This is a genomic window from Mycobacterium sp. EPa45 (assembly GCF_001021385.1).
In the GTDB taxonomy this organism is placed as follows: Bacteria; Actinomycetota; Actinomycetes; order Mycobacteriales; family Mycobacteriaceae; genus Mycobacterium.
In genome coordinates, this window is sequence record NZ_CP011773.1 from 3,836,027 (window position 1) to 4,758,772 (window position 922,746).

817 protein-coding genes, 11 tRNA genes, 3 rRNA genes, 1 other RNA gene and 10 pseudogenes (2 of these 842 only partly in view) are annotated in these 922,746 nt (G+C 66.5%); 364 read left to right on the forward strand and 478 right to left on the reverse strand.

Translation table 11 applies throughout. The features are described 5' to 3' along the window. Positions 1 to 806 carry the 3' portion of a glucose-6-phosphate dehydrogenase gene (zwf, locus tag AB431_RS18375; RefSeq protein WP_047331148.1) on the forward strand. 610 nt of this gene lie to the left of the window's left edge, so only the last 806 of its 1,416 coding nucleotides appear in the window; its start codon lies beyond the left edge, outside the window; its stop codon occupies positions 804 to 806. Here zwf and metH read toward each other — a convergent pair. Further along, entirely contained in the window at positions 788 to 4,552 is a 3,765-nt protein-coding gene (gene metH / locus AB431_RS18380; RefSeq protein WP_047331149.1) for a methionine synthase, read from the reverse strand. The two genes, zwf and metH, sit on opposite strands and share 19 nt — an antisense overlap. A gap of 206 nt (positions 4,553 to 4,758) precedes the next feature. Here metH and AB431_RS18385 point away from each other — a divergent pair, with 206 nt between their 5' ends. The 3 genes from AB431_RS18385 to AB431_RS18395 all read left to right on the forward strand — a co-directional run bounded on the left by AB431_RS18385 (position 4,759) and on the right by AB431_RS18395 (position 8,142). Continuing rightward, on the forward strand, positions 4,759 to 5,649 hold the full coding sequence (locus AB431_RS18385; RefSeq protein WP_047331150.1) for a PAC2 family protein: 891 nt from the start codon (positions 4,759 to 4,761) through the stop codon (positions 5,647 to 5,649). A gap of 189 nt (positions 5,650 to 5,838) precedes the next feature. Continuing rightward, positions 5,839 to 7,014 carry an acyl-CoA dehydrogenase family protein gene (locus tag AB431_RS18390; protein WP_047331151.1) on the forward strand — a complete coding sequence of 392 codons (1,176 nt, stop codon included), beginning with the start codon at positions 5,839 to 5,841 and terminating at the stop codon, positions 7,012 to 7,014. A gap of 24 nt (positions 7,015 to 7,038) precedes the next feature. Next, complete coding sequence (locus tag AB431_RS18395; protein WP_047331152.1) at positions 7,039 to 8,142, forward strand: acyl-CoA dehydrogenase family protein; 1,104 nt, start codon at positions 7,039 to 7,041, stop codon at positions 8,140 to 8,142. A gap of 11 nt (positions 8,143 to 8,153) precedes the next feature. Here the strand turns inward: AB431_RS18395 and AB431_RS18400 are convergent, their stop codons facing one another. The 8 genes from AB431_RS18400 to AB431_RS18435 all read right to left on the reverse strand — a co-directional run bounded on the left by AB431_RS18400 (position 8,154) and on the right by AB431_RS18435 (position 14,531). Then, positions 8,154 to 9,032: an SDR family oxidoreductase gene (locus tag AB431_RS18400; RefSeq protein WP_047331153.1), complete on the reverse strand. Its 879-nt coding sequence runs from the start codon at positions 9,030 to 9,032 to the stop codon at positions 8,154 to 8,156. Between the two features lie 17 nt (positions 9,033 to 9,049). Further along, positions 9,050 to 10,288 carry a cysteine--1-D-myo-inosityl 2-amino-2-deoxy-alpha-D-glucopyranoside ligase gene (gene mshC / locus AB431_RS18405; RefSeq protein ID WP_047331154.1) on the reverse strand — a complete coding sequence of 413 codons (1,239 nt, stop codon included), beginning with the start codon at positions 10,286 to 10,288 and terminating at the stop codon, positions 9,050 to 9,052. A 101-nt stretch (positions 10,289 to 10,389) separates the two neighbouring features. Further along, complete coding sequence (locus AB431_RS18410) at positions 10,390 to 11,151, reverse strand: 3'(2'),5'-bisphosphate nucleotidase CysQ (RefSeq protein WP_047331155.1); 762 nt, start codon at positions 11,149 to 11,151, stop codon at positions 10,390 to 10,392. 18 nt (positions 11,152 to 11,169) lie between these two features. Next, positions 11,170 to 11,988, reverse strand: coding sequence for an SCO1664 family protein (locus AB431_RS18415; protein ID WP_047331156.1), 819 nt, complete (start codon positions 11,986 to 11,988; stop codon positions 11,170 to 11,172). Further along, positions 11,985 to 12,569 carry a DUF3090 domain-containing protein gene (locus AB431_RS18420; RefSeq protein ID WP_047331157.1) on the reverse strand — a complete coding sequence of 195 codons (585 nt, stop codon included), beginning with the start codon at positions 12,567 to 12,569 and terminating at the stop codon, positions 11,985 to 11,987. Before AB431_RS18420 ends, AB431_RS18415 begins: the two co-directional genes overlap by 4 nt. A 105-nt stretch (positions 12,570 to 12,674) precedes the next feature. Continuing rightward, positions 12,675 to 13,367: a histidine phosphatase family protein gene (locus tag AB431_RS18425; protein ID WP_047331158.1), complete on the reverse strand. Its 693-nt coding sequence runs from the start codon at positions 13,365 to 13,367 to the stop codon at positions 12,675 to 12,677. Further along, positions 13,364 to 14,197: an undecaprenyl-diphosphate phosphatase gene (locus AB431_RS18430; protein ID WP_047333553.1), complete on the reverse strand. Its 834-nt coding sequence runs from the start codon at positions 14,195 to 14,197 to the stop codon at positions 13,364 to 13,366. The genes AB431_RS18425 and AB431_RS18430 overlap by 4 nt, the downstream gene beginning before the upstream one ends. Before the next feature lie 46 nt (positions 14,198 to 14,243). Then, positions 14,244 to 14,531, reverse strand: coding sequence for a hypothetical protein (locus AB431_RS18435; protein WP_047331159.1), 288 nt, complete (start codon positions 14,529 to 14,531; stop codon positions 14,244 to 14,246). Positions 14,532 to 14,732: 201 nt separating this feature from the next. Between AB431_RS18435 and AB431_RS18440 the strand changes: the two genes are divergently transcribed. Genes AB431_RS18440 through AB431_RS18450 form a run of 3 tightly spaced genes read left to right on the forward strand, consistent with a single transcriptional unit; the run spans position 14,733 to position 17,031 of the window. Then, positions 14,733 to 15,719 carry a YncE family protein gene (locus AB431_RS18440; protein WP_144418492.1) on the forward strand — a complete coding sequence of 329 codons (987 nt, stop codon included), beginning with the start codon at positions 14,733 to 14,735 and terminating at the stop codon, positions 15,717 to 15,719. Continuing rightward, complete coding sequence (locus AB431_RS18445) at positions 15,716 to 15,970, forward strand: DUF5703 family protein (protein WP_071943661.1); 255 nt, start codon at positions 15,716 to 15,718, stop codon at positions 15,968 to 15,970. The genes AB431_RS18440 and AB431_RS18445 overlap by 4 nt, the downstream gene beginning before the upstream one ends. Continuing rightward, positions 15,970 to 17,031 carry a quinone-dependent dihydroorotate dehydrogenase gene (locus AB431_RS18450; protein WP_047331161.1) on the forward strand — a complete coding sequence of 354 codons (1,062 nt, stop codon included), beginning with the start codon at positions 15,970 to 15,972 and terminating at the stop codon, positions 17,029 to 17,031. Before AB431_RS18445 ends, AB431_RS18450 begins: the two co-directional genes overlap by 1 nt. Here AB431_RS18450 and AB431_RS18455 read toward each other — a convergent pair. Further along, the gene (locus AB431_RS18455; protein ID WP_047331162.1) at positions 17,028 to 17,558 is read right to left on the reverse strand and encodes a YbhB/YbcL family Raf kinase inhibitor-like protein; all 531 of its coding nucleotides are present in this window, start codon (positions 17,556 to 17,558) and stop codon (positions 17,028 to 17,030) included. The two genes, AB431_RS18450 and AB431_RS18455, sit on opposite strands and share 4 nt — an antisense overlap. A 26-nt stretch (positions 17,559 to 17,584) precedes the next feature. Then, a complete protein-coding gene (locus AB431_RS18460) occupies positions 17,585 to 18,964 on the reverse strand; it encodes a M20/M25/M40 family metallo-hydrolase (RefSeq protein ID WP_047331163.1) in 1,380 nt (459 codons plus the stop codon). Positions 18,965 to 19,024: 60 nt separating this feature from the next. Between AB431_RS18460 and AB431_RS18465 the strand changes: the two genes are divergently transcribed. Both AB431_RS18465 and AB431_RS18470 read left to right on the forward strand, forming a co-directional pair. Continuing rightward, the gene (locus AB431_RS18465) at positions 19,025 to 19,714 is read left to right on the forward strand and encodes a sensor domain-containing protein (protein WP_082135726.1); all 690 of its coding nucleotides are present in this window, start codon (positions 19,025 to 19,027) and stop codon (positions 19,712 to 19,714) included. A 55-nt stretch (positions 19,715 to 19,769) separates the two neighbouring features. Continuing rightward, positions 19,770 to 19,855 (forward strand) — tRNA-Leu (locus AB431_RS18470). Here the strand turns inward: AB431_RS18470 and AB431_RS18475 are convergent. Continuing rightward, the gene (locus tag AB431_RS18475; RefSeq protein ID WP_047333556.1) at positions 19,837 to 20,754 is read right to left on the reverse strand and encodes a LysR family transcriptional regulator; all 918 of its coding nucleotides are present in this window, start codon (positions 20,752 to 20,754) and stop codon (positions 19,837 to 19,839) included. The two genes, AB431_RS18470 and AB431_RS18475, sit on opposite strands and share 19 nt — an antisense overlap. Before the next feature lie 83 nt (positions 20,755 to 20,837). Here AB431_RS18475 and AB431_RS18480 point away from each other — a divergent pair, with 83 nt between their 5' ends. Together AB431_RS18480 and AB431_RS18485 are read left to right on the forward strand one after the other, a co-directional pair. Further along, positions 20,838 to 21,860, forward strand: coding sequence for an alpha/beta fold hydrolase (locus AB431_RS18480; RefSeq protein WP_047331164.1), 1,023 nt, complete (start codon positions 20,838 to 20,840; stop codon positions 21,858 to 21,860). Between the two features lie 101 nt (positions 21,861 to 21,961). Beyond that, a complete protein-coding gene (locus AB431_RS18485) occupies positions 21,962 to 22,795 on the forward strand; it encodes an alpha/beta hydrolase (RefSeq protein ID WP_047333557.1) in 834 nt (277 codons plus the stop codon). A 208-nt stretch (positions 22,796 to 23,003) separates the two neighbouring features. Here the strand turns inward: AB431_RS18485 and AB431_RS18490 are convergent, their stop codons facing one another. The 5 genes from AB431_RS18490 to AB431_RS18510 are packed head-to-tail and all read right to left on the reverse strand — an operon-like array spanning position 23,004 to position 27,435. Then, positions 23,004 to 23,987, reverse strand: coding sequence for a TerC family protein (locus tag AB431_RS18490; RefSeq protein WP_047333558.1), 984 nt, complete (start codon positions 23,985 to 23,987; stop codon positions 23,004 to 23,006). 18 nt (positions 23,988 to 24,005) lie between these two features. After that, positions 24,006 to 24,392 (reverse strand): universal stress protein, encoded by a 387-nt coding sequence (locus AB431_RS18495; RefSeq protein WP_047331165.1) that lies wholly within the window; start codon positions 24,390 to 24,392, stop codon positions 24,006 to 24,008. After that, positions 24,389 to 25,930, reverse strand: a complete 1,542-nt coding sequence (locus tag AB431_RS18500; protein WP_047331166.1) for a tripartite tricarboxylate transporter permease — start codon at positions 25,928 to 25,930, stop codon at positions 24,389 to 24,391. Before AB431_RS18500 ends, AB431_RS18495 begins: the two co-directional genes overlap by 4 nt. After that, positions 25,931 to 26,449 carry a tripartite tricarboxylate transporter TctB family protein gene (locus AB431_RS18505; RefSeq protein WP_047331167.1) on the reverse strand — a complete coding sequence of 173 codons (519 nt, stop codon included), beginning with the start codon at positions 26,447 to 26,449 and terminating at the stop codon, positions 25,931 to 25,933. Continuing rightward, on the reverse strand, positions 26,446 to 27,435 hold the full coding sequence (locus AB431_RS18510) for a tripartite tricarboxylate transporter substrate binding protein (protein ID WP_047331168.1): 990 nt from the start codon (positions 27,433 to 27,435) through the stop codon (positions 26,446 to 26,448). The genes AB431_RS18505 and AB431_RS18510 overlap by 4 nt, the downstream gene beginning before the upstream one ends. Positions 27,436 to 27,537: 102 nt before the next feature. On the opposite strand from AB431_RS18510, the gene AB431_RS18515 reads away from it, so the two are divergent. From AB431_RS18515 to AB431_RS18555, 9 genes are all read left to right on the forward strand, one after another. Next, a complete protein-coding gene (locus AB431_RS18515) occupies positions 27,538 to 29,151 on the forward strand; it encodes an ATP-binding protein (protein WP_047331169.1) in 1,614 nt (537 codons plus the stop codon). Further along, positions 29,144 to 29,809: a response regulator gene (locus AB431_RS18520; RefSeq protein WP_047331170.1), complete on the forward strand. Its 666-nt coding sequence runs from the start codon at positions 29,144 to 29,146 to the stop codon at positions 29,807 to 29,809. The genes AB431_RS18515 and AB431_RS18520 overlap by 8 nt, the downstream gene beginning before the upstream one ends. Positions 29,810 to 29,856: 47 nt before the next feature. Next, positions 29,857 to 30,891: an acetamidase/formamidase family protein gene (locus AB431_RS18525; RefSeq protein ID WP_047331171.1), complete on the forward strand. Its 1,035-nt coding sequence runs from the start codon at positions 29,857 to 29,859 to the stop codon at positions 30,889 to 30,891. Then, on the forward strand, positions 30,888 to 31,298 hold the full coding sequence (locus AB431_RS18530) for a RidA family protein (protein WP_047333559.1): 411 nt from the start codon (positions 30,888 to 30,890) through the stop codon (positions 31,296 to 31,298). Before AB431_RS18525 ends, AB431_RS18530 begins: the two co-directional genes overlap by 4 nt. Positions 31,299 to 31,355: 57 nt before the next feature. Then, positions 31,356 to 32,615, forward strand: a complete 1,260-nt coding sequence (locus AB431_RS18535; RefSeq protein WP_047331172.1) for a sulfotransferase — start codon at positions 31,356 to 31,358, stop codon at positions 32,613 to 32,615. A gap of 49 nt (positions 32,616 to 32,664) precedes the next feature. Next, on the forward strand, positions 32,665 to 33,867 hold the full coding sequence (locus tag AB431_RS18540; protein WP_047333560.1) for an alkyl sulfatase dimerization domain-containing protein: 1,203 nt from the start codon (positions 32,665 to 32,667) through the stop codon (positions 33,865 to 33,867). Continuing rightward, the gene (locus AB431_RS18545) at positions 33,864 to 34,613 is read left to right on the forward strand and encodes an SDR family NAD(P)-dependent oxidoreductase (RefSeq protein WP_047331173.1); all 750 of its coding nucleotides are present in this window, start codon (positions 33,864 to 33,866) and stop codon (positions 34,611 to 34,613) included. The genes AB431_RS18540 and AB431_RS18545 overlap by 4 nt, the downstream gene beginning before the upstream one ends. 26 nt (positions 34,614 to 34,639) lie before the next feature. Continuing rightward, on the forward strand, positions 34,640 to 35,356 hold the full coding sequence (locus AB431_RS18550) for a type 1 glutamine amidotransferase (protein ID WP_200902656.1): 717 nt from the start codon (positions 34,640 to 34,642) through the stop codon (positions 35,354 to 35,356). Positions 35,357 to 35,576: 220 nt separating this feature from the next. After that, positions 35,577 to 37,427, forward strand: coding sequence for a pyruvate kinase (locus tag AB431_RS18555; protein WP_047331175.1), 1,851 nt, complete (start codon positions 35,577 to 35,579; stop codon positions 37,425 to 37,427). 1 nt (position 37,428) lies between these two features. On the opposite strand, the gene AB431_RS18560 is transcribed toward AB431_RS18555, so the two are convergent. The 21 genes and pseudogenes from AB431_RS18560 to AB431_RS18655 form a co-directional block, all read right to left on the reverse strand. Continuing rightward, positions 37,429 to 38,781, reverse strand: a complete 1,353-nt coding sequence (locus tag AB431_RS18560) for a TIGR01777 family oxidoreductase (RefSeq protein ID WP_047331176.1) — start codon at positions 38,779 to 38,781, stop codon at positions 37,429 to 37,431. 63 nt (positions 38,782 to 38,844) lie between these two features. Continuing rightward, a complete protein-coding gene (locus tag AB431_RS18565; protein ID WP_047331177.1) occupies positions 38,845 to 39,282 on the reverse strand; it encodes a DUF308 domain-containing protein in 438 nt (145 codons plus the stop codon). Positions 39,283 to 39,308: 26 nt separating this feature from the next. Continuing rightward, on the reverse strand, positions 39,309 to 40,133 hold the full coding sequence (locus tag AB431_RS18570; protein ID WP_047333561.1) for a DivIVA domain-containing protein: 825 nt from the start codon (positions 40,131 to 40,133) through the stop codon (positions 39,309 to 39,311). A gap of 202 nt (positions 40,134 to 40,335) precedes the next feature. Beyond that, positions 40,336 to 40,626 carry a YggT family protein gene (locus AB431_RS18575; protein WP_047331178.1) on the reverse strand — a complete coding sequence of 97 codons (291 nt, stop codon included), beginning with the start codon at positions 40,624 to 40,626 and terminating at the stop codon, positions 40,336 to 40,338. A 123-nt stretch (positions 40,627 to 40,749) separates the two neighbouring features. After that, positions 40,750 to 41,421 carry a cell division protein SepF gene (locus AB431_RS18580; protein ID WP_047331179.1) on the reverse strand — a complete coding sequence of 224 codons (672 nt, stop codon included), beginning with the start codon at positions 41,419 to 41,421 and terminating at the stop codon, positions 40,750 to 40,752. Positions 41,422 to 41,485: 64 nt separating this feature from the next. Beyond that, complete coding sequence (locus tag AB431_RS18585; protein WP_047331180.1) at positions 41,486 to 42,223, reverse strand: YggS family pyridoxal phosphate-dependent enzyme; 738 nt, start codon at positions 42,221 to 42,223, stop codon at positions 41,486 to 41,488. Next, on the reverse strand, positions 42,220 to 42,927 hold the full coding sequence (gene pgeF, locus AB431_RS18590; RefSeq protein ID WP_047331181.1) for a peptidoglycan editing factor PgeF: 708 nt from the start codon (positions 42,925 to 42,927) through the stop codon (positions 42,220 to 42,222). The genes AB431_RS18585 and pgeF overlap by 4 nt, the downstream gene beginning before the upstream one ends. A gap of 30 nt (positions 42,928 to 42,957) precedes the next feature. Continuing rightward, positions 42,958 to 44,115, reverse strand: a complete 1,158-nt coding sequence (gene ftsZ, locus AB431_RS18595; protein WP_047331182.1) for a cell division protein FtsZ — start codon at positions 44,113 to 44,115, stop codon at positions 42,958 to 42,960. Between the two features lie 168 nt (positions 44,116 to 44,283). Then, positions 44,284 to 45,231, reverse strand: a complete 948-nt coding sequence (locus AB431_RS18600; protein WP_082135727.1) for a cell division protein FtsQ/DivIB — start codon at positions 45,229 to 45,231, stop codon at positions 44,284 to 44,286. Further along, positions 45,201 to 46,670: a UDP-N-acetylmuramate--L-alanine ligase gene (gene murC, locus AB431_RS18605; protein ID WP_047331184.1), complete on the reverse strand. Its 1,470-nt coding sequence runs from the start codon at positions 46,668 to 46,670 to the stop codon at positions 45,201 to 45,203. Before murC ends, AB431_RS18600 begins: the two co-directional genes overlap by 31 nt. Then, on the reverse strand, positions 46,667 to 47,788 hold the full coding sequence (gene murG / locus AB431_RS18610; RefSeq protein ID WP_082135728.1) for an undecaprenyldiphospho-muramoylpentapeptide beta-N-acetylglucosaminyltransferase: 1,122 nt from the start codon (positions 47,786 to 47,788) through the stop codon (positions 46,667 to 46,669). The genes murC and murG overlap by 4 nt, the downstream gene beginning before the upstream one ends. Then, positions 47,764 to 49,404, reverse strand: a complete 1,641-nt coding sequence (gene ftsW / locus AB431_RS18615; RefSeq protein ID WP_082135914.1) for a putative lipid II flippase FtsW — start codon at positions 49,402 to 49,404, stop codon at positions 47,764 to 47,766. The genes murG and ftsW overlap by 25 nt, the downstream gene beginning before the upstream one ends. Before the next feature lie 14 nt (positions 49,405 to 49,418). After that, positions 49,419 to 50,879 carry a UDP-N-acetylmuramoyl-L-alanine--D-glutamate ligase gene (murD, locus tag AB431_RS18620; protein WP_047331185.1) on the reverse strand — a complete coding sequence of 487 codons (1,461 nt, stop codon included), beginning with the start codon at positions 50,877 to 50,879 and terminating at the stop codon, positions 49,419 to 49,421. Between the two features lies 1 nt (position 50,880). Beyond that, on the reverse strand, positions 50,881 to 51,960 hold the full coding sequence (mraY, locus tag AB431_RS18625) for a phospho-N-acetylmuramoyl-pentapeptide-transferase (RefSeq protein WP_047331186.1): 1,080 nt from the start codon (positions 51,958 to 51,960) through the stop codon (positions 50,881 to 50,883). Beyond that, entirely contained in the window at positions 51,957 to 53,438 is a 1,482-nt protein-coding gene (gene murF / locus AB431_RS18630) for a UDP-N-acetylmuramoyl-tripeptide--D-alanyl-D-alanine ligase (RefSeq protein WP_047333564.1), read from the reverse strand. Before murF ends, mraY begins: the two co-directional genes overlap by 4 nt. Next, a pseudogene (locus AB431_RS30045) lies at positions 53,435 to 54,977 on the reverse strand (UDP-N-acetylmuramoyl-L-alanyl-D-glutamate--2,6-diaminopimelate ligase). The gene murF and the pseudogene AB431_RS30045 overlap by 4 nt, the downstream one beginning before the upstream one ends. A 37-nt stretch (positions 54,978 to 55,014) precedes the next feature. Next, complete coding sequence (locus AB431_RS18635) at positions 55,015 to 56,934, reverse strand: penicillin-binding protein 2 (RefSeq protein ID WP_047331187.1); 1,920 nt, start codon at positions 56,932 to 56,934, stop codon at positions 55,015 to 55,017. Then, the gene (locus AB431_RS18640; RefSeq protein ID WP_047331188.1) at positions 56,931 to 58,046 is read right to left on the reverse strand and encodes a hypothetical protein; all 1,116 of its coding nucleotides are present in this window, start codon (positions 58,044 to 58,046) and stop codon (positions 56,931 to 56,933) included. Before AB431_RS18640 ends, AB431_RS18635 begins: the two co-directional genes overlap by 4 nt. Further along, positions 58,046 to 59,206, reverse strand: a complete 1,161-nt coding sequence (gene rsmH / locus AB431_RS18645; protein ID WP_082135730.1) for a 16S rRNA (cytosine(1402)-N(4))-methyltransferase RsmH — start codon at positions 59,204 to 59,206, stop codon at positions 58,046 to 58,048. The genes AB431_RS18640 and rsmH overlap by 1 nt, the downstream gene beginning before the upstream one ends. Next, complete coding sequence (mraZ, locus tag AB431_RS18650; RefSeq protein ID WP_047331190.1) at positions 59,181 to 59,612, reverse strand: division/cell wall cluster transcriptional repressor MraZ; 432 nt, start codon at positions 59,610 to 59,612, stop codon at positions 59,181 to 59,183. The genes rsmH and mraZ overlap by 26 nt, the downstream gene beginning before the upstream one ends. A 273-nt stretch (positions 59,613 to 59,885) precedes the next feature. Beyond that, the gene (locus tag AB431_RS18655; RefSeq protein WP_047333565.1) at positions 59,886 to 60,296 is read right to left on the reverse strand and encodes a DUF3040 domain-containing protein; all 411 of its coding nucleotides are present in this window, start codon (positions 60,294 to 60,296) and stop codon (positions 59,886 to 59,888) included. 272 nt (positions 60,297 to 60,568) lie between these two features. On the opposite strand from AB431_RS18655, the gene AB431_RS18660 reads away from it, so the two are divergent. The 4 genes from AB431_RS18660 to AB431_RS18675 all read left to right on the forward strand — a co-directional run bounded on the left by AB431_RS18660 (position 60,569) and on the right by AB431_RS18675 (position 64,633). After that, positions 60,569 to 61,168: an N-acetyltransferase gene (locus tag AB431_RS18660; protein WP_047333566.1), complete on the forward strand. Its 600-nt coding sequence runs from the start codon at positions 60,569 to 60,571 to the stop codon at positions 61,166 to 61,168. Between the two features lie 23 nt (positions 61,169 to 61,191). Next, positions 61,192 to 61,878 (forward strand): DUF3153 domain-containing protein, encoded by a 687-nt coding sequence (locus AB431_RS18665; protein WP_082135731.1) that lies wholly within the window; start codon positions 61,192 to 61,194, stop codon positions 61,876 to 61,878. 99 nt (positions 61,879 to 61,977) lie between these two features. Beyond that, on the forward strand, positions 61,978 to 63,036 hold the full coding sequence (gene idsA2 / locus AB431_RS18670) for a bifunctional (2E,6E)-farnesyl/geranyl diphosphate synthase (RefSeq protein WP_082135732.1): 1,059 nt from the start codon (positions 61,978 to 61,980) through the stop codon (positions 63,034 to 63,036). A 4-nt stretch (positions 63,037 to 63,040) separates the two neighbouring features. Continuing rightward, positions 63,041 to 64,633, forward strand: a complete 1,593-nt coding sequence (locus AB431_RS18675) for an alpha-(1->6)-mannopyranosyltransferase A (protein WP_047331192.1) — start codon at positions 63,041 to 63,043, stop codon at positions 64,631 to 64,633. Here AB431_RS18675 and AB431_RS18680 read toward each other — a convergent pair. Then, on the reverse strand, positions 64,551 to 64,955 hold the full coding sequence (locus AB431_RS18680; protein WP_047331193.1) for an Rv2175c family DNA-binding protein: 405 nt from the start codon (positions 64,953 to 64,955) through the stop codon (positions 64,551 to 64,553). The genes AB431_RS18675 and AB431_RS18680 overlap by 83 nt on opposite strands. A 37-nt stretch (positions 64,956 to 64,992) precedes the next feature. On the opposite strand from AB431_RS18680, the gene AB431_RS18685 reads away from it, so the two are divergent. Together AB431_RS18685 and AB431_RS18690 are read left to right on the forward strand one after the other, a co-directional pair. Then, positions 64,993 to 66,204: a protein kinase gene (locus AB431_RS18685; RefSeq protein ID WP_047331194.1), complete on the forward strand. Its 1,212-nt coding sequence runs from the start codon at positions 64,993 to 64,995 to the stop codon at positions 66,202 to 66,204. A gap of 69 nt (positions 66,205 to 66,273) precedes the next feature. Further along, positions 66,274 to 67,920, forward strand: a complete 1,647-nt coding sequence (locus tag AB431_RS18690) for an FAD-dependent monooxygenase (RefSeq protein ID WP_047333568.1) — start codon at positions 66,274 to 66,276, stop codon at positions 67,918 to 67,920. On the opposite strand, the gene AB431_RS18695 is transcribed toward AB431_RS18690, so the two are convergent. The 3 genes from AB431_RS18695 to AB431_RS18705 are packed head-to-tail and all read right to left on the reverse strand — an operon-like array spanning position 67,876 to position 70,641. Beyond that, positions 67,876 to 69,273: a class II 3-deoxy-7-phosphoheptulonate synthase gene (locus tag AB431_RS18695; protein WP_047331195.1), complete on the reverse strand. Its 1,398-nt coding sequence runs from the start codon at positions 69,271 to 69,273 to the stop codon at positions 67,876 to 67,878. The genes AB431_RS18690 and AB431_RS18695 overlap by 45 nt on opposite strands. 32 nt (positions 69,274 to 69,305) lie before the next feature. After that, positions 69,306 to 69,815, reverse strand: coding sequence for a polyadenylate-specific 3'-exoribonuclease AS (locus AB431_RS18700; protein ID WP_047333569.1), 510 nt, complete (start codon positions 69,813 to 69,815; stop codon positions 69,306 to 69,308). A gap of 10 nt (positions 69,816 to 69,825) precedes the next feature. Then, positions 69,826 to 70,641 carry a hypothetical protein gene (locus AB431_RS18705; RefSeq protein WP_235435947.1) on the reverse strand — a complete coding sequence of 272 codons (816 nt, stop codon included), beginning with the start codon at positions 70,639 to 70,641 and terminating at the stop codon, positions 69,826 to 69,828. A gap of 106 nt (positions 70,642 to 70,747) precedes the next feature. Between AB431_RS18705 and AB431_RS18710 the strand changes: the two genes are divergently transcribed. After that, positions 70,748 to 72,031 carry a glycosyltransferase 87 family protein gene (locus tag AB431_RS18710; protein ID WP_047331197.1) on the forward strand — a complete coding sequence of 428 codons (1,284 nt, stop codon included), beginning with the start codon at positions 70,748 to 70,750 and terminating at the stop codon, positions 72,029 to 72,031. Here the strand turns inward: AB431_RS18710 and AB431_RS18715 are convergent. The 5 genes from AB431_RS18715 to AB431_RS18735 all read right to left on the reverse strand — a co-directional run bounded on the left by AB431_RS18715 (position 71,973) and on the right by AB431_RS18735 (position 75,324). After that, on the reverse strand, positions 71,973 to 72,716 hold the full coding sequence (locus AB431_RS18715) for a 1-acyl-sn-glycerol-3-phosphate acyltransferase (RefSeq protein WP_047331198.1): 744 nt from the start codon (positions 72,714 to 72,716) through the stop codon (positions 71,973 to 71,975). The two genes, AB431_RS18710 and AB431_RS18715, sit on opposite strands and share 59 nt — an antisense overlap. 66 nt (positions 72,717 to 72,782) lie before the next feature. Then, positions 72,783 to 73,151, reverse strand: a complete 369-nt coding sequence (locus AB431_RS18720; RefSeq protein ID WP_047333570.1) for a hypothetical protein — start codon at positions 73,149 to 73,151, stop codon at positions 72,783 to 72,785. After that, positions 73,148 to 74,401, reverse strand: coding sequence for an ArsA family ATPase (locus AB431_RS18725; protein WP_047331199.1), 1,254 nt, complete (start codon positions 74,399 to 74,401; stop codon positions 73,148 to 73,150). The genes AB431_RS18720 and AB431_RS18725 overlap by 4 nt, the downstream gene beginning before the upstream one ends. A gap of 1 nt (position 74,402) precedes the next feature. Beyond that, entirely contained in the window at positions 74,403 to 74,837 is a 435-nt protein-coding gene (locus AB431_RS18730; RefSeq protein ID WP_047331200.1) for an SRPBCC family protein, read from the reverse strand. A 97-nt stretch (positions 74,838 to 74,934) separates the two neighbouring features. Further along, positions 74,935 to 75,324 carry a polyketide cyclase / dehydrase and lipid transport gene (locus AB431_RS18735; RefSeq protein ID WP_047331201.1) on the reverse strand — a complete coding sequence of 130 codons (390 nt, stop codon included), beginning with the start codon at positions 75,322 to 75,324 and terminating at the stop codon, positions 74,935 to 74,937. Between the two features lie 65 nt (positions 75,325 to 75,389). Between AB431_RS18735 and AB431_RS18740 the strand changes: the two genes are divergently transcribed. Together AB431_RS18740 and AB431_RS18745 are read left to right on the forward strand one after the other, a co-directional pair. Beyond that, positions 75,390 to 77,189, forward strand: a complete 1,800-nt coding sequence (locus AB431_RS18740; RefSeq protein ID WP_047331202.1) for a long-chain fatty acid--CoA ligase — start codon at positions 75,390 to 75,392, stop codon at positions 77,187 to 77,189. A gap of 7 nt (positions 77,190 to 77,196) precedes the next feature. Further along, positions 77,197 to 77,646: a hypothetical protein gene (locus AB431_RS18745; protein WP_200902657.1), complete on the forward strand. Its 450-nt coding sequence runs from the start codon at positions 77,197 to 77,199 to the stop codon at positions 77,644 to 77,646. On the opposite strand, the gene AB431_RS18750 is transcribed toward AB431_RS18745, so the two are convergent. From AB431_RS18750 to AB431_RS18770, 5 genes are all read right to left on the reverse strand, one after another. Next, a complete protein-coding gene (locus AB431_RS18750) occupies positions 77,617 to 78,741 on the reverse strand; it encodes an acyltransferase (RefSeq protein ID WP_047331203.1) in 1,125 nt (374 codons plus the stop codon). The genes AB431_RS18745 and AB431_RS18750 overlap by 30 nt on opposite strands. A gap of 45 nt (positions 78,742 to 78,786) precedes the next feature. Then, positions 78,787 to 79,917 (reverse strand): glycosyltransferase family 4 protein, encoded by a 1,131-nt coding sequence (locus AB431_RS18755; RefSeq protein WP_047331204.1) that lies wholly within the window; start codon positions 79,915 to 79,917, stop codon positions 78,787 to 78,789. Between the two features lie 11 nt (positions 79,918 to 79,928). Continuing rightward, positions 79,929 to 80,696 carry a hypothetical protein gene (locus tag AB431_RS18760; RefSeq protein WP_047333572.1) on the reverse strand — a complete coding sequence of 256 codons (768 nt, stop codon included), beginning with the start codon at positions 80,694 to 80,696 and terminating at the stop codon, positions 79,929 to 79,931. Between the two features lie 76 nt (positions 80,697 to 80,772). After that, entirely contained in the window at positions 80,773 to 81,927 is a 1,155-nt protein-coding gene (gene ripC, locus AB431_RS18765; protein WP_047331205.1) for a peptidoglycan hydrolase RipC, read from the reverse strand. Positions 81,928 to 82,093: 166 nt separating this feature from the next. Then, positions 82,094 to 82,315, reverse strand: a complete 222-nt coding sequence (locus tag AB431_RS18770; RefSeq protein ID WP_144418304.1) for a hypothetical protein — start codon at positions 82,313 to 82,315, stop codon at positions 82,094 to 82,096. Between the two features lie 113 nt (positions 82,316 to 82,428). Here AB431_RS18770 and AB431_RS30050 point away from each other — a divergent pair. Beyond that, a pseudogene (locus AB431_RS30050) lies at positions 82,429 to 84,231 on the forward strand (DEDD exonuclease domain-containing protein); the annotation flags it as partial. Here AB431_RS30050 and trpD read toward each other — a convergent pair. Continuing rightward, positions 84,169 to 85,251, reverse strand: a complete 1,083-nt coding sequence (gene trpD / locus AB431_RS31270) for an anthranilate phosphoribosyltransferase (protein WP_052960324.1) — start codon at positions 85,249 to 85,251, stop codon at positions 84,169 to 84,171. The pseudogene AB431_RS30050 and the gene trpD overlap by 63 nt on opposite strands. Before the next feature lie 112 nt (positions 85,252 to 85,363). Here trpD and AB431_RS18780 point away from each other — a divergent pair, with 112 nt between their 5' ends. Genes AB431_RS18780 through AB431_RS18795 form a run of 4 tightly spaced genes read left to right on the forward strand, consistent with a single transcriptional unit; the run spans position 85,364 to position 89,704 of the window. Then, positions 85,364 to 85,975 (forward strand): heme-copper oxidase subunit III, encoded by a 612-nt coding sequence (locus AB431_RS18780; RefSeq protein WP_047331207.1) that lies wholly within the window; start codon positions 85,364 to 85,366, stop codon positions 85,973 to 85,975. A gap of 11 nt (positions 85,976 to 85,986) precedes the next feature. Next, the gene (locus AB431_RS18785; protein ID WP_162489417.1) at positions 85,987 to 86,832 is read left to right on the forward strand and encodes a c-type cytochrome; all 846 of its coding nucleotides are present in this window, start codon (positions 85,987 to 85,989) and stop codon (positions 86,830 to 86,832) included. Then, entirely contained in the window at positions 86,829 to 88,025 is a 1,197-nt protein-coding gene (locus AB431_RS18790; protein ID WP_047333574.1) for a ubiquinol-cytochrome c reductase iron-sulfur subunit, read from the forward strand. Before AB431_RS18785 ends, AB431_RS18790 begins: the two co-directional genes overlap by 4 nt. Next, positions 88,022 to 89,704: a cytochrome bc complex cytochrome b subunit gene (locus tag AB431_RS18795; RefSeq protein WP_047331209.1), complete on the forward strand. Its 1,683-nt coding sequence runs from the start codon at positions 88,022 to 88,024 to the stop codon at positions 89,702 to 89,704. Before AB431_RS18790 ends, AB431_RS18795 begins: the two co-directional genes overlap by 4 nt. 89 nt (positions 89,705 to 89,793) lie before the next feature. Here the strand turns inward: AB431_RS18795 and AB431_RS18800 are convergent, their stop codons facing one another. The 4 genes from AB431_RS18800 to AB431_RS18815 form a co-directional block, all read right to left on the reverse strand. Beyond that, positions 89,794 to 90,480: a DUF2561 family protein gene (locus tag AB431_RS18800; RefSeq protein ID WP_047331210.1), complete on the reverse strand. Its 687-nt coding sequence runs from the start codon at positions 90,478 to 90,480 to the stop codon at positions 89,794 to 89,796. Then, the gene (locus tag AB431_RS18805) at positions 90,480 to 91,304 is read right to left on the reverse strand and encodes an MmpS family transport accessory protein (RefSeq protein ID WP_047331211.1); all 825 of its coding nucleotides are present in this window, start codon (positions 91,302 to 91,304) and stop codon (positions 90,480 to 90,482) included. The genes AB431_RS18800 and AB431_RS18805 overlap by 1 nt, the downstream gene beginning before the upstream one ends. Before the next feature lie 174 nt (positions 91,305 to 91,478). Further along, entirely contained in the window at positions 91,479 to 91,898 is a 420-nt protein-coding gene (locus tag AB431_RS18810; RefSeq protein ID WP_047331212.1) for a cytochrome c oxidase subunit 4, read from the reverse strand. 11 nt (positions 91,899 to 91,909) lie between these two features. Beyond that, on the reverse strand, positions 91,910 to 92,953 hold the full coding sequence (locus tag AB431_RS18815; RefSeq protein ID WP_144418307.1) for a cytochrome c oxidase subunit II: 1,044 nt from the start codon (positions 92,951 to 92,953) through the stop codon (positions 91,910 to 91,912). A 148-nt stretch (positions 92,954 to 93,101) separates the two neighbouring features. On the opposite strand from AB431_RS18815, the gene asnB reads away from it, so the two are divergent. Beyond that, entirely contained in the window at positions 93,102 to 95,033 is a 1,932-nt protein-coding gene (gene asnB, locus AB431_RS18820; RefSeq protein WP_047331214.1) for an asparagine synthase (glutamine-hydrolyzing), read from the forward strand. 33 nt (positions 95,034 to 95,066) lie between these two features. Here the strand turns inward: asnB and AB431_RS18825 are convergent, their stop codons facing one another. Next, positions 95,067 to 96,041 carry a carbohydrate kinase family protein gene (locus AB431_RS18825; protein ID WP_047331215.1) on the reverse strand — a complete coding sequence of 325 codons (975 nt, stop codon included), beginning with the start codon at positions 96,039 to 96,041 and terminating at the stop codon, positions 95,067 to 95,069. A 146-nt stretch (positions 96,042 to 96,187) separates the two neighbouring features. Between AB431_RS18825 and AB431_RS18830 the strand changes: the two genes are divergently transcribed. Beyond that, positions 96,188 to 96,832 (forward strand): hypothetical protein, encoded by a 645-nt coding sequence (locus AB431_RS18830; protein WP_047331216.1) that lies wholly within the window; start codon positions 96,188 to 96,190, stop codon positions 96,830 to 96,832. 37 nt (positions 96,833 to 96,869) lie between these two features. Here AB431_RS18830 and AB431_RS18835 read toward each other — a convergent pair whose 3' ends face one another. Together AB431_RS18835 and AB431_RS18840 are read right to left on the reverse strand one after the other, a co-directional pair. Beyond that, positions 96,870 to 97,229 (reverse strand): iron-sulfur cluster assembly accessory protein, encoded by a 360-nt coding sequence (locus tag AB431_RS18835; RefSeq protein ID WP_047331217.1) that lies wholly within the window; start codon positions 97,227 to 97,229, stop codon positions 96,870 to 96,872. 70 nt (positions 97,230 to 97,299) lie between these two features. After that, positions 97,300 to 98,355, reverse strand: a complete 1,056-nt coding sequence (locus tag AB431_RS18840; RefSeq protein WP_047331218.1) for a glycerate kinase — start codon at positions 98,353 to 98,355, stop codon at positions 97,300 to 97,302. Between the two features lie 23 nt (positions 98,356 to 98,378). Here AB431_RS18840 and AB431_RS18845 point away from each other — a divergent pair, with 23 nt between their 5' ends. The 6 genes from AB431_RS18845 to AB431_RS18870 all read left to right on the forward strand — a co-directional run bounded on the left by AB431_RS18845 (position 98,379) and on the right by AB431_RS18870 (position 103,186). Next, positions 98,379 to 99,032: a DUF3043 domain-containing protein gene (locus AB431_RS18845; protein WP_047333575.1), complete on the forward strand. Its 654-nt coding sequence runs from the start codon at positions 98,379 to 98,381 to the stop codon at positions 99,030 to 99,032. Positions 99,033 to 99,045: 13 nt separating this feature from the next. Then, on the forward strand, positions 99,046 to 99,573 hold the full coding sequence (locus AB431_RS18850) for a bifunctional adenosylcobinamide kinase/adenosylcobinamide-phosphate guanylyltransferase (RefSeq protein WP_047331219.1): 528 nt from the start codon (positions 99,046 to 99,048) through the stop codon (positions 99,571 to 99,573). Continuing rightward, positions 99,573 to 100,622 (forward strand): nicotinate-nucleotide--dimethylbenzimidazole phosphoribosyltransferase, encoded by a 1,050-nt coding sequence (cobT, locus tag AB431_RS18855; RefSeq protein WP_047331220.1) that lies wholly within the window; start codon positions 99,573 to 99,575, stop codon positions 100,620 to 100,622. The genes AB431_RS18850 and cobT overlap by 1 nt, the downstream gene beginning before the upstream one ends. A 2-nt stretch (positions 100,623 to 100,624) precedes the next feature. Then, positions 100,625 to 101,374 carry an adenosylcobinamide-GDP ribazoletransferase gene (locus AB431_RS18860; RefSeq protein WP_047331221.1) on the forward strand — a complete coding sequence of 250 codons (750 nt, stop codon included), beginning with the start codon at positions 100,625 to 100,627 and terminating at the stop codon, positions 101,372 to 101,374. Next, complete coding sequence (locus AB431_RS18865; RefSeq protein ID WP_047331222.1) at positions 101,364 to 101,801, forward strand: pyridoxamine 5'-phosphate oxidase family protein; 438 nt, start codon at positions 101,364 to 101,366, stop codon at positions 101,799 to 101,801. The genes AB431_RS18860 and AB431_RS18865 overlap by 11 nt, the downstream gene beginning before the upstream one ends. Before the next feature lie 104 nt (positions 101,802 to 101,905). Further along, on the forward strand, positions 101,906 to 103,186 hold the full coding sequence (locus AB431_RS18870; protein ID WP_052960325.1) for a sensor domain-containing diguanylate cyclase: 1,281 nt from the start codon (positions 101,906 to 101,908) through the stop codon (positions 103,184 to 103,186). Here the strand turns inward: AB431_RS18870 and AB431_RS18875 are convergent. After that, positions 103,179 to 104,285, reverse strand: coding sequence for a branched-chain amino acid aminotransferase (locus AB431_RS18875; RefSeq protein ID WP_047333577.1), 1,107 nt, complete (start codon positions 104,283 to 104,285; stop codon positions 103,179 to 103,181). The two genes, AB431_RS18870 and AB431_RS18875, sit on opposite strands and share 8 nt — an antisense overlap. A 61-nt stretch (positions 104,286 to 104,346) precedes the next feature. Next, entirely contained in the window at positions 104,347 to 105,450 is a 1,104-nt protein-coding gene (gcvT, locus tag AB431_RS18880; protein WP_047333578.1) for a glycine cleavage system aminomethyltransferase GcvT, read from the reverse strand. A gap of 40 nt (positions 105,451 to 105,490) precedes the next feature. On the opposite strand from gcvT, the gene AB431_RS18885 reads away from it, so the two are divergent. Further along, positions 105,491 to 107,014, forward strand: a complete 1,524-nt coding sequence (locus AB431_RS18885; RefSeq protein ID WP_047331223.1) for a leucyl aminopeptidase — start codon at positions 105,491 to 105,493, stop codon at positions 107,012 to 107,014. A 10-nt stretch (positions 107,015 to 107,024) separates the two neighbouring features. On the opposite strand, the gene AB431_RS18890 is transcribed toward AB431_RS18885, so the two are convergent. Together AB431_RS18890 and AB431_RS18895 are read right to left on the reverse strand one after the other, a co-directional pair. Further along, the gene (locus AB431_RS18890; RefSeq protein ID WP_047331224.1) at positions 107,025 to 108,776 is read right to left on the reverse strand and encodes an SDR family oxidoreductase; all 1,752 of its coding nucleotides are present in this window, start codon (positions 108,774 to 108,776) and stop codon (positions 107,025 to 107,027) included. Beyond that, on the reverse strand, positions 108,776 to 109,111 hold the full coding sequence (locus AB431_RS18895; protein ID WP_047331225.1) for a hypothetical protein: 336 nt from the start codon (positions 109,109 to 109,111) through the stop codon (positions 108,776 to 108,778). Before AB431_RS18895 ends, AB431_RS18890 begins: the two co-directional genes overlap by 1 nt. A 164-nt stretch (positions 109,112 to 109,275) precedes the next feature. Between AB431_RS18895 and sucB the strand changes: the two genes are divergently transcribed. Genes sucB through AB431_RS18925 form a run of 6 tightly spaced genes read left to right on the forward strand, consistent with a single transcriptional unit; the run spans position 109,276 to position 116,180 of the window. Further along, positions 109,276 to 111,075 carry a 2-oxoglutarate dehydrogenase, E2 component, dihydrolipoamide succinyltransferase gene (gene sucB, locus AB431_RS18900; RefSeq protein WP_047331226.1) on the forward strand — a complete coding sequence of 600 codons (1,800 nt, stop codon included), beginning with the start codon at positions 109,276 to 109,278 and terminating at the stop codon, positions 111,073 to 111,075. A gap of 4 nt (positions 111,076 to 111,079) precedes the next feature. Beyond that, positions 111,080 to 111,988: a TIGR01777 family oxidoreductase gene (locus AB431_RS18905; protein ID WP_047331227.1), complete on the forward strand. Its 909-nt coding sequence runs from the start codon at positions 111,080 to 111,082 to the stop codon at positions 111,986 to 111,988. 13 nt (positions 111,989 to 112,001) lie between these two features. After that, on the forward strand, positions 112,002 to 112,676 hold the full coding sequence (gene lipB / locus AB431_RS18910) for a lipoyl(octanoyl) transferase LipB (protein WP_047331228.1): 675 nt from the start codon (positions 112,002 to 112,004) through the stop codon (positions 112,674 to 112,676). Continuing rightward, positions 112,673 to 113,626, forward strand: a complete 954-nt coding sequence (lipA, locus tag AB431_RS18915; protein ID WP_047331229.1) for a lipoyl synthase — start codon at positions 112,673 to 112,675, stop codon at positions 113,624 to 113,626. The genes lipB and lipA overlap by 4 nt, the downstream gene beginning before the upstream one ends. 25 nt (positions 113,627 to 113,651) lie before the next feature. After that, complete coding sequence (locus AB431_RS18920) at positions 113,652 to 114,404, forward strand: DUF4191 domain-containing protein (RefSeq protein ID WP_047331230.1); 753 nt, start codon at positions 113,652 to 113,654, stop codon at positions 114,402 to 114,404. Between the two features lie 21 nt (positions 114,405 to 114,425). Continuing rightward, positions 114,426 to 116,180 (forward strand): amidohydrolase, encoded by a 1,755-nt coding sequence (locus tag AB431_RS18925; protein ID WP_082135736.1) that lies wholly within the window; start codon positions 114,426 to 114,428, stop codon positions 116,178 to 116,180. A 1-nt stretch (position 116,181) separates the two neighbouring features. Here AB431_RS18925 and AB431_RS18930 read toward each other — a convergent pair whose 3' ends face one another. Both AB431_RS18930 and AB431_RS18935 read right to left on the reverse strand, forming a co-directional pair. Continuing rightward, positions 116,182 to 117,462, reverse strand: a complete 1,281-nt coding sequence (locus AB431_RS18930) for an HNH endonuclease signature motif containing protein (protein WP_047331231.1) — start codon at positions 117,460 to 117,462, stop codon at positions 116,182 to 116,184. A 36-nt stretch (positions 117,463 to 117,498) separates the two neighbouring features. Then, positions 117,499 to 117,963, reverse strand: a complete 465-nt coding sequence (locus AB431_RS18935) for an RDD family protein (protein ID WP_047331232.1) — start codon at positions 117,961 to 117,963, stop codon at positions 117,499 to 117,501. A gap of 180 nt (positions 117,964 to 118,143) precedes the next feature. On the opposite strand from AB431_RS18935, the gene glnA (AB431_RS18940) reads away from it, so the two are divergent. The 4 genes from glnA (AB431_RS18940) to AB431_RS18955 all read left to right on the forward strand — a co-directional run bounded on the left by glnA (AB431_RS18940) (position 118,144) and on the right by AB431_RS18955 (position 123,121). Continuing rightward, positions 118,144 to 119,580: a type I glutamate--ammonia ligase gene (gene glnA, locus AB431_RS18940; RefSeq protein ID WP_047331233.1), complete on the forward strand. Its 1,437-nt coding sequence runs from the start codon at positions 118,144 to 118,146 to the stop codon at positions 119,578 to 119,580. Between the two features lie 475 nt (positions 119,581 to 120,055). Beyond that, the gene (locus AB431_RS18945; RefSeq protein ID WP_047331234.1) at positions 120,056 to 121,852 is read left to right on the forward strand and encodes a sensor domain-containing diguanylate cyclase; all 1,797 of its coding nucleotides are present in this window, start codon (positions 120,056 to 120,058) and stop codon (positions 121,850 to 121,852) included. Between the two features lie 289 nt (positions 121,853 to 122,141). Further along, complete coding sequence (locus AB431_RS18950; protein WP_047331235.1) at positions 122,142 to 122,660, forward strand: DoxX family protein; 519 nt, start codon at positions 122,142 to 122,144, stop codon at positions 122,658 to 122,660. A 35-nt stretch (positions 122,661 to 122,695) separates the two neighbouring features. Continuing rightward, entirely contained in the window at positions 122,696 to 123,121 is a 426-nt protein-coding gene (locus tag AB431_RS18955; RefSeq protein WP_047331236.1) for a DoxX family protein, read from the forward strand. On the opposite strand, the gene AB431_RS18960 is transcribed toward AB431_RS18955, so the two are convergent. The 7 genes from AB431_RS18960 to AB431_RS18990 form a co-directional block, all read right to left on the reverse strand. Next, complete coding sequence (locus tag AB431_RS18960; RefSeq protein ID WP_047333580.1) at positions 123,118 to 123,978, reverse strand: TIGR03619 family F420-dependent LLM class oxidoreductase; 861 nt, start codon at positions 123,976 to 123,978, stop codon at positions 123,118 to 123,120. The genes AB431_RS18955 and AB431_RS18960 overlap by 4 nt on opposite strands. Beyond that, the gene (locus AB431_RS18965; protein WP_047331237.1) at positions 123,975 to 124,601 is read right to left on the reverse strand and encodes a PaaI family thioesterase; all 627 of its coding nucleotides are present in this window, start codon (positions 124,599 to 124,601) and stop codon (positions 123,975 to 123,977) included. Before AB431_RS18965 ends, AB431_RS18960 begins: the two co-directional genes overlap by 4 nt. A 7-nt stretch (positions 124,602 to 124,608) precedes the next feature. Next, positions 124,609 to 127,587 (reverse strand): bifunctional [glutamine synthetase] adenylyltransferase/[glutamine synthetase]-adenylyl-L-tyrosine phosphorylase, encoded by a 2,979-nt coding sequence (locus AB431_RS18970; protein ID WP_144418308.1) that lies wholly within the window; start codon positions 127,585 to 127,587, stop codon positions 124,609 to 124,611. A gap of 18 nt (positions 127,588 to 127,605) precedes the next feature. Further along, on the reverse strand, positions 127,606 to 128,946 hold the full coding sequence (glnA, locus tag AB431_RS18975; RefSeq protein ID WP_047331238.1) for a type I glutamate--ammonia ligase: 1,341 nt from the start codon (positions 128,944 to 128,946) through the stop codon (positions 127,606 to 127,608). 117 nt (positions 128,947 to 129,063) lie between these two features. Further along, positions 129,064 to 130,605, reverse strand: a complete 1,542-nt coding sequence (locus tag AB431_RS18980) for an alpha/beta hydrolase (RefSeq protein WP_144418309.1) — start codon at positions 130,603 to 130,605, stop codon at positions 129,064 to 129,066. Between the two features lie 82 nt (positions 130,606 to 130,687). Next, on the reverse strand, positions 130,688 to 132,232 hold the full coding sequence (locus AB431_RS18985; RefSeq protein WP_047333583.1) for an alpha/beta hydrolase: 1,545 nt from the start codon (positions 132,230 to 132,232) through the stop codon (positions 130,688 to 130,690). 58 nt (positions 132,233 to 132,290) lie between these two features. After that, entirely contained in the window at positions 132,291 to 133,685 is a 1,395-nt protein-coding gene (locus tag AB431_RS18990) for a wax ester/triacylglycerol synthase family O-acyltransferase (protein WP_047333584.1), read from the reverse strand. Between the two features lie 172 nt (positions 133,686 to 133,857). Between AB431_RS18990 and panB the strand changes: the two genes are divergently transcribed. Beyond that, positions 133,858 to 134,700 carry a 3-methyl-2-oxobutanoate hydroxymethyltransferase gene (gene panB, locus AB431_RS18995; RefSeq protein WP_047331239.1) on the forward strand — a complete coding sequence of 281 codons (843 nt, stop codon included), beginning with the start codon at positions 133,858 to 133,860 and terminating at the stop codon, positions 134,698 to 134,700. Here the strand turns inward: panB and AB431_RS19000 are convergent. After that, a complete protein-coding gene (locus tag AB431_RS19000; protein ID WP_047331240.1) occupies positions 134,697 to 135,479 on the reverse strand; it encodes an enoyl-CoA hydratase/isomerase family protein in 783 nt (260 codons plus the stop codon). The two genes, panB and AB431_RS19000, sit on opposite strands and share 4 nt — an antisense overlap. A gap of 191 nt (positions 135,480 to 135,670) precedes the next feature. Here AB431_RS19000 and AB431_RS19005 point away from each other — a divergent pair, with 191 nt between their 5' ends. From AB431_RS19005 to AB431_RS29605, 5 genes are all read left to right on the forward strand, one after another. Beyond that, positions 135,671 to 136,405, forward strand: a complete 735-nt coding sequence (locus tag AB431_RS19005; protein WP_047331241.1) for a DUF1989 domain-containing protein — start codon at positions 135,671 to 135,673, stop codon at positions 136,403 to 136,405. Beyond that, on the forward strand, positions 136,402 to 137,013 hold the full coding sequence (locus tag AB431_RS19010) for an urea amidolyase associated protein UAAP2 (RefSeq protein WP_047331242.1): 612 nt from the start codon (positions 136,402 to 136,404) through the stop codon (positions 137,011 to 137,013). The genes AB431_RS19005 and AB431_RS19010 overlap by 4 nt, the downstream gene beginning before the upstream one ends. Further along, complete coding sequence (locus AB431_RS19015; protein ID WP_047331243.1) at positions 137,010 to 139,010, forward strand: 5-oxoprolinase/urea amidolyase family protein; 2,001 nt, start codon at positions 137,010 to 137,012, stop codon at positions 139,008 to 139,010. The genes AB431_RS19010 and AB431_RS19015 overlap by 4 nt, the downstream gene beginning before the upstream one ends. 35 nt (positions 139,011 to 139,045) lie before the next feature. Continuing rightward, the gene (locus AB431_RS19020; protein ID WP_047331244.1) at positions 139,046 to 140,551 is read left to right on the forward strand and encodes a CYTH and CHAD domain-containing protein; all 1,506 of its coding nucleotides are present in this window, start codon (positions 139,046 to 139,048) and stop codon (positions 140,549 to 140,551) included. 191 nt (positions 140,552 to 140,742) lie between these two features. Then, on the forward strand, positions 140,743 to 141,057 hold the full coding sequence (locus AB431_RS29605; RefSeq protein WP_052960326.1) for a hypothetical protein: 315 nt from the start codon (positions 140,743 to 140,745) through the stop codon (positions 141,055 to 141,057). 9 nt (positions 141,058 to 141,066) lie between these two features. Here the strand turns inward: AB431_RS29605 and AB431_RS19030 are convergent, their stop codons facing one another. The 3 genes from AB431_RS19030 to AB431_RS19035 all read right to left on the reverse strand — a co-directional run bounded on the left by AB431_RS19030 (position 141,067) and on the right by AB431_RS19035 (position 142,370). Next, complete coding sequence (locus AB431_RS19030; protein WP_047331245.1) at positions 141,067 to 141,255, reverse strand: CDGSH iron-sulfur domain-containing protein; 189 nt, start codon at positions 141,253 to 141,255, stop codon at positions 141,067 to 141,069. Between the two features lie 83 nt (positions 141,256 to 141,338). Further along, positions 141,339 to 141,730: RNase P RNA component class A (rnpB, locus tag AB431_RS29720), an RNA gene on the reverse strand. 19 nt (positions 141,731 to 141,749) lie between these two features. Continuing rightward, the gene (locus AB431_RS19035; RefSeq protein ID WP_047331246.1) at positions 141,750 to 142,370 is read right to left on the reverse strand and encodes a cyclopropane-fatty-acyl-phospholipid synthase family protein; all 621 of its coding nucleotides are present in this window, start codon (positions 142,368 to 142,370) and stop codon (positions 141,750 to 141,752) included. 47 nt (positions 142,371 to 142,417) lie between these two features. Here AB431_RS19035 and AB431_RS19040 point away from each other — a divergent pair, with 47 nt between their 5' ends. Then, complete coding sequence (locus tag AB431_RS19040) at positions 142,418 to 142,987, forward strand: helix-turn-helix domain-containing protein (RefSeq protein ID WP_047331247.1); 570 nt, start codon at positions 142,418 to 142,420, stop codon at positions 142,985 to 142,987. A gap of 6 nt (positions 142,988 to 142,993) precedes the next feature. On the opposite strand, the gene AB431_RS19045 is transcribed toward AB431_RS19040, so the two are convergent. Genes AB431_RS19045 through AB431_RS19060 form a run of 4 tightly spaced genes read right to left on the reverse strand, consistent with a single transcriptional unit; the run spans position 142,994 to position 146,922 of the window. Then, positions 142,994 to 143,938, reverse strand: coding sequence for an NAD(P)/FAD-dependent oxidoreductase (locus AB431_RS19045; protein WP_047331248.1), 945 nt, complete (start codon positions 143,936 to 143,938; stop codon positions 142,994 to 142,996). 34 nt (positions 143,939 to 143,972) lie between these two features. Then, positions 143,973 to 145,058: a bifunctional RNase H/acid phosphatase gene (locus tag AB431_RS19050; RefSeq protein ID WP_047331249.1), complete on the reverse strand. Its 1,086-nt coding sequence runs from the start codon at positions 145,056 to 145,058 to the stop codon at positions 143,973 to 143,975. Beyond that, the gene (locus AB431_RS19055) at positions 145,055 to 145,792 is read right to left on the reverse strand and encodes a zinc ribbon domain-containing protein (RefSeq protein ID WP_047331250.1); all 738 of its coding nucleotides are present in this window, start codon (positions 145,790 to 145,792) and stop codon (positions 145,055 to 145,057) included. The genes AB431_RS19050 and AB431_RS19055 overlap by 4 nt, the downstream gene beginning before the upstream one ends. Further along, entirely contained in the window at positions 145,789 to 146,922 is a 1,134-nt protein-coding gene (locus AB431_RS19060; protein WP_047333586.1) for a Nif3-like dinuclear metal center hexameric protein, read from the reverse strand. Before AB431_RS19060 ends, AB431_RS19055 begins: the two co-directional genes overlap by 4 nt. Before the next feature lie 58 nt (positions 146,923 to 146,980). On the opposite strand from AB431_RS19060, the gene AB431_RS19065 reads away from it, so the two are divergent. Genes AB431_RS19065 through AB431_RS19075 form a run of 3 tightly spaced genes read left to right on the forward strand, consistent with a single transcriptional unit; the run spans position 146,981 to position 148,963 of the window. Continuing rightward, positions 146,981 to 147,652, forward strand: a complete 672-nt coding sequence (locus AB431_RS19065) for an HAD-IA family hydrolase (protein WP_082135738.1) — start codon at positions 146,981 to 146,983, stop codon at positions 147,650 to 147,652. Next, complete coding sequence (locus tag AB431_RS19070) at positions 147,645 to 148,145, forward strand: low molecular weight protein-tyrosine-phosphatase (RefSeq protein ID WP_200902658.1); 501 nt, start codon at positions 147,645 to 147,647, stop codon at positions 148,143 to 148,145. Before AB431_RS19065 ends, AB431_RS19070 begins: the two co-directional genes overlap by 8 nt. Continuing rightward, positions 148,145 to 148,963 carry an SURF1 family protein gene (locus tag AB431_RS19075; RefSeq protein ID WP_047331252.1) on the forward strand — a complete coding sequence of 273 codons (819 nt, stop codon included), beginning with the start codon at positions 148,145 to 148,147 and terminating at the stop codon, positions 148,961 to 148,963. Before AB431_RS19070 ends, AB431_RS19075 begins: the two co-directional genes overlap by 1 nt. On the opposite strand, the gene AB431_RS19080 is transcribed toward AB431_RS19075, so the two are convergent. Beyond that, positions 148,917 to 149,840, reverse strand: coding sequence for a cobalamin biosynthesis protein (locus tag AB431_RS19080; protein WP_047331253.1), 924 nt, complete (start codon positions 149,838 to 149,840; stop codon positions 148,917 to 148,919). The two genes, AB431_RS19075 and AB431_RS19080, sit on opposite strands and share 47 nt — an antisense overlap. Positions 149,841 to 149,924: 84 nt before the next feature. Between AB431_RS19080 and AB431_RS19085 the strand changes: the two genes are divergently transcribed. Both AB431_RS19085 and AB431_RS19090 read left to right on the forward strand, forming a co-directional pair. Further along, a complete protein-coding gene (locus AB431_RS19085; RefSeq protein ID WP_047333588.1) occupies positions 149,925 to 150,740 on the forward strand; it encodes an oxygenase MpaB family protein in 816 nt (271 codons plus the stop codon). Between the two features lie 12 nt (positions 150,741 to 150,752). Continuing rightward, positions 150,753 to 152,462, forward strand: a complete 1,710-nt coding sequence (locus AB431_RS19090) for an amidohydrolase (RefSeq protein ID WP_047331254.1) — start codon at positions 150,753 to 150,755, stop codon at positions 152,460 to 152,462. Here AB431_RS19090 and AB431_RS19095 read toward each other — a convergent pair. Continuing rightward, the gene (locus tag AB431_RS19095) at positions 152,459 to 152,797 is read right to left on the reverse strand and encodes a hypothetical protein (RefSeq protein ID WP_144418311.1); all 339 of its coding nucleotides are present in this window, start codon (positions 152,795 to 152,797) and stop codon (positions 152,459 to 152,461) included. The genes AB431_RS19090 and AB431_RS19095 overlap by 4 nt on opposite strands. Before the next feature lie 120 nt (positions 152,798 to 152,917). Between AB431_RS19095 and AB431_RS19100 the strand changes: the two genes are divergently transcribed. Continuing rightward, a complete protein-coding gene (locus AB431_RS19100) occupies positions 152,918 to 153,319 on the forward strand; it encodes a VOC family protein (protein ID WP_047331256.1) in 402 nt (133 codons plus the stop codon). On the opposite strand, the gene AB431_RS19105 is transcribed toward AB431_RS19100, so the two are convergent. Both AB431_RS19105 and AB431_RS19110 read right to left on the reverse strand, forming a co-directional pair. Then, entirely contained in the window at positions 153,310 to 154,773 is a 1,464-nt protein-coding gene (locus AB431_RS19105; RefSeq protein ID WP_052960327.1) for a DUF4185 domain-containing protein, read from the reverse strand. The two genes, AB431_RS19100 and AB431_RS19105, sit on opposite strands and share 10 nt — an antisense overlap. Positions 154,774 to 154,835: 62 nt before the next feature. Further along, entirely contained in the window at positions 154,836 to 155,528 is a 693-nt protein-coding gene (locus AB431_RS19110) for a TetR/AcrR family transcriptional regulator (RefSeq protein ID WP_047331257.1), read from the reverse strand. A gap of 54 nt (positions 155,529 to 155,582) precedes the next feature. On the opposite strand from AB431_RS19110, the gene AB431_RS19115 reads away from it, so the two are divergent. Together AB431_RS19115 and AB431_RS19120 are read left to right on the forward strand one after the other, a co-directional pair. Further along, a complete protein-coding gene (locus AB431_RS19115) occupies positions 155,583 to 156,344 on the forward strand; it encodes a DUF2306 domain-containing protein (protein WP_082135741.1) in 762 nt (253 codons plus the stop codon). 16 nt (positions 156,345 to 156,360) lie between these two features. Further along, entirely contained in the window at positions 156,361 to 156,597 is a 237-nt protein-coding gene (locus tag AB431_RS19120; protein ID WP_096311731.1) for a hypothetical protein, read from the forward strand. On the opposite strand, the gene AB431_RS19125 is transcribed toward AB431_RS19120, so the two are convergent. Then, positions 156,598 to 157,374, reverse strand: a complete 777-nt coding sequence (locus tag AB431_RS19125) for a spirocyclase AveC family protein (protein WP_047331258.1) — start codon at positions 157,372 to 157,374, stop codon at positions 156,598 to 156,600. Between the two features lie 166 nt (positions 157,375 to 157,540). On the opposite strand from AB431_RS19125, the gene AB431_RS19130 reads away from it, so the two are divergent. Next, positions 157,541 to 158,173: a TetR/AcrR family transcriptional regulator gene (locus tag AB431_RS19130; protein ID WP_047331259.1), complete on the forward strand. Its 633-nt coding sequence runs from the start codon at positions 157,541 to 157,543 to the stop codon at positions 158,171 to 158,173. Positions 158,174 to 158,182: 9 nt separating this feature from the next. Here AB431_RS19130 and AB431_RS19135 read toward each other — a convergent pair whose 3' ends face one another. Genes AB431_RS19135 through AB431_RS19150 form a run of 4 tightly spaced genes read right to left on the reverse strand, consistent with a single transcriptional unit; the run spans position 158,183 to position 162,977 of the window. Next, a complete protein-coding gene (locus AB431_RS19135; protein ID WP_047331260.1) occupies positions 158,183 to 159,061 on the reverse strand; it encodes a mycofactocin-coupled SDR family oxidoreductase in 879 nt (292 codons plus the stop codon). Positions 159,062 to 159,082: 21 nt separating this feature from the next. Continuing rightward, complete coding sequence (locus AB431_RS19140; protein ID WP_047331261.1) at positions 159,083 to 160,351, reverse strand: cytochrome P450; 1,269 nt, start codon at positions 160,349 to 160,351, stop codon at positions 159,083 to 159,085. Positions 160,352 to 160,364: 13 nt separating this feature from the next. Further along, positions 160,365 to 161,813 carry an aldehyde dehydrogenase family protein gene (locus tag AB431_RS19145; RefSeq protein ID WP_047333592.1) on the reverse strand — a complete coding sequence of 483 codons (1,449 nt, stop codon included), beginning with the start codon at positions 161,811 to 161,813 and terminating at the stop codon, positions 160,365 to 160,367. A 51-nt stretch (positions 161,814 to 161,864) separates the two neighbouring features. Next, a complete protein-coding gene (locus tag AB431_RS19150; protein WP_047333593.1) occupies positions 161,865 to 162,977 on the reverse strand; it encodes an ABC transporter substrate-binding protein in 1,113 nt (370 codons plus the stop codon). 134 nt (positions 162,978 to 163,111) lie between these two features. Between AB431_RS19150 and AB431_RS19155 the strand changes: the two genes are divergently transcribed. Then, a complete protein-coding gene (locus AB431_RS19155) occupies positions 163,112 to 164,341 on the forward strand; it encodes a TetR/AcrR family transcriptional regulator (RefSeq protein WP_047331262.1) in 1,230 nt (409 codons plus the stop codon). A gap of 2 nt (positions 164,342 to 164,343) precedes the next feature. Here AB431_RS19155 and AB431_RS19160 read toward each other — a convergent pair whose 3' ends face one another. From AB431_RS19160 to AB431_RS19175, 4 genes are read right to left on the reverse strand one after another with little or no spacing between them, the layout of a single operon-like run. Beyond that, a complete protein-coding gene (locus tag AB431_RS19160; protein WP_047331263.1) occupies positions 164,344 to 165,540 on the reverse strand; it encodes a cytochrome P450 in 1,197 nt (398 codons plus the stop codon). Next, positions 165,537 to 166,502 carry an LLM class flavin-dependent oxidoreductase gene (locus AB431_RS19165; protein WP_047331264.1) on the reverse strand — a complete coding sequence of 322 codons (966 nt, stop codon included), beginning with the start codon at positions 166,500 to 166,502 and terminating at the stop codon, positions 165,537 to 165,539. Before AB431_RS19165 ends, AB431_RS19160 begins: the two co-directional genes overlap by 4 nt. Positions 166,503 to 166,514: 12 nt before the next feature. Then, on the reverse strand, positions 166,515 to 167,588 hold the full coding sequence (locus AB431_RS19170; protein ID WP_047331265.1) for a dihydrodipicolinate reductase: 1,074 nt from the start codon (positions 167,586 to 167,588) through the stop codon (positions 166,515 to 166,517). Continuing rightward, positions 167,585 to 168,565, reverse strand: a complete 981-nt coding sequence (locus AB431_RS19175) for an LLM class flavin-dependent oxidoreductase (RefSeq protein WP_047333594.1) — start codon at positions 168,563 to 168,565, stop codon at positions 167,585 to 167,587. Before AB431_RS19175 ends, AB431_RS19170 begins: the two co-directional genes overlap by 4 nt. 115 nt (positions 168,566 to 168,680) lie before the next feature. On the opposite strand from AB431_RS19175, the gene AB431_RS19180 reads away from it, so the two are divergent. Further along, entirely contained in the window at positions 168,681 to 169,784 is a 1,104-nt protein-coding gene (locus AB431_RS19180) for a dihydrodipicolinate reductase (RefSeq protein WP_047331266.1), read from the forward strand. Here the strand turns inward: AB431_RS19180 and AB431_RS19185 are convergent. Both AB431_RS19185 and AB431_RS19190 read right to left on the reverse strand, forming a co-directional pair. Continuing rightward, positions 169,771 to 170,733: a nitronate monooxygenase family protein gene (locus AB431_RS19185; protein WP_047333595.1), complete on the reverse strand. Its 963-nt coding sequence runs from the start codon at positions 170,731 to 170,733 to the stop codon at positions 169,771 to 169,773. The genes AB431_RS19180 and AB431_RS19185 overlap by 14 nt on opposite strands. An 18-nt stretch (positions 170,734 to 170,751) precedes the next feature. Beyond that, the gene (locus AB431_RS19190) at positions 170,752 to 171,951 is read right to left on the reverse strand and encodes an alpha/beta hydrolase (RefSeq protein WP_047331267.1); all 1,200 of its coding nucleotides are present in this window, start codon (positions 171,949 to 171,951) and stop codon (positions 170,752 to 170,754) included. 90 nt (positions 171,952 to 172,041) lie between these two features. Here AB431_RS19190 and AB431_RS19195 point away from each other — a divergent pair, with 90 nt between their 5' ends. Then, positions 172,042 to 173,487: a wax ester/triacylglycerol synthase family O-acyltransferase gene (locus AB431_RS19195; protein ID WP_047331268.1), complete on the forward strand. Its 1,446-nt coding sequence runs from the start codon at positions 172,042 to 172,044 to the stop codon at positions 173,485 to 173,487. A 33-nt stretch (positions 173,488 to 173,520) separates the two neighbouring features. Here AB431_RS19195 and AB431_RS19200 read toward each other — a convergent pair whose 3' ends face one another. After that, a complete protein-coding gene (locus AB431_RS19200; protein WP_047333596.1) occupies positions 173,521 to 173,937 on the reverse strand; it encodes a VOC family protein in 417 nt (138 codons plus the stop codon). A gap of 218 nt (positions 173,938 to 174,155) precedes the next feature. Between AB431_RS19200 and AB431_RS19205 the strand changes: the two genes are divergently transcribed. After that, positions 174,156 to 176,165 (forward strand): DUF4185 domain-containing protein, encoded by a 2,010-nt coding sequence (locus AB431_RS19205; protein WP_235435704.1) that lies wholly within the window; start codon positions 174,156 to 174,158, stop codon positions 176,163 to 176,165. Positions 176,166 to 176,191: 26 nt separating this feature from the next. Here the strand turns inward: AB431_RS19205 and AB431_RS19210 are convergent, their stop codons facing one another. The 5 genes from AB431_RS19210 to AB431_RS19230 all read right to left on the reverse strand — a co-directional run bounded on the left by AB431_RS19210 (position 176,192) and on the right by AB431_RS19230 (position 178,951). Then, a complete protein-coding gene (locus AB431_RS19210; protein WP_047331270.1) occupies positions 176,192 to 177,244 on the reverse strand; it encodes a hypothetical protein in 1,053 nt (350 codons plus the stop codon). 41 nt (positions 177,245 to 177,285) lie between these two features. Further along, a tRNA-Val gene (locus tag AB431_RS19215) sits at positions 177,286 to 177,360 on the reverse strand. Between the two features lie 47 nt (positions 177,361 to 177,407). Beyond that, positions 177,408 to 177,872, reverse strand: coding sequence for a peroxiredoxin (locus tag AB431_RS19220; protein ID WP_047331271.1), 465 nt, complete (start codon positions 177,870 to 177,872; stop codon positions 177,408 to 177,410). Beyond that, positions 177,869 to 178,297, reverse strand: coding sequence for a DUF3052 domain-containing protein (locus AB431_RS19225; RefSeq protein ID WP_047331272.1), 429 nt, complete (start codon positions 178,295 to 178,297; stop codon positions 177,869 to 177,871). Before AB431_RS19225 ends, AB431_RS19220 begins: the two co-directional genes overlap by 4 nt. Positions 178,298 to 178,381: 84 nt before the next feature. Then, positions 178,382 to 178,951, reverse strand: coding sequence for a hypothetical protein (locus tag AB431_RS19230; protein ID WP_235435705.1), 570 nt, complete (start codon positions 178,949 to 178,951; stop codon positions 178,382 to 178,384). A 148-nt stretch (positions 178,952 to 179,099) separates the two neighbouring features. Between AB431_RS19230 and aceE the strand changes: the two genes are divergently transcribed. The 7 genes from aceE (at position 179,100) to AB431_RS19265 (ending at position 188,700) form a co-directional block, all read left to right on the forward strand. After that, a complete protein-coding gene (gene aceE, locus AB431_RS19235; protein WP_047331273.1) occupies positions 179,100 to 181,889 on the forward strand; it encodes a pyruvate dehydrogenase (acetyl-transferring), homodimeric type in 2,790 nt (929 codons plus the stop codon). A gap of 74 nt (positions 181,890 to 181,963) precedes the next feature. After that, on the forward strand, positions 181,964 to 183,247 hold the full coding sequence (locus tag AB431_RS19240) for a CdaR family transcriptional regulator (RefSeq protein ID WP_047331274.1): 1,284 nt from the start codon (positions 181,964 to 181,966) through the stop codon (positions 183,245 to 183,247). Between the two features lie 151 nt (positions 183,248 to 183,398). Further along, entirely contained in the window at positions 183,399 to 184,319 is a 921-nt protein-coding gene (locus AB431_RS19245; protein ID WP_082135919.1) for an ACP S-malonyltransferase, read from the forward strand. A gap of 75 nt (positions 184,320 to 184,394) precedes the next feature. Continuing rightward, entirely contained in the window at positions 184,395 to 184,691 is a 297-nt protein-coding gene (gene acpM, locus AB431_RS19250; protein WP_047331275.1) for a meromycolate extension acyl carrier protein AcpM, read from the forward strand. Then, on the forward strand, positions 184,688 to 185,938 hold the full coding sequence (gene kasA / locus AB431_RS19255) for a 3-oxoacyl-ACP synthase KasA (RefSeq protein WP_047331276.1): 1,251 nt from the start codon (positions 184,688 to 184,690) through the stop codon (positions 185,936 to 185,938). Before acpM ends, kasA begins: the two co-directional genes overlap by 4 nt. 34 nt (positions 185,939 to 185,972) lie before the next feature. Then, positions 185,973 to 187,235 carry a 3-oxoacyl-ACP synthase KasB gene (gene kasB, locus AB431_RS19260; protein ID WP_047331277.1) on the forward strand — a complete coding sequence of 421 codons (1,263 nt, stop codon included), beginning with the start codon at positions 185,973 to 185,975 and terminating at the stop codon, positions 187,233 to 187,235. A 43-nt stretch (positions 187,236 to 187,278) separates the two neighbouring features. Further along, positions 187,279 to 188,700: an acyl-CoA carboxylase subunit beta gene (locus tag AB431_RS19265; RefSeq protein WP_047331278.1), complete on the forward strand. Its 1,422-nt coding sequence runs from the start codon at positions 187,279 to 187,281 to the stop codon at positions 188,698 to 188,700. Positions 188,701 to 188,713: 13 nt separating this feature from the next. On the opposite strand, the gene AB431_RS19270 is transcribed toward AB431_RS19265, so the two are convergent. Both AB431_RS19270 and AB431_RS19275 read right to left on the reverse strand, forming a co-directional pair. Then, on the reverse strand, positions 188,714 to 190,249 hold the full coding sequence (locus tag AB431_RS19270; protein WP_047331279.1) for a glycerol-3-phosphate dehydrogenase/oxidase: 1,536 nt from the start codon (positions 190,247 to 190,249) through the stop codon (positions 188,714 to 188,716). Continuing rightward, positions 190,246 to 190,827, reverse strand: a complete 582-nt coding sequence (locus AB431_RS19275; RefSeq protein WP_047331280.1) for a TetR/AcrR family transcriptional regulator — start codon at positions 190,825 to 190,827, stop codon at positions 190,246 to 190,248. The genes AB431_RS19270 and AB431_RS19275 overlap by 4 nt, the downstream gene beginning before the upstream one ends. Before the next feature lie 50 nt (positions 190,828 to 190,877). Here AB431_RS19275 and AB431_RS19280 point away from each other — a divergent pair, with 50 nt between their 5' ends. Together AB431_RS19280 and AB431_RS19285 are read left to right on the forward strand one after the other, a co-directional pair. Continuing rightward, a complete protein-coding gene (locus AB431_RS19280; RefSeq protein WP_047333599.1) occupies positions 190,878 to 192,455 on the forward strand; it encodes an FAD-binding oxidoreductase in 1,578 nt (525 codons plus the stop codon). Then, positions 192,452 to 193,354, forward strand: coding sequence for a diacylglycerol kinase (locus tag AB431_RS19285; protein WP_047331281.1), 903 nt, complete (start codon positions 192,452 to 192,454; stop codon positions 193,352 to 193,354). Before AB431_RS19280 ends, AB431_RS19285 begins: the two co-directional genes overlap by 4 nt. 107 nt (positions 193,355 to 193,461) lie before the next feature. Here AB431_RS19285 and AB431_RS19290 read toward each other — a convergent pair whose 3' ends face one another. Further along, positions 193,462 to 193,902: an SRPBCC family protein gene (locus AB431_RS19290; protein WP_047331282.1), complete on the reverse strand. Its 441-nt coding sequence runs from the start codon at positions 193,900 to 193,902 to the stop codon at positions 193,462 to 193,464. Positions 193,903 to 193,950: 48 nt separating this feature from the next. Between AB431_RS19290 and AB431_RS19295 the strand changes: the two genes are divergently transcribed. Beyond that, entirely contained in the window at positions 193,951 to 195,411 is a 1,461-nt protein-coding gene (locus tag AB431_RS19295; RefSeq protein ID WP_235435706.1) for an HNH endonuclease signature motif containing protein, read from the forward strand. Positions 195,412 to 195,432: 21 nt separating this feature from the next. On the opposite strand, the gene AB431_RS19300 is transcribed toward AB431_RS19295, so the two are convergent. The 4 genes from AB431_RS19300 to AB431_RS29610 form a co-directional block, all read right to left on the reverse strand. Continuing rightward, positions 195,433 to 195,849, reverse strand: coding sequence for a hypothetical protein (locus AB431_RS19300; RefSeq protein ID WP_047331283.1), 417 nt, complete (start codon positions 195,847 to 195,849; stop codon positions 195,433 to 195,435). Positions 195,850 to 195,920: 71 nt separating this feature from the next. Continuing rightward, positions 195,921 to 196,433 carry a DUF3145 domain-containing protein gene (locus tag AB431_RS19305; RefSeq protein ID WP_047331284.1) on the reverse strand — a complete coding sequence of 171 codons (513 nt, stop codon included), beginning with the start codon at positions 196,431 to 196,433 and terminating at the stop codon, positions 195,921 to 195,923. 109 nt (positions 196,434 to 196,542) lie between these two features. Further along, the gene (locus tag AB431_RS19310; protein ID WP_047331285.1) at positions 196,543 to 197,370 is read right to left on the reverse strand and encodes a serine hydrolase; all 828 of its coding nucleotides are present in this window, start codon (positions 197,368 to 197,370) and stop codon (positions 196,543 to 196,545) included. A gap of 10 nt (positions 197,371 to 197,380) precedes the next feature. After that, the gene (locus tag AB431_RS29610; protein WP_144418312.1) at positions 197,381 to 198,337 is read right to left on the reverse strand and encodes a lipopolysaccharide assembly protein LapB; all 957 of its coding nucleotides are present in this window, start codon (positions 198,335 to 198,337) and stop codon (positions 197,381 to 197,383) included. 69 nt (positions 198,338 to 198,406) lie between these two features. Here AB431_RS29610 and AB431_RS19320 point away from each other — a divergent pair, with 69 nt between their 5' ends. Beyond that, a complete protein-coding gene (locus AB431_RS19320; RefSeq protein WP_047331286.1) occupies positions 198,407 to 199,492 on the forward strand; it encodes an S-(hydroxymethyl)mycothiol dehydrogenase in 1,086 nt (361 codons plus the stop codon). Then, entirely contained in the window at positions 199,489 to 200,112 is a 624-nt protein-coding gene (locus AB431_RS19325; protein WP_047331287.1) for an MBL fold metallo-hydrolase, read from the forward strand. The genes AB431_RS19320 and AB431_RS19325 overlap by 4 nt, the downstream gene beginning before the upstream one ends. On the opposite strand, the gene AB431_RS19330 is transcribed toward AB431_RS19325, so the two are convergent. Beyond that, positions 200,109 to 200,441, reverse strand: coding sequence for a helix-turn-helix domain-containing protein (locus AB431_RS19330; RefSeq protein WP_047331288.1), 333 nt, complete (start codon positions 200,439 to 200,441; stop codon positions 200,109 to 200,111). The genes AB431_RS19325 and AB431_RS19330 overlap by 4 nt on opposite strands. A 39-nt stretch (positions 200,442 to 200,480) precedes the next feature. Here AB431_RS19330 and AB431_RS19335 point away from each other — a divergent pair, with 39 nt between their 5' ends. After that, on the forward strand, positions 200,481 to 201,197 hold the full coding sequence (locus AB431_RS19335) for a carboxymuconolactone decarboxylase family protein (protein ID WP_082135921.1): 717 nt from the start codon (positions 200,481 to 200,483) through the stop codon (positions 201,195 to 201,197). Beyond that, entirely contained in the window at positions 201,106 to 201,333 is a 228-nt protein-coding gene (locus AB431_RS19340; RefSeq protein WP_047331289.1) for a 2-hydroxymuconate tautomerase family protein, read from the forward strand. Before AB431_RS19335 ends, AB431_RS19340 begins: the two co-directional genes overlap by 92 nt. 3 nt (positions 201,334 to 201,336) lie before the next feature. Here AB431_RS19340 and AB431_RS19345 read toward each other — a convergent pair whose 3' ends face one another. The 3 genes from AB431_RS19345 to AB431_RS19355 are packed head-to-tail and all read right to left on the reverse strand — an operon-like array spanning position 201,337 to position 203,947. Further along, positions 201,337 to 202,524 (reverse strand): zinc-binding dehydrogenase, encoded by a 1,188-nt coding sequence (locus AB431_RS19345; RefSeq protein WP_047331290.1) that lies wholly within the window; start codon positions 202,522 to 202,524, stop codon positions 201,337 to 201,339. An 11-nt stretch (positions 202,525 to 202,535) separates the two neighbouring features. Then, the gene (locus AB431_RS19350; protein WP_047333603.1) at positions 202,536 to 203,258 is read right to left on the reverse strand and encodes an SHOCT domain-containing protein; all 723 of its coding nucleotides are present in this window, start codon (positions 203,256 to 203,258) and stop codon (positions 202,536 to 202,538) included. A gap of 14 nt (positions 203,259 to 203,272) precedes the next feature. Further along, positions 203,273 to 203,947 carry a TetR/AcrR family transcriptional regulator gene (locus AB431_RS19355; RefSeq protein ID WP_047331291.1) on the reverse strand — a complete coding sequence of 225 codons (675 nt, stop codon included), beginning with the start codon at positions 203,945 to 203,947 and terminating at the stop codon, positions 203,273 to 203,275. Between the two features lie 64 nt (positions 203,948 to 204,011). Here AB431_RS19355 and AB431_RS19360 point away from each other — a divergent pair, with 64 nt between their 5' ends. From AB431_RS19360 to AB431_RS19370, 3 genes are read left to right on the forward strand one after another with little or no spacing between them, the layout of a single operon-like run. Then, positions 204,012 to 204,959 (forward strand): SDR family oxidoreductase, encoded by a 948-nt coding sequence (locus AB431_RS19360; RefSeq protein ID WP_047331292.1) that lies wholly within the window; start codon positions 204,012 to 204,014, stop codon positions 204,957 to 204,959. Between the two features lie 45 nt (positions 204,960 to 205,004). After that, a complete protein-coding gene (locus AB431_RS19365) occupies positions 205,005 to 205,244 on the forward strand; it encodes a hypothetical protein (protein ID WP_047331293.1) in 240 nt (79 codons plus the stop codon). A 1-nt stretch (position 205,245) separates the two neighbouring features. Then, the gene (locus AB431_RS19370) at positions 205,246 to 206,358 is read left to right on the forward strand and encodes an SAM-dependent methyltransferase (RefSeq protein ID WP_047331294.1); all 1,113 of its coding nucleotides are present in this window, start codon (positions 205,246 to 205,248) and stop codon (positions 206,356 to 206,358) included. Here the strand turns inward: AB431_RS19370 and AB431_RS19375 are convergent. The 3 genes from AB431_RS19375 to AB431_RS19385 form a co-directional block, all read right to left on the reverse strand. Continuing rightward, the gene (locus AB431_RS19375) at positions 206,355 to 208,073 is read right to left on the reverse strand and encodes an Hsp70 family protein (RefSeq protein WP_047331295.1); all 1,719 of its coding nucleotides are present in this window, start codon (positions 208,071 to 208,073) and stop codon (positions 206,355 to 206,357) included. The two genes, AB431_RS19370 and AB431_RS19375, sit on opposite strands and share 4 nt — an antisense overlap. Before the next feature lie 104 nt (positions 208,074 to 208,177). Then, positions 208,178 to 209,248 carry a dihydrodipicolinate reductase gene (locus AB431_RS19380; protein WP_047331296.1) on the reverse strand — a complete coding sequence of 357 codons (1,071 nt, stop codon included), beginning with the start codon at positions 209,246 to 209,248 and terminating at the stop codon, positions 208,178 to 208,180. A 35-nt stretch (positions 209,249 to 209,283) separates the two neighbouring features. Beyond that, the gene (locus AB431_RS19385; RefSeq protein WP_047331297.1) at positions 209,284 to 209,787 is read right to left on the reverse strand and encodes a MarR family winged helix-turn-helix transcriptional regulator; all 504 of its coding nucleotides are present in this window, start codon (positions 209,785 to 209,787) and stop codon (positions 209,284 to 209,286) included. 94 nt (positions 209,788 to 209,881) lie between these two features. Between AB431_RS19385 and AB431_RS19390 the strand changes: the two genes are divergently transcribed. Further along, the gene (locus AB431_RS19390; RefSeq protein WP_047331298.1) at positions 209,882 to 210,820 is read left to right on the forward strand and encodes an NADP-dependent oxidoreductase; all 939 of its coding nucleotides are present in this window, start codon (positions 209,882 to 209,884) and stop codon (positions 210,818 to 210,820) included. Here AB431_RS19390 and AB431_RS19395 read toward each other — a convergent pair. The 8 genes from AB431_RS19395 to AB431_RS19430 all read right to left on the reverse strand — a co-directional run bounded on the left by AB431_RS19395 (position 210,817) and on the right by AB431_RS19430 (position 217,904). Next, the gene (locus tag AB431_RS19395; RefSeq protein ID WP_047331299.1) at positions 210,817 to 211,812 is read right to left on the reverse strand and encodes a DUF5914 domain-containing protein; all 996 of its coding nucleotides are present in this window, start codon (positions 211,810 to 211,812) and stop codon (positions 210,817 to 210,819) included. The genes AB431_RS19390 and AB431_RS19395 overlap by 4 nt on opposite strands. Continuing rightward, on the reverse strand, positions 211,809 to 213,341 hold the full coding sequence (locus tag AB431_RS19400; RefSeq protein WP_047331300.1) for an FAD-dependent oxidoreductase: 1,533 nt from the start codon (positions 213,339 to 213,341) through the stop codon (positions 211,809 to 211,811). The genes AB431_RS19395 and AB431_RS19400 overlap by 4 nt, the downstream gene beginning before the upstream one ends. Continuing rightward, positions 213,338 to 214,063 (reverse strand): class I SAM-dependent methyltransferase, encoded by a 726-nt coding sequence (locus AB431_RS19405; RefSeq protein WP_047331301.1) that lies wholly within the window; start codon positions 214,061 to 214,063, stop codon positions 213,338 to 213,340. The genes AB431_RS19400 and AB431_RS19405 overlap by 4 nt, the downstream gene beginning before the upstream one ends. Further along, positions 214,060 to 214,392: a lycopene cyclase domain-containing protein gene (locus tag AB431_RS19410; protein WP_047331302.1), complete on the reverse strand. Its 333-nt coding sequence runs from the start codon at positions 214,390 to 214,392 to the stop codon at positions 214,060 to 214,062. Before AB431_RS19410 ends, AB431_RS19405 begins: the two co-directional genes overlap by 4 nt. After that, positions 214,389 to 214,715, reverse strand: a complete 327-nt coding sequence (locus tag AB431_RS19415; RefSeq protein ID WP_047333604.1) for a lycopene cyclase domain-containing protein — start codon at positions 214,713 to 214,715, stop codon at positions 214,389 to 214,391. Before AB431_RS19415 ends, AB431_RS19410 begins: the two co-directional genes overlap by 4 nt. Continuing rightward, positions 214,712 to 215,632 (reverse strand): phytoene/squalene synthase family protein, encoded by a 921-nt coding sequence (locus AB431_RS19420; protein ID WP_047331303.1) that lies wholly within the window; start codon positions 215,630 to 215,632, stop codon positions 214,712 to 214,714. The genes AB431_RS19415 and AB431_RS19420 overlap by 4 nt, the downstream gene beginning before the upstream one ends. Before the next feature lie 2 nt (positions 215,633 to 215,634). Next, positions 215,635 to 217,158 carry a phytoene desaturase family protein gene (gene crtI, locus AB431_RS19425; RefSeq protein ID WP_047331304.1) on the reverse strand — a complete coding sequence of 508 codons (1,524 nt, stop codon included), beginning with the start codon at positions 217,156 to 217,158 and terminating at the stop codon, positions 215,635 to 215,637. A gap of 179 nt (positions 217,159 to 217,337) precedes the next feature. Next, entirely contained in the window at positions 217,338 to 217,904 is a 567-nt protein-coding gene (locus AB431_RS19430) for a hypothetical protein (RefSeq protein ID WP_052960331.1), read from the reverse strand. Positions 217,905 to 217,984: 80 nt separating this feature from the next. Here AB431_RS19430 and AB431_RS19435 point away from each other — a divergent pair, with 80 nt between their 5' ends. Genes AB431_RS19435 through AB431_RS19460 form a run of 6 tightly spaced genes read left to right on the forward strand, consistent with a single transcriptional unit; the run spans position 217,985 to position 224,112 of the window. Continuing rightward, complete coding sequence (locus AB431_RS19435; protein WP_047331305.1) at positions 217,985 to 219,511, forward strand: ABC transporter substrate-binding protein; 1,527 nt, start codon at positions 217,985 to 217,987, stop codon at positions 219,509 to 219,511. Beyond that, positions 219,511 to 220,452 carry an ABC transporter permease gene (locus AB431_RS19440; protein WP_369803073.1) on the forward strand — a complete coding sequence of 314 codons (942 nt, stop codon included), beginning with the start codon at positions 219,511 to 219,513 and terminating at the stop codon, positions 220,450 to 220,452. Before AB431_RS19435 ends, AB431_RS19440 begins: the two co-directional genes overlap by 1 nt. Beyond that, entirely contained in the window at positions 220,449 to 221,306 is an 858-nt protein-coding gene (locus tag AB431_RS19445) for an ABC transporter permease (RefSeq protein ID WP_047331307.1), read from the forward strand. The genes AB431_RS19440 and AB431_RS19445 overlap by 4 nt, the downstream gene beginning before the upstream one ends. Further along, a complete protein-coding gene (locus tag AB431_RS19450; RefSeq protein WP_047331308.1) occupies positions 221,303 to 222,895 on the forward strand; it encodes an ABC transporter ATP-binding protein in 1,593 nt (530 codons plus the stop codon). Before AB431_RS19445 ends, AB431_RS19450 begins: the two co-directional genes overlap by 4 nt. A gap of 12 nt (positions 222,896 to 222,907) precedes the next feature. Further along, positions 222,908 to 223,357 (forward strand): hypothetical protein, encoded by a 450-nt coding sequence (locus AB431_RS19455; protein WP_369802923.1) that lies wholly within the window; start codon positions 222,908 to 222,910, stop codon positions 223,355 to 223,357. 14 nt (positions 223,358 to 223,371) lie between these two features. After that, positions 223,372 to 224,112: an SDR family NAD(P)-dependent oxidoreductase gene (locus AB431_RS19460; protein WP_047331309.1), complete on the forward strand. Its 741-nt coding sequence runs from the start codon at positions 223,372 to 223,374 to the stop codon at positions 224,110 to 224,112. Here AB431_RS19460 and AB431_RS19465 read toward each other — a convergent pair. Both AB431_RS19465 and AB431_RS19470 read right to left on the reverse strand, forming a co-directional pair. Then, a complete protein-coding gene (locus AB431_RS19465; protein ID WP_047331310.1) occupies positions 224,109 to 224,561 on the reverse strand; it encodes an SRPBCC family protein in 453 nt (150 codons plus the stop codon). The two genes, AB431_RS19460 and AB431_RS19465, sit on opposite strands and share 4 nt — an antisense overlap. 10 nt (positions 224,562 to 224,571) lie before the next feature. Further along, complete coding sequence (locus AB431_RS19470) at positions 224,572 to 224,910, reverse strand: DUF732 domain-containing protein (RefSeq protein ID WP_047331311.1); 339 nt, start codon at positions 224,908 to 224,910, stop codon at positions 224,572 to 224,574. A 335-nt stretch (positions 224,911 to 225,245) separates the two neighbouring features. On the opposite strand from AB431_RS19470, the gene AB431_RS19475 reads away from it, so the two are divergent. The 3 genes from AB431_RS19475 to AB431_RS19485 all read left to right on the forward strand — a co-directional run bounded on the left by AB431_RS19475 (position 225,246) and on the right by AB431_RS19485 (position 228,993). Continuing rightward, positions 225,246 to 225,677, forward strand: a complete 432-nt coding sequence (locus AB431_RS19475; protein ID WP_047331312.1) for an MmpS family transport accessory protein — start codon at positions 225,246 to 225,248, stop codon at positions 225,675 to 225,677. Then, positions 225,674 to 228,562 (forward strand): RND family transporter, encoded by a 2,889-nt coding sequence (locus AB431_RS19480; protein ID WP_047331313.1) that lies wholly within the window; start codon positions 225,674 to 225,676, stop codon positions 228,560 to 228,562. The genes AB431_RS19475 and AB431_RS19480 overlap by 4 nt, the downstream gene beginning before the upstream one ends. A 143-nt stretch (positions 228,563 to 228,705) precedes the next feature. After that, on the forward strand, positions 228,706 to 228,993 hold the full coding sequence (locus AB431_RS19485; RefSeq protein WP_047331314.1) for a hypothetical protein: 288 nt from the start codon (positions 228,706 to 228,708) through the stop codon (positions 228,991 to 228,993). Positions 228,994 to 228,995: 2 nt separating this feature from the next. Here the strand turns inward: AB431_RS19485 and AB431_RS19490 are convergent, their stop codons facing one another. After that, entirely contained in the window at positions 228,996 to 230,120 is a 1,125-nt protein-coding gene (locus tag AB431_RS19490) for a phosphotransferase family protein (protein WP_047331315.1), read from the reverse strand. 91 nt (positions 230,121 to 230,211) lie between these two features. Here AB431_RS19490 and AB431_RS19495 point away from each other — a divergent pair, with 91 nt between their 5' ends. Continuing rightward, positions 230,212 to 230,685 carry an SRPBCC family protein gene (locus AB431_RS19495; RefSeq protein ID WP_047331316.1) on the forward strand — a complete coding sequence of 158 codons (474 nt, stop codon included), beginning with the start codon at positions 230,212 to 230,214 and terminating at the stop codon, positions 230,683 to 230,685. Here AB431_RS19495 and AB431_RS19500 read toward each other — a convergent pair. Then, positions 230,678 to 230,959, reverse strand: a complete 282-nt coding sequence (locus AB431_RS19500; protein WP_047331317.1) for a hypothetical protein — start codon at positions 230,957 to 230,959, stop codon at positions 230,678 to 230,680. The genes AB431_RS19495 and AB431_RS19500 overlap by 8 nt on opposite strands. Before the next feature lie 322 nt (positions 230,960 to 231,281). On the opposite strand from AB431_RS19500, the gene AB431_RS19505 reads away from it, so the two are divergent. The 5 genes from AB431_RS19505 (at position 231,282) to AB431_RS19525 (ending at position 235,422) form a co-directional block, all read left to right on the forward strand. Further along, positions 231,282 to 232,934: a DUF4185 domain-containing protein gene (locus AB431_RS19505; protein ID WP_047331318.1), complete on the forward strand. Its 1,653-nt coding sequence runs from the start codon at positions 231,282 to 231,284 to the stop codon at positions 232,932 to 232,934. A gap of 77 nt (positions 232,935 to 233,011) precedes the next feature. Further along, positions 233,012 to 233,503 (forward strand): helix-turn-helix domain-containing protein, encoded by a 492-nt coding sequence (locus tag AB431_RS19510; protein ID WP_047331319.1) that lies wholly within the window; start codon positions 233,012 to 233,014, stop codon positions 233,501 to 233,503. Then, positions 233,500 to 234,312: an acyl-CoA thioesterase II gene (locus AB431_RS19515; protein WP_047331320.1), complete on the forward strand. Its 813-nt coding sequence runs from the start codon at positions 233,500 to 233,502 to the stop codon at positions 234,310 to 234,312. The genes AB431_RS19510 and AB431_RS19515 overlap by 4 nt, the downstream gene beginning before the upstream one ends. Beyond that, positions 234,313 to 235,005, forward strand: coding sequence for a TVP38/TMEM64 family protein (locus AB431_RS19520; protein WP_047331321.1), 693 nt, complete (start codon positions 234,313 to 234,315; stop codon positions 235,003 to 235,005). A gap of 21 nt (positions 235,006 to 235,026) precedes the next feature. Beyond that, positions 235,027 to 235,422, forward strand: a complete 396-nt coding sequence (locus tag AB431_RS19525; RefSeq protein WP_047331322.1) for a DUF2237 family protein — start codon at positions 235,027 to 235,029, stop codon at positions 235,420 to 235,422. On the opposite strand, the gene AB431_RS19530 is transcribed toward AB431_RS19525, so the two are convergent. Genes AB431_RS19530 through AB431_RS19540 form a run of 3 tightly spaced genes read right to left on the reverse strand, consistent with a single transcriptional unit; the run spans position 235,413 to position 239,011 of the window. Continuing rightward, positions 235,413 to 236,666, reverse strand: a complete 1,254-nt coding sequence (locus tag AB431_RS19530; RefSeq protein ID WP_047331323.1) for an acyl-CoA dehydrogenase family protein — start codon at positions 236,664 to 236,666, stop codon at positions 235,413 to 235,415. The genes AB431_RS19525 and AB431_RS19530 overlap by 10 nt on opposite strands. A 9-nt stretch (positions 236,667 to 236,675) precedes the next feature. Next, on the reverse strand, positions 236,676 to 237,701 hold the full coding sequence (locus AB431_RS19535) for an LLM class flavin-dependent oxidoreductase (protein WP_047331324.1): 1,026 nt from the start codon (positions 237,699 to 237,701) through the stop codon (positions 236,676 to 236,678). Then, complete coding sequence (locus AB431_RS19540) at positions 237,698 to 239,011, reverse strand: glutamine synthetase family protein (RefSeq protein WP_047331325.1); 1,314 nt, start codon at positions 239,009 to 239,011, stop codon at positions 237,698 to 237,700. The genes AB431_RS19535 and AB431_RS19540 overlap by 4 nt, the downstream gene beginning before the upstream one ends. 168 nt (positions 239,012 to 239,179) lie before the next feature. On the opposite strand from AB431_RS19540, the gene AB431_RS19545 reads away from it, so the two are divergent. The 6 genes from AB431_RS19545 to AB431_RS19570 all read left to right on the forward strand — a co-directional run bounded on the left by AB431_RS19545 (position 239,180) and on the right by AB431_RS19570 (position 248,992). Next, positions 239,180 to 240,028 (forward strand): ABC transporter permease, encoded by an 849-nt coding sequence (locus AB431_RS19545; RefSeq protein WP_047331326.1) that lies wholly within the window; start codon positions 239,180 to 239,182, stop codon positions 240,026 to 240,028. Continuing rightward, a complete protein-coding gene (locus tag AB431_RS19550; RefSeq protein WP_047331327.1) occupies positions 240,025 to 241,059 on the forward strand; it encodes an ABC transporter substrate-binding protein in 1,035 nt (344 codons plus the stop codon). Before AB431_RS19545 ends, AB431_RS19550 begins: the two co-directional genes overlap by 4 nt. Further along, on the forward strand, positions 241,043 to 241,867 hold the full coding sequence (locus AB431_RS19555; protein ID WP_082135743.1) for an ABC transporter ATP-binding protein: 825 nt from the start codon (positions 241,043 to 241,045) through the stop codon (positions 241,865 to 241,867). The genes AB431_RS19550 and AB431_RS19555 overlap by 17 nt, the downstream gene beginning before the upstream one ends. Next, positions 241,864 to 243,060 (forward strand): SfnB family sulfur acquisition oxidoreductase, encoded by a 1,197-nt coding sequence (locus AB431_RS19560; protein ID WP_047331329.1) that lies wholly within the window; start codon positions 241,864 to 241,866, stop codon positions 243,058 to 243,060. Before AB431_RS19555 ends, AB431_RS19560 begins: the two co-directional genes overlap by 4 nt. A 106-nt stretch (positions 243,061 to 243,166) precedes the next feature. Continuing rightward, positions 243,167 to 246,028: an RND family transporter gene (locus tag AB431_RS19565; protein WP_047331330.1), complete on the forward strand. Its 2,862-nt coding sequence runs from the start codon at positions 243,167 to 243,169 to the stop codon at positions 246,026 to 246,028. 30 nt (positions 246,029 to 246,058) lie between these two features. Beyond that, on the forward strand, positions 246,059 to 248,992 hold the full coding sequence (locus AB431_RS19570; RefSeq protein ID WP_082135744.1) for an RND family transporter: 2,934 nt from the start codon (positions 246,059 to 246,061) through the stop codon (positions 248,990 to 248,992). Between the two features lie 89 nt (positions 248,993 to 249,081). On the opposite strand, the gene AB431_RS19575 is transcribed toward AB431_RS19570, so the two are convergent. Then, positions 249,082 to 249,651 (reverse strand): TetR/AcrR family transcriptional regulator, encoded by a 570-nt coding sequence (locus AB431_RS19575; RefSeq protein ID WP_047331331.1) that lies wholly within the window; start codon positions 249,649 to 249,651, stop codon positions 249,082 to 249,084. Positions 249,652 to 249,740: 89 nt separating this feature from the next. Between AB431_RS19575 and AB431_RS19580 the strand changes: the two genes are divergently transcribed. The 4 genes from AB431_RS19580 to AB431_RS19600 all read left to right on the forward strand — a co-directional run bounded on the left by AB431_RS19580 (position 249,741) and on the right by AB431_RS19600 (position 256,383). After that, positions 249,741 to 250,181, forward strand: a complete 441-nt coding sequence (locus AB431_RS19580) for a nitroreductase family deazaflavin-dependent oxidoreductase (protein WP_047331332.1) — start codon at positions 249,741 to 249,743, stop codon at positions 250,179 to 250,181. A gap of 607 nt (positions 250,182 to 250,788) precedes the next feature. Further along, positions 250,789 to 252,324 (forward strand): DUF3375 domain-containing protein, encoded by a 1,536-nt coding sequence (locus tag AB431_RS19590; RefSeq protein WP_369802924.1) that lies wholly within the window; start codon positions 250,789 to 250,791, stop codon positions 252,322 to 252,324. Further along, on the forward strand, positions 252,321 to 253,019 hold the full coding sequence (locus AB431_RS19595; protein ID WP_047331334.1) for a DUF4194 domain-containing protein: 699 nt from the start codon (positions 252,321 to 252,323) through the stop codon (positions 253,017 to 253,019). Before AB431_RS19590 ends, AB431_RS19595 begins: the two co-directional genes overlap by 4 nt. Further along, positions 253,012 to 256,383: an ATP-binding protein gene (locus AB431_RS19600; RefSeq protein ID WP_047331335.1), complete on the forward strand. Its 3,372-nt coding sequence runs from the start codon at positions 253,012 to 253,014 to the stop codon at positions 256,381 to 256,383. The genes AB431_RS19595 and AB431_RS19600 overlap by 8 nt, the downstream gene beginning before the upstream one ends. Here the strand turns inward: AB431_RS19600 and AB431_RS19605 are convergent. Both AB431_RS19605 and AB431_RS19610 read right to left on the reverse strand, forming a co-directional pair. Beyond that, positions 256,319 to 257,719, reverse strand: a complete 1,401-nt coding sequence (locus AB431_RS19605) for a PE-PPE domain-containing protein (protein WP_082135745.1) — start codon at positions 257,717 to 257,719, stop codon at positions 256,319 to 256,321. The genes AB431_RS19600 and AB431_RS19605 overlap by 65 nt on opposite strands. A gap of 206 nt (positions 257,720 to 257,925) precedes the next feature. Beyond that, the gene (locus AB431_RS19610; protein WP_047331336.1) at positions 257,926 to 258,582 is read right to left on the reverse strand and encodes a hypothetical protein; all 657 of its coding nucleotides are present in this window, start codon (positions 258,580 to 258,582) and stop codon (positions 257,926 to 257,928) included. Positions 258,583 to 258,890: 308 nt separating this feature from the next. On the opposite strand from AB431_RS19610, the gene AB431_RS19615 reads away from it, so the two are divergent. The 3 genes from AB431_RS19615 (at position 258,891) to AB431_RS31020 (ending at position 260,693) form a co-directional block, all read left to right on the forward strand. After that, positions 258,891 to 260,060, forward strand: a complete 1,170-nt coding sequence (locus AB431_RS19615; RefSeq protein WP_047331337.1) for an LLM class flavin-dependent oxidoreductase — start codon at positions 258,891 to 258,893, stop codon at positions 260,058 to 260,060. 101 nt (positions 260,061 to 260,161) lie between these two features. Then, the gene (locus tag AB431_RS19620; protein WP_047333610.1) at positions 260,162 to 260,392 is read left to right on the forward strand and encodes a general stress protein CsbD; all 231 of its coding nucleotides are present in this window, start codon (positions 260,162 to 260,164) and stop codon (positions 260,390 to 260,392) included. Between the two features lie 145 nt (positions 260,393 to 260,537). Next, a complete protein-coding gene (locus AB431_RS31020; protein ID WP_096311763.1) occupies positions 260,538 to 260,693 on the forward strand; it encodes a hypothetical protein in 156 nt (51 codons plus the stop codon). 80 nt (positions 260,694 to 260,773) lie between these two features. On the opposite strand, the gene AB431_RS19625 is transcribed toward AB431_RS31020, so the two are convergent. Further along, positions 260,774 to 261,913 carry a zinc-binding dehydrogenase gene (locus AB431_RS19625; RefSeq protein ID WP_047331338.1) on the reverse strand — a complete coding sequence of 380 codons (1,140 nt, stop codon included), beginning with the start codon at positions 261,911 to 261,913 and terminating at the stop codon, positions 260,774 to 260,776. Positions 261,914 to 262,145: 232 nt separating this feature from the next. Here AB431_RS19625 and AB431_RS30845 point away from each other — a divergent pair, with 232 nt between their 5' ends. Next, on the forward strand, positions 262,146 to 262,286 hold the full coding sequence (locus AB431_RS30845; protein WP_158423546.1) for a hypothetical protein: 141 nt from the start codon (positions 262,146 to 262,148) through the stop codon (positions 262,284 to 262,286). A gap of 568 nt (positions 262,287 to 262,854) precedes the next feature. Further along, a pseudogene (locus AB431_RS31275) lies at positions 262,855 to 263,838 on the forward strand (PGRS repeat-containing protein); the annotation flags it as partial. 241 nt (positions 263,839 to 264,079) lie between these two features. On the opposite strand, the gene AB431_RS19635 reads toward AB431_RS31275, so the two are convergent. Continuing rightward, positions 264,080 to 264,153, reverse strand: a tRNA-Ile gene (locus AB431_RS19635). Positions 264,154 to 264,199: 46 nt separating this feature from the next. Between AB431_RS19635 and AB431_RS19640 the strand changes: the two genes are divergently transcribed. Further along, a complete protein-coding gene (locus tag AB431_RS19640) occupies positions 264,200 to 265,240 on the forward strand; it encodes a low specificity L-threonine aldolase (RefSeq protein WP_047331339.1) in 1,041 nt (346 codons plus the stop codon). On the opposite strand, the gene AB431_RS19645 is transcribed toward AB431_RS19640, so the two are convergent. Genes AB431_RS19645 through AB431_RS19655 form a run of 3 tightly spaced genes read right to left on the reverse strand, consistent with a single transcriptional unit; the run spans position 265,222 to position 268,948 of the window. Continuing rightward, the gene (locus tag AB431_RS19645) at positions 265,222 to 266,064 is read right to left on the reverse strand and encodes a carboxymuconolactone decarboxylase family protein (RefSeq protein ID WP_047331340.1); all 843 of its coding nucleotides are present in this window, start codon (positions 266,062 to 266,064) and stop codon (positions 265,222 to 265,224) included. The genes AB431_RS19640 and AB431_RS19645 overlap by 19 nt on opposite strands. 8 nt (positions 266,065 to 266,072) lie before the next feature. Next, positions 266,073 to 267,434, reverse strand: coding sequence for a metallopeptidase TldD-related protein (locus AB431_RS19650; protein WP_047331341.1), 1,362 nt, complete (start codon positions 267,432 to 267,434; stop codon positions 266,073 to 266,075). Next, positions 267,431 to 268,948, reverse strand: a complete 1,518-nt coding sequence (locus AB431_RS19655) for a TldD/PmbA family protein (RefSeq protein WP_047331342.1) — start codon at positions 268,946 to 268,948, stop codon at positions 267,431 to 267,433. Before AB431_RS19655 ends, AB431_RS19650 begins: the two co-directional genes overlap by 4 nt. A gap of 38 nt (positions 268,949 to 268,986) precedes the next feature. Here AB431_RS19655 and AB431_RS19660 point away from each other — a divergent pair, with 38 nt between their 5' ends. From AB431_RS19660 to AB431_RS19670, 3 genes are read left to right on the forward strand one after another with little or no spacing between them, the layout of a single operon-like run. Next, positions 268,987 to 269,868 carry a carbohydrate ABC transporter permease gene (locus tag AB431_RS19660; protein WP_047331343.1) on the forward strand — a complete coding sequence of 294 codons (882 nt, stop codon included), beginning with the start codon at positions 268,987 to 268,989 and terminating at the stop codon, positions 269,866 to 269,868. Then, on the forward strand, positions 269,855 to 270,667 hold the full coding sequence (locus AB431_RS19665; RefSeq protein ID WP_047331344.1) for a carbohydrate ABC transporter permease: 813 nt from the start codon (positions 269,855 to 269,857) through the stop codon (positions 270,665 to 270,667). Before AB431_RS19660 ends, AB431_RS19665 begins: the two co-directional genes overlap by 14 nt. After that, complete coding sequence (locus AB431_RS19670) at positions 270,664 to 271,938, forward strand: sugar ABC transporter substrate-binding protein (protein WP_047331345.1); 1,275 nt, start codon at positions 270,664 to 270,666, stop codon at positions 271,936 to 271,938. Before AB431_RS19665 ends, AB431_RS19670 begins: the two co-directional genes overlap by 4 nt. A 127-nt stretch (positions 271,939 to 272,065) precedes the next feature. Here AB431_RS19670 and AB431_RS19675 read toward each other — a convergent pair whose 3' ends face one another. Continuing rightward, positions 272,066 to 272,890, reverse strand: a complete 825-nt coding sequence (locus tag AB431_RS19675) for an energy-coupling factor transporter transmembrane protein EcfT (protein WP_047331346.1) — start codon at positions 272,888 to 272,890, stop codon at positions 272,066 to 272,068. Continuing rightward, complete coding sequence (locus AB431_RS19680; protein WP_047331347.1) at positions 272,887 to 274,935, reverse strand: DUF2232 domain-containing protein; 2,049 nt, start codon at positions 274,933 to 274,935, stop codon at positions 272,887 to 272,889. The genes AB431_RS19675 and AB431_RS19680 overlap by 4 nt, the downstream gene beginning before the upstream one ends. Before the next feature lie 136 nt (positions 274,936 to 275,071). Between AB431_RS19680 and AB431_RS19685 the strand changes: the two genes are divergently transcribed. The 3 genes from AB431_RS19685 to AB431_RS19695 are packed head-to-tail and all read left to right on the forward strand — an operon-like array spanning position 275,072 to position 277,679. Continuing rightward, positions 275,072 to 275,551, forward strand: coding sequence for a MarR family winged helix-turn-helix transcriptional regulator (locus tag AB431_RS19685; RefSeq protein ID WP_047331348.1), 480 nt, complete (start codon positions 275,072 to 275,074; stop codon positions 275,549 to 275,551). 17 nt (positions 275,552 to 275,568) lie between these two features. Next, positions 275,569 to 276,780: an MFS transporter gene (locus AB431_RS19690; RefSeq protein WP_047331349.1), complete on the forward strand. Its 1,212-nt coding sequence runs from the start codon at positions 275,569 to 275,571 to the stop codon at positions 276,778 to 276,780. A gap of 26 nt (positions 276,781 to 276,806) precedes the next feature. Then, positions 276,807 to 277,679 carry a TIGR03619 family F420-dependent LLM class oxidoreductase gene (locus AB431_RS19695; protein ID WP_047331350.1) on the forward strand — a complete coding sequence of 291 codons (873 nt, stop codon included), beginning with the start codon at positions 276,807 to 276,809 and terminating at the stop codon, positions 277,677 to 277,679. A 4-nt stretch (positions 277,680 to 277,683) separates the two neighbouring features. Here the strand turns inward: AB431_RS19695 and AB431_RS19700 are convergent, their stop codons facing one another. Both AB431_RS19700 and AB431_RS19705 read right to left on the reverse strand, forming a co-directional pair. Beyond that, positions 277,684 to 278,571, reverse strand: a complete 888-nt coding sequence (locus AB431_RS19700) for a bestrophin family ion channel (protein ID WP_047331351.1) — start codon at positions 278,569 to 278,571, stop codon at positions 277,684 to 277,686. Positions 278,572 to 278,587: 16 nt separating this feature from the next. Continuing rightward, positions 278,588 to 279,316, reverse strand: coding sequence for a VIT1/CCC1 transporter family protein (locus AB431_RS19705; protein ID WP_047331352.1), 729 nt, complete (start codon positions 279,314 to 279,316; stop codon positions 278,588 to 278,590). A 101-nt stretch (positions 279,317 to 279,417) separates the two neighbouring features. Here AB431_RS19705 and AB431_RS19710 point away from each other — a divergent pair, with 101 nt between their 5' ends. Beyond that, on the forward strand, positions 279,418 to 281,337 hold the full coding sequence (locus AB431_RS19710; protein WP_047331353.1) for an acyl-CoA dehydrogenase: 1,920 nt from the start codon (positions 279,418 to 279,420) through the stop codon (positions 281,335 to 281,337). A gap of 3 nt (positions 281,338 to 281,340) precedes the next feature. On the opposite strand, the gene AB431_RS19715 is transcribed toward AB431_RS19710, so the two are convergent. Beyond that, on the reverse strand, positions 281,341 to 284,628 hold the full coding sequence (locus AB431_RS19715) for an EAL domain-containing protein (RefSeq protein WP_235435707.1): 3,288 nt from the start codon (positions 284,626 to 284,628) through the stop codon (positions 281,341 to 281,343). Positions 284,629 to 285,041: 413 nt separating this feature from the next. Between AB431_RS19715 and AB431_RS19720 the strand changes: the two genes are divergently transcribed. Genes AB431_RS19720 through AB431_RS19730 form a run of 3 tightly spaced genes read left to right on the forward strand, consistent with a single transcriptional unit; the run spans position 285,042 to position 286,539 of the window. Further along, positions 285,042 to 285,698 (forward strand): hypothetical protein, encoded by a 657-nt coding sequence (locus tag AB431_RS19720; protein ID WP_047333612.1) that lies wholly within the window; start codon positions 285,042 to 285,044, stop codon positions 285,696 to 285,698. Beyond that, entirely contained in the window at positions 285,695 to 286,276 is a 582-nt protein-coding gene (locus tag AB431_RS19725; RefSeq protein WP_047331355.1) for a cytochrome c oxidase subunit 3, read from the forward strand. The genes AB431_RS19720 and AB431_RS19725 overlap by 4 nt, the downstream gene beginning before the upstream one ends. Further along, positions 286,276 to 286,539, forward strand: a complete 264-nt coding sequence (locus AB431_RS19730; protein WP_047331356.1) for a cytochrome C oxidase subunit IV family protein — start codon at positions 286,276 to 286,278, stop codon at positions 286,537 to 286,539. The genes AB431_RS19725 and AB431_RS19730 overlap by 1 nt, the downstream gene beginning before the upstream one ends. A gap of 9 nt (positions 286,540 to 286,548) precedes the next feature. Here the strand turns inward: AB431_RS19730 and AB431_RS19735 are convergent, their stop codons facing one another. Then, entirely contained in the window at positions 286,549 to 287,949 is a 1,401-nt protein-coding gene (locus AB431_RS19735) for a phenylacetate--CoA ligase family protein (RefSeq protein WP_235435708.1), read from the reverse strand. Between the two features lie 10 nt (positions 287,950 to 287,959). On the opposite strand from AB431_RS19735, the gene AB431_RS19740 reads away from it, so the two are divergent. Together AB431_RS19740 and AB431_RS19745 are read left to right on the forward strand one after the other, a co-directional pair. Next, positions 287,960 to 290,515: a cation-translocating P-type ATPase gene (locus tag AB431_RS19740; protein WP_047331357.1), complete on the forward strand. Its 2,556-nt coding sequence runs from the start codon at positions 287,960 to 287,962 to the stop codon at positions 290,513 to 290,515. Further along, positions 290,512 to 291,642 carry an LLM class flavin-dependent oxidoreductase gene (locus AB431_RS19745; RefSeq protein ID WP_052960337.1) on the forward strand — a complete coding sequence of 377 codons (1,131 nt, stop codon included), beginning with the start codon at positions 290,512 to 290,514 and terminating at the stop codon, positions 291,640 to 291,642. Before AB431_RS19740 ends, AB431_RS19745 begins: the two co-directional genes overlap by 4 nt. Here the strand turns inward: AB431_RS19745 and AB431_RS19750 are convergent. Next, a complete protein-coding gene (locus AB431_RS19750; protein WP_158423547.1) occupies positions 291,565 to 292,545 on the reverse strand; it encodes an alpha/beta fold hydrolase in 981 nt (326 codons plus the stop codon). The two genes, AB431_RS19745 and AB431_RS19750, sit on opposite strands and share 78 nt — an antisense overlap. A gap of 177 nt (positions 292,546 to 292,722) precedes the next feature. Between AB431_RS19750 and AB431_RS19755 the strand changes: the two genes are divergently transcribed. Further along, positions 292,723 to 294,087 carry an MBL fold metallo-hydrolase RNA specificity domain-containing protein gene (locus AB431_RS19755; protein WP_047331358.1) on the forward strand — a complete coding sequence of 455 codons (1,365 nt, stop codon included), beginning with the start codon at positions 292,723 to 292,725 and terminating at the stop codon, positions 294,085 to 294,087. Between the two features lie 715 nt (positions 294,088 to 294,802). Here AB431_RS19755 and AB431_RS19760 read toward each other — a convergent pair. Together AB431_RS19760 and AB431_RS19765 are read right to left on the reverse strand one after the other, a co-directional pair. Beyond that, the gene (locus tag AB431_RS19760) at positions 294,803 to 295,855 is read right to left on the reverse strand and encodes an IS110 family transposase (RefSeq protein WP_047332988.1); all 1,053 of its coding nucleotides are present in this window, start codon (positions 295,853 to 295,855) and stop codon (positions 294,803 to 294,805) included. A 450-nt stretch (positions 295,856 to 296,305) separates the two neighbouring features. Then, positions 296,306 to 296,381, reverse strand: a tRNA-Asn gene (locus AB431_RS19765). Positions 296,382 to 296,521: 140 nt separating this feature from the next. Between AB431_RS19765 and AB431_RS19770 the strand changes: the two genes are divergently transcribed. Next, complete coding sequence (locus AB431_RS19770) at positions 296,522 to 296,770, forward strand: hypothetical protein (RefSeq protein ID WP_047331359.1); 249 nt, start codon at positions 296,522 to 296,524, stop codon at positions 296,768 to 296,770. A 76-nt stretch (positions 296,771 to 296,846) separates the two neighbouring features. On the opposite strand, the gene AB431_RS19775 is transcribed toward AB431_RS19770, so the two are convergent. The 3 genes from AB431_RS19775 to AB431_RS19785 are packed head-to-tail and all read right to left on the reverse strand — an operon-like array spanning position 296,847 to position 300,417. Continuing rightward, positions 296,847 to 297,158 carry a hypothetical protein gene (locus AB431_RS19775; RefSeq protein WP_047331360.1) on the reverse strand — a complete coding sequence of 104 codons (312 nt, stop codon included), beginning with the start codon at positions 297,156 to 297,158 and terminating at the stop codon, positions 296,847 to 296,849. A 55-nt stretch (positions 297,159 to 297,213) separates the two neighbouring features. Then, positions 297,214 to 299,139: a DNA primase gene (dnaG, locus tag AB431_RS19780; RefSeq protein WP_047333616.1), complete on the reverse strand. Its 1,926-nt coding sequence runs from the start codon at positions 299,137 to 299,139 to the stop codon at positions 297,214 to 297,216. A gap of 9 nt (positions 299,140 to 299,148) precedes the next feature. Beyond that, entirely contained in the window at positions 299,149 to 300,417 is a 1,269-nt protein-coding gene (locus tag AB431_RS19785; RefSeq protein WP_047333617.1) for a deoxyguanosinetriphosphate triphosphohydrolase, read from the reverse strand. A gap of 44 nt (positions 300,418 to 300,461) precedes the next feature. On the opposite strand from AB431_RS19785, the gene AB431_RS19790 reads away from it, so the two are divergent. Further along, positions 300,462 to 302,468 (forward strand): TPM domain-containing protein, encoded by a 2,007-nt coding sequence (locus tag AB431_RS19790; RefSeq protein ID WP_047331361.1) that lies wholly within the window; start codon positions 300,462 to 300,464, stop codon positions 302,466 to 302,468. 11 nt (positions 302,469 to 302,479) lie between these two features. On the opposite strand, the gene AB431_RS19795 is transcribed toward AB431_RS19790, so the two are convergent. Both AB431_RS19795 and AB431_RS19800 read right to left on the reverse strand, forming a co-directional pair. Next, positions 302,480 to 302,980 (reverse strand): hypothetical protein, encoded by a 501-nt coding sequence (locus AB431_RS19795; protein ID WP_047331362.1) that lies wholly within the window; start codon positions 302,978 to 302,980, stop codon positions 302,480 to 302,482. Positions 302,981 to 303,025: 45 nt separating this feature from the next. Next, positions 303,026 to 304,465 carry a glycine--tRNA ligase gene (locus AB431_RS19800; protein ID WP_162489418.1) on the reverse strand — a complete coding sequence of 480 codons (1,440 nt, stop codon included), beginning with the start codon at positions 304,463 to 304,465 and terminating at the stop codon, positions 303,026 to 303,028. A gap of 101 nt (positions 304,466 to 304,566) precedes the next feature. On the opposite strand from AB431_RS19800, the gene AB431_RS19805 reads away from it, so the two are divergent. Together AB431_RS19805 and AB431_RS19810 are read left to right on the forward strand one after the other, a co-directional pair. Next, positions 304,567 to 304,872 (forward strand): helix-turn-helix transcriptional regulator, encoded by a 306-nt coding sequence (locus AB431_RS19805; RefSeq protein WP_047331364.1) that lies wholly within the window; start codon positions 304,567 to 304,569, stop codon positions 304,870 to 304,872. Then, positions 304,869 to 305,291, forward strand: a complete 423-nt coding sequence (locus AB431_RS19810; RefSeq protein WP_047331365.1) for a Fur family transcriptional regulator — start codon at positions 304,869 to 304,871, stop codon at positions 305,289 to 305,291. The genes AB431_RS19805 and AB431_RS19810 overlap by 4 nt, the downstream gene beginning before the upstream one ends. Before the next feature lie 170 nt (positions 305,292 to 305,461). Here the strand turns inward: AB431_RS19810 and AB431_RS19815 are convergent, their stop codons facing one another. From AB431_RS19815 to recO, 3 genes are read right to left on the reverse strand one after another with little or no spacing between them, the layout of a single operon-like run. Next, positions 305,462 to 305,845 carry a hypothetical protein gene (locus AB431_RS19815; RefSeq protein ID WP_047331366.1) on the reverse strand — a complete coding sequence of 128 codons (384 nt, stop codon included), beginning with the start codon at positions 305,843 to 305,845 and terminating at the stop codon, positions 305,462 to 305,464. Positions 305,846 to 305,848: 3 nt separating this feature from the next. Beyond that, the gene (locus AB431_RS19820) at positions 305,849 to 306,757 is read right to left on the reverse strand and encodes a decaprenyl diphosphate synthase (RefSeq protein WP_047333618.1); all 909 of its coding nucleotides are present in this window, start codon (positions 306,755 to 306,757) and stop codon (positions 305,849 to 305,851) included. Further along, positions 306,723 to 307,544 (reverse strand): DNA repair protein RecO, encoded by an 822-nt coding sequence (gene recO / locus AB431_RS19825; protein ID WP_047331367.1) that lies wholly within the window; start codon positions 307,542 to 307,544, stop codon positions 306,723 to 306,725. The genes AB431_RS19820 and recO overlap by 35 nt, the downstream gene beginning before the upstream one ends. A 64-nt stretch (positions 307,545 to 307,608) precedes the next feature. On the opposite strand from recO, the gene AB431_RS19830 reads away from it, so the two are divergent. Beyond that, a complete protein-coding gene (locus AB431_RS19830; protein WP_047331368.1) occupies positions 307,609 to 309,063 on the forward strand; it encodes an amidase in 1,455 nt (484 codons plus the stop codon). Between the two features lie 18 nt (positions 309,064 to 309,081). Here the strand turns inward: AB431_RS19830 and AB431_RS19835 are convergent, their stop codons facing one another. Next, complete coding sequence (locus AB431_RS19835; protein WP_047331369.1) at positions 309,082 to 309,627, reverse strand: TetR/AcrR family transcriptional regulator; 546 nt, start codon at positions 309,625 to 309,627, stop codon at positions 309,082 to 309,084. 98 nt (positions 309,628 to 309,725) lie between these two features. On the opposite strand from AB431_RS19835, the gene AB431_RS19840 reads away from it, so the two are divergent. Continuing rightward, on the forward strand, positions 309,726 to 310,880 hold the full coding sequence (locus AB431_RS19840; RefSeq protein ID WP_047331370.1) for an NAD(P)/FAD-dependent oxidoreductase: 1,155 nt from the start codon (positions 309,726 to 309,728) through the stop codon (positions 310,878 to 310,880). Between the two features lie 10 nt (positions 310,881 to 310,890). On the opposite strand, the gene era is transcribed toward AB431_RS19840, so the two are convergent. The 7 genes from era to AB431_RS19875 all read right to left on the reverse strand — a co-directional run bounded on the left by era (position 310,891) and on the right by AB431_RS19875 (position 316,699). Then, entirely contained in the window at positions 310,891 to 311,802 is a 912-nt protein-coding gene (era, locus tag AB431_RS19845) for a GTPase Era (RefSeq protein ID WP_047331371.1), read from the reverse strand. Beyond that, positions 311,799 to 312,119, reverse strand: coding sequence for a hypothetical protein (locus AB431_RS19850; RefSeq protein WP_047331372.1), 321 nt, complete (start codon positions 312,117 to 312,119; stop codon positions 311,799 to 311,801). The genes era and AB431_RS19850 overlap by 4 nt, the downstream gene beginning before the upstream one ends. Next, a complete protein-coding gene (locus tag AB431_RS19855) occupies positions 312,112 to 313,404 on the reverse strand; it encodes a hemolysin family protein (RefSeq protein WP_047331373.1) in 1,293 nt (430 codons plus the stop codon). The genes AB431_RS19850 and AB431_RS19855 overlap by 8 nt, the downstream gene beginning before the upstream one ends. Then, positions 313,401 to 313,937, reverse strand: a complete 537-nt coding sequence (gene ybeY, locus AB431_RS19860) for an rRNA maturation RNase YbeY (RefSeq protein WP_047331374.1) — start codon at positions 313,935 to 313,937, stop codon at positions 313,401 to 313,403. Before ybeY ends, AB431_RS19855 begins: the two co-directional genes overlap by 4 nt. A gap of 7 nt (positions 313,938 to 313,944) precedes the next feature. Continuing rightward, positions 313,945 to 314,973, reverse strand: a complete 1,029-nt coding sequence (locus AB431_RS19865) for a PhoH family protein (protein WP_047331375.1) — start codon at positions 314,971 to 314,973, stop codon at positions 313,945 to 313,947. An 80-nt stretch (positions 314,974 to 315,053) separates the two neighbouring features. Further along, entirely contained in the window at positions 315,054 to 315,464 is a 411-nt protein-coding gene (locus AB431_RS19870) for a nuclear transport factor 2 family protein (RefSeq protein ID WP_047331376.1), read from the reverse strand. Next, positions 315,461 to 316,699 carry a cytochrome P450 gene (locus tag AB431_RS19875; protein WP_047331377.1) on the reverse strand — a complete coding sequence of 413 codons (1,239 nt, stop codon included), beginning with the start codon at positions 316,697 to 316,699 and terminating at the stop codon, positions 315,461 to 315,463. Before AB431_RS19875 ends, AB431_RS19870 begins: the two co-directional genes overlap by 4 nt. A 144-nt stretch (positions 316,700 to 316,843) precedes the next feature. Here AB431_RS19875 and AB431_RS19880 point away from each other — a divergent pair, with 144 nt between their 5' ends. Then, complete coding sequence (locus AB431_RS19880) at positions 316,844 to 317,995, forward strand: LuxR C-terminal-related transcriptional regulator (RefSeq protein WP_235435709.1); 1,152 nt, start codon at positions 316,844 to 316,846, stop codon at positions 317,993 to 317,995. Position 317,996: 1 nt separating this feature from the next. On the opposite strand, the gene AB431_RS19885 is transcribed toward AB431_RS19880, so the two are convergent. From AB431_RS19885 to hrcA, 3 genes are read right to left on the reverse strand one after another with little or no spacing between them, the layout of a single operon-like run. Next, positions 317,997 to 318,749 carry a 16S rRNA (uracil(1498)-N(3))-methyltransferase gene (locus AB431_RS19885; RefSeq protein WP_047331379.1) on the reverse strand — a complete coding sequence of 251 codons (753 nt, stop codon included), beginning with the start codon at positions 318,747 to 318,749 and terminating at the stop codon, positions 317,997 to 317,999. A 3-nt stretch (positions 318,750 to 318,752) separates the two neighbouring features. Beyond that, positions 318,753 to 319,895 carry a molecular chaperone DnaJ gene (gene dnaJ / locus AB431_RS19890; RefSeq protein ID WP_047331380.1) on the reverse strand — a complete coding sequence of 381 codons (1,143 nt, stop codon included), beginning with the start codon at positions 319,893 to 319,895 and terminating at the stop codon, positions 318,753 to 318,755. Positions 319,896 to 319,921: 26 nt separating this feature from the next. Then, the gene (hrcA, locus tag AB431_RS19895) at positions 319,922 to 320,959 is read right to left on the reverse strand and encodes a heat-inducible transcriptional repressor HrcA (protein WP_047331381.1); all 1,038 of its coding nucleotides are present in this window, start codon (positions 320,957 to 320,959) and stop codon (positions 319,922 to 319,924) included. A 194-nt stretch (positions 320,960 to 321,153) separates the two neighbouring features. Between hrcA and AB431_RS19900 the strand changes: the two genes are divergently transcribed. Next, complete coding sequence (locus AB431_RS19900; protein ID WP_047331382.1) at positions 321,154 to 321,477, forward strand: type II toxin-antitoxin system VapB family antitoxin; 324 nt, start codon at positions 321,154 to 321,156, stop codon at positions 321,475 to 321,477. On the opposite strand, the gene AB431_RS19905 is transcribed toward AB431_RS19900, so the two are convergent. After that, the gene (locus AB431_RS19905) at positions 321,432 to 322,958 is read right to left on the reverse strand and encodes a cell wall metabolism sensor histidine kinase WalK (RefSeq protein WP_047331383.1); all 1,527 of its coding nucleotides are present in this window, start codon (positions 322,956 to 322,958) and stop codon (positions 321,432 to 321,434) included. The genes AB431_RS19900 and AB431_RS19905 overlap by 46 nt on opposite strands. After that, positions 322,955 to 323,734, reverse strand: a complete 780-nt coding sequence (locus tag AB431_RS19910; protein ID WP_047331384.1) for a response regulator transcription factor — start codon at positions 323,732 to 323,734, stop codon at positions 322,955 to 322,957. The genes AB431_RS19905 and AB431_RS19910 overlap by 4 nt, the downstream gene beginning before the upstream one ends. Positions 323,735 to 324,103: 369 nt before the next feature. Here AB431_RS19910 and AB431_RS19915 point away from each other — a divergent pair, with 369 nt between their 5' ends. The 4 genes from AB431_RS19915 to AB431_RS19930 all read left to right on the forward strand — a co-directional run bounded on the left by AB431_RS19915 (position 324,104) and on the right by AB431_RS19930 (position 328,356). Continuing rightward, positions 324,104 to 326,329, forward strand: a complete 2,226-nt coding sequence (locus tag AB431_RS19915) for a bifunctional SulP family inorganic anion transporter/carbonic anhydrase (RefSeq protein ID WP_082135750.1) — start codon at positions 324,104 to 324,106, stop codon at positions 326,327 to 326,329. A 148-nt stretch (positions 326,330 to 326,477) separates the two neighbouring features. Next, positions 326,478 to 326,711 carry a hypothetical protein gene (locus AB431_RS19920; RefSeq protein ID WP_047331385.1) on the forward strand — a complete coding sequence of 78 codons (234 nt, stop codon included), beginning with the start codon at positions 326,478 to 326,480 and terminating at the stop codon, positions 326,709 to 326,711. A gap of 227 nt (positions 326,712 to 326,938) precedes the next feature. Next, positions 326,939 to 327,667 carry a flavodoxin family protein gene (locus AB431_RS19925; RefSeq protein ID WP_235435710.1) on the forward strand — a complete coding sequence of 243 codons (729 nt, stop codon included), beginning with the start codon at positions 326,939 to 326,941 and terminating at the stop codon, positions 327,665 to 327,667. Between the two features lie 29 nt (positions 327,668 to 327,696). After that, a complete protein-coding gene (locus tag AB431_RS19930) occupies positions 327,697 to 328,356 on the forward strand; it encodes an RraA family protein (RefSeq protein ID WP_047331387.1) in 660 nt (219 codons plus the stop codon). On the opposite strand, the gene hemW is transcribed toward AB431_RS19930, so the two are convergent. Further along, positions 328,353 to 329,528 (reverse strand): radical SAM family heme chaperone HemW, encoded by a 1,176-nt coding sequence (hemW, locus tag AB431_RS19935; RefSeq protein WP_047331388.1) that lies wholly within the window; start codon positions 329,526 to 329,528, stop codon positions 328,353 to 328,355. The two genes, AB431_RS19930 and hemW, sit on opposite strands and share 4 nt — an antisense overlap. A 307-nt stretch (positions 329,529 to 329,835) precedes the next feature. Here hemW and AB431_RS19940 point away from each other — a divergent pair, with 307 nt between their 5' ends. Genes AB431_RS19940 through AB431_RS19950 form a run of 3 tightly spaced genes read left to right on the forward strand, consistent with a single transcriptional unit; the run spans position 329,836 to position 332,920 of the window. Further along, complete coding sequence (locus AB431_RS19940; protein ID WP_047331389.1) at positions 329,836 to 331,509, forward strand: nitrite/sulfite reductase; 1,674 nt, start codon at positions 329,836 to 329,838, stop codon at positions 331,507 to 331,509. Further along, entirely contained in the window at positions 331,506 to 332,219 is a 714-nt protein-coding gene (locus tag AB431_RS19945) for a phosphoadenylyl-sulfate reductase (RefSeq protein ID WP_047331390.1), read from the forward strand. Before AB431_RS19940 ends, AB431_RS19945 begins: the two co-directional genes overlap by 4 nt. Then, complete coding sequence (locus AB431_RS19950; protein WP_047331391.1) at positions 332,216 to 332,920, forward strand: sirohydrochlorin chelatase; 705 nt, start codon at positions 332,216 to 332,218, stop codon at positions 332,918 to 332,920. Before AB431_RS19945 ends, AB431_RS19950 begins: the two co-directional genes overlap by 4 nt. Here AB431_RS19950 and AB431_RS19955 read toward each other — a convergent pair. The 6 genes from AB431_RS19955 to AB431_RS19975 form a co-directional block, all read right to left on the reverse strand. Next, positions 332,917 to 333,939 carry a sulfate/molybdate ABC transporter ATP-binding protein gene (locus AB431_RS19955; protein WP_082135751.1) on the reverse strand — a complete coding sequence of 341 codons (1,023 nt, stop codon included), beginning with the start codon at positions 333,937 to 333,939 and terminating at the stop codon, positions 332,917 to 332,919. The two genes, AB431_RS19950 and AB431_RS19955, sit on opposite strands and share 4 nt — an antisense overlap. A gap of 22 nt (positions 333,940 to 333,961) precedes the next feature. After that, positions 333,962 to 334,774, reverse strand: a complete 813-nt coding sequence (gene cysW, locus AB431_RS19960) for a sulfate ABC transporter permease subunit CysW (RefSeq protein WP_047331393.1) — start codon at positions 334,772 to 334,774, stop codon at positions 333,962 to 333,964. After that, positions 334,771 to 335,652, reverse strand: a complete 882-nt coding sequence (gene cysT / locus AB431_RS19965) for a sulfate ABC transporter permease subunit CysT (RefSeq protein WP_047331394.1) — start codon at positions 335,650 to 335,652, stop codon at positions 334,771 to 334,773. The genes cysW and cysT overlap by 4 nt, the downstream gene beginning before the upstream one ends. Then, the gene (locus tag AB431_RS19970; RefSeq protein ID WP_047331395.1) at positions 335,649 to 336,689 is read right to left on the reverse strand and encodes a sulfate ABC transporter substrate-binding protein; all 1,041 of its coding nucleotides are present in this window, start codon (positions 336,687 to 336,689) and stop codon (positions 335,649 to 335,651) included. Before AB431_RS19970 ends, cysT begins: the two co-directional genes overlap by 4 nt. A gap of 119 nt (positions 336,690 to 336,808) precedes the next feature. Next, a complete protein-coding gene (locus AB431_RS31600) occupies positions 336,809 to 336,901 on the reverse strand; it encodes an Ms4533A family Cys-rich leader peptide (RefSeq protein ID WP_367646143.1) in 93 nt (30 codons plus the stop codon). Between the two features lie 127 nt (positions 336,902 to 337,028). Beyond that, a complete protein-coding gene (locus tag AB431_RS19975; RefSeq protein WP_047331396.1) occupies positions 337,029 to 337,223 on the reverse strand; it encodes a hypothetical protein in 195 nt (64 codons plus the stop codon). 152 nt (positions 337,224 to 337,375) lie between these two features. Between AB431_RS19975 and AB431_RS19980 the strand changes: the two genes are divergently transcribed. Then, entirely contained in the window at positions 337,376 to 339,346 is a 1,971-nt protein-coding gene (locus AB431_RS19980) for a glycoside hydrolase family 15 protein (RefSeq protein WP_369803075.1), read from the forward strand. Here the strand turns inward: AB431_RS19980 and AB431_RS19985 are convergent, their stop codons facing one another. Next, a complete protein-coding gene (locus AB431_RS19985; protein WP_047331398.1) occupies positions 339,347 to 339,775 on the reverse strand; it encodes a MarR family winged helix-turn-helix transcriptional regulator in 429 nt (142 codons plus the stop codon). Between the two features lie 69 nt (positions 339,776 to 339,844). Here AB431_RS19985 and AB431_RS19990 point away from each other — a divergent pair, with 69 nt between their 5' ends. Continuing rightward, a complete protein-coding gene (locus AB431_RS19990; RefSeq protein ID WP_047331399.1) occupies positions 339,845 to 341,059 on the forward strand; it encodes a multidrug effflux MFS transporter in 1,215 nt (404 codons plus the stop codon). Between the two features lie 46 nt (positions 341,060 to 341,105). Here AB431_RS19990 and AB431_RS19995 read toward each other — a convergent pair whose 3' ends face one another. Further along, positions 341,106 to 342,092, reverse strand: coding sequence for an isopenicillin N synthase family oxygenase (locus tag AB431_RS19995; RefSeq protein ID WP_047333620.1), 987 nt, complete (start codon positions 342,090 to 342,092; stop codon positions 341,106 to 341,108). Between the two features lie 63 nt (positions 342,093 to 342,155). On the opposite strand from AB431_RS19995, the gene AB431_RS20000 reads away from it, so the two are divergent. The 4 genes from AB431_RS20000 (at position 342,156) to AB431_RS20015 (ending at position 346,159) form a co-directional block, all read left to right on the forward strand. Next, the gene (locus AB431_RS20000) at positions 342,156 to 342,485 is read left to right on the forward strand and encodes an ANTAR domain-containing protein (protein ID WP_369802928.1); all 330 of its coding nucleotides are present in this window, start codon (positions 342,156 to 342,158) and stop codon (positions 342,483 to 342,485) included. A 194-nt stretch (positions 342,486 to 342,679) separates the two neighbouring features. Beyond that, positions 342,680 to 343,270 carry a rhodanese-like domain-containing protein gene (locus AB431_RS20005; RefSeq protein WP_047331400.1) on the forward strand — a complete coding sequence of 197 codons (591 nt, stop codon included), beginning with the start codon at positions 342,680 to 342,682 and terminating at the stop codon, positions 343,268 to 343,270. A gap of 47 nt (positions 343,271 to 343,317) precedes the next feature. Further along, positions 343,318 to 344,775: an FAD/NAD(P)-binding protein gene (locus AB431_RS20010; protein ID WP_235435711.1), complete on the forward strand. Its 1,458-nt coding sequence runs from the start codon at positions 343,318 to 343,320 to the stop codon at positions 344,773 to 344,775. 37 nt (positions 344,776 to 344,812) lie between these two features. Then, positions 344,813 to 346,159: a rhodanese-like domain-containing protein gene (locus tag AB431_RS20015; protein ID WP_047331401.1), complete on the forward strand. Its 1,347-nt coding sequence runs from the start codon at positions 344,813 to 344,815 to the stop codon at positions 346,157 to 346,159. Between the two features lie 22 nt (positions 346,160 to 346,181). Here AB431_RS20015 and AB431_RS20020 read toward each other — a convergent pair whose 3' ends face one another. The 8 genes from AB431_RS20020 to lepA form a co-directional block, all read right to left on the reverse strand. Next, positions 346,182 to 347,417, reverse strand: a complete 1,236-nt coding sequence (locus tag AB431_RS20020) for an acyl-CoA dehydrogenase family protein (RefSeq protein ID WP_047331402.1) — start codon at positions 347,415 to 347,417, stop codon at positions 346,182 to 346,184. Further along, positions 347,414 to 348,403: an N-acetyltransferase gene (locus AB431_RS20025; RefSeq protein ID WP_047331403.1), complete on the reverse strand. Its 990-nt coding sequence runs from the start codon at positions 348,401 to 348,403 to the stop codon at positions 347,414 to 347,416. Before AB431_RS20025 ends, AB431_RS20020 begins: the two co-directional genes overlap by 4 nt. A 154-nt stretch (positions 348,404 to 348,557) precedes the next feature. Then, complete coding sequence (locus AB431_RS20030) at positions 348,558 to 350,078, reverse strand: APC family permease (RefSeq protein ID WP_047331404.1); 1,521 nt, start codon at positions 350,076 to 350,078, stop codon at positions 348,558 to 348,560. 109 nt (positions 350,079 to 350,187) lie between these two features. Next, positions 350,188 to 351,573, reverse strand: a complete 1,386-nt coding sequence (locus AB431_RS20035) for an LLM class flavin-dependent oxidoreductase (protein ID WP_047331405.1) — start codon at positions 351,571 to 351,573, stop codon at positions 350,188 to 350,190. Further along, positions 351,570 to 352,877 carry an NtaA/DmoA family FMN-dependent monooxygenase gene (locus tag AB431_RS20040; protein WP_047331406.1) on the reverse strand — a complete coding sequence of 436 codons (1,308 nt, stop codon included), beginning with the start codon at positions 352,875 to 352,877 and terminating at the stop codon, positions 351,570 to 351,572. Before AB431_RS20040 ends, AB431_RS20035 begins: the two co-directional genes overlap by 4 nt. An 86-nt stretch (positions 352,878 to 352,963) precedes the next feature. Then, entirely contained in the window at positions 352,964 to 353,677 is a 714-nt protein-coding gene (locus tag AB431_RS20045) for a sensor domain-containing protein (protein WP_047331407.1), read from the reverse strand. Between the two features lie 39 nt (positions 353,678 to 353,716). Then, positions 353,717 to 354,415, reverse strand: a complete 699-nt coding sequence (locus tag AB431_RS20050; protein ID WP_047331408.1) for a sensor domain-containing protein — start codon at positions 354,413 to 354,415, stop codon at positions 353,717 to 353,719. A 59-nt stretch (positions 354,416 to 354,474) separates the two neighbouring features. After that, on the reverse strand, positions 354,475 to 356,463 hold the full coding sequence (lepA, locus tag AB431_RS20055) for a translation elongation factor 4 (protein WP_369803076.1): 1,989 nt from the start codon (positions 356,461 to 356,463) through the stop codon (positions 354,475 to 354,477). Here lepA and AB431_RS20060 point away from each other — a divergent pair. Beyond that, positions 356,452 to 357,048 carry a type II toxin-antitoxin system PemK/MazF family toxin gene (locus tag AB431_RS20060; protein WP_144418315.1) on the forward strand — a complete coding sequence of 199 codons (597 nt, stop codon included), beginning with the start codon at positions 356,452 to 356,454 and terminating at the stop codon, positions 357,046 to 357,048. The two genes, lepA and AB431_RS20060, sit on opposite strands and share 12 nt — an antisense overlap. Before the next feature lie 55 nt (positions 357,049 to 357,103). On the opposite strand, the gene AB431_RS20065 is transcribed toward AB431_RS20060, so the two are convergent. Next, positions 357,104 to 357,538 (reverse strand): CBS domain-containing protein, encoded by a 435-nt coding sequence (locus AB431_RS20065; RefSeq protein ID WP_047333623.1) that lies wholly within the window; start codon positions 357,536 to 357,538, stop codon positions 357,104 to 357,106. Between the two features lie 111 nt (positions 357,539 to 357,649). On the opposite strand from AB431_RS20065, the gene AB431_RS20070 reads away from it, so the two are divergent. Further along, positions 357,650 to 358,654: an aldo/keto reductase gene (locus AB431_RS20070; RefSeq protein ID WP_047331410.1), complete on the forward strand. Its 1,005-nt coding sequence runs from the start codon at positions 357,650 to 357,652 to the stop codon at positions 358,652 to 358,654. Here the strand turns inward: AB431_RS20070 and AB431_RS30085 are convergent. Genes AB431_RS30085 through glnT form a run of 3 tightly spaced genes read right to left on the reverse strand, consistent with a single transcriptional unit; the run spans position 358,557 to position 361,493 of the window. Next, on the reverse strand, positions 358,557 to 359,372 hold the full coding sequence (locus AB431_RS30085; RefSeq protein WP_235435712.1) for a TetR/AcrR family transcriptional regulator: 816 nt from the start codon (positions 359,370 to 359,372) through the stop codon (positions 358,557 to 358,559). The two genes, AB431_RS20070 and AB431_RS30085, sit on opposite strands and share 98 nt — an antisense overlap. A gap of 7 nt (positions 359,373 to 359,379) precedes the next feature. Further along, the gene (locus AB431_RS20080; protein WP_047331412.1) at positions 359,380 to 360,123 is read right to left on the reverse strand and encodes a creatininase family protein; all 744 of its coding nucleotides are present in this window, start codon (positions 360,121 to 360,123) and stop codon (positions 359,380 to 359,382) included. After that, positions 360,123 to 361,493 carry a type III glutamate--ammonia ligase gene (gene glnT, locus AB431_RS20085; protein WP_047331413.1) on the reverse strand — a complete coding sequence of 457 codons (1,371 nt, stop codon included), beginning with the start codon at positions 361,491 to 361,493 and terminating at the stop codon, positions 360,123 to 360,125. The genes AB431_RS20080 and glnT overlap by 1 nt, the downstream gene beginning before the upstream one ends. Before the next feature lie 239 nt (positions 361,494 to 361,732). Here glnT and AB431_RS20090 point away from each other — a divergent pair, with 239 nt between their 5' ends. Continuing rightward, a complete protein-coding gene (locus AB431_RS20090) occupies positions 361,733 to 362,563 on the forward strand; it encodes a ribonuclease Z (protein WP_047331414.1) in 831 nt (276 codons plus the stop codon). Positions 362,564 to 362,590: 27 nt separating this feature from the next. Then, a complete protein-coding gene (locus tag AB431_RS20095; protein WP_047331415.1) occupies positions 362,591 to 364,144 on the forward strand; it encodes a PepSY domain-containing protein in 1,554 nt (517 codons plus the stop codon). Here the strand turns inward: AB431_RS20095 and AB431_RS20100 are convergent. Genes AB431_RS20100 through AB431_RS20110 form a run of 3 tightly spaced genes read right to left on the reverse strand, consistent with a single transcriptional unit; the run spans position 364,084 to position 367,558 of the window. Next, positions 364,084 to 364,923 carry a transglutaminase family protein gene (locus AB431_RS20100; protein ID WP_047331416.1) on the reverse strand — a complete coding sequence of 280 codons (840 nt, stop codon included), beginning with the start codon at positions 364,921 to 364,923 and terminating at the stop codon, positions 364,084 to 364,086. The two genes, AB431_RS20095 and AB431_RS20100, sit on opposite strands and share 61 nt — an antisense overlap. Beyond that, positions 364,923 to 365,900, reverse strand: a complete 978-nt coding sequence (locus AB431_RS20105; RefSeq protein WP_047331417.1) for an alpha-E domain-containing protein — start codon at positions 365,898 to 365,900, stop codon at positions 364,923 to 364,925. The genes AB431_RS20100 and AB431_RS20105 overlap by 1 nt, the downstream gene beginning before the upstream one ends. Next, positions 365,900 to 367,558 (reverse strand): circularly permuted type 2 ATP-grasp protein, encoded by a 1,659-nt coding sequence (locus AB431_RS20110; RefSeq protein WP_047333624.1) that lies wholly within the window; start codon positions 367,556 to 367,558, stop codon positions 365,900 to 365,902. The genes AB431_RS20105 and AB431_RS20110 overlap by 1 nt, the downstream gene beginning before the upstream one ends. A 172-nt stretch (positions 367,559 to 367,730) precedes the next feature. Between AB431_RS20110 and rpsT the strand changes: the two genes are divergently transcribed. Then, positions 367,731 to 367,991: a 30S ribosomal protein S20 gene (gene rpsT / locus AB431_RS20115; RefSeq protein ID WP_047331418.1), complete on the forward strand. Its 261-nt coding sequence runs from the start codon at positions 367,731 to 367,733 to the stop codon at positions 367,989 to 367,991. 1 nt (position 367,992) lies between these two features. Here the strand turns inward: rpsT and holA are convergent, their stop codons facing one another. Genes holA through AB431_RS20130 form a run of 3 tightly spaced genes read right to left on the reverse strand, consistent with a single transcriptional unit; the run spans position 367,993 to position 371,259 of the window. Further along, on the reverse strand, positions 367,993 to 368,946 hold the full coding sequence (holA, locus tag AB431_RS20120) for a DNA polymerase III subunit delta (RefSeq protein WP_162489456.1): 954 nt from the start codon (positions 368,944 to 368,946) through the stop codon (positions 367,993 to 367,995). Further along, the gene (locus tag AB431_RS20125; RefSeq protein WP_047333625.1) at positions 368,927 to 370,432 is read right to left on the reverse strand and encodes a ComEC/Rec2 family competence protein; all 1,506 of its coding nucleotides are present in this window, start codon (positions 370,430 to 370,432) and stop codon (positions 368,927 to 368,929) included. Before AB431_RS20125 ends, holA begins: the two co-directional genes overlap by 20 nt. Before the next feature lie 23 nt (positions 370,433 to 370,455). Further along, entirely contained in the window at positions 370,456 to 371,259 is an 804-nt protein-coding gene (locus AB431_RS20130; protein WP_047333626.1) for a ComEA family DNA-binding protein, read from the reverse strand. A gap of 114 nt (positions 371,260 to 371,373) precedes the next feature. On the opposite strand from AB431_RS20130, the gene AB431_RS20135 reads away from it, so the two are divergent. Together AB431_RS20135 and AB431_RS20140 are read left to right on the forward strand one after the other, a co-directional pair. Next, complete coding sequence (locus tag AB431_RS20135) at positions 371,374 to 372,432, forward strand: dihydrodipicolinate reductase (protein ID WP_047331420.1); 1,059 nt, start codon at positions 371,374 to 371,376, stop codon at positions 372,430 to 372,432. A gap of 91 nt (positions 372,433 to 372,523) precedes the next feature. Beyond that, the gene (locus AB431_RS20140; protein WP_047331421.1) at positions 372,524 to 373,072 is read left to right on the forward strand and encodes a YceI family protein; all 549 of its coding nucleotides are present in this window, start codon (positions 372,524 to 372,526) and stop codon (positions 373,070 to 373,072) included. On the opposite strand, the gene AB431_RS20145 is transcribed toward AB431_RS20140, so the two are convergent. Genes AB431_RS20145 through nadD form a run of 5 tightly spaced genes read right to left on the reverse strand, consistent with a single transcriptional unit; the run spans position 373,059 to position 376,357 of the window. Then, on the reverse strand, positions 373,059 to 373,922 hold the full coding sequence (locus AB431_RS20145) for a DegV family protein (RefSeq protein ID WP_047331422.1): 864 nt from the start codon (positions 373,920 to 373,922) through the stop codon (positions 373,059 to 373,061). The two genes, AB431_RS20140 and AB431_RS20145, sit on opposite strands and share 14 nt — an antisense overlap. 3 nt (positions 373,923 to 373,925) lie before the next feature. Next, a complete protein-coding gene (gene octT / locus AB431_RS20150; RefSeq protein ID WP_047331423.1) occupies positions 373,926 to 374,657 on the reverse strand; it encodes a diglucosylglycerate octanoyltransferase in 732 nt (243 codons plus the stop codon). Then, positions 374,647 to 375,315, reverse strand: a complete 669-nt coding sequence (gpgP, locus tag AB431_RS20155) for a glucosyl-3-phosphoglycerate phosphatase (RefSeq protein ID WP_047331424.1) — start codon at positions 375,313 to 375,315, stop codon at positions 374,647 to 374,649. The genes octT and gpgP overlap by 11 nt, the downstream gene beginning before the upstream one ends. Beyond that, positions 375,312 to 375,695, reverse strand: a complete 384-nt coding sequence (gene rsfS / locus AB431_RS20160; protein WP_047331425.1) for a ribosome silencing factor — start codon at positions 375,693 to 375,695, stop codon at positions 375,312 to 375,314. The genes gpgP and rsfS overlap by 4 nt, the downstream gene beginning before the upstream one ends. Further along, positions 375,692 to 376,357, reverse strand: coding sequence for a nicotinate-nucleotide adenylyltransferase (gene nadD, locus AB431_RS20165; RefSeq protein WP_255353502.1), 666 nt, complete (start codon positions 376,355 to 376,357; stop codon positions 375,692 to 375,694). Before nadD ends, rsfS begins: the two co-directional genes overlap by 4 nt. 204 nt (positions 376,358 to 376,561) lie before the next feature. On the opposite strand from nadD, the gene AB431_RS20170 reads away from it, so the two are divergent. Further along, positions 376,562 to 377,767: a PE-PPE domain-containing protein gene (locus AB431_RS20170; RefSeq protein WP_158423549.1), complete on the forward strand. Its 1,206-nt coding sequence runs from the start codon at positions 376,562 to 376,564 to the stop codon at positions 377,765 to 377,767. On the opposite strand, the gene AB431_RS20175 is transcribed toward AB431_RS20170, so the two are convergent. The 9 genes and pseudogenes from AB431_RS20175 to AB431_RS31045 all read right to left on the reverse strand — a co-directional run bounded on the left by AB431_RS20175 (position 377,764) and on the right by AB431_RS31045 (position 391,139). Next, positions 377,764 to 379,209: a VWA domain-containing protein gene (locus tag AB431_RS20175; RefSeq protein ID WP_047331428.1), complete on the reverse strand. Its 1,446-nt coding sequence runs from the start codon at positions 379,207 to 379,209 to the stop codon at positions 377,764 to 377,766. The two genes, AB431_RS20170 and AB431_RS20175, sit on opposite strands and share 4 nt — an antisense overlap. A 4-nt stretch (positions 379,210 to 379,213) precedes the next feature. Continuing rightward, on the reverse strand, positions 379,214 to 380,092 hold the full coding sequence (locus AB431_RS20180; protein ID WP_047331429.1) for a MoxR family ATPase: 879 nt from the start codon (positions 380,090 to 380,092) through the stop codon (positions 379,214 to 379,216). A gap of 19 nt (positions 380,093 to 380,111) precedes the next feature. Continuing rightward, positions 380,112 to 381,362 carry a glutamate-5-semialdehyde dehydrogenase gene (locus AB431_RS20185; RefSeq protein ID WP_047331430.1) on the reverse strand — a complete coding sequence of 417 codons (1,251 nt, stop codon included), beginning with the start codon at positions 381,360 to 381,362 and terminating at the stop codon, positions 380,112 to 380,114. Positions 381,363 to 381,409: 47 nt separating this feature from the next. Further along, a complete protein-coding gene (locus tag AB431_RS29615) occupies positions 381,410 to 382,270 on the reverse strand; it encodes a TIGR04255 family protein (protein WP_052960342.1) in 861 nt (286 codons plus the stop codon). Positions 382,271 to 382,308: 38 nt separating this feature from the next. Continuing rightward, a pseudogene (locus tag AB431_RS20195) lies at positions 382,309 to 384,270 on the reverse strand (beta strand repeat-containing protein); the annotation flags it as partial. A 27-nt stretch (positions 384,271 to 384,297) separates the two neighbouring features. Continuing rightward, a pseudogene (locus AB431_RS31605) lies at positions 384,298 to 384,504 on the reverse strand (hypothetical protein); the annotation flags it as partial. A 35-nt stretch (positions 384,505 to 384,539) separates the two neighbouring features. After that, positions 384,540 to 386,705: pseudogene (locus AB431_RS31610) on the reverse strand (beta strand repeat-containing protein); the annotation flags it as partial. A gap of 220 nt (positions 386,706 to 386,925) precedes the next feature. Further along, positions 386,926 to 387,369, reverse strand: coding sequence for a hypothetical protein (locus tag AB431_RS31615; protein WP_082135927.1), 444 nt, complete (start codon positions 387,367 to 387,369; stop codon positions 386,926 to 386,928). After that, positions 387,342 to 391,139: a PPE family protein gene (locus AB431_RS31045; protein WP_052960346.1), complete on the reverse strand. Its 3,798-nt coding sequence runs from the start codon at positions 391,137 to 391,139 to the stop codon at positions 387,342 to 387,344. The genes AB431_RS31615 and AB431_RS31045 overlap by 28 nt, the downstream gene beginning before the upstream one ends. Before the next feature lie 393 nt (positions 391,140 to 391,532). On the opposite strand from AB431_RS31045, the gene AB431_RS20205 reads away from it, so the two are divergent. Both AB431_RS20205 and AB431_RS20210 read left to right on the forward strand, forming a co-directional pair. Next, a complete protein-coding gene (locus AB431_RS20205) occupies positions 391,533 to 392,384 on the forward strand; it encodes a ribokinase (RefSeq protein WP_047333628.1) in 852 nt (283 codons plus the stop codon). Between the two features lie 33 nt (positions 392,385 to 392,417). Further along, positions 392,418 to 393,239: an enoyl-CoA hydratase/isomerase family protein gene (locus tag AB431_RS20210; RefSeq protein ID WP_047331431.1), complete on the forward strand. Its 822-nt coding sequence runs from the start codon at positions 392,418 to 392,420 to the stop codon at positions 393,237 to 393,239. A gap of 16 nt (positions 393,240 to 393,255) precedes the next feature. Here the strand turns inward: AB431_RS20210 and AB431_RS20215 are convergent, their stop codons facing one another. Then, positions 393,256 to 395,298, reverse strand: coding sequence for an NAD(+) synthase (locus tag AB431_RS20215; RefSeq protein ID WP_047333629.1), 2,043 nt, complete (start codon positions 395,296 to 395,298; stop codon positions 393,256 to 393,258). A 99-nt stretch (positions 395,299 to 395,397) separates the two neighbouring features. Here AB431_RS20215 and AB431_RS20220 point away from each other — a divergent pair, with 99 nt between their 5' ends. The 3 genes from AB431_RS20220 (at position 395,398) to AB431_RS20230 (ending at position 397,282) form a co-directional block, all read left to right on the forward strand. Beyond that, positions 395,398 to 395,937, forward strand: a complete 540-nt coding sequence (locus AB431_RS20220; RefSeq protein ID WP_047331432.1) for a cysteine hydrolase family protein — start codon at positions 395,398 to 395,400, stop codon at positions 395,935 to 395,937. 189 nt (positions 395,938 to 396,126) lie between these two features. Further along, positions 396,127 to 396,378: a hypothetical protein gene (locus AB431_RS20225; protein ID WP_047331433.1), complete on the forward strand. Its 252-nt coding sequence runs from the start codon at positions 396,127 to 396,129 to the stop codon at positions 396,376 to 396,378. 67 nt (positions 396,379 to 396,445) lie between these two features. Continuing rightward, on the forward strand, positions 396,446 to 397,282 hold the full coding sequence (locus AB431_RS20230; RefSeq protein WP_047331434.1) for an NAD-dependent protein deacetylase: 837 nt from the start codon (positions 396,446 to 396,448) through the stop codon (positions 397,280 to 397,282). Here the strand turns inward: AB431_RS20230 and proB are convergent. From proB to AB431_RS20285, 11 genes are all read right to left on the reverse strand, one after another. After that, positions 397,279 to 398,379 (reverse strand): glutamate 5-kinase, encoded by a 1,101-nt coding sequence (proB, locus tag AB431_RS20235; RefSeq protein ID WP_047331435.1) that lies wholly within the window; start codon positions 398,377 to 398,379, stop codon positions 397,279 to 397,281. The genes AB431_RS20230 and proB overlap by 4 nt on opposite strands. Further along, a complete protein-coding gene (gene obgE / locus AB431_RS20240; RefSeq protein ID WP_047331436.1) occupies positions 398,376 to 399,824 on the reverse strand; it encodes a GTPase ObgE in 1,449 nt (482 codons plus the stop codon). The genes proB and obgE overlap by 4 nt, the downstream gene beginning before the upstream one ends. A gap of 86 nt (positions 399,825 to 399,910) precedes the next feature. Then, entirely contained in the window at positions 399,911 to 400,174 is a 264-nt protein-coding gene (gene rpmA, locus AB431_RS20245; RefSeq protein WP_036344398.1) for a 50S ribosomal protein L27, read from the reverse strand. A gap of 19 nt (positions 400,175 to 400,193) precedes the next feature. Beyond that, complete coding sequence (rplU, locus tag AB431_RS20250; RefSeq protein ID WP_047331437.1) at positions 400,194 to 400,505, reverse strand: 50S ribosomal protein L21; 312 nt, start codon at positions 400,503 to 400,505, stop codon at positions 400,194 to 400,196. A 156-nt stretch (positions 400,506 to 400,661) separates the two neighbouring features. Next, a complete protein-coding gene (locus tag AB431_RS20255; RefSeq protein ID WP_047331438.1) occupies positions 400,662 to 403,586 on the reverse strand; it encodes an Rne/Rng family ribonuclease in 2,925 nt (974 codons plus the stop codon). Positions 403,587 to 403,868: 282 nt separating this feature from the next. Further along, positions 403,869 to 404,279, reverse strand: a complete 411-nt coding sequence (ndk, locus tag AB431_RS20260; RefSeq protein ID WP_047331439.1) for a nucleoside-diphosphate kinase — start codon at positions 404,277 to 404,279, stop codon at positions 403,869 to 403,871. Positions 404,280 to 404,296: 17 nt separating this feature from the next. After that, a complete protein-coding gene (locus AB431_RS20265; protein WP_047331440.1) occupies positions 404,297 to 404,725 on the reverse strand; it encodes a DUF4233 domain-containing protein in 429 nt (142 codons plus the stop codon). After that, the gene (locus AB431_RS20270; RefSeq protein WP_047331441.1) at positions 404,722 to 406,125 is read right to left on the reverse strand and encodes a folylpolyglutamate synthase/dihydrofolate synthase family protein; all 1,404 of its coding nucleotides are present in this window, start codon (positions 406,123 to 406,125) and stop codon (positions 404,722 to 404,724) included. Before AB431_RS20270 ends, AB431_RS20265 begins: the two co-directional genes overlap by 4 nt. Beyond that, positions 406,122 to 408,803: a valine--tRNA ligase gene (locus tag AB431_RS20275; protein WP_047331442.1), complete on the reverse strand. Its 2,682-nt coding sequence runs from the start codon at positions 408,801 to 408,803 to the stop codon at positions 406,122 to 406,124. Before AB431_RS20275 ends, AB431_RS20270 begins: the two co-directional genes overlap by 4 nt. Positions 408,804 to 408,829: 26 nt before the next feature. Further along, a complete protein-coding gene (locus tag AB431_RS20280) occupies positions 408,830 to 410,089 on the reverse strand; it encodes a trans-acting enoyl reductase family protein (protein WP_047331443.1) in 1,260 nt (419 codons plus the stop codon). 22 nt (positions 410,090 to 410,111) lie between these two features. Then, positions 410,112 to 412,118 (reverse strand): prolyl oligopeptidase family serine peptidase, encoded by a 2,007-nt coding sequence (locus tag AB431_RS20285; protein ID WP_047333630.1) that lies wholly within the window; start codon positions 412,116 to 412,118, stop codon positions 410,112 to 410,114. A 36-nt stretch (positions 412,119 to 412,154) separates the two neighbouring features. On the opposite strand from AB431_RS20285, the gene AB431_RS20290 reads away from it, so the two are divergent. Continuing rightward, the gene (locus tag AB431_RS20290) at positions 412,155 to 413,321 is read left to right on the forward strand and encodes an FAD-dependent oxidoreductase (RefSeq protein WP_047331444.1); all 1,167 of its coding nucleotides are present in this window, start codon (positions 412,155 to 412,157) and stop codon (positions 413,319 to 413,321) included. 201 nt (positions 413,322 to 413,522) lie between these two features. On the opposite strand, the pseudogene AB431_RS31620 reads toward AB431_RS20290, so the two are convergent. The 7 genes and pseudogenes from AB431_RS31620 to AB431_RS20325 form a co-directional block, all read right to left on the reverse strand. Next, positions 413,523 to 413,738: pseudogene (locus AB431_RS31620) on the reverse strand (transglycosylase family protein); the annotation flags it as partial. Between the two features lie 284 nt (positions 413,739 to 414,022). Beyond that, a pseudogene (locus tag AB431_RS20300) lies at positions 414,023 to 414,256 on the reverse strand (transglycosylase family protein); the annotation flags it as partial. A gap of 872 nt (positions 414,257 to 415,128) precedes the next feature. Then, positions 415,129 to 415,707 (reverse strand): molybdenum cofactor guanylyltransferase, encoded by a 579-nt coding sequence (gene mobA, locus AB431_RS20305; protein WP_082135754.1) that lies wholly within the window; start codon positions 415,705 to 415,707, stop codon positions 415,129 to 415,131. 18 nt (positions 415,708 to 415,725) lie between these two features. Then, entirely contained in the window at positions 415,726 to 416,802 is a 1,077-nt protein-coding gene (locus tag AB431_RS20310; protein WP_047331448.1) for a 2-oxoacid:ferredoxin oxidoreductase subunit beta, read from the reverse strand. Then, positions 416,799 to 418,745, reverse strand: coding sequence for a 2-oxoacid:acceptor oxidoreductase subunit alpha (locus AB431_RS20315; protein ID WP_047331449.1), 1,947 nt, complete (start codon positions 418,743 to 418,745; stop codon positions 416,799 to 416,801). The genes AB431_RS20310 and AB431_RS20315 overlap by 4 nt, the downstream gene beginning before the upstream one ends. 281 nt (positions 418,746 to 419,026) lie before the next feature. Further along, positions 419,027 to 419,875, reverse strand: coding sequence for a PfkB family carbohydrate kinase (locus AB431_RS20320; protein ID WP_235435713.1), 849 nt, complete (start codon positions 419,873 to 419,875; stop codon positions 419,027 to 419,029). Between the two features lie 91 nt (positions 419,876 to 419,966). After that, positions 419,967 to 420,971 carry a LacI family DNA-binding transcriptional regulator gene (locus AB431_RS20325; RefSeq protein ID WP_047331450.1) on the reverse strand — a complete coding sequence of 335 codons (1,005 nt, stop codon included), beginning with the start codon at positions 420,969 to 420,971 and terminating at the stop codon, positions 419,967 to 419,969. 80 nt (positions 420,972 to 421,051) lie between these two features. Here AB431_RS20325 and AB431_RS20330 point away from each other — a divergent pair, with 80 nt between their 5' ends. From AB431_RS20330 to AB431_RS20345, 4 genes are read left to right on the forward strand one after another with little or no spacing between them, the layout of a single operon-like run. Further along, complete coding sequence (locus tag AB431_RS20330; protein WP_047331451.1) at positions 421,052 to 422,212, forward strand: phytanoyl-CoA dioxygenase family protein; 1,161 nt, start codon at positions 421,052 to 421,054, stop codon at positions 422,210 to 422,212. Then, positions 422,209 to 423,213, forward strand: coding sequence for a Gfo/Idh/MocA family oxidoreductase (locus AB431_RS20335; RefSeq protein WP_047331452.1), 1,005 nt, complete (start codon positions 422,209 to 422,211; stop codon positions 423,211 to 423,213). The genes AB431_RS20330 and AB431_RS20335 overlap by 4 nt, the downstream gene beginning before the upstream one ends. Beyond that, the gene (locus AB431_RS20340) at positions 423,210 to 424,082 is read left to right on the forward strand and encodes a TIM barrel protein (protein WP_047331453.1); all 873 of its coding nucleotides are present in this window, start codon (positions 423,210 to 423,212) and stop codon (positions 424,080 to 424,082) included. Before AB431_RS20335 ends, AB431_RS20340 begins: the two co-directional genes overlap by 4 nt. Beyond that, positions 424,079 to 425,056: a Gfo/Idh/MocA family protein gene (locus AB431_RS20345; RefSeq protein ID WP_047331454.1), complete on the forward strand. Its 978-nt coding sequence runs from the start codon at positions 424,079 to 424,081 to the stop codon at positions 425,054 to 425,056. The genes AB431_RS20340 and AB431_RS20345 overlap by 4 nt, the downstream gene beginning before the upstream one ends. A 258-nt stretch (positions 425,057 to 425,314) precedes the next feature. Here AB431_RS20345 and AB431_RS20350 read toward each other — a convergent pair whose 3' ends face one another. From AB431_RS20350 to AB431_RS20365, 4 genes are all read right to left on the reverse strand, one after another. After that, entirely contained in the window at positions 425,315 to 426,118 is an 804-nt protein-coding gene (locus AB431_RS20350; protein WP_369803077.1) for an ATP-binding cassette domain-containing protein, read from the reverse strand. A 19-nt stretch (positions 426,119 to 426,137) separates the two neighbouring features. Next, the gene (locus AB431_RS20355; protein WP_047331456.1) at positions 426,138 to 427,196 is read right to left on the reverse strand and encodes an ABC transporter permease; all 1,059 of its coding nucleotides are present in this window, start codon (positions 427,194 to 427,196) and stop codon (positions 426,138 to 426,140) included. Between the two features lie 18 nt (positions 427,197 to 427,214). Further along, positions 427,215 to 428,204: a substrate-binding domain-containing protein gene (locus AB431_RS20360; RefSeq protein ID WP_047331457.1), complete on the reverse strand. Its 990-nt coding sequence runs from the start codon at positions 428,202 to 428,204 to the stop codon at positions 427,215 to 427,217. Between the two features lie 74 nt (positions 428,205 to 428,278). Continuing rightward, a complete protein-coding gene (locus AB431_RS20365) occupies positions 428,279 to 429,295 on the reverse strand; it encodes a LacI family DNA-binding transcriptional regulator (RefSeq protein ID WP_047331458.1) in 1,017 nt (338 codons plus the stop codon). A 97-nt stretch (positions 429,296 to 429,392) separates the two neighbouring features. Here AB431_RS20365 and AB431_RS20370 point away from each other — a divergent pair, with 97 nt between their 5' ends. Further along, on the forward strand, positions 429,393 to 430,364 hold the full coding sequence (locus AB431_RS20370; protein ID WP_047333632.1) for a Gfo/Idh/MocA family oxidoreductase: 972 nt from the start codon (positions 429,393 to 429,395) through the stop codon (positions 430,362 to 430,364). Next, the gene (locus AB431_RS20375; RefSeq protein ID WP_047331459.1) at positions 430,361 to 431,134 is read left to right on the forward strand and encodes a TIM barrel protein; all 774 of its coding nucleotides are present in this window, start codon (positions 430,361 to 430,363) and stop codon (positions 431,132 to 431,134) included. The genes AB431_RS20370 and AB431_RS20375 overlap by 4 nt, the downstream gene beginning before the upstream one ends. 3 nt (positions 431,135 to 431,137) lie before the next feature. On the opposite strand, the gene AB431_RS20380 is transcribed toward AB431_RS20375, so the two are convergent. The 3 genes from AB431_RS20380 to AB431_RS20390 form a co-directional block, all read right to left on the reverse strand. Beyond that, positions 431,138 to 431,893, reverse strand: a complete 756-nt coding sequence (locus AB431_RS20380) for a dihydrofolate reductase family protein (RefSeq protein ID WP_047331460.1) — start codon at positions 431,891 to 431,893, stop codon at positions 431,138 to 431,140. Further along, positions 431,890 to 433,305 (reverse strand): DHA2 family efflux MFS transporter permease subunit, encoded by a 1,416-nt coding sequence (locus tag AB431_RS20385; RefSeq protein WP_235435714.1) that lies wholly within the window; start codon positions 433,303 to 433,305, stop codon positions 431,890 to 431,892. The genes AB431_RS20380 and AB431_RS20385 overlap by 4 nt, the downstream gene beginning before the upstream one ends. A 258-nt stretch (positions 433,306 to 433,563) precedes the next feature. After that, positions 433,564 to 434,295: a GntR family transcriptional regulator gene (locus AB431_RS20390; protein ID WP_047333633.1), complete on the reverse strand. Its 732-nt coding sequence runs from the start codon at positions 434,293 to 434,295 to the stop codon at positions 433,564 to 433,566. 153 nt (positions 434,296 to 434,448) lie between these two features. Between AB431_RS20390 and iolC the strand changes: the two genes are divergently transcribed. Genes iolC through AB431_RS20425 form a run of 7 tightly spaced genes read left to right on the forward strand, consistent with a single transcriptional unit; the run spans position 434,449 to position 441,987 of the window. After that, positions 434,449 to 435,420 (forward strand): 5-dehydro-2-deoxygluconokinase, encoded by a 972-nt coding sequence (gene iolC / locus AB431_RS20395; protein ID WP_047331462.1) that lies wholly within the window; start codon positions 434,449 to 434,451, stop codon positions 435,418 to 435,420. Then, positions 435,413 to 436,291: an aldolase gene (locus tag AB431_RS20400; RefSeq protein WP_144418317.1), complete on the forward strand. Its 879-nt coding sequence runs from the start codon at positions 435,413 to 435,415 to the stop codon at positions 436,289 to 436,291. Before iolC ends, AB431_RS20400 begins: the two co-directional genes overlap by 8 nt. A gap of 6 nt (positions 436,292 to 436,297) precedes the next feature. After that, positions 436,298 to 437,173 (forward strand): 5-deoxy-glucuronate isomerase, encoded by an 876-nt coding sequence (gene iolB, locus AB431_RS20405; protein ID WP_047331464.1) that lies wholly within the window; start codon positions 436,298 to 436,300, stop codon positions 437,171 to 437,173. Between the two features lie 2 nt (positions 437,174 to 437,175). Further along, complete coding sequence (iolD, locus tag AB431_RS20410) at positions 437,176 to 439,146, forward strand: 3D-(3,5/4)-trihydroxycyclohexane-1,2-dione acylhydrolase (decyclizing) (protein WP_047331465.1); 1,971 nt, start codon at positions 437,176 to 437,178, stop codon at positions 439,144 to 439,146. 12 nt (positions 439,147 to 439,158) lie between these two features. Further along, positions 439,159 to 440,061 (forward strand): sugar phosphate isomerase/epimerase, encoded by a 903-nt coding sequence (locus AB431_RS20415; protein WP_047331466.1) that lies wholly within the window; start codon positions 439,159 to 439,161, stop codon positions 440,059 to 440,061. Between the two features lie 17 nt (positions 440,062 to 440,078). Continuing rightward, complete coding sequence (locus tag AB431_RS20420) at positions 440,079 to 441,110, forward strand: Gfo/Idh/MocA family protein (protein WP_047333634.1); 1,032 nt, start codon at positions 440,079 to 440,081, stop codon at positions 441,108 to 441,110. A gap of 1 nt (position 441,111) precedes the next feature. Continuing rightward, positions 441,112 to 441,987, forward strand: a complete 876-nt coding sequence (locus AB431_RS20425) for a sugar phosphate isomerase/epimerase family protein (RefSeq protein WP_047331467.1) — start codon at positions 441,112 to 441,114, stop codon at positions 441,985 to 441,987. Here the strand turns inward: AB431_RS20425 and AB431_RS30925 are convergent. After that, positions 441,963 to 442,139 (reverse strand): hypothetical protein, encoded by a 177-nt coding sequence (locus AB431_RS30925; protein WP_162489420.1) that lies wholly within the window; start codon positions 442,137 to 442,139, stop codon positions 441,963 to 441,965. The genes AB431_RS20425 and AB431_RS30925 overlap by 25 nt on opposite strands. Here AB431_RS30925 and AB431_RS30930 point away from each other — a divergent pair. The 3 genes and pseudogenes from AB431_RS30930 (at position 442,102) to AB431_RS20440 (ending at position 443,517) form a co-directional block, all read left to right on the forward strand. After that, positions 442,102 to 442,224, forward strand: coding sequence for a hypothetical protein (locus AB431_RS30930; RefSeq protein ID WP_162489457.1), 123 nt, complete (start codon positions 442,102 to 442,104; stop codon positions 442,222 to 442,224). The two genes, AB431_RS30925 and AB431_RS30930, sit on opposite strands and share 38 nt — an antisense overlap. After that, positions 442,178 to 442,750: pseudogene (locus tag AB431_RS20435) on the forward strand (aldehyde dehydrogenase family protein); the annotation flags it as partial. The gene AB431_RS30930 and the pseudogene AB431_RS20435, both read left to right, overlap by 47 nt. Before the next feature lie 47 nt (positions 442,751 to 442,797). After that, positions 442,798 to 443,517 carry a dienelactone hydrolase family protein gene (locus AB431_RS20440; protein WP_047331469.1) on the forward strand — a complete coding sequence of 240 codons (720 nt, stop codon included), beginning with the start codon at positions 442,798 to 442,800 and terminating at the stop codon, positions 443,515 to 443,517. Here AB431_RS20440 and AB431_RS20445 read toward each other — a convergent pair. Beyond that, positions 443,489 to 444,067 carry a dihydrofolate reductase family protein gene (locus AB431_RS20445; RefSeq protein ID WP_047331470.1) on the reverse strand — a complete coding sequence of 193 codons (579 nt, stop codon included), beginning with the start codon at positions 444,065 to 444,067 and terminating at the stop codon, positions 443,489 to 443,491. The two genes, AB431_RS20440 and AB431_RS20445, sit on opposite strands and share 29 nt — an antisense overlap. Before the next feature lie 105 nt (positions 444,068 to 444,172). After that, positions 444,173 to 446,347, reverse strand: a complete 2,175-nt coding sequence (locus tag AB431_RS20450) for a glutamine synthetase III (RefSeq protein ID WP_047331471.1) — start codon at positions 446,345 to 446,347, stop codon at positions 444,173 to 444,175. A gap of 443 nt (positions 446,348 to 446,790) precedes the next feature. On the opposite strand from AB431_RS20450, the gene AB431_RS20455 reads away from it, so the two are divergent. After that, positions 446,791 to 447,843: a hypothetical protein gene (locus AB431_RS20455; protein ID WP_144418318.1), complete on the forward strand. Its 1,053-nt coding sequence runs from the start codon at positions 446,791 to 446,793 to the stop codon at positions 447,841 to 447,843. A 54-nt stretch (positions 447,844 to 447,897) separates the two neighbouring features. Here the strand turns inward: AB431_RS20455 and AB431_RS20460 are convergent, their stop codons facing one another. Next, a complete protein-coding gene (locus AB431_RS20460) occupies positions 447,898 to 448,839 on the reverse strand; it encodes a LysR family transcriptional regulator (RefSeq protein ID WP_047331473.1) in 942 nt (313 codons plus the stop codon). A gap of 102 nt (positions 448,840 to 448,941) precedes the next feature. On the opposite strand from AB431_RS20460, the gene AB431_RS20465 reads away from it, so the two are divergent. The 6 genes from AB431_RS20465 (at position 448,942) to AB431_RS20490 (ending at position 454,858) form a co-directional block, all read left to right on the forward strand. Further along, complete coding sequence (locus tag AB431_RS20465) at positions 448,942 to 451,284, forward strand: FdhF/YdeP family oxidoreductase (protein ID WP_047331474.1); 2,343 nt, start codon at positions 448,942 to 448,944, stop codon at positions 451,282 to 451,284. Continuing rightward, entirely contained in the window at positions 451,272 to 452,099 is an 828-nt protein-coding gene (gene fdhD / locus AB431_RS20470) for a formate dehydrogenase accessory sulfurtransferase FdhD (RefSeq protein ID WP_047331475.1), read from the forward strand. The genes AB431_RS20465 and fdhD overlap by 13 nt, the downstream gene beginning before the upstream one ends. Positions 452,100 to 452,345: 246 nt before the next feature. After that, positions 452,346 to 453,029, forward strand: coding sequence for a nitrile hydratase subunit beta (gene nthB, locus AB431_RS20475; protein ID WP_047331476.1), 684 nt, complete (start codon positions 452,346 to 452,348; stop codon positions 453,027 to 453,029). Continuing rightward, complete coding sequence (gene nthA, locus AB431_RS20480; protein ID WP_047331477.1) at positions 453,007 to 453,603, forward strand: nitrile hydratase subunit alpha; 597 nt, start codon at positions 453,007 to 453,009, stop codon at positions 453,601 to 453,603. Before nthB ends, nthA begins: the two co-directional genes overlap by 23 nt. Continuing rightward, the gene (locus AB431_RS20485; RefSeq protein WP_047331478.1) at positions 453,600 to 453,932 is read left to right on the forward strand and encodes a nitrile hydratase accessory protein; all 333 of its coding nucleotides are present in this window, start codon (positions 453,600 to 453,602) and stop codon (positions 453,930 to 453,932) included. Before nthA ends, AB431_RS20485 begins: the two co-directional genes overlap by 4 nt. After that, on the forward strand, positions 453,929 to 454,858 hold the full coding sequence (locus AB431_RS20490) for an NmrA family NAD(P)-binding protein (RefSeq protein WP_052960347.1): 930 nt from the start codon (positions 453,929 to 453,931) through the stop codon (positions 454,856 to 454,858). Before AB431_RS20485 ends, AB431_RS20490 begins: the two co-directional genes overlap by 4 nt. Position 454,859: 1 nt before the next feature. Here AB431_RS20490 and AB431_RS20495 read toward each other — a convergent pair whose 3' ends face one another. The 6 genes from AB431_RS20495 to AB431_RS20520 form a co-directional block, all read right to left on the reverse strand. Continuing rightward, complete coding sequence (locus tag AB431_RS20495) at positions 454,860 to 455,249, reverse strand: hypothetical protein (RefSeq protein ID WP_144418319.1); 390 nt, start codon at positions 455,247 to 455,249, stop codon at positions 454,860 to 454,862. 35 nt (positions 455,250 to 455,284) lie between these two features. Further along, on the reverse strand, positions 455,285 to 456,565 hold the full coding sequence (gene clpX / locus AB431_RS20500) for an ATP-dependent Clp protease ATP-binding subunit ClpX (RefSeq protein WP_047331479.1): 1,281 nt from the start codon (positions 456,563 to 456,565) through the stop codon (positions 455,285 to 455,287). A gap of 508 nt (positions 456,566 to 457,073) precedes the next feature. After that, positions 457,074 to 457,721 carry an ATP-dependent Clp protease proteolytic subunit gene (locus AB431_RS20505; protein ID WP_047331480.1) on the reverse strand — a complete coding sequence of 216 codons (648 nt, stop codon included), beginning with the start codon at positions 457,719 to 457,721 and terminating at the stop codon, positions 457,074 to 457,076. Continuing rightward, complete coding sequence (locus AB431_RS20510) at positions 457,714 to 458,364, reverse strand: ATP-dependent Clp protease proteolytic subunit (RefSeq protein WP_255353553.1); 651 nt, start codon at positions 458,362 to 458,364, stop codon at positions 457,714 to 457,716. Before AB431_RS20510 ends, AB431_RS20505 begins: the two co-directional genes overlap by 8 nt. Positions 458,365 to 458,406: 42 nt before the next feature. Continuing rightward, positions 458,407 to 459,834 carry a trigger factor gene (gene tig / locus AB431_RS20515; RefSeq protein WP_047331482.1) on the reverse strand — a complete coding sequence of 476 codons (1,428 nt, stop codon included), beginning with the start codon at positions 459,832 to 459,834 and terminating at the stop codon, positions 458,407 to 458,409. Positions 459,835 to 459,885: 51 nt separating this feature from the next. Then, positions 459,886 to 459,959: transfer RNA gene (locus AB431_RS20520), tRNA-Pro, on the reverse strand. A 133-nt stretch (positions 459,960 to 460,092) separates the two neighbouring features. Here AB431_RS20520 and AB431_RS20525 point away from each other — a divergent pair. Beyond that, positions 460,093 to 460,163 (forward strand) — tRNA-Gly (locus AB431_RS20525). A gap of 13 nt (positions 460,164 to 460,176) precedes the next feature. On the opposite strand, the gene AB431_RS20530 is transcribed toward AB431_RS20525, so the two are convergent. Continuing rightward, entirely contained in the window at positions 460,177 to 460,884 is a 708-nt protein-coding gene (locus AB431_RS20530) for a hypothetical protein (protein ID WP_047331483.1), read from the reverse strand. 218 nt (positions 460,885 to 461,102) lie between these two features. Here AB431_RS20530 and AB431_RS20535 point away from each other — a divergent pair, with 218 nt between their 5' ends. Continuing rightward, positions 461,103 to 461,705: a hypothetical protein gene (locus tag AB431_RS20535; RefSeq protein WP_144418320.1), complete on the forward strand. Its 603-nt coding sequence runs from the start codon at positions 461,103 to 461,105 to the stop codon at positions 461,703 to 461,705. 5 nt (positions 461,706 to 461,710) lie between these two features. On the opposite strand, the gene AB431_RS20540 is transcribed toward AB431_RS20535, so the two are convergent. From AB431_RS20540 to AB431_RS20555, 4 genes are all read right to left on the reverse strand, one after another. Beyond that, positions 461,711 to 462,229: a hypothetical protein gene (locus AB431_RS20540; RefSeq protein ID WP_052960470.1), complete on the reverse strand. Its 519-nt coding sequence runs from the start codon at positions 462,227 to 462,229 to the stop codon at positions 461,711 to 461,713. 74 nt (positions 462,230 to 462,303) lie between these two features. After that, positions 462,304 to 463,293: a PGRS repeat-containing protein gene (locus AB431_RS31490; RefSeq protein WP_158423550.1), complete on the reverse strand. Its 990-nt coding sequence runs from the start codon at positions 463,291 to 463,293 to the stop codon at positions 462,304 to 462,306. Between the two features lie 425 nt (positions 463,294 to 463,718). Further along, positions 463,719 to 464,072 (reverse strand): hypothetical protein, encoded by a 354-nt coding sequence (locus tag AB431_RS20550; protein ID WP_047331485.1) that lies wholly within the window; start codon positions 464,070 to 464,072, stop codon positions 463,719 to 463,721. Beyond that, complete coding sequence (locus tag AB431_RS20555) at positions 464,072 to 465,448, reverse strand: hypothetical protein (protein WP_047331486.1); 1,377 nt, start codon at positions 465,446 to 465,448, stop codon at positions 464,072 to 464,074. Before AB431_RS20555 ends, AB431_RS20550 begins: the two co-directional genes overlap by 1 nt. 84 nt (positions 465,449 to 465,532) lie before the next feature. Here AB431_RS20555 and AB431_RS20560 point away from each other — a divergent pair, with 84 nt between their 5' ends. Beyond that, positions 465,533 to 466,903 carry an FAD-dependent oxidoreductase gene (locus AB431_RS20560; protein WP_047331487.1) on the forward strand — a complete coding sequence of 457 codons (1,371 nt, stop codon included), beginning with the start codon at positions 465,533 to 465,535 and terminating at the stop codon, positions 466,901 to 466,903. A 17-nt stretch (positions 466,904 to 466,920) separates the two neighbouring features. Here AB431_RS20560 and AB431_RS20565 read toward each other — a convergent pair whose 3' ends face one another. The 4 genes from AB431_RS20565 to AB431_RS20580 form a co-directional block, all read right to left on the reverse strand. Continuing rightward, positions 466,921 to 467,658 (reverse strand): hypothetical protein, encoded by a 738-nt coding sequence (locus AB431_RS20565; RefSeq protein ID WP_047331488.1) that lies wholly within the window; start codon positions 467,656 to 467,658, stop codon positions 466,921 to 466,923. Next, complete coding sequence (locus tag AB431_RS20570) at positions 467,655 to 468,749, reverse strand: zinc ribbon domain-containing protein (protein ID WP_158423551.1); 1,095 nt, start codon at positions 468,747 to 468,749, stop codon at positions 467,655 to 467,657. The genes AB431_RS20565 and AB431_RS20570 overlap by 4 nt, the downstream gene beginning before the upstream one ends. 86 nt (positions 468,750 to 468,835) lie before the next feature. Further along, positions 468,836 to 470,422 carry a protease pro-enzyme activation domain-containing protein gene (locus AB431_RS20575; protein ID WP_052960350.1) on the reverse strand — a complete coding sequence of 529 codons (1,587 nt, stop codon included), beginning with the start codon at positions 470,420 to 470,422 and terminating at the stop codon, positions 468,836 to 468,838. 57 nt (positions 470,423 to 470,479) lie between these two features. Beyond that, positions 470,480 to 472,108 (reverse strand): metallophosphoesterase, encoded by a 1,629-nt coding sequence (locus AB431_RS20580; protein WP_144418503.1) that lies wholly within the window; start codon positions 472,106 to 472,108, stop codon positions 470,480 to 470,482. 202 nt (positions 472,109 to 472,310) lie between these two features. On the opposite strand from AB431_RS20580, the gene AB431_RS20585 reads away from it, so the two are divergent. Both AB431_RS20585 and AB431_RS20590 read left to right on the forward strand, forming a co-directional pair. Beyond that, positions 472,311 to 473,522: a serine hydrolase domain-containing protein gene (locus AB431_RS20585; protein WP_047331491.1), complete on the forward strand. Its 1,212-nt coding sequence runs from the start codon at positions 472,311 to 472,313 to the stop codon at positions 473,520 to 473,522. Between the two features lie 54 nt (positions 473,523 to 473,576). Further along, positions 473,577 to 474,431 (forward strand): hypothetical protein, encoded by an 855-nt coding sequence (locus tag AB431_RS20590; RefSeq protein WP_047331492.1) that lies wholly within the window; start codon positions 473,577 to 473,579, stop codon positions 474,429 to 474,431. 22 nt (positions 474,432 to 474,453) lie between these two features. Here the strand turns inward: AB431_RS20590 and AB431_RS20595 are convergent, their stop codons facing one another. From AB431_RS20595 to AB431_RS20625, 7 genes are all read right to left on the reverse strand, one after another. Next, on the reverse strand, positions 474,454 to 476,145 hold the full coding sequence (locus AB431_RS20595) for a sodium:proton antiporter (protein ID WP_047331493.1): 1,692 nt from the start codon (positions 476,143 to 476,145) through the stop codon (positions 474,454 to 474,456). A 112-nt stretch (positions 476,146 to 476,257) separates the two neighbouring features. Next, on the reverse strand, positions 476,258 to 477,049 hold the full coding sequence (locus AB431_RS20600) for an Fpg/Nei family DNA glycosylase (RefSeq protein WP_047331494.1): 792 nt from the start codon (positions 477,047 to 477,049) through the stop codon (positions 476,258 to 476,260). Positions 477,050 to 477,052: 3 nt separating this feature from the next. Next, on the reverse strand, positions 477,053 to 477,532 hold the full coding sequence (locus tag AB431_RS20605; protein WP_047331495.1) for a ribose-5-phosphate isomerase: 480 nt from the start codon (positions 477,530 to 477,532) through the stop codon (positions 477,053 to 477,055). A 26-nt stretch (positions 477,533 to 477,558) separates the two neighbouring features. Continuing rightward, entirely contained in the window at positions 477,559 to 478,512 is a 954-nt protein-coding gene (locus AB431_RS20610) for an isopenicillin N synthase family oxygenase (RefSeq protein WP_047331496.1), read from the reverse strand. After that, positions 478,509 to 478,955 carry a nucleoside deaminase gene (locus AB431_RS20615; protein ID WP_047331497.1) on the reverse strand — a complete coding sequence of 149 codons (447 nt, stop codon included), beginning with the start codon at positions 478,953 to 478,955 and terminating at the stop codon, positions 478,509 to 478,511. The genes AB431_RS20610 and AB431_RS20615 overlap by 4 nt, the downstream gene beginning before the upstream one ends. Next, on the reverse strand, positions 478,952 to 480,361 hold the full coding sequence (locus tag AB431_RS20620) for a cytosine permease (RefSeq protein WP_047331498.1): 1,410 nt from the start codon (positions 480,359 to 480,361) through the stop codon (positions 478,952 to 478,954). The genes AB431_RS20615 and AB431_RS20620 overlap by 4 nt, the downstream gene beginning before the upstream one ends. Before the next feature lie 58 nt (positions 480,362 to 480,419). Further along, entirely contained in the window at positions 480,420 to 481,028 is a 609-nt protein-coding gene (locus AB431_RS20625) for a DsbA family protein (protein WP_047331499.1), read from the reverse strand. Between the two features lie 193 nt (positions 481,029 to 481,221). On the opposite strand from AB431_RS20625, the gene pepN reads away from it, so the two are divergent. Together pepN and AB431_RS20635 are read left to right on the forward strand one after the other, a co-directional pair. Next, positions 481,222 to 483,792: an aminopeptidase N gene (gene pepN / locus AB431_RS20630; protein ID WP_047331500.1), complete on the forward strand. Its 2,571-nt coding sequence runs from the start codon at positions 481,222 to 481,224 to the stop codon at positions 483,790 to 483,792. A 23-nt stretch (positions 483,793 to 483,815) separates the two neighbouring features. Next, positions 483,816 to 484,169: an HNH endonuclease gene (locus tag AB431_RS20635; protein WP_047331501.1), complete on the forward strand. Its 354-nt coding sequence runs from the start codon at positions 483,816 to 483,818 to the stop codon at positions 484,167 to 484,169. Positions 484,170 to 484,257: 88 nt separating this feature from the next. Here AB431_RS20635 and AB431_RS20640 read toward each other — a convergent pair whose 3' ends face one another. Genes AB431_RS20640 through AB431_RS20650 form a run of 3 tightly spaced genes read right to left on the reverse strand, consistent with a single transcriptional unit; the run spans position 484,258 to position 485,607 of the window. Then, positions 484,258 to 484,734, reverse strand: a complete 477-nt coding sequence (locus AB431_RS20640) for a DUF5130 domain-containing protein (RefSeq protein ID WP_047331502.1) — start codon at positions 484,732 to 484,734, stop codon at positions 484,258 to 484,260. Continuing rightward, the gene (locus AB431_RS20645) at positions 484,721 to 484,957 is read right to left on the reverse strand and encodes a hypothetical protein (protein ID WP_047331503.1); all 237 of its coding nucleotides are present in this window, start codon (positions 484,955 to 484,957) and stop codon (positions 484,721 to 484,723) included. The genes AB431_RS20640 and AB431_RS20645 overlap by 14 nt, the downstream gene beginning before the upstream one ends. Before the next feature lie 17 nt (positions 484,958 to 484,974). Beyond that, positions 484,975 to 485,607: an HNH endonuclease gene (locus AB431_RS20650; protein WP_047333641.1), complete on the reverse strand. Its 633-nt coding sequence runs from the start codon at positions 485,605 to 485,607 to the stop codon at positions 484,975 to 484,977. A 130-nt stretch (positions 485,608 to 485,737) separates the two neighbouring features. Between AB431_RS20650 and AB431_RS20655 the strand changes: the two genes are divergently transcribed. After that, positions 485,738 to 486,148: a globin gene (locus tag AB431_RS20655; RefSeq protein WP_047331504.1), complete on the forward strand. Its 411-nt coding sequence runs from the start codon at positions 485,738 to 485,740 to the stop codon at positions 486,146 to 486,148. 9 nt (positions 486,149 to 486,157) lie between these two features. Then, a complete protein-coding gene (locus tag AB431_RS20660) occupies positions 486,158 to 487,714 on the forward strand; it encodes an alpha-amylase family glycosyl hydrolase (protein ID WP_047331505.1) in 1,557 nt (518 codons plus the stop codon). Here the strand turns inward: AB431_RS20660 and AB431_RS20665 are convergent. The 11 genes from AB431_RS20665 to AB431_RS20715 form a co-directional block, all read right to left on the reverse strand. Beyond that, positions 487,711 to 488,385 (reverse strand): DUF1345 domain-containing protein, encoded by a 675-nt coding sequence (locus tag AB431_RS20665; RefSeq protein WP_047331506.1) that lies wholly within the window; start codon positions 488,383 to 488,385, stop codon positions 487,711 to 487,713. The genes AB431_RS20660 and AB431_RS20665 overlap by 4 nt on opposite strands. Positions 488,386 to 488,394: 9 nt before the next feature. Continuing rightward, entirely contained in the window at positions 488,395 to 489,030 is a 636-nt protein-coding gene (locus AB431_RS20670; protein ID WP_047331507.1) for a hypothetical protein, read from the reverse strand. Further along, complete coding sequence (locus tag AB431_RS20675; protein WP_082135755.1) at positions 489,027 to 489,440, reverse strand: thioesterase family protein; 414 nt, start codon at positions 489,438 to 489,440, stop codon at positions 489,027 to 489,029. Before AB431_RS20675 ends, AB431_RS20670 begins: the two co-directional genes overlap by 4 nt. After that, a complete protein-coding gene (locus AB431_RS20680) occupies positions 489,433 to 494,253 on the reverse strand; it encodes an NAD-glutamate dehydrogenase (RefSeq protein WP_047331508.1) in 4,821 nt (1,606 codons plus the stop codon). The genes AB431_RS20675 and AB431_RS20680 overlap by 8 nt, the downstream gene beginning before the upstream one ends. Before the next feature lie 53 nt (positions 494,254 to 494,306). After that, positions 494,307 to 495,980, reverse strand: coding sequence for an energy-dependent translational throttle protein EttA (gene ettA, locus AB431_RS20685; RefSeq protein ID WP_047333643.1), 1,674 nt, complete (start codon positions 495,978 to 495,980; stop codon positions 494,307 to 494,309). A gap of 112 nt (positions 495,981 to 496,092) precedes the next feature. Beyond that, complete coding sequence (locus tag AB431_RS20690) at positions 496,093 to 496,545, reverse strand: single-stranded DNA-binding protein (protein WP_047331509.1); 453 nt, start codon at positions 496,543 to 496,545, stop codon at positions 496,093 to 496,095. Positions 496,546 to 496,757: 212 nt separating this feature from the next. Continuing rightward, a complete protein-coding gene (locus AB431_RS20695) occupies positions 496,758 to 498,755 on the reverse strand; it encodes a cytochrome c oxidase assembly protein (protein WP_047331510.1) in 1,998 nt (665 codons plus the stop codon). A 15-nt stretch (positions 498,756 to 498,770) separates the two neighbouring features. Beyond that, entirely contained in the window at positions 498,771 to 501,098 is a 2,328-nt protein-coding gene (locus tag AB431_RS20700) for a glycerol-3-phosphate 1-O-acyltransferase (RefSeq protein ID WP_047331511.1), read from the reverse strand. Further along, positions 501,095 to 502,696 carry an HAD-IB family hydrolase/lysophospholipid acyltransferase family protein gene (locus AB431_RS20705; RefSeq protein ID WP_047331512.1) on the reverse strand — a complete coding sequence of 534 codons (1,602 nt, stop codon included), beginning with the start codon at positions 502,694 to 502,696 and terminating at the stop codon, positions 501,095 to 501,097. The genes AB431_RS20700 and AB431_RS20705 overlap by 4 nt, the downstream gene beginning before the upstream one ends. Beyond that, complete coding sequence (locus AB431_RS20710; RefSeq protein WP_047331513.1) at positions 502,696 to 504,180, reverse strand: wax ester/triacylglycerol synthase family O-acyltransferase; 1,485 nt, start codon at positions 504,178 to 504,180, stop codon at positions 502,696 to 502,698. Before AB431_RS20710 ends, AB431_RS20705 begins: the two co-directional genes overlap by 1 nt. 114 nt (positions 504,181 to 504,294) lie before the next feature. Continuing rightward, positions 504,295 to 504,555, reverse strand: coding sequence for a hypothetical protein (locus AB431_RS20715; protein WP_144418321.1), 261 nt, complete (start codon positions 504,553 to 504,555; stop codon positions 504,295 to 504,297). A 98-nt stretch (positions 504,556 to 504,653) separates the two neighbouring features. On the opposite strand from AB431_RS20715, the gene AB431_RS20720 reads away from it, so the two are divergent. The 3 genes from AB431_RS20720 to AB431_RS20730 all read left to right on the forward strand — a co-directional run bounded on the left by AB431_RS20720 (position 504,654) and on the right by AB431_RS20730 (position 505,948). Next, the gene (locus AB431_RS20720; protein ID WP_047331514.1) at positions 504,654 to 504,878 is read left to right on the forward strand and encodes a hypothetical protein; all 225 of its coding nucleotides are present in this window, start codon (positions 504,654 to 504,656) and stop codon (positions 504,876 to 504,878) included. Then, positions 504,875 to 505,177 carry a hypothetical protein gene (locus AB431_RS20725; RefSeq protein ID WP_047331515.1) on the forward strand — a complete coding sequence of 101 codons (303 nt, stop codon included), beginning with the start codon at positions 504,875 to 504,877 and terminating at the stop codon, positions 505,175 to 505,177. Before AB431_RS20720 ends, AB431_RS20725 begins: the two co-directional genes overlap by 4 nt. Positions 505,178 to 505,273: 96 nt before the next feature. Then, entirely contained in the window at positions 505,274 to 505,948 is a 675-nt protein-coding gene (locus AB431_RS20730; protein ID WP_047331516.1) for an SDR family oxidoreductase, read from the forward strand. Between the two features lie 2 nt (positions 505,949 to 505,950). Here the strand turns inward: AB431_RS20730 and AB431_RS20735 are convergent, their stop codons facing one another. Further along, entirely contained in the window at positions 505,951 to 507,153 is a 1,203-nt protein-coding gene (locus tag AB431_RS20735) for an alpha/beta hydrolase fold domain-containing protein (protein ID WP_369803078.1), read from the reverse strand. Between the two features lie 256 nt (positions 507,154 to 507,409). Between AB431_RS20735 and AB431_RS30530 the strand changes: the two genes are divergently transcribed. The 3 genes from AB431_RS30530 (at position 507,410) to AB431_RS20750 (ending at position 508,789) form a co-directional block, all read left to right on the forward strand. Continuing rightward, positions 507,410 to 507,763, forward strand: coding sequence for a hypothetical protein (locus tag AB431_RS30530; RefSeq protein WP_144418322.1), 354 nt, complete (start codon positions 507,410 to 507,412; stop codon positions 507,761 to 507,763). Positions 507,764 to 507,860: 97 nt separating this feature from the next. Beyond that, positions 507,861 to 507,934: transfer RNA gene (locus tag AB431_RS20745), tRNA-Arg, on the forward strand. 48 nt (positions 507,935 to 507,982) lie between these two features. After that, positions 507,983 to 508,789: a DUF4145 domain-containing protein gene (locus tag AB431_RS20750; RefSeq protein WP_235435715.1), complete on the forward strand. Its 807-nt coding sequence runs from the start codon at positions 507,983 to 507,985 to the stop codon at positions 508,787 to 508,789. A gap of 981 nt (positions 508,790 to 509,770) precedes the next feature. Here the strand turns inward: AB431_RS20750 and AB431_RS20755 are convergent. Then, positions 509,771 to 510,946: a hypothetical protein gene (locus AB431_RS20755; protein ID WP_047331519.1), complete on the reverse strand. Its 1,176-nt coding sequence runs from the start codon at positions 510,944 to 510,946 to the stop codon at positions 509,771 to 509,773. A gap of 317 nt (positions 510,947 to 511,263) precedes the next feature. Between AB431_RS20755 and AB431_RS20760 the strand changes: the two genes are divergently transcribed. Then, positions 511,264 to 511,431, forward strand: a complete 168-nt coding sequence (locus AB431_RS20760) for a DNA-binding protein (protein WP_235435716.1) — start codon at positions 511,264 to 511,266, stop codon at positions 511,429 to 511,431. A 127-nt stretch (positions 511,432 to 511,558) separates the two neighbouring features. On the opposite strand, the gene AB431_RS30535 is transcribed toward AB431_RS20760, so the two are convergent. Further along, entirely contained in the window at positions 511,559 to 511,768 is a 210-nt protein-coding gene (locus tag AB431_RS30535; RefSeq protein ID WP_144418323.1) for a hypothetical protein, read from the reverse strand. 373 nt (positions 511,769 to 512,141) lie between these two features. On the opposite strand from AB431_RS30535, the gene AB431_RS30540 reads away from it, so the two are divergent. From AB431_RS30540 to AB431_RS29635, 6 genes are all read left to right on the forward strand, one after another. Beyond that, positions 512,142 to 512,726 (forward strand): hypothetical protein, encoded by a 585-nt coding sequence (locus AB431_RS30540; RefSeq protein ID WP_144418324.1) that lies wholly within the window; start codon positions 512,142 to 512,144, stop codon positions 512,724 to 512,726. A 348-nt stretch (positions 512,727 to 513,074) separates the two neighbouring features. Next, positions 513,075 to 513,281, forward strand: coding sequence for a hypothetical protein (locus AB431_RS20775; protein WP_047331522.1), 207 nt, complete (start codon positions 513,075 to 513,077; stop codon positions 513,279 to 513,281). Between the two features lie 131 nt (positions 513,282 to 513,412). Next, positions 513,413 to 514,837 (forward strand): phage/plasmid primase, P4 family, encoded by a 1,425-nt coding sequence (locus AB431_RS20780; RefSeq protein ID WP_047331523.1) that lies wholly within the window; start codon positions 513,413 to 513,415, stop codon positions 514,835 to 514,837. Positions 514,838 to 515,068: 231 nt separating this feature from the next. Beyond that, positions 515,069 to 515,860, forward strand: a complete 792-nt coding sequence (locus tag AB431_RS20785) for a hypothetical protein (RefSeq protein ID WP_047333647.1) — start codon at positions 515,069 to 515,071, stop codon at positions 515,858 to 515,860. A 58-nt stretch (positions 515,861 to 515,918) separates the two neighbouring features. Continuing rightward, positions 515,919 to 516,620 (forward strand): recombinase family protein, encoded by a 702-nt coding sequence (locus AB431_RS20790; protein WP_235435717.1) that lies wholly within the window; start codon positions 515,919 to 515,921, stop codon positions 516,618 to 516,620. Next, the gene (locus AB431_RS29635) at positions 516,620 to 518,041 is read left to right on the forward strand and encodes a site-specific integrase (RefSeq protein ID WP_235435718.1); all 1,422 of its coding nucleotides are present in this window, start codon (positions 516,620 to 516,622) and stop codon (positions 518,039 to 518,041) included. Before AB431_RS20790 ends, AB431_RS29635 begins: the two co-directional genes overlap by 1 nt. 717 nt (positions 518,042 to 518,758) lie before the next feature. Here the strand turns inward: AB431_RS29635 and AB431_RS20800 are convergent. From AB431_RS20800 to AB431_RS20830, 7 genes are all read right to left on the reverse strand, one after another. Beyond that, the gene (locus AB431_RS20800; protein WP_144418325.1) at positions 518,759 to 519,400 is read right to left on the reverse strand and encodes a hypothetical protein; all 642 of its coding nucleotides are present in this window, start codon (positions 519,398 to 519,400) and stop codon (positions 518,759 to 518,761) included. Between the two features lie 2 nt (positions 519,401 to 519,402). Beyond that, positions 519,403 to 520,119, reverse strand: coding sequence for a DUF4145 domain-containing protein (locus AB431_RS20805; RefSeq protein WP_144418326.1), 717 nt, complete (start codon positions 520,117 to 520,119; stop codon positions 519,403 to 519,405). Positions 520,120 to 520,766: 647 nt separating this feature from the next. Beyond that, positions 520,767 to 521,117, reverse strand: coding sequence for a hypothetical protein (locus tag AB431_RS20810; protein WP_047331526.1), 351 nt, complete (start codon positions 521,115 to 521,117; stop codon positions 520,767 to 520,769). Next, positions 521,114 to 521,467 carry a P27 family phage terminase small subunit gene (locus AB431_RS20815; protein ID WP_047331527.1) on the reverse strand — a complete coding sequence of 118 codons (354 nt, stop codon included), beginning with the start codon at positions 521,465 to 521,467 and terminating at the stop codon, positions 521,114 to 521,116. Before AB431_RS20815 ends, AB431_RS20810 begins: the two co-directional genes overlap by 4 nt. Before the next feature lie 1,360 nt (positions 521,468 to 522,827). Then, positions 522,828 to 524,000, reverse strand: a complete 1,173-nt coding sequence (locus tag AB431_RS20820) for a Fic family protein (protein ID WP_047333650.1) — start codon at positions 523,998 to 524,000, stop codon at positions 522,828 to 522,830. Between the two features lie 140 nt (positions 524,001 to 524,140). Then, entirely contained in the window at positions 524,141 to 524,422 is a 282-nt protein-coding gene (locus AB431_RS20825; protein ID WP_047331528.1) for a hypothetical protein, read from the reverse strand. A gap of 39 nt (positions 524,423 to 524,461) precedes the next feature. Continuing rightward, positions 524,462 to 524,638 carry a three-helix bundle dimerization domain-containing protein gene (locus AB431_RS20830; protein ID WP_235435719.1) on the reverse strand — a complete coding sequence of 59 codons (177 nt, stop codon included), beginning with the start codon at positions 524,636 to 524,638 and terminating at the stop codon, positions 524,462 to 524,464. Positions 524,639 to 524,799: 161 nt separating this feature from the next. On the opposite strand from AB431_RS20830, the gene AB431_RS20835 reads away from it, so the two are divergent. Then, complete coding sequence (locus AB431_RS20835; RefSeq protein WP_200902660.1) at positions 524,800 to 525,564, forward strand: ABC transporter permease; 765 nt, start codon at positions 524,800 to 524,802, stop codon at positions 525,562 to 525,564. A gap of 77 nt (positions 525,565 to 525,641) precedes the next feature. On the opposite strand, the gene AB431_RS20840 is transcribed toward AB431_RS20835, so the two are convergent. Continuing rightward, a complete protein-coding gene (locus AB431_RS20840) occupies positions 525,642 to 526,922 on the reverse strand; it encodes a hypothetical protein (protein WP_047331531.1) in 1,281 nt (426 codons plus the stop codon). Between the two features lie 74 nt (positions 526,923 to 526,996). Here AB431_RS20840 and AB431_RS20845 point away from each other — a divergent pair, with 74 nt between their 5' ends. Both AB431_RS20845 and AB431_RS20850 read left to right on the forward strand, forming a co-directional pair. Then, positions 526,997 to 527,869 carry a ZIP family metal transporter gene (locus tag AB431_RS20845; protein ID WP_235435720.1) on the forward strand — a complete coding sequence of 291 codons (873 nt, stop codon included), beginning with the start codon at positions 526,997 to 526,999 and terminating at the stop codon, positions 527,867 to 527,869. 299 nt (positions 527,870 to 528,168) lie between these two features. Further along, the gene (locus tag AB431_RS20850) at positions 528,169 to 529,563 is read left to right on the forward strand and encodes a HAMP domain-containing sensor histidine kinase (protein WP_047333652.1); all 1,395 of its coding nucleotides are present in this window, start codon (positions 528,169 to 528,171) and stop codon (positions 529,561 to 529,563) included. Here AB431_RS20850 and AB431_RS20855 read toward each other — a convergent pair. The 6 genes from AB431_RS20855 to AB431_RS20880 all read right to left on the reverse strand — a co-directional run bounded on the left by AB431_RS20855 (position 529,524) and on the right by AB431_RS20880 (position 535,428). Then, entirely contained in the window at positions 529,524 to 530,213 is a 690-nt protein-coding gene (locus AB431_RS20855) for a response regulator transcription factor (protein WP_047331532.1), read from the reverse strand. The genes AB431_RS20850 and AB431_RS20855 overlap by 40 nt on opposite strands. A 256-nt stretch (positions 530,214 to 530,469) precedes the next feature. Further along, positions 530,470 to 531,108 (reverse strand): MspA family porin, encoded by a 639-nt coding sequence (locus AB431_RS20860; protein ID WP_047331533.1) that lies wholly within the window; start codon positions 531,106 to 531,108, stop codon positions 530,470 to 530,472. A gap of 354 nt (positions 531,109 to 531,462) precedes the next feature. Beyond that, positions 531,463 to 531,816 carry a hypothetical protein gene (locus AB431_RS20865; RefSeq protein ID WP_047331534.1) on the reverse strand — a complete coding sequence of 118 codons (354 nt, stop codon included), beginning with the start codon at positions 531,814 to 531,816 and terminating at the stop codon, positions 531,463 to 531,465. A 1,014-nt stretch (positions 531,817 to 532,830) separates the two neighbouring features. Beyond that, positions 532,831 to 534,024 (reverse strand): IS481 family transposase, encoded by a 1,194-nt coding sequence (locus AB431_RS20870; RefSeq protein ID WP_047331535.1) that lies wholly within the window; start codon positions 534,022 to 534,024, stop codon positions 532,831 to 532,833. Positions 534,025 to 534,135: 111 nt separating this feature from the next. Continuing rightward, a complete protein-coding gene (locus tag AB431_RS20875; protein ID WP_047331536.1) occupies positions 534,136 to 534,750 on the reverse strand; it encodes a TetR/AcrR family transcriptional regulator in 615 nt (204 codons plus the stop codon). A gap of 117 nt (positions 534,751 to 534,867) precedes the next feature. Then, positions 534,868 to 535,428 carry a carboxymuconolactone decarboxylase family protein gene (locus AB431_RS20880; protein ID WP_235435722.1) on the reverse strand — a complete coding sequence of 187 codons (561 nt, stop codon included), beginning with the start codon at positions 535,426 to 535,428 and terminating at the stop codon, positions 534,868 to 534,870. 276 nt (positions 535,429 to 535,704) lie between these two features. Between AB431_RS20880 and AB431_RS20885 the strand changes: the two genes are divergently transcribed. From AB431_RS20885 to AB431_RS20905, 5 genes are all read left to right on the forward strand, one after another. Further along, on the forward strand, positions 535,705 to 536,976 hold the full coding sequence (locus AB431_RS20885) for a cytochrome P450 (protein ID WP_047333654.1): 1,272 nt from the start codon (positions 535,705 to 535,707) through the stop codon (positions 536,974 to 536,976). 28 nt (positions 536,977 to 537,004) lie between these two features. Next, positions 537,005 to 537,751 (forward strand): SDR family NAD(P)-dependent oxidoreductase, encoded by a 747-nt coding sequence (locus AB431_RS20890; protein ID WP_047331537.1) that lies wholly within the window; start codon positions 537,005 to 537,007, stop codon positions 537,749 to 537,751. After that, positions 537,748 to 537,942: a ferredoxin gene (locus tag AB431_RS20895; protein WP_047331538.1), complete on the forward strand. Its 195-nt coding sequence runs from the start codon at positions 537,748 to 537,750 to the stop codon at positions 537,940 to 537,942. Before AB431_RS20890 ends, AB431_RS20895 begins: the two co-directional genes overlap by 4 nt. Before the next feature lie 22 nt (positions 537,943 to 537,964). Continuing rightward, on the forward strand, positions 537,965 to 538,363 hold the full coding sequence (locus AB431_RS20900) for a hypothetical protein (protein WP_047331539.1): 399 nt from the start codon (positions 537,965 to 537,967) through the stop codon (positions 538,361 to 538,363). Positions 538,364 to 538,427: 64 nt separating this feature from the next. Next, positions 538,428 to 539,180 (forward strand): SDR family NAD(P)-dependent oxidoreductase, encoded by a 753-nt coding sequence (locus tag AB431_RS20905; RefSeq protein ID WP_200902661.1) that lies wholly within the window; start codon positions 538,428 to 538,430, stop codon positions 539,178 to 539,180. Between the two features lie 100 nt (positions 539,181 to 539,280). Here AB431_RS20905 and AB431_RS20910 read toward each other — a convergent pair whose 3' ends face one another. Beyond that, positions 539,281 to 539,847 (reverse strand): nuclear transport factor 2 family protein, encoded by a 567-nt coding sequence (locus AB431_RS20910; protein WP_047331541.1) that lies wholly within the window; start codon positions 539,845 to 539,847, stop codon positions 539,281 to 539,283. Between the two features lie 132 nt (positions 539,848 to 539,979). On the opposite strand from AB431_RS20910, the gene AB431_RS20915 reads away from it, so the two are divergent. Next, a complete protein-coding gene (locus AB431_RS20915) occupies positions 539,980 to 540,627 on the forward strand; it encodes a TetR/AcrR family transcriptional regulator (RefSeq protein WP_047331542.1) in 648 nt (215 codons plus the stop codon). A gap of 277 nt (positions 540,628 to 540,904) precedes the next feature. Here AB431_RS20915 and AB431_RS20920 read toward each other — a convergent pair whose 3' ends face one another. The 5 genes from AB431_RS20920 to AB431_RS20940 all read right to left on the reverse strand — a co-directional run bounded on the left by AB431_RS20920 (position 540,905) and on the right by AB431_RS20940 (position 544,998). Next, on the reverse strand, positions 540,905 to 541,768 hold the full coding sequence (locus AB431_RS20920; protein ID WP_047331543.1) for an SDR family NAD(P)-dependent oxidoreductase: 864 nt from the start codon (positions 541,766 to 541,768) through the stop codon (positions 540,905 to 540,907). Continuing rightward, complete coding sequence (locus AB431_RS20925; protein ID WP_047331544.1) at positions 541,761 to 543,119, reverse strand: cytochrome P450; 1,359 nt, start codon at positions 543,117 to 543,119, stop codon at positions 541,761 to 541,763. The genes AB431_RS20920 and AB431_RS20925 overlap by 8 nt, the downstream gene beginning before the upstream one ends. 1 nt (position 543,120) lies before the next feature. Next, complete coding sequence (locus AB431_RS20930; protein WP_047331545.1) at positions 543,121 to 543,363, reverse strand: ferredoxin; 243 nt, start codon at positions 543,361 to 543,363, stop codon at positions 543,121 to 543,123. Positions 543,364 to 543,407: 44 nt separating this feature from the next. Beyond that, on the reverse strand, positions 543,408 to 544,151 hold the full coding sequence (locus AB431_RS20935) for an SDR family NAD(P)-dependent oxidoreductase (protein WP_047331546.1): 744 nt from the start codon (positions 544,149 to 544,151) through the stop codon (positions 543,408 to 543,410). A 76-nt stretch (positions 544,152 to 544,227) separates the two neighbouring features. Continuing rightward, a complete protein-coding gene (locus AB431_RS20940) occupies positions 544,228 to 544,998 on the reverse strand; it encodes an SDR family NAD(P)-dependent oxidoreductase (protein WP_047331547.1) in 771 nt (256 codons plus the stop codon). A 110-nt stretch (positions 544,999 to 545,108) separates the two neighbouring features. Between AB431_RS20940 and AB431_RS20945 the strand changes: the two genes are divergently transcribed. Both AB431_RS20945 and AB431_RS20950 read left to right on the forward strand, forming a co-directional pair. Then, complete coding sequence (locus AB431_RS20945) at positions 545,109 to 546,296, forward strand: cytochrome P450 (protein WP_047333655.1); 1,188 nt, start codon at positions 545,109 to 545,111, stop codon at positions 546,294 to 546,296. A 1-nt stretch (position 546,297) separates the two neighbouring features. Further along, positions 546,298 to 547,116 carry a mycofactocin-coupled SDR family oxidoreductase gene (locus AB431_RS20950; RefSeq protein ID WP_047331548.1) on the forward strand — a complete coding sequence of 273 codons (819 nt, stop codon included), beginning with the start codon at positions 546,298 to 546,300 and terminating at the stop codon, positions 547,114 to 547,116. Between the two features lie 5 nt (positions 547,117 to 547,121). Here AB431_RS20950 and AB431_RS20955 read toward each other — a convergent pair whose 3' ends face one another. Then, positions 547,122 to 548,723: a GMC family oxidoreductase gene (locus tag AB431_RS20955; RefSeq protein ID WP_047331549.1), complete on the reverse strand. Its 1,602-nt coding sequence runs from the start codon at positions 548,721 to 548,723 to the stop codon at positions 547,122 to 547,124. Positions 548,724 to 548,736: 13 nt separating this feature from the next. Beyond that, the gene (locus AB431_RS20960; protein ID WP_047331550.1) at positions 548,737 to 549,549 is read right to left on the reverse strand and encodes an SDR family NAD(P)-dependent oxidoreductase; all 813 of its coding nucleotides are present in this window, start codon (positions 549,547 to 549,549) and stop codon (positions 548,737 to 548,739) included. Positions 549,550 to 549,613: 64 nt separating this feature from the next. Between AB431_RS20960 and AB431_RS20965 the strand changes: the two genes are divergently transcribed. From AB431_RS20965 to AB431_RS20985, 6 genes are all read left to right on the forward strand, one after another. Beyond that, positions 549,614 to 550,207, forward strand: a complete 594-nt coding sequence (locus AB431_RS20965; protein ID WP_052960353.1) for a carboxymuconolactone decarboxylase family protein — start codon at positions 549,614 to 549,616, stop codon at positions 550,205 to 550,207. Positions 550,208 to 550,340: 133 nt separating this feature from the next. Beyond that, on the forward strand, positions 550,341 to 550,565 hold the full coding sequence (locus tag AB431_RS30545; RefSeq protein WP_144418329.1) for a type II toxin-antitoxin system prevent-host-death family antitoxin: 225 nt from the start codon (positions 550,341 to 550,343) through the stop codon (positions 550,563 to 550,565). Next, positions 550,562 to 550,774, forward strand: coding sequence for a hypothetical protein (locus AB431_RS20970; RefSeq protein WP_369802931.1), 213 nt, complete (start codon positions 550,562 to 550,564; stop codon positions 550,772 to 550,774). Before AB431_RS30545 ends, AB431_RS20970 begins: the two co-directional genes overlap by 4 nt. 612 nt (positions 550,775 to 551,386) lie before the next feature. Beyond that, entirely contained in the window at positions 551,387 to 552,247 is an 861-nt protein-coding gene (locus AB431_RS20975) for a cyclopropane mycolic acid synthase family methyltransferase (RefSeq protein ID WP_047333657.1), read from the forward strand. A gap of 178 nt (positions 552,248 to 552,425) precedes the next feature. Continuing rightward, on the forward strand, positions 552,426 to 553,316 hold the full coding sequence (locus tag AB431_RS29640; protein WP_052960354.1) for a hypothetical protein: 891 nt from the start codon (positions 552,426 to 552,428) through the stop codon (positions 553,314 to 553,316). 3 nt (positions 553,317 to 553,319) lie between these two features. Beyond that, complete coding sequence (locus tag AB431_RS20985) at positions 553,320 to 554,105, forward strand: DUF4239 domain-containing protein (protein WP_047331551.1); 786 nt, start codon at positions 553,320 to 553,322, stop codon at positions 554,103 to 554,105. A gap of 18 nt (positions 554,106 to 554,123) precedes the next feature. On the opposite strand, the gene AB431_RS20990 is transcribed toward AB431_RS20985, so the two are convergent. Next, positions 554,124 to 554,351 (reverse strand): hypothetical protein, encoded by a 228-nt coding sequence (locus AB431_RS20990; protein WP_235435951.1) that lies wholly within the window; start codon positions 554,349 to 554,351, stop codon positions 554,124 to 554,126. Between the two features lie 95 nt (positions 554,352 to 554,446). On the opposite strand from AB431_RS20990, the gene AB431_RS20995 reads away from it, so the two are divergent. After that, the gene (locus AB431_RS20995) at positions 554,447 to 555,295 is read left to right on the forward strand and encodes a sigma factor (RefSeq protein ID WP_047333659.1); all 849 of its coding nucleotides are present in this window, start codon (positions 554,447 to 554,449) and stop codon (positions 555,293 to 555,295) included. A 48-nt stretch (positions 555,296 to 555,343) separates the two neighbouring features. Here the strand turns inward: AB431_RS20995 and AB431_RS21000 are convergent, their stop codons facing one another. From AB431_RS21000 to AB431_RS21015, 4 genes are read right to left on the reverse strand one after another with little or no spacing between them, the layout of a single operon-like run. After that, entirely contained in the window at positions 555,344 to 556,708 is a 1,365-nt protein-coding gene (locus AB431_RS21000; protein ID WP_082135758.1) for a carbamate kinase, read from the reverse strand. Beyond that, complete coding sequence (locus AB431_RS21005) at positions 556,705 to 558,123, reverse strand: DUF1116 domain-containing protein (RefSeq protein WP_047331553.1); 1,419 nt, start codon at positions 558,121 to 558,123, stop codon at positions 556,705 to 556,707. The genes AB431_RS21000 and AB431_RS21005 overlap by 4 nt, the downstream gene beginning before the upstream one ends. Then, entirely contained in the window at positions 558,120 to 559,664 is a 1,545-nt protein-coding gene (fdrA, locus tag AB431_RS21010) for an acyl-CoA synthetase FdrA (protein WP_047331554.1), read from the reverse strand. Before fdrA ends, AB431_RS21005 begins: the two co-directional genes overlap by 4 nt. Positions 559,665 to 559,667: 3 nt before the next feature. Next, entirely contained in the window at positions 559,668 to 560,327 is a 660-nt protein-coding gene (locus AB431_RS21015) for a cysteine hydrolase family protein (protein ID WP_047331555.1), read from the reverse strand. A gap of 154 nt (positions 560,328 to 560,481) precedes the next feature. Between AB431_RS21015 and AB431_RS21020 the strand changes: the two genes are divergently transcribed. Continuing rightward, complete coding sequence (locus AB431_RS21020; protein WP_047331556.1) at positions 560,482 to 561,168, forward strand: hemerythrin domain-containing protein; 687 nt, start codon at positions 560,482 to 560,484, stop codon at positions 561,166 to 561,168. Here the strand turns inward: AB431_RS21020 and AB431_RS21025 are convergent. Further along, a complete protein-coding gene (locus tag AB431_RS21025) occupies positions 561,158 to 564,496 on the reverse strand; it encodes a BTAD domain-containing putative transcriptional regulator (protein ID WP_047331557.1) in 3,339 nt (1,112 codons plus the stop codon). The two genes, AB431_RS21020 and AB431_RS21025, sit on opposite strands and share 11 nt — an antisense overlap. 46 nt (positions 564,497 to 564,542) lie before the next feature. Here AB431_RS21025 and AB431_RS21030 point away from each other — a divergent pair, with 46 nt between their 5' ends. From AB431_RS21030 to AB431_RS21040, 3 genes are all read left to right on the forward strand, one after another. After that, positions 564,543 to 565,289: an enoyl-CoA hydratase gene (locus tag AB431_RS21030; protein ID WP_047331558.1), complete on the forward strand. Its 747-nt coding sequence runs from the start codon at positions 564,543 to 564,545 to the stop codon at positions 565,287 to 565,289. Positions 565,290 to 565,972: 683 nt separating this feature from the next. Then, the gene (locus AB431_RS21035; protein ID WP_047331559.1) at positions 565,973 to 567,217 is read left to right on the forward strand and encodes a hypothetical protein; all 1,245 of its coding nucleotides are present in this window, start codon (positions 565,973 to 565,975) and stop codon (positions 567,215 to 567,217) included. Between the two features lie 71 nt (positions 567,218 to 567,288). Beyond that, entirely contained in the window at positions 567,289 to 569,379 is a 2,091-nt protein-coding gene (locus AB431_RS21040) for an Ig-like domain-containing protein (protein WP_047331560.1), read from the forward strand. Between the two features lie 18 nt (positions 569,380 to 569,397). On the opposite strand, the gene AB431_RS21045 is transcribed toward AB431_RS21040, so the two are convergent. Genes AB431_RS21045 through AB431_RS21080 form a run of 8 tightly spaced genes read right to left on the reverse strand, consistent with a single transcriptional unit; the run spans position 569,398 to position 578,649 of the window. Then, complete coding sequence (locus AB431_RS21045; RefSeq protein ID WP_047331561.1) at positions 569,398 to 570,492, reverse strand: dihydrolipoamide acetyltransferase family protein; 1,095 nt, start codon at positions 570,490 to 570,492, stop codon at positions 569,398 to 569,400. Further along, positions 570,489 to 571,514: an alpha-ketoacid dehydrogenase subunit beta gene (locus AB431_RS21050; protein ID WP_235435952.1), complete on the reverse strand. Its 1,026-nt coding sequence runs from the start codon at positions 571,512 to 571,514 to the stop codon at positions 570,489 to 570,491. Before AB431_RS21050 ends, AB431_RS21045 begins: the two co-directional genes overlap by 4 nt. 23 nt (positions 571,515 to 571,537) lie before the next feature. Beyond that, a complete protein-coding gene (gene pdhA, locus AB431_RS21055; RefSeq protein ID WP_047331563.1) occupies positions 571,538 to 572,599 on the reverse strand; it encodes a pyruvate dehydrogenase (acetyl-transferring) E1 component subunit alpha in 1,062 nt (353 codons plus the stop codon). A 59-nt stretch (positions 572,600 to 572,658) separates the two neighbouring features. Then, positions 572,659 to 573,477, reverse strand: a complete 819-nt coding sequence (locus AB431_RS21060) for a CoA ester lyase (protein WP_047331564.1) — start codon at positions 573,475 to 573,477, stop codon at positions 572,659 to 572,661. Further along, positions 573,477 to 573,965, reverse strand: coding sequence for a MaoC family dehydratase (locus AB431_RS21065; protein WP_047331565.1), 489 nt, complete (start codon positions 573,963 to 573,965; stop codon positions 573,477 to 573,479). Before AB431_RS21065 ends, AB431_RS21060 begins: the two co-directional genes overlap by 1 nt. After that, entirely contained in the window at positions 573,966 to 575,126 is a 1,161-nt protein-coding gene (locus AB431_RS21070; protein WP_047331566.1) for an acyl-CoA dehydrogenase family protein, read from the reverse strand. Next, the gene (locus AB431_RS21075; protein ID WP_047331567.1) at positions 575,126 to 577,102 is read right to left on the reverse strand and encodes an acetyl/propionyl/methylcrotonyl-CoA carboxylase subunit alpha; all 1,977 of its coding nucleotides are present in this window, start codon (positions 577,100 to 577,102) and stop codon (positions 575,126 to 575,128) included. Before AB431_RS21075 ends, AB431_RS21070 begins: the two co-directional genes overlap by 1 nt. A 2-nt stretch (positions 577,103 to 577,104) precedes the next feature. Further along, entirely contained in the window at positions 577,105 to 578,649 is a 1,545-nt protein-coding gene (locus tag AB431_RS21080) for a carboxyl transferase domain-containing protein (protein ID WP_047331568.1), read from the reverse strand. A gap of 98 nt (positions 578,650 to 578,747) precedes the next feature. On the opposite strand from AB431_RS21080, the gene AB431_RS21085 reads away from it, so the two are divergent. Further along, a complete protein-coding gene (locus AB431_RS21085; RefSeq protein ID WP_047333661.1) occupies positions 578,748 to 579,383 on the forward strand; it encodes a TetR/AcrR family transcriptional regulator in 636 nt (211 codons plus the stop codon). Here the strand turns inward: AB431_RS21085 and AB431_RS31050 are convergent. The 3 genes from AB431_RS31050 to AB431_RS21095 all read right to left on the reverse strand — a co-directional run bounded on the left by AB431_RS31050 (position 579,371) and on the right by AB431_RS21095 (position 581,723). After that, positions 579,371 to 579,526: a DUF6131 family protein gene (locus AB431_RS31050; protein ID WP_096311946.1), complete on the reverse strand. Its 156-nt coding sequence runs from the start codon at positions 579,524 to 579,526 to the stop codon at positions 579,371 to 579,373. The two genes, AB431_RS21085 and AB431_RS31050, sit on opposite strands and share 13 nt — an antisense overlap. 41 nt (positions 579,527 to 579,567) lie before the next feature. Further along, positions 579,568 to 579,777: a hypothetical protein gene (locus tag AB431_RS21090; protein WP_047331569.1), complete on the reverse strand. Its 210-nt coding sequence runs from the start codon at positions 579,775 to 579,777 to the stop codon at positions 579,568 to 579,570. Between the two features lie 62 nt (positions 579,778 to 579,839). Beyond that, the gene (locus AB431_RS21095) at positions 579,840 to 581,723 is read right to left on the reverse strand and encodes a S9 family peptidase (RefSeq protein WP_047331570.1); all 1,884 of its coding nucleotides are present in this window, start codon (positions 581,721 to 581,723) and stop codon (positions 579,840 to 579,842) included. Positions 581,724 to 581,858: 135 nt separating this feature from the next. Between AB431_RS21095 and AB431_RS21100 the strand changes: the two genes are divergently transcribed. Further along, complete coding sequence (locus tag AB431_RS21100) at positions 581,859 to 582,623, forward strand: MmpS family transport accessory protein (protein ID WP_047331571.1); 765 nt, start codon at positions 581,859 to 581,861, stop codon at positions 582,621 to 582,623. Here AB431_RS21100 and AB431_RS21105 read toward each other — a convergent pair. Then, positions 582,620 to 583,933 carry an MFS transporter gene (locus tag AB431_RS21105; protein ID WP_047331572.1) on the reverse strand — a complete coding sequence of 438 codons (1,314 nt, stop codon included), beginning with the start codon at positions 583,931 to 583,933 and terminating at the stop codon, positions 582,620 to 582,622. The genes AB431_RS21100 and AB431_RS21105 overlap by 4 nt on opposite strands. Positions 583,934 to 584,007: 74 nt before the next feature. Between AB431_RS21105 and cmrA the strand changes: the two genes are divergently transcribed. After that, positions 584,008 to 584,814 carry a mycolate reductase gene (cmrA, locus tag AB431_RS21110; protein ID WP_047331573.1) on the forward strand — a complete coding sequence of 269 codons (807 nt, stop codon included), beginning with the start codon at positions 584,008 to 584,010 and terminating at the stop codon, positions 584,812 to 584,814. Here the strand turns inward: cmrA and AB431_RS21115 are convergent. Continuing rightward, positions 584,811 to 586,394: a helicase HerA-like domain-containing protein gene (locus AB431_RS21115; RefSeq protein ID WP_047331574.1), complete on the reverse strand. Its 1,584-nt coding sequence runs from the start codon at positions 586,392 to 586,394 to the stop codon at positions 584,811 to 584,813. The two genes, cmrA and AB431_RS21115, sit on opposite strands and share 4 nt — an antisense overlap. A gap of 73 nt (positions 586,395 to 586,467) precedes the next feature. On the opposite strand from AB431_RS21115, the gene orn reads away from it, so the two are divergent. From orn to AB431_RS21140, 5 genes are all read left to right on the forward strand, one after another. Further along, positions 586,468 to 587,103 carry an oligoribonuclease gene (orn, locus tag AB431_RS21120; RefSeq protein ID WP_047331575.1) on the forward strand — a complete coding sequence of 212 codons (636 nt, stop codon included), beginning with the start codon at positions 586,468 to 586,470 and terminating at the stop codon, positions 587,101 to 587,103. Positions 587,104 to 587,146: 43 nt separating this feature from the next. After that, positions 587,147 to 587,219: transfer RNA gene (locus AB431_RS21125), tRNA-His, on the forward strand. Positions 587,220 to 587,585: 366 nt separating this feature from the next. Beyond that, on the forward strand, positions 587,586 to 588,200 hold the full coding sequence (locus AB431_RS21130; protein WP_235435953.1) for a class I SAM-dependent methyltransferase: 615 nt from the start codon (positions 587,586 to 587,588) through the stop codon (positions 588,198 to 588,200). A gap of 182 nt (positions 588,201 to 588,382) precedes the next feature. Further along, on the forward strand, positions 588,383 to 588,841 hold the full coding sequence (locus tag AB431_RS21135; protein ID WP_047331576.1) for a hypothetical protein: 459 nt from the start codon (positions 588,383 to 588,385) through the stop codon (positions 588,839 to 588,841). 222 nt (positions 588,842 to 589,063) lie between these two features. Further along, positions 589,064 to 590,350: a hypothetical protein gene (locus AB431_RS21140; RefSeq protein ID WP_052960357.1), complete on the forward strand. Its 1,287-nt coding sequence runs from the start codon at positions 589,064 to 589,066 to the stop codon at positions 590,348 to 590,350. On the opposite strand, the gene AB431_RS21145 is transcribed toward AB431_RS21140, so the two are convergent. Beyond that, positions 590,347 to 591,567 carry an Ig-like domain-containing protein gene (locus AB431_RS21145; RefSeq protein WP_047331577.1) on the reverse strand — a complete coding sequence of 407 codons (1,221 nt, stop codon included), beginning with the start codon at positions 591,565 to 591,567 and terminating at the stop codon, positions 590,347 to 590,349. The genes AB431_RS21140 and AB431_RS21145 overlap by 4 nt on opposite strands. Positions 591,568 to 591,732: 165 nt before the next feature. Between AB431_RS21145 and AB431_RS21150 the strand changes: the two genes are divergently transcribed. From AB431_RS21150 to AB431_RS21175, 6 genes are all read left to right on the forward strand, one after another. Beyond that, positions 591,733 to 591,805: transfer RNA gene (locus tag AB431_RS21150), tRNA-Lys, on the forward strand. 135 nt (positions 591,806 to 591,940) lie between these two features. After that, positions 591,941 to 593,527 (forward strand): sorbosone dehydrogenase family protein, encoded by a 1,587-nt coding sequence (locus AB431_RS21155; RefSeq protein ID WP_235435723.1) that lies wholly within the window; start codon positions 591,941 to 591,943, stop codon positions 593,525 to 593,527. 3 nt (positions 593,528 to 593,530) lie between these two features. After that, the gene (locus AB431_RS21160) at positions 593,531 to 594,904 is read left to right on the forward strand and encodes an FAD-binding oxidoreductase (protein WP_047331578.1); all 1,374 of its coding nucleotides are present in this window, start codon (positions 593,531 to 593,533) and stop codon (positions 594,902 to 594,904) included. A 102-nt stretch (positions 594,905 to 595,006) separates the two neighbouring features. Further along, positions 595,007 to 596,206 carry a cytochrome P450 gene (locus AB431_RS21165; RefSeq protein ID WP_047331579.1) on the forward strand — a complete coding sequence of 400 codons (1,200 nt, stop codon included), beginning with the start codon at positions 595,007 to 595,009 and terminating at the stop codon, positions 596,204 to 596,206. A gap of 565 nt (positions 596,207 to 596,771) precedes the next feature. Further along, positions 596,772 to 597,866 (forward strand): M42 family metallopeptidase, encoded by a 1,095-nt coding sequence (locus AB431_RS21170; RefSeq protein ID WP_047333665.1) that lies wholly within the window; start codon positions 596,772 to 596,774, stop codon positions 597,864 to 597,866. Then, a complete protein-coding gene (locus tag AB431_RS21175) occupies positions 597,863 to 599,320 on the forward strand; it encodes an MFS transporter (protein WP_047331580.1) in 1,458 nt (485 codons plus the stop codon). Before AB431_RS21170 ends, AB431_RS21175 begins: the two co-directional genes overlap by 4 nt. A 231-nt stretch (positions 599,321 to 599,551) precedes the next feature. Here AB431_RS21175 and AB431_RS21180 read toward each other — a convergent pair whose 3' ends face one another. Next, a complete protein-coding gene (locus AB431_RS21180; RefSeq protein ID WP_047331581.1) occupies positions 599,552 to 599,779 on the reverse strand; it encodes a DUF3618 domain-containing protein in 228 nt (75 codons plus the stop codon). Positions 599,780 to 599,866: 87 nt separating this feature from the next. On the opposite strand from AB431_RS21180, the gene bcp reads away from it, so the two are divergent. Further along, complete coding sequence (gene bcp, locus AB431_RS21185) at positions 599,867 to 600,340, forward strand: thioredoxin-dependent thiol peroxidase (RefSeq protein WP_047331582.1); 474 nt, start codon at positions 599,867 to 599,869, stop codon at positions 600,338 to 600,340. Between the two features lie 70 nt (positions 600,341 to 600,410). Here bcp and AB431_RS21190 read toward each other — a convergent pair whose 3' ends face one another. After that, entirely contained in the window at positions 600,411 to 601,742 is a 1,332-nt protein-coding gene (locus AB431_RS21190) for a dipeptidase (RefSeq protein ID WP_047331583.1), read from the reverse strand. 70 nt (positions 601,743 to 601,812) lie between these two features. Between AB431_RS21190 and AB431_RS21195 the strand changes: the two genes are divergently transcribed. Together AB431_RS21195 and AB431_RS21200 are read left to right on the forward strand one after the other, a co-directional pair. Continuing rightward, entirely contained in the window at positions 601,813 to 602,091 is a 279-nt protein-coding gene (locus tag AB431_RS21195) for a helix-turn-helix transcriptional regulator (protein WP_047331584.1), read from the forward strand. Between the two features lie 2 nt (positions 602,092 to 602,093). Next, positions 602,094 to 602,483, forward strand: a complete 390-nt coding sequence (locus tag AB431_RS21200) for a VOC family protein (protein WP_047333666.1) — start codon at positions 602,094 to 602,096, stop codon at positions 602,481 to 602,483. A gap of 69 nt (positions 602,484 to 602,552) precedes the next feature. Here the strand turns inward: AB431_RS21200 and AB431_RS21205 are convergent, their stop codons facing one another. The 3 genes from AB431_RS21205 to AB431_RS21215 all read right to left on the reverse strand — a co-directional run bounded on the left by AB431_RS21205 (position 602,553) and on the right by AB431_RS21215 (position 613,418). Further along, positions 602,553 to 602,945 carry a holo-ACP synthase gene (locus tag AB431_RS21205; RefSeq protein ID WP_047331585.1) on the reverse strand — a complete coding sequence of 131 codons (393 nt, stop codon included), beginning with the start codon at positions 602,943 to 602,945 and terminating at the stop codon, positions 602,553 to 602,555. Between the two features lie 9 nt (positions 602,946 to 602,954). Then, positions 602,955 to 612,197, reverse strand: a complete 9,243-nt coding sequence (locus AB431_RS21210) for a type I polyketide synthase (RefSeq protein WP_047333667.1) — start codon at positions 612,195 to 612,197, stop codon at positions 602,955 to 602,957. Between the two features lie 477 nt (positions 612,198 to 612,674). Further along, entirely contained in the window at positions 612,675 to 613,418 is a 744-nt protein-coding gene (locus AB431_RS21215) for a glycoside hydrolase domain-containing protein (RefSeq protein WP_047331586.1), read from the reverse strand. A 173-nt stretch (positions 613,419 to 613,591) separates the two neighbouring features. Here AB431_RS21215 and AB431_RS21220 point away from each other — a divergent pair, with 173 nt between their 5' ends. The 5 genes from AB431_RS21220 to AB431_RS21240 all read left to right on the forward strand — a co-directional run bounded on the left by AB431_RS21220 (position 613,592) and on the right by AB431_RS21240 (position 618,827). After that, on the forward strand, positions 613,592 to 614,623 hold the full coding sequence (locus AB431_RS21220; protein WP_047331587.1) for an ABC transporter ATP-binding protein: 1,032 nt from the start codon (positions 613,592 to 613,594) through the stop codon (positions 614,621 to 614,623). A 15-nt stretch (positions 614,624 to 614,638) separates the two neighbouring features. Beyond that, on the forward strand, positions 614,639 to 615,832 hold the full coding sequence (locus AB431_RS21225) for an ABC transporter substrate-binding protein (RefSeq protein ID WP_047331588.1): 1,194 nt from the start codon (positions 614,639 to 614,641) through the stop codon (positions 615,830 to 615,832). Further along, positions 615,811 to 616,662 (forward strand): ABC transporter permease, encoded by an 852-nt coding sequence (locus AB431_RS21230; protein WP_047331589.1) that lies wholly within the window; start codon positions 615,811 to 615,813, stop codon positions 616,660 to 616,662. The genes AB431_RS21225 and AB431_RS21230 overlap by 22 nt, the downstream gene beginning before the upstream one ends. Beyond that, on the forward strand, positions 616,662 to 617,462 hold the full coding sequence (locus AB431_RS21235; protein ID WP_047331590.1) for an ABC transporter permease: 801 nt from the start codon (positions 616,662 to 616,664) through the stop codon (positions 617,460 to 617,462). The genes AB431_RS21230 and AB431_RS21235 overlap by 1 nt, the downstream gene beginning before the upstream one ends. A gap of 69 nt (positions 617,463 to 617,531) precedes the next feature. Then, the gene (locus AB431_RS21240) at positions 617,532 to 618,827 is read left to right on the forward strand and encodes a nitrate/nitrite transporter (RefSeq protein WP_047331591.1); all 1,296 of its coding nucleotides are present in this window, start codon (positions 617,532 to 617,534) and stop codon (positions 618,825 to 618,827) included. On the opposite strand, the gene AB431_RS21245 is transcribed toward AB431_RS21240, so the two are convergent. After that, positions 618,828 to 619,247, reverse strand: a complete 420-nt coding sequence (locus AB431_RS21245) for a ChaB family protein (RefSeq protein ID WP_047331592.1) — start codon at positions 619,245 to 619,247, stop codon at positions 618,828 to 618,830. 212 nt (positions 619,248 to 619,459) lie between these two features. On the opposite strand from AB431_RS21245, the gene AB431_RS21250 reads away from it, so the two are divergent. Both AB431_RS21250 and AB431_RS21255 read left to right on the forward strand, forming a co-directional pair. Beyond that, positions 619,460 to 620,857: an acyl-CoA dehydrogenase family protein gene (locus AB431_RS21250; RefSeq protein ID WP_047331593.1), complete on the forward strand. Its 1,398-nt coding sequence runs from the start codon at positions 619,460 to 619,462 to the stop codon at positions 620,855 to 620,857. Between the two features lie 85 nt (positions 620,858 to 620,942). Further along, positions 620,943 to 622,364, forward strand: a complete 1,422-nt coding sequence (locus AB431_RS21255; RefSeq protein ID WP_047331594.1) for a wax ester/triacylglycerol synthase family O-acyltransferase — start codon at positions 620,943 to 620,945, stop codon at positions 622,362 to 622,364. Here AB431_RS21255 and mgtA read toward each other — a convergent pair. From mgtA to AB431_RS21270, 3 genes are read right to left on the reverse strand one after another with little or no spacing between them, the layout of a single operon-like run. After that, a complete protein-coding gene (gene mgtA, locus AB431_RS21260) occupies positions 622,350 to 625,016 on the reverse strand; it encodes a magnesium-translocating P-type ATPase (RefSeq protein WP_369802934.1) in 2,667 nt (888 codons plus the stop codon). The two genes, AB431_RS21255 and mgtA, sit on opposite strands and share 15 nt — an antisense overlap. Then, the gene (gene ppsA / locus AB431_RS21265; RefSeq protein WP_047331595.1) at positions 624,994 to 627,288 is read right to left on the reverse strand and encodes a phosphoenolpyruvate synthase; all 2,295 of its coding nucleotides are present in this window, start codon (positions 627,286 to 627,288) and stop codon (positions 624,994 to 624,996) included. Before ppsA ends, mgtA begins: the two co-directional genes overlap by 23 nt. A gap of 1 nt (position 627,289) precedes the next feature. Beyond that, positions 627,290 to 628,789 (reverse strand): AAA family ATPase, encoded by a 1,500-nt coding sequence (locus AB431_RS21270; RefSeq protein ID WP_047331596.1) that lies wholly within the window; start codon positions 628,787 to 628,789, stop codon positions 627,290 to 627,292. A 184-nt stretch (positions 628,790 to 628,973) separates the two neighbouring features. On the opposite strand from AB431_RS21270, the gene AB431_RS21275 reads away from it, so the two are divergent. The 5 genes from AB431_RS21275 (at position 628,974) to AB431_RS21295 (ending at position 633,749) form a co-directional block, all read left to right on the forward strand. Beyond that, complete coding sequence (locus tag AB431_RS21275) at positions 628,974 to 629,258, forward strand: dsRBD fold-containing protein (RefSeq protein ID WP_047331597.1); 285 nt, start codon at positions 628,974 to 628,976, stop codon at positions 629,256 to 629,258. Positions 629,259 to 629,365: 107 nt separating this feature from the next. Further along, on the forward strand, positions 629,366 to 630,340 hold the full coding sequence (locus AB431_RS21280; RefSeq protein ID WP_047331598.1) for a 1-phosphofructokinase family hexose kinase: 975 nt from the start codon (positions 629,366 to 629,368) through the stop codon (positions 630,338 to 630,340). A gap of 114 nt (positions 630,341 to 630,454) precedes the next feature. After that, positions 630,455 to 631,309 (forward strand): universal stress protein, encoded by an 855-nt coding sequence (locus tag AB431_RS21285; RefSeq protein WP_047331599.1) that lies wholly within the window; start codon positions 630,455 to 630,457, stop codon positions 631,307 to 631,309. A gap of 33 nt (positions 631,310 to 631,342) precedes the next feature. Next, complete coding sequence (locus AB431_RS21290) at positions 631,343 to 631,990, forward strand: response regulator transcription factor (RefSeq protein WP_047331600.1); 648 nt, start codon at positions 631,343 to 631,345, stop codon at positions 631,988 to 631,990. A 34-nt stretch (positions 631,991 to 632,024) separates the two neighbouring features. Then, positions 632,025 to 633,749, forward strand: coding sequence for a GAF domain-containing sensor histidine kinase (locus tag AB431_RS21295; protein ID WP_047331601.1), 1,725 nt, complete (start codon positions 632,025 to 632,027; stop codon positions 633,747 to 633,749). A gap of 7 nt (positions 633,750 to 633,756) precedes the next feature. Here AB431_RS21295 and AB431_RS21300 read toward each other — a convergent pair whose 3' ends face one another. Next, positions 633,757 to 634,644: a universal stress protein gene (locus AB431_RS21300; protein ID WP_047331602.1), complete on the reverse strand. Its 888-nt coding sequence runs from the start codon at positions 634,642 to 634,644 to the stop codon at positions 633,757 to 633,759. 158 nt (positions 634,645 to 634,802) lie between these two features. On the opposite strand from AB431_RS21300, the gene otsB reads away from it, so the two are divergent. Further along, positions 634,803 to 638,534 carry a trehalose-phosphatase gene (gene otsB / locus AB431_RS21305; protein ID WP_047331603.1) on the forward strand — a complete coding sequence of 1,244 codons (3,732 nt, stop codon included), beginning with the start codon at positions 634,803 to 634,805 and terminating at the stop codon, positions 638,532 to 638,534. On the opposite strand, the gene AB431_RS21310 is transcribed toward otsB, so the two are convergent. The 20 genes from AB431_RS21310 to AB431_RS21405 all read right to left on the reverse strand — a co-directional run bounded on the left by AB431_RS21310 (position 638,503) and on the right by AB431_RS21405 (position 657,803). After that, positions 638,503 to 639,537: an NAD(P)H nitroreductase gene (locus tag AB431_RS21310; RefSeq protein WP_047331604.1), complete on the reverse strand. Its 1,035-nt coding sequence runs from the start codon at positions 639,535 to 639,537 to the stop codon at positions 638,503 to 638,505. The two genes, otsB and AB431_RS21310, sit on opposite strands and share 32 nt — an antisense overlap. An 82-nt stretch (positions 639,538 to 639,619) precedes the next feature. Next, complete coding sequence (locus AB431_RS21315; RefSeq protein WP_047331605.1) at positions 639,620 to 640,357, reverse strand: SDR family NAD(P)-dependent oxidoreductase; 738 nt, start codon at positions 640,355 to 640,357, stop codon at positions 639,620 to 639,622. Next, the gene (locus AB431_RS21320) at positions 640,354 to 640,812 is read right to left on the reverse strand and encodes a nuclear transport factor 2 family protein (RefSeq protein ID WP_047331606.1); all 459 of its coding nucleotides are present in this window, start codon (positions 640,810 to 640,812) and stop codon (positions 640,354 to 640,356) included. The genes AB431_RS21315 and AB431_RS21320 overlap by 4 nt, the downstream gene beginning before the upstream one ends. A 3-nt stretch (positions 640,813 to 640,815) precedes the next feature. Then, complete coding sequence (locus AB431_RS21325; protein ID WP_047331607.1) at positions 640,816 to 641,019, reverse strand: bacterioferritin-associated ferredoxin; 204 nt, start codon at positions 641,017 to 641,019, stop codon at positions 640,816 to 640,818. Positions 641,020 to 641,029: 10 nt separating this feature from the next. Next, complete coding sequence (locus tag AB431_RS21330) at positions 641,030 to 641,623, reverse strand: hypothetical protein (RefSeq protein WP_047333669.1); 594 nt, start codon at positions 641,621 to 641,623, stop codon at positions 641,030 to 641,032. Between the two features lie 55 nt (positions 641,624 to 641,678). Then, complete coding sequence (locus AB431_RS21335; RefSeq protein ID WP_047331608.1) at positions 641,679 to 641,981, reverse strand: hypothetical protein; 303 nt, start codon at positions 641,979 to 641,981, stop codon at positions 641,679 to 641,681. A gap of 16 nt (positions 641,982 to 641,997) precedes the next feature. Continuing rightward, the gene (locus tag AB431_RS21340) at positions 641,998 to 643,491 is read right to left on the reverse strand and encodes a class I adenylate-forming enzyme family protein (RefSeq protein ID WP_047331609.1); all 1,494 of its coding nucleotides are present in this window, start codon (positions 643,489 to 643,491) and stop codon (positions 641,998 to 642,000) included. 25 nt (positions 643,492 to 643,516) lie between these two features. Beyond that, positions 643,517 to 644,191: a hypothetical protein gene (locus AB431_RS21345; RefSeq protein ID WP_047331610.1), complete on the reverse strand. Its 675-nt coding sequence runs from the start codon at positions 644,189 to 644,191 to the stop codon at positions 643,517 to 643,519. Beyond that, on the reverse strand, positions 644,188 to 644,883 hold the full coding sequence (locus tag AB431_RS21350) for a hypothetical protein (RefSeq protein ID WP_047331611.1): 696 nt from the start codon (positions 644,881 to 644,883) through the stop codon (positions 644,188 to 644,190). Before AB431_RS21350 ends, AB431_RS21345 begins: the two co-directional genes overlap by 4 nt. Positions 644,884 to 645,137: 254 nt before the next feature. Next, on the reverse strand, positions 645,138 to 646,595 hold the full coding sequence (locus AB431_RS21355; protein ID WP_082135762.1) for a FadD3 family acyl-CoA ligase: 1,458 nt from the start codon (positions 646,593 to 646,595) through the stop codon (positions 645,138 to 645,140). Between the two features lie 42 nt (positions 646,596 to 646,637). After that, a complete protein-coding gene (locus AB431_RS21360) occupies positions 646,638 to 647,828 on the reverse strand; it encodes an amidohydrolase family protein (RefSeq protein WP_047331613.1) in 1,191 nt (396 codons plus the stop codon). Between the two features lie 44 nt (positions 647,829 to 647,872). Next, positions 647,873 to 650,260, reverse strand: coding sequence for a CaiB/BaiF CoA-transferase family protein (locus AB431_RS21365; protein ID WP_047331614.1), 2,388 nt, complete (start codon positions 650,258 to 650,260; stop codon positions 647,873 to 647,875). 2 nt (positions 650,261 to 650,262) lie between these two features. Further along, the gene (locus AB431_RS21370; RefSeq protein WP_047331615.1) at positions 650,263 to 651,297 is read right to left on the reverse strand and encodes an enoyl-CoA hydratase/isomerase family protein; all 1,035 of its coding nucleotides are present in this window, start codon (positions 651,295 to 651,297) and stop codon (positions 650,263 to 650,265) included. After that, a complete protein-coding gene (locus tag AB431_RS21375) occupies positions 651,290 to 652,411 on the reverse strand; it encodes a Xaa-Pro peptidase family protein (protein ID WP_047331616.1) in 1,122 nt (373 codons plus the stop codon). Before AB431_RS21375 ends, AB431_RS21370 begins: the two co-directional genes overlap by 8 nt. After that, complete coding sequence (locus AB431_RS21380; protein WP_082135937.1) at positions 652,401 to 653,570, reverse strand: Xaa-Pro peptidase family protein; 1,170 nt, start codon at positions 653,568 to 653,570, stop codon at positions 652,401 to 652,403. Before AB431_RS21380 ends, AB431_RS21375 begins: the two co-directional genes overlap by 11 nt. A gap of 65 nt (positions 653,571 to 653,635) precedes the next feature. After that, entirely contained in the window at positions 653,636 to 654,799 is a 1,164-nt protein-coding gene (locus tag AB431_RS21385; RefSeq protein WP_047331617.1) for an amidohydrolase family protein, read from the reverse strand. A 33-nt stretch (positions 654,800 to 654,832) separates the two neighbouring features. Further along, entirely contained in the window at positions 654,833 to 656,074 is a 1,242-nt protein-coding gene (locus AB431_RS21390; RefSeq protein ID WP_047331618.1) for a cytochrome P450, read from the reverse strand. 3 nt (positions 656,075 to 656,077) lie between these two features. After that, complete coding sequence (locus tag AB431_RS21395) at positions 656,078 to 656,272, reverse strand: ferredoxin (RefSeq protein WP_047331619.1); 195 nt, start codon at positions 656,270 to 656,272, stop codon at positions 656,078 to 656,080. Positions 656,273 to 656,278: 6 nt separating this feature from the next. After that, a complete protein-coding gene (locus AB431_RS21400; RefSeq protein ID WP_047331620.1) occupies positions 656,279 to 656,938 on the reverse strand; it encodes a TetR/AcrR family transcriptional regulator in 660 nt (219 codons plus the stop codon). A gap of 46 nt (positions 656,939 to 656,984) precedes the next feature. After that, positions 656,985 to 657,803: an SDR family NAD(P)-dependent oxidoreductase gene (locus AB431_RS21405; RefSeq protein ID WP_047331621.1), complete on the reverse strand. Its 819-nt coding sequence runs from the start codon at positions 657,801 to 657,803 to the stop codon at positions 656,985 to 656,987. Positions 657,804 to 658,053: 250 nt separating this feature from the next. Between AB431_RS21405 and AB431_RS21410 the strand changes: the two genes are divergently transcribed. Genes AB431_RS21410 through AB431_RS21420 form a run of 3 tightly spaced genes read left to right on the forward strand, consistent with a single transcriptional unit; the run spans position 658,054 to position 662,294 of the window. Beyond that, positions 658,054 to 659,259: a cytochrome P450 gene (locus AB431_RS21410; RefSeq protein ID WP_047331622.1), complete on the forward strand. Its 1,206-nt coding sequence runs from the start codon at positions 658,054 to 658,056 to the stop codon at positions 659,257 to 659,259. Between the two features lie 33 nt (positions 659,260 to 659,292). Further along, entirely contained in the window at positions 659,293 to 660,132 is an 840-nt protein-coding gene (locus AB431_RS21415; RefSeq protein WP_047331623.1) for a mycofactocin-coupled SDR family oxidoreductase, read from the forward strand. Next, entirely contained in the window at positions 660,120 to 662,294 is a 2,175-nt protein-coding gene (locus AB431_RS21420) for a molybdopterin-dependent oxidoreductase (RefSeq protein WP_047331624.1), read from the forward strand. The genes AB431_RS21415 and AB431_RS21420 overlap by 13 nt, the downstream gene beginning before the upstream one ends. Before the next feature lie 33 nt (positions 662,295 to 662,327). Here the strand turns inward: AB431_RS21420 and AB431_RS21425 are convergent, their stop codons facing one another. From AB431_RS21425 to AB431_RS21460, 8 genes are read right to left on the reverse strand one after another with little or no spacing between them, the layout of a single operon-like run. Continuing rightward, complete coding sequence (locus AB431_RS21425; RefSeq protein ID WP_047331625.1) at positions 662,328 to 663,167, reverse strand: alpha/beta fold hydrolase; 840 nt, start codon at positions 663,165 to 663,167, stop codon at positions 662,328 to 662,330. Further along, positions 663,164 to 664,144: a cyclase family protein gene (locus tag AB431_RS21430; protein ID WP_369802935.1), complete on the reverse strand. Its 981-nt coding sequence runs from the start codon at positions 664,142 to 664,144 to the stop codon at positions 663,164 to 663,166. Before AB431_RS21430 ends, AB431_RS21425 begins: the two co-directional genes overlap by 4 nt. Before the next feature lie 14 nt (positions 664,145 to 664,158). Then, positions 664,159 to 664,971, reverse strand: a complete 813-nt coding sequence (locus AB431_RS21435; RefSeq protein WP_047331626.1) for a coniferyl-alcohol dehydrogenase — start codon at positions 664,969 to 664,971, stop codon at positions 664,159 to 664,161. Positions 664,972 to 664,974: 3 nt separating this feature from the next. After that, positions 664,975 to 666,282 carry an LLM class flavin-dependent oxidoreductase gene (locus tag AB431_RS21440; protein ID WP_047331627.1) on the reverse strand — a complete coding sequence of 436 codons (1,308 nt, stop codon included), beginning with the start codon at positions 666,280 to 666,282 and terminating at the stop codon, positions 664,975 to 664,977. Next, entirely contained in the window at positions 666,279 to 668,006 is a 1,728-nt protein-coding gene (locus AB431_RS21445; RefSeq protein WP_047331628.1) for an FAD-binding protein, read from the reverse strand. Before AB431_RS21445 ends, AB431_RS21440 begins: the two co-directional genes overlap by 4 nt. Beyond that, positions 668,003 to 668,935, reverse strand: a complete 933-nt coding sequence (locus tag AB431_RS21450) for a 3-carboxyethylcatechol 2,3-dioxygenase (RefSeq protein WP_047331629.1) — start codon at positions 668,933 to 668,935, stop codon at positions 668,003 to 668,005. Before AB431_RS21450 ends, AB431_RS21445 begins: the two co-directional genes overlap by 4 nt. After that, entirely contained in the window at positions 668,883 to 670,595 is a 1,713-nt protein-coding gene (locus tag AB431_RS21455; RefSeq protein WP_047331630.1) for a bifunctional 3-(3-hydroxy-phenyl)propionate/3-hydroxycinnamic acid hydroxylase, read from the reverse strand. Before AB431_RS21455 ends, AB431_RS21450 begins: the two co-directional genes overlap by 53 nt. Positions 670,596 to 670,597: 2 nt before the next feature. After that, the gene (locus AB431_RS21460) at positions 670,598 to 671,461 is read right to left on the reverse strand and encodes an alpha/beta fold hydrolase (RefSeq protein WP_047331631.1); all 864 of its coding nucleotides are present in this window, start codon (positions 671,459 to 671,461) and stop codon (positions 670,598 to 670,600) included. A 171-nt stretch (positions 671,462 to 671,632) separates the two neighbouring features. Here AB431_RS21460 and AB431_RS21465 point away from each other — a divergent pair, with 171 nt between their 5' ends. Continuing rightward, entirely contained in the window at positions 671,633 to 672,334 is a 702-nt protein-coding gene (locus AB431_RS21465; protein WP_047333672.1) for an IclR family transcriptional regulator, read from the forward strand. 138 nt (positions 672,335 to 672,472) lie between these two features. Continuing rightward, positions 672,473 to 674,107, forward strand: a complete 1,635-nt coding sequence (locus tag AB431_RS21470) for an FAD-dependent oxidoreductase (RefSeq protein ID WP_047333673.1) — start codon at positions 672,473 to 672,475, stop codon at positions 674,105 to 674,107. 56 nt (positions 674,108 to 674,163) lie between these two features. On the opposite strand, the gene AB431_RS21475 is transcribed toward AB431_RS21470, so the two are convergent. Beyond that, positions 674,164 to 675,699, reverse strand: a complete 1,536-nt coding sequence (locus AB431_RS21475; protein ID WP_047333674.1) for an AMP-binding protein — start codon at positions 675,697 to 675,699, stop codon at positions 674,164 to 674,166. A 73-nt stretch (positions 675,700 to 675,772) separates the two neighbouring features. Here AB431_RS21475 and AB431_RS21480 point away from each other — a divergent pair, with 73 nt between their 5' ends. Further along, complete coding sequence (locus tag AB431_RS21480) at positions 675,773 to 676,489, forward strand: enoyl-CoA hydratase/isomerase family protein (protein WP_047331632.1); 717 nt, start codon at positions 675,773 to 675,775, stop codon at positions 676,487 to 676,489. Between the two features lie 9 nt (positions 676,490 to 676,498). On the opposite strand, the gene AB431_RS21485 is transcribed toward AB431_RS21480, so the two are convergent. Genes AB431_RS21485 through AB431_RS21510 form a run of 6 tightly spaced genes read right to left on the reverse strand, consistent with a single transcriptional unit; the run spans position 676,499 to position 682,315 of the window. Next, on the reverse strand, positions 676,499 to 677,707 hold the full coding sequence (locus AB431_RS21485; RefSeq protein WP_047331633.1) for a DUF1214 domain-containing protein: 1,209 nt from the start codon (positions 677,705 to 677,707) through the stop codon (positions 676,499 to 676,501). Between the two features lie 17 nt (positions 677,708 to 677,724). Continuing rightward, the gene (locus AB431_RS21490) at positions 677,725 to 678,528 is read right to left on the reverse strand and encodes a sugar phosphate isomerase/epimerase (protein WP_047331634.1); all 804 of its coding nucleotides are present in this window, start codon (positions 678,526 to 678,528) and stop codon (positions 677,725 to 677,727) included. A 6-nt stretch (positions 678,529 to 678,534) separates the two neighbouring features. Beyond that, the gene (locus AB431_RS21495) at positions 678,535 to 679,704 is read right to left on the reverse strand and encodes a sulfotransferase (protein WP_047331635.1); all 1,170 of its coding nucleotides are present in this window, start codon (positions 679,702 to 679,704) and stop codon (positions 678,535 to 678,537) included. After that, positions 679,701 to 680,828 (reverse strand): LLM class flavin-dependent oxidoreductase, encoded by a 1,128-nt coding sequence (locus AB431_RS21500; RefSeq protein ID WP_047331636.1) that lies wholly within the window; start codon positions 680,826 to 680,828, stop codon positions 679,701 to 679,703. Before AB431_RS21500 ends, AB431_RS21495 begins: the two co-directional genes overlap by 4 nt. Then, positions 680,828 to 681,646 (reverse strand): TauD/TfdA family dioxygenase, encoded by an 819-nt coding sequence (locus AB431_RS21505; RefSeq protein WP_047331637.1) that lies wholly within the window; start codon positions 681,644 to 681,646, stop codon positions 680,828 to 680,830. The genes AB431_RS21500 and AB431_RS21505 overlap by 1 nt, the downstream gene beginning before the upstream one ends. Positions 681,647 to 681,673: 27 nt before the next feature. Continuing rightward, entirely contained in the window at positions 681,674 to 682,315 is a 642-nt protein-coding gene (locus tag AB431_RS21510) for a TetR/AcrR family transcriptional regulator (protein ID WP_047331638.1), read from the reverse strand. 82 nt (positions 682,316 to 682,397) lie between these two features. Here AB431_RS21510 and AB431_RS21515 point away from each other — a divergent pair, with 82 nt between their 5' ends. The 5 genes and pseudogenes from AB431_RS21515 (at position 682,398) to AB431_RS21535 (ending at position 687,209) form a co-directional block, all read left to right on the forward strand. Next, the gene (locus AB431_RS21515; RefSeq protein ID WP_047331639.1) at positions 682,398 to 682,898 is read left to right on the forward strand and encodes a nuclear transport factor 2 family protein; all 501 of its coding nucleotides are present in this window, start codon (positions 682,398 to 682,400) and stop codon (positions 682,896 to 682,898) included. Beyond that, positions 682,898 to 684,013: an NAD(P)-dependent oxidoreductase gene (locus AB431_RS21520; protein WP_047331640.1), complete on the forward strand. Its 1,116-nt coding sequence runs from the start codon at positions 682,898 to 682,900 to the stop codon at positions 684,011 to 684,013. The genes AB431_RS21515 and AB431_RS21520 overlap by 1 nt, the downstream gene beginning before the upstream one ends. Then, positions 684,010 to 684,795, forward strand: coding sequence for an SDR family NAD(P)-dependent oxidoreductase (locus AB431_RS21525; RefSeq protein ID WP_047331641.1), 786 nt, complete (start codon positions 684,010 to 684,012; stop codon positions 684,793 to 684,795). Before AB431_RS21520 ends, AB431_RS21525 begins: the two co-directional genes overlap by 4 nt. Then, positions 684,792 to 685,757 carry a phosphotransferase family protein gene (locus AB431_RS21530; RefSeq protein WP_047331642.1) on the forward strand — a complete coding sequence of 322 codons (966 nt, stop codon included), beginning with the start codon at positions 684,792 to 684,794 and terminating at the stop codon, positions 685,755 to 685,757. The genes AB431_RS21525 and AB431_RS21530 overlap by 4 nt, the downstream gene beginning before the upstream one ends. Positions 685,758 to 685,863: 106 nt before the next feature. Continuing rightward, positions 685,864 to 687,209 (forward strand): annotated as a pseudogene (locus AB431_RS21535) (HNH endonuclease signature motif containing protein). On the opposite strand, the gene AB431_RS21540 reads toward AB431_RS21535, so the two are convergent. The 3 genes from AB431_RS21540 to AB431_RS21550 are packed head-to-tail and all read right to left on the reverse strand — an operon-like array spanning position 687,206 to position 690,528. After that, complete coding sequence (locus AB431_RS21540) at positions 687,206 to 688,504, reverse strand: acyl-CoA dehydrogenase family protein (RefSeq protein WP_047331643.1); 1,299 nt, start codon at positions 688,502 to 688,504, stop codon at positions 687,206 to 687,208. The pseudogene AB431_RS21535 and the gene AB431_RS21540 sit on opposite strands and share 4 nt — an antisense overlap. A gap of 18 nt (positions 688,505 to 688,522) precedes the next feature. Next, positions 688,523 to 689,302, reverse strand: a complete 780-nt coding sequence (locus AB431_RS21545; RefSeq protein ID WP_369803079.1) for an enoyl-CoA hydratase/isomerase family protein — start codon at positions 689,300 to 689,302, stop codon at positions 688,523 to 688,525. Next, on the reverse strand, positions 689,299 to 690,528 hold the full coding sequence (locus AB431_RS21550; protein WP_082135764.1) for an acetyl-CoA C-acetyltransferase: 1,230 nt from the start codon (positions 690,526 to 690,528) through the stop codon (positions 689,299 to 689,301). The genes AB431_RS21545 and AB431_RS21550 overlap by 4 nt, the downstream gene beginning before the upstream one ends. Positions 690,529 to 690,660: 132 nt before the next feature. Here AB431_RS21550 and AB431_RS21555 point away from each other — a divergent pair, with 132 nt between their 5' ends. Continuing rightward, a complete protein-coding gene (locus tag AB431_RS21555; RefSeq protein WP_082135765.1) occupies positions 690,661 to 691,077 on the forward strand; it encodes a hypothetical protein in 417 nt (138 codons plus the stop codon). Here AB431_RS21555 and AB431_RS21560 read toward each other — a convergent pair. Beyond that, entirely contained in the window at positions 690,993 to 691,679 is a 687-nt protein-coding gene (locus AB431_RS21560) for a TetR/AcrR family transcriptional regulator (RefSeq protein ID WP_047331647.1), read from the reverse strand. The genes AB431_RS21555 and AB431_RS21560 overlap by 85 nt on opposite strands. Positions 691,680 to 691,818: 139 nt before the next feature. Between AB431_RS21560 and AB431_RS21565 the strand changes: the two genes are divergently transcribed. After that, positions 691,819 to 693,096: a cytochrome P450 gene (locus tag AB431_RS21565; RefSeq protein ID WP_047331648.1), complete on the forward strand. Its 1,278-nt coding sequence runs from the start codon at positions 691,819 to 691,821 to the stop codon at positions 693,094 to 693,096. A 42-nt stretch (positions 693,097 to 693,138) separates the two neighbouring features. Here AB431_RS21565 and AB431_RS21570 read toward each other — a convergent pair whose 3' ends face one another. Further along, positions 693,139 to 693,546, reverse strand: coding sequence for a hypothetical protein (locus AB431_RS21570; protein ID WP_144418332.1), 408 nt, complete (start codon positions 693,544 to 693,546; stop codon positions 693,139 to 693,141). Between the two features lie 161 nt (positions 693,547 to 693,707). Here AB431_RS21570 and AB431_RS21575 point away from each other — a divergent pair, with 161 nt between their 5' ends. From AB431_RS21575 to AB431_RS21585, 3 genes are all read left to right on the forward strand, one after another. Beyond that, complete coding sequence (locus AB431_RS21575; RefSeq protein WP_144418333.1) at positions 693,708 to 694,511, forward strand: hypothetical protein; 804 nt, start codon at positions 693,708 to 693,710, stop codon at positions 694,509 to 694,511. A 134-nt stretch (positions 694,512 to 694,645) separates the two neighbouring features. Continuing rightward, complete coding sequence (locus AB431_RS21580) at positions 694,646 to 695,104, forward strand: hypothetical protein (RefSeq protein WP_047333676.1); 459 nt, start codon at positions 694,646 to 694,648, stop codon at positions 695,102 to 695,104. 2 nt (positions 695,105 to 695,106) lie between these two features. After that, the gene (locus tag AB431_RS21585; protein ID WP_047331650.1) at positions 695,107 to 695,562 is read left to right on the forward strand and encodes a hypothetical protein; all 456 of its coding nucleotides are present in this window, start codon (positions 695,107 to 695,109) and stop codon (positions 695,560 to 695,562) included. A 3-nt stretch (positions 695,563 to 695,565) separates the two neighbouring features. Here the strand turns inward: AB431_RS21585 and AB431_RS21590 are convergent, their stop codons facing one another. The 13 genes from AB431_RS21590 to AB431_RS21650 are packed head-to-tail and all read right to left on the reverse strand — an operon-like array spanning position 695,566 to position 710,706. Next, positions 695,566 to 696,072, reverse strand: a complete 507-nt coding sequence (locus tag AB431_RS21590; protein WP_144418335.1) for a hypothetical protein — start codon at positions 696,070 to 696,072, stop codon at positions 695,566 to 695,568. Between the two features lie 13 nt (positions 696,073 to 696,085). After that, on the reverse strand, positions 696,086 to 697,795 hold the full coding sequence (locus tag AB431_RS21595) for an MCE family protein (protein WP_047331652.1): 1,710 nt from the start codon (positions 697,793 to 697,795) through the stop codon (positions 696,086 to 696,088). Beyond that, the gene (locus tag AB431_RS21600) at positions 697,795 to 699,147 is read right to left on the reverse strand and encodes an MCE family protein (RefSeq protein WP_047331653.1); all 1,353 of its coding nucleotides are present in this window, start codon (positions 699,145 to 699,147) and stop codon (positions 697,795 to 697,797) included. Before AB431_RS21600 ends, AB431_RS21595 begins: the two co-directional genes overlap by 1 nt. Then, positions 699,144 to 700,571 carry an MCE family protein gene (locus tag AB431_RS21605; RefSeq protein WP_047331654.1) on the reverse strand — a complete coding sequence of 476 codons (1,428 nt, stop codon included), beginning with the start codon at positions 700,569 to 700,571 and terminating at the stop codon, positions 699,144 to 699,146. The genes AB431_RS21600 and AB431_RS21605 overlap by 4 nt, the downstream gene beginning before the upstream one ends. After that, a complete protein-coding gene (locus AB431_RS21610; protein WP_047331655.1) occupies positions 700,571 to 701,653 on the reverse strand; it encodes an MCE family protein in 1,083 nt (360 codons plus the stop codon). The genes AB431_RS21605 and AB431_RS21610 overlap by 1 nt, the downstream gene beginning before the upstream one ends. Further along, the gene (locus AB431_RS21615) at positions 701,653 to 702,678 is read right to left on the reverse strand and encodes an MCE family protein (protein WP_047331656.1); all 1,026 of its coding nucleotides are present in this window, start codon (positions 702,676 to 702,678) and stop codon (positions 701,653 to 701,655) included. Before AB431_RS21615 ends, AB431_RS21610 begins: the two co-directional genes overlap by 1 nt. Next, the gene (locus tag AB431_RS21620) at positions 702,675 to 703,952 is read right to left on the reverse strand and encodes an MCE family protein (protein ID WP_047331657.1); all 1,278 of its coding nucleotides are present in this window, start codon (positions 703,950 to 703,952) and stop codon (positions 702,675 to 702,677) included. Before AB431_RS21620 ends, AB431_RS21615 begins: the two co-directional genes overlap by 4 nt. Before the next feature lie 11 nt (positions 703,953 to 703,963). Further along, positions 703,964 to 704,812 carry an ABC transporter permease gene (locus AB431_RS21625; protein ID WP_047330600.1) on the reverse strand — a complete coding sequence of 283 codons (849 nt, stop codon included), beginning with the start codon at positions 704,810 to 704,812 and terminating at the stop codon, positions 703,964 to 703,966. Further along, a complete protein-coding gene (locus tag AB431_RS21630) occupies positions 704,812 to 705,618 on the reverse strand; it encodes an ABC transporter permease (protein ID WP_047331658.1) in 807 nt (268 codons plus the stop codon). Before AB431_RS21630 ends, AB431_RS21625 begins: the two co-directional genes overlap by 1 nt. Beyond that, complete coding sequence (locus tag AB431_RS21635) at positions 705,608 to 706,777, reverse strand: thiolase (protein WP_047331659.1); 1,170 nt, start codon at positions 706,775 to 706,777, stop codon at positions 705,608 to 705,610. The genes AB431_RS21630 and AB431_RS21635 overlap by 11 nt, the downstream gene beginning before the upstream one ends. Further along, positions 706,774 to 707,985, reverse strand: a complete 1,212-nt coding sequence (locus tag AB431_RS21640) for an OB-fold domain-containing protein (protein WP_047331660.1) — start codon at positions 707,983 to 707,985, stop codon at positions 706,774 to 706,776. The genes AB431_RS21635 and AB431_RS21640 overlap by 4 nt, the downstream gene beginning before the upstream one ends. 16 nt (positions 707,986 to 708,001) lie before the next feature. Beyond that, positions 708,002 to 709,207 (reverse strand): CaiB/BaiF CoA-transferase family protein, encoded by a 1,206-nt coding sequence (locus AB431_RS21645; RefSeq protein ID WP_047331661.1) that lies wholly within the window; start codon positions 709,205 to 709,207, stop codon positions 708,002 to 708,004. After that, the gene (locus AB431_RS21650) at positions 709,204 to 710,706 is read right to left on the reverse strand and encodes an aldehyde dehydrogenase family protein (protein ID WP_047331662.1); all 1,503 of its coding nucleotides are present in this window, start codon (positions 710,704 to 710,706) and stop codon (positions 709,204 to 709,206) included. The genes AB431_RS21645 and AB431_RS21650 overlap by 4 nt, the downstream gene beginning before the upstream one ends. Positions 710,707 to 711,023: 317 nt before the next feature. On the opposite strand from AB431_RS21650, the gene AB431_RS21655 reads away from it, so the two are divergent. Genes AB431_RS21655 through AB431_RS21670 form a run of 4 tightly spaced genes read left to right on the forward strand, consistent with a single transcriptional unit; the run spans position 711,024 to position 714,285 of the window. Then, complete coding sequence (locus AB431_RS21655; RefSeq protein WP_047331663.1) at positions 711,024 to 711,725, forward strand: SDR family NAD(P)-dependent oxidoreductase; 702 nt, start codon at positions 711,024 to 711,026, stop codon at positions 711,723 to 711,725. A 59-nt stretch (positions 711,726 to 711,784) separates the two neighbouring features. Next, positions 711,785 to 712,645, forward strand: a complete 861-nt coding sequence (locus AB431_RS21660) for a mycofactocin-coupled SDR family oxidoreductase (RefSeq protein ID WP_047331664.1) — start codon at positions 711,785 to 711,787, stop codon at positions 712,643 to 712,645. Between the two features lie 36 nt (positions 712,646 to 712,681). Further along, positions 712,682 to 712,879 carry a ferredoxin gene (locus tag AB431_RS21665; protein WP_047331665.1) on the forward strand — a complete coding sequence of 66 codons (198 nt, stop codon included), beginning with the start codon at positions 712,682 to 712,684 and terminating at the stop codon, positions 712,877 to 712,879. Between the two features lie 38 nt (positions 712,880 to 712,917). Then, positions 712,918 to 714,285, forward strand: a complete 1,368-nt coding sequence (locus tag AB431_RS21670) for a cytochrome P450 (protein WP_047331666.1) — start codon at positions 712,918 to 712,920, stop codon at positions 714,283 to 714,285. Positions 714,286 to 714,357: 72 nt separating this feature from the next. Here AB431_RS21670 and AB431_RS21675 read toward each other — a convergent pair whose 3' ends face one another. From AB431_RS21675 to AB431_RS21685, 3 genes are all read right to left on the reverse strand, one after another. Further along, positions 714,358 to 719,049, reverse strand: coding sequence for a hypothetical protein (locus tag AB431_RS21675; RefSeq protein WP_052960359.1), 4,692 nt, complete (start codon positions 719,047 to 719,049; stop codon positions 714,358 to 714,360). Between the two features lie 1,026 nt (positions 719,050 to 720,075). After that, positions 720,076 to 721,254, reverse strand: coding sequence for an acyl-CoA dehydrogenase family protein (locus AB431_RS21680; protein ID WP_047331667.1), 1,179 nt, complete (start codon positions 721,252 to 721,254; stop codon positions 720,076 to 720,078). Continuing rightward, positions 721,255 to 722,247, reverse strand: a complete 993-nt coding sequence (locus AB431_RS21685; protein ID WP_047331668.1) for an acyl-CoA dehydrogenase family protein — start codon at positions 722,245 to 722,247, stop codon at positions 721,255 to 721,257. 229 nt (positions 722,248 to 722,476) lie between these two features. Between AB431_RS21685 and AB431_RS21690 the strand changes: the two genes are divergently transcribed. Genes AB431_RS21690 through AB431_RS21705 form a run of 4 tightly spaced genes read left to right on the forward strand, consistent with a single transcriptional unit; the run spans position 722,477 to position 726,038 of the window. Further along, positions 722,477 to 723,568, forward strand: a complete 1,092-nt coding sequence (locus AB431_RS21690) for an amidohydrolase family protein (protein ID WP_047333678.1) — start codon at positions 722,477 to 722,479, stop codon at positions 723,566 to 723,568. Between the two features lie 23 nt (positions 723,569 to 723,591). After that, positions 723,592 to 724,737 (forward strand): amidohydrolase family protein, encoded by a 1,146-nt coding sequence (locus tag AB431_RS21695; RefSeq protein WP_047331669.1) that lies wholly within the window; start codon positions 723,592 to 723,594, stop codon positions 724,735 to 724,737. Positions 724,738 to 724,740: 3 nt separating this feature from the next. Then, on the forward strand, positions 724,741 to 725,133 hold the full coding sequence (locus tag AB431_RS21700) for a Rieske (2Fe-2S) protein (protein WP_047331670.1): 393 nt from the start codon (positions 724,741 to 724,743) through the stop codon (positions 725,131 to 725,133). Next, positions 725,130 to 726,038, forward strand: a complete 909-nt coding sequence (locus tag AB431_RS21705) for an alpha/beta fold hydrolase (RefSeq protein ID WP_047331671.1) — start codon at positions 725,130 to 725,132, stop codon at positions 726,036 to 726,038. Before AB431_RS21700 ends, AB431_RS21705 begins: the two co-directional genes overlap by 4 nt. A 14-nt stretch (positions 726,039 to 726,052) precedes the next feature. Here AB431_RS21705 and AB431_RS21710 read toward each other — a convergent pair whose 3' ends face one another. Next, positions 726,053 to 726,535, reverse strand: a complete 483-nt coding sequence (locus tag AB431_RS21710; RefSeq protein WP_047331672.1) for a hypothetical protein — start codon at positions 726,533 to 726,535, stop codon at positions 726,053 to 726,055. A 149-nt stretch (positions 726,536 to 726,684) separates the two neighbouring features. On the opposite strand from AB431_RS21710, the gene AB431_RS21715 reads away from it, so the two are divergent. From AB431_RS21715 to AB431_RS21750, 8 genes are all read left to right on the forward strand, one after another. Then, on the forward strand, positions 726,685 to 727,896 hold the full coding sequence (locus AB431_RS21715; protein ID WP_235435728.1) for an NADH-ubiquinone oxidoreductase-F iron-sulfur binding region domain-containing protein: 1,212 nt from the start codon (positions 726,685 to 726,687) through the stop codon (positions 727,894 to 727,896). A gap of 8 nt (positions 727,897 to 727,904) precedes the next feature. Next, a complete protein-coding gene (locus tag AB431_RS21720) occupies positions 727,905 to 728,189 on the forward strand; it encodes a ferredoxin (RefSeq protein ID WP_200902782.1) in 285 nt (94 codons plus the stop codon). After that, positions 728,186 to 729,832 carry an OB-fold domain-containing protein gene (locus AB431_RS21725; RefSeq protein ID WP_047331675.1) on the forward strand — a complete coding sequence of 549 codons (1,647 nt, stop codon included), beginning with the start codon at positions 728,186 to 728,188 and terminating at the stop codon, positions 729,830 to 729,832. Before AB431_RS21720 ends, AB431_RS21725 begins: the two co-directional genes overlap by 4 nt. Then, a complete protein-coding gene (locus AB431_RS21730) occupies positions 729,829 to 730,698 on the forward strand; it encodes an alpha/beta fold hydrolase (protein ID WP_047331676.1) in 870 nt (289 codons plus the stop codon). The genes AB431_RS21725 and AB431_RS21730 overlap by 4 nt, the downstream gene beginning before the upstream one ends. Continuing rightward, positions 730,698 to 731,516: an NAD(P)-dependent oxidoreductase gene (locus AB431_RS21735; RefSeq protein ID WP_047331677.1), complete on the forward strand. Its 819-nt coding sequence runs from the start codon at positions 730,698 to 730,700 to the stop codon at positions 731,514 to 731,516. The genes AB431_RS21730 and AB431_RS21735 overlap by 1 nt, the downstream gene beginning before the upstream one ends. Continuing rightward, on the forward strand, positions 731,513 to 732,328 hold the full coding sequence (locus AB431_RS21740) for an NAD(P)-dependent oxidoreductase (RefSeq protein WP_082135766.1): 816 nt from the start codon (positions 731,513 to 731,515) through the stop codon (positions 732,326 to 732,328). Before AB431_RS21735 ends, AB431_RS21740 begins: the two co-directional genes overlap by 4 nt. A 97-nt stretch (positions 732,329 to 732,425) precedes the next feature. Then, positions 732,426 to 733,628 carry a cytochrome P450 gene (locus tag AB431_RS21745; protein ID WP_047331678.1) on the forward strand — a complete coding sequence of 401 codons (1,203 nt, stop codon included), beginning with the start codon at positions 732,426 to 732,428 and terminating at the stop codon, positions 733,626 to 733,628. Next, positions 733,625 to 733,816, forward strand: coding sequence for a ferredoxin (locus AB431_RS21750; protein WP_047331679.1), 192 nt, complete (start codon positions 733,625 to 733,627; stop codon positions 733,814 to 733,816). Before AB431_RS21745 ends, AB431_RS21750 begins: the two co-directional genes overlap by 4 nt. 43 nt (positions 733,817 to 733,859) lie before the next feature. Here AB431_RS21750 and AB431_RS21755 read toward each other — a convergent pair whose 3' ends face one another. The 7 genes from AB431_RS21755 to AB431_RS21785 form a co-directional block, all read right to left on the reverse strand. Continuing rightward, positions 733,860 to 734,366 carry a hypothetical protein gene (locus tag AB431_RS21755; protein ID WP_047331680.1) on the reverse strand — a complete coding sequence of 169 codons (507 nt, stop codon included), beginning with the start codon at positions 734,364 to 734,366 and terminating at the stop codon, positions 733,860 to 733,862. Then, positions 734,363 to 734,971 (reverse strand): TetR/AcrR family transcriptional regulator, encoded by a 609-nt coding sequence (locus tag AB431_RS21760; RefSeq protein WP_047331681.1) that lies wholly within the window; start codon positions 734,969 to 734,971, stop codon positions 734,363 to 734,365. The genes AB431_RS21755 and AB431_RS21760 overlap by 4 nt, the downstream gene beginning before the upstream one ends. Before the next feature lie 138 nt (positions 734,972 to 735,109). Continuing rightward, positions 735,110 to 736,258 carry an acyl-CoA dehydrogenase family protein gene (locus AB431_RS21765; RefSeq protein ID WP_047331682.1) on the reverse strand — a complete coding sequence of 383 codons (1,149 nt, stop codon included), beginning with the start codon at positions 736,256 to 736,258 and terminating at the stop codon, positions 735,110 to 735,112. Continuing rightward, positions 736,258 to 737,412 (reverse strand): thiolase family protein, encoded by a 1,155-nt coding sequence (locus AB431_RS21770; protein WP_047331683.1) that lies wholly within the window; start codon positions 737,410 to 737,412, stop codon positions 736,258 to 736,260. Before AB431_RS21770 ends, AB431_RS21765 begins: the two co-directional genes overlap by 1 nt. Before the next feature lie 32 nt (positions 737,413 to 737,444). Further along, positions 737,445 to 738,659: a CaiB/BaiF CoA-transferase family protein gene (locus AB431_RS21775; RefSeq protein WP_047331684.1), complete on the reverse strand. Its 1,215-nt coding sequence runs from the start codon at positions 738,657 to 738,659 to the stop codon at positions 737,445 to 737,447. A gap of 34 nt (positions 738,660 to 738,693) precedes the next feature. Next, positions 738,694 to 739,872 carry an acyl-CoA dehydrogenase family protein gene (locus AB431_RS21780; protein WP_047331685.1) on the reverse strand — a complete coding sequence of 393 codons (1,179 nt, stop codon included), beginning with the start codon at positions 739,870 to 739,872 and terminating at the stop codon, positions 738,694 to 738,696. Between the two features lie 105 nt (positions 739,873 to 739,977). Next, a complete protein-coding gene (locus AB431_RS21785) occupies positions 739,978 to 741,273 on the reverse strand; it encodes an amidohydrolase family protein (RefSeq protein ID WP_047331686.1) in 1,296 nt (431 codons plus the stop codon). 237 nt (positions 741,274 to 741,510) lie between these two features. On the opposite strand from AB431_RS21785, the gene AB431_RS21790 reads away from it, so the two are divergent. From AB431_RS21790 to AB431_RS21825, 8 genes are all read left to right on the forward strand, one after another. Next, positions 741,511 to 742,041 (forward strand): carboxymuconolactone decarboxylase family protein, encoded by a 531-nt coding sequence (locus AB431_RS21790; RefSeq protein ID WP_047331687.1) that lies wholly within the window; start codon positions 741,511 to 741,513, stop codon positions 742,039 to 742,041. Between the two features lie 4 nt (positions 742,042 to 742,045). Beyond that, positions 742,046 to 743,389 carry an aromatic ring-hydroxylating dioxygenase subunit alpha gene (locus tag AB431_RS21795; RefSeq protein ID WP_047331688.1) on the forward strand — a complete coding sequence of 448 codons (1,344 nt, stop codon included), beginning with the start codon at positions 742,046 to 742,048 and terminating at the stop codon, positions 743,387 to 743,389. Then, a complete protein-coding gene (locus AB431_RS21800; RefSeq protein ID WP_047331689.1) occupies positions 743,382 to 743,711 on the forward strand; it encodes a hypothetical protein in 330 nt (109 codons plus the stop codon). Before AB431_RS21795 ends, AB431_RS21800 begins: the two co-directional genes overlap by 8 nt. Positions 743,712 to 743,713: 2 nt before the next feature. Beyond that, positions 743,714 to 744,931, forward strand: coding sequence for an amidohydrolase family protein (locus AB431_RS21805; protein ID WP_047331690.1), 1,218 nt, complete (start codon positions 743,714 to 743,716; stop codon positions 744,929 to 744,931). Beyond that, entirely contained in the window at positions 744,912 to 745,346 is a 435-nt protein-coding gene (locus AB431_RS21810; protein WP_047331691.1) for a nuclear transport factor 2 family protein, read from the forward strand. The genes AB431_RS21805 and AB431_RS21810 overlap by 20 nt, the downstream gene beginning before the upstream one ends. Next, a complete protein-coding gene (locus AB431_RS21815) occupies positions 745,343 to 746,467 on the forward strand; it encodes an acyl-CoA dehydrogenase family protein (RefSeq protein WP_047331692.1) in 1,125 nt (374 codons plus the stop codon). Before AB431_RS21810 ends, AB431_RS21815 begins: the two co-directional genes overlap by 4 nt. A gap of 24 nt (positions 746,468 to 746,491) precedes the next feature. Next, positions 746,492 to 747,271 (forward strand): acyl-CoA dehydrogenase family protein, encoded by a 780-nt coding sequence (locus AB431_RS21820; RefSeq protein ID WP_047333680.1) that lies wholly within the window; start codon positions 746,492 to 746,494, stop codon positions 747,269 to 747,271. Between the two features lie 159 nt (positions 747,272 to 747,430). Next, a complete protein-coding gene (locus AB431_RS21825; RefSeq protein ID WP_047331693.1) occupies positions 747,431 to 748,087 on the forward strand; it encodes a TetR/AcrR family transcriptional regulator in 657 nt (218 codons plus the stop codon). Positions 748,088 to 748,090: 3 nt separating this feature from the next. Here AB431_RS21825 and meaB read toward each other — a convergent pair whose 3' ends face one another. Together meaB and AB431_RS21835 are read right to left on the reverse strand one after the other, a co-directional pair. Beyond that, entirely contained in the window at positions 748,091 to 748,972 is an 882-nt protein-coding gene (gene meaB / locus AB431_RS21830) for a methylmalonyl Co-A mutase-associated GTPase MeaB (protein WP_047331694.1), read from the reverse strand. 16 nt (positions 748,973 to 748,988) lie between these two features. Continuing rightward, a complete protein-coding gene (locus tag AB431_RS21835; RefSeq protein ID WP_047331695.1) occupies positions 748,989 to 750,170 on the reverse strand; it encodes a thiolase family protein in 1,182 nt (393 codons plus the stop codon). A 90-nt stretch (positions 750,171 to 750,260) separates the two neighbouring features. Between AB431_RS21835 and AB431_RS21840 the strand changes: the two genes are divergently transcribed. Beyond that, positions 750,261 to 751,025, forward strand: coding sequence for an SDR family NAD(P)-dependent oxidoreductase (locus AB431_RS21840; RefSeq protein WP_047331696.1), 765 nt, complete (start codon positions 750,261 to 750,263; stop codon positions 751,023 to 751,025). A gap of 85 nt (positions 751,026 to 751,110) precedes the next feature. On the opposite strand, the gene AB431_RS21845 is transcribed toward AB431_RS21840, so the two are convergent. Genes AB431_RS21845 through AB431_RS21860 form a run of 4 tightly spaced genes read right to left on the reverse strand, consistent with a single transcriptional unit; the run spans position 751,111 to position 755,196 of the window. After that, positions 751,111 to 751,875, reverse strand: a complete 765-nt coding sequence (locus AB431_RS21845) for an enoyl-CoA hydratase/isomerase family protein (protein ID WP_047331697.1) — start codon at positions 751,873 to 751,875, stop codon at positions 751,111 to 751,113. Positions 751,876 to 751,879: 4 nt separating this feature from the next. Further along, positions 751,880 to 752,968, reverse strand: a complete 1,089-nt coding sequence (locus AB431_RS21850; RefSeq protein ID WP_047331698.1) for an acyl-CoA dehydrogenase family protein — start codon at positions 752,966 to 752,968, stop codon at positions 751,880 to 751,882. Continuing rightward, positions 752,955 to 753,860 (reverse strand): acyl-CoA dehydrogenase family protein, encoded by a 906-nt coding sequence (locus AB431_RS21855; RefSeq protein WP_047331699.1) that lies wholly within the window; start codon positions 753,858 to 753,860, stop codon positions 752,955 to 752,957. Before AB431_RS21855 ends, AB431_RS21850 begins: the two co-directional genes overlap by 14 nt. After that, the gene (locus AB431_RS21860; RefSeq protein ID WP_369803081.1) at positions 753,838 to 755,196 is read right to left on the reverse strand and encodes a class I adenylate-forming enzyme family protein; all 1,359 of its coding nucleotides are present in this window, start codon (positions 755,194 to 755,196) and stop codon (positions 753,838 to 753,840) included. The genes AB431_RS21855 and AB431_RS21860 overlap by 23 nt, the downstream gene beginning before the upstream one ends. A gap of 166 nt (positions 755,197 to 755,362) precedes the next feature. Here AB431_RS21860 and AB431_RS21865 point away from each other — a divergent pair, with 166 nt between their 5' ends. Further along, a complete protein-coding gene (locus tag AB431_RS21865; RefSeq protein ID WP_047331700.1) occupies positions 755,363 to 755,635 on the forward strand; it encodes a 2Fe-2S iron-sulfur cluster-binding protein in 273 nt (90 codons plus the stop codon). Here AB431_RS21865 and AB431_RS21870 read toward each other — a convergent pair. The 5 genes from AB431_RS21870 to AB431_RS21890 form a co-directional block, all read right to left on the reverse strand. Further along, positions 755,623 to 756,660 carry a CaiB/BaiF CoA-transferase family protein gene (locus AB431_RS21870; protein WP_235435729.1) on the reverse strand — a complete coding sequence of 346 codons (1,038 nt, stop codon included), beginning with the start codon at positions 756,658 to 756,660 and terminating at the stop codon, positions 755,623 to 755,625. The two genes, AB431_RS21865 and AB431_RS21870, sit on opposite strands and share 13 nt — an antisense overlap. A gap of 11 nt (positions 756,661 to 756,671) precedes the next feature. After that, on the reverse strand, positions 756,672 to 757,628 hold the full coding sequence (locus tag AB431_RS21875) for an LLM class F420-dependent oxidoreductase (protein WP_047331702.1): 957 nt from the start codon (positions 757,626 to 757,628) through the stop codon (positions 756,672 to 756,674). 3 nt (positions 757,629 to 757,631) lie between these two features. Next, positions 757,632 to 758,030, reverse strand: coding sequence for a cobalamin B12-binding domain-containing protein (locus tag AB431_RS21880; protein ID WP_047331703.1), 399 nt, complete (start codon positions 758,028 to 758,030; stop codon positions 757,632 to 757,634). Further along, the gene (locus tag AB431_RS21885; RefSeq protein ID WP_047331704.1) at positions 758,030 to 759,607 is read right to left on the reverse strand and encodes a methylmalonyl-CoA mutase family protein; all 1,578 of its coding nucleotides are present in this window, start codon (positions 759,605 to 759,607) and stop codon (positions 758,030 to 758,032) included. Before AB431_RS21885 ends, AB431_RS21880 begins: the two co-directional genes overlap by 1 nt. 97 nt (positions 759,608 to 759,704) lie before the next feature. Then, positions 759,705 to 760,463 (reverse strand): IclR family transcriptional regulator, encoded by a 759-nt coding sequence (locus AB431_RS21890; protein ID WP_047331705.1) that lies wholly within the window; start codon positions 760,461 to 760,463, stop codon positions 759,705 to 759,707. 178 nt (positions 760,464 to 760,641) lie between these two features. Between AB431_RS21890 and AB431_RS21895 the strand changes: the two genes are divergently transcribed. Then, entirely contained in the window at positions 760,642 to 761,403 is a 762-nt protein-coding gene (locus AB431_RS21895; RefSeq protein WP_047331706.1) for a CoA transferase subunit A, read from the forward strand. Next, a complete protein-coding gene (locus tag AB431_RS21900; RefSeq protein WP_047331707.1) occupies positions 761,403 to 762,068 on the forward strand; it encodes a CoA transferase subunit B in 666 nt (221 codons plus the stop codon). Before AB431_RS21895 ends, AB431_RS21900 begins: the two co-directional genes overlap by 1 nt. A 1-nt stretch (position 762,069) precedes the next feature. Here AB431_RS21900 and AB431_RS21905 read toward each other — a convergent pair whose 3' ends face one another. Further along, positions 762,070 to 762,354 (reverse strand): DUF1330 domain-containing protein, encoded by a 285-nt coding sequence (locus tag AB431_RS21905; protein WP_047331708.1) that lies wholly within the window; start codon positions 762,352 to 762,354, stop codon positions 762,070 to 762,072. 74 nt (positions 762,355 to 762,428) lie between these two features. Here AB431_RS21905 and AB431_RS21910 point away from each other — a divergent pair, with 74 nt between their 5' ends. The 3 genes from AB431_RS21910 (at position 762,429) to AB431_RS21920 (ending at position 765,094) form a co-directional block, all read left to right on the forward strand. Then, the gene (locus AB431_RS21910; protein WP_047331709.1) at positions 762,429 to 763,913 is read left to right on the forward strand and encodes an aldehyde dehydrogenase family protein; all 1,485 of its coding nucleotides are present in this window, start codon (positions 762,429 to 762,431) and stop codon (positions 763,911 to 763,913) included. Between the two features lie 136 nt (positions 763,914 to 764,049). After that, positions 764,050 to 764,310, forward strand: a complete 261-nt coding sequence (locus AB431_RS21915) for a hypothetical protein (RefSeq protein WP_047331710.1) — start codon at positions 764,050 to 764,052, stop codon at positions 764,308 to 764,310. A gap of 1 nt (position 764,311) precedes the next feature. Further along, entirely contained in the window at positions 764,312 to 765,094 is a 783-nt protein-coding gene (locus AB431_RS21920; protein WP_047331711.1) for an SDR family oxidoreductase, read from the forward strand. Here AB431_RS21920 and AB431_RS21925 read toward each other — a convergent pair. Beyond that, a complete protein-coding gene (locus AB431_RS21925) occupies positions 765,091 to 765,354 on the reverse strand; it encodes a hypothetical protein (RefSeq protein ID WP_047331712.1) in 264 nt (87 codons plus the stop codon). The genes AB431_RS21920 and AB431_RS21925 overlap by 4 nt on opposite strands. A gap of 76 nt (positions 765,355 to 765,430) precedes the next feature. Between AB431_RS21925 and AB431_RS21930 the strand changes: the two genes are divergently transcribed. Together AB431_RS21930 and AB431_RS31495 are read left to right on the forward strand one after the other, a co-directional pair. Next, entirely contained in the window at positions 765,431 to 765,949 is a 519-nt protein-coding gene (locus AB431_RS21930) for a hypothetical protein (RefSeq protein WP_047331713.1), read from the forward strand. 438 nt (positions 765,950 to 766,387) lie between these two features. Then, the gene (locus tag AB431_RS31495; protein WP_369803083.1) at positions 766,388 to 767,515 is read left to right on the forward strand and encodes a hypothetical protein; all 1,128 of its coding nucleotides are present in this window, start codon (positions 766,388 to 766,390) and stop codon (positions 767,513 to 767,515) included. A gap of 72 nt (positions 767,516 to 767,587) precedes the next feature. Here the strand turns inward: AB431_RS31495 and AB431_RS21940 are convergent, their stop codons facing one another. Further along, entirely contained in the window at positions 767,588 to 768,178 is a 591-nt protein-coding gene (locus AB431_RS21940) for a hypothetical protein (RefSeq protein WP_052960362.1), read from the reverse strand. Positions 768,179 to 768,563: 385 nt separating this feature from the next. Between AB431_RS21940 and AB431_RS21945 the strand changes: the two genes are divergently transcribed. The 9 genes from AB431_RS21945 to AB431_RS21985 all read left to right on the forward strand — a co-directional run bounded on the left by AB431_RS21945 (position 768,564) and on the right by AB431_RS21985 (position 777,971). Next, on the forward strand, positions 768,564 to 769,247 hold the full coding sequence (locus AB431_RS21945) for an MspA family porin (RefSeq protein WP_047333684.1): 684 nt from the start codon (positions 768,564 to 768,566) through the stop codon (positions 769,245 to 769,247). 207 nt (positions 769,248 to 769,454) lie between these two features. Next, a complete protein-coding gene (locus tag AB431_RS21950) occupies positions 769,455 to 770,120 on the forward strand; it encodes an MspA family porin (RefSeq protein ID WP_047331714.1) in 666 nt (221 codons plus the stop codon). A 7-nt stretch (positions 770,121 to 770,127) separates the two neighbouring features. Then, on the forward strand, positions 770,128 to 770,772 hold the full coding sequence (locus AB431_RS21955) for a hypothetical protein (RefSeq protein ID WP_047331715.1): 645 nt from the start codon (positions 770,128 to 770,130) through the stop codon (positions 770,770 to 770,772). 85 nt (positions 770,773 to 770,857) lie between these two features. Beyond that, positions 770,858 to 771,451 carry a hypothetical protein gene (locus AB431_RS21960; RefSeq protein ID WP_082135768.1) on the forward strand — a complete coding sequence of 198 codons (594 nt, stop codon included), beginning with the start codon at positions 770,858 to 770,860 and terminating at the stop codon, positions 771,449 to 771,451. 90 nt (positions 771,452 to 771,541) lie between these two features. Continuing rightward, complete coding sequence (locus AB431_RS21965; protein ID WP_047331716.1) at positions 771,542 to 772,531, forward strand: phosphatidylserine/phosphatidylglycerophosphate/cardiolipin synthase family protein; 990 nt, start codon at positions 771,542 to 771,544, stop codon at positions 772,529 to 772,531. After that, positions 772,524 to 773,099: a chromate transporter gene (locus tag AB431_RS21970; RefSeq protein WP_047331717.1), complete on the forward strand. Its 576-nt coding sequence runs from the start codon at positions 772,524 to 772,526 to the stop codon at positions 773,097 to 773,099. The genes AB431_RS21965 and AB431_RS21970 overlap by 8 nt, the downstream gene beginning before the upstream one ends. Continuing rightward, positions 773,096 to 773,641, forward strand: coding sequence for a chromate transporter (locus AB431_RS21975; protein ID WP_047333686.1), 546 nt, complete (start codon positions 773,096 to 773,098; stop codon positions 773,639 to 773,641). Before AB431_RS21970 ends, AB431_RS21975 begins: the two co-directional genes overlap by 4 nt. Positions 773,642 to 773,690: 49 nt before the next feature. Further along, positions 773,691 to 776,063, forward strand: a complete 2,373-nt coding sequence (locus tag AB431_RS21980) for a lysylphosphatidylglycerol synthase domain-containing protein (protein WP_047331718.1) — start codon at positions 773,691 to 773,693, stop codon at positions 776,061 to 776,063. 156 nt (positions 776,064 to 776,219) lie between these two features. Continuing rightward, positions 776,220 to 777,971, forward strand: coding sequence for a CocE/NonD family hydrolase (locus AB431_RS21985; RefSeq protein ID WP_144418508.1), 1,752 nt, complete (start codon positions 776,220 to 776,222; stop codon positions 777,969 to 777,971). Here AB431_RS21985 and AB431_RS21990 read toward each other — a convergent pair. The 3 genes from AB431_RS21990 to AB431_RS21995 form a co-directional block, all read right to left on the reverse strand. Continuing rightward, on the reverse strand, positions 777,961 to 778,161 hold the full coding sequence (locus tag AB431_RS21990; RefSeq protein WP_047331719.1) for a hypothetical protein: 201 nt from the start codon (positions 778,159 to 778,161) through the stop codon (positions 777,961 to 777,963). The two genes, AB431_RS21985 and AB431_RS21990, sit on opposite strands and share 11 nt — an antisense overlap. 524 nt (positions 778,162 to 778,685) lie before the next feature. After that, positions 778,686 to 778,850 (reverse strand): hypothetical protein, encoded by a 165-nt coding sequence (locus AB431_RS31055; protein ID WP_168214817.1) that lies wholly within the window; start codon positions 778,848 to 778,850, stop codon positions 778,686 to 778,688. Between the two features lie 240 nt (positions 778,851 to 779,090). Beyond that, a tRNA-Leu gene (locus AB431_RS21995) sits at positions 779,091 to 779,173 on the reverse strand. 278 nt (positions 779,174 to 779,451) lie between these two features. Between AB431_RS21995 and AB431_RS22000 the strand changes: the two genes are divergently transcribed. Together AB431_RS22000 and AB431_RS22005 are read left to right on the forward strand one after the other, a co-directional pair. After that, positions 779,452 to 779,847, forward strand: coding sequence for a hypothetical protein (locus AB431_RS22000; RefSeq protein ID WP_047331720.1), 396 nt, complete (start codon positions 779,452 to 779,454; stop codon positions 779,845 to 779,847). Further along, a complete protein-coding gene (locus AB431_RS22005; RefSeq protein WP_047331721.1) occupies positions 779,844 to 780,203 on the forward strand; it encodes a DUF3817 domain-containing protein in 360 nt (119 codons plus the stop codon). Before AB431_RS22000 ends, AB431_RS22005 begins: the two co-directional genes overlap by 4 nt. Here AB431_RS22005 and AB431_RS22010 read toward each other — a convergent pair. The 12 genes from AB431_RS22010 to clpS are packed head-to-tail and all read right to left on the reverse strand — an operon-like array spanning position 780,193 to position 789,085. Further along, positions 780,193 to 781,650, reverse strand: a complete 1,458-nt coding sequence (locus tag AB431_RS22010) for an MFS transporter (RefSeq protein ID WP_047331722.1) — start codon at positions 781,648 to 781,650, stop codon at positions 780,193 to 780,195. The two genes, AB431_RS22005 and AB431_RS22010, sit on opposite strands and share 11 nt — an antisense overlap. A gap of 46 nt (positions 781,651 to 781,696) precedes the next feature. Continuing rightward, a complete protein-coding gene (locus AB431_RS22015) occupies positions 781,697 to 782,314 on the reverse strand; it encodes a non-canonical purine NTP pyrophosphatase (RefSeq protein ID WP_162489459.1) in 618 nt (205 codons plus the stop codon). After that, positions 782,302 to 783,081 (reverse strand): ribonuclease PH, encoded by a 780-nt coding sequence (gene rph, locus AB431_RS22020; RefSeq protein ID WP_047331723.1) that lies wholly within the window; start codon positions 783,079 to 783,081, stop codon positions 782,302 to 782,304. The genes AB431_RS22015 and rph overlap by 13 nt, the downstream gene beginning before the upstream one ends. Before the next feature lie 18 nt (positions 783,082 to 783,099). Next, positions 783,100 to 783,873, reverse strand: a complete 774-nt coding sequence (locus tag AB431_RS22025) for a cyclic nucleotide-degrading phosphodiesterase (RefSeq protein WP_047331724.1) — start codon at positions 783,871 to 783,873, stop codon at positions 783,100 to 783,102. A 57-nt stretch (positions 783,874 to 783,930) separates the two neighbouring features. After that, on the reverse strand, positions 783,931 to 784,752 hold the full coding sequence (murI, locus tag AB431_RS22030) for a glutamate racemase (protein WP_047331725.1): 822 nt from the start codon (positions 784,750 to 784,752) through the stop codon (positions 783,931 to 783,933). Beyond that, entirely contained in the window at positions 784,749 to 785,417 is a 669-nt protein-coding gene (locus tag AB431_RS22035) for a rhomboid family intramembrane serine protease (protein ID WP_047331726.1), read from the reverse strand. The genes murI and AB431_RS22035 overlap by 4 nt, the downstream gene beginning before the upstream one ends. A gap of 19 nt (positions 785,418 to 785,436) precedes the next feature. Continuing rightward, positions 785,437 to 786,405 (reverse strand): PLP-dependent cysteine synthase family protein, encoded by a 969-nt coding sequence (locus tag AB431_RS22040; RefSeq protein WP_047331727.1) that lies wholly within the window; start codon positions 786,403 to 786,405, stop codon positions 785,437 to 785,439. Between the two features lie 6 nt (positions 786,406 to 786,411). After that, entirely contained in the window at positions 786,412 to 786,693 is a 282-nt protein-coding gene (locus AB431_RS22045; RefSeq protein ID WP_047331728.1) for a MoaD/ThiS family protein, read from the reverse strand. A 15-nt stretch (positions 786,694 to 786,708) separates the two neighbouring features. After that, entirely contained in the window at positions 786,709 to 787,122 is a 414-nt protein-coding gene (locus AB431_RS22050) for a Mov34/MPN/PAD-1 family protein (protein ID WP_047331729.1), read from the reverse strand. Between the two features lie 31 nt (positions 787,123 to 787,153). Beyond that, positions 787,154 to 788,191 carry a P1 family peptidase gene (locus AB431_RS22055; RefSeq protein WP_047331730.1) on the reverse strand — a complete coding sequence of 346 codons (1,038 nt, stop codon included), beginning with the start codon at positions 788,189 to 788,191 and terminating at the stop codon, positions 787,154 to 787,156. Beyond that, positions 788,188 to 788,775, reverse strand: coding sequence for a DUF2017 domain-containing protein (locus AB431_RS22060; protein WP_047331731.1), 588 nt, complete (start codon positions 788,773 to 788,775; stop codon positions 788,188 to 788,190). The genes AB431_RS22055 and AB431_RS22060 overlap by 4 nt, the downstream gene beginning before the upstream one ends. Before the next feature lie 4 nt (positions 788,776 to 788,779). Further along, positions 788,780 to 789,085: an ATP-dependent Clp protease adapter ClpS gene (gene clpS / locus AB431_RS22065; RefSeq protein WP_047331732.1), complete on the reverse strand. Its 306-nt coding sequence runs from the start codon at positions 789,083 to 789,085 to the stop codon at positions 788,780 to 788,782. A gap of 66 nt (positions 789,086 to 789,151) precedes the next feature. Between clpS and AB431_RS22070 the strand changes: the two genes are divergently transcribed. The 3 genes from AB431_RS22070 (at position 789,152) to AB431_RS22080 (ending at position 793,946) form a co-directional block, all read left to right on the forward strand. Further along, positions 789,152 to 790,447, forward strand: coding sequence for a nicotinate phosphoribosyltransferase (locus AB431_RS22070; RefSeq protein WP_082135769.1), 1,296 nt, complete (start codon positions 789,152 to 789,154; stop codon positions 790,445 to 790,447). Further along, positions 790,444 to 792,429, forward strand: coding sequence for an ATP-dependent DNA helicase (locus tag AB431_RS22075; RefSeq protein ID WP_047331733.1), 1,986 nt, complete (start codon positions 790,444 to 790,446; stop codon positions 792,427 to 792,429). The genes AB431_RS22070 and AB431_RS22075 overlap by 4 nt, the downstream gene beginning before the upstream one ends. Positions 792,430 to 792,503: 74 nt before the next feature. Next, positions 792,504 to 793,946, forward strand: a complete 1,443-nt coding sequence (locus AB431_RS22080; protein WP_047331734.1) for a neutral zinc metallopeptidase — start codon at positions 792,504 to 792,506, stop codon at positions 793,944 to 793,946. A gap of 27 nt (positions 793,947 to 793,973) precedes the next feature. Here the strand turns inward: AB431_RS22080 and AB431_RS22085 are convergent, their stop codons facing one another. Both AB431_RS22085 and AB431_RS22090 read right to left on the reverse strand, forming a co-directional pair. Beyond that, positions 793,974 to 794,696 carry an MspA family porin gene (locus AB431_RS22085; protein ID WP_047333690.1) on the reverse strand — a complete coding sequence of 241 codons (723 nt, stop codon included), beginning with the start codon at positions 794,694 to 794,696 and terminating at the stop codon, positions 793,974 to 793,976. 118 nt (positions 794,697 to 794,814) lie between these two features. Beyond that, positions 794,815 to 797,397 carry a glycosyltransferase family 1 protein gene (locus AB431_RS22090; RefSeq protein ID WP_047331735.1) on the reverse strand — a complete coding sequence of 861 codons (2,583 nt, stop codon included), beginning with the start codon at positions 797,395 to 797,397 and terminating at the stop codon, positions 794,815 to 794,817. A 236-nt stretch (positions 797,398 to 797,633) separates the two neighbouring features. On the opposite strand from AB431_RS22090, the gene AB431_RS22095 reads away from it, so the two are divergent. Beyond that, a complete protein-coding gene (locus tag AB431_RS22095) occupies positions 797,634 to 799,721 on the forward strand; it encodes an alpha-1,4-glucan--maltose-1-phosphate maltosyltransferase (RefSeq protein ID WP_047331736.1) in 2,088 nt (695 codons plus the stop codon). Between the two features lie 25 nt (positions 799,722 to 799,746). Continuing rightward, positions 799,747 to 801,957, forward strand: coding sequence for a 1,4-alpha-glucan branching protein GlgB (gene glgB / locus AB431_RS22100; RefSeq protein WP_047331737.1), 2,211 nt, complete (start codon positions 799,747 to 799,749; stop codon positions 801,955 to 801,957). Here the strand turns inward: glgB and AB431_RS22105 are convergent. The 3 genes from AB431_RS22105 to AB431_RS22115 form a co-directional block, all read right to left on the reverse strand. Then, positions 801,954 to 802,850: a tetratricopeptide repeat protein gene (locus tag AB431_RS22105; protein ID WP_047331738.1), complete on the reverse strand. Its 897-nt coding sequence runs from the start codon at positions 802,848 to 802,850 to the stop codon at positions 801,954 to 801,956. The two genes, glgB and AB431_RS22105, sit on opposite strands and share 4 nt — an antisense overlap. Before the next feature lie 13 nt (positions 802,851 to 802,863). Continuing rightward, the gene (locus tag AB431_RS22110) at positions 802,864 to 803,238 is read right to left on the reverse strand and encodes a DUF3817 domain-containing protein (RefSeq protein ID WP_047331739.1); all 375 of its coding nucleotides are present in this window, start codon (positions 803,236 to 803,238) and stop codon (positions 802,864 to 802,866) included. Between the two features lie 181 nt (positions 803,239 to 803,419). Continuing rightward, positions 803,420 to 804,601, reverse strand: a complete 1,182-nt coding sequence (locus AB431_RS22115; RefSeq protein ID WP_047331740.1) for an acetyl-CoA C-acetyltransferase — start codon at positions 804,599 to 804,601, stop codon at positions 803,420 to 803,422. Positions 804,602 to 804,669: 68 nt separating this feature from the next. On the opposite strand from AB431_RS22115, the gene mce reads away from it, so the two are divergent. Further along, entirely contained in the window at positions 804,670 to 805,164 is a 495-nt protein-coding gene (mce, locus tag AB431_RS22120) for a methylmalonyl-CoA epimerase (protein WP_235435731.1), read from the forward strand. Positions 805,165 to 805,167: 3 nt separating this feature from the next. Here mce and AB431_RS22125 read toward each other — a convergent pair whose 3' ends face one another. Next, a complete protein-coding gene (locus AB431_RS22125; RefSeq protein ID WP_047331742.1) occupies positions 805,168 to 805,473 on the reverse strand; it encodes a hypothetical protein in 306 nt (101 codons plus the stop codon). After that, complete coding sequence (gene nucS, locus AB431_RS22130; protein WP_047331743.1) at positions 805,473 to 806,147, reverse strand: endonuclease NucS; 675 nt, start codon at positions 806,145 to 806,147, stop codon at positions 805,473 to 805,475. The genes AB431_RS22125 and nucS overlap by 1 nt, the downstream gene beginning before the upstream one ends. Positions 806,148 to 806,196: 49 nt before the next feature. Between nucS and AB431_RS22135 the strand changes: the two genes are divergently transcribed. The 5 genes from AB431_RS22135 to AB431_RS22155 all read left to right on the forward strand — a co-directional run bounded on the left by AB431_RS22135 (position 806,197) and on the right by AB431_RS22155 (position 811,285). After that, the gene (locus AB431_RS22135; RefSeq protein WP_047331744.1) at positions 806,197 to 807,801 is read left to right on the forward strand and encodes an adenylate/guanylate cyclase domain-containing protein; all 1,605 of its coding nucleotides are present in this window, start codon (positions 806,197 to 806,199) and stop codon (positions 807,799 to 807,801) included. Then, positions 807,798 to 808,523, forward strand: coding sequence for a hemolysin III family protein (locus tag AB431_RS22140; protein ID WP_047331745.1), 726 nt, complete (start codon positions 807,798 to 807,800; stop codon positions 808,521 to 808,523). Before AB431_RS22135 ends, AB431_RS22140 begins: the two co-directional genes overlap by 4 nt. A 27-nt stretch (positions 808,524 to 808,550) precedes the next feature. Beyond that, a complete protein-coding gene (locus AB431_RS22145; protein ID WP_047331746.1) occupies positions 808,551 to 809,225 on the forward strand; it encodes an HD domain-containing protein in 675 nt (224 codons plus the stop codon). A 63-nt stretch (positions 809,226 to 809,288) separates the two neighbouring features. Continuing rightward, positions 809,289 to 810,779: a DNA-3-methyladenine glycosylase 2 family protein gene (locus AB431_RS22150; RefSeq protein WP_047331747.1), complete on the forward strand. Its 1,491-nt coding sequence runs from the start codon at positions 809,289 to 809,291 to the stop codon at positions 810,777 to 810,779. A gap of 8 nt (positions 810,780 to 810,787) precedes the next feature. Next, positions 810,788 to 811,285, forward strand: coding sequence for a methylated-DNA--[protein]-cysteine S-methyltransferase (locus AB431_RS22155; RefSeq protein ID WP_047331748.1), 498 nt, complete (start codon positions 810,788 to 810,790; stop codon positions 811,283 to 811,285). Positions 811,286 to 811,350: 65 nt separating this feature from the next. On the opposite strand, the gene rrf is transcribed toward AB431_RS22155, so the two are convergent. The 4 genes from rrf to murA all read right to left on the reverse strand — a co-directional run bounded on the left by rrf (position 811,351) and on the right by murA (position 818,175). Then, positions 811,351 to 811,463: ribosomal RNA gene (gene rrf, locus AB431_RS22160) — 5S ribosomal RNA — on the reverse strand. 132 nt (positions 811,464 to 811,595) lie between these two features. Then, a 23S ribosomal RNA gene (locus tag AB431_RS22165) occupies positions 811,596 to 814,718 on the reverse strand. A gap of 390 nt (positions 814,719 to 815,108) precedes the next feature. After that, positions 815,109 to 816,630, reverse strand: a 16S ribosomal RNA gene (locus AB431_RS22170). The 16S, 23S and 5S rRNA genes sit together here, the layout of an rRNA operon. 294 nt (positions 816,631 to 816,924) lie before the next feature. Beyond that, entirely contained in the window at positions 816,925 to 818,175 is a 1,251-nt protein-coding gene (gene murA / locus AB431_RS22175) for a UDP-N-acetylglucosamine 1-carboxyvinyltransferase (protein WP_047331749.1), read from the reverse strand. A gap of 62 nt (positions 818,176 to 818,237) precedes the next feature. Between murA and AB431_RS22180 the strand changes: the two genes are divergently transcribed. Beyond that, positions 818,238 to 818,831: a cob(I)yrinic acid a,c-diamide adenosyltransferase gene (locus tag AB431_RS22180; RefSeq protein WP_047331750.1), complete on the forward strand. Its 594-nt coding sequence runs from the start codon at positions 818,238 to 818,240 to the stop codon at positions 818,829 to 818,831. 1 nt (position 818,832) lies between these two features. Here the strand turns inward: AB431_RS22180 and AB431_RS22185 are convergent, their stop codons facing one another. The 16 genes from AB431_RS22185 to fadD1 form a co-directional block, all read right to left on the reverse strand. After that, the gene (locus AB431_RS22185; protein ID WP_047331751.1) at positions 818,833 to 819,276 is read right to left on the reverse strand and encodes a DUF2550 domain-containing protein; all 444 of its coding nucleotides are present in this window, start codon (positions 819,274 to 819,276) and stop codon (positions 818,833 to 818,835) included. A gap of 14 nt (positions 819,277 to 819,290) precedes the next feature. Beyond that, positions 819,291 to 819,656 (reverse strand): F0F1 ATP synthase subunit epsilon, encoded by a 366-nt coding sequence (locus AB431_RS22190; RefSeq protein ID WP_047331752.1) that lies wholly within the window; start codon positions 819,654 to 819,656, stop codon positions 819,291 to 819,293. A gap of 32 nt (positions 819,657 to 819,688) precedes the next feature. Further along, entirely contained in the window at positions 819,689 to 821,119 is a 1,431-nt protein-coding gene (gene atpD, locus AB431_RS22195) for a F0F1 ATP synthase subunit beta (RefSeq protein ID WP_047331753.1), read from the reverse strand. Between the two features lie 42 nt (positions 821,120 to 821,161). After that, positions 821,162 to 822,082 carry a F0F1 ATP synthase subunit gamma gene (locus AB431_RS22200; RefSeq protein WP_047331754.1) on the reverse strand — a complete coding sequence of 307 codons (921 nt, stop codon included), beginning with the start codon at positions 822,080 to 822,082 and terminating at the stop codon, positions 821,162 to 821,164. An 18-nt stretch (positions 822,083 to 822,100) separates the two neighbouring features. Then, positions 822,101 to 823,750: a F0F1 ATP synthase subunit alpha gene (atpA, locus tag AB431_RS22205; protein ID WP_047331755.1), complete on the reverse strand. Its 1,650-nt coding sequence runs from the start codon at positions 823,748 to 823,750 to the stop codon at positions 822,101 to 822,103. Positions 823,751 to 823,822: 72 nt separating this feature from the next. Further along, positions 823,823 to 825,154: a F0F1 ATP synthase subunit B/delta gene (locus AB431_RS22210; protein WP_047331756.1), complete on the reverse strand. Its 1,332-nt coding sequence runs from the start codon at positions 825,152 to 825,154 to the stop codon at positions 823,823 to 823,825. Between the two features lie 3 nt (positions 825,155 to 825,157). Continuing rightward, positions 825,158 to 825,670, reverse strand: a complete 513-nt coding sequence (locus tag AB431_RS22215; protein WP_047331757.1) for a F0F1 ATP synthase subunit B — start codon at positions 825,668 to 825,670, stop codon at positions 825,158 to 825,160. 5 nt (positions 825,671 to 825,675) lie between these two features. Continuing rightward, positions 825,676 to 825,927, reverse strand: coding sequence for a F0F1 ATP synthase subunit C (locus tag AB431_RS22220; RefSeq protein ID WP_036343982.1), 252 nt, complete (start codon positions 825,925 to 825,927; stop codon positions 825,676 to 825,678). A 71-nt stretch (positions 825,928 to 825,998) separates the two neighbouring features. After that, on the reverse strand, positions 825,999 to 826,754 hold the full coding sequence (atpB, locus tag AB431_RS22225; RefSeq protein WP_047331758.1) for a F0F1 ATP synthase subunit A: 756 nt from the start codon (positions 826,752 to 826,754) through the stop codon (positions 825,999 to 826,001). A gap of 7 nt (positions 826,755 to 826,761) precedes the next feature. Continuing rightward, on the reverse strand, positions 826,762 to 827,244 hold the full coding sequence (locus AB431_RS22230) for an ATP synthase subunit I (protein WP_047331759.1): 483 nt from the start codon (positions 827,242 to 827,244) through the stop codon (positions 826,762 to 826,764). Positions 827,245 to 827,492: 248 nt separating this feature from the next. Beyond that, positions 827,493 to 828,686, reverse strand: a complete 1,194-nt coding sequence (locus tag AB431_RS22235) for a glycosyltransferase family 4 protein (RefSeq protein WP_047331760.1) — start codon at positions 828,684 to 828,686, stop codon at positions 827,493 to 827,495. 33 nt (positions 828,687 to 828,719) lie between these two features. Then, positions 828,720 to 829,373, reverse strand: coding sequence for an L-threonylcarbamoyladenylate synthase (locus AB431_RS22240; RefSeq protein WP_047331761.1), 654 nt, complete (start codon positions 829,371 to 829,373; stop codon positions 828,720 to 828,722). Next, positions 829,370 to 830,308, reverse strand: coding sequence for a peptide chain release factor N(5)-glutamine methyltransferase (gene prmC / locus AB431_RS22245; RefSeq protein WP_047331762.1), 939 nt, complete (start codon positions 830,306 to 830,308; stop codon positions 829,370 to 829,372). Before prmC ends, AB431_RS22240 begins: the two co-directional genes overlap by 4 nt. Continuing rightward, positions 830,305 to 831,372, reverse strand: a complete 1,068-nt coding sequence (gene prfA / locus AB431_RS22250) for a peptide chain release factor 1 (protein ID WP_047331763.1) — start codon at positions 831,370 to 831,372, stop codon at positions 830,305 to 830,307. Before prfA ends, prmC begins: the two co-directional genes overlap by 4 nt. Before the next feature lie 88 nt (positions 831,373 to 831,460). Beyond that, on the reverse strand, positions 831,461 to 831,700 hold the full coding sequence (gene rpmE / locus AB431_RS22255) for a 50S ribosomal protein L31 (protein WP_047331764.1): 240 nt from the start codon (positions 831,698 to 831,700) through the stop codon (positions 831,461 to 831,463). A gap of 144 nt (positions 831,701 to 831,844) precedes the next feature. Then, a complete protein-coding gene (fadD1, locus tag AB431_RS22260) occupies positions 831,845 to 833,419 on the reverse strand; it encodes a fatty-acid--CoA ligase FadD1 (RefSeq protein WP_047331765.1) in 1,575 nt (524 codons plus the stop codon). A gap of 174 nt (positions 833,420 to 833,593) precedes the next feature. On the opposite strand from fadD1, the gene AB431_RS22265 reads away from it, so the two are divergent. Beyond that, the gene (locus AB431_RS22265; RefSeq protein WP_047331766.1) at positions 833,594 to 834,220 is read left to right on the forward strand and encodes a TetR/AcrR family transcriptional regulator; all 627 of its coding nucleotides are present in this window, start codon (positions 833,594 to 833,596) and stop codon (positions 834,218 to 834,220) included. Positions 834,221 to 834,304: 84 nt separating this feature from the next. Continuing rightward, on the forward strand, positions 834,305 to 835,108 hold the full coding sequence (locus AB431_RS31295) for an RsiV family protein (protein ID WP_047331767.1): 804 nt from the start codon (positions 834,305 to 834,307) through the stop codon (positions 835,106 to 835,108). Positions 835,109 to 835,124: 16 nt separating this feature from the next. Here AB431_RS31295 and rho read toward each other — a convergent pair whose 3' ends face one another. The 6 genes from rho to argS all read right to left on the reverse strand — a co-directional run bounded on the left by rho (position 835,125) and on the right by argS (position 843,734). Next, a complete protein-coding gene (rho, locus tag AB431_RS22275; RefSeq protein ID WP_047331768.1) occupies positions 835,125 to 837,032 on the reverse strand; it encodes a transcription termination factor Rho in 1,908 nt (635 codons plus the stop codon). A gap of 283 nt (positions 837,033 to 837,315) precedes the next feature. After that, positions 837,316 to 838,260, reverse strand: coding sequence for a homoserine kinase (gene thrB, locus AB431_RS22280; protein WP_047331769.1), 945 nt, complete (start codon positions 838,258 to 838,260; stop codon positions 837,316 to 837,318). A 13-nt stretch (positions 838,261 to 838,273) separates the two neighbouring features. Further along, on the reverse strand, positions 838,274 to 839,359 hold the full coding sequence (thrC, locus tag AB431_RS22285) for a threonine synthase (protein WP_047331770.1): 1,086 nt from the start codon (positions 839,357 to 839,359) through the stop codon (positions 838,274 to 838,276). Next, positions 839,356 to 840,660, reverse strand: a complete 1,305-nt coding sequence (locus AB431_RS22290) for a homoserine dehydrogenase (RefSeq protein WP_047331771.1) — start codon at positions 840,658 to 840,660, stop codon at positions 839,356 to 839,358. The genes thrC and AB431_RS22290 overlap by 4 nt, the downstream gene beginning before the upstream one ends. A gap of 6 nt (positions 840,661 to 840,666) precedes the next feature. Next, on the reverse strand, positions 840,667 to 842,046 hold the full coding sequence (gene lysA / locus AB431_RS22295; protein ID WP_235435956.1) for a diaminopimelate decarboxylase: 1,380 nt from the start codon (positions 842,044 to 842,046) through the stop codon (positions 840,667 to 840,669). Positions 842,047 to 842,081: 35 nt separating this feature from the next. Beyond that, positions 842,082 to 843,734: an arginine--tRNA ligase gene (gene argS, locus AB431_RS22300; protein WP_047331773.1), complete on the reverse strand. Its 1,653-nt coding sequence runs from the start codon at positions 843,732 to 843,734 to the stop codon at positions 842,082 to 842,084. A 277-nt stretch (positions 843,735 to 844,011) separates the two neighbouring features. Here argS and AB431_RS22305 point away from each other — a divergent pair. Then, positions 844,012 to 844,084, forward strand: a tRNA-Arg gene (locus AB431_RS22305). 286 nt (positions 844,085 to 844,370) lie between these two features. On the opposite strand, the gene AB431_RS31625 is transcribed toward AB431_RS22305, so the two are convergent. Beyond that, complete coding sequence (locus AB431_RS31625; RefSeq protein ID WP_144418339.1) at positions 844,371 to 845,177, reverse strand: hypothetical protein; 807 nt, start codon at positions 845,175 to 845,177, stop codon at positions 844,371 to 844,373. Positions 845,178 to 845,335: 158 nt separating this feature from the next. Further along, complete coding sequence (locus AB431_RS31630) at positions 845,336 to 845,698, reverse strand: hypothetical protein (protein ID WP_144418340.1); 363 nt, start codon at positions 845,696 to 845,698, stop codon at positions 845,336 to 845,338. Between the two features lie 765 nt (positions 845,699 to 846,463). On the opposite strand from AB431_RS31630, the gene AB431_RS22315 reads away from it, so the two are divergent. From AB431_RS22315 to AB431_RS31500, 3 genes are all read left to right on the forward strand, one after another. Continuing rightward, the gene (locus tag AB431_RS22315) at positions 846,464 to 847,537 is read left to right on the forward strand and encodes a hypothetical protein (protein WP_047331775.1); all 1,074 of its coding nucleotides are present in this window, start codon (positions 846,464 to 846,466) and stop codon (positions 847,535 to 847,537) included. Positions 847,538 to 848,141: 604 nt separating this feature from the next. Further along, complete coding sequence (locus AB431_RS30860; protein WP_369803085.1) at positions 848,142 to 852,557, forward strand: PGRS repeat-containing protein; 4,416 nt, start codon at positions 848,142 to 848,144, stop codon at positions 852,555 to 852,557. A gap of 209 nt (positions 852,558 to 852,766) precedes the next feature. Further along, the gene (locus AB431_RS31500) at positions 852,767 to 854,086 is read left to right on the forward strand and encodes a PGRS repeat-containing protein (protein WP_158423554.1); all 1,320 of its coding nucleotides are present in this window, start codon (positions 852,767 to 852,769) and stop codon (positions 854,084 to 854,086) included. 4 nt (positions 854,087 to 854,090) lie between these two features. Here AB431_RS31500 and AB431_RS22335 read toward each other — a convergent pair whose 3' ends face one another. Then, entirely contained in the window at positions 854,091 to 855,854 is a 1,764-nt protein-coding gene (locus AB431_RS22335) for an AMP-binding protein (protein ID WP_235435733.1), read from the reverse strand. 342 nt (positions 855,855 to 856,196) lie between these two features. On the opposite strand from AB431_RS22335, the gene pks2 reads away from it, so the two are divergent. The 3 genes from pks2 to AB431_RS22350 are packed head-to-tail and all read left to right on the forward strand — an operon-like array spanning position 856,197 to position 864,147. Beyond that, positions 856,197 to 862,481, forward strand: a complete 6,285-nt coding sequence (gene pks2 / locus AB431_RS22340; RefSeq protein ID WP_235435734.1) for a type I polyketide synthase — start codon at positions 856,197 to 856,199, stop codon at positions 862,479 to 862,481. A gap of 33 nt (positions 862,482 to 862,514) precedes the next feature. Next, complete coding sequence (locus AB431_RS22345) at positions 862,515 to 863,189, forward strand: isoprenylcysteine carboxylmethyltransferase family protein (RefSeq protein ID WP_047331778.1); 675 nt, start codon at positions 862,515 to 862,517, stop codon at positions 863,187 to 863,189. A 4-nt stretch (positions 863,190 to 863,193) separates the two neighbouring features. Then, positions 863,194 to 864,147, forward strand: coding sequence for a metal-dependent hydrolase (locus AB431_RS22350; RefSeq protein ID WP_047331779.1), 954 nt, complete (start codon positions 863,194 to 863,196; stop codon positions 864,145 to 864,147). Here AB431_RS22350 and AB431_RS30595 read toward each other — a convergent pair. The 5 genes from AB431_RS30595 to AB431_RS22375 all read right to left on the reverse strand — a co-directional run bounded on the left by AB431_RS30595 (position 864,144) and on the right by AB431_RS22375 (position 886,802). Next, positions 864,144 to 879,719, reverse strand: a complete 15,576-nt coding sequence (locus AB431_RS30595; protein ID WP_047331780.1) for a non-ribosomal peptide synthetase — start codon at positions 879,717 to 879,719, stop codon at positions 864,144 to 864,146. The two genes, AB431_RS22350 and AB431_RS30595, sit on opposite strands and share 4 nt — an antisense overlap. Beyond that, positions 879,706 to 884,253 (reverse strand): non-ribosomal peptide synthetase, encoded by a 4,548-nt coding sequence (locus AB431_RS30600; RefSeq protein WP_047331781.1) that lies wholly within the window; start codon positions 884,251 to 884,253, stop codon positions 879,706 to 879,708. The genes AB431_RS30595 and AB431_RS30600 overlap by 14 nt, the downstream gene beginning before the upstream one ends. A 20-nt stretch (positions 884,254 to 884,273) precedes the next feature. Then, a complete protein-coding gene (locus AB431_RS22365; protein ID WP_047333694.1) occupies positions 884,274 to 884,501 on the reverse strand; it encodes an MbtH family protein in 228 nt (75 codons plus the stop codon). 288 nt (positions 884,502 to 884,789) lie between these two features. Continuing rightward, the gene (locus AB431_RS22370) at positions 884,790 to 886,055 is read right to left on the reverse strand and encodes a glycosyltransferase (protein WP_047331782.1); all 1,266 of its coding nucleotides are present in this window, start codon (positions 886,053 to 886,055) and stop codon (positions 884,790 to 884,792) included. Between the two features lie 21 nt (positions 886,056 to 886,076). Then, the gene (locus AB431_RS22375) at positions 886,077 to 886,802 is read right to left on the reverse strand and encodes a class I SAM-dependent methyltransferase (protein WP_052960473.1); all 726 of its coding nucleotides are present in this window, start codon (positions 886,800 to 886,802) and stop codon (positions 886,077 to 886,079) included. A gap of 101 nt (positions 886,803 to 886,903) precedes the next feature. Here AB431_RS22375 and AB431_RS22380 point away from each other — a divergent pair, with 101 nt between their 5' ends. The 7 genes from AB431_RS22380 to AB431_RS22410 all read left to right on the forward strand — a co-directional run bounded on the left by AB431_RS22380 (position 886,904) and on the right by AB431_RS22410 (position 895,581). After that, positions 886,904 to 887,404, forward strand: a complete 501-nt coding sequence (locus AB431_RS22380) for a DUF2505 domain-containing protein (RefSeq protein WP_047331784.1) — start codon at positions 886,904 to 886,906, stop codon at positions 887,402 to 887,404. Positions 887,405 to 887,473: 69 nt separating this feature from the next. After that, entirely contained in the window at positions 887,474 to 889,669 is a 2,196-nt protein-coding gene (locus AB431_RS22385) for an acyltransferase family protein (RefSeq protein WP_369802941.1), read from the forward strand. A 95-nt stretch (positions 889,670 to 889,764) separates the two neighbouring features. After that, positions 889,765 to 891,960: an acyltransferase family protein gene (locus AB431_RS22390; protein WP_047331785.1), complete on the forward strand. Its 2,196-nt coding sequence runs from the start codon at positions 889,765 to 889,767 to the stop codon at positions 891,958 to 891,960. Positions 891,961 to 891,977: 17 nt separating this feature from the next. Next, positions 891,978 to 893,033: an NAD(P)-dependent oxidoreductase gene (locus AB431_RS22395; protein ID WP_047331786.1), complete on the forward strand. Its 1,056-nt coding sequence runs from the start codon at positions 891,978 to 891,980 to the stop codon at positions 893,031 to 893,033. 69 nt (positions 893,034 to 893,102) lie between these two features. Then, on the forward strand, positions 893,103 to 894,032 hold the full coding sequence (locus tag AB431_RS22400; RefSeq protein ID WP_047331787.1) for a daunorubicin/doxorubicin resistance ABC transporter ATP-binding protein DrrA: 930 nt from the start codon (positions 893,103 to 893,105) through the stop codon (positions 894,030 to 894,032). Further along, positions 894,029 to 894,784, forward strand: coding sequence for an ABC transporter permease (locus AB431_RS22405; RefSeq protein WP_200902662.1), 756 nt, complete (start codon positions 894,029 to 894,031; stop codon positions 894,782 to 894,784). The genes AB431_RS22400 and AB431_RS22405 overlap by 4 nt, the downstream gene beginning before the upstream one ends. Further along, positions 894,781 to 895,581, forward strand: a complete 801-nt coding sequence (locus AB431_RS22410; protein ID WP_047331788.1) for an ABC transporter permease — start codon at positions 894,781 to 894,783, stop codon at positions 895,579 to 895,581. Before AB431_RS22405 ends, AB431_RS22410 begins: the two co-directional genes overlap by 4 nt. A 2-nt stretch (positions 895,582 to 895,583) precedes the next feature. Here AB431_RS22410 and AB431_RS22415 read toward each other — a convergent pair whose 3' ends face one another. The 4 genes from AB431_RS22415 to AB431_RS22430 all read right to left on the reverse strand — a co-directional run bounded on the left by AB431_RS22415 (position 895,584) and on the right by AB431_RS22430 (position 900,720). Then, positions 895,584 to 896,861, reverse strand: a complete 1,278-nt coding sequence (locus tag AB431_RS22415) for a glycosyltransferase (RefSeq protein WP_047331789.1) — start codon at positions 896,859 to 896,861, stop codon at positions 895,584 to 895,586. 8 nt (positions 896,862 to 896,869) lie between these two features. Continuing rightward, positions 896,870 to 897,874 (reverse strand): NAD(P)-dependent oxidoreductase, encoded by a 1,005-nt coding sequence (locus tag AB431_RS22420; protein WP_047331790.1) that lies wholly within the window; start codon positions 897,872 to 897,874, stop codon positions 896,870 to 896,872. 47 nt (positions 897,875 to 897,921) lie between these two features. Beyond that, a complete protein-coding gene (locus tag AB431_RS22425; RefSeq protein WP_052960365.1) occupies positions 897,922 to 899,304 on the reverse strand; it encodes a nucleotide sugar dehydrogenase in 1,383 nt (460 codons plus the stop codon). 135 nt (positions 899,305 to 899,439) lie between these two features. Further along, positions 899,440 to 900,720: a glycosyltransferase gene (locus tag AB431_RS22430; RefSeq protein ID WP_047331791.1), complete on the reverse strand. Its 1,281-nt coding sequence runs from the start codon at positions 900,718 to 900,720 to the stop codon at positions 899,440 to 899,442. A gap of 129 nt (positions 900,721 to 900,849) precedes the next feature. Here AB431_RS22430 and AB431_RS22435 point away from each other — a divergent pair, with 129 nt between their 5' ends. The 3 genes from AB431_RS22435 (at position 900,850) to AB431_RS22445 (ending at position 905,966) form a co-directional block, all read left to right on the forward strand. Next, entirely contained in the window at positions 900,850 to 902,490 is a 1,641-nt protein-coding gene (locus AB431_RS22435; RefSeq protein ID WP_047333698.1) for a GMC oxidoreductase, read from the forward strand. Positions 902,491 to 902,559: 69 nt separating this feature from the next. Continuing rightward, entirely contained in the window at positions 902,560 to 903,672 is a 1,113-nt protein-coding gene (locus AB431_RS22440; protein WP_047331792.1) for a class I SAM-dependent methyltransferase, read from the forward strand. A gap of 113 nt (positions 903,673 to 903,785) precedes the next feature. Next, the gene (locus tag AB431_RS22445; RefSeq protein WP_047333699.1) at positions 903,786 to 905,966 is read left to right on the forward strand and encodes an acyltransferase family protein; all 2,181 of its coding nucleotides are present in this window, start codon (positions 903,786 to 903,788) and stop codon (positions 905,964 to 905,966) included. On the opposite strand, the gene AB431_RS22450 is transcribed toward AB431_RS22445, so the two are convergent. From AB431_RS22450 to AB431_RS31315, 5 genes are all read right to left on the reverse strand, one after another. Continuing rightward, entirely contained in the window at positions 905,963 to 907,171 is a 1,209-nt protein-coding gene (locus tag AB431_RS22450) for an acyltransferase family protein (RefSeq protein ID WP_369803086.1), read from the reverse strand. The two genes, AB431_RS22445 and AB431_RS22450, sit on opposite strands and share 4 nt — an antisense overlap. Beyond that, positions 907,143 to 908,417: a glycosyltransferase gene (locus tag AB431_RS22455; protein ID WP_047331793.1), complete on the reverse strand. Its 1,275-nt coding sequence runs from the start codon at positions 908,415 to 908,417 to the stop codon at positions 907,143 to 907,145. The genes AB431_RS22450 and AB431_RS22455 overlap by 29 nt, the downstream gene beginning before the upstream one ends. Positions 908,418 to 908,548: 131 nt before the next feature. Next, positions 908,549 to 909,547: a Gfo/Idh/MocA family protein gene (locus tag AB431_RS22460; RefSeq protein ID WP_047331794.1), complete on the reverse strand. Its 999-nt coding sequence runs from the start codon at positions 909,545 to 909,547 to the stop codon at positions 908,549 to 908,551. Between the two features lie 80 nt (positions 909,548 to 909,627). Continuing rightward, on the reverse strand, positions 909,628 to 910,620 hold the full coding sequence (locus AB431_RS22465) for a Gfo/Idh/MocA family protein (protein WP_047331795.1): 993 nt from the start codon (positions 910,618 to 910,620) through the stop codon (positions 909,628 to 909,630). Then, complete coding sequence (locus AB431_RS31315) at positions 910,617 to 911,468, reverse strand: class I SAM-dependent methyltransferase (protein WP_047331796.1); 852 nt, start codon at positions 911,466 to 911,468, stop codon at positions 910,617 to 910,619. Before AB431_RS31315 ends, AB431_RS22465 begins: the two co-directional genes overlap by 4 nt. Before the next feature lie 163 nt (positions 911,469 to 911,631). Between AB431_RS31315 and AB431_RS29650 the strand changes: the two genes are divergently transcribed. The 3 genes from AB431_RS29650 (at position 911,632) to AB431_RS29655 (ending at position 915,352) form a co-directional block, all read left to right on the forward strand. Continuing rightward, complete coding sequence (locus AB431_RS29650; RefSeq protein WP_144418344.1) at positions 911,632 to 912,801, forward strand: glycosyltransferase family 4 protein; 1,170 nt, start codon at positions 911,632 to 911,634, stop codon at positions 912,799 to 912,801. A 75-nt stretch (positions 912,802 to 912,876) separates the two neighbouring features. Further along, entirely contained in the window at positions 912,877 to 914,526 is a 1,650-nt protein-coding gene (locus AB431_RS22480; RefSeq protein ID WP_082135939.1) for a GMC oxidoreductase, read from the forward strand. Between the two features lie 10 nt (positions 914,527 to 914,536). Further along, a complete protein-coding gene (locus tag AB431_RS29655; RefSeq protein WP_052960368.1) occupies positions 914,537 to 915,352 on the forward strand; it encodes an alpha/beta fold hydrolase in 816 nt (271 codons plus the stop codon). On the opposite strand, the gene AB431_RS22490 is transcribed toward AB431_RS29655, so the two are convergent. The 4 genes from AB431_RS22490 to AB431_RS22505 form a co-directional block, all read right to left on the reverse strand. Continuing rightward, a complete protein-coding gene (locus tag AB431_RS22490; protein WP_047331798.1) occupies positions 915,300 to 916,292 on the reverse strand; it encodes a Gfo/Idh/MocA family protein in 993 nt (330 codons plus the stop codon). The genes AB431_RS29655 and AB431_RS22490 overlap by 53 nt on opposite strands. 3 nt (positions 916,293 to 916,295) lie before the next feature. Beyond that, positions 916,296 to 917,126 (reverse strand): TylF/MycF/NovP-related O-methyltransferase, encoded by an 831-nt coding sequence (locus AB431_RS22495; RefSeq protein ID WP_369802942.1) that lies wholly within the window; start codon positions 917,124 to 917,126, stop codon positions 916,296 to 916,298. A gap of 69 nt (positions 917,127 to 917,195) precedes the next feature. After that, positions 917,196 to 918,464 carry a glycosyltransferase gene (locus tag AB431_RS22500; RefSeq protein WP_047331799.1) on the reverse strand — a complete coding sequence of 423 codons (1,269 nt, stop codon included), beginning with the start codon at positions 918,462 to 918,464 and terminating at the stop codon, positions 917,196 to 917,198. A gap of 77 nt (positions 918,465 to 918,541) precedes the next feature. Beyond that, entirely contained in the window at positions 918,542 to 919,474 is a 933-nt protein-coding gene (locus AB431_RS22505) for a sulfotransferase family protein (protein WP_235435735.1), read from the reverse strand. A 170-nt stretch (positions 919,475 to 919,644) separates the two neighbouring features. On the opposite strand from AB431_RS22505, the gene AB431_RS22510 reads away from it, so the two are divergent. The 3 genes from AB431_RS22510 to AB431_RS22520 form a co-directional block, all read left to right on the forward strand. Continuing rightward, the gene (locus AB431_RS22510; RefSeq protein ID WP_235435736.1) at positions 919,645 to 921,042 is read left to right on the forward strand and encodes a hypothetical protein; all 1,398 of its coding nucleotides are present in this window, start codon (positions 919,645 to 919,647) and stop codon (positions 921,040 to 921,042) included. 526 nt (positions 921,043 to 921,568) lie between these two features. Then, positions 921,569 to 922,000, forward strand: a complete 432-nt coding sequence (locus AB431_RS22515) for an MmpS family transport accessory protein (RefSeq protein WP_144418345.1) — start codon at positions 921,569 to 921,571, stop codon at positions 921,998 to 922,000. Then, positions 921,997 to 922,746, forward strand: the 5' portion of a protein-coding gene (locus tag AB431_RS22520) for an RND family transporter (protein WP_047331800.1). The gene runs 2,133 nt beyond the window's last position; only the first 750 of its 2,883 coding nucleotides appear in the window; it begins with the start codon at positions 921,997 to 921,999; its stop codon lies off the right edge, out of view. The genes AB431_RS22515 and AB431_RS22520 overlap by 4 nt, the downstream gene beginning before the upstream one ends.

Below are 922,746 nucleotides of genomic sequence, written 5' to 3' on the forward strand. Positions count from 1 at the left end.
AGATCACGATGGCCGAGAACTTCGGCGTGGAGGATCGCGGCCACTTCTACGATCCAGTAGGAGCGTTGCGCGACGTCGTGCAGAACCACCTGTTGCAGTTGATCGGGCTGATCGCCGCCGAACCGTCCAGTGGCGGCCCGGATGGCTTCCGGGACAAGCGGGTCGAACTGTTCAAGTGCATCCGGGCTGCCGACCCCAAGCATTACGTGCGTGGCCAGTACGCCGGCTACCTGGAGGTCGACGGCGTCGCGCCGAACTCGCAGACCGAGACGTTCACGGCATTGAAGTTGTACATCGACAATTGGCGCTGGTCGGGCGTGCCGTTCTTCATCCGGGCGGGCAAGGCTCTTCCATTGCGGGCCACCGAGATTCGGGTGATTTTCAAGCGGCCGCCGGCGCTGCCATTCCTGCCCACGATCGACGAGCAGAACGAGCTGATCTTCCGGATCGACCCAAGCCCCGGCGTGGACCTGGTGTTGCAGGCCAAGGAGTCTGGCGCCGACGCCACCCGCGCCGTCAACCTCAGCCTGGTGTTCGCCGACGAAATGGCCGAGGCCCCCGAGCCGTACGAGCGACTGCTCGGAGACGCCATGCACGGTGATTCGAGCCAGTTCATCCGAGAGGACGGCGTGGAGCAGACCTGGCGGATCGTGCAGCCGCTGCTCGATTCACCACCACCGGTCGAGATCTACGAACAGGGGTCGTGGGGACCGTCAGGAGCCGACGCGCTGGTCGCCGGGTATCCAGGTTGGCGTCAGCCCTGGCTGCCTGCGCCCGTCGGGCGCGATCAGTCCTCCGGGTTGTAACCCAGGTTGGGGGCCAGCCAGCGCTCGGCCTCCTGTAGCGTCCAGCCCTTGCGCCGCGCGTAGTCGGCAACCTGGTCCTGCGCCAGCCGGCCGACCACGAAGTACTGCGACTGCGGGTGCGAGAAGTACCAACCGCTGACGGCGGCTCCGGGCCACATCGCCATCGACTCGGTCAGCTCGATCCCGGTGCGCTCCTTGACGTCCATCAGCTCCCAGAGCGTCGCCTTCTCGGTGTGCTCCGGGCAGGCCGGGTAACCGGGGGCCGGGCGGATGCCCACGTACTTCTCCCCGATCAGAGCATCGTTGTCCAGCTTCTCGTCGGGCTGATATCCCCAGAACTCCTTGCGGACCCGCTGGTGCATCCGCTCGGCGAACGCCTCCGCCAGGCGGTCGGCCAACGACTCCAGCAGGATCGCGCTGTAGTCGTCGTGATCTGCTTTGAACTCGGTGATCTTGTCCTGGCCGCCGAGCCCCGAGGTCACGGCGAAGGCGCCGACGTAGTCGGCCAGACCCGTGTCCTTCGGTGCGACGAAATCACCCAGGGACCGGTTCGGGATGCCGTCGCGGTGCTCGCCCTGCTGGCGCAGATTACGCAACGTGGTCAACACCTCGGTCCGGCTCTCGTCGGTGTAGACCTCGATATCGTCACCGACGGCGTTCGCCGGGAAGAATCCGATCACCCCGTTGGCGGTCAGCCACTTCTCCTTGATCAGGGTGTCGAGCATCTCCTGCGCGTCGTCGTACAACTTGCGGGCGGCCTCACCCGACGCCGGGTTGTTGAGGATGTCCGGGAACCGGCCCTTCATCTCCCAGGCGTTGAAAAACGGCTGCCAGTCGACGAACTCGCGCAGCTCTGCCAAGTCGTAGTCCAAGAACTCCCGCACGCCGAGGCCCTGCGCGGGCACCGGCGGCGTGTAGCCGTCCCACTCGATCGGCGTCCGGTTGGCGCGCGCCTTCTCCAAAGTCAGCATCGGGCGCTCGTTCTTCTGCGCGTGCCGTTCGCGCAGGGACGCGTAATCCTTCTCGGTGGCCTCCAACAGGGCAGGCCGCTGCTTGGCATCCAGCAGCGCGGCGGCAACCGGCACCGAACGAGACGCGTCCTTGACCCAGACCACCGGGCCCGAGCGACGCGGCGCCACCTTCACCGCGGTGTGGGCGCGCGAGGTGGTCGCACCACCGATCAGCAACGGGATGTCCAGGCCCTGTCGTTCCATCTCGGCTGCGAAGTTGACCATCTCGTCCAGGGACGGGGTGATCAGACCGGACAGACCGATGATGTCGGCGTCGTGCTCCTTCGCCGCTTCCAGGATCTTGCTCGCGGGCACCATCACACCGAGGTCGATAACTTCGAAGTTGTTGCACTGCAAGACAACCCCGACGATGTTCTTGCCGATATCGTGGACGTCGCCCTTGACGGTGGCCATGATGATCGTGCCGTTGGTGTCCTTGGAGCCGGTGGTACCGGCCTCCTCCTTCTCCGCCTCGATGAACGGCAGCAGGTAGGCGACAGCCTTCTTCATCACCCGGGCCGACTTGACCACCTGAGGCAGGAACATCTTGCCCGAGCCGAAGAGGTCGCCGACGACGTTCATGCCGTCCATCAGCGGGCCCTCGATCACCTCGATCGGGCGCCCGCCCGCAGCGGCGATCTCGGCCCGCAGTTCCTCGGTGTCATCGTCGACATGGGCGTCGATGCCCTTGACCAGAGCGTGGGTGATCCGCTCGCGCACCGGCAGCGATCGCCACTCGGCAGCCGCGGGGTCTTCGCCCTTCTCCGTGCTGTTGAAGCGCTCCGCGATCTCCAAGAGGCGTTCGGCCGCGTCCTCGCGACGGTTGAGTACGACGTCCTCGATGCGCGTCCGCAGCTCGGGATCGATCGAGTCGTACGGCACCAGCGCACCGGCGTTGACGATGCCCATGTCCAGTCCGGCCTTGATGGCGTGGAACAGGAACACCGCGTGGATCGCCTCGCGCACCGGGTTATTGCCCCGGAACGAGAACGAGACGTTCGAGATGCCGCCGGAGATGTGCACCCCGGGCAGGTTCTCCTTGATCCATGCGCAGGCCTCGATGAAGTCGATGCCATAGGAGGCGTGTTCTTCGATGCCGGTCGCGAGCGCAAAGCAGTTCGGGTCGAAGATGATGTCCTCGGGCGGGAAGCCGACCTCTTCGGTCAGGACCCGGTAGGCGCGCGCGCAGATCTCCTTGCGGCGCTCCAGGTTGTCGGCCTGGCCCTGTTCGTCGAAGGCCATCACGACGACCGCGGCGCCGTATTTGCGGCACAGCTGGGCCTCGCGGATGAACTTCTCCTCGCCCTCCTTCATCGAGATCGAGTTGACGATCGGTTTGCCCTGCACGTTCTTCAGGCCCGCCTCGATGACCTCCCACTTGGAGGAGTCGATCATCACCGGGACGCGGCTGATATCCGGCTCGGCCGCGATCAGCTTGGTGAACCGGTCCATCGCGGCGACGCCGTCGATCATGCCCTCGTCCATGTTGATGTCGATGACCTGCGCACCGACCTCGACCTGCTGCAGCGCCACCGACAGTGCGGTGTCGTAGTCCTCGGCCTTGATGAGGTTGCGGAACCGGGCGGAGCCGGTGATGTTGGTGCGCTCACCGATGTTCACGAACAGCGAGTCGTCGGTGATGTTGAGCGGCTCGAGGCCGGCAAGCCGGGTGGCCACCTCGATCCGCGGCACCTCACGCGGAGCCTTACCCTCGACGACCTTGGCGATCTCCGCGATGTGCGCCGGCGTCGTTCCGCAGCAGCCACCGACCATGTTGACCAGACCCGCGTCGGCGAAGTCGGCGACGTAGCCGGCCTGACGCTTCGGGGACTCGTCGTACTCACCAAAGGCGTTGGGCAGCCCGGCATTCGGGTAGCAGGAGACGAAGGTGTCCGCGATGCGTGACATCTCGGCGAGGTAGGGCCTCATCTCCGGCGCGCCCAGCGCGCAGTTGAGACCCACCGCGAGTGGCTTCGCGTGCCGGATCGAATTCCAGAACGCTTCGGTGACCTGACCGGACAGCGTCCGCCCGGACGCATCGGTGATGGTGCCGGAGATGATGACGGGCCAGCGGCGTCCGCGCTCCTCGAACAGCGTCTCGATCGCGAAGATCGCGGCCTTGGCGTTCAGGGTGTCGAAGATCGTCTCGACGATGAGCAGGTCGGCACCACCGTCGATCAAACCTCTGGCGGCGTCGAAATACGCGGAGACCAATTGGTCGTAGGAGACGTTGCGGGCTCCCGGGTCATTGACGTCGGGTGAGATCGACGCGGTTCGCGTCGTCGGCCCCAGGGCCCCGGCCACGTAGCGGGGCTTGTCGGGCGTACTGAACTCGTCGCAGGCCGTGCGGGCCAGGGCGGCGCCGGCGACGTTGAGCTCGTAGGCCAGCTCCTGCATGCCGTAGTCGGAGAGCGAGACAGCGTTCGCGTTGAACGTGTTCGTCTCCAGTATGTCGGCGCCGGCTTCGAGATATTCGCGGTGGATGCCCTCGATGATGTGCGGCTGCGTGAGCGTGAGCAGGTCGTTGTTGCCGATGAGATCGCTCGGCCAGTCGGCGAACCGCTCGCCGCGGTACCCGGCCTCGTCCGGCCGGTCGCGCTGAATCGCCGTGCCCATCGCGCCGTCGATCACCATGATCCGCCGGCGAAGCGCAGCCGTCAGTTCGTCGGTGCAGTCGGGCCGGAGGTTCGGCTCAAAGCCGTTCGACTCAGAGGTGCTCACAAACGTTCCTTCCATGACGGAAGGCGTCCTTGACTCTGCCGAGCGTGGCGGACACCGGTAGCTGGCCGGATCCGTTGCAACGCCTCTCGACGGTGAAAAGTCTACGTCGCCATGCAATCGACTTCTGGACGCCCAACCCGTGCAGTCGCACACACGTCAACACACCAGGGTAGTCGGTCCGAGAAGGCTCACCGGAGCCGAGCAAGCCTTAGGCTGAGGTTGTGACAGCCTCGAACTTCAGCGGCACGAAAGGCCCGGACCTGCCCGAATTGCAGAACACGATCATCGTCGCGGCTTTCGAGGGCTGGAACGACGCCGGTGACGCTGCCAGTGACGCGCTCGAGCACCTGGACGCCATCTGGGAGGCCGACACGATCATCGAGATCGACGACGAGGCGTACTACGACTACCAGGTGAATCGTCCGGTGATCCGGCAGGTCGACGGGGTGACGCGCGAACTGGTGTGGCCGTCGATGCAGATCTCACACTGCCGGCCGCCCGGGTCGGACCGTGACATCGTGCTGATGCACGGGGTCGAGCCGAACATGCGGTGGCGCACCTTCTGCGCCGAGTTGCTGGCGATCGCCGACAAGCTGAACGTGGACACCGTGGTGATCCTCGGGGCACTGCTGGCCGACACGCCGCACACCCGGCCGGTTCCGGTGTCCGGCGCGGCCTACTCTCCCGAATCGGCGAAGTTCTTCGGACTCGAGGAGACCCGGTACGAGGGCCCGACCGGAATCGCGGGCGTGTTCCAGGACGCGTGTGTGGCCGCGGGCATCCCGGCGGTGACGTTCTGGGCGGCGGTTCCGCATTACGTGTCGCAGCCACCCAATCCGAAGGCCACCGTCGCGCTACTGCGCCGAGTCGAGGACGTGCTCGACATCGAGGTGCCGCTGGCCGACCTGCCTGCCCAGGCCGAGGAGTGGGAGCAGGCCGTCACGGAGATGACCGCCGACGACGAGGAGATCGCCGAGTATGTGGCCTCCCTCGAGCAGCGCGGTGACGCCGAGGTGGACATGAACGAGGCGTTGTCGAAGGTGGACGGTGACGCGCTGGCCGCGGAGTTCGAACGGTATCTGCGCCGGCGGGGTCCGGGCTTTCGCGGCTGACGTCACGGATCTGCGTTGGTGCCGCCGCGACGAGCGCATCCAACGCCTCGGCTATCGAACTCATGTTCGGATTCAATGACCGTCCCCTGACAGAATTGCGCGGTGGCCGGGAGGTCCTGCCGACCAGTTGGTAGGGCTGCGCTAACGTGCAATGGATACTGCCGAGTAACAAGAATCGAGGTTGGACTCGTGAAACTGGCACTCAGTGACGAGGACGTGAAGTTCCGCGACGAGCTGCGCGAGTTCTTCACCACCGAAGTCCCCGCCGAGATCCGCGAGCGGGCCCGCACGGACAGCCTGAACTTCCCCGATGACGCGATCACGACTCAGCGGATCCTGAACAAGGCCGGCCTGGGCGTGCCGAACTGGCCGGTCGAATGGGGCGGCAAGGACTGGACTCCGCTGCAGCGCCAGATCTGGGCCGACGAGATGCGCATGGCCTGCGTCCCCGAGCCGCTGGCTTTCAACGCCAGCATGGTCGGACCGGTGATCGCGCACTTCGGCTCGCAGGAGATCAAGGAACGCTTCCTGCCGCCGACGGCGAACCTCGACATCTGGTGGTGCCAAGGTTTTTCCGAGCCCGAAGCCGGCTCCGACCTCGCCTCGCTGCGCACCGTCGCCGTGCGTGACGGTGACGACTACGTCATCAACGGCCAGAAGACCTGGACGACGCTCGGCCAGTACGCCGACTGGATCTTCGTGCTGGCCCGCACCAACCCGGAGGCGCCGAAGAAGCAGGCCGGCATCTCCTTCATTCTCGTGGAGATGAACACCCCGGGTATCACGCTGCGGCCGATCAAGCTGATCGACGGCAGCTACGAGGTCAACGAGGTGTTCTTCTCCGACGTCCGGGTGCCCGCCAACCAGCTCGTCGGCGAAGAGAACCAGGGCTGGAGCTACGCAAAGTTCCTGCTGTCCAACGAGCGCACCGGCATCGCGCGAATCGGCACCACCAAGTTGTGGCTGGCCGATGTCAAAGAGCACGCCGCCGAAACCCGCGTCGGCGCGGGCAGCCTGCTCGAAGATCCGCTGTTCGCTGCAAAGGTCGCCGAGATCGAAAACGAGCTGCTGGCACTGGAACTCACGCAGCTGCGGGTCAGCGGTGACGAGGGCACCGGCAAGCCGAACCCGGCGTCGTCGATCCTCAAGCTCCGGGGCAGCCAACTGCAGCAGGCCGTCACCGAGTTGGCTGTGGAGGTGGCCGGGCCGGATGCGCTCCCGTTCGACGGCGGCGCCGACATCGAATCTCCGCTGTGGGCGCAGCACGCGGCGCCGAAGTACCTGAACTATCGCAAGACCTCGATCTACGGCGGAAGCAACGAGGTCCAACGCAGCATCATTTCCTCGACGATCCTGGGACTGTGACATCAACGGCGGAGAGGGCCGACCATGAACTTTGACCTGACCGACGAACAAGAACTCCTGCGCGACACCGCTCGCGAGGTGTTCTCCCGCACCTACGACATCGAGACGCGCAACAAGACCGTCGACTCCGAGCTCGGCTGGAGCCGCGAGGTTTGGCGCCAGTTGGCCGAAATCGGCATTCTCGGACTGGGTTTCGAGCCCGAGGAATCCGGCCAGATCGAGATCATCGTGGTCATGACCGAGCTCGGCCGCCGCCTTGCGCCTGAGCCGGTCGCGGCCGCCGCACTGATCCCGGGCGGCCTGATCGCCGAACTCGGCAGCGACCAACAACGCGCTCAGCTCGACGACGTCGCCGCCGGTGAGCGCCTGCTGGCACTGGCCCACACCGAGAAGGGGCTGCGCGGCCTCGACGAGTTGTCAACTCGGGCAACCAAAGACGGCGACTCGTGGACTATCACCGGTCGCAAGAATCCGGTGCTGGCCGGTGACAGTGCCGATACTCTAGTCGTCACTGCGAGCCTGCCCGACGGTGGCGTCGGCGCATTCCTCGTCGACGCAGAAGCGACCACCCGTCGCTCGTACCGAACCTTCGACGGGCAGCGCGGAGCCGAGATCGACTTCGCCGACACCCCGGCGCAGCCGCTCGGCGACGGCGGCGATGCCAGTGAGCGAATCCACGCGACGCTGATCCGTTACTCCTCGGCGCTGTGCGCCGAAGCTGTTGGCGCCATGGATGAATCACTGCGCCTGACCACGGAGTACCTGAACGCCCGCAAGCAATTCGGAGTGCCGCTCAAGACATTCCAGACGCTGACCCAGCGGGCCGCCGACATGTACGTCTCGCTGGAACTGGCCCGCAGCATGAACTACTACGCGGCGATGTGCATCACCGACGGCCGGTTGGATCCCGTGGTCGCGGCCCGAGCCAAGCTGCAGATCGGGCGGTCGGGCAAACACATCTCCCAGGAGTCGATCCAGATGCACGGCGGTATCGGCGTCACCGCGGAATACCCGGTGGCCCACTACGCCGCACGACTGACCGCGATCGACCAGACCCTGGGATCGGCCACCGATCAGCTGCGCTTCCTGAGCTCGCAGGTGGGCAACTACGGCGCCGTCGCGTTGTAAGACGCCGTAGGTCAGGGACTTTCCAGCTCCTCCAACCGGGAACTGGTCGAGCGGCCGAGCGCGGCCACCTCCGCATCCATCTTGGGCAGGATGCGAGGAACCAGCGCCGCGATCGGCTTCTCTCCCAACGGCGTTGACAACAGCGGCTTCAACCAGCGGAACGCGCTCACCCAGCCGGGCACGTTGATCTGACGCTTGCGTTCCTCGATGCCCTTGACGAACGCCTCGCCGCATTTGTCCACGCTCGTCGTGTTGCCCAGCGGTTTGGGCACCCGCGAGAGCATCTCCTTGAAGCTGGCGAGGTCGTTCTTGGCGTCCTGCACCATCGGGGTGTCTATCCACGACATGTGCGCCGAGCCGACGTCGACGCCCTGGTGCGCCACCTCCAGACGCAGGGTGTTGGCGAAGTGCTCGACGCCGGCTTTGGCGGCGTGATACGGCGCGAGTCCGGGCGAAGCGGCGTAGGCCGCGAATGACGAGACGATCAGCACGTAACCGCGACGGGAGATGATCGACGGCAACGTGGCGCGGACTGTGTGGAAAACGCCGAGAACATTGATGTCGAGCAGGCGCTTGAATGCTTCCGGATCGACCTGCAGTACCGACCCGTATGTCGCGATGCCCGCGTTGGCCACCACGACGTCGATACCGCCGAACCTTTCGGCGGCCTGGTCGGCCACCGCCTGCATAGCCGCCAGGTCGCGCACATCGGCGACGGCGGTGAGCACGTGGTCGGTACCGAGTTCGGCGGCAAGTTCAGCCAGTGGCTCGGCGTCGATATCGGTCAGGACGAGTTTGGCATTCTTGCGCCGCAGCCGGCGCGCCACATCGGCGCCGACCCCGCGGGCAGCCCCGGTGATGAAGACGACTTTGTCGTTGACGGAACCCATGGCCGTCAAAAGTACACCTAGAGCGGCACACCCAACAGCGCGTCGACCGCGGCCGCGACCGCGGCGGGCGCCGCGTCGTCGTGGCCGCCGTACTCCAACGCGTCGGTGACCCAACCATCAACGGCAGCAAGCGCTTTGGGGGTGTCCAGGTCGTCGGCCAGGTACTGGCGCAGCCGGCCGATGACGTCGCCGGCATCCGGACCGGCGGGTAGTGCGACGGCGCCGCGCCACCGATGTAGCCGGGTGCTGGCCTCGTCGAGCACCGCGGCGCTCCACGACCGGTCGCTGCGATAGTGCCCGGCGAGCAGGCCGAGCCGGATGGCGGCCGGATCCACACCCTGCTCACGCAGCCGGGACACCAAAACCAGATTGCCCCGGCTCTTGGACATCTTGTGCCCGTCCCAGCCGATCATCCCCGCGTGCACGTAGTGCCGCGCGAACCTACGCTCCCCCACCACACATTCGGCATGGGCGGCAGAGAACTCGTGATGCGGAAAGATCAGGTCGCTGCCGCCGCCTTGCACGTCGAAACCAAAGCCGATGCGATTCAAGGCAATCGCCGCACATTCGACATGCCACCCGGGCCGCCCAGGTCCGAACGGCGCGGGCCAGCTGGGCTCGTCGGGCCGGGCGGCCCGCCACAGCAGTGCGTCGAGCGGATCGGCCTTGCCGGGCCGATCCGGGTCGCCACCGCGCTCGGCGAACAGCCGCGTCATCGTGTCGTGGTCGTAGCCCGACTCGTAGCCGAACTGGGTGGTCGCGTCGGCGCGGTAGTAGATGTCGGGGTACTCGGCGTCGTCGACCACATAGGCAGCCCCGGACGCCAGCATCTTCTCAACCAGCTCGACGACCTCGCCGATGGTGTCGGTGGCGGCGACATAGTCGTGCGGCGGCAGCACCCGCAAGGCCGTCATGTCCTCGCGGAACAGCTGGATCTCCCTGGCGCCCAGTTCGCGCCAGTCGACCCCGTCCCGGTTGGCCCGCTCGAACAGCGGGTCGTCGACGTCGGTGATGTTCTGCACGTAGTGCACCCGATGTCCGCCGTCCAGCCAGATCCGGTACACGAGATCGAATGCCAGGTAGGTCGCGGCATGGCCCAGGTGCGTCGCGTCGTACGGCGTGATGCCACAGACGTACATCGTCGCGGTGTCCCCCGGCGACGTCGGGCGGACCTGACGGTCGGCGGTGTCATACAACCGCAGGGCGGGCCCACGGCCGGGCAGCTGCGGGATGTCGACGGCCGGCCAGGACTGCATGGCCTCGACTCTAAGGGTTTCGCTGTTCACGGCGCTCTCAGGTGGTGTGGTGACCGGGACTCTGTCGAAGACACTGACAACGAAAGTTCCGGTTTGATTCCCTAGCTCGCCAGCCACATGGCATCAAGCAGCAGATCGGCCACCTCGGACCGGCACATCAACAGGTCGGGCAGGTACGGGTCGGGCTGGTTGTAGCGCAGCGGCGACCCGTCGATCCGGGTGGCGTGCAGACCCGCGGCCTGCACCACCCCGGCCGGGGCGGCCGAGTCCCACTCCCACTGGCCGCCGGCGTGGATGTAGGCGTCGGCGTCGCCGCGCACCACTGCCATCGCCTTGGCGCCGGCCGACCCGATCCGGAGGAACTCGATGTCGAGGCGATCCCGCAGCCGCCACAGCACTGCGGGCGGCCGATTGGAACTTGCCGTGATGCGGATCGGTCCGGGTGGCGCCGGCGGAGGGGCGGTGACGGTGTCCGACCGATGCACCTCGCCTATCGCAGGCAGCGCGACGGCGGCGTCGGTGATTCTGCCGTCGGGTCCACCGGTGCGCTGCCACAACGCGACGTGGACGGCCCAGTCCGCCCGGCGCGGCATCGAGAACTCGCGGGTGCCGTCCAGCGGGTCGATGATCCACACCCGGTCGGCCTGGAGTCGCTTCAGGTCGTCGTAGGCCTCTTCGGAGAGCACGGCGTCATCGGGCCGCTCGGCGCGCAGCCGGCGCAGGATCAGAGCATTGGCGCGCACGTCGCCGGCATCGCCCAGGGCCGGCGGGAAATTGAACCCGACCTCGTCACGCACCGACAGCAGCAGCCGGCCGGCCTCCTCGGCGAGGTCGGCAGCCAGCGCGGCGTCGGTCATGCTCATCAGGTCAGTATCACTTCCTCAGAAGGCCGGCCAGGGAATCGGCCGGTGGCGGTCAGGGCCCGGCATGACGGGCTCGGCCAGCAGCGTCCGGACCCGCCGCCGCAACGCCGCGACCTCGGCCGGGGTGATGTGTTCGCGCAGCTGGTCGGCGAGCGGGCCGGCCAGCTCCTCACCGAGGTCGGCGACCGACTCCAGCGTCTCGTCGTCGATCGGCTTGCCGGCCCAGCCCCACAGCACGGTGCGGAGCTTGTCCTGGACGTGCAGCGACACCCCATGATCGACGCCGTACACCCGGCCGTCGACGCCGGCCAGAATGTGCCCGCCCTTTCGGTCGGCGTTGTTGACGATCACGTCGAAAACCGCCATCCGGTGCAGTCGCTGATCGTCGGCGTGCACCAGAGTGACATCGTTGCCCGCGTAGTCGTAGGCGCGCAGCACGGAAAGGTAGCCCGGCGGAATGGATCCCGGTGGGCAGATGTCGACGAGGTCGGGCCCTTCGGGTTCGCTGTCGCCGCTGTCGCCGGGTTGGTCGACCCATAGCTGCAGCATCCCGGGGCCGGCCGGACCGTCACGAATGATGGTGTACGGCACGATGTTCCAGTCCAATGCCGTCGAGACCAGATACGCGCCCAACTCCCGGCCGGCCAGGGTGCCGTCGGGGAAATCCCACAGCGGTTGCTCACCGGCGACCGGTTTGTAGACGCAGTGCACGGTGTGATCAGACCAGGTGGATTCACACAGGAAGGTGGCGTTACTCGCCGAGCGGATCCGCCCGAGGATGGTCAGCTCGCCGCAGCGCAGCGCATCGCGGGCCGAGGCCTCGTCGGCGTTGGTCACGAGTCGAGATCGTCGTCGGTCTCGCCGAGGGCGCCACGCCGATATCCGTTGGTGCGCACGCAGATGTGCCCCTCCGGGTCGAGCGGCTCGTCGCAGAGCGGGCACGGCGGACGTCCGGCGGAGATGACCCGGGTCGAGCGGGAGGCGAATTGCCGGGCCGACTCGGGCGTGAGGAAAACCCGCACCGCGTCGGGACCCTCCTCGGCGTCGTCGAGCACCACCGAGGCGTCGAACTCGGTTTCGGAGACGGCGAGCAGTTCGACGACGACGGTCTGCGCCTCGGAGTCCCACCCGAGGCCCATCGTGCCGACCCGGAACTCGGCGTCCACCGGGGTGATCAGCGGGCTGAGGTCCTCGACATCGGTCTCCGGTGGCAGCGGCGTGCCGAACCGGCGGTTGATCTCGACCAGCAGCGCCCCGATGCGTTCGGCCAACACCGCGACCTGTTGTTTTTCCAGGATGACGGAGACGACCCGGCTGTCGTGAACTGCCTGCAGATAGAAAGTCCGGTTTCCGGGCTGCCCAACGGTCCCGGCGACGAATCGGTCGGGTGTGCGGAAGACGTGAATTGCGCGGGCCATGTTATTTCCAAAATACCGGCTTCACGCAGCGGCGCTGTAATTGGACGCCGTCGAGTCGACGATGCCGCCGAGGAACGAGGCGGAGGAGAAGCGAGACTGTTGGCCCTAGTCCGTCGACCCGCCCACGACGGCGTCGTCGGCGGTCTTGTCATCCTCCGCCGGTGGCGGCGCACTGAGCGCGGACGCGAGTTCGGCTCCGGTGTGGTTGACATGCACCACAAATGGGCGAAACGGCGTGTAGCGAATCACACTCATCGACGCCGGATCGGCGGTGATCCGCTGGAAGCTGTCGAGATGCGAGCCGAGCGCGTCAGCGACGACCGCCTTGATCACGTCGCCGTGCGTACAGGCAACCCACAGCACGTCATGACCGTGCTCTTCGGCGAGCCTGCGGTCATGCTCGCGCACCGCGGCCACCGCGCGGGCCTGCACCTGGGCCAGGCCCTCGCCCTCGGGGAAGACGGCCGCGCTGGGCTGCTGCTGCACCACCGCCCACAGCGGCTCGTTCACCAGGTCCTTGAGCGCCCGACCGGTCCACTGGCCGTAATCCACCTCGGCGAGCCGCTCCTCGATCACCGGTTCGAGGTCGAGCTCGGCGGCCAGCGGTTCGAGGGTGAGGCGGCAGCGCAGCAGCGGGGACCGCACCAGCGCCTTGATCGGCAGGCCCTTGACCCGGTCGACGAGAGCGGCGGCCTGGGCCTGTCCCTTCTCGTCGAGTTCGACGCCCTCGGTCCTACCGGCAAGGGTGTGCGCGGTGTTGGACGTCGAGCGGCCGTGCCGCAACAGGATGACGGTCAACTGGCCGCCACCACACCGGCGCTCAGCAGTGCCATCACAACCAGCGCCAGCACCACCCGGTAGCCGACGAACCAGTACATCGCGTGGTTGGCGACGAAGCGCAACAGCCAGGAGATCGCCGCGTAGCCGACGACGAACGTGATGACCACCGACACCAGCAATTGCGTCCCGGTGGCGCTCATTCCCTCGGTGACCGGATGGAAGGCATCGGGTAGTGAGAACAGACCCGAGGCCAAGACAGCCGGAATGCCAAGGAGGAAGCCGAATCTCGCTGACAGCGGACGGTCGATGCCCAGGAAGAGGCCCGCACTGATCGTCGAACCGGACCGGGACACGCCCGGCACCAGCGCCAGACACTGCGCCAAGCCGACCAGCAGGCCGTCCTTCCAGGTCAGCTGCTCGATATGGCGGGTCTGCTTGCCGAAGTACTCGGCGGCGGCGATCACGGCCGAGAACACCAGCATCGCGGTGGCGATCACCCACAGGTTGCGGACCTCGCCGCGAATCGCCTCTTTGAATGCCACACCGATCACGACGATCGGCAGCGTGCCGATGATGACGTACCAGCCCATCCGGTAGTCGATGTTGTCCCGGTGGGCCTTGACGAACAGCCCGTTGAACCAGGCTTTGAGAATCCGCCAGATATCGCGGGCGAAGTACACCACCACCGCGGCCTCGGTGCCCAACTGGGACACCGCCGTGAACGATGCGCCGGCATCCGCAGAGAAGAAAACGCGGGACACGATCGCCAGATGGCTCGACGACGAGATGGGCAGGAACTCGGTCAGGCCCTGAACGATCGACAAGACGACGACCTGCAACCACGACATCGGCGCGACATCCACGTCGCCGACCGTACTGGATAGAGCTGGGGGCTCAGCGCACCGGTTGAGCGTGGGCGACCGCGTCGCGCACCGCCGCAGTGAGGCTGCGCTCGTCGTCGACGTCGAAGTCGGTCAGGCTGCGGGCCGCGGTCGCGACCACGTCCTCCTCGTGCGGCACGGGACCGGCCAGGCGCGGGTGGTAGACCTCGACCAGAAGCTGGCCGCGGTGGACCCAGAAAGAGAAGCTGCGACCATCGCCGAGGTGACCGAAGCCGCTGGCGAACACACCAGTGGAAATGTCTTCGATCGCGAACTCTCGCCCGTCAATGGCCAGCGTCATGAGCTCACCATAACGCCAGTTACGGGACAAGAGAAGACAAACACGTCGATTTGTCTTCCCTGCGTCCGCCTAGACTTCCCGATCGACAGGTGGCGACGACTGAGTCGCTCGATCTTGAACACAATCGGGGGCTACCCGTTGGCAGAAGTCGTAAACCGGACCAGCTTGCGCAGGTACACGGCCATTTTTTCGGCGTTTGCCCTGCTCACGGTCGCTAGCTCGACTGCTTGCTCATCAAATCCGCTGGCCACTGCGCCGCCGACGATCGAACCGGCCGGCCCCGCAGTGTCCCCGCCACCGGCCACTCGTCCTACTGGTGAGATCCTGCCGCTCGGCGCAAACCCGCAAGCCGCCGTTTTCGACGAACGCACCGGGTCGCTGGCAGTTCTCACGCCGGGCGCCGACGCCCAGGCCGCCGCGACGCTGACGTTGTTCAACTCCTCCGGCGTCCCCCGTGAACTCACCTTGCCCGGCTCGGCCAGCGCGCTTGCCGGCGACGGGCAGGGGTCGGCATACCTGTCCACCCGTGGTGGGTACGTCACCGTCGACCTGGCAGCAGGCACCGCGACGCCGGTGTCGATCAACGATGAGGCCGGCACCGACTTCACCGCCATCGCCCGCCGCGCCGACGGCCGGCTGGTGCTCGGCAGCGCCGACGGAACCGCCTACACCCTGGGCTCGGACAGCGCCGTGTCGGAGAAGGTGAAGATCTTCGCGCGGGTCGACGCCATGGTCACCGAGGGCAACAACGCCGTGGTCCTCGACCGCGGGCAGACCTCGGTGACCTCGCTGAACACCGAGGGCCGCACCCAGCAGTCGTTGCGCGCCGGTGAAGGCGCCACCACCCTGGTGGCGGATCCGCAGGGGCGGGTGCTCGTCACCGACACCCGCGGTGGTCAGCTGCTGGTGTTCGGTGTCGATCCCCTGATCGAGCGGCAGGCCTACCCAGTCCCGGAGGCGCCGTACGGGTTGGCCGGATCGCGGAATCTGACCTGGGTTTCGCAGACCGCGTCGAACATGGTTGTTGGTTACGATTTGACGACTGGTATCCCTGTGGAAAAGGTGCGTTACCCGACCGTGCAGCAACCGAACTCGTTGGCCTTCGACGACAAGTCCGACACGCTTTACGTGGTGTCGGCGGCCGGTGCCGGGGTGCAGGTCATCCGCAACGCGGCGGGTGGCCGGTGAGCGCTGCGCATCGCGGCGGAATGCCGGCGAGCTGGGAAGTCGAGCTGTCCGATGACTACGAATGGATCCCCCTGCGGCTACCGCCGGACGTCACCCGCATCAGCGCGTCGACCCGACTGTCGATCGAAGCCGAGTACCGCGGCTGGGAGCTGACTCGCGTTCGCCTATATACCGACGGTAGCCGTCGAGTCCTCTTGCGGCGCAAGAAGTCTCGGTTCAACGGTCAAGCCGCCGACCAACCCGAGCTGTGATGTACGACGCGCTGCGGCGGGCATTCTTCCTGGTGCCTGCCGAACGCATTCACACATTCGTATTCAGCTCGCTGCGGGCCGCGACGGCCACCAACGCCACCCGCGAGAGGTTGCGCCGCCGGCTCGCACCCCGCGACCCGGTGCTGGCCAGCATGGTGTTCGGGGTGCGATTCCCCGGCCCGATGGGCTTGGCCGCCGGCTTCGACAAGGACGGTCTGGGCCTGAAGACTTGGGGCGCATTGGGATTCGGTTACGCGGAGGTGGGCACGGTGACCGCGCAGCCGCAGCCGGGCAATCCACTGCCGCGGCTGTTCCGTCTCCCCGAGGACCGCGCGCTGCTCAACCGAATGGGCTTCAACAATCACGGCGCCGGACAGCTGGCGTTGCAGCTGGCCCGTTACCGGCCCGATTCACCCGTCGGGGTCAACATCGGCAAGTCGAAGGTGACCCCGCCGGAGGAAGCCGCCGACGATTACCGTGCCAGCGCACGACTACTCGGCCCGCTGGCCGACTATCTGGTGGTCAACGTCAGCTCCCCCAACACGCCCGGCCTACGCGATCTGCAAGCGGTCGAATCGCTGCGGCCCATCCTGTCGGCCGTGCTGGAAGAGACGTCGACGCCGGTCCTGGTGAAGATCGCCCCCGACCTGTCCGACGAGGACGTCGACGCCGTCGCCGATCTGGCCGTCGAGCTGGGCCTGGCCGGGATCGTTGCGACCAACACCACGATCTCGCGGGCCGGCCTGCGTACGCCCGGCGTCGACCAGCTCGGCGCCGGCGGGATCTCCGGGCCCCCCGTGGCGCGCCGGTCGCTGGAAATCCTGCGCCGGTTGTATGGCCGGGTCGGCAAGGACCTGGTGCTGATCAGTGTGGGCGGCATCGAGACGGCCGACGACGCGTGGGAACGCATCACCGCCGGTGCGACGTTGCTGCAGGGCTACACCGGGTTCATCTATGGCGGCGGCTTGTGGGCCAAGGAGATCCACGACGGTATCGCCGCCCGACTGCATGCCGGCGGATTTTCCTCGTTGAGTGAAGCAGTCGGGTCGGCGGCGCGTTAGTTCTGCTCGTAGGTCCCGTGAATGACCGCGCGCGCAATGGAATTCATGAACAGATTGAATCCGAGGTAAGCCGGGCTGGCGTCCTCGGTCAGCTCCAGCTTCGGCACCTTCACCGCGTGGACGGCAACGTAGTAACGGTGGTAGCCGTGACCCTGCGGCGGGGCGGCGCCGAGGAACCGGCGGATGCCGGCGTCGTTGACGAGGGTCAGCGCATCGCCCGGGAGAACCGAGCCGTCGCCGACACCGGAGGGCAATTCGGTGACGGTGGCGGGCAGGTTGGCCACCGCCCAGTGCCAGAAGCCGGAACCCGTGGGGGCATCGGGGTCGTAAACGGTGACGGCGAAGCTCTGCGTCTCCTCGGGGAAGCCCGACCAGCTCAGCTGCGGTGAGACATCCTCACCACCGGCACCCATGATGCCGCTGACCTGAGCGTTCTTCCATTGCTCGCCGTCGGCGAAATCGGTACTGGTGAGCGTGAAACTGGGCAGCTTGGGCAGGAATTCGTAGGGGTTGTACGGAAATGCCATGTGCTGGTTTTCCTTTCGTTGTCTCTTCAGCAGTTCTTCAAGAAGTGCTCGAGCACCCGGGTGCCGAAGTGCAGTGCCTCCACGGGTACCCGTTCGTCGACGCCGTGGAACAGTGCGGCGAAGTCCAACTCGGGCGGCAGGCGTAGCGGAATGAATCCGAAGCACCGAATGCCAAGTTTGGCAAAGGCTTTCGCGTCCGTTCCGCCGGACAGCATGTAGGGCACGGTCCGAGCCTCTGGATCGACGGCCAGCAGCGCGTCGTTCATCGCGTCGACGAGGTCGCCGTCGAACGTGGTTTCGTACGAGGGAAGGTCACGTTCCCAGGTTCGGGTTACGTCGGGACCGATCAGCTCGTCGATCTCCCGCTCGAAGGCTTCCTTGCGCCCCGGCAGAACCCGGCAGTCGATGACCGCCTCGGCGGTCTGCGGGATGACGTTGGCCTTGTAGCCGGCTTTGAGCATGGTGGGGTTGGCGGTGTCGCGCAGCGTCGCGCCGACGATGCGGGCGATGCCGCCGAGCTTGGCGATCGTGCCGTCCAGATCCGGCGATTCCAGATCGAAGCTGTAGCCGGTCTCTTCGGCCACGGCGGCGAGGAACTGTTCCACGGAATCGGTTAACACCAGCGGGAATTGGTGGCGCCCCAGGCGGGCGACGGCCTCAGCGACGGCGGTGACGGCGTTGTCGTCGTGCACCATCGAACCGTGCCCGGCGCGACCCCGGGCGGTCAGGCGCATCCAGGACAGCCCCTTCTCAGCGGTCTCGATCAGGTAGAGCCGGCGCTCCCCGCCGTCCTTGTGGGGCACCGTGAGCGAGAAGCCGCCCACCTCGCCGATGGCCTCGGTGATGCCGTCGAACAAGTCGGGGCGATTCTTGATCAGCCACTGCGCACCGTAGGTGCCACCGTGCTCCTCGTCGGCGACGAAGGCGAACACCAGATCACGCGGGGGCACGATGCCGGCACGCTTGAAGTGCCGAGCGACGGCGATCATCATGCCGCACATGTCCTTCATGTCGACCGCACCGCGGCCCCACACATAGCCGTCCTCGACGGCGCCGGAGAACGGGTGCACGCTCCAGTCCGCAGGCTCAGCGGGCACGACGTCGAGGTGACCATGGATCAGCAGCGCACCGCGACTGGGATCGGCGCCGGGCAGCCGGGCGAAGACATTGCCTCGGCCCGGCGCTCCGGACTCGATGTACTCGCATGTGTAGCCGACGGCGCCGAGCTGCTCGGCCACCCAATGGGCACACTCCGCCTCACCCTTGGTGGTCGCCAGCTCGCCGGTGTTGGAGGTGTCGAACCGGATCAGGGAACTGACGAGATCGACCACCTCGTCGACGGCGTGTGTCACAGTCCCCTTTCCTACCACTGGCGCGAAGCGGCCGTCGGCGCGGAGGTCGGCCATTACCACACGTTTCCCAAGAACCACTCGCGCAACACGCCGATTTAGGGTTTGATTTAGCGGGTGACCCCCCGCCTGCCCGTGATCGCGGCGCTGCTGTGCCTGTCGGTCAGCAGCTGCTCGGCCGTCACGACTGGTACCGCATTGCGGGCTGACCCGGTGCCCCTGACGAGCCCGGACGGGTTGCCTGCGTTGCTGTTGTCGGCGCCGGACGTGGGCGCGGCGCTGGCCAGCGACGACGTCGTCGTCACCACCGACGTGAGCAAGGCGTGGAACGACAGCGCCCACTTCGCCGATGCGAACTGCCTGGCCATCGCCGGTGCCGCTCAGCAGGGTGTCTACGCGGGCAGCGGGTCGACAGCCATCCACGGCCAGGTTCTGCGGGAGGCTCCGACGGCCCCGCAGTGGTCGCATTTCGCCGTGCAGGCGGTGGTCTCGTTCCCGACCGCCCAAGCCGCTGCGGACTTCTTCACGGCGTCGCAGCACGGGTGGGCGGCCTGCTCGAACCGGGAGCTCAACTACGCCCAGCCGATCGGGCCGCCGCAGGTGTGGTCCGTCGGGCAGACCACCACCGACCACGGCGTGCTGGCGGTGTCGCGGGTGCAGCGGAGCCCGCAGCGATGGGCCTGCCAGCGGGCGTTGACCGTGCACAGCAATGTCGCGGTCGACGTCGAGGCGTGCAGCCTGGACGGGCCGACGGCGGCGGCCAGTGCAATCGCCGGACAGATCGCCGGGCGGCTGCCGTCGGCCTAGTTTGGGCTGGTTTTGGGCTGCGGTCCCCGATCCGTTAGCCTTAGCTGCTCACTGAGTCCGAGTGGCGGAATGGCAGACGCGCTAGCTTGAGGTGCTAGTGCCCTATTAACGGGCGTGGGGGTTCAAGTCCCCCCTCGGACACTCTTTTTCCACACGTCGGCGGCAGCCTCCCGAATCGTCTCGGCCAGCTCGCTGGTTGCCGCCGTCAGCTGATCGGTCGGCCGGGACGCCAGGTACACCTGCCACAGCACAGGATCGCTCAGTGCAATCGACGCCAGTCCATCCAACCGGTGAGCCTCCGAACGAGGCATGAACGCGGTGCCCAGCCCATTGCGTACCAACTCGGCGATCGCGGCGAAGCCGGCGGGGACCTCGTACTGCGTGCGCGCGCTGACGCCGGCAGCGTGCAGTGCACCGTCCATCAGCCGCCGAAGCCCGAAGCCGGGCGGGAAACCGACAAGGTCCTCCGCCCCGACGTCGGAAAGCTCGAGCCGTGACCTTCCAGCCAGCTCATGGTCGGTACGGCAGACGAAAACCATTGGCTCCTCGAACAGCAACCGAATGTCCAGCTGCGGCGGGCGACGGTCGGGAGCCGAGACCAGGGCCAGGTCCAGCGATCCCTCGAGCAGGGCCGACAGGTACGACGACGCTCCCGTCTGGCTCAGACGCAACCGGAGCCCCACGAACGGATGGGCTCGGTGGAACTGCCCGAGAGCAGCGGCCACATCCAATGGCCCCGTTGCGATCAGCGATCCGAATTCGACTGTTCCGGAGAGTTTTTCGGCGAACTCACCAACCGACTCGGCGGCCAGTCGGCTCGTTCTCAACACTTCGTAGGCGTGCGACCGGAAGCGTTCACCTGCGGCAGTGAGACCTATGCGCTGGCGTGAGCGGTCGAAGAGCTGGACGCCCAGCTCACGTTCGAGCCTGGCAATCGAAGATGACAACGCCGACTGCACGATGTGGGCCCGTTGCGCCCCGCGGGTAAAGCTCATCTCTTCGGCGACGAACACGAAGTGTTCGATCTGGCGCAGTTCCACGAGACCATCCTATCGATTCTATAGATGACAGTGATCGACAGAAATCGTTGGACGCGATGACTGGGATCACGTGAACTGGAGGCATGAACGGCATCAGCAGACGAAGCCTCGGCCGACTGACGGCGATCGCCGGGGGCGCGGCGCTCCTCTCGTCGTGTGCGACCACCCCTGCGCGCACCGACACACCGCCCAGCTCGCCTCGGCACGCGCTCGGCCCGGTCAAGCAGATCAAGGCGGGCCTGCTCGATGTCGGCTACGCCGAGGCCGGACCGGTCGACGGACGACCGGTCATCTTGTTGCATGGTTGGCCCTACGACATCCACAGCTACGCCGACGTGTCGGCAATCCTTGCCGGCCAAGGCTTCCGCGTCATCGTGCCGTACTTGCGCGGGTTTGGATCGACCCGGTTTCTGTCGATGGACACGTTCCGCAACGGTCAGCAGGCCGCCCTGGGTGCCGATGTGATCGCGCTGATGGACGCCCTGCACATCGACAAGGCGATCCTCGGCGGTTACGACTGGGGCGGTCGTACCTCCAACGTCGTCGCGTCGCTGTGGCCGCAGCGGGTTGCCGGGCTCGTCGCGGTGAGCGGCTACATCGTCGTCGACCTGGCCACCAACCGCGAACCGCTGCCTCCCGAGGCCGAACACGGCTGGTGGTACCAGTACTACTTCGCCACCCCGCGAGGCGAACTGGGCTATCGCCGCAACACGAAGGCGTTCAACCGACTGATCTGGTCAAGCGCCTCACCCTTATGGCATTTCGACGACGCCGCCTACGACCTGTCCGCAGCGGCATTCGACAACCCCGACCATGCAGACATCGTGATCCACAATTACCGCTGGCGCCTCAGCCTCGCCCCAGGCGAATCCCGTTACGACGCAGACGAACAACGCCTGGCCACCAGACCGCGCATCGCAGTGCCGACCATCACCATCGCCAGCGACTTCGACGGAGCCGCCAAGGACGGCAGAGCTTACCGCGCCATCTACACCGGCCCCTACGAGCACCGTGTCCTCGACCGGGTCGGACACGATGTCCCCCAGGAAGCGCCGGAGCAATTCGCCGCGGCCGTCGTCGACGTCGACCGGATGATCAACCGCTAACTCAAGGACCCCAACGAATGTCGCTGCTGTCGATCCCACTCGTGGCTGACGCGCTCGCGCGCCTGTTCGCCGCCACTGTCAATCCGGCGCCGAAAGTGGCCGTGCGATTTCCGGAGATCATCGGTCGCACCACCGAAATCGAGATCCCCACCGGAAACGGGCCGACTCCCGCCACGGTCTACCACCCACCGCCAGGCGCGGGCCTGTCCGCCGTGTACCTCAATGTCCACGGCGGCGGCTTCGTGGTGGGACACCGCGAGCAAGATGATCCGTGGTGCAGATATCTGGCGGCCACCGCCGGGGTGATCGTGATCAACACCGATTACGTGCTGGCGCCCGGCCACCGCTTCCCCGCTGCCCCGCGGCAGCTCTACGACATCGTGTGCTGGGCCGCGCAGTCCGGTCACGAGTGGGACGGATCCCGGCTCTGCATCGGTGGGCAGAGCGCGGGTGGCAGCCTCAGCGCCGCGGCCGCGCGGTTGGCCCTCGAGAATGGCGGGCCCGATATCGCCTTGCAGGTACTGCATTACGCCCCGCTGGACCTGGTGACGCCGACACGCGCCAAACCCTCAGCGATCGGCGGGCGCGCGGTGATGAAGCCATGGATGGGCGAAATCTTCGACACCGCGTACATCCCCGATGCGGCCCAGCGCCGGGACCGGCTGGCTTCACCGGCCTGGGGAGACAACGCCACAGATCTGAAGGGGATCGCCCCCGCGCTGATCGTCACCGCCGAGCACGACCGCCTGCGCGACGAAGCCCGCCGGTACGCCGCCCGGCTCGATGCCGTCGGCGCCCTGGCGGAGTACTACGAGGTGCCTGGCGTCGACCACGGTTACAACATCATGAGCGACGCGACCGACATCACCCGGCGAAGCTACGCCCATATCGCCGAACACGTTCGACACGCCGTCGCCGGAGACGATCCGAGCTGACGGGTCAAACGTCCCTACCGCTTTCCGGCGATGAATCCTGCGCCACCTGGGCGATAACAACGGCCCGATCGAGGCGTAGCCGCAGCTCAACTTCAGACGGACGGCCACCGCAATGCCGTCGGCGATCCGCAGCGTCGCTCATGATGCGGATGGACCCCGCCAATTCCGGCGTCGTCTATGTCGATCTGTCCTGCCCGAACAGCAACAACTAAGTCAGCTTCGGCTGTCCCCGGGTCTTGGCCAGGCTGGCAACCGTCGTGACGAGCAGCACCGAAGCGATGACGCCCATCGACATGCCCGTCGAGATCTCCGGCACCGCGACGTGCTCTCCGCCATTGATGAACGGAAGCGTGTTCTCGTGCAGGGCGTGCAGCACGAGCTTGACGCCGATGAACGCCAGAATCAGCGACAGCCCGTACGACAAGTACACCAGTCGGTCCAGCAGGCCCCCGATCAGGAAGTAGAGCTGCCGCAGGCCCATCAACGCGAACGCGTTGGCGGTGAACACGATGTACGGTTGCTCGGTCAGACCGTAGATCGCGGGAATCGAATCCAGCGCGAACAGCACGTCGGTGAATCCGATCGCGATGAGCGCCAACAACATCGGCGTGACCGTCCGCTTGCCGTCGAGCTTGGTGAGGAACTTGTCGCCGTCGTAGTCGTCGGTTGTCGGAACGACGCGGCGCACCAGGGCAATGATGCGGCTGTCGCGTTTCTCCTCGACCTCCTTCTCGTGGCCGGCCTCCTTCGCAAGCTTGATTGCGGTGAGCACCAAGAAGACTCCGAAGAGGTAGAACACCCAGCTGAAGGCGCTGATGGCAGCGGCACCGACGGCGATGAACCCGGCGCGCATCACCAGCGCCAGCACGATCCCGATCAGCAGCAGTTTCTGCTGAAATTCCCGCGGTACCGCGAAAGTGCCCATGATGACGGTGAACACGAACAGGTTGTCGACGGACAGCGCCTTCTCGGTGACATAGCCGGCGAAGTATTCACCGGCGTACTCCCCGCCCCACAGCCACCACACGACGAACCCGAACGCCACCGCCAGGCCGATGTAGACCGCCGACCAGATCGCCGACTCCTTGAACGTCGGTTCGTGCGGCACCCGCACGTGGGCGAAGAAGTCGAACACGAACAACCCGATGATGACTGCGCACGTGATGAACCAGACCGCTCCGGTGACGTCCATGCCATCCATTATTCGTGATTAGCCAGGCTTGACCGCCAGCACCGGTTTTGGGCATTCAAGCAGCAGTTGTTGTGCGACGCTGCCCAGCAGCAGTTTGCCGACCGGATTGCGGTGTTTGAGCCCGATCACCAGCAACTCGGCTTCGGGACGCTCCATCGCGTCCAGCAGCGCATCGGCGGCGTACACCCCGACCGGCTGCGACAGCTCGTACCGCAGCCCGCAGTCCCGCAGTCGCTCCTCGAGGTCGCGCACCTGCCCCGGCTGGGCGAACGCGGCGTCGACGTAGGAATCCCCCGGCGTCGAGTTGACCACCAGCAGATCGGTGCCGCGCAGCGCGGCCTCGGCGATGCCGGCATCGATCGCCGCCTTGCCGAACTGGTCGTTGGTGTATCCCACAACGATCATGTCGTCTGCGCCTTCTCTCGTTGATCCTTGTCGTCCTCGACGACCAGCAGCGTCTCCTCGTCGCGGTGCAGCAGTCGCAGCACCAGCGGGATGGCAAGCAGCACCGCCATACACACGTAGGTCGCGATCGCCACGGGCTCGGTGAACAGGCTCGACCAGTCGCCGCCGCCGAGCTGCAGGCTCTGGCGCAACTGACGTTCGATACGCGGGCCCAGGATGACGCCGATGATCAGCGGCAGTACCGGGAGTCCGAACCGGCGCATCATCAACCCGAGCAGCCCGAACAGCAGCAGCAGTGCGAGATCGAGCGGCTGAATGTTCACCGCGAACGCCCCGAGCATGGCGAAGAACAGGATGCCGGCATACAGGTACGGTCGCGGCGTGCGCAGCAGCTTGGCCCACAGCGGTGCCAGCGGCAGATTGAGGACCAGCAGCAGGAAGTTGCCGATGAACAGGCTGGCGATCAGCGTCCAGATCAGCAGCGGCTCCTTGCTGAAAAGCGTTGGCCCGGGCTGAATTCCGTAGGAGACAAAGGCGGTGAGCATGACCGCGGCGGTGGCATTGGTCGGCAGGCCCAGCGACAGCATGGGCACCAGGGTGCCTGCGGCGGAGGCGTTGTTGGCAGCCTCGGGTCCGGCCACCCCCTCGATGGCACCCCGGCCGAACTCCTCCGGATGCTTGGACAGCTTCTTCTCGGTGATGTAGCTCAGAAACGTCGGCAGCTCGGCGCCGCCTGCGGGGAGTGCACCGAACGGGAACCCGAACGCGGTGCCGCGCAGCCACGGCTTCCAGGACCGCCGCCAGTCATCGCGACCCATCCACGGCCGGCCGACCGGAATCACATCAGCCGGGCGCCGACGCAGGTGTGCAGCCACCCAAAGCGCTTCTCCCACAGCGAAGATCGCGACCGCGATCACCACGATGTCGATGCCGTCGGAGAGCTGCGGAATGCCGAACGTAGCCCGGGGCTGGCCGGTCAGGAAGTCGATGCCGACGATTCCGATCGCCAGGCCGAGCACCAGCGAGATGGCGCCGCGCAGCTTCGACGAGCCGAGCACGGCGGTCACCGCCACCAATGCGAACAGCATGATCGCCAGATACGACGGCGCGCCGAGGGTGACGGCGAACCGCGAGATCGCGGGGGCGAACGCCGCCAGCAGCACGGTGCCGATGGTGCCCGCGACGAACGAGCCGATGGCCGCGGTCGCCAACGCCTGCGCGGCTCGGCCTGCTTTCGCCATCTTGTTGCCCTCGATGGCGGTGATTACCGACGACGACTCCCCCGGTGTGTTCAGCAGGATCGACGTGGTGGATCCGCCGTACATGCCGCCGTAGAAGATGCCCGCGAACATGATGAATGCCGCGCTGGGGCTGACGTTGTAGGTGATCGGAAGCAGCAATGCCACCGTCATGGCCGGCCCGATGCCGGGCAGCACCCCGACCGCGGTGCCCAGCAGCACCCCGATCACGGCGTACAACAGGTTCATCGGGGTCGCCGCCTCGGCGAAACCCTGCAGTAGCCAGTTGAAATTGTCCATCTAGAGAATCCCGTCCAAGATGCCTGCGGGCAGCGGGATTCCGAGCCCGGAGTAGAACGCGTAGAAGCTGGCCAGTGCGAGCACCACGCCGACGATGAGATTGCGCACGTAGTGCCTGCTGCCCAGAATCGTTGCCGCACCGGCGAAGAACAGCGCACTCATGATGACCCAGCCCAGCAGATTGACCAGCAGGATCATCGCGACGAACAACGCGATCAGCAGGCCGACCGTGCGCCAGTCGCCCGGCGCCTCGGGATCGATGTCCTCTCCGGCGTCGGCCTCGCCCTTACTGCCGCGCGGTATCGCGACGGCCAGGATCACCGCGAGCAGCAACGCGGCGACACCGATGATCAACGGAAAGAATTTGGGCCCAACGGGATCCACCTTGGCGAAGCCCTCTTGGAGCGTCACTCCGCTGTACACCAGGAATCCGCCGACGATCGCCAGGACGGCGACCACGATGTACTGCGCATAATCCACGTTGCGGGCCGGCTCTGCTTGTTTCTCATCAATGCTCACAGCAGCCCCAATTCGGTCAGCGTGGACGAGACCCGGTTGTCCTGGTCTTTGAGAAATTGTTCGAACTGCGCACCGGTCACGAAGGCGTCTGTCCAACCGTTCTTGGCCAACGCCTCTTTCCATTCCTTCGTGCCATGCATCTCTTCGAGCGCCTTGACCATGTCGTTCTTGGCGGTGTCCGAAATGCCCGGCGGCGCAAGGACACCGCGCCAGTTGGCGAAGGTCAGATCGATGCCGGCCTCCTTCAGCGTCGGCGCATCGATGCCCTCCACGCGCTGCTCGCTGGACACCGCGAGCACCCGCAGCTGGCCCGCCTCGATCTGGTCGATGAGTTCACCCGGGCTGGAGGTACCGACGGTGATCTTCTTGCCGAGCAGCGCGGTCAGCAGGTCTCCGCCGCCGTCGTAGGTGATGAAGTTGACCTGTTTCGGGTCGACGCCGACCTTCTTGGCGACTTCCATCGGGAACAGGTGATCGGGTCCGCCCGGTGAGGATCCCCCGCCGATCGTCATCCTGCTCGGATCGGCTTTCCAGCCCGCGACGAAGTCCTGCACCGTCTTGAACGGCGAATCCGCGGGCACGAAGATCGCACCCGGGTCCTCGATCAACTTGGCGATCGCGGTCGCATCGGAGGCTTTGACCTTGGACCCATTGGTATAGGTGGCGCCCACGACGCCGAGGCCCATCGTCATCATCAGGTCGTTGTTGCCCCGCTCGTTCATCAGCCGCGCCATCGCCACGGTGCCGCCCGCACCGAGCACGTTGAACACCTCGACCCGCCCGGTGATGTCGCGGTCCTCCATGATCTTCACCGCCGTTCGCGCCGTCAGGTCATAACCACCGCCCGGGCTGTTCGGCACCATCATCCGCAGCCGGTGCAGACCGGAGGGATCGTCGCCTCGCGTCACGCCGCAACCGGCGAGCAGCAACGTCACGGCAAGCACGGTGGCGATCACCGCGAACCGCTTCGTGCGTCGTCGCACCATTCGTCGACCCCGTCTCCTTCTGGGAAGAATTCGTCCACATGTGATGTTCAGCAATACTGGTCGAGGAAGTGACGCCAGTCACTCTTTCGGACGCAGAGGAAGTTGTGGTCGTTGTGGTCATCGCTGGTACGTAGCGGCCGTAGCCTCGCGGGCCAGTTCCTCGCCTTCCAGTTGCTTGTGGTGGCGGTCGTGTTGGTCGCGGTGGCGGCGGTGTCGATCGCCCAGTCGACCAAGGAATTCCGTGACGTGCGCGGGCAGCGAATGATCGCCGTCGCCGAGAACGTGGCGTCGACACCGCTCGTGCGGGACCGGTACGGCGACCCCTTCGCGTCCCAGATCCTGGCGCCGGATGTCGACCGGGCGATCGCGCTGTCCGGGGCCGGCCTCGCCGAAATTATCGATCCCTCAGGGCGGGTGCGGGTGTCCACCGATCCGTCGCGCGTAGGGCGTAACGCGGACTTCGGCCCGTCAAGGGTCGTCGAGGGCAGGGCCTGGTTCGGCGACCTGGACATCGACGGCACCCACACATTGGCCGGCCAGGTCCCCATCCTGTCCACCGACGGCACCGTGTTGTCGGTGGTGTCGGTCAGCGAGCCCTACCCCTCGGTGTGGCAACTCCTCAGCGGCGCGGGTGAGCGGCTCCTGGCGTACCTGGGTCTCGGAGCGGCGCTGGGACTGGTCGCCTCCTGGTTGTTGTCCCGGCGGATCAAACGCCACACCCGCGGTCTGGAGGTCGCCGAGATCGCCGGGCTGGCCGAACATCGAGAAGCGTTGCTGCACAGCATTCGTGAGGGTGTGATCGGGGTGAACACCGACGGGGTGATCACGGTGGTCAACGACAGCGCCCAGGATCTGCTGGGCATCGGCGCCGACGCCGTCAACCGCCTGGTCCGCGACGCCGGCATCGACCCGGCCGTGGCCGACTTCCTGGTATCCGGCGAGGACGGGCACGACGTCGTCATCGCCACGCCGAATCGGGTGCTGGCGCTCAACCGCCGGGCCGCCACCAGCCAGGGTCAGCGCATCGGTACGGTCACCACCATGCGCGACAGCACCGAGCTGGCGTCGATGCAGGGCCAGCTGTCCTCGCACAAGAGCGTGACCGACACGCTGCGCGCGCAGACCCACGAATTCGCCAACCAACTGCACACCATCTCCGGGCTGGTCCAACTTGGCGAGTACGACTCGGTACGGGATCTGGTGGGCGCGCTGACGCGCCGCCGGGCCGAGATCGACGCTGCTGTCACACAGCACATTTCGGATCCCGCCGTGGCCGCGCTGCTGATCGCGAAAACCACTCTGGCCGCCGAGAGCGGCGTGTCGCTTCAACTGGCCGACGACTCGCACCTGACGGCGCTGAGCCCGGCACTGGCGACCGACGTCATCACCGTGCTGGGGAACCTGATCGACAACGCCGTCGACGTCTCGGAAGGCACCGCGGCATCCCGTGTCACCGTGCGAATCGATGACGCCGACGGCCTCACCATCGAGGTCGCCGACTCCGGACCCGGTGTGCCGCAAGACCTTCGCTTGCAGATCTTCTCCCGTGGCGTGACGTCGAAGCCTGACGTCCCTGGCGGTCGTGGAATCGGCCTGGCGCTGGTGCGGCTGATCACCGCTCAACACGGCGGTACTGCCGAGGTGCACGACGCCACCGGCGGCGGCGCGTTGTTCGTCGCACGGCTGCCCCGGATCGTGTCGGTGAGTCATGCGTGAGGTACTGGTCGTCGACGACGATTTCATGGTCGCCGACATCCACCGGCGCTTCGTGGACCGCATCCAGGGCTTCCGCACCGTGGAGGTGGCCCATACCGGCGCCGCCGCACTCGACGCCGCCCGTACCGTGCGCCCGGATCTGATCCTGCTCGACGTCTACCTCCCCGACATGACCGGCCTGCAGGTGCTGCAGACCCTGCGCGCCGAAGGTGACCCGGTGGGCGTCATCATGATCACCGCCGCAAGGGAATTGGACACCGTCACCGGCGCCCTCGACGGCGGCGCAGCCGACTACCTGATCAAGCCGTTCGAGTTCGAGCAGCTGAAGGCCAAACTGGCGTCCTTCGCCGCCCGTGCCGATGCGCTGGGCGCCGGCCACGGCATCGACCAGAGCTTTGTCGACACCCTGTTCGGACACTCGCCCACATCCGGCGACGCACCGCCGATGCCCAAAGGGCTGGGCGCCGAAACCGCACGGCTGGTCCTCGACGCGGTACGCGGAGCCGGCGAGCTGTCGGCAGCCGAATGCGCTGACCTGGTGGGCATCTCCAGGGTCAGTGCACGCCGCTACCTCGAATACTTCCTGACCACCGGCGCGGTAGGACTGCGCTTGCAGTATGGCGCGGGGCGGCCTGAGCGCCGCTACCACATGGTGTAATTCTTCGGCGCGCGCCCGGGCTGGGCTCCTGGCATGATCTGACGCTTATGGCAGTGCACCATCTCCCGGCCACCGCGCAGACGGTGCAGTGGGGATATTTCGACCCCCGGCAGACCCCGGCGCTGACGGTTGAATCCGGCGATCTGGTGTCGATCGAGACGCTCACCCATCACGCCGGCGATGCCCCGGATCTGCTGATGGACGAGGGCATCGAGCAGGTGTTCGCCGAGGTCGAGGACCGTGGACCGGGGCCGCACATCCTCACGGGACCGATCGCCGTGGCCGGCGCCCGACCGGGTGACGTGCTGCAGGTCGACATTCTGGAGGCCACTCCGCGGCTGCCCTACGGATCCAATCTCGCCGGGCATTGGGGCTACCTCTACCACGAGATTCCCATCGAGCGGGTCACCGTCTACCAGCTCGACACCGATGCGTTGCTGGGACGGGCGCTATTCGGATACGACTGGACCGCGACCCCGCTGGCCAACGTGCCCGGCACGATCGTCGAGCCCGACCCGGCGCGCCGCGAACCGGCCCTGCGCGGAGTCGTGGTGCCGCTGCGCCCGCACTTCGGCACCATGGGTGTGGCGCCCGCCGACCCGGTCCGGGTCTCCTCGGTGCCGCCGGGTGACCATGGCGGCAACGTCGACAACTGGCGCATCGGTGCCGGCGCCCGGATGTACTACCCCGTCCAGGTGCCCGGCGCGCTGCTGTCCGTCGGCGATCCGCACGTCTCGCAGGGTGACGGCGAGGTCAGCGGCACCGCACTGGAGTCGTCGCTGAATGGGTTGCTGCGCTTGACGATTCGCCGTGATGTGTCGTTCACGGTGCCGGTGCTCGAGACGTCGACCGAGCTGCTGGTGCACGGCTTCGGGGACAGTTTGGATGCCGCGATGAAGTGCGCGACGCTGCGCACACTGCAGCTGCTGCAGTGCCACTTCGGGTTGTCTCCGGCGGATGCGTACTCGTTCCTGTCGGTGGCGGTGGACTTCACCGTGACCCAGGTGGTCGACCAGCGCCAGGGCGTACACGGCCGAATCGACAAGCGATGTTTCCCGCGCTGGCAGAATCCCGCGGCATGACTGGCATCCGGGCGTTCACGTTCACCCCGGCCGACGGCGTCCCGCCCGCGGTGGCACCGTTCGCCCACGCGACCGCCGCCGGCCAGACCCTGTACGTCACCGGCCAGATGCCGACCGACAACACCGGTACGCTCGTCGGCGACGACGTCGCGGCCCAGACTGACCAGGTGCTGGGCAACCTCCTGCGGGTCACCGAGCTCTGTGGTGGCGGGCTGGCCGACGTGGTGTCGGTGCGGGCCTATCTGACCGACTGGGACGACTACGCGGCATTCAACGCCGCCTACGCGCCGTGGTTTCCCGAGCGGCTCCCGAGCCGAACCTGCGTCGGCACGACCGGGCTGGCGGTCGGCGCACGCGTCGAGATCGACTGGGTGTGCTGGCGAGAGAGCGGCTGGCCTGCCGCCTGATCTCGGCCAGCGAGAACTGACGTCCACGATCGGTGTCGGGCATTAAGGTCCCTGGACATGGCGTCAACGGAGACCCTGAACCTCGACGACCTCACCGACCCGGTGTTGACCGACACCCAGCGGCAGATCCTCGACTACACCGAGGCCCGCGAAGTCACGTTCGACATCGACGAGATGCTCGCCGAAGCCGTGCAACAAGCCGGCGCCGATGACCTGGCCGACGACGACGGCTTCGCCGACCGGCTGGCAGCCCACGTAGCGGCCATCGAGTCCGACACCGGTCTGCGCCAACTGATCCGAAGCAGCCTGCGCGCCAGGGTGATTCGCAAAGTGCGCAACCGGCTGTCGCTGACCGATCTGCTGAAGCGCTATCCGGAGATCGCATCGATCCCGATCGAGCGGCCGATGATCGTGGTAGGTATGCCGCGCTCGGGGACCACCCACCTGGTCAACCTGATCGCCGAGGACCCGCGTCGGCGCGCCCTGCCCTACTGGGAAGCCGAGGACCCCATTCCCGCACTCGGACAAGGGCCCGACGTGTTCGGCGTCGATCCCCGCTATGCCCGGGTCAAGGCCGAACACGAGGCTCTGATGGCCAGCACACCCCAGGTCGCGGCGATGCACGACCGGTTCCCGGAGGCCATCGAGGAAGAGGTCGAACTGCTCGACCTCGACATGGCCGGCTATGTCCTGGAATGGCACGCCCGGGTGCCGGGCTGGCGCGACTACTATCTCGGGCTGGACCACATCCGCCACTACGCCTATCTGAAGAAGATCCTGCAGGCGTTGACGTTCCTGCGCGGGCCGCGTACCTGGGTGCTGAAGTCGCCGCAGCATGCCGAACAACTGGGACCGCTGATGGCCACCTTCCCGGATGCCACCGTCGCGTTCACCCACCGCGATCCGGTCGCAGTGATCCAGTCGGCGATCACGATGATGGCGTACTCGGATCGGTTGCGCCGCACCAGCATCGACCCCGACTGGCTGGTCGAGTACTGGAGTGACCGCATCCACCGGCTGCTGAGTGCCTGCGTCCGCGACCGGGACCTGGTGGCGGCCGACCGCAGTGTCGACATCGGCTTCCACCATTTGAACGGCAACGAGATGCCGGTGTTGACCGACTACTACCAACGCGCGGGGATCGAGATAACGCCCAAGGTGGCCAAGCGGTTCGGCGCCTACATCGACAACAACCGCCGCGGCGCGAAGGGCCGAATCCCCTACGACATCAGACGCCACTTCGGCGTCGACCCCGAGCAACTGCGGTCCCGGTTCGCGTTCTACTTCGACCGCTTCGACGTCCGCCCCGAGATCTGAAGGAACTGTCGTGGAACCCCTCTACCGCAGTCGGCCCGGCGCCGACGCCATGGCGCCCGCCTCGGCTGAACACGCCGAGGAAGTCGCCCCGGGCATCTGGTGCTCACCCGGGCTGACCAACTCCTACCTGCTGACCACCTCGGACGGGCGCGTCGTCGTCAACACCGGCATGGGCTTCGAAAGCCCGGTGCATCGTGCGGTTTTCGACGTCGTCGACTCCTCGCCGGTGCGCTACATCCTAATCACCCAGGGCCACTACGACCACGTCGGCGGACTCGACACCCTACGCGACCCGGAGACCAAGGTGGTGGCGCAGGCACATTGGGAACAGTGGCGCGACGACAACGAACGGCTGCTGCCCTACCGCGCCAACCGCAGCGCGTTCGCGTTCTCCGGCAAGCTCGCCGACGGCATCGCGAAGATCCAACAGCGCTTCGGCAAGAAGCTGCCGCCCCAGAGCATCGGGTGCGCCGACATCGTCGTGGACGACCGGTTGTCGCTGACCGTCGGCGAGCGTCGCTTCGAGCTGATCGCCACGCCCGGCGGCGAAACCACCGACTCGATGGTGGTCTGGTTACCAGACGAGCGGGTCTGTCTGTGCAGCAACACCTTTGGGCCGATCTTCGGCCACATCCCCAATCTGGTCACGATGCGCGGCGACCGCTACCGGGATGCGCTGACCGTGATCGACACCATCGAACGGGTCCGGGCGCTGCAACCCGAGGTGCTGCTCACCGGACACTTCGAGCCCATCCGCGGAGCGGAGCTGATCGACGCCGAGCTGAGTCGGCTGCGCGATGCCGTCCAGTACCTGCACGACGAGACCGTGGCGGGGATGAACGGCGGCAAGGACGTCCGGACGCTGATGCGTGAGATCGCCCTGCCCGAGCATCTCGACGTCGGAGAGGGCTACGGCAAAGTCGCCTGGAACGTCCGGGCGATCTGGGAGAACTATTCCGGTTGGTTCCACCACAATTCGACCACCGAGCTCTACCCGGTCGGACCCGACGCCGTCAGCGCGGACGTGGTGGAACTCGCCGGCGCCGAAGCACTGACCGAACGCGCCCGCGCGCACCTCGCCGATGGCCGTCCGCTGGAGGCCATCCACCTCGCCGAGCTGGTCACCCACACCATCCCCGACGATCCCGCGGCGCGCGCGGTGCTCAAAGCCGCCCACGAACAACTCCTGGCAGGTAGCGCCAACTTCTGGGAGAGCGCCTGGCTCACCAAGCAGATCGAAAGGTACACATGACCGCCCAGCTGAGCTTCGACTTCACCGGAACCCGGGCGCTGGTCACCGGGGCGACCAGCGGCATCGGGCACGCCGTCGCCGTGCTGCTGCGCGACGCCGGTGCCGACGTCACCGTCACCGGCACCAAACCCGCTGCCGCCGACTACGACACCGACCTCTCCGGGATGGTCTACCGGCAACTTGTGCTCACCGACAATGCATCCATTGACAGTCTGGCCCAGAGCATTGCCGAGCTCGATGTCCTGGTGAACAACGCCGGCGCCAACTTCCCCGGCGGGCTCGACGAGTCCACCCCCGACGGGTTCGCCGCCTCCGTCACGCTGAATCTCACCGGGCCGTACCGGCTGACGGTCGGGCTGCGCCGCGCACTGAAGGCCTCCACCGCGGCCGGCGGGGCGAGCGTGGTCAACCTGGCGTCGATGTCGGCGCTGCGTGCGGTGACGATGGTTCCCGGTTACGGTGCGGCCAAGTCCGGGATCGTCAACATCACCCGCAACCTGGCGGTCAAGTGGGCCAAGCACCGGATTCGGGTCAACGCCGTGGCGCCGGGCACCATCGAGACCGCGATGACCGCGCCGATGCAGGCCGTGCCCGAGATCGTCTCCACCGAGATCGCGCACATCCCGGCCGGCCGGATGGGCACCGTCGACGAGGTCGCCCCGGCGATCGCGTTCCTGTGCACGGCGCAGAGCAGTTACATCAACGGCGCGGTGCTGGTCGTCGACGGCGCCTCGGACTGCGTGTAGCCGCACACCTGCCGTACCGTATGCGGGTGCCCCGTCAGGTCCTGTTCATCTACAACGATCCGATCGCCCCCGAAGCGCTGCTCGGCGAGACGTTCACCGAACTCGGTTTCGACGTCGACATATTCGAGGTGGTTCCCGCGGCGCGGGCGAGTGACCCCGCAATCGACGTCAGCTTTCCCGACCCCACCCGTTACGACGTGATCGTGCCGTTGGGTTCGCGATGGGCGGTCTACGACGAACGGCTGCCGTGGGTCGCCGGTGAGATCGACACCGTGCGAAGCGCCGTCGACGCCGGCGTCGGCGTGCTCGGGGTGTGCTTCGGCGGCCAGCTGGTGGCCACCGCACTCGGCGGTTCGGTACAGCGGTCGACCGATCCCGAGATCGGCTGGCATCGGGTGTCCAGCAGCGACCCGGACCTGGTGCCGGACGACGGGCCGTGGTTCCAATGGCACTTCGACCAGTTCACTGCACCGGCCGGATCGACCGTGATAGCCCGAAATGACCGTGCCACACAGGCTTTCGTCCATGGCCGAGCGATGGGCCTGCAGTTCCATCCCGAACTGGACCACAAGCTGCTGGAGCTGTGGATCGACGACGACCGCAACCGCGACGGCGAGGGCGACTTGGCCCAACTCGGTCTGCGGGCTGACGATCTGCGTGCCGACACCACGACGCACGTCGACGACGCCGCCCGGCGCCTCCGGTTACTGGTGCGGGGCTTCCTGACGAAGGTCGCCCGCTAGCTGCCTGCCACCACAGTTCGTGACCCGCTTAGTCGGAGCTACCCGCGTCGGCCGTGTGCTTCGCCCCCGAACAGCCCGCGACCAGCAACATGCTAATCGCCGCTGAACAGCACAGGTTTCGTAATCGGCGAAGATAACATAGGGCCAGCCGGGTGCGAGCCTGTTACCGGCGGCGGACCGTTCACCCAACCGCAACCTGGAATGACTAGCGTGCCGGGTCATGTCCACCGACGCGCAGCAGCTCGCTCAGCTGCAAAGTGACGTCGACGCCCTGCTGGCTCAACTGGCCGATGCCGAACTGAAATGGCAGCCGTGGACCGACCCGGTCGCCGACGAGAACCGCTGCAGTGCAACAAATCTCGTCCACTACTGGGCACTGAGGCAGGTCGACCTGCGCAACGTGCAGCAGCAACTCGCCGAACTCGGGCTGTCGTCGCTGGGGCGCAGCGAGGCACACGTACAGGCGACGCTGCGACTGGTCTCCGCGGCGATCGCCGCGCTGCGTGGGCAGGGCTGGACGCCGTCCGATGAGGTCTGCGTGGAGATCCCCGAGGGGACCCGGTTGCTCGAACGCAACGCCGCGGAGCTACTCGGGCCGGCGGCCGAGGACCGCGCCGCCCGGATCATGGTCACCCTGCCATCGGAGGCCGCCGCCGACCCCGCGCTGGCACGCACACTCATCGACGCCGGCATGCGGATCGCTCGAATCAACTGCGCCCACGACGACGCCACCGCGTGGAAAGCCATGGCAGCCAACGTCCGTGCCGCGGCCGCAGCGGCCGGACGCCCGTGCTTGATCGCGATGGATCTGGGCGGCCCCAAACTGCGCACCGGCCCGCTCGAACCGGGACCCCAGGTGGTGCGCCTGCGGCCGACGCGAAACGCCCGCGGCCAGGTGGTGGCCGCCGGCCGCGGCTGGCTGACGTCGGCGCGACGGCCGGCCCGACCGCCGGAGCCCGGCCTGATCGCCCTGCCGGTCAAAGCCGAATGGCTGGCCAACCGCGCCGAGGGTGACGAACTGGTGCTGCGCGATACCCGCGGATCGAAGCGGCGGCTGCTGCTGGCTGCCGCGGCGCCCGGCGGATTCGTCGTCACGGCCGAGAAGACGACGTATGTGGGCAGCGGAACGGTGTTGAAGGCCGGCGGGCAGGAGCGAAGCGACTCGGGGACAAAGCGAGGCCGGAAGGACTCCACCAAAGTCGGTGAGCTGCCCGCCGTCGAGCAGAGCCTGCAACTGGCCGCCGGGGACGTCGTGCGGTTGACCCGCGATTGCGCACCGGCACACGTCGACGACGGCCAGCCGCCGCGGATCGGGTGCACGTTGCCCGAGGTGTTCGACACCGCCGAGGTCGGCGAACGCGTGTTCTTCGATGACGGCAAGCTCGGCGGGGTGGTGATCGCGGTGGCGACCGACACCCTCGACGTGCGCATCGAACGCCCCGCCCACGGCACGGCAAAGTTGCGGGCCGGCAAGGGAATCAACGTCCCCGACACCGACCTGCTCATCTCCGCACTGACCGAGAAGGACATCGCCGACCTGCCCACGGTGGTCGAGTTGGCCGACTTCGTCCAGCTCTCGTTCGTCCGTGAAGCCGCCGACGTCATTCGGCTGTTCGAGGAGCTGGACCGCCTCGGTGACCGCGACCTCGGGGTGGTGCTCAAGATCGAAACCCGGCAGGCCTTCGAACAACTGCCGAAGCTGCTGCTGACCGCGATGCGCCGACGCCGTGTCGGGGTGATGATCGCCCGTGGCGATCTGGCCGTCGAGGTCGGTTACGAACGATTGGCCGAGCTGCAGGAAGAGACGTTGTGCGTGTGTGAGGCCGCGCACCTGCCGGTGATCTGGGCGACCCAGGTGCTCGAGCAACTCGCCAACACGGGGCTGCCCTCACGCGCCGAAATCAGCGATGCGGCAATGGCAGAACGCGCCGAATGCGTGATGCTCAACAAGGGTCCCTACATCACCGACGCTGTCCTCCTGCTCGACGACGTCCTGGGACGAATGGCCGGCCACGAGCACAAGAAGAGTCCGTTGCTACGCAGTCTGCACTCGTGGCGAGCCGCCGACTGACCTAGGCGGGGTCGCGCCCGAGCTGGTGGGCCAGCGCCTCCTCGACCCGCGGATGCCGGAAGCGATGGCCCAGCTCCTGCAGCTTGGCCGGCAGGACTCGCTGGTCAGCTTCGGCCAACTCCTGCGCGCCCTGCTTGCCGAGCAGCACCCGGGGGCCGAACGATGGCACCGGCAACACTGCGGGCCGATGCAGGGTGCTCGCCAGCGCCGTGGTATATGCCTTGTTGCGCACCGGGTTTGGCGCGACAGCGTTGACCGGACCGGTCAGCCTGTCGTCGTATAGGGCGCGGTAGTAGATGTCGAGCAGGTCGTCGATGCCGATCCAGGACAACCATTGCTCGCCGCTGCCCAGCCGACCGCCGAGGCCCGCCGCGAACAGCGGGCGCATCAGCCGCAACGTCCCGCCACGGGCGGCTTGCACAATGCCGGTCCGCACGGCGACCGTCCGCACCCCGGCCCGAGCGGCGGGCTCGGTGGCTGCCTCCCAGTCGGCGACCACGTCAGCGAGGAAACCGTCTCCTCGGGCGCTGCCCTCGGACAGCTCGGTGTCGCCGCGGTCATAGCCGTAGATTCCGATCGCCGACGCGCTGACGAAGCTGCGCACGCCGGCCGTCGCCGCCAGCTCGGCCAGCCGTCGGGTCGGTTCGATGCGGGAATCGCGAATCGACCTGCGATGGGCGTCGGTGAACCGCCCAGCGATCGACGCGCCCGCAAGGTGGACGACGGCATCGACTCCCTCGAGTAGGTCGGCAGCGGGATCGCTTGGCTCCCAACGTCGTTCATCGGGCCGGGCCGGATCACTGCGCACCAGCCGAACCACCCGGTGCCCGCCGGTGGTCAGCAGCGCGGTCAAGGCACTGCCGACCAGGCCGGACGAACCGGTGATCGCGACGGCCAGCGTGCCCGCGCCCGCCCGTGCGGCGTCTCGGTGGACCGCCAAGTCGTCGGCGAGCTGCCGGTGCCGGTAGACGAATGTGGACCGCAGCGCGGCGCCGGGCACCGTGGTGTCCACCTCGTCGTGAACCTCGGTGGTGTCGTCGCCCGTGTCGTTGAACCGGTGGGTGTGCCGCCACCACCCGATGATGCGCGGCGGCAATGTCATCAGCCCGTCCGAGGACAGCACGTCAACGAACTGGTTCGGCGGGTCGTAGCCGGCCGGGTCGTGCTGCGCGATCCAGCGCAGGCCGCCCGGGAGGCCGAGGACCGCGCGCCCGTCGGCCAGTGACTCGGTCTCGGCCACGGCGTGCATCGGCTGCCACGGCGGAATGAGCCGACGCATCGCGCCGGGGCGGGTGTGCCAGGCGAAGACCTCACCGATCGGATGGTCGACGACGCTCGAGTAGCGGATGCCCATGGTGTCCCTTGTACCCGTGCGGGCAACGAATTCAATGACTGCCCCGCGGGCGTCACGAAAAGGTCAGCGTGAGCCTGACTCGCCGGATTTCTGTTCTTCGGGCTCTTCCGCGACCGGTTTGGCGTCACCCTCCGGCTCCGCGGCGTCGTCGCCGGCCTTTTCGGCGTCCTCGGCCGTCTTGGCCTCGGAGGCCGGGGCGTCGTCCTCGGGATAGTCGGCGTCGAACGTCGAGTACGTGGCGTCGACGCTCTCATCGGTCTCCGAGTACGCGGTGGTCTCGGCGGTCGCCGAGGACTCCACAGGCTCCTCGGCCGGTGCCACCGGCGCCGCCTCGCCGACGCGGCGGTGCTGGCGCTCCCGGATCGCGTCGACGATGAGCAGGATCACTCCGATCACGCTGGCCGCGATGCATACCCACGCGACCAGCTCATTGCTGGTGACGACAGCTGTGACCAGGGCCGCGAGGCCGATCACCGCCAGAACCAGCGCAACGATCAGCATCGATCAACCTCCAGCGCGCGCAGCGCTCAGTTGTTGCCCCGGTTGAACTGGTTGAACCCGCCACCGTCGCTGGCGGCACCGGAATCGACCGGTGCGGCCGAGCCGCGCTGGCCGAGCTCCTCGAGCTGGGACTCCAGGTAGGTCTTGAGCCGGGTGCGGTATTCGCGCTCGAACGTCCGCAGCTGCTCCAGCCGTCCTTCCAGGACAGTGCGCTGCTGGTTGATGGTGCCCATGATCTCGGTGTGCTTGCGCTCGGCGTCGGCCTGCAGCGCGTCGGCCTTCTCCTGGGCCTGCCGCAGCTGGGTCTCCGACCGGTTCTGCGCGTCACTGAGCAGGGCATCGGCGCGCTGCTTGGCGTCGGCGACCGTGGTCTCCGCGGTGTGGCGAGCCTCCGAGAGGATCTGGTCGGCATTGCTGCGCGCGTCGGCCAGCAGCTTGTCGGCCTCGGCCTTGGCGGTGCCGGTCAACCGGTCCGCGGTGTCCTGGGCCAGGGCCAGCACCCGAGCGGCCTTGATCGCCTGCTCCTCGCTGGCAGCCGGGCTCGGCGCGGGTGCAGGCGCCGGGGCGGCCTGCGGGGCCGGAGCCGGGGTGGGCTCGGGTTCCGGCTCGGGCTGATACAGCGGGATGGCCTGGGTGGGCTGCGGGACCGCGCCGCCGGAGCGGGCGGCGGACAGCTCCTGGTCGAGCTCGGAGACCCGCTGGCGCAGATCCGAGTTCTCTTCGATGAGCCGCGTCAGCTCGTTCTCCACCAGGTCGAGGAAGGCGTCGACCTCGTCCTCGTTGTAGCCTCGCTTGCCGATGGGCGGCTTGCTGAATGCCACATTGTGCACGTCGGCCGGTGTAAGCGGCATCATCTGCCCCCTCGGGTCTGGGCGTTAACCGTCTGCAAAAGTGTAGAACGCGTCCAACGTTCGGTCCGTACTGTAACTGGCGTCCATCCTGTCACACCAGAACCGTCAGTCCGATAAATAAGAGCGATTTTCAATCTTTCGATACCACTCGCACGGCGTGGCTAATCGCGATTCACGACTCAATGAGGTATTTTTCCCGCCCTCAGGCGGCAGCGCCGAATGCCAGCTGCATTCCGATGAACGCCACCAGCAGCAGCACCATGATCGACAGGTCGAACCGGACCGCGCCGATGGTCAACTGCGGAATAAGTCGACGTAGCAGCTTCACCGGTGGGTCGGTGATCGTCATGATCAATTCGAGGATCACCACGGTTACACCCCGCGGGTGCCAGTCCCGGCTGAACGACCGGATGAACTCGACGACGACCCGGGCGATCAGGAGCAGCCAGAACACAAACAGCGCGAAGCCCAGAATTTCGAAGAACAGCGACAACTAGAGCCGGTCCTTAATCAACAGCGGATGTGACATTGCCGACATCGCTGGTTTGGGGCCAGCGCGACGCAGTCAGCCTACCTAAGTCTGTCGGCGCCCCTCGACGCCGAGCACCCGGCCTGCTTACTGGTAGCTGTAGAAACCCGCTTCGGCGATCCGGCGGCGCTCCTCGGCGCTGACGTCGACGTCGGCCGGCGAGAGCAGGAACACCTTCGTTGCCACCTTGTCGAAGGACCCCCGCAGCGCGAAGGCCAGGCCGGCGGCGAAGTCGACGAGCCGCTTGGCGTCGGCGTTGTCCATCGAGACCAGGTCCATGATCACCGGCTGGCCGTCGCGGAAGCGCTCACCGATGGTGCGGGCCTCGCTGTAGTCCTTGGGGCGCAGCGTGGTGATCTTCGACAGCGGGCTGCCGGCCTCGAACAGTTCGGCCATCCGGCGAGGGTCCATCGCCAGGGCGCCACGGGTCGAGCCGCGCAGCGCGCCGAACCGCGAGGCGCGCGGCATGTCGTGGGGGTGCTCGAATTCCCGCGGGCGGAACCGCGGCTCGTCGCCGTACTGGGCGCGGAAGCCGCCCGTCGGCGCGTAGTCGGCCTCACGCGGGTCGTCGTACTCGCGACCCATCCGGGGGTCGCGGTCCTCGTAGCGACCCGGACGCTCGTACTCGTCGTCGGCGAAGCGCTCACGGCGGGCGTAACCGCGGTGAGCGCCGCGGTCGTCATCGTCGTAGTACTCGTCGTCATAGTCGTCCATCGGAGCCATACCGAAGTAGGCCTTGACCTTGTGGAGAGTGCTCATCGCTGGACCCTTCTGAAGCCGTGAAGTTCGGTGTCTGTGATGAAGATGTGACTGGAGTGACTACTCAGGGAGACGTTAGAGGACGTTGTCCCATAAGCGCGGTTCCGACACGCACACACGTTGATCCGTGTCGCACCGCCGCTTCCAGGTCACCCGACATCCCCGCCGACAACGCTGTCGCCTCCGGGTGATTGACCAATATCCGGCGGTGCTCTTCGGCCAGCGCCGCGAACGCCGTGTCGGGGTCGGCACCCAGTGGCGGGATGGCCATCAACCCGGTCAGCCGCAATCCCCCGGCTTGCGCGACCTGTGCGCACAATTCGTCCACCGCGCCTGAATCGCCGATGTCCACACCGCCGCGGGAGGTGTCGCCGTCGAGGCTGATCTGGATGAAGACGTTGACGGGTGCGGTCCGGATGCCCTCGTCGATGGCGTGCGCGGCACCGCGATCCAGCGCGGCGGCCACCTTCGCCGTGCTCAGCGAGTGGACTGTGTCCGCCCATCCCGCAATTGCCTTGGCCTTGTTGCGCTGGATCTGGCCGACCATGTGCCAGCGGACGTCACGTGCTGCGGTGAGGTCGGTGAATTCGGCGATCTTGGCCGAAGCTTCCTGTTCGCGGGATTCGCCGAACGTCCGGCAGCCCAGCCGCCACAAGATCGCGACGTCGGTGGCCGGGAAGAACTTGGTGATCGGCAGCAGGTCGATCTCGTCGACATCCCGGCCGGCATCCCGTGCGGCGGCCGAGAGCCGGTCCTGCAGCGCGGCCAGCGCGGTGGCGAGCTCGGCTTCCCGGTCGGTCATTCCATCCACACCAGACAGGCGAGTCGACCGGTCGGGGCATCACGACGGTGGCTGAACAACTTCGGGTCGGTCACCGTGCAGCGCGGGTCGGCGTCGATGGCTTCCACACCGGCATCGATCAACTGCCGGGCGATCCCCGCCCGCAGGTCCAGCCCCGGTGTGCCTTTGGCGGTCCGAGTCCGGCTGCCGGGCAGCCGCGCTTCGACGTCGGCTGCCATCTGCGCGGGCACCTCATAGTTGGCGCCGCTGACGGCCGGGCCCAGCAACACCGAGATGTCCTGCGTGTGCGCGCCATTGGCCAACATGGTCTCCAGGGTCCGCAGCACCACACCGTCGGCGGCACCCACCCGTCCGGCGTGGACGGCGGCCACCACCCCGGCGCGGGCGTCGGACATCAGCACAGGCACGCAATCGGCGGTCACCACGGCGAGCGCCAACTGCGGCGTCGTGGTCACCAGCGCGTCGGTGTCGTCGACGGCATCGGTACGAGGCCCATCGACGAGGGCTACATGATCGCTGTGGGTCTGGTTCATCCACACCACGTGGTCCTCGGCCAGCCCGATCGCGGCGGCCAGCCGTTTCCGATTGGCCGCAACGGCTTTCGGATCGTCGCCCACGTGATCACCGAGGTTGAAGGTGTCGAACGGCGGCGCCGAGACACCACCGGCGCGGGTGGTGGTCACGCGACGGATGCGAACAGTCACAGACCCAGTATTGCGGGGGTGCCGAACGGGTCAGTGCCGCATGAACGGCGGCACGTCGACGTCGTCGTCGGAGATACCGCCGTCGTCGCCACCGCCGATGCTGACCGTCGCGCCGTTGGTGTGCACCGGCACGCTGGCGGGATCGCTCGGATCGAAGAGCGAGGAGCTGAGCTTGCCTGCCGCACCGGGAACGATCCCCTGGCCGGTCGTCGGGGTACCGACCACCGGCTTGCGGCTCGGGGTGGCCGACTCGAAGCCGGCGGCGATCACGGTCACGCGCACCTCGTCACCGAGCGAATCGTCGATCACGGTGCCGAAGATGATGTTGGCCTCGGCGTGCGCGGCCTCTTGGACCAGCGAGGCGGCCTCGTTGATCTCGAACAGACCGAGGTCGCTGCCGCCGGCCACCGACAGCAGCACGCCCTGGGCGCCCTCCATCGACGCTTCCAGCAGCGGGGAGTTGATCGCGATCTCGGCGGCCTTGAGCGCGCGGCCGTCACCGCGGGCCGAGCCGATGCCCATCAGCGCGGTGCCCGCCCCGCTCATGACGCCCTTGACGTCGGCGAAGTCGACGTTGATCAGGCCGGGGGTGGTGATCAGGTCGGTGATGCCCTGGACACCGTTGAGCAGTACCTCGTCGGCGCTGCGGAAGGCATCCATCAGCGAGACCTGGGCGTCGCCCATCTGCAGCAGCCGGTCATTGGGGATGACGATCAGGGTGTCGCAGCTCTCGCGCAACGCCTGGATGCCGTTCTCGGCCTGGTTGGAGCGGCGTTTGCCCTCGAAGGAGAACGGCCGGGTCACCACACCGACGGTCAGCGCGCCCAGCTTGCGGGCGATGTTGGCGACGACGGGTGCGCCGCCGGTACCCGTGCCGCCGCCCTCACCTGCGGTGACGAAGACCATGTCGGCGCCGCGCAGCAGTTCCTCGATCTCGTCCTTGGCGTCCTCGGCAGCCTTACGGCCGACCTCGGGGTCGGCGCCGGCGCCGAGACCGCGGGTCGATTCACGGCCGACGTCGAGCTTGACGTCGGCGTCGCTCATCAACAGCGCTTGCGCGTCGGTGTTGATCGCGATGAACTCCACGCCCTTGAGTCCCTGCTCGATCATTCGGTTGACGGCGTTGACGCCGCCGCCGCCGATGCCAACGACCTTGATGACGGCGAGGTAGTTATGCGGGGGGGTCATCGTCTGTCTTCCTCCCAGGTGGGGATCGGGTCTCTACGACTCTTCCCGGCAAACCCTAAACCTCAACCAGAGATTTAGAGTTATGTCAAGTAGTGCCGTGTGAACAGAACGGTATGGCCGGTGGGGGCTGGATGTGGGAGGCGCGCCGGGGTGTCGCGAGCGAATTTCTCACTTCACCGTCGGCAGATCCGGGCTGGACACGTCGTAGACCTTGCCGGGCTGAGTGAGCAGCGCGGCCAGCTTCTCCGCCTTCTCCTCGGTACGGTCCGTCGTGCCCCACACCGCCGTGCGGCCGTCGGTCAGCGTCAGCGTCACCGACGCGACCGACGGCGCAGCCACCCGGCTCACCTGCGCCACGACCTCCGGGCGCAACGCCGTCATCACCTCGAGCGCGGCACGCGTGGGCGGGTCGCTCGGGCCGGGGCGGTCAACGTCGATATAAGGCAGTCCGGGCGGCGGCGGAGCGGTCGCGAAATCCACGCCGTCGCGGTCGAACAGGTGCGGTCCGTCGGGATAGTCCTTCACCACGATCGGGATGCGCTCGACGATCGTGATCCGCAACGTGGACGGATACTCGCGCTGCACCCGCGCGCTGGCCACCCGCCGGATACCGGCCACCCGATCCGCCACCTGGTCGGTGTTGACCTGCAGCAGTGGCGTACCCAACTTGACCTTCGCGGCGTCGACGACCTCCTCGCGAGTCACCGCACCGATCCCGGTGATCACCAGCGAGCGCGCCGACATGGCCGGCGTGAAATAGAGGATCAGCCCCAGACCCACGCTGATGATCGTCAGCACGATCAGCCAGACCAACAGCCTCAGGCCTCGAACGGTCCTCTTGCCCAAGGCTTTCGGCGACTCCACCGGCTGACCGTGCACCCGCCGTTTGGCCTCGCGGCGGGCCTCTTCGATTGCGGTCGCACGGGCCTGTGCGGCACGGCGCTCGGCACGCTCGCGGCGCTCCCGCATGCGGGGGCCTTCGTGCTTGTCGTCGTCGAGATCGACGTTCTGCGCGTCGTCACTCGCACTTTCACTGCCATCTGTCGGTTTGGGCAGGATGGGCGGCCCCTCGGCCCCGTCTTCGCTCACCACGAGCGATTCGCCTTGGCCTGCAATGCCGTCAGGATCTCCTGTCCCAGCATCGTCACGTCCCCGGCACCCATGGTGACCACGACATCACCCGGGCGGGCCGCCGCCGCCACCTGCGCGGCCACCGCCGAGAAGTCGGCGACGTAGTGCACCGGGACGCTGACGTGCTGGGCGACCGTCGCCCCGCTGATCCCGGCGATCGGCTGTTCACGTGCGGCGTAGACGTCGAGTACGAATACCTCGTCGGCGATGTCCAATGCGGTGCCGAAGTCACGGGCGAAAGTCTTTGTGCGCGAATACAAGTGCGGTTGGAACACCACGATGCTGCGGGCGCCGACGATCGTCGGGTGCCCGGTGCGATCCTGCTGGGCGACCGCTCGCAGCGCGGTCAGCGCGGCCCTGACCTCGGTCGGATGATGGGCATAGTCGTCGAAGACCCGAACCCCGTTGGCAGTCCCGACCAGCTCGAACCGCCGTCGCACGCCTTCGAAGCCGGCCAGCCCGTCGAGTACCTCGTCGACCGGGGCACCGCCCTCGACCGCGGCCAGCAACGCGGCCAGGGCGTTGAGCGCCATGTGCCGGCCCGGCACCGCCAGCCGCATCACCCGCTGGTGCGCCTCGCCGGCCAGCTGGATTGTGGCCACCGCGCCGGTGCCGTGCTGCTCCCAGCCGACCAGCGCACCCGCCAAACCGTCATCGGCGCCCCCACCGTAGCGCAGCACCCGAACCCCCAGTGCCGCACTGCGTTCGGCCAACGCGGCCGCACCCGGGTCGTCGGCGCACACCACCAGAGCGCCGCCGGGGGCCAGCCGCTCGACGAACGCGTCGAACACCTCGCTGTAGGCCTCGACGCTGCCGAAGAAGTCGAGATGGTCGGCCTCGATATTGGTCACCACCGCCACATCGGGGGTGTACTCGAGCAGCGAGCCGTCGCTTTCGTCGGCCTCGGCGACGAAGCAATCGCCACTTCCGTTGTGCGCGTTCGTACCTGCCTCACCGAGGTCGCCGCCAACGGCGAACGACGGGTCCAGCCCGGCATGCTGCAGCGCGACGATCAACATCGAGGTCGTCGTGGTCTTGCCATGCGTGCCGGTGACCATCAGCGTGCGGAAGCCGGCCATCAGCTTGGCCAGCACCACCGGGCGCAGGATCACCGGGATCGCCCGCTTACGCGCCTCGACGAGCTCGGGGTTGGTCTTCGGGATCGCGGCATGGGTGGTGATCACCGCCGTCGGACCGCCCGGCAGCAGATCGAGATTCCCGGCGTCGTGGCCGATGCTGATCACCGCGCCGCGCGCTCGCAACGCGACGACACCGCGCGACTCCTTGGCGTCGGATCCCGACACCAGACCGCCGCGGTCCAGCAGGATCCGGGCGATCCCGGACATCCCCGCGCCGCCGATGCCGACCATGTGCACCCGCTGCAATTCCGGCGGCAGTTCCCTGGGCCCCTTCGGCGCGGTCATCGGCGGCCCTCCCGCGCGATGTCCAGGGCCACCTCGGCCACCCGTTGCGCCGCGTCCCGGTGCCCGACCCGCGCGGCCGCCGCCGTCATCGCCTGCAGGCGCGGCGCGTCGGTCAGAAGACCGACCACCTCGCGGGCGACGAAGTCTCCGGTGAGCTGCGCATCGTCGACCAGCAGCCCGCCGCCGGGGTCGACCACGGGCAGCGCATTGAGCCGCTGCTCGCCGTTGCCGATCGGCAGCGGCACGTAGACGGCGGGCAAGCCGACCGCGGCGACCTCGGCCACCGTCATCGCACCGGACCGGCAGATGGCCAGGTCGGCGGCGGCGTACGCCAGGTCCATCCGGTCCAGGTACGGCACCGCGACGTAGGGCGGATCGCCGGGCTGCGGGCTGCGCAGGTCGAGGGAGTTCTTCGGCCCGTGCGCATGCAGGACCGAGATCCCGGCGGCGGCCAGCTCGCCCGCGGCCGCCGATACCGCGCGGTTGATCGACGCCGCGCCCTGCGAGCCACCGAACACCAGCAGCACGGTCGCGTCATCGGCGAAGCCGAAGTGCTCGCGGGCCTGGGCACGCAAAGCGACGCGATCCAGCGAGCTGATCGACGCGCGCACCGGCATGCCCACCACCTCGGCGTGCCGCAGTCCCGAGCCGGGCACCGCCGCCAGCACCTTGCGCGCGGTACGGGCGCCGAGCTTGTTCGCGATACCGGCGCGCGCGTTGGCCTCGTGCACGACGACCGGAACGCGACGACGTGCGGCCAGGTAGGCGGGAACAGCCACGTAACCGCCGAAGCCGATCACCACGTCGGCGTCGACGTCGTCGAGCACGGCCCGGGTTTCCCGCACCGCGCGACGGACTCGCAGCGGCAATCGCACCAGGTCACCGCTGAGTTTGCGCGGCAGCGGAACGGGGGTGATCAGTTCGAGATCGTAGCCCCGGTCGGGTACCAACCGGGTCTCCAGCCCGCGCGGGGTCCCCAGCGCGGTGATCCGGACGTCGGGATCCAGGGCCCTCAGTGCGTCAGCCACCGCCATTGCCGGTTCGACATGCCCTGCGGTGCCTCCACCAGCAAGGACGACCGACACCGAGACACTCACCCGTAACGCTGACCTTCCAATGTGCGCGACCGCCGTGCGCGGCTGCTCCCCGGATCCGGATGCTGCGCGCTGTTACGCGGAGCGTCACCATGATGCCCTGAGCGCCGGGTGGGTCGCTTGGCCGTCCGGCTTTTTGCGCCGACAGCGGCGCGGTCTCGGGCGGCTTGGGGTTTGCGGGCCGGTTTCTTGGCAGGCTTTTTCTCCGGCCGGGCGGCCTTGGCCGGTTTGGCGGACTTCGGGGTCCCGGACTTGGTGCGCAACCGGTCGCGCACCGCCTCCACCCGCGAGGGTACGTAGGGCTCGGGCAACGGCAGCCGCAGAATCCGGTTCATCCGGTCTTCGCGGCCGGCCCGCAGGGCGGCCACCGCCTCGGGTTCGTGACGGGCGGCATTGGCCATCAGACCGATCATGAAAAGTGTTGTTGCCGTGGATGTTCCGCCCGCCGAGATGAGCGGCAGCTGGATACCCGTGACCGGCAGCAGGCCGATGACGTAACCGACGTTGATGAAGACCTGGCCGACCACCCACATGGTCGCCGACGCGGTCAGCAGCCGCAGGAACGGATCGGCCGAGCGCCGGGCGATCCGCATGCCGGTGTAGGCGAACAACCCGAACAGCGCCAGCAGCCCGAAGGCCCCCACGAAGCCCAGCTCCTCGCCGATGATCGCGAAGATGAAGTCGTTGTGGGCGTTGGGCAGGTAGTTCCACTTCGCGGTGCCCTGGCCGAGCCCGTCGCCGAAGACGCCACCGTTGGCCAGCGCGAACTTGGCCTGACGGGCCTGGTATCCCGACCCCTGCGCATCGGCGCCGGGATCCAGCCAGGACCGCACCCGGTCAGAGCGGTAGCCCTCGGAGACCGCCAGTACGGCGGCGGCGGCAACCGCCGCCCCGAGCGAGGTGACGAACACCTTCAGCGGCAGGCCGGCATACCAGAGCAGCGCCAGCAGGATGATGCCCAGCGACACGGTCTGCCCCAGGTCGGGCTGGGCGACGATCAGCACCAGCGCAACGACAGCCGCCGGGATGAGCGGGATCAGCAGTTCGCGCAGCGAGGCGTGCTCCAGGCGGCGGGTCGCCAGCAGGTGCGCGCCCCAGATCGCGAACGCGATCTTGGTGAGCTCCGAGGGCTGCATCGACAAGCCGGCGACGACGAACCAGCCGCGAGAACCATTGGACTCGTGGCCGATGCCCGGGATCAGCACCAGCACCAGCATGACGATCGTGATCGCGAATGCGGAGAACGCGGTGCGGCGCAGGAACCTGACCGGCAGCCGCAGTGCAATCCAGCAGGCGAACAGGCCCAGGATCGTCCACATCACCTGGCGGCCGAAGATCGCCCAGGGTGAGCCGTCCTCGTCGTAGGAGTGCACCCCGGACGCGGACAGCACCATCGTGAGACCGAGGGTGACCAGCAGCGCGGCCACCGAGATGATCAGGTGGAACGACGTCATCGGCCGGCCCAGCCAGGCGCCGAACCTGCGGTGCACCTCGAACCGGTTCTTGGCGGGCGCCGCGGCCACAGCTACCGGCGTGGTGGTGACCTCGGCGTCGGTGGCGTCCGTCGGCTCGACCGCATCGGTGTCGGGTGTGATGTCGGCGGCATCCGACCAGCCACGACGGCGCAGCCGGGACAGCATCTTGGCCACGGCGTCTACCGGGCCGCGGCGCGCACGGCGGTGGCGAACGCGTCGCCACGGTCGGCGTAGCCGGCGAACTGGTCGAACGACGCGCCGGCGGGGGCCAGCAACACCGTATCGCCGGTGCGGGCCAGGCTGGCGGCGGCGGCAACGACCTCGGTCATCACCCGGGCGCCCAGGCCCGGAGCGGAGGCGTCGACCACTCGAGTCTCGTGAGTAACACCTGACTCATTGGTCTCATGCACCACAGCATCCTCCCGCGTCACCACCTCGATGACGGGGACATCGGGCGCGTGTCGCGATAACGCCTCGGCAACCACCGCGCGGTCCTGCCCGATCAGCACCGCACCGGCCAGCCGATCCGCGGCCCGGACGACCAGTTCGTCGACGGAGGCGCCCTTGAGCAGGCCGCCTGCCACCCACACCACTCGCGGGTAGGCGGTGATCGACGCCTGCGCCGCATGCGGGTTGGTCGCCTTCGAGTCGTCGACGTACGCCACGCCGTCGACGACAGCAACCCGTTCGGCACGGTGGCGGCCGACCCGGAAGTGCGCAAGTGCGTCGGCGATCGAGGCGGGCGCGACGCCGACGGCGCGGGCCAGCGCGGCCGCGCCGAGTGCGTCGAGAACCCCGACCGGGCCGGCAACCGGGATCGAGGCGACAGGTGCGAGGTCGAGGTCTCCGCCGAACGCGCGGTCGACGAGCATGCCGTGTCGGACGCCGAGCTCCCCTGCTGTCGGCTCCCCCAGCCGGAAACCCACCTTGACGGGTGCGGCGGCGTGCGGCAGCAGGCCGGCCGCGACCGGATCGTCGATCCCGACCACCGCCACCCGGCCATCGAGCACTCGCGCCTTGGCACTGGCGTAGGCATCCATCGATCCGTGCCAGTCCAGGTGGTCCTCGGCCACGTTGAGCACCACGCCCGCCTCGGGGCGCAGCGACGGCGCCCAGAACAGCTGGAAGCTGGACAGTTCCACGGCCAGCACATCGACCGGCTCGCCGAGCACGTCGAGCACCGGGTCGCCGATGTTGCCGCACAGCGCCGCACGGCGGCCGTCGGCGACCAGCATGGCGTGCAGCATCGAGGTCGTGGTGGTCTTGCCGTTGGTGCCGGTGACCACCAGCCAGCGCCGCGGCGGCCCGTAGTGACCGGCGGCGTCGAGTCGCCAGGCCAGTTCGACGTCGCCCCAGATCGGGACCCCGGCGGCGGCGGCCGCGGCCAGGACCGGGGCGGTCGGCGGGAAGCCCGGGCTGGTGACGACGAGGGCGTAGCCATCGATCGACGCGACCGCGGCGGCCGGAGTGATCGTGCCAATACCGTTGTCGGCCAACGCTTTCAGCGACTCCGCGTTGTCGTCGCAGACCTCGATGTGCACATCGAACGACGCCAGCGCCGACACCACCGCACGCCCGGTGACCCGGGCGCCCGCCACCAGCACCTGCGCCCCCGACGTCAGCGGTTCGAGCCCGGGCACGTCAGGCCCCGATGGCCGACAGCCACTCGCCGTAGAACAGGGCCACACCCAGCCCGCAGGCGATCGCGGTGAGCAGCCAGAACCGGATGATCACGGTCGTCTCCGCCCAGCCGACCAATTCGAAATGGTGGTGGAACGGCGCCATTCGGAACACCCGGCGGCCGGTGGTCCGGAAGGCCAGGATCTGGACCACCACCGAGGTCACCTCGGCCACGAACAGCGCGCCGAGCACGACCGCCAGCACCTCGGTGCGGCTGGTCACCGACAGCCCGGCGATCATGCCGCCCAGCGCCAGCGACCCGGTGTCGCCCATGAAGATCTTGGCCGGCGCGGCATTCCACCACAGAAAACCGATGCACGCCCCGGCGGTGGCCGCCGCCAGCAGCGCCAGATCCAGCGGGTCGCGCACGTTGTAGCAGCCCAGTCCGGGGGCCGTCGCGCAGGCGTTGCGGTACTGCCAGAACGTGATCAGCACGTAGGCGGCGCTGACCATGGCCATGCTGCCGCCCGCCAGCCCGTCGAGACCGTCGGTGAAATTCACCGCGTTGGACCACGCGCTGACCACAACGACGGCGAACAGCACGAACAGCAACGGGCTCAGTGTGACAGTGGCGATCTCGCGCACATACGACAGCTCGGGGCTGCCCGGGGTGAGCCCGTCGGAGTTCCGGAACTGCAGCACCAGAATGCCGAACAGCACCGCGGCGGTGATCTGCCCGACGGTCTTGGCGGTCTTGTTCAGGCCGAGGTTGCGCGAGCGCCGGATCTTGATCAGGTCGTCGACGAACCCGACCGTGCCGAGCGCCGTGGCCAGGCCGAGCACGAGCAGACCCGAGGCGGACGGGCCGTCGCCGTCGAGCGCGAGGCCTACCAGGTGGGTGCCGAAGTAGCCGGCCCAGATGCCGACCAGAATCGCAACGCCGCCCATCGAGGGTGTGCCGCGCTTGGTCTTGTGGCTCGGTGGCCCGTCCTCGCGGATCTCATGACCGAAACCCTGCCGAGTGAACAGCTTGATGAGCGCAGGCGTCAGCAGGATCGAGACCGCCAGCGCGATCGCGACGGCGACGAGGATCAACCTCATGACTCGCCCTCGGCGAGCAGGGCTTCCGCCAGCGAGCCGAGGCCCGCCGAATTGGACGCCTTGACCAGAACGACGTCACCGGGCCGCAGTTCGGCGCGCAACAGCGCCAGTGCGGCGTCGGCGTCGGCGACCATGGTGGATTCCGAACCCCAGGATCCCTCCATGACCGCCCCGTGGTGCATGGCGCTCATGGGCCTCCCGGTTCCAACGACGACGAGTCGACTGATATCTAAGCGCACGGCGAGTCGGCCGACACGATCATGCTCGGTTATCGACTCCTCCCCCAGCTCCGCCATCTCGCCGAGCACCGCCCAACTACGGCGCGGTTCACCCGAGCGTGCCATCACAGCCAGCGCCTGCAGACCGGCCTTCATCGAATCGGGGTTGGCGTTGTAGGCGTCGTTGACGACGGTGACCCCGTCGGAACGGGTGTGCACCTCCATCCGGTGCCGCGAGGCCGGGCCGGCGGCCGCCAGCGCGGCCGCCACCTGCTCGGGCGTCGCTCCGCATTCGAACGCCACCGCCGCTGCCGACAGCGCGTTGCCCACCTGGTGCTCGCCGTGCACGGCCAGCTGGACCTCGGCCCGGCCGGCCGGTGAAGTCAGCGTGAAGCGAGGGCGGGCGAGCTCGTCGAGCTCGATGTCGGACGCACGGATATCAGCAGTCTCGGACTGCCCGACCCGGACCACCCGCGCGGCCGTCCGGTCCGCCATCGCAGCCACCAGTGGGTCGTCGGCGTTCAGGATCGCCACGCCGGAGGCCGAAACAGCTTCTACGAGTTCGCCTTTCGTTGCCGCGATGACCTCACGGGAGCCGAACTCACCGAGGTGCGCGGTCCCGACGTTCAGCACCACCGCAATCGAGGGCGGCGCGATGTCGGCCAGCGCGGCGATGTTGCCGGGATGGCGTGCCGACATCTCCAGGACCAGATATTCGGTGTCCTCGGTTGCGCGCAGCACCGTCCACGGATGACCGAGTTCGTTGTTGAACGAGCCGGGCGGGGCGACCACCTCGCCGAGTGGCCGCAGCACCGCTGCGATCAGATCCTTGGTCGACGTCTTGCCCGAGGACCCGGTGAGCCCGACGATCGTCAGCCCACCGGCCACCAATTCGGCGGCGACCGCCTTGGCAAGTCGGGCCAGCGCGGCCAGCACAGCGGCCCCGGAGCCGTCCACGTCGTGTTCGAGCACCCCGGCCTCGGCGTCGGTCGCCGGCGTCGGCGGCACCACGATCGCGGGCACCCCGACCGGCCGCGCCGCGAGCACGGCGGCGGCACCCGCCGCGGCGGCGGCCTTCGCGAAGTCATGACCGTCGCTGCGGGCGCCCGGCAGCGCCAGGAACAACCCACCGGGACCGACTGCGCGCGAATCGAATTCGACGGTGCCGGTGACGAACCGGGCGGCGGCCTCCTCGGGCGTGATGTCGGCGAGCTCACCGCCGACGATCTCGGCGATCTGGGCGACGGACAGCGCGATCATTCGCCCGCTCCCCGCGCGTCGAGGGCGGCCGCGAGTTCGGCGCGGTCGTCGAACGGGCGGGTGTGCCCGGCCGCGGTCTGCCCCGTCTCGTGTGCCCTTGCCCGCGATCACCACGACGTCGCCACGCCGGGCCCAGGCCACCGCATGCCGGATCGCGGCGCGCCGGTCCCCGATCTCTACGATTTCAGCGCCCTCGGCCCCGCGAGTGCCTGCCACGATCGCGGCCCGGATGGTCGCGGGATCCTCACCCCGGGGATTGTCGTCGGTGACGATCACCAGGTCGGCCAGGTCGGCGGCGGTGCGGCCCATGGGTTCTCGCTTACCGGGATCGCGGTCACCGCCGGCGCCGAAGACCACCGCCAGCCGGCCCTGCGCGGGTTTGAGGGCTTCCAGGACGGCTCGCAGCGCCCCGGGCTTGTGCGCGTAGTCGACGACGGCAAGGAAGTCCTGCCCGCGTTCGACGGGTTCCAGCCGACCGGGCACGGATGCCTCGCGCAGCCCCGGTGCGGCCTGTTCGGGTGATACCCCGACCGCGTCGAGCATCGCCAGCGCCAGCAGCGCGTTGGCGACGTTGTAATGCCCGGGCAACCGGATCCGGAGCCGGTGGTGCACCCCGGCCGGGTCCACCGCGGTGAACTCCTGGGCGCCGCCGGCGAGCACCTCGATGTCCTCGGCGCGCCAGTTCGCCGGGCGACCGTCGGCGGACACCGTCACCGCATCGGCGGCGCGGCGGGCCATGTCACGGCCGGCGTCGTCGTCGACACAGATCACCGAGACGGCGGCGTGCGCCGGTGAGGCCGGGTCGAACAGCCGGGCCTTGGCCTCGAAATAGGCGGCCATCGTCGGATGGAAGTCGAGGTGGTCGCGGGAGAGGTTGGTGAACCCGCCGACCGCGAAGCGGATGCCGTCGGTGCGGCCGAGTTCCAGGGCGTGGCTGGAGACCTCCATGACCGCGGTGTCGACACCACGCTCGGCCATCACGGCCAGCAGCGCCTGCAGAGCCGGGGCTTCCGGGGTGGTCAGAGCGCTGGGCACGTCGTCCCCGGCGATTCGGACACCGACGGTGCCGATCAGGCCGGGTACGCGGCCGGCGGACTTCAAGCCCGCCTCGATTAGGTAGGTGGTGGTGGTCTTGCCGGACGTGCCGGTGACGCCGAGGACCACGACACGGTCCGACGGGTGGCCGTAGACAGCGGCCGCCAGCTCACCGAGAACCGCGCGGGGCTGCGGGTGCACCAGAACCGTGACGGGTGCCGGTTGGCCGACCAGGCGGTGGATGACGGCCACGCCGTCGGCGTCGGTGAGCACCGCGACGGCGCCACCCGCGATGGCCTCCCTGGCGAATTCGGCGCCGTGTGCCGACGAACCGGGCAACGCGGCGAACAGGTCACCGGCCAACGTGTCCTGGCCGCGCAGGGTGATTCCGGTGACCCGCACGTCGGGGGCGGTGCCGCCGGCCGCGGGCACCGCGCCGACACGGGCGGCCAGCGTCGGCAGGGTCAGCGCCGGCGTGGTGCGGGGCCGCAGGGCGTTGGTCATCGGATTGTCACCCTACCCAGCGAGCTGGGCAGCCTCGCTATGTGGCCTGAAGGATCAGCGGTGCGCCGGGATCGGCCGAGAGCGGGACGTTCTGCCGCTGCAACAGCCAGGCCGCGATGTTGTGGAACAGCGGTGCGGCCGAGTGACCCGGTGTGCCATCCGGGTTGCGCTGCGGGTTGTTCATCATGATGCCGATGACGTAGCGGGGGTCGTCGGCGGGCGCCATGCCGGCGAAGGTGATCCAATAGACATCGCTGTAATAGCAGCCGCAGGCCGGGTTGATCTGCTGCGCGGTACCGGTCTTGCCGGCGATCTGATAGCCGTCGACGGCGGCCGGCGCCCCGGTGCCCTGCTGGTAACCCATCGGGTCGCGCTGGACGATGGCGCGGAACATGTTCCGCACGGTGCGGGCGGTGTCAGGGGAAACGACGCGAATGCCTGCGGGTTGCGGCTCTTCGGTGCGGGTGCCGTCGGCGGCGATGGTGGCCTTGACGATTCGCGGCGGGATTCGCAACCCGTCATTGGCGATCGCCTGGTACATCCCGGTCATCTGCAACAGTGTCATCGAAAGGCCCTGTCCGATGGGCAGATTGGAGAACGTGCTGCCTGACCACTGGTCGATCGGCGGCACCAGACCCGAGCTTTCGCCGGGCAGACCGACTCCCGTGCGCTGCCCGAGGCCGAACTTGCCGAGCATGTCGTAATAGCGCTCCGGCCCGATCCGCTGCGCGAGCATCAGTGTGCCGACGTTCGAGGACTTCCCGAACACGCCGGTGGTGGTGTACGGCATCGTGCCGTGGTTCCACGCGTCGTTGACGGTGACCCCACCCATGTTGATCGAGCCGGGTACCTGGAGCACCTCGTCGGGGTTCGACAGCCCGTACTCGATCACCGACGAGGCGGTGACGATCTTGTTCACCGATCCCGGCTCGTACGGCGAAGTGACCGGCAGGTTGCCCAATTGCTTGTCCTGCTGGCGCCCGATGTCCTGGCTGGGATCGAAGGTGTTGTCATTGGACATCGCAAGCACTTCACCGGTTTTCGCATCCAGCACCACCGCGGAGACGTCCTTGGCGCCGGAGGCGTCCTTGGCCATCTGCACCTGCTGCTGAACGTAGAACTGGATGTCGTCGTCGAGAGTGAGCTGCACGGTCGCGCCGTTGACGGCGTCGTGCTTGTTGCGGTAACTGCCGGGGATGACGACACCGTCGGAGCCGCGGTCGTAGGTGATCGAGCCGTCGGTGCCCGACAGCTTCGAGTCCATCGAATCCTCGAGACCGAGCAGGCCGTGGCCGTCCCAGTCGATGCCGCCGACGATGTTGGCCGCCAACGCACCGCCGGGGTACTGGCGCAGGTCCTGCCGCTCGGCGCCGATCTCGGGGAACTTCTTGGTGATGGCGTTGGCGATGGCCGGATCGACGGCCCGCGCGAGATAGACGAAAGTCTCGTTGCTGCGCAACTTCTTCAGCAGGGTGGCCGCGTCGGGCTTGTTGCCGAGCTTGCCGGCCACCTCGGTGGCGATCTGAGTGAGCCGCTTGTCGGGGTCCGGTGCTGCGGGCGACTTGTCCTTGGCCTCGGTGAGCTGCTTGCGGATCTTGGCCGGCTGGAACGTCAGTGCCCTGGCCTCGATGGTGAACGACAACTTGTCGAAGTTGCGGTCGACGATGCTGCCGCGCACCGCTTTCTCGACGTCGGTCACCTTGAGCTGGCTTGCGGCCTCGGCACGCAGGCCGGCGGCCTGAGGCACCTGGAGGTTGAACAACTGGGCGGCGGCCACGCCCAGCGCCAGAAAGATGACGATATTTCCCGCGCGGTGCCGGAACACGAATGATGCTGTGCGACTGCCAGTCTCGACCAGCTTGCGAGTACGTCGCGCCTTCGCCGGGCGGCCCGGCCCGCTGTCCGATTGAGCCTTGACCGCCGACGTGTGCTGCCGCTTGGTTTCGCGGCGACTCACTGCCCGGCTCCGGCGGGCGGCACGGGTGCATCGGCCGGCGCCGCCACCGGAACATCCGGGGTCATCGCCGGCGGTGTGGCGTCCACCGGAGCCGGGACCGCCGCCGGCGCTGGAGCGGGGACCGCTGCGGGGGCCTGAGCCGGGACCGCCAGCGTGCCGGGAAGAGGTGCCTGCGCCGCGGCGGGTGGTGCTGCGAGCGCGCCGGGCGCCAGAACTGTGCCTGGCAACGCCGCCAGTGGAACGCCAAAGGGCATCGCACCATTCAACGGCAAACCACCGAGCGGAGTCGGTGCGACACGCACCGGAACCTCCGGCGAACTTCCCGGCTTCGGCGCGGCCACCGGGGCCGGCACCGGCGCGGCAGGCGGCTGCGGCTTATCGTCGGGCAGCTTGCTGTTCAGCGGCGGCGGCGGAACGCCTTCGGCCGGCTTGGGCTTGCCCACCACGGTCCAGTTGCCCGTCGGATCCTGCACCAGATGCGCGGTGTCCTTGGACGGGATCATGCCCAGATTGCGTGCGGACTCGGCCAGCGCCGGAGCGGACTCGGCCTCCAGCACATCGCGTTCGAGGGCTTCTTTCTGCTGCGACAGCGCCTCATTCGTGGAACGGGCGGTGCCCAGCTGGTACGACCGCTGCGCGGCGTCGGTGGACAGCCACAGCGTGACCCCGAGCCCGAGGCCCAGCGCCCCGATCACCAGCACCACGAACGGGACCTTCGCCACCAGAGTCTGCGGGCGCAGGTCGATGGTGGCCAGGCGGGCGATGAGCCGCTCGCGTAGTGGCGGCCGGACGACCTTGGGCGCCTTGGCCTTACGCGCCTTCGCGCGCGCCTTGGCCTGATTGACGTTCTTGGCGCGGGTCGGGCGTTCGGTGGGCCGGGCGACGGGCGCGGTCTGCGGGCCCTGCCGCACGGCGCGCGGCTCGTGGGGCCGACGGGCCGATGCACGCCCACCCCGGGCCGGCGCCTCCGTGCCGCGGCGGCGCGCGGTGGCGGTTGCGGCGCCCGCCTTCTTCTTGGCCGACTTCTTGGGTTCCTTCTTGTCCCGCTTGGCCCCGTCCCGTTTGACCCCTGCGCGATCCATCGAATCAACCGGCTTGCGCCCCACCTTCATCAGCTTTTCCCTCCCCGTCCCGGGTTGCTCGACTTCACGCGCTGCAGTGCCCGCAATCGAACCGGGGCACTGCGTGGATTGCGTTCGACTTCGTCGGCGCCGGCACGTTCGGCACCGCGGGTGATCGCACTGAATTCCGGTTCGTAGCCGGGCAGTTCGACGGGCAGGTTCGCCGGCGAGCGGGATGCGGTGGCGGCGGCGAATGTCGTCTTGACGATCCGGTCCTCCAGCGACTGATACGACATCACCGCGATCCGGCCGCCGGTCCGTAGCGCGGCCAGCGCCGCGGGCAGGGCCGCCGTCAGCGACTCCAGCTCGGCGTTGACCGCGATCCTCAGCGCTTGGAAGGTTCGCTTCGCGGGATGACCGCCGGTCCGCCGCGCGGGAGCCGGGATGCCCTTGTAGATGATCTCGACGAGTTCGCCGGTCGTGGTGAGCGGCGCCTGCTGGCGGCGCTCGACGATCAGCCCGGCGATCCGGTGGGCGAATTTCTCCTCGCCGAAGCGGCGCAGGATGTCGGTCAGTTCGGCGCGGTCGTAGGTGTTGAGGATTTCCGCGGCGGTCAGCGGGGCGTCGGTGTCCATCCGCATGTCCAGCGGCGCGTCCTTGGAGTAGGCGAATCCGCGCTCGGCCTGGTCGAGCTGCATCGACGAGACACCGAGATCGAAGAGCACGCCGTCGACCGATTCGATTGTCCCGCAGCCTGCTTCGACGAGTGCGTCGGCGATGCCGTCGTAACGGGTGTGTACCAGGGTGATCCGATCGGCGAACGGCGCCAGCCGCGCCCGCGCCCCGGCCAGCGCGGCGGGATCGCGGTCCAGGCCGATCAGCCGCAACTCCGGGAAGTCGGTCAGGAATCGCTCGGAATGCCCACCTGCGCCGAGGGTCGCGTCGACCAGGACGGCGCCCGGGCGGGTCAGCGCCGGGCCGAGGATTTCGACGCAGCGGTCCAGCAGGACGGGGATGTGCCCGTGGTCGGATGCGTCAACCACGACCGGACCTCCCGATGACTCTGGGTATGCCCCTGCATCGAGGTCCCTGTCCGAACTGGCGAACCTGGCGTTGGGGAAGTACGTCAGGGTCGGTTCGGGCAGAGACCACGATGCACGGGCTACCTCCGGCTGGGCAGCCAGCTCAGATGATGTCGCTGAGTGCGTCATCGCTGGCCGCGGAGAAGTTCTCTTCGTGGGTCTCCTGGTATTCCTGCCAGGCCTGGGCGTCCCAGATCTCGAGGAAGTCGACGGCGCCGATCACCACGCATTCCTTGGACAGGTTGGCGTAGCGGCGGTGGTCCGCCGACAGCGTGATCCGGCCTTGGGAGTCGGGATGCTGTTCGTCGGTGCCGGCCGCCAGGTTGCGCAGGAACGCACGCGCCTCCGGATTGCTGCGCGAGGTCTGCGAAGCCCGCCGGGCCAGCTGTTCGAATTCCGTGCGCGGGTAGACGGCAAGGCTGTGGTCTTGGCTCTTGGTGACCATCAGCCCTCCTGCCAGTGCGTCGCGGAATTTGGCGGGCAGTGTCAGCCGCCCTTTGTCGTCGAGCTTGGGCGTGTAGGTGCCGAGAAACATGCTGTGCACATCTCCTTCACACCTGCTGGAGCCCCAGCCCCTCCGGAGCCGTCGCTCCGTTAACCGCCACAATACCCCACAATCCCCCACTTTGCTCCACAGATCGCCCTCGTTTTGGCACGGTTCCACCACTTTCTGCCACCGAAAACAATTACGGACCCCAGGCAGTGCCGTCGCAGCCCACAAACGCCCAGTTCAGGGCACGGTGGGGCGAAGTGGGGCAACAAAAACGGGGCAGCCGGATCGGCTACCCCGTATGCGAGACGCTGGCGGTCACTCGTCGAAACGACGCCGGAAGCGATCCTCCATCCGGCTCGTGAACGATCCGCCGCCGCCCTTCGGCCGGCGCTGACGCTGACCGCCCGACGACGAAGACGGACCGGAGCGGTCCCGGCCACCGGCGACACGCGGGCCGGTGATCGCGTACACGACACCGCCGAACATCACCACGAAGCCCACCACCGACAGAATCGGGAAGCTTCCGATCATCGTGGCCTTGAACGCAACCCCGGCAACCAGCATCGCCAGACCGATCACAAACAGGCCCGCGCCCTGCAATCGTCTGCGCGTGGAGGGGGCCCGCAGAGTTCCGCCCCGCACACTGGAGGCGAACTTGGGGTCCTCGGCATAGAGAGCGCTCTCGATCTGATCGAGCATGCGCTGCTCATGATCGGAGAGTGGCATTCGTCCCTCCTTGCCGACACGGCCGGTCACGATTCCGATAGAACTTGGCTGCCCAGCGATTACGGGGCGACTAACCAAATGATACGAGCAGAAGTTGCCGCGTACCACCTAGTTGGTCCACCCGATTGTAGCTGTGTCCAGGCGTTGTTCAGTCCTCGCCATCACCACGTAAGGGGCTGGTCACCCCGGCACCGGTGAGCCGGGCCGAGACTGCACCGATAATGGCCATGCAGACCCGGACCGATCCGCGAGACAAGAAGGGCATCGAGGCGTTGGCGACTTTCCTCATCGATCTGTCGCCTTCCGACATGGCGCAGCGGCTTCACGACGCTCTGAGCGTGTATGTCGACGCGATGCGCTACCCGCGCGGCACCGAGGGGCAGCGCGCGGCGATGTGGCTCGAGCACACCCGCAGACGGGGCTGGAAAGCCGTCGCCGCGGTCGAAACCGACTCCGCCGCCGGCGAGTCAGCCGGCTCCGCACAGTTGGAGGGCGCTCCGCTGCTCGGTATCGCCTACGGCTACTGCGGGGCTCCGGACCAGTGGTGGCAGCAACAGGTGGTCTCGGGGCTGCACCGAATCGGCGTGCCCGCCGCGGAGATCAGCCGACTGACCAGCAGTTACTTCGAGCTGACCGAGCTGCACATCCACCCGAGCGCTCAGGGGCGCGGACTGGGCGAGGCGCTGGCCCGACGGCTGCTGGCCGACCGCGGCGAGTCCCACGTGCTGCTGTCCACCCCGGAGATCATCGGCGAGTCCAACCGCGCCTGGCGGCTGTATCGGCGGCTCGGCTTCACCGACGTCATCCGCGGCTACCACTTCGCCGGCGACCCCCGGGCGTTCGCCATTCTGGGCCGCAGCCTCCCGCTCTAGCGCGAATCTGGCACGATACCCACGTGCGCGACCGATCCCGCCGCCTGCGATTGCGGGCCCTGGCGTTGTTGCTGCTCCTTGTCGCGCCCCTGGCGGTCGGCTGCGTGCGGGTGCACGCCTCGATCACGGTGTCGGCCGACGACCAGGTCTCCGGGCAGATCATCGCCGCGGCGAAAGCCCGCGACTCGGACGACCAGGGGCCGCAGTTCGACCTCAATGTGCCGTTCAGCCAGAAGATCTCGGTGTCGAAGTACTCTTCGGACGACTTCGTCGGCTCCGAGGCGGTGTTCTCGAACCTGAGCTTCTCCGAGGTCCCGCAGCTGGCGAACCTCAACCGTGAGGCCGCCGGGGTGGACATCTCGCTGCGCCGGGCCGGGAATCTGGTGATCCTCGAGGGCCGGGTCGACCTGACCAGCGTCACCGACAGCGACGCTGACGTTTCGCTGACGGTTTCCTTCCCCGGCGAGGTCACCTCGACCAACGGCGACCGCCTCGACACCGACGTCGTCGAGTGGAAACTCAAGCCTGGCGTGGTCTCGACGATGAGCGCTCAGGCCCGCTACACCGATCCCAGTACCAGGTCATTCACCGGTGCGGCGCTCTGGCTCGGCCTCGGCGCCCTGGTGGTGTGCGGCGTCGTCGGCAGCCTGGCCTGGGTCAGCCGGGATCGCTCGCCGCGGTTCGCCAGCTCCGATCAGGCCGACGGCTAGCTGACGTTCTACTCTGGTTGCACCCGGACTTTTCACGGCGGGCCGTACACAGAAAGGGGCGCTGCGCTGAGCGTCGAAGCAGCTCCGTCTGCCGTCCAGCTGGCCGGCGCCGTCACCGATCAACTTCGGAAGTACCTGGCCGGCCGCCGGGCCGAGGCCGCCTACATCGGCGCCGACTACGACGGGCTCATCGCGGCCCTCGAGGACTTCGTGCTGCGCGGCGGCAAACGGGTGCGGCCCGCCTTCGCCTACTGGGGCTATCGCGCGGTGACCGCCGACCCCGATCTGCCGGTCGACGACGACATGTTCCTGTTGTTCTCGGCCCTCGAGCTGCTGCATGCCTGCGCGTTGGTCCACGACGACGTCATCGACGATTCGGCGACCCGGCGCGGCTGGCCGACGGTCCACGTCCACTTCACCGACCTGCACCGCGGTGGCGGCTGGAGCGGCTCGTCCGAGCAGTTCGGCCGGTCCGCGGCAATCCTGCTCGGTGACCTCTCACTGGTGTGGGCCGACGACATCGTCGCCGCGGCGGACCTGGACGCCGAAGGCCGGCGCCGCGTCCGGCAGGTGTGGTCGGACATCCGCACCGAGGTGCTCGGCGGTCAGTACCTGGACATCGTCAACGAGTCCAGCGGCGCGGAGTCGATCGAGTCGGCGATGAACGTCAACACCTACAAGACCGCCTCCTACACGATCTCCCGGCCGCTGCAGCTGGGCGCCGCGGCCGGCGCCGACCGGCCCGAAGTGCAGCGCATCTTCTACGAACTGGGCACCGACCTCGGTGTCGCGTTCCAGCTGCGCGACGACGTCCTCGGTGTGTTCGGCGATCCCGCGGTGACCGGTAAGCCCTCCGGCGACGACCTGCGCTCCGGCAAGCGCACCGTGCTGCTGGCCGAGGCCGTACAGCGGGCCACCACCTCGGATCCGGCCGCGGCGAACCGGCTGCGCTCCGGGATCGGCACCGACTTGTCCGACGCCGCCGTGCGTCAGCTCTGCGACGTGATCGAGTCGGTCGGCGCGCTGGCCGCGGTCGAAGGCCGCATCGAACTGCTCACCAACCGCGCGCTGAGCCTGCTGGAGAGCGCGCCGATCAACGCGCCGGCGAAGGCCGGTCTGACCGAACTCGCCAGATTGGCCGCCAACCGGTCCGCCTAGGCCCATGTCCGCCACCACACCAACCACATCGACCAGCCGGGCCGGCCTCACGCGCCTGGCAGCGTTCACCGCCGCCGACGAGGGCCGCCCGGCCCTGCTCGGTTTCCTCGGCGCGATCCTGCTCACGCTCGGCGGACTGGGTGCGGGCAGCACCCGTCAGCACGACCCTCTCCTCGAGTCGATGCACCTGTCCTGGTTGCGGTTCGGTCATGGCCTGGTGGTGTCGTCGGTGCTGCTGTGGGTCGGCGTTGTGCTGATGCTGGTGGCATGGCTGTGGGTGGGCCGGCGGGTACAGAGGGCAGGAGCGCAGCGACCCGGGGATGAATCGAGCTCGGACGACGCCGGGGTCAGCGAGTTCACGATGATCGCGACCGCCGGGTTCTGGCTGGCTCCCCTGCTGTTGAGCGTTCCGCTGTTCAGTCGCGACACCTACTCGTATCTGGCCCAGGGCGCGCTGCTGCGCGACGGTCTAGACCCGTACGCCGTGGGTCCGGTGGAGAACCAGAATTCGTTGCTGGACAACGTGAGTCCGATATGGACCACCACCACCGCACCCTATGGGCCGGCGTTCATCCTGGTCGCCCGGTTCGTCACCAGCCTGGTCGGTGACCACGTGGTGGCAGGCACGATGCTGCTGCGGCTGTGCATGCTCCCCGGGCTGGCAATGCTGATCTGGGCGGCACCCAGGGTGGCCCGCCACATCGGCGCGAACGGCGCGGTGGCACTGTGGATCTGCGCGCTCAATCCGCTGGTGATCATCCATCTGATGGGCGGCGTGCACAACGAGATGCTGATGGTCGGGCTGATGATGGCCGGCATCGCGTTGACGTTCGCCCGCCACCACGCTGCGGGAGCGGCGTTGATCGCCGTGGCCGTCGCGGTCAAGGCCACCGCGGTGCTGGCGCTGCCGTTCATGGTGTGGGTGTGGATGAGACATTTACGCGCGCAGAAGATAGGTGCGGCAAGGGCTTTCGCGACCGCAGCGGCGGCTTCGGTGGCAATCTTCGTCGCGGTGTTCGCCGTGTTGTCCTGGGTCGCGGGGGTGGGACTGGGCTGGCTCACGGCACTGGCCGGCTCGGTGAAGATCATCAACTGGCTGACGATTCCGACCGCCATCGCGAACCTCACCAACGCGATCGGCGGACTCTTCATGCCGGTGAACTTCTATGCGGTGCTCGACGTCACCCGGATCGTCGGGATCGCGATCATTGCCGTGTCACTTCCCTTGCTGTGGTGGCGGTTTCGGCACGACGATCGCGAAGCGCTGACGGGCATCGCGTGGGCGATGCTGGTGGTGGTGCTGTTCGTTCCCGCCGCACTGCCGTGGTACTACACCTGGCCGCTCGCGGTCCTGTCGGCGCTGGCGCAGTCTCGCGCGGCGATCGCACTGATCGCCGGGTTCTCGACGTGGATCATGGTGATCTTCAAGCCAGACGGCTCACACGGCATGTACTCGTGGATCCACGTACTGCTGGCCACCGCCTGCGCACTGGCGGCCTGGTACTCGCTGAAGGTCAGTAGGCCATCGCCTGCGCGCGCCGAACCACCTCACGAGCCTGGTGAGCATGCAGCGCATCAACCGGGCGGGCGTTGCTGATCGCCTCGCGCGCCCCATCGCGGGTGATCGTCAATGACGGGTCGGCGGTGAACAGCCAGCGCAGGATCTCGGTGTCGCGGTAGCCGCCGTCGCGCAGCACCGCCAGCAGGCCGGGCAGACTCTTGACCACCTCGCCGTGTGCGGTGAGAAAGGCTTTCGGGATCATCGGGACGCCGCCGCGTTTGACTGCGACGAGGTGCCCTTCGCGCAAATGCTGGTGCACCTTGGTCACCGGGACTCCCAACATCTCGGCGACCGCAGGCAGGTCGTACACGGGTTCGTCGGGATCCAATACGTCTTCGCCGGCAGGAATGCTGCTCACCGGCCTAGTCTAGAACTCCTTCATCGCGGCATACCATGTGTCGGTGACGTCGGACCCACTCAACGGCGTGTTGCTGGAAGGCCGGTACCGCGTCGACGCCAAGATCGCAACCGGCGGCATGTCCACCGTGTACCGCGGGTTGGACGTACGCCTGGACCGGCCGGTCGCGCTGAAGGTGATGGACGCGCGCTACGCCGGTGACAGCCAGTTCTTGACCCGCTTCCAGCGCGAGGCCCGCGCGGTCGCCCGACTGAAGGATCCCGGCCTCGTTGCGGTCTACGACCAGGGTGGCGGTGGATCGAGCCAGGAGCCACCTTTCCTCGTCATGGAGCTGATCGAGGGGGGCACCCTGCGCGAGTTACTGCGCGAGCGTGGCCCGATGCCCCCCCACGCCGCGGCGGCGGTGCTGCGCCCGGTGCTGGGCGGGCTGGCCACCGCGCATCGCGCCGGACTGGTGCACCGCGACGTGAAACCGGAGAACGTGCTGATCTCCGACGACGGCGAGGTCAAGCTCGTCGACTTCGGGTTGGTCCGCGCGGTGGCCGAGGCCGGGATCACCTCGACGAGCGTGATCCTGGGGACCGCGGCCTACCTGTCCCCCGAGCAGGTCAGCACCGGTTCCTCCGACGCCCGCAGCGATGTCTACGCCGTCGGCGTGCTGGCCTACGAATTGATCACCGGTACAACACCTTTCACAGGTGACAATCCGCTGACCGTGGCCTATCAGCGGATGGATCACGACGTCCCGCCGCCCAGCGCGGCGATCACCGGGGTGCCGCCCCAGTTGGACGAGTTCATCGCCCGCGCGACGGCCCGCAACCCCGATGCGCGGTTCGCCGACGCCGCGGAGATGGCCAAGGGCCTGGATGCGATCGCCGTGGAGCTGGCACTACCGAGGTTCCGGGTGCCCGCCCCGCAGAATTCCGCGCAGCACGCCGCGGCAACGGCCGTGCACAGCCGGCCGGCGGCCGGGCACCGGGCAGCCGCACCCGCCCCACCTCCCGCCCCGGTCAAAAATCCCACCCGCCAGCTCATCCGCGACCCGCAGGACTGGCAGCCCGTCATCGATAATGACGAAATCCCCGAGCTGGCAAGCCAATTCGCCGGTATCGACATCGGTGAGTTCATCTGGGAGCGGCAGCGCGCCAGGCGGACACTGATGTTCTGGACGCTGATCGTCGTGCTCCTCACGGGCGCAATGGCCGCGGCCGGCTGGGCGCTGGGCAGCAATCTGCAGGGCCTGATCTAGCACCCTTGACATGCACTACATCCGTAGTGATACTCAATTCATCCTGCGATGAATTGTGAGGTGATGGACATGAGCGCATCCGATCTCGGCGTCCTGATAGTCGGCGCGGGTCCGACCGGACTGCTGCTGGCCAATGAACTGGCCCGCCACGGCGTCACCGCCCGGATCATCGATCGGGCGCCGGAACCGGCGACCACCTCCCGAGCGCTCGTCGTCCAGCCGCGAACCCTCGAGATCTTCGACGATCTCGGCGTGATCGAGCAGGCCGTCGCGGCGGGGACCTCGGCGTCGGAGCTGACAATCGTGTTCGCGGACAAGACGATGAACCTCGACTTCGCGGGTCAGCTGGCCGGGCCGCAGAACCACACCACCTACCCCGGGCCGCGCACGCTCTCTCAGCACGACACCGAGCGCATTCTCACCGACCTGCTGACCTCCCACGGCATCTCGATCGAACGCGGCGTCGCACTCACCGACCTCGTCCAGGACGGCGACACGGCGATCGCGTCGTTGCGCCGCGCCGACGGCTCGACCGAATCGGTGCGGTGCCAATGGGTGGTCGGCTGCGACGGCGCGCACAGCGCGGTGCGCAAGGCCAGCGGCATCCCGTTCTCCGGTGACACCTACCGCGACGAGTTCATCATGGCCGACGCCGAACTCGACTGGAAGCTACCGCACGGCGGACTCTACGGATTCCCCAGTCCGGCTGGCATTTTCGCGGCCTTTTCGATGCCGGGCACCAACCGCTATCGCATCTTCGGCAACTTCCCGCCCCAGTCCGAAGGACCCAGTGCCGAGTACAGCGAGCCGACGCACGACGAGTTCCAGGCCATGGTCGACGAGCGAGTCCCGTTCCCCGCCACCGTGGTCAGGGAGTTCTGGGTCACCCGTTACCGGGTGCACAGTCGCACCGTGCCGCGCTACCGCGATGGCCGGATACTGCTCGTCGGCGACGCCGCCCACGTCCACAGCCCGGCGGGCGCACAGGGCATGAACACCGGAATCCAGGACGCCTACAACCTGGGCTGGAAACTGGCCTTCGTGCTGCGGGGACTCGCCGACGAGTCTCTGGTAGACACCTACGACGCCGAGCGCCATCCGATCGGCGCCCAACTCCTCAAGACCACGGATCGATTGTTCTCGGTCTTCGGCGGCCAGAATCCCTTGGCGCGCTTGGCCCGTGGCCGGGTGGCGCCCGTACTGGCAGGCCGGGTGCTCACTCGCGACTGGGTGCGCAGGCGCTTCATCGGCATGTTGGCTCAACTGCGTCTGCACTACCCGGACAGCCCGCTGAATGCCGAGGACGGCTCCGGGTGGCACGGCGCTCCAGCCCCGGGCGACCGGGCCCGCGAGGCCGACATCCTGATCGACGGCCACCCAGGACGCCTATACGACGTGTTCCGCGGCACCCATCACACCGTGCTGCTGTTCACCGGCGTCGATGACGACGCCCGGCCGGCTGTCGAGTTGTGCCGCCTGGCCGAACAGCTCGAGCAGGACCACCCCGGGCTGGTCACGGCGCGCGTGGTGAGCACCGAGCGCCTCGCCGATCACCCTGCGGCCCTTTGGGATCCGACCAGATCGGCACACCGTCAGTACGGGGTCACGGAGCCCAGCGCATTCGTGATCAGGCCGGACAAGTACATCAGCTACCGGGGCCGGCCCGTCGAACTAGTCGCGCAGCATCTCCGCTACCAGGAACGCCAGCTCCAGTGACTGCTGGGTGTTCAGTCGCGGATCGCAAGCGGTCTCGTAGCGGCCGGCCAGGTCGGTATCCGAGATATCCTGTGCGCCGCCAAGACATTCGGTGACGTTCTCACCGGTGATCTCGACGTGCATGCCGCCCGGATGGGTGCCCAGCGCACGATGCACCTCGAAGAAGCCCTGCACTTCGTCGACGATGCGGTCGAAGTGGCGGGTCTTGTAACCCGTCGAGGACTCGTGGGTGTTGCCGTGCATCGGGTCACACTGCCAGATCACCTGGTGGCCTGAGGCCTGCACCTTCTCGATGATCGGGGGCAGCACATCGCGAACCTTGTGGTTGCCCATCCGGCTGACCAGTGTGAGCCGGCCGGGCTCGTTGTTCGGGTCGAGCCGCTCCACGTATTCCACCGCCAGTTCCGGCGAGGTGGTCGGGCCGATCTTGACGCCGATCGGGTTGGCGATCACCTCGGCGAACGCCACGTGGGCGCCGTCGAGCTGGCGGGTGCGCTCCCCGATCCAGACGTAGTGCGCCGACAGGTCGTAGAGCTTCGGCGGCCCATCAGCCGCTGGATCTCCGATGTCCATCCGCAGCATGGCCCGCTCGTAGTCCAGCACCAGCGCCTCATGGCTGGCGTAGATGTCGGCGGTGTCCAGGTTGCGGTCATTGACCCCGCAGGCCGTCATGAAGCGCAGGCCACGGTCGATCTCGCCGGCCAGCGCCTCGTAGCGGGCACCCGCCGGTGAGGTCCGGACGAACTCGCGGTTCCAATCGTGCACGGCGTGCAGTGACGCCAATCCCGACGACGTCAGCGCCCGCACCAGGTTCATCGCGGCGCTGGCGTTGGCGTAGGCGCGGACCAGGCGCGACGGATCGTGTTCGCGCACCGCCGCATCGGGGGCGAAACCGTTCACCATGTCGCCGCGGTAGGACTTCAGCCCCAGCGCGTCGGTGTCCGAGGAGCGCGGTTTGGCGTACTGGCCGGCAATGCGGGCCACCTTGACCACCGGCATGCTGGCGCCGTACGTCAGCACCACCGCCATCTGCAGCAGCGTGCGAATGTTGGCACGGATATGCGGCTCGGTGTTGTCGACGAAGGTCTCGGCGCAGTCGCCGCCCTGCAGCAGAAACGCCTTGCCGAGGGCCACATCGGCCAGCTGCGACTTCAGCTTCTCGATCTCCGAGGGCACCGTGACCGGCGGCACGCTCTCCAGTACGGTCCGCATCGCGGCGGCCTGCTCGGGATCCCAACTGGGCTGCTGCACCGCCGGCTTCGTCAGTGCCGCATCGAGCCGTCCGCGCAGGTCAGCGGGGAGCGGCGGCAGGGACGGCAGCTGCTCGATCGGTACGTCAACGGTCCAATTCACCCGTCCATGGTAACCGGGTCGCGCATGCCCATTTACCGGCTGACGGGCGTCACCCCGACGTCGACTCCGGTGGTCATCAACACGTACCGGCGCAGGTTGTGGCGGGCGTCGACCAGGGCATCGTGGGTGTCGTGGGGTCGCGGTGGCATGCGGGGGCTGCCCCGGTCCTCCCAGAACTGGCGCAACTCGCGGGTGAACCGCGGGATCTGCGGCGGCAGGCTGGTCATCGGGCCCCACAGCTGACACAGCGCGACGTGGTCATACGCGGCCACCCAGGCCCACAGCTCGATCGGCTCGTCGCCGTCGATGCCGAGGAACTCCTCCAGGTCCTCCCGGATCTGCCGGCGCGATCGCCACAGCTTCGATGATGGGCTCGGTAGCTTCGGCAGTACGTTGGTGCGGACCCATTTACCTGCGGATTCCGGGTCGAACTCGGTGGAGATCGCGTAGTACTCGCGACCGTCCTCCGCTACCACCCCGATGGAGATCAGATCGATGATCCGGCCGTTGTCGATGAACTCCGTGTCGTAGAAGAACCGCACCGGCCGCACCCTATCCCTTCGCCTCGACGCGGTGCGGCGGCGCTGGGGCGGCGTGAATCTCCTTGTCGAGCTCGGCGTCCACCTCGGCATCGGCGGGGAAGCTCGGCTCACCGGCGATGATGTGCTGCAGCCACAGCTTGGCCTGCACCACCGGGCGGCGCATGTAGCGCTCCCGCTCCAGCGAGCGGTGCATTTTTCGCGGGCGGTCCTGGTAGAACCAACGCGCCCAGGGTGCGTGCGGGCGGGATAGCCGGATCGCGCCGATGAACAGCAGCGGCGTGATGAACATCCCGACCAGGCCGGTCCACACCTTGCCCTTGAGCAGCACCACCACCGCCAGCGCCAGCGTGGCTGCCGCGAGCACGACGACGAGCGTGCGGGCGCCGACCGTATCGTCGGCTCGCCAGATCCCGATGTCGAAGAACGACAGCGGGTTGAAGCCCATGACCAGCAGCCCCGCGACGGCGATCGCGGCGAACACCGCGTCAACCGACGCCCGGCCATCCTCGGCCCAATAGACGTCCTCCAGATGCAGGATGAGCGCGAACTCATCGAGAACCAGCGCGGCGCCGATACCGAAAACTATTGCGGCAGCTGTGAATTCACCAGTTCCACCTTCGGTCGCCATCGTCACCATTGCGACTCCGGAGACCATCACCAGGACGACGCCGAACACGGCGTGGTGGATGTGCAAGCCGCCGTGGCCGGAGATGTTGCGCGGCTGCCACCATTTGCGCGGGCCATCGTTGCCGGCGTTGTGCCGGATGTAGCGGACGATCGTGCGGGTCACGAAGAACGTGAGGATGAACGCGATCAGGCACCACATCAGCGGCACGCGCCCGGGGGCGACGACGTCGAAGTGCAGGTGGTAGGACACGGGAGGGAACATACGCGCCGGCACGTCGCAGCGCCCCGATAGTCTGGTTTGCGAGATGAGTAGCGACGTGGGCAGTGCGACGCGGCCCTGGCTGGTCGCCGGGTGGCGAGTTTCGCAGGTCGCGATCATCGCGCTGCTGGTCTACGCCGGCTGGTTGCTGTTCGGGCACATTCCGTACCGCATCGACATCGAGGTCTACCGGATGGGCGGCCAGGCGTGGTTGCACGGTCAGTCGCTGTATTCCGGCGACGCGACGTTCCGCACCACGGTCGGGCTGGGCCTGCCGTTCACCTATCCCCCGCTGGCCGCGATCGTGTTCAGCCCGTTCGCCTTGGTGTCGCTGTCAGCGGCCAGCGTGATCATCACGGCGATCACCCTGGTGCTGGTACTGGTGTCCACCTGGATCGTGCTGACCCGCCTGGCGGTATGGCCCGAGTCGACGCTGACCCGCGAGCCGGCGTGGCTTCGCCGGGCCTGGCTGTCGGCGGCCATCGTCGCGCTGGCCGTGATGTACCTCGAACCGATCGACGCCAACTTTGCGTTCGGCCAGGTCAACGTCGTGCTGATGACGCTGGTGATCGCGGATTGTGTGCCGCGGCGCACCCCGTGGCCGCGCGGGATGCTGCTCGGCGTGGCGATCGCGCTGAAGCTGACCCCGGCGGTGTTCCTGCTGTACTTCGTGCTGCGCCGGGACGGCCGCGCCGCACTGACCGCGGCCGGCACGTTTGTGGGAGCCAGCCTGCTGGGCTGCGCGCTTGCCTGGCGGGATTCGCTGGAGTACTGGACCACGACGATCCGGCACACCGACCGCATCGGCAGCGCGGCGCTGAACACCAACCAGAACATCGCGGGCGCGCTGGCTCGGCTGGGGCTGGACAAGAGCACCCACTTCGCCCTGTGGACGCTGGCCTGCTTCGCGGTCCTGGCCCTGACCATCTGGGCGGTCCGGCGGCTGTTGTCCGCCGAGGAGCCGACGCTGGCGCTGATGTGTGTGGCCCTGTTCGGGCTGGTGGTCTCGCCGGTCTCCTGGTCACACCACTGGGTATGGGCGCTGCCGACGGTCATCACTGCCGCCGTGACCGCCTACCGGCGGCGCAACATCGCCCTCGGCCTGGTGACCGCCGTCGGCGTGGCGCTGATGGTGTGGATCCCGCTGGAGCTGCTGCCCCAGCATCACGAGGAGACCGCGTCGTGGTGGCGCCAGCTGCTGGGGATGTCGTACGTCTGGTGGGCCCTGGCCGTGATCGTCGTCGCTGGGCTGACGGTGATCACGCCCGTCGCTAACCTGCGGCGGTCTCCGGGATCCGCGCCGGTGGCTCACCTGGTCCACCCCGCTTAGGGTCCACGGGTTCCTCGCTGTTCTTAAGCGTCGCGGCGTAGATGTCGACGTATTCCTGGCCGGACAGTTCCATCAGCTCGTACATGACCTCGTCGATGACCGCCCGCTCGATGAAGCGGTTGCCGGCCAGCCCGTCGAAACGGGAGAAGTCCATCGGCTTGCCGAAGCGCACCGTCACGCGGCCGAAGCGCCACATCTTGGATCCCGGCGGGTTCACGACGTCGGTTCCGATCATCGCGACCGGAATCACCGGCACCTGGGTTTCCAGCGCCAGCCGGGCCAGCCCGGTCTTGCCCTTGTACAGCCGGCCGTCGGGTGAGCGAGTGCCCTCGGGATACATCCCCATCAGCTTGCCCTGAGACAGCAACCGCTCGGCGGTGGTCAGCGCCGCCTGTGCGGCATCGGCATCGGTGCGGTCGATCGGGACCTGGCCGGCGGCCGTGTAGAACCACCGGGTGAACCAGCCCTTGATGCCGGTGCCGGTGAAGTATTCGGACTTGGCCAGGAAGGTGATCCGCCGGCGGACCACCAGCGGGAGGTAGAAGCTGTCGGCCACCGCAAGGTGGTTGCTGGCCAAGATCGCCGGGCCGTTCGTTGGAACATGTTCCAGCCCTTCGACTTTCGGCCTACCCAGTAGAGACAACAACGGGCCCATGAAGATGTACTTGAACAACCAGTACCACATGGAGCCTCCCGATCAGTCACGCGCTTTGGTGCAACTGTACCCAGGCCGGCCTGCGGCTACCACAGCTCAGTCCTCGACGCTGACCGGTATGTGTTGGTAGCGGCCGGCCGGGCGTTCCGGCGGATCCGGATCTGGCGGATTCGTGGGTGTGCCGTCCGGCCCGGGTGGTGGCACCGAGCCGTCCTCGGCGACGATCGTCCGGATCATCGTCACCAGCGCCACGCTGTGCTCGGCCACCACTGTCAGCAGCGGATGCTGTTCGCCGTTGACCAGCGCGGCCAGCGCGCACACCGGGCACCAGACCTGCTGGCACTTGCCCTGGCCGCCGCCGGCTGCCATCGCGGCCCCGGCCCGTACGGCGGGGTCGAGCCGGTCCAGGATCGCCTGGGCCAGCGCGCGCAGTTCGGGCCCGAGATCGGGATGCGGGCCGTTCACGCGGGCCACACCTCCGGGTTGGGTCGAAAACGCACGGTCAGCTCGGTCCCGCGCAGTGCCGCATCCACCACGATGCAGCGCCGCAGAACTGAGGCCAGTCGTACCCGGCGCCGCATCCCTGCGGCGCCGATGATCAGGTCGTCATCGACCCGGCCCAGTGTCAAAGTGCCCGGATCGATTTGCGGCAACTCTAGTCGCATCCGGTAGATGGCTTCGAGTCCTGAGCCCGATTCGCGGTCCACCACGGGCTTCAGCGGTCCAGGCGGCGCCGAGGCACCCCGCCTGCGGACACTGTCGAGCAAGTGTCCGAGCGCTTTGGGGCCGATCGGCTCGCCGGCCAGGTGCGGTGCCAGTACCAACTGCACGTCACCGATCGCGGCGGTGAGCTCGTCGAGCACCGATTGCTGTTCGGAGATCCGCTCGGCATACCAGCCGAACGCCGGATGGTCCGGCAGGTTGCGGTACTCATACGAATCATCCTGCAGCAGAACCTGATTGACGATCAGCTCGGCAACCTGCACGCCCATCAGCGCTAGCGAACCCAGGGTCCGGACGGCCTCGGCGGCCACCACCCGTTCGGCGGTGAGCACCAGGTGGGCACTGACTCGCTCGGCGTCGGTGAGCAGTGCGGACAGCCTTTCGACGGCTCCGCTGATGCCCTCGACGACGGCCACGGTGGCCGCGGCGTGCGCGCCGTCGACGGCGGCACTGAGCCGGCGATGCCGGGGCCAGGCCCGCTCGACGTACATCGCGAACGTGGCCGGCAGGGTCAGCATCCGCATGGCGTCGGCGGTCGAGGCGCAGTCGACGACCACGTAATCCCACCGGCCGGAGTCGGCCAGCCCGGCGACCTCGGCCAGCCCGAGCACCTCCTGAATTCCCGGCAGTGCGGAAAGTTCCTCCGGGGCAACATCTTTGAGTTCAGATTCAGGGAACCTGGCGGCCAGCACCGGCGCGATCGCGCGCCATCGGGCCTCCAGCAGTGCCAGGGTGTCCAGGGCGAGTGCGTCGAGATGGCCGCCCGCGGTGTCGTCGGTGCCCTCCTCGGCGAGGATCCGCACCGGCTCTCGACCACCGGTCGGCGGGACCGCGACACCGAACACGTCGCCGAGCGAATGGGCCTGATCGGTGGACACCGCCAGCACCCGCTCACCGGCCAGCGCGGCACGGACCGCTGTCGCCGCGGCCAGCGTCGACTTGCCGACGCCGCCTTTGCCGACGAAGAAACTGATCCGGGCCCGACCAGTCAACTCAGCCCTCGACCCGTTTCTTCAGGTCCTTGAGCGCGGTGTCGGTCAGTCGCCGCTCGGCCTTGCGCTTGAGCAGCCCGATCATGGGAATCATCAGATCCACGGACAGCTCATAAGTGACATCGGTTCCAGAACCTTTGGGTCGCAACGTATATGCGCCATCGAGTGCCCGCAATAACGAGCTTGAAACCAGCGACCAGCGCACCGATTTGCGGTCAGTCGGCCACTCGTAGGACAGCACCATCGTGTCTTTGAGCACGGCGGCGTCCAGCACCAGCCGGGCGGTCAGCGGGTAGCCGGCATCGTCGGATTCGATGACCTCGGTCTCCTTGTATTCGGAGACCCACTGCGGGTACGACCCGATATCGGCGATGACGTCCATCACAGTGCGGGGATCCGCGTCGATGTAGATCGTCTGCGCCGTCTTGTCCGCCACTATTGCCAATTCCCATCGCTTGCGCTGCGCGACCCGAAAAGGGGGTCCGCTCCCTCGGCCACAAAGGTACCCTCCCGCCCGAGGGTCTGACCTGATATCAGGTGCCGGGCGCGACGCCCACCGGGCGGGACGCCTCCAGCGTGGATTTCACCTCGAACGCCATCCGTTTCCCGGCGACCCGACGCTGATGCGTCAGTTTGGCGAGGTTCATCTTCGCCAGCTGCCAGGCCGCGACCCCGGACGGCTCGGTATGCAGAAAGTAGTGCAGCAGCACGCCGTCGAGCACCGGCTCCAGCCAGATCTCCATGGTGCCGGTCAGCGGGCCCGTCACGGTCCAGCGCACGCCCTTGTCGGCGCGGTCCTCGACGACCTCGAGCCGCAGATCCGGCCACCATCGCAGCCAGTTCGCGCGGTCCGCGACCGTGCGCCCGACTGCCGCCGGATCGGCCGCGACAAACGTTTCGTCGGCGACCTGGATGCTGTTCATGCCAACAGCTTCACATACCGGGTCCGCGGGTCGGTCGACCGCCCGCCGGTGACTAGGCTGGTCACATGCGTGAGTACAGCGTTCCGGCGTCGTTCGCCATCGGTGAGCACGACAATGTCGTCAGCTCGGTGTATGACCACGAGCGCACCGATCCGGGTTACGTCATCGTCCAGCGGCTGGTGGACGGCGGCTGGACCGACGTGACGTGTGCCGAGGTCGCCGCCCAGATCCGCTCGGCGGCGCTGGGATTGATCGCCGAAGGTGTGCAGGCCGGTGACCGGGTGGCGATCCTGTCGGCGACCCGCTACGAGTGGGTGATCCTCGACTACGCAATTCTCTCGGTCGGCGGTGTGACCGTGCCCATCTACGAGACCTCCTCGTCCGACCAGGTCCGGTGGGTGCTGGAAGATTCCGGGGCCGTGCTGGTGTTCACCGAGACCGACGCGCACGCGCAGATGGTCAAAGAGCTCCACGACGCGCTGCCGGACCTGCGCAGGGCACTGCGGATCGAGTCCTCGGGCCCCACCGCGCTCGACGAGCTGGCCGAGGCCGCCGCCGGAGTAGACGTTGCCGAGCTGGAACGCCGGCTGGCCGCGCTGCGGTCGACCGACCCCGCGACCCTGATCTACACCTCGGGCACCACCGGTCGGCCCAAGGGTGTGCAGCTCACCCACGCCAATCTGCTATCCGAAACCCGCGGTACCACAGCTTGTTTCCCGACATTGCTGCGCCAGCACGAGCGGCTGCTGGTCTTCTTGCCGTTGGCGCATGTGCTGGCCCGCGCGCTGTCGATGACCGCGTTCGCCAACAAGGTGACCCTCGGCTACACCAGCGACATCAAGAACCTGGTGCCGATGCTGCAGGCCTTCAAACCCACCATCGTGGTTTCGGTGCCCCGAGTATTCGAAAAGGTCTACAACACAGCCGAATTGAACGCTCGCAATAGCGGCAGGGGCCCGATCTTCGAGCTGGCTGTCAAGACCGCGATCGCCTACAGCGAGGCGTTGGAAAGCGGCGGGCCCAACCTGCTGCTGAAGCTCGGCCACGCCGTGTTCGACCGGCTGGTGTACGGCAAGCTGCGGGCCGCCCTCGGCGGTGACTGCCACGCCGCGATTTCGGGCGGCGCGCCGCTGGGTAAGCGACTCGGCCACTTTTACCGGGGCGCCGGGCTGTCGATCTACGAGGGCTATGGGTTGACCGAGACCAGCGCGGCGATCACCGTGAACCGGATCGGTGAACTCCGGGTCGGCACCGTCGGAAAGTTGGTGCCGGGCAACAGCATGGCGGTCGCCGAGGACGGCGAGCTGCTGGTCAAGGGTGGCGTCGTATTCGGCGGTTATTGGCGCAACGACAAGGCGACGGGCGAAGCGATCGTCGACGGGTGGTTTCACACCGGCGATCTGGGCAGCGTGGACGCCGACGGTTTCGTGTCGATCACCGGCCGCAAGAAGGAAATCATCGTCACCGCGGGCGGCAAGAACGTCGCCCCCGCCGTGCTCGAGGACGCCCTGCGCGCCCATCCCCTGATCAGCCAGGCGATGGCCGTCGGCGACAACCAGCCCTTCATCGGCGCGCTGATCGCCATCGACCCCGAGGCATTCGAGGGGTGGAAGAGCCAGCACGGCAAGCCCGCGGACGCCTCGGTGGGCGACCTGCGGGAGGATCCGGATCTGGTGGCCGAAGTCGAGTTGGCCGTCAAAGACGCCAATCGGCATGTCTCCCATGCCGAATCGATCCGCAAGTTCCGGATCTTGCCGTGCGATTTCACCGTTCAGACCGGCGAATTGACCCCGACCTTGAAGGTCAAGCGCAATATAGTGGCCCAGAAGTTTGCTGACGAGATCGGAGCGATCTATGCGAAGTAGGTTTGTCGTGGCTGGTGCCGTCGGCGTGTTGGCGGCGTCGGTGTTCGGGTGCGCAGCCGCATCCGCCGACTCTTACGCCGGTGAGACCTACGGCCACGCTGCCAGCGCGTTGAGCGGCGCGGGCATGACCGTCGTCGTCGGCGGCCGGGTCGGCTCCGACCTCCCCACCGACAAATGCGTTGTCACCCGGTCGCAGAAGGCGCCGTGGGTCAAGGGCGACAGCTTCCAGCCCGTGAACAACACCATGCTGCTGTTCCTGAACTGCAACCAGGCGGTCGCGTCGGCCGGTAAGCCCGGCAACTCCGCGGCCAGCCCGCAAGGCCAGCAGGCGCTCAAAGATCAACGTGCCTACGAGTGGAAGAGCACGACCGAAGAGGGCGCGCAGTGGTGCGCGGAGAACATGCAGGCGCATCCGGACTGGAATTCCTCAGCGTGGGCAGGCTGCCCCGGCACCTAGCCGCGCTCCGGTGAGCCGCTTCAGCAACCAGGCCAACGGGACCGTGGCGCCGAGGGTCAGCAGGTACAGACCGGCCAGCGAGCCGGTGAACAACGGCCAGCCCAGCGCGCCGACCACGACCGCCATCACCAGCACGTGCACCAGGAAGATCTCGTAGGAGATCTCGCCGAGCCACACCATCGGCCTGCTGTTGAGCAGCCGGTCGAACGGCCCGCCCACGGCCAGGGTCGGGGCCGCCACCACCAGCATCGCGATCACGGCGTAGAGCAGTGTCCTCGTGACCGCACCCGCCCATGGCGCGGACACCAGCAGGTAGAGCGCCACGGCGGCGGCCATGACCAATACCGCCGGACAACGCACCCCCATCACCTGCAGGACCGCCAACGCCATCCCGCCGGCGAACGCCGCCAGCTGTGCCGGCAGCCACATCCCGGCCGAGTTGGGCAGCCAATCGCCTGCGTTCAGCGCGATCAGCCACAGCGGGCTGATCGCGGCCAGCCCCGCCAAGCCGGCCAGCAATCGCGCCGGCCGCCACCGCCCGCCGCACAGCATCACCAGCAGCAGATGGGCCAGCAGTGGCAGCGCGGCATAGAACGCCGCCTCGACGGCCAGACTCCAGGTCTGCGACAGCCCCCGGTGCAGGTAGGTCAGCAGGTAGTTGTCGGTGTAGATCTGGGTCAGCGTGAGGTGGCGGATCAGGCCCGACCAGCTCTGGCCGGGGTTGGGGCCGGTCGAATAGAAGGAGTAGACGCCGTAGGCGAGCAGCACCGTGATCACGTAGGCGGGCATCACCCGGCGCAGCCGCCGCTGCGCGAAGGCTCGCGTCGACGGCGCGGCCGCGCCGTCGGCGGCGGCGACCACCCAGGGACGGAACAGCAGAAAGCCCGACAGCGCGAAGAAGATCGAAACCCCGATCTCCAGCCGCGCCGCCACCAACCCGAGGTAACCGTGGCTGAGCTTGCCGGTCGCGAACGCCGCGTGGGTGCCGACCACCATGAGTGCGGCCATGGCACGCAGGCCGGTCAGCGACGCCAGCCGTTCGCGCACCGACTGCGACTGGCCGCTGCGTTGGACGAGATCGGGGCCGGCCAGCACGTGGCGAGGGTAGCCAACCAACCCGTGAAATCACTGAGCCGCAGCTCAGGCCAGCAGCTCCGCGAGCCGCGCGGTGTGCGTCGCCCAGCTCCAGTCCGCCTCGACCCACCGCCGGCCGGCCTCCCCCATCCGTGCGCCGAGGTCCGGATCGGCGAGGATGCCCGACACCGCGTCGGTGATCTCCTCGACCGAACGCCCGTCGACCACGCGGCCGGTTTCGCCGTTCTTCACCGTCTCGGGGGCACCGCCGGAGTCGCCGGCGACCACCGGCACACCGGCGGCCGAAGCCTCCAGGAACACGATGCCGAGTCCTTCCACGTCCAAACCCGAACCCCTTGTGCGGCAAGGCATTGCGAACACATCCGCCATTGCGTAGTGAGCCGGCAACTCGGCGCTGGGCACTCCACCGGTGAACACGACATCGTCGGTGACTCCGACCTGGCCGGCCAGCTTGTGCAGATCGTCGGCGTACGGCCCGTTGCCGACGATCACCAGCGCGGCATCGGGCACCCGGCGTCGGATGCCGGGTAGCGCCTTGATGAGCATGTCCTGGCCCTTGCGGGGAACGAGCCGCGATACGCACACCACGGTCGGCCGGTCGCCAAGGCCGTAACGGCGGCGCAGGTCGGCTCGGGCGCCCGGGTCGGGATGGAATCGGTCGGCGTCGACGCCGGGCGGCAGGTGCTCGAGCACCGCGCCGGGGCCGAACGCGGAGGCGAACCGTCCGCGGGTGTAGTGACTGACGAACGTCACGACGTCGGTCGTGTCGCCGATCCGGCGCAGCGCCGAGCGGGCGATCGGCAGCATCGACCACCCCACTTCGTGGCCATGGGTGCTGGCCAGCACGCGGCGGGCCCCGGCGCCGCGGGCGCGGCCGGCCAGCAGCGCCAGCGGCGCGGCGGCGCCGAACCACACCGTTTCGATGCCGTGCTCGCCGATCAGCTCGCGCATCCGGCGGTCCACGCCGGGCTCGGGCAGCATCAACGTGCCGGGGTGCCGCACGATGCGGTATCCGGCCGCCTGGTCGTAGTCGTGCGCGCCCTTCCACTTCGGGGCGTAGACGGTGAGCTGATGTTCGCCGCTGTGTGCGAGGCGCCCGACGAACTGCTCCAGGTAGGACTGGATGCCGCCCCGGCGGGGCGGAAAGTCATTGGTGACGAGCAGGACTCGCGTCATCGCCGTACACGCTAGCCGGTCAGCCACTGCGCCCAGCGCGCACGTAGCCCGGCGGTGTCGGTGTTCAGCGCACGATGCACGGCCGTCTCGAAGTCGCCGTGGCCGGCTCCGCAGGCCTCGACGTAGAGCCGGCGCAACGCGTCGACGCCGTACGTGTCGGCGACGAACCGGGCGAACCACCAGGCCCGGTCGTAGCCGCGCACGCGCTGCGGTCCGGCGGCGTCCAGGTCGGCGTCGGTGGGCAGGGCCGTGTCGGCGGCGGCCCCCGGCCCCAGCGGCGTAGCCGGGCGGGCCACGAAGTCGGCCACTCCCTCGACCAGCCAGCGGGGTGCGTCGAGGGCGGTGTCGGCGCGGGCGGCGAGGTGGAACAGCTCGTGGGTCAAGACGATGCGCAGGGCCTGATCGCCCATGGCGGCGGCACCGGGGGCGAACACCATCCGCTGTCCGGTGGCGCGTCGGCGGGCGAGGTCGACGTGGTCGGCCACCGAAACCGCCGCGATGTCTTGCCACTGCCGGTTCGGGTCGAGGCCGGCCTGGGCGAGGAACTCCTGCTGGGAGCCGGTGGCGATGATGACGATCTCGCGGTCCCAGTCGGTGCCCCAGAACTTGTCGACCGCGGCCACGGCATCGCCGACATCCCTGGCGATCCGGGTGAGCAGGCCATCGGTGGTCTCGCCCCCGAGGCTGATCAGTCGCACGGTGCGGCCGTCGACGACAAGCGGGGCCGGCGCGGGAACGACGGAGCGGGGCGATGGTGCAGGCGCGGACGGAGCGGCGATCACCGCCGAGCCACCGAGAAGTTCGGCGATCAGGACGACCGTGAGGACAGCGGCCAGTGCGCGCCGTCGCGGTGGGTCAGTAGCGACGGACGTTGTAGATCGGGGCGTTGTTGACCGGAGAGATCATCACCGGCCGGCCGAACGTCGAAGCGTGGACCATCATCCCGTCGCCGATGTAGATCGCGGAGTGCGAGGCGTCGGAGTAGTAGTTCACCACGTCCCCGGGCTGCATCTGGTCCAGCGAGACGGGCTGGCCGCCGTGGGCCAGGGCCTGGCTCGAGTGCGGCAGGAAGATGCCGGCCTGCTGGAAGGCCCACATCACCAGGCCGGAGCAGTCGAACTGGTTCGGACCCGAACCGCCCCACACGTAGGGGTCGCCGATCCGGGTGAGAGCGGCCTGCACGGCAACGGCACCCTGCTCGCCACCGGGACCGGGCGTCGGAACGGCGGCCATTGGGGTCACCTGGGCGGCATCCGGCGCCGGGGGAAGCGCGTCGGGCGGCGGCACGTCGTTCAGCGGCGGCAGGCCTTCAGGCGCCGGCGCGGCGAGGATCTCGGCCGGCGGAGGCGGTCCGGGAGCAGCCAGCGCGGTGCGCTGATCCGGGGTGAGCGTTTGGTAACGCGACTTCACGACCGCGATCTGCACCTGCAGCTGCGACTGTTTGCGCTGCAGGTCGGCGCGGACCGCGGCGGCCTGCTCGGCGGCTGTCTTGGCGTCGGCCGCGGACTTGGACGACTCGGCCTCCGCCCGATGCAACTCGTCGTTCAGCCGGCGGTAGCTCTGCATCTGGGCGGCCATCTCGGTGGCCATCACCCGCTGCACGGCCATCTTGTCGATCAGGCCTTGCGGCGACTCGGCGGTGAGGATGGCATTCAGGCCGTCGGTCCGGCCACCCATGTAGACCGCGGCAGCAAATTTATCGACCGCACCCTGGTACGTAGCCAGCTGGGCCTTTGCGCTGTCAGCTGCGGCGAGGTCGTCGGTGTGCTTCTTCTCGGCAACGTTCTCGGCGCGGAGCTTCTGGTCAAGATCAAGCTGAGCGGAATGCATCGACTCGGTGAGTTGTTCTGCCTGTCGTGACAGTTCATTCAGCTTGGCTACGCCGTCCTCAGCAGGGTCGGCGTGGGAGGCACCGGAGATAACGGCGGACAGAAGGACCAGACTCGCAATCCCACCAACCAGAGGGCGTTTAAGAACGCGTTTAGTCAGGTATCTGCGGTCAAAGCTCAAGATTGCGTTCCTTTAAGTGCCGTCGACGTTATTGCATCGAGTGCCTTAGGTCTCGTTTAGGTTACGAAATGGCATCGACGTTGTCCAAACGTGGGCCGGAAACTCAGCAGAATCTCAGGGACGTAAGCCACACCAGTCACAACCTGCCAACCAACCTAGCAGGACATTAGCTCGCCAGCCCCCGTCCGCCGTCGCGGTGGATCGGCACCAGCCGCAATTTCGGCGCCAAGCCCGCCTCGGCGAGCACCTCCAGCGCCGCCCGCTCGTCTTCCAGCAAAGTCTCGGGGACACCGAGTAGAACGCTCACCACACAGTCGCGGCACCCCGTGCCGCGGACTGCACAGTCGTCGCAGTCGATGACGACCGGTTCGGCTGGCTCCATTCCCATCACGGGACTCCTCTCATCGAGTTGGCCGCACGCTATCGCCGGCCACCGACAAGTCCGGGCCGTGCGGAGTGTCAACGCCGCGGTGTCGGTGGGGCTGCTTACCGTCAATCGCTGTGGCGGGCTCCCGGATCGATGCGCAGCTGAGCTTCGCCGACGTCGACCCGGCGGCGGATCTGTCGCTGCGCGAGACCACGTTCGTGGTCGTCGACCTGGAGACCACCGGCGGGCGGGCCACCGCATCGGCGGACGGCTCCCGCGATGCGATCACCGAAATCGGTGCGGTCAAGGTCCGCGGCGGCGAGGTGCTCGGCGAGTTCGCCACCCTGGTGGACCCGCAGCGGTCCATCCCGCCGCAGATCATCCGGCTCACCGGGATCACCACCGCGATGGTCCACGACGCCCCCACCATCGCCGCCGTGCTGCCGATGTTCCTCGAATTCGCCCGGGGCGCAGTGCTGGTCGCCCACAACGCAGGATTCGACATCGGCTTCCTGAAGTCCGCCGCCGAACAATGCGGCATCCCCTGGCCCCGACCGCCGGTGTTGTGCACGGTGAAGCTGGCCCGCCGCGTGCTGACCCGGGAGGAGGCGCCCAGCGTGCGGCTGTCCACGCTGGCCGCACTCGTCGGCTCCGCCACCACACCGACCCACCGCGCCCTCGACGACGCCCGCGCCACCGTCGACGTCTTGCACGCGTTGATCGAGCGCGTCGGCAATCAGGGTGTGCACACCTACACCGACCTGCGCGGGTTTCTGCCCAACATCTCGAATGCCCAACGCAGTAAACGGGTTTTGGCCCGTAACCTGCCGCACCGGCCCGGGGTGTACCTGTTCCGCGGGCCGGCCGCCGAGGTGCTCTACATCGGAACCGCCACCGATCTGCGCCGCCGGGTGAGCCAATACTTCAACGGCGCCGATCCGCGCGGGCGGATGAAGGAGATGGTGGCGCTGGCGACAGCGGTCGACCACGTCGAATGCGCCCACGCGCTGGAAGCCGGGGTCCGCGAGCTGCGACTGCTGGCCGCGCACGCGCCGCCCTACAACCGCCGCTCCCGCTTCCCGCACCGCTGGTGGTGGGTGGTGCTGACCGACGAGGCCTTCCCGCGGCTCTCGGTGGTCCGCGAGCCGCGCCACGACCGCGCGGTCGGCCCGTTTCGGTCGCGGGCCGACGCGCTCGACACCGCCGAACTCATCGCCCGGTTCACCGGTGTGCGCACCTGCACCAGCCGCGTCGGCCGCACGGGCGAGCACGGACCTGCCTGTCCGGAACGCGAGGTATCCCCCTGTCCGGCACCGCGCGGCATCACCGCTGCGGAATACGCGGCCGCCCCACAGCGCGCGGCCGCACTGATCGAAGGCCTGGACAACGGCGCGCTCGGTGCGGCCGTCGATCAGGTCGGCGAGCTGGCGCAGAAGTCGCGCTACGAGAGCGCAGCGCGGCTGCGCGACCACATCGCCGCTGCCGTCGACGTGCTGTGGCGCGGCCAGCGCCTGCGTGCCCTCACCACCGTCGAAGAACTCGTTGCCGCCGCGCCGGACGGCGCCGGCGGCTGGCAGCTTGCGGTGATCCGGCACGGGCAACTCGCCGGAGCCGGCGTTGCCCCCCGTCGGGTCCCGCCCATGCCGGTGATCGAAGCACTGCAGGCCGGGGCGCAAGTCGTGCTTCCCCGGCCGGCACCCCTGGCCGGCGCGTTGGTTGAAGAGACCGCGCTGATCGCACGCTGGATCAACGCGCCGGGTGTGCGAATCGTCAGCGCCACAACGGGTTTGGCCTCACCACTGGCTTCCGCGGGCCCGTGGGCCCAGTGGGCGGCGACGGCTCGATCGGCCCGACTGGCGGCCGAACAACTCACCTCAGAGCTGCTGGCTGAACCGCACCCAACGCGCCAGGAGCTGCTCGGCCGCGCCGGAGTCGATCGCCTCGGCGGCACGGGCCAGCCCATCCTCCCAGCACGGCAGCCATTCGGCGTGGCTGGATAGTCCGCCGTGGGCGACCATCGCCCCCGCGGCGTTGAGGATCACCGCGTCCCGCACGGGTCCCTTCGCGCCGCCGAGCACGTTGCGCGCCTCCTCGGCGTTCTCGTCGGCCTCCCCGCCGACCAGCTCCTCGACACGAGCCCGTGGGAAGCCGAACCCCAGCGGGTCGAACGTCAGTTTGTCGATGGTGCCGGCCTGCACCCGCCAGATCGTGCTGGTGGTCGTGGTGGTCAGCTCGTCGAGACCGTCGTCGCCGTGCACCACGAGCACACTGCTGCGGCGGGCGGCGAACACCCCGGCCATCACCTCGGCCAGATCACCGAACGCACACCCGATCAGCCCGGCGCGCGGGCTTGCCGGATTGGTAAGCGGCCCAAGCAGATTGAAGACCGTCGGCACCCCGATCTCGCGGCGCGGCGGCCCGGCGAACTTGTAGGACGGATGGAACACCGGCGCGAAACAGAACCCGATGCCCACCTCCTTGACGCAGCGGGCCACCTCGCTCGGACCGAGGTCGATGCGCACCCCGAGCGCCTCGAGCATGTCGGCGCCACCGCTCTTGGACGACGCCGCACGGTTGCCGTGTTTGACCACCGGCACACCGGCGGCCGCAACCACGATCGCCGACATCGTCGAGAGGTTGACGGTGTTGGCGCGATCGCCCCCGGTGCCGACGATGTCGACCGTGTCGGTACCGATCTCGTCGGTGGGCACCATGCGCGCGTAGGACAGCATCGTGTCGGCCAACTCGCGCACCTCGGCGGCGGTCGGCCGCTTCATCTTCATCGACACGCCGAAGGCGGCGATCTGCGCAGGTGTCGCGACCCCGCTCATGATCTGGTCCATCGCCCAGCCCGCCTGCCCGGGCGTCAGTTCCAGGCTGGCCGTCAACCGGTCCAGGACCTGCGGCCATGATGTGTCCGACGGGCCGGCGCCGGGCGAGGAAAGCGGGTGAGTCACGCGCCGATGTTCCCATGCCGCCGGGCATCTCCACACGCCGGTTTCCCGACAGTTGTGACCAATTGGGGCCCTGGCTGTACCTCGACAACTACAAAGCGTCATACTTCTTCTTGTGACGAGCGCTGTTGGCACCTCGGGAACTGCGATCACATCGCGCGTACATTCGCTGAACCGGCCGAACATGGTCAGTGTTGGCACCATCGTATGGCTTTCCAGTGAGCTGATGTTCTTTGCTGGACTGTTCGCGATGTACTTCACTGCCCGTGCGCAGGCCGGCGGGGTATGGCCGCCGCCGCCTACCGAACTGAACCTGTATCAGGCGGTTCCGGTGACGCTGGTGCTGATCGCATCGTCGTTCACCTGCCAGATGGGTGTGTTCGCGGCCGAGCGTGGCGACGTCTACGGGCTGCGCCGCTGGTATGTGATCACGTTCCTGATGGGCCTGTTCTTCGTCCTGGGCCAGGGCTACGAGTACTTCCACCTGGTCACCCACGGAACGACGATTCCGGGCAGCGCGTACGGCAGCGTGTTCTACCTCGCCACCGGATTCCACGGTCTGCACGTGATCGGCGGTCTGGTCGCGTTCATCCTGCTTCTGCTGCGCACCACGATGAGCAAGTTCACGCCCGCCCAGGCGACCGCCGCCATCGTCGTGTCCTACTACTGGCACTTCGTCGACATCGTGTGGATCGCCCTGTTCGCGACGATCTACTTCATCCGATGAGAAGGGGTTCGATGCTGAAGAGATCGGGGCAGCCGAAGGCTCCGGCGATGAGTGACAAGTCGCGTCGCCGGCTTCGTCGCCGCCTGACCGGCGCGGTACTGCTCTTGGTCGGCCTCGGTGTCGCCGGCGGCCTGGCCGCCACGCTGACGCCCACACCGCAGGTGGCGGTGGCCGACGAATCGCAGTCCGCGCTGCTGCGCACCGGCAAGCAGCTGTTCGACACCTCGTGTGTCACCTGCCACGGAGCCAACCTGCAGGGCGTCGAGGGTCGCGGGCCCAGCCTGATCGGTGTCGGCGAGGCCGCGGTGTACTTCCAGGTCTCCACCGGCCGCATGCCGGCGATGCGCGGCGAGGCCCAGGCTCCGCGCAAGGACCCGATCTTCGACGAAGCCCAGATCGACGCCCTCGGTGCCTACGTGCAGGCCAATGGCGGCGGACCGCTGGTTCCCCGCGATTCCAACGGCCAGATCGCCGACCACTCGCTGGTCGGCAACGACGTCGCCCGTGGCGGCGACCTGTTCCGGCTGAACTGCGCCTCCTGCCACAACTTCACCGGCAAGGGCGGCGCGCTGTCGTCGGGCAAGTACGCGCCCGAGCTCGAGCCGGCCACCCCGGCCCAGATCTACACCGCGATGCTGACCGGTCCGCAGAACATGCCCAAGTTCGGTGACCGCCAGCTTTCTCCCGAGGAGAAGCGGGACATCGTCGCCTACGTGCGCATGGCCACTCGCGCGCCGGATCCCGGCGGCTACGGCCTCGGCGGCTTCGGACCGTCCTCGGAGGGCATGGCGGCCTGGATCATCGGCATGGTCGCTGTCATCGCGGCGGCTCTGTGGATCGGAGCGAGATCATCATGAGTGACGACGTGAACAAGGGAACCGACGTCCCCGAGCACGCCGGCGTACCGGGCCAACCCACCGACGCCGAGCTGGCCACGATGTCGCGGGACGAATTGGTCAATCTCGGCGGCCGGATCGACGGCGTCGAGACCATCCTCAAGGAGCCCCGCTGGCCGGTTGAGGGAACCAAGGCCGAGAAGCGTGCCGCGCGGGTGGTGTCGCTCTGGCTGCTGATCGGCGGCCTGTTCGGGCTGGCACTGCTGCTGGTGTTCCTGTTCTGGCCGTGGCAGTGGGACGGCTCCAACGAGCGTTCCCTGTCCGAGTTGGCGACCCCGCTCTACGGACTGACCTTCGGCATGTCGATCCTGGCGATCGGCATCGGCGCGGTGCTCTACCAGAAGAAGTTCATCCCCGAGGAGATCTCGGTCCAGGAGCGCCACGACGGCGCCTCCCCGGAGATCGCCCGCAAGACCGTCGTCGCCAACCTCACTGACGCACTCGAGGGCTCGACGATCAAGCGGCGCAAGTTGGTCGGGCTGTCGTTCGGCATCGGGCTCGGCGCGTTCGGCGCGGGCACGCTGGTGGCGTTCATCGGCGGTCTGATAAAGAACCCGTGGAAGCCCGTGGTACCCACCGCCGAAGGTAAGAAGGCGGTGCTGTGGACCTCGGGGTGGACCCCGCGATTCGCCGGCGAGACGATCTTCCTGGCGCGGGCCACCGGCCTGCCGGGCGAGTCGCCCTTCGTCAAGATGCGGCCCGAGGACATCGACGCCGGCGGCATGGAGACGGTGTTCCCGTGGCGTGAGAGCGACGGTGACGGCACCACCGTCGAAAGCCATGAGCGGTTGTCGGAAATCGCGATGGGCGTCCGGAATCCGGTGATGCTGATCCGCATCAAGCCGGCCGACATATCCAAGGTGGTCAAGCGCCAAGGCCAGGAGAGCTTCAACTTCGGTGAACTCTTCGCCTACACCAAGGTCTGCTCGCACCTGGGCTGCCCGGCCTCGCTGTACGAGCAGCAGACCTACCGCATCCTGTGCCCGTGCCACCAATCGCAGTTCGACGCACTGCATTTCGCACGGCCGATCTTCGGTCCGGCTGCGCGCGCGTTGGCGCAGTTGCCGATCACCATTGACAAGGACGGGTATCTGGTCGCCAACGGCGACTTCGCCGAGCCCGTCGGACCCGCATTCTGGGAGCGCACATCATGAGTCCGAAACTCAACGATGCCCTGGCCAAGCAGGGCGACGCCATCGACTCTCGCTACCACCCGTCGGCCGCGGTTCGGCGCCAGCTGAACAAGGTCTTCCCCACGCACTGGTCGTTCCTGCTGGGTGAGATCGCGATGTACAGCTTCATCGTGCTGCTACTCACCGGCGTGTACCTCTCGCTGTTCTTCGACCCGTCAATGGCCGAGGTGACGTATCAGGGTGTCTACCAACCGCTTCGGGGCCTGGAGATGTCGAAGGCGTTCGCTTCGACCCTCGACATCAGCTTCGAGATCCGCGGCGGGCTGTTCGTAAGGCAGATCCACCACTGGGCCGCGCTGCTGTTCTCCGCGTCGATCATGGTGCACCTGGCCCGCATCTTCTTCACCGGTGCGTTCCGCCGCCCCCGCGAGGCCAACTGGGTGATCGGCTCGCTGCTGTTGATCCTGTCCATGTTCGAGGGCTACTTCGGCTACTCACTGCCCGACGACCTGCTGTCCGGCATCGGCCTTCGCGCGGCACTGTCGTCGATCACGATGAGCGTGCCGATCGTCGGAACCTGGTTGCACTGGGCGCTGTTCGGCGGTGACTTCCCCTGCGGTGGGTTGGGCTACCAGTGCAGCGCGGTGGGCACCCTGCTCCCCCGGATGTACGCACTGCACATCCTACTGATCCCCGGAATCATCTTGGCGCTCATCGGTGTTCACCTGGCGCTGGTCTGGTTCCAGAAGCACACCCAGTTCCCCGGCCCCGGCCGCACCGAGAAGAACGTCGTCGGCGTGCGCGTCATGCCGGTGTTCGCGGTGAAGTCCGGCGCGTTCTTCGCGGTGACTGTCGGCATCCTCGGCCTGATGGGTGGCCTGCTGCAGATCAACCCGATCTGGCAGCTCGGCCCCTACAAGCCGTCGCAGGTGTCGGCCGGCAGCCAGCCCGACTTCTACATGATGTGGACGGAAGGCCTCGCCCGTATCTTCCCGCCGTGGGAGCTCTACCTCGGGCACCACACGATCCCGGCGGCGTTCTGGGTCGCACTGGTCATGGGCCTGGTGTTCGGGCTGCTGATCGCGTACCCGTTCCTGGAGAAGAAGTTCACCGGGGACACCGCACACCACAACCTGTTGCAGCGTCCGCGTGACGCTCCGACGCGAACCGCGATCGGTGCGATGGCGATCTCGCTGTACATGGTGTGGACGCTGGCCGCGATGAACGACGTCATCGCGCTGAAGTTCCACATCTCCCTGAACGCGACGACGTGGATCGGCCGCATCGGCTCGCTGGTGTTGCCGCCGCTGATCTTCTTCATCGCTTACCGGTGGGCGGTCGGCCTGCAGCGCAGCGACCGTGAGGTGCTGGAGCACGGCATCGAGACGGGCATCATCAAGCGGCTGCCGCACGGTGCCTACATCGAGCTGCACCAGCCGCTGGGCCCGGTCGACGAGCATGGCCACCCGATTCCACTGGCGTACCAGGGAGCGGCTCTGCCCAAGCGAATGAACAAGCTCGGCTCCGGCGGCCGAACCGGCCACGGCAGCTTCCTCACCGCCGACCCGGCGTCCGAGGATGCCGCGCTCAACGAGGCAGCACACGCCTCCGAGCTCCGGACGCTCACCGCCCTGAAGGAATGGCAGGACGGCGAGCACAACGGCAACGGCAACGGAAGTGGCAACGGCCACCACCACTAGCACCAACCAAGAGAACCCCGGGTCCACAGGGCCCGGGGTTCTCTTGTTGAGCCTGTTGGGTGCACACGGTGCAGCCAGCGCACGCCCAATTACGCCGGAACTGCGTCTTCTACTGCGCCGTGCAGCTGACGTAGGTAGGTCACCGGGATCGCCGGCATCGCGATCGTGATGACCGCCGCCAGGCCTAGGGCCACCCACGCCGCGGTGTCGTTGTTCACTGCCATCAGGTAGGTCGCGGTCGAAACCCCGACCAGCGCCAGACCGATCGCACCGGCCAGCATCACCGTGCAGCGCAGCCACAGCCGGTCCAGTTCGGTGGCCGGTATCAACGGATCAGCCCGCCGCGACGCCGACGACTGGGCGAAATCGGGCTGATACCGCTCGTACGGATCAACCGTCGAGCCGAAGACTTTCATCTTCTCCGTGGGCGCCTCGGTGCCACGCACAGGGGCGCCTGGAGCGCTCGTGGGGCGCGGTGGGGGCACCTTGGCCGGCTCGGCCGTCAGCCGCGAATCGGACTGCGCCGCGCGGCGTGCCCGGATCAGCAGCGGGATCGCGCCGAGAATGATCACCGCCGACACGATGATGATGCTGTACAACAACCACGGCGTGTGTGAGCCGCCCGTGCTTGCGGCATGGCCGCGGCTCATGTCCACCAGCGCGACGATCGCGATCACCGTGACGGCCAGCAGCACCAGCCAGATCGCGCCGCACACGCCGACCAGCAGCCGGTCGGTGGTCTCCGGTGACCGGCGGTCTTCGGTATCTGTAGTCATCAGCAGCTCGTTTGCGCAGCGTTGTTCTGGTTCGACGACAAAACCTGGCCGTCGCTGGTCGTGATCGAGCAGTTCAGCCGGCTCACCAGAAACAGGCTGGAAGCCTGCACCGAGCCGACATCAGACTGGGAGATCGGCGTCACCGTCAGCGACCACGGGATGTAGACGTTGCGCTGAGTGCGCTGGCGGCCTGAAGCGTCGACATAGGTCACGGAGATGATGTCGCCGGGCGCCTTGGTGCCGGTCACGGTGTAGGTGACCTGGCGCGGGCCGGCCGGAGTCGTCGAGGTGGGGGCCGGTGGCGGCGGGGCGGTGGTCGTGGTCACGGGTGGTGGTGCCTCCGTCGTCGCTGGCGGGGGTGGGGGTGGCGGGGGTGCCGGCGGTTCGGTCGTCACCGTAACCGTCTCCGGAGGCGGCGGGGGCGGCGGCTCGGTCGTGGCAGGAGGTGGCGGCGGGGGCGGCGGCGCAGTCGTGGTGATCTCGTCCTGAACCGGCGGCGGTTTGACCGTCGTAGTCGTCGCCGGCGTAGCCAGATTGTTGGTGTCGGTACTCGTCACCAACAACGACACCGACACCACCAGGGCGACGGCGGCAACGATTGCGGTGACGCCGACGACCCACGGCCACCTCGGTGGCTGCGGTTCCTCGATGTACTCGGTACCCGCGTCATAACTGTCGTAGTCGTACAACGCGGGATCGGGCGCGACGAAGGGACCGGCGGTGTACTGCTCGGATTCGGGCGCAGAGTAGGCCTCAAAGCCTGTACCGGTGGGTGTCTCACCCACCTCGCCCGACTCCTCATCCGGCGGATTCGGCCCGCTCATGCTCGCTGTCCTCTTTCGACTACATCACCGCGGCACGCGGGCCAAGGATTGGCACGCAGCGTGCCGACGGCTCCCGTTGCCCTGGCAAGACCCTACCCAACCGGGCACACCGGATAGGACGCAGCACGCCTGAGCAGCCAAGTGATGTCTCGATTGTGACCTTCGAAACAGGTCTCAGTGCTTCTCGGGCCCGATGTAGTACTCGAACACCAGACCGCAGACCGCGGCGATCACGAAGACCACACCGGCCGCGATCAGCCAGGGCAGCCACAGCGCGGCGCCGACGGCGGCGGTCGAGAAGGACAGCGCGATCAGGATCGGCCACCAGCTGTGCGGTGCGTAGAAGCCCAATTCCCCTGCGCCGTCGCTGATTTCAGCGTCCTCGTAGTCCTCGGGACGGGTGTCGAGGCGACGGGCGACGAACCGGAAGAAGGTGCCGGTGATCAATGACAGGCCGGCAGTGAGCACCAGCGCGGTGGTGCCTGCCCATTCGATGCCGCCGTACTGGAAGATCGCGGTCAGCGCGCCGTAGACGATTGCGGCGAGGACGAAGAAGGCGGTCAGGATTTCGAAGAGCCTGGCTTCAATGTGCATCTGCTAATCCCCTACTTGCTCGCCTGCGGGATCACTTGCTCGCCCCGACGGGTGTCGAATGGGTGCGTGGTGGTGGCCAACGGCGGCTGGTTGATCGACTTCAGCGCCTCGGCGTTGGTCTTGCCCGCGATGCGTTGCTGCAGGTAGGCCTTGAAGTCTCCTGCTGACACCACCCGCACCTCGAAGTTCATCATCGAGTGGTACGTGCCGCACATTTCAGCGCAGCGCCCCACGAACGCGCCCGTCTCGGTGATCTCGGCGACCTGGAACTTGTTCTCGGTGTGGTTGGCTTCCGGATTCGGGAAGACGTCGCGCTTGAACAGGAACTCCGGCACCCAGAACGAGTGGATGACGTCTGCCGAGGCGACCTGGAACTCGATCCGCTTGCCGGCCGGCACCACGAGCACCGGGATCTCGTTGCTGGTGCCCTCGGTCTCGACCTTGTCGAAGTTCAGGTAGGTGCGGTCCTGCGGGTTGAGGCCGCGCACTGCGCCGACCTTCTCCTCGCCGTGCTCGTCCTTGCCTTCGGGCTTGGAGACCATCGCGGCCTTGCGGGCCGGATCAGCGCCGTCGTAGTTGAGCGTGCCGTCGGAGAAGTCGACCTTCTGGTAGCCGAACTTCCAGTTCCACTGGAAGGCCGTGACATCGATGACGACCTCGGGGTTGGGGTCGCGGTGCATCATCTTCTCCTGCACCACAACGGTGAAGTAGAAGAGCACGGAGATGATCAGGAACGGGATGACCGTGAGCACGAGCTCGAGCGGCATGTTGTAGCCGAACTGGCGCGGCAGCGGCGCGTCGGCGGGCGTGCCCTTCTTCTTGCGGTGGAACGCCATCGCCCAGAAGGTCAGGCCCCAAACGATGATGCCGACGGCGAACGCGGCGATGACCGACCAGACCCACAGGTCGCGGTTGGTGTGCGCTTCCGGAGTGATGCCCTTGGGCCAGCCCAGACCGAACACTTCCTGCCAGCTGCACCCGCTGAGGGTCAGCGCCAGCGCACCAAAGGTGACGGCTAGCGCCAGCACCCGGAACCGGGAACCGCGGGTCTTCACGTTGGCGCCTCCTGTATCGGGGACTATGGGGCCCACACACCGCATATTCGTCGTCGCGGGAACTTTCCGCGCATCGAATACTACGCAGCGTAGACCACGCCCGAACACCCAGCCCGGCACATCCGGCAGTTGCGGCATACTAGGCCCGATGTGCGGACTGCTTGCCCTGGTTACAGACCCCACAAGCACCGTCACACCCGGCGTCGTCGAGGCGGTGGCTGGCGCGTCGCATCTGATGCGCCACCGGGGTCCCGACGAGCCGGGCACGTGGTCGGACGAACGGGTGGTGCTCGGATTCAACCGGTTGTCGATCATCGACATCGCCCATTCCCATCAGCCGCTGCGGTGGGGCCCCCGGGAAGAACCCGACCGCTACGTGCTGGTGTTCAACGGCGAGATCTACAACTACCTCGAACTGCGGCAGGCGCTGAGCGCCGAGTTCGGCGCCAGCTTCGCCACCGACGGCGACGGCGAGGCGATTGTGGCCGCCTATCACCATTGGGGTACCGAGGCGCTGACCCGGCTTCGCGGCATGTTCGCGTTCGCGCTGTGGGACACCAAGAACTCCGAACTGTTCTGCGCCCGGGATCCCTTCGGCATCAAGCCCCTGTTCATGGCGACCGGGTCGGCGGGCACCGCCGTCGCCAGTGAGAAGAAGTGTCTGCTCGGGCTGGCCGCCGAGATCGGATTCGACGACGGGCTCGACGCCCGGGCCATCCAGCACTACACGGTGCTCCAGTACGTCCCCGAGCCCGAGACGCTGCACCGCGGCGTGCGCCGGCTGGAGTCGGGCAGCTACGCGATCATCCGCCCCGGCGAGGAGCCACGGGTAAAGCGCTATTTCACGCCCCGCTTCGCCGCCACACCGTTCACTGCGGGCGGCGAGCAAGCCCGGTACGACGAGATCACCGCGGTCCTCGAGGACTCGGTGGCCAAGCACATGCGCGCCGACGTCACAGTCGGGGCGTTCCTGTCCGGCGGCATCGATTCGACCGCGATCGCCGCGCTGGCCATCCGGCACAACCCGCGTCTGATCACCTTCACCACCGGGTTCGAGCGGGAAGGCTTCTCCGAGGTCGACGTCGCGGTCGCATCGGCCGAGGCGATCGGCGCGCGGCACGTGGCCAAGGTGGTCAGCCAGGCCGAGTTCGTGGCCGCGCTGCCCGAAATCGTCTGGTATCTCGACGAACCCGTCGCCGACCCCGCGCTGGTGCCGTTGTTCTTCATCGCCCGCGAGGCCCGCAAGCACGTCAAGGTGGTGCTGTCCGGCGAGGGCGCCGACGAACTGTTCGGCGGCTACACGATCTACCGGGAACCGTTGTCGCTCAAGCCGTTTGACTACCTTCCCCGGCCGGTCCGCAAGTCACTGGGCCGGGCGTCGAAGCCGCTCCCGGAGGGTATGCGCGGCAAGAGCCTGCTGCACCGGGGGTCGCTGACCCTCGAGGAGCGCTACTACGGCAACGCCCGCAGCTTCTCCGACGAACAGCTGCGCGCGGTGCTGCCCCGCTTTCGCGAGGACTGGACGCACACCGACGTCACTGGCCCGATCTACGCCGAATCGGCGGGCTGGGACCCGGTCGCCCGGATGCAGCACACCGACCTGTTCACCTGGCTGCGCGGCGACATCCTGGTCAAGGCCGACAAGATGACGATGGCCAACTCGCTGGAGCTGCGGGTGCCGTTCCTGGACCCCGAGGTGTTCGCGGTCGCGTCCCGCTTGCCGTACGACCAGAAGATCACCCGGACCACCACCAAGTACGCGCTGCGCCGCGCGCTCGAGCCGATCGTGCCCGCACACGTGCTCAATCGCGCCAAACTCGGCTTCCCCGTACCCATCAGGCACTGGCTGCGCTCAGGTGAACTGATGGACTGGGCCTACCGAATGATCGACACCTCGCAGGCCGGTCATCTCGTCGAAATTCCCGCGGTGCGAGCCATGCTCGACGCGCACCGCGCCGGCGAGGGTGATCACAGCCGCCGGCTGTGGACCGTGCTGATCTTCATGCTGTGGCACGCGATCTTCGTCGAGGAGAGCGTGGTGCCGGTGATCAGCGAGCCGCACTACCCCGTGCAGCTCTAGGCTCGGCGGGCAGGAGCGAAGCGACCCGGGGCTCTAGCTCAGCGCTGCCGCAATGTCGTCGGCGGCCTCCGGGCCGTAGGCGTCCTTGATCCGCGCGATCCCGGCGTCGCGGTCCCACGTCCACTCCTGCGGACCGGGGGCTTCCAGGACCAGCGTGGCGACCAGCGAGGCGAGCTGTGCGGCGCGCTCCAGGCTCAGGCCGGCACCGCGGCCGGTCAGGAATCCGGCGCGGAAGGCATCACCGATGCCGGTTGGGTCCTCCTTCTGCGTCTCGGGTAGCACGTCGACGTGGATGAAGGTGCCGTCACGACCGACGAGGTCGACGCCGTTTTCGCCCAGCGTGGTGACCCGCAGCTGAATCTGACTCATCACCTCGGCTTCGGACCAGCCTGATTTCTGCAGCAGCAGATCCCACTCGTAGTCGTTGGTGAACAGGTAGGTCGCACCGTCGATGAGCCTGCGGATCTCCTCGCCGTTGAGCCGGGCCAGCTGCTGGCTGGGATCGGCGGCAAACGCCAGACCGAGCTTGCGGCACTCCTCGGTGTGAAGGAACATCGCCTCCGGGTCGTTGGCGCCGATGATCACCAATTCCGGTGCGCCACTTCGCTCTACGAGGTCGGCGAGCTTGATCTCGCGGGCTTCCGACATCGCGCCCGGGTAGAACGACGCGATCTGGGCCATGTCCTCGTCGGTGGTGCAGACGAACCGGGCCGTGTAGGCGGTCTTCGAAACCAGCACGCCGGAGGTGTCCACCCCGTGCGCTTCCAGCCACTGCCGGTAGGGGTCGAAGTCCGACCCGACAGCGCCCACCAGCACCGGCTTGCCACCCAGCAGGCCCATCGCATAGGCCATGTTCCCGGCGACGCCGCCGCGGTGGACCACCAGGTCGTCGACCAGGAAGCTCAGCGAGACCTTCTGCAGGTGCTCGGCGAGCAGCTGTTCGGAGAACCGCCCCGGAAACCGCATCAGGTGGTCGGTGGCAATGGATCCGGTCACCGCGATCGCCACGTTGTGCCGCCCTTCATTCGCTAGTGGGACTAGCACCCTGGCCGTGCGCTAGCCTGCGTACAAGAGCCGACTATATGGCCCGACATCAGTCCCGCTGCGGCGGGTGCTTGAAGTCTTGGCCTCCCGCGACCTCAGGAGACTTATCGATGGCTGGCCCGATTCCGCCGCATCAGCAGGTCGGGGCCGAGGGCGAGCCGTACCCGGACGGGCCGTTCGGACCGCCCGGCGCGATCCCGCCGGTCCCCTACCCCGGTGTCTACCCCGGCGCCCTGCCGCCGCCGGTGGCCTACCCCCCGAAGCCGCGCAAGCGCCGCACGGCGCTGTGGCTGAGCCTGCTGGCACTGGTCCTCGTCGGCGCGGTCGTCGCGGCGGTCCTGACCATCCGGACCGGAGAGTCCGGCACGACGACGGCGGGTGGGTTCAGCCAGGAGGCGGCCAAGACCTCGATCACCAACTATCTGAACGCGTTGTCCAAGGGCGATACCGAAACCATCGCGCGGAACAACCTGTGCGGCATGTACGACGGGGTGAAGGACCGCAAGTCCGATCTGGCGCTGGCCAAGCTGGCCAGCGACGCCTTCCGCAGGCAGTTCGCCGGCGCCGAGGTGACGTCGATCGACTCGGTAGTGCCGTGGTCGTCCTACCAGGCCCAGGTGCTGTTCACCATGAAGGTGGCCTCGTCGGGCAGCCGTGGCAACCGTGGCGAGGAGCAGGGTGTGGCGCAGCTGCTGCGCCAGGGCAATCAGCTGCTGGTGTGCTCGTATCTACTGCGAACGGCCGCCCAGTACTGAGACTGGACGGCCGTTGACGCCGAGCTGAAAGTTCGGATCAGTTGAAGGAGTCGCCGCAGGCGCAGGAGCCGGTGGCGTTCGGGTTGTCGATCGTGAAGCCCTGCTTCTCGATGGTGTCGACGAAGTCGATGGTGGCGCCCTGGATGTAGGGCGCGCTCATCCGGTCGACGGTCAGGTTCACGCCGCCGAACTCGCTGACCAGGTCACCGTCGAGGGTGCGGTCGTCGAAGAACAGGTTGTAGCGCAGGCCGGCGCAGCCGCCGGGCTGCACGGCGATGCGCAGCGCGAGGTCGTCGCGGCCCTCCTGGTCCAGCAGAGCCTTGGCCTTGGCGGCTGCGGCCTCGGTCAGCACCGCGCCGTGGGTCTGGGTCTCGGTCGACTGATCGGAAACTGTCATTGCGTCTCCCTCAAAAGCAGATGTCTATGCAGGGCTTGGCCCACTTGATCAACGGTACCTTGTCCGGGCGCTATTCCCGAGTTGATGCCGCGGTCTCGCGGGCCAGGCCGGTGAGCTGAGCAGCGGCGTCGTCGATCGCGACCTGCACCGACCCGGCGTAGTCCGCGATGGCGTACGCCGCCGTGATTCCCGCCTCAGCCAGTTCTGCAGGTCCCAGGCTGACCTGACCGGCCAGTACCAGCACTGGGACGCCCCGCGCCTGCGCACCGCCGGCCAGCGCGCTGACCACCTTGCCGTGCAGCGACTGGTCGTCGAATCGCCCCTCTCCGGTGACGATCAGATCGGCCGCAGCGATGTCCGCGGCCAGCCCGGTGTGCTCTGCGATGACGGCCGCCCCGGATTCCCGGCGCGCGCCCAGGGCCAGCAGCGCTGCGCCCAATCCCCCGGAAGCACCGGCGCCGGGCAGCGGGCCGACGGTGTACCCGGCCAGCGCGTCGAGCTCGGCCGACCATGCCGTCAGCCGCTGCTCGAGGATCTCGACGACACCCGCGTCCGCGCCCTTCTGCGGGCCGAAGATCCGCGCCGCACCCATCGGGCCGAGCAGCGGATGCTCGACGTCGGTGGCAGCGATCAGATCGACGGCGGCCAGCTTGTCCTTCGCCCGGGCCAGTCCGCCGAGCGCCTCGACCATTCCCCGGCCGCCGTCGGTGCAGGAGCTGCCGCCGAGACCGACGACGATCGTCTGCGCGCCGGCGTCCAGCGCAGCGCCGATCAGCTGGCCGACCCCGCGGCTGTGGGCTGCGACGGCGGTGTCCGGGGTGGGCGGCCCGGGCAGCAGCGCCAGCCCGCAGGCCTGCGCGCACTCGATGTAGGCCGTCGATGTCGCGCGGTCGTCCACCCAGTCGGCGTCGACTTCGTCGGTGAGCGGGCCGGACACCCGGGTGCGACGCACCTCGCCGAGCCGCCCGGCCAGCACGCCGACGAAACCGGGGCCGCCGTCGGACTGCGGCGCGAGAACGAGATCGTCACAAGCCCGGGCTTGTCGCCAACCGGCGGCGATGGACTGGGCGGCTTCGACCGCAGTCAGGCTGTCGCCGTAGCAGTCCGGCGCGATCAGCACCCGCATTCGTGCAGGGTAACCTGGCAGGCGTGAAGCTGCTGGGCCGCAAGAACGACGAAGGTGCCGCCAAGGCCGAACCGGTCGAGGTCGATGAGCCTGCCGGCGCGGCGCGCACCACCGCACCCAAGGGCAAGCCCACTCCGAAGCGCAATGCCTCCGCCAAGCGCCGCGGGCCGGTCGCTCCGGCGCCGATGACCACGGCCGAGGCCCGTAAGCGGCGCAAGGAGATGCGCGCCACCCTGACCAAAGAGGAACGCCAGGCCGAGAAGGCGCAGCGCCGCACGGCGATGAACGACCGGCGCGAGCGGATGATGGCCGGCGAAGAGGCCTACCTGTTGCCCCGCGATCAAGGGCCGGTCCGCCGCTACGCGCGCGACATCGTCGACTCCCGGCGCAACGTGCTGGGGCTGTTCATGCCCGCCGCGCTGGCCCTGATCTTCGTGATGCTGGCCGTGCCGCAGGTGCAGTTGTTCATCTCACCGGCGATGCTGGTGTTGATGGCGGTCATGGCGATCGACGGAATCCTGTTGGGCCGCAAAGTCAACAAGGCCGTCGACGCCAAGTTCCCGGACAATGAAGAAGGCGCCTTCAAGCTCGGCATGTATGCCGCGGGCCGGGCCTCTCAGATCCGCCGCATGCGCGCGCCGCGACCGCAGGTCGAGCGCGGCGCCAAGGTTGTCTGAGTCCACCGACGCGGTGCGCACACTGGTCCTCGGCGGAATCAGGTCGGGCAAATCACGTTGGGCTGAAGAGATCATGGCCGGCCATTCCTCCATGCGCTACGTCGCGACCGGTCCGGCCGCCGAGGCCGACCCATCTTGGGCGGAACGGGTCGCCGCCCACCGGGAGCGGCGGCCGCAATCCTGGCACACCGTCGAAACCGCGGATGTGGCAGGCATTTTGCGCGACGATCCGATGACGGCCACCCTCGTCGACGACCTGGGCGGCTGGCTGACCGCGGCACTGGATCGCCGAGGCTGGGACGGCGCTTCGGTGACACCCGATGCCGACGAGCTGATGAGCGCCGTCGAAGGGTTCACCGGACCGCTGGCGCTGGTCAGTCCGGAAGTGGGGCTGACCGTCGTGGCGGCGACGGCGGCTGGCAGGCGCTTCACAGACGAGCTCGGCACACTCAACCGACGACTCGCCCAGTGCTGTGAACAGGTGGTCCTGGTGGTTGCGGGATTGCCGGTCTGGGTCAAACCGACGAAAGCGTTGAGCTGATGGACTTTCCCGCGGTTTCCCCGCCAGATTCTCGTGCCGCGGCCGCGGCCAAGCGCCGTCAGGACATTCTGACCAAGCCGACCGGCGCACTGGGCCGGCTCGAGGATCTCTCGATCTGGGTGTCGGCGTGCCAGGCATCGTGTCCGCCAAAGCAGTTCGAGCGCGCCCGGGTCGTGGTGTTCGCCGGTGACCATGGGATCGCGCGCACCGGCGTTTCGGCGTACCCGCCGGAGGTCACCGCCCAGATGGTGGCCAATATCGAGGCCGGCGGCGCGGCGATCAACGTGCTCGCCGAGGTCGCGGGCGCGTCGGTGCGGGTGGTCGACATCGCGGTGGACTGCGACCAGCCGCTGACCGCGGAGATCGGCGCGCACAAGGTTCGCCGATCCAGCGGCAACATCGCGGTCGAGGACGCGCTGAGCGCCGAGGAGGTCATCGCCGCACTGGAGGCCGGCCGCCGGCTCGCCGACGACGAGGTGGACGCTGGCGCCGACTTGTTGATCGCCGGTGACATGGGCATCGGAAACACCACGGCTGCAACGGCATTGATCGCCACCCTGACTGACACCGAGCCGGTGGCCGTCGTTGGCCGCGGCACCGGTATCGACGACGCCGGCTGGGCCCGTAAGGCCGCGGCGGTGCGCGACGCGATGTTCCGGGCGCGCCAGTTCCGGCCCGATCCGGTCGGGTTGCTGCGCACCTGCGGTGGCGCGGACCTCGCTGCGATGGCCGGCTTCTGCGCGCAGGCCGCCGTGCGCCGCACTCCCCTGCTGCTCGACGGCGTCGTGGTGACAGCCGCCGCGCTGGTCGCCGACCGGATCGCTCCCGGGGCCCGCGCGTGGTGGCAGGCCGGGCATCGGTCGACCGAGCCGGCGCACACGCTGGCGCTGGCCCACCTGGAGCTGGAGCCGATCATCGACCTCGGCCTGCGCCTCGGTGAGGGCACCGGCGCCGCGGTGGCGCTACCGGTGCTGCGGGCGGCCGTCGCGACCCTGGCATCGATGGCCACCTTCGAGGGCGCCGGCGTCTCCGAGAGGTCCGCGGACTGACCGTGTTCCGTTCGCTGGCAACGGCTTTCGCCTTCGGTACGGTCTTGCCCGTCCCGCTCCGAGGGGGCACGTTCGGGCGTTCGACGATGACGGCGCTGCCCGTGGTGGGGGTGACGCTAGGCGCGCTGGCCGCCGTCGTGGTGTGGGCCGGCGACTGGGCGTTCGGCACGCATCACGCCCTGTCCGGGCTGCTCGCGGTCGCGGTGCTGCTGCTCGTCACCCGTGGTCTGCACATCGATGGGCTCTCCGACACCGTCGACGCGTTGGGCTGCTACGGACCGCCCGAGCGCGCGCTGCAGGTGATGCGCGACGGGACGGCAGGCCCCTTCGGGGTGGCGGCCGTCGTCGTGGTGCTGACCGCCCAGGCGATGGCGTTCTCGGCGGCGCCACCGGGCTGGACCGGTGCGCTCGCGGTCGTCACCGCGCTGGCCGCTGGGCGGGCGGCCGCGGTGCTGGCCTGCCGCCGCGGGGTGCCCGCGGCGAGCGGCAGCGCGCTTGGCGGACAGGTCGCAGGCAGCCAGCGGCCCGCGGTTGCCCTGGCCTGGGCAGCCCTGGTTGCGGGGTTGGCCGCCATAGCGACGCCCCGAATCTGGCAGGGCCCGCTCGTCGTGCTCGCTACGCTGACCTTGGCCGTGTTTTTGGTGCGTCACTGCGTGCGCCGCTTCGGCGGTATAACCGGCGACGTGCTGGGTGCGGTGATCGAACTGACGACGACGCTGACCATCCTCGGATTGGTGATTCGTGCTGGGTGAACTCAACGACCGGCAGATCGAGGACGTGCTTCACGCCGAGGTGATCGCGCGCTTGGGCTGCATCAGCGACGGGCAGGTCTACGTCGTGCCGGTCACCTACGTCTACGACGGGACCTACGTGTACGGCCACGCCATGGACGGCGACAAGCTGCGCGCGATGCGCGCCCATCCGCAGGTCTGCGTCGAGGTCGAGCAGGTAGACGACTTGTCGAATTGGCGCAGCGTCATCGCGTGGGGAACCTTCGAGGAGTGCCGGGGGAAGGACTGGGACGCCGGCTTGGCGCTGCTCGTCGAGCGAATCATGCCGTTGCTCACCTTGCCCGAGGGGCAACCCCCGCCCGACCACACGGGTCTGCGCCGCGGTTCGGTGTACCGGATCAAGTTGGGCCGCAAGACCGGTCGATTCGAGCAGGCCGGGACGCACTGAGTTCCTGACGTCCCTTCCGGGTGAACTCCCCGCGACGAACAGTCAGACGGAGCACAATCTTCGAAGTGCGCCCCGCAGCGCGTTTACCCCGGGGGGTCCAGGCTATGGATACATCGGACAATCGGCCCGACGCCGCCTGGTACGAGTGCGTATCGAAAGGTGGCAGCCTGGTCTACTTCATCCTGCGGGTGAACCCCGACGTGGTATTCGAGTTCCTCACCGATGCCGTCGAGCATCAGCTCGGCTGCCCGGCCGCCGACGGGCTCGCCGACCCGGCCGCGGTGCTCGGCCGGATCGATGATTCCCACGCCGGGCGGCTCGCCGAAACCTTGGCGCTCCGGCCTGGCAGTGCGACCACGGTCGAGCTGACCTGGCACCATCGCGACGGCCGGCCGATCTACAGCCGCACCTGGGTCCAGTGCCGTCAACGACCCGACGGGTCGGTGGTCCTCGATGGCGTGACCCGGGACATCACCCAGCTGCGCGAGACCGAAGCGGACTTGAAAACGTCCCAGGAACGCTATCGCCTGCTGGCCGAGAATGCCTGGGAAGTCATCTGGACGGCCGCACCGGACGGCACCATCACCTACATCAGTCCCTCGGTCGAGCGGGTCCGCGGCTTCACCCCGGCCGAAGCCATGAGCCTGTCGATAACACAGACCCATCCACCCGCCACGGCGGCAAGCGTCCTGGATTTCTATCGGCGGCTGTTCGATGCCGCCGGGTCGGGGACCGAGCTCCCGGTCTTCCGCGGCGAACAGGAGTACTACCGCAAAGACGGCTCGATCATGGTCGGCGAGGTACAGGTGATCCCCCAGCTGGACGCAGACGGTCGACTCGTGGAGATTCTGGGGGTCACGCGCGACATCAGTGAGCGCAAGGAGTTCGAAGCCGAACTGCGGCGGCTCGCCGTCTATGACCCGGTGACGGGCGTGTGGAACCGCCGGCACGGCGAGGAGCTCATGGTCGCCGACCTCGAGCAGGCCCGCGACTCCCGCCAGCGGCTGACGGTGCTGATGCTCGACATCGACCACTTCAAGTTGATCAACGACACCCACGGCCACCAAGCCGGCGACCGGGTGCTTGCCGAGATCTGCCGTCGGGTCCTCGATACCGTCGACACCACTGCGGTCGTCGCGCGTTGGGGCGGCGAGGAATTCGTCGTGATGCTGCGCAACTGCGGCGCGGACGATGCGCTCAACATGGCCGAGAAGATTCGCGCCCGCATCGCCGACAGCCCGTTCGGCGCCGTCGCCTCCGTCACGGTGAGCATCGGCGTGGCCGAACTGACCGATGCCGACGACCTCACCTCCTGGCTGGCACGCGCCGACCAAGCGCTCTACCGGGCCAAGCGGTCTGGACGAAACCGGTGCGAAGCTAGCTGAGCCGGGCCATCCAGCCGTGGGTGTCGGCGAAGGTGCCGCGCTGGATGCCGGTGAGGGTGTCGCGCAACGCCATCGTCACCTCGCCGGGCTCGCCGTCGGCGATCGTGAACTCGCCGTCTCCGGACTTCACGTGCGAAACCGGGGTGATCACCGCAGCGGTGCCGCACGCGAACACCTCGGTGATCTCGCCCGCGGCCGCGCGCTTGCGCCATTCCTCGACGTCGATCTTGCGTTCCTCGACGGCGAAGCCGGCGTCACTGGCCAGCTGCAGCAGCGAATCGCGGGTGATGCCGGGCAGCAGCGAGCCGGACAGTTCCGGGGTGACCAGCCGCGCGGAGCCGCCGCTGCCGAAGACGAAGAACAGGTTCATCCCGCCCATCTCCTCGACGTAGCGGCGTTCGATCGCATCCAGCCACACCACCTGGTCGCAGCCGTGCTCGGCGGCCTCGGCCTGCGCCAGCAGCGAGGCGGCGTAGTTGCCGCCGAACTTCGCCGCGCCGGTGCCGCCGGGGCTGGCCCGCACGTATTCGGTGGACAGCCAGACGCTGACCGGTTTGATCCCACCCTTGAAGTAGGCGCCGGCCGGCGAAGCGATCACGAGGTAGCGATATTCAGTGGCGGGGCGCACACCTAGGCCCGGCTCGGTGGCGATCACGAAGGGCCGCAGATACAGCGACGCCTCGCCACCGGCAGGCGGCACCCACTGGCCGTCGACGGCGATCAGCTGACGCAGCGATTCGACGAAGAGCTCCTCGGGCAGCTCCGGGATCGCCAGCCGACGGGCCGAAGCGCGCAACCGTCGCGCGTTGGCCTCCGGGCGGAACGACACGATCGAGCCGTCGGCCCAGCGGTAGGCCTTGAGCCCTTCGAAGATCTCCTGCGCGTAGTGCAGCACGATGGCCGACGGGTCCAGTTCGATCGGGCCGTAGGGCACGACGCGGGCGTCGTGCCAACCCAGTTCGTCGGTGTAGAGCACCGACACCATGTGGTCGGTGTGGAAGCGCCCGAACCCCGGATCGGCCAGAACTTGAGCCCGTACCTCGTCGGTCGCCGGATTCGCGTTGCGCTCAACCGTGAACTCGAGGGGGCCGTTGGTCATGGTGAAATTGTAGACCGGCAAGCCATCCAATTTCCCCGGGTCGCTTCGCCCCTGCCCGCCGCTACCGAGTTTTGACCTCGACGAACGGCGGCTTGACGACCTCACACTCCAGCGGGCGGCCGCGCACGTCGACGGTGACCAGTGCCCCGTCGTCGATACCGGCATCGGTGTCGATGAGGGCAAGGGCGATACCGACTTTGAGCGTCGGTGAGAACGTGCCCGATGTCGTGACACCCACCGGCAGTGCGCCGTTGAACACGGTCAGGTCGGGGCGCAGCACGCCGCGCCCGGTGGCCCGCAGGCCGCGAAGCAACCGGCGCGGGCCGGCCTCCTTCTCGGCCAGCAGGGCATCGCGGCCGAAGAACGCGTCTTTCTTCCAGCCGATCGCCCAGCCGGTTCGCGCCTGCAGCGGCGAAATGTCCAGTGACAGCTCGTGACCGTGCAGCGGGTACCCCATCTCCGTGCGCAGGGTATCGCGGGCACCCAGGCCGGCGAGTTGCCCACCCGCACCCTGCACCTCGGCCACCAGCGCCTCGAACACGACCGGCGCAGATTCCCATGGCGGCAGCAGCTCGTAGCCGTGCTCACCGGTGTATCCGGTGCGGCAGACCCGTACCGGCACACCGGAGTACGTGGCGTCGGCGTAGCCCATGTAGTCCATGTCCGTGGGCAGGCCCAGCGCGGCGAGCACGGTGGCCGAGCGCGGCCCCTGGACCGCAAGCACCGCATACGAGCGATGCAGGTCGGTGATCGAAATACCTTGCGGCGCAGCGGCTTGCAGCGCCTCGACGACAGCGGCGGTGTTCGCGGCGTTGGGCACCAGGAAGATCTCGTCATCGCTTACGTAGTAGGCGATCAGGTCGTCGATCACCCCACCCTCGGGAGTGCAGCACAGGGTGTATTGCGCCTTGCCGGGACCGATCCGGCGCAGGTCGTTGGTCAGCGTGGAGTTGATGAAATCCGCCGCGCCCGGACCGACCACCAGCGCCTTGCCCAGATGGCTGACGTCGAAGAGGCCGACGGCCTCGCGGGTGGCGGTGTGCTCACCTACCGTCCCCGCGTACGACACCGGCATCAGCCAGCCGCCGAATGAGGCGAAGGTGGCGCCCAGCTCGCGGTGCTGACTGTCGAGCGGCCCAAGCAACAGATCGGATGTGTCGGTCACGGCCAACAACACTAGTGCCCCGCGTCTACTGTGAATCCTCGTGAGCACCGAACCTGGTTACGCCGCCCCCACTGTCACCGTCGCGACGTCGCTGCCCAAGCGGGCGCAGTCGGCCGTGCTGATCGTCCCGGTCGTCACCGGCACGGCAGGGGAAGCCGGCGACGCCTCACCGACCGTCGTCGGCGGCCCGTTTCTCGACGCCGAGGCCATCGGCGAGATTCAGGTCGGCCTATGTGCGCTTGGCGCCAAGGCCGGCGCCGAGCAGGTCACCCGGCTGCACGTGCCGTCGCTCGCGGTCGGCAGCGTGCTGGCCGTCGGGCTCGGCGCCCCGCGCGACGAGTGGTCGGCCGATGTGATCCGCCGCGCCGCCGGAGTGGCGGCCCGGTCGCTGTCCGGGGTGGAGACCGTCATCACCACGATGACCGAGCTGCACCTGGAGGCCGCGATCGAGGGATTGATCCTCGGCAGCTACCGGTTCACCGCGTTCCGCAGCGCCAAGACCGCGCCGAAGGAGCCGGCACTGGGCAAGATCATCGCGCTGAGCACGGTGTCCAGCGCCAAGAAGGACGCCGCTCGGGCCGCTGCGATCGCGACGGCTGTGGCCACCGCGCGCGACTTCGTCAACACCCCGCCCAGCCACCTGTTCCCGGGCGAATTCGCCGACCGCGCCAAGGCTTTGGGCGAGGCCGCGGGCCTGAAGGTGGAGGTGCTCGACGAGAAGGCACTCACCAAGGCCGGCTTCGGCGGCATCATCGGGGTGGGCAAGGGCAGCTCGCGCCCGCCGCGGCTGGTTCGGCTGGCCTACCGCGGCGCCAAGGGCAAGGGCGGCAAGACCGTCGCCCTGGTGGGCAAGGGCATCACCTTCGACACCGGCGGCATCTCGATCAAGCCGGCTGCGTCGATGCACCACATGACCTCCGATATGGGCGGCGCCGCGGCGGTGATCGCCACAGTCGTGCTGGCTGCCAAGCAGGGACTACCGATCGACGTGATCGCCACGGTGCCGATGGCCGAGAACATGCCATCGTCGACCGCGCAGCGCCCCGGCGACGTGCTGACCCAGTACGGCGGGATCACGGTCGAGGTGCTCAACACCGACGCCGAGGGCCGGTTGATCCTGGCCGACGCGATCGTGCGGGCCTGCGAGGACAACCCCGACTATCTGATCGAGACGTCGACCCTGACCGGCGCGCAGACCGTCGCACTGGGCGGCCGCACCCCGGGCGTGATGGGCAGCGACGACTTCCGCGACCGGGTGGCACGTATCTCGCAGGCCGAAGGCGAGAACGCCTGGGCGATGCCACTACCGGAGGAACTTAAAGACGATCTCAAGTCGAGTGTGGCCGATCTGGCGAACGTCAGCTCGCAGCGTTTCGCCGGCATGCTGGTCGCCGGGGTGTATCTGCGGGAATTCGTCGCCGACGGCGTGCAGTGGGCGCACATCGACATCGCCGGCCCGGCTTACAACACCTCCGGCCCGTGGGGCTACACGCCCAAGGGCGGGACCGGGGTTCCGACGCGGACGATGTTCGCCGTGCTGGAGGACATCGCAAGAAACGGTTAGCCGCAAACGGCTAGACCACGCCGGTTCGGGCGATGCTGCGCATCCCCTGCGGCAGGACCTTGGATGTCCCGTAGAGCAGGTACGCCTCGGGCGTGACCGGCCGGATCGGCTTGTCCTTCTTCACCGCGGACACGATCGCCTTGGCCACCTTGTCCGGACCGTAGCCGCGCCGTTGGAACATCGTCTCGAGCTGCGCGCGGCGGGTCTTGACGGCGGCACGCTTGGCCGACGGCGCGATCAGCGGGGTGGTGGACACAATGTTGGTGTCGATGATTCCAGGGCAGATCGTGGTCAATCCGATTCCGGCAGTAGATAATTCGGCCCGTAAGCAGTCGGAGAACATGTACACCGCCGCCTTGGACGTGCAGTAGGCGTTGAGCCCTTTCAGCGGCGAGTAGGCGGCCATCGACGCCACGTTGACGATGTGGCCGCCGGTGCCGCGCTCGACGAGACGGCGTGCGAATGCCCGGCAGCCGTTCACCACGCCGCCGAGGTTGACGTCCAGCACCCGGTCGAATTGTTCTGCGGGAGTGTCCAAGAAGGCGCCGGCCACACCGATGCCGGCATTGTTGACGACGATGTCCGGCACACCGTGGGCGGCGCACACCTCATCGGCGAACCGCTCCACGGCGTCGGCGTCGGAGACGTCGAGCACATAGGTGTGTGCGACGCCGCCGCGCGTGCCGATCTTGGCCGCAGTCTCCTTCAGGCTCGCCTCGTCGATATCGCTGATCACCAGTTCGGCGCCCTCGGCGGCGAACGCCAGCGCCGTCTCCCGGCCGATGCCGCTGCCCGCGCCGGTGACCGACACCAGTGTGTCGCTGAAGTCCTTTCGCGGGCGGCCGACCTCGGCCCGCAGCAGTGCGCGGCTGGCCGGCTTACCGTCCAGATAGTCGGCCAGTTCGCTGACCGCTGCCGCCAGTACCTGCGGATGGGAGAACGGAGACCAGTGCCCGGCGCGCAATTCCCGGCGCCACAACCTGGGCACCCAGCGCGGCGTCTCCTCGTACAGGTACGGCCGCACGTAAGGATCGTTCAGGTTGACGATCAGCTGCACCGGGACGTCAACGTGAAGTTCCTCCGGCGTGCGGATCAGCGCGGGTAATGCGTTGGCGCGGTATATCTTTGCACCGTTGGCGGCATCGGCGGCGAATGTGCCGCCGTGGTGTTGGAGATCCTTGGGGATCCCGAGGGTGATTCCGGCGCGCAGGACTCCGGCGGTCAGCCGCAGCGTCGCGGGCGCCAGCACCGGAACCGACAGCGGCAGGGTGTAAGTGAGATGCAGCAGTTGAGCGAGCGCATGGCCGAACAGCTTCGGCCGGTATGGCCTTTTCAGTCCGTCGCGGATGTAGCGCATCAGATGGTGCAGGCTCGGCCCTGACACCGAGGTGAACGACGCGACCCGGTCGCCGGCGTCCGGCCGGCGCAGGTACTCCCAGAAGCCGATCGACCCCCAGTCGTGTCCCAGGACGTGCACCGGCTGGCCGGGGCTCACTTCGGCGACGATGGCGGCGAAGTCATCGGCGAAATCGGCCATCGTGTACTTCGAGAATGACTTCGGCCCCTTGGACGCGCCGGCGCTGCGGCTGTCGTAGCGGATGACGCGAAACTTGTCGGTCAGCAGCGGCACCACGCCGTCCCACAGCACATGCGAGTCGGGCCAGCCGTGGACCAGGACGACGGGCGGGCCGTCTGGGTTGCCTTCCTCGTAGACCGCAAGCCGGGTGCCGTCGGTGCTGTCGACATAGCGCATGGTCGTCATCAGGTCTCCAGGTCTCGTTGGCGGCGGCGTTCGATCCGCCGGCGCGCGTCATAGTCGCGCATCCGCTGCGGATACCCGACTTTTTGTACGTCATAGACAGGAATGCCGAGCTCTTCGCCGAGCCGACGGGCGCCGGCTGCACCGTCGGCGGGGCGGCGGGTCCACTCGCCGTCGGCGGCAACGAGCACGACGGTCATCGGGGTCACGCTCGTTTCGGGCTCGACGTAGGCCTCCACGCCGGTGCGCTGCGCAGCCCATTCGTACAGGTGCCTTCGGTCGGCGGCAACTCCGGATTCGGCCCGGCGGGAAGCCCGGAACCTGTCGAACAGCCCCAACTCCGATGCACTCCTCTCGGTGGTCCTTTCCCTCGATGGTGCCAGAGAAATCACACGTCGCCCTGAGTGCATGCGGGTGGCTCGGCAATGACAGGATGGGTACACGACGCTGTGGTATGCCAGAAGTCCGACCGCATGACTGACCGTTCGAGGGAGTCAACACAATGGCCGTCTCCGTCCAGATGCCGGCACTCGGTGAGAGCGTCACCGAGGGGACCGTCACCCGGTGGCTCAAGCAAGAGGGCGACACCGTCGAGGTCGACGAGCCTCTGCTCGAGGTGTCGACCGACAAGGTCGACACGGAGATCCCCTCGCCCGCGTCGGGTGTGCTGACGAAGATCGTTGCCCAGGAGGACGACACCGTCGAGGTCGGTGGCGAGCTCGCGGTGATCGGCGAGGCCGGCGAGGAGTCGGAGTCCTCCTCCGCCCCCGCCGAGGAGGAGAAGCCGGCCGAGGAGCCTGCGGCCCAGACCGAGACAGCCAGCGAAGAGACCGAAGCCGAGCCGGAACCCGAACCCGAACCCGAACCCGAACCCGAACCTGAGCAGTCCTCGGGGTCCTCGCAGTCGTCGGGGTCGGCGACGCCGGTGGTGATGCCCGAACTCGGCGAGTCGGTCACCGAAGGCACCGTGACTCGCTGGCTGAAGAAGGTCGGCGACTCCGTCGAGGTCGACGAGCCGCTGGTCGAGGTGTCCACCGACAAGGTCGACACCGAGATCCCCTCGCCGGTGGCGGGGACGCTGCTGTCCATCACCGCCGAGGAGGACGACACCGTCGCGGTCGGTGGCGAGCTGGCCAAGATCGGCGACGCCGGCGCCGAGACGAAACCGGAACCCAAACCGGAACCCAAGCCCGAGCCGAAATCGGAACCGGAGCCCGAGCCCGAGCCCGAACCGGAACCCAAGACCGAATCGAAGCCCGAACCCAAACCGGAGCCCAAGCCCGAGCCCAAGCCGGAACCCAAGCAGGCGCCCGCCCCGGCCGCAGCCGAGGACGGCGAGGCAGGAGACGGCAGCCCTTACGTCACGCCCCTGGTGCGAAAGCTAGCCGTCGAGAACGGGATTGACCTCGCCGGTGTCAAGGGCACCGGCGTCGGCGGACGCATCCGCAAGCAGGATGTGTTGGCCGCCGCGGACGCCAAGAAGTCGAAGTCCGAGCCGCCCGCTGAGGCTCCCGCCAAGGCGCCGGCAGCGGCCGCGGCGCAGGCTGACGCCGACACCAGCTCGTCGCCGTTGTCACACCTGCGCGGCACCACGCAGAAGGCCAACCGGATCCGCCAGATCACAGCCAAGAAGACCCGCGAATCGCTGCAGACCACCGCGCAGCTGACGCAGACCCACGAGGTCGACATGACCAAGATCGTGGCGCTGCGGGCCAAGGCGAAGACCACCTTCGCCGAGCAGGAAGGGGTCAATCTGACCTACCTGCCGTTCATCGCCCGCGCGGTCATCGATGCACTCAAGGCGCATCCGAACATCAACGCCAGCTACAACGAGGACACCAAAGAAATCACCTACTACGACGCCGAGAACCTCGGCTTCGCGGTGGACACCGAGCAGGGCCTGCTCTCGCCGGTGGTGCACAACGCCGGGGACCTGTCGCTGGCCGGGCTCGCGCGCGCCATTCACGACATCGCCGACCGGGCCCGCAGCGGAAACCTCAAACCCGATGAGCTCTCCGGTGGCACGTTCACGATCACAAACATCGGCAGCCAGGGTGCGCTGTTCGACACCCCCATCCTGGTGCCGCCGCAGGCCGCGATGCTGGGTACCGGCGCGATCGTCAAGCGTCCCCGGGTCATCGTCGACGACTTAGGCAATGAGTCGATCGGCGTGCGATCCATCTGCTACCTGCCGCTCACCTACGATCACCGACTGATCGACGGCGCGGATGCCGGCCGATTCCTGACCACCGTCAAGCGGCGTCTCGAAGAAGGGGCATTCGAGGCCGACCTGGGCTTGTGACGCCATGGGCCAACCTGTAGTCGCGATCGCCGGTTCGTCGGGTCTCATCGGCTCTGCGCTGGTGTCAGCGCTGCGCGCTGCCGATCATCCGGTGCTGCGCATCGTGCGCCGCGCGCCGGCCAACGGCGACGAGCTGCACTGGAATCCCGACAGCGGTGAGTTCGATCCTTCCGGGCTGGAGGGCGTCGACGCGGTCATCAACCTGTGCGGCGTCGGCGTCGGCGACAAACGGTGGTCCGGTTCCTTCAAACAGAGCCTGCGCGACAGCCGCATCGGACCGACCGAGGTGATCGCGGCGGCGGTCGCCGACGCCGGGGTGCCCACGCTGATCAATGCCAGCGCGGTGGGCTACTACGGCGATACCGGCGGACGCGTCGTCGATGAAACCGCCCCTGCGGGAGGCGGATTCCTGTCCCGGCTCTGCCTGGACTGGGAAGCCGCGGCGTTGGCCGCCGAAGACGCCGGCGCCCGCGTGGTGCTGGCCCGCACGGGTCTGGTGCTCTCCCCCGGCGGCGGCGTGCTTTCCCGGCTGCGGCCGCTGTTCAGCCTCGGCCTGGGCGCCCGCCTCGGCAACGGCAGGCAGTACATGCCGTGGATCAGCCTCGAGGACGAGATCCGTGCGCTGCTGTTCGCCATCAACAACAGCGACCTGTCGGGGCCGGTGAACTTCACCGGACCGGCACCGGTGACCAATTCGGAGTTCACCGCCGCGCTGGGCCGGGCGTTGAATCGGCCGACCCTCCTGCAGGTGCCCGGGTTCGCGCTGCGCACCCTGCTCGGCGAGTTCGCCGAGGAGGGGCTGCTCGACGGTCAGCGGGCGATTCCCGCCGCGTTGGAGCGGGCCGGGTTCGTCTTCCACCACAACACCATCGGCGAGGCACTGGCCTACGCCACAACGTCCGCTCAGGGGTAGTAGCGTCGATTGGGTGCGGGAATCCATCCGGTCGAGCTCAGCGGGCATACAGGTGCGCCAGCTGGAGACCGTCGACTACCTGGATGGCTGGCAGCTGCAGCGTGAACTTGCCGACGCCCGGATCGCCGGCGGACCCGACACCCTGCTGTTGCTCGAACACCCTGCGGTCTACACCGCCGGTAAGCGCACCGAAGCCCATGAACGGCCGATGGACGGCACGCCCGTCGTCGACACCGATCGCGGCGGCAAGATCACCTGGCATGGCCCCGGGCAGCTGGTCGGGTATCCCGTGATCGGGCTGGTCGAGCCGCTTGATGTAGTGAATTACGTTCGGCGTCTTGAAGAATCGCTGATCTCGGTGTGCGCGGACTACGGCCTGGATACCGGCCGGGTGGCGGGCCGCTCCGGCGTCTGGCTCCCCGCTGAGGGTGTGCGCCCGGCCCGTAAGATCGCCGCGGTCGGCATCCGGGTGGCTCGCGGAACCACGCTGCATGGCTTTGCCCTGAACTGCGACTGCGATCTGAGCGCGTACTCGGCGATCGTGCCGTGCGGAATCACGGATGCCGGCGTGACTTCGCTGACGGCTGAACTGGGCCGCCACGTCGGCGTCGACGATGTCCGCGGCCAGGTCGCCGAGGCGGTGTGTGACGCCCTCGACGGCCGCCTGCCCGTAAGGTTGAAGGCGTGACAGTCCCTGCCCAGTCCAATGTCACCGGCCCGGCGGCTCCGGCCGGCCGCAAGCTGCTGCGCCTGGAGGTCCGCAATGCCGAGACCCCGATCGAGCGCAAGCCGCCGTGGATCAAGACCCGCGCGCGCATGGGTCCGGAGTACACCGCGCTGAAAAGCCTGGTGCGCCGTGAGGGGCTGCATACGGTGTGTGAGGAAGCGGGCTGTCCCAACATCTTCGAGTGCTGGGAAGACCGGGAGGCGACGTTCCTGATCGGTGGTGAGCAGTGCACTCGGCGCTGTGACTTCTGTCAGATTGACACCGGCAAGCCCGCTGAACTGGATCGCGACGAGCCGCGCCGGGTGGCCGAGAGCGTGGCCGCGATGGGGCTGCGCTACGCGACGGTGACCGGGGTGGCGCGCGACGACCTGCCCGACGGTGGGGCGTGGCTCTACGCCGAGACGGTCCGCGCCATCAAGGAACTGAACCCGGCCACCGGCGTCGAGCTGCTGGCCCCGGACTTCAACGGCGAGCCCGCCCTCCTCGGCGAGGTCTTCGCGGCGCGGCCAGAAGTGTTCGCGCACAACGTCGAAACGGTGCCGCGGATCTTCAAGCGAATCCGTCCGGCATTCCGCTACCAGCGCAGCCTCGATGTGCTGACCGCCGCCCGCGCGGCCGGGCTGGTCACCAAGAGCAACCTGATCCTGGGTATGGGCGAGACCATCGACGAGGTGCACACCGCGTTGGCCGATCTGCACGGCGCCGGCTGCGACATCGTCACGATCACCCAATACCTGCGGCCGTCGGTGCGTCATCACCCGGTGGAGCGCTGGGTCAAGCCGGAGGAATTCGTCGCGCTCGGCGAATACGCCGAGGGGCTGGGTTTCGCCGGGGTGCTGTCTGGGCCGTTGGTCCGGTCCTCCTACCGCGCCGGCCGGCTGTATCAACAGGCCGTCGCGGCATCGCGGTGATCGCCCTTCCGTATTCTTGGTAGTTATGGCGAAAACCCGTAGCGCCGCCGAGAACAAGGCGGCCAAGGCCGAGGCGAAAGCCGCCAGCAAGGCCGCAGCCAAGCAGCGCCGCAGCCAGCTGTGGCAGGCGTTCCAGATGCAGCGCAAAGAAGACAAGCGGCTGCTCCCCTACATGATCGGTGCGTTCGTGCTGATCGTGGGAGCGTCGGTGGTGGCCGGGGTCTTCGCCGGCGGGATCACGATGTACATGCTGATCGTGCTGGGCGTCCTGCTCGGCGCGCTGGTGGCGTTCATCATCTTCGGGCGGCGCGCACAGAAGTCGGTGTTCCGGAAAGCGGAGGGCCAGACCGGCGCGGCGGCGTGGGCGCTGGACAATCTGCGGGGCAAGTGGCGGGTGACCCCGGGGGTTGCGGCCACCGGGCACTTCGACGCCGTGCACCGGGTGATCGGACGGCCCGGCGTGATCTTCGTCGCCGAGGGCTCGTCCGCGCGGGTCCGGCCGCTGCTGGCGCAGGAGAAGAAGCGCACCGCCCGTCTGATCGGTGACGTCCCGATCTACGACGTGATCGTCGGCAATGGCGAGGGCGAGGTGCCGCTGTCGAAGCTCGAGCGGCATCTGACGAAGCTGCCGGCCAACATAACGGTCAAGCAGATGGACTCGCTTGAATCCAAGCTGGGTGCCCTGGGCTCTCGAGTGGGCCCCGCCGCGATGCCCAAGGGCCCGATGCCCGCGCAGGCCAAGATGAAGGGCGTGCAACGCACGGTGCGCAGGCGCTAAGAGCTGTTCCGGGGGGACGCGATCTGTACTGCATGTGAGTGGGCGCCGCACTTCAGCGCCTTGGGAACCGGGGTTCTGACGCGGCGGACTGCGCTGCGTGCGGCCGCCGCGGCACAGCCCGCGACGGGGGCGTACGCCGACGTCGTGTTTCGGGGCGGACCGATCTACACCGTCTCGCCGAAGCAGCCGTGGGCAAAGGCCGTGGCCGTCACCGGCAACACCATCTCCTACGTCGGAGACGAGGCCGGCGCGAATGCGCTCGCCGGTCCGGACACTCGCGTCGTCGACCTGGAGGGCAACCTGATGTTGCCCGGGTTCGTCGAGGGGCACATCCATCCGTTCCTCGGCTCGTTCCTGACCAGTGGCGTCGACCTGCAGGTGCCGACCGGTGAGGAAGCGCTGGCCGCCATCGCCGCGTACGCAGAGGAGCACACAGACGGCCCGGTACGCGGATTCGGTTGGCGCGTCGATATGTTCGGCCCTGCTGGGCCCAACCGCCACGAGCTGGACAGGGTGTTGCCGGACCGGCCCGGCTTCTTCTTCGCGATCGACGGCCACAGCATGTGGGCCAACAGCATGGCTCTGCGGATCGCCGGCGTCGGCCGCGACACCCCCGATCCGGTTCCCGGCTTCAGTTATTACATGCGCGACGAACACGGTGAACCCACCGGCTACATCCTCGAGGTCGACGCCGTACTGAGTCTGGTGAACGCGGTCGAGCCGATCTCGCCGCGGTCGATGCAGGCGCTGCTGGAAACCTGGCTGCCGAAGGCCTCGGCGGCCGGTATCACCACGGTCTTCGATGCCGGGGTGCCTCCGATCGGTGAGGATCAGGGAGCGCTGATCGCGCTCTACACCGATCTGGAGAAGCGCGGGGCGCTGCCCTTCCGGGTGGCGGCGTCCTACAGCGTGAAGGGGCCGCCGGTCGACGACGCGGTCGCCAAGCTGACCGACATCCGCAACCGGCTATCGACCGAGCTGGTCAATTTCGGGGTGGTGAAGATCATCGGTGACGGGACGCAAGGCGGATACACCGCGTGGCTGATCGAGCCGTATGCCGACAAACCCGATTCGATCGGCGCATCACCGTTCACCGACGATCAGTGGCGCCAGCTTGTCCGCGAGGTCGACGCCGCGGGCTTCGATGTCCACGTGCACGCGTGCGGAGAGCAGACGGCGCGTACCGCGCTGGATTCCATCGAGGCGGCGATCGAGGCGAACCCGCCGCGCGACCGCCGGCACACGATCGCCCATCTGGTGTACGTCGAGGATCCGGACAATCAGCGATTCGGCAAACTCGGTGTGACGGCACAGTTTTCGGCGAATTGGATGTCTGCGGATCCGGACACCGTGCTCAACATGGCCGCGCGCTGCGGCAAGCCCCGCCAGGACTTGTTTTATCGCGCGCAAGATGTCCTGCGCTCGGGTGGCCGGATCTCTTTGGGCACAGACTGGCCGGCGGCGGGCTACTTCTCCACCTACAAGCCGCTCGAATCCATCCAGATCGGGGTGACCCGCCAGCTGATCGGAGACCCCGACGCACCCGTGCTGGCGCCGGCCGAGCAGAAGCTCGGCGTAGCGGAGGCGGTGCACGCCAACACCATGGGCGCCGCCTACCAGGTCCGGCTTGACGCCTTGGTCGGCTCCGTCGAGGTGGGTAAGCGCGCCGACTTGATTGTGTTGGATTCCAATATCTTCGAGGTCGACCCGCACGACATCCACCGCGCGACCGTCACGATGACCATGATGAACGGAGTAGTCCGCCACCAGATCTAGCTCAGGCGGCGAGCACCTTCAGCAGCTCGCCGTTGAGGTAAATCTCTACCGCGGTCATCGGCCTGTTCGGCGTTCCAGGCATCGGCGGTGCGGCTGAGCGATAGTGCGCCCCGGTCGGGGTGGTGAATTCCGCTGTGTGCGTGCCGTTGTCATCAACGTCGGTCACGACCTTCCAACCCCGCGACTCCTTGGTGTAGTTGCACGCCTCGCACATCCCCAGCCCGTTCTCCGAGCTGGTGGCGCCGCCGCGCGAATGTGGTGTCGCATGGTCGCGGTGCCGAACGGGTGCATCGCAGTACGGCGTCCGACACCGTTGGTCCCGCAGTTCGATGAAGTCCGCCAAGCCTTTCGGGAACACTCGCGACCGGGAGTCCATCGCAACCAGTGCGCCACCGGCCGGATTGGCATACAGACGGCGAAGTGTGGCTCGCGAGCGATCGTCGGTCACCGTGTCCATGACCATCTTCTGGGCCACTGCCGAAGGGACCGAACCGTAACCGGCGATCACGGCCGCGCCGTTCTCTGCCCCGAGCAGCATCTGGTCGGAGACCACCAGGTTCACCGCCATCGGCACGGGTTCATCCGCCGGCCGGCCGGTCACCCGCTCGACCAGTGTGTCGGCCATGACCTGCCCACGAGAGCGGGCGTCGCCACAGACGTCGGCCTCCCTCTTGAGCGCGGCATACACCGAGACTCCTTGCGCCACCGGCAGCAACGCCGTCACATACGTCATAGTGTCCGGCGCTGGGCGCATCGTGACGGTGCGCTCGCCCGCAGCCTTGGCTGCCCGGTCGACCAGCGCGTGCGGGTCCAGCCGGTAGGCGATCGCCTTGGCCTTCGCCGCCAGGGCCGCGTCTCCGACTCCCACCAGGGTGTCCGGATCCGAGCACAGGTCGGAGTCGAGCTGCCGCCGGTCTTCCACGTCCAAACACGCCGACTCCCGCACCACGATGGTCGCCCGCCATTCCGACAGCACGCCGGCCTCCAAAGCGGCCAGCGTGTGCGGCATCTCGTACACCAGAGCCTTGGCGAACCCCAGATGTTGATCGCCACGGGCGCGCGAATCCCGCCGCGCGAGCGCCACCTCCGCAGCCAAGCCGCGGCCTCGCCGCTTGGCCGGCACCCCAATCGATTCCTCCGCCGCGCGCCTGGCGGCGTCCAGCGCGGCGGTCAACCGCGCCTGCCCGGCAGCCGCCGCGGCTTTGAGCCGTTCCAGCTCTGCGATGCCCTCGACCATTGCCGATTGATCAGCCGGGTCGAAATCAGACAGTATCTCGAACATGTGTTCGAGTATGCCACCGGGGTGTGACAGAATCGTTCAGCGCCGAACGACGGCCGTCGCCGTCAGCCGATCCTGCAGACCGCGGCCATCGGCGTCGGTGAACAGCCCAGGAATCACCAGCGACAGCAGCAGGCCTCGCCCGATCGCCCGGCCGCTGCCGACGTGCTGGCGGTTGTCGACCGGGATCACCATCAGCCCGAGCGCGTACTGCCCCGGTGTGAACCCGAACAGCCGCACGGACAGCACACCCAACACAAACCAGATGCCCAGGACCGCGGTCGACAGCACCGAGACACTGATGAGACCCAGCGTCATCCCCAGCGCCGCCAGGCCGTAGGCAATCAACCAGTCGATCAGCAGCGCCAGGAAACGCCGACCCGACCGCGCCAGCGAACGCGGCCCGGACTCCGGTAGGCCTAACCCCCGGCCAGGCCAGTCAGCGGCGTCACCCGGCTTCACCGGTTCCGGTCCGGACAGCCAGGATCCGATTTCACGCGCCATGGCCCCAGGATATGCGGACCAGCGGCAACCCCCCGTCCCGCGCCGCAGGCCCATTGCGTAACGTCGGCGCAACATGAGCTTGACGACCGTGCAACATCGGATCCATACCGTCAGCCGCGGGTTAACAAACTCACGTGCCGATCCCTGCGTCAAACCGGCTGCACCGAAGGAGTTAGTAAGTTGGCAGAAAAGAACGCTGACGACCTGTTCAAGCTGATCAAGGACGAGAAAGTCGAGTACGTCGACATCCGGTTCTGCGATCTGCCTGGTGTGGTCCAGCACTTCTCCATCCCCGCCTCAGCGTTCGACGAGAGCGTTTTCGAGGACGGCTTGGCGTTCGACGGTTCATCCGTGCGCGGCTTCCAGTCGATCCACGAGTCCGACATGCTGCTGCTGCCAGATCCCGTCACTGCGCGCATCGACCCCTTCCGCGCGGCGAAGACCCTGAACCTCAACTTTTTCGTGCACGACCCCTTCACCCGTGAGGCCTACTCGCGCGACCCGCGCAATGTGGCCCGCAAGGCGGAGAACTACCTGATCAGCACCGGCATCGCCGACACCGCCTACTTCGGCGCCGAGGCCGAGTTCTACATCTTCGACTCGGTGAGCTTCGATTCGAAGATCAACGGCACCTTCTACGAGGTCGACTCCGAGTCCGGCTGGTGGAACTCCGGTGAGCCGTTCGAGGCCGACGGATCGGCCAACCGCGGTTACAAGGTGCGCCCCAAGGGCGGCTACTTCCCGGTGGCGCCGTACGACCACTACGTCGACCTGCGCGACGACATCACCACGAACCTGCAGAACGCCGGCTTCACGATCGAGCGCGGTCACCACGAGGTGGGTACCGCGGGTCAGGCCGAGATCAACTACAAGTTCAACACGCTGCTGCATGCGGCCGACGACGTATTGCTGTTCAAGTACATCGTCAAGAACACCGCGTGGGCGGCCGGCAAGACCGTCACCTTCATGCCGAAGCCGCTGTTCGGCGACAACGGGTCGGGCATGCACGTGCACCAGTCGCTGTGGAAGGACGGCAAGCCGCTGTTCCACGACGAGTCGGGCTACGCCGGCCTGTCGGACATCGCCCGCCACTACATCGGCGGCATCCTGCACCACGCGCCGTCGCTGCTGGCGTTCACCAACCCGACGGTGAACTCCTACAAGCGCCTGGTGCCGGGCTACGAGGCTCCGATCAACCTGGTCTACAGCCAGCGCAACCGGTCTGCCGCCGTGCGCATCCCGATCACCGGCAACAACCCGAAGGCCAAGCGCCTCGAGTTCCGCGCACCGGACAGCTCGGGCAACCCGTACCTGGCGTTCGCGGCGATGATGATGGCCGGCCTGGACGGCATCAAGAAGAAGATCGAGCCGCAGACGCCGGTGGACAAGGACCTCTACGAACTGCCCCCGGAGGAAGCCGCCAACATCCCGCAGGCGCCGACCTCGCTGTCGGCGGTGATCGACCGCCTCGAGGACGATCACGAATACCTCACCGAGGGTGGCGTTTTCACGCCCGACCTGATCGAGACGTGGATCTCCTACAAGCGTGAGAACGAGATCATGCCCGTCCAGATCCGGCCTCACCCCTACGAGTTCGCGCTGTACTACGACGTCTAAGTCGGCTAATACGCTGACCGATTGATACGGCCTCAATAGGCCCTGCTGGTCCGCAGTTGGTCCGCGGAGCTTCGTAACGAGTCCATCCGTTCGGCGATCACACTTCCGATTGTCGAGCGGGTGGACTCGTCTGCATCAGGCCATGGGCATACCTCGACGATTACGCTTCTGGGGCTTGATGTACATCTCGGCGGCTGGGGAGGTACCAGCGGCACCTGATAACTGCGCACGGGATAGCACGCACGGAGCGCGAGTGTGTTGCGTATTTGTACGCCATCGGTGACCTTGGCCTCTAGGTCGGGACGTCCGCCGACCGCGACGATGACGCGACGAAAGTCGCGCTGTGCCGGTTCGGGAGGGCATGGTGATCGAGCGGTCTACGGATCCACAAGATGACTGGCGATCCCTCCGTCGGGTTGCTCGGCCTGGGGTGCGACGTTGTTCTCGGGCACCGCTCGGGGGAGGGAGTCGGCCGATGGACAACCCCGACATCGGCGGTGCACTGGAACCGGTGCCGTTGGCTCGATGGGGCCGCGCCGCGGTTGTGGTCGTGTTTGTTGTTGCTGCCTTGGACTGGGTGGGCTGGGCCACTGGCGTCCACGAGTTGACGCGCATCTACCCAACGTGGCCGCAGATGACGCCGTGGACGGCGGTGTGGCTGGCGGCACTGGGGGTTGCGATCCTGGTGCAGTTGGGTCAGCCGTCGCGCAGTCGGGTGTGGGTGGGGCGTGGCGTGGCCATGGTGGTGGGTGCGCTGGGCGTCGTGGTTCTCCTGGAGTACGCGACTGCCAGGTCGTGGGGCGTGGACCAGGTGTGGTTCGCAGACGCGGTACGTACCTTGCAGTCGTCCTGGCCTGGGCGTCCCAGCCCGCAGACCACGTTGTCGGTCTTGTTCCTGGCTGGTGCTATCGGGCTGGTGCGACTGGATCGCCGCTGGGTCGGGGTGGTCTGGCCGTTGTGCATAGTCGGTGGCGGAGCCATCCCGCTTGTCTCGGTGTCGGCATACCTGTTTGGTGCGATGGCGCTGGTGGATGTCAGGCCGTCAACCGGCCAGGCAATCTCGACTGCGCTGGCATTATTGCTGCTCGTCGCGGCGACGGCGGTGGTCCGCCCTGACCGGCCTCCGCTGGGCTGGCTGCTCGCCCGACACGATCGGGAGCCTCTAGTTCGGTTGTATGGCCTTGCCGTCGGCTTTCCGATCCTGGTTGCGTTGTCGCGCCTGGCCTTCCTGGCCATGGGCCGTAGCGAGAATGAGGCCTTTGCGCTGTCGGTAATCACGTGCACGGTCGTCGCTCTGCTGGTCGGGTTTCACCTACGCCGTCAAGAACAGGATGTGTTGATCGAGAAGGAGCAGCTGAGCAGGGAACGCGCTGATGCTGAAGAGCGGTATCACATCCTCGCCGACAACGCGGTCGACATCATCGTTCACCTTCGCGGCACCCGGATCGTATGGGTCTCGCCGTCAGTAGAGGCTGCATTGGGCAGGCCGCCTCAGCGGTGGATCGGCTCGGACATCCGACGTCAGATCCATCCTGACGACCTCGACGCACTCTCAACCGTGCTGCAGCGGATCGCCGGCGGCGAAGCGGTTGTGCAACGGTTCCGGGTCCGCGCTGCCGACGGTGGTTACCACTGGGTCGATGGCCACGGGAAGCCCTATGTGGATGCTGAAGGCCATACGGATGGGCTGATCGCCGCACTGCGTATCGTCGATGATCGAGTCCAGATTGAGCAGCAACTCGAACGGTTGGCCCGCTTTGACACGCTCACCGGACTCGCAAACCGTGCCGAGGCACTGGACCGCCTCCAATCCGCTCTGGAGCAACCTCAGGCTCCGGGAACCCACCTCGGCATCCTGTTCTGCGACGTCGACCACTTCAAGGACATCAATGACACCTGGGGACACGGTACGGGCGATGCCGTGCTTACCACGTTGGCAGCCCGGATCCGCGAGTGTGTCCGTCAGGGCGACACGGTTGGCCGGACGGGGGGTGACGAGATTCTCGTCGTGTTGCCCGGCCTGCGCAGCATCGATGAGCTCGCCCAGATCGGCGAGAAGATTCGTTGTCGTACCGCCGAACCGATCCACGTATCCGGGAACACGATCCACGCGACATTGAGCATCGGTGCCGCTATCGCCCTTACCGGCGAGCCCGCTTCCTCGATCACCGCCAGGGCAGACGCGGCCATGTACCAAGCCAAGTCAGGAGACAGAAACGCAGTCATCATGGTCGAACCACCCCAGCGATCACGGCCCAAGGGGGTTCGGTGATCCGGGTTTCCGCTGGCGATCGTCACCGCCGGCGCGGGCTGCGTTCCGCCGGAACATGCTTTGCGGCAATCCTGAAGCGACCGCGTCGAGGACAGCGTCGATGGTGGCGGCAGGAGCGGGCCGAGCGAAGTAGTACACCTGCGGATTCAGGCACTTGATCGACCTCAAGCGGACACCCGCTCGGAAAGCGTTGGCGGGTAGGAATTCTCGACGGTGGACAGGCCGGCTTTTACCGCCTGGATCGCCCGAGCTCTCGAAATAAAGAGGACTCTGCGCGTAAGGTCAACCTATGGCGACCAACTTCGACGCACGGCTCGCGAGCTACTCCACCCCCGCCCTGAGCATCTTCCGGATCGTGTTCGGACTGGCGTACACGATCCACGGTTCGCAGAAACTGTTCGGTTGGCCGGTCGCGGCCCCCGCACCCATCGCGGTCGGCGACTGGCCGATGTGGTGGGCCGCGTTGATCGAATTCATTGCCGGGCTTCTCATCACAATCGGGTTGTTCACTCGGATCGCGGCGTTCATCGCCTCCGGAGAGATGGCGGTGGCGTATCTCTGGATGCACTGGCCGCCGCTCGAAGGCCCCAAGGGCAGCTTCTGGCCGCTGGCCAACAACGGCGAACCGGCGCTGCTGTACTGCTTCGGCTTCCTGGCCATCGCCGCGCTCGGTGCGGGCTCCATTTCGGTCGACGCGCGCCGCCGCGGCCGCGTCGGCGCGGGCGGGATGGCGTCCGCGGGTTACTCGACCGGGCGGCCCGTCAGACGCGCCGGCCTGCTGAGCCGGTTCCGCCGCCCGCGCTACTGAGCGGCCGCACGACCGAAGCCCAGTATGGTTGGCGCATGACGCAGAGACTCGACGCTCGCATCGACCGCTACCAGCCCGCCGTCCTGTCCGTGTTCCGGATCTTCTTCGGTCTGCTATTTCTGTTCGAAGGCCTGTCGAAGGTCTTCAATTGGCCCGCAAGCTATTCGATCCCGACTGGATCGTGGCCGGTCTGGTATGCCGGCATTCTGGAACTGATTCTCGGCACACTGATCACCGTCGGTCTGTTCACCCGGATCGCCGCGTTCATCGCCTCCGGAGAAATGGCGTTCGCCTACTTCATGGAGCATTTCGGCAAGAACCCGCACGACGCCCCCGGTGGTGGCTTCTGGCCCGTCGTCAACGGTGGCGAGCTGGCTGTCGCACTGTGCTTCGGCTTCCTGCTGCTGGTCTTCACCGGCGGCGGCGCCTACGCGCTCGATGCCGTTCGCGGCAGGCGCTAGGCGTCCAGCGCCAGATCCTTGCGGAAACGCCGCATCCCGTCGATCTTGTCGGCCAGCGAGGCGTCGGGTCCGGAGTAGAACATCCACGGCATCGTCACGATGCCGGTGATGCCAGCCGCCGCGGCCCGCTCGTAGTGCGGGATCGTGAACGCATCGGTCAACGGCGTCAGGACCTCGTAACCGTCCATGCTCAGGCCGTTTTCGGCACGCAGCTCACGCAGCTTGTCGACTCGGACAATCGCTTGGTCGAGACTGATCAGGTCGCCGATCCAGCCGTCGAGCCGGGCAGCCCGCCGCAGCGCGATGTCCGACAGTCCCCCGCTGTAGATCGGGATGTGCGGCGGCGTGGGCATCATCTCCAGGCGCGGGGTCTGGTAGAACTCGCCGTCGAACTCCGTCCACCCGGGCTGCCACAGCGCCCGCATCAGTTCGATCATCTCGTCGGTGCGCTTGCCCCGTTTGGCGAACTGCTGGCCCATCAACGTGAACTCTTCTTCGCACCAGCCGACACCGATGCCGAGCTCGACCCGCCCGTCGGCCAGATATGCCGCGGTGCCAATGGATTTCGCCGCCGAATACGGGTCCCGCATGCCGGGGATGTACACCGTGGTCACGAACTTGATCTGCCGGGTGGCCTGCGCCAGGGCGCCGACCAGCACCCACGGATCCGGCCAATCGGTGAACGGCTGCCAGCGCCGCTCGCCGTCCTTGGTGTACGGGTACGGCGTGGCCAGGGTTTCGAGGTTCACCACGTGGTCGGGGATGCCGAGGCCCTCATACCCAAGATCGTCGGCGGCCTTCGCGATCTCGACGGCCTCGCGCGTCTCCAGAAACGCAACGCTCACATAGAACTTCATCCTGCGTCCCTCGCCCACGCCGGCATGATGAAAACTCCTTCTGCTTCGACGGTTGGCCCCTGCGCGTCGGCAAGAAATCCGCGCGCGTAGGTCTTGTAGCCTTCGGTGCGCTCATGCCACGCCTCACCACGCAACGGCCCCAGCGGCGTGCCCCGCAGGTACTTCAGCGTGATCGTGCCGGTGAACTTCGGCTTGCTGAGCTGACTGGTGGCGGCTTCGCCGAGGAGCTGGTCGAGCAGCAAGGCGCAGATGCCGCCGTGCACCAACCCGGGTGGTCCTTCGTACACCGGCCCAAGAGTGAATTCGGTCCAGCACCGGCCTTCTTCATGATGGGTGATCATCGGCGGCGCGAGCGGATTATGCCGGCCCACAGCGGGATTGCGCCATACCACCGGCAGTCCCGACTCCTCATGCCGCAGAATCCGCGGCCGGTCGGTCGGGGTACGTTCCAGGATCTCGCTGACCTCGTCGATCGTCTGGCGGGCACGCTGAATGGTCTCGGCGTCAGCCCCGCTGTGCAGGCTGGCATCGATCAGTCTGCGCAATGCCTCCGCGAGCGGCTCGTGCAGCGCCTTGACCCGGTCGTACTCGTCGGCGCTGATCACGCCAAATTCAAAATCCATTCCCGACCTAACTTCCGAACACTCTGAGCACCACGGCTTTTGCCCGCCGCGTCACCCGAAGATAGTTGTCCAAAAACTCTCCGCCATCATCGTTGTGCCAGCCCGCGGCCACCGCGACCGCGTTGAGCTGCCTGCCGGGGCCGGGCAGCTGGTCAGTCGGCTTGCCGCGCACCTGCACCAGCGCGTTGCGGGCCTTGGTCGCCGTCAGCCAGGCCTGACGCAACAGGTCGACGTCCTCTTCGGCGAGCAGTTCGGCGGCACCGATGGCGTCCAGCGTCTCCAATGTCGAGGTGTTGTGCAGCGCAGGCACCTCGTGGGCGTGCCGCAGCTGAAGCAGCTGCACCGTCCACTCGACGTCGGCCAGGCCACCGCGGCCGAGCTTGGTGTGGGTGTTCGGATCGGCCCCGCGCGGTAGCCGCTCGGCGTCCACCCGCGCTTTGATGCGCCGAATCTCCCGCACAGCCTCAGCCGACACGCCACCGGCCGGGTAACGCGTCTTGTCCGCCATCAGCACGAAGCGGACCCCGAGATCCGGGTCGCCGGCCACCGGATGTGCGCGCAGCAGCGCTTGGACCTCCCATGGCTGCGCCCACTGCGAGTAATACGCCTCGTACGAGGACAGGGTGCGCACCAGTGGACCCTGCCTGCCTTCCGGCCGCAGGTTGGTGTCGACCTCCAAAGGCGGGTCGGCGCTGGGTGTTCCGAGCAACGTACGCACCTGTTCGGCGATCACCACCGACCACTTCACGGCGCGCGACTCCTCGACGCCGGGATTCGGTTCACAGACGAACATGACGTCGGCGTCGGAGCCGTAGCCGAGCTCCCTTCCGCCGAGCCGACCCATACCGATTACCGCGATCTTGGCCGGGACGACACCGTCGGCAGGAGTGTTCGCGCGGATCACCACCTCGAGCGCCGACTGCAGCACCGCCGCCCAGACCGATGTCAGGGCCGCGCAGACGTCCCGGACCTCGAGCAAGCCCAACAGATCAGCCGATGCCACCCGCGCCAGCTCCCGGCGCCGCAACGTGCGCGCCGCCGCAATCGCCCGCATGGGATCGGCATGCCTGCCGCTCGACGCGATCAGTGCCTTGCTCACGCTTTCGACGTCGACGTCGCACAACTTGGGTCCGGACGGACCGTCGGCGTACTGCTGGATCACCTCCGGCGCGCGCATCAACAGCTCCGGCACGTACGCCGAGGTTCCCAGAACCCGCATCAAACGCTTGGCGACCGCGCTCTCGTCGCGCAAAGTGCTCAGATACCAACGATGTTCGGACAGCGCCTCGCTGACCCGCCGGTAGGCCAGCAGCCCGCGGTCGGGATCGGGGGTATCCGACAGCCAATCCAGCAGCCGAGGCAGCAACACCGACTGCACCCGGCCGCGACGGCCGCTCTGGTTGACCAGGGCGCTCAGATGCGTCAAAGCGCTTTGTGGGCCTTCGTATCCCAGCGCGGCCAGCTGCCGTTCGGCGGCCGCCGGGGAAAGTCCGGCCGCGAAGCCTTCGACCGACGGGCCCACCGACTCGAGCAGCGGTTGGTAAAAGAGCTTGGCGTGCAACCGCGAGACCCGCACGTTCTGGCGCTTGAGCTCTTCACGCAGCACGCCCAGCGAGTCGTGGGTGCCGTCGGGCCGCATGTGCGCCGCTCGGGCCAGCCAGCGCAGCGCCTCCTCGTCCTGCGGCGGCGGCAGCGTGTGAGTTCGCTTGAGGCGCTGCAACTGCAGGCGGTGCTCCAGCAACCGCAGGAATTCATAGGAAGCGGTCAAGTTCGCGGCATCGTCGCGGCCGACGTAACCGCCTTCCGCCAACGCCGCAAGCGCCGGAACCGTGGACGCAACGTGCAGTGACTCGTCGGTGCGGCCGTGCACCAATTGCAAGAGCTGAACGGCAAATTCGACGTCACGCAGCCCGCCGGTGCCCAATTTGATCTCACGGTCGCGAAGTTCGGCGGGCACCAGTGCCTCCACCCGCCGGCGCATGGCCTGCACCTCGGGCACGAAATCCTCACGCTCACAGGCACTCCACACCATCGGCATGAGCGCAGCCATGTACTGACGCCCCAGCTCGACGTCGCCGACGGCAGGCCTGGCCTTGAGCAGAGCCTGGAATTCCCACGTCTTGGCCCACCTCTGGTAGTAGGCGACGTGCGACTCCAGGGTCCGCACCAGGGCGCCCTGCTTGCCTTCCGGGCGCAGGCCGGCGTCGACCTCGAAGAAAGTGTCCGACGCCAGCCGGATCATCTCCCCGGCGACGCGGGTGGCCACCGCGTCGGCCACCTCGCCGACGAAGATGACGTCCACGTCGCTGACGTAATTCAATTCGCGCGCACCGCATTTGCCCATCGCGATGACTGCGAGCCGAGGTGCCGGGGTGCCGTCCTTGCAGACCGTGGCCACCGCCACCTTCAAAGCGGCATCCAGTGCGGCGTCGGCGATGTCCGCGAGATGTTCGCCGATCGTGGAGAACGCAGGCACCGGCTCGTTCTCCACCGTGGGCGCCGTGTCGAGGGCGGCCAAGACCAACAGCCGATCGCGATAGAGGACGCGCAGTTGTGGCATGACCACCATTGGGTCCGTGCCGAATTCGGCGATCCGGTCGTCGAACAGCTGCCGCAGTCCGGCGACATCGGGCAGCGTCACATCACCGGAGAGCAAACGCCACGAGCGCGGGTTGGCCACCAGGTGATCGCCCAGGGCCAGCGAGGAACCGATCACCGCGAACAACCGGCCGCGCAGGCCGCGGTCGGAGAGCAGCGCGGAATTCAGCTCCGGCCAGTCGTCGCCCAGCGCCTCGGCCAGCCGGACCATCGTCTGCAGGGCCGAGTCGGCGTCGGGTGCACGCGACAGCGACCACAACAGTTCGACGTGTTCGTCGGTGTACCAGCCCAGTCTCGTCAGATCAGCAGCAGCGGTCGGCTCGACCAAACCGAGTCGGCCCACGCTCGGTACGCGTGGGCGCTGCGTCGCTGGTTTGGCCACGTGCACGACGGTATCGCACGGGTTTTACAGCGAGAGGTAAGCCTTCAACTCATACGGCGTGACGTTGCTGCGGTACTCCTCCCACTCCGCGCGCTTGTTGCGCAGGAAGTAGTCGAAGACGTGCTCGCCCAGTGCCTCGGCGACGAGCTCGGAATTCTCCATCTCCGACAGCGCGATGCCCAGGCTCGACGGCAGCTCCCGGTAGCCCATCGCGCGGCGCTCCTCGGGAGTCAGCGTCCACACGTTGTCCTCGGCCTGCGGGCCCAAGACGTAATTCTTCTCGATACCGCGCAGCCCGGCCGCCAGCAGGACAGCGAACGTCAGGTACGGGTTGCAGGCCGAGTCGGGGCTGCGTACCTCGATGCGTCGCGACGACGCCTTGCTCGGGGTGTACATCGGCACCCGCACCAGCGCCGAGCGGTTGGCCGCACCCCACGATGCCGCGGTGGGCGCCTCACCGCCGTGCACCAGCCGCTTGTAGGAGTTGACCCACTGATTGGTGATCGCGCTGATCTCACTGGCGTGCTCGAGAATGCCTGCGATGAACGACTTCGCGACATCGGAGAGCTGCAGCGGATCGTCGGCGCTGTGGAAGGCGTTGGTCTCGCCCTCGAACAGGCTCATGTGGGTGTGCATGGCCGAGCCGGGGTATTCGGCGAACGGCTTGGGCATGAACGACGCCCGCACTCCCTCACCGAGGGCCACCTCTTTGATGAGGTAACGGAACGTCATCACGTTGTCGGCCATCGACAGTGCGTCGGCGTAGCGCAGGTCGATCTCCTGCTGGCCGGGCGCACCCTCGTGGTGGCTGAACTCGACCGAGATACCCATCTGCTCCAGCGCGTCGATGGCGTGCCTGCGGAAGTTCGGCGCCGAATCGTGGACGGCCTGGTCGAAGTAGCCGCCGTTGTCGGCCGGCACCGGCACGGAGCCGTCGTACGGGCCCGGCTCGAGGAGGAAGAACTCGATCTCGGGGTGCACGTAGCAGGAGAACCCGAGATCGCTGGCCTTGGCGAGCTGACGACGAAGTACGTGGCGGCTGTCGGCCCACGACGGCGAGCCGTCGGGCATCGTGATGTCGCAGAACATCCGGGCCGAGTGGTGCTGACCCGAACTCGTGGTCCACGGCAACACCTGAAAAGTCGAGGGATCCGGGCGAGCGACGGTGTCGGATTCGAAGACCCGCGCGAAGCCCTCGATCGACGATCCGTCGAAGCCGATCCCCTCCTCGAACGCGCCTTCCAGTTCCGCGGGCGCGATCGCGACCGACTTCAGGTAACCGAGCACGTCGGTGAACCACAACCGGACGAACCGGATATCGCGTTCCTCCAGCGTGCGCAGCACGAATTCCTTCTGGCGGTCCATGAATGCGAGCGTATGCAGCGGGTGTTAATTCCGTGTTACGCAGGCGGTAAGAGCCGCATCACCAGGCCAATCGACGCCGTCTTCCGGATACTGAGCCGATCCACCGCCACCGCTAGCTCAGCAACGCAGGTTGGGGGGCACGATCTGGTCGACGAAGTACTTCACGATCGCCGAGTCGACGCATTCGTCGCCGTTGAACACGGCGGTGTGCTGAGTTCCCTCGAAGGTGATCAATGGTGCGTTGAGCTGGCGGGCCAGGTTGACGCCCGCCTCGTAGGGCGTGGCCGGGTCATGCGTCGTGGACACGACGACGACGCTGCCGGGCGGAGCGGGCGCCGCCGGGTGGGGTTGCGAGGTGGGCGGCACCGGCCAGAACGCACAGATGTCACGCGGCGCCAGCCCGGTGAACTGACCGTAGGACTGAAACGGCGCCAGTTCGCGGGTGCGCCGATCGATGTCGGCCCAGGTTGCCGGATCACCGGGAGTCGGACCGTCGACGCAACGCACGGCGTTGAACGCGTCCTGCCCATTGGTGTAGTGCCCGTAGGAATCGCGACCCTGGTACTCGTCGGCCAGCATCAACAGGTCACCGGCATCGGTCTTGCGCTGCAAGCCCAGCAGGCCACTCGTCAGGAACTTCCAATACTGCGGTGTGTAGAGGGCATTGAATGTTCCGGTGATCGCATCCTGATAACTCAGGCCGCGTGGGTCCGACGTCGGACCCGGCTTGGTCACCAGCGGGTCGACCAGCTCGTGGTACCTGTCGACCCAGTGCGCCGGGTCGGCGCCCAGCGGGCAGCCCGACGACTTCGCGCAGTCGGCGGCATAGTCGTTGAACGCCACCTGAAACCCGGTCATCTGCTGGATGATCGAGTCGACGGTGTTCTCGGTGGGGTCGATGGCCCCGTCCAGAACCATCGTGCGCACCCGGTCCGGGAACTTCTCCAGGTACGCGGTGCCCACCTCGGTGCCGTAGCTGAATCCGAGGTAGTTGATCTTGTCGTCGCCGAGAGCCTGGCGGACGGTGTCCATATCCTTTGCGGCCGAATCGGTTCCGACTCCGGCCAGGAAGGCGGCACCCATCTTGTCGGCGCACTCTTTGACGTAGTCGCGATTCAGCTGTTCGATCGCGGCCACCCCGGCCGGGCTGTAGTCGACCATTGGGTTACGCCGCCACGCGTCGAACTCGGCATCGGTTCGGCAGCGCACCGACGGCGTCGAATAGCCGACACCGCGGGGGTCGAAGCCGACGATGTCGAAGTGTTCGGCGATCGGACTGCCTGCCAACGCGACGGCCATTCCGGCGGCCGAGTTCACCGCGGAGGCGCCGGGTCCGCCAGGGTTGACGAACAGCGCGCCGATCCGTCGACCGCTTGCCGGAACCTTGATGACCGCCAACTGTGCTTGCGGCCCAGTGGGATCGGCGTCGGTGTACGGCACCGGCACGACTCCGCACTGCGCACTGGGGACGTCGCGGGTGTTGTCACCCAGGAAACGCTGACAGTTTCCCCACGTGACCTGTGGCGCCGTCGTCTGACCGGCTCCCGGGTTCGGGGCCGCGACAGCAGACGGGGCCATGACACCGGCCGCCAGCGAAACACAGAGTGAACCCAAGAACACAGCCGAGCCAGGCCGACTCGTGCGTCCCATGGCAGTCATCGTCGCACGGCCGCGTACTCGGTATGACAGCGAGCCGGTCACACTCCGATCTCAGATCCTCATCACCAGCGGGTATTTCGCGTCAGCACGTGGCGCCGGGCGGTGGCAGCTTCAGGTCGACCAGGTACGCGGCCGCGTAGTTGTCCACGCAGGTGTTGCCCTGGAACACCACCGTGTGCTGAGTTCCGTTGAAGGTCAGCAGCGCGCCGCCGAGCTGCTTGGCCAGGTCGACGCCGGCCTGATACGGCGTGGCCGGGTCGTTGGTGGTGGACACCACCAGAACCGGAGGCAGCCCCGGTGCCTTGACCGAATGCGGCGTACTGGTCGGCGGCACCGGCCAGAACGCGCACGTGCTCAGCGGGGCATGTCCGGTGAAGTCGCCGTAGCTCATGAACGGCGCGACCTCGCGCATCTTCTTGTCTTCGGCGATCACCTTGTCGCGGTCGGTGATCGGCGGCTGGTCCACGCAGTTCACCGCGATGCGTGCGTCGGTGGCGTTGGTGTAGTGCCCCTTCGCGTCACGGCGCATATACATGTCGGCCAGCGCCAGCATGGTGTCGCCGCGGCCGTTGGTCATCTCGGTCAGCCCCTGTGTGAGGTGCCGCCACAGGTTGGGCGAATAGAGCGCCATGATCGTGCCGATGATCGCGTCGCTGTAGCTCAGGCCGCGCGGATCGGTGGTCGGCAGCGGCTTGTCGACGAGCGGGTCGACCAGGCTGCGGTACACGTCGACCGCCTTGTCGGCGTCGTTACCCAACGGGCAGCTCGGGTCTTTGACGCAGTCGGCGGCGTAGTCGTTGAAGGCCTGTTGGAACGCCGCGGCCTGATCGATATCGGCCTGGATCGGATCGGCGTTCGGGTCGACCGCCCCATCGAGGATCATCGCCCGCACCTTGTCCGGGAACGCCTCGGCGTACGCCGAGCCGATCCGGGTCCCGTAGGAGTACCCGAGGTAGGTGAGCTTGTCGTCGCCGACGGCGGCGCGCAACGCTTCCAGATCCTTCGCGACATTGGCGGTGCCGATGTTCTCGAGGAAGTTCTTGCCCATCTTGTCGACACAGCGCTGGACGAAGGCCTTGGTCTCGCCCTCGATGTGCTCGATGCCCTTCGGGCTGTAGTCGACCTGCGGGTCGGCCCGGAGGCGGTCGTTGTCGGCATCGGAGTTGCACCACAGCGCCGGGGTCGACGCGCCGACACCGCGGGGGTCGAAGCCGACCATGTCGAAGCTCTGCCGGACATTGCTCGGCAGGTTCTCCACGATGCTGGACGCGGCTTCGATACCCGACTCGCCCGGGCCGCCGGGGTTGATGATCAGCGAGCCGATCTTCTGACCGGTCGCCGGGAAGCGGATCAGCGCGAGCGTCGCCGCGGGACCGTCGGGCTCGGCGTAGTCGACCGGCACGGCGATCTTGCCGCACTGCGCACCGGCCGGGATCGGCAACGAATTGCCCCCGCCGCCGCCGGCCACCCGGCACGGCCCCCACTGCACCGGCTGACCGACCTGCGGTCCGGCGAGCACGGCCGTCCCCGTCACCGTCGAGCTGCAGCCGGCACTCACGACGAGAGCGGCCACGGCGGGAAGCACCAGGGCGGTGCGGACAGCGCGCGGTCGGCGGGCAAGGCTCATGGCAAACATGCTGCCATGCTCAGCTGGGGTGCCTCGCATTCCGACCCGCCCGGGCGGCTCACTTGGTGGCGTCGAGCAGTTCCTTCATGCCCACGGCGAAGTCATCGGCCATATCCCAGAGATCCGGCAACAGTTCGGGGCAGCTGATCAGTCCGACGTCGAGTTTCCCGTTGAGCGACATCACCGTGATGTTGAGACCCGAACCATGGAAGATCGGTCCGAGCGGGTACATCGCGCTCACCTCGGCGCCCAGGAAGTACAGGGGTATCTGCGGCCCGGGCACATTGGACACCACGAGGTTGTGCACCGGGCGGGACTCGGTCAGGCTGCTGCGGGCGTAGACCCGCATGGCGACACCGAAGACAGCCGGGCCTGCGAACTGGCTCCAGTCCTGCAGCAGGGTCGCCCCGATGGCGGAGCTGTGTTCCTTGGCGGTGGTGTTCGCCGTGGCGATCGCCTTGAGGCGCTCGGCCGGATCCGCGATGTGGGTCTCCAGCTTGGTGAACATGCCGGACACCTGATTGCGGCCCGGGCGGTCCGAGCGATCGTGCACCGATACCGGAACCATCGCCACCAGCGACGACTCGGGGAGCTCGTCACGGTCGAGGAGGAACTGTCGCAAGACCCCGGCGACCAGGGCCATCACCACATCGTTGAGCTTGACGTTGAAGTGGTTCTTGACCGTCTTGATGTCCTCGAGGTCCAGCTCGGCGAACGCGACGTTGCGGTGGGCGGTGACGCTGGCGTTGAACTTGGTCTGCGGCGCCGCGAACGGGGCTGCCATCGCCCGCCCGCCGACCGCGCGCTGGACGGTGTCCACGACAGTCGTGATGGTGGCGGGCAGCACCCTGGTGGCCAGCGTCAGGGGCCGGGTGGCGAAGCGGCCGAGCCCACCCAGCGCGATGCGCAATTGGTTGGTGTCCCCCTGCCCTTCGACCGGGTCGGGCGGCGGGGCGTCGGGTTCGGTGCTGCACAGCTGGGACATCAGGTTGGCACCGGTCACCCCGTCGACGGCGGCGTGATGAACCTTGGTCAGCACGGCAAGCCGGCCGCCCTTGCGCGCGTCGGTACCGCCGACGCCCTCGATGACCCAGGTTTCCCACAGCGGGTGACGGCGATCCAGGGGCAGTGACGCGAGATGCCCGCAGATCTCCCCCAATTCGACTCGACCGCCGGGTGCCGGCAGTCCGATGCGATGCAGATGGCGGTCGATGTCGAAGTGCTCGTCCTCCACCCACACCGGATGGTCGAGATTGAGGAAGCTGTTGGCGAGCCGTTCGCGGAAACTCGGAATTGCCTTGACGCGCAAGGCCAATTCGTCACGCAGCCGCTCGAAGCTATAACCCCCGGGAATCGTGGAGGCGTCGAGCTCCAATATCGAACACACATGCAATGGCTGGGAGGGCGTTTCGAGATAGAGGAAGCTGGCGTCGAGACCGCTGAGCCGCTGCAGGTGTTGCACCATGCCGCCGATGGTATGCCGGTGAACCGAGGACAGGTGTGAGAAAGTCCACTTCACTCTGCCGTTCACCTTGCGGTCCGGTGGTGGCACACTGGAAGGCGTCAACGAACCCGGGGACCCGGATGGGCCTCGAGGATCGACAAAGACGATCTTAGGGACACAGATGTCTGAACAGACTGTCTACGGCGGCGCCAGCTTGCCATCCGTTTCGCGCACGAAGGTCCGCACGCACCACCTATTGAAGTGGAAGTCCGAAGGACACAAGTGGGCGATGCTCACCGTCTACGACTACTCCACCGCCCGAGCATTCGACGAGGCCGGCATCCCGGTGCTGCTGGTCGGCGATTCCGCCGCCAACGTCGTCTACGGCTACGACACCACGGTTCCGATCTCGGTCGACGAGCTGATCCCCCTCGTCCGCGGGGTCGTCCGCGGCGCCGAGCATGCGCTCGTCGTCGCCGACCTCCCGTTCGGTAGTTACGAGGAAAGCCCCCGCCAAGCCCTCGCGACCGCCACCCGCTTCATGAAGGAGACCGGCGCACACGCGGTCAAGCTCGAGGGCGGCGAGCGGGTCGCCGATCAGATCGCGACGCTCAGCGCCGCCGGCATCCCGGTGGTCGCCCACATCGGCTTCACCCCGCAGAGCGTCAACGGTCTGGGCGGGTTCCGCGTCCAGGGCCGCGGTGACGCCGCAGAGCAGACCATCCACGACGCGATCGCGGTCCAGGAGGCCGGCGCCATCGCCGTCGTGATGGAAATGGTGCCCGCCGAGCTGGCCACCCAGATCACCGGCAAGCTGACGATCCCGACGATCGGCATCGGCGCCGGGCCGAACTGCGATGCGCAGGTGCTGGTCTGGCAGGACATGGCCGGACTCACCAGCGGCAAAACCGCCAAGTTCGTCAAGCGATTCGGTGACGTCGGCGGCGAATTACGCCGGGCAGCAATGCAATACGCCGAAGAGGTGGCGACCGGTGCGTTCCCGGCCGAGGAGCACAGCTTCTAGCTGAATTCGGGGGCGCGCTTGTTCAGGAACGCGTCAATACCCTCGCGGCCGTCCGCACTGTCGGCGCACGCGGCGATCAGCCGGCCTTCGAGTTCCATCTGCTCCTCGAGCCCGCTGCCGAAGGTGGTGAGCATCAGCTTCTTCACCGCCGCGCTGGAACCCCTTGCGGCAGAAGCAATTTTTTCCGCCAGCGCCTGAGCGCGCGCCTCGAGGCCATCGGCCGGGACGACCTCGTTGACCAGTCCCCATTCCGCGGCTTCGGCCGCTTTCAGCGTCCGGTTGGTGAGCATCAGTTCCTGGGTGCGGCGCACACCGATGATCCGCGGCAAGAAGTACGAGGAGCTGCCGTCCGGGCTCAGCCCGGCCCTGGTGTAAGCCATGGTGAACGACGCGGTGTCGGCGGCCAGTACCAGATCCCCCGCGATCGCCAGACTGAACCCGGCGCCCGCGGCCACCCCGTTGACGGCGGTGATCACCACGGCGTCCATCCGGGCCAGCGTCGAGATGGCGCGGTGCAGGTCGTCGGCGATGCCCTTGACGAACCGGCCCGGGCCCAGCGGGGAGGCCGCCATCGCTTTGAGGTCTCCCCCGGCGCAGAAGAAGCGGCCGGCTCCGGCGAGGATGACGGCTTTCGTCTCCGCCACGTCGCAGCGCGCCGCGACCTCTGCTAGTTCGGCGGTCATGACGTCGTTCATGCCGTTGGCTGCGTCGGGCCGGTTCAGCACGATCCGTGCGATGGGGCCGGATTGCTCGAAGGACAACATCTGGTAGTCGCTCACGGTTGCGAACGTTAGCAACCCAGGATTTCCAGGGCTCCAGCGGCAGACACCCGCAGGTGATCGCCGGCTTCGAATACCTGTCACTTGATCGAAATCCAGTCAATCCACTCGTTACATCGGCGACATTCCCCGGGAACCGCGCATGAGAAAACTTTCAGTTGACAGGTAATCGGCTCGACTCAGGAGTGCACATGACGACCGCGTCGACCGACGGCGCTCGCACACACGCCCGTTCCCAGGCGAGCGAGGCCAGCATGCGGGTGCCTCCCCTGCCCGACGGCGTAGACGGTGCCCGGCTCGTGTGGGCCGAGACCGTGCCGGCGCAGTCCTACGCAACCCGGGTGCTGGGCCGCGGCACCCGCCTGCGGCTGGCCGATCCCGACGGTGGCGCCTGCGCACACCTGCTGCTGTTCCGGGCCGACGCCTCGTGGGAGCGGCTGAACGTCGCCGACACCATGAAGGTCCCGTGGCAGGCCTACCTCGGCGTGGGCCACCCGCTGCTCTCCGATCAGGGCCGCCTGCTCGCGACCGTCGTCGCCGATACCTCCGGCCACCACGACCTGCTCTGCGGATTGCCCCCGGCGGGCCAGCCCACGATGCTGCTGGCCGCGATCAAGCACGGCATGGACATTCGCGATGTGGCACCGTCGGCGACGCTCTTCAAGGGTGTCCGAGTCGAGGATTCCGGCGCATGTGTGTTCACCGGATCCGCCGGACCCGGCGCGGCTATCGAGCTCCTGATCCATCTGCCCGTGGTCGTCGCGGTGGTGAACACCGCCCACCCGCTGGACCCGCAGCCCGAGGTGACCGACCTCGACATCGTGGCCTGGCGCGCCGAGGAGGAACTGACCACACCGGTCAACGATGACCCTGAATACCTCCGAGCCCTGTTCAACACCGAATCCACTTGGGCGGCAGCACAATGATTGTGGACGAGATCGTCGCGGCCCGCGCACCGTGGTCGAAGATCCTGCGCGCCGGCCAGCGCCTGCAGATCATCGACCTGCACGGAAACCAGGCGGTGGACACCCTGTTCTATGGGGTCACCGGCGACACGGTCGACCCCGCGGCACGCTACAGCGCGCAGGCGACCATCGCCGCGCAGCGCAGCATCTTCCTGACCACCGGCTCGGTGCTGCGGGCCGCCGACGGCAGACCGCTGGTGACGATCGTCGCCGATGAGGTCGGCAACCACGACACCATTGCGGGCGCCTGCTCCAAGGAGTCCAACACCTTGCGCTACGGCCACCACACCGTGCATCAACACGCCTGCGCGGAGAACTTCCTCGCCGAAGGCGCCAAATGGGGAATGGGCAAGCGCGACATCGTCTCCAACGTCAACTTCTTCATGAACGTGCCCGTCGAGGCCGACGGCACGCTGGGGATTGTCGACGGCCTGTCGGCGCCGGGCAAGTCGCTGACGGTCCGCGCCGACACCGACACCCTGGTGCTGGTGTCGAACTGCCCCCAGATCAACAACCCCTGCAACGGGTTCGACCCGACCCCGGTGCGGATGGTGATCACCGCCTCATGACCCAACTCGAGGTGCAGCGGCCGGGTCTGCTGACCACCGTGCAGGACTGGCCCGGGCGCGTCGGCTTCTGGCACGTCGGAGTGCCGCCGTCGGGCCCGATGGACGACCTGTCCTTTCGACTCGGCAACCGGGTGCTCGGCAACCCCGAGGGTATGGCGGGCCTGGAATGCACGAAAGTCGGCCCGGCACTTCGCTTTCCCGACGGCGCGCGGATCTGCGTCACCGGGGCGGCCGCGCCGGTGACCCTCGACGGTGAACCGGTGCCGCAATGGCAGTCGGTCACCGTACCGCCGGGCGGTCTGCTGGACATCGGTGCGGTCGACGGCCCGGGCATGCGCTGCTACGTGTTAGTCGCCGGCGGTATCTGTGAGCCCGAATATCTCGGCAGCACAGCGACATTCACCCTTGGCTGCTTCGGCGGCCACGACGGCCGCCCGTTGCTTACCGAGGACGTGCTGACCATCGGTGATGATCCCGGCCCGGCCTCGGCCAGGCCGGCCCGCGCCGCCTTCGACGAGCAGCCCGCGATCGGTCACCGTTGGCAGGTCGCCGTCACCGAGGGTCCGCACGGTGCACCGGAGTTCTTCACCCGCGCCGACATGGCGACGATCGTCAGCACCGACTACACCGTGCACTTCAATTCGGATCGCACCGGGGTGCGGCTGATGGGCCCCAAGCCCCAGTGGGCCCGCACCGACGGCGGCGAAGCCGGCTTGCACCCGTCGAACATCCACGACAATGCTTACTGCGTAGGCACTTTGGACTTCACCGGCGATACGCCGATCCTGCTCGGCCCGGACGGCCCCAGCCTGGGCGGGTTCGTCTGCCCGGTGACCGTCGTGCGAGGCGACCGCTGGAAACTCGGGCAGATGGCGCCCGGCGACACCGTGCGATTCGTGCCGGTGCGCGCCGACCGCGCGCCGTCACTGGGCAGTATCGCCGCCGACCGCCGGGCGTCGATGCCGCTGGTGATCTCGACCTCCAGCGACGCCGACGACGGTGTGCTGACCCGTTTCGTCGGTGCCGAAGGAACCGATGTGACCGTGCGCCGCGACGGTGACGGCGGCGTGCTCGTCGAGTACGGCCCGATGGTGCTCGACTTGGCCATGCGCGCCCGGGTTCATGTTTTGTACGAATCACTCTCGGCCAGTGCGGTTCCCGGTGTCACCGAGTTGACCCCCGGGGTACGGTCGCTGCAGGTGCAGTTCGATCCGGCCGTACTGAGCACGCCCGAGTTGGTCGACTTGCTGGCTCGCACTGAGGAGTCGCTGCCGGCCACCGATCAGTTGGTCGTGCCCAGCCGCACCGTGCGGCTGCCGCTGTCGTGGGACGATCCGGCCACCCACGAAGCCATCCAGCGCTATATCCACGGCGTGCGCGCCGACGCGCCGTGGTGCCCGTGGAACATCGAATTCATCCGGCGCATCAACGGTTTGGCCGATGTGCAACAGGTGCACGACACCGTTTTCGACGCCCGGTATCTGGTGCTCGGCCTCGGTGACGTCTACCTCGGTGCGCCGGTGGCCACCCCGCTGGACCCGCGTCACCGCCTGGTCACCACGAAATACAACCCGGCACGCACCTGGACCCCGGAGAACGCCGTCGGGATCGGCGGGGCTTACCTGTGCATCTACGGCATGGAAGGCCCGGGCGGCTATCAGTTCGTCGGCCGTACCACCCAGGTGTGGAACCACCGGCATCCGCATGACGCCCGATCTTTCGAACCCGGAACCCCATGGCTCCTGCGCTACTTCGACCGGATCGGGTTCTATCCGGTCAGCGCCGAGGAGCTGCTCGACCTGCGCGCCGACATGGCCGCGGGCCGGGGTTCCGTTGACATCGTCGACGGAACCTTCTCGATGGCCGAGTACCAGCGCTTCCTGACACACAACGCCGAAAGCATCGCCGCGTTCCGGGGACAGCAGGCCGAGGCGTTCACCGCTGAGCGACGGGCCTGGGACCGGGCCGGGGAGTTCGCCGGGCAACTGGCCAGCTGACGCGGTGTTCATCTTGATGTGACACCCTGAGCGACATGGGTTCGGGCAAAGACCGTCATGTCGAAGTGGAGCGCAAGTTCGACGTCCCCGCGGGAACGGTGTTCCCGTCATTCGACGGCCTCTCAGCGGTGGGGCGCGTCGAGCGGCAGCCGGCGCAGTCGCTGGACGCGGTGTACTTCGACACACCCGGCCGAGACCTCAACGCCCACCGGATCACGCTCCGCCGCCGCACCGGGGGCCCCGATGCCGGCTGGCACCTGAAGCTGCCCGCCGGCCCCGATGCCCGCACCGAGGTGCACGCGCCGCTGGACGGCACCGCCGAGGGCGGCGAATCCGTGCCCGATGATTTGCTCGACATCGTCCTCGCCATCGTGCGGGACCGTCCGCTGGGGCCGGTGGCTCGGATCTCGACGACCCGCAACGTGATGATGCTCTACGACGGTGACGGCGCCGCGCTGGCCGAGTTCTGCGACGACGAGGTCAGCGCGTGGGCGCTCGGCTCGGGTGACGACGAGGAACAGCGCTGGCACGAGTGGGAGCTGGAGCTTGTCGACGGCGAGATGGACGGCGGCCGCGACGTCCTCAAGCGACTGAGCAACCGCCTGCTCGACGCCGGTGCAGTACCGGCCGGCCACGGGTCGAAGCTGACGAAGGTCTTGGAGACCTCCGGCACCGGGCCGGACGTGCCCGAGGACAACGAGGTATCCGGCGATCCCGTACATCAGGCGGTGGCCGAGCAGGTCGACGAGCTGCTGGTGTGGGACCGGGCCGTACGGGCCGACACCTATGACTCGGTCCACCAGATGAGGGTGACGACCCGCAAGATCCGCAGCCTGCTGCAAGCGTCCGAGGAGGCCTTCGGCCTGAGCGATGACGCATGGATTCTCGATGAGCTGCGCCAGCTGGCCGGCGTGCTGGGTGTTGCTCGCGACGCCGAGGTGCTGGCCGAACGCTATGAGGCGGCGCTGGAGGCGCTGCCGGCCGATCTGGTCCGCGGCCCGGTGTACGAGCGTCTGGTCTCGGGGGCCCAGCGCAGCTATCAGGCCGGATTGCGGCGGTCGCTGAGCGCAATGCGTTCGACTCGCTACTTCCGGCTGCTCGATGCGCTGGAAGGACTGGTGGCCGCGCAACCGCCGCAGGCCGCGCCGGGCGAAGAGCCCAAGCCGGTCAGCATCAACTCGGCGTACAAGCGGGTGCGCAAGGCCGCCAGAAACGCCGAGCGGGCCACCGAGCACCGCGATGAAGCGCTACACCGGATTCGCAAGGGCGCCAAGCGACTTCGTTATGTCGCCGCGGCCACCGGCGAGCCTAAGGTGTCGGACCGGGCCAAGACAATTCAGACGCTGCTCGGCGACCACCAGGACAGCGTGGTCAGCCGCACGCACCTGGCTCAGCAGTCGCTGGCGGCGCACGCGGCCGGCGAGGACACGTTCACCTACGGCCTGCTCTACCAGCAGGAGGACGACCTCGCGCAGCGCTGCCGCGAACAGCTCGACGACGCGCTGAGCGCCTTGCGGAAGACGTTCAAGAAGACGCACTGAGCGAACGGACGAACCCGCTCCGAGTCGGTGGGCGTCATCGACGATCTGCTCCAATTCCGCCACGCCAACCGGGTATTCAGGCGCACCCATCAGGGCCGAAAGACCCTTTGCCGACCGGCGGCACGCGCGGAATATCGATGTTTTCGGCGACTACGAGCAGTACCCCGAACGCCGAAAGGGGTGACGAACCTATGACCACACTCAAAACACCCATCGGCACCGACGTCGTGAAGCGAACCCTTCTCGTCTTTGCGGCATTCGTCGGTGGGCTGATCACCATGCTCCCTCCGGTGCTTCTCGTGACCGGCGCGTTGTCGGTCGTCGAGGCTCAACCGCCACCGAACATCCCTACGGACGGATGCGGCGGCGCAGTCGTCTTCGGCAATGGGGGATCGCAATGCGATGGTCCCGTCCAGTCAGACGGCAGTTTCCAGCGCTGTGTCTCGGTATATGTGCTCGGAATCGGCGGCTGGAACTGCTTCGTCGTGTTTCCACCGCCACCGTAATGCGAATGGTCAGCTCGCAATGAAGCCTTCGCGCTTATGCGATCCGTCGCACATGGGCTTGTTGGCGGAGTGGCCGCATCGGCAAAGGAAGAGCTTCGCGGCTTCCTTGACGACGGTGCCGTCACTGGCCAGCACGATGGACTCGCCGTCGACTTGGAGCGGACCGTTTTCCAGGGCAGTGATCTTGACCTCGCTCATGCGCCCAATACTGCCTCAGGTCGACGCGTCCGGGTGCCGGCTTCGCTTCCTCCGAGTAAGAATGTCTCGACTGAGCCAAGGGGCGAACGAGTTGGCCTGTAAGCCGGATTCTGTCCCGCCCTGCCTCGGCTAACCGCGGCAGGGCGGCGGCGACCATCCATCTGGGCACACCGTCGCCGGGTGCCTCGAGCGGCCTACCCGCAGGCTCGGGCGAGCAGCCCTCGATCGCCTGCGCAGCCGCACCAGGTGCGGCCTCTTGGCCTTGCTTCGGGTGGGGTTTACCGAGCCATCCCGGTCACCCGGAATGCTGGTGCGCTCTTACCGCACCGTTTCACCCTTACCACCGCTACGGGTGGCGGTCTGTTTTCTGTGGCACTGTCCCGCGAGTCACCTCGGATTGCCGTTAGCAATCACCCTGCTCTGTGAAGTCCGGACTTTCCTCGACTCTAGGAGCCGCGGCCGCCCGGCCAACTCGTTCGCCTGAACACGGTAGCTCATCTGCGGCGCACCAGGATGATGTTGTCGACCAGGGTGGCGTGCTGACCGTCGGGCCCGACCGCATCCCGCTCGGTCGCTGCGACCCGCACCGTCTCCCATTGGGTGTCGTCCAGGGCCAAGCCGGCCAGCACCTCCTCGGGGGACGGGAACTCGTGGTGGTGAACCTCCTCCGGCGCCCACGCCGGGGCACCGCCATGGTCGACGATCAGCAGCGCTCCCCCGGACGCCAGGGTCGCCGCCGCGCGGCGCAGGATCGCCGGCCGGTCCATTTCCAATGTGGTGTGGAAGAAGTGCGCCGACACCAGATCGAACGGCCCCTCAGGCAGCGTCTGAGTCAGGTCGTGTTGCTGAAAGTCGATGCGTTCCAGCACTCCTCGCGCTGCCGCGTCTTCAGCGGCTCGGGCCAGCGCGGTGGTGGAGACGTCGACGGCCACGACGTGCCAGCCGTGTTCGGCCAGCCACATGGCGTCACCGCCCTCACCGCAGCCCAGATCCAATGCGCGCGAACCGTTCAGCGAGCCGACGAGGTCGGCGAGGTGGGCATTGGGCCGTCCGCTCCAGATCCGCGGCTTCTCCGCATAGCGCGTCTCCCAGTGGGTGTGGTGGTCAGTGGTCATGCTGTCGAGCTTGCCGCTGCCCGCTACAACTGGCAATGTCTTTTGCCATGCAGGCAAACGACGATGTCGACCTGCGGGTGCGCAGGCGACTGCGCGAACTGCGCGCCCGCCTCGGCCTGACCCTCGAGGACGTCGCCTCCCGCTCCGGGATCGACGTCTCGACACTGAGCCGGCTGGAATCGGGAAAGCGCAGGCTCGCCCTCGACCACCTGCCCCGGCTGGCCGCGGCGCTGTCGGTGAGTGCCGACGAACTACTCGGCGCGCCAACGACGGTCGACCCGCGAGTGCGGGCGCCGTCGCACACCCGCCATCTGGTCACCTATTGGCCGCTGACGCGTCACGGCGGGGCGGGCGGCCCGCAGGCCTTCAAGATCCGGATCAGCGCGCGGCGGCGCACCCCGCCGGCCGAATTGCCCACCCACGAGGGGCAGGAGTGGCTCTACGTGTTATCCGGGCGGTTACAACTCATCCTGGGCGAGCAGCATTACGTGATCGAACCGGGCGAGGCGGTGGAGTTCAGCACGTGGACGCCACACTGGTTCGGCGCCATCGACGGCCCGGTGGAGGCCATCATCCTGTTCGGCCCGCACGGGGAACGAGTGCACGTGCGGCAGTAGCGCCTGTCAGATATTGCGCGGGGGGAACGGCAGACCGGTGTCATCGGTCAGCAGGCTCTGCACGACCGCAGTCGCCGCCACCGATCCGGTCGCGATCGCGGTAGCAACCTGGGGCGCCTGGGTGCATACATCGCCTGCCGCGAAAAGTCCCGCCACGGTGGTACGGCCGAGGCCGTCGATATCGATGGGATCGGTGACCACCGGCCCGTGTTCGTGCGACATCGCGCCGAGCTGGTCGGCCAGCTTGGTGCGCTGGTGCAGTGTCGTTGCCACCATCAGGCCGCTGCGTTCCAGCCGCGAACCGTCCGTGAAGACGACCGCTGACAATCGCCCGTTCTCGGCCGCCACCTCTTCGACGCGCCGCGCATCGATCGGCACTCCGGCCCGGTCCAGGAGCGCGAGCCCGTCGGCGTCGATGTCGACTCGTCCGTCGGTCAACAGCACCACGTCGTCGGTCCAGTTCCGGATCAACAACGTCGCATGCAGCGCCTTCTCCCCGTTGGCCAGCACCGCCAGCGGCTGGTCCCGCACCTCCCAGCCATGGCAGAACGGGCAGTGGAAGACGGTGCTCCCCCACAGTTCGCGCAGCCCCGGCACACCCGGCGGCCGATACTCCACGCCGGTGGCCAGTAACACCCGGCGGGTGGTCCGCTCGCTGTCGTCGGCCAACACCAGCCGAAAACCGTTGCCGAGGTCGGCGCCGTCCACCACCTCGCCGGTGATCACCTCGACGCTCGGATATTGCGTCAGCTGCTCACGGCCCAGCGCGTACAGCTCCGCCGGGGGTCGACCGTCGAATCCGAGCAGACCTCCCACGCCGTGGGCCGGCAGATTGCTCTGGTCACCGGCATCAACCAGCAGCGTGCGGCGCCGGGCGCGGCCCAGCACCAACGCGGCACTCAAGCCCGCGGCGCCACCACCGACGACGATGCAGTCATATTCAGCGGTCATGGCACGGGGGCATACCCACGGCGACGCGCGGTATTCAGACCAGATACGAAGTCTGGTTCACCAGCCGCACCGAGGCACCCCCGTCGGGATAGAACTCCGCGATGCTCAGCGACGCCAGGTCCAGGTGCAGCCGGTGCAGAATGGCGGGCCCGGCGTCGAGCGCCAGTCGCAGGAGCGTCTTGATCGGCGTGACGTGCGAGACCAGCAACACGGTGGCGCCCGGATGCTCGGCGATGATCCGCTTACGGAGCCGCTGGACCCGCTCTCCGACGTCGTTGAAGCTTTCGCCGTCCGGCGGCCGCAGACCGGTGTCCCGCAGCCAGCGGCCGTGCAGGTCTGGGTCGCGCTCTCGGGCCTCAGCGAATGTCAGACCCTCCCAGGCCCCGAAATCGGTTTCGATCAGATCCTCATCGACCGTCACATCCAGGCCCAGCGCCGTCGCGGCGGCCGATGCTGTGTCGAGAGCACGCTGCAGCGGCGAACTGAGCACCAGGTCCACGCCCCCGCGCTCGGCCAGGTAGCGTGCCGCGGCCTCGGCCTGGCGACGGCCGGCGTCCGTGAGCTCGGGGTTGCCGCGACCGGAATAGCGGCGCTGGCGGGAGAATTCGGTTTGGCCGTGCCGCAGCAGCAGCATGCGGGTCGGGGCACCCTGGTTGCCGGTCCAGGCCGCGGGCGGCACGGCGACCGCCCCGGCCGGCGGATCGGCGACGGTGGCCTGACCTTCGCGGTCCATGGCCTCGTTGGCCAGCCGGTCGGCCTCGCGGTTCTGCTCGCGCGGAATCCATTGGTAGGTAACCGAATCGAACGTCGATGCCAGCGCGCGCGCCTGCTGGTGCAGCTCGGCCATCGCCGCGTGCTTCACCTTCCAGCGCCCGGCCATCTGCTCCACTACGAGCTTCGAATCCAAAGACACCGCAACCTCATTGGCACCGAGCCGGCGGGCCTCCTCGAGGCCCGCGATCAGCCCGCGGTATTCGGCGACGTTGTTGGTGGTGGTCCCGATCGCCTGGCCGTGTTCGGCCAGGACGGTCTGGTGGTCGGACGACCAGACGACGTACCCGTAGGCCGCCGGCCCAGGGTTACCCCGCGACCCGCCGTCGGCCTCGATCAGAACCTTCACCGCTGCGCCCCATCGATGCGCAGCAGGATCGTCTGGCACTCCGGGCAGCGGACCACCTCGTCATCCGCCGCCGCCGAAATTCTCGCCAGCTCACCCCGATCCAGTTCGATGCGGCAGGCGCCGCACCGGCGGCCGAGCAGCCGCGCCGCGCCGGCACCCGACGCGGCCCGCTGCCGCTCGTAGAGCTGAGCCAATCCGGGGTCCAGCCCGGACACGATCTCCGCGCGGCGGGCCGCGCGCTCGGCGCGCACTCGCTCGATCTCGGCGAGCGCTTCATCGCGGTTGTGGCCCGCAGTGGTCAGATTCGCTTGCAGCGCTCCGGCTTTCGCCTGCTCTTCGGATTGTTCAGCGGCGAGCTGTTCGCGGCGCTCCATGACCTCGAGTAGGGAGTCTTCCAGGCTGGCCTGCCTGCGCTGCAGCGTGTCCAGCTCGTGCTGCAGCTCCTCGAGCTGCTTGGGGTTCACGGTGCCGGAGTCGAGCAGATTGCGGTCCCGGTCCTCACGCTGGCGCACACCGTCGATTTCGGATTCGAAGCGCGCCACCTGGGCGTCGATGTCCTCGAGCGCAACGGCCAGAGCGGCCAGCCGGTCAGCGGAAGCCCGCTGATCGCTGTGCGCCGTGCCATATTCCTGCTCCTCGGGCAGGTTGGCTGCCCGATGCCTCAGACGAGCGAGCTCGGCATCCAGATCGGCCAACTCCAGAAGCGAACGCTGCTGTGTCAGTTCAGCTTTCACGAAGCGCCTTCCACTGATTCGATATTCCACGGATCGGTGCGCAGGTCGCTGACGGTGACCGGCAGCGCCGCCCCGAAATGATCCCGCAGCAGCGCGGCGGCTTGTGCGCACCACGGATACTCGCTGGCCCAATGCGCGACGTCCACCAACGCGACGTCGCTGGCGCGCCGGTGCTCGTCGGCGGGATGGTGACGAAGATCAGCGGTCAGGTAGGCGTCCACGCCGGCAGCGGCGGCCGCACCCAGCAGCGAGTCGCCCGCGCCGCCGCAGACCGCTACCCGGCTCACCGGGGCATCCGGGTCACCCGCGGCCCGCACCCCCCAGGTCGTCTTCGGCAGCACGGCAGCGACCCGGGCAACGAAGTCGGCGAACCGCAGCGACTCGGCCAGGGTGCCGATCCGCCCGATGCCCACTCCGGACGGCAGGGCGGCCAGGGGTAGCACGTCGAACGCCGGTTCCTCGTACGGGTGGGACGCGCGCAGCGCGGAAAGCACCTGGGGGCGAAGCCGGGCCGGGGCCACCATTTCGACACGGTCCTCGCTGACCCGTTCCACCGAACCGACCGCTCCGATAGCCGGTGTCGCCCCGTCGAGTGGCAGAAACTGGCCGGTGCCGGCGACACTCCAACTGCAGTGCGAATAGTCACCGATGTGGCCGGCCCCGGCGGCGAACAGCGCGTCGCGGACCGCCTCGGCGTCAGAGACCGGTACGAAGATCACCCACTTGTCGATGTCCCCACCCGCGCTGATCGGGTCGAGCACGCCGTCGACCTCCAGCCCGAGGACCTCGGCCAGCGCGTCGGACACGCCGGGGTTGGCCGAGTCGGCGTTGGTATGAGCGGTGAACAACGCCGCTCCGGCCTTGATGAGCTGATGGATCAGCGCACCCTTTGGGGTGCTGGCCGCCACCGTGTCCACCCCGCGCAACAGCAGCGGGTGGTGCGCCAGCAGCAGTCCGCGCGCGCCGACCGTCGCGGCGACGCCGGCGGTGGCGTCCACGGCCACCGTCACCGAGTCGACGGTTTCGTCCGGGTCGCCGCACACCAGGCCGACCGAGTCCCAGCTCTGCGCCAGACCGGGTGGGTATGCGGCGTCGAGCACGGCGATGACCTCGGCCAGTTTCACGCTCATCTCGTCACCTTCACCACGCCATGAACAGTAGTGCGCGGCGATCGGCGACAATGGAGCGGTGACACGCACGGCCTCCGACACTCGCCCCCAGTTGGTGATCTTCGACCTCGACGGCACCCTCACCGACTCGGCCGAGGGCATCGTGGCCAGTTTCCGCTACGCCTTGGCCGCGGTCGGCGCCGAAGTGCCCGCTGGTGACCTGGTCGGCCGGATCGTCGGACCGCCGATGAAGCAGACCCTGGACGGGCTCGGCCTCGGCGACCGTGCCGGCGATGCGATCGCGGCCTACCGCGCCGACTACACCACCCGCGGCTGGGCGATGAACAGCCTGTTCGACGGCATCCCGCAGCTGCTGGCCGACCTGCGGGCGGCCGGGGTGCGCCTGGCGGTAGCCACCTCCAAGGCCGAGCCGACCGCCCGGCAGATCCTCGAGCACTTCGCTCTGGCCGAGCACTTCGACGTGATCGCCGGTGCCGGCGTCGACGGGTCACGCGCAAGCAAAGCCGACGTGCTGGCGCGTGCGCTCGGTCAGCTCCAGCCACTGCCCGAACGGGTGGTGATGGTCGGTGATCGCGCCCACGACGTGGAGGGTGCCGCCGAGCACGGCATCGACACAATCGTCGTGGAGTGGGGCTATGGCGCGAGCGACTTCCGGGACCCACACGTCGCCGAGGCGGCAGCAGCTCACGTCCCGACCGTCACGGCCCTGCGCGAGGTGCTCGGTGTCTGACACTCAGCTGATTCATGTGACGTTCGTCTGCTCGGGCAACATCTGCCGCTCGCCGATGGCCGAGAAGATGTTCGCCCACCAGATTGACCAGCGCGGCCTGGCCCACCTGGTGCGCGTGACCAGCGCAGGCACCGGTGACTGGCATGCCGGCAACGCGGCCGACGAGCGCGCCAACGCCGTGCTGCGCAGGCACGGCTACCCGACCGAGCACTGCGCGGCTCAGGTCGGCGATGACCACTTGGCGGCCGACCTGGTGATCGCGCTGGGCCGCAATCACGTGCGGATGCTGACCCACCTCGGGGTGGAGCCCGAGCGGGTGCGGTTGCTGCGGTCGTTCGACCCGCGCTCGGGGGCGCACGCCGACGATGTCGAAGACCCGTACTACGGCAGCCCAAGAGATTTCGAGGAGACGTTCACCGTGATCGAGGCGGCCCTGCCGGGCCTGCACGCCTGGGTCGACGAACGGCTGGCCGGGGCGGGCCTGACCGGTTGATGAAGCGCCTGTTGTTCCTGCTGCGCCCGGGCTGGATCGCCCTGGCGTTGGTGGTCGTTGCCTTCGCCTACCTCTGCTTCACCGTGCTGGCGCCATGGCAGCTGGGCAAGAACACCAAGACCAGCCGGGAGAACAACCAGATCGCGTCCTCACTGACCGCCGAGCCCGTGGCGGTGACAACGCTTCTGCCGCATCAGGATTCGTCGGCACCCGACGCGCAGTGGCGACGGGTGACGGCGAGCGGGCGCTATGTGCCGTCCGCTGAGGTACTGGCGCGCCTGCGGGTGGTCGGTGGCGCCCCGGCGTTCGAGGTGCTGGTGCCGTTCATCGTCGACGGCGGCCCCACCGTTCTGGTCGACCGGGGATACGTGCTTGCGGTGCAGGGCTCGAAGGTGCCCGAGATCGCGCCGGTGCCGTCCGGCACGGTGACGATCACGGCACGGCTGCGCGATTCGGAGACCGCGCCCGCAGACAAACCACCATTCACAGAAGGCGGCTTCACCCAGCTGTACGCCATCGACACCGCGCAGGTCGGCGCGACCACCGGAGTGCGCGTCACGGGTTCGTACCTCCAATTGGTGGAGAACCAGCCCGGCGGTCTCGGCATCGCGGAACTGCCGCACCTCGACGCCGGACCGTTCCTGTCGTACGGCATCCAGTGGATCGCGTTCGGTATCGTCGCCCCGATCGGCCTGGGTTACTTCGTGTACTCGGAGATCAAGGCGCGCCGACGGGAGAACGCGGCTGGCACTGGGAGCTCGTCCGAACCGGTCACCGTCGAGGACAAGCTCGCCGACCGCTACGGCCGACGGCAGTGAGACCGATCGCGAGCACCGCCGCGGCGATCTGAACAGTCTGGGACAGCCGCACCGACCGGCGCAGGTCTTCGACGTCGGGGATGTGACCGTCCCCGAGAGTCGGGCGGATCTCCAGCTGATGGTGGTACTGGGTAGGGCCGCCGAGACGCACACCCAACGCGCCCGCGAAGGTCGCCTCCACCACACCGGCGTTCGGGCTGGGGTGGCGCGCCGCGTCGCGGCGCCAGGCGCGCAGCGCCCCCGCCGGCGAACCGCCGATCAGCGGTGCGCACACCACCACCAGAGCGCCGGCCACCCGGGCCGCCGCGAAGTTCGCGACGTCATCCAAACGCGCTGCCGCCCAACCGAAGCGGGCATAGCGGGGCGAGCGGTGCCCGATCATCGCGTCCAACGTGTTGACCCCGCGGTACAGCAGCACACCCGGTACTCCCCCAGCCGCCGCCCACAGCAGCGGTGCAACGTGCGCGTCGGAGGTGTTCTCGGCCACCGACTCCAGGGCCGCGCGCGCCAATCCGTCGGCGTCCAGTGCGGATGGGTCACGCCCGCACAGCGACGGCAGCAGCGCCCGGGCGCCGTCAATGTTCCCGGCGACCAACAGATCAGCCAGCCTGTCTCCGGTGCGGCTCAGCGTGGTTCCGCCGAGTGACGCCCAGGTGGCGGCGGCGGTCGCGGCCGCCAGCGCCGGTCCGCGCGTGCCGCGCTGCACCAGCGTGCCGCCTACGGCCAGCCCGGCCAGCAGCACACCGGTGTGCACCGCGCCGGCGGTCCGGCTGTCACGGTAGGTCAACTTCTCGAGTGTGGCTGCACACCAACCGAACCCCGCGACCGGATGACCACGCACCGGATCAGCGAAGCCCAGGTCCGCCAGCTGAGCCATCAGGATGCCGACACCGCGGGCCCGTCTGCGCGCAAACACCCCGGCACTCTCTCACACGTGATGTACTGCGTGGGTGAGGCCGCGATGACGCGACACCCGACGCGGGTATCAGATTTGCTCAATCCGGCCGCGGTGTTGGCGCCCGCAGCCAATGTCATCATGCAGCTGGCTCACCCCGGCGTCGGCTACGGCGTCCTCGAGAGCCCGGTGGACAGCGGCAACGTCTACAAGCATCCGATCAAGCGGGCCCGCACCACCGGCACATACCTGGCGGCGGCCACGATCGGCACCGACGCCGACCGCGCTCTCATCCGGTCCGCGGTGGACACCGCGCACGCCCAGGTCCGCTCGACACCGGCCAGTCCGGTGGCCTATCGCGCCTTCGACCCGCAGTTACAACTGTGGGTGGCGGCCTGCCTATACCGCTACTACGTCGACCAGCACGAGTTCCTGTACGGCCCACTCGACGACGAGGCGGCTGACGCGGTGTACGCCGACGCCAGCCGGCTCGGCACCACGCTTCAGGTGCGCGAGGGCATGTGGCCGTCCGACCGCGCGGCCTTCGACGAGTACTGGAAGCGCTCACTGGACGATCTGCGCATCGATCCCCCGGTCCGCGAGCACTTGAAAGGCGTTGCGGGAATGGCGTTCATGCCCTTTCCCATCCGGGAGACTGTGGGCCGGTTCAACCTGTTCGCCACCGCCGGCTTTCTGCCGCCCGAATTCCGGACGATGATGCGCCTGCCGTGGGGAGCCGCGCAGCAGCGCCGTTTCGCGTGGCTGCTTGCCGCGCTGCGGCTGGCCGACCGATTGATCCCGCACCAGGCCTGGATTCTGGGCTATCAGATCTACTTGTGGGACATGCGGGCCAGAGCCCGCCGGGGCCAGCGGATCGTCTGACAGGGGGGGAACATGTCGAGGAAGATCCTCACCGCCGGAACGGTCATCACCATGAATCCCGACCAGCCGCGGGCGGAGGCCGTCGCGGTGGACGACGGGCTCATCGTAGCGGTGGGGTCGCTGGCGCAGTGTCAGGCGGGATGCCCCGACGCCGAGATCATCGACACCGGCGCGGCGGCGCTGCTACCGGGATTGGTTGAACCACACAGTCATCCGGTGATGAGCGGGATTGCCACCCAGCCGCCGGCCCGTTCCATCGCGCCGTGGGACGCACCGGCCTGGTCGGACGCCGAAGCAATCTTCGCCGATGCGAAGGCAAACACCGATCCGGACGTTCCGTTGTTGTTCGCAGGGTTCGACGCGCTGCTGCACAAGCGCCCCTCGCCGAAGGCCCCCGAACTCGACCGCATCTTCGGCGAACGGCTCGCCGTGGTCACCGACAACTCCGGCCACGGCGTGTATTTCAACACCGCATTGATGAAACAGCGGGGCTGGGACGTCAATCCGCCCGCCGATCCCGTCGGCGCTCATTTCGGCCGGAATCCGGACGGCAGCCTCGACGGCCAGGGGTTCGAGACGGCGGTGCTGCTCGCCGTCGCCGGGCCGGTGCTGGCTCAACTGGGCAACCCGCTGGTCAGTGCCGCCGAGTACTACGCCTGGATGTCTCGCGGCGGCTACACGTCCACCTCGGACATGACGTACGACCCGAAGTTCAAAAGCGCCTACGAGGCGCTGGCCGCCGCGCCGTCCTGCCCACTGCGGGTCAGCATGTGGGAGATGTCGACCACCGACACCTACAACGCCACGGAAAGCTTCGCTGTCGCAGAGCAATTACTGGTCAAGCAGGGCGTCAAGCTCTGGACCGACGGCTCACCCTGGATCGGCAACATCGCGATCTCGTTTCCCTACCTGAGCACCGAGGCGACGCGAACCGCCGGCATCGACCCCGCGGTGGCCGGCGGGCCGCAGTCGATGAACTACGGCCTGGACCAACTCGACGCCGTCCTCGACGTCGCGGCCCCCACCGGTTGGCAGATGGCCTTCCACGCCAACGGCGACCTGGCCGTCGAACTGGCGCTGGACGCCTACGAGGGGGCGCTGCACCGGCACAATCTGCAAGGCAGCGACCATCGTTGGCGTCTGGAACATCTCGGAGCGGGCACCCGCCGGCAGTTCGACCGGGCCGCACGCCTTGGTGTCCACGTGTCGATGGCGCCGTTCCAGTACTACTACTGGGGCGATCTGCTGGACGGACAGATCTTCGACCACGAGCACGGCAGCCAGTGGGCGGCCTTCGCCGACGCGGTGGCCTCCGGGGCAGTGGTCTCGCTGCACAACGACGGGTCGGTCTCGCCACCGACACCGGTGCTCAACATCCAGACGGCGGTGACCCGGCGGACTCGGGCCGGCACCGTCCACGGTGCCGACCAACGCATCACCCTCGATCAAGCATTGCGCGCCCACACCATCGATGCCGCCCGAACCTTGCACCGGGACAAGCTCATCGGCTCACTCGAGATCGGCAAGCTCGCTGATTTCACCGAGCTGGCCGCCGACCCCTACGCGGTGGACCCCGCACAGCTGGCCGAGAAAGCCGGCGTCGGCGGGACGTGGCTCAGCGGCGAGCGCATCGACCTGAGCACCTTCGTCGGAGCGATCAGCGGTACCGATCCTGGGCCGCATGCCCACCTGGCCGGCCACGCGCACCAGTCGTGCTGCTAAGCGCCGTCGGCGACACCCCAGCTGTTGTCCGGCCATGATGGCGTGGCCGGATACGAACTAGGCGCCGGATACGATCCGCCGGCCGGATACGACGAAGTCGGCGAATTGCTGCCGGGCCCAAAAGAAGACGTGATGCGCGAGTGGACCGCCGGAACCCAGTCGGTGCCGTAGCTGTTGTTCACATCGGCGGCCCCCAACGTTGCATCGGGGTTGACCACGTCGTGCCCATCGGCAGCTGCCGTTGCCGAACCGACGAACAGACCCAAACCGGTCACGCCGATCGCCGATATTGCCACGAGCGACTTCTTCACCAAGTACGCAGCTTTTACAGTCATTTCCACCCTCCTGATTCGCGCCCCCCGACGGATTGGTGTCGGACATAATCGGACCGTAGGTGCGCCGAATGCAGCCGCCGTAAGTAGTCGGCTACTCAAAATCGAAGACAAGGATGCGCCATGACCTTTCCCACCCTCGCCCACGTCGCAGTCACGGTGCGTGACCTATCGGTCAGCGTGCCCTGGTACCGAGCGCTGATCGGTTCGGATCCAGTGCTCGACGAGGACACCGACGCCGGCTTCCACCACTCGGTGTTCCTGCTCGAGAACGGCACGCTGTTCGGGTTGCATCAGCACACCACCGCCCCGTCAGACCAGCCGTTCAGCGAGCACAATGTCGGGCTGGACCACGTCGGGTTCGGTGTCGCTGATCGCGCCGAGCTCGAACGCTGGCAGGCTCGGCTCGAAGAACTGGGGCTGGCGCATGGCGGAATTGTCGACGCGCACTACGGTTCCGGGCTGAGCTTCCGCGACCCCGACGGCATCACGCTGGAGTTCTTTGCACCGCCCGCTCACGCCTGAATCGCAGCCGCCCCCAACGTCGTCTTCATCAGCAGCACGTTGTAGCTGCCCCACTGCGACAAGTTCCAGTAGACGTCCTGGCCGGTCGACCACGGATCCATCATCGGCGCGTACAGCCCTGGGTACTGCAGCGACGTCACCAGCGTGGTGGCGTCCGACCAGGTGCCCTGCGGGGAGTCGGCGGTACGGATCACCACGCTGCCGACACCGTCTGAGTACATCGCCACATACTTGTTGAGATAGGTGTTGTACTGCACCGACAACTCGCTGACGTGGCCGTTGGGTCCGCCCACCCCGAACAGCCCCGCCACCCAGCCGCCGAACAACAGGCCCAGCTGCCCGAGGAACCCGCCCGCGTACTGGTTGCCGCGGGCGGGCAGGATGGGAACCGCCGCGTTCGGGTTATTGGCCGCCCAGGTATCACCGTCCCAGTACTCGTATTTCGTCAGATCGAGAATGTCGGCTTCTCTGACCCGCGAGACGTATGCCGAACCGAACCGGCCCGAGGGTGTGCCGTACGAGAACACGTATCCCGCGTCTGGCGAATCAGTGGGCGGTTTGACGAAGGCACCCTGCTGAAAGTTCTGATTCCCGTAGACAAATGGAGTGGACGAGCGCAGCCAGCTGGCCGCCCGGATGGTCTGTGGCGCGACGGTCCAGTTCTGGCCATTGTCGTCGGAGTAGGCGAGCGCGGAGTAGTTGGTGGTCCACGCACCACCGAAATCCCAAGATCGAACCGACATGAAGTTCACGTATTGCCTTGCGCCGTATTGGTTGTCGTAAGGCACTGAGATTGCCGCGGTCGGGATGACCGTCACCTGTGAGCCGAAGAAGCCGAGGTTGCGCGCGCTGCCGGCGATCGCCTGCTTGGACATTCCCGGTGACATCAACGGCGACCCCGCGAACGGGTCGGTGGTCGAACCTGGAGCGAAGACGCGGTTGATCGGATCGGTGGTGCGCAGCAGAACGTTGGAACGCCAATTTCCCGACATACTCGGGCCGCTGAACGTGTCGCCGAACATCATCAGGACCTGGCGCCGGTCACCGGTCATGCCGTTGTCCCACATGATGCCCACGTCGGTGCCATAGATGCCGAATCGGCTCGGCGTCGAGGTGGTGGGTCCGGTCACCCAGCCGACCTTGGTCGTGACCGGTGACGTGACGACCGCAGCCGCACTCACCTGCGTCGTCGCCGCTTGAGTTTGCTTGATCACCAACGAGTTCGGCGGCTTTGGAGTCGCCGCCGCTACGCGCTGCCGGGATGCGGCGGTGGCCTTGGGTTTTGCTCGCTGCGCGTGACCGACGGCCGAGCGGGCTGACGATGAGTGCGTCGCCGACGATCCCGCGTCCGTCGAGTCGGCCGACGCCACTCCACAGCCCGCGGTGACCGCGGCGCCGACACCCAGTGCCACCGCGAATCCACCGATTCCCCCGATATACGCCGCTGTACGCATGGCGCCCCCCTGTCGTTCGCCCTCCAGTATTTGCCGGTCCCGTCACGAATGGGGGGATTTCCTCAGAGTTTCAGCGACAGGCCGTCGAGTAGCTGGCTCAACCCGGAGCGAAACGCATCGGCATAGCTCTCGTCGCCGTCGTCATCGAAGGCTCCCGCTTCGAGCGCGGAGGCCAGCGCGGGAAACCGATCCCTGTCTATGACGCTGCGCAGCAGACCGGGATAGTCGGGGCCCTCGGTGGGCGCTTCGATCGCCAGGGCCGCGGCGCCGCGCACGAAATGCAACACCGCCAAAACCCCGGCCAGCTTGTCGCTTTCGACCATCCCGGTGTTCTGCAGTGTGGCCAGACCGGCGTCGAGCCACGCCAACTGCCCCGGGTCGACTGGAGGCCCGGCAGCCGACGCCGCGAGCACCCACGGATGCGTGCGATAGACATCCCACAAACCCGAGGCCCAGGTTTGCAGGGCATCGCGCCAATCCGCGCCGGCAACGGTGGCCGGAGGCGGTCCGGGTGCCGCGGACAGCATGAAGGCGATCAACTGCTCCTTGTTGGCGATATGCCGGTACAGCGACATCGTGCCGCAACCCAGCCGCTCCGCGAGCTTCGCCATCGAGACCGCACCCAGGCCGTCCCTGTCGGCCATATCGATGGCTGACGCGACGATGCGCGCGCGGCTGAGCCCGCCGGCCCGCCGGGTCGGAGCGGGCTCACGCCACAACTCGGCAAGTGCGTCGGGCACAGTCTGGTCGGACATCGCAATCAGCGTAAACGACCCACATCACGAATGCGTATACCGTACGCTTTGCGTATGACATACGCAAAGCGGTCCGTTGCTCTGCCCACCGCGCTTGCCGTGGTTGCCGTGGCCTTCCTCGCCTTCTCCCTGCCGCCCTATTTCACCGGCCACACCCGGGTGCCGGCCACATTCGGGCTGCATTACCCGTTGCTGGTCGCCCACGTGATGTTCGCCGCCGTCGCGATGGTGACAGCCCTGGTGCAGATCTGGCCCGGCTTGCGCACCCGGCGGCCGGCCTTGCACCGCCGTTGCGGTCGCGTGTACGTGGCCGCCGCCATCCCTGCGGCGGTCTGCGCGCTCATCATCGGGGCGTCGACCCCGTTCGGACCGTTCCTCGCCGGGAGCAATGTCGTCCTGGCCACCCTGTGGCTGTCATTCACGATCAACGGCTACCTCGCCGCCCGGCGGCGTCGGTTCGACGACCACCGCCGGCACATGGCCCTCAGCGCCACCCTGGCGCTGTCCATCATCACCAACCGGATCTGGACTCCGGCCCTTTTTATTGCGCTACACCCGTTGCAGCACAGCATCTTTGACGGTAACACGGGGCACTACGTGTGGTTCATCGCCGGCCTGGGCGGATGGCTGGGCTGGACGGTCCCCTTCGTCATCGTTCGACGGCGGCTGCGCGCGCACCCCGAGCGTCCCCCGATCGGTGGATCCACAATTCGTCCCGCTCACCATCCACTCGGCGGACAGACGAGCGATCTGACCCGGCGCACGATTCCTCTCGTGCCTCGCTCAACCAGGGCGGACCACCAACCACATACCTGACAATTCGGAGGACACGATGACTGCACAGATTTCGAAGCGTGCCACAGGACTTTTCGCCAGTGCCGTCGCCGCCGGCGCGCTGGCCCTGGGCCTGGGCTTCGCCCCCACCGCAAGCGCAGCCGACGGCTGCGGAATCGGCTACCACCTCGACGGACCCAACTGCGTCCTGAACGTGCCGGGTCCCAACGCTCACTTCATCAGCCCCAACTGCTGGATCAACGTCAACAACGACGAGCGTTGCTACGCGCCGTAACTATCGCGGCTGGTTGGGCACACCGGGGAACAGTTGCTCGGTGGGCCCAACCGTCACGTAGCCGCCCAGCTTCGTCACCAGGTGCGGCGCGAAGACCGCCCCGTACAGAAGGTGTCCGACGATGACGACGGCCACCACCGACAGCGCGGCCGACCCGACCTTGCTCGACGACCGCTTGTCGGCCCACGCCTCGATCACGTTGCGCCCCTGGTCATCGGTGCGGCCGAGCAAGTAGGCGAACACCATCATCTGCACGCCCATCGCGATCGAGTCGTAGATCGGGTACTGATGCTTGGTGCCTTCGAAGATCGCCAGCCCGGGGATCACGTAGCCGTAGTAAAAGACACCGAGCTGGGCCCCGATGACCGCGTTGAAGAACAGTGCCCAGCTGAACCCGACGCCGAAGCCCGCGATCAGCAGGGTCTGCGGCCTGCGCCAGCCGAACCGCTTGACCAGCCAACGGCCGAGAGCCGCACCGATCAATGCCGGGAACACGAAGTACGAGATGTACCCGATCGGCACCGCCGACGGCAGCCCGCCACCCCAGGTCATGTTCATCGGCCACCACGACGGCATGCGTGGGAGTGCGGGCGGGAACTGCGCGTACATCGCCCAGTCATACGGCGCCTCGATCCACGAGAACGAGATCGCGGAGATCGACACCAGCAGCAGCGGGTGGATGCGGCCGCGACGCACGCTCAGGTAGATGCCAACGGCCAGCAGCACAAACCCGCCGACGTAGGCGAACGTCTGGCCCGCGATCATCACCGGGGTCATCTATCGCGCGCTTCCGGGTCGAAGTAGATGACCAACCCGAAGATCAACACGATCAGCCCGAGCAGTGTGCCGAGCATGATTACTGCTCCCATATCCGCACCCTTCCTTTGTAATAGTGGACACTATTAGAACTCGCGTAGTCAAGGGCCGACTATGGTGAAACCCGGTGCCTCAAAAGAATTCGTCGTCAGCTCGCCGGCCGGCCGGTGAGGCGCGTCGGCTCCTGCTCGCCGCCGCGCGTGAGTTGTTCGCGCGCAAGGATTATCGCGCGACCACGACGCGGGAGATCGCCGAAGCCGCCGGGGTGACTGAGTATCTGATGTTCCGCCACTTCGGCTCGAAGGCCGGGCTTTTCCGCGAAGCGCTCGTCGTGCCGTTCACGACCTCTCTCGACGACTTCCGCCAGACCTGGCAGTCCGTCGATCCCGACCACACGGACGAGACCGAACTGTCCCGCCAGTTCATCGGCCCCCTGTATGACGTGCTCGTCGAGCATCAGGGCCTCGTGCTCACGCTGGTCGCCTCCGAAGGACTCAGCGACGAGGAGATCGAGACGGCCGGAATCGCCGATATCCGGCGGGCTCTGAGCGTGCTCGGGCAGATCAGCGCCGAGGGTATGAGCCTGCGCGGGCTGAGGTCGAACCAGCCGGATCTTCCCGCGCACTCGACCGTCGCGATGATCGTCGGCATGGTGGCGCTGCGGTCCACGTTCTTCGGCAGTAACCCTCCGTCGCGCGAGGCGATCATCGACGAGCTTGTGCAGGCCACCCTTCACGGCTTCCTGCACCGGCCCGGCTGAGTACCGCTGTCACCCCGGGCCGTTGGGCCACTTGAGCAGCGAGCCGGCATCGACCCGAATCTGCTGTCCGGTGATGTAGCGGCTGTCGTCGCTGGCGAGGAACACCCCGAGGTTGGCCATATCCTCCGGTTCGATGTACGGGATCGGCATCGCCTGGAAGATCGTGAACAACGGCTCGGCATCCTCACGGGTGGCCTGCTGACCCGCCTGGGTCAGATCGGGCCGGAACATGCTGTACATCCCGTCGTTCTGCAGCAGGTGGGTGTTGCAGTTCGTCGGGTGTATGGCGTTGACGCGAATCATCTTGTCGGCCAGCGCCAGTGACATCTCTTCGACGTACTCGATGATCACCCGCTTGCTCCAGCCGTAGCCACGACCGCCGGGGCCCATGTTCGGGTTGTCGGTGGTTCCCCGGATCATGCCTGCGGTGGAACCGGTGATGATGACCGACGCGCCGTTCGGCAGGTGCGGCACCGTCACCGCGACGGTGTTCATCACCCCGAGCAGGTCGACGTCGCTGGCGTCGACGAAGGACATCGCATCGTGCGGGCGGCCCATCGCCATCGGCAGGATGCCGGCGTTGGCGACCACGATGTCGATCTTGCCGAACTGAGCGACACCCGCCTCGACCGCGTCGCGCAGCTCGTGGCGTTCGCGGACATCGGCCACCCGGGCCAACACCTGGCGGCCGATCTCCTTGATCGAGCGCTCGGTTTCGGCCAGGTCGTCCGGGGAGGCCAGCGGGTAGGGGTTCGACGGTATGTCCCGGCAGATGTCGACCGCGATGATGTCGGCGCCCTCCCGGGCCATCGCGATCGCATGCGCGCGGCCTTGGCCACGGGCGGCTCCGGTGATGAAAGCGACTTTGCCTTCCAGCTTTCCGGTCATTGTGGGCTCCTTGTCTCCGGGCTAGTCGACCGGCGTGAATGTGATGTGCAGTTCGCTGAGTCCGCGCATGATGAACGTCGGCTCGTAGGTGTAGTGCCGGTTCTCGGCGGGACCGTGATCGGACTCCGAGATCGTGATGTCCTTCATACGATCCAGGATGCGGTTCAGCGAGATCCGTCCTTCCGCCCGCGCCAGCGGCGCGCCCGGGCAGGAATGCGCGCCGCGGATGAAGGCGATGTGCTCGCGCACATTCGGCCGGTCGGCGTGAAACTCGTGGGGATTCTCGAACTTCTCGGCGTCCCGGTTGCAGGCACCGGGCAGCAGCATCACCGTCGTTCCGGCCGGGACCTCCACGTCGCCGATCGTGGTGTTCGTGCGCGCCATCCGGAAGTGCGCCTTGACCGGACTCTCCATCCGCAAGGTCTCTTCGCAGAAGGCCGGGATCTTGCTGCGGTCCTGGCGCAACATCTCCTCGAATCCCGGGTTGTCGCCGATGAACCGGACCGCCGAGCTCACCAGCTTCGTCGTCGTCTCACTGCCGGCCGCGAAAAGGAACGTCGACAGGTTCACCACATCATCGAGATCGGGAGTCGACCCGTCGTCGTACTTCGCCAGCGCAAGCCCGGTGAGCACATCCTCGCGCGGTGCGCGCCTGCGGTCGTCGAGGTAGCGGTAAAACCGCTCGTTGAGCCACTCCAGCGGGTTGTGCGACGTCGGCGCGTCCTTACCGAGCTCGCCGACGGTCTCGTTGGCGAAGACGGACTTGAAGTCCTCGTGGTCCTCCGCCGGTACGCCGAGCAGGTCTGCGATGACCAACAGCGAGAACGGTTTCGCGTAGTCGGTGAGGAACTCGCACTCGCCCTTCGCCAGGAAAGTGTCGAGTTGCTGATCGGCCAGCCGCCACATGAAGTCTTCGTTTTCTTTGAGGCGTTTGGGCGTGATCAGCGTGTTCATCAGGCTGCGGGTGCGGGTGTGCAGCGGTGGATCCTGCGACGTGATGTGTTCGGCCATCGGCACATTGGCGCAGTGCTGCTCGATCAGCTCTGAGACGTCGTCGGACTCGCCCGGGGTTATCGGCATACCCGAGAACGGTCCGGCCACCGAGACGCACGACGAGAATGCCGGATTCTTGTACACGCTGAGCGCCGCGTCGTATCCGGTGACCGCCAGCACGTTGAAGGCCGTCGCCGGCGTCACCGGGCACTTCGACCGTAGGTGATCGAAGTAGGGGTACGGATTGGGGACGAGGGTTTCGTCGGTGAAGAAGTCCACCACATCGAAATCGGTCACAACAAAGAACTCCTCAACTCGCTGGGTAGGCAACCGATTTGATTTCGGTGTATTGGTCGAATCCGGCGATGCCGTTCTGGCGCCCCACTCCGCTCGCCTTATAGCCGCCGAACGGGGTGTCGGCGCCGTAACCGGCGGTGCCGTTCAGGCCGATGAACCCGGCGCGCAGCCGCCTGGCCACCGACAGCGCTCGGTCGAGTGAACCCGCCATGACATTTCCGGCAAGACCGTACGGGCTGTCATTGGCGATGCGCACCGCATCGTCCTCGTCGTCGAAGGGGATCACCGACAGGACCGGGCCGAAGATCTCCTCCTGCGCGATCGTCATCGAGTTGTCGACGTTCACGAACAGCGTTGGCTTGACGAAGAATCCCTTGTCCATACCCTCAGGCGCGTCGGCACCGCCGACGAGCAGGGTCGCGCCCTCCTCGACACCCTTCTGGATATAGCCGCGGATGCGGCTGCGCTGGCGGTCGGAGATGACCGGACCGCACAGCGTGCCGGGGTCTTGCGGGTCACCGGCTGAGACGCCTTCGTAGATGCCGCGCAGGATCTCCACGCCCTCCTCGTATCGGGAGCGCGGCAGCAGCAGCCGGGTGGGGTTGGCGCAGCCCTGGCCGGCGTGCATGCAGGGGGCGATTCCCATCATGCAGCCGAGCGCGAAGTCCGCGTCCTCCAGCACGATGGTCGCCGACTTGCCGCCCAGCTCAAGAAACAGCCGCTTCATGGTGGCGGCGCCCTTCTCCATGATTCGCTGCCCGACGACCGTGGAGCCGGTGAACGAGATCAAGTCGACCTTCGGCGACAACGTCAGCTCCTCGCCGACGAAGTGGTCCGAAGCCGTGACTACGTTGACCACACCGGGTGGGATGTCCGTGTTCTCGGCGATCAGCCGGCCCAGCCTGGTCGCGTTGTACGGCGTGTTGGGCGCCGGCTTCAGCACAACGGTGTTGCCCGTCCCTAGCGCCTGGCCGATCTTCTGGATGGAGACCTCGAACGGAAAATTCCACGGGACGATCGCGCCGACCACACCCACCGGCTCCCGCCAGACCTTGCGGGTGGTGTTGACGCCGGTGACCGAGACCACCGCGTCACCCAGCGAAGTCTCCCAGGGGTATTCGTCGATCAGCTTGGCCGGGTAGCGCAGCCCGTCGGCCAGCGGCGCGTCGAGCTGCGGTCCGTGGGTGATGGCGCGCGGGCAGCCCACCTCGAGGATCAGCTCCTCGCGCAGCTCCTCCTGCTCGGACTCCAGCGCCTCCTGCAACTGGAGCAGACACCGTTGGCGGAAGGCATGATTCGTCGACCAATCCGTCTCGTCGAAGGCGCGCCGCGCGGCGTCGATCGCGCGGTGCATATCGGCCTGCGACGCGTCGGCGACCTCACCGAGCACCTCCTCGGTGGCCGGGTTGATGTTGGTGAAAGTGCCCGCCTGACCCTCGACGAGCTTGCCGTCGATCATCATCTTGGTCTCGAACCGGACGCCTGCGCTGTCAGTCACTTCCGCTATCTCCTGTCATTCCTCGCCGAATCGATCGACCAGGTGGGAGTTCGAGCCGTCGGCGTCGAGTTGGCGCGCGACCAGATACCCGGCTCCCATCCACGCCCGCCTGGTCCAGTTGCCGAACGACACCCGCGTGCCGGGCGCCCCCGACGCCGCGGGCATCATCTTCACCCGTTCCAGCGCCTCCTTGACCCCACGCGGGCTCAGCGGGTGCGCATCGGACAGCGCATGCAGCAGCGTCCGTGCGACGTCGCAGTTGACGACCGGCACACACCATTCCGGCCTGCGGCCGGTCTTCTCCTTGAACGTGTCCAGGAAGCGTTGCCCCACCGGGTTGGCCTCGTCGTACTGGTCGACCCCGGTCCAGCCCATGAAGGCGTTCCACATCACCGGGTTGATCCACGCGTTCTGCCACGCGGTGCCGGCGAATCGTGGTGGATTCCAGTCGAGTTCGGCCAACGCAGGATTCAGCATGACGATCCCGAAGCCGAAGCCGCAGTGCACGATCGCCTCGGCTTTCGCATCGTAGAGGGTGCGGACCGCCTCGGTGACGTCTTGGGCGGTCTGGGCGATCGCCGCCTCGGCGACGATGCGAAGGCCCTTGCGGGAACAGGCTTTCCGGAAGTTCTTCACATAGGCTTCGCCGACCAGCGACTGCTCCATGAGAACACCCACCTGGGTGTGCCCACCTTTGGCAAGCAGGTCGGCCCAGAAGATCGGCTCGTCGTAGTGCGAGCCCATCGGGAATGCGAAGAACCATTCACTGAGGGCATCGTCGGAACCGGTCACGCTGAGGCACGGCACTTTGAACCGATCGACGATGTCCTCGCGAATCGCCACCGCGTTGTCACCTATGTGCGGGCCGAAGATGGCCAGGCATCCCTCGTCGACCAGTTCGGCGTAGGCGTCGATGACGTTCTTCACCGAACCCTTGGGCAGCCCTTCGACCTCCCGGTAGACGATCTTCACCGGACGGTCGATCTGCCCACTCTCGAGGGCCTCACCGAAAACGATGTCGAACGGGATCGTCAGGTCGTCGCGCCGATCCTGCGGATAGTCGTCGGACAGCTTGAAGTCCATCAGATATCCGATTTTGATCGGTTCTGCGGCACTTTCGTATGACATGAACCCCACTGACGACGGAACCCCGAAACCTAACGTTTGTTCAGACCCTACCTAGTCCCTCCCGAGCCGTCAACGATGACAAAGCACCTGCTTCTGCTACCGTTACCAAATATCCGGTCCGCATTGGAGGTGCCGTGAGCAGGCGCAGCGACATACTGCAGTCCGCGGCCGCGCTGATCGCCGCCTCGGGACTGCGGACCTCGCTGCAGGAGATCGCGGATGCGGCCGGCATCCTGCCCGGAAGCCTCTATCACCACTTCGAATCCAAAGAAGCGATACTCGTCGAACTCCTCCGGCACTACCACGACGATTTGAATGAGATCGCTCGGCAGGCCGAGAGCCGACTCGACGGTCCCGGCTCGATGTCAGCCTTCGACCGCCTGGTCGACCTTGGTTCGGCGATCGCCCAATGTGCGGTGACCCACCGCGCGGCGCTGCAGATGACGTTCTACGAGTTTCCGTCCGCCGATCCGGACCTGACCGAACTCGCCCGCCAACAGCCGAGCGCCATACTGCAAGCCGCTCTGCAGACGCTGCGGGCCGCGCGGTGGAGCGGCTACATCGGGCCGAACGTCGACATCTCGATTCTCGCCGACCGCTTCGTCCAGACCATGTTGCACGTCGGTCTCGACGTCATCCGAAACGACGCGGGACCCGATAAGGTCGCCGCCCTGCTGTGCACGATCCTGCTGGAGGGCCTGGCTACCCATCCCGTCAGCGATGCCGACCTCGACGCCTCCGCGGCGTTTCTCGCCGCCGATGAGGTCGTACGCTCCTGGCAAGAACCGGACGACCCGAACGACGATGCGGCCCGCATCAGGGCGGTCGCCCGGGCCGAGTTCGGGCGCAAGGGTTATGAATTCACGTCGATCAGGGACATCGCGGCCGCGGCTGGCGTGGGAACCGGAACGGTGTACCGGCTGATCGGCTCCAAAGACCAACTGCTGACCGACATCATGCGGGCGTTCGGCGAGAAGATGGAACCGGGGTGGACCGCTGTCCTGCGCTCGGATTCCTCACCGCTGGAGAAGCTCGACGCGGTGTCGTGGATCCATACCAACGTCCTGGACCGGTTCGGCGACGAGTTCCGCATCCAATTGGCGTGGATGCGGCAGTCGCCGCCCGACACCCCCAACCCCGGCTGGCTCTTCTCGACGCGCGTCGATCAGATGAAAACGCTTCTGGCCGATGGCATCAGGTCCGGTGAGATCGCGATCGACGGTCCGTCCAACGAGATGCTCGCCCGTGCCGTCATCGGCGTCGGCTGGATCCCGGAGAACATCCTGCGTGAGCTCGGGACGCGGGCGTCGCTCATCCACGTCCGCGACACGTCACTGCGCGGGGTCGCCGCCCGCCGCGATTGAGATCAGCCGACGATCATCGGGAGCTTGCCCCAGCCCCGAACGCTGGAGGTATGGGCCATTGCGGCGTTCTCCAGATCGACCTCCCACTCCGGCCAGCGCCGGAGCATTTCCTCTAGGGCGACTCGGGCCTGCATGCGCGCGAGCGACGAACCCAGGCAGAAGTGCAGGCCCTGGCCGAAGGACAGGTGAGCACCCGTGCGGTGAATGTCGAATTCCTCGCCCCGCGGATAGTGACGCTCGTCGCGGTTGGCTGAACCGTTGAGCAGCAACATGATCGAGCCCTCTGGAATGCGCCGGCCGTGACATTCGGCGTCACGCGCGACGTAGCGGGCCTGGACCGGTGACGGCGCCTGGTAGCGCAGCGTTTCCTCGATCGCCCCGGGGATCAGGGAGTGGTCGGCGACCAGTTCACGTCTCTGATCCGGGTGCTGTGCCAGCATCTGGGCGATGAAACCGATCAGGCGCGTGGTGGTTTCGTTGCCCGCCCCGGCGATCATGCTGGTGTAGGTCAGTACCTCGAGGCGGGTCAGCGCTCGGAGCTGTCCGTCCTCTTCGACCTCCGCGTTCAGCAGCTGCGTCATCAGGTCGTCGGACGGGTGCTCGGCACGCCATTCGATGTAGTCGGCGAACAACTGGTAGGCGTTCTCGAACGCGTCGGCCGACACCGATTGGAAATCGCCGTCCTTGAGGTCGATTTGGGCGTTGGTGCTGTCCCGGATGTGCTGTTGCCCCTCTTCGGGAATGCCCAGCAGGTAGCCGATGGTCCGCATCGGGATCAGCGCACCGAAATCGGTGATGACGTCGAATTGCGTCGCGCCGGTCAGGGCATCCAGGGCCCGGACGCAGAACTGCCGCACCAGGTCTTCGATGGCTTCCATCCGCCGGGGCGTGAACACCTTGGACAGCAGCCGCCGATGCAGGTCGTGCAATGGCGGGTCTTCGAAAAGGATGACGCCGGGCGGCACTTCGAGGCCGCTCATGATGACGTCGATCGTGGTACCCCGACCCGACCGGTAGGTCTCCCAGTTGTGGAGCTCCCGGCTGACGTCGTCGTATCGGCTCAACGCGTAGAAGTTGTACTTCTCGTTGTAATAGAGCGGGGCCTCGTCCCGCATCCGCTTCCAGATCGGGTAGGGATTGTCGTCGATCGCGAAATCGAACGGGTCGTAGTACAGGTCGAGGGCACTCGCGCCGGTCATTCATTGCTCCCTACGGTTGACAGTTGCGCTTCAGGAAGGACCTTGTCGCCGACCCGCATCAAATAGGGCCACGCGATGTCCGGTGGGATACCGCCGCACAACGGCGATAGATTGAGAAGCTCACCGGCGCGGATGGATTCGACGGCATCGGCGACGGTGATGATGCGATGCGAGGGGAAGTTGTGTCGGAGGTCGTCGACGTCGTGGGCGTTGGAGATACCGGCCGAGATGTCGTTGTCCGGGTTCCACTGCGCGTACATCTGCGCATCGTGCAGCAGGTAGGCGCCGATCTCGTCCCATGCCCGGTCGAGGTCGTCGGCGACGAACGTGACGGTCGGCGTATCCGATGGCGGCAGCAGGGTGGGGCCGGGTTCGTGGGAATGCTCGCGGCAGGCCGCCTCGTAGGCTTCCTGCATCCCGTCGACGGTTCCGTTGGCCAGTAAGCCGATTCCGTACCGGCCCGCGCGCCGCGCCGCTGCCAGGCTCGCGCCGCCCCACATCATCATCGGCCCACCCGCAGTGTGCGGCGGCGGCGAGGCGCCGTCGGCGAGCAGAGCTCGCAGCACTGGAAGCTTCTCGTCGGCGAGGCGGCCCCGGTGCTTGACGTCGAGTCCAAAATGTTCGAATTCCTCTGGACGGTAGCCCAATCCGAACACGTATGATGCGCGCCCCTTACTGATGATGTCGAGGACCGCGATCTCCTCGGCCAGCCGGACCGGATCGTAGAGCGGCAAGATCACCACCAGTGTGAGCAGCAACCGTTCGGTGCGCGCCGCGATCGCCGACCCGAGTATCAGCGGCACCGGCAGATACCCGTCCTCGGATCCATGGTGCTCACACAACACCGCCGCAAGTCCGCCGTGGTCCTCGGCCCACGCCGACATCTCGATCGCAGCCGTGTACAGGTCCGTCGTAGGTGCGCCGAAGGCGGGCGCCCGCATGTCGAATCGCATCGAGAAGATCGTCAGCCTCCCTCAGTCGATCGCGTGCCTGGGCAACGTATTGGGCAGGTCCAGCGAGCTCAACAGCCCGGCGGGTGCTTCCACGACATAGGGAATCGCATTGACGACGCGCATCGCGGTGGCCGTCATCGCGGCATGGCCGGCACCGTGCCCTTCGGCGGCGCCGACGTTCATGGCGCAATGGATGTCGGGATCGCCCTCGATGTCGACGTGGTAGGCGGCGTCGAACTCCGATGCCAGCCAGTCGGGGGCAACGTGACGTGCCATCCGGATGATGTGCTCCACGACGATGGCCTCACGACCGTTGACCACACCAGCTGCCCTGGTGCTGACCGCACCGCACGTGCCCGCTTTGATCGTGCCGAACGCCACCTCGATGTCGCGGTCGGTGACGCGGCGGTCGAGGGTGCCCCGCACCTCTTCGATCTCGACGCCCAGACCGTCGGCGATGAGATGAATCGGCGCCCGCCAGGCCATCTCGATGAAACCGGGCGTCTTGAGCAGCGGTTCGAAATCGAGCGGATGCCCGAACCCCATGCCGTTCATCATCACGTCGGCGACCGGATAATGGTCGTTGAGCGCCACCTCGGTGACCCTCACCTGTCGGATCTTCTTGGACTGCGTCGCCATCAACAGCGCCAGTTGATCGGAGCCGAAGCCCGGGAACATGCCCGAGGCGTAGAACGACGAGTTGCCCGCCTGTGCGGCCTGCTCCATCTGGTCGCGCCACTCAGGCGAGTAATAGGACGGTGGGTAGACCAGGCTGGTCGACGATGTCGAGACCACGTTGATGCCAGCCTCGAGCAGCATCAGGTAGTCCGGTACCGCACCGGCATCGCGGTCGGGTCCGCTGGCCGCATACACGACGCAATCAGGCTGGAGCGCAATGAGTTCAGCGGCATCATTGGTCGCGATGACGCCCATCGGCTTGCCACCGGCCAGCTCCCCCGCGTCTCTGCCGGCCTTCTGGGGAGAATGCACCCACACTCCCGACAGCTCCAGATCGGGCCGCACCCGGATCGCGTCGATCGCGATCGAGCCGACGCCACCAGTTGACCACACGACAGTCCGCAGGGGTGCGGTCATGACTCCTCCTGTGCTCGTTGGCTCGCCGTCACGGCACGTTCCAGATAGGGCCACGCAACGTCTGGCGGTAGGCCACCGCACAGCGGCAGCAGCGGAAGTGGCTTGCCGCCGCGAATATGGTCGACGGCCTCGTCAGTGGTGAAGATGCGGTATGGGCCGCCGGCATCGCGCAGCTCGGCCACGGTCGACGCGCGCGAGATGCTGGCCACCGAATCGTCGCCGTGCCGATACGACGCAGCCGTCACCGCATCGTGCAGCAGGTAGGAGCCCAGTTCCTGCCACGCGGCATCGACGTCGTCGGCAACGAATACCGTTGTCGGCGAGCCCTCGACCGGGAATTGCGCCATACCGGGCTCGAATCCGTTGGCCCGGCATTCGTTTTCGTACAGGTCCTTGAGGTCGGGCGAGGCGACCTGGGAAATGAACCCCAGTCCGTAGCGCGCCGCCCGCCGCGCGGCCGCCGCGCTGCCACCGGCGATCAACATGTACGGGCCACTGGGTGTCACCGGCGGAGGCGTCACGTGAATCCGCCGACCCTCATGGTCGACCGGCTCGCCGCGCAGCAGTCGACGAAGCAGATCGAGCGATTCGTCCGCACGCTTTCCACGCCCACGGGGATCGACGCCGAAGTGCTCGTACTCCTGCACCCGATGGCCGATGCCGAGGGCGTAGGAGACCCGGCCCTTGCTGATGATGTCCAGCACGCTGATCTCTTCGGCGAGGCGCACCGGGTCCCAGAAGGTGATCGGGACCGCGGCCAGCAGGATCGCGAGGTGCGTGGTCCGCGCTGCGATCGCCGCGGCCAGGAGATGAGGCGCCGGTAGATGTCCGTCGTCGGTGCCGTGATGTTCGGACAGCACGGCGATGAGGGCACCGCGGTCTTCGGCCCATCCGCACATGTCGACCGCGGCCGCGTACAAGTCGGTCGTCGGCGCCGAACCCGCCGGCGCGCGCATGTCGAACCGAAGTGTGAACATCCGCCCCACCATAACCTAAACTTTGTTCCTTGCTACTTGACTTCGGCTGCATCCTTGACCATGTCGACGGCTGACTGTTACGTTCCGGATCAAACGTTAGGTTTTGGAGGCAGTCATGGCTGAGGGTCAATACCGGGTGGTCGTGTGGTCCACCGGCGGTATCGGATCGATCGCGATCCGCGCGATCCACGAGCGCCCCAATCTCGACCTCGTCGGCGTCTGGGTGCACTCGCCGGGCAAGGACGGTCGCGACGCCGGCGAACTGGCCAACGGCGAGCCGATCGGCCTGGCCGTCACCACCGACGCCGACGCGTTGATCGCGCTCAAACCGGACTGTGTGGTCTACGCCGCCAGCGGTCCCGAGCGTGATGCGCTGGCCATCCCCGACTATGTGAAGCTGCTCGGCGCCGGGATCAACGTCGTCACGACGAGCACCACGCGACTGGTCAACCCACATGCCTACGAGCCCGCCGAGTGGCGCGATCAGATCGCGGCGGCGGCGAAACAGGGTCAGGTGACGCTCTACGCATCCGGGATCGAACCCGGGTTCGCCGCCGACTACCTGCCGCTGGTCCTCTCGACACAGTCCTCACAGATCGAGAAGATCCACTCCTACGAGATCGGCCTGTACGACGACTACGGCGTGCCGGACATCATGAGCGATGCTCTCGGCTTCGGCAGGCCGCTGGACTACACGCCGTGGATCAGTTTCCCCGGCGCGATCGCCGGGGAATGGCACGGCCAGATGCGCATGGTCGCCGAAGCCCTCGGAGTTGAACTGCAGGAAGTGCGGGAGACATTCGACCGGGCGGTGACGGAGCGCACGCTCGAGGTGGCGATGGGCACCGTCGAGGCGGGCACCTGCGGTGCGCTCCGAATGCAGGCGATCGGCATCGTCGACGGCAAGGAGGCGATCATCATCGAACACGTCACACGGCTGGCGCCCGACGTCGCGCCGCACTGGCCGACGCTGCCGAACGCGCTCGGCTATCGCGTGGTGATCACCGGAACCCCGGACATCGACTGCACTTTCGACGTGACGTTGCGCGACCGCAAGAAGGCCGGCATCGAATCGATGACCTCCGGAGCAGGCGCGATGGTGGCCACCGCGATGCGCGTCGTCAACGCCATCCCCTATGTCGTCGACGCGCAGCCGGGGCTGGTGAGTTCGGTGGACCTGCCGCTGACCATCCCCCGCCAGGCGTTCAACCCCGCGTAGCCCAGCGCGAAAGCAGTTCCTCTGCAACCGAACTCAGCGCGGCGATCACATCAGCGGCGGGTTGGACCGCGGTGAGCGCTCCGACAGCCTGGCCGGCGTTGATCGGCGCCTTCGTATAGTCCTCAGACGCGATTGCCTGCGCCAACTCCGCGGCCGCGCCGGAGTCGACCCTCAGGGCGTCCTCGTCGCCATGCCAGCGACCGCTGAAACTGTTGCGCAGCACGCGTTCTGGTAGCTGCGGCGGCCAGGGATATCCCTGGGCGATGTCGAACACCCGGGTGAGCACGGTATCGGTGTCCGCTGCCGCGAGCATCGCGTCACGCGCCTTGTCGGACAGCAGCGACTCGGTGCACGCGCAGAACGCCGTGCCCAGCCATGCCGCCGACGCACCGGCGGCCAGAACGGCGGCCAACCCGCGTCCGGACCCGATCCCCCCGCCCGCCAGGACCGGAACGTCCACACCATCCAACACCTCAGTCAGCAGTGGCAACGTACTGACCAGGGGCTGACCGTGACCGCCGCCTTCAGACCCGCGGGCGATCACGACGTCGACGCCCGCGGCGATCGCACGTTCGGCGCCGGCCAGATCACCGACCTGGGTCGCGGTCATCACACCCGCATCGTGGGCGTGTGACACCCACTCCCACGTCTGACCGAAGCTGACGCACAGCAGCGCCGGGCCGGCGGCCAGCGCCGTCGTGAGTAGTTCCGGCCGGCTGGCCGCCACCCAGCCCACGAGGCCAATTCCGAAGGGCCGATCGAGCTTTGCCACGTGATGAAGCTCTGCGGCAAGTCGCTCGGCGGTGCCGGCACTGCCCATCCCGATCATCCCGAGGCCGCCGGCCCGGGAGACCGCCGCGGCTAGCGCACCACCGGCGACCCCACCCATCGGGGCATTGACGATCGGCACGTCGATGCCCACCGACCGCGACCATTCGGTCGACAACACACCCACGGCTTGCTTTCTTCAGACCGCGGAAGTCGCCTCGGCCCGGCGCCGGTCCTGATGGACGTGGTGGAGGAATCGCCCTATCGCTGCCACTACCGGCGCAGTGCGGGTGCCGTCGATGAGGTCGAAACCATGTCCGACACCGGGCAATTCGATGTAACACACGGCCGACTCGGACACCGACCGCAGTCGCTCGACGAAGCTGCGCGCCTCCCCCACGGGGATCAGACCGTCATTGCTCCCGTGCACCGCCAAGAACGGCGGCGCCGAGGAGTGCACGCGTTCCATCGGCGATGCCGCGCGAAAGATCTCCGGGCGGCGAGCCTGCGACCGTTGCACCACGACACGTTCGAGGAACTCCAGGAAGCGGTCACGCTCGGGGGTGCTGCGGTCGTGCCAGTCATAGAGGCCGTACACGCTGACCACGGCATCGACCGACGTGTCGGCGTCCACGGAAAGGTCGGCTTGCCACTGGGGGTCGCCGTCGGTCAGCCCCGCCAAACTGGCCAGGTGCCCGCCTGCCGAGCAGCCGGCGACGGCGACGAAACTCGGGTCGCCCCCGAACTGGGCGGCGTTGGCCCGGGCCCAGGCGATCGCCGCCTTGACGTCGGTGATCTGGCGCGGCCAGCGGTGCCGCGGGCTCGCCCCGTACTGGATGGACAAGCACACCCATCCGCGCCGCGCCAAGTGCGACATCAGCGCGTGCCCCTGCAGCTCCCGACGGCCGAAAACCCAGGCACCGCCCGGGACGAAGACGAGCACCGGGGCCGGTTGCTGGAGGTCCGCCGAATCCGGGGTTCGCCAGACGTCGAGCAGCTGACCTGGACGGTCGCCGTAGGGCACCGAAGAACGGTAGACATATCGCCGCTGCCCGGCCGCCTTCAGAAACGGTGCGCGGTCGCGATGTGTGGGCCACGGTTCGGCCAGCTGGTCGGCGGCGACGATACCGTCCAACGCCTCGCTCAACACGTGAGGTGTCAACGCGCGCTGGGCGTTTCGCTCTTCCGCACTGCCGGGGCGCAGCCGTGCGCGGGTCATCCCGGTGCCGATGCTGGACACATAGCGTCGACCACCCACTCCGAGAGCCGCAAAGCCGGCGAGTATCTCGAGATGACGTCCGATGAGCGGCACGGAAGCCGACGCGGCACCCAGCGCGATCACGTAATCGCCCGGCTTGGCTCTCGCCACCCACCGGGCGTAGGAACAGACTCCGCGCATGGCTGCAGCCTACGGTGCACGAGCTTCGATCTGGCCATTGTTTCCAATGTCATGGTTTTGGCTAACCACTGCGCGATAGAAGGGCGTGACGTGGAGCAGCTGAGCTGGACCGATGACATGATGCTGCGCGCTGAACGGCCCGAAACGCCGATTCAGATCCAGATGCTGCTCATCTACGACCAGTCGACCGCCCCGGGCGGCAAGGTCACCTTCAAGCGCATCCTCGAGGAGATCGACGCCCGGTTGCACCTGTCGCCCACCTTCCGCCGCCGTCTGACCGAGCTGCCCGGCGGCATGCACATGCCGTATTGGGTGGACGATCCGGACTTCGATCTCGAGTACCACGTGCGTCACATCGCACTTCCGCAGCCCGGCGATTGGCGCCAACTGTGCATCCAGATCGCGCGTATTCACGGCCGCCAGATCGACCTTCGCCGCCCACCGTGGGAGATGACGGTCATTGAGGGGCTCAACGCCGTACCGGGCGTGCCCAAGGGATCGTTCGCCGTCTCGCTCAAGTTGCACCACTGCGTTGTTGACGGGATGGAAAGCGTCGAACTGATGGCCGCCATGCACGACCTCGCCGCAGACGCACCGCGACCCGCCCCGCCCCCGCATCGGTTCGCACCCCGCCCTCTTCCGTCGACCTCGGACCTGGTCGCCCGAACGGCGACCAACATCGCGCGGTACCCGCTGCGCGTGAGCAAGGTGTTGATCCCCAGCGCGTTCAACGCGCTGCGACACCTGCATGCTCTGCCCGGTGCAGTGGTGTCCGGTGTGACCTCGGCACTGGGGCCGAGTAGTGGGTCGGTCTTCTCCCCGCCCACTCGATTCAACGGATCGGTGACCCCCCACCGGGTGTTCGAAGCGCGGTTCCACGATTTCGCCGACTTCAAGCGGATCAAAGCCTGTGTGCCCGGGGCGACCATCAACGACGTCACGCTGGCTTACGTGGGTGGGACGCTTCGCCACTATCTGCAGGGTCACGGTGAGCTGCCCGACGAAAGCCTCCTCGCGGCGTGTCCGGCGTCGATCCGCAGCAGCGACGAGCGTGGCGCGGGCGGCAACAGGCTCTTCGGCAGGCTGCACCCGCTGGGGACGACGATCGCCGATCCGCTGGAACGGTTACACGCCATCGTCGAAGAGACATCGGTCTTCCGCGACAACACTGATACCGAGGGCAGTGCCCGGTTGATGAACCTCGTCGGCGTGGTACCGACGACGTTGCTCGGGCTCACGGTGAAGGCCGCCAGCGCGCTGCCCTTCTCCGCCCCGGCCATTGCGGCCACGACGGTGAGCAACGTGCCGGGACCCAACCAGCCGATCTACTTCGCCGGGGCCCGGCTTCATCGCGTCACCGGGCTCGGCCCCCTGATCGCGGGCTTGAACCTGTTCCACGTCGTGGCGAGCTACAACGGCTCGATTTCGATCGGTGCGACCGCAGACCGCAGCGCGCTGCCCGACCCGGGACACTACGCCGACTGCATGCAACTGGCGTTCGACGAATTGCTCAGCGCCGCAATGGATTACACGTAGCGATTGCGGCCGGTCCGCCCAGCCCGTCGGAGATCAGTCCTCGTAGTACCGGGCTTCGACCACGTTGCCGTCGGGGTCAGGGAAGTACATCCCCTCCGGCCCCCAACCGCGGGCACCGAAGGTGGGCGCCAGCCGGGCGCTGGTGTCGATGCCCTCGGCCTGCAGGCGCTGATCCAGCGCGTCGTACTCGAACTTGGTCATCGCCAGGCAGACGTGATTGACGCGGTGGCCGGCACTGTCCGCCACGCGCGTCTGGGTTTCGGTGTCGGCGGCCCTGTCCATCGGTAACAGATCGATGATCGAATCCTGCGACACCCGCACACTGGGGAAGGGCGCGTCCCCAGAGCGGAACTCGTCGAACCGTACCGGCTCGAGACCGACCACGCGCGTGTAGAAGTCCATCGCCGCAGCCGGATTCTCGGTCCACAAGACGACGTGATCGAGCCGCATCATGCCAGTCATGCTAGCGCCGACCGCGTGAACCGCCTCGCACTCGGCAACCTTGACAATGCAAACATCGAGTTTGCGAACGCCAAAGAATCCTGAGGAAGGGACCTTTGCCTCTGTTTGCGGTGGAGCCCGAGGCTGTCCCATGGATGTGGGTCGGAGCGAATTCGATCATGGGGTGGGTAATGAGCGCAGCATCGTATATAGGTCGCGTAGGGGGATTGGCAATCACTCTCGGTGTCGGGGTTGCCGTGGCATCCGGCTCCGGGGTGGCGTGGGCTGACGAAACCGGTTCGCCGCCGGCGTCGGATACGACATCATCGAATGTGGACGGCCAGCCGAAGAACACCGTCGCCGACTCCTCGGCCGGCGCGGCCAAGCCGGCCCTACCGTCACCCGCGGGCGCTACGGCCGGTACCGTGACCGGCGCCGCGACGTCTCCCCTATTCGGTGGCGCCACACGACCGAAGAGCCCGTCGGAGGTACTCGCCACACTCGGAATGGTGATGAATTCCCAACGAGCGCAGGGTGATACCTCCGGCAGCAGCAAGTCGAGCGCCCCGGCTCCCTCCCGGCGCCGGGCGGCAGTTGCACCAACGGCTGACACTGCGGCGAGCACGCCGTCCGCAAGCAAACAGACTGCGGCGCAGAATAATCCGATCAACGACATGGTGCACCGCGTCGGCGTGCCACTGCAAGCGGCCGGCGAGAAACCTGTCGACGCCGTGTCGCAGAACGTCGCCGCCCTCGCTGCGCCGATCGTCACCACCGCGGCCGCACCCGTGATCACGGGGCAGTCGGCGGCGGCCGCGGTCGAAGCGCCCGCATCGACGGTCACAGGCGGCTTGCCCGCATTCGGCCGCGTGCTCGCCGCGTTGGGTCTCGGTCCGCTGGCTGCCAACTCACCGCTGGCACCCGGCGATCCACCCGTGCTGTGGGGCCTGTTGGCCTGGGCCAGAAGAGAGTTCGACTCGACGGTGTCCAGGCTGGGCGGGACCGCCCCGGGATCGGTTCCCGCGCAATCGTTCGCCACCGCCGCGGTGGCCACGGGACCCACGACGACACCCGTCGCCTGGGTGACGGGCAGTGGAACAACCGGCCCCTACCTGCTGACCCGCACCAACAACACCGGGTCGATGTTCGGCATCGGCGGCACCGACCTCGGGATCATGTGGGACAACGGAATCAAAGACGATCCGGCCACACCCGTCAACGAGCACCAGGTGCTGATGGCCTTCGGTGACACATTCAGCGGGACCGGCCAGTCGGGCATCTGGCGGTCCAACACGCTGCTGCGCAGTTCAGATCCAGTGCTTTCCGACGGCATCAGCGTCGCGCCCGGCCAGCTGGGGAACGTGTTCAGCGGATCACCGCTGTCGAGTCCCAACTTCTCCAAGCAGATCATCAACAGCCCGGGCTATCTGGGACCGCAGGGGTCCGAGGTCACGATCATTCCGACCTCGGGAGTCTCGGTTCCCTACAACAACGCCTACGGGTCGCGTCAGTACGTGAGCGTGATGTCGGTGAAGTCGTGGGACACCCCGGGACGCTGGACGACGAACTACTCGGCGATCGCCTACTCCGATGACAACGGTCAAACCTGGACGATCGCTCCGTCTTCGATCCGATCAGCCGCGTCCTACCGCACCACGACGGGTTACGTCTCGGGCAATCAGAACTTCCAGCAGAGCGCTTTCGTTCGACCTCCGGCCGGATCGGCCGACGCCAACTACGTCTATGTCTATGGCACACCGTCCGGTCGTGGCGGAACCGTCTACCTGTCGCGGGTGCAGCAGGCCGACATCCTGGACCAGACGAAGTACCAGTATTGGAACGGAACAACCTGGGTCGCGAACAAGCCGTCGGCGGCGACGCCCGTCCTGCCGGCGACCACCACGACCAACACCGGGTTGCTGGGCTGGTTCAGCAGCCTCTTCGGGGGCGGCACCACCAAGACCTATCCCAGCGCCGGCGAGATGTCCGTGCAGTACAACACTTATCTCAAGAAGTACGTGATGATGTACGCGGACAACAACAACAACGTGGTGATGCGCACTGCCGACCGGCCCGAGGGACCGTGGTCGGCGCCGACGACCCTGGCGACGTCCACGCAATACCCCGGTCTCTACGCGCCGATGATGGACCCCTGGTCGACGGGGCAGGACATCTACTGGAACATGTCGATGTGGGGCGATTACAACGTCCTGCTGATGCACACCAGGCTCCCGTGATCCAGCGGCCAGCCATGCCAGCCGAATCACCGCGGGGCGGGCGCCGACTTGTCCTGGTCGAACCGCTGGCGTTGCCGAACTCCATATGCCGCGGCCTTCACGACCTCGTCATCCTCCATGCCTGAGCCCAGGGCGCCGCCCAGCGTGGCAACCGCGGACACCAACCAGGTCATCAATAACAAGGTCGAGAGATTCACGGGTCTACCGATGTTGTGCTCGACCAGCTGCGGCGGAAGCGTCCACCACGCAGTCAGCAACAGCAGCAGGAACAACCCGACGTGGAAGATGACGACCCCGATGATCAGCGTGACGACAGTGGACGCGTTGTACAGGACCGCGCGTTCGCGTTCGTCGGCGGAATGCGGGCGTTCCCAGAGCTTGTGCTCGATGATCAGCCAAGCGACCAGGGCCGCCATGGCCAGGATGGTCGCTGTGGTAAGTCGCAAGGGCCCCATGGTGGCCGACAGTTGCCACATGGTCGGATACGCCAGGCTTACTGCGCCGGTGGCGAACGCCGCCATCATCACCTTGGACATCCCGGTCACCAGGCGCCACGGCCGATTCGCGTAAACCATGCCGGCCAGCAGTCGCAGCCGCGACAGAGGTGTCGGCGCGACGTAGCGGACGACATCATGATCCTGTGTCCGCGTCAGTTGTCGCACCGAATTGCCTTGGTCCGCCTGGTCGGTCACCTCACCCACGATGGTTTGCGCCAAACTCCTCACCCGGCGATCAATGAACATTCCACCGACGCCGGGGACAGAAATCACTCCGAGCCGATCAGGCAAGCTGATGTCGGCTAGCACCGGCGTTGTGCCCAGTCGTCGGGGCAGGTCCGTGAGGTAGATGACGACGTCTTCAGTTTCGCCGGCCGGGTCGATGGCGGCGACGACGTCAGAGACGTCGGCGTTTTCGTCGATGGGATACGCGTGACGCCGCACCGACACGTCCCAGGTGACACCCGCCGAAGCGCGGTCGGTCAGCGCTGTCGGTAGCGAATCACACAGGCGCTCCGCGATCCCCGCAGGCGCTCCGGGATCAGCGATGAGCAGGATTGACGATCGTTTACCGGTCACCATGCCCGCCTACCCGTGCTCGAGGCAGACAAACCGCGTTTTGTTGGTGGGCGCGGACGGTATCGAACCGCCGACCGCTGGTGTGTAAAACCAGAGCTCTACCACTGAGCTACGCGCCCGTGCCCGGGCAGGTTACACGGCGGGCGCGGGTGCAGGGAAATCCTGCTCAGGCCCTCAGCGCGGCCAGGGCCTGCGTCCAGACCGACTGATCGCGGGCCTCGCCGGGCTCTTTGCACTCGGCGAACCGGATGACGCCGGCGCGGTCGATTACGAAGGTCCCCCGATTCGCAAAGCCGGCGTCGGCGTTGAACACCCCGTACGCCTGAGCCACCGCGCCGTGCGGCCAGAAGTCGGAGAGCACCGGAAATTGGAAGCCGCTCTGAGTGGCCCAGACCTTGTGCGTCGGCGGCGGCCCGACCGAGATCGCCAGCGTGGCCGTGTCGGCGTTGGAGTACACCGGGAGGTTGTCACGGATCTCGTCGAGCTCGCCCTGGCAGATGCCGGTGAATGCCAGCGGAAAGAACACCAGCAGCACGTCCTTCTCGCCACGAAACGAACTGAGCGTGACGGGCTGACCGTTCTGGTCTTTGAGCGTGAAATCAGGGGCGTCGGATCCGACCCCACCTGTCACGAGTGCCTCCCGGCCGCCTTCGACTTCGGCTGCACCAGTCGGCTTGCGATCCAGTCCCCCAGATTGGCCGACGACGTCTGCATCAGCCCCGCGGTCGGCGCCGATTCGGCGATCTCGGCGGGCTGCACATGACCGGGCTTGCCGGTCTTGGGTGTCACCACCCAGATGATGCCGTCGTCGGCCAGCGGCGCAATCGCATCCATCAGCCGATCGACCAGGTCACCGTCGCCGTCGCGCCACCACAGCAGGACCACGTCAACGACTTCGTCGGCGTCCTCGTCGAGCAGTTCCCCGCCGCTGGCGTCCTCGACGTCGGCCCTGATGTCGTCGTCGGTGTCCTCGTCCCAGCCAAGCTCCTGCACGACCTGGTCTTTTTGGATGCCCAGCTTCTGGGCGTAGTTCGGGGGGCCACCCTCCGCGACCACCGTCGGAACCTCCTTGGAATCAGGGTCGGCTGTCTAAGGCCTATCGTCGCACGACGACGTTCATTACTCGCCGTGCGGTGGGAATCAATACGTCGCGTCGCACAAGCTCAACGCATTCGACCTGGTGTCGTTGAGACTTTGGATGGTCTGGTTGAACTCCGCCGGGCCTGCGTGTGCGGTGATCGCCCTGGCTGTTGCATGTGCACCGTCTACCCAATCCTTGAACGCAGCCTTCAACGCGGCGGGGATCGCATCGGTGACGCTGGCCGCGACGGCGTCCGCGCTCTTGTTCAGCGCGTCGACCGCCGGACCCTCGGTGGTCGCGATATCGGAGGTGGCCTGGTTGAAAGCGCTCACGTAGGCGTTGACCGCGTCGATCGCGTCGGCGCTGGACGTCGACAGCGTCTCGCACGTGTCGTGCATGGCCTGGGTGGTCAGTGAGGCCTGCCGTTCGGACTCCCGGGCGCTGGACGAGGCGGCCGACTCCGAGGCCGACACCGACATCGAGGTCCGGAAAGCCGGGGCGTCGCGGCCGTTGGCCGACGGCTCGCCACCGGTGACGCTGGTGCAGCCGATCACACCGGCCAACACCGCCGCCGCACCGCCGACCAGCAGCCCGCCGATCCGCAGCCTGCGCGCGTGTCTGATCAGCACCCCGGCAGGTTACCGGGTAAGGGCCCTGCTCGGCGCGGTGCGAGAAATTCACCAACCCCTGAGTTGACTACTCGTCGGTACCGCCTCGATTGCGGCACGATAGAAGGCGGACGGTGCAAAACCTGCACCTCCCACGAAGGAGCTGAAGTTGACCACCGAGTTCGCGCGCCACGATCTGGCCCAAAACTCAAGCAGCCCAAATGATTCCGATCGAGTACGGGTGATCCGCGAGGGTGTCGCGTCATATCTGCCCGATATCGACGCCGAGGAGACCTCGGAATGGCTGGAGTCGTTCGATGACCTGCTTGCCCGTTCGGGACCGGCCCGCGCACGCTATCTGATGCTGCGGCTGCTGGAGCGCGCCGGCGAGCAGCGCGTCGCGATCCCCGCGCTGACCTCCACCGACTACGTCAACACCATCCCCACCGAGCTGGAGCCCTGGTTCCCCGGCGACGAGGACGTCGAGCGCCGCTACCGCGCCTGGATCCGGTGGAACGCCGCGATCATGGTGCACCGCGCGCAGCGACCCGGCGTGGGCGTTGGCGGACACATCTCCACCTACGCCTCGTCGGCCGCGCTGTACGAGGTCGGCTTCAACCACTTCTTCCGCGGCAAGGCCCACCCGGGTGGCGGCGACCAGATCTTCATCCAGGGCCACGCCTCCCCTGGCATCTACGCCCGCGCCTTCCTCGAGGGCCGGCTCACCGCCGACCAACTCGACGGTTTCCGCCAGGAACACAGCCACCCCGGCGGCGGGTTGCCCTCCTACCCTCACCCGCGCCTCATGCCGGACTTCTGGGAGTTCCCCACGGTGTCGATGGGCCTGGGCCCGATGAACGCCATCTATCAGGCGCGGTTCAACCACTACCTGCACGACCGCGGCATCAAGGACACCTCCGATCAGCACGTCTGGGCGTTCCTGGGCGACGGCGAGATGGACGAGGCGGAAAGCCGCGGGCTGACCCACGTCGCGGCCCTGGAAGCACTCGATAACCTGACGTTCGTCATCAACTGCAACCTGCAGCGCCTCGATGGACCGGTACGCGGCAACGGCAAGATCATCCAGGAGTTGGAGTCCTTCTTCCGCGGCGCGGGCTGGAACGTCATCAAGGTGGTGTGGGGCCGCGAGTGGGATGCGCTGCTACACGCCGACAAGGACGGCGCGCTGGTGAACCTGATGAACACCACGCCCGACGGCGACTACCAGACCTACAAGGCCAACGACGGCGCCTATGTGCGCGACCACTTCTTCGGCCGCGACCCGCGGACCAAGGCGCTCGTGGCCGACATGAGCGACAGCGAGATCTGGAACCTCAAGCGCGGCGGCCACGACTACCGCAAGGTCTATGCCGCCTACCGCGCGGCGATGGAGCACAAGGGCCAGCCCACGGTGATCTTGGCCAAGACCATCAAGGGCTATTCGCTGGGCGCCCACTTCCAGGGCCGCAACGCCACGCACCAGATGAAAAAGCTTGCGCTCCAAGACCTTCGGGACTTCCGCGATGCCATCCGGATTCCGGTCTCCGACGCGCAGCTCGAGGAGAACCCCTACCTGCCGCCGTATTACCACCCCGGTCCGGAAGCCCCGGAGATCCGCTACCTCATCGACCGGCGCCGCGCGCTCGGCGGCTTCCTGCCCGAGCGGCGCACCAAGACCAAAGTGCTTCCCCTGCCGCCGCGCGATGTGTACAAGGCACTGAAGAAGGGGTCAGGACATCAGCAGGTGGCCACCACCATGGCCACAGTGCGCACGTTCAAAGAACTGTTGCGCGACAAGGAGATCGGCAAGCGGATCGTCCCGATCATTCCCGACGAGGCCCGCACCTTCGGCATGGACTCGTGGTTCCCGAGCCTGAAGATCTACAACCGCAACGGCCAGCTGTACACCGCTGTCGACGCCGAACTCATGCTGGCGTACAAGGAAAGCGAAATCGGCCAGATCCTGCACGAGGGCATCAACGAGGCCGGCTCGACGGCGTCGTTCACCGCCGTTGGCACCTCGTACTCCACCCACAACGAGCCGATGATCCCGGTCTACATCTTCTATTCGATGTTCGGGTTCCAGCGCACCGGCGACGGTTTGTGGGCGGCCGCCGATCAGATGGCCCGCGGTTTCGTGCTCGGCGCGACCGCCGGGCGCACCACCCTGACCGGTGAGGGGCTGCAGCACGCCGACGGTCACTCGCTGCTGCTGGCCGCGACCAATCCCGCTGTGGTGGCCTATGACCCGGCGTTCGCCTACGAGATCGCCTACATCGTGGAAAGCGGCCTGGCCCGCATGTACGGCGAGGACCCGGAGAACGTCTACTTCTACATCACCATCTACAACGAGCCCTACGCCCAGCCGCCGGAGCCGGAGAACTTCGACCCCGAGGGTCTGCTGCGCGGCATGTACCGCTACCGGGCGGCCGGCGAGAAGCGCACGAACGTCGCGCAGATCCTGGTCTCCGGCGTCGCGATGCCCGAGGCGCTGCGGGCCGCGGACATGCTGGCCGAGCGCTGGGACGTCGCCGCCGACGTGTGGTCGGTGACCAGCTGGGGCGAGCTCAACCGCGACGGCGTCGAGGTCGAGAAGGAACTGCTGCGCCACCCGGACCGGCCCGCGCGGACGCCGTACGTGACGCAGGTGCTCGCCGACACCGCAGGGCCGGTCGTGGCGGTGTCGGACTGGATGCGTGCGGTGCCCGAACAGATCCGCCCGTGGGTGCCCAATACCTACGTCACGCTCGGCACTGACGGGTTCGGCTTCTCCGACACCCGGCCCGCGGCGCGCCGGTACTTCAACACCGACGCCGAGTCCGTGGTGGTGGCAGTGCTCGAGGCGCTGGCCCGCGACGGGGAGATCGACCCGTCGGTGGCGATCGCCGCGGCCACGGAGTACCGGATCGACGACGTGTTGGCCGCCGAGGTCTCGTTCGTCGACACCGGCAGCGCATAGGCGCCTCCCCTGCCGCGAGTGGGGTGGGCGCGGTTTTGGTGGGAACATCCAGAAAAGCGGCGTAGCTTTTAGGGGTGAGTGACAACCCGCTCCTCGAGCCACTGCCACCCTCGGCTCTGGAGCTGCTCGAGAACGTGCCGGATTCGACGCTGCGCCGGCTCAAGCAGTACTCCGGCAGGCTGGCCACTCAGGCCGTTCAGGCCATGCACGAGCATCTGCCGTTCTTCGGCGAGCTGGAAGCCTCGCAGCGCGCCAGCGTCCAGTTGGTCCTGCAAACCGCGGTGGTGAACTTCGCCGAGTGGATCCGGAACCCGCTCAGCAATGTCGGCTACACCGCCGACGCGTTCGCCCTCGTCCCCCAGGATCTGACCCGCCGGATCGCGCTGGCCCAGACCGTCGACATGGTCCGGGTCAGCATGCAGTACTTCGAGGTGGCCGTGCCCGCACTGGGGCGCAACGACGAGCAGCGCATCGCGCTGTCGATCGGCATCCTGCGCTACAGCCGCGACCTCGCCTTCGCGGCGGCGGCGTCGTACGCCGACGCGGCCGAGGCACGCGGCTCCTGGGACAGCCGGATGGAGGCCAGCGTCGTCGACGCCGTCGTCCGCGGTGACACCGGACAGGAGCTGCTCTCCCGCGCCGCAGCGTTGAACTGGGACACCACCGCGCCGGCCACCGTCGTGGTCGGCACCCCACCGCCGGGTCGCGAGGAGCTCGCCAGCGAGGACGTCCGCGAGATCGCCGCGCGGCACAACCGGGCGGCCCTGGCCGACGTGCACGGCACCTGGCTCATCGGCATCATCTCCGGACCCCTCGGACCCACTGACAAGTTCTTCAACGACCTCATCAATGCGTTCTCCGACAGTCCGGTGGTGATCGGGCCGACCGCACCCATGCTGACCGCGGCCTATCACAGCGCCAGCGAAGCGATCTCGGGGATGAACGCCGTCGTCGGCTGGAGCGGTGCCCCGCGGCCGGTACTGGCCCGCGAGCTCCTTCCCGAACGCGCCCTGTTGGGCGACGCGACGGCCGTCGCAGCGCTGCACACCGAGATCATGCGTCCGCTGGCCGACGCGGGCCCGGCGCTCACGGAGACCCTCGACGCCTACCTCGACAGCGGCGGCGCAATTGAAGCTTGCGCCCGAAAACTGTTCGTTCATCCAAACACGGTGCGCTACCGACTCAAGCGAATCGCCGACTTCACCGGCCGGGATCCCACTCTGCCGCGCGATGCGTACGTTCTGCGAGTGGCGTCCTCAGTCGGCCGCCTCGGCTACCCTGCGCCCGCTCACACCACGGCAAACAGTTCTGTTGCCCAACTCACACCGCCCCTGATCGGAAGTGCCGGGAACGTCTGATAAGGGGAATAGATCGCGGCCAGGTATCGATGGAGTCGCATCACATGCACTTTTGTGGGACTCCCACAAAAACCTAAGACGAGGTTCATAATCTCTTACACCGTGCAAATCCGGTTTCACAATGTTTTCTTAATGAGTGCCGCATGAACCCGTGATCGCGTTGCTGGCGCCCGGACAGGGCTCCCAGACTCCCGGCATGCTCGAGCCATGGCTGGAGCTGCCCGGCGCCGCCGACCAGATCAAGATCTGGTCGGACATCGCCGGTCTGGATCTTGCCCGTTTGGGGACCACTGCATCTGCTGACGAGATCACCGACACCGCCGTCACCCAGCCGCTCGTGGTGGCAGCGACCCTGCTGGCCAACGTCGAGTTGACCAAGCGCGGCACACTCACTGGCCGCAAGACGGTCGTCGCCGGGCACTCCGTGGGTGAGATCGCGGCATACGCGATCGCCGGCGTCATCTCCGCCGACGACGCGGTCAAGCTGGCCGCCGTCCGCGGCGCCGAGATGGCCACGGCGTGCGCCACCGAGCCGACCGGCATGTCGGCGGTCCTGGGTGGTGACGAGGCTGAGGTGCTCGCCCGCCTGGAGTCACTGGACCTGATTCCCGCCAACCGCAACGCCGCGGGCCAGATCGTGGCCGCGGGAGCGGTCGCGGCGCTGGAGAAGCTGGCCGAGGATCCGCCGGCCAAGGCCCGGGTGCGCCAGCTGGCCACCGCAGGCGCCTTCCACACGCACTACATGGCATCGGCGCTCGATGGGTATGCGGCAGCTGCGGCCGGCGTTGCGACCAACGAGCCGACCACCACGCTGCTGAGCAACGCCGACGGTCAGCCGGTATCTTCTGCGGCAGACGCGATGGAGAAGCTCGTCGCGCAACTCACCCGCCCGGTGCGCTGGGATCTGTGCACCGAAACCATGCGGCAGCTCTTTGAGAATGCAGAGGGCTCAGCGATCGTCGAGTTCCCGCCAGCGGGCACTCTGGCCGGGATCGCCAAACGAGAACTTCGGGGAGTCGCCAACCGTGCGATCAAGACCCCCGCAGATCTGGACGGGATCACCGACCTGTAGGAGTCGGTGGCTGTCCAGGACAACCACATATCAAGCGTTCAACCAAGTAACACAACCGATTACGAAGGAGCCATTGTGGCCGCCAGTCAAGAAGAAATCATCGCCGGTCTCGCCGAGATCATCGAAGAGGTCACCGGCATCGAGCCGTCTGAGGTGACCCCCGAGAAGTCCTTCGTCGACGATCTGGACATCGACTCGCTGTCGATGGTGGAGATCGCCGTTCAGACCGAGGACAAGTACGGCGTGAAGATCCCCGACGAGGACCTGGCCGGTCTGCGCACCGTCGGTGACGTCGTCTCCTACATCCAGAAGCTCGAGGAAGAGAACCCCGAAGCCGCCGCCGCGCTGCGCGAGAAGTTTGCAGCAGAATGACGAGGCCTTCCACTGCTAACGGCGGTTTTCCATCCGTCGTGGTGACCGCCGTCGAGGCCACCACGGCTCTTGCTGCGGACATCGAGAGCACGTGGAAGGGCCTGCTGGCCGGCGATAGCGGTATCCGCGTACTCGAGGACGACTTCGTCACCAAGTGGGACCTGCCGGTGCGTATCGGTGGTCATCTCGTCGACAACATCGACGAGCACATGACCCGTATCGATATGCGGCGGATGTCCTACGTCCAGCGGATGTCGAAGCTGCTGGCGGGCCGGTTGTGGGAGACCGCGGGGAAACCCGAGGTCGACCCCGACCGGTTCGCGGTGGTCATCGGCACCGGTCTGGGTGGCGGCGAGAAAATCGTCGAGACCTACGACGCGATGAACGAGGGCGGGCCCCGCAAGGTGTCCCCGCTCGCCGTTCAGATGATCATGCCGAACGGCGCCGCCGCGGTTGCCGGTCTGGAGTTGGGCGCGCGCGCCGGGGTCATCACCCCGGTGTCCGCCTGCTCCTCCGGTTCCGAGGCGATCGCCCATGCGTGGCGTCAGATCGTCATGGGTGACGCCGATTTCGCCGTCTGTGGCGGCGTGGAAGGCGGCATCGAGGCACTGCCCATTGCGGCATTCTCGATGATGCGCGCCATGTCGACCCGCAACGACGACCCGGCCGGGGCCTCACGTCCGTTCGACAAGGACCGTGACGGCTTCGTGTTCGGTGAGGCCGGTGCGCTGATGATCATCGAAACCGAGGAGCATGCCCTGGCCCGCGGCGCCAAGCCGCTGGCTCGGGTGATGGGTGCCGGCATCACCTCAGATGCCTTCCACATGGTGGCTCCGGCGCCGGACGGCCTGCGGGCCGGCCAGGCGATGAAGCGGGCGATGGAGACGGCGGGCCTGTCCGCCAAGGACATCAGCCACGTCAACGCCCATGCCACGGCCACTCCGATCGGCGACACCGCTGAGGCCAACGCCCTGCGGGTGGCCGGCGTGGGGCACGCCGCGGTGTACGCGCCGAAGTCTGCCCTGGGCCACTCGATCGGTGCCGTCGGCGCGTTGGAGTCGATCCTCACCGTGCTGGCACTGCGTGACGGCGTCATTCCGCCGACACTGAACTACGAGACACCGGATCCGGAGATCGACCTGGATGTCGTTGCGGGAGAACCGCGTTACGGCGACTACCAGTACGCGATCAACAACTCGTTCGGATTCGGAGGACACAACGTCGCGATCGCCTTCGGGCGGTACTGACGCCGTTCCGGGGGGAAAGGACTAGCAGGAAGCAATGGCAGGGTTGACTCGTCTGTCAACGGGGAACGGATTCCCCGACGTGGTCGTCACGGGCATTGCCATGACGACCGCCCTGGCATCGGATGCCGACAGCACGTGGAAGAAGCTGTTGGACGGGCAGAGCGGTATCCGGCTCCTCAACGACGAGTTCGTCGAGAAGTACGACCTGCCGGTGCGTATCGGTGGGCATCTGGTCGAGGAGTTCGACGGCGAGCTGACTCGCGTCGAACTTCGTCGGCTGTCTTACCTGCAGAAGATGTCCACGGTCCTGAGCCGGCGGGTGTGGCAGAACGCCGGCTCCCCCGAGGTGGATCCCAAGCGGCTGATGGTGTCGATCGGCACCGGCATGGGCTCCACCGAGGAATTGGTCTTCGCCTATGACGGGATGCGCGCCAAGGGGCTGAAAGCTGTTTCGCCCCTTGCTGTTCAGATGTACATGCCCAACGCCGCCGCGGCGGCCGTCGGGCTGGAGCTCAAGGCCAGGGCCGGGGTCATCACTCCGGTCTCGGCGTGCGCCTCGGGCTCGGAAGGCATCGCGCAGGCTTGGCGACAGATCGTTCTCGGCGAAGCCGACATCGCGGTGTGCGGTGGCGTCGAGACCAGGATCGAGGCCGTGCCGATCGCAGGCTTCGCCCAGATGCGAATCGTCTTGTCCACCACCAACGACGACCCGGCCGGTGCATGCCGCCCGTTCGACAAAGACCGCAACGGGTTCGTCTTCGGTGAGGGCGGTGCGCTGTTGGTCATCGAGACCGAAGAGCACGCCAAGGCCCGCGGGGCGAACATCCTCGCCCGCATCATGGGGGCAGGAATCACCTCGGACGGGTACCACATCGTGGCGCCCGACCCGAACGGTGAGCAGGCGGGTCACGCGATCACGCGGGCAATCCAGCTCGCGGGTCTTGAACCCTCCGATATCGATCACATCAATGCCCATGCGACCGGGACCCAGGTGGGCGACGTCGCGGAAGGCAAGGCCATCAACAATGCGCTCGGCAATAACCGGCCGGCCGTCTACGCGCCGAAATCGGCGCTGGGCCACTCGGTGGGCGCTGTGGGAGCGGTGGAGTCGATCCTCACCGTGCTGGCGCTGCGGGACGGCGTCGTGCCGCCCACGCTCAACCTGCGCAACCTCGATCCGGAGATCGATCTGGACGTGGTGGCCGGCGAACCCCGGCCAGGCAACTACCAGTACGCGATCAACAACTCGTTCGGATTCGGTGGTCACAACGTCGCGATCGCCTTCGGGAAGTACTGAATTCCTCAGGACTCGAAGCATCCGCGCACATATGGAGGTTTAGATGACGATCATGGCCCCTGAGACGGTCGGCGAATCCCTCGACCCTCGCGACCCGCTGCTGCGGCTGTCCACGTTCTTCGACGACGGCAGCGTGCAGCTGCTGCACGAGCGTGACCGCTCCGGCGTGCTGGCCGCGGCCGGCAGCGTCAACGGTGTGCGCACGATCGCCTTCTGCACCGACGGCACCGTCATGGGTGGTGCCATGGGGGTGGAGGGCTGCCAGCACATCGTCAACGCCTACGACACCGCCATCGAGGAGCAGAGCCCGATCGTCGGCATCTGGCACTCCGGCGGCGCGCGGCTGGCCGAAGGGGTCAAGGCGCTGCACGCCGTGGGGCTGGTCTTCGAGGCCATGATCCGCGCATCGGGCTACATCCCGCAGATCTCGGTCGTGGTCGGCTTCGCCGCAGGCGGTGCCGCATATGGCCCGGCCCTGACCGACATCGTCATCATGGCCCAGGAGGGCCGGGTGTTCGTCACCGGGCCCGACGTGGTGCGCAGCGTGACCGGCGAGGACGTCGACATGGCCTCCCTCGGCGGGCCTGACACCCACCACAAGAAGTCCGGTGTGTGCCACATCGTCGCCGACTCCGAGCTCGACGCCTATGAGCGCGGCCGCCGGTTGGTCGGATTGTTCTCCCAGCAGGGTCATTTCGACCGCAGCAAGGCTGAGGCCGGGGATTCCGATCTGCACGCGCTGCTGCCGGAGTCCGCGCGCCGCGCCTACGACGTGCACCCGCTGGTCGAGGCACTGCTCGATGCGGACACCCCGTTCGAGGAATTCCAGGGCAAGTGGGCGCCGTCGATCGTCGTCGGCCTGGGTCGGCTGTCCGGGCGCACGGTGGGCGTCATCGCGAACAACCCGCTGCGTCTCGGCGGCTGCCTGAACTCCGAAAGTGCCGAGAAGTCAGCGCGTTTCGTGCGGCTGTGCGACGCCTTCGGCATTCCGCTGGTGGTCGTCGTCGACGTGCCCGGCTACCTGCCCGGCGTGGACCAGGAGTGGGGCGGCGTCGTGCGCCGCGGCGCAAAGCTGCTGCACGCCTTCGGTGAGGCCACCGTCCCGCGCGTCACGTTGGTGACGCGAAAGATCTACGGCGGGGCCTACATTGCGATGAACTCGCGGTCGCTGGGTGCCACCAAGGTGTTCGCCTGGCCGGACGCCGAGGTCGCCGTGATGGGCGCCAAGGCCGCGGTCGGCATCCTGCACAAGAAGAAGCTTGCTGCCGCGCCTGATCACGAACGTGAAGCGCTGCACGAGGAATTGGCCGCCGAACACGAGCGCATCGCGGGCGGCGTCGACAGCGCGGTGGAGATCGGCGTGGTCGACGAGAAGATCGACCCGGCGCACACTCGCAGCAAGCTGACGCAGGCGCTCGCCGAAGCCCCGGCCCGGCGCGGGCGGCACAAGAACATCCCGCTGTAATTCCTGCGGCGGTTCAGGCCCGGGCGAGGAGTTCCTCGGCCACGTCCAGCGCCCGTTGCCGGTCGGCCTCGACCAGTCCGATCCGCGTGCGCCGGTCGATGATGTCATCGGAGCTCAGCGCTCCTTCGTGCGTCACGGCGAACTCGAATTCCGCACGGGTGACGTCTATTCCGTCGGCCACCGGTTCGGTGGGCCGGCCGCACCGCGCCGACGCGATCACGTTGAGCGACTCGGCGCCGTAGCGGGCGACCAGCGAGCCCGGCAAATCGCTCGTCGTGCGCAGCGTGGCAACCGGATTGGCGGCCGCGCCGACCAGCGGCAGGTTCCGGGTGCGGCAGGGCTGGGCCGTCATCCCCCGGGCCGTCAGTGCACGGTCGAGGACATCCTCGGCCATATGCCGGTATTCGGTGAGCTTGCCGCCCACCACGCTGAACACGCCGTTGGACGATTCGATCACCGCGTGATCGCGGGACAGATCCGATGTCCTGCCCTGGCCCGTGTCGATCAATGGGCGCAACCCCGCGTATGCGCCCTTGACGTCGGCGGTCGTCAACGCGATTCCCAGTGCGGTGTTGACGGTGTCCAGCAGGAAGCCGATCTCGCCCGAAGTCGGTTCGGGGACATCGGGAATCGGCCCGGGCGCGTCCTCGTCGGTCAGTCCGAGATACACGCGGCCGAGTTGTTCGGGCATTGCGAACACGAACCTATTGATCTCTCCGGGAACCGGAATGGTGAGCGCCGCAGTGGGATTCCCGAACACAGCGGCATCGAACACCAGGTGCGTGCCCCGGCTCGGCCGCAACTTGATCGCGGTGTCCACCTCGCCGGCCCATACGCCCGTCGCGTTGATCACCGCGCGGGCGTTCACGTCCAGCGATTCACCGGTGAGCTCGTCGACCAACCGGACCGAGGTGCCGGTGGCCGACGCTGCGGACACCCGGGTGAGGATGCGCGCGCCGTGCTGCGCGGCGGTGCGAGCGACGGCTACTACCAGCCTGGCGTCGTCGATGAGTTGGCCGTCATAGGCCAGCAGGCCGCCGTCGAGGCCGTCACGACGTACCGTGGGCACCATCGCCAGCGCCTGCGGCACACCGACCCGCCGCGAACGCGGCAATGTCGACGACTTGGTGCCCGCCAGAATTCGCAGCGCGTCGCCGGCCACGAAACCTGTTCGGATCAAAGCACGTTGGCCGCGCCCCATCGATGGCAGCAGCGGAACCAGCTGCGGCATGGCGCTCACCAGATGCGGCGCGTTGCGGGTCATCAGGATGCCGCGCTCGATCGCGCTACGGCGTGCGATGCCGACATTGCCGGTGGCCAGATAGCGCAGGCCGCCGTGCACGAGCTTGGAGCTCCACCGGCTGGTGCCGAAAGCCAGGTCATGTTTCTCGACGAGCAGCACCGACAGACCGCGGCTCGCCGCGTCGAGCGCGATACCGGTCCCGGTGATACCTCCGCCGATAACGACGACGTCGACGCGGGCACCGTCACCGAGCTTGGTCAGGTCGGCGGTGCGGCGCGTGGCGCTGAGGGCAGTCAGGTCACTCATGGGGCGAGGTATCCATTCAGGGCGTGCGACAACTCGGCGCTCAAGGCGTCGGCGTCGAGGATGGGTTCGACGATATGGGCGGATTGGATCGCGGACTGGCCGATCAACAGCACCATTGCCGAGAGCTGGCGGACGTCGCCGGCCCGAACGCTGCCGTCGGCCTGCGCTTCCCGAAGCGCATCGACGAGCAGGTCGATGAGGATCTGCTGACTGGTGCCCAGCCGTCCGGCGATGTAGGTCATCGCCAAGTCCGGGGCAGATCGCAGTACAGAGGTGATCAGCTCGTCGTCGCGCAGGCGACGGGCCACCTCGACGATTCGCTCTACCAGTCCGGCACGGCCAGGCGCCCCGGTCGGGACGGCGCGCCAGGTGCCGGTGATCCGTTCGGTGAGTAGCGACGCGACGATCGTGCGGGTATCCGGCCAGCGGCGATACACCGTCGGACGGCTGACGCCGGCTCGTCGGGCGATCTCGGCCAGTGTCACGCGCTCGACCCCGAAGTCTCGGACACAGCTGGCCGCGGCGACCAGGATCCGGTCGCCGATATCCACCGATTCGTCGTTACTGATTGACAGCATCTGTAATACTGTAACGCATGAACGACGATGCCCGCACCCTGGTTCCCCCGATGGCCTGGAACGCCTGGGGCGACCCCGCGGCCGCCAAACCCCTCTCGGACGGCATCAAGACGCTGCTCGAACAGGCACTCGGCGTCACGGCGAGCGAGATCCCGGCCCCCGCCATCGATGACGTGCAGGTGCGCCCGTCGGCATTGCCAGACGCACACCGCGACGCGCTCGCCGAATTCGTCGGCGCCGACTACATCCGCACCGACGACCACGGCCGGCTGTTGTACGCGGGCGGTAAATCGACCCTGGACCTGTTGCGCCGCAAGCAAACTCATCAGGATGCTCCGGACGCGGTACTGCTGCCCGGCAGCGAGGACGAGATCGCGACGGTGCTTCGTTACTGCTCGCAGCACGGCATCGCGGTGGTGCCGTTCGGCGGCGGCACCAGCGTGGTCGGCGGTCTCGACCCGATCCGCGGCGGGTTCGCCGCCGTCATCTCCCTGGACCTGCGCCGTCTCGATGCGCTGCACTCGCTGGACGAGACGTCGATGCAGGCCGAACTGGGCGCCGGCGTCACCGGGCCGGACGCCGAAAGACTGCTCGGCGAGCACGGCTTCTCGCTCGGACACTTTCCGCAGAGCTTTCGGTTCGCCACCATCGGCGGGTACGCGGCCACCCGTTCCTCGGGACAGGACTCGGCGGGCTACGGCCGGTTCAACGACATGATCCGGGGACTGACGGTGGTGACCCCGGTCGGCGTCCTCGACCTCGGCCGCGCGCCGGAGACGGCCGCCGGACCTGATCTGCGCGAGCTGTTCTCCGGCTCCGAGGGCATCTTCGGTGTGATCACCAGGGTTCGCCTTCGGGTGCACCCGGTCCCGGAGACGACGTGCTACGAGGCGTGGTCGTTCCCCGACTTCGCCACCGGCGCGGCGGCGCTGCGCGCCGTCACCCAGATCGGCACCGGCCCGACCGTGCTGCGGTTGTCCGACGAGGCCGAGACCGGCGTGAACCTGGCCACCACCGGGAACATCGGCGAGCAGAGCATCACCGGTGGGTGCCTGGCGCTCACGTTGTTTGAAGGAAGCGCCGCACACACCGAGAGCCGGCACGCCGAAACCCGCGCCGTCCTGCAGGCCCAGGGTGGCACGTCGCTGGGCGAGGCGCCGGCACGGGCGTGGGAGCACGGCCGTTTCGACGCCCCGTACCTGCGGGACTCGCTGCTGGCCGCCGGGGCGTTGTGCGAGACGCTGGAGACCGCCACGACGTGGGCCAACCTGACAACGCTGAAAACCGCAGTCACCGAGGCGCTGACGTCGTCCCTCGCCGAAAGTGGCACACCTGCGTTGGTGATGTGCCACATTTCGCATGTGTATCCGACCGGTGCATCGCTCTACTTCACCGTGGTCGCGGGTCAGCGCGGCGACGTCGCCGAACAATGGCTGGCCGCCAAAGTCGCTGCCTCTGATGCTATTTCCCGTACCGGTGGAACGATCACCCACCACCACGCGGTCGGCGCCGATCACCGGCCCTGGATGGCCGCCGAGATCGGCGACCTGGGCGTGAAAGTGCTGCAGGCCGTCAAACAGGCAGTCGATCCGGCGGGAATCCTTAACCCGGGCAAGCTGATTCCATGATCTCCCGTGTCACGGTCCTGACGAACCCCAAATCGGGTCACGGGAATGCGCCGCACGCCGGGGAGCTGGCGGTGGCCCGCTTCCAGGAACTCGGGATCGACGTGACCGGGATCGTCGGACGCGACGCCGCCCATGCCCGCCAGCTGGTCGACGAGGCGCTGACCCGAGACACGGACGCGCTCGTGGTGATTGGCGGCGACGGGGTGATCCGTCTGGCCATTCAGGCTTTGGCGCGCAGTGATATTCCGCTCGGTATCGTGCCGGCCGGCACCGGCAACGACCACGCCCGCGAGTACCGGTTGCCGATGGCCGATCCGGTGGCGGCCGTCGACGTGATTGCGGCCGGGCACACCGAGACCGTCGACCTCGGGCACATCACTGGCGCCGACGGGTCCAGAACCTGGTTCGGGACGGTCGCCGCGACGGGGTTCGACTCACTGGTCAGCGATCGCGTGAACCGGATGAGCTGGCCGCATGGGCGGATGCGCTACAACGTCGCGCTGATCGCTGAGATCTCCCAGTTGCGACCCCTGCCATTCAGATTGGTGCTCGACGGTGAACGCGAAATCGTCACCGATCTGACGCTCGCCGCGTTCGGAAATACCCGCAGCTACGGCGGTGGCATGCTGATCACGCCCGGGGCCAACCACTGCGACGGACTGCTGGACATCACGATGGTGCACGCGTCGTCGCGCACCAAGTTGATTCGGTTGTTCCCCACCGTCTTCAAGGGCACGCACATCAACCTTGCGGAGGTCAGTACCGACCGTGCTCGCACGATCAGCGTCGACTCCCCCGGCATCAACGCCTACGCCGACGGCGACTACGTGTGCCCACTTCCCGCTGAGATCTCAGCGGTTCCCGGAGCGCTGAAAATCATTGTGCCGGAAAGGCTTTAGTTGTCGTTCACCGGAGTCTTTATGTTGACTCCGGTGTGCTGCGGCTTCGCAACCCTGTAAGCGTCGACGGCAAACCATGCCTGGATCACGGTGTTGCGTTCAGAACTTTATGCCGCAGGCTCCAGCGCCTTCGCACAGCCATCGAGGACGGCTGCGAAGTTCCACGGCAGAAGCTTGGAACTGAGTATCTCCATGGCCTTGCCGCCGCCACGGGCTGGATGGGTGTAGGTACTCACCCAATCAACATGCGTGCCGGCCCCTTCTGGCGTGAACGTCAGCTTGCCGCCCTTGTGCTCGAACGCGGGAACCGATCCGACGATCAGATAGGTGTAGCTGTGCGGCGGGTCGTAGGCGACGATCTCCTCGCGAAACCACAAGCCGATCGCAAACCCCGTCCGGATCGCGCCGAGGCCCGGCGGCGGCGAATCCCTCGCCCACTCGGCCGTGACAATCAGCGGAGCGGCCTTCAGATTCGCCGGCTCGGCTAACCAGGCGAAGACCTTCTCTGGCGGCGCTGCGATCGTCTTCTCGACGTGGAGGTGGACCATGCGATCAGGTTAGGCGTCATGTCACACCCCAGTGGCATACTCGAACATGTGTTCGATTCAGTGTGGCGCTCGGCGAGCGATGTCGCGGTGGTGGATGCCATCGTCGACTTTGCCCGCGCCGAGAACCAGGACGCTGCCCGGCGGGTAGCCGCGATCGCGGAGCTGGTCGCGCGACGTTGCGCAGATGATGAACGTGCGCATTGGGCCTGTGACGAGTGGGACGCTGCGGTGGCCGAAGTCTCGGCAGCGTTAGGAATCACCGCCGGCCGCGCGTCGGGTGAGATGTTGATGGCGATGTCGTTGCGGCACCGGCTGCCGCGGGTGGCCAATCTGTTCTCGGCAGGGTTATTGAGTTACCGGGTGTGTGAGGCAATCACCGATCGCACCTACTTGATCCAAGATCGCCCGACCCTCGCCTTGGTCGACAAAGCGATCGCCGAAGATGCGCTGACCTGGGGTGCGTTGTCGGTGCTGAAGTTGCAGCGCGCCATCGATCACTGGGTGGATCGCTACGACCCGGGGGCGGTGCGCCGGGTGCAGTCACGGGTCCGGGAGCGCGACGTGATCGTCACCGTGGACGCCGCTGCCGGCACTGCCGAGATCGCCGGTCGGCTCTCGGCCGCCGACGGTGAGATCGTCAAGCGCAGGTTGACCCGGATCGCGTATTCGGTGTGCGACGACGACCCCCGCACCATCGCCCAGCGCCGCTCCGACGCCATGGGCGCCCTGGGGGCCGGCGCGGACCGGCTGGCGTGCCTGTGCGGCAACCCCGACTGCCCGGCTGCCGTCGACGACGCACGCGCAGCCGCCGTGGTGGTCCACGTGCTCGCCGAGGCCGACGTGCTCGACGCCGCGCCGGATCCGCAGATGCACGGGGACGGTCAAGAGGCGCAACCCGCTGAGCCGGCACGCCCGCCGGCGGCCAGTGCGGCGATCACCGGCAACCGGGGCATCGTGCCCGCACCACTGCTGGCCGAGTTGATCAACACCGGGGCCACAGTGCGAATGGTGCGCCGCCCGAAGGACGAACCCGAACCGCAGTATCGGCCCTCCACTGCATTGGATGAATGGGTGCGGATGCGGGACATGACGTGCCGATTCCCGAATTGCGACGTGCCCGCCGAATTTTGCGATGTCGACCACACCATCGCCTGGCCCTTCGGCCCCACCCATCCGTCGAACCTGGCGTGTATGTGCCGAAAACACCACCTGCTCAAGACTTTCTGGGCCGGCTGGTCGGACCGTCAACACCCCGATGGCACCATCACCTGGACCTCACCAACCGGACGCACCTACACCACCAGGCCCGGCAGCCACCTGCTGCTGCCCACCTGGAACACCACCACCGCCACCCTGCCACCACCACCACGCGAGCCCCCACCCGCCATCGGCATCCTGATGCCCACCCGACGCACAACCCGGGCAGCCCAACGCACGCAACGAATCACCCGCGAACGCAAACTCAACGACACCCACGTCGCCGAACGCAACAGGCCACCACCGTTCTGACCCGCCCGGTGTAGCCCGGCGTCACCTACTAACCGTTCGCGCGCGGAAACCGGCGTAAGCGAACAACAGCCCGGTGCCGATCTCGGCGAGCGCGGTCACCCAGGAGAACCACGTCACGTTGATGCGCGGGCCAGTGATGTAGCTGTCCTGATACGACGGCCAGAGACTGGGCAGCAGGTGCGCGTAGGTGAAGACCAGGGCGCTGGCGACGCCCGCGAAGATCGCAAGGGCGGGCGCACGGGGATGTCCGCGCAACGCCAGGGTGATCGCAACGACAACAATCAGCCCCTGAACCGTTCCGCCGGCCATGATGAACGTCGGCGATGCGGCCATGCCGCGGCGCAGATGATCGACGACGTGGATGCCCCAGCCGAACAAGAACGCCCAGGCGGACGCACGCAGGAAGGTCTGGGAGCGAGTGACAGTCGTCGCTGACATGAGACCTCCATCGATCTACTACGAGTGATAGTAGATCGATGGGCGGTCGGTGGCAATGGCCCGAATGCGGCTCAGCCGACTCCGCGGCTGAGCCAGCTCACCTCGCCACCGTCACCGCCATCGCGGTACGGCTCCAATGCCTCATCCCACGCCGTGCCCAATACCGAGTCCAACTCGGCGGCCAACGTATCGGCGCCCGAGGACATCAGTGTGCGCAGGCGCATCTCGCCGACCATGGTGTCACCGTTGGCACTCATCGCCCCGCTCCACAGACCCAGCTGCGGCGTGTGGCAGAACCGCTCGCCGTCCACGCCCGCGCTGGGATCCTCGGTCACCTCGAACCGCAGGACAGACCACGAGCGCAGCGCATTAGCCAGCCGGGCACCGGTGCCGACGGGACCAACCCAGTTGGTCACCGCCCGTAGCTGACCAGGCATCGCCGGCTGTGGGGTCCACTTCAAATTCGCCCTGGCGTTCAGGGTCGACGACAGTGCCCACTCAACGTGTGGGCACACCGCTGCAGGAGAGGCGTGGATGTACACCACGCCAGTCGTCGCATCGGCGAACTGGTTCGACGCACGCATCACCTAACTCCTTCGGCTCCACGAGGGACGTCTTCCCCAACGACCTGGTGTTTCCAAAGTGTGCAGTGTGTCGTGCGTGTTTATTGTGCCTTGTGAGGCCTGTGTTGCGCTAGTGCGGCCCGTACTCTCTCAGAACTTCATCAGAGATCGCCGGCCACAGCGGCCTGGCCCAGTCGTCGAAATCCCGCTCCGTGAGCGCGACCAGCGACAATGCCCGCTCCGGATCCACCCAGATGAACGTGCCCGTCTGGCCGAAATGGCCGAACGTCCTCGGCGAGTTCGACGAACCCGTCCAATGGGGCGATTTGTCGTCACGAATCTCGAAGCCCAGCCCCCAGTCATTGGGCCGCTGGACGCCGAAGCCGGGCAACACCCCGGTCAGACCGGGAAACTGCACGCTGATCGCCTGTTCGTGCAGCTGCGCCGACACGGTCGTCGGCGCCAGCAGGTCCACTGCGAATGCGACGAGGTCGGCCACCGTGGAGATACCGCCGTAGCCGGCCGCCTCGGCGCCACCCTCCAGCCGCGACGCCGTCATGCCCAGGGGTTCGAAGACCGCCTCGGCCAGATACCGACCGAACTCGATCCCGGAGTTGGCTTCGATCGTCTCGGCCAGCACCTGAAAGCCGTAGTTGGAATACACCCGCCGTTTGCCGGGCTCGGCCATCAACTCCGCGGAGTGCATCGAGAGCCCCGAGGCGTGCGACAGCAGATGCCGGACCGTGCTGCCCTCGGGACCCGCGGGGGTGTCCAGCTCCACCACACCCTCTTCGATCGCCACCTGGGCAGCGCGCGCCGCGAGCGGCTTGGTCACCGATGCCAGCCGAAACTGATGAGTGGTGTCGCCGTATTCGGCGAGCACCCCGGTGCTGCCCACCACCGCGGCGGCTGCGGCCGAACACGGCCAGTCGGCGATCGAGTCGAGTGGCGTGGCCATCAAGAGCAGGTTACGCGGGGGCGGTCAGCAGACCGTTGTAGGCCTTCTCGATCCACCCATGGACCTCGGCCACCGCAGATGCCGACTCCCGCAGCCGCGGCTCTCGCAGCGCCGCCCGCAGCACCGTCAGCGCTTCGCGATAGCGGCCGCGGCGCACCAGCACCGCCCCGCGCAGCACCGGATCGACGTCGCCGACAGACTCCAACTCACGCAGATAGTGCTCAACCTCATCGAGTTCACCTGCTGCGAAGGCAATCTGGGCCGCACCACGCAGCAGGCGCGGCAGATCACGCGGATCTGCCACCGCGATCGCAGACCGCACCTCCGTCTGCGCGGTGTCCACATCGCCCAGCGCACAGCGCAATAGCGCCACACCGGGCTGCGGCACGGCGCCCAACTCCTGCGCCCGGGCGTACGCCGCGAACGCCCCGTCGATGTCGCCGCGGCGCCGTCGGATCTCGCCGAGCTGGTAGTACGCCTCGCCGGCCACCGCGGACTGCTCGTTCTCCAGCGACAACTCCCGCAGGACAGCAGAGCCTTCGGCAGCAAGGTCGGCGTTGTCGCCGAGCACCGCCACGATGGTCTCCAGGTGTGTCAGCTTGACCAGCACCGGCCCCCCTCCGACATCGGCCAACAGGCCGCGCGCCTGGCGAATCCAGCTCTGACCGATGGCCACCTCGCCGCGCGACAACCACGCCGAGCCGAGCTCGACCGCCTTGCCTGCGGCCGCATTCGGATCGGTCCGCGCCAGTCGGACATAGACGAGTTCACCCACGCGCATCGCCTCACGGCCGTGGCCGAGCCGGCCCGCGGCGGTCGCCATCGCATCGAGATCGTCGACCGTCAGCGGCCCCACAGCACCGGCACGGGAGAACGCCGCGTAGCTGGTCTCGAAGTCGCCGCCGCGGTAGGCGGCACGGGCCGTGATCAGCAGGTCGGCCTGGGTTTGAAGTATCGCGGTAAGCAAGTCTCCACCGTATCTCCCGACCGGGACACGCACGGCGCATTCGGCATCCGCCGCGCTAGTGTTTGGCCCATGAGTCAGACAGTGCGTGGTGTGATCTCTCGGTCGAAGAAGCAGCCCGTCGAATTGGTGGACATCGTGATCCCCGACCCGGGCCCGGGCGAGGTGGTCGTCGACGTCATCGCCTGCGGGGTGTGCCACACCGATCTGACCTACCGCGAGGGCGGGATCAACGACGAGTACCCCTTCCTGCTCGGCCACGAGGCCGCCGGCACCGTGGAGTCGGTGGGGGCGGGCGTCACCAATGTCGAGCCCGGTGACTTCGTGATCCTGAACTGGCGAGCGGTGTGCGGCCAGTGCCGCGCCTGCAAGCGCGGACGCCCCTGGTACTGCTTTGACACCCACAATGCCGCCCAGAAGATGACGCTGACCGACGGCACCGAACTGACCCCCGCACTGGGCATCGGGGCCTTCGCCGACAAGACCCTCGTCCACCAAGGACAGTGCACCAAGGTCGATCCCGAGGCCGACCCCGCCGTTGCCGGGCTACTGGGCTGCGGCGTGATGGCCGGGCTGGGTGCGGCGGTCAACACCGGCAACGTGGGCCGCGACGACACCGTCGCCGTCATCGGCTGCGGCGGCGTCGGCGATGCCGCGATCGCTGGGGCCGCCCTGGTCGGCGCCAAGAAGATCATCGCCGTGGACACCGACGACAAGAAGCTGGACTGGGCCCGCGAATTCGGCGCCACCCACACCATCAATGCCAAAGAACTCGACCCGGTCGAGACCATCCAGGACTTGACCGACGGCTTCGGCGCCGACGTGGTGATCGACGCCGTCGGGCGCCCGGAGACGTGGAAGCAAGCCTTTTACGCCCGTGACTTGGCAGGAACCGTTGTGCTGGTGGGTGTTCCGACCCCGGACATGCGCCTGGACATGCCGCTGGTCGATTTCTTCTCCCGCGGCGGATCGCTGAAGTCGTCGTGGTACGGCGACTGCCTGCCGGAGCGCGACTTCCCGACCCTGATCAGCCTCTATCGCGAAGGTCGGCTGCCGCTCGAGAAATTCGTCTCCGAACGCATCGGCCTGGACGCCATCGAAGACGCCTTCCACAAGATGCACGTGGGCGAGGTCTTGCGCTCGGTGGTCGTGCTGTGAGCGGCATCGAGCGGGTTGTCACCCACGGAACCTTCGAACTCGACGGCGGCAGTTGGGAAGTCGACAACAACATCTGGATTGTCGGTGACTCCTCAGAGGTGATCGTCATCGACGCCGCCCACAACGCCAAGGCCATTGAGGACGCCGTCGGCAACCGTCACGTCGTCGCGGTGGTGTGCACCCACGGCCACAACGACCACATCACCGTCGCACCGCAGTTATCAGCCGATCTCGACGCCCCGGTCCTGCTGAACCCCGCCGACGACATATTGTGGCAAATGACACACGGCGACAAGGCTTTTGGCACGCTCGAAGACGGCCAGGTGCTCAAAGCAGACGGAATCGAGTTACACGCCATCGCCACGCCCGGGCACTCCCCCGGCTCCACCTGCCTGTACGCCCCGGCGCTGGGAGCGGTGTTCTCCGGCGATACGCTCTTCCAGGGCGGGCCCGGCGCGACCGGCCGCTCGTTCTCTGATTTCCCGACCATTCTCGGCTCGATCAAGAACAAGCTGGGCAAGCTGCCTGCCGACACCGTCGTCTACACCGGCCACGGGGACACCACGCGGATCGGCGACGAGCTGGTGAACTACGACGACTGGGCGGCCAAAGGCAGTTAGCTCTTCCGCTTAGCGCCTGAGGCCCAGTCCTCAGACCAGCTTTGGAGATTATTGAGAGTCTTCATGAGGCTACGACCACTGTCACTGAGCCGGTAGCCGCCGTCCTCGTGCGCGACGGTGCCAAGCTCGCGTAAATCCTTCAGGCGCGCGTTGAGCGAGCCGGGATTGGTTTCGCACGCCTCCTGAAGCGCGCGGAAATTCAATGGTCCGTCACGCAATTCCCACAACACGCGAAGCGCGCCGCGCCTACCGAGCACGTCGAGAACGACCATGATCGGGCGCCCGGTCGACGAGCCACGCGCCGGCCGGCCAAGCTTGGGAACATCCATGCTTTACATTTTGTAGCACGCGTGGGTATCGTCGCAACCATGACACGCTATAATAATCATAGCGCCCGGGTTGCCCCGGCCTCCGCTCCACTCCCCGCGGACATCCACGGCGCCATCGACGCAATCATGCGAGGTAAGGAACCGCTGGTTCTGTTCACAACATTGGCCCGCGATCGTCGCCTGTTCTTCAAGTTGTTCAACTCGGGACTTCTCGATCGGGGACACCTGACCATCCGGCAGCGCGAGATCGTCATCGACCGCACAACCGCACAGTGCGGTGCCGAATACGAATGGGGCGTGCACGTAGCGGCGTATGCCACCAAGGCCGGGCTAGATGCACCGCAGATCGCATCACTCGTCAAAAGCGATGCGAACGACGAACATTGGCCCGACGAGGACCGAGTACTCATCCGACTGTGCGACAGCTTGCAGGATTCCTGCAGTGTCGACGACGACCTGTGGGAAAGCCTCCTCCGCTACCACTCGGTCGAGTCGATCATCGAATTGCTCATGCTTGCCGGCTACTACCGCATGGTCAGTTACCTCGTCAACGGACTTCGACTACCGCTCGAACCGAACACACCACGCTTCGCGGACATGCCGCGAGCAACAGTTCCGGCCGGCAATTCCGCTGGCCGGCAGGAGAATAGAAAAGGAGAAGACGATGCCATTCGTCAACGTGAAGGTCATCGAAGGAGTGTTCTCGGCGACGCAGAAGCAGGAGATCATCCGGAAGGTGACCGACGCCATGGTTGAGATCGAGGGCGAGAACATGCGGGCTGTCACCTGGGTGGTCGTCGAGGAGGTCACCAGTGGTGACTGGGGCGTCGGCGGTAATCCACTGCACGCTGCCGACGTCAGGGCACTCGCCGCGGGCCAACCCGTCGGATAGTGATCATCCCTCCCGGCGTTCGACCGTTGGACCGTTCGCCGGGAGGTGTGTCACCGTGCTGTAAGGATCGACGAGGATCTTCGCGTGCTGCTCCGGGTCACCCAGCGCCTCAAAGGCCGCCGCGACGCCGTCCAGACCGACCTTGCCGGTGAGCATCGCGGAGACGTCGAGCTTGCCGTCGGCCAGCATGTGCAGGGTGTCGCGGAATTCCAGTGGCGTGTAAGCGAATACGAACCGTAGGTCGATTTCTTTGACGTTGGCCATCGACGGCCGCATTCGGTCGGCACCCATGCACACCCCGGCGACGACCACCCGTGAGTTCAGCGGCGCCGCACCGATGATCCCGTCGAGGACGCCGGGAACACCGACGCATTCAAAGATCACCGGCCGCTTGGGTCCCACCGCACCGAGCGCGCTCGCGGCACGGTAAACGTGTTGCCAGCCGGGAAGCTTCCGCAGTTTCTCCATGGCACTCATGCCCGTCTCATACAGGGTCGGGGCATCGCGGAGCGCGCCCGATCCCTTGTCGTAGGGCGAGTCCACCTTCGGGTCGACCACGACGTGTGCGCCGCACCGGGACGCCAGCGCCCGGCGGCCCGCGGAGAAGTCGCTGGCAATGATGGTGCTCACTCCCACCGCCCTGAGCTGGCAGATGATCCCCAAACCAACTGGGCCACATCCGATCACGATCGCGGTGTCGCCCTTCTTGATCTCACTTCGGTGCACGGCGTGCAACGCGACCGCCATCGGCTCTGTGAGCGCCGCGATGTCCAGAGACAGACCGTTGGGAACCGGGAACGTCATGGCCGCCTGGACCAGGACCTGCTCGGCGTACCCGCCCGGCGCGAGCGGGGACAGCCCGGTCAGGTGCACACCGCCGTGACCTCGCACGAGCGGGAAGGACACCACCCGGGTCCCGACCCTGAATTCCTTCGGGGTCTTACGACCGCGGTCGGCGACCTCCCCGGCGAATTCGTGGCCCATCACCACCGGGGTGTCGCTGCGCATGAAGTCGTGGTAGCCCATCTCTTCGGCGTTGCTGCGCACTTCGTCGGCATGGTCCTTGGCATGCAGATCCGATCCACAGATGCCGCAGCTGGCGACGTTGACCACCAGCTGACCGTCGTCGGGCACCGGGTCGGGCAACTCGACCACCGACAACGCTCCATGTACACAGCTGACAGCCCTCACGCCGCCCGAGCCTACTCGCCGAGGATCCGGCGCTTCTCCGCATCGAATTCGTCTTGCGTCAATGCACCGGAATCACGCAGGGCGGCCAGCGTTTTCAGTTGCTCCAGCCGCACCCCCTGATCGGTAGGCGTGTAGTGATTGGTCGGGGTGAACGGCCCCGGTGGCGGGTCGGCAACGAAGGGCAGCGGCTGGCTCAGCGGCCGCTGCTTGCGCAGGAACAGCGACGCGATCAGATCGAGCAGGCCGAGTCCGAAGATTCCCCCGAAGACCCAGGGCAGATATCCCGACCCGCTTTCCTTGCCGAACGCCAGCCGGGGGTTGATGTAGCCGTTCACCTGCCCGTCGGTGCGGATCTGGTAGGTGCCGGCCGCCGGGATCTCGGCAGTCCAGATCCGGATGTGGGTGTCGCTGTTGACTGTTGTTAGGGTGCCATGGTTTTCCGTCAGCACCGGATCGGCCACCCCGGCCGGCGGCACGATGTTCAATCGCAACGTGGGCAATGGGAAGCCGCTCGACGGTGAACCGGTCACCGAGGTGTGGAAACTGATCTGCGCCGGTCCGGCGGGCAGCTGCACCTGACTCGAGCCGGGGATCGGCACCTCGCCGTAGGCATCGAACTCGTCGAGCACGAACGCGTTGAGGACCATCACGATGATGAAGCCGACGCCGCCGATCACCATCATCAAGATTCCCGAGAGCGTCAGAATGCGGGAAACAGTCTTGGTGCCGGCCATGGTGAGAAAGTGTGTCACGCCGGGCTTTGCGCCGCGGCTCCTATCAGCCAGGTCACCAACCCGGTGCGCAGCCCGTCGACGAACCGGGCATGCGGGTCGGGGAAGCCGAGCTCGTCGATCACCCGACGCACCGGGTCGGTCGGTATCGAAAACGGATACATGCCGGCCACCAGACTCAACGCACCCTCACCGAAGAACGCCACGAACTCAGCGGGCAGCCACGGCAGCTGCCGCCCGGCCAGGTCGGATACGGCCGCGATGCTCTGCATCGCCCGGACCTTGAAGTCGCGGGCATAGGTCTCGGAGATGTTGCGCTCCAGCACACCGGCCATCGCGCCGAGCAACTCGCACAGCAACCGCCGTTCCACCAGCGTGTCGGCGACGATCCCGGCGAAGCGAATCTCGTTGGCATACTCCGCTTTCCGCGCCCGCGGTCGTCCAAGCCGCTCCTCCAGCTCGGCGAGCCAGTCACGGCACTCCTCGTCGAGCAGTTCCAGAAAAATCGCTTCCCGACTGTCGAAGTAGCGCAGCACGTTGGACTTCGCCAGGCCGACCTGTTCGCTGATGTCGCGCAGCGTGACCTCGTCGACCCGCTTGCCGGACAGCGCGGCACGCGCCGCCGTGAGGATCGCCAAGCGCCGGGCGGCCAACTGCTCGGGCCGGCGGGCGCGCTGGAACGTCGAGGTCACGGCTCCAATTTAGCAGACCACCGTTCTCTTGTTATCAGACCATTGTTCTGTTAATGTCGCCGACATGACTGCCCTCGCGCTCACCATCCCCGACCTCTCCGGGAAACATGCCGTCGTCACCGGCGCCAACAGCGGCCTGGGACTCGGCGTCACCAAACGCTTCGCCGCTGCCGGTGCCGACGTGGTCATGGCTATCCGCAACCGCGCCAAGGGCGAGGCGGCGATCGCCGAGATCCGCAAAGACGTCCCCGAGGCCAACCTCACCATCAAGAATCTGGACCTGTCATCGCTGGCCAGCGTCGCCGCGCTCGGCGAGGAGCTCAATTCCGAAGGCCGGCCGATCGACATCCTGGTCAACAACGCCGGCGTCATGCAGCCGCCGCAGCGTGACACCACCTCCGACGGTTTCGAGCTGCAGTTCGGCAGCAACCACCTCGGCCACTTCGCGCTGACCGCCCATCTGCTACCGCTACTGCGTGCCGCCGACAATCCCCGAGTGGTGTCCTTGAGCAGCCTGGCGGCCCGCTTCGGGCGAATCAACTTCGAGGATCCCAACTTCGAGCGCGGCTACTCGGCGAATCTGTCCTACGGCCAGTCCAAGATCGCGACGTTGATGTTCGCCCTCGAACTCGACCGGCTCAGCCGACGGCTGGGATGGGGTGTGCTGTCCAACGCCGCCCACCCCGGCCTGTGCAAGACGAACCTCCAGATCAGCGGACCCTCGCACGGCCGCGAGAAGCCCACCGCGTTGGCGCGGTTCTACCAGTTCAGTTGGCGCTACCTGCCGTTCATGTGGCAGGAGGTCGACGAAGGCATCGTGCCGGTGCTGTATGCGGCCGCCGACCCGAAGGCCCGCGGCGCCGAGTTCTACGGTCCCCGCGGCTTCCAGGAGCTGGCGGGCGGCGGAGTCACCGAGGCGGTCATCCCCGGCCGGGCCGCCGACGTCGAGGATTGCCGGCGGCTGTGGGAGTTGTCCGAGAAGCTCACCGGCGTGACTTATCCGACGGAGTAGCTGACAGCGACTAACGTCAACCGTCTGACGAACGGGGAGGTTGCGATGTCCAGAGACGAAGCTGACAAGCCCGCCGGAGGCGCGGTGCGGCGCTTCGCTCTGCGCTACTGGCTGGCCATCACCCTGGTGGTGCTGGCGACGATCTTCATCGCCCAGAATCGCGAGCGACAGCGGGTACACGTCCTCTGGATCACCGTCGAATACCCGATGTGGCTGCTGCTGACAGCGATGGCGGTCGTGGGCCTCGTGGTCGGGCTGCTGCTGCACCGTCGTCGCAGGAGCTGACATGCGCGAATCCAGCAACGTGGTGCGCCCACAGCCGATGGGCAGCCACACCTACACCGAATCGTCACGATTACAGGCAGCCGGATTACGAACTGCCACAGCCCGATTCGAAGAAGCGGCCCGCCACATCACGATTCCCAGGGCGCCGCAGCCCATCGCTATCGCCGACTACGGGGCGGCGACGGGCTACAACTCGCTGCTGCCGATCGGGGCGGCCATCGACATCATCCGCAAACGCACCCGCTCCGACCACGCGATCCTGGTCGCCCACACCGACGTGCCGGGCAACGATTTCACCGCCCTGTTTTCCACGCTGGCCGACGACCAGGACAGCTACCTGAAGAAGGATCCGGCCACCTACGCCTCGGTGGTGGGGCGCTCGTTCTACGGCCAGATCCTGCCCTCGGACAGCATCGTGCTGGGCTGGAGTTCGTGGGCTATCCACTGGTTGCGCCAAGTGTCGATGCCGATCCCCGACCATGTCGAGATCTCCTACAGCGCCGACGCCGACGCACGCCGCGCCTACGCTCGCCAGGCCGCCGAGGACTGGCGGGACTTCATCGCTTTCCGCGGTCGTGAACTGGCGCCCGGCGGCCGGCTGCTGGTGCTGACCGTCGGCCTCAAACCTGATGGCACCTCAGGATTCGAGGCTGCTTTCGCGGCCATCATGACGGCCTTGGACCAATTCGTCAGCGACGGCCTGATCACCCCCGACGAGGTGCATCGCATGTCGATCCCCTCGGTCGGCCGCGACGAGAAGGACTTTCGCGCCCCGTTCCATCCGTCGGGTCGATTCGAAGGTCTATCGATCGAAGACCTGGAACTGTTCAACGGCGAGGACCGATTCTGGGCGCAGTACCAGAAGGACAACGATGCCGCCGCCTTCGGCACGAATTGGGCTGACTTCCTTCGTGATTCGATGTTTCCCACGCTCGCCGCCGCAGTCGACGCCGACGCTGACGCCGGGCGGGGCCGTGACCGGCGCAGTAAGCGGCGCCGCGATTTCGTCGACCAGCTGCACGCCGCCCTGGCCGCTGCGCTCACCGCGGCACCCGCGCAGATGTCGATCCCGCTGGCGCTCGTCGTGCTGGAGAAGCGGCGCCGGTCAGCCTAGGCCGGCGGCTGCACGAAGATCTGCGGCAGGCCCGGAATCGTCGGGATCGGCGGAATCGTCGGGATGTATCGCGGCGGCTGCGACTGCTGGGTCGGCGGCGGAACGGTCTGGGTCTCGGTCTGCGTCACCGGCGGCGGCGTGGATACCTCGGTGGTGACGACCGTCGTCGTCTGTGTCTCGGTGACCGGCGGCGGTGGTGGTGGCGGCGGCGGCGCCTGCACGACCTGGGTCTGGGTCACCGGCGCGGGTGCCTGCTGCACCACCGTCTGAGGTGGCGGGGCCTGTTGCACCGCCTGGTTCTGCACCGGCGCTGCCGTCGGGTCACCGGCCGGCGCCGGCGCGGGCGCGGCGGGCGCGGCGGCCTGCGGGGTGGTGGTCACGCTCGGTGCGGGCGTGACGGGCTCGGAGCTGCTGTCGGCTCGCAGCGCGACCGCAGTTCCCGCGCCGGCCATCAGGATCACCAGCAGCGCCGCTGCGACCACCGGCATCGGCCGGCGGTACCAGGCAGGCGCGGCTTCTGCCGAGCCGGCCGGCTCGGGGTCCGGCTCGAAGTCCAACAGCGGTCGTACGCCGGACGGTGGCACCGATTCGACGGCGGGCACCGGGTCCGGCCCATCGGGCGCCTCTGACCAGGCCAGCGCGACACCGGTGGCGGGGGCCGGTGCGGGGTCGAACGGGGCGACCGGTACAACCGGCGCCGGCGCCAACGCGGTGGCGCTGTCATCGGCCGGTCCGCGGGTTGCACGCAGCGCGCCGCCGATGGCACCGGTGAGAGCCGGCCGCGGGGTGGTGATCACCGGAACGCGCAGGTGCTCGGACAGGGTCGTGGTGATAACCGGCATCGCGGCGGCACCGCCGATCGAGGCCACCGCCGATAGGTGGCTCGGCCGCACGCCGTTGCGGGCCAGGGTGTCCTGCAGGAGTGCGGTGAACTCGTTCAGCGCGTGGCCCATCGCGCCGTCGAGCTCGGTGCGGGTGAGCCGCACGTCACCGCGGAAGTTGGGCAGTTCTGCGGGCAGAGCTGTCACCGTGACCGTCGACAGCCGTTCCTTGGCTGCGCGGCACTCGGCCCGCAACCGGGTCAGCGACCCGATCGCCGAGGTGCCGGTGATGTCGAGCGATCCGCCGGCCGATAGTTCCGCGATCACGTGGGCCAACAGGCCCTGGTCGATGAGGTCGCCGGAGAAGTCGGGGTGCCGCAGGGTCGGCGCGATCGGCGCGGACGTGGCGCCGTCGACCAAGGTGATCGACGTTCCGCTGCCACCGAAATCGCATAGCGCGATCACGCCCCGGGTGGGCAGCCCGGGATTGGCGGCGAGTGCGGTCAGGGCGGCGGTGGTGTCCGGGATGAACAGCGGCTCCTCGGCCGACCACTCGGGAACCTGCCGAACGGCGCGGCGCAGCGCGTCGACCGCACTTGGCCGCCAGTGCGCGGGGTACGTGAACGCCGCGGTGGGCGGCAGTGGCCGCCCCGCCGTCGCGGCATAGGCCAGCGCACGCAGCGCTTCGGCCAGCAAAGTTTCTGCGTGGTGCACCGAGCCGTCGGACGCCACGATCCCGACCGGGTCGCCGACGCGGTCGACGAAGTCACTGATCACCACACCGCTGGGCAGCGTGATGACGGGAGGTCGGGTGACCGAGTTATCCGGTGTGACTGCGGCCAGTGTGGTTGCCCCGACCGACAGGCCGACCGCCGGCCTCGTTGGGTCTGTCATGTCGTCCAATCCGGGCGCCCAGCCTGCAACATGGGCATGCGGGCAACCCCAGCGCGATCTTCGGATTCATCGAATATGTCGATCCGAAGCCGTGGGACGTTACGTCAGCGAATAGTGCCGCGGCCCGGAATCAGGGGCAGGTCCAACGGGGTGACCCAGCCTGGCGGCAGGTCATTGACAGCCGGGACTGCGTTGAGCGCGCGCAGCCCGGTCGACAGGCAACCCGCAGTCGCGGCGTCCCGTCCCGAACCGTCGGTGAACCTGAACGCAGTCTCCTGGAAGATGCTGGGAGTGCCCTGGATGTCGACGCGGTAGACGTCGTCCTGGGTGCCCGACGGCCAGTCCGGGGCGGCGTCCTGGCCGATGCGGTTGACGTGCTCGAGCTGGATGCGGATCTCGCCTTTGTAGACGCCGTTGATCGTGAACCGGACTGCCGCGACATGGCCGGCCGGTATGACGCCCTTGACGGTCTTGCGCTCGGTTGGAGTGACCCATTTGTCCCAGGTGGTGGTGATCTCGTCGAGCTCGATGCCGGCGGCGTAGGCGATCATCGGCACCGTCGCACCCCAGGCGAACACCAGAATGTCGGAGTTCTGCAGCAGGGGCTCGAACTCGGGCTCGCGCCCGATGCCCATCTCGAACTCGTAGTCGCCCTCGTAGTTCGTGTAGTCCAACAGCTCGGAGGCGCGGACCAGGCTCACCTGGGAGGTCAGGCCCATGAGCGTCATCGGGAACAGGTCGTTGGCGAAGCCCGGGTCGATGCCGGTGGTGAAGCATGACGACTGTCCCGCCTCGCAGGCCCGGGTGATGGGGTCGATCCAGTTCGGCGGGTTGAGGTGCATCTTCGGCCACACCCACGGCGTCATCGCGGTCGAGCAGACATCGATGCCGGCGTGCAGGAAACGCCCGATCAGGTCGATGTTGGCATCGGCCTGCGCAGCGGTCGGCCCGTAGTGCACCAGCGCATCGGGCTTCAACGCGATCAGCGCGTCGACGTCGTCGGTGGCCGTGATGCCGACGTCGCCGATGCCGCAGATCTCCCCTACGTCGACGCCCACCTTGGCCGGGTTGCTCACACCGACGCCGACCAGTTCGAAGTCGGGATGGTCCAGCACTTCGGGGATGACCATCCGGCCGACGAAACCAGTACCCCAGATCACGACGCGCTTGGCCATGGACGGAGGTTAGCCGGGTTGTCGCTCGGGTTAGTTCAGTTGTCCCGATCGCTGGATCCGCGGCTCTTTCGCGCTGCGGCGGATCGGGGCGGCTGGTCCCGCATGTGGTCGCGAATGCGGGTCATCAGGTCGCCGAGGACACGGACGTCGTGGACCGAAAGCTCGTCGAACAGCAGTCCGCGGACGACCTCGATGTGGCCGGGCAGCACGTGGGCGAGACGGTGCCGGCCCGCCTTCGTGATGGTCACGATGGTGGCGCGCTGGTCCGCGGCGCTGGCCTGGCGGGTGATCAGGCCGTCGGCTTCCAGGATTCCGGCCTGATGGGTCAGCCCGCTGCGGCTGTACACCACACCATCTGCCAGTTCGGTCATGGTCATAGGACGCGCGGCATCGACGAGTTTGGCCAGGATCTCGAACTGGACGTAGCTCAGGCCGCCGTCGGCTCGCAGCTGCTGTTGGACGGTGTACTGAAGCAGGCTCGCCGCCTCGGTGAGGGCGAAGTAGGTGCGCATCTGCGAGGGCTCGAGTGCCTTGGCCACCCAGTCATCGTAGCCAGGAATGTTTCGAAGTCGAAGCAAGTTGTCGATTGCATAACTGCTTCGAATTCGAAGCACTCAACGACGGGAGATCATCATGAGGGCAGCGCTCTACCACCGTTACGGCGACGCCGACGTTCTGCGCTACGACGACATCGAGCGGCCGATGCCCGGCGCCGGCCAGGTTCTGGTCAAAGTCGCCGCGACGTCGTTCAACCCGGTCGACGCCGGGATCCGCGGCGGCTACCTGTCCGACGTCTTCCCGATCACCTTCCCGCACGTGCCCGGCATCGATGTGGCGGGCACGATCGCCGAACTCGGCGCTCGCGTCACCGGTCGGCAGATCGGCGACGCGGTGGTTGGTTTACTGCCGATGAACGCGCGCGGCGCGGCCGCCGAGTATGTGCTCGCGCCGGCTGAGGTGTTGGCCGCGGCTCCAAAGTCGTTGCCGCTGGCCGACTCCGCCGCTCTACCGACCGTCGGCCTCACCGCCTGGCAGGCCCTGTTCGAGGTGGCCGGGTTGACGGCAGGGCAGACCATCCTGATCAACGGCGCAGGCGGAGCGGTCGGCGGTTACGCGATTCAGCTCGCCAAGCGGGCCGGCGCCGTCGTCACCGCGACCGCGAAGGCGGCCGCCGCCGACCGGCTTCGCGGTTACGGCGCCGATCGCCTGATCGACTACCTCGACTACTCGGCCGCCCCGGTCACGGTGGATGGACAGCCGTTCGACGTGATACTGAATCTCGTCAGCACCACGCCGGAACAGGACGTGGCACTGGCGGGCCTGGTGACCGACGGCGGCTTCCTGGTCGGCACCATGACCGCAGGCCCGCAGACTCCGCCGCGGGGAGTGCGCAGCCAGCGGGTGTTCGTCCGCAGCGACGCCGCGCAACTCGCCGGCCTCGTCGCCCGGGTGGATGCCGGCCAACTGCTGATCGAGGTCGCGGATCGCCGACCCTTGTCCGAGATCGCCGCAGTGCATGCCGACGCCGACGCGGGCCGGCTGCCCGGCAAGACGATCCTGACAGCCGGCTAGCCGGATGCGTTCTCGCGCAAGGCGAATAATCGCTCGGCGTAGGCGAGGTCGTCACGCCACAGGCGGGTTGCGGCCAGCCGCATCAACGGGGTGATGAGTGGCGCCGCGCGCAGCGAATGACGGAAGCCCGTGCGGTCGGACTGTGCTACGACGGCTTCGATCACCGCTGTGCGCGGCCGCCCGTCGCGGCCCGGCCCGATCGGAGTCGCATGGGTTTCGACGACACTGCCGACGCCCTCGCCGTCGACGATCCGCATGACGATGGTTCGCGGTTCCGGTGCGGTGAATTCGGCGATCACCGGCACACCGAGGCGCCCCATGCGGAACGTCACCGCCACCAGGAACCGGTCGGCGTCCTCCTCGGCATCGACCGCAGGCGCGCTCAACACCTCCAACTGGGTGAACGAATACGGGTGGAACCAGGCGCCGTGCCATGGGTCGAGGCGGTTGGCGATGATGTCGGACGGTTCGCACACGCCGTCCAGTCGGGTCACCGCCGCCAGCCGCGCCCCGGCGGGGCGGGCCGGGATCACCGGGGCGTCCAGCGGGTGTTCACCGCCTACCTTGTCCAGTCGGACCCACACCAGCACACCGTCGTCGTGGGCGGGCAACGGCTTCCAGCCGAATTCGCGTCCGCCCTCGAGCCGCAGCCCATGCCACGGGCAGATCAAGCCGCCGCACTCCACCTTTCCTGCTGCCAGGTCGGCGCCGAGATGGGGGCAAGCCGCCGGCCCGACATGCAAGCGGCGCTGCTGATCTCGCCACGCGACGATCTCCAGCCCGCCTACGGTTGCGCCGAACGGCCGGTTGGCGCGCACATCGGTGCTGGCGCCGAAGACATACCAGTTACCGCTCGCCCGGCCTTCGGCGCGGCGGAGTGCGGCGTTGATGAGCGCGGGCTGGGCATCCTGATAGGTGGGCCGCTGGCGAGCCCAGTCGGACTTCGGGATAACCTGCAGCGGAATCGATTTCATGCGGGATCGGAAACTCATGAGGCACGCCTCTCTCGGCTGGCGAGCCGGCGCAGAACCGGTGAGCGTCCCTGCACCGGCACGGTGTGCAGGGTGTGCCCGGCGATCCCCCAGCCGGCGAGCAGTCGGTTGGCTGCCGACCACCCGGTGGTGGCCGCCCGCTCCATCAACGCCACCGGCAGGTCGATGCGGATGCCGTCGCCGGCCAGCATCAGGCCGGCGACCGGGGTCTCGACGGTCGGCCGGTTCGCAAAGGCCCCCGGCCAGAACAACGGGCAGTCGTCGCGGAGCAGCAGCGTCTCGCCCACGATGCCGGCCGCCGCGGTCTCCGGGTAGAGCTGGTGCAGCCGGGCCAGCATGCGCTCGCGAAGTTCCGACTGTGGCGAGTCGCCAACCGAGTAGGAATGCACCTCGACCACCGAACCGCCATGGGCGCGCGCCCATTCGGCGGCCTGGCTTTCGTAGCTGCTGACCACGCTGATGTTGTCGACGGGGTCCAGTCCCCCGGTTCCCAGGAATGCTGGACGGTCGGCGTTGACCGGGCGGTCCAGCCACAGTCGCTGCACCACGAACGGCGGTGCGGTCTGCAGTTGCGTCACCTGGTCACGCCAGGTGTCGTCGCCGAGGCCCGGCGAGGCCGCGACGATCTGTTGCAGCGCAGCGACATCGGTGGCCAGCACGACACCGTCGGCGTCGATCGTCGTTCCGGTCGAGTCGTGCACCTGCAGCACCCTGCTCCCGCCGAGTGTCACCGATTTCGCCGAAACACCGCGCTGCACCCGCACACTGTGCTCGATCAGATACTGGCCCAACGGTTCCCACAACGCTGTGTCGAAATTCGACCCGGCGACATCGAAGACCAGACCTTCGCTGGAGCCCAGGAAGTAGATGTGGAACATCGTCGCCAACTCGGCCGCCGACAGCCGTTCCGGCCGGGCGAAGAAACTGCGCGCGAACACCTCGAACGCCAGATGGCGGGCCGCGACCGGAAAATTGATGTTGGTCAGGAAGGTCTCCGCATCGAGCCCGTCGAGCTGGGAGTAGATTTCCGGTACCGAAACCGCGGCCAAGGGCGCGGCGGCAACGGCATTGAGCCGCATCAAATCTCGCATCCGGAAGGTCGGGCTGCGCAGGGCGAAGACGAGCGCGTTCCACGGCGGGGTCTTCGGCAGACCGCGGAAGGTGTCGCGACGCCCTTCACCGTCGACCAGCGGATAGTCCTCGACCGCCCGCAGTCGGTCGAGGTGGGGGTCGGTGCGGCGCAACAACGACCGCAGGTTGTAGTACTGCCGGAAGAACGCATGGAAGCCGCGATTGTTGGCCACGTCCATGCCGTCGGCAATCCGCTCGGTCCAGCCGCCGACTCGCCCACCCAGATAGTCCTGACGTTCCAGAATCTCCACGGAGACACCACGTTCGGCCAGTCCCGTGGCCGCCGCGAGCCCCGCGATCCCGCCGCCCACGACGACGACGTGCGGTGTGGCGGGCAACGCGTGAGCGTGCGGCACCCCGGTGGGCGCCGGATGGGTGACACGGCGGGGATCGATCATCGTGGTGCATCCCCCAAGAAGGTATGCACGATATCGCGCTGCCAGCCGGGCATGGTTTCGCTGTGCACACCGTTGAAGCCCGCTGCGGTCAGCCGTCGTTGGAACGCGGCAGCGCCGTCGAACGTGTTCACACTGCGCCACAGGTGCCGATACAGGGTGCTGTCCCGGGTCTGCCGCCAGCCGGACGGGATGATGATGCCCCAGCACACCGCATTCCAAATCGCGGCGGCGACACGGGAATCCCGCACCGAGTACTCGTGCACGGCCAGCGTCCCACCCGGCCGCAGCAACTCCCGGAACGTCCGCAGCTGAGCATCGGGGTCGGCAAGGTTACGCAGTAGGTACGCCGCGAAAATGCCGTCGAACGGACCGTGCACCCCGGCGTCGGCAATCGTCTCGATCGGGCTGTGCACGAAGCGAACCGAGTCTGGCCATGGCTTGGCACCAGCCTCGGCGAGCATGCCCGCCGAGGCGTCGACGGCGACGATCTCGGCGTGCGGGGCGGCATCCAGCAGCGCGGCCGTGGACGCGCCCGTCCCGCAACCCGCGTCCAACAGTCGCAATCCACGCCCGCCGCCCGGAATCCGCATCCGTCGCGCGGAGATTCGCAGATGGTCGTGATAGCCGGGGTTCGCGCCGACCAGCTTGTCGTACGCGTGGGCGCCGACATCGAAGGCGCCCGGGACCTCGCCGCGATCCAGGCCGCTGTTGCTCACGCTCACGATCGATCTCCCTCATCATCGCGACGGGGCCGCTGCTTCACCCACAGCAACAGGACCGCGGTGACCATCGCCCAGCCGAATACGAAGTCTTCCACCGGGATGTCCCACGGGAAGCGCACGCCGCTGGTGTGTTGCTCGTTGTAGATCACGATCGGCGCCGACAGCTTGGTCAACCAGCCGTCGATAATCACTTGGAATGCCACCACGATGCCCATCGATATCCAGTATTCGGCCTTCGTGAACAACCCGGTGCGCAATATCGCCAATTCCAGCCCCATGACCGCGATCAGCGCGACGACGGCGGGCAGCGTGTATCCCAGCCCGCTCATCGGCGCCTGCGCACAGTGTCGAGAATCGCGCTCACCGCCGAGTAGGTCAGCAGCCCGCAGATCGGGATCACGACGAAGAACAGCAGCTCCTCCAGCGGGATCGCGAAACCGACGTGCACCCCGCTGATATAGCGCGGGTTGTATGTCCACACGTGACCGGCGATCGCGATCGCGTCCCAGATGACGAATACCACGGCCACCGGAGCGACGGAACGCAGCACCCGCATCGGCTGGCGGTACACCCCGGGTCCGAAGATCTCCAACGGCGCGGTGATCAGCAGGCATGCGCCCAGCACGATCAGGTACTGCCAGCGATCCATCAGGCGGCGCCGCGGGCGTTGTGGGCCCGTACCAGTCCGGAGGTGAAGACCTGCAGACGCCGACCCACCCCCACCGAGGCGCGTCGGCTGAACACTGCGAAATCGATGGCCTCGATGCGGTCCAGAATTTCCGAGTACAGCGTGAACGCGGTCGTCACGCACGGCCGCGACTGCGGAGCCAGCAGCGCGATGCCCTTGCGCGCCTGGCGATAGACACCCCGGGCGATGTCGTGTTGCGCGGTGAGCGCGCGACGAACTTTCGGATCGGTGCGCTGATTCTCGTGGCACCAGGTCAGCAGCTCGCGGTCCACACCGAAGGCGGCCAGTTCGTCGGCGGGCAGGTAGATGCGGTCGCGGGCCAGGTCCTCGTCGACATCGCGCAGGAAGTTCGTCAGCTGAAACGCATGCCCGAGCGCCTCGGCGTAGGGCGCGGCTTCCTCAGGGGGGCCGACGGTGCCGAGGATCGGCAGCATCTGCAGGCCGATGACCGCGGCCGAACCCCGCATGTAGTGATTCAGCGCCGCGCGGTCCGGATAGTCGGTGACTGTCAGGTCCATCCGCATCGAGGTCAGGAAATCCTCGAACAAGTCCAGCGGGATGCGGTAGGTGCTGGCGGTGTGCAGGACCGCGGCCAGCACCGGTTCGGTCTCGTCGCCGCTGAAGAACTTGTCCGACAGCTCGTCGAGGCGGCGCTCTCGGTCGGCGGTGGTGGCGTCGGTGTCCATGTCGTCGAGGATGTCGTCGGCGTATCGCGCAAACCCGTACAGCGCGTGCACCGGCGGTCGCTGCGACGGGGCCAGCAACCGGGTGGCCAGGAAGTAGGTCCGGCCGTGCCGCGCGTTGAGACGCCGGCAATAGCGGTAGGACTCGACCAGTCGCGAGTCGTCGATGCCCGCGGCGTGCAACTCGGTGTGGATCATCGCTACCTGCTTCCGGAGCTGACGATAGTGCTCTTGGCGGAACGATCGGTGAGGGCGCCGGTCACGCGGTCGGCAGCCAGCCGCCCGGAGATCACGGCCGTCGGGATACCGACCCCGGGCACGGTCGACCCGCCGGCCAGGACCGCGTTGTCGATGCCGCGAACGAGGTTGGCGGGGCGGAAGGGACCAGTCTGGGCGAAGGTGTGCGCGAGTGCGAACGGTGACCCGGCGGCCATGCCCTGCGCAGCCCAGTCCGCGGGTGTGACGACGTCCAGGATCTCAGCGTCGCTGTCGAGCCCCGGCATCAGCCGGTCGGCGGCGGTGGCCAGCACCTGACGCGCATAGCTGTCACCGGTCGACTTCCAATCAACCACGCCCGCTTGCAGATTCGGCGCGGGAGCGAGGACGTAGAGCAGGTCGCGACCGGGCGGGGCGAGGCTCGGGTCCCCCGCGGTGGGCCTGGTGACCAGCAGCGAGGGATCGCTCATCAGCACACCGTCGCGGATGATCTCGTCGAACGTACGCGCCCAGTTGTGCCCGAAGCTGATGTTGTGGTGGAGCAAGTGGTCGCCGACCGCGGGGACACCGACGTGCACGACGACCGCCGACGGCGCCGGCCGCACCTTGATCGGTCGCCGCGGTGTGCGGCCGAGCAGCTGGTAGGTCAGCGGCAGCTCGGTGGTGAGAACCACGGCGTCACAAGGGATTCGCTCACCGTCGTCCGTGCGCACCGCGGTCACGCGGGAGCCGGAGCGCTCCAGCTCGCTCACCGTCGATCCGTAGCGGAACTGCACGCCGGCCCCGGCCGCGGCGGCGGCCATGGCCTCCGGCACCGCGCGCATGCCTCCGCGCGGAAAGTACACGCCCGCAACGGTATCCATGTAAGCGATCACCGCGTAGGCGGCCAGCGCCTGCTGGGGCGGGACACCGGCGTAGAGCGCCTGGAACGTGAAGATCCGCTGCACGCGTTCGTCGGTGATGAAACGGCTGACCATCCGTTCCCAGCCGCGGAACCCGCCGATCGCGGCGAGCCGGGCCAGCTGCGGGGTCAGCAGCGACAACGGCGAGGAGAAGTTGGCCGCGATGAAGCCGTCGAATTCCAGCTGGTAGAGCTTGGTGAGCCAGGCCCGCAGTCTCAGGTAGCCGGCCGCCTGCTCCGGCCCGGCGAACGCTTCGATGGCCGCGGCCATCGTGGCGGCATCGGGGTGCACGTCCAGCGCGCCGCCGTCGGCGAAGCTGGCGCGGTAAGCCGGAGCGACCAACTCCAGCTCGAGGTGATCGGCCATCGAAGCGCCGACCGCGGCGAACGCGTCGGAGATGATGTCCGGCATCGTCAGCACGGTCGGACCGGTATCGATGCGGTAACCGGCGATGTCGGCCTGCCCCATCCGGCCACCCGGGAACAAGTGGCGCTCGAGCACGGTGACCGATCGCCCGCGACCGGCGAGTTGCAGCGCTGCTGACAGCCCCGACAGGCCCGCGCCCACCACCACGACATGATCAGTGGCGCCCGGGACGCTACGCATCAAACGCTCCTCTCTCGCCAAGGGCTTGGTTCGCCCCGGCCGAGCCCCTAGGCGATACCCCGCCGGATGCACTTGCAATCAGATGGCTGCGGTGTCGTCTCCATTCAAGGCGAGTAACGGTCCCCGCGCCGTAGGCGAGGGCACTTGGTCACGCACGCGTAATTTTTGTTGTAGCGCCTCTAGCTGCAGATACCGAACTGCGAGCATTGCAGTGGGTAGCGGGTCACCGGTGCGGGCAACGGGCCCGTGTAGGACAGCGTGAACGGCGTCTTGGTCATCCCCGCCTGCATGCCGCACTCGGGCGTCCAGGTGACGGTGTGGGTGCCGGTCAAGCTGGCGTCGTCGAAGGCGTAGGTGTCGGTCGACAGCGCGTAGCTGCCGTCCGGGCAGCGCACGCCCTCGGGCTGTGGGTAGGTGAAGCTCCACGTTCCGTTGACGATGCGCGCGGTAGCGCCGAAGTTCATCTCCCGCTCGTCGCGGTTGATGTGCTGCGCCGTCGAACTGGACATGTGCAACACGCACCCGGTCGGCCCGCCCGCGCCGAAGGGCCGGGTGCACTCCGGGCTGCTGACCGGGCACACCGGCACGCAGGTCGGCGAGAACGTCCAGGTAGCCGGCGGCAGACCGGCTTCGGTGTAGGTGTAGCTGCCCTCCAACGGCTGGTCAGCGGCTGCGGGGACGGCCAGTCCCACTGGTGCACCGATGAACAGAACCGCCGCGGCCAACGCGCGCACTACGGAAATCATGTCCCCTCCGGTCCCTGACCCGCGCCGATTATCGCAGCTGGGCGTTTAGGAGATCAACGGTTCGGGAAACTCGTTCGACGATGAGACGCTCGGCGGTGCTGACCGCTGCCCTCGTGATGTTCGCCTTGTTGGCGGCATGTTCGACGGGTTCGCGGGTGGATCTCGGGGGCCCGTCGGCGGGCAACCTCACCGCGGCGATCGCCGGCGAGCCGGATCAGCTCGACCCGCAGAAGAGCACCGCCTACTTCTCCTTCGAGGTGCTCGAGAACGTCTTCGACACCCTCGTCGAGCCGGACGAAAACCTCCAGATGCGACCGGCCCTCGCCCAGTCCTGGCAGGTCTCCCCCGATCAACGCACCTGGACCTTCCGCCTGCGCCCCGGAATCAGCTGGCACGACGGCTCCGCCTTCAGCGCCGCCGACGTCGTCTACTCGTATCGACGGATCATCGACGACAAGCTCGCCAACGCCGACAAACTCAGCGCGGTCCGCGACGTCAGCGCGCCGGATCCGCAGACCGTCGTCATCAACGTGGCACACCCCACCCCGAATCTGCTGACGAACCTCGGCGGGTTCAAGGGTATGGCGATCGTGCAGCGCCACAACGTCGAAACCGGCCAGATCGCAACACATCCGGTGGGCACCGGGCCGTTCGCCTTCGCGGGACGCACCAGTGGTGACTCGATCACGCTGACCGCGAACAAGAATTATTGGGCTGGTGCACCGAAGATTCCCGGCGTGACGTTCCGGTTCATCTCCGAACCATCGACGGCGCTATCGGCATTGCAGGCCGGCGAGATCGACTGGACCGATGCGATTCCGCCCCAGCGCGTGGAGCAACTCAAGGGTGACGAGTCCATACACCTGGCTGTCACCCCGAGCAACGACTACTGGTATCTGGCACTCAACGAGGCCCGCAAACCGTGGAACGACGTCCGGGTGCGGCAGGCCATTGCCTACGCGATCGACCGCGGATCGATCGTGCAAGCCACCAGTTACGGCACCGCGACCGCCAATCAGCTTGCAATTCCACAAGGCAACCCGTGGTACACCCCGTACGACCGCTACCGCCGGGACGAAACTCGCGCCAGAGAATTGTTGCGCGAAGCCGGGGTCGGCGACCAGAACCTGGACATGCTGGTCACCAGCGAATACCCCGAGACCGTCACCGCGGCGCAGATCATCGCCGACAACCTTGGGGCGGTCGGCATTGCGGTGCACATCCGCACGGTCGACTTCGCGACCTGGCTCGACGAGCAGAACAGCGGTCACTTCGACATGTTGATGATGGGCTGGCTGGGCAATATCGATCCTGACGACTTCTACTACGCCCAGCACCACACCGGCGGCACGAGTAACGCCCAGAAGTTCTCCGACGCCGAAGTCGACCGGCTGCTGGACGCGGCGCGCATCGAGACCGACCAAGGCCGCCGCCGGGACGACTATGCCAAGGCGGCGACCATCATCGCCGACAAGGCCAGCTACATCTATCTGTACAACCCCTCGGTGATCCAGGGCTGGTCAACGAACCTGACCGGGTACGAGGCCCGGCGCGACGGTGCGGTGAGATTTCGCTCCGCCCAATTGAAGTCCGGTGGTGCGACGTGATCACGTTCCTGCTGCGGCGGCTGTTGTATTCGGCGGTGGTGATGTTCGGCGTGCTTGTCGTGGTGTTCGCGCTGGTGCATCTGGTCCCGGGCGATCCCGTGCGCATCGCGTTGGGCACGCGCTACACACCGGAGGCCTATCAGGCGTTGCGGTCGGCCAGCGGCCTGGACCGACCGCTGATCACACAGTTCTTCTCTTATGCCGGCTCTGCGCTGACCGGCGATCTCGGCGTCAGCTTCCGCAACGGTGAGCCGGTGACCGCAACGCTGCTCGAGCGGCTGCCGGCCACGGTGTCCCTGGCGCTGGTCGGCATCCTGATCGCTTTGGTCATCGCCCTGCCCGCCGGCATCTATTCGGCGTTGCACCGAGGGCGGCCCGGTGACGGAATCGTCCGGGTGGCAAGCCAATTCGGCGTGTCGGTTCCGGACTTCTGGATGGGCATCCTGCTGATCGGCCTGTTCGCCTCGACGCTCGGCTGGTTGCCGACCTCCGGATACCGGCCGCTGCTGCAGGATCCCGGCGGTTGGCTGCGCCACATCGTATTGCCCGGGCTCACCGTCGGATTGGTGGCCGGGGCCATCATGACCCGCTACGTCCGCTCAGCCGTGCTGGAGGTCGCCGATGCCGGCTACGTGCGCACCGCCCGCTCCAAAGGACTTCCCCCCGCGGTGGTCACGTCCCGGCACATCGTGCGCAACGCGCTCATTCCGGTGCTGACCATCACCGGCATCCAGCTGGCGACGATCCTCGGCGGAGTGATCGTGGTCGAGGTGGTGTTCGCGTGGCCGGGCCTGGGACGGTTGACCTACAACGCCGTCGCCGCCCGCGACTATCCGGTGATCCAGGGTGCGGTGCTGCTGATCGCGGCGCTGTTCCTGCTCATCAATCTCATCGTCGACGTGCTGTATGCGGTGGTCGATCCCCGGATCAGGCTGTCATGAGGGTGTCGAATTGGCGCTTGCTGCTTGGCAATCCGGTCGCGTTGATCAGTGCCATACTGCTGCTGACCATCGTCGTCGCCGCTCTGGGCGCACACTGGTTCGCACCGTCGGGTGTCAATGATGTCGACGTACCGAATGCCCTGCAGGCCCCCAGCGGCGCACACTGGTTCGGCACCGACGAACTGGGCCGCGATATCGCCTCTCGGGTCCTGGTCGCCACCCGAGCCTCGCTGCAGGTGGCTGTCGTCAGCGTCGCGTTCGCACTGATCGTCGGGGTGAGCGTCGGCCTGCTCGCCGGGTACCGGGGCGGCTGGCTCGACACGGTGCTGATGCGGTGCGTCGACGTGATGTTCGCGTTCCCGGTTCTGTTGCTGGCGTTGGCAATCGTCGCCGTTCTCGGGCCGGGCCTGACCACCACAATGCTGGCGATCGGTGTCGTCTACACGCCGATCTTCGCCCGCGTCGCCCGCGCCAGCACGCTAGGTGTGCGGGTCGAACCGTATGTCGCGGTGTCGCGTTCGATGGGCAGCCCACACCGCTACATCCTGGCCCGCCACGTGCTGCCCAACATCTCCGGACCGTTGATCGTGCAGACGTCCCTGTCGCTGGCGTTCGCGATTCTTTCGGAGGCGGCGCTGTCGTTTCTGGGGCTGGGTCTGCAGCCACCTCAGCCGTCCCTGGGCCGGATGATCTTCGATTCGCAGGGCTTCGTCACGCTGGCGTGGTGGGTGGCGGTGTTCCCCGGAGCGGCGATCTTTGTGATCGTGCTGGCGTTCAACCTCTTGGGTGACGGGCTGCGGGATGTGCTCGATCCCAAGCAGCGCACATCGACCGAAGCCGGGCGTGGCTCATGACGCCGGTGCTCAGTGTGCGCGATCTGCGGGTGCGGCTCGGAGGCCGGGAGATCGTCCGCGGCATCTCATTCGACGTCGAAGCCGAGCAGACGCTGGGGATCGTCGGCGAATCGGGGTCGGGCAAGACGATGACCGCACTGGCGGCCACCGGCCTGCTCGATGCCCCGGGGGCGGTGACGACCGGCTCGAGTCAGCTTGGCGCAGTGGCTGATTCGAACACGATCCAGCTGGTCGGCGCGAAGCCGCGCGTGCTACGCAGCGTGCACGGCGGGCGCATCGGCTTCGTGTTCCAGGACCCCGGTACGTCGCTCAATCCGCTGCTCACGCTGGAACGTCAGATCACCGAATCCCTGCAGGCACATCGCAATCTGACCCGTCGGAGCGCCCGCCAGCGGGCTCTGGAACTTCTGGAGGCCGTCGGGCTACCCGAGGCGGAGCGCCGCCTGGACAGTTATCCGCATCAGTTGTCGGGCGGTCAGCGGCAGCGCGTCATGGTGGCGATCGCGTTGGCCTGCGACCCCGAGCTCCTGGTCGCCGACGAACCGACCACCGCCTTGGATGTGACGACGCAGGCGCAGATCGTCGAACTCATCAAAGAGTTGCAGCGCGACTTCGGGGCCGCCGTGGTGTGGATCAGTCACGACCTGGGACTTGTCGGCCAGGTGGCCGATACGGTCACGGTGCTGCAGGACGGGCTCGCGGTGGAGCAGGCGCCGGTCCTCGACATCTTCGACCGGCCGCGCCACGCCTACACCCGTGAACTTCTCGACGCCCGGCCGCTGATCGGAGCCGGTGGCCCACAACCGGCCCCAACCGATGCGGCCGTCCTACTCGACGTCGAGAAGCTCGACGTCGAGTTCGGCGGTGTGCCGGCCGTCAAGAACCTGACATTCCAGATCCGCCGCGGCACCACCTTGGGTCTTGTCGGTGAGTCCGGGTCGGGCAAGTCGACGGTGGCCGGGGCACTGACCGGACTGGTCTCCCCCACCTCAGGTACGGCGACGCTGGACGGAGTCGACATCCTCGGGGTGCGCGGCGCGGACGAGAAGGCTTTGCGCCGGCGGATCAGCCTCGTGCTGCAGGACCCGTTCGCGGCACTTGACCCGCGCGCCCGCGTGGGTGCGGCGATCGCCGAACCGCTTGTGGTGCATCGAATTCGGCGCGGCAAGGTAGCCCGCAACGAGCGGGTGGCCGAACTGCTGGAGCTGGTCGGTCTGCCGGCCGACTTCACATCGCGGTATCCGCATGAGCTCTCCGGTGGCCAGCGGCAACGCGTCAGCATCGCCCGCGCGCTGGCAGTCGAACCGGAATTGGTCATCCTCGACGAGGCGACGGCGTCCCTCGACGTCTCGGTCCAAGCCCGGGTCCTGGACCTGCTCACCGATCTGCAACGCGAGCTGGACCTGACCTACTTGTTCATCTCCCATGACCTTGCCGTCGTCGAGCAGATGAGCCACGACGTGCTCGTGCTTCGCGACGGCGCGGCGGTCGAATACCGGCCCGCCGCCGACCTGCTCAACGCACCGGAACACGAGTACACCCGCACATTGCTGGCGGCCGTCCCACCCGCACGACCGCGCTCGGGCTGACATGCTCGTGGCGTGAAAACATTCGCCGTCATGAATCCCCCCGAGCCGATCGCGGTGGCCGGCTCCATCGACACCATCGACAGCACGGTTGTGGCCGGATCGGTCAACACCGCCAACAGCGCGGTCGTCGCCGGATCCATCGCTACCGCAGGCAGCGCGGCGGTCAACGCCTCGATCGCGACCGCGGGCAGCGCCGCCGTCGTCGGCTCGATCGCCACCGCGGGCAGCGCACTCGTCGTCGGGTCGGTGGCCACCGCGGGCAGCGCCATGGTCGCGGGCAGCGTACTCACCGTGCTGTCGGTCCAACTGCGCAAGTGCGTGGCCTGCGTGGCATGCGTGGCATGCCGTCGCTGCACGGCCTGCGTCGGCTGTGTGAGATGTACCGACTGCGTCGGCTGCGTCGGGTGCTACAACTGCTCGGGACTGCGCAACGCGAAAGGTCTTCGCGACGTACACGCTTGAGTGAAGGGTCGGACATGACACAGCTGGACGGAAAAGTCGCCCTGGTGACCGGCGCGTCGTCAGGCCTCGGGGCCGCGACCGCGCAGGTCTTCGCCGAGCGGGGAGCGACGGTGTTCGGCATCGCCCGCGACGACGAGCGAATGGCGACGGTTTTCGAATCCGTTCCTGGCGGCGCATATTCGTCTGTCGACATCACCAGCGCCCAAGCCTGCCGAGAGGCCGTCGCGCAGTGTGTGGAACGATTCGGCCGGCTCGACGTGCTGGTGAACGCGGCGGGCTTTCACCAGATGCGACACACCACGTCGGTGACCGACGAGGACTGGGACTACGACCTTGCCGTGAACCTGAACGGGCCCTTCTATCTGACCCGCGCGGCACTGCCGCACCTGTTGGAGGTCGGCGGCAACATCGTGAATGTCGCGTCGATCGCCGGCATCGAAGGCGAGGTGTATTCGGCCGCGTACTGCGCCGCCAAGCACGGACTGGTCGGGATGACCAAAGCTTTGGCGATCGAGTACACCAAGGAACAGCTGCGGGTGAACGTCATCTGCCCGGGCGGGATGCTCACCCCCCAGGTCACCGACTTCAAGACTCCCGACGACGCCAACTGGGATCTCATCATGCGCATCGCCGCGCCGCGCGGGATGATGGCGCCGGCCGATGTGGCGAAGGTGATCGCGTTCCTCGCCAGCGACGACGCGATCACCATCCACGGCGCGGTGTACAACGTCGACAACGGCAAGACCGCGGGTTAGACCCCCTCGAAATGCCGGCGGATGCCGGCCAGCATCTCCGTATGCGCCGCGATCGCCTGTCGCACGGTGACGGCGAGCAACGGCCGCGGTGCGGTGAAGCGGATCCGCTCGGTCAGCCGGGTCCCAGCCGGGATCGGGTCGAAAGACACCACCGAATCCAGGCGGACGGCCGGGAACTGACGGGCCTCGGTGCGCACCGGTCCCGCCGACGGCACCTCCAACCGCGCCGTGTAAGTGATCGGAAGTTTCACCGCGCCCAGCGGGATGCGGTCGCGCACCCGATAGACGTGTACGTAGCCGTCCTCGACGACCGTGCGGGACAGGGTCTCGACCGACACCACCAGTGGGTGGACGTCCCTGATGTTGTCCAGGTCGACGTAATAGGCGCGAACCGCGGCGGGCGCGCCGGGCACATCAGCACTGACCACCCGGTCGACGGGACCGGCCATCGGCAGACTGCTAGCCGACGGACGCCCTCTGCAGAACGCCGACCTGGTCCGGGCAATAGGTGCCGATCGCAGCGCCGAGGAACTGCAGAGCCTGGCCCTGGTTGGTGCCCATCGGGAGATTGGTCAGCAGGAACTTCGCCGAGGCGTAGGCATCCTTGTCCAGGCCGGTGGCCAATCGCTTGCAGGTGATCTTGCCGATCCACGCGTTGTAGTCACGAGGCCCGTAGATCCCGAAGGTGTGCAGCTGATTGGCGAAATCGGTGTCGGGGTCGGCGTGCGACGGCGCGGCCAGCACGATCGGCGCCGCGACGGCCGCAACGGCGGCCATGGCAAGCCTCGTAACGTTCATGGCCAAGATTGTAGGACAGCTAAACACTGCCGCAAGAGCCATCCACACAATTGACGGCGTGGCACTGTAGTCGGCGCGCCCCGCGGTGTGACCGCAGCTGACACCGGCCGGCGATGTGACCTCGGGCACGAACGTCCGGAGAGAATCGATCGGCGGCGCTACCGGGGGTATCGTCCGATCAATTAAGTGAGCTAATCTCTTACGTTAACTAAGCTAAGCTGTCGCGACACACAGGAAAACGGGGTTGAGATGGGACGGACGGCCGCGTTCAGGATCGGCGCCGAGGGAGTCCCAGCGCTGTCCGTGCCGGCGTCGTAGTTTCGTCGAGGCATCCTATGGTCAAGGCACTGGGGCGGGCTTGGATACCGCTGGTCATCGTGATTGTGGTGGTTATCGCAGCGTTCGGCGTGTTCCGGCTGCACGGCGTCTTCGGTAAGACCGAGCTGACCCGCCCCGGCAGCGGCCTGGCCAACGACACCAAGCCGTTCAACCCCAAGCAAGTGACCTATCAGATCTTCGGCCCCGAAGGCGCAGTGGCAACCATCAACTACCTCGACCTGGACGCGCAGCCCCAGATCGCCCGCGACATCACGCTGCCCTGGTCGCTGACCCTCACCACGACAGCTCCCGCCGCCAGCGCCAACATCGTGGCCCAAGGCGACACCGACACCATCGGCTGCCGCATTCTGGTCGACGGCGTGCTCAAGGATGAGAAGACGTCGACCGGCGTCAACGCCCAGACCTTCTGCCTGGTGAAGTCCGCATGACCGACCTCCAGAGCCCGCCCAAGAAGAATCCGTTGATACCCCGGTTCGTCCGGGCGTTCTCGGTGCCGATCGTTCTGCTGTGGCTCGGTCTGGTCGTTGTGCTCAGCGTCGCCGTCCCGTCGCTGGAACAGGTGAGTCAGGAACACACCGTCTCGCTGGCGCCCGAGGACGCGCCATCGATGAAGGCGATGAAGAAGGTCGGCAAGGACTTTCAGGAATTCGATTCCAACAGCAGTGCGATGGTGCTGCTGGAAAGCGACCAACAGCTGGGCCCCGAGGCACACCGCTACTACGACGGCTTGATGCAGAAGCTGCGCGCGGACACCAAGCACGTCGAACACATCCAGGACTTCTGGGGCGACCCGCTGACCGCCGCCGGATCCCAAAGCGCTGACGGCAAGGCGGCTTACGTCCAGCTGTACCTGGCCGGAAACCAGGGCGAGGCGCTGGCCAACGAGTCGATCGACGCGGTCACCAAGATCGTCAAGGACAATCCGCCGCCGGCCGGAATCAAGGTCTACGTCACCGGCCCGACCGCGCTGAGCCACGACCAGCACAACGCGGGTGACTCCGCCGTCAAGCTCATCGAAGCCCTCACCATCGGCGTGATCTTCGTGATGCTGCTGTTGGTCTACCGGTCGATCACGACGGTGATCCTCGTGCTCGTCATGGTCTTCACCGAACTCACGGCGGCCCGAGGGGTCATCGCCTTCCTCGGAAATTACGAGATCATCGGCCTGTCGACATTCGCGGTGAACCTACTGGCGACCCTGGCCATCGCGGCCGCGACCGACTACGCGATATTCCTGATCGGCCGCTATCACGAGGCCAGGCTGGCCGGCGAGGACCGCGAGACTGCCTTCTACTCGATGTACCACGGCACCTCCCATGTGATCCTGGGGTCGGGCCTGACCATCGCCGGCGCGACGTTCTGCCTGCACTTCACCCGGCTGCCTTATTTCCAGTCGCTCGGCTTCCCGCTGGCGATCGGGATGCTGGTCGTGGTGTTCGCAGCCCTCACCTTGGGTGCCGCCATCATCTCGATCGGCGCCCGGTTCGGCATGTTCGAGCCCAAGCGGAAGATGAACACCCACACCTGGCGACGGGTCGGGGCCGCGGTGGTCCGCTGGCCAGGACCGATCCTGGTCGCCTCGATCGCGCTGTCCCTGATCGGTCTGCTGGCGCTGCCGACCTACAAGACCAACTACAACGACCGCTACTACCTGCCCGGCACCATTCCGGCCAACCAGGGCTATGCGGCTGCCGACCGGCACTTCCCGCAAGCGCGGATGAATCCCGAACTGTTGCTGCTCGAAGCCGACCACGACGTGCGCAACCCGGCCGACATGCTGGTCGTCGACAGGATCGCCAAGACGGTCTTCCACATTCCTGGCATCGGCCGCGTGCAGACCATAACGCGTCCGCTCGGCACCCCGATCGAGCACACGTCGATTCCGTTCATCATCAGCATGCAGGGCACCAACCAGACGATGAACATGTCCTATCTGCAGGACCGCATGAAGGACATGCTGAAGATGGGTGACGAGCTCCAGGTCACCATCGACACCATGGAGCGCATGCTGGCGCTGACCAAAGAGATGGTCGGAATCACCCACAACATGGTGGAGAAGACCAAGCAGATGGTCGCCGACACCAACGAAATCCGGGACAACATCTCCGATTTCGACGATTTCTTCCGGCCGATCCGCAACTACCTGTACTGGGAACCGCACTGCTTCGACATCCCGATCTGCTGGTCGATGCGGTCGATCTTTGATTCGCTCGACGGAATCGACACTCTCAGTGACGATCTCGGGTCACTGATGGTCGACATGGACAAGCTCGACGTCTTGATGCCCAAGATGGTCCAGGTCATGCCGCCGATGATCGCGACGATGAAGACCATGAAGACCACCATGTTGACCATGCAGTCGACCATGGGCGGCCTGCAGAATCAGATGGACGCCATGCAGCAGAACGCGACTGCGCTGGGCCAGGCCTACGACGCGTCCAAGAACGACGACTCGTTCTATCTGCCACCAGAAGTGTTCGACAACCCGGAATTCAAGCGCGGCCTGAAGATGTTCGTCTCGCCGGACGGAAAAGCGGTGCGGTTCATCATCTCCCACGAAGGAGACCCCGCGACGCCAGAAGGCATCTCGCATATCGACAAGATCAAGAACGCCGCTTTCGAGGCGATCAAAGGCACCCCGCTCGAGGGTTCGAAGGTGTATCTCGGTGGCACCGCCTCGGTCTACAAAGACATGCAGCACGGCGCCAACTACGACCTCATGATCGCCGGAATCGCGGCTCTCTGCCTGATTTTCATCATCATGCTGGTGATCACCCGAAGCGTGGTGGCCGCCGGGGTGATCGTGGGCACGGTGGTGCTGTCGCTGGGTGCGTCGTTCGGGCTCTCGGTCCTACTGTGGCAACACATTCTGGGGCAGCCGTTGCACTGGCTCGTGATCGCGATGGCGGTGATCATCCTGCTCGCGGTTGGCTCGGACTACAACCTGCTACTGGTCGCGCGGTTCAAGGAAGAGATCCACGCGGGGCTCAACACCGGCATCATCCGGGCCATGGCCGGCAGTGGTTCGGTGGTGACCTCGGCGGGTCTGGTGTTCGCTTTCACGATGGCTTCGATGGCCATCAGTCCGCTGCGGGTCGGTGGCCAGGTGGGAACGACGATCGCCCTGGGTCTGTTGTTCGACACCCTCGTGGTCCGCTCGTTCATGACGCCGTCCATCGCGGCCCTGCTGGGACGCTGGTTCTGGTGGCCCCAGAAGGTGCGTCAGCGTCCGCTGCCGGAACCATGGCCGACGCCGCAGGAGGCGGCCGAGCGGCGCTCGGTCGACGCGAGCGCACCGGGTGTCTCCACCTGATCGGTGGGTCTAGTCTGACCTGACGAGTCGTCGGCTGTTCGATACCTGTTCAGCCGCCGTTCGCACAGTGGCAAGTCCGGCCATGACTTTGCTGTCATCCTTGACGGCAGCCCTTATCGGCCGGCCGTCCAGGAAGGACTCTGATGTCGCTCCAAATGCGTTACGTCGCACCGCTGCTGATCGCTGTCGGCGCGTCCGTTGCTTTGACCCCGTTGGCCGTTGCCGATCCCCCGAGCATCCCCGAGCCTGGCTCCGAGTCGGCCGCCGCCACCATTCGTGACCTGGACGCCGCAGGCTACGACGTCTCCCTGCAGTACGAGAACGGCGTCCCCAACGGTGGGCTGTCGGCGTGCACCGTGACGGACATCAACACGCAAGGCTCGGCGGGCGCCCAGGGCATCGCCTACGTCACCATCAACTGCGCCAAGTAGTCTCAGCGCACTCGCTGTAGCGCGTCGACGGTCTCGAGTTCCTCCAGCGCGGTCACCGCGCGCCGCAGGCCCTCCAGCGCGATGCGCTCGGATTGCATGCCGCCGAGTCCTGCGGTGGCGAGGCCCGAAAGATACGGGTGCGCAACGGCTTGCCGATAGCGCGTCCACAGGTCGTCGCGGTCGAATTGCGGTCCACCCATGGCGGCCAGTGCCGTTCGATACACGTCGAGTAGGTCACGCTCGACGCCCGCCCGGTCACCGACCGGAGTACCGAGGACGATCGCGTAGGCGAGGTCGCGTGCCGGATGACCGCGTCTCAGCACCTGCCAGTCCAGCAACCCTGCCCGCCCATTGCGGAAGAACGTGTTCCCGGGATGGGCGTCTCCGTGCAGGACGGTGTGCGGGCCGCGGTCGATCAGGGCGGTGATGGCGGGAAAGTTCTCCCAGATGTAGCGGCCGGCCCGTACCGGTATCGTCGTCGAGCCCGCCAGGCGGCGCGCCGAGGTGCGCATGACCGCGGGTGTCAGGAGATTGGCCGGGTCCTCCGAGGGCGCCACCAGCCAGGCGAATTGACCACCGCCACCGGACTTTTGGGGCAAACGACCCCAGAACGTCGCGTGCAATTCGGCCAACACTTCGAGGACTTGGCCCATCTGGTCGGTCGACAGCGGGTTCAGCGTGTCCGGGAACTCGCACGGCGAGATGGTCATATCCTCCAGGACGATCACGAAGCGCCCCGTCAGGTGGTCGAATGCCGAGCCGTACGACCTCGGAACTCCCGCCCCGAGTTCGGGTGCCAATTCCCGGTAGAACCGAGCTTCGGTCTCACCAAGGCCGGCCAGCTCCCCCAGCATCCTGATGCCGGCACTGTCGGCGGACATCTTCACGAACACCGATGCCGGGACATCATCGCCGGTGAGCGCCAGTCGGGCGCGGCTCGAGGTTCCCGCGGCGCCGTCGCGGATCGCCACCGAATCGACGCGGCGGCCAATGATCGCGGACAACGCCGTCGGCGTGAGGTCGGCCATCCGACGCGGAAACGACCTCCTGCCGCCAAGCGCGCTGTCGAGGGCGAGTCGCCGCACACCGCGGCCGACGTGGGCGCCGAAGCGCGCAACTGATCGCACCGATGGACCATACCGCCGTTGCGGCACGTACAGTTACAAATCCGCGCGAAAGTGTAAACTTCCCGCACAGCGGACAAGAAAGGCAACGCAATTGGGCATCGTGACCACGAGCTCGGAGACGGCTTTCAGCCAGTCACCGGAGACGATCTATGACTTTGTGACCAATCCCGCCAATTGGACCAAGACCTACCCCGGCAGCAACTACGTGGGAAAGCTGGACCAACTGCCGCTGGCCGTGGGCGACACCTGGGAAGAGGGCGGCCCCGATGGAGATCGGATCTTCACCTGGCACTTGGCGATCGCCGTGCGCCCGAGGCTGTGGGTGTTCAACTCCGTGGGCCGGCTCGGCCACGACCGGGAGGGCAACGGCGGAATGGACGGCCGGATCACCGTTCAGTACCACTTCACTGAGCCCGGCGCGGACGTCACGCTGTTCTCTCGCACCATGACCATCGAAGCGCCGAAGGACGCGCCGATGCCCGACGGCTTCTTTCGAATAGTGAACCCGGCCAACATCGACCGGTATCACGCCGCGATCGCGCGGGAGCTCGCCGCGATCAGTTGAGACCGTGGTGGTGGTTGCCGGGCGGCTCGGTCGGCGCGGGCGGTGCGATCACCGTCGGCGAGAACTTGTTGCCGTCTGTCGGGCTGAGCTGCTTCTCGGTCGGCGTCGCGGATGGACTGGGCGACGCCGGTGACGTCGTCGTAGTCGTCGAGGTGGACGGCGACGGAGCCGGGCTCTCGTTCTTACTGCACGACGCGACGAACGACGCCATGGAAATGAGCGCGGCACCACCGATGAGCGCAGCAACACGGGCAGGGATAGAGGGCGAATTCATGACGATCCTTTACCGAAAGCGGCGAACTCGCCCTCGCCGGGGGCCTTAGATAGGCCGGAATGCCTGTTCGAGCTGCAGATCTTTCCATGATTTTGTGAACTTGGCAATCACCTGTGCGCTCCGGAGATGTTTCCTCGCGGCGCACACACGGCGCCTGCAGGATTCGCCCAGGAGCAGCTCCCCGCGCCGTGATCACCAAGCCAGCCGGGCTTCTCGGCTTCGTTTGATCGGTGAATTTGTTTGCAGACTTGTGACTCCGAGTCGGCCACGAGGTTTGCCCGTTGCGGTACCGTCTTCTCAGCGTTTTCTAAGGGGAGCAGTGATGGGTTCGACAAATAGTGCCTCGAAGTATGTGGGTCGCATCGGCGGTCTGGCAGTGGGTTTGGGTGTCGGGGTGGCGATCCTCGCCGGCGCGGGCGCGGCGTGGGCCGAGACGTCCGGCTCCAGTGACTCGGGCTCGCCGTCGCAAAGCTCGTCCGGTACCGGGGCCGCCGGACCGTCGAAGCCGAAGGCCACCGCCTCATCGGCCCGGACATCCAACAAGTTGACCACCACGCGCACCGCGAACAAGGCTCCCCAGGCCGCGACGGTACCCAAGGCAAGCACGGTCAGCGCCGAAGCAAAGCCCACCGCACCGAAGGTGGTCACCGGGCTGCTGTCCGCGGTCGACGTGACGAGCGAGACCGGCGTCGCCGCGTCCGGGCGACGCGAGATCTCCCCCGCCGGCGCCGCGGTATCCACTGCCGCCGTGGTGATTGCGCCACCCACCAGCATCCCGTCCTCGCCGGTCGGTTGGGTGACCGGCCAGTTCAACAACGCCTACCCCGGCAGCGGCTGGCGGCAGACCAACAACACCGCCGGCTTCGGGATCTACGGAACCGACCTCGGCATCATGTGGGAGAACGGGCTGACCGGCAAGATCCAACTGGCGTTCGGTGACACCTTCAGCCAGCCCGGCATGACCGGCGACTGGCGCTCCAACGTTTTGCTTCTGAGCACCGACACACAGCTGTGGGATGGCCTCGATCTGCTGAAGACCGGGTATGCCGGGCAATTCATCCGGCGCAACTCTGGCGTGCTGTTCCCGTTCTTCGGTTCCGAGGTGACGGTCATCCCGACCTCCGCCGTCTCGGTCAACAACGAGCAGTACGTCAACTACATGTCGGTCAAGTCGTGGGACACCCCGGGCCGGTGGACCACTAACTATTCCGCGATCTCGCACTTCGTCGATGGCCCGAACGGCGGCAACTGGGTGCTGGTGCCTTCGACAATCCGTTCGGCGAGCTGGTTCGGCTCAACCACGCCCTACGTTCCGGGTAATCAGAATTTCCAACAGGCGGCCTACGTTCTGCAGCCGGCCGACAAGGTCGCAGCCGGAGACACCCAGTACCTCTACGCGTTCGGCACGCCGTCGGGTCGCGCGGGCTCGGCCTACCTGTCGCGGGTCGCCGTCGACAACGTGAACGACCTCGCCAAATACCAATACTGGAACGGCAACGACTGGGTCACCGGGGCGCCGGTCGCGGCCACGCCGATCATCGGCGATTCCACGCACTCCGCAGGGCTTTTCGGACCAATCATCGATTGGGCGAACGACCCGAATGTGTTCGGCGGAATGCTCGGCGGACTGTTTGGCGCCAAGACCGGCGGCAACGTCAGCGAAATGTCGGTCCAGTACAACGAGTACCTGGGCAAGTACGTGATGATGTACGCCGACGGCAACAACAACGTCAAGCTGCGCTACGCCGACTCGCCGGAAGACACCTGGTCGGCTCCGATCACGGTGGCGACCTCTGCGACCTATCCCGGGCTCTACGCGCCGATGATTCACCCGTGGTCGGGCACCGGAAAGCTGGTCGACGGCAACGGAAATCCGGACACCAGCACGCTCTACTGGAACATGTCGCTGTGGGGCAACTACAACGTAGCGCTGATGAAGACCGACCTGTCCTCGCTGAAGGCGACGCTGGTCTGATCCACCGGGCCGCCCCTGTCAGTGACGCTCGTCGCCCCGCCTGCGTCTAGAATTCAGACTCTGCTACGCTGGCTGATGTGTCCGTCGACCGCGACCTCATCAGCGCCGAAAACTGTTCAGTCAAGCGGGCACTGGACATCGTCGGCGAAAAATGGACGTTGCTGGTCCTGCGCGAGGCGTTCTACGGCGCCCGGCGCTTCGAGCGATTCCAGGCTCGCATCGGTTGTCCCCGCCAGGTCCTGACTGAACGGCTCAACACCCTGGTCGCAGCGGGAGTCTTGCGAAAGATGCCCTACCAGGAGCCCGGTCAGCGCGAGCGTCATGAATACCGCCTGACCGAAAAGGGCAGGGATCTGCTGCCGGCCGTGATCGCACTGATGCAGTGGGGCGACAAGTGGGAGGCAGACCCGGCCGGACCACCGGTGCAGGTCGTTCACCGCGATTGCGGGCACCCCGTCGAACTGCGCCTGCGATGTAGCAACGACCAGACCCCGCTGACCGCCCACGACACCGAGCCGCGGCCCGGCCCCGGAGCCCGCCCAGCCAAAACCGGAAAGACGAGCCGATGACCACCACCACCGCCCATGCCTTCGACACCGCAATCAGCCTGTCGGAAGCCGCTTCTGGGCGCTATATCGGCCATACCACACCGGAGTACGCGAACATGGTGGGCCCGTTCGGCGGGGTGACAGCCGCCGCGATCGTGCGTGCGATCGCCCAGCATCCCGACCGGATCGGCGAACCCGTCGCCCTGACCGTCAACTACCTCGCTCCGGTCAACGACGGTTCCTTCGACATCGCCGTGCGCGCCGTGCGGACCAATCGCACCAATCAGCATTGGACCGTCGAGGTGAGCCAGGACCACGGCGTCACCACCACCGCGACGGCGGTCTTCGGCCTTCGGCGCGATGCCTGGTCGGACACCGAAGCCACCATGCCCGTGGCTCCTGAGCCCGAACGCCTTTCGGATGCACCAGCTTCGGAGGTAGTTCCGTGGATGCGCAACTACGACATGCACTACGTCGAGGGTGGGTTGCCGACCGAATCGGAAGATAGTCCGTCGTCGACGACGACGCTGTGGGTGCGACAACGACCGGCCCGGGCGCTGGACTTCCCGGCTCTCAGCGCGCTGACCGACGTGTTCTACCCGCGGGTGTTCCTGCGCCGCGGCCGCATGCTGCCGGCCGGCACCATCTCGCTGACGACATACTTCCACGTCGACGGCGCCGAACTTGCCCGGCAAGGCGCGGATTACATCCTGGCCAGCGCGCACGCCCAGCGTTTCGCGCGTGGTTACTTCGACCAGTCCGCGCAGATCTGGGGCCGTGACGGCACCCTGCTGGCGACCAGTCACCAGATCGTCTACTACAAAGACTGAATGGCGCAGGACACCGAACCACCGCAGGCCCGGCGATGGCCGCACGTCTTGCGGCTTGTGCTGTTCGTCGCCGTCCTGGCGGTCCTGTTCTATCTGGTTGCAGTGACCAAGGTGATCGACCCGGCTGGCATTCGCGCCGCGATGACGGCGACCGGTCCAGCCGCTCCGCTGGCATACCTGGTGGTGTCGGCGGGACTGGCCGCCGTATTCGTCCCGGGACCGCTGCTGGCCGCTGGCAGTGGAGTGCTGTTCGGCCCGTGGCTCGGCACGTTCGTCACTCTCGGCTCGACGGTGTTGACGGCGATGATCGCCGCCCTGCTCGGCAGGCGAGCCGGCCGGGACAGCGCGCGGGCGCTGTTGGGTCCCGATTGGTCGAGCCGGATCGACGCCCAGATCCAGCGACGCGGGTTGTGGGCAGTGGTCGGCCAGCGGTTTGTGCCGGGTATCTCCGACGCGCTGGCGTCCTACGCCTTCGGCGCCTTCGGAATGCCGTTGTGGCAGATGGCCGCCGGTGCATTCATCGGATCGGCGCCCCGGGCGTTCGTGTATACCGCGCTGGGCGCATCGATCTCAGATCTGTCGTCGCCCCTCGGCTATGCCGCGATCGTGGTGTGGTGCATCACCGCGATCATCGGGGCGTTCGCCGCCCACCGCGGGTACCGCGGTTGGCGCAACCGAGGCCCGAGCCGCTGATCTTGGGCGATACTGACTGACATGGCTGATCGCAATGTGCTCGGCGGCCCACTCGAACCGTGCGGAACCGAACCCATGACGGGCTTCTACCGCGACGGTTGCTGCTCGACCGGTCCGGAGGACGCCGGCCGGCACACGATCTGCGCGGTCGTGACCGCTGAATTCCTCGAACATCAGCGTTCGATCGGCAACGACCTGTCGACCCCGATGCCGCAGTATCGGTTCCCCGGCCTGACGCCCGGCGACCGCTGGTGCGTGACCGCGCTCAACTGGCTGCGGGCCCACACCGACGGGCATGCCGCGCCGGTCGTGCTGGCCTGCACCCATGAACGGACCCTGGACGTGGTCCCGTTGGAGACGTTGCAGGAATACGCTGTCGACGTTCCCGACGACCTGGGCAGCCTGGATCAGAAGTAACCGTTGGCCGGTGGCCACACCCCGTTGACCGCGTAGTTTCCCGCCGCATGTGCCTTGTACGCCAGCGGGTTGTGGGTGGAGACGGTACGAACGTTGCGCCAGTGCCGGTCGAGGTTGAGGGCGCGCGCGGTGGCCGACGCCCCGCCGGTGTCGAACAGCCGCTCGGCCGCCGCGAGGCTCAGCCGTTCCGCGATCAGTTGCGCCTCGGCGACGACGATCGACACCCGAGCCAGCTCTTCCGCGTCGTCGACGCGCCCGGAGTCCACCAGCGCGTCGAGCGCGTCGGCGGCATTGAGGACCAGGGCCTCGGCCGCGGACGCGTTCGCGGCGATCTCACCGACGGCGTGCAGGGTGAACGGATCTCCGGCGGCGGTGTCAGCCAGTGAGTGCGACGCCGGGCGGGCCTTGTTCTGCACGTACCAGATGGCGTCGTCGCGGGCCGCCGCCGCGATACCCGCCGCGACCGCGGCCAGATACAGCTGCAGGAATGCGGTGCTGTGACCGAGGTGCTGGCCGTCCGACACGGTGATCACCTCGTGCGGGCGGACCTCCACGTTGGTGAATCGGGTTCCGCCGCTCGCGGTGGTGCGCTGGCCGAAACCATCCCAGTCGTCGAACAGCTCGACCCCGTCGCGTCCGGCGGGCACGATTGCCTGCACGTCACGCCCTTCGGCATCGTTGGCTGAGACCGCGATCAGGTCGGCGAAAAGTGTTCCGGTGGAATAGAATTTGTAGCCGTTGAGCCGCAGCACGCCGGCACCGTCGGCGAGCAATGTGGTGTCCGCACCCGATGGCGCCTTGCCTTTGGCATCGGTGATCGCGTTGCCGACGACGACGCCCGCGTTGACCCGCGGGAACCATTCCTCGCGTTCGGGTTCGGTCGCGCGGTTGCTCAGCAGTCGCTCAGCGAAGCCGAAATGCGGCCGAAGCGCTTGTGCCACATTGGAACTGCCCCGCGCGATCCGGATGACGGCGGTCAAAACGTCTCGTACGGAGCCGCCCGGGCCGCCGAAGCGGGACGGCACCCGCAGCGTCAGCGCACCGGTGCGGCGGATCGCCTCGACGGCCTCGTACTGAAGAACTCGCTCGCGCTCGGCGGCGGCATCAGTGTGGCGTAGGTCTTCGACGACATCGGCGAGCCGCGCGAGCCGCTCGGCGGGCGTCCCGCCCAGTGGTTCGGTGGTGAACCTCGGGCGCGGCGCCACCGGCCGGGGAGCTTCGGAGGTCTGCGTTATCGCGGTCATTGGGCGTCCTCAAGGCTTTTCGCGGTAATGACTGATGATGTTGTCGGCGAAGCGGTCCAGCTCGGACTCGATCGGCTGGAACTGCAGCATGAACAGTTCGATGCCGGCCGCGTGGAAGGCATCGATCCGCTCGATCACCTGCTCGTAGCTGCCGACCAGACCGGCCAGCGTGCCGCCGTTGGATCCGATGCGCTTGCTGCCGGCGAGCACCTGGTACATCGCCGTGTTCGGATCGGTGCCGGTGGAGATCTCGGGCCGCGACTCGGCGTCGATCAGTGCCTGCAGATGTGCCTCCTCGGCCTTGGCCTCGGCCTCGGTGGCACGAGCAATCACGAAGGCGGACAACCCGAATCGCAGCGGCCCGCGGTCTCGAGGCCGGGCGCGCAGATCCTCGATCAACGCGACGGTGTCCACGAATGGCCGGCCGTTGATGAAATACACATCGCCGTGTGAAGCACCCAGCGCCCGGCCCGGCTCGGACTCACCCCCGATGTACACCGGCGGGACGTCCTTCGGGACCGGCCGCACCAGAGCTTGCTGTCCACCGCGATCCCCGACCGAAACGTGCTTGCCGCTCCACAAGTCGAGGACGGAGTCCAACCACTCGCGGGTGTAGGCGTAGCGGTCGTCGTGGGCGAGCGGGTCGATGCCCAAGGCCTCGAGTTCGGGCAGGAACCACCCGGTCACCACGTTGATCGACAACCGGCCGCCGGAGATCTCGGCGATGTTGGCGGCGACCTTGGCGAACACCAGCGGGTTGAACAGCAGCGGCTTGATCGCCCCGATGAGCTCTATCCGGTCGGTAGCTTCGGCCACGCCGGCCAGCGTGGACCACGTCTCCAACACATCGTTCTCGGTGTCGCTGGGATGGATCACATGCTGGGCCACCAGAGTGGCATCGAATCCCCGACTTTCGGCGTGCACCAACAGGTCGCGGGTACGCCGGTAGCCGGCGTCCGGGAGGTCGTCGGGGTGGGTGCGGGCGCCGTGGTTGCCGTAGACCGGCGCCCACACGCCGAAACGAGGTCCGCTCATGAGGTGGTCAGGTAGCGCTGCCGCTCCCAGTCACTGACGTGACCGGTGTAGGCCTGCCATTCGCTGCGAGCGATGGAGATGAAGTCGAGCACCGAGTCTCGGCCGAGGATCTCCAGGATCGTGTCGTCCTGTCCGGCCAGCGCCAGTGACGTACCGAGTGATTCCGGCAGCGGAGAGCCCTTGCCGTACAGGTTGCCTGTCCCGGCGGCCGCCGGGGGCCGGCCGGCTTCCAGCCCGGCCACCACCGCTGCCAGTGCCGAGGCGATCAGCCAGTATGGGTTGGCATCCGAAGCGCCCGAACGCAATTCGATGCGGCTGGCGCCGGGCGGATATTCCACCAGTGAGCGGATCGCAGCGCTTCGGTTGTCCCGGCTCCAGTTGACGGTGTCAGGAGCAAACGAATCCGGCGTGTAGCGCCGGTAGGCGTTGACCGAGTGTGCGCCGAACAGGGTGATCGCCGGAAGGTGTTCGAGCAGACCGGCGATGGCCAGCAGGGTCAGCTCACCTTCCTCACCGTCCACCGGCGCGAAGGCGGGCTCGTCCTCGCGCCACAGCGAGATGTGCAGGTGCGCCGAACTTCCGGAATGCTCCGAGAACGGTTTGGGCATGAAGCTGGCCACCTTGCCGTGCTTGCGGGCCACCTCCTTGGCGGCATACTTCAGGCGTGCGCCGTCGTCGGCGGCGGCGAGCGCGTCGGTGTACACCAGGTTGGTCTCGACCTGGCCCGGCCCGTACTCGGTCTGGATGCCTTCCAGTCGGGTGAACGCCCCGAGGGTGTCGTGCAGGTCCGAGATCAGGGGGTCCAGGCCGTTGGCGTTTTCCAGCGAGTAGGCGTGGATGTCGTTCTGAATCGGCGAACCGTCGGGATTGAGCAGATAGAACTCCAACTCGACACCGACCTTCGCGGTGAAGCCGAGCGAACCCAGTCGTGCGATCACCCGGCGCAGGACCCCGCGCGGATCGAGCAGCGAGGGGGTGCCGTCCGGGCGGACGATATCGGAGATCACATGCCCGACACCCGTGCGCCACGGCAGCGGCTTGTAGGTCGAGAAGTCCGGGATGGCGTGCACGTCGGGGTATCCGTCGTCCCAATTGGTCAGCCGCAGACCGTCGATCACCGTTCCGTCGGTGTTCCACCCGAGGGCGGCCTCGCAGAACGCAAAGCCATGCTTGGCGCGATCGATGAATTGCGTTGCGGGGATCCGCTTTCCGGCAGCGTGACCGAACGGGTCGCTCCAGGCGACCTCGATTTCGGTCAACGAGCCATCGTGCAGGGCGCGCAACAGCTCGGACTCGGCGTCCTGCGTCACGTTCTGGCCTCCTGAGACTCGACATTGCGACGGGTGGCCCCAACCTTCCCCCGCGCGGATCGCGACGTGACAGATTTTGCGTCGGCGTGAGCGCAACTACCTGGCGGACTTTCATTCTCGCTGAGCGCAGAGATTCACAGCCGGCTGACAGCAGGCAAGGGTGTCGGGGTGTCTGTATTCGTCGACGTCGCTCCCACCGGCACCACCGATCCCCCGGTCGGCACCCGGTGGTCCTCCTGGGTCACTCGCCTCGGGCTCCCGTTGCTCTCGCTCCTGGTCTTCTTCGTCGTGTGGCAGCTCGCCGCGGCCAGCGAAATCTGGAATCAGACCTTCGTGCCGTATCCGAGCACGGTGTGGCGCGCCTTCATCGACGTGTCGACCACCCACGACGGCAGCCGCGGGTACGCCGGCTACCTCCTCTGGGAGCACCTCTACATGACGCTGCGCCGGGTGGCCGTCGGTGTCGTGATCGGTGTGGCCGCCGGCGTCGCCCTTGGTCTGCTGATGGGTTCCATCCCGTGGGTCCGCAGCGTTCTCGAGCCGTGGCTGACGTTCCTGCGCGCACTGCCCCCGCTGGCCTACTTCTTCTTGCTCGTCATCTGGCTCGGCATCGACGAGGCGCCCAAGATCACTCTGCTGGCGCTGGCGGCCCTGCCGCCTGCGGCGGTGGCCACCACGGCCGCGGTCGTCGCGGTACCGGTCAGCCTGGTCGAAGCGGCCCGCGCGCTCGGCGCCTCCCGCCGTGATGTCGTGCGCGACATCGTGATTCCGTCGGCTCTGCCGGAGACCTTCACCGGAATCCGGCTGGCCGTCGGCATGGCCTACTCCTCGGTGGTCGCCGCCGAACTGTTCAACGGCATTCCCGGCGTCGGCGGCCTGGTCAAGGACGCCAGCAATTACAACAACACCCCCGTCGTGCTGGTCGGCATCTTCGCGATCGGCGTCTCGGGGCTCGTCATCGACGGTCTACTGCGCGCTGTCGAGCGTCGCGCCGTCCCCTGGAGAGGAAAAGTATGACCTACAAGAAGCTCGTCGCCCTGGCTGCCGCCGCCCTCACGGTGATCGGCATGGCCGGCTGCTCGGTCGATCACTCGAAGTCGGACGCCGGCAAGCCCACACTTCGGCTCGGGTACCAGGCCTTCCCCAGCGGCGATCTGATCGTGAAGAACAATCGGTGGCTGGAAGACGCGCTGCCGGACTACAACATCAAGTGGGTCAAGTTCGACTCCGGCGCCGACGTCAACACCGCGTTCATCGCCAAAGAGCTGGACTTCGGCGCGCTGGGCTCCAGCCCCGTCGCCCGCGGACTCTCGGCGCCGCTGAACATCCCCTACAGCGTCGCGTTCGTGCTCGACGTGGCGGGCGACAACGAGGCGCTGGTCGCCCGCAACGGCAGCAATATCAACTCCATCGCCGACCTGAAGGGCAAGCGGGTGGCCACCCCGTTCGCCTCGACCGCGCACTACAGTCTGCTTGCCGCGCTGGCCCAGAACGGGTTGTCGCCCAGCGATGTCCAGCTGATCGACCTGCAGCCGCAGGCGATCCTGGCGGCGTGGGAGCGCGGCGATATCGAGGCTGCCTACACCTGGTTGCCGACGCTGGATCAGCTGCGCAGGACCGGCAGGGATCTGATCACCAGCCGTCAGCTGGCCAAGGACGGCAAGCCGACCCTGGATCTGGGTGTGGTGTCGAACCAGTTCGCCAAGGACCACCCCGAGGTCGTCGATGTCTGGCGCAAGCAGGAAGCCCGCGCGCTGACCGTCATCCACAGCGACCCGGCCGCGGCAGCCAACGCCATCGCCGGCGAAATCGGCCTGCCGCCTGCCGACGTCGAGGGTCAGCTCAAGCAGGGTGTGTACCTGACGCCGCAGGAAGTCGCGTCCCCGCAATGGCTGGGCAGCCAGGGCACCCCCGGCAACATCGCGGTGAACCTGCAGAGCGCGTCGCAGTTCTTGGCCGAACAGAAGCAGATCCCGACCGCCGCTGCGCTCAAGACCTTCGCCGACGCCATCTACACGCAGGGATTGCCAAGTGTCATCGCCCAGTAGGACGGCCGCGTCGACACCGGTGTCGGAGTCGCACAAGGACGGCGGAATCCAGATCCGCGGTGTCGAGCACCGATACGGCACCACAACGGCGCTCGGGCCCGTCGACCTCGACGTGGAGCCAGGCTCATTCCTGGTTCTGGTCGGCGCATCGGGGTGCGGCAAGAGCACCCTGCTGCGACTGATCGCCGGATTCGAGTCACCCAGCAGCGGCGAGCTCAAAGTGTCGGGGCGGCGGCCGGTTCCGGGTCAGACCGCCGGCGTGGTGTTCCAGCAGCCGCGGTTGTTCCCGTGGCGCAATGTCGGCGGCAACGTCGAACTGGCCCTGAAGTACGCCGGCACGCCACGAGAACGGCGGGTCGAGCGGCGTGATCAGCTGCTGAGCCGGGTAGGCCTGAAAGACATTGCGCACCGCAAGATCTGGGAGATCAGTGGCGGCCAGCAGCAACGAGTCGCGATCGCGCGTGCGCTGGCCTCCGAACGTCCGGAGACGTCCCTGTTGCTGCTCGACGAGCCGTTCGCCGCGTTGGATGCCTTGACCCGAGAACGATTGCAGGAGGACATCCGCGAGGTCAGCGCGGAATCGGGTCGCACCACCGTGTTCGTCACACACAGCGCCGACGAAGCGGCGTTCTTGGGATCGCGGATCGTGGTGCTGACCCACCGTCCAGGCCGAATCGCCCTGGACCTGTCGGTGGACCTGCCCCGAACCGGGATCGACGCCGACGAACTGCGCCGAAGCTCCGAATACGTTCGGCTGCGCCAAGACGTCAGCCGAGCCGTCAAAGCCGCGGCGGTCGAATCGGCATGACCGCGATCTCGGCCTGTCCCATCCTCTCGACGACGGCCGAAGCGGTCGCGGCCGCGACGGAGTTGGCCGCCGACTTCGCCACCGACGCCGCTGCGCGAGACCGGCAGCGCGAACTGCCATTTCGTGAGATCGACCGGCTGTCGGCCAGCGGCCTGCTGGCGATCACCGTGCCCGTCGCCTACGGCGGGGCCGGGCTGCCGGCCAGCACCGTCGCCGAAGTGGTGCGGATCCTGGCCACTGCCGACCCGAACATCGCCCAGATCCCGCACAGCCATTTCGTATACGTCAACCTGCTGCGGCTGGCCGGTTCGGACGATCAGCTACGCCACCACGCGGAACGGATTCTGCGGGGAGCGCGCATCGCCAACGCGCAGTCCGAGCGCGGCACCGCCACGGTGGCCGACATAGCGACGACCGTGCGTCCGGCCGACCGCCGCTTTCGCATCGACGGCGCCAAGTACTACTGCACCGGCTCGCTGTTCGCCGACATCCTGGCTGTGCTCACCCGTCTCGACGACCCGGAAGGCGAAAGCGGCTTGGCCGATGGCCAATACGTCGCCTTCCTGCCGGCCGATACCCCCGGGGTCCGGATCGTGGACGACTGGCACGCGCTGGGCCAGCGGACGACCGGCAGCGGCTCCGTGATTCTCGACGGCGTGCTGGTCGAGAGATCGGCGCTGGTGCCGCGGGCGCCGGCCGTCGGCGAGCCGACCGGCTACGGCGCCTTCGCGCAGCTTCTGCACGCCGCGATCGACGCCGGTATCGCACGAGGGGCGTTGGAGGCGGCCGCGGCGTTCGTCCGGGAGAAAAGCAGGCCGTGGTTCGAGGCCGGCGTAACGCGGGCCGGTGACGATCCGCTGCTGATCCAGCGGTTCGGCGAACTGGCCGTCACGGTCCAGGCCGCGGAGTCCGCACTCGCGGTCGCCGGCGCGACGGTCGACGGCGCGGTCGCGGCGGAGGCGTCGCTGGCCGTCGCGGGCGCGAAGATCCTGGCCGACAAGGCCGCCAACGAGGTCTCCAGCGCGCTGTTCGAGGTCAGCGGCACTCGCAGCGCGGCGGCGGACCTGAACCTCGACCACTTTTGGCGCAACGCACGCACCCACACCCTGCACGATGCGGTGCGCTGGAAGTACCAGCACATCGGCCGTGCTCTGTTGCACGGCACGCCGCCGCCGCTGCACTCAGCGATCTGACGAGGGCTGGACGTCGGGTAGAACGGCGTTACCAACCCCACACCGACCTCGCGGCGTCTGGTAAAACTGTCTAAGTAAATTGCCGTAGCGGGGAGGACTTGGGCTGGTGAGCGCCCCGACCGAAGAGCGCGTCCTTCACGCCGAGCCGCCGCAACGAGCGGCTCTGGCCAAGTGGATCCGGCGCCTGGCCGTACCGATCATCCTCGGCTGGGTCGGCCTCATCATCGTGCTGAACATGGCAGTGCCGCAGCTCGAGGAAGTCGGCAAGCTGCGGGCGGTGTCGATGTCGCCCAAGGAGGCGCCCTCGGTCATTGCGATGATGCGCTCGGGGCAGGTCTTCGAAGAGTCCGACTCCGACAGCTCGGCGATGATCGTTCTGGAAGGCGACCAGCCGCTGGGTGACGACGCCCACCGCTTCTACAACGACATGGTCGCCAAGCTGCGGGCCGACACCACGCACGTGCAGCACATCCAGGACTTCTGGGGGGATCCGCTCACCGAAGCCGGCGCACTGAGTGCCGACTCCAAGGCCGTCTACGTGCAGGTGGCACTGGCCGGGAACATGGGCGAGACGCTGGGCAACGATTCGGTCGAGGCCGTCCAGAAGATCGTCAAGGGCTTGTCTCCCCCGCCGGGCGTCAAGGTCTTCGTGACGGGCGGCCCCGCGCTGCAGGCCGACCAACAACATGCCGGCGACAAGAGCATCCGGATCATCGAGCTCACCACCATCGCGGTCATCTTGATCATGCTGCTGTTCTTCTATCGATCGATCGTGACCGTCGGGCTGGTCCTGGTGATGTTGATCCTGGGCCTGACGGTGACGCGCGGCGCGGTGGCATTCCTGGGATACCACAATCTGATCGGCCTGTCGCCGTTCGCAACTCAGCTGCTGGTCACATTGGCGATAGCGGCGACAACCGACTACGCGATCTTCCTCATCGGCCGATATCAAGAGGCCAGAGCGCTCGGCGAGAGCCGCGAAGACGCCTACTACACGATGTACCACGGCACCGCGCATGTGGTGCTCGGCTCGGGCATGACGATCGCCGGGGCGACGTTCTGCCTGTCCTTCACCCGGCTGCCGTACTTCAAGTCGCTCGGTGTGCCGCTGGCCGTCGGCATGGTGGTCGCGGTGATATCGGCGTTGACCCTCGGCGCCGCGATCGTCACGGTGGCCAGCCGCTTCGGAATGCTGGAGCCCAAGCGGGCGATGCGGATCCGGTTCTGGCGGCGCCTCGGCGCGGCCGTGGTGCGCTGGCCGGTTGCCATCCTGTTCGCGACGGTGATGATCGCCCTGATCGGGCTCATCACCCTGCCGGGTTACCAGCCGAACTACAACGACCGGAAGTATCTGCCGGCCGACCTGCCGGCCAACGAAGGGTTCGCCGCCGCGGAGCGACACTTCCCCATCGCCCGGATGAATCCCGAGATGCTGCTGCTCGAAACCGACCAGGACACCCGCAACTCGGCCGACTTCCTGGTCATCGAGAAGATCAGCAAGGCCATCGCGAAGGTTCCCGGTATCGGCCGGGTGCAGTCGATCACCCGCCCCGCCGGAAAACCGCTGAAGTACAGCACGATTCCGTCCCAGATCAGCATGGGCGGCACCAGCCAGACGATGAACCGGTCCTACCTGCAGGACCGGATGGCCGACATGCTGGTCCAGGGCGAGCAGATGCAAGACACCATCAACACGATGACGCAGATGATCAACTTGATGGAACGACTCAGCGCCGTCACCCACGACATGGTCGGGAAGACCGACGAAACGGCGGTCGACATCGCGGAGTTGCGCGATCACATCTCCGATTTCGACGACTTCTTCCGCCCGATCCGCAATTACCTGTACTGGGAACCGCACTGCTACGACATCCCGCTGTGCTGGTCGACGCGTTCGGTCTTCGACACTCTCGACGGCGTCGACAAGATGACCGACGACATCCAGCAGTTGCTGCCAGACATGCACCGCCTCGATGCCCTTATGCCGCAAATGGTTTCACTGATGGGTCCGACCATCGACTCGATGAAGCGGATGCGCATCATGATGCTGACCCAGCAGGCCAGCCAGGCCAGCCAGCAGGACCAGCAAGCAGCATTGAGCGAGAACCAGGCGGCGATGGGGACCGCATTCAACGATTCGCTGAACGACGACACGTTCTACCTGCCGCCGGAAATCTTCGACAACGACGAATTCAAGCGCGGCATCAAGAACTTCATCTCCCCCAACGGCCACGCGGTGCGGTTCATCATCTCCCACGAGGATGACCCGTTGTCGGCCGATGGCATCAAACGCATCGACGACATCAAGAACGCCGTCTTCGAAGCCATCAAGGGCACGCCGCTGGAAGGCTCCAAGGTCTACCTCGGCGGGACCGCGTCCGCCTTCAAGGACATGCAGGAAGGCAACAAGTACGACCTGTTGATTGCCGGCGTGGCCGCCCTGTCTCTGATCTTCATCATCATGCTGATCATCACGCGGGCCATTGTGGCGGCCGCGGTGATCGTCGGCACTGTCGTGCTGTCCCTCGGCGCGTCATTCGGCCTGTCCGTGTTGCTGTGGCAGCACCTGTTGGGTATCGAGTTGCAATTCATGGTGATGGCGATGGCGGTCATCATCCTGTTGGCGGTCGGCGCCGACTACAACCTGCTGCTGGTCGCCCGGATGAAAGAAGAGATACCGGCGGGCATCAACACCGGAATCATCCGCGCCATGGGCGGCAGTGGGTCGGTGGTGACGGCGGCCGGCCTGGTGTTCGCGTTCACCATGATCTCGATGTCGGTCAGCGCCATGGTGGTGGTCGCCCAGGTGGGTACGACGATAGGCCTCGGCCTGCTGTTCGACACACTGGTGGTTCGCGCGTTCATGACGCCGGCGATCGCCGCGCTCATGGGACCGTGGTTCTGGTGGCCGCAGATCGTGCGACCCAAGCCGATGTCCACGCGGCCGCACGGCCAATTGCTGCGCTAGCGCTACCCCAGTCTGCTATGACTGTCGGCAATGGATCGCCGCGGCGGATTCGCGGCCGAGGAGCACTGCCGCATCATTGCGGCCCGGGGGAAAGCCGTGGGGACTCAGACCGAGGTACCGCCCCGCCGCGGTGAGGTCTCCGACGAGCGGAGACCCGGGGTGGCCCGCTGGATCCGCCGGCTGGCGATACCGATCATCCTGGGCTGGCTCGCCGTCATCGCCGCCCTGACCGTATTCGTGCCGCCCCTTGACGTCGTCGGCGAGATGCGCGCAGTGTCGCTTTCACCGAAGGAATCCCCATCGGTGATCGCCTTGATGCGCAACGGCGCGGTGTTCGAGGAGTCTGATTCCGACAACGCGGTGATGATCGTCCTGGAGGGGCAGCGGCCACTCGACGCGGCGGCCCGCCGGTACTACGGCGAGCTCATCGACAAACTGCATGCCGACACCAAGCACGTGCAACACGTCCAAGACTTCTGGGGTGATCCGCTGACCGAGGCGGGTGCCCTGAGCGCCGACGGGAAAGCCGTCTACGTGCAGGCCTCACTGGCAGGCAACATGGGTGAGTCACTGGGCAACGAGTCGGTCGCCGCGGTCCAGAAGATCGTCAAGGATCTGCCTGCGCCGCCGGGCGTCAAAACCTTCGTGACCGGCGGTTCGGCGATGCAGACCGACCAGCAGAAAGAGGGCGGGCGAAGCATCCAGGTGGTGAAGATCGCCACCGTCACGGTCATCATCTGCATGCTGCTGTTCTTCTACCGGTCGATCACCACCGTCGGCACCGTTCTGGTGATGCTCGTCATGGGCCTGTCGGTCACGCAAGGCGCGGTGGCATTCCTGGCGTACCACAACCTGATTGGCTTGACGACGTTCGTCACGCAGATACTGGTGCCCCTGGCACTCGCTGCCACAACCGACTACGCGATCTTCCTCATCGGGCGCTACCAGGAAGCCCGCGTGGACGGCCAGGACAGAGAGTCGGCCTACTACACGATGTTTCGAGGCACCGCGCATGTGGTGCTGGCCTCTGGCATGACGATTGCCGGTGCGACGTGCTGCCTGTCCTTCACCCGGTTGCCCTACTTCCACACGCTCGGTATTCCGCTGGCCGTCGGCATGGTGGTCGCGGTAGTGGCGGCGCTGACGCTCGGACCGTCGATGGTGACGGTCGCCAGCCGCTTCGGGCTGCTGGAACCCAAGCGGGCGATGCGAATTCGGTTCTGGCGACGCCTCGGCGCGGTCGTGGTCCGCTGGCCGGGCTGGGTCCTGTTCCTGACTGTGTTCATCGCCCTGATCGGGCTGATCGCGCTGCCCGGCTACCGCCCCAACTACGACGACCGCAAATACCTGCCTGCCGACCTGCCGGCCAACGAAGGATTCGCGGCCGCCGAGCGCCACTTTCCCGTCGCCCGGATGAATCCGGAACTGCTGCTCATCGAGACCGGTCAGGATCTGCGCAACCCGGCCGACTTCCTGGTACTCGAGCGCATCACCAAGGCGGTCGCCAGGGTTCCCGGTATCGGCCGCGTCCAGTCCATCACCCGTCCTGATGGAAAACCGTTGAAGTACAGCACGATTCCGGCTCAAATGAGCATCAGCGGCTCACTGCAGACGATGAACCGCTCCTATATGCAGGACCGCATGGCGGACATGTTGGTTCAAGGCCAGGAGATGCAGAACACCATCAACACGATGACGCAGATGATCGGTTTGATGGAGCAGCTGAGCGCGACCACACACGACATGGTCGGCAAAACCGAGCAGACCGCCGTCGACCTCGCCGCACTGCGCGACCACATCTCGGACTTCGACGACTTCTTCCGCCCGATCCGCAATTACCTCTATTGGGAGCCGCACTGTTACGACATCCCGATGTGCTGGGCGGTGCGGTCAACCTTCGACGCGCTCGATGGCGTCGACACCATGACCGACGACATCCAGCGGTTGGTACCCGACCTGCGCGATCTCGATTCAGTTATGCCGCAGATGATTCCGCTGCTGCGATCGTCGATCGAATCGATGAAGCGGATGCGGATCATGATGCTGACACTGCAGGCCACCCAATCCGGCATGCAGGACCAGATGGCGGAGATGAACGACGGCTCCTCGGCGATGGCGGCGGCGTTCAATGATTCGCTGAACGACGACACGTTCTACGCGCCGCCGGAGATCTTCGACAACGACGAAGTCAAGCGCGGCATGAAGAATTTCATCTCCCCCAACGGCCACGCGGCGCGGTTCATCATCTCCCACGAGGCAGACCCGATGTCGGAGGACGGCATCAAACGCATCGACGCCATCAAGGCCGCCGTCTTCGAAGCCATCAAGGGCACGCCGCTGGAAGGCTCGAAGGTCTACCTGGGGGGCACCGCGTCGGCGTTCAAGGACATGGAGGACGGCAACTCCTACGACCTCAAGATCGCCGGCATCGCGGCGTTGTCGTTGATCTTCATCATCATGCTGTTGATCACCCGCGCTCTGGTGGCTGCCATGGTGATCGTCGGGACAGTGGTGCTGTCGCTGGGAGCGTCCTACGGCCTGTCGATCCTGCTCTGGCAGCACATCCTCGGGATGCCGCTGCAATTCATCGTGATCGCGATGGCGGTGATCATCCTGCTCGCCGTCGGGGCCGACTACAACCTGCTGCTGGTCGCGCGGATGAAGGAAGAAATACCGGCCGGCATCAACACCGGCATCATCCGCGCGATGGGCGGCAGCGGGTCGGTGGTCACTGCAGCCGGCCTGGTGTTCGCGTTCACGATGATGGCGATGGCCGTCAGCAGCATGATCGTCGTCGCCCAGGTGGGGACGACGATCGGGCTCGGCCTGCTGTTCGACACTCTGGTCATCCGGGCGTTCATGACGCCGGCGCTGGCGGCCCTGCTGGGGCGGTGGTTCTGGTGGCCGCGCATCGTGCGGCCGCGGCCGCTGTCCACGCGGCCGAATGGCCAGCTGCTCAGGTAGGTCCAGGACCCGCGACCGTGCGGTTTCGTACACAACACGCCGCGGCAGGCGTACCGGGACGCACACTCGCGGGCCTCATGGGGCGTTGCTCAGGTAGCCTCGGCCAGCCTCAATTGCATGAGGGCGCCCAGATCGCTTCCTGCACGCTGCAACGGCTTTGGTGAACGCGTCGCAATCGACATGATCACAGCTCCTTCAACAGTCGCAACGACGGTGGTCGCAAGCCCCTCCGCAGCCTCCCGACCGAGTCCGGCCCGTTCAAGCGGTGCGGCGAGAAGATTCACCCACTGGGTGAACGCACTCCCAGCGGCCTGCGCCGCCGCGGGCGCTTCTGAACCACCGAGAGTCGCCGCAACCATCGGGCATCCGGCGGTGTAATCACTCTCGGCCAGCGCCGACTCCCACGACTTCACGAACGCGTCGACGGCTGCGATCGGATCGCCTTCGGCGACAATGCCATCCAGCATCGACGCAAACCCTGCTGCGGCAAACTCTGTTGCCGCAGCTACTAATTCGGGCTTGCCGTCCGGAAAGTTCAGGTAAAGCGTGCGGCGTGCCAGGCCGCTGTGTTCCAAGATCTGCGAGACGCTCGCGCTGCCCACCCCGCGCCGACGCACGAGTTCGATGGTGGTATCGATCAGGCGTTGCCGAGCAGACATTGCAGCCTCCGTCCATTGCGGTAGACCAATCAGTCTACTATCCTCCGGTCTAGTAGATCGATCGGTCTACTATCGAGAAGGAGACCTTCATGAGTACGGCCAACCCAGCACTGCGGAAGTTTCGTCGGGAGCGCATCGTCGGTCGCTACGTCGCCAATCCGCTCGTCGCACTGCTCGGACGTCTTGGCCTGCGGACCACCTTCGCGACCGAGTTGCAGACGATGGGCCGCAAGTCGGGCCGTTGGCGTGCCGTGCCCGTGTCCGCGCGCTTCGACGCGACCGGCGCCTGGGTGATCTCCCAGCATGGGCGCCGGTCCGGGTGGGCGCTCAATGTCACCGATGACCCCCAGGTCCGGATCCGGCAGGGCCAACAATGGCGGAGCGGGACTGCACGATTTGTTCCGGACGACGACCCGGCGGCCCGGGTTCGGACGTTTGCAACATCGCGGTTGCTCCTCCCCCTCGTGACCGCCACGTTCAAGGCTTTGCAGTCCGATCCGATCAGCGTGCGCATCGACTTCGTCGATTGACGGCCTGCGTTTGGCGCGAGCGTGCCGTTGCGTACGCAACACACCGTGCTCGGCGTACCGGGGCGCACACTCGAGGCGGTGCTACACCGCATCACCGAAGTCGCCATAAGCCGCTTCCCGCAGAAGCTCCCGCTTAAACCGCGACCTATGAGTGTCGACAACAGCGATCGCGCGCGCCGTAAGTTCGTCTCGAATCCCGCTCTGCGCGTGAGCGTATGGAATGAACGCGCGCAACAGATCCGGAGTGTCCAGCGCAATCTCCAAGGGGATGTGGTCGGCATACAGCGGCGAGCCGAGAAGGTGCTCGACACGGTCAGCGCTCCGCCTCAACGGGTCGCCTGTGCCGCGGGGTCTTCCGCCACACATCCCGGCAGGCCTTCTTGCGCCTGCGCGACCGTCGATTGTTCGTCATGCCGCGGACGCTAATCCCGAGGGGTGACATCGACCGGGACGCTTTCGCGAGCGTGCAGTTTCGTACGCAACACGCCGCGTCAGGCGTACCAGGACGCACACTCGCGAACGCGTCATGTGGCCTGCGAGGCCCCTGAGACTCGTGTGACGAACCTTTTCAGGCGGCCGTCCGACACCCCGAAGAGGGCGTCGTCCGATGTCCGCACGATCGCCTATCTTGGACCGTCCAACCAACTACATCGAGGGGGAAATCGACGTGGACGACGACACCACCCTGTCGGCCGTCGACCTCCTCGAAATCAACCGCGAGATCCAGGGCTCCCCGACGATCCGGCTGCTGGCCGCACTCAACCTGGGCGGCTACGCCACCCTGATGGAGCGCCATCTCAACGAGGGTGTGATCAGCGAAACCGAGCTCGTCGTCCGACTCGAACGCGACCTCGACGAGCTCGGCCGGCCCGCGGGTGAACAGTCCGGCCTGGGCCTGATCAAGAGCTGGGCCAGTCAGGGCTGGCTGCACCGGGTGGCCGACCAGCGCACCGGCGTCGAACGCAATCTCTGCTACCTCACCCAGGATGCCCGTCGCGCCCTGGACTTTCTGCGCGGCCTGCGCCGCCAGGACACGATCGCCACCGGCGGCTCGATCAACGGCATCGCGTCGCGCCTCAAGCAGATCGCCCTGCGGGTCGGCAACGACCCGGTCCGCATCCGCGCGGGCATCCAGGCCGAGATCGAGGCGCTGCAGGCAGAACTCGATGCGCTGGAACGCGGCGAGGACCTCGACCGCTCCGCCGACGTCGACATGACCGACATGTACGACGAGGCCCACGCCATCGCCCTGCAGATGGAACGGCTCATCACCGACATCGGCCAGTACGGCACGATGATCGAGCGGGCCACCGCCGCCCTCGATGAGCCGATCGACAGCAACCTGGCCTACCGCGACCGGCAGCGTCAGATGTACGCCGACTACCAGGCCGCGTGGGACTCCCAGGGCCGCGATTCGCACCGCGCGTTCCTGCGGATGATCAACGATCCCGACCAGCGCGCGGAGTTCGAGGCCGACGTGCTCGCCGTCGCGCATGCCCTGCCCGCCCTCGACCCCGCGCTGCGGAAGGTGATGGCCGGGTTCTTCGAGCTCGTCGGTCAGCAGATCGACGAGGTGGAGCGCATCCAGCAGCGCTGCGCGCAGCGGGTCAAGCGGTTCACCGCGTTCGGCACCCTGGAGCAGAGCCGCGGCGTGGCCCGTCAGCTCAACGACGCGATCGGTGCCGCCCGCGCCCTGCTCAAGAGTTCGCTGACGGACTCCCGCCTGGACATCGAACTCCCCCTGGCCCGGCACGCGTTCAGTTCGGTTGGCGCACTGAGCTTCCGGATCGGCGAGTTGTCTGATCCAAAACCCGCCCAGGCAGCCGAGGGTGAGCTGGACCTGACCAGCTTCGCGGCGCTGACCACCCAGGTCGACGCACCGGCGATGTCGGAGATGATCAACACCGCGCTCGACGCGGACGGTCGGCTGTCGCTGCCGGAGGCTGTGGAGATGCTCGATGCCGCCTACCTCGGTCATGTCATCGTGCTGTGGTCGTGGGCGCTCAAACAACCGGACGCATCCACGACAGCCGAGCCGGTCACCGTCCGGTTCCAGTCGCTCGACGGACGGGACCGCGAGATGGAGGTACCGCATTTGGTCTTCACCGAACCGATCTCGAGCTTGTTGGGAGCCAGCGCATGACGACTACCGACGCCGACATCGACTTCAGTTCGCTGCCGCAGGTCGATCAGACCGCACGCACCCCGCATCAGCGGCGGCCCCGCTTCGACGGCGATGTGAGCGAGCTGCCCGACCGGGCCTGCTGGGCGCTGCAGCAGCTGCTGACCCGCCGCTACATCAGTGCCGAAGCCGACGCCGACCTGTACAGCTGGGTGCTGGAATACCGTGCACAACTGTCGGTGCGGCTTTCCGAGCTGGATTTGATGTTGCGGGTTGTCGACGGCACTGACGTGGCGTTCGTCGAACAGGCCCGTTACGAATCCGCCAGGGGCGTCAAGCTTTTGCGTCGCGAGCCCCTGGGCACCTACGATTCGATTTTGGCGCTGCACCTGGCGCAGATGTCACGCGCCGCGGGCGGGCAGGCCGTGCTGATCAGCCGCGAGGAGGTGCACGGGCTGTTCTCCGGGGTGCGGGGTGGCGTCGACCGCGACATCGTCACCTTCACCGGGCGCATCGATGCGGCCATCGCCCGGCTCACCGCGCTGGACATTCTGCGCAAGACCCGAGACGACGAAGACAGTTACACCGTCAGCCCGGTGATCAATGCCGTGATGACCGCATCGGTGATCGCCGAGTTGCAGCAGCAGTTCGAACTGCTGCTGTCCGGCAGCGCATCCCCGGACCACGACGAACAGGAGAGCGCACTCGATGGCTGAACAGTTCCACCTGTCGCGGCTGCAGGTCATCAACTGGGGCGTGTTCGACGGCTACCACGACATCCCGTTCAGCGACGGCGGCGCCCTGATCGCCGGTGCGTCCGGAAGCGGGAAGTCCTCACTACTGGACGCTATTTCGCTCGGCTTCCTGCCGTTCAACCGCCGCAACTTCAACGCCTCGGGCGACAACACCGCTGCCGGGTCCAGCGCGGGGCGCCGCACCGTCGACAAGTACGTGCGCGGGGCTTGGGGCCAGCGCAGCGACGGCGGCTCGAGCAAGGTGATGTACCTGCGCGGCGAGGGCACGGCCTGGTCGGCCATCGCCGTCAGCTACCGCAGCAACACGGGCCGCACGGTTACCGGCCTGGTGCTGAAATGGCTGACCGGTGAGTCGCGTTCGGACTCGTCGAGCCGGTTCGTGCTGGCCGACGGCGACCGCGACATCGAGGACGTCTGCAACCGCTGGGCGGCCGGACGTTTCGACTCCGGGGTGTTCAAGGACGACGAGTGGCGGTTCTCCACCAAGGTGGAGTCGCAGTACCTCGCCCAGCTGTATGCCACCATCGGCATCCGTGCCTCCGACGCCGCTCAGCAGCTGCTCGGTAAGGCCAAGTCGCTGAAAAGCGTTGGTGGGCTTGAGCAGTTCGTGCGCGAGTTCATGCTGGACGAGCCGAGCAGCCTGACCCGGCTGCCCGATGCGCTCAGGCAGATCGACCCGCTCGTGGAAGCACGTGAGCTGCTGGCCGTCGCGCAGAAGAAGCGCAAGATCCTCGGCGATATCGAGAAGATCCAGCAGCGCTACGCCTCGGAGTCCTCCGACCTGGGCATCATCGATCTGGTGGACCAACCCATGGTCCGCGCTTACACCGACCACGTCCGGCTCGCGCAGTGCGGGCCGCAGATCGAGTCGATGGACGCCACCATCGACCAGCTCGGAAACGAGTATGAGGACGTCACCCGGCAGCTGAATCTGGCCAAGGCCGAAGGTGATTCGCTCAACGCGCAGATCAGCGGCTCCAGCGCGAGCCTGGGACCCCTGCAGTCGCAACTGGCCGGCGCCGAGGCGCAGGCCGAGCAGGTCTCGCGGCGCCGCGCCGCTTACGAGGCGATGCTGGCCGCGCAGGACATCGATGTTCCCGACAGCGCCGACGAGTTCTGGAATCTGCGTGAGGAACTCGCGACCGAGGTCACCGAATTGCTGGCCAAACTCGACCGGGGCCGCGAGGCGTCCACCGATGCCGAGTACGCGCAGAAGGCGGCCCGAATCGCCCGTGACGACGCGGCCAAGGAGCTCAAGCGCGTCGAGCACGTCGGGTCGGCGCTGCCCGAGTTCGCGATCACCATGCGTGAACACATCTGCGCCGCAGTCGGTGTCGACCCCGGTGAACTGCCCTACATCGCGGAGTTGATGGACCTGCGTCCCGACCAGAGCCGCTGGCGGGTGGCTGTGGAGAAGGTGCTGCGCGGGGTTGGCCTGCGGCTGCTGGTGCCCGACGACCGGTATTCGGCGGTGCTGCGCTTCGTCAACGAGACCAATATGGGCGGACGGCTGCAGTTGCATCATGTGCGTGCCTCGCTCGTCGGTGCGGTCCCGGCCGATGCCGAGCCGAACACATTGGGCGGCAAGCTGTTCGTCGTCGACCCGACTCATCCATGCGCGGCCGAGGCCGCCGATGTCATTGCCGCCGCGGGCGACCACCTCTGCGTCGACACCCCGGATGTGTTCTCCCGGTTCCGGCGCGCCGTGACTGACACGGGTCTGTACAAGGACTCCGAGCGGCTGGCCGTCAAGGACGACCGGCGCCCGCTCAAGCAGTCCGACTACATCTACCAGGGTGACGTGCGGGCCAAGATCGACGCCCTGACCGTCGACCTCGCCTGCGCTGAAGAGACCTACCAGCAAGCGCGCCGCAAGGCTGACGAGATCGCCGCGCAGCGTCAGCAATGGCGTGATCGGGCCGCGGCCTGCAAGGCGATCTGCGAACAGTTCCCGCAGTGGAACCAGGTCGACATCGACACCGCCGATGGGCACGCCGACCGGTTGCGCGAGCAGTTCGAGCTGCTGCTGGCCGACAACCCCGACATCGAGGCACTGACCGCGCGGGCCGACGAGTGCTGGGAGGAGATCCAGACGCTGATGACGCGGCGCGGGGCTATCCAAACCCGCCGCGACGATCTCGACAGCCGGCGCACCCAGCTGCTTGAACTTCAGGACCGGCTGACACCCGCGTTCGTCTCTGAGCCGCTGACCGAGCTGCTGAACCGCTACGCCGCCGCGATCCCGGTGGCGCTGGAAGTGCTCAACCCCGAGCCGCACCGCGAGGCAGTGTTCAACACGATCCGCCGGGAACGTGAGCAGCTGCGCGAAAGTCGAAGGCGCTCATACGATGAGCTGGCTCGCATCCTGAACACGTTCGATACGGCGTTCCCCGATGCGATTCCGAACGACAGCGAAGTGTTCGACGAGCGGGTGCACGACTACGTGGCGCTGTGTCGGCACATCGACGAACGGGAACTGCCCGACGCCTACGAACGGATGATGCGGCTGGTCACCGAGCAGGCACCCGACGCGATCCTCACGTTGCACCGAGTGGCCGAGCAGGAGGCGCGGCGGATCAGCGAGCAGATCGACCGGGTCAACACCGGCCTGGGTGCGGTCGAGTTCAACAGCGGCACCCGGCTGACGCTGCGGGCGACGCCGCGCAGCCTGACCGCGGTGGCCGAGCTGACCGAGATCGTGCGGGCGATCTCGCGGCGCATCGCCGAGGTCGGCCTTGGCGACAAGCAGGCGATCCTGGACCAATACGCCGACATCCTGCGGCTGCGCAACCGGTTGGCGTCGACGGCACCGGAGGACAAGGCGTGGACGCGCGACGCATTGGACGTCCGCAACCGGTTCACGTTCGACTGCGCCGAGTGGGATGTCCGGACCGAGGAGCTGATCCGTACGCACAGCAATGCCGGCGACAACTCCGGTGGCGAGCAGGAGAAGCTGATGGCGTTCTGTCTTGCCGGTGCGTTGAGCTTCAACCTGGCGAGCCCCGAGAGTTCGGACAACAAGCCGGTTTTCGCGCAGCTGATGCTTGACGAGGCGTTCTCGAAGTCCGATCCGCAGTTCGCGCAGCAGGCGCTGCAGGCGTTCCGCAAGTTCGGGTTTCAGCTCGTCATCGTGGCCACGGTGCAGAACGCCACCACGATTCAGCCCTACATCGACAGCGTGATCATGGTGTCCAAGACCGAGGCCACCAGCCGCAGTGCGCGGCCGGTCGCCACGGTGGTGTCGAAGACGATCTCCGACTTCACGACGTTGCGCGCCGAGATGCGGAGTTCCGCAGCGCGGGAACGGGTGCCGGCCGGGGTTTAGCTCCATCAGTTGCTGCGACGGTCGGCTCTGCGCGCAGGACCGACGGCTTGCGATTCGACCGGTGACCCACCTTGCCCACATGCGCACCTGCCCATGGTGGCGTCCGGCTGGTCGTGGCCGAGACCACCTGATGCGGCACCGCCGGGGTGTACGGCGTCGGCGCACCGTAGGGATCAACGGCACCGGCATACACCGGTGGTCCCCCGACGCCGTATGCGCCCTGGGGTGTGGTGTGAAACGGCCGATTCGCCGGATCACCCGTGACCATGGCGATGCCGTTGTCCCAACCGGTTGGGATGGCTGTGACGAAATCAATGGCCGTCTTGATGAGGTTCGGGCTGTACAGGTATTTGGCCGGCGTCGGTTGTCCGGGATTGATGGTGCGGTCGTAGCCCGCCTCCACCAGGACTCGTATCGGCGGATCGAGCGTCGCCGCAATCGGCGGCCCGATGACCGGGATCTTCTCCAATGGCATCAGCAGAGGCAGCGTCTTGGCCGGGATCAGATAGTAGGTGGTGTCTTGATACTGGCCCTGCAGTGCAACGGTGTCCGCCGCGAAGTAGGCGGTTTCGGGATGGAAGTAGAGGTAGCCAAGGGCCACGTTGAGGTCGGCCAACAGGTTGAGCGGGTTGGTTGGAAAGTCCGATACCGGGTCGTATTGGCGCGCAACGTCGACGGTTGTCAGCGGCGTGGGCTGCGGCGAATTGGTGGTCATCGCGCCGTCGAAAGTCACGCCGAAGATCGGTAGATAGGCGCCGACGAAACGCTCGAGGATGCCCCCGTTGGGCCGGTTCGGATTCGACGTGAGAACGAAACTCACTGTCGCGCCGACCGGCGGATGCGCAATCAAATCGTATTTCTCTTTCGCGGCGATGGTCGCACTCTGCGAATACCCGTACACCACATAGGAAGTGTCGGTCAGAGTCTGCGATCCCGTTGTGGTGAAGGGAGGTTCGGTGACGGTGCAAGGCTGCCCGCGTAGGCATGCGTTGAGATTGTCCAGCCCGATTGCGACAGACTCATCGAACGGCATGGCCTGCAGGCCGGTCGCGAGGGGGAACTCTTCGGGGGTGTACACCGCCAGTTGGGCACAACCAGGGTTACCCCCGGAACACAATCCCGACGGCGCCACGTACAGGCTGTTCGCGCTGCCCACGTAGTTTGCGATGTACTCGGATGTGTCTTGAGGAATGCTCAGCGGGTGGCCGGTACCACCCATGAACAGCGCCGTAGCGGCGGAAGCGATGAGCACCGGGGTCACCGGTGTCGATGCCACGATCACGACGATGCACAGCGCAATCATCGTGGCAGCGACCGATAGGCTCGCCCTCCGCATGGCGACCCCCCTTATCCCCGGGGCGTGGCCGCAGTCTCGACTCACGACGTTAAACCCATTCGACAAGCGTCAGCGCTTGATGGCTACGGCCTTTGGTCACCACAACCGCGGACGAAGGGCAACTCGACGCTACGGGTTGCCTGCCCAGCGCAGCGCGAAAAGGCCAGGGGCGCAACGCCCCCGGCCTTTTGCGGTTGTTTGGCGGGTTACTTCAGGTTCGGCAGGTTCTGCTGGATCGCCGCAACCTGAGCCTTGCCGACGGCCTCGACGAAGTCCTGCGGCACCGGGTTGAGGTCACCGGGTGCGCTGCTGAAGATCGCCACCACGACCGTGCGGTCCACCGTAAAGAGTAGGGCGGCCATTGCCGACTTGCCGTCCAGCGACGTACCGATAGTCACATTCGCATCCGGGGTGACCGCCGGCAGCGCCACCGGCGAGCCGGTGACCTGGCTGGGAACACTGTTCGCGGCGCCGGTCAGGCCGGTCGCGGCCTGCGCCGGATCATCGCTGATGATCACCGAGATGTTGATCGCGTCAGTCCCGGAGGTGTAGGTCTGCGAGACGTCCGGCGGTGGCGGCGTCAGCGTCGTCTTCGGCGCGTCGCCCGCCCACGGGGTGTTCCCCACCTGCGGGATGTCGGCCGGTTTCACCAGCAGCGACGCGTAGTTCGGCGTGCCCGCGGGCGTCGAGGCCTCGGCGCCCGTGGTGGCCGCCGCGGTCGTGGTCGACGTCGACGTTGACGTCGAGGTGCTCGTCGTCGATGACGACTTCTCGTCGTCCTTGCCGCAGCCGGCGACAACCAGTCCGAGAGCAACGGCGGCTGCCGTGACTCGAACGATTGCTCGCGTTCGTACAGGATCCATGACAGCGAACTCCCCTCCGGCCACACCCTGGCGGAGGGCCAAGGGCAGCCTAAACGAGGCCGGTCACCAGCCTGCGGTTATTTGACTTATTCGTTACCAACAACGAGTCGAGCGCGACCGGAGCGCGTCGCAACGGCGGGATTCGATCACCGAAATTTTTAGTTCGGCTCGCGACTCGGCCAGATGAGCGGCGCGGGCCGGCGCCGACGGCAACGGACTGGCGGCCCCGCCGCTTCGCCGCACCTAGAGTTGCGCGGGCGGCATCGACGCCGACGTCGTCTGCCTCGAGTCGTTAGGAGACAGTCACCATGACGGTGAAGCTGCATTGGTTTCTGCCGACCTACGGCGACAGCCGGAACATCGTGGGCGGAGGTCACGGCACGCCCGCGGGTGCCGCCGGGGGCGATCGAGAGGCCTCCATCGACTATCTGGCCTCGATCGTGCGGTCTGCCGAACAATTCGGCTTCACGGGTGCACTGATCCCGACCGGCGCATGGTGCGAAGACGCGTTCATCACCGCCGCCCTTCTGGCGCGGGAAACGACGTCGCTGGCCTTCCTGGTGGCGTTCCGTCCGGGATTGGTGAGCCCGACGCTGTCGGCTCAGATGGCGGCGACGTTCTCCCGGCACGCGCCGGGTCGCATCCTGCTCAATGTCGTGGTCGGTGGGGAGGCGCACGAGCAGCGCGCCTTCGGTGATCATCTCGACAAGGATGCGCGCTATCAGCGCTGCGACGAATTCCTCGAGGTGGTGCGCCGACTCTGGGCCGGCGAGACCGTCACCTATAAAGGCGAGTACATCGACGTCGAGGAAGCCAATCTGGCGATACCGCCGAACCCGGTGCCGCCGTTGTACTTCGGCGGTAGCTCGCAGGCCGCGGGTCCGGTCGCAGCACGCCATTCCGATGTGTACCTGACGTGGGGCGAACCGCCGGCTGCGGTCCAGCAGAAGGTGGAGTGGATCCGCGCGGAAGCCGAGAAGCAAGGTCGCACAGTGCGCTTCGGGATCCGGCTGCACACGATCTCCCGCGACGACTCAGCCACGGCGTGGGAGCAGGCCGACCGGCTCGTGGCGGCGCTCGATGAAGAGACCGTCCGCACGGCCCAGGAAGGCTTGGCGCGCAGCCAGTCCGAAGGACAGCGACGGATGCTGGCACTGCACGAGGCCAACCGCGCCAACGGCACCTGGAGCGACGCGCGCACCCTCGAGATCGCTCCGAACCTGTGGTCGGGAGTGGGCTTGGTGCGCGGCGGCGCGGGGACCGCGTTGGTCGGCAGCCACACCGAGGTGGCCGACCGGATCGCGGAGTACGCCGAGATCGGAATCGATGAGTTCATCTTCTCCGGCTATCCGCACCTGGAAGAACTGTATTGGTTCGGCGAAGGCGTGGTGCCGATCCTGCGTGAGCGCGGGCTGTTCAATGCCGGCGCTGCCGAAGCGCCCAGTGTGTCCATCCCGTTCGTCGGTGCATCCCGCTGACTGCTGACGGTGTGGCGAGTCACAAAATTCGAGGATTGAACCTTAGCTGTTGACGGGTATGTAAGCACCGCTGGTAACCGACCTGAGTGGAAGGAACGACCGTGGGCGATAGCGGACCCGAAGAGGCCGTCAAAGGCGTCGTCGAAGACGTCAAGGGCAAGGCCAAGGAAGTCATTGGCATCGTCACCGACAAGGACGATCTGCGCGAAGAAGGCCGTGCTCAGCAGGACAAGGCCGAGGCCGCACGCGATGCAGCCAAGAAAGAGGCCGAGGCCGACGCTGCGCGCGCTGCCGAAAAGGCGGCCGAGGCACGCCAGAAGGCCGCCGAGTAGTCATTCCATCGCGGGGATGCGTTGCGCGACAGAGTCGCCGCGCATTCCCGCGATGTATTGAGGACATAAGTGGGTTTAAAAATGACCGATCCGGCAATTCCCTAGTGGCAGTACATATCAGTAGCCCCACGGATCGGACGGAACAATGATCGTTCTCGGCATCATCTTGCTTTTGATCGGCTACTTCACTGGCCTATCGATCCTGTACACCATCGGCGGCATCCTCGTCGTGGTCGGCCTCGTGCTGTGGATCCTCGGGGCCGTCGGCCGCCCGGTCGGTGGTCGAAAAGTCTGGTTTTAGCGGGACTCGTTGCGCCAGTTGATGTCTCGCTGATAGAACGCCCTTGGGCCACGTGCCCAGGGGCGTTCTATTGCGAGTAGCTAAGCGACGACCTGCGGTGTGACGAGGAACTTCTCCCCCGTTGCCCGCTTCACGTATTCCTTGAACGCCTCCGGTTGGAGCATGCCGGCCAGGGACACCTCGCGGGTGTAATTGCTGGCGAAGGTCGTCGTGAGCTCGGCAGCCACACGGGCTCGGAGACGACCGATGGTCTCGGCGCCCGCAGTCGCCAGAAATGGCGTCAGTAACCATCCGCCGATCCCCCACGCCATACCGAAATTCCTGGTGAGGACCGTCGGGCTGGTGTCGAGCGCGCCGTAGACATACACCTGCTTGTGGACGCCCGACCCGTAGCGGGAGTACTCCGCCGCAGTGGCACTGACCGCCTCTTCCATGGCATTGAGGATCTGGCCGGCCAGGGTTCCGCCACCGATGGCGTCGAACGCAAGCGTCGCCTTGGTCGCTGTAAGCGCCTTGACCAGATCGGTCTCGAAGGACGGCGACGTGGAGTTCAGGACGTGTTCGGCGCCGAGGGACTTCAGCAGTTCCTCTTGCTCGGGCTTGCGGACGATGTTGACCAGCGGGATACCGTCTTTCTGGCAGAGCTTGACCAGCATCTGCCCGAGGTTGGATGCGGCGGCGGTGTGCACAAGGGCCGAATGTCCTTCGCGGCGCATGGTTTCCGTCATGCCGAGCGCGGTCAACGGGTTGACGAACGACGAAGCTCCGTCGCGCGCGGTGGCGCCGTCGGGAAGGACGAGACAGGCTCGTGCATCGACTGCGCGGTATTGCGAGTACATCGCACCGCCGGCGATGCCTACGGTTTTGCCGAGGAGATGTTGTGCCGCGTCGGATGATCCGGCGGCGACGACGGTGCCCGCACCCTCATTGCCGACAGGGAGGGACTGGTCGAGCCGTGCGGCGAACGCTCTTGGCGTTTCGATAGGGGCGGTGACGACGGGACGATCCGGGGTGCCGCTGACGGTCGCCTTGGCCATATCGGCGCCGGCCACCAGAAGGCCGAGGTCAGAGGGGTTGATCGGCGAGGCCTCGATCCGTACCAGCACCTCGTTGTCTCGCGGTGTGGGGACGTCGACCTCGTGCAGCGAGAGCTTCAGTTCGCCGGCAGAGGTGACGAGCGATCGCAGCTCGAGCGCTTTCTCAAGCAGACCTGCGGCCATGGTTGTGCCTCGTTCCTGGTTCTAGGTGGTGCTCAGATCACTTGAAGTCATGATGCCGGGCCGCGCGGTCCCTCCGCCAAGAGTGTGCACCTGGACCGGTCGCCCCGAGAGGTTGACTTGGCCGGCCGGGGTTGGTGCTGCTGGGCTGACGATAGCGACCGTGGGATCGCCACACTGCACAGAACAGCCTCACAAAGGCCGGCGCACGCCACTGCACTTTCTGGAGGAAACCATGAACTCACGTTCGGTCAAGATCGAACACCGTTCGCCGATTGCCACGGTGAACCCGTCCAACGGAGAGTTGGTGCACGCGTTCAACCCGATGAGCGACCAACAGGTCGATCACGCCGTCTTCGATGCCCATACGCCGTGAGGGCTAGGCTCTAACCCGCGACCAGTAGATTCTTTTGGGGGTCATCTCTGCAATGTTCTCATTGGCTTGAGCCACAACGAATTTGGATCGCATCGCGGGTCACCTAATCGTGTCGACGACCAGACGCTTCTACGGTGCATGTCGCACAGGCATTTAGATGCTTGTCGCCCAGGTCCTGCGGCCGATGTGTCTGCTTGCAGGCGAGAGTGACGCAATTCCTGCCCACACGCACTACGAAAAGTCTATATTCAGCTAAGCCGACTACGCGGAGGCCATGGTGGAACGCATTCACCAACCGTTCGTTACCCTCGGCGTCGCTTTGACAGTCGGCGCTGCGGTCGTCACCGCGCCGGTCGCCGGTGCCAACCCCAACACCGTCGGCGCCACTCATCCCGCCCACACCGCGGCGGGGTCGGTAAACACAAGGCTCAAACCAAGGGTCACGTCCCCGACCAGACATCTGCCGTCGGCGTCGTCTGATCCGAGCGCCTACTCGGGCATGGGCCGTAACAAAAGCCGCCTTGGCAGCACTGCCCTGGTGAGGGTAGGCGATGCGAACAAGCTTGTCGTAGGCAATGTTTCGCCACTGCAAGCCGTTGCGCAAGACTTGCTTGACGTGATCAACGCTCCCACCCAGCTACTCCTTCAGCGCCCCTTGATCGGCAATGGCGCCGACGGACTGCCGGGAACCGGACAGAACGGCGGGGCTGGCGGAATCCTCTGGGGTAACGGCGGCAATGGCGGGTCGGGCGCGGGAGGCCAAAAAGGTGGCAACGGCGGAGCCGCCGGGCTGATCGGAAACGGTGGCACCGGGGGCACCGGCGGGCCCACAAACGTTGCCGGTGGCATCGCTGGTGCCGGAGGCACGGGCGGTACCGGCGGACTGCTATTCGGTAACGGCGGCTTGGGCGGCACGGGCGGATACAACAATTTCGTCGGCGGGAGTGCCGGCGCAGGCGGATCTGGCGGCCGTGCCATCGGCCTGCTCGGCAATGGCGGCGCCGGTGGTGGCGGCGGCTACTCCAATTCCGGCGTGAACACTCCGGGCGGTGCCGGCGGGAGCGGCGGCGACGGTGGGATCATCTACGGCATCGGGGGTAAAGGCGGCGACGCCGGATACGCCGCCACGGGCAACGTGGGCGGTTCAGGCGGTGCGGGCGGTCTGCTATTCGGCGGTGGCGGCAACGGTGGTGACGGCTCGTTGAACGGCAACGGTGGTCGAGGCGGCAGCGCTGGGCTGATCGGTTATGGCGGTGTCGGAGGAACCGGCGGCAGCGAGTATTCCAATGCACAGCCCGGAGCAACCGGCGGCGCAGGCGGCAACGGCGGTCTACTGCAGGGGGACGGTGGCCGCGGTGGAATGGGTGGGGGTGCAGTTTTCGGTGGTGGTGGTGCCGGCGGACCAGGCGGCAACGCGGTAGGGCTGCTCGGCCGCGGGGGTGACGGTGGAGAGGGCGGTCCCGCGGGCACCGGTAGCGGAGGTGCCGGGGGAGCCGGCGGAAACGGCGGCTTGCTTCTGGGCGCCGATGGGGTCAACGGACCCACAGGGGCACATCTGTAATCGCGAAGCCTCGACCAATGACCGTGCGGGCGAATCCACAACCAGGTTGCCGATCTCCTGAACCGGACGGTTCGCACCGACAGCACCCCCGCTGACGCCGCCGATGACGGTGAACGATGACGATGAGTGTCAAGAATCAATCGAAGTAGGTGTAAAGCATCAGACGAAACACTGTCGCCCATCACCCGAAGACCCACCGTCAAGCATCAGCCGAGGTCATACAGCTCTGAAGTAGGGCGGGCGGGGCTCGAACCCGCGACCAATGGATTATGAGTCCACGGCTCTAACCGACTGAGCTACCGCCCCTTGGCGCGCATATCGCGGCCACCATGGTGACACAGGCGGTGACATCATGGGTGGGGTGCCCGCCGTATCCAGCGCTTTTGCCTCCGACAACGCCGCTCCCGCACACCCCACCGCTGTCGAGGCGATCCTCGCGGCCAACGCCGGAACCACCACGTCCTATGGGGGCGACCCCATCACCCGACGCGCCGCCGAGCGTGTCCGAGAAACCTTCGACTCCCCCAACGCAGAGGTACTGTTCGCGTTCACCGGGACGGGAGCCAACATCATCGCGCTGGCCTCGGCAGTGCGGCCGTTCCACGAGATCCTCTGCAGCGACATCGCGCATTCGCTGCTCGACGAGGCCGGCGGCCCCACTCTGGTTTCGGGCGCGAGCCTGCTCGCACTCCCCAGCGATGACGGCCTCATCGACCCGACGCTCCTCGACCGCCGCATCACCCGCCGAAGCGACGTGCACCACTCCCAGCCGCGCATCGTCACCATCACCCAGTCCACCGAGAACGGACGGCTCTGGCAGCCCGAGGCGATCACCGAGTTCATCGACCACGCCCACGAACTCGACCTGCTGGTACACGTCGACGGCTCTCGTGTCGCCAATGCGATTGCCGCCCTGGATGTTCCACCCGCGCTCGCCGTCGGCGACGCCGACATCGTCACGATCGGCGGCACCAAGAACGGGATGCTGTTCGGTGACGCGATCCTGGTGCGGCGTCCCGAACACTTCACCGGCATCGAGTTCGTCCAGAAACAGATCGGCCACTTGGCCAGCAAACACCGTTATGTCTCAGCGCAATTCGACGCCATGCTCACCGACGGCGTCTGGCTCGAGGCGGCAGCCCACGCTAACGCCATGGCGAAGAGGCTCAGCGCCGGGGTCACGAATCTCGGCCTGCACTTGAGCTCCCCCACCGAAGCCAACGAGGTGTTCATCGACCTTCCCGCCGAGACGCTGGCCGCCGTTCGTGAACGGTTCGCGGTCCACGCACCCGACCCACACAAGCCACCGGTCCGGTTCGTCTGCTCGTGGGCGACCACCGACGACGACGTCGACGCCGCCCTGACCACACTCGCTCAGGCGAAGACGGTCTGACCGTCCGCGTCGATGAGGTAGCGCTCGGTGCCTTCCTCGACACGCGCTGCGTCGGCCTTCAACGACACCGCGATCTTGTTGCTGGCGTTGCGCATCACGTCCAGTGTCAGCTCGCGGGCCTGCTCACGCGAGAAGTGCTCCCGCACACCGGAAGCCACGGCCGGACTGATCCGCCCCGGTGACCAGATCAGCGCGTCTGCATAGCGCAGCGCCGCCTTGTGTGCATCGCTGAGCAACTCGGAGGACTCGAAATGCTCGATGTCGTCGTACATCGACTCGCTACCGCCTGCGTCCAGGGCCGTGCTCTCCCGCAGCGACTTGCACAACCGGCAGTTGTGCGCGACGGCCCCGCGCAGCCGCACCACTTCCGTGGTCACCGGGTCCAGTGACCGCAGCCGCGCCACCCCCGGCAGCAGCTGGTTGAACAACAGGTCGGCAGCGTCGATTCCTGGGTCCCACACCGGGTGGTCGGGGACCCAGTGCACCGGCAAGCCCAACAGCTCCAGGCCATTGCGCACCCGCGGCAGGAAGTCGGCAAAAAACATCTGAATGACGGCTCCGAAGCTTCCCGCGCCCAGCGCGGTGGTCAGCGACTCCCGCTGGCGATCGTTGATCGCCGACACGTCGACGCTGAACTGCTCGGCGAACTCGGCCACCACCTTCTCGGCGTCCGACTCCGGCGCGCGAACCAGCGTCTGTGCAGGCAGCGGCGTCAGCGACAGCGTTTCACCACACGTGGTGCGAATCAAACCAACCAGCCGCTGCTGGTCGGCCGGCGACTGCACCACCAGCTGAGTCAGGACGGCGTCGAGATCGTCACTCATGCTGAGGATTATTGCGCTTGGCTGACCGAGGACATGTGAAAGTCGGGGATTCGCAGGGTCGGCATCACCGCACGGGTGGCCCAGTCGCCCCACTCGCGCGGCAGCGTCTGCTCGGGAACACCGGCCTCGGTGGCCCGCCGCAGTAGATCCAGCGGACTCTCGTTGAAGCGGAAGTTGTTGACCGCGCCGGTGACCTCACCGTCTTCGATCAGGTACACACCATCACGGGTCAGCCCGGTCAGCAGCAGCGTCGTCGGGTCGACGGTGCGGATGTACCACAGCGTGGTCAGCAGCAGGCCGCGCTCGGTGGCGGCCACCATGTCGGCGAGTTCCGCGCTGCCACCGGTCATCAGCAGGTTGTCGGCCGGAACGGCCGGTGTCGTCGCGAACTCGGCCGCCGCGGCTCTCGGATAGGCCAGCGCATTGATCGAACCGTCGCGGATCCAGTCGACGCGCCCGATGTCCAGCCCGTTGTCGAACACCGAGATCGTCTCCGAGCTGCTGGTGGCCGCGACGAACGGTGTGCACTCCAGGCCCTTGGCGAACGGGTCGGAGTACATGGTCAGCGGCAGCTCGGTGAGCCTCTCCCCGACCCGGGTGCCGCCACCGGGCGCCGAAAAGGCCGTCCGGCCCTCTTCCGCGCCGCGGCCGTCCATCGACCAGCCGAGGTAGATCATCATATCGGCGACCGTCGACGGCGGCATCAGCGTTTCGTAGCGCCCGGCGGGCAGTTCGACGGTTCGCTTCGCCCAACCGAGCCGCATTGCCAGATCCTCGAGCAGCGAGTCGGTCGGGACTTCGGTGAACCACGGCGTGCTGATGCCCGCCCACGCACTGGCGCCGTCGCGTTTGGCGTTGATCTCCACGGTCCCGGTCGGCTGGGTGAAGCGCCGGCGGATTCCGGTCGAGGTGGCCAGGAACGTCGTCTCCACGACGTGGTGGGCATAGCCGTACAACCGGTCGGCGCGGCCGAAGCCGCCCGACAACGACTCCGCGACATCGGCGAACACCGCTGCGCCCGTTTCGGCCACGGGCTCGTTCCAGTCGTCGGGCAGGCCGCTGCCGGTAAGCAGCGGAGCGCTGTCGCGGGCCTCGGGAGCGGCATGCGCGGCATGTTCGGCTGCTGCCACCAACACCGAGATCGCGCCCGGGTTGACGTCACTGCTGCGCACGGCGCCGGTGTGGGATGTATTGCCTTTGCGCACAATCGAGATCACGGTGGTCGACCGGGTGGTCGAAACACCGTTGGTGGTCATCGAGTTCCCGGCCCACCGCAGGGAGGCCTCGGCGCGATCGGTGACGATGACGATCGTTTCGTCGACGGTAGCGGCCTGCAACGCCAGTTCGACGACTTGCTGGGCGGGAATCATGCGTGGCCCGCTTCCTCGCGCGTGTTGAGCACGTTGACCCCGCGGAACAACGCCGACGGGCAGCCGTGGCTGACCGCGGCCACCTGACCCGGCTGAGCCTTGCCGCAATTGAACGCCCCGCCGAGGCGCCAGGTCTCTGGCCCGCCAACGGCTTCCATCGAATTCCAGAAGTCGGTCGTGGTGGCCTGGTAGGCGACATCACGCAGCTGGCCGTCCAGCCGGCCGTCGCGAATCCGGAAGAACCGTTGCCCGGTGAATTGAAAGTTGTAGCGCTGCATGTCAATCGACCAGGACTTGTCCCCGACGATGTAGATGCCGTCGGAGATTCGGGAGATCAGGTCGTCGGTGCTCAGATTGTCGCTACCCGGCTGCAGCGAGACGTTGGCCATCCGCTGAATCGGAACGTGGTGCGGGGAGTCGGCGTAGCTGCAACCGTTCGATCGGGTGTGGCCCAGCCGCGGCGCGAACACCCGGTCGAGTTGGTAGCCGACGAAGATGCCGTCGCGCACCAGATCCCAGCTTTGGGCCGCCACCCCCTCGTCGTCGTATCCGATTGTGGCCAAGCCGTATTCGACGGTGCGGTCAGCGGTCACATTCATGACCGGGGAGCCGTAGCGCATGGTGTTCAGCTTATCCGGGGTGGCGAACGACGTGCCCGCGTAGGCGGCCTCGTACCCGATGGCCCGGTCGTACTCGGTGGCATGCCCGATCGATTCGTGGATGGTCAGCCACAGATTGGTCGGGTCGATCACCAAATCCGTCGGACCGGCAACCACCGTGGGCGCCTTGGTCTTCTCGGCCAGCAGGCTCGGCAACTCGGCGAGCTCGGCCGTCCAATTCCAGACGTCCTCGCCGGCCACCGCTTCCCAACCCCGAGCGGTCGGCGGGGCCAGCGTGCGCATCGACTCGAAGCTGCCGGCGGCGGCGTCGACGGCCACCGCGTCCAGGGCGGACTGCACCCGCACCCGCTGCTGGGTGATGGACGAGCCGAAGGTGTCGGCGTAGAACGTCTGCTCCTTGACTGCGATGACCATTGCCGAGACGTGATCCACCCCGTCGGACGCCAGGAGCCGGCCAGAATACTCCCCCAGCACCGCGATCTTGTCGGCGGTCGGCACCGTGAACGGGTCGACGGCGTAAGTCGACACCCACGTCACGTCGCTGTAGACAGGCTCGGCGGCGAGCTCGATGCGCTCGGCGTTCAGCGCCGCCAAGGTCGTGGCCACCTCGACGGCGCGGCGGGCGGTGTCGGCGGCCACCTCGGGCGCCAGTTCGGCGTGCGAGGCGAAGCCCCAGGTGCCGTCGACGATCACCCGCACCGCGAACCCGATCTCACGGTCGGTCACCGCGCTCTGCAGCTCGCCGTCGCGCAGCTGCACCACCTCGTTGGTGGTGGCGTGGATGCGCAGGTCTGCGTAGCTCGCTCCGGCGGCACGCGCGGCCGACAGCGCCGCATCGGCGAGTTCATGGCGCGGCAGGGCCAGGAAGTCGGCGTCAACATCACGGGGACTCACGTGCTACACGGTAACGGGCGGGTCAGCGACCCGCTTTAATGGCCAAGGTGACGACTCGGCGTGTGCGCTCGACCGTGCTCGGGTACGCGCTGCTCGCACCGAGCCTGTTCGGCGTCGTCTGCTTCCTGCTGCTGCCCATGCTGGTGGTGGTGTGGCTGAGTCTGCACCGTTGGGATCTGCTCGGCCCCATCCGCTATGTGGGGCTGGACAATTGGCGGTCGGTGCTCACCGACGCCGGCTTCGGCAACTCGCTGTTGGTGACGCTGGCGTTCGTCGCGATCGTTGTTCCGGTGCAGATCGTGTTGGGTTTGTTCGCGGCCGCGCTGCTGACCCGTCAGCTGCCGGGCAGCGGGCTGTTCCGCACCCTGTACGTGCTGCCGTGGGTGTGTTCGCCGCTGGCGGTCGCGGTGCTGTGGCACTGGATCCTGGCGCCGACCGACGGCGCGGTGAGCACCCTGCTGAATCGGCGGATCGAATGGCTGACCGATCCGGGGCTGGCACTACCTGTCGTCTCGGCCGTGACGGTCTGGATGAACGTCGGTTACGTGACGCTGTTCTTCCTGGCCGGCATCCTGGCGATTCCGCCGCAGATCCACGCCGCGGCCCTCCTCGACGGCGCGACGAGCTGGCAGCGGTTCTGGCACATCACGCTGCCGATGCTGCGCCCGACCCTGTTCTTCGTCTCGGTCACCGGCATCGTGAGCGCGGCGCAGGTGTTCGACACCGTGTACGCCCTGACCGGCGGCGGCCCCGCGGGGCGTACCGATCTGGTGGCGCACCGCATCTATGCCGAGGCGTTCGGCGCCGCCGCGATCGGGCGCGCGGCGGTGATGGCGCTGGTGCTGTTCGTCATCCTGGTCGGTGCCACGGTCGTCCAGCATCTCTATTTCCGCCGGCGGATCAGCTATGACCTCACGTAGCGCGCTGATCTACCTCGGACTGCTCGCCGGTGCGCTGGTCACGCTGGCCCCGTTCGGGCTCGGCCTGTTGACGTCGTTCACGTCCGCGCAGCAGTTCGCGACCGGTACCCCGCTGTCGCTGCCGAGCCCGCCGACGCTGGCCAACTACGCCGCACTGGGTGACGCCGGCTTCGGCCGAGCGCTGGCGGTGACCGCCTTGATGACGGCGATCATCACGCTGGGGCAGCTGACGTTCTCGGTGCTGGCGGGGTACGCCTTTGCCCGTGTGGAGTTCCGCGGCCGGGACGGGTTGTTCTGGGTGTACATCGCCACGTTGATGGTGCCGGGCACTGTGACCGTGGTGCCGCTGTACCTGATGATGGCCGAGCTGGGCTTGCGGAACACGTTCTGGGCGTTGGTGTTGCCGTTCCTGTTCGGCTCCCCATACGCGATCTTCCTTCTGCGCGAGTACTTTCGCGCCATCCCCGCCGACCTGGTCAACGCCGCACGTCTGGACGGCGCCAACACCCTCGATGTGATCGTGCACGTGGTGTTACCCGCCAGCAAGCCCATCCTGGTCACCCTGACTCTGATCACCGTTGTCAGCCAATGGAACTCGTTCATGTGGCCATTGGTCATCACCAGCGGCAACACCTGGCGGGTGTTGACGGTCGCGACGGCCGGGTTGCAGACGCAATACAACGCGCAATGGACGCTGGTGATGGCGGCGACGACCGTGGCGATTGTCCCGCTGATCGCGTTGTTCTTGGTGTTCCAGCGCCAGATCGTGCGCTCGATTGTGGTCACGGGGCTGAAATGAGCTGGCCACCACGGTTCTCCTCCCGGATGCTGGCCGGGCTGATTGCCGTCGCGCTGCTGCTGGTCGCCGGAGCGCTGGTACTGGGGCGGTCCCCCGAGCGGTCGGGTAAGACCGTCGTCACCGTGCGATTGTGGGACCCGCAGGTCGCGGCCGCCTACGCCGAATCCTTCGCCGAATTCAGCCGCACCCACCCCGGCATCGAGGTCCGCGCGAGCGTCGTCCCTTACGCCAACTACTTCACCACGCTGCGCACCGACGTCGCCGCCGGCGGCGCCGACGACATCTTCTGGCTCAACAACGCCAATTTCGCCGAATACGCCGACAACATGCGGCTGATGGCCGTCGATCCCAACACCGACTGGGACCCGTCGGTGGTCGCCCAATTCACCCGCGGCGCCACGCTGTGGGGTGTGCCGCAGCTGACCGACGCCGGAATCGCCCTCTACTACAACGCCGACCTGCTGGCCGCCGACGGCGTCGACGCCACCGAGCTGGACACGCTGCGCTGGGATCCCGACCTCGCCGTCGATACCCTGCGGCCCCTGCTCAAGCACCTCACCCACGGCAGGCAGTGGGGATACAACGCCGCCAACGACTTACAGGGCATCTACCTCAACTACATCGGCTCGGCGGGCGGGGTGTTCTCCGACGGGGACCGGTTCGCGTTCGACAACCCGCAATCCGCAATCGCATTCCGGTATGTTGTCGGGCTGATCAACACCGACCACGTCGCCCCGCCGGCCTCGGACACCAACGACAACGGTGACTTCTCCCGCAACCAGTTCCTGGCCGGGCGGATGGCGCTGTTCCAGTCGGGCACGTACAACCTTGCTCAGGTGGCCGAGCAGGCTACGTTCCGCTGGGGTGTAGCGATGCTGCCCGCCGGACCGGGTGGCCGGGTCAGCGTCACCAATGGCATTGTCGCCGCAGGTAATCCGGCAAGCCGTCATCCCGACGCGGTCCGCCAGGTGCTGGCGTGGCTGGGCAGCGTTCGCGGCAACTCCTACGTCGGCAGGCGTGGCGCGGCCATTCCGGCGGTGTTGCCCGCCCAACAGGTGTACTTCGACTACTGGTCGGGCAAGGGCGTGGACGTCACACCGTTCTTCCGGGTGCTCGACGGCCCGCGGATTCCCGCACCGGGTGGACCTGGCTTCGCCGCGGGGTATCAGGCGATCAAACCGTACTTCGACGAAATGTTCCTGGGTCGAATGCCGGTTGGCGAGGCCCTGGCCGCGGCTCAGCGGGCGGCCAACGCCGCGGCCGCGCGTTAGACGCCGCGCCGAGCGAAGTCGGCGGCGCGCTTTCGGCAACTTCGCGCTAGCAGCGGGCGAGGCTGTAGTTATCGACATGGTTACTCGAACTTCTTCGCGGTAACTACCGGCTCGCCGCACAAGCCGACTAGGTACCCGCGAGCACCGTCACCTGCAAGCCGATCGACACCGCGCACACGATCGCCGAGATCGCGAGCACCAGCCAGTCGGCGCGCTTGGGCCCCGACGGCGCGGCCGAGATCATGCCGGTCCCGCCGCGCGCGGTGATCGCATCGCCCATCTCGTCAGCGCGCCGCAGCGCGACAGTGACACCGGCCGACATCAGGTCCACCATCTCTATCGCCCACCGACGGCGCCGTGCCCTGCGACTGGTCAACACCGGCCGCGGCCGCAGCCGTCGCGCGGCGTAGAGCAACCGGAACTCGTCGAGCAGCATCGGAAAGGCCCGAAGCGACAAGGCAAGTGCCACCGCCCAGTCGTCGACCGGGATACGGAAGACTCTCAAGGGCCGCCCCAGCCGCGCCACCGCGGGCGCAATGTCGGCGACGTTCGTCGTCCACGACACCATCATCCCCAGCGCCAACAGCACGATCGCGACCACGGTTATGCGCAGGAATTTCAGCAGCCCACCGAGTTCGAACGCGTGGGAGGCCAGATGCACCACCGGCGTTCCGCCGCCCAGCGCCGCGGTCACCCCGCCGAGCAGCAGCAAGGCCCACAACCACTTCGGCACCGACGGCACCGCACCGCGCGGGATCCGCGCAATTTTGATCGCGATGCCGACGACGATCGCGACCAGGGCGATCGGCACCCACTCCGGGTAGAACGCCAGTAGCGCCGAAAAGCCGAGGACAACAATCAGTTTGGTGCCCGCCCACAGTTCGTGGATCGGCGAGGTGCCGGGCACCGGACGCAGCAACACCACCGGGCGGGGCTGGCGGGCGGGTGTCATGACAATCCCTCGGTGAGCACACCGTCGCGCAGGTGCAGGGTGCGCGGGCACAGCTCTTCCAACCCGACGAAGTCGTGCGAGATCACCACGACGGTCAGGCCGCTGTTGCGGCGCAGGTCGCTCAGCAACCGCAGCAAGCCACGCTGGCTGGCGGCGTCCAACCCGGCCAGCGGCTCGTCGAGAATCAACGCCTGCGGTGAGCGGGCCAGTAGCCCGGCGATCACCACCCGGCGCATCTGACCGCCCGAGAGCTGGTCGACGCGGCGCCCGGCCAGCGACGCATCGAGGCCCACCTTGGCCAGCGCGGCGCTCACCCGAGCGGTGTCATGCGGCGAAAAGCCGCCAGCAGAAGCAACTTCGGAGTCGACGTGGCTGCGCATCAGCTGCAACCGCGCAGCCTGAAAGGCGATCGCCACTTCACCCACACAGTCCGGTGCAGGGCGCCCGCGCACCAGGCACGAACCAGCCGTTGGTGTGGTCAGACCCGCCATGATCCAGGCGAGCGTGGACTTTCCTGACCCGTTGCCGCCGTGAATCAGAAGACCGTCACCCTCGTGGACGGAAAAGGTGACGTCGGTCAACGCGGGCTTGGCCCATGGTGTCCCCGCGGCGTATTCGTGGGTGACGTGCCCGAGCTGAAGCACCGGTTTGGCGGCGCGCGGCGTCGCGCTCACCGTCGCGGTGGGTGCAGCGGCGCTTTCGACCATGTCGGTGTTGTCGAGCGACTCGGTGAGATTGACGGTGCGGTCGGCGCTGTCGGCTTCGTTGTTGTAGTGGGTGATCGACACCAGGGCCATTTGATGACGTTCGGTCAGACCGGACAACACACTGAGCAGTGCTTCGCGCCCGCGCTGGTCGACCATGCTGGTGACCTCGTCGGCAATCAACATCGACGGTTGGCGGGCCAACGCCGCGGCCACCGCCAGACGTTGAAGCTCGCCGCCGGACAGCCCACCGGTGTCCCGCTCCTCCATGCCGGCCAGGCCGACCTCGTCGAGCAACGCCGCAATGTCGGTGCGGGTTCCCGGCGGCAGGCCGAAGACGACGTCGTCGGCGACTCGCGTTCCCAGGACCTGACTTTCGGGGTGCTGCATGATCACGGCCGTCCCGCCGAGCTGCCCTAGACCGATGGCGCCGGGCCGCTCGATCAAACCCGATGTGGGTGGCCGCCCGGACAGCAGCAGCATCAGCGTCGTCTTCCCGGAGCCGTTGGCACCGGTGATCGCCACGTGTTCCCCGGCCTCGACGTCCAAACTCAGCGGGCGGAGTGCGTCGTGCGCAGCGTTGGGATAGCGGAAGCGGGCGTCGACCAGGCGCACCGGAACCGGTGCGACCGGCCCCGATTCGTCCGGGGTTTCGAGCTTGTGTACGTCGGGAATGCCGCGCAACCGATCCAGCACCCGCGAGAGCGCCCACCACCCGACCAGGGTCACGACCATGATCGAGAAGATCGCGTAGACCATCAGCAGCGCGGGCCAGTACTGCAAGGCGACACCGAACACGTGCCGAGCGTCTTCGGCTGCCGGCCGGAAGGGCTCGAAGCGCGACATCACCGAGACCACGCCGTCGAAGTTGGCGGTCATCGCCGAGAAGGTCAGCGTGCGCAGCCGAACCAGCACGGTCAGCGCGGCGATGATGAAGACACCGAAGACCACACCGGCCACCAGCCCCACCGCGATGACGGTCGGGGTGCCGCGTCCGCGGCGTTTCATGATGCCGGCCAGGCCGCCGACGTACGCGCAGTTGACCACGACCATCAGTCCGCTGATCCCCGCGATCAGGAACGCGACGACGCCGGCGGCGAAGGTCGCGGCCAGCAGCACCCGGATGCGGTAGCGGTAACCGAGCAGACCCATCGGCACGGTGGTGAGAAGCGACAGACCCCCCGCAAACGGCACAATGACCGAGATGATCGCCAGCGCGGCGGCTAGCGCCGCCATCACGGAGGCCTGGGCCATCTCGACCGGCGACAGCGCGCGGGCGGCCCGGCGATCGACCGTCGGGCGGGACGGCTGCGCGGGCGCCTCCGGTCTCGTCGCGGTCATCACCTGATTCTGCCAGTCGCCGCGGGCTGCTAGTCGGTTCGACCTGCCGCGGCAGGCGCCGGCTGTGCACATGCTGTGAGAAAGCCCACCCGGCTCGGCGGGAGACAACATAGTATTTCTATGTAAATATAGATGTATGAGTCCGACGCCCACTCAGGGACGTCCCGGCGCCGCTGCCTCCGGCCAGGCCGGCCTGGGTTCTGATCTGCTCACAGTCGTTGCCCGGCTCAACCGGCTGGCCACCCAGCGCATCCGGCTGCCGCTGCCCTGGGCGCAGGCCCGACTGCTCGGCACCATCGACGACCAGGGTGAGGCCCGCATCTCCGACCTCGCCGAGCTCGACCACTGCTCCCAGCCGACGATGACGACCCAAGTTCGTCGCCTCGAAGACGCCGGCCTGGTGGCCCGCACCCCCGACCCCGCCGACGCGCGCGCGGTCCGCATCCGCATCACCCCCGAGGGTCAAACCGTGCTGGCCCAAGTCCGCGCGGACCGCGCATCGGTCATCGACCCGCGCATCGAGCGGCTTTCCGAAGAGGACCGCGAAACTCTGTCCGCCGCCGTCGAGGCGATGCGTCGCCTGGTCGACGACATCGACAGCTCCCCCGACAAGTAGTAAGGAGTGAGCCACTCATGTGGCGCCAACCCAAGGCCGTATGGGCCGTCGCGTTCGCTGCCGTCATCGCGTTCATGGGCATCGGACTCGTCGACCCGATCCTCAAACCGATCGCCGACAACCTCAACGCCACACCGTCACAGGTGTCGCTGCTATTCACCAGCTACATGGCCGTCATGGGCGTGGCGATGCTCGTCACCGGCGTGGTGTCCAGCCGCATCGGCCCGAAGCGCACATTGCTGCTCGGCCTGGTGATCATCATCGCCGGCGCCGGACTGGCCGGGATGAGCGACACCGTGACGGGCATCGTCGGGTGGCGGGCCCTGTGGGGACTGGGCAATGCACTGTTCATCGCGACGGCGTTGGCCACCATCGTCAGCTCGGCGCGCGGGTCGGTGGCCCAAGCCATCATCCTCTACGAGGCGGCGCTGGGCCTGGGCATCGCAGTCGGCCCGCTGGCCGGTGGCGTACTCGGCGGAATTTCTTGGCGCGGGCCGTTTTTCGGGGTGTCGGCATTGATGGCCGTGGCTCTGGTGGTCACGGCGGTGCTGCTGCCTGAGACGCCCCGTCCGGAGCGGATGACGACGCTGGCCGACCCGTTCCGCGCGCTGCGCCATCGCGGCTTGCTCGGCGTCGCAATCGCCGCGCTGCTCTACAACTTTGGCTTCTTCACCCTGCTGGCGTTCACCCCATTCCCACTCGACATGAACGCGCACCAGATCGGCTTGATCTTCTTCGGTTGGGGCGTTGCGCTGGCGTTCACCTCGGTGTTCGTCGCTCCGCGGCTGCAGCACAGGTTCGGAACCGTCCGGGTGCTGCTGACGAACCTGCTGTGCTTCTCGGCGCTGCTGGTTGTGATGGCCGTCTTCACCGAAGACAAGGCGGCTCTGGCCACCTGCGTAGTGATCGCCGGGTTGTTCATCGGCATCAACAACACGCTGATCACCGAAACCGTCATGAAGGCCGCGCCCGTCGAACGCGGTGTGGCGTCGGCGGCGTACAGCTTCATGCGGTTCGGCGGCGCCGCCGTCGCCCCGTGGCTGGCTGGTGTGCTCGGCGAGCGGGTCAGCGTGCACCTGCCGTTCTGGGTAGGTGCCGGTGCGGTGCTGCTCGGCGCCGGGGTGCTGGCTTTGGCGAGTCGCCATCTGAGCGCTATTGACACAGAGCATGATGAGCTCGAGGAGATCACCGAACAGGCCACCGCGGTGACCGTCGGCAGCGAGAGCTGACGCGGGGGCCGACCCAGAGGAGAACGATGCAGTTCTGGTGCGGCACCCCGTTCATGAAACCGACGGAATCTGTGGCCGTCGCACGCATGGTCGATGAAGCCGGCTACGACGGCATGATCTGCGCCGACCACCTGATCTATCCGCGGGACCTACGCTCGCCCTACCCGTCGCCGACCGGTAAGCCGGGCTGGCCCCCGGAGACCGCGTGGCCGGACACCTGGGTGCTGATCGGGGCAATGGCCGCCGTGACAACGAATCTACGGTTCTCCAACGCGGTCTATGTCGCGCCGGCCCGCCCCCTGATCGAAGTCGCCAAGGTGGTGGCGACAGCGGCCTCGTTGTCGGAGGGCCGCGTGTCTCTCGGCGTCGGAATCGGTTGGATGCGTGAGGAATACGAGCTGCTGGGTCAGGATTTCGGCAACCGCGGCAACCGTCTCGACGAAATGATTCCCGCACTGCGGGCGCTATGGCAGGGCGGCTGGGTGTCGTGGAGTGGTCGCTACTATGACGTGCCGGAGATGATGATCGAGCCGCATCCGCCGCAGCCGGTGCCCATCCTGTGCGGCGGGGAATCCGATGCCGCGCTGCGCCGCGCCGCAGCTTTGTGCGACGGGTGGATCGGTACGGCTTACGCCTGGGACGACGCGAAGGGCTACGTGTCCAAACTGGACGCGTTGCGCCGCGAATTCGGCCGCGCCGAGGAACCTTTCGACATCATGCTCGCGTTGATCGATCCGCCGTCGGCGGACCTCTACAAGCGTGCCGAAGACATCGGCATCACCGCGGTGATGTGCGCCCCATGGATGACGGACCCTGCCGTCGCCACCGGCAGCGACGTCGAGCGTTATCGCGGGCCGATCGAGCGGTTCGCTGAAACGGTTGTCGCCCAATGCCACTGAGCGCTCACATCCAGATGGTCGCGTTCGCGCTTTCCCTGGGCTGAGCCAGCGGGTGACCCTTCCCCAACAAGTCGCCGGTGATGACGGCACAGAATCGGTACATCGCGATGTCGAAGATCCCGTTGTGCATGGGTTGTTCGATGAAGTGCCCAAGCCGTTCGGCCCCGATGAACACGGCCATCAACAACAGGCCGATGATCACCCCGGCGTAGGGATGCGACGAGCCGTCCAGCCGGCTGAACGCCATCACCGCGAAGAACCAGGCCAGCCCGCGGATGAATACCTCGTATTGCAGCGGGATCGGTTCGTTGCGGATGCGCTCCAGACCGCTCTGGGCGGTGACCAGAGCGGTGTTGACGCTCATCAGCATCACGCGGGCCTGATCGTCGATGTGGCCCTTCGCCGACAGGGTCTGGATGTCGACTGCTTGGCGAGTCATCAAATCGGTGGCGTTGATGTCGGCGGGATCCTCGGGCGTGAGATCGGCGACGCCGGGAAGCGCAGGAATCTTGCGGAGGTCCGCAGCCAGCTGCCAGGCGTAGCGCACCTGGCGGCGGCGCATCCGACTCACGATGCCCGCCATCTCGGGCGCACCGGAGTCGACAGAGCACAGAGCGTTGTACGTGGCGCGGGAATTGATGATGACGTTGCCCCACAGCGTGCGCGCCTCCCACCACCGGTTGTAGGCGGTGGTGTTGCGGAAACCGATGAACACCGAGGCGCCGATACCCAACACCGACAGCACGGCCGAGGCGTAGTCGATCTGGGTGGGGTCGGGGATGGGAATCAGAATCGCGGCCACCACGACGATGGCCAGCAGATCCCAGCGCATCTGCCAACACACGAGACCGGACACCTTGAGCGGGCCCAGTTTCCCGACGCTACGGATCACCGCGTCAGCGTATTGCTCATAAGGCAGCGTCGACGAGATTTCCGACCGCATAGGTCGCGGCGATCGCGATCGCCCCGAACATCAGCTGCCGCCCGGCGCCGAACCAGAGCGACCCCTTGGTGAATCGGGCAGCCACCGCGCCGGCCACAACCAACCCGGCCGCGCTGAACAGCAGACCGAGCCAGAGCTTCTCGGCGCCAAACAGATAAGGCAGCAGCGGGATGACCGCCCCGAGCGCGAACATCACGAAGGACGAGATGGCGGCGACCCTCGGCGACGGCTTCTCCCGCGGGTCGACTCCGAGCTCCTGGGCCAGGTGAAAGTGCACCGCCCGGTCCTCGTCGCGGTGAATTTCCTCGGTGGCCTGCCGCGCAGTGGCCTCAGACATTCCCATGTCCATCAACATCGACACGAGTTCGTCGCGTTCGGCGTGCGGATGGCGCTCGAAAGAACGCCGTTCGATACGCACCTGGGAGTCGATTTGTTCGTTGGCCGTCGTGACGGACGTATATTCGCCGAGCGCCATCGAGAACGCTCCCGCCAGCAGTCCGGCCACCCCGCTGAGCACCACCGTGTGGGCCCCACCACCGGCCGCGACCCCGGCGATCAGAGCGCTGTTGGAAACCAATCCGTCCATCGCTCCGAACGTCGCCGCACGCAGCCAGCCTCCCGTGACGTCGGGATGTGAGTGATCGATCTCGTGGGGCAACTGATCCGGCGCCGTGTCCCCCTCGAACTCCGACATAGCGCCATTGAACGCCAGGCCGCCGGCTCACATGGACTCAGGTTTACCTGTGTTTGCCACATCCGCGTTTGCCGAAAGCGCAGCGGGGATACCTTCATGCCATGACCACCACTGCGGAGCACCTGCGGAACGCGCTCGACGGCCGTTGGCGAGACGTCAAGAACGCCGTGCGCGCCGAACTTTCCACCGAAGTATTCCGGCCGCACTACACGCCCAACACCGTCATCGCCCGCGCGAAGGTGGCTGAGCAGATGAAGATCATGGCGGCCCACGGCGCCGCCGAGGACGGGTTCCGGAAGGAGCACGGCGGCAATGGTGACGTGGGCGCCGCGGTCACCCGCATCGAGATGCTCGCGATGTCGGACCTGTCGTTGATGGTCAAGGCGGGCGTGCAGTGGGGCCTGTTCGGCGGGGCCATCGAGAACCTCGGGACCGAGCGTCATCACAAGGCGTACGTGCAGCGCATCATCGACCTGGATCTGGTGGGCTGCTTCGGCATGACCGAGACCGGGCACGGCAGCGACGTTCAGTCCCTGGAGACCACCGCCACCTACGACCCGGCGACCCAGGAATTCGTGATCAACTCCCCCACTCCGACGTCGCGCAAGGATTACATCGGCGGCGCTGCCGAAACCGCCCGGGTGTCAGCAGTTTTCGCGCAGTTGATCACGAACGGCGAATCACACGGGGTGCACTGTTTCGTGGTGCCGCTGCGCGACGAGGACGGCAACGACCTACCTGGCATCACCACCTCGGACTGCCACTACAAGGGCGGCCTGCCCGGCGTCGACAACGGCCGGATCATGTTCGACAACGTCCGCATACCGCGAGACAACCTGTTGAACAAGTACGGCGACGTGGCGGCCGACGGCACCTATTCGTCACCGATCGAGAACGTCAACCGGCGCTTCTTCACGATGCTCGGAACGTTGATCCGCGGCCGCGTGACCGTCGGCGGCAGCGCAGCGGCCGCCGGACGGGTGGCATTGGACATTGCGGTGCGCTATGCGTTGCAGCGCAAGCAGTTCAGCGCCCCGGACGACGAAGGCGAGGTGCTGATCATGGACTACCTGGTGCACCAGCGCCGGCTCTTCCCCCTGATCGCCCGCTCGTACGCGTTGCAGTTCGCCCAGAACGAGTTGGTCGCCCGGCTGCACGACCTGCAGACCGCGGACAATCCCGACGCCGAGGAGCAGCGCGAGCTCGAGTCCCGGGCCGCGGGCCTGAAGGCGGCCAACACCTGGCACACCAGCACCGCGATCCAGGAAGCCCGCGAAGCATGCGGTGGCGCAGGCTATCTCGCCGAGAACCGGTTGATCGCGCTGCGCGCCGACACCGACGTGTTCACCACCTTCGAGGGTGACAACCACGTGCTGACCCAGCTGGTGGCCAAGGAGCTGCTGACTGCCTACGCCGACGACATCAAGGGCATGAGCCCGGTCGAGTGGGTACGCTTCGCGGCCAACTTTGCCGGCGGTCGGGTGCTGAAAAGAACTGCGGCCGAGACGATCATGCAGACCATCCTCGACTCCCGCCAGGACAACGAGGAAGAAGGCAGCCTGTTCAACCGCGGCACGCAGGTCCAGATGTTCGAGGATCGAGAGCAGTACCTGTTGTCGTCAGTGGCACGCCGGCTGCAGGGCAAGTCCAAGGAGATGTCGGCGTTCGACGCATTCAATTCGGTGCAGGACCACGTGCTGCACACCGCCAAGGCCCACATCGATCGGATCGTGCTCGAGGCATTCGTCGCCGGTATCGACGCCTGCGAGGACGACGAGGCCCGCAACATTCTGGGCATGGTGTGCGACCTGTACGCCCTGTCGGTAATCGAGGACGACAAGGCCTGGTTCATCGAGCACCGGTTCCTTTCGACGGAGCGCGCCAAGGCTGTGACCCGAGGCATCAACCAACGCTGCCGCGATCTGCGGCCGCACGCCGAACTCCTGGTCGACGGGTTCGGGATCCCCGAGCAGCTGCGCTACGCGGAGATGCTGCACCCGGAGAACATCCTCACCGACTAGCGGTCAGTCTGCGGGGGTGTTGTCGGGCGCCGGGAACTGGCCACACACTGCAGCGATATCTCCAAACAAGAATCCCTGACCGAGCTCGCACCCCCACTCGACGAGGGCCTCCTGCTGGTCCGGTCGCTCGATACCCTCTGCGATCACCTCCAGCCCCAGGCTGGTTCCGAGTCCTATCACCGCCCTGGTGATCGCCTCGCAGCGGACATCGTGACCCAGGCCAGCGATGAACTGCTTATCGATCTTGAGGATGTCCAATGGCAACGCGACGATCCTCGACAGACCGCTGAAACCGGCGCCAAAGTCGTCGATCGCGACGCGCACGCCGGTCCGGCGAAGCGCGTCCAGATCGTCATTGGCCGACTCCGCAATCTGCCCGACATGGCTTTCGGTTATCTCGAGTACGAGCCGGTGCGGCGCCAGACCCGTAACACGAAGGGCATTGATGACACCCACCCGAAAATTGCTGTCCGCCAACTCACGGGGCGACACATTGACGTGTACGGCCGCTGCCGCCATGACCCCGCCCCATCGGACCGCTTGCCTGCACGCCTCGTTGAGCACGTAACGGCCGATAGCCGGCATCTGGCAAGAGCTTTCGGCAAGGTCCAGGAATTCGTCGGGAGCCAGTAGACCCCATTTCGGATGCGACCAGCGCAAAAGAGCCTCGGCCGCAACACATTCGCCCCGCTGAAGGTTCATGATCGGCTGGAATTGAAGGGCCAGCTGGCGGAGTGGTAAGGCCTGCTCGAGATCGCGCGTCAGCTGCACGGCGCGGACCACGACCGCCTCCTGTAACGGGTCGCCAATCGTCACCCGGCCCCTACCCGACTTCTTGGCCTGGTACATCAGCATGTCCGCGCGTTGCAGGAGCGATTCCGCAGTGCATCCAGACTCAGAGAGCACCGCGCCAGCACTCACCGACAGCTGGTCGTAGAGAGCGTGGTCGGCAATTTCCACGGGCCGACGCAGCGTGTCCTGGAGGCGTTCGGCCACGCTGTCCAGTTCACGGATGCCGGACACTGACGGACACAGCACCGCGAATTCGTCGCCACCCAACCGTGCGGCGGTGTCCCCCGGCCGAATCGACGTAAGGATGCGCTCCGCCATTGCCTTCAGCACGTTGTCACCCTCACCATGACCCCACGTGTCGTTAACCGCCTTGAACCGGTCAAGGTCGAGGAAGATCAGCCCCACCCGGCCCGAACCTCGCTGTTCTGCGGCTGCGAGCGCGTGTTCGACCCGACCCATGAACAACACGCGGTTGGGCAATCCGGTCAGCTGGTCGTGCATGGCCAGGTGCTGCAGCTCAGCTTCGACACGCTTTCGGCCGGTGATGTCCTCGACCAAGCACATCCCGTACGCGCCCGCCCCTCCGGAGGCGATGATCGATGCCGAGATCGAACCCCACACTGTTGCACCGTCGGCGCGCTGGAAAGCGGTCTCGGCTTGATAGTGCTGGCCGACGTGCAGCGCGAGGAGTGGGTCGAGCGCTACCGACCCGGATGTGCGGTGATCCGCCACGAGTTCGGTCACCCCGATCTCAAGCAGCTCGGTCGGCGAGCGTCCTAGAAAGTCGGCCATGGCCTGATTGCATCGCGTGATTCGTCCATTGGGGCGCGGCGCGGGTTCGAACATGAACATGCCCATCGGGGCTGTGTCGAAGGCGAGCCGGAACCGCTCTTCGCTTTCCGCCAGCGCCTGTTTGGCTGCCTTCTGCTGGGTGATGTCGGTGGCCACGCCGATGTATCCACCGCAGCTGCCGTCCGTGTTGGTGATCTGGGAAACGGCCAGGCTGACCGTCACGTTGCTGCCGTCACGCCGGACGTAGGTCCACTCACGTACCTCTGCCCGCTCCGGGGTCACATTGTGCACAAACACCCCAAAGCCGACCGGTATCCCAAGTTCCGTCGCCCTGGAGCAGACCTCTGCGTGATCGTGAAAGGCCATCGGCGTGCCACCTAGCATCTCTGCTTCGGTCCAGCCGAGCAGGCGCTCCGCACCGTTGTTGAACACAGTGATTCGCCCATCGGGAGCGGTGCCGATGATCGCTTGTTCAGACGCAGCGTGCAGAACTCCGGCGAATAGGTCACGCGCCTCACGCAGCGCACGCGCAGTCTTTCGTTCTTCGGTCACATCCTGGTAGGCGACAACCTGAAACAATGGCTGGTGGACGAGAGGAGCCGTCGTGAGTTCGACGACTCGGGGTTGTTCAGCGGGAATCACGATGTCTCGAGGTGCTTTAGGCGCTGGCGAGGCTGAACCGCTGGGCTCGCTGTCGCGTCGGGCTGCCGAGGCCACGCTGTCGACAATTCCCGAAACGGACGCCCTCACGTTCTGCAGAACGACATCACCGGCCGGATCAATGAGCAGCACGCTGTCGTGGATGCTGTCGAGCACGGCGCCGAACAGTTCGGAATCGCGATCTGCCTGATCCCGCGCCAGCTGTAGTTGTGAGACGAGGCGAACACTCGAGTCCCGGTATAACGACAACGTCAGAACGACGATTGTCAGACTCCCGACCATCGCTTGCGCCAGCAAGGCACGTGTCTGAACGTTGGGGACGATGAACACACCTCTGTCCAGAAGAGTGGCGTAGATAATCCAGATGCCCGCCGCCAGCAAAAAAACGGTACTCACGGTGGTGCTGTACCGCAGCGCCACCCATACCGCGGGCAGCAACGTTAGAAAAGCCAGGGGCACACCACTGTTCAGCCAGAAGGCCCAGATGAAGACGGACCCCACAACAAGCACGACCAGCAGGGCCTCCGCCAGCGCCGCCGCCGACACCTGCGGGCGCTTCCAGGTGACGTCACGCATCCGCAGCCAGGCGGCCACGCCAAGTAGAGCCGTGGCGCCGTTGCGCACTGCGAAAAGCGCAAACGTTTGCCACGGCGGTTGCTGCAACGCGTAAACCATGTAGGCGGTGGCCAGAAGTGCCGCGCAGACAGTGCCAGCAGACACCGCCACGACCAGCCGCGCGAAGTCGGCGGGGTCACGCAGTGGCACCTCATCGCGGTGATAAGTCAGGATTGCGGCGCTCACCACAGCCAATGCGACGTTCACCATCACAAACCACGCGCTCAGCGGCATCGAGGCGCCCGTCGCCAAATTCGTGCCGAAGTTCAGAACAGCCAGCACCGCAACATTGAACAGGCAGGCACGACGGCCGTAGCTACGGGCCGCTAGCAACCAAATGATTGCGACGGCTGCGGCCGGCCAGACCAGCGCGAGTTCGCCACCGGCCAACCGCGTGGCACGACCGACTATCACCGACAGGGCGTATGCCACGGCAAACGCGCACATGATTGACGCAGATCGAAGGCTCGGAGCCACCACACCTCCTCACCGCGTACGTGCCCCTCAGGATGCGACTTTGGTGCGGACTTCGGACCGGATAGCGCATTTTCACGTGCACCCCGACCAGCCAAGGTGCAGTGCGGGCAACGAACGATTCGCACCGGTACGAGCTCACGGGCTGTCCAGGCGCACCACCGATCCGAGTGCAGCGGCGAATCCCCTTGCAGCAACTTGTAACTGGGCTACAGGACGAGAGTCGCGCGAACACGAAACGAAGCACGCGGTTGTGCGGCGGCCCCAGGACACGTGGTTTCGACAATTTTGACAGAAGTGCGGCCTGAGGCGGTAACGTCGCCGCCGTGGAGCTCAGGCTGCAGCGCATCGGCGCATGGTGCGGAACGATCATGATCCTGCTGTACGGCACCTGCATGTCGGGGTTGGCGCGGTTGTTCCCGCCGATCTCGCCGATGTGGTCACCGACCGAGGTCGCCGACTTCTTCGTCGACCACAAGATCTGGATCCGCATCGGTATCGCCGGTTGTCTGCTGACCTCGGTGATCGCGCTGCCGTTCCTGGCCACCATCGTGCTGCGCATCCGCCGCATCGAAGGGCAGTGGGGCATGCTCTCGATGACGCAGTTGTTCGCGGCGACGATTTTCGTTCCCGCGCTGCTGTTTCCATTTCTGGTCCTGGCCGCCGCGGCCTTCCGCCCCGAGGGCAGGTCGGCCGAGATCACGCAGGCGCTCAATGACGTGTTCTGGCTGATGTTCATCGGCATCGTCGGCACGATCATCATGCAGAACATCACGCTGGCGATCGCGTCGTTCGTCGACAAGACCGAGCCGCAGACCTTCCCGCGCTGGTACGGCTACCTCAACCTCTGGGTGGCGCTGCTCTCGCTTCCGGGCTGTGTGGTCGTCGTGTTCAACGACGGACCATTGGCCTGGCACGGGGTGTTCGCGTTCTACATCCCCGGTTTCGCGCTCGTGGTGTGGCTGTTCGCGACCACATACGTACTGAACCGCGGTATCAAGGCGCAGCAGCTCGCCGAACGAGCATGACGGCGGGCTCAGCCACCGCCATCAGCCGCCGCATCCCCGGCGAAGCGGGCACCTGGGTCTTCCTGCTCGGTGACATGCTGGTGTTCGCGGCGTTCTTCGCGACCTTCATGGTCGAAAGATCAAAGGCACCAGAGGTTTTCGACGCCACCCGCAAGACGCTGCACATCAACATCGGGCTGGTCAACACCCTGGTGCTGCTGACCAGTTCGCTGTTCGTCGTGGCGGCGATCGGCGCACTGCGGACCGGCTTGCGTGCTGTTGCCGCGAGGGCGCTCATGATCGCAGCCGGCTTCGGCGTGATGTTCGTGACGCTCAAGGTGACCGAATACGTCTTGCTTGTTCAGGACGGGCACACCGCGGGCGCCAATCATTTCTACCTGTATTACTTCATCCTCACCGGATTGCACCTGCTGCACGTCTGCATCGGGATCCTCGTGCTGGTGCTGATGCTGACCCAGACGCGGCGCACCGAGCTGTCGGCGACCCGGCTGGCGGTCATCGAGGGCGGCGGTTGCTTCTGGCACCTGGTCGACCTGCTGTGGATCGTCCTTTTCCCACTGCTGTATCTGGTGAGCTGATGTTGGCGCTGATGCTCAACCGGGCCGGCGGCAGCTGGCTGATCCTGGTGGCCGCCACACTGGCGTCGTTCGCCCTCGGCGCCGACCACGGCACCGGCTCGCTGGTGGCTGTCGCGGTCCTGGCGATCGCGGCGATCAAGGTGCGACTGGTGGGCCTGGACTTCATGGAATTGCGGCACGCGCCGATCCCGCTGCGGGCGGCCTTCGAGGTGTACTGCGTGGCGTTGTGGGCGCTGCTGTCCGGGCTGTATCTCTGGCTGTGACGGCATCGATCAGCGCACGGCACGCACCACGTGTCGCAGCTTTCCGTTGCGGGGATTCACCTGCGGCCGCTGTTCGGCCAGGTAAATGGTCACCGGCGCGGTTCCCTGGGCGGCGAGGAAGCGCTCGAGGCGTCCGCGCACCTCGGTCCAGACCGTTGAGCGATCTCGGCCGGGGGCTTCGTCGAGGCGGACCGAAAGGCCTGTGGGCGCGCTCTGGATGATCTGGTAGCGCAGCACACCGGGTGTCTCTTCGACCACGGTGGCGATCGCCATCGGCAACAGCACCACCTCACCGCCCTGTCGCCCAGGCACTTTCAGCAGTTCGTCGGTCCGTCCCTCCGGTGTCACGGTGGGCAGCGGACTGCCGCACGGGCACGCGTCGGCATCGATGACGACGCTGTCGCCCATTTCGTACCGGATCAGCGGTTGCACATAGTTCGCCAGGTTGGTCAACAGCAGGGAATCGGATCGCTGGCCGGCGGGCACCACCTCACCGCAGCTGTCGACGGGCTCGACGAGATACCAGTCGGTGTTCAGGTGCAGCTTGCCCAGACGGCAGGGCAGCGACAGTGGGGTGGCTTCCGACGCGTTGTAGGTCTCCGTCACGACGCAACCGAACACGTCGTGCGCGCGTTGCCGGACGCTCGGGAGCAGCAGTTCGCCGCCGCTGGAGATGACGAGTGGGTGGATGTCGAGCCGGCCGGCCTCCTGCTCGCCGATGAGCACGCTGAGCGCGCTGGCGTAGGTGCCCAGCAGCGCCGGCTGAAACTCGTTGAGTTCTGCGACGAGTTCCGGGAGCGGCTCCAACACCGAGAAGAAGCGAGAGTAGCGGCGACGCACCGGATGTGCGCGCAGCCGCCGTTCGTACATCACCGTCGACACGAAATGGCCGCCGGTCGCGAAGACTGCGGCCTGTCGTGCTCCCCGCCCGAGAACGCGAAGTAGCAGCCCCGGCGGCAGCACCCCGGCGGAGCGTGCGTAGGTCAGGCCGAACATCACCGCCATCGCCCGACGATCCTGGATCAGCAGCGCCGGCTCGGCCGTCGACCCGGAGGTGGTGAAGACGACGTACTCGCCGAACAGGTCGCGGCCGGTGTTGGCGGGGTCGGCGACGAACGCCGAGACGCCGGTTCGCGTCAGCCGGGGATCGGTGACCCATTCGTCGAAGTGGGCCATCAGCTCAGGCTTGTACACCGCGGGGAGCGACGGCAGATCAGCCAGGCTCACCGGACCGTCCGGAACACCCCGATAGTGCTGCGCGTAGAACCGCGAATGGGTGCGGGCGTGCGCGACCAGCGCCTGCAATCGGCTCGCCTGTCGGGCCGTGACGGCGCGGGCGCCACCCCGTGTGGTGCGCCACGCGTCCCAGGCCACCGCGAAAGCCGTCATACCGCCATCAACGTACGACACAATCAGCACCATGGGGGCCCCGGTACTGGAAGGTTTATCGACTGAGGAGGCCGCCCGGCGGCTGGCGGCCGACGGACCGAACGAGTTACCGACGGCCAAGCGACGCAACCTCGCCCAGGAGGCCTGGGACGTCGTCCGACAGCCGATGCTGTTGCTGCTACTCGGCGCGGGCGCCATCAATTTCGTGCTGGCCGAGCCGCTCGACGGCGCGATGCTCATGGCCTTCGTGCTCGTGGTCCTGACCATCTCGATCTACCAGGAGCACAAGACCGAGAATGCACTGGCCGCGCTGCGTGACCTGTCTTCGCCGCGCGCCCTGGTGATCCGCGACGGCCGGCAGGTCCGCATCGCCGGGCGAGACGTGGTCCGCGGCGACGTCATCATGCTGGCCGAGGGCGACCGGGTGCCGGCCGACGCGATCGTGGTGGACGGCACCAACTTCTCGGTGGACGAGTCGGCCCTCACCGGGGAATCGGTTCCGGTGCGCAAAGTCGCGGCCTCGGCCGCACAGCTTTCGGCGGAGATGGGCCAGCCCGGCGGCGATGCCACGCCGTGGGTGTTCTCCGGCACGCTCGCGGTCAAGGGCCACGCCATTGCGGTTGCCAAGGGAACCGGTGCGGCAACCGAACTGGGCAAGATCGGTGCAGCACTGCGCACCATCGAAGCCGAACGCACCCCGCTGCAGCGCGAGATCGACCGGCTCGTCGCAGCCCTGGCCATCGTGGGTGTGCTGGCCGCCGCGATTGTCGTGGTGGTGTACGGGCTGACCCGGGGACATTGGCTCGGCGGTCTGCTGGCCGGTATCGCGACCGCGATGGCACTGCTGCCCGAGGAATTCCCGGTCGTGCTCGCCGTGTTTCTCGCCCTCGGGGCCTGGCGGATGTCGCAGAAACATGTGCTGACCCGCCGTCCACCTGTCGTGGAGACCCTGGGGTCGGCCACCGCACTGTGCGTGGACAAGACCGGAACGCTGACGATGAACGCAATGACGGTGCGGGAGTTCATCATCGACGGGCACGCCTACCCGGTCGATGACCGGCCGATACCCGAAAAGCTGCACATGATCACCGAATTCGCCATGCTGGCCTCGCCCGTCGACCCGTTCGACCCGATGGACAAGGCCTTCCGCGAACTCGGCGCCACACATCTGGCCGGAACCGAGCACCTGCACGACGACTGGACCCTGGTGCGCGAATACCCGCTCTCGGAAAAGCTTCTGGCACTGTCGCACGTGTGGCGCTCACCTGACAGCGGCCGATTCGTCATCGCCGCCAAAGGCGCGCCGGAAGCGATCGCAGACCTGTGCCACTTCGACTCCGGTCGTCTCGCGCAGCTGACCGAGCAGGTCGAAAACGCGGCATCGGGTGGCCAGCGCCTGCTCGGGGTGGCCTACGCCTATTTCGATGGAGACGCCGCGCTCCCTGCCCATCAGCACGACTACGACTTCCACTTTCTCGGCCTCGTCGGGTTGCATGACCCCGTTCGGCCCGGCGTGGCCGATGCTGTCGCCGAGTGTCGGCGGGCATCGGTGCGGACCATCATGATCACCGGGGATTACCCCGGGACGGCATTGGCCATAGCCCGCGAAATCGGACTGGACCACCAGGCGGGCTGCATCACCGGACGTGAATTGCAGACGATGCCCGCCGAGGAGTTGGCCGAGCGGATCCGGACCGTCAGCGTGTTCGCCCGAATGGTGCCGGACCAGAAACTTCAGCTCGTTCGTGCGTTGCAGGCCAACGGCGAGGTGGTCGGCATGACCGGCGACGGGGTGAACGACGCACCCGCCCTCAAGGCGGCAGATATCGGGATTGCCATGGGAGCCAAGGGAACCGATGTCGCCCGCGAATCAGCCGGATTGGTGATCACCGACGACGACTTCTCGTCGATCGTCGCCGGGGTGCGACAGGGTCGCGGCGTTTTCGACAACCTCCGCAAGGCCATGTCGTACGTGATCGCCGTTCACCTGCCCATCGTGGGGATGTCACTCCTGCCGGTTTTCGTCGCGGATTGGCCCCTGGTGCTGCTGCCGGTCCAGATCGCCTTCCTCGAGCTCATCATCGACCCTGCCTGTTCGGTGGTCTTCGAAGCCGAGCAGACCGATCCCGACATCATGGCCGCGCCGCCCCGACGCGTCGACGAACCCATGTTCGGGCCACGGGTATTGACAATCGCCTGTCTGCAGGGGCTTTCGGCACTGGCGGCGACGGTCTGCGTCTACCTGTGGGCCGTGTGGAGCCATCTCGGCGATGACGTCGTGCGTTCGGTCACCTTCGCGACGCTCCTCATCGGCAACGTGGCCCTCATCCTGGTGAACCGCTCCTGGCGGCTCACGGTGTGGCGAACGTTCCGGGAGCGTCGCAACAATGCCCTCAAATGGGTCCTCGCCGGCGCCCCGGCTCTTCTCGTTCTGGTCCTGACGGTCCCGGCGTTGCGGCACGCCTTCAACTTCGGACCGATGCCTGCGCTCGGCTGGCTCATTGCGGTAGGCGCCGGGGTTGCCGGTGTCGCCTGGTTCGAGGTCTACAAAGCCGTTGCGGCACCGCGACAGCAGGTGACGTCGTGAAGCGGTTTGGGTCGCTCACGGTCGGTCTGCAGGTCGGCACGCAACCGCCGCTGTCGGCGCTGCGCGCTTTTCTGCTGGGAGCGCGGATGATGCGACTCGACTCGGTGATGGTGATCGATCACTTCCAGAACATCTTTCCCACGGCGATCTGGGATCGTGAGCTGACGTGGCTCGCCGCCCAACGCTCGACGCCGAACGAATTCTTCGACTACCAGGTCCTGCTGGGGCATCTCGCCACCCGCGTCGGGCCGATGCGTCTGGGAGTCGGTGTTACCGAACCGATCCGGCGCCATCCCCTGGTCATCGCCCAGGCGATGATGACGCTGTCGCATCTGACCAAGCGCGCTCCGATCCTCGGAATCGGGGCGGGTGAGCGGATGAACATCGACCCCTACGGACTGGACCCATCCGATCCGGTCGGCCGGTTGGACGAAGCATTACAGATCATCCGTGCGTGCTTCCACGGTTCAGGACCGATCACGTTCTCCGGCAAGCACTATCAGCTCGAGCACGCGGCGATGGACCTCAAACCGGCCAGCGGGCGGGCTCCGCAGATATGGGTAGCCGGACACGGTCCGCGCATGCTCGATTTGACCGGACGCTACGGGGACGGCTGGTATCCGACCGCAGTGGCCTCCCCCGAGGAATACGCCGCCAAACTCGAGTCGGTGCGCATCGCGGCTCGCAACGCCGGACGGGACCCGCACGCGGTCACTCCCGCGCTGCATCGCTTCATGGTGGTTGGCCGCTCCGAACCAGAGGTGCGGGCCATACTGGGCACCAAGGTGATTCGCGCGTTCGGGCTCATGGCGCCCGCCGAGTTGTGGCGACAAACCGGAGTCACCCATCCGTTCGGCGAGCATTTCAATCCCCTCGTCGACTTCGTCCCCGACCACTATGACCGCCGCACGATGGACGACGCGATCGCTGCGGTGCCAACCGAGGTGCTGACCGAGGGGCCGCTGCTGTGGGGCACCCCCGATCAGGTGGTGGCCAAGCTTGCGCGGTTCCGCGCAGCCGGCCTGCGACACGTGGTTCTGGCCCCGGTCTCAGGCCTGGCGTCCAGGCGCGCCGCCCTCTACGGGCTTCGGGCCACCGGTGGGATTGCCCGCGCGCTCGGCCGCTGAGGCGTCAAGTCGCGTGATGATCTCCGCGACCGGGCCGAGCACGAGCGGGAGACACTCGTTGAACAGAAGGTGGTGTTCGGTGTCGAAGACGACCAGCTCTTTTGCGGGGGCCGCGATTCGGGCGTAGACCTTCTTCGTGTAGTCCAGGCTGAACAGGGGATCGCCTCGGCCGGCAACGACCACGACCGGACAGGTGATGGTTCCGTTGCGGACCGCGCTCACGTCGGCGGTCAACAACTCGGCCAGAAAGGCAACCGGATAGGACCTCAGGCTCAGCGGGTCCAGCAGGAACTGCTCAGCGGTCCACGGCTCGCGGCACACCCGCTTCATGTCGAGGTAGACGCTGAACGGAACCGGCAGCCGGGGCGAGATCGTGGCCAGGGCCCGCAAGCCTCGCATGAATGGCCGGTAGCCCCGCTGCAGGAACGCCGGAAACCGCGACACGGTGATGGAATCAGGCAGCTCGGGATCGAGAATGTTGTGCGCCGCCACACCCGCCAGCTCGCGGTCGCGGGTGGCGACGAGCATCGCCAGCACACCGCCCTGACTGGACCCCACGACGACGGGACGACGCCCGTATCGCTCACGCGCCCACTCGGTTGCGTCGAGCGCGTTGGCGACAAGGTTCTCCAAGCGCAGGAGCCGACCCACGCGCGGGCTTTTGCCGTGCCCTTCGAAGTGCACCCCCACGACGTTGATGCCCTGCTGGGCAAGCCCGTCGCAGAACTCTTCGTAGAACAGGGGATGAGTCATGGTTCCCGGAAGGAACACCACGACCGGACCAGCCGACCGGCCATGCCAAATCGACAGCACTATCTCCGCCCCGGCGGAAGTGATCGTCACCTCCTCGTAGCGCTTCGGGTGCTCAACCTCATTGCGCAACCGCTGATCTCTGTCACGCATGTCCACTCCCTCCATTGCCGTCGGTGCTCGGCGAACCCACCGTCCACTCACTCAATGTGCCTGCGACAGGGCCACAAGTCCCGGACCGGGTGACCTTTGATCATCTCCGCGAAGAGGCCTCCGTCGCCGTTTGAGTCACTTGCTCACAATCGGCGCCGTATCTGACAGGCTGGCCCCATGCCACTCACGTTGTGCAGTTTGGGCGCGGCCAACACGGTCACCGGCTCCAAACATCTGGTGGAAGCCGAGGGCAAGCGAATCCTGGTGGATTGCGGCCTGTTTCAGGGCGCGAAGAACCTGCGCGAGCTGAACTGGGCACCCCTGGCGGTCGACCCCGCAAGCATCGATGCGGTCGTCGTGACCCATGCGCACCTCGATCACACCGGCTACCTGCCGCGGTTGGTGCGCGACGGCTTCAGCGGGCCGATCCTGTCCACCCGGGCCACCGCCGCCGTCGCCGAGATCATTTTGAGGGACAGCGCATACCTGCAGGAGCGAGACGCCGCGTTCCTCAACAAGCACAAGGCGACCAAGCATCACCCCGCGTTGCCGCTCTATGACAGCGAGGACGCCCGGCGCGCGATGGAGTTGTTCGACACCCATCCATTCGGCCAGCAGTTCACCGTGCCAGGTGACGGTCCGGTGGTGACGTTTCGCCGCGCCGGGCACATTCTCGGGGCGGCGACGGTCGAGGTCCGCTGGCACGGCTGCAGCATCGTGTTCTCCGGTGATCTGGGGCGCTACGACGATCCGGTGATGCTCGACCCCGAACCGGTGACCGCGGCGGACTACCTGGTCATGGAATCGACTTACGGCGATCGCCTGCGCGATCGGACTGACCCGGCCGACGCACTCGCCGAGGTCATCGACGCGACGGTGAGCCGCGGCGGCACGGTGGTCATACCCGCGTTCGCGGTGGGTCGCGCTCAGACGCTGCTCTACTACCTGTGGCTACTGCGCTCCGCGGGCAGGCTGCCGGACGTCCCGGTCTATCTGGACAGTCCGATGGCGATCAATGCCAGCGACCTGCTGAGTACCTACCGCGATGATCACCGCCTGCGCCCTGAGGTCTACGAGGGCATGTGCGAGCTGGCGATGTATACCCGCGAACCCGAGCAGTCGATGCAGATCTCGGCCAGCCGCGAGCCGAAGATCGTGGTCTCGGCCAGCGGGATGGCCACCGGCGGCAGGATCCTGCACCACTTGAAGGCGTTCGCCCCGGATCCGCGCAACACGATCATGGTGACCGGCTACCAGGTGCCGGGTACCCGCGGCGCAGCCATCGCCGCCGGCCAGCGTTACGTCAGGATCCACGGCGAATGGATCGAGATCAACGCCGAGGTGGCGAACCTGGCGATGCTGTCGGCGCACGCCGACGCCGACGAACTCGTCCGCTGGGCTTCCGGATTCAGCGCGCCGCCGCGACAGGTTTTCGTCGTCCACGGCGAACCCCAGCCGGCGGACACCCTGCGCACCCGCCTTGATCGCGAGTTCGGCTGGCAGGCAACGGTTCCCAGGCCGAACCAGCTTTTCAGCCTGTAACCCGGGGGTGGCGGCGGGCCGACCTGCTGGAACCGCCGGGCCGAACTTCTCGTCAACTCCGGTTTCGGCGCCAGCCGCATCGGTTACCCCAGATCAATCAGATCAGAGTCATGGCTCTGGCCCTGCCGCAGTACTCAGGGTCCCAGCCCCCGATGCCGTGGGCAAAAGAAGAACCACCGCACGGATTGGAGTGGTCAAAGTGCAGGCAAACAAGTGGAGGTTGGCGATAGCCGCTGGCGGCGTCAGCGCAGCAGTCGCGATGGGGGTAGTCGGTGTGATGGCGGCCGAGCCCCAACAAGCGGTGGGTGCGATAGCGCCCCAGGGCTCGCCCGAGCCCACAGTCACGTCAACGACAGCTCCGAGCACGCTGCAGATAAGCTACGCAAGCCCGACGGTGACCGCGACCACGCCATCAGGCTTCGCGCCTGCTCCCCACCCGTAGTTTCCCGGAATACACGCGCGGGCGCACAGCCCGCCGTAGTGCCATGGGATCACACCTAACGGTAGCCGTGAAAAGCGTGACACTTAGCTCCGGTTCTCGGCCGGCGGGTAGCGGCGGCACCGGCCCGGGAGGAACGAGTGTGACCGGCACCGGCGGTGGTGGCGGGAACGGCGGCACGCCGGGCGGCGGCGTCGGCAGCGGCGGGTCCGGCGGCGCCGGAAATGGGTCAACCGGTAGCCCCGGGTGACTCGGTAGCCACGGGTTTCTCCTATGTCAAGCCGCTGCCGTTTGGCAAGGCTGTGTTCGATTTCTGTGATCGGTGTGGAGATGGCTGTAGACGACGCGGGCCAGGCGGCGTTTGAGGCAGCGCAAGGCCTCGGTGCTGGAATCGCCTTCTGCGAGTCGGTGTCGGTAGTAGGTCTGTCCGAGGCCGGGAAGGCGGATCTGGGTCACGGCGATGCGGTGTAGCGCGGCGTTGAGTTGGCGATTGCCCGTGCGGGTCATGCGGACCCGTCCGGCGGTATTGCCCGACCACACAGGTATCGGCGCCACACCGCTGTGACGGGCGAAAGCCGCCTCGCTTTTGAAGCGAGTCACACCGGCGGTTTCACCGACGATCTTGGCCGCGGTGAGCTCGCCGCACCCCGGCATCGCCAGCAGTACCGGTGCGATGACCCGCACGCGCTCACCGATCCGCTTGGCCAACACATCGATCTGTTCGGTGAGCCGGGTGATGTCCGCCAGCTCGTCGCGGGCGAGCTCAGCGACCAGACCAGGCACAGTGTCCAGCCAGTCGCCGAGCAACCTGCGATGCTTGGCTAGATCCAAAGAGCCCGATTTCGGGGCATGGTCGGGATCGAGTTCATGAACCCGCCACAACAACCGATTGATCGTCGAAGTCCGTTGCCCGACAAGGTCTTCACGGCGGTCAATCAGCAACTTCAGCTCGCGTGAGGTCTGGTCGTGTGAGGCGATCGGCAGATCGGGCTCCCGTAAGTAGGCCCGCGCCACGGCCAGCGCATCGATCGGGTCAGACTTACCCCGGGTCCGTGCCGAGGCTCTGGCATAGGCCATCAACTTCGGCGGCACCCGCACCACCTTCTGATCAGCAGTCAGCAGATCTCGCTCCAGCCGCGCCGACAAGTGCCGGCAATCTTCGATCGCCCACACCACCTCGACCCCGAACTGGGATCGGACCCACTGCACGGCCTGACGATGCCCGTCAGTGGTGGCCTTGACCACCTTCTCTGCGAGCTTGCGGCCCACCTCGTCGACGGCGACGAAGGTGTGCGTGCGCTTGTGTACATCGGCTCCAACAACAACCATGGTGGTTGCCTCCATTCACTGTGAGGTGACGGTTGGGCCGGTCGGCGGACACATCTCAGTGGGGGCGATGCCACGCTCCTATCAAGTCACGCCGGCCGGTCCTTCACACCTGATGCCGACAAAACCCATGCACGCCAACCCGAAGGCGGCACCGAGATTACGAGCCAGACACCAGGTGTAAAGGATCCAACCACCGCAAGAGCGGCAATCTCACCTTGACACTGAGCTGAGATTACGACCTCGCGGGGCGATTCTTGTGAAAGTCCCTGCGCGATGCCGATTCTCGCCACAGGTGACCGGTTCGATTCTGCGTCGAAGGTTCACCTATACGCGCACACCCAACGAGTTCACCACGCCGGTCTATGCGACGGTTGCACAGGCGAAAGCGGCTGTCTTGCGGGTGCCGTTCGTGCCGCCGTGGGTTCGGCCGCCGATGTCGGCTGACCTGCCTGGCTCCCCCGGATGGACTCGAACCATCAACCGTCCGATTAACAGTCGGAAGCTCTGCCAATTGAGCTACAGGGGACTATCTGCCCGCTCCTACGCTGATGCGGACCGGAGAGTGACTCTAGCTTACCGGGGACCCCGGATGCCAAACCGGCGGGCGCGCGCCAACACAGGTACGTCAGGCAGGATGGAGAGGCGAGGATTCAGGAAGGGAACGCAGTGATCCAGTATTTGGCGGTGCTCGGCGTGGGTTATGTATTGGGCACCAAGGCTGGCCGTAAGCGCTACGAGCAGATCGTCGGCACCTATCGCGCCATCACTGACAATCCCGCCACGAAAACCGTGATCGACGCCGGTCGCCGCAAGCTCGCCGACCGGGTATCACCGGATCCGGACCCCAAAATGGTCACGCTGACCGAGATCGACGCCGAGACCACCGTGGTGGAACCGCAGCGGTCGGAGAAGTAGGCACGACGAAATCGACCTGACGGTCGTCAAGTGCACGAATTCACAGCCCCCAGGTCGGTCTCGCGACCTGAGAAATTCAGCCCAGCGGGATGCTGATGGTCTGCCCCGGCAGCAGCGGCCCGGTGCTCACGCCGATACCGCCACCGGGCATCGACCCCGCGTCGGGACCGTAGACGCCGAACTGCGGCGTGCCGATGCTCACGTTGTTGTTCGAGTACGACAGGCACTGCCCGTCGCCGCGCGAGCCGAACCAGGCCAGGCAGGTGCCGCCGGGGTTCGCTGACGCAGTCGGGGCAGCCAGAGCGGCCAGGGCCGGCACCGCAGCCGCAGCCACGGCAAGCGCACCGAAGGTGGCGATACGCCGGGCACGAGTGTTCGCGGTAGTCATATCTGACCTTTCGCTCAAGACAGGCAGCACGTTAACCATAACCCGGCGGGAGTTTTCACGCAGTGAGGTCATCTCCGCTGGCCTGTTCCAGCAGACTGCGTCGATAAGCCTCCAGCGCCACCAGGTCGCCGAACAGCGCGTGATATTCGTCGCCCTGCTCCACCGGCGACATCCGCTGCAGCTTGGATTTCACCTCGGCGACCTGTCGGCCCACCCAGACCTCCTGCAACCGGGCGAGCACACCGCCGATGTAGCGGGGCAGTTTCTCTTCCTCGTCGACCCGGATCGTCTCCACACCGAGCTCGGTGATCAGGCCTTCGGTCAGGGGCGCGCCGGCCTGTTCCCGCACCTTGTCGATCCACTGGCCACCGATGATGCCCGACGACGTCCCGCCGGCCGCCTCGATCGCGGTGCGCACCGCGGCGTAGCCGGGATGGGTGAAACTCTCCACGGTCAGCGAGTCGAACACCGGCCCGGACAGCGCCGGGTACTGCAGGGCGGCCTTGAGCGCCTCGCGCTGCGGCCACAGTGTCGGATCGCGCGGGTCGGGGCGACGAGCCAAACCCTCAGCTTTGGCGCGTGCGGCCGGCGCGCGCCGGTTGTCGCGGCCGCCCGGCTTGTGGCCGGCCTCCTCACGAACCCGGGCGATCACCTGGGCCACGTCGTCCCAGCCCACCCAGCCGGCCAGCTGGCGGGCGTACTCGTCGCGCAGCGTCGGGTCCTTGATCTGAGCAACCATCGGCACGCAGCGCCGCAGGGCCGCCACCCGGCCCTCTGCCTGGTCCAAGTCGTGCTCGGCCAGCGAGGTGCGGATGGCGAACTCGAACAGCGGCGTGCGGCGGGCCACCAGATCGCGCAGCGCTCCGTCGCCTTGGGCCAACCTCAGATCGCAGGGGTCCATCCCGTCGGCAGCCACGGCCACGAAGCTCTGTCCGGCGAGGTTCTGCTCCCCCGCGAACGCCTTCAGTGCGGCCGCCCGCCCGGCCGCATCGCCGTCGAAGACGTAGATCAGTTCACCGCGGAAGAACTTGTCGTCCATCATCAGCCGCCGCAGCATCGACAGGTGCTCGTCGCCGAACGCGGTGCCGCACGCGGCGACCGCGGTGGTGACCCCGGCCAGGTGCATGGCCATCACGTCGGTGTAGCCCTCGACGACGACCGCCTGATGCCCCTTGGCGATGTCCCGCTTGGCCAGATCCAGGCCGAACAAGACATTTGACTTCTTGTAGAGCACCGTCTCGGGGGTGTTGACGTACTTGGCCTCCATCTGGTCGTCGTCGAAGATCCGACGGGCACCGAAGCCGATGGTCTCGCCGCTGGCAGTCCGGATCGGCCACAGCAGTCTGCGGTGGAACCGGTCCATCGGGCCGCGCCTGCCCTCCCGCGACAACCCGGCGGCCTCGAGCTCCTTGAACTCGAAGCCCTTGCGGATCAGATGCTTGGTCAGCGAATCCCAGCCCGACGGCGCGAAGCCGCAACCGAATTGACGGGCCGCGGCCGCGTCGAAGTTGCGCTCGGTCAGGTACTGCCGCGCCGGTGCTGCTTCCTCGGATTCCAGTGCGGCAGCATAGAACTCCTGCGCGGCCGCGTTGGCGGCGATCAACCGGCTGCGACTGCCGCGGTCCCGCTGCACGCTGGTGCCGCCGCCGCTGTAGGTGACGGTGTAACCGATGCGATCGGCCAGCATTTCCACGGCCTCGACGAAACTGACGTGTTCGATCTTCTGGATGAAGGCGTAGGCGTCCCCGCCTTCGCCACACCCGAAGCAGTGAAAGTGGCCGTGATTGGGCCGGACGTGGAACGACGGCGACTTCTCGTCATGGAACGGGCACAGGCCCTTCATCGAGTCGGCGCCGGCCCGACGCAGCTGAACGTAGTCACCGACGACGTCCTCGATGCGGACCTGGTCCCGGATGGCGGCGATATCGCGATCGGAGATCCGGCCCTTCCGGTCTCCACCCCCGCCCACCGCTGCAGCCATCGGCACAGTCTAAGACTCGCGCGCGTCGGCGATGTGCGCGTCGATGCGCTCCACCCGGCCCTCGGTGAACGACGCAAGCTGGTCGACGACAACCCGCATCCGGGCTGCGTCGTCGGCGGCGGCACTGAACTCCGGCGCGAACACCGGATCCAGCGTCGCAGGCGCGCCGTCCAGCAGCCAGTTCGCCACCCGGTGAATCCGCTCCCGTTGCCGCGCCTGAAGTTCCAGGTGCCGCGGGTCGGACATGATGAACTGCAGTGCCAGCGTCTTGAGCAGTGCGACCTCGGCGCGGACCGTCGCAGGTACCTGCAGATCGGCCTCGTAGCGCACCAACGGTTGCGGCCCGGCGACCTCGTGGGTCAGGCGAACCGCCGCTGAGGCGAAGCGTCCCACCAGCTCACTGGTCAATCGCTTGAGCGCCACCGACGCCGTCAGCGTGCCGTCGTACTTGCCGACAGCGGCGACCACCGGGAGCTCGGACAGCCGCTGCGCCGCGGCCTCCAGGTCGGCGGCATCGATCGTCTCCGACTCCCCCAGCGTGCCCAGCGCCGCCGCGGCGTCGGCGTCTGCCAGCACCCGCAGGTCGATACGACCCGACACCACGCCATCCTCGACGTCGTGTACGGAGTAGGCGACGTCGTCGGCCCAGTCCATCACCTGGGACTCCAGGCATGGGCGACGCGAGGGCGCGGCGCCCCGGACCCACTCGGCGAGCGCCCGGTCGTCTTCGTAGAAGCCGAACTTCCGGACGCTCGGTTCGCGGAACCACGGATACTTGGTTACGGCATCCAGACCCGCCCGCGTCAGGTTCAGTCCGACGCTGCGACCTTGCGGGTCAAGCACTTTGGGCTCGATCCGGGTCAGAATGCGGAAGTTCTGGGCGTTGCCCTCGAACCCACCGCAGGCGACGGCGAACTCATCGAGCGCGCGCTCCCCGTTGTGGCCGTAAGGCGGATGGCCGATGTCGTGAGCGAGGCCGGCCATGTCGACGAGGTCGGGATCGCAGCCCAGCGGCAGCGCCATCCCGCGCCCGATCTGGGCGACCTCCAACGAATGAGTCAGCCGCGTGCGAGGGTTCTCGCTCTCTCGCGGCCCGACCACCTGAGTCTTGTCCGCCAGCCGACGAAGAGCAGCACAGTGCAGCACGCGTGCACGGTCGCGAGCGAAGTCGGTGCGGTGCTCCGTCGACGTACCGGGCAGCCCGGCAGTCTTCGGCGGCTCGTGCACCACCCGCTCGCGGTCGGCCTCGTCGTAGTGGCCGTGCTCATTCGTCGTCACCGACGCACAGTCTGCCAGCACCGGCCCTACTACATTTGACGGTCATGCGCCTTGCTCGTCTGTTCAGCCTGCTCGCGGCCATCCTGACCGCCGCCACCCTGGTGGCGCCCGCCGCCAGCGCCGAGCCGCCGTTTCGGCTGCCGGACTACGTCACCGATAACGCCGGTGTCCTGAGCGGCGGCCAGATCGCCAACGTCCAGGCGAGCGTCGACAGCCTCTACCGCGAGCGCCATGTCCGGCTGTGGGTGGTCTTCGTCGACTCGTTCGCACCGAAGACGGCGGTGGGCTGGACTGAGGAGACCCGCCTGGCCAGTGATCTGAGCGATCAGGACGCGATCCTGGCGGTCGCGACGACGCAGCGCTCGTACGCCTTCCTGGTGCCCAGCGCGGCGGCGGGCGGCACCAAGGTGGACGATCTGCGTCACGACAAGATCGAGCCCGCGCTGCACAGCGGCGATTGGGCAGGCGCGGCGATCGCGGCGGCCGACGGGTTGGCGGCGAAGAGTACCGGCAGCTCCGGCGGGATGTCGCTGCTACCGCTGGTCATCATTCTCGGGGTCATCGTGCTGGCCGTGGTGGTGTTGCTGGCGTGGAGCCGCCGGCGCCGACGCAAGCGGCACGACGCCGAGGTCGCCGCCGCCAAACGGGTGGACCCCACCGACCCGAACGCCCTGGCGTCGGTTCCGCTCGACGCCCTTGACGAGTTGTCCCGGTCAATCGTCGTCGACGTCGACAACGCCGTACGCACCAGTTCCAACGAATTGGCCTTGGCCGCCGAGGAATTCGGTGAGCAACAGACGCAACCGTTCGCCCGAGCCGTCGAGAACGCCAAAGCCACGCTGCAGCAGGCGTTCAACGTGCGCCAGCAGCTCGACGACGCCGTTCCCGAGACGCCGGCGCAGCGTCGCGACCTGCTGACCCGGGTGATCGTTGCCGCCGCGCGGGCCAACCACGAGCTGGACGCCCAGAACCAGGCGTTCCACCAGCTGCGCGACCTCGTCATCAACGCCCCCGACCGGCTCGACGCCCTCACCCAGAAGCTGGTCGATGTGAGCGCTCGCATCGACCCGGCACAGTCGGCTTTGACCCAGCTGCACACCGAATTCGCCGAGTCGGCGCTTGTTTCGGTGGGTCGCAATGTCGCCGCCGCCAAGGAGCGACTGGACTTCGCCGACCACTCGATCAGCCGGGCCCGCGAACTGGTGGCCAAGCCGGTCGCCGGCGAGCAGAGTGAACTGGTCGACTGTGTGCGGGGCGCCGAAGCCGCTCTGCAGCAAGCAAGTTCGATGCTCAACGCGGTTGACAGCGCGGCCAGCGACATCAGGCGCGCGGTCGCCACCCTGCCTGCGGCGATCGCCGACACCCAGCAGGGCATCAATCAGGCCGTCGCCCAGCTGTCGCGGGGCGGGCTGGCCAATGCCGCCGAGCTGACGGCGGCCCGCGATGCCGCGGTCAAGGCGGTGACCGCCGCGCAGACAGCCGGATCGGCCGATCCACTGGGCGCATTCACCCAATTGACGCAGGCCGACGCGGACCTGGACCGGCTGCTGGCCAGCGTGGCCGAGGAGCGCGAGAACGCCGAGCGGCTGGGTCGGTCCTACGACCAGGCGCTGTTCACCGCACAGTCGCGGGTGCGTTCGGTGTCGGACTACATCGACACCCGCCGAGGCAGCGTCGGGCCCGAGGCGCGCACCCGGCTCAACGAGGCGGTTCGACAACTAGAGGCCGCGCAGGCCAAACGGAAGACCGACGTCGCCGAGGCGATCGCGCATGCCAACGGTGCGTCGATGCTGGCCGCCCAAGCTCAGCAGCTGGCCAACACCGACGTCCAGAACGCTCAGCGGGCGTACATGAATCACTATGGCGGAGTTGGTGGTTCGTCGAACATGGGCGCCGTGATCGGCGGGATCATCCTCGGCAACATCCTGTCGGGCGGCATGCGCGGCGGATTCGGCGGTGGCTTCGGCGGCGGATGGTCGTCGACGACGTTCGGCGGATCCTCGGGCGGGTCCGACGGCGGGGGGATGCTTGGCGGCGGGGGCCGCTTCTAGCGCCGCCGCATTCACTTGTCGTAATCGTTGCACCGAAACGGTCCGGCCCAGGATTGATCGTGGTTCGCGGCGAGGAAACGCAAAACTTCTTTGTCGTCTCCATGCCGTTTCGGGTCGAGGACGATCACTTCGCCGGTGGCAAAGACCACTTTGACCCCGAGCCTGTTCGCGAGACTCCGCACCTCGTCCTCATTACCGAGTTCGCCGCCGTCCCAACGAATGGTCCTGGTGAACTGCGGTAGGAACTCAGACTGGCATCGATCAAATGCGGCGCGGGCCGCATCCTGCCTACTGAACGTCGCGTTCATTGCCAGCAGCACGAGGCCGCCGACAACCGCGGCGACACCAAGCACCAAGAACTTGGTGAAGCTGACAGCCTCGTACGTCCTGGACTGCTCGGTCTTGTTCCGGAACTTCCACCCTTCGTCGAGGAAGAAGGCAAGCCTCGGCCGGGCGGACAGGAACAGCGCCACCACCCCGATGACGATCAGAAAGATCGCGGCAACGATCATCGGGACCGCATATCTGTGGGCCCTTTCATCGCGTCACCCCTGCGGTCAGCCGCCGGCCAGCTTGGTGGCCAGGTAGTCGACCACCGAGTCGATGCTGATGCGCTCCTGGGTCATCTGGTCGCGCTCGCGCACGGTCACCGCGTGGTCCTCCAGGGTGTCGAAGTCGACGGTCACGCAGTACGGCGTGCCGATCTCGTCCTGGCGGCGGTAGCGCCGGCCGATCGCACCGGCGTCGTCGAACTCGATGTTCCAGTTCTTGCGCAGCTCCGCGGCCAGGTCCTTGGCCTTCGGGCTGAGATCGGCGTGCCGGGACAGCGGCAGCACCGCGGCCTTCACCGGCGCCAGCCGCGGGTCCAGCCGCAGCACCGTGCGCTTGTCCACCCCGCCCTTGGCGTTGGGCGCCTCGTCTTCGGCGTAGGCGTCGACGAGGAACGCCATGAACGAACGGGTAAGTCCCGCTGCGGGTTCGATGACATACGGGATGTAGCGGGTGTCCGCGGCCTGGTCGTAGAACGACAGATCGGTGCCGGAATGCTGCGAGTGGGTCTTGAGGTCGAAGTCGGTGCGGTTGGCGATGCCTTCGAGCTCACCCCACGGGTTCCCGCCGAAACCGAACTTGTACTCGATGTCGGTGGTGCCGGCCGAGTAGTGCGACAGCTTCTCCTGGGGATGCACGAAGAGCCGCAGGTTGTCGCGGTTGATGCCGAGGTCGATGTACCACTGCAGCCGGGTGTCGATCCAGTACTGGTGCCACTCGGGCGCGGTGGCCGGCTCGACGAAGAACTCCATCTCCATCTGCTCGAACTCGCGGGTGCGGAAAATGAAGTTGCCCGGAGTGATCTCGTTGCGGAAGCTCTTGCCGATCTGGCCGATGCCGAACGGCGGCTTCTTGCGCGAGGTGGTCACCACGTTCGCGAAGTTCACGAAGATGCCCTGCGCCGTCTCGGGCCGCAGGTAATGCAGGCCTTCTTCGGACTCGATCGGACCGAGGTACGTCTTGAGCATCATGTTGAACTCGCGCGGCTCGGTCCACTGGCCCTTGGTGCCGCAGTCCGGGCAGACGATCTCGGTCATCGCGACCGATTCGGGATCGACTTCGGTTTTTTCTTTGGCCGCCTTCTTCTCGGCGTAGGCCTCCTGCAGATGATCCTGCCGATGACGCTTGTGGCAGTTGAGGCACTCGATGAGTGGGTCGTGGAAGACCTCGACGTGCCCGGAGGCGACCCATACCTCACGCGGCAGGATGATCGAGCTGTCCAGGCCGACGACGTCGTCGCGGCCGGTCACGACGGACCGCCACCACTGGCGCTTGATGTTCTCCTTCAGCTCGACACCCAGTGGCCCGTAGTCCCAGGCCGACTTGGTCCCGCCGTAGATCTCGCCGGCTGGATAGACCAAGCCACGACGCTTGGCCAGGTTGACGACGGAATCGATGACGGACGCCACGAGGGTGCCACTCCTTATTTGTGTGCGGACAACAGCCATACAGCCTAACGACCCGCCGAACCAACTTTTGACATGCGTAATCGTGCATGGAAAAGTGGAGCAGCAACTGGAAATCGTTTCCAATAGCGTGGAGGTGCCACATGACCACCGCCACCGACCATGCTGCCCTCCTCGAACGCGCCGGTGAGCTCTTGCGCGCGCTGGCCGCCCCGGTGCGCATTGCGATCGTTCTGGAGCTGCGTGAATCGCAGCGCTGCGTGCACGAGCTCGTCGACGCCCTGGACGTCCCGCAGCCTCTGGTCAGCCAGCACCTGCGGATCCTGAAGGCCGCGGGGGTGGTGGCCGGCGAACGATCGGGGCGCGAGGTGATGTACCGGCTGGTCGACGAGCACCTGGCAGAGATCATCGTCGCCGCCCTCGACCATGCCGGCGAGGAGCACTCGTGACCGGAGCTGAGACGCGTCCGCGCGCCGGTGCGGGCGGAGTGCGCGCCACCCGTCAGCGGGCGGCGATCATCGCGCTTCTCGACACCGTCAATGAGTTCCGCTCGGCGCAGGAGCTGCACGACGAGCTGCGCCGCCGCGGCGAGAACATCGGTCTGACAACGGTGTACCGGACGCTGCAGTCACTGTCGTCGGCCGATCTGGTGGACATGGTCCGTACCGACACCGGGGAGTCGGTCTATCGGCGCTGCGCCGGGGACGACCACCATCACCATCTGGTGTGCCGCAGTTGCGGTGCGGCGGTGGAGGTCAGCGGCCGCGAAGTCGAAGCCTGGGCCGCGGAAGTGGCGCAACAGCATGGGTTTTCGGATGTGAGTCACACGATCGAGCTGTTCGGCACCTGCGGGCAGTGCCGGGGCTGACGGGCTCACCTCATCCGGCCTATAGGGTCGGTGCCCGCCCCTGCGCGACAATCCGCGGCGACTGCGACAGGCTTTCGCCAAAATTGAAGTCCCGCAGAGAAAGTTCGAGTAACCCGCTGCGTGGCGTCAATCTCACGACCGGGCTTGTCGCTCAGAGGCGGGCACCGGTCCTAGTCAACGACCGCGCGGCGGGCATCGGCCCCACCGGCCAGCACCATCAGCACCAGCGTCTGCATCGCCCGGTCGGCCAGGCCATCACCGGGGAAGTTGTACCGCAGCATCACGTCGCCCTTCTTGCCGGACTCGACCAACGTCACGGTCCCGAGCATCGTCGACTGCGCTTGTGCGGCAACACGTTTGCGTAAGCCGGCGTTCAGCGGCAAATCCCAGGCCAGCACCTGGGTCACCGACACCATCTCGATGTCTTCGGCGATGGTGACCGTCCGCAGCGAGGCGAACGTCCCTTCGTAGCGCACCGTGAGCGCACCATCGGGTTCCACCTCGACGGGCAGCACCGCGATCAACGCGTCGGCCAGGCGTGCGTTCAGATCCATCGGTCAGGCCCGGCCGAAACGCCGGTTGCGTTCGGCGTACTCCTCGCACGCCGCCCACAGGTCGCGCCGGTCGTAATCGGGCCACAGCTTGTCCTGGAACACGTACTCGGCATACGCGGCCTGCCACAGCATGAAGTTGCTCGCCCGCTGCTCCCCCGATGTCCTGATGAACAGGTCGACGTCGGGAATGTCGGGCCGGTGCAGGTGCTCGGCGAGCATGGCCTCGTTCACCCGTTCCGGGTCCACCCGGCCGGCCACCGCGTCGCGGGCGATTTGCTTTGCCGCTTCGGCGATTTCGGCCCGGCCGCCATAGTTCACGCAGTAGTTCACCGTGATGACGTTGTTGCCGACGGTCATGTTTTCGGCGATGTCGAATTCCTTGATCACGCTGCGCCACATCCGCGCCCGCGACCCCACCCAGCGCATGTTGACGCCCATGGCATCCAAATTTTCCCGCCGCCGGCGCACCACCTCGCGGTTAAAGCCCATCAGGAACCGGACCTCTTCGGTACTGCGCCGCCAATTCTCGGTGGAGAACGCATAGACCGACAGGTGCTGAATACCGATCTCGATGGCGCCGCAGGTGATGTCGATCAGCACCGCCTCGCCCATCTTGTGGCCTTCGGTGCGGTTCAACCCGCGCTGCGTGGCCCAACGTCCGTTGCCGTCCATCACGACAGCGACGTGCTTGGGCATCTGGTCGGCCGGGATGGCCGGCGGCACCGCCTTGGAGGTGTGCTGGGGTGGCCGGCGCGGGCCGCCGTCCGGCGCGGCCGGCAGCTCGGGAAACACGACCGGCCACACGGAGGTGTCCGGGAACACCGGGTAGTCGTCGGGCGCCGGGGGCAGTTGCGGAAAGGTCTCTTTCCGCCTGCGCTCAGCCCCCCGCCACGAGCTGGTCACCCGGTTCATCGCCATGGGCCTCATCCTGCCTGAACATCTCCTCACCGTGATTAGCGGCCCGCCGGTAGACCCGCTCCACCAGCGGCAAGGTGCGCAACTGGCGTTCCAGATGCCACTGCAGATGCGCGGCCACCAACCCGCTGGCGTGGCTGCGGTGCGACGGCGTCGAGGCCTCCGCGAGCTCCCAGTCGCCGTCGTGCAGCGCCGACATCAGATCCAGCACTGCCTGCGGCGGCGTGGTCGAACCGGATGGACGGCAATGCATGCAGACGCTGCCACCAGCGGCGATGTGGAACGCGCGGTGCGGGCCCGGCGCCGCGCAGCGGGCACACTCGGTCAGCGACGGCGCCCAGCCGGCGATCCCCATGGCCCGCAGCAGGTAGGCGTCCAAGACCAGCTCGCGGCTGCGCGTGCCGTCGGCCACCGCGCGCAACGCCCCGACCGTGAGCCGGTGCAGAGCCGGCGCCGGGGCGCGTTCCTCGCCGGCCAGCCGCTCGGCGGTCTCCAGGACCGCGCAGGCACTGGTGTAGCGGCCGTAGTCACTGACGATGTCGGTGGCGAACGCGTCGATCGACACCACCTGGGTGACGATGTCCAGGTTGCGACCTGGGTGCAGCTGGACGTCGATGTGAGCGAACGGCTCCAGCCGGGAACCGAATTTGCTGCGGGTCCGGCGCACACCCTTGGCAACCGCGCGGACCAGACCGTGGTCGCGGGTCAGCAGGGTGACAATGCGGTCGGCTTCACCGAGCTTGTGCTGGCGCAGCACGACCGCCCGATCCCGATACAGCCGCATTCGACAAGTTTCCCACCGCAATGCGACATAAGCGCGGACGCGCGCCGTTAGTCTCGACGTCGCCATGACAGCTCACGGGAGTTTGGGCAGCCCACCGCGGTTTCCGACCATCGGCGAGCAGCTCTATCAGTTGGCCAGCGGCACGGTTACGTCCGCCGAACTGGTCCGCCGGTCGCTGCGTGCGATCACCGCGAGCCAGTCCACCCTCAACGCCTTCCGGGTGGTGCTCACCGAGTCGGCGCTCGCCGAGGCCGCCGACGCCGATCGCCGTCGTGCCGCCGGGGAGCAGGCACCACTGCTGGGCGTTCCCATCGCGGTCAAAGACGACGTCGACATCGCGGGTGTACCGACCTTCTTTGGCACCGGTGGACGGGTCAGCCCGGCGACCGAGGACTCCGAGGTGGTCCGCCGACTGCGCGAAGCGGGTGCGGTGATCGTCGGCAAGACGAACTGCTGCGAGCTCGGTCAGTGGCCGTTCACCAGCGGCCCGGCCTTCGGCCACACCCGTAATCCGTGGTCGCGCAAGCACACTCCGGGCGGCTCGTCGGGCGGCAGCGCCGCCGCGGTCGCGGCCGGACTGGTCGCCGGGGCGATCGGCTCCGACGGCGCGGGCAGCGTCCGGGTGCCCGCCGCGTGGACCCACCTCGTCGGGATCAAGCCGCAGCGTGGCCGCATTTCGACCTGGCCGGTGCGCGACCCGTTCAATGGCATCACCGTCAACGGCGTGCTGGCGCGCACGGTGGCTGACGCTGCGCTCCTCCTCGACGCCGTCTCCGGCAACCACGAGGACGACCTGTTCAAGCCGCCCCCGGTACGGATGTCGGACTCCGTCGGCGCCGCCCCCGGGCCGTTGAGGATCGCGCTGTCCACGCGGTTTCCGTTCACCTTCTTCAGCGCCAAGCTGCATCCGGAGATCCGCGTCGCGCTGAGCGGGGTCGCCGAGCAACTCGGCATGCTCGGCCACACCGTGATGGAAGGAAACCCCAACTACGGCCTACGGCTGCCGCTGACGTTCCTGCCCCGCTCCACCGCCGGGCTGCTGGAGTGGGCCGACCGCCTCGGCGACGACGTCGTCTTCGATCCCCGCACCGAGTCGAACATGCGGATGGGCCGGCTGCTGTCGGGGGCAATGCTGCGCCGCGCCCGGGCCAGCGAGCCGAGACTGCACCGCCGCGTCGGGGAGATCTTCCGCTCCGTCGATGTGGTGCTGGCGCCGACGACCGCACAGCCGCCTCCACCGGCCCGCAGATTCGACGAACTGGGGCCGATCGGCACCGACCGCGCGATGATCGCGGCCTGCCCGGTCACGTTCCCGTGGAATCTGTTGGGCTGGCCGTCGATCAGCGTCCCGGCCGGTTTCACCTCCGACGGTCTGCCGATCGGCGTGCAGCTGATGGGCCCGGCCAACAGCGAACCGCTGCTGATCTCACTGGCCGCCGAGCTGGAGGCCATCAACGGCTGGGCCAACAAGCAGCCCGAGATCTGGTGGAACACGCCGGTGCCGACCGACTCCATATGAACGTCGTTGTGCTGCAATCTATTCAGTCAAGTAGCGCTGCAGCGTAGGACCGATCCAGTCGACGACCTCTTGACCTGTCATGGCCGCGAGCGGCGGGAACGCCAGCACGTACCGGCACAGCGCCATTCCGAGCACCTGCGACGCTGCCAATCCAGCCCGCACCGGCGTATCGGGCGTGTCCCCGGTCGCCTTGGCCACCACCGGGCCTAGTTGTGTCGCAAAGATCGTCCGCATCCGTTCCGCCACAGCCTCATTGGTGACGCCCACACGAAGCAGGATGAGCAGTGCTTCATCGCGTTCCCAGCGCTCGACGAAGTGAGCCGCAAGGGCGGCCCCAAGCCCGGCCACGGGCACATCGGTGAGATCGGGAAGCTCGAGGTCGAATTCTGCGGCCGCCCCGAACAGCGCCTCTTTGTTACCGAAATAGCGCATCACCATCGACGGATCGATGCCGGCGTCTGCGGCGATACCCCGGATCGTGGCCCTGTCGTAGCCGTCGGCGGCGAAGCGCTCGCGGGCCGCCGCGAGGATCACCGCCTTCGTTTCGGTCGCGGAGCGTCTCATGCCAACGATTGTAGGCCAACGCGCGTTGACATCGTGGCGCACCGGCGATAACGTTTTGTCAACGGCCGTTGGCCAACAGATGTTGACAAGGAGGCATCATGCAGATTTCCCAAACTGACGTGCTCGTCGTCGGTGCTGGACCGGCCGGACTGACCGCCGCCATCGTGCTGTCCCAATACGGCCGCCAGGTGACCGTGGTGGACAGCCAAGCCGAGGGTGCGAACACCTCCCGCGCCGCAGTGGTTCACCCGCACACGTTGGAGTTACTCGAACCGTATGGCGTCACCGATAAGTTGGTGCAGCGCGGCGTGCACACCCCGACGTTCGCCATTCGCGACCGGGACACCCTGCTGATCACCGTGCCGTTCGACCAACTACCCACCCGCTTTCCGTACACGCTGATGATTTCGCAGGCCGAAACCGAGGCCTTTCTGCTGCAGCGCCTCGAAGAATTGGGCGCGAAGGTGCTCCGGCCGAGGACCGTCACCGGGATTCGGCAGGACCGGAACGGCGCCGAGGTCAGCTTCGCCGACGGGCATCGCATCCGCGCGCGCTACGTCATCGGCGCCGACGGTATGAACAGCACAGTGCGGGAGCAGGCCGGCATCGCCTTCGTCGGCGGCACCTACGACGAGTCCTTCACCCTCGCGGATGTGCGGCTCTCCGGCGGGGTCCCCGCCAACGAGGTAACCCTGTACTTCTCCCCCGCAGGTCTGGTCGTCGTGGCCCCGCTGCCCGATGGGCGGTACCGCATAGTCGCCACCGTCGACGAGGCGCCGCAGCATCCCGATCTCGGGTTCGTCCAGCACTTGTTGGACGAACGTGGACCGAAGGCACACCCGGCCGTGGTTGAGGAGGTGGTGTGGGGTTCTCGCTTCCGGGTGCATCACCGTATCGCTGAGTCCTTCCGCGACCGCGCCATTGTGCTGGCCGGGGACGCGGGCCATGTGCACTCGCCCGCGGGCGGTCAGGGGATGAATTTGGGGATCGAGGACGCCGTCCTGCTTGGCGAATGCCTGTCGCGCGTGCTCGCTGGAGAATCCGACAGCTTGCTCGACGACTATGCGCTCAGCCGGCGCCGTAGCGCCGAACGCGTCGTCGCGCTGGCAGGCCGGCTGACGGAGTTGGCCATCGCTTCTCCGCGACGCAGGCCGATCCGGAATGTGGTGATGCGGCTCGCCGGGAAAGTGCCCATGGTGCGGCGCGCGCTGGCGATGCAGCTGTCAGGTCTGGACCGGCGCCGGGATGCCTGACGCCTAACCGCTAAAACCCAAGGCGGCCAAGCTGTTTGGGATCGCGCTGCCAATTCTTGGCGATCTTGACGCGCAGATCGAGATACACCTTGGTGCCGAGCAGCTTCTCGATCTGCGTGCGGGCCACCGTCCCCACCTCTTTCAGGCGGGCGCCCCCCTTGCCGATGACGATGCCCTTCTGGCTGTCCCGCTCGACATACAACACGGCGTGCACGTCGATCAAGGGATCATCGGCCGGGCGCCCGGTCCGTTCCTCGACCTCCTCGATCACCACCGCCAGCGAGTGCGGCAACTCGTCGCGCACACCTTCAAGCGCGGCCTCGCGGATGAGCTCGGCCATCAGTACTTCTTCGGGTTCATCGGTGAGCTCACCGTCGGGGTAGAACGCCGGGCCGGGCGGCAACTGGGCCGCCAGCAGGTCGATGAGGACGTCGACCTGGTCCCCTCGTGTCGCCGACACCGGGACGATCTCGGCTGCGGTGTCACCAACGAGCTGGTGAACCGCGATCAGCTGTGCGGCGACCCGATCCTTGGCCACCTTGTCGATCTTGGTGACAATGACGACGAGCGTGGTGCGAGGCGCGACGTCCCGAATCTGTTCGTAGATCCACCGGTCGCCGGGCCCGATGTTCTCGTCGGCGGGGATGCACAGCCCGATGACGTCGACTTCGGAGTAGGTGTCACGGACCAGGTCGTTGAGCCGCTTGCCCAGCAGGGTGCGCGGGCGGTGCAGTCCCGGGGTGTCGACCAGGACGATCTGGAAGTCGGGCCGGTGCACGATGCCGCGGATGGTGTGCCGGGTGGTCTGCGGCTGGTCGGCGGTGATCGCCACCTTGGCGCCCACCAGGGCGTTGGTCAGCGTGGACTTCCCGGTGTTGGGCCGGCCGACCAGACAGACGAAGCCGGAACGGAATTCGCTCATCTCAGCGCCCCGCAGCGATCGGTGATGATGATCGCCGCGTCCGGAGACAGTTCCTTCACCGCTGCCAGACCGCCGTCATCGGCTGATCCGCCGACCAGCACGGCTGCCTCGAAACCCGTTGCCCCACTGGAGACTGCGGCGGCGACCGCGGCTTGCAGGCCGGTCAGTCGCAATGCCGACAGGGCGACCGGGGCGCCGGCGTAGGTGCGGCCGTCGAGGTCGCGTACCGCGGCACCCTCGGAAGTTTCAGCGCGCCCCATCGCGCCACGCGCGAGCACCACCAGCTTGGCGTCTTCGTCCTCGAGCGCGTCACTCATCCTCGTCGCTTCCTTCCCGCTCGGTCCGGCTGACCAGCACCGTGCCGATACGGAGCCGGCCTCGGTGGTCCCGGCCACCCTCGGCCTGCAGCCGTAGCCCGTGGGAGACGACCTCGGCCCCGGGCAGCGGCACCCTGCCGAGTTCGAGGGCCAGAAGACCGCCAACGGTGTCGACGTCGAGGTCCTCCTCGAATTCGACGTTGTACAGCTCGCCGACGTCCTCGATCGGCAATCGGGCCGAGACCCGAAACTTGTTGTCGTCCAATTCCTCGACGGGCGCCACCTCGCGGGTGTCGTACTCGTCGGCGATCTCGCCGACGATCTCTTCGAGGACGTCCTCGATGGTGACCAGGCCCGCGATAGCGCCGTACTCGTCGACCAGCAAAGCCATGTGGTTGCGGTCGCGCTGCATCTCGCGCAGCAGCTCATCGAGCGGTTTGGAGTCCGGAACGAACACCGCGGGGCGCATGATGTCGGCCACCTTGGTGCCGCGGCCGCTGTCGGCCGAGTAATAGGTCCGCTGGACAAGGTCTTTGAGGTAAACCACGCCCACGACGTCGTCGACATTCTCCCCGATCACCGGGATCCGCGAGTAGCCACTGCGCACCGCCAGAGACGTCGCCTGGCTGGCCGACTTGTCGTTCTCGATCCACACCATTTCGGTGCGCGGGACCATCACCTCACGCGCCGGGGTGTCACCGAGTTCGAAGACCGATTGGATCATCCGGCGTTCGTCGTCGGCCACCACACCGCGCTGCTGCGCCAGATCGACCACCTCACGCAGCTCGATCTCGGAGGCGAACGGTCCGTTGCGGAAGCCCCGGCCCGGAGTGAGCGCGTTGCCGATCACGATGAGCAACCTGCTGATCGGAGTGAGGAGCACCGAAATGGCTTGCAGCGGAACCGCCGACGCCAATGCGATCACGTAGGCGTTCTGCCTGCCGATGGTCCGCGGTCCCACGCCCATGGCGACGAAGCTCGCGACCGTCATGATCGCCGCCGCGACGACCAGCCCCCATTTCAGGCCGAGGTCATCCCACAGGAAGGCGACCAGCAGCACGGTCGCGGCGGCCTCGCACGCAATACGCAGCAGGACAACGAGATTGATGTAGCGTGGGCGCTCGGCCATGACCCTGGCCAATCGCAGCGCACCGGGCCGCTCGTCGCGCACCAATTCCTCGACCCGGGCCACCGACACCGTGCTGATCGCTGCGTCGATCGCGGCGAACAGACCGCCCAGCCCAACCAGCGCGATGGCGCCGAGCAGCGCACTCCATCCGGTCACGGTTGGTCGAAATACCGTGACTTGTCGAGCAGTCGCCGGTCCTTCTCGTTCTGCCGATCCTGGTGATACGCCTCGACCTGCTCGGCCACCCACTCCTCGAGGAGCTTGCGCTGCAGGTCGAACATTTCCTTTTCCTCGGCCGGCTCGGCGTGGTCGTACCCCAGCAGGTGCAGCACGCCGTGCACGGTGAGCAGCGCCAGCTCCTGACCGAGGCTGTGCCCGGCGGAGGCCGCCTGGTCGGCGGCGAACTGCGGGCACAGCACGATGTCACCGAGCATCGACGGCCCCGGCTCGGGCGCGTCCGGGCGTCCGCCGGGCTCGAGCTCGTCCATCGGGAAGCTCATCACGTCGGTGGGGCCGGGCAGGTCCATCCACCGCATGTGCAGATCGGCCATCGCGTTGGTGTCCAGCAACACCATCGACAGCTCGGCGGCCGGGTTGACGTCCATACGACGGATCACAAAACGCGCGACGCTGATCAGTTCCTCTTCGGAAACGTCGAGGCCGGATTCGTTGGAAACCTCGATAGTCATCTGACCCCTACCGCCGCGTCGAGCGGCGCTGGGAGCGATTCATCAGCGCGGGCTGCTCGGCCTTGGCGTACGCATCGACGATCTCCGACACCAGGCGGTGGCGCACCACGTCGGCGCTGGTGAGTTCGGCGAAGTGGATGTCATCGATGCCGTCGAGAACATCCATCGCCGCCCGCAGGCCGGACTTGGCGCCGCCGGGCAGGTCGACCTGGGTGATGTCGCCGGTGACGACGATCTTGGACCCGAACCCGAGGCGGGTGAGGAACATCTTCATCTGCTCGGCGGTGGTGTTCTGCGCCTCGTCGAGGATGATGAACGCGTCGTTGAGCGAGCGGCCACGCATGAAGGCCAGCGGCGCAACTTCGATCACACCCGTGCTCAACAGGTTCGGGATGGCGGCTGGATCCATCATGTCGTGCAGCGCGTCGTACAGCGGCCGCAGGTAAGGGTCGATCTTCTCGGTCAGCGTGCCGGGCAGAAACCCAAGGCGCTCACCGGCTTCCACCGCGGGACGGGTCAGGATGATCCGGGTGACCTGCTTGGTCTGCAGCGCATTGACCGCCTTGGCCATGGCCAGGTAGGTCTTGCCGGTGCCGGCCGGCCCGATGCCGAACACGATGGTGTGGGCGTCGATCGCGTCGACGTAGCGCTTCTGGTTGAGCGTCTTGGGCCGAATCGTCTTGCCGCGCCGCGACAAGATGTCGAGCGTCAGCACCTCGGCCGGTGACTCGTTGTCGGCTCCGGCGATCATCCCGACGCTGCGTCGCACCGCATCCGGGGACAGGGTCTGCCCGCCGGCGACGATCGCGATGAGTTCGGAGATCACCCGCTCGGCCATGGCGACATCGCCCGCCTCGCCGGACAGGGTGATGGTGTTTCCTCGGACATGGACGTCGGCCGACAGGCTGCGTTCGAGCGCGCGCAGGTTTTCGTCAGCGGAACCCAGCAGGCCAACGACGAGGTCGGGCGGAACAGTCATGCTGCTGCGCACCTGGCTGTCATCAGGGCGAGCAGCGGTCGTCTCGCGGGGCGTCACGTGGTCTTCGAAGCCTGCTTCCTGGGTTCCGGTTGGGTCGAAACACCAGTTTACCGTCCGAACGGCGCGCCTCCCACTGGTTAACCCACACTCTGAGTGAACGCCTGATGGGTCAGCGCCGAGTTCATGAAGTCCCGGAAGTGCAGCCACTTGCCGTCGCGCAGCGTGATGATGTGGGCGAATTCCGACTCCCAGGTGCGCCCGGTCGCGGGCCGGCGAAACGTCTGATGCCCCCAGACCGCCAGGTTGTCGCCGTCGCCGATGAACAGCCACGGCTCCATCGCCACGATCTCGACGTGCGCGCCCACGGTGCTGAAGAACTCTGTTGCCGCCTCGATGCCGTGGTAATCCCCGGCGTAGGGAATGGCGTCGCTGCCGTAGTAAGTGATGCGGACTTCGGGATCCATGTGGCTCAGCGCCGTCATCAGATCACCGGCCGGTACCGCCGCATAGATGGCCCGGGTGGCGGCGATGTTCGTGGCTTCGCTCATCGGATCAGCTGCAACGGAAGGCGGACGAAGCCGTGCGTGAGCAGGCTGGCAGTCTGCCGCTCGGCGGGTTCCTCGGACAGGCCGATCACGCAGTAGCGGTCCAGCACTGCGTTGACGACCGCCAACACCTCGAGCCGCGCCAGCGGTGCACCCAGGCAGAAGTGCAGGCCGTGACCGAAGGCCAGATGCTGGCGGATGTTGGCCCGGTCCAGGTCCAGGCGTTCGGGATCGTCGAAGACGGCCGGGTCGTGGTTGGCCGATCCGAAGAACAGGGCCACCCACTCCCCCTTCTTGATCCGGGCGCCATCGATCTCGACGTCGCGGGTCGCGATGCGGAACAACCGTTGTGGCCCGGTGAGCCGCGCCACCTCCTCGATGAAGGTGCTCACCAATGAGCGGTCGGCCCGCAGCCGGGCCGTCACCGCAGGCTCTCGCGCCATCGCGTGCAGGACGCTGCCGATCAGGTAGGTCGTCGTCTCACTGCCGGCCACCACCAGCGTCACGCACAGCCGCACGATCTGCTCCGGAGTGAGACGCTGCCCGTCGAGTTCGGCCCGCAGCAGTGCCGAGATCAAGTCCTCGGCGTCCTCGACGTCCTGCGAATCATCAAGGCGGGCACTGTGTTCGGTCACCCTTTCGGTGAACGCGGCCACCATGTCGGCGTTGCTCGCCATCCGCTCATCGGGTGTCATCGTCGACGACAGCATGAAGGCATTGGCCCAGTTCTTGAATCGGACGTGGTCACCGTCGCGCAGGCCCAACAGCCGGACCATTGCGCGGGTGGGCACCTCGTCGGCGAACTTCATGACGTCGGGGTCGCCGCCGCCGGTGCGGGCATCGAAATCGGCGAGCAGGGCCGGCACCAGTTCGGTGAGCCAGTTCTCGAGACGGCGGATGCGCCGCGGTGAGAATGCCTGACTGACCAGTTTGCGTTCGCCGGTGTGCGCGGGCGGGTCGGTGTTGACCAGCATCAGGCTCGGGGCCGACGACGCCTCCTGGATGGGGTCGCGGGAGGAGAACGTCTCGCCGTCGCGAGCGGCCGCGAGCACCTGGTCATGGCGGAACAACGCCCAGGCGGTGACCGGCTCGTCGGCGCCGGGCACGGTGCCGGGCGGCCAGTCCTGGTAACCCGCGACCGGCGAAGAGCCCCGCAGTTGCTCGAAGAGCGGATAGGGATTCGCGATCCCCTCCGGGGTGGTGAGCAGGTGCAGCGCAGAGGCGGTCGTCGAGGTCATGCGAACAGCCTCAATGCTTCTGCAGGCCTGGTCGATCTCCCGATGGAGGTCACTTGCGCCCCCTACGGAGCGGTTTTGCCCCCACGGCCACGATCGCGGTGAGACCATCGCCTCACTGTGACCACCTCCATCGACTCTTTGCCCGTGACCGCGCTGATCGACGGCAATCACCCTGGCTGGGCATCCAAAGCCCAACCAGTCAGTGCGGTATCCCGCCGCTACGACGAGGCCTGCCGGCTGGGTATCGTCGAACCTGCCGACGACCCGGTCCGGGCCGTCGCGGACACCGTCGACGCGCAGGCCACCCTGGTACGCGAGGCGCTCGAAGCGCTCGGCGACGAACAAGCGCTTGCCGCTCTGGAAGCCGTACTCGACTTGTCCCTACTGGAACGCCAGCTGATCGAGGACAGCGCGCGGCGCCGCACCCTGGCGCTGCTGCGGGTGCAGGAAGGCTTATCCAAGCTGCGCGGCATCGACGAGATCGCCAAGATCGTCGACCGCGCCCCGCGCGAACTGGTCGAGTCGTGCGGCTTCGACCGCGCGGTGCTGTTCCGGGTGCACCAGGGCAAAATGGTGATGGAGTCGGCGTACTTCGGCGACGACGTCGAGGGCGCCGAGAAGATGGTCGCCTTCGCCCAGTCCGTCGCCCCGCCGCTGGACCACATGCTCCTCGAAACGCAGATGATCCGCAGGCACGCACCGGAAATCGTGCGCGACGCCCGCAACGATCCGCGCGTCAACCGCCCGATCATCGACTTCTCGCTGACCCACTCCTACGTCGCGGCGCCCGTCATGCCGACCGGACGGGTGATCGGATTCCTGCACGCGGACCGGCTGTACTCCGGGCGCACCGTCGACGAAATCGACCGCGACACCGTGTGGGCATTCGCCGAGGGATTCGGCTACGCCTTCGAGCGGACCGTGCTGATGGAGCGGATGCGCCGCCAGCACGCTGACGTGCGCAACGCGCTGGCCACCGCCGAGCAAGCCGCCCAAGCCCTCCAGGACGCCGACCTGGAACTGCGCAAAGTCGAACCTGCCGAGCGCAGCACGGCCAGCCGCCGGCTGGCGGAGGTTGAATCGCGGGTGCACGAGATGCTGACCCGCCGCGAAGCCGAGGTGTTGCGGCTGATGGCCGACGGGCGCACCAACCAGCAGATCGCCGACGAACTGGTGATCACCCCCGGCACGGTGAAATCCCATGTGAAACGGGTACTTCGCAAGCTGCACGCGAGCAACCGCGCCGAGGCGGCGTCGATCTACGCGCGCTTGGCAGCCCGGCCCGATCCGGCCTGACTCAGCTGCTCGACCACCGCTCGGTGAGGACGCCGAGCGCACCAAGCGCCACCGCGGCGGCGGTTGTGGTGCGCAGCACCGTGGGGCCGAGCCGGACGGCCGTCGCACCTGCATCGGCGAGTCGGGCGAGTTCGGTGTCGCTGATCCCGCCTTCGGGGCCCACGATCAACATGATCGAATCCGCTTGCGCCACCGGCAGTTCCGCGAGTGGACGGTCAGCTGACTCGTGCAGCGCGAGGATCAGTCCACCGGCAGCCGCCCGCTCGGCGACCTCGCCCGCCAGAGCCGCTGTCGTCATCGGTCCGTCGATGTCCGGGATGTAGGCGCGCCGCGACTGCCGGGCCGCCGAACGGGCGACGGCACGCCAACGGCGCAGGCCCTTCTCCGCGCGCTCACCGTCCCAGCGCGCCACGCACCGGTCGGCCTGCCAGGCAATGAAGTCGTCGGCGCCGGCCTCGGTGGCCAATTCGATCGCCAGCTCAGAACGCTCGGATTTCGGAATGCCCTGCGCGATCGTCACCGGCGGATGCGGGCGCGTAGCCGTCCACCGCTGCAGCACCTGAGCCGAGAACCCGCGCTTGGTGGTCTCGTCGACCTCGCAGCGGGCCAGGGTGCCCGCGCCGTCGGAAAGGACCAGTCGCTCCCCGGGCCGGATGCGCCGGACCGTGGCGGCGTGGAAACCCTCGTCGCCGTCGACGACAGCACACTGACCGACCGCCGGGATGGCGTCGGCGTAGAACAGCGTGTCGGCCAACGCCTAACGGCCGCTGAATGTCTCGCGCAGCCGGCTGAACAGTCCGCCGGCATTGCCGGCCACGGCGTGCGTGGATTTGACCTCGGGTTCGGCGTGGCTGCGGGCTTTGAACTCGCCGAGCAGTTCCTTGGCACGCGCATCGAGCTTGCCGGGCACCGTGACCTCGATGTGCGCGTGCAGGTCACCCCGCACACCCGAACGCAGATGCGGCATGCCGTGCCCGCGCAACGTCGTCACCGAGCCGGGTTGGGTCCCCGGCGGGATGGTGATCTCGGTCAGTCCGTCGAGGATGCCGTCGACGGTGACCGAGGTGCCGAGCGCGGCGTCGACCATCGGCACCGACACGGTGCAGTGCAGGTCGTCGCCATCGCGGACGAAGACGTCGTGTTGCTGCTCGTGAACCTCGACATAGAGGTCGCCTGCCGGACCGCCGCCCGGGCCGACCTCGCCCTGCGCAGCCAGCCGGACCCGCATGCCGTCACCGACCCCGGCCGGGATCTTCACGCTGATCTCGCGGCGGGCACGCACCCGTCCGTCACCGGCGCACCGGTGGCACGGGTCGGGGATGACCTCTCCGACACCGCGGCAGGTCGGACACGGTCGCGACGTCATGACCTGCCCCAGCAGGGAACGCTGCACCGACTGCACCTCGCCGCGCCCGCCGCAGGTGTCGCAGGCCACCGGGCTGGAGTTGCCGTGGGTTCCCTTGCCCTGGCACACATCACAGAGCACTGCGGTGTCGACGGTGACCTGCTTGGTGACTCCGGTCGCGCACTCCGCCAGGTCCAGCCGCATCCGCAGCAGTGAATCCGAGCCGGGCCGCACCCGGCCGATCGGACCGCGCGATCCGCCGCCACCGCCGAAGAACGCCTCGAACACGTCACCCAGACCGCCGAAGCCGCTGAATCCGTTGGCGGCCGACGCGGCGCCTTCCAACGGGTCGCCGCCCAGGTCGACGATCCGCCGCTTCTCCGGATCGGACAGCACCTCGTACGCGGCGCTGATCTCCTTGAACTTGTGCTGCGCTTCCTCGTCCGGATTGACGTCGGGATGGTATTCGCGGGCCAGCTTTCGATAGGCGCGCTTGATCTCCTGATCACTGGCGCCCTTGCTCACCCCGAGCAAGCCGTAGTAGTCCCGTGCCACTCTTGACCTTTCGAATTCCCCGGCGGCTAGCCGGCTCGGTGTCCTAGGACATCGCCGATATACATCGCAACCGCCGCGACATTGGCGATAGTTCCCGGATAGTCCATTCTGGTGGGTCCCAAAACACCCATTCCGCCGTACACGGTGCCCGAGCTGCCGTAGGTCGTGCTGATCACCGACGTTCCGGCCATCTGTTCAGCCTCGGTTTCCTGGCCGATACGTACCGTGACCTTACCCGCTTCCTGGGACGCGGCCAGCAGCCGAAGCACCACCACCTGTTCCTCGAGGGCCTCCAGGATCGAGCGCAGCGACCCGCCGAAGTCGGCGGTGTTGCGGGTCAGGTTGGCGGTGCCACCCATCAGGAGACGTTCCTCGTTGTGCTCGACCAACGACTCCAGCAGCACGGTCGCCGAGCGGCCGACCGCATCGCCCAATCCGCCCGACCCATCAAGTCGCGCGGCCAGGTCAGCCACCGCGACCGAGGCCGCCGCCAGGCGTTTGCCTTCCAGCGCCTGGCCGAGCAACTCCCGCAACTGGGACAGCTGATGCTCGTCGATGGTGTCGCCCAGCTCGACGATGCGCTGGTCGACCCGGCCGGAATCGGTGATCACCACCATCAGCAACCGGGCCGGCGTCAGGGCCACGATCTCGAGATGCCGCACCGTGGAGGTCGACAGCGTCGGGTACTGGACGATCGCCACCTGACGGGTCAGCTGCGCGAGCAGCTTCACCGCACGTCGGAGCACGTCATCGAGGTCGACACCCGACTCCAGGAACTCCAGGATCGCCCGGCGCTCGGAACCCGACAGGGGCTTGACCTCGTCGATGCGGTCGACGAACTCGCGATAGCCCTTCTCGGTGGGCACCCGCCCGGAGCTCGTGTGGGGCTGGGTGATGTATCCCTCGGCCTCGAGAACCGCCATGTCGTTGCGCACGGTGGCGCTGGAAACGCCCAGGTTGTGGCGGTCGACGAGGGCCTTGGATCCGATCGGCTCCTTGGTCGCAACAAAGTCGGCGACGATGGCGCGGAGCACCTCGAAACGACGGTCGTCAGCACTTCCCATCCGGTACACCTCCAATTCGTCTCCATTTTACGGACATAATCAGCACAATTAGCACCCACGCACCCCGAGTGCCACCGCGCGGGTGCGCGCAGGCGCACGGATGTTCGCCCAGCGCTGACGTTCCGGCGACCAGCGACTAGCCTTGCTCGAATGGTGATGCGGGTTCGGGCGGGTGGCGCCGGGACGACGGCCCGATGATCTTCAAAGGCGTTCGGGACGGCAAGCCATATCCCGAGCACAACCTGTCCTACCGCGACTGGTCGCAGATTCCGCCACGACAGATCCGCCTCGACGAGTTGGTCACCACGACCACGGTCCTGGCGCTGGACCGCCTGCTGTCCGAAGATTCCACCTTCTACGGAGATCTGTTCCCGCACGCAGTCCGCTGGCGGGGCGTGATCTACCTCGAGGACGGCCTGCACCGGGCGGTGCGAGCCGCCCTGCGCAATCGCACGGTCCTGCACGCACGGGTCTACGACATGGACGGCAGCGAGGCCGACCAGTTCTCGGCCAGCTGACCGGCCGCCGGCAGCCGCACCCTGAATTGCGTTCTGCCCGGACCTGATTGCGCGCTGACGGTCCCGCCGTGCGCCTCGACGATCGACAACACGATCGCCAACCCGAGGCCGCTGCAACCCAGGTCTCGCGACCGCGACTTGTCGGCTCGGACGAACCGGCCGAACAGATTCGGCATGATCTCCTCGGGGATGCCGGGCCCGTCGTCACTGACGACCAGTTCTACTTGCCCGTCGCGGCCCGTGGTGAGCGACGTACTGACGGTGACTCCGGCGGGGGTGTGCACCCGGGCGTTGCCGAGCAGGTTCGCCAACAGCTGGTGCAGCCGGGCCCGGTCACCGCGAACCCAGATCGCGCGCTCGGGCAGGTCGAGCATGAAGTGGTGATCGGGCGCGGTCACCGCGGCGTCGTTGACCGCATCGGCGACCACATCGCACAGATCGAGGTCCTCGAGCTCGAGGTCGCCGCCCTCGTCGAGCCGCGACAGCAGCAGCAGATCGGCCACCAGCGAGGTCATCCGCCGTGACTCCGCCTCGATCCGGGCCAACGCGTATTCGGTGGTCGGCGGCAGCACCTCGCTGTCCTGGCGGGTCAGTTCCGCATACCCGAGGATCGCCGCCAGCGGGGTGCGCAGCTCGTGGCTGGCGTCGGTGAGGAACTGGCGGGTCCGGCGGTCGGACGCGGCAATCTCGCCCAGCGCGGAGTCGACGTTGGCCAGCAGCCGGTTGAGGGTGTGGCCGACGACGCCGATCTCGCTGCGGCGGTCGGTGTCGGCCGGGCTGACGCGGGCGGTGATCCGGTAGTCAGTGGCATCGAGCGGCAGCGCGGCGACCTGTCCGGCGACATCGGCAACGCGCCGCAGCGGCCGCAAGGCGTAATTCACCACGATCATCGTCCCGATCGCGGTCACCGCGACGGCGAGGATCACCAGCACCGCCACGGTCAGGCCCTTGCCGGCGACGGTCTTGTTCGCCAGATCCAGAGACACTGCCGACACCAGCCGTTCGCCGCCGGGGAAATCCCGGTGCCCCACCCGATGCGAACCCATGCTGGCGAGGTCGACGGTCTGCGGGTCGCCCTTGCGCCAGTCGATCGTCTCCAACGCCCGCAGGACGTCCGACGGGGCGGGGACGGGTTCACCGTCGGTGAATGCACTGCCGTACACCGCGCGGTCGTCGCGCAGCATCGCGATCACGGTGCCCGGCCCCTGGCCAGGGAACTCATTCAGGTCGCTATGGCCACCGTCTGCGGCAGGTTGTTCGATCTCCCCGTACCGCTTGGCCTTTGCGTACGAATAGCTAAAGGCGGCAAGCGAATTGGACACCTGACTGTTGGCAAGGCTGACCGCCTCGTCGCGCAGGCTCATCACCGCAACCGCGCCGATGCCGATCATCGCGATGCTGCTGATCGCCGATACCCAGATCACCAAGCGCCGACGCAGCGAGCGCGGATGCCACCGCCTCGTGTCGTTGGTCTGCCTCACCGCTCTGGCCGCAGCATGTAGCCGACGCCGCGCACCGTGTGGATCATCGGTTCACGTCCGGCGTCGACCTTGCGGCGCAGATAGGAGATGTAGAGGTCGACGATGCTGGACCGGCCGCCGAAGCCGTAGTTCCATACCCGGTCCAGGATCTCGGCGCGGGTCACCGCGCGGCGCGGGTTGCGCATCAGATAGCGCAGTAACTCGAACTCGGTGGTGGTCAACGAAATCGGTTCGTCACCGCGGGTGACCTCACGGCTCGGACCGTCGAGCACCAGATCCCCCACCTTCAGCACCTCGTCCTCGGGTGCGGTGGTGGCCTTCGAACGCCGCAGCAGGCCGCGCAACCGGGCTACCAACTCCTCGAGGCTGAACGGCTTGGTCAGGTAGTCGTCGGCACCCGCGGTCAGCCCGGTCACCCGGTCCATCACCGAGTCGCGGGCCGTCAGGAACAGCGTCGGCGTGTACCCGTCTGCCTCTCGGGTCATCTTGAGGATCTGCAGTCCGTCGGTGTCGGGCAGCATGATGTCCAGCACCAGCAGGTCCGGCTCGAAGTCCCGGAACTTCGTCAACGCGTCGCGGCCGTCACCGGCTGTTTCCACTTCCCAGCCCTCATAGTGGAGGGCCATCTTGACCAGATTCGTGAGCGCAGGCTCATCGTCGACGAGCAGCACGCGGATGGGCGAGCCGTCTGCTCGGGAGATGCGCGGAAGCTGACCGAGGATGGCCTGACGGGGGCGGAGTGGACGGGAGGAAGACGGTGCGACCGGTATAGCCATACTTCGATTCTGGTGAAAACACACGAATCTGTCATGGACCCCATATCTGTTTCATATTTTGGCCGGTCGTAGCACTTACGCAGACGTCGACGAATTGCGTTCGGAGCCATGGCTTTCCGCGATTCGCTGTTAGGCGCGACACATTTTCGTCACGACTCGACGACGCTGGGTGCGGGTAGATATGGATCCGATATGGATTCCTTGAAGGCGGCCTGACACCACACCTACTGTCGCGCTTGTGAATTCGTGCCGCATCGGCGGCCCGATCCGTGAATCGACTGTCAATCACACGATCTCGCATATGCAGACAGGAGTCTGGCCTTGCAGCGTTCAACCGCGCCAATCGAGGGTTCTGACGACCCGGGCAGGATGTCCAGGATCCTGCGCTACGACCTACCGGCGTCGCTGGTGGTCTTCCTGGTGGCCCTGCCACTGTCTTTGGGCATCGCCATCGCCTCCGACGCACCGGTGCTGGCGGGCCTGATCGCGGCGATCGTCGGCGGTGTGGTCGCCGGCGCCCTGGGCGGATCGCCGCTGCAGGTCAGCGGTCCCGCCGCCGGCCTGACCGTGATCGTCGCGGGCCTGGTGGCTGAATTCGGCTGGGCGGTGACCTGCGCAATCACGGTCTGCGCGGGCATCCTGCAGGTACTGCTGGGCGTCAGCCGGGTGGGGCGCGCGGCGCTGGCGATCTCGCCGATGGTCGTGCACGCCATGCTGGCCGGCATCGGCGTCACGATCGCGCTCCAGCAGGTCCACGTCCTGCTGGGCGGCAGCTCCGAGAGCTCGGCCTGGCGCAATATCACCGAACTTCCCGGCCAGCTGCTCGCCGCCGATCACGCCGGATTGGCCGTCGGGCTGCTGGTGATCGCAATACTGGTGACCTGGCGCTGGGTGCCAACACCGATTCGCAAGGTGCCCGGCCCGCTGGTCGCGATCGTCGTCGCCAGCGCAGTGTCGCTGCTCTTCGCGATGACTGTGCCCCGCATTCAGCTCAACGGTTCCCTGCTCGATGCGCTGCAACCGCCCGGCCTCCCGGACGGCAACTGGGGTGCGTTCGCGACGGGCGTAATCACCGTCGCGCTCATCGCCAGCGTCGAGAGCTTGCTCACCGCGGTCGCGGTGGATCGCATGCAGGACGGCCCGCGGTCGAACCTGAACCGCGAACTGGTGGGCCAGGGCGCCGCCAACGTCGTATCGGGTGCGGTCGGCGGCCTACCGATCACGGGTGTGATCGTGCGCAGTTCGGCCAACGTCACCGCCGGTGCAAAGACCCGCGCCTCGGCGATCCTGCACGGCGTGTGGGTTCTGGTCTTCGCGCTGCCGTTCGCCGGCCTGGCCCAGCAGATCCCGACGGCGGCACTGGCCGGGCTGCTGATCGTCATCGGGATCCAGCTGGTCAAGCTCAGCCACATCAAGACGGCTCGGCGGACCGGCGATATAGCGGTGTACCTGGTGACGATTACCGGAGTGGTCTTCCTCAACCTCCTCGAGGGCGTTCTGCTGGGGTTGGCCCTGGCGATCGCGTTGACCGTGTGGCGGGTGGCGCGCGCGAGGATCCATGCCGCGCCGGCCGATGACGACGCGGGCAACGATGACTGGCGGGTCGCGGTGGAAGGGTCGGCCACGTTCCTGTCCCTTCCCCAGCTGCACAAGACGCTGGCGTCGGTACCTCCCGGCGTGCGGGTAACGCTGGAGATCTCCGTCGACTTCATCGACCACGCCGCACACCAGGTCATCGAGGACTGGCAGCGGCAGCATGAGGCTTCCGGCGGAAGCGTGCTGGTGCAGGAGGTCGGCTCGGTCGAACTTCGCAGTGCGCTTGACGGGCCGCCGCAGCGCGCCTTTTCCCTGATCGACAAGCGGCTCGGAATGGTGCCGTGGAGTTCCTGGCAGGACCCGCACACGACCAACGGCCGGGAACGGCACGACACCCCACCAAAGTCGGTTCTCGACGGCCTGGAGGTCTACCACCGCAGGACCGCCCCCCAAATACGTTCCCACATGCAAAAATTGGCTCACGCCCACCAAGCCGAGACGCTGTTCATCACCTGCACCGACGCCCGGATCGTGCCCCATGCGATCACCACCAGCGGGCCCGGCGACCTGTTCACGGTGCGCAACGTCGGCAACCTGGTGCCGGCCGAACAGCTCGATCAATCGGTGGAAGCGGCGATTGCGTATGCGGTCGGCAGGCTGAAGGTGTCCTCGATCGTTGTGTGCGGCCATTCCGCCTGCGGCGCAATGCATGCCGCACTGCGGGAGCAGGGAGTCGCGGGCGATGGGCTGCCCGGAGAGGAACATCTGCGATCGTGGCTGAAGTACGCCCAGCCGGCTCTGGATGCCTTCGATGAAGGCCGGCATCCCATCGCGCAGTCGGCCGCCGAGCAGGGCTTCGACATCGCGGACCAGCTGAGCATGGTCAGCGTGGCGGTCGGAGTAGACACTCTGGTGCGGCACCCGTTGATCCTTGACCAGCACCAGCAAGGCCGACTCAAGGTCGTCGGATTGTTCTACGACATCGCCAGTGCCAAAGTGCTGCACGTCGAGCCGACGGCTGCCGCAGCATTGCAGACCAACGGGTTCACTGTCCGATAATCGAGTCCGATTGGCATTCAATAGATTTGATGTTGACATGAAAACAGTGACCAGCTCCGAATCGCCGCATAGAGTGAAGTTATCGGGCAGATCACCGAAACCTACACTCCCGCAACGGTTTCTCTCCCGACACAGGAAAGGACGATCAATGACGATCAAACTCCGCCAACTCGCCCCGCTCGTCGCCGCCGGCGCCGCAGCGCTGGCCGTCAGCCTCGCGCCGAGCGCCGGCGCGACGCCCAACCCGGTCGACTGCCTGGACAAGGGCGGTGCGACCATGTGCCAGAAGAACGGGCACGCGCGGATTCACGCCACACCTCCTGCCACGTCACCACAGCAGTCGTTCGGGTTCAACGGAATCCCGATGTGGGTGCTTGGCTAACCGGCAGGTCCGCAGGCAAGGTCGCGGGAAGCGCCTACCCCCCAAGGCTCCCCGCGGCCTTGCCGTATCCGCACCAGCTGGTCGCCGGCACAGATTGATTCAACTGATTTCACCGAGAGCACCCAACGGCGACCACGGCCCGGTTACTCTGCGTCTCGGCAGTGCCCTTCGATATCCCAACGACCGGCAACCGGAGCCCGCAATTGGCAACCTCGATCTTCCACGACATGAAAAGAGAAGGACCGCTCTACGCGTTGTTTCTCAACTGTTCACTCAAGAGCTCTCCCGAGACATCGAACACCGACGCACTCTGCGATCTGCTCATCGAGCGGTTGCGGGCCCACGAACCCGACATCGAGACCGAGGTCGTCCGCGTCGTCGATTACAACGTCAAGCCTGGCGTCAGCAACGACGAGGGTGACGGCGACGAATGGCCGCAGATCCTGGAGAAAGTCAAGCGCTGCAACATCATCGTGCCGGCGATGCCGATCTGGATGGGTGTGCGTTCCTCGGTGATGCAACGGGTCATCGAAAGGCTCGACGGCACAACCAAGACGGTGATGTGCGAGAAGACCGGACAGTTTCCGCTGTACGGGACAGTGGCAGGCTGTGTGGTCACCGGCAACGAGGACGGCAGCCACGACTGCGTGGCGAACACCTTCGCGAACCTGCTGCACTTCGGTGTGACCGTCCCGCCCAACACCGACCTCTATTGGGTCGGAGACGCCGGGCCGGGCGCTAGTTACATCGAGGCGGGTGGCGAGTTGTCGCCCTATGTCCGGCGCAACGCCGAATTGACCGCCATCAACCTCCTCTTCGGGGCGAAACTGTTGCGCGACAACCCGTATCAGATCAACATCGCCGAGCTCAACGCGACGATGATGCGCCGTAACAAAGTCAAGGCGGATGCGATGAACCTCGCCATCAACTACATGCGCGAGCACATGCCCGACTGATCGCCTGAATCGAAAGGTTGGAACCGGCCATGCAGCTGCCAGAACTGGTTGAGGGCCTCGGCGTCGCCGACGTCGTCGACGCCATGGAGATGCAGCACCCCCATCGCGCTCACATCATCGAGCTCGCCAGTCCGGACCCGTCGCGAGTGCTCGTGGGTCGGGCGGTGACCGTCTCGTTTCTGCCGGTGCGCGCCGACCTCATGGACCCGCAGAAGCACAGTCTCGGTCCGGCGATATACCGGGCCGTCGCCGGGCACGATCCGGCCGGCGCCGTACTCGTGATGGCGGCGAACGGCTATCACGCGACGTCGCTGGGTGGCGGCACGAAGCTCAGCCGCGTCGAGAACCTGGGTATGGCGGGCATTCTCGCCGACGGCATGCTCCGCGACTTCGAGGAGCTGCGAACCTACAACTTCGCGACCTACTGTCGCGGGGAGACGGTCCGCGCCGGCGGCAACGAAATCCAGCCGTACCTGGCCGACGTTCCCGTTGCGGTCGGGGGCGTCACCGTCGTCCCCGGAGACGTCATCTTCGCGAAAGGCTCCACGGCCGTGGTGATCCCCGGCGCCGAGGCCGAACAGATCTTGACCAACGCCCGGGTCGTCATGACGAAGATGGATCAGGCCAAAGAAGCCCTCAAGACCGAGGACCCGCAGGCTGTCCTGAGGCAGGGAAGCGGCGAACTTTAATCGTCGAGCAGGTCGCGCACCACCGCGTCGGCCAGCAAGCGGCCCCTGTCGGTGAGCACCAGCCGATCCCCGACACCGCTCAACAAACCCTCCGCCACCGCCCGGCCGGCGCGCGCCCGTTCGGATTCCGTCAACACCGATACCGGCAGCCCACCGCCCAACCGAATCCCCAACAGCACGCTCTCGATGTGGCGGGCGTGAGCGTCGAGGCGCTCGAAATCGGCCACCGGCAGCCGGCCCTCGGCGAGCTGCTCGGCATAAGCGCTCGGGTGCTTGACATTCCACCACCGGGTGTCGCCGACGAACCCGTGGGCTCCGGGCCCCGCGCCCCACCACTGCCCGCCGTTCCAGTAGCCGATGTTGTGCCGGCACTCCCCGCCGAGCCGGCTCCAGTTGGACACCTCGTACCAGTCCAGGCCGGCCGCCGACAGCCGCTTGTCGATCAGTTCGTAACGGTGGGCGAGCACGTCGTCGTCGGGCGCGCTGATCTCGCCCCGGCGCACCCGGCGTGCCAGCGCGGTGCCCTCCTCGACGACCAGTGCGTAGGCCGAGACGTGGTCGACGCCGGCGGTCAGCGCGGCGTCAAGCGAGCGCATGAGGTCGTCATCGGACTCCCCCGGCGTGCCGTAGATGAGGTCGAGGTTGAGGTGGTCGAAACCCGCGGCCGTCGCCTCGGCAGCGGCCTGCACCGCGCGGCCCGGGGAATGGGTCCGGTCCAGCACCGCCAGCACCCGTGGCGCAGTCGACTGCATGCCCAGCGACACCCGGGTGAAGCCGGCGGCCCGGATCTGCTCGAAGAACTCCGGCGATGTCGACTCCGGGTTGGCCTCGGTGGTCACTTCCGCCCCGTCGGCCAGCACGAAGTTGTCCCGCACAGCGCCCAGCACCTGGGTCAGGCCCGCACCCCCGAGCAGCGACGGGGTGCCGCCGCCGACGAAGACCGTATCGACTGCCACCTCGCCCAGCAGTTCGGCAGTCAGTTCCAGCTCGGTGCGCAGTGCCGTCAGCCAGCCCTGCGGTGAGGCACCGCCCAGCTCGCCGGCCGTGTAGGTGTTGAAGTCGCAGTACCCGCAACGCGTGGCGCAGAACGGCACATGGACATAGACCCCGAACGCCGTGCCGGGCGTGAGGGCCAGTTCCGGTAGGGCGGTCGGTGCGGGACGGACCGACATGCTTCCAGTGTCGCAGAGCGGACTTTTACTCACGGCGAGCCAAAATTTGGCCCGGTTAGAGCTATCGACGGGGTTCGTGGCAGAATGGCCCGCATGACAGCCCCCCAGACCCTGCGCAGCCCTGCGCTGGTGGTGCGGCGGCATGTCGATTTCAAGCGCGTCTGTACCTGTTGTTGTCTGGCTTGACGCCGTAGACCCGCCCACCTGTACTTCAGCTGGCCGACCGGATCTGCGCCGCCGGAACACAGCTCACCGGTGGATTAGCGCGATTCGAACGCCAGCTCCTTGACCTTGAGGAGCACATTTCATGAGTCAGCCGACAACGGCCGCGCCGAAGAAGCGCAGTGAGGGCCAGTGGGCCCTCGGCGAACGCGAGCCACTCAATCCCAACGAGCAGTTCAAGCAGGATGACGACGCACTCAACGTGCGCGCACGAATCCTCGACACGTACTCCAAGCAGGGCTTCGACAGCATCGACAAGACCGATCTGCGGGGCCGGATGCGCTGGATGGGCCTCTACACCCAGCGTGAGCAGGGCTACGACGGCACCTTCACCGGCGACGAGAACGCCGAGCTGCTGGAAGCCAAGTACTTCATGATGCGGGTGCGCTGCGACGGCGGGGCGCTGTCGGCCGCCGCGCTGCGCACCATCGGTGAGATCTCCACCGAGTTTGCCCGCGACACCGCCGACATCTCCGACCGCGAGAACGTCCAGTACCACTGGATTCGGATCGAGGACGTCCCGCAGATCTGGGAGCGGCTGGCCGCGGTGGGGCTGCAGACCACCGAAGCGTGCGGCGACTGCCCGCGCGTGGTGCTGGGCGGCCCGCTCAACGGCGAATCGGTCGACGAGGTGTTGGATCCATCCTGGGCGGTCGACGAGATCGTGCGCCGCTACATCGGCAACCCGTCGTTTTCCAACCTGCCGCGTAAGTACAAGACCGCGATCTCGGGTCTGCAGGACGTCGCGCACGAGGTCAACGACATCGCGTTCATCGGGGTCAACCATCCCGAGCACGGTCCTGGCCTGGACATCTGGGTCGGCGGCGGGCTGTCCACCAATCCGATGCTCGCCCAGCGCCTGGGCGCGTGGGTGCCGCTGGACGAGGTGCCCGAGGTGTGGGAGGCCGTCACCTCGGTGTTCCGTGACTACGGCTATCGCCGGCTGCGCAGCAAGGCGCGGCTGAAGTTCCTCATCAAAGACTGGGGCGTAGAGAAGTTCAGGGAAGTTCTCGAAACGGAGTACCTGGGTCGCAAGCTGATCGACGGCCCCGCGCCGGAGCCGCTGAAGCACCCGATCGACCACGTCGGCGTCCAGAAGCAGAAAAACGGGCTCAACGCCGTCGGCGTCGCGCCGATCGCGGGCCGCGTGACGGGCACGATCTTGACCAAGGTCGCCGACCTCGCGGAGGCCGCGGGCTCCGACCGGATCCGGCTCACGCCGTATCAGAAGCTGGTCATCCTCGATGTCGCCGATGAAAAATTGGCCAGGCTGACCGAAGAACTGGACGCGCTGGGGCTGCCGTCGCGGCCGTCGTCGTGGCGCAAGAATCTGATGGCCTGCACGGGCATCGAGTACTGCAAGCTGTCGTTCGCCGAGACCCGCAACCGCGCTCAGGTACTGGTACCCGAACTCGAGCAGCGTTTGGAGGATCTCAACGCCCAGCTCGATGTACCCGTGACGGTCAACATCAACGGCTGCCCGAACTCCTGCGCCCGCATTCAGGTCGCCGACATCGGTTTCAAGGGCCAGATGGTCGACGACGGCGACGGTGACTCGGTGGAGGGCTTCCAGGTGCATCTGGGGGGCAGCCTGGGCCTGGACAGCGGTTTCGGACGCAAACTGCGCCAGCACAAGGTCACCAGCGAAGAGCTCGGTGACTACATCGAGCGGGTGGTCCGCAACTTCGTGAAACAAAGGAACGACGGAGAGCGTTTCGCCCAGTGGGCCGTACGGGCACAGGAAGAAGAGTTGCGATGAGTATTGGGGTGGAGCGAGTGACCGAGGCTGAGCTGCGGGAGCTTGCAGAACGTGGCGCCGCCGAACTCGAGGGCGCCAGTGCGTTGGAGTTGTTGGCCTGGACCGACAAGCATTTCGGCGGTGAATACGTGGTGGCCTCCAATATGCAGGACGCGGTGCTGGTCGATATGGCCGCCAAGGTGCGCCCCGGCGTGGACGTGCTGTTCCTGGATACCGGCTATCACTTCGCCGAGACGATCGGCACCCGCGACGCGGTCGAGGCGGTGTACGACATCCACGTCGTGAACGTCACACCCGAGCAGACTGTGGCCGAGCAGGACCAGCTGCTGGGTAAGGACCTCTTCGCCAGCAACCCGACCGAGTGCTGCCGGCTACGCAAGGTGGTACCGCTGAGCAAGGCTCTTCAGGGTTACACCGCCTGGGTCACCGGTATCCGCCGCGTCGAGGCGCCCACCCGCGCCAACGCGCCGCTCATCAGCTTCGACGAAGGCTTCAAGCTGGTGAAGATCAACCCGCTCGCTGCATGGAGCGACGAGGACATGGATGCCTACATCCAGGCCAACGGTGTGCTGGTGAATCCCCTTGTCGAAGAAGGGTATCCGTCGATCGGCTGCGCCCCGTGCACAGCGAAGCCGGTCGAGGGCGCCGATCCGCGCAGCGGACGCTGGCAGGGTTTGGCGAAAACAGAATGCGGCCTTCACGTTTCGTGAGGCTCATCCTCACCGCGCACGGCAGTGCCGATCCGCGCTCGGCGGTCACCACATACGCGGTGGCCGAGCATGTCCGCGCGCTGCGGCCCGGGCTCGACGTGCGAGTGGCGTTCTGCGAGAAGCACGCCCCCAATCTCGGTGATGTCCTGCGCACACTTGACGGCCCGGGGGTGGTCGCGCCGCTGCTGTTGGCGAGCGCGTATCACGCCCGCGTCGACATCCCGGCGATGATCGCCGATGCGGGTGTCGACGTGCTCCAAGCCGACACCCTGGGCGAAGATCTCCGCCTGTTGGCGGTCATGCGGGAACGCTTGGCGGAGTACCACATTCATCAGTTCGAGCGGGGGCTCGGCGTGCTCGTGGTGGCGGTCGGCTCGTCGCATGCCGCAGCCAACGCACGCACCGCGGCGCTCGCCGACACGTTGGGCCGCGGCACCCGCTGGTCGGGAGTCCAGGTCGCCTATGCGACCGGGCCGCAGCCCTCGGTGCAGGACGGCATCGAGCTGCTGCGTCAGCGTGGCGCGCGTCGGATCGTCGTGGCGCCGTGGTTCATCGCGCCGGGCCGCATCACCGACCGGGTGGCCGCGATCGCCGACGCCGCAGGCCTTCTCATGGTCGAGCCGTTGGGCGCGCATCGGCTGGTCGCCGAGACGGTGCTCGACCGCTTTGATCAGGCGTCAGCCTCCAGGGTCGCGGCCTAACTGGCCGCGACCTGGACCTCACCGGCGATCGGCGGCACCCGGGTGGCCCGCACGTACACACTGTCGCCCTCCTTGAGCCCCAGCGCCTCGGCGTCACCGCGGGTGATCTGCGCGGTGAACGGCGCCCCATTGGTGGCGCTGGTCAACTCCACGCGCACCTCGAAGCCCAGATAGACGACCCGGTCGATGGTGGCGCGCACGACGCCGGTCGATTCTGCCGTGCCGTCGCCGGCTGCGATCGCCATCTCGGGGTTGCGGCCCACGCGAATGTCGTGCGGGCGCACCAGTATTCCGTTGAGCGACGACACCGTGCCGAGGAACGACATCACGAACGCGTTGGCCGGGCTGTCGTAGACCTCGGTCGGTGTGCCGACCTGCTCTACCTGTCCCTTGTTCAGGACGGCGATCCGGTCGGCAACGTCGAGTGCCTCGGCCTGGTCATGGGTGACGAGCACCGTCGTGACATGCACCTCGTCGTGCAGGCGACGCAGCCAGGCCCGCAGATCCTCGCGGACCTTGGCGTCCAGCGCGCCGAACGGTTCGTCGAGCAGCAGTACCTCGGGATCGACGGCCAGCGCGCGAGCCAACGCCATCCGCTGGCGCTGGCCTCCGGAAAGCTGGTTGGGATAGCGGGTTTGGAACCCCGCCAGCCCGACGACCTCGAGCAGGTTATCCACCTTGTCCTTGATCTCGGCCTTCGGCTTCTTGCGGATCTTGAGTCCGAACGCGACGTTGTCCCGCACCGTCAGGTGCTTGAACGCGGCGTAGTGCTGGAACACGAAGCCGATTCCACGCCGCTGCGGGGGCACGTTGGTGACGTCGCGCCCGTTGATCGTGATCTTGCCGGTGTCGGGTTGGTCCAATCCGGCGATGGCGCGCAGCAGCGTCGACTTCCCCGATCCGCTGGGGCCCAGCAGCGCGGTCAGCGAGCCGGCAGGCACCACGAAATCGACGTTGTCGAGGGCGGCGAAGTCGCCATAGCGCTTGTTGGCGCCGGTGACGGTGATGGCATTGGTCATGAAAGACGTTCTCCTAGTCGGATTACTCGCTCGCCTTGGCCCGCCGGGCATCCAGGATCACCTGGACGACCAGGACCAGTACCGCGACGGCCATCAGCAGCGTCGAGACGGCATAGGCGCCGTATTCGGCGCCGCGGCTGTAACGATCGGAAACCAGCAAGGTCATGGTTTGGGATGTGCCGGGCAGGTTGGAGGACACCATGATCACCGCCCCGTACTCACCCAGGGTTCGGGCGACGGTGAGCACGATGCCGTAGGTCAGTCCCCACCGGATCGAAGGCAGGGTGATCCGCCAGAAGGTCTGCCACCAGCTGGATCCCAGGGTGGCCGCCGCCTGCTCCTGATCGGTGCCGAGCTCGTGCAGGACCGGCTCGACCTCGCGGATCACGAAGGGAACGGTGACGAAGATGCTGGCCAATACGATGCCGGGAAAGCCGAAGATGATCTTCAGGCCGAGGTTGTTCTCGACGAATCCGAACAACCCCGCGCTTCCCCACAGCAGGATCAAGGCCACACCGACGACCACCGGCGACACCGCGAACGGCAGGTCGATCACGGCCTGCAGCGCCGACTTGCCCCGGAACTTGTTGCGCGCCAGCACCAGCGCCGTCGGCACCCCGAAGATCACGTTGAGCGGCACCACGATCGCCACCACGAGCAGTGACAACTCCAGTGCCGAGATCGCGGCGGGCGTGCTGATGGACGCGACGAACGCGCCGAAGCCCGGCGCGAATGTCCGCCACAGAATCAGCCCGACCGGCACCAGAACGAGCACCAGGATGTAGGCCAGCGCGACATAGCGGAGCAGGAAGCGCACCAGGGGGGACAGGATCATACCGACAACTCCTCCCGCTTGGCGGCGCGCGAACCGATCGCCCGCAAGATGAACAAGACGATGAACGAGAGCACTAGCAGCACAATCGAAATGGCGGCCGCGCCGGTGCGGTCGTCGTTCTCGATCAGCGTGCGGATCCACTGTGAGGAGACCTCGGTCTCCCCCGGCACCGCACCACCGATCAGCACCACCGAGCCGAACTCACCGATCGCGCGGGAGAACGCCAGCCCGGCGCCCGACAGCAGGGAGGGTAGCAACGCGGGCAGCACCACTTTGGTGAAGATGACGAAATTCGTCGCACCCAGCGACGCCGCTGCTTCCTCGACCTCCCGGTCGAGTTCGAGCAGCACCGGCTGAACCGAACGCACCACGAACGGCAGCGTGACGAACAGGAGCGCAACGCCCACACCCCATTTGGTGTGCTGCAGGTGCAGGTCGATCGGGCTGTTGGGCCCGTAGAGCGCAAGCATGACCAGGCTCGCCACGATGGTGGGCAGTGCGAACGGCAGGTCGATCACCGCGTCGACCAGACGCTTACCCGGAAAGTCGTCGCGGGTGAGCACCCAGGCGACCAGCAGCCCGAACACCGCGTTGATCAGTGTGACCCCGACCGAGATGGTCAGCGTCACCCGGAACGACTCCAGCGCGGCGTTCGAGCTGACCGTCAGCCAGAAGGCGTGCCAACCGCCTTTGGCCGACTGCCACACGATCGCGGCGAGTGGCAGCAGGACGATGACGCTCAGCCAGATCGACGCGGCACCGACCCGCAGGCTCGTGGTGCCGTGCCTGCGGGTCAGGAAGCCGGACGGCCCGCCCGGCTCACTCGGGGTGAGCTCGGGCCGGACCGCCTGTGGATTTGGCTCGATAGCTGCTGTCATCCAGTGGCCTGCTTGTAGATCTTCGTAATGGTGCCATTCTCCTTATCGAAGAGGGCGGGATCCACCTTGCTCCAGCCGCCGAGGTCGGCGATTGTCCACAATTTCTGCGGCGTCGGGAAGTCGGTGGCGAAATCGACGGCCACCGCCGGGTCGACCGGACGGAACCCGGCCTGGGCCCAGATCTTCTGTCCCTCGGCTGTATAGAGGTAGTTGTTCAGCGCGGTCGCCTTGTCCACGTGAGCGCTGGTGGTCACCACTGCCACCGGGTTCTCGATCTTGAACGTCTGCGGCGGATTGATGTGCTCGACCGGCTTGCCCTGACGCTCGGTGTTGATGGCCTCGTTCTCGTAGCTGATCAGAACGTCACCGGTGCCCTGCAGGAACACGTCGGTGGCCTCCCGGCCCGAACCCGGTCGCGTCTTGACGTGCTCGGCCACCAGCTTGGTCACGAAGTCCAGGCCGGCCTGCTCGTCCTGACCGCCGTTGCTCTTGGCGGCGTACGGCGCCAACAGGTTCCACTTGGCCGAGCCGGAACTCAGCGGACTGGGCGTGACCACCTCGATGCCGGGCTGCAGCAGGTCGTCCCAGTCCTTGATGTTCTTCGGGTTGCCCTTGCGGACGACCAACGTCACCACCGAGCCGAACGGGATGCCCTTGGTGGCGGACTTGTTCCAGTCGGCGGACACCTTGTTGGCCTTCACCAGACGGGTGACGTCCGGCTCGACCGAGAAGTTCACGATGTCGGCAGGCTTGCCGTCGACCACACCGCGCGACTGGTCACCGGAGGCGCCGTAGGAGGTCGTCACCGCGACACCCTTGCCCTCGGGGGTGGCCGCGAACGCCGGGATGATCTTGCTCCAGCCTGGCTCGGGCACGGCGTAGGCCACCAGCGTCAGCGTGGTGTCAGCCTTGGGCTGGTTTCCACCGCCGGCGACATCGCTCGAGCCGCCGCCACCGCAGGCGGCGAGCACCGTAGCGGTCGTCGCTAACGCGACGGCTGTACTCCACCGACGGACGGGAATGTGGATCTTGGGCATTGCTTGCCTTTCTCATTGCGGGTTACGGGCGAATCGAGCCCCGTCGCAACGGAATGGCGATGTTCGACAAACGAATGCCATGACAATCACCGACACCAGACCGAGGACGGGTAAGGGTGTCAGCGACAACATGCAACATCAGCAACGGCCAACGCACCGACGGCAATGAGAGCCAGAATGTGGCCCTCGCCGTAGCCGGTCGCCGATTGCATGGCGCGAAGCTTAACAGAGAATCAGCGGACGACCAGTCGACCCATCAGCGGTTTACCAGCCACAGCACGACGACCAATACCAGCAGTGCTACCAGGGCGAGCGTGACGCGTGATCGGGGCATCCCGTTCACTCCTGCGGCCGGTCAGCGTGACGCACCCGGCGCAACAGCCGGATGCCGTTGCCCAGGATGGCGTCGATGACGAGCGCGATGAGATAGGCGAGCACCAGGACGACGGGCATGACGATGATCGTCTGGACGACGAAACCCAGGCCCGACAACCACAGTTCGACGCCGTCCCACCAACTCAGCAGTCCCTGCATCGCACCAGCGTATGCCGCGGCCGCCGCCGACTACTTGCCGGTGGTAACAGCAAAGCCACGGATCAAGGCATAAGTGGACGCCAAGCGGCTCCGCGGTCGATGATGTCCCCATGGTTCTGCAAGCCCAGCCGGCCGGAGAGAACACCGACACCGTGCGCGTCCAGACGCCCCCGCCGTTGTCCGTGACGGCCCCGGTACCGTATGCCTCGCCCGCTGCGCTGCGCAACCCTTTTCCGCCGATCGCGGACTACGGTTTCCTCTCCGACTGCGAGAACACCTGCCTGATCTCGTCGGCGGGCGCCGTGGAATGGCTGTGCGTTCCCCGCCCTGACTCCCCCAGCGTTTTCGGGGCGATTCTGGACCGCGGCGCCGGGCACTTCCGGTTGGGGCCCTACGGGGTCTCGGTTCCGGCGGCCCGCCGCTATCTGCCCGGCAGTCTCATCCTCGAGACGACCTGGCAGACCCACACCGGCTGGCTGATCGTGCGGGAGGCCCTCGTGATGGGTCCGTGGCACGACATCGAGGCGCGGTCCAGGACGCACCGGCGCACCCCGATGGACTGGGATGCCGAGCACATCCTGCTGCGCACCGTGCGCTGTGTGAGCGGCACTGTCGAGGTGGTGATGAACTGCGAGCCCTCGTTCGACTACGGCCGGGTCAACGCCACCTGGGAGTACTCCGCCAATGCCTACGGCGAGGCGATCGCACGGGCCCGCAAGGATCCGGACGCCAACCCCACACTGCGGCTGACCACCAATCTGCGCATCGGTCTCGAGGGCCGGGAAGCACGCGCGCGTACCCGCCTCAAGGAGGGCGACAACGTCTTCGTCGCCCTGTCCTGGTCGAAGCATCCGTCGCCGCAGACCTACGAAGAAGCCGCCGACAAGATGTGGCAGACCAGCGAGGCGTGGCGACAGTGGATCAACATCGGCGACTTCCCCGACCACCCGTGGCGGTCCTACCTCCAGCGCAGTGCGCTCACCCTCAAGGGGCTGACGTATTCGCCGACCGGCGCACTGCTCGCCGCCTCAACCACATCTCTGCCCGAGACTCCGCAGGGCGAACGCAACTGGGACTATCGCTACGCCTGGGTGCGTGACTCGACGTTCGCGTTGTGGGGCCTCTACACCCTCGGCCTGGATCGCGAGGCCGACGATTTCTTCGCCTTCATCGCCGATGTGTCGGGCGCCAACAACGGTGAACGGCATCCGCTGCAGGTGATGTACGCCGTCGGCGGCGAGCGTGAACTCGTCGAAGAAGAACTGCACCACCTTTCCGGCTACGACAATGCCCGGCCGGTGCGCATCGGCAACGGCGCGTACAACCAGATGCAGCACGACATCTGGGGCACCATGCTCGACTCGGTGTACCTGCACGCGAAGTCACGCGAGCAGATCTCCGATCAGCTCTGGCCGGTGCTCAAGGAGCAGGTCGAAGAGGCGATCAAGCACTGGAAGGAGCCCGACCGCGGGATCTGGGAGGTGCGCGGCGAACCGCAGCACTTCACCTCGTCGAAGGTGATGTGCTGGGTGGCGCTGGATCGCGGCTCCAAGCTGGCCGAGCTGGTCGGCGAGAAGAGTTACGCACAGCAGTGGCGGGCGATCGCCGAGGAGATCAAGGCCGACATCCTGACGCACGGGGTCGACCAGCGCGGGGTGCTCACCCAGCGCTACGGCGATGACGCCCTGGACGCATCACTGCTGCTGGTCCCGTTGGTGCGGTTCCTGCCGTCGGACGACCCGCGGGTGCGGGCCACCGTGCTGGCGATCGCCGACGAGCTCACCGAGGACGGGTTGGTGTTGCGCTACCGCGTCGAGGAGACCGACGACGGCCTCTCCGGCGAGGAAGGCTCGTTCACGATCTGTTCGTTCTGGCTGGTGTCGGCGCTGGTCGAGATCGGCGAGGTGAGCCGGGCCCGGCATCTGTGCGAGCGGCTGCTGTCGTTCGCCAGCCCGCTGCATCTGTACGCCGAGGAAATCGAGCCGCGGACCGGCCGGCACCTGGGCAACTTCCCGCAGGCATTCACCCACCTGGCGTTGATCAACGCGGTGGTGCACGTGATCCGCGCCGAGGAAGAAGCCGACAGCACCGGAGGGTTCCAGCCGGCGAACGCGCCGATGTAGTCAGGCGAGGCGGTCGGCCATCAACGCCGCCTCGATCCGCTCGAGCAGGGCGGCGGCAGCCGCAGCGCCCTGCCGGTCGCCGCCGAGGGCGCTTTGGATCTGCTCGGCCCACTGCCGCCGCAGGCGTTTGAGATTTTCGGCGGCCCGATCCGTAGGAAACAGATTCACCCCGCGGGCGTCGTGCGGATCGGTGCGGCGCTCGACGAAGCCGCGGCGTTCCAAGGTTCGAAGCGCGGTGGACATATTGCTACGTTGCAGACCGGTCGCCCGCGCGAGGTCACTGGGCGTGACGCCCGGGTGGTGATCGATATGCCGCATCACATTGGCCTCCGACGGCGTCAACTCGACGACGTCGGCATAGCGGCGAAGCCGAAGCTCCCGCCCGACGCCGATGATCGCCTCGGCGAAATCGGCCAGCTCACCATCCATGGACAAATACTAGCGCACTAGTTATGGTTTAATAGTTATTATCTCATAACTACCTGATCGAGGACTTTGATGACGACCGCCACCCAGGCCGCCCAGGCACCCCAGCGCGACGGCATCTCGCCGTGGCTCCTCGTGGTGCTCGCTCTGCTGAATGCGGTCGCACCGGTGGCCACCGATCTCTACCTCCCCGCATTCCCGGAGATGACCGCGGAGCTGCAGGCCAGCGCCACCGCCGTGCAACTCACCCTGACGGCCTTCCTGCTCGGGCTGACCTTCGGGCAGTTGTTGTTCGGTCCGCTGTCCGACCGCCTCGGCCGGCGCGGGCCGCTGATCGTCGGCGCGGTGCTGTGCGTACTCGCCAGCGTGATCGCCGCTACCGCCCCGACCATCGGCGTCCTCATCGCGGCCCGGTTCGCCCAGGGGTTCACCGGCGCGGCCGGCATGGTGATCGGTCGCGCGGTGATCTCCGACCTGGCTGCCGGGAAGGCCGCGGGGCGGGCATTCAGCCTGATGATGATCGTCGGCGGTGTCGCGCCGGTGGTCGCGCCGTTCGCCGGTGGACTGCTCGTCGGCCCCGTCGGGTGGCGAGGGATCCTCTGGGTGGTCTGCGCCATCACGGTCGCCATGCTGGTCGCATCCGTGGCCGTCGTAAGCGAATCCCACCCGGCACATCGGCGCGCTGAAATGAAAGCTACTGCCGCACAAGGTAACTCGCCGTGGCAGGCACTGTGTTCTCGGGCGTACATCGCCAACACGCTGGCGTTCGCGTTCGGCTTCGCGGTGATGATGGCCTACATTTCGGCCTCGCCGTTCGTCTATCAGGTGATGGTGGGCCTCACCCCGGCCCAATATGGCATCGCGTTCGGCGTCAACGCGCTGGGCATCGTCACCGTCAGCTCACTGTCGGCGCGGCTGAACCGGAGCATCTCCACCGCCACGTTGCTCGGAATCGGCTTGGTACTGACCATGATCGCGACGCTGAGCCTGCTCGCGCTGGTCCTCACCGGGGCCCCGACCTGGCTGCTCCCCATCCCGATCTTCGTGGCCGTCGCAAGCCAGGGATTGATCCTCGGTAACGCCACCGCGCTCGCGCTGGGCGCCGTCCCCCGCGCAGCAGGTTCGGGATCGGCCGGGCTGGGCGCGCTGCAATTCGGCCTGGGCGCCGCCGTTTCACCACTGGTCAGCCTTGGCGGCGAGCACACCGCCTTACCCCTCGCCCTGGTCATGGTGACACTGGCGGTGCTGGCGCTGACCGCCTTCCTCGCCGGGCGACGAGTCAGCTGACCAACGCCGGCTTGCGGTCGCTAGCAGCTACTGCCCTTGGTTGCGCTCAGGGCGAGGAGAGCAAGGGCTTGGTGCCGTGATGCAGCTCGGCGACATCCGGGTGGGCGCGGGTACGGGACTTCCACGCGTTTTCACCGTAGGTGTTGAAGATCGGATTGTCCGGATCCGCTTCAACCCCGCGGGAGCGGGCCGCAAGCTCGGGCGGCAGGGCGATGATCGGGATCGTCGCGTCCAGCGCCGGATTGACGAAGTACGGAATCGACACCCGGTCGGTGCCCGGGGGTGGCGTCAGGACCCGGTGCCGGGTAGCCCGCAGATATCCCCCGGTCGCCACCTCGAGCAGCTCGCCGATGTTGACGACGAACGCGCCGGCCAGCGGCGGCGCGTCGAGCCATCCCCCGTCGGCCGATTCCACCTGCAGCCCGGTTGAGTCGGGCTCGAGCAACAGCAGAGTCAGCACACCGGAATCCTTATGGGCGCCAACGCCTTGCGCGTAGTCGCCCCGCCCCGGATAGCGGACGACTTTGATCAGAGTGGCGGGCTTGTCGGCGAAAGCGGCGTCGAAGGTGTCGTCCGAGGCGCCCAGGGACACCGCCCAGTGCCGCAGCAGGCGCACACCCACCTTGGACAGCGCGGCATCCCAGCGCTCGAAGGCGGCGCGAAAACCGGCTGGGGTGGCCGGCCACAAGTTCGGTCCCTGCAGTCGCCAGTATCCGGCCGCGTCCTCGATGACGGGGCGCTGGGGCCCGATGTCGATCTGTTCGCGCCAGTCCACCTTGCCGTTGGTGAGCTCTCCCCCGACCCGCGAGTAGCCCCGGAACTGCGGGCTTTTCAGCTGGCTGATCTCGTTCTTGGCTGCCGGCGGAAGCGCGAAGAAGGTCCGGGCCAGCGTCAGCACCTCGTCGATCTGAGCGTCCCGCACCCCGTGGCCGACCAGATAGAAGAATCCGATGTCGTGGGCGGCCTCGCGCAGCCGCGAGCGGAAGATGTCTGCGTTCCGGTCGGCTTCGGCGAGGTCGAGTACGGGAAGCACGAGTGTCATTGTGCGGCAGTGGCGTGCCGCCGCGCCACGGGTGTTCACCTGAACTGCAGGGCTGTGAAGCAATCACGGTGCTTCGATCTCTTGCCTGCGGTGACCGTCGCGCCGACGATGGATCCCATGAGCTATCACACCGTCAGCACGTCGCGCCGGGAAATCGACTTGGCCACCGGCATTCTGGTGGGTCTGCGTGGCTGCACGGAGAGGGATGCGTTCGCCGAGCTGGTGGCCGTGGTGCAGCGCACCGGGGTCAGCCTGGGCGGCATCGCGCGGGCACTGGTGGCGATCGCCGGACCGTCCGACGCCTCGGTTCCGCATCAGGCCGAGGCATTCGACGCGTGGGCTGACCTGCTCGCCGCGCGTGCGATCACGGTCTCCGCGCAGTAGATATGACGACGGTGGCGGACAGATTCAGTGCCCATCCGATTCCAGCTCGCTGCAACGAGATGCGCTCGAACTGAAGCCTCACCGATTACTCGACTGGCCCGGGACAAAAATCCACGGTGAGCAGAACTAGGTGACGCCCGAGCGCACCGGGGTATTGGAGTACCAGACAACGCATCCATAACAAGGAGCGAGCCATGGGCGTACCGGGCGCGGGCACCGTCAGTCCGCACGAACTGCAGAATCGGCTCGGCTCACCGGCACCGCCCCGTCTGCTGGACGTCCGCACGCCCGGCGAATTCGAGACGGCCCATATTCCCGGCGCGTACAACGTTCCGCTCGACGTCGTACGCGAACACACCTCGGAGGTCGTCGGCCGGCTCGATGGTGATGTCGTCTTCGTCTGCCGGTCCGGTCAGCGGGCCACCCAGGCCGCGGAGCTGTTGCACGATGCCGGTCTGACCACCGGCTCGGTACTCGAAGGTGGGATTCTCGGTTGGGAAGGCCATGGCCTCGACGTCGACCGCGGTGCCGCGCACTGGGAGATCGAGCGGCAGGTGCGAATGGTGGCCGGATCGATCGTTCTCACCTCTGTTGTGGGCAGCATCGCGATCCCGAAACTCAAGTGGCTGGCTGCCGGCATCGGTGCGGGCCTCACCTATGCAGCCCTCAGCAACACCTGTGCGATGGGGACCGCGTTGTCCAAGCTGCCCTACAACCGCACACCGTCCGCAGACGCTTCGCGGATCGTCAGACGGCTCGGGCACACCCGCGCCGACGGTGGTTGAGCTTGGCACCCGACACGACGCCGCCGAAATCTACCTATCATCACCCGGTGTCGATACTGGGATCCGGCCATTCGCCGACGCGGCGGTCACGGCCCGGCCGCATCGTGGTCGTCGGCGGCGGTTTCAGTGGCACGATGGCCGCGGTCAACATCGCCCGGCTGACCGAATACCCGGTCAAGATAACCGTGGTCAACAACCACGGCCCGGTGGGACGCGGAGTCGCCTACGGACTGCGCCGCCCGGAGTATCTGCTCAACGTCGCGGCCCGGAACATGTCCGCGTTCCCTCATGAGCCGAACCACTTCCTGGACTGGCTGCGCACCCGCTCGGAATTCGAACGCACGCCCGAAATCGAGCTACGAGAGCAGTTCGTGTCCCGCCAGATCTATGGCGATTACGTGCGGTCCATCGCCCAGCATCATCTGCAGAGCCCGGGTGAAGGCACTTTCGCGTCATCGACGTTGGTCGACGGTGAAGTGGTCGACCTCGAGCCCGGCGTCACCGGGTGCGTCGTCCGCTTGGCGGACGGAACGGCGATCGAAGCCGACCGCGTCGTCTTGGCCACCGGCAACGAGCCACCTGCACCCCTGCCCGGCTCGGAGCGACTGTCCGGCCACCCGGCCTGGGTCGAAAATCCATGGCGGGCATGGGAACAACACCTACCACACGACGGCAGCGTCGTCCTACTCGGCACCGGACTGACATCCGTCGACGCCATCATCACGCTGCGTGCGTTGGGGTGGCTGGGCACCATTCATGCCATCTCCCGGCACGGCTGGTTCCCCCACGCGCACTTCCGCGGAATCGAATACCCGGAATTCCCGCCTGCCGGTGTCGATCTGGCCGAGTTGGGACTCGAGCAGCTGGTTGTGCTCATCGAAAGCCACTGCGCGACGCTGCACGAGCTCGACGCCAACCCGGCCATCATCGTGGACAAACTACGGCCCCACACGCAACGAATCTGGGGTGGCTTCAGCCGGGAAGAGCGCATCACGTTCGCGAAGCGGTACGCGGCTCGCTGGAATGTGTTCCGGCACCGCATCGCGCCGGACATCCATGCGCAGATCACCAGTTCCCAGCTCACCGGTCAGCTCCAGGTGCACGCCGCTTCGATCACCGAGCTCGTCCCGGCTGGTAACCGCGTCCGCGTCGAGCTCGCCGACGACGAACCAGTCCTTGGTGATCTGGTGATCAATGCCACCGGCCCTTCGACGCGGTTCACCGCCACCCGGTCAGCGTTATTGCAGAACCTGTTGCGCCGCGGTGCCATTGCTCCCGACGACACCGATATGGGCGCGGCCGTCGACCCCGACCACACGGCGGTGACCGTTACCGGTGAGCGTTCTCCGTGGCTCCTCGCGCTCGGGCCGCTGCTGCGCGGCACCTACTGGGAAACCATCGCCGTACCGGAATTGCGTGTGCAAGCCAGGCGCGTCGCCGAGACGATCCTGGGCAGCGTGCGCGCCGAACAGGAAAGCCAGCTGCAGCTGGAATACATGATCTGACAGGCCAAGTCGGGGATGAGGAGAGGAGCCGGCAAGAATGGACGTGTCGATCGTCGAGACCTCTGGACTAGGTGACCGCAGCTACCTGATCAGTGTCGCCGACACTGCGGTCGTCATCGACCCGCAGCGCGATATCGACCGGGTACTGGCCGTCGCCGGCGAGCGCGGGGTGCGCATCACGCATGTGCTGGAGACCCATATTCACAATGACTACGTGACCGGAGGGCTCGAACTGGCCCGTGTCACCGGTGCCGAGTATGTGCTGCCCGCCGGGGAGGACGTCCACTATTCGCGACGCCCGATCAGCGACGGCGAGATCGTGGACGCCGGCCCGATTCGATTGCGCGCCATCCACACTCCCGGCCACACCCATCACCACGTGAGTTATGCGCTCTTGGACGACGCGTCGGACGCGGCGGCGGTCTTTACCGGTGGTTCGCTGCTGCACGGCAGCACCGGGCGGACCGATCTGCTCGGCCCCGAGCACACCGAGGAGCTCAGTCACGCGCAGTTCCATTCAGCCCGCCGACTCGTCGACGAGCTGCCCGCCGAGGCCGCCGTCTACCCCACCCACGGTTTCGGCAGCTTCTGCTCGGCGGCGCCCACCACCGGCGACTCGTCGACGATCGGTGAACAGCGACAGACCAATCCGGCGCTCACTCAGGACGAGCAGACCTACGTCGCTGAGCTTCTTGCCGGTCTTGCGGCCTATCCGGCGTATTACACACACATGGGCGTCATCAACCGAACGGGACCCGCCCCGCTAGACCTATCCCCACCCGAGCCGGTCGAGCCGGCCGAACTGCGGCGCCGGATCGACGCCGGGGAGTGGGTCATCGACCTGAGGCACCGGACGGCTTTCGCCGCCGGTCACCTCGGTGGCTCACTCGGATTCGAGCTGTCCGGATCGTTCGTCGCCTACGTCGGCTGGCTCTACACGTGGGGCGCTCCGCTGACCCTCATCGGTGACAGCGAGGACGACATCGCCGACGCACAGCGAGAACTCGTCCGCATCGGCATCGACCGCATCACCGGCGCGAGCAGTAAGCCGGTGGACGTCTTGGCCGACGGACACGCCCTGCGGTCCTACCGAGTGGCAGACTTCACCGAGTTGGCAACCGCGCGCAGCGGCGACAACGAGATCGTCGTCGTCGACGTGCGCCAGCCCCACGAGCATCAGGCCGGCCACGTGCGAGGCGCCCTCAACATCGCGGTCCACGAGCTCGCCGACCGGATCGAAGAACTACCGGCCGGCGAGGTGTGGGTGCACTGCGCGACGGGATACCGCGCATCCATCGCGGCGTCGCTGCTCGACGCACGGGGCCGCGACGTCGTTCTGGTCGACGACGAGTTCGAGAACGCGGCAGATCCGATACTCGAGTGACACCCGGCCGTGCGGCGAGCGCCTAGTTCCCCTGGCCCCCGCGTCCGAGTGAAGCCAGGTCGGCAACTGGGTCAGCGCTGTTGATCAGCCAGTCGCCGATGATGCGTGCCTTGTAGACGCGCGGATTGTGCGATGCCAGCGTTCGGGCGTTCTTCCAATGCCTGTCCAGGCCCCGCTTCTCCGACACCCCGGAGGCACCGAGCGCATCGAAGATCCGGGTGGTGGCTGACAGGGCCGCCTCGATGATCACCAGCTGAGCCTGGTCGACGGCGACCGCCGCATCGATGAGTCTGCGCCGCGCGCCCGGTTCGTCACCGGCGAGTCGGCCCTCGACGATCCGATCCAGCGTGGCGGTGCTGCGCGCCAACGCCGCCTCTGCGGCGAACACATCAGCCGACACCTCGCCGATCACCTGCAGCAGCTGCGGATCGACCGCGGGTACCGTCGTGAGCCCCTGCGGGTAATTGCGGATTCGCTCGGCCAGAGCGATTGAGCCATCGCGCAGAGCGGCTTTCGTGATCCCGGTGAGCACCGCATGCATGGCGGTCTGATAGAAGTGCGCCTGATAGCCGAAGCGGTCGGTCGCCGGGAACACGTCGCCGCGGTCAGCGCGGGCCCGCTCATAGCGGGCGGTACCGCTTGCGGTCGTGCGCTGGCCGAAACCCTCCCAGTCGTCGACGAGGGTCACCCCCGCGTCGTCTCGACGGACCAGCGCCGTCAGCAACTCGCCGTCATCGCCACGTCCGAGCACATCGAGCCAGTCTGCGTAAAGGCTGCCGGTGGCATAGTATTTCGCACCGCTGACCACCCAGTGGTCACCTTCGGCTTTGATGCTCGTGGTCAGGTTGGCCAAGGTCACGTTATTGGCCTCGGTCCACCCACCGCCGACGAATTCACCGTCCCGGAATCGTTTGATCCACGTGTCACCTGCGTCCGAGCGGGGCGCGTTGAGCCGATCCTCCACGAAAGCCAGGTGGTTGCGCCAGATGTGCGCGACGTTGGGGTCGGCCTGCGCCAGTTCGGCCAGCAGAGCGAACGTCTGCTCCAGTGACGCCCCGAATCCACCATGGACAGTTGGGATTCGGAGCAAGCCGAAGTCTGCGTCGACCAGCCAGCGCACCTGCTCGTGCGGGAACACCCGGTCTCGTTCCCGTTCGAGGTTGCCTTGGGCGATCTTGTCGAACACCGGCCTGAATACGGAGAACAGCCCGTCGTCGGAGGCGGTCGGCTCGGCCAGATACGTCGTCGGTGTGCTCATTGTCCCGGCCCTGCCGCGTCGATCCGATAGGAGTACTGCTCCTCGACCGCGACGTACCCGAGGCGGCGATAGAGAAGATGAGCCTTGCTGCGGTTGTTGATATCGGTGCCCAGCGAGGCGACGGTCAGCCCGCGCCGCAACGCAGCGAGCCAGGTCTTCTTCAGCAGCAGTTCCCCCAGCCCGTGCCTGCGCAGGTCCGGTCGCACACCGATGTAATCGGTATGCGCACTGATCTCCTGCGCGCCCGCGACTCCCGACGTGAACGTCGAGCCGAGCACATACCCGACAACCTCGCCCGACTCGTCGAGTGCGGCATTGCTGAAGTCGGGCGTGAACGCCCGGCTGGTTATGTGGTGCTCCCAGTCCTCCGGGCTCTTGGACATGTTTCCGAAGTGCTCTTCGAAAGTGCTGTGCTGCAACCGGCGGACCTGTTCACCCAGGCCCCTTTTCGTGACTTCCGGCCAGCTGATCACGGTGATCCCGGGTGCGCCGGCCCGTTCCAGCGCCCCGCGGTCCTCACCGTGCAGGGGCTTGCGGGTGCGGATGAATTCGGCTTCGCGGACCGCACCGCGGCGGGTGAGCGCATCGATCGCCGCGGGCTGGTTGGCCCCGATGATCACCCGCAGGTACGCGCCGGGAAGGTTTGCCGACTCACGGTGAAACCGGTCCACCACCGTCGCGACGACGTCGTCGATGATGTCGGACGGGACGCCGGGATCGATCACGATGTCGCCGATGACCTCACGCTCGCCGCCATGTGGGTGATGGACCGCGGCGTAGCCGCGCACCCGTCGGAGACCATCGCGCAGCACCGTCGCCTCGAACGCCGAGGCGAGTTGCTCGGCGACGTCGCGGGAGTCGGCGCCGAACTTGCGGCCACTCAGCCCGTGGGTGGTGGCGAGGAAATCCGCGATCGGTGGATGGTCGATGGTGTCGACCGGTGTCACCGACCAGTGTCCGGTGTCGCGGGTAACGAGCACGGTCATCGGTTACTCCTTGGTGGCGGCACCGAAATACCGACCAGCGTCGCCTCGTTCAGCCACGTCAGTGCGAACTCAGACCGTGCCGAGCCGGCTACGGCCGGTGTGCTCGCCCGGACCAAGCCGGCGCGAAGCATCGAGGCGAGTCGTCCCAGCCGTCTCATGGCGCCACCGCCTCCTTGTCGCGGTCCGGCTGCACGGCCTCGTGGCTGAGCACGTCGAGGATTCCCTCGTCGATGAGCCGCTGCTGCTCGGCCTCCGACAGCGTCTGGATGCTGCCGAGCCGGGCCGCGACCTCCGGGCGGGTCTTACGCAGGTACCAGTACCAGAGCAGACCGACGAACAGCAGCCCGAAGAAGACGAACGGCAATATGTTGAACGGGAATTCGGGCACCGGATAGAAGTTGGAAAAGATCACGTAGCCGATCCCCAGCGTGGCGGCGACCGATACGACCAATCGAGTCGTGTTCAGCGCCTTGATCTTTCGCAGCCAGATCGGGGTGGCGATGACAACCAGCAGGTAGCTCACCAGGAAGCCCCAGTTTGCGACGTAGCCACCGTAGACGTCGAATACCAGCCGGCCCACCGAGCTGAAGGTGGCTGTCACCGAGAACACCAACGCCAGTCCGCCAACCAGCACGATGCCCACCCAGGGGGTCTTGTGCTTGGCGTGCACTCTGGTCAGCGCCTTCGGCAGCGCTCCTTCGTGCGCCAGGGTGAACAATGAGCGGGCGGCCGCGGTGGTGACCGCGGTGACGAACACGATGAATGCGATGGCCACTGCCGCACTGACCAGGTAGTTGACCCACGGCACCCCGGTCACGTCGGCCAGCTGTGGCAGCACCGCCTTGTCACCGTCGATGTCACCGAAGTGCAGGATCTGCGGGTAGGTAGCGAAGATGTAGAGCACACCGATCAGCAGCACGACCCGCAGCAGGGACCGGGCGATGTTCTGATGCGCGTTCTTGGCTTCCGCGCCCAGCGAGGCGACACTCTCGAAGCCCGCATAGGAGCCGACCGCGGTGACCGCGGCGATGAAGGTCGTGCTCGACCCCAGGTGTGCCAGGTTGAACTGCTCGGTGTCGATGTGGAACCCGTAGCTGATGTAGGAGGCAACGATGATCACCAGGATCGAGGCGATCGCCAGCACCTCGAAGGCCAGCTCGTATTTGGCGGCGATCGCGACACCGCGGAACGGGAGATACGTCGCTGCGGCCACCACCGCGATTACCAGCAGCAGGCGGAACCACGTTGCCTGCGTGCCCAATCCGAGGGATTCCAGGAATGAGTCGAGGTACAGTACGCCGCCGAGGGTGCCGGTGATCGCGAAGCCGATGTAGCCGAGCAGCAGGCTGAAGCCCGCCGCATAGGCGAAGCCCGGTCCCAGACCGTTACCGGTGTAAGTGCCCAGCGAGCCCGACGACACGGTCCGCTTGGCCTGAAAGCTGATCGTCGTCGCGATCAGGATGGTCAGCGCCAATCCCACGAGGACCGCCCAGGAGGCACCCTTGCCGGCAGCGACGAACAGCGAGTACGGGACGACGGCCACGGCAACGCTCGGCGCCGCCGCTGCCAGGCCCTGGGCAAAAACGCCCCACGGCCCCAATGCTTCTCGCTCCAGGCCGGTCGAATCCGCCGACGTCAATGAGCGGCCACCGAGGCCGAGTTGTGGTGTGGACATATTGGGACCTTCCTGCCCGCGTGCACCAGCAAGACCATGCATTCGCTTGGCGCACAGGGATTTAACGTGTGTATCGGATACGGTGCCGGAAACTTGCGTCCGGCGTCAGTTATCGGATCGCGGAGATTCTTTTCCGCGGAGCCGCACCGGGGTGCTCGTCGGGCAGCAGCGCCGAGCCGGTGGGAAACAGCCGCTGCCGAAGAGTGCCCGCCTGCTCGGTGCCGGCCAGCCCGCGGCGCCGCAACTCGGGAATGAGATGATCGACGACGTCGGCGAAGCTGCCTGGCGTCACGTGATAGGCGATGTTGAAGCCGTCGATGCCGGTGCGCTCAGCGAAGTCGGTCAGACCGTCGGCAACGGTCGCAGCATCACCGATGAACAGCGGGCCGCCGAAACCACCGAGCCGACCGACGTAGTCGCGCAGGGTGATCCGCCGCCGAAGCCCATCGGAGTCGTCCACGGTGGCCAGGATGGATTGTGAGGCCTCGGTCTCGAACTGCTCGATCGGACGGTCCACACCGTAGGTGGACCAGTCCACACCGCTCAGCGCGGACAGCAGCACCAGGCCGCCTTCCAGATCGGTGTAGCGCGACAATTCGTCCGCCTTGGCTTGCGCGGCGCGCTGCGTGCTGTCGACGACGATCTCGACCGAGCTCAGGAACCGCACCGAGTCCGGGCTGCGTCCGTGCTCGACCGCCCGGCGGCGCACATCGTCCACCCGGGCCCGCACGACGGTGGGCCGTGGGTCCGATACGAACACGATCTCGGCGTTGCGGGCCGCGAATTCCCGGCCAGAGGTCGATGATCCGGCCTGGAAAAGAACCGGTGTCCGCTGAGGCGACGGCTCTACCAGATGCGCGCCCGGCACACTGAAATACCGGCCCTCGTGGCCGATCGGGTGCACCTTGGTCGCATCGGTGAACACCCCGGCCGCGCGGTCGCGCACCACGGCGCCGTCCTCCCAGGAGCCCTCCCACAGCTTGTAGGTGACGTCGAGGAATTCCTGGGCGATGGCGTAGCGCTCGTCGTGCGGGATCTGGCGCTGCCGGCCGATGATGTTGCGGGCAGCGCTGTCCAGTAGCGAGGTGACGATGTTCCAGCCGATCCGCCCGCCGGTGAGATGGTCGAGCGTGCTGAACTTCCGGGCCAGCAGGTAGGGACTCTCGTAGGTGGTGGAAACCGTGATCCCGAAGCCCAGCCGCCGGGTCGCGGCAGCCATCGCCGACACGGCGAGCAACGGGTCGGTCACCGGGGTCTGCACGCCGTGGGTGAGGGCGGCATCCGCGCTGCCGCCGAACACGTCGAGCTGGCCGACCGCGTCGGCGATGAACAGCAGGTCAAATCCACCCTCGTCGAGCAGTCGCGCCAGGTCGACCCAATACCGCAGGCTGGTGTACTGCGCGGTGCGGTCCTCGGGATGGCGCCACAGGCCGAAGTTGCCGTGCGACACCGTCGACATCGAGAACGCCGACAGGATGAACGGTGACCGGGTCATGCCGACAGCTCCTGACGTTGCGGGACCGGCAGTCCGAGATGCGCCCGCAGCGTCGCGCCGGTGTACTCGTGGCGAAACAGCCCGCGCTTGCGAAGGACCGGGACCACCTGCTCGACGAAATCGGTGAGCTGTCCGGGCAGCCCGGAGTCGGTCAACACGAAACCGTCGGCCGCGTTCGATTCGAACCACGCCTCGATCTCGTCGGCGATCTGTTCGGGTGTGCCGATGACCTGGGCACCCCAGCCATTGATGGTGCGGTACAGGAACTCCCGCACCGTCGGGTTGCCGTCCCGGGCCAACGCTCGGTAACCCGCCAGCGCGGTCTGGTGTGTTTCGGTGTTGTCGGGAAACGCCGAATCGGGCACCGGACCATCCAGATCGGCACCGACCACGTCGACATCCACCTCGAGCAGCCAGCCGGCCTGGTACTCGGGACTGAAGTATTCGAACGCCGATCGCTCGATCCGGCGAACCTCATCCTCAGTCGAGCCGACGAGGAACCGCAGCGACGGGGTGATCAGTGGCGCCGGGCGCTCGGCCCGAGCGGCCTCGGCGTGGACCTGGCGGTAGAACTCCTGCGCGCGGGCGATGGTGCCCTGCCCGGTGAAGATGACTTCGGCGTGCCGCGCGGCAAACTGCGTTCCCCGCGGGGAGGATCCCGCCTGGAAGATCACCGGCCGGCCCTGCGCCGACCGGGCCGCGCCGATCGGTCCGGCGACATCGAAGTACGTGCCGTGGTGGTTGGCGACCTGAATCGCATTGATGTCGTTGAAGATTCCCCTTACACGATCCTCAATGATGGTGTCTGGGCCCCAGCCGTCCCACAACTTCTTCACCAACTCGATCGCCTCGTCGGCGATCTCGTAGCGGATATCGTGCTCGATCACTCCCCTGTCGCTGAAGTTGGCCGCCGCCGCGGCGGCGAAGCTGGTGACCAGGTTCCACCCGGCCCGGCCGCCGCTGAGGTGGTCAAGCGACAACAGCTGCCGGGCAAGGTGATACGGATGTGCCAGGGTCGCCGAGCCGGTGACGACCAAGCCGATGTGGTCGGTCACCGACGACAGCGCCGCCGTCGCCGTCAGCGGTTCGAAGTCCTCAGTTGTCTTGTACGGCCACGTTTCCGGTGGGCCGAAGTTGAGACCGTCGGAGAAGAACAGCGCGTCGAAGGTTCCCTTCTCCGCGATCCGGGCACGCTCGATCAGCCGCCGGCGCACGGCCGCGGTGCTGTTGTCGATGTCCGGGTGTCGCCACGGACCCGCAGAGCGGGTGCTGCCGAAAGCCAGGAGGTGCACTTCACGGGCCACCCAGGCAGCCTAGGACCGGTCCGCCCCCGCACACACCGATTAAACCCGCGCCGAATTGAATTGCCGCCCAGGGGGAAGCAGGAAGACTACTTCTTCTTGGCCGCGTTCTTCATCATGTCCGACGCGATCACCCTTGCCTCATCGGCAATCGAGTCGCTACACGCCCACGCTTCGATGACCACGTTGGACGCCGTGGTGAGCGCGTGCTGGCACCCCCATCCGCCGGCGTTGCGCTGGGTGGAAACCTGGGTCAGGATGTCGCCGCCCGCATCAGGCTGGTCGATCTTCCAGGTGGAGTGGACGTCGGAGTTGTCGATGTCGATCGAGGTGCCGCCGCACTTCTGCCAGATGGTGCGGGACTTGTCGACGAACGCATTCGCCTTCTCGGTCGACGGGAAGAGCACCGCGATCTGTTCGACCCAGTGAGCATTGTCGCCGGAGGGCTCCTGGAGCACTTCATCGCGTAGAGCGGACCAACCACTGCCCTGGTAGACCAACTGTTCGGCGCCATAGATCGCGCCGAGGCAGTCGACATCCGAGACCCCGTCGGAGTTGTCGCTCATGTTCTGCGAGGACGCGGTCACCCGGATCCCGGTGGCACCCATGACCCCGTTCACCTCGCCTGCCGTGAGCAGCACCCGGTCGAGGTCGGATTCGGTGAGTATGGGGACGCCAGAAGAGGCAGGGCTCGCGGGCTCCCCGCGCAATGCCGTGCCGCCCACAGTGGACACACATCCCGATAACGTCGCGCCGACCAGTACGGCGGTGCAGAACACGGACGCGCAGCTCACGGTCGACATTGTCCCCCGGCATGCCCGTCCCGGGGGCTCAACGGCGGATCATCGACCGTGAGTGATCTTCTCCAGCATGGTCCTGGCCAGGCCGGCAGCGCGGCCCATGGCGCGCCGCTGGCCGCCGGTGACGGCGGCGTCCACGTCGACGACGCAGTCGGCGGCCAGCCCGATGGCCCGCTCGGTGGGGAAGGTGGCGTCCCCTTGGTTGTCGGAGTTGATCACCGTCGCCGACAACACGGGACCATCGACTCTCACGTCGGTGATCTTCTGGCGCATTTCGGCGCCTGCCGGGCCGGGTAGTGCCGAGCGCACCGTCTTGCCTTCGCACGCCTTCCATTGGCTGACGAAAGCACCGAACATTCGTTGCGCTTCGGTATCGGACGCGAATTGGACAACACCGGCATCCATGCTGGAAACGGTCTGGCCGCCGCCAAAGTTCGAGAATTCCTGCCAGGCGGCCCGGCGCACATCACCCACCTCGTACACCACGCGCATGAATGGCGTGGCGGGTCCCAGACATTCGATGGGGTTGGCGGCGGCGTCGTCGCGAATTCCGTTGGGCAGGACGTCGATCCCTCCGACAGTGGGAGATTCACTGTCGGACAACTGGTTTCCCGCTGCTCGACTGGCCTCTGCACCAGTGGGCAACACCTCGGTGAGATCGCGCAGTACAACGTTCTGGTCTGGCCGCGCCGCGGAGCCGTCGACCGTGCTGGAACAACTCGCCAGCACAGCGATGGCCATCACGGCACCGGCAATCGATCGCCCCCGAACGACAGCGTGGTCGCGTGTGATGAAGCCCCCTATTTCTTGGCCTTGTCGCCGGCCTTGTCGCTGCCGGCGTCGGTGGACAGCGCGGCGACGAAGGCTTCCTGGGGTACGTCGACCCGCCCGATCGTCTTCATCCGCTTCTTGCCCTCTTTCTGCTTCTCCAGCAGCTTCCGCTTACGGGTGATGTCGCCGCCGTAGCACTTCGCGAGCACGTCCTTGCGAATGGCCCGGATGTTCTCGCGGGCAATGATTTTCGACCCGATCGCGGCCTGTACCGGCACCTCGAACTGCTGGCGCGGGATCAGCTCCTTGAGCTTGGTGGTCATCTTGTTGCCATAAGCCTGCGCGGAATCCTTGTGCACGATCGCACTGAACGCGTCAACGGCCTCGCCCTGCAACAGGATGTCCACCTTGACCAGTGCGGCCTCCTGCTCGCCGGCCTCCTCGTAATCCAGGCTGGCATAACCCCGCGTGCGTGACTTCAGCGAATCGAAGAAGTCGAAGATGATCTCGCCCAGCGGCATCGTGTAGCGCAGCTCGACGCGTTCCGGCGAAAGGTAGTCCATCCCACCGAGTTCGCCGCGCCGGGACTGGCACAGCTCCATGATCGTGCCGATGAACTCGCTTGGCGAGATGATCGTGGTCTTCACCACCGGCTCGTAGACCTCGCGCACCTTGCCCTCGGGCCAGTCCGACGGGTTGGTCACGATCAATTCGGTCCCGTCATCCTTGATCACCCGGTACACGACGTTGGGCGAGGTGGAGATCAGGTCCAGGTCGAACTCGCGCTCGAGCCGTTCGCGGGTGATCTCCATGTGCAGCAGGCCGAGGAAGCCGCACCGGAACCCGAATCCCAGCGCCACCGATGTCTCCGGCTCGTAGGTCAGCGCCGCGTCATTGAGCTGCAGCTTGTCCAGTGCCTCACGCAGATTCGGGTAGTCGGAACCGTCGACCGGATACAGCCCGGAGTACACCATCGGCTTGGGTTCGCGATAGCCGGTCAGCGCCTCGGTGGCGCCGTGCCGGGCGGTGGTCACAGTGTCACCGACCTTCGACTGGCGCACATCCTTGACACCGGTGATGAGATAGCCAACCTCACCGACGCCAAGGCCGTCACTGGGTTTGGGCTCGGGCGAGACGATGCCGACTTCGAGAAGTTCGTGGGTGGCGCCGGTGGACATCATCTTGATCCGCTCGCGCGGAGTGAGCCTGCCGTCCACCACGCGGACGTACGTCACGACGCCGCGATAGATGTCGTAGACCGAATCGAAGATCATCGCCCGCGCGGGAGCGTCGGCTTCCCCGACCGGCGCCGGGATCAGCCGGACCACCTCGTCGAGCAACTCGGACACACCCTCACCGGTCTTGCCGGAAACCCGGAGCACGTCGCCCGGCTCGCAGCCGATGATGTGGGCGATCTCGGCGGCGTAGCGCTCCGGGTCGGCGGCGGGCAGGTCGATCTTGTTGAGCACGGGGATGATCGTCAGGTCCCGGTCCAGCGCGAGGTAGAGGTTGGCCAGCGTCTGCGCCTCGATGCCCTGGGCGGCATCCACCAGCAACACCGCCCCCTCGCAGGCCTCGAGCGCACGCGACACCTCGTAGGTGAAATCAACATGGCCAGGCGTGTCAATTAAATGCAGGACGTAATCGGTGTCCCCGACTTTCCACGGCAGGCGCACGTTCTGGGCCTTGATCGTGATGCCGCGTTCACGCTCGATATCCATCCGATCGAGGTACTGGGCACGCATGTCGCGGTCGGCGACCACACCGGTGATGCCGAGCATCCGGTCGGCCAGCGTGGACTTCCCATGATCGATGTGAGCGATGATGCAGAAGTTCCGAATCTGCGCCGGCGCAGTGAAAGTCTTGTCGGCGAAGCTGCTGATGGGAATCTCCTGGTCGGGTCGTGCTTCGAGGGGGCCCTCGGGTTTCTCCAGGGTATCGACTGGGGCCCTCCGGGACACAATCGCGCGCCACGGGCCGGTCGCGTTCCGCCTATGCTGTCGAGAATGGCGTCGCAGTGGAGGACGTTCCAGAGGATCGCAGAGCACCTCGTGTTCAACGAGGCGCCCAAGTTCATTCGGCAGCTGCCGATACCGCAGGCCGTGCCGCGGACCATCCAGCAGGGCCTCAGATTGGGCATCGAAGTGCTGGCAGCCAGCACCGTCGCCCCCGATCAGCCCGCCGCGATCACCGCAGGCCGGCCGGTGACCAACAACAGCGTCCCCACCGCGCACCGCGCCCGCCGGCTGGTCTATGCGCCCGATCTCGACGGTCGTGCCGACCCCGGCGAGGTGGTCTGGACCTGGGTGGTCTACGAGGATGACCCCACCAGGGGCAAGGACCGCCCGGTGCTGGTGGTCGGCCGGGACCGACGCACGCTGCTGGGCCTGATGCTGTCCAGCCAGGACCACCACGCAGGAGACCGGAACTGGATCGCGATCGGCACGGGCGGCTGGGATTACGACGGCCGCCCCAGCTGGGTGCGGCTGGACCGCGTGCTCGACGTTCCCGAGGAGGGCATCCGTCGCGAGGGCGCGATCCTGGACCGCCCGACGTTCGAGCTCGTCGCAGCCCGGCTGCGCGCCGAATACTCCTGGAGCTAGCCGCCGCCGTGGCGCCGATGCGGGCGGAGTGTGCGGAGCCCGAGGAGAAGCGCGGCTAACCGCCTTGGGTGATGTAGGCCTGCAGTTGCTGCTGCTCGGCCTGCAGCTGTTCCATCCGGTTCTTCACCACGTCGCCGATGCTGACGATGCCGGCCAGCTTCCCGCCCTGCATCACCGGCACGTGCCGGACGCGGTTGTTCGTCATCAGGGCGCTCAGATCGTCGATTGGGTCGTCGGGTGAGCACGTCACCAGGACCTTGCTCATGATGTCCGCGACGGGACTGCGAAGCAGGTCAGGGCCGTGGTCGTGCAGTTTGCGCACGACATCGCGCTCCGAGACGATGCCCACCACGCCGCCGTCGGGGCCGACCACGACCATCGCGCCGATGTTGTGGATGACCAGCTCGGCCAACAGGCCGGTGACCGTGGTGGTCTCGGTGACCGTGGCCACCGTCGCTCCCTTGCCGCGAAGGATGTCGGCGATACGCATCGCCACCTCCTTGTGATGGATGTCACACCAGGCTAAAGCTTATTTCACCGGCGGGGAAGCAAACCGCAACGGTTGCGTTGGGACAGAACAGGCCGAGACGAAAGGTATGGAATGGGCACGCTGCCGAAGACGGAGTTGGGCGACGGTTTGACGGTCAGCGCGATCGGGTTCGGCGGGATGGCGCTGACCCCGGTGTACGGCGCGGTCGACGACGCGGAATCGCTGGCGACGCTGAACCACTGCCTGGACGTCGGCATGACGTTCATCGATACCGCCAACGTCTACGGCGGCGGCGCCAACGAGCGGCTGATCGGCCAGGTGCTGGCTGACCGCCGCGATGAGGTCACGCTGGCGACGAAGTTCGGGATCGACGGCGACCCGACGACCGGCAAGCTCAGGGCCCGCGGCGACGCCGAGTACGTGCAGCGCTGCGTCGACGAGAGCCTGGGCCGGCTCGGCACCGACGTGATCGACCTCTATTACATGCATCGGCGCGACGTCTCGCTGCCGATCGAGGAGACTGTCGGGGCCATGGCCGAATTGGTCGCCGCAGGCAAGGTGCGCCATCTGGGGCTGTCGGAGGTGACTGCCGACGAGTTGCGTGCTGCGACGGCCGTGCACCCGATCGCCGCGGTGCAGAGTGAATGGTCGATCTGGAGCCGTGATGTCGAACGCAACGTGGTGCCGGCCGCCGCCGAGCTGGGCGTCGGCTTCGTGCCCTATTCGCCGCTCGGTCGCGGATTCCTCACCGGCACGATCCGGTCGGCCGCCGATCTCAAGGGGGCCGGCGACTTCCGTAGCCGCATCCCCCGCTTCGCCGACGAAGCGCTGGACGCCAATCTCGCTGTCGTGCACGTAGTTTCCTCGATCGCCGAGGAGGTGGGCGCGACGCCGGCTCAGGTGGCGCTGGCGTGGTTGCGGCAGCGCGCCGAGGCCCTCGGCGTGGCGTCGGTGCCGATCCCGGGCACCCGGCGCGCCGCGCGCGTCGACGAGAACGCCGCGTCGTTGTCGGTGCAGCTCAATCCCGATCAGGTGATCGCGCTGGAGACCGCCGGCGCGAGCGTGTCGGGTCACCGGTCGATCGATCCGAACTGGGTGTCCTCGGCACGGGAGTGAGCCCGGCCGATCGAGATTCCGGCGGCGACTGGCTCACCTGCAAGGCAATCGCGGCGTCGTCGAATTGGGCGGCCTGTGCGGTGATCCGGCCGATGTCGCCGGGCCGTTTGAGCAGACCGCGAACCGCGATGACCGCAACCTGTTCGCCGACCTTGATCGCCTCGGCGACGCGGTCGGAAGAGTCGGTGTGTAGGCGGGTGCGCTTCTGGGCGCCTTCGTCGAAGTTCAACAGCAATCCGGCCGTTTCGTCCCGGTCGCAGTCGATGAACTTTCCCTCGGCGATCGCCGCGCCGATGAGATCGGACACCCAGTCCCTGAGCCGCTCATAGTCGGTCCAGAACTGGTGGAAATCGGCGCGCTGGTCGTGGGCGATGCGCTGAATCTCATTGAAATCGATCGGTGACAGCGCCAGTTGAATGGTGTCGAACCGCAGCAGCCGGTAGAGCTTGACCGCCGGCGGCCCCGAACCGGCACCGACCTCGGCGATGAACTTCAGCGGTGCGCGGTTCACCAGCAGCGTCTCCCCCAGCAGCTGTTCCTTGCTGCGGAACCAGTAGTACAGCGACGACTGCTGCAGCCCGGCCGCACGCGCGATGTCGCTCATTGTGGTTTGCGCATAACCTTTTTCGGAGAACAGCCGCGTCGCGGCGTTGACGATGCCGGTGCGCGGCGGTAACTTCACCGCCGACTCGGCATCGTTGCGGGGGCGTCCGATCACTGTCTCCTCATCCCAGTGGTGGATCCTCACTGTGCGCGCGTTCGACCACGTTACGCGCGGCGGCCACGACGTCGGCCCACAGCTGCAGGCCGACCACCTTCGATGCGCGCGACGGGTACCCGGTCACCCCGTTCGTGGAGACCTGGTGGACGGGATAGCGGAACACCGTACCCGCGGTGCGGTCGGGATCGTCGGCCTCATGCATCGCATCGATGTCCACCAGCTCGGGCCGGACCGCCAGCATCAGTGACGTTTCCGCGGCGTTGGCGTGCCAGTCGTCGGCGTCCTCGGTGGCGCGTCGGGCGATGTCGGGGGTCAGGTCCCACCACTGCATCGCCCCGATCCGCCGGTCGGGGTGCCGCCTGCGAAACCGGTCGCAGGCCAACCACAATGGCGCGTTGTTGCCGACGTGGCCGTTGACGAACATGATGCGGCGCACGCCGGAGTCCACGCACGCCTCGGCGACGCGAACTGCCGCCGCCGCCGTGTCCTCCCCGTCGAACGCGACGGTGCCGGGCAACGTCGTCCCGTGAAAGAAGCTGGCGCCGAACGCGAGTGCGGGCAAGACCAGGGCGAGGTCGGCGGCCGCCGCCTCCGCCACGGCGGTGGCCATGATCGTGTCGGTGCCGACCGGCAGGTGTGGGCCGTGCTGCTCGGTGGCGCCGACCGGAATCAGGGCCACAGTGTCGGGATCGGTGGCCAGCCGCTGGGCGATCTGCACCGAGCTGAGGTCTTCCCAGCGCTGGCTCATCAGAAGAACCGCAAGTAGCGCTCGGACTCCCACGACGAGACGTGAGCGTTGTACGACTCCCACTCGAGCTTCTTCTCCGCGATGAACGACTCGCACATCGTCGCGCCGAAGACGCTGCGCACCAGCGGGTCTGCCTCGATCGCTTCGATGGCCTCGCCGAGTGAACGGGGCAGCCAGGTGATACCGCGCTCGATCAGGTCCGGTTCGGAGAGCCGGTAGAGGTTGTCGCGGTTGGGCTCACCCGGGTCGAGCCCCTCCCGGATCCCTTCCAGTCCGGCAGCCAGCATCAGGGCGGCGCCCAGGTAGGGATTGTTGGCGCTGTCAGCGGCGCGGCATTCGACCCGGCCGCCGCCCCGAGGGATCCGCAGCATGTTGGTTCGGTTGTTGTCCCCGTAGCAGGCGAAGATCGGCGCCCACGTCAGTCCGGACATGCTCCCCTGCTTGACGAGTCGCTTGTAACTGTTGACCGTCGGCGCGATCACCGCACAGATCGCCGGTGCATGGCGCAGCACACCGGCGATGAACTGGTAACCCAGGTTGGAGAGCCCGCATCCACGCGGGTCGTCGTCGGCGGCGAAGAGGTTGGTCCCGTCGGTGCCGGCCAACGACATGTTGTAGTGCGCCCCGCTACCCGTGCGATCGGCGAACGGCTTGGGCATCCACGACGCGAACAACCCGTGTTTGCGGGCGATCTCCCCGACCATCATCCGGAAGAAGACGAACCGGTCAGCCATCGACACCGCGTTGGTGTAAGTGAAGTCCGTCTCGAACTGACCGTTGCCGTCCTCGTGGTCGAAAGAGTAGACGTCCCAACCGAGTTCGTTCATGGCCGAGACGATGTCGTCGACAACGCCGAAGTTGTGCAGCATGCCGCGCAGGTCGTAGCAGGGTTTGTCGAGGTTGTCGTCGGAACTGGCCGGCTCCGGGACCCCGGTCTGGTCCGACAGCAGGAAGAACTCGGTCTCGATCCCGAGGTTGAAGGTGTAACCCAAGGCAGCCGCCTCGGCGGTCACCCGCTTGAGGATCTGCCGGCTACACGGCTCGAACGGATTGTCGCCGATGAAGAGGTCGCCGGGAAACCAGGCGATCTCGCGGTTGAACGGCATGACGATCACGCCGTCGAGGTCCGGGTGGGGTGCGACCTCGTCGTCGTTGACGTCCTGCGGCACTCCGTCCAGCGCGGCCCCGGTGAACATCTCCGATCCATTCGCCGCCTGCGCCAAGTGGGCCAGCGGGACCATCTTGGCCTTCGGCTTACCGTGCATGTCGACGAAGCTGATCGCCGCGTAGCGGACACCCGCCGCCGCCAGCCTTTCGGTGACTTCGCGGACGTCGGTGCTCGGTGCCTGCCCGTTGAGCGTGGTGGTCATCTGTTCCCTTTCAGCCGATCGACGCCACGCTAGCCACGCTCTGTAACCAGGCCGTTTCCGATCAGTAAATGACCTATTGAAAACTCTCGTATGTAGATGCCGATGAACACCGAAGATAGCGGCGGATCCGATTGGATCGTGTCAATAGGCCATTGAAAATTCCGGGCGTCGCGACACCGTGTCGTGCTGCGGGCCAATCACCTCCCGACAGCTTCCCGAGCAGGGTAGTAATTAACGCCATGATCGACATCACGCTGCTCGGCACCGGAAGTCCGATGATCGACCCGAACCGGGCCGGACCGTCGACTTTGGTCAAAGCCGGGGACTCGGTGTTCCTGGTGGACTGCGGTCGCGGCGTGCTGATGCGCGCGGCGGCGGCGGGCGTCGGCGCGGCCAACATCACCGCGCTACTGCTCACCCATCTGCACAGCGACCACATCACCGATCTGTCTGATGTCATCACCACCCGCTGGGTGACGACGTTCGTGCGGACACCGCTGCCTATCATCGGCCCGCCCGGCACCAAGGCCGTGGTTGACGCGACGCTGGCGGCGTTGGCACCTGACATCTCCTACCGCATCCACCATCACGCCGACATCACCGAACCACCCGCGATTGAGGTACACGAATACACCGACGGCCAGGTGTGGGACGACGGCGGCGTGCAGATCACCGCGGCGCCCACCGACCACCGCCCTGTCGAACCGACGCTCGGCTTCCGCGTCGAACACGGCGGCGCCTCGGTGGTACTGGCCGGCGACACGGTGCCCTGCGCCGGCCTGGACGAGCTTGCCAAGGGAGCAAATGCCTTGGTGCACACCGTGATCCGTGCGGACCTGGTGCAACAGATGCCGGTTCAGCGGATCCGGGACATCCTCGACTACCACTCGTCGGTCGAGCAGGCCGCTGCCACAGCCGCGCGCGCCGGGGTCGGCACACTGGTGCTCACGCACTACGTACCGCCGCTGGTGCCCGGGCAGGAGGATCAGTGGCGCGCCCAGGCGGCGACCGAGTTCAGCGGCCCGGTCGAGATCGGCAACGACCTGCTCCACGTGCCGGTCGGGAACTAAGCCAGGCCATCGCCCGACCTATGGGCGATGACGACGACGGAAACCCCCACCCGCCGCGGTGATGCGGCTGTCCTGCGCCGGATCTGGCGGCTGCATTTCTGGGTCGGGCTGTTCGCCGCCCCAGTGCTGGTGGTGCTGGCCTGCAGCGGTCTGGTGATCCTCTACAGCCAGCCCTTGGACGCCCTGCTCAACCGGCATCTCCTCGTGGTCGAACAGGGCCCGCAGACCGTGCCGCTCGACACGCAGGTGGCCACCGCCAGGCAGCATGTCGGTGCGGGCGATTCCCTGGAGGCCGTCACCCCGCCGGACGGCCCGCACTCCTCGACCCGGGTGGACTTCTCCGCCGCCGACACCGAGGGTTACCCGCAGGCCGAAGCCAACGTCATCCAGGTATTCGTCGATCCCTACACCGGCGCCTATCTGGGGCAGCGCGATCAACTCTCCGGCTTGGTCGGCTGGGCGAATCAGCTGCACCGGATGTTCGGCAACGACGGGCCGCACATTCAGCTGCCGTCGTTGGGACACCTGATCGACCCGTCCGCGTATCCGCAATCCAGCATCCCGGTCGGCGTCGGCAACCTCTGGATGGAGATGACCGCGACCTGGATCCTGGTCCTCCTGGCCAGCGGGATCTATCTGTGGTGGCCGCGCGCCATCGAAGCAGGAAAACCGCTGTTGACAGTGCGGTGGCGCGAAGGCGGCCGAATCCGTTGGCGCGACGTGCATGCCCTGACCGGCGTGGTGATCGCGGTCATCTTGATCTGCTACATCCTGTCGGGGATGACGTGGACGCGGTATTGGGGCGAGAACTGGCGCGCGGTGACCGCAACGCTGACCCCATCGACCGCAATCGACGCTCCCTCAACGCCGGCGAAGCTCGGCGACTACGACCGGCTGGGCCGTCGTATCGCCTGGGCTAGCACCGACGACCCCATCTACGCCTCGCAACCCACCGAGGGCGCGGCCCGGCTGTCCTACAACGACATTGACCGGATCGCCAAGGACGAGCACATGGTGCCCGGTTATGCGATCTTCCCGCCGTCGGATTCGACCCGGGACGGCACCACGACGTACGGCAGCTACACGGTGGTCAACCGCTGGCCGCAGCGGGTGTCCGAACAGCGCACGCTGTATCTGAACCAGTTCACCGGCACCACCATCACCACCGCGACCGCCGCCCAGGACGGGGCGCTGTCGAAGTTGACGAGTTTCGGGATCGCCTTGCACATGGGCAACCAAATGGGTTGGCTCACCCGCATTTCCGCCACCATCGCCTGCCTCGGGGTCCTGCTCAGTGTGGCGACCGGATTGCTGATGTGGTGGAAGCGGCGCCCGGCAGGGCGCAGTGGGCTGCCCGGCCCGACCGGTGATACCACCCGGGCGAACACACCGAAGAAGGCGATGCTCGTGGTGACCGCCGCGGCGGTCGTTCTCGGAATCCTCTTCCCGGCCTTCGGTATATCGCTACTCGTCGTGCTCGTGGTCGAGGGGATCATCTCCGCCCGTCGGCCGCCGCCCGATCAGGCCAGCCTGGTGACCTCGACCACCACGTCGAGATCGGTGGAGCCCTCGCCGGAGTAGATCCCCTTCAGCGGGGTGACATCGGCATAGTCCCGGCCGACACCGACACTGATGTACTGCTCGTTGATCTCTTTGTCGTTGGTCGGGTCGTAGTTCCACCAGCCGCCGGTCCACGCCTGGATCCAGGCGTGACTCTGCCCGTCGATGGTGTCACCGATCACGGCATTGCGCTTGGGGTGTAGATAGCCCGAGACGTACCGAGCCGGAATTCCCATGCCCCGCAACAAGATCAGTGTCAGATGGGCGTAGTCCTGGCAGACACCCTTACCTTCGCGCAGCGCGTCGAGACCAGACGAGTGCACGCCGGTGGTTCCGGGAACGTAATTCAGTTCGCTGTGCGCCCACCGGGCGGCGGCGATCACGGCCTGCTGCGGATCGTGCTCTTTGATGATGCGCTTGCCGACGCGCTGGATCCGCCTGCTCACCGGCGTGTAGTGCGTGGGTCCGAGCACCTCGTCGAAGCGGTCCCGTACCGCCTCGGAAGCCAGTTCCTCCCACGAGACGTCCTCGGTCGGGGCTTCCGGTTTGTCGGTCTCGACTACCGAGGATGCGGTCACCTCCAGCTCGGTGTGCGGCGCGTGCAGGTCGAAAGCCGTTACGGCCGTGCCCCAGTAGTCGACGTAGCGGTAGGACCGGGTGGCCGGGATGGTCTCCACGCGGTTGAGGATGACGTTCTGCCGGGAGTCCGAGCGCGGTGTCAGCCGAGCTTCGTTATAGGAGGCGGTGACCGGCGACTTGTAGGCGTACCCCGTGGCATGCACGACCCGCATCCGCCACATCAGATCTCTCCTTCCTCGATGACCAGCTCGCCGTTCTGCCCGGCGTCGGACCAGGCGACCCACGGCGCGGAGTGGAAGTACTGCAGTGCCACCGCTTCTCCGACGTCGCGACAGGTTTCCTGCAGGCCGGCGAGGCGCTCCTCCAGCGACTCGAGCAGTACACCGGGCCGGATGAATTCCAGCTCGCTGCGGGCACGCCCGAGCAGCCGCTGCGCCTCGGCGGTCGACCCGAGCCGGTTGTGCGGTCGGTGCATGAGTTCGTCGAGGCTGTGTTCGGCCAGTCTGAGCGAGTAGTAGATCGATCGCGGAAAAAGCCGGTCCAGCAACATGAATTCGACGACCCGGCTGGCGTCGAGCACGCCCCGGTAGGTGCGCAGGTAGGTGTCGTGGGCGCCGGCCGAACGCAACACCGTCACCCAGGCCGGCGAGGAGGCACTGTCCCCGACCCGGGACAGCAGCAGTCGCACCGTCATGTCGACCCGTTCAACGGCGCGGCCCAGAACCAGGAACCGGTAGCCGTCATCGCGCGACAGTGTGGAGTCGGCCAGGCCGGCGAACATCGCCGCCCGACCTTCGATGAAGCTGAAGAACTCGTGCGGGCCCAGCCGGCGAGCCGCGCGCTCGCGTTCGGCCAGCGCGTTGTAGGTCGTGTTCAGGCACTCCCACATGTCACTGGACGTGACTTCCCGTGCGGAGCGGGCGTTTTCGCGTGCCGCCGAGATCGCGTCGACGATCGAGCAACCACCTGTCAGTCCGCGGTCGAACGCCACCAGATCGGTCAACGACCACAGGTCGAGTTGATGCTCGGGCGGCTCGATACCCAGCACCTGCAACAGGATTCGGGACGTCTGATCCGGGTCGACGCTGGAGTCCTCGAGCAGCTGGTGGACCGTCACGTCGAGAATGCGGGCGGTGTCGTCGGCGCGCTCGACGTAGCGTCCGATCCAGTAGAGCGCCTCGGCGTTGCGGGCCAACATCAGCGCATCACCGCCTGCTGCTGTTGCTGGCTCTGCTGCTGCTGACCCTGCTGCTGACTGGACGTCTGGTCGGCGGCCTTCTCGGCGGGCGCCGCCTTGGCCGGTTTGGGAAGCTTGCGCACCACCTCGGCGTCGCCGAGTTCGCGGGCCGCGCCCGACGTTCGAGAGGCCAGCACCCAGGTGTCCTTGGAACCGCCGCCCTGGCTGGAGTTGACCACCAGCGATCCCTCGGTGAGCGCGACGCGGGTCAGTCCGCCGGGCAGCACCCAGACGTCCTCGCCGTCGTTGACCGCGAACGGTCGCAGGTCGACGTGGCGGGGAGCAAGGGCGTCACCGACTTTCGTGGGCACCGTCGACAGCTGCACAACTGGCTGGGCGATCCAGCCGCGGGGGTCGGCGATGACCTTTCTGCGGATGGTGGCCAGCTCCTTCTCGGAAGCGTCCGGCCCGAATACGATCCCGTAGCCGCCGGAGCCCTCGACCGGCTTGATCACCAGCTCGTCGATCCGGTCGAGCACCTCTTCGCGCTCGTCGTCGAGCCAACAGCGCATCGTGTCCACGTTGGCCAGCAGCGGCTTCTCGCCGAGGTAGTACTCGATGATCGTCGGCACGTAGGTGTAGACCAGCTTGTCGTCACCGACGCCGTTACCGACCGCGCTGGAGATCACGACGTTGCCGGCCCGGGCGGCATTGAGCAGGCCTGCCACGCCGAGCACTGAGTCGGGGCGGAACTGCATGGGGTCGAGGAAATCGTCGTCGATCCGGCGATAGATGACGTCGACCTGGCGCTCCCCCTCGGTGGTGCGCATGTAGACGACGTTGTCGCGGCAGAACAGGTCGCGGCCCTCGACGAGCTCCACACCCATCTGGCGGGCCAGCAGAGAATGCTCGAAGTAGGCGGAGTTGAACGGGCCCGGGGTGAGGACCACGACCGTCGGGTCGGCCTCATTGGTCGCTGCGGCGTTGCGCAGTGCCCGCAGCAGATGAGAGGAATAGTCGCCGACCGCGCGCACGCGGTGGGTGGCGAACAGGTTCGGGAAGACCCGCGCCATGGTGCGCCGGTTCTCCATGACGTAGGAGACCCCCGACGGGGACCGCAGGTTGTCCTCGAGCACGCGGAACGTGCCCTGGGCGTCACGGACCAAGTCGATGCCGGCGACGTGGATGCGCACCCCGTTCGGTGGGTTGATCCCGGCCGCCTGCCGGTGGAAGTGCTCGCAGGACGTCACAAGGCGGCGTGGGATCACCCCGTCGCGCAGGATCTCCTGGTCGCCGTAGATGTCGTCGAGGTACATCTCCAGTGCCTTGACTCGCTGGGTGATGCCGCGTTCGAGCCGCGACCACTCGGCGGCGGAGATGACCCGCGGAACCAGATCGAGCGGGAAAGGCCGCTCCTGACCGGACAGCGAGAACGTGATGCCCTGGTCGATGAACGCCCGGCCCAGCGCCTCGGCCCTGGCCTCGAGTTCGTCGGCGTCGGACGGCGACAGTTCAGCAAAGATTCCCTTGTACGGCCCGCGGACGTTGCCCTGGCTGTCGAACATCTCGTCGAAGGCCTTGGCATAGGAGCCCAGCTTGTTGTAGCCGCCGAAGATATGGTCGTGGCGCCGCGGTTGTCGCGAACCGTTGCGCGACGACCGGCTGGTTTCCGAAGGCAGGGTACGAAGACTCACGGGTCACACTCTGCCTGACCTTCGACATTTCGGCAGGCCAGTGACCTTCGTTTTGGGCGTTCAGGACGCTGGCTGGTACCCTGAACAGTCGCTGCCCGAGGGCCCTACGGCCCCGGCGAGACCGAGACCCCCAAGCTTGAAGACGAGGAACTAACGCGTGGCCAACATCAAGTCGCAGGAAAAGCGCATCCGCACCAACGAGCGGCGCCGGGTGCGCAACAAGTCGGTGAAGAGTGCGCTGCACACGGCGATCCGCGGGTTCCGTACCGCTGCTGCCGAGGGCGACAAGGACAAGGCCGCCGAGCTGCTCGTGGTGACCAGCCGCAAACTGGACAAGGCCGCCAGCAAGGGCGTCATTCACAAGAACCAGGCGGCCAACAAGAAGTCCGCGCTGGCTCAGGCCTTCAACAAGATCTGATTCAGTCCCGGCCGCTTCCGGCGGCCAACTGCGCGACCTTGCGCACCGCATCTTCCAGCACGTAATCGGCGTCCGCCGCTGCCCCCTTGACGTCGGCGTTCAACGCCGCAACCAGCCGCATCGCCGTCGCCACCTTGTCGCGTGACCAGCGCCGCGACTGCTTCTGCGCCTTCTGGATCTTCCACGGCGGCATCCCCAGCTCAGATGCCAACCGGTACGGGTCACCGGAGACCGGGCCCACCCGCGCGATGGTGTGAACCGCCTCGGCGAGCGCGTCGGCCAGCACGACGTGTGGAACACCGCGCAGCATCGCCCACCGCAGTGCCTCGGCCGAACCGGCGACATCCCCGACCACGGCCTTGTCGGCGATGTCGAAGCCGGAGACCTCCGCCTTACCGCTGTGATAGCGCCGCACGGCAACTGCGTCGACATGCCCGCCGGTGTCAGCCACCAGCTGTGAGCATGCCGATGCGAGTTCCCGGATGTCGGAGCCGACGGCATCGAGCAGCACGCTGACCGTGTTGTCGTCGACCTTGACCTTCTGTCGGCGGAACTCAGCGCGCACGAAGTCGGCGCGCTCGGCGGCCTTGGTTATCTTGGCGCACGGGTGGACCTGGGCGCCGAGCTTCTTCAGCTGATCGGCCAGCGCCTTGGCGCGACCGCCACCGGAGTGCGCGACCGCCAGCACGGTGCCGGGCGGCAGATCGGCGGCCGCCGTGGCGATCAGGTCGACCGCCTCCTTGCCCGCCTCGGCCGCGGACTCGAGCACCACCACCCGCTCGTCGGCGAACAGCGACGGACTGAGCAGTTCGGCCAGCTCGTTGACCGACACGTCGCCGGCGCGCAGCCGGTCCACCGGAACGTCGACGCTGCCCGCCGCGTCACGGGCCTGCCGCAGCACCTCGGAGACAGCACGGTCGACCAGCAGCTCCTCATCACCCAGGATCAGATGCAGGCCGTCCACTGTCGCGCTCACCGAACGATCGTTTCATGACCGGCCGACACCGGCTGACACCGACCTTGACCCCGCGCCACAGCACCACCGCGGCCAGCGTCGCTGCCGCCACTGATGCCACCCCGCCGACTCCGGACGGCACGGTCAGTGCGGCACCGGGCACGTCCGCGGCGGTGGATGCGACGCGCAGCAGCCACCACAGCTCCGGACCGGTGAACCGGATCAGCAGCCCGGCCGCGGATGGCAGCACCCAGCACAGCGCGGCTGCCGCGGTGCCCAAAACGGTAATCGGCGCAATGACTACGGCGACAGCCAGGTTGGCGAGCACACCGATCACGCTGAACTTGCCTGATATCGCGGCGACCAACGGCGCGGTGACCAGCTGGGCGGCCAGTGCGATACAGAACGCCTCGGCCAGCGGCTTGGGCCAGCCATGGGCGATCAGCCGGGCCGACCACCCGGGTGCCAGCACGATGAGTGCGGCGGTCGCGGAGACTGACAGCGCGAAACCGGCGTCGACCGCCAATTGCGGTGCCACGATCAGCAATCCGAGCACGGTGGCCGCCAGCACCGGAACCGCCTGACGCCTGCGGGCGCTCACGATGGCCACCAGCGCGATGGCCCCCATGACCGCGGCGCGCAGCACACTGGCCGTCGGCTGCACGACGATGACGAACGCCACCAGCGCGACGGTGGCCAAGCCCACGGCGACGCGCGGTCCGACCAACCCCGCCGACAGCAGCACCGCGCCGCAGACGATCGTGACGTTGGCGCCCGACACCGCAGTGAGATGGGTCAGCCCAGCAGCTTTGAATTCGTTTGTGGTGCCGGCTGATACGGCCGACGTGTCACCCAGCACCAGCCCCGGCAGGACCGCGGCCTGATCGGGCGGCAGCACGTCGCGAGCCACCCGCGCGAAGCGGGTGCGCACCGACCTGGCCGCGCGCTGCAGGGGCGACGCCCGCCCAAGGGTGGGTTCGCCGGATGCGTTGAGAACGGCCACCGTCAAGTCGCGCCGAGTCGGCCTGCCGATGCGGGCCTTGAAGCGAACCGGCTGGCCGGCCATCAGCTCGCCGAAGCCCTGCGCCGAAGCGAAGACCACCACGCGGCCGGACATCTCGGCGCCGTCCAGCTGCGAGAGGGTGCCGCGCAACATCAGCCGTCCGTTGCCCAGGGGCCGCGGGTCCTCCGCCGGTGTCACCGTCACGCGCGCCACCGCGCCGAACCGCTCTCCGATGGGATGCTCACGGACCGCGTCACTGCGCATCGCGGCCGCCAGCGCGAAACCCGTACCGACGACGGCCGCCCCGATGACAGCGACGCTGGTCGCGCGCAGCGTCGGGTGACTCTCCCCGAGCCAGCGCACCAGCGCCGCCCAACCCAGCCCGACCACCGCGCACCCGACGGCCAGGAGGAACCCGACCGCCCACGTGATGCCAGCTGCCGTCACGGCCCAGGCGGTGAGCGTGGCGGGCACCAGCCGCAGATCCAGGCGGGCACCGGCATCGGTCAAATCCGCACCAGCGCCCGCAGCTTGTCGAGCCGGGCCGGCCCGATGCCGTCGACGTCTCCGAGCTGATCGACGCTGCTGAACTTTCCGTGCGCATCACGCCAGGCAACGATCGCGGCGGCTGTCACCGGTCCCACTCCGGGCAGCGCGTCGAGCTGCTCGACGGTGGCGGTGTTCAGATTCACCGGCTCGGCGGCCGGCCCCTTCCCGGGAGCCACCGACGGAGTGGGCGCGGTGGGTGGCCCGCCGCTGACCGAACTGCCCAGTGCGGTCGGTTGACCAGCCGGGGTACCGATGCCGACGACGATCTGTTCGCCGTCGGTGAGGTGACGGGCCATGTTGAGCCCGAGTGTGTCGGCGCCGTTGAGTGCACCCCCGGCGGCCGATACCGCGTCGGCGATACGGGCGTCGGGCGCCAGTGTCACCAGGCCGGGCTTGGTGACAAGTCCGACGACGCTGACGACCACCGGCTGATTGGGATCCGGCCCGGGTCGCGCCGCGGCCGAGGACACCATCTCCACCGGCGGCAGCTTGGCCGAGACGACGGGCGGCGGCTCGTCGCGCATCAGGGCGAACACCGTGATGAGCACGGCGACAACGGCGATCACCACCAGTGCGATGCCGCCGGAGCGGCCAGGGTCGGCACGGATGGCGGCCAGCCAGCTCCTGCCCTGATCGGTGCGTCCGTCGGGAATCCAACTGGGCACCGGGATCTCGTCGTCATCGTCGTCGTCGGGCTCGTCCGTGGCGTCGTGCGGGCGCAGGCGGCGGTGCAGATTGGCCAGCGGTAGCTCGGTTCGCATGTCGCGACCGTATGACTCGCCGGTCACCCGAATCCGCTGTGCGGGACGTCCGGTGGCGAACCTGTGGATGAATCCGGAACTGTGTACACAGCGTCTAGCCAGGGAGGACCGCCCATGACCGCCATCACCGACCGCCCCATCCGGGTCATCCAGTGGACCACCGGAAACATCGGCCGCCGGTCGCTGCACGCGATCATCAGCCGGCCAGACCTGGAACTGGTCGGGGTCTACGCGCACGGCGCCGACAAGCTCGGTGTCGACGCCGCCGAGCTGTCCGGCTGGCCCGAACCCACCGGCGTCGCTGCGACCAACGACATCGATGCGCTGCTGGCGGCGAAGCCGGACGCCTGCTGCTACAACCCGTTGTGGCCGAACGTCGACGAGTTGGTGCGGTTGTTGGAGGCCGGGGTCAACGTCTGCTCGTCGGCGGCCTGGATCACCGGCGGGAAGCAGACACCCGAGGATCGTGCCCGCATCGAAAAGGCCTGCGCACAGGGTAATTCGACAATTTTCGGCAGTGGGGCGCATCCCGGCATGACCAACATGGTCGGCATGGTGCTCTCCGGCGCCTGCGAACGCGTCGACGAAATCCGCATCACCGAGTCGGTGGACTGTTCGAGCTACGAGTCGGCAGGCACCCAGTCCGCGATGGGCTTCGGCTGCGACCCCGACACCGAGGGCTTGGCCGAGAGTGTGCGGGTGGAGAGCGAGGTGTTCGCCGAATCCGCGGCGATGATGGCCGACGCCATCGGCGCGAAGCTGGACCGGATGACGTTCGATGTCACGTTCACCACCGCCACCGGAGACAGCGACCTCGGGTTCATGACGATCCCAGAAGGCACCGTCGGCGGGGTGTACGGCTACCACCGAGGGTGGGTGGGGACGCGCAATGTGGTCAGCGTCGGCTTCAACTGGATCATGGGCAGCCACGTCGTGCCGCCCAAACCGCTCGAGCACGGCCATGTCATCCAGGTGTTCGGCGTGCCCAACATGCGCACGGTGCTGCACTGCCTGCCGCCGAAGAACTGGCCCGAGGAGGGCTTCATGGGTCTGGGCATGATCTACACCGCCATGCCGGTGACCAATGCTGTGCCGGCCGTCGTCGCCGCACGACCCGGCATTGTCACCCTGGCTGACCTGCCGCCGGTGACCGGGCGATTCAGCCCGTCCTAGACCGCGCGGGAATTAATCCGGACCACGGTCCGGTTAGTCCTTGGTGACGCGCCGCGCACAGGCACGGCGCACCTATCAAGGAGCATCCACCATGACCGCACCGGCGCAGACCACCGATCTCACTGGAACCTGGGCTATCGACCCCGTTCATTCGTCGATCAGCTTTTCGGTACGTCACCTCGTGGTCAGTAAGGTCCGCGGCACCTTCGGTGCGTTCAGCGGTGCGGTGACCGTCGCGGCCGACGGTACCCCGACGGTGTCCGCGGAGATCGATGTTGCCTCTGTGCACACCGGCAACGAGCAGCGCGATGCCCACCTCCGCGCGGCCGATTTCTTCGATGTCGAGAAGTACCCCACCGCCACATTCGTATCGACGTCGGTGACCTCCGACGGTGAGGGCTACCAGGTCGAGGGCGATTTCACGCTCAAGGGCGTGACACGCCGGATCAGCCTGCCTGTGGAATTCAACGGCGTGAACCCCGGCATGGGGCACGGCGCGGTGGCGGGATTCGAGGCGTCGGTGGTGTTGAATCGCAAGGACTTCGGCATCGATATCGACATGCCGCTGGAGACCGGCGGGGCGGTCGTCGGCGACAAGGTCACCATCACCCTGGAGATCGAAGCTCTCAAGCAGGCGTGAGGCGATCCGGCGGGGTGGGGTCGAGGGCGACCACGATTCCCACCGCGCCGGTGCCGACGTGCACGCCGAGCACCGGACCCAGGTCCGTGACGACCGCGGCCCCGCAGCCCGGTAGGGCTGCGGCCAGCGTCGCGGCCAGTTCGCCTGCGGCGCCGGGATTGTCGATGTGGTGGACCGCGAGCGCGGCACGCCTCTCCCCCACTACGTCGAGCACCTGCTCGATCATCGCCGCCTGCGCTTTGGATGCCGTGCGCACCCGCTGGGCGAGCACCAGCCGGCCCTGTTCATCGATGCGCAGCAGTGGCTTCAACGCGAGCGCGGTGCCCAGCCAGGAGGCGGCGGCGCCGATCCGGCCGCTGCGGCGCAGATTGTCCAGCCGCTGCACGACGATATAGGCCCGGATCCGGGACACCGCTGATTCCGCCTCGGCGACAACGGCTTCCAAGTCGGCACCGGCGCACGCGGTGCGCGCGGCGGCCAGCGCGACAAAACCGGTACCCATCGCCGTCGACTTCGAATCGACCACGCGCACGGCACCGCCGAACTCGCGCGCCGCGTATTCGGCGGCGCCCAGCGTGCTGGAGAGCGCACCGGAGATGTGCACGGCCACGACACCGTCACCGCGGCTGTCGCGCAGGGCTTCCCGATAGGCTTCGGCGAGTTCGCTCGGGGTGGCCCCTGCCGTCGTCACGTGCCCGCGCTGGTAGAGATCCGCGGGGATCGGGTCGACGCCGTCGCGCAGGTCGGAGCCGTCGACCAGAATGTGTAGCGGCACAACGCGGATATCGCAGGCCCGGACGTCATCGGTCCGCAGCCGCGCCGACGAATCGGTGACCACGACGACAGCCATCGATCAGTCTCGCAGGTTGCCGAGCGGGACGCCGGCTTCGGCGAGCGCTTTGAGCATCAGGTCGGCGACGCCGGAGTGCGCTTCGAAATTCCAGTGGATTCCGTCCGGATTGCCGCGCCCAGCCAGAACCTCTTCGGCCACTGCGGCTTTCAAGTCGACCACCGGAATGCTGTGCTGGGCCGCCCATTCATTGATCGCGGCGACCGTGCCTGGCCGCCCGCGATGGGACATGCCATAGGTGGGTGCGATGTGCACCGAGGGTACCGAGGCGACGATCGGAATCCCGGGACGGTTGAAGTCGATTGCACCACGGGTCATTTCGAGATACTCCACCGTCAGGTGAGGCGGCAACGCCGGCCGTGCGATCGGCGAGAATCTCGGTTGGGCCCAGCCATACCCGTCCCGAACCCAGCGGCGCAGCCAAGGCGGCCGCACGTATCGGATGAGCTCACGCAGCGCGGTGGGCAACGGCGAGGGCAGCGAGTCCATGCCACTGGTTGCGAAGATCACCGCACCGGCGCGCGGCAGTGCTGCCCACGCTCGCGGATCCTGGGTAGCTGCCCACCATACGTCGCGGCTGGTCCAGCCGATCCGACCGATCAGCTCGACATCCCAATCAAGTTGTCGGGCAACGATGTTGGGCCAGATCCGGGGGTCATCGGAGGGCAGGCCGCCCTGGGGTCCGTAGTAGGACAGGGAATCTGCGAAGATCAGCAGTGTCGGCCTAGAGGACATCGTTGGCCACCTGTGCCGAAGCGTTCCAGACGTCGAGGCGCCAGCGGATCTCCGCGAATGCGGCGTCGTCGGCGCCATGCCCCGACAGCTGCGCCCAGCTGGCATTTCCCATGCCGCCCAGCACCGGCCACGTGTCCACCGGCAGCCCGAGCAGGCCCGCGCAGAGCGCAGCGATCAGCCCGCCGTGCGCCACCAGCACCAACGGCCGATCGGGGGCCTCGACGCCCCAATCCTGCTCGGCGGCAACCAGTTCAGCGACCAGTGGCACGCTTCGGGCGGCGACGTCGACCCGACTTTCGCCGCCGTGCGGGGCCCAGGTTGCGTCGTCGCGCCAGGCCAGCCGCGCGCCCGGCGAGACGGCGTCCACCTCGTGGTGGGTGAGCCCCTGCCAGTCGCCGAGGTGGGTTTCCCGAAGCCGGGTGTCGACCTCGACCCGTAGACCCGTCCGCTCCCCCAGCGCCACCGCAGTGTCGTAGGCGCGGTGCAGATCTGAGGAAACGATGCGCAGCGGCTGGCGCTTGGCCAGCACCTCGGCGGCGGCCACGGCCTGCGCGCGGCCCAGATCCGTGAGCTCGCTGTCGAGCTGACCCTGCATGCGACTGCCGGCGTTGTACTCCGTCTGGCCGTGGCGCAGCATGACCAGCCTGCGCACCCTCACGGAGCGTCCTCGACCTGAACGTCATCCAGATTCACCGTCAGGAAGGGGCAGTCGCGCCACAGCCGGTCCAGGGCGTAGAAGTTGCGCTCCTCCTGATGCTGGATGTGCACCACGATGTCCACGTAGTCGAGCAGCACCCAGCGGCCTTCACGAGTGCCTTCCCGGCGCGCGGGCTTGTATCCGGCCAGCCGCATCTTCTCCTCGACCTCGTCGACGATCGCGTTGACCTGGCGCTCGTTGGACGCCGACGCGATCACGAAGCAGTCGGTGATCACCAGCTGGCCGGACACGTCGATGACGACGACGTCCTGTGCAAGCTTGGCGGCGGCGGCGCGCGCGGCCACTTCTGCCATCTGGACGGCTTCGTCGGACGCGGTCACGTGGTGGTCTCCTCGCTTGTGGTGACGGGCAGCCGGCCCGCCAGGCCCAGGTCGCGGTAGAGGCCGCGCTTGGATACGTACTGCACGACGCCGTCGGGCACCAGGTACCAGATCGGCCGGTTCTTGGCCGCGCGGACGCGGCAGTCGGTGGACGAGATGGCCAGAGCCGGCACCGAGACCAGGCTCAGCGCCTCTTCGGGCAACTGGTCGAATGCGGCGACTATGTGCTGGCCGTTGAGTTCGTAGCCGGGCCGGCTGACACCGACGAACTTGGCGAGCGCGAACAGCTCCTCCCAGTTCTGCCAGGACAGGATCGAGGCCAGCGCGTCGGCTCCGGTGATGAAGTACAGATCGGCGTCCGGGTTGAGGGCCCGCAGATCGCGCAGGGTGTCGCTGGTGTAGGTAGGTCCGCCGCGATCGATGTCGACGCGGCTGACCGAGAACCGCGGATTCGAGGCCGTCGCGATGACCGTCATCAGGTAGCGGTCCTCGGGCGGGGTCACCTCCCGCGATTTCTGCCACGGCTGGCCGGTGGGGACGAACACGACCTCGTCGAGATCGAAGAGATCGGCCACCTCGCTGGCCGCGACCAGGTGGCCGTTGTGGATGGGATCGAACGTCCCACCCATCACGCCGAGCCTGCGTCGAGCCGAGGAAACCACGATTGACCAGCTTACGGGAGGCGCTCAGCCGTTTCCCGGCGCTCGTAGCCCGTCGCGGAGTCTCTGCTCTGGCAAAGGCGTATGAGGGATATCACTCCGGTTCAGGTACCATTTTGGGCGAGTCGAGTTATGCCGATCAGGGGGCCATTGATGAAGAAGTTCGGTAGCCGACGTATGACTGCGCCTGTGACAACTGTGGCTGCTGTGGCCGCCGCTATTGCGGTGGGGCTGACGCCGACGGTGTCCTCGGCGCCGGTGCTGACCGCCGCGACCGTAGATTACCTGCGCGGTACCAACATCGGCTGGACCCCCACCGATCAGCAGTACCGCGACTTCATCTCGCGGGTGCTCGACGGCACCGGGCCGGACGCCGCGGCGCCCACCTCGTCCGGCAACATCGCCTACCCCGCCGGCTTCTGGCCATTTTCGAACCACTACATCTTCGATCCGACGTGGAATCAGTCCGTCGCCGCGGGCGTGCAGGCGGTCGAGGATCGCAATCCGTCGGGCGAGGTCCTTTTCGGGCTGTCGCAGGGCGCGGTCGTTCTCTCCCAATACAAGGCCGCACACCCGGAAGGAACGGGAAACACCTTCGTCCTCGTCGAGAACCCGAGCCGGCCCAACGGCGGGATCCTGGAGAGATTCGCCGGACTGTACATCCCGATTCTCGATATCAGCGTCAGCGGAGCCACCCCTGACAACGGCGATACGACGGTCGACGTGGCCCGCCAGTACGACGGTTGGGCCGACTTCCCGACCTATCCATTGAATGTGCTCGCGACGGTCAACGCGATCATGGGCATGGTCTACGTTCACGGGCCGACCCAGACCGAGCTCACCGCCGCCGATCTCGACGCCGCCAGGGCCGGCGGCAACATGTATTACCAGGAGCACGGCACCACGACGTACTACCTCGTCCGGACCCCGCTGGTGCCGTTGCTGATGCCGCTCAAGGGAATCGTGCCCGACCCGATCCTCGGCGCCATCGATCCGGTCTTGCGGACATTCATCGAAATGGGTTATGACCGAACCGATTACAGCCAGCCGACGAGGGCGAGGCTCTTCCCGGGAGTCAGCCTGCCCAGCTTCCCGAGCCTGCCCAGCCTCCCGAGCCTGCCCAGCCTGCCCGGCGCCACCGCCGCGCAGAAGGCCGTCACCCCGGCACCGGCGGTCAGCACCGCCACCGTCGCGGCGGCTGCTGAACCGCAGTCGGTGAGCACGCCGGAGGCCAGCAAGCCCGATGCGAGCACAGCGGCGGCCACCACGACGCCGAAGGCCGGCGCACCGAAGAAGAAGGCCACTGCCGGCGCGACGAAGAGCCCTGCGGCCCAGTCGGATTCCTCCAGCACTGACGCACCGAAGAAGTCGACCGGGGGAAGCGCGCGGCCGTCGGCGAAGAAGGCCGGCTAGACCGGCAGCAGCTGGTCGATCACCGCGGCAAGCTGTTTGGCCGAGCGGCACTCGTGCATGGTGATGACGTCTTCGTAACGCGGCACCGCCGAATCACCGCTGCCCCACAGGTGCCGCGGCTCAGGGTTGAGCCAGTGCGCGTGCCGGCTCGAGGTCACCATGTGCGCCAGGATGTCAACGGCCGGGTTGCGGTAGTTGGTGCGACCATCGCCGAGCACCAGCAACGAACTGCGCGGAGACAACACGTTGTGGAAGTTCTCGGTGAACGACACGAACGCATTGCCGTAGTCGGAATGCCCGTCGCGGGTGTACACCCCGGCTTCCCGGGTGATGCGCTGGATCGCGACCGCGAGATCGGCGTCCGGACCGAACAGGTGGGTCACCTCGTCGGTGGTGTCGATGAAGGCGAACACCCGCACGCGGGAGAACTGCTGACGTAGCGCATTGACCAGCAGCAGGGTGAAGTGGCTGAAGCCGGCGACGGATCCCGAGACATCGCACAGCACAACGAGTTCCGGTCGTGCCGGACGCGGCTTGCGTAGCACGACGTCGATCGGCACACCGCCGGTGGACATCGACTTGCGCAGCGTCTTGCGCAGATCGATGGACCCGGCGCGGGACCGGCGGCGGCGAGCCGCCAACCGGGTCGCCAACATCCGCGCCAGCGGGCCCACGACCTTGCGCATCTCGCGCAGCTGATCACCGGATGCCCGCAGGAACTCCACGTTTTCGGCCAGCTGCGGGATGCCGTACATCTGGACGTGGTCGCGGCCGAGTTGTTCGGCGGTGCGCCGTTTGGTCTCGCTCTCCACCATCCGGCGCAGCTGCGCGATCTTCTGCGCGGCAAGCGCTTTGGCGATCTGCTCCTGGGTCGGTGTCGGGTCGTCGTCGTGCGGAGCCAGCAGGCCGGCCAACAGCCGGCCTTCCAGTTCGTCGAGGCCCATCGCTTTGAGCGCCTGAAACGACGAGTACGACGGGCCGCGACTGGAGGTGTAGCGGCCGTAGGCCTCGACGATCTGCGCGATCATCGCGACCAGGCGCTCATCCATGTCGCCGATGTCGGGGTTGTCGGCCAGCAGGTCCAGCAGCATTTCCCGCATCGCCTCGATGTCCTCCGGCGGCAAGCCCTGCTGGGTCTCCTCGTCGGCGTCGTCGTCCTGCAGGACGGTCCGGCCGCCCAGCGCGGAGGGCCACCACAGGTCGAACAGCGCGTCATAGGTCTGCCGGTGGTCGGCGCGACGTAACACCGCACAGGCCAGCCCCTCGCGCAGCGCCTCGCGCTGCCCCAACCCCAGCACGGTCAGCACCCGGCCCGCGTCGACGGTCTCCGACGGTCCCACCGATATCCCTTGGGCGCGTAGCGCTTCGACGAAGCCGACCAGATGGCCGGGTAGCCCATGCGGGGCAAGCGGCTGAGGGGGGCGCACCCTGCGGACGGCCATCGATCTAGTTCAGCCGCAGTTCGCCGGTCGCGCGCTGCTGGTCGGACTGGTGTTTGAGCACCACTCCCAGCGTCGCGGCGATGGTGGCGTCGTCGATGGTGTCCAGGCCGAGGGCCAGGATGGTGCGGCCCCAGTCGATGGTCTCGGCGACCGACGGCACCTTCTTGAGCTGCATGCCGCGCAGCACCCCGATGATGCGGACCAGTTCGGCGGCCAGCGATTCGGGCAGCTCGGGCACCCGGGACAGCAGGATGCGGCGCTCGAGGTCGGGGTCCGGGAAGTCGATGTGCAGGAACAGGCAGCGACGCTTGAGCGCCTCGGACAGCTCGCGGGTGGCGTTGGAGGTCAGCACCACGAATGGGGTACGCGAGGCGGTGATGGTGCCCAATTCCGGGACGGTGACCGCGAAATCGCTGAGCACCTCGAGCAGTAGACCCTCGATCTCGATGTCGGCCTTATCGGTTTCGTCGATCAGCAGGACGGTCGGCTCGGTGCGCCGGATCGCGGTCAGCAGCGGGCGCGACAGCAGAAATTCCTCGCTGAAGATGTCGGACTTGGCCTGGTCCCAGTCATTCGACCCGGACTGCATCCGCAGAATCTGCTTGGCATGGTTCCACTCGTACAGCGCCCGGGCCTCGTCGACTCCCTCGTAGCACTGCAGGCGCACCAGGCCCGACCCGGTGGTCTGGGCGACGGCGCGGGCCAGCTCGGTCTTACCGACACCGGCCGGCCCCTCGACCAGCAACGGCTTGCCCAGCCGGTCGGCGAGGAACACCGCTGTGGCGGTGGCGGTATCGGGCAGGTAGCCGGTCTCGGCCAGCCGCTTGGCGACATCGTCGATGTCGGTGAACAGCGGCGCCGGGCGGGCCGGAGTTTCAGTCACGGATTCTCCTGTTGTTGCGTCAGGCAGGTCGGGTTTGGCCGTCTCCCCAGACGATCCACTTGGTTGACGTCAATTCGGGCAAACCCATCGGGCCGCGGGCATGCAGCTTCTGGGTGGAGATGCCGATCTCGGCTCCGAAGCCGAACTGCTCGCCGTCAGTGAACGCCGTCGAGGCATTGACCATCACCGCGGCGGCATCGACGCGTTCGGTGAAGCGTTGCGCCGCTTCAAGATCGGTGGTGACGATGGCCTCGGTGTGCCCGGTGCCGTAGGTGTTGATGTGCTCGATGGCGGCGTCGAGTCCGTCGACGGTGGCCACCGCGATGTCCATCGACAGGAATTCCGCCCGCAGGTCGTCGTCCGTCGGGTTGTCGTGGACCGTGACACCCGCCTGCTGCAGGGCGGCAACCAGCCGGGGCAGCGCGGCCGCCGCGAGCGACTGGTCCACCAGCAGGGTCTCGGCAGCGTTGCAGACACTGGGCCGACGGGTCTTGGCGTTGAGGATGATTCGCTCGGCGACGTCGAGGTCGGCGGCGGAGTGGACGTAGACGTGACAGTTGCCGACGCCGGTCTCGATCGTCGGCACCGTGGCGTCGCGCACCACGGCGTCGATCAGGCCGGCGCCCCCGCGCGGGATCACCACGTCGACCAAGCCGCGGGCCTGGATGAGGTGGGTGACGCTGGAGCGGTCGGCGCTGGGCAACAGTTGCACCGCGTCTTCAGGAAGGCCTTCGCCGGCCAGGGCGCCGCGCAGTGCGGTGACCAGCGCGGCGTTGGAGTTGGCGGCCGACGAGCTGCCGCGCAGCAGCACGGCGTTGCCGGATTTGAGGGTGAGACCGAACGCGTCGACGGTGACGTTGGGCCGGCCCTCGTAGACGATTCCGACCACGCCGAGCGGAACCCGCTGCTGGCGCAGTTTCAGCCCGTTGGGCAGGGTGCGGCCGCGCAGCACCTCACCGATCGGGTCGGGCAACCCGGCGACCTGGCGTAGGCCGGCGGCGATGCCGTCGATGCGCTGGGGGTTGAGCGCCAGGCGGTCCAGCATCGCTTCGGCCGTACCCGCGGCACGCGCGGCGTCGACGTCCGCGGCGTTGGCGGCCAGGATCTGGTGGGCGTGAGCGAGAACGGCGTCGGCGGCGGCGTGCAGGGCGCGGTCTTTGGCGGTGGTCGTCAGGGTTGCGAGGGTGCGCGAGGCGACCCGCGCCCGACGAGCGGCATCGTGGACCTGACCGCGCAAGCCCCGATCGAGGGACGGCGCTTCGACACTCATCCCCTCAGGGTATCGGTCTGCCTACCAACCGGCAGGTGGGGGCCGGTCTAGGCGGGCCCGGCGAGCGGGTCGTCGGGATGCCGGACGGCACCATTCGGGCCGCCGGCGGCCGCCGCGTACAGGGTCCGGGCATCGTCGGTGAGCGCGCGCTGGAACACCGAGAGGATCGGGGCGTGCAGTTTCGCCAGGATGTCGGTGATGACCCCGGAGTCCAGGCGGACGAATTCCTCGTTGCCGGACTCGTAGAAGCCGTCGAGGTCCAGGCCGAAGAACGGCCCGGGCTGGAAGGGCCGCCGGCGCAAATGCTGGGGCAGTGTCGCCGAGCCATTGGCGAACGCGCCATATTGCACATTGAGGCCGGCTCGCCCTCCGAGGTCGAACGCGGCGACCCCCTGGATGCCTCTGGACGGGACGTGGTCGGGGGCGATCGCCAGTGGGCTGAGCAGGCTGCCATCGATCCAGGTGGCCCATCCGCGTGCGTCGGTCGGTGGTTGGGGCACCCTGATCTCGTCGATGTAGCGCAGGCCGATGCGTTGCAGTCCGGAGGCCACCTGCGCCTCGACCAGGGCGTTGCATCCGGCGGCGATGGCGGTGCGGATCGCGTCGGGGCCGGTGTAGTCGGTCGTCTCGTAGCTGAGGGTGGTCGCGGTGAGGGTCAGCGATTCGGTGGCCTCCGCGTTGCGCAGCAGGATTCCCTGCCTGGGCTCAACCCGCGGTGGAAGGCCCGGCCCGGCGTTGGCCAGGTTCACGCCGGTCAGCGGTTCGTTGACCGGGAATCGTCCCTCGACGGCGATGGCCACGGCGTCGAGGGTCTCCTGCTGGCGCAGCCGTGGCGCATCGGTGAACCGGATTTCGGCGATCACGGCGACGACTGCTGCATTGCCGGCTGTCTCGGCGTTGGGGTACATGGGAACTCAACCTACCGATTGAAGATGCCTGACAGTTGACTGCCGGCGTTGGCCAGACCCGAATCGAGGGAGCCGGAGTTGAAGGCCCCGGAGTTTCCGCCGGTCCCGCTGTTGAAGAACCCGGATGACGGGTTGGCGGTGGAGTTGAAGTAGCCGGGCGTTTGATGGAAGTCGATCACCTCGAACTCGAAGGGACCCAATGTCCCGTTGCCCATGAGGTCGATAAGGCTTTGGAAGGCGAAGCTCAGGGCCGTCGGGTCGAGGATGGCGGTTTGGTCGATGGTCTCCGCAATGGTGCCGCTGTAGAGGTCGATTGCCCCGTACCAGCCGCCTACGTAGTAGCAACCGCCGCCGATGCCGGCACCGGCGCAACCGCCGGTGCGGTTCCAACTGGTGATGACGAACGGAATCGAGATGTCGAACTTGCTCAGGTTCAGCGCTTCGACGGTGCCGGTGATCGGGATGTCGATCGGAATGTGGACGGCGTAGTGGTAGTCGATCTCGGAGATCTTGATCGAGTAGGTGAAGCTGAGGAGCCCTTGATAATCGCCGCGCCAGAACATGCCGTTGCTGAAGTTGCCGCCGATGAAGGCACCGGTGTTGACGTTGCCGGAGTTGGCGAAACCGGTGTTCGAGTTGCCGGTGTTGGCAAACCCGGTGTTGGTGTCACCGGGGTTGAAGCCGCCCGTGTTGGTGTTGCCCACGTTCAGCATTCCGCTGTTGTTGTTGCCCGCATTTCCGTAGCCGGTGTTGGTGTGCCCGACGTTCAGCAGGCCTCGGTTGAGGTTGCCGGCGTTGCCGAAGCCCCAGTTGTTGTTGCCGGAGTTGAAGAACCCGACATTGCCATCACCAGAGTTGAAGAACCCGATGTTGTTGTTACCCGAGTTGAATAACCCGATGTTCCCGGTCCCGGTATTCCACCCACCGAACCCGACCTGATTCGTACCCGTCAGCCCGATCCCAATATTGCCGGTACCCGAGTTACCGAACCCGATGTTCCCCGACCCGATATTGCCGAACCCAAAGTTGAAGTCCCCCAGGTTCCCCCAACCAAAGTTCGAGCTACCCAGATTCCCGAACCCAACATTGGAACTACCGTTGTTACCCGAACCGATGTTGCCGCTACCCAGGTTGCCCGACCCGAGGTTCGAACTGCCCTCATTACCGGAGCCGAGGTTCCAGTCGCCGACATTGCCCCAGCCGACGTTCAGGCCGCCGATGTTGCCGAACCCGAGATTGAAGCGGGTACCGGTGGCGTCGCGGAACCAACCCGCCAATTGCGTTCCCACCGTGTCGATTCCAGAAACAAACCCTGGAGTCGCCAGATTGAGCGTGCTGGTGTTGAAGTACCCGGAAACCGTGTTCCCGAGATTAGAGAACCCCGACAACACCGCCCCGTAGTTGAACAACCCCGACACCCCGGAGCCCACCAACTGCGAGACCGCCACGTTCCACAACCCGGACGAATCCGGGCCGAAGTTGAAGAGGCCGGAACCGCCACCTGTACCGCTGTTGAAGATGCCCGATGTCGGGTTCGCCGTCGAGTTGAAGAACCCGGGTGCCGCGGGGAGATCCAGCAGTGAGATCACGATCGGGCCGATGCCACCCGTTGCGGTGATGGGGATGGTGGTGTTCGGTCCGCCGATCGTCAGGGTTGCAGCTTTGTTGTCGGTGAAGCCGACGCTGATCGGCCCGACGGCGACCGGACCAAAGGTGGCACTGAGTCCGACCTGGTCGATGACGCAGACAACGGTACATATTCCGAGGGACGCGCCAAGGACCGGTCCAGGTCCGACACTCACTGCAGGGATGACGATTTGGGGGATCTCAACCGGGGTGGCGGTGACCGTGATGGGGATGTTGATAGGGATGTTGACGTCGAGGTGGCCCGGGATCTCGGCGATCGTAATGGCGAGGGTGCCGCCGAATTGGCCTTGGTTCTCGCCGCGCCAGAAGATCCCGTTGCTGTAGTTGCCGCCGATGAACGCACCGGTGTTCACATTGCCGGAGTTGGCGAAACCGGTGTTGGAGTTACCGGTGTTGGCGAAACCGGTATTGAGATCACCAGGATTGAACCCACCAGTGTTGGTGTCACCAACATTGAACCCACCGGAGTTACTACTGCCAACATTGCCAAACCCGGTGTTGGTATGCCCGACGTTCGCGCCGCCGGTGTTGGTGTTACCGACATTGAGCCAACCGGTGTTCAGATTGCCGGCATTGCCAACCCCCAGTTGTTGTTGCCGGAGTTGAAGAACCCGACATTGCCATCACCAGAGTTGAAGAACCCGATGTTGTTGTTACCCGAGTTGAACAACCCGATGTTCCCGGTCCCGGTATTCCACCCACCGAACCCGACCTGATTCGTACCCGTCAGCCCGATCCCGATATTGCCGGTACCCGAGTTACCGAACCCGATGTTCCCCGACCCGATATTGCCGAACCCAAAGTTGAAGTCCCCCAGGTTCCCCCAACCAAAGTTCGAGCTACCCAGATTCCCAAACCCAACATTGGAACTACCGTTGTTACCCGAACCAACGTTGCCGCTACCCAGGTTCCCCGACCCGAGGTTCGAACTGCCCTCATTACCCGAACCGACATTCGCGCTACCCGCATTACCGAAGCCCAGGTTCCAATCCCCCACATTGCCCCAGCCGACGTTCAACCCGCCGATATTGCCGAACCCCAGATTGAAGCGGCTACCCGTCGCATCGCGGAACCAACCCGCCAATTGCGTTCCCACCGTGCCGATTCCAGAAACAAACCCCGGAGTCGCCAGATTCAGCGTGCTGGTGTTGAAGAACCCAGAAACCGTATTCCCAAGATTAGAGAACCCCGACAACACCGCCCCATAGTTGAACAACCCCGACACCCCGGAGCCCACCAACTGCGACATCGCCACATTCCACAACCCCGACGCCGCCCCCACGCCACCGTTCCAGAACCCCGACCCACCACCGGCACCAGTATTGAAAAAGCCCGACGTCGGACTCGTCGTCGAATTGAAGAAACCCGGACCCTTCGGAATATCGAACAACGAAATCACAATCGGACCAACGCCACCGGTGCCGGTGATGTGGATCGCCGTATTGGGGCCGCCGATTGTCGCGGTGATGAACGGATTCTGGCCGGTGATAACGATATTGGGGATGGTGATCGGCCCGACGCTAGCGGCCGTTGCCGGGTAGCCGACGAAGTTGATCTGCGCGCTGATCGTCGGGATGGTGATGCCCTGGACCGTGATGGTCCCGTCGCCCGGTCCGGTTCCCAAGGTGCCGGTGATCGGGATGTTGATGGGGGCGTTGATGTCGAGGGTGATGGGGATCTCGGGGATGGTCAGCCCGATGGGTGCCGCCGAATTGGCCTTGGTTCTCGCCGCGCCAGAAGATCCCGTTGCTGTAGTTGCCGCCGATGAACGCACCGGTGTTCACATTGCCGGAGTTGGCGAAACCGGTGTTGGAGTTACCGGTGTTGGCGAAACCGGTATTGAGATCACCAGGATTGAACCCACCAGTGTTGGTGTCACCAACATTGAACCCACCGGAGTTACTACTGCCAACATTGCCAAACCCGGTGTTGGTATGCCCGACGTTCGCGCCGCCGGTGTTGGTGTTACCGACATTGAGCCAACCGGTGTTCAGATTGCCGGCATTGCCAAACCCCAGTTGTTGTTGCCGGAGTTGAAGAACCCGACATTGCCATCACCAGAGTTGAAGAACCCGATGTTGTTGTTACCCGAGTTGAACAACCCGATGTTCCCGGTCCCGGTATTCCACCCACCGAACCCGACCTGATTCGTACCCGTCAGCCCGATCCCGATATTGCCGGTACCCGAGTTACCGAACCCGATGTTCCCCGACCCGATATTGCCGAACCCAAAGTTGAAGTCCCCCAGGTTCCCCCAACCAAAGTTCGAGCTACCCAGATTCCCAAACCCAACATTGGAACTACCGTTGTTACCCGAACCAACGTTGCCGCTACCCAGGTTCCCCGACCCGAGGTTCGAACTGCCCTCATTACCCGAACCGACATTCGCGCTACCCGCATTACCGAAGCCCAGGTTCCAATCCCCCACATTGCCCCAGCCGACGTTCAACCCGCCGATATTGCCGAACCCCAGATTGAAGCGGCTACCCGTCGCATCGCGGAACCAACCCGCCAATTGCGTTCCCACCGTGCCGATTCCAGAAACAAACCCCGGAGTCGCCAGATTCAGCGTGCTGGTGTTGAAGAACCCAGAAACCGTATTCCCAAGATTAGAGAACCCCGACAACACCGCCCCATAGTTGAACAACCCCGACACCCCGGAGCCCACCAACTGCGACATCGCCACATTCCACAACCCCGACGCCGCCCCCACGCCACCGTTCCAGAACCCCGACCCACCACCGGCACCAGTATTGAAAAAGCCCGATGTCGGACTCGTCGTCGAATTGAAGAAACCCGGACCCTTCGGAATATCGAACAACGAAATCACAATCGGACCAACGCCACCGGTCGCGCCGACGTGGATATTGGTGCCCGGACCGCCGACGAGCGCGCTGATCTGTGGCAGCGTGATTGTCGTGGTCGGAATGCTGATGTTGCTGACTGGATACGTGACGTCGGCGCCGAAGTTGAATGGGAAGCCAAGCGGCAGTGGCCAGGCAGGGATCTCAATGGGGAACCCGTTGATGGTGAATCCTTGCAGGGCAAGGTCTCCGAGGGTGACGCTGACCGGGATGTCGATGGTGGTGTTGATGTCGAGGGTGATGGGGATCTCGGGGATGGTCAGCCCGATGGGTGCCGCCGAATTGGCCTTGGTTCTCGCCGCGCCAGAAGATCCCGTTGCTGTAGTTGCCGCCGATGAACGCACCGGTGTTCACATTGCCGGAGTTGGCGAAACCGGTGTTGGAGTTACCGGTGTTGGCGAAACCGGTATTGAGATCACCAGGATTGAACCCACCAGTGTTGGTGTCACCAACATTGAACCCACCGGAGTTACTACTGCCAACATTGCCAAACCCGGTGTTGGTATGCCCGACGTTCGCGCCGCCGGTGTTGGTGTTACCGACATTGAGCCAACCGGTGTTCAGATTGCCGGCATTGCCAACCCCCAGTTGTTGTTGCCGGAGTTGAAGAACCCGACATTGCCATCACCAGAGTTGAAGAACCCGATGTTGTTGTTACCCGAGTTGAACAACCCGATGTTCCCGGTCCCGGTATTCCACCCACCGAACCCGACCTGATTCGTACCCGTCAGCCCGATCCCGATATTGCCGGTACCCGAGTTACCGAACCCGATGTTCCCCGACCCGATATTGCCGAACCCAAAGTTGAAGTCCCCCAGGTTCCCCCAACCAAAGTTCGAGCTACCCAGATTCCCAAACCCAACATTGGAACTACCGTTGTTACCCGAACCAACGTTGCCGCTACCCAGGTTCCCCGACCCGAGGTTCGAACTGCCCTCATTACCCGAACCGACATTCGCGCTACCCGCATTACCGAAGCCCAGGTTCCAATCCCCCACATTGCCCCAGCCGACGTTCAACCCGCCGATATTGCCGAACCCCAGATTGAAGCGGCTACCAGTCGCATCGCGGAACCAACCCGCCAATTGCGTTCCCACCGTGCCGATTCCAGAAACAAACCCCGGAGTCGCCAGATTCAGCGTGCTGGTGTTGAAGAACCCAGAAACCGTATTCCCAAGATTAGAGAACCCCGACAACACCGCCCCATAGTTGAACAACCCCGACACCCCGGAGCCCACCAACTGCGACATCGCCACATTCCACAACCCCGACGCCGCCCCCACGCCACCGTTCCAGAACCCCGACCCACCACCGGCACCAGTATTGAAAAAGCCCGACGTCGGACTCGTCGTCGAATTGAAGAAACCCGGTGCCGCGGGGATGTCAATGAAGGGGATCGTGATGGGGCCGATGGCCGCGGACGCTACGACCACGAGCTGGGTACCTGGGCCGCCGATTTGGATTTGCGGCGCCGCCCCGTTGGCGACGACTGTGACGGGTGGGATGGTCACGGACGTCAACTGACCAGTGAGGTCCAGGAAGCCAAGAAGTGTTATGCCGTAGGGGATGCTGGGGATTGTCGGCATCGTGAAGGTGCCGTCGCCGAGGGTGGTGGTGATCGGGATGTCGAGAGGAACGGTGATGACGGCGTGGACTGTGTACGGGTCGAGTTTCAGGCCCAGAGTGAGGCCGAACAGTCCCTGGTAGTCGCCGCGCCAGAAGATCCCGTTGCTGTAGTTGCCGCCGATGAAGGCACCGGTGTTCACATTGCCGGAGTTGGCGAAACCGGTGTTGGAGTTACCGGTGTTGGCGAAACCGGTATTGAGATCACCAGGATTGAACCCACCAGTGTTGGTGTCACCAACATTGAACCCACCGGAGTTACTACTGCCAACATTGCCAAACCCGGTGTTGGTATGCCCGACGTTCGCGCCGCCGGTGTTGGTGTTACCGACATTGAGCCAACCGGTGTTCAGATTGCCGGCGTTGCCCAACCCCCAGTTGTTGTTGCCGGAGTTGAAGAACCCGACATTGCCATCACCAGAGTTGAAGAACCCGATGTTGTTGTTACCCGAGTTGAACAACCCGATGTTCCCGGTCCCGGTATTCCACCCACCGAACCCGACCTGATTCGTACCCGTCAGCCCGATCCCGATATTGCCGGTACCCGAGTTACCGAACCCGATGTTCCCCGACCCGATATTGCCGAACCCAAAGTTGAAGTCCCCCAGGTTCCCCCAACCAAAGTTCGAGCTACCCAGATTCCCAAACCCAACATTGGAACTACCGTTGTTACCCGAACCAACGTTGCCGCTACCCAGGTTCCCCGACCCGAGGTTCGAACTGCCCTCATTACCCGAACCGACATTCGCGCTACCCGCATTACCGAAGCCCAGATTCAGGTTCCCGACATTGCCCAACCCGAAGTTCAGCGAACCGAGGTCACCGAACCCGAGATTGACGGGCATACCTTGGAGGACGCCGGCGAGATTCGCGCCCACGTTCCCGAGCCCCGACACGAACGCCGGGGTGGCTGAACTCAGGGTGCTGGTGTTGAACCAGCCTGACATCGTGTTGCCGAAGTTCGCAAAACCGGATGACAGGGCGCCGGTGTTCAGCAGACCCGAGAGGCCTGAGCCGGCGTCGGTGACCATGTTGGCCCAGCCGGATGAAAGAGCGCCGAAGTTGAAAAATCCTGAGCCTCCACCGGTACCGGCGTTGAAGAAGCCCGATGTCGGATTCGTCGTCGAATTGAAGAAGCCGGGTGCCGGCGCGATCTTCAGGAAGGTGATCGTGTACGGATCGGCTTGTCCAACAATGGAAATATCGATTGAGGTGGTCGCCGAGCCGACGTTGATGGTGACGCCGGGGGTCGCGAATGTGGAGGCCGGGATGGTGATGGGCCCGAAGAATGCCGAGAACCCCGTCACCGAATAGGTGAACGCAGGGACGGTGACCCCGTTGATGTCGATGTCCCGCGCTTCGATGACGATTTGTTGGTTGACCGGAATGCTGATCTGGAAGTTGATCGGGATGGCCGGGATGCCGATGGACAGATCGATGCCGATCAGGTTCTGGTTGTCGCCGGTGACGAAGAAGCCGTTGCTCGAGTTGCCGGAGATGAAGGCGCCGGTGTCAAGGTTGCCGGAGTTGGCGAAACCGGTGTTGGAGTTGCCGGAGTTGGCGAAGCCGGTGTTGGTGTTGCCGGCGTTCGCGAAACCGGTGTTGGTGCTACCGACGTTGAAGGCGCCCGAGTTGTGGTTGCCGGCGTTCCCGTAGCCGGTGTTGGAATGACCGACGTTGGCGCCGCCGGTGTTGTAGTTGCCGACATTGAGCCAACCGGTGTTCAGATTGCCGGCGTTGCCCAACCCCCAGTTGTTGTTGCCGGAGTTGAAGAACCCGACATTGCCATCACCAGAGTTGAAGAACCCGATGTTGTTGTTACCCGAGTTGAACAACCCGATGTTCCCGGTCCCGGTATTCCACCCACCGAACCCGACCTGATTCGTACCCGTCAGCCCGATCCCAATATTGCCGGTACCCGAGTTACCGAACCCGATGTTCCCCGACCCGATATTGCCGAACCCAAAGTTGAAGTCCCCCAGGTTCCCCCAACCAAAATTCGAGCTACCCAGATTCCCAAACCCAACATTGGAACTACCGTTGTTACCCGAACCAACGTTGTCGTTACCGGCGTTACCGGAGCCCATGTTCGAGCTGCCGACGTTCCCGTCACCGACATTCGAGCTGCCCTGGTTGCCGGATCCCAGGTTCAGGTTGCCCACGTTGCCGTTGCCGAGGTTGGACGAGCCGACGTTGCCGAGGCCGAAGTTGACGCCGGCCAGGCTCAATGCCGATGTGATCAGCGGGATTCCGAGTGCGGTGCGCAACCGGGATTGGAACGTACCGGCGGCCAGCTGGCTGAAGATGGACGCCGCCCAGGCATTCAGGGCGTCGGCCAGCGCCTGATAGCCGCCGGCGAGGTCGGCAGCCGCTGCGGAGCGTGAAGCGACAGCCATCACGGGGGCCTCGGTGACCGCGGCGGTGGCCGAGGCAACGGGGACTTCAACGGCCGCGACGGTGAGCTCGGCAGGCGCCGAAGTCTGAACGGACTTGGCAGTATCGGTACCGGCGGCCGAATCGGCCGCAGCCGGCGCAGCCGAGCGTGTGGTGGCCGCGACGGACGCCGCGGACGGTGCCGGGTGGCCGGTGGAAGCGCCGTCGGCGCCGGACGTCGACGGTCCGGTGTCGGACGAATCGGATTCCGAAGCATGGCGTCCCCGCCCCGACGCGCCGATGCCAGGTCGCCGCGACGCCGTCGCTGCGTCCGGTGGGTCCTGAGCCGTGCCTCCGGTCACGCCGGCCGCCGGGGTGCTGCCCGGACGGCGCGGTCCTGACTTGGCCGGCGATGCAGTACGCGAGGCCTGGTGTCCGGTAGCGGTGCTGCCGGCTGAGCTCGCTCCCCCGGAGTCGGCGTTGTCGGCGTAAGCAACTGCCGGGCCCGCAGCAAAGGCCGCCCCGACTGCGACGGCCGCTACCCCCGCACCCAGCCAGGCGAACGGCTCGATACGACCTCGCGACCGTTTCCGGTGCCGACCCGATCTCGGTTTTGGGCTCTTCTTGGCATGATGGCAGCCGGCCACTGCGATAAATTAACACGGCTGCTAGTACTGACGTCGGCGACTTTTCAAGTTGCCCCAAAGATTTTGTCAACCGTTTGCGAGGGGAAGTAGCAAACTAGCGTGGACGCCGTGACGCGGGTGTGTGTGGTGGGCAGCGTGAACGTCGATCAGGTGTTCCGGGTGAAGGCGCTGCCGCGGGCCGGGGAGACGATTCTGGGCTCGTCGGTGGCGACCGCACCGGGCGGGAAGGGCGGAAATCAGGCGGTGGCCGCCGCCCGCGCCGGAGCCAGTGTGCAGTTCGTCGGCGCGGTCGGCGCGGACTCGGCAGGCGCCGAATTGCGGGCTCACCTGATAGCGAACGATGTCGGCCTGGACGGTGTCGAGGAGCTGTCGTCCCCCAGCGGCAGCGCTGTGATCCTGGTCGACGACGACGGCGAGAACATGATCGTGGTGGCGCCCGGCGCCAACGGGCACCTGACGCTGAGTGCGGCCGCCCGCGGCGTCATCGCCGAGTGCGAGGTGCTGCTGGTCCAGCTGGAGGTGCCGATCGCGACGGCGGTGGCCGCCGCGCGTGAAGCTCATTCGGCCGGGGCGACCGTGATCATCAACGCCTCCCCCGTCAGCGCGGACCCGGCGCTGGCTGCGCTGGCCGATGTCACCGACGTCGTGATCCTCAACGAGGCAGAGGAACCCCATTGGCATTGGCCCACAAGCCATCTCGTTGTGACTCGCGGACGTCGGGGGGCGACCTACCGCAGCTCGGACGGCGCCGTCGACATACCCAGTCCCGAGGTGGAGGCGATCGACACCACCGGCGCGGGCGATGTCTTCGCCGGTGTACTTGCCTCCTCCTGGCTGGCGGGCCCTGACCGCGCCCTTCGGCGGGCGTGTGCTGCGGGCGCGCTGGCGACCCTGATCCCGGGCGCCGGCGATTGCGCACCGCGCAGCGAGGCGATCGAGGATGTACTGACCCAATACTGAAGTCGTTACGGTTGCAGCGATAGTGTGCACTCGATGACACACAGCGACACTCCCAGACCGCCCGAGGGTGACTGGCTCGGCACCCCGTTCCTGAAGTTCAGCCGGGAAGGCGCCTTCGGCGTGTGCACCCTGGACCGGCCAGAGGCGCGCAACGCGATGACGCCGGCGATGTACTTCGGCATCAAGTACGCGGTCAACCACGTCGGGTCGGACCCGGACCTGGCCGGCCTGCTGATCACCGGCACCGGCGACGTGTTCGCACCCGGCGGCGACATGGGCGGCGGCGGGGCCGACAACTGGCTGACCTTCGGGGCCGCGCTCGGGATGGACGCGCTGCCCTTCGACACGCTGCGGCAGTCCGCCAAGCCGGTGGTGGCCGCCGTCAACGGCCTGTGCCAGGGCGGCGGACTGCAGATCGCACTGTGCGCCGACATGGCGGTGGTCAGTGATCGTGCAACGTTCCGCGTCCCCGAGCTCTACCGCGGCATTGCCGACACGTACTACAGCCAGATGCTCGCCCGGCTCATCGGCCCGGTCCGGACGCGCGATCTGATGTTCACCGGTCGGACGCTGAACGCCGAGGAGGCGCTGGATTGGGGCATGGTCGCCCGAGTGGTTCCGCACGACGAGCTGGCCGAGGCCGCGCGGGAGATCCTCGCCCAGTGCTGCCGCACCGCCCCGGAGGCGCGGTCGGTGGTGAAGTCGAGCATCGACAACTACCTCGGGCTCTATGACCGGATCGGGATGCAGCGCAGCCTCGGATCACCCGAGTCCATCGAGGGTTTCATGGCGTTCAAGGAACGACGCTCGCCGGACTGGGTTCATCCGGCTCTGCGCATCGACGGGAGGTTGTAGTGACCCGCGCCGCGGGTCAGTCCTCGGGAATCTCCTGCTCGATTTCGGCCAGCCAGATCCGGGCCGACATGTCCGACGGAGCCCGCCAATCGCCGCGCGGCGACAGCGACCCGCCGTGGGATACCTTGGGCCCGTTCGGCAATGCCGAACGCTTGAACTGGCTGAACGAGTAGTACCGCTGGACGAAGACCCCCAGCCAGTGTCGAATCTCCTTCAGCGAGTAGGCCGGGCGCTTGCCTTCGGGGAAGCCCGTCGGCCAGCTGCCGCTGGTGGGATCGTTCCAGGCGTGCCAGGCCAGGAACGCGATTTTGGACGGCCGGAAGCCGTACCGCAACACGTGGAACAGTGAGAAGTCCTGCAGCGAGTACGGCCCCACCTTGGCTTCGCTGCTCTGGATTTCCTCGTCCTCACCGGTCGGCACCAGTTCGGGCGTGATCTCGGTGTCGAGCACCGACTGCAGGATCTCGCCCACCTCGTCCTCGAACTGCCCGGACCAGATCACCCACCGGATCAGATGCTGGATAAGGGTTTTCGGCACACCGCCATTGACGTTGTAGTGCGACATCTGGTCGCCGACACCGTAGGTCGACCAGCCCAGGCCGAGCTCGGAGAGGTCACCGGTTCCCAGGACGATACCGCCGCGCTGGTTGGCGATCCGGAACAGATAGTCGGTGCGTAGACCGGCCTGCACGTTCTCGAAGGTGACGTCGTACACCTTCTCACCGCGGGCGAAGGGGTGGCCGATCTCGGTCAGCATCAACTTGGCGGTGTCCCGGATGTCGAGTTCGGCGAACGTGACCCCCAAGGCCTCCGAGAGCTTGATTGCGTTGCTCTTGGTGCGGTCACCGGTAGCAAAGCCCGGCAGGGTGAAGGCCAGGATGTCACTGCGCGGCCGGCCTTCTCGGTCCATCGCGCGGGCGGCGACGATCAGGGCGTGCGTCGAGTCCAGGCCGCCGGACACACCGATCACGACCTTGGGATAGTTGAGCGCACGCAGTCGCTGTTCGAGGCCGGCGACCTGGATGTTGTAACCCTCGTAGCAATCCTGTTCCAGCCGAAGAGGATCGCTCGGCACGAACGGAAACCGCTCCACCTCCCGCTTCAACCCGATGTCACCCGCTGGCGGGTCGAGCTGAAAACCGATGCGCCGGAACGACTTCAGTCGGTCGTGATGGTGGCGTCGATTGTCGTCGAAGGTGCCCATCCGAAGGCGCTCGGAACGCAGCAGGTCCAGGTCGATGTCGGCGACCGAGCGCCGCTCACCCGTCGGGAACCGTTCGGATTCGGCCAGCAGGCGGCCGTTCTCGTAGATCATCGTCTGGCCGTCCCAGGCCAGGTCGGTGCTGGACTCACCCTCGCCGGCCGCGGCGTAGATGTAGGCCGCCAGGCAGCGCGCCGACGCCGAACGGGCCAGCAGCTTGCGGTCCTCGGCACGTCCGATCGTGATCGGACTTCCGGAGAGGTTGGCCAGCACCGTTGCACCCGCCAAGGCGGCGTCGGCACTCGGCGGAATCGGCACGAACATGTCCTCGCAGATTTCGACGTGCAACACCAACCCCTGCACGTCGTCGGCGGCGAACAGCAGATCTGAACCGAAGGGCACGTCGGCACCCCCGATCCGGATCGTGCCGTGCACGTCGTCACCGGCCGCAACCTGACGGCGTTCGTAGAACTCGCGGTAGTTCGGCAGGTAGGACTTGGGCACCACCCCGAGCACCGAACCGCGGTGGATGACCACCGCGGTGTTGTAGATGCGATGCAGATACCGCAGCGGCGCACCGACCACGAACACACCGAACAGATCGGCCGACGCCGCGACGACGTCGAGCAAGGCGTCCTCGACGGCGTCCAGGAGGGAGTCCTGCAGGAGGATGTCTTCGATCGAGTAGCCCGAGAGCGTGAGCTCAGGGAACACCGTCACCGCAACGCTGTCGTCGTGGCTTTCCCGCGCGATCCGCAGCACCGACTCTGCATTGGCAGCAGGCTCCGCCAACACCGTGCGATGGGTGCAGGCAGCCACCCGCACGAACCCGTGCCGGTAGGCGGAGTAGAAATCCATGGCCCCATTGTTGCCCGTCATCGCGGCCCCGGAAACGATAACCACCCCTTCCGCGTCGTCAGGCGTGTCTTCGGCCCCGGAACGGGTAATCGGCCTGCCATGGCAAAAACAGCACTCCTGGTGGTGGACATGCTCAACGCCTACCAGCATCCCGACGCTGACGTGCTGTCCGGCAACGTGGCCGACATCGTCGAACCTCTCGCCGGACTGATCGACGACGCCAGAAGCCGCGATGACGTCGAGCTGATCTACGTCAATGACAACTACGGTGATTTCACCGCGGAGCCCAGCGACCTGATCCGAGGCGCACTCGACGGCGCTCGCCCCGATCTCGTCCGACCGATCGCCCCCCACGAGGGCGCCAGGGTGATGACGAAGGTTCGGCACAGCGCCTTCTACGCCACCCCGATGGACTATCTGCTGACGAGGCTCGAGGTCGAGCGGGTGATCCTCACCGGCCAGGTCACCGAGCAGTGCATCCTTTACAGCGCCCTGGATGCCTACGTCCGCCACTACGCGGTCGTGGTGCCCAAAGACGCGGTCGCCCACATCGACGCCGAACTCGGCGCGGCAGCCCTGGCGATGATGGAGCGCAACATGAGCGCCGAGATCGTCTCGGCGGCGAAGTGTCTGCCCTGACGCCATGCGCTGACCGGCCAGCACATCATCGGTGATCTGGATCACATCACCAGTCGTGTTGTGGTGCAAGGCCTTACCTGCGATGCGCACCGTTTTCGAGTAGTGCTCTACCCGCTCGGATCCGTGGCTGGGGTCGTACGTTCCCCATAGGGGCCGGAATTCGCCGGCCGAGCAGATCGGGGGATCGAAATGTCCATACACGCACCTATTCGTCCGCAGCATCGAGTCGTCGACACCCGGCCGACCGTGCTGATCGCCGCGCACGACGCCGAGATGCTGACGGCGGCCACCGTCGCTCCCGCGGCCAAGGCGAGCATGGTCTCGCGATGGATTGCGGCTCACCGGGCGGCGCACGAGGCTCGAATCAACCACCAGCGGCTCATCGTCCACTACGACTTCCTGGAGCACTCCGCAATGGCTCGGGCGATGGAACACCTGTGAGCGCAGTTCGTTCACGGCGTACTGAGCCAGCTCACCAGCGTCGGTGCGCCCGCCTACTCTGGAGATTGTGGAAAGCCCCGAACTCGTCGCGCTGTTGACGGGCCGGCGCCTCGCGGTGCTCACCGGTGCCGGGATCTCCACCGACTCGGGCATACCCGACTATCGCGGCCCCGATTCACCGCCGGCCAACCCGATGACGATTCGCCAGTTCACCTCGAGTCGCGCGTTCCGGCAGCGTTACTGGGCACGCAACCATCTGGGCTGGCGGCACATGGCGCAGACGCTGCCCAACGCCGGGCACAGGGCGCTGGCTCACCTGGAGCGCACCGGCGTCGTCAGCGGCATCATCACCCAGAACGTCGACCTGCTGCACACCAAGGCCGGCAGCCGCAACGTCATCAATCTGCACGGCACCTACGCGCAGGTGGTGTGCCTGGGCTGCGGGTACACGATGTCGCGCGCGGCGCTGGCCGATGAACTCGAGGCGGCCAACCCGGGATTTGCCGAGCGCGCCGAGCGGCTCGGCGGCATCGCCGTGGCGCCGGACGCGGACGCCGTGGTCACCGACACCGAATCGTTCCGCTTCATCGACTGCCCGGCGTGCGCAGGCATGCTCAAGCCCGACATCGTGTACTTCGGTGAGAGTGTGCGCAAAGACATTGTCGACCAAGCCTATTCACTGGTCGACGAGTCGGATGCGCTGCTGGTGGCCGGCTCCTCGCTGACCGTGTTCTCCGGATATCGGTTCGTGCGACACGCCGCCGCCCTGGGCATGCCCATCGCGATCATCAACCGCGGCAGCACCCGCGGTGACAACCTCGCCACGGTCACCGTGGACAGCGGATGTTCACCGATGCTGGCGCTGCTCGCCGACGAACTGTCCGGCCTGACCTCCGCGAGCTAGACGGCGACGAGGTCGTCGGCGTGCACCGCGGGACGGCGCATCTCGGCAGGCAGGTCCGACGTCGACCGGCCGATCATCGTCGTCAGCTCGGCGGCGTCGTAGGCCACCACCCCGCGGGCGACCATTTCCCCGTCCGGGTCACGCAGTTCGACGACATCGCCGCCGAAGAATCGGCCCGACACTCCGGTGATCCCCGCCGCCAGCAGTGAGCGCCGCTGCTTGACCACCGCGCGCACCGCGCCGACGTCCAGCGTCAGGGCGCCGGACACTTCGGCGGCGTACCGGACCCAGAAGCGCCGCGCCGACATCCGATCGGGCCGCGGCGTGAACACGGTGCCCACCGATGCATCGGTCAGCGCGGCCGCGGCGTCGGCAGCCCCCGCCAGGAGCACCGGAACCCCGGCGTCGGCGGCCAGCAGCGCCGAGGACAGCTTTGAGCGCATCCCGCCAGTGCCCAGCCGGCTGCCCTCACCGGCGACCACTCCATCGAGGTCGTCGGGCCCGGCCACCTCGGGGATGAACCGGGCGTCGGCCTTGCGCGGGTCGGCGTCGTACAGCCCGTCGATGTCGGACAGCAGAATCAGCGCGTCGGCGCCGACGAGGTGGGCCACCAGCGCCGAGAGCCGATCGTTGTCGCCGAAGCGAATCTCGTTGGTGGCCACGGTGTCGTTCTCGTTGACGATCGCCACCGCATGCAGCGACCGCAACCGGTCCAGCGTGCGCTGGGCGTTGGTGTGCTGGACCCGCATCGAGATGTCGTGCGCCGTCAGCAGCACCTGGCCGACCGTCCGGTCGTAGCGGGCGAAGGCCGCGCTCCACGCATTGACCAACGCCACCTGCCCGACACTGGCCGCGGCCTGCTTGGTCGCCAGATCGGTTGGGCGCCGGTTCAGCCCGAGTGGCTCGATGCCGGCCGCGATCGCGCCCGAGGACACGATCACGACGTCGGAGCCGGCCTTCATCCGCGCCTCGATCGCCTCGACCAGCTTCGCCAGCCGGCCGGCGTCGAACAACCCGGATTTCGTGGTCAGTGCCGTGGTGCCGATCTTGACGACGACGCTGCGCGCAGCGCGCACGGCGTCGCGGTACTCGCTCACGTTTCGTCCTCGTGCTCCCGGCGGTGGCGGCGGGCCTCCTTGCGCTCGGCCGCCCCGATCCGGTCGTTCTGCTCCAGCCGGGCGTCGGTGCCGCGTCCGGTCGGCGTGACGTCGACACCTGCCGGGGTCTGCGGCTCCCAGTCGAAGGTCATGTCGCCGATGGTGACGGCGCAGCCGGGTTTGGCACCGAGCTTGAGCAACTGATCCTCCACGCCGAGCCGGGCCAGCCGGTCGCCCAGATAGCCGACAGCTTCGTCGTTGTCGAAGTTGGTCTGCGCGATCCAGCGTTCCGGCCGGACGCCGCGCACCACGAAGCCACCGGGGTTGTGCGGATCGGCCTCGACGGTGAACCCGGTCTGGTCGACCGGGACCGGCCGGATCACCGGGCGGCGAGGCACCACCTCGGGCAGAGCCGCCTGGTAGGCCGCCACCATGTCCCACAGCGCGAAAGTCAACTCGCGCAAGCCTTCCCGGCTCACGGTCGACACCTCGAACACCGGCCAGCCGCGCGCCTCGATATCGGGGCGTACGAAGTCGGCCAGCTCTCTGGCTTCGGGGACATCGATCTTGTTGAGCACCACCGCCCGCGGCCGGTCGGCCAGGTCGCCCAACGTCGTATCGCCTTGCAGCGTGGGGCGATACGCGGCCAGTTCGGCTTCCAGCGCGTCGATGTCGGAGATCGGATCGCGGCCCGGTTCCAAGGTGGCACAGTCGACCACATGCACAAGTAGTGCGCAGCGTTCGATGTGACGAAGGAAGTCCAGACCGAGACCGCGACCTTCCGACGCGCCGGGGATCAAACCGGGGACGTCGGCGACGGTGAACGTGTGGTCGCCCGCCGACACGACGCCGAGATTGGGCACCAGCGTGGTGAACGGATAGTCCGCGATCTTGGGTTTGGCCGCCGAGATCACCGATACGAGTGAGGATTTGCCGGCCGACGGGAACCCGATCAGACCGACGTCGGCGACGGTCTTGAGTTCCAGGGTGAGCTCGCGTTCCTCACCCTTCTCGCCGAGCAGCGCGAACCCCGGAGCCTTGCGGGCCCGCGACGCCAACGCAGCGTTGCCCAGACCGCCGCGACCGCCCTCGGCGGCGACGAAACGAGTGCCTGCGCCGACCAGGTCGGCGAGCAGACGGCCATTGGCGTCGAGCACGACGGTGCCGTCAGGCACCTTCACCTCGAGATCGGACCCGTTGGCGCCTTCGCGGTTGCTGCCCATGCCCTGCGTGCCGGACGGCGCCGCGACGTGCGGATGGAAATGGAAGTCCAGCAGGGTGTGCACCTGCGGGTCGACGACGAGGATGACGCTGCCGCCGCGCCCGCCGTTACCGCCGTCGGGCCCGCCGAGGGGCTTGAACTTCTCCCGGTGGACCGAGGCGCAGCCGTGCCCACCGCTGCCCGCGCGGGCGTGGATGACGACGCGGTCGACGAAACGGGGCATCGGAGCGTCCTTTCAATCGTCGGGTGTGAACCTGGTGCGAGTTATGGGTCTCGAGCTCGCAGTGGGTTCACACTCGCGATGCAGACCTACTCCGGTCGCGCGGCGCGAACGATGTTGACGGTCTTGCGACCGCGCTTGACGCCGAACTCCACGAGGCCCGGGGCCGTCGCGAACAGGGTGTCGTCACCGCCGCGACCGACGTTCACGCCGGGGTGGAAGTGGGTGCCACGCTGGCGGACGAGGATCTCGCCGGCCTTGACGAGCTGGCCGCCGAAGCGCTTGACGCCGAGCCGCTGGGCGTTGGAATCGCGACCGTTGCGTGAGCTGGAAGCGCCCTTCTTGTGTGCCATGTCAGTTCGCTCCCTCTAGCTACTTGATTCCGGTGACCTTGAGCACGGTCACCGGCTGACGGTGACCCTGCCGCTTGTGGTAGCCGGTCTTGTTCTTGAACTTGTGGATGCGGATCTTCGGGCCCTTGATGTGCTCGAGCACCTCACCGGTGACCGCGACCTTCTCCAGGTCCTTGGCGTCACTGGTGACCTTCGCGCCGTCGACGACGAGCGCGACAGGCAGGGAAACGGAGCCGCCGGCCTCGACCTCGAGCTTCTCGACCTTGACTATGTCTCCGACGGCGACCTTGTACTGCTTGCCACCGGTCTTGACGATTGCGTACGTCGCCATCGTGTCCTCTGCCTTGCTCTGCGGGCGCGCGCTAACCGAAGCTGCGTGCGCGGGTCTTGGGGTGCGGGATCTTGAGCCCGCTGCCACCGGCGACGGACGCCTGGCGACAACTGGTCAAGGGTACGTGACCAGCACCGGGAGGGTCAAACCGCCACTCTAGGACGTGGGCGGCCCCGCTGGTCGGGCCGCCGACCGGCGCCGGGGCCGACCTGCCGACGCCACCGGTGCCTGGGTCACGACCGGCTGGTCATCGTCGTATTCGTCCGAATCGGTGTCGTCCTCGTCGTCGAGGTCGTCGTCTTCGTCATCGTCTTCGTCGTCGTCGTCGACGTCCAGGTTGTCCTCGTCGAGGTCCTCGTCGTCTTCGTCCAGGTCGACGTCGATCTCGTCCTCGTCGTCGTCCGAATCCTCGTCGTCGTCGGAGTCCTCGTCGTCATCGTCGTCCAAGTCCTCGTCGGCGACCTCGTCGCCGACCTGCTCGGCGGTGTCCGTATCGGTTTCGGACTCATCGAAGTCTTCGGCCTCGGTCTCGCGCTCGATCTCGTCGGCCAGCTCCTCTTCGGCCTCGTCATCCTCGTGCTTGCCGTTGGCCGCCGCCATCGCCTTGAACATCGGGTGCTCACTGGTGTGCTGCGGGACCTTCGCCACCGGCGCCTCTTCGGTGCGCCCGCGCTTGCCCCGCTTACCGCGCCGGCCACCGCCACCGCCGCTGCTGCCGGGCTCGGACTTGCGCCCGGCGGCCGAGTTGCTGTCGACAGGATCGGCGTGCAGCACGATGCCCCGGCCGGCGCAGTGCGTACAGGTGGTCGAGAACGCTTCGACCAGTCCGGTACCCAGCCGCTTGCGCGTCAGCTGAACGAGGCCGAGCGACGTCACCTCCGACACCTGATGGCGGGTGCGGTCGCGGCCCAGCGCTTCGGTCAGCCGCCGCAACACGAGGTCGCGGTTGGACTCCAGAACCATATCGATGAAGTCGATGACCACGATGCCGCCGATATCGCGCAGGCGCAGCTGGCGCACGATCTCCTCGGCCGCTTCGAGGTTGTTCTTGGTGACCGTCTGCTCGAGGTTGCCGCCCGCGCCGGTGAACTTCCCGGTGTTGACGTCGACGACCGTCATCGCCTCCGTGCGATCGATCACCAGCGTGCCGCCCGAGGGCAACCACACCTTGCGGTCCAAGGCCTTGGCCAGCTGCTCGTCAATGCGATGCACGGCGAACACATCCGGGCCATCGGGCCCGCCGGCCGGCTCGTATTTGGTCAGCTTCGAAACGAGATCGGGCGCAACGGAATTGACGTAGTCATTGATGGTCTCCCAGGCGCTGTCGCCGGAAACGATCAGGCCGGAAAAATCTTCGTTGAACAGGTCGCGGATCACCTTGACCAGCACGTCGGGCTCTTCGTAGAGCGCGACGGCGGCGCCCGCTTTGTTGCCCTTGACCCGCTCGGCTTCCTCGGCGACCTTGTTCCAGCGTTCCTGCAGGCGTTCGACGTCGCCGCGAATGTCTTCTTCCTTCACGCCTTCCGAGGCGGTCCGGATGATCACTCCGGCGTCGTCGGGCACCACGTCGCGCAGGATTTCCTTGAGCCGCTGCCGTTCGGTGTCGGGCAGCTTGCGGCTGATGCCGGTGGACGATGCCCCCGGCACGTAGACCAGATAGCGCCCGGCCAGCGACACCTGGGTCGTCAGCCGCGCACCCTTGTGACCGACCGGGTCCTTGCTGACCTGCACGACGACGTAGTCGCCGGGCTTGAGGGCCTGTTCGATCTTGCGCTGCGCGCCGCCCAGACCGGCGGCCTCCCAGTTCACCTCGCCGGCGTAGAGCACACCGTTGCGGCCGCGGCCGATGTCGACGAACGCCGCCTCCATCGAGGGCAGCACGTTCTGGACGATGCCGAGGTAGATGTTGCCGACCAGGGACGCCGAGGCGGCCGAGGTCACGAAGTGCTCGACGACGACCCCGTCTTCCATGACGGCGATCTGGGTGTAGCGGGCACCTTCGTGCGGCGGTTCGGTGCGGATCTTGTCGCGCACCACCATCACGCGGTCTACGGCCTCGCGGCGGGCCAGGAATTCGGCCTCCGACAGGATCGGCGGGCGGCGGCGGCCGGCGTCGCGGCCGTCGCGGCGGCGCTGACGCTTGGCCTCCAGGCGGGTGGAGCCGCTGATGCCCTGGATCGCATCCGGGTCGCGTTCAGCCTTGGCCCGGGGGGCGCGCTCGTGGACGACGGTGTTCGGCGGGTCGTCGGACGACCCGTTCTCGGAGTCGTCACCGCCACCGGTCTTGCGGCGCCGCCGCCTGCGGCGGCGCCGGGTCGCGCCCTCACCGGTGCTCGACTCGTCGTCGCTGTCGTCGTCGTCGCTGTCGGACTCGTCGCCGGACTCGGCAGTCTCGTCGCCCTCGGCGTCATCTCCGCCGTCACCCTCGGGGCCACCCTGCTCGCCACGGCCACGCCCACGGCCACGGCGACCGCGGCGGCGCCGCCGGTTGGCGGGACGTTCGGACTGGTCACTGTCAGTTTCGCCGCCGGATTCGTCCTCGTCGTCCTCGTCGTCGTCCTCGGCCTCGTCGTCGTCCTCGACCTTGCGCGTCTTGCGCTCGGCTTCGACAGGCTGGGGAGCCACGAACAGCGGCATGTAGGCCGCCTGCTCTACGGTCTCGACGATGGTGGTGGTCTCCAGAATCAGCCGCGACTCCGGCTCCTCGGCCGATTCGGGCGCCTCGGCGACGGCGGGCGCCTCGGCGACGTCGGGCGTCTGGGCCTCGGGTGCCGCGGTGTCCTCCGCCACGACGGCCGCGGCCTCGACGGGCTCGTCGGCGGTGTCTTCGGGGGCTGCCGCCAGGACGTCGCGCACCCGCACCGCGTCGGTGCGGTCCACGCTGGAGTGCGGGCTGCGGGTACGGCCGTCGAGCTCGCTGAGGGCGTCGAGCACGCGCCGGCTGGTGGTGCCGAGGACGCGTGCCAGCGAGTGCACCCTCAGGCGTTCGGGCAGGTCGTCACCAGCGGCCGGCGCCGGGGGTTCCCACTGCGACGGGGTGGGGTTTTCGGGTAGATCCTGATAGAGGTCATCGTTGGCCACGTATTCTCCTCAAGCCCCCGGGCGCGTCCTATCGACGCGGCCACGCGAGGGCTTCCGCTATGTGCCCGGTAACTTCCCCGGGCTTTATATGGTCTCGCTCCGAGGCATTCGTAATGAACACGTTCGGTGCCTGGCTGAATGACGGCTGTGACGGTCGGCGCCTCACCAGATGGTGGTCGCGCACGTCGTAAGTCTTCATCCGGATGGGCTTTGGGGGCTCATCCGCAGCCAGTATCCCACACCGCGGGCGCGGTTCGGACGACAGTGGCGCCGGAAGTGCGATCAGATGTTGGGAAACCAGAGGCTGATCTCGCGTTCGGCTGACTCCGGCGAGTCCGATCCGTGCACGAGATTGAACTGTGTTTCCAGGCCGAAATCGCCGCGGATCGTGCCGGGAGTGGCCTTCTCGACGGGGTCGGTACCACCGGCGAGCTGCCGGAACGCCGCGATCGCGCGAGGGCCCTCCAGGACCGCCGCCACCACCTTGCCGGAGGTGATGAACTCCAGCAGCGAGTCGAAGAACGGCTTGCCCTCGTGCTCGGCGTAATGCGCGCGAGCCAGCTCGTCACCGACCTGCTTGAGCTCAAGGGCGACGAGGGTGAGGCCTTTGCGTTCGATTCGGCTGATGATCTCCCCGACCACCTGCCGCTGGACACCGTCGGGCTTGATCAGAACTAGGGTCCGCTCGCTCACGGCGCACAGCGTACCCGTCAGTCACTTTGTTGCTGCTGGCCGGGCAGCAGGCCGCGGCGCTGCCGGCGGAGGACCTCGGCGCGCAGGTAGGCGAGGATCGCCCACACCACCACGAACAGCACTCCGACCATCCCGACGGCCGGATAGACGGCGAATCCGGCAACCAGGATGAGCTGCACGCCCAGGTTGAGCCAGATGGCATACGGCCTGCCCTGCACGCCGGCCAGCAGCACCAGGAACACCGCGAATCCCACGAGGTAGGCCGTGGACCAGCCGTTCAGGCCGCCACCGACCATGCTGACCACCGGCAACGCCAGAAGCACGACGATCGCCTCGAGAATGAGGGTGCCGGCCATGACGCCCCGGAAGCTCTTCCAGGGGTCCGGAGCCGCTGGGCCTGCGACATTGGGCTCCTGTGGCGCCGGCAACTCGGGGGTGTCGCTCATTGCGGGTCCTTCCCGAACAGGGTGCGCGCCGCGCCGGCGGTCACCACCGAGCCGGTGATGACGATCCCGGCCCCGGCGAAGCCGTCCTCGGCCGCGGAGTCCTCGACCAGCGCGGTGGCGATCTCGATTGCATCGGGCAGCGTGTCGGCTCGTGCGACCCGGTCCGGCCCGAATATCTCCTCGGCCCGCAGCGCCAGGGCGTCGACCTCCAGCGCCCGGGGTGAGCCGTTGTGGGTGACGACAACCTCGTCGAAGACCGGCTCCAGCGCGGTGAGGATGCCGGTGACGTCCTTGTCCCCCATCAGCGACAGCACGCCCACCAGGAACCGGAAGTCGAACTCCGACGTCAACGCGTCAGCCAGGGCGGCAGCGCCGGCCGGGTTGTGCGCGGCGTCGAGGAACACCGTCGGCGCGCTGCGCATCCGCTCGAGCCGGCCGGGGCTGGCGGCTGCGGCGAACCCGGCCCGCACCGTGTCGACGTCGAGTTGCCGGTCGGCGCCGGCGCCGAAGAATGCCTCGACCGCGGCCAGCGCGACGACGGCGTTGTGGGCCTGATGCTCGCCGTGCAGCGGCAGGAAGATGTCGGAGTACACCCCGCCGAGGCCCTGCAGCTGCAGCACCTGTCCCCCGACGGCGACCTGGCGCCCGAGGACCGCGAATTCGGAATCCTCGCGCGCCACCGCGGCGTCGGAGGAGACCGCCTGGGCCAGAAGCACTTCCATCGCTTCAGGAGCTTGGCGGCCGATGATGGCGACGGTGTCGGTCTGCACCAGTTCGCCGCGCGGCGCCCCGATGATGCCTGCCTTCTCGGCGGCGATCTCGCCGATGGTGTCACCGAGATACTCGGCGTGGTCGATGCCGATCGGGGTGATCACGGCAACGGGCGCGTCGACAACGTTGGTGGCGTCCCAGCGCCCGCCCATCCCGACCTCGACGACGGCGATGTCGACGGGTGCGTCGGCGAACGCGGCGAACGCCATTGCGGTCAGGACTTCGAACTTGCTCATCGCCGGGCCGCCGTCGCGTTGCGATTGGGCGTCGACAAGCTGCACGAACGGCTCGATCTCGCGGTAGACCTCGACGTAGCGGGCGGGGCTGATCGGCTCGTTGTCGATCGCGATGCGCTCCACCGCAGACTGCAGGTGCGGGCTGGTGGTCCGCCCGGTTCGGCGGCTGAATGCGGTCAGCAGCGCGTCGACGATGCGGGCCACCGACGTCTTGCCGTTGGTCCCGGCGATGTGGATGCACGGGTAGCCCAGCTGCGGTGAGCCGAGCATCTCCATCAGCGCCTCGATCCGCGCGGTGCTGGGCTCGAGTTTCGTTTCGGGCCAGCGCTGATCGAGCAGGTGCTCCACCTGCAACAGTGCGGCGATCTCATCAGGTGTGGGCGGCTGGGTCATGCGAGCGCAGCCAGTCGGGCGGTGATCCGCTCGACTTCCTCGCCGGCCAACTGCTGGCGGCCGCGGATCTTGGCGACGACGTCGTCGGGCGCCTTGGCCAAGAACGCCTCGTTGTCGAGTTTGGCTGTGGTGCCTGCCAATTCCTTGTTCGCCGCGGCCAGGTCCTTTTCCAGGCGCCGGCGTTCGGCGGCCACGTCGACGGTGCCCGAGGTGTCGACCTCGACGTTGACGGTGCCTGTCGACAGCCGCACCTCGATGTGGGCACTGGCGTTGAAGTCCGCGCCCGCGTCGGTCAGCCAGGACAGCGAGGTGACGGCGGCGACCTGGGCGCCAAGACCGGCCGCATCGAGACCGGTCAGGCGGGCCGGAACCTTCTGCCGGTCGGCCAGGCCCTGGTCGCTGCGGAATCGCCGGATCTCGGTCACCAGCTTCTGCACATCGGCAATCCTCTGGGCGGCAGCAATATCCAGTGCGATGCCCGAGGAGGTCGGCCACTGCGCGACCACGAGCGACGCCGCCTTTCCCGGCGCTTCGCTCGCCCCGGCCCCACCCGTCAGCGCTTTCCACAGCGCCTCGGTGACGAACGGCATCACCGGGTGCAGCAGCTTCAGCAGGGTGTCCAGCACCGCGGCGAGCACTGCGGTGGTATTCGAAAGCTGCTCAGCGAGCTGCACTTTCGCCAGCTCCAGATACCAGTCACAGAACTCGTCCCAGGCGAAGTGGTACAGCGATTCGCAGGCCCGGCTGAACTCGTAGCTGTCGAAGGCCGAATCCACTTCGGCGCGAACCTCTTCCAGGCGGCCCAGGATCCAGCGGTCGGCGTCGGTGAGCTCGGCGATATCCGGCAGCGGTGCCGGCGCGGCACCGTTCATCAGCGCAAACCGCGTGGCGTTGAACAGCTTGGTGGCGAAGTTGCGCGACGCGCGAGCGGCGTCGTCACCGATGGACAGGTCACCACCCGGGCTGGCGCCGCGGGCCAGGGTGAACCGCAGCGCGTCGGCACCGAATTGTTCCACCCAATCCAGCGGATCGATGCCGTTACCCTTCGACTTGCTCATCTTGCGGCCGTGCTCGTCGCGGATCAGCCCGTGCAGGAAGACATTCTCGAACGGCACCTGCGGCCCGCGCGCGCCGCCCAACGTGATCGCCTCGTCGCCCGACACGAACGTGCCGAACATGACCATGCGCGCCACCCAGAAGAACAGGATGTCGTATCCGGTCACCAAAACGCTTGTCGGATAGAACTTCTCCAACTCGGGAGTACGGTCGGGCCAACCCATCGTGGAGAACGGCCACAGCGCCGACGAGAACCACGTGTCCAGCACGTCGGGGTCCTGCTCCCAGCCCTCCGGCGGTGTCTCGTCGGGCCCGACGCAGACCTTCTGGCCGTCGGGCCCGTGCCAGATCGGAATGCGGTGGCCCCACCACAGTTGCCGAGAGATGGTCCAGTCGTGCATATCGTCGACCCAGCCGAACCAGCGCGGCTCGAGACTCTTCGGGTGAATGACGATGTCGCCGCGCCGCACCGCATCGCCGGCCGCCTTGGCCAGTGATTCGACCTTCACCCACCACTGCAGGCTCAGGCGCGGTTCGATCGGCTCGCCGCTGCGCTCGGAATGTCCGACGCTGTGCAGGTAGGGTCGCTTCTCGGCGACGATGCGACCCTGGGCGGCCAGCGCCTCGCGCACCGCGACACGGGCCTCGAAACGGTCCATACCGTCGAATTGCGTTCCAGTGTCGGCGATCCGGCCCTTGGTGTCCAGCATCGTCGGCATCGGCAGCTGGTGTCGCAGGCCGATCTCGAAGTCGTTCGGGTCGTGCGCGGGGGTGACTTTAACTGCACCGGTACCGAATTCGGGGTCGACGTGTGCGTCGGCGACGATGATGATCTGCCGGTCGAGGAACGGATGCGGCAACGTCTGACCAACCAGGGCCCGATAGCGCTCGTCGTCGGGATGCACCGCGATCGCGGTGTCGCCGAGCATGGTCTCCACACGGGTGGTGGCCACGACGATATGCGGCTCGGAGTCGTTCATCGACCCGTACCGGAACGACACCAATTCGCCCTCGACGTCCTCGTACTTGACCTCGAGGTCGCTGATCGCGGTCTCCAGCACCGGAGACCAGTTCACCAGCCGCTCGGCCTGATAGATCAGGCCGGCGTCGTAGAGGCGTTTGAAGATCGTGCGCACCGCCCGGGACAGACCGTCGTCCATGGTGAAGCGGTCCCGGCTCCAGTCGACGCCGTCTCCGATCGCACGCATCTGGCCGCCGATGGTGCCGCCGGATTCGCGCTTCCAATCCCAGACCTTGTCGACGAACAGCTCGCGGCCGAAGTCCTCTTTGGTCTTGCCGTCCACGGCGAGCTGTTTCTCGACGACGCTCTGGGTGGCGATCCCGGCGTGATCCATTCCCGGCAGCCACAGCACCTCGTAGCCCTGCATGCGCTTGCGCCGGGTCAGCGCGTCCATCAGCGTGTGGTCCAGCGCGTGCCCCATGTGCAGGCTGCCGGTGACGTTCGGTGGTGGCAGCACGATGGAATACGCGGGCTTATCGCTCGTGGCGTCGGCCGTGAAGTAGCCCGCATCGACCCAGCCCTGATAGATCTCCCCCTCTACGGCACCCGGATCCCAGGACTTGGGCAGGGCGTCGGCGCGGGAGTCGTCAGTGGTGGTCACCCGACAATTCTAGGAATGCGCGCGCACTAGCCGTCGAGGCGGACCGTCTCCAGGGAGATCCCGGCCGCCGGGAAGCGGTCGAGCAGGGCATCGCCCATGGCGGCGGCCGGGGTCAGCACCCCGCGCAGATCCGACAGCTTGTCGCGGTCGAGTGCCAGCGCCAGCCCGCATTCGCCCAACATCACCGACGTCGCTTTGTAACCGGGATCACCCTCCTGGTGGATGGTGGCGCGGTAGCGCGCGCCGGTCGTCGTGGTCGTGTAGGTCTCGGCGCGGTAGTAACCGCGCTCGCGGGCCTGCTCGCTGGGCCCGGTGCCGGGCTTGGGCGCGATGCGCTCCACCAGGCGCCGCGGCAGAAGGCGGAAGAACCGGCTGCCCAGCGCGACGACACCGTTGTTGGCCGCGCTAGCCACCGCCGACACCACCGGCGCGGCGACCGACGAGCCGACGCTCATGTACTCCGCATAGCGCAGCCGGTGGCCGTAGGCGTACTGCAGAAGCGCGTTGCTGCGGCGCACGATGCGGGTGTTGTACATGGCCATCACGAAGCCGGTGGTCCACACCCCGGCGAGCTCCGGCGCGATCTCGCGGCCCCGCCGCCACGGCAGGTCGGGCTGCGGACCGAGCTCAGGCTCGGCGGCCCGGTCCTGGGTGAGCGTGTACGGATCTTCGAGCATGCGCCGAGTGTTCGGGTCATTGGAGGAGGCGCGGAAGACCTCGATCATCGAGGCGACCGTGCCGCCCGACACGCCGCCGGAGAATCCGCGCAGCACGAAGTCGGTGTCACCGAGCTCGCCGGTGCCGTCCTTCTGCGCCCGCCGGTACAGCGCGAAGACGCTCATATCCGAAGGGATGGAGTCGAATCCGCACGCGTGCACGATTCGTGCGCCGGTGTCGACGGCCTGCTTGTGGTAGTCGTCGATGCTCTGTCGCACGAACATCGCCTCACCGGTGAGGTCGGCGTAGTCGGTGCCGGCCGCGGCACAGGCCGCCACCAGAGGTAGACCGTAGCGGCTGTAGGGGCCGACGGTGGTGATGACGACGCGGGTGCGCGCGGCCATGTCGGCCAGCGACGACGGCGAGGCGGCATCGGCTGTCAGAATCGGCCAGTCCTGGGCCGCTAAGCCGAGCGTCTCCCGAACGGCCAGCAGCTTCTCCGGGGACCGACCGGCCAGCGCGACCTTGACATCGCCGCCCTTGCGGGCCAGGTAGTCGGCGGTGAGCTTGCCCACGAATCCGGTGGCCCCGTATACGACGATGTCGAATTCTCGCTCTGGTGCGGTCATGAGGCCAACTTACCGGGGCGAGTCAGCCCAGCGTTTCGGGGAACTGCGCCGGCTCCCCCAGCACGTGTTCGGCCAAGAACGCGGTGACCACCTGGTACCAGATCTTCGCGTGCTGCGGAGCGAGCACCCAGTGGTTCTCCGACGGGAAGTACAGGAACCGGTGCACCGACGTGCCGTCGTCGGCGGCCGGCAGTCCAGAGGTGGTCAGCAGCTCGTACCACAGCCGCAGCGCCTCGCCGATGGGCACTCGGTAGTCCTTGTCACCGTGGATGACCAGCATCGGGGTCTTGATGTGCTCGACGAAGCGGTGTGGCGAATTGTCCTGTGCCATAGCCGGTGTCATCTCGCGCGCCCAGTAGTACGCGCCGTCGGTTGTCGGGCCGAACTGGTCGAGCGCCCACAGGCTGGCATGCGTGACGATCGCCGCGAAGCGGTCGGTGTGGCCGGCCACCCAGTTGGCCATGTAGCCGCCGAACGAGCCGCCCATCGCCGCAGTGCGGCCTTCGTCGATGCGCGGGTCGGCCACCGCGGCGTCGACGGCGGCCATCAGGTCCTCGTACGGCGGGCCGCCCCACGCCCCCCAGCCGCGCTGGATGAACTGCTGCCCGTAGCCGGTGGACAGCGCGGGGTCGGGCAGCAGCACCGCATACCCACGAGCGGCCATCAGCCACGGATTCCACCGCCATGACCACGCGTTCCAGCTGCCCAGCGGTCCGCCGTGGATCCAGAGCAGCAGCGGCGCGGGCTGGGTCGCTCGGTCGGTCACCTCCTGCCCGCCGGAAGGCAGCACCAGCCAGGACCGCACCGAGGTGCCGTCGGCGGCGGTAGCGACGATTTCGGTCAATTCACCTGGAAGTTCAGGCAATTCGACGCACGGCAACGCGGTGATGGTTCCCGTGGACTCGATCCGTACCGGGTGCGGCGGCGCGGCATATGAGCTACGCAGTGCGAAGAGAACGCCGTCGGGTGCGCTGATGACGTTGCTGTAGCTGAAGTCATCGGTGGTGAGCCGGCGGACGACGCCATCGAGTCCAACCGAGAAGATCGGGCACCGGCCGTTGTCGTCGGCGGTGACCAGGATCGCCGAGCCGTCGTGCGCCCAGGTCACCGTGGTCGGCCACCGGTCCCAGTCGGTCGCCGTCTGCGACCAGTCTCCTGAATGAAGATTCAAGTGGCACAGCGTGATTCGCGGAGCCTGGTCGGGCGTCGACGCGGTTTCGCGGGTGAAGGCCACCTGGGTGCCGTCGGGTGAAATGGCCGGGTGTTCCAGGTCGGCGAAGGGGTCGTCAGCGATCACCGCGCGCTCGCCGGTCTGCAGGTCGATGCGCACCAGGACCGACCGCAATGCGACTCCCGGCGCGGGCACCCGCCACGTCGCGACCGCGAAGCTGCCGTCCGGGCTCACGGCGAAATCCGCCTCCCCGAGGGCCGGCCCAGGATCGCGCGTCACGTCGGTCAGCTCACCGTCAGCGGCCACGCGCAACAGGTGCGTCTCCTCCGGGCCCAAGTCCTTGTCCCAGTACCGCACCGGATACCCGGTGTGCAGGATGGCGCTGATCTTGTTGTCCTTACGTGTTTTCCGCAGTCGGCGCTCCTCGTCGAGGGAGTCGGACGACGGCAGCAGCGGCGCACCGATCACCACGACGGGTGCGTTGCGTGCGGTCCGCACGGCGGTGATCCCGGCGGGTAGCTCGGCCAGTTGAACGGACTCGCCACCCGCGGCAGGCAACAACCACAGCGCGGCCGGCGGCGTGTCGTCGTCCTCGGTCGGACGCACGGAGGTGAAGACCAGGTCGCCGGCTGCGGTGAACGCCGGTGACGATTCCCCCTTGGCGCCTCGCGTCAGCCGGCGGGCCTGCGCCGCCCCCTCGGGGTCCAGCTCCCACAGCGCGGTGACGTATTCGGTCTTGGCGGCATTGAGTTCGGCGACGCCTGCGACGACGCGCGATCCGTCGGCCGACGCCGCCAGCCCGGAAACCCGTGGTAGGGCGATGTAGTCGTCGAGATCGTCGAACGGGCCTGAGGTCATGCCCTGTTGGTAGCACACGCCCCGTAGGTTCAGGGCATGGCCGAGATCGCAGTCGTGGGGGCTGGCATCGCCGGACTCGCTACCGCTGCGGCGCTGACCCAGCGCGGTCATTACGTCACCGTGATCGAAGAGCGCACCGACACCGGCTCAGGTGCCGGCATCAGCATCTGGCCCAACGCGCTGGCCGCCCTCGACCACCTCGGGCTGGGCGAGCAGGTGCGCGCGGCCGGCGGCCGCATCGCGGCGGGCGCGATCCGCTGGAAGGACGGCCGATGGTTGCGGCGCCCGGCCGGCGAGCGGATCGTCACCGCGCTCGGCGAACCGCTGGTCGTACTGCAGCGCGCCGCACTGCGCGACATCCTGGCCGGGGCGCTCGCGGCTGGGACCGTCGTCAACGGACTGGCGGTCTGCGAGTTGACCACCACACCCACCGGGGTGCGGCTGCACCTGGCGGACTCCTCCACCCGCGACGTCGACGCGGTGGTCGGCGCGGACGGCACCCGTTCGGTGGTGGCCCGCCACCTCAACGGCCCGCTCCCGCGCCGCTATGCCGGCTACACGGCTTGGCGCGGGGTTGCCGTGTTCGCGATCGACCCCGACCTGGCCGGCGAGACCATGGGAGCAGGCGCGGAGGTCGGCCACGTCCCGATGGGAGCCGACCGGACGTACTGGTTCGCCACCGAACGCGCTACCGAGGGCGCATCGGCGCCGCAGGGCGAGCTCGCGTATCTGCGGGGGAAGTTTGCGTCGTGGGCCGCGCCGATCCCCGCCATCCTCGCCGCCACCGAGCCCGCCGAGGTTCTGCGCAACGACCTCTACGACCGCAGCCCCGCCAAACGCTGGGCGGCGGGACCGGTGGTGCTGGTCGGAGACGCCGCCCACCCCATGCGGCCACATTTGGGCCAGGGCGGCTGTCAAGCGCTGGAGGACGCCGCGGTACTGGGTGCGTTCGTCGACCTGTCTACCGACCTGCCGACGGCCTTCGCCGCCTTCGAGGCGTTCCGCCGCGGCCGGGTCCGAGCAATCGCTCGTGAATCGCAGCTGATCGGCCGTGTGGTCAATCTGCGCCCTGCGGCGCTGAGCGCGCTGGCCAGCCGGTCGACAGTCGTATTGCCGGAGTTCCTGGTGACCCGCCACCTGGCCTCGATCGCCGCACGATCGGCGTTCCGGTTGCCTACACGCAACGACGCCCAGTCGGCCTGAACCGGCTGGGCGTCGTCAGCGACAGATTTAGTGAAGGCCGAGGGCGTTGGCGATCGCGCCGGCCGGGTCGTGAAAGGCCTGGCACATCTTGTTGAAGTCGATCGACTTGAACGGGCCGCTCTGAACGTTGGCGCAAGCGCCACCCTGAGCCGGGGCGACGCCGCCAGAAACGGGAGTGGCGAAGGCCGGCGCGCCGGCCGCCTGGCCGCACTTCGGCCACGCACCCATGCCCTGCTTGCGGGCGACATTCTCGGCGACCCGGATCTGCTCCTCACGCGACGCGTGGGCCGCGCTGCCGATGCCCCCGTTCGCCTTCCAGGTCGCGTCGCTGAACTGCAGCCCACCCGAGAAGCCGTTGCCGGTGTTGGCACCCCAGTTGCCACCGGATTCGCACTGAGCGACCGCGTCCCAGTTCACACCGCTGTCTGCACTGGCATTTCCGATGCTCAGGACGAACCCGGCGAGGGCAAGCGCTCCGGAGATGACTGCGAGGGTGACGATCCTGCGCAAAGTGCTCATTGGTGTGTCCCTTCCCGACAAAGGGGGCACGTGGTGTGCCGCTGTGATGTGAATCGCAGCTTGTGATGCAGTTGTTACGGGCGCGTCGATTGATTTCTCTGAGAATTTTGATAAGGAAGTGATCCAAGAAATAAGAGTGGCGCCGGGTCTTCGACCCGGCGCCACTCTTGTGAGGCGTTGTATCAGCCGCGCCGACCGCAGACCGGCCAGGCGCCACGACCTTGGCTGCGCAGGACGTTCTCCGCCACGCGGATCTGCTCCTCGCGCGAAGCCTGGTGCGGCGAACCCGCGCCACCGTTGGCGCGCCAGGTGCCCAGGGTGAACTGCAACCCGCCGTAGTAGCCGTTACCGGTATTGATCGCCCAGTTTCCGCCGGACTCGCACGCTGCTACCGCATCCCAGTTCATGCCGTCCGCCGAAGCGGTACCGGTGCCGATGGTCAAGGGTGCGATGACGGCAGCGCCACCGATGGCGGCCATGCCGAGGGATCGAGCGAGCGTCTTGCGGACGTTGTTCAACGGTTTTCCTTTCGCCGCGCACGTGCCAACAACCGGCTCGTCGTTTCCGACGGATGCAGTCCTTCTCAGGACAGCCGGATTTCGGGTCGCGCCGTCTCGGTCGGGCACGACAGCGGGACGGCCGGCATCACCGCGGAATTGATCACCCGGTGATCCACAGAAGGTCGCTTGCGACCTCCCCGGCCCCGCTCACACGCAGGGTTCAAATGTGTGGAGTCATATCTGCAGTTGTTTGCTCCCTAAAGGGATCGGGTAGGACCGTACAAAGCCTCAGAAGCGAAGTCACATCAGCGATGCGCTTATCTCGGTCAGATCACGAGATGGTTACAAGTCAAAGCTATGAGTTGTCTGTGCAGGTCAGCTCGCCATTTCGCGACCAGGCAATTTGTTGACACGCCCGTAAATTCAGTGACGTTAATCACGCACTATTTGTGGCGTGCGACACATGTTTTTGATAACGCAAGGCATGAGGATTTGCGAAATCTGCAGACCACAGCAAGCCACCCTGTCTCACCTGCCCCAACAGCCCCGCGGCCACGCCATTGGTTAGCTGGCGGCGCAGTCTGCGAGAAAAAGACGCGGTTGATTTCTCCGGGGCAGCTCAGCACCGGGCGGCGAGCCCTTGACACCGCGGCGAGACGCACCCGGCATTACCTGAATTATGTTGCCGCTCAAGCGGTCCTGAACATCGAGCCGGGAGGCAGCCACGGCGTGTGAATATCGGTTTCGATCGCATTCTTGATCGGCAGCGATGTCAACGCGTATGCCGATTATCCGGCGATTTGCTGCGCCAGATCGGTCGGTGAATTGACGTTAGCCAGTGCCCGACTGGCCGGGATCACGATCCGCTGAGTGACGACCGTTTCGGCCAGCGCCCGCATACTTCGATCCCCGGCCGTGACCAGGGCATCGATGTGGTCGGCCAAGTCGGTGCGGTAGATGCCGGCCAGGTAGTGATCGCGGCCGTCCCACGGCAGCACGACGTCGACGCCGTGGTGCGACGCGAGTTCGTCGACGACGCCGGTGGACAGGAACGGCATGTCGACGGCGCTGACAAACGCACGCTCCGCCCCGGCCGCGGCGGCAGCCCGGAGCCCGCGTCCGGTGGCAAGCAAGGGACCCACCCCGCGAACCTCGTCACGCAGCACCTGCGCTTCCAGCGCGGGCAGCGCCTGACCGGGTGCGGCGATCACGAACACCGGCGCACAGCGGGAGCTCAGCACGGCAACGGTGTATTCCACCATCGTGGTACCGCCGTCAGGATGCGGCAGCGTGGCTTTGTCGCGGCCCATGCGCCGCGACGCCCCACCAGCCAGTACTACGGCGGCCAGCGGGGCGGGCGTGCTCACGGGTGCGTCTGGGCCCGGCTAGTCGACGGTCCAGGTGTCGCGGCCACGCAGCAGCGATTGCAGTGCGTGCCGGTCATGCGGGGTGGCCTCCCGAGCCAGGCGAACCTGATCGCGGGCGGCGTCGTCGTATGTCGGCCGGTTGACCTGCCGGAAGACGCCCATCACCGTGTGCTCGAGGTTCTGGTCGCTCAACCGCGACAGCGCGAAGGCGTAGGCGGAGTCCGCGATCGTCGCGTCGTGCACCACGATGTCGGTGGCCGCCACGTCGGCCGTCTTCGCGACGTCCAGTCCGAACCCGGTCTTGACGACGCAGTACTCGCCGTTGGCGCCGAACGTGACCGGCTCACCCTGGCGGACGTTGATGATCCGCTCCTCGGAGCCCTCCTTGCGGAGCAGGTCGAAGGAGCCGTCGTTGAAGATCGGGCAATCCTGCATGATCTCGACCAGCGCGGCACCGCGGTGCTCGGCAGCGGCCTTCAGCACCTCGGACAGGCCCTTGCGGTCGGAGTCAAGCGCCCGGCCGACGAATGTCGCCTCGGCACCCAGCGCCAGCGAAACCGGGTTGAACGGATGGTCCAGCGAGCCCATCGGGGTGGACTTGGTGACCTTGCCGACCTCGGAGGTCGGCGAGTACTGGCCCTTGGTCAGCCCGTAGATCCGGTTGTTGAACAGCAGGATCGTGATGTTGACGTTGCGGCGCAGCGCGTGGATCAGGTGGTTGCCGCCGATCGAGAGGGCGTCACCGTCACCGGTCACCACCCACACGGACAGGTCCGGACGGGCCAGCGCCAAGCCGGTGGCGATGGTCGGGGCGCGACCGTGGATCGAATGGAAACCGTAGGTCTCCAGGTAGTACGGGAACCGGCTCGAGCACCCGATACCGCTGATGAACGCGATGTTCTCCCGGCGCAGACCCAGATCCGGCAGGAAGTTGCGGATGGTGTTCAGGATGACGTAGTCGCCGCAGCCGGGGCACCAGCGGACCTCCTGGTCACTGGTGAAGTCCTTGGCCTTCTGCGGCTCGTCGGTGGTCGGCACCCACGCCGTCTTGGACACACTCGGTGCCAGCAGGTCCGAGCCGATCAGGTCAGTCATGCGTTCACTCCCGCGCCAACATCGGTTCCAGTACTCACGGTAGCTGCCGCAAGCCTGGCGAATTTCGCTTTGTCGCTTTCCTTTTCAGCCAGCGTCCCGTCGAGGGCGGCATCGATGATGCCTTCCAGCTCGTCGGCCAGGAACGCCATGCCTTCCACCTTCGTGACCGACTGGACGTCGACCAGGTACGTGCCGCGCAGCAGCAGCGCCAGCTGGCCGAGGTTCATCTCCGGGACCACGACCTTCGGGTACTTGCGCAGTACCTCCCCGAGGTTGGCCGGCAACGGGTTGAGATGCCGCAGGTGAGCCTGGGCGACCTTGATCCCGCGGCGGCGCGCCCGCCGGCATGCCTCGCCGATCGGTCCGAACGAGCTTCCCCAGCCGAGGATCAACAGCTCGGCGTCGCCGGTCGGGTCGTCGACCTTGATGTCGGGCACCGTGATGCCGGCGATCTTGGCCTGACGCAACCGGACCATGAGGTCGTGGTTGGCCGGCTCGTAGGAGATGTTGCCCGAACCGTTGGCCGATTCCAGGCCGCCGATGCGGTGCTCGAGGCCGGGCGTGCCCGGTACCGCGAACTGGCGAGCCAGCGTCTCGGGATCCCGTGCGTAGGGCTGGAATTCCTCGCCTGCCTTGGCATGGTTGGACTCGATCGGCTCGAAGGAGTCGATGTCCGGGATCCGCCACGGTTCCGATCCATTGGCGATTGCCCCGTCGGACAGCAAGATCACCGGCGTGCGATAGGTCAGCGCGATGCGGGCGGCCTCGATGGCCACCTCGAAGCAGTCCGAGGGAGTGCTTGCGGCCAGCACGGCCACCGGCGACTCGCCGTTGCGGCCGAACATCACCTGCAGTAGGTCCGCTTGCTCGGTCTTGGTGGGCAGGCCGGTGGACGGTCCGCCACGCTGCACATCGATCACCAGCAGCGGCAGTTCGGCCATCATGGCCAGGCCGATGGCCTCGGACTTCAGCGAGATTCCCGGACCCGACGTGCTGGTCACGCCAAGTGCGCCGCCGTAGGACGCACCGATCGCGGCGCCGACGCCGGCGATCTCGTCCTCGGCCTGGAAGGTCAGGACGTTGAAATTCTTGTGCTTGGACAGCTCGTGCAGGATGTCCGACGCCGGCGTGATCGGGTAGGTGCCGAGCACCACCTGCGTGTCGGCGAGCTGACCGGCGGCGATCACGCCGTAAGCCAGGGCGGTATTGCCGGAGATCTGCCGATATTCGCCCGGAGCCAGCTTGGCCGGGGAGATCTCGTAGGTGGTGCCGAACGCCTCGGTGGTCTCGCCGTAGTTCCAGCCGGCCTTCAGCGCGAGGACGTTGGCCTCGGCGACATCGGGCTTGCGGGCGAACTTTTCCCGGATGAACGTCTCACTGGTCTCGATCGGCCGGCCGTACATCCACGACAGCAGGCCGAGCGCGAACATGTTTTTGGCGCGCTGGCCGTCCTTCTTGGTTGCGCCGATCGCCTCGACGGCACCGAGGGTCAGCGTCGTCATCGCGACGGCCTGTACGACGTAGTCGTCGAGCTCGCCACTCTCGAGCGGGTTGGCCTCGTAGCCGACCTTTGCGAGGTTGCGCTTGGTGAATTCGTCGGAGTTGGCGATCACCAGCCCGCCGCGCGGGAGGTCGCCGATGTTGGCCTTCAGCGCCGCGGGGTTCATGGCGACGAGGACGTCCGGACGGTCACCGGCGGTGAGGATGTCGTAGTCGGCGATCTGGATCTGGAAGGACGAGACGCCCGGCAGCGTGCCCTGTGGTGCCCGGATCTCGGCAGGGTAATTCGGTTGCGTAGCAAGGTCATTGCCGAACAGCGCGGCCTCCGAGGTGAACCGGTCGCCGGTCAGCTGCATGCCGTCACCGGAGTCACCGGCGAACCGGATGACCACCTTTTCCAGCTTCTGCCGGTCCCCCGTAGCCCCGTTGCCGTTCGGACCCACGTCCCCGCCTTTCGTCCTGTCCCGCCGGGCGTAGATCCCGCGTCGCTGTCAGTGGGACGCGCCGACGGAATCGACAGCCCAGGAGTTGCTGTCACTCGCAGTACCGATTATTGCACTTTCTTAGGCAAGCCCGGCTGCGGCGCGCTCCTGACACGCCGTGCAGCCTGCGGGGAAGTCACAGCTCACGGACATGATCGAGAGCCCGCATGAGACAAAAGTGTGTCGTTCGTCACTCTCCGAGAATGCCATTCTCTAAGAGAGTGGCTACTGGCGAGTAGCTATCAGTTGCGGCGCGCCCCCAGGCGTTTCTCGAGTTCGTTGGCGACCAGTTCACTGGCTTCCCCGGCCGCCGCGACCGGGTCCGCGCCGGCCGCCCGATTTGCCACATAACAGGTGGTGAACATATCCCCGGCCCCGGTGGTCTGTACTCCTTCGACCCGCCACGCGGCCGGTACCCGCACCCGCGTGTCGCCGGTATAGATGTCACAGCCTTCGGATCCGTAAGTGACCAGGATTTCGGGCACGCCGAGGCGCGCCGCGGTCGAGGAGTCGAACGGACCGTCGGCCACGATGACGGCCTCGTCCTCGGCCAGCTTGAGAATGCTCAAGTGCTTCAGCAGCTCCGGCGGGTAGTGCCGATCCACCACCAGCGGTCCGAGCCGGTCGGCGCGAACCAGGCCCTGGCCGTCGTAGGCGACCCGGTGGCCGCGCTGGGCCAGCAGGGCCAGCGTCTCGGCGGGGAAATCGGTCCGCAGCAACGGGGCCAGGTGAACCCACGTGGTCTCGGGGTCCGCCGCCGCCACCTCCGCCGCGCTCCACACCGGGCCGATGGCCTCCACCGACATTCGACGATGATCGACATCCTCGTAGTCCAGCCGAAATGCACTCGTGCACTCCGCGGGCAGGATTCGGATCAGAGAGCGGAATCGCTCGAGCAGCGGCTCGTACAACGAGTGGTCCTCGTCGGCCGCCAGGGCGACGATTCCACCCGGAGCGCCGGCGGCCTCCATGGCCACACCGGAGAACGACGCACACCCGCCCGGAGTCTTCGGGCCGCCGTTGATCACGTCGACGGCGAGATTGCCCAGCACGGTCACGCCGGCAACCAGCTCAGCGCGGTGTCGTGGCACGAATCGATCTCCTCAAACATTCGGCGCATCCATCGTGGCCGTCGGCGCGGAATGCTAGTCGCGAATTCTCCGAATCCACGACTCGGCGAGCTCAGCCCGGCAGGTTGTACGGGGTGATCACCTGAATCGGGACGGGTCGCGCGGGCTCGCTGGGCAGCGCCCGGTGCTGCTGCAGGATCAGCCGCATCGCCAGCCTGGCGTCGGCGCGCAGGTCGTTGTGCAGCACCGCCGAGATGCGGCCTTCGCGCAGCAGGCGCCGGTTGTCGGCGTCGAGATCATGAGCGATAAAGACCTTGCATACGCGTCCTAACTCTTCGAACGCCGCCACCGTCGCCGTGTTGCCCCCGCCGACGGAGTAGACCGCAGCCACGTCCGGGTGACGCTCGAGGGCGTCGACCACCAGGCGTTCGATGGTCGCGTCGATACCGTCGCTGTCACTGACCTCGACGATGCCGCGTCCAGACTTGCGCAGTGCCGTCCGGAAGCCGACTTCACGTTCGGCCTCGCCGCGGAACACGTTGCGGCTCAATGTGATCAACACGTCGGCCGGCGTCTCACCCAGCCACTGGTCCATCAGGTAGGCCGCGGTGACGCCGGCCCCGTGGTTGTCGATACCGACGTAGGCACACCGCGCACTGGCCGGAATGTCGGTCGCATACGTCACCACCGGAACACCGGCGGCCACCAGTCGGTCGACGGCTTCTGCCACCTCCGGTTCGTCCTGCGCCTTGAGCACGACCCCGTGACTGCCCCTGATGCGGTCCAGTGTCTCCGCCATCTGGTCGGTCGATCCGGCCTCCCAGAGGTGAAAGCGGGCGCGCAGCATGGCCGGCGCGAACGCAGGCAGCTCGGCCTCGACCGCGGCACGGAACGCATCCGAGAACCGGCGTGGTGTTTGCATCACCACATCGAGCAGGAAGCGACGTCCGTTGAGCCGCAACTGGGCCTGCTGCTTCTCGAGATCGGAGATCGCGTGCAGCACCTCGGCGCGAGTGGCCGCCCGGACGCCGGGCCGGTCGTTGAGCACGCGGTCAACGGTCGCTTCGGACAGCCCGGACTGCTGGGCGATCTCGCGGACCTTGAATCGGTGCGCCATGATCGCACTCTATCGTTCTGATGGGTTTTTGATGGGTTTCTGGTGTTGATTGCGTCCTCAGTCACAGCAAGACTTACTGCATGATCGACCTGAGCGCACGGGCGCAGCCGTGGTTGAGCGACGCGGCATTTCAGCTCGACGAGCTGCGAAGCCTGACCGAGCGGGACACCGATCTCGGCGCCTACCCGCACGCCGCCGAGGTCCGGCAGAACGTCGTGGTGTACTCCGCGGCCGAGATGGCACGCGCCGACCGGCGGGCGTTGCAGACCGAGCTCATCACGGCGCTGACCGAAGGGCCCGGCGTCGTCGTGTTCAGAGGTGCGTTCTCGGCCCCCGTCGTCGATGCGGCCAGCGCGGCGTTTTCGGCGCTGATCGACGAGCAGCGACAGGCCGGCGGCGCGGCCGGCGATCACTTCGGCGCGGCTGGTGTCAACGACCGGGTGTGGAACGCGGCCCAGAAACTCGCGCTGCACTCCCCCGACGTCTACGCCGACTATTACGCCAACGATCTGTTGGCTCTCGTCTGCCAGGCGTGGCTGGGTCCGCGATACCAGGTCACCTCTCAGGTCAATGTGGTGAATCCCGGTGGCGCCGCGCAGGTTCCGCACCGCGACTACCACCTAGGGTTCGTTGCGCCCGACCAGCTCACCGACTACCCCGCCCAGGTGCACCGGCTGTCGGCGACGCTTACCCTGCAGGGGGCCGTAGCGCACACCGATATGCCGTTGGAGAGCGGGCCGACCATGCTGCTGCCGTACTCGCAGCTGTTTGCGGGCGGGTATGTGGCGTTCAATCGTCCCGAGTTCATCGACTACTTCGCCGCCCATCGGGTGCAGATCCCGCTGAGTAGGGGCGACGCGGTGTTCTTCAATCCCGCGCTCTATCACGGCGCAGGTGCCAACACCTCCGCCGACGTGCGCCGGATGGCCAACCTGCTGCAGATCTCGTCCCCGTTCGGCCGGGCGATGGAAGCACTCGACCGCACCGCGATGGTGCGGGCGGTGTACCCGGCATTGCGGGCCATGAAGGCCGCGGGCAGGCCGGCGGCGGAGTTGCTCAACGCCGTAGTGGCCACGGCCGAGGGTTATCCCTTCCCCACCAACCTGGATCGCGACCAGCCGATCGGAAGTTTGGCTCCGCCTAGCCAAGTCGACGTGGTGCTCGGCGCACTGGCCGACGACCTGACCCCCGAAGCCCTCGACGTCGCCCTGCGCGACCAGAACGAACGGAGAACCCCGTGACCACACTCGGTGTTATCGGCCTGGGCCGGATCGGTGCATTCCACACCGACACGCTGAGCCAACTCGATGGTGTCGACGCCCTCGTCGTCACGGATGAGCGTCCCGACGTCGTCGCCCAAGTTGCGACAAAATACGGTGTCCGATCGGTTGATTCGGTCGACGCTCTGCTGTCGTCCGGTATCGACGGTGTCGTGGTCGCCGCTGCCACCCCGGCACACGCCGAACTGACGCTGGCCGCCGTCGAACGCAGGCTGCCGACCTTCTGCGAGAAGCCGGTGGCCGCCACCGCGGCCGAGAGCGCGAAGGTCGCCGCCGCCATCCAGCGGTCCGGCGTGCCGGTGCAGATCGGTTATCAGCGCCGGTTCGATACCGCGTTCGCCGCAGCCAAGGCCGCTGTCGACAGTGGGGCGCTGGGCGCGCTGCACACGATCCGCAGCACCACGATGGATCCCGCTCCCCCGCCGATGGATTACATCGCCGGCTCCGGTGGAATCTTCCGCGACTGCGCGGTCCACGATTTCGACATCGTCCGGTGGATCACCGGGCAGGAAGCCGTCGAGGTATACGCCACCGGCACCGTGCAGGGTGATCCGCTGTTCGCCGAACTGGGCGACGTCGACACCGCGGCGGTGGTCGTCCGGTTCGACGGCGGTGCGCTCGGAGTCATCTCCAACGCACGCTACAACGGTCGCGGTTACGACTGCCGGCTGGAAGTGCACGGTTTCAACGACACCGTCGTCGCCGGCTGGGATCAGGGAGTTCCGGTGCGGAACACAGACCCGCGCAACGACTTTCCCGCCGGCCAGCCGCACGGCTTCTTCATGGATCGATTCACCGAGGCGTTTCGGACCGAGCTCAGCGGGTTCGTCGATGTCGTCAAGGGGGCGCCGGTGCGCGGTGCCACCGTGGCTGACGCCGTCGAGGTCGCCTGGATCGCCGAAGCCGCCACCGAATCGCTGCGCCGTGACGCACCCGTTCGTATCGAGGAGGTACGTCAGTGAAAATCGCCGGAGCACCCATTTCCTGGGGAGTGTGCGAAGTGCCGGGCTGGGGCTATCAGCTCGACTCAGAGCGGGTGCTGTCCGAGATGGGCCACGCCGGCCTGACGGCTACCGAACTCGGCCCGGAAGGATTCCTGCCCGCCGAGCCCGGTGAGCTGACCGCGCTGCTCAGCCGGCACAGCCTGAGCTGTGTCGGTAGCTTCGCGCCGGTGGTGCTGCACGACCCCGCCCACGATCCGGTGCCTGACATCGCTGCGGTGCTGGATTGCCTTGTGGCTTCGGGTGCTTCGATGCTGGTGCTCGCCGCGGCAACCGGTAGCGACGGCTACGACTCGCGGCCCGTCCTGGACGACGAACAATGGTCCACTCTGCTGACCAACCTCGACCGGCTTGCGGCCGCAGCCGCCGAGCGCGGCATCACCGCTGTCCTGCACCCGCATGTGGGCACCCTGGTCGAGCAGGGCGACGAGGTGGCCCGGGTTCTTGCCGGATCGTCGATCTCCCTGTGTCTGGACACCGGGCACCTGCTGATCGGCGGCACCGATCCGCTGCAGCTGGCCCGCGCGGTGCCCGGCCGGGTCGCTCACGTCCATCTCAAAGATGTCGAAGCGGACCTGGCGGCCTGCGTGCAGTCGGGCGAACTCACCTATACCGAGGCGGTGGCCGAGGGCATGTACACCCCGCTGGGCGCCGGCGACGTCGACATCGCCGGCATCGTCCAGGCATTGCGGGACAACGGTTTCGACGGCTGGTTCGTGCTCGAGCAGGACACCATCCTCGACGGCAGACCTCAGGGACAGGGGCCGTTGCGCGACGTGCTGGCCAGCGTGGCCTACCTTCAGCGCATTGTGGGCGGCGTGCCGGCATGAGTTTGCGGATCGGCATACTCGGGGCATCGCGAGTCGCCGAGCGTGCCGTCGTCGGACCAGCCCACGACCTGGGCCACCGACTTGTTGTGGTGGCTGCCCGGGACCCGCAGCGAGCCAAGGACTTCGCCGGCTTATACGGCGTCGAGCGAGTCGCCACCAGCTACGCCGACGTGGTCGAAGACCCCGAGGTCGACATCGTCTACAACCCGCTGGCCAATGCCCTGCACGCTCCGTGGAATTTGGCAGCGGTCAACGCGGGCAAGCCCGTGCTCACCGAAAAGCCGTTCGCGCGCAACCACACCGAGGCACGAACGGTCGCCGACGCCGCCACCAGCGCCGGGGTGAGCGTGCTGGAGGGGTTTCACTATCTGTTCCATCCGGTGACCCAGCGGATCTTCGAGCTGGCGACCAACGGCGAGCTCGGCGAGATCCACCACGTGGAGGTGCGGATGGCGATGCCCGCCCCTGAGCCCGGCGACCCGCGCTGGTCACTGGAGCTGGCCGGCGGCGCATTGATGGACCTCGGCTGTTACGGCCTGCACATCATGCGCCAGCTCGGCTCCCGCGGGCTGGGCCGTCCGTCGATCACCGGTGCCCACGCCTCTCAGCGCACCGCGGGTGTCGACGAGTGGTGCGACATTGAGCTGAGCTTTCCTTCCGGCGCCACCGGCTGCAGCGCCAATACCATGGTCGCCCAGGCGTATTCGTTCACCCTCAAGGTGGTCGGCACCAAGGGCGATGCCATGGTGCACGATTTCATCAGGCCCCACCTCGACGACCGGATCACGATCCGCACCCCGAGCGGCAGCAGGGTGGAGCACCTGGGCACCCGCCCGTCGTACACCTTTCAGCTCGAGGCGTTTGCCGCGCACATCCGCGACGGCGGGCAGCTGCCGATCGGCGTCGAGGACGCGGTGCAGAACATGCACTACGTGGATGCCGCCTACCGCGCGGCCGGCATGTCAGCACGCTGATCGGGCTTCTGCGGCGGGCCGCCGTCGGGCACGATGGCAGACATGCCGCAACAATTCCCTGACGGCAGCCTGAACCTGCTCGCCAACTCGGCGGCCGTCGTGGCATCAACGGCATCGAGATCCCGGTCGCGGCCGCCTTGGTGACCGGGCCGGAGCGGGACGCCGGGCTTCAGCGCTTCCTGGCCTACCCGATGTATCAGGCCTACCGCACCCGAACCGATCGGGAGCTGAGGCTGTTCGCGCTGACGCCCCGCTTGCTCAGCGACCCAGCTCGTGGGTGAGAGCCTCGAGCTCGTCCCCGCCGGCCATCTCCTGGGTCAGGTGCTCCAGCGTGATGTCGTCGTAGGTGCAGTCCAGCTTCTGGCGGCCGCGGTTCAGCAGCACGAAGTGGTCGCCGACCATGTGCGCGTGGTGCGGGTTGTGGGTGATGAACACGACGCCGAAACCGGCCTCTTTGGCCGCGGTGATGTACTTGAGCACAACACCGGATTGCTTGACGCCGAGCGCGGCCGTCGGCTCGTCGAGGATCAGCACCCGGGCACCGAAGAACACCGCCCGCGCGATCGCCACGCACTGGCGCTGCCCGCCGGACAGCGAACCGATCGGCACATCAACGTCGGGCAGGTCGATGCCCATCTTCGACAACTCGGTGAGCGTGGTGGCGCGCATCGCGTTGGCATCCAGCGCCCAGGGGAAGCCCCTCTTGCGAATCTCCTGGCCCAGGAAAAAGTTTCGCCACACCGGCATCAAGGGGACGACGGCGAGGTTCTGGTACACCGTGGCGATGCCCTTGCCCAGTGCGTCGGCAGGTGAGGTGAACTTCGTCGGCTCACCGTCGACCAGAAGCTCGCCATCGCTCTGCTGGTGCAACCCTGCGATGATCTTGATGAGCGTGGACTTGCCTGCTCCGTTGTCGCCGAGAATGCCGGTCACCTCACCGGCGTGCACTCGCAGCGAGATGTCTTTGAGCGCAGTGATGTTGCCGTAGCTCTTGCCGACGTTCTTAAGCTCGACGAGGGGCACCTTGCCCCCGGACGGGGCTTCTTCGGTGGGACGGTCCATGGTCGCGGTCACTTCTCTTTCACCTCTTGGCGGCGTAGTTGCGGAAGGCGTTGTTGGCGATCACCGCGAACAGCAGCATCGCGCCCAGGAAGAACTTGAACCAGTCGGGGTTCCACCCGGCGTAGACGATGCCCTGGTTGGTCATACCGAAGATGAACGCGCCGATCGCAGCGCCGATCGCGGTGCCGTAGCCGCCGGTCAGCAGACAGCCGCCGATCACTGCGGCGATGATGTAGAAGAACTCGTTGCCGATGCCCTGGCCGGACTGAACGGTGTTGAACGCGAACAGCAGGTGCATGCCAACGAACCAGGCGCAGAAGCCGACGAACATGAACAGGCCGATCTTGACCTTGGTCACCGGAACGCCCACCGCGCGGGCACTTTCGGCGTCGCCGCCGACAGCGAAGATCCAGTTGCCGATCTTGGTCTTGAACAGCACCCAGGTGGCCACCGCGGTGAAGACCAGCCACCACACGACGGTGATCCGGATACTCACACCGAACAGGGTGAACGACGAGGCGAACACCTTCTGCGCGGAATCCCAGCCTTCCATGTCGTTGACGCTCTGCGTAGCGACCTGACCCGCAAGGAGTTTGGTGACGGCAAGGTTGATACCGGCGAGCATGAAGAAGGTGCTCAGTGTGATGAGGAACGAGGGGATCTTGGTCTTCATCACCAAGAAGCCGTTCAAGAAGCCGACGCCCAACGCCAGGATCAGCGCCAGCCCGGCGCCTGCCCACAGATTGAGGTGCAGGTTGTAGGACAGCATTGACGCCGCCAGCGAGCTGAAGGTTACCGCGACGCCCGTCGACAGATCGAACTCACCGCCAATCATCAGGACGGCGACGCCACACGCCATGATCCCGATGGTCGAGCTGGCGTACAACACGGTGGCCAGCGACGAGGCCTGCCGGAAGGGATCGGCCACGATCAGGAAGAAGACGAAGATCCCGATGGCGCCGATGCCCGCCCCCATCTCGGGGCGAATCAATAGGCGTTGCAGCCTGTTCCGCTCCTTGACCCGTTCGTCGCGAACGACTTTGTGGTCGCCGACCTCGAGGTCTGCTTGCGTCGTCATTGCTCTTCCCCTGGATCGCTATCGGGTTCCGCCCTTGGCCAATTCGGCCACGGCGTCGATGTTGGACTTGTCGATGAAGGACGGCCCGGTCAGGGTCGCCTGGCCGCCACCGATCACGTTCTTGTTGTTGAGGTACAACCACAGCGAGTCGATCGCGAGGTAACCCTGCAGGTATGGCTGCTGATCGACGGCCCACTGCACGTCACCCTTCTGAATCGCGCTGACGAGTGCCGCGTTGGTGTCGAAGGTGACCACTTCGGCCTTGCTGTTCGCGTTGTTCTTGGATTGGACGGCGGTCTGCGCGAACGGTGCGCCCAACGTCAACACCCGGTCAATAGAGGGGTCCTGCTGCAACTTCGCGGTGATCGTCGACTCCACCGACGGCATGTCTTTGCCGTTGACGTTCAGAACCTCGGTCTGGCCTTTGAAGCCCTGCTGCACACCGGCGCAACGTGATTCGAGACCTACATGCCCCTGCTCCTGGATGACGCAGAGCACCTTCTTGGCGCCGTCGGCGGTCAGGCGCTCTCCGGCGGCGACGCCGGCGATCTTCTCGTCCTGGCCGAAGTACTCTTGGACGCCCATCGCTTTCCACGCGTCCAGCCCGGAATTGAACGCCACCACCGGGATACCCTTGGCCTCGGCTGCCTTGACGGCGGGAGCCATGGCATCGGGCTTGGCCAGCGTCACGGCAATGCCTTTGACGCCGCTGTCGATCGCGCTCTGCACCAGGTTGGCCTGGTTCGGCGCCTCAGGGTCGTTGGAGTAACGGAGCTCGATGTTGTCCTTCTTGGCGGCCGTCTCGGCACCCTTGCGCACCAGGTCCCAGAACGAGTCGCCGGGCACCTCGTGGGTGATCATCGCGACGGTGAATCGCGGAGTGTCGACGGTCCCGCCGCCGGAACCGCCGCCGTTGTCCCGGGGCTTGCCGCCGGTGGCGGAGCACGCGGCCAACCCGATCACCAGCGCGCTGGCTCCGGCCACGGCCGCTAGCCGATTGAACTTCATGTCGACTCCTTAGTCCTCCACCACACCGCGCATCACACGCCTTGTCTCGATGTAATACGGCTCACAGCAGAAAGTCAAGACTTTGTTAGGACATTCGGACTGCAGGTCAAAGATTGGGTGGAGCCTCGGACGATCAGACTGGGGGTCATTGCGACGTCCGCGGCTCGGCCGCCGTCGTCGTCACCGTCAAGTCGCCGCGCCAGCCGCCGCACCGCGGCGGCAGCCAGTCCTGCCGAGTCCTGGCGGACGGTCGTGAGGTCGACGTGCGACAAGCTCGCCAGCGGGCTGTCGTCGAAGCCGACCACCGAAACATCCTGCGGCACTTGAACTCCAGCACGAATCAACACATCGAGCACACCGAGGGCGCAGCGGTCGTTGAAGGCGAACACGGCGGTCGGCAGGGAATCGGCGTTCAGCAAGGCTTGCGCAGCGAGAGCGCCGTCGCGTTCGGTCAGGCCACCGGGCCGGATGGCCGCCGGCAACCCGGCTGATCGCATCGCCTTCACGTAGCCGCGGCGCCGTTCGGCCGCGCCCGGCGCCCGGCCGCCGTCGAGATACACGATCTCGCGGTGCCCCAGCCCGAGCAGATGTTCGCAGCCGAGGATCGCGCCGGCAGTGTCGTCGCTACGGACGGCATCAATTGCGCTGACCCGGCGGGCCAGGACCACAAGCGGGATGCGGGCGGCGAGTTCGCCCAGTGCCCGCGTTGGCATCTGTGGCCCAACGAGCACCAGCCCCTCGCAGCGATCGTCCACCAGTGTGCGAGCCGCGCGCGCCTCATCGCGGTGCGGCGTCACTCCACTGAGCACCACGTCGTAACCAAGCTCGTCGGCCGCGACGTAGACACCGTCGATCAAGTCGGCGTGAAACTCCTGGCCGACGGTGAACATGACTCCGATGAGCTTGGTCCGCAGCTGCCGGAGACGCCGCGCCCGCGGATCGGGGCGATAACCGATCTCGTCGGCAGCGCGGCGAACTCGGGCGCGGGTGTCATCGCTGGCACCCGGCGCATCCCGCATGACGATCGACACCAGCGCCCGGGACACCCCTGCACGAGCGGCCACGTCTTCGAGGGTCGGTCGGCGTTCCACGGGGCAATTCTAGAACGATCTAGCGATCCCATTGACGAAAACTCACGAAACTGCATATCGTGACTAGAACGTTCTAGTAGAAATGGGAGTCGTCACCATGTCCACCCCGTTGACCTTCGGCCTCATCGGCGCCGGCTGGATCGGCACGTTCCACGCGCGGACGCTTGCGGAGCGTCTGCCCGGTGCCCGCCTTGCCGCTATCGCCGATCCCCGACCCTCCGACGCGGCGCGCGCGTTAGGGACGAGGCTGTACGACAGTCCAGCCGACCTGATCGCGGATCCGTCGGTAGACGCGGTCGCGATCTGCTCGCCCGCCGCCTCGCACGCCGACCTCGTGGTCGCCGCGGCCCGCGCGGGCAAGCACGTGTTCTGCGAGAAGCCGATGGCCCTCACCCTGGCCGACGCCGACCGCGCCATCGAGGCCGCCGCGAGCGCCGGCGTGGCACTGCAGGTCGGGTTCAACCGGCGCTTCGCGGATGACTTCTCCGCCATGCACGCGAAAATCGCCGACGGCGCGATCGGGACGCCGCAGCTGTTGAGGTCGCTGACCCGCGACCCCGGCATCAGCGCCGAGGTAGCGGCGCGGGTCAAACCGTGGACGATCTTCAACGAAACCCTGATCCATGACTTCGACACGTTGTGCTGGCTCAACCCCGGCGCTCGCGTGACCGAGGTCTACGCACAGGCCGACGCGCTGGTCCACCCCCAATTCAAGGGGTCCGGCTTCTTGGACACCTCGGTCGTCCAGCTGCGCTTCGACAACGGGGCGTTCGCGGTCGCCGAGGCCAACTTCCAGGCCGTCTACGGATACGACGTACGTGGTGAGGTGTTCGGCTCGGGCGGGGTGCTGCTGGCCGGGCGCTCCCCCGATCACGCGTCCCCTGCCAACATTGACCTGTTCGCCGGAGCCTACGTTGCGCAGTTCGCCCACTTCGCTGAGTGCATCCGCACGGGGACAGAGCCGTCAGTGACCGGACACAATGCACGTACGGCACTTGAAATCGCACTTGCAGCAAGGGAATCCGTTGAGACCGGCGCACCCGTGTCGATGAAAGTAATGCTGCGATGAGCAACTTCGACCTGGCGGTATGTGCCGAGATGGTGTTCCGCGACCTGCCGATTCTCGAGCGCGTGCGCCGCATCCACGAGCTCGGCTTCGCGGTGGAGATCTGGAGCTGGCACGATAAGGACCTGGCCGCGCTGAGCGCCACCGGCGGCCGGTTCTCCTCGATGACCGGCTACCTGCACGGTGACCTGATCGACCCGGCGAACGCCGACGAGGTGGTGCAGACCGCCGAGCTCAGCATCAAAGCCGCTGAGACTCTGGGCGTGCCGCGGCTGAACCTGCACACCGCCGAACTCGTCGACGGTCAGGCCGCCCGCCCCCGGCAGCGGGCCACCGGACGGATGTGGCTGACCGCTCAGCGCACGCTGGAGCGGATCGGTGAGCTCGGCGCCCACGCCGGGGTGACGTTCTGTGTGGAGAATCTGAACACGATCGTCGACCACCCCGGCGTACCGCTTGCCCGCGCCAAGGACACGCTGGCCCTCGTCGAGGGGGTCGGCCACCCGAACGTCAAGATGATGCTCGACCTCTACCACGCCCAGATCGGCGAAGGGAATCTTGTCGAGCTGGTCCGCCGGTGCGGCCCGGCGATCGGCGAGGTTCAGGTGGCCGACGTCCCGGGTCGCTGCGAGCCGGGCACCGGCGAGATCTACTATCCCGCGATTGCAACGGCATTGCGCGACATTGGTTATCGGGGCACCATCGGCCTGGAGGCGTGGGCGTCCGGCGACACCGAAGAAGCGCTGGCAGCGTTCCGCGCCGCCTTCACCTGAGTCTCAGTAACGCGCCCACCGGACGATGACCGTCCCGTCGCCGCCAACCACGATGCCGCGGCGGGCCATGTTGATCTCGACGTGATGATCGGCCGCGGCGATGCGGCGTGCCGGCCCGGCCACGAGCTTGGGGCTCGTGGTCAGACATAGCTCGTCGATCTCGTTGTCCGACACCAACTGTGAGAACAACACAGGTCCACCCTCGACGAGTACCCGATGCAACCCCAATGCCCCGAGCCCGTCCCGGATCGCGGCCGAATCGACTCGCCCTCCCCCGATCTCGATGACATGGGCTCGGGACTCCGCGAGCAACCGTCGGGCCGCCACGTCAGCGCTCGCGGACACGAACACCACCGCCGGAGTAACCGCATTGCGCAGCACCGCGGGCGGGACTACACCGCGACTGGACACCACGGCGACCGGTAGACCGGCTGCCAATCCCCTCGACAAGCGCCATGCTTGCGCGTCCGCCGGCAGGTGAAGGTCTTCGTAGGGTTTGGACTTCGCCGTCGTCGCACCCACAAGGACGACGTCGGCGACCTCCCGCAACCGGCTGAACACCCGGCGATCGGTGGGTGTGCCCAGCTTTCGCCCGGACCCCTCGAGGGTTACCGCCCCGTCGATGCTCGCGATGAGGTTGGCCCGGAACAACGGCTGACTCAGCCCCTCGGGGTACGCGAGGAGGTCGCGCAGCCCGTCATCGGTGAGCGACTCGGCCTCGTGCACAGTCGAATGCGGCGTTCCGGCAACGGCTGTCATAACGGCACGCTCACATCACCGCGGACCGGGGCGGCCGCAGCGGCCACACAGTGTCGTTCGACGAAGAACAGTGCCGTCACCGCGCCCAGCGCGGCGGCGACCGCCGGTAGCAACATCGACTGTGACATTGCGCCCGCCAGCGACACCTGCGAATCTCGGCCTATCAGCAGAGCGGCTGTCAGCGCGGCGACGCTGGCACTCGACACTGCCGCCCCGAGGTGCCTGGCCGTGTTGCACAGGGCTGATCCGGCACCCGCGAGCTCCGTCGGCAGCGCGCGGGATGCGATGACTGCCAAAGGCTCCCAGGTGAATGCGCTGGCCGCGCCCACCGCGGTCAGCGGCAACACCAGCTGCCACACCGAGGTGGTCCGCGTCATCTCCAGCGCCAGCCAGAGCAACGCGATCGCCAGGAGCGCGAAGCCGAAGATGACAATCGGACGGGGATGCACGCGGTCGACGATCTTGCCGACCACGGGCGCCAGCACAACGGTCGCGACAGCCATCGGCGCGGTGAGCAGCGCGGCCCGGACTGGCGAGAGCCCATAGGCATCTTCCAGAAAGATCATCAGCGGGACCACGAAGGCGACGAAGGCGAAGCTGACCAAAGCGATGCCGGCGTTGGACAGAATGAAGTTCCGGTGCAGGATCAGCCGCAGCGGAATCAGTGGCTCGTTCGGGTAGACGGCCTGCCAACCGGCGAAGGCCACGAGCAAGGCCAGTCCGCCGAGGATCGCGCCGACGATCCATACCGACCAGCTGTCGCGCTGCCCTTCTTGCAGACCGAACACGATGAGGCTGATGCCGGCTCCCCACAGCAGCACACCGAGAACGTCCATGTGCAGCCCCCTACCGGGCAGTGCTGGGACGAGCCACACCGCGAGCGCCAGTCCCAGCGCACCGATCGGGGCGTTGACGAAAAAGATCCATTGCCAGCCCAGCTGATCAAGCAGCACACCGCCGAGGATCGGCCCGGCGAACAGGCCCACCCCCGTCGTGGCACCCCAGACACTCATCGCCATACCGCGGCGCTCGGACGGGAACATGCGGGTGATCGTCGTGAAGATCTGCGGGGCAAGCAGTGCCGCGCCTGCACCCTGTAGGACGCGCGCGACGGTGAGCATCCCGATCGAGGACGACAGGCCGCACCACACCGACGACGCACTGAAGATCGCCAACCCGACCAGATAGACACCCTTGGGTCCGAAGCGGTCGCCGAGCCGACCGCCGACCAGCAGGAGTGCCGCAAAGGCCAGCAGGTAGCCGCTCGTCACCCACAGGACGGAGCCGTAGTCGACGCCGAAGTCGTCTTTGAGTACGGGGTTGGCCACCGCCACGACAGTCGAGTCGACCACGATCAAGAACAAGCCGACCATCAACGCCCACAACGCGCGGAACGAGCGGCTCTCTGTCACTGTCCCCCCGCCGATTCGACGCAGCCGGAAAGTGAAATTGTCACACGCGTCGGACGAGTTAGCCGATCAAATCAACTTTCTCGAAATATCAAGGCGGCGAGCGGATTTCATGCTTGATCTTGATCGGATTTGCCACAACAGCGATCGGGTTGCGTTTCTGCACTGTGCACGCCATGGCGGGTGAAGGCCTGACATTCGCCGAAATTCACCCAGCCGGCAAAAAACCGCAGGAGACTGCCGTTAGGACACCGCCCCGGGTCAGCGGTCGACGAGAGTGGTGTCGAAGTAGTAGCGGGCGGCCCGATAGCAATGGGTACCGAATTCGACCGCACGACCGGAGTCGTCGAAGGCGGTGCGGTCCATGGTCAGCAGCGGAGCACCCGGCTTCTCGTCGAGCAGTCGCGCTTCGCTTCGGCTGGCCGCTCGGGCGCCGATGCGCTGGCTGGCCAATCGGATGTGCACCCCGCGGCCGCGCAGCGACTGGTACAGACCGCTTCGCTCGAGTTCCTCGGCGTCCGGGGCGATCTCGACCGGAAGGTAATTGATCATCAGAGCCAGCGGCTCGCCGTTGGCGCACCGCAGTCGCTTGATGCGGGCGACCTCGCGGCCTTCGGCGAGGCTCAGCTCACGGGCGACGTCCTCGCCGGGCGGGCCGACCTGGTACTCCAGCAGCTTGGTGGTCGGTTCCTGGCCCGCGCGGGACAGGTCGTCGAACAAGCTGGTCAGTTCGACGCGGCGGTGGACCGGATTCTGGACGACCTGAGTACCGACACCGCGCTTGCGAACCAGCAGACCCTTGTCGACGAGCTCCTGTATCGCACGCCTCGTGGTGGGTCGCGACAGCGTCAGCCGCTTGGCCAAAGCGAGTTCATTTTCGAACCGGTCGCCGGGCGCGAGTTCGCCACTACGGATCGCTGCCTCAATTGCCTGGGCGAGCTGATAGTAGAGGGGAATGGGGCTTGACCTGTCCAATTCAACCGCCAACGGCACATCGACTCCGATCTCGAACTCGAAAACCCAACAGTAGCTGAATTCTAACACCGATTGACACAAAGATAGAATGTCAGGACAAAGTATTGACATACCGCTGTGGCGCGGGGCACCCTTCTAACAAGTCCCCAACGAGCCCTGAAGAGAGCTGCCGTGACTACCAACTCACCGTTCGACGTACTCGCCATCGGGCGCAGCGGCGTCGATATCTATCCGCTGCAGGTCGGCGTCGGCCTGGAGCGCGTGGAGTCCTTCGGCAAGTTCCTCGGCGGCAGTGCAGCCAACGTCTCGGTCGCCGCAGCTCGCCTCGGTAATCGCACCGCACTGATCTCGGGCGCCGGCGCAGACCCGTTCGGCCGTTTCGTGCGCGAAGAGCTGGCACGGCTCGGAGTCGACAACCGCTACGTCACGGTCCACCCGGAATACCCGACGCCGGTGACGTTCTGCGAGATCTTCCCGCCCGACGATTTCCCGCTCTACTTCTACCGTAAGCCGTCGGCACCCGATCTACAGATCACCGCCTCCGAGATCGATCTCGATGCCGTGCGCAGCGCCCGGCTGTACTGGTCGACGGTGACCGGACTCTCCGAAGAGCCCAGCCGCAGCGCGCACTTCGCCGCCTGGGAAGCTCGCGACCGGCAGCCGTTGACGGTCCTGGATCTCGATTACCGGCCGATGTTCTGGGAGTCTCCCGCCGCTGCCTCCGAACAGGTTCAGCGCGCGCTGGCTCACGTTACGGTGGCGGTCGGCAACCGCGAAGAGTGCGAGATCGCCGTCGGGGAAACCAACCCGCACAAGGCCGCCGACGCACTGCTCGACCTGGGCGTGCAACTCGCGATCGTCAAGCAGGGCCCGCGCGGGGTGTTGGGCAAAACCCGCAGCGCCTCGGTGACGGTACAGCCGATCGAGGTCGACGTCATCAACGGACTCGGGGCCGGCGACAGCTTCGGCGGAAGCCTATCCCACGGGCTGTTGCACGGCTGGTCGCTGGAGAAGACACTGCGCTACGCCAACGCGGCCGGCGCGATCGTCGCGACCCGGCTGGAGTGCTCGACGGCGATGCCGACCGCAGGCGAGGTCGCCGAACTGGCCGAGCAGATCGCCGTGGAGGCTGTCAATGTCTAGCCCCTGTAAGGATTACGCGGACCTCACCGATCTGCGCGCCACCGACCCCGCGGCGATCGCGAAGGCATGGCAGGAGCGCACCACCCGGCCGGTCGTGCGGGGCAATGGACGACTGATGATCGTCGCCGCCGACCACCCGGCCCGCGGTGCCCTGGCCGTCGGATCGCGACCCACCGCGATGAACAGCCGCACCGACCTGCTCGACCGGCTGCGGACCGCGCTGGCCGATCCAGGAGTCGACGGTGTGCTGGCCACCTCCGATATCCTCGACGACCTGCTGCTGCTCGGCGCACTCGAGGACAAGGTGGTGTTCTCCTCGATGAACCGCGGCGGTCTGTCCGGTGCCTGCTTCGAGCTCGACGACCGGATGACCGGCGCCACTGCCGCTTCGACCGCTGCGGCGAAGATGAACGGCGGAAAGATGTTGTGCCGCATCGATCTCGGCGATCCAGGCACGGTCTCGACGATGGCCGCGTGCGCGCAGGCCGTCGACGAGCTCGCCTCGCACGGCCTGATCGCGATGCTGGAACCGTTCCTGTCCACGAGGGTGGACGGCAAGGTCCGCAACGACCTGAGCCCGGATGCGGTGATCAAGTCGATCCACATCAGCCAGGGCCTGGGCTCGACGTCGGCCTATACCTGGATGAAGCTGCCGGTCGTCTCCGAAATGGACCGGGTGATGGAAGCGACCACGCTACCGACTCTGCTGCTGGGCGGTGACCCCACCGATCCCGACGAGGCCTTCGCCAGTTGGGAGAAGGCGCTGTCGCTGCCCTCGGTGCGGGGTCTCATCGTGGGCCGCACACTGTTGTACCCGGCCGACGACGATGTGAGTTCCGCGGTGGCGACCGCGGTGGCGATGGTGAGGTGAGGACAGATGAACAGCAAGTACTACATCCCCGCCCGCAGCGCCGAGCTGCCGTTCACCGTCGATGTCACACCCGAGTCCGCAGGCTGGGCGGAGTCCTCGCTGCAGGTTGTCGAATTGGACGACAGCCAACGTATAGAGCTGCCCACCGGTGGTACCGAGGTCATGATCCTGCCGTTATCGGGAGGCGGCAGGATCGACTGTGGCGGAGAGACATTCGAGTTGGTAAGGCGCGAATCGGTATTCCACGGACCTGCCGACATGGTCTATCTCGGTATCGGCCAGACCTACCTCCTGTCCGGTGAAGGTCGCTTCGCGATCTGTGGTGCCCGCGCTGCCCGCTCGTTCCCGAACCGCCGGGTTGCGGCGGCCGACGTGCCCGTCGAACTGCGCGGGGCCGGCAACTGCAGCCGTCAGGTGCACAACTTCGGCACCGCAACGACATTCGAGGCGGACTCGCTGATCGCGTGCGAGGTCATCACCCCCGGCGGCAATTGGTCGAGCTACCCCGCGCACAAGCATGAGGAGAACACCGACGTCGAGACGCAACTCGAGGAGATCTACTACTTCGAGATCGACGACAGCCCGGCCGGCACGCCCGGCTCCGGCTATCACCGCGTCTACGGCACTCCACAGCGCCCGATCGAGGTGCTCGAAGAGGTCCGCTCCGGTGATGTGGTGCTGGTGCCGCACGGCTATCACGGACCGTCGATCGCGGCACCCGGTCATCACATGTACTACCTCAACGTCATGGCCGGCTCCGGACCGAATCGGGCTTGGCTGATCTGCGACGACCCGAACCACACCTGGCTGCGCGGCAGCTGGGAGCACCAGGAGATCGATCCCCGGCTGCCGATGGGCGGCCCGTCCGGGCAAGGAGTCTGATCGTGGTATCCACCGCGCCGAAGTCGACGGGGAAGCTTGCCGACACTGAAGGCACCGTGCGACTCACCGTGGCCCAGGCCACGATTCGCTTCCTGTCCAACCAGTACGTCGAGCGCGACGGGGTGCGCCGGAAATTTTTCGCCGGGTGCTTCGGCATCTTCGGCCACGGGAATGTGGCCGGATTGGGTCAGGCGCTGCTGCAGGACGAAATTGAATCGGCCGAGTCGAAACCGCGCCGCCAGCCGGGCCTGAAGTACGTGCTGGGCCGCAACGAGCAAGCCATGGTGCACACCGCGGTCGCCTATGCGCGGCAGAAGGATCGGCTCGAAGCCTGGGCAGTGACCGCAAGCGTTGGCCCCGGCTCCACCAACATGCTGACGGGCGCCGCGTTGGCGACCATCAATCGATTGCCGGTGTTACTGCTGCCCGCCGACACCTTCGCCACCCGGGTCAGCTCCCCGGTGTTGCAGGAGCTCGAGCTGCCGTCGTCCGGCGACGTCACGGTCAACGACGCGTTCAAGCCACTGTCGCGGTACTTCGACCGGGTGTGGCGGCCCGAGCAACTGCCCGCCGCGCTCCTCGGCGCCATGCGGGTGCTGACCGATCCCGTCGAAACCGGTGCGGCCACCGTGTCGATCCCCCAGGACGTGCAGGCGCAGGCCCACGACTGGCCGGAATCGCTGTTCGCCGAGCGCATCTGGCACGTCGCTCGCCCGTTGCCGGAGCGTTCGGTGATCACACGGGCCGCCGAGATCATCGCCGGGGCCAGCAATCCACTGATCATTGCCGGCGGCGGTGTGCACTACTCGGAGGCCGAGCACGCGCTGGCCGCGTTCTGCGAGCAGACCGGAATCCCGGTCGCCGAGAGCCAGGCCGGCAAGGGCTCGCTGCGCTTCGACCATCCCCAGAGCGTCGGGGCGGTCGGATCCACGGGTACCACCGCCGCCAACGAATTAGCCGCCGAGGCCGATGTCGTCATCGGAATCGGCACCCGCTACAGCGATTTCACCTCGGCGTCGCGCACCGCGTTCAACAACCCCGATGTGCGATTCGTCAACATCAATGTGGCCTCACTCGATTCGGTCAAGCAGGGCGGCATCAGTGTGGTGTCCGATGCGCGGGAGGCCATCGAGGCGCTGGGACCCGCCCTCGAGGGCCACACCGTCAGCGACGAATACCGCTCGCGGGTCGCCGAACTGGCCGCAGAGTGGGATGACACCGTCTCGTCGGTATACGCCACTTCAGATGATGACGCGGCGTTGAACCAGAATCAGGTCATCGGCCTGGTCAATACACTTTCGGATCCGCGTGACGTGGTGGTGTGCGCGGCCGGGTCGATGCCCGGCGACCTGCACAAGTTGTGGCGCACCCGCGACCGCAAGGGCTACCACGTCGAATACGGTTACTCGTGCATGGGTTACGAGATCGCCGGGGGCATCGGTGTGCGGATGGCCGATGACGACCGCGACGTGTTCATCATGGTCGGCGACGGTTCCTACCTGATGATGGCCACCGAGCTGGTGACCGCCGTCCAGGAGGGCGTCAAGGTCATCGCGGTTCTCGTGCAGAATCACGGATTCGCCTCCATCGGAGGGCTTTCCGAGTCGCTGGGTTCGCAGCGGTTCGGCACCGCCTACCGGTACCGCAGCGACGACGGCCGGCTCGACGGCGACAAGCTGCCGGTCGATTTGGCCGCCAACGCGGCCAGCCTGGGCGCCGGTGTCATCAAGGTGAGCACCGCCGCAGAGTTCGCCGACGCGGTCAAGGTCGCCAAGGCCAGCGAGCACACCACCGTCATTCACGTCGAGACCGACCCGCTGATTCATGCGCCCGACAGCCAGTCCTGGTGGGACGTGCCCGTCAGCGAAGTCTCCACTCTCGAGTCCACCCAGACCGCCTACCAACGGTATGCGGACTGGAAGAAAGTTCAACGCCCCTTGGTCAAGCCATCGGTCAACCCGTCAGAGCGCTAAGAGGAAAGCACCGTGAGCACTATTCTCGTCGGATCGGCTCCGGACTCCTGGGGCGTGTGGTTCCCAGAAGATCCGCAGCAGACGCCCTACACCCGGTTCCTCGACGAGGTCGCCGCGTCCGGCTATCAGTGGATCGAGCTGGGCCCATACGGCTACCTGCCGACCGATCCCACGCAGCTCGCCGAAGTGCTGGCGGCTCGCAACCTCAAGCTTTCCGCAGGGACCGTCTTCGAGCACCTCCACCAGGACGATTCGTGGGACTCGGTGTGGAAGCAGATCGAGGATGTCGCGAAACTGACTGCCGCCGTTGGTGGTAAGCACGTCGTGGTCATCCCCGAGATGTGGCGTGACCCGTCGTCGGGAGCGGTGCTCGAAGACCGCACCCTGACCCCCGAGCAGTGGCGCAAGAAGACTCAGGGCATGAACGAGCTGGGCAAGGCGATGTTCGAGCAGTACGGGGTGCGGGCGCAGTACCACCCGCACGCAGACAGCCACGTCGACACCGAGGAGAACGTCTACCGCTTCCTCGACGGCACAGACGGCGAGTTCGTGAACCTGTGCCTGGACACCGGTCACATCTCCTACTGCGGCGGAGACAACATCGCGATCATCCGCCGCGCACCCGAACGGATCGGGTACCTGCACCTCAAGCAGGTCGACCCCGAGGTGCGGGCCAAGGTCGAAGCCGAGGACCTGCCGTTCGGCGAGGCCGTCAAGCTCGGCGCGATGACCGAGCCGCCACGCGGAATCCCTGACATGCCACCACTTCTCGCCGAGATCGAAAAGCTCGGTATCGACGTGTTCGCGATCGTGGAGCAGGACATGTACCCGTGTGAGGTCGACGCCCCGCTGCCCATCGCCAAGCGCACCCGCAACTACCTCGGGTCGTGTGGCGTCCCGTCCGTCCGATTCTGATCCAGGAGATTCACGCCATGTCTGACCTTCGTGTCGCCGTACTCGGTGTCGGCATCATGGGCGCCGACCACGTCGCCCGCCTGACCTCAAAGATCTCCGGCGCCCGGGTGACCGTTATCAACGACTACCTCACGGAGAAGGCCGAGCACATCGCCGCCGGCATCCCGGGGTGCCGCGTGATCGCCGACCCGCTGGACGCCATTGCCGACCCCGACATCGACGCCGTCGTGCTCGCCACGCCCGGCCCCACCCACGAGAAGCAGCTGCTGGCCTGTCTGGAGCACGGCAAGCCGGTGCTCTGCGAGAAGCCGCTGACCACCGATGTGGAGACCTCGCTGGAGGTTGTGAGGCGCGAGGCCGAGCTCGGAAAGCGGCTCATCCAAGTCGGTTTCATGCGTCGCTTCGACCACGAGTACGCCGCACTCAAGGCGATGCTGGACTCGGGCGAACTGGGCCGCCCGCTGGTGCTGCACTGCGCGCACCGCAACCCCGCCGTGCCACCGTCGTTCGACAGCGCCATGGTCGTCCGGGATTCGCTGGTGCACGAGGTCGACGTGACGCGCTTCCTGTTCGACGAGGAGATCGTCTCGATCCAGATCATCAAGCCGTCGGCGAATCCGGGCGCCCCGGAAGGCCTGGCCGATCCGCAGATCGCCGTCATGCGGACCGCGTCCGGGAAACATGTCGACGTCGAGCTGTTCGTCACCACCGGCGTCGCCTACGAGGTGCGCACCGAGGTCGTCGCCGAAAAGGGCAGCGCGATGATCGGTCTCGATGTCGGTCTGGTCCGCAGGACCGCGCCGGGCAACTGGGGCGGCCAGATCACCCCCGGCTTCCGGGAGCGGTTCGGTGCGGCCTACGACACCGAGTTCCAGCGCTGGGTCGACGCCGTTCAGCGCGGGCGTCGGACCGGAAATTACACAGATGGCCCCTCGGCCTGGGACGGTTACGCCGCCGCCGCGGTGTGTGAGGCCGGTGTGCGGTCGCTTAACAGCGGCCTGCCCGTCGAGGTCACGATGGTTGCGCGCGACTCGATCAACGGCGCGTGAGATGAAGATCGCGCTGGACCCCACTCCGTTCCATCACGACTACGAACTGCTCGAATTCCCGCGACTGGTAGCCGATCTCGGCTATGAGTACCTGCAGCTGACCCCCCACCGGGACTTCATCCCGTTCTTCAACCATCCACGTGCCGACGACGAGTTGGTGGCCAAGTTCGGCAAAGCCTGTACCGCCGCGGGCGTCGGGATCGCCTCGGTGCTGCCGGTGCTGCGCTGGTCCGCGCCGGACGAGGACGCCCGCGAGGCCGCGGTGCGCAACTGGAAGCGCGTCATCCAGATCACCGTGGACCTCGGAGTCGACGTGATCAACACCGAGTTCTCCGGCCGTCCGGAAAAGGCCGAGGAATCCGAACGCGCGTTCTTCCGGTCCATGGAGGAACTGCTGCCCATCATCGAGCGAGAGGGTCTCGACGTCCGGATCGACCCGCACCCCGACGATTTCGTCGAGGACGGGATGGAGGCGCTGCGCATCATCCGCGGTGTGAACTCCCCCAATATCGGAATGGTCTTTGTGGCCTGCCATGCCTTCCACATGGGCGGCAACATGATTGACATCATGCGGGCCGCCCGCGACAAGCTGCGCCTGGTGCACGTCGCCGACACCATGGACCACCACCGCAGCCACGGCCTGCGCTACATCACCAATCCGCCGGGCAACCCGGTCCGGGTGCACCAGCACCTGAAGATCGGTGACGGCGACATCAACTGGGACGAATTCTTCTCCGGCCTGGCCGAGATCGGCTTCTACGACCGGCCCGACACAGTCATGGTGTCGTCGGTCTTTGCCGAAGACGAGAACGCCCACGAGGTTTCGCGCTACCAGCTGTCGACGATGACGGACTACGTCAAGAAGTACACGAGCTGAAGAGAGACAATGACGAACACGATCAGCCACTGACGCAACAACCAGTCATTCGCAGGCACCAGCGGTGCCTGGGCACCTGTCACCAACCCCGCCACCGGTGCGGTCACCGGCGAGGTGACGCTGGCCAGCGTCGCCGACGCACAGGACGTCATCGACGCCGCCGCCGCGGCCTTCCCGCAGTGGCGCGACAACCTTGGCCATCAGCGCGGCAGTCGCCGTCGGCCCGATCGCCGATGACCTGGTCGCCAAGATCGCCGAGCGGGCCGCAACCTTGAAGACCGGTGACGGCACCAAGGATTCGGACATGGGGCCGCTGGTCACCAAGGCGCACCGAGACAAGGTGGCGTCCTACATCGACGCCGGTGAATCCGAAGGCGCGAAGGTCGTCGTCGACGGCCGGCAGGTTTCGCCCGACGGCGAGGCAAGCGGATTCTGGCTCGGCCCGACGCTGCTGGACAATGACGATGCGCTGGCGCTGATCAACAACAACCCGTACGGCAACGGCACGGCGATCTTCACCAACGACGGCGGTGCCGCGCGGCGGTTCCAGAACGAGGTGCAGGTCGGCGTGGTGGGCATCAACGTGCCGATCCCGGTCCCGATGGCGTACTTCAGCTTCGGCGGCTGGAAGGCGTCGCTGTTCGGTGACAGCCACGCGCACGGGATGGACGGTGTGCAGTTCTACACCCGGCAGAAGGCCATCACCAGCCGCTGGCTCGATCCCAGCCACGGTGGCATCAACCTGGGCTTCCCGACGAACTAGGGATCCCCGCAGTGCCGAATCGCGACGGCGGGTGCCAAAATGCCTGAATGGACACCACCTTTTCCGCCCCCGCGGGTCCGTTGCCGGCATACCAGGCGCGGCCGGCCGGTGAAGGACCGTGGCCCGGTGTCGTCATCGTGCACGACGCGATGGGGATGACGAGCGACATCAAACGCATCACCGACCGGTTCGCCGCCAACGGCTACCTCGCGATCACACCGGCGCTGTATCACCGGGGCAATCGGCTGCTCTGCGTGGTGCGCACGCTGCAGGCGTTCAAGAATGGCAAAGGTACTGCCGTCGACGACCTCATCGCCGCGCGCGATCACCTGGTCGCCGATCCCCAGTGCACGGGGAAGGTCGGCGTGATCGGCTTCTGCATGGGCGGCGGGTTCTGCCTCGTGCTGGCACCGACGGGATTGTTTGACGCGTCGGCCCCCAATTATGGGGAATGGCCCAAGGACATCTCCTCGATCCCGAACTCGTGCCCGACGGTGGCCAGTTACGGCGCCAAGGACTGGATGCTCAAGGGTGCGGCCGGCAAGCTGGAACACCTGCTCGCCGAGCGTGACGTACCCCGAGACATCAAGGAGTATCCGGGGGTCGGGCATTCCTTCATGAACGACTGGGACATTCCCGGGCCGGTGCAGACCATCGTCGGCGTTGCGGGAATGGCCTACTCACGCCCCGAGGCCGAGGACGCCTGGCAGCGGGTGTTCGCGTTCTTCGGCCAACACCTCAAGAATGCAGAGTCGGCCGGTAGGTGAGCTCCTGGATGCGAGCGTCGAGTGTTCGGCTCTCGATCAGCTCGAGGTCGAAATCGGCGGCGCCCTTGAAGATCGGGTCGTCGCCGGTCTGACCGGTGATCACCGGGAAGATCGTCACCTGCACCCGGTCGACAAGGCCGGCGGCCATCAGCGCCCGGTTCATCGACAAACTGCCGTGTGAGCGTAGCGGCACATCGGACTCCTCCTTGAGCCGGGCGATGACGTCGACGGCGTCACCGCTCACGACAGTCGCATCCGGCCATTTCAAAGGGCCGTCCAGCGTGGTCGACACGACCGTCGCGGGCAGATGCCGCATCCGGGTGACCCAGAGGTCATTGACCGACGCCTCTTCGCCCAGGTCCAGCAGCTGGGTGAACGCCCGATATGTGTTGGCGCCGAATACCATTCGTTGTGGCTGGTCGTACAGGGCGAGGCGGCGGTCCAAGAGCTCGGGGCCTTGCTTGCCCCAGTAGCCGCCCCAGTCGCCGCCGTTGACCCCGCCGAAGCCGTCGAGGCTGGAGAACACGTCGAACGTGTAGATAGCAGTCATGCAGATACAGACTGCCAACCGCTGCAAAACTCATCGCCGAAGCTGTAGTTGCCGTCACGAACGCCCCGAGTGGCGGTGTCGGCAACTACAGCCTCAGCGCAAGCCTCACAGGATGAAGAGCATCTCCTGATACGTCGGCAGCGGCCAGAGGTCGTCGGCGACAACGCTTTCCAGCTCGTCGGCGGCCTCCCGCACCGCTGCCATCGCCGGCAGGATCGCGTCGCGGTAGTGCAGCGCCTCCTCGGCCGCACCCTCGATATGCACACCCATCGCGGACTTCAGCGCGCCCAGCGCCTTGGTCAGCGACGCGATCGGTCCCGAAACCAGTTCCAGCAGCGTCGTGTCGGGCTCGATACCCGCGGCCTTCAGGGTGGCGACGTTTTGGGCCAGCTCGGTCTGATAGCGGATCGCTGCAGGCAGGATCACCGTCGAACCGATCTCCAAAGCCAACTTGGCCTCCACGCCGATGGTCAGGACGTACTGCTCCAACCGGACCTCGTAGCGACTGTGCAGTTCGCGCTCGCTGAACACCCCGTACTTCTCGAACAGCGCGATGGCCTCGGGCTTGATGAGCTCCGGGATCGCGTCCGGTGTGGTCTTCAGGTTCGGCAGCCCACGCTCGGCCGCCTCGATCTGCCAGTTGTCCGAGTATCCGTCGCCATTGAACACCACCGCGCCGTGCTCGGTGATGATGTCGGTCAGCAGCTTCTGCACCGCGGTGTCGAAGTCCTCACCTTCGCCGACCGCCTTCTCCAGCACGGTGGCCATGTAGTCAAGGGAGTCCGCCATGATCGTGTTGATGATGATCATCGGGACCGCGACGGTCTGACCTGAGCCCGGAGCACGGAATTCGAACCGGTTGCCGGTGAACGCAAACGGACTGGTGCGGTTGCGGTCGCCCGGGTCGGTCGGCAGCGTCGGCAGTGTGTCGACGCCGATGTGCATGACTCCCTTGCCCTTTGACGACGTCGCCGCGCCTTTGGCGATCTGCTCGAACACGTCGGCCAGCTGCTCGCCGAGGAAGATCGAAATGATCGCCGGCGGGGCTTCGTTGGCACCCAGCCGGTGATCGTTGGTGGCCGAGGCCACCGAGACCCGCAGCAGGCCACCGAACTTGTGCACGGCGCGGATCACCGCCGCGCAGAACACCAGGAACTGGGCATTCTCATGGGGCGTGTCGCCCGGCACCAGCAGGCTGCCGAATTGGGCGTTGCCGACCGAGAAGTTGACGTGCTTACCCGAGCCGTTGACCCCGGCGAACGGCTTCTCGTGGAACAGGCACTCCATGCCGTGTTTGTGGGCGATCGTCTTGAACACCGTCATCAGCAGCTGCTGGTGATCGGAGGCGATATTGGCCCGCTCGAACATCGGCGCCACCTCGAACTGTGCGGGCGCGACCTCATTGTGCCTGGTCTTGGCCGGGATACCGAGCTTGAAGAGCTCCCGCTCGGTGTCCATCATGAAGCCCAGCACCCGCTCGGGCACCGCACCGAAGTAGTGGTCGTCGAACTCCTGCCCCTTGGGTGGCTTCGCACCGAACAGGGTCCGGCCGGCGTTGATCAGGTCCGGGCGGGCCAGGAAGAAGTGCCGGTCGACCAGGAAGTACTCCTGTTCCGGACCGCAGAATGAGACGACGTGCTCGAAGTCCTTGTGCCCGAACAGCTTCAGGATCCGCTCGGCGTGCGCGCCCATCGCCTGCTGACTGCGCAGCAGCGGGGTCTTGTAGTCGAGCGCCTCGCCGGTCATCGACACGAACACCGTGGGAATGCAGAGGGTGTTGCCGTTCGGGTTTTCCAGAATGTAGGCGGGGCTGGTCACGTCCCAGCCCGTGTAGCCGCGCGCCTCGAACGTGCTGCGCAGGCCGCCCGACGGGAAGCTCGATGCGTCCGGCTCACCCTGAATCAGGGTCTTGCCGGCGAATTCGGCCAAGGTCTGGCCGTCGGACACCGGCTCGAGGAAGCTGTCATGCTTCTCGGCCGTCAGCCCGGTCATCGGGTAGAAGACGTGGGCGTAGTGAGTGGCACCCTTCTCGAGTGCCCAATCCTTCATCGCCGCGGCGACCGAGTCGGCGACCGACGGGTCCAGCTTCTCGCCCTTCTCGATCGTGGCGACCACCGACTTGTAGACCGACTTCGGCAGCCGGGCCTGCATCTCGGCCTTGGTAAACACGTTCGATCCGAAGATCTCACCCGGTGCCTCGCCGGGGACGAAGCTGACCGCCGGGGGCTGGTAGCCCTCGACGTTGACAATCGCTTGGAGTCGCGCCGCATTTCCGCTCAACTGATTTTTTCCTCTGCACCAAGACACCCGCGTCTGCTTCGCGGACGTGACCGGCCAACAGTAGGGACCATCGATGCCAGTATTGTTACGGCGGCGTCAACGTCAGATAGCGCGACTCATCGACGCGACATGCGCCCTCCGCGCGCGGGCCATGCGCAGCAAACGACGCGGATTGCCCGTCGTCGGCCGGGCGGCGAGGTATCCACCAAACGAAACAAGAGTCGCCGTTCACGGGACTGACAGCCGGGAACAGGTTGTCTGCCAACACGTTTCAGGCTCAGAGCAACGGCCTCATCGACCGAAATCCGTTGCCGGTGGCTATTTACGTATCCGTCAACGACACGGCGAGAAATAACGTTGCCGAAACGTCAACGTGGTCAGCAAAGCTGTTATATCGTCGGGTCGCTTCAGTTCAGTGTTCAATGTCGTTGGGGGAAAGCACCATGCACGTTTCTCGATTTGTCGCGCCCTTCGCCGCCGCTACCGTCGTCGCCGGAGCGGTTCCATTCCTACAGCCGGTTCAGTCGCCGCAGCTCGCTTCGATCAACTACTCGCTCACCCGGGCGACTGATCAGTGGTCCGATGTCTTCGGCGGAGCCTCCGGGCAAAAGCAATCCGATTCCCCGTGGCACCATGACGACGGTGGCGGCTTGTCGGGCGGCGGTGGTGATTCCGGCTGGTGGAGCGGCGGATTCTCCGGGTTGGGCAACCTGCTGAACTCCTTCCTCCAGGCCAACCCCGGGCTTCTGAGCGCGATCCAGGCCGCCGTGGCGACGGCAATAACCGAGCTTCAGTCCGGCGCCTCGCTGAGCCAGGTGCTGACCGACATCGGCGGGCAGCTCGCCGGCACCGTCGGCGGCAGCCTGGGCACCGCCATCCAAAACGGTCTCACGGGCGTCGTTCGGGTGCTGACGATCGCCCCGAGCCTGGTCCAGGGCGCGCTGACGATCGCCGCCGCCGTGCCGGGTGCGTTCGCCCCGGTTGTCACCGCCGTAACGGCCGCGGTCGGCAGCGTGGTGGCAGCGCTGGGCTCAGATGGATTGAGGGCAGCCGTGACGGCTGGGTTCCAGAGTGTGGTGTCGGCTGTCGGTCAGGCGATCACCAACATCACTCCGGTGGTTCGGCAGGTGGTGACGGACATCGGCTCGGCGCTGACCGGTTTGAACCTCGGCGGTAGCACCAGCACTGCGGCTGCCGTCAAGCCCGCCGCCGCCAAGACCGCTGGCGCCGCCACAACCGTCAAAACCGCCACGACAGGCGGCACCACCGCGCCCGAGGACGCCACCGACGACACGTCCGACACCGTCAAGGACGGCACCGACACCGAGGCTCCACCCACGACCAAGGGCAAGAGTCAGACCAAGGGATCGGCGGCCGCTCCGGGTAGCAGAAGAAGTCAGTCTGGTGCCGACCACTCCGCCAACGCGGGTAAGGCGTCCGGCAAGCGTGACACTGCGCGGTCCCACGGCAAAGGGGCGGCCAAGTCGGCCGAATGAGCGTTAAGGCCGGATCGACCTGAGCACGAGGGCGAGGCGAGACGAACTCCGTTGTCAGTGGAGTTCGTCTCGCTGCGTCTGCGCCCAAAACTCGTCGACTCGCGTGGCGATGTCGATATCCGTCGCCACCGCGACAAGCGCGCCCGCCACGATCGAGGCCGGGGCGCGATCCAACACCACCAGCCCGATCGCCGGGCTGGGCCCGTGCTTGACCATCGGCCGTGCGGTAAAGCCTTGCGGCACACTCAATTGCGGCAGCCACGCGGTGCTCGCGATGGTGGCCCGTCGCTTCGTCAGGTGTGCATACAACGCATCGACCGAATCCGCCTCCACCACTGGGCGATAGCGGACGCCCTCAACCGCCATGTTGGCGTCCAGGATTCGGCGGTTGCGCATCGTGGTCGTCAGCACGCAGAGCTCGAGCCCGGCTGCCTCGGCCCATGTCACGTCCGTCTTGGCCATCAAAGGATCGTCGGCGGACGCCACGAGGACGTACTGCTCCCGGTATAGCTCGACCGACCGCGTGCCGGGCGGCGCTTCGTCCAGATAGGTCAGTCCGGCGTCGATCTCGAAGTCGGCCAGTCGCCTGGCGATCTCCCGTGACGACAATGCCTCGATCCGCACCGAGGCCGCCGGGTTGCGGCGCAGGAATTCGGCGGTGATGTACGGGCTGGCCGGAACGGCGGTCGGGATCGCGCCGATGCGGGCGGTCACCGTCAGCCGCCCCTGGATCCGTTCGAGGTCGGCGAGCATCTCGTCGCGCTCGGCGATGATGCGCTGGGCCCAGGTCACCACCCGCTGCCCTTCTTCGGTGAAGCCCTCGAAGCGGCGGCCCCGTTGCACGATCACGATGCCCAGATCGCGCTCCAGCCTGCGGATTGCCACCGAGAGGGTCGGTTGGCTGATGTGGCAACGCGCCGCCGCGCGACCGAAGTGGCGCTCAGCGGCGAGCGCCAGCAGATAGTCCAATTGCTGCAGCAACACATCGCCGGCCATCGCTGTAGACGATAGACGTCGTCTATCACCGCATGTCAAATAGTGAATACGAACCTGCTGCATGAGGTGGGAGTCGCCGATCTCGAGGTTTAGATTGGAGTCATGACCCGTGCCAAAGACGTCGACGCGGACTACGACGAACGCGCCGTCGAGGTCACCGGCGCCAAGAACGAGGCCGCCGGAATGGAAGCAGTCGTCGTCACCATGCGGCGCGCGCTGGAGCAGATGGGACCCGCCCGCACCGTGGCGACCCTGGCGCGGATCAATCAGCGGCACGGCTTCGACTGCCCGGGCTGCGCGTGGCCGGAGGAACACGACAACCGCAAGCTCGCCGAGTTCTGCGAGAACGGCGCAAAGGCGGTCGCCGAGGAGGCCACGAAGCGCCGGGTCACCCCCGACTTCTTCGCCCGTCACTCGGTCGCCGAATTGGCCGACAAACCCGAGTACTGGCTGTCCCAGCAGGGCCGGCTCACCCACCCGATGGTCCTTCGGCCCGGTGAGCAGCACTACCGCCCGATCGGCTGGGACGACGCCTACCGGTTGATCGCCGAGCACCTGAACGGCCTGGCGTCCCCGGACGAGGCGGTGTTTTACACGTCCGGGCGCACCAGCAACGAGGCCGCGTTCCTCTATCAGCTGATGGTGCGCAGCTTCGGCACCAACAACCTGCCGGACTGCTCCAACATGTGCCACGAATCATCAGGCACCGCGCTGATCGATTCGATCGGCGTCGGCAAGGGTTCGGTGACCGTGGATGACATCGAGCACGCCGACGTCATCGTCATCGCCGGCCAGAATCCGGGCACCAACCATCCGCGGATGCTCTACGTGCTGGAGAAGGCGAAAGCCAACGGCGCCAAGATCATCGCGGTCAATCCACTGCCCGAAGCCGGCTTGATCCGGTTCAAGGACCCGCAGAAGGTGCACGGGGTGGTCGGCAACGGCGTGCCCATCGCCGACGAGTTCGTCCAGATCCGGCTGGGCGGCGACCTGGCCCTGTTCAAGGGGCTGGGTCGACTCCTGCTCGAGGCTGACGACCGGTCCCCCGGCAGCGTGATCGACCGCGACTTCATCGCCGCGCACTGCCACGGATTCGACGAGTACCTCGCCGAGACGCGCACGGTCGATCTCGGCACCGTCACCGAAGCCACGGGAATCGCCCTCCCGCAGTTGGACCGCGTGGCCGACATGCTGGCCGCCTCGCAGCGCACGGTCGTGTGCTGGGCCATGGGCATCACCCAGCACACCCATGCGGTGGCCACCATCGCTGAGATGACCAACCTGCTCTTGCTGCGGGGCATGATCGGAAAGCCCGGTGCCGGGGTATGTCCGGTGCGTGGGCATTCGAATGTTCAAGGCGACCGCACGATGGGGATCTGGGAGAAGGCGCCCGAGAGGTTCCTGGCTGCGCTCGACACCCGATTCGGCATCGTCAGTCCGCGACGGCACGGCTTCGACACCGTCGACGCGATCCGGGCGATGCGCGACGGACGTGCCTCGGTGTTCTTCGCCATGGGCGGCAACTTCGCGTCGGCCACCCCGGACACCGCGGTGACCGAGGCCGCGCTGAGCGCCTGCGCGCTGACGGTGCAGATCTCGACGAAGCTCAATCGCAGTCATGTGGTGCACGGCCGCACGGCGTTGATCCTGCCCACCCTGGGCCGCACCGACCGCGATCTCGTTGGTGGCCGCAAACAGGTTGTCTCGGTTGAGGATTCGATGTCGATGGTGCACCTCTCCCGTGGCAGCCTGACCCCGCCGAGCGACCAGGTCCGCAGCGAGGTCGCGATCGTCTGTCAGCTCGCCCGCACTGTGCTGGGCGCCGACCATCCCGTGCCGTGGGAAAGCCTCGCCGCCGATTACGACACGATCCGCGATGCGATCGCGGCCGTGGTGCCAGGCTGCGACGACTACAACACTCGGGTGCGCCAGCCGGACGGTTTCCAATTGCCCCATCCGCCACGGGATTCCCGAGAGTTCCCAACCGCCACGGGCAAAGCCAACTTCGCGGTGAACCCGATGCGCTGGGTGCCCGTGCCGCCGGGGCGGCTGGTGCTGCAGACACTGCGCAGCCACGACCAGTACAACACCACGATCTACGGTCTCGACGACCGCTACCGCGGGGTCAAGGGCGGCCGCCGCGTGGTGTTCGTCAACCCCGCCGACATCGAATCACTCGGACTGGCAGCCGGTGACCGCGTCGATCTTGTCTCGGAGTTCACCGACGGGCACGGCCAGCTGCAGGAGCGCCGGGCCAAGGATTTCATGGTGGTGCCCTACTCCACCCCGATCGGCAACGCGGCTGCCTACTACCCCGAGACCAATCCTCTGGTGGCACTGGATCATGTTGCCGCTCGGTCGAACACACCGGTGTCGAAGGCTGTCGTGATCCGCCTCGAGCCCGGTGGCCAAGAGCTGGAAGGTGGGACGGCATGGGGCGGGTGACGTCGCGGCGGCGGGCCAGTCATGTGTTCGACGGCACCGCCACCGAGCGTCCGGAAACCCTGGTGGTCGAGGAGCCGCTGGAGATCCGGGTGAACGGCACCCCGCTGACGGTCACCATGCGCACTCCGGGATCGGATGTCGAGCTGGCGCAGGGCTTTTTGCTGACCGAAGGAGTCATCACCCACCGCGACGACCTGCTGACCGTCCGCTACTGCCGCGGCGCCGAGGGCAACGACGGCCTCAACACCTACAACGTCCTCGACGTCTCGTTGCGCCCCGGCGTACCGATGCCCGACGTCGACGTCACCCGAAACTTCTACACCACCTCGTCGTGCGGAGTGTGCGGCAAGGCCTCGATCGACGCGGTGCGGCTGACCAGCCGGCATTCCCCCGGCGACGACCCGTCGACCGTCGACACCGCAGTGCTGACCGCGATGCCCAACCAACTGCGATCAGCGCAAAAGGTTTTCGCCAGCACGGGCGGACTCCACGGCGCAGCGCTGTTCACCACCGACGGCGCCCTGCTCGCCGTGCGCGAGGACGTTGGCCGACACAATGCCGTCGACAAGGTGATCGGCTGGGCGCTGGAAGCCGGTCACATCCCGCTCACCGGCACCGTCCTACTCATCAGCGGCCGTGCGTCCTTCGAACTCACGCAAAAGGCCGTGATGGCCGGCATCCCGGTGCTGGCGGCGGTGTCCGCTCCGTCCTCACTGGCCGTCGACCTGGCCACCCAGTCAGGGCTGACGCTGGTGGCGTTCCTGCGCGGGGAATCGATGAACGTCTACAGCCGCGCCGACCGCATCCAATACTGAACAGGTAACGGGAAGTCGGTAATCGGCGCGGAACGTCATCAGTCGAGATCGGTGTGGTGGGCGGTCCGACCGGTGTCCTCGACTATGCCGCAACACGTTTGGCTACCACCCCCACCAGACCGCGTCCGCCCAGAGGGACGGCGTCGCGGAGAACGCCCTTCTGCACGCCGAGATGGTCGCCGAACGCCGCACGGCGCTCGCGAGTTGAGCCTAATCTTGTGCGTGGAGTCTACGAGAGGTGATGTCGTGGATGGGATCGCTGACATGGGCGGCACCGAAGGGTGGGGCCCGACACATCCGCCAACCGTCGACGAGCCGGTGTTCCCGGAACCCTGGCACGGCCGTGCGTTCGCGCTGGCATTGCTGGCGGCGCGGCTGGCGGGCTGGAACCTCGACGCGTTCCGGCACGCACTCGAGCGACTAAGCCGCACTGCCTATCTCGATGACGGTTACTTCGGACGCTGGCTAAACGCGGCCGAGCTCATTCTCACGGAGAGCTCGATCCTGGCGCCGGCGGCCATCGACGTGCGCGCTCGCAACCTACTCGGCGAACACATCATTGAACCGCCGATCCCGGTACCGGTGCGGCCCGACTACATGCCGACCGCCGCGGGATCTTTGCGCACCGTCGATTCGGCGCCGGCTTACGCCGTCGGTGAGCACGTGCGGGTCAAGGCCGAGTCGTCGCCGGGACACACCCGATTGCCGAGGTACGTGCGCGGCCACACCGGTGTGGTCAGCCTCGTCCAACCCGCCTCCGTTCTGCCCGACACCAACGCCGAGTTCCTGGGTGAGAATCCGCAATACGTGTACACGGTCGCGTTCGACTCACGCGAACTGTGGGGTTCCGAGGCCGAACCGTTCACCCTCACCATCGAAATGTTCGAAAGTTATCTCGGGAAAGCCCATGACGATGACCGGATCCGCTGACCGCCTTGCCCCGTCGCTTCGCACCGAGGCGCTCGAACAGTTGCTCACCGAACGGGGTCTCGTCGACCCCAGAGCGCTGGACGCCATCATCACCAACTACGAAACCAACGTCGGCCCGCTCAACGGGGCCCGGGTCGTCGCCAAGGCATGGCAGGACCCGGAATACCGGCGGTGGCTGCTCGACGACGGCACGGCCGCGATCGGGCAATTCGGCTACCTTGGCGCACAGACCGAACACGTTGTGGTGGTGGAGAACACCGCGACCAGCCACCATGTCGTGGTGTGCACGCTGTGCTCGTGCTACCCGTGGCAACTGCTGGGCCTGCCGCCTAGTTGGTATAAGGATCCGGCCTACCGTGCCCGCATCGTGCGAGAGCCGCGACGAGTCCTCTCCGAGATGGGACTCGACCTGGCCGACGACGTCGAGATCACCGTGCACGACTCCAGCAGCGAAGTCCGGTGGCTGGTGCTGCCGGAGCGTCCGGCAGGCACGGAAGGGTTGACCGAGGAGGAACTCGTACCGCTGATCACCCGCGACGCGATGGTCGGTGTGGCCAAGGTCGGCGCGCCGTGAGCGTGCCCGTGGACATCGACGGTCCTGCCGCCCCGCCGCGTGTCAACGGCGAACTGGTGTTCGCCGAGCCGTGGGAGAGCCGGGCCTTCGCCATGGCAGTCGCACTGTGCGAGGCAGGCGAACTCACCTGGAATGAGTTCCAGGCGAAGCTGATCGCCCGAATCGCCGACCACGACGAGAGTTCCTCGGACTGGTGCTACTACAGCCACTGGCTCGGCGCGCTGACCGATGTGCTCGCCAGCCAGGGGACACTACCCGAGCACGCCGTCACCGCGCGCGCCGAGGAATTGGCGCAGCGGCCGCCAGACCACGATCACGCACACCAATGACACCGCCCGCGCAGCCGATCCTGGTGACCGGAGCAACCGGCCGTGTCGGCGGGGTAGGCCGCCACGTCGCGAGCGAACTCATCAGTCGCGGCCTGCCCGTCAGAGCGTTCGTGCACCGAATCGATGATCGTTCAGAAGCTCTGCAGCGCATGGGAATCGAGGTCGTGGCCGGTGACTTCACCGACTACCCCAGCCTGCTGGCGGCACTGGAAAATGTACAGGCCGCCTACTTCAGCTACCCGGTGGGTGCCGGATTGACCGAAGCCGCAGGGTTTTTCGCTGCCGCCGGTCGCGAATGCGGCCTGCATCGGGTGGTCGATCTGTCGCTGGACGCTGCCTTTCCGGAGAGCCCGAGCCCACAGGGCCGCGCCGAGTGGGTCGCCGAACAGATCTTCGAGTGGGCCGGTTACGGGGGCGCCCATCTGCGAGTCGCCGCGTTCTTCATGGAGAACTTGCTGACGCTCTACGCCCGCCAGATCCGCGAGCGCGGCGAGATCCGCAATTCCTTCGGTGACTTCGCACCGTCTTGGATCGCCGCGTCAGACGTTGGCGCAGTGGGTGCGGCGTTGCTGGCCGACCCTGCCTCGATTACCGACCGAACGACCGTCGTCGGGGCGGCCGAACGGGCAGACCACGCCACCGTCGCCGCGATCATCAGCGAAGCCACCGGCCACCCGGTGCGTTACCACGCACTCACCCGGGACGAGTGGCGCGATGAGTTGGTCGCGAGCGCTGCCGCTGCGGGCCGTACCGATACGACGGTCGCCGCGCACCAGTCGGCGCAAAGCGCAGCCCTACGCGAACACAACACCCATCTCGTGACCGACGACATCGTGCGGCTGACCGGTCGCCCCGCCGTCACCCTCAGAGAGTTCCTCGCGAGCAATCGGGATGCGTTTCTCCCGGACCGGGCCACCGCACCCTGACCTAGGGCGTGCTCTCCCAGTGCTTCACCAGTGGGGTACCTGCGAACTTCTCCCGCAACACTCGCGCGACGAACAGCAGCGCGCTGCGCGGTCGGTGATTGACCGTGATGTGGTGCGTCTGGCCCGCGGCGTTGAACGTCACGACGACGTTGACCGCGACCGGCACGCCGCGCACCTCGGTGGTGTAAATCTCCAGGAAGCCTTCGTTGTCACCGAACGGTCCGGCATAACTGAACTGCTGATTGTCGTAGAGCTCCTTGGCCGTGACCACAATCGAGCGGACATCGGCCGCGCCGTGCGCGGTGCCGTCCATCGCCGCGGCTTCCAGGGTGACGTCCTCGGCCAGATTGTCCAGCCACCGCGGGTAGTACGGCTGGCCCATATAGGTCATGCCCTACCTCCCGTCTGCAGGAGATCAGGAAACCGCTAGGCGGATTTGTCGCGACGCTCGGGACGCGCGGGCTTGCGCGGCACGATCGTCGGCAGGACGTTGTCCTGGACGGTCTCCTTGGTCACGACGACCTTGGCGACGTCGTCGCGGCTGGGGATGTCGTACATCACCGGCAGCAGGACTTCTTCCATGATCGCGCGCAGGCCGCGGGCGCCGGTGCCGCGGTGGATCGCCTGATCGGCGATCGCTTCGAGGGCATCCTCGTCGAACTCCAGCTCGACGCCGTCCATCTCGAACAAGCGGGTGTACTGCTTGACCAGGGCGTTCTTCGGCTGGGAGAGAATCTGCACCAGCGATTCCTTGTCCAGGTTGGTCACCGAGGCCACGACGGGCAGACGACCGATGAACTCCGGGATCAGACCGAACTTGATCAGGTCTTCGGGCATCACTTCGGCGAAGTGGTCCTGGGTGTCGATCTCGGCCTTGGACTTCACCTCGGCACCGAAGCCCAGGCCGCGCTTGCCGACCCGGTCGGAGACGATCTTCTCCAGCCCGGCGAACGCACCAGCGACGATGAACAGCACGTTGGTGGTGTCGATCTGGATGAACTCCTGATGCGGGTGCTTGCGGCCGCCCTGCGGCGGAACCGACGCCTGCGTGCCTTCGAGAATCTTCAGCAGCGCCTGTTGCACACCCTCGCCGGAGACGTCGCGCGTGATCGACGGGTTCTCGCTCTTTCGGGCGATCTTGTCGACCTCGTCGATGTAGATGATGCCGGTCTCGGCGCGCTTGACGTCATAGTCGGCGGCCTGGATCAACTTGAGCAGAATGTTCTCGACGTCCTCACCGACATACCCGGCTTCGGTCAGCGCGGTGGCGTCGGCGATCGCGAACGGCACGTTGAGCATCTTGGCGAGCGTCTGCGCGAGGTAGGTCTTGCCGCAGCCGGTCGGACCGAGCATCAGGATGTTCGACTTGGCCAGCTCCACCGGCTCCGAGCGGGAGTCGCGGTGCTTCTCGCCGGCCTGGATGCGCTTGTAGTGGTTGTAGACCGCAACGGCCAGCGTGCGCTTGGCGGTGTCCTGGCCGATGACGTAGCTCTCCAGGAACTCGCGGATCTCGGCCGGCTTGGGCAGTTCATCGAGTTTGACGTCGTCGGCGTCGGCCAACTCCTCTTCGATGATCTCGTTGCAGAGGTCGATGCACTCGTCGCAGATGTAGACGCCCGGACCCGCTATGAGCTTCTTCACCTGCTTCTGACTCTTACCGCAGAACGAGCACTTCAGCAGGTCACCGCCGTCTCCGATACGCGCCATGGTGGTGGGGTCCTACTTTCCTTCGCCGGGTCTTCGATCGTTGCTATCAAGTCTGCGTTGGGCTCAGCCCCGACGCTACCCGCTTGCTCTGCCACGGTGCGACAGATAAAGCCGAATCGCGTCGGTGGTATTCGTGCGTGTGGTGAACATATCCCCTGACGCGGTTCTCGTCCCCTCGGAACGCGCCGCTGTGTTTTGGCGTGTCGCCGCCGTTACCGAACTGAGAGGCGGTGAGCTGCGGCGACCGTGGAGTTGCGTCGTGGTGTTCGCCGTTCTCCACGATACCGTCCCCTTTGACGACGCCGTCCGGCCACTGAGCTGGACGCGGGGCGCACGGCCGCCCGACGACCTCTGATCGGCCCGGTTGCTGATCGCTGTCCCGCAATTTCGCCGAGCGCGGATTCGCACGCAGCGAAGGTCCAACGATGGCCGGCCCGGCGATGGCCCCTTCGACGCGAACGCCGCGACCCAATGGGCCGCGGCGGGCGCGAACAACGTCGGCGGGCTATCAGGCGTTCTGAGCCGAAAGCTTCCGGTACTCCAGAACCGTGTCGATGATCCCGTATTCCTTGGCGTCGGCCGCGGTCAGGATCTTGTCGCGGTCGGTGTCCTTGCGGATCACGGCCGGGTCCTTGCCCGTGTGCCGGGCCAGCGTGGTCTCCATCAGGGTTCGCATGCGCTCGATCTCGGCGGCCTGGATTTCCAGATCGGAGAACTGGCCCTGGATGACGCCACCCAGCGACGGCTGGTGGATCAGCACGCGGGCGTTGGGCAGCGCCAGGCGCTTGCCGGGAGTTCCCGCGGCCAGCAGCACCGCGGCGGCCGAGGCGGCCTGGCCCAGGCACACGGTCTGGATGTCGGCACGCACGTACTGCATGGTGTCGTAGATCGCCATCAGCGAGGTGAACGAGCCACCGGGCGAGTTGATGTACATGGTGATGTCGCGGTCGGGATCCAGCGACTCCAGCACCAGCAGCTGGGCCATGATGTCGTTGGCCGAGGCGTCGTCCACCTGGACACCGAGGAAGATGATGCGTTCCTCGAACAGCTTGTTGTAGGGGTTGGATTCCTTGACGCCCCAGCTCGAGTGCTCGACGAACGACGGCAGGATGTAACGGCCCTGCGGTGCGAGCCGCGCATCGGTGTAATCAGGCATTGGTGGCTCCGTTGAAGTTCGCGTGGGTGATGATGTGGTCGACGAAGCCGTACTCCAGCGCTTCCTGAGCAGTGAACCAGCGGTCGCGGTCGGAGTCGGCCTCGATGCGTTCGATCGGCTGGCCGGTGAACTCGGCGTTGAGCCGGAACATCTCCCTCTTGATGAGCGCGAACTGCTCGGCCTGAATAGCGATGTCGGCCGCGCCACCGGTGATACCGCCAAGCGGCTGGTGCATCAGGATGCGGGCGTGCGGCAGCGCATAGCGCTTGCCCTTGGTCCCGGCTGCGAGCAGGAACTCGCCCATCGACGCGGCCATGCCCATCGCGTAGGTGGCGACGTCACACGGCGCGAGGACCATGGTGTCGTAGATCGCCATGCCGGCGCTGATCGAGCCACCGGGGGAATTGATGTAGAGGTTGATGTCCTTGGTGGGGTCCTCGGCGGCCAGCAGAAGGATTTGCGCGCACAGCCGATTGGCGATGTCGTCATCGACCTGGGAGCCCAGGAAGATGATGCGCTCGGCGAGCAACCGCTCATACACCGAGTCAGTGAGGTTCAGCCCTGGTGCGCTCGAACGCATATGAGTCACGACTTGATACCTGCTTTCTACGGACTTCGTTCTACCCGACCCTAACGAACCCACAGCGGAGCGCACTCCCGGGAGAGTGCGCTTTCGCTGTCGGCGTTATTCGGACTTCTCGGCTTCCTGCTCAACGGCCTCAGCGATCTCGGCGACCTCGTCGACGTCGACGTCGTCGGCGTCCTCGATCACCTCGTCGTCCTCGGCTCCCGCCGGCGGGCCGAAGAACTCCGCGGTGTCGACGACGTTGCCCTCGCTGTCGGTGACGGTGGCCGCTTCGACCACCGCTGCCACGGTCAGGCCGCGGCGCACGTCGGCGAACATCGCCGGCAGCTGATTGTTCTGCTGCAGGATCTGCAGCAGCTGCGCCGGCTCGATGCCGTACTGCCGCGACATCAGCACCAGGCGCTCGGTCAGGTCGTTCTGCCCGACCTGGATGTCGAGGTCGTCGGCGATGGCGTCCATCAGCAGCTGCGTCTTGACGGCCTTCTCGGCGGCCTCGCGGGTCTCGGCGTCGAACTTCTCACGCGAGCTGCCCTCGGCTTCGAGCGTCTCGGCGAACTTGTCCTCGTCATGGTCCAGGCCGTGGATGGCGTTGTGCACGGTCTGGTCGACCTGCGCCTGCACGATCGCCTCGGGCAACGGCACCTCGGTCTTCTCCAGCAGCAGCTCGAGGGCGTTGTCGCGGATCTTCTCGGCCTGGTGGATGCGCTTGACCCGCTTCACCTGCTCGACGAGGTTTTCCTTCAGCTCCTCGATGGTGTCGAATTCGCTTGCCAGCTGGGCGAATTCGTCATCGGCCTCGGGAAGCTCGCGCTCCTTGATCGACTTGACGGTGACGGTGACCTCAGCCTCCTCACCGGCGTGCTCACCGGCGGCGAGCTTGGTGGTGAACACCTTCGACTCACCCTCGGACAGGCCGACGATGGCGTCGTCGAGGCCCTCGATGAGCTGACCGGAACCCACCTCGTGCGAGAGGCCTTCGGTGGCGGCATCGGGAAGCTCTTCGCCGTTCACGGTGGCCGACAGGTCGATGGAGACGAAGTCGCCGGTCTGGGCGGGACGCTCGACGCCCTTGAGGGTGCCGAAGCGAGCGCGCAGCGACTCCAGCTCGGCGTCGACCTCGTCGTCGTTGATCTCGATCGCGTCGACCTCGATCTTGAGCGCGCTCAAGTCGGGCAGCTCGATCTCCGGCCGGACGTCGACCTCGGCGGTGAAGACCAGCTCCTCGCCGTCCTCGATCTTGGTGACCTCGATCTCGGGCTGACCCAGGGGCGTCACCTCGGTGGCGGTGACGGCCTCGCTGTAGCGGGTGGGCAGCGCGTCGTTGACGACCTGCTGAAGGACCGCGCCACGGCCGATGCGGGCCTCGAGCAGCTTGGCCGGGGCCTTGCCGGGACGGAAACCGGGCAGCCGAACCTGCTTGGCGAGCTCCTTGTAGGCCCGGTCGAAGTCCGGCTGCAATTCCGTGAAGGGCACCTCCACGTTGATGCGAACCCGGGTCGGGCTCAACTTCTCGACGGTGCTCTTCACTGCGGTACTCCTCGGTTCAGTCTTCTTCTCGTGGGACATTGTTCGGGCGTGTCGGGGTGACAGGATTTGAACCTGCGGCCTTCCGCTCCCAAAGCGGATGCGCTACCAAGCTGCGCTACACCCCGGTGCTGTATTTCTCGCGTCCGAATCCTACGGCCCAATGCCTGCTCAGCGGCAATCGACCTCGGCGACGCGCTTCCAGGTGGGCCGATTCGGATTTGATCACGTCGACCGGTACATTTGGGCACGCGCATGCACGCGGGCGTAGCTCAATGGTAGAGCCTCAGTCTTCCAAACTGATTACGCGGGTTCGATTCCCGTCGCCCGCTCGGAAAAGCCGCTCTAACCGGGCGGCTCTTGCTGTTCGATCCACCGCCGGCCCGCCTTCGCTGCCCGGGCCAGCGCGCCGCATTCGCCCAGGTACGAGGCCACGACGCCGACGGCCGGCAGCATCGCCACATACCGGAACAGCGCGCGCGGGTGCGGCCGCTTTTCAAGTTCGTCGCCGACGGCGTCAAGCACACCGACGAGCTTCCACACCGCCGAGGCGATGCCCTGCGGGGTGAACGGGATGTGCGGCGGAGAATCGCCGGGGTCGTGAACCACCACCGACAGATCCCGACCGCACAACACCGCCGCAAGCATCCGGGCCTGCCGCCGGTGATCGGTGACGCCGAGTTCGCGCGCCACGGCGCAGAGCACGATCGCTTGGTTGGCGAACCCGAGGAGATCCTGGATCGGCAACCGCCGTCCGATAACACCGAGCACACCGGGTGCCGCCACCACGACGGTGTTCAGCGCGCCAACCCGCCAGACCCACCAGCTGATCCGGTCGTCGGTGCTCATGTCATCCCACGCGAGGGTGCCCGGGATGTCGACGGCGTTGAGGACGCGGGAGACGGCGGTCGGCGGGTCTTGCCGCTTGAGTCCGAGCGGATCCGTTCCCCACAGGACGTCGAGCAACGGATTGATGACCGTGACCGCCCGACCCAGCGCGTCTTCGACGTCGGAGTCGGCGATCGTCACGTCGGGCGTCGGAAGCAGTTTCACGGTTCCATGATGTCCAGATCGGCGGGTGCCCAAACTGCACTGACGAACGCGCAAATAATGTTCGAGAAATCAAATCCGCTCGGATGCAGAGCTGTCATGATCAATTCGCCCGATCGCCTGGCCGCCGACCAAAGGTAATGATGCGCCGAGGAATCCACAGCACGGCTGTTCGTCCTTTCACCGCCGCGGCGGTGGCCGGCATTCTCACTCTCGGGCTTGTGACGGCGCCACCGGATGCCACGCTCCCCCGCACCGAGGCGCATGCGGTGCAGCTCGTCGCGGTCACTTCGGTCGATAACCCCGCGACCGCGCGCCCGACGTCGGTGCCCCGGCCCGCCGCGAGCCAAACCGCCAACGACACTTCCGCACCGCCGGACTTCCTCGCGTTCGCGGCGTCGATCCTGGAATATCTGAACAGCCTCGGGCTGGGCGCAGGCCCAGGTCTTGCGGCAATCGGGCTCAGCGGCCTCGTGGTGGCGTTCGCCGCGACCGCCTACGCCTGGAACGGCTTCGCCGACACCGTGAATCCGGGCCTGAGGTTCCTGCACATCCCACCGGTGCCGAAGTTCCCCGTCTGCTTTGCCGGCCAGACCTGCAGCAGCTCCGGCTCGGCGCAGGCGCAGGCGCAGATCAAGGCGGCCAGCCGTGGGGTGGCGACAGTCAACCGCCCCACGGGGAGCACCCGACGTTCGACGGCGGCGAGTGGCCGGGCGACCGCCAGCGCCACCGCGGCGAAGATCACCGGCGCCAGGAAGTCGACGCCGTCTGCCGGGGCGGGCAAGGGCGGCAGCAAGCGAGTCAAGAGCGCAGCCGCGCCCTGAGTGGGTCAGCCCGTCGGTGGCGGATCGATCGGTGTCAGGGAAATCGGCACCGAGTGGGTGCCCGGGCCCTCGCCCGGGCAGCCCGCTCCCCTGATGACGAGGGTGCGCTCGCCGGAGAAGCCACCGCCGGGCTTCGGAACCCAGTAATCCGAGCGTTGTGCAATTACAACGCTGTTGGGATCGTTGCGGTCGCAGAAGTACGGATACTCACCGCTGGTTTCCCATCGGTCACCGGTCCAGCGGTAGTCGTATGCCATGGGCGCGCCCGGATTCCGGGCATGGTCGTCCGTGTTGTCCAGGGTCGCGACACACCCGTCGGCACCGCAGTGCGTGGTGAACGGCACGGGCACCGTGATCGGACTCATCGGCGTCGGCGCGCCATTGAACGTCTGCTTGGAGAAGTCGATCAGCAGGTTGTAGTAGCCGTAAATCGGCTGTGGCTCAACACGATCCGCGTGGGCAACCGGCACGATCGGCATCGCACCGGTCAAGACGCCGACGAGACCTAGTTTTATTGTCGTCATATCGGCCATGTGGCGATGGTAGAGCCGGCCGAGCCGCCGCCAGGTGCTTCTCCGCAACCTGCTTCATCCCCGGACTACGGGGCGCCGCTGCCCGCCTTGCCGTTGTGCGTGCCGGGAGTGTTTCCGACGCCGATGCCGCCGATCCCGGCAGCGCCTGTTCCGCCACCGGGCCCGCTGCGGCCGGCATTGCCACCATCGCCGCCGATGCCTGTGCCAGGTGTGGCCACACCGTTGCCACCACCTCCACCGGCGCCACCGGTCTGGCGAATACCGTGGCTATCGCCGCCATTGCCACCGTGGCCGCCGGTCGCGGTGCTCGTCTGGACGTTGCTGTTCGCCGCACCACCGGTGCCACCGTGGCCCCCGGTGCCCACGACCGATCCGCCTTCTCCTCCGGTGCCGCCGTCACCGCCGAAGGCATTGCCCTTGCTCGAGCCGATTCCGCCGTCGCCTCCGTTGCCGCCGTCGCCCACGACGCCGCCACGGCCTCCGTCACCTCCGACACCCGCTCGGGCCGTTCCGGTTCCCGCATTGCCCTTTCCGCCTTGGCCACCATCACCGCCGCGACCGAACACACCGGCATCTCCACCGTGTCCGCCACGCCCCCCGACGGTGCCACCGGTGTCGGGGTTTTGGCCGGTGCCGCCGTCGCCCCCCTTGCCGCCGTTGCCGACGAGTAGGCCGCCGTTGCCACCCTTGCCGCCGTCGCGACCGAACGCCGCGACGCCCCCCGTCGCGGTCAAGTCGCCGCCGCGGCCGCCGTCACCGCCGTTGCCGAATAGCCCGGCGCTGCCGCCGTTGCCGGCCCTCCCGTTGTTGACCGTGATGATCCCGTCGCCGCCGCGGCCGCCGTTGCCGAACAGCATGCCGCCGCGCCCACCGTCCTGGCCGGGGCCACCGTCGAAACCGTTGCCGATCAACAGCCCGGCGTCCGGATGCGCCGCCGTGCCGTTACTGATGTACACGGCGACGAACGCACGGAGTTGGTCAGCGACCGCCTCGGGGGTCGGAAGAGCCGGCACCGCGGCCGCCTGCCGATGGCCACCGGTGTCCACAACGCTCACTCGGGGGTGCACGACGACCACGGGCCTAGGCGCGGACCCTATGATCCGGGGCGCGCTCGATGCAAAGGAGCGAACTGCTTCGTTGCGCCGAACGAGCATGTCGGTTTCCAAATCGCCACTAGCAGTGGCAATTTCGTGACCAGCAGCGATCAGCCTGTTCGGCCTGGCCGGACCGGGTGCTCGGTTCGACGACGCCGCCAGGACCAACGGACGGGTGTGCATGGGGGGCGGCGCCGATGGTGAGTTGCTTGGTAAATGCATTGCAGCCGTGGCGAGTACATTCATCGCCGTAACTGTGATCACCCTCGTTGTGGCATGCGTCATCGCCCCGGCCCTTCCGTGGATCCGTTTTCGTTGACTCCCTCGGTTCACGACAGGGGCCGCCGATTTGGTTCACAGCGATTTAGTGATCTACGTCACAATCGCTATCCGCCAACCCCATTGTCGAGACCCAGGTGGTCGATGAAATACCAAGGGATGCCGACCCATTGAATTATCACCACGAGAACAAGCGCGACCACGCCGGTGAGCAACCCCACGGAGCGCGCCTTCCCGCTGAGCCTGGGAATCGCCAGAAGCAGGAAGCCGACGACGAATCCCCACTCCACCCACATCAGTACCCGCTTGGGCGTTTCGGCCGCTGTGTCGTAGTCGGTGTAATGCGAGTCGGGGAAGCCGGTGAAGTACAGATCATTTCCCGCGACGACGGCCAGCAGCAGCGCGGCCAGGGCGCAGAGCACGCACGCCGCGCGCACAGCAACCGCCCGTCCAGTCGCCATTACATGCTTCGCTGCCAAGACCGGTACACCACACGGCCGACCGTGGTGGGGTCGGGATCTGGCGCGTTCAACACAACATCGATGCCCAAATGATCTTCCACACCAAGCACTTTCCGGAGGTGAAACGCCACGTCGCCGTCGCCGTCGCGCTCCGGATACTTGAAGTAACGGGTGTGGGCCAGCCCCGGAGCCAACCGATCCGGCTGGTTGCCACTGACGGCGATCTCGCGGATGCCCGGCCCGAACAACGGCGCCAGTGCTCCACCAAACCAGTCGCCGCGAATACTGCCACGACGCACCGGAAACCAGATGTTGGTCCAGCGGGTCACCGCGAAGGGCGACAGTCCGCCCACCGTCGCCGGCTTTTCGGAGCCGTCGAACCGAGGTGGGCAACTTGACACCACACCCCGGCGGATCAACGAGTCGAACAACACGTGCCGTCGGTCGACACGACCACAGCCACTGAGGATCGGCGGCCGGCCCACGAACAGATCAGCCAACGCCATCGGGGTCCCCACAGTCACGAAATCGGTTATCCGCCAAGGGTTTCCCTGACGGCGCAGGTCCTGCCACGACGCGAATTGCCGTTCTTGGAACTCCACGACCGAGCCGTGGACGTCGGGCTCGATCGGCGACGGCAGGGGCGGTCCCGGTACCGCCCGAAGTTCGTGCGTCTCGGCCCACAACGACGTCAGCGCGTCGTAGGCGATGTAGCCACCGATACCGTGGCCCACTACGACGACACGCGCGTAGCGGCCCTGCTGCAGCGTGTACAGCAAGTCGACGAGACCGCCGCGGACCGCGCGCCGTGCCGCCTGGGATTCCGATGCTATGTCGAAGTACCGGGCGACGTTGACGAAGCCGGTGGTCAGGAAGCTGCGTGTCAATGCTCGCGGCAGAAGGCGGAAGACGGCGAGAGCGACGGTCAGCACCACCACGCTGGTGGCGACCCCGATGATCCAGCCGGCTACACCGGTGTGCAGGAAGTATCCGCCCACCACAAACAATCCCACGAGCACGGCGACTGGGACGAGCACCGTCAGCAGGACCGCACGCCAGATGCCGAACAGCTGGTCGGGCACGTGGCGGGGACGGCGAAGGAACATCCGTGCCAGGGCCGGGATGAAGCCCGCGTAGCGAGCGCTCGTCATCAGGAACGACCAGTCGTACTCATAGAGATCGACGCCCACCGTGGCGGTATAGCGGCGTGCCTCATAGGAATCGGTGATCTCGATGGGCTGCGGGTAGTACTCCCACCGGCCGCCTTCCGGTGTCAGCACCGTCTTGGCGAAATCATCGAGAACGTCCATGGGCCGGCGTTCGAGCAAACCGTGCACGAAGACCACGGCGGTGCGTACGGCGCTGTCGGTGCTCATCGTCCTCCCGGAAGCCACGTGGCGGCTGGTTGATACTTTGCCAAAACGCCGACAGGATGCACACAGCGAGGCGCACCATAAGCCATGGCTGATGTGGATTTCTGCGTGGTCGGCGCGGGTTTCGCCGGACTGACCGCCGCTTTGCGCCTCAAACAAGCGGGCCGATCGGTGGCCCTTCTGGAAGCCCGGGATCGGATCGGCGGGCGAACATTCACCGTGGAAGGCCCCGAAGGCAGTTGGATCGACCGGGGCGGCGCGTGGATCGGGCCAGGTCAGGACGCTATCTATGGGTTGATGAAAGAGTTCGGCGTCGGAAGCTACAAGCAGTACGTCGACGGCGAGGCCATGATGGTCGTCGAGGGTAAGCACTATCGCTACGAGGGCACCATCCCGCTGACGATGAGCCCTTGGGCGGCGCTCAACATGGGCGCGGTTTTCCTCGATCTGACCCGGTTGTGCAAAACGATTCCGCTCGAGGCTCCCTGGGAAGCCAAGAATGCCGAGAAGCTGGACCGCATCACCTACGCCTCCTGGCTCAACGACCGCACACTGTCCAAGCCCGCACACACATTGCTGGAAGCCGCGATCGCCGGCCTCTACACGTCGGCGGCATCAGAGACCTCGATGTTGTTCGTCCTACGACAGCTGGCCTCCGGTGGTGGCCCGTCGTTCGTGCTTGGCATCAAGGACGGGTCCCAAGACTCGCGCATCATCGGCGGCATGGGTGCGGTCTCGAGCAAGATGGCCGCCGAGATCGGCGACTCGTTGCACCTGAATCAGCCCGTTCGGCGGATCAAACAGGACGATGACGGGGTCACGGTCGAAGCGGACGGCATGACCGTGCGAGCGCAGCGCGTGATCGTGGCGGTGCCGATCGCTATCGCCAGCCACATTCTCTACGAGCCGATGCTCCCGGTGGACCGATCCTTCCTGCATCAGCGGATCCCCAGCGGCGCCGTCGTGAAGATCAACATCGTGTACGACGAGCCGTTCTGGCGAAAGGACGGACTGACCGGCCAGACATTCGCACCCGGCTCGCTGGCCAACCTGACCATCGACGCGTCCACCGATGCGCCGCGACCCGGGGTGATGTGCGTGATCACCGAGGGCCCCGAAGCGCGCCGGTACACCAAGATGGACCCCGACGCGCGCAAGACAGAGGTGCTGAACAACCTGGTGGAGCGTTTCGGCGAGAAGGCCGCGACACCGGTGGCGTATCTCGATCAGGACTGGAGCGTCGAACGGTATTCGGGCGGAGGCATGCTGAGTCATTGTCCGCCGGGTGTTCTCACCGAGTTCGGCCCCGCCATAACCGAACCCTGCGGCCGAATCCATTGGGCCGGAACCGAAACATCCGGCGTCATGCACGGCTGGGTCGACGGCGCGGTGCGCTCGGGTGAACGGGCGGCCAAGGAAGTCACGGACCTCGAGCTCGCAGTCACCCGGCGATCATGAGCGGGCCGGGCTGACCGCTACCGCGGCGAATCGCCCTTCCACTGAAAGCTGTTGATGTACTTGCCCAGATCCTGCGCGAGCTGCAGGTTCGCACCTGACGGGAGATTCGGACCGTCGCCGGGACGGAACGGGCGATACGGACCGATCGCACCGCCGATCAGCGCCAGATCATTCTTGACCGCGGCCAACACCACGATTCGGTTGCGCCGGACGGTGCCGGACGTCCCTTGCGGGTACACATCGAGCACCGCCCCGTAGCCAAGCTGATAACCCACAGTCGCGTTGGGGAGAACGTACGCCACGGTGGCATCGGGCTGCTTCTCACGCAACAGGTCATCGACGACCTGCTCGGCGGTGCGGCCTTTGGCGGGGACGGCGAACAGGTCCATCTCGCCGCCGTCGCCCGCGGTGAACTTGGCCGAGACGCCGTCGTCCTCTTTGGTGATCTCGTACGCCGACCCGGGACCGGGGTACGCCACCGAGAACGAGCCGTCGGCTGCGGTGAAGCGCGGATTCGCTTGCACCGGAATGCCGGTGGGCGGCCGGCCGCACTCCGGCGGGCAGGTGTACCGCACCGCCGGAGCCGCCGTCAGTAACGAGGCCGCCGTCATCGCGCCGACCACGACGGTCAGCCCCGCCGTCAACAGGAACAACAACCGGCGCAATGACGTATAACGCAGTGGCGCTGCCGAATACGACCCGGACAACACCGAGTACCCGGGCGCGAGTTCGCGCACCACTGCCGGGGCACTCATGGCTCCACCAACTCGGTGCTCGGTCGCGGACGGTCCCGGCGGCGGGCATCACGCGACGCGCGTGAGGCGGTGTGCGCGGCGACACCACAGGCCGGGCAGAATGCAACGTCGGGCACCACATGCCCGCATCCCGGGCACAGGATCGGCAGGTCTGGATGCGGCCGGTCCTGCGGCTCGTGCAGCACCGCGACCTGGATCCCGACCCGCAAGGCGATCACCGCCGCCAGCGCCAACGCCACATGCACCAGGAGCTGCAATTCCGAGGCGATCGCCAGCACCTCCACCAGTCCGACGTTCGCGTAGGCCGCGGCGACCACCACCAACACGAGGCCACCGGCCGCCAGGTGACGGGTGCGGGAGACACCAGGACGTCGCGAATACCACAGACCAATCCCGACCAGTCCGCTTACCGACGCCGCGGTCAGCGGCATCGTCAGCCCCCTCACGCCAGCTTCGATCAACAGGTCGGTGACCGACTGTCCGCTGATCGTGATCCCGGAGTCGATCTCCTGCACCAGGCGGACCATCGTCACCGTCACCGCGAACACCGTCGCCCCAAGCACTCCGATCACGAACCCGTACAACGACTCCCGAGCCGGCGGTCGGGTCAGTCGAACCATCACGGTAGGCAGTTGCATCACGAGCAGTCCGCCAAACGGGATCACCAACGCATCGCGCACCAGACGGGCCGTGGGCACCTCCGTGCCAAGCCCCAGGCTGTAGGACTCGGTGACGATCGCGGCGGTCAGTTGCGCCCAGCCCAGCCCGACCGCGATACCGAGTCCCACCGTCAAACCCCAGACTCGCCAAGGTAGATCGAAGATCACACCCGTCTCGACCAGATAGATCGCGAACAGTAGCAGCGGCGCGAACGTGGCCACCGCCACCATCGACACATACCAGTGGAATACGCAGGACACCACAAGCAGGACGAACACCAGCCCGAGCCCGAACCGGAACGTACTGAGCGAGCGGCGCGGCAGATGGGGGAACACCGAGCTGACAAGGGAAGGCTGCAAGACGTTTTCACCTGGTGCCGCGACAAAGGCGTTGCCCCGCAGCCAGTCCGGTCCGGCGCCTTGTTCACGCACCAAGCGCGCACCGCACCGTCCGCAGAACCGGCCCGCCGGCACGTCGTGGCCACACAGCCGGCACGGCATTGTTTCGGCCTGCCTGCTCATGCCGCACCCGCGCGCTGCAGGTCGAGGATGTCGCGGGCCAGGTTGTCGGTGTCTGGGCTTCCCAGACCCGTGACCATGTCGTAGCCGGGGCCTGCGACTGCGACGGCGTTGGTACCGAGGACGATGTCGTGAAAGGCCGGTCGTGTCGCCCCGGCAGCGATCCGGTAGAGGGTCGGGTTGAAGTCACCCAGCGCGCGTCCGCCGTTGTCGATCAAGAACTGGTTCATCACCGCCGCGATGCCGGCCCACAGCGGCGCAGCCTGAGAGGTGCCGCCGCCGACGACCAGTTGTCGGTTCAGCACGATCACGGCGCCGGTGGTGGTGTCGGCGACGGCCGAGATGTCGGGGGTCAGGCGGCGCAACGCGGTATCCGGTGCCGCGCTCTGCCACGGCGGCCGCTCGAACAACGCCGAGGTTCCGCCACCGCTGCCCTGGGTCAGCGGTCCGTCACTCCACCCGAGTTCGGCGAGCCACCGGTAATTCTCGTCCGTCGACAACGTCGTTCCGCCTACCGTGGTGACCTCCGGCAGCGAGGCGACGGCGTCCAGTCCGACGTCCGACGGGCCGGGCGGGGCCGACCAGTCATGGCCCCGTTTGCATTCCAGGCCGGCGAGATCGCCGGTGGCGTTGAACACGGTGGTGCCCCTGGCCACCGCATCGGCCACCGCTTCCTGCACGGGCGCCAAGTCGGCCGCGGTGATCATCCGGTCGCAGCCCCAGCCGATCGACAGACTCCACACCGCACCGGGGAACCGCCGATCGACGTCTCGCATCATGTCGGCGATCTTGACGTAGGTCCCGCCAGTGCCGACCGTCGGCCGCGCGTTCACCAGCACCATGCGGGCACCGGGTGCCAGGGCATGGGCGACCTGCAAATCCATCGATGCCTCGTTGTTGCGCTGCTCGGGCATCCCGCCCACGACTTCGGGGGCGAACCTCGGCAGTCCGTAGGTCGCGGTGAACATGTCGAGGTCGGCTTGGTCGAATCCGTCGAACGCGAAGACCACGATCGTCGTGCCCTCGCCGGTGTAACCGGAGTCGGTCAGCGGGCGAACGTTGTAGATCCTGCGCAGCGCGTCCGGCGGCAGGCTGTGATCGGGGACGTCGGTGGGAAGCGGCCGAATCGACGGGCTGCTCGAGTGATAGGGGGTGTAGCTCAGGATGCGACCCAGTGCCGACACCGAATCACGCAGCGCTGCAGGGACTGTCGGCTGTTCGGGAGAAGCATAGAACTGCTCGCCGGACGAATTGCGGTAGTCGTGCACCGGCACACCCAGGGCCGTACTGACACTGGCGGGTGGTCCTTGAAGTACCGCCCATCCGGCACCCGGTTCCCACCGCACCGACAGGCCGTTGGCGGTTGCCCAGCGCTGCAAACGATCCGGAGCCTGCCTGTCGCGCAGTTCTGCGGTCAACTGCACCACCTGCGCGCGTGAATCACCGAGATTGGCCGACGCCTGCAACAGCAATGCAAACGGCCCCGAAATAGCTTGCCCAGAAGGCGAACCGGTGTTGGACCGCACCCCGCATCCGGCGAGCGCGAGCACGCTCACCACCAGCAGCGCTAACACCGTACGAGTCATGGCTGAACCGAACCATAGTGCACCTCGGTACGGGGCGCTGGGACCTGGCCGAAGAGATCAGGCGCGAACGTGACGGCGGTAAGTCAGCTTGTCGAACTCCCGGCCGTATTCATCGACGGCGATCACGTCCATCTCGCTCATGAAGTTACCCGGCCGCACATCGACCCGGATGAACGCGTAATTGCGGAATCGCACTCGTGACCAGCCGACCGCTTCGGTCTGCTTGTGCCCGTCGGCCGTCCAGACGTAGCTGTTTGCCACGAAGGTGTCCGGGGCCTCGTTGCCGCGGTAGCTCTCCGGCTCGCCGGGCTGGAAGTTATAGCGCGGGCGCCCTGCCGAACCCACGGTGTAGTAGACGGTGCCATCGGTTTCCGGGTAGACGATCGCGTTGTCCTCGGCCGCCCTGGTGGGCGCCCCGCCCCGGATCGGATCCGACCGTTCGAAGACGTGATTGTGACCCTGCAACACCAGATCGACCTGGTAGCGGTCGAACAACGGAACCCACGCGGCGCGCACTCCCCCGTCGCTGGCATGCGCTTCGGTGGTGGAGTAGGCGCAGTGGTGGAAGAAGCAGACAATGAAGTCGATATCGGGGTTGGTCCGATGCGCTGCCAATGTCCTTTCCACCCAGTTGTTTTGGGAGCCACCGGAGTATCCGGTGTTGGCCGTGATCTCGTAACTGACGTCGTTGGCGTCCAGCGAGAGCACCGCGACATTGCCGTAGGTGAAGGAATAGACCGACGGACAACCCGTCGGCCCGTTGCCCGGCAGATCAAGTCTGGCCAGATGCCCGCCATACCCGTGCACCGGATAGGCGGCCTCCATATCGTGGTTACCGGTAGCGAACATCCATGGCGTCGTCGAGGCGCTGGCCTCGATGGAATTAAGGTACACATCCCACACGTAGGGGTTGAACTTGTCAAAACCTTTGGGAGGATCACCTTTTCGAACGAACTGCGGCTGCTTGCCCGCCCCGGACGGATCGGCGTACGCGATATCACCGGCGAGGACGTGGAAGTCGGGCCGCGACGCCACGATCTGGTCCAGGACGTTGCCGGTGTGCGACACCGCCGGATCGTTGTCGGGCTTGTAGTAGCTGTCGTCGTAGTCACCGCGGGTGAGACCTGCTGGCGCTAACGGTGTTTCGTCGGTGCCCTGATCCCCCATCATCGTGAACCGGAACCAGCCCACTGCATCTCGCGCACTGGGCATGGCGGTCGCGGCGGATCGCACGTCACTGACGAACCCATCGCCGGTGCGCCAGCGATAGAAGTGCGGTGTGCGCCCGGGTAGCCCGTTCACCGGCGCGTGGACGTAGAACTGCTCTGCCGAGAGCAGTCCGCCGCTGCTGTCCGGGATCTGAGTCACGAGGTTGCGGACTTCGGCCTCGATCGTTGCGCCGAGCCCCGGTGTCGGACCATGGTCGACGAAGACCCTGGTTGTGCCGGGATTGCGCGAAAGCTGAGCGGCCAGCCGTAGCTGACTCGAGGCGTCCGGCCCGTAGCCGACTCGCCGGCCGGCCACTGCCAGGGGTCCGTCCTGGGCGTAGGCCCGGTGCCCGAGCGGGGAAGCCCCCAACGCGGCAACAGCGGCCGCGGCCGCCGAGCCGCGCAGAAAGTTGCGCCGCGAGACCGGGCGGGCACGCAGGTACGCCCGATGCCATTCGTGCTGCTCAGTCATCGTCATCCGGCCGGCGAGCGCCGGCGGAATGCCCGTATCGGGAATCTCCACCCCCCGATCCTGACGCAACCACCTGCGAGTCCGTGAAATCGACCGGAAACTGCAGGTGAACAAAATGTGTGGGCTCCCGCGCTAATTACGAGCCGATTGCAATTGCGCTCCAATCGTCCGCACAACTTTGCTGGCTACCGTGACTTTCCGTAGATTCATGCCGAAGACCCGGCGGCCAGGAGGCGCGTTGAGCGACCAGATCCCCATCCGCGGTGAGTGCGCCGCGGGTTTCGACGCCGTACGCGAGGCCTTCGAGAAGAACTTCACCGCTCGCGGTGAGATCGGCGCCGCCGTGACCGTGTGGGTCGACGGCGACCTGGTGGTCAATCTGTGGGGCGGCTACGCCGACGGCCGCCGGCGCCGCCGATGGCGCCAGGACACCCTGGCCAGCGTCTTCTCTGCTACCAAGGGGCTGACGAGCACCTGTGTGCATCTGCTTGCCGATCGCGGTGAGCTCGACCTGCACGCGCCGGTCGCCCGGTATTGGCCGGAGTTCGCTCAGAACGGCAAGCACGACATCACGATCGCGTCGGTGCTCGGGCACCGCTCGGGGGTGATCGGACCCCGCACCCGGATGCACTGGGGGGACACCACCGACTGGGACCGGGTGTGCGCCGCTCTGGCCGCCGCCGAGCCGTGGTGGACGCCGGGGACGGCGCAGGGCTACCACATGGTGAGCTTCGGCTTCATCCTCGGCGAGGTGGTCCGCCGGGCCACCGGGCGAACGATCGGTCAGTACCTGCGAACCGAGATTGCGGAGCCGATGGGCATCGACGTGCACATCGGCCTGCCCACCGCCGAACACCACCGGTGCGCGGACATGGTCAACAAACCGCACATCCGCGATGTCCTCGCCAACGGCCAAGCGCCCGGCCACCCGACGTCGTTGGCCGAACATCCGATGGCCGGTATGGCGGTCGCGATGGGCTTCGTCCCCGACGACGAACTGGGGTCCCACGAACTCGAGCAGTGGCGTTGCAGCGAGTTCCCGAGCACCAACGGGCACGTCTCGGCGCTCGGCCTGGCCACGTTCTACAACGGCCTCGCGCAGGAGAAGCTGCTCAGCCGCGAGCAATTGGAGGCCGTGCGGGTATCGCAGGGCGGCTTTGACACCGACGTCGTGCTCGGGCCACGGGTCGCCGATCACGGCTGGGGACTGGGCTACATGCTCAACCAGCGTGGGGTGGCCGGACCGAACCTGCGCAGTTTCGGCCACGGCGGGTCGGGCGGTTCGTATGGGTTCGTCGACCTCGAACACCGCATCGGTTACGCCTACGTGATGAACTATTTCGACGCCACCAAGTGCAACGCCGATCCGCGCAGCACCGCGCTGTCCAACGAGGTCTACCGCGCTCTCGGCGTGCTCTGACAGGCAAATTTTCGTTCTCCGGAGCACTCTCACAGGATCGGTACTGTGGACGCCATGAATGGTGTGCTGGTCGTGCTCATCCTGGTTGTCGTCGCCGTGATCGTGCTGGCGGTGGTGAGTTCGTCGCGGGCCTCGGGCAATCGCAACGCGGCCTCGCTGGCCGATGCAAAGGCCGATGCGAGGAGGGTCATCGAGCGGCTTGGCGGGCAAGTGCTCAACCTGTCGGGTAACAACGACGCCGCCAACCAGGCGCTGGCTGACGCCTCCGAACGCTTCACCGCCGCCTCCTCACAGATCGAGCAGGCCACCACCGCCAAGCAGGCGATGCTGGCCAAGGAAAGCGCAATCGAGGGGCTGTATTACGTGCGTGCCGCGCGTACCGCGATGGGCATGGACCCGGGCCCGGAACTGGAAGCGGTGTCCGGCCAGAAGGCGGCCGGCGCGGTGACCGAGGACCGCAGGGTGCAGTTCGAGGGCCGCGAGATCGAGGCTTCCCCCACGCCGAGCCAGCGGACTCCGAACTACTACCCCGGCGGGCGGGTCGCAGGGCGTCCGGTGCCCGCCGGGTGGTACTCCGAGCCCTGGTGGAAGACGGCACTGGTCGCGGGCGCCTGGGGCGTGGGCTCGGTGCTGTTGTTCGATGCGTTGTTCTCCGGCATGCACGGAGTCGATTACGGCGCTTCGGGATTCGAGAACGGGTTCGGCTCGGGTTTCGACCAGGGTTATGACCAGGGTCTCGACGCGGCCGGCCAGGACGGCGGCGGCTGGGGTGGCGACGGGGGCGACGGCGGCGGCTGGGGCGGCGACGGCGGCGGCGGCTGGGACGGTGGCGGCATCGGCGACAGCGGCGGTTGGGGCGGCGGCGACTTCGGCGGCGGCGACTTCGGCGGCGGGTTCGGCGACTTCTAGAGATCCGGCGCGACCCGAGGATTTAGAGTCTGCTCTCCATTCGCGCGGTCACGCTGGCCTCCTGCAGATCCAGCCGGCCCAGCATGGCGCGCACGGCCTCGTCGTCGATGCGTCCTTCATCGCGTTCTGTGATCAGGGCCGCGCGCTGCGCGGCAAGGACATTGCGGTACATCGTCGAGAAGACCTCGGCTCGCAGGTCGTGTTCCTCGGGATCGGGCATCTCATCGGCGTCCTTGGAGTGCCGCGCGATCCAGTTGCGAATATCGGTCAGCACATGGGGGTCGAGCCCGTTCGGCGGGTTGGCTTCGAAGTAAGCGAGCACCTCGTCGGCCGCGGCGTGGACGGTGCTTTCCGCTTTGGCCGTTTCCTCCCGGTCGTACGCACGGTCGTCGGCCGGCGAAGAAAGGTTCAGCCGCCGGATCAGTGGCGGCAGAGTCCAGCCCTGCAGCAGCAGCGTGCCGACGGCCACCACGAACGCGATCGCCTGAATGGTGGCCCGCTCGGGGAACGGTTCCCCGCTGGCGATGGTCGGCGGGATGCCGGCCGCGGCGGCCAGCGTCACCACGCCGCGCATGCCCGTCCAGGAGACCACCACGTTCTCCTGCCAGGTCAATGACGTGTGGTCAATCATCGACCGCCACTTGCCCTTTGGCTTTTCCCGCTTTCGGACACCGAGCGCCCCCCGGCCGCCTCGTTCGGGGATCGGCACGCTCAATTTGCGGTCGACGTGGCGGGAGAGAACTCCACGGCCGAACATCACGAACACCGACAGCGGACGGATCACCAGGACTATCGCCAGCACCACCGCCGCGGCAACGGCGACCTCCGCCAGGGACTCGTGAGCGTCGCGCAGATCCTCCAGCACGAACCGCAGATGCAGCCCGATGTAGGCGAACACGAATGCCTCCAGCAGGACGTCGACCGAGTTCCAGACGTAACGCTCCTGCAGTCGGGTCTGGTAACCCGCACTCAGCGTTCCGCTGCCGACGACGAATCCGGCGGCCACGACGGCCAGCACTCCCGAGGCGTGAAACCGCTCCGCGGTGATGTAGGCGGCGAAAGGCACCACCAGACCCTGGATGGTTTCCAGGCTCGCGCTGTTGAGTCGCTCACGAATCCACAGCGTCACGTAGCCGAGCGCAACACCCACCACCGGGCCGAGCACCGCGCTGTAGCCGAACAGCAGCAGCGGGTTGTTGATGAAGATGTGGGTGCCGGCGACCTGGGCGACGGCGATCGAGAACAACGCCAGCGCCGCGGCGTCGTTGATCAGGCTTTCTCCGGTCAGGATCGTCATCACCCGCTTCGGCAGGCCCAGCTTGCGGCCCACCGCGACGGCGGTGACGGCGTCGGGTGGCGCAACGATGGCGCCCAGGACCAGCGCGGTCGCGAATGTCAACGGCACCACGACCAGCCACGCGGAGACCGCGGCGACGGTGAATGCGGTGACCACGACCAGGCCCACGCCGAGGCCGAGGATCGGCTTGATGTTGCGCATGAACGCCGGGAACGAGAAGTCGAGCGCCGCGGAATACAGCAATGGGGGCAGCACCACGCTCAGCAGAACGTACGACTCCAGTTCAGGTGCGACGAATCCCGGCACGAACGACACGGCAATGCCGACGACGACGATCATCAGGGCAGGCTCCACGCCACGCTGCTTGGCGATCGCCGCGACGACGATCGCGCCGACGACGACGAGAATCAGTTCCATGCAAGCATTCTCGCGGGTGCCGCCCCGGCCTTCGCGCCGAGCGTCGAGTTGTTGCGGGAAAATCGCCGGTGTGACGACAACAAGTCGACGTTCGTGGCCGCGGATGCAGTGCTCACACCTGGCAGGTGGGGCACCAAAACATGTTGCGACCTTCCAGTTCGGCGGTCCGGATCGGGGTGGCGCACACCCGGCACGGCTCGCCGGCGCGCCGGTAGACGTAGGTGCGCGGACGGTTCGGCGCGTACGACGGCGGGCCGTGATCGTGTTCGGGCCGCACCACGATGATCTTGCCGCGCCGCACGCCCACCTTCATCAATTCGACCAGGTCGGTCCAGATGTCGGTGAACTCGGCCTCGGAGACGTCGCGACCCAGACGGTAGGGGTCGATGTGGTGACGGAACAGCAATTCGCTGCGATACACGTTGCCCACTCCGGCGATCACGCTCTGATCCATCAGCAGCGCGCCGATCGACTTGCGGGACTTGGAGATTCGGACCCACGCCAGCGCCGGATCGGCGTCCCGACGCAGCGGGTCCGGCCCGAGCCGGGCCACGATGGCCGAAACCTGCGCCTCGTCGATCACCTCGCACGCCGTCGGGCCGCGTAAGTCGGTACCCCATTCGGTGCCGACGATCCGCATCCGCACCTGGCCGACCGGTAGCGGCATCGGCACCGGCGCCTCGGTGAAGGTGCCGTACAGCCCGAGGTGCACGTGCACGATCGGACCGCCGTCGTAGTGGTGGAACAGGTGCTTGCCCCAGACCGAGGCGCGGGTGAAGACCCGGCCGTTGACGATTGAGGCGTCGGTGAACCTGCCCTGCGGACTCGACACCACCGCCGGGGCGCCGGCGAACCGGCGCTGGTGCAGCCGCGCGAGCCGGTGAAGTGTGTGCCCTTCCGGCACGGCTCAGGCCGGGGCGCCGGGAACCGGCGGCGCGATGTGCGTGCGCTCGTACTCCGCGAGGATGTCGATACGACGTTGGTGCCGTTCGGCTTTCGACCACGGCGTGGACAGGAACGCGTCGACGATCGCCAGTGCTTCCTCCTGGGTGTGCATGCGCCCACCGATGCCGATCAGCTGGGCGTTGTTGTGCTCGCGGGCCAGCGACGCGGTCTCGGTGCTCCACGCCAGCGCGCAGCGGGCACCAGGCACCTTGTTGGCCGCGATCTGCTCCCCGTTGCCGGAGCCGCCCAGCACGATCCCGAGGCTGCCCGGGTCGGCGACCGTGCGCTGCGCGGCGGCGATGCAGAAGGCCGGGTAGTCGTCGTCGGCGTCGTAGGTGTACGCACCGCAGTCGATCGGCTCGTGACCACCGGATTTCAGGTGCTCGATGATGGCTTGCTTGAGTTCGTATCCGGCATGGTCAGAACCGAGGTAGACACGCATGGCCGATACCTTACTGCGCGCTCGGTTCAGCCCACCGTGATGGCGTCCAGCCGCTCCTTGATGAACGCCGACGAGGTCACCGGCGACAGCCCGGGGACCCGGCCGACCGGCGGTTCCAGCGGGGTGATGAGCGCGTCGTGGTTGGCCTCGTAGAAGTAGATCAGCGAGATCAGGTCCTCCTCCGGGGCGTGTGGCTGCGGAGGCAGCACCCGATGCCGGCCCGACGGCCAGCGTCGTCCGCTCCAGTACTCGAGGAGGTCGCCGATGTTGATCGTCAGCGCAGCGGGATCATACGGCGCGTCTTCCCAGCCGCCGGCCTCGGAAAAGACTTGCAGGCCACCGGCTCCGGGCTCACGGTCCAGGATTGTCACGGTGCCGAAGTCGGTGTGCGGCCCGATGCGGAACTGGCCGGGTTCCGGCTCCCCGACGACGCTCACCGGTGGGTAGTGGTTGATGTTCATCGTCCAGGTCGGCCGGTCGGCCAGGGTGACGAACGGGTTCGCAGCCAGCCCCAGCGCATGCGCCATCAGGGCCAGCAGATCGTCGGCCAGCCGGTGCACGGCCGCGGTGTAGGCGTCGACCAGCGGCTGCAACTCGGGCACCTCGGCCGGCCACACGTTGGGCGCGAACCAGATCCGGTCGACCTCGGGATCGCCGACGGCCGTCTCGGCGCCCAGGCTGTAACTCTCCTTGAGGTCCGGCGGCGTCTCGGTGCCCTCGGCGTAGGCGTTGGCTTCCGCCCCGGGAGCGATCCAGCCATGGCCGCCGACCGGCACCGAATACCGGCGCTTGATTTCGTCCGGCAGGCTGAAGAACGTCCGCGAGGCGGCTCGCACGCCGGCCGCCAGGTCCGGATCGATACCGTGACCGGTGACCAGGATGAAACCGGCCTGCTGCAGCCCCTCGTCGAGCTCGGCGGCGACGGCGTCGGCCTGCGCTCCCCCGGCATACCAGCGGGAGATGTCGATGCTCGCGATCAATCCGCCACTCCGATGTCCTCGTTCCACAGGTGCGGCTTGTCGGCGATGAACTGGTTGAGCATGTCGAAGCAGCGATCGTCGTCGAGCACGGTGATCTTCACTCCGAGTTCGGCCAATTCCGGGTGTCCCCAGACGATGGTCCGGGCGTCGCCGATCACCAGCGCCCCAATGTTGAACTGGCGGACCAGACCGCAGCAGTACCAGCAGGGCGACAGCGTGGTGGCCATGATCGTGGAGCGGTAGTCGGTCTGGCGGCCAGCGTTGCGGAACGCCGAGGTCTCGCCATGGATGGACGGATCGTCGAGCTGCACCCGCATGTTGTGCCCGCTGCCCAGCAACTCCCCGTCGGCACCGAACAATGCGGCGCCGATCGGAATTCCGCCCTCCGCCAATCCCTTTCGAGCCTCGTCATAGGCGACGTCGAGCATCGCTTCCGGCGTCATACCGCTAGGCGTTCGGCGGCGATCTTCGAACGGCATAGCACAAGATAACTCGCACCGGCGATCAAGAAGCCCACGAAGAAGGTGATGTCGCCGAGCTCCGGCAGTTCCCTGGCGATATAGCCGACGAACTTCTCCTGATTGGAGAACAACAGCACCGACACCACCAGCCCGAGGCCGAACGAAGCGAATCCGCCCCAGTTGGTGTAGCCGCGATCGTAGAGGAACCCCGCGATCGATTGCCCCTTGCGCAGATATTGGTCGGCGAACACCACGCCCAGCCACGGACCGATCCAGTAGGCGATGATCAACAGGAAGGCCTCATAGCTGGCGGCCGCGTCAGCCAACGCCCACCACGCGATGCCGAAGCCCGCCACGCCGAAGAACACCGTGACCAGCGCACGTGCGACGTGGTGCGGAAGCTTGACTCCGATGGTCACGAAAGCCATTGCGCCGGAATAGATGTTGATGCAGTTGGCCGCGATGGCACCGATCGCGATGGCCAGCAGGGTTGCCTTGGCCAACGGCGAGGCCAGCTCACTGGTGAACGCCTCGGTGGGGTTGTCGGAGGTGGCCGGTCCGATGGTCACCGATGCGGCGCCGACGATTTCGAGGATCACGCAGGACAGGAACAGTCCGAGCGAGGCGAACAGTCCGGTGCGCGCGGTCGAGACGGTCGCTGGAAGATACCGGGTGTAATCCGCGGCGTAGGGCGTCCAGCCCGCGGCGTAGCCGAACGCGGTGCCCACCGTCAACAGAAACCCGCCGAGCCCGCCGACGCCGCCGTCGACCGCCGGAGCGCTGAAATGCGACTTGGTCAGGATCACCACCGAGGCGACCGCGAAGATCACCGCGAGCACCGGGAACGACCAGCGTTCGAAGGCCTGAACGAGGTTGTGCCCGAAGAACGCGAACCCGGTTTGAATGAGCACGACGATCACCAACGCCGGCAAGGGGCCGATTCCGAAGAGCGTGGACAACGCGAAGGCGCCGCTGACGCTGTTCGTGGCGAACCACCCGACACCGGCGGTCACCGACATCAGGACGGCAGGCACGGCGTTGCCTTTGAACCCAAATGCCAAGCGTCCCAACACCATCTGCGGAACGCCGTGCAGCGGGCCACGGGCGGACAAGAAGTAGTGGGCCAGCGCGCCGAGCCCGGTGCCGACCACGATGCCGGCCACGGCCTGCCAGAAGGTCATGCCGTAGACGGCCACCGCGAGCACGCCGACGAAGATCGTCGCGAACTCGAGGTTGGGTGACGTCCACGTCCAGAACAGCTGGCGTGGCTGCCCGTGCCGGTCCTCGTGCGCGATGAACTCATTGCCACCGGGTTCGACCGCCACCAGCTTGTCGCGGTAGGTGCCATCGCTCTGCACGCTCGGCTCGGTCGGGTCAGCCACTGTCATGGACTAAAAATCGACCCAAGCGAGCCGGCGCGCAACCGGAGGAAACGTGCCGGAAACCTCAGTCGAATTGCGGGGCTTCGGTCCTCGTCCGCTTCAGCTCCCAGAAGTGCGGGTAGGCCGCAAACGTCACCGAAGCGTCCCACAACTTGCCGGCTTCCTCGCCGCGCGGAATTTTCGAGAGGACGGGCCCGAAGAATGCCACCCCGTTGATGTGGATGGTCGGCGTGCCGACGTCCTCGCCGACGGCGTCCATACCCTCGTGATGGCTCTTACGCAGTGCGTCGTCGTACTTGTCGGTGGTGGCCGCCTCGGCGAGTTCGGCGGGCAGGCCGACCTCGGCCAGCGACTCTTTGATGACGACGTCGAAATCCTTGTTGTTCTGATTGTGGATGCGGGTGCCCATCGCGGTGTAGAGCGGCGAGAGGACCTCGCGACCGTGGGCCTGCTCGGCGGCGATGGCGACCCGGACCGGACCCCACGCCTTCTTCATCATCTCGAGGTACTCCTCGGGCAGGTCGCGGCCTTCGTTGAGGACGGCCAGGCTCATCACCCGGAAGTCGACGTCGATATCGCGGACCTTCTCGACCTCGAGAATCCAGCGCGAGGTGATCCAACACCAGGGGCACAGCGGGTCGAACCAGAAACCGGCTACTGACTTCTCGGACATACGGGCTCCTCCCAGCGGTGAACGCAGACTCTCAACTCAACTCGTGCCGATACATCACTGTTCCCGCATCGGCGCGTGAACACCAGAAATTTGGGATTGCCCGCACAGGAACCGCGCGGTGACAATTCACGACCAGCGGTTCGTCTGGATCCAGGCGCCGCACGTGTAGGTAAGTCACGTTAGGTTGGAACGCGTGGCACTACCCAACCTCACCCGTGACGAGGCCATCGAGCGCGCCGCTCTGGTCACCGTCGGCAACTATCGAATCGTTCTGGATCTGACGACCGGCGAGACGAACTTCCGGTCCACCACCACCGTCGAGTTCGAGGCGCTCCCCGGCGCCGACACCTACATCGACCTGGCCGCCGACACCGTGCACAGTGCCGTCCTCAACGGCCGCGACATCGACGTGTCCGGGTATGACGAGTCCAGCGGCATTCCGTTGCAGGGGCTCCAGAAGTCCAACGTCCTGGTGGTGGACGCCGACTGCCGGTACTCCAACACCGGTGAGGGTCTGCACCGCTTCGTCGACCCGGTCGACGGCGAGGTGTACCTGTACTCGCAGTTCGAAACGGCCGACGCCAAGCGGATGTTCGCCTGTTTCGACCAGCCCGACCTGAAGGCGACCTTCGACGTGACGGTCACCGCGCCGTCGCATTGGCAGGTGATCTCCAACGGCGCGACCGTCTCCGCCGAGGAGGACGCCAAGGTGAAGGTGCACACCTTCGCCAGCACCCCGCGGATGAGCACCTATCTGGTGGCGCTGATCGCCGGTCCGTACGCGCGCTGGGACGACGTCTACACCGACGAGCACGGCGAGATTCCCCTCGGGCTGTTCTGCCGTTCCTCGCTTGCGGAGTACATGGACGCTGAGCGACTGTTCACCGAAACCAAGCAGGGCTTCGGCTTCTATCACCGCAACTTCGGGGTGCCGTATGCGTTCGGCAAGTACGACCAGCTGTTTGTCCCCGAGTTCAACGCCGGCGCCATGGAGAACGCGGGCGCGGTGACGTTCCTGGAGGACTATGTCTTCCGGTCGAAGGTGACCCGCTACAGCTATGAGCGCCGGGCCGAGACGGTGCTGCACGAGATGGCGCACATGTGGTTCGGCGACCTGGTGACGATGACCTGGTGGGACGACCTGTGGCTCAACGAGTCGTTCGCGACGTTCGCCTCGGTGCTGTGCCAGGCCGAGGCCACCGAGTACGACCAGGCCTGGACGACGTTCGCCAACGTGGAGAAGTCGTGGGCCTACCGGCAGGACCAGCTGCCGTCCACGCATCCGGTGGCCGCCGATATCCCGGACCTGCACGCCGTCGAGGTCAACTTCGACGGCATCACCTACGCCAAGGGCGCCAGCGTGCTCAAGCAGCTGGTCGCCTACGTCGGGCTCGAGCACTTCCTGGCCGGCCTGCGTGACTACTTCGCCGTGCACGCTTTCGACAACGCCACGTTCGACGACCTGTTGGGCGCGTTGGAGAAGGCGTCCGGCCGCGACCTGTCCGACTGGGGCCGGCAGTGGCTCAAGACCACCGGTCTGAACACGGTCCGCGCCGATTTCGACGTCGACGCCGACGGCAAGTTCACCCGCTTCGCGATCAAACAGGGCGGAGCCGCACCAGGTGCCGGCGAGACCCGGGTGCACCGGCTGGCGGTCGGCATCTACGACGACGACCCGACGACGGGCAAGTTGGTGCGCGTGCACCGCGAGGAGCTCGACATCTCCGGGCGGGTCACCGAAGTGCCTGCACTGCAGGGCGTTTCCCGCGGCAAGCTGGTACTGGTCAACGACGACGACCTGACCTACTGTTCGCTGCGGCTCGATGACGATTCGCTGCGGACGGCGCTGAGCCGTATCGCCGATATCTCCGAGCCGCTACCGCGGACGCTGGTGTGGTCGGCGGCGTGGGAGATGACCCGCGACGCCGAGCTCAAGGCGCGCGACTTCGTGGCCCTGGTGATGAGCGGCGTGCAGGCCGAGACCGAGGTCGGCGTGGCGCAACGGCTGCTGCTGCAGGCGCAGACCGCGCTCAATTCCTACGCCGACCCGGCATGGGCCTGCTCGAATGGCTGGCCGGCGTTCGCCGATCGGCTGCTGGATCTGGCCCGCGAATCGTCGCCCGGATCCGATCACCAGCTCGCGTTCGTCAACGCGCTGTGCTCGTCGGTGCTGCAGTTGCATCACGTGGCGGTGCTGGCGACCCTGCTGGACAACGAGCCGGCCGAGGTGAACCTGCCCGGCCTGGTGATCGACACCGATCTGCGGTGGCGGATCGTCACCGCGCTGGCCGCCTCCGGCGACATCGACGGCGACGGCCCGCAGACGCCGTTCCTCGACGCCGAGGCACAGAACGATCCGACGGCGGCCGGCCGCAGGCACGCGGCCGCGGCGTCGGCGGCGCGCCCGCAGATCGAGGTCAAGAATGCGGCATGGCGCGAGGTGATCGAGGACGACACCCTGCCCAACATCACCGCGCGGGCGATCATCGGCGGGTTCGTTCAGATCGGCCAGAGCGCGCTGCTGCAGCCGTTCACCGAGCAGTACTTCGCGGCGATCCCGGGAGTGTGGGAGCGCCGGTCCAGCGAAGTGGCGCAGACAGTGGTGGTCGGCCTGTACCCGTCATGGGACATCAGCGAGGAGGCGTTGGCGGCCGCGGACACGTTCCTCGCCGGCGAGCTGCCCTCGGCGCTGCGCAGGCTGGTGCTCGAGGGCCGGGCCGGTGTCGAACGCTCACTGAAAGCGCGCGCCTTCGACGCTGGGTGACCTCGCGCTGCCATGATCACGCCATGGCAGGGGCCAACACACGTCGAGCCCGCGCGGCGCGCAGACGCACCCGCCGCGTCAAGGCGGCGCTCAACGACCTCACCGATGAGCAGTGGGCGGCGATCAAGCTCGCCTGGAACGGTTGCGCCTACTGCGGTGCCACGGGCAGGCCGCTGCAACGGGACTGCGTCATGGCGATATCGCGAGGCGGCCGCTACACGATCGACAACGTCGTCCCCGCCTGCGGCGCGTGCAACGCGAGCAAGTGCAATGACGAGGTCACGGGCTGGCTGCGACGCAAGCGGCTCGACGAACGCCTGTTCCTCGAGCGCTACGTCCGCATCCGCGCGGAGCTGATGACGGCGGCGGGATCCTAGGGGTGGCATTGTTGCCCGCCTCCGAGCGACAAACGTGCACTCGACGAGTTCCGGGCCGCCCAATCCCAGCGGGCGGCCTACAGGCGGGCTACGGGCGGGAGATGGCCGCCGACATCACGCGGACAGCGCTGACCAACCCGTCGATCAGGTTGCCCTCTTTGAACGCCGACGCGGCCGCTGACACCCCCAGCGGGGCCGCCGACTCGGCGCCACGGCTGCGCACGTCAGCGCCGTAGACCACCTCGATGGCCCGCTGATCCGGCGACACCGCCAGCAGCACCGCGTTGTTCGGCGTCGCAACGTCGGCAAGGATTTCTCGGGCGCGGGCCGCGGTGTCGGCGCCGAGGTCGCCGATGTAGACGGCGAAGCGGGCCTTGGACTGCCGACTGCCGTACTTAAGCGCGTCATCCAGTTCGACCAGCTGGCTGGTCGGGAAGGGGTAGTGCACCGACAGCTCACCCGGCTCGGTCACTCCGGACAGGCGGCCGCTGGTGGTCACTGCCCAGCCGTAGGGCAGGTTGGCCGGATCGACGGTCGCTACCGTGCCGTGTTCACCACTTGCCACTTGCTCCACCTCCCACATTCACCTCGTGCGCACCGTGGCCGTGATGGCCACCGCCGGGAACCACCTCGTCGGAGGCCCACAGGATCGGCGCGTGCGTCCACTTCTCGGACAATGTGTACGTCTTGGGATGCTTGCCCCGGCCGGGGAAGATCAACAAAGACAGGAGAATCACGAGCAGCAACGGGATGCCGACAAACAGCCCGTGCACGACGGCAGCATTCACGATGCAAACCGTAGCAGTCAGGCCGCGCCCTCACCCAGGTAGCGCACCCAAGCCGGGTCGAGTTCCTTGATGGTGCACAACAGCCGCCAATGCTGGCCCTTCGGCGGCATAGGCACCAGGCGCAACGTCCAGCCCAATTCGGTCAGCAACCTGTCGGCCTTGCGGTGGTTGCACGGCGCGCAGGCGGCCACGCAGTTCTCCCAGGAGTGCTCACCACCGCGGCTGCGGGGCACGACGTGGTCGACGGTGTCGGCCTTCGCGCCGCAGTACGCACACCGGAAGCGATCCCGGTGCATCAGCGCGGCCCGCGTCATCGGGATACGCGCCCGGTAGGGCACCCGGACGAAGCTGCGCAGCCGGATCACCGACGGCACCACGATCGCCCGGGTCGCCGAATGGATCACCGGGCCGCCGGGATCGTCGTGCACCACGTCGGCCTTGCCGCACAGCAGCATGATCACCGCCCGGCGCATGGGGAGCGCCGTCAGCGGTTCGTAGGTTGAGTTCAGTAACAACACCCGGCGACGTCCCCACACTGATCCGTCGGCCGGGCCAACTATGTGAGGGTCGGCGTGCAGGCTGGAGCCGGCTACGGACCCGATCGGGCCCGCCGCGGCGCGGTGACCGCGGTTCCGTTTGCGCTGCGACATGCGTCCTCCGGCCACCAGTCCACCACGGATCCGCCGCGATCGCACGACATTTTGTCCCGTGTTCGCAGGTCAAATCCGTGAACATCGGGTGACGTGGGCCCAATCTGGGGCAGACGTACACAATGGTGGGGTGACCGAGACTCAGGCCAACGCGGATGGGCAGACCTTCTACGACGCCGTGGGCGGCCACGAGACGTTCCGCAAGATCGTGTCCCGCTTCTACGAACTGGTGCGCGAGGACGAGGTGCTGCTCCCGCTCTATCCGCCCGACGAACTCGACGACGCTGAAATCCGCCTGCGGATGTTCCTCGAGCAGTACTGGGGCGGCCCGCGGACCTACTCCGACCAACGGGGACACCCCCGGCTGCGGATGCGACACGTCCCGTTCAAGATCGGCTTCATCGAGCGCGACGCATGGCTGCGTTGCATGCACACCGCGGTAGCCTCGATCGACTCCCAGACGCTCGACGACGCGCACCGCAGGGAGCTGCTGGCCTATCTCGAGATGGCTGCGCAGTCGATGGTCAATTCTCCGTTCTAGAGGACACCGATGACCGAAGCCGTCCCGTGGTGGACGAACGCGATCTTCTACCAGATCTACCCCCGTTCCTTCGCCGACAGCAACGGTGACGGCGTCGGCGATCTCGAGGGCATCGTCACGCATCTCGATCATCTGAGCCTGCTCGGCGTCGACGCGATCTGGCTCAATCCGGTCATGGTCTCCCCGATGGCGGACCACGGCTACGACGTGGCCGACCCACGCGACATCGACCCGCTCTTCGGTGACCTCGGCGCGCTGGAGCGGCTGATCAGCGAGGCGCATGCCCGCGACATCCGCGTCACGATGGACCTGGTGCCCAACCACACCAGCTCCCAACACACCTGGTTCCAGGCGGCGCTGGCTGCTGCACCGGAAAGTGTTGAGCGACAACGGTATATCTTCCGCGACGGTTTGGGTCCGGACGGTTCTACCCCACCGAACAACTGGGTGTCGGTGTTCGGCGGGCCGGCCTGGACCCGGGTCGCCGACGGCCAGTGGTACCTGCACCTGTTCGACGCCGAGCAACCCGACCTCAACTGGGACAACCCCGAAGTGTTCTCCGACCTGGAGAAGACGCTGCGGTTCTGGCTCGACCGCGGGGTCGACGGTTTCCGCATCGACGTCGCGCACGGCATGGCCAAACCGCCCGGCCTGCCGGACATGACGAACCCGGACGCCGAGATGCTCACCCTCGACGACCACGACCCCCGGTTCAACCACGAGGGCGTGCACGACATCCACCGCGGCATCCGCTCGGTGCTCGACGATTACCCCCACGCGGTGACCATCGGCGAGATCTGGGTGTTCGACAACGAGGACTTCGCCAAATATCTGCGGCCCGACGAACTGCACATGGGCTTCAATTTTCGTTTGGTGCGAGCCGAATTCGATCCGACGAGCATCCGCGGTGCAATCGAGAATGCGTTGGCTGCGGCCGCCCTCGCCGACGCCAGCCCAACCTGGACGCTGTCCAACCACGACGTCGAGCGCGAGGTCTCCCGCTACGGCGACGGCGTCGCCGGGCTCGCGCGGGCCCGCGCGATGGCGATGGTCATGCTGGCGCTACCGGGAGCGATGTTCCTCTACAACGGCGAGGAATTGGGTCTGCCTAACGTCGATCTGCCCGACGAGGTTCTGCAGGACCCGGTGTGGGAACGCTCCGGGCACACCGAACGCGGCCGAGACGGCTGCCGGGTCCCGATGCCGTGGTCGGGTGACGCGCCCCCGTTCGGGTTCTCGTCGAGTCCCCAGACGTGGCTGCCGATGCCTGCGGAATGGTCGGCGTGGACGGTCGAACGTCAGCTCGCCGACCCGGATTCGACGCTGGCGTTCTTCCGGACGATCCTGCACCTGCGACACAGCAGTTTCCACTTCACCGAGTTCGACGTCGAGTGGCTGCAGCTGCGCGACGACGCGCTGGCGTTCCTCTCCGGCGGGGTGTTGTGCGTGCTGAACACAGGTAGTACCGCGCTGGCGCTACCGGCCGGCGAATTGCTCACGGCCAGTGCGCCATTGCTCGGCGGCACGTTGCCGCCGGATTCGGCGGCGTGGATCGCGACCGGCTAGACGCCGGCGGCCAGCAGGTTCACCACCGAGGCCACGATGATCGAGCCGAACACGAATGACAGCAGTCCGTGCCCCAGCGCGGTGGCCCGCATCCGGGTCGAGGTCAGGTTGGTATCGGAGATCGCAAAGCTCATCCCGACGGCGAAGCCGACGTAGAAGAAGTCCTTGAAACAAGGCTGGTCTTTGTGCCCCGGCGGGCTGTTGAAGTCGATTCCGCCCGGCTGCTCCGGGTCGAAATAGTGTTTGGCGTAGATGATCGAATACAGCGTGTGAATCGTCAGCCAGGACAGCACGACACTGCCGACCGCCATCCAGCCCGCACCCGAATCGTGGCGGACCCCGCCGGCAGCGTCCTGACTGCGGCCCAGCAGCACCCAGACACCGACCAAGCTGGCCGCCGCACCGCCGAGCACCAAGGTCGTGACCACCCAGGGCAACGGCTGCTCCTGACTGGCATGGTGCTTGGTTTCGTTGAAGTCGAACGGCCACAACGTCAGCCACGTCCAGCCAGTGAAGATCAGAGCCAGCGCCGTCCACCCGCCAAGCAACGAGAGCATTCCGTTGTGGCCCCACAGAATCACCGTCACGACCGCGCCGACGGCGACCCCGACGGCGACGCGGGCGGCCGGGCGCTTCCAGAACGACAGGCTTCCGTGCGCCTTTTCGGTCACAAGCGGATACTAACGCAGCACCAGCGCGGGATTGCCGAGTCGGCGATACACCGACCCGAATCGCGCGTCGATCCGCAGCCACGTCGGCGACAGCCGCACTCGCACGATCTCGTCCTCGCTCGGCCGCTCCGGTACGAATCCCATTGCGGTGAGCGCGAACACGCACCGCATCGGCACACCCACTTGCGCGCCACCCGAACTCACCTGGAGTACGTCCTGATCCAGGAGCGAAGCGGGTGGCCCATGCGCGCTGCTGTGCTCCTTTGCCACATCGGCGCCGCGCTGAGCCAAATCGGTGAGCACGGCGGCCGGCACGTCGTCGACATGGGCGAAGCCGGTGTCCGGGGGGAGCGCACCGCGCCACGCCGAGTCCATCGGGTACCCGGGATTCACCCGTCCGGACACATCGGCATTGCGTAACCCACGCGCCAATTCGTCTGCTCCACAGGATAAGTCGCCGGGGTTGACCTCACCGGCGACAGCGCGCACGGCGAGCACGTCCAATCCGGTGGCCACCCAGGCCGTCACCAGACCGTCGGCGCGCTGCTTCAACCGCACGACAGCGGCCTCGTCCAAGCGCAATGCGTGTTCGACGAACACCGCCAAGTCGCTGCGCACCACCGCATCGGGAATCGTGAGGCTCATCGCTGCCAGCGCTGCAGGTACTCCCGATGCTTGGGCGAAAGCCGAACCAACCGTTGCTCTTCGATGTGCACCGCGGCCAGCTGCGTCTCCGCGATCACCGACGGGCGCGAGTCCGGATCGGCGTTCACCGACCGCACCTCGTAGCCGAGGGTGAAGTCCACCGCGCGCAACCGCTTGGTCCACATGGTCACCTGCAGCGGTGAATCTGCCAACCGCAGTTGGCCTTTGTAGAGCACCTGCACCTCGTGGATGAGCAGGCCGATCGTGGTGATGTCCTCGGCGAACGGCTCGGCCAGGAAGTCCACCCGCGCCTCTTCCAGGATCGTCACCATGGTGGCGTGGTTGATGTGTTGATACATGTCGATGTCCGACCAGCGCACGTGCACGCCGGTGGTGAATCCGTTAACCACTTGACCCTGTTCCACTCGTCCTGGTCATGCTGCGGATCTGGCGTGCCGCCACCGACAGCGTGGCCAGATCACGTTCGTCGTCGGCGTAGATCTCGGCCAGCGTGCGACGCGCCCGCTCGACCCGCGATCCGTTGGTGTGCTCCCACTCGGCGATCTTCTCCTCCCCCGTCTCCTCCGGCTCCCCGACAGCCAGCACGTCGAAACACAAGGCTCGCAACGACCCGTAGATGTCGTCGCGAATAGCCAAGCGGGCCAACGAATGCCAGCGGTCGTCGCGGGGAAGGCCGGAGACCGCAGTCAGTAGGCCGTCCGTGCTCAGATGGTCCATCAGGGCGAAGTAGGTGTCGGCAACCTCGGCGGGGTCGCGGTCGACGATATCGGCTATGTCGATGACGTCGAGGAGGCTGTATCGGTAGAGCCCGGTGGCCACCGTATAGGCCAGATCGGCCGGCGCGCCGTGCGCCTCGAACTCACCGGCCTCCTTGGCCACGATCGCCTTGTCGTCGCCCCGCAGCCACTGCGACATCTGCGGGGTGAGTTCGGCCAGCGTGGCGGCGAACCGGTTGATCTCGGCGCCGACGGCCAGCGGTTGCGGACGGTAGTTCAGCAGCCAGCGTGCCGCCCGATCGAGCAGGCGGCGCAGGTCCAGCGTCATGCGGTCCGAGACGTTGATCGGCAGGCCGGTGCGGGAGGCCTCGACGATGCGCTGCCACACTTTGTCGATCCCGAAGATCGCGTCGGTGGCCACGAACGTGCGCACCGCGTCGACATAGCTGACCCCGGTGTCTTCGGTGACGCGGTAGGCGAAGGAGATTCCGCCGGTGTCGACCACGTTGTTGACCAACATCGTGGTCGTGATCTCACGGCGGAGCTGGTGGCCGCGGATATCGGTGGCGAAATGGTCGCGCAGCTGGCTCGGAAAGTATCGAGGCAGCCGCGAGGCGAACACTTCCTGATCGGGCAGGTCGCTGGCCAGCACGTCCTCCTTGAGGGCCAGCTTCACGTGGGCCATCAGGGTCGCCAACTCCGGGGAGGTCAGCCCGATCCCGACCTCTTGGCGGCGGTGGATCTCCTTGGGAGACGGCAGCGCCTCGAGCTCGCGGTTGAGCCCGCGCCGCTCCTCGAGCTCGATGATCTGGCGGGCGTGCACGTTGAGCAGCGACGCGGCATTGGCGCGGCTGGTGCCCATCAGGTCGTTCTGGTCGATGTTGTCGGTCAGGACCAGTCGCGCGACCTCGTCGGTCATCGACGCCAGCAGCCCGGTGCGCTCGTCGGCGCTCACCTTGCCCGCAGTGACCAGCGAGTCCACCAGAATCTTGATGTTGACCTCGTGGTCGCTGCAGTCCACCCCCGCGGAGTTGTCCATGGCGTCGGTATTGATGCGGCCACCGCACAGGTCGTACTCGATCCGGCCCAGTGACGTGACCCCGAGGTTGCCGCCTTCACCGATCACCTTGGCGCGCACCTGATTCCCGTTCACACGGATGGTGTCGTTGGCGCGGTCCCCGACGTCGGCATCTGATTCCGACTCGGCCTTGATGTAGGTGCCGATGCCGCCGTTGAACCACAGGTCGACCGGGGCTTGCATGATCGCCTTCATCAGGGCGGGCGGGGTGACCTCGGCGGGGTCCCCCTGCAGGCCGAGCGCCGTGCGCATCTGCGGGCTCACCGGAATCGCCTTCTGCTGCCGGCTGAACACCCCGCCGCCCTCGCTGATCAAGGCGGCGTCGTAGTCCTCCCAGCTGGACCGGGGCAGCTCGAACAGCCGCCGCCGTTCCTCCCAGGACCGTCCTGCGTCCGGGTTGGGATCGATGAAGATGTGTCGGTGGTCGAAGGCTGCGATGAGCCGGATGTGGTGGGACAGCAGCATTCCGTTGCCGAAGACGTCGCCGCTCATGTCGCCGACACCGGCGACGGTGAAGTCCTCGCTCTGGGTGTCCACGCCCATCTCGCGGAAGTGGCGTTTGACCGACTCCCAGGCGCCCTTGGCGGTGATGCCCATGGCTTTGTGGTCGTACCCGACCGAGCCACCGGAGGCGAACGCGTCACCCAGCCAGAAGCCATAATCATGGGCGACTTCGTTGGCGATATCGGAGAACGTGGCGGTGCCTTTGTCGGCGGCGACGACGAGGTAAGCATCGTCGCCGTCGCGGCGCACTACCCCGCGTGGGGCGACGACCTGGCCGGTGGTCCGATCGACATTGTCGGTGATGTCCAGCAAGCCGGCGATGAACAACCGGTAGCAGGCAATTCCCTCGTGGCGGAACGCATCCCGGTCCGCTGCGGGGTCACCGAGCGGCGCGGGTGGCTTCTTGACGACGAACCCGCCCTTGGCGCCGACGGGCACGATCACCGCGTTCTTGACGGCCTGCGCCTTGACCAGGCCGAGGATCTCGGTACGGAAGTCCTCGCGACGATCCGACCAGCGCAGCCCGCCGCGGGCGACGAAGCCGAACCGCAGATGCACGCCTTCCACCCGCGGTGAGTACACGAAGATTTCGAACTTCGGCCTGGGCAGTGGCAGTTCGTTGATGAGCTGGGGATTCAACTTGAGCGACAACACGTTCTGCGCGTGCGCCGAGTCGGCACTGGTGACGAAATAGTTGGTGCGCAACGTGGCCTGGACCATCGTCGCGAATGCCCGCAACACGCGGTCGGTGTCGAGGCCGACCAGCGCGTCGATGTCGGCGGCCACTGCGTCGGCCGCGGCGAGCGCGTCCAGTCCCTTGTCGGCGGATTCGGGGTCGAACATCGCCTCGAACAGGGTGACCAGGGAACGCGCGGTGCGCGGATTGCTGTTGAGCACCGACTCGATGTGCGACTGGCTGTAGGGAAACGCCGCCTGCCGCAGGTACTTTGCGTACGCGCGCAACACGGCTACCTGCTGCCAGGTCAGGCCGGCGCGCAACACCAGTTCGTTGAAGCGGTCGATCTCAGCACGTCCCTGCCAGATGGCGGTGACGGCGTCGGCGAAACGCTGCGCGGTGGCGTCCCACTCGTCCTGGGTGGCGGCGTCGGGCATCGAGGCGTCGGGACGGATCTTGAACTGGTAAATCCAGACCTTCAGCCCGTCCGGGCGTACGACGGTGAACGGGCGCTCCTCGAGCACCAGCACGCCCATGCACTGCAGCATGGGCAGCAGGTGGCTCAGCGATGCGGTCGAACCGCCGAGATACCAGGTGAGGTAGGCCTCGTTGCCCTCATCGCCCTCCTCGAACTGCAGCTTGACCGAATCTTCCTGCAGCGCTTCGATGATCCCGATATCGGTGATCGCCTCGGTCGAGGTGACGGCTTGCTTGAAGGTTTCGGGCAGCGCTTCGGCGTAATGTTCGGCGATCCCCAGGTCGATCTCGCCGGTCCGTGCCGAGCCGATCAGCCGGTCACCCCAGGTACGCAGCGCCTCGGTCAGCAAGCCCTGCACGCGGGTGCGATTGCCCTCGCTGTCGTCGATTGACTCACGGGTCGAGCTGTCTGGCAGCCGCACCGTGAAATGAACTACCGCCCAGGGCGATTCACTGACTCGTGCGGTGTAGTCGATACTCAGGCCGCCGAACTCGCGGACCAGGATGTCCTGCATCGCCAGCCGGACCGCGGTGGTGTAGCGGTCGCGGGGCAGGTACACCAGGGCCGACACGAAGTGGCCGAGCTGGGCGGCGCGCAGAAACAGCAGCGCACGGCGGCGCGAGCCGAGGTCGACGACGGCGGTTGCCATCGCCAGCAGCTGTTCGGCGGTCAGGGAGAACAGCTCTGAGCGCGGGATGGTCTGGATGATGTCGAGCATCAGCTGCCCGGGATGGCTCGGGTCGCTCTGGGACATCGCCAGCACTTCGCGTACCCGCCGCGAGATCAGCGGGATGTCAAGCACATTGGCGCTCATCGCCGCCACGGTGAACAGTCCGACAAACCGGTGCTCGACATCGCCCGATGAGGTGTGCTCGCGGATCACCACGATGTACGGATACGCGCCGTAACGCAGGAAGCTGGGCATAGTGGCCTGTGCCAACACCAGCAAGTCACCGGGGCGGGTGAGCTCCGGGAGCACCTCGGTGCGCAGCCGCGCCACCCCCAGCCGGCTCGATTCGACGACGGTGGCGACTCCGTCGCGCACCGCGCAGTCCTGACAACCCAGCAGCACGAAATGACCGTCGGAGAGCCACCGCAACAAGTCCGCGGCATCGCTGCGGTCGGGCCCGACGAATCGGTCTCCCGGATCGGTGTCCAGGTCGCGCGCGAGATCATGCAACGCGGCGCTGAGCGCCGTGGAATCCAGCGCCACCTGCCGGGCGTCGGCAACGGCCATCGGCAGCATCCGCTCGGCTTCGGCCAGCGCCTTGCGATTGACCGACGGCGAAAGCTGGATGTGGATCCAGGATTCGTCGATGCCCTGAGAATCGGCATCGGCCGGGCTGTCGGTCAATGGGCGCACATCCAGCAGTTCGCCGGTTGGGCTCCGCCGGACCCGGAAGACCGGGTTCATCAGTGCGACATAGCCGACGCCCAGGCGATGCATCAGCACCGTGACCGAATCCAGCAGCATGGTCGCCTGGTCGGTGACGATCTGCAGCGCCGGACCGAACCCGCCGGGATCGTCGGCGGGATAGATCGCGACGAGGGTCTCCCCGACCGGCCGGACGCTGGCCAACCGCTCCTGCGCGGCGATCAGCTCCGCCGGTACCGCCCGTTCGGCGGCCGCGGCAACCAGCGGTCCGGTGTCGGTGACATCGACGTCGTCAGGAGCCCCGCCGTGCGGACCGCGATAGGTGGCGAGGTATGCCTCGCCGAGCGACTCGGTAGCTTTGGGGTCAACCGTCATACCTGCGGCTCCTGATCAGCGTGCGAACCGACGCTGGTCCGCAGCCGCCAACATTAGTCGCGTGTGAGCCTGCGATGGGTCACCCTGTGCGGACGGGCCGCGTCGGCTCCCATTCTTTCGATCTTGTTCTCTTCGTAGGCACCGAAGTTGCCTTCGAACCAGAACCACTTGGCCTCGTTGTCGTCGTCGCCCTCCCACGCCAGGATGTGCGTGCAGGTGCGGTCCAGGAACCAGCGGTCGTGGCTGATGACCACCGCGCAGCCCGGGAACTTCTCCAGCGCGTTCTCCAGTGAAGACAGCGTCTCGACATCGAGGTCATTGGTGGGCTCGTCGAGCAGGATCAGGTTGCCGCCCTCTTTGAGGGTGAGCGCGAGGTTGAGCCGGTTGCGCTCACCACCGGAGAGCACGCCCGCGGGCTTCTGCTGGTCGGGTCCCTTGAAACCGAACGCCGACACGTAGGCGCGCGACGGGATCTCGTTCTGGCCCACCTCGATGTAGTCGAGGCCATCCGAGACCACCTGCCACACCGTCTTTTTCGGGTCGATGCCGGCGCGGCTCTGGTCCACGTAACTGAGCTTGACGGTGTCGCCGACCCGCACCGTTCCGCTGTCGGGCTGTTCCAGTCCGACGATCGTCTTGAACAAGGTGGTCTTACCGACACCGTTCGGGCCGATGACACCGACGATGCCGTTGCGCGGCAACGTGAACGACAGATCCTTGATCAGCGTGCGGCTCTCGAAGCCCTTGTCGAGGTGTTCGACCTCGACCACGACGTTGCCAAGCCGCGGCGGAGCCGGGATCTGGATTTCCTCGAAGTCGAGCTTCCGGGTCTTCTCGGCCTCGGCGACCATCTCCTCGTACCGGCCGAGGCGGGCCTTGTTCTTGGCCTGCCGCGCCTTGGCGCCGGACCGCACCCAGGCGAGTTCTTCCTTGAGACGCCTCTGCAGCTTCTGGTCCTTCTTGCCCTGCACCTCGAGGCGTTCGGCCTTCTTCTCCAGATAGGTCGAGTAGTTGCCCTCGTACGGGTAGGCACGGCCGCGGTCGAGTTCGAGGATCCACTCGGCGACGTTGTCCAGGAAGTACCGGTCGTGGGTGACGGCCAGGATGGCGCCCTTGTAGGCGGCGAGGTGCTGTTCGAGCCAGAGCACACTCTCGGCGTCGAGGTGGTTGGTCGGCTCGTCGAGCAGCAGCAGATCCGGCTTGCTCAGCAGCAGCCTGCACAGCGCGACGCGGCGCTTCTCACCGCCGGAGAGATGGGTCACCGGCTCATCTGGAGGCGGGCAGCGCAGGGCGTCCATCGCCTGCTCGAGCTGGGAGTCGATGTCCCAGGCGTCGGCGGCGTCGAGTTCCTCCTGGAGCTTGCCCATCTCGTCCATGAGCTCGTCGGTGTAGTCGGTGGCCATCAACTCGGCGACCTCGTTGTACCGGTTGAGCTTGGCCTTGATCGCCACGCCCTCTTCGACGTTCTCCCGAACGGTCTTGGTCTCGTCGAGCTGCGGCTCCTGCATGAGGATGCCGACCGTGGCTCCCGGCGCCAGGAGCGCGTCACCGTTGTTGGCCTGGTCCAGGCCGGCCATGATCCGCAGGACGCTGGACTTACCCGCACCGTTGGGGCCGACGACGCCGATCTTCGCTCCGGGCAGGAAGGCCAGTGTGACGTCATCGAGGATGACCTTGTCGCCGTGTGCCTTGCGGACCTTGCGCATCGTGTAGATGTATTCGGCCATTGCCGCGGGGGTGCCTTCCGTTTTCGTCGTGAAATGCTCGTCGACCATCCTAGGCGCGCCGGGACGAGGCCTTGCGGCCGCGCTGGCCGAGACCAGCGCGACCGCCGCCGCCTCACGCCGAGAACGCCAGCTCCGTCGTCTCCTCGACGTCGCCGGTGCTGTCCTGCTCGTCGGTGTGCGGCGCGGTATCGACCGGTTCGGCCGGCTTGGGCTGCGGTTGCTCGAAGCGGATGATCGCCCGCGACAGGTCGGGCCCCACCGCGGTGGCCCGCATCTCCAGCGATGAGCGCCGCACACCTTCCTTGTCGTCGTACTCGCTGGTGAAGACGTCGCCGACGACGATCACCGGGGCGCCTTTGTAGAGACCGGCCCCGACGCCGGTGACCAGCTTGCCCCAGCAGTTGACGGTGATGAACAGCGAGTTGCCGGGCTCCCAGGTGCCGTCACCGGTGCGGCGGCGGGAGTTGCTGGCCACCCGGAAGCTGATGAGTTCCTGGTCGCCGACGACGCGTCGGCGAAGGTCGGTGACAATGCGGCCGACGACGGTCAGATGAGTTTCGAACATGACATGGGTCCTTTCGATGAGTGATGCCGTACCCACTGAGTGGGCCGCAGCTCACCGACAGCCACGCGAAGAGACGTACCCCCATCGGTGAGACTGTGGATCAAGCGCCAACTGTGGATACGTCTCGTCGATCCCCGCCGCGAAAGTAACGTCAGGGTGTCAAATCGGCGATTTCGCCGCCGTGGCGTTACGGCCGGCGGCCGACGCGGTCCTCAGCTTCCATTTTCGCGGCGGGCCATCTCAGCCAGCATCGCGTTGTACGCCGCCAGGTCGGCGTCATCGTCGCGGTCGGCAGCGCGGTCCAGTCGCGTGGCGGTGCGCCGGTCACTTCGGCTCCACTGGATCAGCAGCGCGATCATCACCACCACGAGCGGGATTTCACCTGCGGCCCAAGCGATTCCACCGCCGAGGTGCTGGTCGTCGATCAGGTTGGTGTGCCAGCTCAGCTTCAGCGAACGGTAGAAGCTCTCCCCCAGCACCTGATCCATGCCCATCATCACCACGCCGAAGAAGGCGTGCAGCGGCAGCGAGGCGAACACCATCGCGATCTTGGCCACTGCCGGCAGCGGGCGCGGGGTGGGGTCGACGCCAATGACCACCCAGTAGAAGAGGTAGCCGCTGATCAGGAAGTGCAGATTCATCAGCACATGGGCGCCGTGCAGGCTCACGGCAGCGTCGAAGATGCCGCCGAAGTAAAGGCCGTAGAACCCGGCGACGAACACGACCGTGGCCACCACCGGGTGGGTGAAGAACCGCGACCACTTGCTGTGCAAGGCGTCGAGCAACCACTCCCGCGGTCCGGGCGGGTTGCCCTTGCCCGCGGTGGGCAGCGCCCGCAGCGCCAAGGTCACCGGCGCACCCAACACCAGCAGGACCGGCACCAACATCGACAGCAGCATGTGCGCCGTCATGTGCACGCTGAACATGGCCGGCATGTAGCGTCCGACGCCCGACGACGTGGTGAACAACAACACCGCGCAGCCCAGCAGCCAGGCCAACGTCCGGCCCGGCGGCCACGAGTCGCCGCGACGTCGCAACCGAATCACCCCGGCCAGATAGACCGCGGCGAACACGATCGCCGCGGTACCGAAGACCAGGTCGAAGCGCCACTCCACCAGGATGCGCGCGACGGTCGGGGGTCCGGCGAGGTCGTAGCCGATCCCCACCTCGGCCGGTGACGGGTTGCCGTCCAAGGGTGGCGGTGGCGGGGTGCGGCCCAGACCGACCGCGATGCCGAACGTCAGGCCGAACACCAAAGCCTCAATCAAGGCCAGCCGGAACAACACGCCACGAGCCTCCGGGTTGGCCTGCAGCGCGGCCACCGGCCCTCGGCGCTGCCGCCAGCCGATGACACCGAGGACGCCCAGCGCGACGATCTTGGCCACCACCAGCCGGCCATAGTCGGTGGAGAACAGGTCGCCGAGGCGGATACGGACGAAGGCGTTGATGACTCCGGAGAGTCCCATCGCCACGAAGCACCAGAACGCCACCGCCGAAAACCGCCGTGCCGCAACGTCGGCATGCTCGCCGCCGCGCAGGGCATGCACCAATAACGCCAGCAGTCCTCCGGCCCACAGTGCACCCGCAAGCAAGTGAATCATCAGGCTGTTCGTGCCGACATCGTGCGAGCCGCCCGCCGACGAGTGTCCAGTCAACCCCAGGGGCACCAACGTGATCAACGAGCCGGCCAGCAGGAACGGCGTCCACGACCAGCGCAGCACCGCTCGGCCGGCGAGGGCGACGACCAACGCCAAGAACGCCGTCCACCGCCAGGCTCCGGCGGTGTCGACCAGGCTGGCCACCGACCACAGCTGCACGGGGTTGAGGTGATCGCGCAGCGGCTGACCGGACACGTCGGACACTGTCAGCGGGACCAACAGCGCGGCGCACACCGCCCACACCGCGGAGGCGGTGACACCGATGCGCAGCGCGCGGTACCCGGCGGCGTCGAGCACTCCGTTGTCCTGAGGTGGCACGAAGAACGCCGCGAACAGGAACGAGCCGACGGCCAGAACGGCCGCGATCTCGCCGGCCGCCTGCACGAACGGCAGACCCAGCGTGGTGACGGGGCCGGGATCGGGCAGGCCGGTTGCGGTCAGGGCATCGGCCAACGAGAGTGCGCCGATTCCGGCGGCGGTGACGCCGGCGAGCACGGCGACCATCGACAGCACCGGCCAGACCGCGGCGCTGCGGGCGGCGGGTGCGGTCATCGTCTCAGCGTATGGCTACTCGCGCTGGGCGAGCTCGCGGGCATAGAACTGCGCGGTGGAGAACTCGTGGATGCGGTCCATGTCGGTGAGGATGGTGCGCAACTCGTGCAGGAACGCCCGCCGGCGCTCGTAGAGATCGGTGCCGGGCGCCAGCAGATTCTGGTCGGCGGCCACCTGCCGAGCGGTCGAGAACAACAGGGCCGACACCGACTCGTTGCTGCGGACCCGGCCCTGCGCCGCGTACTGCGCGCCCACGCCGAGAGCCAGCTTCGTGAGCTCCTTCTCCTCGATGTCGCTCGGAGCGTCACACAGCACGTCGGCGACGATCGTGTACGCCTCGATGAATGGCCGCAGCATGGCGTGTGCCATCAACGGCTTCTTGTCACGCAGCAGCTTGTCCACCGCGTCACCGCCGGCAGCGACCTGAACCTCCCAATCGTCTTGCCACGACATCTCTTCGGCGAGGTGCTCGCGGAAGGCGGCGGAATCGGCGAAGTAGAAGTCGAACTTCAGCAGGTCGCGTAGCCGCATCGCCTGGTCCCAGAACACCTGAACCCGCTCACCATCGGGCGCCCGACCGGCATGTGCCAACGCCAGTTCGGCGATCGCCGTCTCCAGGAACGCGTGGATCAACGTGTTGCGGTAGAACGCCGCCTCGTGCTCGTGCTCCGGGGCGATCCGCCACACCGGCTCGTGACCGCCGTCGACCCTGGTCACTGGATGCCCGTTGGACAGGGCGTCCACGGCAGCCCGGACCCCGTCGGGCGTGCGCAGTCGCAGGGCGCTGTTGGTGACCGGATAATGTTTGCGCTCAAGGTAATCCAGCGAATCCTGCAGGGTGTGATGCAGCTGATTGAGCGTCAGCGCCCGGCCTCGGGTGGTGAGCAACAGCGCGGACACCAGGCCGGTGGCGTTGATCGGAGTCACCCGCAGAATCCGCCAGGCCACCTCGAATGCCATCTTCTGCATGGCAAGGCGTTTGGCGGCTTCGTCCGTGGCGACCGGGCCGCCCGGCTCGCCGAGGTACTGGCGCATCGACACCGCCTCGGGGAAGCGGACGTAGATCTTTCCGTAGTTGCGCTCGCCTTGCGCCTTGATGAAGTTGTACAGCCACTCCGCACTCTCTGGCGTCTTCTCGCCGCCGCGGGCGTAGGCGGCGTACTCGGTGGTCTCGTGCAGCTGATCGAAGCTGATCGACACCGGCTGCAGCAGGATGTCCTCACTGCGCCCGTCCAAGTACGCGTCGGCCACGTAGGCCAGCAGTCCGAGCTTGGGCGGCAGCATCTTTCCGGTCCGCGACCGGGTGCCCTCGATCGACCAGCTGAGATTGAAGCGCTTCTCGACGATGTATCCGACGAACTGGCGCAGCACGTACTTGTACAGCGGATCGTCAAGCTTGCGGCGCAAGAAGATGACACCGGATCGGCGCATCAGGGGGCCCATGAACCCGAACGAAAGATTGATTCCGGCGAACGTATGCGCCGGGGGCAACCGATTCTCCTGCATCGCCACCGGGACGATGACACCGTCGAGATAGGACCGGTGCGACCACAGCAGAACCGCCGGGTGGTCCTCCAATCCGCGCCGCATCGACTCGATTTCCATGCTGTCGTAGTCGATTCGCGGATCGAAGCCTCGGCTGAAGATCGCCCGGCCGAGGTTGGGGATCAAATCCACCGAGAACCTGCTCCAGCCGGTGGCGAGCTCGTTGAGCATCTCCTCGGCCTTGGCGGGGTCGGCGTCGGGAACCTGCTGCAATCCCTCCATGAAGCGCGTCGAGGACATCAGCTCGTCGGTGATCAGTTGCGGCGACTTGTATTCGGGGCCGAGCAGCCGCAGTTCCATCCGCTCGATCGCCAGCCGGGCGCGGCGCAGCACGAAGCGCGCGAAGTCACGGGGGCTTTCCCCGACAGTGTTCTCGTTCCACTGCTGACGCAACTCGGACACCTTCGCCGGCTCGCCGGCGACGATGCGCGCGCGAGACGGATCTCGGCGAAGGATCCTGCGCTGCAAGACCTCTGGGGGGCGATAGGTATCCCGGCCGGAGATCAGGCCGACGATCTTGACCCGGGTGGGCAAGCCGCCCGGTACCCAGAAGACCCGAACCGGAACGACCAGCCGGTCCTCCCCGCCGCCGAGTTCTTCGACGAGTTGAGCCACCACCCCGGGCGGCGGATCCCCCGCGGGCAGGCGCAGCACCTCGACCTTGGTGTCCGGGTGCGCCCGTCGCTGCGCGTGAAGCCAGTCGTTGAGCAGCTCGAACTCTGCCTTCGACGACACCGACGCCAGCACCAGCGCGTCGTCGGTGGTGCTGAAGTCGGCGAGGTGGTCGGTGTGGGTCATCGGCGGCCCTTGGCGCTCGGCGACTTGGTGGCCGTCTTCTTGGCCGGTGTCTTCTTGGCCGGTGTCTTCTTGGCGGCGGCCTTCTTGGCCGGCGCTTTCTTCGCGGCCTTCTTCGCAGGCGCCTTCTTGTAGATCTCGGGCACCGGCAGCTTGTCCGTCGGCCAGTTCTTCAGGGTGTCCAGATATAGCTGACGAACCTCCTCGATCCGCTCGGGAAGGTCCTCGAGCGTCCAGTCCTCGACCGAAAGAGGCGGGTAGACAACGATGTCCACTTCACCAGGATTCATGGTGGAGGAATCGCGGGAGGCGATCACCTCGGCGTTGCGGATCACGATCGGCACCAACGGGACTCCGGCGGCCATGGCCAGCCGGAAGGGTCCCTTTTTGAAGGGGCCGACGGTCCGGGTGTCCAGCCGGGTGCCCTCCGGGGCGATCATGATCGACAGGCCTTTGGCTACCAGGTTCTCGACCTCGTGCATGGTCTCCAGCGCCGCCTTGGGGTCGTCCCGGTCGATGAAGACGGTGTCGACGAGCTTGCCCAGTGTGCCGACGACGGGGTCGTCCTTCAATTCCTTCTTGCCGACGCCGGTCCAGTTGTCCCGCAGCAGCGACGCCGTGATGACGGGGTCGGCATTGTTTCGATGATTGAAGATGAACACCGCCGGCCGCTGCTTGCGGAGATTCTCTTCACCAAGGACGTTGAGCCGCACGCCATTTACCGCCAGCAGCAAGTTCGGAAATGCGGTGGTGAAGAAGTTGAGACCACGGCGTCGGCTGCGGGTCAGCGCCCCCCACCAGATCGCGCCGGTGGCCGCGGGCACCAGCGCACCGACACCGAGCAGTGTTCGCACCTGACCCATCAGGCCACCGCCGCCGCGGCTGGAAAACCGCAGGATCGGCCAGCCGCGCCGACGAGCGACCGCGGCCATCTTGCCCTCGGGGTTGGTCGGGCGCGGGTTGCCGACCAGATACATCAGCGCGACGTCCTCGTCGCCGTCGGCGTAGAAATACGAGTGCTTGAGGTCAATGTCGTTGTCGGCGGCGAACTTCTGCACCGCGTTGGCCTTACCGGGCCCCCAGAGGATCGGCCGCACCACGTCGCCGGTCAGCACATCGTTTTCGTCGACCTCGAATCGGTTGGTCAATGTGTTCTCGATGCCGAGGAAGCGGGCCACCGGCTCGACCTGAAGGGTCAGCGCCGAGGAGCTAAGCACCACGGTGTGCCCGCGTTCCATGTGCGCGTGCACCAACTCGCGCATCTCGGGATAGATCCGCTTCTCGATCTGCTGCACGAACATCCGGTCGCCGATCTCGTGCAGATCGCTCAACGCCCGACCGCGCAGGGCCTGCGAGGCCTTGGTGATCAGTTCCTCGAATTCCAGCCGGCCGAGCTGGTGGTTGAGGCCCGCGGCGATCATCGAGATCAGCTCACCGATGCCCATGTCACGGCTGCGGAAGCGTTCCCGAGTCAGGATGACGGCGGTGAACCCGGCGACGAGCGTGCCGTCCAGATCGAAGAACGCCCCGATCTTGGGGCCCTCCGGGCTGGCCATCACCTCGGCCACCGAACCGGGCAGGCGCATCTCCGTGTCGCTCATCAGTAGGCCACCGATCCATTCGGGCTGGGTTGGGCGGAGTCGTTTTTCGCGTCGGGAAACGATGCCGGCACCACCCGCGGCGGTGGGTCACCGGCCAGCGCGAGGACCTCGTCGAAACCCTCCCGCAGGCATTGCGCGAACAGGTCCTCGTCGGTGATCGACGCGCGGTCGTAGCGGGCGGTGACCGTCGCGAAGCCGCCGCGCGATACCAGCACGACCATCATGGCGACCCCGGGCAGCGGCCCAATACCGTACTGCCGCAGCACTTTCGCGCCCGCGATGTAGGTGTCACCGGCGTAGACGGGAACATTGCTGGCCTGGACGTCCGAGCCGATCACGGCCCCGCTCATCGCCTCGAGGACGGCATCGGGCAGCAGCCCGACCACCGGTGCGATGGCGCCCATCAAGTCGATGGCCGCCTCCTCGCGCCGGGAGGTCATCTGCTTCCGTATCTTCTGGATTCGCAGAGCCGGGTCGACGACGGCGATCGGCGCGGCCAGGTTGACCCCGGCGAAGCGGTTGCCGCCGGCCGGGTCGGCCTCGGCCCGCAGACTCACCGGCACCGCCATCGGCAGGCTGTTGACCGGCACGCCCAACGCCTCGTGGTAGCGCCGCAGCGCCCCGCACAAACCAGCCAGGTAAGCGTCGTTGATGGAGCCACTCGCGGCGTGTGCGGCGGACCGCAAGTCGGACAGCCGCATCTCGATCGCCTCACTGCGCGACGACAGGCTGCGCCGCCGCAGCAGCGGCGACGGTTCGGCGGCGCGGGCCACCACCCGACGCCCGGAGCGGGCGTAGTCGACGACGTCCCACACGGCCGTCCCGGGATTGCGCACGACGCGACCGACCACACCCAACCCCCCGGTGACGGCGCCGAGCAGACCGCCGACGATGGCGCTGGGCAGATGGTTGATCCCTTCGCGCATCAGGTCGTTGGGCGTGAGGTCCTGCGGCACCGGCAGTGGCGGCGCGGGCCGCGGTGCCGGTTCACGTTCGAGGTCGTAGATCTCGGCGAACATCGCGGTGGCGCCGACTCCGTCGGTGACCGCGTGACTGAGATGCAGCAAGGTGGCGGCCTTACCGCCTTCGAGCCCTTCGACCAGGGTGGCCGTCCACAGCGGCCGGGAGATGTCCAGCGGCGACTGCAGGCTCACCTCGGCGAGGTCGAGTACCTCACGCAGTGTGCCTGGCTCGGGAACCCGTATCCGGCGGACATGGAAGTCGAGGTTGAAATCGGGGTCCACCACCCAGCGCGGCGCCGCCGTGGGCAGCGTCGGCACCACGACCCGTTGGCGCAGCCGAAGCACTTTCCGGGAGGCGTTCTCGAAGGCGGTCCGGAACCGGTTCCAATCCGGCGTGCTGTCGAGAATTTCCAGGGCCATGATCCCCGACCGCGTCCGCGGGTTGGCCTCACCGCGGTGCAGCAGCATGTCGAGGGGGCCGAGTTCGTCCGGCAGACCATTCACATCGACTGGTCCGCTCATGGATCCCTCCTCATCGACACCGGCACCCTAGGCGTCCGCCAGTCGGCGAACGCCCCCAACCACGCTAGCCGGAGCGCGAGGGTGGCGGGTCTCGATTGTGAGTCGGTTACGACTTCACGCCAAGCAGAGCGGTGGCAGCAGAAGGAGGACCGGCCACAGCAGTGCGGCCAGCCCGTACGCACCAACCTCGGCACCGGCCGGAAGGACCCGATTGAGTTGACCTTCGAGCTGCTGCACCGCTTCGACATGGAAGAAGCCCCAGACGAGTCCGATCACCAAGTACGGAATCGCCAGCCACATCAGAATCTCGATGACGGCTTCGATGGTCACTTCGTAGTTGAGCACGGTGCGCAACTTGGTCATCAGCTCGTTCACAGGCCCCTCCCCAAATCTGAAAACACAGTTTCTCACAAATGCTTCTCGTGGGCGGCCGTACTCATTAGCATTGTGCTCACTCGGGGCGGGAGGACCTCATGTTGACGAAAATTCGCTCGGTTCTGAACTACAAGCTGACCATCGCCGAACTCATCGGCATCAACCTGTTGATCGGGATCCCTTATCTCGCTGTGGGTCTGGTGTGGTCGTCTACTCACACCGATCACCTGCATGCCCTGCGGGGAGCCGACCTTGTAGTGTCGTTTCTGGGGTCCATCGTGTCGTGGCCGGTGCTGTTGTTCGCCAATGTCTGCATGACGTGACCGTTCGGCAGATCATCGCGGCCGTCGTCGCCATCGTGCTGCTGACGGTCGGCCTGCTCGCTCTGCGATGGCCGGTGTATCTCCCCGATTTCGATCCGTGGGGCGTACAGGTCAAGTGCGGCAGCGGTTTTAGCGCCGACCTGGTTCAGGCAGCGTTTGCAGGTCGGGCTGACGAGTGTCAGCACGCTCTGTCGGTGCGGCGGATGTGGGCAATTCCCGTCGCGGCACTCGGCTGGCTGATCGTCATCGCCTTGGTGGTGCCGTTGCTCAGGCCACAGGACGCCAATTCTCCGGCCTGATACCGCCCCGCGTAACCTCAGCGTTATCTTATTTTTATCTTAATTTTCTTAGAGTTCGTGTACGGTGGGGACTGCCGCAAACGGAAGGAGCCCGCCATGCAGCAGCCCGCTCGCGTCGTGTTGATCACCGGAGCATCGCGAGGGATCGGCGCCGAAGTCGCCCGTCAGCTCGCCGCGCCCGAAACTCACGTCATCGTGAACTACCGGGAGAAAGCCGACCGCGCGGACGAGGTCGTCGACGCCATCCGAAGCGCCGGCGGGAACGCTTCCACCCTGGCCGCCGACATCTCCGACGAGGCAGGTGCCGCGGCGATGATGGGCTACATCGCCAGCCGGTTCGGAAAGCTGGATGCGTTGATCCTCAACGCGTCGGGAGGACTCGACTTCGGCGCGGACCCGGGTTATGCGATGCGGCTCAACCGCGATGCTCAGCGCCGGCTGGCGCTGCTGGCCATGCCGCTGATGCCGACCGGCTCGCGGATCGTGTTTGTCACCAGCCACCAGGCCCACTTCTATCCGAACAAGGCGGTGCCGAAGGGCTACGCGCGCGTCGCCGCGAGCATGCGGGCCGGCGAAACCGCCCTCTACGCAATGCGTTCTGCGCTCGACCACGCGGGCATTCACCTCACGGTGGTCTCCGGCGACGGGACCATGGGTGCGCTGCCGACGGTCGAGGAGTTTGCGACCGCGATCGTCAACGCCGCGGTCACGCCGAGCCCGTCGACCATCGTCTACATCGGCGGCGCCGACTATCTGATGACGGTGGCCTGATTTCAGCTCGCTGAGCCGACGGCGATCTTCTGCGCGCCGTCGCGCGCCGCGAGGTGGCGGCCGTAGACGATGCCCATGAAGCTCGCGACCGCTTCTGCGGCTAGTTGGCAGCGCAGGGTCGCGATGGTGTCGAAGGCGTGGTGCGCCTTGGGCAGCTCCGCATAGGCCACCGTGTCGGAGCCCGATTTCCGAAGCGCCGCAACGAAATCCCGCGCCTGCGTACTGGGTATGACGGCATCGCTCTGGCCGTGCAGCACAAAGAACGGCGGGGCATCGCGATGGATGCGGTGCATCGGCGACGCGTCCCGATACAGCTCGGGGTTGTCGGCGAGCTTGCGCTGCACCACGACGTGCTCGAGCAGCGGCATCATCAGCGGGTGCATGTTGCTGGTGCTGGTGAGGTCGTACACGCCGTAGTAGGGCACGGCGGCCTGCACGCTGGTGTCGGCATCTTCGAAACCCGGCTGCAGGCTTTCATCGCCCGCGCTCAGCGCGGCCAGTGAGCTCAGGTGGCCGCCGGCCGATCCCCCGGTGATCGCGACGAAGTCCGGGTCGCCACCGTAATCGGCGATGTTGGCCTTGACCCAGGCGATGGCCCGTTTGACGTCGACGATGTGCGACGGGAAGGCGTTGCGCGGGCTGCGGCTGTAGTTGATGGTGACGCAGATCCAGCCGAGTTCGGACATGCGTGCCATCAACGGATAAGCCTGGCCGCGCTTGTCATTGACCGACCATGCACCGCCGGGCACCTGAATGAGCACCGGCGCGCGATACGCCTCGGGCAGGTCGTCACGGCGCCAGATGTCCAGGGTGTTGTCACGTCCGCGCGGGCCGTAGGAGATGTTCCGGGTGGTCGCTGCGTACCGGCGCCGATGTCGCATGGCTTCGAGGACGGCGACGACGTTGGGCCGGCGCGCGGAATCCTGCTCGAGCGGATGGCGGACCGAGGCGATGTAGTCCTTGCCGAAGGTCTGCTCGAGGGCGGCGTCGAGAACCTTGTCAGCCTTCTGGACCGCCAGGGCGCAGGCCATCCTTTCCAGAGGTGAGTGCACCGTCGCCAGCGCATGACCGGTGAGTACAGGCGGGGCAAACTCAGCGTTGAGCCACCCCAGCACCCAGCCGGCAGCGGCCGGTGAGCCGCGTAGCAACAATGATCCGGTGTGCAAGGCCTGCGTACAGCGCGCGGTGACCTGCTCGATTGGAATGCTCATGAGCTCCAGACCCCCTTGTCCTTAGCTCGCCTAACGCCTTTGCCAAGCCGCGGAAGCGGTGGGTCGGCGCCTGCCAGTCGTCACACCATAACCCAACTTCGGCGAAAGCTGAGGAATTCTCAGGAACTAGGGTCTTTAGGCCCTCGGTCGTCCAGCCAGCCGCGCCGGCAAAGTGAACAGACGGTGGCGTCTCGTTGTCTGTGAACTTGCCTGTCAGGAAACGTCGAGCGATTCGCAGGACGATTTACGAATGCTTCTCGAGGACCCCGCTCCCGCCTTCGCCGGAGGACTGACCGCCCGCATCGAGTCCCCCTTTTCACCGGGAGCGCCCGCGCCGCTCAGGCGGCAGTTTCCCCGTCCGTCGTTGACACGGCCCTTTCATCCCAACGACGCAGCTCAAGCCAGGCGATTTGCCGAGCTGATGCAGGCCGAGATCGACGACCTCGAGGACTTGATCGCGATTGCGCAGGACCGTTGGAACAGCCGCTGCGACGCCGGCTGGGGTGCCGCCCGAACGCCCGAGCCCGTGTTGCGACTGCGCGAAAAGCTCAAGGAAGTTCGCCGGCTGCAGGAAGCGTTGCAGTCACGTTTCGGAACTGATTGACGCTGCCGTGGATCTTTGCTCAGCGAGATTTCAATTCACAGGGAGTTACACGCGCCCCATCTGGCAAATTCTGCAACGCTAGACTGTCTGGCGCGCTGCCTCCGTAGCTCAGTTGGATAGAGCAAGGGCCTTCTAATCCCTAGGTCGCAGGTTCGATTCCTGCCGGGGGCGCTTACGGTTTTTGCAGGTAGAACAGTGTATCTAGGTGAGCTAGCGGCATTGCTGAAGCCCGAAAATATGGTGTACGTCCACACTTTGGACACACCTTCGGCCGCCAACAACAGTCAGCAACTTGGACACGGACCCGTCATCGGCGATTTGCGCCAGAAACCCGTGGTCAGCAGCTATGTTCGCCGGGTGCCAAACCACGTTTGTTGGCTCTGCAAGGCCAACACCGGACACGACCTCCACGGGGACGCAACCTTTGTAGGTCCCGAGGTAGTACCTGAGACAGCCGATGGCAGGAGGATGGCCTGTGCGACGTTCGTGTGTGCGATTTGTCGCGGCCAATCAGTAGCCCTCGCAGTCGTCGGACCCGAGTACGGCCGAAGCACGCTCAACTCGTTCTTTGAGAAAGCTCGCGGTGATGATTTGACGTGGCGCCCGTCGCACACCGAGACGCACAGATATCCCAACGTGCCGGAACACATTGCAGAAGCTGCGACCGAGGCGTACGAGTGCCATAGCTGTGAGCACTACCGGGGGGCGATCATGCTCGCTCGTGCCGTGATCGAAGCCACCGCCAAAGACAACAGCATCACGACTGGCACGCTCTTCAACAAGATCGAGAAGATGGCGACGAGCGGCTTGATAAGAACGGTTATCAAGGATGCAGCTCACGGCGTCAGGGAACTTGGTAACGAGATGGCGCATGGTGATTTCGTAGACCCGATCACGCCCGAGGAGTCGGAACTGGTGATCCATTTGATGGGCGAGATTCTGAACGACGTCTACCAATCGCCCGCCGTCATCTCGCAAGCGCAGCAGGCGGCCCAAGCCCGGCAAGCCCAGGGCGGGCAGCAGTAGGAGCGGACCGCGTTTCCTCGGAGCAGGTGAAGACAGGAGCCAAGTTCGTCGGTAGGGTGATTCGTGCCGTCCGACAAGCGGCACCCGCGCAGGAAACTGTGCGCATCAACGTCACCGGCCCCCTTCGGGGAGAGGCACGCGCGGGGGATGCGAATGCCAATGCGTTAAGTCACGGCCCTTCGGGAGGCACGCGCAAGACGTGGTCCGCCTTTCACCAATTGGTGCGAGGTGCCCCGTATGCGTACACGAAGGAACCGAAATGACTTTTGCGAACGATGCTCAGATGTCGGCCGCGCGGCAAGCGCTGGAAACACTGCTTCCACGTTCTGAGCGTGTCGGACACGGGTGGTGCGAGGCGAGTACAGCAGTGATCGCATTCGATATGGACAGACGAGCTGATGGAACGCCCCTCGAGAATCCAGTCGGGTTTGCGATACCCAATGGACCAACTCTGTTGCTCTGGGTGTGGGCGGGTACCGATTGGCTCCTCACGAAGCAGGCTTTCAACGTCGCGTAGACGTCGCAATACCGACTGCCCAAACAGTTTTCGAGGCTTCATGCTCTCCGAAAATCGCGGTTCGATTCTGCGACTGGCGCAATCGATCCTTGATAACTCCATAGTGATTGACGCACTCCCCGGCGTCTGCCTATTCGGCGTAGCACTTAGCCGCCCCGGCGCAAGGACGAAGGGAACACCAGGACGGCTAAGCGTGGAGCGCTGCGGGGGTTGACGGCCGCGCGCTGCCGGAATTGAGGAGGGCTTAGCGTTGCCGGCCGACTCCGATGTTCGGCTCACAGGGTGGCGTGAGACCTTTGTACATACCGCCTTCGGACGGTTGCACGTTCTCTAGTCCTGGTGGCACTAGACCTTCACCCCAGCTGAATTCGGAGGAATCTCGATCGATTTCGTTCGGATCTAGCGGTCGACAACGTTGGTCGTTGCCGAGGCCGAAGCCGCCAATTCCAGTTCTAGACATCGATTTACTTGGGGATGTTAGGAATGTCGTACGTACCGGTTTCCTTAATCTGCGTGATGCAGGCCTGCCCGCGACGGCGCACACCAACACCGAAGCTGCGTTGAAAGTACGCATCCTGCAGCGGGTACCCGTTCACCAGGCCGGGGATGGTACGCAGACCTTGATACTGGCGCTGGGGATGCTCCCGGAACCCTATCGCGTTGTCAGAGCTGTTCGGGCCGTAGGTGGCAACGACTGTGAAGTAGTTCTCAGGGATGAAGTCCGACATTATCACCCAAGTCTGCCCGTATGACCCTTGGACCTTGAGGCCGTTGTATGATTCGGGAGCAATCTGGCCCATGATGTTATCGGGCTGAAGGTACGCGGGAGCGCCAGCACTGGGTATGTAATCATGGTGTGCCACAATGTTTTCAGCACTTTCGGTGCCAGCCTTCCACTGGCTCACCACCTCGGCCTGTGCGGGGTTCATCAACGCCAACAGTCGTGCGTTCGGTTCGGTACCGTAACCGTGCTCAGTCACACGACGCACGGCCAGCTCAAAGTCACCACTGTCGATCACAGCGGCACCGCTGACGATGAAATGTTGATGCGGTGAATCGAATTCCCGGCCCAGGTAGGCTGGCGGGGCCTGTGAGTCACCGTTGTAGAAGCCGTAACAAGTATGGCCCCAATCGTTCTCATCCGGTTCTGGATCAAACAAGCGCTGCAAGATTGTGCCGGTCGTTAACTTATTGTCAGCATCCAGGGCATAGTTGGCGATGGCGCGAACCTGCTCAGCAGTGCTGTCGCGCAGGAACTTCCACGTCCAAGCTGATCGCTTGTCGTAGTCCTCAAAGGTGTAGCCCGTCAGCAGATATTCGCTAGGAGGCCGCATAGATTCCGGTTCACCGAATTCTGAGCTAGGCTCGAAACTGTCGCTAGAACGGCTCTGGGGAACCGCAGTCGCGGTATCGGTAGTGTTGAAGGTCAGCAGGTTGGTCAGGGCGCTGCGTTCAGCGTTCCAGGCCTTGATGACTGCGGCTACTTCAGCCCAGATGACGTTGAGGTCCACGCCATCGCCCGTCGTATTGACGAGGATATCGCCTTCTGTGGCATAGCTACCCTCGCCGCCGAAGGGCGGCAGCTTCCAGAGAGACTGAAAATCACTCAGATTGGTTCGGGGAGTGGTAATTGCACTCATTACGTGAGCCTTCCAAAGTCGTTTGTAACCGCCAGGCCCACAAGCACGGACCTGGAAGGTGACAATCTCAACCGTGCCGTGTTAGGCGGCCGACTCACGTCGTAAGGGATCTTATACGGTTCACGCCGACGCCCCTGAAACGGGTTATAGCACATCATCATTCGACGCGCATCATGCCGCTGACGTGCGGACACGTTGGCAGCGGCAGGCTATCATCGGCGATGATGGGCCGCCCACGCGCGAACATCTCGGAAACAATTGCCAGAGAGTGCATTACAGCTATGACAAGAACCGCATCCTTCGCACAGTATCTAGATTTGGCCGACGCCGCCAAATACCTCAACAGCCTGGGATTCACGGCGGCCACCGCCGAGACGGTTAAGTACCACGCCTATTACACCGGCAAGCTTCCTCGGCCGAAGATCGTTGGACGCAAAGACTACTGGAGCCGAAAGGCGTTGGACGCCCTAATTGAAGCCCTGTAATGACGGTGCGCACCTCGACGCAAAGCCGTTCACCTTCCCCATGACAAGGACGTGATAGACATTGAAATTGCCCAAACATACTTAATAACAGCACTTTTAGTAAGACAAGGAGATTGTTGTGATACATCTAGATGACACCTGGCAGAGAATCTACGAGGCGAAACAGGCCGCTGGCATTGATGTGGATTGGACTGTGGCCGAACGCGATCAGATGGAAGCTCTCGCCGACGACATGAACGGGGAGCTTCTGACGTACCCGGTCATCCACGCGTACCCCACCAAGGATCGATCGCAACTCGAGTTCTGGTGCAGGTACTGCAAGACGCACCATATCCATGGGCGCCACCTCAGCCATCACGGACTGAAGGCCGATGACGGGCGATCAGACTCCCCGATGCCACTTGATCGGTGGCTGACCTACCTTCAGCAGTTCTTCAATTGCACATTCAACGACAACGCTGTCCGCAATCGCGGAGTGTGCACCTGCCCTGCGGGCAGCGGCGACGGACACAGAGTGGCACACTGCCAAGACACCAGCTCCCCGATTTGGGACCACGGCTACGTCCTGCATGAGGTCGAAGCGGACGATCCCCGAGCGCAAACCAGACCCGAGCGCGGCCAGCGAAGGTAATAGCCACACCAGGTCGAACCGGTTCATGCCTCCTGCCCTGTTCAGTCGAATCAGCAAGTGCAGGGGTTAACGTAGCTGCGTGGATTTCGTGCAGTGGATTCCGTTAATAAGCGCTCTCGGCGTCGGCGGTGCTATCGGGGGCTGGGTCGGCGCTTCCAGGCAGCGTCGAGAAGTGCGCGGCGGCGTACTTAATGCAATCGCGGCGACTGAGTCCAAGCGATGGGCTGGCGCATATGGCTACCGTGAATTCAGCGCCGGACTCCGAGAATTGGAGACCGCCGCACTCGTTGCCAGGGTGCCAAGAAGCGCTGTGCAGCACTACATCGTCTTCGCCGATGCGGCGAGATGCCTTAGTGACGATTCTTACGAGGAGCACGACGGCGACGAGGAAATGGGTGCCGGTGCCGTCAACGGCTACTACGCGAGCCTTGTGCGACACGCCGCGGAGATAGTCACACAACTCGCCTGGCGTCCTTGGTTGACGCGGATCAGTCTTCGCAGACGGTTGAACAGTCTTCGCGCACGAGTAATGGCCGTCAATGACTCGGACGTACAACAAAGACTCGCACTGTGCCAGAGGGTTCAAGGAATTCTCCCCGGTCCCCTGGGCGAACTGCCGGGCACCAAATCTCTGCCACCAATGACGGAGCCCGAAGAAGCTTGATTCAACGTTCTGTCCCAACTCGTTACTAACCGGGAGGTTCCCGCGCTGGAGGCGGCCCGGCGGGGTGGGCCAGTCACCTTGGGCGCAAGAGAGAACAACAAATAGCTCCCGCGTTTCGCGGCTCGTGTTTTGTGGCCGCTGCAATCACGACTCTTCGGTACAGGAATCTGCCGAGCTTTCGGTCATCACAGCAGCTGCGTTGCCAGAATTCGGCAGTGTAGATGCTGTATCACGTTGGAGCGCAATAGCTTCCGATTTCAGATGGATGCTTGACACGCGTTGATCTCCTACCATCGGATGTTGTCGCAGGCCCGCGCACTTCCTGCGAAACATGAACGGAGAGAACCGATGACAGCACCAGCGCAGCAGTACTACGACCAAAAGGGCGTTACCCGTCTAGCACGTGAACGCGGCCTCAGCCATATCACCGAGAACTCGGTAATCAACGCTGCCTACCGGGACGGGCGTCTCAAGCGCACCAAGATTCAGGGCCGCATCTACTACAAGATCGAAGACATTGAGGCCTGGTTGACCGGAGAGCGACCGGACGACTGACGTCGCAGGCGACGGATGTCGCCATAGCAGGATCCCCTGAAGGCGGTGAAGCCTAGCGGACATAAGAAACGAGCCTCCCGAATGTTTTCTGGACAGCACGGGAGACTCGTTGAGAGGTGAAAGTGACTGCAATGGTAGCAGATCCGGACGATCGCGAGCTCCCCGAGGATGAGCCTGCCAAGCCCAGTGTCAACGACCAGGTTGCGACGCGTGACCTTCGCATGGCAGGCCGCCTGGAGTCCAAATCGGCGGGGCGCCATCGGTTTATCGCCAAACGCGGATGGCACTGGTATGACGGCAAGGTCTGGCGCCTGGACGACAACGAAAGCCACATCCAGCAACTGCTTGTCGAAATGCTGGAGGAACTGTGGCCCTCAGCCCTGTTCGACCAACAGCTCAAAGACGACATCCAGCGTTGCCACACATCGGCCGGAATTTCCGGGGTGCTGAAAATCGCCTCCAAACTTCCAGGGTTTTCGGCCCGCATCGAGGACTTCGACGCCAAGCCCTGGTTAGTGAATACACCAGGCGGAACGCTGGATCTGCGAGACCACAAGATTCGCGAACACGATCCCAATGACCTACTGATGCAGATCACTCGCGGCCAGCACCGCACGAACGCCTACAAGGACAGCCAGTCCTTTCGGCCCATGCTCGAACGTATCCAACCCGACGACGACACCTTGAAGTACCTGCAGAAGGTGGCGGGCAGCGCTCTTCTCGGTGAGCACCGGGAGGACATGTTCGTCATCTGGCTCGGGGAGCTGGGCAACAACGGCAAGACCGTCCTTGACGGCGCTATCCGGTATGCGCTGGGAGACTATGCCAGCATCGCGCCGCGCGAATTGGTCATGGAAACTCGCTTCAACCACTCCTCGGACAACATGGTGCTCTTCCGCAAGCGGTACGTGTCCATCGACGAGACCAATCGCGGCGAACGCATCGACGAGGCCAAAATGAAAAGCCTGTCGGGCGGCGGAACTCTCACCGGGCGGGATTTGTACGAGAAACGCGTGTCTTGGGAACCCACCCACACCCTGACTTTGCTGACCAACCATGGCCCCAAGGTCTCCGGTGACGACAAGGCATCCTGGCGACGAATCGTGGTCATTCCCTTCAATGTCCGCATTCCCGACCCAGACCCCAAGAACCCCAAAGCCGCCGACGTCGGCCTCAGCGCTCGCCTGGAGGAAGACGCCGACGCCATCATCGATTTCCTCCTGCGGGGATTTGTGCGCTATCAGCGCAACGGTTTGGCCGATGTTCCCGAAGTGGTTCGCCAAGCGACCACGGCCTACTACGAAGCCAACGACGAACTGTTGCAGTTCCGCCGAGACTGCTGCGAAGAGGCCAGCCACCTCAAGGAGAGCAACCCCGCCTTGTTGGCCGAATATCGCAGCTGGTGTGAGCGGGAAGGAATCGAACGCCCCTATGGAGCCCGAGCTTTCGGCCGATACATGGACGGCAGCGGCTTCAAGCGGGAGACCGGAGGAGACAAGCTGCGCCTGGGAATCGCTCTGAAGGACCCGTTGCGGCGGGTGCGGCTGGCCCCATGACCCGCCGAAAACCCTCGCTGACCAGGAAAAAGGACGAAATGGACATCCCGCGGGATCTTTTCCTATATGGCAATTTTGAAAAAGGTCCGACGATGCATCCATTTTCTCCGTTTCCCTGTTCAGGGCAGGTTTTTGGCGGAGAAAACACGTCTACCTGCGCAAACGCGCAGTTCAGGAAAGTGACATGTCGAATTGTGAACTAGGACAGCATGATCCGAGAGGACAATGACCATGAGCACCGACGACCAACCCGAAATCATCGACGCAGAGGTCGTGGAACTGATGGAGATACAGAACCCTCCTGCAGTGATCGAGGCCGAGACCGACGACTCGATGAGCACCCATGGCGCAGAAACACCCATCGAAGGACGCGACTGGTCAACATATTCCAAACCTGAACGTCGATGCACCGCTAGAAGTTCTCGTACCGGAAACCTGTGCAAGAACGCCGCCATACTCGGATCACATGTCTGCCGGTACCACGGCGGGGCAGCGAAGCAAGTGAAGCAAGCTGCCCGTACACGACTGGAAAATGCTGCCGAGTTGATGGCCAAACAACTGCTAGGCATGGCACTTACGGCAGATACCGAAAGCGTCAAGCTCGCAGCTATCCGAGACGCACTGGATCGTGCCGGCCTGAAAGCTCCCTCGGAAATCGTTGTCTCGCCTGGAGAACCGAAAGCATTCGAGACGGTGTTCGACAGCATCGGTGGCGCTCCTGGCGAATCACTCGAAGCGAATGTCGGTTACGGCCAGAACGACTCCCCGGCCCCTGCCTACACCCAAGTCGACGATGCACCGCAGGCCGAAGCGGAAGAGGACGCACCGGAGTCTTCAGACCCCGAGCCGCCACTACCGTCTAGGCCGCGCGGAGCCGCCCGCGACAGGCCGCGCCAGCCACCCGTTCGGCACATCACAGGCGAGGCCGCGATTTACCTCGCGAACGCAGCTAACCGCGAAATAGGTGCGCTGCCGCCGTTGCGGGAGCTGGAATCGCCACACCGTCGGTACAGGCGGCCATAACCGGATTTGGCATATCTATCGAGGTAGAGCAGTCGGCTATAAGTATTGGGTGAGGTCGGTGACGCTCGTCATCAGCCACACTCGACACCAAGGACAGGACATGGCAACAGCAAACACAGATCGTGGTACGACCAGAGCAGTAGGCTATCTACGGATCTCGACCAACCGGCAGGCCGAGAATGGCTACGCCCTTGAGGCACAACGAGATCAGGTCCAGCAGTTCTGCTCGGTCAACGGGCTGGATCTGGTCGGCCTGCACATCGATGTGATGAGCGGTCGCAAGACCGATAAGTTGTACGGACGCATTGCCGCTGTCGGCGCGATTCAATCTGGGATTGCGAACGTGTTGGTAGTCAACACTTTAGACCGCTCAAGTCGGAGCATGGCAGATGGCGCAAAGCTGGTAGCTGACGCCAAGACCGAAGGTTGGCGCATCGTCGGTCTAGATGGAACCGATAGCAACACAGTGTCTCAGCTGACCGCCCACGCCAGACTCCTAGTAGCCGAGGAAGAACGCGAGCTGATCTCCAAGCGCACCAAGCAAGGGCTGATCAAGGCTCGGCAGGCCGGAAAGCAACTCGGTAAGCCCTCCACTATCGATCGCTCAACCGTTAACCGCATCGTCCAATTGCGTCGTGACGGTTTAGGAACCAAGGCAATCGCGAAAGCTCTCGACGTCGCCGGCATCGCCGCACCACGTAGCAACACATGGAGTTACAGCACTGTACGAGGAGTTCTCGAGCGGGAAGGTGTGGCCTAATGGCTGCGACGATTCGCGCTCGCACCACTGGCAAGCTAGACAAGCAGGGCAATGCCATCCCCACCTATCAGGTCCGTTGGCGTGAGCCAGTGCGAGATGACTTTGGTGTGCCCACTGGCAAGTATCGTCATCGGGGCGAAGCATTCCCTACCGAGGATCAGGCCAACGCCCGTAAGGCCAAGATAGATCAGGCTTTAGCAGAGATGCGTCTAGACCCCGGCCAAGCTCGGGATCTGGCCGCTAAGCCGTTGGGACAGTATGCCGTCCAGTTCTTCGAGGGCCTTACCGGCACAATCGACGCTGAGACCATCACCAAATATCGGGCCAACTACCTGCTCTACGTAGCACCGACTCTGGGTCCTCGACCTGTTGCGGCCATTCGCGTGGCCGACGTTAAGAAGCTGCGAAGCAAGCTCGCCTCTACTGTGTCTAGCCGAACCAAGCGGACACTGTCGGCTGGAACCATCAAGCACGCCATCTCGGTCCTCCGGATGATCCTGGACACAGCTGTCGAGAATGAGGCCATCGCTACCAATCCGGCCGCCGTCAAGCTCCCCAGCCTCCGCCGACAGCGAGATTTCACCGAGGGCAAGAGCTACACCCGCCTCACAGTCGAGCAGGTCGCGACAGTGGCACATTGGATTGGCAGCGAGCAGACCATCACTGTGTCGCCGAAGAATCGCTCGGCGTATGTCACGACAAAACCTGCTAACGCCGTATACGCGCTGGCCGTGCTATTTAGCGTTGCGACCGGAGTGCGAGCCAGCGAACTTCAGGGCCTGGAAGTTGGCGACCTTTCCCTCAGCGAATTGGCGGGCACCAGCGGCCTGGTGTCCGTTCGACGCAAGAAGCGAGCCGCCAACAGCTGGCAGGCCGAGCCGCTGAAGACCGAGAATGCGTATCGAGATGTCCCGGTCGATCCTTGGCTGGCAGATGACATGAGGGAGTACTTGTCCCGAACGCACCCTTGCTCAAGTGACCCGCGCGCTCCCCTGTTTCCTGGCCGACTCGGCAAGGCTGCCGCTAAGCAGGTCGGCCGAGATGCCAGCGACAGTGAGGACCGGTTCGATTGGAGCCGTCCAATCGACGAGGCCAACGTGTACAAGCGGTTCTGGCTTCCCGCCTTGGACGCACTGAGCTATCCGCACTCACGCTGGCACGACCTGCGCCACAGCGCCGCTGTATCGACCCTGGCCACAGAGCACGTTCGAGATGTATCCCGCTGGCTTGGCCACGCCAAGATCAGCACCACCATGGACATCTACGCAGCGGTGCTCAAGAGCGAAACCGGCGGAAAATCCACGCCCACTACTCGACCTGCGCCGTTGACCGCCAATAACGTTGTGCCCCTAGGGCCAAAGACTAAATCGCCCGTGCACCATCCATCTTCGCAAAATGAGCTGCACAAAACGTGGCACTAATAGCCCGAAGCTCACGCCAAAAACAGCCCAGAGAGGGGCAATCGTTCCCAAGTAGTGGTTACTAGCCGTCGGATTTCGCGAGACATAGAATAATGCAGCATAGCTCCCGAGCAATGTGCTTACCAGCACATATGTGAATACTTTACTCGCGGCCCCTAGCGGCTCGCGATCCTCATACGCTCGAGGTGCCCGTGTCTGTCCTCTGATTCGACCTTTGACTACGACTTCCGCGCCTTGTTCTACGTCATAGATCACTTGAATTGTGAACCAGTCTCCAGGGTTGAGCGTGCGCGGCGTTACCCCAACTGGCCGAATATGACTCGGAGGATCTACAACGTACTCCATATGGTCTACAAGCTTCGCCTCTGACTGATCGACATCGTTAAAATCCAGGACCTTAGCCCCTTCACGAAATATGGCCATCGGCTCGAGGAAGTCGTCTGGCTCAATGACCTGCTTGCCAGTGTTCTTGAACCTTACTTCTGTAATATACGGATTGCTCACTTCCCTAGCTCCGTAAACAACTTTCAGAATTTCAGGCCGATCGCGGCTGGTAACGATCGGCGTATCCGAGAGAACTCGGTAATCCAAGTGCTTAGAGTCCTTATCTCGGCGTCGAAAGTACAAGCTGAAGCCGAACAGCACCAACGCGACCACGACACCAGGCGCCCACGAGTTGCGCTCCAGCAAGTTCGCGGCCAATAGTACCGACTCCATCTACCCCACCTCTGGGTCATCGTAGAATCCCGAGAGGAAGAGGTTGCGAATCGTATTACGTACTGAGGCGAGGAAGTAATCGACTACATCTAGGTCGAGGTCTGACTTTTCGTGAGCCACCTGATTCCTGATTTTGGACATCTGCATTAACGAATCCGCGATCTCGTCGTTAAGCCGCCCGTCCTGGTGGAGCCGCCTGACGATCTGCACAAAGCTGACGTTTGGCCGAAAGTCGGGATAGAGCTGTCGAAATCTTTCCCGAATGGAGCTCTCCAGGTCGGAGAACGGCAGGAGGATAGCGGCCCTCGGATCGATCTGCGCAAGCTGTTCGTACTTACTCAGTCGTTCTCCAGCGGTTTCACTCGGCAGCACGACATCTTCGGGCTCGGCTGCCGGCAACTCCTTTGATGCGTCCCCCCTGAGTTCCTCAGTCGTGGCTGCGGTCGACGCTGCGAGCTCGCGTACATTAAATTCGAGATCTATGCCTCCCGGACCTTTAAGTCGCCGCAGATCTGGCACCCTGCCGACAAGCCCATTCGCAGCAGACTTTATCTGCTTTCGCAGCAACACGATTGTTCCGGTAGCCACAACGGGCCAAGCCCACACGTCCGACATCTGCGCGATGAATTCAAGCCAAGACATCGTCACTCGCCGTCGGCAGCATTGGGCGCAAGATCGCTTTCGGCGTCAGGACCGAGGTTGCCCTCAAACGGAACTGCCGCATCTCCAACGAACTTGCTTTGATAGCGAGCTCGACTCGGCATCTCATACGCGCTCAGAAACAAAAAATAGGTAAACAGGGCGATATCGCCCGCTTCCTCTTTCGTGATGTCTGGAAGCTCGTGATTCGCCTTATTGCCGACGTTCTTGATTCCCTCGGCCAGCGTCCGCTGATCTTCGGTGATCACACCGTTGTCGGCGAGGTACCTGACGGCAGCCGCAAAGCTCAGATCGCGAGGGGTCGCATCGCCGTCCTTACTTCGTTGATGCGTGAAGACCATATGCAGCAGTATCTTCCGGCACAGCATCGCAACTGCGTTGTATGCGTTGACGGAGAAACACTTTCGCACTTCGCGCCAAAGCGCCAGCTCCCGTTCTGGCGTTCCACCCGGCTCCGAAAATGGCATCTTGTTCGGCACAACATCGAAACCATTGATCACGAAAGCTTCGCCGCACGCAATGCACAGGAGCCAATAGTTTCGCGGGTAGCCGCTGTTCCGGTTCGTCGAGTCGCGCACCGCAACGACCAGAACTGACTTTGCATCGCAATAAGGACAGTCGACGGTAGCCCAAGCCTCCGTCTGCGAGGTCCCGAACTGCGCCTTTCCGGCGATCGTCGCAATACCCCGAGTGATTTCCAACGCTCGCTTTCCCTCCTTCGCGCAGGAGCCTAGCGCGGCGGGGCGACAGATTTCGCCCTAAAGCGACGTTTCAGCCTCGGGTGGCGATTTGCGCAGGCCTCAGCAAAGTTGCGCCGGACACACCGCGTCCACATACGCCGCAAAGTTGCTGGCGTTTCGCGCAACCTGGGAAAACGGGGATAGCTGTCCTGTATGAGTTTGCTGGCTAGTAGCAGCGTAGGGAGACATCGCGATTACAGCTGCTATAAGACGGTCGGCGGACATTACAGCCGTGGCTAGGGGTTTGCTAGCAAACATCGAAAAGTGCTTCTAATCCCTAGGTCGCAGGTTCGATTCCTGCCGGGGGCGCAATATTTTACCAGCTCAGAGCATATATGAAGCATAGCTATCGGATTGGCTTAACTAAGTCAGTCCGCACACCAAGGTAAGGCACCTGCTCACCCTTGCGTGGTGGGGTCGCTGGCTCACCGCACAGCACGCAGAACGGATCACGGGCTAAGACACCGGCACGGAAGCGTTCGCGGTGCTCGCGGTCGTAACCGCGTTCCGTTGCAGAGGGACGGCGGCGACGGTCATACGCGGCCAAGTGGGCGGCGCACTTGCCGCCCCTCTTGACCGGCTTGCCGCAGAAACATGGGCGAGGTGGCTTAATCATCGGCCACCACATCCCGGTGCCATGTTGTGGCGAAAAGGATGCGCACCGGGTCCTTACTCAGGAAACCGTTGCGGTCGGTCACGCCCACCACAGCCTCAGCCGAGGCGCTCTCGGCGGTACAGATCAGCGGTAAGCCGAGTTCGTCAACAAGTGAACGAAATTCGCCCGTGAGCGCGACGAACTTCTCCGCATCGGCACCGAGGCAGTCATCGCGCTGCACCTTCACCCGATACGTTTCCCACGCAGCGGCCACTTGTGAGTAGCGGCTTAACGTCTTGGTCGGCACCGGGTGGCCGGGGCGGGTGAACAACCGAATCTCGGCAGCACGCCGCTCAAAGCTCACAGCACCTCACTCAGCAGCCGGTCAACGTAGTCGGTGGCATCGCCGGGGCGGGCAGGCGGATGCAGCGGGATCGCTCTGGACAGGCGGATCAGGTCACCGCGTGTGGCTTGCAGACCCGACAGCGAGGGATTTTTCACGAGACCGCCATCCCTGCCGGACACCAACGTGCCGTGCTCTTCGATGTCGGCCCAGAACGCCTGATACAGCACGAGCGTTTCAGCGAACACGGCCAGTAACTCCCGATTCGCCGAAGGCCACAGGCCGTCCCGGTAGAGGCGCTGGGCGTGCCGGTCAAAGACCGCTGCGGCCTCCCGGCCCAGCCGCCGAGGCGGCTCGAAACTGTCCGTCACAGGTGCTCCAATGCATTTGCTATATAGTTTGCTACAGGAGCTAGCCGCTCCCACAAGAATGAAATTCAGAACTGGTCACTGCCACGAAGACGGCGAACCGAAGGGTGCCTAAGCAGGGCGCTCAGAGGTGACCGCCCACCCCATGCTAGTTGACAAGCTGTTATACATTCCGCGGTGTGCACGCCAGTGTGAGTAGTGCCGAGCATTGACCTGCGGTTGTGGCACATAAGGCCAGCCGAGGTGCTTTGCTGACGACTGACAATTGTTTGCTGAAATCACCCGGCCCGTTTGCTCAAAGTGCCGCCGACTAGACGCGCCAAGTCGTCACCCTTGAGAATCACTGACCTGAGCCATTTTCGGTTGAAGTAGCTCACTACTTAGTTGCTTCGGCACCCCCATTGCGACCATGTGATGTGTAGGGAGCTCCAAAGTTGGATGACCGCCAAGACAGGACGGTCACTGGTCGCCGGGGAAGATCATGTGTCTAGCGCTACCGAAGCCCACAACTTCCGGAATCGCCGCTGTCATGGCAGGCGTGCTCGCCGTGACACTGCTGGCAGTGCCCAGGCTCGATGCTGTGGCTAACCGCCCACTCCGAGTTCATTGGGTGCAACTCACAGCCCTGACTGAGTCCGCGGGTGCACCGAACTTATCGTCGCCGAAGGTGCCTTTTGCCGTTGCGACAACAACGGCGCGTGCGCACATCTACCCAGCAGCGGCAGGCACTCGGCCCGCGGTCACCACATCTACGGATGCCGGGGGTGCGGTGCTGAGCGCCCTAAACAACTTCCTGCACAATGCGGTCGCCAACTTGTGGAACTATGTGGTCGCTGGCGTAGGAGTCACCGTGGTTCCCTTAGCCCTCTGGGCTGTCGGCGCCGGCTTCGTCACTGTGGTGATCAGTGAGATAATTTTCGATTCACTTGCGTGCGCCTTCAAGGTTCAACTGTGCGGCGCTAGCGCGGCGGCGTCCACACCGACAGCCTCTGCTACGGCGATGCCCAAACTCGCTGCCCGCAGCGTCACCCACCGCGCGGACGTTTCGCGGTCCCGTCCGCAATACGCACTACCAATACCCTTGTCGCCGGGACTCGCCGGGCGACCTCCCCGACCCAGAAGGCAAGCGCTCGGTGCTACACCCCGTCCGTACGCCGTGGTAGCAGACCAAGCCTCGTTGCGTCACTTCCGGCGCACACCGAACCGTTGAATTGGTGGCGAATGAGTCTGCCCTTCCCAGCTATCGGTACCGCTCGGACATCTTCCACCGAGTCGGCGACGGGCCGAGGGGTGATGAGCACGGACGGGAATGATCGGTTGTAGATGAGAGGAATGCCGTGACTGATTGAAGAAAGGAGCTTGGTCAGCCACGTCGGCCGGCGCGTTCGGCGAATGCGTCGAGCGCGGCGAGTATTTCCGGAGAACGCCAGACTCTGTTGCGGGGTCCGTTGGTTGTCTCGATGAGGATTCCCGCTTTCGTGAGCGGGTTGAGGTAGCGGTGAGCATTGGTGGACTCGATGCCGAGTTCTTGCGCCAGTAGGACGGCGTTGACGACCGGGCGCCGGGTCAACAAGTCGGCGACCTTCCACACCGCGGAGTCCGAGCGCGCGCTGATCACACCGTTCCAGCTCTCCCGGATCTCGCGAAGATCGGCGACCAGTTGCCGCCCGTTGTCGATCGCCAAAATGGTGGCTCGCGAGAAGCTTTCGACGATCGGCGCGGCGTCACCATCGCGATAGCTCGTCAATGCGGCGAAGTACGCGCCGGTATCGGCCAGCAGCCCGGCTGAGACCGGCACCGTCACCTGACGCGTCAACCCCTTGTTGCGCAGCATCGCCTGTACCAACGCTCGGCCCGTGCGGCCGTTGCCATCCGTGAAGGGGTGAATGGTCTCGAATTGTGCATGGCTCACCGCAATCTGCGGCAGCGCAGGCACATCGACCCGGTTCGCGAACGCGATCAAATCGCTGATCGCCCCCCGGATCAACTCATGGCGCGGGCCGACGAACGTCGCGCCGATCGGGGTGGTCCCACCTCCGATCCAGACCGGTTCAGTGCGGAACTCGCCTGGCGTGTGGCGGGGATCGCTGGTCATCAGTGCGCGGTGCATCGCTCGAATCGCGTCGGCGTCCACAGTGTCGGACAGGGTGACCGCGGCTTGCATCGCCGCGGTGTTAGCGACAACTAGGGCCGCGTTCTGCTTGGCTTTTCCGCCGGGCAACTCGGCCTCGCCGATTGCGCGTGCTGAGGCGGTCAGATTTTCAATCTGCGAACTCGCGGCGGACTCCGACCGCAGTAGCACCGACGCGAAGGGTGCGATCTCTCCGCCGAGCTCGGCATCGAATCGCGCGACCTCGCGGCTGGCCGACTCCGCGCCGGCCAGCACCGACGGCGCAAGGTCTAGGGCCAGGTCGGCGATGCTGGCAGGCCGCACGGGGTGATAGGTGCCGTACTTCGGCAGCGCTCGCCCGGCGTACCTCCTGCCTTGCGGCTCCCACCGCACGTTCTCGCGTACGACGGGGCTAAGTGAAGTCACCACTGCAGTTTAACTTCACTTAGCATTCTTAATGAAGTTAAAAGACGGAGTTAGCTTCAACTATGGCACGGTGCGGTGTTCACGGCGTCGACGACACTTGGTGGTTCTTTAGGCATGGAGTAGCGGGTGCGGGTGGAGGATCAGTTTGCGGCGGTGTCGCCCGGGAAACGGCCCGCGAGTGCCGTGAGCATGTCGAGGAGGCTGCGCCGGGCCACCGCGAGTGTTGTTAGATTGCCCTCGGTCTCGTAGGTCTGCATAGCTCTTTGGTTGGCGACGTGGTCGCTCAGCTGGCTTTGCAGCTTTTCTATCTGTTGGTCAACGGCCTGTAATTCACGCTGTAGCTCAGCGCGGAAGTAGTCGGCCTGGGATTGGTCAGCAGCCCGATTGGCGGCGGACTGGACCCCGAAACGCTCGACGGTCATAGCCCTTACAAGGTAACGCAGGGTTTACGACAAAACGCGCTACGACCTGACGAGCTGAGCCAAACGATTGGCGGCGTGCTTCTCGACGAAGAGCGGGATGAAGTCGCGGATCGGACGTCCGTCGAATCGCCCGAACTCCTCGCTGACCGTACGGGCGACCTGGTCACGCTCGATATGGGGATATGCACCGGCCAGCCCCTGCGTCAGCTGGTCCATGATCTGCTGCTCGGTCACAGTGACCAGAGACTCAGACTGCGTCTACGCCGGTGGCACGTCAAGAGGCCAGAGACCCCGTTGAGTGAGAGCGAGTCGGCCCATTCACCAGATCAGACATGCCACGAACGCCGGCGGTGATCTGAGCCGACAGAATGGATGCCGTGCAGCTTTCGCAACACATCGTGGGCCCGACGCTGATCGTCGTCTGCGTGGTGATGGTGATTGCCGCCGCGGCGATCTATTGGTCGACGGCGCTGGGCTCGCCGTCGACGGTGCCGCGCGCCGCAACTCGTGCAGTGCTGCAGTTGGCCGCTGTGGCTGGGATTCTCACGGCTGCATTGCGCAATCTGGGGACGTCAGTGGGCGTGCTCGCGGTGATGTTCGTCGCGGCGGCGGTCACTGCGGCGCGACGCAGCCAGTCTAATCGCTCGTGGCTTCTCACCGCCGCACTCGCGACGGGCATGACCGCGGTGCTGCCCCTGCTGCTCGCGTCGGGGCTGGTGCCGCTCACGGGCGTCGCCTTGGTGCCCATCGTCGGAATCCTTCTGGGAAGTACCATGACCGCGGTCTCGGTGGCCGCACGCCGTGCACTGGATACCCTCGGCACACGCGCCGGTGAGGTGGAAGCGCTCCTCAGCTTGGGATTCACCGATCGGCTTGCTCGAATGGAGATGATCGGCCCTACAGCCGCCGACGCCCTTCTACCGAACCTGGATCAGACCAGGACAGTAGGTCTGGTGACACTTCCGGGCGCCTTCGTCGGCGTGCTGCTGAGCACGGGTTCGGCAATACAGGCAGGTGCTGTGCAGATCTTGATTCTGCTGTCCATACTGCTGTCCCAGACATGTGCCGTCGCCGTCACGCTCGAGTTGATCGCCCGGGGTGCTATCCATCGCACCGCCACCACCGCAGTGGCACGCCGGTGACCTCTCCAGCTGCGGCACAGACGATCTGCAACTGACCGTCTGCCGCAAAACTCCGTCACGGACCTCAAGACAACATGTCAGCCAAGCGCATTGGACAGTGCGGTGAGGCTGGCGATTTCACTCGCACGGTCGGGACTAGCTGCCCTCACAGCGTGCAGGGCTTGGTCGATCTGACTGTCAAGGCGGCTCCATGCGGACTCGTCCATCGGTCGCAGAGTGGATTCGTCGTCGTCCCAAGCGGTTTCGAGCTCGGTGATCGTAGTTTTCGCGCCGCTTTGGTCACCGGTTCGGACTTTGGCGAGAGTGGCGTCCGCGATCGTGCGCAGTCGCGCGATCTCGGGTGCCGGAAAGTGGGCGGTTGACGGCCCCGGGTTCCCCGGCAGGGTCGGCACGCTGGCGGTCGGGGCGACTGCAGCCGGGACATCTGACTCTTCGTCGTCGGCGAGGCTTTCGTGAGGCCGCGAGCCGGCCCAGACAAGGAGGGCCGCGGTGGCCGCGGCGACGATCAGGTAGTAGCCGAGTAGAACACGCTCTCGACTGGGAGTCGTGGTGACGATCGGTGTATGGGTGCCGTCGTAACTCTCCAGTACGTCGACGCGGCTATAGGTGAGGTAGCCGACCGTCGCCAGGATTGCGGCCAGGAAGGCGGCGCTAGTGACGGCGGTGCCGATGCCGAGGCCGCCCTGCGACCACGGCAATCCGAGCCAGTCACCGAGGTTCGCGCCCAGCGGCCGGGTGAGGATGTAGGCCAGCCAGAAGGACAGCACCGCGTTGGCACCCAGCCGCCAACCGATGGCGATCGCGACGATCAAACCTGCGGGCAGCAATACCGCGATGCCTGGGCTCCAGCCGGTGATCTGCAGCGTCCAGTCACCGACGGCCGTCCCAAGCGCGAAAGTGATGAGGACCGCAAGCCAGTAGAAGAGCTCTCGGGGTCGTGTCACGATGCTGTGGATCGACAGCGTCCGTTCTCGCGAATACCACGAGGCGAACACAACACCCAGTGCGACTGCGAAGGCGCCGGTGCTCAACGCAAGTGGGACACCGAGGTGGTCGGTGAGGATGTCGGTATAGAGCGTGCCGGTCACCGACAACACCACGACAGTCGGCCAGTACACGAACGGCACGTAGCGGCTCAGGCTGACCTGCCAGGCGAGGACGACGGCGAGCACGGCGGTGAAGATCAACGCGGTAGCGATCAATCCGACGCCCAGTGTCATGTTGATCCAATCGGCGAAGCTTTCGCCGACGGTGGTGCAGAGGATCTTGATCAGCCAGAACCAGAGGGTGACTTCGGGGACCTTGCTGAGCAGGGTGCGCCCGGTCGTCGGCGTGCCAGTCCTGGTCGTCTCCGTCACGTCACGGACCGTAGGCGGCGGTCGCTGAGTACTCGCTGAGAGACAGTAGCCGGACCGGAAGCCGATGTGCTTAGGTGAGGCTCACCATCATCGGTGGGTTCACCAGTCGTGAGCGATTGTTCGAAGTGGGGAGCATGTCGGCCAGCCAGATTGCCCTGCTCGGCGCCTTCGCCGGGTTCACAATTTTCATTGGCCTGCCCATCGGGCGGTTGCGCACGCCGATGCCAACGCTGAAGGCCGGGCTCAACGCGGTCGCGATCGGCATCTTGGTCTTTCTGCTGTGGGACGTGTTGGCTCATGCGTGGGAGCCGGTCGACCGGGCGCTGGCAACTGGCCGGGTCGCCGATGTGTTGGTGATGGGCGCGCTGTTGGCAGCGACCTTCGGCATCGGTCTTCTGGGGCTGGCCTGGGTGGACGGTTTGCGAAGTCGAAACACAACTGCTCCCAGCAGCTTTCAGGCCTCCCCCACCGACACTGTCAGCACCGTGACAGCGACGCACACACGTCGTCTGGCGCTGATGATCGCCAGCGGGATCGGGTTGCACAATTTCGCCGAAGGCCTGGCGATCGGCAACTCGGCGGCAAGCGGCGAGTTATCCCTGGCGGTGCTGCTCGTCGTCGGGTTCGCCCTGCACAACGCGACCGAAGGGTTCGGTATTGTCGCGCCCCTGGCGGGACAGCGGCCGTCGTGGGGCTTGTTGATGGTGTTGGGCCTCATCGGAGGTGGGCCGACTTTCATCGGGACCCTCGTCGGGCAGCGCTTCGTCAGCGAAACAGTGTCGGTCGCGTTTCTCGGCCTGGCGGCTGGCTCGATCCTGTACGTCGTCATCGAACTTCTCGCCGTAGCCCGGAACGCCAATCTCAAATTGCTGACGGCATGGGGCGTCTTCATCGGAGTAGTGGCGGGTTTCGCCACTGACGCGATCATCACTGTCGCCGGAGCCTGACAGCGTTGCGACGAACCATGCGATCGCAGAAACGGTTGGCCCGCAACGCGTTACTGAGAAGCGGCGCGCTACGCCGCCTGCTGTTGGCGGCGGTGGCAGTCCGCCCTTAGGAGTCGCCGGGTTCGACCGGGACGCTTCCGCGGCGTCGCAGTCCATGACACCGAGGTTTGATCAGTTCCCGAGCCGCCGCTGTCGGCGGGTGGCTTCGCGGTGCGGTTACCAATGACTTCAGCCCGAGACTGTTGCACAGTGATGGAGTGAACGGCGCCGTCATCCCATCATCTGAGCTGTCGCAACCATTGGCGCCCCCACGACTGCGACTGCGGTTGCCGCAGTGGAGCATCGCTGCCCGGTCTGCCATCATCGCCGGAACCGTCGTGTTCGTTGCGTTCACTCTGACCGGCGCAGCTTTGACCGGGGTCTTTTATCGTTCCCTGATCACAGGCGTGGATGCCGCCGCAGCAGCGCGGGTACGCGATGTGTCGGCCGGCCTGATCGAGGACACTCCGGCCGATCTCGACGACCCGTTGCTGGCCACCGATCAGCGCATCGACGCGGTGCAGGTCATCGCTCCCGACGGCACAGTGCAGCGCCGGTCCGACAGCGTCTCCGACACCCCGTTGATCCCGCTGAATGAGGTCGGCTCAGGCTTGCGGACGGGGATGGCGCCAACGAGCTCCCCCGACGGCGACATGCGGATCAGCGCGCAGTCGATCACCACGCCCAAGGGGGCATTCATCGTTGTGGTGGCCGGCGGCGACGACGCTGCCGAGTCGACCGTTCGTACCGCGGTCATTCTGTTGTTGCTCGCTGCCCCGGTGGTCGTCGCCGTAGCGGCTGGCGCCACGTATCGCCTCGTCCGGCGATCACTCCGATCGGTGGATGCCATGCGCGCGCGTGTCGCGGCGATCAGCAGCGCAGACCTTGCCGAGCGCGTTCCCGTCCCTGCAGGGCGCGACGAGATTTCCGCGCTGGCGGTCACCATGAATCACATGCTGGATCGGATCGAGGCCGGCCATGTCGCGCAGCGCCAGTTCGTCGGTGACGCCTCTCATGAGTTGCGAAGCCCCTTGACGGCGATCATCTCGGCTCTCGACGTCGCCGTCGCGCATCCCGAACTGCTCGACGTCGAATTGGCCAGAGACACACTGGTTCCTGAGGCGCAACGCATGCGCACTCTCGTCGAGGACTTGTTGTTGTTGGCGCGCGCCGACGAGCGCGGACTGACCTTCCATCGCGAACCGACCCGGCTCGACGAGGTCGCCACCGGTGAAGTGATCCGGCTGCGCCGCACCTGCCGACATCCGGTCCACATCGCCGCGGACCCCGTCGAGGTGAACGGCGATGCGGCCGCGTTGTCACGGGTGGTGCGCAATTTGCTCGACAACGCCGCGCGTCACGCGACGTCGCAGATCGATGTCGAAGTCTGTCGCGAAAGCGGCGCGGCGATCCTGACTGTCGCCGACGACGGACCCGGGATCCCTGCCGCGGACCGTCAGCGCGTGTTCGACAGATTCGTGCGCCTGGACAGCTCTCGGTCGCGTGGCGGTGGCGGAAGCGGATTGGGGTTGTCCATCGTGGCTGAAATCGTCGCTGCGCACGGCGGACAGATCAGTATCACCGGCCGACCGGGCGGTGGCACGGTGGTAAGGGTTCAGTTGCCGGCCGCGACGACGCCGGATTCCAACCGATAGCCCACCCCGCGAATGGTCTCGATGGTGCTGGTGCCGAACGGAATGTCGATCTTGCGGCGAAGGTAACGAACATAGACCTCGACGATATTGTCGGGCCCTTCGTAATGCGGATCCCAGACCCTGTGGAGTATGTCAGCCTTCGTGCACACCGCATCCTTATTGCGCATCAGGTAGGCGAGCAGGCTAAATTCCCTGGGGCTCAGATCAATTGGAGCACCCGCACGTTCAACCACATGGCGTACGGGATCGAGTGTGAGATCACCGGCAGTCATCACAACCGGCCGCTCCGGCGCGCCACGGCGGGCCAGCGCATGCAGCCGAGCAACCAGAACGACAAAGGAGAACGGTTTGACCAGATAGTCGTCGGCCCCCAACGCGAAAGCGTCGGCCTGGTCATACTCACCATCCTTGGCAGTCAGCATCAACACCGGGGTCCACACGCTACGGGCACGCAGGCGGCGAAGCACCTCATAGCCACTCAACTCCGGCACCATGATGTCCAAAACGATGACATCGAAATGGTTTTCGGTCGCCTCCCACAAACCCTCGGTCCCCGTCGCGACATGCACGACAATGAATCCTTCCGCGCCGAGCCCCAGTTTCAGACTCGATGCCACGTGCGGTTCATCCTCGACCAGCAGAATCTTCATCCCGTGTGGCCCCTCCGACCGAATCGCACATACCTACGGCACCGTAACGCCGGACGGCCGGCGCGCCATCGCTAGGGCAGAGTATCCGCACGGGGTCAACGAGAGCAGATCTCCACTATGGCGCGCCGGCCTCCATCGGCTGACCCACTACAGGTCCGAGGCGTTGAGCCGGCCCCCGACTCGCCGCTTCCGACGCCGCTGAGGATGACAACACGGTGCTGAGAGTTCGCTGAACGGCCACGTCGCCCATCACGGGTCAGTTCATGTTCCAGGGTTCGCCGTAGGTGGTGACGCTGTCGCCGGCCTTGGAGATCAGGCGGGCGAAGGGCCGCAGCAGCACGCCGCCGGCCGCGCCGGTGACGGTGCCGTGGGCGTTGGCCACGGCCACCGAGCCGTTGGGGCCCGAGACGTCCACCGAGAAGGTGGCGACTTCCTGGATACCGGGGCCGTTGCCCAGGTCGGCGCTGATCGACACACCCGGGAACAGGTTCGGGGTGATCACCTGGGCGAGCGGGTTGAAGTTGGTCGGCGAGATGCTCACATCGTCGAGCAGGATGTTGGGGGTGGTGTAGCTGAAGTTGATACCCACACCGAGTGACCACGGGAAGCCGACCTGGTAGCCCAGCTCCAAGGTGCCCGCGAACTTATCCGCCGCCGGGCCGACCACGCTGTAGACGGCCTTGCCGGAGTGGAACCACTCACGGGTGAGCCGGTTGCGGTCCAGGGGGAACACACCGTTGAGGAAGGTGTCCCACTGCTGAATCGTCATCGTGCGGCCACCGCCGTCAACCAGACTCAGCTCGTTGTCCAAACCTGCGTGCGAAGTGCCCGTCCCGACAAACAACGCCGCGACGGCGGCGATCATCGCCACCAGCATTCGACCGATGATCTTCATGTTCCTCCGTCACCGTTGTCGCGACCGCACCTGTATGCCGGTCACCGTGTGGACATCACCTGAGCCATGCCCGCGGTCATAAACGAACGAGCCGGCGCGTAACTCAATACCGGGCGTTCAGCGTTGAACGTCCGGGCGGCGAGCATCGCACCACGGCGCTGAGAGGACGCTGAAAACCGGGTCTGCACCCAGCCGCACACCTTGCTGCCCAGACCGTCAGGGCCCATCACTTTCGGCCGCCGAAATAACGGCCCGGCGAACCACCTCACACTGGCACCAACACGCCCCACGCGCATCATCGACGAATGCCGATGCCTCGCAGCACCAACGCTCTGCGTATTCGTGGCGATCGCGCTAGTGGCCGGCTTTGACTTGGGGGACCGCCTTTTCGACCGGCAGCACGTTGGTCGGTGTCGTCGAGACAACGGTGCCGCCCATGTTCATGCCGGGTACGTTCGGTGGATCGAAGGTTGAATTGTGGTTACCGCTCGCTATGAGTGCACCGGGCCCCCCGCGGACGGTGCCTTCGTCGACGCTGGTGTCGTGCTGGGCCAGGGTGATTGCCGCAGCGGCCAGTATGGCGCCGAAGCCAACGATCGTCCCAAAGACCTTGAGCCGGGACCCGGACGCGCGGCGCGGTGTCGACTGTCGGCAGTCAGCCTGTTTGGCCGATGAATCTGGGGCTGCACTCTGTCGGTTCCACATCATCGTGGGGTTCCTTTCCTGATAACGCCGGCGGGTTGTTGTCCCGACCGGCCTCGATCGCTGTTAGCCGGCCCATTGCTCTAGCGCCCAACAGGTGTGATGACGTGGGCGTATCCCTCGCCTGCCCGGGCACGGGCGATTGCCCGGAAATGGCTTTTCCGAGCAACGTGGTGCGTCCCTTCCGCGGCTGGCCGAGCTGAGACCGCACGGCGTCAGCAGGCCGAGGGACTCGACAAACGGGAGGTGCACTGAACCGTTGGCCGAACTGAATTGGCTTGCATCCGAGTCGAATTGGCCTGCAGTTACTTGGACATCCGGACGACGTTGCCTGCAGCTAGGCACCGGCACTCCCGCGCCGCCGCGTTCGAGCCGGATTCTGCATGCTGCATGCTCGCACTCAGGGGCTTAAAGCCCGCTGAAGGGCGTCTGGGAGGGCGGTCGCATTTCCCCTGCTCGCAGCTGTGAATTCACCGCAGATTAGCTGGACCTCGCGGCCGGCGCTGCTCAAGCCATCGCGCGCTCCCTGCGCTGAACGCCGCGGACCCGGGCCGATGACGTCTCTCGACTCTCTTGACGCCATGGTCCGCCTGGGGCGGCTCGCCACCAGATCGGCGACCGCAACATCGTGGGCGGTAGCGACGTTGCCGTAGCGGTGGGCGGCGACACTCGAAGTGACGCTGAAAGTCTCGGCGTCACAGTTGCATCCGGGATGTCGGCTTCGCAATGGACTAACGCAACCTGTCCAGTCCCTGCGCAGAAGCGGTAGTGATCGGCTGCCCAAATGGCTCGACTTGCGTTGCCGTTTATTCGGCGATTATGACCAAGAATCGATCGGATACGGCCGGTCCGGGACCGAATCAGCCAGAACAAAAAACCACCGTCTACCAGCACAAACGATCGCCCTTCGGGAACCCTTCGGTGCCCCAGATCCCAAATCCCTAGGTCGCAGGTTCGATTCCTGCCGGGGGCGCTGTGTGATGTCTCGAGACACCGTTGACAGGTGTCTCGGGACATCATTTACATCTGGGGTTTGTTGGTGGGGCTGTTTCCGGGTTTTACGCCGCGTGGTTGGTAGTCGCGGTGGGGGTCGAGGGTGAGTTTGCGGATGAGTTTTCCGCTGTCGCGGGCCAGGACGCGGATGTCGCGGTCGTTGATGAGCACGATGACGTGGGTGCCGCGGAGGTGTTTGGACAGTCCGATGTGGTGTAGGCGGCTGTTGTAGCGGAGGGTGATGACGCCGGCGGCGTCGATGGTGTCGTGGCGGACGCGGAAGTGCGGCGGGATTTGGTAACCGGTGGGGAAGGCTTTGGGGCGGGCGGTGAAGGCCTCGGTCGGGGTGCGCCGCTGCAGGGCTCGGTGGGGCCTGGTGTTGTTGTAGTGTTCGGCGAATTCGTTGAGCTGGCTTTGTAATTCGTCGATCGTGCTGGTTGCGGGTAGCGCGTTGAGCCGCTTGTTGAGTGTTTGGTGCAAGCGTTCGATCTTGCCGCAGGTTTGTGGGTGGTAGGGCCGGGAGTTGATGTAGTTGATGCCCAGTTCGCCGAGCAGGATTTGCAGGGCGGTGCGGCCGCCGCGTCGGGGTGTGGCGGTGAATACCGCACCGTTGTCGGTGAGTACAGCGGCGGGAACACCCCAGGTGGTGAAGGCTTCGGTGAAGGCCTCGACGACGTGGATGCCGGTGATGGTGCGGCGGGCGAGCGAAGTGATGGCCAGACGGGAGTGGTCGTCGATGAGGTTGAGGATTTCGACGGTGGTGTGATCGGCGAGGCGCCAGTGGGTGACGTCAGCTTGCCAGCATTGGTTGGGCAGGTCGGCTTCGAAGCGTTTCCAGCTTGAGCGGGGGCGTTTTTGGGGTTGTGGGGTGATGAAGCCCCGTCGTGACAGCACCCGCCAGATGGTGGAAATCGCGGGTGAATCGACGACTTCGGGGTCGCGGCGTAGGTATTCGGCGATGGTGGTGGCTCCGGCGTCGTAGCCCTCTTTGTGCAGCGTTTTGCGCAGCCTGATGATGCGTTCTTCAAGGTCGGCGTCGATGGCGCGGGGGTTGGTATGGGGGCGGCGTGACCGGGGTTCGAAGGCGGCCGCCCCGTCGGCTTCGTAGCGTTTGACGAGTTGGTGGACCCAGTAGCGGGAGACCTCGTAGTCGCGGGCGACTTCGCTTTTGCTGCGCCCTTCCAGGACTACCGCGGTGATGACAAGCTGGGCCTTGGACATGGGCTGACCTCCCGAAAAGCCGAGGTGTCAACTATGTCCCGAGACAGCTGCCAACTATGTCGTGAAACCAGACACTGCCGGGGGCGCTGGTCAAGGTTTGGGATCGTACGGTTAGCGCCGTTTGGGCCTTTGAGCGCGCGACCTGGGCTCGAGGGCATCGAGATAAGCCTCGAATGCCTTGATGAGCCGGCGGTGCCCCATCTTCACGTGGACAGTTTCCTCAAGACTCAGGATCTTGGGAATGCTCGTGACCAAAAGCACCATGGCGTCCGGTGGGAAAGTGTCGCCCAGGAACGTGAAGTCGCGGTACTTCGCCTTGAGTGCCGCGAGTTGCATCGTGCGAATGCGTTCGGTTCCCGCGGAGATGTCGGGGATGAGCGAGGGTCTGCGGGCGCCCAGCGCGACGATCTCAGTCCCCAGCGCGCCAGCGGCTTCACCCCAGCTGTACTCCCAGAGCACGCGCAATGGCTCGTTCGGCCGACGCCGCAGCGCGTCATCCCATCTGTCGGCCTGCCGCCCAATCAGGCGCCCGATCGTGGCCGCGAAAAGGCTGTCTATCGTCGGAAAGTAGTACTGCACCAAGCTGGGAGTCACTGCGGCTTGGGCGGCAACCGCACGGTAACTCACGTTGGCCTGACCTTTTTCGAACAACACCTTCTCGGAAGCGTCGAGCAGCTCGTCCAGGGTGGCCTCGGCGCCTAGTCGCCGATTGGCAGCCGTTGCAATCGCCCCCTCCCACTACGTCAATGCCCCGGGTGCCAATCGGCGCCAGTTGTGAGCAAGACTCGCGCAGTTTAACTGCGTGCAAGGCCAAGTCGGCCCGGACGAGCGGCGTGGCATTGCCTACCCGTCATCCCTGGCCGTCCGAATCAGGGCGGCGACCGCGTCCCGTAGGTCGTCGTCAAGGGCGATGCCCAAGGCTTCCACCATCCACGCGACCGTCGTGTACGCACCTGCAGTGAAGATGACGTCAAGAATCTGTTGGTTGTCGAGGTGCGTGCTCAGCACCGTCCACGTGTCATCGCTGATCGACCCGTGCGCGATAAGTCCGTCCACGGCGCGCATCAGGGACGCGTCGACGTCATCCCAGACCGGCGAGTCCGGACCCCATGCAACACCTGCTATTTCAAAATCTGTCAGGCCTGCATCCCGCGCCATCAGCACATGCTGGGCCCATTCGTAACTGGACTGCTGCAAGACGGCGACACGCATGATGACCAGTTCACGTTGACGCTCGGTCAAGGTGGTGGCACGCAGTAGGTGGCCGTTGAGAGTGCAGAACGCTCGCGCGAGCGCGGGATGGTGCGCAAGCGTGCCCAGGATATTGAGGCCTTTCGGCCGCCCCTCACTAACCAGGTCATAGTGTGGCTTCGGCGGCCTCGTCGCTTTTAGGGTGTCGCTCATCTCCAGTGGCCATCTGTCGCTTGTCAGCGGTTCTATCCGTGCCATCTCGCAAGTCCGCTCCCGCCAGGAGGTGGGTCCGCCACCCGTTGTCATTTGAAAATAGTTTGTACAAGCCGCAATTCAAACGATACGCCGTACGCCTTGCGCTTGTACACCTGTATGAACTATACACTTGTACAGGCGAGGCGGCGGCCTCCACGGAATGATGAGGGAGTCTTGGTGGTCAACGACGAACGTCATGTGGAGGGTCGAACGTCGGAGGCTGCGGGCACAGGCTTGGCGGATCTGAAGGCCGCCGACTTCTTCACCGACACCGCACTGGTCACCGACCCGTACCGATACTTCGACACGCTGCGATCGCGATGCCCGGTACAGCCGGTTGCCCACCCGGGAGTGGTCGCGGTCACGGGGTACAACGAGGCGGTCGAGGTTTACCGCGACGCAGCCACCTACTCGTCGTGCAACGCGGTGGGCGGCCCCTTTCCGCCAGTTGTAACGCCGTCACCCGCAGTCACCGACATCACCGAGGTCATCAACAGCTCCCGCGACCAGTGGCCGTTCAGCGAGTTCATGGTGACCATGGACGGGGAGAACCACGAAGCCCAACGAACCCTGCTGCGCAAGCTGCTGACACCGCGCCGGCTGAAGGAGAACGAGGCGGCGCTGGCAGGCATCGCCGACCGATGCATGGACGTGTTCATCGGCACCGGCCGGTGCGAAGTGGTTAACGAGTACGGCAAACCGTTCACCACATGGGCCATCGCCGACCTGCTCGGTGTGCCCGAGGAGGATCGTGCGGAGGTCCAGCAGGTGTTGGTGGGGAGCACGATTAGCGTCGTTGGCCAAGAGGAGACCCTTCCCGTAAACCCGCTGGAGTTCCTCTTCCAGAAGTTCGGGGAGTACGTCAAAGACCGGCGTACGAACCCCCGCGACGACATGCTGACCCAGTTGGCCACCGCCACCTATGAAGATGGCTCGCTGCCGGAGGTCGATGCCATAGTGCGAACAGCGACGTTCATCTTCGGCGCGGGCCAGGACACGTCCGCCCGAATGTTGGCCGCCGCTCTTCGATTTATTGCGGAGGACAAAGGGATTCAGCAACGGCTGCGAGCTGACCGCCGGCTCATCCCGGAGTTCATCGAAGAAGTGCTTCGGCTCGAGAGCCCCACGATGAGTGACTTCAGGCTGGCCCGCGTCGCAACCACGCTCGGCGGCGTCGACATCGCGGCCGGCACCACGGTGATGATCCACCCCGGGGCCGCCAATCGTGACGACACCCATTTCGAGCGACCCACCGAGTGTCTGCTTGGCCGGAGCAACGTACGCGAACACATCGCGTTCGGCCGGGGCGCACACTCCTGCCCGGGCGGCCCACTGGCCCGTGCCGAGGGCCGCGTCACGCTGGAACGTTTTCTGCACCGCACCAGCGACATCTCCCTCTCCGAGTCCCACCACGGACCCGAGGGTCGGCGCCACTTCGACTACGACCCCACCTTCATCGTCCGTGGACTGAGCAACCTTCACCTGGTGCTGACCCCGGTTGACTGACAAGACATTTCGATAGAGAGCAGGATGCATGAGCAGAGTCGCCGTGGTTACGGGCGGAGCGTCCGGTATCGGTGCCGCCATTAGCCGGCGTCTGGCTAGGCGAGGCGACAAGATCGCGATCCTCGACCTGGAGGGGGACATCCTTGCGCAGCATCTCTCGGCACTGCAGGACGAGGGTTGTGACGCACGGGGATACGAGGTCGACATCACCGACCGGTCGGGCGTACAGGAGGCAATTACTTCGGCCCGTGTCGAACTCGGCCCGATCCATATCGCGGTCACCAGCGCCGGCATCACTTCTCACTCAGCATTCACTGAACTCAGCCTCGAACAATGGAATCGCACGTTGGCCATCAATCTGACCGGGACGTTCAACTGCGTGCAGGCCGCGATTCCCGACATGATCGACGCCGGCTGGGGCCGCGTCGTCATGATCTCCTCGGCCGCCGGACAAACAGCCGCACCCGGACAAGCCGACTACGTGGCATCCAAGGGAGGCGTCATCGCGCTGACGAGAGCATTGGCGGCTGAGTTTGCCGCAAACGGGATTACGGTCAACACGATCCCACCGGCACTCGTCGACACCCCCATGGCCCGTGCCGCCGAAGCGGAGGGCACGTTGCCCGTCAGCCTGGACGACATCGGGGCGATGCTGCCGCTCAAGCGAGTGGGTACCGCGGACGATATTGCCGCCGCGTGCGAGTTCCTGTGCTCCGACGACGCCGGCTACATCACCGGGCAACAGATCAATGTCAACGGCGGGATCTACATGTGACCGAACACGTCACCGTCCACGTGAACCCGAGCCTGTGCGAAGGGCACGGAACCTGCACCGAGTTGTCGCCGCGTGCTTTCAACCTCGGTGACGAAGACGTCGCAACCGTCACGAGATCCACCCCGACGAACAGCACTGGCGCGACGTTCGTGCCGCCACCGCAGCATGTCCCCGTCAAGCCATCACGCTGACCTACGAGAAAGAGAGCGGGCAATGAACGACTACGGGCCGTTGACGAAGAAGGTCATCGACTACCAGGACACCGTGAAGCGGCTGGTGCCCACCGCGAAGTCGCCTGAAGACTGGGTCGCGCCGCTGGGTGAGTTCATCGCCGTCGACGGGTTCGAACGAATCGGTCCATTTCTCGACGTCCAGAATTTCACGCAGTACACCGAGATGGTGAACGGGTGGGCACAGGGCACACAGGACTTCGACACCACTGTGCGGCGTATCTCCGAGTTGCCGCACCGGGTCTACTTCGAGGTTGAAGAGCGCCACCAGATCGGTGACATGAAGCTCGTCGTGAACTCCATGAACGTCTTCGAGTTCGATGAATTCGGAAAGATTCGCCATCTGGATGTGTTTCTCCAGCAGCCGCCGGACAGCCAGTAGCGAACGCAAACAACATGATTCGAGGAGGAGCCACACGATGGGCAAACTGGATGGCAAGGTAGCGGTGATCACCGGCTGCGCGAGCGGACTGGGCAAGCAGCACGCCCTCCGCTTCGCCGCCGAAGGGGCCAATCTGGCCATCTGTGACGTCCAGGCGGAGAAGTTGGCGGAGACCAAGCGGATGTGCGAAGAAATCGGTGCCGAAGTCGTGGCGCTCCGTTGCGACGTCGGGCGCTACGACGAACTGGTCGGCTTCGTCGAACAGACCGTCGATCGGTTCGGCACCATAGACGTCCTCCTAAACAACGCCCACAAGATCACCGATCTCCGCATCTTCCTCGACTTCAGTGTCGAGGATCTCGACATCGAGTTGCACACGTCGCTCTACGCCACCTGGCACATGATGAAGTTGTGTTTCCCCTATCTCAGGGACAAGCCGGGTGCCGGCGCATCAATCATCAACACCTCCTCCAAAGGAGGCATCGAAGGCACAAAATTCCATGCCGCATATGCAGCCGCCAAGGAAGCGATCCGCGGACTGTCTAGGGTGGTCGCGCGCGAGTGGGGCGAGTACAACATCCGCGTCAACACAGTTAGCCCCGGGGGATGGACGGACAACGTCGACAGTCAGCTCCACAAGCGCAGCCCCGAAGTTCAGGAATGGGCGCTTGCCGCATTCAAGGACAACCCCTTCAAGCGGATCGGTGATCCGTACACCGACGTCTCTCCGATCTTTGTATTCCTCGCCTCCGACGAAAGTCATTGGATGACCGGTCAAAATCTCCATGCCGACGGTGGAGTATGGATCAGCGCGTGAGTCGCGGCAGCGGGCACATGAGGCGATGAGGCCGAGCGTCTCGGAAGACGTAGAGCCCGCCGCGCAACCAGCACACGACGGTTGAGCATATGCTCGCGGCCTACCAGCGAGACGGTGCCGGCGTATCGATGGACAACGGCCGCACATACGACAGGTCCGAACGATCCCGGACGCCGACGAGGTAGCCCTTCTCAGTGAAGAATGACGATTGCAGAACTCTGGCGTCGGCGATGAACATGCCTTCGACGGTGGAACGACGAACAGCGATGCGCCAATGTCCGTCGCGCCGCTCCAAGCGGTCGATGTAGCGGCCGGAGATGAATTGGGCTGTCTTTCCGTCTGTGCCGATCAGAACGACGATGGCGTAGCTGTCAGCGTGCGCGGTGTCGCCGTCGATCTCGCACGAGTGGGTGGTGATGTTATGTGTGTGCACCCGCGACGTTTCGGCATGGGTCGCGTTGGCCCATTCCCCATACTCCGGGCCGGCGTTGACCGCATGACCGTGCTCGTCCACACCGTCGGCGTGGTACGCCGAGGTGATCAAGTCGATGTCATGCCGGTCGCATCCACGCGCATGCCGCGAGATGCAGTCGAGGATCTCCGTACGGTCCATGAGGTAACGCACGTCTCGTTGGAGGCTTTCGATCTCGGCATTCGTCTCAGTCATGCCACTCCTCATGTGTGGGATGTCAGCGCATGTCGCGCGTTGAGTCGCCGAGTCGACGCCCCAACAACACACTATACGATCGTACAGCATTGGTCGGGTGCCAGAATGCGAGTACCGACGGAGCGAGGAGATATGGCGACATCGTCAAGGCGCGTTGGCGCCGAAACGTCCAAGACCAGGGACGCGCTGCTCGACTGCGTAGAGCAGCTGATGCTGGAGGAAGGCTATGCCAGTGTCACGTATCGGGTGGTAGCCGCGAAAGCGGGCGTGACGCCCAGCCTGGTTCAGTACTACTTCCCCACCCTCGACGACATCTTCATCGCAGCGATCCGCCGCTACTCCGAGCGGGGCCTGGCTCACCTCACCGATCTCCTGGAGCGTCGGACCGACGATCCGCTACGTGCAGTGTGGGAGTACAGCTGGGACGAGGCGACGGGCGCAATGATCACCGAGTTCATGGCTCTCGGTAACCACCGGAAATCGATCCGCGCCGAGATCGCAGCGGTGACCGAGAATGTTCGCCGACTTCAGCTGGAAGCGCTCGTCAAGAAGTTCGGCAAGAACGCGAAGCCGATCGGCGGCTTGTCCCTGCCGGCCCTGCAACTCTTGATGTCGGGCCTACCGAAATTCCTCAACCTCGAAGAAGGCATCGGCGTCAAGTCGGCACATGCCGAGGTAACCGAAGCCTTTGAGCAATACATCGATTTGGTCGAGCCACGGGCGACGACGTCGAAACCGAAACGCAAATCCCCGGCACGCAAACCCGCAACGGGTCGCTGATCGCTCACTCCCCCGCGAACATCCGCGATATCCGTACGCAGGATGACGCTCACTGTTGCCTGCCCCGGCGCCGAAAAGCTTCTCCCTGAGCATGCCCGGCCGATATTCGGTTGGCAGCAATTTTCCGACAAGCGGTCGGCGATAGTTATCGGCGATCCGAGGCCGCCGCTTCGCATTCGTTAGGCAGATGTTCGGTCAGAAAATCTACGAACTCGGCGCGAAACGCCTCGACGTCCGCATCGAAAGCCAGCTGCACCGCTCCTCCTTGGTAGTCGCGCTAGCGCATCATGTGGGGGTACTGGCTGTGTGGATGCACACCGAACATGTCCCGGTATGACGGTGGTTGGCGACCGTCCTCGTCGCGAATGCCGTACAGGGCGGCCAACTCCGCACCGATCAGCGTTCGACCGCTCACCCCCATCAGCTCGGGATCGTTGTAGAGCGCCCAGACGACATGACCCGTCAGCTCGGGCGTTTCGGCGCTGTCGAGGATGTGGCCGAACTTCTCAGGATTGCTGGCGATGATCTTGCGGACTCTGTCGGTGAGCAGCGATCCCATCCAGATTGATACTGCGGCGATACCGAAATCTCGGAGGTCGACGGCCATGTCTGCGGCCATCTTGTCGGTTCCGGCTTTCGGGACACCGTAGGCCGGCCCGAACGCATAGTGCACCGAGCCCGATGATGACGAGAACGCGACCAGCCCCTTGCCCTGCGGGATCATCAGCGGCGCTGCATAAACCGTGGCGACGTAGCTGCTGCGCAAGCCGACGTTGAGGGTGTCGATCACGTTGATGGGTTCTTCCCAGAATTTCGTGCGCCCCATCATTTCGTCGCGAATGATCGCGGCGTTGTTGACCAGGATGTCGACTCGGCCGTGGTCGCGGCGCACCTGGTCAAACAGTTCCTCAACTTGGGCATCGTCGCCGTGGTCGACAGCGACGGCGATGCCGGTGCCGCCGGCGGCGGTCACCCGAGCGGCGGTCTCATCGATGGTGCCCTTAGGTCCTGCCGGGCTGGAGTCGCGCGTGCGGCCGGTGACGTAGACGGTGCAGCCGTGGCTGCCGAGCGCGTGAGCGATTCCGGCCCCGGCACCGCGGCTCGCGCCGGTAACCACCGCGACCGGGTTGTTGTCAGACATCGATTCTTGCCGCTTCCTTGAGTTCGGTGATGGGGCGGGCCAATCCTTGTTCTTCGCAGATGATTTGAAGTCGGTCAACGGTTTCGGTGACACCCGGTCCGATCCGCTTGCCAGGTGTGAAGGTCGCGGGCAGGTGGCGCATGCCCTGGATCACGCCAATGCTGTCGTAGTGCACGGTCCCCTCGGCAATGCACTGGTAGTCCGGTATCCGGTCGAAGACCGCCGTCACCATGGCCTTGAACACTGTGCGTGCCACATTGGACCCGATGCACCGGTGCACCCCGAGCCCGAAACTGAAGTGCCGATTGCCTTTCCGATCAAGGATCACCTCGTCGGGTTGACCGAACACTGCGGGGTCACGGTTGGCCATCGCCCAGGACAGCCAGAGCCGCTGCCCCTCCCGCAGCGTCGTGCCGTTGAGGTCCATGTCCGCCGAGATCGTGCGCCCATCACCGGGCGCGGGGGTGAAGTAGCGCAGGAACTCTTCAGTGGCGGGGTTGAGCAGGGTCGCCCTCTCCTTGCTCAACCTGGTGCGCTCATCGGGATGGCTCGACAACCACTCCAGCGCGTGCGCGGTCAGTGCAGTGGTGGTGTCGAATCCCCCGCCGATTAACAGGTTCAGCATGCCGAGTAGTTCAATGTCGGGCGGCGCCTCGCCGTTGATACGCAGCGTGGCCAAGGCGTCGATGATGCCGGGCCGGGGGTTCTCCCGAATCTCGGCGAGGTTCGTGAACACGTCGACGCCCATCGCCATGTAGAGCTCGCGAACACGTGCAGCGTCCGGCGAATCGGGCGGCGTGTAGACCGATGCGTGCGCCGGCTCGTTGTAGAGCCTCCACTTCTCCAACCGGACGCCGAGCATGGCCAGCGTCAGCACGGCAGGCACCACGTTGGCGAGGTCATCGACAAAGTCGATCTGCCCCGACTCGATGCGGTCATCGAGGCACGCCCGCACGATCTCGTCGATGAACGGCTCCCAGCGCTTCACCGCAGCCGGCGACAGGTAGGGGTTCAGCGCGGTGCGGTAGTACCGGTGCTCGGGATCGTCCATCTCCAGCATGCCGCCACGGAATCCCTCCGCCTCGACCATCAGTGGAATGGAAATACCCTTGTAGCCCCGACGCTCGTTGTGGACGTCGTGGTCATTCGATACGTGGGGACACCGGGCGAGTTCGAATACCTCCTGGCTGCCCGCGACGACCCAATGTCCGTCGTAGGTATCCGTCCAGGCGATCGGGCACCGTCGATGCATTTCATGGGTGATGTCGAGGAATTCATCTCGGTACCCGGCAGCGTGACGGTCGAAGTGATAGCGCGGCGTGACCGTGGGATCTTCTGGGAGCGCGGTCACGTCAGTGCTCCGCCGGCCGGCCGTGGGCTGCGCGGGCAGCCACCACGTGATCCACCATTATGTTTATGGCCTGTTCCGGGCAGGAGATTGCCGCCTCCCGCACATCGGACTGATGAACGTCTGGTATGTCGGCGGTAGCGGCTTGTGCGTGACCGTCAACATCATTCAGCACGAAAGACTCCGGGGCGATCATGGCACACAATGTGTGGCCCTGGCAGCGTGTCGAATCGACCTCAACGCGCACCTATTTCTCCTAAGAACGATTTGATGAGGACTTGTTGAAGCACGTCAGACGACAGCGCCACCGTTGACGCCGATCACCTGCCCGTTGACGTAGCCCGCTCCTTCTGAACACAGGAACGAGCACACCGCTGCCACTTCGTCGCCGACGCCGAGCCGACCGGCGGGGATGGCTCGGGTGAGTATTTCGGTGCTGGGCAGCTTGCCTTCTTCCTGTTGCTGGCGAAGCATCGGCGAGTCGATGACGAAGGGAGGAATGGTGTTGGCGGTGATCCCCTTGCGGGCGTAGTCCAAGGCGACTGTCTTCGTCATGGCGATGACGCCTCCCTTCGTAGCCGAGTAGTGGCCTTGCGCTGGGGCGCCCTGCTGTCCGGCGGCAGACGAGATGGTCACAATGCGCCCCCACCCCGCTGCAACCATGTCCGACAACGCTGCTCGGATACACAGGAACGTCCCGGTGAGGTTCACCGCCAAGTACCGGTTCCATTCGTCGAGGGTGATCTTGTCGAACCGAGTGAAGCCGGCAATGGCCGCACTTGTTACGAGTATCTCGACCGGTCCGAGCGCACCACGAGCGGTCGCGAACGCAGCCTCGACAGCGTCCTCGTCTGAGACGTCGACACCGATTGCGAGGGCGCTCCCGCCGGCCGCCTGGATGGCCGCAACGACCTTTTCCGCGGCTTCGGTGTTCACGTCCATCACCGCCACGCGATGGCCATCAGCTGCAAGATGGGTGCTGATCGCCTGGCCTAATCCGGATCCGCCGCCGGTCACTATTGCAGTTCGGTTCACGTTGAACCCTTCCCTTTCAGTGCTATCCCAATGCACATCGAATGCTGGTGTCCGACGGAAAGACCGCTCGGGGTGGTCACACGCCTGCGGGGCCCGGCGCGCCGTGCATGTACAGCGTCTGCCCAGAGCAGAAGCTCGACGCGTCGGAGGCGAAAAATAGTACGCCGTAACCGATTTCGTCAGGCTCCCCAAGCCGGCCGACCCCGTTTGTCATGGCGATTGCTTCAGGATCGAGCCCGTACCGCGCGGCGTCATCGGTCAGCGTCGCGGCACGCACAGCGCCCACCGCAATGGCGTTGACCCGGATACCTTTCTTGGCCCACGCGGCCGCCATCGACCCCGTCAGGTTATTCACCGCAGCCTTCGCCGCGGCGTACGGCGCGGCTTGCGGCATCGCGAGAAGACTCGCGCCGGAGGAGATGTTGACGATCACACCTTTGCCCTGGGCCATCATCGGCTTCGCCGCTGCTTTCGACAAGTGCCAGACCGCTTTGAAGTTGAGCGCCAACACATTCTCGAAGTCGTCGTCCGGCCATTTTAGGATCGATTTGGTTTCGGCGCCTCCCGCGCAGTTGATGAGGATGTCGAGTCGCCCAAAGTCCTCCAACGTCGTCTCGACGAGGCCCCGACATGCATCTGCTGTAGTTACATCCGTGGACACTGCCAGGGCCCGGCGGCCCATCGCCGTCACTTCCTTCGCGGTCGACTCGAGCGGATCTGGGCGGCGACCGGCCAACACGACATCGGCGCCGTGCTCGGCCAGGACCAGGGCGGCGCCACGCCCGATCCCGGTGCCCCCACCAGTAATGACAGCGACGCGGCCATCGAGTGAAAACCGACTGCTCATTGGGCTCCCTCACGTTACATGTTGCGTTGTACGATCGTATAGCAATGGACTACAGTCGTACAGCATGCGTGCGATGCGCATAGGCAGGAACCGCTGCGGAGGAGCAGATGTTGAGCGACTTGTATTACGACCCTTGGGACTTCGATATAGATCTCGATCCCTACCCCACGTACAAGCGCCTGCGTGACGAATGCCCGGTCTACTACAACGACCGCCACGACTTCTGGGGTGTCAGCCGCTACGCCGACGTGGACGCAGCGCTGAAGGACACCACGCGGCTCAGCTCAGCCAAAGGCGACATTCTTGAAGTCGTGATGACTGATCCAGTTATGCCTCCTGGCATCTTCATCAACGAAGATCCCCCGCTGCACACCATCCACCGCGCAATCGTGTCCCGCGCCTTCACACCCAAGAAGATGCGGGCCATCGAGGACAAGATTCGCGCCTTCTGTGTGGCCTGCCTGGACCCGTTGGTCGGCGGCGACCGGTTCGACTTTGTCGAGGACCTTGGCGCCGAGCTACCGATGCGCACGATCGGCATGCTCGCCGGGATTCCCGATGCCGAGCAGCCTGCGGTCCGGGAGCACGCCAACCAGGTGCTGCGCAATGAGCCCGGCAAACCAATGGCGATCAAGAAGGACCGTTACTTCACCGGCGAGATGTTCGGCGAGTACGTCGAATGGCGGGAGAAGAACCCGTCCGACGACTTGATCACCGAACTGCTCAACGTCGAATTCGAGGATGAACACCGTGTCACGCGAAAGCTCACCAAGCAGGAGCTGATCGTGTTCCTGGCCGTTGTTGCCGGCGCGGGCGTCGAGACCACTGGCCGGTTGTTTGGGTGGATGGGCAAGGTACTGGCCGAACATCCCGATCAACGCAAAGAATTGGCTCAGGACCACAGCCTGATTCCCACCGCGATCGAGGAACTGCTGCGCTTCGAACCGCCCGGTCCGCACGTGGCGCGCTACGTCACCACCGACGACGTGACCTTCCAGGACCAGGTGATTCCCTCAGGCAAGCCCCTGCTGATCATGCTGGCGTCCGCCAATCGCGACGAACGACACTTCGACGAGCCCGACAGGTTCAACATCCACCGAAAGCCCGGCGGGCATTTGACATTCGGGCGCGGAGCACACTTCTGCGTGGGCTCCCCCTTGGCGCGACTGGAAGGTCGCGTGGCACTCGAAGAGGTCCTCAAGCGATGGCCCGAATGGGAGATCAACATGGAAGGTGCGCGACGGTCGCGGACCTCCACTGTGCGCGGCTGGGACAGCATGCCGGCGGTCATCGCCTGACATGAGCATTCCGACCGGCAGGGTCGCCGTCGTCACGGGCGCCGCCCGCGGACAGGGGCGAAGCCATGCAATCGCATTGGCGTCCCTGGGTATGGACATCATCGCCATCGACCGCTGCGCGGACATCCCGTCCATTCCCTACCCGCTGGCGACGCCGGAAGAGTTCGAGGAGACGGCGACTCTAGTGCGCGCCGCCGGCAGCCGGATCAAGACAGTCACCGCCGATGTCCGCGATCTGTCCGCTTTGCGGGCTGGAATCGATTCAGGTGTAGCCGAGTTCGGCGACATCGACGTCATGATCGCCAATGCCGGTGTCGTGGGCATAGGCTTGACAGATCCGCTCGATACGACGGTATTCGACGATATCCTCGGCACGAACCTGCGAGGCGTGTGGCACACCATCGCCAGCACGGCGCCATCGATGATCCGCAAGGGCGGTGGCTCTATGGTGCTGATCAGTTCCATGCAGGGCCTGGTCGGGCGAGGCGGCGACGGAAGCGCGGCCACCTTCGCCTACGCCGCGTCGAAACACGGTGTCGTCGGGCTCATGCGATCGGCCGCCAACGCATACGCCCCGCACAACATTCGGGTCAACTCCGTCCATCCCACCGGCGTCGCCACCCCGATGATTTTCAACGAGCACATGGCAGGCGTGTTCGAGGCCGACCCCAATAGCAGCGCGATGGCGGGCAACCTGCTTCGTGTTCCGTTCGTCGAACCCGTCGATGTCACCAACGCCGTCCTGTACCTCATCAGCGATACCGCCCGCTACGTCACCGGTGTCACGTTGCCCGTCGACGCCGGCTTCGGGGTGATGTAGCGGCTTCAGTGGCCGTTGAGGATGAAATCAGCTGCGCGCCAGGCCATCGCCATCATCGGACCGTTGAGATTACCGGCGACCATGGTGGGTAGCACCGAACAGTCGACGACCCGCAGGCCATCGACGCCTCGGACTCTGAGCTGATTGTCGACGACGTCGTCGTCACTGGGGCCCATCGCGCAGCTGCCGGCAGCGTGGTAGCCGCAGTATCCTCCGTCGAAGGCGGCTTCAATCAACTCGTCATCACTACGGACTTCCGCGCCCGGGTATGTTTCGTGGCTGATGCGTTGCGCGATAGGAGATCGCTCGAAGATCGTCCGCATGGTGCGTAGCAGGTTGGCCGCCGTCTCCCGGTCATAATTGGTGGCCAGGTAGTTCGGGTTGATCCGTAATGCTGCGTCCGGGTCGCTGGAGGTAATCTCCAGTGAGCCTTCCGACGTAGGGCGCAGCACCATCCCGAGGCAGGACAGACCGGCCTGCCGCTCTATTTCGACCGGTTCGCCAGTGTTGTAGGGCGGAATAGTCCACGGGCCCATCATCAGTTGCCCGTCGGGACGGTCGGCACCCGGTTGGGACTTCACGAAAGCGACGATGTCGAAGGACGGCGCGGCGAGTGGGCCTTTGCGTGTTGTCAGATATCGAATCCCCGTCATCGCTTGTGCCAGGCTGCTTGAAAGTTGCTTGTTGTAACCCAGGTCTTCGTTGAGTTGAAGTCTCAGGGTGGCGCACCGGTGTTCGCGGAGCTTTCGGCCGACATTGCCTCGATCGAGGTACAGGTCAACCCCTGCTGCCGTGAGGACCTCGCGCGGTCCAATGCCGGAAAGCTGCAACAACTTCGGCGTATTGAGGCTACCCATGCTGAGGATGACTTCGCGGGTGGCGCGGAATGCTGCGGTCGTGCCTCGATGCGAGATCTCGACGCCGACCGCTCTACCGTGTTCGAAGACCACCCGCTGCACAGTGGCGTGGGTGCGCACGGTCAGGTTGGGCCGATCCACGACAGGCTTCAGGAACGCGGTAGCCGCACTGACTCGTCGGCCGTTCTTGATCGTTGAGGTGGCGTATCCGATACGTTCGTCGTCAGACTCGTTGATGTCTTGCACGCGGGCCAGACCGGTCGACACGCCGGCTTCGACCATCTCCTCGCTCAACGGGTCGGGATCGCGCGGCACCGAGATGTGGACGGCTCCACCGGCGCCTCGGGTAGGCGAGGCGCCGAACTCGTTGTCCTCAAATATCCGGAAGATGGGAAGCATCTCGTCCCATCCCCAGCCCTTGTTGCCGAGGCGTTCCAGAGTGTCCCAGTCGGCTCGGCTCCCGCGGTTGTAGATCATCCCGTTGATGGAGCTCGAACCGCCGAGGACCTTGCCTCGCATCCACCTCTCCGCGTGGGGATTCGGACCGAAGGGTGTGGTCTCATAGTGCCACATGTGCTTCTCGCTCTCGAAGAGCTTGCCCGAGCCCTTTGGAACCACGAACAGCGGATTGCGGTCACCTCCACCAGCTTCCAGCAGCAGGACTTTGACCCCGGCGTCTGCCGACAGCCGGTTGGCCAGGACGCAACCCGCCGAACCGGCGCCGGCAATGATGTAGTCGTAGGTCGTCATACGTTTCTGCCGTTCAGCGAATCTGACCGAGGCCGCCAGCCACGACCAGTGACTCGCCGGTGATGTAGCTGGCCTCGCCGCTGAGCATGAAGACGGTTGCATAGGCGATGTCCCACGCCGTTGCTTGGCGTCCCAACGGGAACTGGATCTGCGAGCGGGACTTCACGTGTGCGCTTCCGTATCGTCCGAGCGGAGTGTCGACGGGACCGGGGATCACATGGTTTGCGCGAATCCCCCGCGGGGCGCCCTCCAGCGCCACGTGGCGGCACACACCGAATAACGCCGCTTTGGAGGCGTCATAGGCGGGAAAGCGGGTGCCCGCCCGCAAGCTTGCTGCGGACCCGATGAACACCAGCGAGCCGCCGTCAGCCAGCACGGGCATGGCCGCCCGGGCGATCAGAAAATGCGACCGGACGTTGAGCGCGAAGAGGTCATCCCACAGTTCGGGGGTCGTCCCCGCAAGTCCCTGCCCAGAACCGAACCCAACGTTGGCAACGACGCCGTCGAGTCCGCCGAGTCCTTCGGCAGCTTCTGCGACGAGGCGTTCGCAGGCGGCAGCATCCCGGACGTCGGCGACCACCGACACTGCCTTCGTGCCTTCCTGCTTGCAGAGCAATGAAGTGCGCTCAGCGGCTTCTGCGTCGACGTCGACGCATGCAACGTCGGCACCCTCCCGCGCACACAGCACAGCGATGGCACGCCCGTTCCCGATCGGCGCGTCGGCGTCATCCGATGCCCTGGTTCCGGCACCGGCAACAACGATGCGCCGACCGACCAATCGCCCGCGACCGGGTGCGGTACCCAATGATTCGGGAGTGAGCGTCATAGCGAGCACCGTACCCCGCGCTGTACGACTGTACAACTATCCGACTCAGACGTACATTCGGTGGATGACGCAACCGGCCCGCTTGCATCCCTTGCACGTTGACGAGTGGGATGACGAAGCACTGGAAGCATTACGGCAGGCGTTTCCCGCGGGCGTCATCGATCACATGCGCGTGTCGGGCCAGGCCCCAAATGTCCTGGCGACCATGCTTCATCATCCGAGGCTCGCAGGACCGTTCACCACCTTCGGCAACGTCCTGCTGAGGAAGCCGGCGATCGGACACCGCAACCGAGAACTGATGCTGTTACGTGTCGCATGGCGGACCGGCGCACGCTACGAATGGGTGCACCACGTACGGCTCGCTTCGGACTACGAGATCACCGACGATGACATCAGCGCGATCGTCGACGGCACGGCATCTAAAAGCTGGACCGCTTGTGAACAAGACCTCGTCACTGCGACCGACGAGATGCTCGACTCCTATCGAATATCAGACGAAACCTGGCGAAGACTGGCACAGCACTTCAATGAGGAGCAGCTAGTCGAGATCCCATTCGTCGCCGGCACCTACACATGCCTCGCGATGGCATTCAACAGCTGGAATCTGCAAGTCGAGGAAAATGTTGACCTGCAGTCGATTCCGCTGCCGCCCGGCTGACGAAGGCCACCCCAGTTAGCCACGGCGGCCAGCGCGTTCGGCAAAGGCATCAAGTGCTGCAAGCACTTCGGGGGAACGCCACACTCGGTTGCGGATGGGGCGAAGCGAAGTCACAACAGAGCTAACTTCAGCTATGGGATCGAGTGAAGTTGGCGAGCAGTACCTGTCGGAGTTGGTGGCGCGGGTTGGAGAGCAACACCAACGGGTGACGGTCACCGTCCATGAGCCTCCTGCCGCGGTCCTTAGCTCTGCTGCAGTCCGGGCATTGAGTGAGGCTGATGCCGAGCTGGCCCGAGGCGAAGGCGTGAGTGAGGATGATCTTGCCGCTGCGATGCAGGCTCGTCGAGCCGGGAAGTGACCGATCAGCGCTACGAGTTGGTCGTCGCCCCGACCGTGCGACGGCAGTTGACGCAGACGCTGCCGGAGGCGGTGGCGTTCGCGGCTTATGAGTTCATCACCGGGCCGCTGCTGGACAACCCGCATCAGGTCGGTAGGGCGATTGCGGCCGCCGCTCGACGATCGTCACAGTGCCCGCCGGGGCACCTACCGCGTGATCTACCGCATTGACCATGAGTGCCGGCGCATCACGGTTGTGGGCGCCTTCAGCCGCGCCGACGCCTACGGCAAGCAGTGACGATCGGCCGGCGGCGAATACCTCGAATCGCATTGCCGCTTATTCGGCGTTAATGACCAAGAATCGACCGGAGTCAGCCGGTCGTGGCCACATCACCCGGAAGCAAAAACTGCCCTTTACCAGAACAAACAAGAACTTCTTCGGAACAGGCGGGAGCCCCCGATTCCAAATCCCGAGGCCGCAGGTTCGGTTCCTGGCCGGGGCGCAAACAGGAGCGGCCCTCCGAGGTCGCGGGGCCGCGGAACCCGTGCAACGTCACGTCGGTCACGCCGAGCAACTGCCCATCGGATTCTGGCTAAGTCGGCGGGCCGGGGCATCAGCTCCGACGAGTCGAGCGCCGTGACGATTCGGTCCGCTCGGAGGCCGGGTACAGCACCTGCGCAGAATCTTGCGCAGGGAAGTAAATTGCGCGCACTGGCGGCTACTTTCCCACCGATGGGACTGAACACGAACATGGCCGCGGCCCAGGACGGGGCAACCGCGATGGCTTTCATCTACGCTTGGTTGGCAAACCTAACGGCAAACTCAATTCAGGGGGTGTCACCCTGACCGCGCTCGAAGCCGATTTCGACCTGATGCAGTCGATCTACGACATCTCCGACGAGTTCTACGGCCTTTTCCTCGGACCCACCATGGGTTACACCTGCGGGTATTTCGAGCGCGCAGGCATGACAATCGACGAGGCCCAAAACGCCAAGTTCGACCTTGCGCTGTCCAAGCTGCGGCTGGAGCCCGGCATGACCCTGCTCGACGTGGGCTGTGGCTGGGGGGCCGGCATGCAGCGGGCCATCGAACGCTACGACGTCAACGTCATCGGCCTCACCCTGAGCCGCTCACAGCGGGACGCGGCGCAGGCCCGGCTGGCGCGCGTCCCGACCAAGCGCCGTTTCGAGGTGCGGCTGCAAGGTTGGGAGGACTTCGACGAGAAGGTCGACCGCATCATCTCCATCGGATCCATGGAGCACTACGGTCATCGGAAGTACGGCGCCTACTTCGAGAAGACGTACGATGCGCTGCCCGCCGACGGCGTCATGCTGCTGCACACCATCTGCGGCTTCCACCCGTATGAGATGCATCGTCGAGGCCTGGCGCTCACCTTCGAGATGTGCCGGTTCATCAAATTCATCGTGACCGAGATCTTTCCGGGCGGCCAGTTGCCGTCGGCTGATTTGATCGAAGAACACGTGGCCAAGACCGGATACACCTTGTCCCGCACCCACTCTCTGCAAGCGCATTACGTTCTGACGCTCGAAAGTTGGGCTGCCAACTTGGCGGCCAACCGCGACAGGGCGATCCAGGTGCAGTCGCAGGAGGTGTACGACCGATTCATGAAGTACCTGACCGGCTGTGCTGACCTGTTTCGCAACGGCTCGATCGACGTCAACCAGTTCACCCTCGAGAAATAGATTTCATCAAGGTCGTCCGCAGACCTGGCTAGCCCTCGACCGAACTGGCATCCCAATCAGCAGACTGTTTTTCTGCGCGTCAATCGGTCGTAGGCGGCGCCGTGGATCTTGGCAAACTGTAGCTTTGTGTTTAGCCCAGGCGTAGCTTGGGCATTGAGCCTGTCAAGGGGGTGGAGCTATGGCGATCCCACTGGCTGCCTGTGCGATCCGAGCAACCGTCGTCGGCACTGCCGCGGCCGTCGTCTGGGCGCCATCAACCGCCCCACCAACTCCACCACCCGTCGCCACGCATGCCATCGCGTTGACCGCGGCAGCGCTTCCGACCACCCCGTATGCGCCGTATGACGGTCCGTCGTTGTTCGACCTCATCGGACACGGCATCATCATTCCCAGCCTCGGCCAGGCACCCCCGACGCCACCACCCAACACACCGATCCCGAGCACGACCAACGCCAATCAGGCCGTCAAAAACATCTACCTCGCGGTCGAACCGTGGGTTCGCTATGGCTTCGAATTGGCCACCTACGCCGTGGGTTGGGTGCCCTACGTAGGCTGGCTGTCCGGTCAGATCATGATCTTCTACAACTTCGGCGAACGCATCGCCCGAAGCATCACATTCAACGTCGCCGACTGGTTGTTGGGCCCGGTGCCATTCCTGGAAGGTTTGACCAACGTGGCCCGCGACAGCTTCAATGCGTTGGTGCAGTTGGGAATCGATGAGTGGAACTTCTTCCTGCCGCCACTACCGCCACTCCCCCCGCTCCCGCTCGCTGCCCGGCAGGCCACCAAAGTGACCGCCAGCCAGATCGCCCAGCCAAGCTCCGCGCCGACAACAAAAGGCACCGGCCACAGCGCGCGCCAGACTGCTACGCCGTCGAGCCTCACCCCCGAACCAAAAAGCAGAGCCGCGGCGCCGGCAGACGCTGTAGCAGCCAATCCGCCTGCCGCACACAAGGTTCCCACCGTCAGCGGCAAGTCGGGTGACAGCTCGACGGGTCAGAGCGGACGCACCAAGTCGGCACCGTCGCAGCGTCAGGCACACGGAAGCGCGCAATCCAACAGGAGGTAATCAGTGGCCGGGATGGGCCTGCCGGGGTTGTGGCTGTTCCTGCTGTTGGTGGTTGCAGCGTCGATCGGGCTGGCGGTGGGAAGCATCTGGCTGGCCAACCGCAGCGGAGTGCCCGACCACGGCACTGGTTACAACGCCTCCCTGTCACCGTTCCTGACCACCGTGAGCCTGGTCTACGGTGCGCTACTGGGGTTCACCGTCGTCGTGGCCTGGGAGCAGTTCTCCTCAGCCGAGATGAACGTCACCAGCGAATCATCCACGCTGGCAACGATGTACCGCCAGACCGTGGGCATGCCGACCACCAGCCAAGCCAAGATGCGCCAACTGCTGCGCACCTACACGACAGCCGTACAGGATGAATGGGATCCGCGCACCCGCACCGACGCCGCCGCGACAGCCCGAGGCGCGATCACCGATATGTATCGCGTCCTGGGCACCCAGGGTCAGCCCGAGGCGGCGAACCCGCTCAGCGGAGATTTCCTCGGTCAACTCACCGTCCTGACGTCGCAGCGCAACACCCGGATCCTCGATGCCCGCCCACGGATCCCCGGCCTGCTGTGGACGGGGTTGCTCTTCGGCGGTCTTGTGGTGCTCGCACTACTGGGTTTCATCCGGATGGACAGCAAGCGCGGCCACATCCTGTTGTCCAGTGCCGTCGCCATCCTGCTCGGCCTGCTGCTCTTCGTCGTGTACTGGCTCGACCACCCCTTCGGCCACCAACTCGGTGTCACACCCGCGCCATTCCAGCACTCGCTGGAGGTCTTCGACGGGGTGGATCAAGCCAGCTAGCCCATCACCAGGACGCGCTCAACTGTCCGGCAGCTCAGCGAAGCGCTTCTTGACGTCGTTGTACCAGCCCATCGATTTGATCGGATGGCGCCACCGGCCCTTCATGTCCTCACGGGCGGGCACATGCGCGTCATCGCCCCCCTTCACCAGATCCTTGAGGTGCTGGTCCTGCGCCTTGATGATGTCGTCGGCGCTGTCACCGCGGTGCACGAATCCGCATGGTCCACCCAGGTCTTGGCAGGTCATGGTCTTCACGGGGCTTACTCCTCCTGTCGGTGTCACACCCGGCCGTCCGGGCGCGTCAAGATGTTGACGCACCCAACGACGAAAGTGTGACCGCCATGGTGAGGGAAGATCAGCTCCGCGACGGCTTCGAGGTCGAGCGCCCCCGGCTCCAGCGCATCGCCGGCCGGATCCTGGGCGACGCCGACGCAGCTCAGGACGTCGTTCAGCAAGCGTGGCTGCGTCTGCACGCGACCGACGAGCCGATCGACAACCTGGCGGGCTGGCTCACCACGGTGACCTCTCGGCTGTGCCTCGACCGGCTGCGAGCGCGCACACCGGTGCCGACGGAGTCGATCGAGTTGGACGCGACCGCACCGGACCCCGCCGACGACGTCGTGCTGGCCGACACCGTGGGCATCGCCTTGCAGGTGGTGCTCGACCGGCTGACGCCCGCCGAACGGGTGGCCTTCGTCTTACACGACAGCTTCGGCGTCGATTTTGACCTGATCGCCTCGATGCTCGACACGACCCCGGTTGCGGCCCGCAAGCTGGCCTCTCGGGCTCGGGGCAAGGTGCGCCCGGCGTCGCCCGAGGATGCGCTCGCCGACTGGGAGGTCGTCGACGCCTTCATGACCGCGGCTCGCGAGGGCGATTTCACGCGTCTGCTGCAGCTGCTCGCCCCCGACGTGACGGTCTCCGCCGACGCTGCCGCGGCCACGCTCGGTACGCCGGCCCATATGGAGGGCCGCGACGAGGTGGCCAACTTCTTCAATGGGGCGGCCGCGGCGGCGTTCCCGGTCTTCGTCGAGGACCGTCCGGGATCCGCGTGGATACACCGCGGCGAGGTCAAGGTCGCGTTTGACTTCACCATCGAGGACGGGAAGGTGCGCCGCCTCCAATTCCGCGCCGAGCCCGAGCTGCTGGCCGGGGTACGCCGCCGCGAGGGCGACCGCGTGCGGGGCTGATCCCAGAGTCGGAGCGCTGGCTTCCCGCCCGCGGCATGGGGCTGTTCCTCAGACTCCCCTGTTCGCTGCCGTGTACGCCCGCCAGCCGCCGAACTCGCTGATCTCACGCTGGCCCTCGACCAGCGCGGGCTCCCCGATCACGCCGAGTACCGTCGACCCGTCGTCGAGGTTCACCTTGCCGATCGACAACCCGGGTGGCTCGTTGAGCAGGATCCCGGCCAGACCGGCCGCGGGCACTTCCCACACCTCGACGGCCACCCCGACCCCAGAACCGTCGGTGACGCGGATCATCGCGGGATGCTCATCGTTGATCGTCCACAGCCGGTAGACCGGTTCGGTGACGGCCTCTTTTACGAACGTGGCTCCGGCAGCGGCCATATTCGGCGACAGCTTCAGCCCTCGCATGAGCGTTCCGTTGACGGCCAATAGCACTGCGGCACTCTCCTTTTCACCAGTTTCTCCTACCGCCGCGTCGCCGACGATCCGGGTGCCCGACGTCCCGGCCAAGATTGCCGGGATCTCTTCCGCGGCGCCGATGACGCCGACGGCGCCGGGCGTCGCGGCCACAAAATCCGCGACCGCCTGAACCTTGGGTTGCATCGACCCCGCGGCGAACTGGCCGGAGGCGATGTACTCGCGGGCCCGCTCCACAGTGATCGTGTCGAGCCACTGCTGCTGCGGCGTCCCGAACCCGATGGCCACTCGGGGCACACCCGTCGGGATCAGCAGCAGCTCGGCCCCCAACTCGTGGGCCAACAGACCAGAGGCGATGTCCTTGTCGACGACGGCCTCCACGCCGACAACCGTGCCATCGGCTTCGAGCGACACCGGGATGCCTCCACCGCCGGCCGCGACGACGATCGCCCCGTCGTCGAGCAGCCTCCGGATCACGTCGGCCTCCAGGATGGCGGTCGGTCTCGGCGAGGCCACCGTGCGCCGCCAGCCCCGACCGGAGTCCTCGGCGATGGTCCAGCCCAGAGCGTCCGCCAGAGCCCTGGCACGATCCGCGGTCAGGAAGGATCCGACCGGCTTGGTGGGGTTGTCGAAGGCCGGGTCGTCGAGACTGACCACCGAGTGGGTCACCACCGCCACCACCGGTCGCGTCAGACCCCGGCGCGCGAGCTCGTTGCGCAGAGCTTTGACGAACATGTAACCGATCGCGCCCTGGGTGTCGGCGACGGCATAGTCCACCGGAACCGGATCGACCTCGCCCTGGGCGAGCTCGGAGCGACGCAGGATGAACCCGACCTGTGGCCCGTTGCCATGGGAGACAACGAGTTTCCAGCCCTGCTCCACCATGTCGATCAGCGGACCGACCGTCCGGCTGACCGTGTCGTACTGCTGAGGAATGGAGTCGTGATCGGCGTCGGTGACCAAGGCATTGCCACCGAACGCGACGATCGCGGTGCTCACTTCTGCCTTTCGAGGTCCGACGCCAGCGCGGCCAGGGCCTCGTTGAAGCACTGCATCGGTGCGGTGGTGATGCCCGCGCCGATCTGCCCGACACCGGCCTGCCGGTGCGCGATGCCGGTGTTGATGATCGGCAGCACCCTGGAATCGGCGACCAGTCGGGCATCGATTCCGGCCGGCGTTCCGCCGAAGTTCAACGCAGGCAGCGTGAATGCGGGATTGGCACCCAGGGTGATGGACAGCATCCGGCGGCTGTTGGCGGTCGCGTCGGCCGGGGTGCCGCCGACGAACTGGACGATCGCCGGTGACGCTGCCATCGCGAAGCCGCCGAGCCCGTTGGTTTCGGTGATCGCCGAGTCGCCGAGGTCGGCGGCCGCATCGTCGACCGAGTAGCCGGGGAAGTACAGTCCGTCAACGGGATTGGCGGGTGCCTGAAACCATCGATCGCCGGTCCCGGACAGCTTGATGCCGAAGTTGACACCGTTGCGGGCCATCACCGTGACCATGCTGCTGCCCGGCACATCGGCCGCGGCGTCCGACATCGACTTGGCCGCCGCCATCGAGATGTTGAGGAAGAAGTGGTCATTGCCGGCGACGAACTCCAGTGCGCGACGCACCGCGTCGGAGGGTAGGTCGGCGTTGAGCAGCGACAGTGTCAGCCGTTTGAACAGCAGTCCGGATGCGGCGGCGTTGCGGTTGTGCAGTTCGTCGCCCATGTGCAGCGCCTGGGCCATCAGCGGTTTGAGGTCGGGATCGGCAAGACCGCGCACCGCGACCTGCATGGTGGCGAAGAAGTCACTGCCCAGCCACCGGAGCCGCTCGAGCACGTCGGGTGAGTTGGCACCGAACCGCAGAACCTTGCCGAGTCCCTCGTTGAGATTGCTGTACGCAAGGTTTCCGGCGGCGGTGTTCTCCACCACCCACACCGGCATCGACGGGCTGATGATCCCGGCCATCGGCCCCACCGCGCCGTGCTCGTGGCAGGGCGCCAGCTTCACCTCCCCACTGCCGGCAAGCTTTTCGGCGGCATCGAGATCGTCTGCCCAGCCTTCGTAGAGGATCGCACCGGCGATCGCACCGCGCTGCGGCCCGCACATGTCCATCCAGTCGATCGGTGGCCCGGAGTGCAGGATGCGCCGCTCTCCAGGACCGAGACCGGCAATCACGTCGCTGGCGCGAACCAGGTCGATCAGCCGGGGTTGCGCGGCCAGATAGCGATCGAAGGCGATGTTGTTGGCGGCCTCGATCCGCGGGTCGCCGATGAGGGTGGCCAGCGTCCAGCCCAGCGCGGGATCCGCACCCGCCGGCGGCGCCCAGGTGATGTTGGTGACCTGACCGCCGGCCGCGATGATGTTCGACGCGAAGCCTTGCAGTCCGATGTTGACGACGTTGAGATCTTGCTGGAGAAGCTGTTTCATCGATCCCCTCCCCTCGCGGCGATCACCGTCGCCGACCACAGGGCGGCCTCGGCGTTGCTCGACGCGACCAGCGCCCCGGCGGACTGGAGGCCGGCGACGGCGTTGGCTCGGTCCTGCGGGTCCAGTTCGGTGCCGCACACATAGCCGATGAACGCGACGGTGCTTCCCTCGGCGCGGGCCGAGGAGATGATCGGAATCAGTTCCTTCGTCGGGTCATCGGCTGAGCCGTAGCCGAGCACGACGTCGAACAGGACGACTGCCGTCGTCGGGTCGGCGATCTCGTCGCGGATGCGGGCGTCCTTTTGCGACGGGTCGATCATGGGATGCGGTTTGCCGCGGGTGAATTCGTCATCACCCATATCGACGATGGTGTGCTCCCGGCTCGTGCGGATGTCGGCGAGCGCGGTGTTGCCGGCCACCGGTGTGTTGGAGTGAGCGTGGACACCATGGGCCTGGTGCATCAGCTGCGCCTCGTAGCAGAAGGTTCCGCCGGAGAAGACGCCCCGCACGTATCGCTGGCTCGGCGCCATCGCGGCCGCGAGATCGCCAAGAGTCCGGCTCATTTCGGGTGGGACAGTGAAATCGCCGGGGTTCGGCTGCTCACCGCGGGCCAGTTCCGCGGCGATGTCCGCAGCCTGCGCCAGCGTTGCCGCGCCGTATACGCCGTCCCGGGCAACGGACGCGGGGTCGGCGCCGAGGAAGATGACGACGACGGGCTTCTCGCTATCTTCAGCCGCGGCAAGCACTTTCGCGGCCACCGCGGGCGCCGGCGGCTTGGACACCAGCACGATGACTGTGGTGGCCGGGTCGCTGTCGAGGGCGGAAAGGCCGTGCAGCATCGAGATGCCGCCGATCGCGTCGGCCAGGTCGTGTCCGCCGGTGCCCAATGCGTGCGACACTCCGGATCCGTTCTGGTGGATCCGGACGGTGACCTCTTGGGTGCCGGTGCCGGATGCGCCGACCACACCGATCGGGCCGCGCCGCACGACGTTGGCGAAGCCCAGCGGGACACCGTTGACGATCGCGGTGCCGCAGTCCGGCCCCATCACCATCAGGTCGTTGTCGCGCGCGTACTCCTTGAGCGCCAATTCGGCGTCCGCGCTGACATTGTCGCTGAACACCATGACGTCCAGGCCCAAGCGCAACGCCTTCATGGCTTCGGCGGCGGCGTAGTCGCCGGGCACCGAGATCAACGCGAGATTGAGCGCCGGGTCCTTGGCAACGGCCATCTGGATGCTGGTGATCGGTGCAGTGGCGCTCGGTTCGCCACCGTCACCGGGCGATGCCGACAGCAGCTTGTCGGCGACCGCGAGCGCCTCGTCGCAGGCCTCCTGGCTGCCCGATACCGCGACGATCAGATCATTGGCCCGAACGTCGAACTGACCCAGACCGGCTTGGGCGAGGTTGTCGACGTTGGTGGCTGAGGCCATCACCACCGAGGCCGCCTCGACGCCGGGGATCGACGTGACCCGCGCCGACACCGTCATCAAGGACACCGAGTCCTTGTAGAGGTTGGGATAGCGCCGCGAACCGGTGGGCATGCGTCAGGACGTCGCCGCGATGAACTCGTCGGCGTCGGAGACCCAGCCGAAAATGGCGCCCTGGGCCTTGATCATCTCGAGGGCCACCCGCTGGAACTCTGGGAAGTACGACGCCACGCAGTCGCGCAGGACCAGACATTCGTATCCGCGGTCGTTGGCTTCGCGGACGGTGGTGTGCACGCAGACCTCGGTGGTCACCCCGCAGACCACCAGGGTCTTGATGCCACGGTCGGCCAGGATCTGACCCAGGTCGGTGGCGTGGAAGCTGCCCTTGCCGGGCTTGTCGATCACCGGCTCACCGTCGATGGGATACAGCTGGTCGATAATGTCGTGTCCCTGCTCGCCGCGGACCAGGATGCGACCCATCGGACCGGGTTCACCGATGAAGGTCTTGCCGCCGCGGTGCAGCTTGGCCGGCGGACAGTCGGACAGATCGGGACGGTGCCCCTCCCGGGTGTGGATGACCAGCATGCCGATCTCGCGGGCCCGCGCCAGCACCCGCTCGATCGGTTCCACCGCGGCCAGCAGCAGCGAGGTGTCGTTGCCCAAGGCCTCCCCGAAACCGCCGGGCAGCACGAAGTCGCGTTGCATGTCGATGATCACCAGCGCGGCACTCGAGACGTCGAAGTCCAGCGCGAAGGGCTCCGCGTTGATCGTGACCACCTATGTTCCCCTTCCGCCGGACTGGCGGATTCATTGAAACGTAAACCGGCGGCCGATCGCGCGGGTGGAGATTTCCGCTGTGTAAACAATCTCCATCGACGTATCGCAAGTCGATCGCAAGTGCCCTGCAAGTGCGGCCGGCCATCGTCGTGGCATGAAAACACCGCAGCCCGAAACCGTCACTCCCCGCCAACCCCACGACCCCGAGCCCGAGTTGATCGGCATCACATTGGCTCACCGGGCGATGCTCACCGACGTCGGGCGCCTCGCCGCTGCGGTGACCGCGATCGGTGAAGGGCGGCAGCGCTGCTCGGCCCGGCGCGCTCAGGCGATCGCCCGCTACACTGATCTGCTCTGCGAGTCCATCCATCACCACCACACCGTCGAGGACACCGTGCTGTGGCCCGTGATCGACGCCTGCGCCGGAGACGTCGTCGACTTGACCGAACTGACCGACGACCATGCCGCCCTGGATCCGCGCTTGGAGATCATCGGCCACCGGGCGAACGCGTTCCGGGTCGCCGGCGATCGCCGCACCGCAGCCCTGCTGGGCGCCGAACTGGCCGATCTGCGCAATCTGCTCGCCGAGCACATCGCCGAAGAGGAGCGCGACATCTTTCCGGTGATCCGCCAGTACGTGTCGGTCGCCGATTGGCAGGTCGTCGAGAAGACCGCCCAGCGCACGGGTCGGCTGACGTTCGACGGGCCACGGACGGTGGCGGCGGCCACCGACGACGAACGCTCCGCCCTGGCAAAGGAAGTCAGTCCGGTTCTGCGACTGCTGTTGAGCGTATTGGCTTGGCGGCACCGCAAATTCGAGGACGAGGTGTTCAGCGGCTGATCCGGTCGACAAGCCGGGCCGCCTCAGCCGCCAGCCGAGTCCTCAGCGCGGTGGCGGCGGACCGGTACCGTCGGGCGTCGCTGTCGTTACCGGTCAATTCGGCGATCGCGGCCAGCGCGTCGTCAACCGCGCCGGTGAGCAGGCTGCCGTTGTCCAGCCCGGCCATCCGGCCCGAAAAGGGTTGCAGTTCCTCGGCGCACCGTGTCGCGGCCTCGGTATCACCGAGCGCGACGGCGGCGTGCGCGCGCAATGTCGTCATGGCCAGCCAGTAGTAGGACCGCTCGACGGGCTCTCGGCTGGACCAGATTTCGCGGGCTTCGGCCTCACGGCCGGCGCTCAGCAGCGACAGGACTGCGCCATCGGCGATCATCGTCGAGACATGCGTGTGCACGGCCAGCAGGTCGTCGGCCAGCGGCGCCAGATCACCGCGAGCCAGACCCGCGGTGAACCGGCCGACCAGACTCATCTGCGCGCCGTTGGCGGTGCCGCGCTCGACCAACTGGCGTGCGGCTGCAATGTAGCGGCGCTCACCGTCGTCGACGCGACCCGCCAGCACGGTGAGCTCAGCGGTGAACACTTCCAGCACGGTCAGCAGTGACGCGAGCTGGCCGGTACCCGCTCTAGCCACCGCGAGGTCGACGTGGTCAAGGGCCGCAACCAGATCCGAGCGGCCGGCCGCCGAGAGAAACGCCAACCAGTGGGCGACAGCTTGATAGTCGACGGCGGCCGATGCTTCTGCGACGGCCAGGAATTCGTTCGTCAGCTGCTCGCGCTCGCCGGCCAGATCGGGACCCAACGCCGCGTAGGCGCGAGCGTTGAGTGCCGCACACAACGTCCTTCCGTGCGCTTGCGGATCGCGTCCGTACAACTCGCGAGCCAGCGTGAGCGCATCGGCGCTCGCGGCCAACGCGGCATCGTGATCGGCGCCTTCGAGCTCGGCGAACAGCGTCGTGAGCAACCGCACCCGGACATCCGGTGACAGCTCGCCGCGGAGCACCCGCTGCAGCGGGCCGACGATGTCTTCGTCGGCGTCGTCACTGATACGAACCCGCCAGATCAACGGGGCATGCCATGCCGTCAGCAACTGTGCCGTGAGTTCGTTCGACCCATTGGCAAGGGGCAGCGCCTCTTTCAGCGCGTCGCGGGCATTGACGACGTCGCCGACGCGAGCCGAGGCGGCCACCCACCCGCAGTAGGCCTCGACGGTCCGTTCGACGTCGGGCGGCCCGGCCTCAGCGCGATTGGCCAGCGCCAGCATGCGGACCGCGGCCTGCCATTGCCGGACCGCTTCGACCGGTGCGCCGACGCCGTCGGCCTCGCGGCCGGCGGCCATCGCCAGTTCGGCGGCGGCGGCCGCGGTTGCCGGTGTCGCCGCCGCGACGGCGTGATAGGCCAGCGCCGATGGATCCGCCGTCCGGCCCGCGGCCAACAGCGAATTCAGGGCGGCGCCGTGCAGACGGGACCGGCGCAGCACGGAGGTGTCGTCGTACAACGTGTCCCGCACCAGCGCATGCGCGAACCGGACCCGGCCAGGGCCCGGTTCCTCGAGCAGACCGATCAGCACCGCGGGTTCCAGCGCGTCGAGGACGTCGTCGGGGTCGTGTTGCCCGAGTTCAGCAAGCAGCTCGATGTCGACTTCCCGGCCGAGCACGGCCGCCTGGCGAAGCGCGGTCACTGTTGCACCGGGTAGGCGAACAATCCTGCGGCGCAACACATCTGCCACGCCCGCCGGTACTGCGACCCGCGCGGTGTCCAATCCCTCGGACATCATCAGGCGCGCCAGTTCGCGTACGAACAGTGGGTTGCCGCCGGTGCGATCGTGAAGCAGCCGCGATTCTTGCTCGGTGAGAGCGGTCAGGCCGCAGTCGGCGGCCAGTGCGGTCGTCGCATCTTCGTCCAAGCCACCGACGTTGAGGTGCGCGACGGTCCGCACCGCGAGCGCCGCGCGAGCCGCTTCCAGCTCGGTGCCCGATTCCGACGGCCGGTAGGTGGCGACGACGAGGACCGGCTGGTCCTGCAATTCGTGGACGACCAATCGCAGCAGCTCCAGGGTGAGGCCGTCGGTGCGGTGCAGATCGTCCAGGAGTATCGCGACCGGCTGGGCGCTGGCCGACCGGCCGATCACATCGGCGACGGCGTGCGCTGTCCAGAACGTACTTTGGGCATCGTCGGCGGCTTCGGTCTCGTGCAGCAGCGGCGCGAGCGCGCGGACGTGGCGCGGGTCGGTGGCGGCGAAGGAATTGCTGAAGTGCCGCAGCACTTCGGTCCACGCCCACCCCGGCGGGGCACCGTCGACCTCCGGGCACCTCCCCGCCGCGACGGTCCAGCCCGCGGCGCGCAACCGTAACGCCGCGGCGCCGGTCACCGTCGTCTTCCCGGCGCCCGCCTCGCCACTGATCCACACCAGCCGGCTGCCCCCGCGGCGCGCATCTCCGGCCGCATCGTCGATGGCCGCAAGTTCGCGGGAACGGCCATGCGGTGCCGGGTGTTCGGCGACGGTCGCTACCTGGGCGGGCGCCTGCGGCAGCGGCAACACCCCCTGCTGATCATCGTCGAGATGTGCGGCGTGGCTGAGGATGTCGTGCTCCAGCTCGCGCAGGGCCCGCCCCGGTTCGAGCCCCAGTTCGTCGGCGAGGTGAATACGCGTGTCGCGTAACACCGCCAGGGCGGCCGCCTGACGACCCGCCCGGTACAACGCGGTTGCCAAAACGGCGGCGGCGCCCTCCCTGGTGGGATGTTCGCGGGCGACGCGTTCCAGCTCGCCGATGACGGCGCTGTGCCGGCCCAGCGCCAGCTCGGACGAGGCTCGCAACTCGACAGCCGCGAGCCGTAGTTCGGCCAGGCGGGCGATCTCGGCGATGGCCCATGCGGCATCGGACACCTCGGCGTACGGCTCACCGGCCCACCGCTGGAGGGCCGCGGTGAGCAGTTCGACCCGCCGCAGCGGGTCGGGCTCGGCGTGGGCCGACCGAACCTGATCGCCGAACCACCACGCGTCCACCGCATCGATGGGCAGCACCAGCCGGTAGCCGGGCGCGGCGCTGACGATGACCCGGGCCGGGGCACGCCGCTCCCGGCCGGGTTCGAGCACCCGCCGAAGATGCGACACGTAGGCCTGCAGGGCAGACAGCGCTTTCGGCGGAGGCTCACCATGCCACAGGTCGTCGATGAGCCGGTCGACCGACACCACCTGGCCCTCGGCAAGGACCAGCCGCGCCAGCAGGGAACGCTGCCGCGGTCCGCCGACGTCAACCGGCGACGAACCGAGCCAGGCCCGGACGGGCCCCAAGACGGCTACCCGAACAGGTTGCTGATGCGGTGCCGCCATGATGATCAGACCCTAACTGCTAGCCTCCCGACGATGGAGACTCGGAATGTCTGACCTGGTTCTTTACGAAGTGCGCGAGCGCGTCGCGCTGATCACCGTCAACGATCCCGACCGGCGTAATGCGGTCACCGACGCCATGTCCCAGCAATTGCGCGATGCGGTCGAGGCTGCCGAGGCCGAGGCCCATGCCGTAGTGATCACCGGCGCGGGCAAGGCGTTTTGCGCGGGCGCGGATCTGTCTGCCCTCGGCGCGGCGGCCAAGGAAGGGCTCGAGCGCATCTACGCCGGGTTCATGGCCGTCGGCCGCTGCACCCTGCCGACCGTCGCGGCGGTGAACGGCGCCGCCGTCGGCGCCGGGCTGAATCTGGCCCTGGCCGCCGATGTCCGTATCGCCGGGCCGCACGCATTGTTCGATCCGCGCTTCCAGAAGCTCGGCATCCATCCCGGCGGCGGCGCCACCTGGATGCTGCAACGTGCGGTCGGCCCGCAGGTCGCCCGCGCCGCGCTGCTGTTCGGTATGCGTTTCGACGCCGAGGCCGCCGTCCGGCACGGCCTCGCACTGACCGTCGCCGACGATCCCGTCGCCGCCGCGCTCGAACTGTCCGCCGGCCCCGCGGCCGCCCCGCGCGAGGTCGTCCTCTCCACGAAGGCGTCCATGCGCGCCACCGCCATCCCCGGCTTCGTGGACACCGACCACCACGAGGCGGCCAAGGACATCGAACTCGACCCGCAGGCCACCTCGATCGAGTCGCCGGAGTTCAAGGCCCGACTGGCCGCTGCGCAGCGCCGCTGACATAGACCGATGCAGTCGGCGGCAATGCCCGCGGACGCAGATGCGGTCTTGGTAAGCGCGAGCCGACACCGGCACGCGACGCTTGCTCGACATGCGCTGTGAGCGCACCTAACTGGCGCTGGACGAGCTGTGCGAAGGCTCGACATGTGTCGCCCGTCGTAGGATCCAGCAACTCGGGATTGACTAGGTGCGGAAGTTCGCCACGGTCGCGTCTGGCAGCCTCGGACATGGAAAAGCACACGCTAAGGAAAAAGCTGGCTCGGTCAACCCTGCGCGAAAGTTGAGAATTAGCAACGATTCGCACCCGTTGTACGGGTAGGGAGGTGGCGGTGAGCCGTCGGCGTACGCCGCGCCGAGAGCTGGCCGTAGGCCAGTAGCTGATCGACAGATTCGCGAATCTAATCAGGCCCGTTGTCGAGGGTTCGTAGCGGCGCCGCTGCGCACCTGAGTCCGACGTCAGCCCGGTGCGCTGGGTCGTGTTTCGGTAGAAATTTTGTTGCAAGCGGCAACGCAACCTCGAAATCGTGCCGCGGCGGGGGCCGATATGCGGCATCATTACTGCCGTAGATTCGTCTTTTCTGGGGGGAAACGTGCAGACGAAGTCGATCACTCGGCGGGATGTTACGACGAAACAGGCTCAGTGTGAGCAGGATTCGTCAGCGCGGCCTGACGGGGAGCACGGCGTGAGCCACCCGGTGGCCGTGGACAAGCACACCAAGTTATTCGCGTGGACCGCGATCGGGTTGGTCGTCCTGGCGGGCTGTCATCTGTTCGTCACGCTCGTCCTGTATCCGACAGCGATCTACTGGATGACCTACTACGTGCCCAATTACGAGTTCGGGTTCGTGCGCCGCGGGCTCGGCGGTGCGGTCATCCGTATGCTGCCCGACACCGAATACTTCACTGCCGCTTACACGATGATGTGGGCACCGGTCGTCGTTTGGTTGGTCGCGCTCGCGGCCTTGATATGGCTGATCCTTCGCAGCGGCGAGTATTCGGCGCGAAGGGTGATGCTGGCCATGCTCCTGCCGGTGTTGCCTTTTGCATTCTCTTACGCCGTGTACACGCCGAGACCTGAGTTGTATGCGATGTCGGCCCTGGTGGTCTTGTGCATCGCGTTGACCCGACTCCAGTCTGATCGCTCAATGCTCATCGTCAGTTCGGTATACGGCGTGACGATCGCCGTCCTGGCGCTCGTGCACGAAGGGATTCCGCTCGAGGTCGCGCTGGGGGCTCTTCTGGCGATGTCGGTGCTGCCCACACAACTGGGGCCCGGGCCGCGGCGACTGTGCTCGACCGCCGCCGTGGGGCCGGGTCTCCTGGCGGTACTAGCCATCGCGGCATTCTCACGCAACGACATGGGGGCACGCCTGTGCGAGCAGATCCCCCACAGGCAGATCGACAATCCATTCCCGGCCCAATCCAACCCGGCGGACTACATGGCCTACCTGGCCGGCCGAATCGAGATCAAAGCGGACTTTCACGATTGGGTGTGCAAGTCCGGACACGCCATTCTCGGTGCCCGCGTCACCGACGGTTTCCACCTGGTCGGCTCCTTCGGCGCCGGTCCGCTGATCGCCTCGTTCCTGGTGGGAGCGCTGTACTTCGCGGTCAGCATCTGGGCGATTCAGTCGTTTTCGGGTGCCCGCATCGCGGCCCTTCTCGGAGAGTTCCAAGGCAGGTTGACCGCGCCCCTCCTCGGGCTCGCCGCCATGGTGCCGTTATTCCTCACTGCCGTCGATTGGACGCGCTGGTGGGTACTGATCACCTTCAATGTCGCCTTAGTCTACGTTCTGTACACGATCACCAGGCCAGAGATCGATCGACCCACGACGCGGCGCCACCTGCGGGTCTTCCTGTGTGTCATCGCAGTGTTGGCCGTGATCCCTACGGGCGCCGCATTGCACGTCGGCGGCCCGACCTTCTGACGCAACCGCACACCCTCGACGTCGCCGGCGATTCCGCGATGTAACGGTCGGCGTCAATTTACAGTCGATCCATGACCCAGCCCGCTTCCAGCCGTTACGTCCGGTATGTCGGCCGGGTCGGTGCGTTGGCATTCGCACTCGGTGTGGGGCTGGTGGTGGCCGACAACCCGGCAGTTGCGGTGGCCGACACCGGCACGTCATCGAACTCGACGGCGCACTCGGCGCGCCAGTCCACGGCCCGCAACCAGTCGCTCACCGCCCGTAAGCCGGCCCCGGTACAGCGGGCACGTGTGCCGGCCCGCACCAACCCGTCGGCGCCGCGCAACGCGGCCACCCTGACCGACGTTCTCGGCTACGCCCGCCGCGAAGCCGAGCAGACGACCTCGCAGCCGCCTGCGACGATCGGCAACATCTTCTTTGCGCGCACCCCCACGCTCGGGTACAACGCTGCCCAGAACGTCCAGGCCGGTGACGGCACCATCACCGGCACGCTCAACGCCGAACAGGCCAACGGATACGCCCTCACCTATACCGTGACCGCGCCGCCGCAACACGGCACCGTCGACATCCACGAGGACGGCACGTTCACCTACACCCCTGACGCGCAATTCATCACCCGAGGTGGCACCGACACCTTCGCGGTGGTCGCCGACGACCAGCCGGGCAACCAGACTCATTGGCACGGTCTGGCAACGTTTTTCGCACCCAACGGCGGAGCCACCGCGACGGCCAAGGTGACCGTCCTGGAGAACCCCGGGGTCCCCCAACCAACGTCCGTGCTGGCCACCACCGACCAGCTCAACGCCGAGCAGACCGTCACCGAGATCGTGAACTCACCGTTCGTCCGGCTGGCCAGGGAGGTGCTGAAAGTCGGTTGGTGGCTGGCCGCGCAGAAGAACTTCACCATGATCGGTGGGCCGGACGAGAAGAACATGGCCCAGCTGGACCAGGCCATCACCGAATACGCGAACCAGGCCGCGATGGAGGTTTTGCTGCTGAACTCCAACGCCCCCAAGTTCTTTCAACAAGTCGCGCCCAGTCACGACTGGTATCTGCAGAACTTCACCGGCACCCGAATCTGGTATGACAACCCCGATACCATCTACCGGTTCGTGGGGGTGAACAACGCGAGTTCATATGTGATCACCGGAAAGTTCGACGGGACCCTGCCGGCCGACACCAACTTCAGCGTCCTGACCGGCTTGAGCGGGACGACGGCCGACAACATCAACGGCAAGGACCTCGAACTCAACGCTGACGGCAGCTTCACCATCATCGCAGATTCCACACCCACGCTGCTGGGTCAGAAGAATCACCTGTACCTACCGCCCGGCACCACCCTGATCACGACACGAAACACGTTGGCGGACTGGAACGCCGAGGAACCGATGAGCCTGTCGATCCTTCGGGTCAGCGGTCCGCCGAACAGCCTGTTCAGCCAGCTCGGCGGGTTCGCGATCCCGGGGCTGGGTCCGCTGGTGACCGGCAACCCGCTGCTGACGTCGCTGGTCTCGCTCGTCCCGCCGCTGCCGGCACCGCGCCTGCTGCAGTCGGTGGAGGCGGCGGTCATCATGCTGCTGCTCGGGATCACCGGCGAGGACCAATACATGGGCGTCGCCACCAAGGACGCCACCACGGGTCAGACCAAGGCGCCCAATGTGTTCTCCGACCCCGACCACAACGCGTCGTTCCTCGCCACCCAGCTGCAGAGCGTCGGTTACTTCCAGCTGGCCGACGACGAGGCGCTGGTGCTCACCATCGACCCCGGCAAAGCCCGGTATTTCAGCGTGCCGGTGACCAACGACTGGACCATCACCAACAACTACTGGGACGAGCAGACCAGCCTCAACGTCAGCCAGTCCGAGAAGAACACGGACGGCAGCGGCACGTACACGATCGTGGTCTCCCCCACCGATCCCGCAGTGGCCAACTGGGTGTCCACCGGCGGCCTCAATCAGGGCACCATCTCCATCCGGTTCCAGGACTTCGATCCGCTGTCCACCGTCGACCCGACCGTGAGCTCACAGGTGGTGAAGATCGCCGATCTCGCCTCGGTGCTGCCGGCCAATACGGTCTACGTCACCCCCGATGGGCGAGCCGACCAGATCGCCGCGCGGCAACTGGGTTACACCAAGCGGTACACCCCGTACCCGCAGGCCTAGCGGTTTGGGCGCCGCAGCCTAGAGTTCGAGCAACGCCGTCTGGGGCGACTCGATCAGGCCGCGAAGATCGGTCAGGAACGCCGCGGCCTGGGCCCCGTCGGCGATGCGATGGTCGAACGCACATGTCAGCGTCATCGTCGGCCGGGCCACCACCGCGCCGTCGACCACCACGGCCCGAGGCTTCAGCGAGCCCATCCCCAGGATCGCGGCCTCCGGATAATTGATCACCGGCACGCCTTCGTCGAGACCCAGCGCACCGAAGTTCGACACGGTGAAGGTAGAGCCGCTCAACTGCGTGGGCGCCAGTGTGCCTGCCCTGGCTCGGGCAACGACGTCGATGACCACCTCGGCCAGGCGTCGGGTGGAGCATCCCCGGGTGTCTACGACCGGTACCACCAGGCCGCGATCAGTGGCCACCGCAACACCGAGGCGGACGTCGGAATGCAACGAGATCTCCGGTCCGGCTTCGGCTTCCACCCACGTGGCATTGAGCATCGGATGCCGGCCCAGCGCGATGACCAACAACCGCAGTGTCAGCACGAAGGGTGTCACGCCCAGCTGGTCGCGCAACCGCAGCAGTGCAGTGCCGTCCACCTCGACGCTGGCGTGGGCGTCGGGAATCCTGCTGCGCGACAACGACATATGGGTGGCCATACGGGCATGGACGCCGCGTACCGGGATGTTCTGCGACGTAGTCCCGGCAGCTTCCAGCACGTCCTCGTGGGTGATCACTCCGCCGGTTCCCGACCCGGGCTGCAGGCCGTTCAGGTCCACCGCGAGGTCGGCGGCAAGCTTTCGCGTCTTGGGCGCCGCGCGCGCCCGGCGACTTCGGTCCATGCCGTCGTCGATTCCATAGCCGACCAGAACCGGTGCGCGGTCCTCGGTTTCGATACGGACCAACAGTGTTCCCACCGCCAGGGTTTCGCCCTCGGCACCGCCGAGCTCGGCGATCCGCCCGCTGTAGGGACTGGGGATCTCGACCTCGGCCTTATTGGTCTCGACCGTGCACAGGGTCTGGTTGAGTTCGACGACATCACCCACCGCGACGGCCCAGCTGGTGATCGTCGCGTCCGCGAGACCCTCCCCGAGGTCCGGCACCAGGAAGTCGCTCATGGCCGTCGCATCGCTTTCTCGACGCAGTCGAGCAACCGGTCGACACCCGGCAACCAGAGCTTCTCCAGCCGCGCCGGCGGGTACGGGGTGTCGAAACCGGTGGCGCGCAGCACCGGTGACTCGAGGTCGTAGAACAGTTCCTCGGAGATCCGCGCGGCGAGTTCCGCCCCGAAACCCAGCGTGCGCGGCCCCTCGTGCATCACCACCGCCCGACCCGTCTTGCGAACCGACGCGGCCACGGTGTCGAAGTCCAGCGGACTCAACGAGCGCAGGTCGACGACTTCGACACTGCAGCTGGCGATCTCGGCGGCGTTCAATGCGGTGCCGACCAAGCCGCCGTAGGTGAGCACCGTGACGTCGTCGCCGGGCCGGCGGATCGTGGCCCTCCCGATGGGTGGTCCGGGCACGGCGAGGTCGACGGCCTCGCGCCCCCAGTACCGCCGCTTGGGTTCCAGATAGATGACGGGGTCGCGGGCGGCGATGGCATGCCGTAACAGCCAGTAGGCGTCCGACGGTGTCGACGGCACAACGACTTTCAGTCCCGCTGTGTGCACCCAATAGGATTCGGTGGACTCCGAGTGGTGCTCGACTGCGCCGATCCCGCCAAACGACGGAATCCGAACCGTGACAGGCATGTCGACCTGGCCGCGAGTGCGGTTCCGGTATTTGGCGAGGTGGCTCACCACCTGATCGAACGCCGGGTAGGAGAATCCGTCGAACTGGATCTCGGGGACGGGCACGAACCCACGAATCGCCAGGCCGACGGCCATGCCGATGATCGCCGACTCGGCCAGCGGAGTGTCGAAACAACGCTGTGAGCCGAAGGTTTCGGCCAATCCCTCGGTAATGCGGAAGACACCACCCAGTGCGGCGACGTCTTCGCCGAACACCAGCACTCGGTCGTCGCCGGCCATTGCATCGTGCAACGCCCGGTTGATCGCCTGCGCCATGGTGAGGGTGGTGACGGCAGGCAACTCGGTCAGGATCGGGCCGTCGGGCTCTGGTGTGCCGTCACCGCGCATCGGCGGGCGTTCGATGATCTGGGTCATCGCATCCCTCCCGCCAACTCGGTGCGCAATTGTTCTCGCTGGGCGGACAATTCGGGGGTGATCTCGGCGTAGACGTGATCGAACAGCTCGCCGGCATCGAGATCCGGGGCGTCGACCACCGCGTCGCGAAGTTCGGCTCGGAGTCGGGCCGACCGGGCCTGCACCCGCTTCTCGATCCGGTCCGTGAGCACGCCGCTCTGCTGCAGGTAGATGCGGTACCGGGCGATCGGATCCCGCGCCGACCATTCGGCGATGTCCTCGGGGGTTCGGTACCGGGTGGCGTCGTCGGAGGTGGTGTGCGGTTCCATCCGGTAGGTGACGGCCTCGATGAGGGTGGGTCCCTCCCCTGCCCGCGCCCGTTCGGCGGCCTCACTCATCACCGCGTAGCAGGCCAGGATGTCGTTGCCATCCACCCGGATTCCGGGCATGCCGTACCCGGCCGCACGGTGTGCGAGGGTGGACACGGCATATTGGCGGCTCGCCGGAACCGAGATGGCCCACTGGTTGTTCTGGATGTAGAACACAGACGGCGCCTTCTCGACGGCAGCCAGATTCATTGCCTCGTGGGTGTCGCCCTCGCTGGTGGCGCCGTCGCCGAGAAATGCCACCGTCAGTGAATCCTCGCCCAGCCGTTGGGCAGCCATCGCCGCGCCCACGGCGTGCACGGTGTGGGTGGCGATCGGAATGGCGATGGGTGCGCAGCACCTGCTGGTGAAGTCCAGGCCGCCGTGCCAGGCACCGCGCCACAGCGCCGCCACGTTCGCGGGCGCGATCCCGCGGACCAGGAAGACACCGAGTTCGCGGAATTGCGGGAACAGCCAGTCGGTCTTGCGCAGGCATGCCGCCGCGCCGATCTGCGCGGCCTCCTGGCCCCGGCAGGAGGCGTAGAGGGCCAGCTCACCCTGGCGTTGCAGATTGACGAACTCGACGTCGAGATCCCGGGTGACAACCAGGTTCTCGTAAAGCCAGACCAGGGTCTCCGGCGGGAGATCACGACGATATCGGCTTTCGGCCGTCGTCGTTCCGTCGGGCCCGATGAGTTGAACCGGCTGATCCATAACCGCCTCCTCTGCCGGTGCAGAGGCGGTCGGAGCAAACCTGTTGTAGCAGGCTCCAGCTAGTGACCGGGGTCGGGCGCTAGCTGGACTATGCGCTCTGCTCGCCGTAGCACCGGGGCATCTACCATTATGCCCTCGAATTGGAAGACACCGCGTTCATTGCGGGCCGCCTCAAGCACGTGTCGCGCCCAACCTACCTGCTCAGCGCCAGGAAGGTAGCCCTCCCTGATCACTGCTATCTGGCTAGGATGGATCGCCACTTTGGCGTCGAAACCGACGGCCACGGCGTCATCCACTTCGGCCCGCAGCCCGTCGAGATTCTTGATGTCCAGGAACACCGAATCCAGTGCGAGCCGGCCATATGCCTTGGCCGCCAGCAAGCTCTGCGACCGCACGTGCTTGGCGACTTCGCGGTACGAGCCGTCGGGATACCGGTTGGCGGTACCACCGAGGACGGCGAACAGGTCCTCGGCGCCCCACATGACGGCGAACGCGTTGTCTGGCCGACTCGACTCGACGACATTGAGCGCCCCCAACGGGGTCTCGATCAGGACCACAACATCCAGCGGCGCCAGCGCGGTCACCTGCTGCGCCGACTCGGTCTTGGCCAGCATCACCGTGGTGTACGGCGTGCGGGCCAGCGCCTCGAGATCGAGCGGATGATCGGGCGTGGTCGACGGATTCACCCGTACCACGGTGCGGCCGGGATCGAGCTGTGTCGCCACCAGCGCCTCGCGTGCGGCCTCCCGATCCTTGGCCGCCACCCCGTCCTCCAAATCGAGGATGACGACATCGGCTGCGGCAGCGGCTTTTCCGAAGCGCTCAGGACGGTCGGCGGGGCAGAACAGCCAGGCCGGTCCCGGATTGTCCAGTGCCATCAGGTGGGCTTCTTCCGGACCATGGTCTTGCGCGACGCCGTCGCGACGACGTCACCGTGCTGGTTGCGCGCGGTGTGCGCGAACGTGACGATGCCCTCGCCGGGGCGGCTCTTGGACTCCCGCTTGTCCGTGACGACGGTCTCGGCGTACATCGTGTCACCGTGGAAAAGCGGCTTGGGGAAAGCGATGTCGGAGAAACCGAGATTGCCGACGATCGTGCCCTGGGTCAGCTGCGTCACCGACAGTCCCACGAGGGTGGACAGCGTGAACATGGAATTCACCAGCCGCTGGTTGAACGGTGGCAGCGCGTCGGAGAAGGCCGCATCGAGGTGCAGCGCCTGGGTGTTCATCGTCAGCGTGGTGAACAAGACGTTGTCCGCCTCGGTGATGGTGCGACCCGGGGCGTGCACGTAACGCACTCCGAGTTCGAATTCCTCGTACCACAGGCCGCGCTGGACGACGACCTTCTCCCCGGACGACTCGCTCACCTACAGTCCCATCTGCCGGGCGATGACCATCAGCTGCACTTCGGTTGTCCCTTCGCCGATCTCGAGGATCTTGCTGTCCCGGAAGTGCCGGGCGACGGTGTATTCGTTCATGAAACCGTAGCCGCCGTGGATCTGGGTGGCGTCACGGGCGTTGTCCATCGCGGCCTCGCTGGCGACCAGCTTGGCGATGGCCGCCTCCTTCTTGAACGGCTTGCCGGCCAGCATCAGCGCCGCCGCGTCGTAGTAGGCGGTGCGGGCCGCGTGTGCGCGAGCCTCCATGCGGGCGATCTTGAACTCGATGGCTTGGAACTTCCCGATCGGCTGGCCGAAGGCCGCACGCTCGGCGGCGTACTTCACGCTTTCATCGACACAGCCCTGCGCTGCGCCGACCGACAGTGCGGCGATCGCGATCCGGCCCTCATCGAGGATTCGCAGGAAGTTTGCGTACCCACGGCCGCGCTCACCGAGCAGGTTCTCCTCCGGTACGCGAACATCGTCGAAACTCAGTGGGTGAGTATCCGACGCATTCCACCCGACCTTGTCGTAGGCCGGCTCGGCGGTGAAGCCGGGCGTGGGCACCGGCACCAGGATCGAGGAGATCTCCCGGTTGTCACCATCGCCTCCGGTCACGGCCGTGACGGTCACCAGCCGGGTGATATCAGTACCGGAGTTGGTGATGAACTGCTTGGAGCCGTTGATCACCCAGTGGCCGTCGTCCAGGCGTGCGGTGGTCTTGGTGGCGCCCGCGTCGGTGCCGCCACCGGCCTCGGTGAGGCCGAAGGCTCCCAGAGCCTGCCCACTGGTCAGCTGCGGCAGCCATTCCCGCTTCTGCGCGTCGTTGCCGAATCGGTAGACCGGCATCGCGCCCAGCGAGACCCCGGCTTCCAGTGTGATCGCGACGCTCTGGTCGACCTTCCCGAGTTCCTCCAGTGCCAGGCACAGGGCGAAGTAGTCACCGCCCATGCCGCCGTACTCCTCGGGAAACGGCAGACCGAACAGGCCCATCTCGGCCATGCCCGCCACGACCTCGTACGGGAAGGTGTGCGCTGCATCGTGTTCGGCGGCCACCGGGGCGACGACGGTACGCGCGAAGTCGCGCACCGTCTTGGCGAGCTGCGCGTATTCGTCGGGAAGTGTTCCCGTGGACAGGTAGTCAGTCATCACTGTGCTTTCTGTTCTTTCGCTGCGACCTTGGCCAGCAGCTGCCCCACTTTGACCTGATCGCCCACGGCGACGAGCAATTCGACGACCCCGTCGACCGGCGCTGTGAGTGAGTGTTCCATTTTCATCGCCTCGACGGCGACCACCACGGTTCCCGCAATGACCTCGTCACCGTCGGAAACGCCGACCGCCACAACCGAACCGGGCATCGGACTGACGAGTTCGGCATCGCCACTGTGCTCGTCGTCCGGGCGCACCGGTGCTTCACGCATTTCCTCCAGCACTACCGAGCGGCCGTCACCGGCCAGCCAGATCTGGTGATCACCGGCGGCCACGGTGAACACGCTGCGGACACCGTCGATCGTGACAGCAATCTCGTCGCCGTCCAACTGTGCTGACAGTGAATGACTTTCGCCGTCCTCGATGCGCGCGGACGCACCGGCCGGAGTTCCGGTGATGTGGACGTGGTCGGTCCGCTCACCGGCGCGCAGCCGGATGCTGGTCGGTGCGGGTGCCCCGACTCGCCAGCCCGACGGCACATCCCACAGGTCCGCTGACGCTGCCGGCCAGCGTTGTAGCCAGCGGTAGGCCGCCGCGGCGAGGAACGTGTCGTCACCGGCCGGCTCGGGAACGAACGGCGTCCGGTCGATGAGGCCGGTGTCGAGCCGGCCCGCCGCCACGTCGTCGTCGGCCAGCAGAAAACGCAGAAACTCGATGTTGGTGCCCACACCGAGGACCGCGGTCTGCGACAGTGCCCGGTCCAGGGTGCGCAGCGCAGCGGCACGGTCGGGACCGTAAGCGATCACTTTCGACAGCATCGGGTCGTAGTCGCTGCCGATCGTCATTCCCGGTGCCAGGCCCGAATCCACCCGGACTGCTTCGCCGGACGGTTCGAGAAGTCCGAGTACCGACCCACCCGTCGGCAGGAACCCCGCACCGGGGTCCTCGGCGTACACGCGAGCTTCGATGGCGTGCCCGGTCAGCGTGATGTCGTCGGAGGTGAACGGCAGCTTCTCCCCGGCTGCGACCCGCACCTGCCACTCGACGAGGTCATAACCGGTGACCAATTCGGTGACGGGATGCTCGACCTGCAGTCGGGTGTTCATCTCCATGAAGAAGAATTCGTCAGGCTTGTCCGCGGACACGATGAACTCGACGGTGCCCGCGCCGACATAGTCGACGCTGCGGGCGGTGTCGCAGGCCGCCGCTCCGATCCTGGCCCGGGTCTGCGGATCCAGCAGCGGTGACGGCGCCTCCTCGATCACCTTCTGGTGACGGCGCTGCAGACTGCACTCTCGCTCGCCGAAATGCGCGACATTGCCGAAGCCGTCGGCAAGCACCTGAACCTCGATGTGCCTGGGCCGCAGCACAAACCGCTCGAGGAACAGCGTGTCGTCGCCGAAGGCCGCACCGGATTCGCGTCGGGCGGCGGCCAGCGCGGCAGGTAGGTCGGTCGGGTCGTCTACTCGACGCATACCCTTGCCGCCGCCGCCTGCGGAGGGCTTGACCAGGATCGGGAAGCCGATGTCGCCGGCGGCCTCGATGAGTTCGGCGTCGGTGAGTCCCGGACGGGCGATACCGGGTACCACCGGGACGCCGAACTTCGAGACCGTCGCCTTGGCCGCGATCTTGTCGCCCATGGTGCGGATCGCGGCCGACGGCGGCCCGATGAACGCCAGGCCCGCCTGTTCCAGTGCTGCGGCGAATTCGGAGTTCTCCGAGAGGAATCCGTATCCGGGGTGGACGGCCTGGGCGCCGGTACGCAGCGCGGCGCCGACGACGGCCTGGATGTCGAGGTAGCTCTGCCGGGCCGGCGGCGGCCCGATGCGGACGGCGACGTCAGCCTCGGTGACATGACGCGCACCCGCATCGGCGTCGCTGTAGACGGCGACCGAACGAATGCCCATCGCCCTGCATGTGCGAATGACCCGCACGGCGATCTCGCCGCGGTTGGCGACCAGCACAGTGTTGAACATCGTCACATCCTGAAGACGCCGTAGGAAACGGCCTCTACGGGAGCGTTGGCGGTCACCGAGAGTGCCAGTCCCAGAACAGTTCTGGTATCGGCAGGATCGATGACTCCGTCGTCCCACAGCCGTGCGGTCGAGTAGTACGGGTTGCCCTGATGTTCGTACTGCGCGCGGATCGGCGCCTTGAAGGCGTCTTCTTCCTCGGGCGTCATCTCCCCGCGCACTGTGGCCAGCACCGAGGCCGCCTGTTCGCCGCCCATCACCGAAATCCGGGCATTGGGCCACATCCACAGGAATCGCGGCGAGTAGGCTCGCCCGCACATCGAGTAGTTGCCCGCCCCGTAAGATCCGCCGATCACAACCGTCAGCTTGGGCACCCGGGCGCAGGCCACCGCGGTCACCATCTTGGCGCCGTGCTTGGCGATGCCGCCGGCCTCATAGTCGCGACCGACCATGAAACCGGTGATGTTCTGCAGGAACAGCAGCGGCACCATCCGCTTGTCGCATAGTTCGATGAAATGCGCTCCCTTGAGCGCGGATTCGCCGAACAGCACGCCGTTGTTGGCGACGATGCCGACCGGATGGCCGTGGATGTGCGCAAAGCCGGTGACCAGAGTGGTGCCGTATTCGGCTTTGAATTCACTGAATTCGCCGCCGTCGACGATGCGAGTGATGACCTCGTGAACGTCGTAGGGCACCCGTGCGTCGACCGGGACGACGTCGTAGAGCTCCTGCTGGTCGGCGATCGGTTCAACGCATGCGCGCACGTCCCACGGCCGCGGCTCGCGCGGGCCGAGGGTGGCGACGATGCGGCGCACGATGCGCAGGGCGTCACGGTCGTCGTGGGCCAAATGGTCGGTCACGCCCGAGGTCTTGGAGTGCAGGTCGCCGCCGCCGAGCTCCTCGGCCGTCACCACCTCGCCGGTGGCGGCCTTCACCAGCGGCGGGCCGCCCAGGAAGATGGTGCCCTGGTTGCGGACGATCACCGCCTCGTCGCTCATCGCCGGAACGTACGCGCCGCCGGCGGTGCACGAGCCGAGCACCGCGGCGATCTGCGGGATGCCGGCCGCGCTCATGGTGGCCTGGTTGAAGAAGATCCGTCCGAAGTGGTCGCGGTCGGGAAACACCTCGTCCTGGCGGGGCAGGAACGCGCCGCCGGAGTCGACCAGGTAGATGCAGGGCAGGCGGTTTTGCAGCGCGATCTCCTGCGCCCGCAGATGCTTTTTGACCGTCACCGGATAGTAGGTGCCGCCTTTGACTGTCGCGTCGTTGGCGACGACCATGCACTCCCGCCCGGAGACCCGCCCGATGCCGGTGATGATCCCGGCCGCCGGGCACTCGTCGTCGTACATGCCGTCGGCGGCCAGCGGAGCAATCTCGAGCAGCGCGCTGCCGGGATCCAGCAGCCCGTCCACCCGGTCGCGTGGCAGCAATTTGCCGCGCGCGACATGCCGTTCCCGGGCACGTTCGGGCCCGCCGAGCGCCGCGGTGGCCAGCTTGCCGCGCAACTGCTCGACAAGCTGCAGATGCGCTTCACGGTGGGGCGATGCCATCGTCGATGTCCCGTCGCAAATTGAGTTAATGACGACTAACTGATGTAACGTTAGTGAAGATTAACCGAAACGTCCAGAGCCGTTGCAGGAGGGTCTCCATCGACACGCCCACCCGTCGAAGCAGGCAGAAGTCGGATCGCCGGTCTGCCCTGCTGATGGCCGCGGAACGGTTGATGGCAGAGAAAGGCTTCCAGGCCGTCCGCATCGAGGACATCGGCGCCGCGGCCGGAGTCAGCGGCCCAGCGGTGTACCGGCACTTCCCCAACAAGGAAGCCCTGCTGGTCGAACTTCTGGTCGGCATCAGCACGCGACTTCTGGCCGGGGCCCGCGAGGTCGTCGCCGGCGCGGGTGAGCCGGCCGCGGCGCTGACCGGGCTCATCGAATTCCACCTCGACTTCGCCCTGGGCGAGTCCGACCTGATCCGCATCCAGGATCGCGATCTTGCCCACCTGCCGACCTCGGCGCAGCGTCAGGTCCGGCGAGCGCAGCGCAGCTACGTCGAGGTGTGGGTGGAGGTACTGCGCCAACTGAACCCCGAGATCGCGGAAGCGGACGCCCGGTTGATGGCGCACGCGGTGTTCGGTCTGCTCAACTCGACCCCACACAGCATGAAGCCCCTGGCGGCAAGGGGAGCCGACCAGGGGCGTTCACGCGACGTGCTACGGGCGATGACGGTGGCGGCGTTGTCCTCCGCCGACCATCACACCCGCGGGCGCGTCGGTCAATACCAGTAGCGTCTGCCGCCGACCGGGCGGCCGACTGCGCCGAGCAGCCACAGCACCGCGCCGATCACCAGCAGGATGATTCCGATGGTCCACAGGATCTGGACCTTCAGAACGAACCCCAGGATGAGCAAAATTGCTCCGAGTACGATCATTGTTTCCTCCAGATACTTACTTGCTGAACACTTTTCGCCAATTACTGACTGGGTTGCGGAAGATTGCAGCTCGCAACCTTCGGATTGACCCCGGCGTAATTGAGCGGTCCCGCCACCACTGTCAGGGCGATGGACCCCGCAGTAGCACAGTTGGTTTGACTGTTGGAGAAGTAACCGCGCTGCCAGGTGGCGAAGACTCCGATCAGCAGCCACACGATCACGATCACACCTATGATTCCGCGGCCTCGCATGGTTGGCCTCCTTGAACATCCGCAGGACTTGGCGGACAAGGGTTTACCCGCCCGAAAGTTTTTTAAACATCCGGATTTTCACTGCGCTCGAACGCCATGGCCAGCCAATCTGCGACCGCCCGGGCCAATGCCGCATGGTTTTCCCGCTTGACGATTTCGTGACCGTCGTCAGCAAAGAGCAGATAACGCACGGTACGGCCGCGGGCGCGCAACGCCTCGACCATTTGCTCGGATTCACTGACCGGAACATTGGTGTCGGTTCCGCCGTGTACGAGCAGCAGCGGCGCGGTCAGCTTGTCCACCCGCTGCAGCGGTGAGAGCGCCTCCAGCAGATCCCGATCGGCGATGGGATGTCCGTATTCCGCATAGGAAGCCGCCGCAATCCACGGCTCGGTGTTGCGGTAAAAGGTACCCAGATCACTCATCCCGCAGATGCTGACGCCCGCGACGAACAGATCGGGATGGAAGGCCAGCGCAGCCATCGTCAAATAGCCACCGTAAGACCAACCCGCACAGGCGATCCGATCTGGATTCGCCAGCCCCTGCTCGGCAAGGTAATGCGCGCAGTCGGCGACGTCGTCGATGGCTGCGAACCGCTTGTCCTTGTCATCGGCGTGAACGAATTCCCGCCCCTGCCCACCCGAACCGCGCACATTGGGCGTGAACACCGCGATGCCCTCGTCGAGCAACCCCGGGAAGATCTCGCTGTGCGACGGGCGCGCTTGGCCTTCCGGGCCGCCGTGCAGGTAGATCATCATGCCGGTCTGCTCGACACCGGGCGGGGGGCAATAGAGCCAGCCGGTCAGCGAACGACCGTCGCGGGCAGTCACGAAGTGCAATCGCGGCCGCTCCGAGACCGGACCGACGCTGGGCTTGCGATCGATTCGTTCCCATTCCCGCGACCTCGGGTCGACCAGTTCGACGGTACGCGGCAGGTCGGCTCCCTGCAGTGTCATCGCAACCATCGACCCGCCCGCGCTGATCGATAGTTCACCGGCCACCAGGTTGGACAGCGGGATCGGCTCGCTCAGCGTGTTGTCCATGTACTCGAGGATCTGTAATTCGCTGCAGCCGTTGATGTTCCACAACAGCGCGACGGTCGACAAGTCGTCAGAGACCGCGAACTCGTCGAGGTCGTAGCCTTGCCGCTCGGCGACCACGTGGTAAGCCACCCCGTCCGGGGTGACGGTCACTTCGAGCAGGCGGCTGTTGTCCGACCCGTTGTCGCTGCGAATCAGCGCGCGCACATAGCCGTCGGCGAAGTCGGGCCCATAGGTATAGGCCGGGTGGTACAGCGTGGTGTGCTCGCCGTCGGCACCCGAGCGCAGCCGTCGCGGATGGTGATCGTCGAGGATCACGCCCATATCCGTGGATGAGCCGGGATCCGAGGGCAGCAAAGCGATTTCGGTCGGGCCGGTGAGCATGATCAGCTCTCGGTAGCCGCGCGGGCCGACCCGGATCAGTGCCGAACCGGCCCACGCGTCGACGAGTCGGCCGCCGGAGCGGCGGTCCAACACCGTCACGTTGCCGTCCGCCGGGTCGATCAGGCTCGACTGGCCGACCCCGTCCTCACCGGTGAGGATCGCGCACACCCGGGTGCCGTCCCAGGCGATGAGCTCGGCGGTGCCGGCCATACCGTCGGAGCCCATGCCGTCGATGCGGCGGGCCATCCGGTCGTCGGGGTCGGTGGTGACGACCCAGATCTGGCTTCGGGTGCTGCCCTCGGGGGCGACCTGGCACGCCAGCCAGTGCCCGTCGGCGGAGTGGATGACCCTGGTGACCGCGCCTTCTACCGGAAGTTCGACGTCACGCGACGAGCTTGCCCGCCAGCCCCGAAGGAACCGCTGGACGGCACGCGGGTATCCGCCGTCGTCGACGATATGGGCGAATGCCGTCGCGTCTGGCGACAGCGATGCGCCGTACGTCGCACGCACGTCGGGCTCCACGCGACCTCACTTTCTTTGGTTTCTATTACTGGAGTAACACGTTCCACACTGCTTGCCGGTGGTAAACACGTTGCTGAGCAACAGGCAAGAGCCGGGAGCTGCCACTCGCAGGTAGCCTGCAAGCATGAGGTGGGAATGAACGATCCGCGTCGACCAGAGTGGTCTGACCCGACGCAGTCGGCCGGCAACGGCTATCCGCCGAGCACCGATCCTGCCTACGCCGGTCAGTATTACGGACCCGGCTACGGGACCCCCGGCTACGGTCAGACCGGCGTCCCACCGACGACGCAGCCCACCGAGCAGCTGCCCCCCTACTGGTACCAGGGCGGCGGCCCTCCGGGCAACGAGCCGCCCGAGCCGCCTCCCGGGCCGCCCAAGTCGCCCAAGTGGCTGTGGATCGCCGCGGCCGTCGCGGTCCTGCTGGTGGTCGGACTGGTGATCGCCCTGGTGATCGTGACCAGCTCGGCCCGCGAGTCGACCGTGGTGGCACCGCTCCCACCGCTGTCGTCCGAGACGGCGACCACACCGCGGGCCACCACCGTGGCGCCGTCGACGACGCGGCCCACGCTGCCGACCACCAGCAGCGTGCCGGGTACTGCGGCGCCGCCGCCCACCGAAACCACCAGCCCGACCGGCACTGACACCGTCGTCTACACCGTCTCCGGTGACGGCCGCGCGATCAACATCACCTACGTCGACACCGGCGGCATCATGCAGACCGAGTTCAACGTGATGCTGCCGTGGAGTAAAGAAGTGAGCCTGTCCTCGCCGGCGCGGGCCTCGGCCAGCGTCGCGGTGGTCAACGTGGGCCGCGACGTGACGTGCAGCGTGTCGGTGAACGGCTCGTCGGTGCGCGAGCGCACCGGGCGGGGCCTGACGATCTGCACCGGAGCCGGCTAGACCGTTCGGTGGTTGGGCACCTTCACCAGGAGCATGCCCAGCAGACCGACCGTCAGCACCACACACAAGCCGCCCAGACCGGCGCGGTCGGCGTGGAACGCGTCGACGAACATGAAGAACAGCCACGGCGCGAGGAACGACGCGGCCCGGCCGGTCGTCGTGTAGAGCCCGAAGGCGACGGCCTCCTTGCCGTCGCTGACCATCCGCAACAGAACCGTGCGGGCTGACGTCGTCACCGGCCCGACGCAGAGCGCCAGCAGCAGCCCGCAGATCCAGAACACGATCGGGCCGGACAGCGACAGCAGGGTCAGGCCGACGGCAATCATCAGCGTCAGTGAGGCGACGATCACCGGCTTGCCACCGATCCGGTCGTCGACGGGACCGGCGAGGACCGCGCCCAGGGCGGCCATGCTGCTGGCGATGACTCCGAAGATCAGGACGTTGGCCTGCGAGATTCCGTAGACGCCGACGCCGAGCACCGCGCCGAAGGCGAAGACACCGGCGATGCCGTCGCGGAAGATCGCGCTGACGATCAGGTAGTAGACGAGGTTGCGGTCGCGCCGCCACTCGGCGCGTAGATCGTTCCACAGCTGGCGATAACCGCTGGCCTGCGCGACGGGTGCGGGTTCCAGCTCGATCGGGGCGAGGGTGTGGGCGGTGATCAGCAGCGGCAGCGCGAGGACGACGAACCAGGCAGCGGCCATGAGCATCGCCGCCCGCACGTTCTGACCGTCGTCGATCGGGACTCCGAACAGTCCACGCTCGGGGCCGTTGCCGGCGATGAAGCAGGTGTAGATCACGATCAGCAGTGCGACGCTGCCGAAGTATCCGGCGGCTGCGCCGACGCCGGAGATTCGGCCGGAATTCTGCGGGGTGGTGAGCTGCCGCAGCATCGCGTTGTACGGCACACTGGCCAGGTCGCCGCATGCCGCGGTGAAGGCCAGCAGCACCAGGCCCATCGCGAAGTAGGCCGGTTCGGCCCGGATGAGGCTCATCGCGGCCGTCGACACCACCGCGAGACCGGACAGGATGGTCAGGGCAGCGCGGCGCCGCTGCGGCGCTTGAACCAATACGCCGGTGAGCGGCGCGAGAACCGCGACGGTCAGGCCGGCGATGGCCAGCGCCCGACCCAGCCAGCTGGCCGGCGAAGTACCGCCGGGTAGACCGTGGCCGACCGTGCTGGTGAGGTACACCGCGAAAACGAATGTCGCGACAATGGCGTTCATGCCGGTGGAGCCGCAGTCCCACAATGCCCATGCCACAACTTTCGACCGACCGGCGGTCTGGGCAACCGACGGCGGCCTGCTCATGCGGGCAACCCTATCCACTCCCCGAGTCGCTGGCGCTCCTGCCCGCCGGAACTCACTCCCCCTACGATTGCCGCATGCCAGTTCCCGCACCCTCCCCCGACAGCCGAGCCGTCGTCACCGGTGCCTCCCAGGGCATCGGTGAGGCGCTGGCCACCGAACTCGCCGCCCGTGGCCACCACCTGCTCATCACCGCACGCCGCGGCGACGTGCTGGCCGGGCTGGCCGCGCGCCTGACCGAGCGCTACCGCGTCAACGTCGAGGTGCGCGCGGTGGATCTCGCCGACCCGGACGCCCGGATGGCGTTCGCCGACGAGCTCGCCGGGCGCGAGATCTCGATCCTGTGCGCCAATGCGGGGACGGCCACGTTCGGACCGGTGTCGAAGCTGGACCCGGCGGCCGAGCGCGCGCAGGTTCAGCTCAACGTGCTCGGTGTGCACGATCTCGTACTGGCGGTCCTGCCGCGGATGGTCGCCCGCAGGGCCGGCGGCATCCTGATCTCGGGCTCGGCCGCCGGCAACTCGCCTATCCCGAACAACGCCACCTATGCCGCGACCAAGGCATTCGTCAACACGTTCAGCGAGTCACTGCGCGGCGAACTGAAAAGCTCCGGCGTGCACGTGACGGTGTTGGCGCCCGGCCCGGTGCGCACCGAGTTGCCCGATGAGGCGGAGCAGTCACTGGTGGAGCGACTGATCCCCGACTTCCTGTGGATCAACACCGAGTACACGGCGCGGATCTCGCTGGATGGGTTGGAGCACAACAAGATGCGGGTGGTACCAGGGCTGACGTCGAAGGCGATGTCGGTCGCGTCGGGGTACGCACCGCGCTCGATCGTCACGCCGATCGTCGGGGCGGTCTACAAGAAGCTGGGTGGCGACTAGCGCCTGCGGCGGCGACCCGTCCCGAAGATGCTGCGGGTGATCTCGCGGCCGATCACCGTGCCGGCCGAGCGCATCGCACTCTTGAACGCCGGGCTGTTCATCACCTGATCCAGCACACCCGGCTCGGCCCTGTCCGGTGGCGGCATCGGCGGCAGGTCGATCCCGGTGGGCAGCAGCGGTGGCAGATCGACGGGCTCGGATTCCTTCTCCGGCGGCGGCGCGAGTTTCGCCGCGAGCATCTCGTAGGCAGACTGGCGGTCGACGGTTTGGCCGTACTTGCCGAACAGCGAACTGGATTGCGCCGCAGCCTTGATGGCGTCGGGCCCGATGGTGTCCATCAGTGACTGCGGAGGGCGCAGCCTGGTCCACGCCACCGGCGTCGGCGCCCCACGTTCGGAGAGCACCGTGACAATGGCCTCGCCGATGCCCAGCGATGTCAAATCCGTTTCCAGATCGTAGAACTGAGTCTTGGGATAGGTGCGTACCGTCTTCGACAGCGCCTTCTGATCGTCAGGAGTGAAGGCCCGCAGCGCGTGCTGGATGCGCGCACCCAGTTGCGAGAGAACATCATTGGGCACATCGGTGGGCAACTGGGTGCAGAAGAAGACGCCGACGCCCTTGGAGCGGATCAGCTTGACCGTCTGCTCGACCTGCTGCAGGAATGCCTTGGAGGCATCGTTGAAGAGCAGGTGGGCCTCGTCGAAGAAGAACACGAGTTTGGGCTTGTCGACGTCACCGACCTCCGGCAGGTAGGTGAACAGGTCGGCCAGCACCCACATCAGGAACGTCGAGAACATCACCGGCCGGGCCGCCTGGTCGCCGAGCTCGAGCAGCGTGATCACGCCGCGGCCCTGCGCGTCGACACGCAGCAGGTCGGCAGGGTCGATCTCCGGCTCGCCGAAAAAGGTGTCACCCCCCTCGGCTTCGAGGTTGACCAGGGCGCGCAGGATGACACCCGCAGTCTGGGCAGACACCCCGCCAATGGTCTTCAGCGTCTCTTTGCCCTCGTCACTGGTCAGATAAGTGATGACCGAGCGCAGGTCCTTGAGATCCAGTAGTGGAAGTCCCTGCTGGTCGGCCCAGTGGAAGATCAGCCCGAGTGTCGACTCCTGAGTAGCGTTGAGCCCCAACACCTTTGACAAAAGAATCGGGCCGAATGCAGAGATGGTTGCGCGCACCGGGACGCCGATGCCACCGGTGCCCAGCGAGAGGAACTCGACGGGGAAAGGGGCGCCGGTCCAGCCGTCGTCGCCGGTGTCCTTGGCGCGCTGCAGGGTTCGATCGCTGGACTCACCCGGTCGCGCCAATCCGGAGAGGTCGCCTTTGACGTCGGCCATCATCACCGGCACGCCGGCGCCAGACAGCTGCTCGGCGAGCACCTGCAGCGTCTTGGTCTTGCCGGTGCCGGTCGCACCCGCGACGAGTCCGTGCCGGTTCATCATGGCCAGCGGGATGCGGACCTGTGCTGCCGGATCGGCCGCGCCACCGATGACCACCGAGCCGAGGTCGAGGGTCGCCCCGGCGGTCGCGTACCCGGCGGCGATCTGCTGGGCAGGGGTCGCTGTCGATTCGCTGGTCATCGGCCGCCTCCGTCGTCGCTCGGGTGATGGCCATACGACACTACTTGCCGCCGGGGGCTTAGGGTTGAGCGCTGTGCGTGAAGAATTGGTGTGGATCGACTGCGAGATGACCGGGCTCGACCTGCGGACCGACAAGCTCATCGAGATCGCCGCCCTGGTGACCGATGCCGAGCTGAACGTCCTCGGTGAGGGCATCGACGTTGTGATTCACGCCGACGACGAGGCGCTCGACGGCATGATCGAGGTGGTTGCCCAGATGCACAGCCGGTCCGGACTCACCGAGGAGGTCCGCGCGTCGGTCATCGACGTGCCGGCCGCCGAGGAAATCGTCATGGACTACATCCGCTCCCACGTGACGCAGGCCAAGACCGCGCCCCTGGCCGGCAATTCGATCGCCACGGACCGCGGCTTCATCGCCCGGGACATGCCGACGCTGGACAACTACCTGCACTACCGCATGATCGACGTCAGCTCGATCAAGGAGCTGTGCCGGCGCTGGTATCCGCGGATCTACTACGGGCAGCCGGAAAAGGGCCTCGCCCACCGCGCACTGGCCGACATTCGGGAATCGATCCGCGAGCTGAAGTACTACCGTCGCACCGCGTTCGTGCCTCAGCCGGGGCCGTCTACCAGCGAAATCGCTGCCGCCGCGGGCGAGATCGACGGGCCGGACGAAACAGATTCGGCTGTAGTGCCCGACAACAGCTAGTATCGACGACGCTGCTTCCGCCTTCGGACGGTCCGCGGCGATGGTGGCTGTAGTTCAGTTGGTAGAGCACCAGGTTGTGATCCTGGCTGTCGCGGGTTCGAGTCCCGTCAGCCACCCCTACCAGTCAGGGAGCCATTTCGGCTCCCTGACTTTTTTGTGCACGGTTGCTCTGACGCCGCTGCAGCGGCCAGCCCGGACCGCGGCGGCCGGCAAAACATTGAGCTATCCCGCCCACGGCCCTCCGCTATCTCATCGCCGCTGTGTTACGTCTGAGCCGTGTCGCGGTGGTGACACCGGCGTAACGAGGAGTTGTAGTGTGGCGGCGGGGGGGTTACATCAACTCTTCGCCGTGTCGTGAGACACGCGGTGGAGGGAACGGCACGCTTCGTTCACCGATTTCCGACCGTGGGGGGCACAGACACATGACAACTGGCGAGCCGAAAACGCGCTCTGGGGCCATCACACTGGCGGACGTGAAGCGGATGCGTCGAGGGCTCTTGATGCACCACTGGCTGCGCGGCCGCCGTCTGGTAGAGGGATCGTCTTCCGCAGATGAGTTGTTGTACCTCGCGAACCTGGTGTCGCGCACCGACGCTCGCGTGATCGGCGAGATCGGCTTCAATGCCGGATTCTCGACCTACGCCTTCCTCAGCGCCGCCCCGGACACGCGCGTGGTTTCCTTCGACCTCGGCGAGCACGGATACACGCGGACGGCGAAGAAGCTGATCGACAAGACATTCCCGGGCAGGCACACGCTGGTCCTCGGGGACTCGACCAAGACAGTCCCCGACTACAAGGCCCAGAACTCCGACATGCGTTTCGACATCGCCTTCATCGACGGCGGTCACGAGTACGAGGTGGCCAAGGCCGACATCGCCAATATGCGTGAGTTCTGCACCGATAAAACGGCCGTGGTCATGGACGATTTGACGCCGTGGCTCGAATGGGGTGAAGGTCCCATGCGGGCCTGGTCCGAAGCCATCGCCGCGGGAGTCGTCCGCCAAGAAGAAATGTTCAAAGACGGTGAACGGGTCGATGTGATGGAGCCGCCCGGCAAGAGAAGCTGGGCTTTGGGCCGCTACATCCCGCACCACTGAGAGCGCCACCGCGGTCCGGGCCCGGCAGCTCCACGCCGGTCGCGGCCAGGGCTGGTTACCTGACTTTGTTCCGCCCGCGGGATCATGGCAAACATTGATGATTCAAAAACCTGCCCGCTGGGTATACCGCCCAACAATGTCCGGCGTCTCGGGGGACGCATCTTCGCGAAGGGACCCGAGAGATGAGTGTTGACGGATTCGCTAAATTCGAAGGTTCGCGGCAACTAGCTGCATGGGCCGATCGACTCGACGCCTTCGTCACAGCGCTCGATGCCATCGACGCCGACGACCCGCATACCTTCTGCGAGGATGCGTGGGACATCTGGGAGAGCGCAGCAATCTCCGATCCACCGTCGGTCACCGATCCGGCAATGCTTCTTGTGCTGGGCGTATTTGAGGTGTTGGCCGAGGCGATGACGCCCGAGCCCCAGGGTCAGCACAGAACCCCCGCGGGCACAGATCGGCCGACGCTTTCGACTGTCCATGCATCGCTGCTCGAGGGGCTTGACGGGGTTCGTCGTGAGTACGAACGGTGGCGGCATGAAGGTTTGCCAGCTCCTACCGCGGTCAAGGCGAGGAGCGCCGTCGCGATGACCGGATTGCAGGTTGCCACGCGGTTCGGTAACCAGCTTTCGGCATAGCGCCAACGAAGTAATTCCGCCCTTGGGCGGACTGCATCGACGTCCTCTGTGACCAGCGGTTCAATTCCCTGCTATGTGTGCCCGACGAGCGTTGATCTCACCCGTCGAGACAGCGAAACGGTAAAGATTTCGTCTGCTTGACGCAGTTAAGCGGGACAATTATTCGAACATGAGTTACCGTCGAGTAATAACTGCACCACTTAGCTGGGGGAGGGTTGCAGGGTGGACGGTCACTCCACAATCCGCGAACCTGGGGGGTTCGCGGCAGACGCCGAACGTCTGAACGTCTGGTCCAACCGGCTCGATGCCTTCTATGCCGCCCTCGATGTGATCGACGCCGACGACCCCTTCGACTATTGCGCCGAGGCCTGGGAGATCTGGCAGGGGGCCGCGGCCAGCGATCCTCCGCCGGTGGCCGACCCCGCCGTCCTGGTGGTCCTCGGCGCCCTCCAGGCGCTGGCACACGCGATGACGTCGGCGACGCTCGACTACTACCGGACGGCGGACGTCCGCGACCGCATGACCCTCGAGGCGGTGCACGCCTCGCTCAGACACTGCCTGGGCGCGCTCCGGCGTGAGTGCCGGCGCTGGCTAGAGGAGGGTCCGCCACCGGCCGACGAGATCGACGCCCGCCGCACCGAAATGGTGGCCAGCCTGCAAGCCTCCGGGGCGCGGCCGACGGTGGACGCCGGGATCATGTTCGACAAGGTCTGTGCACTCACCGACGCGGAGAACAAGCGGTATCGCGAGGCGTACGGCCGACTGCGGACGATGGTGAACCGAGACCTGTTGCAGCACATCACTGTCGAGATCGACACTCTGTCCGATGTGGTGGCCGGGATCGTGCTCGATCTACAAACCACCCACGGAACCACGTTCGATGGAGGCATCACCGAGGAGCGCCGGCGCAAGATCGGAGCGGCATTGACCTCGGTCACCGGCGCGCTGCACGACCACCAGGAGCAATCGATCGAGAACGCGGTCAAAGCCTTCGGCCACAGCAGCAGGCAGGCCGAGGCGGTCCGTGCGCTGTTCGACGACTTGAAGCGGTCCTCGTTCGACTACCGCTGGCTGAGCGAGCTACACCAGTGGATGCGACACCAGGACGGTGACGCACTGCGATACCAATTCACCGGGCGCCGGCTCGGCGAGCCGCATGTGGACGTCCACCTCGACCGTCAATACATGGCGTTGCGCGCCGATCAGCCGAACTCGAACTTGCTCGCGCCCAGCGAGCTGGCGGTGATGACCCGCGATCCGAGCGTGCTGGACATGATCAAAGCGATCCAACCGAAGATGCATGCCCTACAGGCGCAGATCGACAAAATCATGTATCCGACCGTCGCCGATGACGTCGCGACCGTCAAAGATCTGATCGTCCGTTTCGGTGGCCAAAAGGGCGTAGACGCCTTGAAATCTGCGCCCGGGTCCACACACGAACTGTGGACTCCCCCACACCTGTCGCCCCGGGTGCTGTCGTTCGTGCGAGCCTTCAACCAACCGCTCTAGGCGTTGGCGTTTCCCGCTTTCCACTGCTGCCACGGAATGTTCCAGTCCCCGAGGCCCTCGGTGCCCGGCAGGGTCGAGCCGACGGTGTTGTGCACCTCGACGATGTCGCCGCGTTTGGTGTTGTCATAGAACCAGCGTGCATTGCTCGGACTGACATTCAGGCAGCCGTGGCTGGTGTTGGAGTAGCCCTGCGCTCCGACCGACCACGGCGCGGAGTGGACGTAGATGCCGCTGTAGGACATCTGGGTGGCCCAGTCCACCTCGGTGCGATACCCGTTGGGCGAGTTGGACGGAACGCCGTAGGTGGATGAGTCCATGATCAGATGGGAGAACCGGTCGCCGATGATGTAGACACCGTTGTTGGTCGGTGTGCTGCTCTTGCCCATCGAGATCGGGATGGTCCTGATTATTTCGCCGTTGCGCCGGACGGTCAGCTGCTTGGTGTCGTCGTCGGCGGTGGCGATCACCTCGTCGCCGATGGTGAAGCGCGAAGTCAGATTCTCCTGACCGAACAACCCGTCGCCGAGATCGACACCGTAGGTGTTGGCCTGGACGTCGACGGTGGTGCCCGGCTTCCAGAAGTTCTCTGGACGCCAACGCACCTCGCGGTTGTTGAGCCAGTAGAAGGCGCCCTCGACGGGAGGGTTGGTGGTCACCTTGATCGCGCGTTCGGCCGCTGCACGGTTGGGGATGTTCTCGTCGAAGCGCACTGCGATCGGCTGACCGACACCGACGACCTCACCGTCACCGGGCAGTAGGTACGGCATGGTCAGGTTTTCCGGCGATTGGGTCTCGAAGGTCAGCTTTTCGGTCGTCACGCCGCCGAGACCCAGCGACTGGGCGCTCAGCGTGTAGCTCTTGTTGTAGCCCAGGGGCTCACTGGTCGACCACGTCACGCCGTCCGGGCTCAGCGTGCCGGCCACCTGCTTGCCGGACTCGCTGACCATCGTCACCGACCCGAGCACGCCGCCGCTGGCGCTCACCGAAACCGGACGGTCGAGCGGTACGTCGACCGCACCGTCCTTGACCGACACCGTCAGCTGCGGGACGAGCAGGTCGCTGTAGGGCGTGCCCTTGTCGGCAATGACCTTCACCGGCGCAGGCGCCGGTTCACTGCTACTACACCCGCTGAGCCCGATGAGCAGGGCGGGAAGGATCGCAAGGGCAGCCAGCCGGGTCCGAGACCGCGGCCGGTTCACCGTGCCGACCTGCCACATAACGCCCTCAATCTTGCTAGCTGTGCGAACGCTGGGAATGTTTGGCAATAGTCTAAGGGAACGCCTAGGCTGGTGGCGACTACGCAGATCAGCAGCTCGACTCAGGCCGCCAGCTGGATTTCATGTTCGGCAGTGGTGTTTGTTATTGTCGCTGACGCGGTTCACGCGCCGTTAGCTCAGTTGGTAGAGCAGCTGACTCTTAATCAGCGGGTCCGGGGTTCGAAACCCTGACGGCGCACAGCAGCAAGAGCCCCGCCTCGGCGGGGCTCTTGGCGTATGCAGGGACTTCACAGAAAGCCCTCCTCGCGCCCGGCCTGCAGTGACAGAATCAGCGCAGCCGTCAGTTCTCTGACCACCGTCCCGGGGGGCACCCATGGTGCACACCAAATATGTTGTGCGCATTGGCATCATCGCCATCACGCTGGCCTTCGGATGGGCGCTGCTGTCCTCCCCCGGTATCGCGGTGGCCGACACTGCGGCAGGCTCCGGATCGACGGCATCGCATGCGCCCCGAACCGGCAAGGCCGCCCCACGCCCTCGACCACAGTCCGCCACCGCACGTAGGGCCCCCGACACCGTGGTGCCGAACCAGTCGACCACCGTCACCACGACTCCACGCCCACGAGCCGCCCACGCCACGCCTGTCGCACCGGCCAGATCGGCGAACTCGATCGTCTCGGACGTAACCGCATGCGCCTGCAACCTGCTCAAGACCGTCGCCACCTACGGCGCCCTCTTCGCGTCCGAGCTGCGGCCACCGACCATCCCGCCGCCGCCACCCGACCCGTTCGGCGCGTGGACCGTGCTGGCCTGGGTGCGCAAGCAAGCCGAGGGTGCGATCGAGCAGATCGCCGCACAGCCGGTGGTCAAGCAGGTGGTACAGGCCGTCGAACGCTTCGCTGAACGGACCTACGCCGCGATCATGGCGTGCGGGACCACACCCACCGGGCCGCCCGTATTCGAGCGCACACCAATCGCTTCGGGCCTTTCCAGCCCCACCGATTTCGTCGTCCTGCCCGATGGCCGCATCCTGATCACCGAAAAAGCCGGCGCCATTCGGGTGTATGAAAACGGCGCGCTGCGCCCCGACCCCCTCCTCGTGCTGCCGACGCGAACCGAAGGCGAACGCGGATTGCTCGGCATCGCCGCGGACCCGAGCTTCGCCGACAACGGCTTCATCTACGTCGCGTACACCACCACCGATGCGCACTACCAACTGTCGCGCTACACCGTCACCGCTGATGGCATCGACCCCAATTCGGTGAAGCCGCTGTTCCGTTCAGTTGATGTGGAGGCGAACAACCACCAGGGCGGCGAACTGGTGTTCGGCCCCGACGGCAAGCTCTACTGGGGCATCGGTGACAACACCGTCGGCACCAACGCCCGGGACCTGTCCAACATCCACGGCAAGATCCTGCGGCTGAACCCGACGGACGGCTCTGCACCGCAAGATAATCCGTTCGTCAACAGCCAGGGCGCCGTGCCCCAGATCTGGGCCTACGGCCTGCGCAATCCGTTCCGACTGGAATTCACTCCCGACGGCCGGTTGCTGGCCGGCGACGTCGGCAACAATGCCGTCGAAGAGCTGGACCTCATCACCAAGGGCGGCGATTACGGATGGCCGGGCGCCGAAGGTGTCTGCGCCAGTTGCACTTCCACCAATCCGATCTATACCTACGACCATTCCACCGGCAATGCGGCCATCACCTCGGTCCTGTACTACACCGGTACCGCCTTCGGTCCGAGCTACCAGAACACGGTGTTCATCGCCGACTACATCCGGGGCTGGATCAAGAATTTGACGTTCAATTCCGACTTCTCGACGTTGGTAGGAGAGACGACGTTCGACGCCGTCGCCGGCAGCACCGTCAAGCTCGCTCAGGGACCCGACGGCACCATCTACCAGCTGACGATCTTCCCAGGCGAGCTGTCGATTCTGAGCCCTGCGGCTAGCGTCTAGAACATGCCCGACCTGGCGACGCTCTTCTCCGACATCGTCGGGCACAGCCATCTGCTGACCGGTGACGCCATCACCGACGACTACGGCCACGACGAGGCGCTGACCATAACACCGCAGCGGCCCGCCTATGTCGCCAAGCCCGCCACCGCCGAGGAGGTCGCTGGGCTGCTGAAAACCGCGACCGCACACCGCGTTCCGGTGACCGCGCGCGGGTCGGGCTGCGGCCTGTCCGGTGCAGCCCAACCGGTCGCCGACGGGCTGCTGATTTCCTTCGAGCGGATGAACTCGATCCTGGAGATCGATACCGACAATCACGTCGCGGTGGTCCAGCCGGGCGTCACGCTGACCGAGCTCGACGCCGAGACCGCACGGGTGGGACTGAGTTACACCGTCTATCCGGGCGAGCTGTCCTCCAGCGTCGGTGGCAACGTCGGAACCAACGCCGGCGGTATGCGGGCCGTGAAATACGGAGTCACCCGCCACAACGTGCTGGGCCTGCAGGCCGTGTTACCGACCGGCGAAATCATCCGCACCGGCGGGAAGATGTCGAAGATCTCCACCGGCTACGACCTCACCCAGTTGATCATCGGCTCGGAGGGCACGCTGGCCCTGGCCACCGAGGTGACAGTCAAACTGGTGCCCCGGCTGGCGCACAGCGCCACCGTGCTGGCACCGTTCGACAATTTCGACCAGGTCATGGCCGCCGTGCCGAAGCTCATCTCAAGCGGACTGAACCCGACGATCGTCGAATACATCGACAACGTCGTGATGGCCGCGATCGTCAACGCCGAGAAGCTGGAACTGGGGATCCCCGCGCAGATCCGAGACACGTGCGCGGCCTACCTCGTCGTCGCCCTGGAGAACAACCACACCGATCGCCTCGATGACGACGCCGCCACGCTGGGCGCGCTGCTCAGCGACTGGGGCGCCTTGGATGCCTATGTGCTGCAGGGAAATTCGGCGCGCCGACTGATCGTGGCACGCGAGAACGTGTTCTGGACGGCCAAGGCGATCGGCGCCGACGACATCATCGACGTCGTCGTGCCCCGGGCGGCGATGCCGGAGTTCCTCCGCCGGGCCCGCGACATCGCGCTGGCCGAGGGGGTCGGCATGAGTGGGTGCGGGCACGCCGGCGACGGCAATGTGCACGGCGTGCTGTTCTGCAAGGACCCAGCACTCCGCAAGAAGCTGCTCACCGAGATCTTCGCTTTTGCCATGTCGCTGGGCGGGGCGATCTCCGGCGAGCATGGCGTCGGGCGAGCGAAAGCCGACTACTTCTGCGAGCTGGAGGATCCGGCCAAGCTGGCGTTGATGCAGCGGATCAAGGCCGGCTTCGACCCCGCCGGCATCCTGAACCCCGGCGTCGTTTTCGTCTGAGGGCATCCCTTGACCGCCCCTCGCCAGGGCTGCTAAACATGGCACCACCCGAGAGTTTGAGCGATCGCTCAGCGCCCGTCGGGCCACACCTGGGGATGGATCATGGCGCTTGCGAACGACACCGTCTACTACGACCCCTATGACGTCGACATCGTCGCCGACCCCTATCCGGTGTACGCCCGCCTGCGCGACGAGGCGCCGATCTACCACAACGAACGCCACGACTTCTGGACACTGTCACGGCACTCCGACGTCGAGGCCGCGCTGTCGAACTGGGAGACGTTCTCCAACAGCCGCAGCGACATCCTGGAATTGATCAAGTCCGACTTCGACATGCCCGGCGGCGTGATGATGTTCCAGGACCCGCCCGCCCACACCCAGTTGCGCGGCCTGATGTCGCGGGTGTTCACCCCGCGGCGGATGGCCGAGATCGAAGACCAGATCCGCCGGTACTGCATCGGCTGCCTCGATCCGCTCGTCGGGTCCGGCGGCTTCGACATCATCGCCGAACTGGCCTCGATGATGCCGATGCGGGTGATCGGGATGCTACTGGGAATCCCTGAGTCGGAACAGGTTTCGGTGCGCGACGCCAACGATGCCAACCTGCGCACCAAGCCCGGCGCCCCGATGAAGGTCGCCGATCCCGACCGTATCGCCGATGGGCGCATCTACGCCGACTACGTCGAGTGGCGGTCCCACAACCCGTCGGACGACCTGATGACCGCACTGCTCAACGTCGAGTTCACCGACGACGAGGGCGTGACCCGCAAGCTGACGCGGAAAGAGGTGCTGCACTACACCCAGGTCGTGGCCGGCGCAGGTAACGAGACGACGGGCCGGCTGATCGGCTGGCTGGCCAAGGTCCTGGCCGAGCACCCCGACCAGCGCCGCGACGTGAGGAACGACCGCTCGCTGCTGAACCGCACGATCGACGAGACCCTGCGTTTCGAACCGACCGGGCCGCATGTCGGGCGATACGTGATCAGGGACTTCGAGTGCTACGGCACGACGGTCCCTGCCGGCAGCGCGATGCTGCTGCTGTTCGGCGCGGCCAACCGTGATCCACGCCGCTACGACAACCCCGACACGTTCGACATCCACCGCGACACGATCAGCCATCTCACGTTCGGCAAGGGTGTGCATTACTGCCTCGGCGCGAACCTGGCCCGCCTCGAGGGTCGGGTCGCGCTCGACGAGCTGCTCAACCGCTTCCCCGAATGGGACATCGACTACGCAGGTGCCAAACTCGCTCCGACGTCCACCGTGCGGGGCTGGGAGCGGCTGCCCATTCTGTTGCCCTGATCGGCAATTGTGACGTTGCCGGAGGTGTCGGAGGCACCGGGTGACGCCTGCTGTGAGATGCATCGCTGTGAATCTGCTGGGCAAAAGATGAAGCCAGCCGACTGACCAGCGAAAACGCTCGAAGATAGATAACCGGCAGCCTCATCGAATGCGAAAAGTAGCGCTTTGCGCTGCACTTATGTCACGTGCGGTGTTATAGTCGATGTTAGCTGCACTGACCAGCAGCCGCCAACGGACCAAGGGTCCAGTGACGATGTGAGGACTTAGCCGTATGAAACCGGAAGACCTCGTTCACCGCTCCCATGGCGAGGTAGCTCCGCAAGCACCCGCACCGGTGACCCCGTTGCATGTGCATAGCTGCGGCCGACTCGGTCTGACGGCCAATCCCCCCGGCTTGCGCCGCTCATTCAGCGATTGGCTGCGCCGCCGCTAGGGTCGACGATCGACCCGGATTCATTCAGCACGCGGCCGCCCCGACTCCCATGTAGACGAGTTCTTCGGGTTTTCGTCGTGGGCATGATCCGGCTAACTCCGGGGTAAATCAGGGCTCGTGACCAACAGCGGAATCACCTCCGAAGCCCGGCTGAACCGCCCGCTGTTGCAAGAATTGCTCTCGGCCTATGGTCCGGTCGGCCAAGAGGACGCCGTCCGCGACATCTGCCGTCGAGAACTCGAACCCTTGGTCGACGAGGTGTGGGTTGACGACGCCGGCAACCTGGTCGGCCTGGTCCGCGGCACCGGCGATGATGACGAGCTGGGTCCGATCCGGGTGATGGCCCACCTCGACGAACTGTCCATGCTGGTGAAGCGGGTGGAGCCGGACGGATCCCTCCACGTGACCCAGCTGGGCACCATGTATCCGGGAAACTTCGGCCTCGGTCCGGTGGCGGTGCTGGGGAATCACACGACGCTGCCCGGCGTGCTCACCCTGGGCTCGGAGCACACCACTGCGGAGAGCCAGCGGATCTGGGAGACCAAGCCGGATCAGGGTGACAAGTCACTGGACTGGAGTCACGTCTATGTCTTCACCGGCCGCACCACCGCGGAACTCGCGGCCGCCGGTGTCCGGCCCGGCACCCGGGTGTGCATCGACGGCGGCAAGCGCATCCTCTTCGAGCTCGGCAAGTTCCTGGGCAGTTACTTCATGGACGACCGCGCGTGCCTGACCGCGATGCTGGAGACCGCCCGGCTGTTGCATGAGGGCGAACGGCGACCGGCACGCGACATCTACTTCGTCGGCACGGTGAACGAGGAGATCGGCGGCATCGGCGGCACCTACGCCAGTCGCACACTGCCCGGCGAGATCACTCTGGCCCTCGAGGTCGGCCCCACCGAAAAGGAATACTCGACATCGGTCACCGGCGGCCCGATCGTCGGCTACAGCGATCAGCAGAGCGTCTACGACAAACCCCTCGCCGACCGCCTGATGGACATCGCCACCGAGCTCGGCCTGGCCCCGCAGGCCGGGGTCCTCGGCGCCTTCGAATCCGATGCCTCGCACTCGCTTTCGGCTGGCCAGACGGCACGCGCGGGACTGCTGTGCCTGCCGACGTTGAGTACGCACGGCTACGAGGTCGTCGCCGTCGACGCAATCCCGGCGATGTCCGAGGTCCTGCTCACCTTCCTGCTCGACCCACGAATTCCAGGGAGCCGACGATGACCATAGGCGGACAGACCAAGACGATCACGACCAACGTTCCCGCGCGACTGGACCGCCTGCCCTGGTCGAAGTTTCACTGGCGGGTCGTCATCGGCCTGGGTTCGGCATGGGTGCTCGACGGCCTCGAGGTCACGATGGTCGGCAACGTCTCGGCGCGTCTCACCGAACCCGGCAGCGGACTGGCGATCACCGCCGGGCAGATCGGCGTCGCCGCCGCCATCTACGTCGTTGGCGCCTGCCTCGGCGCGCTGGTGTTCGGTCAGCTCACCGACCGGTTCGGCCGCAAGAAGCTGTTCCTGCTGACGCTCGGTCTCTACCTGGCGGCCACTGTCGCGACGGCGTTCTCATTCGCGCCCTGGTATTTCTTCCTCACCCGCTTCCTTACCGGCGCGGGTATCGGCGGCGAATACGCGGCAGTCAATTCCGCTGTGGACGAACTGATTCCGGCACGCAATCGCGGCCGAGTCGACCTGGCCATCAACGGGTCCTACTGGCTTGGCGCGGCGTTGGGTGCTGCAGGCTCGCTGGTCCTGCTCAACGGAGACTGGGTGCCGCTGAACCTCGGCTGGCGACTGGCATTCGGGATTGGCGCTACGTTCGGTCTCGTGGTGTTACTCGTTCGCCGCAACGTTCCGGAAAGCCCGCGCTGGCTGTTCATCCATGGCCGTGAGGAAGAAGCCGAACGCATCGTCGACGACATCGAACGCGACGTGGTCGCCCGCACCGGTGCGGATCTCGACGAGCCGGATCGTGAGCTGACCATCCATCAGCGCCACACCATCGGCTTCCGCGAGATCGCGCATGTGGCGTTTACCCGCTACCCCAAGCGCGCGGTCCTCGGCTTGGCGTTGTTCATCGGACAGGCGTTCTTGTACAACGCGGTCACGTTCAACCTCGGCACCCTGCTCAACAGCTTCTACGGGGTCTCGTCCGGAATCGTGCCGGCCTTCTTCATCGTTTGGGCGGCAGGCAATTTCACCGGGCCATTGATCCTGGGGCGCTTGTTCGACACCGTGGGACGCAAGCCGATGATCGCGCTGTCCTATCTGGGGTCGGCGGTGATCACCGTCGTGCTCACTGCGGTGTTCGTCGCGCAGACCGGCGGCCTGTGGTTGTTCATGGCCGTGCTCGTGGTCACCTTCTTCCTCGCCTCCTCGGGCGCGAGCGCGGCGTACCTGACCGTCAGCGAGATCTTTCCGATGGAGACCCGCGCGCTGGCCATCGCCTTCTTCTATGCCGTCGGCACCGCGATCGGCGGGATCACCGGTCCGCTGCTGTTCGGTCAGCTGATCGGGTCAGGTGAGCGCGGATTGGTGGCCGTGGCGTTCCTGATCGGCGCGGTGGTGATGGCCATCGGCGGGCTGGTCGAACTCGCCTGGGGCGTGAAGGCGGAGGGGCGTCAGCTCGAGGACATCGCGGCACCGCTCACCGCGGCCGACGAGGCGAAGCGGTGAGCGCGACCTGCCGGGTGCTGGGCCATCGAATCATGTTCACCGCCGAAGGTCCGGTGCTGCGGTGGGCATGCGAAAGAAATTGCGGCACAACCGGTCACAAGACCTATCCGAGCGCGGCAGATGCCGATCGCTACGCGACGGCGTTCAACCGACGAGACAGCGACGCAGTCGGTAAGCGCGCGCCGCTGATCGGACTGCTGCCGCTTCGGCTGTGGCGGCTGATCCGGCGACCTAGCCGTTACGAATACGGCGCACCACCAAGACGATGGTCACCACGCCGACTCCGGCCAGCGCCGCGGCCACCGGGGGCTTCTTGACGAAGCGCAGCAGCGCCGACTTGACGTCGTCGGCGATGCGCTGTGGGTTGGCGCGCTCGGCCAGCGAGTCCACCGTGACCGCCAGCCGATCGCGCGCCTGGTCGATCTCGGCCTTGATGACCTCGGGATCCCGGTCCGCCACTTCCGTCCTCCAAACTGCCGCCCTGCCGAACTACCCTAGATCAACCCGGGCTAACCCCGATGCACCGGTAGATGAAGGGATCAGTAGGTGACCGAGACAGCACGCCTCGAAGTCGGAGACAAGGCGCCGGCGTTCAGCCTGCTCGACGCCGAGGGCAAGGCCGTGAAGCTGTCCGACTTCGCAGGCCGCAAGGTGATCGTGTACTTCTACCCGGCCGCGATGACCCCCGGCTGCACCAAGCAAGCCTGCGACTTCCGGGACAGTCTGGCCGAACTCAACGGCGCAGGCATCGACGTCATCGGCATCTCCCCCGACAAGCCCGAGAAGTTGGCTAAGTTCACCGAGCGCGATGAGCTGACGTTCCCGTTGCTGTCCGACCCCGACAAAAAGGTCCTCACTGCATGGGGCGCCTACGGCGAGAAAAAGATGTACGGCAAGACCGTGCAGGGTGTCATCCGGTCGACGTTCGTGGTCGACGAGAAGGGCAAGATCGCCCTCGCCCAGTACAACGTCAAGGCGACCGGCCATGTCGCCAAACTGCGCCGCGACATATCGGTCTAGTTCCCCGAGTCGCTTCGCTCCTGCCCGCCGAATCTAGTTCCCCGAGTCGCTTCGCTCCTGCCCGCCGAATCTAGCGCTCGCCGAGCTTCCCCAGCAGTAGCGCCTCCGTGGTAGCGGCGCGCTCCAGCACCCCGAGATGCAAGCTCTCGTTGACGCTGTGCGCCTGCGTACCCGGGTCCTCGACTCCGGTGACCAGGATCGTGGCGTCGGGGAACGCGGTCGCGAACTCGGCGATGAAGGGGATCGAGCCGCCCATCCCCATGTCGACGACGTCGACGCCCCAGGCTTCCCGGAAGGCGGTCCGCGCGGCGTCGTAGACCGGGCCACTGGCGTCGATCGCGTACGGCTGGCCCACATCGCCGGGGATGACCTTGACGTGCGCGCCCCAGGGTGCGTGTTGCTCGAGGTGCCGCCGCAACGCGTGCAGGTGGGCCACGGCGTCCCCGCCTGGAGCGACCCGCATGCTGACCTTGGCGCTCGCGCGCGGAATCAGTGTGTTGGACGCTTTGCCGATCGGTGTGGTGTCGATGCCGATGACGGTGATCGCCGGCTTGGCCCACATACGTTGCGCCACAGGGCCCGAGCCGATCTCATGGACCCCGTCGAGCAGTCCGGACTCGGCGCGCACCCACTGCGGTCCGCGGTCGACGTCGGCCGCAGTCGTCTCGTGCAGGCCGTGCACAGCGACGTTGCCGTCGTCGTCGTGCAGGCTGGCCAGCAGACGAATGAGGACGCTGAGCGCGTCGGGCACCACCCCGCCCCACAGCCCCGAGTGCAGTCCGTGGTCGAGTGTGGCGACCTCGACCACGCAGTCGGCCAGACCGCGCAATGACACTGTCAGCGCCGGGATTTCGGAGGTCCAGTTGTCCGAGTCGGCGATCACGATGACGTCGGCGGCCAGCTTGTCCTTGTGGGCGGCCAGCAGCCGGCCCAGCGACGGCGAGCCGGACTCCTCCTCCCCCTCGACGAAAACCGTCACGCCGACCGGCGGGTTCCCGTCGTGCGCGCGGAAGGCCGCCAGGTGGGTGGCGATGCCGGCCTTATCGTCGGCGGTGCCCCGGCCGTAGAGCCGTCCGTCCCGCTCAGTCGGCTCAAATGGGTCCGAATCCCATTGTGACGCCTCACCTTCGGGCTGGACGTCATGGTGGGCGTACAGCAGCACCGTCGGCGCACCGGGCGGTGCGGGATGGTGTGCGATCACCGCGGGAGCACCGCCCTCGGCGACGATCTCGACCTGCTTGAAGCCCGCCCCCTTGAGCAGGTCGGCGACGGCCTGGGCGCTACGGTGCACCTGTTCACGCCGGGCCGGGTCGGCCCACACCGATTGGATGCGGACCAGATCCTCCAGATCGGCCCGCACCGAGGGAAGCACCGCCCGCACGCGTTCGATGAGATCGCTCATGCCAACGACGTTAGCGGGAGCAGCACGCCGCCGTTGACAGGCAAGCAAACACTTGCATATTCTGCGACGCGTGGGCGACGTCTTCAAGGCCTTGGCGGACCCCACGCGCCGGAAAATCCTCGACGAGCTGACCGACCGAAATGGTCAGACGCTGTTCGAGATCTGCGCCCGGCTGGCGACCAAGCACGGGTTGGGCTCGTCACGACAGGCGATTTCGCAGCACCTCGACATGCTCGAGACCGCGGGCCTCGTCGAGACGAGGCGCTCAGGTCGTTACAAGTACCACTACATCGACACCGCACCGATAGCACCAATCGTCGAGCGGTGGCTGAGGAAAGCCGAGGAATGACCGTGCGAATAAACCTGACGAGTGTGCTCGTCGACGACCAGGACAAAGCACTGCGGTTCTACACCGAGATCCTCGGTTTCACGGCCAAGCACGACATCCCGATGGGCGAACACCGCTGGATCACAGTGGTGTCGCCGGACGATCCCGACGGCACCGAACTCGTCCTCGAGCCGGACGGCCACCCGGCGGTCAAACCGTTCAAGGAGGCACTGGCTGCCGACGGCATCCCGTTCACCTCATTCGCCGTCGACGACGTCCACGCCGAGTTCGCGCGGCTGGACGCACTCGGCGTCCGGTTCACCCAGGAACCAGTAGACATGGGACCGGTGACCACTGCGGTTCTCGACGACACCTGCGGGAACCTGATCCAGATCACCCACCAGAGCGGCTAACCCGAGCGCGAGCAGACGCACACTCGCACGAATTCACGACGAATCGTGCGAGTGTGCGTCTGCTCGCGGTTAGAGAGTCTCCAGGATGGCCACCGCGGCGGCAGTGTCCCCTTCGTGGGTCAGCGACACATGGATCGTGACCTCGGCCAGATGCTTGGCGATGTCGCCGGTGAGGCGGACCTTAGGCCGGCCCCACATATCGGTGATGACCTCGATGTCGCGGTGGATGCCCTCCGGCAACACCGGACGCTGCGCGAAGCGCGAGCCCGACCAGGCCTTGATGACCGCCTCCTTGGCGGCCCACCGAGCCGCCAGGTGCCGCGCCGCCACCGAGCTCTTGTCGGCGGCGTCGCGGCGCTCACCTGGCGTAAACGTCTCGGCGAACACCGTTCCCGGCTGATCGACCTGCTCCGCGAAATCGGGGATGGAGACCACGTCGAGCCCCACTCCGACTATTGCCACGCCGCGACTTTATCGCACGTACAGGTCGTCATCGCCGAGACGGGATGCCGGGTCGAGCAGCATCGCCGCCTCCTGACGCTTCTCCGGCTCGTCGTGATTGAACCGGCGATCGGCGGGCTTCTCGTACATCGGCCGCCCACCGGCGATGGCCGAGGCCAGTCGACGCTGACCGGCCAGCACCCGCTCGTGCGCCCGCTTGGTGTAGTCCGCCCGCTCCTGCTCGCTCAGCGAGGCCAGGAAGGCCTGCGGGTGCACCAGCGCGATCAAACCCGACACGTGACCGAAGCCGAGGCTGGTGACCAGACCCGCCTTCAGCGGGAACTTGTCGCCGAGGCGCAGGGTCTCCCGCGGCCACACGAAGTGTCCTGAGGTGGCCAGCTCGTCGTCGACGCAGTCCAGGCTGCGGTTCGGCGGGATGACACCGTCGCGCAGGATCTGGCAGAGCCCCATCATCTGGAAGACCGCCGCCCCGCCCTTGGCGTGCCCGGTCAGGCTCTTCTGGCTGACGATGAACAGCGGAGCCCCGGGGGCACGGCCCATCGAGTCGGCCAGCCGCTCGTGCAGCTCGGTCTCGTTGGGATCGTTGGCCAGCGTCGAGGTGTCGTGCTTGGAGATCACCGCGATGTCGTCGGCGCCGACACCGAGCTTGGCCAGCGAACGGGCCAGCTGCGAGTCCTTGCCGCCGCGACCGGCACCCAGTGCGCCCAGCCCGGGAGCGGGGATCGAGGTATGCACGCCGTCGCCGAAGCTCTGGGCGTAGCCCACCACCGCCAGCACCGGCAGACCCATCTTCAGCGCCAGATCACCGCGCGCCAGCAGGATGGTGCCACCGCCCTGAGCTTCCAGGAAGCCGAGCCGCCGACGGTCGTTGGCGCGCGAGAACTTCGAGTCGCTGATGCCCTTGGCCCGCATCACCTGGGTGTCAGCCGTGGCCGCCATGTCACCGAAGCCGATGACGGCCTCCAGCGTCATGTCGTCGAAGCCACCGGTGACCACCAGTTCGGCCTTGCCGAGCCGGATCTTGTCCATGCCCTCCTCGACCGACACCGCCGCGGTGGCGCACGCGCCGACCGGGTGGATCATCGAGCCGTAGCTGCCCACGTATGACTGGATGACATGCGCGGCAACGACATTCGGCAGAACCTCCTGCAGGATGTCGTTCGGCTTGGCCTTGCCCATCAGGTTGCCGTGGTACATCGTCTGCATCGACGTCATACCGCCCATGCCGGTGCCCTGGGTGGAAGCCACCAGGCTCGGGTGCACCCAGCGCATCAGCTCGGTCGGGGTGAAGCCGGAAGACAGGAACGCGTCGACGGTGGCGACGATGTTCCACAGCGCCACCCGGTCGATCGAGCTGGCCATGTCCGGGCTGATGCCCCAGACCGTCGGGTCGAAGCCGGTCGGAATCTGGGCTCCCACCGTCCGCGACAGCTTGGTCTTGCGCGGCACGCGAATCTCGGTGCCCGCCTTGCGGATCACCTCCCAGTCACCGGAGTCCGGCACCGGCCGGGCGACGGTGTGCTCGGGATCGAACTCCACGAACGCACGGGCATCGGCTTCCGAGGACACCACGAAGCTGAAGTCCTTGTCCAGGAAGACACTGACCATCAGCGGCGAGGCGTGATCGGGATCGATGGCGCCGTCGTCGACGAACTCGCGGATGCCACATCTTTCGACGACGGCGTCGTGGTAGCGCTCGACCAGCTCGGCCTCGTCGACCATCTCACCGGTCGCCGTATCGTACCAACCCGGCTTCGGGTCGTCCTCCCACACGATCAGGCCAGTGGTCCAGGCCAATTCGAGTACGCCCGCTGCCGACAGCTCCTGGTCGACCTCCATCTCGAAGCGGGTGCGCGACGAGCCGTACGGACCGAGTTCGGCGCCGCCGACGATAACAACCAGGTCGGCCGGGTCGACGTCGAGGTCAGGCCATGCCGGCGGCGTGTTCGCGATGTAGCCGCGCGGCGGTGACGGCAGGGCGGCAATGGTGCCCGTCGCCGGCTCGGAGGCAGCCGAATCCGCTGATTCGTTGGTCATCTCCTCGCGGGCCTTGGCGGCCAGCTCGGCCATGTCCAGTTGGACGTCGCCGAGTCCACCGGTCAGGTCGACCTTCAATGGCACGTTCGCCGACGCGACCTTGGCCTCCACCGAGCACAGATCGAGAAGCATCGAGGCCATCTCTTCGGTGGTGTAGGTGGTGACGCCGGCCTCTTCGACCGCGCCGACGATGGCGTCGTTGTGCCCCATCAGGCCGGTGCCCTTGGTCCAGCCGATCAGCGCGTGCGCAAAGCTGACCCGTTGCGCCCACGAGGTTTCCGCATTCCAGCGGTTGACCACCGCGTCCAGCGCGGACTTGGACTCACCGTAGGCACCGTCGCCGCCGAACATGCCGCGGTTCGGTGAACCGGGCAGCACCACGTGCAGGCGTGAGGCGATATCACGCTCGGCACCGATCGACGACAGCCCGCCGATCAGCCGCTGCACGGCCCACAGCAGGACCTTCATCTCCATCTCGGAGCGCGAACCGGCCTCCGACAGATCGCCGGACACCCGCGGCGCGGCGAACGGGAACAGCAGCGTCGGGGTCAGCGCATCCTTGAGGTGGATCGATTGCGGCCCAAGGCTTTCGGTTTGCTCGCTGCCGACCCACGAGGCGAGCGCATCGATGTCGGAGTACGAGGCCATGTTGGCCGGGACCACCCACAGCGACGCGCCGTAGCGAGCGTGGTCGCGGTAGAGCGCCTTGTAGAAGGCCAGCCGGTCGTCGTCGAGCTTGGACGTCGTCGCGATCACGGTCGCGCCGCCGTCGAGTAGACCGGCGACCACCGATGCGGCGATCGAGCCCTTGGACGCGCCGGTGACCACCGCGACCTCGTCGCTGTAATGCCCCTTGCCCGGATTCTCCGCACCCGCGGCGATCCGGCCGAACAGGGAGGCGTGGATGGTTCGCCCGCTCGCCAGAGCCTTGCCCTGCCACCAGTTGGCCTGAGTGGCAACGACATTGCCGGCACCCTCGAATCGCTCCGAGAGCCGGAGCCAGTCGGCGTCGATATCACCCTCGTCGGCCAACCACAGCTTGACCAGGTCCTCGCGCGCACTGGCCCAGCGGTCGTCGAGCAGTACGGCCTTCCTGGCGTCGAATGCCGGCGCCACCAGCCGCGGCCAATCCGAGCCCAGCTCGGCGGTCACCAGGTCGATGAGCTCGGCGTCGGTGGACGCAGGATCGGCCGTCACCGGGTTGTCCAGGCCGAGTTGGCCCAGCATCATCCGGGCAGCCGAGGCCAGCACACCGTTGCGGCCGGTGACCTTCTCGGCGAACTCGTTCAGCGCGGCCGAGTCGATCACACCGCCACCGGCACCGCCGGCCGACGGCAGCGACACCGCAATGCCCTTGCGGGCAGCTACCGAGGTGACCGCGGCGTCGATCGCCTTGTCCACGGCGGCGGCATCGGCCAGCGCGCCGTCGTGCAGGCCGCCCAGTGCGCCGCCGCGCACGCTGCTCCCCTCACGGGTGCCCAGCGCCAGTTCGGCGGTGACGTGCTTGGCCCAGCCATCGCCCAATTCCCAAGTCTTCTTGACTCGTTCGGCGACCGCGGCCGGCCGCTTGCCGGACGGGCCGAGGATCGTGCGGAGCTGATCGTTGATCGCGTCGGAGAGCACCGGACCGAACGGCTTGTAGGTGCGCGCCAGCTTGGAGACCTGACCCTTCAGCGACGCCAGGTCCGCCTCGGCGGCACCGTCGATGGCACCGAGGTTCAGCTCCGAGCCCAGGTCGACCAGCAGCTGGTTACGCCGCGAGGACGCGCCATCGGTGATCGACTCGATCGAGTCCAGCGGCTCGATCTGGTCGATGCGCATCTTGGCGCTCAGCGCGATCAGCGCCAGCGTGGCGTCACCGGCGTCGAATCCGATGTCGTCCGGACGCGGGCCACCGGAAGGGGCGGCCGCGGGCGCGGCCGCCGGTGCGGCCTCCGCCGCGACGGCTTCGGCCGGCGCCTCGGCCTCGGGGGCCGATTCGTCGAGTTCGTCCGTGGCTGGGTCCTCGTCACTGGCGAACAGCACGGCGGCGTCGCGCTCGGAGTTGAGCACTTCGACTGTGCTGTGGGCGTATTCGGGCAGCTTCAGCGTGTTGCTGGCCAGGCCCGCCACCGTCGGCGCGGACTTCACGCCGATCTCGACGAAGCGCTCGACACCCAGACCGCCGGCCGCCTCCTCGATGAACAGCAGGTCCTGCGTCTCGATCCAGCGCACCGGGCTGGCGAACTGCCAGGCCAGCAGCTCGACCACGATCTTGCGGCACAGCTGGCCGGGCTTCTCGTTGCGCCAGGTGTCGTAGTCGGCGAGCACCTCGTCGAGCGGCTCGGCGGGCACCAGATCGCGGATCTCCTGGACGAAGTCGCGGTCCAGGGTGAACGGGCGCGGCACCAGGTTCGGGATGTAGCGTCCGACGATCAGCGCCGGGTCGGGATCTGCGGGCATGACACGCTCCAGCGCCCGACGGAAATCGTCGACGCCGACCCGCAGGACGTCGGAGTGGAACGGCACGTCGATACCGGGGACCAGGATGAACGACCGCTTACCGCCGCTGATCTCGCGGCGCCGCTCGACCTCTTCCTCCAGCGCCTCCAAGCCGCGTACCGTGCCGGCGATCGCGTACTGCGAGCCGCGCAGATTGAAGTTGACGATCTGCAGGAATTCGCTTGTGCGCTCGGCAATCTCGGCGACGAAGTCCTTGACGTCGGCGTCCGCGAGGTCGATCTGCGACGGCCGGATCGCGGCCAGCCGGTAGTTGGACCGGCCCATCTCGTCGCGCGGGACGATGTCGTGCATCTTGCTGCCGCGGTGGAACACCACCTCCAGCAGCGCCTCCAGCTTGTAGACGTTCGACACGCACGCCAGCGCGGTGTACTCACCGACCGAGTGGCCGCAGGCGATCGCGCCCTCGACGAACGCGCCCTGCTCGCGCATCTCCGCGACCTGGGCCGCCGCGACGGTGGCCATCGCGACCTGGGTGAACTGCGTCAGGTACAGCACACCCTCGGGGTGCTGGTAGTGCACACCGGAGGCGATCAGGCTGGTCGGGTTGTCCCGCACCACGTGCAGCACCGAGAAGCCCAGCGTGTCGCGGGTGAACTTGTCGGCGGTGTCCCACACCTTGCGGGCGGCCTTGGACCGAGCCCGCACCTCCATGCCCATGCCCTTGTGCTGAATGCCCTGCCCCGGGAAGGCGTACACCGTCTTCGGTGCCGCCAGCCGGGCGGTGGCGCTCATGACGAGATCAGTACCAACCTTGGCCGTTACCTCCAAAACCTCAGCACCCAAATCGATTCCGACGCGGTCGACCCGGAAGTCGATGTCGTCGCCGGGCGAGACCATGCCCAGGAAGCGGGCAGTCCAGCCGATCAGCTTGGCCGGCGGGGCGGGCTTGCCGTCGGTGGCGGTCACCACGTGCTGGGCCGCGGCCGAGAGCCACATGCCGTGCACGATGGGCGATTCCAGCCCGGCCAGCAGCGCGGCGGCCTGGTCGGTGTGGATCGGGTTGTGGTCACCGGAGACCACGGCGAACGGACGCATGTCGACCGGCGCGCCGATCGTGACATCGCGACGACGGCGGCGCGGGGTGTCGGTGGCGTTCTCCGACACCGCTCCCCCGGCGCGCACCGGGTCGGTGAGTTCCTTGGCGCCGGTGCGGCCGCGGATGGCGAAGCGCTCTTCGAGGACCGCCAGGATCATGCCCTTGGCGTCGGTGACGTTGACCGTCACCGGCACGACCCGGCCGACCTCGGTGTCGGTGGCAACGGAAGCCGTTGCGGTGACTGTCAATTGGGCGGGTTCCTTGGGCAGCGGCTTGAGCAGCCGGGCCGCGTGGTCCAGATGCACCAGGCTCAGCAGGCCCTCGACCACCGGGAAGCCGGTGTCGGTGACCGCACCGCCGATGGCGGCGAACACCGCGGGCCAGCAACGGCCCACCAGCGCGTCGGGAACCGTCGACAGCGTCGGCGCGAGCGGCGAGCCGAACGTCGCGGTGACGCCGGTGTGATCAGCGACCCGCTCGGGGTCCCAGCTCACGGTGACCGTGGTGGACCCGTTGACGACCGGCGGCAGCGCATCCGGCCCGTCGACGCCGGCGGCGATGGCCAGCACGGCTCGCATCGCGGTCGCGGCGTCCTCGGTACGGACCACCGGCATGCCGCCGTCGATCACGGTTGCGGGCAGGGTGAACGCGATGTCGATCCAGGTGCCCGACAGCGGGACACTCAGCACAACCCGGTTGTCCGCGGTGACCTCGAGCCGGGCACCGGTGGAATGATCTGTGGCGGTGCGGTTGTCGCGCACCTGCCAACTCGACGGCGCCGCGATGCGGTGCACCGGGTTGGTGGCGGTCCGACCGGCCCACAGCACGTCGGGCGAATCCAGCACGATGGCCAGCGGCCCGGTCGCGTCGGTGCGCACCCGCAGTCGTGCGGCGACCGGCTCAGGCTGCGCACCCGAGGCCAGCACCTCGTCGACAGCGGCCTGCTCGAAGCGGTCGAGCAGATCGCCGACCGGCTCGTCGACCCGGTCGATGCCGGCGACAGCCTGCGTGCCGGGGATGATGCACACCTGGTCGGCGGTGTAGCGGGCGTCGTGGGCCTGCCACAGCGAGTCGCTGCGCCACCAGCGCCGCACGTCCTTGTCGATGACCGGAACGAAGTTGACCGGCTTGCCCAGTGTCTTGCACAGCTGGACGAAGAACGGCACGTCGGCCGGGTGCAGCAGCACCGACCCGGCATCGGGATAGCGGTCCTGAAGAGCCCGCAAGGCCTGGTCCGGATTCTCCAGCAGCCATTCGCCGTCGGTCGACGACGCGTCGAACAGCGTCTCGATCGGACCCGTGTCGGCGGCGTTGAGGCGAGCCTCGGCGCGCTGCAGCATCTCGGCGAAGCGGTCCCGCCAGGTGATGTCGAGCCACGGCGAGTCGTCGGTCTTGGTGTCGGCGGTCGAGTCGCCGTTGCCGATGGACAGTTCGACGAAGCGCTGCAGCCACTGCAGGTACGTCATGTCCTCCACATCACCGAAGTACGGCTTGGCGGTGACCGCCATCGCCGCGATGATCTCCTCGCGACGCTGCGCGACGGCGTCGGCGTCACCGGCGACCTCGTCGAGCAGACGGCCGCAACGGGAGGCGGCGTTGTCGATCTCGTGGATGTCGGCGCCGAGCTGGCTGCGCCCGGATGCCATGCCGTTCACGGCCTTTCCGGCACCGACCCAGTGATCCGTGCCGACGGTGTCGACCAGCAGCTGCTTGACGGCGGGCGAGGTGGTGGCCTCAAGGCAAGCCATCGCGGCGGTGCCGACCAGGATGCCGTCGACCGGCATCAGCGGGTAGCCGTAAACCGCCGACCACCGGCCCGACAGGTACTCCGCGGCGCGTTCCGGCGTGCCGATGCCGCCACCGACGCAGACCGTGATGTTGGCGCGGCCACGCAGCTCCGAGTACGTGGTGAGCAGAAGGTCGTCGAGGTCTTCCCACGAGTGGTGGCCACCGGCGCGGCCGCCCTCGATGTGGACGATGACCGGCTTGGTCGGCACCTCGGCCGCGATCCGGATCACCGAGCGGATCTGCTCGACAGTGCCCGGCTTGAACACCACATGGGCGATGCCGACGGTGTTCAGCTCGTCGATCAGCTCGACGGCTTCCTCCAGATCGGGGATGCCGGCGCTGACCACCACACCGTCGATCGGCGCACCGGATTGGCGTGCCTTCTGCACCAGACGCTTGCCGCCCAGCTGCAGCTTCCACAGGTACGGGTCGAGGAACAGCGAGTTGAACTGGATGGCGCGGCCCGGCTCGAGCAGCGTCTCGAGCTCCGCGATGCGCTTGTCGAATATGGCTTCGGTGACCTGGCCGCCACCGGCCAGCTCGGCCCAGTGGCCGGCGTTGGCCGCGGCGGCGACGATCTTGGCGTCGACAGTCGTCGGCGTCATGCCCGCCAGCAGGATCGGCGAGCGGCCGGTGAGCCGGGTGAACTTCGTCGACAGCTTCACCGAACCGTCGGGCAGGGTGACCACCGACGGCGCGTAGCTCGACCACGGCTTGGCGACCTCGGGGACCGCGCCGACGGTGAACAGGTTGCGCTGGCCGCCGCGGGTGGCGGCCGGCACGATGCCGATACCGAGGCCGCGGATGACGGGGGCGGTGAGGCGGGTGAGAATGTCGCCGGGCCCCAGGTCGAGAATCCACCGGGCGCCGGCGTCGCCGAGAGCGGTGACCTCTTCGACCCAGTCGACCTGCTGAACGAGAATCGAGTCGGTCAGGGCTCGGGCCAGTTCGACGTCCAGGCCGACGGCCTCTGCCCAGCGGCCCACGATGTCGATGCCGTCGGCCAGCCGCGGCGTGTGGAATCCGACCTCGACCTGAACCGGATCGAACACGGGTGAGAAGACCGCGCCGCCGCGATTCTTGTTCTTGCGATCGGCGGCTTCGGCGTCGGCGATCTGCTCGCAGTACAGCTCGAACCGGGACAGCTGCTCGGGCGTGCCGGTGATGACGACCGACCGCCTGCCGTTGCGGATCGAGAGCACCGGCGGCAGCACGGTGCGGACATCCTGAGCAAACTCTTCGAGCAGCTCGTAAATGCGCTCGGGCTCGGCGTTGGTCACCGACACCATCGGCGGGCGGTCACCGAGCACCGAAATGCCGCGGCGACGGGCGACCAGGGTGCCGGCGGCGCCGATCAGCTGGGCCAAAGCCAGCAGCTGAACGTCCTTCGCTCCGCTGGCGCGTAACGCCTCCACGGCCAACACGCCCTGAGAGTGGCCCGCGACGGCCACCGGCGGGGCGGCCGCCAGATCCATGCCCTGACGGGACAGCGCGCGAATGGCGGCAATCTGGGTGAGCAGGACGCCGGGCACCGACACCGCCGCCGAGGTCAGCTGCTTGGCCGAGGGCACGGTCTCCTCGGCGGCCAGCGCGCGCACCCAGCGCAGCGGCTCGAAGCCGATCGGGCGGACCACGACGAGTTCGTCTGCGACGGGCTCGAGCAGCAGCTCAGCCTCGCCGGCCAGCGTCGCGAGCTCGGATTCGATACCGGCCGAGGTGACCAGCTCTTCGAGGGTCTCCAGCCAGGCGCTGCCCTGCCCACCGAACGCCACGGCATAGGGCTCACCGGCGTTGAGACGGTCAACCAGCGCATGCGTGGTGGTCCCCTTGGCGCCCCCGCGCCATGATCCGTCGCCCGTGGAAAGCCTGTCGTGCTCGTGGATCGTCACCTTGTGCATCTCCCTGTCGTGCTCGTCGCCGCGGTCGTCGCGGCTTCGTTTCGTATGTCGGTGTGGGCGATTCCCCGTCGAATCACGGTCTCCGCGCGCTCCCCCGGGGAGGGCGCCGGCTGACATCCCGCTGTACTAAGAGTGGCATAAGAACCAGCACTGTTTTTCGTCCAAGATTGGTTACTGACGAGTTCTACGGACGGGTAACAGCACGCCGGGTAACACAGCGCTAAACGGGAGCCGCGACCATCCGGGACAAACGTCCTGCATGCAGGTGGTTACGGTCGAGTAGGCGAAACAGTGCTGTTCAAAGCACGATTGTTATCGAATCGTTACCTTCGATTTTTGAGCCAGTTGTCGCAGTTGGCAAAGCCGAGCCAAGCACTTGCTAGGTTTTTCAGTCCACAATTGTTCACCAAAATTGCGCCGCAGAGTTTGCTGGCAAATCCTTACCAGCCGGTAAGTTTTGCTTTTTCCTCAGTCCCACTGGCCGAATTGCGGCTTCATGATGTTGTTCAGGTCCACCCCGACACCGGCGACCTTGCGCGCGTCGATCTCGACTTGGTGCAGGTGCGCGGCCGGGTGCGTATAGCCCTTCGGGGAACCCCAGTTGTGCTGCCAGAACCACGACCCGAGTCCGTCCTGCAGCGCCCAATCGATGGTCTTGGAGTTGGCATAGACGCCGACGCGCTGGTGCCCGATCACCGACTCCCAGGCCCGCAGGTAGGGCGCGACCTGCGTCTTGTACTGATCCAGGGTGGGGTCGTCGTCGATCGACACATAAATCGGGGCGCCGACCGGGCCGCCGGCGGCGGTGTGCAGCTGCCAGCCGCGCTTGGCGTGAACGATCCCGGCCTGTTGACCGCCGAGCCAGTCCGCGGTGTCCTGCTTGCCGAACTGGTAATTCGACACGATCTTCAGACCGGCCTGGTAGAGGTCGCGCGCCTCGGTGAGCTGAATCGGCTTGCCCAGCATCCAGTCACCGCCCGGCCGTCGGTCAGAGACGTACCGGATGGCGCCGGCGGCGCCGCAGGCCTTCAGGTCGGCGGCGCTGATGACACCGGCCGCGTAATCCAGCAGCACGCCGAGCGGGCCGGTCGTCGCGGCGGCCGGAGCGCCCGCCGCGACGGATGGGACGAGGGCCGACGCCAGGGTCCCCAGACCCAATGCGGCCGGGGTGACGGCTGCCAGCTTCAGGACGTCGCGCCGCGACACGGACATGCGCCTCAGGATATGACAACTACCTCATCAGCCACACAATCGACACTGGTCACATCTGCATCACCATTCAGCGACTACGGTCTGGATCGCGAATCCGGTGGTCCGATGGTTCGATGACCGGCGAAAGCGGCCATGCCGCTGCGGGTGGACAACTCAATCCGTAGGATCCCCCCATGCCGCCTGCTCCCCCACGCGCACCGCAGATCGAATTGCGTGGGGTGCGGAAGGTGTTCGGCGACGTGACCGCCGTCGAAGTCGCCGACCTGACCGTCGGCGACGGTGAGCTGTTCGCGATCCTCGGCCCGTCCGGTTCGGGCAAGACCACGGTGCTGCGGATGATCGCCGGCTTCGAACAACCGACGGCCGGCACCGTCCACCTCGGCGGCGCCGACGTCACCGCGCTGCCCCCGGCCAAGCGCGACACCAACACCGTCTTCCAGGACTACGCGCTGTTCCCGCACATGACGGTGGCCCAGAACGTCGAATACGGGCTCAAGGTCAAAGGCGTACCCAAGGCCGAGCGCCGCGAGCGGACCGGGGCGGCGCTGGAGATGGTGCGGCTGTCCGGTCATGCCGCCCGCAAGCCCGCACAGCTGTCCGGTGGCCAGCAGCAGCGCGTGGCCCTGGCCCGCGCGCTGGTGGGCCGGCCCAAGGTCCTGCTGCTCGACGAGCCGCTGGGCGCGCTGGACCTCAAGCTGCGCGAACAGATGCAGGTTGAGCTCAAGGCTATTCAGCGCGAGGTCGGCATCACCTTCGTGATCGTCACCCACGACCAGGACGAGGCACTCACCCTGTCCGACCGCCTCGCGGTGTTCAACGACGGCCGCATCGAACAGGTCGGCCCCGCCCGTGAGGTGTACGAAAATCCGGCCAACCGGTTCGTCGCCGATTTCGTCGGCACCTCGAACGTGGTCGACGGCACGACGGCCGAAGCGCTCGTCGGCCGGGCCGGCACCGTCGCGATCCGGCCCGAGCGCATTGTCCTGCTGGCACCCGAGGAATCGGTTCCGGCCGGAATGCGAAGTGTCACAGCCCAAGTCGCCGAGGTGGTGTACGCGGGGCCGATCACCCGGGTGGCCGTCGACGCATCGGGGGTCGGTCTGACCGCCACCATGCTGTCGGCCGAAGCCCGCACCGACATCGCCCACGGCGCCACCGTCGTACTGGCATGGCCAGACAGCGCCGTCCGATCCCTGTCCGCCTAACACGAGGAGCTCGCCATGAGAACCGTCACCCGCCGCCTCGGCCTCACACTGGCCGTGTGCGCCGCACTGGTCGCCGCCTGTTCGAGTTCGAACAACTCCGGTGGCGGCGGCACCACCGCACCGCCCAAGATGGAGCCGCTCTCGGCGCTAGGTAAGGGCGAGGGCCAGCTCAACTTGATTGCGTGGCCCGGTTACGCCGAGGACGGCTCGAACGATCCCAAGGTCGACTGGGTACATCCCTTCGAGCAGAAGACCGGCTGCAAGGTCAACATCAAGGTCGGCAACACCTCCGACGAGATGCTGCAGCTGATGCGCACCGGCCAGTACGACGGTGTCTCGGCTTCCGGCGATGCCACCCTGCGGTTGATCTACGCCGGTGACGTCGCCCCCGTCAACACCAAGCTCGTGCCCAATTACGAGACCATTTCGGCGTTCCTCAAGGACAAGCCGTGGAACTCGGTGAACGGCCAGATGTACGGCATCCCACACGGATGGGGTGCCAACCTGCTGATGTACAACACCGATGTGGTCAAGGGCGCCCCCGACACCTGGGGTGCGGTGTTCCCCGGCGCGCCGGAGTACAAAGGCAAGGTCACCGCCTATGACTCCCCCATCTACATCGCCGACGCCGCGCTGTACCTGTCGAAGACGAAACCCGAACTGGGAATCAAGAATCCGTACTCGCTGACCGAGGACCAGCTCAACGCGGCGGTCGATCTGCTGAAGGCGCAGCACGGCAACATCGGTGAGTACTGGTCGGACTACACCAAGGCGGTGCAGGCCTTCGAGTCCGGCACCTCGGCCATCGGCACCACCTGGCAGGTGATCGCCAACATGATCACCACCGATAACAAGGTGAAGATCGCGACCGTGCTGCCCAAAGAAGGCTCGACCGGATGGTCGGACACCTGGATGGTGTCGTCGAAGGCCAAGAACCCCAATTGCATGTACCAGTGGATGGACTGGATCACCTCACCTCAGGTCAACGCCCAGGTCGCCGAGTATTTCGGCGAGGCTCCCGCACAGACCAAGGCCTGCGAGTTCACCAGCGACAAGACGTTCTGCGACACCTACCACGCAACCGATTCCGCCTACGCGGAGAAGATCAGCTACTGGACGACGCCCCAGAAGCAATGCGTGGACGGCAGCGGTGACAAGTGCACGGCCTACAGCGAGTGGGTCGACAAATGGCAGCAGATCAAGGGCTGACCCACGGGGTGAGCCGGCGTCTGCGCCTCGCGTTCCTGCTGGTTCCACCCCTGGCCTGGCTGGTGGTTGCCTATTTGGGATCGCTTGGCGTACTGCTTCTTTCGGCCTTCTGGAGCACCGACACCTTCACCGGTGCGGTGGTGCGGTCGTACACCAGTGACAACATCGTGCGGGTGGTCACCGACACGGTGTTCCGCACGGCAACCCTGCGCACCATCGGAATCGCGTTGAGCGTCACCGTGATCTGCATCGCGCTCGCGGTTCCGCTGGGCCTCTACATGGCCAAGGTGGCCTCTCCCCGGGTGCGGCTCGCGCTCGTGGTCGCCGTCACCACACCGCTGTGGGCCAGCTATCTCGTCAAGGCCTACGCCTGGCGGATGCTGCTGTCACCGGAGGGTCCGCTGCACTGGGTGGCGGGCTACACCCCGGGTTACGGCCTGATCGCAACGGTGCTCACGCTGGCCTACCTGTGGCTGCCCTACATGGTGATCCCGGTGTTCGCGGCCTTCGAGCGGGTGCCCGACCCGCTGATCGACGCCAGCGCCGATCTGGGCGCCTCGGATCTCACCACACTGCGAACCATCGTGGCGCCCTTGGTGTTTCCCGGTATCGCGGCCGGCTCGATCTTCACGTTCTCGCTGTCGATGGGTGACTACATCGCGGTGACGATCGTCGGGGGCAAGACCCAGATGCTGGGCAACATCATCTACGGACAGCTGGTGACCGCCAACAACCAGCCGCTGGCGGCGGCACTGTCGCTGATTCCGCTGGCCGCAATCGTGCTGTATCTGCTGGCGATGCGGCGCACCGGGGCCTTGGAGAACGTCTGATGCTGTCCCCCGGCCTGCGTCGGCTGGTCTGCTTCTGGACCGTAATGGTGCTGGTGTTCCTGTACGCGCCACTGCTGTTGGTCGTGCTCAACGCGTTCAACTCATCAAAGACGTTCGCGTTCCCGCCGAGCGGCTTCACGCTGCGGTGGTGGGCCGACGCGTGGGCCAGCGACGGCATGTGGCATTCGCTGGCGAACTCGGTGGTGGTCGGCCTGTGCGCGACGCTGATCGCTCTGCTGCTGGGCAGCATGGCCGCCTTCGCCGTGCAGCGCTACGAATTCTTCGGGCGACAGACCATCAGCTTTCTGGTGGTCCTGCCGATCACGCTGCCCGGTATCGTCACCGGCATCGCCTTGAACGCCACGTTCACCTCGGCGCTGGGCATGACGCTGGGATTGGCGACGGTCATCGTCGGCCACGCGACATTCTGCATCGTGATCGTCTTCAACAACACCCAGGCCCGGCTACGGCGGCTGGGCACCGGCCTGGAGGAGGCGTCGGCCGACCTGGGGGCGTCGGGCTGGCAGACCTTTCGCTACGTGACGTTCCCGATGATGCGCGGCGCCCTGGTCGCCGGCGCGATCCTGGCCTTCGCGCTCAGCTTCGACGAGATCGTCGTGACCACATTCACCGCGGGCCCGACGGTGCAGACGCTGCCGATCTGGATCTTCGGCAACCTGTTCCGCCCCAATCAGGCTCCGGTGATCAACGTCGTCGCCGCCACGCTGACCGTGTTCGCGATCATCCCGGTGTGGCTGGCGCAGCGCTTCGGCGGGGATCCGGCTTCCACGCGGGTATAGCTGCTGCGGCCCGGGAATGAATTTGCCTCCTGGGAGATGATTGGAGCGGCGACGAAAGGGTGATGGTCAGTGCGGGCCTGGATTGTGTGGTCGACGGGAACGTTGGCCTACATCGTGGCTGTGCTGGATCGCACCACGCTCGGGGTCTCGGGGCTGGACGCCGCCAAGAGGTTCTCGGCCAGCCCCGGAGTGCTGTCGACCTTCGTCGTGCTGCAGGTGGTCGTCTATGCGGCTGCACAAATCCCGGCAGGTCTGCTGCTGGACCGCTTCGGGTCCAAGAAGATGATTCTGGCCGGCGCGACGCTGATGGTCGCGGGCCAGCTGGCGTTGGCGTTCACCGTCTCACTGCCCACCGCGATCGCCGCCCGTGCGGTGGTGGGGCTGGGCGACGCATTCACGTTCATCTCGGTGCTGCGGTTGGTGCCGCACTGGTTCAAACCGCGGCAGATTCCGTTGGTGACCCAGCTGACCGGCATCTCAGGTCAACTCGGACAAGTGCTTTCGGCGGTGCCCTTCCTGTCCCTACTGATCGGGTCGGGATGGACGAGGGCGTACACGGTCGTCGCGGCATTCGGCGTGCTGTCTCTGGTGCTCACGTTGCTTCTGGTGAAGAACACCCCGAGCGGGGTGACGGTCCATGATCCGGTGGTGAGCCTGCGCGAGACCTTGGCCAGCGTGAAGACGATATGGATGCGGCCAGGCACCCGGCTGGGCTTCTTCACCCACATGGGCACCCAGTTCTCGGTCACCGTCTTCGCGTTGATGTGGGGTGTCCCGTATCTGACGGTGGCGCAGAACCTTTCGCGTAGTGAGGCGGGCACCCTGCTGACCATCTCGGTGGTCGCCGCGATCGTCTTCGGGGTGCTGATCGGCATCGTCACCGGGCGGCACCCTCACCGCAGATCCTGGATCGTGCTGGGCATCGTCAGCAGCAACGCCCTGATCTGGACGGTCGTGCTGGCCCTGCCGTCCGCAGCGCCGCACTGGCTGCTCGTCGTCCTGATCGTGGTGATCTCGTGCGGCGGCCCCGGCTCGATGGTGGGGTTCGACTTCGCCCGTACCTTCAACCCGCGCTCCACGCTGGGCACTGCACAGGGAGCGGTGAACATGGGCGGCTTCCTGGCCTCGCTGTTGGTCATGCAGGCGATGGGCCTGATCATCGGTGCGGCCGGCGGTTACTCGTTCAACTCGTTCCGGCTGGCCTGGTGCGTGCAGTACGCGGTGTGGGCGTTGGCCATCGCCGGCATCCTGATCACCCGTAGGAAGGCTCGGCGCACGATCGGCGATATCGAGGAAAGCCGGTACCTGCTCGAGTTCTTCAGTGACCCCGAACTGGCACCGGCCACCCCTCGTCGGGAGCGCTGATCAGCGGTTGCGGCTGCTGGCCCGGCGGTTGGCCTTCTTGATCGCGTCGACCAATTCGTCTTTGTTCATCGACGACCGTCCGCTGATGTCCAGCCGTTTGGCGACATCGAGCAGATGCTTCTTGCTCGCGGTCGCATTCACCCCTTCGGCGCTGTCGCCCTTGGGGTTCGGCCCGCCGCTGCGCGCACGGGCGTCGGACGGCCCCTTGGAGCTCTTGGCCTCCCAGTGGTCGCCGACCTTCTCATAACTGTGCTTCACCGCGCTGTAGGCCACGCGGTGGGCACGCTCACCTTCGCCGTACTCCTTCGCCGCCGAATCGTGGGCCTTGGCGAAGGTCCGCTGCGCCTTCGCAGGGGACTTCTTCAGGGTGCTGGGCAGCTCACTCTTCTTGGCGTCGCCGCTCTTGGTTGTCTTGGGCATGCAATCACCTCCGTAACGGTCGACTACCCGGCTGTCAGTGGCGAAAAACGTCAGTAACACGCGGCCGTGGGCGGTCGATATTCCAGTCAGCCCCGAGCTGCCGTGCAATCCGACTCCGCGGCAGCCCGGGCTCCAACTTTTTTCGTCCCGTCGCCATGACGTTTGATCCTTCGGTACCCGAGGTATCACCCACTGCGTCGAAGGGACGCACGATGGGCTTGGACCTCACGCCGACAACGGCGCAGCACGACCTCGCTCGACGCACGCACGAGTTCGCCGAGCAGTGCATCCGCCCGGTTGCCGCCGAATACGACCGTCGCCAGGAATTTCCCTGGCCGGTGCTGGAGGAAGCGGCTGCTCGGGGCTTTTATAGCCCGCTGTTCTATCGCGACCTCATCGGTGATCCGACGGGCTTGTCACTGCCGATGTTCATGGAGGAACTGTTCTGGGGTTGTGCCGGAATCGGTTTGGCGGTGGTGATGCCGGCGCTGGCACTGTCGGCGATCGGACAGGCAGCCACCCCCGAGCAGATGCTGACGTGGGCGCCCGAATGCTTCGGCACCCCGGGCGATCTCAAGTTGGCTGCGCTGGCGATCTCCGAACCTGAGGGCGGCAGCGACGTCCGCAATCTGCGCACAAGGGCGCGCCGAGCCGGCCCGGAAAAGGACGCCGACTGGATCATCGACGGGCACAAGATGTGGATCGGCAACGGCGGTATCGCCAACGTGCACGTCGTCAACGCCGTCGTCGACGAAGAGCTCGGCCACCGCGGGCAGGCGCTGTTCGTGGTGCCCGGTGGTACCCCGGGCCTGGAACTCGTGCGCAAGCTCGACAAGCTGGGCTGCCGCGCCTCCCACACCGCCGAGCTGAAGTTCAACGGCGTGCGGGTGCCGGCCGAGAATCTGCTGGGAGGGCAGGACAAGCTCGAGCACAAGCTCGCCAAGACCCGCGAAGCCATCGCTGCCGGCGGCCAGCGGTCCAGCTCGGCAACGCTGGGCACGTTCGAGCAGACCCGCCCGATGGTGGCGGCCCAAGCGCTCGGAATCGCCCGCGCCGCACTGGAGTACGTGACGGCATACGCCAATCGCCGGGAAGCGTTCGGCGCGCCCATCATCGACAACCAGGGCATCGCCTTCCCGCTGGCCGACCTGGCCACCGGCATCGACGCCGCCCGGCTGCTGACCTGGCGCGCATCCTGGATGGCCGCCAACGGCGTGCCCTTCGACCGCGGCGAAGGGTCGATGGCCAAACTGGCCGCCAGTGAAATCGCCGTCAAGACCACCGAGCGGGCCATCCAGACCATGGGCGGCTGGGGCTACATCAGCGACCACCCCGTGGAGAAGTGGTACCGCGACGCAAAGCTGTACACCATCTTCGAGGGCACCAGCGAGATTCAGCGGATCGTGATCTCCTCGAAGCTCGGCGCCGCTGACGGCGGCCCGCCGATGCACATCGAGCTGGAGCCCTCCGGGGGTCCGTTCAACCGGCTGTTCGGCCGGGGCACCCCGGCGCGGGGGCGCCTCGCCGACACCGCACTCGCGATGAAGGACCGCGTCCCGGAACCGGCTATGCGCATGGTCATGAAGGTCCTCGCACCGCCGCGGCGGTAGGACCCATCATCCGGTGACCTACGGCCCTCCCGCGAGGGCGACACGGGCCTGAAGACTGAACCTCAGGGCAGTCGAAAGGCCGGACATGACGGACAAGGTCACGCATCTCACGACGCTGGATGCGGGCTTTCTGCAACTCGAGGACACCGACCGCCATGTCAGTCTGGCCATCGGCGGTATCGCGGTGCTGGCCGGTCCCGCGCCGGAATTCGACGAGTTGTGCGCCACCATCGGCGAACGCTGCCTTGCCAACCCGCGCGCCACCCAGGTGTTGCGCAGCCATCCCCTGGATCTGACCGCACCGGAGTGGGCCGACGATCCGCAATTCGACCTCACCCATCACATCCGCCGGGCCGCTCTGGTGCAGCCCGGTGACGACGCGGCGTTGTTCGCCGAGGTTGCCTCGATCATGGAACGCCGACTCGACCGTGACAGGCCACTGTGGGAGTGCTGGGTCATCGAGGGACTGGCCGACGATCGTTGGGCCCTGTTGGTGAAGGTGCACCATGCGCTGGCCGACGGCATCGCGGCCACGAACCTGCTCACCGGCTTGTGCGACGACGCCGACGTCGCGACGTTCGCGTCGGCGATCGGAGCCGCGAAACACCATGACGGCCGCGACAAGGAGTCTCCCCGCACCACCAATCCGCTGAATTGGCTGGGTGATTCGGCCCGCCTGACTGCCGGCGCAGGCAAGGCGGCGCTGCGCGTTGCCGCGGGTGCCGCCAACCTCGCCGCCGCGCTGCTACGTCCGGCCACGAACACCGAACTCAACGGTCCGGTCGGTGACCTACGCCGCTACAGCGCGGCAGTGGTACGACTGCGCGACGTCGAAGAGATCGCCCACGTCATGGGAACCACGATCAACGATGTGGCGCTGGCCGCCGTCGCCGACAGCTACCGGGCAGCCCTGCTGCGTCGCGGCCAGGAACCGCGGCCGGATTCGTTGCGCACATTGGTGCCGGTGTCGGTGCGGGCAGCGGATGCCATGGACGTCTCCGACAATCGCGTATCGCTGATGTTGCCGTTCCTGCCCGTTGACGTCGCAGATCCGCTGCAGCGGCTGAAGGCCGTGCGCGATCGGATGAAGGTGGTCAAGTCCAGCGGCCAGCGTCAAGCCGGCAGCGTGCTGATGTGGGCGACCAACCTGATCCCCTTCCCCGTGACCGCGTGGACGGTGCGGTTGTTGTCGCGGCTGCCCCAGCGATCAGTGGTGACCGTCGTGACCAACGTGCCGGGGCCGCGTCAGCGGCTCACCGTGATGGGGCACAAGGTCGAGCGACTGCTGCCCGTTCCGCCCATCGCAGCGGGATTCCGCACCGGCATCGCGATCTTCAGCTACGCAGACGAGCTGGCCTTCGGATTGCTGGTCGACTTCGACTCCGCGCCGGATGTGGACGAACTGGCAGCCGGCATCGAACGCGGCGTGCAGCGCCTGCTCCGGTCGGCCAGGCACACCGGGCGGTCGCGTCGCAAGGGCGACCTGCTGTTGCTATCCAACAACTGATCGGGGACGGCCAGGCTGCGGCAGTGGGCCGCCATGGCTGAAACGTGCTGCCCGCCTGCCGATCCGGTGCTCACGACCGCGAATCCGCTGCGGCGGCCCGGCCGGGTGCATCGGTTCGGCATAGAACACCATTTTCGTCATCTCGACGAGCGCCAGGTACGCGATGGTCAGCAGCGCCAGTGCGACGTAGAACTGCCACGGCAACGGCGTGAAGCCGAGTGGGCGGGCCAGCATCGACACCGTCAGGGCGGCACCCACCGCGACGACGGTCAGCGTCGTCACTGTGAGAATCCCGCTCGGACGGCTGCGCACGAACGGAATGCGTCGGGTGCGGATCGCGAAGATGATCAACGTCTGGGTGGCCAGTGATTCGACAAACCAGCCGGTGCGGAATTCGACCGGTCCGGCATGCAGGACGCCCAGCATCAGTCCGAACGTGAGGAAATCGAACAGCGAGCTGATCGGCCCGAAGGTCAGCATGAATCGTCTGATGAACGCGATGTTCCAGTGCGACGGCGCGTGCAATTGCTCCTCGTCGACGCGATCGGTGGGAATGGCGAGCTGCGAGGAGTCGTAGAGCAGGTTGTTCAGCAGGATCTGGCTGGGCAGCATCGGCAGAAACGTCAGCACCGCCGATGCCGCAGCCGCCGAGAACATGTTGCCGAAATTGCTGGACGTACCCATCAGCACGTACTTGATCGTGTTGGCGAAGATCCGCCGGCCTTCCGCGACTCCGGTGGCCAACACGCCCAGATCCTTCTCCAGCAGCACGACGTCGGCAGCGTCCTTGGCGACATCGGTGGCGGTGTCGACAGAGATGCCCACGTCAGCGGAGTGCAGAGCCAATGCGTCGTTGACACCGTCACCCAGAAATCCGACGGAGCGGCCGGTACGGCGCAGCACGGTGATCAGGCGCGCCTTCTGTTCGGGGGATATCCGGGCGAAGACATTGGCGGTCTTGGCGGCGGCCTCGAAGCCGGCGTCGTCGAGCTCGGCCAGCTCGGCGCCGCTCACACATCCCTTGGCGGGCAAACCCAGATCAGCACAGACCTTTTCGGCAACCTGCGCGTTGTCCCCGGTGGCGACCTTCACCTCGATGCCCAACTCGGCGAGCCGGGCCAGCGAGTCGCGCGCGGCGTCTTTGGGCGGATCGGCGAAGACCAGGAAACCGTCGAGCGTCAGCCCGGTCTCGTCGGCGGCGACGACGGTTGTCAGGCCGGGCGCCGGCCGGCTGGCCACCGCCACCACCCGGCGCCCCTGCCCAAACAGGCTGTCCAGCAGTGGCTGTGCTGTGTCGGGCCCCGCGCGACAGTGGGCCAATACCTGTTCGGGCGCGCCTTTGACGACCAGCACCCGGGCACCGGCGTCATCGACGAGAGCCGACGTGGCCCGCCGGGTGTGATCGAACGGCAACTCGGCGATCCGGCGAGCGCCCTTGGTCACCACGCGACGTCCCGCCTCGCAGTCCCACAGCGCAGCGTCGAGCTCGTTGGCACTGGTGCCCCCGCAGTCGGGATCGACGTCGGTGGCCAGCAGCCCATGCCGCAACACGTGATCCGATGCGTCGCCTGAAGCGTCGATGGCCTGGATGAGCGTGATGTGGCCTTCGGTGAGAGTTCCGGTCTTGTCGGTGATCAGGATGTCGATGTCACCGAGGTCCTCGATACAGACCAGCCGCTTGACCAGAACCTTGAGCCGGGCCAGTCGCCGTGATCCGGTGGCGAGGCTGGTGCTGACCACCGCGGGCAGCAACTGCGGGGTGATGCCCACCGCGATCGCGAGGGCGAACAGCACCGAGTCGATCACCGGGCGGCGCAACAGCAGATTGGTCGCCAGGATCATCACCGTCAGCGTGATCGCCACCTGCAGAAGCAGATACGAGAACCGGCGCAATCCGGTCTGGAAGTCGGTTTCGGGCTGCCGCTCCCCGAGCCCGGCTGCGATCTTGCCGAACTGGGCGTCCAGACCCGTCGCATAGACCACGGCGGTCGCGTCACCGGCGCTGACGACGGTGCCCATGAACGCCAGATCTGCCGAGTCGGCCAAGGCCGCGTCGGGCGCTGCCGGCGTCACCGACTTCTCGGCGGCAGTCGACTCACCGGTCAGGATGCTTTCGTTGCACTCCAGCCCGTTGACCTCCATGAGCCGAACGTCGGCGGGGACCAGCTCACCGAGGCACAACCGGATGACGTCGCCGGGCACCAGCTCGTTGACGTCCAGCTTGACGTCGTGACCGTCTCGGCGCACCACCGCGTTGTGGCGGACTCGCGAGTGCAGCGCCGCGGTGGCCCGCTCGGCGCGGTATTCGTTGAGAAAGCCAAGCCCGACGCTGACCACGAGAATCAGGCCGATGATCACGGCCTGGGTGGAATCGCCGAGGAAGTACGACAGCACGGCCGTCGCGGCCAGCAACGCCAGCACCGCGTTATTGAGTTGTCTGCGCAGCACTGCCCAGGCACTGACCCGATGTGTGCGAAGCGAATTCGGTCCGTGTCGGGCCAGCCGGGCGGCGGCTTCGGTACCCGAGAGCCCCCCGGCGGAAGTGTTCAGCCAGCCCAACACGTCGGCAAGGGGCGCGGCTGCGACGTCCGCAGCAGTCAGCGGGGGGAAGGCCGACGCGTCGTGGTGTTCATCCGAGACGATCGCGGTCACCGGGTCGCGCCGCTTCCAGGAGCAGGCGTCGCTCGGCCGCAGCGACGATGCGTCGAGCCCGGCCGGCGACGTCGGGATTCACCGAGACCGACGTGATCCCCATCCGCACAAGATGTTCGGCGAATTCTGGCTTGGTCGATGGGGCCTGCCCGCACAACGAGGATGTTATGCCCAACCTGCGCGCCGTGGAAATGATGCGACCGATCGCGTCGAGCACCGCGGCGTCGGATTCGTCGAACAGCTCAGCGCACAGGTCGGAATCGCGGTCGACACCGAGCATCAGCTGGGTCAGATCGTTGCTGCCGATCGACACCCCGTCGATGCCCATGCCCACATACTCGGGCAGCCAGTGCACCACCGAGGGCACCTCGGCCATCACCCACCGGTGCAGACCGCGCTGCCGGCCCAGCGGGCTGGCGTCGACCAGCGACAAGCACTCCTCGAGCTCCCAGCGGGTCCGCACGAACGGAATCATCAAGTGCAGGTTAGGGTTCTGTTCACGAACCCGTGCCAGCGCGCGCAACTCGAGTGCGAAGACATCGGGTTCCCTGACATACCGGTAGCAGCCCCGGTAGCCGATCATGGGGTTGTGCTCGACGGGTTCGTACTCTTCCCCACCCTGCAGTCCGCGGAATTCGTTGGTGCGGAAGTCGGTCGCCCGATACACCACCGGCCGCGGCGCGAAGGCAGTGGCGATCCGCCCCACCGCGGTCGCCAAAGCGTCGACCAGAGTTTCCTGTTCACCCCGTGCGATCAGGTCACGCGGGTGCCGATTGCGCAGGGCGTCGGTCAGGATGAACTCCGCACGCAACAGCCCCACTCCGTCGACATCTTGCGCCGCAACACGTTCGGCGCTGTCGGGCATCGCGAGATTGACGTAGATCTTCGTCGCGGTCACCTCGGAGACGGCCGCGGCGGGAGCTGCCGGCGCGACGACCGGTTGGGTCTCGGCTCCGCCGGTGGCGCGACCGCTCAGCACGCGGCCGTGCGTGCCGTCGACGGTGACCACCATGCCGTCCTTCAGGTCGGCGGTTGCGGTCCGGGCCCCGACGATGCACGGAACCCCCAGTTCCCGCGCCACGATCGCGGCGTGACAGGTCATTCCGCCGGTGTCGGTGACGAGTGCGCACGCCCGCCGCATGGTCGGCAGCCAGTCGGGGTTGGTCATCTGGGCCACCAACACCTCGCCGTCCTGCAAGCGGCCACCGTCGGCGACATCGGTCAGTACCCGCACGACGCCGGAGGCCTCCCCCGGCACGGCGGGCAGACCTTGGGCGACGACATCGTGAGTCTCCGGCACCGGCTTGCCCGCCCGGTGCAGCGTCGTGATCGGCCGGGTCTGCACGATCCAGGTCTTGCCCTCGGCGATCGCCCACTCGGTGTCCTGCGGGCAGCCGCTGTGCTGCTCACTTCTGACCGCAATTTCGGCGATCGCCCGGATCTCGTCGTCCGACAACACCTGAGCTTGCCGCTCCTCCTCCGGAATGTCGACCGTGAGGTCGCTGCCGTCTGCGCCACGAACGATCTTGAACGACTTGTAACCGACGCGCCGGGACAACACCTCCCCGGTCTCCTTGGCGACCACATAGGTGTCCGGCTCGACAGAGCCCGACACGACCACTTCGCCCTGACCGAATGCCCCCTCGATCACCACTCGGTCCTCGGCGTCGGTCGTCGGGTCGGCGGTGAACGCCACCCCGGCGCGTTCCGAGGCGATCATCGTCTGAACCACCACCGCCATCGCAGGGTCAGCCGAGAATCCGCGGCTCGCGCGGTAGGCCACCACGCGCGGGCCGAACAGCGACGCCCAACAGCGTTGGACGGCGTCGAGCAAGCCCTCCTCACCGCTGATGTTGGTGAACGTCGCGTTCATTCCGGCGAACGACGCGTCCGCACCGTCCTCACCGGTGGCCGAGGACCGTACCGCGACAATGGTGTCCGGTCCGAGTCGGCGGTAGGCGGAAACGACCAATGCGCGGACGTCCTCGGCCATACCCGCTTTGAGTACGAGCTCCTGCATCTGCCGGCACATCTCGGTGAGCTGGTCGGTGTCACTGATCACCGTCATGGCCTCGCGGTGCATGGCGTTGAGTTGGTCGGCGACTCCGGCGGACTTCATCGACTCGAGGTAACAGTCGCGCAGGAGGACGAAACCCGGTGGCACCGGCAAGCCGGCCGACACCATCTCCCCCATGTTGGCGCCTTTGCCGCCGGCCTCTTCGGCATCGCTCATTCCCAAGTCGGCGATGTCTTCGACGTAATGACTCGGCATCTCAGATCTCCTCGAAAGACGGTGCGGGACTGACTGCCGCCGAGCAGATGTCCCTGGCGTGTGACACGGCATCGGCGACCGGCTTGTGTGTGTCGATGCGATGCACCCCGGCCCAGGTTTGTTCGGCGTTGTCGGCCAGCGCGGTCACGATCTCGGGGGTCACCTGAGAGGTGGTCGCCGTACGGCCGCGAACCCGGGCAATGGCAGTATCAAGCGTTGCGGCACAGACAAATTCGACCATCACCGCGCTGGCGTCGGCGGCCATTCGCCGAGCCAGCTCACGATGGTGGGGATGCTGCCAGGTGCCGTCGACGATGACGCTGCGTCCCTCGCACAGAACGAGGTGGGCCCGGCGCAGAACGCCCTCGTACACGGCATCGACGTTCTCCGGCGTGTAAAGCCCTTGGTCGAGGACTCCGGCCGCGCCGGCGATCTCACCGCGCCGCGCCATTTCGGCCCGCACATCATCGGTGGAGATGACCTGTGCGCCAATCTCTTCGGCCAGTGAATGCGACAGCGTGGTCTTGCCGGTACCGGGGCCGCCACCGACAAGAACAAATCGGATGGCGCCGTCGCGCAGATGGTTGCGGGCGATCTCCAGATGACGGCGGGCGTCGGCAGCAGCGCCGGGCGACCCCTGGGTGTGACGCACGCAGTCCACCTTGGCGCGCACCACCGCGCGATACGCGACGTAGAAGTCACGCAGCGAGGCCGGCGCGTCCTCGTCGGCGGAGCGCTGGTAGGCGTCCAGAAACGCCGCGGCCAAGTCGGGGCGGCCGAGGAACTCGAGATCCATCGCCAGGAACGCGGCGTCGTCGATGACGTCGACGTAGCGGAGGCGATCGTCGAATTCCAGACAGTCGAGCAGCGCCGGACCGTCTTCGAGGCAGAAGATGTCGTCGGCCAGCAGGTCGGCGTGGCCGTCGACGATCTTGCGCTCACTGATGCGACGCGCAAACAACACCGACCGTCCTGCGATGAAAGCCATTGCCAGTCGGTCGATTTCGTCGATCGATTCGGAGTCGATCCCCTGCACAACGCCATCGGCGTAGCGCCGCAGTTCCGAGAGGTTCTCCTGCCAGCGCTCGACGATCGCGTCCACCCGGCACTGGGCGTCCACCTCACGGCCGCGGGAGGCCGAGGAATGGAAGCGGGAAAGCACCAGCGCTATCGACCGGAGGTGGTCGTCGACCGATTCATCGCGCGCCACCATCGTCGCCAACCGCGAGTCATCAGGGTGGCGGCGCATGACGATGACCGGCTCGGAGTCACCACCGGGCTGGGTGAAGTGGGCGATGCCGAGGTAGCTTCCGGGTGCCAGCCGGCTGTTGAGGGCGAGCTCGTGCGCACAGGCGTGTTCCCGGCGCTGCAGCGTGGTGAAATCCAGAAAGTCGGTCACGACGGGCTTCTTGATCTTGTACGCGCGGTCTCCGATCAGGAAGACGATCCCGGTGTGAGTTTCCTTGATCTGCGGATTCGCGACAGGCGATACCGATCCCATGCCGTCGATCGTCGTCGCTGGCGAGCCGACGCACTGCGGTACTACGGCCACAACTGAAGTGACTTCCGACCTCTGCAATCCCGGGCCCGACGCCCGCATGGCCTTGTACCCGGCGTGACGGGACTTCGGTCCCTACCGGCGACCGGTGCTGAGTGGTCAGATCGAGACAATTGAGGGGGCTGCAATGGAACATGACGACACGAAACATTCGGCAGTACTGATCGCCGTCGACGAGGACGCGGACCGCACCAGGGCCTGCGCACACCTGTCTTGGGCGAATACCGCGTTCGTGGGCATGGGCGTGGCACGGATGGATGCCGGCGACGCACACACCGTGGCGTTGCGCGACGAGGTGGCCATCGCGCGGGCGCTTTCCAATCTCGCCAACCAGATCTTCGCCACCTCGGTGTCGGAGATCGATGCGGCCATCACACGACATTCCTCGCCTTCTCCCCTTGCCCGGAGATAAGCGGTGACCCGACCCCCCGGAGTGCGAAGCCACAGTGACGCCGAGTCGTTCGGGCTCGGCGAAGAGTCGGCCGCGCGCATCGTGGAGAGCCGCCGGGGCCGGCAGCGATGAACGACTTCGCGGTCGCCGGGCACCGGATCGTCACGCTCACAATGAATCCCGCGCTGGACATCACCACCAGCACCGAGGTGGTGCATTCGACGGACAAGCTGCGCTGCACCACCCCCCGTTATGACCCGGGCGGAGGTGGCATCAATGTCGCCCATGTGGCCGAGGTGCTTGGCGCGTCGACGACAGCGGTCTTTCCCGCCGGCGGATCGGCCGGGCACATGATCGAGGCGCTGCTGGTCGCCGAAGGGCTGACCGTGCATCCGGTCCGGATCGGCGGCTCGACCCGAGAGAGTTTCACCGTCGACGAGCACGCCACCGGTAAGCAGTACCGGTTCGTGCTTCCCGGACCCGAACTCACCCTGGCTGAGCAGACCGAGTGCCTGCTTCAACTGCGCAAGGCAGCCGCGTCGGCGGCGGTCGTGGTCGCCAGCGGCAGCCTTCCACCAGGGGTGCCGCCGGACTTCTACCAGCAGGTGGCGGACGTGTGTGCCGACATCGGTGCGCTGTTCCTGCTCGACACGTCGGGCGGCGGGCTCAAGCACGTCACCTCCGGAGTGTTTCTTCTCAAGCCCAGCCTGCGTGAACTGCGCGAATGCCTGGGCCGCGAACTGTCCACCGAGACCGAACAACTGGCCGGCGCCAACGAACTGATCGAGCGGGGGTGCGCGGACCACGTCCTGGTCTCGCTGGGCGCCCGGGGCGCGCTGCTCGCCACTCGCCAGGGCGGGTACCGATTCTCACCGGTCGAGGTGCCGGCGGGTAGCGGCGTCGGAGCCGGTGATGCCATGGTTTCCGGCGTCGCCGTCGGTTTGACCCGGGGGTGGCCGCTGACCAAGGCGGTTCGGTTGGGAATCGCCACCGGTGCCGCAATGCTGCTGACGCCGGGCACCGCGCCCTGTACCCGCGCCGACGCCGAACGGCTATTCGAACTCGCAGCAGACCCGATCGACCTCGACACCGTCGGCGGTTGAACCACGGCACCACTGCCGGTTCACAACTCAACTTGGAGCGACCTCATGTCAGAGTCACACCGCGACGGCGCCGGCGGGGCACAATGGGAGTCGTCATCCCCCGGGGAGCCACAGATGCCCGAACCGTACACATCGCCGTCGATCGTCGTCGGCGTCGACGGGTCCCGCGGCGCTGTGCATGCCGCCCTGTGGGCCATCGACGAAGCCGTCAGCCGCGACATCCCGCTGCGGCTGCTCCACGCCGTCGAAAGTTCCGGGGATGCGGACAAGCAGTCGCGCGAGCGGGCCGCCGCGGAACTGGCGGTTCGATACGCCGCCGACGCCGTCGAGGCCGCCGAGCGGCCGGTCAAGGTCGAGGTGGAAATCGTTCCGGGCCGACCGATCGCCAGCTTGGTGGAGGCTTCTCGGTGGGCGGCAATGATTTGCGTCGGAGAGGTCGGCCTCAAACACTTCGACTCCGACCGCATCGGTTCGACGGCGACAGCGCTCGTCACCGGGGCGTATTGCCCCGTCGCACTCGTGCGCGGTGCCGACCGGACCCCATCCGCGCCACGCTGGATCGTCGTCGAACTCGACGAGTCGCCCGACAGCGCCGCGGTGTTGCAGGTCGGTGTCGAGGAAGCGCGGTTACGAGGGGCGCCACTTCGGGTCCTGGGGTCATGGCAGTCGCGGTACACCGACGTACACGACTCACACGCGGTGTCCGACGGGAACCGGATGATTCGCGCCCAGCTCGACCGCCGGTTGTCGCACTGGCGGAGCCGTTACCCCGACCTCGACGCGCGCCCGGTCGCCATCCACGGCAGCGTCTTGAACTATCTCGCCAAACACAGCGACTCGATTCAGCTGGTCGTCGTGGGGGCCCGCAACCCGCGAAGTATCGAAGAACTGCTGGGTCCGACCGGTTCGGCGGCCCTGCACAACACCGATTGTTCGGTATTGGTGGTCGATCGTCAGCGCTTGTTGTGACACTCAGCGGCGCGGTACCGATATCGTTGCACCATGGTCAAGGTCTTCCTCGTCGATGACCACGAAGTCGTTCGCCGTGGACTGATCGATCTGCTTTCCGCAGATCCGGACCTCGAAGTCATCGGTGAGGCCGGCTCGGTGTCACAAGCGTTGGCTCAGATACCCGCATTGCAGCCCGACGTGGCGGTGCTCGACGTCCGCCTCCCCGACGGGAACGGCATCGAGCTGTGCCGCGACCTGCTCTCGAAGATGCCCAACCTGCGGTGCCTGATGCTGACGTCGTTCACTTCCGACGAGGCCATGCTCGACGCCATCCTCGCCGGCGCCAGTGGCTACGTCGTCAAGGACATCAAGGGTATGGAGCTGGCCGACGCGATCAAGGACGTGGGCGCCGGCCGGTCGCTACTGGACAACCGCGCGGCCGCGGCGCTGATGGCCAAGCTTCGCGGTGCCGCCGAGCACTCCGACCCGCTGTCGGGATTGACAGAACAGGAGCGGGTGCTGCTCGGTCTACTCGGCGAAGGCTTGACGAACAAGCAAATCGCCGCACGCATGTTCCTCGCCGAGAAGACGGTGAAAAACTACGTATCGCGATTACTGGCAAAACTCGGGATGGAGCGACGCACTCAGGCCGCTGTCTTCATCTCGAAGCTCGACCACAATCAACGCGCCCAAGACTGAGCCGGTCACTACTTCGTAATGGCACGATGAACCTGTGACCGACACAGGCGGACCGCACGGGATCCCCAGGGCCGGGTCGCCGCTGCGCGACACGTTGTCACAACTCCGTCTGCGCGAACTGCTCGTCGAAGTCCAGGACCGCGTCGAGCAGATCGTCGAAGGCCGGGATCGGCTCGACGGCCTCGTCGAAGCCATGCTGGTGGTGACCTCCGGACTCGAGCTGGACATCACGCTGAAAACCATCGTGCATACTGCGATCGATCTCGTCGACGCCCGTTACGGGGCATTGGGAGTACGCGGCGAGGGTCACGAGCTGATCGAATTCGTGTACGAGGGCATCGACGCGCACACCCATGAACTGATCGGGCCGCTGCCTTCGGGCCGAGGCGTCCTCGGCCATCTGATCGACGAACCGAAACCCATCCGGCTGGACAACATCACCCAGCATCCGGCGTCGGTGGGTTTCCCGCCGAATCATCCCCCGATGCAAACCTTCCTCGGCGTCCCGGTGCGCATCCGTGACGAGGTCTACGGCAACTTGTACCTCACCGAAAAGGCGGACGGACAACCGTTCAGCGAGGATGACGAAGTTCTGGTCGAAGCCCTGGCCGCGGCTGCCGGCATCGCCATCGACAATGCCCGCCTCTACGAGCAGGCCCGCGCCCGGCAGTCGTGGATCGAGGCCACCCGCGACATCGGCACCGAACTTCTCGGCGGCGCCGACCCGGCTCAAGTGTTCCGGCTCATCGCGGACGAGGCACTCAAGCTGACCGCCGCCGACGTGGTGCTGGTCGCGGTGCCCAGCGACATTCAGCTCCACGTCGACGAAGTCCAAGAGCTCCTGGTGGTCGAGACGGCCGGCAAAGTCGGGCCGCCCGGTTCATTGCCGCCGATCACCGTGGCAGGCAGCGCGGTCGGCGCGGCATTCGCCACGCAGACACCGCAGCGGTTGGACAGCATCGCCCAGGAACTGGCAGCGATGCCCGAGGCGGGCCCGGCGCTGGTGCTGCCCCTGCGGACCACCGACACCGCGGCCGGCGTCGTGGTGATTCTCCGGCGTCCGGGTCGGCAGACCTTCACTCACGAGCAACTCGACATGATGGCCGGATTCACCGACCAGGCCACACTGGCCTGGCAACTCGCCACCACTCAGCGCCATCTGCGTGAACTCGACGTGCTCTCCGACCGCGACCGCATCGCTCGCGACTTGCATGACCACGTCATCCAGCGGCTGTTTGCGATCGGGCTCTCACTGCAGGGCACGATTCCGCGTAGCGCACGACCTGAGGTGCGCCAGCGGCTGGAAAACAGCGTCGACGAATTGCAGGGGGTCATTCAGGAGATTCGCACCGCGATCTTCGACCTGCACGGGGGGTCGGCGGGCACCACGCGGCTGCGCCAGCGCCTCGATGATGCTGTCAGTGCGTACGCCGGTTCGGGGTTGCGCACCACGATTCAGTACGTGGGCCCGCTGTCGGTTGTGGAAGCCGCGCTGGCCGACCACGCCGAGGCCGTGGTTCGCGAAGCCGTCAGCAACGCGGTCCGCCACGCCCGTGCCGAGACGCTCACGATCACGGTGCGGGTTGAGGACGAGTTGGCCATCGAGGTGCTCGACGACGGCTGCGGCATACCGGCTGACATCACGGCCAGCGGGCTGAACAACCTCCGCCGTCGTGCCGAAGAGGTCGGCGGGCTGTTTGCGGTGGGCGACGCGCCCGGCGGTGGCACGCTCCTTCGCTGGAGCGCACCACTGCCGTGAACCCTGCTTAGCCGCTGCGCGCGACGATCACCGGTGACCGGACGCCCTGGACCACCGCGGTGCTGACCGAGCCCAGCAGCATTCCGGCGAAGCCGCCTCGGCCGTGACTGCCGACCACCACCAGTTGCGCCGACTCCGCCTGTTCGATGAGCTGACGCGCGGGCCGATCGGCGACGACCACCCGGCGTATCAGTACATCGGGATAGCGCTCCTGCCAGCCGGCGACCCGCTCGGCGAGGGTTTCCTCGGCCAGGGACCGCAAGGTCGACCAGTCCAGGCCGGGGAATTCGAACACACCGGTGTCGCTCCAAGCGTGCACGGCGACCAGATCGACGCCGCGCAACGAGGCCTCGTCGAACGCGATTTCCAGCGCCCGCTCCGACGCCGGCGAACCGTCCACGCCGACCACGACCGGCGCCTTCGACGGGTGGGCCATCAGCGGATCCTCGTCGTGGATGACGGCCACCGGGCAGTGCGCGTGATGCACCAGGCCGGTACTCACCGAACCCAGAAGACTGCGCGCCAGCGCTCCGTGCCCGCGGGAGCCGACCACAACCAGCCGAGCGTCCTTCGACAAGTCCACCAGGCTCGGCACCGCGGGGCCGGTGACCATCTCGCTGCTGACGTCGACCGGATGGTCTCTGGTGGCCTCGGCGACGGTGTCGCGCGCGCTGGCCAGGATGGCGCGACCCGAATCCTCTTGCCACTCCAGGTAACCCGCCGGCATCGGCGCTTCGGGAAAGGTCAATGCCACCGGTGCACTCAGCACATGCACCAATTTGACCGACATCCCACGCAGCGCCGCGTCGCGCGCGGCCCAGTCCACCGCCACCCGGGACGCCGGTGACCCATCGACGCCCACCAGAATGTCGTATTTGGTTGCGGGAGTTGACATTGCTTCTCCTTACCTAACCGGCGATCAGCACATGCGCTGTCGACGCCGCTACCCATCACGCTAAGCCTGTCCAGGTCGCCGATCATGAGGCGTTGGTCCCCTCCGGCATGGCCACAAGACCCTGATAGTCGCCGAACCTTTGTGACAATGTCGGTGCCATGGCGCGCGAACTCCTGTTCGGCAATACCAATGTCGGTCTGTCGGTCACTATCGATCCGCGCTATCACGACGCCGTGCTGTTCGAACTCGCCGGGGTGATCAGGTCGGTCGAGTCGGCCGCGGTCCTGGTTCGCCGGTTGGACGCGCTAGGCGTGCGCACCGCGGTGTACTCGACGAGCCGCGACGGGGATCGGCAGCTGGCATCGGTCGATCTCGGCGAGCTCTTCGCGACGTGCGTCGACAGCACCGGCACCGACGAACCGGGTAGGCCGGAGGAGGTGGCGTCCGCGGCTCTTCTGACGGCCGCTCGTCACCTCGGTGCGCGGCCCGGGCGTTGCGTCATCCTCGCCGACAGTGAGGAGTGTGTGGGCGCCGGGCGCGCGGCGGGTTTCGGATTGGTGGTCGGCGTAGGCGGGGGCAGGCATGCCGAGGACCAACTCGTGCGGTCCGGGGCCGACGCCGTCGTCGGAGATCTCGCCGACATCATGGTCCGCGCCATCGATCGGCGCATGTCTTCGTTGCCCGACGCGATCGCCTCGTTCAGACAGGTGGCCGGGGTCCTTTCGGCGCGCCGGCCGGCGTTGTTCTTCGACTTCGACGGGACGTTGTCCGACATCGTCGACGATCCTGCGACGGCAACCCTGGTGCCGGGCGCCGCTGACGCGCTGAAGTCGCTGGCCGAGCGATACCCGGTCGCGGTGCTGTCCGGTCGCGACCTCGCCGATGTCCGCTCCCGCATCGACATTCCCGGCCTGTGGTACGCCGGCAGCCACGGGTTCGAGATGATCGCCCCGGACGGTTCGCATCGCGAGAACGACATCGCCTCCGCCGCGGCGCCGGGCTTGCACCGCGCGGCCGAGGAGGTGGCCGCGGAACTGGCCGCAGTTCGCGGAGTGTCCGTGGAACGCAAGCGTTTTGCCGTCGCCATACACTTCCGCAACGCCGCACCGGAGGCTTCTGCCGCGGTGACCGCCGTGGTCCACCGGGCGGGAGCACGCCATGGGCTCAAGGTGACAGCCGGACGCAAAGTGGTCGAATTGCGACCCGACGTGGACTGGGACAAAGGCAAGACGCTGGAGTGGATCACCGATCACATCGAAAGCCCGGAGCCGTTACTGCCCATCTTCATCGGTGATGATCTGACCGATGAAGACGCCTTCGACGCGGTGTTGCACGCCGGTATCGGGATAGTGGTGCGCCATGACGAGGACGGCGACCGCTCGACGGCGGCACGATTCGCCCTCCCGGACCCGACCGGCGTTCGCGTGTTCATCGAGCGATTGATCGACGAATGCGCTCCAGATCCTCAGACCCATTCCGAGTCATGGTCTTTCACGTTCGGAGGCTACATTCCCGAACAGGAGCGACTCCGGGAGGCATTGTGCACGGTCGGCAACGGCTACCGGGCCACCCGCGGCTGTGCACCCGAGGCCGGTGCCGGGCCGTTTCACTATCCGGGGACCTACGCGGCCGGCCTGTACAACCGGCTCACCAATCAGATCGGCGGCATGGCCGTCGACAACGAGAGCCTGGTCAATCTGCCGAACTGGTTGTCGCTGAAGTTCCGGATTGACGGCAATGACTGGTTCGACGTCGATGCCGCCGACATCGTCACCTATCGGCAGACCTTGGATCTGCGGCACGCAGAACTCACTCGCGAGTTTCGGTTTCGTGATTCGGCCGGACGCATCACCAGGGTGGTTCAGCGCCGCATTGCAGCGATGCATCTACCGCATGCCTGCGCTCTGGAAACGACCATTATCGCCGAAAACTGGTCGGGAACAATAGAGTTCGATTCGACCATCGACGGCGACGTTCGTAACGACGGCGTCGAGCGCTACCGGGATTTGGCCAGCGACCACCTGGTGGCGATCACAACCCAGGAACTGGCGCCCAACGCGGCCCTGCTGATGTGCGAGACCGTACAGTCCAGGATCCCGATCGCGGTAGCGGCCCGCACCGCCGTCTGGCGCGGCGCCCAGTCGGCGGAACCCGACGGTATCTTCGTCGACCAGCACCGCCGCGCCGGGCACCGCTATGCGGTGGAAATCGGCGCCGGTGAGTCGGTCACCGTGGAGAAGATGGCGACGATCTTCACCGGACGCGACCACGCCATCTCCGACCCCGGCGACGCCGCCGCACGCCTGCTGAGCCAGCTGGGCCGCTACGGTGATCTTCGCGAGGGACATGTCCGCGAATGGGCCCAGCTATGGGAGAAGTTCGACATCGCCTTCGACGACAACCCCGACGCGTTGCGCGTTGTGCGCCTTCATCTGTTGCAACTGCTGCAGACTGTGCCCAACCGTGCGGTCGACCTCGACGCCGGGGTACCGGCGCGCGGACTGCACGGCGAGGCCTACCGCGGCCACATCTTCTGGGACGAATTGTTCGTCTTCCCCGTGCTGAATCTCCGGGCGCCGGAGACCACCCGATCGCTGCTGCGCTACCGCTACCGGCGTCTGCCGGAAGCCCGCCGCGCCGCCCGGGAGGCCGGATTCGCGGGTGCGATGTTCCCCTGGCAGTCGGGCAGCGATGGTCGTGAAGAGAGCCAGAAGTTGCATCTCAACCCCAACTCCGGCAGATGGAATCCGGATGCCAGCGCCCGCGCCCATCACATCGGCAGTGCCGTCGCCTACAACGTCTGGCAGTACTACCAAGTCACCGGGGACCTGGAGTATCTGATCGAGAACGGCGCCGAAATGCTTGCCGAGATCGCCCGGTTCTGGGTCAGCCGAACCGAATTCGACGAAAAGCTGGGCCGCTATGTGATCCGGGGCGTGATCGGACCGGACGAATTCCATTCCGGCTACCCCGATGCTCCCTATGACGGCGTCGACAACAACGCGTACACCAACGTGATGGCCGTGTGGGTGATTGTCCGCGCGCTCGACGCACTCGACGCCCTGCCCCTGCGCGACCGGTTGGATCTGATCGAGCGCTTGGGGATTCGCGCCCGCGAACTGGATGTCTGGGACGACGTCAGCCGCCGCATGTACGTTCCGTTCCACTCCGCCTCGACTTCCGGGTCTGCGGCCGGGGAGGACGTGATCAGTCAGTTCGAGGGTTACGGCGAGCTGGCGGAACTCGATTGGCACGGCTATCGGCAGCGCTACGGCAACATCCAACGGCTGGACCGGATCCTGGAAGCCGAGAACGACAGCGTCAACCGTTACCGGGCCTCCAAGCAAGCCGACGTGTTGATGCTGTTCTATCTGCTGTCGGCCGACGAGCTACGGGAGTTGTTCGCCAGGTTGGGATATCGGCTGACGCCGGCCCACTTTCCCAGAACCGTCGACTACTACCTGCACCGGACCTCGCACGGATCCACCCTCAGCGGCGTGGTGCACGCCTGGGTGTTGGCCCGCGGCGACCGGGAGCGGGCCATGCGCTACTTCCAGCAGGTGCTGATGTCCGACGTGGCCGACATCCAGGGCGGGACGACCGCCGAAGGTATTCACATCGCGGCGATGGCGGGCAGCATCGATCTGTTGCAACGCTGCTTCACCGGACTCGAAACCCGTGCAGACAGACTGATTCTGGCGCCGATGTGGCCGGAAAGCCTCGGGGCTCTTCGGCTGCCGATCTACTACCGGGGCTATCGCCTGCACCTGACGATTCAGGGCCGCACTGCCGAGGTCAGCGTCGACCCCGCCGATCATCCGCCGATCGACATCGAGTGCCGTGGGACGGTGCAGCGACTCACGCCGGGGTCGTCGCTGCGGTTCTCCTGACTCCGTCATCACCGGCCAGGTCACCATCGGCCATCCACTCGACAACCTCGGACAGCGGTCGCCGGGGAGTGGCGGGCAACGGGTCGGCGTTGACCGCCGCCCAGCCGACCCGCACCATCATCTGCGGATAGCCGGATGTTCCGAATACGTCTTCTTGCACTGCTTTTCGTGTCTCGCTGATCTCGAGTGGCTCGGTGACCGGGCACGTTGCCAACCCCATCGCGGTTGCCGACAACAGCACGAGACTGGTCGCCTCCCCGGCGCGCAGCCGGGCCACATCGTCGTCGAACTCGGTGCCCAACGCGAGCAACATGGCGTTGTCCTCGGTGGCCGGCGTCTGCGACGGCTGGGCCAGCGCGGGGCCGGCGAACACGCGCGCCGGCAGTGTCGCGTGCTGATCCGGTGCCGGTGTGTTGTGCGCAGGCACCCCGGCGAGCGACCCGTACCGGCCGCTCCAGGCGCTGAGCTCACTGAGGTAATCGATATCCCCGGCGTGCTTGGACACCGACTGCGCGACGATGTCCGTCAGATGCGGTAGCAGGTCCAGCCTGCGCAGCATCACCCCGGCACGCGCGGCCCGCGCGCCCATCAGAGCGATGTCACCGTTGGGTACCGGCCACGAGCTGTAGTTGCGCCGGTCGGTGCGGCGCCGGGCGATCGCGGCAGCCAGCGTGATGTCGAGTTCGCTCGCGGCGAGGGGATGCAGATACATCGACGCCAGCAGAGCCGGGTCCGCCGGATCCGGGAACCGCGCGATCTTGGCCTGCCAACCGAGCGCGGCCAGCGCGACCGTGCAGTGGTGCAGCGCCGCACCGCAACTGACCAGCATGTCGCGCCGGTCGGGGTCGGTATTGGGCAGGTGGCGGCTGTAGTCGGCGTACAGATGCAGGCAGCCCGATCCGACCCGCCAGTGCCACGGCTGCGAATTGTGTACCGACGGTGCCCGCATGGCCAGGCTCAATGCGGCCCGGATCGTCTCGGGCTCGGGAAACTGCGCGCTCATACATCCACTGTCGCGCTGCCCGGCGGTATCTGACAGAGACGTAAGTCCCTTGCTGCGAGGACTTGTGCAGCGGATCCGCGGGTCAGGGATGCCTGCTGGTCACTCCACCGTCGACGACCAGGTGCGAGCCGGTGATGAACGACGCCTTCGGCGACATCAGAAACGCCACTGCCGCCGCGACCTCCTCCGGATTTCCCAGCCGGCCCATCGGCGCGGCCGCCTCAAAGCCCTGGCGGACCTCGTCGACGTCGAGCGCGATCTGCAACATCGGGGTGCGGATGAATCCGGGACACACCGCGTTGACCCGGATTCCCTCCGGGCCCAGCTGGGCGGCCATCGACCGGGTCAGTCCGAGCAGGCCGGCCTTGGAGGCGCAATAGGCCGGGATGAACGGATTGGCGGTCAGGCCCTCGATGCTGGAGATCCCGACGATGGCGGGCGCGGCCCCGGCACGAGCGGCCTCCTGCAGATGCGGGAGCAGAAGCTGCGACAGGATCGCCTGAGCGCGCAGGTTGACGTCGAGCACCGCGTCCCACGACTCTTCGGTGAAGGCCCCTACGGGTTCGGGGATGACCCGGCCGGCGGCGTGTACCAGCCCGTCGATTCCACCGAGTGCGGTCGCGGCGGCGTCCACGGCCGCAGTCAGCGCGGCGCCGTCGCAGACGTCGATCACGGCGTGGGGCATGCCGAGTCCGTCGGCCACCTCCGCGACCGCCGGCGCGATGTCCCACAGTGCGACGCGGCGCCCGTCGGCGATCAGTGCCTCGGCAGATGCCCGGCCGATCCCCGACGCGGCCCCGGTGACGACGACACCACTCATGTCTGGGCCTCCTCGGTCAACTCCGCCCGCCTGCGCGGGCTCGGCGGATTGTCGAACCAGAGGTTCTCCTCGCGTAGCTGCCTGCTGCGCCATCCGCTGTCGGTGCGGACCATAACGTGGTGGTAGTAGCCACCGCATGCGCTTGTCTCACTCGCGCCGGGTAGCAGCATCGGGTTGTAGAACATGGCCCGTACCGTTGCGGTGTCGCCGTCGATGTCGGCTTCGATGTTGGTGACGAAGTGCTGGGTCATCGGCATCAGCGTGAGCGACCGCTGCAGCCAGGAGCACACTTCGTCCCGGCCGGCAGCCGGGCCCCCGATCGAGCTGTAGTCGAGGTGGGCGTCGTCGGTGAACAGTGACCGCAGCAGCTCCCAGTCATGGGTGTCGACCGCCCGGGCGTAGCGGTGGAGCACCGAGGCGATCTCGAGTTCGTCGCCGATGCGCTGCAGGTCCATACCTCACCCCTTGTGTAGAAATCCCTTGTGCCGCTTGGATTCAGCTGAACCGGCCGCATCGATGATGGCACGGACCGTGCGACGGCAGCGGCCGCATTCTGCACCGGCCCCACACGCCTGGGCGACCTGTTTGGTGGTGGTGGCGCCGGCATCGACCACCTCGGCCACCACCTGGCTGGTGACACCGTTGCAGAGGCAGACGAACATCGACGGGCCCCTAGACGTTCTCGTCGAGCCGCATGATGTGCTGCAATCGGCCGACGAAGACCGGTGGGTACGCCCCGACCCCGGTGTGGCTCATCCACGCAGCCGCTACGTCGGGGTGATTCACCCAAGAGAAGGCATCGGCTTCGTCCTCAAGCTCCTGCAGAATCATCACTTCATGGTCGTCGTCGAAAGCCTGAAAGATGCGCACCGCGCGCACACCCGCGGCCTCAAATCGCGCCAGTCCCTGGTGAACTCGGTCGATCGTCGCAGACACGTCATCGACGGCGGTGATCGCGGCGACGATCACTCCCGGTGGAGTTGTGTCGGAGGGCTCGACAATGGTGACCTTGTCGACCGTCTCGCCGGCGAAGATCGCGGGGATGTCGTCGAGGCCCACGGCGTCGAACCAGTTCAGGAACACCCGCGACCGCAGCACCTCCAGAATGGGTTCCTTGCTGTGCAGCGAGATGGTCACCATGACCCGTCCGTGCTCGCGCGTCGAGGTGTAGACGAGGACGTACTGGGCGCCGAGGTCGGCGAGCGCGGGCTTACTGCGTTGCAGGAGAGGCCATACCCGGCTGGGGTCGGGAACCCGGTAGTCCATGGCCAGCACGAGCGTGCGGGTGTGCACCTCCGCCGCGCCGTCCACGCCGACTCGCCTAGTCGCTGGCCGGCAGCGGTTTGGCGGTTTTCTGCTCCAGCGGGGTGCTTCCCACGCTCAGACTGCCGGCCCCCGCCTTGGTGACGAGAAGTTCGGCGCCGCCGGAGTCAACGTAACGCTTGCCCATCACGGTGCCACCGGAGAAATTCGGATCCAGTTGCGCACCTTCGGTTTTCTCGCCGTCCAGCGGGATCATCGGGACGCCGCCCGCGCGCAGGTCGTCGAGGCTGTCCGACGAGCGCACGACGATCACCTGGGTGTCGCAGACCTGGCTCTGCAGTCGGGTGCCGGTCTTGATCATGGTTGTCCTCCTGGAATCATGTTGCAGTCGGCGACTTGAGCTCGTCGGCCAACTGGCGGCGCAGCACCTTGCCGGTCGGCGTGGTGGGCAGTTCGTGGCGGAACACCACCCGGTCCGGGGTGCGCGAACCACGCAGTTGGGTGCGCACGTGGGCGCGCAGGTCCTCCGGGTCCGGGGTGATATCGGCGACGGGTACGACGACGGCGACCATGATCTGGCCCCACTCGTCGTCCTCGACGCCGACGACGGCGACGTCGCGCACGTGCGGGTGTTCGACGAGGACGTCCTCTACCTCGGCCGGGGCGATGTTCTCCCCGCCGCGGATGATGGTGTCGTCCGATCGTCCCCCGATGAACAGATATCCGTCGGCGTCCAGGTAGGCGACGTCCTTGGTGGGGAACCAGCCTTCGGGGTCGAGCACCGAGCCGATCTCGGCGTAGCGGCCCGACACCTGATCACCGCGGACGTAGAGTTCACCGACCTCTTCGGGACCCAGAACCGTTCCGTCCTCGGCGCGGATCTGTACCTCGATCCCCGGCACCGGCTGCCCGACCGAGCCGAGCCGCTTGCGGGTTGACTCGTCGGCGGCCCGGTGCGCTTCGCGATGGTCGTCGGGTCCGAGAACGGCGATGGTCGAGCTGGTTTCGGTCAGCCCATAGGCGTTGACGAAGCCCACCTCGGGCAGCAGCTCGAGCGCCTTCCGCACCAGCGGCAGCGCGACTTTCGAGCCGCCGTAGGCCAGGGACCGCAGCGACGGCAGCGACGTGGGATTGGTCTCCAGCTCGGTGATGATGCGATCGAGCATGGTCGGCACCACGGTCGCGCTGGTGACGGCTTCGGTGGAAGCCAACCGGATCCATTCGCGTGGATCGAACTTGCGCAGGTACACCATCTTTCGGCCGGCGTACAGATTCGACAACGCCGCGCTGACGCCGGCGATGTGGTACGGCGGCACGCAGATCAACGCAGCGTCGCCAGGCTCAGCCGAGGCGAACTCGACCGTGCCGGTCACGTAGCTGGTGAGGTTGTTGTGAGACAGCTCAACTGCTTTGGGCCGCGACGTGGTGCCGGAGGTGAACAGCACCACCGCCACATCGTCGGGGTCGGGGAATTCGGCGACCGGTTCGGCGGTCGCGGCGGCGGCCAGGAATTCCTGCGACTCGATCCGGGCTATGCCCAAACCGGCGACCACGTCGGCGTATTCGGCGTCGAAGACGATCAGCGGCTCGGGCAGCCGCTCGATCAGTTCGGCAAGAGCCTCCCCCGACAACCGGTAATTCAGCGGCGTGAAGGCCCGTGCAGCACGCGCCGAGGAAAAGATGAGCAGTGGCAACATGACACCGCCGAGGCCGACGTAGACCACGCTGGCGGCTCCGGAGGAGTCGATGACGCCCGCCCCGCCGTCGGCAAGCGTGCTCAGCTCACCAACGGTGAACCGCTGGTCGTCGCTGACCACCCCGACGCGCTCGGCGTCGGAGGCCGCCATCTCCAACAACAGTGCCACGCTCATCGATTGACCCTCCTGCTCTCCTGGCCTAGATCGGGTTGAACTCGGAGATCAACCAATGACCGTCGGTCTTGGTCAGCTTCACCATGACGCTGCTGGTCGCCAGGGCCGGATCGGGCCGGTCCTTACTGGTCGTCACCTGGTTGACGAAGACCAGCACCGTCGCGTTGTCAGGGTGCATCTCCGACAGCGCCGCACGTGCGACGGTCGCCTCGGTCTTGACGCCCTTCTGCTTGGCCGCCGGTGCCACGATCTGGTCGGTGAATTGGCTGTAGTACTTGAGGAATTCACCGGTCAGATGGGACTTGGCGTTGGCCAGGTCCTTGTCGAGGCTGTCCGGCGCGTAGGACAGCAACGCCACCGTGCCGTCCCGCGCGGCGCCGATCGCCTGCTGTTGCGCGGCAGCGTTGGTCAGCTGATCCGGGCGGTACAGCCACCAGTAGACGCCGCCTGCGGCGCCGGCCGATGCCAGCAGCAGCACCACGAGCACGATCGCCGCCCAGTGCCTGCCGGCCCAACCGAGGGGACCGCGCCGCGCACCGGACGCCTGAGTCTCGGCGTCGGTCGTGGCCTCGTCGTCCCCGGTGGCTTCATCGGTCGTGGCCGTGTCGAGTTCCGTTGCGGTGGAATCTTCGTCGGCCACCGCTACATCGGTGTTCTTGTCGTCGCCCTCAACGGGCCCGTTGGGCTTGTCACTGCTCATGGCACGAACTCCACATTCGACATCTTGTATTGGGCTCCATCGCGCGCAACTGTGACGCTCATTCGCCAAGCGCGCGGATCTTGATGTGCCCCACTGGCATTGGTTACCGTCGAAGAGGCTGCCAGCAACACCACTGCGGTGTCGCCGTTCTCCTTCTCCAACGCTGCAGACTTGACCGTGCCGACGGTGACCGCCTTGGACTGCTCAGCGGTCTTGACAAAATCGTCTGCACCTCGGGTGAAATCGTCCTTGAACGTTCCCGTGGACAGGTCGATGACGTGCTGGACGTCGGCCTTCGCCCGGTTGTAGTCGATCGACAACAGCGCTATCACGCCCTGACGCGCCGCCGCGACGAGCTCGGCCTGGTGGTGCTGTTGAGCGGTGGCTTTCTGGTGCGCGACGAGCATCATGCCCGTCACCACCAGCGACCCGATGGCCACGATCACAATCGCGGCGACCGCGACGCTCACCGCACCGATGCGCGCCCACCAGCCGCGGGGCTCGAGTTCGACGTCATCCTCAGCGTCCTCGGCGTCCTCGTCGGTGAGCTCACCGCCCTCGGCATCGGGTTCCACGCCTCGCAGGCGCGCCGCGGTCGCCTTGGCGCGCGCAGCCTCCGCGCGGGCCTCGGCCTCGGCAGCTTCAGCCTCAGCGAGCTCCGCCAACACTTCTGCGTCTACATCAGCCGCCATGGCACTCACACATGTCGTTCGAGGTCGGCACGCGGCGCGCAATAGCGAATATGCGTCGCATGTCGAACTCCTCTCTGGGTCCAAACACCCCGCCAGCGTACGGGCGGGGGCTGAGTCGTCCGTCACATCCACGGCCAACGCGCGACATCCGGTGAGAATGAGATTATCACCAGGCGATAAGTACTCTGGCGGCGCGGGCTGTGAGTAGGCCCCGATTCCCCCATCTTTGTGCGGAAATGATGTTTTCACCAATCTCAGCGCAATTGGTCCTTCATCACCTTGCCCGTCGCATTGAGCGGTAACGCATCAACGAAGACGACCACACGGGGCACCTTGAATCCGGCCATCCGATCCTTGCTCCACCCGATCAGGTCGTCGGCCGTCAGCGCACTGTCGGCCTTGAGGACGACGAACGCCTTACCCACCTGGCCTAGTCGCTCGTCCGGCACACCGATCACCGCCGCCTGTGCGACGGCGGGGTGTTCCATGAGGAATCCCTCGATCTCGGCCGGGTAGGCGTTGAATCCGCCGACAATGAACATGTCCTTCTTGCGCCCCACGATCTTCAGGCGCCCCGCGGAGGTGAAACTGCCCAGATCACCGGTGTGCAGCCAGCCATCAACATCGATCACCTCGGCCGTGCCGGCCGGGTCGTCGAAGTAGCCCTGCATGACGCTGTAGCCGCGCACCAGCACCTCGCCGTCGTCAGCGATGCGCACCTCGACGCCGTCGCATGGCAGGCCCGCCGTGGTGGCGACGTCCTCGAACGAATCCCCCGGGCGCGACAACGTCGCGGTGCCGGCCTCGGTCAGGCCGTAGCCGGTGGCCAGGGTCCGGAAGGGCAGCTCCTCATGCACCCGGCGGACGAGCTCGACGGGGATGTCGGCGGCGCCGGTCACCCCGGCACGCAGCGTGGCGAGCTTGCTCTTGTCCGGCACGGCGAGCAGCGAGTGATACAGCGTCGGCGGCCCGGGCAGCATCGTGATCTTCTCGGCCTCGATCAGCTCGACAACACGGTCGACCTCGAACACCGGGACTGGCAGCATCGTGGCGCCGCGGATGAAGGTGGCGATGCAGCCGGCCTTATAGCCGAAGGTGTGGAAGAACGGATTGACGATCAGGTAGCGGTCACCGCGGCGCAGGTCGGCGAGGTCGCACCATTCGGCGTACATTCGCAGGTTCTGCAGATGGTTCATCATCACGCCTTTGGGGCGTCCGGTGGTGCCCGAGGTATAGATGATGTCGGCGATGTCGGTTCCGCTGATCTCCCGCTGGAACGGCTCGCCGCCGTCGAGGAAGCCGGACTTCAGGTCGATCGCCGGTACGCCCGCGGGGACGGTGAAGTCCTGTCCGAGGAAGCCCTTCTCGATCAGCACGGCCTTGGCGCCGCTGCGGGTGATGATGTCCGCGGCCTCGGCCTGCTTGTAGCGCGTGCTGACCGGGACGACGATGCCGCCGGCGGTGAGCACTCCGAAGGCCGCGATCATCCAGTGGGCGGAGTTGGGCGCCCAGATCGCGACCCGGTCGCCCTTTTCGACCCCCAGCCTGGCGAATGCGCCTGCGGCACAACGCACCCGGTGAGCTACCTCGGTGAAACTGAGACGCAGCGGACCGTCGACGACTGCTTCAGAGTCGCCGAATCGGTCCGCCGCGCTCAAGACCATCTCGGGGATGGTCTGCCACTCAGGCTCGATTGGCCGGCTCCTCCCCATCGCGCTTCGCGCTCTGCATCGGTCGCCGACCGGTCGCTTGTGTCACACCGTGACGAGGCGAGACAGGTTGCCGCCCATGATCTTTGCCTGATCATCGGCGTTCAGGTGCTGGAGCGCCTCGATGTAGTAGGTCGGCTCCGCCAACCCCTCGGGGTGCGGCCAGTCCGACCCGTAGAGCACCTGATCCACACCGACGAGGTTGACCAGATCGTCGATGCCGTCCTCGAAGAACGGGCTGACGTGGATACGGCTCTTCACCATCTCCACCGGGTCACTCGGGAAGGCCTCCGGGGCCTTGCGGAAGACCTCGGCCAGGCCGTCCAGCAGCGGGGTCATCCACTTCGAACCGGCCTCGACGATCGCGACCTTCAGCTTCGGGTGGCGGTACAGCGCACCGTGAATCACCCACGATCCCACCGAGTCCTGGATCGGACGCCACTCGTTGAGGATCCCCATCGCATTCGTCTGGAACGGCAGCATCTCTGCGGCGGCACCGTCCCACTCGGAGGTGTACCGCGAGTAGCCGCTGTCACTGGAGTGCATGCCGACGAGCAGGTCGTACTCGACGACGCGCTCCCAGAACGGGTCGAACTCGGGTAGCGCGAACGAGCGCGGGCCACGGAACCCGGGTACCGGCGCGGGCCGGATCAGGATGCAGCGGGCGCCACGCTTGACCACCCACTCCAGTTCCTCGATCGCCTTCTCGACGATCGGCAGCGTGATCACCGGTGTGGTGAAGATGCGGTTCTGGTAATTGAAGCCCCAGACGTCATCGAGCCACTCGTTGAGCGCATGGACCAGCACGTGGATGGCCACCGGGTCGTCCGACAGCCGCTCCTCGAGGAGGCTGGCCAGCGTCGGGAACATCAGCGTCTTGTCCAGGCCGAGCTCGTTCATCACCTCGAGGCGCGGAGCGGGCTCGAAGAACGCCGGGATGGCGCGCATCGGCTCACCGAACAGCTCACGCTTGGTCTTGCCGTCCGGGTTGCCGTACTTGAAGTACTCCTCCCAAGCGCCCGGGCGGGCGACGACCTCGAAGGTCGGGTTGGGAATGTAGTTACTGATCTGACCGCGCAGCGCGATCTTCGTGCGGCCGTTGACCTGCACGTACTGGACGTAATCCTTGTATTCCTTGGGTAGGAACTTGGTCAGCGCTTCCGGCGGCTCGTAGAGATGGTTGTCCGCGTCAAAGATCGGAAACGGGACGTCCACCCGGTGCGAAAGTTGCCCCATGCTTCCTCCTAATTCAGTCGTGAGAACGATATTCTCATTATGGACTAACTGCAATACCCACTGCCGATAACCCCCTCGATTTCCAGGGCCGCGACGTCGTCCGCCGACAGTCCGAGTTCGGCGAGGAGCTCGTGGTTGTGCTGGCCGAGCAGTGGCGCCGGCGTGGTGTGGACGGGCCGCGGTCCGCGAGACAGCCGGAACGGCATCGTGGTGAATCTGGCCGGCGCGTTCACCGGATGATCCAGTACCTCGAAGAACCCGCGGGCGGCGAGTTGTTCGAGCTCGGTCTGCCGGTGCGGCTGCATGACCTTGGCCACCGGAACACCGGCCGGCCACAGCGCGTCGACGATCTCGTCCCCGCTGCGGTCCCGGCACCAGGCGCTCAGGCGTTCGTCGACGACGTCTTCTCGGGCGCGCCGACCGCTCGTCGTCGCCAACTCGGGATCGGCGGCCCAGTCCGGGTCACCGAGGGCGGCGCGCAATGCCTGCCACTGCGCGTCGGTCTCGACCGCGATCGCCACCCAGGAGTCGTCGCGTCCGAATTCGTCGGTCTCGTTGCTGCGGTAGAGGTTCTGCGGTGATGCCGTCGGTCCCCGGTTGCCGGCGCGCTGCAACACCGCGCCGTATGCACTGTATTCGACGATTTGCTCGGCTGCGATGTGCAGGGCCGCATCCACCATCGCCGCCTCGATGAGCGCGCCCTCGCCGGTGCGCCTGCGGTGCTCGAGCGCGAGCAGCATCGCGGTGAGCGCGTGCAGCCCGGCGTTGGGATCACCAAGGGAGTACGGCTCGTAGGGGTTTCGGTCCGGGTAGCCGGTAAGCCAGCTGATGCCTGCGGCCGCCTCGATCACGTACGCGAACGCCGGGTTGTCCCGCCACGGGCCGTCCAGCCCGAAGCCCGGCATCCGGCACATCACCACATCGGGTTTAATACGGTGTACCGCAGCATAATCCAGCCCAAGTTGGTCGAGCACCCGCGGTGTGTAGTTCTCGGCGACCACGTCGGCGGTGGCGATCAATCGGTGCAGCAGCTCCCGCCCGCGCTGGGTGCCCAGATCGAGGGTGAGGTCTTTCTTGCTGGTGTTCAGCGCAGCGAAGATCGGCTGCTTTTCCCACCATTGGTCTTCGGTCACCGGCACGCCGGCGATCATTCTGGTGCCGTCGGGCCGACGGGCGGACTCGACATGGATCACCTCGGCACCGAGGAGCGCCATCAGGTGCGTGGCGGACGGACCGGCCCAGAACGTGGTGAGGTCGATGACCCGAATACCGCTCAGCGGCAGTCGGTCTGGGGCGGTACCGGCCTGCCGCGGTGTGCGTGACGCCTGCCGCTGCTGATCGGTGTGCTCACCCAGCCGCGGCGCCGGTGACGGCGGACGCAGCGCGACGCCGGTGATCCGGTAGGGATGCGCCGGCTGACGGAAGCCGGCGGGGTGATCGACGAACGATCCACGGGCGGCGAAGTGCTCCAGTGATTCGATGGTGTCGGGGGTGGCGACCGGGGCGTTCGGGATGCGGAAGGCGGTGGCCAGGTCGCGTACCTCGTCACCGGTGCGCTCGGCCATCCACTCGTACAGTTCGCCGGATTTCTCTCCTGCCTGCTCGGTGATCGTCAGCGGCGCGTCTTCGTCGATCCAGTCCTCGTGCCCGGTCATCGCGCACAGGTCGAACCATTGCTGGGCGGTGCCACAGCCGACGTCCACCAAGCCGTCCTTGACCCGGGCGATCCCCGGCACGGTCAGCTTGCGGGCGTCCCGCCACGGCTTTCCGAGCATCTCGAAATAGGTAACCGGGTAGTACGTGAGCCCCATGACATGGCTCTCCAGCATGGAGAGGTCGATGAGCTCACCGCCGCCGCCGGCCACCACGCGCATGCGCGAAGCCAGAATCGCCGCAGTGGCGTAGGAGCCTGACAGGTAATCGCCGACACGGCCGCCGACGTACACCGGCGCTCGGTCGGGTGCGCCGCGGCCGAGCCCGACGATGCCACCCGACCACGCCTGCAGCGTGAATTCCGTTGCGACACGATCACTCCAGGGGCCGTCCAGACCGAACGGGGTGATGGCGGCGACGATCAGATGCGGGTGCGCGTCGCGCAGCGCCTCCGGCGCCAGCCTGTCGGCGACCGGTGAGCCGGGTGACCACACCACCGCGTCGGCCGAGGCCAGCAACTCGGCCACGAACGGGCGGTCAACCGCCGGGTCGGCGACCACACTCTGCTTGCCACCGGCCAGGAAGCTGAAGAGCGCCCCGTCCTCGTCCGGGCCGAGCCGCGCACCCGAGGCCGACCACCGCCGCAGCGGATCACCCTCGGGCGCCTCGACTTTGATGACGTCGGCTCCGCCGTCCGCCAGCAGCTTGGTGCAGTAAGCACCGGGAATGCCCGTCGACAGGTCAACCACGACGAAACCGGTCAGTGGTGCGTCGGCCATCACTACTTCTTCTTTTTCTTTGTCTTGGTGTCAGCCTGCTCAGCCTTCTCGGCCTTCGCGACCTTGGCCTTCTTCGCCTTCTTGGCCTTCGGGCGCGCGGCCTTCGACAGCCGCCACTCCGGCGGGAACTTGCTGTCGTTGTCCTTCACCGCACCGGCGAGGCCGGTGTCGAGACCCTCGTGCATGTCGAACTCGTCCTCATCGCGTGCGGCGGTGCCGCCCAGCGACTCGAAGGTACTGCCGAGCAGGCTGCCCAGGTACTCGCCCTGGAACTGCTTGAACACCTCGAAGAACATCTTCTGCTGAAAGACGGTGTCGGTGGGCCGGTTCCGGGCGCACGCCAGTGCATACCGATCGACTTCGGCTTCGAGGTCTTCGCGGCGCACCACACTGTTGAGGAAATTGCATTCGTACATCTCGGCGGCGGTGAACGGCCGGCCGGTGTAGACCATCTCCTGGAACTTGCGGATGCCCATCATCTGGGTCCACCACCACATCCGCGGACCCCAGCCGTAATAGCGAAATGACGGATGGCCGTAGAGCGCGTCGTCGGAGGAGATCACCAGGTCGGCGTCAGCAGCCTGGTAGAAGTGCCAGCCGTAGCAGTACCCCTTGACCTCCAGGATGGAGATCTTCTTGAAGTCCTGCAGGGTCCTGATCCCCGAGTGCGGGCTGGCGTACCAGGCGCCGACCGACGCGCCGCGCCGATACGTCCCTCTCGGTGGGTACTTCACTTCGCCCGGCGGAATCCGGAACTCCGAGAGGCGCGGACCCTCGTCCTCGGCGTTCTGCAGCTCCATGAACTCCGGGAGGTCGGCGCCGCTGCCGAGATCCTCGCCAGCCCCCCGGATGACGACGACCTTTACCTGATCGTCCACACCGGCCTGGTAGAGGAGATCCGAATACCGCAGGCGCGCAGCGGCGGTCGGCGCATTGAGGTACTCGGGCCGGTTGAAGGTGATCGTCGCGATCTTGGTCTTCGGGTCCTTCTGGTAAAGGATGATCTCCTCGGCCGACGGGCGCCGCGCCTCAGCCATTGGCGCTGTACGCCGGACTCGACGTCAGTACCTCGCAACCATCCGCGGTGATCAGCACCGAGTCGCGCCTAAACACCGCCCCGACTCCGGGGGAGAAAACGTAACCGGTGACGGCCAAGACCATTCCGGGTTCCAGATGCTCGCCGGCCGCGGTGGCAGCCAGCTGCGGAGACACCACCGGCGAGTCGAATCCGACGCCGAGGCCGTGCGCCACCGGCACCACCGGAAGCGCTTCCCCGACAGCCTTATAAGCCGCCAGCAGGCCCGCATTCGGCGCGCCGGGACGGCAGGCCTCGATCAGCGCGGCGTGAAGCCGGTCGGAGCGCTCGAACAGTGCGTCGGCACCGGTGACGTCGCCGACCGGAATCGTCCGACCGACCTCGCCGATGTAACCGCGATCCAGCACCCCGGAGGCGAACGCCACCAGATCACCGTCGTGGACCCGCTCGTCGCCGCGGACCCGCCGCCACGGGTGGTCCTTGGCGGTCACCCACACGGCATCCTGATGGGCGGGCGTGCTGACGCCGCCCGCAGTCATCGTTTCCAGCAGCACCGCGGTCAGGTCCGACAGCGACGCACCGTCGTGCAGCTTGCCGACTGCCGCCGCCAAACCGAATTCCGCGACCCGGATCGACTCACGCAGTGCGTCGATCTCTTCGGGCGTCTTGATGCGACGAGCCGCGCCCATGGCCGCTTCGCCGTCTACGAATTCAGCCTTGGGGAACGCCATCGGCAACAACTGGGCGAACCCCGGCGACAACGCATCGGACCCCACTCGGCGGGCGGTGGCCGCACCGGGAATCTTCTTGAGGTTCTCGATCGTGTTCATCGGGTTCCACGCGATCCCGTAGAGGTTCTCGTGCGGGATGTCCTCGGGCACTCCCTCGTCCCACGTGCTCAGCAGGTAAACCTGCCCGTTGCGCAGCAGCACACACGAGGGCGCGAACGGCCGCGTCCCGGCCACCCAGAGCTGTTGAGCGCCACTGACGTAACGGATGTTCGACTGCCTGCCGAGGATCAGGATGTCCAGATCGTGGGCTTCCATCTGGGCCAGCGCCCGCTCCCGCCGCCCGATGCGGAGAGCGCGCTCGTCGCCCAGTACCTCAGTCGCCATAAGGCGCGTACGGGTAGTCGGTCAATTTGATCCAGCCTTCCTCGGTGATGACCACGATCTCCTCGCTGCGGTAGCCACCGGTGCCGTCCTCCCAGATCACGGGCTCCAGCACCAGCACCATGCCGGCCTGCAGCACGTAGTTCTCGTCGAACTCGTCGCCGAGATCGGTTCCGATCATCGGCATCTCGGCTGCGTTGACTCCGATGCCGTGCCCCAGGTAGAAGTGCGGCAGCCACGGCTTCTTGCCGTCGTTGGCCGCGATCGCGGCCCGGCCCAGATCGGCCGCGGTGGCCCCGGCACGGGTGACTTCTTGGACCGCGGCCATGATGTCGCGCCAGCGGCGGAAGTTGGCCTGCTGGCGGGCATCCGGGGCGGCGCCCACCGTCCAGGTGCGGCCGAAGTCGGAGCAATAGCCGCCGTAAGTGATCGACACGTCCGTCCACAGCACGTCACCGTCGCGCAGTTCCCGCTCGGTGGACAGCAGCGGCAGCGCCAGGTCACCGTGGGTGGTCCACACCCCGTCGGCCTTGGTGTTGGGCATGACCTGCCAGATGGGCTCCAGCATGCTGGCCACCGCACCCAGTTCGAAAGCACGCCGCATGAATTCGGCCGACAGGTCGATCTGACGGATCCCCGGCGCGAGTGCCTTCTGCACGTCGACCATCGCGGTATCGGTGATCTGCACCGCCTTGTAGATGCAGGCGATCTCGTCGGCGGTCTTGACCCTCTTGGCCGCCCCGACGACGACGGCGGCATCGCCGGGTGTGCTGTCGCCGAACAGCGTGCCCTGTGCCCGGCGCATGGCCCCGGTGAGCTCGTCCACAGCGATCGTGCTGCCGCGCGGAATCAGCTCGCTCAGAGCCTTCGCGAAATGCTCTACCCCTTCGTCGAATTCGACGTACACCGGCCCGTGCAGGTGATCGGCGGGCAGATCGGTCTCTTCGGCGGCACCCTCACGGAACGGCAGGAACAGGTGCGGCGACGGATCGTCGGCGAGCACTACGCCGACCGGGCGCTCGACGTGCGACAGCCCGGCGTCGCCGAGCGGCCAGCTGGTACCGGTCGCGTACGTGACGGCGTTGTTGCCCAACAAAACCAGCGCATCGACACCGCGCTCGGTCATCGCCGCCCGCAGTCGCGCGCCGGTCTCGGCGCGCATGCGGGAGCGGTCGGGCTGTGCCGGGATGTCAGCCAGCGAGCGCACCGGTCCGGTCAACGATGTGGTCACTGCACACCCAGGAACTTCTTGATGTTCGAGCTGCAGATCTTGACCGCGTCCTCCTGCCCGACGGCGTCGACCACCTGCCGCAGCGACTTCTCGGAGTATCCGAACGTACTCTCGTTGTGCGGGTAGTCCGAGGACCACATGACGTTGTCCACGCCGATTTCGTCGAGCAGCTTAAGCCCCAACGGGTCGACCATGAACGATGCGCTCATGTGGTTGTCCCAGTAGTAGCGGATGTCGTGCTCGACCTTGCGGTTGAACATGTGCTGGTAGGAGGCCAGCAGGTGTTCGGCATCCTGCAGCGCGGTGGCGACCCAGGCGATACCACCTTCGAACCAGCCGACCTTCAGCCCCGGATGACGGTCGAGGATGCCCGAGAACAGGTACTTGGAGAACGTCTCCCGGAATCCGTCGACGTTGATCATCATGCCGACGACCACGCTGTTGACTTCGCACGGAGTCTTGGGCGGGGTCTCACCGATGTGGTGGCTGACCGGCAGGCCGGCGGCTTCGATCTCGTCCCAGATCGGGCTCATGGCGGTGCTGCCGTAATCGATGATCTCGCCGTCCTCACCCTTGCCCGGGTTCAGCGGCATCAGGAATGTCTTGAGTCCCAGCGACTTCACCTCGGCCAGCGTGCGGCGCGCACCATCGGGATTCCACCAGTTGATCAGCCCGACACCGTAGAAGTGCCCATTGCTGCGGGCCTGCACCTCGGCGATGTGCTCGTTATAGATCCGGAAGATCCGCTCGCGCAGCTCGAGGTCGGGATAGTGAAACAGCGCCAGCACGGCGTTGGGAAACGCGAGTTCCTTGTCGACGCCGTCCTCGTGCAATTCCTGGATGCGGGCGTCGATGTTGGTGGTGGCCGCCCCGGCGAGGTCGTCGTACTGCATCAGCACCCGGCTGAAGTCCAAGGGCAGGAAGGTCTTTCCCTTGGCTCGGCCGACCATATAGGCGCCGTCCTCGTACCAGATCCGCGGCGCCTTCTCCTTGAGTTCCGCCGGGAACTTGTCGAAGAAGATGTCCTCGGACAACGAGATGTGGTTGTCGGCAGAAAACACCTCGGTGCCGGCCGGCAGGCCGGTGTCACCCCCGGCGTGACCCTGCCGGTCCTTGGGGGCACCCAGGCCACCGGCCGGGTACAGCGTTGCGGTTGTCATGTCAGCTCCAATCAGGCTGTCGGGGTAGAGCTTTCACCAAGTGACGGGAAGTTCGTAAACGCCGTACGCCAACTTGTCGTTCTTGAAGGGGATTTCGTCGAGCGACGTGGCCAGCTTCAGCGTCGGGATGCGGTGGAAGAGTGTGCTGAACACGATCTGCAGCTCGGCACGGGCCAGCTGCTGACCGACGCATTGGTGGCGGCCGTAGCCGAAGGCGAGGTGTTCGCGAGCATTCTCCCGCTGCACCTGCAACTGTTCCGGATTCGGGAACGCCTTGGCGTCCCAGTCCGCCGGGGACAGGTCGATGATGATGCCCTCTCCCCCGCGGATCGTCACACCGCCGATCTCGATGTCCTCGGTGGCGACGCGCCGCTGCCCGTTCTGGATGATGGACAGGTAACGCAGGAGTTCTTCCACGGCGTTGGCGACGACCTTCGGATCATCGGTGTCGCGCACGATCGCAAGCTGTTCCGGGTTCTCCAGCAGTGCGAGAATCCCGATGCCGATCATGTTGGCGGTGGTCTCGTGACCGGCGATGAGCAGCCCGCTGGCGAGCTGCGCGGCTTCCTTCACGCTGATCTCACCGGCCTTGACCCGCTCGGCGATATCGGACACCGCATCCTCGGCCGGGCTTTCCATCTTGGTCTCGACGAGGTTGGACAGGTACTTCGCCAGGCTCATCGCGCCCTTCATGCTGTCCTCGGGCTTGGCATAACGGGCCAGCCCGACGTTGGCATGCTCCTGGAAGAAACCGTGGTCTTCGTATGGCACACCGAGCATTTCGCAGATCACCTCGGTCGGCACCGGCAGCGCCAGCGCGGTGACCAACTCGGCCGGCTTCGGCCCGGCCAGGATCTTGTCGATGGCGTCGTCGGTGATCTTCTGGATCGCCGGTCGCAGACCCTCGACCCGCTTGAAGGTGAACGGCTTGGACAGCATCCGGCGGTAGAAGGTGTGCTCTTCGGCGTCGGCGGTGAACACCGAGCGAGGCCGCTTGTTGACCGTCGAGAGCATGTGTTCGTTCCAGTGCGGGAAGCCGGACCTGCGATCGTCCACGCTCACCCGGGCGTCGGCGAACAACGCCCGCGCCTCCGCGTAGCCGGTGATCAGCCAGGGCGTGCTGCCGTCCCAGATCCGCACGCGGCTCAACGGTGCGGTGGCGGCCAACTCCATCACCTGCTCCGGAGGCGCGAACGGGCACCGGCCGGTCCGCTCCATCGGATACTCCGGGGCGGTTGCCGCCTCGGTCGCCTCAGTTGTCAAAGTGTCCGACATGCCTCACTCCTCGACGTAGATGGCCTGCGCGGGGCAGGCCGCGGCGGCCCGGCGCGCGTTGTCTTCCTGATCGGCCGGCGGGTTGGTTTCGAGCAGTACGACCACGCCGTCGGAGTCACGCTGATCGAAGACCTCGGCCGCGTTGAGCACGCACTGGCCGGAGGAAACGCACTTGTCTTGGTCGACGGTGACCTTCATGGTGGCTCAGCCCTGTCGTGTCACGGGCGCCAGCCACAGTCCGACGAGCGCGTCGACCAGTCCGGAAGCAGCTGTGCGCCAATTGGTTAGGGGTAGAGATGCGCCCTCGGCAAGGGCCCGCTCGTATTCGGCGCAAGTATGGATCAACAGGTTGCGCCCCATGATGTTGCGTTCCATGCGCACATGGCCGGGCAGATCCGGCAGGCAGCGATTGACGCCCTCCAGCACGACGATCAGCGCCGGCAGCGTCAGCGCATCCCGGGTGACCGTCTGCTGGTAGGCCGGGTCCGCCATGACCTGGGCGGCGAACCGCGCGTACCAGGTGGGATTGCCCAGGGCCGTCAGATGATCCGTCAGCGGCAGCACCAGGCATTCCACCCAGTCGCGCAGCCCGGCGTCCTTGCCTGCCATCGCCGCGACCCGCTCCGCGCGCAACTTCTCCACCGGCACGGCGTGCTTGTGTTCAATTGCGCGCACCAGGTCGGTCTTCGTGCCGAAGTGGTAGCCGACGGCCGCATTGTTGCCCTGCCCGGCGGCCTCGCTGACCTGGCGGTTCGACACCGCGAAGACGCCGTGTTCGGCAAACAGCCGTTCGGCGGCGGTGAGGATCGCCTCGCGGGTCAGGCTCGCCCGATCGGTGCGGGTGCTTTTGGTAGCGGTGGTCATCGCTGGCCAGTCAACGCCGTGATCATGATTAAGTCAAGCGATTGATTTAAGAAATCTCCGGCTTCTTCTTCTTGGGTACCGGCTTGCCCGCCGCGGTCCCGCCATCGACCGGCAGCACTGTGCCGGTGACGTACGGCGAGCGGTCACCGGCGAAGAAGAGGATCGCTTCGGCCACATCGTCGGCGGTGCCTTCCCGCTCCAGTGGCCGGTCGGCGCGCATCGTCGCGCGGATACCCGCTTCGAACTCGGCGGCCTGCTCGGCGTCCATGCCGTGCGCCGACTTCGACACGATGGCCGTCCGGATATGGCCGGGGGCAAGGCAATTCACCCGGATCTCGTAATTGGCCAGTTCGATCGCCGCGCACTTGGTGAAGTGAATGACCGCGGCCTTCGACGCGCGGTAGGTCATCACGCCGCCGCCGGCCTGGATCCCGCCGATCGAGGTCAGGTTGATGATGGAGCCGCCGCCGCTTTCCTTCATGTGCTTGGCCGCATCCCGGGTTCCGGCCATCACGGCTTTCACATTGACGGCCATCACGCGCTCGAAGTCATCGAGATCGTCAGACAGGAAACTCCGGTGCATCTTCCCCGAAACCCCGGCGTTGTTCACCATGACGTCGAGCCGGCCGAACTTCTCCGCCGCGGTGTCGATCAGCCTGGCGAGCTGCTCGATGTCGGCGACGTCGGTCGGCAGAAAGACGGCCTTCTCAGCGTGCCGGCCGGCCAGCGCCGTGCCCTGTTCGGCATCGATGTCACCGAACACGACGGTCGCGCCTTCGGCCAGAAAGCGCTCGACGATGCCGGCGCCCAGCCCTGACGCGCCCCCGGTGACGACCGCGATCTTGCCTGCCAATTCGTTGCCCATGACGGCCCAATCCCTCTCGTCCGCACGCCGATCGGTGCGCGTACGCAGTCAATCGCTGCCCTCGACCGAAGTCAAGCGCGTGATTTAAATCAGCGTCGCGCACCGCTCAGAACACAGGCGGCGGAACCCTTTAGCGCGGCTAACCGAGCAGGATGAGAACCATGTTCTCTCACTTGATCAGCAAACGTTGCGCATTCCGGACATGGCATTGACACGTTTTGAACAGAACTGCAACAGTTGCTCACACCCGATGGCCCATGGGAGGAACATTCCGGTGACAGTCAGTGCCGACAGGGATCTGCATTACGACCCCTACGACGTCGACCAAAACATCAACCCGTTTCCGATGTTTGCGCGCCTGCGTGAGGAAGCGCCGCTCTACTACAACCCGGAGCTCGACTTCTACGCGCTGAGCCGATTCGACGACGTCAACAAGGCCGTCATCGATCACGAGACCTTCATCTCCGGCCGGGGAGCGCTGCTGGAGATCATCAAATCCGGAATGGAAATTCCGACCGGCACTTTGATTTTCGAGGATCCACCGATCCACAACATCCACCGCAACCTGTTGTCGCGGGTTTTCACACCGCGCAAAGTTGCCGCGCTGGAGCCCCAGATCCGCGAATTCACCACGCGCTGCCTGGATCCGTTGGTCGGAACCGGCAAGTTCGACTTCGTCAACGACCTCGGCGAGCAGATGCCCATGCGCGTGATCGGCATGCTCCTCGGCATTCCGGAAGACCGGCAGCGCGCGGTCACCGACCACGGCGAGGCGACGCTTCAGTCCGACAAGGTGGACCTGCTGGCCACCGGCGAGATCTTCGCCGAATTCATCGACTACCGCCGCGACCATCCGTCGGACGACATCATGACCGACCTCCTCAACGCGGAGTTCGCCGATGAAACCGGTACCGTGCGGCGGCTACACCGCGAAGAACTGTTGCTCTATTTGACCGTCATCGCGACGGCCGGCTCGGAGACGACGACACGCCTGATCGGCTGGGCAGGCAAGACCTTGGCCGAGTACCCCGACCAGCGACGCGAACTCGCCGAGAATCCCGCGCTGATCCCGCAGGCCATCGAGGAGATCCTGCGCTGGGAACCGCCGGCGTTGCAGATCGCCCGCTACGTCACCCGTGACGTCGAGTACTACGGCCAGACCGTGCCCGCGGGGTCGGCGATGCTGATGCTCGTCGGAGCGGCCAACCGCGACCACCGGCGGTTCGCTCCCGACGGCGACGTGTTCGACATTCACCGTGAACTGAAGTCGCACATGACGTTTGGTGCCGGCACCCATTTCTGCATGGGCAACGCACTGGCCCGTATGGAAGGTCGGATCGCGCTTGAGGAGATCCTCGAGCGCTTCCCCACCTGGGAGGTCGACTGGGCAGGCGCGAAGAAGTCGCAGACCACCGCGGTTCGCGGCTGGGACGCGATGCCCACGATCGTCCCCTGACACCACCAACTACGACAAGAGGATTGAACAACCATGGCAGGACGGGTAGAAGGCAAAGTCGCATTCGTCACCGGTGCGGCACGCGGGCAAGGCCGCGCGCATGCGGTGCGGCTGGCATCCGAGGGTGCCGACATCATCGCGGTCGACATCTGTAAGCCGGTTGACACCGTGGACAAGATCGCGGCGTCCACCCCGGAAGATCTGGCCGAGACCGCTGATCTGGTCAAGGGCCACAACCGGCAGATCTACACCGCCGAGGTCGACGTCCGTGACTACGACGCCCTGAAGGCGGCCGTGGACACCGGCGTCGATCAGCTGGGCCGGCTGGACATCATCGTGGCCAACGCCGGTATCGGCAACGGCGGGCAGACGCTGCACGAGACCAGTGAGGTCGACTGGACCGCGATGATCGACATCAATCTCGGCGGCGTGTGGAAGACGGTGAAAGCCGGTGTGCCGCATATCCTCGCCGGCGGCAACGGCGGCTCGATCATCCTGACCAGCTCGGTCGGCGGCCTCAAGGCCTACCCGCACACCGGTCATTACGTCGCCGCCAAGCACGGCGTGGTCGGCCTGATGCGCACCTTCGCCGTCGAGCTGGGCGCGCAGAACATCCGGGTCAACTCCGTGCACCCGACCAACGTGAACACTCCCCTGTTCATGAATGAGGGCACGATGAAGCTGTTCCGTCCCGACCTGGAGAACCCGGGACCCGAGGACATGAAGGTCGTCGGTCAGCTGATGCACACGCTGCCGATCGGCTGGGTGGAGCCCGAGGACATCGCCAACGCGGTGCTGTTCCTGGCATCTGACGAGGCCCGCTACATCACCGGTGTCACCCTGCCCGTCGACGGCGGCAGTTGCTTGAAGTAACCCACCCCGACCGGCAGACCGTCCACACGTTCTGCCGGTACTGCCTTGCCTCGTGCGGTGTTGAAGTCACCGTCGAGGCGGGGCGGGTGGTGAAAATTTCTGCGGACAAACACAATCCGCACAGCTGGGCCGATTTCTGCGCAAAAGGCCGCACCGCGGCTCAGCTCGTCGAGCATCCGCGCCGCATCACCCGTCCGATGCGGCGGGTGGGCGACGACTACGTCGAGTCGACGTGGGACGAGGCGGTCGCCGACATCTCCGCTCGGATGTCAGCGGTCCTCGACGCCGGCGGACCCGACGCCGTCGCCACGTACACCGGTAACCCGTCAGGCTTCTCGTCGTCGAACCTGCTGTTCATGACCGGCTGGCTGGATGCGATCGGCAGTCAGAACCGGTATTACGTCGGCTCGGTCGACCAGAACAATCTGCACGTGGTCGCGCAGGCGATGTACGGATCACAGTTGTTCGTTCCGGTCTCGGATGTCGACAACTGCGACTTCTTCCTGCTGGTGGGCGCGAATCCCGCTGTCAGCGCATGGAACTGGGTCGAAAGCGTGCCGGGCGGCTGGAAGCGGGCGCTGGCGCGGCAGCGTCAGGGCGCCAAGATCGTCGTCGTCGATCCGGTCCGCACGGAGAGCGCCGAGAAAGCCGACACCCACCTCGCGATCCGGCCCGGGCAGGACTGGGCGCTGATGCTCGCCATGGTGAAGGTGATCCTCGACGAGGGCCTCGAGCACCGCCAGGACTGCCGTGACCTCGCCGTCGGGATGGCCGATGTGCGCGATCTGGCTTCAGCGGCCGACCTCGATGACCTCGCCGCCCGCTGCGACATCCCCCGTGCCGACATCGAAGCTTTGGCGCGGGGTTTCGCAGCGGCGCCCGGCGCGATGGTGATCACCCGCACCGGGGTGTCGCTCCACCTGGCGGGAACCATCGGCGAGTGGCTCGGTCATGTGCTCAATGTCATCACCGGACGGATGGACCGGCCGGGCGGACGACGGTTCGAACGCGGGTACGTCGACGCGCTGAAGTTGGCGGCGTTCGCCAAACCGGTAGACCACCGCAGCCGGCTGCAGGGGCGACCGATGGTCGCCGGCCATCACGGACTCGACGAATTGCCGGACGAGATCACCACTCCCGGCCACGGGCAGATCCGGGCGATGGTGATCAACGCCGGAAATCCCGTCATCTCCGGACCCGACGGCGCACGGCTCGACGCCGCGCTGGCTCAGCTCGACCTGCTGGTGGCAATCGACTTCCTGCAGCGCGAAAGCCACCGTCACGCGCACTGGCTGTTGCCCGCGGCGCACTGGCTGGAACGCGACGACCTCCTGGCGCTGACGAGCGGTCTGCACGACGAGCCGTATGTCCAGTACGGGCGGCGGGCGGTCGATCCGCCCGATGACGCTCGCGAGGAGTGGCGGTTCTTCCTCGATCTCACGCTCGCAATGAAGCGGCCCTTCCTCGGGATGCGGGGCATCAACGGGTTCGTCAAGACAACCCGGGTCCTGGCCAAGGCAACCCGCAGGCCGTCGCTGGCATTCAGCCCGCATTGGATCGACCGGATGATCGTCGGTTTGAGTCGCGGAATCAGCTGGCGCGCCGTGATGGAACATCCGCACGGCTGGGTCTTCGGCAAGCGCGAATTCGGTCATCTGCGAAAGGCCCTGCGCACCGCTGACAGGAAGATTCACGTCGCGCCTCCCGAGTTCGTCGAGCGAGCCCGCGAACTGCTGAGCGAGCCGCATCCGCAGTCGCCGACCGGGCGACCCTTCCAACTCGCGAACAGCAGGCGACGACATTCGATGAACTCGTGGCTCAACGATATTCCGGGTCTGCACCCGTCCGGCAAGAACAACCACGCGGTGATCAACCCGAAAGACGCTGCCGCGCTGGCTGTCGCCGACGGCGACCGGGTCCGGGTGTTCTCCGATGTCGGTGCGGTCGAACTCGCGGCCATCGTCAGCGACCGGCCCCGGCCCGGCGTCGTGATCGTCGACCATGGCTGGGGCTCCCGGGTGTTCGACCCGCGCGGAGGCGCCGAGCCGATGTCATTCGGCGTCAACCGCAATCTGCTCGTCGAAGGGTCGCCGGTCGATCCGCTGTCGCAGACACCGGCGTTGAGTTCGGCGTACGTCGGTATCGAGCGGGTCGGGCCCTAGGCGCGAGCAGACACAAACTCGCACGAATCGGGCTCAGATCATGCGAGTCTGTGTCTGCTCGCCGAGGAAGTCCAGCAGCAACTCAGCCAACGCCTCGGGCTGCTCGATCTGCGGGCAATGGCCGGCATTGTCGACGACCGCCGAACGGCCTCCGGTGATCTGCTCGGCGATCTCGACCGCCCATCCCGGCGGCAGGAGCTTGTCGCCGGCACCCTCGACCACCAGGACGGGCACGTCGATGCGCTCGTAGGCCCGCTTGCTGGACGGGGTGGACGGGGCCTCCAGCCCGGGGCGACGAAACCTCGCTGCTGCCAATGACTCCCAGGCACCGGGTGCGGTGCTGGAGTCGTAGCGCCGTTGCACATAGGCCTCATCGGAGGGGTAGGCGGGGTCGAAGAAGAGCGCCTCGACGATCGCCCGCATAGCCTGATGCGTGGCGTCGTACTCGTAAAGGGCGGTGGTGTACCGGTTCTTCTGAATCTCGCCGCCGCCGCAGATCGTGACCGCGCTGCGCACGGGCAGCACCGGAGCATCCGAGGTGAGGTCCACCAGCAGGTTGATGGCGCCCATCGAGTTGCCGACGAAGTGTGCCGAGTCGATGCCCAGCAGCGCACAGAACCGGGCGATATGCCGGATCCGCATGCCGCGACCGTCGGTGAAGTCGACGACTTTCGCCGAATCGCCGAAGCCCAGCATGTCGGGGGCCAGCACACGGTAGTGCTGAGACAGCGCGGGAATGAGCTTTTCCCAGCCGATTTCAGCACTGACCCCGAATTCACCACCGTGCAGGAGGACGACGGGATCGCCCTCGCCCGCCTCGAGGAAATGCGTCCGCAGACCGTCGACGACAATCGTCCGGTGCTGATAGCTCACTTGATCGCAATCGGGTTGACCGGCGAGCCGACGGCGCCGGTGACGCTGAGCGGGGGCGCGACGAGCTGGAACTCGTAGCGGCCGTCGGCAGCGCAATCGGCGGCGAGTTCGGTCAGATTCCAGTACTCGCCCAGCATCAGGCCCATGTCCCGCAGACACAGCATGTGCATCGGCAGGATCGCGCCGTCGACACCGGAGGCCGGGTTCTCCACCATCAGGTTGTCGGCCGCGACCGCGGCGACCTGCTGGTCGGCCAGCCACGACGCGCACGTCCAATCCAGACCAGCGCCGGGCTCCTGCCCATCGCCGGTCTCCAAAAAGCGTGCCCACCAACCCGTTCGAATCAGCACGATATCGCCCGGCTCCACGGTGACACCCTGCGTGCGGGCCGCCTCGTCGAGCTCGGCCGGGGTGATCGGCTGACCGAGTTCACAAAAGGTCGGCACCCCGCGCAACTTCACGATGTCCAGCAGCACGCCGCGCGACGTGATGCCCTTGCTGTCGACCTTGTCGATGCCCAGGTAGTAGGCACCCAGACTGGTCACCGAGTCGGCCGGAAACCCGTTGTACAGCTTGTCCTCGTAGTAGACGTGCGACAGTGCATCCCATTGCGTGGCGGCCTGCAGCGGCATGATGATCATGTCGTCGTTGAAGCGCATCGGCCCGGCTTCGGTGTACCCGCCCAGCTGCACGGCCGTCGGGTTACGCAACCACTTCGGTCCGTACTCCATCAGGGTGTTGGCGTCGCCGCCGTCGATCGTCATCACGTGGGTCGGGTTCTGCCGGTATTGGAACGCGCCTTGCGGTCCCGAGGAACCGAAGTCGACACCGAGCGGAAACACCTTGCCGTGCTGGACGGTTGCGGCGGCCTGCGCGACCTTCTCGGGGGTGATGAAGTTCAGCGTGCCGAGTTCGTCGTCATCGCCCCACCGGCCCCAGTTGCGGACGTCGTCGGCGACCCGACGGAAATCGCTCATGCTGGCCACGCTGGTCATCCCTTCTCGTAGTCGGCCGCTTGCCGCGCCGCGATGGTGCCGCCGTCGGCCCAGATGACCTGGCCGGTGATGTAACCGGCTGCCTTACTGCCCAGGAAGACCAACACTGCAGCCTGCTCGGCGGGGTCCGATACCCGGCCCAGCGGCTTGGGAATGTCGTCGAGCAGACCCGGCCCATAGGCCGACCGCAGCTGGTCGAGGATCGGCGTCTCGGTGACGCCGGGTCCGGTGCAGTTGATCCGAATACCCCTGGCGCCCAGCGGGACAGCGTTGGTCACCGTGTAGCCGATGATCGCCTCCTTGGACAGCCGGTACCCGCCGTCGGCCAGCGCGTCGGCGTGGCTATGACACCAGTCGATGCCCTCGGCCATCGAGCCCGTCGCCAGCAGACCGGCCGCCTGCGGCAGGTTCTCACGGTAGTTCGCGGCGGCCAGGGACGACACGCAATTCACCGACGAGCCCGGCCCCAGTTTCGGCAGCAGCGCTTCGGTGAGGTGCCGCATGCCAAGGAAGTTGATCGTGACGACCAGCAGCGGATTGCCGATGCCCGAGGACACTCCCGCCACGTTGAACAGCGCATCGACCCGGTCGCCGACTGCGTTCGCCACCCGGTCGATCGAGCCGGGGTCGGCCAGGTCGAGCTCGATGAATTTCCCCGGCCCGGGCGCCGGGCGGCGGACATCGAGGCCGACCACTTCGGCACCCAAGTCGGTGAGCTGCTGGCACAGCTGCGCGCCGATACCCGACGCGCAGCCGGTGACTACCACCCGGCGGCCGTCGTAGCGCAGCAGATCGTCGATGGGGGCCATGTCCTACTTGGCTTCCCGCTTCTCCTTCTCCAGTTGCGCGGCCTTGACGCGACCCTCGTTGATCTCGGCCATCGCCTCGGGAATCTCTCCGGCAGTGAACTTTCCACCGCGGCCGGTCGGCAGCCCACCGAAGGCGTAGGTCTCGTCGAACAACGGTGCGTCGAGCGGCTGGCGGCGCGCCTCGACCTTTTCGATCACCGGCTCGAGACGCTTGGCCTTGTCCTTGACGGCCTTGGCGTCGCGTTCGATGAACTCGGGCAGGATCTCCTTGCCCATGATCTCGATGGACTCCATCGTGCCCTCGTGGCTGCGCGGGTTGAGCAGCAGAATGATCTCGTCGACCCCGCTGGCCTCGTAGCTACGCAGGAACTCGCGCACGGTCTCGGGCGAACCGATGGCACCGCGGCCCGGACCGTATGCGAGGGTGGGGTCTTCCTTGACCGCGTTCTCGTACAGCTCCCACACACCGGTGCGGCCGGGGGTGTGCATGCCGTTGATGTAGTAGTGCATGATGCCGAACGAGAAGAAGCCGCCACCGATGCCGATCTTCTTGATCGCCTCCTCGTCGGTCTTGGCCACCATCATCGACAGGTCACCGCCGATCGCAAGCAGGTTCGGGTTGATCGCCGGGGTGATCGGTGCGCCCTGGGCCTCGAATTCCTGGTAATAGCCGTCGACGCGCGTCTTGAGCGCCTCGGGGCCGGTGTAGGCGAAACTCAGTGCACCGATCGCCTTTTGGGCCGCCATCTGCACCGACGACGGGCGGGTGCACGCCACCCAGACCGGCGGGTGCGGGCTCTGCAGCGGCTTGGGAATGACGTTGCGGGCCGGCATCTCGACATGCTCGCCCTTGAATCCGGTGAACGGTGCCTCGGTCATACACCGGATCGACACCTCGAGCGCTTCTTCCCACATCGTGCGCTTGTCGGCGGGGTCGATGTCGAAGCCACCGAGCTCGGCGACCGACGAGCCCTCACCCGTGCCGAATTCGACCCGCCCGTTGGACAGGTGGTCCAGCGTGGCGACCCGCTCGGCGATACGTGCCGGGTGGTTGATCGGCGGCGGCAGATGCATGACGCCGAAGCCGAGGCGAATGTTCTTGGTGCGCTGGCTGGCCGCGGCCAGGAACATCTCCGGTGCGGTGGAGTGGCAGTACTCCTCCAGGAAGTGGTGCTCGGTGAGCCACACGGTGGAGAACCCGGCCTTATCCGCGAGTTCCACCTCGTCGAGGCCATGTTGGAACAGCTGGTGCTCGTCGTCCTCCGACCACGGCCGCGGCAGCGGGAACTCGTAGAACAGCGAGATTTTCATGCGGTTACCTCTCGATTGGAATTGTGGGAGATGTGTTCTGCTGCGACGTATCCGAACGTCATAGCGGGTCCGATGGTGGCGCCGGCGCCGGCGTAGCTGCGACCCATCACCGCAGCCGAGGCGTTCCCGGTGGCGTACAACCCACCGATGACGGAGCCGTCCTCACGCAGCACCCGGGCATGTTCGTCGGTGAGCAGGCCACCGGAGGTGCCGAGGTCGCCGAGGATGATCTGGAAGGCCAGGTACGGTGGCTTGCCCAGCGGCGCGAGGTTGGGATTGGGCAGCGTGGGGTCGCCGTAGTAGTTGTCGTAAGCGCTGTCGCCGCGGTTGAAGTCGTCATCGTGGCCATTGCGCGCCAATTCGTTGAACCGGGTTGCGGTGCACTGCAATTCGTCTTCCGGGACGCCGATCTTGGCCGCCAGCTCACCGAACGTGTCGGCGGCCACCACGATCCCGGAGTCCAGCCACGCCTGGGGGATCTTGCGCCCGGTGGGTACCGGGGCGAACGGCACTTTCGGGATCGGCAGGTGCCCACCCACCACATAGCGGTGGAACGACGCAATGTCGGTGATGAGCCAGCACGGAATGTGCTGCACGCCCGTCTGCTCGCCCTCGATCATGGCGTGCGCGAAGTCCATGTAGGGCGCCGCCTCGTTGATGAACCGCTTGCCTGCGCCGTTGACCACGAACTGCGCGGGCATCATCCGTTCGTTGAGCATGAACTGCAGGCGCCCGTCCGGCCAGCACATCGCGGGAAACCACCACGCCTCGTCGAGCAGATCGGTGGCGGCACCCACTTTCTGGCCCGCCCGGATACCGTCGCCGGTGGACGCGGGATTTCCGAAACTCCAGTCCTTCTCGAGCAGCGGGAGGTGCTCACGACGCCACGCCATGTCGTGGTCGAACCCACCGGACGCCATCACCACGCCGCGCCGCGCGCCGATCCGCAGTGGTTTGCCGGCCCGTTCCACCACGGCTCCCACCACTCGTCCTTCAGCGCCGTCTGAATCCATTATCAGCTCGGTCATGGGCGCCGACAGCCACAGCGGGATGTCCTTCTCCATGAGTGCCAACCGCATTCGCGCCATCAGGGACTGCCCGATGGCAGCCATCCGTTCGCCGAAGACCCGGGCCTTGAACATCCGCCAGATCAGCTTGACCAGCACGGCCTTGCCACGCCAGTTCTGACGCACCTGATAGAACAACCGAAGGTCCTTGGGGGCGAACCAGATTCCCTTCGGCGCCAGCGCCAGCGGCGCGAGCAGGTTCTGCTCCTCGTCGCCGAGCTTGCGCAGGTCGATCTCGGGGACGTTGATGGTGCTGCCGCGTTCGGACCCGCCCGGCAGCTCCGGGTAGTAGTCGGCGTACCCAGGCTTCCAGACGAATTCGAACCAGTTGCTCGACTTCTCCAGGAACTCCATCATCTCCGGTGCGGTGTCGACATACGCGCGCAGCCGCTCGTCGCTGACCAGGCCCCCGGTGATGGTCTTGAGATACTCGAACACCCCGTCGGGATGTGGGGAGTAGCCAGCCTTGCGTTGTGACGGCGCACCGGGCACCCAGATGCCGCCGCCGGAAAGCGCGGACGAACCACCGAATTTGGCCGACTTCTCGACGATCAGGGTGTCGAAACCCAACGCGTCGGCGCGCAGCGCCGCAGTCATCCCGCCCGCGCCGGAACCGACGACGAGAACGTCGACGGAGTGATCGAACGACTGTGTCATGACTCGGGAACCGCCGTTCGGATCGCGAATCCCGCGATCAACTCTGGAGCGGCGCGGTAGAAACGCTGCTGCGTCTGATAGTCACCCTGAGCCGCCAGCGCGGCGAAAGCCGCCACCCAGGTGCGGATCTCGTGCGCCGAGTTGCCGGCCTCGCGGGCGATCCAGTCGTTGGTCCAGCCGTCCACCTCAGCCAGCCGGTTGCCGTCGATCAGGTCCAGCAGCGCGCGATCCCACTCCGGGTTCAGCGGCTGCAATGGGCTCTGCCCGTGGGCGAATTCGTGCGCTGCGGCGATCACGGCCTGCTGCCGCGCAGCGCGCCCTTCCGCAGACATCGGCGCCCCGGCGACGATGCGCTCCAGCGCGGCCGGCGGCGCCGTCGCCAGCGTCGGCACCGGAGGATCATGGGACAGCCCACCGGACCCGACGACCAGCACCCGCTTGTCCAAGGTCGACAGGAATTGACCGATCGCGGTGCCCAACGCCCGGGTGCGCTTGAGCGGCCCCAGCGGGGTCGCCACCGAGTTGATGAACACCGGGATCACCGGAGGCGCTGCCGCGCGCAGATTTTCGGAGCCGAACAGTGCCTCGAGCGGCTGAACCGTTCCGTGATCGACCTCCATGGCCGCCGACAGCGACACGTCGACGCCGGCTTCCCATACCGCTGCGGCCATCTCGTTGGCCAGATCGGCAGGCACATCGAGCGGGCCGGCGTAGGTGCCGTAATCGCCGACACCGGATGCCGCACTGCCGATGCAGAACGGCGGCATCAGCCGGTAGAAGAACCCGTTGTAGTGATCCGGCGAGAAAATGACTACCAGCTCGGGGTCGAAATCCGCTATGAAGTCCCGGGTTTCGGCCAGCCGGGCGTTGATGTCGTCAAGCAGTTCCGCCGACGGGCCGGGAAGGTTCAGCAGCGGGCTGTGTGACATGCAACAGAGCGCCAGTGGCATCGGTGCCTCCTCCCGGGGTCAGGGTGAGTTTGTCGAGCAGGGCCGCGCTCAGCTCCGGTGTGCGTTGCGCGATGCAGGCGCCGGCGATGCAGCGGTCGGGCCGCAGGAACATCACCGATTCTTCGTGGGCGTCGAACCACGCCTTCAGCGCCCCGGTCCGGTCGCCGACCACGATCACGTCCGGGTCGTCGTGTCCGGTCCAGTGCAACTGAGTGATCGGGCGCAACGCGACGAAAGCCGCACCGAGCGACTTCCACGCGGCAAAGGCCTCTTCCCCCAGCAGTTGCCGAGGGTTGTTGCTCCAGCAGACGAAGGCGAACCACGGGCCGACGACGTCGTCGAGCAGAACGTTCTGCCGATCCCGGGTGTCCACCCGCGGCTGGATGAACAGCGTGCCCACCGCCGAGGACGGCGGCCGCGGCTCACTGTGCACGACCGCGCCCTGTTCGTAACGCGGCATCGGTTTGAACCGCATCTCCAGCACGTAGCGCTTCAGCGACGGCACCAGCGACGCGGCGCGGATCACCACATCGCGCGCGGCGGCGACGCGCGCGTTGGTCGGTGAGATCACCTTGCCGACGGTGGTCGACAGGTCGATCATCGCCCGGGCATGCTTCCGCCGCTCGACGTCATAGCTGTCCAGCAGCGCATCGCGGGCTTGACCCTTGACCACCGCCGCAAGCTTCCAGCCGAGGTTGGCCGCGTCGCGGATGCCGCTGTTGTAGCCCTGGCCCTGCCAGACCGGCATGAGGTGAGCGGCGTCGCCGGCAATCAGGATGCGGCCCTTGCGAAACGAGCTGGCGATCCGGGAATGGTGGGTGTACAGCCGGCGGCGGATGATGTCGACCCTGTCGGGGTACGGCACCAGCCGCGACAGCATCTGCGCCACGAAGGCGGGATCCTCGGCCTGCTCGTCGGTTTCATGGCCGTGGATCAGGAACTCGAAACGCCGGATGCCGTGCGCGATGGCGATCGAGACGTACGGCCGGACCGGGTCGGCTCCGACCTCGCTGTTCGGATGTCCGAGCGGGTCGTTGGCGATGTCGACGACCAGCCAGCGGGTCGACGAGGTGGTGCCGTCGAACGACACCCCCATCAGGCGCCGGGTGGCGCTTCGACCGCCGTCGCAACCAACGACGTAGCGGGTATTGACCTTTCGCGGCCCGCCACCGACGGGCGACAGCTCGACGGTGACGCCGCCGGCGGTTTCGGTGATCGAGGTCATCGGATGACTCCATGCCACCTCGACGTTGTCGAACCGGTCGAGACCCTTGTACAGCTCGGCGTCGACCAGTGGCTGGACGAACCCGTTGCGCTTGGGCCAGCCGAATCGCGCGTCGGGCGGCGCCATTTCGGCCAACAGCCGGCGCTTGCCGTCGTAGAACCGCAGGATCTGATTGGGAACCGTGTGCGGCAGGACCGCGTCCACCAGTCCGATCGCCTGGAAAGTGCGCAGGCCTTCATCGTCGAGACCGACTCCACGCGGATAATCGATCAACGCGTCCCGCTCGTCGACGACCAGCGTGCGGACGCCTTGCAGGCCAAGGATATTGGCCAGGGTCAACCCGACCGGCCCCGCGCCGACCACAACGACGTCGACCCCGGGGACCGTGCCGTTGCCGTTCGCAGCCGCCGTCATGCTCACCGGTCCAACAGGAAGTCGATGTGCAGGCGGTTGAAAGTCTTGGGGTCCTCGTACTGCGGCCAGTGTCCGCAGCCTTCCATGACCTCGAAGCGGGCGCCCGGGATCATCTCCGAGATCCGGCGCCCCTCGGTCGTGTCGGCGGTCGGGTCGTCGCTGGTCCACAGCACTAGTGTCGGGGCCGTGATGGCACCGTAGTCACTGGGAGTCATCAGGTTCCGCTGCCTGATCTCCGGATCTTGCAACGCCATGATGTGGCGCATCGCGTTGACGAAGCCGGGCTGCCGGTACACCCGCTGGCGGCTGGCGACGATGTCGTCGTAGTCCTTGGACTTGTCGGCCATCAGCCACTTGATCCTGGCCTGCACGGTTTCCCAGCTCGGGTTCTCTGCGGCGGCCATCGACAGCGTGATGATCCGCTTCATCACCTCGGGGTCCGCCTGCGATCCGCCGGCAGTGTTGAGCACCAATCGCTCGAGCCGGTCAGGATGGTCGACGGCGAAGCGCGAGGCCACCCAGCCGCCCAGCGATTCGCCGGAGATGTAGGCCTTTTCCGCGCCGATCGCGTCGAGGACAGCGGCGAGATGGTCGACGTAGTGGGGGATCTCCAGCAGGTGGCCGGGCTTGTCGGTGTAGCCGTGCCCGAGCATGTCGATCGACCAGGTGGAGAAGTATTCGGCGTGAGCCTCGAGGTTGCGGACGTAGGCCTCGGCGTGCCCACCCGAACCGTGCAGGAGCACGAGCGTCGGGTTCGTCGGATCGCCGGCGTGGAGATAACGGGTGCGCACGCCGCCGGCATCCAGATAGCCCTGTGAGAATGCAACGCCCTGCAGGTCGCTCCAGACGCTCTCGAACTCCGGCACCCAGCTGCCCCTATCCTCAGTGATAATGGGATTCTCGCTTTTTGTAAGCGGTATGTGTAATTATTGAACTATGGTGTGCGATAGTTTAAGAGCATCACTCTCGGAGTGCCGTCTGTCAAGACACTTCGGGGTGACTCGAACCCGATCTCGCACCTCAGCCACGGGAACGACATGACGCAGACACCCACCGAAAGCCCGGTCAGCGCTGCGCCGGGATCACAGACCCTGGCCCGCGGCTTGCACGCGTTACAGCTGGTCGCGGCCACCAAAGGCGGGCTCACCATCCAGCAGGTGGCCGACCACATCGGTGTGCACCGGACGATCGCCTACCGGCTGCTGAGCACCCTGGCCTCCTACCGGCTGGTGGCCAAGGCCGAGGACGGACGGTTTCGTGCCGCGGCCGGCCTGGCCGCCCTGGGCGCGTCGTTCGACAACAACATCCGCGAGCTGTCCATGCCGACACTGCGCGATCTGGCCGACGAGCTCGGAACGACGGTGTCGCTGCTGGTCGCCGAGGGCGATCAGCAGGTCGCGATCGCTGTCATAGTGCCCACCCGGGTGTCGTATCAACTGTCGTTCCACGAGGGCAGTCGCTACCCCCTCGACCGCGGTGCGGCCGGGATTGCCCTGCTGGCGAGCATGCCGGCACGCCCGGGCGAACGCCCGCTGGTGACCCGCGCGCGCGAGCAGGGCTGGATCATCACCTACGGCGAGGTCGAGCCCAACACCTACGGCCTCGCGGTCCCCGTGCATCGGCCCCCCGGCTCGCCGCACACCTGCATCAACCTGATCTCGCATCGTGAAGACGTCGTGCTGCACGGCCGGGAGTCCGCGATCGCGGCGGCCCAACGCCTTTCGACCGTGCTGAGTTAAGCACCCCGCTGAACTGGGCAAATGGCGATGCGGCCGCTTGACACTGTGCGATCGGCGTCGTTAGCGTGACAACAACGAACACCCGCGTTCGGTAAATGCACACGCCAATGCTCGTGTGCGGCAATAGGAGTGAAGGCGATGGCGGACACCTGGGACTCAGGCGCACCCGGCTCACATAGGTGGGACCGTGAAGCCGACGTCGTGGTGCTCGGCACCGGCGCGGCCGGCCTGACCGCTGCGCTGACTGCTGCGGCCAACGGCGCCTCGGTTGCGGTGTTCGAGAAGGCTCCGACCGTCGGCGGCACCACCGCGGTGTCCGGCGGCATCGTATGGATTCCCGCGCACAACCGGGCGGCCGGCGGTGAGCTGACCGTCGGGGATGCGCTGAAATACCTTGAGGCGCAATCGCTGGGTGTCATGGACCGCGAACTCGTCGAGACGTTCGTGCGGACCGGCCCGGAGATGCTGGACTACGTGGAGGCCCGCAGTGCACTGCAATTCGAGGTCGCCGAGGGTTTCCCGGACTACAAGCCAGAGTTGCCGGGCGGGCAACCTGGTGGCGGACGGTCACTGAACGCCAAACCGTTCGGCCTTGCCGCGGTGGGCGAATGGGCCTCGCGCATCACGTCATTCCCCGTCGACTTCAGCAACGTCGGTATCGACGCCGAGACGCGGGCCCGCATCCACGCCGCCGTCGACGATATGGACGGTGACTACTGCGTCGCCGGCACCGCGCTGATCGCCGGCCTGCTGAAGGGCCTGCTGGACCTCGGGGTCGCTCCCGTCACCGAGGCCCGCGCGGTCGAGCTGATCGGATCGGCGGCGGGCATCTGCGGGGTGCGGATCGCTCACGGCGGCAAGGAGATCCGGGTGCGCGCCGCTAAAGCGGTGATCCTGGGAACCGGCGGATTCGAATGGGATCAGCGCTTGGTCGAGGCGTACCTGCGCGGGCCGTTGCGGGGTCCGGTTTCACCGCCGAACAACACCGGCGACGGACTGCGGATGGCCATGGCGCACGGCGCGGACCTGGCGAACATGGGCGAGGCCTGGTGGGTGCCGGTCATCCAGATTCCCGGCGACACGTTGGGCGGTAAGCCGCGCAGCCGCAGTGTGCGACTGGAGCGCACCCGGCCGCGCAGCATCATCGTCAACCGGGCCGGAAAGCGCTTCCTCAACGAAGCCGGTGAATACAACTCGATGTCCGGGCCGTTCCACCAGCTCGACCCGCGGCACGGGTACGTCAACGATCCGGCCTGGATCGTGTTCGACGACCAACACCTCAAGCGATATGGCTTCCTCGGGGTGGAGCCCGGCGGCGAGGCGCCCGACTGGTTCAACAAGTCAGTGACGCTGGCCGAGCTGGAAGACAAGACCGGGATCGACGCCGACGGTCTGGCCGCCACGCTCACCGCATGGAACGACAACGTCGCCGCGGAGGTCGATCCCGAATTTGGCCGGGGCGCAAGCGCTTACGACGGTTATTGGGGCGACAACTCGGCGGCCACCCCCGCGCTGCAGACCCTCGGCCCACTGGACACCCCGCCGTACTACGCCGTGCCGGTGGGCATCGGCGCCATGGGCACCAAGGGCGGCCCGCGCACCGACCGCGACGGCCGGGTGTTGCACGTCAGCGGGAAACCGATCCCCGGGCTGTTCGCCGCCGGTAATGCGATGGCGGGTGTGACCGGACGCGCCTACGGCGGGGCCGGCGGAACCCTGGGCCCGGCCATGGTGTTCGGCTACCGCGCCGGACTTGCAGCGTCTTCGCGTTGATTCAGAACTGAGCGCGACTTTCGGGCCGAGATCTCGCCCTGAGTTCTGACTCGGTGCTACCGGCCCTCGGTAATGCTCTTGCGCACCAGATACTTCTGCACCTTGCCGCTGGCAGTGCGCGGGTAGTCGGCAACCTCGTGCAATTCCTCGGGCCACTTCTGCCGGGCCGCGCCGCAGCTCTCGAAGTGCTCGCGAACGTCCTCCAATGACGGCATCTGGTGGCCCTCCTTCACGCGCAGCACCGCAGCGGTGTGCTCGCCGAGACGGGCATCCGGCGCGGACACCACGACCGCCTCGGCGACAGCGGGCATGCTCAGCAGCAGCTCCTCGACCTCAAGCGCGCTGATGTTCTCCCCGCCGCGAATGATCACGTCGGCCTTGCGGTCGGTGATCGTCAGATAGCCATCCTCGTCGAGCACGCCGATGTCCCCGGTGTGATACCAGCCCTCATCGTCGAACGCCGTCTTGGTCAGCTCGTCGTCGGTGTAGCCCAGGCACAGATCGGGCCCGCGAGAGAGGATTTCGCCCTCCTCGGTCAGCCGGACCTCGACGCCCGGCCGTGCGTCACCGTCGGTGAGCAGACGCTTGTCCTCCGGTGCATCCGGGGCTGATCCGGTGATCGACGGGTGCTCAGTGCTGCCATAGGACCGGAAGACATGCACACCCAGATCGGCAAGTCGGCGAGTCACCGCGACCGGGACCGTGGATCCGCCGAGGCCGACGTGCTTGATGCGGCTCATGTGCGAGTCGGTGAACTTCGGATGATCCAGCAGGCTGGTCACGAAATACGGCGGGCCGCCACCGATCGACATGCCTTCGGACTCCATCAGTTCCAGCACGCGACCCGGGTCCCAGACGTCGGTCAGGTCGATGGGCGCGCCCTCGAGCACGGGAATCAGAAACGCACCGACCATGCCGATGAAGTGGCCGACGGGGGTCGCGGTGATCTGCCGACCCCGATCGGGTGCGTAGTTCGCCAGCAGCTGACGGGTCTCGAACCCGAGCGTCTGATGGCTGTGGATCACCCCCTTGGGGTCGCGGGTGGTTCCCGAGGTGAACGCGATCAACGCCGGGCCGGCCGGGTCGGTGTGCAACTCGCCTTCCATCGGCTCGTCGGCGAGCAACTCGTCGAAGTTGTCCCCTACCAACCCGACGATCGGGACGTCGGCGCACAGGTCCGGCTGAAATTTCATGTGGCCGAAGTGCTCGGTGGTGATGAAGACCTTGGGCCGCGATGAACCGATGATGTGGCTCAGTTCCTTGCGACCGTAGAAGTGCACGATTGGCACGACGACGGCACCCAGGAACGACGTCGCCCAATACGTCACCGCGGCCTCGACCCAGTTCGGCAGCTGGAAGGCGATGACATCTCCCGGCCCGACGCCGCGTGCCCGCAACCCCGCCGCGAGCCTGCGCGCCCGGATCTCCACGTCGCGGAACGTTCCGCTGAACGGACGCACCGCGGAGTGCACCCAGAACCCGGTGTCGGGGTTCGCCCGCAGGCCATTGGCCAGCAGCTCACCGAGAGTATCCGGCGTCCACCAGCCCTCCTCGATGTAGCGTTTGCTCAGCTCAACCGGGATATTCCTCAACTGCAGCACCTCCGCTTGGCGATGCTATTCTCCGTCATCGAGAATGCCAATACCGAAATCGGAGAACGCAACCATGGTCGATCTGGAGTCGAGTGACGGACTTGCGGTCCTCACGATCGACCGTCCGCAGGCCCGCAATGCGATCGCGCTGTCGACCATGGGCGAGCTCGAAGAAGCGCTCGACGCCGCGGCCGGGGCGCAGGCGTTGGTGATCCGCGGCGGCGGCGACCGGGCATTCGTGTCTGGCGGTGACCTCAAGGAACTCAGCGCGCTGCGCACCACCGAGGAAGCCGCCGCAATGGCCGCCCGCATGCGGGCGATCTGCGACCGCATCGCCGCGTTCCCCGCCCCCGTCATCGCCGCACTGAACGGACACGCCCTCGGCGGCGGGGCCGAAGTGGCCGTCGCCGCCGACATCCGGATCGCCGCCGACGACATCAAGATCGGCTTCAACCAGGTATCGCTGGGTATCATGCCGGCCTGGGGAGGTGCCGAGCGACTGGCGGCACTGGTCGGCAAGAGCAAGGCCCTGTTGCTCGCCGGGTCCGGCACGATTCTCACCGCAGACGAGGCTGACCGGTGGGGCCTGATCGACCGGGTGGTTCCAAGAGTGTCGTTCGACGACGAATGGCGCACACTGGCAAGATCGTTGGCCAACCGGCCGGCCGGGGAGATCAAGAAGGTGATCGGCGGCGTCACACCGACCGAGGCGATTGATGCCTTCGCCGAACTGTGGGTGTCCGACGAACACTGGGAAGCGGCCGACCGGGTGATGAACCGCGCGAAGTAGCAACCGCATCTACAGCGGGAACCTGGCGCGCACACCGTTGAACCGCTCCCAGAGCTGCGCCCTGCGCTCGGATGCGTTGACCCGCTTGGTGTCCGGCGGCAACACCTTGTCGAGTTGAGCTCGGGTGACCAGCTGAGTGGACAGTGCCGCCGGCTCCCCCTCGAGCATGTGGCGGTAGGTGAGGTTGCCCCGTTCGAAACCCTGGGTGTCGACCCAGTTGTGCACACCCGGGTCGTCGTGAGCAAGGACGAGACGCACCTTGCCATCAGCGTCGGTGGCCGCCCGACTGGGCGTATAGCTGACCGGACGGTAGAGGAAGTCCATGCTGGTGAAGAACACCCCCATGTTGGTGATCATCCACAGCCCGTCGTGCGCGTCGAACTCGACGATCAGCGCATCATCGGGGCCCACTTCCCAGTACATATTCGCCGCGGTCCGACCGCGCTTGGCGTCGGCCGCGCTGGCATCCATCGCCGGGAAGCTGTTCGGCCGCGTGGCATCGACGCCGCCATAGGTGAACGGGAATTCGGGCCAGCTGGTCATCAACCCGGTGACGAAATCACCCGCCCAGCCGAACGCATCGATCATCGTGGCGGCCGTCGGCACCGGCTTCGGTGAATCCATGTCGACCCGCTCGATGCGCAGCTGTCCGGGCCGCTCATCCCAGCTGTCGAAGCCCTGGCGGATGAACAACTTTCGCGAGGCTGCGGTGGTCGGCAGCCAGTTCGGGCCGCATTCGGGGCCGCCGATGTACAGCTCGAAGGTGCCGTCGGGTTCGACGTGCAGCTGGTGGCCAAACACATTGGCCTCCGGCACGTCGCCGAAGGGCTCATGCAGTACGTGCGGGCCGGCCGGACGGGCGCCCTGCACCGTGATGTTGAAAAATCGTGCGGTGCCGCGGGTTCCGGTGATGCGGTAGGCCGACACACCGTCGATCCAGGCCTGCTGATAGGTGAAATCGGCACAGTCACCGCCGAGCTTGCGGGTCGGGTTGCAGAATGCGTGGATGCTCGGATAGCGCGGATCACGGGTTTCCAGAGCAAGGTCGAAGGCCTGTCCCAGATTCTGAGTGAGAAACCGGAACGCGTCGGCCCGTTGCGCGCCGGAGGTGGCGTTGGTGTCTTTGAACGCGTGGGCGCCCGCAGCTTTCAACCGGTCGCAGAACTCGCTCCACGCATCGTCGAGCATCGTGTCATCCGGACCGTCGCCAAAAGCCACTGCAGTCCTCCTCTTCTTCAGCCGCCGAGCCGGTCGAGCATCCCGCGAACCACGCCGCACGCCCGCTGCGCGGCCGCCAATCGACCTTCCGCGTCGATTCGCGGCCCCAGCAGCTCCAGGTCGAATCCGAACCGGTAGCCGTCAGCCAAAGCCTGTGCTACAAAGGCTTCGATCGGGATGGCGCCGTCGCCGGGCACCGCCCGGGCGGGGAGGCCACGGTCGCCCAGAACATAGTCACTCAGCTGGATGAGCCGAGTCCGCGGAAGCGCTGCGCGCAGCAGTCCCGTCAGGTCGGCCTCGGCCCAGCAATGGAACAGATCGATGCAGATGTCGAGCCCGGCCGACTCCGCGAGCGTGACGGTGTCGCGCAGGCTGTGCGCCATGTGGATGTCGGCGTACAAGGCAGAAGCATTCTCGATCGCGAGGCTGACACCGGCCTGCTCGGCCTCGCGGACGCACGGCTCGATCGCCGAGCCGAAGGCGTCGGCGGCCTGCTCCCAGCCCAGTTCTCCGCGGCCGCCGGTGAGCATATAGATGCAGCGGGCATCGACGGATGCCGCGATCTCGATGACCCGGGACAGGGCGCTCCGCGCTGCGCCGACCGACTCCTCGTCCGTCGGCACCCGGCCGGCGCCGAACACATGGCAGACGGCCTGCACCAGATGCCGTCCACCCTCGACCACCTGCCGGAAGGCTGGGTCGAGCAGTTCAGTGTCGATGACACTGAGGCACCGCACGCCGAGTTCCGACCAATTGCGCTGCAGTTCAGCCGGACTCGCCCCCATGAAAGTGACATCGTGGACGGACAGCTGCGCGTGCATGCCGGGTCAATCCCGATTCTCGATGGGAACTCCAAAGCGCTCCCGGAACGACGCGAACTCGGCATGCAGCTCGTCGAGGCTCTCACCGATGTCGGTCAACAGTGAGGTGGAGTACCGGAACTTGCCGTATCGGTCGCCGCGGTTCTCGGCCAGGTAGGTGCGCATTGCGGCTTCGGCCTCGCCGGTGACCTCCCGTCCGCAGAAGCTGTAGTAGTTGCGCACCGTCGCAACCGGATCAGCGATGAACTCGGTGTACGGGATGTGCATGATCCGCGGATCGTCCACCAGCGGCGAGCTCATCGTGTTGGCGATGCTGACCCTGGTCAGCTCCAGATGCATCTTCGCGGCGGCCTGCAGGTCGACCGGCCCGACGATGCCCTCCAGGATGTCGGCCATCATCATCGTGCGCGATGCCGCAACCTGCACCGGATCACGATGCAACCACAGCAGATTCGCGTCGGGATAGGTGTCGAAGAACGCCTCCAGGCGGAAGCCGTGGAAGCCCTTCAGCACCCAGTACTTGCGCGGCCGGTTGTACTGAAACTGTTGCAGCATCGCCTTATGCAGCCGATATTGCGCGGCGGGATCGGTTGGCAGTCCGCCAACCACTGTCTGCATCGGTACGCGCCACCACGCGGTCGGGGTCATAACTCGGAAGTCGAATGCCCAGGTGCGTTCGTCCTCGGGAAGGCCGTCACCGAGCATGTCGTTGTAGGGATGGCTGTGCAGCCATTTGGGCATCTTCGCGTTGATCTCACGCCAATCGGCATCGGCCCTGTCCCGACGCGGATCGTCGGGGCCGGCCAGACCCGGCGGTGGCGACGGATACATCACCTCCCAAAAACGCAGGGCGCGTCCGTGCGGATCGACCGACATCAACGCGTGCATCAGCGTGGTACCCGAGCGCGGCTCTCCGGTGACGAACATCGGCCGGTCGATCACTTCCTCGGCGATCGGATAGCGGGTCCGGTCGGCGATCAGCTCCAACCGCGATGTCAGCAGCCAGTGACAGACGCGTTCGGCTTCGGCGATTCCGTTGGCGTCCAAGCCGACACCATTGAGATGGTCGACGGCTTGCGTGAATCGCTCCGGCAGGCTCGGATCCCCGAAGTCGTCGCAGCCCGTCTCGGCTCGAGCGCAAGCAAGCAGGTCGGCGGCCTCCAGCACGGCGGTCATGACGGTCCTCCACACAGGGTCAGCAATTCGTCTTCCGTTCTGCGCACGTTGGCCGCCGACGCGGCGCTGAACTCCAGGCCGGCCATCGTGCTGTAGTCCAAGATCTTGGGGACCCGGAGTCCGGCGTCGACGTATGACTTGATGGTCCGCGCCACTTGCTTGGGTGTGCCGTGCGGGACGACGGCCAGGATCGCCTCGGGATCGACGTGGGCGAGGAACTCGAGGACCCGTTCCCGGGTGAGGGTGGCGGGATCGATGTCATGGAATCCGCCCCAGTCCTCCCCCATCGGATGGTCGAATCCGAAGTTGCGCAACACTTCTGCGGACACCTGCAGCAGGAAACTCGCCACCAGCGGTGCGCGGACGATGCGCTCGAGGGCGGCGTCGTCCTCAGCGATCAGGCAGATCTGGACGAAGCACGGGGTGATCGCCAGTGGGTCGCGTCCGGCACGGTCTGCCGACTGGCGCACAGCGTCGAGCATCTCCGCGTAATGCTCGGGTGTCCATGCGCCGGCCGGCCACCAACCGTCGGCGTAACGCCCGACGATCTCGAGCATCCGCGGACCGCTCGCGCCGATCCAGATCGGCGGAAAACGCCCCTCGTATGGCTCGGTGTCCAGCCGGGCCTGTTCGAGCCGATAGAACTGGCCGTCGAAGTCGACCGGGCCCGGGCTATCCCACAGCAACCGAATGACTTTCAGTGCTTCTTCGAAGCGGCTGACAGGCTTCGCGAAGTCGAAGCCATACGGCACGATGTTTTCGGTCTCACCGCTACCAAGACCCAGGATGAACCGTCCGCGGGACAGATGGTCGACGGTCAGCGCGCTCTGGGCCAGCAGCGCAGGATGGCGACGTACCGTGTCGACCACGCTCATCGCCAAAGGCACGTTGGTGGTGAGCACAGCCGCGGCCGCGGCAACCGCCATGCCGTCGAGGTGGCGGTGCGGCGACGGCGACACCGTCGCCAGGTCGGTGAATTCCGATGTCCACAGCGAATCCGGCCAGAAACTCACCATGTGATCGGGCAGCCAGACCGAATGGTAGCGACCGCTGTCCAGGTCGGTCAGCACCGAAAGGTCCAGGGGAAGCGTCGTGCGCAGGAATGCGGCAGGCTTGACGTCCATCAGGCGAATGGCTCCTCGCCCTCCAGCTTGGTGCGGTGCAACAATCTGCCGGACTGGGGGTCGTAAGGGGTCGCGCGGTGCATCGTTCCGGTGTTGTCCCAGATGACGAGGTCGCCCACCGACCAGCTGTGGCGATAGACGAACTCGGGTCGGGTCGCCCAATCCCGCAACCGGACAAGCAGTTCGACGCTCTTGCGGAAATCCATGTCCACCACATGCCGCGCTGTGCAGCCCAGCACCAGCGACTTGCGTCCGGAGCGGTGTCTCCACACCAGCGGCAGTTCACGATCTCCGATCGCCATCATCGTCCGCAGTGTCTTGAAGCTGGGTTCGGGCTCGTAGTAGAACAGGGTGTTCCACGCCGAGTGCATCACCCGCAGCGATTCGAACGCATGCTTGTCAGCATCGTCGAGCGCATCGTAGGCCGCGTAGGTATTCGCGAATTCGGTGTCACCGGAACCATCCGGGCACACCACCTTGCTGGACAACAGCGAGGCACGGATCGGCACCTCGTTCATGGTCCCGTCGATGTGCCAGTACAGCGAACCCTTCAGATAATCGGCCAGCTCATTGATGCTGGTGTCCAGGGTGACGGAGTACACCTGTTCACCCGTGCGCTCGGGGGCGAATGTGCCCAGCGTCTGCGTGAATTCGATCTGCTCGGAGTCGGTGAAGCCGATCTGCGGGAACACCAGCACACCGCGGCGCTCGAGAAGGTCGCGAAGTACGTCGGCATGGACTCCGTCGAGCAGTTCCGCCTTGGTAGCCCGGACTTCAGAGGCAATGGTCGGTTTGATGTCCACGACCGACAACGTCATGAACGTTAACTATACACACAAGTATAGTTAACGGGCCAGCACTCCGCGCAGGAACAGATCCACCGCGTGCAGCAGCCGTCGCCGCTCTTCCTTGCGGCTGCGGTAGAGGCCGAAATCGGCCAGCCGGGCGGGCAGCACCTCGACCATCGCCAGGAAGTGCTCGGCGGCAAGCTCGATGTCGTCGACCTCGATGGCGCCGGTCGCGGCGTGTTGCCGGAGCAGATCCATCACCTGTTGCTGGCGGCCTGCCCAGCCGAGTGACTCAGCGCTGGAGGCGAATTCGGGAAAGCGATGGGCTTCGTTGCGTGCGATCCTGTGCAGTTGCACGATGTCGGGATTCAGGGCATGACGAAGCGCTCCCTGGCCGATGGCCACCAACGCGGTACGCAGATCCTGGTCCTCGACGGCGTCGTCGGCTTCGACCTGCACGGCCCGGCTGAACGCCCACGGGATGACGTCGAGAAAGACCGCGCGCTTATCCGGGTAGCGCGCGTACAGGGTGGGCTTGGTGATTCCGGCGGCATCGGCGATCGCGACCATCGTGGTCGCGTCGTAGCCGTTCTCCAAGAACGTGCGCACCGCCGCTTCCCTGAGCCGGTGGTGCAGCGCCGCGGCCTCGGCCTGTGTCGGCCGACCGCCCCGCCGCTGCGCCGGCGACCCCTTTGCCATTCGCGAGAGTTTACGTCGCGGTCTATCACATCGGGGTTGACCGTGTGAGTCCGCCTCCTGCGCTGCGGCCGTTCGCTAGCCTATGCCGGTGACCGACGAGGCCGTGGATATCGAAGCGATCAAAAAGCTCAAGGCTCGGTATTGCCGTCTGCTCGACACCAAGGACTGGGCGGCCTGGCGGCAAATCTTCACCGACGACTTCATCAGCGACACCACCCCGTCCGGTGGTGTGCTCATCACCGGCGCCGACAATATGGTCGCCTTCATCAAGAAGACCCTCGGCAAGCCATCGCAACCCACGGTGCATCAGGTGCACGCCCCCGAGATCGAGCTGACCTCGCCGACCACGGCCACCGGAATCTGGGCGCTCAACGACATTGTGCGCCTTGCCCCCGGCGTCAACCTCGCGGGATACGGCCACTATCACGAGACCTATGAGAAGACCGACGGACAGTGGCGGATCAAGACGTCCGCCCTGACCAGGTTGCGCGAGGATGTCTTCAATCCCCTTTTCTCCATCCGCATTTCACCGCGACTGCGGGATGCCGCAGCCGGGCTGGCACGAAAGCGAGGCATGGTCTGATGTCGCAGCGCACAGTTCTGGTCACCGGAGCGTTCGGCCAAGTCGGCTGGCGCACGGCGGAGATCCTGCTCGAGCGCGGGCATACCGTCGTCGGTACCGATCTGCCGACCGAGGCGTCCCAAACAGTCGCAGACCGCCTGGCCGCCGCTGACCATCCCGGAACATTCCTGGCGGTCTATGCCGACCTGACCGACGCCGACGCGGTGAACCGGATGGTCACCGAACACGCACCGACTGCGATCGTGCATCTGGCCGCGATGTTGTCACCGGCCTCCTACCGGAATCCCAAGGTGGCCCGCCGGGTCAATGTCGGGGGCACCACCAACCTGGTGCGCGCCGCCGCCGCCCTGCCCGAACCGTCGACGATCATCTACGCATCCAGTGCGTCCGTCTATGGCTCCCGAAACCCCTACCGCTACCCCGAACTGATCACCCCGGCGACACCGGTGAATCCGATCGACCAGTACGGCGAGGACAAGGTGCTGGCCGAGAAGGTGATCACCGACAGCGGATTGCCGTACGCGATGCTGCGCCTGGCCGGTGTCATCTCCCCCGACGCCGCGAGCTCGATGAACGCCGACTATCTGATCCTGATGCGAGCGACCCCGGGCGACAACCGGTTGCACACCGTGGATGCCCGCGATGTCGCGTTGGCCTTCGCCAATGCGGTCGATCGCGCCAAGGCCGTCGCCGGCAAGGTGCTGCTGATCGGCGGCGACGAAACCCACCTCCACACCCACCGCGACGTGGAAGACGACATGATGGCCGCGATGGGGCTGGGCCGGCTGGGTTCCGGCGCGAGCCTGCCCGGCGATCCCGACGACGACCGGGGCTGGAGCTTCACCGGGTGGTATGACACGACGGAATCTCAAGCGCTGCTTGATTTCCAAGAACACCCCTGGTCGGAGACCGTGGCCTGGGTGGCCGGGTCGCAGAGCGGGGTGCTGAAGACTGCGCTCGGGGTGGCCGGACCACTCATCAGGCCCGTGGTGCGGCTGGCGCTGGCCGCGCAGCGACACCAGGAAGGCCGCGGCAAGTACGCCGACCCGTGGAACTTCATCGCGAGCAAGTACGGCCCCGAGATTCTGGCCGGCGCGGGAAAGGAGCCGACGTGACCGGACGCTGCGCCGGCAAGGTTGCACTGGTGACCGGCAGCAGCCGGGGCCTCGGCAAGGCGATCGCACAGCGATTGGCCGCCGAGGGCGCCACGTTGGTGCTGACCGCCCGTACCGCGGAACCCGATCCGAAGTACGACGGCTCACTGGTGCAGACGAAAGCGGAGATCGAGGGCGCCGGTGGCACCGCGGTCGCGATCGCCGCGGATCTGTCCGACTCCGCGGATCGCGAACGTCTGTTCGCCGAAGCGGTGGCCCGGGTCGGCGCCCCCGACATCATCGTCAACAACGCGGCGGTGACCTTCCTGCGCCCGCTGGATGGTTTCCCCGAGCGGCGGATGCGGCTGATGCTCGAGATGCATGTGGTCGCACCGCTACATCTGACTCAGCTCGCTATCCCCGCCATGCGTGAGCGCGGCCGCGGATGGGTCCTCAACCTCACCTCGGTCGGTGGAGATCTCCCGGCTGGGCCACCATTCTCCGAGTTCGACCGCACTGCGGGATTCGGCATCTACGGCACGGTCAAGGCCGCGATGAACCGGCTGACGAAAAGCCTTGCCGCCGAACTGTATGACGACGGCATCGCGGTCAACGCAGCGGCGCCTACCAATCCGGTGGCGACTCCCGGCGCCGGCACCCTGGACCTGGCCAAGACCGACACCGAAGACATCGAACTCATCACCCGGACCGCGCTGGAGCTGTGTACCGGTGACCCGGCGATCCTGACCGGCCGCATCGCGCACACCCAGACCTTCCTGCGCGAGATCGGTGCGCTGAGCTGACCACCCAGCTCCTCGACGAGCTGCAGACCCGCCTGGCCCCCAGGGGCATCGCGGGCCTGCGGCCGCTGACCGGTGGGGCGTCCAGCTTGACGTTCGCCGGCGAATTCGACGGTCGTCGCGTCGTGGTGAAAGTCGCACCGCCAGGCCATGCGCCGATCGCTCATCGCGACGTGCTTCGCCAGGCCAGGATCATCCGTGCTCTGCACACCACCGCGGTTCCAGTACCGGAGGTCTTGTTCGACGACGGTGGCGAACCACCCGAGATATCACCGCTTTTCGTGATGGCGTTCACCGACGGGACATCGGTGGAACCGCTGTTCGACACCGGTCCCGCCGGTTCGACAGTGGCGGTGGCCGAGCGCTTCCGGCATGCCGCCCGAACGTTGGGCGTATTGCACCGACTCTCCCCCGCTGGGCTCGGCCTGGCGGACGAGCCCGTCGTGCAACCGACCGCCGAAGTCGACAAGTGGTGTCGCACATTGGAAACGGTGGACCCGGCGCTGGCACCCGGCTGGCAGGCGGTCGCGGGGGCGCTGCGAGCAGCCGCCCCAACTCCGATTGGACCAGCAGTGGTGCACGGCGACTTCCGGCTGGGTAACCTGTTGGCCGACGAACATGGCATCACCGCCGTGATCGACTGGGAGATCTGGTCGATCGGTGACCCGCGCGTCGACGTCGGCTGGTTCCTGATCAACTCCGACCCGGACACCTACCGTCGCGCAACCCCGTATCGGGGGACCACACCGCCGGTTGGGGAACTGGCCGACCAATACCGGGATGCGTTGGGCAGCAATGCGCCTCACCTGGAGTGGTTCCAGGCGCTCGCGTGCTTCAAGTCGACCGCGACCTGGTCGTTGATCGTCAAACACAACCGGCGCCGGACGACGCCCGATCCCGAGCTGGAGGCGATGGCCGGGAGCCTTCCGACCTTGCTCACCAAAGCCGCAGAACACCTCAACTAGGCCTTGGTTCAGTTGATACATCGTGGTTTATCCCCAGATCCGGATTAGTCCACAGCCCACGCCTCGCCTGAAATTTCTGTCCGCGGGGCGGCGTAGCCTTTCGAACATGAGTTCGATCGATGTGGTATTGGAGGCCCTCGACGAATGTGTCGAGGGCTTGGCCACGATCGATCTCGATGCGTTGTCCCCGCCCCAGCGGTTTGTGGTGTTGGAGCGGTTGGAGACCGCGCGGCGTCGCCAGGTCGCAGTGTCGCATGCGCTGGTGTCCCGGTGGAGCGGTTCGAGGGCTGCCCGAAACTCGATCTCACACTGGCTGATGTGTTGCGGGTCAGTCCCACCGAAGCGCGCCGGCGGATCCGCGATGCCGCCCAATTGGCGCCGCGCACCACGTTGACCGGGGAACCATTGCCGCCGGTGCTGGCCGAGACCGCACACGCGTGGGCTTCTGGGGAGTTGGATCCTGAGCATCTGCAGGTGATCCAGAAGTTCTTCCGCCAGCTGCCCAGCCATATCCCGCCGACCGCGGTCGAAGCGGCCGAACGCACCCTCGCCCACAAGGCGACCGTGCTGCGACCCGATCAGTTGGAGGACCTCGCCGAACGTCTTGCCCTGCACCTCAATCCCGACGGCCTGTTCTCCGACGAGGACCGCGCCCGCCAACGCAGCTTCACCTGGAGCCGCCGCCAACGCCCCGACGGCATGAGTGAAGGCAAGATCGTCGCCGACCCCGAAACCCGGGCCATGATCGATGCCGCGTTTGCCAAATTCGCCGCGCCCGGCATGTGTAACCCCGCCGACGAAACCCCCACCGTCCTCGACGAACCCACCGACGACACCCGCAAACGCGATACCCGCACCCGCGGTCAACGCCAACACGACGCGCTCAAAGCCTTGGTGCGCGGCCAACTCGGCGACCCGAAACTCGGCCAGCACAAGGGCTTACCCGTGACGGTGATCGCCACCGCAACCATCCAAGACCTGCAAGCCCAAACCGGACACGCCGTCACCGCCGGCGGCACCCTGCTCCCGATCCCCGACCTCATCCGGATGGCCAGCCACGCTTACCACTACCTCGCCCTGTTCGACGGCGTCGACGGCCGCGCACTCTGGTTGGGTCGCACCAAACGCATCGCCACCGCCGACCAACGCATCGTGTTGCACGCCAAATACCGCGGCTGCACCCGACCCGGCTGCGACGCCCCCGGCTACCACAGCGATGTCCACCACGCCGCCAACGACTGGAAAAACGGCGGCACCACCAACATCGACGACCTCACCCTGGCCTGCCCACCCGACAACGAACTCGTCGAAACCGGCGGCTGGACCACCCACCAACTCCCAGACGGCCAAACCCAATGGACACCACCACCCGGACTACCCATGCTCCGCGGCGGCATCAACACCTACCACCACCCAGAACGAATACTCCCCAAAGACGACGAAAAGGACTAGCCGCGCGGGATGCCGGCCAGCTTGTCGGCGAATTTCTCCTCGGCGGCGGCCCGCAATCGCAGAAGGTGCTCGGAGGGAAAGAGATCCGGCGCCGGCTCGCGGTTCTTGAGCAACAGCCTCGCCAGGGTCACCTTGTGCACCTCGGTCGGACCGTCGGCCAGCCCGAGGACGAACGACTCGGTCAGGTACTGCACGAACGGCATCTCGTGACTGGTCCCCAACGAGCCGTGGATCTGCAGGGCGCGCGCCGAGACGTCGTGCAACACCTTCTGCATCATCGCCTTGACCGCCGAGATGTCGGCGCGCACCGCCTTGTAGTCGTTGTACTGGTCGATCTTCCACGCGGTCTGCAACGTCAGCAGCCGGAAGGCCTCGATCTCCATCCAGGAGTCGGCCACCATCTCCTGCACCATCTGCTTGTCCGCCAGGACGCTTCCCTGGGTGTAGCGGGAGACCGCCCGCTCGCAGATCATGTCGAAGATCCGCCGCACCAAGCCGACGGTGCGCATCGCGTGGTGAATCCGGCCGCCGCCCAGGCGGGTTTGCGCCACCACGAACGCGCCGCCGCGCGGGCCGAGCATGTGATCGGCGGGTACCCGCACGTTCTCGTAGCGCACGTAGCCCTCACGGCCACCCTCACCGAGCGGCTGGTAGCCGAGCCCGACGTCACGCAGCACGTTGATCCCGGGCGTCTCACCAGGCACCACGAACATCGAATACCGGTCGTACGGGGCGGCATCCGGATCAGTCATCGCCATCACGATGATGAACGACGCCTTCGACGCGAAAGACGAATACCACTTCTCGCCGTTGATGACCCAGTGGTCACCGTCCTGGACGGCGGTGGTCTCGAAGATCTTGGGGTCCGCACCGCCCTGCGGTTCGGTCATCGAGAAGCACGAGATGATGCGGTTGTCCAGGAGCGGCTCGAGGTAGCGTTCCTTGAGCTCCGGCGTGCCGTAGTGCGCGAGGATCTCGCTGTTGCCCGAGTCCGGGGCCTGCGAGCCGAAAACGATTGGGGCACATTCCGACCGGCCGAGGATCTCGTTGAGCAACGCCAGCTTCACCTGACCATAGCCCGGACCACCGAGGTGCGGTCCGAGGTGGGTAGCCCACAACCCGCGGTCCTTGACGATCTGCTGCAGCGGTGGAATCAGCGCCTGACGGACCGGGTCGGTGAGGTCATGAGATTCTTTGACGACGTAATCGATCGGCTCGCACTCTGAGCGGACGAACTCCTCGACCCACTTGAGTTGATCCGCCCACTCCGGGTCGGTGGAGAAATCCCAAGACATATGTTCCGTCCCTTCAGGTTACGACCAGGTGGATCTGCGGGCCGCCGCGTCATCGGTCGCGTGGCTGAGCACCTGATTGCGATTCTCCAGCTCCAACGCCGGGCTCAGGCCCGCGGCGGCGATGTTGACCTGCAGTGCGCGCTTGGTCAACTGGACACCCAGCGGCGCCAACCCGGCTACACCACGGGCGATTTCGATGGACCGTTCGACAAGCTGCTCGGGATCGACCAGCTGACTCACCAGACCCCGGCGGTCGGCCTCCTCGGCTGAGACGGTGCGACCGGTGAGCATCCAGTCCGCGGCGACCCCGGCACCGACGATTCGCGGCAGGTGATAGCTCATCCCCATCTCCGCCCCGGACAGTCCGAGCAGAATCGCTGCATTGCCGAATGTGGCTGCGGTGGAGCCGATCCGGATGTCGGCGGCCAGGCTCAGCGCCAGCCCGGCACCCACGCACGCTCCGTTGACCGCCGCGATCACCGCCTGCGGCAGGTCGGCGACCGCGCGTACCAGGCCCGCCATCGCCTCCTGGAACCGCAGCCGGTCGATGGCCGGGGCACTGGCGTCCAGCATGCCCGGCCCGAAGTTCCGGATGTCGATACCGGAGCAGAAGCCACGCCCGGCACCGGTGATCACCACCGCGTGCACCGACGGGTCGTGGGCCACCGACGCCACGGTCTGCGCGATTTCGTCGCGCATGACTTCGTTGATTGCGTTGAGCTGTTTCGGACGATTGAGCCGGATGAGCAGGACGCCCGGAGCGGGCGTCTCGATCTCGAGCGTCTCGGTCGACATCAGACCCGCTCGATGATCGTCGCGGTGCCCATACCGCCACCGGTGCACATGGTGACCAGGCCGGTGGCGAGGTCGCGGCGCTCCAACTCGTCGAGCACGGTGCCGATCAACATGGCGCCGGTGGCCCCGATCGGGTGTCCGAGCGCGATGGCGCCGCCGTTGACGTTGACCCGCTCCGGATCGAGGCCGAGATCGCGGATCGTCTTGAGCGGCACCGCGGCGAACGCCTCGTTGATCTCCCATAGGTCGACGTCGCCGACGGCCATCCCGGCCTTGGCCAGGCAGCGCTCGGCAGCCGGGCCGGGTGCGGTGAGCATGATGATCGGCTCGCTGCCGATCGCCGCGGCGGCGCGAATGCGCGCACGCGGCGTCACCCCGTGGGCTTTGACCCACCCAGCGGAGGCCACTGTCACCACCGCGGCGCCATCGACGACGCCCGAGGAGTTGCCGGCGTGGTGGACATGGTCGATGCGTTCCACATCGGGGTAACGACTCAAGCAGATCTCATCGAAGGTGAGGCTTTCACCCTCGAGTCGAGCCGCACCCATGCGTTCAAAGGCGGCCGGCAGCCCACCCAGTTTCTCCAATGTCGTTCCCGGGCGCGGGTGTTCGTCGCGATCGGCAACAATGTCGCCGTCACCGTTGCGCACCGCTATCACCGAGCCGTCAAAATATCCGCCCCCGATCGCCGCTGCCGCACGGTCCTGGCTGGACACCGCGAACGCATCGACATCAGCCCTACTGAAGCCTTCCAGCGATGCGATCAGATCAGCCGATATACCCTGTGGCACAGTCGGATACAGCTGCCGAAAGGCCGGGTTCGCGCCATCGATCGTCGGGGCGCCCACAGTGACGTTCCACCGCGACATCGACTCCACGCCACCGGCGACCACCAACTCTTGCTGGCCGCTCGCGATGCCTGCGGCCGCGACCGTGACGGCCTGCTGCCCGGATCCGCAGAATCGGTTCAGAGTCATCCCGGGAACACTCTGCGGCCAGCCCGCCAGCAACAGTGACAGCCTGGCGATGTCGTCCCCGTGCTCACCCGCCATGATGCCGTTGCCGGCGATCACATCGTCGACCTCGGCGGGGTCGAAGCCCACCCGCTGGACGGCGGCGGCAAGGCACTGCGCCAACAGATCTTGCGGATGGACGACGTGCAATACCCCGTCGGGGCGACCTCGTCCGCGGGGAGTGCGCACCGCGTCGAGGATGAGCGCGTCGCTGATGGCCGGCCCCCTTCACTGGAATGCTGCTTCGCCGAAAGCGAGAATTGAGTTCTCTAAGCGCACTGTTGCATAGAAGGGTCCCGCACACAAGAAACCGCGCCCCGCGAAGACTTTCCCATGTCAAACTGAGCCATGAGGTTTGTCCGGTTGGGGTCTGCGATCGCTCTGGCTGCGGTGTGTGTGGCCGGTTCCTCGGCTCCGGCCGGTGCCGAAGAGCCTGTGCTGCACCAGGTCACCTACAGCGTGTTCTCGGAGCTACCGTTCCGAGCCGCCGATATCTACTACCGGGACACCGAACCGGCGAACTGGTCGGACTACAGCCACGACCCGTACGTGTTCAGCCCGAAGGTCGAGGCCGACATCGGCCCGGGCAAGAAGTGGGTGCTCAACGTGCAGTTGGCGAACCCCGACGAGTGGGCGATGGTGGCGGCCACCAGCGGGCCATCACCCACTCCGCCGAATATTCACTGCGTGCTTGCGGTCGACGGCGTCGTCGTCGCGGAGAATTCCGGAGCCAAGGGCGCGCTCTGCTCGCTGCGCCACTGGTGAGCTGAGCCGTCGGTCAGTTGAGGCGGCCCCTCGACTTGGGTGAGGAAACGCTCGACGAGTTCCAGGGCTTCGGCGTGACCGGCGGTCACACCCAGCGCCTCGCCCAGCATCAACACCGTCGACAACCCGGTCAGCAGGATCGACCACACCACCGGCGGCACCTCGCTGGGCAGTGCGCCGTGCCGGTCCAACGCGGTGACGAAGGCCTGGCGCTGCTGCTCACGGAACACCTCGGCATATCGGGACATCTCGGCGCGCAGCGCTTTGCGGTGATTGGCAAGCGCCGCCATCTCCATCGTCAGCCGGCTGGCATCCGGGTTGATACCGAATCGCCACAGCGCCCACAGCGGTTGCGGGGAGGCCAGTGCGTATTGATGGGCCTCCATGCCCTGGTCGGCATAGCGGCGGAAAATCTCCAGGAACAGATCGTCCATCGTGCGGAAGTAGTAGTGCACGAGCTGCGGTTTCAGGCCGGCCTTCTCGGCGACCCGACGCGAGGTGACCGCCGCGTAGCCCTCCTCGATCAGCAGCTGTTCGGCGGCATCCAACAGCACCACGCGATTCTTCGCGTCGGGCGCACCGATCCGCCGCGCCGATGCCATGTGCCACCTCGTTCTTTCCCCGACCGCCAATCGAACACGCCGATCGTACGTGGGTCGATGGGATGCAGCCTTGACCACGCACTTTACGCCATGCTAAGCAGGTGCACAGCATTCAGCCCGCTTGGAGGAACAAACGCACATGACCGACTTCGCCACCGTTGACTTCCTCACCGATCAGTCGCTGGTCCCCGACCCCTACCCGTACTACGACTACCTGCGCGAGCAGAGCCCGGTCCTGCGGCTCGAGCCGCACGGTTTCGTAGCCGTCACCGGGTACGAGGAGGCCCTCGAGGTCTACAAGAACCCCGAGGATTTCTCCAACATCGTGGCCCTCGGCGGCCCGTTCCCTCCCCTGCCGTTCACGCCGGAGGGCGACGATCTCAACGCGCAGATCGACGCGCACCGCAACCAGTTCCCCATGTACGAGCACATGGTGACCATGGATCCCCCGGACCACACCAAGGCCCGATCGCTGCTGAGCCGGCTGCTCACGCCCAAGCGGCTCAAGGAAAACGAAGACTTCATGTGGCGACTGGCCGACCGCCAGCTCGACGAGTTCCTCTCGCTGGGCCACAGCGAGTTCTTGGCTGAATACGCAAAACCGTTCTCGCTGTTGGTGATTGCCGACCTCCTCGGCGTCCCCGAGGAGGACCACAAGGAATTCCGCACGGTGCTCGGCGCCGACCGGCCGGGTGCGCGGGTGGGTTCGCTCGACCACGAGAAGATGGGCCTCAACCCGCTGGAGTTCCTGGACGAGAAGTTCTGCAACTACCTCGAGGAGCGCCGCAGCAACCCGCGCGGTGACGTGCTGACGGATCTGGCGACCGCGAAATACCCGGACGGGTCGACCCCGGAGGTCCTCGACGTGGCCCGCACCGCGACATTCCTGTTCGCCGCCGGACAGGAGACCACCGCCAAGCTGCTGTCAGCGGCGATCAAGGCACTGGTCGAGCGGCCGGACCTGCAGCAGGCCCTGCGGGAGGACCGCAGTCTGATCCCGACCTTCGTCGAGGAGTCACTGCGCCTGGAAAGCCCGGTCAAGAGCGACTCCCGGCTGGCTCGGCGATCGTCGAGGGTCGGCGGCATGGACATCAAGGCCGGCACGGTCGTCATGGTGCTGCCCGGCGCCGCCAACCGCGATCCGCGGCGTTTCACCGATCCGCACGAGTTCCAGGTCCGACGGCCCAATGTCCGCGAGCACATCGCGTTCGGCCGCGGCGCCCACTCATGCCCCGGCGCGCCACTGGCTCGCGTGGAGGGCCGGGTGTCGCTGGAACGCATGCTGGACCGGATGGGTGAGATCACGATCGACGAGGAGTTCCACGGACCTGCCGACGACCGTCGCTACAGCTACGAGCCGACGTACATCCTGCGCGGGCTGGCCGACATCCACGTCCGGTTCACCGGCAGAGGCTGACGCTGTGGGGCGGCGCCTCAGGCGTCGTCCCGCATTCAGCGGTTAGGCGTCGCCCTGCACCCAGCGGGTCCGCCCGCCGGCCGCGACGCACGTCAAAAACATGCCGTCGGGAGCCTGAGCGACGGAGTTTTCATAGCCGACGCAGTCGGCGTTCAGGTTCTTGACACCCACCATCGGTGGCGACCGGAAATACCGTGGTTCGTAGCGCCGCGGTGAGCCACAGAAGATCAACCGGCCCCAGTTGTTGCGGGTGTCGACGCCGAACACGTAGTACGTCGTATTGCTGCACGGGGCACCGAGTTCGACGCCCGGCGTGATGCCAGGGGTGCAGAACGCGTCATTGCATTCGTTGGCGTTGATCGGCGGCCCGTCGGGGTCCGCGGACGCCGAGGCGGGCATCAACATTCCAGCCGTCAGGAGTGCAGCAACAACTGCCACGGTCGATCGCACTCGAATACTCTCGCATATTCGGTAACCGAATTCTCCGGCTCAGAGAAGAAACTCGGAAGAAAAACCTGTCTCCCGCAGAGCGGATTTGGCTCTGTGTAATGCTGGGCGGCAGTGCTAGCGTCGCTCTTCGCCATGCGACCGTGATGGACGAGGAGGGTCCCATGCCGCCGGGCAACCATGAATCCGAGGCTCCCGACGCCGACAACCTGGACTCCGCCGAGGCGGCGGAGGCTGCGGCCGCGGCAGCCGAGGAGCGTGCCGAGGCAGCCCGGGCACGCGCAAACGAGTTGCGCCGCAAGCTGGAAGCTTCTCGCGCCGAGACATCTGCGGTCCCGGAGACTGAGACCGCGACGGCAGGCACGGACGAGCCGGAGGCGTCTGAGCCTGCCGGGGCCGCCGAAGACGGCGAGGACGCCGAGGCCGACGCCACCGAGGACGCCACCGCGGATGTCGTGCCTGCGAAGCCGAAAAAGAAGCGCTCCTGGGCCAAAATCCTCGTAGCCGCGGCCGCCATCCTTGTCATCATCGGCTTGCTCAGCGGCACCGGATACATGGTGTGGAAACACCGCGATGCCGAGACTCAGCGCCACCGTACGGCCGAGTTTGCGGCGGCCGCCCGCCAGGGCGTGGTGAACCTGATGTCGATGGACTTCAATCAGGCCAAGGAGAGCGTGCAGCGGGTCATCGACGACTCGACGGGCAAGTTCAAGTCCAACTTCCAGGACGGTGCAGACGATCTGATCAAGGCGATGACCGACGCGAAGGTCGTCACCAAGGTCACCGTCAACGACGCCGCCGTCGAGACGATGGACAAGGATTCGGCCGTCGTGCTGGTCGCGGCCACCTCCCAGCGCACCGGCCCGGATGCGCCGAAGGAAGATCAGCAGCCGAGGGTGTGGCGGGTTGTGATCAGCCTGCAGCGCGAGGGCGATCAGCTGAAGGTGTCGGACGTCGAATTCGCCTGACCGATAGGCAGAACTGCCAAACCCTTTCTCCTGGCAGCCGGTAGATAGTATTCTCCGATGACGAGAATGCCAATCTCGCAGCGTGCGACAATCGGGGTTTCGCACCGAGCGCGCCGAACATGGAGGAATCCAGCTTGAAGTCCCTCGTGATCACCACCGTGGCGCTGGCGGCAGCGGTGGCACTCGCACCGCCGGCATCCGCTCAGATGTACCTGGGCAATTACGAGCTGATCATGCCGGACCGCAGGGACTTCCACACGTGGGTGTGGTCGGCGGTGGCTCCGTGCAAAGATAGCCAGAATAACAACATTGCCAACTGCATTCACATCCTCACGTTGCCCCGCCCGATCGCCAAGGGTGTTCAGAGCGTCGGCGACGCGCCGCTGGTCAACGGACAGTACACCTTTACCGTCGATGACCCGTTCGGCCTGCGTTGCGGCGACATCTATTACGGCCCAACCATTCCCACCCATGATGTGTACACCTGGGACGCAAACACGCTTGCGGGGTCGATGGTCTCGACGTTCGATGCCGGCTGTGACGGCGCACCCGGCGGCAGTTTCACCTACCCGTTCAGCCTGAATCGGATGTGACCATGCGATTCACCTCGAAGATGTCTGCCACCGCCCTCGCAATGCTCTGCATCGCAACCGGTTTCGCGACGCCCGCGCTCGCCGACGATCCCCCGCCAGGAGCCGATCCGGCTCCTCCCCCACCGCAGATGTTCAACGTGCGCTATACCGTCACCGCCGACAAACCGGTGATCGCCGAGATCTATTACCGGGACACCGATCCCCCGACGTTCTCGGAGTACAGCCACGACCCGTACGTCTTCAGCCCCAACACTGAAGCGACAGTCGGGCCCAACAAGCCATGGGTACTCGAGGCCACCCTCACCGACCCAATTCAGTGGGGCATGGTTCTCGTCCAGGCCACGGGCGCATTGCCCAAGGCAGCAGCCGGCTTCAACTGCACGATGGAGATCAACGGGCAAGTGGTGAAGCGGAACAGCGGCCCCCGCGGCGCGCTGTGCTCCATCCGAAACTGGTAAGTACTACAGCTTTTTCATGTAGAACGGCATCTGGATCACCGGCGGCTGGTTGCGTCCGCACGACCCACTCGGGCCGATGACCCGGTTCTGGCCGGTGTATTCATCCGAGGCGAGATCAACGTGGCCGTCGATGCTGCCCACCGGATAGATCATGTACTCCTGGAAACCCTCGATCGGTGCTCCGTCAGCACAGAAGCGCCAGTTCGGGATCGTGCGCTTGAGGTACCAGATGCTGTTGGTGGTGTAGATGGGGGCGGTCCAACCCGCGTCGCTCTGCACCGTCCCGGTGCACTCGCTGGGTGAGATGCACTGGGTCGAAATCGTCCAGGTCTCGCGCTCGGATGGCTGGTCCTGATAACGCTGGTTGACCTTTGCCCAATCGCCGTTCGACGACGTCGCGAATGTGCCGTTGATACCCCAATTCTGGTCCGCCGCAGCGGGTACGGCGCACCAGATTCCAGCGATGATGGCCGCAACGCCGACGGCGGCGAGTGCTTGAAGTGCACGCATCGACATACCCCTTTCAGCTCTGCAGCATGTCCTGCCACGTCGTCGCGGGCTTGGCCAAGTTCGTCTGGCGGTACAGCGTGCCGTCAGTGCCCATGTACTGACCCGTGCGCGGATCGTACTTGGCGACCTGAAGTCCGGTCGCCTTCTTGGTGTTCGGGTTGAAGGCACTCGGAGCGACCTGGGGCGTACCAGGTTCGGGCGGTGGCGGCGGCTGAAGGTCAGGCGCCAGCATGTTGCCGGGTCCCGGCAAGTTGACCGGGTCTGGACCGATGTTGCCTTCCGGCCCAGGCGGTGACACCGGCGGCGTTTGGTAGATCGGCTGACCGGGCAGCATCGACCCGGGATTGGTTCCCGCGAAATTCGGTGGGGGCGGATCGATCGGTGCCGCTCCCGGCGGCGGTGCGGTCACCCCCGGTGGTAGCGGTGTGCCCTGCAGTGGTCCGTAGAGGTTGGATCCCGGCAGGAGTCGGCTGTCGACCGGAATGCCCTGCGCGACCAGGTTCGGGTCGATCGGATACGGGCCCGTGACGTGCTGACGCTGCGCCAGTGGCTGAAAGCCGTTGGGATCGTTGCACAGTTCGACCGTCGGCGCGCGCTTGCCTGGGTGGTCCATGCACGGATAATTGCGAGCACCACGAACCGCCACCGGGGAATCCTGCGGCAGCTTGCAGTACAGGCCGTCCGGGGTGTCGATCACCGACGTGTCGGCCGGGTTGCGCCACGATGACGGCGGCAGGAATCCGACCGTACAGGCTGCGGGATCACCGAGTCCGAGCGAGAAGTCACCGTTCGGCATGCCGGCGGGGTTGTTGGATTGGGTGTAGGTCTGAATCTGGGCGACGAACGGCGGCACCAGCACAAACAACTGCTCGACCGACTTATTGTAGGTCAGAAATATCTGACCGAAGGTGGTCAGGTTCGCCAAAAGCACTGGCAGCGTTGGCTTTATCTGCTCGAGCAGCTGTGAGGTCTCCTGCGCGAACCCTGGGCCGTTGGCCAGGATCGACCTAAACTGCGGGTCGTTGTTTGCGACCTGCTCGGTAATTCCGGCCAGGCTCTGCGCCCAGGTTCGGATCGAATCAGTGGTCATCTCCTGCGCCCCCACGAACGGTCGCGCGTCGTCGATCAGGGCGCGGGTGTTGTCGGAGATTCCGTTGGCGTCCCGGGTGATGGTCGCCCCGGAGTCCACCAACGAACCGAAGTCATAGCCGGTCCCGTTGAACGCTTGGTAGGTCTCGCCAAGCAGTTGGCTCAACTTGTCCTTTGGGATGCTGTCCACCAACTTGCTGACCTGGTCCAGCATCGGGCCGACCGCCTGCGGGATCGAGGAGTTGCCGACCGGGATGACCGATCCGTCCTGCAGGTAGGGCGCTTTGTCGCTGCGCGGCAACAATTCCACGTATTGCTCACCGACGGCCGACATGCTGCGCACCTCGGCCTTGAGGTCGGCCGGGATCTTCGGTGACGTGTCCAGCGACAACGTCGCCCGCGCGCCGGTGTCGGTGAGATCGATCGAGGTGACCTTGCCGACCTGCAGACCCCGGTAGGTGACATTGCTGAACTTGTAGAGGCCACCGGTGGCAGGCAGGTCGAGCTTCACGGTGAGCCGTCCCAGCCCGAGCAGGGTGGGCAGCTGGATGTAGGCGAACAACATGATCGCCACACCGACGATCGAGGCGATGGTGAAGATGATCAGCTGAGTTCGGACGAAACGCGTGAGCATTAGCCGCCCCCTCCCGTCGGCGGAGCCGGCGGGGCCAGTGCCGACGGATTAGCCTGTGTCCCATAGGGTCCGGCGAAGATCGGCTGAACGCCGGTCGCAGCCAGCTGTTCCCGGGTGTAGATCTCGGTGCCTGGAACCGCGGTCGGCGCAGGTGGCACCAACGGCAGGATCGGACCCGCGGCGGCGATCGCAGCCGGTGGCGGGGCCACTGGGGGATTGTCGGCGAAGACGTCGGGCGGCGGCGGCGCCACCCCTGTCTTCAGCGGGTCATAGGTGTAGTTCAGGTAGTACGGATCGCCCGGCGCGGGAATCAGCTGTGCTTCCGCATCTCCCCATCGGGTACCCAGCATCAGCGTGCGCTTCAAGCGCGGGATGGTCAGGTCGATGGTCGCGAACAGGTTGTAGTAATCACCACGGATAGCGCGGTCCATGAAGCTCTGGGTGAACGGAAAGTGGATCGCATATTCCAGTACCGCATTCAGGTCCGGACCCAAGTCGGCGAAGGCCTTGATTGCCGGTTCGAGGTTCTTCAGGTTCGCCACCAGGTCGGCCTGCGATTCGTTCACAAGGGTATTGGCGGTGTCGCTGAAGGTGCCGAGCTTGCGCAACGCTGTTGTCAGCGTTGGCCTCTCTTTGATCAATACTTCGATCGCGGGCGGGATCTTCTGCAGCGCCGCGGCCAGGTCGTCACGCTGCCCGGCGAACGTTGATGCCATTCGATTCAGCGACTGGATCGTCGAGACGATGTTGTCCCGTTGGCTGTCCAAGGTTCCGACGAAAGTGTCCAGCCGGGTGATCAGGTCACGGAATGCGGCCTCGTTGCCGCTGACCGCTGTGCTGAAGTTGTGGATGACATCGCCGATCTGCCCCAGGCCGCCGCCGTTGACGACCGCCGCCAGCGATGCCAGCGTCTGCTCGGTGGTCGGGTAGGTCGAGGCTTTGTTGAGTGGGATCGTCGCGCCCGGGCTCAGCTTGCCGCTGGGGGCCTGTCCGACAGGCGAATTCAGCGAAAGATGCATGGAGCCCAGCAGGCTGGTCTGGCCCACGCTGGCGACCGCATTCGCCGGCACGACGATATCGGGCTTCACCGAGAACTCCACGTCAGCGTGCCAGTTCTTGACGGTCATCTTGCGCACGCTGCCGACGACGACGTCGTTCATCATTACCGGCGAATTCGGTTCCAGCGTCGAGACATTGGCGATCTCGACGTGGTAGACGCTGGCATCCGAGCCCCGGCCGACTGTGCCGGGCAGCGGCAGTGAGTTGACACCCTGGAAGGAACAGGCACTCGTAGTCAGCACGACCCCGCAGCCGGCGATCAGAGCCCGTTGCAAAGACTTTCCGCCGATCATGGCGTCCCTCCTGCCTCAGCGGCCATCGGCGGTCCTGGCGCCGGACCGGGCGCGGGTCCTGCTGGGTTCAACATGCCGGGCAGCGAGGAGATCACCGAAGGCGGTATGGCCGGGGATCCACCGGGCAGCAGCTGGGCGGCACCGGGTGGCGCCTCCCCGGGGGCACGTCCCGTGAACCCTGGCGGTCCCGGAAGCACACCTTCGTACGCCGAATGGTACGGCGGCAGCGGTGGGATGTCGGGCGTCGGTCCACCTGCGCCGGGCGCGAGGTTGGGCTCGGAGTAGATGAGCTCGTCCGGCGCGGCGGAGGGCATCAAGTAGGGATCGATTCCGATTGGCAGGTAGTTGAAGTTCAGCAGGCGAAGCGCCGGTCCGAGGTACTGGCTGCAGAGTTTCGCCGTCTCCGGGGCGGTGGTGTTCTCGATCGCACCGATTGCGCCACAAACGAATTCGGTCGGATTGGAGAAGTTGTTCAGCACGAACTGTCCCACCGCGCTACCGGACGACGGGTTGTAGATGTTGTAGGCGTTGCCCAACGCGTTCGGGGCGATGTGGAGAATGTTTTCGATCTCCATCTTGTTGTTGAGCAAGTTCGTCGTGACGTTGGTCAGCCGGTGTAGCTGCTCGGAGGTCTGATCGCGGCTGCCCGCGACGAACCGCTGGATGTCGACGATCGCCACCGAGAGGTTCTTCAGCGCCGCGTCGAGGTCCGACCGGTTTCCGTCGATCACGCTGGTCAGCGTCGCCAACCGATTCTGGAACATCACCACCTGCTCGTTGCTGTCACGCAGAGTCGTGACGAAGGTCTGCAGGTTCGTGATGATGTCGACGACGTTGCCGCTGCCGTTGGCCAGCACTCGGGATACCCCGGCGAGCTCGGTGATGGTTTGACGTAGTTTGTCGCCGTTGCCATCGAGCGCGTTGGCGGCACTGTCGATAAAGCGCGATACCGACGTCCCCGAGACGCCGCTCTGCGGTCCTAGGTCGGTCGCCAGTCTGGTCAGTTGCTCCTTGACCTCGTCCCACTCCACCGGAATCGCGGTGCGGTCCAACGGGATCACCGTGTCGGCAGGCATCTCCTTCTGCCCGGTGTTCTTCCGGTATGCCGGGGTGAGTTGAACGTAGCGGGCGGCAACCAGGTTCTGCGCCACGATCACCGCCTTCGCATCAGCGGGAACGGGCACATCACGGTCGACGTCGAGCACCAGTTTCGTCTGAGTGCCTTGCGGTTCGATCGCCTTGATGGTTCCGACCTTGACGCCTGACACCCGCACGTCGTCCCCGGGATAGATACCGGTGGCGGTCGTGAACAACGCGGAGATGGTCTTCGGTCCGAAGAAGACGTTGCGGACCAGCACCACCGCGCCCACCACGAGAAGGCCGACCAGAGCGACGATCAGTACTTTCACCCAACGCTTGTTCATCAGCGGGACCCTCCCGGAATGCCGTTGTACGGCAGCGGCAACTCGGCACGCGGTCCCGCGTTGTCCGGGGGCTGACCGGCGTTGACGCCGCGACGGAAGCCGAACGCATAATCCATGAACGGCTGCAGGAGCTGCGCGGGCTGCAGGTTCGGCACGAAGGCGTTGTAATAAGGGCCATTGGCCAGCGTCTCGCCCTCGGACAGGATGAACTTTTTCACATTCGGCAGCATCGCTGCGATGTTGTCTTTGTTCTTCTCCAGCACGGCGACAACGGAATTCAGCCGCCGCAAGGTCGGCGCGAGCTTGTCCTCGTTGTCGTGGACCAGCCCGGTCAACTGCGCAGACACCGCGGCGGTGTTGGCCAGCAGGTCGACGATCGCCTCGCGCCGGTCATTCAGCACACCCAACAGGTCGTTGGCATTGAGTATCAGCGTGTTCAGCTGCTGGCTGCGCTGGCCCAGCACCGTGGTGACATCGGCGGCACTCTTGAGCAGACCGGCCAGGTTTTCGTTGCGGCTGTTCAGCGATCGGGACAGCCGGCTCAGACCGTCGAACGTCGGCCCGAGCTTCGGGGCGAGCTGGTCAATGGTGGCCGAGAGTGTGTCCAGCGACTGATTGAGCGATGCGGTGTCGGTTCCGGCCGTGTTGCTGGTCAGGTCGCTCACAGCGTCGGTGAGTGAATACGGCGAGGAGGTACGGGTCGTCGGGATCACATCGGCGGAGCGCAGGCTACCGCTGCCCGCGGACTCAAGGGTGAGCACACGCTCCCCCAGCAGCGAGCCGGTGCGGATGTGGGCGGCAGTCTGCGAGCCCAGCGCGTACTTGCCCGCCGTCGTGAAGGTGACCAGCGCGTCGCCGTTGTCCAGCGAAACATCGGTCACCGAACCGATTTTGATCCCGGACAGGGTCACGTCGTTGCCGGTTGTGATCCCGCCGGCCTCGGTGAACAGCGCCTGATGACGGACAGAGGTGGCCAGCTGCAACAGTCGCTCGGGCTGCAGGCCAACCGCGATCACCAACAGGATCAACACCGCGCCGAGGAAGCCGGCACGCCACAGGTTAGAAGCTCGGTATTTCAGCATTAGGGCTCCGCACACCTACCGGTCTCTTGTTTGATCATCGGGAAGACCCCGGTCCGTCCCTGAAGATCAGTCACACGAATGGACAGGCCACAGATGTAGTACATGATCCAGCCGCCATACGCTCCGAGCCGCGCCATCTTGCGATAGTTGTCGGGCCCACGCTGCAGCCCTCTGTCGAGAACGATCTTGTTGTCGTCCATCAACGGCGCCAGCCGGTTGAGCTGCTCGATATCGCCCTTCAGCGGGGCACGCGCCTCGTTGAGAAGACTGGTGAGCGAGGCGGTTCCGTTGTCCAGCTGAGTGATTGCGGTGCCGATCGGCTCGCGATCCTGTGACAGACCGGTGATCAGTTGCTCCAGTTTGTCGATCGCGCCAGAGAACTTGTCACCGTCCTTGGCGAGCGTGTCGACGACAACCTTGAGGTTGTCGATGAGTTGCTCGACCGTCTGACTGTTGTCGGCCAACGCATTCGAGAATGACGTGGTCTTACCGAGCAGTGAGTCGAGGGTGTCGCCCTGGCCCTGCAGGATATTGATCAGCGATGCGGTGAGCGCGTTGACATCTTGCGGGTTGAGCCCCTGGATCACCGGCCGCAGGCCACCCAGAAGAAGGTCCAGGTCCAGCGCACCCTGGGTGCGGTCCTTGGGAATCTGGGATCCCGCCGGCAGTACTCGCGTCGAGCCGGGTCCGTCGATCAGATCCAGATAACGATCCCCGGTGAGGTTCAGATAACGCACTGCCGCTTGGGTTCCCGTGGTCAAGACGATGTCACGGTCAGCGTCGAACTTGACCAGAACGCTCTTGTCCGGTTGCAGGTCAACGCTGTTGACCGTGCCGACCCGGACCCCCGCGACCCGCACGGTATCACCGTCCTTGAGCCGGGAGGCGTCGGCGAACACCGCCGAGTAGCCGGAGGTCGAACCGCTGCGGTAATTGCTGAATGTCACGAACAGGAATGCGGTCAGGACCACCATCACAACGGCGAACACGCCGAACTTGATGAGTGTGCTTGTGGTGCGCATCATCCGGGCTGGCCGATCTGTGCGGTGTTGCGCGGCGGCCCGTCCAGCGGACCGAACAACAGCTGCTTGAGTCCATCGGAGTTCAGCAGGATGCCCTGGTTGCCGTACTGCCACGGATTGGCGCCGACATCGGTCACCAGATACTTGGACTTGTTCCCGAAGCCGACGTACGGCAGGCCCATGCACTGCGGGCCGCCCTTGGCCGCGACCTTGGGGAGATTCGACGGGTAGCGGTACCTGTCAATGCCCAGTGTGAAGGCGACAGCGACAGCGACGCCGGGGTCCTGCAGTGGAGGCGACAGCCGGATCCAGTTCATGCCTTTGAGCGTGCAGTCGATCACCGGTGCGTACTCGTTGAACAACGCCGTGGTGGGTGTCAACAGATGAAGCACCTTGCTCAGTGCCGGCTGGTTGGTGCCGAGCACCTCATTGCCTTCGTCGGCCAGCCCGATCATGTTGACCAGGAACGTATCCAGGTTCTGCTGCTCATCGACGATGCTGTCGCTGACCTTGTTCGCGTTCTGCACGGTCTTGACCAGATTCGGTGCGGCATCTGCATAAGCTGCCGACACCGGCGCGCTGAGTTCGATGTCCTTGGCCAGGTTGGGCAGGCTTGGCTCCATCTTGGCCAACAGTTGGTCGAAGTCCTTGATGGTCTGGCCGAATTGCTTGCCACGCCCGGCGAACGCTTCCGAGAGTGCACCCAGAGTGGCGTTGAGCTGCGTCGGGTCGATCTTGTTGAGGACCTGCGTCAGCTGCTGGAAGACCGTGTTGATCTCGACCGTGACGTGCTGGCCCTGCAGGACCTGGCCGGCGTACATGGGCTTCGGCGATGGGTCCGCAGGCGGTTCCAAGTTGACGTACTTGGCACCGAAGACCGTGGTCGAGGCGATGTCGGCGACGACGTTGGACGGGATCTTGCGCAGCTCGGCGGGATCCATCGAAAGGTGCAGGGCCGCCGTGCCATCGGCGCGGCTCTCGATCGACTCCACCTTGCCGACCTGGACGCCGCGCATCTTGACCCGGGCGTCGGGGTTCATCACCAGGCCGGCGCGGTCGGAGATCACGGTCACGGGAACGGTTTTAGTGAAGTCGCCGCGGAACAGACCGACCGCGACGGCGACGATGGCGACCACGATCACCACGGTGGCCAGGCCGGCCACCGGCCGCGACCAGCTCGTTGCGCCGAAGCTGTGTCCGGTTCGGGCCGCCACCGGTGCGGCGTGGGTTTCGGTTTCAGATCGGTCGGCCGGACCCGGACCGAGATTTCGCGTCACGTCATCTCCCCCTATCCGGACAGGTTGAAGTTGCCGTTGGAGCCGTAGATGGCCAGGGATATGAGCAGGGTGACCGAGACGACGACGATCAGGGAGGTGCGCACGGCGTTGCCGACGGCGACTCCGACTCCGGAGGGTCCGCCGGTGGCGAAGTAGCCGAAGTAGGTGTGGATCAACAGGATCGTGATCGCCATCAACACCGCCTGCAGAAACGACCACAACAGGTCGATCGGGTTGAGGAAGGTGTTGAAGTAGTGGTCGTACAAACCGCCGGATTGCCCGAAGAGCACCACGGTGGTGAACTGCGACGCCACGAAACTCAAAATGACGGCAATGGAGTAGAGCGGGGTGATGGCCACCATGCCGGCCACGATCCGGGTGGAGACCAAATATTCCACCGGCGGGATGCCCATCGATTCCAGGGCGTCGATCTCCTCATTGATCCGCATCGCCCCCAACTGGGCAGTCACCCCGGCCCCGAACGTCGCCGCCAGGCCGATCCCGGCCACCACCGGCGCCGAGATCCTGACGTTGATGAAGGCGGCCAAAAACCCGGTGAGCGCTTCGATACCGATATTGCCCAGCGAGCTGTAGCCCTGCACCGCCAACGTCCCACCAGCAGCCAGGGTCAAGAACCCGACGATCACCACAGTGCCGCCGATCATCGCCAGCGTGCCCGCACCCATCGAGATCTCAGCGATCAACCGGATGATCTCTTTACGGAAATGGATCGCCGCGTGCGGGGTACCGGCGATCGCGCGGCCGTAAAAGATGGTGTGGTCCCCGATCCGCCCGAAGGTGCCCAACGGGCGGCGCACCTGACGGGCGATCCGCGGATACAACGCCTGCAGTGATGCCATCAGCGTGCGCTCATCCGGATACCGATCGCCGTCACCACGACGTTGACCACGAACAACGCCATAAACGCGTACACCACCGTCTCATTGACCGCATTGCCCACCGCCTTGGCGCCACCCCCGGTGATCGTCAACCCCCGATAACACGCCACCAGACCGGCAATAAGACCGAACATCAACGCTTTGACACACGAGATGATCACCTCAGGCACCCCGGTCAACAGCGTGATCCCCGCGGCGAACGCACCAGGATTGACATCCTGGACGAACACCGAGAACACATACCCACCCAAAATCCCGATGATCACCACCAACGAGTTCAACAACAACGCAACAAGTCCTGAGGCCAGCATCCGCGGCGTCACCAAGCGCTGCACCGGATTGATCCCCAACACCTCCATCGCATCGATCTCTTCACGGATCGTGCGCGACCCCAAATCCGCACACATCGCCGTCGCCCCGGCACCGGCCACGATCAACACCGTCACCAACGGACCCACCTGGGTCACCGCACCAAACGCCGCACCCGCCCCCGAGAGATCAGCAGCACCCAACTCCCGCAACAAAATATTGAGGGTGAACGACACCAACACCGTGAACGGAATCGCCACCAACAACGTCGGCGCCAACGACACCCGCGCCACAAACCACGACTGCTCCAAAAACTCCCGCCACTGAAACGGCTTGCGAAACACAAACCGCACCGCATCCGCCGACATCGCAAACAACCCACCGATAGCCTGCATCGGCCCAGCCGCACTACTCAACGCAATGCCCGGCGACCAACGATCCGGCCCTTTACCCGCCATCGGTACCCGGTCCTTCCAGAATCGTCACCGCAGCGACTGCCGTCGGCCCACCGATGTTGTGCGCCAGTCCGATTCGGGCGCCGTCGACCTGGTTGCCGGCCTCGCCGCGCAACTGGTCGAAGAGCTCCACACATTGGGCGACCCCGGTAGCACCGGGCGGGTGCCCCTTGGCCTTCAGTCCGCCGCTGGGATTCACCGGCAAGGCTCCCCCTACACAAGTCACCTCGGCCTCCATCAACTTCCAGGCCTCCGCAGGTTCGGCGAAGCCGAGATCTTCATAACTGATCAGCTCGATGCCGGTGAAGAAATCGTGAACTTCAGCCACATTGATATCAGCAGGCGACAAATTTGCCATATTGAACGCTCTTTTCGCGGCGCGGGTCGTCGCGGGAAATGTCGTCATGTCCGCCTTGTGTTGGTGCATCACGGAGTCCAGCCCGAGGCCCACCCCGCGGATCCACACCGGCCGGTCGGTAAAGCGGTCCACGACATCCTCGGCGGCCAACAAAAGCGCTGCGGCGCCGTCGCTTTGGGGCGCGCAGTCGTAAACGCCGAACGGCGTCACGACCGTCGGCGCGGCCATTACCTCCTCGATCGTGACCTCGAACCGGAGCCGCGCTTTCGGATTGGTCAGCCCGTGCCGATGATTTTTGACGGCGACCATTGCCATGTGTTCACGCGTGGCCGGAGTTTCGTGCAAATAACGCGCAACATGGAGAGCAAACCCGGCGGGCGCAACCAATCCCAGCGGGTAATCCCACGCCATATCCCGGGCCATCGCTTCCCACTCCCACAGCAACTGCTTGGAAGCGGTCTCGCGCAGCTTGTCCGCGCCCATCACCAACGCGACGTCGGCAGCCCCGGAGGCGACACCGTAGAGGGCGTTGCGGACCGCGTCATTGCCGGTCGCACAAGAGTTCTCGATGCGGGTCACCGGCAAGTCGGGCAACCCGAGTGAGTCGGCGAGGATCCCCGCCGGGAACCCGTCCGGCGTTCCCATCGCACCGAACCAGGCCGCATCGATCTCAGACTTGTTGACGCCCTTGTCAACCCGGGCCGCGCACTCGGCGAACGCCATCGGCAGCAGGTCCTTGAGTCCGAGGGCGAAGTGCTCCCCAAACGCCGTCATACCGGCACCCACGATCGCGACGCGCCTCATGCGGCACCCCACGACCGAACGGACGGTTCCCGTGGCGTTGCAGGCTGGTACGGCTCGAACGCATACCCGTAGTCGGGCACACCGGATCGCATCGCCACCCGGCGCAGCGTGAGCCGCCCGCGATCACCGATCCGCACCGAGCCCGCCTCGACACCGGTGACCTTCGCCAGCGCACGGACCGCGACGCCGTCGAGCTCGACGATCACCAGCGAGTAGGGGGTACGCAGACCTGGAACCGGAATGTGCACGGTCACTTCCGTGTACACGGTTCCGACCCGCGGCAGGGGCACCAATTCGTAGTCGGTGGTCAGCCGGCCGGTGTCGTCGAGCCGGTAGCGCGGCGGGAAGTCCAGCTCCTCGCTGCTGCTGTAGCGGCCGGCTTCCCAGCGGACCTTGGCTTCGAAGGCCCGCTCGTAGGCCGCCAGCGAGATCGGGATCTCGGGGCCGGCGACCACCTTGGTCTGCGGTCGCGGTCGCGGCGGCGGCTCACGCCGATAGACGGCGGCACCGCCACCGACCACCGTCACGCCGGACAGGCTGGCCTGCTCGACGGCCACCAGCGGACCATTGGCGCCCGACTCGGCGAGGGCGGCCAACGCAAACAGCGCGGCGCTGGCCCCCGCCGTCGGCACGACCGGGGGCTCACCGCCGCACAGCTCGGTCGCACGGCCATGGTCGACACCGGCCAGCGCGACCGGGGTGTCGAGCCACGCCGCCGCCAACGAGGCGACCAGCCCGCGTTCGTGCAGCAGCCGCGGATCGCCATAGTCGTGGACCACCCCGTCGACATTGCGGGTGCGGACCGGAAGGCTACGGGCCACCCGTGCTGCCGTGCGAACCTGCAATCCGTTCTCGCCGGTCAGGATCGCCGCCGCGCCGGCCGGATCCAAGTCGGTGCCGATGACGAGGGTGCGGGGGCGGGCCGAGCTGACCGCGTCCAGCGTCGCCGGCGCGCCGCCGAGCCGCTCGTCGACCTCGAGTTCGGGATCCAGACCGAGGCCGGCCAGCAGAACCGCGGCGTTGCTGCTCTCCAGCAGCGGGAAGTCCCGGCTGACCAACACGACCCGTTCGACGGCACCCCCTTCGGACAGCGTTGCACGGCCCGCTTCAACAGCGAGTGTGATCGCGTCCTCGTCATCGCCGACAATGCGATGTGCATCACACCCCCACGAAGGTAGGTATGTGCCGATGGCGACGATGTAGGGCATGATTCTCCGGCGCGACCTAGGTGACCGCGCCGGCGGTCTTGAGTTCGATGATGCGGTCCCAGTCCAGGCCGAGCTCTTCGAGGATCTCGTCGGTCTGCTCGGCGAATCCCGGCGCCGGCCCGGTCTGCGGTGCGGCGACGTCGAACTGCACGGGGTTGGCGACGAGCTCCAATTCCCCCGCCTTCACCAGGTATTCGTTGGCGCGTACCTGCGCATCGGCCGCCGCCTGCAGAGTGTCCTGCACCGGAGCCCATGGCCCGGCCAGCGTGGCGAACCGTGTCGACCACTCCGACAACGTCCGAGTGGCCATCGCCTTACCGAGGATCTCGACGGCCTCGGCGGTGTTGGCCGCGATCTGCTCGACCGAGGAGAATCGCTCGTCGTCGATGTACTCGGTGATGTCCATGTGGCGGCACACGTCCGCCCAGAACTTGGTCGGTTGCATCATCACGAACGAGATGTAACGGCCGTCGGCGGTCTCGTAGAGACCGACGAGCGGGTTGATCGGCGAGCCGTGGACACCGGGCACCGGGGACACCAGCCGCTCACCCAGATGCTGGGTCAGCGCAATAGTGTGGCCCAACGCCCACAAGCCGCTGCCGAGCAGTGACACGTCGACCACCGACGGTTCGCCGGTGCGCTCGCGCTTGAACAACGCTGCCGCGATCCCGCCGGCCAAATTGGTGCCGGAGATGGTGTCGCCGTACGCCGGTCCGGGCGGGGCGATCATGCCCTCCGTTCCCGGCGGCGTGATCGTCGCCGCGGTGCCGGCCCTGCACCAGAAGGCGGTCATGTCATAGCCGCCCTTCTCCGACTCCTGCCCTCGCGGACCGAAGGCGCTGCCGCGCGCGTAGATGATCTTCGGGTTCACCGCGCGGATGTCGTCGACGTCGATACCGAACTTGGCGCGGTGCCCGGGCAGGAAGCTGGTGAGGAATACGTCCGACCGGCGGGCGAGCTCGTACAGCACCTCTTTGCCCGCCGGGACCGACATGTCCAGTCCGATGCTGCGCTTGCCCCGATTGGCGTGCTCCACATTGGGATTGGGATCGCCTTCGACCCGCAACGGGCCGGTCTGGCGCAGCCCGCGCTGCGGGTCGCCGGTGACCGCGTGCTCGACCTTGATGACCTCGGCACCCCACTCGCGCAGTACCGCGCCGCACGACGGCACGAAGCCGTACATCGCGACCTCGAGGATGCGGACCCCGTCCAGGGGCCTCATGACACGACCGCCGCTAGGGTCTTGCGCTCGAGGAATTCCTCCAGGCCTGCCACACCCATCTCGCGGCCGACGCCGGACTGCTTGTAGCCACCGAACGGGCTGTCCGGTCCGAAGTAGTTGCCGCCGTTGATGCCCATCGTGCCGGTGCGGATCCGGCGGGCGATCGCCAACGCGCGGTCGGGGTCGCCGAACACTCCACCGGAGAGTCCGTAGATGGAGTTGTTGGCGATCCGCACCGCGTCGTCGTCGTCTTCGTAAGCGAGGACTGCCAGCACCGGACCGAAGATCTCCTCCTGGGCCAACTCGCTGTCGGGGTCGACGTCCGTGATCAACGTGGGCTCATAGAAGAAGCCTGGACCGTCGACCTTCCTACCGCCGGTGACGACGGTTGCGCCGGCCGCGATCGCCCGCTGGACCATGCCGTCGACCTTGTCGCGCTGAGTGTCGTTGATCAGCGGCCCCATGTAGGTGGCCGGGTCGGCCGGGTCGCCGAAGCGGACCATGCCCATGAAGTTCTTCACCAGTTCGACGATCTCGTCATGGTGCTTGCGCGGCACCAGGAGCCGCGTGGTGATCGCGCAGCCCTGGCCGGCGTGCGAGCAGATCATGAATGCCGCCATCATGGCGCAGTTGTTGAAGTCAGCGTCGTCGAGCACGATCATCGCGGACTTGCCGCCGAGCTCCAGGAACACCTTCTTGATGGTGTCGCTGGCGGCAGCCATGATCTTGCGCCCGGTGGCCGTCGAACCGGTGAAGGTCACGACGTCGACGTCGGGGCTGGTGGTCAGCGCGGCGCCTACGGCGGGGTCGGTGGAACTGATGACATTGACGACGCCGGCGGGGATATCGGTGTACTTCGCGATCACTTCGCCGAGTGCCAGCGTGGTGAGCGGGGTGTCCGGCGCGGCCTTGAGGACGACCGTGCACCCGGCGGCCAGCGACGGGCCGAGCTTGGCGAGCGCCAACTGGTTCGGATAGTTGTAGGCGATGATCGCGGCCACGACGCCGGCGGCTTCCTTCTCCACCCAGCGGTGGTGGCGCTGCCCGCGGCTCTCGATCTCGCCGAGGTCCTCGCTCATTTCATAGGTCTTCAGCAGATTCGCGTAGTAGCCGACGATCCGGATCGGGTCATCGAGCTGGGCGCTCTCGGTCAGCGCCCTGGTCGCGCCGACCTCGGCGATCGTCAGCGCGCGGAGTTCGTCGCTGTGCTCAACGAGCGCGTTGTGCAACTGCTCCATGCACCGGATCCGCAGCTCCACATTGGTGGCCCAGTCAGTGGTGTCGAAGGCCTTGCGAGCCGCGGCGATCGCACGCTCGGCGTCGGCGACGTCGGCCTCGGGTGCGTATCCCACCACGTCTCCGTTGGCGGGATTGATCGATGGATAAGTCCGCTGGGCGCCGACGAGCTGACCGTCGATCAGCATGTGCCGCTCGGACCCCTGGCTCTCCCCCGCTTGCTCGCCGCTCGCGATGGTGGCCGTCGTGTCCTGGGCCGGCATCAGCAACTCCTCCAGTCGGTCGATAACTCGGTTCTCATCTCCGGCGAATCATACATTCGGGCCATGAGAACTCAAGCCGCGTTCACCGAACACGTCACATCCGGAGCGCACCGCGTGGACGCGGTCCCGCATCGCATCTCCGCAGTTAGACACATTGCGCCGAAGTGTCTTGCGAAATGGATCACACCGAGAGTAGCGTTCTCATATCAGAAAGGGCGATTCTTGAACTACGAGATCCGCTGGATCGGCGGCGCGACCGGACGTGCACGCCGTGATGAGGTGTGTCCGCCCTCCCCCAACCGCGACGGAGACCGTTGGTGAAGACGGCGTTGGTAACCGGTGGCGGTTCGGGAATCGGTGCTGCGGTGGCCAACCGGCTGCGCGCCGACGGATACCACGTGGCCACTATCGACCTCAACGACTCCGAGACCGAGTTCTCCTACGTCGCCGACGTCACCGACCGCGCCCAGATCGAGGCCGCACTCGCCGACATCCGGGCCGCCCTCGGTCCGGTCACGATTCTGGTCAACGCGGCCGGCCGCGACTCGTTTCGGCGATTCCTCGACATCGGCTTCAATGACTGGAAGAAGATCGTCGACATCAACCTGCACGGGGTCTTCCACACCAGCCAAGCCGTCCTACCCGACATGATCGAGGCCGGCTGGGGCCGCATCGTCAACATCTCCTCGTCGAGCACACATTCCGGAGCGCCGTACATGTCGGCCTACGTCGCGGCCAAGTCCGGCGTCAACGGTCTGACCAAAAGCCTTGCCCTGGAGTACGGCCCGGCCGGAATCACCGTCAACGCGGTGCCACCCGGTTTCGTCGACACCCCGATGCTGCGTAACGCCGAGGCCCGCGGCAATCTCGGCTCGGTCGCCGAGGCCATCGCGCGAACACCGGTCGGCCGGATCGGCAGGCCGGAGGACATCGCCGCCGCGTGCGCCTTCCTGATCTCCGAGGAAGCCGGCTACATCACCGGCCAGATCCTCGGGGTGAACGGCGGACGCAACACCTGAATACCAGTGTCACAAGCCATTTCAACACAACAAGACAGCAGTCAGAGAGAGGAATACCCGTGGGACGAGTCCAGGGCAGAGTTGCCTTCATCACCGGTGCCGCACGCGGGCAGGGCCGCAGCCATGCCCTGCGGCTGGCCGAAGAAGGTGCCGACATCATCGCGGTCGACCTGTGCAGGGACATCGAGACCATCGGCTACAAGATGGCCACCCCCGAGGATCTCGAGGAGACCGCCGAGCTGGTCAAGAAGACCGGGCGCGGGATCGTCACCGCACAGGCCGATGTTCGCGAGGCGGCCGAGCTCAAGACGGCCCTCGAACAGGGTCTCGCCGAGTTCGGCAAGGTCGACATTGTCGTCGCCCAGGCCGGCATCGCCGGAATGAAAGGGCAGCCGCCACTGCAGGCGTGGTGCGATGTCATCAACACCAACCTCATCGGAACCATCAACGCTATCCAGGTGGCCCTGCCGCATCTCCAGGAGGGCGCCTCGATCATCGCGACCGGCTCCACCGCGGCGCTGATGGACGCTCACCAAAAGGACAACCCGGGCGCCGATCCCGGCGGCATGAGCTACATGGTCGCCAAGCGTCTGCTGTCCAACTATGTCCACGACCTGGCCACCGAGCTTGCCGTGCGCGGCATCCGGGCCAACGTCGTCCATCCGACCAACTGCAACACCGACATGTTGCAGAGCGAGCCGATGTATCGGTCGTTCCGGCCGGATCTGGAAAATCCGACCCGCGCCGACGCCGAGCCGGTGTTCGGGATCCAGCAGGCGATGAAGGTCAATTTCGTTGAGCCACTGGACATCAGCAACGCGGTGCTGTGGCTGGCATCCGATGAGGCCCGCTACGTCACGGGTATGCAGCTGCGCGTCGACGCCGGCGGTTACCTCAAGTGGTACGACTACCACGTTTAGAACACCGGAACTATCAGAAGAGTTGAGAGGGAATCCGTGAAGGTTCGGGTCGACCAGGAGCGGTGCCAGGGGCACACGCTGTGCGCCATGATCGCTCCAGACATGTTCGAGCTCAACGATATCGACGGAAGTTCGTCGGCGGTCACCGAAGATGTGCCGGCCGACCAAATCGAGCTCGTGCGGGAAGCCGCCCATTCCTGTCCTGAACAGGCAATCCTCATCGACGAGGATTGACCTCCAGTTGCCACCCAAATATCAAGGGAGACAATGCCTTGAGTATCGATGACGTCAGCGACGACACCGAACGAAAGCAGCCGACCTATCACTTCGATCGGCATACGCCGGAGTATCGGCAGCAATTCGAGAAGATCACCGAGGAGATGCAGTCTCGGTGCCCGATGGCGTGGACCGACGTCTACGACGGTCACTGGGTGGCCGCGGGCAGCAAAGAGGTGTTCGAGCTGGCGCGCTGCCCGGTGGTCTCCAATGATCACGACATCAACGGTGAGCGCAAGGGCTACCAGGGCATCACGATCCCAAAGGCTCAGCGGGCCACGGTGGTTCGCGGCGGCATCCTGGAGATGGATGAACCCGAGCACAGCTGGTACCGCGGCGCGCTGAATCCGTACCTATCCCCGGCCGCGGTCAAGCGGTGGGTGCCGTTCGTCGACGAGATCGTCCGTGCTTCGCTCGACGAGAAGATCGCATCGGGCCATATCGACTTTGTCGATGACCTCGCCAATATCGTGCCCGCGGTGCTCACCCTCGCCATGATGGGTATCGAGCTGAAGAAGTGGCCGGTATACAGCGAGCCCGCCCACCTCTCGGTATCCACCCCGGAACACTCACCGGATGCGCCCCGCGTCGCCGAGATGAACCGGCAGATGGGCCTCGACATGGTCACCACCATGATGGAGGTCCGGGAGAATCCGCGGCCGGGTCTGGTGAACGCGCTGCTGCAGTTACGCATCGACGGTGAGCCTGCTCCCGACTTGGAGATCTTGGGCAATCTCGGGCTGATCATCGGCGGCGGCTTCGACACCACCACCGCTCTGACCGCGCATTCACTGGAGTGGCTCAGCGAGCATCCCGACGAGCGGGATCGGCTCAGCCGCGAACGAGCCACACTGCTGGACCCCGCCACCGAAGAGTTCCTGCGGTACTACACCCCCGCCCCCGGCGACGGGCGCACGTTCGCCGAGGACGTCGAGGTAGAGGGCCACCGGTTCAAAGAGGGTGAGCGGCTGTGGCTGTCGTGGGCGATGGCCAACCGCGATCCATCGGTGTTCGACAAGCCGAACGAGGTAATGCTCGACCGAAAAGGTAACCGACACTTCAGCTTCGGTATCGGCGTACATCGGTGCGTCGGGTCGAACGTCGCTCGGACGGTGTTCAAGTCGATGGTCACTGCCGTGCTCGACCGGATGCCGGACTACGTGTGCGACCCGGAAGGCACCGTGCATTACGAGACCATCGGCGTCATCCAGGGTATGAAGCACCTGCCGGCCGACTTCACCCCAGGACCACGGCTGGGCCCCGGGCTCGATGAGACGCTGGACAAGCTGCAGCGGATTTGCGAGGAGCAGGGTCTGGCTCGTCCCATCACCGAGCGCAAGGAACCAGCCGTCATCGACTGGTGACCCGTATGCCGAAACGGCTGTGGCCCCCTCCTTTCGGAGGGGGCCACAGTACTTCGTGCTGGTTAGGCGGCGTTACTTCTTCGCGCTGCCGGCCTTCGCCGAGGCCGAGCCCGAAGCCGAACCCGAGCCACTCGCGCCGGCCGAGGCGTCGGCGCCGGCCTTGCCGTCCGTCGATCCCTTGACCGACACCTTCGGCGGCGCGGGCAGCGACACCTTGGGCGGTGCGGGCAGCGAGATCTTCGGCGGCGCGGGCAGCGAGATCTTCGGCGGTGCCGGAAGATCCAGCTTCGGCGGCGCAGGCAGCGTGAATTTCGGCGGCGCGGGCAGCGTGATCTTCGGCGGTGCCGGGAGATTCAGCTGCGGAGCCGCCGGCGTCACGCTCGGTGCAGTCGCCTTGCTCGACGCTGCCGGTGCCGGGCTGGTGCTCGGCACGGTCAGCGAGACCGTCGGCGCATTGCCCGTGGTGCTCGTTGCGGTTTGGTTGACGCTCACCACCTTCGACGCCGCTGCCGCGGTGCCGCTGGCCGCAGCCAGGGCCGCAGCCCCTGCTCCGGCATTGATGCCACCACCGATGTGGATCCCACCGAGGTTGAAGCTGATGTTGATCCCCAAACTCGCGTTGATCGAGTTGACCAGGGAGTTCAGCCCTGCCGCGAACTGTGCGCCCGCTGTCGCAAGCGCGTTGACCACGGCCTCCGGCGTCGGGAACGCGTGCAGTGCAGCGTTGATCGCGGCGTTCAGTGCCGCACCGCCCTGGACCAGCCCGTTGCCAAGCGCGTTGATGATCTGGTTGCCCACCTGCACACCGGCATTCAGCCCGGCCTCGAGCGCCGCTGCACCCTGGTTGAACACCTGCTGGGCGACCTGAAGCCCACCGCCCAGCGCCCCGGTGACGGCGTTCACGAACGCCGCCGGGCTCGGGAAGTTGGACAACGCAGCGTTGAAGGCAGCGGCCAGCTGCGCTCCGCCGTTCGCCAGCGCGTTGATGATCGCCTGTGCGCCACCAAGGTTCAAATTGAGCGCGGCCTGCAAGGCCAAGCCCAGGTTGACGTCGATGTTGCCCAGGGCGTTGACCAGCGCGTTGATGAACGCCTGCGGGTTCGGGAAGGCGGCCAGAGCTGCCTGGAACGCCGCCGACAGCGCGGTGGCACCATTGCCCAGCGCGTTGATCACCGACTGGAAAGCGGTCCCACCGGCCGCGATTCCGGCCTGGATCGTGTCAGCAAGCTGACCGGTGAACGTGGTGAACGCGTTGGCCAGGATGCCCAGCGTCGGGTTGACCGCCGCCAGAGCATTGGCGAAGGCCTGGACGAAGGCCTGCGGGCTCGGGAAGTTGGCCAGGGCCGCATTGAACGCCGCGGCCAGGGTTGCACCACCGTTGATCAGAGCGTTGAGGAAGGCCTGCGGGCCATCGATCGACGCGTTGATCACGGCCTGCAGAGCCAGACCCAGGTTGACGTCGATATTGCTGAACGCCTGAACCAGAGCGTTGATGAACGCCTGCGGGTTCGGGAACGCCGCCAGAGCCGCCTGGAACGCGGCCGCCAACGCACTCGCCGGGTTGCCCAGCGCATTCAGCAGCGCCTGGAAACCGGTGAGCCCGGCCGCAATTCCGGCCTGGATCGTGGTGGCGAGTTGGCCGGTGAACGTGGTAAACGCGTTCGCCAAGGTGCCCAACGTCGGGTTGAGCGCGGCCAGTGCATTGGCGAATGCCTGGACGAACGCAGCCGGGCTCGGGAAGTTGGCCAGGGCCGCGTTGAACGCCGCGGCCAGGGTTGCGCCACCGTTGACCAGAGCGTTCACGAAACCCTGCAGCCCGTTGACACCGACATTGAGTGCAGCCTGTAGGGCCAGACCCAGGTTGACGTCGATGTTGCTGAACGCCTGAACCAGTGCGTTGATGAACGCCTGCGGGTTCGGGAAGGCCGCCAGAGCCGCCTGGAACGCCGCCGCCAACGCAGTCGCCGGGTTGCCCAGCGCATTCAGCAGCGCCTGGAAACCGGTGAGCCCGGCCGCAATTCCGGCCTGGATCGTGGTGGCGAGTTGGCCGGTGAACGTGGTGAACGCGTTCGCCAAGGTGCCCAACGTCGGGTTGAGCGCCGCCAGTGCATTGGCGAAGGCCTGGACGAACGCAGCCGGGCTCGGGAAGTTGGCCAGGGCCGCGTTGAACGCCGCGGCCAGGGTTGCGCCACCGTTGACCAGAGCGTTCACGAAGCCCTGCAGCCCGTCGACACCGACATTGAGTGCAGCCTGCAAGGCCAGACCCAGGTTGACGTCGATATTGCTGAACGCCTGAACCAAAGCGTTGAAGAACGCCGCCGGATTCGGGAACGCCGCCAGCGCCGCCTGGAACGCCGCAGCCAGTCCGCTGGCCCCGTTGCTCAATGCATTGAGCAACGCCTGGAAACCAGTGAGCCCAGCCGCAATTCCGGCCTGGAGCGTGTCATTCAACTGACCGGTGAACGTGGTGAACGCGTTGGCCAGGATGCCCAGCGTCGGGTTGACCGCCGCCAGCGCGCCCGTGAGCGCGGCCGCGAACGCAGCCGGGCTCGGGAAGTTGGCCAGGGCCGCGTTGAACGCCGCGGCCAGGGTTGCGCCACCGTTGACCAGAGCGTTGACGAAGCCCTGCAGCCCGTCGACACCGACATTGAGTGCAGCCTGCAAGGCCAGACCCAGGTTGACGTCGATATTGCTGAAGGCCTGAACCAAAGCGTTGAAGAACGCCGCCGGATTCGGGAAGGCCGCCAGCGCCGCCTGGAACGCCGCCGCCAACGCAGTCGCGGGGTTGCCCAGCGCATTCAGCACCGCCTGGAAACCAGTGAGCCCAGCCGCAATTCCGGCCTGGATCGTGTTGGCAAGCTGACCGGTGAACGTCGTCAGCGCATTGGCCAGCACACCGAGGGTCGGGTTGACCGCCGCCAGTGCGCCGGCGAGCGCGGCCGCGAACGCAGCCGGGCTCGGGAAGTTGGCCAGGGCCGCATTGAACGCCGCGGCCAGGGTTGCGCCACCGTTGACCAGAGCGTTGACGAAGCCCTGCAGCCCGTTGACACCGACGTTGAGCGCGGCCTGCAAGGCCAGACCCAGGTTGACGTCGATATTGCTGAACGCCTGAACCAAAGCGTTGAAGAACGCCGCCGGATTCGGGAACGCCGCCAGCGCCGCCTGGAACGCCGCCGCCAATGCACTCGCCGGGTTGCCCAGCGCATTCAGCACCGCCTGGAAACCAGTGAGCCCAGCCGCAATTCCGGCCTGGATCGTGCTGGCAAGCTGACCGGTGAACGTGGTGAACGCGTTGGCCAGGATGCCCAGCGTCGGGTTCAGCGCCGCAAAGGCTCCGACGAGGGCGTCGACGAAGGCCTGCGGGCTCGGGAAGTTGGCCAGGGCCGCATTGAACGCCGCGGCCAGGGTTGCGCCACCGTTGATCAGAGCGTTGAGGAAGGCCTGCGGGCCATCGATCGACGCGTTGATCACGGCCTGCAGAGCCAGACCCAGGTTGACGTCGATATTGCTGAACGCCTGAACCAGAGCGTTGAAGAACGCCTGCGGGTTCGGGAACGCCGCCAGAGCCGCCTGGAACGCCGCCGCCAACGCACTCGCCGGGTTGCCCAGCGCATTCAGCACCGCCTGGAAACCGGTGAGCCCAGCCGCAATTCCGGCCTGGATCGTGGTGGCAAGCTGACCGGTGAACGTCGTGAACGCGTTGGCGAGGACACCGAGGCTCGGGTTGATTGCGGCCAGCGCACCGGTGAGCGCGTTGACGAAGGCCTGCGGACTCGGGAAGCCATTCAAGGCCACGCCGAACGCCGCAGCCAGGGTTGCGCCGCCGTTGGCCAGAGCCTGGATGAAGTCACCCAGCCCATTGATTTCTCCGCTCAGCGCGAGCATCAATTGCAGGCCCAGGTTGGCGTTGATGTTGGTGAACGCCTGAACCAGTGTGTTGATGAACGCCGCCGGATTCGGGAACGCCGTAAACGCTGCCTGGAAGGCCGCCGCGAGCGCACTGCCACTGTCACGCAGTGCAGTGAGCACTGCCTGGAACATGTCGACCTTGGCCGTGATCGCGGCCTGAATGACATTGCCCAACGCACCAGTGAGGTTGGTGATCACGTTGGCCACGATGCCCAGCGTCGGATTGACCGCCGCGAGCGCCGCTTCGAAAGCGGCCGCGAACTCGGCCGGCGAGGGGAAGCCCGCCACCGCGGCGTTGAATGCCGCAGCCAGTGCCGCGCCGCCTGCGATCAGGGCATTGGCCAGGTCGGTCGCGCCTTGCAGATTCAGGTTCAGCGTGGCGTTCAGGGCGGCCTGGATCGCCAGCCCGAGATTGACATCGACGTTGGCGAAGGCCTGAACCACCGCGTTGATGAACGCTTGCGGGGTCGGGAATGCGGCGATGGCGTTGTCGACCGCGCGGGCGAGGGTACTTCCGCCGTCGAGCAGTCCGTCGACGACGGACTGCAGAGCAGTATTGCCGGAACCGATTCCGGTGATCAGAGTCGCCTGAAGGGCATCACCGAACTGCGTGATCGCGGTCGCGGCGGCGGTATTGAGGGCGTTGAGTCCGCCCTTCACGCCGTTCCAACCTTCGTTGATGGCTTGGATCACGTCTTCGAGTGAGGACAGTGAGACGTCGGCGAGTGCCGACATTGCGCGATCGCGCGCCAGATGCAGATCCGGCGGTGTCACCTGGATCGGCGCCAGCACAATCGCGCTGGCCCCGAAGACTGCCACCCCCGCGGTCAGATACGACCGAACAGCAACGTCCATGACTATCCCTTCAAAATGGCTGTGCCCCGACAAGCGCGAACATACCTGAGAAGAACCTAAGTAGCCAACCGTTTGTTCTCAGTTTTTTGACGTTGCTGCACTGTTTTATTGCCCTGATTCATTCGAGTTAGCTAGATCAAAATTAACCCAAATTATTTGACGGGTGCGTTTATATAGATATAGCAAATAATGGTGCGTCTGCTCTGTGCGCGGCGAACGCACCGCGCTCCACGGATCCCCGGGCTCCGGTAAAGGGGGCGGAACAAGGCTGATTGCCCGATTCCAGGCGAGCCGCCGCGCCACCACCAGCCCCAGCCGGGCCGCGGACATCGTGCAAGAATTCGTGAGCTAGGCGAAGTATCAGCAAGCACTCTGGTAACAGAAGTGACCTCCGGGCGTGTTCGCTGCCGCTGGCCTGAGGGCACATCGTCGCTCGGGAAAATTCAGTCGAAATCCGCGTCGCGACACGCCGTGAAGTGGTCCGCGAGCTGACCCGCCGAGCGCTCACACGGACGCGCTCCTGCGAGCCCCTCGAGTTTGCACACACGGGTTTGAACCTGCCCGGGACGGGGAACATCGCGGTCTACGCGATTCAACGTCAGGCAGTGGCTCGACCATTGGTTGAGTGCACAGGTCAGCAGTTGGGCGAGCGATGTCAACTAATCCGATCAGGGAGTGTTGAATATTCGCTGTGAACGTCGCCCTTGCGCAATAAGCATTGACGAGCAAGTTAACTACAGCCCAATTGTCTGCATGCTCGATTCCGAAAAGCCTGAGAATTCCTCAGTGGCCCTCGACGACGCCAGAAGTTGGCCAGCAAACGTCTCACGAGGGGCCACCGGCAGGCTTCCAGCGCGTCCGCTCCTATGGAGTGACACGGGTAATACCCACCTCTGGTTCGAATTAACCACCGTGCAGAAAGCAGCCTTTACCAGCACGCTGACGAGCGCGTCAGCGTGTTGGCGCCCGGGCACCACAAGATGCGGACGCGCGGCTGGCGCGGCCGGGCGGGGCCCTTGGGAAGGCCTACTTCGAGCGCGGCAGGCTCAGCACCTGCTGGGCGATGATGTTGCGCTGGATCTCCGAGGTGCCCCCGGCGATCGTTCCGGAGAAACTCCGGGCATGACGCTCGAACCAGCTGGCGAAGTAGTGGTCCAGGTTGAGATGGGCATAAGGCCCTGTGCTGGACGGATGTACCAGGCCAGCGGATCCGCTTGCGGTGAGCGCATATTCGGACGCCCGCAGTTCTGCCTCGGAGCCGAACAGTTTGACCACCGACACCGAGGCCACATCGGTCTCCCCACGCGCCGCCTTGGCCAGTCCGGAGGAGCCCATCAACCGCAGCGCCTGGTAATCCATGATCATCGACGCGTACTGGTCTTTCTCCAGCGGCGTCCTCGGCTCGAAATCGCCGATCATGTTCGCGATGCGGTCGGCGAATCCCAGCCACATCATCGTCCGCTCGTGGCCCAGAGACCCGTTGGCGACTCCCCAACCGCCATTGAGCGGACCCACCAGATTCTCGGCGGGCACCCGGACATCGGTGAAGAACACCTCGTTGAAGTCCTTGTCGTCGATCCCGCAGATCGACGCGAACGGCCGGCAGACCACCCCCGGCAGGTCGGTCGGGATGAGGAGCACGCTGATGCCCTTGTGCTTGGGAGCATCCGGGTCGGTCCGGACGAACGTCAGCAGGAAGTCGGCATCGTGGGCACCCGAGGTCCACACCTTCTGGCCGTTCACCACGAAGTGATCGCCGTCCCGAACGGCGCGGGTGCGCAGCGAGGCCAGGTCCGATCCCGCGCTCGGCTCGCTCATCCCCAGCGACGCGGTCTTCTCACCCTTGAGCACAGGCACCGCCCATCGGTGCTTCTGTTCATCGGATCCGAACGAGATCAGCGATGCCGCAATGATATTCACGCCTTGCGGGTTGAAGCTGTGGTAGATCCGGCGCCGGCAGAGCTCCTCGAGATGAACGAACTGCTGCAGGATAGAGGCGTTGCGGCCACCGAACTCCGGGGGCTGACCGGGCAGCAGCCAGCCGTTGTCGAACAACAGCCGCTGCCAGCGCCGCGCCCACGCCGGCATGTGCGACACCGACCGGGGCCGCTCGCCGGTTTCGGCCTCGGTCGGCAGGTTGGCGTCGAGGAACGCGCTGAACTCGTCGCGGAACGACTCGACGTCGGGATCGAATGAAAGTTGCATCTACAGTTCCCGGTACTCGTTGGCGATCACGGCACGGTGTTCGGCGGCGCCGCCCAGCATGAGCTCACCGGCCTTGGCGCGCTTGAGCGCGAATTGGACGTCGTTCTCCCACGTGAAGCCCATGGCGCCGAACAGTTGCAGGCCGTGGCGGAAGACCACCGACTGGCAGTCGCCGGCGGCGGCCTTCGCCATCGCGGCGGCAAGCCGACGCCGCGGGTCGTCGGCACTGATGGTCAGTGCGGCGAAGTACGACAGAGCGCGAGCGCGTTCGATCGCGACGTGCATGTCGACCGCCTTGTGCTGCACGGCCTGGAAGGAGCCGATGGGCACCCCGAACTGGTGGCGGTCCCGCACGTGCTGCAGAGCGAGGTCGAGGATCCGCTGGCACGCACCGACCGTGGTGATCGCTATCCCGGTCAGCGCGACGTGGCGGGCCCGTTCGGGGTCGGCGTGTACCCGGTCGTCGTCGGACACCACCACACCCGGGAAGGTGAGGTCGGCAACGTGCATCACCGGGTCGAACACCGGCAACCGGGTGGCCGTCGCGGCGGCGGCCTCGACGAGGAACACTCCGGCATCGGTCACCACGGCGAGCTTCTGCGCCCGGTCGCCGTCCAGGACGTACCGCGAGGTTCCGGTCAGTACCCAGCCGTCGGCATCGCGATGGGCGGTGACCCCCTGGTAAACCGCGGTGCCGGCGTGCTGCGGGTCGTAGCGATCACCGGCCAGCGGCGCGTACTGGGTCAGGGTTGCCAGAAACGGTGTGGGGTCCGTGGCGCGGCCGAACTCCTCTAATACGATCGCCAGCTCAACCGCATTCTCCGGGTCGGCTAGTTCGGTCCAACCCGCTTCGACGTAGGACTCCCACAGCGGCGCCGGATCGACCCCGTCCTCGGCGATCCCGCGGATCAGCGAGGCGGGGCACTGCTTGGCCACCGCGTCCCGCACGGTGTCCTGCCACAATCGCTGATCAGCATCGAACTCCAGTAGCACTCGCTGCCTCCTGCCCGGATGGGACACAACTGAACGGAAATCGAATTCTCCATTCGTGCGCCATCGGTTCTCCTAAGACGGTATCGCACTCTACCGGCTGATTTGCTTGCTGCCTACGGTCGGTTGAGGCAAAGTGGTAACGAGGTTCTACTCTCAATCGTGAGAACACTGTTCTTGCCGTTGAAGAACTTCGATTTACGCCAGACAGGATCACCGGAAGGCGGTTGTGGTGATAGAGCACCGCGACGGGACAACGACCCCCGTCATCGACGCGAGCGTGCACATCTTCTTCGGGTCCACGCCCGAGCTGCGCGGCGTGATGCGGGAGCCGTTCAAGAGCCGCGGCTTCCCCGACTACGAAATGGACTGGTACGGCGCACCCGGCGGTGAATACCTAGACGGGACCCGCGGGCCGGACCATCAGTACCCCGGATCCGACCCGGCGTTCGTCGCCCGTCAGCTGTTCGACGATCGTGGCGTCGACGTCGCGGTCCTCCATCCGATGGGCCGCGGCATCATGCCCGACCGCCACCTCGGCACCGCGATCCTGGCCGCCCACAACGAGATGCTGGTGTCGCGCTGGCTGGACCATCCGGAATTCGGTGACCGTTTCCGCGGCACCATCCGGGTCAACCCCGACGACGTCCGGGGTGCGCTGCGCGAGATCGATAAGTACAAGGACCACCCGAGGGTCGTCCAGATCGGCATTCCGCTGCAATCGCGGGAGTTGTACGGCAAACCCCAGTTCTGGGATCTGTGGCAGGCAGCGGTGGACGCCGGCCTGCCGGTGGCCACCCACATCGAGACCGGTGAGGGCATCGCGTATCCGCCAACCCCGTCCGGACACACCCGGACCTATGAGCAGTACCTGGGCTTCATGTCGCTCAATTACATCTATCACCTGATGAACCTGATCGCCGAAGGCGTTTTCGAGCGATGGCCAGACCTGAAGTTCGTGTTCGCCGACGGCGCGGGCGACATGATGACGCCGTTCATGTGGCGGATGGACTGCTTCGGGCGCCCCCACCTCGAGCAGACCCCGTGGGCGCCGAAGATGCCCAGCGACTACCTGCCGGGGCACGTCCATTTCATCCACAACAGCCTCGACGGGCCGGGCGACGCTGACTTCGCCGACGAATGGCTGTCATTCACTGGCAAGGAAGACATGGTGATGTTCGGCTCGAGCTATCCGCACTGGCACTGCACCGATGTCCGTGCCCTGCCCACCGCGTGGACGGCCGAGCAGCGGGAAAAAGTCTGCTGGCGCAACGCCGCCGCGCTCTACGGCATAGACATCCCGGCCGGCCTGGCCGCACAGTAGACGTGAGCTAAAAGGAGACCACGATGACTCTGACCCATAGCCAGGAGCGAGTCGCTCCCGCCGAACGCGTCGCGATCCGGTGCGTCGATTCCGATGTCCACCCGGTGCCCAAGCGAGGCGTGCTGCAGGAGTACATCCCTGAGCCGATACGTACCAAGTACTTCAGAAATCACCGGGTCGGCGAGACGATCTACTACGACTCGCCAGACTATGCGCACGCCTACGCGATGCGGGTCGACACCTTCCCCGACGACGGCGAGTTCGCCTGCAGCGACCCCGACATGGCGCTTCGGCAGGCCGTGATGGAGGCCGGCGCCGACGTCTGCATCCTCGAGCCCGCATTCGCACCGTGCCGCATCCCGGAGGCGACCGCGGCACTGGGCTACGCGCACAACACCTGGCAGACCGAGCACTGGCTGGACAGCAGGACCAACTGGCACGAGCGCTGGCGCGGCTCGATCTGCGTCGCCATCGAGGACCCCGAAGGGGGGGCCCGCGAAATCGAGAAGTGGGGCGAGCACCCGTACATGGCGCAGGTGATGATCAAAGCCGAACCTCGCCCGTCGTGGGGTGACCCGAAATACGACCCGATCTGGGCGGCGGCGACCAAAATCAACAAGCCGGTGAGCTGCCACCTGTCGCGGGGCTTCTACGAAACGCTGCCGATCCCCCCGGTGGGCTTCCCGAGCTACAACCACGACTTCATGGTCAGCTACTCGCTGCTGGCCGCCAACCAGGTCATGAGCATGATCTTCGATGGGCTCTTCGACCGGTTCCCCACCCTGCGCATCGTGTTCGTCGAGCACGCCTTCAGCTGGATCCTGCCGCTCATGTGGCGGATGGACGCCATCTACGAGGCCCGCAAGTCCTGGCTGGATATCAAGCGTAAGCCGAGCGAGTACGTCAAGGACCACATCAAGTGGACCACCCAGCCGCTGGACTACCCCGAGGACAAGACCGAGCTGCTGCGGGCCTTTGAGTGGATGGAATGCGAGAAAATTCTGCTGTTCTCCTCTGACTATCCGCACTGGACCTACGACGACCCGCGCTGGCTGGTCAAACACCTGCCGGAGCACGCGCGGGAAGCGGTGATGTTCCGCAACGGGATCGAGACGTACGGGCTGCCGGATACCGTGCCGGCCCTCGAGGGTCAGACGCGGGTCTTCTGAGCGATGACTCAAGCCGACAAGCAGCCCCGCCTGGCGCAGGGCCGAGAGCACGTGGTCGCGACCGTTGACGAAATACCGCCCGGCACACACAAATTGGTGCCGATCGGCCGGCATGGCGTCGGGGTGTACAACGTCAACGGCACGTTCTACGCCATCGCCAACTATTGCCCGCACGAGGGTGGACCGCTGTGCTCTGGGCGCCCCCGTGGGCGCAACATCGTCGACGAGAGCGTTCCCGGCGACGCGGTGATGGTGCGCGATCTGGAGTACATCTACTGTCCCTGGCACCAGTGGGGATTCGAGCTGGCGACCGGTACGACCGCGGTCAAGCCGGAGTGGAGTATCCGCACCTACCCGGTACGCGTGGTGGGCGACGACGTTCTCGTGATGGCATGAGCACGCCGACGACCGCGGGTCCGCAGCTGCGTGACGGCGAGCAGGTCCTGGAGATCAACGGCGGCAACGTCGTATACGAGATCCTCGGCGAGACAGGTGATTTCATCGCCCTTACGCCGGGTGGCCGGTACAGCAAGGACATCGAGGGCCTACGCCCGCTGGCCGAGGAACTGGTCAAAGGCGGCTACCGCGTGCTGCTGTGGGACCGGCCCAATTGCGGAAAATCCGACCTGCAGTTCTACGGGCAGAGCGAATCCCACATGCGCGCCGAGACGTTGCACGGGTTGATCACCGGGCTGGGCGTCGGCCCGTGCATCATCGCCGGCGGCTCGGGCGGCGCCCGCGATTCGATCCTGACCACGATCCTGTACCCCGAGATCGTCACCAAGCTGGTGGCGTGGAACATCGTCGGTGGCGTGTACGGCAGCTTCGTGCTGGGCTCCTACTATCTGGTGCCGAGCATTCTCGCGGCGCGCGGTCTCGGCATCAAAGGCCTTCTGCACGTAGACGAGTGGAAGGAACGCATCGCCGAGAACCCGGCCAACAAGGACCGCATCCTGGCGCTGGACACCGACGAGTTCCTCCGGGTCATGCTGCGCTGGCTCAACGCGTTCGTCCCCAAGCCGGGTCAGGCGATCCCCGGGGTCGACGACGAGTACTTCGGCGACATCAAGGTGCCGACCCTCATCATCCGTGGCGGCGAGAACGACTGGGACCACCCCAAGCGCACCTCGCTCGAGGTGAACTGCCTCATCAAGGGCTCCACACTGATCGACCCGCCGTGGCCGGAGGACGCCTGGGAGCGCGCCGGTGAAGACCGGGCATCCGGAAAGGTCAAGCACTTCAACATGTTCGACACCTGGGTGCAGGCGGCCCCGGCCATTCTGGACTTCCTGCGCCGATGAGCATCCGGTTGCACTCAGACCAAGCGGATGTGGACCTCACAGTTGGTCGCGGCCTCCAGCGCGGTGTGCACCCGGCTCTCCGGGATGCGCGCCATGTCGGACTTGCTCAGCGTGACGTGCAGGATGTCGTAGCCGTCGTCACCCACGGTGCGGGCGATCTCGCCGCGCAGTCCGAAACCGGCCAGCACGCCGTGCGCATCCTCGTCGGTGCCGCGGCTGACGTAGGTGACGACACCGATCACCGGTTCGGTGCCGAACGCCTTGGCACACAGGGCGATTCCAGCGCGCTTGAGCTCGTCGGGATCGACGGTGGCGGTGTTGCTGATCAACAGCTCGGCTTCGCGGCGGCCGCGCGGCATCGCGGCCAGGTTGTTGTCGACCACGGTGACGCCGCTGTCATCGGCAAACGTGCGCAGCGCCGCCACGCCCTCGTTGAGCTGCGCAGGCGTCAGCTCACCGGACGGGTCGACATCGATACGCACAACCGCCGTTCTCATGGGCGTCAGCCTAGCGACCACGCGCCGGGTGCCCGAATCAGAAGAGGTGACCGATGAATGCGACTGCCCCCGTGAGCACGGCCTTGACCGTCGCCAGTGCACCGGGCTTGACCCCCCGCTTGTTACGGCTGCCGGCGACGGTGGAGAGCATGAGTGCCTATACGTCCTCCGGTGGCTACGAACTGCTGACCAACATCGAAGCACTGCTCGCCGAAGTGGAGAATTCCGGTCTGCTCGGCCGCGGCGGTGCCGCCTTCCCGCTGGCGATCAAGCTGCGCACGGTGCGCGCCGCGCACACCCGCGGCCATGAGACCGTGGTCCTGGCCAATGGCGAGGAGGGTGAGCCGGCCTCGGTGAAGGACCGCTGGCTGCTGCGGCATCGACCGCACCTGGTGCTCGACGGCGTGCGACTGGCCGCCCGGCTGGTCGGTGCGCAGCGGGCAATCGTCTACGTCTCCGACCTCGACGCCGCGCGCGCCGTCGATTCTGCGTTGAATGAGGTCGGCTTCGATATCCTTGGCGGCCTGCAGATTTCGATCGTCACTGTGGACGCCGGCTACGTCGCAGGTGAGGAAACCGCTGCGGTCCGGGCGGTCAACGGGGGACCTGCCAAGCCGACCGACAAACCGCCACGGCCCTTCCAGCACGGTGTCGCCGGACATCCCACGCTGGTGAGCAACGTCGAAACACTGGCGAATCTGCCCTACCTGCAGCGCAACGGAGCCGCCGCATTCCGCTCGGCCGGGACGCCGGCGTCGCCGGGCACCTTCCTGATGACCATCACCGGGGCAGGGCGCCCGCCGGCCCTCTACGAGATGCCACATGGCATGCCGTTCACGGATCTGCTTGCTTTACACAGTGTTTCGCCGGACTCGGTGCAGGGCGCGCTGATGGGCGGATACTTTGCGGGGCTGCTGAATCGCGACGTGCTCGACACCACGCTGGACCATGAGACGTTTCGGGAGATGGGCTGCGGCCTGGGTTGCGGAGCCGTCGCGATCCTGACCGACGATTGCCCGGTGGCGGTGGCGGCGTCCGTGCTGGCGTATTTCGACCGGGAGAACGCCGGGCAGTGCGGGTCCTGCTTCAACGGCACGGCAGCAATGGCCGCCGCCGCCGGTGCGCTGCGCGATGGCGCGGCAACCGCCGAGGACGTCGCACGGCTGGAGCGGTGGTCGGTCGTGCTTCGCGGCCGGGGTGCCTGCGCCACCCTCGACGGGGCGGCCAATGTGGCGGCCAGCCTGCTCAAGCACTTCCCCGCGATCGTCGAACAGCATCTGGCCGGCGCCTGCGATCCGTGCGGGGCGGGTCGATTCAGCGCCCAGCGACCCTACGAGGTGGAGGCGGTGACGCAGCCATGAGCGGCGAGATGCGAATTCGGCTGGACCGGACGCTCTGTGACGGTTTCGGCGTCTGTGCCAAACACGCTCCCAAGCACTTCTCGCTCGACGACTGGGGCTATGCGTCCCTGATCGGTGACGGCCGGGTGAGCGAGGCCGACCGTGACGATGTCCTGCGAGCACTGTTCGACTGCCCGGTGCACGCGATCATCGAGATGAGCGACAACGAATTCGACGGCGAGACCCGCCCGGTGACCACGCCGGCGACCGACGAATCGCCGGCCTTCGAGGCCCGCTGGGGCTTCGCCCAGTGACTCGCGCTCCGCTGCCCCAGGTCACCGAGGAGAACGAGTTCTTCTGGACCTCCGGCGCCGACGGCACCCTGCGCATCCAGGGCTGTCAGAGCTGCAGCTCGCTGATCCACCCGCCGCAGCCGGTGTGCCGGTACTGCGGAAGCCACGACCTCAAGGCCCGGCCGGTCAGCGGCACGGCGGTGCTGTCGGCGTTCACGGTCAACGCGAGGTTCAGCATTCCGGGCCTGCCTGCCCCTTACGTGGTGGCCCAGGTCGCGATCACCGAGGATCCGCGAGTTCGGTTGACCACCAACATCATCGACGCCGACCCCGCCGATCTGGAGCTGGGTCAGCTCGTCGAGGTGGTGTTCGAAGAGAATGACGACGTCTATCTGCCACTGTTCCGTCCGGTGACACCCAAGCGGATCGGCGAGGAGCCGGCCGACGAGATCGCACCTCAGGACTTCGCTCGACACATCCGTCCGCCGCTGACCGCCGACAAGTTCGAGGAGCGTTCGGCGATCACCGGTATCGGCGCATCACGGCTCGGCCGCCGGTTGATGGTGAACCCGCTGTCGCTGACCATCGAGGCCTGCGAGGCCGCGGTGGCCGACGCCGGCCTGACCTTCGCCGACATCGACGGGTTGTCCACGTACCCGGGCCTCGACGTCGCCGGGATGGGTGAGGGCGGCGTGACGGCCTTGGAAGGCGCGCTGGGGTTGCGCCCCACCTGGATCAACGGCGGGATGGACACGTTCGGCCCGGGCGGCTCGGTCATCGCGGCCATGATGGCCGTCGCGACCGGAATGGCGCGGCACGTGCTGTGCTTCCGCACGTTGTGGGAATCGACGTTCCAGGAGTTGCTCAAGCAGGGCAAGGCTGCGCCCCCCGGCGGCGCGCGTACCAGCAGCTGGCAGATGCCGTTCGGCGCGATATCGGCCGCACACACGTTGGCGCTCAACGCTCAACGCCACTTCGCCCGGTATGGCACCACCCGCGAAACGCTGGGCTGGATCGCGATCAACCAGCGGGCCAACGCCGCGCTCAATCCGACCGCCATCTACCGCGATCCGATGACGATGGAGGACTACCTGTCGGCACGACCGATCACCACGCCGTTCGGGCTCTACGACTGCGACGTGCCCTGTGACGGCGCGGTCGCGGTGATCGTCTCGGCGGTGGAGGCAGCTCGCGATCTCCCGAAGACGCCGGTGCTGTTCGAAGCGGTCGGCACCCAGATCGTGGAGCGCACCGACTGGGATCAGACGACGCTGACCCACGAACCACAGGTGCTGGGCCAGTCGGCACACCTGTGGACACGAACCTCGTTGCGACCCAGCGATGTCGACGTTGCCGAGCTCTACGACGGGTTCACCTTCAACTGTTTGTCGTGGCTCGAGGCGCTGGGCTTCTGCGGCATCGGCGAGGCCAAGGACTTCCTCGACGGCGGCACCAATATCGCCCGGGACGGGCTGCTGCCGTTGAACACCCACGGCGGTCAGCTCTCGCACGGCCGCACCCACGGCATGGGCCTGATCCACGAGGCCGTCAGCCAGTTGCGGGGTGAGGCCGGAGACCGGCAGGTCAAGGATGCCAAGGTCGCCGTCGCCAGCAGCGGCGGACTGACGCCGAGCGGCGTGCTGCTGATGCGAGTCGACACATGACAGTTCCCGTCCGCCGGGTCGTCCCCGTCGACGGGATCCCCATGTCGGGTCTGTTCGTCGCAGCCGACGATCCGCAGGCAGTAATCATCGCCCTGCACGGTGGGGCGTCCTCCGCGGCGTATTTCGACTGCCCCGGCCATCCCGAGCTGTCCTTCCTGAGAGCCGCTGCCGCAGCGGGTTTCAGCGCGGTGGCTCTCGACCGGCCGGGTTACGGAGCCTCGGCGCCGTACTCCGATGCGATGTGGGAGCCGGAGCGTCGGGTCCAGCTGGCCTACGCCGCCGCCGATGCCATGCTCGGCAAGCGGCAACGTGGTGCCGGCCTGTTCATCCTCGCGCATTCCAACGGTTGTGAACTCGCGCTCCGGATGGCCGTCACCGAGCGCGGACAAGACCTGTCCGGCCTCGAGCTGGCCGGCACCGGATTGCATCAATACCCCGCTGCCAGAGCCATTCTCAAACAGGCCACGCCAACTCACCGGCCCGCGGGTCTGCGCGAGCTGATCTGGGCGCCCGAAGATCTGTACCCGGCCGACGTCATCAACGCCGTCGGATCCGCCGGCGCCCCACCGCAAGAGGCTGAGATCTCGACCAACTGGGCCGGACGTGATTTCGCGGCGCTCGCCGGGCATGTCACCGCCCCCGTCCGCTTCACCGCCGCCGAACACGAGCGGGTGTGGGATTCGACGCCCGAGGCCCTGGCTGATATCGCCGCGCTGTTCGCCAAGTCGCCGCGGGTGGAGATACACCACCAGAGCGGCGCCGGCCACAACCTGAGCCTGAGTGTGGCTGCCGCGCAGTATCACTCGAGCATTTTGTCTTTCGTTGAGCAATGCATCACCGATGATGTGAACAGGGAGGCTGGCTAATGCGCGTCGGATTCATCGGGCTGGGCAGCCAGGGCGGCCCAATGGCCCGCCGGATCGTCGAGGGCGGCTACCCCCTCACACTGTGGGCGCGTCGCGAGGCGTCGGTGGAGCCGTTCGCCGACACCGCGGCAACCGTCGCTGCCTCACCGCGGGAACTGGCCGAGGGCAGCGACCTGGTCTGCCTGTGCGTGGTCGGCGATGCCGACGTACTCGAGGTGGCCACGGGCGAAGGCGGTGTGCTGTCCGGACTTCAACCGGGCGGCATCATCGCGGTGCACGCCACGGTGCATCCGGACACCTGCCGACAGCTGGCCGAGCGAGCCGCCGCGCAGGGCGTTTCGGTGGTTGATGCGCCCGTCAGCGGCGGCGGTCCGGCCGCGGAGGAAGGAAAGCTGCTGGTGATGGTCGGCGGTGAGGACGCCGTCGTGGAAAGGGTCCGTCCGGTGTTCGCCACGTATGCCGACCCCATCGTGCACTTGGGTGACGTCGGCTCCGGACAGGTCACCAAGCTGCTGAACAACCTGTTGTTCACGGCGAACATCGCGACCGCCAAGACCGCACTGGATCTCGGTGCGGCGCTGGGCGTCGCACCGGAAAACCTGTCCGAGGTCATCACCCGCGGGTCGGCCAACAGTTTCGCGCTGGGCAGCGTGGCGCGCTTCGGCGGCAACCTCGACATCCTCAAGCAGGTTGCCGCGGGGCTGCTGCACAAGGACGTCAGCCTGATCGCGGGCATCGCGGAGAAGGCCGGCGCACAGCCCGGTGCGGTGCTCGACGCCGCTGACGCGGCACTGAGGTTGATGGACAACCCACGGTGAAAGTCGGCTTCATCGGCGTGGGCCGGATGGGCGCACCCATGGTGCGTCGGCTGGTCGACGCTGGTCATGAAGTCACGGCACTGGGACGCACTGCCGAAAAGCTCTCCGCCGCAGCCGAACTAGGCGTCACCGCAATCGGGAGTCCGGCCGGGGTGGCCCGTGACGCCGAGGCGGTGGTGGTCTGCGTCTTCACCGATGAGCAGGTGCGTCAGATCGTCCTGACCGACGATCTGCTGGGCGCCATGCAGCCCGGCTCGGTGCTGATATTGCATACCACCGGAAACCCGCGCACCGCTGAAGCAATCGCCGCGAAAGCACGCGAACCAGGCATCAGCGTGCTCGACGCACCCGTGAGCGGTGGACCGCACGACATCGCGGCCGGAACGGTGACGGTGTTCGTCGGCGGCGACGATGATGCGGTGGAACGGGCGCGCCCGTTGCTGTCCAGCTATGCCGACCCGGTGCTGCATGTCGGCCCGACCGGATCCGGTCAGCGGGTCAAGCTCGTCAACAACACGTTGTTCGCCGCGCAGATCGGGATCGTGGCCGAGGCCGTCGGCTTGGCCGGTCGCCTCGGTGTCGACGAGGCCACGCTGCTGAGCGCGCTGCTCCACGGCAGCGGAACCAGCCGGGCGCTGGACTCGATCGCCCGCGTCGGGTCGGTGGCCGGATTCCGCGGCGCCGTCGGCGAATTCATCGGCAAGGATGTGGCCGTCGCCCGTGCGACGGCGGCCGATCTGCACACCGACCTGGGGCTGCTCGCCGATGTCGTCGGCGCAGCCCTTCCGAGCGCGAAAGATCGGGTGATTTAGCTATTTTGCGCTCTCCCGCCCACCCCACTGTTAGCGTTACAATCAATCAACCTTCCGTAACGCTTATAGGCCAGCACTCGCCTCGGAGGAGAATGCAATGACTCAGGCCGAACTCGTTTTCGATCCGTTCTCGCAGGAGTACTTCAACAACCCGTTCGATATCTACCAGCGCATGCGGGACGAGGCCCCGCTGTATTACGACGCACGCGAGGACTTCTACGCGATCTCCCGCCACGAGGACGTCGCGGCGGCGCTGAAGGACCACGAGAGCTTCTCGTCGACCCGGGGTTGCGATCTGGCCATGGTCAAGGGCGAGGAGCCGCCGCAGAAATCCATCATCTTCATGGACCCGCCCGAGCACCGCCACATGCGCAGCCTGCTGAACAAGGCGTTCACTCCGCGCGCGGTGCAATCCCAGCGCGACGTGGTCATCGAACTGGTCGACAAGTATCTGGCCGCGGCCAACCCCAACGAGTTCGACGTGGTGCAGGACTTCTCCGGGCCCTTCCCGGTCGAGGTCATCACCCGGATGGCCGGGGTCCCGGAGGAATACCGCCAGCAGGTTCGGCACTGGATCGACACCAGCCTGTCCCGTGAGCCCGGGCAGATCGGCACCAGCGAGGCCGGCATGCAGGCCAACATCGACACCGCGATGTACTACTACGGCCTGGTTCAGGAGCGGCGGGAAAACCCGCAGGACGACATGATCAGCCGCCTGATCGCCGCCGAGATCCCCGACGACGACGGCAACATGCGCCGTCTCGACGACATCGAAATCTGCGGATTTGCAACGCTTCTCGGCGGCGCCGGTGCCGAAACCGTCACCAAGCTGATGGGAACGGCCGCGGTCAACTTCGCCCGGTTCCCCGAACAGTGGCAGAAGCTGCTCGACGACCGGTCCAAGATTCCCGCCGCGGTCGAGGAACTGCTGCGGTACGAAGGCCCGGTGCAGTACAACGTGCGCTACACGCTGCGGGACACCGAGGTTCCCAGCGGCAAGATCCCGGCCGGCAAGCCGGTGTTCCTGCTGATGGCGTCGGCCAACCGCGACTCGGCCGCCTTCACCGACGCGGACAAGTTCGACATCGACCGCGACCGCACCGAGGCGCAGAACCTGGGCCTCGGCTACGGCATCCACAGCTGCCTGGGCGCCGCCCTGGCCCGCATGGAGAGCGCAATCGCGCTGGAGAAGATGCTCGATTTCATGCCGCGTTACGAAGTCCAGTGGGACGGCTTGCGACGGGTCCAGATGCAAAACGTGGCGGGCTTTTCCCACGTACCGGTGAAGGTGCTGCGATGAAGATTGAAGTGGACTTCGGCCTGTGTGAGGCCAACGCGATCTGTATGGGGATCATCCCGGAGGTCTTCCAGGTCGACGACCAGGATTACCTGCACGTCCTCAACGACGAGGTGACCCCGGAGAACGAGGCGCAGATCCGCGACGCAGTGCGCCAGTGCCCGCGGCAGGCCATCTCCATCAAGGAATGAGCCCCGGCCGGCCCCGCCGCCGCCGCGCTTGGCGTCGCCGCCCTCAGCTGGCCGGGACCAGATCGGCGCCGATCGGCGGGCAGCTCATGGTTCCGCTTCGGAAGGTCTCGGTCGCGGCGACCGCCACATTCTCGACGGCGGCGGCCGCCAGCGCCTGTGCCTTGAACACCCGTGCCGCCGAGCTCAGCCGATGCTCGACCGAGTCGACGCTCCGGTCGAGATCGGCCGGCTGAGCCTCGCCCCACAACGCCACCTCGGTCATGCCGTAATCCAGCGCGCGCAGCACACCTTCGCGCACCCGGGCATCGGCGTCGACGAGGTCGGCGGCCACCGCCAGCGCCTGGGGATGCTGCTGATCGTCACCGGCCGCGATCATCGACTCGAAGTCGGAGGTCTGCGCACCCAGGATCGTCAGCGGGCGGGTGTCGCCGGGCTGCGCGAGCAGAACATTGACGTCCCAGCCCGCCATCACGCGGTCAAAGATCCAACCGCCTGCGTGTTGCACCGCCTCGGCGACGGTGGGCGCGACGATGTCGAGCCGGTATCTCATGATCCGGCGTCCGGTATCAGCTGGCTCGCCAGCGACTTGGAGTACTCCCGGAACACATCGATCAGCGGTATCGACGGGTCGAGTAGCCATGAGGTCTCCATTCCGTTCACAAATGCCAGTATTTCCACGGCCTTCCGGGCCGGGTTCACGTCTGATCGGTATCGGCCTTCGGCCTGGCCGCTGCGGATGCGGTCGGCGATGATTTCCACCGCCTGCCGGTAGCGGTCCACCAGCCGGTCGTGCAGCGGGGCGTCGGGGGCGATGTTCTCGACCATCAGAACCGCGAAGGTCCCGACCAGCTGCGGCGACCGGTCGAACCGGTCGGCGGCATTCGCAATGCCCTCGATCAGGTCGCCGAACAGGTAGTCGGCGTGCTCGCTGTCGTCGGCATCCCGCGCGTCGAGCACCGCGTGCAGCAGTTGCTCTTTGGATTCGAAGTGGTGCAGCAGCCCCGCCGCGGTGACGCCGGCCTCCCTGGCGATCTGAGCCAGGGTGGTGTTGCGCCAGCCGTTGCGGGCCAGCAGGCGCTGCGCGACATCGAGGATGCGCTGCTTACGGTCCTCCCCTTTGGCAAGGAGGGTGGCGTAGGGGCGAGCCGTCGTCACCGCACTCCTTCCCACAGACCAACCTAGTGAACACACAGTAGGTTGGTTTGGACCGATGTGACAAGGGTCTCAGCGGAAAAAGTTCGAAGTGATCGGATCGCGTATTCGCGAGTCCCAGATCAGTGGTCGGACGAGCTGCTACAGCCCCAGCGACTTGGCGATGATCACCTTCATCACCTCGCTGGTCCCGGCGTAGATCCGGGCTACTCGCGCGTCGGTATAGAGCCGGGCGATCGGATACTCCATCATGTAGCCGTACCCGCCGAAGAGCTGCAGGCAGCGATCGATCACCCGCTGCTGCATCTCGGTGCAGAACAGCTTGACGCGGGCGGCGTCGGCGCCGCTGAGCGCACCCTCGACGTGCAGGCTCACTGCCCGGTCGAGCATGGCCTGGGCGGCTTCGACTTCGGTAGAGCAGGCGGCGAGTTCGAACTTGGTGTTCTGAAACGACGCGACGGGCGTCCCGAAAGCCTTGCGGCTCTGGGTGTATTCGATGGCGGCCGCGATCGCGGAGCGGGCCTGGGCCACCGAGCCGACGGCCACGGTGAGCCGCTCCTGCGCCAGGTTGTGCCCGAGGTAGGAGAAGGCCTGCCCCTGCTCCCCCAGTACGTTGGCCGCCGGCACGCGGACGTCGACGAACGACAGCTCCGCGGTGTCCTGCACCTTGCAGCCCATCTTCTCGAGTTCACGCCCACGCGTGAAGCCCGCCATCCCGTCCTCGACCACCAGCAGGGTCAACCCGGCACGACGGTTGTCTGGGTCGGTGGAGGTCCGCGCCACCACGACCACCAGATCGGCCTGCATGCCGCCGGTGATGAAAGTCTTTGCGCCGTTGAGAACGTAGTCGTCGCCATCGCGCACCGCGGTGGTGCGCACCCCGGCCAGGTCCGACCCGGTGCCCGGCTCGGTCATGGCGACCGCGGTCAGCAGCGTCCCGGCGGCCAGGCCCGGGAACCAGCGGGCACGCTGTTCGTCGTTCGCGTAGTGCAGGAAGTACGGCAGGATGACCTCGAGCTGGGTCCGCACCGTCGACAGGGTCACCAGGGCGCGGGCCGCCTCTTCCTGCAGCACCACGTTGTAGCGGTAGTCGTCCTGCCCGCCGCCGCCGTACTCCTCGGGCAGGGTGATGCCCATGATCCCGGTCTCCCCGAGCTTGGCGAACGTCTCACGCGGCATCCGCCCCGCCTTCTCCCAAACCGGGTAGGCGGGCACGACCTCCTTCTCGATGAAGTCTCGCGCGAGTTCGCGAAACGCCTCGTGGTCTTCGGTGAACAGATCGCGGCGCATCAGGTCCCTTGGTTGATCAGCTCGACGACGGTCGCATTGGCGGTGCCGCCGCCCTCGCACATCGTCTGCAGCCCGTAGCGAATTCCGTTGTCGCGCATGTGGTAGAGCATGCGGGTCATGAGTACCGCACCCGAGCCGCCCAGTGGGTGACCGAGCGCGATCGCCCCGCCGAGCGGGTTGACCCGCTCGGCCTTGGCGCCGGTGTCGGCCTGCCACGCCAACGGCACCGGCGCGAAGGCCTCGTTGACCTCGAAGACGCCGATGTCGTCGACACCCAGTCCGGTCTTGGACAGCACCTTCTCCGTCGCCGGAATCGGACCGGTCAGCATCATCACCGGGTTGGCCCCGGCAACCGCACCGGCGACATACCGCGCCAGCGGCCGCCAGCCCTGTGCCGCAGCGTATTCGGCGGTGGTCACCAGCAGAGCCGCGGCACCGTCGGAGATCTGCGAGGAGTTGCCTGCGTGGATGACACCGTCCTCGGTGAAGGCCGGCTTGAGGCCGGCCAGCTTCTCGACGGTGGTCCCGCGCCGGATACCTTCATCGGCACTCACCACACCGCCATCGGTGGACACCGGAACGATCTGATCGTCGAAGGCCCCGCGATCCTGTGCGGCCGCGGCCAGTTCGTGGCTGCGCGCTGAGAACTCGTCGAGGTCGGTGCGGGAGAACCCCCACTTCTGCGCGATCATCTCCGCCGAAATGCCTTGGTTGAACGAGAAGTCGTCGTAGCGCTCGAGGACCTTGGGGCCGTATGGCATTCCGGTGGCACGCGCCGACCCGAGCGGAACGCGGCTCATCACCTCGACGCCGCCTGCGACCACCACATCCTGCTGGCCGGACATCACCGCCTGAGCGGCGAAATCCAGTGCCTGCTGGCTGGATCCGCAGGCCCGGTTCACCGTGGTCCCCGGAATCGACTCCGGCCAGCCGGCCGCCAGGACGGAGAACCGGCCGATGTTGCTGGACTGGTCACCAACCTGGGACACACAGCCCCACACCACGTCGTCGACCGTTGCCGGGTCCAGGCCCGTGCGCTCGGCGAGCGCGTTCAGCACCAGCCCCGACAGGTCGGCGGCATGCATACCCGACAGCCCGCCGTTTCGCTTACCGACCGGAGTGCGCACCGCCTCGACGATCACCGTTTCCCGCATGGCTGCTCCTGCTCCTCAGTTCCGAAATCTGTTCACGCGACGGCACCCTGCTCACGCAGGCTGCCGATCTCGTTGTCCGACAAGCCCAATTCGGCCAGCAGCGCATCGGTGTGCTCACCGAGGCCGGGCACCGGGCCCATCGGCTGCTCATAGCCCTCGATGATCGGAGGCGGCAGGATGGCCTGGATCGCGCCCGCTGTGGTCTGTACCGTCCGCCACCGGTCCCGATCGGACAGCTGCGGGTGAGCCAGCACCTCGCTGGGCAGATTGTAGCGAGCATTGCCGATTCCCGCGGCGTCGGCCGTCTTCTGGATATGGGCCAGATCATGCTGGGCACACCAGGTTTGGATGGCCGCATTGAGCTCGTCGCGGTGGGCGCAGCGATCGGAATTGGTGGCGTATCGCGGGTCGGCGGCCAGGTCGGGCCGCTCGATGATCTCGCGGGCGAGTCGTTGCCATTCCCGGTCATTGGTGGTGCCCAGCACTACCGTCTGATTGTCGGCGGTGACAAAGGAGCCGTAGGGCGCCACCGCCGGGGAGTTCATGCCCAACGGCTCCTGGTCGATCCCAGAATGCTGCGCGTAGGTCAGCGGATAACCCATCAGATCCATCATCGTGTCGAAGAGGCTCACCGTGACGGCCGCACCCCGCCGCGTCCGCTGACCGCGGGAGATGAGCAGCGCCATGATCGACAGTGCCGAGTACAGACCGGTGGAGATGTCGGCGATCGGCGGGCCCGGCTTGGCGGGCATGCCGGGATAGCCGGTCACCGCACACGATCCGGACTCCGATTGCGCCAGCAGGTCGTAGGCCCGCTTGTTCGACAGCGGGCCGCCGGCGCCGTAGCCGTCGATCTCGACGGCGATCACGTCGGGGTGGCGTTCGCGCAGTTGCTCGGGCGAGATGCCGAGCCGCGCGGTGGCGCCGGGCGCAAGATTGGACACCAGTGCATCGGCGCGGTCGAGCAATTGGTGCAGGATCGCCAGGCCCTCGGCTGTTTTCAGGTCCAATGCAATCGACTCTTTGTTGCGATTGGCCCAAACGAAATGGGCTGCAAGGCCTCCCGGGCCGTTGACGACGTCGTCGTAGTGACGGGCGAAGTCCCCACCTGACGGGTTCTCGACCTTGATCACCCGGGCACCGAAGTCGGCCAGGACACGGGTGCACATCGGTGCCGCCACCGCCTGCTCCAACGCCACGACAGTGATACCGGCCAGCGGGGCTGCCGGTCCTTGCGCAGAAGTCATCAGATCACCATACGGTCGGGCCCATCGCCGGCCACTAGTAGCTCTTGGGCAGGCCGAGCACGTTGGCGCCGAGGAAGTTCAGGATCATCTCCTGGCTGACCGGCGCGATCTTCATCAGGCGCGACTCACGGAAGAACCGGGAGATGTGGTATTCCTCCGAATAGCCCATGCCGCCGTGGGTCTGCAGCGCACGGTCGGCCGCCGTGAATCCGGCGTCCGCGCACAGGTACTTCGCCATATTGGCTTCCCGGCCGCAGGACTTTCCGTTGTCGTAGAGCCAGGTCGCCTTGCGCAGGATCAGCTCGGCCGCGTCCAGGCGCGCCAGCGAGTCGGCCAACGGGAACTGGATACCCTGGTTCATCCCGATCGGGCGGTCGAACACCACGCGTTCGTTGGCGTACTTCACCGCCCGGTCGAGTGCCACCCGGCCGATGCCCAGCGCCTCGGCGGCGATCAGCATCCGCTCCGGGTTCAGCCCGTGCAGGATGTAGGAGAAGCCCTTGCCCTCGTCGCCGATGCGGTCGGAAACCGGGATCCGCAGATCGTCGATGAACACCTCGTTGGAACTGACGGCGTTGCGCCCCATCTTCCTGATGGGCCGGATGTCGACGTGATCGCGATCGATGTCGGTGAGGAACAGCGAGAGACCCTCCGTCGGCTTTCCGCCCCGCTTTTCGACGTCGTCGCGGCTCTCGGTCCGGGCCAGCAGCAGGATCTTCTCGGATTCCAGCGCCTTGGAGATCCACACCTTACGGCCGTTGACGACATAGTGGTCGCCATCACGCTTGGCGAATGTCGTGATGCGCGAAGTATCCAGTCCGGCACCGGGTTCGGTGACGCCGAAGCAGACGTGCAGGTCGCCGTTGACGATCCGCGGCAGCGTCGCGGCCTTCATCTCGTCGGAGCCGAACACCACCACCGGCTGCATCCCGAAGATCGACATGTGGATGGAGCTCGCGGCGTTCATGCCGCCACCGGAGCGGGCAACCTCCTCGGCCAGGATGGTCGCCTCAGTGATCCCCAGCCCGTGCCCGCCGTACTCCTCGGGGATGGTCATCCCGAGCCAGCCGCCACCGGCGATGGCGTCGTAAAACTCCTGGGGGAACTCGTGCTCCTGGTCTTTCTCCATCCAATAGTGGTCATCGAAGCGTGATGCCAACTCCCGCACCGACTTACGGATCAGTTCCTGATCTTCGGTCAGTTCGAAGCTCATACCTGAAGACACACCCACACTCCTCTGCTCACAGTTCGGCACGCAGGCACGTGCGCCGGTGCGGTCTCCCGTTTCTGCACCGGCGCCCTGGCCCCGCGGACCTTGTCAGTCCTTGTTGCCGGACAGCTCCTTGGCGTTCGCCGCGAAGTCGGCGAAGTTGGCGCCGGTCTTCTCCTTCTTCGACAGCGCCTGGATGGAGACATCGTGTCCTTCGGCGGCTTTGCGTAGCGCGCCGATGGTGGCCTGTTCCTTGGAGATGTGGGTGAACGGGTCCCAGTGGTACCAGCGCATCGCGTTCTCGTAGGTCATCTTGTTGATCTCGTCGTCGGGCACGTTGTGCGTCTTGAGTACCTCGTCGAGTTGTTCGGGGGCGCCGGGCCACATCGAATCGCTGTGCGGGTAGTCGGCTTCCCAGCAGATGTTGTCGATGCCGACGTCGTTGCGCAGCTGCACCCCGACGTGATCGGAGATGAAGCAGGTCAGGAAGTGCTCCCGGAACACCTCCGAGGGCTTCTTTCCCTTGAAATCCTGCCCGGTCCACGTCGAGTGCATCTCGTAGGTGCGATCGGCGCGCTCGAGGAAATACGGGATCCAGCCGGTGCCGCCCTCACTCAGGGCGATCTTGAGGTCGGGGTACTCCTTGACCGGCCGCGACCACAACAGATCCGCGGCCGCCTGCACGATGTTCATCGGTTGCAGCGTGATCATCACGTCCATCGGCGCATCCGGGGCGGTGATCGCCAGCCGGCCCGAGGAGCCGATGTGCACGTTGAGCACGGTGTCGGTGTCGACCAGGGCGTCCCACATCGGCTTCCAGTGCTCGAAGTCGTGGAAACTCGGATAGCCCATCGCCGCCGGGTTCTCGGTGAAGGTCAACGAATGCACCCCACGCGCGGCGTTGCGCCGGATCTCCGCCGCACACGCCACCGGATCCCAGATCACCGGCAACGTCATCGGAATGAACCGCGCCGGATACGCGCCACACCACTCCTCGACATGCCAGTCGTTGTAGGCCTGCACCAACGCCAGCGAGAACTCCGCATCCTCGGTCGCAAACAACCGGCCTGCGAAGCCGGGGAACGACGGGAAACACATCGAGCCCAGGATGCCCCCGGCGTTCATGTCCTTGACCCGCTCATCAACGTTGTAACAGCCCGGCCGGATCTCATCGAGACCCTGCGGTTCCAACCCGTACTCCTCCTTGGGCCGGCCGGCCACCGCATTCAACGCGACGTTGGGGATCGTGATGTCGCGGAAGCGCCACATGTCCGACCCGTCCGGGTTGTGCACCAGCCGGGGTGCGTCGTCGGCGTACTTCTTCGGCAGGTGGTTGGCGAACATGTCAGGCGGTTCGACAATGTGATCGTCGACGCTGATCAGGATCATGTCCTCTTTGCGCATACCGGCTCCTTCCGTCGCGGGCCTCTCTAATGAAAACTAGCTTCTCATTCCGCGAGAATCAACATCCGGCAGTCGCCTTACCGGCGCGTCCGGCCCGTGCGCTGACCCGCCGACACGCCTGGCCGACCTCGAATTTTCCGCCCTGCTCACGTGCGGGGATTGACCTTCCGGCAAGATCGTGGAAATCTGTTATCCGGATATGAGAATGTGATTCTCCACCTTGAGAGGGGGTTGCCGATGCGCCTGACACCGCTGCCAGCGGATGAGTGGGACGACGAGGTGCAGCTCGCGCTCAAAGGCATGCTGCCCCGTGATCGGCAGAACCCCGAGGGGGCCGGTACGGCGCTGTCCACGCTCGTCCGGCATCCCGAGCTCACCAAGGCATACCTCGGCTTCAACGTCTACCTGCTGTTCCGCTCCACACTGCCGGCCCGGTTGCGTGAGGTGGCGGTCCTGCGGGTGGCGCATCGGCGGGACTGCACCTACGAGTGGGATCACCACGTCGAGATGGCGAAGGCGGAAGGGCTGACCGACGCCGACGTCGAGGCCATCCGCAACGGCGGCGCCAACGATGAGCTCGACCGGCTGGTCGTGCAGGCCACCGACGAACTCGAGGACAAATCGAATCTCACCGACGAAACCTGGGCTGCCCTCGGCGAGCACCTCACCGAACGTCAGCGCATGGACTTCGTCTTCACCGTCGGCGCCTACGGCATGTTGGCCATGGCGTTCAACACTTTCGGCGTACAGCTCGAGAACGAAAGGTAAGTACGTGGCATTTTTCAAGAAGCCGGATGTCGGCAGCTGGACCGAGAACTGGCCGGAACTCGGCACCGCTCCGGTCAACTACGAGGACTCGATTGATCCCGAGCACTGGAAGCTGGAGCAGCAGGCCATCTTCCGCAAGACTTGGCTGCAGATGGGCCGCGTGGAGCTGATCCCGAAGAAGGGCAGCTACATCACCCGCGAGTTGCCGTCCGTCGGACCGGGCACGTCGATCGTCATCGTCAACGACGGTGAGCAGGTCCGGGCCTTCTACAACCTGTGCCGCCATCGCGGAAACAAGCTGGTGTGGAACGACTACCCCGGCGAAGAGGTTGCGGGCAGCTGCCGTCAGTTCGTCTGCAAGTATCACGCGTGGCGCTACGACCTGCAGGGCAACCTGACCTTCATCCAGCAGGAGCAGGAGTTCTTCGACATCGACAAGGCCGACTACCCGCTCAAGCCGGTTCGCTGCGAGGTGTGGGAGGGCTTCATCTTCGTCAACTTCGACGACAACGCCGTCTCGCTCGAGGAGTACCTCGGCGAGTTCGGTCAGGGCCTTAAGGGTTATCCGTTCCATGAGATGACCGAGCACTACAGCTACCGCGCCACGGTCAACTCGAACTGGAAGCTGTTCATCGACGCGTTCGTCGAGTTCTACCACGCGCCGATCCTGCACATGAAGCAGGCGGAGAAGGAGGAGGCCGAGAAGCTCGCCAAGTTCGGCTTCGAGGCGCTGCACTACGACATCAAGGGCGACCACTCGATGATCTCGTCCTGGGGTGGCATGAGTCCGCCCAAGGACCTGAAGATGGTCAAGCCGATCGAGCGGATCCTGCACAGCGGCCTGTTCGGGCCGTGGGACCGCCCCGACATCAAGGGCATCTTGCCCGACGAGCTGCCACCGGCGATCAACCCCGGCCGGCACTCGACGTGGGGCCAGGACTCGTTCGAGTTCTTCCCGAACTTCACACTGCTGTTCTGGGCACCGGGCTGGTACCTGACCTACAACTACTGGCCCACCGGCGTGGACTCTCACATCTTCGAGGCCGACCTGTACTTCGTGCCGCCGAAGAACCTGCGCGAGCGTCTTTCCCAGGAGCTGGCCGCGGTGACGTTCAAGGAGTACGCGTTCCAGGACGCGAACACGTTGGAAGCCACGCAGACGCAGATCGGCACCCGCGCCGTACTCGACTTCCCGCTGTGCGACCAGGAGATCCTGTTGCGCCACCTGCACCACACCGCCCACAAGTACGTCGACCGGTACAAAGAATCATTGGCCACCGGGAACGGGAACGGCTCAGCTGCCGCATTGAGCTCGAAGGCTGAAGAGAAGGATCCAGCAAATGCCTAAGCTGCCAGAAGAATTCGCCGACCTGGAACGCTTCAGCGACTGGTGCCTGCCGACCGAGGAAGAGCGTTACCAGAAGCGCCTGAGCTCGTCGATGGAAGAGATGCAGGAGCTGTACGACGCCGGTATGGCGCGGCTGGAAGACATCATGGTCTACGTCGACGCCCGGTTTCCGCTCAAAGGCATGCCGGAAGACGCCAAGGCTCTGGTACATCTAGGACAATCGATCGTCCAGGTGAGCTTTCCGATCGAGGTGTGGAAGCAGCCCCGCGTGCTCGACAGCGGTGCCGCCTATATCAAGCTGATCAAGGAGCCGGTGGTCTGAGCGTGCTGACCCTGAAGGCTGCCGGGTACGTCGACGTCGACGCGGGCGAGATCGTCCGCCCCGGCATCGTGAAGGTCGACGGTGACCGGATCGTTTCTGTCGGAGGCACCCCCGAGGGCGAGATTGTCGACCTCGGGGATGCCATCCTCCTGCCGGGCCTGATGGACATGGAGGTCAACCTCCTCATGGGTGGCCGGGGCGAAAACCCCGGCCTTTCCCAGGTTCAGGACGACCCGCCGACCCGGGTGCTGCGTGCGGTCGGCAACGCCCGACGCACACTTCGGGCCGGGTTCACGACGGTGCGCAACCTCGGCCTGTTCGTCAAGACCGGCGGCTACCTGCTCGACGTCGCACTGGGCAAGGCGATTGACGCGGGCTTGATCGACGGCCCGCGCATCGTTCCGGCCGGGCATGCCATCACCCCCACCGGTGGCCATCTGGATCCGACGATGTTCGCGGCGTTCATGCCCGGCGTGCTCGAGCTGACCGTCGAAGAGGGCATCGCCAACGGGGTCGACGAGATCCGCAAGGCGGTGCGCTATCAGATCAAGCACGGCGCCCAGCTGATCAAGGTGTGCTGCTCGGGCGGCGTCATGTCGCTGACCGGAGAAGCGGGCGCACAACACTATTCGGACGAAGAGCTGCGCGTCATCGTCGACGAGGCGCACCGGCGCGGGCTGCGGGTCGCCGCGCACACCCATGGAGCCGAGGCCGTCAAGCATGCGGTGGCGTGCGGCATCGACTGCATCGAGCACGGCTTCCTGATGGACGACGAAGCGATCCAGATGCTGGTCGACAACGACCGGTTCTTGGTGACCACCCGCCGGCTGGCGCAGGCGATGGATGTCTCGCATGCACCGAAGGTGTTGCAGGACAAGGCGGCCGAGATGTTCCCGAAGGCGGAGACGTCGATCAAAGCCGCCTACGAGGCCGGCGTCAAGATCGCCGTCGGCACCGACGCCCCCGCCATCCCGCACGGCAAGAACGCCGACGAGCTGGTGACCCTGGTCGAATGGGGTATGCCGCCGGCCGCCGTACTGCGGGCGGCCACCGTCGTCGGCGCCGACCTGATCAACGTCACCGACCGGGGCCGGATTGCCGAGGGTCTGCTCGCCGATATCATCGCCGTGCCCGGTGATCCGTTGTCCGACATCACCGTTACCCAGAACGTCAGCTTCGTCATGAAAGGCGGGAAAGTCTATGTCAACAAAACGGACTGACGACATCGTCGAGATCCAGCAGCTGCTCGCCCGCTACGCGGTGACCATCACCCAATTGGATGTCGAGAACCTGGTGAAGGTCTTCACCGAGGACGGAACCTACAGCGCATTCGGCGAAACCTATTCGCTGGGGCGGTTTCCCGAGCTCGTCGACGCCGCACCCAAGGGTTTGTTCATGACCGGGGAGTCGCTGGTCGAGTTCGACGACAATGACCCGGACAAGGCCACCGGCACGCAGCCGCTGTGCTTCATCGAGCATTCCGCGCACGACATGCGTATCGGTTACTACCGCGACACGTATCTGCGCACCGAGACGGGCTGGCGTCTGAACACCCGCGCGATGACGTTCATCCGGCGAACCGGTGTGCACGATTCGGGCCGTCCACACGCGATCGGCCGGCCGGCGGGCGGATGACCACGGTAGCCGAATCCGGCACGACAGCAGACGAATTCCGCGCCGGTCTGCGCGCCTGGCTCGACGAGAACGACCTGAGCCCGGGTCCGGACCATTCGCTGGACGCGCACATCGAGCAGATGAGCCGGGTACGCCGGGCGCTCTACGACGCCGGATGGATGCGGTACGGCTGGCCCGAAGAGGTGGGCGGCCTGGGCGGCTCGGTGATCATGCGGATGATCGTCGCCGAGGAGGTGCTCGGCCGCAACATCGCCGAACCGGGCCCGTACTCGATGATGGAAGTCCTTGTCCCGACGATGATTTCGTACGCCCGTCCGGAACTGGCCGCCGAGATGGTGCCGCGTTACCTGCGCGGCGAAGAGCACTGGTGCCAGGGCTTCTCCGAGCCCGGCTCCGGCAGTGACCTGGCGTCGCTGAGCACTAGAGCCACCCAGCGCGGCGACGAGTGGGTGATCAACGGCCAGAAGGTGTGGACCAGCTTCGCCCAGTTCTCCAAGCGCTGCGTGCTGCTGACCCGCACCGGTTCGCCGGAAACACCCAAGCATGAAGGCATCACCGCGTTCTTCATCGATATGGACTCCCCCGGCATCACGGTGCGCCCACTGCACACCATGCACGGCGTCGATGAATTCTGTGAGGTGTACTTCGACGACGTGGTGGTACCGGCCGAGCGCATGCTCGGCAACCCCGGCGATGGTTGGCGGCTGGCCAACGACCTGTTGCCGTTCGAGCGTTCGACGTGTTTCTGGCAGCGGATCTCCTATCTCTTCACCCGGCTCGACCGGCTGATCGCCGATGAGACCGACGCCGGCGACGATGAACTCGGGGCGGCCTTCCTAGCCCTGCACACCGTGCGCTGCCGGTCAGCGGGCACACAGCATCGCTTCGCCGAAGGCGCCAAGCTTGGCCCGGAGACGTCGATCGACAAGGTGCTGCTGGCCAGCGCCGAACAGCGCCTCTACGACACCGCACGCGATGTGCTGCCAGGCGTCCTCGAACTGACCGACACGCCTTGGCGTTCGGAGTTCCTGTACTCGCGCTCGGCCACGATCTACGGCGGCACCGCGGAGATCCAGCGCAACATCATCGCTCGCCGGCTCCTCGACCTCGGGAGGGAGTGAGACGTGGAAGACGGCGAACTGGGGATGCTGGCCGACACGCTCGAGAAGTCGATGAGCGCCGCGGCGGCAGCCGGGTCTGCGAACGTCGAGGAAGTCCTGCGCGAGCTTGGCTGGCTGGAGATGCTCGACGAGATCCCAGACGAAGCAACAGCTTTGGTCTTCCGACTGCTGGGCGAGACGGGCACGCACGCCGGCGTGATCAATGATGTGGTGCTCGCGGCGGCCGGGAGCACCCCCGGCGGCACGATCGCGCTGCCGTACACCGGCGGCCGCTGGGTGACCTGGGAGCGCACCGACGGTGTGCAGTCGGCGATGGATCCCGAGCTGCCCGTCCACACCACCGACGCCGGAACCGAGGTGCCCTTGGCCAAGGGGCGCCTCGCGCTGGGCTGGTGGCTGGTGGGCTCGGCACGGGCGATGCTGACCCTGGCCCGCCAGCACGCCGTCGACCGGGTTCAGTTCGGCCGGCCGATCGGGTCGTTCCAGGCGGTACGCCACCGCCTGGCCGAGACCCTGGTCGCGGTGGAGGGCGCCGAGGCCACTCTGCTGATGGCCACCGATGACGGAAGCCAGCTGGCCTGTTCGCTGGGCAAGGCCGCCGCCGGCCAGGCCGCGCTGACCGCAGCCAAGCACTGCCAGCAGGTTCTCGGCGGCATCGGTTTCACCGACGAGCACGACCTGCACCGGCACGTGAAGCGGGTGTTCGTGCTGGACGGACTGCTCGGTTCGTCGCGCGATCTGACCCGCGAAGCCGGGGCTGCCATCCGGTCGCTGGGGCATGCGCCCCGGCTGGGAAACCTGTGACGAAAGCCATGACAGCGAATGGCCTGGTCACCCGTTAGACTGTGCGGAACAAAAATATTGGTTCCTATTGAGATGAGAACATAATTCTCGTCGCTGAGAGTAGTACTCTCTTACCGTGAGCTACATCCGAAGCCGTTCGCGCTCGTCTCGAGCCCGGCGGTGAACAGCCCGAGCGAAGAGCCTGCCTGGAAGCAGCGCGCTGTGGAGCGGTCCATCCGGACCGCCAAGGTGCGCGCCGGACAGCGCGTGCAGCGATTCCTCGATGCCGCACAGGCCATCATCACCGAGAAGGGCAGCACCGACTTCACCGTGCAGGAAGTCGTCGACCGGTCCCGCCAGTCGCTGCGCAGCTTCTATCTGCAGTTCGACGGCAAGCATGAGCTGCTCCTCGCCTTGTTCGAGGACGCCCTGAGCCGGGCCGCCGATCAGATCCGCGCGGCGACGTCGGCCCAGGACGATCCGCTCGACCGCCTCAAGGTGGCCGTCACCCTGCTGTTCGAACTCTCCCGGCCGGACCCGACCGCCCGGCGGCCTCTGTTCACCGACTTCGCCCCCCAGCTGCTGATCTCGCATCCCACCGAGGTCAAGGTGGCTCACGCACCGCTGGTGGCGCTGTTCGCCGAACTGATGATCGAGGCTGCGGCGGCCGGTGAACTGCGCGAAGACGCCAATCCCCGCCGCATTGCGGCGATGACGATGCAGACCATCATGTTCATCGCCCAGTCCAGCTCGGTGGAGGACGAGGAGAACGTCCACGTGCCGATCAGCGGCGACGAGGTGTGGACCTTCTGCTCGCAGGGCTTCGCCCGCAAGTAAGACTCAGGGTTCACCCGGCGAAACCCGTTGGGCGATAAGCGCTTCGGCCGCACTATAGGGATCTCGGCTGCCGTCGGCGACGGCCTGTGCCAATGCGTCGAGATCGGGATGCTTGTGTAGTCGGCTCTGCGCCAGTGACAACACCTGCGCGCGAGCCCGCGCGGCGCGCCGCTGCGGGGTATCGGCCCGCCGGTGCGCCTCGATCGCCTCGATGAGCTCCCCCACCCCTTCGGCGCGGGCGGCGATCAGCGTCAGCACCGGAACGTGCGTCTCGAACTTGAGGTCGCGCACCGTCTGGGCGGCACCCTCCCGGTCGGCCTTGTTCACCACCACGAGATCGGCGACCTCGAGCAGTCCGGCCTTGGCGGCCTGGACCGCGTCCCCGGCACCGGGATTGAGGATCACGATCGTCGGATCGGCGACCGCAGCGATCTCGATCTCCGACTGCCCGACACCGACGCTCTCCAGCAGCACGACGTCATAACCCAGCGCACCGAGCAGCCGGATGGCAGCGGGTACCGCGGCGGCCAGGCCACCGAGATGACCGCGGGTGGCCACCGAGCGGATCAAAACGTCGGGATCGTTGATGTGCTGCGCCATTCTGATCCGGTCACCGAGCAGCGCGCCGCCGCTGTACGGCGATGACGGGTCCACCGCCAGCACGGCGACCCGTTGTGCGCGTTCGCGATACGCCGCGGCCAGCACCGCGATCGTCGTCGACTTCCCGGCTCCCGGCGGCCCCGTGATGCCGACCACCGGCACCACGGCCGGCCCCACCTCGGCGAGCACCTCGTCGCGGCGATCACTCTCGACCAGGCTCAACAGCCGCCCGACCGCGCGAGTGTTCCCGCTGCGGGCCGCAGTGATCAGCTCGGCGACGTCCATGGAGGGCAACGCTAGCTCAGGAACCGGAAACTCCTGCCGATGTCGCCGACCCCCCGGCGACGGTGATCACCGTCGCCGAGCCCATCCCGCCGCCGGCACACATTGCCGCGACCGCGACACCGCCGCCGCGGCGGCGCAGTTCGTGAGTCAACGTCACCAGCATCCGCGCGCCGGTGGCAGCCACCGGATGGCCCAGCGAGCACCCGCTGCCGCTGACGTTGACCCGCTCGGGGTCGATGTCCAGCAGCTTGATGGTGGCCACGCACATCGCGGCGAAGGCCTCGTTGATCTCGAACAGGTCCACATCGGCGAGCGAAAGACCGGCACGCCCAAGCGCTTTCTTGATCGCAGACACCGGAGCCAGGCCGGTCTCGGCCGGGTCGACACCCACCGAGGCCCAGGACCGGATGGTGCCGAGCGCGGGCAGGCCGAGTTCGCCACTGGCGATTGCGAGCGCGGCCGCGGCGTCGTTGGCGCCGCAGGCATTGCCCGCCGTGATCGAGAAGCCCTCGATCTCCGGATGCAGTGGCTTGAGGTTCGCCAGCCGCTCCATGCTGGTGTCGCGCCGCGGGTGCTCGTCGGTGTCGAACAGTCCGTGTGGCGTGTCGATCGGGATGATCTCTTCTTTGAACCGGCCGTCATCGATCGCCGCGATCGCATTGCGGTGTGAACGCAACGCCCAGGCGTCCATCTCTTCGCGGGTCACCCCGGCCGTCACCGCGGCATTCCAACCGACAGTGATGGCCATGTCCATGTTCGGCGCATCGGGGCGGTCGGGATGGGTCGGCGGGAACCAGCCGACGAACTCTTCCCCGGCGCGACGCGTGAAGCGCGGTGACGTCGACGCCGAATTCACGCCGCCGGCGATCACGAGGCGGTCCATACCGGCACGAATGCTCGCCGCGGCGCACTGCACGGCGGCCTGCCCCGCGGCACAGTGCCGGTTCGTGGCCAGGCCCGGCGCCGAGGTCAAGCCCGCCGTGATCGCGGCATGCCGGGCGACGACGCCGCCACCATAGAGCCCCTCGCCGAGGATGACGTCGTCGATGTCGGCGCGGTCGACGTGCGAATCGAGTGTCTCCGCCGTCGCGCCGACGACGTGGTCGGCCAGCTGGTAGGCGTCGGTATCGCGCAGCGTCCCCTTGTTGGCCGTGCCGATGGGGGTGCGCAATGCGGACACGATCACAGCTTCGGGCACAGTCTCTCCTCGCGCGATTGACCAAATTCAGCCGGTATGAGAATACTATTCTCACAAGTAGAGAGCGTCAGTTGCAAGAAGGGTAACGCTATGCAGATCAGTGGGAGTTCCGCCGTCGTCTTCGGAGGGGCGGGCGGCCTCGGCGAGGCGACCGTGCGCAAACTGCACGGGTCAGGCGTCCAGGTCGTCATCGCCGACCTGGCCGATGACAAGGGCAAGGAACTGGCCGCCGAGCTCGGTATCCCCTACGTCCGCACCGACGTCACCAGTGACGACGACGTGCAAGCCGCCATCGCCGCGGCCGAAGAGCTCGGGCCGCTGCGCATCTCGGTCGACACCCACGGTGGGCCGGCCGGTGGCGGCCGGCTGGTCGGCAAGGACGGGTCTCCCATGGAGATGGAAGCGTTCACCAAGACCATCACCTTCTACCTGACCGCGGTGTTCAACGTCATGCGTCATGTCGCGGCCGCAATGGCGCGCCAGGAGCCCGATGAGAACGGCGCCCGCGGCGTGATCATCAACACCGCGTCGATCGCCGCGTACGAGGGCCAGATCGGACAGCTGCCCTACTCCGCCGCCAAGGGTGGCGTGGTGGCCATGACTCTGGTTGCCGCACGGGATCTTTCACCGCTGGGCATCCGGGTGATGGCGATCGCGCCGGGCACCATCAACACCCCCGCCTACGGCAAGGCCGCCGACCAGCTGGAGGCCTACTGGGGTCCGCAGGTGCCGTTCCCCAAGCGGATGGGCCGCTCCGTCGAGTACGGCCAGCTGGCGCTGTCGATCGCCGAGAACGACTACCTCAACGGGGAGACCATTCGCCTGGACGGCGCGCTGCGCTTCCCGCCGAGGTAGCGGTCACCACCGCGCGAGCAGACGCAGAATCGTCCAAAATGAGCTGGTTGCAGGCGATTCTGCGTCTGCTCGCGGGACGAAGTCCCTACTTCTTGGCGATCAGCCCGTCGACGATCTTGTTGAAGTCGGCGGTGCCGAACGACACGTACTCGGCGAGGTTGGCGTAGTCCAGGGAGGCCATCACCGATTTCTCCAGCTGGAGGTTCATCAGCCGCTTGGTGGCCTCGACCGCCTGCTGCGGCAGCTCGATGATCTTCTTCGCACACGCGATCGCCTCGGAGACCGGATCGGCGACAACGTGATTCGCCAGCCCCAGCTCCACCGCACGCTGCGCCTTGATGCGCACACCGGTCAGGGCGAACTCCTTGGCCTGCAGAAGGCTGATCTGCGATCCCCACACCAGCGGGCCACCATCGGCGGCGACCAGGCCGATGGAGACGTGCGGGTCGGCGAAGAACGCGTTCTCGGCGATGTAGACGACATCGGACAGCGCCGCCAGGCTGCAGCCCAGTCCGACGGCCGGGCCGTTGACGGCGGCGATCACCGGGATGCGGCAGCGGACCATGCCGATGACGAGATCGCGGCCGTGCTTGATCGTCTTCTGCCGCAACGCTTCATCGTTGCGCAGCTCGTCGAGGTAGTTGAAGTCACCGCCTGCCGAGAAGGCCCGGCCCGCACCGGTGATGACGGCCGCCCGTGCGGACGCGTCCTCGTTGAGCGCCTCCCAGATCTTCGCGAGCCCGACGTGCAGGTTGTCGTTGACGGCGTTCAGGTCGTCGGGACGGTTCAGCGTGATGATGCGCAGCGCACCGTCAGCCTGGACGTCGATTTCATCTGGCATGTCGTACATGTCGTTAAACTCCCAGTCCAAGAATTCGTCCGGCAATGATGTTCTTCTGAATCTGTGACGTTCCACCCATGACGCTCTGGGCACGGCTGTAGAGATAGGCGCCGAACAGCTCCTCATCCTCGGTGCCGACGGTCGCCAGCGCGGCATGCCCCACCGATTGCTCCGTCCAGGTCATCAGCAGCTTGTCCAAGGAACCGTCCGGGCCGTGCTTGATGCCGTCAAGCTGCTCGGACAGGCGCCGGCGCACATGCAGACGCAACATCTCGGTCTGCACCCAGGCCCATGACAGCTCGTCGGGGGCGGGGCCGTCGACTCGGGAAGCCATCTGGCGCACGAGTTTTCCGTATCGCGCGGAGAACCCCAGCGTCGACGGCTCGCGCTCGTGACTGACCACCGTCATGGCCAGCTTCCACCCGTCGCCCGGGGCGCCGACCATGTTGGCAGCCGGAACGCGCGCACCGTCGAACTCGACCTGACCGAACTCCTTGGTGACACCGCTGATCATCTTCAGCGGCCGCTGCACGATGCCCGGCTGATGCATCGTGACGATGAACGCTGAGATGCCCTTGTGCTTGGGCACATCTTTGTCAGTGCGCGCCAACACCAGACACCAGTCGGCGCAATCGGAGTAGCTGGTCCAGATCTTGTGGCCGTTGATGATGTAATCGTCACCGTCACGCGTCGCGGTCGTGGTCAGCGACGCCAGGTCCGACCCGGCACCGGGTTCGGAAAACCCTTGGCACCAGCGCTCGGTGCCGTTGATCATGCCGGGCAGGAAGCGTTGCCGCAGTTCCTCACTGCCGTGATGACTCAACCCGACCACCAGGTAGCCCAGGCTCGGACGCGCGGGAGCTCCGGCCTTGGCGATCTCCTCGTCGACGATCACATCGAATACAGTCGGCAAGCCCTGGCCGCCATACCCTTTCGGCCACGAGGTGCCGAAGAACCCGGCGGCATACAACGCCTGGTGCCACTCCCCCGCCTTGGCCCAATAGGCGTCACCCGACGTCGGGAACCTGCCCTTCTGTTCTTTCAGCCAGCCGCGCAGCCGCTCCCGGAAGGCGGCCTCGTCGGGAGAATCACGAAAGTCCAATGGTCAACTCCTCCAACTTGACCGGCCAGGCCTCGGTGGCCGCCAGCACTCGACGCAGATAGACATGGGCAAGGCATTCCCAGGTGTTGCCGATTCCACCGTGTACCTGGATCGACATCTCACAGACCGCCAGTGCAGCCCGCGCGCAGTAGATCTTGGCAACCCGGGCGGCCTCGACCGCCTCTTCGACCGGCAGTTCGTCGACGGCCCAGGCGGCATGGCGGAGCACGCTGACCGACCCTTCGATGAGGGCCAGGCCCTCAGCCAGCATGTGCGCGACGGCCTGATACGAACCGATCGCCGAACCGTATTGCTCGCGGACCTTGGCGTATTCGGTTGCCAGCACGTGGGTGCCGCGCGCCGCGCCGACCAGATCGGCTGTCGTCACGGCCAGCGCCAGGGCATACCAGCGCTGCGCCTGGTCGGTGGTCAACTCTCCGCACACGCCCGGCGAGCCGGAGACGGCGGCGGTGACGCGCGTCAGATCTGCTGCCTCGCGGGCCGCGCCGACACCCACCGATTCGACGGTGTTCCCGGCCAGGCGCAATGCCGCGCCGAGACCATCGGCGTCGATTGCCGTGTCGGCGACCGCGATGGTGGCCGGCTGCGGCTCGGCCTCCAGCAGCCGGTAGAGATCGTCGGCGAGCACCGGTCCGAGGAACGGCACATCAACCAGACCACGGGCGAATTCCTCGGCCACCAAAGCCACTTCGACGCCGCTGGCACCGTCGGATCGAAGGGACCGCCAGCCGGTCGCGTCCACGGTCTTGGCCAGCCGGGCCCGCCGCGACTCGTCGTCCAGGTCCGCGACGGAGCCCGGCCCGAAGTCATCGGCCAGCTTGGCGGCGGCATTGCGCAGCTGTTGCTGCTCACTGGTCAGACGTGCGTCCATACTGCTCCTTGAGAATTCGCCGCAACGCCTTGCCCGATGGCAGGCGCGGAATTTCGGGCACGAAAACAATGTCACGGGGACGTTTGTAAGACGCCAGCTTCTGGGCGATCAGCACACCCAGCTCGTCGGCGCTGACCGGTTCGTCGACAGCGACCGCAGCCACGACGGCCTCTCCGTCCGCCTCGTCGGGCACGCCGAACACCGCGCAGTCCCGCACGGCCGGGTGGCCGTGCAGCACCGACTCGACCTCGGCCGGTGCGACCTGAAAGCCGCGGACCTTCACCATCTCCTTGAGCCGGTCGGTGATTCGCAACCAACCGTCGTCGAGGTAACCGATGTCACCGGTGCGATACCAGCCGTCATCGAACGCCTCTGCGGTGGCGTCGGCAGGCAGGTAACCGGCCATCGCCGAATCCGAGCGCACCTCGATCTCGCCGACTGCTCCCGGCTCGACCGGCTCGCCGGTCTCCGTGGACACGATGCGCACCGCCGGGATCGGACGACCGACGGTGTCCAGGCGGGCCGCGTCGCGCGGGCAGCACGCGATGACCGGCACCTCACTGGTGCCGTAGGCCGAGATCCAGCCGACGCCGGTCCGCTGCGTTACCGCCTCGGCCACGCTGATGGTGACCGGGGTGGCGCACCACATGATGTAGCGCAGCGAGGACAGGTCGAAAGATTCGAGTTTCGGATGCGATGCGATCGCCAATGCAATTGGTGCGACGGCCATTTCGACAGTTATTCGGTCGTCCTGGATGTGCTGCAGCATCGCGTCGATGTCGAACCGGCGATGCAGCCGCATCCAGGCGCCGGTGTCGAGCACGGTGGCAATATTGAGCAGACCGAGGATGTGCGACGGCGGCGTAGCGATCTGCATGCGATCGACCGCGGTGAGCCCCAGAGCGTGACGCCAGTGCCGGATGCTCACGGCCAGCGAACCATGGGTGTGCCGAACCGCTTTCGGCATGCCCGTGGTGCCCGAGCTGAACACCAGTACGGCGTCGGACTCGGGCGGTGGCTGCACCGCGGTGGGTTCCGCCGGGTCGACGGGCTCGTCGAGGCTGAGCATCGGCATCAGATCGGCCAGCACCGGGTTGTCCCCCACGGCATGGTCGGCGCGCGAGACCTCCAGCGCGTGACCGACATCGGTGGACTTCCAGGCCGGGCTGATCAACACCGCCGACGCGCCGAGCTGCCAGATGGCGTGCACGGCAAAGATGAACTCGGGCCGAGTAGACGACATGAGCGCGACGCGCTGGCCCGCTCGCACTCCGCGGTCGGCGAGGGCGCCGGCCAGTCCCGCGGACAGCGCATCGACCTGAGATCGTGTGTACATGCGGTCCTCGAAGGCAAGCACCCTCACATCGCTCACGGCACGGTCCGCTCGCACATGGTCAGTGACAATCCCATCGACAGGTCAACAAATGAGAACATACTATCGCCAGTAGAGAACTGTATTCTCGCCTGGGTAGAATGATACTGCGCGAAAGCAGAGGAGTGAAGTGAGTACGGCGACGATCACGCTGGACGGTAAGACGGTGACGATGCCGGTCAACGCAGGCGAGACGGTGCTGGAGACCGCCCGCCGCGCCGGCCTGACCCCGCCGTACAGCTGCGAGGCCGGCAACTGCGGTACCTGCATCGCGACGGTCACCGAGGGCACGGTCACGATGCGGGTCAACGAGGTGCTCGACGAGGGCGAGATCGACGAGGGCCTGATCCTCACCTGCCAGGGCGTGCCGCAGACGGACGTCACCGTCAGCTACGACGACTGAAACTCGTCGAGCACCGGCGGCGGCAGATAGTCGGGCCGGTACCCCACCACCCGCACCGGGCTGCCCACCAGTCGGTAATCCCCGGCGGTGACGATCACCTCCGGGGTGGCCTCCAGGGCGTCGGGCAGCGAGCGCACCGCAGCCGCGGGAATGCCAAGTGGACGCAGCCGGGCTTCCCAGCCGGCTGCGGTGTCAGCGGCCAGTGCACCGGTCACCAGCGCCAGAACCTCGTCCCGGCGCGCGGCGCGCTCGGCCATCGTCGGGAAGCCGACGATCCCGGCCTCCGCGGCGAAGATCTTCCAGAAGCCGTCGTGGGTGACGAACAGCGCCAGGTACCCCTCAGCAGTCGGAAACAGCTGCGCGGGAACATAAAACGAATGCGCACCGAACGGGTGCCGGCGGGGATGCACGCCGTCGTTGAGGTACGCCGAAGCGCGATAGTTCAGCTGCGAGAACATGACGTCGCGCAGCGAGACGTCCACCTGGCCGCCCTCACCGGAGACGATCATCGCCAAGAGCCCCAGCGCCGCAGTCAACCCGGTGGAGTTGTCGGCCGACGAATAACCCGGCAGGGTCGGCGGCGCGTCCGGGTCGCCGGTCATCGCGGCGACGCCGGTCGCCGCCTGGATCACATAGTCGAAAGCTGGGTCGTCACCGCCGTCGAGGCCGTAGCCGGTCAGCGCAACACACACGATCTTCTCGTTGTGCACCCGCAGTGCGTCGTAGGTGAGACCGAACCGGCGGATCACCGAGGGCTTCATATTGACCAGTAGCGCATCGCATTCCGCGGCCAGCTCACCCAGCCGCCGCTGGCCGGCTTCGGAGGCCAGGTCCAGGCACACGCTGCGCTTGTTGCGGTTCAGGCTCGCGAAATAGCTCATCCCGACCTGACGGGAGATCTCCCCGCCGGGCGGCTCGATCTTGATGACCTGCGCGCCGAGGTCGGCCAGCAGCATGGTGGCGTAAGGCCCGGCCAGCATGGTGCCGACCTCGAGGATGCGGACGCCGGACAATGGCCCTTTCATCGGGGCCTCCTTCATCGAACCTCGGCGCCGAGTTGCGCGATCACCTCGCGGGTACGGTATTTCGACGCTACGAGCTCGTCACGGGTCTCCCCGATCGGCAGTAGCCGCACCGACAGGTCGGTCACGCCGGCGTCCGCGAACTGTTTGAAGCGCCGCAGGATCGTCTCAGCGTCACCGGCGGCGCACAGGTCGCCGACGTCGCGCGCATCGCCGCGGTCCAGCAGCTTCTGATAATTGGGCGACGTCTCGGCCTCGGCCAGGATCCGGTTGGCCCGATCCTTGGCCGCGTCGATCTCGGAGTTCGCACACAGGCACACCGGGATTCCGGCGACGATGCGCGGAGCAGGACGGCCGGCGTTCTCGGCGGCCTTATTGATCCGGGGTGCGATGTGGTCGCCGATCGCCCGCTCGTCGGCCATCCACAACACGGTGCCGTCGGTGAGTTCACCCGCGATCTGCAGCATCACCGGACCGAGTGCGGCCAGCAGCACCGGAAGCGGTGAGTCTGCTTGCAGCACAGTCGGATTGTGCACAGTGAACGTGTCGTTCTCGACGTCGACGTCACCCGGCCCGGCCAGCGCCGCGTTGAGGACCTCGAGATAGTCCCGGGTATAGGACGCCGGCTTCTCGTAGGGCAGGCCCAGCATGTCGCGGATGATCCAGTGGTGCGAGGGCCCCACACCCAGCGCCAACCGGTTACCGCTGCCGGCATGCACCGACAGGGCTTGGCGGGCCAGTGCGATCGGGTGCTGCGCCTGCAGCGGAACGACCGCGGTACCCAGCTCGATGCGTGAGGTGCGGGCGCCCATCTGCGCGACCATCGTCAGCGCGTCGTAGTCGTTGGGTACCTGGGGCATCCATGCGGTGTCGAAGCCGGCGGCCTCGGCCCACTCGATGTCTTCGAGCAGCTTCTTCACCTTGCGGGCCATATCGCCGCGCTCGGCGCCGATCATCACGCCAAGACGCATTACTCACCCCACCTGTTCTGAAGTCAGCGCGCGGACGTCGGCCACCAGTTTGTCGAGCGACGTTCCGGTCGGGAACACCGCGGCCGCACCGACTTCCAGCAGCTTGGACACATCGCTCTGCGGGATCGTGCCGCCGACGATCACCGCGATGTCGCCGGCGTCGGCTTCACGAAGCGCGTCGACGGTCCGCTTGGTCAAGGCCAGGTGTGCGCCCGAGAGAATCGAAAGGCCGACCACCGCAACGTCTTCCTGCAGCGCGATCGACACGATGTCCTCGATGCGCTGGCGGATTCCGGTGTAGATCACCTCGAAGCCGGCGTCGCGCAGCGCGCGGGCCACGATCTTGGCTCCGCGGTCGTGGCCGTCCAGGCCCGGCTTGGCCACCAACACACGGGCGCCCACTAGAAGACCACCGGCTGCTGGAATTCGCCCCACACCGACTTCAGCGTGGACACCATCTCGCCCACGGTGCAGTAGACGTTGGCGCAATCGATCAGCTTGTGCATCAGATTGTCGTCACCTTCCGCGGCAGCGGAAAGGGCTGCCAATGCTTCTTTGACCGCAAGCTCACTGCGCTCGGCCTTGACCTTCGCGAGCCGCCGCAACTGCTTGTCGCGGCCCTCGGCGTCGAGTTCGTAGGTGGCCAGGTCCGGCGCGGGCTCGTCGACGACGAATTTGTTCACCCCGACCACCGGCCGGACGCCCGATTCAACGTCCTGATGGATCTTGTAGGCCTCGTCGGCGATCAGGCCCTGCAGGTAGCCGTCCTCGATGGATTGCACCATGCCGCCGTGCCTTTCGAGATCGGACATGATCTCGATGATGCGTTCCTCGGTGGCGTCGGTCAGTGCCTCGACGAAGTAGGAGCCGCCGAGTGGGTCGGCTACCCGGGCCACACCGGTCTCGTAGGCCAGGATCTGCTGGGTGCGCAGCGCCAGCGTCGCGGACTCCTCGCTGGGCAGTGCGAACGGCTCGTCCCACGCGGCGGTGAACATCGACTGCACGCCGCCGAGCACCGAGGCCAGCGCCTCGTACGCCACCCGGACCAGGTTGTTCTGCGCCTGCGGCGCGTACAACGACGCGCCACCGGACACGCAGCCGAACCGGAACATCGCGGCCTTGTCGGTCTTGGCGCCCCACCGCTCCCGAACGATCGTCGCCCACCGACGCCGTCCGGCACGGTATTTGGCGATCTCCTCGAAGAAGTCGCCGTGGGTGTAGAAGAAGAACGAGATCTGGGGCGCGAACTGGTCGATGGTCATCCGGCCGCGCTCGACGACGGTGTCGCAGTAGGTGACGCCGTCGGCGAGGGTGAAGGCCATCTCCTGCACGGCGTTGGCGCCGGCGTCGCGAAAGTGCGCCCCGGCGACCGAGATCGCGTTGAACCGCGGGACTTCGGCCGCGCAGAATTCGATGGTGTCGGCGATCAGGCGCAGCGACGGCTCCGGCGGCCAGATCCACGTTCCGCGGGAGGCGTACTCCTTGAGGATGTCGTTCTGGATTGTCCCGGTGAGCTTTTCGCGCGGCACGCCCTTCTTCTCCGCGGCGGCGACGTAGAACGCCAGCAGGATCGCGGCCGTGCCGTTGATCGTGAAGCTGGTGCTGATCTTGTCCAGCGGAATGTTGTCGAACAGGATCTCGGCGTCGGCGAGGGTGTCGACCGCGACGCCGACCCGGCCGACCTCCTCGCCGTACTCCGGGTCGTCGGAGTCGTAGCCGCATTGGGTCGGCAGATCGAGGGCCACCGACAGCCCGGTTCCGCCCTGCTCGAGCAGGTAGCGATAGCGCTCGTTCGACTCCTCGGCGGTGCCGAAGCCGGAATACTGACGGAAGGTCCACAACCGTCCGCGGTATCCACTGGAGAAGTTGCCCCGGGTGAACGGAAACTCGCCCGGAGCGGGAGGATCGCCACTGCGGTCCGCCGGTCCATATACCGGCTCCAGTGGGATCCCCGACGACGTGTGGGATAGGTGGTCCATCGCTGGATACCGTACTTGCAGTTTAAGAGAATGCCAATACCGCTTTGGGCAAGTCGTGTGCAGATTTGGTCGAAAGCGCTGGTGAGGCCTGCGGCCGCTACGAGCCGAGGCGCCCGGACAACAGATGCGCCGACTCAAGCAGCAGTGTGCCGAGGTCGTGGCGCCGGTCGGCGCGGAACCGGGTTTCCACCCCGGTGAGGCTCAGCGCCCAGGCCGGACGGTCATTCCGGTCGAACACCGCCGCCGCGATGCCCCAGCTGCCTTCCACGATCAGGGCGGGGTTCACCGCGTATCCGGTGAGCCGGGTCGCCTCGATCCGGCCGCGAATCGACTCCTCGGTGTGGTCGCCGCCCCAGGCGGCTCCCGGTAGCGCTCGGGAGAAGTAGTCGTCGACCTCGTCGGCGGGCAGGTGGCTCAGGATTGCCAGCCCGGCGGATGCCACCCCGAGCGGGAACCGGATACCCTCCCGCAAGACGTGGGAGCGCAGCGGGAAGCTGCCCTCCACGCTGAGCAGACAGACCGTCTCGTCACCGCGCCGGGCCGAGAAGAACGCGCTCTCACCGGTCTCCGCGGCCAGGCGGGCGACCACTTCGCGGGCTTTGTCGGTGACGTCGTACCGGTTGGCGGCGACCGCGCCCAGCAGATACATCTCGGGACCCAGCAACCAGCGCCCGGTTTTGGCATCGCGGTCGATCAGCCCGACCTCGGCCAGCGATGTGAGCAGCCGGTGAGCGGTCGGGCGGGCGAGGTCGGTCGCCCGGCCCACCTCCGTCGTCGACGCGCCCGTCGGTTCCGCGGCACCGACGGCACCCAACAACGCCGCGACGCGCGAGACTACGTTGGGTCGGTCGGCCACGGATGTCGATCCTAGCGTTCATTGAGTGGACGCCATGGCGATCGATTACCGCACTGCGAACATCTTCATCGCGGTTTGGCGTGGATGGTTGACTGCTCACAGAGCTGCTTGTTGAGTGGGAACCCGGCACGCAGGCGCGTTTACCCAGTGAACACCTGCTGACGTTGGGAAGGGGACGATGACTTCGAAGGTGTACGAGTCGGCTGCCAGCGCGGTCGCCGACATCCCCAGCGGAGCCACGCTGGCTGTGGGCGGGTTCGGACTGTGCGGCATCCCCGACCGATTGATTCAGGCGCTCCTCGACGCGGGCGTGACCGACCTCGAGGTGTTCTCGAACAACTGCGGCGTCGACGACTACGGGTTGGGAATTCTGTTGTCCGACGGGCGTATCCGCCGGATCACCGCGTCTTACGTCGGGGAGAACAAGGAGTTCGCCCGGCAGTATCTGGCCGGTGAGCTCGAAGTGGAGCTGACCCCGCAGGGCACCCTGGCCGAGCGGCTGCGCGCCGGCGGCGCCGGAATACCGGCCTTCTACACGCCGGCCGGGGTGGGCAGTGCGGTCTCCGACGGTGGGCTGCCGTGGCGCTACGGGCAGGACGGCTCGGTGGCGATCGCCTCGCCGCCCAAGGAAACTCGCGTGTTCGGCGATAAGCGGTATGTGCTGGAGGAGTCGATCAATGCCGACTTCGCCCTGGTGCATGCCAAACGCGGCGACACCTACGGCAACCTGGTGTTCAACCGGTCGGCGATGAACTTCAACCCGCTGTGCGCGATGGCAGGCCGCATTGCGATCGCCCAGGTCGAGGAGCTCGTCGAGCCCGGTGAGCTCGATCCGGCAACCGTGCATCTGCCGGGTGTGTTCATCAACCGGATCGTGCACACCGGTCCGCAGGACAAGCGCATCGAGAAGCGGACCGTCCGCTCGGAGGAAGCGAACTGATGACCCAGCCAGCAACCGCGACCGGATGGACCCGCGATCAGATGGCGGCCCGGGCCGCCGCCGAGATGATCGACGGCGAATACGTCAACCTCGGCATCGGGCTGCCCACCCTGATCCCGAACTATCTGCGGCCCGAGGTGCGGGTGACCCTGCACTCCGAGAACGGCATCCTGGGCACCGGTCCCTACCCCACCGACGAGGCGGTCGACGCCGATCTGATCAACGCGGGCAAGGAAACGGTGACCGTCCTTCCCGGGGCGGCATTCTTCGATTCGGCGTTGTCGTTCGGCATGATCCGCGGTGGCCACATCGACACCGCGGTGCTGGGGGGCATGGAGGTGTCGCAGACCGGCGACCTGGCCAACTGGATGGTGCCGGGCAAGATGGTCAAGGGCATGGGCGGCGCGATGGACCTCGTCCACGGGGCGGCCCGCGTCATCGTGCTGATGGAGCACACCGACCGCGCAGGCAGCCCCAAGATCGTCAAGCAGTGTTCGCTGCCCCTGACCGGTGTCGGTGTGGTCGACCGGATCATCACCAACCTCGGCGTGATCGACGTCGTCGGCGACGGCACCTTGGTGCTGCGTGAGCTGGCGCCCGGGGTGAGCACCGACGACATCGTCGCCGCGACCGAACCCGAACTGACGGTCGATCTGACCGGGTAGGTCAGAACCCGGAGAGGATCACCGCGTTGGTGTCGGCGGCGGCATGCCGCAGCTCGCGTGCGGCGCGGTAGGCATCCGAGTCGTACCAGGCCTGCGCGGCTTCGACCGAATCGAACTCCAGCACCACGGTCTGGTGGCCGTGCCAATTGCCCTCGAGCACTTGTGGTTTGGTCTCGACGGCGAGCACCTTGACACCGCCCATGGCGGCGCCGGCGGCCTTGCCGTACGCCTTCATCCCTTCCGGGTCTTTGATGTCCTCAGTCAAGATGACATATCCCTTGGGCATGACACTCCTCTCATGCGAGAATCAGGTTCTCGTATTTCGGGTGACAGGTTTCCATGCCATAAGGGGTAAATGCAATGACCAATGTCGACGCTGACACGGGTGTGCTGGCCGGCGAGCAGCGGATGCTCATAGACGGGGAGCTGCGGCTGACCGACTCCGGGGCTTTGTTCGACGTCGAGCATCCGGCCTCCGAGGAAGTGGTCGGGCAAGCCACCGACGGTACGGTCACCGACGTCGAGCGGGCGACCGCCGCCGCACGCCGGGCGTTCGACCGAAGCGACTGGTCACGGGATCTCGAGTTCCGCTACCACTGCCTCACTCAGCTGCACGAGGCGCTGACCGAGGAGCAGGAACGGTTGCGGCGCATCGTGATCACCGAGGTCGGCTGTCCGGTCTCGGTCAGCGGCTCGCAAATCGAGAGCCCGATCGCCGAGGTGAAGCACTGGGCCGAGCACGGCCGCAATTTCGACTACCTGGTGGACACCGGAATTCACGAGACCCAGCTCGGCCCGGCCCGGCGCAAGATCCAGTTCGACCCGGTCGGCGTCGTCGGCGCGATCACGCCGTGGAATGTCCCGTTCTACCTGAACATCGCCGAGACCGTCCCGGCGCTGATGGCCGGAAACACCGTGGTGCTCAAGCCGGCTCAGCTCACCCCCTGGTCGGGGACCGAGCTCGGTCGCATCATCGCCGAGAAGACCGACATCCCTGCCGGGGTGTTCAACGTCGTCACCTCCAACGCCAACGAGGTCGGCGCGGCGCTGTCGGCCGATCCGCGGGTGGACATGATCACGTTCACCGGGTCCACGGCCACCGGCCGTGCGATCCTGGCCGCGGGCGCCTCGACGGTCAAGAAGACCCTGCTGGAGCTCGGCGGCAAGTCGACCCACATCGTCTGCGACGATGCCGACTTCAACGCGTGCCTGCCGATGGCGGCGATGTTCGCCTGCGTCATGTCCGGGCAGAGCTGCATTCTGTCCAGCCGAGTCCTGTTGCCGCGCAGCCGCTATGACGAGGGGCTGGAGATCCTCAAGTCGATGATGGAGCAATTCCCGGTCGGTGATCCGTGGACGCCGGGCATCATGCAGGGCCCGCAGATCAGTGCCATGCAGCGGCAGAAGACGCTGAGCCTGGTCCAGTCGGGTATTGCCGACGGCGCCCGGCTGGTCACCGGCGGCGGAATCCCGGAGAACCTGCCGACCGGCTACTACGTGCAGCCGACGCTGCTCGCCGACGTCGACCCCACATCGGAGATCGCCCAGACCGAGATCTTCGGGCCGGTCATCACCGTGACTCCCTACGACACGGACGACGAGGCCATCGAGATTTCCAACAACACGATCTACGGCCTGTCCGGCGATGTCACCAGCGGCGACGACGAACGCGCGCTGAACATCGCCCTGCGACTGCGCACCGGCAGCGTCACCACCAACGGGCACTCGTTCTTCGGGATCACCAGCCCCTTCGGCGGCACGAAGCAGAGCGGGCTCGGCCACCGTAACGGCGACGAAGGCTATCGGGAGTACCTGAACATGAAGACGATCGGCGTACGGCCCTAGAGTTGCGTCGATTCAGAACCCAGAGCGAGCTGCTCGCGAAATCGTCGCTCTCAGTTCTGAATGGATGAAATGGCCGTAGCTGGGGGCCAACGCCGCCCGTCGTCTACATTCGTTGGGGACGGCTCTGGAGGCGCACATGATCAAGCTCGAACTGCCCTACGTCACCGTGACGGTCGACGATCGGTTCCGCAATCGTCTGGCCGGCGTCGGTGACCGGCTGCGCATCACGCTGACCGCGTATCTGCGCAACGCAGCCGACGATCTCGACGGCCTGGGCCGCAAGGCCACCGCGGCCTGCCAGACCGCGGCCGTGCGCGTCGACACCGCCATGGCCGCCGCCAACGACCGCATCGCCTCCGAGCCCGAGATCGGCGTCCCGCATCTGAAAGTCGTATGAGGTGAGCGCGCCCAGCGTCTTCATCACCGGAGCCGCTGCGGGTATCGGGCGGGCGACCGCCCTGACGTTCGCCCGGAACGGATACCGGGTGGGTGCCTACGACATCGACCTCGACGGGCTGGCCGGGCTGCGTAAGGAGATCGCGGCATTCGGCGGTGACGTGGCGACCGGCGAACTCGACGTCACCGACGAGGACCAATGGTCGGCGCGGCTCGGTGAATTCACCAGCAGCACAGGCCAACTCGATATCCTCGTGAACAACGCCGGCGTGCTGACCACCGGCGCCTTCGGCGAGGTGCCGCTGGGAGTTCACCGGCAGATGGTGGACATCAACTTCTACGGCGCGCTGGTCGGACTGCATGCCGCATTGCCCTACCTGCGCGCCACGCCGCGCGCCCAGGTGGTCAACATGTGTTCGGCCTCGGCGCTTTACGGCCAGCCCGAACTGGCCACGTACTCGGCGACCAAGTTCGCGCTGCGCGCGCTGACCGAGGCGCTGGAACTCGAATGGCGCCAATACGGAATCCGGGTGCTGGCGATGTGGCCGCTGTTCGTCAAGACGGCGATGACCGACGGCGTCGAGACCGCCAGCACGAAGTCACTCGGCGTCAACCTTCAGCCCGAAGACGTCGCCGCCGCGGTCTACTCGGCCACGCATCGACGCGGACGTCTGGCCAGGGTGCACTATCCGGTCGGGCGTCAGACCGCAGTGCTGTCCGCGCTGTCGCAGGTGTCGCCCAACTGGATGCAACGGTTGATCACGAAGACGCTGACGCGCAACTAGCCGACTGCGGTGTACGGCTTCTTCGGCGGCTGCTGGTTCTGCCGAAACGATTGGCACAGACCGAGATTGCTGGCCACACATGGCACGCCGTTGATGGTCGGCGCACTGCCTTCGAGGTAGCACTGGCCGGTGTACTGGTTGTTGATGTGCCCGGCCGGGCAGCCCTGCGCAACCGCCGCGGGCGCTCCGACGACGACGCCCGCCACAAGACCGGCGCCGGCCACCGCACAGGCGATTCGTCGCCCCCAGTGCGTCGTCATCGGCAGACCCCTTTGCCTTCTGCAGCCAGACTACGCGTTTGTGGCGTTGCCAGAACGCGTGACTAGGATCAGTGCCATGCCGGAGCCGACTGAGGATGCGGACGACACGACGTCCACATCTCACCGCCCCACCCACCAATCCCGATCCTCGGTCGGCTGGGTCGCGCCGCTCGCTCTGGTCGTCGCGCTGATCGCGGCGGGCCTCGCCGGGTGGGCTCTGCTCCGGCCGGCACCGTCGAGCCCCGCACCCGCCGCCGCACCGCAGAGCGGTGACCCCAAGGCCAGCGCCTGCGACGCTTATCGCACCGTAAGCGCGGCGGTGTCCCTGCAGACGCATGCCGACCCGGGTGCCGAAGTTCAGGGCGTGGCCGCCAACGCACGGTTGGCGATGTCGGGCGGTGCGACCTACCTGCTGGCCCATCTCAGCCCTGCCACGCCGGGCGACCTGGCCGACGCGATTCGCGGCTTCGCGGCCGGGCTGCAGGATATTTCGGTCAACGCGTTAGCCGGGGTGCCCAACACCGATCCGATCCAAGCCGAGCGGCTGAGCAACGCGGAGAAGGCGAACAGCCGGATCGCCGAACTCTGCAAATAGCTACTACGACGGGTTTTACCGGTCGAGTTCAACTGGCGTTTGCACGAAGTTCGACAGTGCGCCAAGTGGGGTCCAGTCCGGGGTAAGGGTTGTCTCCTTGGATTTCTATGTCAGTGACCACTCGGCGCCTTTGCCGGACTGAACGTCTTCTTCGAAGGGAATTCGACCTTGTCCAAACACCGCAAGAAATCGGTCCGGGTGGCTGCGCCAGCCTTTGTCACCACCGGCGTCGCCGGTGCGGCGATGGTGGGAGCGGGCGTGCTGTTCGCCCTCACCGAGGCGCCCACGCCCGTCGCTTCACCGGCCTACAAGCTGACGTCGACCGAGTCCGACCTATGGCTGTGGCCGACCGGCAGCAGCCTCATCGGCAACTCCAACTCGACCACCCCGCAAGCGTTCGCATCGGCCAACGCCGCCGGTGATTTCGTCTCGCAGTTCATCGGCAACGGCACCGCCGACCACCCCGATGGCGGCCTGCTCATCGGCAATGGCTACAACTACAGCGCGGCTGACGCCGCCCAGTGCGCAACCGGTTGCGCCGGCGGGCGCGGCGGCCTGCTGATGGGCAACGGCGGCAACGGATTCAACGGCGGCGACGGCGGCAGCGCCGGGCTGTACGGCACCGGCGGCAACGGCGGCAATGGAATCGCGACCGTCAATGGCGGCCGGGGCGGCAACGGCGGCAACGGCGGCGTCTTCGGCGGCACCTCCTCCACCGGCACGCTCTTCGGCGGTGGCGGTGGCGCCGGCGGCAATGGTGCGGCCGGCGCGGACGGCGGGAACGGCGGCAGCGCCGGATGGTTCGGCGGCAGCGGCGGTGCCGGCGGCAACGGTGGCGATGCCACCGCCGCCCTCGCAGCCGGAAAGGGCGGCAACGGCGGCGACGCCGCGTCCCTGCCTCTTACGAGTTCCGGGTCGGGCGGCGCCGGCGGCGCCGGCGGCAAGGGCTTCACGAACGCCGCCGGGGCCGGAACCGACGGCGGCGCCGGCGGCAACGGCGGCAAGGGCGGTTTCTACGGCGGGGCGACCGGCGGTGCCGGCGGGACCGGTGGCGCCGGCGGCGACGGCTCCACGACGGGTGGTAACGGTGGCACCGGCGGAGCGGGTGGCGCCGGCGGCTTGGTCCAGGGCAACGGCGGCGCCGGCGGGACCGGCGGAGCCGGCGGCAAGGGCGGCACCGGCGACGGCGGCGCCGGCGGAACCGCTGGCGACGGCGGCAACGGGGGCCTGACGGGCGTCGGTGGCGCCGGCGGAACGGGCGGCGCCGGCGGTGCCAGCACTGCGGCCAACGGCGGCAAGGGCGGAACCGCAGGCAAGGGCGGCTTCGGCGGCAATGCCGGCGGCAAGGGCGGCACCGGCGGCGCCGGCGGCGACGGCAAGGCCGCCAGCGGAGGGGCCGGCGGCAACGGTGGCGATGGCGGCCCGGGGTTGATCTCCGGCGCGGGCGGCGGCAACGGTGGCACCGGTGGCACGGGCAAGGCCGGCCCCGGCAAGTCCGGTCAGGCCGGCACGGGACCTGTCGGCCCGGCGGGCGGCAAGGGTGGCACCGGCGGCGCCGGCGGCTAATCCCTCACGAACACGAATCGGCCCTCTCCGAAAGGAGGGGGCCGATTTCGCTTCAGTGCGTTGACGTTTGGGTCAGGCACGCCCGCCGTTCACTGCACACGCCATCTGTGCGTTCTTCGCGTCGGTGTTCATGTCACCGGCGGTCGAGTTCAGCGAATCGCCACCGCCGCGAATCCCCATGATCAACAACAGCTTTGCGGCGCGGATCGACCACGACCGCATGGGTGCGGAGATGTCGCCGGGCAACCCCGGCGTGTTGGCGGCGTCCATCGCCGTCGATGCGGCCTCACGCAGTGCGGTGCGGCCGATGACATTCGAGTTGGCGACGTTCGGATCGTCGTAATTGACGCTGTTGCCGCCACCGGCGGTGTTGTACGCAAAGTCTTCGTAGTTGTTGGCCGCATAGTCCAGCGCCACGCCGAACTGCTTGCAGGCGGTGACAACCGAGGCATACGTGCCCTGGTCCGGAGGCCCCGCCTCCGGCGCGGGTGCATCCGGCGGCAGCGGCGCCGGCGCCGCCATATTGACGGTACCGGGGCCGGGCACAGGCGCCGGCTGCTCGGTCTGTGGGTCTGCCAAGGCAACTGGCGCAGCGAACAATGTCGACCCCGACACCAACAGCGTGGCTGTCAGCGTCCGGCCGTATCGCAGTGACGATTTCATCGCTTCCTCCTGGATCGTGGGCTCCCCCGAACCGTCCGGCTGGAAGTTCCTAACCAGCCCAACCCGAACCCGTCACGACAGGGTCCTTCAAAGGTCAGGACGAAGAGATGATCGACGGGTCAGCTGTCGCGTAGGTGAACAACCCCTGAACAACCGGCGCCCCCCGAGGATCAATCGGGTGTCACCGTCACCGCCGTCATGCCCAGCTGGTGTGAGTTCGAGACCCAAACCGGCGCGTCTGACCTCGTACGCAAGGAAATGACGCTCGGTAGACGGTAATCGGGTGGGAGTTGTTGGGGCGGTGTTAACCATTCCGACACCCGCCAACTCAATGATTCCCTCCGAACGATCTGTGGATATCAAATACGAGAGGCGCCAACACGACATGTTGAAACGCTTTGCCGCATTGGCTGGAGTATGCCTGCTGGCCCCGATGGGAGGGGCTCCGCTCGCGTTGGCCGACCCGCCGGCGGATCCCAACGTGGCACCTGCCGCCAACGTCGGGCCGGCGGGCCCCGTGCCCTCTGCTGCGCCCGGGGTTCTCAAGACGCCCGACGGCTGGACGCTCAACGTGGTGGGCAAGGACGAGTCCATGGAACCCGTGGCCTCCCTGACCAATTCGCCGTGGTCGCGTGAGTACCTGGTGGACGGCACGTTCACCGGCGACGTCAGCGGCGGCGGCAGCACGAAGCTGGCCGGCGGAACGCTGGAGGCCGGGTACCAAATCGGTTGCGGCATCATCCAGGACGACATCGAGTCGATCACCTCGGGCGGCATCACCCCGGGTGTCGGCATTCCGCTGGTGACCGGCTCGCTGCTGCCGATCACGCTGGGTCTGTCGCTGTCCGAGCAGATCAAGATCGACCTCAAGCCCGGCACGGTGAACATCGTTCCGGTGGGCAAGAAGTCGTTCAAGGGCACCAAGCCCCGCGTCTCGATCACCGGTTTCCGCATCAAGATCGATGGTTGCGCGGGTCAGTCCTTCATCCGCTCGTACGCCACGCTGACGAGCTCGACCGACAACACCGATGACGTGGTCACCTACCTGGGCGTCACCAAGGCCGTTTAACAACTTCACATCGTCGTTCTCGCGAGCGGCTGTCCGTCATCCGACGGGTGGTGGGCAGCCGATCGCAGCACCGGAAAGACTCGGTGGAACGCCCAGTGGATCAGTTTCGGGCGCGCAGCGTTCGTACTTCGTTCACCAGCTGGACACCCCACCGATCAATCATTTTTCGACAAACCCAAGCATTTAGACGGAAGGCGCCGACACAACATGTTGCATCGCTTTGCCACCGCAGCCGCTGCAGCTTGCATGCTGATCCCGATGGGAGCGACCCCGCTCGCGTTGGCGGACCCGGCCGACGCGGGGGCTCCCCCTCCACCCCCGGACAACGGCGTTGTCGCCTCTGAAGTTCCCGGCATCGCCAAGACGCCCGACGGCCGGACCCTGACCGTCGCAGCCAAGGACGAGACCCAGCTGCCGGTGGCACCGCTGACCACATCCCTGTCGTCGCGCGACTGGGTGGTGGGCGGAACGTTCACCGGTACCACCACGGGTTCGGTGGCGGGCGGAACGTTGGAAGCCGGCTACCAAATCGGTTGCGGCGTCGAGATGGACAAGGTGAAGCTGAACGGCTCGATCGGCGCCACCTTGGGTAACGGCACGCTGGGCGCCGGCGGCGTCACCCTGCCGGGCGCGATCAGCTTCCCGATCCAGGGCCAGGTCGAGGTCGAGCCCCGCCCGGGCACCGTCACCAACGTCGTCGTCGACAAGAAGACGTTCAAGGGCACCTCGTCGCGTATCACGCTCAAGGACATCCACATCAAGGTCGACAACTGCGTCGGCGCGTCCTCGCTGCGCTCCTACGCAGTGCTGACCAGCTCGGGCACCGACGCCGACGACATCGTCGCCTACTACGGCGTCACCAAGGTTTTCTGATCTCCTGATGCGCCACGTCCACAGAACGCTCGTCACGGGTGCGGCCGCGGCCGCATTCGCAATCGGGGCGGCGGTCTCCTCCGTGGGGACCGCCGCCGCCGACGATCTGCCGCCCGCCGATCCAGCGGCCCCCACGCCGCTGCCGGCGCCGACGGGATTCGTTCCGCCGGCGTCGACCATCTCGGATTCGGTCAACGGATTCGCAGGACTCTTCGGTGGCCCGGCAGGCAACCAGATGCTTCTCGGCCAGGCGCCCGCGCCGGCCGCCGTTCCCGGTGGGGTCGACCCTGCGGCTGCTCCGCCGAATATCGCGGACCTCAACAATTCGATGCTGCTGCCGCGGAACTATCGGACGCTGCAGGGCGCTGACGATCCGACGCCGTCGCCCTACGATCTGACGACCGGTGTGCCGCCCGGCCCGTTCGCTCGGGTCGACGGCCTCAAGGGCGTGCACGCGATGGTGCACGGCGCACTGGGGCGGATGCCGGCCGACCAACTCGGCCAGCCGCTGCCCGGCACCGCACCGGCGCCGGGGATCACCATCCCCGCCGGGCCGGTCGAGTTCCTGCCCGATCCGGCTGCTCCGGCGCCCGGCGCGCCCGCAATTCCGCAGGCACCCGCCGACCCGGCTCTGCCACCACCGATTCCCTGATCGCATCCTCGGCGCCGATCACGGCATCATCGTGGCGTTTGCCGACTACGGTGTGACGAGGATCGAGGCGAGGAGGGCGGGGCGGATGAGCACAGGCGATCGGACGTTCGCGTCGACGCTGTTGCTTGCGACCGCGGTCAGCGCTGCCCTCATCGGGTCGCCAAGTGCCGCGGCCGATCCCGGACCGGGCGACCCGCCACCACCTGCGCCGGCCGTGGTGCCACCCAACGCGACGATCGGTAGCGTTCTCGCGCAGAACGGTGCGCCGCCGGCCGGACCGCTCGGCTTACCCGACCTGTCGGCGTACGCACCGGGACTTCTGCTGGGCCAGAACCCGGTCCCGTCGGCACCGGGGACGGCCAACGCCGTGGCGGCCCCCGACCTGCATGCGTTCAACACTCAATATCTCCTTCCGCAGAACGTCGCCCCCGCCGCGCCCGGACAGGGCGAACCCGATATCGGCATCGGCCCCAGCCCCGAGCAGCCGGGCACCGGCCGATTGGCGTTCCTGCGCCGGTTGCACGCGATGTATTCCGACGGCGCCCTCGACGGTGCGCTGCTTGGCCAAGTTCCCTACGAGCAACTTGGCGAGCCGCTGCCCGGCACCGCGCCGGGCGCGGGAGTCAACGTCCCGCCCGGACTCGGCTTTGGCCTGGCAGATCCCGCGCCTGCGCCCTGAGCACGCTGGTGACAAGTGAGCGCGACGCGCCCCCGACATTCACCCAACGGCAAAGTGCCGAGGGGGTTCTGGTGCTAGCATCCGAAACTTATGCCTGCTAACGCCCCGCGCGTGATCGTCGAACCGGACGACGGCGTGGACCCGGTCCGTGAATTCATCTCGAGCGCGCAAAGCTCGCTTCTGATAAAGCAATTCACCTTCACCGAGCCAAGCCTGATCGAGGCTGTGATCGACCGGAAGAAGGCTGGGGTCGACGTACGCATCATGCTCAACCCGCAGCGCTCGGGCGGCGACCGGGCGAACGACGAAAGCTACGAGACGTTCAAGGCCGCCGGCATCCACGTCCAGTGGTCGAGCCCGAAATTCTATGTGACACACGAGAAGTCGATCGTCGTCGACGAGAGCGCGGCCATGGTCGCGACCTACAACCTGATGATCAAGTACTTCACGCTCACCCGCGACTACGGCATCATCACCCACGACCCGCTGCATGTCGCCCAGATCATCGACGTGTTCAACGCCGACTGGGAGCACCGCGACTTCACCCCGCCCCGATACGAAGGGCTGTTGTGGAGCAACTCCAATTCCCGTTACCACATGGCACGTTTCATTGACACTGCCGAGCGCAAGCTGTACATCCAGCACCCGAAGTACGTCGACGCGGTCATCCTCGATCACATCGCAGCGGCCGCCCATCGTGGTGTCAGGGTGAGGGTCCTGTGCGGAGGCAAGCATGGCATCAGCGAGTGGGACATCCTCGATACCTTCGCCTCGCTGCGGACGCTTCGCCGGTTCGGCGTCGAGGTGCGCAAGCAGAAGAACCTCAGGGTGCACGCCAAGCTCTTGATCGTCGACGGCAGAGAGGTCCTGGTCGGGTCGATGAACATCGACCGCAGCGCTTTCGACCTGCGCCGCGAGCTCGGCATCACCACCGATGATCCCGACGTCGTGACCCGGCTCAAAGCGGTGTTCAAGAACGACTGGCAGATCTCCAACCACTACGAGCCACCGGACCCGCTGGAACAGAACCGTCCCGTCGAGGACGAGTTCCCGCATGACAGAGACCTGGTCCATGAGTGAGCCCGGTTCCACCCGGGAGAAGGTCTCACTTCTGGAGATCGCGCGGACGTTCAACCACATCGCACTGGCGTCCTTCGGCGGCGGACTGGGGGCATGGTCGCGCGAGGTCATCGTCGTCGAGAAGAAGTGGCTCGGCGAGGAGGAGTTCCTCAGCGCGATGACGATGTGCCGGATCGTGCCCGGCGCCAACCAGGTGAACCTGGCAGTCTTCGTCGGCACCAAGATGAAGGGCCTTGCCGGCGCCATCGCGGCTGTGATCGGGCTGTGCCTGGCGCCGGTCGCGATCGTGCTCACGCTGGGCTTCGTGTACTTCACGTTCAAGGAAGTGCCCGCGGTCAAGGGTGCCCTGCACGGCGCCTCGGCCGCGGCCGTCGCGTTGACCCTCGCGATGGTCATCCAGACCGGCCAGAAGTGCCTCAAAGGCCTGATGCCCGTCGCCTTCTTCCTGGCCAGCTTCGTCCTCAACGGCCTGTTGCGCTGGCCGCTGCTGCTGACGCTGGCCATCCTCGCGCCGCTGAGCTTGATCTGGGCGTGGCCCCGCAAGACGCCGGAGCCGGCCCAGGCATGAAGACGTTCCTGGCGCTGATCGGCATGTTCGGCTCGCTGTCGCTGCTGTCGATCGGCGGCGGCAATACCGTCCTGCCCGACATGCACCTGCAGGCGGTGACCGGCCACCACTGGCTGACGAATTCCCAATTCGCGGACATCTTCTCGATCTCCCAAGCCGCCCCCGGGCCCAGCATCCTGATCGTCGCGCTGGTCGGCTACGCGGCCGGGCTCGGCGTCTTCGGTGTCGTCGGTGGGATCATCGGCGGCGTGCTCGCCACGGTGGCGATGGTGGTGCCCGCGGCCGGCCTGATGTATCTGATCACCGTGTCGTGGCAGAAGGCCCAAAAGTCCAAGCTGCGCTACGCCGTCGAGAAGGGCTTCGCCCCGCTGACCGTGGGGCTGATCCTGGCCAGCTCTCTGGTCATGAGCAAGGCCGCCGACCACGACTGGCGGGCGTACCTGATCACCGGCGTCGCCACCCTGATCTTCGTGCGGACCAAGACCAACCCGCTGATCGTGGTCGGCGCCGCGGCGCTGCTGGGCTACGTCGGCTTCGTCTGACGAGCGGTCAATGAGACCTCCCCGGCGTAACTCGGGATAGGTTGCAGCGGTGCGAGTTGACGGACGCGATGTTGCCGTTTCCGGCGACCTTTTGCTGCCGCTGACCCGACGGACCAACGACATCGTTCGGCTCTCGCTGGCGACCGTTGTTCTGATCATCGTGGTCACCAGCTCACTGATCACCCGCAACGACTGGGTCGGGCTGGAGAAATCGGTGTCGCGGATCGTGGGTGTGCTCACTCCGACCCAATCCAATCTGGTCTATCTGGCCTACGGCGCCGCGATCCTGGCACTGCCGTTCGTGATCCTGATCGGCCTGATCGGCGCGCGCCAGTGGAAGCTGTTCGCCGCGTACGTGGCGGCCGGATTCCTCGCGGTGTTCTCCCTGTCGATCAGCGGTAACGGGATCGCCGCGCCCCGATGGCATTTCGACCTCTCCGAGCGGTTGTCGACCACTCTGTCGCAGTTCCTCGACGACCCCCGCTGGATCGCGATGCTGGCCGCCGTGCTGACCGTGTCCGGGCCGTGGCTGCCGGGCCGGTGGCGGCGGTGGTGGTGGACGTTGCTGCTGGCGTTCGTGCCGATCCACCTGGTGGTCAGCGCGGTGGTCCCGGCCCGCTCACTGCTCGGTCTGTCCGTCGGCTGGTTCGTGGGCGCCCTGACCGTGTGGGTGGTGGGCACGCCTGCGCTCGAAGTCCCCCTCGACGGAACCGTGCGCGCGCTGTCCCGGCGCGGATTCCTGGTGACGTCACTGACGGTGGTGCGCCCGGCCGGGGGCGGCCCGCTGGAGTTGGCGGCGGCCGACGACGCCGGTTCACGGGTCGTCCTCGAGATGTACGGACCCAATCAGCGCAGCGGCGGTGCGCTGCGGCAGTTCTGGCGGTGGCTGATCCTGCGCGACGCCGAAACCGCACCGTTGCAGGCCTCGATGCGCCGCGCCGTCGAGCATCGGGCACTGATGACGATCGCGGTCGGCGATCTCGGGGTCTCCAACACAACCACGATGGCGGTCGCCGCGCTCGAACGCGGGTGGACCCTGTACGCGCACACCCCGCCCCTCGGCGATCCGATCGGCGACGCTTGCGACGAGACCCTGGTGACCGCGGTCTGGGGTGCGCTGGGGGTCCTGCACCGCCACCAGATCGCGCACGGGGACTTGCGATTCAAGGAAATGACCGTCGACGCCGGGAAGGTGATGTTCGGCGGGTTCGGCAGCTCCGAGTACGGCGCGACCGACGAGCAGCTGCAGTCCGACATAGCGGCGCTGCTGGTGACCACGTCCGACCGGTTCGGTCCCGAGTCCGCCGTGGAGGCCGCCGTGCACACCCTCGGCAAGGAGACCGTCCTCAACGCGTCGCGGCGCCTCACCAGGGCGGCGGTCCCGGCCCGAATCCGCAAGTCGGTCAACGATCCCAAGGGTGTCATGGCCGCGGCTCGCGACGAAGTCAAGCGGCAGACCGGGGCTGAGGAGATCAAGACCGAGACCATCACCCGGTTCACCCGCAAGCAGGTCATTCAGCTGGTTCTGCTCGTCGCACTGGTGTACGTCGCCTATCCGTTCATCAGCACGGTGCCCACGTTCTTCAGCGAGCTGCGCAATGCGAACTGGTGGTGGGCGCTGCTCGGGCTGGCGGTGTCGGCATTGACGTATGTCGGTGCGGCAGCGGCGTTGTGGGCGTGTGCGTCCGGGCTCGTCAAGTTCGGCAACCTGGTCATCATGCAGTTCGCCAACACCTTCGCTGCCACCACCACCCCGGCCGGTGTCGGCGGTCTGGCCCTGAGCACCCGATTCCTGCAGAAGGGTGGCCTTGGGGCGCTGCGGGCCACCGCGGCGGTGGCGTTGCAGCAGGCCGTGCAGGTGATCACCCATGTGACCCTGCTGATTCTGTTCAGCGTCGCCGCCGGCGCCACCGCAGACCTGTCGCACTTCGTGCCGAGCACCACGCTGCTGTATCTGATCGGCGGCGTCGCACTCGGCATCCTGGGCACCTTCCTGTTGGTGCCCAAAGCCCGTCGGTGGCTCGGGACAGCAGTGCGGCCCCGGCTGCAAGAGGTCGGTCACGAGCTACTGGAGCTGATGCGCGAACCCAAGCGGTTGGCGGTTATCGTTTTAGGTTGTGCCACAACCACTCTGGGGATGGCATTGGTGCTGTGGTCGAGCATCGAGGCGTTCGGCGGCGACACCACCTTCGTCACGGTGACCATCGTCACGATGGTCGGTGGCACCCTGGCCTCGGCCGCACCCACGCCCGGCGGCGTGGGCGCGGTGGAAGCCGCACTGATCGGTGGCCTCGCCGCCTTCGGCGTGCCCGCGGCGGTCGGGGTGCCGGCGGTGCTGCTCTATCGCGTTCTGACGTGCTGGCTGCCGGTGTTCGCCGGCTGGCCGATTATGCGCTGGCTCACCGCGAGAGACATGATCTAGGCGGCGATTGCGTAGCGTGGACACGTGCGAACCACGCGTGCCCTGGCGGTGACGTTGGCGCTGGCCCTCGCGTTGTCGGCGTGCGCAGGGTCGGGCGGACGCGTCACGGACCGGGCCTGGCCGCCGTCGAGCGGCCGTGGTCCGTGCGGTGTGACCATGCAGCCCGACGTGCCGGCTCGGATGCGCGATGGAACTGTGCTGCGCGCCGACGTCTACCGGCCGGACAGCTCCGACCCGGTTCCGGTGATTTTGATGCGCACCCAGTACGGGAAGTCCGGCGCCCAGGTACAGCCGTCGCGCTACCAGACCCCCTCTTGGTTCGCCTCGCACTGTTATCTCGTTGTCATTCAAGATGTTCGGGGCCAAGGCGCATCCGGCGGCACCTTCAGTGAGTTCTCCCACGACCGCGATGACGGCTACGACTCCGTGGAGTGGGCCGCCGCACTGCCGGGCTCGAACGGCAAGGTGGGCATGTACGGCTCGTCGTATGTCGGCGCCACCCAATGGCTGGCCGCAACCGCGACTCCCCCGCACCTGGTCACCATCGTTCCTGCGAACACCGCCTCGGATTACTACGACGGCTGGATGTATGAGGGTGGCGAGTTCCGGCTGGCGTTCGTCCAGCCGTGGGCGATCGGTCTGGCCACCACCGCGGCAGAGAACCGGCACGACGACACCACCGCTGCGATGCTGAAGGCGGCCTCGGCCGACTCGACCCGGTGGCTGGGCTTCCTGCCCTACCGTGCCCTTCCGCCGCTGCAGCCCGCCAATCCTGCTGTGGCGCCATGGTATTTCGACTGGATCGCCCATTCGAAGCGAGACGATTTCTGGCGGCAGTGGAGCATCCGCGACCGTTATCCCTCAGTTCGGGTGCCGGTGCTCGATATCGAGGGCTGGTACGACGCCTTCCTCGCCGGTGGCATCGAGAACTTCACCGGGATGGTGAATTCGGCCGGCACGTCCGAAAGCCGGACGAACCAGCGGCTGGTGATCGGCCCCTGGGACCATGTGGACTGGGGCCGGGCGGGTTCGGAGCCGGCGCCGTCGCTCAAGGACATCGGCCCCGTCGGTGAGACGCCGATCAACGAGCTGATGCTGGCCTGGTACGACCGCTTTCTCAAGGGCGTGCACAACCACGTGTCGGGCAAGCCGCGGGTCGACTACTTCCTGATGGGTGCGAACCGGTGGAAGTCGGCACAGAGCTGGCCGTTACCCGACACCCAGTGGACTCGCTACTTCATGTCCGGCGACGGTCAGATGGATTCGCGCACCGGCACACTGACCACCGCGGCTCCGCCCGCCGACCAGGCGCCCGACCACTACGTCTACGACCCGACCGATCCGGCCCCCAGTGTCGGCGGACATTCGTGTTGCGGCGCGAAGTCGGGGCCACAGGGTCCCTACGACCAGATACCGGTCGAGCAGCGCTCCGATGTGCTGGTCTACACCAGCGATCCGCTGTCGACCGACACCGAAGTGACCGGACCGACGACGGTCGACCTGTGGGCGTCGTCGTCGGCGGTCGACACCGATTTCACGGCGAAACTGATCGTGGTCAAGCCCGACGGCGACGCGATCAACCTCAATAACGGGATTCTGCGGACGTCGTTCCGCGACTCGATGTCCGACCCGCGCCCGAGCGTTCCGAATCAGCCGTCTGAGTATCGCATCGCGATCTGGCCGACGAGCTTTGAGTTCCGTGCCGGCGACCGAATCCGAGTAGAGATCTCCAGCAGCGATTACCCGCAGTTCGCGCCGAACCCGAACAACGGTGAACCGTTCGGGCAGAGTGCGGCGACCGTGCCCGCAACGCAAACCATCCTGCATGACGCCGCGCATCCGTCGGCCGTCACCATCCCCGTGATCCCGTCCGGCGGCCGGGAATCTGATCGCTTCCCTATCGGGTAGGGCCGCGATCAGAACTCAGCAGTTCGCGGTCGGTGTGAGCTCCGGCGTCGACGTCATCCCAGGATGCGCCTCGCCCGACGAGATCGGTGACCACCGAGTCGAGCCCGATGACGATGGCACTGAGTAGCAACGACCCGACGAGCCAGGTGTCCGGGGGAATCGCTTTTGCGAGGCCGAGCAGAGCTTCCATGCGTTCCGTTCTCCATTCGTAGGGCTCCGCCCCAAAGAACCCACCATACGGTCGATACTTGAAAAGTTAGTTAATTCTTGCACCTTAGCCAATCAAGATCGAGCAGCGCCACGCCGAGTGCCAAGTTGGTACCGATGTGACGACTGTGGCGTTCCGTTGGTCTCCGAATACCCTGGCCGGACAGCAATATCCACTGGGGTTGTATTCAAGCCCCGAACATGAAGTCCGTCGCGAGCACCTGCCGAAGCCAACGGCCGCGGAGCCAATTGAGCACGCTGATAAGCATTCAGCAAACTATCGGTTCACACACGGGCACACTGCCACCTGCCACCCGGAGACAGCCGGCACACCGAAGGAGCGCCCCGCTCGCCGGGTCGCCGGCAGAGCAGGGGCGCTACTGAGCTGGAGTGCAGGGCTTTTCGAAGAGGAATTGCGTCACCATCGGGACGCGAAGGGGGTTGGTCGTCACCGACCGCGAGAGAGGTGCAGCAACCTAGTCGGCCACCGCCGCGGCGAACGTGAGGTCAGCGAGATTGCCGAGACGCGTCGGCGGCCATACCGATGAAAATCGCATAGGCGGCGGACATCGCGATCTGATCGATCTTGTCGGTGTCTCCGCCGAGTTCGCGCACCTGATCGGCGATCGCATAACGGATCAGATCGACAGACGTCATCATGGGATCGCTCACCGGTACTCCACTCTCGGTGCAGATTCACTTTCGGCTGTCAGGTAAACCCACGCTGCCGCCGCGACGTAAGCGACATATGCGACTTTGCCCAACGCGTTCACCGTAGCTCCGATCTTCATCAAGTACCTGAGACCGAGCTTAGAGTTCAAAAGTTAGTTGGGCTAGCAGATTAGCTTTGTGACCACCGTGAGATCCGGCCGAGACCTTCGGCGTTGTGGTGGTCGCCACAAAAGCAGTTTGTGCGGGCGGGGGGACTTGAACCCCCACGCTCTTTCGAACAATGGCACCTAAAGCCATCGCGTCTGCCATTCCGCCACGCCCGCGAGACGGCCGAGTTTACCGCGAGTGCCTTCACGAAATTTGTCGGTGGGCCTCCTAGCGTCGAGCATGACGCAGAAAGGCCACACAGATTCGCACCACTATTCGCACCACAGAGTTCGCGAACATGCGGCGGTTGATCGCGGCGGGTGTCATCGAACAAGCGCCGAAAGACTTCGTCCGCGGGCTGATCCACCGCGACGGCTGCCGCGTCGTCGCCAATGGGGCGTCACCAGCACACTGGCACGTGAACCCATAACCGCTGGCACGGTACCGTCGTGGTGTGTCCACGACCCGCCGTCGTCGCTTCGCGCTGATCGTTTTGGTGATCATCGCCGCGTGCGGCTGCCTGGCGCTGGGCTGGTGGCAGTGGAGCCGATTCGAGTCGACGTCGGGCACCTTCCAGAACCTGGGCTACGCCCTGCAATGGCCGATGTTCGCCGGGTTCTGCGTGTACGCCTACCGCAAGTTCATCCGCTACGAGGAAGAAGGCGTCCCCGAACCTGCGGCGGACGCCGACTCGATCACCGAGATCCCCGCCGGACTGCTGCCCGAAAGGCCTACGGCTCCAGCCGTGTCCGATGAGGTCGACCCCGCAACGCGCGACTACAACGCCTACCTCGCCGAGCTGGCTGCGGTCGACAAAGCCCACGAAGATCAGAACAGGACCACCGCATGACCGCACCCGAGTCGCCCGAAACCCACACCCCCGCGGGGGTCCCGCTCGACAAGCTCCGCAATGCCCTTCTGGGATACCGGATCCTGGCGTGGACCACGGGCATCTGGCTTATCGCGCTCTGCTACGAGATCGTGCTGCGCTACGTCGTCAAGGTCGACAATCCGCCCACCTGGATCGGGGTGGTGCACGGCTGGGTCTACTTCATCTACCTGCTCTTCACCGCCAACCTCGCGGTGAAGGTGCGCTGGCCGATCGCCAAGACCATCGGTGTGCTGCTGGCCGGCACCATCCCATTGCTCGGCATCGTCGTCGAGCAGGTGCAGACCCGAGACCTGAAGACCCGCTTCAACCTTTGACGAGCGGATCACCGGAGAGCTCGAACTCTTCCGGCGACCAATCCTCGACGGCGCCATCGCCCGCGGCCGGCAGTGTCAGCGCGATGACCGCGGCCAGTGCCGCGACGCCGGCGGAGACGAGCAACGCGATCCGCAGCCCCTGCAGCGATGGCATCGTGTGCCCGGCGTAGGTGATGGTCATCGTCGCCAGCACCACACCGATCACCGCGCTGGAAATCGACGTCCCCAACGACCTGGCGAGAGCGTTGATTCCGTTGGCAGCGGCCGTCTCCGACACAGGTACCGCAGCGTTGATGAGCGCTGGTAAAGACGAGTACGCGAAACCCACGCCGAGGCTGATGGCGATGTTGACCACCATCACTGCCGCCGGGCTGCCGAGCAACCACACCGCGCCCAGGTAGGCGGCGGCGATGATCGCGGCACCGCACACCAACGTGAACTTGGCGCCGCGGCGCCCGGCGACCCGGGCCGCGAGCGGGGACGCGACCATCATGGCCAGCCCGCCCGGCGCCATCCACAGACCCGCCTGCAACATCGACTGACCCAAGCCGTAGCCGGTGGCCTTGGGCAGTTCGAGCACCTGCGGTGCGACCAGCGAGAGCGCGAACATCGAGAAGCACACCAGGATCGCCGCGATATTGGTGGTCAGGACCGGACGGCGCAGCGTCGTGCGCAGATCAACCATCGGCGACGTGGTCCGGAACTGCCAGCGGGCGAAGACGGCGAACACCACGACCGACACGACGAACAGCGACAGGGTGGTCGAACTCGTCCACCCCCACGTCGACCCCTTCGAGATCGGTAGCAGCAGAGTCACCAATCCGGTGGTCAGCAAGACGAACCCCAGCGGGTCGAACCGGTCGGCCGAGGTGGCCGGAATGTTGGGCACCATGAAGTAGAACAACAACATCGCGATGATGCCGAGAACGCTTGCGCCCCAGAACAAGGTGTGCCAGTCGGTCTTTTGGGCGACCACCGCCGACAGCGGGAGACCCAGCGCGCCGCCGACCCCCAGCGAGGAGCTGATCAACCCCATCGCCGACCCGACCCGGTCGGCCGGTACCGCGGCCCGCAGCACACTGATCGCCAGCGGGATGATCGGGATGCCGAAGCCCTGCAGCCCGCGCCCGACGATGAATGGCAGCAGCGAGCTGGTCATCGCGGCGATCAACGACCCGACCGTCAGCGTCGCCGCGCAGATCATCAGCATCGGCTTGGGCCCGTACATGTCGCCGAGCCGGCCGAACACCGGCGTGGTCACCGCCGCGGTCAACAGTGTCACCGTGATCGCCCACGACGCGTTGTCCGGGCTGGTGTGCAGCAGCGTCGGAAGCTCGGGGATCAGCGGGATCATCAGGGTCTGCATCAGCGACACACTGATTCCGGCGGCCGCCAGGACGGCGATCAGAACCCCGGGGTGCCCCACCCGGACCGAGTGACGACCCATCCGGGCATCATGACACATTAGATACGCTAGGCAAATTTTGCTGCGCTCAGACCAGCGCGCGCAGCGCCGGAATCAGCAGCGCCAGGGCACGACCGCGATGCGACGCGGCGTCCTTCTCCTCGGGACTGAGCTCCGCCGCGCTGCGGCTCTCCCCCTCGGGAATGAACAGCGGGTCGTAACCGAAGCCGCCCTCGCCGCGCGGCGCCCGCGCGATCACCCCGGGCCACGCGCCGCGCACCACCGCACTGTCCGCGTCGCCGGGACCCCAGACCAGTGCGCACGCCGATACGAACGCCGCCGCGCGCCGCTCGTCGGGTACGTCGCTCAGCTGAGCCAGCAGCAGCGCATTGTTGGCGCCATCATCGCCGTGTACGCCCGCCCACCGCGCGGACAGCACACCCGGCATCCCGTTGAGCGCCGCAACCTCGATGCCCGAGTCGTCGGCGACCGTCGGCAGTCCGGTGGCGGCGTAACCGTCTCGCGCCTTGGCAAGCGCATTCGCTTCGAAGGTGGCGCCGGTTTCAGGCGCCTCATCGAAGGGCGGCACGTCATCGAGCGACACCAGGGTCAGCCCGGCCAGCCCCGCGGCATCGAGCACCCGGCGCAGCTCGGCCAGCTTCTTGGCATTGCGGCTGGCAACTAATAATCGCGTCAGGACCCGAATGCCTTCTTCGACGGCGGACCTTCCGGCAGCACACCGGGGTACGGGAGTTCGAGCGCCTCGCGCTGGACGGCGAACAACGTCTCGCACGAGGCGAGGGCGGCGTCGAGCATCTTGTCCAACGTCGAGCGCGGGAACGTCGCACCTTCCCCGGTGCCCTGGACTTCGACCAGCGTTCCGGTGTCGGTGGCGACGACGTTCATGTCGACCTCGGCGCGCGAGTCCTCCTCGTAGGGCAGGTCCACGCGAACCCGGCCGTCGACCACGCCGACGCTGACCGCGGCGATGGCACACGACAGCGGCCGCGGGTCGGACAGTTTGCCGCCGGCGGCGAGGTAGGTGACGGCATCGGAGAGTGCGACGTAGGCGCCGGTGATCGCGGCGGTGCGGGTTCCGCCGTCGGCCTGCAGCACGTCGCAGTCGATGGCGATGGTGTTCTCACCCAGCGCGGCCAGGTCGATGCACGCCCGCAGCGAACGCCCGACCAGCCGGCTGATCTCCTGCGTGCGCCCACCCACGCGACCCTTCACCGATTCGCGATCCGATCGGGTGTGGGTGGCGCCGGGCAGCATCGCGTACTCGGCGGTCAGCCAGCCCTGCCCCGAACCCTTGCGCCAGCGCGGCACACCTTCGGTCACGCTGGCCGTGCACATGACCCGGGTTTCGCCGAAGGCGACGAGCACCGAGCCGGCCGGATGGGAGGTGAAGCCGCGGGTGATGGTGACCGGGCGCAGCTCGTCGTCAAGCCTGCCGTCTTGTCGTCGGGACACGAGGCAACCCTATCGGGGTCAGTGCCGACGGACGTCGATGGTCTCCCCGCACACGACGGCGTGTACCGGGCCGTCGAACTCCGCCTTGGCCTCGCTGATCACGTCCTCGCGGGAAGTCCACGGCGGGATATGGGTGAGCAGCAACTCACCGACACCGGCGCGCTTGGCCATCTGGCCGGCCTCGGTACCCGACAGGTGCAGGTGCGGCGGCCGGTCCGGTGCGTGGGTCCACGACGCCTCGCAGAGGAAAACGTCTGCGCCGCTTGCCAGCTCGACGAGCGACTCGCACACCCCGGTGTCACCGCTGTAAACCAGGGTGGCGCCCGACGGGTCGGTGATCCGCATGCCGAACGACTCCGTCGGATGGGTCACCAGCCGCGGCAGCACGGTCAGTGCACCGAACTGCACCGGCTCGTTGTCCTGCCAGTGACGGATGTCGAAGATGTCGGAGAAGTCGTCGAGCTCACCTCCGAGCGGCGACGAGGCCGCAGCCAACCGGGTCCAGGTGTCGCTCGGGCCGTACATGATGCCGCGGCCTTGCGCCGGGCTCGGGTGGTAGCGGCGCCACACGAACAGGCCGGGCAGATCCAGACAGTGGTCGGCATGCAGGTGCGACAGCAGGACGTGGACTTCGTTGGGATCGGCGTAACGCTGCAGCGCGCCGAGAACTCCACCACCGAAATCGAGTACGAGCGGGGTGGTGTCCGGTGCCGTCAACAGGTACCCGGACGCCGGCGAATCAGGCCCGACAACACTGCCGGAGCAACCGAGGACGGTGATTCGCACAGTCACTAGCTTGCCATGCCCGGTTGCCGCAAGAGGAAAACATGACGGGTTTGTCAGGGAGAATCAGGTCGTCGCCGGTACGTGACGCTGAACAGGGTGGACCCCGGTGATCGCCGGCCCCAGGAAGCGTGCCGCCAGCGCGGTGAACGCCTCGGGATCGCCGGTCGCCTCGAACAGGCGGGTCGCCGCCGGAGCCTCGTGCGGCCGCAGCAGATCGCGCTCGGTCAGAACTTTCAGCAAGTCCTTGGCCGTCTCCTCGGCGCTGGATACCAGCGTGACCGAATCCCCCATCGCCAGCTGAATCAGCCCGGACAGCAACGGGTAGTGGGTACAGCCCAGCACCAAGGTGTCGACCTGTTCGCGCTGCAGCGGTTCGAGATAACCTTCGGCCAGGTTCAGCACCTGCCGGCCGCTGGTCACACCGCGCTCGACGAAGTCGACGAACCGCGGGCACGCCACCGCGGTGATGTCGATGTCGCGGGCCGCCGCGAACGCGTCCTGGTAGGCCCCGGACGCGATGGTCGCCTGGGTCCCGATCACCCCGATGCGTCCGGTCCGCGTGGTCGCCACTGCGCGCCGCACCGCGGGCAGGATGACCTCGACGACAGGTACGTCGTAACGTTCCCGCGCATCGCGCAGGCAGGCGGACGAGGCGGTGTTGCAGGCGATGACGAGGGCTTTGACCCCGCGCTCGACGAGGTCGTCGCCGATCGCCAGCGCATGCGCGCGTACCTCGGGGATGGTCAGCGGGCCGTACGGACCGTTGCCGGTGTCGCCGACGTAGATGATGTCCTCGTCGGGCAGCTGGTCGATGATCGAGCGGGCAACCGTCAGCCCGCCGACGCCGGAGTCGAAGATGCCGACCGGCGCGAAGCGGTCGCTCACGACGTCAGGCCGGGAAACTGGCCGGCCCTCTTGCGTTCCCGCGCTTTACGTTCCGGCCCGGACAGCCAGTACGCGGCGAGCACCCCGGCGATCGCCCCGCACAGGTGGCCCTGCCAGGACACCCCGCCGCAGGTGTTCAGCTCGGGCAGCGCCCCCCACAACACACTGCCGTAGACGAACAGAACGACGACGCCGGTGACGATCTGCCAGACGTGCCGGGTGAAGATACCGAAGGTCAACAGGAACGTGAGCCATCCGAAGATCAGCCCGGAGGCGCCGATGTGGTTGGTCTCCAGCCCGCAGCCCACGTTGCCGATCAGCCAGGTGCCCATACCGCCGACGATCCAGATGATCGCGGTGGCCCAGACGAACCGCGCCATGCCGGTCAGCGTCACCAAAAACCCGAGCACCAGGGCCGGCACGGTGTTGGCGGCCAGGTGCTGCCAGTTGGCGTGCAGCAGCGGCGCAAAGACGATGCCCCACAGGCCGTCGGTTTCAAGCGGCCGGATGCCGTTGCGGTCCAGCGAATGCCGCGACAGCTGGTCGACGATCTCGATGATGTACAGCAGCGCGACGAACGACACGATGGTGGCGCCGCCGACCTTCCAGGCTGGGGGCTTCTTGGGCTGCGGCGGGGTCGCCGGGTAGCCCAATGGCTGATTCATCTGTGTCTCACTACCTCGTCTACGCCCAGAGCTGGCCTTCCAACGCCTCCTCGGCTTCGTCAAGGCTACCGGCGTACGCACCGGTGGACAGATACTTCCACCCCGCGTCGCATACCGTGAACGCGATATCGGCACGCTGACCGGCCTTGACGGCCTTGCCCGCCACCCCGAGCGCGGCATGCAGGATCGCGCCGGTCGAGATGCCGGCGAAGATGCCTTCGACCTCGACCAGTTCGCGGGTGCGCCGCACGGCGTCGATCGAGCCGACCGAGAAGCGCGTGGTCAGGATCTCCGGGTCGTACAGCTCGGGGATGAAGCCTTCGTCGATGTTGCGCAGCGCATACACACCCTCGCCGTAGCGCGGTTCTGCGGCGACGATCGCGACGTCGGGCAGCCGCTCGTGCAAGTAGCGGCCGACCCCCATCAATGTGCCGGTCGTGCCGAGCCCAGCGACGAAGTGGGTGATCTCGGGCAGATCCCGCAGCAGCTCCGGCCCGGTGCCGAAGTAGTGGGCGTCGGCGTTGGCCGGGTTGCCGTACTGGTAGAGCATGACCCAGTCGGGATGCTGAGCGGCCAGCTCCTTGGCGCGCGCGACGGCGGTGTTCGAGCCGCCCGCGGCCGGCGAGAAGATGATCTGCGCGCCGTACAGCTCGAGGATCTGCCTGCGCTCGACCGAGGTGTTCTCCGGCATCACGCAGATCAGCCGATAGCCCTTGAGCCGGGCGGCCATCGCCAGTGAAATGCCGGTGTTGCCGCTCGTCGGTTCCAGGATCGTGGCGCCCGGCGTGAGCAGACCGTCGCGTTCGGCCTGCTCGATCATCCGCAGCGCCGGCCGGTCCTTGATGGATCCCGTGGGATTGCGATCTTCGAGCTTGGCCCACAACCGCACATGAGGTCGGTCGTCGTCGTCCCAGCGCGGTGACAGCCGCGGCAACCCGACCAGCGGGGTGTCGCCGACCGCCTGCAACAACGAGCCGTAGCGGGTCAATTCGGTTCAGCCGCCGGCCACGGCGGGCAGGATCGTCACGGAGTCGCCGTCCCCGATTTCGGTGTCCAGCCCGCCGGAGAACCGGACGTCCTCGTCGTTGACGTAGATGTTGACGAAGCGGTTGAGCTTGCCCGGATTGCCTTTGTCCACCAACCGCTCCGAAATGCCGGAGTAGTTGGCCTCCAGATCGGCGATCACCGCTTGCAGCGTCGAGCCACTGGCGTTGACCCGCTTCTCACCGCCGGTGTGGGTGCGCAGGATGGTCGGGATGGAGACCTCGACGGACATGGGTCGCTCCTGTCTCTAGTACTGCTCGACGATGGTGACGGGTTCCTCGGTGACCACACCGTCCAGAATCCGGTAGCTGCGCAGCTCGTGCTCGTCGGGATCGCGAGTGGAGACCAAGACGTAGTGCGCGTAGGGTTCCGACGCATACGAGATGTCGGTGCGGCTGGGATAGGCCTCGGTGGCGGTGTGCGAGTGGTAGATGACCACCGGCGCCTCGTCGGCACTGTCCATGGCACGCCACACCTTGAGCTGCTCGCCCGAGTCGAAGCGGTAGAACGTCGGCGACCGCTCGGCGTTGAGCATCGCGATGTGACGCTCTGGGCGGTCGGAGCCCTCGGGCCCGGCGAGGACGCCGCAGGCCTCGTCGGGATGATCAGCCCTGGCGTGCGCGACCATGGCGTCGACGAGGTCGGCACGGATCACCAGCACGGCGGGCCTCTCCTATCTGGTCCGGTCCGGCTCAGCGGGCAGATACACCGAACGCTCCGGGCAACACGTCACGGTAGGTCGGTATTCCGGCGGCCGACTCGGCGGCGAGCACTGCGACCAGCACCGCACGCGCCAAGCAGTCTGCCCCGGCCGCACCCAGCCTCGCGAGCGGCTTGGTCTCCGGCACCATCTGCGCCGGGGTGTCCGCGTCCCGTTCGAGCTCGATGGCCCCGGTGGCCAAGGCGAAGACGGTGTCGCCGTCCAGTGGGGTATGGGCCGGGCGGATGGTGTGCGCCAAGCCGTCCTGGGCGGCGACCGCGAAGCGCCGGCACGCGGCCGGCGACAGGGCGGCATCGGTGGCGACCACCGCGATGGTGGTGTTCAACGGGTTCGACTCGTCGTCCAGTTCGCTCAGCGCGGCGACTTCGTCGGCCGGCGGCGTGAGCAGCCCGAACTCGCTGACGAGGTGGTTCATCCACGGCAGTCCGGTGGCCGGGTCGACGACGTTGCCCGCGCTGTTGACGACGACGATCGCACCGACGGTCACCCCGGACTCGAGCGTCATCGAGGCGGTGCCGACCCCACCCTTGAGCACCGCGGCACGGGCACCGACGCCCGCTCCCACCGTTCCCACCGCTACCTGCGCGCCGGCCGAGCTCGCCGCCGCGTAGCCGAAATCGGCGGTGGGTCTGCACGCCCAGCCGCCGACCGGTAGGTCGAAAATCACGGCGGCTGGAACTATCGGGACGACACCGCCCTCCATCGCCACGCCGCGGCCGCGCTCCTCCAACCAGGTCATCACGCCGTCGGCGGCGGCCAGCCCGTAGGCGCTGCCGCCGGTCAGCACGACCGCGTCGACGTGCCGGACGCTGTTGGCGGGATCGAGCAGGTCGGTCTCTCGGCTGCCGGGTGCACCGCCGCGTACGTCGACGGCCCCGACCGTTCCGGGTGGCGCGACGATCACGGTGGTGCCGCACGCCCAGCCCGAGCCCAGGGTCGCATCGTCGTCGAGACGGTGGTGGTGGCCGACCAGGATGCCGCCGACGTCGGTGATCGACCCGGTGGTCATCGGATGGGCTTGCCCATCAAACCGAGCACCAGATACTCCTGCAGCACCGTCAGCCACTGGTACACGTCGAGGTGACCGGCCAGGGGATGGTCGCTGGGCAGCCGGTCGGGACCTTCCGGGCCGATCTCGAGCATGGCGCCCAGCGCGAGCCGGACGTCGTTGACCGCCGAGATCCACGCGTTGGCGTCGTCCTCGGTGATCTCGAACCTGCCTCCGCCGTCCGGAAGTGTGTCCAAAACTCGTTGCGCTGCAGCCTTTTTGGCGTCGATGATCTCCGGCTCGTGCAGACTTCGCAGCGCCCCATTGAGGCTTTCGGCGGCCGCCGAGCCGGCCGGGTGGTCGCGCTGGGGCTTGAAGAAGTCCGGCAGCAGACGCCGCATCGTCGAATCCTCGGGCGCCTGAGGATTGCCGGCGCGGATTCCGGTGATCTGCTCCAACGGATCCGACGGCGTCGCAGCCTCCCGCTCGTCGAGCATGCCCTGTACCGAGGCGACCATGTTCTTCAGCAGCGCCGCCTCGTGGGGCGCCAGCGCCGAACGGAACCGGGGACCCTCAGCGGTGTCGACCCGCTTCCATTTGCGCACGCCGTCAGCGGTCCTGCTGCATGGTCGCCCACAAACCGGCGGCATGCAGTTTGGACACGTCGACCTCCATGGATTCGCGGCTCCCGGCCGAGACGACCGCTTTGCCTTCGTGATGAACCTGCAGCATGAGCTTGGTGGCGTGCGGTTCGCTATAGCCGAACAGCTTCTGAAAGATGTAGGTCACGTAGTTCATCAGATTGACCGGGTCATCCCAGACGATCGTCACCCAGGGGGTATCGACGGCAGCGACGGATTCAGTGCGTTGCTGTCCGCTGGCGTCCGGTCGGGTCGGAGCTGCTTGCGAACCCATGGGACCAAGGATAGCGAGCCGCCTCCACGGCTATCCAGCCCGGCGGGTGGCCGTTACGGTTGCGCTGTGACCGCCGCCCTGCTGACGGACAAATACGAGCTGACCATGCTCGCCGCCGCGTTGCGTGACGGCTCGGCCGAACGCCGCACCACCTTCGAGGTGTTCGCCCGCCGCCTGCCGGAAGGGCGTCGCTACGGCGTCGTGGCCGGCACCGGCCGATTCTTGGAAGCCTTGGGCCACTTCATCTTCGACGACGACGCGCTGGCACCTCTGCAGTCGTTTCTCGACGACGCGACACTGGACTATCTGCGGAGTTTCCGGTTCACCGGCGACATCGACGGCTACGCCGAAGGTGAGCTGTACTTCCCCGGCTCCCCGATACTCTCGGTCACGGGAACCTTCGCCGAGTGCGTCCTGTTGGAGACACTGGCCCTGTCGATCCTCAACCACGACACCGCGATCGCCTCGGCGGCCGCCCGGATGGTCAGCGCGGCCGCCGGCCGCACCCTGATCGAAATGGGTTCGCGGCGCACCCACGAGCAGGCGGCGGTGGCCGCCGCCCGGGCGGCCTACATCGCCGGCTTCGCCGGGACGTCCAACCTCGAAGCGAACCGCCGCTACGGCATCCCGGCGATGGGAACCAGCGCGCACGCGTTCACCATGCTGCACACAACCGCCGACGGGCCGGACGAGAAAGCCGCGTTTCGCGCGCAGGTCGACGCGCTGGGGGTCGGGACCACACTGCTGGTCGACACCTACGACGTGACGGCCGGGGTGGCCAACGCGGTCGAGGTCGCCGGGACCGGCCTGGGCGCGGTGCGCATCGACTCCGGTGACCTCGGGGTGCTGGCGCGCCGGGTGCGCGCCCAGCTCGATAACCTGGGCGCCACCGGCACCGAGATCGTCGTCTCGGGCGATCTCGACGAATTCTCGATCGCCGCGCTGCGCGCCGACCCGGTCGACACCTACGGCGTGGGCACCTCGGTGGTCACCGGCTCCGGCGCCCCGACCGCCAGCATGGTGTACAAACTGGTCGAGGTCGACGGCCTGCCGGTGCAAAAACGCAGCAGCCGCAAGGAATCTCACGGCGGCCACAAGGCAGCACTGCGACTGTCCCGGCCTACGGGCACGATCACCGAGGAGGTCATCCACCCGGTGGCCGCGCCGCCCGAGGTGGCCGAGCCCGCGCGAGTCTTGACGGTGCCCCTGGCGCGCGGTGGTCAGCCGCTGGCTGCCGCCGACTTGGCCGCGGCCCGCGAGTTGGTGGTGCGCGGCCTGCGGAGCCTGCCGTGGGAGGGCCTCGCACTGTCGCAGGGCGAGCCGGCGATCCCGAGCCGACAGGTCGCGGTGCGGTCACGGTGAGCGCGGACGATGTGCCGCCGGTGACCGAATTGCTGGCGACAGCGGTGGCCGCCCTCGGCGGCGCCGAACGCCCCGGCCAGGTGCAGATGGCCGAAGCGGTGGCACAGGCATTCGCCGACGGTGAGCATCTGGCGGTACAAGCCGGCACCGGAACCGGAAAATCGCTGGCCTACCTCATCCCGGCGATCGCCCGTGCGGTCGAGAAGGAGTCGCCCGTCGTGGTGTCCACCGCGACCATCGCATTGCAACGCCAGCTCGTCGATCGCGATCTGCCCAGGCTGGTCGATGCGCTGGCCGAGTCACTGCCCCGCAGGCCCAAGTTCGCGCTATTGAAGGGTCGGCGAAATTACCTGTGTCTGAACAAGATTCATAACGGAGGCGCCGATGAGGTGCCTGACGCCTCCCAGGAGGAACTGTTCGAACCGGTCGCTTCGAGCGCGCTGGGCCGAGACGTCGCGCGGTTGACGGCGTGGGCGTCGTCCACCGAGACCGGCGACCGCGACGAGCTGACCCCCGGCGTACCCGACCGGTCCTGGTCGCAGGTCAGCGTGTCGGCCCGGGAATGCCTCGGCATGGCGCGCTGCCCATATGGCACCGACTGCTTCTCCGAACGCGCCCGGGGTGAGGCCGGGCGAGCCGAAATCATCGTCACCAACCACGCCCTGCTTGCCATCGACGCCATCGCCGACGCCGCGGTGCTGCCCGAGCACGAATATCTGGTGGTCGACGAGGCCCACGAACTGGTGGACCGGGTGACCTCGGTGGCCACCGGCGAGCTGACACCCGCCCCGCTCGGCGTCGCGACCCGGCGCATCGCCCGACTCGTCAGCCCGGCCCTTGTCCAGCGGATGGAAGCGGCCGTGGCGACGTTCTCCTCGGCAATCCATGACGCGCAGCCGGGCCGCCTCGACTATCTCGACGACGAGCTGGCTACGTATCTGACCGCGCTGCGCGATGCGGCCACCGCCGCCCGCGGCGACATCGATCCGGCACCCAAGGACCCGAAGGCCGCCGCGGCGCGCAACGAGGCCATCGCAGCGCTGACCGAGATCGGCGACACCGCAGGACGGGTGCTGGACTCGTTCGTCCCGGCCATCCCCAACCGCACCGAGGTGGTGTGGCTCGACCACGAGGACAGCCGCGGTAGTGTGCGGCCGGTCCTGCGGGTCGCACCGTTATCGGTGGCCGGATTGTTGCGAACCCGGCTATTCGACAGTGCGACAACGGTATTGACGTCAGCGACCCTGACCGTCGGAGGTTCGTTCGACGCGATGGCAGGCGCGTGGGGTCTCGGCGACGGCCCCAAATGGAAGGGCCTGGACGTCGGTTCCCCGTTCGAGCACGCCAAGTCCGGCATCCTTTACGTCGCCTCCCATCTGCCGCCACCGGGCCGGGACTCCGCCGGTTCCCCCGAACAAGTCGCCGAAATCGCCGGGCTCATCGAGGCAGCCGGCGGGCGCACCCTCGGATTGTTCTCGTCGATGCGCGCCGCCAAGGCCGCGGCGGAGGCACTGCGCGCGCGGGTCGACACCCCGATTCTCTGCCAGGGCGACGACAGCACCGCGGCTCTGGTCGACGCATTCGCCGCCGACCCCGAGACGTCGTTGTTCGGCACCCTGTCTCTGTGGCAGGGCGTCGACGTGCCGGGGCCCTCGCTGTCGCTGGTGCTCATCGATCGCATCCCGTTCCCGCGGCCCGACGATCCCCTGCTCACGGCGCGGCAGCGGGCCGTCGCAGCGCGCGGCGGCAACGGGTTCATGACGGTCGCCGCCGCCCACGCCGCGCTGCTGCTGGCGCAGGGGGCCGGCCGGCTATTGCGTCGCGCGGACGACCGGGGCGTCGTCGCGGTGTTGGACTCGCGGATGGCGACCGCGCGGTACGGCGGCTATCTGCGCGCGTCGCTGCCGCCCTTCTGGCCGACCACCGACCCCGAACGCGTCAAACAAGCACTTCAGCGGCTACGCGACGGAGCGTCGCCGTGATCGATCGCGGTTTCCGTGGAAGGCACGGCACTATGGTGAGAGCAAATTTCGATGCTTCGGAGAGGGTGGCCCGTATGCGCCGACGACACCTCGCACGTCTGCTCGCGATCGCGAGCGTCGCTGCGGTGCTGGCCGGCTGCGGCACAACGATCTCCGGCAAGGCCGTCTCGGTCTTCGACGATCCGTTCAAGGTCGGCGGCTTGCAGGCGGTCGACGGGGCCAGCGGGTTGCGCTCGAATCCCGAAAAGCCCACGCGCAAGGTGTCGCACAGCGACGGCGGCAAGGACGACGAGATCGGTGCCCAGTCGATCAGCGATCTCGAGGAGTTCTGGAAGGACAACTATTCCGGGACATTCGACGGGGAGTTCCGGCCCGTGAAGGACGTCATCTCGTGGGACTCCAACGGCTACGACGGCGAATTCTGCGGCGAGTCGGCCTCGGGCCTGATCAACGCCGGCTTCTGCGAGGACGACAACACCATCGGCTGGGACCGCGGCGTGCTGCTGCCGGCATTGCGAGAGGCCAACGGCGACATGGCCATCACGATGGTGCTGGCCCATGAATACGGGCACGCCATTCAGCGGATGGCCAAGCTCAACAAGAAGGGCACCCCGACGCTGGTCGCCGAGCAGCAGGCCGACTGCTTGGCCGGCGTCTACCTGCGGTGGGTGGCCGAAGGCAACTCGAAGCGGTTCACGCTGAGCACCGGTGACGGTCTGAATAACCTTCTCGCCGCGATGATTTCATTCCGCGACCCGTTGCTGAGCCAGGACGACTACACCGACAGCGGCGACGAGCACGGGTCAGCGTTCGAACGCATTTCAGCCTTTCAGTTCGGATTCACCGACGGCCCGTCGTCGTGCGCTGCCATCGACGCCCAGGAGATCGGCCAGCGTCGCGGTGACCTGCCGATCGAACTGCAGAGCGACCAGACCGGTGAGTGGCCGGTGACCGAGGAGTCGATCCGCTCGATCATCGAAGCGATGAACATCCTGTTCGCACCGAAGAACCCGCCGCAGCTCAGCTTCGATGCCGCTTCGGCGTCGAAGTGTCCCGACGCCCGGCCCAGCGTCCCGGTGTCCTACTGCCCGGCCACCAACACCGTCGCCGTCGACCTGCCGGGTTTGGAGAAGATGGGCGCCTCGAATGAAGGTCAGGACAACGTCCTGGTGACCGGCGACAACACCGCATATTCGGTGCTGGTGTCGCGCTACATGCTCGCGCTGCAACACGAACGCGGCGGCCTGGTTCTGGACAACGCCGAGGCCGGCTTACGCACCGCATGCCTCACCGGGGTGGCCACCACGAAGCTGTCCAAAGAAGTCACCACACCCGATGGCAACACCGTGGCACTGACCGCAGGCGACATCGACGAGGCGGTATCCGGTCTGCTGACCAACGGCCTGGTCGCCAGCGACGTCAACGGTGAGTCGGTGCCTGCCGGGTTCAACCGCATCGATGCGTTCCGCATCGGCGTGCTCGGCGATCAGGACCGCTGCATCAAGCGTTTCCCGTGACGTACTCGTTGAGCCTCACTCAACGCGTCAGATCTTTTTGGTCACCCCGTACCAGGAGATGATCGCGTCACCTTCGTCGGTGGACTTGCTCAGCGTCGCATACGAGCGGATGAACGACTCCCCCACGCAGCCATCGATTTTCACGTGGAAGTTACTGATCGACACCCACGGCCGGCCACCTTTGTACTGCTTCTTGGTCACCGGAACGATGTTGATGATGCCGGGCTTGAGACCGACGGTGATCGCGCCGCCGATGCTGCCGCCGACACCGGGCAGCAACCCCTCGGCCGCGTTGTTGGGAAAGTCCAGCCCGATGATGCCGAGCGACGTGTTGGCCCCGATGGTGCCGCCCAGGGCGACGCCGTTGGAAGTGCTCATGTCGATGCCGCAGCCGATCTGGTACCCCACCTCGAACACCCCCCTCGGGTTGTCGCCGGGTCCGTCGAGCGCGCCGTTGAAGACACCGCTGACGGAGTACTCCCGTGAGGAGATGGCGGTGGTCAGCGGCGCGATCGGCATCTGCACCTCGTCTTTCGCCGAGATCGTCAGCGTCCATCCGTCGGGGGATTTCGTGCTGGCAGGCGGTGTCGAGGCCACCTTTCCGTCATCGACCGCCGGGGCAGCAGGGTCGACGACGGCGACGGGCTGACTCAGGTCGGGGCCGCCGGGATCCGGATCGGCCAAGGCCGGTACCGGCGCGGCCAACAAGGTGCCCACCAGCGCCATCAGCGCTGCGCGACGAACAAACACTGCCCCGAACACCTTCCCGGAGGCCGACGGTCCGCCCCGATGGGGATCCTTCGACGTTCCTGTTGGGAACCTACAGGTGGCTCCCATGCCCTGCTAACCGGTTCCGGAACTCCCGGTGTTACGCCAGCGTGACGAGACCGAGTTCGTTGTCACCGGCCAGCAGCGGATGATGCGGCAACACCCGCACCGTGTAACCCACCGAGCCGGCCACCGGCAGCGGCGTCGTCGTCGAGAAGATGTCGGCTCCGCCGTCGCTGGAACCCGAGTGCACCATGTCCACGGTGATGGGGTCATGCAGGGCATCGGCGGCGTCGACCCGGCCCAGCACCGCCTGCACGTGCACCTCGTCCGGCTGCAGCCCGGCCAGCGCGACGGTTGCCGTCAGCGTCAGCTCCGATCCCAACAGTGGGGTGTCCGGCAGGCCGGTGCTGTCCACGTCGGTGATCTGAACCTTCGGCCACGCTTCGCGAACGCGCTGCCGGTAGGCCGACAGGTCGCGGGCCGCGCCGAACGGCAAACCGTCGATCGGCGCGCTGGTGCGGCGGAAGGACTGCGCGGCGGGCGCGTAGTACTTCTCGGTGTAGTCGCGCACCATCCGCGATGCCAGCACCTTGGGCCCGAGCGCCTGCAAGGTGTGCCGGACCATCTCCACCCAGCGAGTCGGCACGCCCTTCTCGTCCCGATCGTAGAAGGTCGGGGTGACGGAGTGCTCGAGCAGGTTGTACAGCGCCGCGGATTCGATGTCGTCGCGACGGTTCTCATCGGCCAGACCGTCGGCTGTCGGTATCTCCCAACCGTTTTCGCCGTCGTACCACTCGTCCCACCAACCGTCGCGGATGGACAGGTTGAGTCCGCCGTTGAGTGCGCTCTTCATGCCCGACGTACCGCAGGCCTCCAGCGGTCGCAGCGGATTGTTCAGCCACACATCGCAACCCCAGTACAGCTGGCGCGCCATGGACATGTCGTAGTCGGGCAGGAAGGCGATGCGGTGACGCACTTCCGGCCGGTCGGCGAACTTGACGATCTGCTGGATCAGCGCCTTGCCTGCGTCGTCGGCGGGGTGCGACTTGCCGGCCACGATCAGCTGTAGCGGCTTGTCCTTGTCGAGCAAGAGCGCCTCGAGGCGCTGCGGGTCACGCAGCATCAGCGTCAGACGCTTATAGGTGGGAACGCGCCGGGCGAACCCGATGGTCAGCACGTCCGGATCGAAAGCCGTTGCGATCCAGCCGAGTTCGGCCTCGGATGCGCCGCGCTCCAGCCACGAACGCCGCAGCCGCAGCCGGACGTCCTCGACGAGCAGCGCGCGCAGCTGAGAGCGGATCCACCAGATGTGACCGGTGTCGACCTGTTGCAGCCGCGCCCAGACGTTGGGTTCGCGCAGCGCCTCGGTGGAACCGGCCAACTCGCGGCCGAGCTCCAGCCATTGCGGAGCCGCCCAGGTCGGCCCGTGCACGCCGTTGGTGATCGAGCCGATCGGCACCTCAGCGGGATCGAAGCCGGGCCACAACTCGTCGAACATCGCGCGGCTGACCCGCCCGTGCAGCAGGGAGACCCCGTTGGCGCGCTGCGCCAACCGCAGACCCATGTGCGCCATGTTGAACTTCGACGGATCGTCCTCGGCGCCGAACGCCAGCACCCGTCCGATCGGAACCTCCGGCAGCAGACCGTTTTTCCCGTCGTCGCCGAAGTAGGTCTGCACCATTTCCACCGGGAACCTGTCGATGCCGGCCGGCACCGGCGTATGGGTGGTGAACACCGTGCTGGCCCGCACGAGGGTCAGGGCGGTGTCGAAATCCAGCTTCTGCTCGGAGATGTATTCGCGGATCCGCTCGACGCCGAGGAAGCCGGCGTGGCCCTCGTTCATGTGGAACACGTCCGGGGCGGGCAGACCCTCGATGGCGGTGAACGCACGAATGGCCCGCACGCCGCCGATACCGGCCAGCAGTTCCTGTGTGATGCGGTGATCCTGGTCGCCGCCGTAGAGCCGATCGGTGACGTTGCGCAGATCGTGCTCGTTTTCGGGGATGTCAGAATCCAAGAGCAGCAGCGGGATCCGGCCGACCTGTGCCACCCACACCCTGGCCCGCAGCGCCTTGTCATCGGGCATGGCCAGCTCGACAAGCACCGGAGCGCCGGTGGCGTCGGTCAGCAGCCGAAGCGGCAGCCCCTGCGGGTCCAGCGACGGATAGTTCTCGTGCTGCCATCCGTCTGCGGTCAGCGACTGACGAAAGTACCCCGATCGGTAGTACAGGCCGACGGCGATCAGCGGTAGGCCCAGATCCGATGCCGACTTCAGGTGATCGCCGGCCAGGATGCCCAAACCACCCGAATAGTTGGGCAGCACTTCCGCGACGCCGAACTCCATCGAGAAGTAGGCGATACCTGACGGCATCGACTTGGGGTCCTGCTCCTGGTACCACATCGGCCGGCTCAGATAGTCGTCCAGATCCGCCGCGAGCTGGTCGAGCATGTTGAGGAACGGCTCGTCCTCGGCCAGTTCGTCCAGCCGCGCCGGGGCCACCGCACCGAGCAGCGCCACCGGATCCTGACCGGTCTGCAGCCACAGCCGCGGATCGATCGAGGCGAACAGGTCTTGGGTCGGCTTGTCCCACGACCATCGGAGGTTGGTGGACAACTGGCCGAGGGCCGACAGCCGCTCGGGCAAATGGGCACGGACCGTGAATCTGCGGAGGGCCTTCACGCGTCCTTACCTTACTGAGATCTCCGGCACGGCCGCAGCGACCATCGGCTTCTTCTCCCCACATTCATTCCGCGCACTACGGTGTGAAGAGAGCGCGATGCGGTTACCCCGAGGGTCAAGGACTCTCACGACCGGTGCGGCGACAACGATTGTCACCGTGCCACGACAACGAGAAAACCGACTCAAGCCGGCGCGGGGCAGACCACGCCGCACAAGTCAGGAAATGGAGTGGTTGGGTGCCCGGTCGTATCGAGATCGATGACGTCGCGCCCGTTGTGTCCTGCGGTACCTATCCGGCCAAGGCGGTCGTCGGCGAAGTCGTGCCGGTGGCCGCGACGGTGTGGCGCGAGGGTCATGACGCGGTCGCGGCGACGTTGGTAGTGCGTTACCTCGGAACGGCCCACCCCCAGCTCGGGCAGAACCCGGCCCGGCGCGTCAAGGCGCTCGAGGGGGCCGAATTGACCGAGGCGTCCCCGGCCGTCAGCCGCGTGAAGCCTCAGCTGTTCCCGATGGAGTTGGGCCGCACGCCCGATGTTTTCCACGGCCAGTTCGTGCCCGACCGGGTGGGACTATGGACGTTCCGGATCGACGGGTGGGGCGACCCGCTCACCACCTGGCGCCACAACGTCACCGTGAAACTCAACGCCGGGCAGGGCGAGTCGGAACTGAACAACGACCTGATCGTCGGCGGTAACCTGCTGGCCCGCGCGGCCACCGGTGTCCCGCGCGATCGCCGGGCGCCGCTGCTGCAGGCCGCAGCCGCGCTGCGTGAAGCCGGGGATCCGCTGACCCGCGCGGCACTGGCGTTATCCCAGGAGGTCACCGATCTGCTCGCCCAGTATCCGCTGCGCGAGCTGGTGACTCGGGGCACCACCTATGGGATCTGGGTGGACCGGCCGCTGGCGCGTTGCAGTGCCTGGTATGAGCTGTTCCCGCGCTCCACCGGCGGCCGCGACGACGAGGGCCGGCCCGTGCACGGCACCTTCGAGACGGCGGCTGCCGCGCTACCGCGCGTTGCGTCCATGGGCTTCAACGTCGTCTACCTGCCGCCCATCCACCCGATCGGCAAGGTGCACCGCAAGGGCCGCAACAACACCGTCACGGCCGAACCCGGGGACGTGGGGTCGCCCTGGGCCATCGGCAGTGACGAGGGCGGCCACGACGCCATTCACCCCGATCTGGGCACGATCGACGACTTCGACCGATTCGTCGCCGCAGCGCGGGACAACGGGTTGGAAGTGGCGCTGGACCTGGCGTTGCAGTGCGCCCCGGATCACCCGTGGGCCAAGCAGCACCGGGAGTGGTTCACCGAACTGCCCGACGGCACGATCGCCTACGCGGAGAATCCGCCGAAGAAGTACCAGGACATCTATCCGCTGAACTTCGACAACGATCCCGGTGGCCTCTACGACGAGGTGCTGCGCGTCGTGCGGCACTGGATGGACCACGGCATCAAGATCTTTCGGGTCGACAACCCGCACACCAAGCCACCGAACTTCTGGGCGTGGCTGATCAGCCAGGTCAAGGCCATCGATCCCGACGTGCTGTTCCTCGCCGAGGCCTTCACCCGACCGGCGCGGCTGAATGGACTCGCGAAACTTGGCTTCACGCAGTCATATTCGTACTTCACCTGGCGCACCGCCAAATGGGAGATCGAAGAGTTCGGCCGCCAGATCGCCGAGCATGCCGACTACACGCGACCGAACCTGTTCGTCAACACCCCGGACATCCTGCACGAGAGTCTGCAGCACGGCGGCCCCGGCATGTTCGCGATCCGGGCGGTACTGGCTTCGACGATGGGCAGCTCGTGGGGGGTGTACTCCGGCTTCGAACTCTTCGAGCACGTGCCGGTGCGCGAGGGCAGCGAGGAGTACCTGGACTCCGAGAAGTACGAGTTGCGCCCGCGCGACTTCGAGGGCGCGCTCGCCCAGGGGCAGTCCCTGGAGCCATTCCTGCGGCGGCTCAACGAGATCCGTCATCTCCATCCCGCCCTGTGCCAGATGCGCACGATCACGTTCCACCACATCGACAACGACGCACTACTGGCCTACAGCAAGTTCGACCCGGTGTCCGGCGACACCGTGCTCGTGGTGGTGACGCTGAACCCCTTCGGTCCCGAGGAGGGCACCCTGTGGCTAGATATGGCCGCATTGGGTATGCAGCCCTATGACCGATTCTGGGTGCGCGACGAGATCACCGGGGAGGAATACCAGTGGGGGCAGTCGAACTATGTACGCCTGGAGCCGGCCCGGGCCGTCGCGCACATCCTGAACATGCCGTTGATCCCGCAGGAGCACAGAGCAAGTCTGTTGCGCCGGGAGTGACGGGAACGACGAAGGAGCCTTGGCAATGACGAGAACGAAGAAACTCGCCAGCCCGAACCTGGCGCCCGACCCCGGCGAACTGGCCCGGTTGGTTGCGGGTGCTTACCACAGCCCGCACAGCATCCTGGGCGCCCACGAATACGGCGACCACACCGTGATCCGCGCGCTCAAACCGCATGCCGAGGAAGTTGTGGCGCTCGTCGGCGGCGAGCGCCATCCCATGACGCATATCGACTCCGGCGTGTTCGCGGTGGCGTTGCCGTTCACCAACCTGGTCGACTACCGGCTCGAGATCACCTATTCGGGCGGGCACACCATCACCGTCGCCGACGGTTACCGCTTCCTGCCCACACTGGGCGAGATGGACCTCTACCTGTTCGGTGAGGGACGCCACGAGCAGCTGTGGGAGATCCTCGGCGCCCATCCGCGGTCGTTCAAGACCGCCGACGGTGTGGTGGAGGGCGTGTCGTTCGCGGTCTGGGCGCCGAATGCGAAGGGCATCAACCTGATCGGCGAGTTCAACCACTGGGACGGCAACGACGCTCCGATGCGGGTGCTGGGCTCCTCCGGGGTGTGGGAGCTGTTCTGGCCGGGCTTCCCCACCGACGGGCTCTACAAGTTCCGCGTCCACGGGGTCGACGGGTCGGTCACCGACCGGGCCGACCCGTTCGCGTTCGCGACGGAGGTCCCGCCGCACACCGCGTCCCGAGTTTTCGCCTCGGACTACACCTGGGACGACGCCGACTGGCTGGCCCAGCGGGCCGCACAGAACCCCGTGTTCGAGCCGATGAGCACGCTGGAGGTGCACCTCGGTTCCTGGCGGCCCGGGCTGAGCTATCGCGATCTCGCCGAGCAGCTCACCGAATACATTCTGGCGCAAGGCTTCACCCACGTCGAGTTCCTGCCGGTGGCAGAGCATCCCTTCGGCGGCTCGTGGGGTTATCAGGTGACGTCGTACTACGCACCGACGTCGCGGTTCGGCACCCCCGACGAATTCCGGCACCTGGTGGACACCCTGCACAAGGCCGGCATCGGCGTGCTCGTCGACTGGGTGCCCGCGCACTTCCCCAAGGACGCCTGGGCGCTGGGCCGTTTCGACGGGACGCCGCTTTATGAGCACTCCGACCCGCGCCGCGGTGAGCAACTCGACTGGGGCACTTACGTCTTCGACTTCGGGCGGGCCGAGGTGCGCAACTTCCTGGTGGCCAACGCGCTCTACTGGTTGCAAGAGTTCCACATCGACGGGCTGCGGGTGGATGCCGTGGCTTCCATGCTCTACCTGGACTACTCGCGACCGGAAGGCGGCTGGACGCCCAATATCTACGGCGGCCGGGAGAACCTGGAGGCGGTGCAGTTCCTGCAGGAGATGAACGCCACCGTCCACAAGAGCCACCCGGGCATCGTCACGATCGCCGAGGAATCCACCTCGTGGCCCGGCGTGACACGGGCGACCAACCTTGGCGGGCTTGGCTTCTCGATGAAATGGAATATGGGGTGGATGCACGACACCCTGGACTACATCAGCCGCGACCCGATCTATCGCACCTACCATCATGGCGAGCTGACGTTCTCGTTGCTGTACGCGTTCAGCGAGAACTTCGTCCTGCCGATCAGCCACGACGAGGTGGTGCACGGCAAGGGAACGCTGTGGGGCCGGATGCCGGGTAACGACCACGTGAAGGCCGCCGGGCTGCGCAGTCTGCTGGCCTACCAGTGGGCCCACCCCGGTAAGCAGCTGCTGTTCATGGGCCAGGAGTTCGGCCAGCGGGCGGAATGGTCGGAGGAACGCGGGGTCGACTGGTACCAGCTCGACGAGAACAGCTATTCCACCGGCATTCAGCGTTTCGTCGCCGACCTCAACGAGCTCTATCGCAGCCGTCCATCGCTGTGGAGCCAGGACACCAAGCCCGAAGGCTACTCCTGGATCGACGCCAACGACTCGGCGAACAATGTCCTGAGCTTCCTGCGATACGGCAGCGACGGTTCGGTGCTGGCGTGCGTGTTCAACTTCTCCGGGGCCGAGCATGGCCGCTACCGGCTGGGCCTGCCGCACACCGGAACCTGGCGCGAAGTCCTCAACAGTGACGCCACCGTCTACAACGGCGCCGGGGCGGGCAACTTCGGAGCCGTCGAGGCCACCGACGAGCCCTGGCACGGCCGGCCGGCGTCGGCAACGCTCGTCCTGCCGCCCAACTCGGCGATCTGGCTGGAGCCTGCGCCGGCCGAGCAGGCCTAGTACAGCGCGTTGGCCAGGTTGCGCCGACCGGTGATCACGTCCGGGTCGGCGGGGTCGAACAGATCGAACAGCTCGATCAGCCGGGTGCGCACTTTGGTGCGATCGTCATCGGATGTCTTGCGCACCAACGTGATCAACCGGTCGAAGGCCGGGACGACGTCCTGATTGAGAATCTGGACGTCGGCGGCGGCGAAGGCCGCCTCGATGTCATCGGGAGCCGCATCGGCGAGCGCCACAGCGTCCGGCCGGTGCGCGGTCGCGCGCTGCAGGAACGTCATCTGGCGCAGGGCACCCTTGGCTTCGGCGTGCTGCGGATCGGCATCGAGGATGGCCTGATACGCGGTGGCCGCGGCCGCGAAGTCGCCGGCCTCGAGCAATTCACGCGCCTGGGCCAGTGCCGGGTCGACGGCAGCCTCCTCCTCGGAATCAGCTGAGCCCGCGAGCTTTCCGGCCGTCGCCTGCAGCAGCGAGTCGACCCAGCGACGCAACTGCTCGGGCGGCTGCGGGCCCTGAAAGCTGGCCAGTGGCTGGCCGCCGGCCAACGCCACCACCGTGGGCACCGCTTCGATGCCGAACATCTGCGCCACCCGGGGCACCACGTCGACATTCACCGTCGCAAGCGACCATTTTCCGTTGTCGTCGGCAACCAGCGCGCCCAGTACGTCGCCGAGTTGCACCGAGGAGTCGCTGCGCGGCGACCAGAGCAGAACGACGACCGGCACCTGGCCGGACCGAACCAGCACCTCGGCTTCGAAATTCGCCTCGGTGACCTCGACCCCGCCGCTGGGCGCGGTCGCACCGCCGGCGGGCTGCTGGGAACGTTGCTTGAGGCCGGACAGGTCGACGGCACCGGCGGCCAGGGCCGGGCCGATCTGGGGGCGTGGACGCGTCACGGTCCCAAGTCTGTCACGTCGCCGACGACGCCGAATCGAGTGGCTGACCCGAAGCCGCAGGAGCCACTGCAGCGTTCAATTTGGCGGTGCGATCAGCCCATATGAGGAAAATCACACTCCCGAGCGGCACGATGCTTCCCAGCAACGCCAGCAACCACGTGAACGCGCCCCACTTGTAGGCGATCCCGGCCAAGAGAGCAGTGATCACAAACGCGATGAACACCAACCCGTGGGCCATCCCGAAGACCTTGACCCCGATCTCGGTGCGCGGGCTGCCCAGGTACTTGAAGTACATCCCCACCAGCAGGCCAACCCAGGTCACCGCTTCGGTCAGCGCCACCAGCCGGAACCGTCCGGCCGTACTGCGGATGTCGAAAGTGCTCGTCATGCCGCCATTGTGCCGCAGCGCGACGCCAGCTACTACGCCGCGTCGTTGATCCCGCCAGTGGCTACGTCTAACCGCCTCGCTCCTCCTCCGCCTCGTCCCTCGGCGGCATCGGTCGACTCGGCTACGCCTAACCGCCTCGCTCCTCCTCCGCCTCGTCCCTCGGCGGCATCGGTCGACTCGGCTAGCCGGCGCGCAGGATCAGCGCGTCGCCCTGGCCGCCCGCACCGCACAAGGCGGCCACGGCGTAGCCCGAGCCGCGCCGGGAGAGCTCCAGCGCCGCGTGCAGCGTGATGCGCGCGCCCGACATACCGATCGGATGGCCGACGGCGATGGCACCACCGTTGCGGTTGACCCGGTCGGCGTCCACGCCGAGCTCGCGGGTCGAGGCCAGCGCGACCGCGGAGAACGCCTCGTTGATCTCAATAACATCGAGGTCGTCGAGCCCAATGCCCTCCCGGGCGACGGCCTTCTTGATCGCGTTGGCGGGCTGGGACTGCAGCGTCGAATCCGGGCCCGCGACGACACCATGGGCGCCGATCTCGCACAGCCACGTCAGCCCGAGCTCCTGCGCCTTGGCCTTGTTCATCACCACGACGGCGCAACCGCCGTCAGAGATCTGGGACGCCGAGCCGGCCGTGATGGTTCCGTCCTTGCGGAACGCGGGCTTGAGTCCCCCCAGCGACTCGGCCGTGGTGTTGGCCCGGATGCCCTCGTCCTCGGTGAACTCGATCGGGTCGCCCTTGCGCTGCGGAATCTTGACCGGCACGACCTCGTCGGCGAATACCCCGTCCTTCCAGGCCGCGGCGGCCTTCTGGTGCGAGGTGGCAGCGAATTCGTCCTGCTCGGCGCGGGTGAACTTGTCGGTGTCGTTGCGCTGCTCGGTCAGCGCGCCCATCGGTTGGTCGGTGAAGACGTCATGCAAGCCGTCGTAGGCCATGTGGTCGAGCACGGTGACGTCGCCGTACTTGTAGCCCTCACGGCTGTTGACCAGCAGGTGCGGGGCCTTGGTCATCGATTCCTGGCCGCCCGCGACGACGACGTCGAACTCACCGGCCCGGATCAGCTGATCGGCCAGGGCGATCGAATCGATGCCCGACAGGCACATCTTGTTGATGCTCAGGGCGGGCACATCCCAGCCGATACCGGCGGCCACAGCGGCCTGTCGGGCCGGCATCTGGCCGGCACCGGCGGTCAGGACCTGGCCCATGATCACGTACTCGACCAGCGACGCCGGCACTCCCGCCTTCTCCAGGGCGCCCCGGATCGCGATTGCGCCCAGGTCACTCCCGGAGAAATCCTTCAGCGAACCCATCAGCTTTCCGATGGGGGTGCGTGCTCCAGCAACGATCACCGACGTCGTCATACTTACCTCCAAGAGCGTTTCGAGCCGCCCCGATGCGGCTATCCACGGATCCCCCAGTGTTGAATCCGATGTGGTTAGGTTACCTTTGCGTTATGACCGCTGAGCAAGTTGACGCCCGTCCAGTCCTGGCCAGTGCGCTCGTCACCGCCGTCGACCATGTCGGCATCGCGGTGCCGGATCTCGATGCGGCCATCCAGTGGTACCACGAGCACCTCGGCATGATCTTGGTGCACGAGGAGATCAACACCGATCAGGGCATTCGCGAGGCCATGCTGTCGCTGAAGAACGCCGCCCCCGACTGCGCCCAGATCCAGCTGATGGCACCGCTCGACGAGACCTCGACGATCGCCAAGTTCATCGACAAGCGCGGCCCCGGGATCCAGCAGATGGCCTATCGGGTCAGCGATCTGGATGCCATCTCCGAGCAGCTGCGCGGGCAGGGCGTCCGGTTGATCTATGACGCGCCGCGGCGCGGAACCGCGAACTCGCGAATCAACTTCATCCACCCGAAGGATGCCGGCGGCGTCCTGGTGGAACTCGTCGAGCCGGCCTCGTCGCACTAGCTCTCACGACCACTTCCGGGTCGGACCGCGGTTGGCGCGGTTGGCCCAGCACGCGGTATGCCAGTGCCGCCGGTCCTCGAGCGCGGCTTCACCGGCCGTCCCTTCCTCGGCCCGCCACACCGCAACATGCGGGATGCCCGAGCGGATTTCGTGATCGCAGCCCGGGCACCGGTAGGTCTTCACCGCCCGCGCCGCCGGTATCGGTCGCACCTCATAGTCGAACCCGTCGGCGCCCTGCTCCACGCGGCGCTGCGGGGGCAGCGGCGGGAACCCGGTGTCTTTGCGGCGACCTGGTCGGCGTCGCGGCATCAGAAGAGCCGGAACTCGTCGCTGTCCATCCCGCGCATGACGTCGTAATCCAAAGTGAGACAACGAATCCCGCGATCGGTGGCCAGTGTGCGGGCTTGCGGCTTGATCTGCTGGGCGGCGAACACCCCACTGACCGGCGCCAGCAGGCTGTCGCGGTTGAGCAATTCGAGGTAGCGCGTCAGCTGCTCCACGCCGTCGATCTCCCCGCGCCGCTTGATCTCCACCGCCACCGTGCGGCCCTCGCTGTCGCGGCACAGGATGTCGACCGGGCCGATGGCGGTCATGAACTCCCGGCGGACCAGGGTGTAGCCGTCGCCCAGCAGCTCGATGTGCTCGGCCAGCAGCTTCTGCAGGTGGGCTTCGACGCCGTCCTTCACCAGCCCCGGATCAATACCGAGCTCGTGACTGGAGTCGTGCTCGATGCTCTCGAGCGTGATCCGCAGCTGCTCACCGGCCTTGTTCTCGACTACCCACACTGGCAAAGAATCATCCTTCGCCTCCTCGGTCAGCCAACAGGGCGGGCTCATCCAGTTCAGCGGCTTGTAGGCGCGGTCGTCGGCGTGGATGCTGACCGAGCCGTCGGCCTTGATCAGCAGCAGCCGGCGAGCCGAGGGCAGATGAGCGGTGAGGCGGCCGAGGTAGTCGACGGTGCATTGGGCGATCACGAGGCGCACCGCACAAGCTTAGGGTCTGCGGCCCGCGGCGAATTAGGCTGACACCACCATGACTTCCCACCCGAGCCTCGCGCAGCGACTGGGCAGGGTTCTGGAACGGGTGACCCGACAGAGCGGCCGGCTGGCCGGCGCACCGGCCTACGGCTCGCTGATTCTGGGGCGGGTCAGCGAAAGCCCGGCCCGCCGCCGGGTCCGGATCCAGACGTTGGTCACCGTGTCACTGCTGACAGTGAATGTCATCGGCATCCTGGTGGCGGCGCTGCTGGTCAGCGTGGCCTATCCGGTGCCCAGCGTGTTCGACGACGTGCCCCCGTGGCTCACCTACGGCGTGGCGCCCGCCTACGCCGCCGCTGCTCTCGCGTTCGGCAGCTGGTGGATCACCACCCGCACCGTCAACGACCTCCGGTGGGCCGCCGAGGGGCGGCCACCGACACTGGTCGATCAGCGCAACGCCTTCTTCACCCCGTGGCGCGTCGCGATGGCCCAGTTGGCGCTGTGGACGGTGGGCACGGTGGCCTTCACGATCCTCTACGGGCTCTTCGACACCGAGTTCATCCCGCGGATCTTGCTCGTCACGGGCTTCTCCGGGGTGCTGGTCTCCACCAGCGCCTACCTGGCCACCGAGTTCGCGCTGCGTCCCGTCGCCGCGCTGGCCCTGGCGGCGGGACCGCCGCCGCACCGGTTGGCGCCCGGGATCATGGGCCGGACGATGACGGTGTGGATGCTGGGCTCCGGCGTTCCGGTGATCGGCATCGGGCTGAGCGCCCTGATCTCACTGGTTTTGGACAATCTGACGAAGACGCAGCTGGAGGTCGCGATCCTGATCACCTCATCGGTCACGCTGGTGTTCGGCTTCATGCTGATGTGGATTCTGGCGTGGATCACCGCGACGCCGGTGCGGGCGGTGCGCGCGGCGCTCAAGCGCGTCGAGGACGGCGATCTCAAGGCCAGCGTGGTCGTGTTCGACGGCACCGAACTCGGCGAGCTGCAACGGGGTTTCAACTCGATGGTGGCCGGACTCCGGGAGCGGGAACGGGTGCGCGATCTGTTCGGCCGCCACGTCGGCCGCGAGGTCGCCGCGGCGGCCGAGCTGCAGCGCCCCCAGCTCGGGGGCGAAGAGCGCCATGTGGCAGTGCTTTTCGTCGATATCGTCGGATCAACGAAACTGGTCGGCACCCTGCCCCCGATCGAGGTGGTCGAGCGGCTGAACCGGTTCTTCGCCGTGATCGTCGACGAGGTGAACACGCACAACGGGCTGCTCAACAAGTTCGAAGGCGATGCGACGTTGGCGATCTTCGGCGCCCCCGTCACTCTCGACAACCCCGAAGACGACGCGCTGGCCGCGGCCCGCGCGATCAAGCAGCGCCTCGAGCACGAGGTGCCTGAGTGCCCGGCGGGCCTGGGGGTGGCGGCCGGTCAGGTGGTGGCCGGCAACGTCGGCGCCCACGAGCGATTCGAGTACACGGTGATCGGTGGACCAGTCAATGAAGCGGCACGCCTGTCGGAGCTGGCGAAATTCACCGAGGGCCGGTTGCTGGTCACCGCGTCGACGGTCGAGTCCGCTGGCGAACAGGAGCGCAAGCACTGGGTCCTCGGCGACGAGGTGATGTTGCGCGGCTACGAAGAGCCGACCCGGCTGGCCGTGCCGGCGTGATATTCGACGAAGCCACGCCGCCACTGCTGCCATCGGCGACGACCGGAAACGAGGCCATCGTCGAGATCCTCGGGACACCGAGGGTCCGCGGCTGGATTCACTTGACCTCGGCCGTTGTCGCCATCATCGCCAGCGCGGCGCTGGTGCGAGCTGCCTTCGCCGCGGCGTCGCCGAACGCAGCATGGGCGACAACGCTTTACACCACCACCATCGTCGCCATGTTCGGCGTGAGCGCGACCTACCACCTCGTACGGTGGCGCTCACCACGAGCGCTGAAATGGATGAAGCGCGCCGATCACTCGATGATCTTCCTGTTCATCGTCGGCACCTACTTCCCTGTCGCGGTCCTGGCGATGCCACCACAGACCGCTACCCGGGCGCTGACGATCGTGTGTGTCGGCGCCGCGGCAGGCATCACGCTCAAGATGCTGTGGCCCTCGGCGCCGAGATGGATTGGCGTGCCGCTGTATTTGATGCTCGGCTACGCCGCGCTCGGCTATGCCCGGGTGCTGCTCGACGGCGCCGGACTGACGGTCGTCGGCCTCCTCATCGCAGGCGGGGTGCTGTACAACATCGGCGCTGTGCTCTTTTGGCTGCGCTGGCCCAACCCGTGGCCCGCGTCGTTCGGTTATCACGAGTTCTTTCACGCGTTCACCGCCGCTGCAGCGACATGCCATTACGTCGCGATCTGGATCATCGTGGCCGGCCTCGCGCTGTCCTGACCGGCCTCGCTGGGGCACTGTGGGGGTATGACCGTCAACGACGTAGCCGCCTGGGACATCCCGGAGTCCGATATCTGCTCAGCCGCATTGCAATTGGTGACCGAGGTCTCCCCTGCGTTTCTGACCAACCACTGCATCCGCAGCTATCTGTTCGGCCGCGAGCTCGCCGCCGCCGACGGCTTGCGCGCCGGGGTGGATTACGACGACGAACTGGTGTTCCTCAGCTGTGTCCTTCATGACCTCGGCATCACCGCCTATGGCGGTGGCGACCAACGTTTCGAAGTCGACGGGGCCGATGCGGCAGCGCGCTTCCTGGGCGAACGCGGAGTCGAGGACGACGCGGTGCGCACCGTATGGCAATCGATCGCCCTACACACCAGCGTGGGCCTGGCGCATCGGTTCGGACCCGTCCACGCGGTATCGCATCTCGGGATTGCCCTGGACATCAACGGATTCGACAAGCAGAAGTTGTCACCGGGATTCGCCGAGCGGGTACACACCGCCTGGCCGCGCCACGACCTGGGTTACGCAATCGCCGACGCGATCGCGCGCGACACCCGAACCAACCCGATGAAGGCGCCTCCCCTGTCGTTCCCCGAGCATGTGCACCACCTGATCAGCGGGGCGCCGGCACCCACCTTCTTCGACCTGATCGGTGCATCGGGCTGGGGCGATCGACCGCTGCAGAAGGCCGGTCGCTAGCCGCTCGACCACGATGTCGGTTTTCCGCTAGTACTGTCGGTGCCGACGTGTAAAAGTTCAGATGTGCATGACGATTTCGACCGCTGCTACCGCGCCGTCCAGTCCAAGGACTCGCGGTTCGACGGCTGGTTCGTCACAGCGGTCAAGACCACCGGCATCTACTGCCGGCCCAGTTGCCCGGTGCGGTTGCCGCTGGCCCGCAACGTGAGTTTCTACCCCAGCTCGGCGGCCGCCCAGCGAGCGGGCTTCCGGGCCTGCAAGCGCTGCCGGCCCGATGCCTCGCCGGGATCGCCGGAGTGGAACGTCCGCGGCGACGCGGTCGCCCGGGCGATGCGGCTGATCGGTGACGGCGCGGTGGACCGCGAAGGCGTCACCGGCCTGGCCGGGCGGGTGGGCTACACCGCCCGCCAGCTCGAGCGGATGCTCCAGGCCGAAGTGGGCGCAGGACCGCTGGCCCTGGCCCGGGCCCAGCGGGTGCAGACGGCCCGGGTGCTCATCGAGACCACCGATATGGCATTCAGCGACATCGCGTTCGCGGCGGGCTTCGCCAGCATCCGACAGTTCAATGACACCATTCGAGCAGCCTGTGACACCACGCCGACAGCACTGCGGGACAAGGCTTCTCGCCGGTCCTGGGCCGACGCGGCACCAGGCGGCCAGGCTCTGTCGCTGCGACTACCGGTTCGTACGCCGTTCGCCTACGAGGGTGTGTTCGGCCACCTCGCCGCGACCGCCGTGCCGGGTTGTGAAGAGGTGCGCGACGGCGCCTACCGCCGGACGCTGCGCCTGCCATCGGGCTACGGGGTGGTGAGCCTGACACCGCAACCCGATCACGTGCGCTGCACGCTGGTCCTCGAGCAGGTGAAGGACCTGGCGACGGCCATCGCCCGGTGCCGGCGGTTGCTGGACCTCGACGCCGATCCCGAGGCCGTGATCGACGTATTGGGCGCCGACGCGGACTTGCGGGCAGTGGTCGCCAAGGCGCCCGGGCAGCGGATTCCGCGGACGGTCGACGAAGAGGAACTGACGGTACGGGCCGTACTCGGCCAGCAGGTGTCGACCAAGGCGGCGCGGACCCACGCGGGCCGGCTGGTGGCCGCCTACGGCACGCCGGTGAGCGACCCGCATGGCGGGCTGACGCACACCTTCCCGAGCACCGCACAGCTGTCCGATATCGACCCGGCGCATCTGGCGATGCCGGCAGCCCGCCGACGGACGCTGACCGGGCTGATCGCGGCCCTGGGCAGCGGCGAGCTGACAGTGAATCCCGGGTGCGACTGGCAAAAGACACGTCAGCAGCTGCTGGCGCTGCCCGGGATCGGCCCGTGGACGGCTGAAATCGTCGCGATGCGAGGGCTGGGTGATCCCGACGCCTTCCCGGCCAGCGACCTCGGTGTGCGGCTTGCGGCCGAACAGCTGGGTCTGGCCGGCGACGTGCGGGCGCTGACCGCACACAGTGCACGCTGGCGACCATGGCGGTCATACGCCGTGCAGCATCTATGGACAACTCTGAACCACTCTGTGAATCACTGGCCACCGAAGGAGACGACGTGAGGACGACGATGCGATACCGAATCATCGACAGCCCGGTGGGACCGCTGACCCTGGCCGGCACGGGATCGACGCTGCGGCATCTGCGGATGGTGGACCAGACCCACGAGCCGGATCGTTCCGACTGGGCGCAGTCCGATGACGAGATCTTCGCCGATGCGGTCGAGCAGCTCGCGGCGTACTTCGCCGGCGAGCTGACCGAATTCGAGCTCGACCTGGACCTCGCCGGAACGGAATTCCAGCGGAAAGTCTGGGCAGCGCTGCGCACCATCCCTTATGGCGAGACACGGTCGTACGGCGAAATTGCGATGCAAATCGGGTCACCGGGCGCATCGCGAGCGGTGGGATTGGCCAACGGACGTAATCCGATTGGCATTATCGTGCCGTGCCATCGAGTCATCGGTTCAACCGGCGGATTGACCGGATATGGCGGCGGAATTGATCGAAAGCGCAAACTCCTGGCATTGGAGAAAAGCCGCATGGCGGCCGATTTATCGCTATTCGATTGATATCCCGAATATACAAAATGCCTGTGCCCCCTAATCGAAATTAGGGGGCACAGGACTTAAATTGTGTTCGGCGGTGTCCTACTTTTCCACCCGTTGGGGTAGTATCATCGGCGCTGGTAGGCTTAGCTTCCGGGTTCGGGATGGGACCGGGCGTTTCCCTGCCGCTATGGCCGCCGTAACTTTATTCACTCGTTTTTGAGTGTGAATTTGTGTTTTGGTGGTGGGGTGCAGTCGTTTGACTGTTGTGGGTGTGGTTGCGGGCGTTGGTGTGTTCTTACTTTTTCCGTGTCAACTGGTGTGTTGTTTTGGTTGTTGTAAGTTTTCGGCCGGTTAGTGCCAGTTCCCTGAACACCTTGCGGTGCGTGTAGGTCTGGTCTATCGATCCCGTGGTCTGCGGGGGGCCTTATCCCTCTAAAAGGGTGAGAAACCTGGTCTTGGAGAAGGTTTCCCGCTTAGATGCTTTCAGCGGTTATCCTGTCCGAACGTGGCTATCCAGCGGTGCCCCTGGTGGGACAACTGGTGTACCAGAGGTTCGTCCGTCCCGGTCCTCTCGTACTAGGGACAGGTTTCCTCAAGTTTCTGACGCGCGCGGCGGATAGAGACCGAACTGTCTCACGACGTTCTAAACCCAGCTCGCGTGCCGCTTTAATGGGCGAACAGCCCAACCCTTGGGACCTGCTCCAGCCCCAGGATGCGACGAGCCGACATCGAGGTGCCAAACCATCCCGTCGATATGGACTCTTGGGGAAGATCAGCCTGTTATCCCCGGGGTACCTTTTATCCGTTGAGCGACACCCCTTCCACTCGGGGGTGCCGGATCACTAGTCCCGACTTTCGTCCCTGCTTGACATGTCCGTCTCGCAGTCAAGCTCCCTTGTGCACTTGCACTCAACACCTGATTGCCGTCCAGGTTGAGGGAACCTTTGGGCGCCTCCGTTACATTTTAGGAGGCAACCGCCCCAGTTAAACTACCCACCAGGCACTGTCCCTGGACCGGATATACGGTCCGAGGTTAGAAGTCCAATACGATCAGAGTGGTATTTCAACAATGACTCCACACTAACTGGCGTCAGTGTTTCACAGTCTCCCACCTATCCTACACAAACCGTATCGAACGCCAATACCAAGCTATAGTGAAGGTCCCGGGGTCTTTTCGTCCTGCCGCGCGTAACGAGCATCTTTACTCGTAGTGCAATTTCGCCGAGTCTATGGTTGAGACAGTTGAGAAGTCGTTACGCCATTCGTGCAGGTCGGAACTTACCCGACAAGGAATTTCGCTACCTTAGGATGGTTATAGTTACCACCGCCGTTTACTGGGGCTTAAATTCTCCGCTTCACCCCGAGGGGTTAACGGGTCCTCTTAACCTTCCAGCACCGGGCAGGCGTCAGTCCGTATACATCGTCTTGCGACTTCGCACGGACCTGTGTTTTTAGTAAACAGTCGCTTCTCACTGGTTTGTGCCACCCCCCACCGCTGCCGGCAGCAAGTGCCATGACAGTAGGAGGTCCCCCTTCTCCCGAAGTTACGGGGGTATTTTGCCGAGTTCCTTAACCATAGTTCACTCGTACGCCTTGGTATTCTCTACCTGACCACCTGTGTTGGTTTGGGGTACGGGCCGTGTATACGCTCGCTAGAGGCTTTTCTTGGCAGCAAAGGATCACCGAATTCGCCTCACTCGGCTATGCATCACCTCTCAGGATATGTGAAACGCGGATTTGCCTACGTTTCTCCCTACAGGTTTACCCCAGTATTACCACTGACTGGTACGGCTACCTACCTGCGTCACCCCATCGCTTGACTACTACCACCGAAGGTCCCGCGCAGCCCCAGAAACCGTCACCCCGAAGGGATCAGTGATTCTGGTTTTGGGCGGTTAGTACCGGTGATTCATCAGGGACGCTTATACACGGGTACGGGAATATCAACCCGTTGTCCATCGACTACGCCTGTCGGCCTCGCCTTAGGTCCCGACTCACCCTGGGCGGACTGGCCTGGCCCAGGAACCCTTGGTCTTTCGGCGGGCAAGGTTCTCACTTGCCTTATCGCTACTCATGCCTGCATTCTCACTCCCACACCCTCCACAGCTCCATTACCAGGCTGCTTCACCGGTGTGCAGGACGCTCCCCTACCCATCCAACGAGACGTTGAATGCCGCGGCTTCGGCGGTGTGCTTGAGCCCCGCTACATTATCGGCGCACAATCACTTGACCAGTGAGCTATTACGCACTCTTTCAAGGGTGGCTGCTTCTAAGCCAACCTCCTGGTTGTCTCTGCGACTGCACATCCTTTTCCACTTAGCACACGCTTAGGGGCCTTAGCCGGCGATCTGGGCTGTTTCCCTCTCGACGCACGGAGCTTATCCCCCGCCGTCTCACTGCCACGCTTTCACTTACCGGCATTCGGAGTTTGGCTGACGTCAGTAACCTAGTAGGGCCCATCGGCCATCCAGTAGCTCTACCTCCGGTAAGAAACACGTAACGCTGCACCTAAATGCATTTCGGGGAGAACCAGCTATCACGGAGTTTGATTGGCCTTTCACCCCTACCCACAACTCATCCCCTCAGTCTTCAACCTAAGTGGGTTCGGGCCTCCACGCGGTCTTACCCGCGCTTCACCCTGGCCATGGGTAGATCACTCCGCTTCGGGTCCAGAACACACCACTACACCACACACTATTGTGTGGATACGCCCTATTCAGACTCGCTTTCGCTACGGCTACCCCACCCGGGTTAACCTCGCGACATGTCCCTGACTCGCAGGCTCATTCTTCAAAAGGCACGCCATCACCCCACGACAAGTCGAAGGCTCTGACGGATTGTAAGCGCACGGTTTCAGGTACTCTTTCACTCCCCTCCCGGGGTACTTTTCACCATTCCCTCACGGTACTAATCCGCTATCGGTCACTGAGAAGTATTCAGGCTTACCGGGTGGTCCCGGCAGATTCACAGCAGATTCCACGGGCCCGCTGCTACTCGGGAACAGTTCCACAGGAGCCGCGATGTTTTCAGTTACGGGGCTCTCACCCACTACGGCAGACCATCCCAGGTCACTTCACCTAACACCACGGTTTATCACTCCCGCCCCGGCCGGCAGACCGAAGACGAAACGTCCCACAACACCGCACACACAACCCCTGCCGGGTATCACATGCATACGGTTTAGCCATCCTCCGCTTTCGCTCGCCACTACTCACGGAATCACAATTGTTTTCTCTTCCTACGGGTACTGAGATGTTTCACTTCCCCGCGTTCCCCCCCATACCCTATGTATTCAGGTATGGGTGACACGACATCACTCGTGCCGGGTTTCCCCATTCGGACATCCTCGGATCAACGCTCGGTTGACAGCTCCCCGAGGCATAACGCAGCCTCCCACGTCCTTCATCGGCTCCCAGTGCCAAGGCATCCACCATGCGCTCTTAAACACTTACAACACAAAAAACCAATTCGAAAAAAGAAATTGCACATCAACACACACACACACCCGCCAACCCCCGAAGAGGCCGACGCACATGTGCGTGCTAGATGCTCGCAACCACTATCCACAAATCAAACACCACACCCCACCACCAAAGATGGAGCAACAACACCCCTCCCACCCCACACAGGGGCCAGGGAACCACGGGCCTGTTGTCTCAAAGCCCAACAGTGTGTTTGGCAGCACCAGACAACCCCCCCAAAGGAAGGTCCCCGTCCTGGATGTTTGCTTGTCGTGCACCAGACCCCCACCCACTACAGGTGAAAAGGGCCATCCAACGAATCGCCTGACAATCAGCTCATCCCACACGATGTGGGGCCGGCCAGGTCTCGTGGTGCTCCTTAGAAAGGAGGTGATCCAGCCGCACCTTCCGGTACGGCTACCTTGTTACGACTTCGTCCCAATCGCCGATCCCACCTTCGACGGCTCCCTCCCACAAGGGGTTAGGCCACCGGCTTCGGGTGTTACCGACTTTCATGACGTGACGGGCGGTGTGTACAAGGCCCGGGAACGTATTCACCGCAGCGTTGCTGATCTGCGATTACTAGCGACTCCGACTTCACGGGGTCGAGTTGCAGACCCCGATCCGAACTGAGACCGGCTTTGAAAGGATTCGCTCCACCTCACGGCATCGCAGCCCTTTGTACCGGCCATTGTAGCATGTGTGAAGCCCTGGACATAAGGGGCATGATGACTTGACGTCATCCCCACCTTCCTCCGAGTTGACCCCGGCAGTCTCTCACGAGTCCCCACCATAACGTGCTGGCAACATGAGACAAGGGTTGCGCTCGTTGCGGGACTTAACCCAACATCTCACGACACGAGCTGACGACAGCCATGCACCACCTGCACACAGGCCACAAGGGAACCGACATCTCTGCCGGCGTCCTGTGCATGTCAAACCCAGGTAAGGTTCTTCGCGTTGCATCGAATTAATCCACATGCTCCGCCGCTTGTGCGGGCCCCCGTCAATTCCTTTGAGTTTTAGCCTTGCGGCCGTACTCCCCAGGCGGGGTACTTAATGCGTTAGCTACGGCACGGATCCCAAGGAAGGAAACCCACACCTAGTACCCACCGTTTACGGCGTGGACTACCAGGGTATCTAATCCTGTTCGCTCCCCACGCTTTCGCTCCTCAGCGTCAGTTACTGCCCAGAGACCCGCCTTCGCCACCGGTGTTCCTCCTGATATCTGCGCATTCCACCGCTACACCAGGAATTCCAGTCTCCCCTGCAGTACTCCAGTCTGCCCGTATCGCCCGCACGCCCACAGTTAAGCTGTGAGTTTTCACGAACAACGCGACAAACCACCTACGAGCTCTTTACGCCCAGTAATTCCGGACAACGCTCGCACCCTACGTATTACCGCGGCTGCTGGCACGTAGTTGGCCGGTGCTTCTTCTATAGGTACCGTCACTTACGCTTCGTCCCTACTGAAAGAGGTTTACAACCCGAAGGCCGTCATCCCTCACGCGGCGTCGCTGCATCAGGCTTGCGCCCATTGTGCAATATTCCCCACTGCTGCCTCCCGTAGGAGTCTGGGCCGTATCTCAGTCCCAGTGTGGCCGGACACCCTCTCAGGCCGGCTACCCGTCGTCGCCTTGGTAGGCCATTACCCCACCAACAAGCTGATAGGCCGCGGGCCCATCCCACACCGCAAAAGCTTTCCACCACACACCATGAAGCATGCGGTCCTATTCGGTATTAGACCCAGTTTCCCAGGCTTATCCCAAAGTGCAGGGCAGATCACCCACGTGTTACTCACCCGTTCGCCACTCGAGTCACTCCGAAGAGCACTTTCCGTTCGACTTGCATGTGTTAAGCACGCCGCCAGCGTTCGTCCTGAGCCAGGATCAAACTCTCCAAACAAAAACCCCTCGCAAAACGAGGCAGAATTCGAATCAGAAAAATCTGACCAGACAAAAAGACACCAAACAAACTGGCATCAAAAAACGACCACACCCCAACACGGGGGTACCAGAGCATGGCCAAAAAACAACAACAAACAAAAACCACCAAACACACTATTGAGTTCTCAAACAACACGTCCGCGCTGACGACCGCCAGCAGGCAACCCTGCCATCTTACTCGATGTTGTTGGCGTAGTCAACTTGCCACTGCCTTCCCAATTACGGGACCGGCGCGGCGGGCCGACTGCCTACCTTACACGCGTTCTATCTCAGCTCCAAGTCGCGCCAGATTCTCCACGAACAACGGGTAGCCCCGGTCGATGTGGAACACGTCGTGAACTTCGGTTTCGCCGTCCGCCACCAGCCCCGCGAGCACCAAACCGGCGCCGGCGCGGATGTCCGAGCACCACACCGGCGCACTCGACAGCTGCGGGATTCCGCGCACCACCGCGTGGTGGCCATCGGTTCGGGCGTCGGCACCGAGCCGGATCATCTCCTCGACGAACCGGAACCTCGCCTCGAAGACGTTCTCGGTGATCATCGACGTTCCATCGGCGATCGATGCCAGCGCGATCGCCATCGGCTGCAGGTCCGTCGGAAAGCCCGGGAACGGCAGCGTCGCCATGTTGGCGGCCTTCGGGCGCTCGTACTGCACCACCCGGAAGCCGTTGTCGTGCTGGGTTACGGTCGCGCCGGCGTCGTGCAGCTTGTGCAGCACGAGCTGCAGGTGCGCCGGGTCGACGCCGGTCACCGCGATGTCACCGCGAGTCATCGCGGCAGCGATCCCCCACGTCGCGGCAACAATCCGGTCCCCGATCACCCGGTGTTCGGTCGGATACAGCCGCGGGACTCCGGTGATCGTCAGCGTCGACGTTCCGGCGCCTTCGATCTCGGCGCCCATCTGACAGAGCATCTCGCAGAGGTCGACGACGTCCGGTTCGCGCGCCGCGTTGTGAATCGTTGTGACGCCGTCGGCCACCACCGCCGCCATCAGAATGTTCTCGGTCGCTCCCACCGACGGGAACTCGAGCTGGATTTCCGCACCATGCAGCCGCTCGGCGGTAGCCACCACACAGCCGTGCTCGATCGTGCAGTCGGCACCGAGCTGGCGCAGTCCCGCCTGATGCATGTCGAGCGGACGCGATCCGATCGCGTCACCACCCGGCAGCGCGACCCGGGCCCGCTTGAGGCGCCCCACCAGCGGGCCGAGCACGCATACCGACGCGCGGAACTGACGCACCGCAGCGAAGTCGGCTTCGAACTTCGGCTCGTCGGGTGAGGTGATACGCACGATCGAACCGTCGAGTTCCACGTTGGCGCCGAGGCCGCGAAGGACCTCCGCCATCAGTGGCACATCGAGAATATCGGGGCAATTCGTGATCGTCGTGGTGCCTTCGGCCAGCAGACTCGCGGCCATCAGCTTGAGGACGCTGTTCTTGGCACCCCCGACGGCGACTTCACCAGCCAACCGGTTGCCGCCGGTCACCAAGAAACGCTCGCCCACGGGAAAGAGTTTAGTGGAGGCAAGGCCCTACACCGTGCCACCCGGCCGGTACGGTTTTACCCATGGCAGTGCACTTGACCCGCATTTATACCCGGACCGGCGACGACGGGACGTCGGGACTGAGTGATTTCTCACGGGTGGAGAAGAACGACCCGCGGCTGGTCGCGTACGCCGACTGTGACGAGGCCAACGCCGCGCTGGGAGTGGCCGTTGCGCTGGGCCAACCCGGCGACGAGCTGCGCAAAGTGCTGGTGCAGATCCAGAACGACCTGTTCGACGCCGGCGCGGACCTGTCCACCCCGGTAGTCGAAAACCCGGAGTACCCGCCGCTGCGGATCACCGCGCCGTACGTGGAGCGGCTCGAGGCGTGGTGCGACCACTACAACGAAAACCTGCCGGCCCTGACCTCGTTCATCCTGCCCGGTGGCACCGCGCTGTCCGCGCTGCTGCATGTCGCGCGAACCGTGACCCGGCGGGCTGAGCGGTCCGCATGGGTCGCGGTGAAGGCCTACCCCGACACCATCAGCCCCCTACCGGCGCGCTACCTCAACCGGCTTTCCGACCTGTTGTTCATCCTGTCGCGGGTGGCCAATCCCGAGGGCGACGTGCTGTGGCAGCCCGGCGGCGCGAAAGCCGAAGGGCCCACGCAGAAATAGCTCAGGCTGTCCGGCGCCGCGCCCGCGGCGACGGACTGGACTCGACCCACGACAGGAACGCCGTCAGCGCCCCGCGATCCAGTGCCATCTCATATCCGCGCCAGCGGTCGACGGTGGTGTCGTGCAGTTCGAGCACGACAATCGCGTCGGACATGATGTCGAATTCATCGCCACGCGGGCCCCGTCGTGAAATGACTTCCAGCCCACGCCGACTCAGCCGGCGATCCGGCCACCAGCGCAGGCTGGACAACCGATAGAACCGAGCCTCATCCCCGCGATACCGGATGACCCCGTGCCGCCAGCCGTGGCCGCCGACCGCCGGAATGTCGCGCAGGATCGCGGCGGTCCCACCCTGCCGAAGCTTCCACAGCCGGTATGTCAGCGCGATGACCACAAGTATCAGCACGCTGACCAGCGCGACCATGAAGATCATCGGCGCGCTCATCGGCTGGCTCTCGGCTAGTCGATCTGGCCTAGGGCGCGCAGGCGCGCCCGTCCCCGGGCAGCGGTCTGCGGATCGTCGGACTCCGCGTCGGATTTCGCGGCGTCGGCGTTGATCTCCGACTCGAATTCCGCGGACTCGGCGAGGATCGTCACGCCCTCCTCGGTGACCGACAGAAAGCCGCCATCGACGGCAATGCGTAGATCGTCCTCGCCCTCCCGCTCGACGCGAACCATCGCGTCGTCGACCAGCTGCGCGACGAGGGGGATGTGCCGAGGCAGGATGCCGATCTCGCCGGACGTGGTGCGAGTGAAGACGAATGTCGCCTTGCCCGACCAGATCTTGCGTTCGACGGCGACGATGTCGACGTCCAATTCGGCCATCTCACATCACCTTTCGTTCTTGAAGCTTGAGATCACAGCTTGGCGCCGAGGCTTTCGGCCTTCTTCGACAGGTCGTCAAGACCGCCGATCAGGAAGAACGCCTGCTCGGGCAGGTGATCGAACTCGCCCTTGGACAGCTTGTCGAAGGCCTCGATGGTCTCCTTGAGCGGCACGGTCGAGCCGGGCTGACCGGTGAACTGCTCGGCCGCCATCATGTTCTGGCTCAGGAAACGCTCGATCTTGCGGGCGCGGTACACCAGGACCTTGTCCTCTTCGGAGAGCTCGTCGATACCGAGGATCGCGATGATGTCCTGAAGGTCCTTGTAACGCTGCAGGATTCGGATGACTTCCTGCGCGACCCGGTAGTGCTCGTCACCGACCACGCTCGGGTGCAGGATCGTCGAGGACGACGCCAGCGGATCCACCGCGGGGAAGATGCCCTTCGAGAACACCGCACGGGAGAGCTCGGTGGTGGCGTCCAGGTGCGCGAACGTGGTGGCCGGCGCCGGGTCGGTGTAGTCGTCGGCGGGCACGTACACGGCCTGCATCGAGGTGATCGAACGACCACGGGTCGAGGTGATCCGCTCCTGCAGCTCACCCATCTCGTCGGCCAGCGTCGGCTGGTAACCCACGGCCGACGGCATGCGACCCAGCAGGGTCGACACCTCGGAGCCGGCCTGGGTGAACCGGAAGATGTTGTCGATGAACAGCAGAACGTCCTGGCCCTGCTCGTCGCGGAAGTACTCCGCCATGGTCAGCGCCGACAGCGCCACCCGCATACGGGTGCCGGGCGGCTCGTCCATCTGACCGAACACCAGCGCGGTGTCCTTGAGCACGTTGGCGTCGGCGAGCTCGACCCAGAGGTCGTTGCCCTCACGCGTGCGCTCGCCGACACCGGCGAACACCGAGGTACCACCGAAGTTGCGGGCGATGCGGTTGATCATCTCCTGGATGAGCACCGTCTTGCCCACGCCCGCGCCACCGAACAGGGCGATCTTGCCGCCGCGCACATACGGGGTCAGCAGGTCGACGACCTTGAGGCCGGTCTCCAGCATCTCGGTGCGGGGCTCGAGATCGGCGAAGGCCGGCGGCTTGCGGTGGATCGACCAGTGCTCGAAGTCCTTGCCGTAGCCGGGATCGTCGAGGCAGTCACCGAGGGCGTTGAACACGTGGCCCTTGACGCCGTCGCCCACCGGCACGGAGATCGAGGCGCCGGTGTCGGACACCTCGACGCCGCGGACCAGGCCGTCGGTGGGCTGCATGGAGATGCAGCGCACCAGGTTGTCGCCCAGGTGCTGGGCAACTTCCAGGGTCAGGGTCTTGGCCAGCGCACCGAAGGTGATCTCGGCATGCAGCGCGTTGAAGAGGTCGGGCACCGAGCCGCGCGGGAACTCAACGTCCACCACGGGGCCGGTGATGCGGACGACGCGTCCGGCGGTCTTGGTCTCTACGGCAGCAGTCATTCTCTCTTCGCTTCCTAAATAGGGCCTATGTAGTTGATCGGGCTAGCGCGCGTCGGCCAGCGCGTTGGCGCCGCCGACGATTTCGCTGATTTCCTGAGTGATCTGCGCCTGACGCTCGCGGTTGGCCGCCAGCGTGAGTGCCTTGATCAGATCGTCGGCGTTGTCGGTCGCCGACTTCATGGCGCGCCGGCGCGACGCCGACTCCGATGCCGCCGCCTCGAGCAGCGCCGCATACACCCGGGTCGCGATGTAGCGCGGCAGCAGTGAGTCGAACAGCTCCTCGGCGTTGGGCTCGAACGAGAACAGCGTCTGCGGGCCGGATTCCTCACCGACGTACTCGACCACCATCGGGGCGATTCGCAGCGCGGTAGCGGTCTGCGACAGCATCGACCTGAACTCCGTCGACACGATGTGCAGCTCGTCGACGCCCAGGATGCCGTCGGCACCGGCGTCGTCACCCTCGTCGTCGACACCGGACATGAACGCCGCCACCAGGGTCTCGGCGATCTCCTTGGCGTTCTCGTATTCGGGACGCTCGGAGAACCCGGTCCACGATTCGACCACCTTGCGCTGACGGAAGCTGTAGTAGCCCAGCGCTTTCCGGCCGACGACGTAGAGCACCGGATCCTTGCCCTCTTCGCGCAGCAGCGAGAAGAGCTCCTCGGCCCGGCGCAACACGTTGGCGTTGTAGCCACCGCACAGGCCACGGTCCGACGAGACCACCAGCACCCCGGCCCGCCGGGGGTTCTCCCGCGCGACGAGCAGCGGGTGATCCAGCGCGCTGGCTCCCGCCAGCTCGGTGAGCATGTCGGTGATCTGACTCGAGTAGGGCCGAGCCGCATCAACACGGGCCTGTGCCTTTGCGATCCGCGACGTGGCGATCAGCTCCTGCGCCTTCGTGATCTTCTTGATCGACGAGGCGGAGCGGATACGTCCGCGTAGCTCGCGAAGTGTGGCTGCCATTTTCCTATAGCTCTTCTACTAGTTCTTTTTTGGCGCCGGCTTACGGACCTTGACGGATTCCTTCTCCAGGTCATCGGGGTCCAGGGCCTCGGCTTCATGCTCGTCGGCGACCACCGAGCTGCCGTCGGTGGCGGCGAAGCCCTTCTTGAACTCGTTGATGACCGAGACCAGCTTCTCCTCGGCCTCCTCGGAGAGCTTCTTGGATTCCTTGATGCCGGTGAGGATCTCGGAGTGGCTGGCCTTGACGTGCTCCAGGAACTCCGACTCGAAGCGCGAAACATCTTCGGCCGGAACCGAATCCAGGTGGCCCTGGGTGCCGAGGAAGATCGCGACGACCTGGTCCTCGACCGGCATCGGGCTGTACTGGGCCTGCTTGAGCAGCTCGACCAGGCGCACACCGCGGTCCAGCTGAGCCTTGGACGCGGCGTCCAGATCGGAGGCGAAGGCCGCGAACGCCTCCAACTCGCGGTACTGCGAAAGATCCAGACGCAGCGAGCCGGCAACTTCTTTCATCGCCTTGATCTGCGCGGCGCCACCGACGCGGGACACCGAGACACCGACGTTCACGGCCGGGCGCACACCCTGGTTGAACAGATCGGACTCCAGGAAGCACTGGCCGTCGGTGATCGAGATGACGTTGGTCGGGATGAACGCCGAGATGTCGTTGGCCTTGGTCTCGATGATCGGCAGACCGGTCATCGAACCGCCGCCGAGCTCGTCGGACAGCTTCGCGCAACGCTCCAGCAACCGCGAGTGTAGGTAGAAGACGTCACCGGGGAACGCCTCGCGGCCCGGCGGGCGGCGCAGCAGGAGTGAGATGGCGCGGTAGGCATCGGCTTGCTTGGACAGATCGTCGAACACGATGAGCACGTGCTTGCCGTTGTACATCCAGTGCTGGCCGATGGCCGAACCCGTGTACGGCGCAAGCCATTTGAAGCCTGCAGCGTCGGAAGCCGGGGCCGCGACGATGGTGGTGTACTCCATCGCGCCGCCCTCTTCGAGGGCCCGCTTTACCGAAGCGATCGTGGTGCCCTTCTGGCCGATCGCGACGTAGACACAACGCACCTGCTGGTTGGGATCGCCGGTCTCCCAGGCTCCCCGCTGGTTGAGGATGGTGTCGACGCAGACGGCGGTCTTGCCGGTCTTGCGGTCACCGATGATCAGCTGGCGCTGGCCGCGGCCGATCGGGGTCATCGCGTCGATGGCCTTGATACCGGTCTGCAGCGGCTCGCCGACGCCCTGTCGCTGCACCACTGAGGGCGCCTGCAGTTCGAGCTCGCGACGCCCCTCGGCCTCGATGTCGCCCTGGCCGTCGATCGGCTGGCCCAACGGGTTGATGACCCGGCCCAGGAAGGCGTCACCGACGGGTACCGAGAGCACCTCGCCGGTCCGCTTGACCTGCTGACCCTCGGCGATCTTCTCGAACTCACCCAGGATGACCGCGCCGACGCTGTGCTCGTCGAGGTTCAGCGCCACACCGAGGACGCCGCCGGGGAACTCCAGCAGCTCCTGGGTCATCACCGAGGGCAGACCCTCGACGTGGGCGATGCCGTCGCCGGCGTCGATGACGGTGCCGATCTCCTCGCGCTCGGAGTCCGCCTCGAAACTCGATACGTACTCCTGGATGGCGCCCTGGATGTCGTCAGCCGAGATTGTCAACTCTGCCATGGCTTTTCGTCTTCCTGCCTTTGTTTGGGTCTTGGGTGGTTCTGCGGCTTCGCGGCTGACTTGTCAGCCGAATCAATCGGGCAATTTGGTCTCAGCTGAAGCCAGACGTGAGGACAATGTCCCGTCGATCACCTCGTCGCCGACAGCGACCGAAAGGCCGCCCAGCAGTTCAGGATCGACATTCAGCTGTACCGAAACAGGGTGGTTGTAGATGCGGGTCAGGACGTCGGTCAACCGGGTGCGCTGCTCCGAGCTGAGCTCGGCGGCCGCACTCACCTGTGCGACGACCTCACCGCGGCGCGCGACCGCGAGCCGGGCCAATGCCAGGACGGCTTCATCGGCACGGCTGCCGCGAAGCAGGCTGACGGTCTGCGTCAGAAGCGCGGTAGCTGTCTCATTGGCGCCGGTGCCGTCATCGAGCACCTTGCGCAACAGCTCGATCCGGCCTTCCGCCGGTGCGCTGTAATCGCCGAGCAGCGAGGCCAATCGCGGCTGCTGGTCGAGGATGCGGGTGAAGCGGAAAAGCTGCTCCTCCACCTCATCGGCCTGGTTGTCGCGCTCGGCGCGGACCAACAGGGCGAGCCGCGCGACGTGCTCGACGGCGTCGACCAGATCTTCGGTCAGCGACCAGCGCACCGAAACCGCGGTCTCCAGCAACGCCAGGGCGTTGTCCCCGACCTTGCCGTCCAGCAGCTGATGAACGAGCCGCTTCTTGGCGTCGACCTCAGCGGTGGCCTCGGCCAGATGGCGGGCCAGGATCGGTTCGCGGATCAGCAGCCCGGTCACACCCGCGAGGTCGTCGGCCAGGGTGGACAACGCGTCGGTGGACTCCCCCGACGACACCTCGTCGAACTTCTCCACGACTGCGGACTGCGCCGCCCGGCTGGCCGAGCGCAGCTCCGAACCCTCTTCCGGGGTGAAGGCAGCCGGAGCCATCGAATCCAGCTCGTCGAGGAACCGGTCGACGGTCGCCGACTGAGCCTGCGAGTCGGCGACGTGAGCACGCACCAACTCGCCCGCGCGGCGTACCGACTCACTGCCGAGGTCTTGGCGCAGCTGGCGGATCAGCTGAGCGCGCAGCAGCTGAACCTGTTGTGCGCCCTGGACTTTGATCCGCTCCACCTCGACATCGGCCTGCGCACGCAGCTGCTCGGCGATGCCCTCGGCATCGGTCCGCGCCTCTTCGACGATCCGCTTGGCCTCGGCCTTGGCTTCTTCGACGCGCTTGGCGTGATGCTTGTCGGCGTCGGCCACCCGCTGGGTCGCCTTGGCGCTGTCATCGAGCTGCGTGCGGACGGCCTCCTTCTGGTTGGCCATCATTTTCTTCAGCGGCGGCACCACGTACCGCCAGATGATCGCGATGATGACCGCGAAGCCGATGAGCTGTCCGATGAAGGTTGACATGTCCTACCGTCCCGGCGCCGTAGTCGCCGACTCGCTGGAGACCTCGACACCAAGAACGCGGCTGGCCAGCGTGGCCGACAGAGTGCCCACCGACGACCGCAGGTCGTCGGAAATGGCGTCGCTCTGCTGCTTGAGCTGATCGGCTGCCTGCTGCAGGATGGCCGCGGCCTCCTCGCTGGCGCGGCCCCGGTGCTCCTCGAGGATCTTGCGACCCTCGGCCCGGGCCTCGTCGCGGATGCCCGACGCCTCGGTGCGGGCCTCGGCCATCACCTTCTGGAAGTCGGAATCGGCGGCGGCGTCCAGCTCGGTGGCCTTGCGGTTGTCCTCGGTGGTCTTGGCGACCATCTTCTCGCGCTCACCGAGCACCTTCTGGACCGGCGGCACGACGAACTTGCCGATCACGCCCAGCACGATCAGGAAGATCGCGAGTACGAAGAAGAAGGTGCCGTTGGGGACGAGGAAGTTCGAGGTTCCGCCTTCCTCGGCCGCCAACAGGGTGACGCTGTGCTCCCCCATGCTGACTAGGAAGCGCCAGGCGTGGCGAACACGAACAGGGCCATGAACGCCAGGTTGATGAAGTACGCCGCCTCCACCAGACCAACGGTGATGAAGAACGGGGTGAACAGCCGGCCCTGGGCCTCAGGCTGCCGGGCGATGCCGGAAATCAGGGCATTACCGGCGATGCCGTCACCGATACCGGCGCCGATGGCGCCGCCGCCCAGGATGAGCCCGCCGCCGATCAGGGCGCCCATGACGATTTGTGGGTCTGCCATTCCTTATCCTCCTTGGTTGCTGGTAGGAGCCCTACCAGGTGAGTGGGTGGTTCGGGGGTCGAACACGTCTATTAGTGGTGGTCTTCTTCCAGTTCCATCGACTGGCTGAAGTACAGGATTGTCAGTAGCGCGAAGATGAACGCCTGGATCAGCCCGACGAACAAGTCGAACGTCTTCCAGATCGCATTGGGCGCCCACATGATGTACGGCGGGAACAGCGCGATCAGCGCGACCATGATGCCGCCGGCGAAGATGTTGCCGAAAAGTCGGAGCGACAACGAGATCGGCTTGGCCAGTTCCTCGACGAGGTTGATCGGCGCGAGGAACGCGACGTGGCCCTTCAACAGCTTGACCGGGTGGCCGAGCAGACCGCGGCGCCAGATCCCGGCGGCGTGGTAGCAGAAGAACACGAACAGCGCGAGCGCCAGCACGAAGTTGATGTCCGCGGCCGGCGGCTTGAGCAGCTCGTGCGTACCGCCGTCGGCGGTGCCGTACTGCACCGGTAGCACCGAGATCCAGTTGGCGATCAGGATGAAGATGAACAGCGCCACCGCCAGCGGGAGCACGAACGGGGCGATCTTCATGCCGATCGCGGACTCGATCTGGCCGCGCATCTGAGTCGTCAGCGTCTCCCACAGCAACTGCACGCCGCTGGGCACACCGGTCGAGGTGACCTTGGCCCGCAGCACGAAGGCCAGCGCGATCACGATCACGGCGGCGATCGCCGTGGCCAGGATGGTGTCGACGTTGACCGTCAGACCCAGCCACTTGGCGGTGTCGTGGTGGCCGACCTCGATGGCGGCCTCGGCGAGGATTCGTTCACTCATCGCGTGGTCAATCCTTCGGTGCTTCGTTTACGGAGTCTGTGGCCCCGGCAGCTGTCGGGATGTCGGCCGCGTCGTCTTCACCACCGGTGCGGATCTTCTTCCACACCGGCAACGCGGTGGTCAAAACCAAGAGAACCTGGAACAACGCCAGGCCGAAAAGGACACCCAGACCCAGCGGACGGAAGATGATCGCGATCGCCAGGCCGATCGTCGTGATCACCAGCAGCCGCGTCGCGGAATTCAGCGCCATCTTGCGCTTGAGCGGGTGGTCGCCGGCGGTGATGGACTCCACCGACCGTTGGACCAGAACGGCGTTGACAAGGCCGAGGGCCAGACCGACACCGAAGAACACCCCGAACAGGACGTGCCCCGCCACCGCGGAAAGGACGACTGCAAGGGCGGTCAGGCCGGCACAGATAACAAGGAGCCGAACGGGCCGGAAGGCAACGGACGGAAACACCAACGGCGCATCTTGCGCTGGTGTCGTCACAGGTTCACCTCAATCTTGCTATCTGGGGAGCCGGTCGTGTGATCCGTCGTGCTGGTCCGCCGAGCGTATCGGAGGGCAACAGGCGCGCTGGAATCACCCAAGGGGCAGCTCCCTTTGTCGGTCGTAAATCGGCGCCGATCGGGCGTTACTCCGATGGGCCGGGCCGGCAACCCCGCGAGGTCAACTTCAAGTCTCGTCTGGGTTCTGCCAGCACCGTACCACATGGTAGATGGCAGAAAACACGTCTACTACTCGCTGTCGTAAAGTCCCTCGTAATCGTCGTCCCGGCGCCGCAACAGCGGGACCAGAGTGACCACGATGGCGACCACGATCGCGGCCAGCATGACCCCTCCGGTGTAGCGCGGGTCGAAGAAGATGGTGGCCGCCGCGCCGAACGCGATGATGCCCACCCACAGGTAGATCAGCAGCACCGCGCGGCGATGGGAGTGGCCGATCTGTAGCAGCCGGTGATGCAGGTGCATCTTGTCCGGGCTCAGCGGGCTGCGGCCGGCACGGGTGCGCCGCACGATGGCCAGCAACGTGTCCAGGGCCGGCACCAGCATCACCGCGATGACCAACAGGAACGGCGAAAGCAGGGCGAAGACGTCTCGCGCGCCGTAAGCGCTCTGCGAGATCGGGCCGGCCGCAGTGGTGGAGGCGGCGGCCAGCATCAGCCCGATGAGCATCGAGCCGGAGTCACCCATGAAGATCTTCGCGCGATAGAAGTTGTGCGGCAGAAAGCCCAGGCACGCACCGGCCAGCACCACCGAGATCACCGCGGGCGGGTAGAAGAGCACGTCGCCGCCGTGGTCGCGCAGCAGGCCCACCGAGAAGATGCAGATGGCCAGCGCCGTGATCAGCCCCAGGCCGGCCGCCAGACCGTCGAGGCCGTCGACGAAGTTCATCGCGTTCACGATCGACACCGTCAGCGCCAGCGTCAGCAGGATCGAGGACACCTGGTCCAGCACGATGGTGCCGACCCCGCCGAGCGGGATGTAGAGCACGCTCCATGCCACGCCCATGGTGACCAGGACGCTGGCCGCGGTGATCTGGCCGGCGAACTTGGTCAGCGCGTCCAGCCCCCACCGGTCGTCGATCAGCCCGATACCCATGATCAGCCCACCGGCGACCACGACCGCGGGCATGCCGGAGGAGTAGATGAAGCCGCGGGCCAGGGCGGGGAGCTGAGAGGCCAGGAAGACCGCGACGACGACGCCGACGTACATCGCCAGGCCGCCCATGCGAGGGGTGGGCTTGAGGTGGACGTCGCGCTCGCGGGGATAGGCCACCGCACCGACCCGGGTGGCAAACACCCGCACCCAGCCGGTCGCGAAATAGGTGATGATCGCGGCGGTCAGCCCGACAAGGGCCAACTCGCGCAACGGAACCCCCGCGCCACGGTCAGCCAGCGTCAGCGCTACGAATTCCGTTGTGCTGGCCATCGCAAAAACCGTACTGCACCGATCTGTGGCGGCTCAGGCGGTCAGCGACGCGACGTCGGTGCCGAGCACCTCGGCGATGGCCGCGGCGCTGATCGGCCCCTCCCGCAACAGTCGCGGTGTGGATCCGGTGAGGTCGACGATCGTCGAGGCGGCCTGCTCCTGCGACGGCCCGGCGTCGAGGTAAACCTGCACCAGATCGCCGAGTTGGCGCTGCGCTTCCTCGGAGGTGGTGGCCGGGGGTCGTCCGGACAGGTTCGCGCTGGAGACCGCCATCGGCCCCGTCTCACGCAGCAGTTCGATTGCCACCGGATGCAGCGGCATCCGCAGCATGACGGTGCCGCGCGCGTCGCCGAGGTCCCATTGCAGCGAGGGTGCTTGCTGCACAACCAGGCTCAGCGCGCCCGGCCAGAACGCGCGGATCAGTTCGCGGGCGCTGTGCGGCACCGAGTACACCAGTCCCTCGATGGTGTGCCAGGAGCCGACCAACACTCCGACCGGCATGTCGCGGCCGCGGCCCTTCGCGGCCAGCAGCGCCGCGACGGCGCCGCTGTCGAAGGCGTCGGCCCCGATGCCGTAGACGGTGTCGGTGGGCATCACGACCAGCCGGCTGCTCTTAACCGCGGCGGCGGCCGCGGCGATCGCCTCGGCACGCTGATTGGGGTCGGCGCAGTCGAACACCTGGGTCACGCTGGCTCCTTCGTGTTGGGTCGGTCCCGGCTTCCCCTGGCCTCCGCCGGCGCGGGCGCGCCACCTCCGGCCAGCCTCGCCGAACCTCCCGTCGCGTTGGACGTCCTGCACGCCGTCACGAACCGAGGCCGGCCCGCCAGATCGCGACGAGGGGTGATATCGGTGAAAAAGTCTGTGGCGCCGATGATTTCGACGGTCTCCTGCGACGTGGTGTCGTCATGCTCGACGGCGAACAGGCCGCCCGGCTTGAGCCAGCCGCCGGCGAGCCGCGCGATCGGCGCGATCACGGCCATGCCGTCGTCGCCCGCGAACAGGGCGTGCGCCGGGTCATGGTCGGCCACTTCGGGTTCCAGCTCTGCCCCGAGGGGAATGTACGGCGGGTTGGACACCACGAGGTCGACGCTACCGGTCAGGTCTGGGAGTAGCCCGGCAACAGTCACGTCGGCCGCTATGAGTTCGATTCCGGTCGATTCGGCGTTGCGCCGCGCGTACTCCAGTGCGGCCGGGTCGTCGTCAACGGCGATCACTCGCGCCTGCGGCCGCGCGGTGGCCAGCGCAATCGCCAGCGCACCCGACCCGGTGCACAGGTCGACGATCACCGGATGTTCGGGCAACCGTTGCGCCAGCGCCCATTCCAGCAGCGCCTCGGTCTCCGGGCGCGGAATGAACACCCCGGGCCCAACTTGCAGATCCAGTGGACCGAACGCCGCCGAGCCGGTCAGGTGCTGCAGTGGAATGCGGCTGCGGCGCGCGTCGATCAGCTCGTCGAAGCGGCGGAAGAATTCGGCGTCGGGCTCGTCGATCGTGCGCAGCCGGCCACGGTCGGCGCCGGCCAGATGGGCGGCCAGCAGTTCGGCGTCGATGCGCGCGGAGTCGATCCCGGCCTCGGCAAGGGCAGCGGTGGCCACATCGATGGCCTGCCGCAGTCGGCTCATGCCTGCTGCAGCCGGGATTGCTTGTCGGCCTCGGCCAGGGCGTCCAACAGCGGGTCGAGGTCGCCGTCGAGCACCTGGTCGAGGTTGTGCGCCTTGAAGTTGATCCGGTGATCGGCGATGCGGTTCTCGGGAAAGTTGTAGGTGCGAATGCGCTCGCTGCGGTCGACAGTGCGGATCTGGCTGGCCCGGTCGGCTGAAGCGTCGGCCTGCGCCTGCTCCTCGGCCAGAGCCTGCAGCCGCGCGGCCAGCACCACCATCGCGCGGGCCTTGTTCTGCAGCTGGGACCGCTCGTTTTGGCAGGTGACCACGATGCCGGTGGGCAGGTGGGTGATGCGCACGGCCGAGTCGGTGGTGTTGACGCCCTGACCGCCCTTGCCGGAGCTTCGGTAGACGTCGATCCGCAAGTCGTTCTCGTCGATCTGGACTGCTTCGACATCTTCGGGCTCGGGATAGACCAGAACGCCGGCGGCGGAGGTGTGCACCCGGCCCTGCGACTCCGTGACCGGTACCCGCTGCACCCGGTGCACGCCGCCCTCGAACTTCATCCGCGACCACACGCCGTCGGCGGAGTCGCCCTTGCTGCGGATGGACAGCGTCGCATCCTTGTAGCCGCCCAGATCGGACCAGGTCTCGTCGAGCATGGTGACGGTCCAGCCGTGGCGCTCGGCGTACCGGATGTACATCCGGGCCAGGTCCGCGGCGAACAACGCCGACTCTTCGCCGCCCTCACCGGATTTCACCTCGAGCACGATGTCGTCGGCATCGTGCGGGTCGCGCGGCGACATCAGATCGGTCAGGTGCGCGTCGAGTTCGGCGACCCTGGCCTCCAGCTCGGGAACCTCGGCCGCGAAGGACGCGTCTTCGGCGGCCAGCTCACGGGCAGCGTCGAGATCGCCGCGGGCGGCTTCCAGCCTGCGGTAGGTGGTGACGATCGGCGCCAGTTGCGCGAACCGGCGCCCCACCCGCCGGGCATTGGCCGCATCGGCGTGCAGTGCCGGGTCAGACATCTGACGTTCGAGGTCAGCGTGCTCGGTCAGCACGGCCTCGACTGTCGCGTGGGTCATGCTTACCTCCTACCTCGTGTCCTATGCCCGAACGCAAACCGACGCCCGGCCTGCGCACATGGCGGCAGAGCGGGCGTCGGTAAAACAGCTACTTGTCGGCAGCCTCGGCGGTATCGGCAGCCTTGCGCTTTCCGTAGCGCTTCTCGAAGCGGGCCACGCGGCCGCCGCTGTCGAGGATCTTCTGCTTGCCGGTGTAGAACGGGTGGCACTGCGAGCACACCTCGACCGTGATGTGGCCGCCGTCTTTGGTGCTGCGAGTGGTGAACGAGTTGCCGCAACCGCAGACCACGGTGGTCTCGTTGTAGGCGGGATGAATCCCAGTTTTCATGGTGTCCTCTGCATTCGATGGTCGCCGGGTCGCCCGATTTTTACCTGGCAATTCGAGCGTGAACCGGTACCTGAGGTGGTCGACGGTCCAGTATGCCAGGTGGACCATCACCTGCCCAAACGCGCGATCGCCCTGGCCTATTCCTCAGGCGATTTCGTAGCTGCGGCCCCGCGCCGCCCGCGTCCAGATGACACCCTTCTGCGGCTTCGTCCCCTGCGTGACCAGGTCGCGCTTGAGCACCTTGTTGGTCGCGGTGGCCGGCAGTTCGTCGGCGATCCAGACGTACCGGGGCCACGACTTGGGCGACAGGTCGGACTGCTGGGCCAGGAAGTCCTCGAGCTCGCCGGGGGTGAGTTCAGCGTCGTCGGCCAGCACGATCGCCGCCATCACCTGGTCCCCCACATGCTCGTCGGGCACCGGGTACACCGCCACCTGGCTGACCTGCGGCAGTCGCAGGATGATCCGCTCGATGGGTGCGGCGGCCATGTTCTCGCCGTCGACACGCATCCAGTCCGCGGTCCGGCCGGCCAGGTAGATCCAGCCGTCGGCGTCGCGATAACCGAGGTCACCGGACCAGTACATGCCGTGCCGCAGGCGGTCGTCGGTGGCGGTGCCGTCGTTGTAGTAGCCGCCGAACATGCCGCCGCCGGTGGTATTGACGATCTCCCCGACCGCCTCGTCCGGGTTGGCCAGCGCACCGGTCTCGTCGAACACCGCCGTCGCACATTCCTGCCGGGTCTCCGGGTCGTAGATCGCCACCCCGGGATACCCGCGCCCGACCGAGCCGCGCGGGCAGCCCTCCTCGCGAGTGATGATGACCGCACCCTCGGTGGAGCCGAAGCCGTCCCACACCGTGCAGCCGAATCGGCGGCCGAACTCGGCGATGTCGCGGTCGGTGGCCTCGTTGCCGAATGCGACCCGCAGCGGATTGTCGTGGTCGTCGTGCCGCTCGGGCGTCGCGAGCACGTAGGCGAGCGGCTTGCCGACGTAGTTCATGTAGGTGGCGCCGTAGCGGCGCAGGTCGTCGAGCAGGCCGGACGCCGAGAACGTCGCGGGCGCCATGGCCGCGCCGGCGTTCAGCGCCACCGCCCACCCCGCCATCAGGGCGTTGGAGTGGAACAGCGGCATCGACAGGTAGCAGACGTCGTCGGCGGTGAGCTCGAACCGGTCGACGAGTGCGACGCCGGCGAACGGCACCATCATGTGGGCGACCTGGACGGCCTTGGGTTCGCCGCTGGTGCCCGAGGTGAAGATCAGCATGAACGTGTCGGTGGCGGTGACCTCGCGGTGCGGCGTCAGCTCGCCGGCTTGCGCCAGCAGCGCCGACCACTCGCCGGAGTCGACGTCGAGCACCCGTACCCCGGGTAGCTCCAGGCCCTCGAGCAGCGCGAGATGCGCCGAGTCGGTGAGCAGAATCTGACAGTCCGCCTTGACGATGTCGCGGGCCAGCGCCGCGCCGCGGCGGGTGTTGTTCACCCCGCACAGCACGTAGCCGCCAAGGCCCGCGGCCGCCATGGCGGTCAGCATGGCGGGGGTGTTGCCCAGCAGCGTCCCGACGTGCAGCGGCCGGTCCGGGTCGGCGAGGGTGATCAGCGCGGACGCCTGGCGGGCCGCCTCGTCGAGATGTTCGCGCCAGGTCCACACCCGCTCGCCGAACTTCACCGCCGGGGTGGTTTCGTCGAGACGCTCGCGAAGCAGCTGCTGGACGGTCTCGGCCACGGATCTCCCCTCTTCGGTCATATCCCGCTTTCCACGGTGCCTTACGTCACAATAGAAGCGCAGGGTAAACAGAATGACAAATCTGTCTACCGGAGTACGGGACGACCGCCGAGTCCCGGTTTGGAAGGATGGCGGTATCGGGACTGTCGGGTCGAGACGAGGAGGATCACCGAGGTGGCTACCAGCGCCGACGCCGACAGCAGGCATGCAGCGAAGTCCGTCCAGGAGCGACTGGTCGATGCCGCCGAATCATGCTTGCGCGCCAAGGGCATCCGAGCGACCACGGTCTCTGAGGTAGCCGAGGCCGCGGGGGTGTCCCGCGGCTGGCTGTATCGGCACTATCCCGACAAAGCGTCGCTGCTGGGGGCTGCGATCGTCCGGCTGAACGATGCGTTCTGGGCCGAGTCGCATCAGGTGCTCGACGGGATCGAGGCGTTCGAGGAACAGCTGGCCGTCGGTGTTCGGCTGGGCCGCAGCGCCTACGACTCCCCCGGCGCACTGGTGATGCAGCTGCGGCGCGATGAGCCTGAGGAGTTCGCCGCCTGCGCCGGTGCCGGCGTGCAGGGCCTGGTGCCTGATCTCGGCCGGTTCTGGCAACCGTATCTGGCGGCGGCGCGCGACCGCGGAGAGATCCACGCCGACACCGATCTCGACGAGGCTGCCGAGTGGGTGGCCCGGGTCCAGATCACCCTGGGCACGGTGCCCGGCGAGACGCTCGACCCCGACGACCACTCCGCGGTGCTGCGCTTCATGCAGCGCTACGTGCTGCCGGGTCTTCGCATGGCGCCCGCCGCCGAGTAACGCGCGTCAGCGAAAAGCTTTGTGCGCCAAGCGCAATCATGATCTGCGTGCCGCACCGGCCGACCGACTGACACAATGTCGCATATGAGCACACGCAGCCGCCGGGGGGCGGTCTTGGTTGCAGCTTTGGCCGTCGGGCTCACCGCGTGTGGAGGTTCGACGAGCACGTCGGCGAAAACGACGGCCACCACGGCGGCCGTCAGCTCGTCGGCATCCGCGACCGCGTCGCCGTCGACCAACGCACCTACTCGCGGGGTCGCCAACAACCAGACGTACTCGGTCACCCGGTCGACCGCCGGGGATGCCACCACCGACGGTAAAGGTCGCTGGACTCTGGTCGTCGACACCATCACCGGTGGTGATCCGCGGGTGGCCGGCGCCTTCAACAGTGCGGTCCACGCGTCGGCGGCCGGGCAGCTCGAGCCGGTCAAACGCGACGCCGATCCAGACGGCACATGGACTTTCGAGACCCAGCCGCAGATCTACTTCGGCGGTGCGTCGGTGTCGGAATTGATCAGCGGCCTCTACGTGCACACTCCGTCGGCCCACCCGAGCAGCTTCGTCAGCACGGTGGTGATCGACGCGCGGAACGCCAAGCCGATCACCCTGGGCGATCTGTTCACCGACAAGCAGGCCGGTCTGAACAAGCTCTCGGAGCAGACGAAGGCGCTACTGCCGGGAGTCACCGGAGTGGGGCCGACACCGATGCCGGACGAGCCGGGCAACGCACCGACCGAGGCGAACTTCGCCAATTGGATCCCGACCCCGGCCGGTCTGGAGATCCACTTCGCCGACTACCAGTTCTTCCATGGGACACCGACGATCACGGTGCCGTGGTCGGCGCTCGACGGTCTGCTCGCGCCCGGGATGGACGCGTTGCGGGCGTAGCCCGCGCGATTTCGGACTAGTCGAGGTCGCCGGAGCCGGCCGGGCCGCCGGGTGCGGTCTTGGACACCTGAACCAGGAACTCGTAGTTGTTCTTGGTCTTCCGCAGCTGGCTCATCAACAGGTCGATGGCCTGATGGGAGTCCAGCCCGGACAGCACACGGCGCAGCTTGTGCACGATCGCGAACTCGTCGGGGCTCAGCAGCAGCTCGTCCTTGCGGGTGCCCGACGGATTGACGTCGACCGCGGGGAACACCCGGCGCTCGGCGATCTTGCGGTCGAGCTTGAGCTCGGCGTTGCCGGTGCCCTTGAACTCTTCGAAGATCACGGTGTCACCGGTCGAACCGGTCTCCACCATGGCCGTCGCGATGATCGTCAGCGAGCCGCCGTGCTCGATATTGCGGGCCGCGCCCAGGAACCGCTTGGGCGGATACAGCGCGGTCGAGTCCACACCACCGGACAGGATGCGCCCGGACGCCGGCGAGGCGTTGTTGTAGGCGCGACCCAGGCGGGTGATCGAGTCGAGCAGCACCACGACGTCCTTGCCCTGCTCGACCAGGCGCTTGGCCCGCTCGATGGCCAGCTCGGCGGCCTGGGTGTGGTCTGACGGCGGGCGGTCGAAGGTGGAGGCGATGACCTCACCCTTGACCGAGCGCTGCATGTCGGTGACCTCTTCAGGACGCTCGTCGACCAGGACCACCATCAGATGGCACTCCGGGTTGTTGCGGGTGATCGCGTTGGCGATGTCCTGCATGATCGTGGTCTTACCGGCCTTGGGCGGCGACACGATCAGGGCGCGCTGGCCCTTGCCGATCGGCATGATCAGATCGATCACGCGGGTCGTCAGCCGGTCGGAAGTGGTCTCCAGACGCAGCCGCTGATTCGGGTACAGCGGGGTCATCTTGGTGAAGTCGGGGCGGTTCTTGGCCGCCTCGACCGGGCCGCCGTTGACGCTGTCGAGGCGGACCAGCGGGTTGAACTTCTGGCGCTGGTTGCTCTGCTCGCCGTCCTTGGGCACGCGCACGGCACCGGTGACGGCGTCGCCGCGGCGCAGGCCGTTCTTGCGGACCATGTTCATCGAGACGTAGACGTCGTTCGGCCCGGCCAGGTAGCCCGACGTGCGGACGAACGCGTAGTTGTCGAGCACGTCGAGGATGCCGGCGACCGGCTGGACGACGTCGTCCTCGCGCAGCTCGGCATCGTTGCCGCCGCCTTCGCCACCGGCGCGCTCACCACGGCGCCTGCGGTCGCGGAATCGGCGGCCGCGGCGGCCCTGGCGGCCGTCGCCGTCGTCATCGTCGTTGTCGCGGTTCTGGTTCTGATCGCGGTTCTGGTTCTGATCGCGGTTCTGGTTGTTGCCGCGGTTCTGATTCTGCTGGTTGCCCTGGTTCTGGCCGCCCTGGTCACCGGACTCGCGGTTGTCGGCCTTGTTCTCAGCCTTCTTCTCGCCCTGCTCGGGACGATTGTCCTGGGACTTCGGCTGCTCAGCGCTGTCGGAACCGGCAGCGCCGGCCTCGCGGGTGGCGGTCCGGCGCTCACGACGACGCGGCTCGCCACCACCGGTTTCGGCGGTGTCCGCGGTGTTGTCGCGGGCCTCGGCCGGCTGCTCCGCTGGCGCCTTGTCGGCGTTGTCGTCGCCGCGAGGTGCGGCATTGCCGCCGTTGCCGCCGCCGTTCTGGTGCTCCTTGATGGCGGCGATCAGATCGCTCTTGCGCATTCCGGAGGTTCCCTTGACGCCAACTCGGTTGGCCAGGGCACGAAGCTCGGGCAGGACCATCGTCGAAAGCGAGCCGGTCGGGCCACTGGGGCTGGCCTGCGAGGCGGTGTCCGGCTGAGAATCAGGCGCCGAGGGGGAATCTGCGGTCACGGCGGGCGCCTCCGTCTGCGGGGCGCGTTCTGCAGCCGTGATCAGGTCCGTATCGGTCACGGATTTCCTTTCTTCCCTCGCCGTCTTCGTGGGGGCGAGGGGTTCTGGCATTCAGCCGATTCGCTGAATGCGAAGTCTCACCATCGTCTGTGTGTCAAACGGTGATCGCCGGGATTCGCGGCTACATGGCGAACCGTCGTCAGTCCACGAGTTGAACACGAGAGAAATTGGTGGTCGTCCTAGTGTCGGCGCAGGAACAGTCGCTGCGATTGCCGGGACGGGACCGAGGATATCCCCCTTGACGGCCGGAAAGCAAGAAACCACCCACCGGCGTGTGCGCAACTCAGGGTCTGACCGCGACTCCTGAGCTCCAGCGAACTGCTTCGCCGACGCCCATCTCGCTGACGGTGAACCCCTTCGCGGTGCCGAACTCGACGGCCTCGGCCGGCAGTTCTGCGCTGGTCGTGAGGGCCAGAACGGCCGGACCAGCGCCGGAAAGCACCGCTGGCACTCCACAACGCCGCAACACCTGGATGTATTCCGCCGAAGCGGGCATGGCCGGACCCCGTTGCGGCTGATGCAGGACGTCCTCGGTCGCCACCATCAGCAAGTCCGGGCGCTCGGTGAGCGCAACCACCAGCAACGCCGCGCGGCTGAGGTTGAAGCGGGCGTCGACATGGCTGACATGGTCGGGCAGCAGCACCCGGGTCTCCGCGGTCGACGACTTCACCTGCGGGATTCCCGGGAACACGTGGATATCGGGATGCAGCCGCAGGGGGGCCGCCGCATACGTCGTGGGCGTCGTGCGGGCGTCGGTCCACGACACCACTGCCCCACCCAGCACCGCGGCCGCCGCGTTGTCGGGGTGACCCTCGAATTCCGAAGACAGCTGGATCAGCTGCGCGTCGGTCAGCGGTTCCAAATCCGCTTGTGTCAGAAGGCCATTCGCGGCTGCCAGGCCTCCGACGACGGCCGCGGCCGACGACCCGAGCCCGCGCGAGTGCGGGATGGCGTTGCGGCACCGCACGACGAGTCCGGGGGCGCCGGCGCCGCCGGCCGCCAATCCCCGGTGCAGCGCCCGAACCACCAGATGCTCTGCGGTCTGCGGCACCTGCCCGGCGCCCTCGCCGTCGACCTCGATGATCAGCCCGGCGTCGGTGGTCTCGACCGAAATCTCGTCGTAGAGGCCCAGCGCCAGGCCCAGGCTGTCGAAGCCCGGGCCGAGGTTGGCGCTGGACGCCGCAACGGTGGCGTGCGAGGTCAGGCCGGCAGGCAGAGTCAGGGTCACCGCGGTCCGTCTCTCAGACCAGGCCCAGCTCAGCGACGACAGCGCCTGGGTCGACCGGCAGCGGCTTCACCGTGGGCATGCCGCGCAGCGCGGTATCGGGGTCCTTCAGACCGTTGCCGGTCACGGTGCACACCACCGAAGAGCCGGGCTTGACCCAACCGTCTTCCACGGACTTGAGCAGGCCGGCAATGCTGGCCGCCGACGCCGGCTCGACGAAGACACCTTCCAACTGGGCGACCAGGTGATACGCGGCCAGGATCTCCTCGTCGGTGGCAGCCAGGAACCGGCCGCCGGACTCCTGCTGCGCCGTCACGGCACCGTCCCAGGACGCCGGCGAACCGATGCGGATCGCGGTGGCGATGGTTTCCGGATTGCTGACCGGCTGACCCGTTACCAGCGGCGCCGCGCCTGCGGCCTGCGTGCCCAGCATGCGGGGCAGCCGCTCGGACAGCCCGTCGCGGTGGTATTCGCGGTAGCCCTTCCAATACGCGGTGATGTTGCCGGCGTTTCCGACCGGCAGCGAGTGCACGTCAGGGGCGATGCCGAGCGCGTCGACGATCTCGAAGGCCGCGGTCTTCTGCCCCTCGATGCGCACCGGGTTCACGCTGTTGACCAGCGCGATGGTCTGGTAGTCGTTGGTGAGCTTGCGGGCCAGCTCGAGGCAGTCGTCGAAGTTGCCGTCGATCTGAATGATCTTGGCGCCGTGCATGACTGCCTGGGCCAGCTTGCCCATCGCGATCTTGCCCTGCGGGATCAGCACGGCGCAGGTGATGCCGGCCCGGGCGGCGTAGGCGGCCGCCGACGCAGAGGTGTTACCGGTCGAGGCGCACAACACGGCCTTCTGGCCGCGTGCGACGGCGTCGGTCACCGCCATCGTCATGCCGCGGTCTTTGAAGGAGCCGGTGGGGTTGAGACCCTCGACCTTCAAATGAACTGTGCAGCCGGTCTTTTCAGAGAGTCGCGGAGCGCTGATGAGCGGGGTGCCACCCTCGAGGAGGGTCACCGGGGTCCAATCCGCACCGACCGGCAGCCGATCGCGGTAGGCCTCGATCAGTCCGCGCCACGGGGTGTGTACGGGAGATGCCTTGATTGAGCTCATTCGCTGGTTCCCTCCAGACGCAGCACGCTGTTGACTTCCTGGACAGCGTCGTGATCCGCCAGTGCGGCAACAGTCTCGGACAACGCCGCGTCAGTGGCCCGGTGAGTCACCACGACGATGCGAGCACCCTCGTCGGCCATACTCTCCTGGCGCACCTCGGCGATACTGACCTCGCGCTTGGCGAATTCGGCTGCAACCGAGGACAACACACCGGGGCGGTCGGTGACGGTCATGCTGACGTAGTACCGAGTCTGGATGATGCCCATCGGCGCGATCGGCAGCTGCGCGTACTTGGATTCGCGCGGCCCGCGGCCGCCCTGCACCCGGTTGCGCGCGGCCATCACCAGATCGCCCATCACCGCCGACGCGGTCGGCGCGCCGCCGGCACCCTGGCCGTAGAACATCAACCGTCCGGCCGCCTCGGCCTCCACAACGACGGCATTGAATGCCCCGTTGACGTTGGCCAGCGGATGACTCAGCGGGACCAGCGCGGGATAGACACGAGCCGAAACCCGTTGCTGGCCATCGTCTCCCGTGACACGTTCACAGATCGACAGCAGCTTGATGGTGCACCCGAGCGCCTTGGCCGATTCGAAGTCCTCCGGGGTGATCTTGGTGATGCCCTCGCGATAGACATCGTCGGCGGTGACCCGGGTATGGAACGCGATCGAGGCCAGGATCGCGGCCTTGGCCGCAGCGTCATAACCCTCGACGTCGGCGGTCGGGTCGGCCTCGGCGTATCCCAGCGCGCTCGCGTCGGCCAGCGCGGAGTCGTAATCGGCCCCGGTGGAGGCCATTTCGGACAAGATGTAATTGGTGGTGCCGTTGACGATGCCCGCCACCCGAAGCACGGTGTCGCCGGCCAGCGACTGGGTGAGCGGCCGGATCACCGGGATCGCACCGGCGACGGCGGCTTCGAAATACAGGTCCACGTGGGCCCGTTCGGCCGCCTGGGCCAACTCGCCGGTGGATTGGGCCAGCAGCGCCTTGTTGGCGGTCACCACCGACTTGCCGCCCTCGAGCGCGGTCAGGATGGCCTTGCGGGCCGGTTCGACAGGACCCATCACCTCGACGACGATGTCGACGTCCTCGCGGGAGACCAGCTCCTCGACATTGTCGGTGAGCAGCTCCACCGGCAGACCGCGGTTTCCGGCGACCCGGCGGACCGCCACGCCGCGCAGCTCGAGCGGAGCACCGATGCGCGCCGCCAGATCCGGCGCGCTCTCCTCGATGATCCGGGCAACCTCACTGCCGACATTTCCCAGGCCCAATACCGCTACGCCTATTGCTTTTTCCGTCATTGGTTCCTACCTCACTTCCAAACTCAGCAGATCGTCGACGGTCTCCCGGCGCAGGATCAGGCGAGCCCGCCCGTCGCGCACGGCCACCACCGCGGGGCGGCCGATCAGGTTGTATCGACTGGACATCGAATAGCAGTAGGCGCCGGTGGCGGCCACCGCCAACAGATCGCCGGGTGTCACGTCTTGTGGCAGCCACGCATCGCGGACGATGATGTCGCCACTCTCGCAATGCTTTCCAACAATCCGGGCCAGAGTCGGCGCTGCGTCGGTGACCCGCGAGACAAGCCGGACGTCGTACTCGGCGCCGTAGAGCGCCGGGCGGATGTTGTCGCTCATTCCGCCGTCGACGCTGACGTAGCGGCGCGAGGTACCGGAGCCGATTGCGACGTCTTTGACCGTGCCGACCTCGTAGAGCGTCACGGTGCCCGGCCCGGCGATCGCCCGTCCGGGCTCGACAACCAGGCGGGGCGCGGGCAGGCCGACGGCCGCCGACTCGCTGCGCACGATCGCTTCGAGCTTGCCGGCCAAGTCGGCGATCGGGGGCGGATCGTCTTGGGACAGATAGGAAATGCCGAGCCCACCGCCGAGGTCGACGATCGACATCTGCGCCGTCTTGTCCACCCCGAACTCGGCGACCACGTCGCGTAGCAGTCCGATGACCCGGTGGGCGGCCAGCTCGAAGCCCGCCACGTCGAAGATCTGCGAGCCGATGTGGCTGTGCAGGCCGACCAGACGCAGGTGATCGGTGGCGAACACCCGCCGCACGGCGTCCATGGCAGCACCGCTGGCCAGCGACAATCCGAACTTCTGGTCCTCGTGGGCGGTCGCGATGAACTCGTGGGTGTGCGCCTCGACACCGACGGTGACCCGAAGCAAGACGTCCTGCACCACACCGGCATCGCCGGCGATGGTGTCGAGTCGCTCGATCTCGGTCATCGAGTCCAGCACGATGTGGCCGACGCCCGCCTTGACCGCAGTCGTGAGCTCGTCGACGGATTTGTTGTTGCCGTGCAATGCGATTCGCTCGGCCGGGAACTTTGCATGCAGGGCGACGGCGAGCTCGCCACCGCTGGCGACATCCAGCGAGAGGCCTTCCTGGTCGACCCAGCGGGCAATCTCGGTGCACAGAAACGCTTTACTCGCGTAGTGCACGTTGTGGCCGCCGCCGAACGCCGCGGCGATCTCACGGCATCGCCCGCGGAAGTCGTCTTCATCGATCACGAACAGCGGCGTGCCATACTCGGCGGCCAGCCCGGTCACCGTCACACCGGCGATCGACACCTCGCCGCTCTCTTGACGAATGAGGTTGCGCGGCCACACATTCGGCGCTAGCGACAATACGTCAGCGGCGGTCTGCGGTTGCTGGGGCGCGCCGCCGTGATGGATCTCGTCGGCATGGCGCGGCCCCGCGGGGTGAACGTTCACATCCGCTCCGGTGCCGAGACGCCGAGGATGTTCAGACCGTTGGCGATCACCTGGCGGGTGGCCGCACACAAGGCCAGCCGCGCACGATGCAGATCGCCGGGCTCTTCATCGCCCATGGGCAGCACCCGGCACGAGTCGTAGAACCGGTGGTAGTCGCCGGCCAGGTCTTCGAGGTAGCGGCACACCCGGTGCGGTTCGCGCAGCGAGGCACCAGCCTTGAGCACCCGGGTGAACTCACCGAGGTTGCGGATCAGCGCGCCCTCTTTGTCATGGGTGAGCAGTTCCAGGTGGGCGGTGTCGGGAGTCAGGCCCAGATCGGCGGCGTTACGGGCCAGCGCCGAGAGCCGCGCATGCGCGTATTGAACGTAGTAGACCGGGTTTTCGTTGGACGCCGACGACCAGAGTGCAAGGTCGATGTCGATCGGGGTGTCCACCGACGAGCGGGTCAGCGAGTAGCGGGCGGCGTCCACGCCGATGGCATCGACCAGATCGTCGAGGGTGATGACGGTCCCGGCCCGCTTGCTCATCCGGACCGGTTGGCCGTCGCGTACGAGGTTGACCATCTGGCCGATCAGGACCTCAACGGTGTCCGGGTCGTCGCCGAGTGCGGCCGCGGCGGCCTTGAGCCGTGCGATGTAACCGTGGTGGTCGGCGCCGAGCATGTAGATGCACAAGTCGAATCCGCGCTGGCGCTTGTCCAGATAGTAGGCCAGGTCGCCGGCGATGTATGCGGGCTGGCCGTCACTCTTGATCACTACCCGGTCTTTGTCGTCGCCGAATTCCGTTGTGCGCAACCAGGTTGCGCCATCTTTCTCGTAGATGTTGCCGGTCTGGCGCAGCTTGGCGATCGCCTCGTCGACGCGCCCGCTGGTGTGCATCGAGTCTTCGTGGGTGTAGACGTCGAAGTCGGTGCCGAACTCGTGCAGTGACTCCTTGATGTGGTCGAACATCAGGTCCACACCGATCGAGCGGAAGGTCTCCTTCTGCTCGTCGCCGATCTGGCTCAACGCATCGGGCACCTTGGCCAGCACCTGGTCGGCGATGTCCTTGATGTAGTCGCCGGCGTACCCGTCCTCCGGCGCGGGCTCGCCCTTCGCCGCGGCGATCAGGGAGTTGGTGAACCGGTCGATCTGGGCGCCGTGGTCGTTGAAGTAGTACTCCCGGGTGACCGCCGCGCCCTGAGTGCTCAACAACCGGCCCAAGGCGTCACCGACTGCGGCCCAGCGGGTGCCGCCGATGTGGATGGGGCCGGTCGGATTGGCCGAGACGAACTCGAGGTTGATGGTGGTGCCGTCGAGCTCGGTGGAGTTGCCGTAGCCGGCGCCCGCCTCGAGGACGTTGGTGACGATGACACCCTGTGCGGAAGCCTCGATGCGGAGGTTCACGAAGCCGGGGCCGGCGACCTCGGCGGCGGAGATGCCGTCGGCGTCGGCGAGCGCGGCGGCCAGCCAGCCGGCCAGCTCGCGGGGGTTGGCGCCGACCTTCTTGCCCAGCTGTAGCGCCAGGTTCGTCGCGTAGTCGCCGTGCTCGGGATTGCGCGGACGCTCGACAGTCACCGTCGCGGGCAGGGCGGCGGGATCCAGGTCATGCTCGGCGAGCACCGCGGCGGCGGTGGTCCTGAGCAGCTCGGCGAGGTCGGCGGGTGTCACGAGGGTCCATCCTATGGTCTGACGTGGTCAGCGCCCGAATCCATATCGCGGGCCCCGGCGGGCGGGAGCGAAGCGACCCGGGGATCGAATCCGGCGGGCGGGAGCGAAGCGACCTGGGGATCGAATCCGGCGGGCGGGAGCGAAGCGACCCGGGGATCGAATCCGGCGGGCGGGAGCGAAGCGACCCGGGGATCGAATCCGGCGGGCTTGGCGGTGGCGCAGAGCAGTCACCTCGATGGGTTAGGCTGTCTGAGCCCATTGGCGCAGCTGTGCGTGCGCCCCCGTAGCTCAGGGGATAGAGCGTCTGCCTCCGGAGCAGAAGGCCGCAGGTTCGAATCCTGCCGGGGGCACTCAATCTAAATGGCGAATCGATTCGCTGAGCGGGAGTACCGGCGTCACTGCGATGGGTCCGCCACAGGAGTGTCGGGATGAAGGGCAAATAACCGGATCGCACTTCACGATCCCAACCTCGAGTCGCCTCTGACGTCCGATGATCCGGCCGGTGCGAACTGTGAACCGGTGGGGTCGGAGCTATGGCCACGTCACCTTAATTTGACGCATACGTCAGCTAACGAATCGCCAGATATATCCATAAGAAGACTGTCAGATGCCTGCACTTGTCCGGTACGGTCCAAATCAGCAAAGACACGTTCGAGTGACGGGATTTCGGTGGGTCGGGTTCGGGGAAAACGTAACGCGGCGCTCGGCGCGTTGGTCTCCAGCGCGCTTGCCGCAGGAGCATTCACCGCCGCCCCATCGGCCAACGCGTCGTGCTTTTCCGCGTTCGGCTTGAGCAACGGCAACGGGTGCACAAGCAACCTGACCACCCTGGCCATCGCGATCGGGCCCGGCGCTACCGCAAACGCTGGCAATGCCCTGTTCGGCGGCGCCATCGCGATCGGCGCCGGCGCGAGCGCCGTGACCAACCTCGCCGCGTTCACCTTCGGCGGGGCGTTCGGTGACGGCGCCACGGCGGCAACACTGTCGTCCCTTTTTGGGTTGAACCTGCAGTTTGGGCCAGGCACCGCGTCGACGCTGGGAGGAATTCTCAATTTCGTCCTCGGCGCCTCGCAGACAGGAACCTCGACTGGCGCGATGGGCCTCGGCAATATCGCAATACAGCTTGGACCTGGCACCACGTCCGCACTCGGTGGCTTCAACATCGCGATCGGTCTGCCCGGCGGCAGCGGTGCTCAGTCGACCGGCGCTTCGGGCCTGGGCAATCTGGCCCTGCAAATCGGGCCGGGAAGCACGACGACTATCGGCGGTCTCAACATCGCCATCAGCATCGCGCCCAACAACGGCGGACAACAAACCACCCTGGCGGGCATCATCGGCAGTGTCGCCCTGAACTTCTTCGGCGGCGCCGGTTCCACGGTGGTGCAGAGTTATTTCAGTTCGGCTCTCAACCTCTTCGGCGCGAACAACAACATTTTGGTTCACGGCCTGCTGAGCCTAGGAGCCAACTTCTTTGGCACCGGCAATACCATCAGTCTGACCGGCAACCCCTTGGCTCCGTTGAGCATGGTGGTCAACTCGTTCGGCATCGACAACGTCTTGACAGCCCTCAACGGACCCTTCTCGTTTGTGACATCGTTAAATCAGCAAGCCGCAACGCTTTTCCTCAATGGGCCGGGCATCAACTTCAACAACTTCCACCTGCCGGAGTTCTCTCTACCGGTGTTCTCCCTGCCGCAGTTCCAATTGCCGGAGTTCTCCCTGCCGACGTTCTCCCCGCCCACGTTCCAACTGCCGGGGGCCGGCGCCGGCAGCGCTCCGTCCGGAGGTGGAGGCTCGACCAGTGGGACTGGCGGATCCGCTGCCGGAGTCGGCGGCAGCGGACGGCACTCGGCTTCCCTGCACCGGACGACCGCCGCCGCAACAGTGCCCACTGCGGCCACAACCACCGCGGTCGACGACAACGGCGCGACGACGCAAACCAGCGATACAGACACCGCGACCACCGAGCCTGACCGTCCCGGTAACCATGCCGCCGCAGCCGGAGGCGGGCGTCACCGCGCCAGCGACACGACCGTTGTGAGCAGCGACGCCGGCACGACATCATCGACCGCGTCGGGTGGGCGCCATCGGAAACCAGAAGCATCCAGCGACTCCAGCAACAGCACGAAATCCAGTTCGAACGCGAATGACTCCCACGGCTCCGGCGGGAAACATCGGAAGCCGTAGCGCTTCGCTGTTGCGAGCTTTGGAACTGCTCGTGCGCGGGTCGTAGGACCGGTCCGGAGCGCAATTGTTTTATTGGCCAGCGCGGCTCATGCGCCCAAGTCATTCGAGCCCTGCGGCAAACCGCGACATCCGCTAGCCCCACATAGTTAAGAACGGCAAATACTTGTCTCGGAACGCAATACGTTGCCAGGCGGCCATCAAAGAAGAAGGCGGCGCACTCGGACCGGCGCCAACGCATGGCCTGATCGACGCCACTCCTAGCGCCACAGCGGTGAACATCGCTTTCCGCGCCCACCGCGCTAAACCCTTAACGAACAGCACAAACAGGCGCTCCAGAGGATGGTTTGGCGGCAATGATCCAGAGCCTCGCCCCCCTACCGCATCCCTGGTCCGCACGCGTTCTACATCCACTCCGTGGAATGGGTGGGTGAGTATCCGCGAGAAAAGCTGTAAGCTCCGAACTCGTCGAGTATGTTCTCAACCAGCAAAGATTCCTCAACTTACAGGGCTAGCCGATGACTCGAGTTCGCACTAAAGGCGGCATGCTGCTTGGCGCCTTGGTTTCCGGTGCGCTCGCCGTCAGCTCCCTCGGCGAAGCCCCGACTGCGAATGCAAACTGCTTCTCCGCCTTCGGTATCGGCAACGGCGGCGGGTGCACGAGCAACCTGACCAGTTTCGCCATCGGGATCGGCACCAACGCGACCGCGGATGCCGGTAATGGCTTCTTCAGCACCGCCATCGCGTTCGGCAACAACACCGTCTCCGCTACCACCCTCAGCTTCTTCAGCTTCGCGGTAGCCGCCGGCGACGGAGCCAGGGCATCGACACTCCCCGGACTGCTGAACATCGCGTGGCAACAGGGGGCGGGTAGTTCCGCCGCAATGGGTGCTCTCAATTTTGCGATCGGCGTGTTGATGGGCGGTGGCGGGTCGCAATCGACGGGCGTCGCCGGCGTCGGCAACATCGCCCTGCAAATCGGGCCGGGGACGATGACCAACATCGGCAGCCTCAATCTCACCGTTGCCGGTGCCTCAGGCGGGAATGGTTCCAAAAACACGACCGCGGGCGGCTTCGGCAACCTCGCGCTCAATATCGGTGATGCCGGTACGGCCTGGACTCAAGGCTTCCTGAGCTCGACTACAAATTTCCTCGGCGACAGCATCGTCAAAGCACAGGGCATCTTGACCGCTGCCGGAAATCTTCTCGGCAATGGCAATCTCGTAACGTCTGCAGGCCCCTACCCCAACACCACGTTGAGCCTCGCGTTCAACTTCTTCGGCGACGGCAACACCGTTACGGCCGGGTGGGGGCCCTTCGCAATCGCGGGTGCGATCTCACAAAACCTGAGCACCATCACGAGGTCGCTCCCGGGCATCAACATCAACGGATTGACGTCCGGCGGCGCGGCAGCCGTAGATAGCAGCAAGAAGCCCGCGGCGGCATCCGATGCGGGCGCCGTCACCACCACATCGGCCAAGGCGCGCAGCACGAATACCACCGCTTCCCGGGGCACCGGCCATAAGCGGTCGGTGACCCCCTCGGCACCCAGCGGCAGCGGCAAAAAGACGGCCGGTTCTGCACGCACCGGTAATTCCGGCAAGAAATCTTCGAACTGACGCCTGCAGTTGCCAGATTGCCGCGAAACGCCCATCTTGGCCGCTAATCGTCGGGATAGTGTCCGCAAAAATTGGGCCGTTAGTCACAAATCTAGGGCCTAGCCTGCGCTTTTAGATCGATCCCTCAGACGTAACACAGCAGATGCCAAGAATCCCGTCCATCGGCACCATTCGTTGCTAAACTTCCACACTTGTAGCAAGTGCCGATTGGGAGCAAACCATGGTGGCGAGGCATCGTGCGGCGGGGCGGACGAGAGCCGAGGCGATTCGTCGCGCACAGCAACGGCACAGCAAATTGTCTCTCTGGCTCGGAACGGGTGCCGTCACCGTCGGCTTCTGCGCGACGCTTGCCGCTGCGACCGGCGTGGCCCACGCGGATTCCTCGCCTGACTCCTCACCTCACCGCGACGCGACCTCCAAAGCCGGAACCACCGGCCGCAGTACGCCCTCGCAGCACCGCACTGCATCCGCCACCGAGCGCGGCGGCAGCCCGGCGGCCGGTAACGCCGGCCCCCGTCGGCCAGAGCACCCGCCCAACGGCGCAGCCCGTACAACGCTGAATTTCCCGTCCCTGGCCGGGGCCTCGCTGCCATCTCCGAACAGTCTGGTAGCCGCCAAGACACCGCGGGCCAGCGCGTACGTCGACCCCATCACGATCCTGACCGGGCGGCCGCTGGTGGGCAACGGCGCCGACGGGACGGCGGACAGCCCGAACGGAAAGCCTGGCGGCTGGCTTTTCGGCAATGGCGGCGAAGGCTGGTCCGCGCCGACTGGGTCGGGACTGGCCGGCGGCAACGGCGGTTTGGCCGGGCTCATCGGTAATGGCGGTAAGGGCGGCGCGGGCGCCGCCGGTCAAGCCGGCGGCAACGGCGGGTCGGCGCTCTGGTTCGGATCCGGCGGCGTGGGCGGTGCCGGCGGCGCGGCGACAGTCTCCGGCCAGGCCGGCGGCAACGGGGGCGCCGGCGGCCAGGGCGGACTCATCGGCGGCGGTAACGGCGGCGATGGCGGGGCCGGCGGTGCGGGACTCGGCAGCGGCAATGGTGGTCGCGGCGGAGCCGGCGGTGCGGGCGGCTATCTGAACCTGCCCGGCACGGGCGGCGTCGGTGGCAACAGCGACACCGGTGCCGGTGGCACCGGCGGCACAGGCGGCGGCGGCATGTTGTTCGGCGGCACCGGCGGCCAGGGCGGCACCGGCGGCACGGGCGGCGCCGGCGGCACAGGCGGTGTCGCGGTCAGCTACGGCTTCGGGAACGCCGTCGGCGGCGCCGGCGGAAAGGGTGGCACCGGCACAGTCGGAGCAGGCGGCAACGGCGGTGACGGCGGCACCGCAATCATGGGGCCCTACGACTTCACGCTCAACGGCGCGGTGCCGGCGCCCTGGGGAACTGCTACTGGTGCGGCTGGCGGGGACGGCGGCAGCGGCGCGACGGTCGGCGGCAACGGCGGCAACGGCGGCGCCGCCTACAACTACCTGTCCACCGGGTCCGCCACCGGCGGTGCCGGTGGTAATGGCGCCAACAGTGTGGGAGCAGGCCTCGCGGGCGGAGCCGGCGGCGACGGCGGCGCCGCCTACGGCGCCAGCGGCACGGGCGGAGCGGGCGGCGACGGCGGCAACGGCACCGCTGCCGCAAGCGGCACTAACGGAGCCGACTCCGCGACAGCACCCACCGCGGGTAGCGCCGGGCTGACCGGCGGTGCCGGTGGAGCGGGCGGCCGTGGCGGCGCAGGCCTGCTCGGAGCCACCGGTGGTCAGGGTGGCAATGGCGGTGCGGGCGGCTCAGGTGGAAACGGCGGCAACGGCGGTTCGAACACCGGGACCGCCGGCGGCAGTGGAGCGGCTGGTGGCCAGGGCGGTACCGGTGGCGCCGGTGGGGCAGCGGGCCTCGGCGGCAGCAACGGCGGCGCGAGCGGCAGCATGGGTGCCGGCGGCGCCGGAGGGCAGGGCGGCAACGGCGGCAACGGCGCTGCAGGTGCCATTGGCACGTCCGGCACGTCGCCGACCGCGGGCGGTGCAGGCGGCAATGGCGGCAGCGCTGGAGCGGGTGGCGCCGGCGGTGCCGGCGGCGGCAAGGGCGGCAACGGAGGTGTCGGCGGCCTCGCCGGCAACGGCGGCGCCGGCGGCACCAACACCGGAAACACAGGCGGCGCCGGCGGTGACGGCGGCCAAGGCGGCATCGGTGGTAGCGCAGGCGCCGCGGGTCTCGGGGGCAGCGGCGGCGGCGCCAGCGGCAGCACCGGAACCGCGGGTAATGGCGGCAACGGCGGCAATGGCGGCGCCGGCGCGATCGGCTCCACCGGAACGACCGGCACCACCGCGACTGCGGGTGGTGCAGGCGGCAACGGCGGCAACGCCGGAGCGGGCGGCGCCGGCGGCGCGGGCAGCGGTGGAGTCGGCGGAGGCAAGGGCGGCAACGGTGGTATCGGCGGCCTCGCCGGCAACGGCGGCGCCGGCGGCACCAACACCGGAAACACGGGCGGCGCCGGAGGCGACGGCGGCCAAGGCGGCACCGGCGGTAGCGCAGGCGCGGCAGGCGCTGGTGGCACTGGCGGCGGCACGAACGGTAACGCCGGAACCGCCGGCAACGGTGGCGGCGGCGGTAACGGCGGCGCCGGCGCCATCGGCACCACCGGAACGACCGGCACCACCGCGACTGCGGGTGGTATCGGCGGCAATGGTGGCGCCGGCGGCCAGGGCGGGACCGGCGGTGCAGGCAGCGGCGGAGTCGGTGGCGGGACCGGCGGCAAGGGCGGCAACGGTGGCCTTGCCGGAAACGGCGGCCAGGGCGGCACCAACACCGGCAACACGGGCGGTGCGGGCGGCGCCGGCGGCCAAGGCGGGACCGGCGGCAACGCCGGCGCGGCAGGCATCGCCGGGACCGGCGGTGGCACCGCCGGCACCGCCGGCACCGCGGGCAACGGTGGCGGCGGCGGTAACGGCGGTGGCGGCGGCACGGGCATTGCCGGGACGACGGGCACGACGGCGACCGCAGGCAGCCAGGGCGGCACAGCAGGTGCCGGTGGTGCAGGCGGTAGCGGCGGCGCGGGCAGTGGCGGAGTCGGCGGTGGCTCGGGTGGCAATGGCGGCACCGGCGGCATCGGTGGTGCCGGCGGCGTCGGCGGCTCCAACACCGGCAGCACCGGCGGAGCAGGCGCGGCCGGCGGCCAAGGCGGTACCGGCGGCAACGCCGGCGCGGCGGGTACCGGCGGTGCTGGCGGCGGTACCAACGGCAGCATCGGCAGCGCCGGTGCGGGCGGCCAGGGTGGCGCCGGCGGCAACGGTGGAACCGGCACCGCCGGAACGACGGGCACGACGCCGACCGCAGGCGGGGCCGGCGGCAACGCCGGCGCCGGCGGCCAAGGCGGAACCGGCGGAAACGGTATCGGTGGAGTCGGCGGCGGAGCGGGCGGCCAGGGCGGTGTCGGCGGCACCGGCGGCACTGGCGGTGTCGGCGGCACCAACACCACGGCAGGTGGAAACGGCCAGACTGGCGGCAAGGGCGGCACCGGCGGCAACGCCGGAGCGGCAGGCGTCGGCGGAACCGGCGGCGGCGCCAGCGGCAGCATCGGCAGTGCAGGCGCCGGCGGCCTCGGGGGTAACGGCGGCAACGGCGCGGCCGGTACGGCCGGCACAACCGGGACCACACCCACGGCCGGTGGTCAGGGCGGAACCGGCGGCGCCGCCGGGCAGGGCGGAACCGGCGGCGCCGGTATCGGTGGAGTCGGCGGCGGAGCGGGCGGCCAGGGCGGTGTCGGCGGCACCGGCGGCGTCGGCGGCGTCGGCGGCACCAACACCACGGCAGGTGGAAACGGCCAGACCGGCGGCAAGGGCGGCACCGGCGGCAGCGCCGGAGCGGCAGGCGTCGGCGGAACCGGCGGCGGCGCCAACGGAAGTATCGGCACTGGCGGTAAGGGCGGACTCGGCGGGAACGGCGGCGCCGGTGGCGCGGGTACGACGGGCACGAGTGGAGGCGCACCCACCGCCGGCGGCACCGGCGGCACCGGCGGCGCCGCAGGTGGCGGCGGCACCGGCGGTGCCGGTATCGGCGGGGTCGGCGGTGGAGCTGGCGGCAACGGTGGCACCGGTGGCACCGGTGGCAGCGGCGGAGCCGGTGGCAGCAATACGGGCACCAACGGCGGTAATGCCGCGGCGGGCGGCAACGGCGGCGCGGCGGGCGCCGGCGGCGCAGCCGGCGCGGGCACCAACGGCGGCGCCAACGGAGCCGGCGGCACCGGTGGCGTCGGCGGCAACGGCGGTAACGGCGGCACTGGTGACATCGGCACCAACAGCACCACGGCCCCGGTCGTCGGTGGAAATGGTGGAAACGGCGGCACCGCAGGTCAAGGTGGCGTCGGTGGAGCCGGTATCGCAGGAGTCGGCGGCGGCAACGGTGGCAGCGGTGGCACCGGCGGTAGCGGCGGCACCGGCGGTCGTGGCGGAAACGGAACCGGCATCAACACCAGCGGAGCAAAGGGCGGCACCGGTGGAGCCGGTGGCCAGGGCGGCCTCGGCGGCAACGGTACCGATGGCGGCTCTGGCGGCTCTGGCGGCAACGCCAACACCGCGGGCGCGGGCGGCAACGGCGGCACAAGCAACGGCACGGGAACCGGCGGTGGCGGCGGCAACGGTGGCACGGCCGCTGTCGGTGGTGCCGGTGGCAATGCCGGCGGCGGCAACGGCAACGGTGGAAACGGCGGCGTCGGCGGCACCGGCGGCACGGGCGGCACCGGGGGTGCCGGAACAGGCGTGATCGGCATCGGCGGCGCGGGTGGCAACGGAGTCGTCGGCGGCACCGGCGGTGCCGGCGGAACCGGCAGCGGCAGCGGCAGCGGCGGTACCGGAGGAACTGGTGGCGGCGGTGGCGGCGGCGGTACCGGCGGATCTGGTAGGGCCGGAACGAGCGCCGGCAAGGCCGGCACCGGAGGGGGCGCCGGCAATCCCGGTAGCGGTCCCACGGGCGTCAACGGCGGGACCGGCGGAACGGGCGGCACCGCTGGGACCGGTGGGGCGGGCGGCACGTAAGGGAGTCAGCGCAGAATCAGACGATCGAAAGTTTGCCATGGGCCCCATCGCCCGTTGCTACCATGTGACCGCTAGAGCATCAGCGAACATGGGAGCAAACCATGGCTGCACGGCACCGCGCCGCACAACGGCCCAGTTTCCGGGCCCGGCGCACCGCCGGTCAGCATCGAATTCAGCAGCCTCACAGCAAACTTCCAAACTTGGTCGGTATGAGCGCTCTCGCGGTCGGTATCTGGACTGCATTGCCGGGCGCGACCGGGGTTGCGCACGCCGACTCCACCGGCAGCGATTCGACGTCATCGGCACATGGCAGCACCGGTTCCACGGTGGGCGGCAGCGGCCGCGCCAACTCCCCGAAACGCGCCGGCACCCACAGGGCGGGCAACACCGACCGCACGAGTGTGGCGAAATCGACCGCTGGTGCCAACCGGACAACGACGTCGACCGTAGCGCCCTCGGCCGCCGCTGACTCGAGCCCGTCCACGACCCAGGTCGAGACAGGCACCGCGAAGTCGGCCCGGGCCGCGGCAACACTGACCCCGTCCGCGGCGGCCTCCCCGACCACACCGCCGAATCTCACGATCAACGACATCATCAGCGCGATCGTCACCTACGCCCAGTCGGGAGGCGGCGGCCCAGTGGTCCAGATCAGCCTGCCCGAGATTGTCACCGCGCTCGTGACCAACGAGTGGCAGGGCCGCCCGATACTCGGCAACGGGGCCGACGGCACCGCGACGAACCCGGACGGACAAGCCGGCGGCTGGTTGCTGGGCAGCGGCGGCAGGGGCTACACCTGGACCGGCGCGACCTGCACTGACAGCGCGGGCTGCGCAGGCGGCAACGGTGGCGCCGGCGGGCTGATCGGCAACGGCGGCAATGGCGGGGACGGCGCCCTCGGCGGCGCCGGCGGTGCCGGTGGGTCAGCTCTGCTGTTCGGCATCGGCGGCAATGGCGGCGCGGGGGGCTCGAACACCGGTGGGGTTGGAGGAGCCGGCGGCGCGGGTGGAACCGGCGGCCTGATCGGCGGCGCGGGTGGGAACGGGGGCAAAGGCGGCGACGGCCTGACCGGTGGCAAAGGTGGTGCGGGCGGTTCGGTCAGCAGCTTCGGCTTCGGCTACTTCACCGGCGTGTACCACCCCGGAAGTGTTTACGGCGGGGATGGCGGCGCGGGCGGAGCCGGTACCAGCGGAGCCGGCGGCGACGGTGGTGCAGGTGGAGCCGCCGCGCTGGCCAGCGACCCGCTGTGGGACTACCTGTTGTCGGTGGTGACCCTGCTTCCCGGCGTTGTCTCTCCCGGCAATGCGGTCGGCGGCCAGGGCGGAGCCGGCGGCGACGGCACGACCACCGGCGGCACGGGCGGTGACGGGGGCATCGCCTACAACTACAGCCTCGGTAACGCCACCGGCGGCAGAGGGGGCAACGGCGGCAACGGGACCGCGGCCGGTGGCGCCAACGGCATCGGCGGCACTGCCTTCGCAGCCAGCGGGACGGCCACCAACGGAACCGACGGCAGCCACGGAACGCCGTAGGGCGTCAGACGTCGAGCCGGGTGAAATCGTTGCGCTGGTAGATGTCCTTGGAGAGCTGTCGCCTGACCTTGCCACTTGTGGTGACGGGGATCGAGCCCTGGCCTACCAGGACAAGATCCGCGACGGCGATGCCGTGCGTGTTCGAGATCGCCACCGTGACGTCACGCTTGATGGCCTCGAGCTTCTCCGCGATTTCTTCTTCGGAGTCGCCACGCTTCCTTACTTCCATCACAACGACAAGCTTCTCGACGGAGTCGTCCGGAACCGCGACCGCGACGCACCGGCCGCCGGTGACCTCGGTGACCGTCGCCTCGATGTCGTCGGGGGCGTGGTTGCGGCCGTAGATGATCAGAATGTCCTTGATGCGGCCGACGACGAACAGTTCGCCCTCGGAGATGAAGCCCACGTCGCCGGTCCTCAACCACGGCCCCTCGGGCGTCCCCGGCGACGGCGAGACGATCGTCGCGCCGAACGTGCGTGCCGTCTCCTCGGGCTTTTCCCAGTAGCCGGCGCTGACGTTGTCGCCATGGCACCAGATCTCGCCGGTCCGGCCTTCAGGGACCTCGGTATGGGTCTCCGGATCGACGATCCGCAGAACCGGTGACCGGGAGCTGATGGGGCCGTCGTAGCTGATCAACGGCGTCCCCTCGGCGCCGTTGATTCGCTTCGCCTCACCGGCGGTCAGCGCATCGGAGTCGAAGTGGACAACCTTGATCGGGTCTTCCGGCTTGGGCGTCGACATGTACAACGTCGCCTCGGCCATGCCGTACGACGGCTGAATCACGTTCTCGTTCAGGTTGAAGCGGGCGAACCGGTCGGTGAAACGCTTGATCGTCGCGGGCTGAACCCGCTCGGCGCCGCTCTGGATGGTGTGCACGCCGCTGAGGTCCAGCCCGGCCATGTCTTCATCGGAGGTCTTCCGCGTCGCCAGATCGAATGCGAAATTCGGTGCCGCCGTGAACGGGCACGGATTCGTCGCCAGCAACTGCATCCAGCGCGCCGGGCGCACCAGGAACGACGCCGGGCTGGTCAGCACCGCGCTGGTGCCGAGCACGATCGGTGAGCACACCCCGAGGATCAAGCCCAGGTCATGGAAGAACGGCAGCCAGGACACGAACGTCAAATCGGGCGGGGTGATGCCGGCATGCCGCGAATAGTCGGTGGTGATCTGCTGCAGATTGGTCAGCAGGTTCTTGTACGAGATCATCACGCCGGCCGGTGACCGGGTGGACCCGGAGGTGTACTGCAAGTACGCGGTGTCGTCATAGGAGCCGTCCTCGTACATGGCGGTGCCCCGCTGCGGCGGGGCGTCCAAGTCGAGCCGGTCGACCTCGATGATGGCGGGCGGAGCCTGTCCGGGCTCGGGGGTCACGCTGCGACTGACCTCGGCCACGACGGCCGACGTGGTGAGAACAGCAACCGGTGACGCGTCGCGCATCACCGAATCGACCCGTTCGTCGGTGACGCCGCCCATGGGAACCGACAGCGGAACCGGGATCACTCCGGCGTGCAGCGCGCCGAGGAAAGCGACGATGTATTCCAGTCCTTGCGGCGCGATGATCATCGCGCGGTCGCCGGGCGATGCGCACAGGCTGAGCTCGCGGCCCATGTTGGTGACCCGCCGATACAGCTGCGGCCACGTCAGGCTGATCGGTACGCCGGCCCAGTCCTGGTCATAGTCGACAAAGGTGTATGCCGTGTCGTCAGGCTGCAAACTGGCGCGTTCGCGCAGCAGTGCCGGAAGAGATGCCTCGATCGCCTGTGTCACGCGAAGCAAGCTACCAAAGCCGGTTGCCGCGATTGCTCCGAACCGGTATTTGAGTGACGCTTGCGTCAGTGGGCTCATGTCGTGGAAATGCAGGGGCCGAGGACGCCCGTTCCGACGCCTGCACCGAACTATCCGCCAATGCGGATAGTTGCGAATCAAGCAAACTTGACCCCAGGGGGCTTCGTCTGCGTCAATAATTGCCTTGCCTGGGTTCGGGGGAACCAGAGGTGAGTCAGCAACGGCCAGACTGTGGCTCCGTTGCTGTGAGCAGACAGGATGGTTTCATTCGGTGCGATCGATGATCGGGCAGGTTGCTCGGACGCGGCGGATCCCCCAGTCGTTATGACCGCCAAATCCCCCATTCCGGTCGCCGTCATCGGCATGGCCTGCCGGCTTCCTGGCGGAATCGAGTCCCCGGAGCAGCTGTGGGAGGCGTTGCTGAGGGGCGACGACCTCGTCACCGAGGTGCCGCGCGAGCGATGGGACAGCGACGAGTACTACGACCCCGAATCGGGCGTACCGGGACGCACCGCGTCGAAGTGGGGTGCGTTCTTAGACGATGTCGCCGGCTTCGATGCCGAGTTCTTCGGCATCAACGAAGACGAGGCCGCCGCGATCGATCCCCAGCACCGCTTGCTTCTGGAGACCGCCTGGGAGGCCATGGAGCATGCCGGACTGACCCCGGGCACGCTCAAGGATTCGCTCACCGGCGTCTTCACGGGATTGACCCACGCCGACTATCAGACGGTGTCGGCCGGCTCCGACGCCATGGAGGGGCCGTACGGCTTCGCGGGCAACACCTTCAGCATGGCGGCCGGGCGCATCGCCTATACGCTCGGGCTCCGCGGTCCTGCGCTCGCAGTCGACACCGCATGTTCGTCCGGACTGCTCGCCGTGCACATGGGGTGCCGCAGCGTGAGCGACGGCGAAACCGACCTCGCGTTCGCCGGCGGCGCCTACGTGATGCTGGATCCACGCAAGTACATCGCGGGGACGGCCGCAGGTCACCTGTCCCCGACCGGTCGCTGCCGCGCCTTCGATGTCGCAGCCGACGGGTACGTCGCCGGCGAGGCCTGCGCGATGGTGTTGCTCAAACGCTTGCCGGACGCACAGCGGGACGGCGACCGGATCCTCGCCGTCATCCGCGGTACGGCCGCCAACCAGGACGGCCACACCGTCAACATCTCCACCCCGTCGGCCGCCGCCCAGGCCGCGGTGTACCGGGCGGCACTGGCGTCCGCGGGCGTCGACGCTGCCAGCGTCGGCATGATCGAGGCCCACGGGCCCGGCACGCCGGTCGGCGATCCGATCGAATTCGCCAGTCTGGCCGAGGTCTACGGCGTCGACGAGCCGTGCGCGCTGGGCTCGGTGAAAACCAATGCCGGCCACTCCCAGTCCGCCTCTGGCGCCGTCGGCCTGATCAAGGCCATCCTCGCGGTGCAGCACGGTGCGGTTCCGCGCAATCTGCACTTCACCCGACTGCCTGACGAAATGGCCCGGATCCCGACGAAACTCTTCGTCCCGCAGGAGACGACCGAATGGCCCACGACTGGCCTGCACCCGCGCCGCGCGGCGGTCTCCTCCTATGGCGTGTCGGGGACCAACGTGCACGCCATCGTCGAGCAGGCCCCCGTCCCCCAGGATCAACCGAGCGCGGGTCCAGACACCAGTGACGTACCGGCCCCGCTGATCTTCCCGGTGTCGTCGACATCGGCCGAGCAGCTCCGCCGAACGGCAGGCCGCCTGGGCCGCTGGGTGCAAAACCATGACGAAGTAGCACTGCCCGATCTGGCGTACACCTTGGCTCGTCGGCGTGCGCACCGCTCGGTGCGAACCGCGGTTACTGCCCGCACCCGCCCGGAGTTGACCACCGCGTTGCGCGGTGTGGCCGACGGCGATACTCCGTATCACGCCGAGCTCGGGCACGGTGACCGCGGACCGGTGTGGGTGTTCTCCGGACAGGGTTCGCAGTGGGCACGCATGGGTGCCGAACTCCTCACCACCGAACCGGTTTTCGCCGCGACGGTTGCACAGATCGAATCCTTGGTGGCCGAGGAGTCCGGTTTCTCGGTCACCGCCGCGATGTGCGCGCCCGAGGTGGTGAGCGGTGATGCTCGGCTGCAGCCAACCGTGTTCGCCGTGCAGGTTGGGCTGGCCGCCACGCTGGCGGCCTACGGCGCGCGTCCCGGTGCGGTCATCGGTTATTCGATGGGTGAGGTCGCCGCGGCTGTGGTCTCCGGTGCGCTTTCCCTCGAAGACGGCATACGGGTGGTGTGCCGGCGCTCGCAGCTGATGGCCGGACTGGCCGGTTCCGGGATGATGGCTTCGGTTGAATTGCCTGCCAAGCAGGTGCTTTCGGAACTGACGCTTGGCGGTATCAAGGACGTCGTCGTCGGCGTGGTTGCTGCGCCCGAGTCCACGGTCATCAGCGGTGCGACCCCCACCGTGCGCGCGCTGATGGCGACGTGGGAAGAACGCGATGTGATGGTCCGCCAATCACTGATCGACGTCGCAGCGCACTCCCCCCTCGTCGATCCGATCCTCGACGAACTCGCCCAGGCTCTGGTCGACATCAAGCCACTGGCGCCGGAGGTTCCGTTCTACTCGGCAACGGGTTTCGACCCGCGCGAGGACCCGGTGTGCAACAACAAGTACTGGGTGAAGAACCTTCGCAACACCGTGCGGTTCGCCGCCGCAGTGCGGGCCGCCCTGGAAGACGGGTACCGGGTGTTCGCCGAGTTGGCACCGCATCCGATGCTCACCCACGCGATCGAGCGGGCCGCCGGCACCTTGGACACGCCGGTTGCCACCTTCGCCGCCATGCGGCGCGAACAGCCACAGCCCAATGGGCTCCGGGATGTGGTAGCCGGCCTCCACAGTGCGGGTGCGGCAATCGATTTCGCGGTGCCCTATCCGACCGGGCAACTCGTGGACGCGCCGCTGCCGACCTGGACGCATCGCCGGCTGTGGCTGGAGCGCAGCGAGCAGGAGAGCGCGGCACACGGTGGTCACTCGGTGTCAGTACACCCCCTGCTGGGCCCGCATGTACGTCTGCAGGAAGAACCCGAGCGCCACGTGTGGCAGGCCGAGCTCGGCACGGCGGCCCAGCCCTGGCTCGCCGAGCACTCGATCCGCGACGTGCCCCTGCTACCGGGCGCGGCGTACTGCGAAATGGCGTTGACCGCCGCGCACACCGTGTTCGGCGCCGATGCCGAGGTTCACGACATTCGTTTCGAGCAGGCCCTGTTGCTCGATGCACAGACCACGGTCGGTGCGTCGGCGACCGTGTCCTCCCCCGGGGTCGTCGCGTTCATCGTCGAGTCGGATCAGGCCGGCGCACAGGTACGCCAAGCCAGCGCTGTCCTGAAGGCCGTCGGCGACGAGCAGCCCACCGCCTACGACATCCCCGCGCTGATCGCTGCGCACCCGCATCGCACCGACGGCGCCGACGTCCGGGCGAACATGGATCAGCGTGGGGTGCAGTACGGACAGGCGTTCAGCGGCCTCACCGCCGTCTACACCGGCACAGAGGAAACCGACACCGTCGTGGCCGAGGTCGCGCTGCCGAGCAAGATCCGCTCACAACAGAGCGCCTACGGCGTGCACCCGGCACTGCTGGACGCGTGCTTCCAGGCCATCGCGGCCAGCCCGCAGATCCAGTCCGCGGGCGACAGTGTGTTGGGACTCGCCCTCGGTGTACGGCGGCTGCGGCTGTACTCCTCGGCCCGCAACGCCCGCTACTGCCATGCCCATATCACCCGCGTCGACTCATCCGAGATCGAGGCGGACCTCGACGTGCTCGACGAGGACGGCAACGTCTTACTCCGGGTGGACGGATTACGCTGCGGCACTGGTGAATCCGAAGAGGCCCGACAGGACCGGGTGCTCAGTGAACGTTTGCTGACCATCGAATGGCAGCAGCGGCAGCTGCCCGAGCCGCCCCACGTCGACCCGGGGACCTGGCTGCTGGTCAGCACCACCGCCACACCGACCGTGCTCACCGCGTCATTGACCGACACTCTCAAGAGCGAAGGCGCGCAATGCACGGCCATCTGCTGGCCGCGATCGGCCGACCACGCGGCCCACGCCGGACAGCTGGCCGACAACCTCCGCTCCGGGCATGTCACGGGAATGGTGATCCTTACCGGACCCAGTGAAACAGGGCCCGACGAAGCCGACTTCGCGTCACTGGGCGGCGAATACGTCGAGCATCTGGTTCGTATCACCCGCGAACTACTGGACGCCCAGGCCCAGTTGCCCCATCTTTTCGTGGTGACTCACGCCGCGCAGACCGTGCGGGCCGACGACACGCCCAATCTGGAGCAGGGCGGCCTACGGGGGTTGGTGCGGGTGATCGGGGCCGAACACCCGCACCTGCGCACCACTCACATCGATGTCGACGACGCCGTCGATGCCGAGCAGCTGACCCGGCATCTGTTCAGCGGATCCGACGAAGACGAAACCGCCTGGCGGGACGGGCAGTGGTACGTCGCGCGGATGCTGCCCTGCCCGCTGAGCCCCGATGACCGGCAGATCACACTGGCGGACAATGAGTTCGACGGCGTTCGCCTGCAAATCCGCACACCCGGGGACTTGGAGACGCTGGAATTGGTCGCCGCTGAACGGGTCGCGCCCGGACCGGGGCAGATCGAGGTCGCTGTCGGAGTTTCGAGCATCAACTTCGCCGACGTCCTGGTCGCAATGGGCCTGTTCCCCGCGATCGAGGGTGAGTTGCCGGAACTGGGCATGGATTTCGCCGGGGTGGTCACCGCGGTGGGTCCCGACGTCGTCGATCATCGGGTCGGTGACCGGGTCGGCGGGTTCTCTGCGAACGGCTGTTGGGGGACGTTCGTCACCTGTGATGCCCGGCTGGCCGCAACGCTGCCGGCCGAGTTGACCGCGCACCAGGCGGTGGCGGTGGCCACTGCGACCGCCACCGCCTGGTACGGCCTGCACGACCAGGCGCGCATTACCGCCGCGGATCGGGTGTTGATCCACTCGGCGACAGGCGGAGTCGGCCAGGCCGCCATCGGCGTCGCGCGGGCCACCGGCGCCGAGATCTTCGCCACCGCAGGCAGCGAAGAGCGTCGACAGATGTTGCGCGACATGGGGATCGAGCATGTCTACGATTCCCGCAGCATCGATTTCGCCGAGCAGATCCGCCGCGACACCGATGGCTACGGTGTGGACATCGTGCTGAATTCCCTGACCGGCCCAGCGCAGCGGGCCGGTCTGGAACTGCTGGCGGTGGGCGGACGGTTCGTCGAGATCGGCAAGCGTGACGTCTACGGCAACACCCGGCTCGGGCTGTTCCCGTTCCGCCGGAATCTCACGTTCTACTACGTCGACCTCGCGCTGATGTCACTCAGCCACCCCGAGCGGGTGGGCGAGTTGCTGCGCAAGGTGAATCACCTTGTCGCAGAGGGGCATTTACCACCCGCGCTGTACACGGAGTACCCGCTGGCAGAGGCCGCCACCGCGATTCGGGTGATGGCAGCAGCGCAGCACACCGGCAAACTGCTGCTCGACATCCCTCAGACGGGAACGAGCCGAGCGGTTGTGCCGCCGGAGCAGGCGACGCCGTTCCGCAAGGACGGCGCCTACCTGGTGACCGGTGGCCTGGGCGGCCTGGGCCTGTTCCTGGCCGAGAAGATGGCCATTGCCGGCTGCGGACGCATCGTGCTGACCTCCCGCTCGCAGCCGACGCTCAAAGCTCTCGAGACGATCGAGCTCATCCGGGCGATGGGCGCCGACGTCGTGGTCCACTGTGGCGACATCGCCGACCCCGCCACCGCGCAGAAGATGGTGGGGGCCGCGACCGCCACCGGCCTGCCGGTTCGCGGTGTCCTGCATGCAGCCGCTGTGATCGACGACGCCACCCTGGTCAACATCACCGACGACCTCATCCAACGTGACTGGGCGCCAAAGGCTTACGGCGCCTGGAACCTGCACACTGCGACCGCCGACGAGCCGCTGGACTGGTTCTGCTCCTTCTCCTCGGCCGCCGCACTCGTCGGCTCACCGGGTCAAGGGGCCTACGCCGCGGCCAACAGCTGGCTCGACGCGTTCACTCGGTGGCGGCGGTCGCAGGGACTGCCCGGCACCGCGATCGCCTGGGGTGCGTGGAGTCAGATCGGGCGCGCCACGACGCTCGCCGAGACCGCCGGTGCCATCGCTCCCGACGAGGGGGCGCACGCACTCGACGTGCTGCTGCGCCACGATCGCGCCTACACCGGGTACGCACCGACCGTCGACAACACGTGGTTGACCGCCTTCGCGCAGCGCAGTCCGTTCGCGGAGGCATTCAAGTCCGTCGGACCAGGCTTGACGGGCACAAGCAGATTGCGCGCCGAGCTGAGCGAGCTGCCGAGGCAGGAATGGCCGCCGCGACTGCGCCAGCTGATCTCCGAGCAGGTGAGCCTGATCCTGCGTCGCAGCATCGATCCCGACCGGCCGCTCTCCGAGTACGGTGTCGACTCCCTCGGCGCTCTGGAACTGCGCACCCGCATCGAGACCGAAACGGGCGTGCGGCTGACGCCGAGCGACCTTGCCGTCGGGACCATTCGAGGACTGGCGGAACTGCTGTGCGAAAGGCTGGCACCGTCCAATAGCGACGCATCGGCGTAGCGGCACTGGATAGACAGGATTCTTGGGAGGATAGTGAACGCCGTTCTCAGAGTGGCCGCCCTCGGCCTTGGTCAGCTCGTCGCGATCGGACTGCTGCTGTTCGGGTCGGCAGGCACCTTCGATTACTGGCAGGCCTGGGTTTTCCTGGCCGTGTTCGCGGTTACCGCCTGGCTTCCCAGCATCTACCTGCAGGTGACGAATCCTGTTGTGTTGGAAAGGCGCATGCGAAGCGGCCCCGTTGCTGAAGGCCGGACCGTACAGAAGATCGTGATGCTCGGGCTCTACGGCTCACTGATAGCGATCTGCGTGGTCGGCGGCTTCGATCACCGCTTCGGCTGGTCGGCGGTGCCGGCCGCGCTATCGGTAATCGGCAGCCTGGTGGCCGGCGCCGGCCTGGTCGTGACGGTGCTGGTGGCCATTCAGAACACCTACGCGTCTACGACCGTCCAGGTGGAGGCAGGCCAGGAGGTCGTCAGCACCGGTCTGTACGGGCTGGTGCGCCACCCGATGTACACCGGCAACGTCCTGATTCTCGTCGGCCTGCCGTTGGCCGTCGGCTCGTTCTGGGCACTCGGGTTCGTCATGCCCGGAGTTGCCGTGCTGGCCGCGCGAATTCACGACGAGGAAAAGTTGCTCGGCGACGAGTTGGACGGCTATCGCGAGTACACCCAAAAAGTGCGGTCGCGCCTGATCCCGTACATGTGGTGATGAGATGACCGATCTGATTGTTCGAAAGATGCGGTTCGCGTTCGCGGAATCTCCAGTGCCGTTCAATTGGAATCCGTCCGATCCGGCGTTCTCCTGCGCGGCGAACATGCTGTCGTTCCTGTTTCTCGCGATCGAGAAGATGATCAACGCAACGGTCCACGAAGCGTTGCCTGGCATCACTGACCCGGACGTCGCCGAAGAGGCACTGGCATTCGTCCGTCAGGAGGGCCAGCACAGCATGGCCCACCGCCAGCACGCCAAGGGATTGATCAAGGCCTATCCGGCGCTGCAAGAGGTACTCGACGACATGATGACGGTCTACGACGAGCTGACCGCCACCACGTCGGTGAAGTATCGGTTGGCCTACATCGCCGATCTGGAAGCCACTTTCACGCCGACCTTCACGATGATGCTCAACCACGCAGACACCTTGTTCGCACCGGGTGATGATCGCGTTGCCTCGTTGTTCCTGTGGCACTTCGTCGAAGAGATCGAGCACCGCAGCTCTGCGCTGATCATCTACGACGCCGTCGTGGGCGAACCGTGGTACCGCATGCGGATTACGCCGTCGGTGTTCGGCCACACCGGCGCAGTGATCGAGAAGGCCGTCAGCAGCATCAACCAACTCATCCCGCTGGAGGAACGAAAGGTCGACGCGACGTCGATGTTCGGCAACCCATGGCTCAAGGCGAGTGTCGCAGAGAAATTCCCACGCCTGAAGAACTACCGACAGTTTCAGATACCTGACAACGGACCGGTCCAGAAGTTCTACCCGCATATCCCGCTGCGTGAGCAGGCGGTTGCGGCACTCGGCGTCATGCGCAGCCAGCTACCCGGTCATAACCCAGCCAAGACGAAGATGCCGGCGCTAGCCGCCGAATGGCTCGCCCGCTATGAGGCCGGCTACGACGTCACCCGTTGGTATACGGGGTCGAACAGCAAGGCCTCACAGGGTTAGTGCGCGAGCCGCCTGCTCAGCCCGCGCACGGTCGGGTTCTCGATCAAGGCGGAGACCGCAAGCTCGGAATGCAACACGGCGTTGATCACCGTCACGGCTCGCATCGCCGATAGGGAGTCTCCACCCAGATCGAAGAATGAATCGTCCAGTCCGACGCGGTCGATACCCACCGCTTGGGCGAAAATCCCGCACAGGGTCTGTTCGGTCTCGTGTGCCGCCGCACGGTGTTCGACCGCGTTGTCACGGTGTGCTGGCGCGGCCGGCGAGGGAATATCCCACGGCTCCAACGGAATCAGCGGGCGGCTGGCATCGGTCGTCATAGCGGCGAAGATCTGCTCGAGCTGTGCGACAAGCCGTTGAACGTCGTTGGCATCGAACACATCGGCGCGGTACTGGATGCGAAGTTCCAATTCGTTGCCTGGCACGGCTTGGACCGTCAGCGGGTAGTGGTAGTAGTCGCGGCTGTCGACATCGGTGACGGCCAGCCCGTCAGCACCCGACAACACCGATGTGTCCGTCGGGTAGTTCTCGTACACGAAGACCGTGTCGAACAATCGTCGCTGACCGCTGGAGTGGTGAATCTCGTTTAGCCCTAGGTGCTCGTGCTCGAGAGTACGGGCCCGGGCGTTCCGCAAGAGGTCGAGCAGGTCCGCGGTGGTGCTCTCTGATGAGACGGTCGCACGTAGCGGCACCGTGTTGATGAGCAGACCCACCATCGAATCCGCGCCGGGCACCTCGGCCGGGCGCCCCGCGACCACGACACCGAAGGCGATGTCACGCCGGCCGGTCATCGACATCAGCAGCTGCGTCCAGGCGGCCTGGAGCACCGTGCTGACGGTGGTGTGGTGTGTCCGCGCCAGCTCGTTGAGCGCCTGGGTGGTCTGCTCCGCAATCCACAGTGAGGTAACGCTTCGCGGCCCGGCACTGGGCAGGTCCCGACCGCCCACCAGAGTCGGGGTGTCGAAGCCGGCCAACGCCTCGGCCCACGCCGACCGCGCGGACTGGTCGTCCCGGCCGTCAAGCCAGCTGAGGAATCTGCGATAGGGCACGGCGGTGGGCAGCCGGTGCCCGTAATACCCGGCGAACACCTCCTGCAGCAATAAGGACAGCGACCAGCCGTCGAGCAGGATGTGGTGATTGGTCAAGACCAGTCGGTGCTCGTCGGGCGCGATGCGGATCAACGCCGCCCGGAAAGCCGTCTGCCCGAGCAGATCACACACCGCGGCACGGTCTGCCGCGCACAGTTGGGCGATCCGCTCCTCGTGATCCGTCGCGTCACCACCGAGGTCGACGTACTGCCACGGCACCGCCGGGTCGGCCGGGATCACCTGGACCGGCGTCCCACCGGGGTAACAGAACCGCGCCGCCAAGTTGGGATGCCGCGCCACCGCAGCCTGCACGGCCTCGTGCAGGCGGTAGCGATCCAGACGACCGTTCAGTGTGACGCCCATTTGCACGGCATACACGTCGTCGCCACAGCTGTGAGCGACGTTGGCGTGAAACAACAATCCGTGCTGCAGCGGCGTCAGCGGCAGGATATCGGCGACGTCGTGCGAGCCGCAGAGTTCGTCGACCTGCTGCTGCGTCAGCTGCGCCGGCGCGATGTCGGAGGGCGTCAGGCCACCGCCCCCGCCGTTCACATGAGCACAGATACCTGCGAGGGCGTCGAACCACAGGTCGCTCAACCGGCTGACCTGCGCGTGGTCCAGCGCCGTGAGCGCCCACGTCCAACCGGCCCGCAGACGCGGTCCGTCCGCGGTTTCCACTGTGCCTGCGTTGAGTTCGACGGTGTGCATCAACGGCATGGGTACCGCCGCCGCGGGGCCGGTGACCCTCCAGCCGTCCTCGCGGATCTCCCAGATGTCGCCCGATACCTGGCCGGTACCGGCGCCCATCCGGCCGAGGTAGTTGAAACCGATCGTCGGGTCGGAACCGGCCAAGTCGACATCGGTGTTGAGGTAACGCAACAGGCCATAGGTCAAACCGTCCGGCAGCGACCGAAGCTGCTCTTTGGCGTCCTTGACGACCGGGCCCAGGCCGACATCACCGGCGAGCACCCGCCCCCAGTCCAGTCCGCCCACGGTGAGCGACACCGGATATTTGGTGGTGAACCACCCCACGGTACGCGACAGGTCGACTGTTTCAGTTTGGCTGACGACCTCCTCCTCACGTCCGTGCCCTTCGGCATCTATGACGATCGGTTTGCCTGCGCTGCCGAGGAATTCGGCCAGCGCCAACCCGAACGCGATCAACAGGATGTCGTTGATTCCGGCGTGGAACGCGGCCGGCACCTCGCCGAGAAGCATCCGCGTGGTCTCGGGATCCAGTTCCACTGAGAGGCTGCCGGCATTGGCATAGGTATCGACCGCCGGTTGCACCGCGGGCAGCGGCGCGGGCACCGCCGCGATCTGCCGCCAGTGTTCCAGTTGGGCGGTGACCTCCGGGTGATAGGCGTGCCCGGCCAAGATCGAGGCCCACTGGGCGAAGGATGTTCGCGGCGCGGGCAGGACGACGTCCTGCCCGCCGTGCAGTTGAGCCCACGCCAGGTTCAAGTCTTCCAACAGGATTCGCCACGAGACGCCATCGACAGCCAGGTGGTGCACGATCATCAGTAACTGGCCGGTGGGCACCGCCCACAACGCACTTACCATCGCACCGGTGGCGGGGTCCAGCCGGGACCGGGCTTGCGCCACGGCATCCTCCGACAACACATCGACCGTCTGCAGACAGCTGCGGGCATCTACAGATCCGGCCTCAGGCACGACCGGCGACCAACCGCCTGCACCGTCGTCATCGATGCGCAACCGCAGCATCACGTGCCGGTCCAGAATGGCTTGGAGCACCACCAGCACGTCGGCTTCAGTCACACCGACCGGTGCCTGGATCAACACAGTTTGGTTGAACTGGTCGACCGGACCTTGGACTTCGTTGAGCCACCGCATGATCGGAGTCGCCGGCAGCGGGCCCACACCGTCATCGGTCACATCAGAATCGCCGTCATCCAGCGTGGCGACCCGGGCCAGCCCGGCGACCGTCTGCTCGACGAAGATGTCCCGCGGCCGGCAGATCACCCCGGCGGCACGGGCGCGGGCCACCACCTGCATGGACAGAATGCTGTCGCCGCCAAGTTCGAAGAACGATTCGTCGACGCCGACCCGCTCCAGCCCGAGCACCTGGGCGTAGATTCCTGCCAGGATCTCCTCCACCGCATCCGATGGAGCACGGTAAGAATCGGCGTCCTGATAGTCCGGCGCGGGCAGGGCCTTGGTGTCGAGCTTGCCGTTGACCGTCAGCGGCAGCGCGTCGATCACCACCACCGCGGAGGGGACCATGTACGACGGCAGCTTGTCCCCCAGTGCGGCGCGCGCGGCGCCAGGATCCACCAGGCCTGTCACGTATCCCACCAAGCGCTTGTCACCGGGGCGGTCTTCGCGGGCGATCACCACAGCGTCTTCGACACCGTCCACATCGCCCAGCGCAGACTGGATTTCGCCGAGTTCGATCCGGTACCCGCGAATCTTCACCTGCTCATCGGAGCGCCCCATGTAGCGCAGCTCGCCGTCGGCACCCCAGTACATCAGGTCCCCGGTGCGGTACATCCGAGTCCCCGGCTCGCCGAACGGGCAGGCCACGAAGCGGGTCGACGACAGCCCGGGCCGGCCGATATATCCGTCCGACACCCCGGCGCCTGCCACGTACAACTCGCCGACCACGCCGGGCGCCACCGGCCGCAGCAGGGTGTCCAGGACGAAAAAGCCTAGATGGCCCAGCGGCACCCCGATCGGGCTGACAGCCCTGTCGGCATCCTCAGCCACGATCTCCCGGAACGAGGCATGCACCGTGGTCTCGGTGATGCCGTACATGTTGATCAAGCGCGGCGATCCCGGAGGATGGTTCTCCAGCCAGGATCGCATCCGTTGCGGCTCAAGCGCTTCCCCACCGAACACGACGGCCTCGAGTTTGAGCCGGGCGCCGAGTTCGGGATGCGCGGCATCGGCGGTCTGCAGTGCATAGAACGCCGACGGCGTTTGGCTCAGCACACCGACCCGCTCGGAAACCAGTAGGGCGTGCAGATCTTCCGGCGAGCGCACCACCGCATCAGGCACCACAACCACACGGCCGCCGTAGAGCAGCGCCCCCCAGATCTCCCAGACCGAGAAGTCGAATGCCAACGAATGGCATTGCGACCACGCCAGACCCGTCAAATCCATATCGTCGTCGAGGGTCTGCAGCAGCTGAATCACATTTCGATGCGGAATCGCCACACCCTTGGGTGTACCCGTGGTACCCGAGGTGTAGATGACGTAGGCGACGTCGTCGCGGTGCGGTCCGGTCGGCGCCGCGGCGGTATCGACGGCGGGACCCTTGAGGTCATTCACGTCGATGATCGAAATGCCCTGGCCATCAAGCTGTTCAGCGAGTGCAGCCGTGGTGACTGCGGCGACAGGTTTGGCATCGCCGAGCACGAACTGCCGTCGCGTCTCGGGCACCGACGGATCGATCGGCACGTAGGTGGCGCCGGTTTTCACCACCGCCACCATTGCCAGTATCGCCTCGGCCGAGCGCGGCAGCAACAACGCCACCCGCTGACCGGGCCCCGCGCCGCGGCCGACCAGCACGCGCGCCGCACGCTCGGCCGCCTGGTCGAGTTCGCGGTATGTCATCGACACACCCTCAAAGGTCACCGCCGGCGCATCGGGGTTGCGGGCGGCCGCGGTGCTGAACATCGACGCGATCGTCTCGGCGCTGCTTGCCAATTCAGTCAACACTGCGCGGTTGCCGACCTGATCGAGGCGGGCGTGCTCGGCGGCATCGAGCACATCGACCGCCGACATCTGGCGACTCGGGTCGGCGGTCATCTCCACCAGTACCCGCTGTAACCGGTCCACCAGTGTCTGGATGCTGGCGGCGTCGAAGACGTCCGTGCGGAACTCGACGCCACCCCCGATGCCTGCGGGTTGGCCGGCGGCGTCCCAGCGTTCCGCCAGGTTGAAGGTGAGGTCCATGCGCGCGGTCTTGGTGTCCACCGCCATCGGTTCGACCTGCAGCTCGCCGAGTGACAAGCCGGCGGCGTCACCGGCTTGCCAGCCGAAGTTCTGCCACGCCAGCACCACCTGGACCAGGGGGTGATGGGCCATGCTGCGGGTGGGCTTGAGCCGCTCGACGAGCACCTCGAACGGAACGTCCTGATGTTCGTATGCCGACAGGCTGCGCCGGCGCACCTGCGCCAGCAGATCGGCGAAGGTGGGATTTCCGGTCAGGTCGACCCGCAACACCAGAGTGTTGACGAAAAAGCCGACGACCTCGTCGAGTGCGGTGTCACTACGCCCGGCGATCGGGAAGCCAACCGCCACATCGTTGTTCGCGCTCAGGTTGGACAGCAGCACCGCGAGGGCGGTTTGGACGACCATGAACGGGGTCGCATTGTGCTCACGGGCCACCATGGCGACTGCCTGCTGCAGCTCGGCGGGCCAGTCCACCTCGAGCCGGGCGCCGCGGTAGTCGGCGACCATCGGGTACGGCCGGTCGGTGGGCAGCTGCAACTGCTCGGGCATACCCGCGAGCGCGTCTTCCCAGTAGGCCAGTTCGGCGGAGATGCGGCTGCCGGGATCGGCGAGATCGCCCAACCGTGAACGCTGCCACAGCGTGTAGTCGACGTACTGCACCGCCAGATCCGCCCAGCCTGGACCTTCTCCTGTTTGTCGGCCGGCATAGGCCATGCCGAGGTCGCGCACAAGTGGTGCGATGGACCAGCCGTCGGCGGCGATGTGGTGTACCACCGCGACCAGCACGTGCTCATCGTCTCCAACCCGGAACAGCCTGGCCTGCATCGGGATTTCGGTCGACAAGTCGAAGGCGTAGCGGGTCGCCGCGTCGATGGCGTCGGCCAGTTGGCTGTCCGACCAGCCGGTGGCGTCGATGACGGTCCAGCCGAAATCGGCAAGCTCGGTGGGAACGATGAGCTGCTGGGGTACGCCCTCGACGGCCGGGAAGCGCGTGCGCAGGCTCTCCTGACGGTCCACCACGTCGGCCAGCGCCGCACCGAGTGCGTCAGCGTCCAGCTGACCGTGCAGCCTTAGCGCCACCGGCAGGTTGTAGATCGGGGAGGGTCCTTGAAGTTGGTCTACGATCCACAACCGGTTCTGCGCGAAGGACAGCGGGATGACGTCGGGGCGCTCGGCGACCACGAGCGGCTCGGAACGGCTGTCGTCACCGGAGATCCGCGGTGCCAGCTGCGCGACCGTGGGTGCCTCGAACAGCATTCGCACCGCGAGACTTGCGCCCAGGCTGTTGTTGACCGCCGCGATCAGGCGCATCGCCGACAACGAGTCGCCACCCAGATCGAAGAACGAGTCGTCTACGCCGACACGATCTGTACCCAGCACCTGGGCGAAAATCCCCGCCAGGATCTCTTCGGTGGGATTGCTCGGCGCACGGTAATTTTCCGTGTCCTGATAGTCGGGCGCGGGTAGTGCCCGGCGATCGAGCTTGCCGCTGACGGTCAACGGCAACGCGGAAAGCTCGATGACTGCGGCCGGCACCATGTAGGCCGGCAGCCGCTCGGCCAGCGCGACGCGGATCTTGACCGGGTCCGCCGTCCCGGTGAAATAGCCCACCAGGCGGGGGTCGCCGGGACGGTCCTCGCGGGCGATCACCACCGCCTGTTCGACCCCGTCCAGGCCGGCCAACACGGCTTGGATCTCACCTGGCTCGATCCGGTAGCCGCGGATCTTCACCTGCTCATCGGCCCGGCCGAGGTACTGCAGTTGCCCGTCGGCGCGCCACCGCACCAGGTCCCCGGTGCGGTACATACGCTGGCCGGGCGCACCGAACGGGCACGCCACGAACCGCGACGCCGTCAGATCCGTCCGTCCGATGTAGCCCACTCCGACGCCGCGACCGGCGACATACAGTTCGCCTACTACTCCCTCAGGCACCGGCTGCAGCCGATCGTCGAGAACGAACAAGGCGACGGTTGGCGGCGGCGCGCCGATCGGCACCTCGGCGCCCACAACCAGGGGCGCGCTCATCGACGCGTACACCGTGACTTCGGTTGGTCCGTAAGCGTTGATCACCACCCGGCCGGGCGCCCACTGCTCCACCACTTCCGGCGGGCAAGCCTCACCGCCGAGCAACAGCGCCACCGACTCCAGTCCCTCGGGGCGCAGCGCTGCCACCGCCGACGGGGTCTGGGTGAGCACGTTGACGTGTTCTTCGACCAGGAGCGCGTGGAATTCCTCCGGCGAGCGAACTACCCCCTCGGGGACCACCAGCAGCCGGCCGCCACCGAGCAGCGCCGCCCAGATCTCCCAGACCGAGAAGTCGAATGCATACGAGTGGCACTGCGTCCACACCTGCTCGGAAGGAAGCGCCGGGTGCGCCGACGCAGCCAGGTGCGCGAGGTTACGGTGGCTCAGCGCAACACCTTTGGGCGTTCCGGTCGTGCCCGATGTGTAGATGAGGTACGCGATGTTGTCAGGATCCGGCGCAGGCAACACCGCGCGGGACTGGCCTTCGACTCCTGGGGCGTCGATGTCGATGATCGCGACATCGTGACCGTCCAACCGCAGCCGTAAAGCCTCGGTGGTGACGACGGCGACCGGTGCGGCATCGCCGAGCATGAACTCGATGCGGGCTTCGGGCAGCGCCGGATCGATCGCCAGGTACGACGCGCCGACCTTCAGCGCCGCAAGCATCACGACGACGGCATCGGCCGAGCGGTCCATGAGCAACGCCACGCAGTCCCCGGCGCCGACACCGCGACTGAAGAGCAAGTGCGCGTAGCGATTTGCCGCCTCGTCCAGTTCCCGATAGGTCATCGACACATCGCCGGCCGTCAGCGCGACGGCCTGCGGGGCGCGAGATACCTGCTCGGTGAACAGCTCCGGCACCGAAAGCGCAGTGGGCGCGGGCCGGGTCAGTATCGCGCGATTGCCGATCTTGTCGAGGCGGGCGTGCTCGGCGGAGTCGAGCACATCGATCGACGACACCCGACGGGTCGGCTCCGCAGTCATGGCCATCAAGACCCGCTGCAACCGGTCGACCAGGGTTTGGATGCTGGCGGCGTCGAACACGTCGGTGCGGTACTCGACCATTCCGTCGATTCCGGTCGGCTCGCCGCCATGGGTCCACCGCTCGCTCAGTGCGAACGCGAGATCGACACGCGCGGTGTGGGTGTCGAGTGGGAGCTGCGTCACCTGCAGGTCCCCCAAAGCCATCGCGATGTCCTCGCTGGTCTCCCCCGGCATGCTGCGCCACGCCAGCATCACCTGGACCAGCGGATGGTGATTCAGCGACCGAGTGGGGTTGATCCGCTCGACGATTGCTTCGAAGGGGACATCCTGGTGCTCGTAGGCAGCCAGGCTGCGGGTCCGGACCTGGGCCAGCAAGTCGGCGACGGTGGGGTCACCGCCAACGTCGACCCGCAACACCAGCGTATTGACGAAGAACCCGATCAAATCGTCTAGTGCGGGGTCGCGGCGGCCGCCGATCGGGAATCCCACCGCCACATCCGAACTGGCACTGAGCTTGCCCAGCAATAGCGCCAGGGCAGCCTGTACCACCATGAAGGCGGTTGCATTGTGCTCGCGGGAGAGCCGGGCGATCCGCTCCTGCAATTCGACCGGCCACAACCACGAGATGGTGGCGCCGCATTGATCGGCGACCGGCGGATACGGCCGGTCGGTCGGCAGCTGCAGCCGCTCGGGCATTCCGGCCAACGCATCCTGCCAGTACGCCAGTTGGGCATTGATCAGGCTGTTTCCATCGTCGAGGTCACCGAACTGCGCGCGCTGCCACAGCGTGTAATCGACGTACTGGACCGGCAAGTCGGTCCAGATCGGGGCCATCCCCGCAGTGCGGCAGATGTAGGCCACGCCCAGATCGCGCACCATCGGGCCCATCGACAGGCCGTCGGCGGCGATATGGTGCGCCACCGCCACCACCACGTGCTCGGTGTCGCTGACCCGGAACAGCCTGGCCTGCATGGGGATCTCGGCCGCCAGATCGAAGGCATGCAGCGCGACCGCGCTAACGGCATCATCGAGCTGCCCCTGTGTCCAACCGGCCGCATCGATGACGGCCCAGCCGAAGTCGGCGTCTGCAGCGGGGATCACCACCTGTTGTGGTATCCCGTCGGGGGCGGTGAACACTGTGCGCAGGCTTTCGTGACGCCCCACCACGTCGGTCAGTGCCGCACCCAACGCCTCGACGTTGAGGTGGCCCTGCAGCCGCAAGCCGACCGCCATGTTGTAGGTCGGTGACGGTCCCTGCAACTGGTCGAGAAACCACAACCGATTCTGCGAGAACGACAGCGGAATCATCGCTGGTCGCTCCATCGGCACCAGCGGCGTCAACCGGTCGTCCTCGGCGCCGATGCGCAGCGCCAATTGCGCGACCGACGGCGCCTCGAACAGCGTCCGAACGGACAGCCGGGTGTTCATTCCAGTGTTGACCGCGGCGATCAGGCGCATCGCCGACAACGAGTCGCCGCCGAGGTCGAAGAACGAGTCGTCCACGCCAACCCGTTGCACATCAAGCACATTGGCGTATATGCCGACCAGAATCTCCTCCACCGCCGTCGACGCCGGGCGGTAGGAATCGGCGTCAAAGAACTCCGGCGTCGGCAGGGCGCGCCGGTCGAGCTTGCCGTTGACCGTCAGCGGCAACGCGTCGACGACCATGATCGCCGCGGGGACCATGTACTCCGGCAGCCGCTCGGCCAACACCGCGCGGGCAGCAGCGGGTTCGGCCGTCCCCGTGACATAACCGACCAGACGCTTCTCGCCCGGCCGGTCCTCGCGGGCGATCACCACCGACTGCTCGACACCGTCCACCCCGGCGAGCACCGAACGTACTTCGCCGAGTTCGATGCGGTAGCCGCGGATCTTGACCTGCTCATCGGCGCGACCCACGTACCGCAGCTCACCGTCTGCACCCCACCGCACCAGATCGCCGGTGCGATACATGCGGCCCCCCGGCACCCCGAACGGGCACGCAACGAAACGCGATGACGACAGCCCCGGCCGTCGCCAGTAACCCAAACCGGTCTGCGGCCCGGCCACGTACAAGTCACCGACGACACCGGCCGGCACCGGTCGTAGCCACTGGTCCAACACGAAGAACGCGAGGTCGGCCAGCGGGCCACCTACCGGGCTGACATCGGAGTCGGCCGCGACATCGGATTCCACGATCTCCCGGAACGATGCGTGCACCGTCGTCTCGGTGGTGCCGTACAGGTTGAGTAGGCGAGGTGAACGACGGTGGCTCTCCAGCCAGCTTTGAAGCCGTTGCGGCTCAAGGGCTTCGCCGGCGAAGATTACCGCCTGCAGTGTGAGCTGACTTCCGAGATCGGGCTGCAGCGCGTCGGCGGTCTGGAGCGCGTAGAACGCCGACGGCGTCTGGGACAGGACGGTGACCCGTTCGGCGGCCAGCAGTGCGTGGAATTCCTCCGGCGCGCGGGCCACCGATTCCCGCACGACGACCAGGCGTCCACCGTAAAGCAGTGCACCCCACATCTCGCAGACCGAGACGTCGAAGGCCAGTGAATGCCATAGCGACCAAACCTGTTGCGCCATATCGATCTTGGTCTGCATGGCTGCGAGCAGCTGGGTGACGCATTGATGCGTGATGGCGACACCTTTGGGTACACCGGTGGTCCCGGAGGTGTAGATCAGATACGCGATGTCGCCCGGTGCGGGTCCGGGCAGTGCGGTGCCAGGCTGGCTCTCGACCGCGGGGTCGTCGACGTCGATGATCTCCAGGCCTTCGTCGGCCAGCCGCTCGGCCAACTCGGGAGTGGTGATCGCGGCTGCCGGCTCGGCGTCACCGAGCACCAGCTGCATGCGCGCCGACGGCGCGGACGGGTCGATCGGCACATACGCGGCACCGGTCTTGAGCACCGCCAGGATCGACACAACCGCCTCAGCCGAACGCGGAAGCAGCAGCGCCACCCGCTGACCCGGCCCGATCCCCCTGCCCGCCAGCAGATGCGCGAATCGGTTGGTGGCCTCGTCCAGTTCGCGGTAGCTCCACGAACGTTCTCCCCACGTCAGCGCCAGCGCGTCCGGAGTGCGCACAACCTGTGCGGCGAACATCGCGGGTATCGACGCTGTGGGTACGGATTGCGTCAGCGCTGCCCGGTTACTCCACTGCTCAAGGTCGCCGAACTCGGCATCGTCGAGCACGTCGATCGACGACAACGGCCGGGAAGGGGCGGCAATCATGGCGTCCAAGACCCGCGTGAGCCGCTCGATCAGTGTGGCGACGTCATCCGCGCCGAACACCTCGGTGTCGTACTCGACCCGCAGGGTCAGCTCGTCGCCCGGCAGGGCTTGGATCGCGATCGGATAGTGGTTGTACTCGCGGTGCGTGAACTCCGTGACCGCCAATCCGTCGGCGCCGGAGAGCTTCGCGGCGTCGATCGGATAGTTCTCGTAGACGAAGAACGTGTCGAACAACTGGTCGTGCCCCGTGACCCGGTGAATCTCGCTGAGCGCCAGGTGCTGATGATCCAGCGTCGCAGCATGATCGCCCTGCAACTGGTTCAACAGATCCGCGGTCGTGGTCGCCGCACCGATCTGCACGCGCACCGGCACCGTGTTGATCAGCAGACCCACCATCGAGTCCGCACCGAACACCTCGTCGGGCCGACCCGACACCGTCGTACCGAACGCGACATCGCGCTGGCCCGTCAACGACATCAAAACCCGCCCGTAAGCGGCCTGCAACACCGTGCTGACCGTCGTGTGACACGAACGGGCAAGCTCGCTCAGCGATTTCGTGGTCTGCTCGCACACTGCGAACGAGGCGACATCCCGCGCACCAGGTTCCGCCCGGCTCGCCGAACCCACCAGCGTCGGGGCATCGAATCCGGCCAGCACCTGTCTCCACACGCCGCGGGCCGCATCGAGATCACGACCGGCCAGCCAAGTCACGAACCGCCGATACGGCGCAGCCGGAGGCAACCGCTGCCCGTAATAGGCAGCGAACACCTCCCCGAGCAGGATCGGCAACGACCACCCGTCCAACACGATGTGATGGTTCGTCAGCACGAACCGGTACTGCTCGGCCCCCGTCCGGATCAGCGCGGCCCGAAACGCCGGCTCATTGCCCAACTCGCACACCGCCAGACGCTCGGCGGCGCACACCTGCGAGACCTGCGCCTCGACATCACCACCGGCATCGAGCTCGAAGTACTGCCAGGGCACCAGCGGATCGGCCGGAATCACCTGCACCGGCTCGGCGAACTTCTGCGAGAACCGGGCCGCCACATTCGGATGCCGGGCCACCACAGCCTGCACCGCCGACTGCAACCGCTCTGGATCCAGCGGCCCGCTCAAGCCGACATACAGCTGCACCGCATAGACATCGTCGCGCCCCAACGACGCGCTGGCATGGAACAGCAAGCCCTGCTGCAGCGGAGTCAGCGGCAGAACGTCCGCGATCCGCATACTGCTGACCGAGCTCGTCGTGGCCACCACGGGCGAGGGCACCACAGCCGTCTCGGTGGGGACCGACGGCTCGGCCGCGACGTCCGTTCCGCCGATCCGGGCCGCCAACTGTGCGACCGTGGGCGCCTCGAACAGCGCCCGCACCGAAAGGCGGGTGTTCAGACCAGCATTGACCGCGGCGATCAGACGCATCGCCGACAGCGAATCGCCGCCCAGGTTGAAGAACGAGTCGTCAACGCCGACGCGCTGCACACCCAGCACCGTGGCGTAGATTCCGGCCAGGGCCTCCTCGACGGCGCTTGCCGGTGCGCGGTAGTGGCCGGCGTCGGAGAACTCCGGGGCAGGCAGGGCGCGCCGATCGAGCTTGCCGTTGACCGTCAATGGCAACGCGTCGATCGCCACGATCGCGGCCGGCACCATGTACTCGGGTAGCCGCTCGGCCATCGCCGCGCGAAGAGCCGACGGTTCGGCCGAGCCCGTGACATAGCCGACCAGACGCTTCTCGCCGGGTCGGTCCTCGCGGGCGATCACCACCGCCTGCTCGACCCCGTCGAAACCGGCCAGCACCGAACGGATTTCGCCGAGTTCGATACGGTACCCACGGATCTTGACCTGCTCGTCGGCGCGACCGACATACCTCAGCTGACCGTCGGCCCCCCACCACGCCAGGTCACCGGTGCGATACATGCGAGCCCCGGACCCACCGAACGGACAGGCCACGAACCGCGATCCGGTCAGCCCTGCGCGTCCGGTGTACCCGACCCCGACGCCCCGGCCGGCGACGTACAGCTCCCCGATCGCCCCCGGCGGCACCGGCCGCAACCAGCCGTCGAGCACGAACAATGCCGCCCCCGCGATCGGCGATCCGATCGGCACCGTCCCGGAACCCGCGGTCAGCGGCGCACTCAGGGCAACGTCGACGGTGGTCTCGGTGGGACCGTAGGCATTGATCATGACCCGTCTAGAAGCCCACCGATCCATCAGCGCAGTCGGGCACGCCTCGGCGCCGATGATCAGCGCCACCGACTCGAGGACGTCCGGCGACAACATGCTCACCTCGGACGGAGTGGTGCTGAACACCGTAACGCCCTCGGACACCAGAAGGGCCTGAAGGTCTTCGGGTGCGCGGGCCACCGATTCGGGCACGACCACCAGTCGGCCGCCGCCAAGCAGCGCGCCGAAGATCTCCTGTATCGAGACGTCGAAGCCGTAGGAGCGGCACTGCGACCACACCCGCGCTGACGGCAGGGGTGCGGCATGCAGCGAGTCCATCAATTGGGCGACGTTGCGATGGGTGATGGCAACGCCTTTTGGGACACCAGTGGTGCCGGAGGTGTAGATCAGGTACGCGATGTCGTCGGCGGCGGGCCCAGCCGGCACGGTGCCGCGCGCTCCGGGTGCGGGGAGTTCCCACGCCCCCTGCGCGTCGATGATGTCCAAGTCCGGCCCCACGAACCGGTCGGCCAAGTCGGAGTTGGTGATCGCAGCGACCGGTTCGGCGTCGGCGAGCACCAGTTGCATGCGCGCCGACGGCGCGGCCGGGTCGATCGGCACATAGGCGGCACCGGTCTTGAGCACCGCCAGGATCGACACGATCGCCTCAGCCGAGCGCGGCAGGCACACCGCCACTCGCTGCCCCGGCCCGATCCCGCTGCCCGCCAGAACGAATGCGAATCTGGTAGTGGCATCGTCGAGTTCCCGGTAGGTCCAGGAGCGGCCGTCGAAACGCAGTGCCGTGGCGTCTGGGTCGCGGGCCACCTGCGCAGCAAACAGCCCGGGGATCGTGAGCGACCCAGGCGCCGGCTGGGTCAGCATTGCCCGGTTGCTCCATTCGTCGAGCCGGGCGTGCTCGTCGCCGTCGAGTAGGTCTAGTTTTGACAGTGGCTGTTCGGGGCCGGCGATCATCGCGGCGAGGACACTCTGGAGTCGCCGGCTCAGCGCCTCGATGCCGTTCGCGTCGAAGACATCGCTGTCGTACTCGACGCGCAGGGTCAGCTCCTCACCCGGGATGGCTTGAACCGACAGTGGATAGTGGTTGGTCTCGTGATGCGTGAACTCCGTGACTACCAATCCGTCTGTGCCGGAGAGCTTCGCGGCGTCGATCGGATAGTTCTCGTAGACGAAGAACGTGTCGAACAACTGGTCGTGCCCGGTAACCCGGTGAATCTCGCTGAGCGCCAGGTGCTGATGATCCAGCGTCGCAGCATGATCGCCCTGCAACTGGTTCAACAGATCCGCGGTCGTGGTCGCCGCACCGATCTGCACGCGCACCGGCACCGTGTTGATCAGCAGACCCACCATCGAGTCCGCACCGAACACCTCGTCGGGCCGACCCGACACCGTCGTACCGAACGCGACATCGCGCTGGCCCGTCAACGACATCAAAACCCGCCCGTAAGCGGCCTGCAACACCGTGCTGACCGTTGTGTGACACGAACGTGCCAAGTCACCGAGATCGCGAGTCATGTTCTCCGACAACGTGAACGAGGCAATTCCACGCTCGCCCATGTGCGTTCTGCCCGCGGGACCGACCAGCGTCGGGGCATCGAAGCCGTCCAGTAACTGTCCCCACGCCGCGCGAGCGGCGTCGAGATCTCGGCCGGCCAGCCAGCTCACAAACCGGCGATACGGCGCAGCCGGAGGCAACCGCTGCCCGTAATAGCCGGCGAACACCTCCCCGAGCAGGATCGGCAACGACCACCCGTCCAACACGATGTGATGGTTCGTCAAGACGAACCGGTACCGGTCGGGTCCCGTCCGAATCAATGCCGCCCGGAATGCCGGCTCATTGGCCAACTCACACACCGCCATACGCTCGGCCGCGCACAGGTCGGCGATCCGAGCCTCCGAGTCCAGCTCGACATACTGCCACGGCACTTCCGGGTCAGCCGGAATCACCTGCACCGGCTCGGCGAACTTCTGCGAGAACCGTGCAGCGAGGTTGGGATGCCGCGCCACCACAGCCTGCACCGCCGCCTGCAACCGCTCTGGATCCAGCGGCCCGCTCAAGCCGACATACAGCTGCACCGCGTACACATCGTCGCCACCCGACGATGCGCTGGCGTGGAAGAACAGCCCCTGCTGCAGCGGAGTCAGCGGCAGCGCATCAGCTATCCGCATACTGCCGCTGAAGCTCGTCGATCTGCTCTTGACTAAGGCAGGCGGCGATGTCCGACGGTGTCAGCCCACCTCCACCGCCTTGCACATGCGCGCAGATTCCGGTCAACGCCTCAAACCACAACTGATTCAACCGGTTCACCTGAGCGTGAGTCAGTGCCGAAGGCGCCCACATCCAGGTGGCGCACAAGCTCGGGCCGGCGTCGGTGTCGATCGTGCCGGCGTTCAGCTCCAGCGTGTGCATCAGCGGGATCGGCGGTCGCACGCTCGGGCTGATGGTCGCCAACCCGTCCCAGGCGATCTGCCACACGTCACCGTACGTCTCGGCCGATGTCGCACCCTGGCGGCCAAGATAGTTGAACCCGATCACCGGGTCGGGGCCGTCCAGACCGGCGTCGCTGTTGAGGTAGCGCAGCACCCCGTAGTTCAAACCCTCGGGCAGCGTGCGCAGTTGCTCCTTCGCGGCCTTCACCGCAGCGCCCAGCTTCGCATCACCGGCCACCACCTGGGCCCAGGTCAGGCCGTCCACCTCGAGCGCCACCGGGTACTTGGCGGTGAACCACCCCACGGTGCGCGATAGGTCTACCTCTCCGGGGGCGGCCACGAGTTCCTCGTCGCGACCGTGGCCCTCGACATCGATACAGACGGGCTCGCCGCTGGTTCCCAGGAATTCTGCTGTCGCCAAGGCGAATGCGATCAGCAGAATGTCGTGAACCCCGGCGTGGAAAGCGGCGGGAACGTCACCGAGCAACAGCTGAGTGGTCTCCATGTCGAGGTTCGCCACCAGGTTCCCGGCGGTTGCCAGGGTGTCCACGTCCGGCAGAACCGCCGGCAATGCGGGGGGTGTGTCCGCGATCTGGCGCCAAACGTCGGCTTCCGCCACCACGTCGGGGCGGTGTGCGTGCTCGGCGAGCAGCGACGCCCACCGGGCGAAAGAGGTCCCCGGTTCGGGGAGCACGACCGGCTGACCGGCACGGTGCTGTGCCCAGCCGAAGTTGAGGTCTTCCAACAGGATTCGCCAGGACACCCCGTCGATGGCGAGGTGATGCACGATTGCGACCAGCCGGCGCGTCGAGGTTACCCACACCGCGCTCAGCATGACGCCCTCGGCCGGATTCAGCTGCGATCCGGCGTTGAGAACTGCCTCGTCGGTGAGCACGTCGACGGTGTGCAGCCGCGACCGGGCATCGATCGAACCGGCTTCGGGCACCTCCAGCGCCCAGCCGCCGGCGCCGTCGTCGCCAACCCGCAACCGCAGCATGGCGTGCCGGTCCAACAGAGCCTGCAGCATCACCAGCACGTCGGCCTCGCCGGTGCCTTCCGGCGCCTGCACCGCCACTGTCTGGTTGAAGTGGTCCGTTGGACTTCCGCCGGCCGCCAAGCTCTCCAGCCAGGCGATGATGGGGGTGGTGATCACTGGGCCGACGCCGTCGGAGGCCAGGTCGGTGTCGCCGTCCATCACAGTGGCTACCTGAGCCAGGCGGGCCACCGTCTGCTCGACGAAAACGTCACGCGGACGGCACAATACGCCGGCAGCGCGAGCCCGCGCCACGACTTGCATCGACAGGATGCTGTCGCCACCCAACTCGAAGAACGACTCGTCGACACCGACGCGGTCCAGGCCCAGGACCTGGGCATAGATCCCCGCCAGAATCTCTTCCACCGCATCGCCCGGCGCACGATAGGAATCCGCATCCTGATACTCGGGTGCAGGAAGGGCTTTGGTGTCGAGCTTGCCGTTGACCGTGAGCGGCAAGGCGTCGATCCTGACGATTGCGGCCGGAACCATATAGACCGGCAGGCTCGCGGCCACGGCTGCACGAGCAGCCAGCGGATCCGCTGATCCGGTGATGTAGGCCACCAGCCGCTTGTCGCCGGGGCGGTCCTCGCGGGCGATCACGACCGCCTGCTCGACGCCGTCCAATCCGCCCAGCGCAGCCTGGATTTCACCGAGTTCGATTCGGTAGCCACGGATCTTGACCTGCTCGTCAGCGCGGCCCACGTACTCGAGCTCGCCATCGGGACTCCAGCGCACCAGATCACCGGTGCGGTACATGCGGGCGCCAGGCGCGCCGAACGGGCAGGCCACGAAACGTGTTCCAGACAGCCCAGCGCGGCCTACATAGCCGTACGCCAGACCTGATCCGGCGACATAGAGTTCACCGACGACTCCTGCGGGAACCGGCTGCAACCAGCCGTCGAGCACAAAGAAGCCCAGATTGGCCAGCGGCCGCCCGATCGGACTGATCGCGCTGTCGGTGTCGGCTGCGGTAATCTCCCGGAACGACGCGTGCACCGTGGTTTCGGTGATCCCGTACATGTTGATCATCCGTGGCGAGCCCGGGTGGTTCTGCAACCAGACCCGAAGTCGTTGCGGCTCAAGCGCTTCGCCCCCGAACACCACGGCTTTCAGTGCGAGCTGCTGCTCCGGCGGAGCGTCGACGCTCTGCAACGCGTAGAACGCGGTGGGCGTCTGGCTCAGGACGTCAACGCGTTCGGCGGCCAGCAGGGCACGGAACTCGTCGGCCGAACGCACCGCGGTGTCGGGCACAACCACCAACCGGCCGCCGAAGAGCAGAGCACCCCAGATCTCCCACACCGAGAAGTCGAAGGCCAGTGAATGGCACTGGGTCCAAACTTGTTCGGCCACATCCATATCGGCGGAAAGCGCGTCCAGCAGGCGGGTAACGTTCTGGTGCGGTATCGCCACCCCCTTCGGGGTGCCCGTGGTGCCCGAGGTGTAGATGATGTAGGCGATGTCGTCCGCAGCCGGTCCGTCCACCGCCGTCGCAGGTTGGTCGCCGACAGCCGGATCGTCGAAGTCGACGACCAGCAGATCCCGCCCATCGAGGCGGCCCCTCAGACTCGCGTTGGTGATCGCGGCAACCGGCGCGGCGTCGTCGAGCACGAAATTCATTCGCGCCTCCGGCACCGCCGGATCGATCGCGACGTAGGTCGCGCCGGATTTCAACACCGCCAGGATCGCCACGATCGCGTCGGCTGACCGCGGCAACAACAACGCCACCCGCTGCCCGGGTCCGGCGCCGTGGGCCGTGAGCAGGTGTGCCAACCGATTCGACGCCTCGTCGAGCCTGCGATATGTCCACGACTGCTCACCGCAGGTGATCGCCACCGAGTCCGGGACTCGAGCCGCTTGGGCGGCGAACAACGCCGGGATCGACGCCGGGGCACTCAGCGGCTCCGGGAGCACCGCCCGATTGCCCCAGGCAGCAAGCGAATCCCGCTCCGCGGTGTCGAGCACCTCGATCGAGCAGATCGGCCGTCCCGGATCCGCGGTCATCGCCACCAGCACCTGCACCAGGCGCCGCGTCACCTCGGCGGTGTCCCAATCCGCGAACAGGGGTCCGGCGCCCAGCGTGTTGAGGAACAATTCGTCGCCGAGGCCGGAGAAGGTGAGGCCCGAGCTGCCCGCAAGACCGGAGTCGGTCATGGTCGCCGACGCCGGCGCACCCCCAAAGTCCAACGTGAACGCGGCCGGGAAGAAGTTGATGGAAAGCCGAGAGGTCGGGGCCCCGCGCTCGAGCGCGTGTACCGGAAACCGTTGGTGTTGCAGGGCTTCCTGCATCCGCGTATCGACATGCTTGCAGAAGTCGCTCACCGTGGACTCCGCCGGGGTGTGCAAGACCAGCGGCACCAACCCGGCCGCCATGCCGGGCAGTGTCTTCAGCTCGGGGCGCACACGCCGGCTGACCGGAAAGTCGAATACCACCTCGGTGCCCTCGGCGCACCGCCCGCGCACCAGAAGCGCGCTCGCCGCGGCGATGATCGCGGTGCGGGGGATGTCCCAGACGTGGGCCAGCTCGTCGACGCGATGCAGTACCGCCGGATCGACGCGGACCTGCTCCGAGCGCCACCCCGCATGGGCGTCGTCCCGCGCCTCCCTCGACCGGGTGTGGCCCCCGTTGTTGGACGGCAGATGGGCGGTCCAGTAGGTCTGGTCCTCGGAAAAGTCCGCGGATGCCTCGTATTCCGACTCGCAATCCAGCAGGTCGTGCAACGAACCGAAGAACGCTTGCGGAATGAGATCGCCGGACAGGGTGGCGGAGTAAATCGATGCGACTCGGTTGACGAGCAACCAGATTCCGGCGCCGTCGATGACGATGTGATGAAAGCAGCCGAATACATAGAACTCGGCGGGCCCGGTCTCGAAAACCGCGTACTTGAACAGCGGGCCGGTGAACGGCATCGGGGCGCGCTGGATCGACAGAGCGATCTCGTGGACGTCCCGAGCGGGATCGTCGGACGCGCTGAAGTCGTGGAACTCCAGGTCGATCTCGGGGTAATCGATCACCCGCTGAAAGACGTGGCCGTCCTCTTCGAAGAATGCCGCCCGGACGGGCTCGGCTTCCTTGGTCGCGCGGGTGAGTGCCCACTCGAAGGCCTCGCGCTCGAGCGCGCCCTCGACCTTCAGCAGCATGCCGAGCTGCCAGTCGGTAGCGGGTTGACCCGTTTCCTGTGCCAGCCAAATATCGAGTTGCCCGCGCGTCAGCGGAAGCGCGTCCTCGTTGAGCTCCATCACGACTCCCAGACCCTCAACTAGTCGGACGCTCGACTTCCCGCCAACCGGTCGCGCAGGCTCTTCGGTCGGATGTCGGGCCAATTCGCTTCGATGTAGTCCAGGCATGCCGCGCGGTCGGCCTGCCCGTGGACGATGCGCCAACCGGCGGGGACGTCGGCGAAGGCCGGCCAGAGGCTGTGCTGCTCCTCGTCGTTGACCAATACAAAGAAGCTGCCCTCGTCGTCATCGAACGGATTGGTGCTCACCGCGTCTCCCGACACTCTCGTCAATATAGGTAGAACAAGTTCCAAACCATACTTCGTGGTGTGACCCATGTCATGGAGTTGGCTGTGACTCACATCACCGGATAGCAACCTTCTGTGCACACCTATCGGCGAGTGACAGTGGTGGCCACCGGTTTCTCTCAGATGGTGCGGTTCGGTTCACCTGCGAGGCGTTTCTCAACCAGGCCGGCCGGTATTCGGCGGGGGCGGTGATGCCGCCCAAGGGTCGTTAGCGTCGCACGCCAGCAAGCGTGGCGACGGATCGCCCCGTCAACGGGTCGCCCGCCTGGCGAAATCCTCCAGACGGTCGGCGGCGGCAGCCGCGCTCTCAGCAGGGTCGGTGATCCGGGTGGCGAGTTCGCGGGCCCGCGCGATGTACCCGGGGGCGAGGATCGTGCGCAGGTCGGACACCAACGATTCCTCGGTGACGGTCGAGAACCGGCGGGCGGTGCCGACCCTGAGCCGTTTGACTGCGGCGCCGTAGATCGCGTGGACGAGGTCCCAGAACAAGATCAGCTGAGGAACTCCGGCCCGCATGGCGATCGGCGTGGTGCTCGAGCCGCCATGATGGACGACTGCCCGACAGGCCGGGAACACCGTCGCATAGTTCATCAGGCCGACCACTTTGACGCGTTCGGAATGCGGCGCGTTGCTGAAGTCGGTGTTGGCGGCGCCGACCAACGCACGCTCCCCCAGCCGCGCACAGGCCGCGTCGATCATGGCGATCGTGTCGGCCGGCGATTCGACCGGGATGCTGCCGAAGCCGAAGAAGATGGGCGGCGTGCCGGCGGCGATCCAGGACAGCACTTCGTCGTCGGTGTCGGCGCCCAACTCCAGCGTCAGCGTCCCGACGAAGGGCCGTTGGTCATCGAATTGCGCCCATTCGGCCGCGAGGCCGGGGAAGCAGGCTTCGTCGTAGGCCTGGATTTCCAGTGATCCGCGTTCGGTGATCCGCCGCGGCGCGGAGTGCACCGCCTTGGGCAAGCCCAGCTCGCTGCGCTGGGTGTCCTCGACCTTCTTGGTGCCGCGCCACGACACCCACCAGAACGCCCGGACCACCGCGCGTGCCAGCGGCGCAGGCAGGAAGGGCAGTACCCGGGCGTTCGGACGCAGCGGAAAGTAATGCAAGGTGGCCAAGGGAATGTCGTAGTGTTCGGCGACGTTGGCCGCGGCGTCCTCGAAGTTGATGCCGCTGAAGATCAGATCCGCGCCGTCGGCCAGCGACATCAATGTCGCGCTCATGTCTTGCCAGCCCTGAAAGAGCGGCCCGGAGATCTGGCTTCGCGCCGTGCCCATCTGCCGCAGTTTCCAGGGGCTGCTGAAGAAGCAGGTCCAATAGTCGCGGTGGGCGTCGAGAATCGACCGCGAGTTCGGCCCGAAACCGACGGTGTTCGGCACCGCCGCCTTGGTGAACTCGACCAGGTCCGGCGGAACCGCCATGCAGACGTCATGCCCGCGGCGCACCAGCTCCCGGCCGACGGCCGCGCTGGGCTCGATATCGCCGCGACTTCCCCACGTTGCCAGTACGAACTTCATCGCGGAATGGTGGAGCGGCCGCTACCGGGCGGCGCTCATGGCGAGGAACTCCCCGAGATACCGGGGCGGCTTGAGGTTGAGCAGCCGCGTCCGGTCAGCCTTGAGGTCGGCGTAGGTGAGTGCCTCTACCTGTTTCGGCGAGTACGGCAGGGTCGTTTCCGGTGTTCCCTTGCGGACGAAGCCGACGCCCTGATCGCACTTCAGCACCCCGACCAGCAGATCGGGACGCGTGCTGCGGAGCTCGACGATGGCTTTCCACACGTCGCCATTCCAGATGCCGATCTTCAACGGCCCGGACTGCTGCGCCATGAACTCGTCCCACGACTCGGCGCGGCGGCCCGCGAGCTCGAACGGCGGGTTGCAGTCGTGCAGGAAGATGACGCCGTCGTCCTTCAGGTAGCGCACGGTGTTCTCGACGTCGCGCACCACCTGCTCGTAAGTGTGCAGCCCGTCGATCAGCGCGACGTCGACTGGGTGCTGCTCCAGCAGCGACTTCTCGTTGTCGAAGAACGCGTCGCTGGTGGTCTCGAAGTACTCGACGACGCGACCCTTGGCATTGGCGAGTTCGCGGGTGCGCTCGGTCAGCCGGAAGGCCGGGTCGACGGCGATCTTCACGTCGGCGCTGATCCGCTGGAAGGCCTGCCCGCGCGAGACGCCGATCTCCAGGTACACGGGATTCGAGCGCATGGCGAGCGCCTGCTGCACGGCCCTGATCCGGTTCACACCTGGCATCGCGTCCGCCAACATGACCAGACCCTGGTTGATATTCACGCGAGGTTCCTACCACAAAGGGGTTGCACAACATGAGGGTTTCGGCCCACAACCCGGTGGCGTAAGAATGGTCGGCTATGCCGCGTTCATTCGAGATCGTCAGCGAATCTTCGGCCAGCGTTGAGGCGATTCATGCCGCGTTCGGACGCGAGGATTACTGGGCGGACCGATTGGCCGGCGACGCCGCATCCACCCTGGATTCGCTGATTGTGGATGCCGACGGCGCGGTGGAAGTGCACATCACCCAGTACCTCGGTCGCCAGCTGCTTCCAGGAGTGATCGCGAAGGCTGTTCCCGGCGATCTGAAACTGCACTACCGCGAAACATGGCGGTCGGTCGATGACGGCCGGGTCCGCGGCGAGGTCGACGTGTCGGCGGCGGGCGGCTTCGGATCGAGCCGTGCCGAGAACTGGCTGGCCCCGGTGGCCAATGCCGCCAGACTGCGGTCCGCGGTCCGCGTGGAGGTCAAAATCCCGTTCGTCGGCGGACAACTCGAAAAGTCGATCGGCGCCGGGCTGGCCAAGAGCATCCCCGCGACACTGAGCTACACCACCACTTGGATCGCCGAACACGGATAAACCACGTCTTATTGACGCGCGCGAATGCAACAATGCCTCGACCGACAGACGCGTCCGCTCGATAAGTAGGTGATCTTGGTCCAGGCCGACAGCGTTAGCCCCACCGACAGCCGGCCGACTCAGCGCTCCGAACCGACGGCGTTCCGCGCGGACATCGAGGGCCTGCGTGCCGTCGCCGTGCTGGCGGTCGTCCTATTCCATGCATCGGTCCCCGGCATCAGCGGGGGCTTCGTCGGTGTCGACGTGTTCTTCGTGATCTCCGGTTTCCTGATCACCGGACTGCTCTGGCGCGAGGTGAGCAGCACTGGGAGCGTGCGATTGAGCAGCTTCTACGGCGCCCGCGCCCGCCGGTTGCTGCCGGCCTCGGCGACTGTCGGGGTCGTCACGATGGTCGCCTCGGCAATCCTGTTGCCGCCGTTGCAGGCTCGGCCTGCGATCACCGACGGTATCGCCAGCGCGCTGTACGTCAGCAACTATCAGTTCGTCCTGCGCGGCGTCGACTACTTCGCCATGCACGTGACCGCATCGCCATTCCTGCACTATTGGTCGCTCGGCGTCGAGGAGCAGTTCTACCTGGTGTGGGCGCCGATGCTGCTCGGCGCGATGTGGCTGATCCGGTTGGCGCGCCGGGCCCGGCGACGCCCGGACGCACCGGCGTCGAAGCGTCCTTTCATCGTGCTGCTCGCGCTGATCGCGGTGGTGTCGTTCGCGATGTCGTTCCTGGCGAGCTACATCCTCCCGGCGGCGGCGTTCTATTCACTGCCCACCCGGGCGTGGCAGCTGGCTACCGGTGGTTTGGTGGCGCTGACCGCCCTCGGTTGGCAGCGCCTCTCACCGCGGGTCGCCGCGATCACCGGCTGGACCGGCCTGGGGCTGATCGCGCTGGCCTGTGTCTGGCTGACTCCGGCGACGCTCTACCCGGGCACCGCGGCACTGTTGCCCACGTTGGGCGCGGCACTGGTCATCGGCGCCGGGTGCGCCACGCCGAATCACGGCGGGGGGCGGCTGCTCGGTGTGCCGCCGATGCGCGCCATCGGTCGGATCTCCTACTCCTGGTACCTGTGGCACTGGCCGGTGCTGGTCCTTGTCCCGATCCTGCTGGGCCACTCGCTGAACCTGGCCGAACGCATCATCGCCGCGCTGCTGTCCGCCGGGTTGGCATGGTTGACCCTGCGGTATCTAGAGAACCCGCTGCGCTTCGCGCCGAGGATCCGCGCGTCCGGGTGGCGCAGTCTCGCGCTGGGTGCGGGGGCTACGTTGATCGCGGTCTGCGTCGGGGTGGGGTTGCTCAGGGTGCTGCCCACCCCGGTCGGGCATGGAGCGCCTGCCAAGCCGCTGAACTTCACCCCAGCACCGGTGGCCGCCGGCTCCCCCATCGACGCCTACGACACCGCGGTGCGCCAGATGTTCGTTCAGGTCCAGGCGGCCGTCGCGGCGTCGGCCGACATCGAGTCCGTACCGTCGAACCTCGCGCCTGCGCTGTCCGAAGCCTTCGCCGAAAAGAAGGCCCTGTCGTTCAACGGCTGCCTGCGCGAGCCGTTCGAGAGTGGACAACCGGAGTGCGCATTGGGTAACACCTCGTCGCCGACGACGGTCGCCCTGGTCGGCGACTCCCACGCCGCGATGTGGACGCCCGCGTTCGACGAGGTCGCCACCCAGCGGCAGTGGCGGCTGGAGCTGCTGGCCAAAGGGGCCTGCCCGCTGCTGGACCTGCCGATCGGGAACCCGCTGAGCAGGCTGGCCGAGCACTTCGAACACTGTGGGCAATGGCGGGCGCAGATCGTCAGCCGCCTGGAAGCCGAGCGCCCGCACCTGATCGTGCTGAGTCTGTGGCGTGGCTACGGCACCGACGAAGCGCTGTCCGGGTACCGGGCCTACGACGACGCCTGGCTCGCGGCGTTCACCCGTTTGGTGCAGCGGTTGCGCGCGACTGGCGCGCAGGTGCTGGTGCTCGGACCGATTCCCGACCCGCAGTTCGTCGTGCCGGTCTGCCTGTCCGGCTACCTCGACGACGTGCCGGCCTGCACGCCGGCTCGCTCCGACGCTGTCCACGAGTCGGGCATCGCCGCCGAGGCCGCCGCCACCCAGGCCGGTGGCGGACAATACGTCGACACGACCGACCTGTTCTGCACCGCGCAACGTTGCCCCGTGATCGTCGGCAACACCCTGGTGTACGTCGACGAGAACCACATGACCCTCGAGTACTCGCGCGCGTTGGCCCCGGTCGTCGCGGCCCTCGCCGACCGCACGCTCGCGCGCCACTAGTTGCGAGAAGGCGTTCTCGAAAGCACCTCTCGTCCCGGCGCCCGAATGTAACAATGCCTCGACTGAATTGACGTGTTCGCTGATTTAGCAGGTAGGTGACATTGGCCCACGCCGACAGCCTCAGTGCTGCCGAAGAACAGCAAAGTCGGCGCCCGGAACAGCCATACTTCCGTCCGGACATCGAGGGCTTGCGTGCCGTCGCGGTGACGGCCGTGGTCCTTTTCCACGCTGCCGTCCCCGGCATCGGGGGTGGCTACGTGGGTGTCGACGTGTTCTTCGTCATCTCCGGGTTCTTGATCACCGGGCTGCTGTGGCGTGAGGTCAGTAGCACCGGCAGCGTCCGGCTACGCAGCTTCTACGGCGCGCGTGCCCGCCGGTTGCTGCCGGCCTCTGCCGCGGTCGGCGTCGTCACGATGATCGCGGCGATACTTCTGTTGCCGCCCTTGCGGGTTCCGACGGTCCTCTACGACGGCGTCGCCAGCGCCCTCTACGTCGGCAACTACTGGTTCATCATCGACAACATCAACTACTTCTCCGACCTGTTGACGCCGTCGCCGTTCCTGCATTACTGGTCACTCGGAGTCGAAGAGCAGTTCTATCTGGTCTGGGCTCCGCTGATCCTGGGCATCGCCTGGCTGATTCGGCGGTTCCGGCGAAACAGGGCCCGCGCGATCGGCGGCTCCCGGCGCCCGTACCTGATAGTCCTGGGACTGGTCGCCGCCGTCTCGTTCGCGCTGTCGCTGGTGATCACCTATGTCGTGCCGGCGGCGGCGTTCTTCTCGCTGCCGACCCGCGCCTGGCAGTTGGCCGTCGGCGGATTGGTGGCCCTGACCGCGACTGCGTGGCAACGCCTTTCGCCCCGGGCGGCCGCGGTCTCCGGATGGGCCGGACTGGCCATGATCGTGATTGCCTGTGTGTGGTTCACGTCAGCCACGCCCTTCCCGGGCACCGCCGCCCTGCTGCCCACCCTCGGCGCGGTGCTGGTGATCGGCGCCGGCTGCGCCACCCCGTCCCAGGGATGTGGCCAGTTCCTGAGCACATCACCGATGCGCGCGGTCGGCCGCATCTCCTATTCCTGGTACCTCTGGCACTGGCCGGTACTGGTTCTCGCACCCGCACTTCTCGGCCATTCGCTGAATTTGGCCGAACGCATCATCGCTGCGCTGCTGGCCGCCGGCTTGGCCTGGCTGACGCTGCGCTACCTGGAAAACCCGCTGCGCTTCGCCCCGAAGATCCGCACCTCGGCGTGGCGCAGCCTCGGCGTCGGGGCGGTGGCCACGGCGATCGCCGTCTTCGTCGGGGTCGGACTGTTGAAGGCCGTACCCACACCCGTCGGGCCGGGCGCCCCGGCAGCCGCGGTGGCGCTCAACGCCGTGTCGGTGCCGACCGGCTCGAACGCCGCCGCATACGACACCGCGGTCGCGCAGACCCGCACCCAGCTGCAGGCGGTGCTGGCGGCAGCCGTCGCGACGAAGGCCCCCGTCCCGTCGAATCTGACTCCGCCGCTGGACAACCTGGCGGCGGAACAGGAGGACTACACCTACCAGGGCTGCCTGCGCACGCCGTATGAGGACGGCCAGCCCGAGTGCGTGATGGGCGATATCACCTCGCCGAACACGGTGGCCCTCATCGGTGACTCGCATGCCGCGATGTGGACTCCGGCGTTACAGCAGATCGCCACCCAACGGCACTGGCGGCTGCAAATGATGGCCAAGGAAGCCTGCGCACTCATGGACGCGCGCGCCGGCAGCGCGTTCAGCAATCTGGTCGAAGACCTTCAACACTGCCAGCAGTGGCGCGACGAGATCGTGGCTCGCCTGGCGGCCGAACATCCCCGACTCGTCGTGGTCAGTGTGTGGCGGGGGTACGGCACCGACGAGACGATGTCGGGCTTCCGTGCCTACGACAGAGCGTGGCTCGACGGGATGACCCAGCTGGTGCGGCAGCTGCGCGAGACCGGTGCGCAGGTCCTGATGCTCGGGCCGATTCCGAGTCCGCATGCCAACGTGCCGATCTGCGTGTCCGGCCACCTCGACGATGCGGCGGCCTGCTCGCTGTCACGGCCCTCGGCGGTTGACCAATCCGGCATCGCAGCCGAGGCGGCCGCCACCGCGGCCGGCGGCGGACAGTACGCGGACCTGTCCGACCTGTTCTGTGCCACAGAGCGTTGCCCCGTCATAGTCGGCAACACGTTGGTCTACCTCGACGTCAGTCATCTGACCCTTCAATACTCCCGCGTGCTGACACCGGCCATCGCCGCGCTGGTCGACCGCGCGTTCGCCCAACGATAGCCATCTGGAGGCTTGCCTTGTCCACATCCGTACTCATCACCGGCGGCGCCGGATTCATCGGATCCGCGCTCGCGCGACGTCTCGTCGAATCCGATTACGACGTGGCCGTGATGGACATCCTGCATCCGCAGGTGCACGCCGTCGACGCACCGATCGACCTGCCGCCCTCGGTGCGGTTGTTCACCGGCGATGTCACTCACGCGGCTGACTGTGATGCCGTGCTCCGGCTGTTCAAACCGTCGCAGATCGTGCACCTGGCCGCCGAGACGGGAACGGCGCAGTCGCTGTCGGAGGCGACCCGCCACGGTTCAGTGAATGTCGTTGGGACAACCCAACTTCTCGACGCCTTGAGCCGCTGCGGGCACGTCCCTGACCAGTTGGTGCTGGCGTCGTCGAGGGCCGTCTACGGCGAGGGCGCCTGGCGGTCCGGTAGCGACGTGTTCTATCCGCAACCGCGCAGCCACGCTCAGCTCGTCGCGGGCATCTGGGATCCGCAGGGCCCCACCGGGGAGCCTGCCGTCCCGCTCGCGAGCAGTGCGGCCACAACCGAGCCCCGGCCCACCAACATCTACGCCGCGACCAAACTGGCCCAGGAGCACATCCTGGCCGCGTGGACCTCGGCCCACGACACCAGGCTCAGCGTGCTACGACTGCAGAACGTCTACGGGCCGGGTCAGTCGCTGACGAATTCCTACACCGGGATCGTTGCGCTGTTCGCCCGGTTGGCGCGCGAGAAGCACGCCTTGGAGGTGTACGAAGACGGCCGGATCGTGCGCGACTTCGTCTACATCGACGACGTGATCGAAGGGTTGTTCGCGGCGATCGAAACGCCCGCGGCGCCGTCCCGCTCCCTCGATATCGGAGCAGGTGTCCCGACCACCATTCACGAGCTTGCGCAGCTTCTCGCCGGGATCTGCGGCGCCCCCGAACCCGTAGTCGTAGCGAAATTCCGCGACGGCGACGTGCGGGCCGCCAGGTGTGACATAACGGCCACGACCGACGAGCTCGGTTGGCGTCCTAAGTGGTCGCTCGAGGAGGGAACACGATCACTTCTCGAGTGGATCGGCAAATAATCCGGTGGGCCCGACGAAGAGGCTGCGACTTCACCCGAAGCACCTCCACTCACGCTATGGTCAATATTTGTGATCGAGCTTGACGGTGTCGCGAAGACGTTCGACGGGACCATCCTTGCCCTGCAGGACGTGAGCTTTTCCGTCGCAACCGGATCGGTCTGCGCGCTACTCGGTCACAACGGCGCGGGAAAGACCACCACGATCAACATCCTGTCCACGTTGATGAAGCCCTCCTACGGCAGAGCGCTCGTGGCCGGTTACGACGTGGCCAAGGAACCGGCCCGGGTACGCGAATCCATCTCGATGACCGGACAGATCGCCGCGATCGATTGGCAGCTCACCGGGCGCGAGAACCTGGTGATGTTCGCCCGGTTGCACGGGATGCGGCGCAAGGAGGCCAACGGGCGCGCCGACGAATTGATCCATCAATTCGACCTGGTGGATGCCGCCGACCGGAATGTGGTCACTTACTCCGGTGGTATGCGGCGTCGCGTCGACATCGCGGCTGCTCTGGTCGTCCCGCCGAAGGTCTTGTTCCTTGACGAGCCGACGACAGGATTGGATCCGCGCAGCCGCCGTAGTGTCTGGGACCTGGTGTCCTCGTTGACATCTGATGGGACGACGGTGCTGCTCACCACCCAGTACCTCGAAGAAGCCGATGTGCTCAGCGATTCGATCGTCGTGCTCAATCAGGGCCGTGTTGTCGCCACCGGAACCGCCGACGACCTCAAGCGACGTGTCGGATACAGCTATTGCTCGGTCAGCCCGGTCAACCCCGATGACCTGCCCAAGATCATCGCCGCGCTCGCCGACCTTCAGGACGTGCAGGCCGACGACGAGGCCAACACCGTGTCGGTGCTGGCCCCTAACGGCGTTGCCACCCTCAGTGAGGTATTCCGCCGCGTCGACCAGCTCGACGTTGAGCTGGAGGACATTTCGCTGCGTAAGCCATCCCTGGACGAGGTGTTCCTGCATCTGACCGGCAGTGTCACCGCGTGACCGCTGTTGCTGTTCTGACCGAGCGGATGGTGCGCAATACGCTGCGCAGCGACCTGCCGTTCGCGGTGCTGGCGCCCGCCGGTAACTTCATCATCTTCAACCTCGCGTTGCGCAACGTGATCGACACCGGCGGGATCGGTTACCCCCAGTACCTTCTGCCGGTCATCATCGTCCAGGTGACCCTGCTCGGCGCACTGACCACCGTCGACCGCGCGGCCCGAGACCACCAGTCCGAGCTCGGGCTCCGGTTCCGCACCCTGCCGATTCCGACGATCGCGCCGCTGGCGGCGCGCATGCTGTACTGCCTGATCCGCGGGGTAATCGCCCTGGTCGCCACGATCGCCGCCGGCTACGCCTTCGGCTTCCGAATGCTCGGTGGCCCCGCACATTTGGCGGTGTTCACGTTCTTCGTTCTGGCGCTGACCTTGGGCCTGTCACTCGCCGCGGACGCGACGGGGGTGCGGATCTCGACCGCCGCGATCGGCCGCAACGGCGGATCCAGTCAGATCCTCCTGGTCCCCCAGATGATGCTGGTGATGCTGTCGACGGGGATGGCGCCCGTCGATTCGTTTCCCTCCTGGTTGCATGGTTTCGTTCGCTACCAACCTGTTTCGCAGGTAACCGACACCCTGCGCGGCCTCGCCGCAGGCCACGTCGCGGTCGGCAGCCTGGCGAGCAGCTTCGCCTGGTGCCTCGGGCTGCTCGTGGTGTTCGGGGCGATCGCGGTACGGATGCAGAGGCGCACCCAATGACCACGCAAGCGCCGCTGCGCAGTTCACTGCTCAACGAAAGTTGGGTTTTCGCTTGCCAGCACTTCACCCACTGGCGCCGCGATCCGCTGGTGCCGGTCCAATCCCTGGTTTTCCCAACGTTTTTGTTGATTACGTACTACCTCCTGGTCGGCAAGTCGGTGCTGCGAATCACCGGTACCGACAGCCTCTACGGACTGGTGCCGACATGCGCGATAGCCGGAGCATTCTCCGGCTCGCTTGCGGTCGGCCTCACCCTGTCCTTCGAACGCGACACCGGGCTACTCAGCAGGTTGTGGGCGCTGCCGGTGAACCGAGCCAGTGCATTGACTGGTCGGCTCATCGCAGAGGCCGTGCGGACGCTGGTCAGCACTGCCATGATCACCGCGGTCGGCATCGGGCTGGGGCTGCGCTTCCGCGGCGGTCCGCTCGAGTTGCTGCTGTACCTGTTGGTGCCCGTGATGGTGGTGATTGTCTTCGCAATGGCGGTGATCGCCGTCGCGGTTCGCGCGAAGGACGGCACCGTGCTGATCTGGCTCGGGCTGCCCGCGATCACCGCCGTTTTCGCCAGCTCCGGGTCACCTCCGGTGGAATCACTGCCGTCGTGGATGTGGCCGTTACTGCGTTTTCAGCCCATGGAGCCGATCGTCGAATCGATGCGCACGCTGGCTCAAGGCGGCCTCCCGTGGTGGCCACTGCTCTGGGGCGTGCTGTGGACCATTGCCGGCGCTGCGCTCGTCGGCCCGCTGGCCATCCGCGGATACCGGGCCGCGGCCGAATCCGGGGGCGTTCGCGGTTGACGTCAGCCGCGACGGGAGATGGCGAACTTCTCGACCAGGTCGGCTGCGATGGCGACGCTGTCGGCGGGCTTGATCATCGTGTTCGCGAGTTGCCGTGCGCGCTCGGCATATTCGGGGGCGAGGATCGTTCGAAGGTCTTTGACCAACGTCTTCTCGGTGGTGCCCATGAAGCGCCGACCGGTGCCCACCTTGAGCTTCTTGAGCCGGGACCCCCAGCACCCTTGATCGGGCAACATCCACAGGATCAGCGTGGGGCGCCCGGCGCGCAGACCGGCGTTGGTGGTTCCGGCGCCGCCGTGGTGCACGACTGCGCGGCAGGTCGGCAGGATCGTCGCGTAGTTCATCGGTCCGGCGATCTTGACGTGGTCGTAGTGCGGCACGCTGCTGTAGTCGGCCCAGCCGGCGCCCACCAGGGCCCGCTCCCCGACCTGGGCGCACGCCCCGGCGATCATCGCGATGGTTTCCGCCGCGGAGTCCACCGGCATGCTGCCGAAGCTGAAGAAGATCGGTGGTGTGCCGGCGGCGATCCACGATGCGATCTCGGCGTCGTCGGCGGCGGGCAACTCCAGCGTCAATGCCCCGACGAAGGGGCGTTGGGGCGGCTCATGGGCGTTCCACGTCGCCCACTCGTCCGGCAGGCCCGGAAAGCAGAGCGCATCGTAGGCTTGGATTTCCATCGCTGCGCGCGCCGCGATCCGCTGCGTCCAGTGGCCGGTCGCCTTCGGCAAGCCGAGGGCACGCCGTTGGGCGTCGTCGGCGACTTTGTGTCCGCGCCATGTCAGCCACTCCAGCACAGCCATCACCGCGCGGCACAGTGGCGGCGGCAGGAAGGGCATTTGAAAACCGTTGACCCGTAACGGGAAGATTTGCAGCGTCGCCAGCGGTGTGCCGCAGTACTCGGCGACGTTCGCGGCGACACCCTCGTAGTTCAGGCCGGTGACGAGTAGGTCGGCCCCGTGCGCCAACGACAGAAGCGTCTTCGACGCCTGCTCCCGATACTCGTCCAGCGGTGCGGCGAACGCACCCAGCAATCGGTTCAGCTCCGCGGCCTTCCATGGCTTGCTGAACAACAGATTCCAGAACTCGTGGTGCGGGTCGTCGACCTCTTTCAGTGTCGGGCCGAAGGCGACCGCCTTGGGCCCGGCGGACTCCGCGAACGCGATCATTTCGGGCGCGACAACGAGGTGCACGTCATGCCCGCGGCGCACCAGCTCCCGGCCGATCGCGGCGAACGGTTCCACTTCGCCGCGCGTACCCCAGTTCGCCAGCACGAATTTCATCGCGGGTCCTACCCCTTGCCGTCCCCGGCGGGATGTTCCAGGTACCACGGATTGGCGCGCGCCCACTCGATGGTGCGGCGAATGCCCTCTTCCACGTCTATCTTCAATTGCCAGCCCAGCTCGCGCTGTGCCTTCGTCGAGTCCGGAATGCGACGCGGAATGTCTTCGTAGCGACCGCCGAAACGTGCTGCGGTGTCGACCGCCTCGGCGCTGGACACCCCGTCGACACTGGCGATCTTGATGGCCAGTTCCACAGCGTCCCGCATGGTCGTCTCTACCATGCTGCCGACGTTGAACGCCTCACCGATCGCCGCATCGCTGTCTGCGGCGAGCAGAGTGCCGGCGACCGCGTCGTCGACGTAGGTGAAGCACCGGGTCTGGTCACCACTGTCGTAGAGCAACGGCTGGCAACCGTTGAGAATCCGGTGGATTGTCTGCGACACCACGAAAATCGGATTCTGCCGCGGGCCATACACATTGAAGTAGCGGACAACAGTCACCGGCAGGCCGTGGGCGGCATGCATGGCGAAGACCAGATGCTCGGCCATGCCCTTGCTGGTGCTGTAGCTCCAGCGCGCGGTTTTCGTCGAGCCAAGTACCCGGTCGTCATCCTCGGCGAACGGAGGCTTGGGATTTTTGCCGAACACCTCGGAGGTGCTGGCGAACACGATGCGAATCCCGTTGCGCTGGCTCAACTCGAGCACGTTGCGGGTCCCGATCACGTTGACGTCGAGGACCTGAAGCGGGTCGTTCATGTAGTTTTTGACGCCGACCACCGCGGCCAAGTGGAACACCGTGTCGACGTCGGGAGTCAACGCCTTTTCCAGCGCCGCCAGGTCGGTGACATCGCCCTGAACGAAGCGGAAGTTGGGATGCGCGTCGAAATCGATACTGGTGTCACGGGTGTTCTTCGCGAAGTCGAAAATGGTGACGCTGTCGCCGCGGTCCAGCAGTGCGGACACCAGATGCGATCCGATGAAGCCGTAGCCGCCCGTCACGACGACATTGGACATAGTTGCTCTTTCGTTGAACGTGTGGTTTTGAGGAGACCCGCGGCCGGCTACCGGCCGATCCCCTTATAGATGAAGCCCGCGGCCCGCGCGGCTGCCGGGTCGAAACTGTTGCGTCCGTCCAGAAATACGCATTGATCGGCTGCGAGGTCGGCGAGCCGGACCAGCGGGATCTGGTGGAATTCTCGATGCCCTGCCAGAACGACGAGCGCATCAGCATCCTTGACGGCGGATTCGATATCCGGGCTCAGCGGGATCTTCGTGACAGTGTGTGCTTCCTCCTCCGGCACCCACGGGTCATGGACGGTGAGCTCGCAGCCGGACTCCTCGAGAAGCGCGACAACGTATTTCGTGGGTGTGAGCCGGCAGTCACCGGTGTTGTTCTTGAACGCGATCCCCAGCACGGCGATCTTGCTGTCTTCGATCTTCTTGCCCTGATCGGCGAGGAGCGCAGTGAGCAATCCGTAGGTGTAGCTGGGCATCGTGTCGTTGACGGTCCGCGAAGTCCGCGGCACGTTCAACTCCAGGCCGAGTGTCTCACCGAGGTGGTTGACAAACCACGGGTCCTTCGTGAGGCAGTAACCGCCCACACCCATGCTCGGAGACAGGATGTTGACGTTGTGGGTGCCTTTCGGCATCGAGTTCGCCGCGGCGATGACCTGAAGAACGTCCATGTCGAGGCGGTCGCAGACTTTGGCCAATTCGTTGGCCATCGCGATGTTGAGGTCGATCCACAGGTTGTCGGCGAGCTTGACCATCTCGGCCGTCCGCGGATCCTCGACAATGATGGATTCCAGCCCCAGACCGTGGCGCCACAGGGTGGCGCAGCTGCGGGCGCTGCGCTCGTCGACCGCACCGACCACGACGGGGATCGAGGTGAGCTCCCGGATGGCCTGCCCTTCGGCCAGCCGCTCGGGGCAGAACGCCAACCCGAAGTCGACCCCGGCCTTGAGGCCCGACGCCTCTTCAAGGATCGGCCGCACGAGAGTCTCGGTGGTGTCAGGTGGCACCGTGCTCTTGAGGATGACCAGGTGGCCGGCGCGCAGGTGCTCGCCCACCGCCCGCGCCGCCGCCTTGATGTCGTCGACGATCGGCTCGTAGTCCGGACCTAGCGGCGTGCCGACGGTGACGATGATGAAGTCGTTGTCGGCGATGACGCTGAAGTCCGACGTGGCGCGCAGCCGTCCGACCTGAACACTTTCGGCGACGAGCTCACCGAGTCCCGGCTCCGGCACGCTGGTGCGGCCCTGGTTGATCTCGTCGACGATGTTCGGTCTCACGTCGATACCCGTCACCGGCCAGCCGCGGTCAGCCAGGACAGCGCCGATCACAGTGCCGATGTACCCGAAACCCACCACCGCGATTCCGGCCCGCATACCGCGGACCAGCAAGTCGACCTCGGCATCGCTTTGTCCGAACGCGCCTCTAACCATCGCCGTTCCTAGCTCCTTCAAACTTCCCCGTGCGCGTCCTGGAATTAACCGGGCCTCACGACCAGGCGGGTCGCTCGGCAGCCTAATCCAATATTGACGGGTCCGACCCGAAATTCGAATGGCCGGGACAAGTGATCAGGTGCGGCAACGTAGGCGCGCAAATTCCTCGACCCGATCGGCAGCAGCAGCGACACTATCGGCGCGTGTCGTCATCCGCGGGGCGATGTCGCGAGCCCTGGCGGCGTACTCCGGGGTGAGAATCCGCCGCAAGTCCTTGACCAGCGAATTTTCGGTAGTGGTGGAGAAGCGGCGCCCAGCGCCCACCTTCAGCCGCTTGAGCTGTGCAGCAAAGAACGGCTGATCTGGCAACGTCCAGAGCACCAATTGAGGAACCCCCGCCCGCAGGCACGCGGCCAGGGTGCCGGAGCCGCCGTGGTGCACGACCGCGCGGCAACGCGGGAAGATCGTCGCGTAGTTGACTTGCCCGACCACCTTCACATGGTCGAACTTTGGAACGTTGCTGTAATCGGTCCCACCCGCGCCGACGATGGCACGCTCACCCAGCCGCGAGCAGGCCGCGGCGATCATGGCGATCGTGTCGGCCGGCGCTCCGATCGGCACGCTGCCGAATCCGAAGAAGATCGGCGGCGATCCCTCGGCGATCCACGCCGTGACCTCGTCGTCGGCGTCCGTCGGCGCCGCCATCGCCAAGGCTCCGACGAACGGCCTGCTCACTGCCCGCGGCCGATTCCACTTCGCCCACTCGGCTGACAGACCCGGGAAGACCAGCTCGTCATAGGCCTGAATCTCCAGTGACCCTCGCTCGGCGATCCTGCGCGCAGCGGGCCCGGTGGCCCTGGGCAATCCCAGTTCGCGGCGCTGCGTGTCCTCGTCGTCCCGGGTTCCGCGCCACGCCGTCCGCTCGTTGACCGTCATCGCCATCCGGCTCAGCGGCGACGGCAGCAGCGGCAGCAGCTTGCCGTGCACCCGATACGGGAAGTAATGCAGGGTGACCAGCGGAATGTCGTAGGCCTCCGCGACGTTGGCGGCGGGCTGCTCGAAGATCAGACCGGTGAGCAACAGGTCGGCGCCCTGCGCCACGGTGGCCAGGGTCCTGGTCATCTCGGCCCAGCAGTCCGCGGCGAACCGGGCAGTCTCGGCCGCCATCCGGTTCAGCTCTCGGAGCTTCCACGGTGTGCGCCCGTAGCAGGTGAAGTACTTCCACTGCAGTTCCAGGATGTCCGTCGAGTCCAACCCGTAGGCAACCGCGGGCAACCCGGCCGCCTCGGCGAATTCGACCAGGTTGGGCGGGACGACCATGCGAACGTCGTGGCCGCGGCGCAGCAACTCGCGGCCGACGACCACAGCGGGCTCGATATCGCCGCGACCGCCGTAGCTCGACAGCACAAGTTTCATCGCCGGACATTATTACCGCTTTTTTGACGCCCAAGTCAGCGTTCGGCGATTGCGCTGGCTCAACGTTGATAGCATCCCGAATCGCCCAGATCCGGCCAAACTTTGGGCCATCACGCTGAGGAGCCCGATTTGGCTGACGCCGCATTGACTGCGCGTGAGACGGAACGCATCGACTGGGACGTCATCGTGGTGGGTACCGGGATGGGCGGCGGCACGCTGGGTTACCGGCTCGCCCAGGCGGGTCGGCGAGTGTTGTTCGTCGAGAAGGGCCGCTCAACCCTGCCCGGGAGCCCGGGAACGATTCGTTCGGCGATGCCGGAACTGGCGGAGCCGATGGCGGCTCGCTCTGCGGAAGCCTATTTCGACGCCCTGGCGCGCGGCGGTCGCTCGACCGACGAGGTCGAGGACATCAGCGGACGCGCCGCCAAGCGGTTCGTGCCGTTCATCGGCAGCGGAACCGGCGGGTCCTCCGCGCTCTACGGGATGGTGTGTGAGCGATTCTTCGCCCGCGACTTCACTCCTCGGCAGAATTTCGCCCACCCCGGCGATTCGACGGTGCCCGACGCGTGGCCCGTCACCTACGACGAGATGCGGCCCTGGTACGCCGACGCCGAAAAGCTGTTCGGGGTCCGCGGTCAGCCCGATCCCCTGCGACCCGAAGCAGGCGACGTCAATCTTCCTGCAGCACCGCCTTTCTCGACTGACAATCAGCCCCTGGTAGACCATCTGCGCGGTCGTGGACTTCATCCATACCACCTGCCGATGGCTTGCGATTACACCCCGCAATGTTCGACCTGTCAGACCTATCTGTGCTCCCGGTCGTGCAAGAACGACTCCGCGCGCAACTGCGTGCTGCCCGCCATTTCCGAGCACGGAGCCACGCTGCTGACGGAATGCCGAGTAGTGCGACTCGAGGCCGACCGCTGCCGCGTCCGGCAGGTGATCTGCGAGCACCCGTCGGGCAGGCTCACATTGAGGGGCAAGGTGGTGATCCTGGCCGCAGGGGCGCTGGCCACTCCGGTGCTGTTGCTGAATTCGCGATCGGGTGATTGGCCGCGCGGGCTCGCCAACGGCTCAGACATGGTGGGCCGCAACCTGATGCGTCATCTTCTCGATCCGATCGAGGTCTGGCCGGAGCGTGATTCCGCGATCACGGCCGCCAACAAGGAAATCGGGCTCAACGACTTCTACTTCTATGAGGGCCAGAAATACGGGACCGTGCAGTCGTTCGGTTCGATCCCACCCATGGAGTGGTTGATCAATCGCCCTGGCCCGCAGGGGAAAGCGCTGCGGCTAATCAAACCGGCCGTGCGCCGGGTCTACGAGCGGTTCTTTACCGGCGGCCTCATCCTGGCCGCGATGATGGAAGACCTGCCCTATGCGGACAACCGAGTGATGCTCTCCGCGCACCCCGGCACCGACGGCCGGCAGCGGATGAGGATTCAGTACCGGCTGCACGCGGGAGAGCTCGAACGGCATGCGGCGTTCATGCAGTTGTTCAAGGACACCCTGAAACCGTTCCGCACCCGCAGCCTGGGCAGCGGCAAGGAGAACTCGAACGTGGGCCACGTCTGCGGCACCGTCCGGTTCGGGACCGATCCCGCGACCAGTGTGCTGGATCCGCAGAATCGGGCGCACGAAGTAGACAACCTCTACGTGGTCGACACGTCGTTCTTCCCATCCAGCGCCGGCTTGAACCCAAGTTTGACCGTCGCGGCCAATGCCCTGCGAGTGGCAACCCACGTGAACCACGAAAACTTTGCTAGCTGAGCCGATCTGGTCTCCTACACGGCCGATAGGCCCTAGTCTGTGCGGATACCCGGAGGTGAAGCATTGAGCATGGTCGATAGCGGAACGGTGGATCGGACGACTCAGACCGTCGATCGGACGAGCCTGCACCGGCTGTGGAAAGCAGTCCTGGCCGTCATCGCGCTCGCGGTGGCCACGGCATGCTATTTCGTCCCGGTCCTGCTCATCGCGATCGGCATACTCGCCGCGCTTCTGCTCTGCGCACGTCTGATCTATCGGGACCGCGACCGCTATATCCCAAATTTGTATGCCCGCGACGTACGGCTTTACGACGCCGCATATCAGGCTTTCATCGCGAAAACCCTTCCCGAAATTCGGCGCTGCCGGATTCCCGGTCACCCGCTGCTGTGGGAAGCGTCACGACTGCCGAAGCCGACATCGGAGAATTCCGGTGAACTTCTGCTGGATCTCGGAGTCTGGATCGGCTGGTCGACCAGGCTGACCGCCGACGCGACCGGCCGCACCGTCTACGGCTTCGACACGTTCTCCGGACTCGTCGAGGACTGGCAGATCGAGGACCAGTTCGTCATCAAGCAAGGCACCTTCTCGCTGTCGGATCCACTCGCTCAACGCTTCATCCGCGACACCGGTGTTACCTTGCACGACGGCGTTCCCACTGCTCTGGGCCGCGAGGTGCACTTCATCAAGGGAAGCACCTATGAGACGCTGGGCCCGTTTCTGTCCGAACGACCCGGCGCTCCGATCAGGCTGTTCCACATGGACCTGGACACCTATGAGAGTTGCCTGCACGCGCTGGAAACCTGTCGGGAGCGGTTCGTTGTGGGGTCGATTCTGGTCTTCGACGAATACCTGGTGACCAATGGCGAACTGCGGGCATTCTTTGAATTCCAGAGTCGCTACGGTCTGGAATTCCGATATCGCGCATGGGGTCTCGAAATCGGTGAAATGAATGCCGCCATGGTGACGACCCGGTGGAAGCGAGCGATGTATTACCTGGCAGCCGTCGCAATCCATCTGGTCGACGGTCGCTATCTCTGGAAGATATTCAGCAGGCGTTTCTGGCGGTTCTGGCTAGGCGCACCAGCCGGTGACATTCTTTTCATGCTCGGCGCGGCCGGACTGCGGAAATCGGTGAGCCTCGAGATCACCGGCCTCGGCACCCTCGACCCGACGCGACGCTGAACACACCGCTGCGACTGCCGAGCCCATCCACTCTGAACCGCCGCGACGACGGGTCGCCGGGTGTAAGAATGCCTGGACTCAATTGACGCACGCGATTAATCAGGTGGGTGACCTTGCGCCAGGCCGGCAGCGTTAGCTCGAACGATGAGCAGCAAGCTCGGCGCACGGAGCAATCCAGTTTTCGCCCCGACATCGAGGGGCTTCGCGCCGTCGCGGTGGTGGCCGTGGTTCTGTTCCACGCGTCGGTGCCCGGCCTCGGAGGCGGCTACGTCGGCGTCGACGTCTTCTTCGTTATCTCCGGCTTCTTGATCACCGGACTGCTGTGGCGCGAGGTGAGCAGCACCGGTTCGGTGCGGCTGCGTGCTTTCTACGGCGCCCGGGCCCGGCGGCTACTGCCCGCCTCGGCCGCCGTCGGCGTCGTCACAATGCTCGCGGCGACATTCCTGCTGCCCCCACTGCAGGCGCCGACTGTTCTGTACGACGGCATCTTGAGCGCCCTTTACGTCAGCAACTACCGCTTCATGCTGGAAGGCGTCAACTACTTCAGCGCGGCCAACCATCTGTCGCCGTCGCCGTTTTTGCATTACTGGTCGCTCGGGGTCGAGGAACAGTTCTACCTGGTGTGGGCGCCGATGATTCTGGGGTCGGCGTGGCTGATTCGGTTGTGGCGCCGGAAGTCTCCCGACACCACCCGGCAGCGCCCCTATCTGGTGGTCCTCGCACTGGTCGCCGTCGTGTCCTTCGGCATCTCCTTCGTCACCACCAACGTCATGCCCGCCGCGGCGTTCTATTCGCTGCCCACCCGGGCCTGGCAACTGGCGCTTGGCGGTCTGGTGGCCCTCACTGCCGGCCACTGGCGGCGGCTCGCCGCGGTGCCCGCCGCGGTCGCGGGATGGGCCGGGCTGGCGATGATCGGGCTGGCTTGCACCTGGTTCAGTTCCACCACACCGTTTCCCGGCACCGCCGCGCTGTTGCCTACCATTGGCGCGGCACTCGTCATCGGGGCCGGTTGTGCCACGCCGACTCAGGGCTGCGGAAACCTGCTGCGCCTGGCGCCGATGCGCGCCATCGGTCGCATCTCCTACTCGTGGTATCTGTGGCACTGGCCGGTGCTGGTGCTGGCTCCACTGTTGGTCGGCCACCCGCTGGGGCTGATCGGACGGGTGACCGCCGCGGTGCTGTCAGCCGGGTTGGCGGCACTCACACTGAAATTCATCGAGGATCCGCTGCGGTTCAGCCCGGTGATCCGTAACTCGCCCTGGCGCAGCCTCGGTCTTGGTGCGGCGGCGACCGCGATCGCTGTCTGTGTCGGCCTGGTGCTCGTACAGGTGGTGCCGAGTTCAGTTGGACACGGGCCGTCCGTGAAGCCGTTGACCATCACTGTGGCGCCCGTGGTCGCGGGTGCCGGCTTGGAGGCCTACGACGCCGCCGTGAGCCAGGCCTTCGCCCAGGTGCAGGCCGCGCTCGCGGCATCTGCAGACGTCAAGGCCGTCCCGTCGAATCTGACTCCCCCACTTGCGAATGCGGCGGCCGAGGACAAACAGGTGTACCTCGGCGGGTGTATGCGCGACTTCCTCGAGACGGGCCACCCTGAGTGCGCCTCCGGCGATACAGGTTCGGCAACCAGAGTGGCCCTGATCGGCGATTCGCATGCCGCGATGTGGGCGCCGGCATTTCGGGAGCTGGCCGACCAACGGCATTGGCGCGTCGAGATGTTGGCCAAGACCGGCTGCCCGTTGATGGACCTGCCGATCCGCAGCCCCCTGTTGCACCGCGAGTACACCGAGTGCGAGCAGTGGCGTACCGAAATCCTCGACCGGCTGCGTGCCGAACACCCGCGGCTGGTGGTACTGAGCATGTGGCGGGGATACGGTTCGGCCGATTGGCCCTCGGGTTTTACGGCCTACGACCGGGCCTGGCTCGACAGCCTGACCCGCATGGTGCACCGGCTGCGTGAAATGGGCACGCAGGTGCTGGTACTCGGACCCATCCCGGATCCGCAGTCGGTGGTTCCGGTGTGCCTTTCCGCGCACCTCGACGATGCGACGGTCTGCGAGCCTACGCGCTCGACCGCGGTCACACCGTCCGGAATCGCCGCGGAGGCCGCCGCCGTGAAAGCCGGCGGCGGCCAATACGCGGATCTCACCGAACTGTTCTGCACGGCGAATCGTTGCCCCGTCATCGTCGGCAACACCCTGGTCTACTTCGACTGGAATCACCTGACACTGGAATACTCCCGCGCCCTGGCCCCAGCCGTCGGAGCCCTGGCCGACCGGACAATGGGGTCGGTCTAAGCCGGCGGCAGAGCGGTCGGCGGTGGAGTCTTCGGGGTCAGCCGGGTTTTCAGCGACAGCGCCGGCTTCTCGATCAGGAACCAACTCAGCGCGGCCAACGGCAGCGTCAGGACCGCGGCGACGATCGCGAAGACCGGTGGCGCCAGGAACGCGAGCCCACAGATGACCAGGATCTGCTGGATCGGGAACGCGTAAATGTAGACGCCGTACGACAAATCGGTTCGCAGCCGCAAACGCGGGTGGTGGATGAGGGATCCCGACACCACGAGCGCGTACGCCAGCGGGAAGGCGGCGATCCAGCGGTAGTTGGGCAACAGGCTCGCGGCCAAGACGACCGCCACACTCAACGCGACGAGTGACCATCGCGCGGGAATCACCGTGCGCACCTGGTACAGCAGCGCGCCGGCCAGGAACATCACCGCGAACCGCGCGGCTGCGCCTTCGGCGATCAGCAACTGGGTTGCCGCGTCGAGCGGAGGCCGTTTGTCCGGGGGCGCCTCGACGATCGCACTCATCGACGGGAGGCGGGTGGACCACACGACCGCCAGCATCAGCAACACCGGGACCACCCAACGGCGACGCAACAGCCCCGTAATCCCGAGGATCGCAATGGCGATGTAGCACAGCGCTTCCCAATAGAGCGTCCACAGCGAGCTGTCCCACTCGCCGGGCAGCGGCACCCCGAGAGGTGTTCCGGCGACGTCGCTCTGCCGCATCATCAGCGCGAAGTTGTTCAGGACGTACTGAATCGGAGCGGGTGACAGCAGCAGCCTGCCGGGCGAGCCGCCCTGGATGGCAACCCCGATGGGCGCGATGACAAACGCGATGACGATCAGACAGACCCAGAATCCCGGCAGGATGCGCAGTCCCCGGGCGACGAAGTAGTCCCGCAGCCGCGGTCGTCTGACCCAACTCCAGGTGATGAGAAATCCGGAAATCGCAAAGAACCCGTCCACCCAGACATCTCGCAGCAACTGGTGGGCCGGCTCGAATGAGATGGTACGACCGGTGATCAGCCAGGAATGCCACAGGATGACGCCCGTCGCCATCGCCAACCGCCACGCGTTCAGCGCGTTGTTCTGCGCGTCGAATACCTCTTCGAGCGTCCCCCGCCGGCGGCGACGGACACTCTCGTCTTCGTTGCCGCCCACGACCTCCGGGTTCGCGCTCATCGGTTCAGCACACACGCCCGAGGCGGACGAAATCTTCCACGAGATCGGTGGCGGCAGAAACGCTTTCAGCAGGCTTGGTCATGCGGGTCGCGAATTCTCGGGCCCGCGCGATGTACTGGGGGTCCAGCACCTTGCGCAGGTCCGCGACCAAGGACTTCTCGGTGGTCGTCGCGAACCGCCGGCCGGTGCCCACCTTGAGCCGTTTGAGCTGCGTCGTGCGCAGCCCCTGGTCGGGCAACGTCCAGAGTCCCACCTGCGGCACACCCGCCCGCAGGCACGCGGCGATGGTGCCGGCCCCGCTGTGGTGCACGACAGCGCGACACAGCGGGAACACCTCGGCGAAGTTCACCAGGCCCACCACTTTGACGTGCTCCGGGTAGGTGATCGCGCGGAAGTCTGTGGAGCCCGCTCCCACCACTGCCCGCTCGCCCAGTCGCGTACACACCGCGCTGATCATCGCGATCGTGTCGGCAGGGGATCCGACCGGGACGCTGCCGAACCCGAAGAAGATCGGCGGCGTTCCTTCGGCGATCCACGTGGCGATTTCGGCGTCTGAGTCGGTAGCCGACTCCAGCGTCAGTGTGCCCACGAAGGGTCGCTTGCCATTCCAATTCGCCCACTCGGCCGCCAGGCCGGGAACGACGACATCGTCATAGCCTTGAATCTCCAGCGATCCGCGATCGGCGATGCGTTGCGGCCAAGGCGTCGTCGCCGGCGGCAGGCCGAGCTCACGGCGCTGCAGGTCCTCGACGTCTTTCACCACACCGCTCCACGCCATCCGCTCGTAAGCCTTCATCACCGCGCGGCCGACCCGCGCGGGCAGCACGGGCAAGACTCTGCCGTTGGCCCGGGTGGGGAAGAAGTCGACGGTGACCAGCGGGATGTCGTAGTACTCCGCGACGTTGGCGGAGAACTGCTCGAAACCGTAGCCCGCGATGATCACGTCCGCGCCATCCGCCAGCCCCGTCAGCGTGGCGAATGCTTCTGTCGTCCAGCAACGGGTGACGATCTCCCCGATGTCGGCACCCAGCTTTTCCAGTTCCTTTGGTTTCCAGGGTAATTGGAAGAAAGAAGTCCAGTAGTCGCGCTGAGCGTCCATCATGGCCTGCGATTCGTCGCCCCACGCGGTCGCGTCGAGCCCGGCCGCCTCGGCGAAGGCGACCACATTCGGCGGGACCGCGATCTTCACATCATGGCCCCTGCGCACCAGCTCGCGCCCGATGACGACGCAGGGTTCGACATCCCCACGGACGCCGTGGCACGCCAGGACCACCTTCATCGCAGATCTAGCCTCTCCGCCCCGGGCGGGCGTGCGCGGTCGACAACACAGGCAAGTATCGCGTGTTTTTTGACGCCCGAGTCAGCGTTCGTCTAACTGGCAGTTCTCTTGCTGGTCGCCCAGCAGATCGGTCAGCTCGGCTCACGGATCGGGAGGCCCGCGGCGCGGTAGACGGCATCGATGACGCTCATGTTCTCGACGGCGTCCAAGGGTGACGTCCGCACCGGCTCGCCGCGCAGCACCGAACCGGCGAACGCGTCCAGCTGGTAGGAGTACGTGGGCCGGCGGGAGAAGCGCTCGGACCGCTTTCCGTTGGCCGACCGGATCGACAGGCGCGGGAAGAGGTTGGGCGCGGCCGGACTCAGCCAGCGCATCTCGCCGTCGGAGCCGACCACTTTGGCGCTGGCCCGAAACAGGCTGCCCGACCACAATGCGCACTGCAGCCGACCCGTGTGGCCGTTCGCGTACTGGAGCTCCGCCTTCATGGCCCGGTCCACCCGGGGCTTCTGGAGTTTCGCCTGCGCCGACACGACTTCCGGGGTCGAACCGCCGAAGGTGCGAGCCATGTTCGTCACGTAGCTGCCGGCGTCCATCATCGCGCCGCCGGCCATCGCGTAGTTGTAGCAGTTGGCCTTGAACGTCGGCAGCATCACGCACAGCGTGACGTCGACCCGCTGCAGTGTGCCGAGTTCCCCCGAGGCGATGATCTCCTCGACCCGTCGCGTCAGCGGATGATGGCGGAACTGGATCGCCTCCATCACCACGCGGTCGGACTTGGCCGCCAGGTCGGCGATCTCCTGGGCCTCGGCGGCATTGGACGTGAACGGCTTCTCGACCAGAACGTGTCTGCCCGCGGCCAGCGCCAGCTTCGTCCATTTGCCGTGCATGCTCGTCGGCACCAGGACATAGATGGCATCCAGGTCCGGGTCGTCGATCAGCGCCTCGTAGCTGCCGTAGGCCTTGGGAATTCCGTACTTGGCGGCGAACTCATCGGCGCTGGGCTGATCGCGTGAGGCCACCGCGGACACCACGACGTCGCGGTTGTCCTTGGCCGGGTTGATCATCGTCGTCGGCGCGAAGCTGGACGCGCCCAGAATGCCGATACGAACCCGGCCAGCGCTGTCTGGCATGACGTCTCTCTCCCTGTTCAAGCTGCCGCCGCGATACTAGAACGCGTTCTAGTCGGCGATGGCTGGAATTGACATTACCGTCAGGCGCTCGGCGCACGGAGCGGAAGCCCCGCGGCACGGTAAATCGCGTCGATCACGGTCATGTTCTCGATCGAGTCCTGCGGCCCGGTCTTCACCGGCTCCCCCCGCAGCACGGCCGCGGCGAAGGCATCCAGCTGATAGGCATAGCTGGCCCGGCGCGGGAAGCGCTCGACCCGCTTGCCGCCAGCCGACCGTACGGTGAACCGATGAAAGAGCTGCGGCAGTACGGGGTTGATCACTCGCAACTCACCGCGGTCGCCAAGCACTGTGACGCTGATCCGCAGCAGGTCGGTGGACCACATCGAACAGCGCAACCTGCCACTGTGCCCTTCGGGGAACCGCACGTGCGCCGTCATCGCCCGATCGACTTCCGGGGTGCGTAACTTCGCCTGCGCCGAAAGGACTTCGGGGGTGGAGCCGCCGAAGGTCCGGAGCATGTGCACGGCATAGCAGCCGGCGTCCATGGTGGCACCGCCGGCGAGCGAGAAGTTGTAGCGGATGTCGGAGAACTTGGGCAGCGGGAAACAAAAGGCGACGTCCACCCGCCGCAGGACGCCCAGCTCCCCCGAGGCAATGATGTCCTCGGCGCGCAGGGCGAACGGGTGATACCGGTAGTGGAACGCTTCCATCACCACCCGGTCCGAGGTGGCGGCCAGCTCGGCGATCTCACGGGCCTCGGCGGCGTTGGCCGTGAACGGCTTCTCGCACAAGACGTGTTTGCCTGCCTTGAGGGCCGCTCGAGTCCACTTGCCGTGCAATCCGTTTGGCAGAGGGTTGTACACCGCGTCGACATCCGGGTCGGCGAGCAGCGCCTCGTAACTGTCGTGCACCCGGCCGATGCCGTGCTCGGCGGCGAACACCCGGGCCCGCGCGACATCGCGCGCCGCCACTGCGGCCACCACAACCTCGGGGTCGTCCTGCGCCGGGTTGATCAGGGCCGCAGGCGCAATGCGGGCGGCCCCCAGGACGCCGATCCGAATCCGGTCCGTCACCGGTTGTCGAACTCGAGCAGGGTCAGCGTGGCGATCGTCGGCCAGTTCATCCCGACCCAGCGCCGCAGCGGCCGGTGTATCGGCAGACCCTGGGTCTTCGACAGCAGGGTGTCGAACAGCGGCCCGCGACCGCGGGGTAACTGCAGGTCGTGCACTGCGCGCACCCCGGGCACGGTGTCGGCCAGTTTCGCCAGCTCGCGCACGGTCAGGCTGAACGGTGTGCGCGGCCAGTCGCCACGCAATACGGTCCACAACCTGGGCCGGGCGGCCAGCAGGGCCTGCGACTTCGGCGGCAGGTCGAACATCATCTGGCCACCCGGGAACCGTTGCGCGCATTCCGCGATCAGCTGGAGCGCCTCGTCGGGCTCGAGGTACGGCAGCAGGCCCTCGGCCGTGATGAAAACGCCCTCGCGGGGATCCACCTCGTCCATCCAGCTGAAGTCCAGAACCGACTGGGTGCAGGTCGACATGCGTGGCGATGTGGGCAGCAGGCGTTGGCGCAGCTCGATGATGGGTGGCAGATCCAAAGTCAGCCAACGGAATTCGTGGCCAACGCCGGCCGCGTCGAGGCGCCAGAAGCTGGTCTGCATCCCTTCACCGAGCGCGACCACCGTGGCTTTCGGATGGGCCAAGAGGTAGCCGCGGGCGCCGGTGTCGAAGGCGAGCGCGCGCAGCGCGAGGTCCTGCCGATCGGCGGAAAGCTTGTACTTGCCGAAGTCATAGTCCATCGAGTCGACCAGCCGGATCGCCATCGGGTCGTCGACGATGGCATCGGCCCGCCGCGCCTCACTCGCCCGGCACCACAACGTCACCAGCGCCGTGTCGGTTACTGGCATGACGTCGGTCATCGGACGGGTACTCCTTGCGGTCACATGCTTCACTTCCTGCACAGCTAACATCGGTTCACCATGCCGTGGCGCTGTGGCGGCCGTGATGAAGGGTACGTCAACCCGCGATTTCGTAGGTCCCATTACGGATTAAGGGCTGCGGGTTGTCACATACACTCTCGCCGTGTCTGCTGCCCGTGACCTTCCCGGCCCCCGGGTCGTGGTGGTCTCAAACGTCAGCAGCTTCGGCGGCGGTGGCGTCGTCGGATTCCGCGACATGCTCCTGGGGATCCGCACGAAGCGCCCGGACGCCGAGCTCGTCGCGGTCATCCCGCGCAAGGGCGACGTCGCCAACCGCTGCGCCGAGGACGGTATCGAAGCGAAGATCGCCTGGACGCCCTGGTGGGGTTTTGGCAAATGGGGGAATTTTCGTTTCGTCGACCCGCACGTGCTGGTGGGTTGGATTCCCTACACCGTGATCCTGCTGCCGGGCATCGTGCAGGCACTGGTGTTCTTCCTGCGGCGGCGCCCAACACTGGTGCTCACCAACACCATGACGATTCCCTCGCACGCCATCGCCGCGCGGATGCTGCGCATTCCGCACTACTGGATGGTGCGTGAGTTCGGCCGGGACGACCACCAGATCTGGTTCCTGTTCGGCTATCGCCGCACAGTCCGCATGGTGGGCCGACTGTCGAAGGCAGTGATCTGCAATTCGCACGCGGTCGAACAGGCGATGCTCACTCTGGACCCTACGATGAAAACCCACGTGCTCTACCCCGTCGTCGACACCCCGCTCGGCACTCCCCCGCAGCGCCAGACCGGTGAGCGGATGCGCGCCGTCCTCGTCGGCTATTTCTCCGCCGCCAAGGGACAAGACCTGGCGATCGAGGCGATTTCGATTGCGCGCAAGGCCGGCGTGGACATCGAGCTGACGTTGGTGGGCACCGGAAGCCATCAACCACTTCGCAGCCTCGCCCAGCGGTTGGGTGTCGACGACCTGCTGAAGATTCACGGACCCACCCGCGACCTCAGCCCCTACTGGGCCAACGCGCATGTCGGACTGATGTGCAGCCAGAGCGAGGCGTTCGGCCGCGTCACCGTCGAGGCTATGCGAGCCGGACTCCCGGTGTGCGGCACGAATTCCGGTGGCACCCCGGAGATCATCGAGCCCGGTGTCGCCGGCCTGCTCAGTCCGGCCGGAGACGCGGATACGCTGGCGGCCAACCTGATGGCGCTGGAGGCCGATGAGGATCTGCGCCGCCGTCTCGCCCGCAACGCGCTGACATCAGCCCAGCGTTTCCAGCGTGACCGTCACGACGACGAACTCGCCACCTTTCTCGGACTGCGTTGATAGCATCCCGAATCGCCCCGACCAGGCCCACTTTTCAAGCAGGTGGAGCGGGCCGCAGCACTGAGGAGCCCGATTGTGCCTGACGGCGAAATGACTGGGCGCGAGGCCGAACGCGTCGAGTGGGACGTCATCGTCGTCGGCGCCGGTATGGGCGGCGGCATGCTCGGCCACCGGCTGGCCCGCGCCGGCCGGCGAGTGCTGTTCGTCGAAAAGGGCCGCTCGACGCTGCCCGGCACCCCCGGAACCATTCGCTCGGCGATGCCGGAACTGGCTGAGCCACAAGCGTCCCGGTCGAAGAAGACGTACTACGACGCCCTGGCCCGAGCCGGCCGCAGCAACGACGAGATCACCGATATCAGCGGCCGGTTTCCGAGGCGGTTCGTGCCCTATATCGGCGCCGGACCGGGCGGATCGTCGGCGCTCTACGGCATGGTGTGCGAACGGTTCTTCGTCGACGACTTCGCGCCCCGCCAATTCTTCACCGATCCCGGCGAGTCCACGGTGCCGGAGTCGTGGCCGATCTCGTACGAACAGCTGGCGCCGTGGTACTCCGAAGCCGAGAGACTTCTCGGGGTACGGGGTCAACCCGATCCGCTGCGGCCGGAGTCGGCTGCGGTCGGACTGCCGTCCGCGCCACCGTTTTCGGCGGACAATCAGCCCTTGGTCAACTATCTGGCGGGGCGCGGACTGCATCCCTATCACTTGCCGATGGCATGTGATTACACCGACGACTGCGCGACGTGCCAGGCCTACCTCTGCCCGAAGGGCTGTAAGTACGACGGCGCCCGCAGCGGCGTTCTGCCCGCGGTCACCGAGTACGGCGCCGCACTGCTCGCCGAATGCCGTGTGCTACGGCTGGAGTCAGATCAGACCCGGGTTCAAAAAGTGATCTGCCAACGCCGCAACGATATGCTCGCGCTGAAAGCCAAGGTGGTGGTGTTGGCGGCCGGCGCACTGGCCACCCCCGTGCTGTTACTCAACTCCCGGTCCGGCGATTGGAACCGCGGGCTGGCCAACGGCTCAGACATGGTGGGCCGCAACCTGATGCGCCACGTGATGGACTGGATCGAGATCTGGCCACAGCGCGGTAGCAAGATCACCGCCGAGAATAAGGAGATCGGACTCAACGACTTCTATTTCATCGACGGCCAGAAATACGGCACGGTGCAGTCGGCCAGCTCGATGGCCTCACTGGCCCCGATCGACATGATGATGAACCAGCCCGGGCTGGTGTCGAAGGCACTGCGCTGGAGCAGCCCCCTCGCGCGACCGATTTACGACAGGGTGATCAGCGGCGGGCTCGTGCTCGCCGCCATCATGGAAGACCTGCCTTACCTGGACAACCGGGTGCTGCCCAGCGATCGGCCCAGTGTCGACGGCCGACAGCGACTGCGGCTTCAGTACCGCCTGCATCCCAACGAGATCGCGCGGCGCGAGGTGTTCCTGGGCGCCCTCAAAGAGGTGCTGCGGCCGTTCCGCACCCTCACGCTGCGCACGGGCGAGAACAACGGCACCCTGGGCCATGTCTGCGGCACCGTCCGGTTCGGCACCGATCCGGCCACCAGCGTCCTGGACCCGCAGAACCGCGCTCACGAAGTCGACAATCTGTACGTGGTGGACGCGTCGTTCTTCCCGTCGAGCAGTGGCATCAACCCGAGCCTGACCGTCGCCGCCAACGCGTTACGGGTCGCCGAGCACATCAGCCAAGCGCACTTCGCCAACTGACCTAGCAGGAGTGGCTTTGTTCGTTCGCGAATCCGGTCCGATCGACGCGCCCGCCATCGTCTTCCTGCACGGCGGACTGATGAGCGGCTGGACCTGGGATCCGGTGGTCGAACGGCTGCAGCACTACCATTGCCTGGTCCCGGATCTGCCGCAGTACGGCAAGAGCTTTGGGCAGGGCCCCTTTGAGATGGGCAGGGCGGCCGACGAGGTCGCCGAGCTGATCCGCACCCGGGTCGGGACGGGCCGGGCGCATCTGGTCGGCTTCTCACTCGGGGCACAGGTAGGCGTTGCACTGCTGGCTTCCCAGCCAAATCTCGTCGAGCGCGCGGTGCTGAGCAGCACATTGGTCAACACGCTGCCAGCGGTCGGGCTCACACGCCGCCTGGCAGGCTTGTTCGCCCGCACGGCATTGTTCCGGTGGCTGCTGATCACCCGCCACTGGGACGCCGGCCACGCAGCAAAGAACGAGGGTTACGACGAGGACGCCCGCCTGAACTCGGGCGCGCAGCTGGCCCACATCGCCATAGCGTCCGCCGGTTTCACAGTCCCCGAAGGATTGGAGAAGTCCGACGTTCCAACGCTATTCGTGACGGGAACCGAGGAGTTGCCGGTCATCCGCCGCTGGGCGGCACTGCTCGCGCAGTCCATGCCCAACGGCGTGGATCGGGTCGCAGAGGGCATGGGCCATGACTGGCCGCTGCACCATCCCGACCTCTTCGCCCGCACCGCCGACGCCTGGCTGTCGGGCGGTGCACTGCCCGCCGAATTGGTGGCTAGGCCGGCTCGCGAACGGGAAGGCCGGCGGCGCGGTAGATCGCGTCGATGACGGTCATGTTCTCGACTGCTTCGGCCGCTGACGTCCTCACCGGCTCGCCGCGCAGCACCGCCGCGGCGAACGCATCCAGCTGATACTCGTAAGTGGGCCGCGCCTTGAAGAAGCGTTCCACCCGGTGGCCGTCCGCAGACCGGACCGAGAACTGCTGGTACGGGATCACCGGGTTGAGCCGCAATTCGCCTCGATCACCGATCACCTTGGCGGTGTAGTGCGGCAGAGTCTTCGACCACAGCGAGCAGTGCAGTCGACCGGTGTGCCCTTCGGCGAACCGCAGCTCGGCCGTCATGGCCCGGTCCACGTCCTTGCCGCGCAGCTTTGCCTGTGCGGAAACAACTTCCGGGGTAGAACCGCCGAATGTCCGCAGCATGTCGACCACGTAGCTACCCAGATCCATCAGCGCTCCGCCACCCATGGCGTAGTTGAAGGCATTTGCCGAGGAATTACGCAGCCAGTAGCAGTCGGCGGCCTCCACCCGCTGCAACGTGCCCAGCTCCCCCGAGGCGATGATCTGCTCGACGCGCGCCGCAAACGGGTGGTAGCGGTAGTGAAACGCTTCCATGGCGACCAGCCCGGTGTGCGCCGCCAGGTCCGCGATCTCGCGCGCCTCGGCCGCGTTGGCCATGAACGGCTTCTCGCAGAGCACGTGCTTGCCTGCCTCGAGCGCCGCGCGAGTCCACCTGCCGTGCAACGCATTCGGCAGGGGATTGTAGACCGCATCCACCTCCGGGTCGGCGATCAGCGCCTCGTAGCTGTCGTGCACCCGGGCGATGTGATGTTCGGCGGCAAACTCTTTGGCTCGTGACGGCTCGCGTGCCGCCACCGCAGCGACGACGACCTCGGCGTTCTTCATGGCCGGCTTGATCAGCACCGCAGGCGCGACGCGGGCCGTTCCCAGAATGCCGATCCGTACCTGACCCTCGCCCTCAGGCATGCACTACTTGCGCCACAGCACGCCCGTGCCGTCGATGTCTACGATCTCCGCGGTGATCCCATGCTTGCGGCGGTAGTCGGTGACGGCCTGTTCGCACGCCTTCACCGCAAGGTAGTCGTCGACGATGCAGAAGCCGCCCGGCGACAGGCGCGGGTACAGCGCATCCAGGGCCTGGATCGTGGACTCGTAGAGGTCACCGTCGAGCCGCAGGACCGAGATGGCATCGATCGGTGCGTCCTGCAGCGTGTCCTTGAACCAGCCTGGCAGGAATCGGACCTGGTCGTCGAGGAGGCCGTAGCGCTCGAAATTGGCCCGGACGTCCGCCTCCGAGACACCCAGGATGCCGGCCGCCAGCTCGGCCCGGATTCCTTTGTCGGCCTTGTAGTTCGCGGTGTCCGAGCGCGGCACGCCCTGGAACGAGTCACACAGCCACACACTGCGGGTGGTGTCCCCGTAGGCGGCCAGGACCGCCCGCATCAGGATGCAGGCGCCGCCGCGCCACACACCGGTTTCGACGAGGTCGCCGGGAATGTCGTCAGCCAGCACGGTCTCCACGCACTCCTGCAGGCTGGTGAGCCGCTTCATGCCGATCATTGTTTCGGCCTCGGCCGGCCAGTCCAGCCCCGCTTCGCGATAGTTCTGACCACTCACGCCGGCCCCGCGCAGCTTGGGACCGAAGGTATTGGCGGCCTTGAGCAGCAGGCGTCGCCGCAACGGCCAGTCCGACGGCATCCGCTCATGCATCCCGAACCTGGTCAGGTTGCGTCGGAGCAGGTCAAGATACAGAGATCGCACGTCGTAGTCGGTGATGGTCAAAATGGCCCTATCTCGCATGTCGGCATTTCGGCGCTGAGTCTAAACTTGCATCGACGTCAGTTTTCGGGGTTTTCCGCAGATCGCATCTCACCCGACGCGCTTGCGGCGGGCAAAGTCCTCCATGAGGTCCGCCGCCGTCGTCACGCTGTCGGCGGGTTTGATCATCCTGGCCGCCAGCTCGCGGGCCCGGTCCAGATAGCGCGGGTCGAGAACGGTCCTCAAATCCGCGACTAGCGTCTTCTCCGTGGCGGAGGAGAATCTCCGCGAGGTGCCGACCTTCAACCCCTTGACCGCGGCCCCCCACACCACCTGCACGTCGGCCATCCAGAGGATCAACGTCGGAACTCCGGCACGCAGGCCTGCCGCAGTGGTGCCCGCGCCGCCGTGGTGCACGACCGCTCGGCAGGACGGGAAGATCGTCGCGTAGTTCACCGCGCCCACCACCTTGACGTGATCGAACTGCGGGACGTCGCTGAAGTCGGTCCAGCCGGCGCAGACCAACGCCCGCTCGCCCACCTGTGCGCAGGCCCCGGCGATCATGCGGATCATGTCGGCGGGCGATTCGACCGGGATGCTGCCGAACCCGAAGCAGATCGGCGGGGTTCCCGCGGCGATCCAGGACATGACGTCATGGTCGGCTTCGGTGGCCAGCTCCAGCGTCAGGGTTCCGACGAACGGCCGCTGGGCGCCCCACTTCTCCCACTCGTCGGCCAGCCCCGGGAACAGAGCGTCGTCGTAGGCCTGGATTTCCAGCAATTCCTGTTCCGCGATCCGGCCCGGCACCGGGCCCGTCGCCGGCGGGAGGCCCAATTCGCGCCGTTGGGTGGCAACGACTTTCTTCACTCCGCGCCAGATCAGCCATTCGTAGAATTTCATCGCCCAACGGATCACGGGCGCAGGCAGATTCGGGACCAGCCTCCCGTTGACCCGCATCGGGAACCACAGCACCGTGGCCAGCGGGGTGTCGCAGTACTCCGAGACGTCGAACGCGAGTTCCTCGTAGCTGACGCCGGTGACCAAGAGGTCTGCGCCGCCCGCGACCGAAGCCAGCGTTTTGGTCATCTCCCCCCATGCTTGGAGACCGGGCTCGCGGGATTCGCGAAGGAAATTCTTCACATCGCGGATCCGCCAGAAATTGCGGAAGAAGTAGCCCCAGAAGTCGCGGGTGTCCTCCAGCCAGGTCCGGGTGTCCGGGCCATAGGCGACCGTCGCGAGGCCAACGGCCTCGGCAGAGCCGATCGAGTCAGGCGGGATGGCCATCTGAACGTCGTGACCGCGGCGCATCAGTTCGCGCCCGACGGCGATACCGGGCTCGACATCTCCACGGGTGCCGTAGAAAGCCAGCACAAATTTCATCGATGCTCCCGGCCCTTCGTCCCCGTACGCGCTCAGCCGCCGGGCAGCGTAACTCGGTCAGGCACCCGTCGGCGGAACTATGCCCATGTCCCCTTGCGCCGGTGAACGACCGCGAGGGTCTCCAGACCCAGCTTCACCAGGAAAGGAGGCAGCAGCCGGTCGACGTTGCTATAGCGACGACAGTCGTCGAAGGCCTTGGCGAACCCGCGCTCGCTCGCCCCATAGGCGGCATAGACGCAGTCCAGTTCCGACGGGCTCCACGGCTCGTCGCGCGCGGCGGTGGACAGCGTTTCATAGACGGTGCGAATCCAGTCGGTGCCGAAAGGCTCGGTCACCTCGCCGCGTGTCCGGTGGTGTCGCAACTCAGGGGTGAGGAAGGCGTCGACGGCCGCCTCGTCCCTGACGTCGAGATCGACATTGAGCGCGGTGGCGATCCGTTTCACTTCCAGACGCCAGTCTTCGAGGAGGTTGGCGTACTCGACGAACACCCGTGGCACGTCGCGAGTGTCGCGCTCGGCCAGCAGGCTGTACTTCAACCACCAGGCGCAGGTGAGTTCGGGCGACGAATCGACGTAATTCTGGTGGTTGGCTCGCTTGGCGAGCGACCCGATGATCTCGTCCGGATGGCGCACCGCGATCACGGCGGCGACATCGAAGCCGGCCTGACGGGCTGCCTCGAACCAGATGCCAGACACCGTCGTGGTCTTCGGTTCCTTGATAACGACCAGCGGCGCCGAGGGCAGCCCACCGAGATAGTCCCTGACCTTGGCAACCCACGCTGCGTTGCGTTCGACGCCGAACCTACCGTCGTCGTGCGGCACCAGCGATGTGTCGTAGCCGGAGGTGCCGTGGTCATGCAGGATCGCCTGGTTCAGGTGGATGACCGCCCGAGGCTCGAAGAAGCCGCGCGGATTTTCTGACGTGGCGCCCAGCAATCCGGGCGGAAGGGCGGCACCGCTGAGGGCGAGAACCTGCGCGAGCGCCGAGGTTCCGGACCGGCCGTTGCCCAACACGAAGAGAGCCACCGGGCGCCCTTGGGCGTACGACCGACTTTTGATCACAGCGGCAGAATAGGGTTCCGTCGAGTTCTTCGACAAGATATTGCGCGGTTGCGTTGAGCCTTCCGGTGACCGTCCGAGTCCCGCCCTCCCGGTCCGGTCGGTCGGCTACTCTGACGCTCGTGTCAATCCAGGACCGTCCTGCACGAGCGGCCAACGAGGCAGCTCAGCGGGACAATCGGCTCGATCTGATGGACCAAGCCTTCTACGCGGGTCACCAGGCTGCGGGCCAGAAGGAAGTGATGCAGGTCGGCTGGGTCTACCGAGGCGCGGCCGACATCGACGCGCTCAAGCGGTTCCGCCGCGAACTCGGCAAGGGAATGATGGGTCGCCTCATCGAGCGGTCACCGCTGCCGTTCGGCAGGTATCGGTGGGTGGCGGCGCCGGACTCATCGGAACTCGAGATCGCCACGGCCGTCCGTCCGCGCGCGGAGCTAGGCGACTGGTTCGACGAACGCACCCAACTGCCCATCGATCCGGAATCCGGACCGGGCTGGCGGATCAGCGTCGTTCCGCTCAGCGACGGGTCGACCGCGATCAGCCTGGTGCTGTCGCACTACGTCATCGACGGTATCGGCGCCGCGGTCGCGGTAACCGAGGCACTCCTGGGGATGTCCCGCGACCTCGGCTACCCGCCGCCGCGGTCGCGCTCACGGATGCGTGCGGTGGTGCAGGACGCCGGCGAAACGGCGCGCGACATCCCGGCGGTCGGCCGGGCGTTTGTGGCGGCTGCGAAAGAAGCCAGGCGGCGCCAGCAGGATGTCACGCACTCCCAGGCGCAGGCATCGCTGCCGGCGGCCGTACCCACCGAAGGTGCCGATGACCTCGTCATCGCGCCCAACACCTGGATCCGGCTCCGGTTGGATGATTGGAACGCCCGCGCGGAGGCGCTGGGCGGGACGGCGAGCGCGCTGGCCGCGGCGTTCACCGCGCGACTCGACCGGCACATGGGCCGCCTGCACGGCGACGCCGCGGACGTCCGAATGCTGCTGACCGTGAACACCCGCACCATGGACGATGCGAGAGCGGTCGCCGTCTCCTTTGTTCGCGTCGGTATTGACCCGGCGACGGTGACAAGCGATCTCAGCGATGCCCGCGCCGCCATCAAGCAGGCGCTCAAGGATGCCAAAGACACCGAAGACGAGTCAGCCGAACTCGTTGCGTTGACTCCGTTCACCCCAAAGCGGGCGTGGCGGCACCTGATCGACTATGCCGTCAGCGACCCGGAGCGCCCCGCGGTGTGTTCGAACCTCGGCGATACCGGTCCGGCGGCGAGCCGCCCCGACGGCAGATTGTGCGACGCGATGTTCGCCCGCGGGGCGAGCCAGAACGTCACCCGAGGGTGGTTGGAGCGGACTGGCAGTCAATTGCAGGTCTTCGTCGGCACGTCGATGGAGATGAACCAGGTCGGAGTCTGCGTGCGCGGCTATCAACCGGGATCGGTGACGACGCGGTCGCAGTTACGCGAGCTGGCTGAGCGAACGCTGGCCGAATTCGGACTAACCGGTGACATTGACTAGCGGAATTATTCTTAAGTGCGAGTCTGGATCCGTCGCCCCTACCGCTTGCGGGCGCGTAAATGTGACCAGTATGAAGCCAACATAACAGTTAGCCATAACCCCGGATTTACGCATGCGCAAGCGCGTATGCTCCGCTGTTGCATCACCAAAAGAGCTCATACGGAGGCTGTCAGCATGGTTGACTCTCGTCGAGATCGGTCGCGCTCGTGGCGGCACCGCTCGTTTGCGGGGACAGCCGTACGAGGGACTGTGACGCCCGCCACATGAGCGACGCCGTGAGATGCCGCGCCCAGGTGCGCACGTGCATCTCTCGTCCGATGGCTGGTGCTGGAAGCGGAAGCGCTTGGAATATGGGAAAGGTCGGCGTGCGGTGATCGAAGGACGTTTGCCCGACGTTGAGCAAACTCAGCCCGATGTCACCACCCTCCCTCGCCGCGACGTCCTCGTGCCGCCCCCAGAGGACCCGTCGCCGCCACCACCGCAGGTAGAAAGCTCCGCTCGCAAGGGTCGTCGAAACCAGGGGCTCATGCTGAAGTCGTTGAGCCGGTTGTGGATTCCGCTGGTGGTCATCGCCGTGCTCGCCGCCGGCGGTCTGACCGTGTCCCGCCTGCACAACATCTTTGGAAATGAGAAGTCCCTGACTTACGGCGACACCAAGAACGAGAAGAGCAAGCCGTACAACCCCAAGCACATGAAGTACGAAGTCTTCGGCCCGCCGGGAACGGCAGCTCAGATCAGTTACTTCAACGAGGACGGTGACCCGCAGAATCAGAACGTGACCCTGCCGTGGTCGTTGGAGTTCCCGATCTCCTCGGCCGCGGGCATCGGCAGCATCGCTGCGCAGGGTGACAGTCCGACCATCGGTTGCCGTATCACGGTGGATGGCGTCGTCAAGTCGGAGAACACCACGACGCACGAAGTCAGCTCGTTCGTCTCCTGTCTGTTGAAGGCCGCATGAGCACGCATCAACTGCAGGCCGAACGCGGCCGGGTACCGCAGCTGATCCGCCGATTCTCGGTGCTGGTGATCCTGGGATGGCTGGCAGTCATCGTCGGACTGACCCTGGGCGTTCCCACCCTGGAGCAGGTCGAGGCCGAGCACGCTGTCTCGCAGAACCCCACCGATGCACCGTCGTTCCAGGCGACTCAACGGATGTCCAAGGCCTTCGAAGAATCCGTTTCCGGTACCGCGGCGGCGATGATCGTCCTCGAAGGTCAGCAACCCCTCGGCGACGACGCGCACGAGTACTACGACCGCCTGATCCGGCAGTTGCGCAGCGACACCAAGCATGTGCAGCACATCCAGAATTTCTGGGGCGACCCGCTCACCAGCGCGGCCGCCGAAAGCGACGACGGCAAGGCCGCATATGTGCAGCTGGGGCTGACCGGCAAACCCGGCGAGGCCTTGGCCAATGAATCGGTCCAGGCCGTCCAGCACATCGTCGCACAAACCCCTGCCCCGCCGGGGATCAAGACCTATGTGACCGGTCCCGCCGCGCTGGCCGCCGATATGAGCGTCAGCGGCAACAGCACGGTCACCACGATCACGTTGGTGAGCATCGCGGTGATCCTGGTGACGCTGCTCCTGGTCTACCGATCCCCGCTGACCGTGATCTTGCTGTTGCTGGTGGTCGGCATACAGCTGCAGGCGGCGCGCGGTTTCGTCGCGCTACTCGGACACCACGAAGTAATCGGCCTGACGACC

Excerpts from the sequence above, each read along its gene's own strand:
- metH (WP_047331149.1), bottom strand. The coding sequence starts at position 4,552 with ATGGAAGGAACGTTTGTGAGCACCTCTGAGTCGAACGGCTTTGAGCCG.
- AB431_RS18395 (WP_047331152.1), top strand. The coding sequence starts at position 7,039 with ATGAACTTTGACCTGACCGACGAACAAGAACTCCTGCGCGACACCGCT.
- AB431_RS18400 (WP_047331153.1), bottom strand. The coding sequence starts at position 9,032 with ATGGGTTCCGTCAACGACAAAGTCGTCTTCATCACCGGGGCTGCCCGC.
- mshC (WP_047331154.1), bottom strand. The coding sequence starts at position 10,288 with ATGCAGTCCTGGCCGGCCGTCGACATCCCGCAGCTGCCCGGCCGTGGG.
- AB431_RS18410 (WP_047331155.1), bottom strand. The coding sequence starts at position 11,151 with ATGAGCATGACCGACGCCGCGCTGGCTGCCGACCTCGCCGAGGAGGCC.
- AB431_RS18420 (WP_047331157.1), bottom strand. The coding sequence starts at position 12,569 with ATGGCCCGCGCAATTCACGTCTTCCGCACACCCGACCGATTCGTCGCC.
- AB431_RS18430 (WP_047333553.1), bottom strand. The coding sequence starts at position 14,197 with ATGTCGTGGTTGCAGGTCGTCGTCTTGTCGATCGTTCAGGGCCTGACC.
- AB431_RS18435 (WP_047331159.1), bottom strand. The coding sequence starts at position 14,531 with ATGACGCTGGCCATTGACGGGCGAGAGTTCGCGATCGAAGACATTTCC.
- AB431_RS18450 (WP_047331161.1), top strand. The coding sequence starts at position 15,970 with ATGTACGACGCGCTGCGGCGGGCATTCTTCCTGGTGCCTGCCGAACGC.
- AB431_RS18455 (WP_047331162.1), bottom strand. The coding sequence starts at position 17,558 with ATGGCATTTCCGTACAACCCCTACGAATTCCTGCCCAAGCTGCCCAGT.
- AB431_RS18460 (WP_047331163.1), bottom strand. The coding sequence starts at position 18,964 with ATGGCCGACCTCCGCGCCGACGGCCGCTTCGCGCCAGTGGTAGGAAAG.
- AB431_RS18480 (WP_047331164.1), top strand. The coding sequence starts at position 20,838 with ATGAACGGCATCAGCAGACGAAGCCTCGGCCGACTGACGGCGATCGCC.
- AB431_RS18490 (WP_047333558.1), bottom strand. The coding sequence starts at position 23,987 with ATGGACGTCACCGGAGCGGTCTGGTTCATCACGTGCGCAGTCATCATC.
- AB431_RS18495 (WP_047331165.1), bottom strand. The coding sequence starts at position 24,392 with ATGATCGTTGTGGGATACACCAACGACCAGTTCGGCAAGGCGGCGATC.
- AB431_RS18500 (WP_047331166.1), bottom strand. The coding sequence starts at position 25,930 with ATGGACAATTTCAACTGGCTACTGCAGGGTTTCGCCGAGGCGGCGACC.
- AB431_RS18510 (WP_047331168.1), bottom strand. The coding sequence starts at position 27,435 with ATGGTGCGACGACGCACGAAGCGGTTCGCGGTGATCGCCACCGTGCTT.
- AB431_RS18520 (WP_047331170.1), top strand. The coding sequence starts at position 29,144 with ATGCGTGAGGTACTGGTCGTCGACGACGATTTCATGGTCGCCGACATC.
- AB431_RS18525 (WP_047331171.1), top strand. The coding sequence starts at position 29,857 with ATGGCAGTGCACCATCTCCCGGCCACCGCGCAGACGGTGCAGTGGGGA.
- AB431_RS18530 (WP_047333559.1), top strand. The coding sequence starts at position 30,888 with ATGACTGGCATCCGGGCGTTCACGTTCACCCCGGCCGACGGCGTCCCG.
- AB431_RS18535 (WP_047331172.1), top strand. The coding sequence starts at position 31,356 with ATGGCGTCAACGGAGACCCTGAACCTCGACGACCTCACCGACCCGGTG.
- AB431_RS18540 (WP_047333560.1), top strand. The coding sequence starts at position 32,665 with ATGGCGCCCGCCTCGGCTGAACACGCCGAGGAAGTCGCCCCGGGCATC.
- AB431_RS18545 (WP_047331173.1), top strand. The coding sequence starts at position 33,864 with ATGACCGCCCAGCTGAGCTTCGACTTCACCGGAACCCGGGCGCTGGTC.
- AB431_RS18555 (WP_047331175.1), top strand. The coding sequence starts at position 35,577 with ATGTCCACCGACGCGCAGCAGCTCGCTCAGCTGCAAAGTGACGTCGAC.
- AB431_RS18560 (WP_047331176.1), bottom strand. The coding sequence starts at position 38,781 with ATGGGCATCCGCTACTCGAGCGTCGTCGACCATCCGATCGGTGAGGTC.
- AB431_RS18565 (WP_047331177.1), bottom strand. The coding sequence starts at position 39,282 with ATGCTGATCGTTGCGCTGGTTCTGGCGGTGATCGGCCTCGCGGCCCTG.
- AB431_RS18570 (WP_047333561.1), bottom strand. The coding sequence starts at position 40,133 with ATGCCGCTTACACCGGCCGACGTGCACAATGTGGCATTCAGCAAGCCG.
- AB431_RS18580 (WP_047331179.1), bottom strand. The coding sequence starts at position 41,421 with ATGAGCACTCTCCACAAGGTCAAGGCCTACTTCGGTATGGCTCCGATG.
- AB431_RS18585 (WP_047331180.1), bottom strand. The coding sequence starts at position 42,223 with ATGACCGACCGGGAAGCCGAGCTCGCCACCGCGCTGGCCGCGCTGCAG.
- ftsZ (WP_047331182.1), bottom strand. The coding sequence starts at position 44,115 with ATGACCCCCCCGCATAACTACCTCGCCGTCATCAAGGTCGTTGGCATC.
- murC (WP_047331184.1), bottom strand. The coding sequence starts at position 46,670 with ATGACCGCGCCGAAGGGGCCCAGGGAACTGCCGCCGGAATTGCAGCGG.
- ftsW (WP_082135914.1), bottom strand. The coding sequence starts at position 49,404 with ATGCTGTCCCGGCTGCGCCGTCGTGGCTGGTCGGATGCCGCCGACATC.
- mraY (WP_047331186.1), bottom strand. The coding sequence starts at position 51,960 with ATGAGGTTGATCCTCGTCGCCGTCGCGATCGCGCTGGCGGTCTCGATC.
- murF (WP_047333564.1), bottom strand. The coding sequence starts at position 53,438 with ATGATCGCGCTGTCCGTCGCCCAGATCGCCGAGATCGTCGGCGGTGAG.
- AB431_RS18640 (WP_047331188.1), bottom strand. The coding sequence starts at position 58,046 with ATGAAGGTGGGGCGCAAGCCGGTTGATTCGATGGATCGCGCAGGGGTC.
- rsmH (WP_082135730.1), bottom strand. The coding sequence starts at position 59,206 with ATGACGCACTCAGCGACATCATCTGAGCTGGCTGCCCAGCCGGAGGTA.
- mraZ (WP_047331190.1), bottom strand. The coding sequence starts at position 59,612 with ATGTTTCTCGGCACCTACACGCCCAAGCTCGACGACAAAGGGCGGCTG.
- AB431_RS18655 (WP_047333565.1), bottom strand. The coding sequence starts at position 60,296 with ATGCCACTCTCCGATCATGAGCAGCGCATGCTCGATCAGATCGAGAGC.
- AB431_RS18675 (WP_047331192.1), top strand. The coding sequence starts at position 63,041 with ATGTCCGCCACCACACCAACCACATCGACCAGCCGGGCCGGCCTCACG.
- AB431_RS18690 (WP_047333568.1), top strand. The coding sequence starts at position 66,274 with ATGAGCGCATCCGATCTCGGCGTCCTGATAGTCGGCGCGGGTCCGACC.
- AB431_RS18705 (WP_235435947.1), bottom strand. The coding sequence starts at position 70,641 with ATGTGGTGCCTGATCGCGTTCATCCTCACGTTCTTCGTGACCCGCACG.
- AB431_RS18710 (WP_047331197.1), top strand. The coding sequence starts at position 70,748 with ATGAGTAGCGACGTGGGCAGTGCGACGCGGCCCTGGCTGGTCGCCGGG.
- AB431_RS18715 (WP_047331198.1), bottom strand. The coding sequence starts at position 72,716 with ATGTGGTACTGGTTGTTCAAGTACATCTTCATGGGCCCGTTGTTGTCT.
- AB431_RS18735 (WP_047331201.1), bottom strand. The coding sequence starts at position 75,324 with ATGAACAGCATCCAGGTCGCCGACGAAACGTTTGTCGCGGCCGATCCG.
- AB431_RS18740 (WP_047331202.1), top strand. The coding sequence starts at position 75,390 with ATGCGTGAGTACAGCGTTCCGGCGTCGTTCGCCATCGGTGAGCACGAC.
- AB431_RS18755 (WP_047331204.1), bottom strand. The coding sequence starts at position 79,917 with ATGACGCGAGTCCTGCTCGTCACCAATGACTTTCCGCCCCGCCGGGGC.
- AB431_RS18770 (WP_144418304.1), bottom strand. The coding sequence starts at position 82,315 with ATGGGAATGGAGCCAGCCGAACCGGTCGTCATCGACTGCGACGACTGT.
- AB431_RS18785 (WP_162489417.1), top strand. The coding sequence starts at position 85,987 with ATGCTGAAGAGATCGGGGCAGCCGAAGGCTCCGGCGATGAGTGACAAG.
- AB431_RS18790 (WP_047333574.1), top strand. The coding sequence starts at position 86,829 with ATGAGTGACGACGTGAACAAGGGAACCGACGTCCCCGAGCACGCCGGC.
- AB431_RS18795 (WP_047331209.1), top strand. The coding sequence starts at position 88,022 with ATGAGTCCGAAACTCAACGATGCCCTGGCCAAGCAGGGCGACGCCATC.
- AB431_RS18800 (WP_047331210.1), bottom strand. The coding sequence starts at position 90,480 with ATGACTACAGATACCGAAGACCGCCGGTCACCGGAGACCACCGACCGG.
- AB431_RS18805 (WP_047331211.1), bottom strand. The coding sequence starts at position 91,304 with ATGAGCGGGCCGAATCCGCCGGATGAGGAGTCGGGCGAGGTGGGTGAG.
- AB431_RS18810 (WP_047331212.1), bottom strand. The coding sequence starts at position 91,898 with ATGCACATTGAAGCCAGGCTCTTCGAAATCCTGACCGCCTTCTTCGTC.
- asnB (WP_047331214.1), top strand. The coding sequence starts at position 93,102 with ATGTGCGGACTGCTTGCCCTGGTTACAGACCCCACAAGCACCGTCACA.
- AB431_RS18830 (WP_047331216.1), top strand. The coding sequence starts at position 96,188 with ATGGCTGGCCCGATTCCGCCGCATCAGCAGGTCGGGGCCGAGGGCGAG.
- AB431_RS18835 (WP_047331217.1), bottom strand. The coding sequence starts at position 97,229 with ATGACAGTTTCCGATCAGTCGACCGAGACCCAGACCCACGGCGCGGTG.
- AB431_RS18840 (WP_047331218.1), bottom strand. The coding sequence starts at position 98,355 with ATGCGGGTGCTGATCGCGCCGGACTGCTACGGCGACAGCCTGACTGCG.
- cobT (WP_047331220.1), top strand. The coding sequence starts at position 99,573 with ATGGACTTTCCCGCGGTTTCCCCGCCAGATTCTCGTGCCGCGGCCGCG.
- AB431_RS18870 (WP_052960325.1), top strand. The coding sequence starts at position 101,906 with ATGGATACATCGGACAATCGGCCCGACGCCGCCTGGTACGAGTGCGTA.
- AB431_RS18875 (WP_047333577.1), bottom strand. The coding sequence starts at position 104,285 with ATGACCAACGGCCCCCTCGAGTTCACGGTTGAGCGCAACGCGAATCCG.
- AB431_RS18890 (WP_047331224.1), bottom strand. The coding sequence starts at position 108,776 with ATGACGACCATGCGCTATGTCGACAGCACCGACGGCACCCGGCTTGCG.
- sucB (WP_047331226.1), top strand. The coding sequence starts at position 109,276 with ATGGCCGTCTCCGTCCAGATGCCGGCACTCGGTGAGAGCGTCACCGAG.
- AB431_RS18905 (WP_047331227.1), top strand. The coding sequence starts at position 111,080 with ATGGGCCAACCTGTAGTCGCGATCGCCGGTTCGTCGGGTCTCATCGGC.
- AB431_RS18920 (WP_047331230.1), top strand. The coding sequence starts at position 113,652 with ATGGCGAAAACCCGTAGCGCCGCCGAGAACAAGGCGGCCAAGGCCGAG.
- AB431_RS18930 (WP_047331231.1), bottom strand. The coding sequence starts at position 117,462 with ATGTTCGAGATACTGTCTGATTTCGACCCGGCTGATCAATCGGCAATG.
- AB431_RS18935 (WP_047331232.1), bottom strand. The coding sequence starts at position 117,963 with ATGGCGCGTGAAATCGGATCCTGGCTGTCCGGACCGGAACCGGTGAAG.
- AB431_RS18945 (WP_047331234.1), top strand. The coding sequence starts at position 120,056 with ATGGACAACCCCGACATCGGCGGTGCACTGGAACCGGTGCCGTTGGCT.
- AB431_RS18950 (WP_047331235.1), top strand. The coding sequence starts at position 122,142 with ATGGCGACCAACTTCGACGCACGGCTCGCGAGCTACTCCACCCCCGCC.
- AB431_RS18955 (WP_047331236.1), top strand. The coding sequence starts at position 122,696 with ATGACGCAGAGACTCGACGCTCGCATCGACCGCTACCAGCCCGCCGTC.
- AB431_RS18960 (WP_047333580.1), bottom strand. The coding sequence starts at position 123,978 with ATGAAGTTCTATGTGAGCGTTGCGTTTCTGGAGACGCGCGAGGCCGTC.
- AB431_RS18965 (WP_047331237.1), bottom strand. The coding sequence starts at position 124,601 with ATGGATTTTGAATTTGGCGTGATCAGCGCCGACGAGTACGACCGGGTC.
- glnA (WP_047331238.1), bottom strand. The coding sequence starts at position 128,946 with ATGGACCGCCAGAAGGAATTCGTGCTGCGCACGCTGGAGGAACGCGAT.
- AB431_RS18980 (WP_144418309.1), bottom strand. The coding sequence starts at position 130,605 with ATGACTGCCATGGGACGCACGAGTCGGCCTGGCTCGGCTGTGTTCTTG.
- AB431_RS18985 (WP_047333583.1), bottom strand. The coding sequence starts at position 132,232 with ATGAGCCTTGCCCGCCGACCGCGCGCTGTCCGCACCGCCCTGGTGCTT.
- panB (WP_047331239.1), top strand. The coding sequence starts at position 133,858 with ATGTCTGAACAGACTGTCTACGGCGGCGCCAGCTTGCCATCCGTTTCG.
- AB431_RS19005 (WP_047331241.1), top strand. The coding sequence starts at position 135,671 with ATGACGACCGCGTCGACCGACGGCGCTCGCACACACGCCCGTTCCCAG.
- AB431_RS19010 (WP_047331242.1), top strand. The coding sequence starts at position 136,402 with ATGATTGTGGACGAGATCGTCGCGGCCCGCGCACCGTGGTCGAAGATC.
- AB431_RS19015 (WP_047331243.1), top strand. The coding sequence starts at position 137,010 with ATGACCCAACTCGAGGTGCAGCGGCCGGGTCTGCTGACCACCGTGCAG.
- AB431_RS19020 (WP_047331244.1), top strand. The coding sequence starts at position 139,046 with ATGGGTTCGGGCAAAGACCGTCATGTCGAAGTGGAGCGCAAGTTCGAC.
- AB431_RS29605 (WP_052960326.1), top strand. The coding sequence starts at position 140,743 with ATGACCACACTCAAAACACCCATCGGCACCGACGTCGTGAAGCGAACC.
- AB431_RS19030 (WP_047331245.1), bottom strand. The coding sequence starts at position 141,255 with ATGAGCGAGGTCAAGATCACTGCCCTGGAAAACGGTCCGCTCCAAGTC.
- AB431_RS19035 (WP_047331246.1), bottom strand. The coding sequence starts at position 142,370 with ATGACCACTGACCACCACACCCACTGGGAGACGCGCTATGCGGAGAAG.
- AB431_RS19040 (WP_047331247.1), top strand. The coding sequence starts at position 142,418 with ATGCAGGCAAACGACGATGTCGACCTGCGGGTGCGCAGGCGACTGCGC.
- AB431_RS19045 (WP_047331248.1), bottom strand. The coding sequence starts at position 143,938 with ATGACCGCTGAATATGACTGCATCGTCGTCGGTGGTGGCGCCGCGGGC.
- AB431_RS19060 (WP_047333586.1), bottom strand. The coding sequence starts at position 146,922 with ATGAGCGTGAAACTGGCCGAGGTCATCGCCGTGCTCGACGCCGCATAC.
- AB431_RS19075 (WP_047331252.1), top strand. The coding sequence starts at position 148,145 with ATGAAGCGCCTGTTGTTCCTGCTGCGCCCGGGCTGGATCGCCCTGGCG.
- AB431_RS19080 (WP_047331253.1), bottom strand. The coding sequence starts at position 149,840 with ATGGCTCAGCTGGCGGACCTGGGCTTCGCTGATCCGGTGCGTGGTCAT.
- AB431_RS19085 (WP_047333588.1), top strand. The coding sequence starts at position 149,925 with ATGACGCGACACCCGACGCGGGTATCAGATTTGCTCAATCCGGCCGCG.
- AB431_RS19090 (WP_047331254.1), top strand. The coding sequence starts at position 150,753 with ATGTCGAGGAAGATCCTCACCGCCGGAACGGTCATCACCATGAATCCC.
- AB431_RS19095 (WP_144418311.1), bottom strand. The coding sequence starts at position 152,797 with ATGACTGTAAAAGCTGCGTACTTGGTGAAGAAGTCGCTCGTGGCAATA.
- AB431_RS19100 (WP_047331256.1), top strand. The coding sequence starts at position 152,918 with ATGACCTTTCCCACCCTCGCCCACGTCGCAGTCACGGTGCGTGACCTA.
- AB431_RS19105 (WP_052960327.1), bottom strand. The coding sequence starts at position 154,773 with ATGCGTACAGCGGCGTATATCGGGGGAATCGGTGGATTCGCGGTGGCA.
- AB431_RS19110 (WP_047331257.1), bottom strand. The coding sequence starts at position 155,528 with ATGTCCGACCAGACTGTGCCCGACGCACTTGCCGAGTTGTGGCGTGAG.
- AB431_RS19115 (WP_082135741.1), top strand. The coding sequence starts at position 155,583 with ATGACATACGCAAAGCGGTCCGTTGCTCTGCCCACCGCGCTTGCCGTG.
- AB431_RS19120 (WP_096311731.1), top strand. The coding sequence starts at position 156,361 with ATGACTGCACAGATTTCGAAGCGTGCCACAGGACTTTTCGCCAGTGCC.
- AB431_RS19125 (WP_047331258.1), bottom strand. The coding sequence starts at position 157,374 with ATGACCCCGGTGATGATCGCGGGCCAGACGTTCGCCTACGTCGGCGGG.
- AB431_RS19135 (WP_047331260.1), bottom strand. The coding sequence starts at position 159,061 with ATGACCGGAAAGCTGGAAGGCAAAGTCGCTTTCATCACCGGAGCCGCC.
- AB431_RS19145 (WP_047333592.1), bottom strand. The coding sequence starts at position 161,813 with ATGATGATCGACGGCAAGCTCGTCGAGGGTCAGGCGGGCACTTTCACC.
- AB431_RS19150 (WP_047333593.1), bottom strand. The coding sequence starts at position 162,977 with ATGTCATACGAAAGTGCCGCAGAACCGATCAAAATCGGATATCTGATG.
- AB431_RS19160 (WP_047331263.1), bottom strand. The coding sequence starts at position 165,540 with ATGACCGGCGCGAGTGCCCTCGACCTGTACTACGACCCGTTCGATTTC.
- AB431_RS19170 (WP_047331265.1), bottom strand. The coding sequence starts at position 167,588 with ATGACCGCACCCCTGCGGACTGTCGTGTGGTCAACTGGTGGCGTCGGC.
- AB431_RS19175 (WP_047333594.1), bottom strand. The coding sequence starts at position 168,565 with ATGTTCACACTTCGGTTCGACATGCGCGCGCCGGCGGGTTCGGCGCCG.
- AB431_RS19180 (WP_047331266.1), top strand. The coding sequence starts at position 168,681 with ATGGCTGAGGGTCAATACCGGGTGGTCGTGTGGTCCACCGGCGGTATC.
- AB431_RS19190 (WP_047331267.1), bottom strand. The coding sequence starts at position 171,951 with ATGCGCGGAGTCTGTTCCTACGCCCGGTGGGTGGCGAGAGCCAAGCCG.
- AB431_RS19200 (WP_047333596.1), bottom strand. The coding sequence starts at position 173,937 with ATGCGGCTCGATCACGTCGTCTTGTGGACCGAGAATCCGGCTGCGGCG.
- AB431_RS19210 (WP_047331270.1), bottom strand. The coding sequence starts at position 177,244 with ATGGTGACCGGTAAACGATCGTCAATCCTGCTCATCGCTGATCCCGGA.
- kasA (WP_047331276.1), top strand. The coding sequence starts at position 184,688 with ATGACGAGGCCTTCCACTGCTAACGGCGGTTTTCCATCCGTCGTGGTG.
- kasB (WP_047331277.1), top strand. The coding sequence starts at position 185,973 with ATGGCAGGGTTGACTCGTCTGTCAACGGGGAACGGATTCCCCGACGTG.
- AB431_RS19265 (WP_047331278.1), top strand. The coding sequence starts at position 187,279 with ATGACGATCATGGCCCCTGAGACGGTCGGCGAATCCCTCGACCCTCGC.
- AB431_RS19270 (WP_047331279.1), bottom strand. The coding sequence starts at position 190,249 with ATGAGTGACCTGACTGCCCTCAGCGCCACGCGCCGCACCGCCGACCTG.
- AB431_RS19275 (WP_047331280.1), bottom strand. The coding sequence starts at position 190,827 with ATGCTGTCAATCAGTAACGACGAATCGGTGGATATCGGCGACCGGATC.
- AB431_RS19280 (WP_047333599.1), top strand. The coding sequence starts at position 190,878 with ATGGCCTGGAACGCCTGGGGCGACCCCGCGGCCGCCAAACCCCTCTCG.
- AB431_RS19285 (WP_047331281.1), top strand. The coding sequence starts at position 192,452 with ATGATCTCCCGTGTCACGGTCCTGACGAACCCCAAATCGGGTCACGGG.
- AB431_RS19290 (WP_047331282.1), bottom strand. The coding sequence starts at position 193,902 with ATGGTCCACCTCCACGTCGAGAAGACGATCGCAGCGCCGCCAGAGAAG.
- AB431_RS19300 (WP_047331283.1), bottom strand. The coding sequence starts at position 195,849 with ATGTCAGCGACGACTGTCACTCGCTCCCAGACCTTCCTGCGTGCGTCC.
- AB431_RS19305 (WP_047331284.1), bottom strand. The coding sequence starts at position 196,433 with ATGCGTGCGTCGAACCAGTTCGCCGATGCGACGACTGGCGTGGTGTAC.
- AB431_RS19310 (WP_047331285.1), bottom strand. The coding sequence starts at position 197,370 with ATGGCCACGCCACTCGACTCGATCGCCGACTGGCCGTGTTCGGCCGCA.
- AB431_RS19320 (WP_047331286.1), top strand. The coding sequence starts at position 198,407 with ATGAGTCAGACAGTGCGTGGTGTGATCTCTCGGTCGAAGAAGCAGCCC.
- AB431_RS19330 (WP_047331288.1), bottom strand. The coding sequence starts at position 200,441 with ATGGATGTTCCCAAGCTTGGCCGGCCGGCGCGTGGCTCGTCGACCGGG.
- AB431_RS19335 (WP_082135921.1), top strand. The coding sequence starts at position 200,481 with ATGACACGCTATAATAATCATAGCGCCCGGGTTGCCCCGGCCTCCGCT.
- AB431_RS19340 (WP_047331289.1), top strand. The coding sequence starts at position 201,106 with ATGCCATTCGTCAACGTGAAGGTCATCGAAGGAGTGTTCTCGGCGACG.
- AB431_RS19350 (WP_047333603.1), bottom strand. The coding sequence starts at position 203,258 with ATGGCCGGCACCAAGACTGTTTCCCGCATTCTGACGCTCTCGGGAATC.
- AB431_RS19360 (WP_047331292.1), top strand. The coding sequence starts at position 204,012 with ATGACTGCCCTCGCGCTCACCATCCCCGACCTCTCCGGGAAACATGCC.
- AB431_RS19365 (WP_047331293.1), top strand. The coding sequence starts at position 205,005 with ATGTCCAGAGACGAAGCTGACAAGCCCGCCGGAGGCGCGGTGCGGCGC.
- AB431_RS19370 (WP_047331294.1), top strand. The coding sequence starts at position 205,246 with ATGCGCGAATCCAGCAACGTGGTGCGCCCACAGCCGATGGGCAGCCAC.
- AB431_RS19375 (WP_047331295.1), bottom strand. The coding sequence starts at position 208,073 with ATGACAGACCCAACGAGGCCGGCGGTCGGCCTGTCGGTCGGGGCAACC.
- AB431_RS19380 (WP_047331296.1), bottom strand. The coding sequence starts at position 209,248 with ATGGCCAAGCGCGTCGTGATCTGGGGTACTGGTTTCGTCGGCCGGATG.
- AB431_RS19390 (WP_047331298.1), top strand. The coding sequence starts at position 209,882 with ATGAGGGCAGCGCTCTACCACCGTTACGGCGACGCCGACGTTCTGCGC.
- AB431_RS19395 (WP_047331299.1), bottom strand. The coding sequence starts at position 211,812 with ATGAGTTTCCGATCCCGCATGAAATCGATTCCGCTGCAGGTTATCCCG.
- AB431_RS19400 (WP_047331300.1), bottom strand. The coding sequence starts at position 213,341 with ATGATCGATCCCCGCCGTGTCACCCATCCGGCGCCCACCGGGGTGCCG.
- AB431_RS19410 (WP_047331302.1), bottom strand. The coding sequence starts at position 214,392 with ATGAGCGGGCTGGGATACACGCTGCCCGCCGTCGTCGCGCTGATCGCG.
- AB431_RS19420 (WP_047331303.1), bottom strand. The coding sequence starts at position 215,632 with ATGATCCACACCGAGTTGCACGCCGCGGGCATCGACGACTCGCGACTG.
- crtI (WP_047331304.1), bottom strand. The coding sequence starts at position 217,158 with ATGCGTAGCGTCCCGGGCGCCACTGATCATGTCGTGGTGGTGGGCGCG.
- AB431_RS19430 (WP_052960331.1), bottom strand. The coding sequence starts at position 217,904 with ATGATTTCCGTAGTGCGCGCGTTGGCCGCGGCGGTTCTGTTCATCGGT.
- AB431_RS19435 (WP_047331305.1), top strand. The coding sequence starts at position 217,985 with ATGAGACGCTCGGCGGTGCTGACCGCTGCCCTCGTGATGTTCGCCTTG.
- AB431_RS19445 (WP_047331307.1), top strand. The coding sequence starts at position 220,449 with ATGAGGGTGTCGAATTGGCGCTTGCTGCTTGGCAATCCGGTCGCGTTG.
- AB431_RS19450 (WP_047331308.1), top strand. The coding sequence starts at position 221,303 with ATGACGCCGGTGCTCAGTGTGCGCGATCTGCGGGTGCGGCTCGGAGGC.
- AB431_RS19460 (WP_047331309.1), top strand. The coding sequence starts at position 223,372 with ATGACACAGCTGGACGGAAAAGTCGCCCTGGTGACCGGCGCGTCGTCA.
- AB431_RS19465 (WP_047331310.1), bottom strand. The coding sequence starts at position 224,561 with ATGGCCGGTCCCGTCGACCGGGTGGTCAGTGCTGATGTGCCCGGCGCG.
- AB431_RS19470 (WP_047331311.1), bottom strand. The coding sequence starts at position 224,910 with ATGAACGTTACGAGGCTTGCCATGGCCGCCGTTGCGGCCGTCGCGGCG.
- AB431_RS19475 (WP_047331312.1), top strand. The coding sequence starts at position 225,246 with ATGGTCAAGGCACTGGGGCGGGCTTGGATACCGCTGGTCATCGTGATT.
- AB431_RS19480 (WP_047331313.1), top strand. The coding sequence starts at position 225,674 with ATGACCGACCTCCAGAGCCCGCCCAAGAAGAATCCGTTGATACCCCGG.
- AB431_RS19485 (WP_047331314.1), top strand. The coding sequence starts at position 228,706 with ATGTCGCTCCAAATGCGTTACGTCGCACCGCTGCTGATCGCTGTCGGC.
- AB431_RS19500 (WP_047331317.1), bottom strand. The coding sequence starts at position 230,959 with ATGAATTCGCCCTCTATCCCTGCCCGTGTTGCTGCGCTCATCGGTGGT.
- AB431_RS19505 (WP_047331318.1), top strand. The coding sequence starts at position 231,282 with ATGGGTTCGACAAATAGTGCCTCGAAGTATGTGGGTCGCATCGGCGGT.
- AB431_RS19515 (WP_047331320.1), top strand. The coding sequence starts at position 233,500 with ATGACCACCACCACCGCCCATGCCTTCGACACCGCAATCAGCCTGTCG.
- AB431_RS19520 (WP_047331321.1), top strand. The coding sequence starts at position 234,313 with ATGGCGCAGGACACCGAACCACCGCAGGCCCGGCGATGGCCGCACGTC.
- AB431_RS19525 (WP_047331322.1), top strand. The coding sequence starts at position 235,027 with ATGGCTGATCGCAATGTGCTCGGCGGCCCACTCGAACCGTGCGGAACC.
- AB431_RS19530 (WP_047331323.1), bottom strand. The coding sequence starts at position 236,666 with ATGACCGCGATAACGCAGACCTCCGAAGCTCCCCGGCCGGTGGCGCCG.
- AB431_RS19535 (WP_047331324.1), bottom strand. The coding sequence starts at position 237,701 with ATGAGCGGACCTCGTTTCGGCGTGTGGGCGCCGGTCTACGGCAACCAC.
- AB431_RS19550 (WP_047331327.1), top strand. The coding sequence starts at position 240,025 with ATGACCTACAAGAAGCTCGTCGCCCTGGCTGCCGCCGCCCTCACGGTG.
- AB431_RS19560 (WP_047331329.1), top strand. The coding sequence starts at position 241,864 with ATGACCGCGATCTCGGCCTGTCCCATCCTCTCGACGACGGCCGAAGCG.
- AB431_RS19570 (WP_082135744.1), top strand. The coding sequence starts at position 246,059 with ATGGATCGCCGCGGCGGATTCGCGGCCGAGGAGCACTGCCGCATCATT.
- AB431_RS19575 (WP_047331331.1), bottom strand. The coding sequence starts at position 249,651 with ATGTCTGCTCGGCAACGCCTGATCGATACCACCATCGAACTCGTGCGT.
- AB431_RS19580 (WP_047331332.1), top strand. The coding sequence starts at position 249,741 with ATGAGTACGGCCAACCCAGCACTGCGGAAGTTTCGTCGGGAGCGCATC.
- AB431_RS19590 (WP_369802924.1), top strand. The coding sequence starts at position 250,789 with ATGTCCGCACGATCGCCTATCTTGGACCGTCCAACCAACTACATCGAG.
- AB431_RS19595 (WP_047331334.1), top strand. The coding sequence starts at position 252,321 with ATGACGACTACCGACGCCGACATCGACTTCAGTTCGCTGCCGCAGGTC.
- AB431_RS19600 (WP_047331335.1), top strand. The coding sequence starts at position 253,012 with ATGGCTGAACAGTTCCACCTGTCGCGGCTGCAGGTCATCAACTGGGGC.
- AB431_RS19605 (WP_082135745.1), bottom strand. The coding sequence starts at position 257,719 with ATGCGGAGGGCGAGCCTATCGGTCGCTGCCACGATGATTGCGCTGTGC.
- AB431_RS19610 (WP_047331336.1), bottom strand. The coding sequence starts at position 258,582 with ATGGATCCTGTACGAACGCGAGCAATCGTTCGAGTCACGGCAGCCGCC.
- AB431_RS19615 (WP_047331337.1), top strand. The coding sequence starts at position 258,891 with ATGACGGTGAAGCTGCATTGGTTTCTGCCGACCTACGGCGACAGCCGG.
- AB431_RS31020 (WP_096311763.1), top strand. The coding sequence starts at position 260,538 with ATGATCGTTCTCGGCATCATCTTGCTTTTGATCGGCTACTTCACTGGC.
- AB431_RS19625 (WP_047331338.1), bottom strand. The coding sequence starts at position 261,913 with ATGGCCGCAGGTCTGCTTGAGAAAGCGCTCGAGCTGCGATCGCTCGTC.
- AB431_RS30845 (WP_158423546.1), top strand. The coding sequence starts at position 262,146 with ATGAACTCACGTTCGGTCAAGATCGAACACCGTTCGCCGATTGCCACG.
- AB431_RS19640 (WP_047331339.1), top strand. The coding sequence starts at position 264,200 with ATGGGTGGGGTGCCCGCCGTATCCAGCGCTTTTGCCTCCGACAACGCC.
- AB431_RS19645 (WP_047331340.1), bottom strand. The coding sequence starts at position 266,064 with ATGAGTGACGATCTCGACGCCGTCCTGACTCAGCTGGTGGTGCAGTCG.
- AB431_RS19650 (WP_047331341.1), bottom strand. The coding sequence starts at position 267,434 with ATGATTCCCGCCCAGCAAGTCGTCGAACTGGCGTTGCAGGCCGCTACC.
- AB431_RS19660 (WP_047331343.1), top strand. The coding sequence starts at position 268,987 with ATGGCCAAGGTGACGACTCGGCGTGTGCGCTCGACCGTGCTCGGGTAC.
- AB431_RS19665 (WP_047331344.1), top strand. The coding sequence starts at position 269,855 with ATGACCTCACGTAGCGCGCTGATCTACCTCGGACTGCTCGCCGGTGCG.
- AB431_RS19670 (WP_047331345.1), top strand. The coding sequence starts at position 270,664 with ATGAGCTGGCCACCACGGTTCTCCTCCCGGATGCTGGCCGGGCTGATT.
- AB431_RS19675 (WP_047331346.1), bottom strand. The coding sequence starts at position 272,890 with ATGACACCCGCCCGCCAGCCCCGCCCGGTGGTGTTGCTGCGTCCGGTG.
- AB431_RS19680 (WP_047331347.1), bottom strand. The coding sequence starts at position 274,935 with ATGACCGCGACGAGACCGGAGGCGCCCGCGCAGCCGTCCCGCCCGACG.
- AB431_RS19685 (WP_047331348.1), top strand. The coding sequence starts at position 275,072 with ATGAGTCCGACGCCCACTCAGGGACGTCCCGGCGCCGCTGCCTCCGGC.
- AB431_RS19690 (WP_047331349.1), top strand. The coding sequence starts at position 275,569 with ATGTGGCGCCAACCCAAGGCCGTATGGGCCGTCGCGTTCGCTGCCGTC.
- AB431_RS19695 (WP_047331350.1), top strand. The coding sequence starts at position 276,807 with ATGCAGTTCTGGTGCGGCACCCCGTTCATGAAACCGACGGAATCTGTG.
- AB431_RS19705 (WP_047331352.1), bottom strand. The coding sequence starts at position 279,316 with ATGTCGGAGTTCGAGGGGGACACGGCGCCGGATCAGTTGCCCCACGAG.
- AB431_RS19710 (WP_047331353.1), top strand. The coding sequence starts at position 279,418 with ATGACCACCACTGCGGAGCACCTGCGGAACGCGCTCGACGGCCGTTGG.
- AB431_RS19720 (WP_047333612.1), top strand. The coding sequence starts at position 285,042 with ATGATCCTGCTGTACGGCACCTGCATGTCGGGGTTGGCGCGGTTGTTC.
- AB431_RS19725 (WP_047331355.1), top strand. The coding sequence starts at position 285,695 with ATGACGGCGGGCTCAGCCACCGCCATCAGCCGCCGCATCCCCGGCGAA.
- AB431_RS19730 (WP_047331356.1), top strand. The coding sequence starts at position 286,276 with ATGTTGGCGCTGATGCTCAACCGGGCCGGCGGCAGCTGGCTGATCCTG.
- AB431_RS19740 (WP_047331357.1), top strand. The coding sequence starts at position 287,960 with ATGGGGGCCCCGGTACTGGAAGGTTTATCGACTGAGGAGGCCGCCCGG.
- AB431_RS19750 (WP_158423547.1), bottom strand. The coding sequence starts at position 292,545 with ATGCGTGACAGAGATCAGCGGTTGCGCAATGAGGTTGAGCACCCGAAG.
- AB431_RS19755 (WP_047331358.1), top strand. The coding sequence starts at position 292,723 with ATGCCACTCACGTTGTGCAGTTTGGGCGCGGCCAACACGGTCACCGGC.
- AB431_RS19760 (WP_047332988.1), bottom strand. The coding sequence starts at position 295,855 with ATGGTTGTTGTTGGAGCCGATGTACACAAGCGCACGCACACCTTCGTC.
- AB431_RS19775 (WP_047331360.1), bottom strand. The coding sequence starts at position 297,158 with ATGACTACCGCGAACACTCGTGCCCGGCGTATCGCCACCTTCGGTGCG.
- dnaG (WP_047333616.1), bottom strand. The coding sequence starts at position 299,139 with ATGGCTGCAGCGGTGGGCGGGGGTGGAGACCGGAAGGGCCGGATCTCC.
- AB431_RS19790 (WP_047331361.1), top strand. The coding sequence starts at position 300,462 with ATGCGCCTTGCTCGTCTGTTCAGCCTGCTCGCGGCCATCCTGACCGCC.
- AB431_RS19795 (WP_047331362.1), bottom strand. The coding sequence starts at position 302,980 with ATGATCGTTGCCGCGATCTTTCTGATCGTCATCGGGGTGGTGGCGCTG.
- AB431_RS19800 (WP_162489418.1), bottom strand. The coding sequence starts at position 304,465 with ATGGCTGTTGTCCGCACACAAATAAGGAGTGGCACCCTCGTGGCGTCC.
- AB431_RS19805 (WP_047331364.1), top strand. The coding sequence starts at position 304,567 with ATGACCACCGCCACCGACCATGCTGCCCTCCTCGAACGCGCCGGTGAG.
- AB431_RS19815 (WP_047331366.1), bottom strand. The coding sequence starts at position 305,845 with ATGGATCTGAACGCACGCCTGGCCGACGCGTTGATCGCGGTGCTGCCC.
- AB431_RS19820 (WP_047333618.1), bottom strand. The coding sequence starts at position 306,757 with ATGAACCGGGTGACCAGCTCGTGGCGGGGGGCTGAGCGCAGGCGGAAA.
- recO (WP_047331367.1), bottom strand. The coding sequence starts at position 307,544 with ATGCGGCTGTATCGGGATCGGGCGGTCGTGCTGCGCCAGCACAAGCTC.
- AB431_RS19830 (WP_047331368.1), top strand. The coding sequence starts at position 307,609 with ATGACAGCTCACGGGAGTTTGGGCAGCCCACCGCGGTTTCCGACCATC.
- AB431_RS19835 (WP_047331369.1), bottom strand. The coding sequence starts at position 309,627 with ATGAGACGCTCCGCGACCGAAACGAAGGCGGTGATCCTCGCGGCGGCC.
- AB431_RS19840 (WP_047331370.1), top strand. The coding sequence starts at position 309,726 with ATGCAGATTTCCCAAACTGACGTGCTCGTCGTCGGTGCTGGACCGGCC.
- era (WP_047331371.1), bottom strand. The coding sequence starts at position 311,802 with ATGAGCGAATTCCGTTCCGGCTTCGTCTGTCTGGTCGGCCGGCCCAAC.
- AB431_RS19850 (WP_047331372.1), bottom strand. The coding sequence starts at position 312,119 with ATGAGTGACGCGCTCGAGGACGAAGACGCCAAGCTGGTGGTGCTCGCG.
- ybeY (WP_047331374.1), bottom strand. The coding sequence starts at position 313,937 with ATGACTATCGAGGTTTCCAACGAATCCGGCCTCGACGTTTCCGAAGAG.
- AB431_RS19870 (WP_047331376.1), bottom strand. The coding sequence starts at position 315,464 with ATGAGCGAAGCCACGAACATCGCCGCCACCCGGGCCATCTATGCGGCG.
- AB431_RS19875 (WP_047331377.1), bottom strand. The coding sequence starts at position 316,699 with ATGACCTCGACGACCGCCTCTGCGCTGCACCTGCTCACCACCCCGGAG.
- hrcA (WP_047331381.1), bottom strand. The coding sequence starts at position 320,959 with ATGGGAAGTGCTGACGACCGTCGTTTCGAGGTGCTCCGCGCCATCGTC.
- AB431_RS19900 (WP_047331382.1), top strand. The coding sequence starts at position 321,154 with ATGATCTTCAAAGGCGTTCGGGACGGCAAGCCATATCCCGAGCACAAC.
- AB431_RS19910 (WP_047331384.1), bottom strand. The coding sequence starts at position 323,734 with ATGGCTATACCGGTCGCACCGTCTTCCTCCCGTCCACTCCGCCCCCGT.
- AB431_RS19915 (WP_082135750.1), top strand. The coding sequence starts at position 324,104 with ATGTCCAGGATCCTGCGCTACGACCTACCGGCGTCGCTGGTGGTCTTC.
- AB431_RS19920 (WP_047331385.1), top strand. The coding sequence starts at position 326,478 with ATGACGATCAAACTCCGCCAACTCGCCCCGCTCGTCGCCGCCGGCGCC.
- AB431_RS19925 (WP_235435710.1), top strand. The coding sequence starts at position 326,939 with ATGAAAAGAGAAGGACCGCTCTACGCGTTGTTTCTCAACTGTTCACTC.
- AB431_RS19930 (WP_047331387.1), top strand. The coding sequence starts at position 327,697 with ATGCAGCTGCCAGAACTGGTTGAGGGCCTCGGCGTCGCCGACGTCGTC.
- hemW (WP_047331388.1), bottom strand. The coding sequence starts at position 329,528 with ATGTCGGTCCGTCCCGCACCGACCGCCCTACCGGAACTGGCCCTCACG.
- AB431_RS19940 (WP_047331389.1), top strand. The coding sequence starts at position 329,836 with ATGAGTCAGCCGACAACGGCCGCGCCGAAGAAGCGCAGTGAGGGCCAG.
- AB431_RS19945 (WP_047331390.1), top strand. The coding sequence starts at position 331,506 with ATGAGTATTGGGGTGGAGCGAGTGACCGAGGCTGAGCTGCGGGAGCTT.
- AB431_RS19955 (WP_082135751.1), bottom strand. The coding sequence starts at position 333,939 with ATGACCAATGCCATCACCGTCACCGGCGCCAACAAGCGCTATGGCGAC.
- cysW (WP_047331393.1), bottom strand. The coding sequence starts at position 334,774 with ATGATCCTGTCCCCCCTGGTGCGCTTCCTGCTCCGCTATGTCGCGCTG.
- cysT (WP_047331394.1), bottom strand. The coding sequence starts at position 335,652 with ATGACAGCAGCTATCGAGCCAAATCCACAGGCGGTCCGGCCCGAGCTC.
- AB431_RS19970 (WP_047331395.1), bottom strand. The coding sequence starts at position 336,689 with ATGCCCAAGATCCACATTCCCGTCCGTCGGTGGAGTACAGCCGTCGCG.
- AB431_RS31600 (WP_367646143.1), bottom strand. The coding sequence starts at position 336,901 with ATGCAATCGGCGACCGGCTACGGCGAGGGCCACATTCTGGCTCTCATT.
- AB431_RS19975 (WP_047331396.1), bottom strand. The coding sequence starts at position 337,223 with ATGCAGGGACTGCTGAGTTGGTGGGACGGCGTCGAACTGTGGTTGTCG.
- AB431_RS19985 (WP_047331398.1), bottom strand. The coding sequence starts at position 339,775 with ATGGATGGTGAGCTGGCCGATTTCGCCGAGGCGATCATCGGCGTCGGG.
- AB431_RS19990 (WP_047331399.1), top strand. The coding sequence starts at position 339,845 with ATGACGACCGCCACCCAGGCCGCCCAGGCACCCCAGCGCGACGGCATC.
- AB431_RS20005 (WP_047331400.1), top strand. The coding sequence starts at position 342,680 with ATGGGCGTACCGGGCGCGGGCACCGTCAGTCCGCACGAACTGCAGAAT.
- AB431_RS20015 (WP_047331401.1), top strand. The coding sequence starts at position 344,813 with ATGGACGTGTCGATCGTCGAGACCTCTGGACTAGGTGACCGCAGCTAC.
- AB431_RS20020 (WP_047331402.1), bottom strand. The coding sequence starts at position 347,417 with ATGAGCACACCGACGACGTATCTGGCCGAGCCGACCGCCTCCGACGAC.
- AB431_RS20025 (WP_047331403.1), bottom strand. The coding sequence starts at position 348,403 with ATGACCGTGCTCGTTACCCGCGACACCGGACACTGGTCGGTGACACCG.
- AB431_RS20030 (WP_047331404.1), bottom strand. The coding sequence starts at position 350,078 with ATGTCCACACCACAACTCGGCCTCGGTGGCCGCTCATTGACGTCGGCG.
- AB431_RS20035 (WP_047331405.1), bottom strand. The coding sequence starts at position 351,573 with ATGACCCGGTCACCGTTCATCCTGTCGGCGTTCTCGATGTCGACGGTG.
- AB431_RS20045 (WP_047331407.1), bottom strand. The coding sequence starts at position 353,677 with ATGTCGACCGTGAGCTGCGCGTCCGTGTTCTGCACCGCCGTACTGGTC.
- AB431_RS20050 (WP_047331408.1), bottom strand. The coding sequence starts at position 354,415 with ATGGCCATCGCTGTGCTGGCGAGTTGTTCCAGCACGGTCGACGGCTCC.
- AB431_RS20060 (WP_144418315.1), top strand. The coding sequence starts at position 356,452 with ATGGCGTCGCAGTGGAGGACGTTCCAGAGGATCGCAGAGCACCTCGTG.
- AB431_RS20065 (WP_047333623.1), bottom strand. The coding sequence starts at position 357,538 with ATGCGTATCGCCGACATCCTTCGCGGCAAGGGAGCGACGGTGGCCACG.
- AB431_RS20070 (WP_047331410.1), top strand. The coding sequence starts at position 357,650 with ATGGGCACGCTGCCGAAGACGGAGTTGGGCGACGGTTTGACGGTCAGC.
- AB431_RS20080 (WP_047331412.1), bottom strand. The coding sequence starts at position 360,123 with ATGAGCCAGCGCTGGGAAGACCTCAGCTCGGTGCAGATCGCCCAGCGG.
- glnT (WP_047331413.1), bottom strand. The coding sequence starts at position 361,493 with ATGACCACCACGCTCAACGGGCAGGCACCGAGCACCGACGTCCGCGAA.
- AB431_RS20090 (WP_047331414.1), top strand. The coding sequence starts at position 361,733 with ATGATCGACATCACGCTGCTCGGCACCGGAAGTCCGATGATCGACCCG.
- AB431_RS20095 (WP_047331415.1), top strand. The coding sequence starts at position 362,591 with ATGACGACGACGGAAACCCCCACCCGCCGCGGTGATGCGGCTGTCCTG.
- AB431_RS20100 (WP_047331416.1), bottom strand. The coding sequence starts at position 364,923 with ATGTGGCGGATGCGGGTCGTGCATGCCACGGGGTACGCCTACAAGTCG.
- AB431_RS20105 (WP_047331417.1), bottom strand. The coding sequence starts at position 365,900 with ATGTTGGCCCGCAACGCCGAGGCGCTCTACTGGATCGGACGCTACGTC.
- AB431_RS20130 (WP_047333626.1), bottom strand. The coding sequence starts at position 371,259 with ATGCGAACCGAGCTACCGCTGGCCAATCTGCACCGCCGCCTGCGCCCG.
- AB431_RS20135 (WP_047331420.1), top strand. The coding sequence starts at position 371,374 with ATGACCGCCATCACCGACCGCCCCATCCGGGTCATCCAGTGGACCACC.
- AB431_RS20140 (WP_047331421.1), top strand. The coding sequence starts at position 372,524 with ATGACCGCACCGGCGCAGACCACCGATCTCACTGGAACCTGGGCTATC.
- AB431_RS20145 (WP_047331422.1), bottom strand. The coding sequence starts at position 373,922 with ATGGCTGTCGTCGTGGTCACCGATTCGTCGGCGCGGCTGCGGACCGAT.
- octT (WP_047331423.1), bottom strand. The coding sequence starts at position 374,657 with ATGTCCTCTAGGCCGACACTGCTGATCTTCGCAGATTCCCTGTCCTAC.
- AB431_RS20175 (WP_047331428.1), bottom strand. The coding sequence starts at position 379,209 with ATGGCCGTCCGCAGGGTGCGCCCCCCTCAGCCGCTTGCCCCGCATGGG.
- AB431_RS20185 (WP_047331430.1), bottom strand. The coding sequence starts at position 381,362 with ATGAGTGTCGAAGCGCCGTCCCTCGATCGGGGCTTGCGCGGTCAGGTC.
- AB431_RS29615 (WP_052960342.1), bottom strand. The coding sequence starts at position 382,270 with ATGTACCCCAACGCCGAGACAGCCGGCAATGCAGCAGTCGTCGCCGTG.
- AB431_RS20210 (WP_047331431.1), top strand. The coding sequence starts at position 392,418 with ATGACACACAGCGACACTCCCAGACCGCCCGAGGGTGACTGGCTCGGC.
- AB431_RS20215 (WP_047333629.1), bottom strand. The coding sequence starts at position 395,298 with ATGGATTTCTACTCCGCCTACCGGCACGGGTTCGTGCGGGTGGCTGCC.
- AB431_RS20220 (WP_047331432.1), top strand. The coding sequence starts at position 395,398 with ATGGCAAAAACAGCACTCCTGGTGGTGGACATGCTCAACGCCTACCAG.
- AB431_RS20225 (WP_047331433.1), top strand. The coding sequence starts at position 396,127 with ATGTCCATACACGCACCTATTCGTCCGCAGCATCGAGTCGTCGACACC.
- obgE (WP_047331436.1), bottom strand. The coding sequence starts at position 399,824 with ATGCCCCGTTTCGTCGACCGCGTCGTCATCCACGCCCGCGCGGGCAGC.
- rpmA (WP_036344398.1), bottom strand. The coding sequence starts at position 400,174 with ATGGCACACAAGAAGGGCGCTTCCAGCTCACGCAACGGTCGCGATTCC.
- rplU (WP_047331437.1), bottom strand. The coding sequence starts at position 400,505 with ATGGCGACGTACGCAATCGTCAAGACCGGTGGCAAGCAGTACAAGGTC.
- AB431_RS20265 (WP_047331440.1), bottom strand. The coding sequence starts at position 404,725 with ATGAGCGACACCCCCGAGTTGCCGGCGCCACAGGAGCCCAATGTCGCA.
- AB431_RS20270 (WP_047331441.1), bottom strand. The coding sequence starts at position 406,125 with ATGACCCAGCCGCCCACACCTGATGAGATCGCCGCACTGTTGCAGGTG.
- AB431_RS20280 (WP_047331443.1), bottom strand. The coding sequence starts at position 410,089 with ATGACCGCACCAGAGCGAGAATTCGACATCGTCGTATACGGGGCCACC.
- AB431_RS20285 (WP_047333630.1), bottom strand. The coding sequence starts at position 412,118 with ATGACCTCAGGCCCGTTCGACGATCTCGACGACTACATCGCCCTACCA.
- AB431_RS20290 (WP_047331444.1), top strand. The coding sequence starts at position 412,155 with ATGGCCGAGATCGCAGTCGTGGGGGCTGGCATCGCCGGACTCGCTACC.
- AB431_RS20310 (WP_047331448.1), bottom strand. The coding sequence starts at position 416,802 with ATGACTGACCTGATCGGCTCGGACCTGCTGGCACCGAGTGTGTCCAAG.
- AB431_RS20325 (WP_047331450.1), bottom strand. The coding sequence starts at position 420,971 with ATGGCGCACCGATTCAAGGTCCGCGAGATCGCCCAGCAGTCCGGGCTG.
- AB431_RS20330 (WP_047331451.1), top strand. The coding sequence starts at position 421,052 with ATGATCGACCTGAGCGCACGGGCGCAGCCGTGGTTGAGCGACGCGGCA.
- AB431_RS20345 (WP_047331454.1), top strand. The coding sequence starts at position 424,079 with ATGAGTTTGCGGATCGGCATACTCGGGGCATCGCGAGTCGCCGAGCGT.
- AB431_RS20350 (WP_369803077.1), bottom strand. The coding sequence starts at position 426,118 with ATGGACCGTCCCACCGAAGAAGCCCCGTCCGGGGGCAAGGTGCCCCTC.
- AB431_RS20355 (WP_047331456.1), bottom strand. The coding sequence starts at position 427,196 with ATGACGACGCAAGCAGACCTCGAGGTCGGCGACCACAAAGTCGTTCGC.
- AB431_RS20360 (WP_047331457.1), bottom strand. The coding sequence starts at position 428,204 with ATGAAGTTCAATCGGCTAGCGGCCGTGGCCGGAGCCAGCGCGCTGGTG.
- AB431_RS20370 (WP_047333632.1), top strand. The coding sequence starts at position 429,393 with ATGTCCACCCCGTTGACCTTCGGCCTCATCGGCGCCGGCTGGATCGGC.
- AB431_RS20375 (WP_047331459.1), top strand. The coding sequence starts at position 430,361 with ATGAGCAACTTCGACCTGGCGGTATGTGCCGAGATGGTGTTCCGCGAC.
- AB431_RS20380 (WP_047331460.1), bottom strand. The coding sequence starts at position 431,893 with ATGACAGCCGTTGCCGGAACGCCGCATTCGACTGTGCACGAGGCCGAG.
- AB431_RS20400 (WP_144418317.1), top strand. The coding sequence starts at position 435,413 with ATGTCTAGCCCCTGTAAGGATTACGCGGACCTCACCGATCTGCGCGCC.
- iolB (WP_047331464.1), top strand. The coding sequence starts at position 436,298 with ATGAACAGCAAGTACTACATCCCCGCCCGCAGCGCCGAGCTGCCGTTC.
- AB431_RS20420 (WP_047333634.1), top strand. The coding sequence starts at position 440,079 with ATGTCTGACCTTCGTGTCGCCGTACTCGGTGTCGGCATCATGGGCGCC.
- AB431_RS20425 (WP_047331467.1), top strand. The coding sequence starts at position 441,112 with ATGAAGATCGCGCTGGACCCCACTCCGTTCCATCACGACTACGAACTG.
- AB431_RS30925 (WP_162489420.1), bottom strand. The coding sequence starts at position 442,139 with ATGACGTCCTGTGCGTCGGCGACGCTGGCCAGCGTCACCTCGCCGGTG.
- AB431_RS20440 (WP_047331469.1), top strand. The coding sequence starts at position 442,798 with ATGGACACCACCTTTTCCGCCCCCGCGGGTCCGTTGCCGGCATACCAG.
- AB431_RS20445 (WP_047331470.1), bottom strand. The coding sequence starts at position 444,067 with ATGACTGCTATCTACACGTTCGACGTGTTCTCCAGCCTCGACGGCTTC.
- AB431_RS20455 (WP_144418318.1), top strand. The coding sequence starts at position 446,791 with ATGCACGTTTCTCGATTTGTCGCGCCCTTCGCCGCCGCTACCGTCGTC.
- AB431_RS20460 (WP_047331473.1), bottom strand. The coding sequence starts at position 448,839 with ATGGCCGGCGATGTGTTGCTGCAGCAATTGGACTATCTGCTGGCGCTC.
- AB431_RS20465 (WP_047331474.1), top strand. The coding sequence starts at position 448,942 with ATGACCCGTGCCAAAGACGTCGACGCGGACTACGACGAACGCGCCGTC.
- fdhD (WP_047331475.1), top strand. The coding sequence starts at position 451,272 with ATGGGGCGGGTGACGTCGCGGCGGCGGGCCAGTCATGTGTTCGACGGC.
- nthA (WP_047331477.1), top strand. The coding sequence starts at position 453,007 with ATGACGATGACCGGATCCGCTGACCGCCTTGCCCCGTCGCTTCGCACC.
- AB431_RS20490 (WP_052960347.1), top strand. The coding sequence starts at position 453,929 with ATGACACCGCCCGCGCAGCCGATCCTGGTGACCGGAGCAACCGGCCGT.
- AB431_RS20495 (WP_144418319.1), bottom strand. The coding sequence starts at position 455,249 with ATGACCTATATGGGCCAGCCGTACTACCCGCGGTGGCTGGACAATCTG.
- clpX (WP_047331479.1), bottom strand. The coding sequence starts at position 456,565 with ATGGCGCGTATCGGAGACGGCGGTGACCTGCTGAAGTGCTCGTTCTGC.
- AB431_RS20505 (WP_047331480.1), bottom strand. The coding sequence starts at position 457,721 with ATGCCTGATTACACCGATGCGCGGCTCGCACCGCAGGGCCGTTACATC.
- AB431_RS20540 (WP_052960470.1), bottom strand. The coding sequence starts at position 462,229 with ATGACGACAATAAAACTAGGTCTCGTCGGCGTCTTGACCGGTGCGATG.
- AB431_RS20550 (WP_047331485.1), bottom strand. The coding sequence starts at position 464,072 with ATGGCGACTGGACGGGCGGTTGCTGTGCGCGCGGCGTGCGTGCTCTGC.
- AB431_RS20555 (WP_047331486.1), bottom strand. The coding sequence starts at position 465,448 with ATGAGCACCGACAGCGCCGTACGCACCGCCGTGGTCTTCGTGCACGGT.
- AB431_RS20560 (WP_047331487.1), top strand. The coding sequence starts at position 465,533 with ATGGCTGATGTGGATTTCTGCGTGGTCGGCGCGGGTTTCGCCGGACTG.
- AB431_RS20565 (WP_047331488.1), bottom strand. The coding sequence starts at position 467,658 with ATGAGTGCCCCGGCAGTGGTGCGCGAACTCGCGCCCGGGTACTCGGTG.
- AB431_RS20575 (WP_052960350.1), bottom strand. The coding sequence starts at position 470,422 with ATGACTCGTACGGTGTTAGCGCTGCTGGTGGTGAGCGTGCTCGCGCTC.
- AB431_RS20580 (WP_144418503.1), bottom strand. The coding sequence starts at position 472,108 with ATGACGATGACTGAGCAGCACGAATGGCATCGGGCGTACCTGCGTGCC.
- AB431_RS20585 (WP_047331491.1), top strand. The coding sequence starts at position 472,311 with ATGCCGAAGACCCGGCGGCCAGGAGGCGCGTTGAGCGACCAGATCCCC.
- AB431_RS20590 (WP_047331492.1), top strand. The coding sequence starts at position 473,577 with ATGAATGGTGTGCTGGTCGTGCTCATCCTGGTTGTCGTCGCCGTGATC.
- AB431_RS20595 (WP_047331493.1), bottom strand. The coding sequence starts at position 476,145 with ATGGAACTGATTCTCGTCGTCGTCGGCGCGATCGTCGTCGCGGCGATC.
- AB431_RS20605 (WP_047331495.1), bottom strand. The coding sequence starts at position 477,532 with ATGCGTGTCTACCTCGGTTCTGACCATGCCGGATACGAACTCAAGCAA.
- AB431_RS20615 (WP_047331497.1), bottom strand. The coding sequence starts at position 478,955 with ATGACGCCGGAAGCGATGCTCGACGTCGCCTATGACGAGGCTCGAAAG.
- AB431_RS20620 (WP_047331498.1), bottom strand. The coding sequence starts at position 480,361 with ATGACAGTGGCTGACCCGACCGAGCCGAGCGTGCAGAGCGATGGCACC.
- AB431_RS20625 (WP_047331499.1), bottom strand. The coding sequence starts at position 481,028 with ATGTCCGAGAAGTCAGTAGCCGGTTTCTGGTTCGACCCGCTGTGCCCC.
- AB431_RS20635 (WP_047331501.1), top strand. The coding sequence starts at position 483,816 with ATGGCAGGGGCCAACACACGTCGAGCCCGCGCGGCGCGCAGACGCACC.
- AB431_RS20650 (WP_047333641.1), bottom strand. The coding sequence starts at position 485,607 with ATGTCGCAGCGCAAACGGAACCGCGGTCACCGCGCCGCGGCGGGCCCG.
- AB431_RS20660 (WP_047331505.1), top strand. The coding sequence starts at position 486,158 with ATGACCGAAGCCGTCCCGTGGTGGACGAACGCGATCTTCTACCAGATC.
- AB431_RS20670 (WP_047331507.1), bottom strand. The coding sequence starts at position 489,030 with ATGAGCCTCACGATTCCCGATGCGGTGGTGCGCAGCGACTTGGCGGTG.
- AB431_RS20680 (WP_047331508.1), bottom strand. The coding sequence starts at position 494,253 with ATGACGGTTGACCCCAAAGCTACCGAGTCGCTCGGCGAGGCATACCTC.
- ettA (WP_047333643.1), bottom strand. The coding sequence starts at position 495,980 with ATGGCCGAATACATCTACACGATGCGCAAGGTCCGCAAGGCACACGGC.
- AB431_RS20690 (WP_047331509.1), bottom strand. The coding sequence starts at position 496,545 with ATGTTCGAAACTCATCTGACCGTCGTCGGCCGCATTGTCACCGACCTT.
- AB431_RS20695 (WP_047331510.1), bottom strand. The coding sequence starts at position 498,755 with ATGACCGCACCCGCCGCCCGCAGCGCCGCGGTCTGGCCGGTGCTGTCG.
- AB431_RS20700 (WP_047331511.1), bottom strand. The coding sequence starts at position 501,098 with ATGACCCACACCGACCACCTCGCCGACTTCAGCACCACCGACGACGCG.
- AB431_RS20705 (WP_047331512.1), bottom strand. The coding sequence starts at position 502,696 with ATGAGCGACACGGAGATGCGCCTGCCCGGTTCGGTGGCCGAGGTGATG.
- AB431_RS20710 (WP_047331513.1), bottom strand. The coding sequence starts at position 504,180 with ATGAGCGGACCAGTCGATGTGAATGGTCTGCCGGACGAACTCGGCCCC.
- AB431_RS20720 (WP_047331514.1), top strand. The coding sequence starts at position 504,654 with ATGTTGACGAAAATTCGCTCGGTTCTGAACTACAAGCTGACCATCGCC.
- AB431_RS20730 (WP_047331516.1), top strand. The coding sequence starts at position 505,274 with ATGCAGCAGCCCGCTCGCGTCGTGTTGATCACCGGAGCATCGCGAGGG.
- AB431_RS30530 (WP_144418322.1), top strand. The coding sequence starts at position 507,410 with ATGCTTCTCGAGGACCCCGCTCCCGCCTTCGCCGGAGGACTGACCGCC.
- AB431_RS20755 (WP_047331519.1), bottom strand. The coding sequence starts at position 510,946 with ATGAGTGCAATTACCACTCCCCGAACCAATCTGAGTGATTTTCAGTCT.
- AB431_RS30535 (WP_144418323.1), bottom strand. The coding sequence starts at position 511,768 with ATGGATATGGTGCGTCTTGCAGTACCTGCACCAGAACTCGAGTTGCGA.
- AB431_RS20775 (WP_047331522.1), top strand. The coding sequence starts at position 513,075 with ATGACAGCACCAGCGCAGCAGTACTACGACCAAAAGGGCGTTACCCGT.
- AB431_RS20780 (WP_047331523.1), top strand. The coding sequence starts at position 513,413 with ATGGTAGCAGATCCGGACGATCGCGAGCTCCCCGAGGATGAGCCTGCC.
- AB431_RS20785 (WP_047333647.1), top strand. The coding sequence starts at position 515,069 with ATGAGCACCGACGACCAACCCGAAATCATCGACGCAGAGGTCGTGGAA.
- AB431_RS29635 (WP_235435718.1), top strand. The coding sequence starts at position 516,620 with ATGGCTGCGACGATTCGCGCTCGCACCACTGGCAAGCTAGACAAGCAG.
- AB431_RS20800 (WP_144418325.1), bottom strand. The coding sequence starts at position 519,400 with ATGTCTTGGCTTGAATTCATCGCGCAGATGTCGGACGTGTGGGCTTGG.
- AB431_RS20825 (WP_047331528.1), bottom strand. The coding sequence starts at position 524,422 with ATGACCGTCGAGCGTTTCGGGGTCCAGTCCGCCGCCAATCGGGCTGCT.
- AB431_RS20830 (WP_235435719.1), bottom strand. The coding sequence starts at position 524,638 with ATGGACCAGCTGACGCAGGGGCTGGCCGGTGCATATCCCCATATCGAG.
- AB431_RS20855 (WP_047331532.1), bottom strand. The coding sequence starts at position 530,213 with ATGAAGATTCTGCTGGTCGAGGATGAACCGCACGTGGCATCGAGTCTG.
- AB431_RS20860 (WP_047331533.1), bottom strand. The coding sequence starts at position 531,108 with ATGAAGATCATCGGTCGAATGCTGGTGGCGATGATCGCCGCCGTCGCG.
- AB431_RS20865 (WP_047331534.1), bottom strand. The coding sequence starts at position 531,816 with ATGATGTGGAACCGACAGAGTGCAGCCCCAGATTCATCGGCCAAACAG.
- AB431_RS20870 (WP_047331535.1), bottom strand. The coding sequence starts at position 534,024 with ATGTCCAAGGCCCAGCTTGTCATCACCGCGGTAGTCCTGGAAGGGCGC.
- AB431_RS20880 (WP_235435722.1), bottom strand. The coding sequence starts at position 535,428 with ATGAGCGACACCCTAAAAGCGACGAGGCCGCCGAAGCCACACTATGAC.
- AB431_RS20890 (WP_047331537.1), top strand. The coding sequence starts at position 537,005 with ATGAGCAGAGTCGCCGTGGTTACGGGCGGAGCGTCCGGTATCGGTGCC.
- AB431_RS20900 (WP_047331539.1), top strand. The coding sequence starts at position 537,965 with ATGAACGACTACGGGCCGTTGACGAAGAAGGTCATCGACTACCAGGAC.
- AB431_RS20910 (WP_047331541.1), bottom strand. The coding sequence starts at position 539,847 with ATGACTGAGACGAATGCCGAGATCGAAAGCCTCCAACGAGACGTGCGT.
- AB431_RS20915 (WP_047331542.1), top strand. The coding sequence starts at position 539,980 with ATGGCGACATCGTCAAGGCGCGTTGGCGCCGAAACGTCCAAGACCAGG.
- AB431_RS20920 (WP_047331543.1), bottom strand. The coding sequence starts at position 541,768 with ATGTCTGACAACAACCCGGTCGCGGTGGTTACCGGCGCGAGCCGCGGT.
- AB431_RS20940 (WP_047331547.1), bottom strand. The coding sequence starts at position 544,998 with ATGAGCAGTCGGTTTTCACTCGATGGCCGCGTCGCTGTCATTACTGGT.
- AB431_RS20950 (WP_047331548.1), top strand. The coding sequence starts at position 546,298 with ATGAGCATTCCGACCGGCAGGGTCGCCGTCGTCACGGGCGCCGCCCGC.
- AB431_RS20955 (WP_047331549.1), bottom strand. The coding sequence starts at position 548,723 with ATGACGACCTACGACTACATCATTGCCGGCGCCGGTTCGGCGGGTTGC.
- AB431_RS20960 (WP_047331550.1), bottom strand. The coding sequence starts at position 549,549 with ATGACGCTCACTCCCGAATCATTGGGTACCGCACCCGGTCGCGGGCGA.
- AB431_RS20965 (WP_052960353.1), top strand. The coding sequence starts at position 549,614 with ATGACGCAACCGGCCCGCTTGCATCCCTTGCACGTTGACGAGTGGGAT.
- AB431_RS30545 (WP_144418329.1), top strand. The coding sequence starts at position 550,341 with ATGGGATCGAGTGAAGTTGGCGAGCAGTACCTGTCGGAGTTGGTGGCG.
- AB431_RS29640 (WP_052960354.1), top strand. The coding sequence starts at position 552,426 with ATGGCGATCCCACTGGCTGCCTGTGCGATCCGAGCAACCGTCGTCGGC.
- AB431_RS20990 (WP_235435951.1), bottom strand. The coding sequence starts at position 554,351 with ATGACCTGCCAAGACCTGGGTGGACCATGCGGATTCGTGCACCGCGGT.
- AB431_RS20995 (WP_047333659.1), top strand. The coding sequence starts at position 554,447 with ATGGTGAGGGAAGATCAGCTCCGCGACGGCTTCGAGGTCGAGCGCCCC.
- AB431_RS21005 (WP_047331553.1), bottom strand. The coding sequence starts at position 558,123 with ATGAAACAGCTTCTCCAGCAAGATCTCAACGTCGTCAACATCGGACTG.
- fdrA (WP_047331554.1), bottom strand. The coding sequence starts at position 559,664 with ATGCCCACCGGTTCGCGGCGCTATCCCAACCTCTACAAGGACTCGGTG.
- AB431_RS21020 (WP_047331556.1), top strand. The coding sequence starts at position 560,482 with ATGAAAACACCGCAGCCCGAAACCGTCACTCCCCGCCAACCCCACGAC.
- AB431_RS21025 (WP_047331557.1), bottom strand. The coding sequence starts at position 564,496 with ATGGCGGCACCGCATCAGCAACCTGTTCGGGTAGCCGTCTTGGGGCCC.
- AB431_RS21030 (WP_047331558.1), top strand. The coding sequence starts at position 564,543 with ATGTCTGACCTGGTTCTTTACGAAGTGCGCGAGCGCGTCGCGCTGATC.
- AB431_RS21040 (WP_047331560.1), top strand. The coding sequence starts at position 567,289 with ATGACCCAGCCCGCTTCCAGCCGTTACGTCCGGTATGTCGGCCGGGTC.
- AB431_RS21045 (WP_047331561.1), bottom strand. The coding sequence starts at position 570,492 with ATGAGCGACTTCCTGGTGCCGGACCTCGGGGAGGGTCTCGCGGACGCG.
- AB431_RS21050 (WP_235435952.1), bottom strand. The coding sequence starts at position 571,514 with ATGCGCGGTGACGGCACACCAGAGCCCGACGGCCCGATCCTGACCGAG.
- pdhA (WP_047331563.1), bottom strand. The coding sequence starts at position 572,599 with ATGGATCAGCCGGTTCAACTCATCGGGCCCGACGGAACGACGACGGCC.
- AB431_RS21060 (WP_047331564.1), bottom strand. The coding sequence starts at position 573,477 with ATGGCACTGGACAATCCGGGACCGGCCTGGCTGTTCTGCCCCGCCGAC.
- AB431_RS21070 (WP_047331566.1), bottom strand. The coding sequence starts at position 575,126 with ATGACTGACTACCTGTCCACGGGAACACTTCCCGACGAATACGCGCAG.
- AB431_RS21075 (WP_047331567.1), bottom strand. The coding sequence starts at position 577,102 with ATGTTCAACACTGTGCTGGTCGCCAACCGCGGCGAGATCGCCGTGCGG.
- AB431_RS21080 (WP_047331568.1), bottom strand. The coding sequence starts at position 578,649 with ATGGCATCGCCCCACCGTGAAGCGCATCTGCAGCTTGTCGAGCAGTTG.
- AB431_RS31050 (WP_096311946.1), bottom strand. The coding sequence starts at position 579,526 with ATGATCGTACTCGGAGCAATTTTGCTCATCCTGGGGTTCGTTCTGAAG.
- AB431_RS21090 (WP_047331569.1), bottom strand. The coding sequence starts at position 579,777 with ATGCGAGGCCGCGGAATCATAGGTGTGATCGTGATCGTGTGGCTGCTG.
- AB431_RS21100 (WP_047331571.1), top strand. The coding sequence starts at position 581,859 with ATGAACGATCCGCGTCGACCAGAGTGGTCTGACCCGACGCAGTCGGCC.
- AB431_RS21105 (WP_047331572.1), bottom strand. The coding sequence starts at position 583,933 with ATGAGCAGGCCGCCGTCGGTTGCCCAGACCGCCGGTCGGTCGAAAGTT.
- cmrA (WP_047331573.1), top strand. The coding sequence starts at position 584,008 with ATGCCAGTTCCCGCACCCTCCCCCGACAGCCGAGCCGTCGTCACCGGT.
- AB431_RS21115 (WP_047331574.1), bottom strand. The coding sequence starts at position 586,394 with ATGACCAGCGAATCGACAGCGACCCCTGCCCAGCAGATCGCCGCCGGG.
- AB431_RS21130 (WP_235435953.1), top strand. The coding sequence starts at position 587,586 with ATGCGTCGAGGGCTCTTGATGCACCACTGGCTGCGCGGCCGCCGTCTG.
- AB431_RS21135 (WP_047331576.1), top strand. The coding sequence starts at position 588,383 with ATGAGTGTTGACGGATTCGCTAAATTCGAAGGTTCGCGGCAACTAGCT.
- AB431_RS21145 (WP_047331577.1), bottom strand. The coding sequence starts at position 591,567 with ATGTGGCAGGTCGGCACGGTGAACCGGCCGCGGTCTCGGACCCGGCTG.
- AB431_RS21155 (WP_235435723.1), top strand. The coding sequence starts at position 591,941 with ATGGTGCACACCAAATATGTTGTGCGCATTGGCATCATCGCCATCACG.
- AB431_RS21160 (WP_047331578.1), top strand. The coding sequence starts at position 593,531 with ATGCCCGACCTGGCGACGCTCTTCTCCGACATCGTCGGGCACAGCCAT.
- AB431_RS21165 (WP_047331579.1), top strand. The coding sequence starts at position 595,007 with ATGGCGCTTGCGAACGACACCGTCTACTACGACCCCTATGACGTCGAC.
- AB431_RS21175 (WP_047331580.1), top strand. The coding sequence starts at position 597,863 with ATGACCATAGGCGGACAGACCAAGACGATCACGACCAACGTTCCCGCG.
- AB431_RS21190 (WP_047331583.1), bottom strand. The coding sequence starts at position 601,742 with ATGAGCGATCTCATCGAACGCGTGCGGGCGGTGCTTCCCTCGGTGCGG.
- AB431_RS21215 (WP_047331586.1), bottom strand. The coding sequence starts at position 613,418 with ATGTCCGTGTCGCGGCGCGACGTCCTGAAGCTGGCAGCCGTCACCCCG.
- AB431_RS21220 (WP_047331587.1), top strand. The coding sequence starts at position 613,592 with ATGCCGCCTGCTCCCCCACGCGCACCGCAGATCGAATTGCGTGGGGTG.
- AB431_RS21225 (WP_047331588.1), top strand. The coding sequence starts at position 614,639 with ATGAGAACCGTCACCCGCCGCCTCGGCCTCACACTGGCCGTGTGCGCC.
- AB431_RS21230 (WP_047331589.1), top strand. The coding sequence starts at position 615,811 with ATGGCAGCAGATCAAGGGCTGACCCACGGGGTGAGCCGGCGTCTGCGC.
- AB431_RS21235 (WP_047331590.1), top strand. The coding sequence starts at position 616,662 with ATGCTGTCCCCCGGCCTGCGTCGGCTGGTCTGCTTCTGGACCGTAATG.
- AB431_RS21245 (WP_047331592.1), bottom strand. The coding sequence starts at position 619,247 with ATGCCCAAGACAACCAAGAGCGGCGACGCCAAGAAGAGTGAGCTGCCC.
- AB431_RS21250 (WP_047331593.1), top strand. The coding sequence starts at position 619,460 with ATGGGCTTGGACCTCACGCCGACAACGGCGCAGCACGACCTCGCTCGA.
- AB431_RS21255 (WP_047331594.1), top strand. The coding sequence starts at position 620,943 with ATGACGGACAAGGTCACGCATCTCACGACGCTGGATGCGGGCTTTCTG.
- ppsA (WP_047331595.1), bottom strand. The coding sequence starts at position 627,288 with ATGCCGAGTCATTACGTCGAAGACATCGCCGACTTGGGAATGAGCGAT.
- AB431_RS21270 (WP_047331596.1), bottom strand. The coding sequence starts at position 628,789 with ATGGGATCGGTATCGCCTGTCGCGAATCCGCAGATCAAGGAAACTCAC.
- AB431_RS21275 (WP_047331597.1), top strand. The coding sequence starts at position 628,974 with ATGGAACATGACGACACGAAACATTCGGCAGTACTGATCGCCGTCGAC.
- AB431_RS21280 (WP_047331598.1), top strand. The coding sequence starts at position 629,366 with ATGAACGACTTCGCGGTCGCCGGGCACCGGATCGTCACGCTCACAATG.
- AB431_RS21285 (WP_047331599.1), top strand. The coding sequence starts at position 630,455 with ATGCCCGAACCGTACACATCGCCGTCGATCGTCGTCGGCGTCGACGGG.
- AB431_RS21290 (WP_047331600.1), top strand. The coding sequence starts at position 631,343 with ATGGTCAAGGTCTTCCTCGTCGATGACCACGAAGTCGTTCGCCGTGGA.
- AB431_RS21300 (WP_047331602.1), bottom strand. The coding sequence starts at position 634,644 with ATGTCAACTCCCGCAACCAAATACGACATTCTGGTGGGCGTCGATGGG.
- otsB (WP_047331603.1), top strand. The coding sequence starts at position 634,803 with ATGGCGCGCGAACTCCTGTTCGGCAATACCAATGTCGGTCTGTCGGTC.
- AB431_RS21310 (WP_047331604.1), bottom strand. The coding sequence starts at position 639,537 with ATGAGCGCGCAGTTTCCCGAGCCCGAGACGATCCGGGCCGCATTGAGC.
- AB431_RS21315 (WP_047331605.1), bottom strand. The coding sequence starts at position 640,357 with ATGAGTGGTGTCGTCGTCACCGGGGCCGCGTCGGGGATCGGCCGGGCA.
- AB431_RS21320 (WP_047331606.1), bottom strand. The coding sequence starts at position 640,812 with ATGGACCTGCAGCGCATCGGCGACGAACTCGAGATCGCCTCGGTGCTC.
- AB431_RS21325 (WP_047331607.1), bottom strand. The coding sequence starts at position 641,019 with ATGTTCGTCTGCCTCTGCAACGGTGTCACCAGCCAGGTGGTGGCCGAG.
- AB431_RS21330 (WP_047333669.1), bottom strand. The coding sequence starts at position 641,623 with ATGGACTACCGGGTTCCCGACCCCAGCCGGGTATGGCCTCTCCTGCAA.
- AB431_RS21335 (WP_047331608.1), bottom strand. The coding sequence starts at position 641,981 with ATGATCAAGACCGGCACCCGACTGCAGAGCCAGGTCTGCGACACCCAG.
- AB431_RS21340 (WP_047331609.1), bottom strand. The coding sequence starts at position 643,491 with ATGAGCGTGGCACTGTTGTTGGAGATGGCGGCCTCCGACGCCGAGCGC.
- AB431_RS21345 (WP_047331610.1), bottom strand. The coding sequence starts at position 644,191 with ATGAGCAGTGACAAGCCCAACGGGCCCGTTGAGGGCGACGACAAGAAC.
- AB431_RS21350 (WP_047331611.1), bottom strand. The coding sequence starts at position 644,883 with ATGGCGGCTGATGTAGACGCAGAAGTGTTGGCGGAGCTCGCTGAGGCT.
- AB431_RS21355 (WP_082135762.1), bottom strand. The coding sequence starts at position 646,595 with ATGGGGAGGAGCCGGCCAATCGAGCCTGAGTGGCAGACCATCCCCGAG.
- AB431_RS21360 (WP_047331613.1), bottom strand. The coding sequence starts at position 647,828 with ATGGGGCAACTTTCGCACCGGGTGGACGTCCCGTTTCCGATCTTTGAC.
- AB431_RS21365 (WP_047331614.1), bottom strand. The coding sequence starts at position 650,260 with ATGGCCGACGCACCACTGACCGGTTTCGTCGTGGTTGACCTGTCGACG.
- AB431_RS21370 (WP_047331615.1), bottom strand. The coding sequence starts at position 651,297 with ATGGCTGAGGCGCGGCGCCCGTCGGCCGAGGAGATCATCCTTTACCAG.
- AB431_RS21375 (WP_047331616.1), bottom strand. The coding sequence starts at position 652,411 with ATGGCGACTGAGGTACTGGGCGACGAGCGCGCTCTCCGCATCGGGCGG.
- AB431_RS21380 (WP_082135937.1), bottom strand. The coding sequence starts at position 653,570 with ATGCGCGCCGAGACCGGCGCGCGACTGCGGGCGGCGATGACCGAGCGC.
- AB431_RS21385 (WP_047331617.1), bottom strand. The coding sequence starts at position 654,799 with ATGACAACCGCAACGCTGTACCCGGCCGGTGGCCTGGGTGCCCCCAAG.
- AB431_RS21390 (WP_047331618.1), bottom strand. The coding sequence starts at position 656,074 with ATGTCGGACACTTTGACAACTGAGGCGACCGAGGCGGCAACCGCCCCG.
- AB431_RS21395 (WP_047331619.1), bottom strand. The coding sequence starts at position 656,272 with ATGAAGGTCACCGTCGACCAAGACAAGTGCGTTTCCTCCGGCCAGTGC.
- AB431_RS21400 (WP_047331620.1), bottom strand. The coding sequence starts at position 656,938 with ATGACCACCGCTACCAAAAGCACCCGCACCGATCGGGCGAGCCTGACC.
- AB431_RS21405 (WP_047331621.1), bottom strand. The coding sequence starts at position 657,803 with ATGGGCAACGAATTGGCAGGCAAGATCGCGGTCGTCACCGGGGGCGCG.
- AB431_RS21410 (WP_047331622.1), top strand. The coding sequence starts at position 658,054 with ATGGCCCATGGGAGGAACATTCCGGTGACAGTCAGTGCCGACAGGGAT.
- AB431_RS21415 (WP_047331623.1), top strand. The coding sequence starts at position 659,293 with ATGGCAGGACGGGTAGAAGGCAAAGTCGCATTCGTCACCGGTGCGGCA.
- AB431_RS21430 (WP_369802935.1), bottom strand. The coding sequence starts at position 664,144 with ATGAGCGATTTCCGTCGGGTCGCCGACGACGTCCGCAACTGGGGCCGG.
- AB431_RS21435 (WP_047331626.1), bottom strand. The coding sequence starts at position 664,971 with ATGGCCCCCATCGACGATCTGCTGCGCTACGACGGCCGCCGGGTGGTA.
- AB431_RS21440 (WP_047331627.1), bottom strand. The coding sequence starts at position 666,282 with ATGAAAATCTCGCTGTTCTACGAGTTCCCGCTGCCGCGGCCGTGGTCG.
- AB431_RS21445 (WP_047331628.1), bottom strand. The coding sequence starts at position 668,006 with ATGACACAGTCGTTCGATCACTCCGTCGACGTTCTCGTCGTCGGTTCC.
- AB431_RS21450 (WP_047331629.1), bottom strand. The coding sequence starts at position 668,935 with ATGTCACACAGCCCGCTGCTGAACCTTCCCGGCCCGTCGGCGGAACTG.
- AB431_RS21455 (WP_047331630.1), bottom strand. The coding sequence starts at position 670,595 with ATGACGGCGGCTGCGAACGGCAACGGCACGGTCCCCGGGGTCGACGTC.
- AB431_RS21465 (WP_047333672.1), top strand. The coding sequence starts at position 671,633 with ATGACGCAGACACCCACCGAAAGCCCGGTCAGCGCTGCGCCGGGATCA.
- AB431_RS21470 (WP_047333673.1), top strand. The coding sequence starts at position 672,473 with ATGGCGGACACCTGGGACTCAGGCGCACCCGGCTCACATAGGTGGGAC.
- AB431_RS21480 (WP_047331632.1), top strand. The coding sequence starts at position 675,773 with ATGGTCGATCTGGAGTCGAGTGACGGACTTGCGGTCCTCACGATCGAC.
- AB431_RS21490 (WP_047331634.1), bottom strand. The coding sequence starts at position 678,528 with ATGCACGCGCAGCTGTCCGTCCACGATGTCACTTTCATGGGGGCGAGT.
- AB431_RS21495 (WP_047331635.1), bottom strand. The coding sequence starts at position 679,704 with ATGACCGCCGTGCTGGAGGCCGCCGACCTGCTTGCTTGCGCTCGAGCC.
- AB431_RS21500 (WP_047331636.1), bottom strand. The coding sequence starts at position 680,828 with ATGGACGTCAAGCCTGCCGCATTCCTGCGCACGACGCTTCCCCTGGAC.
- AB431_RS21505 (WP_047331637.1), bottom strand. The coding sequence starts at position 681,646 with ATGACGTTGTCGGTCGTGGACATCAAACCGACCATTGCCTCTGAAGTC.
- AB431_RS21510 (WP_047331638.1), bottom strand. The coding sequence starts at position 682,315 with ATGGCAAAGGGGTCGCCGGCGCAGCGGCGGGGCGGTCGGCCGACACAG.
- AB431_RS21515 (WP_047331639.1), top strand. The coding sequence starts at position 682,398 with ATGCCGGTGACCGACGAGGCCGTGGATATCGAAGCGATCAAAAAGCTC.
- AB431_RS21520 (WP_047331640.1), top strand. The coding sequence starts at position 682,898 with ATGTCGCAGCGCACAGTTCTGGTCACCGGAGCGTTCGGCCAAGTCGGC.
- AB431_RS21540 (WP_047331643.1), bottom strand. The coding sequence starts at position 688,504 with ATGTCTTGGGATTTCTCCACCGACCCGGAGTGGGCGGATCAACTCAAG.
- AB431_RS21555 (WP_082135765.1), top strand. The coding sequence starts at position 690,661 with ATGAGGTTTGTCCGGTTGGGGTCTGCGATCGCTCTGGCTGCGGTGTGT.
- AB431_RS21560 (WP_047331647.1), bottom strand. The coding sequence starts at position 691,679 with ATGGCATCGGCGCGGCGGATCGGTGCGCCCGACGCGAAGAATCGCGTG.
- AB431_RS21565 (WP_047331648.1), top strand. The coding sequence starts at position 691,819 with ATGACCGACTTCGCCACCGTTGACTTCCTCACCGATCAGTCGCTGGTC.
- AB431_RS21575 (WP_144418333.1), top strand. The coding sequence starts at position 693,708 with ATGCCGCCGGGCAACCATGAATCCGAGGCTCCCGACGCCGACAACCTG.
- AB431_RS21585 (WP_047331650.1), top strand. The coding sequence starts at position 695,107 with ATGCGATTCACCTCGAAGATGTCTGCCACCGCCCTCGCAATGCTCTGC.
- AB431_RS21590 (WP_144418335.1), bottom strand. The coding sequence starts at position 696,072 with ATGCGTGCACTTCAAGCACTCGCCGCCGTCGGCGTTGCGGCCATCATC.
- AB431_RS21595 (WP_047331652.1), bottom strand. The coding sequence starts at position 697,795 with ATGCTCACGCGTTTCGTCCGAACTCAGCTGATCATCTTCACCATCGCC.
- AB431_RS21600 (WP_047331653.1), bottom strand. The coding sequence starts at position 699,147 with ATGATCGGCGGAAAGTCTTTGCAACGGGCTCTGATCGCCGGCTGCGGG.
- AB431_RS21605 (WP_047331654.1), bottom strand. The coding sequence starts at position 700,571 with ATGAACAAGCGTTGGGTGAAAGTACTGATCGTCGCTCTGGTCGGCCTT.
- AB431_RS21610 (WP_047331655.1), bottom strand. The coding sequence starts at position 701,653 with ATGCTGAAATACCGAGCTTCTAACCTGTGGCGTGCCGGCTTCCTCGGC.
- AB431_RS21615 (WP_047331656.1), bottom strand. The coding sequence starts at position 702,678 with ATGATGCGCACCACAAGCACACTCATCAAGTTCGGCGTGTTCGCCGTT.
- AB431_RS21625 (WP_047330600.1), bottom strand. The coding sequence starts at position 704,812 with ATGGCATCACTGCAGGCGTTGTATCCGCGGATCGCCCGTCAGGTGCGC.
- AB431_RS21630 (WP_047331658.1), bottom strand. The coding sequence starts at position 705,618 with ATGGCGGGTAAAGGGCCGGATCGTTGGTCGCCGGGCATTGCGTTGAGT.
- AB431_RS21635 (WP_047331659.1), bottom strand. The coding sequence starts at position 706,777 with ATGAGGCGCGTCGCGATCGTGGGTGCCGGTATGACGGCGTTTGGGGAG.
- AB431_RS21640 (WP_047331660.1), bottom strand. The coding sequence starts at position 707,985 with ATGCCCTACATCGTCGCCATCGGCACATACCTACCTTCGTGGGGGTGT.
- AB431_RS21645 (WP_047331661.1), bottom strand. The coding sequence starts at position 709,207 with ATGAGGCCCCTGGACGGGGTCCGCATCCTCGAGGTCGCGATGTACGGC.
- AB431_RS21650 (WP_047331662.1), bottom strand. The coding sequence starts at position 710,706 with ATGCCGGCCCAGGACACGACGGCCACCATCGCGAGCGGCGAGCAAGCG.
- AB431_RS21675 (WP_052960359.1), bottom strand. The coding sequence starts at position 719,049 with ATGGACGTTGCTGTTCGGTCGTATCTGACCGCGGGGGTGGCAGTCTTC.
- AB431_RS21680 (WP_047331667.1), bottom strand. The coding sequence starts at position 721,254 with ATGCAACTTTCATTCGATCCCGACGTCGAGTCGTTCCGCGACGAGTTC.
- AB431_RS21695 (WP_047331669.1), top strand. The coding sequence starts at position 723,592 with ATGACTCTGACCCATAGCCAGGAGCGAGTCGCTCCCGCCGAACGCGTC.
- AB431_RS21700 (WP_047331670.1), top strand. The coding sequence starts at position 724,741 with ATGACTCAAGCCGACAAGCAGCCCCGCCTGGCGCAGGGCCGAGAGCAC.
- AB431_RS21705 (WP_047331671.1), top strand. The coding sequence starts at position 725,130 with ATGAGCACGCCGACGACCGCGGGTCCGCAGCTGCGTGACGGCGAGCAG.
- AB431_RS21710 (WP_047331672.1), bottom strand. The coding sequence starts at position 726,535 with ATGAGAACGGCGGTTGTGCGTATCGATGTCGACCCGTCCGGTGAGCTG.
- AB431_RS21715 (WP_235435728.1), top strand. The coding sequence starts at position 726,685 with ATGAGTGCCTATACGTCCTCCGGTGGCTACGAACTGCTGACCAACATC.
- AB431_RS21720 (WP_200902782.1), top strand. The coding sequence starts at position 727,905 with ATGCGAATTCGGCTGGACCGGACGCTCTGTGACGGTTTCGGCGTCTGT.
- AB431_RS21730 (WP_047331676.1), top strand. The coding sequence starts at position 729,829 with ATGACAGTTCCCGTCCGCCGGGTCGTCCCCGTCGACGGGATCCCCATG.
- AB431_RS21735 (WP_047331677.1), top strand. The coding sequence starts at position 730,698 with ATGCGCGTCGGATTCATCGGGCTGGGCAGCCAGGGCGGCCCAATGGCC.
- AB431_RS21745 (WP_047331678.1), top strand. The coding sequence starts at position 732,426 with ATGACTCAGGCCGAACTCGTTTTCGATCCGTTCTCGCAGGAGTACTTC.
- AB431_RS21750 (WP_047331679.1), top strand. The coding sequence starts at position 733,625 with ATGAAGATTGAAGTGGACTTCGGCCTGTGTGAGGCCAACGCGATCTGT.
- AB431_RS21755 (WP_047331680.1), bottom strand. The coding sequence starts at position 734,366 with ATGAGATACCGGCTCGACATCGTCGCGCCCACCGTCGCCGAGGCGGTG.
- AB431_RS21765 (WP_047331682.1), bottom strand. The coding sequence starts at position 736,258 with ATGCGCCGCGATCTGTTCACCGAAGACCACGAGGCGTTTCGCGAACTC.
- AB431_RS21770 (WP_047331683.1), bottom strand. The coding sequence starts at position 737,412 with ATGCGGGAAACGGTGATCGTCGAGGCGGTGCGCACTCCGGTCGGTAAG.
- AB431_RS21775 (WP_047331684.1), bottom strand. The coding sequence starts at position 738,659 with ATGACTTCTGCGCAAGGACCGGCAGCCCCGCTGGCCGGTATCACTGTC.
- AB431_RS21780 (WP_047331685.1), bottom strand. The coding sequence starts at position 739,872 with ATGAGCTTCGAACTGACCGAAGATCAGGAACTGATCCGTAAGTCGGTG.
- AB431_RS21785 (WP_047331686.1), bottom strand. The coding sequence starts at position 741,273 with ATGCGCAAAGAGGACATGATCCTGATCAGCGTCGACGATCACATTGTC.
- AB431_RS21790 (WP_047331687.1), top strand. The coding sequence starts at position 741,511 with ATGCGCCTGACACCGCTGCCAGCGGATGAGTGGGACGACGAGGTGCAG.
- AB431_RS21800 (WP_047331689.1), top strand. The coding sequence starts at position 743,382 with ATGCCTAAGCTGCCAGAAGAATTCGCCGACCTGGAACGCTTCAGCGAC.
- AB431_RS21810 (WP_047331691.1), top strand. The coding sequence starts at position 744,912 with ATGTCAACAAAACGGACTGACGACATCGTCGAGATCCAGCAGCTGCTC.
- AB431_RS21815 (WP_047331692.1), top strand. The coding sequence starts at position 745,343 with ATGACCACGGTAGCCGAATCCGGCACGACAGCAGACGAATTCCGCGCC.
- AB431_RS21820 (WP_047333680.1), top strand. The coding sequence starts at position 746,492 with ATGCTGGCCGACACGCTCGAGAAGTCGATGAGCGCCGCGGCGGCAGCC.
- meaB (WP_047331694.1), bottom strand. The coding sequence starts at position 748,972 with ATGGACGTCGCCGAGCTGATCACTGCGGCCCGCAGCGGGAACACTCGC.
- AB431_RS21840 (WP_047331696.1), top strand. The coding sequence starts at position 750,261 with ATGCAGATCAGTGGGAGTTCCGCCGTCGTCTTCGGAGGGGCGGGCGGC.
- AB431_RS21845 (WP_047331697.1), bottom strand. The coding sequence starts at position 751,875 with ATGTACGACATGCCAGATGAAATCGACGTCCAGGCTGACGGTGCGCTG.
- AB431_RS21855 (WP_047331699.1), bottom strand. The coding sequence starts at position 753,860 with ATGGACGCACGTCTGACCAGTGAGCAGCAACAGCTGCGCAATGCCGCC.
- AB431_RS21860 (WP_369803081.1), bottom strand. The coding sequence starts at position 755,196 with ATGTACACACGATCTCAGGTCGATGCGCTGTCCGCGGGACTGGCCGGC.
- AB431_RS21870 (WP_235435729.1), bottom strand. The coding sequence starts at position 756,660 with ATGAAAGGGCCATTGTCCGGCGTCCGCATCCTCGAGGTCGGCACCATG.
- AB431_RS21875 (WP_047331702.1), bottom strand. The coding sequence starts at position 757,628 with ATGCGTCTTGGCGTGATGATCGGCGCCGAGCGCGGCGATATGGCCCGC.
- AB431_RS21885 (WP_047331704.1), bottom strand. The coding sequence starts at position 759,607 with ATGGACCACCTATCCCACACGTCGTCGGGGATCCCACTGGAGCCGGTA.
- AB431_RS21895 (WP_047331706.1), top strand. The coding sequence starts at position 760,642 with ATGACTTCGAAGGTGTACGAGTCGGCTGCCAGCGCGGTCGCCGACATC.
- AB431_RS21900 (WP_047331707.1), top strand. The coding sequence starts at position 761,403 with ATGACCCAGCCAGCAACCGCGACCGGATGGACCCGCGATCAGATGGCG.
- AB431_RS21905 (WP_047331708.1), bottom strand. The coding sequence starts at position 762,354 with ATGCCCAAGGGATATGTCATCTTGACTGAGGACATCAAAGACCCGGAA.
- AB431_RS21910 (WP_047331709.1), top strand. The coding sequence starts at position 762,429 with ATGACCAATGTCGACGCTGACACGGGTGTGCTGGCCGGCGAGCAGCGG.
- AB431_RS21915 (WP_047331710.1), top strand. The coding sequence starts at position 764,050 with ATGATCAAGCTCGAACTGCCCTACGTCACCGTGACGGTCGACGATCGG.
- AB431_RS21925 (WP_047331712.1), bottom strand. The coding sequence starts at position 765,354 with ATGACGACGCACTGGGGGCGACGAATCGCCTGTGCGGTGGCCGGCGCC.
- AB431_RS21930 (WP_047331713.1), top strand. The coding sequence starts at position 765,431 with ATGCCGGAGCCGACTGAGGATGCGGACGACACGACGTCCACATCTCAC.
- AB431_RS21940 (WP_052960362.1), bottom strand. The coding sequence starts at position 768,178 with ATGAAATCGTCACTGCGATACGGCCGGACGCTGACAGCCACGCTGTTG.
- AB431_RS21945 (WP_047333684.1), top strand. The coding sequence starts at position 768,564 with ATGTTGAAACGCTTTGCCGCATTGGCTGGAGTATGCCTGCTGGCCCCG.
- AB431_RS21950 (WP_047331714.1), top strand. The coding sequence starts at position 769,455 with ATGTTGCATCGCTTTGCCACCGCAGCCGCTGCAGCTTGCATGCTGATC.
- AB431_RS21955 (WP_047331715.1), top strand. The coding sequence starts at position 770,128 with ATGCGCCACGTCCACAGAACGCTCGTCACGGGTGCGGCCGCGGCCGCA.
- AB431_RS21960 (WP_082135768.1), top strand. The coding sequence starts at position 770,858 with ATGAGCACAGGCGATCGGACGTTCGCGTCGACGCTGTTGCTTGCGACC.
- AB431_RS21965 (WP_047331716.1), top strand. The coding sequence starts at position 771,542 with ATGCCTGCTAACGCCCCGCGCGTGATCGTCGAACCGGACGACGGCGTG.
- AB431_RS21970 (WP_047331717.1), top strand. The coding sequence starts at position 772,524 with ATGAGTGAGCCCGGTTCCACCCGGGAGAAGGTCTCACTTCTGGAGATC.
- AB431_RS21975 (WP_047333686.1), top strand. The coding sequence starts at position 773,096 with ATGAAGACGTTCCTGGCGCTGATCGGCATGTTCGGCTCGCTGTCGCTG.
- AB431_RS21985 (WP_144418508.1), top strand. The coding sequence starts at position 776,220 with ATGCAGCCCGACGTGCCGGCTCGGATGCGCGATGGAACTGTGCTGCGC.
- AB431_RS21990 (WP_047331719.1), bottom strand. The coding sequence starts at position 778,161 with ATGGAAGCTCTGCTCGGCCTCGCAAAAGCGATTCCCCCGGACACCTGG.
- AB431_RS22005 (WP_047331721.1), top strand. The coding sequence starts at position 779,844 with ATGACCGCACCCGAGTCGCCCGAAACCCACACCCCCGCGGGGGTCCCG.
- AB431_RS22010 (WP_047331722.1), bottom strand. The coding sequence starts at position 781,650 with ATGGGTCGTCACTCGGTCCGGGTGGGGCACCCCGGGGTTCTGATCGCC.
- AB431_RS22035 (WP_047331726.1), bottom strand. The coding sequence starts at position 785,417 with ATGAATCAGCCATTGGGCTACCCGGCGACCCCGCCGCAGCCCAAGAAG.
- AB431_RS22045 (WP_047331728.1), bottom strand. The coding sequence starts at position 786,693 with ATGTCCGTCGAGGTCTCCATCCCGACCATCCTGCGCACCCACACCGGC.
- AB431_RS22055 (WP_047331730.1), bottom strand. The coding sequence starts at position 788,191 with ATGACCACCGGGTCGATCACCGACGTCGGCGGCATCCTGGTCGGCCAC.
- clpS (WP_047331732.1), bottom strand. The coding sequence starts at position 789,085 with ATGGGTTCGCAAGCAGCTCCGACCCGACCGGACGCCAGCGGACAGCAA.
- AB431_RS22080 (WP_047331734.1), top strand. The coding sequence starts at position 792,504 with ATGCGCCGACGACACCTCGCACGTCTGCTCGCGATCGCGAGCGTCGCT.
- glgB (WP_047331737.1), top strand. The coding sequence starts at position 799,747 with ATGACGAGAACGAAGAAACTCGCCAGCCCGAACCTGGCGCCCGACCCC.
- AB431_RS22110 (WP_047331739.1), bottom strand. The coding sequence starts at position 803,238 with ATGACGAGCACTTTCGACATCCGCAGTACGGCCGGACGGTTCCGGCTG.
- AB431_RS22115 (WP_047331740.1), bottom strand. The coding sequence starts at position 804,601 with ATGACGACGTCGGTGATCGTTGCTGGAGCACGCACCCCCATCGGAAAG.
- mce (WP_235435731.1), top strand. The coding sequence starts at position 804,670 with ATGTGGTTAGGTTACCTTTGCGTTATGACCGCTGAGCAAGTTGACGCC.
- AB431_RS22125 (WP_047331742.1), bottom strand. The coding sequence starts at position 805,473 with ATGCCGCGACGCCGACCAGGTCGCCGCAAAGACACCGGGTTCCCGCCG.
- AB431_RS22135 (WP_047331744.1), top strand. The coding sequence starts at position 806,197 with ATGACTTCCCACCCGAGCCTCGCGCAGCGACTGGGCAGGGTTCTGGAA.
- AB431_RS22145 (WP_047331746.1), top strand. The coding sequence starts at position 808,551 with ATGACCGTCAACGACGTAGCCGCCTGGGACATCCCGGAGTCCGATATC.
- AB431_RS22155 (WP_047331748.1), top strand. The coding sequence starts at position 810,788 with ATGCGATACCGAATCATCGACAGCCCGGTGGGACCGCTGACCCTGGCC.
- AB431_RS22180 (WP_047331750.1), top strand. The coding sequence starts at position 818,238 with ATGGCAGTGCACTTGACCCGCATTTATACCCGGACCGGCGACGACGGG.
- AB431_RS22185 (WP_047331751.1), bottom strand. The coding sequence starts at position 819,276 with ATGAGCGCGCCGATGATCTTCATGGTCGCGCTGGTCAGCGTGCTGATA.
- AB431_RS22190 (WP_047331752.1), bottom strand. The coding sequence starts at position 819,656 with ATGGCCGAATTGGACGTCGACATCGTCGCCGTCGAACGCAAGATCTGG.
- atpD (WP_047331753.1), bottom strand. The coding sequence starts at position 821,119 with ATGACTGCTGCCGTAGAGACCAAGACCGCCGGACGCGTCGTCCGCATC.
- AB431_RS22200 (WP_047331754.1), bottom strand. The coding sequence starts at position 822,082 with ATGGCAGCCACACTTCGCGAGCTACGCGGACGTATCCGCTCCGCCTCG.
- atpA (WP_047331755.1), bottom strand. The coding sequence starts at position 823,750 with ATGGCAGAGTTGACAATCTCGGCTGACGACATCCAGGGCGCCATCCAG.
- AB431_RS22210 (WP_047331756.1), bottom strand. The coding sequence starts at position 825,154 with ATGTCAACCTTCATCGGACAGCTCATCGGCTTCGCGGTCATCATCGCG.
- AB431_RS22215 (WP_047331757.1), bottom strand. The coding sequence starts at position 825,670 with ATGGGGGAGCACAGCGTCACCCTGTTGGCGGCCGAGGAAGGCGGAACC.
- AB431_RS22220 (WP_036343982.1), bottom strand. The coding sequence starts at position 825,927 with ATGGCAGACCCACAAATCGTCATGGGCGCCCTGATCGGCGGCGGGCTC.
- atpB (WP_047331758.1), bottom strand. The coding sequence starts at position 826,754 with ATGAGTGAACGAATCCTCGCCGAGGCCGCCATCGAGGTCGGCCACCAC.
- AB431_RS22235 (WP_047331760.1), bottom strand. The coding sequence starts at position 828,686 with ATGGCCAGCACAACGGAATTCGTAGCGCTGACGCTGGCTGACCGTGGC.
- prmC (WP_047331762.1), bottom strand. The coding sequence starts at position 830,308 with ATGAGCCGACTGCGGCAGGCCATCGATGTGGCCACCGCTGCCCTTGCC.
- prfA (WP_047331763.1), bottom strand. The coding sequence starts at position 831,372 with ATGACCCACGCGACAGTCGAGGCCGTGCTGACCGAGCACGCTGACCTC.
- rpmE (WP_047331764.1), bottom strand. The coding sequence starts at position 831,700 with ATGAAAACTGGGATTCATCCCGCCTACAACGAGACCACCGTGGTCTGC.
- AB431_RS31295 (WP_047331767.1), top strand. The coding sequence starts at position 834,305 with ATGAGCACACGCAGCCGCCGGGGGGCGGTCTTGGTTGCAGCTTTGGCC.
- thrC (WP_047331770.1), bottom strand. The coding sequence starts at position 839,359 with ATGAGCTCAATCAAGGCATCTCCCGTACACACCCCGTGGCGCGGACTG.
- AB431_RS22290 (WP_047331771.1), bottom strand. The coding sequence starts at position 840,660 with ATGACGGAAAAAGCAATAGGCGTAGCGGTATTGGGCCTGGGAAATGTC.
- AB431_RS22315 (WP_047331775.1), top strand. The coding sequence starts at position 846,464 with ATGCTGCTTGGCGCCTTGGTTTCCGGTGCGCTCGCCGTCAGCTCCCTC.
- AB431_RS31500 (WP_158423554.1), top strand. The coding sequence starts at position 852,767 with ATGAGCGCTCTCGCGGTCGGTATCTGGACTGCATTGCCGGGCGCGACC.
- pks2 (WP_235435734.1), top strand. The coding sequence starts at position 856,197 with ATGACCGCCAAATCCCCCATTCCGGTCGCCGTCATCGGCATGGCCTGC.
- AB431_RS22350 (WP_047331779.1), top strand. The coding sequence starts at position 863,194 with ATGACCGATCTGATTGTTCGAAAGATGCGGTTCGCGTTCGCGGAATCT.
- AB431_RS30595 (WP_047331780.1), bottom strand. The coding sequence starts at position 879,719 with ATGCGGATAGCTGATGCGCTGCCGCTGACTCCGCTGCAGCAGGGGCTG.
- AB431_RS30600 (WP_047331781.1), bottom strand. The coding sequence starts at position 884,253 with ATGGAGCTCAACGAGGACGCGCTTCCGCTGACGCGCGGGCAACTCGAT.
- AB431_RS22370 (WP_047331782.1), bottom strand. The coding sequence starts at position 886,055 with ATGAAGTTCGTACTGGCAACGTGGGGAAGTCGCGGCGATATCGAGCCC.
- AB431_RS22375 (WP_052960473.1), bottom strand. The coding sequence starts at position 886,802 with ATGTTGGCGGACGCGATGCCAGGTGTGAACCGGATCAGGGCCGTGCAG.
- AB431_RS22380 (WP_047331784.1), top strand. The coding sequence starts at position 886,904 with ATGCCGCGTTCATTCGAGATCGTCAGCGAATCTTCGGCCAGCGTTGAG.
- AB431_RS22410 (WP_047331788.1), top strand. The coding sequence starts at position 894,781 with ATGACCACGCAAGCGCCGCTGCGCAGTTCACTGCTCAACGAAAGTTGG.
- AB431_RS22415 (WP_047331789.1), bottom strand. The coding sequence starts at position 896,861 with ATGAAATTCGTGCTGGCGAACTGGGGTACGCGCGGCGAAGTGGAACCG.
- AB431_RS22420 (WP_047331790.1), bottom strand. The coding sequence starts at position 897,874 with ATGTCCAATGTCGTCGTGACGGGCGGCTACGGCTTCATCGGATCGCAT.
- AB431_RS22425 (WP_052960365.1), bottom strand. The coding sequence starts at position 899,304 with ATGGTTAGAGGCGCGTTCGGACAAAGCGATGCCGAGGTCGACTTGCTG.
- AB431_RS22430 (WP_047331791.1), bottom strand. The coding sequence starts at position 900,720 with ATGAAACTTGTGCTGTCGAGCTACGGCGGTCGCGGCGATATCGAGCCC.
- AB431_RS22440 (WP_047331792.1), top strand. The coding sequence starts at position 902,560 with ATGGTCGATAGCGGAACGGTGGATCGGACGACTCAGACCGTCGATCGG.
- AB431_RS22455 (WP_047331793.1), bottom strand. The coding sequence starts at position 908,417 with ATGAAGGTGGTCCTGGCGTGCCACGGCGTCCGTGGGGATGTCGAACCC.
- AB431_RS22460 (WP_047331794.1), bottom strand. The coding sequence starts at position 909,547 with ATGCCAGACAGCGCTGGCCGGGTTCGTATCGGCATTCTGGGCGCGTCC.
- AB431_RS31315 (WP_047331796.1), bottom strand. The coding sequence starts at position 911,468 with ATGACCGACGTCATGCCAGTAACCGACACGGCGCTGGTGACGTTGTGG.
- AB431_RS22490 (WP_047331798.1), bottom strand. The coding sequence starts at position 916,292 with ATGCCTGAGGGCGAGGGTCAGGTACGGATCGGCATTCTGGGAACGGCC.
- AB431_RS22495 (WP_369802942.1), bottom strand. The coding sequence starts at position 917,126 with ATGCGAGATAGGGCCATTTTGACCATCACCGACTACGACGTGCGATCT.
- AB431_RS22500 (WP_047331799.1), bottom strand. The coding sequence starts at position 918,464 with ATGAAATTTGTGCTGGCTTTCTACGGCACCCGTGGAGATGTCGAGCCC.
- AB431_RS22515 (WP_144418345.1), top strand. The coding sequence starts at position 921,569 with ATGCTGAAGTCGTTGAGCCGGTTGTGGATTCCGCTGGTGGTCATCGCC.